General features: G+C 63.5%; 733 protein-coding genes, 9 tRNA genes, 3 pseudogenes and 2 riboswitches (1 of these 747 cut by a window edge). Of the genes and pseudogenes, 424 read left to right on the top strand and 321 right to left on the bottom strand.

Annotation, left to right across the window (positions count from 1 at the left end; all coding sequences use genetic code 11):
* Window positions 1-346: 346 nt before the first annotated feature.
* Together ACP15R_RS04805 and ACP15R_RS04800 are read right to left on the bottom strand one after the other, a co-directional pair.
* On the bottom strand, window positions 347-1,426 hold the full coding sequence (locus ACP15R_RS04805) for an MFS transporter (RefSeq protein ID WP_424985240.1): 1,080 nt from the start codon (window positions 1,424-1,426) through the stop codon (window positions 347-349).
* A gap of 115 nt (window positions 1,427-1,541) precedes the next feature.
* Window positions 1,542-2,333 carry a hypothetical protein gene (locus ACP15R_RS04800; protein ID WP_424985239.1) on the bottom strand — a complete coding sequence of 264 codons (792 nt, stop codon included), beginning with the start codon at window positions 2,331-2,333 and terminating at the stop codon, window positions 1,542-1,544.
* A 269-nt stretch (window positions 2,334-2,602) separates the two neighbouring features.
* Between ACP15R_RS04800 and ACP15R_RS04795 the strand changes: the two genes are divergently transcribed.
* Window positions 2,603-2,917 (top strand): hypothetical protein, encoded by a 315-nt coding sequence (locus tag ACP15R_RS04795; RefSeq protein ID WP_424985238.1) that lies wholly within the window; start codon window positions 2,603-2,605, stop codon window positions 2,915-2,917.
* 305 nt (window positions 2,918-3,222) lie between these two features.
* Here ACP15R_RS04795 and ACP15R_RS04790 read toward each other — a convergent pair.
* A tRNA-Gly gene (locus tag ACP15R_RS04790) sits at window positions 3,223-3,296 on the bottom strand.
* A 292-nt stretch (window positions 3,297-3,588) separates the two neighbouring features.
* Here ACP15R_RS04790 and ACP15R_RS04785 point away from each other — a divergent pair.
* A complete protein-coding gene (locus ACP15R_RS04785; RefSeq protein WP_424985237.1) occupies window positions 3,589-5,259 on the top strand; it encodes an FAD-binding dehydrogenase in 1,671 nt (556 codons plus the stop codon).
* Window positions 5,260-5,307: 48 nt separating this feature from the next.
* Here ACP15R_RS04785 and ACP15R_RS04780 read toward each other — a convergent pair whose 3' ends face one another.
* Window positions 5,308-5,604: a DUF6525 family protein gene (locus ACP15R_RS04780; protein ID WP_424985236.1), complete on the bottom strand. Its 297-nt coding sequence runs from the start codon at window positions 5,602-5,604 to the stop codon at window positions 5,308-5,310.
* A 167-nt stretch (window positions 5,605-5,771) separates the two neighbouring features.
* The gene (locus tag ACP15R_RS04775) at window positions 5,772-6,917 is read right to left on the bottom strand and encodes a zinc ABC transporter substrate-binding protein (RefSeq protein ID WP_424985235.1); all 1,146 of its coding nucleotides are present in this window, start codon (window positions 6,915-6,917) and stop codon (window positions 5,772-5,774) included.
* 77 nt (window positions 6,918-6,994) lie between these two features.
* Between ACP15R_RS04775 and ACP15R_RS04770 the strand changes: the two genes are divergently transcribed.
* From ACP15R_RS04770 to ACP15R_RS04760, 3 genes are read left to right on the top strand one after another with little or no spacing between them, the layout of a single operon-like run.
* Window positions 6,995-7,492, top strand: coding sequence for a transcriptional repressor (locus ACP15R_RS04770; protein WP_424985234.1), 498 nt, complete (start codon window positions 6,995-6,997; stop codon window positions 7,490-7,492).
* Entirely contained in the window at window positions 7,489-8,232 is a 744-nt protein-coding gene (locus ACP15R_RS04765) for a metal ABC transporter ATP-binding protein (RefSeq protein WP_424985233.1), read from the top strand. The genes ACP15R_RS04770 and ACP15R_RS04765 overlap by 4 nt, the downstream gene beginning before the upstream one ends.
* On the top strand, window positions 8,232-9,029 hold the full coding sequence (locus tag ACP15R_RS04760; RefSeq protein WP_424985232.1) for a metal ABC transporter permease: 798 nt from the start codon (window positions 8,232-8,234) through the stop codon (window positions 9,027-9,029). Before ACP15R_RS04765 ends, ACP15R_RS04760 begins: the two co-directional genes overlap by 1 nt.
* Window positions 9,030-9,034: 5 nt before the next feature.
* Here the strand turns inward: ACP15R_RS04760 and ACP15R_RS04755 are convergent, their stop codons facing one another.
* Window positions 9,035-10,651: a GMC family oxidoreductase gene (locus ACP15R_RS04755; RefSeq protein ID WP_424985231.1), complete on the bottom strand. Its 1,617-nt coding sequence runs from the start codon at window positions 10,649-10,651 to the stop codon at window positions 9,035-9,037.
* A 2-nt stretch (window positions 10,652-10,653) separates the two neighbouring features.
* Window positions 10,654-11,367 (bottom strand): FCD domain-containing protein, encoded by a 714-nt coding sequence (locus ACP15R_RS04750; protein ID WP_424985230.1) that lies wholly within the window; start codon window positions 11,365-11,367, stop codon window positions 10,654-10,656.
* 369 nt (window positions 11,368-11,736) lie between these two features.
* On the opposite strand from ACP15R_RS04750, the gene ACP15R_RS04745 reads away from it, so the two are divergent.
* From ACP15R_RS04745 to ACP15R_RS04715, 7 genes are all read left to right on the top strand, one after another.
* A complete protein-coding gene (locus tag ACP15R_RS04745; RefSeq protein WP_424985229.1) occupies window positions 11,737-12,711 on the top strand; it encodes an ABC transporter substrate-binding protein in 975 nt (324 codons plus the stop codon).
* A gap of 66 nt (window positions 12,712-12,777) precedes the next feature.
* Window positions 12,778-14,301, top strand: coding sequence for a sugar ABC transporter ATP-binding protein (locus ACP15R_RS04740; RefSeq protein ID WP_424985228.1), 1,524 nt, complete (start codon window positions 12,778-12,780; stop codon window positions 14,299-14,301).
* On the top strand, window positions 14,298-15,290 hold the full coding sequence (locus ACP15R_RS04735) for an ABC transporter permease (protein ID WP_424985227.1): 993 nt from the start codon (window positions 14,298-14,300) through the stop codon (window positions 15,288-15,290). The genes ACP15R_RS04740 and ACP15R_RS04735 overlap by 4 nt, the downstream gene beginning before the upstream one ends.
* A 2-nt stretch (window positions 15,291-15,292) precedes the next feature.
* On the top strand, window positions 15,293-16,294 hold the full coding sequence (locus tag ACP15R_RS04730; protein ID WP_424985226.1) for an ABC transporter permease: 1,002 nt from the start codon (window positions 15,293-15,295) through the stop codon (window positions 16,292-16,294).
* Window positions 16,291-17,391, top strand: a complete 1,101-nt coding sequence (locus tag ACP15R_RS04725) for a mandelate racemase/muconate lactonizing enzyme family protein (RefSeq protein ID WP_424985225.1) — start codon at window positions 16,291-16,293, stop codon at window positions 17,389-17,391. The genes ACP15R_RS04730 and ACP15R_RS04725 overlap by 4 nt, the downstream gene beginning before the upstream one ends.
* Before the next feature lie 11 nt (window positions 17,392-17,402).
* On the top strand, window positions 17,403-18,437 hold the full coding sequence (locus ACP15R_RS04720) for a zinc-dependent alcohol dehydrogenase (RefSeq protein WP_424985224.1): 1,035 nt from the start codon (window positions 17,403-17,405) through the stop codon (window positions 18,435-18,437).
* Window positions 18,438-18,439: 2 nt separating this feature from the next.
* Window positions 18,440-19,204, top strand: a complete 765-nt coding sequence (locus ACP15R_RS04715) for an SDR family oxidoreductase (RefSeq protein ID WP_424985247.1) — start codon at window positions 18,440-18,442, stop codon at window positions 19,202-19,204.
* 65 nt (window positions 19,205-19,269) lie between these two features.
* Here ACP15R_RS04715 and ACP15R_RS04710 read toward each other — a convergent pair whose 3' ends face one another.
* The 5 genes from ACP15R_RS04710 to ACP15R_RS04690 form a co-directional block, all read right to left on the bottom strand.
* Window positions 19,270-21,213, bottom strand: coding sequence for a TonB-dependent receptor domain-containing protein (locus ACP15R_RS04710; RefSeq protein WP_424985223.1), 1,944 nt, complete (start codon window positions 21,211-21,213; stop codon window positions 19,270-19,272).
* Window positions 21,214-21,340: 127 nt separating this feature from the next.
* Window positions 21,341-22,093 carry an ABC transporter ATP-binding protein gene (locus ACP15R_RS04705; protein WP_424985222.1) on the bottom strand — a complete coding sequence of 251 codons (753 nt, stop codon included), beginning with the start codon at window positions 22,091-22,093 and terminating at the stop codon, window positions 21,341-21,343.
* Entirely contained in the window at window positions 22,090-23,031 is a 942-nt protein-coding gene (locus tag ACP15R_RS04700) for an iron chelate uptake ABC transporter family permease subunit (RefSeq protein ID WP_424985221.1), read from the bottom strand. Before ACP15R_RS04700 ends, ACP15R_RS04705 begins: the two co-directional genes overlap by 4 nt.
* Complete coding sequence (locus ACP15R_RS04695) at window positions 23,024-23,971, bottom strand: ABC transporter permease (RefSeq protein WP_424985220.1); 948 nt, start codon at window positions 23,969-23,971, stop codon at window positions 23,024-23,026. Before ACP15R_RS04695 ends, ACP15R_RS04700 begins: the two co-directional genes overlap by 8 nt.
* Window positions 23,972-23,978: 7 nt before the next feature.
* Entirely contained in the window at window positions 23,979-24,884 is a 906-nt protein-coding gene (locus ACP15R_RS04690) for a siderophore ABC transporter substrate-binding protein (RefSeq protein WP_424985219.1), read from the bottom strand.
* A 130-nt stretch (window positions 24,885-25,014) separates the two neighbouring features.
* Here ACP15R_RS04690 and ACP15R_RS04685 point away from each other — a divergent pair, with 130 nt between their 5' ends.
* Window positions 25,015-25,302, top strand: coding sequence for a DUF2218 domain-containing protein (locus ACP15R_RS04685; protein ID WP_424985218.1), 288 nt, complete (start codon window positions 25,015-25,017; stop codon window positions 25,300-25,302).
* Between the two features lie 24 nt (window positions 25,303-25,326).
* Here ACP15R_RS04685 and ACP15R_RS04680 read toward each other — a convergent pair whose 3' ends face one another.
* The 6 genes from ACP15R_RS04680 to ACP15R_RS04655 form a co-directional block, all read right to left on the bottom strand.
* On the bottom strand, window positions 25,327-28,416 hold the full coding sequence (locus tag ACP15R_RS04680; protein ID WP_424985217.1) for an efflux RND transporter permease subunit: 3,090 nt from the start codon (window positions 28,414-28,416) through the stop codon (window positions 25,327-25,329).
* Window positions 28,413-29,513, bottom strand: a complete 1,101-nt coding sequence (locus ACP15R_RS04675; protein ID WP_424985216.1) for an efflux RND transporter periplasmic adaptor subunit — start codon at window positions 29,511-29,513, stop codon at window positions 28,413-28,415. The genes ACP15R_RS04680 and ACP15R_RS04675 overlap by 4 nt, the downstream gene beginning before the upstream one ends.
* Window positions 29,514-29,614: 101 nt before the next feature.
* Window positions 29,615-30,097 carry a CYTH domain-containing protein gene (locus ACP15R_RS04670; protein WP_424985215.1) on the bottom strand — a complete coding sequence of 161 codons (483 nt, stop codon included), beginning with the start codon at window positions 30,095-30,097 and terminating at the stop codon, window positions 29,615-29,617.
* The gene (locus ACP15R_RS04665) at window positions 30,094-30,840 is read right to left on the bottom strand and encodes a ParA family protein (protein WP_424985214.1); all 747 of its coding nucleotides are present in this window, start codon (window positions 30,838-30,840) and stop codon (window positions 30,094-30,096) included. Before ACP15R_RS04665 ends, ACP15R_RS04670 begins: the two co-directional genes overlap by 4 nt.
* Window positions 30,837-32,360: a CHAD domain-containing protein gene (locus ACP15R_RS04660; protein WP_424985213.1), complete on the bottom strand. Its 1,524-nt coding sequence runs from the start codon at window positions 32,358-32,360 to the stop codon at window positions 30,837-30,839. Before ACP15R_RS04660 ends, ACP15R_RS04665 begins: the two co-directional genes overlap by 4 nt.
* Window positions 32,360-32,545, bottom strand: coding sequence for a ribbon-helix-helix protein, CopG family (locus ACP15R_RS04655; protein ID WP_424985212.1), 186 nt, complete (start codon window positions 32,543-32,545; stop codon window positions 32,360-32,362). Before ACP15R_RS04655 ends, ACP15R_RS04660 begins: the two co-directional genes overlap by 1 nt.
* Window positions 32,546-32,578: 33 nt before the next feature.
* Between ACP15R_RS04655 and ACP15R_RS04650 the strand changes: the two genes are divergently transcribed.
* From ACP15R_RS04650 to ACP15R_RS04625, 6 genes are all read left to right on the top strand, one after another.
* Window positions 32,579-33,190 (top strand): NUDIX hydrolase, encoded by a 612-nt coding sequence (locus tag ACP15R_RS04650; protein ID WP_424985211.1) that lies wholly within the window; start codon window positions 32,579-32,581, stop codon window positions 33,188-33,190.
* A 173-nt stretch (window positions 33,191-33,363) separates the two neighbouring features.
* A complete protein-coding gene (locus tag ACP15R_RS04645; protein WP_424985210.1) occupies window positions 33,364-33,786 on the top strand; it encodes a hypothetical protein in 423 nt (140 codons plus the stop codon).
* Window positions 33,783-34,403 (top strand): MotA/TolQ/ExbB proton channel family protein, encoded by a 621-nt coding sequence (locus ACP15R_RS04640; protein WP_424985209.1) that lies wholly within the window; start codon window positions 33,783-33,785, stop codon window positions 34,401-34,403. Before ACP15R_RS04645 ends, ACP15R_RS04640 begins: the two co-directional genes overlap by 4 nt.
* Window positions 34,396-34,761 (top strand): ExbD/TolR family protein, encoded by a 366-nt coding sequence (locus tag ACP15R_RS04635; RefSeq protein WP_424985208.1) that lies wholly within the window; start codon window positions 34,396-34,398, stop codon window positions 34,759-34,761. The genes ACP15R_RS04640 and ACP15R_RS04635 overlap by 8 nt, the downstream gene beginning before the upstream one ends.
* A 4-nt stretch (window positions 34,762-34,765) precedes the next feature.
* Window positions 34,766-35,143 (top strand): ExbD/TolR family protein, encoded by a 378-nt coding sequence (locus ACP15R_RS04630; protein WP_424985207.1) that lies wholly within the window; start codon window positions 34,766-34,768, stop codon window positions 35,141-35,143.
* Window positions 35,140-36,114 carry a TonB family protein gene (locus ACP15R_RS04625; protein WP_424985206.1) on the top strand — a complete coding sequence of 325 codons (975 nt, stop codon included), beginning with the start codon at window positions 35,140-35,142 and terminating at the stop codon, window positions 36,112-36,114. Before ACP15R_RS04630 ends, ACP15R_RS04625 begins: the two co-directional genes overlap by 4 nt.
* Window positions 36,115-36,235: 121 nt before the next feature.
* Here ACP15R_RS04625 and ACP15R_RS04620 read toward each other — a convergent pair whose 3' ends face one another.
* On the bottom strand, window positions 36,236-38,290 hold the full coding sequence (locus ACP15R_RS04620; protein WP_424985205.1) for a hypothetical protein: 2,055 nt from the start codon (window positions 38,288-38,290) through the stop codon (window positions 36,236-36,238).
* Window positions 38,291-38,811: 521 nt separating this feature from the next.
* On the bottom strand, window positions 38,812-40,314 hold the full coding sequence (locus ACP15R_RS04615) for a caspase family protein (protein ID WP_424985204.1): 1,503 nt from the start codon (window positions 40,312-40,314) through the stop codon (window positions 38,812-38,814).
* Between the two features lie 169 nt (window positions 40,315-40,483).
* Here ACP15R_RS04615 and ACP15R_RS04610 point away from each other — a divergent pair, with 169 nt between their 5' ends.
* Window positions 40,484-41,107, top strand: a complete 624-nt coding sequence (locus tag ACP15R_RS04610) for a dimethylsulfonioproprionate lyase family protein (RefSeq protein ID WP_424985203.1) — start codon at window positions 40,484-40,486, stop codon at window positions 41,105-41,107.
* Here ACP15R_RS04610 and ureG read toward each other — a convergent pair.
* From ureG to ACP15R_RS04555, 11 genes are all read right to left on the bottom strand, one after another.
* Window positions 41,104-41,739 (bottom strand): urease accessory protein UreG, encoded by a 636-nt coding sequence (gene ureG / locus ACP15R_RS04605; protein ID WP_424985202.1) that lies wholly within the window; start codon window positions 41,737-41,739, stop codon window positions 41,104-41,106. The genes ACP15R_RS04610 and ureG overlap by 4 nt on opposite strands.
* Window positions 41,736-42,404, bottom strand: coding sequence for an urease accessory protein UreF (locus tag ACP15R_RS04600; protein WP_424985201.1), 669 nt, complete (start codon window positions 42,402-42,404; stop codon window positions 41,736-41,738). Before ACP15R_RS04600 ends, ureG begins: the two co-directional genes overlap by 4 nt.
* Window positions 42,376-42,831: an urease accessory protein UreE gene (locus ACP15R_RS04595; RefSeq protein ID WP_424985200.1), complete on the bottom strand. Its 456-nt coding sequence runs from the start codon at window positions 42,829-42,831 to the stop codon at window positions 42,376-42,378. The genes ACP15R_RS04600 and ACP15R_RS04595 overlap by 29 nt, the downstream gene beginning before the upstream one ends.
* A gap of 19 nt (window positions 42,832-42,850) precedes the next feature.
* Window positions 42,851-43,075 (bottom strand): hypothetical protein, encoded by a 225-nt coding sequence (locus ACP15R_RS04590; RefSeq protein WP_424985199.1) that lies wholly within the window; start codon window positions 43,073-43,075, stop codon window positions 42,851-42,853.
* Between the two features lie 165 nt (window positions 43,076-43,240).
* Window positions 43,241-43,453, bottom strand: coding sequence for a hypothetical protein (locus ACP15R_RS04585; RefSeq protein WP_424985198.1), 213 nt, complete (start codon window positions 43,451-43,453; stop codon window positions 43,241-43,243).
* Window positions 43,454-43,584: 131 nt separating this feature from the next.
* Complete coding sequence (gene ureC / locus ACP15R_RS04580) at window positions 43,585-45,294, bottom strand: urease subunit alpha (RefSeq protein WP_424985197.1); 1,710 nt, start codon at window positions 45,292-45,294, stop codon at window positions 43,585-43,587.
* 315 nt (window positions 45,295-45,609) lie between these two features.
* Window positions 45,610-46,428, bottom strand: a complete 819-nt coding sequence (locus tag ACP15R_RS04575; RefSeq protein ID WP_424985196.1) for a cyclase family protein — start codon at window positions 46,426-46,428, stop codon at window positions 45,610-45,612.
* Window positions 46,429-46,500: 72 nt separating this feature from the next.
* Window positions 46,501-46,809, bottom strand: a complete 309-nt coding sequence (locus tag ACP15R_RS04570) for an urease subunit beta (protein ID WP_424985194.1) — start codon at window positions 46,807-46,809, stop codon at window positions 46,501-46,503.
* Window positions 46,806-46,976: a hypothetical protein gene (locus tag ACP15R_RS04565; protein ID WP_424985193.1), complete on the bottom strand. Its 171-nt coding sequence runs from the start codon at window positions 46,974-46,976 to the stop codon at window positions 46,806-46,808. The genes ACP15R_RS04570 and ACP15R_RS04565 overlap by 4 nt, the downstream gene beginning before the upstream one ends.
* 21 nt (window positions 46,977-46,997) lie before the next feature.
* The gene (locus ACP15R_RS04560) at window positions 46,998-47,300 is read right to left on the bottom strand and encodes an urease subunit gamma (RefSeq protein ID WP_424985192.1); all 303 of its coding nucleotides are present in this window, start codon (window positions 47,298-47,300) and stop codon (window positions 46,998-47,000) included.
* A gap of 1 nt (window position 47,301) precedes the next feature.
* A complete protein-coding gene (locus ACP15R_RS04555; RefSeq protein ID WP_424985191.1) occupies window positions 47,302-48,042 on the bottom strand; it encodes an urease accessory protein UreD in 741 nt (246 codons plus the stop codon).
* Between the two features lie 492 nt (window positions 48,043-48,534).
* On the opposite strand from ACP15R_RS04555, the gene urtA reads away from it, so the two are divergent.
* From urtA to ACP15R_RS04495, 12 genes are all read left to right on the top strand, one after another.
* Window positions 48,535-49,812, top strand: coding sequence for an urea ABC transporter substrate-binding protein (gene urtA / locus ACP15R_RS04550; RefSeq protein ID WP_424985190.1), 1,278 nt, complete (start codon window positions 48,535-48,537; stop codon window positions 49,810-49,812).
* Between the two features lie 57 nt (window positions 49,813-49,869).
* Window positions 49,870-51,843 (top strand): urea ABC transporter permease subunit UrtB, encoded by a 1,974-nt coding sequence (gene urtB, locus ACP15R_RS04545; RefSeq protein WP_424985189.1) that lies wholly within the window; start codon window positions 49,870-49,872, stop codon window positions 51,841-51,843.
* A gap of 78 nt (window positions 51,844-51,921) precedes the next feature.
* Window positions 51,922-53,154 carry an urea ABC transporter permease subunit UrtC gene (urtC, locus tag ACP15R_RS04540; RefSeq protein WP_424985188.1) on the top strand — a complete coding sequence of 411 codons (1,233 nt, stop codon included), beginning with the start codon at window positions 51,922-51,924 and terminating at the stop codon, window positions 53,152-53,154.
* Window positions 53,151-53,891 (top strand): urea ABC transporter ATP-binding protein UrtD, encoded by a 741-nt coding sequence (gene urtD, locus ACP15R_RS04535; RefSeq protein ID WP_424985187.1) that lies wholly within the window; start codon window positions 53,151-53,153, stop codon window positions 53,889-53,891. Before urtC ends, urtD begins: the two co-directional genes overlap by 4 nt.
* Before the next feature lie 4 nt (window positions 53,892-53,895).
* Entirely contained in the window at window positions 53,896-54,591 is a 696-nt protein-coding gene (urtE, locus tag ACP15R_RS04530; RefSeq protein WP_424985186.1) for an urea ABC transporter ATP-binding subunit UrtE, read from the top strand.
* A gap of 240 nt (window positions 54,592-54,831) precedes the next feature.
* Window positions 54,832-56,928 (top strand): FAD-dependent oxidoreductase, encoded by a 2,097-nt coding sequence (locus tag ACP15R_RS04525; protein WP_424985185.1) that lies wholly within the window; start codon window positions 54,832-54,834, stop codon window positions 56,926-56,928.
* Window positions 56,925-58,100, top strand: a complete 1,176-nt coding sequence (locus ACP15R_RS04520) for an acetyl-CoA C-acyltransferase (protein ID WP_424985184.1) — start codon at window positions 56,925-56,927, stop codon at window positions 58,098-58,100. Before ACP15R_RS04525 ends, ACP15R_RS04520 begins: the two co-directional genes overlap by 4 nt.
* Before the next feature lie 105 nt (window positions 58,101-58,205).
* Window positions 58,206-59,396 carry an acyl-CoA dehydrogenase family protein gene (locus ACP15R_RS04515; protein ID WP_424985183.1) on the top strand — a complete coding sequence of 397 codons (1,191 nt, stop codon included), beginning with the start codon at window positions 58,206-58,208 and terminating at the stop codon, window positions 59,394-59,396.
* A 2-nt stretch (window positions 59,397-59,398) separates the two neighbouring features.
* The gene (locus ACP15R_RS04510) at window positions 59,399-60,526 is read left to right on the top strand and encodes an acyl-CoA dehydrogenase family protein (protein ID WP_424985182.1); all 1,128 of its coding nucleotides are present in this window, start codon (window positions 59,399-59,401) and stop codon (window positions 60,524-60,526) included.
* A gap of 28 nt (window positions 60,527-60,554) precedes the next feature.
* A complete protein-coding gene (locus ACP15R_RS04505; RefSeq protein WP_424985181.1) occupies window positions 60,555-60,941 on the top strand; it encodes a PaaI family thioesterase in 387 nt (128 codons plus the stop codon).
* Entirely contained in the window at window positions 60,938-61,714 is a 777-nt protein-coding gene (locus ACP15R_RS04500; protein ID WP_424985180.1) for an oxepin-CoA hydrolase, alternative type, read from the top strand. Before ACP15R_RS04505 ends, ACP15R_RS04500 begins: the two co-directional genes overlap by 4 nt.
* A complete protein-coding gene (locus ACP15R_RS04495; protein WP_424985179.1) occupies window positions 61,711-63,216 on the top strand; it encodes a class I adenylate-forming enzyme family protein in 1,506 nt (501 codons plus the stop codon). The genes ACP15R_RS04500 and ACP15R_RS04495 overlap by 4 nt, the downstream gene beginning before the upstream one ends.
* 19 nt (window positions 63,217-63,235) lie before the next feature.
* Here the strand turns inward: ACP15R_RS04495 and ACP15R_RS04490 are convergent, their stop codons facing one another.
* Together ACP15R_RS04490 and rpsU are read right to left on the bottom strand one after the other, a co-directional pair.
* Window positions 63,236-64,060, bottom strand: a complete 825-nt coding sequence (locus ACP15R_RS04490; RefSeq protein ID WP_424985178.1) for a CAP domain-containing protein — start codon at window positions 64,058-64,060, stop codon at window positions 63,236-63,238.
* A 291-nt stretch (window positions 64,061-64,351) separates the two neighbouring features.
* Entirely contained in the window at window positions 64,352-64,558 is a 207-nt protein-coding gene (gene rpsU / locus ACP15R_RS04485) for a 30S ribosomal protein S21 (RefSeq protein WP_008207378.1), read from the bottom strand.
* A gap of 108 nt (window positions 64,559-64,666) precedes the next feature.
* Here rpsU and ACP15R_RS04480 point away from each other — a divergent pair, with 108 nt between their 5' ends.
* Both ACP15R_RS04480 and ACP15R_RS04475 read left to right on the top strand, forming a co-directional pair.
* A complete protein-coding gene (locus tag ACP15R_RS04480; RefSeq protein WP_424985177.1) occupies window positions 64,667-65,362 on the top strand; it encodes a COQ9 family protein in 696 nt (231 codons plus the stop codon).
* Window positions 65,363-65,423: 61 nt separating this feature from the next.
* On the top strand, window positions 65,424-66,410 hold the full coding sequence (locus tag ACP15R_RS04475) for an NAD(P)H-quinone oxidoreductase (protein WP_424985176.1): 987 nt from the start codon (window positions 65,424-65,426) through the stop codon (window positions 66,408-66,410).
* A gap of 6 nt (window positions 66,411-66,416) precedes the next feature.
* Here ACP15R_RS04475 and ACP15R_RS04470 read toward each other — a convergent pair whose 3' ends face one another.
* A complete protein-coding gene (locus tag ACP15R_RS04470; RefSeq protein ID WP_424985175.1) occupies window positions 66,417-67,271 on the bottom strand; it encodes a DUF2189 domain-containing protein in 855 nt (284 codons plus the stop codon).
* Window positions 67,272-67,502: 231 nt separating this feature from the next.
* Here ACP15R_RS04470 and ACP15R_RS04465 point away from each other — a divergent pair, with 231 nt between their 5' ends.
* The 3 genes from ACP15R_RS04465 to ACP15R_RS04455 all read left to right on the top strand — a co-directional run bounded on the left by ACP15R_RS04465 (window position 67,503) and on the right by ACP15R_RS04455 (window position 70,064).
* A complete protein-coding gene (locus ACP15R_RS04465) occupies window positions 67,503-68,477 on the top strand; it encodes a quinone oxidoreductase family protein (RefSeq protein WP_424985174.1) in 975 nt (324 codons plus the stop codon).
* A gap of 255 nt (window positions 68,478-68,732) precedes the next feature.
* Window positions 68,733-69,404 (top strand): VPLPA-CTERM sorting domain-containing protein, encoded by a 672-nt coding sequence (locus tag ACP15R_RS04460; RefSeq protein ID WP_424985173.1) that lies wholly within the window; start codon window positions 68,733-68,735, stop codon window positions 69,402-69,404.
* A gap of 162 nt (window positions 69,405-69,566) precedes the next feature.
* On the top strand, window positions 69,567-70,064 hold the full coding sequence (locus tag ACP15R_RS04455; protein WP_424985172.1) for a hypothetical protein: 498 nt from the start codon (window positions 69,567-69,569) through the stop codon (window positions 70,062-70,064).
* A gap of 6 nt (window positions 70,065-70,070) precedes the next feature.
* Here ACP15R_RS04455 and ACP15R_RS04450 read toward each other — a convergent pair whose 3' ends face one another.
* Window positions 70,071-70,706 carry a ribonuclease T2 family protein gene (locus tag ACP15R_RS04450; protein ID WP_424985171.1) on the bottom strand — a complete coding sequence of 212 codons (636 nt, stop codon included), beginning with the start codon at window positions 70,704-70,706 and terminating at the stop codon, window positions 70,071-70,073.
* Window positions 70,707-70,854: 148 nt separating this feature from the next.
* Between ACP15R_RS04450 and ACP15R_RS04445 the strand changes: the two genes are divergently transcribed.
* Window positions 70,855-71,643, top strand: coding sequence for a DUF1013 domain-containing protein (locus ACP15R_RS04445; protein ID WP_424985170.1), 789 nt, complete (start codon window positions 70,855-70,857; stop codon window positions 71,641-71,643).
* Window positions 71,644-71,860: 217 nt separating this feature from the next.
* On the opposite strand, the gene ACP15R_RS04440 is transcribed toward ACP15R_RS04445, so the two are convergent.
* Both ACP15R_RS04440 and trxB read right to left on the bottom strand, forming a co-directional pair.
* Entirely contained in the window at window positions 71,861-73,576 is a 1,716-nt protein-coding gene (locus ACP15R_RS04440) for a bifunctional sulfate adenylyltransferase/adenylylsulfate kinase (RefSeq protein ID WP_424985169.1), read from the bottom strand.
* Between the two features lie 222 nt (window positions 73,577-73,798).
* On the bottom strand, window positions 73,799-74,743 hold the full coding sequence (gene trxB, locus ACP15R_RS04435) for a thioredoxin-disulfide reductase (RefSeq protein ID WP_424985168.1): 945 nt from the start codon (window positions 74,741-74,743) through the stop codon (window positions 73,799-73,801).
* Window positions 74,744-74,936: 193 nt separating this feature from the next.
* Here trxB and ACP15R_RS04430 point away from each other — a divergent pair, with 193 nt between their 5' ends.
* Window positions 74,937-75,437 (top strand): Lrp/AsnC family transcriptional regulator, encoded by a 501-nt coding sequence (locus ACP15R_RS04430; protein ID WP_424985167.1) that lies wholly within the window; start codon window positions 74,937-74,939, stop codon window positions 75,435-75,437.
* A 15-nt stretch (window positions 75,438-75,452) separates the two neighbouring features.
* Here ACP15R_RS04430 and ACP15R_RS04425 read toward each other — a convergent pair whose 3' ends face one another.
* From ACP15R_RS04425 to lgt, 4 genes are all read right to left on the bottom strand, one after another.
* The gene (locus tag ACP15R_RS04425; RefSeq protein ID WP_424985166.1) at window positions 75,453-76,238 is read right to left on the bottom strand and encodes a Hint domain-containing protein; all 786 of its coding nucleotides are present in this window, start codon (window positions 76,236-76,238) and stop codon (window positions 75,453-75,455) included.
* Window positions 76,239-76,602: 364 nt separating this feature from the next.
* Complete coding sequence (gene pgeF / locus ACP15R_RS04420) at window positions 76,603-77,358, bottom strand: peptidoglycan editing factor PgeF (RefSeq protein WP_424985165.1); 756 nt, start codon at window positions 77,356-77,358, stop codon at window positions 76,603-76,605.
* Window positions 77,355-78,422: a class I SAM-dependent methyltransferase gene (locus tag ACP15R_RS04415; protein WP_424985164.1), complete on the bottom strand. Its 1,068-nt coding sequence runs from the start codon at window positions 78,420-78,422 to the stop codon at window positions 77,355-77,357. The genes pgeF and ACP15R_RS04415 overlap by 4 nt, the downstream gene beginning before the upstream one ends.
* Window positions 78,419-79,297 carry a prolipoprotein diacylglyceryl transferase gene (gene lgt / locus ACP15R_RS04410; protein ID WP_424985163.1) on the bottom strand — a complete coding sequence of 293 codons (879 nt, stop codon included), beginning with the start codon at window positions 79,295-79,297 and terminating at the stop codon, window positions 78,419-78,421. Before lgt ends, ACP15R_RS04415 begins: the two co-directional genes overlap by 4 nt.
* Window positions 79,298-79,390: 93 nt before the next feature.
* On the opposite strand from lgt, the gene ACP15R_RS04405 reads away from it, so the two are divergent.
* The 4 genes from ACP15R_RS04405 to ACP15R_RS04390 all read left to right on the top strand — a co-directional run bounded on the left by ACP15R_RS04405 (window position 79,391) and on the right by ACP15R_RS04390 (window position 81,592).
* On the top strand, window positions 79,391-79,639 hold the full coding sequence (locus tag ACP15R_RS04405; protein WP_424985162.1) for an accessory factor UbiK family protein: 249 nt from the start codon (window positions 79,391-79,393) through the stop codon (window positions 79,637-79,639).
* A 271-nt stretch (window positions 79,640-79,910) separates the two neighbouring features.
* Window positions 79,911-80,411, top strand: coding sequence for a YbjN domain-containing protein (locus tag ACP15R_RS04400; RefSeq protein ID WP_424985161.1), 501 nt, complete (start codon window positions 79,911-79,913; stop codon window positions 80,409-80,411).
* Between the two features lie 34 nt (window positions 80,412-80,445).
* Window positions 80,446-81,261, top strand: coding sequence for a pyrroline-5-carboxylate reductase (proC, locus tag ACP15R_RS04395; RefSeq protein ID WP_424985160.1), 816 nt, complete (start codon window positions 80,446-80,448; stop codon window positions 81,259-81,261).
* Window positions 81,254-81,592: a tRNA-binding protein gene (locus ACP15R_RS04390; RefSeq protein WP_424985159.1), complete on the top strand. Its 339-nt coding sequence runs from the start codon at window positions 81,254-81,256 to the stop codon at window positions 81,590-81,592. The genes proC and ACP15R_RS04390 overlap by 8 nt, the downstream gene beginning before the upstream one ends.
* A gap of 7 nt (window positions 81,593-81,599) precedes the next feature.
* Here ACP15R_RS04390 and ACP15R_RS04385 read toward each other — a convergent pair whose 3' ends face one another.
* The gene (locus ACP15R_RS04385) at window positions 81,600-82,196 is read right to left on the bottom strand and encodes a thymidine kinase (RefSeq protein ID WP_424985158.1); all 597 of its coding nucleotides are present in this window, start codon (window positions 82,194-82,196) and stop codon (window positions 81,600-81,602) included.
* 307 nt (window positions 82,197-82,503) lie between these two features.
* Between ACP15R_RS04385 and ACP15R_RS04380 the strand changes: the two genes are divergently transcribed.
* Window positions 82,504-82,980 (top strand): hypothetical protein, encoded by a 477-nt coding sequence (locus ACP15R_RS04380; protein WP_424985157.1) that lies wholly within the window; start codon window positions 82,504-82,506, stop codon window positions 82,978-82,980.
* 30 nt (window positions 82,981-83,010) lie between these two features.
* Here ACP15R_RS04380 and ACP15R_RS04375 read toward each other — a convergent pair whose 3' ends face one another.
* From ACP15R_RS04375 to ACP15R_RS04355, 5 genes are read right to left on the bottom strand one after another with little or no spacing between them, the layout of a single operon-like run.
* Window positions 83,011-84,138, bottom strand: coding sequence for a beta-ketoacyl-ACP synthase III (locus ACP15R_RS04375; protein ID WP_424985156.1), 1,128 nt, complete (start codon window positions 84,136-84,138; stop codon window positions 83,011-83,013).
* 60 nt (window positions 84,139-84,198) lie between these two features.
* The gene (plsY, locus tag ACP15R_RS04370) at window positions 84,199-84,807 is read right to left on the bottom strand and encodes a glycerol-3-phosphate 1-O-acyltransferase PlsY (RefSeq protein ID WP_424985155.1); all 609 of its coding nucleotides are present in this window, start codon (window positions 84,805-84,807) and stop codon (window positions 84,199-84,201) included.
* Window positions 84,807-86,087 carry a dihydroorotase gene (pyrC, locus tag ACP15R_RS04365; RefSeq protein WP_424985154.1) on the bottom strand — a complete coding sequence of 427 codons (1,281 nt, stop codon included), beginning with the start codon at window positions 86,085-86,087 and terminating at the stop codon, window positions 84,807-84,809. Before pyrC ends, plsY begins: the two co-directional genes overlap by 1 nt.
* Before the next feature lie 55 nt (window positions 86,088-86,142).
* Window positions 86,143-86,670, bottom strand: coding sequence for a hypothetical protein (locus ACP15R_RS04360; RefSeq protein WP_424985153.1), 528 nt, complete (start codon window positions 86,668-86,670; stop codon window positions 86,143-86,145).
* Entirely contained in the window at window positions 86,667-87,614 is a 948-nt protein-coding gene (locus tag ACP15R_RS04355; protein ID WP_424985152.1) for an aspartate carbamoyltransferase catalytic subunit, read from the bottom strand. The genes ACP15R_RS04360 and ACP15R_RS04355 overlap by 4 nt, the downstream gene beginning before the upstream one ends.
* A 138-nt stretch (window positions 87,615-87,752) precedes the next feature.
* Here ACP15R_RS04355 and ACP15R_RS04350 point away from each other — a divergent pair, with 138 nt between their 5' ends.
* Window positions 87,753-88,112 (top strand): hypothetical protein, encoded by a 360-nt coding sequence (locus tag ACP15R_RS04350; RefSeq protein WP_424985151.1) that lies wholly within the window; start codon window positions 87,753-87,755, stop codon window positions 88,110-88,112.
* A 42-nt stretch (window positions 88,113-88,154) separates the two neighbouring features.
* Here ACP15R_RS04350 and rlmH read toward each other — a convergent pair whose 3' ends face one another.
* The 3 genes from rlmH to ACP15R_RS04335 form a co-directional block, all read right to left on the bottom strand.
* Complete coding sequence (gene rlmH, locus ACP15R_RS04345; RefSeq protein WP_424985150.1) at window positions 88,155-88,625, bottom strand: 23S rRNA (pseudouridine(1915)-N(3))-methyltransferase RlmH; 471 nt, start codon at window positions 88,623-88,625, stop codon at window positions 88,155-88,157.
* Window positions 88,626-88,660: 35 nt separating this feature from the next.
* Window positions 88,661-89,023 carry a ribosome silencing factor gene (gene rsfS / locus ACP15R_RS04340; RefSeq protein WP_424985149.1) on the bottom strand — a complete coding sequence of 121 codons (363 nt, stop codon included), beginning with the start codon at window positions 89,021-89,023 and terminating at the stop codon, window positions 88,661-88,663.
* Window positions 89,024-89,184: 161 nt separating this feature from the next.
* Complete coding sequence (locus tag ACP15R_RS04335; RefSeq protein ID WP_424985148.1) at window positions 89,185-90,546, bottom strand: mechanosensitive ion channel family protein; 1,362 nt, start codon at window positions 90,544-90,546, stop codon at window positions 89,185-89,187.
* 288 nt (window positions 90,547-90,834) lie between these two features.
* Between ACP15R_RS04335 and leuC the strand changes: the two genes are divergently transcribed.
* From leuC to ACP15R_RS04310, 5 genes are all read left to right on the top strand, one after another.
* Complete coding sequence (gene leuC, locus ACP15R_RS04330; protein WP_424985147.1) at window positions 90,835-92,238, top strand: 3-isopropylmalate dehydratase large subunit; 1,404 nt, start codon at window positions 90,835-90,837, stop codon at window positions 92,236-92,238.
* A gap of 34 nt (window positions 92,239-92,272) precedes the next feature.
* Window positions 92,273-92,827, top strand: coding sequence for an HdeD family acid-resistance protein (locus ACP15R_RS04325; RefSeq protein WP_424985146.1), 555 nt, complete (start codon window positions 92,273-92,275; stop codon window positions 92,825-92,827).
* Window positions 92,828-92,869: 42 nt separating this feature from the next.
* Entirely contained in the window at window positions 92,870-93,475 is a 606-nt protein-coding gene (leuD, locus tag ACP15R_RS04320; RefSeq protein WP_424985145.1) for a 3-isopropylmalate dehydratase small subunit, read from the top strand.
* A gap of 274 nt (window positions 93,476-93,749) precedes the next feature.
* Window positions 93,750-94,583 (top strand): hypothetical protein, encoded by an 834-nt coding sequence (locus ACP15R_RS04315; RefSeq protein ID WP_424985144.1) that lies wholly within the window; start codon window positions 93,750-93,752, stop codon window positions 94,581-94,583.
* Complete coding sequence (locus ACP15R_RS04310; protein ID WP_424985143.1) at window positions 94,580-95,671, top strand: endonuclease/exonuclease/phosphatase family protein; 1,092 nt, start codon at window positions 94,580-94,582, stop codon at window positions 95,669-95,671. Before ACP15R_RS04315 ends, ACP15R_RS04310 begins: the two co-directional genes overlap by 4 nt.
* Here ACP15R_RS04310 and ACP15R_RS04305 read toward each other — a convergent pair.
* Entirely contained in the window at window positions 95,621-96,529 is a 909-nt protein-coding gene (locus ACP15R_RS04305) for a hypothetical protein (RefSeq protein ID WP_424985142.1), read from the bottom strand. The two genes, ACP15R_RS04310 and ACP15R_RS04305, sit on opposite strands and share 51 nt — an antisense overlap.
* 102 nt (window positions 96,530-96,631) lie before the next feature.
* Here ACP15R_RS04305 and ACP15R_RS04300 point away from each other — a divergent pair, with 102 nt between their 5' ends.
* From ACP15R_RS04300 to ACP15R_RS04285, 4 genes are all read left to right on the top strand, one after another.
* Window positions 96,632-97,516 carry a LysR family transcriptional regulator gene (locus ACP15R_RS04300; protein WP_424985141.1) on the top strand — a complete coding sequence of 295 codons (885 nt, stop codon included), beginning with the start codon at window positions 96,632-96,634 and terminating at the stop codon, window positions 97,514-97,516.
* An 81-nt stretch (window positions 97,517-97,597) separates the two neighbouring features.
* Complete coding sequence (leuB, locus tag ACP15R_RS04295) at window positions 97,598-98,704, top strand: 3-isopropylmalate dehydrogenase (RefSeq protein WP_424985140.1); 1,107 nt, start codon at window positions 97,598-97,600, stop codon at window positions 98,702-98,704.
* 82 nt (window positions 98,705-98,786) lie between these two features.
* Complete coding sequence (locus tag ACP15R_RS04290) at window positions 98,787-99,758, top strand: DMT family transporter (RefSeq protein WP_424985139.1); 972 nt, start codon at window positions 98,787-98,789, stop codon at window positions 99,756-99,758.
* Window positions 99,759-99,805: 47 nt separating this feature from the next.
* Window positions 99,806-99,882 (top strand) — tRNA-Pro (locus ACP15R_RS04285).
* A gap of 222 nt (window positions 99,883-100,104) precedes the next feature.
* Here the strand turns inward: ACP15R_RS04285 and ACP15R_RS04280 are convergent.
* The 4 genes from ACP15R_RS04280 to ACP15R_RS04265 all read right to left on the bottom strand — a co-directional run bounded on the left by ACP15R_RS04280 (window position 100,105) and on the right by ACP15R_RS04265 (window position 105,834).
* On the bottom strand, window positions 100,105-100,848 hold the full coding sequence (locus tag ACP15R_RS04280; protein WP_424985138.1) for a VPLPA-CTERM sorting domain-containing protein: 744 nt from the start codon (window positions 100,846-100,848) through the stop codon (window positions 100,105-100,107).
* Between the two features lie 324 nt (window positions 100,849-101,172).
* Window positions 101,173-102,234 carry a permease gene (locus ACP15R_RS04275; protein ID WP_424985137.1) on the bottom strand — a complete coding sequence of 354 codons (1,062 nt, stop codon included), beginning with the start codon at window positions 102,232-102,234 and terminating at the stop codon, window positions 101,173-101,175.
* 48 nt (window positions 102,235-102,282) lie between these two features.
* Window positions 102,283-102,597: an ArsR/SmtB family transcription factor gene (locus ACP15R_RS04270; RefSeq protein WP_424985136.1), complete on the bottom strand. Its 315-nt coding sequence runs from the start codon at window positions 102,595-102,597 to the stop codon at window positions 102,283-102,285.
* Window positions 102,598-102,657: 60 nt separating this feature from the next.
* Window positions 102,658-105,834: a 2Fe-2S iron-sulfur cluster-binding protein gene (locus ACP15R_RS04265; protein WP_424985135.1), complete on the bottom strand. Its 3,177-nt coding sequence runs from the start codon at window positions 105,832-105,834 to the stop codon at window positions 102,658-102,660.
* Window positions 105,835-106,061: 227 nt separating this feature from the next.
* Here ACP15R_RS04265 and ACP15R_RS04260 point away from each other — a divergent pair, with 227 nt between their 5' ends.
* The 4 genes from ACP15R_RS04260 (at window position 106,062) to ACP15R_RS04245 (ending at window position 124,956) form a co-directional block, all read left to right on the top strand.
* Window positions 106,062-106,862, top strand: a complete 801-nt coding sequence (locus ACP15R_RS04260) for a crotonase/enoyl-CoA hydratase family protein (RefSeq protein ID WP_424985134.1) — start codon at window positions 106,062-106,064, stop codon at window positions 106,860-106,862.
* A 103-nt stretch (window positions 106,863-106,965) separates the two neighbouring features.
* Complete coding sequence (locus ACP15R_RS04255) at window positions 106,966-107,748, top strand: crotonase/enoyl-CoA hydratase family protein (protein ID WP_424985133.1); 783 nt, start codon at window positions 106,966-106,968, stop codon at window positions 107,746-107,748.
* 285 nt (window positions 107,749-108,033) lie between these two features.
* A complete protein-coding gene (locus ACP15R_RS04250; protein ID WP_424985132.1) occupies window positions 108,034-115,347 on the top strand; it encodes a SpvB/TcaC N-terminal domain-containing protein in 7,314 nt (2,437 codons plus the stop codon).
* Window positions 115,348-115,389: 42 nt separating this feature from the next.
* Window positions 115,390-124,956, top strand: a complete 9,567-nt coding sequence (locus tag ACP15R_RS04245; protein ID WP_424985131.1) for a neuraminidase-like domain-containing protein — start codon at window positions 115,390-115,392, stop codon at window positions 124,954-124,956.
* Here ACP15R_RS04245 and ACP15R_RS04240 read toward each other — a convergent pair.
* Entirely contained in the window at window positions 124,949-126,364 is a 1,416-nt protein-coding gene (locus tag ACP15R_RS04240; RefSeq protein WP_424985130.1) for a sensor histidine kinase, read from the bottom strand. The genes ACP15R_RS04245 and ACP15R_RS04240 overlap by 8 nt on opposite strands.
* Window positions 126,361-127,032 carry a response regulator transcription factor gene (locus ACP15R_RS04235; protein WP_424985129.1) on the bottom strand — a complete coding sequence of 224 codons (672 nt, stop codon included), beginning with the start codon at window positions 127,030-127,032 and terminating at the stop codon, window positions 126,361-126,363. Before ACP15R_RS04235 ends, ACP15R_RS04240 begins: the two co-directional genes overlap by 4 nt.
* 151 nt (window positions 127,033-127,183) lie before the next feature.
* Here ACP15R_RS04235 and ACP15R_RS04230 point away from each other — a divergent pair, with 151 nt between their 5' ends.
* The 5 genes from ACP15R_RS04230 to ACP15R_RS04210 all read left to right on the top strand — a co-directional run bounded on the left by ACP15R_RS04230 (window position 127,184) and on the right by ACP15R_RS04210 (window position 133,331).
* A complete protein-coding gene (locus ACP15R_RS04230; RefSeq protein WP_424985128.1) occupies window positions 127,184-128,272 on the top strand; it encodes a hypothetical protein in 1,089 nt (362 codons plus the stop codon).
* 74 nt (window positions 128,273-128,346) lie between these two features.
* Complete coding sequence (locus ACP15R_RS04225) at window positions 128,347-130,377, top strand: tripartite tricarboxylate transporter permease (protein WP_424985127.1); 2,031 nt, start codon at window positions 128,347-128,349, stop codon at window positions 130,375-130,377.
* A 10-nt stretch (window positions 130,378-130,387) separates the two neighbouring features.
* Window positions 130,388-131,476 (top strand): 4-oxalomesaconate tautomerase, encoded by a 1,089-nt coding sequence (locus ACP15R_RS04220; RefSeq protein WP_424985126.1) that lies wholly within the window; start codon window positions 130,388-130,390, stop codon window positions 131,474-131,476.
* Window position 131,477: 1 nt separating this feature from the next.
* Window positions 131,478-132,293, top strand: a complete 816-nt coding sequence (locus tag ACP15R_RS04215) for a universal stress protein (RefSeq protein WP_424985125.1) — start codon at window positions 131,478-131,480, stop codon at window positions 132,291-132,293.
* Between the two features lie 57 nt (window positions 132,294-132,350).
* Complete coding sequence (locus tag ACP15R_RS04210) at window positions 132,351-133,331, top strand: D-2-hydroxyacid dehydrogenase family protein (protein ID WP_424985124.1); 981 nt, start codon at window positions 132,351-132,353, stop codon at window positions 133,329-133,331.
* Here ACP15R_RS04210 and ACP15R_RS04205 read toward each other — a convergent pair.
* The gene (locus ACP15R_RS04205; protein ID WP_424985123.1) at window positions 133,300-134,364 is read right to left on the bottom strand and encodes an AbrB family transcriptional regulator; all 1,065 of its coding nucleotides are present in this window, start codon (window positions 134,362-134,364) and stop codon (window positions 133,300-133,302) included. The genes ACP15R_RS04210 and ACP15R_RS04205 overlap by 32 nt on opposite strands.
* 78 nt (window positions 134,365-134,442) lie before the next feature.
* Here ACP15R_RS04205 and ACP15R_RS04200 point away from each other — a divergent pair, with 78 nt between their 5' ends.
* The 5 genes from ACP15R_RS04200 (at window position 134,443) to ACP15R_RS04180 (ending at window position 139,722) form a co-directional block, all read left to right on the top strand.
* Window positions 134,443-135,120: a GntR family transcriptional regulator gene (locus ACP15R_RS04200; protein WP_424985122.1), complete on the top strand. Its 678-nt coding sequence runs from the start codon at window positions 134,443-134,445 to the stop codon at window positions 135,118-135,120.
* A 17-nt stretch (window positions 135,121-135,137) separates the two neighbouring features.
* On the top strand, window positions 135,138-136,526 hold the full coding sequence (gene tcuA, locus ACP15R_RS04195) for an FAD-dependent tricarballylate dehydrogenase TcuA (protein WP_424985246.1): 1,389 nt from the start codon (window positions 135,138-135,140) through the stop codon (window positions 136,524-136,526).
* Window positions 136,516-137,586: a tricarballylate utilization 4Fe-4S protein TcuB gene (gene tcuB, locus ACP15R_RS04190; protein WP_424985121.1), complete on the top strand. Its 1,071-nt coding sequence runs from the start codon at window positions 136,516-136,518 to the stop codon at window positions 137,584-137,586. Before tcuA ends, tcuB begins: the two co-directional genes overlap by 11 nt.
* Before the next feature lie 119 nt (window positions 137,587-137,705).
* On the top strand, window positions 137,706-138,509 hold the full coding sequence (locus ACP15R_RS04185) for an HAD-IIB family hydrolase (protein ID WP_424985120.1): 804 nt from the start codon (window positions 137,706-137,708) through the stop codon (window positions 138,507-138,509).
* A complete protein-coding gene (locus ACP15R_RS04180; protein ID WP_424985119.1) occupies window positions 138,502-139,722 on the top strand; it encodes a glycosyl transferase in 1,221 nt (406 codons plus the stop codon). Before ACP15R_RS04185 ends, ACP15R_RS04180 begins: the two co-directional genes overlap by 8 nt.
* A 14-nt stretch (window positions 139,723-139,736) precedes the next feature.
* Here ACP15R_RS04180 and ACP15R_RS04175 read toward each other — a convergent pair whose 3' ends face one another.
* The 4 genes from ACP15R_RS04175 to ACP15R_RS04160 form a co-directional block, all read right to left on the bottom strand.
* Window positions 139,737-141,485: an alpha-amylase family glycosyl hydrolase gene (locus ACP15R_RS04175; protein WP_424985118.1), complete on the bottom strand. Its 1,749-nt coding sequence runs from the start codon at window positions 141,483-141,485 to the stop codon at window positions 139,737-139,739.
* A gap of 190 nt (window positions 141,486-141,675) precedes the next feature.
* Window positions 141,676-142,554, bottom strand: coding sequence for a hypothetical protein (locus ACP15R_RS04170; RefSeq protein ID WP_424985117.1), 879 nt, complete (start codon window positions 142,552-142,554; stop codon window positions 141,676-141,678).
* Between the two features lie 163 nt (window positions 142,555-142,717).
* Entirely contained in the window at window positions 142,718-143,749 is a 1,032-nt protein-coding gene (locus tag ACP15R_RS04165; RefSeq protein WP_424985116.1) for an NAD-dependent epimerase/dehydratase family protein, read from the bottom strand.
* 117 nt (window positions 143,750-143,866) lie between these two features.
* Window positions 143,867-144,943, bottom strand: a complete 1,077-nt coding sequence (locus ACP15R_RS04160) for an OmpA family protein (protein ID WP_424985115.1) — start codon at window positions 144,941-144,943, stop codon at window positions 143,867-143,869.
* Between the two features lie 205 nt (window positions 144,944-145,148).
* Between ACP15R_RS04160 and ACP15R_RS04155 the strand changes: the two genes are divergently transcribed.
* On the top strand, window positions 145,149-146,627 hold the full coding sequence (locus ACP15R_RS04155; protein WP_424985114.1) for a caspase family protein: 1,479 nt from the start codon (window positions 145,149-145,151) through the stop codon (window positions 146,625-146,627).
* Between the two features lie 22 nt (window positions 146,628-146,649).
* On the opposite strand, the gene ACP15R_RS04150 is transcribed toward ACP15R_RS04155, so the two are convergent.
* Genes ACP15R_RS04150 through ACP15R_RS04125 form a run of 6 tightly spaced genes read right to left on the bottom strand, consistent with a single transcriptional unit; the run spans window position 146,650 to window position 151,568 of the window.
* The gene (locus ACP15R_RS04150) at window positions 146,650-148,059 is read right to left on the bottom strand and encodes a DUF4384 domain-containing protein (protein ID WP_424985113.1); all 1,410 of its coding nucleotides are present in this window, start codon (window positions 148,057-148,059) and stop codon (window positions 146,650-146,652) included.
* Window positions 148,056-148,472 (bottom strand): ExbD/TolR family protein, encoded by a 417-nt coding sequence (locus ACP15R_RS04145; protein ID WP_424985112.1) that lies wholly within the window; start codon window positions 148,470-148,472, stop codon window positions 148,056-148,058. The genes ACP15R_RS04150 and ACP15R_RS04145 overlap by 4 nt, the downstream gene beginning before the upstream one ends.
* Window positions 148,469-148,891, bottom strand: a complete 423-nt coding sequence (locus ACP15R_RS04140; protein ID WP_424985111.1) for an ExbD/TolR family protein — start codon at window positions 148,889-148,891, stop codon at window positions 148,469-148,471. The genes ACP15R_RS04145 and ACP15R_RS04140 overlap by 4 nt, the downstream gene beginning before the upstream one ends.
* 21 nt (window positions 148,892-148,912) lie before the next feature.
* Complete coding sequence (locus ACP15R_RS04135) at window positions 148,913-149,536, bottom strand: MotA/TolQ/ExbB proton channel family protein (RefSeq protein WP_424985110.1); 624 nt, start codon at window positions 149,534-149,536, stop codon at window positions 148,913-148,915.
* A gap of 2 nt (window positions 149,537-149,538) precedes the next feature.
* Window positions 149,539-149,964, bottom strand: coding sequence for a hypothetical protein (locus tag ACP15R_RS04130; protein WP_424985109.1), 426 nt, complete (start codon window positions 149,962-149,964; stop codon window positions 149,539-149,541).
* Between the two features lie 38 nt (window positions 149,965-150,002).
* Window positions 150,003-151,568: a hypothetical protein gene (locus tag ACP15R_RS04125; RefSeq protein WP_424985108.1), complete on the bottom strand. Its 1,566-nt coding sequence runs from the start codon at window positions 151,566-151,568 to the stop codon at window positions 150,003-150,005.
* 178 nt (window positions 151,569-151,746) lie between these two features.
* Between ACP15R_RS04125 and tssA the strand changes: the two genes are divergently transcribed.
* The 20 genes from tssA (at window position 151,747) to ACP15R_RS04025 (ending at window position 179,835) form a co-directional block, all read left to right on the top strand.
* Window positions 151,747-152,796 carry a type VI secretion system protein TssA gene (gene tssA / locus ACP15R_RS04120; protein ID WP_424985107.1) on the top strand — a complete coding sequence of 350 codons (1,050 nt, stop codon included), beginning with the start codon at window positions 151,747-151,749 and terminating at the stop codon, window positions 152,794-152,796.
* An 89-nt stretch (window positions 152,797-152,885) separates the two neighbouring features.
* On the top strand, window positions 152,886-153,398 hold the full coding sequence (tssB, locus tag ACP15R_RS04115) for a type VI secretion system contractile sheath small subunit (protein WP_424985106.1): 513 nt from the start codon (window positions 152,886-152,888) through the stop codon (window positions 153,396-153,398).
* A 9-nt stretch (window positions 153,399-153,407) separates the two neighbouring features.
* Complete coding sequence (gene tssC, locus ACP15R_RS04110) at window positions 153,408-154,904, top strand: type VI secretion system contractile sheath large subunit (protein WP_424985105.1); 1,497 nt, start codon at window positions 153,408-153,410, stop codon at window positions 154,902-154,904.
* A 66-nt stretch (window positions 154,905-154,970) separates the two neighbouring features.
* Entirely contained in the window at window positions 154,971-155,471 is a 501-nt protein-coding gene (locus tag ACP15R_RS04105) for an Hcp family type VI secretion system effector (protein WP_424985104.1), read from the top strand.
* Between the two features lie 74 nt (window positions 155,472-155,545).
* Window positions 155,546-156,367 carry a type VI secretion system accessory protein TagJ gene (locus ACP15R_RS04100; RefSeq protein WP_424985103.1) on the top strand — a complete coding sequence of 274 codons (822 nt, stop codon included), beginning with the start codon at window positions 155,546-155,548 and terminating at the stop codon, window positions 156,365-156,367.
* On the top strand, window positions 156,360-156,857 hold the full coding sequence (gene tssE / locus ACP15R_RS04095; protein WP_424985102.1) for a type VI secretion system baseplate subunit TssE: 498 nt from the start codon (window positions 156,360-156,362) through the stop codon (window positions 156,855-156,857). Before ACP15R_RS04100 ends, tssE begins: the two co-directional genes overlap by 8 nt.
* A gap of 5 nt (window positions 156,858-156,862) precedes the next feature.
* A complete protein-coding gene (tssF, locus tag ACP15R_RS04090; RefSeq protein WP_424985101.1) occupies window positions 156,863-158,740 on the top strand; it encodes a type VI secretion system baseplate subunit TssF in 1,878 nt (625 codons plus the stop codon).
* Entirely contained in the window at window positions 158,704-159,747 is a 1,044-nt protein-coding gene (gene tssG / locus ACP15R_RS04085; protein WP_424985100.1) for a type VI secretion system baseplate subunit TssG, read from the top strand. The genes tssF and tssG overlap by 37 nt, the downstream gene beginning before the upstream one ends.
* Before the next feature lie 28 nt (window positions 159,748-159,775).
* Entirely contained in the window at window positions 159,776-162,478 is a 2,703-nt protein-coding gene (gene tssH, locus ACP15R_RS04080; RefSeq protein ID WP_424985099.1) for a type VI secretion system ATPase TssH, read from the top strand.
* Window positions 162,479-162,508: 30 nt separating this feature from the next.
* Window positions 162,509-163,369, top strand: coding sequence for an ion transporter (locus tag ACP15R_RS04075; RefSeq protein WP_424985098.1), 861 nt, complete (start codon window positions 162,509-162,511; stop codon window positions 163,367-163,369).
* Window positions 163,366-167,451 (top strand): type VI secretion system contractile sheath small subunit, encoded by a 4,086-nt coding sequence (gene tssB, locus ACP15R_RS04070; RefSeq protein ID WP_424985097.1) that lies wholly within the window; start codon window positions 163,366-163,368, stop codon window positions 167,449-167,451. Before ACP15R_RS04075 ends, tssB (ACP15R_RS04070) begins: the two co-directional genes overlap by 4 nt.
* 54 nt (window positions 167,452-167,505) lie before the next feature.
* Window positions 167,506-169,767: a type VI secretion system Vgr family protein gene (locus ACP15R_RS04065; RefSeq protein WP_424985096.1), complete on the top strand. Its 2,262-nt coding sequence runs from the start codon at window positions 167,506-167,508 to the stop codon at window positions 169,765-169,767.
* Window positions 169,768-169,775: 8 nt separating this feature from the next.
* Window positions 169,776-170,384 carry a DUF6931 family protein gene (locus ACP15R_RS04060; RefSeq protein WP_424985095.1) on the top strand — a complete coding sequence of 203 codons (609 nt, stop codon included), beginning with the start codon at window positions 169,776-169,778 and terminating at the stop codon, window positions 170,382-170,384.
* Complete coding sequence (locus tag ACP15R_RS04055; RefSeq protein ID WP_424985094.1) at window positions 170,384-170,686, top strand: PAAR domain-containing protein; 303 nt, start codon at window positions 170,384-170,386, stop codon at window positions 170,684-170,686. Before ACP15R_RS04060 ends, ACP15R_RS04055 begins: the two co-directional genes overlap by 1 nt.
* 8 nt (window positions 170,687-170,694) lie before the next feature.
* A complete protein-coding gene (tagH, locus tag ACP15R_RS04050) occupies window positions 170,695-172,125 on the top strand; it encodes a type VI secretion system-associated FHA domain protein TagH (RefSeq protein ID WP_424985093.1) in 1,431 nt (476 codons plus the stop codon).
* 23 nt (window positions 172,126-172,148) lie between these two features.
* Window positions 172,149-173,489 carry a type VI secretion system baseplate subunit TssK gene (tssK, locus tag ACP15R_RS04045; RefSeq protein WP_424985092.1) on the top strand — a complete coding sequence of 447 codons (1,341 nt, stop codon included), beginning with the start codon at window positions 172,149-172,151 and terminating at the stop codon, window positions 173,487-173,489.
* A 13-nt stretch (window positions 173,490-173,502) separates the two neighbouring features.
* Complete coding sequence (icmH, locus tag ACP15R_RS04040) at window positions 173,503-174,888, top strand: type IVB secretion system protein IcmH/DotU (RefSeq protein WP_424985091.1); 1,386 nt, start codon at window positions 173,503-173,505, stop codon at window positions 174,886-174,888.
* On the top strand, window positions 174,885-178,454 hold the full coding sequence (tssM, locus tag ACP15R_RS04035; protein WP_424985090.1) for a type VI secretion system membrane subunit TssM: 3,570 nt from the start codon (window positions 174,885-174,887) through the stop codon (window positions 178,452-178,454). Before icmH ends, tssM begins: the two co-directional genes overlap by 4 nt.
* Complete coding sequence (gene tagF, locus ACP15R_RS04030; RefSeq protein ID WP_424985088.1) at window positions 178,454-179,125, top strand: type VI secretion system-associated protein TagF; 672 nt, start codon at window positions 178,454-178,456, stop codon at window positions 179,123-179,125. Before tssM ends, tagF begins: the two co-directional genes overlap by 1 nt.
* Window positions 179,122-179,835, top strand: a complete 714-nt coding sequence (locus ACP15R_RS04025) for a PP2C family protein-serine/threonine phosphatase (RefSeq protein ID WP_424985087.1) — start codon at window positions 179,122-179,124, stop codon at window positions 179,833-179,835. Before tagF ends, ACP15R_RS04025 begins: the two co-directional genes overlap by 4 nt.
* A 4-nt stretch (window positions 179,836-179,839) precedes the next feature.
* Here the strand turns inward: ACP15R_RS04025 and ACP15R_RS04020 are convergent, their stop codons facing one another.
* Together ACP15R_RS04020 and ACP15R_RS04015 are read right to left on the bottom strand one after the other, a co-directional pair.
* Window positions 179,840-181,984, bottom strand: coding sequence for a protein kinase domain-containing protein (locus ACP15R_RS04020; protein WP_424985086.1), 2,145 nt, complete (start codon window positions 181,982-181,984; stop codon window positions 179,840-179,842).
* Window positions 181,985-182,031: 47 nt separating this feature from the next.
* On the bottom strand, window positions 182,032-182,604 hold the full coding sequence (locus tag ACP15R_RS04015) for an OmpA family protein (protein WP_424985085.1): 573 nt from the start codon (window positions 182,602-182,604) through the stop codon (window positions 182,032-182,034).
* Between the two features lie 181 nt (window positions 182,605-182,785).
* Here ACP15R_RS04015 and ACP15R_RS04010 point away from each other — a divergent pair, with 181 nt between their 5' ends.
* The 8 genes from ACP15R_RS04010 to ppk2 all read left to right on the top strand — a co-directional run bounded on the left by ACP15R_RS04010 (window position 182,786) and on the right by ppk2 (window position 192,904).
* Window positions 182,786-183,631 (top strand): M15 family metallopeptidase, encoded by an 846-nt coding sequence (locus ACP15R_RS04010; protein ID WP_424985084.1) that lies wholly within the window; start codon window positions 182,786-182,788, stop codon window positions 183,629-183,631.
* Window positions 183,632-183,817: 186 nt separating this feature from the next.
* The gene (locus ACP15R_RS04005) at window positions 183,818-185,050 is read left to right on the top strand and encodes a 3-methyl-2-oxobutanoate dehydrogenase (2-methylpropanoyl-transferring) subunit alpha (protein ID WP_424985083.1); all 1,233 of its coding nucleotides are present in this window, start codon (window positions 183,818-183,820) and stop codon (window positions 185,048-185,050) included.
* Between the two features lies 1 nt (window position 185,051).
* Window positions 185,052-186,065 carry an alpha-ketoacid dehydrogenase subunit beta gene (locus tag ACP15R_RS04000; RefSeq protein ID WP_424985082.1) on the top strand — a complete coding sequence of 338 codons (1,014 nt, stop codon included), beginning with the start codon at window positions 185,052-185,054 and terminating at the stop codon, window positions 186,063-186,065.
* Window positions 186,066-186,067: 2 nt separating this feature from the next.
* Window positions 186,068-187,726: a 2-oxo acid dehydrogenase subunit E2 gene (locus ACP15R_RS03995; RefSeq protein ID WP_424985081.1), complete on the top strand. Its 1,659-nt coding sequence runs from the start codon at window positions 186,068-186,070 to the stop codon at window positions 187,724-187,726.
* A 2-nt stretch (window positions 187,727-187,728) separates the two neighbouring features.
* Entirely contained in the window at window positions 187,729-189,123 is a 1,395-nt protein-coding gene (gene lpdA, locus ACP15R_RS03990) for a dihydrolipoyl dehydrogenase (RefSeq protein ID WP_424985080.1), read from the top strand.
* Window positions 189,124-189,289: 166 nt separating this feature from the next.
* Entirely contained in the window at window positions 189,290-191,008 is a 1,719-nt protein-coding gene (locus ACP15R_RS03985; protein WP_424985079.1) for a PHA/PHB synthase family protein, read from the top strand.
* A 38-nt stretch (window positions 191,009-191,046) separates the two neighbouring features.
* Window positions 191,047-191,880, top strand: coding sequence for an alpha/beta fold hydrolase (locus ACP15R_RS03980; RefSeq protein WP_424985078.1), 834 nt, complete (start codon window positions 191,047-191,049; stop codon window positions 191,878-191,880).
* Window positions 191,881-191,983: 103 nt separating this feature from the next.
* On the top strand, window positions 191,984-192,904 hold the full coding sequence (gene ppk2, locus ACP15R_RS03975) for a polyphosphate kinase 2 (protein WP_424985077.1): 921 nt from the start codon (window positions 191,984-191,986) through the stop codon (window positions 192,902-192,904).
* A gap of 42 nt (window positions 192,905-192,946) precedes the next feature.
* On the opposite strand, the gene ACP15R_RS03970 is transcribed toward ppk2, so the two are convergent.
* Both ACP15R_RS03970 and ACP15R_RS03965 read right to left on the bottom strand, forming a co-directional pair.
* Complete coding sequence (locus ACP15R_RS03970) at window positions 192,947-193,699, bottom strand: hydroxypyruvate isomerase family protein (protein ID WP_424985076.1); 753 nt, start codon at window positions 193,697-193,699, stop codon at window positions 192,947-192,949.
* A gap of 142 nt (window positions 193,700-193,841) precedes the next feature.
* Window positions 193,842-194,423: a DUF1285 domain-containing protein gene (locus ACP15R_RS03965; RefSeq protein ID WP_424985075.1), complete on the bottom strand. Its 582-nt coding sequence runs from the start codon at window positions 194,421-194,423 to the stop codon at window positions 193,842-193,844.
* Between the two features lie 68 nt (window positions 194,424-194,491).
* Here ACP15R_RS03965 and ACP15R_RS03960 point away from each other — a divergent pair, with 68 nt between their 5' ends.
* From ACP15R_RS03960 to ACP15R_RS03945, 4 genes are read left to right on the top strand one after another with little or no spacing between them, the layout of a single operon-like run.
* Window positions 194,492-195,499: an AAA family ATPase gene (locus ACP15R_RS03960; protein ID WP_424985074.1), complete on the top strand. Its 1,008-nt coding sequence runs from the start codon at window positions 194,492-194,494 to the stop codon at window positions 195,497-195,499.
* On the top strand, window positions 195,496-196,371 hold the full coding sequence (locus ACP15R_RS03955; RefSeq protein ID WP_424985073.1) for a DUF58 domain-containing protein: 876 nt from the start codon (window positions 195,496-195,498) through the stop codon (window positions 196,369-196,371). Before ACP15R_RS03960 ends, ACP15R_RS03955 begins: the two co-directional genes overlap by 4 nt.
* The gene (locus tag ACP15R_RS03950) at window positions 196,368-199,133 is read left to right on the top strand and encodes a DUF4159 domain-containing protein (RefSeq protein WP_424985072.1); all 2,766 of its coding nucleotides are present in this window, start codon (window positions 196,368-196,370) and stop codon (window positions 199,131-199,133) included. Before ACP15R_RS03955 ends, ACP15R_RS03950 begins: the two co-directional genes overlap by 4 nt.
* Window positions 199,130-201,172 carry a hypothetical protein gene (locus ACP15R_RS03945; protein WP_424985071.1) on the top strand — a complete coding sequence of 681 codons (2,043 nt, stop codon included), beginning with the start codon at window positions 199,130-199,132 and terminating at the stop codon, window positions 201,170-201,172. Before ACP15R_RS03950 ends, ACP15R_RS03945 begins: the two co-directional genes overlap by 4 nt.
* 15 nt (window positions 201,173-201,187) lie before the next feature.
* Here ACP15R_RS03945 and ACP15R_RS03940 read toward each other — a convergent pair whose 3' ends face one another.
* The 3 genes from ACP15R_RS03940 to ACP15R_RS03930 are packed head-to-tail and all read right to left on the bottom strand — an operon-like array spanning window position 201,188 to window position 209,474.
* Entirely contained in the window at window positions 201,188-202,033 is an 846-nt protein-coding gene (locus tag ACP15R_RS03940) for a 2-keto-4-pentenoate hydratase (RefSeq protein ID WP_424985070.1), read from the bottom strand.
* Window positions 202,030-204,108 (bottom strand): penicillin-binding protein 1C, encoded by a 2,079-nt coding sequence (pbpC, locus tag ACP15R_RS03935; RefSeq protein ID WP_424985069.1) that lies wholly within the window; start codon window positions 204,106-204,108, stop codon window positions 202,030-202,032. Before pbpC ends, ACP15R_RS03940 begins: the two co-directional genes overlap by 4 nt.
* Complete coding sequence (locus ACP15R_RS03930) at window positions 204,105-209,474, bottom strand: MG2 domain-containing protein (protein ID WP_424985068.1); 5,370 nt, start codon at window positions 209,472-209,474, stop codon at window positions 204,105-204,107. Before ACP15R_RS03930 ends, pbpC begins: the two co-directional genes overlap by 4 nt.
* A gap of 219 nt (window positions 209,475-209,693) precedes the next feature.
* On the opposite strand from ACP15R_RS03930, the gene ACP15R_RS03925 reads away from it, so the two are divergent.
* The gene (locus tag ACP15R_RS03925; protein ID WP_424985067.1) at window positions 209,694-212,009 is read left to right on the top strand and encodes a response regulator; all 2,316 of its coding nucleotides are present in this window, start codon (window positions 209,694-209,696) and stop codon (window positions 212,007-212,009) included.
* Between the two features lie 3 nt (window positions 212,010-212,012).
* Here ACP15R_RS03925 and yaaA read toward each other — a convergent pair whose 3' ends face one another.
* The 3 genes from yaaA to ACP15R_RS03910 form a co-directional block, all read right to left on the bottom strand.
* Window positions 212,013-212,786 carry a peroxide stress protein YaaA gene (gene yaaA, locus ACP15R_RS03920; RefSeq protein WP_424985066.1) on the bottom strand — a complete coding sequence of 258 codons (774 nt, stop codon included), beginning with the start codon at window positions 212,784-212,786 and terminating at the stop codon, window positions 212,013-212,015.
* Window positions 212,787-212,806: 20 nt separating this feature from the next.
* Entirely contained in the window at window positions 212,807-214,846 is a 2,040-nt protein-coding gene (gene recQ / locus ACP15R_RS03915) for a DNA helicase RecQ (RefSeq protein ID WP_424985065.1), read from the bottom strand.
* A gap of 99 nt (window positions 214,847-214,945) precedes the next feature.
* Complete coding sequence (locus ACP15R_RS03910; protein ID WP_424985063.1) at window positions 214,946-215,233, bottom strand: YggT family protein; 288 nt, start codon at window positions 215,231-215,233, stop codon at window positions 214,946-214,948.
* A gap of 126 nt (window positions 215,234-215,359) precedes the next feature.
* Between ACP15R_RS03910 and ACP15R_RS03905 the strand changes: the two genes are divergently transcribed.
* From ACP15R_RS03905 to ACP15R_RS03850, 12 genes are all read left to right on the top strand, one after another.
* Window positions 215,360-215,908: a thioesterase family protein gene (locus ACP15R_RS03905; RefSeq protein ID WP_424985062.1), complete on the top strand. Its 549-nt coding sequence runs from the start codon at window positions 215,360-215,362 to the stop codon at window positions 215,906-215,908.
* Window positions 215,909-215,954: 46 nt separating this feature from the next.
* Window positions 215,955-217,322, top strand: a complete 1,368-nt coding sequence (locus ACP15R_RS03900) for an MFS transporter (RefSeq protein WP_424985061.1) — start codon at window positions 215,955-215,957, stop codon at window positions 217,320-217,322.
* The gene (gene mepA, locus ACP15R_RS03895) at window positions 217,319-218,191 is read left to right on the top strand and encodes a penicillin-insensitive murein endopeptidase (RefSeq protein ID WP_424985060.1); all 873 of its coding nucleotides are present in this window, start codon (window positions 217,319-217,321) and stop codon (window positions 218,189-218,191) included. The genes ACP15R_RS03900 and mepA overlap by 4 nt, the downstream gene beginning before the upstream one ends.
* On the top strand, window positions 218,164-219,048 hold the full coding sequence (locus tag ACP15R_RS03890; protein ID WP_424985059.1) for an esterase-like activity of phytase family protein: 885 nt from the start codon (window positions 218,164-218,166) through the stop codon (window positions 219,046-219,048). Before mepA ends, ACP15R_RS03890 begins: the two co-directional genes overlap by 28 nt.
* An 89-nt stretch (window positions 219,049-219,137) precedes the next feature.
* Window positions 219,138-219,767 (top strand): queuosine precursor transporter, encoded by a 630-nt coding sequence (locus ACP15R_RS03885; RefSeq protein WP_424985058.1) that lies wholly within the window; start codon window positions 219,138-219,140, stop codon window positions 219,765-219,767.
* Between the two features lie 282 nt (window positions 219,768-220,049).
* Window positions 220,050-220,469, top strand: a complete 420-nt coding sequence (gene arfB / locus ACP15R_RS03880; protein ID WP_424985057.1) for an alternative ribosome rescue aminoacyl-tRNA hydrolase ArfB — start codon at window positions 220,050-220,052, stop codon at window positions 220,467-220,469.
* A 115-nt stretch (window positions 220,470-220,584) separates the two neighbouring features.
* Window positions 220,585-221,586 (top strand): P1 family peptidase, encoded by a 1,002-nt coding sequence (locus ACP15R_RS03875; RefSeq protein WP_424985056.1) that lies wholly within the window; start codon window positions 220,585-220,587, stop codon window positions 221,584-221,586.
* Window positions 221,587-221,660: 74 nt separating this feature from the next.
* The gene (gene idi / locus ACP15R_RS03870; RefSeq protein ID WP_424985055.1) at window positions 221,661-222,215 is read left to right on the top strand and encodes an isopentenyl-diphosphate Delta-isomerase; all 555 of its coding nucleotides are present in this window, start codon (window positions 221,661-221,663) and stop codon (window positions 222,213-222,215) included.
* A gap of 111 nt (window positions 222,216-222,326) precedes the next feature.
* Window positions 222,327-223,808, top strand: a complete 1,482-nt coding sequence (locus tag ACP15R_RS03865) for an ABC transporter substrate-binding protein (protein WP_424985054.1) — start codon at window positions 222,327-222,329, stop codon at window positions 223,806-223,808.
* 56 nt (window positions 223,809-223,864) lie between these two features.
* Complete coding sequence (locus ACP15R_RS03860) at window positions 223,865-224,812, top strand: ABC transporter permease (protein ID WP_424985053.1); 948 nt, start codon at window positions 223,865-223,867, stop codon at window positions 224,810-224,812.
* The gene (locus tag ACP15R_RS03855) at window positions 224,809-225,624 is read left to right on the top strand and encodes an ABC transporter permease (RefSeq protein ID WP_424985052.1); all 816 of its coding nucleotides are present in this window, start codon (window positions 224,809-224,811) and stop codon (window positions 225,622-225,624) included. Before ACP15R_RS03860 ends, ACP15R_RS03855 begins: the two co-directional genes overlap by 4 nt.
* On the top strand, window positions 225,621-227,216 hold the full coding sequence (locus ACP15R_RS03850; protein ID WP_424985051.1) for an ABC transporter ATP-binding protein: 1,596 nt from the start codon (window positions 225,621-225,623) through the stop codon (window positions 227,214-227,216). The genes ACP15R_RS03855 and ACP15R_RS03850 overlap by 4 nt, the downstream gene beginning before the upstream one ends.
* A gap of 25 nt (window positions 227,217-227,241) precedes the next feature.
* Here the strand turns inward: ACP15R_RS03850 and pncB are convergent, their stop codons facing one another.
* Complete coding sequence (gene pncB / locus ACP15R_RS03845; RefSeq protein ID WP_424985050.1) at window positions 227,242-228,534, bottom strand: nicotinate phosphoribosyltransferase; 1,293 nt, start codon at window positions 228,532-228,534, stop codon at window positions 227,242-227,244.
* A 314-nt stretch (window positions 228,535-228,848) separates the two neighbouring features.
* Between pncB and ACP15R_RS03840 the strand changes: the two genes are divergently transcribed.
* Window positions 228,849-231,404 carry a hypothetical protein gene (locus ACP15R_RS03840; RefSeq protein ID WP_424985049.1) on the top strand — a complete coding sequence of 852 codons (2,556 nt, stop codon included), beginning with the start codon at window positions 228,849-228,851 and terminating at the stop codon, window positions 231,402-231,404.
* A 114-nt stretch (window positions 231,405-231,518) separates the two neighbouring features.
* On the opposite strand, the gene ACP15R_RS03835 is transcribed toward ACP15R_RS03840, so the two are convergent.
* Window positions 231,519-233,996 (bottom strand): tetratricopeptide repeat protein, encoded by a 2,478-nt coding sequence (locus ACP15R_RS03835; protein ID WP_424985048.1) that lies wholly within the window; start codon window positions 233,994-233,996, stop codon window positions 231,519-231,521.
* Window positions 233,997-234,032: 36 nt separating this feature from the next.
* Window positions 234,033-234,722, bottom strand: a complete 690-nt coding sequence (locus tag ACP15R_RS03830; RefSeq protein WP_424985047.1) for a sugar transferase — start codon at window positions 234,720-234,722, stop codon at window positions 234,033-234,035.
* Between the two features lie 611 nt (window positions 234,723-235,333).
* Between ACP15R_RS03830 and ACP15R_RS03825 the strand changes: the two genes are divergently transcribed.
* A complete protein-coding gene (locus tag ACP15R_RS03825; protein WP_424985046.1) occupies window positions 235,334-236,191 on the top strand; it encodes an ExeA family protein in 858 nt (285 codons plus the stop codon).
* Window positions 236,192-236,456: 265 nt separating this feature from the next.
* Here ACP15R_RS03825 and ACP15R_RS03820 read toward each other — a convergent pair whose 3' ends face one another.
* Window positions 236,457-237,134 carry a VPLPA-CTERM sorting domain-containing protein gene (locus tag ACP15R_RS03820; RefSeq protein WP_424985045.1) on the bottom strand — a complete coding sequence of 226 codons (678 nt, stop codon included), beginning with the start codon at window positions 237,132-237,134 and terminating at the stop codon, window positions 236,457-236,459.
* Between the two features lie 216 nt (window positions 237,135-237,350).
* The gene (locus ACP15R_RS03815) at window positions 237,351-238,028 is read right to left on the bottom strand and encodes a rhomboid family intramembrane serine protease (protein ID WP_424985044.1); all 678 of its coding nucleotides are present in this window, start codon (window positions 238,026-238,028) and stop codon (window positions 237,351-237,353) included.
* Window positions 238,029-238,153: 125 nt separating this feature from the next.
* On the opposite strand from ACP15R_RS03815, the gene ACP15R_RS03810 reads away from it, so the two are divergent.
* A complete protein-coding gene (locus ACP15R_RS03810; protein ID WP_424985043.1) occupies window positions 238,154-239,752 on the top strand; it encodes a hypothetical protein in 1,599 nt (532 codons plus the stop codon).
* On the opposite strand, the gene ispD is transcribed toward ACP15R_RS03810, so the two are convergent.
* From ispD to ACP15R_RS03795, 3 genes are read right to left on the bottom strand one after another with little or no spacing between them, the layout of a single operon-like run.
* Complete coding sequence (ispD, locus tag ACP15R_RS03805; protein ID WP_424985042.1) at window positions 239,749-240,453, bottom strand: 2-C-methyl-D-erythritol 4-phosphate cytidylyltransferase; 705 nt, start codon at window positions 240,451-240,453, stop codon at window positions 239,749-239,751. The genes ACP15R_RS03810 and ispD overlap by 4 nt on opposite strands.
* A gap of 28 nt (window positions 240,454-240,481) precedes the next feature.
* The gene (locus ACP15R_RS03800) at window positions 240,482-240,940 is read right to left on the bottom strand and encodes a low molecular weight phosphatase family protein (RefSeq protein ID WP_424985041.1); all 459 of its coding nucleotides are present in this window, start codon (window positions 240,938-240,940) and stop codon (window positions 240,482-240,484) included.
* 2 nt (window positions 240,941-240,942) lie between these two features.
* Complete coding sequence (locus ACP15R_RS03795; protein ID WP_424985040.1) at window positions 240,943-241,422, bottom strand: UPF0262 family protein; 480 nt, start codon at window positions 241,420-241,422, stop codon at window positions 240,943-240,945.
* Window positions 241,423-241,655: 233 nt separating this feature from the next.
* Here ACP15R_RS03795 and ACP15R_RS03790 point away from each other — a divergent pair, with 233 nt between their 5' ends.
* Window positions 241,656-242,801 carry a lipase family protein gene (locus tag ACP15R_RS03790; RefSeq protein WP_424985039.1) on the top strand — a complete coding sequence of 382 codons (1,146 nt, stop codon included), beginning with the start codon at window positions 241,656-241,658 and terminating at the stop codon, window positions 242,799-242,801.
* 45 nt (window positions 242,802-242,846) lie between these two features.
* Here the strand turns inward: ACP15R_RS03790 and hisD are convergent, their stop codons facing one another.
* The 6 genes from hisD to ACP15R_RS03760 form a co-directional block, all read right to left on the bottom strand.
* On the bottom strand, window positions 242,847-244,163 hold the full coding sequence (gene hisD / locus ACP15R_RS03785) for a histidinol dehydrogenase (RefSeq protein ID WP_424985038.1): 1,317 nt from the start codon (window positions 244,161-244,163) through the stop codon (window positions 242,847-242,849).
* Between the two features lie 52 nt (window positions 244,164-244,215).
* Window positions 244,216-244,719, bottom strand: a complete 504-nt coding sequence (locus ACP15R_RS03780; RefSeq protein WP_424985037.1) for a DUF1772 domain-containing protein — start codon at window positions 244,717-244,719, stop codon at window positions 244,216-244,218.
* 92 nt (window positions 244,720-244,811) lie between these two features.
* Window positions 244,812-245,321 (bottom strand): N-acetyltransferase family protein, encoded by a 510-nt coding sequence (locus ACP15R_RS03775; protein WP_424985036.1) that lies wholly within the window; start codon window positions 245,319-245,321, stop codon window positions 244,812-244,814.
* Window positions 245,318-245,788: a DUF2948 family protein gene (locus ACP15R_RS03770; protein ID WP_424985035.1), complete on the bottom strand. Its 471-nt coding sequence runs from the start codon at window positions 245,786-245,788 to the stop codon at window positions 245,318-245,320. The genes ACP15R_RS03775 and ACP15R_RS03770 overlap by 4 nt, the downstream gene beginning before the upstream one ends.
* On the bottom strand, window positions 245,785-247,053 hold the full coding sequence (murA, locus tag ACP15R_RS03765; protein ID WP_424985034.1) for a UDP-N-acetylglucosamine 1-carboxyvinyltransferase: 1,269 nt from the start codon (window positions 247,051-247,053) through the stop codon (window positions 245,785-245,787). Before murA ends, ACP15R_RS03770 begins: the two co-directional genes overlap by 4 nt.
* Window positions 247,054-247,212 (bottom strand): hypothetical protein, encoded by a 159-nt coding sequence (locus ACP15R_RS03760; protein WP_424985249.1) that lies wholly within the window; start codon window positions 247,210-247,212, stop codon window positions 247,054-247,056. It lies immediately after the preceding gene.
* Window positions 247,213-247,295: 83 nt separating this feature from the next.
* Between ACP15R_RS03760 and ACP15R_RS03755 the strand changes: the two genes are divergently transcribed.
* Window positions 247,296-247,370: transfer RNA gene (locus ACP15R_RS03755), tRNA-Thr, on the top strand.
* A gap of 499 nt (window positions 247,371-247,869) precedes the next feature.
* Here ACP15R_RS03755 and ACP15R_RS03750 read toward each other — a convergent pair.
* Window positions 247,870-248,019 (bottom strand): annotated as a pseudogene (locus ACP15R_RS03750) (zinc ribbon domain-containing protein); the annotation flags it as partial.
* A gap of 120 nt (window positions 248,020-248,139) precedes the next feature.
* Between ACP15R_RS03750 and ACP15R_RS03745 the strand changes: the two are divergent.
* Window positions 248,140-248,385: pseudogene (locus ACP15R_RS03745) on the top strand (helix-turn-helix domain-containing protein); the annotation flags it as partial.
* 625 nt (window positions 248,386-249,010) lie between these two features.
* Here the strand turns inward: ACP15R_RS03745 and ACP15R_RS03740 are convergent.
* The gene (locus ACP15R_RS03740; protein ID WP_424985033.1) at window positions 249,011-249,304 is read right to left on the bottom strand and encodes a putative quinol monooxygenase; all 294 of its coding nucleotides are present in this window, start codon (window positions 249,302-249,304) and stop codon (window positions 249,011-249,013) included.
* A 378-nt stretch (window positions 249,305-249,682) separates the two neighbouring features.
* Between ACP15R_RS03740 and ACP15R_RS03735 the strand changes: the two genes are divergently transcribed.
* The 7 genes from ACP15R_RS03735 to ACP15R_RS03705 all read left to right on the top strand — a co-directional run bounded on the left by ACP15R_RS03735 (window position 249,683) and on the right by ACP15R_RS03705 (window position 258,456).
* Window positions 249,683-250,576, top strand: a complete 894-nt coding sequence (locus tag ACP15R_RS03735) for a LysR family transcriptional regulator (protein WP_424985032.1) — start codon at window positions 249,683-249,685, stop codon at window positions 250,574-250,576.
* Window positions 250,577-250,729: 153 nt separating this feature from the next.
* Complete coding sequence (gene ccoG, locus ACP15R_RS03730) at window positions 250,730-252,160, top strand: cytochrome c oxidase accessory protein CcoG (RefSeq protein WP_424985031.1); 1,431 nt, start codon at window positions 250,730-250,732, stop codon at window positions 252,158-252,160.
* Between the two features lie 3 nt (window positions 252,161-252,163).
* A complete protein-coding gene (locus ACP15R_RS03725; RefSeq protein ID WP_424985030.1) occupies window positions 252,164-252,622 on the top strand; it encodes a FixH family protein in 459 nt (152 codons plus the stop codon).
* A 6-nt stretch (window positions 252,623-252,628) separates the two neighbouring features.
* Window positions 252,629-254,809 carry a heavy metal translocating P-type ATPase gene (locus tag ACP15R_RS03720; protein WP_424985029.1) on the top strand — a complete coding sequence of 727 codons (2,181 nt, stop codon included), beginning with the start codon at window positions 252,629-252,631 and terminating at the stop codon, window positions 254,807-254,809.
* 4 nt (window positions 254,810-254,813) lie between these two features.
* Complete coding sequence (gene ccoS / locus ACP15R_RS03715) at window positions 254,814-254,972, top strand: cbb3-type cytochrome oxidase assembly protein CcoS (protein WP_348131417.1); 159 nt, start codon at window positions 254,814-254,816, stop codon at window positions 254,970-254,972.
* A gap of 180 nt (window positions 254,973-255,152) precedes the next feature.
* Window positions 255,153-257,651 (top strand): GcvT family protein, encoded by a 2,499-nt coding sequence (locus ACP15R_RS03710; RefSeq protein ID WP_424985028.1) that lies wholly within the window; start codon window positions 255,153-255,155, stop codon window positions 257,649-257,651.
* Window positions 257,614-258,456, top strand: a complete 843-nt coding sequence (locus ACP15R_RS03705; protein ID WP_424985027.1) for a hypothetical protein — start codon at window positions 257,614-257,616, stop codon at window positions 258,454-258,456. The genes ACP15R_RS03710 and ACP15R_RS03705 overlap by 38 nt, the downstream gene beginning before the upstream one ends.
* Here the strand turns inward: ACP15R_RS03705 and ACP15R_RS03700 are convergent.
* Window positions 258,453-259,106, bottom strand: coding sequence for a DUF938 domain-containing protein (locus ACP15R_RS03700; protein WP_424985026.1), 654 nt, complete (start codon window positions 259,104-259,106; stop codon window positions 258,453-258,455). The two genes, ACP15R_RS03705 and ACP15R_RS03700, sit on opposite strands and share 4 nt — an antisense overlap.
* Window positions 259,103-260,182 carry an NAD(P)/FAD-dependent oxidoreductase gene (locus ACP15R_RS03695; protein WP_424985025.1) on the bottom strand — a complete coding sequence of 360 codons (1,080 nt, stop codon included), beginning with the start codon at window positions 260,180-260,182 and terminating at the stop codon, window positions 259,103-259,105. Before ACP15R_RS03695 ends, ACP15R_RS03700 begins: the two co-directional genes overlap by 4 nt.
* A 230-nt stretch (window positions 260,183-260,412) precedes the next feature.
* On the opposite strand from ACP15R_RS03695, the gene ACP15R_RS03690 reads away from it, so the two are divergent.
* Both ACP15R_RS03690 and ACP15R_RS03685 read left to right on the top strand, forming a co-directional pair.
* Window positions 260,413-260,811: a hypothetical protein gene (locus ACP15R_RS03690; protein ID WP_424985024.1), complete on the top strand. Its 399-nt coding sequence runs from the start codon at window positions 260,413-260,415 to the stop codon at window positions 260,809-260,811.
* 3 nt (window positions 260,812-260,814) lie between these two features.
* Window positions 260,815-262,047 carry an HlyD family secretion protein gene (locus ACP15R_RS03685; RefSeq protein ID WP_424985023.1) on the top strand — a complete coding sequence of 411 codons (1,233 nt, stop codon included), beginning with the start codon at window positions 260,815-260,817 and terminating at the stop codon, window positions 262,045-262,047.
* On the opposite strand, the gene ACP15R_RS03680 is transcribed toward ACP15R_RS03685, so the two are convergent.
* Window positions 262,041-262,301 (bottom strand): hypothetical protein, encoded by a 261-nt coding sequence (locus ACP15R_RS03680; protein WP_424985022.1) that lies wholly within the window; start codon window positions 262,299-262,301, stop codon window positions 262,041-262,043. The genes ACP15R_RS03685 and ACP15R_RS03680 overlap by 7 nt on opposite strands.
* A gap of 376 nt (window positions 262,302-262,677) precedes the next feature.
* Between ACP15R_RS03680 and ACP15R_RS03675 the strand changes: the two genes are divergently transcribed.
* From ACP15R_RS03675 to ACP15R_RS03635, 9 genes are all read left to right on the top strand, one after another.
* Entirely contained in the window at window positions 262,678-263,025 is a 348-nt protein-coding gene (locus tag ACP15R_RS03675; RefSeq protein ID WP_424985021.1) for an AtpZ/AtpI family protein, read from the top strand.
* A gap of 3 nt (window positions 263,026-263,028) precedes the next feature.
* Window positions 263,029-263,799 (top strand): F0F1 ATP synthase subunit A, encoded by a 771-nt coding sequence (locus tag ACP15R_RS03670; protein WP_424985020.1) that lies wholly within the window; start codon window positions 263,029-263,031, stop codon window positions 263,797-263,799.
* Between the two features lie 64 nt (window positions 263,800-263,863).
* Window positions 263,864-264,100, top strand: a complete 237-nt coding sequence (locus ACP15R_RS03665) for a F0F1 ATP synthase subunit C (RefSeq protein ID WP_368345609.1) — start codon at window positions 263,864-263,866, stop codon at window positions 264,098-264,100.
* Between the two features lie 83 nt (window positions 264,101-264,183).
* The gene (locus tag ACP15R_RS03660) at window positions 264,184-264,759 is read left to right on the top strand and encodes a F0F1 ATP synthase subunit B' (RefSeq protein WP_424985019.1); all 576 of its coding nucleotides are present in this window, start codon (window positions 264,184-264,186) and stop codon (window positions 264,757-264,759) included.
* Between the two features lie 5 nt (window positions 264,760-264,764).
* The gene (locus ACP15R_RS03655) at window positions 264,765-265,325 is read left to right on the top strand and encodes a F0F1 ATP synthase subunit B (RefSeq protein ID WP_424985018.1); all 561 of its coding nucleotides are present in this window, start codon (window positions 264,765-264,767) and stop codon (window positions 265,323-265,325) included.
* Window positions 265,326-265,469: 144 nt separating this feature from the next.
* Window positions 265,470-266,393, top strand: a complete 924-nt coding sequence (locus ACP15R_RS03650) for a hypothetical protein (RefSeq protein WP_424985017.1) — start codon at window positions 265,470-265,472, stop codon at window positions 266,391-266,393.
* A complete protein-coding gene (locus ACP15R_RS03645) occupies window positions 266,390-267,496 on the top strand; it encodes a DegT/DnrJ/EryC1/StrS family aminotransferase (RefSeq protein WP_424985016.1) in 1,107 nt (368 codons plus the stop codon). The genes ACP15R_RS03650 and ACP15R_RS03645 overlap by 4 nt, the downstream gene beginning before the upstream one ends.
* Window positions 267,493-267,963: an N-acetyltransferase family protein gene (locus ACP15R_RS03640; protein ID WP_424985015.1), complete on the top strand. Its 471-nt coding sequence runs from the start codon at window positions 267,493-267,495 to the stop codon at window positions 267,961-267,963. Before ACP15R_RS03645 ends, ACP15R_RS03640 begins: the two co-directional genes overlap by 4 nt.
* Window positions 267,954-269,225: a glycosyltransferase family 4 protein gene (locus ACP15R_RS03635; protein WP_424985014.1), complete on the top strand. Its 1,272-nt coding sequence runs from the start codon at window positions 267,954-267,956 to the stop codon at window positions 269,223-269,225. Before ACP15R_RS03640 ends, ACP15R_RS03635 begins: the two co-directional genes overlap by 10 nt.
* Here the strand turns inward: ACP15R_RS03635 and ACP15R_RS03630 are convergent.
* Window positions 269,222-269,989 (bottom strand): FadR/GntR family transcriptional regulator, encoded by a 768-nt coding sequence (locus tag ACP15R_RS03630; RefSeq protein ID WP_424985013.1) that lies wholly within the window; start codon window positions 269,987-269,989, stop codon window positions 269,222-269,224. The genes ACP15R_RS03635 and ACP15R_RS03630 overlap by 4 nt on opposite strands.
* A 124-nt stretch (window positions 269,990-270,113) precedes the next feature.
* Here ACP15R_RS03630 and ACP15R_RS03625 point away from each other — a divergent pair, with 124 nt between their 5' ends.
* The gene (locus tag ACP15R_RS03625; protein ID WP_424985012.1) at window positions 270,114-270,521 is read left to right on the top strand and encodes a hypothetical protein; all 408 of its coding nucleotides are present in this window, start codon (window positions 270,114-270,116) and stop codon (window positions 270,519-270,521) included.
* 142 nt (window positions 270,522-270,663) lie between these two features.
* Window positions 270,664-274,119: a chromosome segregation protein SMC gene (gene smc / locus ACP15R_RS03620; RefSeq protein ID WP_424985011.1), complete on the top strand. Its 3,456-nt coding sequence runs from the start codon at window positions 270,664-270,666 to the stop codon at window positions 274,117-274,119.
* A gap of 27 nt (window positions 274,120-274,146) precedes the next feature.
* Here smc and ACP15R_RS03615 read toward each other — a convergent pair whose 3' ends face one another.
* From ACP15R_RS03615 to ACP15R_RS03605, 3 genes are read right to left on the bottom strand one after another with little or no spacing between them, the layout of a single operon-like run.
* Window positions 274,147-275,316, bottom strand: a complete 1,170-nt coding sequence (locus ACP15R_RS03615; protein ID WP_424985010.1) for a lytic murein transglycosylase — start codon at window positions 275,314-275,316, stop codon at window positions 274,147-274,149.
* A gap of 29 nt (window positions 275,317-275,345) precedes the next feature.
* The gene (gene cbiB, locus ACP15R_RS03610; protein ID WP_424985009.1) at window positions 275,346-276,272 is read right to left on the bottom strand and encodes an adenosylcobinamide-phosphate synthase CbiB; all 927 of its coding nucleotides are present in this window, start codon (window positions 276,270-276,272) and stop codon (window positions 275,346-275,348) included.
* Window positions 276,269-277,231 (bottom strand): threonine-phosphate decarboxylase, encoded by a 963-nt coding sequence (locus ACP15R_RS03605; protein WP_424985008.1) that lies wholly within the window; start codon window positions 277,229-277,231, stop codon window positions 276,269-276,271. The genes cbiB and ACP15R_RS03605 overlap by 4 nt, the downstream gene beginning before the upstream one ends.
* A gap of 195 nt (window positions 277,232-277,426) precedes the next feature.
* Here ACP15R_RS03605 and ACP15R_RS03600 point away from each other — a divergent pair, with 195 nt between their 5' ends.
* Window positions 277,427-277,789, top strand: a complete 363-nt coding sequence (locus ACP15R_RS03600) for a response regulator transcription factor (RefSeq protein ID WP_424985007.1) — start codon at window positions 277,427-277,429, stop codon at window positions 277,787-277,789.
* On the opposite strand, the gene ACP15R_RS03595 is transcribed toward ACP15R_RS03600, so the two are convergent.
* The gene (locus tag ACP15R_RS03595; protein ID WP_424985006.1) at window positions 277,771-278,760 is read right to left on the bottom strand and encodes a glutathione S-transferase family protein; all 990 of its coding nucleotides are present in this window, start codon (window positions 278,758-278,760) and stop codon (window positions 277,771-277,773) included. The genes ACP15R_RS03600 and ACP15R_RS03595 overlap by 19 nt on opposite strands.
* Before the next feature lie 210 nt (window positions 278,761-278,970).
* Between ACP15R_RS03595 and ACP15R_RS03590 the strand changes: the two genes are divergently transcribed.
* Window positions 278,971-279,321, top strand: a complete 351-nt coding sequence (locus tag ACP15R_RS03590; protein ID WP_424985005.1) for a hypothetical protein — start codon at window positions 278,971-278,973, stop codon at window positions 279,319-279,321.
* On the opposite strand, the gene ACP15R_RS03585 is transcribed toward ACP15R_RS03590, so the two are convergent.
* Window positions 279,322-280,494 (bottom strand): MalY/PatB family protein, encoded by a 1,173-nt coding sequence (locus tag ACP15R_RS03585; RefSeq protein WP_424985004.1) that lies wholly within the window; start codon window positions 280,492-280,494, stop codon window positions 279,322-279,324.
* Between the two features lie 91 nt (window positions 280,495-280,585).
* Between ACP15R_RS03585 and def (ACP15R_RS03580) the strand changes: the two genes are divergently transcribed.
* The 5 genes from def (ACP15R_RS03580) to ACP15R_RS03560 are packed head-to-tail and all read left to right on the top strand — an operon-like array spanning window position 280,586 to window position 283,022.
* Window positions 280,586-281,104, top strand: a complete 519-nt coding sequence (gene def / locus ACP15R_RS03580; protein ID WP_424985003.1) for a peptide deformylase — start codon at window positions 280,586-280,588, stop codon at window positions 281,102-281,104.
* A gap of 1 nt (window position 281,105) precedes the next feature.
* Window positions 281,106-281,603, top strand: a complete 498-nt coding sequence (gene def / locus ACP15R_RS03575; protein ID WP_424985002.1) for a peptide deformylase — start codon at window positions 281,106-281,108, stop codon at window positions 281,601-281,603.
* 22 nt (window positions 281,604-281,625) lie between these two features.
* Complete coding sequence (gene fmt / locus ACP15R_RS03570) at window positions 281,626-282,531, top strand: methionyl-tRNA formyltransferase (protein WP_424985001.1); 906 nt, start codon at window positions 281,626-281,628, stop codon at window positions 282,529-282,531.
* A 10-nt stretch (window positions 282,532-282,541) separates the two neighbouring features.
* Complete coding sequence (locus tag ACP15R_RS03565; RefSeq protein ID WP_424985000.1) at window positions 282,542-282,787, top strand: hypothetical protein; 246 nt, start codon at window positions 282,542-282,544, stop codon at window positions 282,785-282,787.
* Window position 282,788: 1 nt separating this feature from the next.
* Entirely contained in the window at window positions 282,789-283,022 is a 234-nt protein-coding gene (locus ACP15R_RS03560) for a GlsB/YeaQ/YmgE family stress response membrane protein (protein ID WP_424984999.1), read from the top strand.
* Here ACP15R_RS03560 and ACP15R_RS03555 read toward each other — a convergent pair.
* The 5 genes from ACP15R_RS03555 to ACP15R_RS03535 all read right to left on the bottom strand — a co-directional run bounded on the left by ACP15R_RS03555 (window position 283,019) and on the right by ACP15R_RS03535 (window position 286,457).
* Window positions 283,019-283,642: a trimeric intracellular cation channel family protein gene (locus tag ACP15R_RS03555; protein WP_424984998.1), complete on the bottom strand. Its 624-nt coding sequence runs from the start codon at window positions 283,640-283,642 to the stop codon at window positions 283,019-283,021. The two genes, ACP15R_RS03560 and ACP15R_RS03555, sit on opposite strands and share 4 nt — an antisense overlap.
* Window positions 283,639-284,106 carry a ribonuclease HI gene (gene rnhA, locus ACP15R_RS03550; RefSeq protein WP_424984997.1) on the bottom strand — a complete coding sequence of 156 codons (468 nt, stop codon included), beginning with the start codon at window positions 284,104-284,106 and terminating at the stop codon, window positions 283,639-283,641. The genes ACP15R_RS03555 and rnhA overlap by 4 nt, the downstream gene beginning before the upstream one ends.
* Entirely contained in the window at window positions 284,099-284,692 is a 594-nt protein-coding gene (locus ACP15R_RS03545) for a class I SAM-dependent methyltransferase (protein ID WP_424984996.1), read from the bottom strand. The genes rnhA and ACP15R_RS03545 overlap by 8 nt, the downstream gene beginning before the upstream one ends.
* Window positions 284,693-284,781: 89 nt before the next feature.
* Entirely contained in the window at window positions 284,782-285,726 is a 945-nt protein-coding gene (gene ispH / locus ACP15R_RS03540) for a 4-hydroxy-3-methylbut-2-enyl diphosphate reductase (protein WP_424984995.1), read from the bottom strand.
* 152 nt (window positions 285,727-285,878) lie between these two features.
* Complete coding sequence (locus ACP15R_RS03535; RefSeq protein WP_424984994.1) at window positions 285,879-286,457, bottom strand: NYN domain-containing protein; 579 nt, start codon at window positions 286,455-286,457, stop codon at window positions 285,879-285,881.
* Window positions 286,458-286,592: 135 nt separating this feature from the next.
* On the opposite strand from ACP15R_RS03535, the gene folK reads away from it, so the two are divergent.
* From folK to recO, 12 genes are all read left to right on the top strand, one after another.
* On the top strand, window positions 286,593-287,162 hold the full coding sequence (gene folK / locus ACP15R_RS03530; protein WP_424984993.1) for a 2-amino-4-hydroxy-6-hydroxymethyldihydropteridine diphosphokinase: 570 nt from the start codon (window positions 286,593-286,595) through the stop codon (window positions 287,160-287,162).
* Window positions 287,163-287,255: 93 nt separating this feature from the next.
* Window positions 287,256-287,609 (top strand): DNA-directed RNA polymerase subunit omega, encoded by a 354-nt coding sequence (gene rpoZ, locus ACP15R_RS03525; protein WP_316773174.1) that lies wholly within the window; start codon window positions 287,256-287,258, stop codon window positions 287,607-287,609.
* 31 nt (window positions 287,610-287,640) lie between these two features.
* Window positions 287,641-289,773 (top strand): RelA/SpoT family protein, encoded by a 2,133-nt coding sequence (locus tag ACP15R_RS03520; protein ID WP_424984992.1) that lies wholly within the window; start codon window positions 287,641-287,643, stop codon window positions 289,771-289,773.
* Between the two features lie 29 nt (window positions 289,774-289,802).
* Window positions 289,803-290,447: a DUF2062 domain-containing protein gene (locus tag ACP15R_RS03515; protein WP_424984991.1), complete on the top strand. Its 645-nt coding sequence runs from the start codon at window positions 289,803-289,805 to the stop codon at window positions 290,445-290,447.
* A 111-nt stretch (window positions 290,448-290,558) separates the two neighbouring features.
* On the top strand, window positions 290,559-291,308 hold the full coding sequence (locus ACP15R_RS03510) for a pyridoxine 5'-phosphate synthase (RefSeq protein ID WP_424984990.1): 750 nt from the start codon (window positions 290,559-290,561) through the stop codon (window positions 291,306-291,308).
* Entirely contained in the window at window positions 291,289-291,930 is a 642-nt protein-coding gene (locus tag ACP15R_RS03505) for a LysE family translocator (RefSeq protein ID WP_424984989.1), read from the top strand. Before ACP15R_RS03510 ends, ACP15R_RS03505 begins: the two co-directional genes overlap by 20 nt.
* Window positions 291,927-292,346, top strand: coding sequence for a holo-ACP synthase (acpS, locus tag ACP15R_RS03500; RefSeq protein ID WP_424984988.1), 420 nt, complete (start codon window positions 291,927-291,929; stop codon window positions 292,344-292,346). Before ACP15R_RS03505 ends, acpS begins: the two co-directional genes overlap by 4 nt.
* Window positions 292,347-292,401: 55 nt before the next feature.
* On the top strand, window positions 292,402-293,238 hold the full coding sequence (gene lepB / locus ACP15R_RS03495; protein ID WP_424984987.1) for a signal peptidase I: 837 nt from the start codon (window positions 292,402-292,404) through the stop codon (window positions 293,236-293,238).
* Complete coding sequence (rnc, locus tag ACP15R_RS03490; RefSeq protein ID WP_424984986.1) at window positions 293,235-293,921, top strand: ribonuclease III; 687 nt, start codon at window positions 293,235-293,237, stop codon at window positions 293,919-293,921. Before lepB ends, rnc begins: the two co-directional genes overlap by 4 nt.
* Complete coding sequence (era, locus tag ACP15R_RS03485; RefSeq protein ID WP_424984985.1) at window positions 293,918-294,820, top strand: GTPase Era; 903 nt, start codon at window positions 293,918-293,920, stop codon at window positions 294,818-294,820. The genes rnc and era overlap by 4 nt, the downstream gene beginning before the upstream one ends.
* Window positions 294,820-295,152, top strand: a complete 333-nt coding sequence (locus tag ACP15R_RS03480; RefSeq protein WP_424984984.1) for a DUF1491 family protein — start codon at window positions 294,820-294,822, stop codon at window positions 295,150-295,152. Before era ends, ACP15R_RS03480 begins: the two co-directional genes overlap by 1 nt.
* Window positions 295,153-295,209: 57 nt before the next feature.
* Window positions 295,210-295,953 carry a DNA repair protein RecO gene (recO, locus tag ACP15R_RS03475; RefSeq protein WP_424984983.1) on the top strand — a complete coding sequence of 248 codons (744 nt, stop codon included), beginning with the start codon at window positions 295,210-295,212 and terminating at the stop codon, window positions 295,951-295,953.
* A gap of 8 nt (window positions 295,954-295,961) precedes the next feature.
* On the opposite strand, the gene ACP15R_RS03470 is transcribed toward recO, so the two are convergent.
* The gene (locus ACP15R_RS03470) at window positions 295,962-296,177 is read right to left on the bottom strand and encodes a hypothetical protein (protein WP_424984982.1); all 216 of its coding nucleotides are present in this window, start codon (window positions 296,175-296,177) and stop codon (window positions 295,962-295,964) included.
* Between the two features lie 262 nt (window positions 296,178-296,439).
* Complete coding sequence (locus tag ACP15R_RS03465; protein WP_424984981.1) at window positions 296,440-298,140, bottom strand: acyl-CoA dehydrogenase family protein; 1,701 nt, start codon at window positions 298,138-298,140, stop codon at window positions 296,440-296,442.
* 123 nt (window positions 298,141-298,263) lie between these two features.
* Between ACP15R_RS03465 and ACP15R_RS03460 the strand changes: the two genes are divergently transcribed.
* Together ACP15R_RS03460 and ACP15R_RS03455 are read left to right on the top strand one after the other, a co-directional pair.
* Entirely contained in the window at window positions 298,264-299,052 is a 789-nt protein-coding gene (locus ACP15R_RS03460) for a sulfite exporter TauE/SafE family protein (protein WP_424984980.1), read from the top strand.
* An 85-nt stretch (window positions 299,053-299,137) separates the two neighbouring features.
* Window positions 299,138-299,524, top strand: coding sequence for a nuclear transport factor 2 family protein (locus ACP15R_RS03455; protein WP_424984979.1), 387 nt, complete (start codon window positions 299,138-299,140; stop codon window positions 299,522-299,524).
* Between the two features lie 166 nt (window positions 299,525-299,690).
* Here ACP15R_RS03455 and ACP15R_RS03450 read toward each other — a convergent pair whose 3' ends face one another.
* Window positions 299,691-301,289, bottom strand: coding sequence for a phosphoenolpyruvate carboxykinase (locus tag ACP15R_RS03450; protein WP_424984978.1), 1,599 nt, complete (start codon window positions 301,287-301,289; stop codon window positions 299,691-299,693).
* A gap of 340 nt (window positions 301,290-301,629) precedes the next feature.
* Between ACP15R_RS03450 and ACP15R_RS03445 the strand changes: the two genes are divergently transcribed.
* The 7 genes from ACP15R_RS03445 to ACP15R_RS03415 are packed head-to-tail and all read left to right on the top strand — an operon-like array spanning window position 301,630 to window position 307,005.
* A complete protein-coding gene (locus ACP15R_RS03445) occupies window positions 301,630-302,331 on the top strand; it encodes a response regulator transcription factor (RefSeq protein WP_424984977.1) in 702 nt (233 codons plus the stop codon).
* Between the two features lie 33 nt (window positions 302,332-302,364).
* Window positions 302,365-304,080: a sensor histidine kinase gene (locus ACP15R_RS03440; RefSeq protein WP_424984976.1), complete on the top strand. Its 1,716-nt coding sequence runs from the start codon at window positions 302,365-302,367 to the stop codon at window positions 304,078-304,080.
* 4 nt (window positions 304,081-304,084) lie between these two features.
* On the top strand, window positions 304,085-304,513 hold the full coding sequence (locus tag ACP15R_RS03435) for an HPr kinase/phosphorylase (protein WP_424984975.1): 429 nt from the start codon (window positions 304,085-304,087) through the stop codon (window positions 304,511-304,513).
* Window positions 304,510-305,376: an RNase adapter RapZ gene (rapZ, locus tag ACP15R_RS03430; RefSeq protein ID WP_424984974.1), complete on the top strand. Its 867-nt coding sequence runs from the start codon at window positions 304,510-304,512 to the stop codon at window positions 305,374-305,376. Before ACP15R_RS03435 ends, rapZ begins: the two co-directional genes overlap by 4 nt.
* 26 nt (window positions 305,377-305,402) lie before the next feature.
* Window positions 305,403-305,795: a PTS sugar transporter subunit IIA gene (locus tag ACP15R_RS03425; RefSeq protein ID WP_424984973.1), complete on the top strand. Its 393-nt coding sequence runs from the start codon at window positions 305,403-305,405 to the stop codon at window positions 305,793-305,795.
* 15 nt (window positions 305,796-305,810) lie between these two features.
* Window positions 305,811-306,080 (top strand): HPr family phosphocarrier protein, encoded by a 270-nt coding sequence (locus tag ACP15R_RS03420; protein WP_424984972.1) that lies wholly within the window; start codon window positions 305,811-305,813, stop codon window positions 306,078-306,080.
* A 34-nt stretch (window positions 306,081-306,114) separates the two neighbouring features.
* A complete protein-coding gene (locus ACP15R_RS03415; protein ID WP_424984971.1) occupies window positions 306,115-307,005 on the top strand; it encodes a lysophospholipid acyltransferase family protein in 891 nt (296 codons plus the stop codon).
* A 128-nt stretch (window positions 307,006-307,133) separates the two neighbouring features.
* Here the strand turns inward: ACP15R_RS03415 and ACP15R_RS03410 are convergent, their stop codons facing one another.
* Entirely contained in the window at window positions 307,134-308,009 is an 876-nt protein-coding gene (locus tag ACP15R_RS03410; RefSeq protein ID WP_424984970.1) for a 3-hydroxybutyryl-CoA dehydrogenase, read from the bottom strand.
* 161 nt (window positions 308,010-308,170) lie between these two features.
* On the opposite strand from ACP15R_RS03410, the gene ACP15R_RS03405 reads away from it, so the two are divergent.
* On the top strand, window positions 308,171-308,989 hold the full coding sequence (locus ACP15R_RS03405) for a DUF6473 family protein (protein WP_424984969.1): 819 nt from the start codon (window positions 308,171-308,173) through the stop codon (window positions 308,987-308,989).
* A 53-nt stretch (window positions 308,990-309,042) separates the two neighbouring features.
* On the opposite strand, the gene ACP15R_RS03400 is transcribed toward ACP15R_RS03405, so the two are convergent.
* Complete coding sequence (locus tag ACP15R_RS03400) at window positions 309,043-310,083, bottom strand: NADP-dependent oxidoreductase (protein ID WP_424984968.1); 1,041 nt, start codon at window positions 310,081-310,083, stop codon at window positions 309,043-309,045.
* A 153-nt stretch (window positions 310,084-310,236) separates the two neighbouring features.
* On the opposite strand from ACP15R_RS03400, the gene ACP15R_RS03395 reads away from it, so the two are divergent.
* Entirely contained in the window at window positions 310,237-311,022 is a 786-nt protein-coding gene (locus ACP15R_RS03395; RefSeq protein WP_424984967.1) for an inositol monophosphatase family protein, read from the top strand.
* An 82-nt stretch (window positions 311,023-311,104) separates the two neighbouring features.
* Here the strand turns inward: ACP15R_RS03395 and ACP15R_RS03390 are convergent, their stop codons facing one another.
* Together ACP15R_RS03390 and putA are read right to left on the bottom strand one after the other, a co-directional pair.
* The gene (locus ACP15R_RS03390) at window positions 311,105-311,848 is read right to left on the bottom strand and encodes a rhomboid family intramembrane serine protease (protein ID WP_424984966.1); all 744 of its coding nucleotides are present in this window, start codon (window positions 311,846-311,848) and stop codon (window positions 311,105-311,107) included.
* Window positions 311,849-311,977: 129 nt separating this feature from the next.
* Window positions 311,978-315,385, bottom strand: coding sequence for a bifunctional proline dehydrogenase/L-glutamate gamma-semialdehyde dehydrogenase PutA (gene putA / locus ACP15R_RS03385; protein WP_424984965.1), 3,408 nt, complete (start codon window positions 315,383-315,385; stop codon window positions 311,978-311,980).
* Between the two features lie 105 nt (window positions 315,386-315,490).
* On the opposite strand from putA, the gene ACP15R_RS03380 reads away from it, so the two are divergent.
* The 11 genes from ACP15R_RS03380 (at window position 315,491) to ACP15R_RS03330 (ending at window position 325,212) form a co-directional block, all read left to right on the top strand.
* Window positions 315,491-315,979, top strand: coding sequence for an Lrp/AsnC family transcriptional regulator (locus ACP15R_RS03380; protein ID WP_424984964.1), 489 nt, complete (start codon window positions 315,491-315,493; stop codon window positions 315,977-315,979).
* A 30-nt stretch (window positions 315,980-316,009) separates the two neighbouring features.
* Window positions 316,010-316,570: a tetratricopeptide repeat protein gene (locus tag ACP15R_RS03375; RefSeq protein ID WP_424984963.1), complete on the top strand. Its 561-nt coding sequence runs from the start codon at window positions 316,010-316,012 to the stop codon at window positions 316,568-316,570.
* Between the two features lie 69 nt (window positions 316,571-316,639).
* Window positions 316,640-316,725, top strand: a tRNA-Leu gene (locus ACP15R_RS03370).
* Window positions 316,726-316,910: 185 nt separating this feature from the next.
* Complete coding sequence (locus ACP15R_RS03365) at window positions 316,911-317,390, top strand: hypothetical protein (RefSeq protein ID WP_424984962.1); 480 nt, start codon at window positions 316,911-316,913, stop codon at window positions 317,388-317,390.
* A 5-nt stretch (window positions 317,391-317,395) separates the two neighbouring features.
* A complete protein-coding gene (locus tag ACP15R_RS03360) occupies window positions 317,396-317,986 on the top strand; it encodes a ferric reductase-like transmembrane domain-containing protein (RefSeq protein ID WP_424984961.1) in 591 nt (196 codons plus the stop codon).
* A gap of 102 nt (window positions 317,987-318,088) precedes the next feature.
* Window positions 318,089-319,123 carry a hypothetical protein gene (locus ACP15R_RS03355; RefSeq protein ID WP_424984960.1) on the top strand — a complete coding sequence of 345 codons (1,035 nt, stop codon included), beginning with the start codon at window positions 318,089-318,091 and terminating at the stop codon, window positions 319,121-319,123.
* Between the two features lie 139 nt (window positions 319,124-319,262).
* Entirely contained in the window at window positions 319,263-319,895 is a 633-nt protein-coding gene (locus ACP15R_RS03350) for an ATP-dependent Clp protease proteolytic subunit (protein ID WP_424984959.1), read from the top strand.
* Window positions 319,896-320,052: 157 nt separating this feature from the next.
* Window positions 320,053-321,324: an ATP-dependent Clp protease ATP-binding subunit ClpX gene (clpX, locus tag ACP15R_RS03345; protein WP_424984958.1), complete on the top strand. Its 1,272-nt coding sequence runs from the start codon at window positions 320,053-320,055 to the stop codon at window positions 321,322-321,324.
* A 4-nt stretch (window positions 321,325-321,328) separates the two neighbouring features.
* On the top strand, window positions 321,329-321,700 hold the full coding sequence (locus ACP15R_RS03340; RefSeq protein WP_424984957.1) for a RidA family protein: 372 nt from the start codon (window positions 321,329-321,331) through the stop codon (window positions 321,698-321,700).
* Window positions 321,701-321,791: 91 nt separating this feature from the next.
* Window positions 321,792-323,348, top strand: a complete 1,557-nt coding sequence (locus tag ACP15R_RS03335; protein ID WP_424984956.1) for an AMP-binding protein — start codon at window positions 321,792-321,794, stop codon at window positions 323,346-323,348.
* Window positions 323,349-323,637: 289 nt separating this feature from the next.
* Window positions 323,638-325,212 (top strand): SulP family inorganic anion transporter, encoded by a 1,575-nt coding sequence (locus tag ACP15R_RS03330; RefSeq protein ID WP_424985245.1) that lies wholly within the window; start codon window positions 323,638-323,640, stop codon window positions 325,210-325,212.
* A 122-nt stretch (window positions 325,213-325,334) separates the two neighbouring features.
* On the opposite strand, the gene ACP15R_RS03325 is transcribed toward ACP15R_RS03330, so the two are convergent.
* The gene (locus ACP15R_RS03325) at window positions 325,335-325,940 is read right to left on the bottom strand and encodes a flavin reductase family protein (protein ID WP_424984955.1); all 606 of its coding nucleotides are present in this window, start codon (window positions 325,938-325,940) and stop codon (window positions 325,335-325,337) included.
* Window positions 325,941-326,020: 80 nt separating this feature from the next.
* On the opposite strand from ACP15R_RS03325, the gene ACP15R_RS03320 reads away from it, so the two are divergent.
* The 3 genes from ACP15R_RS03320 to ACP15R_RS03310 all read left to right on the top strand — a co-directional run bounded on the left by ACP15R_RS03320 (window position 326,021) and on the right by ACP15R_RS03310 (window position 328,366).
* A complete protein-coding gene (locus ACP15R_RS03320) occupies window positions 326,021-326,512 on the top strand; it encodes a GNAT family N-acetyltransferase (protein WP_424984954.1) in 492 nt (163 codons plus the stop codon).
* A gap of 57 nt (window positions 326,513-326,569) precedes the next feature.
* Window positions 326,570-327,328 carry an EcsC family protein gene (locus tag ACP15R_RS03315; protein WP_424984953.1) on the top strand — a complete coding sequence of 253 codons (759 nt, stop codon included), beginning with the start codon at window positions 326,570-326,572 and terminating at the stop codon, window positions 327,326-327,328.
* Between the two features lie 357 nt (window positions 327,329-327,685).
* Complete coding sequence (locus ACP15R_RS03310; protein ID WP_424984952.1) at window positions 327,686-328,366, top strand: hypothetical protein; 681 nt, start codon at window positions 327,686-327,688, stop codon at window positions 328,364-328,366.
* Here the strand turns inward: ACP15R_RS03310 and ACP15R_RS03305 are convergent.
* A complete protein-coding gene (locus ACP15R_RS03305) occupies window positions 328,349-329,089 on the bottom strand; it encodes a helix-turn-helix domain-containing protein (protein WP_424984951.1) in 741 nt (246 codons plus the stop codon). The two genes, ACP15R_RS03310 and ACP15R_RS03305, sit on opposite strands and share 18 nt — an antisense overlap.
* Window positions 329,090-329,384: 295 nt before the next feature.
* Here ACP15R_RS03305 and ACP15R_RS03300 point away from each other — a divergent pair, with 295 nt between their 5' ends.
* The 9 genes from ACP15R_RS03300 to ACP15R_RS03260 all read left to right on the top strand — a co-directional run bounded on the left by ACP15R_RS03300 (window position 329,385) and on the right by ACP15R_RS03260 (window position 337,549).
* Complete coding sequence (locus ACP15R_RS03300; RefSeq protein ID WP_424984950.1) at window positions 329,385-330,314, top strand: ABC transporter ATP-binding protein; 930 nt, start codon at window positions 329,385-329,387, stop codon at window positions 330,312-330,314.
* The gene (locus tag ACP15R_RS03295) at window positions 330,311-331,072 is read left to right on the top strand and encodes an ABC transporter permease (protein WP_424984949.1); all 762 of its coding nucleotides are present in this window, start codon (window positions 330,311-330,313) and stop codon (window positions 331,070-331,072) included. Before ACP15R_RS03300 ends, ACP15R_RS03295 begins: the two co-directional genes overlap by 4 nt.
* Window positions 331,073-331,278: 206 nt before the next feature.
* On the top strand, window positions 331,279-332,004 hold the full coding sequence (locus ACP15R_RS03290; protein WP_424984948.1) for a S49 family peptidase: 726 nt from the start codon (window positions 331,279-331,281) through the stop codon (window positions 332,002-332,004).
* Window positions 332,005-332,172: 168 nt separating this feature from the next.
* Window positions 332,173-333,120: a calcium/sodium antiporter gene (locus tag ACP15R_RS03285; RefSeq protein WP_424984947.1), complete on the top strand. Its 948-nt coding sequence runs from the start codon at window positions 332,173-332,175 to the stop codon at window positions 333,118-333,120.
* A 26-nt stretch (window positions 333,121-333,146) separates the two neighbouring features.
* Window positions 333,147-333,926 (top strand): SDR family oxidoreductase, encoded by a 780-nt coding sequence (locus tag ACP15R_RS03280; protein ID WP_424984946.1) that lies wholly within the window; start codon window positions 333,147-333,149, stop codon window positions 333,924-333,926.
* 293 nt (window positions 333,927-334,219) lie between these two features.
* The gene (uvrC, locus tag ACP15R_RS03275) at window positions 334,220-336,100 is read left to right on the top strand and encodes an excinuclease ABC subunit UvrC (RefSeq protein WP_424984945.1); all 1,881 of its coding nucleotides are present in this window, start codon (window positions 334,220-334,222) and stop codon (window positions 336,098-336,100) included.
* Between the two features lie 97 nt (window positions 336,101-336,197).
* On the top strand, window positions 336,198-336,863 hold the full coding sequence (gene pgsA, locus ACP15R_RS03270) for a CDP-diacylglycerol--glycerol-3-phosphate 3-phosphatidyltransferase (RefSeq protein ID WP_424984944.1): 666 nt from the start codon (window positions 336,198-336,200) through the stop codon (window positions 336,861-336,863).
* Window positions 336,863-337,108: a molybdopterin converting factor subunit 1 gene (moaD, locus tag ACP15R_RS03265; protein WP_424984943.1), complete on the top strand. Its 246-nt coding sequence runs from the start codon at window positions 336,863-336,865 to the stop codon at window positions 337,106-337,108. Before pgsA ends, moaD begins: the two co-directional genes overlap by 1 nt.
* 3 nt (window positions 337,109-337,111) lie before the next feature.
* Window positions 337,112-337,549 (top strand): molybdenum cofactor biosynthesis protein MoaE, encoded by a 438-nt coding sequence (locus tag ACP15R_RS03260; protein WP_424984942.1) that lies wholly within the window; start codon window positions 337,112-337,114, stop codon window positions 337,547-337,549.
* 9 nt (window positions 337,550-337,558) lie between these two features.
* On the opposite strand, the gene ACP15R_RS03255 is transcribed toward ACP15R_RS03260, so the two are convergent.
* Genes ACP15R_RS03255 through ubiA form a run of 3 tightly spaced genes read right to left on the bottom strand, consistent with a single transcriptional unit; the run spans window position 337,559 to window position 340,817 of the window.
* Window positions 337,559-337,870, bottom strand: a complete 312-nt coding sequence (locus ACP15R_RS03255; protein WP_424984941.1) for a hypothetical protein — start codon at window positions 337,868-337,870, stop codon at window positions 337,559-337,561.
* Window positions 337,857-339,794 carry an OmpA family protein gene (locus ACP15R_RS03250; protein WP_424984940.1) on the bottom strand — a complete coding sequence of 646 codons (1,938 nt, stop codon included), beginning with the start codon at window positions 339,792-339,794 and terminating at the stop codon, window positions 337,857-337,859. The genes ACP15R_RS03255 and ACP15R_RS03250 overlap by 14 nt, the downstream gene beginning before the upstream one ends.
* A 60-nt stretch (window positions 339,795-339,854) precedes the next feature.
* Window positions 339,855-340,817 carry a 4-hydroxybenzoate octaprenyltransferase gene (ubiA, locus tag ACP15R_RS03245; RefSeq protein ID WP_424984939.1) on the bottom strand — a complete coding sequence of 321 codons (963 nt, stop codon included), beginning with the start codon at window positions 340,815-340,817 and terminating at the stop codon, window positions 339,855-339,857.
* A 12-nt stretch (window positions 340,818-340,829) separates the two neighbouring features.
* Between ubiA and ACP15R_RS03240 the strand changes: the two genes are divergently transcribed.
* The 3 genes from ACP15R_RS03240 to ACP15R_RS03230 all read left to right on the top strand — a co-directional run bounded on the left by ACP15R_RS03240 (window position 340,830) and on the right by ACP15R_RS03230 (window position 343,513).
* Window positions 340,830-341,555: a 16S rRNA (uracil(1498)-N(3))-methyltransferase gene (locus tag ACP15R_RS03240; RefSeq protein ID WP_424984938.1), complete on the top strand. Its 726-nt coding sequence runs from the start codon at window positions 340,830-340,832 to the stop codon at window positions 341,553-341,555.
* A complete protein-coding gene (locus tag ACP15R_RS03235) occupies window positions 341,552-342,079 on the top strand; it encodes a hypothetical protein (RefSeq protein ID WP_424984937.1) in 528 nt (175 codons plus the stop codon). The genes ACP15R_RS03240 and ACP15R_RS03235 overlap by 4 nt, the downstream gene beginning before the upstream one ends.
* 63 nt (window positions 342,080-342,142) lie before the next feature.
* Window positions 342,143-343,513 (top strand): glutamate--cysteine ligase, encoded by a 1,371-nt coding sequence (locus tag ACP15R_RS03230; protein ID WP_424984936.1) that lies wholly within the window; start codon window positions 342,143-342,145, stop codon window positions 343,511-343,513.
* A 94-nt stretch (window positions 343,514-343,607) separates the two neighbouring features.
* Here the strand turns inward: ACP15R_RS03230 and ACP15R_RS03225 are convergent, their stop codons facing one another.
* Window positions 343,608-344,249 (bottom strand): VPLPA-CTERM sorting domain-containing protein, encoded by a 642-nt coding sequence (locus tag ACP15R_RS03225; protein ID WP_424984935.1) that lies wholly within the window; start codon window positions 344,247-344,249, stop codon window positions 343,608-343,610.
* A gap of 282 nt (window positions 344,250-344,531) precedes the next feature.
* On the bottom strand, window positions 344,532-347,888 hold the full coding sequence (carB, locus tag ACP15R_RS03220; RefSeq protein ID WP_424984934.1) for a carbamoyl-phosphate synthase large subunit: 3,357 nt from the start codon (window positions 347,886-347,888) through the stop codon (window positions 344,532-344,534).
* Window positions 347,889-348,075: 187 nt separating this feature from the next.
* On the opposite strand from carB, the gene ACP15R_RS03215 reads away from it, so the two are divergent.
* The 4 genes from ACP15R_RS03215 (at window position 348,076) to ACP15R_RS03200 (ending at window position 352,451) form a co-directional block, all read left to right on the top strand.
* The gene (locus ACP15R_RS03215; RefSeq protein WP_424984933.1) at window positions 348,076-349,197 is read left to right on the top strand and encodes an aminodeoxychorismate synthase component I; all 1,122 of its coding nucleotides are present in this window, start codon (window positions 348,076-348,078) and stop codon (window positions 349,195-349,197) included.
* Entirely contained in the window at window positions 349,152-349,817 is a 666-nt protein-coding gene (locus ACP15R_RS03210) for an aminotransferase class IV family protein (RefSeq protein ID WP_424984932.1), read from the top strand. Before ACP15R_RS03215 ends, ACP15R_RS03210 begins: the two co-directional genes overlap by 46 nt.
* 64 nt (window positions 349,818-349,881) lie before the next feature.
* The gene (gene aspS, locus ACP15R_RS03205; RefSeq protein WP_424984931.1) at window positions 349,882-351,660 is read left to right on the top strand and encodes an aspartate--tRNA ligase; all 1,779 of its coding nucleotides are present in this window, start codon (window positions 349,882-349,884) and stop codon (window positions 351,658-351,660) included.
* Window positions 351,660-352,451 carry a BglII/BstYI family type II restriction endonuclease gene (locus tag ACP15R_RS03200; protein WP_424984930.1) on the top strand — a complete coding sequence of 264 codons (792 nt, stop codon included), beginning with the start codon at window positions 351,660-351,662 and terminating at the stop codon, window positions 352,449-352,451. Before aspS ends, ACP15R_RS03200 begins: the two co-directional genes overlap by 1 nt.
* A gap of 36 nt (window positions 352,452-352,487) precedes the next feature.
* Here ACP15R_RS03200 and ACP15R_RS03195 read toward each other — a convergent pair whose 3' ends face one another.
* Entirely contained in the window at window positions 352,488-353,129 is a 642-nt protein-coding gene (locus ACP15R_RS03195) for an MT-A70 family methyltransferase (RefSeq protein WP_424984929.1), read from the bottom strand.
* A gap of 217 nt (window positions 353,130-353,346) precedes the next feature.
* On the opposite strand from ACP15R_RS03195, the gene ACP15R_RS03190 reads away from it, so the two are divergent.
* Complete coding sequence (locus ACP15R_RS03190) at window positions 353,347-354,738, top strand: DUF1800 domain-containing protein (RefSeq protein ID WP_424984928.1); 1,392 nt, start codon at window positions 353,347-353,349, stop codon at window positions 354,736-354,738.
* Window positions 354,739-354,748: 10 nt separating this feature from the next.
* Window positions 354,749-355,921, top strand: a complete 1,173-nt coding sequence (locus ACP15R_RS03185; protein WP_424984927.1) for a DUF1501 domain-containing protein — start codon at window positions 354,749-354,751, stop codon at window positions 355,919-355,921.
* A gap of 17 nt (window positions 355,922-355,938) precedes the next feature.
* Here the strand turns inward: ACP15R_RS03185 and ACP15R_RS03180 are convergent, their stop codons facing one another.
* The 3 genes from ACP15R_RS03180 to trpA form a co-directional block, all read right to left on the bottom strand.
* Window positions 355,939-356,658, bottom strand: a complete 720-nt coding sequence (locus ACP15R_RS03180; protein ID WP_424984926.1) for a response regulator — start codon at window positions 356,656-356,658, stop codon at window positions 355,939-355,941.
* A gap of 136 nt (window positions 356,659-356,794) precedes the next feature.
* The gene (locus ACP15R_RS03175; protein ID WP_424984925.1) at window positions 356,795-357,958 is read right to left on the bottom strand and encodes an alpha-hydroxy acid oxidase; all 1,164 of its coding nucleotides are present in this window, start codon (window positions 357,956-357,958) and stop codon (window positions 356,795-356,797) included.
* Window positions 357,959-358,034: 76 nt separating this feature from the next.
* Window positions 358,035-358,826: a tryptophan synthase subunit alpha gene (gene trpA, locus ACP15R_RS03170; RefSeq protein WP_424984924.1), complete on the bottom strand. Its 792-nt coding sequence runs from the start codon at window positions 358,824-358,826 to the stop codon at window positions 358,035-358,037.
* A gap of 230 nt (window positions 358,827-359,056) precedes the next feature.
* Between trpA and ACP15R_RS03165 the strand changes: the two genes are divergently transcribed.
* The 3 genes from ACP15R_RS03165 (at window position 359,057) to ACP15R_RS03155 (ending at window position 363,375) form a co-directional block, all read left to right on the top strand.
* Window positions 359,057-359,509: a hypothetical protein gene (locus ACP15R_RS03165; RefSeq protein WP_424984923.1), complete on the top strand. Its 453-nt coding sequence runs from the start codon at window positions 359,057-359,059 to the stop codon at window positions 359,507-359,509.
* 125 nt (window positions 359,510-359,634) lie between these two features.
* The gene (gene ychF, locus ACP15R_RS03160; protein WP_424984922.1) at window positions 359,635-360,732 is read left to right on the top strand and encodes a redox-regulated ATPase YchF; all 1,098 of its coding nucleotides are present in this window, start codon (window positions 359,635-359,637) and stop codon (window positions 360,730-360,732) included.
* Between the two features lie 207 nt (window positions 360,733-360,939).
* The gene (locus ACP15R_RS03155) at window positions 360,940-363,375 is read left to right on the top strand and encodes an AAA family ATPase (RefSeq protein WP_424984921.1); all 2,436 of its coding nucleotides are present in this window, start codon (window positions 360,940-360,942) and stop codon (window positions 363,373-363,375) included.
* 167 nt (window positions 363,376-363,542) lie between these two features.
* Here ACP15R_RS03155 and ACP15R_RS03150 read toward each other — a convergent pair whose 3' ends face one another.
* From ACP15R_RS03150 to ACP15R_RS03135, 4 genes are all read right to left on the bottom strand, one after another.
* A complete protein-coding gene (locus ACP15R_RS03150; RefSeq protein ID WP_424984920.1) occupies window positions 363,543-364,610 on the bottom strand; it encodes a TAXI family TRAP transporter solute-binding subunit in 1,068 nt (355 codons plus the stop codon).
* A gap of 33 nt (window positions 364,611-364,643) precedes the next feature.
* The gene (locus tag ACP15R_RS03145; RefSeq protein WP_424984919.1) at window positions 364,644-366,503 is read right to left on the bottom strand and encodes a hypothetical protein; all 1,860 of its coding nucleotides are present in this window, start codon (window positions 366,501-366,503) and stop codon (window positions 364,644-364,646) included.
* A gap of 164 nt (window positions 366,504-366,667) precedes the next feature.
* Entirely contained in the window at window positions 366,668-368,035 is a 1,368-nt protein-coding gene (locus tag ACP15R_RS03140) for a sensor histidine kinase (RefSeq protein WP_424984918.1), read from the bottom strand.
* Window positions 368,032-368,703, bottom strand: a complete 672-nt coding sequence (locus ACP15R_RS03135) for a winged helix-turn-helix domain-containing protein (RefSeq protein WP_424984917.1) — start codon at window positions 368,701-368,703, stop codon at window positions 368,032-368,034. The genes ACP15R_RS03140 and ACP15R_RS03135 overlap by 4 nt, the downstream gene beginning before the upstream one ends.
* Window positions 368,704-368,865: 162 nt before the next feature.
* Here ACP15R_RS03135 and ACP15R_RS03130 point away from each other — a divergent pair, with 162 nt between their 5' ends.
* The 3 genes from ACP15R_RS03130 to ACP15R_RS03120 all read left to right on the top strand — a co-directional run bounded on the left by ACP15R_RS03130 (window position 368,866) and on the right by ACP15R_RS03120 (window position 372,230).
* Window positions 368,866-369,978 (top strand): trypsin-like peptidase domain-containing protein, encoded by a 1,113-nt coding sequence (locus ACP15R_RS03130; protein WP_424984916.1) that lies wholly within the window; start codon window positions 368,866-368,868, stop codon window positions 369,976-369,978.
* 236 nt (window positions 369,979-370,214) lie between these two features.
* On the top strand, window positions 370,215-370,955 hold the full coding sequence (locus ACP15R_RS03125) for a hypothetical protein (protein ID WP_424984915.1): 741 nt from the start codon (window positions 370,215-370,217) through the stop codon (window positions 370,953-370,955).
* 51 nt (window positions 370,956-371,006) lie between these two features.
* Window positions 371,007-372,230 carry a hypothetical protein gene (locus tag ACP15R_RS03120; protein ID WP_424984914.1) on the top strand — a complete coding sequence of 408 codons (1,224 nt, stop codon included), beginning with the start codon at window positions 371,007-371,009 and terminating at the stop codon, window positions 372,228-372,230.
* A gap of 41 nt (window positions 372,231-372,271) precedes the next feature.
* Here ACP15R_RS03120 and ACP15R_RS03115 read toward each other — a convergent pair whose 3' ends face one another.
* Window positions 372,272-373,024, bottom strand: coding sequence for an SDR family NAD(P)-dependent oxidoreductase (locus ACP15R_RS03115; RefSeq protein WP_424984913.1), 753 nt, complete (start codon window positions 373,022-373,024; stop codon window positions 372,272-372,274).
* 186 nt (window positions 373,025-373,210) lie between these two features.
* Here ACP15R_RS03115 and parA point away from each other — a divergent pair, with 186 nt between their 5' ends.
* The 3 genes from parA (at window position 373,211) to ACP15R_RS03100 (ending at window position 374,689) form a co-directional block, all read left to right on the top strand.
* Window positions 373,211-373,843, top strand: a complete 633-nt coding sequence (gene parA, locus ACP15R_RS03110; RefSeq protein ID WP_424984912.1) for a ParA family partition ATPase — start codon at window positions 373,211-373,213, stop codon at window positions 373,841-373,843.
* Window positions 373,844-373,872: 29 nt separating this feature from the next.
* Window positions 373,873-374,193: an antibiotic biosynthesis monooxygenase family protein gene (locus tag ACP15R_RS03105; RefSeq protein WP_424984911.1), complete on the top strand. Its 321-nt coding sequence runs from the start codon at window positions 373,873-373,875 to the stop codon at window positions 374,191-374,193.
* Between the two features lie 88 nt (window positions 374,194-374,281).
* Window positions 374,282-374,689, top strand: a complete 408-nt coding sequence (locus ACP15R_RS03100; RefSeq protein ID WP_424984910.1) for a universal stress protein — start codon at window positions 374,282-374,284, stop codon at window positions 374,687-374,689.
* Window positions 374,690-374,706: 17 nt separating this feature from the next.
* On the opposite strand, the gene ACP15R_RS03095 is transcribed toward ACP15R_RS03100, so the two are convergent.
* From ACP15R_RS03095 to ACP15R_RS03055, 9 genes are read right to left on the bottom strand one after another with little or no spacing between them, the layout of a single operon-like run.
* Entirely contained in the window at window positions 374,707-375,255 is a 549-nt protein-coding gene (locus tag ACP15R_RS03095; protein ID WP_424984909.1) for a hypothetical protein, read from the bottom strand.
* The gene (rpe, locus tag ACP15R_RS03090) at window positions 375,248-375,937 is read right to left on the bottom strand and encodes a ribulose-phosphate 3-epimerase (protein WP_424984908.1); all 690 of its coding nucleotides are present in this window, start codon (window positions 375,935-375,937) and stop codon (window positions 375,248-375,250) included. The genes ACP15R_RS03095 and rpe overlap by 8 nt, the downstream gene beginning before the upstream one ends.
* Window positions 375,938-375,996: 59 nt before the next feature.
* Entirely contained in the window at window positions 375,997-376,473 is a 477-nt protein-coding gene (locus ACP15R_RS03085) for a class I SAM-dependent methyltransferase (protein WP_424984907.1), read from the bottom strand.
* A complete protein-coding gene (locus ACP15R_RS03080) occupies window positions 376,460-377,227 on the bottom strand; it encodes a polysaccharide deacetylase family protein (RefSeq protein WP_424984906.1) in 768 nt (255 codons plus the stop codon). The genes ACP15R_RS03085 and ACP15R_RS03080 overlap by 14 nt, the downstream gene beginning before the upstream one ends.
* Window positions 377,224-378,360: a glycosyltransferase family protein gene (locus tag ACP15R_RS03075; RefSeq protein ID WP_424984905.1), complete on the bottom strand. Its 1,137-nt coding sequence runs from the start codon at window positions 378,358-378,360 to the stop codon at window positions 377,224-377,226. The genes ACP15R_RS03080 and ACP15R_RS03075 overlap by 4 nt, the downstream gene beginning before the upstream one ends.
* A complete protein-coding gene (locus ACP15R_RS03070) occupies window positions 378,357-378,938 on the bottom strand; it encodes a histidine phosphatase family protein (protein ID WP_424984904.1) in 582 nt (193 codons plus the stop codon). The genes ACP15R_RS03075 and ACP15R_RS03070 overlap by 4 nt, the downstream gene beginning before the upstream one ends.
* Window positions 378,935-380,026, bottom strand: coding sequence for a glycosyltransferase family 4 protein (locus ACP15R_RS03065; RefSeq protein WP_424984903.1), 1,092 nt, complete (start codon window positions 380,024-380,026; stop codon window positions 378,935-378,937). Before ACP15R_RS03065 ends, ACP15R_RS03070 begins: the two co-directional genes overlap by 4 nt.
* 3 nt (window positions 380,027-380,029) lie before the next feature.
* Window positions 380,030-381,265 (bottom strand): glycosyltransferase family 4 protein, encoded by a 1,236-nt coding sequence (locus ACP15R_RS03060; RefSeq protein WP_424984902.1) that lies wholly within the window; start codon window positions 381,263-381,265, stop codon window positions 380,030-380,032.
* Window positions 381,262-382,473, bottom strand: a complete 1,212-nt coding sequence (locus ACP15R_RS03055; protein ID WP_424984901.1) for a glycosyltransferase family protein — start codon at window positions 382,471-382,473, stop codon at window positions 381,262-381,264. Before ACP15R_RS03055 ends, ACP15R_RS03060 begins: the two co-directional genes overlap by 4 nt.
* 325 nt (window positions 382,474-382,798) lie before the next feature.
* On the opposite strand from ACP15R_RS03055, the gene ACP15R_RS03050 reads away from it, so the two are divergent.
* Both ACP15R_RS03050 and ACP15R_RS03045 read left to right on the top strand, forming a co-directional pair.
* Entirely contained in the window at window positions 382,799-385,171 is a 2,373-nt protein-coding gene (locus tag ACP15R_RS03050; protein WP_424984900.1) for a mechanosensitive ion channel domain-containing protein, read from the top strand.
* A gap of 17 nt (window positions 385,172-385,188) precedes the next feature.
* Entirely contained in the window at window positions 385,189-385,878 is a 690-nt protein-coding gene (locus tag ACP15R_RS03045; RefSeq protein WP_424984899.1) for a TorF family putative porin, read from the top strand.
* A 6-nt stretch (window positions 385,879-385,884) separates the two neighbouring features.
* On the opposite strand, the gene ACP15R_RS03040 is transcribed toward ACP15R_RS03045, so the two are convergent.
* The 6 genes from ACP15R_RS03040 to ACP15R_RS03015 form a co-directional block, all read right to left on the bottom strand.
* Window positions 385,885-386,238 (bottom strand): hypothetical protein, encoded by a 354-nt coding sequence (locus ACP15R_RS03040; protein ID WP_424984898.1) that lies wholly within the window; start codon window positions 386,236-386,238, stop codon window positions 385,885-385,887.
* 128 nt (window positions 386,239-386,366) lie between these two features.
* Window positions 386,367-386,723, bottom strand: coding sequence for a hypothetical protein (locus ACP15R_RS03035; RefSeq protein ID WP_424984897.1), 357 nt, complete (start codon window positions 386,721-386,723; stop codon window positions 386,367-386,369).
* Window positions 386,713-387,867: an ABC transporter permease gene (locus ACP15R_RS03030; RefSeq protein ID WP_424984896.1), complete on the bottom strand. Its 1,155-nt coding sequence runs from the start codon at window positions 387,865-387,867 to the stop codon at window positions 386,713-386,715. The genes ACP15R_RS03035 and ACP15R_RS03030 overlap by 11 nt, the downstream gene beginning before the upstream one ends.
* Window positions 387,864-388,892, bottom strand: coding sequence for an ABC transporter permease (locus ACP15R_RS03025; protein ID WP_424984895.1), 1,029 nt, complete (start codon window positions 388,890-388,892; stop codon window positions 387,864-387,866). The genes ACP15R_RS03030 and ACP15R_RS03025 overlap by 4 nt, the downstream gene beginning before the upstream one ends.
* Entirely contained in the window at window positions 388,892-390,820 is a 1,929-nt protein-coding gene (locus tag ACP15R_RS03020) for an ABC transporter substrate-binding protein (RefSeq protein WP_424984894.1), read from the bottom strand. Before ACP15R_RS03020 ends, ACP15R_RS03025 begins: the two co-directional genes overlap by 1 nt.
* Window positions 390,813-392,585 carry a dipeptide ABC transporter ATP-binding protein gene (locus tag ACP15R_RS03015; RefSeq protein WP_424984893.1) on the bottom strand — a complete coding sequence of 591 codons (1,773 nt, stop codon included), beginning with the start codon at window positions 392,583-392,585 and terminating at the stop codon, window positions 390,813-390,815. The genes ACP15R_RS03020 and ACP15R_RS03015 overlap by 8 nt, the downstream gene beginning before the upstream one ends.
* Before the next feature lie 207 nt (window positions 392,586-392,792).
* On the opposite strand from ACP15R_RS03015, the gene ACP15R_RS03010 reads away from it, so the two are divergent.
* The 3 genes from ACP15R_RS03010 (at window position 392,793) to ACP15R_RS03000 (ending at window position 395,306) form a co-directional block, all read left to right on the top strand.
* Window positions 392,793-393,284, top strand: coding sequence for a class I SAM-dependent methyltransferase (locus ACP15R_RS03010; protein WP_424984892.1), 492 nt, complete (start codon window positions 392,793-392,795; stop codon window positions 393,282-393,284).
* A gap of 177 nt (window positions 393,285-393,461) precedes the next feature.
* Entirely contained in the window at window positions 393,462-394,091 is a 630-nt protein-coding gene (locus ACP15R_RS03005) for a glutathione S-transferase family protein (RefSeq protein WP_424984891.1), read from the top strand.
* Window positions 394,092-394,136: 45 nt separating this feature from the next.
* Window positions 394,137-395,306, top strand: coding sequence for an acetyl-CoA C-acetyltransferase (locus ACP15R_RS03000; RefSeq protein ID WP_424984890.1), 1,170 nt, complete (start codon window positions 394,137-394,139; stop codon window positions 395,304-395,306).
* Window positions 395,307-395,420: 114 nt separating this feature from the next.
* Here the strand turns inward: ACP15R_RS03000 and ACP15R_RS02995 are convergent, their stop codons facing one another.
* Window positions 395,421-398,834, bottom strand: coding sequence for an indolepyruvate ferredoxin oxidoreductase family protein (locus tag ACP15R_RS02995; protein ID WP_424984889.1), 3,414 nt, complete (start codon window positions 398,832-398,834; stop codon window positions 395,421-395,423).
* A gap of 135 nt (window positions 398,835-398,969) precedes the next feature.
* Between ACP15R_RS02995 and ACP15R_RS02990 the strand changes: the two genes are divergently transcribed.
* Complete coding sequence (locus ACP15R_RS02990) at window positions 398,970-399,431, top strand: Lrp/AsnC family transcriptional regulator (RefSeq protein WP_424984888.1); 462 nt, start codon at window positions 398,970-398,972, stop codon at window positions 399,429-399,431.
* Window positions 399,432-399,443: 12 nt separating this feature from the next.
* On the opposite strand, the gene ACP15R_RS02985 is transcribed toward ACP15R_RS02990, so the two are convergent.
* Window positions 399,444-399,905, bottom strand: coding sequence for an Lrp/AsnC family transcriptional regulator (locus ACP15R_RS02985; protein ID WP_424984887.1), 462 nt, complete (start codon window positions 399,903-399,905; stop codon window positions 399,444-399,446).
* Window positions 399,906-400,022: 117 nt separating this feature from the next.
* Between ACP15R_RS02985 and ACP15R_RS02980 the strand changes: the two genes are divergently transcribed.
* The 3 genes from ACP15R_RS02980 to ACP15R_RS02970 are packed head-to-tail and all read left to right on the top strand — an operon-like array spanning window position 400,023 to window position 403,224.
* Window positions 400,023-401,219 (top strand): diaminopropionate ammonia-lyase, encoded by a 1,197-nt coding sequence (locus ACP15R_RS02980; protein WP_424984886.1) that lies wholly within the window; start codon window positions 400,023-400,025, stop codon window positions 401,217-401,219.
* A complete protein-coding gene (locus tag ACP15R_RS02975) occupies window positions 401,216-402,367 on the top strand; it encodes an amidohydrolase (RefSeq protein ID WP_424984885.1) in 1,152 nt (383 codons plus the stop codon). Before ACP15R_RS02980 ends, ACP15R_RS02975 begins: the two co-directional genes overlap by 4 nt.
* A 44-nt stretch (window positions 402,368-402,411) precedes the next feature.
* Complete coding sequence (locus tag ACP15R_RS02970) at window positions 402,412-403,224, top strand: phytanoyl-CoA dioxygenase family protein (RefSeq protein ID WP_424984884.1); 813 nt, start codon at window positions 402,412-402,414, stop codon at window positions 403,222-403,224.
* Between the two features lie 48 nt (window positions 403,225-403,272).
* Here the strand turns inward: ACP15R_RS02970 and ACP15R_RS02965 are convergent, their stop codons facing one another.
* Window positions 403,273-404,142: a hypothetical protein gene (locus ACP15R_RS02965; protein WP_424984883.1), complete on the bottom strand. Its 870-nt coding sequence runs from the start codon at window positions 404,140-404,142 to the stop codon at window positions 403,273-403,275.
* 124 nt (window positions 404,143-404,266) lie between these two features.
* Here ACP15R_RS02965 and miaB point away from each other — a divergent pair, with 124 nt between their 5' ends.
* From miaB to ACP15R_RS02930, 7 genes are all read left to right on the top strand, one after another.
* Window positions 404,267-405,586, top strand: a complete 1,320-nt coding sequence (gene miaB / locus ACP15R_RS02960) for a tRNA (N6-isopentenyl adenosine(37)-C2)-methylthiotransferase MiaB (RefSeq protein ID WP_424984882.1) — start codon at window positions 404,267-404,269, stop codon at window positions 405,584-405,586.
* A 143-nt stretch (window positions 405,587-405,729) separates the two neighbouring features.
* A complete protein-coding gene (locus ACP15R_RS02955) occupies window positions 405,730-406,737 on the top strand; it encodes a PhoH family protein (protein WP_424984881.1) in 1,008 nt (335 codons plus the stop codon).
* 173 nt (window positions 406,738-406,910) lie between these two features.
* Window positions 406,911-408,041, top strand: a complete 1,131-nt coding sequence (locus ACP15R_RS02950) for an ABC transporter substrate-binding protein (protein WP_424984880.1) — start codon at window positions 406,911-406,913, stop codon at window positions 408,039-408,041.
* 54 nt (window positions 408,042-408,095) lie between these two features.
* Complete coding sequence (locus ACP15R_RS02945) at window positions 408,096-409,016, top strand: branched-chain amino acid ABC transporter permease (protein ID WP_424984879.1); 921 nt, start codon at window positions 408,096-408,098, stop codon at window positions 409,014-409,016.
* Window positions 409,013-409,996 (top strand): branched-chain amino acid ABC transporter permease, encoded by a 984-nt coding sequence (locus ACP15R_RS02940; RefSeq protein ID WP_424984878.1) that lies wholly within the window; start codon window positions 409,013-409,015, stop codon window positions 409,994-409,996. The genes ACP15R_RS02945 and ACP15R_RS02940 overlap by 4 nt, the downstream gene beginning before the upstream one ends.
* A complete protein-coding gene (locus ACP15R_RS02935) occupies window positions 409,989-410,738 on the top strand; it encodes an ABC transporter ATP-binding protein (protein ID WP_424984877.1) in 750 nt (249 codons plus the stop codon). The genes ACP15R_RS02940 and ACP15R_RS02935 overlap by 8 nt, the downstream gene beginning before the upstream one ends.
* Entirely contained in the window at window positions 410,735-411,421 is a 687-nt protein-coding gene (locus tag ACP15R_RS02930; protein ID WP_424984876.1) for an ABC transporter ATP-binding protein, read from the top strand. Before ACP15R_RS02935 ends, ACP15R_RS02930 begins: the two co-directional genes overlap by 4 nt.
* On the opposite strand, the gene ACP15R_RS02925 is transcribed toward ACP15R_RS02930, so the two are convergent.
* Complete coding sequence (locus ACP15R_RS02925) at window positions 411,422-412,327, bottom strand: LysR family transcriptional regulator (RefSeq protein ID WP_424984875.1); 906 nt, start codon at window positions 412,325-412,327, stop codon at window positions 411,422-411,424.
* A 105-nt stretch (window positions 412,328-412,432) separates the two neighbouring features.
* Between ACP15R_RS02925 and ACP15R_RS02920 the strand changes: the two genes are divergently transcribed.
* The 3 genes from ACP15R_RS02920 (at window position 412,433) to ACP15R_RS02910 (ending at window position 414,507) form a co-directional block, all read left to right on the top strand.
* On the top strand, window positions 412,433-412,645 hold the full coding sequence (locus ACP15R_RS02920) for a hypothetical protein (RefSeq protein ID WP_424984874.1): 213 nt from the start codon (window positions 412,433-412,435) through the stop codon (window positions 412,643-412,645).
* Window positions 412,646-412,743: 98 nt separating this feature from the next.
* Entirely contained in the window at window positions 412,744-413,409 is a 666-nt protein-coding gene (nfsB, locus tag ACP15R_RS02915; RefSeq protein WP_424984873.1) for an oxygen-insensitive NAD(P)H nitroreductase, read from the top strand.
* An 84-nt stretch (window positions 413,410-413,493) separates the two neighbouring features.
* Window positions 413,494-414,507 carry a zinc-binding alcohol dehydrogenase family protein gene (locus ACP15R_RS02910; RefSeq protein ID WP_424984872.1) on the top strand — a complete coding sequence of 338 codons (1,014 nt, stop codon included), beginning with the start codon at window positions 413,494-413,496 and terminating at the stop codon, window positions 414,505-414,507.
* Window positions 414,508-414,568: 61 nt separating this feature from the next.
* On the opposite strand, the gene ACP15R_RS02905 is transcribed toward ACP15R_RS02910, so the two are convergent.
* Window positions 414,569-415,462, bottom strand: a complete 894-nt coding sequence (locus ACP15R_RS02905; RefSeq protein ID WP_424984871.1) for a LysR family transcriptional regulator — start codon at window positions 415,460-415,462, stop codon at window positions 414,569-414,571.
* A 93-nt stretch (window positions 415,463-415,555) separates the two neighbouring features.
* On the opposite strand from ACP15R_RS02905, the gene ACP15R_RS02900 reads away from it, so the two are divergent.
* The 7 genes from ACP15R_RS02900 (at window position 415,556) to ACP15R_RS02870 (ending at window position 420,847) form a co-directional block, all read left to right on the top strand.
* Window positions 415,556-415,846, top strand: coding sequence for a DUF2218 domain-containing protein (locus tag ACP15R_RS02900; protein ID WP_424984870.1), 291 nt, complete (start codon window positions 415,556-415,558; stop codon window positions 415,844-415,846).
* A gap of 154 nt (window positions 415,847-416,000) precedes the next feature.
* The gene (locus ACP15R_RS02895) at window positions 416,001-416,876 is read left to right on the top strand and encodes a TIGR01459 family HAD-type hydrolase (RefSeq protein WP_424984869.1); all 876 of its coding nucleotides are present in this window, start codon (window positions 416,001-416,003) and stop codon (window positions 416,874-416,876) included.
* A 208-nt stretch (window positions 416,877-417,084) separates the two neighbouring features.
* Window positions 417,085-417,789, top strand: coding sequence for a helix-turn-helix transcriptional regulator (locus tag ACP15R_RS02890; protein WP_424984868.1), 705 nt, complete (start codon window positions 417,085-417,087; stop codon window positions 417,787-417,789).
* A 123-nt stretch (window positions 417,790-417,912) separates the two neighbouring features.
* A complete protein-coding gene (locus tag ACP15R_RS02885; protein WP_424984867.1) occupies window positions 417,913-418,356 on the top strand; it encodes a MaoC family dehydratase in 444 nt (147 codons plus the stop codon).
* Between the two features lie 57 nt (window positions 418,357-418,413).
* Entirely contained in the window at window positions 418,414-419,337 is a 924-nt protein-coding gene (locus tag ACP15R_RS02880) for a bifunctional riboflavin kinase/FAD synthetase (RefSeq protein ID WP_424984866.1), read from the top strand.
* Entirely contained in the window at window positions 419,334-419,804 is a 471-nt protein-coding gene (locus tag ACP15R_RS02875) for a YcgN family cysteine cluster protein (protein ID WP_424984865.1), read from the top strand. Before ACP15R_RS02880 ends, ACP15R_RS02875 begins: the two co-directional genes overlap by 4 nt.
* Window positions 419,804-420,847, top strand: coding sequence for a threonine aldolase family protein (locus ACP15R_RS02870; protein WP_424984864.1), 1,044 nt, complete (start codon window positions 419,804-419,806; stop codon window positions 420,845-420,847). Before ACP15R_RS02875 ends, ACP15R_RS02870 begins: the two co-directional genes overlap by 1 nt.
* 99 nt (window positions 420,848-420,946) lie before the next feature.
* On the opposite strand, the gene ACP15R_RS02865 is transcribed toward ACP15R_RS02870, so the two are convergent.
* Together ACP15R_RS02865 and ACP15R_RS02860 are read right to left on the bottom strand one after the other, a co-directional pair.
* Window positions 420,947-421,762: an alpha/beta fold hydrolase gene (locus ACP15R_RS02865; protein ID WP_424984863.1), complete on the bottom strand. Its 816-nt coding sequence runs from the start codon at window positions 421,760-421,762 to the stop codon at window positions 420,947-420,949.
* Window positions 421,759-422,361: a 2-hydroxychromene-2-carboxylate isomerase gene (locus ACP15R_RS02860; protein ID WP_424984862.1), complete on the bottom strand. Its 603-nt coding sequence runs from the start codon at window positions 422,359-422,361 to the stop codon at window positions 421,759-421,761. Before ACP15R_RS02860 ends, ACP15R_RS02865 begins: the two co-directional genes overlap by 4 nt.
* Window positions 422,362-422,468: 107 nt before the next feature.
* Here ACP15R_RS02860 and ACP15R_RS02855 point away from each other — a divergent pair, with 107 nt between their 5' ends.
* Entirely contained in the window at window positions 422,469-423,488 is a 1,020-nt protein-coding gene (locus tag ACP15R_RS02855) for a ribose-phosphate pyrophosphokinase (protein ID WP_424984861.1), read from the top strand.
* A 13-nt stretch (window positions 423,489-423,501) separates the two neighbouring features.
* On the opposite strand, the gene ACP15R_RS02850 is transcribed toward ACP15R_RS02855, so the two are convergent.
* The 7 genes from ACP15R_RS02850 to ACP15R_RS02820 form a co-directional block, all read right to left on the bottom strand.
* The gene (locus ACP15R_RS02850) at window positions 423,502-423,852 is read right to left on the bottom strand and encodes an H-type lectin domain-containing protein (RefSeq protein ID WP_424984860.1); all 351 of its coding nucleotides are present in this window, start codon (window positions 423,850-423,852) and stop codon (window positions 423,502-423,504) included.
* A 157-nt stretch (window positions 423,853-424,009) separates the two neighbouring features.
* Window positions 424,010-424,426, bottom strand: coding sequence for a F0F1 ATP synthase subunit epsilon (locus ACP15R_RS02845; protein ID WP_424984859.1), 417 nt, complete (start codon window positions 424,424-424,426; stop codon window positions 424,010-424,012).
* An 11-nt stretch (window positions 424,427-424,437) separates the two neighbouring features.
* A complete protein-coding gene (atpD, locus tag ACP15R_RS02840) occupies window positions 424,438-425,862 on the bottom strand; it encodes a F0F1 ATP synthase subunit beta (RefSeq protein ID WP_424984858.1) in 1,425 nt (474 codons plus the stop codon).
* 18 nt (window positions 425,863-425,880) lie between these two features.
* Window positions 425,881-426,756 carry a F0F1 ATP synthase subunit gamma gene (locus tag ACP15R_RS02835; protein WP_424984857.1) on the bottom strand — a complete coding sequence of 292 codons (876 nt, stop codon included), beginning with the start codon at window positions 426,754-426,756 and terminating at the stop codon, window positions 425,881-425,883.
* A gap of 12 nt (window positions 426,757-426,768) precedes the next feature.
* Window positions 426,769-428,307, bottom strand: a complete 1,539-nt coding sequence (gene atpA, locus ACP15R_RS02830) for a F0F1 ATP synthase subunit alpha (RefSeq protein WP_424984856.1) — start codon at window positions 428,305-428,307, stop codon at window positions 426,769-426,771.
* Entirely contained in the window at window positions 428,308-428,868 is a 561-nt protein-coding gene (locus ACP15R_RS02825; protein WP_424984855.1) for a F0F1 ATP synthase subunit delta, read from the bottom strand.
* A 288-nt stretch (window positions 428,869-429,156) separates the two neighbouring features.
* Window positions 429,157-429,924: a methyltransferase domain-containing protein gene (locus tag ACP15R_RS02820; protein WP_424984854.1), complete on the bottom strand. Its 768-nt coding sequence runs from the start codon at window positions 429,922-429,924 to the stop codon at window positions 429,157-429,159.
* Between the two features lie 61 nt (window positions 429,925-429,985).
* On the opposite strand from ACP15R_RS02820, the gene gloB reads away from it, so the two are divergent.
* From gloB to ACP15R_RS02805, 3 genes are all read left to right on the top strand, one after another.
* Window positions 429,986-430,753, top strand: a complete 768-nt coding sequence (gloB, locus tag ACP15R_RS02815; RefSeq protein WP_424984853.1) for a hydroxyacylglutathione hydrolase — start codon at window positions 429,986-429,988, stop codon at window positions 430,751-430,753.
* A 172-nt stretch (window positions 430,754-430,925) separates the two neighbouring features.
* Complete coding sequence (gene clpA / locus ACP15R_RS02810) at window positions 430,926-433,247, top strand: ATP-dependent Clp protease ATP-binding subunit ClpA (RefSeq protein ID WP_424984852.1); 2,322 nt, start codon at window positions 430,926-430,928, stop codon at window positions 433,245-433,247.
* Window positions 433,247-434,209 (top strand): M23 family metallopeptidase, encoded by a 963-nt coding sequence (locus ACP15R_RS02805; protein ID WP_424984851.1) that lies wholly within the window; start codon window positions 433,247-433,249, stop codon window positions 434,207-434,209. Before clpA ends, ACP15R_RS02805 begins: the two co-directional genes overlap by 1 nt.
* 6 nt (window positions 434,210-434,215) lie before the next feature.
* Here ACP15R_RS02805 and ACP15R_RS02800 read toward each other — a convergent pair whose 3' ends face one another.
* The 3 genes from ACP15R_RS02800 to ACP15R_RS02790 all read right to left on the bottom strand — a co-directional run bounded on the left by ACP15R_RS02800 (window position 434,216) and on the right by ACP15R_RS02790 (window position 438,320).
* Complete coding sequence (locus tag ACP15R_RS02800) at window positions 434,216-436,537, bottom strand: peptidoglycan -binding protein (protein WP_424984850.1); 2,322 nt, start codon at window positions 436,535-436,537, stop codon at window positions 434,216-434,218.
* 3 nt (window positions 436,538-436,540) lie between these two features.
* Window positions 436,541-437,719, bottom strand: coding sequence for a hypothetical protein (locus ACP15R_RS02795; RefSeq protein WP_424984849.1), 1,179 nt, complete (start codon window positions 437,717-437,719; stop codon window positions 436,541-436,543).
* Between the two features lie 70 nt (window positions 437,720-437,789).
* Window positions 437,790-438,320 carry a gamma-glutamylcyclotransferase gene (locus ACP15R_RS02790; protein WP_424984848.1) on the bottom strand — a complete coding sequence of 177 codons (531 nt, stop codon included), beginning with the start codon at window positions 438,318-438,320 and terminating at the stop codon, window positions 437,790-437,792.
* A gap of 65 nt (window positions 438,321-438,385) precedes the next feature.
* Here ACP15R_RS02790 and ACP15R_RS02785 point away from each other — a divergent pair, with 65 nt between their 5' ends.
* Complete coding sequence (locus ACP15R_RS02785; protein ID WP_424984847.1) at window positions 438,386-439,387, top strand: DUF2125 domain-containing protein; 1,002 nt, start codon at window positions 438,386-438,388, stop codon at window positions 439,385-439,387.
* On the opposite strand, the gene ACP15R_RS02780 is transcribed toward ACP15R_RS02785, so the two are convergent.
* The 4 genes from ACP15R_RS02780 to ACP15R_RS02765 form a co-directional block, all read right to left on the bottom strand.
* Window positions 439,384-440,223 carry an extensin family protein gene (locus tag ACP15R_RS02780; RefSeq protein WP_424984846.1) on the bottom strand — a complete coding sequence of 280 codons (840 nt, stop codon included), beginning with the start codon at window positions 440,221-440,223 and terminating at the stop codon, window positions 439,384-439,386. The genes ACP15R_RS02785 and ACP15R_RS02780 overlap by 4 nt on opposite strands.
* Window positions 440,220-441,143, bottom strand: coding sequence for a prephenate/arogenate dehydrogenase family protein (locus ACP15R_RS02775; RefSeq protein WP_424984845.1), 924 nt, complete (start codon window positions 441,141-441,143; stop codon window positions 440,220-440,222). The genes ACP15R_RS02780 and ACP15R_RS02775 overlap by 4 nt, the downstream gene beginning before the upstream one ends.
* Window positions 441,140-442,225 (bottom strand): histidinol-phosphate transaminase, encoded by a 1,086-nt coding sequence (hisC, locus tag ACP15R_RS02770; RefSeq protein WP_424984844.1) that lies wholly within the window; start codon window positions 442,223-442,225, stop codon window positions 441,140-441,142. The genes ACP15R_RS02775 and hisC overlap by 4 nt, the downstream gene beginning before the upstream one ends.
* Window positions 442,226-442,289: 64 nt before the next feature.
* Window positions 442,290-443,720 carry an aminotransferase class V-fold PLP-dependent enzyme gene (locus ACP15R_RS02765; RefSeq protein ID WP_424984843.1) on the bottom strand — a complete coding sequence of 477 codons (1,431 nt, stop codon included), beginning with the start codon at window positions 443,718-443,720 and terminating at the stop codon, window positions 442,290-442,292.
* Window positions 443,721-443,822: 102 nt separating this feature from the next.
* Here ACP15R_RS02765 and ACP15R_RS02760 point away from each other — a divergent pair, with 102 nt between their 5' ends.
* Window positions 443,823-444,284, top strand: coding sequence for an Lrp/AsnC family transcriptional regulator (locus ACP15R_RS02760; protein WP_424984842.1), 462 nt, complete (start codon window positions 443,823-443,825; stop codon window positions 444,282-444,284).
* Between the two features lie 55 nt (window positions 444,285-444,339).
* Here ACP15R_RS02760 and ACP15R_RS02755 read toward each other — a convergent pair whose 3' ends face one another.
* Window positions 444,340-445,761: a homospermidine synthase gene (locus ACP15R_RS02755; RefSeq protein WP_424984841.1), complete on the bottom strand. Its 1,422-nt coding sequence runs from the start codon at window positions 445,759-445,761 to the stop codon at window positions 444,340-444,342.
* 91 nt (window positions 445,762-445,852) lie between these two features.
* Window positions 445,853-446,473, bottom strand: coding sequence for a 30S ribosomal protein S4 (rpsD, locus tag ACP15R_RS02750; protein WP_424984840.1), 621 nt, complete (start codon window positions 446,471-446,473; stop codon window positions 445,853-445,855).
* A 216-nt stretch (window positions 446,474-446,689) separates the two neighbouring features.
* On the opposite strand from rpsD, the gene ACP15R_RS02745 reads away from it, so the two are divergent.
* Entirely contained in the window at window positions 446,690-447,592 is a 903-nt protein-coding gene (locus tag ACP15R_RS02745; protein WP_424984839.1) for a ribokinase, read from the top strand.
* A gap of 84 nt (window positions 447,593-447,676) precedes the next feature.
* Here ACP15R_RS02745 and ACP15R_RS02740 read toward each other — a convergent pair whose 3' ends face one another.
* The 3 genes from ACP15R_RS02740 to ACP15R_RS02730 all read right to left on the bottom strand — a co-directional run bounded on the left by ACP15R_RS02740 (window position 447,677) and on the right by ACP15R_RS02730 (window position 452,329).
* Entirely contained in the window at window positions 447,677-449,419 is a 1,743-nt protein-coding gene (locus ACP15R_RS02740) for a hydantoinase B/oxoprolinase family protein (RefSeq protein WP_424984838.1), read from the bottom strand.
* A complete protein-coding gene (locus tag ACP15R_RS02735) occupies window positions 449,416-451,476 on the bottom strand; it encodes a hydantoinase/oxoprolinase family protein (RefSeq protein ID WP_424984837.1) in 2,061 nt (686 codons plus the stop codon). Before ACP15R_RS02735 ends, ACP15R_RS02740 begins: the two co-directional genes overlap by 4 nt.
* Window positions 451,477-451,537: 61 nt before the next feature.
* Window positions 451,538-452,329 carry a copper chaperone PCu(A)C gene (locus ACP15R_RS02730; RefSeq protein WP_424984836.1) on the bottom strand — a complete coding sequence of 264 codons (792 nt, stop codon included), beginning with the start codon at window positions 452,327-452,329 and terminating at the stop codon, window positions 451,538-451,540.
* Window positions 452,330-452,365: 36 nt separating this feature from the next.
* Between ACP15R_RS02730 and ACP15R_RS02725 the strand changes: the two genes are divergently transcribed.
* Both ACP15R_RS02725 and ACP15R_RS02720 read left to right on the top strand, forming a co-directional pair.
* Window positions 452,366-453,775 (top strand): hypothetical protein, encoded by a 1,410-nt coding sequence (locus ACP15R_RS02725; protein WP_424984835.1) that lies wholly within the window; start codon window positions 452,366-452,368, stop codon window positions 453,773-453,775.
* A 78-nt stretch (window positions 453,776-453,853) separates the two neighbouring features.
* The gene (locus ACP15R_RS02720; RefSeq protein ID WP_424984834.1) at window positions 453,854-455,143 is read left to right on the top strand and encodes an ABC transporter substrate-binding protein; all 1,290 of its coding nucleotides are present in this window, start codon (window positions 453,854-453,856) and stop codon (window positions 455,141-455,143) included.
* 6 nt (window positions 455,144-455,149) lie between these two features.
* Here the strand turns inward: ACP15R_RS02720 and ACP15R_RS02715 are convergent, their stop codons facing one another.
* Window positions 455,150-456,007, bottom strand: a complete 858-nt coding sequence (locus ACP15R_RS02715; RefSeq protein ID WP_424984833.1) for a hypothetical protein — start codon at window positions 456,005-456,007, stop codon at window positions 455,150-455,152.
* Between the two features lie 140 nt (window positions 456,008-456,147).
* Between ACP15R_RS02715 and ACP15R_RS02710 the strand changes: the two genes are divergently transcribed.
* Genes ACP15R_RS02710 through ACP15R_RS02695 form a run of 4 tightly spaced genes read left to right on the top strand, consistent with a single transcriptional unit; the run spans window position 456,148 to window position 459,414 of the window.
* The gene (locus ACP15R_RS02710; protein ID WP_424984832.1) at window positions 456,148-457,074 is read left to right on the top strand and encodes a branched-chain amino acid ABC transporter permease; all 927 of its coding nucleotides are present in this window, start codon (window positions 456,148-456,150) and stop codon (window positions 457,072-457,074) included.
* On the top strand, window positions 457,071-458,015 hold the full coding sequence (locus tag ACP15R_RS02705; RefSeq protein ID WP_424984831.1) for a branched-chain amino acid ABC transporter permease: 945 nt from the start codon (window positions 457,071-457,073) through the stop codon (window positions 458,013-458,015). Before ACP15R_RS02710 ends, ACP15R_RS02705 begins: the two co-directional genes overlap by 4 nt.
* Window positions 458,012-458,719, top strand: coding sequence for an ABC transporter ATP-binding protein (locus ACP15R_RS02700; RefSeq protein ID WP_424984830.1), 708 nt, complete (start codon window positions 458,012-458,014; stop codon window positions 458,717-458,719). The genes ACP15R_RS02705 and ACP15R_RS02700 overlap by 4 nt, the downstream gene beginning before the upstream one ends.
* Window positions 458,719-459,414, top strand: a complete 696-nt coding sequence (locus tag ACP15R_RS02695; protein ID WP_424984828.1) for an ABC transporter ATP-binding protein — start codon at window positions 458,719-458,721, stop codon at window positions 459,412-459,414. Before ACP15R_RS02700 ends, ACP15R_RS02695 begins: the two co-directional genes overlap by 1 nt.
* Before the next feature lie 3 nt (window positions 459,415-459,417).
* Here the strand turns inward: ACP15R_RS02695 and ACP15R_RS02690 are convergent, their stop codons facing one another.
* A complete protein-coding gene (locus ACP15R_RS02690) occupies window positions 459,418-459,849 on the bottom strand; it encodes a MarR family winged helix-turn-helix transcriptional regulator (protein ID WP_424984827.1) in 432 nt (143 codons plus the stop codon).
* 114 nt (window positions 459,850-459,963) lie between these two features.
* Here ACP15R_RS02690 and ACP15R_RS02685 point away from each other — a divergent pair, with 114 nt between their 5' ends.
* From ACP15R_RS02685 to ACP15R_RS02665, 5 genes are read left to right on the top strand one after another with little or no spacing between them, the layout of a single operon-like run.
* Window positions 459,964-460,803, top strand: a complete 840-nt coding sequence (locus tag ACP15R_RS02685; protein WP_424984826.1) for an FAD binding domain-containing protein — start codon at window positions 459,964-459,966, stop codon at window positions 460,801-460,803.
* Window positions 460,800-463,550: a molybdopterin-dependent oxidoreductase gene (locus ACP15R_RS02680; protein ID WP_424984825.1), complete on the top strand. Its 2,751-nt coding sequence runs from the start codon at window positions 460,800-460,802 to the stop codon at window positions 463,548-463,550. The genes ACP15R_RS02685 and ACP15R_RS02680 overlap by 4 nt, the downstream gene beginning before the upstream one ends.
* A complete protein-coding gene (locus tag ACP15R_RS02675; protein ID WP_424984824.1) occupies window positions 463,543-464,994 on the top strand; it encodes a hypothetical protein in 1,452 nt (483 codons plus the stop codon). The genes ACP15R_RS02680 and ACP15R_RS02675 overlap by 8 nt, the downstream gene beginning before the upstream one ends.
* A 1-nt stretch (window position 464,995) precedes the next feature.
* Window positions 464,996-465,850 carry a UPF0280 family protein gene (locus tag ACP15R_RS02670; RefSeq protein WP_424984823.1) on the top strand — a complete coding sequence of 285 codons (855 nt, stop codon included), beginning with the start codon at window positions 464,996-464,998 and terminating at the stop codon, window positions 465,848-465,850.
* On the top strand, window positions 465,843-466,424 hold the full coding sequence (locus ACP15R_RS02665; RefSeq protein ID WP_424984822.1) for an amino acid synthesis family protein: 582 nt from the start codon (window positions 465,843-465,845) through the stop codon (window positions 466,422-466,424). Before ACP15R_RS02670 ends, ACP15R_RS02665 begins: the two co-directional genes overlap by 8 nt.
* Before the next feature lie 25 nt (window positions 466,425-466,449).
* Here ACP15R_RS02665 and ACP15R_RS02660 read toward each other — a convergent pair whose 3' ends face one another.
* Window positions 466,450-468,399: a multiheme c-type cytochrome gene (locus ACP15R_RS02660; protein ID WP_424984821.1), complete on the bottom strand. Its 1,950-nt coding sequence runs from the start codon at window positions 468,397-468,399 to the stop codon at window positions 466,450-466,452.
* 69 nt (window positions 468,400-468,468) lie between these two features.
* Window positions 468,469-469,152, bottom strand: coding sequence for a Crp/Fnr family transcriptional regulator (locus tag ACP15R_RS02655; protein WP_424984820.1), 684 nt, complete (start codon window positions 469,150-469,152; stop codon window positions 468,469-468,471).
* Between the two features lie 253 nt (window positions 469,153-469,405).
* Between ACP15R_RS02655 and ACP15R_RS02650 the strand changes: the two genes are divergently transcribed.
* The gene (locus ACP15R_RS02650) at window positions 469,406-470,992 is read left to right on the top strand and encodes an arylsulfatase (RefSeq protein ID WP_424984819.1); all 1,587 of its coding nucleotides are present in this window, start codon (window positions 469,406-469,408) and stop codon (window positions 470,990-470,992) included.
* A 79-nt stretch (window positions 470,993-471,071) separates the two neighbouring features.
* On the opposite strand, the gene maiA is transcribed toward ACP15R_RS02650, so the two are convergent.
* The 20 genes and pseudogenes from maiA to ACP15R_RS02550 form a co-directional block, all read right to left on the bottom strand.
* Complete coding sequence (gene maiA / locus ACP15R_RS02645) at window positions 471,072-471,707, bottom strand: maleylacetoacetate isomerase (RefSeq protein WP_424984818.1); 636 nt, start codon at window positions 471,705-471,707, stop codon at window positions 471,072-471,074.
* Entirely contained in the window at window positions 471,700-471,897 is a 198-nt protein-coding gene (locus ACP15R_RS02640; protein WP_424984817.1) for a DUF2783 domain-containing protein, read from the bottom strand. Before ACP15R_RS02640 ends, maiA begins: the two co-directional genes overlap by 8 nt.
* On the bottom strand, window positions 471,894-473,513 hold the full coding sequence (locus tag ACP15R_RS02635) for an FAD-dependent oxidoreductase (protein WP_424984816.1): 1,620 nt from the start codon (window positions 473,511-473,513) through the stop codon (window positions 471,894-471,896). The genes ACP15R_RS02640 and ACP15R_RS02635 overlap by 4 nt, the downstream gene beginning before the upstream one ends.
* 87 nt (window positions 473,514-473,600) lie before the next feature.
* Window positions 473,601-474,551, bottom strand: a complete 951-nt coding sequence (locus tag ACP15R_RS02630; RefSeq protein ID WP_424984815.1) for an MBL fold metallo-hydrolase — start codon at window positions 474,549-474,551, stop codon at window positions 473,601-473,603.
* Window positions 474,552-474,630: 79 nt separating this feature from the next.
* Window positions 474,631-475,887, bottom strand: coding sequence for a fumarylacetoacetase (gene fahA, locus ACP15R_RS02625; RefSeq protein ID WP_424984814.1), 1,257 nt, complete (start codon window positions 475,885-475,887; stop codon window positions 474,631-474,633).
* A gap of 50 nt (window positions 475,888-475,937) precedes the next feature.
* Window positions 475,938-477,299: a homogentisate 1,2-dioxygenase gene (hmgA, locus tag ACP15R_RS02620; RefSeq protein ID WP_424984813.1), complete on the bottom strand. Its 1,362-nt coding sequence runs from the start codon at window positions 477,297-477,299 to the stop codon at window positions 475,938-475,940.
* A gap of 127 nt (window positions 477,300-477,426) precedes the next feature.
* A complete protein-coding gene (locus ACP15R_RS02615) occupies window positions 477,427-478,236 on the bottom strand; it encodes a division plane positioning ATPase MipZ (RefSeq protein ID WP_424984812.1) in 810 nt (269 codons plus the stop codon).
* A 141-nt stretch (window positions 478,237-478,377) separates the two neighbouring features.
* Window positions 478,378-480,009, bottom strand: a complete 1,632-nt coding sequence (locus tag ACP15R_RS02610) for a sulfotransferase (RefSeq protein ID WP_424984811.1) — start codon at window positions 480,007-480,009, stop codon at window positions 478,378-478,380.
* A 149-nt stretch (window positions 480,010-480,158) separates the two neighbouring features.
* Window positions 480,159-480,380, bottom strand: a complete 222-nt coding sequence (gene rpmE / locus ACP15R_RS02605) for a 50S ribosomal protein L31 (protein ID WP_424984810.1) — start codon at window positions 480,378-480,380, stop codon at window positions 480,159-480,161.
* Between the two features lie 11 nt (window positions 480,381-480,391).
* Window positions 480,392-480,775: a 50S ribosomal protein L19 gene (gene rplS / locus ACP15R_RS02600; protein ID WP_424984809.1), complete on the bottom strand. Its 384-nt coding sequence runs from the start codon at window positions 480,773-480,775 to the stop codon at window positions 480,392-480,394.
* Window positions 480,776-481,078: 303 nt separating this feature from the next.
* A complete protein-coding gene (gene trmD / locus ACP15R_RS02595) occupies window positions 481,079-481,903 on the bottom strand; it encodes a tRNA (guanosine(37)-N1)-methyltransferase TrmD (protein ID WP_424984808.1) in 825 nt (274 codons plus the stop codon).
* 55 nt (window positions 481,904-481,958) lie between these two features.
* On the bottom strand, window positions 481,959-482,756 hold the full coding sequence (locus ACP15R_RS02590; RefSeq protein WP_424984807.1) for a hypothetical protein: 798 nt from the start codon (window positions 482,754-482,756) through the stop codon (window positions 481,959-481,961).
* 1 nt (window position 482,757) lies between these two features.
* Window positions 482,758-483,264 (bottom strand): ribosome maturation factor RimM, encoded by a 507-nt coding sequence (rimM, locus tag ACP15R_RS02585; RefSeq protein ID WP_424984806.1) that lies wholly within the window; start codon window positions 483,262-483,264, stop codon window positions 482,758-482,760.
* Between the two features lie 155 nt (window positions 483,265-483,419).
* Window positions 483,420-484,067 carry a 5,6-dimethylbenzimidazole synthase gene (bluB, locus tag ACP15R_RS02580; protein WP_424984805.1) on the bottom strand — a complete coding sequence of 216 codons (648 nt, stop codon included), beginning with the start codon at window positions 484,065-484,067 and terminating at the stop codon, window positions 483,420-483,422.
* A gap of 132 nt (window positions 484,068-484,199) precedes the next feature.
* Window positions 484,200-484,439: pseudogene (gene rpsP / locus ACP15R_RS02575) on the bottom strand (30S ribosomal protein S16); the annotation flags it as partial.
* 79 nt (window positions 484,440-484,518) lie between these two features.
* Window positions 484,519-484,815 (bottom strand): chorismate mutase, encoded by a 297-nt coding sequence (locus tag ACP15R_RS02570; RefSeq protein WP_424984804.1) that lies wholly within the window; start codon window positions 484,813-484,815, stop codon window positions 484,519-484,521.
* Entirely contained in the window at window positions 484,808-485,413 is a 606-nt protein-coding gene (locus ACP15R_RS02565; protein WP_424984803.1) for a GNAT family N-acetyltransferase, read from the bottom strand. The genes ACP15R_RS02570 and ACP15R_RS02565 overlap by 8 nt, the downstream gene beginning before the upstream one ends.
* Window positions 485,410-485,994, bottom strand: a complete 585-nt coding sequence (locus ACP15R_RS02560) for a GNAT family N-acetyltransferase (protein ID WP_424984802.1) — start codon at window positions 485,992-485,994, stop codon at window positions 485,410-485,412. The genes ACP15R_RS02565 and ACP15R_RS02560 overlap by 4 nt, the downstream gene beginning before the upstream one ends.
* A gap of 82 nt (window positions 485,995-486,076) precedes the next feature.
* Window positions 486,077-487,573 (bottom strand): signal recognition particle protein, encoded by a 1,497-nt coding sequence (gene ffh / locus ACP15R_RS02555; protein ID WP_424984801.1) that lies wholly within the window; start codon window positions 487,571-487,573, stop codon window positions 486,077-486,079.
* A 243-nt stretch (window positions 487,574-487,816) separates the two neighbouring features.
* The gene (locus ACP15R_RS02550) at window positions 487,817-488,398 is read right to left on the bottom strand and encodes an FMN-dependent NADH-azoreductase (protein WP_424984800.1); all 582 of its coding nucleotides are present in this window, start codon (window positions 488,396-488,398) and stop codon (window positions 487,817-487,819) included.
* Between the two features lie 133 nt (window positions 488,399-488,531).
* Here ACP15R_RS02550 and ACP15R_RS02545 point away from each other — a divergent pair, with 133 nt between their 5' ends.
* The gene (locus tag ACP15R_RS02545) at window positions 488,532-489,410 is read left to right on the top strand and encodes a LysR family transcriptional regulator (RefSeq protein WP_424984799.1); all 879 of its coding nucleotides are present in this window, start codon (window positions 488,532-488,534) and stop codon (window positions 489,408-489,410) included.
* Window positions 489,407-490,288, top strand: a complete 882-nt coding sequence (locus tag ACP15R_RS02540; protein WP_424984798.1) for a DMT family transporter — start codon at window positions 489,407-489,409, stop codon at window positions 490,286-490,288. The genes ACP15R_RS02545 and ACP15R_RS02540 overlap by 4 nt, the downstream gene beginning before the upstream one ends.
* A 14-nt stretch (window positions 490,289-490,302) precedes the next feature.
* On the opposite strand, the gene ACP15R_RS02535 is transcribed toward ACP15R_RS02540, so the two are convergent.
* Window positions 490,303-490,644 (bottom strand): ArsR/SmtB family transcription factor, encoded by a 342-nt coding sequence (locus tag ACP15R_RS02535; protein WP_424984797.1) that lies wholly within the window; start codon window positions 490,642-490,644, stop codon window positions 490,303-490,305.
* 181 nt (window positions 490,645-490,825) lie between these two features.
* On the opposite strand from ACP15R_RS02535, the gene napE reads away from it, so the two are divergent.
* The 6 genes from napE to ACP15R_RS02505 are packed head-to-tail and all read left to right on the top strand — an operon-like array spanning window position 490,826 to window position 495,463.
* A complete protein-coding gene (napE, locus tag ACP15R_RS02530; protein WP_424984796.1) occupies window positions 490,826-491,014 on the top strand; it encodes a periplasmic nitrate reductase, NapE protein in 189 nt (62 codons plus the stop codon).
* Between the two features lie 10 nt (window positions 491,015-491,024).
* Window positions 491,025-491,540 (top strand): ferredoxin-type protein NapF, encoded by a 516-nt coding sequence (locus ACP15R_RS02525; protein ID WP_424984795.1) that lies wholly within the window; start codon window positions 491,025-491,027, stop codon window positions 491,538-491,540.
* Window positions 491,537-491,827 (top strand): chaperone NapD, encoded by a 291-nt coding sequence (locus tag ACP15R_RS02520; RefSeq protein WP_424984794.1) that lies wholly within the window; start codon window positions 491,537-491,539, stop codon window positions 491,825-491,827. Before ACP15R_RS02525 ends, ACP15R_RS02520 begins: the two co-directional genes overlap by 4 nt.
* Window positions 491,824-494,322, top strand: coding sequence for a nitrate reductase catalytic subunit NapA (napA, locus tag ACP15R_RS02515; protein ID WP_424984793.1), 2,499 nt, complete (start codon window positions 491,824-491,826; stop codon window positions 494,320-494,322). Before ACP15R_RS02520 ends, napA begins: the two co-directional genes overlap by 4 nt.
* Window positions 494,323-494,330: 8 nt before the next feature.
* A complete protein-coding gene (locus ACP15R_RS02510) occupies window positions 494,331-494,801 on the top strand; it encodes a nitrate reductase cytochrome c-type subunit (RefSeq protein ID WP_424984792.1) in 471 nt (156 codons plus the stop codon).
* Entirely contained in the window at window positions 494,801-495,463 is a 663-nt protein-coding gene (locus ACP15R_RS02505; protein WP_424984791.1) for a cytochrome c3 family protein, read from the top strand. Before ACP15R_RS02510 ends, ACP15R_RS02505 begins: the two co-directional genes overlap by 1 nt.
* A gap of 48 nt (window positions 495,464-495,511) precedes the next feature.
* On the opposite strand, the gene ACP15R_RS02500 is transcribed toward ACP15R_RS02505, so the two are convergent.
* From ACP15R_RS02500 to ACP15R_RS02465, 8 genes are all read right to left on the bottom strand, one after another.
* Window positions 495,512-496,270, bottom strand: coding sequence for an FAD-dependent oxidoreductase (locus tag ACP15R_RS02500; RefSeq protein ID WP_424984790.1), 759 nt, complete (start codon window positions 496,268-496,270; stop codon window positions 495,512-495,514).
* On the bottom strand, window positions 496,270-496,884 hold the full coding sequence (locus ACP15R_RS02495) for an FAD-dependent oxidoreductase (protein ID WP_424984789.1): 615 nt from the start codon (window positions 496,882-496,884) through the stop codon (window positions 496,270-496,272). The genes ACP15R_RS02500 and ACP15R_RS02495 overlap by 1 nt, the downstream gene beginning before the upstream one ends.
* A riboswitch (glycine riboswitch) is annotated at window positions 496,877-496,964 on the bottom strand. It overlaps the preceding gene by 8 nt.
* 71 nt (window positions 496,965-497,035) lie before the next feature.
* Complete coding sequence (locus ACP15R_RS02490; RefSeq protein ID WP_424984788.1) at window positions 497,036-498,310, bottom strand: hypothetical protein; 1,275 nt, start codon at window positions 498,308-498,310, stop codon at window positions 497,036-497,038.
* Entirely contained in the window at window positions 498,307-499,830 is a 1,524-nt protein-coding gene (locus ACP15R_RS02485; protein WP_424984787.1) for a VWA domain-containing protein, read from the bottom strand. The genes ACP15R_RS02490 and ACP15R_RS02485 overlap by 4 nt, the downstream gene beginning before the upstream one ends.
* Window positions 499,827-500,807 carry a VWA domain-containing protein gene (locus ACP15R_RS02480; protein WP_424984786.1) on the bottom strand — a complete coding sequence of 327 codons (981 nt, stop codon included), beginning with the start codon at window positions 500,805-500,807 and terminating at the stop codon, window positions 499,827-499,829. Before ACP15R_RS02480 ends, ACP15R_RS02485 begins: the two co-directional genes overlap by 4 nt.
* Window positions 500,804-501,286 (bottom strand): DUF4381 domain-containing protein, encoded by a 483-nt coding sequence (locus tag ACP15R_RS02475; protein WP_424984785.1) that lies wholly within the window; start codon window positions 501,284-501,286, stop codon window positions 500,804-500,806. The genes ACP15R_RS02480 and ACP15R_RS02475 overlap by 4 nt, the downstream gene beginning before the upstream one ends.
* A complete protein-coding gene (locus ACP15R_RS02470; protein WP_424984784.1) occupies window positions 501,283-502,239 on the bottom strand; it encodes a DUF58 domain-containing protein in 957 nt (318 codons plus the stop codon). Before ACP15R_RS02470 ends, ACP15R_RS02475 begins: the two co-directional genes overlap by 4 nt.
* 14 nt (window positions 502,240-502,253) lie before the next feature.
* Window positions 502,254-503,237 carry an AAA family ATPase gene (locus ACP15R_RS02465; RefSeq protein WP_424984783.1) on the bottom strand — a complete coding sequence of 328 codons (984 nt, stop codon included), beginning with the start codon at window positions 503,235-503,237 and terminating at the stop codon, window positions 502,254-502,256.
* 236 nt (window positions 503,238-503,473) lie between these two features.
* Between ACP15R_RS02465 and ACP15R_RS02460 the strand changes: the two genes are divergently transcribed.
* Window positions 503,474-504,535: a dipeptidase gene (locus tag ACP15R_RS02460; protein ID WP_424984782.1), complete on the top strand. Its 1,062-nt coding sequence runs from the start codon at window positions 503,474-503,476 to the stop codon at window positions 504,533-504,535.
* 8 nt (window positions 504,536-504,543) lie between these two features.
* Here ACP15R_RS02460 and ACP15R_RS02455 read toward each other — a convergent pair whose 3' ends face one another.
* The 4 genes from ACP15R_RS02455 to ACP15R_RS02440 all read right to left on the bottom strand — a co-directional run bounded on the left by ACP15R_RS02455 (window position 504,544) and on the right by ACP15R_RS02440 (window position 508,053).
* Complete coding sequence (locus ACP15R_RS02455; protein WP_424984781.1) at window positions 504,544-505,245, bottom strand: DUF1194 domain-containing protein; 702 nt, start codon at window positions 505,243-505,245, stop codon at window positions 504,544-504,546.
* Window positions 505,245-505,667, bottom strand: a complete 423-nt coding sequence (locus tag ACP15R_RS02450; RefSeq protein WP_424985244.1) for a VOC family protein — start codon at window positions 505,665-505,667, stop codon at window positions 505,245-505,247. Before ACP15R_RS02450 ends, ACP15R_RS02455 begins: the two co-directional genes overlap by 1 nt.
* Window positions 505,668-505,741: 74 nt before the next feature.
* A complete protein-coding gene (locus ACP15R_RS02445; RefSeq protein WP_424984780.1) occupies window positions 505,742-507,163 on the bottom strand; it encodes a tetratricopeptide repeat protein in 1,422 nt (473 codons plus the stop codon).
* Between the two features lie 11 nt (window positions 507,164-507,174).
* On the bottom strand, window positions 507,175-508,053 hold the full coding sequence (locus ACP15R_RS02440) for a hypothetical protein (protein WP_424984779.1): 879 nt from the start codon (window positions 508,051-508,053) through the stop codon (window positions 507,175-507,177).
* Window positions 508,054-508,238: 185 nt separating this feature from the next.
* Between ACP15R_RS02440 and thyX the strand changes: the two genes are divergently transcribed.
* Window positions 508,239-509,144, top strand: coding sequence for an FAD-dependent thymidylate synthase (gene thyX, locus ACP15R_RS02435; RefSeq protein ID WP_424984778.1), 906 nt, complete (start codon window positions 508,239-508,241; stop codon window positions 509,142-509,144).
* Between the two features lie 248 nt (window positions 509,145-509,392).
* On the top strand, window positions 509,393-509,710 hold the full coding sequence (locus tag ACP15R_RS02430) for an HPF/RaiA family ribosome-associated protein (RefSeq protein WP_424984777.1): 318 nt from the start codon (window positions 509,393-509,395) through the stop codon (window positions 509,708-509,710).
* 594 nt (window positions 509,711-510,304) lie between these two features.
* Here the strand turns inward: ACP15R_RS02430 and ACP15R_RS02425 are convergent.
* Window positions 510,305-510,511 (bottom strand): cold-shock protein, encoded by a 207-nt coding sequence (locus ACP15R_RS02425; RefSeq protein ID WP_424984776.1) that lies wholly within the window; start codon window positions 510,509-510,511, stop codon window positions 510,305-510,307.
* A 219-nt stretch (window positions 510,512-510,730) separates the two neighbouring features.
* Between ACP15R_RS02425 and ACP15R_RS02420 the strand changes: the two genes are divergently transcribed.
* On the top strand, window positions 510,731-511,048 hold the full coding sequence (locus ACP15R_RS02420) for an ArsC/Spx/MgsR family protein (RefSeq protein ID WP_424984775.1): 318 nt from the start codon (window positions 510,731-510,733) through the stop codon (window positions 511,046-511,048).
* Window positions 511,049-511,087: 39 nt separating this feature from the next.
* Window positions 511,088-511,456 carry a hypothetical protein gene (locus ACP15R_RS02415; protein WP_424984774.1) on the top strand — a complete coding sequence of 123 codons (369 nt, stop codon included), beginning with the start codon at window positions 511,088-511,090 and terminating at the stop codon, window positions 511,454-511,456.
* A 43-nt stretch (window positions 511,457-511,499) separates the two neighbouring features.
* Here ACP15R_RS02415 and ACP15R_RS02410 read toward each other — a convergent pair whose 3' ends face one another.
* The 5 genes from ACP15R_RS02410 to thrS all read right to left on the bottom strand — a co-directional run bounded on the left by ACP15R_RS02410 (window position 511,500) and on the right by thrS (window position 516,190).
* Entirely contained in the window at window positions 511,500-512,048 is a 549-nt protein-coding gene (locus ACP15R_RS02410; protein ID WP_424984773.1) for a DoxX family protein, read from the bottom strand.
* Between the two features lie 4 nt (window positions 512,049-512,052).
* Complete coding sequence (locus ACP15R_RS02405; RefSeq protein WP_424984772.1) at window positions 512,053-512,811, bottom strand: putative DNA-binding domain-containing protein; 759 nt, start codon at window positions 512,809-512,811, stop codon at window positions 512,053-512,055.
* Entirely contained in the window at window positions 512,808-513,665 is an 858-nt protein-coding gene (locus tag ACP15R_RS02400; RefSeq protein WP_424984771.1) for a DUF692 domain-containing protein, read from the bottom strand. The genes ACP15R_RS02405 and ACP15R_RS02400 overlap by 4 nt, the downstream gene beginning before the upstream one ends.
* A gap of 56 nt (window positions 513,666-513,721) precedes the next feature.
* Complete coding sequence (locus ACP15R_RS02395; protein WP_424984770.1) at window positions 513,722-514,024, bottom strand: DUF2282 domain-containing protein; 303 nt, start codon at window positions 514,022-514,024, stop codon at window positions 513,722-513,724.
* Between the two features lie 219 nt (window positions 514,025-514,243).
* The gene (gene thrS, locus ACP15R_RS02390) at window positions 514,244-516,190 is read right to left on the bottom strand and encodes a threonine--tRNA ligase (protein WP_424984769.1); all 1,947 of its coding nucleotides are present in this window, start codon (window positions 516,188-516,190) and stop codon (window positions 514,244-514,246) included.
* Window positions 516,191-516,402: 212 nt separating this feature from the next.
* Here thrS and ACP15R_RS02385 point away from each other — a divergent pair, with 212 nt between their 5' ends.
* Window positions 516,403-517,512 (top strand): alpha/beta hydrolase, encoded by a 1,110-nt coding sequence (locus ACP15R_RS02385; protein WP_424984768.1) that lies wholly within the window; start codon window positions 516,403-516,405, stop codon window positions 517,510-517,512.
* A gap of 24 nt (window positions 517,513-517,536) precedes the next feature.
* Here ACP15R_RS02385 and ACP15R_RS02380 read toward each other — a convergent pair whose 3' ends face one another.
* Window positions 517,537-518,538: a DUF4105 domain-containing protein gene (locus ACP15R_RS02380; RefSeq protein ID WP_424984767.1), complete on the bottom strand. Its 1,002-nt coding sequence runs from the start codon at window positions 518,536-518,538 to the stop codon at window positions 517,537-517,539.
* A gap of 156 nt (window positions 518,539-518,694) precedes the next feature.
* Here ACP15R_RS02380 and ACP15R_RS02375 point away from each other — a divergent pair, with 156 nt between their 5' ends.
* From ACP15R_RS02375 to ACP15R_RS02365, 3 genes are read left to right on the top strand one after another with little or no spacing between them, the layout of a single operon-like run.
* Window positions 518,695-519,447 (top strand): alpha/beta fold hydrolase, encoded by a 753-nt coding sequence (locus ACP15R_RS02375; protein WP_424984766.1) that lies wholly within the window; start codon window positions 518,695-518,697, stop codon window positions 519,445-519,447.
* Window positions 519,448-519,502: 55 nt separating this feature from the next.
* Entirely contained in the window at window positions 519,503-519,931 is a 429-nt protein-coding gene (locus ACP15R_RS02370; protein ID WP_424984765.1) for a VOC family protein, read from the top strand.
* Window positions 519,931-520,587 (top strand): hypothetical protein, encoded by a 657-nt coding sequence (locus ACP15R_RS02365; protein WP_424984764.1) that lies wholly within the window; start codon window positions 519,931-519,933, stop codon window positions 520,585-520,587. The genes ACP15R_RS02370 and ACP15R_RS02365 overlap by 1 nt, the downstream gene beginning before the upstream one ends.
* An 18-nt stretch (window positions 520,588-520,605) precedes the next feature.
* Here ACP15R_RS02365 and ACP15R_RS02360 read toward each other — a convergent pair whose 3' ends face one another.
* Entirely contained in the window at window positions 520,606-521,184 is a 579-nt protein-coding gene (locus ACP15R_RS02360) for a DUF6151 family protein (RefSeq protein WP_424984763.1), read from the bottom strand.
* A 12-nt stretch (window positions 521,185-521,196) separates the two neighbouring features.
* On the bottom strand, window positions 521,197-522,483 hold the full coding sequence (gene phaZ / locus ACP15R_RS02355) for a polyhydroxyalkanoate depolymerase (RefSeq protein ID WP_424984762.1): 1,287 nt from the start codon (window positions 522,481-522,483) through the stop codon (window positions 521,197-521,199).
* A gap of 225 nt (window positions 522,484-522,708) precedes the next feature.
* On the opposite strand from phaZ, the gene ACP15R_RS02350 reads away from it, so the two are divergent.
* From ACP15R_RS02350 to phaR, 3 genes are all read left to right on the top strand, one after another.
* Window positions 522,709-524,406, top strand: coding sequence for a PHA/PHB synthase family protein (locus ACP15R_RS02350; RefSeq protein WP_424984761.1), 1,698 nt, complete (start codon window positions 522,709-522,711; stop codon window positions 524,404-524,406).
* Between the two features lie 129 nt (window positions 524,407-524,535).
* A complete protein-coding gene (locus tag ACP15R_RS02345; protein WP_424984760.1) occupies window positions 524,536-524,979 on the top strand; it encodes a phasin family protein in 444 nt (147 codons plus the stop codon).
* Between the two features lie 236 nt (window positions 524,980-525,215).
* A complete protein-coding gene (gene phaR, locus ACP15R_RS02340; protein WP_424984759.1) occupies window positions 525,216-525,761 on the top strand; it encodes a polyhydroxyalkanoate synthesis repressor PhaR in 546 nt (181 codons plus the stop codon).
* 67 nt (window positions 525,762-525,828) lie between these two features.
* Here the strand turns inward: phaR and ACP15R_RS02335 are convergent, their stop codons facing one another.
* From ACP15R_RS02335 to ACP15R_RS02315, 5 genes are all read right to left on the bottom strand, one after another.
* A complete protein-coding gene (locus ACP15R_RS02335) occupies window positions 525,829-527,031 on the bottom strand; it encodes a DegT/DnrJ/EryC1/StrS family aminotransferase (protein WP_424984758.1) in 1,203 nt (400 codons plus the stop codon).
* 183 nt (window positions 527,032-527,214) lie between these two features.
* Window positions 527,215-528,519, bottom strand: coding sequence for an NAD(P)/FAD-dependent oxidoreductase (locus ACP15R_RS02330; protein WP_424984757.1), 1,305 nt, complete (start codon window positions 528,517-528,519; stop codon window positions 527,215-527,217).
* Window positions 528,520-528,546: 27 nt separating this feature from the next.
* Window positions 528,547-529,905, bottom strand: a complete 1,359-nt coding sequence (locus ACP15R_RS02325; RefSeq protein ID WP_424984756.1) for a glutamine synthetase family protein — start codon at window positions 529,903-529,905, stop codon at window positions 528,547-528,549.
* Entirely contained in the window at window positions 529,902-530,585 is a 684-nt protein-coding gene (locus ACP15R_RS02320) for a type 1 glutamine amidotransferase (protein WP_424984755.1), read from the bottom strand. The genes ACP15R_RS02325 and ACP15R_RS02320 overlap by 4 nt, the downstream gene beginning before the upstream one ends.
* A 61-nt stretch (window positions 530,586-530,646) precedes the next feature.
* Window positions 530,647-531,909, bottom strand: a complete 1,263-nt coding sequence (locus ACP15R_RS02315; protein ID WP_424984754.1) for a glutamine synthetase family protein — start codon at window positions 531,907-531,909, stop codon at window positions 530,647-530,649.
* Between the two features lie 354 nt (window positions 531,910-532,263).
* On the opposite strand from ACP15R_RS02315, the gene ACP15R_RS02310 reads away from it, so the two are divergent.
* Complete coding sequence (locus tag ACP15R_RS02310; protein WP_424984753.1) at window positions 532,264-532,689, top strand: acyl-CoA thioesterase; 426 nt, start codon at window positions 532,264-532,266, stop codon at window positions 532,687-532,689.
* A 74-nt stretch (window positions 532,690-532,763) separates the two neighbouring features.
* On the opposite strand, the gene ACP15R_RS02305 is transcribed toward ACP15R_RS02310, so the two are convergent.
* The 12 genes from ACP15R_RS02305 to secG form a co-directional block, all read right to left on the bottom strand.
* Entirely contained in the window at window positions 532,764-533,573 is an 810-nt protein-coding gene (locus tag ACP15R_RS02305) for an ABC transporter permease (protein ID WP_424984752.1), read from the bottom strand.
* On the bottom strand, window positions 533,573-534,457 hold the full coding sequence (locus ACP15R_RS02300; RefSeq protein WP_424984751.1) for an ABC transporter permease: 885 nt from the start codon (window positions 534,455-534,457) through the stop codon (window positions 533,573-533,575). The genes ACP15R_RS02305 and ACP15R_RS02300 overlap by 1 nt, the downstream gene beginning before the upstream one ends.
* A gap of 58 nt (window positions 534,458-534,515) precedes the next feature.
* The gene (locus tag ACP15R_RS02295; RefSeq protein WP_424984750.1) at window positions 534,516-535,244 is read right to left on the bottom strand and encodes a transporter substrate-binding domain-containing protein; all 729 of its coding nucleotides are present in this window, start codon (window positions 535,242-535,244) and stop codon (window positions 534,516-534,518) included.
* Window positions 535,245-535,271: 27 nt separating this feature from the next.
* Window positions 535,272-536,048, bottom strand: coding sequence for an ABC transporter ATP-binding protein (locus tag ACP15R_RS02290; protein WP_424984749.1), 777 nt, complete (start codon window positions 536,046-536,048; stop codon window positions 535,272-535,274).
* 126 nt (window positions 536,049-536,174) lie between these two features.
* The gene (locus ACP15R_RS02285; protein WP_424984748.1) at window positions 536,175-536,909 is read right to left on the bottom strand and encodes a phosphate/phosphite/phosphonate ABC transporter substrate-binding protein; all 735 of its coding nucleotides are present in this window, start codon (window positions 536,907-536,909) and stop codon (window positions 536,175-536,177) included.
* Entirely contained in the window at window positions 536,906-537,343 is a 438-nt protein-coding gene (locus ACP15R_RS02280; protein WP_424984747.1) for a TerB family tellurite resistance protein, read from the bottom strand. Before ACP15R_RS02280 ends, ACP15R_RS02285 begins: the two co-directional genes overlap by 4 nt.
* A gap of 55 nt (window positions 537,344-537,398) precedes the next feature.
* Window positions 537,399-537,851, bottom strand: a complete 453-nt coding sequence (locus tag ACP15R_RS02275; RefSeq protein ID WP_424984746.1) for a TerB family tellurite resistance protein — start codon at window positions 537,849-537,851, stop codon at window positions 537,399-537,401.
* A gap of 134 nt (window positions 537,852-537,985) precedes the next feature.
* Window positions 537,986-538,279, bottom strand: coding sequence for a DUF1330 domain-containing protein (locus tag ACP15R_RS02270; RefSeq protein WP_424984745.1), 294 nt, complete (start codon window positions 538,277-538,279; stop codon window positions 537,986-537,988).
* A gap of 81 nt (window positions 538,280-538,360) precedes the next feature.
* A complete protein-coding gene (locus ACP15R_RS02265) occupies window positions 538,361-539,305 on the bottom strand; it encodes a nickel/cobalt transporter (RefSeq protein WP_424984744.1) in 945 nt (314 codons plus the stop codon).
* Window positions 539,290-539,940 carry a DUF1007 family protein gene (locus ACP15R_RS02260; RefSeq protein WP_424984743.1) on the bottom strand — a complete coding sequence of 217 codons (651 nt, stop codon included), beginning with the start codon at window positions 539,938-539,940 and terminating at the stop codon, window positions 539,290-539,292. Before ACP15R_RS02260 ends, ACP15R_RS02265 begins: the two co-directional genes overlap by 16 nt.
* 57 nt (window positions 539,941-539,997) lie before the next feature.
* Window positions 539,998-541,641 carry a CTP synthase gene (locus ACP15R_RS02255; protein WP_424984742.1) on the bottom strand — a complete coding sequence of 548 codons (1,644 nt, stop codon included), beginning with the start codon at window positions 541,639-541,641 and terminating at the stop codon, window positions 539,998-540,000.
* 176 nt (window positions 541,642-541,817) lie between these two features.
* Window positions 541,818-542,180 (bottom strand): preprotein translocase subunit SecG, encoded by a 363-nt coding sequence (secG, locus tag ACP15R_RS02250; RefSeq protein ID WP_424984741.1) that lies wholly within the window; start codon window positions 542,178-542,180, stop codon window positions 541,818-541,820.
* A gap of 117 nt (window positions 542,181-542,297) precedes the next feature.
* Between secG and nthA the strand changes: the two genes are divergently transcribed.
* From nthA to ACP15R_RS02215, 7 genes are all read left to right on the top strand, one after another.
* The gene (nthA, locus tag ACP15R_RS02245) at window positions 542,298-542,918 is read left to right on the top strand and encodes a nitrile hydratase subunit alpha (protein WP_424984740.1); all 621 of its coding nucleotides are present in this window, start codon (window positions 542,298-542,300) and stop codon (window positions 542,916-542,918) included.
* Window positions 542,915-543,592, top strand: a complete 678-nt coding sequence (gene nthB / locus ACP15R_RS02240) for a nitrile hydratase subunit beta (protein ID WP_424984739.1) — start codon at window positions 542,915-542,917, stop codon at window positions 543,590-543,592. The genes nthA and nthB overlap by 4 nt, the downstream gene beginning before the upstream one ends.
* Window positions 543,589-543,906 carry a nitrile hydratase accessory protein gene (locus ACP15R_RS02235; protein ID WP_424984738.1) on the top strand — a complete coding sequence of 106 codons (318 nt, stop codon included), beginning with the start codon at window positions 543,589-543,591 and terminating at the stop codon, window positions 543,904-543,906. Before nthB ends, ACP15R_RS02235 begins: the two co-directional genes overlap by 4 nt.
* 91 nt (window positions 543,907-543,997) lie before the next feature.
* On the top strand, window positions 543,998-545,293 hold the full coding sequence (locus tag ACP15R_RS02230) for an adenylosuccinate synthase (RefSeq protein WP_424984737.1): 1,296 nt from the start codon (window positions 543,998-544,000) through the stop codon (window positions 545,291-545,293).
* A gap of 1 nt (window position 545,294) precedes the next feature.
* Window positions 545,295-545,552, top strand: a complete 258-nt coding sequence (locus ACP15R_RS02225) for a DUF2842 domain-containing protein (RefSeq protein WP_424984736.1) — start codon at window positions 545,295-545,297, stop codon at window positions 545,550-545,552.
* Between the two features lie 408 nt (window positions 545,553-545,960).
* Entirely contained in the window at window positions 545,961-546,398 is a 438-nt protein-coding gene (locus tag ACP15R_RS02220) for a universal stress protein (protein ID WP_424984735.1), read from the top strand.
* A 12-nt stretch (window positions 546,399-546,410) separates the two neighbouring features.
* Window positions 546,411-547,946, top strand: a complete 1,536-nt coding sequence (locus ACP15R_RS02215) for an alanine/glycine:cation symporter family protein (protein ID WP_424984734.1) — start codon at window positions 546,411-546,413, stop codon at window positions 547,944-547,946.
* Between the two features lie 104 nt (window positions 547,947-548,050).
* Here the strand turns inward: ACP15R_RS02215 and ACP15R_RS02210 are convergent, their stop codons facing one another.
* Window positions 548,051-549,691: a hypothetical protein gene (locus tag ACP15R_RS02210; protein WP_424984733.1), complete on the bottom strand. Its 1,641-nt coding sequence runs from the start codon at window positions 549,689-549,691 to the stop codon at window positions 548,051-548,053.
* 158 nt (window positions 549,692-549,849) lie between these two features.
* Here ACP15R_RS02210 and ACP15R_RS02205 point away from each other — a divergent pair, with 158 nt between their 5' ends.
* Window positions 549,850-550,563 carry a thiamine diphosphokinase gene (locus ACP15R_RS02205; RefSeq protein ID WP_424984732.1) on the top strand — a complete coding sequence of 238 codons (714 nt, stop codon included), beginning with the start codon at window positions 549,850-549,852 and terminating at the stop codon, window positions 550,561-550,563.
* Here the strand turns inward: ACP15R_RS02205 and ACP15R_RS02200 are convergent.
* From ACP15R_RS02200 to ACP15R_RS02185, 4 genes are all read right to left on the bottom strand, one after another.
* Entirely contained in the window at window positions 550,490-551,425 is a 936-nt protein-coding gene (locus ACP15R_RS02200) for a DMT family transporter (protein WP_424985243.1), read from the bottom strand. The genes ACP15R_RS02205 and ACP15R_RS02200 overlap by 74 nt on opposite strands.
* 219 nt (window positions 551,426-551,644) lie before the next feature.
* Window positions 551,645-553,018, bottom strand: coding sequence for an L-serine ammonia-lyase (locus tag ACP15R_RS02195; protein WP_424984731.1), 1,374 nt, complete (start codon window positions 553,016-553,018; stop codon window positions 551,645-551,647).
* 105 nt (window positions 553,019-553,123) lie between these two features.
* On the bottom strand, window positions 553,124-553,831 hold the full coding sequence (locus ACP15R_RS02190) for a glutathione S-transferase family protein (protein ID WP_424984730.1): 708 nt from the start codon (window positions 553,829-553,831) through the stop codon (window positions 553,124-553,126).
* Window positions 553,828-554,604 (bottom strand): methyltransferase domain-containing protein, encoded by a 777-nt coding sequence (locus tag ACP15R_RS02185; protein ID WP_424984729.1) that lies wholly within the window; start codon window positions 554,602-554,604, stop codon window positions 553,828-553,830. The genes ACP15R_RS02190 and ACP15R_RS02185 overlap by 4 nt, the downstream gene beginning before the upstream one ends.
* 133 nt (window positions 554,605-554,737) lie before the next feature.
* On the opposite strand from ACP15R_RS02185, the gene rpiA reads away from it, so the two are divergent.
* The 6 genes from rpiA (at window position 554,738) to ACP15R_RS02155 (ending at window position 560,909) form a co-directional block, all read left to right on the top strand.
* Window positions 554,738-555,469, top strand: a complete 732-nt coding sequence (gene rpiA / locus ACP15R_RS02180) for a ribose-5-phosphate isomerase RpiA (protein ID WP_424984728.1) — start codon at window positions 554,738-554,740, stop codon at window positions 555,467-555,469.
* A 56-nt stretch (window positions 555,470-555,525) separates the two neighbouring features.
* Window positions 555,526-556,902 carry a glutathione-disulfide reductase gene (gorA, locus tag ACP15R_RS02175; protein ID WP_424984727.1) on the top strand — a complete coding sequence of 459 codons (1,377 nt, stop codon included), beginning with the start codon at window positions 555,526-555,528 and terminating at the stop codon, window positions 556,900-556,902.
* 97 nt (window positions 556,903-556,999) lie between these two features.
* Window positions 557,000-558,184 (top strand): FtsH protease activity modulator HflK, encoded by a 1,185-nt coding sequence (gene hflK / locus ACP15R_RS02170; protein WP_424984726.1) that lies wholly within the window; start codon window positions 557,000-557,002, stop codon window positions 558,182-558,184.
* Window positions 558,184-559,065 (top strand): protease modulator HflC, encoded by an 882-nt coding sequence (gene hflC / locus ACP15R_RS02165; protein WP_424984725.1) that lies wholly within the window; start codon window positions 558,184-558,186, stop codon window positions 559,063-559,065. The genes hflK and hflC overlap by 1 nt, the downstream gene beginning before the upstream one ends.
* 8 nt (window positions 559,066-559,073) lie before the next feature.
* Window positions 559,074-559,271: a DUF2065 domain-containing protein gene (locus tag ACP15R_RS02160; protein WP_424984724.1), complete on the top strand. Its 198-nt coding sequence runs from the start codon at window positions 559,074-559,076 to the stop codon at window positions 559,269-559,271.
* A 162-nt stretch (window positions 559,272-559,433) separates the two neighbouring features.
* Entirely contained in the window at window positions 559,434-560,909 is a 1,476-nt protein-coding gene (locus ACP15R_RS02155; RefSeq protein ID WP_424984723.1) for a Do family serine endopeptidase, read from the top strand.
* Window positions 560,910-561,408: 499 nt separating this feature from the next.
* Here ACP15R_RS02155 and ACP15R_RS02150 read toward each other — a convergent pair whose 3' ends face one another.
* Window positions 561,409-562,083: a Crp/Fnr family transcriptional regulator gene (locus tag ACP15R_RS02150; RefSeq protein ID WP_424984722.1), complete on the bottom strand. Its 675-nt coding sequence runs from the start codon at window positions 562,081-562,083 to the stop codon at window positions 561,409-561,411.
* 278 nt (window positions 562,084-562,361) lie between these two features.
* Here ACP15R_RS02150 and ACP15R_RS02145 point away from each other — a divergent pair, with 278 nt between their 5' ends.
* Together ACP15R_RS02145 and ACP15R_RS02140 are read left to right on the top strand one after the other, a co-directional pair.
* Window positions 562,362-562,685 (top strand): 2Fe-2S iron-sulfur cluster-binding protein, encoded by a 324-nt coding sequence (locus tag ACP15R_RS02145; RefSeq protein ID WP_424984721.1) that lies wholly within the window; start codon window positions 562,362-562,364, stop codon window positions 562,683-562,685.
* A 175-nt stretch (window positions 562,686-562,860) separates the two neighbouring features.
* Entirely contained in the window at window positions 562,861-563,244 is a 384-nt protein-coding gene (locus tag ACP15R_RS02140; RefSeq protein ID WP_424984720.1) for a hypothetical protein, read from the top strand.
* A 113-nt stretch (window positions 563,245-563,357) separates the two neighbouring features.
* Here ACP15R_RS02140 and purD read toward each other — a convergent pair whose 3' ends face one another.
* Window positions 563,358-564,620: a phosphoribosylamine--glycine ligase gene (gene purD / locus ACP15R_RS02135; RefSeq protein WP_424984719.1), complete on the bottom strand. Its 1,263-nt coding sequence runs from the start codon at window positions 564,618-564,620 to the stop codon at window positions 563,358-563,360.
* 77 nt (window positions 564,621-564,697) lie between these two features.
* On the opposite strand from purD, the gene xseA reads away from it, so the two are divergent.
* On the top strand, window positions 564,698-566,245 hold the full coding sequence (gene xseA / locus ACP15R_RS02130) for an exodeoxyribonuclease VII large subunit (protein ID WP_424984718.1): 1,548 nt from the start codon (window positions 564,698-564,700) through the stop codon (window positions 566,243-566,245).
* A gap of 23 nt (window positions 566,246-566,268) precedes the next feature.
* Here xseA and ACP15R_RS02125 read toward each other — a convergent pair whose 3' ends face one another.
* Window positions 566,269-566,664 (bottom strand): hypothetical protein, encoded by a 396-nt coding sequence (locus ACP15R_RS02125; RefSeq protein ID WP_424984717.1) that lies wholly within the window; start codon window positions 566,662-566,664, stop codon window positions 566,269-566,271.
* A 27-nt stretch (window positions 566,665-566,691) separates the two neighbouring features.
* Window positions 566,692-567,732, bottom strand: coding sequence for an alkane 1-monooxygenase (locus ACP15R_RS02120; protein ID WP_424984716.1), 1,041 nt, complete (start codon window positions 567,730-567,732; stop codon window positions 566,692-566,694).
* Window positions 567,733-567,971: 239 nt separating this feature from the next.
* Between ACP15R_RS02120 and ftsY the strand changes: the two genes are divergently transcribed.
* Genes ftsY through ACP15R_RS02105 form a run of 3 tightly spaced genes read left to right on the top strand, consistent with a single transcriptional unit; the run spans window position 567,972 to window position 570,805 of the window.
* Window positions 567,972-569,213 carry a signal recognition particle-docking protein FtsY gene (gene ftsY, locus ACP15R_RS02115; protein WP_424984715.1) on the top strand — a complete coding sequence of 414 codons (1,242 nt, stop codon included), beginning with the start codon at window positions 567,972-567,974 and terminating at the stop codon, window positions 569,211-569,213.
* A gap of 48 nt (window positions 569,214-569,261) precedes the next feature.
* A complete protein-coding gene (locus tag ACP15R_RS02110) occupies window positions 569,262-570,164 on the top strand; it encodes an EamA family transporter (protein WP_424984714.1) in 903 nt (300 codons plus the stop codon).
* 8 nt (window positions 570,165-570,172) lie between these two features.
* Window positions 570,173-570,805 (top strand): inner membrane-spanning protein YciB, encoded by a 633-nt coding sequence (locus ACP15R_RS02105; RefSeq protein WP_424984713.1) that lies wholly within the window; start codon window positions 570,173-570,175, stop codon window positions 570,803-570,805.
* Between the two features lie 15 nt (window positions 570,806-570,820).
* On the opposite strand, the gene ACP15R_RS02100 is transcribed toward ACP15R_RS02105, so the two are convergent.
* Window positions 570,821-571,756: an alpha/beta hydrolase gene (locus ACP15R_RS02100; RefSeq protein WP_424984712.1), complete on the bottom strand. Its 936-nt coding sequence runs from the start codon at window positions 571,754-571,756 to the stop codon at window positions 570,821-570,823.
* Between the two features lie 136 nt (window positions 571,757-571,892).
* Window positions 571,893-571,970, top strand: a riboswitch (SAM riboswitch).
* A 61-nt stretch (window positions 571,971-572,031) separates the two neighbouring features.
* Here ACP15R_RS02100 and metZ point away from each other — a divergent pair.
* Window positions 572,032-573,216, top strand: a complete 1,185-nt coding sequence (gene metZ, locus ACP15R_RS02095; protein WP_424984711.1) for an O-succinylhomoserine sulfhydrylase — start codon at window positions 572,032-572,034, stop codon at window positions 573,214-573,216.
* Here the strand turns inward: metZ and ACP15R_RS02090 are convergent.
* A complete protein-coding gene (locus tag ACP15R_RS02090) occupies window positions 573,213-574,637 on the bottom strand; it encodes a pyridoxal phosphate-dependent decarboxylase family protein (protein WP_424984710.1) in 1,425 nt (474 codons plus the stop codon). The genes metZ and ACP15R_RS02090 overlap by 4 nt on opposite strands.
* 199 nt (window positions 574,638-574,836) lie before the next feature.
* Between ACP15R_RS02090 and folE2 the strand changes: the two genes are divergently transcribed.
* The 6 genes from folE2 to ACP15R_RS02060 all read left to right on the top strand — a co-directional run bounded on the left by folE2 (window position 574,837) and on the right by ACP15R_RS02060 (window position 580,747).
* The gene (gene folE2, locus ACP15R_RS02085) at window positions 574,837-575,937 is read left to right on the top strand and encodes a GTP cyclohydrolase FolE2 (RefSeq protein ID WP_424984709.1); all 1,101 of its coding nucleotides are present in this window, start codon (window positions 574,837-574,839) and stop codon (window positions 575,935-575,937) included.
* Window positions 575,938-576,153: 216 nt separating this feature from the next.
* A complete protein-coding gene (locus ACP15R_RS02080; protein ID WP_424984708.1) occupies window positions 576,154-576,492 on the top strand; it encodes a hypothetical protein in 339 nt (112 codons plus the stop codon).
* 26 nt (window positions 576,493-576,518) lie between these two features.
* Window positions 576,519-577,217 carry a hypothetical protein gene (locus tag ACP15R_RS02075; protein WP_424984707.1) on the top strand — a complete coding sequence of 233 codons (699 nt, stop codon included), beginning with the start codon at window positions 576,519-576,521 and terminating at the stop codon, window positions 577,215-577,217.
* Between the two features lie 195 nt (window positions 577,218-577,412).
* On the top strand, window positions 577,413-577,655 hold the full coding sequence (locus ACP15R_RS02070) for a hypothetical protein (protein WP_424984706.1): 243 nt from the start codon (window positions 577,413-577,415) through the stop codon (window positions 577,653-577,655).
* Between the two features lie 60 nt (window positions 577,656-577,715).
* Entirely contained in the window at window positions 577,716-579,137 is a 1,422-nt protein-coding gene (locus ACP15R_RS02065; RefSeq protein WP_424984705.1) for a TrkH family potassium uptake protein, read from the top strand.
* Window positions 579,137-580,747, top strand: a complete 1,611-nt coding sequence (locus ACP15R_RS02060; RefSeq protein ID WP_424984704.1) for a thiamine pyrophosphate-binding protein — start codon at window positions 579,137-579,139, stop codon at window positions 580,745-580,747. The genes ACP15R_RS02065 and ACP15R_RS02060 overlap by 1 nt, the downstream gene beginning before the upstream one ends.
* Before the next feature lie 24 nt (window positions 580,748-580,771).
* Here the strand turns inward: ACP15R_RS02060 and ACP15R_RS02055 are convergent, their stop codons facing one another.
* Both ACP15R_RS02055 and ACP15R_RS02050 read right to left on the bottom strand, forming a co-directional pair.
* Complete coding sequence (locus ACP15R_RS02055) at window positions 580,772-581,146, bottom strand: glycine zipper family protein (protein WP_424984703.1); 375 nt, start codon at window positions 581,144-581,146, stop codon at window positions 580,772-580,774.
* Between the two features lie 81 nt (window positions 581,147-581,227).
* Complete coding sequence (locus ACP15R_RS02050; RefSeq protein ID WP_424984702.1) at window positions 581,228-582,979, bottom strand: serine protease; 1,752 nt, start codon at window positions 582,977-582,979, stop codon at window positions 581,228-581,230.
* A gap of 199 nt (window positions 582,980-583,178) precedes the next feature.
* Here ACP15R_RS02050 and ACP15R_RS02045 point away from each other — a divergent pair, with 199 nt between their 5' ends.
* The 9 genes from ACP15R_RS02045 (at window position 583,179) to glmM (ending at window position 595,185) form a co-directional block, all read left to right on the top strand.
* Window positions 583,179-584,108 (top strand): glycine--tRNA ligase subunit alpha, encoded by a 930-nt coding sequence (locus ACP15R_RS02045; protein ID WP_424984701.1) that lies wholly within the window; start codon window positions 583,179-583,181, stop codon window positions 584,106-584,108.
* Window positions 584,109-584,145: 37 nt separating this feature from the next.
* A complete protein-coding gene (locus ACP15R_RS02040) occupies window positions 584,146-584,679 on the top strand; it encodes a DUF6446 family protein (RefSeq protein ID WP_424984700.1) in 534 nt (177 codons plus the stop codon).
* Between the two features lie 15 nt (window positions 584,680-584,694).
* Complete coding sequence (gltS, locus tag ACP15R_RS02035; RefSeq protein ID WP_424984699.1) at window positions 584,695-585,906, top strand: sodium/glutamate symporter; 1,212 nt, start codon at window positions 584,695-584,697, stop codon at window positions 585,904-585,906.
* Window positions 585,907-585,915: 9 nt separating this feature from the next.
* The gene (gene glyS / locus ACP15R_RS02030) at window positions 585,916-588,069 is read left to right on the top strand and encodes a glycine--tRNA ligase subunit beta (RefSeq protein ID WP_424984698.1); all 2,154 of its coding nucleotides are present in this window, start codon (window positions 585,916-585,918) and stop codon (window positions 588,067-588,069) included.
* Between the two features lie 90 nt (window positions 588,070-588,159).
* Window positions 588,160-590,703 carry a putative PEP-binding protein gene (locus ACP15R_RS02025; protein WP_424984697.1) on the top strand — a complete coding sequence of 848 codons (2,544 nt, stop codon included), beginning with the start codon at window positions 588,160-588,162 and terminating at the stop codon, window positions 590,701-590,703.
* Between the two features lie 185 nt (window positions 590,704-590,888).
* On the top strand, window positions 590,889-591,557 hold the full coding sequence (locus ACP15R_RS02020; RefSeq protein ID WP_424984696.1) for a cell wall hydrolase: 669 nt from the start codon (window positions 590,889-590,891) through the stop codon (window positions 591,555-591,557).
* 317 nt (window positions 591,558-591,874) lie between these two features.
* A complete protein-coding gene (locus ACP15R_RS02015; protein WP_424984695.1) occupies window positions 591,875-592,810 on the top strand; it encodes a dihydroneopterin aldolase in 936 nt (311 codons plus the stop codon).
* Between the two features lie 35 nt (window positions 592,811-592,845).
* A complete protein-coding gene (gene folP, locus ACP15R_RS02010; RefSeq protein WP_424984694.1) occupies window positions 592,846-593,808 on the top strand; it encodes a dihydropteroate synthase in 963 nt (320 codons plus the stop codon).
* Between the two features lie 15 nt (window positions 593,809-593,823).
* Entirely contained in the window at window positions 593,824-595,185 is a 1,362-nt protein-coding gene (glmM, locus tag ACP15R_RS02005; RefSeq protein ID WP_424984693.1) for a phosphoglucosamine mutase, read from the top strand.
* A 21-nt stretch (window positions 595,186-595,206) separates the two neighbouring features.
* Here the strand turns inward: glmM and ACP15R_RS02000 are convergent, their stop codons facing one another.
* Together ACP15R_RS02000 and ilvC are read right to left on the bottom strand one after the other, a co-directional pair.
* Window positions 595,207-596,094, bottom strand: coding sequence for a DMT family transporter (locus ACP15R_RS02000; RefSeq protein ID WP_424984692.1), 888 nt, complete (start codon window positions 596,092-596,094; stop codon window positions 595,207-595,209).
* Between the two features lie 172 nt (window positions 596,095-596,266).
* A complete protein-coding gene (ilvC, locus tag ACP15R_RS01995; RefSeq protein WP_424984691.1) occupies window positions 596,267-597,289 on the bottom strand; it encodes a ketol-acid reductoisomerase in 1,023 nt (340 codons plus the stop codon).
* A 137-nt stretch (window positions 597,290-597,426) separates the two neighbouring features.
* Between ilvC and ACP15R_RS01990 the strand changes: the two genes are divergently transcribed.
* The 3 genes from ACP15R_RS01990 (at window position 597,427) to ACP15R_RS01980 (ending at window position 599,543) form a co-directional block, all read left to right on the top strand.
* Window positions 597,427-597,882 (top strand): Lrp/AsnC family transcriptional regulator, encoded by a 456-nt coding sequence (locus ACP15R_RS01990; protein WP_424984690.1) that lies wholly within the window; start codon window positions 597,427-597,429, stop codon window positions 597,880-597,882.
* Window positions 597,879-598,337 (top strand): Lrp/AsnC family transcriptional regulator, encoded by a 459-nt coding sequence (locus ACP15R_RS01985; RefSeq protein ID WP_424984689.1) that lies wholly within the window; start codon window positions 597,879-597,881, stop codon window positions 598,335-598,337. Before ACP15R_RS01990 ends, ACP15R_RS01985 begins: the two co-directional genes overlap by 4 nt.
* A gap of 78 nt (window positions 598,338-598,415) precedes the next feature.
* Window positions 598,416-599,543: an aminotransferase class V-fold PLP-dependent enzyme gene (locus tag ACP15R_RS01980; RefSeq protein ID WP_424984688.1), complete on the top strand. Its 1,128-nt coding sequence runs from the start codon at window positions 598,416-598,418 to the stop codon at window positions 599,541-599,543.
* Between the two features lie 17 nt (window positions 599,544-599,560).
* On the opposite strand, the gene ACP15R_RS01975 is transcribed toward ACP15R_RS01980, so the two are convergent.
* Both ACP15R_RS01975 and ACP15R_RS01970 read right to left on the bottom strand, forming a co-directional pair.
* Complete coding sequence (locus ACP15R_RS01975; protein ID WP_424984687.1) at window positions 599,561-600,757, bottom strand: UbiH/UbiF family hydroxylase; 1,197 nt, start codon at window positions 600,755-600,757, stop codon at window positions 599,561-599,563.
* Between the two features lie 90 nt (window positions 600,758-600,847).
* Window positions 600,848-601,492, bottom strand: a complete 645-nt coding sequence (locus ACP15R_RS01970) for a pyrimidine 5'-nucleotidase (RefSeq protein ID WP_424984686.1) — start codon at window positions 601,490-601,492, stop codon at window positions 600,848-600,850.
* A 101-nt stretch (window positions 601,493-601,593) separates the two neighbouring features.
* Here ACP15R_RS01970 and ACP15R_RS01965 point away from each other — a divergent pair, with 101 nt between their 5' ends.
* Window positions 601,594-602,247 carry a GntR family transcriptional regulator gene (locus ACP15R_RS01965; protein ID WP_424984685.1) on the top strand — a complete coding sequence of 218 codons (654 nt, stop codon included), beginning with the start codon at window positions 601,594-601,596 and terminating at the stop codon, window positions 602,245-602,247.
* A gap of 20 nt (window positions 602,248-602,267) precedes the next feature.
* Here ACP15R_RS01965 and ACP15R_RS01960 read toward each other — a convergent pair whose 3' ends face one another.
* Both ACP15R_RS01960 and carA read right to left on the bottom strand, forming a co-directional pair.
* Entirely contained in the window at window positions 602,268-604,157 is a 1,890-nt protein-coding gene (locus ACP15R_RS01960; protein ID WP_424984684.1) for a glycosyltransferase family 2 protein, read from the bottom strand.
* A gap of 112 nt (window positions 604,158-604,269) precedes the next feature.
* Window positions 604,270-605,430 (bottom strand): glutamine-hydrolyzing carbamoyl-phosphate synthase small subunit, encoded by a 1,161-nt coding sequence (gene carA, locus ACP15R_RS01955; protein ID WP_424984683.1) that lies wholly within the window; start codon window positions 605,428-605,430, stop codon window positions 604,270-604,272.
* A 184-nt stretch (window positions 605,431-605,614) separates the two neighbouring features.
* Here carA and ACP15R_RS01950 point away from each other — a divergent pair, with 184 nt between their 5' ends.
* Window positions 605,615-606,079 carry a GatB/YqeY domain-containing protein gene (locus ACP15R_RS01950; protein ID WP_424984682.1) on the top strand — a complete coding sequence of 155 codons (465 nt, stop codon included), beginning with the start codon at window positions 605,615-605,617 and terminating at the stop codon, window positions 606,077-606,079.
* A gap of 108 nt (window positions 606,080-606,187) precedes the next feature.
* On the opposite strand, the gene ACP15R_RS01945 is transcribed toward ACP15R_RS01950, so the two are convergent.
* The 3 genes from ACP15R_RS01945 to ctaD all read right to left on the bottom strand — a co-directional run bounded on the left by ACP15R_RS01945 (window position 606,188) and on the right by ctaD (window position 609,308).
* Window positions 606,188-606,697, bottom strand: a complete 510-nt coding sequence (locus tag ACP15R_RS01945; RefSeq protein WP_424984681.1) for a DUF2244 domain-containing protein — start codon at window positions 606,695-606,697, stop codon at window positions 606,188-606,190.
* A gap of 57 nt (window positions 606,698-606,754) precedes the next feature.
* Window positions 606,755-607,477 (bottom strand): STAS/SEC14 domain-containing protein, encoded by a 723-nt coding sequence (locus ACP15R_RS01940; RefSeq protein ID WP_424984680.1) that lies wholly within the window; start codon window positions 607,475-607,477, stop codon window positions 606,755-606,757.
* A 157-nt stretch (window positions 607,478-607,634) separates the two neighbouring features.
* Window positions 607,635-609,308: a cytochrome c oxidase subunit I gene (gene ctaD, locus ACP15R_RS01935; RefSeq protein WP_424984679.1), complete on the bottom strand. Its 1,674-nt coding sequence runs from the start codon at window positions 609,306-609,308 to the stop codon at window positions 607,635-607,637.
* A gap of 325 nt (window positions 609,309-609,633) precedes the next feature.
* Between ctaD and ACP15R_RS01930 the strand changes: the two genes are divergently transcribed.
* Window positions 609,634-610,053 (top strand): HIT family protein, encoded by a 420-nt coding sequence (locus ACP15R_RS01930; RefSeq protein ID WP_424984678.1) that lies wholly within the window; start codon window positions 609,634-609,636, stop codon window positions 610,051-610,053.
* Window positions 610,054-610,192: 139 nt separating this feature from the next.
* Here the strand turns inward: ACP15R_RS01930 and ACP15R_RS01925 are convergent, their stop codons facing one another.
* Entirely contained in the window at window positions 610,193-611,374 is a 1,182-nt protein-coding gene (locus ACP15R_RS01925) for an NAD(P)/FAD-dependent oxidoreductase (protein ID WP_424984677.1), read from the bottom strand.
* 127 nt (window positions 611,375-611,501) lie between these two features.
* Between ACP15R_RS01925 and ftsW the strand changes: the two genes are divergently transcribed.
* The 14 genes from ftsW (at window position 611,502) to ACP15R_RS01855 (ending at window position 627,993) form a co-directional block, all read left to right on the top strand.
* Window positions 611,502-612,668, top strand: a complete 1,167-nt coding sequence (ftsW, locus tag ACP15R_RS01920; RefSeq protein ID WP_424984676.1) for a putative lipid II flippase FtsW — start codon at window positions 611,502-611,504, stop codon at window positions 612,666-612,668.
* Window positions 612,665-613,759: a UDP-N-acetylglucosamine--N-acetylmuramyl-(pentapeptide) pyrophosphoryl-undecaprenol N-acetylglucosamine transferase gene (locus ACP15R_RS01915; protein WP_424984675.1), complete on the top strand. Its 1,095-nt coding sequence runs from the start codon at window positions 612,665-612,667 to the stop codon at window positions 613,757-613,759. The genes ftsW and ACP15R_RS01915 overlap by 4 nt, the downstream gene beginning before the upstream one ends.
* Before the next feature lie 25 nt (window positions 613,760-613,784).
* Window positions 613,785-615,182, top strand: a complete 1,398-nt coding sequence (murC, locus tag ACP15R_RS01910; RefSeq protein WP_424984674.1) for a UDP-N-acetylmuramate--L-alanine ligase — start codon at window positions 613,785-613,787, stop codon at window positions 615,180-615,182.
* 149 nt (window positions 615,183-615,331) lie between these two features.
* Complete coding sequence (locus ACP15R_RS01905; protein WP_424984673.1) at window positions 615,332-615,595, top strand: DUF2484 family protein; 264 nt, start codon at window positions 615,332-615,334, stop codon at window positions 615,593-615,595.
* Window positions 615,588-616,520: a UDP-N-acetylmuramate dehydrogenase gene (gene murB / locus ACP15R_RS01900; RefSeq protein ID WP_424984672.1), complete on the top strand. Its 933-nt coding sequence runs from the start codon at window positions 615,588-615,590 to the stop codon at window positions 616,518-616,520. The genes ACP15R_RS01905 and murB overlap by 8 nt, the downstream gene beginning before the upstream one ends.
* 171 nt (window positions 616,521-616,691) lie before the next feature.
* Complete coding sequence (locus tag ACP15R_RS01895; protein ID WP_424984671.1) at window positions 616,692-617,543, top strand: D-alanine--D-alanine ligase; 852 nt, start codon at window positions 616,692-616,694, stop codon at window positions 617,541-617,543.
* Window positions 617,531-618,403, top strand: a complete 873-nt coding sequence (locus ACP15R_RS01890) for a cell division protein FtsQ/DivIB (protein WP_424984670.1) — start codon at window positions 617,531-617,533, stop codon at window positions 618,401-618,403. The genes ACP15R_RS01895 and ACP15R_RS01890 overlap by 13 nt, the downstream gene beginning before the upstream one ends.
* 3 nt (window positions 618,404-618,406) lie before the next feature.
* Window positions 618,407-619,741, top strand: a complete 1,335-nt coding sequence (gene ftsA, locus ACP15R_RS01885; RefSeq protein WP_424984669.1) for a cell division protein FtsA — start codon at window positions 618,407-618,409, stop codon at window positions 619,739-619,741.
* A gap of 173 nt (window positions 619,742-619,914) precedes the next feature.
* The gene (gene ftsZ / locus ACP15R_RS01880; protein ID WP_424984668.1) at window positions 619,915-621,555 is read left to right on the top strand and encodes a cell division protein FtsZ; all 1,641 of its coding nucleotides are present in this window, start codon (window positions 619,915-619,917) and stop codon (window positions 621,553-621,555) included.
* 210 nt (window positions 621,556-621,765) lie between these two features.
* A complete protein-coding gene (gene lpxC, locus ACP15R_RS01875; RefSeq protein WP_424984667.1) occupies window positions 621,766-622,686 on the top strand; it encodes a UDP-3-O-acyl-N-acetylglucosamine deacetylase in 921 nt (306 codons plus the stop codon).
* A gap of 128 nt (window positions 622,687-622,814) precedes the next feature.
* Complete coding sequence (locus ACP15R_RS01870) at window positions 622,815-623,660, top strand: outer membrane protein assembly factor BamD (RefSeq protein WP_424984666.1); 846 nt, start codon at window positions 622,815-622,817, stop codon at window positions 623,658-623,660.
* A 124-nt stretch (window positions 623,661-623,784) separates the two neighbouring features.
* Window positions 623,785-625,434 carry a DNA repair protein RecN gene (gene recN / locus ACP15R_RS01865; protein ID WP_424984665.1) on the top strand — a complete coding sequence of 550 codons (1,650 nt, stop codon included), beginning with the start codon at window positions 623,785-623,787 and terminating at the stop codon, window positions 625,432-625,434.
* Window positions 625,435-625,537: 103 nt separating this feature from the next.
* Entirely contained in the window at window positions 625,538-627,226 is a 1,689-nt protein-coding gene (locus ACP15R_RS01860; RefSeq protein ID WP_424984664.1) for a chloride channel protein, read from the top strand.
* Between the two features lie 212 nt (window positions 627,227-627,438).
* Complete coding sequence (locus ACP15R_RS01855) at window positions 627,439-627,993, top strand: VPLPA-CTERM sorting domain-containing protein (protein WP_424984663.1); 555 nt, start codon at window positions 627,439-627,441, stop codon at window positions 627,991-627,993.
* Window positions 627,994-628,091: 98 nt separating this feature from the next.
* On the opposite strand, the gene ACP15R_RS01850 is transcribed toward ACP15R_RS01855, so the two are convergent.
* On the bottom strand, window positions 628,092-628,436 hold the full coding sequence (locus ACP15R_RS01850) for a DUF427 domain-containing protein (protein WP_424984662.1): 345 nt from the start codon (window positions 628,434-628,436) through the stop codon (window positions 628,092-628,094).
* Window positions 628,437-628,501: 65 nt separating this feature from the next.
* A complete protein-coding gene (locus ACP15R_RS01845; protein ID WP_424984661.1) occupies window positions 628,502-630,292 on the bottom strand; it encodes an aminopeptidase P family protein in 1,791 nt (596 codons plus the stop codon).
* A gap of 131 nt (window positions 630,293-630,423) precedes the next feature.
* Here ACP15R_RS01845 and ACP15R_RS01840 point away from each other — a divergent pair, with 131 nt between their 5' ends.
* The 4 genes from ACP15R_RS01840 (at window position 630,424) to ACP15R_RS01825 (ending at window position 633,368) form a co-directional block, all read left to right on the top strand.
* Window positions 630,424-630,765, top strand: coding sequence for a hypothetical protein (locus ACP15R_RS01840; protein ID WP_424984660.1), 342 nt, complete (start codon window positions 630,424-630,426; stop codon window positions 630,763-630,765).
* 364 nt (window positions 630,766-631,129) lie between these two features.
* Window positions 631,130-631,219, top strand: a tRNA-Ser gene (locus tag ACP15R_RS01835).
* Between the two features lie 80 nt (window positions 631,220-631,299).
* Complete coding sequence (locus ACP15R_RS01830) at window positions 631,300-632,229, top strand: DUF2971 domain-containing protein (RefSeq protein WP_424984659.1); 930 nt, start codon at window positions 631,300-631,302, stop codon at window positions 632,227-632,229.
* A 428-nt stretch (window positions 632,230-632,657) separates the two neighbouring features.
* Complete coding sequence (locus ACP15R_RS01825; RefSeq protein WP_424984658.1) at window positions 632,658-633,368, top strand: SIMPL domain-containing protein; 711 nt, start codon at window positions 632,658-632,660, stop codon at window positions 633,366-633,368.
* Between the two features lie 35 nt (window positions 633,369-633,403).
* Here the strand turns inward: ACP15R_RS01825 and ACP15R_RS01820 are convergent, their stop codons facing one another.
* The 3 genes from ACP15R_RS01820 to ACP15R_RS01810 form a co-directional block, all read right to left on the bottom strand.
* Window positions 633,404-634,696: an O-acetylhomoserine aminocarboxypropyltransferase/cysteine synthase family protein gene (locus ACP15R_RS01820; protein ID WP_424984657.1), complete on the bottom strand. Its 1,293-nt coding sequence runs from the start codon at window positions 634,694-634,696 to the stop codon at window positions 633,404-633,406.
* A 204-nt stretch (window positions 634,697-634,900) separates the two neighbouring features.
* A complete protein-coding gene (locus tag ACP15R_RS01815) occupies window positions 634,901-638,506 on the bottom strand; it encodes a hypothetical protein (protein ID WP_424984656.1) in 3,606 nt (1,201 codons plus the stop codon).
* A gap of 798 nt (window positions 638,507-639,304) precedes the next feature.
* The gene (locus ACP15R_RS01810; RefSeq protein ID WP_424984655.1) at window positions 639,305-639,883 is read right to left on the bottom strand and encodes a cupin domain-containing protein; all 579 of its coding nucleotides are present in this window, start codon (window positions 639,881-639,883) and stop codon (window positions 639,305-639,307) included.
* 195 nt (window positions 639,884-640,078) lie between these two features.
* Between ACP15R_RS01810 and gabT the strand changes: the two genes are divergently transcribed.
* From gabT to ACP15R_RS01790, 4 genes are all read left to right on the top strand, one after another.
* Window positions 640,079-641,500, top strand: a complete 1,422-nt coding sequence (gabT, locus tag ACP15R_RS01805; protein ID WP_424984654.1) for a 4-aminobutyrate--2-oxoglutarate transaminase — start codon at window positions 640,079-640,081, stop codon at window positions 641,498-641,500.
* 127 nt (window positions 641,501-641,627) lie between these two features.
* On the top strand, window positions 641,628-642,947 hold the full coding sequence (locus ACP15R_RS01800; RefSeq protein WP_424984653.1) for an aspartate aminotransferase family protein: 1,320 nt from the start codon (window positions 641,628-641,630) through the stop codon (window positions 642,945-642,947).
* A gap of 19 nt (window positions 642,948-642,966) precedes the next feature.
* Window positions 642,967-644,568 (top strand): FMN-binding glutamate synthase family protein, encoded by a 1,602-nt coding sequence (locus tag ACP15R_RS01795; protein ID WP_424984652.1) that lies wholly within the window; start codon window positions 642,967-642,969, stop codon window positions 644,566-644,568.
* A complete protein-coding gene (locus tag ACP15R_RS01790; protein WP_424984651.1) occupies window positions 644,561-645,139 on the top strand; it encodes a carboxymuconolactone decarboxylase family protein in 579 nt (192 codons plus the stop codon). The genes ACP15R_RS01795 and ACP15R_RS01790 overlap by 8 nt, the downstream gene beginning before the upstream one ends.
* 35 nt (window positions 645,140-645,174) lie before the next feature.
* Here ACP15R_RS01790 and ACP15R_RS01785 read toward each other — a convergent pair whose 3' ends face one another.
* From ACP15R_RS01785 to ACP15R_RS01760, 6 genes are all read right to left on the bottom strand, one after another.
* A complete protein-coding gene (locus tag ACP15R_RS01785) occupies window positions 645,175-646,140 on the bottom strand; it encodes an ABC transporter ATP-binding protein (protein WP_424984650.1) in 966 nt (321 codons plus the stop codon).
* Window positions 646,137-647,114, bottom strand: coding sequence for an ABC transporter ATP-binding protein (locus ACP15R_RS01780; RefSeq protein ID WP_424984649.1), 978 nt, complete (start codon window positions 647,112-647,114; stop codon window positions 646,137-646,139). Before ACP15R_RS01780 ends, ACP15R_RS01785 begins: the two co-directional genes overlap by 4 nt.
* 3 nt (window positions 647,115-647,117) lie before the next feature.
* Window positions 647,118-648,014, bottom strand: a complete 897-nt coding sequence (locus ACP15R_RS01775; RefSeq protein ID WP_424984648.1) for an ABC transporter permease subunit — start codon at window positions 648,012-648,014, stop codon at window positions 647,118-647,120.
* Window position 648,015: 1 nt separating this feature from the next.
* Entirely contained in the window at window positions 648,016-649,023 is a 1,008-nt protein-coding gene (locus ACP15R_RS01770; RefSeq protein WP_424984647.1) for an ABC transporter permease subunit, read from the bottom strand.
* A complete protein-coding gene (locus tag ACP15R_RS01765; protein WP_424984646.1) occupies window positions 649,017-650,126 on the bottom strand; it encodes a M24 family metallopeptidase in 1,110 nt (369 codons plus the stop codon). Before ACP15R_RS01765 ends, ACP15R_RS01770 begins: the two co-directional genes overlap by 7 nt.
* Before the next feature lie 62 nt (window positions 650,127-650,188).
* Window positions 650,189-651,778: an ABC transporter substrate-binding protein gene (locus ACP15R_RS01760; RefSeq protein WP_424984645.1), complete on the bottom strand. Its 1,590-nt coding sequence runs from the start codon at window positions 651,776-651,778 to the stop codon at window positions 650,189-650,191.
* 259 nt (window positions 651,779-652,037) lie between these two features.
* Between ACP15R_RS01760 and ACP15R_RS01755 the strand changes: the two genes are divergently transcribed.
* From ACP15R_RS01755 to ACP15R_RS01735, 5 genes are all read left to right on the top strand, one after another.
* The gene (locus ACP15R_RS01755) at window positions 652,038-652,994 is read left to right on the top strand and encodes a TAXI family TRAP transporter solute-binding subunit (protein ID WP_424984644.1); all 957 of its coding nucleotides are present in this window, start codon (window positions 652,038-652,040) and stop codon (window positions 652,992-652,994) included.
* Window positions 652,995-653,049: 55 nt separating this feature from the next.
* Window positions 653,050-654,834, top strand: a complete 1,785-nt coding sequence (locus tag ACP15R_RS01750; RefSeq protein WP_424984643.1) for a TRAP transporter permease — start codon at window positions 653,050-653,052, stop codon at window positions 654,832-654,834.
* A gap of 122 nt (window positions 654,835-654,956) precedes the next feature.
* Window positions 654,957-655,934, top strand: a complete 978-nt coding sequence (locus ACP15R_RS01745) for an ABC transporter substrate-binding protein (protein WP_424984642.1) — start codon at window positions 654,957-654,959, stop codon at window positions 655,932-655,934.
* Between the two features lie 4 nt (window positions 655,935-655,938).
* Complete coding sequence (locus ACP15R_RS01740) at window positions 655,939-656,676, top strand: ABC transporter permease (RefSeq protein WP_424984641.1); 738 nt, start codon at window positions 655,939-655,941, stop codon at window positions 656,674-656,676.
* A complete protein-coding gene (locus ACP15R_RS01735) occupies window positions 656,673-657,272 on the top strand; it encodes an ATP-binding cassette domain-containing protein (protein WP_424984640.1) in 600 nt (199 codons plus the stop codon). Before ACP15R_RS01740 ends, ACP15R_RS01735 begins: the two co-directional genes overlap by 4 nt.
* Here ACP15R_RS01735 and metG read toward each other — a convergent pair.
* The gene (metG, locus tag ACP15R_RS01730) at window positions 657,255-658,973 is read right to left on the bottom strand and encodes a methionine--tRNA ligase (protein WP_424984639.1); all 1,719 of its coding nucleotides are present in this window, start codon (window positions 658,971-658,973) and stop codon (window positions 657,255-657,257) included. The genes ACP15R_RS01735 and metG overlap by 18 nt on opposite strands.
* A gap of 80 nt (window positions 658,974-659,053) precedes the next feature.
* A complete protein-coding gene (locus ACP15R_RS01725; RefSeq protein WP_424984638.1) occupies window positions 659,054-660,277 on the bottom strand; it encodes an MFS transporter in 1,224 nt (407 codons plus the stop codon).
* Between the two features lie 222 nt (window positions 660,278-660,499).
* Here ACP15R_RS01725 and ACP15R_RS01720 point away from each other — a divergent pair, with 222 nt between their 5' ends.
* Window positions 660,500-661,546, top strand: coding sequence for an aldo/keto reductase (locus tag ACP15R_RS01720; RefSeq protein ID WP_424984637.1), 1,047 nt, complete (start codon window positions 660,500-660,502; stop codon window positions 661,544-661,546).
* Window positions 661,547-661,556: 10 nt separating this feature from the next.
* Here the strand turns inward: ACP15R_RS01720 and ACP15R_RS01715 are convergent, their stop codons facing one another.
* Window positions 661,557-662,534, bottom strand: a complete 978-nt coding sequence (locus tag ACP15R_RS01715; protein ID WP_424984636.1) for a GlxA family transcriptional regulator — start codon at window positions 662,532-662,534, stop codon at window positions 661,557-661,559.
* Window positions 662,535-662,612: 78 nt separating this feature from the next.
* Here ACP15R_RS01715 and ACP15R_RS01710 point away from each other — a divergent pair, with 78 nt between their 5' ends.
* The gene (locus tag ACP15R_RS01710; protein ID WP_424984635.1) at window positions 662,613-663,530 is read left to right on the top strand and encodes a 3-keto-5-aminohexanoate cleavage protein; all 918 of its coding nucleotides are present in this window, start codon (window positions 662,613-662,615) and stop codon (window positions 663,528-663,530) included.
* A gap of 70 nt (window positions 663,531-663,600) precedes the next feature.
* Window positions 663,601-665,073 carry a carnitine 3-dehydrogenase gene (locus ACP15R_RS01705; RefSeq protein ID WP_424984634.1) on the top strand — a complete coding sequence of 491 codons (1,473 nt, stop codon included), beginning with the start codon at window positions 663,601-663,603 and terminating at the stop codon, window positions 665,071-665,073.
* A 510-nt stretch (window positions 665,074-665,583) separates the two neighbouring features.
* On the opposite strand, the gene ACP15R_RS01700 is transcribed toward ACP15R_RS01705, so the two are convergent.
* Both ACP15R_RS01700 and ACP15R_RS01695 read right to left on the bottom strand, forming a co-directional pair.
* A complete protein-coding gene (locus tag ACP15R_RS01700) occupies window positions 665,584-665,901 on the bottom strand; it encodes a type II toxin-antitoxin system RelE/ParE family toxin (protein WP_424984633.1) in 318 nt (105 codons plus the stop codon).
* A gap of 4 nt (window positions 665,902-665,905) precedes the next feature.
* Window positions 665,906-666,160 (bottom strand): ribbon-helix-helix domain-containing protein, encoded by a 255-nt coding sequence (locus ACP15R_RS01695; protein WP_424984632.1) that lies wholly within the window; start codon window positions 666,158-666,160, stop codon window positions 665,906-665,908.
* 228 nt (window positions 666,161-666,388) lie between these two features.
* On the opposite strand from ACP15R_RS01695, the gene ACP15R_RS01690 reads away from it, so the two are divergent.
* A complete protein-coding gene (locus ACP15R_RS01690; protein ID WP_424984631.1) occupies window positions 666,389-666,589 on the top strand; it encodes a helix-turn-helix domain-containing protein in 201 nt (66 codons plus the stop codon).
* Between the two features lie 91 nt (window positions 666,590-666,680).
* Here the strand turns inward: ACP15R_RS01690 and ACP15R_RS01685 are convergent, their stop codons facing one another.
* Window positions 666,681-667,103, bottom strand: coding sequence for a hypothetical protein (locus tag ACP15R_RS01685; RefSeq protein ID WP_424984630.1), 423 nt, complete (start codon window positions 667,101-667,103; stop codon window positions 666,681-666,683).
* Between the two features lie 94 nt (window positions 667,104-667,197).
* Between ACP15R_RS01685 and ACP15R_RS01680 the strand changes: the two genes are divergently transcribed.
* The 3 genes from ACP15R_RS01680 (at window position 667,198) to ACP15R_RS01670 (ending at window position 671,172) form a co-directional block, all read left to right on the top strand.
* A complete protein-coding gene (locus tag ACP15R_RS01680) occupies window positions 667,198-667,803 on the top strand; it encodes a recombinase family protein (protein WP_424984629.1) in 606 nt (201 codons plus the stop codon).
* A 6-nt stretch (window positions 667,804-667,809) separates the two neighbouring features.
* Window positions 667,810-669,492 carry a recombinase family protein gene (locus ACP15R_RS01675; protein WP_424985242.1) on the top strand — a complete coding sequence of 561 codons (1,683 nt, stop codon included), beginning with the start codon at window positions 667,810-667,812 and terminating at the stop codon, window positions 669,490-669,492.
* A 471-nt stretch (window positions 669,493-669,963) separates the two neighbouring features.
* Window positions 669,964-671,172, top strand: a complete 1,209-nt coding sequence (locus ACP15R_RS01670; RefSeq protein WP_424984628.1) for a tyrosine-type recombinase/integrase — start codon at window positions 669,964-669,966, stop codon at window positions 671,170-671,172.
* Between the two features lie 12 nt (window positions 671,173-671,184).
* Here ACP15R_RS01670 and hsdR read toward each other — a convergent pair whose 3' ends face one another.
* Genes hsdR through ACP15R_RS01655 form a run of 3 tightly spaced genes read right to left on the bottom strand, consistent with a single transcriptional unit; the run spans window position 671,185 to window position 676,204 of the window.
* Window positions 671,185-673,509 carry an EcoAI/FtnUII family type I restriction enzme subunit R gene (gene hsdR / locus ACP15R_RS01665; RefSeq protein ID WP_424984627.1) on the bottom strand — a complete coding sequence of 775 codons (2,325 nt, stop codon included), beginning with the start codon at window positions 673,507-673,509 and terminating at the stop codon, window positions 671,185-671,187.
* Window positions 673,510-673,526: 17 nt separating this feature from the next.
* A complete protein-coding gene (locus ACP15R_RS01660) occupies window positions 673,527-674,744 on the bottom strand; it encodes a restriction endonuclease subunit S (protein ID WP_424984626.1) in 1,218 nt (405 codons plus the stop codon).
* On the bottom strand, window positions 674,741-676,204 hold the full coding sequence (locus ACP15R_RS01655) for an N-6 DNA methylase (protein ID WP_424984625.1): 1,464 nt from the start codon (window positions 676,202-676,204) through the stop codon (window positions 674,741-674,743). The genes ACP15R_RS01660 and ACP15R_RS01655 overlap by 4 nt, the downstream gene beginning before the upstream one ends.
* Window positions 676,205-676,327: 123 nt before the next feature.
* Here ACP15R_RS01655 and ACP15R_RS01650 point away from each other — a divergent pair, with 123 nt between their 5' ends.
* The 5 genes from ACP15R_RS01650 (at window position 676,328) to ACP15R_RS01630 (ending at window position 680,354) form a co-directional block, all read left to right on the top strand.
* Window positions 676,328-677,551: a hypothetical protein gene (locus ACP15R_RS01650; protein WP_424984624.1), complete on the top strand. Its 1,224-nt coding sequence runs from the start codon at window positions 676,328-676,330 to the stop codon at window positions 677,549-677,551.
* A complete protein-coding gene (locus tag ACP15R_RS01645) occupies window positions 677,548-678,363 on the top strand; it encodes a hypothetical protein (protein WP_424984623.1) in 816 nt (271 codons plus the stop codon). The genes ACP15R_RS01650 and ACP15R_RS01645 overlap by 4 nt, the downstream gene beginning before the upstream one ends.
* A gap of 81 nt (window positions 678,364-678,444) precedes the next feature.
* Complete coding sequence (locus tag ACP15R_RS01640) at window positions 678,445-678,660, top strand: helix-turn-helix domain-containing protein (RefSeq protein ID WP_424984622.1); 216 nt, start codon at window positions 678,445-678,447, stop codon at window positions 678,658-678,660.
* 7 nt (window positions 678,661-678,667) lie between these two features.
* The gene (locus ACP15R_RS01635) at window positions 678,668-679,081 is read left to right on the top strand and encodes a helix-turn-helix domain-containing protein (RefSeq protein ID WP_424984621.1); all 414 of its coding nucleotides are present in this window, start codon (window positions 678,668-678,670) and stop codon (window positions 679,079-679,081) included.
* A gap of 232 nt (window positions 679,082-679,313) precedes the next feature.
* Window positions 679,314-680,354, top strand: a complete 1,041-nt coding sequence (locus ACP15R_RS01630; RefSeq protein ID WP_424984620.1) for a tyrosine-type recombinase/integrase — start codon at window positions 679,314-679,316, stop codon at window positions 680,352-680,354.
* A 98-nt stretch (window positions 680,355-680,452) separates the two neighbouring features.
* Here the strand turns inward: ACP15R_RS01630 and ACP15R_RS01625 are convergent.
* Window positions 680,453-680,542 (bottom strand) — tRNA-Ser (locus ACP15R_RS01625).
* Window positions 680,543-680,585: 43 nt separating this feature from the next.
* Between ACP15R_RS01625 and ACP15R_RS01620 the strand changes: the two genes are divergently transcribed.
* Complete coding sequence (locus ACP15R_RS01620) at window positions 680,586-680,792, top strand: hypothetical protein (protein WP_424984619.1); 207 nt, start codon at window positions 680,586-680,588, stop codon at window positions 680,790-680,792.
* A gap of 169 nt (window positions 680,793-680,961) precedes the next feature.
* On the opposite strand, the gene ACP15R_RS01615 is transcribed toward ACP15R_RS01620, so the two are convergent.
* Window positions 680,962-682,341 (bottom strand): S8 family serine peptidase, encoded by a 1,380-nt coding sequence (locus tag ACP15R_RS01615; protein ID WP_424984618.1) that lies wholly within the window; start codon window positions 682,339-682,341, stop codon window positions 680,962-680,964.
* Window positions 682,342-682,490: 149 nt separating this feature from the next.
* Here ACP15R_RS01615 and ACP15R_RS01610 point away from each other — a divergent pair, with 149 nt between their 5' ends.
* Together ACP15R_RS01610 and ACP15R_RS01605 are read left to right on the top strand one after the other, a co-directional pair.
* Window positions 682,491-684,368 carry an adenylate/guanylate cyclase domain-containing protein gene (locus tag ACP15R_RS01610; protein WP_424984617.1) on the top strand — a complete coding sequence of 626 codons (1,878 nt, stop codon included), beginning with the start codon at window positions 682,491-682,493 and terminating at the stop codon, window positions 684,366-684,368.
* 45 nt (window positions 684,369-684,413) lie between these two features.
* Entirely contained in the window at window positions 684,414-685,532 is a 1,119-nt protein-coding gene (locus ACP15R_RS01605) for a phosphatase PAP2 family protein (RefSeq protein ID WP_424984616.1), read from the top strand.
* Window positions 685,533-685,955: 423 nt separating this feature from the next.
* Here ACP15R_RS01605 and ACP15R_RS01600 read toward each other — a convergent pair whose 3' ends face one another.
* A complete protein-coding gene (locus tag ACP15R_RS01600) occupies window positions 685,956-686,651 on the bottom strand; it encodes an NUDIX hydrolase (RefSeq protein WP_424984615.1) in 696 nt (231 codons plus the stop codon).
* 52 nt (window positions 686,652-686,703) lie between these two features.
* Window positions 686,704-687,102: a DUF983 domain-containing protein gene (locus ACP15R_RS01595; RefSeq protein WP_424984614.1), complete on the bottom strand. Its 399-nt coding sequence runs from the start codon at window positions 687,100-687,102 to the stop codon at window positions 686,704-686,706.
* Window positions 687,103-687,321: 219 nt separating this feature from the next.
* Here ACP15R_RS01595 and ACP15R_RS01590 point away from each other — a divergent pair, with 219 nt between their 5' ends.
* From ACP15R_RS01590 to ACP15R_RS01575, 4 genes are read left to right on the top strand one after another with little or no spacing between them, the layout of a single operon-like run.
* Window positions 687,322-687,792: an EF-hand domain-containing protein gene (locus ACP15R_RS01590; RefSeq protein ID WP_424984613.1), complete on the top strand. Its 471-nt coding sequence runs from the start codon at window positions 687,322-687,324 to the stop codon at window positions 687,790-687,792.
* Window positions 687,793-687,796: 4 nt separating this feature from the next.
* The gene (locus tag ACP15R_RS01585) at window positions 687,797-688,426 is read left to right on the top strand and encodes an RNA polymerase sigma factor (RefSeq protein ID WP_424984612.1); all 630 of its coding nucleotides are present in this window, start codon (window positions 687,797-687,799) and stop codon (window positions 688,424-688,426) included.
* Window positions 688,419-688,772, top strand: a complete 354-nt coding sequence (locus ACP15R_RS01580; protein WP_424984611.1) for a hypothetical protein — start codon at window positions 688,419-688,421, stop codon at window positions 688,770-688,772. Before ACP15R_RS01585 ends, ACP15R_RS01580 begins: the two co-directional genes overlap by 8 nt.
* On the top strand, window positions 688,773-689,267 hold the full coding sequence (locus tag ACP15R_RS01575; RefSeq protein ID WP_424984610.1) for a periplasmic heavy metal sensor: 495 nt from the start codon (window positions 688,773-688,775) through the stop codon (window positions 689,265-689,267).
* Window positions 689,268-689,370: 103 nt separating this feature from the next.
* On the opposite strand, the gene ACP15R_RS01570 is transcribed toward ACP15R_RS01575, so the two are convergent.
* Both ACP15R_RS01570 and ACP15R_RS01565 read right to left on the bottom strand, forming a co-directional pair.
* The gene (locus ACP15R_RS01570; protein ID WP_424984609.1) at window positions 689,371-689,556 is read right to left on the bottom strand and encodes a hypothetical protein; all 186 of its coding nucleotides are present in this window, start codon (window positions 689,554-689,556) and stop codon (window positions 689,371-689,373) included.
* A 211-nt stretch (window positions 689,557-689,767) separates the two neighbouring features.
* Window positions 689,768-689,844, bottom strand: a tRNA-Ile gene (locus ACP15R_RS01565).
* A 116-nt stretch (window positions 689,845-689,960) separates the two neighbouring features.
* On the opposite strand from ACP15R_RS01565, the gene purM reads away from it, so the two are divergent.
* The 4 genes from purM to ACP15R_RS01545 all read left to right on the top strand — a co-directional run bounded on the left by purM (window position 689,961) and on the right by ACP15R_RS01545 (window position 693,391).
* Window positions 689,961-691,007, top strand: coding sequence for a phosphoribosylformylglycinamidine cyclo-ligase (purM, locus tag ACP15R_RS01560; protein WP_424984608.1), 1,047 nt, complete (start codon window positions 689,961-689,963; stop codon window positions 691,005-691,007).
* A complete protein-coding gene (purN, locus tag ACP15R_RS01555) occupies window positions 691,004-691,600 on the top strand; it encodes a phosphoribosylglycinamide formyltransferase (protein WP_424984607.1) in 597 nt (198 codons plus the stop codon). The genes purM and purN overlap by 4 nt, the downstream gene beginning before the upstream one ends.
* A gap of 120 nt (window positions 691,601-691,720) precedes the next feature.
* Entirely contained in the window at window positions 691,721-692,878 is a 1,158-nt protein-coding gene (gene rnd, locus ACP15R_RS01550) for a ribonuclease D (protein WP_424984606.1), read from the top strand.
* A gap of 153 nt (window positions 692,879-693,031) precedes the next feature.
* On the top strand, window positions 693,032-693,391 hold the full coding sequence (locus ACP15R_RS01545) for a hypothetical protein (RefSeq protein WP_424984605.1): 360 nt from the start codon (window positions 693,032-693,034) through the stop codon (window positions 693,389-693,391).
* 12 nt (window positions 693,392-693,403) lie between these two features.
* Here the strand turns inward: ACP15R_RS01545 and ACP15R_RS01540 are convergent, their stop codons facing one another.
* Window positions 693,404-693,907, bottom strand: coding sequence for a hypothetical protein (locus ACP15R_RS01540; RefSeq protein WP_424984604.1), 504 nt, complete (start codon window positions 693,905-693,907; stop codon window positions 693,404-693,406).
* A 131-nt stretch (window positions 693,908-694,038) separates the two neighbouring features.
* Between ACP15R_RS01540 and ACP15R_RS01535 the strand changes: the two genes are divergently transcribed.
* The gene (locus ACP15R_RS01535) at window positions 694,039-694,449 is read left to right on the top strand and encodes a SufE family protein (protein WP_424984603.1); all 411 of its coding nucleotides are present in this window, start codon (window positions 694,039-694,041) and stop codon (window positions 694,447-694,449) included.
* Between the two features lie 5 nt (window positions 694,450-694,454).
* Here the strand turns inward: ACP15R_RS01535 and ACP15R_RS01530 are convergent, their stop codons facing one another.
* The 3 genes from ACP15R_RS01530 to ACP15R_RS01520 form a co-directional block, all read right to left on the bottom strand.
* On the bottom strand, window positions 694,455-695,015 hold the full coding sequence (locus ACP15R_RS01530) for a hypothetical protein (protein ID WP_424984602.1): 561 nt from the start codon (window positions 695,013-695,015) through the stop codon (window positions 694,455-694,457).
* A gap of 43 nt (window positions 695,016-695,058) precedes the next feature.
* On the bottom strand, window positions 695,059-695,724 hold the full coding sequence (locus ACP15R_RS01525) for a DUF1638 domain-containing protein (protein ID WP_424984601.1): 666 nt from the start codon (window positions 695,722-695,724) through the stop codon (window positions 695,059-695,061).
* Window positions 695,725-695,787: 63 nt separating this feature from the next.
* Entirely contained in the window at window positions 695,788-696,486 is a 699-nt protein-coding gene (locus ACP15R_RS01520; protein WP_369956340.1) for a corrinoid protein, read from the bottom strand.
* A 204-nt stretch (window positions 696,487-696,690) separates the two neighbouring features.
* Between ACP15R_RS01520 and ACP15R_RS01515 the strand changes: the two genes are divergently transcribed.
* Window positions 696,691-697,770, top strand: a complete 1,080-nt coding sequence (locus tag ACP15R_RS01515; protein ID WP_424984600.1) for a PA0069 family radical SAM protein — start codon at window positions 696,691-696,693, stop codon at window positions 697,768-697,770.
* Between the two features lie 30 nt (window positions 697,771-697,800).
* Window positions 697,801-698,430 (top strand): class I SAM-dependent methyltransferase, encoded by a 630-nt coding sequence (locus tag ACP15R_RS01510; RefSeq protein WP_424984599.1) that lies wholly within the window; start codon window positions 697,801-697,803, stop codon window positions 698,428-698,430.
* 122 nt (window positions 698,431-698,552) lie between these two features.
* Here ACP15R_RS01510 and bmt read toward each other — a convergent pair whose 3' ends face one another.
* Together bmt and ACP15R_RS01500 are read right to left on the bottom strand one after the other, a co-directional pair.
* The gene (gene bmt, locus ACP15R_RS01505; protein WP_424984598.1) at window positions 698,553-699,566 is read right to left on the bottom strand and encodes a betaine--homocysteine S-methyltransferase; all 1,014 of its coding nucleotides are present in this window, start codon (window positions 699,564-699,566) and stop codon (window positions 698,553-698,555) included.
* A 204-nt stretch (window positions 699,567-699,770) separates the two neighbouring features.
* On the bottom strand, window positions 699,771-700,088 hold the full coding sequence (locus ACP15R_RS01500) for a DUF1476 domain-containing protein (protein WP_424984597.1): 318 nt from the start codon (window positions 700,086-700,088) through the stop codon (window positions 699,771-699,773).
* Window positions 700,089-700,248: 160 nt separating this feature from the next.
* Between ACP15R_RS01500 and purC the strand changes: the two genes are divergently transcribed.
* The 6 genes from purC (at window position 700,249) to ACP15R_RS01470 (ending at window position 708,519) form a co-directional block, all read left to right on the top strand.
* Window positions 700,249-701,010, top strand: a complete 762-nt coding sequence (gene purC, locus ACP15R_RS01495; RefSeq protein WP_424984596.1) for a phosphoribosylaminoimidazolesuccinocarboxamide synthase — start codon at window positions 700,249-700,251, stop codon at window positions 701,008-701,010.
* A 47-nt stretch (window positions 701,011-701,057) separates the two neighbouring features.
* The gene (gene purS / locus ACP15R_RS01490; protein ID WP_424984595.1) at window positions 701,058-701,288 is read left to right on the top strand and encodes a phosphoribosylformylglycinamidine synthase subunit PurS; all 231 of its coding nucleotides are present in this window, start codon (window positions 701,058-701,060) and stop codon (window positions 701,286-701,288) included.
* The gene (purQ, locus tag ACP15R_RS01485) at window positions 701,288-701,956 is read left to right on the top strand and encodes a phosphoribosylformylglycinamidine synthase subunit PurQ (RefSeq protein ID WP_424984594.1); all 669 of its coding nucleotides are present in this window, start codon (window positions 701,288-701,290) and stop codon (window positions 701,954-701,956) included. Before purS ends, purQ begins: the two co-directional genes overlap by 1 nt.
* Window positions 701,957-701,992: 36 nt before the next feature.
* The gene (locus tag ACP15R_RS01480; protein ID WP_424984593.1) at window positions 701,993-703,765 is read left to right on the top strand and encodes a sensor histidine kinase; all 1,773 of its coding nucleotides are present in this window, start codon (window positions 701,993-701,995) and stop codon (window positions 703,763-703,765) included.
* Between the two features lie 13 nt (window positions 703,766-703,778).
* On the top strand, window positions 703,779-705,113 hold the full coding sequence (locus ACP15R_RS01475) for a sigma-54-dependent transcriptional regulator (RefSeq protein ID WP_424984592.1): 1,335 nt from the start codon (window positions 703,779-703,781) through the stop codon (window positions 705,111-705,113).
* Window positions 705,114-705,567: 454 nt separating this feature from the next.
* Entirely contained in the window at window positions 705,568-708,519 is a 2,952-nt protein-coding gene (locus ACP15R_RS01470) for an Rne/Rng family ribonuclease (RefSeq protein WP_424984591.1), read from the top strand.
* Between the two features lie 136 nt (window positions 708,520-708,655).
* On the opposite strand, the gene ACP15R_RS01465 is transcribed toward ACP15R_RS01470, so the two are convergent.
* A complete protein-coding gene (locus ACP15R_RS01465) occupies window positions 708,656-708,889 on the bottom strand; it encodes a sulfurtransferase TusA family protein (protein ID WP_424984590.1) in 234 nt (77 codons plus the stop codon).
* 103 nt (window positions 708,890-708,992) lie between these two features.
* On the opposite strand from ACP15R_RS01465, the gene ACP15R_RS01460 reads away from it, so the two are divergent.
* Genes ACP15R_RS01460 through ACP15R_RS01450 form a run of 3 tightly spaced genes read left to right on the top strand, consistent with a single transcriptional unit; the run spans window position 708,993 to window position 712,415 of the window.
* The gene (locus ACP15R_RS01460) at window positions 708,993-709,745 is read left to right on the top strand and encodes a cytochrome c biogenesis CcdA family protein (RefSeq protein ID WP_424984589.1); all 753 of its coding nucleotides are present in this window, start codon (window positions 708,993-708,995) and stop codon (window positions 709,743-709,745) included.
* A 58-nt stretch (window positions 709,746-709,803) separates the two neighbouring features.
* A complete protein-coding gene (locus ACP15R_RS01455; RefSeq protein ID WP_424984588.1) occupies window positions 709,804-711,066 on the top strand; it encodes a hypothetical protein in 1,263 nt (420 codons plus the stop codon).
* Window positions 711,063-712,415: a cytochrome P450 gene (locus ACP15R_RS01450; protein ID WP_424984587.1), complete on the top strand. Its 1,353-nt coding sequence runs from the start codon at window positions 711,063-711,065 to the stop codon at window positions 712,413-712,415. The genes ACP15R_RS01455 and ACP15R_RS01450 overlap by 4 nt, the downstream gene beginning before the upstream one ends.
* 45 nt (window positions 712,416-712,460) lie before the next feature.
* Here the strand turns inward: ACP15R_RS01450 and ACP15R_RS01445 are convergent, their stop codons facing one another.
* Entirely contained in the window at window positions 712,461-712,847 is a 387-nt protein-coding gene (locus tag ACP15R_RS01445) for a hypothetical protein (RefSeq protein ID WP_424984586.1), read from the bottom strand.
* 330 nt (window positions 712,848-713,177) lie between these two features.
* Between ACP15R_RS01445 and ACP15R_RS01440 the strand changes: the two genes are divergently transcribed.
* From ACP15R_RS01440 to ACP15R_RS01430, 3 genes are all read left to right on the top strand, one after another.
* Window positions 713,178-713,924 carry an RNA methyltransferase gene (locus ACP15R_RS01440; RefSeq protein WP_424984585.1) on the top strand — a complete coding sequence of 249 codons (747 nt, stop codon included), beginning with the start codon at window positions 713,178-713,180 and terminating at the stop codon, window positions 713,922-713,924.
* A gap of 61 nt (window positions 713,925-713,985) precedes the next feature.
* Window positions 713,986-715,131: a heme A synthase gene (gene ctaA / locus ACP15R_RS01435; RefSeq protein ID WP_424984584.1), complete on the top strand. Its 1,146-nt coding sequence runs from the start codon at window positions 713,986-713,988 to the stop codon at window positions 715,129-715,131.
* Between the two features lie 5 nt (window positions 715,132-715,136).
* The gene (locus ACP15R_RS01430) at window positions 715,137-716,606 is read left to right on the top strand and encodes a carboxypeptidase M32 (protein WP_424984583.1); all 1,470 of its coding nucleotides are present in this window, start codon (window positions 715,137-715,139) and stop codon (window positions 716,604-716,606) included.
* A gap of 41 nt (window positions 716,607-716,647) precedes the next feature.
* Here the strand turns inward: ACP15R_RS01430 and ACP15R_RS01425 are convergent, their stop codons facing one another.
* Together ACP15R_RS01425 and ACP15R_RS01420 are read right to left on the bottom strand one after the other, a co-directional pair.
* Complete coding sequence (locus tag ACP15R_RS01425) at window positions 716,648-717,832, bottom strand: calcium-binding protein (RefSeq protein WP_424984582.1); 1,185 nt, start codon at window positions 717,830-717,832, stop codon at window positions 716,648-716,650.
* 222 nt (window positions 717,833-718,054) lie between these two features.
* A complete protein-coding gene (locus tag ACP15R_RS01420) occupies window positions 718,055-719,257 on the bottom strand; it encodes a pyridoxal phosphate-dependent aminotransferase (RefSeq protein ID WP_424984581.1) in 1,203 nt (400 codons plus the stop codon).
* Between the two features lie 93 nt (window positions 719,258-719,350).
* Between ACP15R_RS01420 and ACP15R_RS01415 the strand changes: the two genes are divergently transcribed.
* The 7 genes from ACP15R_RS01415 (at window position 719,351) to ACP15R_RS01385 (ending at window position 724,357) form a co-directional block, all read left to right on the top strand.
* On the top strand, window positions 719,351-719,743 hold the full coding sequence (locus ACP15R_RS01415) for a helix-turn-helix domain-containing protein (RefSeq protein WP_424984580.1): 393 nt from the start codon (window positions 719,351-719,353) through the stop codon (window positions 719,741-719,743).
* Window positions 719,740-719,997: a succinate dehydrogenase assembly factor 2 gene (locus ACP15R_RS01410; protein WP_424984579.1), complete on the top strand. Its 258-nt coding sequence runs from the start codon at window positions 719,740-719,742 to the stop codon at window positions 719,995-719,997. Before ACP15R_RS01415 ends, ACP15R_RS01410 begins: the two co-directional genes overlap by 4 nt.
* Before the next feature lie 120 nt (window positions 719,998-720,117).
* Entirely contained in the window at window positions 720,118-720,570 is a 453-nt protein-coding gene (locus ACP15R_RS01405) for a MarR family winged helix-turn-helix transcriptional regulator (RefSeq protein WP_424984578.1), read from the top strand.
* 299 nt (window positions 720,571-720,869) lie between these two features.
* A complete protein-coding gene (locus ACP15R_RS01400; protein ID WP_424984577.1) occupies window positions 720,870-721,520 on the top strand; it encodes a histidine phosphatase family protein in 651 nt (216 codons plus the stop codon).
* An 11-nt stretch (window positions 721,521-721,531) separates the two neighbouring features.
* Window positions 721,532-722,149, top strand: coding sequence for a glutathione S-transferase family protein (locus ACP15R_RS01395; protein WP_424984576.1), 618 nt, complete (start codon window positions 721,532-721,534; stop codon window positions 722,147-722,149).
* Window positions 722,150-722,161: 12 nt separating this feature from the next.
* Window positions 722,162-723,217, top strand: a complete 1,056-nt coding sequence (locus ACP15R_RS01390; RefSeq protein WP_424984575.1) for a saccharopine dehydrogenase — start codon at window positions 722,162-722,164, stop codon at window positions 723,215-723,217.
* A 3-nt stretch (window positions 723,218-723,220) separates the two neighbouring features.
* Entirely contained in the window at window positions 723,221-724,357 is a 1,137-nt protein-coding gene (locus ACP15R_RS01385) for a saccharopine dehydrogenase C-terminal domain-containing protein (protein WP_424984574.1), read from the top strand.
* Window positions 724,358-724,370: 13 nt separating this feature from the next.
* Here the strand turns inward: ACP15R_RS01385 and ACP15R_RS01380 are convergent, their stop codons facing one another.
* The 4 genes from ACP15R_RS01380 to ACP15R_RS01365 all read right to left on the bottom strand — a co-directional run bounded on the left by ACP15R_RS01380 (window position 724,371) and on the right by ACP15R_RS01365 (window position 727,073).
* Window positions 724,371-724,688 (bottom strand): DUF3775 domain-containing protein, encoded by a 318-nt coding sequence (locus ACP15R_RS01380; RefSeq protein ID WP_424984573.1) that lies wholly within the window; start codon window positions 724,686-724,688, stop codon window positions 724,371-724,373.
* Window positions 724,689-724,796: 108 nt separating this feature from the next.
* Window positions 724,797-725,477 (bottom strand): GntR family transcriptional regulator, encoded by a 681-nt coding sequence (locus ACP15R_RS01375; RefSeq protein ID WP_424984572.1) that lies wholly within the window; start codon window positions 725,475-725,477, stop codon window positions 724,797-724,799.
* A 227-nt stretch (window positions 725,478-725,704) separates the two neighbouring features.
* Entirely contained in the window at window positions 725,705-726,652 is a 948-nt protein-coding gene (gene speB, locus ACP15R_RS01370) for an agmatinase (RefSeq protein ID WP_424984571.1), read from the bottom strand.
* 46 nt (window positions 726,653-726,698) lie between these two features.
* Entirely contained in the window at window positions 726,699-727,073 is a 375-nt protein-coding gene (locus tag ACP15R_RS01365; RefSeq protein WP_424984570.1) for a cupin domain-containing protein, read from the bottom strand.
* A 142-nt stretch (window positions 727,074-727,215) separates the two neighbouring features.
* Between ACP15R_RS01365 and ACP15R_RS01360 the strand changes: the two genes are divergently transcribed.
* Window positions 727,216-728,148, top strand: a complete 933-nt coding sequence (locus ACP15R_RS01360; RefSeq protein ID WP_424984569.1) for a LysR family transcriptional regulator — start codon at window positions 727,216-727,218, stop codon at window positions 728,146-728,148.
* Here the strand turns inward: ACP15R_RS01360 and ACP15R_RS01355 are convergent.
* Window positions 728,121-729,518, bottom strand: a complete 1,398-nt coding sequence (locus ACP15R_RS01355) for an NAD(P)/FAD-dependent oxidoreductase (protein WP_424984568.1) — start codon at window positions 729,516-729,518, stop codon at window positions 728,121-728,123. The two genes, ACP15R_RS01360 and ACP15R_RS01355, sit on opposite strands and share 28 nt — an antisense overlap.
* 228 nt (window positions 729,519-729,746) lie before the next feature.
* Here ACP15R_RS01355 and ACP15R_RS01350 point away from each other — a divergent pair, with 228 nt between their 5' ends.
* Complete coding sequence (locus ACP15R_RS01350) at window positions 729,747-731,198, top strand: aldehyde dehydrogenase family protein (RefSeq protein WP_424984567.1); 1,452 nt, start codon at window positions 729,747-729,749, stop codon at window positions 731,196-731,198.
* Window positions 731,199-731,437: 239 nt separating this feature from the next.
* Complete coding sequence (locus ACP15R_RS01345) at window positions 731,438-733,072, top strand: sodium:solute symporter family protein (RefSeq protein ID WP_424984566.1); 1,635 nt, start codon at window positions 731,438-731,440, stop codon at window positions 733,070-733,072.
* Window positions 733,073-733,118: 46 nt separating this feature from the next.
* Here the strand turns inward: ACP15R_RS01345 and ACP15R_RS01340 are convergent, their stop codons facing one another.
* On the bottom strand, window positions 733,119-733,895 hold the full coding sequence (locus ACP15R_RS01340; RefSeq protein WP_424984565.1) for a GntR family transcriptional regulator: 777 nt from the start codon (window positions 733,893-733,895) through the stop codon (window positions 733,119-733,121).
* A gap of 369 nt (window positions 733,896-734,264) precedes the next feature.
* Here ACP15R_RS01340 and ACP15R_RS01335 point away from each other — a divergent pair, with 369 nt between their 5' ends.
* The 4 genes from ACP15R_RS01335 to ACP15R_RS01320 all read left to right on the top strand — a co-directional run bounded on the left by ACP15R_RS01335 (window position 734,265) and on the right by ACP15R_RS01320 (window position 739,291).
* On the top strand, window positions 734,265-736,577 hold the full coding sequence (locus ACP15R_RS01335) for a DUF3604 domain-containing protein (protein ID WP_424984564.1): 2,313 nt from the start codon (window positions 734,265-734,267) through the stop codon (window positions 736,575-736,577).
* A gap of 104 nt (window positions 736,578-736,681) precedes the next feature.
* Entirely contained in the window at window positions 736,682-737,251 is a 570-nt protein-coding gene (locus tag ACP15R_RS01330; RefSeq protein ID WP_424984563.1) for a TetR/AcrR family transcriptional regulator, read from the top strand.
* A gap of 26 nt (window positions 737,252-737,277) precedes the next feature.
* Window positions 737,278-738,138: an SDR family oxidoreductase gene (locus tag ACP15R_RS01325; protein WP_424984562.1), complete on the top strand. Its 861-nt coding sequence runs from the start codon at window positions 737,278-737,280 to the stop codon at window positions 738,136-738,138.
* Between the two features lie 190 nt (window positions 738,139-738,328).
* Window positions 738,329-739,291, top strand: coding sequence for an IS5 family transposase (locus ACP15R_RS01320; RefSeq protein WP_424984561.1), 963 nt, complete (start codon window positions 738,329-738,331; stop codon window positions 739,289-739,291).
* A 320-nt stretch (window positions 739,292-739,611) separates the two neighbouring features.
* Here ACP15R_RS01320 and ACP15R_RS01315 read toward each other — a convergent pair.
* Window positions 739,612-739,701, bottom strand: a tRNA-Ser gene (locus ACP15R_RS01315).
* Window positions 739,702-739,824: 123 nt separating this feature from the next.
* Between ACP15R_RS01315 and ACP15R_RS01310 the strand changes: the two genes are divergently transcribed.
* The 5 genes from ACP15R_RS01310 to ACP15R_RS01290 all read left to right on the top strand — a co-directional run bounded on the left by ACP15R_RS01310 (window position 739,825) and on the right by ACP15R_RS01290 (window position 743,401).
* The gene (locus tag ACP15R_RS01310) at window positions 739,825-740,685 is read left to right on the top strand and encodes a DUF2059 domain-containing protein (protein WP_424984560.1); all 861 of its coding nucleotides are present in this window, start codon (window positions 739,825-739,827) and stop codon (window positions 740,683-740,685) included.
* Window position 740,686: 1 nt separating this feature from the next.
* Complete coding sequence (locus tag ACP15R_RS01305) at window positions 740,687-741,505, top strand: DUF2059 domain-containing protein (protein WP_424984559.1); 819 nt, start codon at window positions 740,687-740,689, stop codon at window positions 741,503-741,505.
* A gap of 187 nt (window positions 741,506-741,692) precedes the next feature.
* Entirely contained in the window at window positions 741,693-742,319 is a 627-nt protein-coding gene (locus ACP15R_RS01300; RefSeq protein WP_424984558.1) for a 50S ribosomal protein L21, read from the top strand.
* Window positions 742,320-742,330: 11 nt separating this feature from the next.
* A complete protein-coding gene (rpmA, locus tag ACP15R_RS01295) occupies window positions 742,331-742,600 on the top strand; it encodes a 50S ribosomal protein L27 (RefSeq protein WP_424984557.1) in 270 nt (89 codons plus the stop codon).
* A gap of 264 nt (window positions 742,601-742,864) precedes the next feature.
* Window positions 742,865-743,401, top strand: a complete 537-nt coding sequence (locus ACP15R_RS01290; protein WP_424984556.1) for a GNAT family N-acetyltransferase — start codon at window positions 742,865-742,867, stop codon at window positions 743,399-743,401.
* Window positions 743,402-743,440: 39 nt separating this feature from the next.
* Here the strand turns inward: ACP15R_RS01290 and ACP15R_RS01285 are convergent, their stop codons facing one another.
* The 4 genes from ACP15R_RS01285 to ACP15R_RS01270 form a co-directional block, all read right to left on the bottom strand.
* The gene (locus ACP15R_RS01285) at window positions 743,441-745,108 is read right to left on the bottom strand and encodes a tetratricopeptide repeat protein (protein ID WP_424984555.1); all 1,668 of its coding nucleotides are present in this window, start codon (window positions 745,106-745,108) and stop codon (window positions 743,441-743,443) included.
* Between the two features lie 56 nt (window positions 745,109-745,164).
* Window positions 745,165-746,373, bottom strand: coding sequence for a multidrug effflux MFS transporter (locus ACP15R_RS01280; protein ID WP_424984554.1), 1,209 nt, complete (start codon window positions 746,371-746,373; stop codon window positions 745,165-745,167).
* 122 nt (window positions 746,374-746,495) lie between these two features.
* Window positions 746,496-747,158: a DsbA family oxidoreductase gene (locus ACP15R_RS01275; protein WP_424984553.1), complete on the bottom strand. Its 663-nt coding sequence runs from the start codon at window positions 747,156-747,158 to the stop codon at window positions 746,496-746,498.
* Window positions 747,155-748,672, bottom strand: coding sequence for a class I adenylate-forming enzyme family protein (locus ACP15R_RS01270; protein ID WP_424984552.1), 1,518 nt, complete (start codon window positions 748,670-748,672; stop codon window positions 747,155-747,157). Before ACP15R_RS01270 ends, ACP15R_RS01275 begins: the two co-directional genes overlap by 4 nt.
* A gap of 64 nt (window positions 748,673-748,736) precedes the next feature.
* On the opposite strand from ACP15R_RS01270, the gene ACP15R_RS01265 reads away from it, so the two are divergent.
* Window positions 748,737-749,360, top strand: a complete 624-nt coding sequence (locus tag ACP15R_RS01265; protein ID WP_424984551.1) for a helix-turn-helix domain-containing protein — start codon at window positions 748,737-748,739, stop codon at window positions 749,358-749,360.
* Window positions 749,361-749,393: 33 nt separating this feature from the next.
* On the opposite strand, the gene ACP15R_RS01260 is transcribed toward ACP15R_RS01265, so the two are convergent.
* Entirely contained in the window at window positions 749,394-749,630 is a 237-nt protein-coding gene (locus ACP15R_RS01260) for a hypothetical protein (protein ID WP_424984550.1), read from the bottom strand.
* A 228-nt stretch (window positions 749,631-749,858) separates the two neighbouring features.
* Complete coding sequence (locus ACP15R_RS01255) at window positions 749,859-751,574, bottom strand: extracellular solute-binding protein (RefSeq protein ID WP_424984549.1); 1,716 nt, start codon at window positions 751,572-751,574, stop codon at window positions 749,859-749,861.
* Between the two features lie 429 nt (window positions 751,575-752,003).
* Here ACP15R_RS01255 and ACP15R_RS01250 point away from each other — a divergent pair, with 429 nt between their 5' ends.
* Both ACP15R_RS01250 and ACP15R_RS01245 read left to right on the top strand, forming a co-directional pair.
* The gene (locus ACP15R_RS01250) at window positions 752,004-752,777 is read left to right on the top strand and encodes a 3-hydroxybutyrate dehydrogenase (RefSeq protein WP_424984548.1); all 774 of its coding nucleotides are present in this window, start codon (window positions 752,004-752,006) and stop codon (window positions 752,775-752,777) included.
* A gap of 93 nt (window positions 752,778-752,870) precedes the next feature.
* On the top strand, window positions 752,871-753,905 hold the full coding sequence (locus ACP15R_RS01245; protein ID WP_424984547.1) for a patatin-like phospholipase family protein: 1,035 nt from the start codon (window positions 752,871-752,873) through the stop codon (window positions 753,903-753,905).
* Window positions 753,906-753,910: 5 nt separating this feature from the next.
* On the opposite strand, the gene ACP15R_RS01240 is transcribed toward ACP15R_RS01245, so the two are convergent.
* From ACP15R_RS01240 to ACP15R_RS01210, 7 genes are all read right to left on the bottom strand, one after another.
* Window positions 753,911-754,612 carry a DUF502 domain-containing protein gene (locus tag ACP15R_RS01240; RefSeq protein ID WP_424984546.1) on the bottom strand — a complete coding sequence of 234 codons (702 nt, stop codon included), beginning with the start codon at window positions 754,610-754,612 and terminating at the stop codon, window positions 753,911-753,913.
* A 69-nt stretch (window positions 754,613-754,681) separates the two neighbouring features.
* A complete protein-coding gene (locus ACP15R_RS01235) occupies window positions 754,682-755,605 on the bottom strand; it encodes a pseudouridine-5'-phosphate glycosidase (protein ID WP_424984545.1) in 924 nt (307 codons plus the stop codon).
* Complete coding sequence (locus ACP15R_RS01230; protein WP_424984544.1) at window positions 755,602-756,498, bottom strand: PfkB family carbohydrate kinase; 897 nt, start codon at window positions 756,496-756,498, stop codon at window positions 755,602-755,604. The genes ACP15R_RS01235 and ACP15R_RS01230 overlap by 4 nt, the downstream gene beginning before the upstream one ends.
* 74 nt (window positions 756,499-756,572) lie before the next feature.
* Complete coding sequence (locus tag ACP15R_RS01225) at window positions 756,573-757,202, bottom strand: thiamine phosphate synthase (RefSeq protein WP_424984543.1); 630 nt, start codon at window positions 757,200-757,202, stop codon at window positions 756,573-756,575.
* Between the two features lie 201 nt (window positions 757,203-757,403).
* Window positions 757,404-757,479, bottom strand: a tRNA-Thr gene (locus tag ACP15R_RS01220).
* A 183-nt stretch (window positions 757,480-757,662) separates the two neighbouring features.
* The gene (locus ACP15R_RS01215; RefSeq protein ID WP_424984542.1) at window positions 757,663-758,445 is read right to left on the bottom strand and encodes a Bax inhibitor-1/YccA family protein; all 783 of its coding nucleotides are present in this window, start codon (window positions 758,443-758,445) and stop codon (window positions 757,663-757,665) included.
* A 171-nt stretch (window positions 758,446-758,616) separates the two neighbouring features.
* Window positions 758,617-758,826 (bottom strand): DUF1127 domain-containing protein, encoded by a 210-nt coding sequence (locus ACP15R_RS01210; RefSeq protein WP_424984541.1) that lies wholly within the window; start codon window positions 758,824-758,826, stop codon window positions 758,617-758,619.
* Between the two features lie 122 nt (window positions 758,827-758,948).
* Here ACP15R_RS01210 and ACP15R_RS01205 point away from each other — a divergent pair, with 122 nt between their 5' ends.
* A complete protein-coding gene (locus ACP15R_RS01205; RefSeq protein WP_424984540.1) occupies window positions 758,949-759,830 on the top strand; it encodes a LysR family transcriptional regulator in 882 nt (293 codons plus the stop codon).
* Here ACP15R_RS01205 and ACP15R_RS01200 read toward each other — a convergent pair.
* Entirely contained in the window at window positions 759,827-760,792 is a 966-nt protein-coding gene (locus tag ACP15R_RS01200; RefSeq protein WP_424984539.1) for an NADPH:quinone oxidoreductase family protein, read from the bottom strand. The genes ACP15R_RS01205 and ACP15R_RS01200 overlap by 4 nt on opposite strands.
* Before the next feature lie 339 nt (window positions 760,793-761,131).
* Here ACP15R_RS01200 and ACP15R_RS01195 point away from each other — a divergent pair, with 339 nt between their 5' ends.
* The 3 genes from ACP15R_RS01195 to ACP15R_RS01185 all read left to right on the top strand — a co-directional run bounded on the left by ACP15R_RS01195 (window position 761,132) and on the right by ACP15R_RS01185 (window position 763,809).
* On the top strand, window positions 761,132-761,503 hold the full coding sequence (locus ACP15R_RS01195; protein WP_424984538.1) for a helix-turn-helix domain-containing protein: 372 nt from the start codon (window positions 761,132-761,134) through the stop codon (window positions 761,501-761,503).
* Window positions 761,504-761,554: 51 nt separating this feature from the next.
* Window positions 761,555-762,352, top strand: coding sequence for a histidinol-phosphatase (hisN, locus tag ACP15R_RS01190; protein WP_424984537.1), 798 nt, complete (start codon window positions 761,555-761,557; stop codon window positions 762,350-762,352).
* Window positions 762,353-762,468: 116 nt separating this feature from the next.
* Entirely contained in the window at window positions 762,469-763,809 is a 1,341-nt protein-coding gene (locus ACP15R_RS01185) for an 8-oxoguanine deaminase (protein ID WP_424984536.1), read from the top strand.
* On the opposite strand, the gene guaD is transcribed toward ACP15R_RS01185, so the two are convergent.
* The gene (gene guaD, locus ACP15R_RS01180) at window positions 763,806-765,095 is read right to left on the bottom strand and encodes a guanine deaminase (protein ID WP_424984535.1); all 1,290 of its coding nucleotides are present in this window, start codon (window positions 765,093-765,095) and stop codon (window positions 763,806-763,808) included. The genes ACP15R_RS01185 and guaD overlap by 4 nt on opposite strands.
* A gap of 133 nt (window positions 765,096-765,228) precedes the next feature.
* Between guaD and mgtE the strand changes: the two genes are divergently transcribed.
* From mgtE to ACP15R_RS01155, 5 genes are all read left to right on the top strand, one after another.
* Window positions 765,229-766,623: a magnesium transporter gene (mgtE, locus tag ACP15R_RS01175; RefSeq protein ID WP_424984534.1), complete on the top strand. Its 1,395-nt coding sequence runs from the start codon at window positions 765,229-765,231 to the stop codon at window positions 766,621-766,623.
* On the top strand, window positions 766,620-767,183 hold the full coding sequence (locus ACP15R_RS01170) for a 5-formyltetrahydrofolate cyclo-ligase (RefSeq protein ID WP_424984533.1): 564 nt from the start codon (window positions 766,620-766,622) through the stop codon (window positions 767,181-767,183). The genes mgtE and ACP15R_RS01170 overlap by 4 nt, the downstream gene beginning before the upstream one ends.
* 83 nt (window positions 767,184-767,266) lie before the next feature.
* Window positions 767,267-767,686 carry a globin domain-containing protein gene (locus ACP15R_RS01165; protein ID WP_424984532.1) on the top strand — a complete coding sequence of 140 codons (420 nt, stop codon included), beginning with the start codon at window positions 767,267-767,269 and terminating at the stop codon, window positions 767,684-767,686.
* 61 nt (window positions 767,687-767,747) lie between these two features.
* Window positions 767,748-768,560 carry a TIGR00282 family metallophosphoesterase gene (locus ACP15R_RS01160; RefSeq protein ID WP_424984531.1) on the top strand — a complete coding sequence of 271 codons (813 nt, stop codon included), beginning with the start codon at window positions 767,748-767,750 and terminating at the stop codon, window positions 768,558-768,560.
* Window positions 768,561-768,724: 164 nt separating this feature from the next.
* Window positions 768,725-770,503, top strand: a complete 1,779-nt coding sequence (locus ACP15R_RS01155; protein ID WP_424984530.1) for an SLC13 family permease — start codon at window positions 768,725-768,727, stop codon at window positions 770,501-770,503.
* An 18-nt stretch (window positions 770,504-770,521) separates the two neighbouring features.
* Here the strand turns inward: ACP15R_RS01155 and ACP15R_RS01150 are convergent, their stop codons facing one another.
* Window positions 770,522-771,256: a glutamine amidotransferase gene (locus ACP15R_RS01150; RefSeq protein ID WP_424984529.1), complete on the bottom strand. Its 735-nt coding sequence runs from the start codon at window positions 771,254-771,256 to the stop codon at window positions 770,522-770,524.
* Between the two features lie 9 nt (window positions 771,257-771,265).
* On the bottom strand, window positions 771,266-773,044 hold the full coding sequence (locus ACP15R_RS01145; RefSeq protein ID WP_424984528.1) for an SLC13 family permease: 1,779 nt from the start codon (window positions 773,042-773,044) through the stop codon (window positions 771,266-771,268).
* 212 nt (window positions 773,045-773,256) lie between these two features.
* Between ACP15R_RS01145 and ACP15R_RS01140 the strand changes: the two genes are divergently transcribed.
* Window positions 773,257-773,997, top strand: a complete 741-nt coding sequence (locus tag ACP15R_RS01140; protein WP_424984527.1) for a YebC/PmpR family DNA-binding transcriptional regulator — start codon at window positions 773,257-773,259, stop codon at window positions 773,995-773,997.
* A 12-nt stretch (window positions 773,998-774,009) separates the two neighbouring features.
* On the opposite strand, the gene ACP15R_RS01135 is transcribed toward ACP15R_RS01140, so the two are convergent.
* Together ACP15R_RS01135 and ACP15R_RS01130 are read right to left on the bottom strand one after the other, a co-directional pair.
* A complete protein-coding gene (locus tag ACP15R_RS01135) occupies window positions 774,010-774,270 on the bottom strand; it encodes a hypothetical protein (protein ID WP_424984526.1) in 261 nt (86 codons plus the stop codon).
* Window positions 774,271-774,452: 182 nt separating this feature from the next.
* A complete protein-coding gene (locus ACP15R_RS01130; protein ID WP_424984525.1) occupies window positions 774,453-775,337 on the bottom strand; it encodes a LysR family transcriptional regulator ArgP in 885 nt (294 codons plus the stop codon).
* A 100-nt stretch (window positions 775,338-775,437) separates the two neighbouring features.
* Here ACP15R_RS01130 and ACP15R_RS01125 point away from each other — a divergent pair, with 100 nt between their 5' ends.
* The 8 genes from ACP15R_RS01125 to ACP15R_RS01090 all read left to right on the top strand — a co-directional run bounded on the left by ACP15R_RS01125 (window position 775,438) and on the right by ACP15R_RS01090 (window position 782,942).
* Window positions 775,438-776,037 carry a LysE/ArgO family amino acid transporter gene (locus tag ACP15R_RS01125; RefSeq protein WP_424984524.1) on the top strand — a complete coding sequence of 200 codons (600 nt, stop codon included), beginning with the start codon at window positions 775,438-775,440 and terminating at the stop codon, window positions 776,035-776,037.
* A gap of 40 nt (window positions 776,038-776,077) precedes the next feature.
* Window positions 776,078-776,983, top strand: coding sequence for a DMT family transporter (locus ACP15R_RS01120; protein WP_424984523.1), 906 nt, complete (start codon window positions 776,078-776,080; stop codon window positions 776,981-776,983).
* A gap of 113 nt (window positions 776,984-777,096) precedes the next feature.
* A complete protein-coding gene (locus tag ACP15R_RS01115) occupies window positions 777,097-778,071 on the top strand; it encodes a DUF1036 domain-containing protein (RefSeq protein ID WP_424984522.1) in 975 nt (324 codons plus the stop codon).
* Between the two features lie 70 nt (window positions 778,072-778,141).
* On the top strand, window positions 778,142-778,714 hold the full coding sequence (betI, locus tag ACP15R_RS01110; protein WP_424984521.1) for a choline-binding transcriptional repressor BetI: 573 nt from the start codon (window positions 778,142-778,144) through the stop codon (window positions 778,712-778,714).
* Window positions 778,711-780,219, top strand: coding sequence for a choline-sulfatase (gene betC, locus ACP15R_RS01105; protein WP_424984520.1), 1,509 nt, complete (start codon window positions 778,711-778,713; stop codon window positions 780,217-780,219). The genes betI and betC overlap by 4 nt, the downstream gene beginning before the upstream one ends.
* Before the next feature lie 4 nt (window positions 780,220-780,223).
* Complete coding sequence (gene betA, locus ACP15R_RS01100) at window positions 780,224-781,882, top strand: choline dehydrogenase (RefSeq protein WP_424984519.1); 1,659 nt, start codon at window positions 780,224-780,226, stop codon at window positions 781,880-781,882.
* Between the two features lie 61 nt (window positions 781,883-781,943).
* Entirely contained in the window at window positions 781,944-782,597 is a 654-nt protein-coding gene (locus ACP15R_RS01095; RefSeq protein ID WP_424984518.1) for a thermonuclease family protein, read from the top strand.
* A 108-nt stretch (window positions 782,598-782,705) separates the two neighbouring features.
* A complete protein-coding gene (locus ACP15R_RS01090) occupies window positions 782,706-782,942 on the top strand; it encodes a YdcH family protein (RefSeq protein WP_424984517.1) in 237 nt (78 codons plus the stop codon).
* Window positions 782,943-782,957: 15 nt separating this feature from the next.
* On the opposite strand, the gene ACP15R_RS01085 is transcribed toward ACP15R_RS01090, so the two are convergent.
* Window positions 782,958-783,415 carry the final stretch of a helix-turn-helix domain-containing protein gene (locus ACP15R_RS01085; protein WP_424984516.1) on the bottom strand. 943 nt of this gene lie beyond the right edge of the window, so the window shows 458 of its 1,401 coding nt (coding positions 944-1,401); the start codon falls outside the window, past its right edge — the gene reads right to left on this strand; the stop codon is at window positions 782,958-782,960.

The following is a 783,415-nucleotide window of genomic DNA, read 5'->3' as shown; positions in this document are numbered from 1 at the left end:
CGCTCCGTGACCTGCGCCACCGCGTCGATCTTAAACTCATCTGAATAGCGAATTTGCCCTGACATCTGCATCGTCCTTTGCTTCCAAAATTACCAAGCAAAGCGTTTACAAATCTAGGGGCACCTCAGACTGTGCCGTCATTATCAAGGTCAGCAACGCTGCAGGTGGTCTTTCCTAGATCAATGCCCAAGACCGCAATATTCATCAGAATGTTCCTCTCTTTCCGCTATTCCTGCGACGATAGCCGCAGGCTTGGCGGGAAGGCAGTTCATCCCATTAGGTCACCGGTAGCACAGCAAAATAGGGCGGACTCTACCTCAAAATGGAGGAGGGAACGCGTATCAGGTCAGGTTACACCGATCTTGCTGGCGTTCGATATGCAGAGGGCTGCAATCAAACATAGAAAGCAAATTGTAGGGGAAGCGAATGCAAACGGGCTTTCTGCGAGGATGGCGACCGTCGCGATGCCGCCGAGCCGAGCAAAGGTGATGTCCAGACTCGTCGAGAGTCCGCTCATTCCCTGGGGCGCAAACTTCAGGATCATTTGCGTAGAGGGTGCATTGCTGCATGCAAGACCCGAACCAACGAGTACCGATGATACTGCGAGGACGAAAAGGTTCTCGTCAAAATACACGAGTGACAAACCAACAGCGATAAGCAACGGTGCAGCAAGCATAATCGTCCGGATATGGGCGCCGTCAACCATGTTGCGCAAAAGTGCGCTCAGGCCGGAGAAGGTTAGCCACATGATCGTCAGCAACAGACCAAGGCTGGCCGTCTTGATTTCGCTGTTCGATAGCCAGACGGGGAGTTGGAAAAGATAGTAGGTGATGGAGCCATAGGTGCAGAAGACATACACGAAAGTCATCCAGAGGTTCTTGGACTGGAAGAGCTTCGAATAGGCTTTCTTTGGTCCCGAATAGGTTGGGGTCTCTTCGAGACCTTGCCTTCTGTTCAGATTAATCAAGGCAAATACGGCGATCACCGCAATGAGAATGAACGCGAGATTCCAGCCATGTGCACTGAGGAAGCTGCCATAAAAAAGCGGTGCGAGTGCTGCGATGTAGCCAGCGATACTGCCCCAGACAATTAGCACGCGTCCCGGTTTCTGCGGCGAGGCACGTGTCAGAAGGAGGGGAATAAGCGGTGAAAAGACGCCGCCGCCAAGGCCTTGCAAGGCGCGACCGATGATGAGGGTCTCGAAACTTTCCGCGGCGGCCACCAGAAGCGAGCCGGCCGCGAACAGAATGATACCGTAGCCAAATATTTTCCCCGTATTGAACGCATCGCCGCACCAGCCTCCTAGCAATACCCCGGCGGCAACTGCGATCCCGTAGGTATTGAAAACCCAGGCCAGGTCACCGACTGACAGGCTGAACTGTAATTGGATTGCATGCAGCAGAAGCGGAACCAGCGTGAGTTCCATCACGAATGCGATATGCGCGGAGACTGGTCCGATGACCGCTGAGCGTGGCGATATGACCACTGGTTCAGCGTCTTCGATTTTGGGCGAATCGGGTCTCAATTCTCAGGATCCCGGATCAGGCATTCGCGCTCGCTGCCAGATGGGTTTTGCCATCGACGGGTTGCACGGCAGATCTGACGGCGGAAACACTGGCGGTGCTCTTTATCCTTTGAGGCGTTTGCGCAGTCAGATTGGCCATGTCCCGCTCACCCATCCAGATCAGATGGTCTTCGTCGGTCACTTGCTGGTCCGGACCCAGCCAGCGGCCGGGTTCACAATGGCAATAGCCATATCGGAGATGAGCGCCCTTTGCGGCCAATTGTTTGGGGACCAGCGCAAAAACAAAGGACGGGCTCCACGCCCCGATCATCAATTCGAGCAGGACGCGCGACAAAAGTGAGGTCGCACCCAAGCTGCGCGGACCTCCAAGTCCACTGCTGCGAAGCCAGAAATCACCATGGTAACAGACCTTGCCGGTGATCGTCTGGAGCGCTTCGGGCCCGGAGTAAAAGGTAAGGTCCGGATCGGGTGTCGAATTGGGCGTAATGTATTTGTGGCGATGGTCATGCAGGTGTGTTGCAAGCGACGTGCCGGATAGATCAAGAAGGCGCACGGCTTGCGTATGGACCAGTTCACCGCTTGCGTTGAATGCGCAAACCCAGAAGCCGTTGGTGCGGTCGATATAGGAACTCGCCACATCGAACATCGCGTAGATCGGACCGCGATCAGGCTGCTGCATCCGATAGGAGCGGTACTTGGCAAAATCGTCGCCGATCTCGACCCTCAATCCTGCACCTTCAAGATCGCCGAGAACGGTGGACAGGCGGGTTGTCAGTTCAAATAGTGTGCTTGGAGACATGCGCATCATAGCGGGCCCTCGATTTATGGTTATGCATCCAGATTCCACCAAATGCCTCAATTTTTATTAGTTATTTTTCCTGACAACGCACTCAGTTAACAATCAAGTGGTTAATGATGTGTTAGTTTCCCTGACCTTTTTCCGGAGAATTCCGTTGCATTGAGATCGTATTTTATCGGATGTGCGCCGCTGACTGCACAGGGCGGGTATCCAGGGAATTTATTCGACTTTCTCAAGACAGAAAGGCCGCTTTTCCGACCAATCTGCGGGGGCGTGCAATGGCCAGCCGTAGCGGGGTCGACACCCAATGTTTGCAGCCCGCCGACGCAAAAGTGGCGAAATTACGGCATGCTTTTCAAATTAATGTAAACCCGTTGCTGGGCTTGCCTCCTCTGCAACCGATTGCTCTTAATCCATTATTTGATATTTTGGGCGCCGCCGGGGCATTGGGAGCCGCGCTCCTTGAACACTTGCCGGACCGGATGGTTGAAATTGAGGCATTCTCAAGGCAGGGGTGCTTGGTCGGCCATATTTCGGTCAAACATGGGCTGAATTATCTGCTCAGCGAAAGGAAATTCGATGACTCTGGATAAGCTGTTTGACAAGTCTGTTTCTGTGTCCTTCCCACCGGCAGGTTCCGTGAACGTACGCACCGGAAACGCCGTCGAGGGTCCAGGAGGCAGGTGGGTGCCATGCGCGTCCGCAATCGCGGATGGTGAATACGTTTCCTGCGTCTACGAGGTCGGACCTGGTCGCAGACAGGTTTGTGCCGGTATCTTCCCGACACACAGCGCCGATCAGGCGCTTTCCCAAGCGGTCGAACTTGCCATGACCGCCGCAGCATAGGAAGCCTTCCCCGACGGTACTGACATTGCGCTGCGATAGGGGGAAATCATACTGGAGCGGGCGGCGGGAATCGAACCCGCATCTCTTGCTTGGAAGGCAAGGGTCTTACCATTACACAACGCCCGCGCTGTTGATTGACGTATTTCACCATGCGTTGAACGTCAAGTGCCCCTGTGGGCCTTTCGAAATCACCGTGTGCCCGTGAAAAATTCCCGGCCTTGACTGGTCGCCCCACCGGGTCGATGCGGCTTGGAGCCGGGCGATGATGGCCCGAGCGATCACACCTTGACTTGCTTTCGGCGCGCGATTGCAACAGCGTGAGGCGGGCAGCCTCGCGGTTCAGGGCGTGCATGGGGAGCCTTCGATCAGAGAGCTCCCGAAGATCCCTGTTGCGAGGCCCTGCGGAGTGGAGGGCAAGATGGCAAATGATGCGGATGTGATCATCGTGGGCGGTGGCTTGGCGGGGTTGGTTGCCGCGACCGAGGCCGCCGGTGCGGGGCGCAGGGTCGTAATTGTCGAACAGGAAAGCGAAGCGAATCTTGGCGGGCAGGCGTTCTGGTCACTGGGTGGCCTTTTCATGGTGGATACGCCCGAGCAACGGCGCCTGGGGATCCGGGATGGCGTTGAGCTGGCCTGGGCCGATTGGCGCGGCGCTGCGGGGTTTGATCGCGACGAGGATCATTGGCCGCAGAAATGGGCGCGCGCCTATGTGGAGTTTGCCGCGAGCGAAAAGCGTAGCTGGCTGCGGGGGATGGGGTTGCGGCTCTTCCCGATCGTCGGCTGGGCGGAGCGGGGCGGGATCGATGCCTCGTCGCATGGCAATTCGGTACCGCGTTTCCACATCACCTGGGGCACCGGGCCGGGTGTGGTCGAGATTTTCGAGAACCGCGCGCGGGCGATGGTGGCCGATGGCCGGATCACCATCAGGTTCCGTCATCGGGTGGATGATCTGATCGTCGAGACCGGGGCCTGTACCGGGGTTGCCGGGTCGGTTCTGGCGGCTGATGACGCCGAGCGCGGCGAACCGACCAACCGCGATGTTGTCGGCGCGTTCGAACTGCGCGCGCTGGCGGTCATTGTTTGTTCGGGCGGGATCGGCGGCAATCTTGACCTGGTGCGCCAAAGCTGGCCCGAACGGTTGGGCAAACCGCCCCAGACCATGATCAAGGGGGTGCCCGCGCATGTGGATGGCCGGATGATCGGAATATCCGAGAGCGCCGGGGTCAACACGATCAACAAGGATCGCATGTGGCATTACGTTGAGGGGGTGCGCAACTGGGATCCGATCTGGCCCGACCACGCGATCCGCATCCTGCCCGGCCCATCGTCGATATGGTTCGATGCGACCGGCAAGCGTATGAAAGCGCCGAACTATCCGGGTTATGACAGCCTTGGTGCGCTGCATGACATCCTGGCGACCGGCCATGATTACACGTGGTTCATCCTGACCCAGAGCATCATCAAGAAGGAATTTGCCCTTTCCGGGTCCGAGCAGAACCCGGACCTGACGGGCCGGGATTGGAAGATGGTGGCGGGCCGTGCCTTCGGAGCGCGGGCCACGGGGCCGGTGGAGGCGTTCAAGGAACATGGCGCGGATTTCGCGGTGGCGGACACCCTCGGCGATCTGGTGGACAAGATGAATGCCATCGCGGGCGGCAACCTGCTGGATGAAGCCGCGATCCGCGCGCAAATCGAGGACAGGGATCGCCAGATCGACAACAAATTCACCAAGGATCAGCAGATCATGGGCCTGCGGACCTTTCGGAACTATATCGGCGACAGGCTCATCCGCACCGCGAAGCCGCACAAGATCCTGGACCCGGCCCATGGTCCGTTGATCGCGGTCAGGCTCAACATTCTGACGCGCAAGACCCTGGGCGGCATCGAGACCGATCTGGGCGGGCGGTGTTTCCGGCGGTCCGCAGGGCGGGGTGTCGAACCGATGCCGGGGCTATATGCGGCGGGCGAAGTTTCGGGCTTTGGCGGCGGCGGCTATCACGGCTACCGGGCGCTTGAGGGCACTTTTCTTGGCGGCTGTATCTTTTCCGGACGGCAGGCAGGGCGAACGGCGGCGGAAGACGTCAGGTAACGCGGGGTGCTGTCTGAGCGGCGAGTGCGCGGGCTTTCTGCATGACTGTCACCGGGTGGATTGCCGGGCGGGCGGTCGTTTCGCGGGTGTGGGCGGGGCCATGCGGTCACGGGCCAGGGTCTGGGCCTCGGCGCGGTCGAGCCGGTCAAGTATGGCGTCCGGGGGAATCCCCTGGGCATGGGCCTTTTGCCAGAGTTTGCGGCAAGAGGCGGGCGACCATGGCAGCGCCGCCTGTGCCATCCAGGCACGAAGCGGTTGCGGCAGGGCGTCATAGGCACGCATGGGGTCGCTGGAGCGACGGCGCCGTTGCAGCGCGGTTTGCCCGAGATTGGAAGCGGATGTCATGTAGTTTCCACCGTTTTCGATTGCTGTCGTGACGGGGCGGGCACCTGTGTGAACTGGGCAACCATTATGTAATCTCATTACATCAAGAGTGGCCAATCTGCGCGGCTGGCTGGCAGTGACGGCTATGGATTTGGCCGTCACTGCCCGTGTTCATCGGGCCTGCCGGTTTACAGGCACGCGGCGAGGGTTGTCGCGATATTGCGGATCATCTGGGGATAGAGCTCCGGCCCCGGCTCCAGGTCGACGCCGAGCGGATCGATCACGGCGGTATTCGCCTCGGTTCCCTCCATGACCGTGGCGACGAGGCCCGGATCGAATTGCGGTTCGGCCAGTACGCAAGTGATGCCCTCGCTGCGGACCCGTCCCTGGATTTCGGCGATGCGCGCGGGGCTTGGCGTGGTGGCATCGCTAAGCGAAATCGCGCCGGCGGCGGGAAAGTCGAAATCACTTTCGAAATATTGATAGGCGTCGTGGAAGGAAATGAAGTTCCGGCCACGCACCGGTTCAAGGGTGGCATTTACCTCGGCGGTGAGCGTCTGCAGGTCTTGGCGCGCGGCGGCGGCATTGGCGAAATAGGTGCCCGCATTGTCCGGGTCCGCAGCGGACAGTTCGGCGGCGATCAGGTTAAGCCAGGTCGCGGCATTGTCCGGCGACAGCCAGGCATGGGCGTCATGCGCGCCGTGGGCATGGCCATGGTCGTCATGGGCATGGCCCTCATGATCACCATGGCCGTGATCGTCATGGCCGTGCTCGCCCTCGTGCTCGTGATCGTCGCCATGGTCGTGAGCGTGCTCGTCCTCGTGATCATGGTTGTCACCATGGGCATGTTCGTCTTCGTGATCATGGTCATCATGGTCATCATGGTCATCATGGTCATCATGGTCATCATGGTCATCATGGTCATCATGGTCATCATGGTCGTCGTGATGGTCATCGCCATGGTCATGATGCTCAAACAGCGCGTCCTCGCGGAAGGTCAGCAATTTGGTTCCTTCTGCCTCCAGCAGGGTGAGATGCCGTGCATCCGGGGCAAGGGTTTCCACCGCATCTTCCAGCCACGGGGCGAGATCCGCGCCCATCCAGATCACGATATCCGCTTCCTGAAGCGAAGCGGCTTCCGAGGGGCGCAGGCTGTATTCATGTGGCGATGCCCCCGGCCGCAAGATCAGGTCAGGCGCACCGGCCCCCTGCATGACGCGGGCCACAAGGGAATGCACGGGGGCAATATCGGCGACGACATTGGGCACATCCGCCATGGCGGTTCCAGCAAGGAGAGTGGCGGCAACTGTGAGCGGCGCGAGCATTCTGGACATTGGGGACCCTGTGTGATTTTATAACATGAGAAGCCGGATACATGATATAGAATAACATGACAAGTGAGGCGCGACCCATGCCTGCCGACACCGCACGCCCGATCGGGTTTGAACAGCATGACCACGGGGCCTGTGTCGCGCGGGGGCTTGCCGCGGCCGAGGCGCGCTGTGTCGCGGAAGGGCTGCGCCTGACGCCGGTACGCCGCAAGGTCCTGGAAATCCTGTTGCAAGAGCACCGCGCCCTGGGGGCCTATGCCATTCTCGACCTGTTGCGCGACGAGGGGTTCGGCTCGCAGCCGCCGGTGGCTTATCGTGCGCTCGATTTCCTGGCCGAAAACGGGTTTGTTCACAAGATCGAACGCCTGAATGCCTTTGTGGCCTGCACCCATCCCGGCGAAAACCACTCACCGGCCTTCATGATCTGCCGCATGTGCGACTCGGTGGCCGAGGCGCAATCGACACCGGCCAAGGGCGCGTTGGGCAGCGCCGCGCGCGCGGCTGGTTTTCACATTGAAAAGACCGTAGTCGAGGCCGAGGGGATTTGCCCCGCATGTGCAGGCAAGGCCGAGGCATGAGTCTGATTGCAGTCAGGAACCTGGGCGTCGCCTATGGCGCGCAAACGGTGCTGCGCAACGTCGATCTCGTGCTCGAACGGGGCGAGATCGTCACCATTGTCGGGCCGAACGGTTCGGGCAAGACCAGCCTGCTGCGCGCCATCATCGGCGCGAACGCCCCCCAGAGCGGTAGCATCACCCTCGCGCCCGGGTTGAAGATCGGCTATGTTCCACAGCGCCTGCATATCGACCCGACCCTGCCGATCACCGTCGAACGCTTCATGCGGCTGACGGATCGGGTGCCGCGAACGGCCTGCCAGGCGGCACTTGACGCCGCGGGCGTGCCCGACCTTTTGAAACGGCAGATGTCGCACCTCTCTGGCGGACAGTTCCAACGGGTTCTGCTGGCGCGGGCGCTGATCAACCGGCCCGATGTTCTGTTGCTGGACGAGGCGACACAGGGGCTGGACCAGCCGGGATCGGCGGCATTCTATCGCCAGATCGAGGCCGTGCGCCGCGACACCGGCTGTGCCGTCCTGATGATCAGCCACGAATTGCACGTGGTGATGAGCGCCTCTGACCGGGTGATCTGTCTGAACGGTCATGTCTGCTGTGAAGGAGCTCCGGCCGTGGTGGCGTCGGCCCCGGAATACCGGGCGCTGTTCGGCACCGGCACCGGTGGCGCGCTGGCGCTGTACCGGCATGACCACGACCACCATCACGACCATGACCACGCCCATAGCCACGAGGCAGCCGAGTAATGCTTGACGACTTCATGACCCGCGCGACGCTCGCCGGGGTGGGGGTGGCCTTTGCCGCCGCGCCGCTGGGCTGCTTTGTTGTCTGGCGGCGGATGGCCTATTTCGGCGATGCCACCGCCCACGCGGCGATCCTGGGTATCGCGCTGTCGCTGGCGTTGCAGGTTTCGGTGTTTGCCGGGGCCACGATTGTGGCGCTTATCATGGCGTTTGCCGTGACCCAGCTTGCGGGGCGCGGCTATGCGATGGATACCCTGCTGGGGGTGCTGGCGCATTCGTCGCTGGCCTTTGGCCTCGTGGCGGTATCGTTCCTGTCGGGGGTGCGTATCGACCTGATGGCCTATCTGTTCGGAGACATCCTCGCCGTGTCGCGTGGCGACCTGTTGGTGATCTGGGGCGGTGCGGCGCTGGTTGTCGGGTTGATCCTCTGGCGGTGGTCGGCATTACTGACCTCGACGCTGAACGAAGAGCTTGCCTATGCCAGCGGCCTGGATCCCAAGCGCGAACAGCTGATCCTTACCGTGTCGCTGGCGATCACCGTTGCCGTTGCGATCAAGGTGGTTGGCGTGTTGCTGATCGCTGCGATGCTGATCATTCCGGCTGCCGCAGCGCGCGGTCTGGCACGAACCCCCGAGGCGATGGCGGGTATTGCCGCGACCATCGGCGCGATCGCTGCCATTGCTGGGCTGCGCGGGGCCTATGTGTTCGATACCCCGGCAGGCCCCTCGATCGTCTGCGTCGCCGCACTGATTTTCGCGGGGCTGAACCTGATGGGGTGGCGCAGCCGGAGCGGTGGCTGAGCCGGTTACTGCCCCGCCTGAATGAAATCCGCACAGCGATTGCCCAGCATCATCGCCGGTGCATTGGTGTTGCCGGCATTGATATCCGGGACCGCCGACATGTCGCAGACCCGCAGCCCGGTAATACCCCGCACCCTGAGACAGGCGTCAAGCACCGCAGACGGGTCGCCATCCGCGCCCATGCGGGCGGTTCCGGCGGGGTGATAATTGGTTTTGACAAAGCGTTTGCAATGCGCCGTGAGCGCCGCGTCCGACCGGTCGGACGGGTCCGGTATCGCGACCCGCTCGATACGCTTGGCCAGCGGCGCGGCGGCCATGGCGTCAAGAAAGAACCGCTGCCCCGCGATCATCGCCGCCATGTCGTCCGGGTGTTTCAAAAGGTTCGGCGAAACTTCGGGCATCACGGTCGGATCCGCCGAGGCCAGCCGCACGTGGCCGCGCGATTTCGGTTTGACCACGACCGTCGTTATGGTGACGCCATAGCCATCCTGCAACACATCCCGCGCGTCCCGGTCCAGATAGACAATGGGCACGCAAAACGCCTGAATCGTCGGCGGTGCCTCGGGATTGACCGGATTGACAAAGGCCCCGGCTTCGACCCCCGCCGACGTGACCGGGCCCGAGCCGAACAGCTTGAATTGCAGCCCGTTGCGCAACATGCGCCAGCCGTCGCCCTGTTTGTAATAGCCATAGGGGCCGTTTGCGATGGCGGTGATCGGCACTTCGGGGTGATCGATCAGGTTCTGGCCGACACCGGGCAGGTCGGCGGCAACCGGGATCGCAAGCGCGCCCAGGTGGTCGGCGGGGCCAACGCCCGACAGCATCAGGATCTTTGGTGTGACCAGCGCGCCCGCCGCAAGGATCACCTCGCCCGACGCGCGCACTTGGTGGCTGCCGGACCTGTCGCGATAAACCACGCCACGGGCGCGGCCGTTTTCGATCAGAACCCTGTCGACCTCGGATTGTAGCCGCACCACGAGGTTCGGATTGCCCTCTTGCGGCGCGACAAAGGCATAGGCCGCCGAGCTTCGCCTTCCATGGCGATTGGTGAATTGGTAGAACCCGGTGCCCCGCTGCGTGGCTCCGTTGAAATCGGGGTTGTAGGGCTCGCCCAGCGTTTGAACTGCCTGCACGAACCAACGCGAGAACGCATCCACATGCCCCGGGTCGGACACCTGAAGCGGCCCATCGGTGCCGTGCAATTCACTCGCAAGACGGTTGTTGCCCTCCATCCCGGTGAAATGCGGCAGCACATCCGCCCAGCCCCAGCCGGGGTTTTCGTTGTTGCCGCGCAGGATGTCCTGCCACGCCTCATAATCGGCGGGCCGGCCACGCATATAGACCTGTGCGTTGACCGATGAACCGCCGCCCAGAACATGCCCCTGCGGGATGTCATGCACCCGCCCGTCCAGATGCGGCTGTGGTGTCGTGCGGTGATAGCGCATGAATTTCGAGCCGTTGATCATCTTGAAGATCCCCGGCGGCATGTCGAGCAGCGGGTGGCGGTTCGAGTGCCCCGCCTCGAGCAGCAGCACCCGGCCAGTCCCCTCCGCAGCCAGCCGCGCGGCGACGACACAACCGGCCGAGCCGCCGCCCACGACGATGTGGTCGAATTCTTCCATCGTCAATCGTCCAGGTCAAAGGTGACGCGCACATATTCCCATGCCGCGTTCAGGTGATTGGTCAACGCTTCGTCGGCGGCTTGCGGATCGCGGTCGATGATCGCGTCAAAGATGGATTTATGGGCGCGGTAATTGACCTCGTTACGGTCGGGCGAGCGCAGCATCTTTTCCCAGTGCGGCGCCAGCCATGACGTATAGCCCTGGTGAACGGCGGGAAAGATCGGGTTCCTGGGGATCTGGAAGAGAACGCCGTGAAACTGGATGTCGGTCCGGTAGAATTCATTGGAATCGGGAATGGCCAGTTCGTTCAGCCGCAGCGCCTCGCGCAGCTGGTCGATCTCGGGCTTGCCTGCGGCGGTGGCGGCCTCTCTGACCAGCGCGCGTTCGATGAAAATGCGACTGCGATACAGGTTGCGCACCCCGCCGCTATCCCCAAGCAGGTGTCGCACCACGTCGCCCGTGGCGTGCAGAACGGTTTCATAATCCGGCTTGCGCACGATCGGGCGATGGCGCGGTTTGCTCTCGACAAGTCCCCGGTTGGACAGTGCCGAGATTGCCTCGCGGATGACGGTACGGCTGGCGCCGAACTCCTCCATCAGGTCGCGTTCGGCGGGGAGCGGGTGCCTGTCGGGCAGCTCGCCCGAAGCGATTCGCGCCGCAATGGCTGCGACAATGGTGTCTGCGGCGCGGGGCCGGTCCTCTGTCTCAGTGCTCATCTTGTCATCGTTCCGAACCATGCCCTCGATAGTAGAGCGGTGATTTGTTCATACCAAACATCCCGCATTGGAATAGTCTAACGCTGTTTTGTGCAGGTTTCAGCCCCAAAATTTTGCAAAATTTCCAGACGAAGCGGCAAATGCGTTGACAAACGCTCGGATGACTCCCTAAGACTCGCTATGTTTGGTCGTACCAAAATCACACAAGATGCATGTGATGGTCTTTCCAAACAGGAGCTACCCGGGTCAACGCAGTGACAGCGACCTGGCATCGGAGGACAGATTTGCGGGCCCCGTGGCCTGTTTGAACCGGGGACACCCCCCAAGGCGCGCCACGGGAGAGGGCGCAATACAGTGGAGGAGAAATTCATGAACCGTAGAGTCTTGCTGCTCGCAGCGACCGCATTGGGGTTTGGCGCGTCGTCGATGGCCCTGGCCCAGTCGCTCCCGCCCCTTGAGAAGAAAGACAGCTATACTGTCGGTTTTGCGCAGATGGAATCCAACAATCCCTGGCGCATCGCCGAGACCAAGTCGTTTCACGACACGGCCGAGGCCTGTAACTGGAACCTGATCGCCACCGATGCGGCAGGTTCGGCGGCCAAGCAGGTTGCGGATGTGGACAGCATGATCGCACAGGGGATTGACGTGCTGTTCCTGCCGCCGCGCGAGGAAAAGCCGCTGATCCCGGCGGTGAAAAAGGCCCGGGCGGCGGGTATTCCGACCTTCCTCGTGGACCGTTCGGTTGATCCGGCCGCAGCCAGGCCCGGTGAAGACTTCGTGGCCTTCCTTGGCTCGGATTTCATCGATCAGGGACGCCGTGTCGCCGAGTGGACCATCGAGAATTTCAAGGGCGACAAGGGCATCATCGTTCAGCTTGAGGGAACCACCGGCTCTTCGCCGGCGAATGATCGCAAAAAGGGGTTTGACGACGCCATCGCAGCGGATGACCGGTTTGAGATCGTCGCGTCGCAGACCGGTGATTTTGCCCGCGATCTGGGGCGTCAGGTGATGGAGACGCTGTTGCAGGCGCATCCGGATGTCAACATCGTCTACGCGCATAATGATGAAATGGCGATCGGCGCGATCCAGGCGCTTGAACTGGCCGGACGCAAGCCGGGCGACGACGTGCTGGTGGTGTCCATCGACGGAACCCGTGATGCGTTGCAGGCGATCATCGACGGCAAGATGGGCGTGACGGTCGAGAGTTCGCCCTTCTTTGGCCCGCTCGCCTGCGAGGTGATGAACCGTTATGCCGACGGGGAAGAGATCGAACATTGGGTACAGGTGCAGGACCGCATCTTTACCCAGGGCAACGCCGCCGATCACATCGACGAAGCGTATTGACGCTTTGATGGCCCAGGGGGGCGCGACCTCTTTGGGCCATTTCCATTTGAAGCGGAAGGGCGCGACATGGCAGAGCTTCTCTCGATGACCGGGATCGACAAGGCCTTCGCCGGGGTCAGTGCCCTGTCGCAGGCATCGTTGTCGATCGCACCCGGCGAGGTGCACGCGCTGATCGGACAGAACGGCGCGGGGAAATCGACGCTGATCAAGATCCTGACCGGTGTATACCGTCGCGATGGCGGCAGCGTGGTCTTCGGCGGTCAGCCAAGCGAAATCGCCAGCCCGCGCGAGGCGCAGGCCGCCGGTATCGCGACGATCTATCAGGAACTGAACCTCGTTCCGCTGCGCTCGGTGACCGAAAACGTGGTGCTGGGCTATGAGCCAAAGCGGCTTGGCCTGTTCATCGACTGGAAAGAAGCGCATCGCCGCACCCGCGAGATTCTGGCCCGGTTTGGCATTGATATCGACGTGCGCGCGCCATTGGGCAGCTATTCGACCGCGATCCAGCAATTGGTGGCGATTGCGCGGGCGGTGTCGCTTGATGCGCGGCTGGTGATCATGGACGAGCCGACCTCGTCGCTGGACGCGTCGGAAATCGAGGTGCTGTTCGGCGTGGTGCGCAGCCTGCGCGATGCCGGGGTCTCGGTCCTCTATGTCTCGCATTTCCTGGACGAGCTGTTTGCGATTTGTGACCGGGTGACGACCATGCGCGACGGGCGCACCGTGGATTGCCGCGACATTGAGGGCGCAACCAAGCTTGACCTCATCGCGGGGATGCTGGGGCGTGACGCCAGGGATATCGAACAGGCCGGCATGACCGAGTTCGGCGGCGGCGGCACCGGCAGCAGGGGCGAGGTGCTCATGACTGCCGAGAACGTATCGACCGGGCCACGCCTGACAGAGTTCGGCATGACTCTGCATCGCGGCGAGATCGTCGGGCTTGGCGGTCTGCTGGGGGCCGGGCGCACAGAAGCGGCGCGCGCATTGTTCGGTGTCGACGCGTTGCGCAGCGGAACGATCTCGGTCAAGGGCAACGGCACCGGACCTCAGACCCCCGCCGCCGCGATCAGCGCCGGGTTCGGCTATCTCACCGAAGATCGCAAGGCCGAGGGGATCATCCCCGACATGTCGGTGCGCGAGAACCTGACACTGGCGCTGCTGCCCAGGCTGACCCGGAACGGCCAGATCGACCGCGCGCGCGAACGCGAACTGGTGGCATTCTATATCAAGGCCCTGGGTATCAAGACCGCCAACATGGAGCAGCCCATTCGCGAATTGTCGGGCGGCAATCAGCAAAAGGTCCTGCTCGCCCGTTGGCTGGCCATCGAACCCGACCTGCTGATCCTCGATGAGCCGACGCGGGGTGTTGACGTCGGGGCCAAGCGCGAGATCCAGGCGATCATCCGCGACAGCGTTGCCAAGGGGGTCGGCGTGGTGCTGATCAGTTCCGAATTCGAGGAAATCGTCGAGGGTGCCGACCGGATTATCGTCCTGAACGAAGGGCGCATCGTGACCGAACTGAGCAATCCGGGGATCACCGAAGATGCCCTCGTGCGCGCCCTTGCACATACCGAGGGGGCTGCCGCATGAGCACGCAAGATACCGGGCTGCGCACCGTGCGAAAGCCATTTGCTTGGGGGGGTGTCCTGCGTCGCCATGGCGGGCTGGTCGCGCTGGTGGTCCTGCTGGGGTTCAATGTCCTGGTGACACCGAATTTCCTGCAATTGCAGACCCTGTTCGTGAATATCAGCCAGGTGGCAACCATTGCCATTGTTGCGATGGGCATGACACTGGTGATCGCCACGGCGGGGATCGACCTGTCGGTGGGGGCGATCATGGCCCTGGCCGGGGCGCTGGCACCGTTGATCTTCCTGTCGGAATTCGGCGTGCAATATCCCGCGCTCGGGATCGCGGCGGCGATCGTGCTGCCCCTTGTAGCCGCGGTGGCCTGTGGGCTGTTCAACGGGGTGATGATCGCAACGTTGCGGGTGCAACCGATCATCGCCACCCTGATCCTGTTCATTTCGGGACGCGGCATCGCGCAGGTGCTGACCAATGGCAACCTGCAAACCTTTTCCAACCCCGCGTTCAGCTATCTGGGCACCGGCAAGATCCTCGGGCTGCCGTTTCAGGGCTGGCTTGCTCTGGCCATCGCCTGTGTGCTTTCCTTGGTGATGACACGTACCACATTCGGGCGTTATGTGCTTGCCATTGGTGGCAATGAACGTGCCGCGGAATTGTCCGGCGGTCCGGTCAAGCGGGTCAAGATCGGCGTCTACATGATCTGCGGTGCGCTTGCGGGGCTGGCCGGGCTGATCGTCGTGGCCATCAACTCCGCCTCGGACGCGGCGCGCAACGGCAACCTGATGGAGCTTGACGCCATCGCCGCGGCAGTGGTGGGCGGCGCGCTGCTGCAAGGCGGGCGGGCACCGATTTTCGGCGCGATCCTCGGGGCGGTGATCATCCAGCTGGTCAAGTACACGCTGCTGGCCAATGGTGTCGAAGACGAGGTCGCGCTCATCGCCAAGGCGGTCATCATCCTCGCGGCTGTCTATGTCCAGCAATCGCGGAAGGAATAGCCATGCTTGATGCCGATGCCCTTGACCTGCGCAAATACCTGTCCCGCAATCCGCAATCCACGGCGGTGTGGATCGCTCTTGTGGCGCTGATCCTGTTCGGGACGCTGCGCTATGACAATTTCGCCGGGGCCTACAACATCACGTCCTTCCTGAACTACAATTCCATGTTCATCGTCATCTCGGTCGGCATGTGCTTTGTCATCATGACCGGCGGGATCGACCTGTCGGTGGGGTCGGTCGCGGCGTTTACCTCGGTGATCGCCGCCTATCTGTCGCCCTACGGGATCGAGGTCGCGCTGCCGCTGGCGGTGCTGGCCGGGATCGGGTTCGGCGTGATCAATGCGATCAGCATCATCCTGCTGCGCATTCCGCCCTTTATCGCCACGCTGGGCACCATGCTGGGGGCCAAGGGCGGGGCGCTGGTGATCTCCGGGGCCCAGACGATCTCGGTCGACTGGGGGTCGAATTTCACCAGGATGGGGATGGAAAAGGCGCTGAACCTGCTGCCCTGGTCCATCGTCGTGGTCGGCGTGGTGGTCATTGCGCTCTGGGTCGTGTTGGAAAAAACCTCGCTTGGGCGCACCGTTCTGGCCATCGGGGGCAGCCCGGATGCCTCGACCCTGATGGGGCTCAAGGTCAACCGCGCCACGGGGTTTGTCTATCTTGTCTCGGGGGGCTGTGCCGGGTTGGCGGGTGTCATCCTGGCCTCGGGATTCGGAGCCGGGCAGCCGCTCGAAGGGATCGGCTGGGAATTGTCGGCCATTGCGTCGGTGGTTGTCGGCGGGACGCTGTTGACCGGGGGGCTTGGTTCGGTGCCTGCCACCGTGGCGGGGGCGCTGTTGCTGGGGCTGGTCTTCAACATCCTGAACTTTGAAAACGGTCGCGGCACCATCAGCTTCAGCGCCTATTGGCAGATGGTGATCCGGGGCGGTTTCCTGTTCCTTGTCATCCTGTTCCAGGCCAAGGTCATGTCTGGACGCAGAACCGGGGAGACCTCGTCTTGAGCAACATTCAATCCATCGAGACCCGCCTGTTCCACGTGCCGCTGGCCGAGGTTCTGGTGGATGCCAAGCATGGCGATCATCATTTCTTTGAACTGGTGACCGCAACCGTCCGGCTGGCCGATGGCAGCGAAGGCACTGGATATACCTATACCGGCGGCAAGGGCGGGCACGCGATCAAGGCAATGCTCGATCATGACCTGGTGCCGTTCCTGATGGGTCAACCGGCCGGGGATGTCGAGGCCCTGTACGAAGCGATGCAGTGGCATGTGCATTACGTGGCGCGCGGCGGCATCGCATCCTTTGCCATCTCGGCGCTGGATATCGCGCTCTGGGACCTGCGTGGCAAACGCACGGGTCAGCCGCTGTGGAAAATGGCGGGCGGCGCGGCGCAGAGCTGCAACGCCTATTGCGGCGGCATCGACCTGGGGTTTGATCTGTCAAAACTGCTGGACTCGGTTCAGGGATATCTCGACCGGGGCTTTGACGGCGTCAAGATCAAGATCGGACAACCGACGCTGGCCGAGGACGTGGAGCGGGTCAGGGCGGTGCGCGACCTGATCGGTCCGGATGTCGCCTTTATGGTCGATGCCAATTACTCGATGAGCGTGGACGACGCGATCGCCGCCGCGCGTGCGTTCGAACCCTTTGATCTGCTGTGGTTCGAGGAACCGACGATCCCCGACGATTACGCGGGCTATCGCCGGATCGCCGAAGCCACCGGCATGCCGCTCGCCATGGGAGAGAACCTGCACACCATCCACGAATTCGATTATGCGTTCGAACAGGCAAGTCTGAGCTATATCCAGCCCGACGCCTCGAATTGCGGCGGCATCACCGGCTTTCTGCAGGTGGCGGACAAGACGCTTGAACACGGGATTCCGATTTGCAGCCACGGGATGCAGGAACTGCATGTCAGCCTGGTGGCGGCGCGGCCCAATCCGGGATGGATCGAAGTGCATTCCTTTCCCATCGATACCTATACCACGAGACCTCTCGTGGTGCAGGATGCCAAGGCCGTCGCCCCGGATGTTCCCGGCATCGGCGTGACCTTTGACTGGCAGAAGCTCGATTCTGCGAACCTACTGACGACGCAATAACGGAAACAGACATGACACATCAGGCAGCCTTTTATCGGGGCGACAAAAGCTTTTCGGTCGAACCGGTCGAGACGATTCCACCCGGCAGGGACGAGGTGCAGATCGAGGTCGCGTATTGCGGCATCTGCGGGACCGACCTGCATATCTATCTTGGCCACATGGACCCGCGCGTCGGGTTCGAACGCACGATCGGCCACGAGATGTCGGGCGTGGTGTCGGCCATTGGCGAGGGGGTTCAGAACCTCGCCGCCGGGCAGCGGATCGTCGTGCGGCCGCTGGATCATTGCGGCGATTGCCCGGCCTGCAACGCGGGGCACGAGCATATCTGCCACAATCTCAAGTTCATCGGCATCGACAGCGACGGTGCGTTCCAGCAGAAATGGAACGTGCCCGCCCATACGGTGCACGTGCTGCCCGACGACCTTGACCTGAGTCACGCGGCGCTGATCGAACCGCTGGCGGTTGCCGTACACGACGTCAAGCGCGGCAAGGTTCAGCGCGGCGAGGATGTTCTGGTCATCGGCGGCGGACCCATCGGCATGCTGGTGGCGATGGTGGCGCGGGATGCGGGTGCCAATGTGACGATTTCCGAGATCAACGAAAACCGGCTGGCCTTTGCGCAGAAGATCGGCTTTGCCACCCTTAACCCCAAGGATACCGATGTCGCGGCGACGATTCATGACTCGACTGGCGGCAAGGGGGCTGACGTGGTGTTTGAAGTATCGGGCAGCCAGCCGGGCGTTGACCTGATGACCGCCGCGGCGGCGACACGTGGGCGGATCGTGATGGTGGCAATCCACGCGAGCAAACCGCAGATCGACATGTTCCAGTTCTTCTGGCGCGAGCTCGACCTGCTTGGGGCGCGGGTGTACCGGCCCGAAGATTACGACGCCGCGATGGAATTGTTGGCCCGGGGGGTCGTCGATTGCGACAGCTTCATCACCGATATCCAGGGGCTCGGCGATATCCAGGGCGCGTTTGAAACGCTGACCCGCAACCCCAATGCGATGAAATCCATGATCCGGGTATCGGAGGGCGTGCAATGACCCTGAGCGACAAGTTTGACCTGACCGGCAAGACCGCGCTTGTAACCGGTGCGAAACGCGGTATCGGGCGCGGCATGGCCGAGGCACTTGCCGAGGCCGGGGCCGATGTGATCGGGGTCAGCGCGACCCTCGATCCCGCCGGGTCCGCGGTGGGCGATGCGGTGGCCGCGCTGGGCCGCAGGTTTACCGGTTATGCCTGCGACTTTTCCGACCGCGCAGCGGTCAAGTCCTTTGCCGCACAGGTTCTGGCGGAACATTCCCCGATCGATATCCTCGTGAATAATGCCGGTACCATCCTGCGCAAACCGGCGGCGGAACATCCGGACGAAATGTGGGACGAGGTGATCGAGGTCAACCTGAACTCGCAATTCATCCTGACCCGCGAAATCGGAGCACGGATGGTCGAACGCGGCAGCGGCAAGATCATCTTTACCGCGTCCCTGCTGACTTTTCAGGGCGGGATCACGGTGCCGGGCTATGCCGCCTCCAAGGGCGGGATCGGGCAGTTGACGATGGCCTTTGCCAATGAGTGGGCGGGGCAGGGCGTGAACGTCAACGCCATCGCGCCGGGGTATATCGACACCGACAATACCGAGGCGCTGCGCAATGATCCGGTTCGCTCAAAATCGATCCTTGACCGGATTCCGGCGGGCCGCTGGGGAACGCCCGAGGATTTCAAGGGGCCGGTGGTGTTTCTTGCATCCGATGCGGCCGCTTACATGCACGGGCATGTGATGCTGGTCGATGGCGGCTGGATGGGGCGCTGATCGGGCGGCCGCCGGGCCAGAACAACATGAACCGGGCGCAGATCGATCCTGCGCCCGGTTTGGTTTCAGAACTTGAGCGACGCGCTCAGATAGATGCTGCGCCCCGGCTCGTTCAGGGCCAGCACGTTTGACAGACCGTTGCCGTCCGATGCGCGTGACACATAGGTTTCGTCGAACAGGTTGCGCACATCCACGCGGAATTCGACATTCTGATACGAGGGCGGCGTATAGGTGGCATAGAGATTGACCACGTTATAGCTGGGCAATGCGGTCATGCCGCCAACACCATCGGTATCGTCATTCTTCAAGGCGATCTCGGCAGTGCCGCCGATGGCGATGTCGGGGGTTACAGCATACCCCGCCGAGATGCCAAAGATCTGACCGACCGGGCGACCATAGTAATAGGCTGTCGAACCGATTGGCGCGCCGTCAAGCTCGACATCGGCGTCGGTATAGTTGACGCGGATGAAGCCGCGATCCCCAAAGTACCCGACCGAGGCATCGAACCCTTTCGAGGTCAGATCGGCAAGATCGCGGCTTGGGCTGAGCACGTCGTTGACATCGTGGACCTTGGTATAAAACAGCGCACCGCTGGCTTCCCACGGCCCGTTTTCATAGCGCAGCCCGATCCGCGCATTGTCGCCGCGCGATGCTTCGGGTGTGCCGTAAACCCAGGCCCCGCCCAGGTTGATCAGCGACGCTTCGCTAAGCTCGTAGCCGCCCCAGCTCGATGCGGCACCGATGTTGAAGGTCAGCGTATCCGACAGGATCACATCGGCCTGTGCGTTCAGGCTCAGGCCGGTTTCGTCGTATTTGCTGCCATCGGCGAGCTCGTACCGCTGGCTGTCGATCCGCCCGCCATAAGACAGCGACAGCCGGTCGCCGATATCCTGCCGCATCTGCGCATAGATGCCGATATTGTCCAGCGTTTCCTTGCCGGCCGGTGTGGTCAGCGGACCTTCGGGGGTTGCGGTGTCGTGAAAGAAATCGATGCCGGCGGTCAGGGTGCCATTGGCCAGAACGAATTCATTCTCGATCTTGCCGCTCAGGCTGTCATTGGTGCCGATTGCGGCACCGGCCTCGGTATATTGCTCGTTATAGCTGAGCTGGACCATGGGGGCAAAAGCACCGCCGGGCGCTTCGTCGGTATAGGTAAACGTATATGACGTGCGCTCCGACAGGGCGGGCAGGTAGACACTGGGCCGCCCGGCCACGCCGGCAAAATCCGGGCGCGCATAATACAGGCCACCCGGCCCCAACTGCATGGCGCGCAACCCGTGATCCTTGGTGCGGTTGGCGGCGAATTCGAACCGTTTGCCGCCGTCGGTGGTATAGGCGAACTTGCCGGTAAAGGCCGTCAGATCCGGTTCCGTGCCGGGCACGATGTTGCCGTCGCCATCCTCGTAATCGTCGCCGGTGGTCGCAACACCGTTCAGCAGGTATTCGAACCCGCCGGCCTGGCCATAAACCGTCAGCGACCTGCGGAAGCTGTCGCCATTGTCACCATAGCTGAGCTGGGCCTGGCCGCCAAAGGACTGCCCCGCTTCGAGCACGTCGCGCGCGTCGATGGTTTCATAGGCGATGACCCCGGCCAATGCACCCGGACCGGCATCCGCCGGGGCGAGGCCCGAGCTGATCTCAACCTGTTTGAGCAGGGACGGGTCCATCAGGACGTTGCCGGTGTGGTGAAAGGCCGATTTGTTCTGGCGCGCGCCGTCGATGGTCACCGACAGCAGGCTTTCCTCGATCCCGTGGACCAGCACCTTCTGGGCGATCGCGGCACCGCCGCTTGATACGATTTCGGACTCGCCGTCAAACACCTCGGCCATCGAGGATGGGTTGCGGGCCTGGATCTCGTCGGTGGAGATCTGGGTATTGCCCAGTGCTTCCTGCGCCTCGTCGGCTTCGACCCGGATGACATCCAGTTCGAATGCCTCTTGCGCGGCAGCCGTGCTGGCGCAAAGCGCCGCCGCCGAGGCCAGTAGCGCGGCCTTTCTTGTCAGAACCATGCGTCCTGCCCTCTCGTTCTTCATGTCGGAATTGGCTGGCAGGCCGTGGCATGTGCGACGGGTTTTGCTGGCTGTCGCGATCCGCCTAGGGTTTCCTAGTTAATTAGTCAAGTATTGACGCGGGGTTTCACACCAGAACAACGGGCCGGTCGTCGATAACATGCACCTGTGCATCGGTTTTGAACACATCTCCGAGAAGGCCGGGGGTGATGACCACACCGGGCGGGCCGTCCGCCACGATCCGTCCATTGCGCATGACCACAACCCGATCGGCAAAGGCGGCGGCATAGTTGATATCGTGCAGCACGATCACGATGCTCTTGCGGCCGCCATCGGCCATCTGTCGCAGCAGCCCCATCAGGTGGCGCGACGCCGCGATGTCCAGGTTGTTCAGGGGTTCATCCAGCAGCAGATAGTCGGTCTCTTGTGCATAGGCCATCGCGACCAGCGCCCGCTGCCGCTGTCCGCCCGAGATCTCGTCAAGAAACCGGTCGGCCAGCGGGGTGAGCGAGAACAGCCGCAACGTCTCGGTGACGATTTCGCCATCCCGTTTGCCCGGACGGCCCCGATGCCACGGATAGCGCCCCATCATCACCGCTTCGCCGACACGCAGGCGGGCCGAAACCTGTGCCGATTGCGGCATGATCGCCAGAACCCGCGCCAATGCCGCATCCGGGCAGGCACCGATTTGCAGATCGTCCACCATAATCGTGCCGGTTCCCAGGTTCTGAAGGCGTGCCACCAGCGACAACAAGGTCGATTTCCCGGCCCCGTTTGGCCCGATCAGGGCCGTGACCCCGCCGCGCGGCAGGTCGAGATTGATGTCTTCTAGGATCGTCTTGCCCCGGATTGAATGTGCGACACCGCGAATGGAAATCATCGGATATGCCTTTGCAGAACAAGGAACAGGAACACCAGGCCGCCGAGCAGTTCGACAACCACCGGCAGCGGTGTGGACAGGTCGAGAACGCGCTCCATCACCGTTTGCCCGGCGACCAGAACGATACAGCCCACCAGCGCCGCAGTCGGCAACATCACCGCGTGGCGGGTGCCGGTTGCAACCAGATAGGCCAGCGCCGTGACAATCAGCCCGAACAACCCCGAAGGCCCGGCAAGCGCCGTGGCCGATGCAACCAGCACACAGATCAGGGCCAGCGCCTGTTTGCGTCCACGCTGCGGGTTTTCGCCCAGTCCGGTGGCCAACTCGGTACCGAGCGCCAGCACATCCAGCCGGAACCGCATCCGCCATGCAAGGACCAGCGCCGGCAGGCTGGCGGTTGCGGTCAGGGCCAGCAGCCCGCTGTCAACATGGGTGAACCGGGCAAAGCTGGCGGCCTGGATCAACTGGAACTCGTTCGGGTCGATCATCCGTTGCAGGAACTCGGTCAGCGACCGGATCAGGATACCCGCGACGATCCCGGTCAGCACCAGCTTGATCATGTCGCCCCTCGCCCCGAACAGCAAGACGCCGAACAGCACCATGCCCAGGCCGGTCATGGCCGCGAGGTTGATCGCGAACATCGCCGGCGCAGGGATCGCCGCAAACCCGGCCAGCCCCAACATGTGCACCATCGCCGTCAGCACCAGCACATAGAGTGCGTCGAACCCGATGAGCGACGGCGTCAGGATGCGGTTCCCGGCAATCGTCTGGAACAGCACCGTGGCGGTCGACAGGCACAGCCCCACCAGCAGCAGCGCGGCGAGGCGGCGCAGGCGGAATTGCAGCAGGAACTCCCACGAGCCGACGGCGCCCAGCGTCATGAAGGCAAGGCATGACAGCAGGAGCAGCCCGCAGAGCAGGGCCAACCGCCTATCCATGGCGCGGTTCGCGATAGAGCAGGACCAGGAACAGGACCGCCCCGACAACCCCGATCACCGAGGCGACCGGCACTTCGAACGGCGCCCGGATGATACGCCCGCAAATATCCGCCGCAAGCACCAGCGCCGCGCCGATCAGCGCGGTAAACGGCAGGGTGCGGGACAGATTGTCACCCATCCTGCGCGACACGAGATTGGGCACCACGAGGCCGACAAACGGGATCGCGCCTAACGTCACCACCACCATGGCGGTGACAACCGACACCGCCAGCAACCCGGCCGCGGTGATCCGCCGGACATTGACCCCAAGACCGCGGGCCACGTCATCGCCAAGGTTCAGCAGGGCGATCCGCCCGGCGATGAACCATGTCGCCGCCGCCGCCACACCGGCGATCCAAAGCAGTTCATAGCGGCCCCTGAGCACGCCCGACAATTCGCCCGTCAGCCAGACCTGCAAATATTGCATCATGTCGCCCTGATAGGCGACAAAGCTGACCCCGGCCCCGATCAGCCCGCCATAAATCAGCGCCACCAGCGGCACCAGCAGCGGCTGGGTCGGGGGCAGGGGGCGGATCAGCATCAGCAGCCCGGCGCTGCCCGCTAGGGTGGTAACGGCGGCCAGCCCCATCTTGATCCAGACCGGCGCGCCGGGGATCAGCAGAGTGGCCAGCAGCACCCCAAGTGCTGCGCTTTGCCCGGCTCCGGCGGTCATCGGTTCGACAAAGCGGTTACGCGCCAGCACTTGCATGATCTGCCCGGTAATCGCCAGCGTCGCCCCGGCAAGCAGCGCCGCAAGCGTCCGGGGCAAGCGGCTTGTCAGCATCAGCTGCCGGGCCTCGGGGTCGGTGAACAGGTCGCGCGGACCGATCGGGATGACCCCGATGAACAACGAGATCCCCGCCAGAAGCAGTACCCCGCCAAGACCCAGCCACAGGCGCATCCGGGTGTCAGCCCGCCTCGGTCAGCGCGGCGATCAGGTCGTCGAGCGTCCGGATGATGGCCTGCGCGCCGCCCGCGGCGATATAGGTTTCCGCCGGTGACAGGTAGATCACGCTGCCCGCCTGGCTGGCCCTGGTGCCGTGAATGAGGTCATTGTCCAGCGTCGCGCGGGCGTTTTCCGACCCTTCGCCGACGGCCTGACCGCGATCGATCACGATCAACGTATCCGGATCGGCGGCGGCGATATACTCGAATGTCACCGCCTCGCCATGCCGCGACTCGGCAATGGTATCCACCGCCTGCGGCCAGTTCAACGCGGTATGCAGCCACCCGAAACGGCTGTCTCGGCCAAACACGGACAGCTTGGGCCCGTTGGTCATCAGGATCAGGACGTTGCCACGATCCGCCACCATGTCGCGTGCCCGGCCGATGCGGTCGGAGATCGCCTGACGCAACGTGTCTGCGACCTCTTCGGTGCCGGTGAGCGTGGCATAGGCCTCCAGCCGCGACAGGCCGTCCGCGATCATGTCGGTCCCGATGGTCATGTCCACAACCGGGGCGATGGCCGACAGGGCATCGGCCATGGCGACCGAGCGCCCGCCCACCACGATCAGATCGGGGGTCAATGCGGCGATGGCCTCGAAATCGGGCTCAAACAACGATCCGACGGCGGGAATCCCTTTGGTCGCCGCGTCGAGATAACTGACGAAAAGCGGGGAGATCACGCCTTTGGGCGCAACGCCCAGGGCCGTCATCGTGTCAATGGCCGCCACGTCCAGCGCAACGATATTCTCGGGCTGCCCGGGCAGCGTCACGGGGCCGGTCGCGGTTTCGATGGTGATCGGATCCGCAAGCGCACCGGTTGCCGAGATCATCGCGAAGGCAGAGAAATATCGTAGAAAACGCAAGGGCATGGCCGACTCCAGAAGATGTGTTGGCTCACGCCGTTGGCGTTGGCTACTGACGTTGGGGGCCGCAATAGGGCGTTGTTTGCAGGGGGTCAAGGGATTACCATAGTAAAAGAATCAGAAATAGGAATGCAAAATGCTGTCGTCGCAAGGCCACTTTGAAACTTCGAACGGATCGAAATACCTGCAACAATTGTGCAAGCATTTCGCGCATAAGGTCGCGGTGGAATATGACGACAGGTCCGGCCATGCGGACCTGCCTCCGGGGCGGGCCACGCTGGTTGCCGACGATCACGGGCTAAAGATCGTGATCACCGCCGAGGATGAAAAGGGGCTGGGGGTTGCGCGCTATATCGTCGAGGATCACCTCAAGCGATTTGCCTTTCGCGAAGAGTTCTCGGCGATGAACTGGACCGACGCGTAACCGGGGCGCGGCCGCGCCGCATGGTCAGTCGGCGGGTGCGGCCCGCAATTCGTCTTCCAGCGCGCGTTCGACCGCACCGCGCGGCTTGGTGAACCGGGCAAGCAGGTCATAGAGCACCGGCGTCACCACCAGCATCAGGGCCGACGCCATGGCCAGCCCGGCGATGATCACGGTGCCGATGGCATTGCGGCTTTCGGCCCCCGCGCCCGTGGCGAGGACCAGCGGCAAGGCCCCGAGAATGGTGGACAGCACCGTCATCACGATGGGGCGCAGCCGCAGCACCGCCGACAGGATCACCGCTTCGCGGGTGGATTTTCCCTCATCCCGCAGCTGGTTGGCGAATTCGACGATCAGGATGCCGTTCTTGGCCACCAGACCAATCAGTAGGATGATCCCGATCTGGCTGTAGATATTCAGCGACAACCCCCCGAGTGCCATGGCATAGATCGCGCCCGCGATCCCGGCGGGAACGGTCAGCAGTATCGTGACAGGGTGCACAAAGCTCTCGAACTGGGCGGCGAGCACAAGGAACACGATCAGCAGCGACAGGGCAAAGACCATGCCGGTCCCCGCCGAGGTATCCTTGAAGGTGCGCGATTGCCCTTCATAGCCCAGCTTGCCGGCCGCCGGCAGGATGGTGCTGGCGGCGGCTTCCAATTCGCTCAGAACGCCGCCCAGATCGGCCCCCGGAGCCAACGCGCCGGAGAGCTGCACCGAGGGCAGGCGATCGAACCGCCGCAGCGAAGGCGAGGCGGCATTCTCGGTGACCGACACCAGCGCGCCCAGGGGCACCAGCGTTTCGCCATCGCCCGAGCGGATAAAGATGTTGTCGATATCCGAAGGCGACCGGCGGTCCTGTTCCTCGGCCTGCAGGATGACCGGGTATTCGCGCCCCCGGCTGACAAAGGTGGTGACCTGCCGCGAAGCGAGCATGGTCTGCATGGTGTTGGCGACCGTATCGATCGCGATGCCCAGATCATCGGCGCGGGCTCGGTCGATATTGACCTCGAGCTGGGGCAGGTTCTGTTCAAAATTGATCTCGGGATTGGCCAGCCCTTCGATCTGTTCCGCCTGCGCCAGCAGCGCGGTGGCCCAATCCTTGACGCTGTCGAAATCCGGGCCGCTCACCACGACCCGCACCGGGGTGGAGTTGCCGCGCAGACCCAGCCCCGCCGGCGTGACCGGAAAGCCGCGAGCCAGGGTCAGGCGGGCGATCTGCGGCGCGATGCGCCGAACCACGTCCGCCACCGGCATGACCCGCTCTTCCCACGGGGCCAGGCGGAACACCACAAAGGCCCGCCAGGCGCGGTTGCCAAAACCGGAAAAGGCAAAGACGCTCTCGATCACGCCCTCGTCGCGCAGGGGTTGCAGGATGTCCTCGACCTGCTGGGCGGCCAGGTCGGAATATTGCACCGTGCTGCCCTGCGGCGCCGTCAGGGGCACAAACCCGACGCCGCGATCTTCGCGCGGGGCGAGTTCGCGGGGCAGGGTGTCATAGAATAGCGCCGCGCCGCCGGTCACGGCCAGGGCGAGGGCCAGCACCACCAGCGGCATACGCAACATGCGCGTCAACAGCGCGGCATAGGCGCGCTGGACCGGGCCGCTCGGGGCATCCGTGGGGTGTTCGGTGGGCGCGGCCTTGCGGCGCAGGATCTTTGAGGCCAGCGCCGGGCAGGCGGTCAGCGCCACAAAGGTGGAAATCGCCACCGTGCCCGCCATGACCCAGCCAAACTCGATGAACAGCCGCCCGACCTGCCCCGGCATGAAAGACAACGGGATGAAAACCGCAATCAGCGTGACCGACGTGGCCAGCACCGCAAATGTCACCTGCCGTGCGCCGCGCAGGCTGGCGACCATCGGGCTTTCGCCGTTTTCGATCCGCCGCTGGATGTTCTCGAGCACCACGATGGCGTCATCCACCACCAGCCCGATGGCCAGCAACAGCGCCAGCAACGTCAGGGTGTTCGTTGAAAACCCCCAGACACCGATCAGCACGAACACCCCGAGCAATGACACCGGAATGGTGATCGCGGGGATCAACGTGGCGCGAAAGCTGCGCAGGAACAGCAGGATGACCAGAACCACCAGGCCCAGCGAGATGAACAGCGCCTGCACGACTTCGCGGATCGAGGCCCCGACGAACAGCGCATCATCCGAGCCGACATTGATCTCCATGCCGTCGGGCAGGGTCTGGCGCAGCAGCGCGATCTCTTCCCGTACCGCATTGGAAATCCGCAGCGTGTTCGATTGGCTCTGCCGCTGGATTGCCACGCCCACAGCATCCTTGCCATCGCTGCGCGCAATGGTGGAATCGTCGGCCACGCCGGGTTCGACCCGGGCCACATCACTCAGGCGCACGGGATAGCCGCCCACCCGGTCAAGAACCACGTCGCGGAAATCGTCGATGCTTTTCAACCGGCTGTTCAGACGCACGGTCAGCTGCCGGTTGCGCGACGTGACCTCGCCGGCGGGCAGTTCAACATTGTTGCGGCGCAGGGCCTGTTCGACATCCGATACCGTCAGGCCGCGCGCCGCCAGCGCCCGGCGGTCGAGCCAGATGCGCACCGCAAAGGACCGCTCGCCATAGATTTGCAGACTGGCCACACCATCCAGCGTCGCCAGCCGGTCGGCGATGAAACGGTCGACATAATCGGTGATCTCGGCGGTTGTCATCCGGTCCGAGGTGATCGCCAGCCGCATTACCGGATCGGCATCGGCATCGCTTTTCTCGACTTCGGGCGTGTCGGCCTCTTGGGGCAGGTCGTCGCGCACGCGGCCGACCGCATCACGCACATCGTTGGCGGCCACCTCGATGTCGCGGCCGACCTCGAATTCGATCGTCACCCGCGACCGGCCCTGGCGGCTTTCCGAGCTGATCGAGCGAATGCCCGAGATCGAGGCAACCGCACCTTCGACGGTTTCGGTGATATCGGTGTCGATCACTTCGGGGGCGGCGCCGCGATAATCGGTGGTGATCGTGACCACCGCGTTGTCCACATCCGGCAATTCCCGAACCGGGATGTCGCGCAGCGCGCCAATGCCGAACACGATCAGCAGCAGGCTGGCGACCGCCGCCAGGACCGGGCGGCGGACCGAAATGTCCGAGAGCGTCATGAATCGGCCCCGTCAATCGGCGTTTCGTCCGCCTTCGCGCCCAGAACCTCTACCGGGTTGCCATCATGCACCCGGTGCAGCCCGCGCACCACCACATCGGTGCCCGCGTCAAGCCCGGACAGCACCGCAACCCTGCCGTCGCGCCGCTGTCCGGTGGTCACGCGGGTTCGTTTGGCGATGCCGTCCTGAACCGCAAAGACATAGGTTTCGGCGGCCTGAAAAATGATCGCCTCTTCGGGGACCACGACAAATTCATCCTGCGACAGCGTCAGTTCCAGCGCCATGAACATGCCCGCCGGCAGCACGCCGTCGGGGTTCGGAATGATCGCCCGGGTGCGGAACGAGCGGCTGACGGGGTCGATCCGGCTGTCCACGGCGGCGATTTTGCCATCAAAGCCCTGGCCCGGAAAGGCGATGCTGGTCGCGACCAGCCGCTGGCCGACGCGGGCGCGGGCAAACAGGGTTTCAGGCAGCGAGAATTCGACTTCGACCTCGCTCAGGTCATCCAGCCGTGCAATGAGCGTACCGGTGGCCACCCGCGCGCCACGGTCGATTTCGGCCAGCCCGACCACGCCGGAGAACGGCGCGCGGATGCTGCGTTCGTTCAGGTGCTGGCGGGCGCGGTCCAGTTCCGCACGCGCTTCTGCGAGCCGGGCAATCGAGTCTTCCAGCGCCGCTTCGGCCACCGCGTTGCTGTTGCTGAGCTGGGTCATCCGCTCGAACACCTTGCCGCGCTCGCGCAGGCGGGCCTCGGCCTCGGCGAGGTTGGCGCGCTCGATCGTGTCGTCCAGCCGCACCAGCACAGTGCCCTCGCTGACCTGTTCGCCGGCGGTGAAATTCATCTCGATGATGCGGCCCTCGGCCTGTGGCACGATCTCGACGGATTGGCGCGCGCGGGTGGTGCCGACGGCTTCGACCGTCTGGCTCAGGATCGTGGTTTCGGCGCGCGCAAGTTCCACCACCGCCGCGCGCGAACGGCCCGGTGCCGTATTGCCGGCTTCCCCGGAGGGGCCGGCATAGCGTGTGAAACCCTCATAGCCGCCAAGCGCAAGCAGGGCGAGCAGGCCAAGGATCAGGAGCTGTTTCCAGAGAGACACGCCGTGGGTATCCGAAGTTGCGACAGGACCTCGCGTCGTCCATCGCAATCAACGTAAAGAAGCCGCGCGAAATGGCAACTGCTGTTGACGGCGCGCAGGGGCTATGCGTCCGGCGTTGGGGCTCCTGCCGCCGCGAGGCTTGCATTGGAATAGCGCGCATCCTCGGTCACATCGCGGCCAAACCATGCGGGGGGCTGAAAGCCCGAGGCAGCCTCGACCGTCGCAAACTCGACCTCGACCAGCACAAGCGGTGCAAGCGTGCCTTCGAAAACATCAAGCTCAAACGTCACGCCCCCGGCAAGCTGGCCAATCCAGCGGGTCTTTTCCACGCGCCGTCCTTCGGTCGCGGGCCAGAACAGGTCAAAATGCGCCTGCGAGATCTCCGCCTCGCATTCCATACGCTCAAGCCCGGCCCCCTTTTTCATCGTGGTCAGATAGGTTTCTCCCTTCTGGCGCAGGCGGATTTCGACCGAATCCGCCTTGTCGGTGAGATACCCCTGCCGGATGGGTACGGCGCGTGCACCGGCCAGGTCCGGCAGCTCCGCCACCAGAAACTTGCGCTCGATCTCGGTGCCGCCGCTCATTTCAGGTGGTCCATCACGTCGGTATGCAGAGCCCGGTATGCCTTGGCCGCGGCATGGCCGCTGGCATAGGTCGCCACCGGGGCGCGGTGAATGCCCATCTTTTCGACCTCGGACGTAAAGGGGATGCTGGTGCCCAGAAACCGCTTGCGATGTTGCTTGCGCATTCTCACTTCCGTCTCGCGATGCAGTTTCTTTGACCGCTGCACCATCGAAAAGAACCCCAGGATCTTCTTGCGCTCAAGCTTGTTGGCCCTGAAGAACTCCATCAGCTGCTCGAACGTGTGCTCGGAGAGCGAGGTCGGGATCACCGGGACAACGATGCAATCGGCGGCGCGGAACACGTTTTCCGACAGGGTCGAGATATTGGGCGGGCAATCGAGGATGATGGTGTCATACTCGCTGCCGCCGGCCTTGAGCGCCTTTTTGAGCCGCGACCGGCTGTTCTTCATCCGCGACAGGAAGATGTCGAAATCGCGAAAGCTCAGATTGGCGGGCAGGATGTCGAGATTGTCGAAATCGCTGGCCCGGATTGCCCCGGTGAATCGCTCTACATCCTTGAAAAAGCTGGTATCTTTCAGCTTCTTGGAGGCTTTTACGCGAAAATAATAGCTCGACGCGCCCTGGGGGTCGAGGTCGCACATCAGGGTGCGCGATCCGGCCTCGGCAAAGGCATGCGCCAGGTTCACGGCGGTCGCGGTCTTGCCGACACCGCCCTTGTTCGAATAGCAGGCGATGATTTTCATGACTTGCCCTTTGCAACATGGAACAGGGTGCGAAACGTGTCGCGGGTCGATTTGCTGTTGAAATTGGCAAAGCTTTTCATGACCTTGGCGCGTTCCTCAAGCTGTTTGCGGTGCAGTACAGCCACCAGCGCCCCGACGCTCTGGGCGATTTCCAGGTTCTTCTTTTCCGGCGTGCGGCCCAGATCGTCGAGCAGGGCGCGCAGGTTGTCCTGTTGCACCGAGTAATCGTTGAACAGCCCGAGATTGTCCTGCAATTTCTTGAGAGGTTTCAGAATGCTCTGGAACTCGGCCTTGGGAAAGACCGGGCCAAAGAACTCCATGAGATAGCGCAGTTTCTTGCACTGGATGCGCAGGCGGTGAACCTCTTCATCCTCGGTTGAGGCGTCGATTCCGGCGGCGATCTTGCAGACCTTGCGATACCGTTTCCAGATCAGCGCGCGCGAGTAATCCAGCGCCGGGCGGTCCGCGTCGGGCCCGCGCTTGATCTTCTTGGGTTTGGCGAACAGCGCCGCAAGGGCGCTCATCTCCTGCCGGTAGGGTTTGCTCTTGAGGTGCTCCGTCAGGGTGGCCTGTGCGTGTTCGCGTTGATCCGCGAACATGTCGAACAGCTGCGCGAGCCCCGGGTGCAGGGTGTCGGGCAGCAGCGCAAAGAACTTGTCCTTTTCCGCCAGATAGACATCGAGGTCGCGCAGGCGGCCGGTCGGAGACATCAGGTCAGAGAACCGGGTCTTGAGGCCGAGCGTGGCCTTTTCGCTGTAGACGCCGGAAAACAGGCTGAGCACCGAGCGGATCTTGCGCAACGCGATCCGGTAATCATGCAGGAATTCGGTGTCGATATCGTCGATGATCCCCGGCTCGTTGGCCTCGGCGATGGGCAGGTAGGTGCCGATGATGCTGTTGGCGGCGTCAAAGGCCGCTTCGTCCTGTCCAACCATGATCCTGGGTTTGGCGACATAGCTACGGCGACCGGGAAACAGCGCGGCATAGACCGGCCCGTCACCAAGCGGTGCGCCGCCATTGGCGATGATCTGCCTGCGTACCTGCTCCAGCGCCTTGTCATAGCCGCGCAGCCCCTGAAGCGTGACGATGGCGACCGATCCCCCCGGTTCCGTGGTCATCAGCCGCAGGATCGCCCGCACGCGGGTTTTCTGTTCGCCATCCACCAGCGCGAGCCGCACCGTCTGCAATTCGCCTTGACCAAGCGGCAGCAGCGCCCGCAGCGCCGACACATCGCCAAGCGCCGCCTTGACCGGGCCGTCGGCAAGGTCGGCGACAAAGCGGCCGCCGCGCGTCGCGGGCTGGCTGAGCAGACCATGTTGCGGTGTCAGCAATTCGAGCGTGTCGCCGGTGATACAAAGCAATTTGCCCGCGCTGCTTAGGGTGTCGTCGAACGTGTCGAGCAGCTGGAACGCGCGGCCGGGTTCCTCGCAGGTCACGACCGGTTTCAGCTTGCCAAACGGGATGCCGGGCAGGTCGCTCGCCGGGATGGCGGGCAGGCAATAATGGTCTGTCTGTGTCATCAGTCCTTCTTTCGCGGGGCGTCGAGATACGCCTCGATAAGCTGCTCAACGATCTTCTGAACGCTGGATTCTTCCTCAATGGCTCGTATTTTCAACGCCTTCAGGGTCTTCTTGCTAAGGCGCAGCGACGTGTTTTTCTTGTCGTCTTTCCCTGGCTCCGCGCCACGTCCGTCGGTTTTGGCCATGTTGTGTTTCCCGAATTGTGACGTCAAAATGTCATGACTTCGAATCGCGCGCAACCCCGTATCTGCGCGGGTGTGAATTCCGGTGGCAATGGCCGTTCTTCCCGTTCGAATTGCCGACATGACCCACTTGAGACGTTCAATCGAACATGCCAGAGTGACCCCATCATTTTGTGTAACGAGCCAGGCGAATTCACATATATGCCCCGAACCAAGCCACAAGTCGCCGCGCTCCCTGTTCGCCTCAACAAGCGGAACAGGGTTGAGGTCTTGTTGGTGACATCGCGCGGGTCCGGTCGCTGGTTGCCGCCCAAAGGGTCCGAGATGAATGGCAAATCGCGCCGCAAATCCGCAGAGATCGAAGCGCGGGAAGAGGCGGGCGTCTGCGGCAATGTCGCCGACCGGCCGATTGGCCGGTACGCCTTTGCCGGCAAGGCGCGCGGCGGCAAGGTCGGGGGGCGGATCATCCTTTACCCGATGCTGGTGCGCTCGGTGCTCAAACGGTGGAAGGAATGCCACGAGAGAAAGCGCCGCTGGTTCACCCTCAAGCAGGCCGCGCGGGTGGTGCGCGAGCCCGAGCTTCAGCACATCCTGCTGTCGCTGAAGTCGGAGCCCGCGATCAAGCGATTGCTGCGCCGCGCCGTCTAGGGTTCACGGCACAAGGGCGTCGATCAAGGCGACCAGCCAAATTTCGCCGCAACCGGTGGCGTCGATCACAATGGCGTCTGCTGTCCTTTCGCTCGTTTTGCATCTGCGGTATGGGGCAGGTCGAGCCGGGTCGTGGCGTCATTGCCTGGCGTTGCATCAAGAGGAACCCGCTCATGCCGTTTCGCCGTCTCGTGCTTGGCGTCCTGCTGGCCGGTGCTGTACCCGCCCTGGCGCCGGCGCAGCCCGCCGACCGCCTGTCCATTGAACTGAACACGGTTCAGGACGTCGGGGGGGCCTGCCGCCTGACCTTTGTGATCGCCAACGATACCGGAATGCAGATCGACAAGGCCGTGTTCGAGACGGTGATCTTTGACACGGCGGGCGCGGTGGTGAGCCTGTCGCTCTTCAATTTCCGCGATCTGCCCGCCGCGCGCCCGAGGGTGCGCCAGTTTGAACTGCCCGGGGTCGCCTGTGACACGGTGGGGCGGGCGTTGATCAACGGTGCAAGCTCTTGCATCGTGGACGGGGCCGAGAACGCGATCTGCGAGGATGCGCTTGTGCTGCGCAGCCGCCTGTCGGTGGAGTTGCTCGGATGAACCCGATTGATACCTTGCTTGGTCTGTTTTCACTTGGCGGCCCGGTGGTTGTCATCCTGCTGGTGATGTCGGTGCTGGCTTTCGGGGTTGCACTTTACAAGCTCTGGCAGTTCTCGGCCTGTGGGGTGGGCCGCCACCGGGTCTTGTCCGAGGCGCTGACGGCATGGGATGACGGTGATCGTCAACGCGCCCGCGCCCGGCTTGCCGAAAGCCGCAGCTATCTCGCGCCGCTGCTGGGAACGGCGATGAACGCGCCAGGGCAACCGGGCCTCGAAGGGCGGCTCGATGCAGAAGCCGGTCTGGCGCTGGCCGGGTTGGAGCGGGGGTTTCGCTTTCTGGACACGGTGGCGCAACTTGCGCCGCTGCTGGGCCTGTTCGGGACGGTTCTGGGCATGATCGAAGCGTTTCGGAGCCTGCAAACCGCCGGCACCTCGGTTGATCCGTCGCTGTTGGCGGGAGGGATCTGGGTGGCGCTGATGACCACGGCGGTCGGGCTTGCGGTGGCGATGCCGACCTCGATGATCCTTGCCTGGTTCGAGAGCCGCACGGCGCGCGAGCGGGTCTTTGCGGACAAGGCGCTGCGCACGGTTCTGGCACCGGCGCAGAGCCATGCGTAACACCGCGCCCTTTGTTCGGCGCCGCATGTCGATGACGCCGCTCATCGACGTGATCTTTCTGTTGTTGCTGTTTTTCATGCTGTCTTCGACCTTTTCCAGCTTTGGCGAGATCGAGCTGAGCCAGGCCACCGGTGGCGGTACCGGTTCGGATGCGCCGTCCGAGCGGGTGTTCGTGCAATTGGGGGCCGAACGCCTCGTGTTGAACGGCACGCCGGTCACGCTCGAGGATCTGGCGGCACAGATCGAGACCGGTCTGGTCCTGGTGAGCCTCGATGCCGACGCAACGGCGCAACGGGTGGTGGACCTTCTTGTGCGGCTGCGCGGTCGCGACGGGCTGACTGTCACGGTGCTGGAGTAGTCGCATGATCCGGCCTGCCCTCCCGCGCAAACCCCGTGATGCCACCATCGCGATGATCAACGTCATTTTCTTGATGCTGATCTTTTTCCTCATCGCCGGCACGGTTGCGCCACCGCTCGATCCCGATCTTGCGCTTGTCGACACGGCGGGGCTGGAGGGGCGCGAGCCGCCGGACGCGCTGGTGCTGCACAGGGACGGATCGCTCAGCTTTCGCGGCGACGCAACAACCCCCGAGACGTACATGGCCCGGCATGTTCCGGGCCCGGTGCGGATCGTGCCGGATCGCGCGGTTTCGGGGCCGCGCCTGATCGAGGTTACCGGCCAGCTGCGCCGGTTGGGCGCGCCGTCGGTGATCCTTGTGACCGAGCGGGCGCTGAAATGATCCCGCGTTCCGCGGTCATCGCCGCGGCGGCGCTGGTGCTGTCGCTGGTGCTGCATCTGCTGGGCCTGGGGTGGAGTTCGCTCGACCGGGTGGAACCGGAGATCCAGGACAACACCGGCGACGTGGTGGCGATGGGCAACGCCTTTGAGGATGTCGCCGAAGCAGTCTCGGACCCGGTTCCGCCCGAACCTGCGCCGGCCCCCCAATCCCCGCCCGAGCCCGAGCAGACCGAGGCCACGACATCGCAAGCGCTGGTGGCCTCGCCGTCTCCGGAACAGGTTTTTGCGCCGCAAGGTTCGCCCGGCGAGCCCTCCGAACCGGTTGCACCGCAAGAGGCACCGGCCCCCGCCGCCGCCCCTGCGCCGCAACCGGTGCCTCCCGAGCAGGTCGCCGCGCTGCCGCCGGAACCCGCCGAACCCGTGGCCGCGCCGGACACGTCGGAACCGGTCGCGGACCCGCAAGAGGTGACACCGCCAGAGCAGGTTGAGGACACGCAACTGGCGGTAGCGGCCTCGCCCCGCCCGCGTCTGCCCGAACGCCAGCCCGAGGCGCAGGGCACCCCCCGCCGCGACGAGGCCGACGCGTTCAGTAACCTGTTGTCGCCGCCGCTGATCGAGTCGCCGCTGGCGGCCTATATGCGGGGGGAAACACAGCTTGACGTACAGCCATCGGGCGGCTCGGGCTTTCTCGGGTCCAGCGGATCGGGGAATGCCGGCGAGACCAATTATGCCGGGCGCGTCCTGGTGCATTTGAACCGGTCGCTGACCGTTAAGGTGACCGGCTATGGCGCGGCCTGGGTGTTCTTTCAGATCAACCCCGATGGTTCCCTGGCCAGTGTGAGCATCATCGACAGCAACGGTTCGCAAGAGTTGCGCAATGCCGCGATTCAGCAGGTGCGCAACGCGGCCCCGTTTCCAAGACCGCCAGATGGCAAAAGCCGGCAGCTGACCTTCATCTATCGCAACCGGTGATCCCGGCCCACCGGGCACGGCGTAACGGCCCGGTTCGTTGCAAACCGGGCCGTCGCGTGTTTCGGTCTTGCGCAGGGCGACGGCGGGGCCGCCCTGCAATTTCGCCTAGCAGGCCAGCGCCTTAGACACCTGCGTCGAGGTCATCCAGACCACCGGCAAGATCGGCACCGAACATGTCGCTGGCATCCTCTCCGCCTCCTGACGCGCCACCGGCATCGATGGCACAGGCGTCGGTGCCGCAGGCATCGGTCTCTTCGCTGCCACCATCGGCACCACAGGCAAACCCGCCCGCGGGTGCGGGCTCGTCACCTTCGTCGCCCTCGTTGCCTTCGTTTCCTTCGGTGCCTTCATTGTCGGCCTCGTTGCCTTCGTCGCCTTCGTCGTTGGGCGTGTCTTCATTGCCCTCGTTGCCTTCGTCGGCTCCGGGCTCGTCACCCTCGTCGCCTTCGTTTCCTTCATCGCCCTCGTTGCCTTCGTCAACGCCGGCTTCGTTTCCTTCATCGCCCTCGTTGCCCTCGTTTCCTTCGTTGCCTTCGTCGAGCCCGGCTTCATCGCCTTCGTCGCCTTCGTTGCCTTCGTTGTCCTCGTTGCCGTCATCGCTGCCGATCGGGCCGCTTTCGTTGCCCTCGTTGCCTTCGTCGGCACCGGGTTCGTTGCCTTCGTCGCCCTCGTTTCCTTCATCGCCTTCATTGCCCTCGTCGGCGCCAGGCTCATCGCCCTCGTCGCCTTCGTTGCCTTCGTTGCCTTCGTTGCCCTCGTCGGCACCGGCTTCGTTTCCTTCGTCGCCTTCGTTGCCCTCGTCGCCTTCATTACCTTCGTCGTTGGGCGTGAATTCGTTGCCCTCGTCACCCTCGTCGACCGAGGATGCCTCGCTGCCCTCGTTGCCTTCGTCGGCCTCGTCGCCTTCATTGCCTTCGTCGCCTTCATCGGCCCCTACCAGATCGGGATCGGACGGTTCGTTGCCCTCGTTGCCCTCGTCAAACAGATGTGGCTCGTTGCCTTCGTTTGCTTCGTCGCCCTCGTTGCCTTCATCGCCCTCGTTTCCGGCAAAGTCGGGGTCCAGGGGCTCATTGCCTTCGTTGCCCTCGTCAAAGAGATGCGGTTCGTTGCCCTCGTTGCCTTCGTTTCCTTCGTTGCCCTCGTCGTTTTCGTTTCCTTCGTCGCCCTCGTCGTGGATCTCGTTGCCTTCGTTGCCTTCATCACCCTCGTTGTTCTCGTCGTGCTCGTCGTCTTCGTTGTCCTCGTCGCCTTCGTCGCCTTCGCCGCCTTCGTTTCCTTCGTTGCCCTCGTTGTCCTCGTTGCCTTCGTCTTCGAAGTCAAAGATGCTTTCATTGCCTTCGTCGTCCTCGTCGCCCTCGTTGTGTTCGTCGCCTTCGTCGTTTTCATTGCCCTCGTTGTTCTCGTTGCCCTCATTTCCCTCGTTGCCTTCGTCGCGTTCGTTGCCTTCGTTGCCTTCGTCGCCGCCTTCGTCGCCCTCGTCGCCTTCGTCGCCTTCGGTGCCTTCGTTGTTCTCGTCGCCTTCGTCGCCTTCGCCGCCTTCGTTGCCTTCATTGCCCTCGTTGTCCTCGTTGCCTTCGTCTTCGAAGTCAAAGAGGCTCTCATTGCCTTCGTCGTCCTCGTCGCCTTCGTTGTGTTCGTCGTTTTCGTTGTCCTCGTTGCCTTCGTTGCCCTCGTTGCCTTCGTTATGTTCGTCGCCTTCGTCGCCCTCGTTGCCTTCGTTGCCTTCGTCGCCTTCAAAGCCGTCGTCGAATTCGTCGCCTTCGTTGCCTTCATCGCCCTCATTGCCGTTGAAATCCGGGTCGATCGGTTCGTTGCCTTCGTTTCCTTCGTCAAAGAGGTGCGGTTCATTGCCCTCGTTGCCTTCGTCACCTTCGTTGCCTTCGTCATTCTCGTTGCCGGCGAAATCGGGGTCGGCTGGCTCGTTGCCCTCGTTGCCTTCATCAAAGAGATGCGGCTCGTTGCCTTCATTGGCCTCGTTGCCTTCGTTGCCCTCGTCGTCCTCGTTGCCTTCGTTGGCCTCGTCGCCCTCGTCACCTTCGTCATAGGTATGTGCCGGATCCGGGGGCGGCATGCCTCCGATCACGATGGCGGCCTCGGCGGCGCTCAGTTCGGTGATGTCTTCGATCTCGCCGTCACAGGCGGCAGTGGTCGAGCGCAGGGATGCAAAGAGTTTCATAATTTAAGTCTCCAATTTGGTTGGTGAAACGACCCCGGCGGGATCGCCTCGGTTTGGACCGGACCCGAAATTGGTCTGGCCGCTCTCGTGGTTCGCGCCTTGGAAAAATTTCCGGCGCATGATGGAGAACCCGAAAGACTCCCACGTGTGATGGTGGCCCGTCAGCACTCCATCATCATTGGTCGTTGGACTGTTTTTCTGATGTCAGTCGTCGAAATTGACGAACCCCCGCGCGGATGCGCAAGGAAACAGTTGCTCGGCCATAGAAAACTCGGTTCGGGAAAGACAGCATGACTGCCCATCCCGACGCATAGCCATTAAATTGATTTTTCGAAGATCGGCACGCAGCCAGCGGGCAACAGCACCGCAGTCTTCGATTTTAGCCCTCGAACCGGAGAATAGATACCGGTCCGCCTCAGTCCCTTCAGTTGTGAATTTACCATAGCACACAACCCGACTTTTGCGAAGGCATGGTATTCGTGACCACGTCCGGACTATGCGGAGCAGGTTGGGGGCGGGTGCTAGTCGGTGAGCCCGTAGGCGAGGCGGATGGCCTTTTGCGTGCCGGGGCCGAATTGGCCATCGATGGCACCGGCATAGAAATCCACGTCCCGCAGCCGGGATTGCAACGCGCGGCGGGTTTGCGGGCTGAACATGTTGGGGCGGGTCGTCAGCAGGTCGAGCACGTCGGCGCTCCCTGAGCGCAGGGCGGCATAAAGGTAGTCGGCGGCATCTGCCGGCCCCTTGGTTTCGATCAGCCCGTCATCGATCAGGGCCGCAAAGTTGAACAGCGCCTGCGGATGTCGCAGATCGGCGGCACGTTCAAAGAATTCCAGCGCCTTTTGCGGATTGGCAGGCAGGCCCAGCCCGCCCTGGTAATGCATGAACCCCAGATCGTTGATCGCGTCGGCGTAGTCCTGCGCGGCGGATTGCTGGTACAGTTCAAGTGCGCGGGCCTGGTCAACCGGCACCCCGGTGCCGCGCTCATAGATCTTGGCAAGCTCGAACTGGGCCTCTGCGGAACCGGCGGCCGAGGCCCGTTCAAGAAAGGCAACCGCCTGTTCCGGGTCAAAGCGCCCTTCGTTGGGGTTCAGCCGCATATACGCCAGCCCCAGCATCGACCGCGTATCGCCCAGCTTGGCAAGCGCCAGAAGCTGGTCCTCCTGATCGGGTTTGATCGCGGCCCAGGCGGCCTGGCCGGCAATGCCCGAAATGTCGATCTGTCCGGCGGCGGCACCGGCCAGGTAAAACGGAATACCGGTCAGCGAGCCATAGGTATGCGGCTCTTGCAGGTTGTTGGTCTCGTGCAGAACCATGTCGCGGACCTGCCGGAACATCAGGCTGATTTCCAGCCCGGGTTCCGCCATCTTTGAGATCAGCGCCTTGGCATAGGGGCTGTTTTCGCCGGTCCCGTCCAGCGCCACCTGACCATCGCGCGCGGCAAAAGCAACCAGCGTGCCGCGATCCGGGCGGGCCGGGGCGAGGCCGCCACCGCCACGGGTGGCCTGGTCGGTGCTCTGAGACGGCTCGGGCGTTGTCGCGGCCAGGTCGATGGCGTCACCTAGCGGGTTGTCGCGGCAGCTGTCGAGGATCACGATCCGCATCTTGCGGGCGTTCTCCACCGAGGCAAGCATCTGCTTGAGCGAGATCGACTGCCGCTGCACATCGAGATTCGAGCGGATTTCCGCATCGACCGGAATCAGGAAATTCTCGCCCTGCACCTCGACCCCGTGACCCGCGAAATAGATCAGGGCGAGATCGGCGGTTTCGGAGCGAAAGGCGAAATCATCCATCAGCTGGTGCAATTCCGCACCGGTCGCATCCAGCGACAGGGTCACGTCAAAGCCGATACCCTCGAGCGTGCGGGCAATGGCGCGGGCATCGCGGCGGGTGTTGTCCAGGGGTTCGATGGTCTGATACGCGCCCAGCCCAAGCACCAGCGCCACCCGTTCGGTGGCCGCCCATGCGGCGCCGGTCATCGTGCAAAGCATGAAGACTGCGACAAATCTGATCGCGAAACCCATTCCGTTTCCTGTTGTGGTTCTTGCACCCGCAGGCGGCACTCTAGCGCAAACAGACTGGAATTACAGGTCAGATATTCGTGACCTTTGCCGACCTTGCGGTGTCGTGAACGACACAGACAGGTGGGCCGCGTGCTGTTCAGTCTGTGGCATTTGCAAACGGAGTGCAGCGATGACCATACCGGCCTTTGACAGGCTTCTGGACGAGGCCCGCAAAGCCCATGCCGCCCATGCGGCGCTGCGGGAGTTCTGTCCGTTTCCCGCCGATCTCGCACCAATAGCGATCACGCCGCATCGCAGCGGCGCGGCGGACCTGATGGCGGCGCGGCCCGGCATTGCCGAGCCGTCGCTGGCCGGGTTGCGCGACGACTTTCTCGCGGCGGCGGATTGCGCGAGTTGGCGGGACACCTATCGCGACACGGATATCGGCGAGGATTTCCTGGCGCGATTCGGATGTTATTGCCTGATTGGCGAGGGCGGCGGCTGGCGCAGCGCGCAGATGGCCAGCTATGTGGTCTATATGCCGCCCGGGCTGTATTACCCCTGGCATCAGCATCCGGCGGAAGAGCTCTATCTGGTGCTGTCCGGTCAGGCTGAATTCTATCGCGCGGGCGCGCCGGGCGCGCTGCTGGCGTCAGGGGACAGTGCGTTTCACGCCGCAAACCAGCCGCACGCGATGCGAACCCTCGATCAACCGGTGATGGCCTATGTGCTCTGGCGCTCGGACCTGCATGTGCCGCCGGTCCTGACCGGGGGAGAGCCCGCGAACCTGTCTGGCCTGGGCGAATTGCCCTAGGCCGTTTCGCGCAAGGGGCGGGTCAGCCCGCCAAGGGTCAGGATATGGCCAACCACTTCGTCCACGCCCTTGCCCGCCTTGATCCCGGCAAAGACAAAGGGACGGGCCCCGCGCATGCGGCGGGCGTCGCGGTCCATGACCTCAAGCGACGCGCCCACATGCGGCGCGAGGTCGGTCTTGTTGATGATCAGCAGGTCCGACTTGGTGATCGCCGGTCCACCCTTGCGCGGGATTTCCTCGCCCGCGGCGACATCGATCACGTAAAGCGTGATGTCGGCCAGTTCCGGGCTGAACGTGGCGGAAAGGTTGTCGCCACCGGATTCGATCAGCACGATTTCCAGGTCGGGAATGCGTTCGGTCAGTTCCGCCACCGCCGCCAGGTTGATCGACGCATCCTCGCGGATTGCCGTATGTGGACAGCCGCCGGTTTCCACGCCCTTGATCCGCTCCAGCGGCAGCGCCTGCATCCGCATCAGCGCCTCGGCGTCTTCCTGCGTGTAAATGTCATTGGTGATCGCCGCGACGGAAAAATCGTCGCGCAGGGCACGGCACAGGGCGGCGGTCAGGGTGGTCTTGCCCGCGCCGACGGGACCGCCGATGCCGACCCGAAGGGGACCATTGGGAGAAGTCATGAGCGAAAGAGCCTCGAATATTGGGTTTCGTGTTTCATCGACGCGATGTCCGCGGCAAAGCAGCAGGTGCCGATATCATCAGGCGTGAGCGATTGTGCCTCGTGCACAAGCCTCTGGCACAGGGCGGCGGCGGCGGCCAGCGCCGCTTGCCCCTCGGTCTGTCCCAGCGGGACCAGCCGGATGGCGGCCGAGGTCAGGTTGCCGGCAAAGGCGTGCAGATACATTGCCAGCGTCCCGGCCAGCGGCAGCCCGAGCATTCGCGCAGCCGCCCCAACCGCAACGGGATAGCACAGGTCGCCCAAAGGCGCGGGCCAGATATCGGAGGTCAGCGTGGCAAAGGCTCTGCCTTGCAGGGCGGTTTCCATCAACCGCTCGCGAGAGGGCGCAAGCGCGCGCGCCGTGGCGTCGATCTCGGCCAGCGCATCGGCACGCGTCGCGCGATAGGCGGCGGTCAGTAGTATGGCATCCGACCGCCCCGAGCCGTGCTCCAGAATATCGCCGAGCCATGCGCCAAAACCCGCCGCATCGACGACATCGCCGCATTCGACCGCCCATTCCAGCCCGTGCGAATAGCTGAATGCCCCCACCGGATAGGCGGGCGACAGCCATTGCGCCAGCGTCAGTAGCGCGGCGGTATCAGTGGGCATGGGAATGGGTGCGGCCATGCCCGTATGCGCCGCCTTCCGGGGTAAAGGGTTCGGTGATTTCGCGGGTTGCCGCGCCGATCTTGGCCAGCATGTCGCGAATGACGTGATCGCGCTGGATCAGCAGGCGGTCGCCCTCGATCTGGCAAGGCGTATGCCGGTTGCCGATATGCCAGGCAATGCGCGCCAGGTTGTCGCCGGTCACTTCGAGCAGCGGCTCGGGCGCGGCAAAGACGTGAACTTCTTCCCCGGTTTCAAGCAACAGCGCAAACCCGTGTCCCAGCGACGTGGTCTTGGGCAGGTCGACCAACAGGGGCCGTCCGTCATCGAGTTGCAGCACCTTGCGGCGGAGAAAGCGCGCGTCATAGTCCAGATGCACGGTGCCGAAAGGGACGGTGCTGTGGCAATGGTCGCTATAGGCGCGGGCAGAAATCGGGGGGGCGGTCATGACTGCCCCCCGATGGGCGTCAGGCCCAGAAGACGTCGTGGAAGACGTGACGCGCGATATCGGTGCGCTTGAGGCCGCGCTCTTCGAGTTCTTCGTCGCTCAGCCGTTGCAGCGCCTCGACCTGGCGAATGCGTGCATTCGACGTGCTCATGATGACCAGCGCGTTGCCGATCGTCGAAAAGAAGCGGCTGATCAGGTTGCCCGAGGGGGCAAAGGCCTGGTGGTCTGCTGTGTAGTGTGACATTGGACTTTATTCCGGTCGTGTTGTGGTCTCTTTTGATGCGACACAGGTAGGGCGCGGGCGAGACATGTACTAGGTATGTTTCGGCATAGCCGCCGTGCGTTCCGCGAATGGCTGAGCCGCTGGCGGATGCCGGTTGTGCGCGGCCCTTCAGGCCGCAAACCCGACTCAGACGTGCATGTAGTCGCGAAAGACATAGCGCACGATATCCTCGCGCGTGATGCCCATTGCCGCCAGTTCCGCGTCGGACTTGGCGTTCAGGCGATTGATCTGATCCATGCGCGAACGGCTTTCCGCATAGGTAATGAAACCCCGCTTTACCGCGGCGAAAAAGCTGCTCAGGCGCGAAGGGCCGTGGCCGGTGATGGAGAGTGTTGTCATTGGAAACCTCGATCAAAGTTGTTTCAGGTTTCCTCCCTTGTGAGCAGAGATAGCATTTGGTCTCCCGGGGCACCATTGCCGATGTGGAATGGTCGCTATGCATATGCAGCATTTGTGACGTAACCCTTTCTTCAAAAAAGGAAATATCGTTGCGCCATGGGCAAGACCTCTGCCGGTTGGCAGGTCAGCAACTCGCCATCTGCGCGCACTTCGTAGGTTTCGGGATTGACCTCGATCACCGGAGTCGCGTCGTTCAGGCACAGGTCCGCCTTGCCGATATTGCGGGTATTGCGGATCGCGGCGGTATCCTTGGCGAGCCCTAGCGCGGCACCGATCCCGTCCGCCTGCGCCGCCTGGGACACGAACAATAGGGCCGAGCGTTCGACCGCCCGCCCATAGGATGCGAACATCGGGCGGGAATAGACCGGCTGCGGTGTCGGGATCGAGGCGTTGGGGTCTCCCATTTGGGCACAGGCGATGGTGCCGCCCAGCAGTACCATTTCCGGTTTCACCCCGAAAAACGCCGGGTTCCACAGTACCAGATCGGCGCGTTTGCCTTCCTGGATGCTGCCGATCTCGTGGCTCATGCCGTGGGCGATGGCCGGGTTGATGGTGTATTTGGCAATATAGCGGCGCACGCGCATGTTGTCGTTGTCGCCGGTCTCCTCGGGCAATGCGCCGCGTTGTTTCTTCATCTTGTCGGCGGTTTGCCAGGTGCGGATCAGAACCTCGCCAACCCGGCCCATGGCCTGGCTGTCGGACGCGATGATCGAAAACGCGCCCATGTCATGCAGGATATCCTCGGCGGCGATGGTCTCGCGGCGGATGCGGCTTTCGGCAAAGGCCACGTCTTCGGGGATCGACTTGTCCAGGTGGTGACAGACCATCAGCATGTCGAGATGTTCCTCGACCGTGTTGACCGTGAAAGGCCGCGTCGGGTTGGTCGATGAGGGCAGCACATGTTGCTCGCCGCAGATCTTGATGATGTCGGGGGCGTGGCCACCCCCCGCGCCCTCGGTGTGAAAGGCGTGGATGGTCCGGCCTTTCATCGCGGCCACGGTGTTTTCCACAAATCCGCTTTCGTTCAGCGTGTCGGTGTGGATCATCACCTGCACATCCATGTCGTCGGCGACGGACAGGCAGCAATCGATCGCGCCCGGCGTGGTACCCCAGTCTTCGTGCAGCTTCATCGCACAGGCCCCGGCCCGGACCATTTCAACCAGCGCGGCGGGCTGGCTGGCATTGCCCTTGCAGGACAGGCCGAAATTCATCGGAAAGGCATCCAGCGCCTGCAACATCCGCCCGATATGCCAGGGCCCCGGCGTGCAGGTGGTGGCCAGCGTGCCATGCGCCGGGCCGGTGCCGCCGCCCAGCATGGTGGTGACGCCGGAATGCAGCGCGTCTTCGATCTGTTGTGGACAGATGAAATGGATATGGCTGTCAAACCCGCCCGCGGTCAGGATGCGCCCCTCGCCGGCAATTGCCTCGGTGCCGGGGCCGATCACGATATCGACGCCCGGTTGTGTGTCGGGGTTGCCGGCCTTGCCGATCTTGTGGATGCGCCCGTCACGCAGGCCGACATCCGCCTTGTAGATGCCCGAATGATCCACGATCAGCGCGTTGGTGATGACCGTATCGACCGCGCCATCGGCCCGCGTGGCCTGGGATTGGCCCATGCCGTCGCGGATCACCTTGCCGCCGCCGAACTTGACCTCTTCACCATAGGTAGTGAGGTCGCGTTCGACCTCGATGATCAGGTCGGTATCGGCGAGCCGGACCCGGTCCCCGGTGGTGGGGCCGAACATGGCGGCATAATCGGCGCGGGCGATTTGGGTGGGCATGATGCAGAGCCTCGCTGGTTTGTTATTGGGATGGCCGGTTTGGGATGAAGCCCAGTGTCGACCGCGCAGAGATTGCGCGGCTGGTTTTGATTTGGCTGTTTCGAAAGCGGTTTGCCAGTCGGCTCCTTGATCAGTAGGCACGCGCGGCGGTAGCGCCGGGCAGCCCCCGACCGCCCCCCTGGGCGGGGGCTTTGCCCCCACCCGCGGCCGGGAGCTGCCCTTGATGATATGCAGGCGCGTGCGGTCACGCCGGATGCGCCGCGTTGCGCGATGCAGGGCGCACGCCGGCGCCTGATCTATGCCGCGGCGCGCCCATCAGACCAGGGCCATGACGCGGGCCGGGCCGCCGCTGCCGCCCCGGTGTTTGGGGGCGCCGACCACCAGCGTGGCCCCGGATGCGGGCACCTGATCAAGCCCCGCAAGGCATTCGATGCCATAGCGATTGCTGGGCAGCCAGGCGTAATGCGTGGCGAAATCGGCCGAGGGGCCATGGTCCAGCGACAGCGTGTCCACCGCCATCGCGACCGCGCCGGTTTCCTCGATCAGCATCGCCGCCGTTTCCACGTGAAACCCCGGGAAATGCATGACCCCATCGCCATCGGCATTGCGGAAGCCGTCGCCGCCGGTCTTGCCGGCCCAGCCCGAGTGCATCGCGACACAGGCCCCGTCCGGGATCGGGCCATTGGTGGCGGTCCATGCCTTGACATCGTCCGGGGTGACCTGCGCATCCGCGTCCTGCGCCGCGCGTGCGGCGATGTCGATCACCGCCAGCGGACAGACAAGGTTGCCCACCGGGATTTCATCGACCGACTGCCCGTCCGCGGAAAAGTGCAGCGGCGCATCCACATGGGTGCCGGTGTGTTCGTTGATCGCCAGCTGGAACAGGTTAAAGCCGTCCTTGTCGAATTTGAACATTTGTTCGGCGGTAAAGCCCGGCGCGCCGAAATAGGTGGGAAAGTCGTGATCATAGGTGTGGGTCATGTCGACGACGCCGCCATGCCCCGCTGCCATTGCCGGTGCCGCACCCGTGCCCGCCAGCGCCGCCGTTGCCGTGGCCGCCGCGCCCGCCTTGAACAAGGCTCGGCGTGACAACATCCGGTCCTTGACCGCGTTCATTACGCAAATATCACACATTGGTCGTCTCCCTGAGATGGTTGGCTGTTCTGGCGATTGCCGCCATCTCGATCTAACACCGCCATCGCGGGATCAGTCCAGTTTTCCCATCACCGCCTGGTTGAAGCCGAACACCACCCGGTTCCCGGCCAGCGGGATCAACGAGACCTCGCGCCGTTGGCCGGGTTCAAACCGCACCGCCGTGCCGGCGGCGATGTCGAGCCGCTGGCCGCGTGCCGCCGCCCGGTCGAATTCCAGCGCGGCGTTGGCCTCGGCGAAATGGTAGTGGGACCCAACCTGAACCGGGCGGTCGCCGGTATTGGCCACCATCAGGGAGACGGCAGCGCGATCGGCATTCAGGGTCAGCTCGCCCTCTGCGGTCAGGATCTCGCCGGGGATCATTTCCTGCGCGCCCGGATCGCCACCGCAGCGCCAAGCGCCGTGACAATCAGGCTCAGGCCCAGCACCAGCGACATGTAGTCGGTCTCATGCACATGCAGTTCGGGCGAGGAATGGGCCAGCGCGGGACCGGCGAGCAAGCTCAGCAGAACAAGGGGAAGGGGGGTCATGGTATACTCCGGTTTCTGGGATCAGCGGATCGGGTCATGGACGGTCACCAGCTTGGTGCCATCGGGAAAGGTCGCTTCGACCTGCACTTCGTGGATCATTTCGGGCACGCCGGGCATGCATTGATCGCGTGTTATGACCTGCGCGCCGGCCTGCATCATCTCGGCCACGCTGCGCCCGTCGCGCGCGCCCTCGACCACCGCGTCGGTGATCAGGGCAATGGCTTCGGGATGGTTCAGCCGAACCCCGCGCGCCAGCCGTTTGCGCGCGACTTCGGCGGCCATCGCCACCAGCAGCTTGTCTTTTTCGCGGGGTGTCAGTTGCATGTCAGAGTATCCATGTTCGGGGAAGGTCGGTCACGCCGAGATGGCGCAAGAGCGGGATCAGGGTGCGGCGCAGGTCAAACCCGTCCTGTGCCAGCAACCGCGCATACAGAAGCCCGTCCCGCACGAGGCTGACCCCGCCGGTGCCGGGCATCAGGTCACGCGCGCCTGCAAGGTGGCGTTCGGCATCGGCGGCGACGAGCACCACGCTCGCCATCGCGCCACAGCCGCCACCGGTCGCGCGCCGCCGCATCAGTGCCCATGCGTCACCGTTCAGCGCCGTTCTGTCGGAAAACAGCGTCGCGCCATCGCGAACCACGTCGATCCGGTCGGCAAAGCGCAGGTCATGCAGGTGTTCGCCCATCGCCGCGCGGCCAAAGATCACCGGTTCCACCATCAGCGCGCGGGCGGTGCCGGCGATATCGACCGTCAGCCGCCGCCTCAGCGCGGCCCCGTCATACAGGATGGTTTCCTGAGGCAGCCAGTCACACCGCGCGTTCGCCTCGATCGTGAGGCGGGTGTCGATGCGGCCGGTTTCGCCGGGTTGCGCGCGATAGGCGCGTTCCGCCGCCTGCGTGGTCAAGACCAGATGCGCGCCGGTCTCTACCCGCGCGGCCACATCGAACCGGTCGCCGCCGGTCACGCCCCCGGCGGTGTTCAGGAGGACAGCGGTCTTGCCCAGAGCCCCATGCACGCGCGGAAACAGCAGCTTGAGCGATCCCTGCTGGTGCAGATCCCGCAGCACGCTGGCCTCGCCCCGGCGTGCAATGCACAGCCGTGCGGCGCCGATCGCACGCGGTTGGGTCGATGGGACCGGTATGTGAGTGGCGGTGTTGATCGCAAACTCCTGAAAAACGCGGCACGCCGGGGGCGTTGTGAACGATTTGCAGGCATTTCACGGGCCGAGTCAGCGAATTTCACCATTTCGAGCGAGTCACATCGCCATGTATGCGCAATTTTTGTGCGAAGTGTGCCGTGTAGGTGAAATATTGGGCATTCACGCTGCGCCGCGAGGGCGATACCCGGCCAAACCTTGCGTCCGGGGGGACGGGTTGGATTGATGCTGGCATCCAGGCCCAAGAGGACCGGCGTGTCCGGGGCCAGGAGTGTGACGGCCAGCGACGTGGAAATCAATCGGCCGCCACACATGTGCAACACTAATGTTGCAGGGCCAATATTAGGTGTCCCTTGGCTGCTGTTCAAGGAGTGCCGCCAGCTGCCCTGCATGGAGGGATCCATGAACTATAAATCTACCGCTCTGGCCGCGACATTTGCTCTGGGGGCCTTGTCTGCGCCGGCGCTCGCCCAAGACCCGATCAAGGTTGGCGTTCTGCATTCGCTGTCCGGGACGATGGCGATCTCGGAGACCACGCTCAAGGACACCATGCTGATGCTCATCGAAGAGCAGAACAAGGCGGGCGGCATTCTTGGCCGGCCGATCGAGGCCGTGGTTGTCGATCCGGCGTCGGACTGGCCGCTGTTTGCCGAAAAGGCGCGCGAACTCCTGAGCGTGGAAGAGGTTGACGTGATCTTTGGCAGCTGGACCTCGGTCAGCCGCAAATCGGCGCTGCCAGTGCTCGAAGAGCTGAACGGCCTGATGTTCTATCCGGTACAGTACGAGGGCGAGGAAAGCTCCAAAAACGTGTTCTACACCGGTGCCGCGCCCAACCAGCAGGCCATTCCCGCAACCGACTATTTCCTGGATGAGCTGGGGGTCGAGAAATTCGCGCTGCTGGGCACCGACTATGTCTATCCGCGCACGACCAACAACATCCTTGAAAGCTATCTCAAGGACAAGGGCGTCGCCGAGGCGGACATCTTTGTGAATTACACCCCGTTCGGTCACTCGGACTGGTCCAAGATCGTCGCCGATGTCGTGGCCCTGGGCGCGGATGGCAAGAAGGTCGGCGTGATCAGCACCATCAACGGCGATGCCAATATCGGCTTTTACAAGGAGCTGGCCGCCGCCGGTGTTTCGGCCGACGATATCCCCGTGGTTGCGTTCTCGGTTGGCGAAGAAGAACTCTCGGGTCTGGATACCACGAACCTGGTGGGTCATCTCGCCGCGTGGAATTATTTCCAGTCGGCGGACAGCGAACTGAACGACGAGTTCATCGCCAAGTGGAAGGCCTTTGCCGGCGAAGACCGCGTGACCAACGACCCGATGGAGGCGCATGTCATCGGCTTCAACATGTATGTCAAGGCGGTCGAGGCCGCGGGCAGCACCGATGTCGATGCGGTGCGCGAGGCGATGTATGGCATCCAGGTTCCGAACCTGACCGGCGGCACCGCCGAGATGCTGGTCAACCATCACCTGACCAAACCGGTGCTGATCGGTGAAATCCAGGAGGACGGCCAGTTCGACATCATCAGCCAGACCGCTGAGGTCCCCGGCGATGCCTGGACCGATTTCCTGCCGGAATCCGCCGTGCTCAAATCCGATTGGCAGGCGCTGAACTGCGGCATGTACAACACCGAGACCGAGACCTGCGTGCAAACGCTGTCCAACTACTGATCCGGTAACGAAACCTGCGAGAGGGGGCGATCCCCCTCTCGAGCAAGGCAATTCCCCATGCGCAAAATATATGTCGCCCTTATCGGGCTGATCCTGCTCGGCTCGGCAACCGCCGCGCAGGAACCCGCCACGGCCGAGCCGGCCACCGGCCCGGTACAGGCCCTGCTTCAGGAACATGCTGCCCTGATCGCCAGAAGTTCCCGCAAAACGATCCAGCCCGTCATCGATGCGCTGATTGCCAGCGGGCTGCCCGAAATCGAAACCGTTCTGGCCACGTGGCAGGCGCGCGACATCTGGCAACGCAAGGCGGATGGCCTGTTCTTTGCCGGGGAAGAAGTCGAAAAGCGCGTGTTCGAGCTGACCGATTTTGACACCGGCGCGCCTATCGGACAGGTCCCCAAGGCAGAGCTGAGGCAGGTCAAACCCAATAGCGGGGTGCAGGGTCTGATCGCCACCGCCCTCGTGCAGTTCCAGTTGAACAACCCCGACCCGGCGATCCGCATGCAGGCGCTCGATGCCCTGGCCCGCGCCCCCGAGGCCTCCTTGCTGGCCCCTTTGCGGGCGTCGCTCGATGCGGAACCCGACCCCGATATCAGGGCACGCAAGGATTGGCTCGCCACGCTGCTGACCATCGGCTATGGCCAGGACGAAGCCACCCGCATCGCCGCCATCCGGGATCTGTCCGGCGACCTGTCGGTCGAGCTGCGCGCCACGCTGAACCCGCTTCTGACGACGCGGCGCGGCTTTGCACAAACCCTGCCGCAGGACCAGAACATCGCCCGCGTGCTTGTCCCCGGCACAGACCTGAGCAAGCGCGAGGCTTACGACATGCTGGTCGCCGCCGATCTTGCGCCGCCCCCGGTCTCTGCCGCGCAAATACGCGGAGCGCTGGCCGCCAACATAGCCCAGGGCCGCGTCGGCGGCGTGCCGCTGGCCAACCTGTCCGACCCCGAGGCCCGCGCCCGCGCCTATGACGCGCTTGCCCGGGCCGGTGCCGTGGCGCCCCGGCTCGACGCCGCGGAACGGGATGCCCTGATCGCGTCCCAGGTCTTTTTCGATGTCTATGACGAACCTTCCGCGGCCATCACCGATGCGGCGGGCGCGGCGCTCACCTCGATCGAAACCCGCGTTCAGGTCAACCAGGCGCTCGATCTCGGGCTTGATGCCCTGTCGCTGGCATCGATCTATTTCCTGGCCGCCATCGGTCTGGCCATCACCTTCGGCGTGATGGGCGTGATCAACATGGCGCATGGCGAATTCATCATGATGGGTGCCTATACCGGGTATGTCGTGCAACAGGTGATCCCCGACTACACGGTCTCGATCCTCGTTGCGCTGCCCCTGGCCTTTGCGGTCACCTTTGCCGCCGGCGTGGCGATGGAACGGCTGGTCATCCGCCACCTCTATCACCGCCCCCTAGAAACCCTGCTCGCCACCTTTGGCATCTCCATCGCCCTGCAACAGATCGCCAAGAACATCTTTGGCACCCAGGCCCGCCCGCTGACTTCGCCCGGCTGGCTCGACGGGGCGTGGGTACTGAACGACGTGGTCTCGATCAGCTATATCCGCATCGCGATCTTCGTGCTGGCGCTGCTGTTCCTCGCCCTGTTCCTCTTCATCATGCGCCACACCCGCCTCGGGCTGGAAACCCGCGCCGTCACCCAGAACCCGCGCATGGCCGCCAGCATGGGCATCAATCCCGACCGCGTGAACATGCTCAGCTTCGGCCTCGGCTCGGGCATCGCCGGCGTCGCGGGCGTGGCCATCGGGCTCTACGCCAAGGTCACCTCCGAACTGGGCAGCGACTATATCGTGCAAAGCTTCATGACCGTGGTTGTCGGCGGTGTCGGCAATATCTGGGGCACCTTGCTGGGGGCGACCATGATCGGCTCGCTGCAAAAGGGCATCGAATGGCTGAACCCGTCCAACACGCTGGCCGCCCAGACCTACATGATCGTTTTCATCATCATCTTCATTCAGTTCCGGCCCCGGGGCATCATCGCCCTGCGCGGCCGCGCCGCGGGAGACTGAGCCAATGCAGCTTCATCTTTGTGCAAATACTCCGGGGGGGCAGGGGGGCTGGCCCCCCTTCACGGCGGGGGCCACCGGATGAACCGCGGCGTCCTCCTGCGCAACCCGTCGGTGCTGGTCTTCATCGGCTGTCTCGGGCTCTTCACCCTGCTTGTCACGGTGCTCTCCGAAGGGCTGGGCATCGGCGTGATCTCGACCTCCTTCGTCAAGACGCTGGGCAAGACACTCTGCCTCTGTCTCGTCGCCATCGCCATGGATCTCGTCTGGGGCTATGCGGGCATCCTCAGCCTCGGGCATTTCGCCTTTTTCGGGCTTGGCGGCTACATGATCGGCATGTGGCTGATGTATGAGCGCACCCGCGATATCGTGGTGACGTCGCTGGCTGATGTCGAAATCCCGCCCACCGCGCAGGAAATCAGCGACGCCATAGGCAACCAGATTTTCGGCGTGGTCGGCAGCTCCGATTTTCCGGCGATCTGGGCGCTTGCGCCCAGCCTGCCCGGGCAATTGCTGCTGGTGGTGCTGGTGCCGGGTCTGCTGGCGCTGGTCTTTGGCTGGCTGGCCTTTCGCAGCCGCGTGACCGGCGTCTACCTCTCGATCCTGACCCAGGCGATGACGCTGGCGCTGGCGCTCTACCTGTTTCAGAACGACAGCGGGCTGCGCGGCAATAATGGCCTGTCCGGTCTGCAAAACCTGCCCGGTGCCGATGACATCCCGCAATCCCTGATCTCGCTCTGGTTCCTCTGGGGGTCGGCGCTTGCGCTTGGTGCCGGGTATGTCCTGCTGGCCTGGGTGGTCTCGGGCAAGTTCGGCAGCGTCATTCGCGGCATCCGCGACGACGAGGCGCGGGTGCGTTTTCTCGGCTACCCGGTCGAAGGCTACAAGCTCTTTGTATTCGTGCTGACGGCGGTGATCGCGGGCATTGCCGGGGCGCTTTATTATCCGCAGGCCGGGATCATCAACCCGGCGGAACTGGCCCCGATCGCGTCGATCTACCTGGCTGTCTGGGTGGCAATCGGCGGGCGCGGCCGGCTTTATGGCGCGGTGATCGGTGCCGGGCTGGTCTCGCTCGTCTCCACATGGTTCACCTCGGGGCAGGTGCCGCCGCTGAATCTCGGCGTTTACACGGTCAACTGGGTCGACTGGTGGCAGGTCGTGCTCGGACTCAGCTTTGTGCTGGTCACGCTCTATGCGCCCAAGGGGATCGGCGGCCTGTTCGACATGTTGTCCGGGGTCCTGCCGCCCCGGCGTCACGGGGCCGACCTTGGCCCTGATGACGGGGCCTTGCGTGAACGGGAGGCCGACCAATGAGCACGCTTCTCGAAGTGTCCGGTGTCACCGTATCCTTTGACGGGTTTCGCGCCATCAACAACCTGTCGTTTCAGATCGGCAAGGCGGAAATGCGCGCGATCATCGGGCCGAACGGCGCGGGCAAGACCACCTTCATGGATATCGTCACCGGCAAGACCCGCCCCGACAGCGGCCGGGTGATCTGGGGCGACAAATCGGTCTCCCTGCTCAGCATGAACGAGGCCCAGATCGCGCGCGCCGGGGTCGGACGCAAATTCCAGCGTCCGACGGTATTCGAGGACCAGAGCGTCTTCGACAACCTGTTGCTGGCCCTGAAAAAAGACCGGGGACCGCTCTCGGTGCTGCTCTACCGGCAATCGGCGCATGACCGCGACCGTGTGGGCGAACTCGCCGCCGAAATCGGGCTTGAGGACCACTTGTCACGCAAATCGGGCGAGCTCAGCCATGGTCAGAAACAGTGGCTCGAAATCGGCATGTTGCTGGCGCAGGATCCGCAATTGCTGCTGGTGGATGAACCCGCCGCCGGCATGACGCTGGAAGAGCGCGAGCACACCACCGAATTGCTGGTCCAGGCGGCGCGCACCCGCGCGGTCGTGGTGGTGGAACATGACATGGAATTCGTGCGGCGGCTGAACTGCAAGGTGACGGTTCTGCACGAGGGCGCGGTTCTTGCCGAGGGCAGCCTGGATCACGTCACCGCAAACAAGGACGTCATCGACGTCTACCTGGGGCGCTAGCGACATGCTCAAGATTGACAAACTCTCGCTTCACTACGGCGGATCGCAGATCCTCTATGACATCGACATGACCGCCGAACTCGGGCAGGTCACATGCATCATGGGCACCAATGGCGTCGGCAAGACCAGCCTGCTCAAGGCGATTTCCGGCACGCATCCGCGTTCTGCGGGCATGGTGGAGCTGGATGGGCAGTCGCTGGGCATCCTGCCCGGACACGCGATGGCGCGGCACGGGGTCGGCTATGTGCCGCAGGGGCGCGACATCTTCCAGTTGCTGACGGTGAAGGAAAACCTCGAAACCGGCTTTGCCTGTTTGCCGCGTTCCGAACACCGCATCCCCGACGAGATTTACGAACTGTTCCCGGTGCTGCACGACATGTCCGCCCGGCGCGGCGGTGATCTGTCGGGCGGGCAACAGCAGCAGCTTGCCATCGCGCGGGCCCTGATCACCCGTCCCAAGCTGTTGTTGCTGGACGAACCGACCGAGGGCATTCAGCCAAATATCATCCAGCAGATCGGCCGGGTCATCCAGCACCTGCGCGACAAGGGCGACATGGCGATTGTTCTGGTCGAGCAATATTTCGATTTTGCCTATGAACAGGCGGACCGTTTCGTGATCCTGCGCCGTGGCGAGGTGATCCGGCAAGGCACCAAGGACAGCCTGTCGCGCGATGACCTGGTGGCCGCTGTTTCGGTCTGATCCACACTATCAATGTTGTTTGCACCCGCTTCGGGCGCGTCCGCATGATCCGGCGCGCCGGTTTCCCTGCGCGCGACGTGGCGTCCTGTGTGCGGATTTTTGTGGAATGCCATTCCGCACAGTGGAATAATGCGAGTGATCATCCCGGAGCCGCGCGGCATTCGTGACGTGATGTTCGGGATTGATCCGGGGGCCGCATTCGCACATCTTGCGGCTGTACAACCGAACGGGGGGAGCCGCATGACAGACGCCATTGGTTACGAACTGGATGGAGATATCGCCATCCTGAAGGCGCAGAATCCGCCGGTTAACGCCCTGGGGCATGCGGTCAGGGTCGGGTTGATCGCCGGGCTGGAGCGCGCCGAAAAGGACGGGGCCAAGGCTGTTCTGATCTATGGCGAGGGTGCGACCTATTTCGCGGGGGCCGACATTCGCGAATTCGGCAAGCCGCCGCTTGAACCGATGCTGCCCGGCGTCTGCGACCGGATCGAAGCTTGCCCGCTGCTGGTTGTGTCGGCGATGCACGGCACCGCCCTGGGCGGCGGTCTCGAAGTGGCGCTTTCGACCCATTACCGGATCGCGGTGCCGACGGCCAGGGTGGGCCTGCCCGAGGTGCTGCTGGGCATCCTGCCGGGTGCCGGTGGAACCCAGCGGTTGCCACGGGTCGCCGGGGTCGAGGCGGCGCTGGACCTGATCACCACGGGCCGCCACGTGCGCGCCGACGAGGCGCTTGGGCTGGGGATCATCGACAAGGTACAGGACGGCGCGCCGCGCGAGATCGGGCTGGCCTATGTACGCGAGCTGCTCGCCTCTGGCGCACCGCGCCGCCCGGTCGGTGAAATGGCGGCACCCGAGCCGGTCGATTTCGACGCGGTCCATGACGCGGTTCTGAAAAAGGGGCGCGGCCAGATTTCGCCGGCAACAGCGGTCCGCGCGGTGCAGGCTGCCTGCGAACTGCCGTTCAGGCAGGGGCTGGCCCGCGAGCGCGAGCTGTTCATGGAGCTCATGAACACCAACCAGCGCGAAGGGCTGATCCATGCGTTCTTTTCCGAGCGCGCGGTCTCCAAGCTGCCCGAGCTCAAGGGGGTCGAACCGCGCAGCCTGAATGCCATTGGCGTCATCGGTGGCGGCACGATGGGCGCGGGCATCGCCACCGCTGCGTTGCTGGCGGGGCTGACGGTGACCATGCTGGAAATGTCGCCCGAGGCGGCGGACGCGGCCAAGGGGCGGATATCCGGCAACCTGCAAGGTGCGCTCAAGCGTGGCAAGATCAGCGCGGAACAGTTCGAAGCCCTGACCGAACAGGCGCTGACGCTTGCCACCGACTACGATGCTCTCGGGCAGGCGGACCTTGTCATCGAAGCGGTGTTCGAAGAGATGGAGGTCAAGAAAAAGGTATTCTCCCAACTGGATGCCGTGTGCAAGCCGGGCGCGGTGCTGGCCACCAACACCTCTTATCTTGACGTGAACGAGATTGCCGCGATCACCAGCCGCCCGGCGGATGTCATAGGGTTGCATTTCTTTTCGCCGGCCCATGTGATGAAGCTGCTTGAGATCGTGGTCGCCGACAAGACCGCGCCCGACGTGGTGGCCACGGGATTTGCGCTTGGCAAGCGGCTGCGCAAGATCAGCGTCCGCGCGGGGGTTTGCGACGGGTTCATCGGCAACCGCATCCTGTCGACCTATCGCACCTGTGCCGATCACCTGATCCTGGATGGGGCCAGCCCTTACCAGATCGACCAGGCGCTGGAGGCGTTCGGCTTCGCCATGGGGCCGTTTGCGGTTGCCGATCTGGCGGGGCTCGATATCGGCTGGGCGGTGCGCAAGCGCAAGCGGGCCGAGGGGCTGGACCCGCGGGCGCGCGACAGCACCTACGGGGACAAGCTCTGTGAAGACGGGCATTTCGGCCAAAAGACCGGCAAGGGGTATTACGACTATGCGGCGGGGCCGAAATCTCGGGTGCCGAACCCGGATGTCATGCCGTTGATCGAGGCGGAACGCGCCGCGCAGGGGATCACCCCGCGAGATTTTACCGATGAAGAAATCGTGCGGCGCTATATGGCGTCGATGGTCAATGAGGCGGCCAAGGTCGTCGGCGAAGGCATCGCGCGCCGCCCGCTGGACGTGGATATGACCCTGCTCTTTGGCTATGGGTTTCCGCGCTATCGCGGCGGGCCGCTGAAATGGGCCGACCTTGAAGGGTTGCCCGGCCTGCTCGCGGATATCCGCTCCTGGGCCGAGCAAGATGGCTATTTCTGGGAACCGGCGCCGCTCTTGCAGTCGCTGGTGGCAGAGGGCCGCAATTTCGATGATCTGAACAAGGACGCCGCATCATGAAACAGGCCGTCATAGTCTCTGCCGCGCGGACGGGGCTCGCGAAATCCTTCCGCGGGTCGTTCAACCAGACTCATGGGGCGACCATGGGCGGGCACGCGGTTAAGGTTGCGGTGGAGCGGTCGGGGATCGACCCGGCCGAGATCGAGGATTGCGTGATCGGCTGTGGCCTGCCCGAAGGCGAAACCGGGGCCAATATCGCGCGCCAGATTGCGATCCGCGCCGGGTTGCCAGTGAGCGTGTCGGGGATGACGGTGAACCGGTTCTGCTCGTCGGGGCTCCAGACCATTGCGCTTGCGGCGAACCAGATCACCGCTGGTGGTGCCGGCCCGATGGTTGCGGGCGGCGTCGAGAGCATCACGATGGTGCAGCCCAGGATGCGCCCCGCGCCGGATCCGTGGATCCTCGAACACAAGCCTGCGATCTACATGACGATGATCGAAACCGCCGATATCGTCGCGGAGCGATATGGCATCAGCCGCGAAGACCAGGACGCCTATGGGCTGCGCAGCCAGCAACGGATCGCCGCGGCACAGGAGGCGGGCAAGTTCGACGATGAAATCGCGCCGATGCAGGCGACGATGGCGGTGAAGGACAAGGAAAGCGGCGAGATCTCGATGCGCAAGGTCACGGTGGATCGCGACGAATGCAATCGCCCGACAACCACGCTTGAGGGGTTGGCGGGGCTGGAGCCGGTGCGCGGTGAAGGCCGGTTCGTGACCGCCGGCAATGCCAGCCAGCTGTCGGACGGGGCCGCCGCCGTGGTGCTGATGGACAGCGACGAGGCAGTGCGTCGCAATATCGAACCGATGGGAGCGTTCAAGGGGTTCTGTGTTGCCGGGTGTGAGCCTGACGAGATGGGGATTGGCCCGGCCTTTGCGGTGCCGCGCCTGTTGCAACGTCATGGGCTGAGCGTGGATGATATCGATCTGTGGGAATTGAACGAAGCCTTTGCCAGCCAGGCGCTTTATTGTCGCAACCGGCTGGGGATCGATGACGGGAAATGCAATGTGAACGGAGGCTCGATTGCCATCGGGCACCCGTTTGGCATGACCGGCGCGCGGATGGTCGGGCACCTGATGCGCGAAGGGCGGCGGCGCGGGGCCCGGCTTGGTGTTGTCACCATGTGCATTGGTGGTGGCATGGGGGCCGCGGGGCTGTTTGAAATCTATTGAGGCCAGAGGCGCGCGCCCGCCCCGTCGAGGGGCGGACGCGCGCTGTCCGGCACGGGGTGCCGGACTCTCCCGGCGCAACCGGTCGGGACAACAGGAGGAGAACCGATGGACCTGAGCTATTCCCCCGAGGAGATCGCCTTTCGCGACGAGGTGCGGGCGTTCCTGGACGAGAAGCTACCCAAGGACCTGGCCGAGAAGCTGCGCCGGGGCGGGCATCCGGACAAGGCCGAGCAGGAGAACTGGCATGCGATCCTGAATGCGCGCGGCTGGCTGGCGCCGAACTGGCCCAGGGAATATGGCGGGTGCGAGTGGAACGCGGTTCAGCGGCATATTTTCGAGGAAGAATGTGCCTTTGCCAACGCCCCGCGCGTGGTGCCGTTTGGTTTGTCGATGCTGGCCCCGGTGTTGATGAAATTCGGCAGCAAGGCGCAATGTGACCATTTCCTGCCGCGTATCCTGGATGGCACCAACTGGTGGTGCCAGGGGTATTCCGAGCCGGGGGCGGGGTCGGACTTGGCCAGTCTCAAGACCCGCGCGGTGCGCGAGGGCGATCACTACGTGGTCAATGGCCAGAAGACCTGGACAACGTTGGGTCAGCATGCGGACTGGATATTCTGCCTTGTGCGCACCGATCCGGACGCCAAGCAGCAGGAGGGGATTTCCTTTCTGCTGATCGACATGAACACGCCGGGCATCGAGGTGCGGCCGATCATCCTGCTGGATGGCACGCACGAGGTGAACGAGATCTTTTTCGATAACGTCAAGGTGCCGGTGGAGAACCTTGTTGGGGAAGAGAACAAGGGCTGGACCTATGCCAAGTACCTGTTGACCCATGAGCGTACCAACATCGCCGGGGTCGGGTTTTCGCAGGCCGGTCTGGCCGGGGTCAAGCGCCTGGCGCGGGCCGAGATTTCGGGCGGTCGTCCGTTGATCGAGAACCCGCATTTTGCGGCCCGGATCGCCAGGGTCGAAATGGACCTGATGGCGATGGCGACAACCAACCTAAGGATCATTTCCAAGGCAGCGGTTGGTCAGGCACCGGGGGTCGAGGCGTCGATGCTCAAGGTGAAGGGCACGATCATCCGGCAGGAGATCAACGATCTCGCCCGGCGCGCGGCGGGGCCTTATGCCATGCCCTTTGTGTCCGAGGCGATCGAAGGCGACAATGCTCCGGTGGGTCCGGACTATGCCGGGCACCTGGCGGCGGAATATTTCAACTATCGCAAGCTGTCGATCTTTGGCGGGTCGAATGAAATCCAGCGGGGCATCATCGCCAAGGTCAAGATGGGGGGCTGATCATGAATTTCGATCTGACTGACGAACGGCAGATGTTGCAGGACACGCTGCGCCGGTTTCTTGCGGATCGCTACACGACCGCCGACCGCAATGCGATCATCGACAGCGAGGCGGGGTATTCGCCCGAGATTTGGGCGCAATTGGCGGAACTCGGGGTTCTGGGCGCGTTGTTTTCCGAGGCGGATGGGGGCTTTGGCGGTGCCGGGTTCGACATCACGACGGTGTTCGAGGCGCTGGGCCGGGCGGGCGTGGTCGAGCCGGTTCTCGAGAGCGCGGTGCTGGGCGGCGGGCTGATTGCCGCGCTCGGCGATGAGACGCAAAACGCGCTGGTTGCCGAGGTAATCGGTGGCGGGCTGCACCTGGCTTTTGCGCATGGCGAACCGGCCAGCCGCTATGATCTGTCGCGGGTCGAGACCACCGCCCGCGCCGATGGCGATGACATCGTTCTGAACGGTCGCAAGGCGGTGGTGGCGAATGCCGAGGCGTCGCATCATCTGATCGTTTCGGCACGGGAACGCGGTGCGGCGGATGACACGGATGGCATTTCGCTGTTCCTTGTCCCCGCCGGCGTTGCCGGCCTTGGCCTGCGGGGCTATCCGATGCTGGCAGGGGGACGGGCCGCCGAGGTCACGCTTGATGAGGTCCGCTTGCCCTCTTCTGCGCGGCTGGGAGCGGCGGGCGGTGCCTTTCCGGCGATTGCCGAACGGATTGCCGCCGCCAACGTGGCGCTGGCGGCCGAGACGCTGGGCGCGATGGAAACCGCCGTGGAACTGACCCGCGACTACCTGATGACCCGCCAGCAATTCGGCCGCCCCATCGGTACGTTCCAGGCGCTGGCGCATCGGTTTTCCGACCTGTTGATCGAACTGGAACAGGCGCGTTCGGGGGTGATCAATGCGGCGGGGCACCTTGGGCATGGGGATCGCGACCGCCAGATTGCCGCCGCGCGCAATCTGATCGGCCGAGTGGGCCGGCTTGTGGCCGAGGAATCGATCCAGATGCACGGGGGCATCGCCATGACACAGGAATACGAGCTCGCCCATATCGCCAAGCGGATCGTGATGAACGATCACCGGCTTGGGGATACGGATTACCATATGGAGCGGTTCATTGCCCTTAGCGCCGCCTGATCGCCAAGCCGCCACGCCGGCGGTGCCAATGGGCGGCGCGCATGAATTGATCGGCTATGAGGTGGATTTGGCGACCAGGGACGGAACTGCGCGGATCACGCTCGACATCCTGCCGAAACATCTCAATCGCAACCAAACGCTGCATGGCGGCATCATTGCCATGATGCTGGACGCCAGCGCCGGGTTCGCGGCGTCGCTGGCACCGGGTGACGACCTTGTGCCGGTGCTGACCGTGGCGCTCAACACGCAGTTCCTGGCCGCCGCGCGCTCGGGGCAGGTGGTTGCCGTCGGCAGGGTCAAGCGGGCCGGGCGGTCGATTTGCTATGCCGATGCCGAGCTGCGCGATACGGCGGGGACGTTGCTGGCCACCGGCAATGGAGTCTTCAAATACCTGCGAAAGGAGCCCGCATCATGACCCTGGCAAGACTTGACGATCTGGGCGACCGGCTGGTGGTGGTCAACATGAACACAACCCGGCGCGGGGCATTGTCGCCCGAGCTTTATGCAACGATCATGCGGGCGATCCATCAGGCCGCCGATCCGCGCATCCGGGCGGTGATCCTGACGGCGGAAGGCGGGTTCTTTTGTGCCGGGGGCGACATGAACGTGCTGATCGAGCGGCGCACCCTGACCGAAGAGCAGCGGCGCGACAAGATCGACGATCTGCACGACCTGATCCGCGCGATACATGGCTGTCCGGTGCCGGTGATCGCCTCGGTCGAAGGGGGCGCGGCGGGGGCGGGGGCCTCGCTGGCGCTGGCCTGTGACCTGATCGTGGCGGCGGAGGGGGCCAGGTTCACCGCCGCCTATGTCAAGGCGGGGCTGGTTCCGGATGGCGGGTTGACCTCGGCGCTGGCGCGGATGTTGCCCCGGCCGCTGGCGATGGAAATGTGCCTGTTGGCAAGGCCGGTCACTGCGGAACAGATGCATGCATTGGGCGTGGTGAACGCGCTTGCCCCGGCGGGCACATGCGATGCCCGCGCGCATGGTCTGGCCGATGCGGTTGCCGCCGGCCCGCGCGAGGCGCAGCAGGTGATCCGGGGGCTTGTCGCCTCGGCCTATGAACGCAGCGAAACGGCACAGCTCGACGCCGAACGCAACGCCATGGCCCATGCTGCCGGGGGCCCCGAAGCGGCCGAGGGGATCGCCGCGTTCCTTGAAAAGCGCCGCCCGGATTTCTCTGGATGAGCGACCGCTGGCATGGCTTTCTCGACCATCAGGCGGCAACACGCCCCACGGCCCCTGCGCTGGCGGATACGACGGGTCTGCGCTGGAACTTTGCCGAACTGAGTGCCGCCTGTGACGCGCTTGGCGCGCGGCTCGCGGATCGGGGGGTACAGCCGGGCGACCGGGTATTGATCCTGTCCGAAAACAGCGCCCCGACCGTCGCGGCGCTTTTTGCCTGTTCCCGCATGGGGGCGATCGCGATCCCGGTCAATGCGCGGCTGACCGCGGGCGAGGTGGATCGCATCGTTGCGCATGCCCGCCCGGCGGCGGTCTTGTTCACCACCGAGGTTTCGCCCGAAGCGGCGCGGCATGCGGACAGGATGGGCGCGGCCCGGATCGCCGGTGTATTTGGCGCGCTGCATCTGGCGACCCCGTTTCCATCGCTACCCGAGCCGGACCCGGATATCGCGGTCATCCTCTATACAACCGGCACCACGGGCGCGCCCAAGGGGGTGATGCTCAGCCATGGCAACCTGGTCTTTGCGGGCAGGGCTTCGGTCGAGGTGCGCGGCATGCGCGCGGATGACGTGATCTATGGGGTGCTCCCGATCACCCATGTCTTTGGGCTTGCCTCGATTGTCACCGCCGTGTCCTGCGCGGGGGCGTTCATCCGTTTTGAGCCGCGCTTCTCGGTGGCCAGGCTTTACGAGGCGCTGAATGATGGGGTGACATTGCTGTCGGCGGTGCCGCAGATGCATGCGCTGCTGATGCAATATGCCCGCGAAAAGGGGCGCAGATCGCTGGTCGGCAGCAGTTTGCGCGTGGTCACGTCGGGGGCGGCGCCGCTGGACCCCGCATGGAAACGCGAGGCCGAGGCATTTTACGGCGTTGCCCTGCAAAACGGCTATGGCATGACCGAAACCACCGCCGGCGTCTGTGTCACGCGGAACCCGTTTGGTGATCCGGACATTTCGACCGGACCGGCGCTGCCCGGTGTCGAGATCGACATTGACCAGGACGTGCCGGGCGGCGGGGATGGCATCGGCGAAGTGCTGGTGCGCGGTCCGGTGGTGATGAAGGGCTATTACCGAAATCCCGAGGCAACCGCCGCTGCGATCAACGCCGGGGGGTGGTTGCGCACCGGTGATCTGGGACGGATCGATGATCGCTCGCATCTGCATATCGTCGGGCGGACCAAGGAATTGATCATCCATGGCGGCTTTAACGTCTATCCGCCCGAGGTCGAGGCGGCGCTGAACGATCATCCGCAGGTGATCCAATGTGCGGTGGTCGGCCGCAAGATTGCGGGCGATGAACAGGTGCTTGCCTTTGTGCAGGCGTCGAAAGAGGACTGGCCGGATGCGGAAACCCTGCGCGCGTTTGCCGCCGGGCGACTTGCCGGATACAAGCGGCCCGCGCTAATTGTCATTGCCACCGACCTGCCCGCGGCACCAACGGGCAAAATACTCAAACACAAGCTGGTCGAGCATTTTGCCCGCGAACTGGCCGGCGATGCGGTTTGAAGCGTGACCCGTGGCGCGGTCAGGCCAGCGCCGCCCAATCGTCCGCCGAGAGGGTGGTCAGGGTAATCTCTTCCCAGTCGCTTACGGTTTCGCCATCAAAGACACGAATTTGCAGCGTCGTGTCGCCGGGGTTCTTGTTCGGCCCCACGCGTATCTGGTCGAAATCTTCGGCGGCGACACGATAGGGGGTGTCGGCGTCGATCTTGCCCTGGCCCTTGAAGCGGAAATTGTCGCGCCCGATGCTGTCGAGCAATTCGAACCAGACCGGATCGTCGCCATCCGCATCTGAGAACTCGACATGTTTGTTCAGCCGCGTGGTGCGCGCGCCCTTGACCAGCCCGACAGAGATATCGGAAACTTCAAGCTCGGGGGCGCTGTTGCCCTGGCGATCCAGCTGCACATCGGCACCGGTTCGGGCAAAGTTCTGGGTAACGATCACGCCGTCCCAGCCGTTGTAATCGCCCTGCTCGATCCCGATGCCGATCACCTCGAAATCCGGGTTCAGGATATTCGCCCGGTGTCCGGGGCTGTTCATCAGCGACTGGTGCAGGTCCGCGACATCGTCGGCGAGTCCGGGCGCGCCGCGTTCCGATTGGATCGCGATGTTCTCGCCCCAGGTCCAGCTGCCCGAGAATTCGAACCCCGCATCGCGCATCCGGTCGCCGGGATTCGAACCGCTGCTGCCGGTGTGGGAAAACGTGTCGGTCTGCAACATCCAGTCGCTGTGATCCTCTGACGACTCGTTCAGCCGCAGTTCCAGGTCCAGCGGGTCAAGCCCCTGCGCCGCGCGTTCGTCATTGATCAGGTCCAGCATCAGCCATTCAAGATCGCTCGCTTTTGACATCTTGTGCTCCTGTGTCTTGTGCCTCGTGGACAGCTCTTAGAGCCGATGCGTAAACCTTCCCAGAACGCCGTGCGCCACCTGGGGTTTTGCGCCGAAACACGCCGAGAATCACGGTCGGAGCCCGGCGATTGCCTGCCGGGGCAGGCGCCGCATGGATCACCGGCCAAAACACGCGCAGCCCGGTCCGCACGGGTGGCGGAAATTGTCCGGTCCCGCACGATGCGGGCAAAGAAAAACCCCCGTGGCGATGCCTCGGGGGTCGTTATCCGTGTCGAAAATGCTACCGAATTCTTAGAGCATCCCTTCGCGCTGTGCCTTTTTACGGGCCAGCTTGCGGGCGCGTCGAATCGCTTCGGCTTTCTCGCGTGCCTTTTTCTCGGACGGCTTCTCGAAATGTTGCTTGAGCTTCATCTCGCGGAATACGCCTTCACGCTGCAGCTTTTTCTTCAGGGCACGAAGCGCCTGATCGACATTGTTGTCGCGAACACTAACCTGCATGTGGTTTTCACCACCTTTCTAAGTTGAGTTGCAAGGATTTGCAGGAAGCCGCCGTATAGCAAAGCGCGGCTGGCTTGTCTAGTATGGCCTCAACGCTGGGAGAACGCGATGACAATGCCTGATGAGAGCCTGCAAGAACAACTGCTGGATGCGGCGGTGATGCATGTACCGTTTGACGGCTGGAGCGACGCGGCATTTGACGCGGCGGCGCGGGATGTCGGGGTCGATATCGACATGGCGCGTGCGGTGTTCCCGCGCGGGCCGGTCGATCTGGCGCTGGCCTATCACGCGCGCGGGGATCAGGCGATGGTGGCACGGCTGCGATCCGAAGACCTGGACCGGCTGAAGATACGCGAAAAGATCGCCACCGCCCTGCGCTACCGGCTTGAGGCGGTCGAGGACCCGGAGCTGGTGCGCCGGGGCACCACGCTGTTTTCCCTGCCGCATCATGCGCCCGACGGTGCACGGGCGATCTGGCAGACCTGCGATCTGATCTGGACGGAAATCGGTGACAGCTCAGACGATGTGAACTGGTACACCAAGCGTGCCACGCTGGCGGGGGTGTATTCCGCGACGGTGCTGTATTGGCTGGGCGACAGCAGCCCCGACCACGCCGCGACCTGGGCCTTTCTCGACCGGCGTATCGATGACGTGATGCAGATCGAGACACTCAAGGCAAAGCTGCGCGGCTCGCCCATCCTGAAACCGTTTCTCGCGGGGCCGAACTGGCTGGCGGCACAGATCAAGCCACCCGCGAGGATGCCCGGTCTTGACCTGCCCGGAATGATGAAACCCCGCAAATAGACCGGTTCCGCTGTCTGCCTGTCGATGCTACCCCTGTGCCAAGCAAGGGGAAGTCTAACCGATGACAGAGCATATGCGCGCCATTGAAATCACCCGCCCGGGCGGGCCGGATGTCTTGCAACTCACAACCCGGCCGGTGCCGCGCCCGGCGCATGGGCAGGTGGTGTTGCGTGTCGCCTATGCCGGGGTCAATCGCCCGGACGCGCTGCAACGCGCCGGGAGCTATGCGCCGCCACCGGGGGCGAGTGACCTGCCCGGGCTTGAGGCCTCCGGCGAGGTGGTGGCCGTGGGGGAGGGCGTGGAATCGCTGGCCCCGGGCGACAAGGTCTGTGCGTTGTTGCCCGGTGGCGGTTATGCGGAGTTCGTGGCGACCCCGGCGGCGCATTGCCTGCCCATCCCGTCAACGCTGGACATGAAACAGGCGGCCTGCTTGCCGGAGACCTGTTTTACCGTCTATTCCAACGTCTTTACGCGCGGCGGGCTGCGGGCGGGGGAACGTTTTCTGGTGCATGGCGGGTCCAGTGGCATTGGCACCACGGCCATCCAGCTGGCCAGCGCCCTTGGCGCGCGGGTGTTTGTCACCGCCGGATCGGATTTGAAATGCCGGGCCTGTCTCGACCTTGGGGCCGAGCGGGCAATCAACTACAAGAGCGAGGATTTTGTCGAGGTGATGCGCGGCGAGGGCGGGGCGAACCTGATCCTTGACATGGTTGGGGGAGATTACATCCCGCGCAATATCAGGGCGTTGGCCAATGACGGGCGGCTGGTGCAGATCGCGTTCCTGGCGGGGCCGGCGGTCGAAATGAACTTCGCCGAGATGATGACCCGCCGGCTGACCCTCACCGGGTCGACCTTGCGCCCGCAATCCGACCTGGCCAAGGGGCGGATCGCGCGGGATTTGCGGCGCGATGTCTGGCCGTTGATCGAGGCGGGGCGCTTTGCCCCGGTGATGGACAGCGAATTCGACCTTGCCGGAGCCGCTGCCGCCCATGCCAGGATGGAAAGCAGCGGTCACATTGGCAAGATCGTCCTCAAGGTTGCTGGCTAGCGGCGGTCAGCCGATCGCCCGGCGATAGAAATGCCATGTCGCATGGCCAAGGATCGGCATCACCACGACCAGCCCCGCAAGGAATGGCAGCGCCCCAAGCACCAGCCCGGCGGCAACCACCGCGCCCCAGGCCAGCGTGACACCGGGATTGCGTTGCAACACCCGGAACGAGGTCACGATGGCGACGGGGACGCCCACATGTCGGTCAAGCAGCAGCGGAAAGGACACAACGCTCATCGCCAGCGCCACGAGCGCAAAGGCGAATCCGACCGCAAACCCCGAAAGCACCATCGTCCAGCCCTGCGGTGTCGTGGCGATGTCGGTGGCAAAGGCGGCAAGCGATGCCGGCGATCCGGGGCCGAGGGTCCAGTTATAGATCTGCAACGCCGCGTACATCCAGACCACGAACAGCCCCAGCATATAGAGGCCCAGCACCAGCACCGCGCCAAAGGCGGGCGACTGGATCACCGCAAAGGCGCTTTGCCAGCTTACGCTTTCACCGGCCTCGCGGCGGCGGCTCATCTCGTACAGCCCGACCGCCGCGACCGGTCCCAACAGGGCGAAACCGGCGAGCATCGGGAACAGCAGCGGCATCCGGTCCACGTGAAACCCGATCGCGATCAGCGCCAGACCCATCAGGGGATAGATCAGAACCGCAAAGATCGCGTCGGTGCGACAGGCGAGGAAATCTTCCTTGCCGGCGCGCAACGCGGCCCAGACGTCCTCCATGCTCAGCCGCTTGATCCGGGGCGGGGCCAGGGCGTCGCCGCCAAGTTCCGCGGCGGTGGCGGCGATGTGATCTCCTGCGGACCCGAACTGTCGGGCCGTCCACGAGAGCGGGTTTCCGATTGTCTTTTCCATGGTTGATCCCTCCGGTGACGACAGCCAATTGCGCCAGCATCGAACGGTCCGGTCGCGTCGCGGGCCGGGCCGCGCGGTGACGCTGGGCCCAGTATAGCACAAATCGCCGCCTCCGGGGTCACGGTATCGGGAGCGTCGCAGCGACCGTGCCAAAGGCGAAAACGGGTCTGGTCAAATCGTGGCATGGTGGTGCAGACTGCGTGTTCTGCACAACAAGGATCAGCATCGCAAATGGCAAAGACGGTAATCATCGAAGCGGCGGGCGGGCCGGAAGCCCTGAAACTGGTTGACCGTCCGGTGGGCGAGCCCGGACCGGGCGAAATCCGCATCGCGCACAGGGTGTGCGGGCTCAACTTCATCGATGTGTACCAGCGCTCGGGCCTCTATCCCTTGCCCCTGCCGCACGCGATGGGCATGGAGGCCGCCGGTGTGATCGAAGCGGTGGGCGACGGGGTCACGCATCTCAGACCCGGAGATCGCGCGGCCTATGCCGCCAATCCGCCGGGCGCCTATAGCGAAGCGCGGGTGATGCCCGCCGCACAGGTCTGCCCGATCCCGGACGGTGTGTCGTTTGAACAGGCCGCGGCGATGATGCTCAAGGGGATGACCGTGCAATACCTGTTTCACCGGACAACGCCGATCGCGGCGGGGGATACGGTGCTGTTTCACGCGGCTGCGGGCGGCGTCGGGCTAATCGCCTGCCAATGGGCGCGTTCGGAGGGCATCACGCTGATCGGCACGGCGGGCACGGACGAGAAATGCAGGCTGGCGCTGGATCACGGGGCAACCCATTGCATCAACTACCGGACCCAGGACTGGGTCAGCCAGGTGCGTGACCTGACCGGGGGCAAGGGCGTGGACGTGGTGATGGACGCGGTTGGTGCGGACACGTTCGAAGGGTCGCTGGATTGTCTCAAGCCGCTGGGCATGATGATCTCGTTCGGGAACGCATCCGGCCCGGTGCCGCCTTTCAGCCTTGCGTTGCTCGGGCAGAAGGGCTCGCTCAAGATCACCCGCCCGACCCTGTTCACCCATCTCGCCGATCACGAAACCTGTCAGGCGATGGCGCAACACCTGTTTGACAAGCTGGCCTGCGGTGACGTGTCGATCCGCATCAGCCAGCGCTTTCCCCTGGAACAGGTCGCCGATGCCCAACGCGCGCTGGAGGCCCGCGAAACCACGGGATCGACGGTGCTCGAACTCTGAAGCGCAGCTGTTGCGCGATCAAGCCGGGTGAATCGGCTGCCTTGGCTGAGCAGCCCGGCTTCAATATGGTTAACAATCCGCGAAAATGGCCATAATTGGTTAACCTTTCGTCGCAAATTCGCCTCAATATCCAGCGATTTGTCTTCCCCAGTGCTCAGCGCCGCCCGGTTGTGCGATGCTGTCACGACAAACGGTTGTCATGCCGTGTTTGAGAAGTGTTCGGGCAAAACCCCGATTGGTAACCAGGGAAGAGACATGATGAAACGTATCTGTACTGCCGCCGCATTGGCGACCACGCTGATCGGTGGCGCGGCTTCGGCCACCACGGTCAATACCACTTACCAGGTGGACGGAAACCCGTTCGGAACCGAGAACCTGCGCCAGGTCGTGCGTGTTCACAGCCCCGAGCTGACCACCAATGTTTATGCCGGGATGTACCAGATGTCGGGAGACAACGGGTTTGGCAATTTCGCCGCGTTCTGCGTCGATCTTGCCGAATGGCTGCATGATCCCGTGACCTATACGACCCAGCCCAATCTGTTCACGCGCAGCGTTCAGGAGAACATCGCCAGGCTTTACAACAGCGTCCTCGGCGGCAGCGCGGTTGCGGAAGTGATCGACACGAGCCTTGAGGCCGCCGGTTTCCAGGTGGCGTTGTGGGAAATCGTGACCGAGAGCGGTACGTCGCTGGACGTGTCCGACGGGACTTTCCGCGTGAGCCGCAATTCGGGTGTCGCCAACCTGGCGCAATCCTACCTAAACAACATGGGCAACGCCGCCACCGACGGGTATGACATCACCTATCTCTACAATGATGGCTACCAGGACCTTGCCACCGTCGCGCCGGTTCCGGTTCCGGCTGCTGGCCTGTTGTTGCTGACCGGTTTCGGCGGGTTCGCGATGCTGCGCCGCCGCAAGAAAGCCTGATCGCCAACACATCCGGCTGCAACGCAAAACGCCATCGGGCCGGCCGCCTGTCGGGGTCGGCCCATTTGCCGTGCCGAACGGCAGGATCGCCGATTGACATGGGCAAGGCGCGGGCGGAATGCTACGCCCAGAAGCGGACCTTTCGCAGATCGGAGACAGCCCATGAAAACCCTTGCAACCCTTTGTGCCACCGCGTTTCTCGCCCTCGGGAGCATCGCCGCGTCGGCGCAGGACCTGATCGACAAGGGGTTCGTTTCCGGCTGGAACGTCATGGTCGATCCCTCCTTTGGTAATGGCTGCCTGATCCAGACGGTTTACCAGGACCTGTCGGTGGTGCGCATCGGCTATGACGCGACCGGCAATCGCGGCTATTTCGTCGTGTTCCACAAAGGCTGGGGCAAGATTGAAAAGGGCAAGCAATACGACATCACCTTTGACCTGGACGGCCAGAAATACAACGCTGTCGCAACCGGTTTCGTACAGGATCGCGTACCGGGCGCAGGGGTGTTCTTTGACGATCGCGATTTTGTCCACGCGATTGCGCAGAAAAAGATCATGACCGTCTACAACGCGGCGGGGCAACAGGTGATTTCCATCGATCTCAAGGGATCGGCCAAGGCGCTCGACTATGCGCGCAAATGCCAGGAGGTCGAGGGCTGAGCGGCATCACCGCACCGGGTTGAAAACCGCGCTCTTTGCCCGGCAGTCCCGGATCACGTCCTGGCCGCAAGGCACCGGGCCCAGATCGCGGGACAGGCACAGGCGGGCCTCTTGAATGTGTCCGTCGCGGCAGGTGATGGTCAGCATGTCGGCATCCCAATCGGGATTGGCCTGCAAGAACGCCTCTTCGACGACCGAAGCCGGGAGCTTGACCGTCTTGTCGAGCCTGCGAAACACCTCGGGCCGGTTGACCCGGCCATAGGCGCGGCGCGACAGGTCGAAATAGCGTTCGGCTGACAACCCGGTACAGGTGCCGTGCTTTTTCCACTGGTGCCACGCCAGCCCCGAAGTTCCCATGATATCGGCCATCGCCGAAGTCATGCCGCGCGAGGGCGGGCGTTCGGCGGTCTGGCAATAGGATGGGTAGCCCCGGTGGAACTGGGGCCAAAGCCCGTGCAGGATCCAGCCGTGATCGTGCCGTGTATCGCATTGATCGGAACCCTGGGCATCCCCGGTCAGGGCGCACCAGTTCGGCGACCAGCTCAGGCTCAGGACATAGTAATCGAACTCTCCCGCCCGTTCACCTTCGGCGACAGCGGGCAGGCACCATAGGGCCAGCAACAGGGTCAGGATCGTACGCAATGATTCGGCTCTTCCATTTTCATCTGCTGCCGACTATATAGGCGCCAAGTTCCCCGACAACGGTAACCCGCCTTGAGAGCCAAGGCCGCCTGCCTCGCCAGGCCACGGGAGAGTTTTGTCGGACGACATGAGATAGGAGAAGACACCGATGGCAAAATTGCTGCACCCCAAGGCCACCGCTGTTTGGCTGGTCGATAACACCACTATCAGTTTCAAACAGATCGCCGATTTCGTGGGCATGCACGAGCTCGAGGTGCAGGGAATTGCCGATGGCGACGTGGCCGGTGGCGTCAAGGGCTTTGATCCGATTGCCAACAACCAGTTGACGCAAAAGGAAATCGACGCGGCACAGGACAACCCGCTGTACAAGCTCATGATCAAGAGCAATTCGGCCGCGGTCGGCGAAGAAAAACGCCGCGGGCCACGGTACACACCCCTGTCCAAGCGACAGGACCGGCCCAACTCGATCCTCTGGCTGGTCAAGTTCCATCCGGAGCTTTCGGACGGGCAGATCGCCAAACTGGTCGGCACCACCAAGCCGACCATCCAGTCGATTCGCGAACGCACCCACTGGAACATCGCCAACATGCAGCCCATCGACCCCGTCGCCCTGGGCCTGTGCAAACAGACCGAACTGGACGCCGCCGTGCAAAAGGCCGCCGCGAAAAAGGCCGCGGAAGGCGAAGTCATGAGCGATGACGAGCGCCGCAAGCTGGTCAGCACCGAACAGTCGCTGGGCATGGAGGCCGAGCCGAAAATTCCGACGGCCATCGAGGGGCTCGAAACCTTTACCCTTGGCGGGTCGATGGATGTTGTCGATGACGAAGATGAGGATGACAGCAACAAGATCGTTGATGCCGACAGCTTCTTCAACCTGCCCGCCGGCGGTGGGGATGACGAAGACGAGGACGAGGACGACGATCAGCCGCGTATCTGATCCTGCGCGTAACCGGGTTGGGAGACCCGAGCCGGTTCTCGCCGCGGAGGGCAGGGCGCGCGCCAATCGGCGTTGCCTGAATTCACGGAAAGACCGCTCAACCGACGCCACCGCATTCCTGCGGTGGCGTTTTTCATTGCGGTGCGGGAAACATCTGCGCCCATGAAAAAAGGCCCGGCCAAAGCCGAGCCTTTCCATGCCGGGAGTGCCGGGGCGATCAGCCCGCGATCAGGCCCATGTTTTCGAGCTTGAGCAACACCTGATGCGCGCAGTTGTCGACATCGGTGCCTTCGGTTTCGACGCGCAGTTCCGGGTTTTCAGGCACGTCATAGGGGTCGGAGATGCCGGTGAATTCCTTGATCTTGCCTTCGCGCGCGAGCTTGTAGAGCCCCTTGCGGTCGCGGCGTTCGCATTCTTCGATGCTGGTCGCGACATGGATCTCAAGAAAGGCACCGTATTGCTCGATATCTTCGCGCACCGCGCGGCGGGTGGTGGCATAGGGCGCGATCGGCGCGCAGATGGCGATGCCGCCGTTCTTGGTGATTTCCGAGGCCACATAGCCGATGCGGCGGATGTTGAGATCACGATGCTCTTTCGAGAAGCCAAGCTCGGATGACAGGTTCTTGCGCACGATGTCCCCGTCCAACAGTGTCACCGGACGGCCACCCATCTCCATCAGCTTGACCATCAGCGCGTTGGCGATGGTGGATTTGCCCGAGCCCGAGAAACCGGTGAAGAACACGGTAAAGCCCTGCTGGCTGCGCGGCGGCTTGGTCTTGCGCAGCTCGGAAACCACCTCGGGGAACGAGAACCAGTCGGGGATTTCCAGCCCCTCGGCAAGGCGGCGGCGCAGTTCGGTGCCCGAAATGTTGAGGATGGTGACATTGTCCTTGTCCTCGATCTCGTCATTGGGTTCGTATTGCGCGCGCTCCTGCACATAGACCATGTGTTTGAAATCGACCATTTCGATGCCCATTTCGTCCTGATGCGTGCGGAACAGGTCCTGCGCATCATAGGGGCCATAGAAATCTTCGCCGGCGCTGTTCTTGCCGGGGCCGGCATGGTCGCGGCCGACGATGAAATGCGTGCAGCCGTAATTGGCGCGGATCAGCCCGTGCCAGACCGCCTCGCGCGGGCCGCCCATGCGCATTGCCAGCGGCAGCAGCGACATGGTGGTGGTCGAGGCCGGGTATTTGTCGAGCACCGCCTCATAGCAGCGCACGCGGGTAAAGTGATCGACGTCGCCGGGCTTGGTCATGCCGACAACCGGGTGGATCAGCAAGTTGGCCTGGGCCTCGCGCGCGGCGCGGAAGGTCAGCTCCTGATGCGCGCGGTGCAGCGGGTTGCGGGTCTGGAACGCCACCACGCGGCGCCAGCCCAGCTTGCGGAAATAGGCGCGCAGCTCGTTCGGGGTGTCGCGGCGGGCGCGGAAATCGTAATGCACCGGCTGCTGGATCCCGGTGACCGGACCGCCAAGGTAAACGTTGCCGGCGGTGTTGTGCAAATAGTTGACCGCCGGATGCGCATCGTCATCGGCACCGAACACCTTTTCCGCCTCGCGCGATTTGTTCGGGACCCAGCGGTCGGTGACGGTCATCGTCGCCAGGATCACGCCTTCCTGGTCACGCAGCGCGATGTCTTCGCCGATTTCAAGCGTTTCCGCAAAGCTGTCCGAGACATCCAGGTTGATCGGCATCGGCCAGAGCGTGCCGTCGGCCAGCCGCATGTTCTCGACGACGCCATTGTAGTCGGCTTCGTTCAGGAACCCCTTGAGAGGGTTGAAGCCGCCATTCATCAACAGCTCCAGATCACAGATCTGGCGCGGCGTCAGGTCATAGCTCTTGAGGTTGCCAGCCTCAACCTTGAGCTTTTGCGCCGAGTCATAAGACACGTACAACTCGGGGATCGGGGCCAGATTGGCGAGCATGGTCATGAAAGAAACTCTCGTTTGCTTGGTTGGGTGCGTTGGCCAGAAAAACTTGGTCGCGCGGGGCATAGACTCGGAGTCTCGGCAATGTCTAGGCGCAGAAAACAATTATTGTCGGTTTGTGCCATTATGGCGCGGATTTCCGCCCTGATAGCGCAGAAACTACCCGTTTGCGAGGGGTCGGCGGTTGGCGGAGGGGTCCGGAGAAACCCGGACCCCGATCATGTCTCAGCCGTCCTGTTCGGCCAAAAAGCGTTCGGCGTCGAGCGCGGCCATACATCCCATGCCGGCGCTGGTCACGGCCTGGCGGTACTTGTGGTCGGTCAGGTCGCCGGCGGCAAACACCCCTGGCACCGAGGTTTCGGTCGTGCCGGGTTTGACGCTGACGTAACCGCCATTGTGCAGTTCGAGCACGTCCTTGACCAATTCGTTCGCCGGGGCGTGGCCGATGGCGATGAACACACCCTTGGCGGCGATCTCGGTGATCTCGTCGGTTTGCACGTTGCGCACCCGCACCCCTTCGACGCCCAGAGGATTGTCGGCCCCGACGACTTCCTCGAGCGTGTGGAACCACAGCGGCTCGATCTTGGGATGTTTCAGCAAGCGGTCCTGAAGGATTTTCTCGGCGCGCAATTCGTCGCGGCGATGGATCAACGTAACCTTGGAGGCGAAATTGGTCAGGAACAGCGCCTCTTCCACTGCGGTGTTGCCGCCGCCAACCACGACGATCTCCTGGCCGCGGTAAAAGAACCCGTCGCAGGTCGCACAGGCGGAAACGCCAAAACCCTTGAACTTTTCCTCGCTGGGCAGGCCAAGCCATTTCGCCCGCGCCCCTGTCGCCAGGATCACCGCGTCCGCCGTATAGGTCGCGCCGCTGTCGCCGGTCGCGGTGAACGGGCGCTTGGACAGGTCGAGATCGGTGATGATGTCCGAAACGATGTCGCAGCCCATCGCCTTGGCGTGGGCCTCCATGCGCACCATCAGATCGGGGCCCTGTACCTCGGTGTCGCCGGGCCAGTTTTCGACCTCGGTGGTGGTGGTCAGCTGGCCGCCGGGCTCAATGCCCTGCACCAGAATCGGTTCAAGCATGGCGCGGCTGGCATAGACCCCGGCGGTGTAGCCCGCAGGGCCGGACCCGATGATCAGAACCTTGGTGTGACGTGTTTCACCCATGACTTTCCCCAATGCAGCGTGATATGTGGGCGGCCTGCCCACCGGGTTGCCGATATAGCGACGGACCCCGCCGGCTTAAACCCCCCGAATTCGACCGAATGACCGGGCGTCAGAGTTGTTGCGTTGCGGCGAAATATTATTGCGTGTACCGGTGGCGCTGATATAAGAAATGAAAATTCCGAGGGAGCAGATCATGGTTGCAACACGCCTCGATCCGATTGATCGCAAGATACTGTCGGAGCTTCAGGCAGATGGGCGCATGACCAATGTCGAACTTGCCAAGCGGGTCGGTATTTCGGCGCCGCCCTGTTTGCGGCGTGTCCGCACGCTCGAGGAATCGGGCCTGATCCAAGGGTATCATGCGGATGTTAACGCCCGCGAGCTGGGCTTTGAGGTTCAGGTGTTCGCGATGGTCGGTCTGGACAGCCAGGCCGAGGCCGAGCTGAGCGCCTTTGAGGCGCTGTGCCGCGAATGGCCGTTGGTGCGCGAGTGTCACATGCTGAACGGCGAGGTGGATTTCATCCTGAAATGCGTGTCGCCGGACCTGAGCAGTTTCCAGAGTTTCCTGACCGGTGAGTTGCTGACCACGCCGAACGTGGCCAGTGTCAAGACATCGCTGGTGATCCGGGGGGCCAAGGACGAGCCGGGGGTTCCCTTTGACATCCTCGAAGAGCGCCTGAGCCGCAGCGCCTGATTTTCCGGCCCGCGGTCAGGCCATCAGCGCGTCGTGGTCGCCATCCCCGGCGCGTGCATGTGCCAGATCGCCGAAATCGCCAAGCTGCGAGACATGCGGGAACAGGTCGAGATAGACGTTGCGCATGGTGTGGCTGATGCAGCGCGCGGCATTGGTGCCGGGGTGATAGGTCTCGAATTCCAGCCCCGCGACGCGAATGACCGCATGCTGCGGCAGGCAGATATGGAACAGCTCCACAGGGGTCGGCGGCGCGGTCTCGACGACATTCATGCCGTCCTGAAAGTCCTGGACCGGGGTCAGGGTCTGAAGGCCGCCTGAAACCGCCCGCAAATGGCTCGGCGTGTGCAAGAGCCGCGCTGACGGGCCGGCGATGACGCAGGACATCGGGCGTTGCATGCCGAAACTGTCGGCCATGATCCGGGTAAGGCGCAGGTTGCGGCCCTGCGGGCCGGGGCGGCCCGGAACGAGTGTCGTGCTGCCCTTCCAGACCAGCGGCTGGCTGTTGCCGTCGCGGGTCAGGATGCGGTCGCCGGGCAGCAGGTCCTCGACCGAAATCGCGCCGTCTTCGGTTTCGACCATCGAACCACGGGTAAACGCACAGAACGCGTCTTCAAAGATCGGCAGGGCCGGGGCGATGTGACGGGATTCGGCAATATCGCCATTGGGCAACAGCGCGCTGACCTGATAGCGGCGCAGCTGCGGTTTGGGCTGGGCGCGCATCGCGGCGGGATCAATCAGGGCGGGAACATCGGTCTGGACAGCACGGCTGGCCGCGCGACTAAGCGGGGTTGGGAGCGTCATGGTTTCGTGGCCCTTCTCGAAGGTCGAACCTGTGTCGGCCCCCACCGACAACACAGACCGACACAGTTGTGAATTGGTCTGTAATGCTCTGATTTTGCCCGGATACGCCTCAAATTGTCAACGAAAGCACCGCATATTTAGTGAATTCGTTCCAATTCACCCCCTACCTAGGGTATTGTTGCCCGGTGCGCTCACATTCCCGAGGCTTCTTGTCAAATCCACGTTATCACTGTGACAGGATGCGGCCCGGAATGTGTCGGGGCCGTGGCGGTTCGCCCGGGTGTTGAGTGGCGCAGGGCGGATTTGCAGAATCGGTTAGCGCGAACATCGCGGGAAACGACCCGCTCGCGTGCCGGTTTTCGGGTCAGAGCCGGATCACCGAGATCAGCCGGCCGTAATCCGCATCCTTTCTGTGTACGCTGCGGCGGTAGGAAAAGAACCGGTCCTGATCGGAATAGGTGCAATGGCGGGTCCATTCGGCCTGCCCGATCCCAGCCTGCCGCAGCCGGTGCAGGCCAAAGCCCTGAAGATCGAAGTGATACCGATCGCCGGTGCCATTGGCAAAAAACCGGGCGTTATCGGGATCGTCGCCCATGAAGGCGTCGAGGAACTCGGGGCCGACCTCATAGGCGCCCTGGCTGATCGAGGGGCCGATCACCGCCCGCGTGTCCGCGCGGCGGGCGCCCAGGGCCTCCATCGCGTCCAGCGTGGCTTCGAGCACGCCGTCCAGCGCCCCGCGCCATCCCGCATGGGCCGCGCCGATCACCCCGGCCTGGGGATCGGCAAACAGCACCGGCTGGCAATCCGCCGTCAGGATCGACAGCGCGATGCCCGGCGTGGCCGTGACCATCGCGTCAGCACGGGGTTTGTCGGCCTGCGGCCCGTCGACGGTGACCACATCGGGGGAATGCACCTGATGAACGGCGGCCAGCGCCTCGGGTTCGACGCCTACGGCTTCGGCCACGCGCGCCCGGTTGATCGCGACCACATCCGCCTGATCGCTCGATCCGGTGCCGCAATTGAGCCCGGCAAAGACCCCCGAAGACGCGCCGCCGCGCCGGGTGAAAAAACCGTGTTGCAAGGGCGCGAGGCTGTCCGCGGTGAGGATTTCCAATGTCATGCTTCGAGTCCGGGTGGCGGGGCGGCGGTTTCGGGATAGAGGCCCAGTGTCTTGAACAGGTTTCCCATTTCGGCGGGATGCGTCAACCGGCGATGCGCGGCAATGATGTTTTCCGGCTCTTTGCCCGTTGCACCGTCGGCCAGCCGCTGTGCACGGGCCGTGATGCCAAGGCGTTCCAGGAAAACGCCCTGTGTGCTCAGGCGGCTATGGGCACATCCAGCGCTGCGCGCGGCGCTGGCGATGGCTTCGAAATCCACATGGGCGCTCAGGTCGGCGGCTCCCGGCATGCCCAGAATATCGGCGCTCTGATGGGCGCGCAGCGCCTGCAGCGTGTCGCCAAGCGACCGCCAGTCGCCATAATCGAGGATCAGGGCCGCGCCGCCATGCCGGGCGATTCGCCCCGCGATGGCGTTCGTAACCGCCGGGACCATGGGGCAGAATTCGACAATGTCGCCGTCGCTGGTATCCGCCAGCCGGTGCTCCAGCGCCGGCACCGGGGCCGGATCGGTCATGCCCAGAACCAGCCTGTCCCCCTGCGCGCCGACGCGACGTTCACGCCAATGGGGACCGGTGCGGGCAAACTGCCGGATCGGCAGGGCATCAAAGAACTCGTTGGCGATCAAAAACAACGGTTGCTCGGCCAGCGATTGGGCGCTGTCATGCCAGGTGGGTTCATGGGCGGCGAGCGTTTGGGCCTGAATGCCCCGCAGGGTCGGGGATTGTTCGATCAGGGCGATCCGGGCCGCCGCGTGAAATCCGGGAACGGCGCGGGTGGCGCGCAACAGGTCGGCCATGAGCGTGCCGCGACCGGGGCCAAGCTCGGCCAGTGTGAAAGGTGCCGGGCAACCCTGGTCCAGCCATGCCTGCGCCAGCGACAGGCCGATCAATTCGCCGAACATCTGGCTGATTTCGGGGGCGGTGGTGAAATCGCCGGCCTGCCCAAAGGGATCGCGGGTGGCGTAATAGCCCAGCGTCGGATGCATCAGGCAATCGCCCATATAGCTGGCAAGGCTGATCGGCCCGTCGGTGCGGATGCGCGAGAGGATCTGCGCCTTGAGGCTCATGTGGGAGATGTGCGCCGGGCGCGGAGGATCAGCCAGACGCCAAGCGCCATCATCGGCAGGCACAGCAATTGCCCCATGGTCAGCCCATAGCCCCCCACATGCCAGGCGAGGCCCAGCGGGTTGCCGGGCTCCACGAACTGGCTGTCGGGCTGGCGAACGAATTCCACCAGGAACCGCGCAAGACCATAGCCCGCGAAGAACACGCCCGACACGAGCCCCGGACGCCTGAGAGCGCCGCGCCGATAGACCAGCCACAACAACAGCCCGCCGAGGATCAGCCCTTCGAGCGCCGCCTCGTAGAGCTGCGACGGGTGGCGCGCGCAGAGCCCCTCGATGCCCGGGCAATCCTGCGCCGCGATGCCGGGAAAAACCACGCCCCAGGGCAGATCGGTGGGGCGACCCCACAATTCGGCATTGATGAAATTGGCCAGCCGCCCCAGCAACAGGCCGGGGGGCACCACATGCGCCACCAGGTCGGCAATGCCCAGCCGGGGCAGGTTGTGGCGCGCGGTATAGAGCCACGCGGCGGCGATCACTCCGAGCAGCCCGCCGTGAAAGGCCATGCCACCCTGCCAGACCTTGAGGATCTCGAGCGGGTTTTGCAGGTAATAGCCCGGTTGGTAAAACAGCACGAACCCCAGCCGCCCGCCGAGAATGACACCAAGGATGATCCAGGTCAGCAGGTCCTCGATCTGTGTCGGGGTTGCCGGCGGTTGCTGCGCGGGCCAGAGGGCAGGGCGGCGCACCGCCATCACCGCCAGCCGCCAGGCGATCAGGATGCCGACGATATAGGCCAGCGCATACCAGCGCAGGGCCAGTTCCATGCCGAAGATCGAGATCGAGAACAGTTCGGGAGAGAGATCGGGGAATTGCATGGCGCCTTCTGACCGTGCGGGCGCGACGAAGTCAACCTTGTCGCGGCGGCTTTGCTCGCCCATATATAGGGCAACGCGACACGGAGGCGACAGATGCAGACCCGCAACAAGATCCTTGATGACATATCGCAATTGATGACCAATGCGATGGGCGTGGCCCAGGGTGCCAAGGGCGAGGCCGAGACCGCGATGAAATCACTGCTTGACCGGTGGCTCGCAGATCGCGATTTTGTGACCCGGGAAGAGTTCGACGCGGTGCGCGCAATGGCGCAAAAGGCCCGTGAAGAGAATGACGCGCTTGCGGCACGCCTTGCCGCGCTCGAGGCCAAGGCCGACAAGTAAGGCACGGGCACAGACGCAGTCCCCGGGGCCCGTTGCAACCGGGCGGGCCCGCCGCGGGGCGGTTGTCGCCAAATCTGCCAATATTTTGGCAATACCCACACTCTGTCCACAACTTATTGCGGCCTCCCCCCAAATAGGGGGTTGCCAGCGGCGTATATGCATCGCACCATATATTGTATGAGATCGGGGGATCGCCCCGGCTTGTTGAGCAGTCAGCTAGCGCTTGGGGCGCTGCGTCGCCCCCTCTGCTAGAGATCAGTGAGGTGGCATCATGGCCCTTTCCGAACAGTATCTGGAAGAAGACATTCACCCGATCGATATCGTCGAGCATATCGCGTCCGATCACGATTGGGATTTCGACCGTATCGGCGACGATCAGATCGCCATGGCTGTCGAAGGGCAATGGCGCACCTATTCGATCACGCTGGCCTGGTCGGCCTATGACGAAACGCTGCGGATGGTGTGCACGTTCGAGCTCGAACCACCGGAAGAAAAATTGCCGGCGCTGTACGAATTGCTCAACCGGATGAACGATCAATGTTGGGCCGGTGCGTTCACCTATTGGGGCGAGCAGAAACTGATGGTTTATCGCTATGGCCTGGTGCTGAGCGGTGGCCAGATGGCCTCGCCGGACCAGATCGACACGATGATCAGCGCCGCGGTTCTTGGGGCCGAGCGGTATTATCCGGCGGTACAGCTGATGATCTGGGGCGACCGAACCCCGGCGGAAGCGATGCAAGTCGCCATTGCAGAGGCTTACGGGCGCGCGTAAACCCTTGCCCTGAACCGGTTGGGAAGGGGCAATCATGGACATGAACGATGTGGCGGACCGCGGGCTGGTCCTGTTGGGGTGCGGCAAGATGGGGTCCGCCATGCTGGCCGGATGGCTGGATGGCGGATTGCCCGCGACTTCGGTCTGGGTGCTTGACCCGTATCCGTCAGACTGGGTCAAGGCACAGGGCGTGCATATCAACACCGACCTGCCCGCCGAACCCGCGATCATCCTGATCGCGGTCAAGCCGCAGATGATGGGCGATGCGCTGCCCGCGATCGCGGCCAAGGGAGGCGGCAAGACCCTGTTTGTCTCGGTTGCGGCGGGCACTCCGATTTCCGCCTTCGAGGCCATTCTCGGGGCCGGTTCTCCGATCATTCGCGCCATGCCCAATACCCCGGCGGCGGTGGGGCGTGGTATCACCGCCCTGATCGGGAATGCCAGCAGCGCCGCCAGCGATCTTGACCTGGCCGAGGCGCTGTTGTCGGCGGTTGGACAGACGGTGCGGCTTGACAGCGAGGCCCAGATGGATGCGGTGACCGGGGTCAGCGGCTCGGGTCCGGCCTATGTGTTCCACATGATCGAGGCGATGGCCGCCGCAGGCGAGGCCCAGGGCCTGCCCGCCGATCTGGCAATGACGCTGGCCAAGGCGACGGTGGCGGGCGCGGGTGCCCTTGCCGAGGCCGCCGACGAAGACCCCGGCCAGCTGCGCGTCAATGTCACCAGCCCCAACGGCACGACCCAGGCGGCGCTCGAGGTGCTGATGGATCAGGAAAACGGCTTTCCGGCGTTGCTCAAGCGGGCGGTTGCGGCGGCGGCGGACCGATCGAGAGAGCTGGCAAATGGCTGAGATCAATTTTGACGATTTCCTCAAGGTGGATATCCGCGTCGGCGTGGTGCTGCGCGCGGAGCCCTATCCCGAGGCACGCAAGCCGGCGATCAAGCTGTGGATCGATTTCGGCGACGAGATTGGCGAACGCAAGTCGTCGGCCCAGATCACCGCGCATTACCAGCCCGAAACGCTGGTCGGGAAACAGGTCATGGCCGTGGTCAACTTTCCCCCGCGCCAGATCGGGCGGTTCATGTCCGAGGTGCTGGTGCTGGGCCTGCCGGACGAGTCGGGCGAGATCGTGCTGATCGGGCCGGATGGCAAGGTGCCGGTTGGCGGGCGGATGCACTGAGGCGTGCTCAGGTCTCGCTGTGGCTGGGGTCTCCGACCGCCTCGCGCCAATGACGGCGGCAGAGTGAGACATAGGTTTCATTGCCGCCGATCTGCACCTGTGCGCCCTCGGTGATTGCCCGGCCCTGCTCATCCTGGCGGATCACCATCGTCGCCTTGCGCCCGCAATGGCAGATCGTGCGCACTTCGCGCATTTCATCGGCGATTGCCAGTAGGGTGGCCGAGCCGGGAAACAGCTCGCCGCGAAAATCGACCCGCAGGCCATAGCAAAGCACCGGCAGGTTCAGATCATCGACCACACGGGCGAGCTGCCAGACCTGTTCGTGGCCGAGAAACTGCGCCTCGTCGACGAAGACGCAGGCGATGGCCCCCTGTTTTTGCCGGGTGTCGATCATCGCAAAGAGATCGTCCCGCGGGCCAAAGATGTCGGCCTCGGCTCCGATGCCGATCCGCGAGGCAATCCGCCCGCTGCCGGCGCGGTCATCGACGCTCGCGCTCAGCAGATAGGTGTCCATGCCATGTTCGCGGTAGTTGTGCGACGCCTGCAGCAACAGTGTCGATTTCCCGGCATTCATGGTCGAATAATTGAAAAAAAGCTTGGCCATTCCGCTGTCTACAGCGTTTCTCGCGGGTATAGAAGCACCGGAATGCCGGGCGTAATCGGCACTGTCTGGCAGATACGGCCGGCAGGGAGGGATGCCGACCGTATTGCACTGTCAAGGACCGCGGACTTGGTGCGGTCCGCGGCCAACTCTTTAAACACTGCCAACTGGGGCATTACCTGCTACCGATACCCCCCACTTCGAGAGGTATGGAAAATGTATGACATCTGGATTATGAGGGCGGTATGGGAAAACCCTGCTGACATTCCCCGTCAGGCAAGACAAGCGTACCAGTTCAGGGAACAAGTGAATGAACGAAGCCGGCAGTTACCTGAAAAAGCACACGGAATCCCTGATCAAGGATGTGGGCATCGAAGCGGCCTGCCAGATCACGGGCAAGTCCAAGGCGACGCTGGGCCGGTATTATTCGGAACATGACGAACATTCCGACCGCTTCATCCCTGTGGACGCGGTGGCCAAGCTAGAGGCCGAGTCATCCTTCCCCCATGTCACCAGCGCGCTGGCCGAGCTCAAGAAAATCACGCTGTCCTATGACGACCGCCATCCCAACATGCCGGAAAGCGGCGGCATCAACCACGATGTGATCGCCCTGAGCCAACGGTTCGCGATGTTGATGTCCGAGTATCACCAGTCGATCGAAGACGGCATCATCAGCATCAATGAAGCCAAGCGGTTGCTGCGCGAGACTTTGATGTTGCAGCAGGTTCTGATCGACATGAAACTGCATCTCGAAGAGGAGCAGCGCGGCCAGAACGACGGGGGGTGATCCGGCCCGGCGCGCCGGATCCGGCCGGTCTCAGGCGTGGCGGCGCAGCAGAACCGACCCCACCGAATAGCCCGCTCCGAACGAACAGATCAGCCCGTGATCGCCCGCTTGCAGGTCATCCGAGTGTTTCGAGAAGGCAATGATCGACCCGGCGGAAGAGGTGTTTGCATAATCTTGCAGGATGTTGGGCTGTTCCTCGGGCGCGGGGGCGCGGCCAAGCACCTTGCGGCCAATGAAATCGTTCATCGACTTGTTCGCCTGGTGCAGCCACAGGCGTTTCAGGTCGCCGGCATCGATCCCGCCTGCGGTGATGTGATCGGCGATGTGGTCGCTGACTATCGGCACGACTTCCTTGAACACCTTTCGGCCGTTCTGCATGAACTGCATGTCGCGGCGATCCTTCAGCCCGTCGGGGCGCGAGCGGCGCAGAAAGCCGTTATTGTTTCGGATGTTGTTGGAAAACGCGGTGGCACAGCGGGTTGACATGATCTCGAAATGCGCACCGCTGGCGGCATCGGCGCGTTCGACCAGCGTGGCGGTGGCGACATCCCCAAAGATGAAATGGCAATCGCGGTCGCGCCATTCGAGATGCGCCGAGCAGATCTCGGGATTGACCACCAGCGCCGCGCGTACCGACCCGGCGCGCACCATGTCGGCGGCGGCCTGGATGCCAAAGGTCGCCGAGCTGCACGCGACGTTCATGTCAAAGGCAAAGCCCGAAACGCCCAGCAGGTTCTGGATTTCGACCGCAATCGCGGGATAGGCGCGTTCCAGGTTGGATGCGGCGCAGATCACCAGGTCGATGTCATCCGCGCTGCGCCCGGCGGCGGCAAGCGCCTTGGTCGCGGCATCGACACCCATCTCGGCCATCAGCGACGGTTCTTCATCGCCGCGCTGGCGCAGCAACGGGTGCATGACCGTGGGGTCCAGAATGCCGGTCTTGTCGATTACATGGCGCTGCTCGATGCCCGACGCCTTGACGATGAACGCCTCGCTGGACGGTTCCTTGGCCTCGATCTCGCCCGCGGCAATCGCCTCGGCATGTTGCGCGTTGAACAGGTCGGCATAGGCATTGAACGCCTCGACCAACTCTGCGTTCGAGATGGTCTGTTCCGGGGTGAACAGCCCGGTGCCGGTGATGGCGGGTATATGGGTCACGTTGGCGTCCTTCTGGGTTCAGAAGAATTTAGCCACGCCAATGCGCCGGAACAAGGGCCGCTAGCCTTTCTGGCCGATCCGGCTTTCGGTGCCGGCCCGGATGCGCCGGATGTTTTCGCGGTGCCGCCAGAAAACCAGAAGCGTCACCACACCGCCAAAGATCAGCGCGGTGCCATGCCCGAGAAACACCGCACAAAGGGTTGACCCGGCGGCGGCGACAAGGGCGCTCATCGACGAGATGCGCGTGATCAGCGCGGTGACGAGCCAGAGGCCACAGATGGCAAGGCCGACCGGCCATGCCAGCGCCAGCCAGACGCCGATAAAGGTCGCCACGCCCTTGCCCCCGCGAAAGCCGAGCCAGACGGGATAGCAATGGCCGAGAAAGGCCGCGAGAGCGGCGATCTGGACGGAATCCTCGGGTGCAAATGCCCGCGCGATCAACACGGCGGCGGCCCCCTTGCCACCATCGAGCAACAGGGTCAGCGCCGCCGCTGTCTTGTTGCCGGTGCGCAGCACATTGGTCGCGCCGATATTGCCCGAGCCGATCTCGCGCAGGTTGCCGAGCCCCATGACACGTGCCAGCACCATGCCAAACGGGATCGAACCAAGGCCATAGCCCACGAGTGCCCAGAGGATCAGCTGGACCAGGGAAGAGTCAAAGGGGGGCATCAGTCTCTCCGATAGACCGGCGTGCCGGCGACATAGGTTGCGAGGACCCTACCTTGCATGCGCTGACCGTCAAACGGAGTGTTGCGCGATTTCGAGTGCAGGGTGGCGCGGTCGAGCACGAAGGGCACATCGGGGTCGAACAGGACCAGGTCCGCCGGGGCGCCGGCCGAGAGCCGGCCGCTGTCAAGGCCAAGCCGACGCGCGGGGTTCAGCGACAGGGCGGCAAACAGCGCCGGCAGGTCCAGGTGGTCGCCGTGGTAAAGCCGCATCGCCGCGGGAAGCAGGGTTTCCAGGGCCACGGCCCCGCTGGCGGCTTCTTCAAAGGGCAGGCGCTTGCTCTCTTCGTCCTGCGGCGTATGCATCGAGCAGATGATGTCGATCAACCCGCTGCGCAGGGCGTCGATCGCTGCCAGCCTGTCGTCCTCGGAACGCAGCGGCGGCTTGACCTTGAAGAAGGTGCGGTAATCGGCAACGTCCAGTTCGTTCAACGTCAGGTGGTGAATGCTGACCCCGGCGGTGATGTCCAGCCCGTTCTTCTTGGCACGTTCCAGAGCGGGAAGGGCACGGGCGGTGGTGATCTGGTCGGCGTGATAGCGCGCGCCGGTCATTTCCAGCAGGGCGATGTCGCGGTCGAGCCCCATGCGCTCGGCAATCGGTGACACGGCGGGCAGGCCGCGCAGCGACGCGAACTTGCCCGAGGTGGCACAGGACCCCGCCGACAGGCCCGGTTCCTGCGGGTGGGCAATGACCAGCGCACCGCAGGAACGGGCATAGCTCAGCGCGCGGGAAAACACCTTGGTGTTGGTGACAACATGGTCGCAATCGGTGAATGCCACCGCGCCGGCATCCATCAGAAAGCCGATCTCGGTCATCTCGCGGCCCTCGCGCCCCTTGGTCAGCGCCGCCATGGGCAGCACGTTGACAGGGGCCGCGGCATTGGCCCGGCGGGTGACAAATTCGAGCGTCTCGGGGTTGTCGATGGTGGGCGTCGTGTCGGGGCGGGTCACCATCGTCGTGACCCCGCCCGCCGCCGCCGCCAGCCCGGCAGAGCGATAGCTTTCCTTGTGCCGCTCGCCCGGCTCGCAAACCTTGACGCCGATATCGACGATGCCGGGGGCGAGGCATTTGCCACCGCAATCGACCAGATCAACGTCTTGCGGCAGCACGATCTCGGCCCCGGCGGCGGCGATACGGCCATCGCGGACGAGCAGGCTGCCGAGGGTGTCGGACCCGGCCTCCGGGTCGATCAGGCGGGCGTTGGTAAAGAGCGTGGCGGTCATCGGCGATGCCTTTCGATGGTCGCTATGATTGCGGCGGGGGCGGTCCGGCGGTGGGTCATCGGATCACCAGGTACAGAAACAGCACCACAAGGAGCATGACCCCGGCAAAGATGCCGCCGCCGATGCGCCGGGCGCGGTTGCGGGCGGCGCGTGGGGATTGGGGCGCGCCGGTATAGGGCCGTGCGCTTGCCGGCACCGGGGAGGGGTGCGCGGTCCAGTCGGTGGGCGTCACCGAATAGACCCCCAGCGGGCGCAGTGCCGCATCGGGAGTCAGCGTGATTGCCTTGCCGCCAAAGGCGCGGCTGTGCAGCAGCAGCACATGGCCGGTCACGTCCGCGAGGCTGGCGTCAAGCTGGTCTTTGGGTATGGCATGCCCCTCGGCGAGGTATCCGCGCAGCCCGAGTTCATCGAGATCGCCGACCGGGAAAATCTCGACATGGTCCGTATCAAGCCCGCTGACACCCAGCACATCGTCCAGCGCGCCGGGCTCATCCAGAAACCGGACCTGTTCGCGCGGCATGTCGAGCGCGAACAGCCGCAGCACCCCGGTTTCCTGCGCGGATACGGTGATCAGTTCGCTCATGCGGCGCTGGACCTCGTGTCGCGCAGGTTGCGGGCCAGCAGATCCATCGCGGCCATGCGGATGGCCACGCCCATTTCGACCTGGTCCTGGATGACCGAGCGGTTGATGTCATCCGCCAGCGTGCCGTCGATCTCGACACCGCGATTCATCGGGCCGGGATGCATCACGATGGCGTCCGGTTTGGCCAGCGCCAGCTTTTCTTCATCCAGCCCGTAGCGGTGATAATATTCGCGTTCCGACGGGATGAACCCGCCATCCATGCGCTCGCGTTGCAGGCGCAGCATCATCACCACGTCGACATCGGCAAGGCCCTGTTCCATGTCGTCATAGACCTCGACCCCGAACTGGTCGATCTGGGATGGCATCAGCGTCGGCGGGCCGATCAGGCGGATGCGGTTTTCCATCTTGCCCAGCAACAGGATGTTGGAGCGCGCCACGCGCGAATGGGCAATGTCGCCGCAGATCGCGATGGACAAGCGGTGCAGCCGCCCCTTGGCCCGGCGGATGGTCAGCGCATCCAGCAACGCTTGCGTCGGGTGTTCGTGGCGGCCATCCCCGGCATTGAGCACCGCGCAATTGACCTTTTGCGCCAGAAGATCCACCGCGCCGGAATGCGGGTGGCGCACCACGAGCAGATCCGGATGCATGGCATTCAGCGTCAGCGCCGTGTCGATCAGGGTTTCGCCCTTTTTGATCGAGCTGGCCTGCATCGCCATGTTCATCACGTCGGCCCCGAGCCGTTTGCCGGCGATTTCAAAGCTCGCCTGCGTGCGGGTGGAGTTTTCAAAGAACATGTTGATCTGGGTCAGACCGGCCAGCACGTCGGAATGCTTGCTGGGGCCGCGGTTCAGGGTCACGTAGTCTTCGGCAAGGTCGAGGATCGTGGTGATGTCGGCGGGGCCGAGCTGTTCGATCCCCAGCAGGTGGCGATGGTCAAAGGACATGGGCGCTCCGCATGTTGGCAGGTGCCTTATAGGTAGCTGCCGGGGTGCGGGCAAGCGGTGCGGCGGTATCGGATCAGATCTATGTCATCAGGTCGATTGGGCATTTCATTGCCGGGCGACCGGACCTAGAATTGCGCCATGATGATCCTGCGCCCGCTCTGTATTGCCCTTTGTCTTGCTCCGCTCTGCGCGCTGGCCGACGATCCCGTGGTCGAGTCGGTCAAGGTGCGCGCGGCTGCGGGCGGGCTGACCTTTGACGTGACCCTGTCGCATCCTGATACAGGATGGGATCACTATGCCGATGGCTGGCGGGTTCTGGACATGCAGGGGAACGAGCTGGGCTTGCGGGTGCTGCACCATCCACATGTCGAGGAACAGCCATTTACCCGGTCTCTTGGCGGTATCACCGTTCCCGAGGGCACCACGCAGGTTCAGATCCAGGCGCGATGCCTGGTTGATGGCTGGTCCGAACAGACCACGATCGTGACGCTGCCCTGAAGCCCGCAAGGACCGGTCGCCACTCTCGCCGGGGGAATGGACTCACGCCCGGTGATAAGGCCCGCCAGAGAGTATGTTGGCGGCGCGATAGAGCTGCTCGGTCAGCATCACCCGCACCAGCATATGTGGCCAGACCATTGCACCAAAGGACAGGCTGAAATCCGCTTGGGCGCGCAGGGACGGATCAAGCCCGTCTGCACCGCCGATCAGCAATGCCAGGTCCCGCTGGCCATCGTCCCGCCAGCCCGCGAGCCGCTTGGCAAAATCCGGTGACGTCATCGTGCGCCCGCGTTCATCCAGGGTACAGATCAGCGCACCAGCGGGCAGGGCGCGGCGCAGCAGGTCTGCTTCGCTGCTCATGCCGCCGCCCTTGCGGTCGTCAATTTCCACGATTTGCGCCGGGCCGAGGGCCAGGGCGCGTCCGGTCCGCTCGAACCGTGAAAGGTAATCGTCAATCAGCGACTTTTCCGGTCCGGCCCGCAAACGGCCGACCGCACAGATCGTTATGCGCACAGCATCTTTCCCGCCGGGTTACCGGCACACAGAAATCAGTTGGCCGTAGCCGAGCCGCCGGAGGGCAGCCACATCTTTTCCAACTGGTAGAACTCGCGTACCTCGGGGCGGAAAATATGCACGATGACATCGCCGGTATCGATCAGGACCCAGTCCCCGGTCTCCTTGCCTTCGACCTTGCAGCTGCGGCCGAATTCCTGCTTGATCCGGTCGGTCAGCTTTTCGGCCATGGCCGACACCTGCCGCGTCGAGCGCCCCGAGGCCACGACCATATAGTCGCCGATCTCGGTCTTGCCGCGCAGGTCGATCTGCACAACATCTTCCGCCTTGTCGTCGTCAAGTGAAGTGAGGATACGCGCCAACAGCGTTTCGCTTGTCGGCTGGGGCTGGGCCGTCATGAGACCGGCCCGATCGTCAGCGGGGCAACCCGCTTCAGCATGGATTGACAGGACATTGTCCTCCTTCTGGCACGCCGACAGACCCCCGGCGCTGGGGTAATTTCAAAATAACAACGTATGCGCCGTTTTTCAATTGGCTGAGGTGCCAAGATCGCCAGGTGTCACCCGGCTGCGTCATCATGCCTTGCGGCGGGGAGGGGCGGATGGTTGTCCGGGCCTGCCAGCATCCGCACTTCGCGTTGGGGGAAGGGGATTGAAATGCCGTGTTCCTTGAAGATGTCCCACAACGCCAGGTACACGTTGCCCCGCACATTGGTGAGCCCCGCCGTCGGGTCCGCAATCCAGAAACGCAGGATGTAATCAACGCTGCTGTCGCCAAAGCCGACGATGTGACAGACTGGTGCGTTTGGCTGTACCAGCACCCGCTTGACGCCGGACGCGGCCTCGATCGCCAGGGCCCGGACCTTGTGAGGGTCGTCGTCATAGGCGGTGCCAAAGTAGATATCGAGCCGCACCAGCTGGTTGGAATGGGTCCAGTTCACCACCTGGTTGGCGATCAGATCCTCGTTCGGGATCAGGTATTCCAACCCCTCGCGCGTGACCACCGACACATAGCGCGCGCTGAGCGAGTCGATCCAGCCAAACGTGTCGCCCAGTGAAATCACGTCGCCGGGCTTGATCGACTTGTCGAGCAGGATGATCAGGCCGGACACAAGGTTGGACACCACCTTTTGCAGGCCGAAACCAAGGCCGACGCCGATGATACCGTACAGGAACGCCAGCCCGGTCAGGTCAAACCCGATGGCCTGCGCCCCGATATAGATCGCCAGACCATAGAGCAGCAATTGCACGCCCTTGGTGGTCAGTTCCTGCATCGACGGGGACAGGTCCTGATTGTTGCGGACATTGGCCGTGAACATCCGCGACAGCAGCCGCGCCCCGGCAATCAACACGCCCAGGATGACCAGCGCCGAAATCACCGACAGGGCCGAAACACGGGCATCGCCGAATTCGATCGCCAGCCGGTCGAGGAATGCCGCGATTTCGTCCAGAGCGTTCAGGAAATAGAGCGTTGCATAGATCCACAGGAACCACGTCACCACGTTGCGCAGCGACCGGTTGCGCACCAGCTGGACCGCCAGCCCGATTGACAGCCAGACCGTCGAAAGCGTCACCGCCAGCCCGATCAGGTAGCTGCGCGAGGGCCAGGTGAGCTGTTGCATCACGAGATAGACCAGCCCGCCAAGCAGCGAGAACCAGATCAGCAGCATCCGGCGGCGTATCTGCACCAGCAGGCGCAGCCGCCATTTCGGCCAGCCCTCGCGCGAGCGGGCCCAGTCTTGCAGCCGGGGTTCGCTCAGCAGTTTCAACAGCCAGGCCAAAGCGACGATCGCCAGGATGATCAGGATCTGGTAGAGTCGCCAACCGGGCATGAGAAACCACACCACGGTTTCGCGTGCCTGCCCGAAATAGAGCATGATCGTCTGGATCAGGGTGCTGGTAACGTCGGTGACCGGGTCCATGGCGCTCCTTTTTCCGGATACGCTTGCATGACAAGCAGCAGGGCGCAAGGCCACGTCGAACCGGCCGCCGTACCGCCCGGCAGGGCGGCGCGCATGATGAACCTTGAATGAATCCCGCCGCGGCTGTATCTGGACCGCATGAATCCATCCGTAACGCCAAGACTCGACCTTCAGGACCGGCTCCGCCTGCGCGAGCGGTTCTTTGGTGCAACCCTTACGGTGCTGGCGCGGCTATAGGCTTGCGCATTCGTTCACACTGTTCAGATTCTAGCAAACGGGAGAGGACCCATGTCCCCCAAGACACTCTATGACAAGATCTGGGATGCCCATGTCGCCCACGCGGACGAAGACGGCACCACCCTTCTTTATATCGACCGCCACCTTGTTCACGAGGTGACCAGCCCGCAGGCGTTCGAAGGGCTGCGGATGACCAACCGCACCGTGCGCGCGCCGGACAAGACCATCGCGGTGCCGGATCACAATGTGCCCACCACGCTTGACCGGGTGGATGGCATCGACAACGAGGAAAGCCGCATCCAGGTCGAGGCGCTCGACAAGAACTCCAGGGATTTCGGCATCCATTACTACCCGGTCAGCGACGTGCGGCAGGGCATCGTGCATATTGTCGGACCGGAACAGGGCTGGACCTTGCCGGGCATGACCGTGGTTTGCGGTGACAGCCACACGGCGACCCATGGCGCGTTCGGGGCGCTGGCGCACGGGATCGGCACTTCGGAGGTCGAGCACGTTCTGGCGACGCAGACGCTGATCCAGAAGAAATCCAAGAACATGAAGGTCGAGATCACCGGCAAGCTGCGGCCCGGTGTGACCGCCAAGGACATCACCCTGTCCGTCATCGGCGAGACCGGCACTGCCGGCGGCACCGGTTATGTCATCGAGTATTGCGGCGAAGCCATCCGCGATCTGTCGATGGAAGGCCGCATGACGGTCTGCAACATGGCAATCGAAGGCGGCGCCCGTGCCGGGCTCATCGCGCCGGACGAAACCACGTTCGAATATTGCAAGGGCCGCCCGCATGCCCCGAAAGGCGCGCAATGGGAAGCGGCGATGGCCTGGTGGAAAACCCTGTATTCGGATGATGACGCCCATTGGGACAAGGTCGTCACGATCAAGGGCGAAGACATCGCGCCGGTTGTGACCTGGGGCACCAGCCCGGAAGACGTGCTGCCGATTACGGCGAATGTGCCTGATCCCTCGGATTTCACCGGCGGCAAGGTCGGCGCGGCGCAGCGTTCGCTCGACTATATGGGGCTCACGCCGGGCACCCCGCTCAGCGAAATCAAGATCGATACCGTGTTCATCGGGTCCTGCACCAACGGGCGCATCGAGGATCTGCGCGCCGCCGCGGAAATCCTGAAGGGCAAGAAGATCAAGGACGGCATGCGCGCGATGGTGGTGCCCGGTTCCGGCCTGGTCCGGGCGCAGGCCGAGGAAGAGGGCCTGGCCGACATTTTCAAGGAGGCCGGTTTCGAATGGCGCCTTGCCGGATGCTCGATGTGCCTTGCGATGAACCCGGACCAGCTTGCTCCGGGCGAACGCTGTGCCGCGACCAGCAACCGCAACTTTGAGGGCCGCCAGGGCCGTGGCGGGCGCACCCACCTGCTCAGCCCTGCAATGGCCGCCGCCGCCGCAGTCACGGGACACCTGACAGACATACGCGAGTTGATGTAGCGTCCGGGTGAACAACCTATGAAGGAATCCTGATATGAAAACTTGGGTAAAGTGGCTCATTCTCGGACTCGTTTCCGTCGTCTTTGGCGTTTTCGTGCTGTCCAATCCGGTTGCCGCATCGATCAGCGTCACGGTGTTGGCGGGGATCATGTTCATGCTGTCGGGCGGGATCCAGGTGTTTGCCGGCTTTGGCGAAGACGGAGCCTGGGGCAAGTTCCTGGGCATCGGGCTAGGTGTCCTGATGCTGTTGCTGGGCCTGTCGCTGGTCTGGCACCCGCTGGAAGGTGTGATTTCGCTGACGCTGCTGGTTGCGATCCTCTTTGCCGCCAGCGGGGTCGCGCGGGTGATCACCGCGTTCCAGATGCGCGAGACGCCGTTCTTCTGGCCCATGTTGATATCGGGTGCCGTTTCGGTGCTGTTGGCGGGGTATATTTTTGCCAATTTTGCATCGGTCGCGCCAAGCCTTCTGGGGGTGCTCCTGGGCATCGAACTGCTGTTCAACGGGGCGGGGCTGATCGCGCTCGCGTTCTTTCTGCGCACCGCCAAAGGCGTGCTGCGGGACAAGCTTCAGGCGAAATTCGACAAATAGAACCAACCGGGGTGACGCACAGGTCATCCCACGGAGACGAAGATGGACAAATTCACGACAATCACGGGGATCGCGGCACCGATGCCGATGATCAATATCGACACCGACATGATCATCCCCAAACAATTTCTCAAGACGATCAAGCGCTCCGGTCTGGGCGTCAACCTGTTTGACGAAATGCGCTATGACGATGACGGCAACGAATTGCCCGATTTCGTTCTGAACAAGCCGCAATACCGCGCCGCCGAAGTGTTGGTCGCGGGTGACAATTTCGGCTGCGGCAGCTCGCGCGAACACGCGCCCTGGGCGATCAAGGATTTCGGCATCCGCTGTGTCATCGCGCCCAGCTTTGCCGATATTTTCTTCAATAACTGCTTCAAGAACGGCATCCTGCCCATCGCCCTGCCCCAAGAGGTTGTCGATGTGTTGATGAAGGATGCGGAAAAAGGCGCGAATGCCCGCATGACCATCGATCTCGAGGCGCAGACCGTCACCACCTCGGATGGCGAGAGCTTTGCTTTTGAGGTCGATCCGTTCAAGAAACACTGTCTGCTCGAAGGCCTGGACGACATCGGGCTGACCATGGAAAAGGTCGGGGCAATCGACAGCTATGAAGGCAAGACCGCGCAGGAACGCCCCTGGGTCTGAGCCGCGCCACATGCACTGTTTCGAACGGGCCGCGCCGGGACGCGGCCCGTTTTCGTTTGACACCAGCGCCGCGCGCAATTGATGCAAACCGGCACCAGTTCAGCGGCGTCACCCGATGATTGCGGGGTTCTGCGCCCGTCAGGCTTGAGCGAACGCGATCTGTCGCGCAGTAATGTCATAACAGGACGTTGACCACCCGCGTGTTTCGCGGTTCAAGATGGTATCGCGCTACAGGCGCGGCGCGCTGACGGTCCAATTCGAGGGGAAAGAGCCAGTGTTGAGACGGATCACCGGTGCACTCATGCGCGGCATTCTGGTGGCCGTGATGATTGCCTCTCCATCGTTGCTGTTGCCGGATTATACCACGGATGCCATCGAAATCGTCGCCCTGCTGGCCATTGTCGGCGCCGGTCTGACTTTTGCCGAATATTTCGCGAACTATCCCAGTATCGTGGAATTCCGGGATGCGCCGCCGCTCAACCGGCTGCGCTTTGTCGGGCTGTTCCTGATGGTGCTGGTGCTGACGCTTGCGTCCAAGAACATCTACGAGCCCACCGCGATCACCGGGTTTTTCAGCGGTTTGGGACAGGTTGTGGGGCATTACAGCGATTTCCCCTATTCGCCGGTGCGCCTGGTGATCGGGATGCTGCCTGACGGAATCTCGAACATGGTGGTGGAACGGGTGCGCGACGCTGCCGGCGTCGCCTATGCCATTGCCCTGACCAGCGTGGTGGTGTTCATCGGCGCGGTGCGTCTCTATGGCTGGCCAACCCGCAATGGCGCGTTCAACGTCTGGGTGAACCTGCCGCGCTTTGATCCGACCGCGGGCGGGGACGTGGTGCACAGGCTCCAGCGCGACGGCCGCATCAACGCGGTGTTGGGCATTGCGCTGCCGTTTCTCATTCCGACCCTCGTGCGGATGACGTCGGACCTGATCGACCCGATCACGCTCGCGCATCCGCAGACCATGATCTGGACGATCAGCGCCTGGGCCTTTCTCCCCGCGAGCATGATCATGCGCGGCATCGCCATGATGCGCATCGCCGAACTGATCGAGGACAAGCGCCGCCGCGCCTCGCAGGAATCCGAGCCTGTCCACCTGCTATGATGCTGCTGCGGGGGCTTGTGGTCTGCGCGACGGGGCTTGGGGCGCATGTGTTGCCGGCGCAGGGCGAGACGCTGCGCGTCGCCACGTTCAACGCGGAATTGCAACGTGACGGGCCGGGCCTGCTCTATCGCGACCTGACGCGGGGTGACTCCGGGCAGATTGCCGCCGTGGTGCGGGTCATTGCCGAGACCGCGCCGGACATTCTCGCCCTGCAGGGCATCGACTGGGACCATGACGGGGCCGCGCTTGCCGCCCTGGCCGATCTTCTGGCCGCAAGCGGCGTGGCCTACCCCCACCGGTTTGCCGCGCGGCCCAATTCCGGGATGGCGACGGATCTGGATCTGGATGGCGATGGTCGGTTGGGTGGTCCGGGCGATGCGCAGGGGTTCGGAGCCTTTACCGGGCAGGGCGGGCTGGCGGTGTTGTCCCGTCATCCGATCCTGGCCGACAAGGTCCGGGATTTCAGCGATCTGATCTGGCGCGACCTTCCCGGTGCAATCCTGCCGCAACACGAGGACGGATCGCCCTATCCATCCGCCGAGGCGCAGGCGGCGCAGCGCCTGTCGAATACCGGGCACTGGATCGTGCCTGTTGCGCTGCCAGATGGCACGATCCTGTCGGTGATGACCTTTCACGCGAACCCGCCGGTTTTTGATGGCCCCGAGGATCGCAATGGCCGTCGCAATCACGATGAGATCCTGTTGTGGCGCAAGGTACTGGACGGGGCGTTCGGTGACGTGCCCAAGGCCTTTGTGCTGGTCGGTGACGCCAATCTCGATCCCGATGACAGCGCCGGCCGCACCGAGGCGATCCGCGCCCTGCTGGCGGACACCAGATTGCAGGACCCGCAACCGGTGAGCGGCGGGGCCGGGGCGATGCCCGATCAGGGGCATGGGGGTGCAAATGCGCGCGATACCGTTGATTGGGACGGGATCGGGCGGTTTCGCGTGGATTATGTCTTGCCCTCTGCGGCATTGACGGTCGGCGATGCCGGGGTGTACTGGCCCTCGCCCGGCGAGCCGGGCCATGAAGAGGCCCTAGCCGCCAGCCGTCACCGCCTTGTCTGGGTGGATCTCGTGCTCGACTGAAGGCTGTTTCACCGCCGATGCCAGCGCCTCGTGAACCGGGGTGTTCCGGAAACCGGGCAATATCCGGTCGAACTTGGCCCGGTCGAGCCAATGCGGCGTGTCCCACAGATAGCGCATCTCGTGCAGGCAGGCGGCCAGCGGCCAGAACGGTCGCAACAAATTCAGGCCAAGCCATGACATCCGCCGCAAGCGCAGGCCGGCCGGGTGGAGACGGTTCAGTATTTCGGCCATGTCCCGCCCGCTCATCGTGTAGCCGGGAAAGGGAATGTCCGTGTAGCCCGGCAGCGACGCCCGCCGTTCCGCCAGCTGTACCATGGCGCGGCAATAGTCGGGCAGATAGGCCCAGGCATGGGGAATGTCGGGATCGCCGGGATAGGTGAACCGCCCGCTGGCCAGTGACTTGGTCAGGACCTTGTCAAACCAGTTGCCCGACGGGGCGGTGTCGATGAAATCCCCGCCGCGCAGCATGATGGTACGCACCGGGGCCAGGCGATAGGCCCGCTCCATGTCGATGCGGATGCGTCCCAGCGGGTTGCGCGCGCGGTGCGGTGTGTCCGCCGTCCACGGGGCAGGAGTGTCCGCGCCGAACACATAGACATTGCCGGGCAGGATCACGGTGGCCCCGGCTTGCCTCGCTGCTGCGATAACCTGGGCGTGAAGCCCATGTACCTCTGCGGCCCAGTCGGCATAGGGCGGGTTGAAGCCATTGACGATCACATCCACACCCCGCGCCGCCTGCATCAGGTCATCATGGGTACGATCAAACCGGCGTACCCTCCATCCGGCGGCGGCAAATTGCATGGCGGCATTGCGTCCGAGACGGCCGGTCGCGCCGAGTATCAGAACAGTCTGGGGCATGTCATCTCCTGAAAAAAACTGGGTCGGGAGGAGAAATATCCGCTTCTGTGGTGTATAGGGATTGCCGAAATTTGTCTGTCAGATATTCATTGGTGAATGGATGTGCCTGCCAAACTTCGGGATTGGTCCCTTGTTCAGAGCTTCCTCGCCGTTGCGGATACTGGGTCGCTCTCGGCCGCGGCGCGGGTGCTGGGGTGCAGCCAGCCGACATTGGGGCGGCAGGTGCAGGCGCTGGAAAACGCTCTGGGGGTGGAGCTGTTCACCCGGCACGCGCGCGGTCTCGCGCTTAGCGATGCGGGGGCGGGGCTGATCCCCATGGCCCGCCAGATGCAAGAGGCGATGCAGGCGCTGGCCCTGACCGCCGCCGGGCAATCCACCCGGCTGGAAGGGACGGTCAGGATCACCGCGAGCGTCTTTGCCTCGCACCACCTTCTGCCCCCGATCCTCGCGGGCATTCGCGAGGCGGAACCGGCGATTCAACTGGAATTGCTGCCCTCTGACACCAGCGAGAACTTGTTGTTTCGCGAGGCCGATATTGCCCTGCGCATGTATCGCCCGACCCAGCTTGACCTGGTGGCGCGCCATATCACCGATCTTGAACTGGGCGTGTTCGCGGCGCGCCGCTATCTGGATCGCCGGGGCCGTCCGGCAACGCCCGAAGACCTGTTGGCCCACGATCTCATCGGCTATGACCGCAATGACCTGATCCTGCGGACCATGGCCACGATGGGCTGGTCCGTGCGGCGCGAGGATTTTGTCATGCGATGTGACAACCAGGCGACCTATTGGGAGTTGCTGCGGGCGGGCTGTGGCATCGGGTTTTCACAGCTTGGCGTGGCGCGGGCCGATCCCGAGGTCGAACAGCTTGATCTTGGTGTGCCCATGCCGGTGCTGCCGGTCTGGCTTACGGCGCATCAGGCGATGCGCCAGACACCCCGCCTGCGCCGGGTGTGGGACCTGTTGGCCGAAGGTCTGTCCCGCCTCTGAGGGCGCGGGCCGGGCTGCGTCTTATTGACCCTGTGCATCGCGCGCGGTAGGGGCAAACAAGGAAAATTCAGGAGAGCCCGCATGTCCAACCCCTCGCTTCTTATCCTTGCCGGTGACGGTATCGGCCCCGAGGTCATGACCCAGGTCAACCGGGTCATCGACTGGTTCGGGGCCAAGCGCGGCCTGGCGTTTGACGTGTCCGAGGATCTGGTGGGCGGGGCCGCCTATGACAAGCATGGCACGCCGCTGCATGATGACACGCTCGCCAAGGCGATGGAGGTCGACGCGGTGCTTCTGGGCGCGGTCGGGGGGCCGAAATACGATGCGCTCGACTTTAGCGTCAAGCCCGAGCGGGGCCTGTTGCGGTTGCGCAAGGAAATGGACCTCTATGCCAACCTGCGCCCGGCCCAGTGCTTTGACGCGCTGGCGGATTTCAGCTCGCTCAAGCGCGACGTGGTGGCCGGGCTTGATATCGTGATCGTGCGCGAATTGACCAGCGGCATCTATTTCGGCGAGCCGCGCGGCATCATCAAGGAAGGCAACGAGCGGATCGGCATCAACACCCAACGATATACCGAGAGCGAAATTGACCGCGTGGCGCGATCGGCCTTTGAGCTGGCCCGCCGCCGCAACAACAAGGTCTGCTCGATGGAAAAGGCCAACGTGATGGAGTCGGGCATCCTGTGGCGCGAAGTCGTGCAAAAGGTGCATGACGAAGACTACCCGGATGTGGAACTGTCGCACATGTATGCGGATGCCGGCGCCATGCAGCTCTGCCGCTGGCCCAAGCAGTTCGACGTGATCGTCACCGACAACCTGTTCGGCGACCTGCTGTCGGATGCCGCCGCGATGCTGACCGGGTCGCTGGGCATGTTGCCCTCGGCGTCGCTTGGCGCACCGATGGCCAATGGCCGTCCCAAGGCACTGTATGAACCGGTACATGGTTCGGCCCCGGACATCGCCGGCCAGGGCAAGGCCAACCCGATTGCCTGTATCCTGAGCTTTGCGATGGCGCTGCGCTATTCCTTCGATCAGGGCGACGAAGCCACCCGCATCGAAGCGGCGGTCGAAAAGGTGCTTGCCGATGGGCTGCGCACCGCCGACCTGATCGGTGAAGACGGGGTCGAGCCCGTCAGCACCGAACAGATGGGTGATGCGATCCTCGCTGCTCTGGACGCCAGCCTCTGATCCGCCGGGCGTGGGGCGGTCCCCACGCCCTATCCCCGCGACCGTGTCGCCAATGGGCGGCCCAGCCAGGACCGACGCCACCTTGCCCAGCGATCCGCCACGTTCCAGCAACCTGTCCGGCGCCCTGTTCGGTCTTCTGGGGTTCGCGATTTTCGCGTCGCACGACGTCATCATCAAATATCTCGGCGCGGCCTATTCATCGATCCAGATCGCGTTTTTCAGCGCCCTCCTGACCTTTCCGCTGATGACGGTGTTGTTGATCGGGGACACTGTTCCCGGCACGCTGCGCCCGACACATCCCTGGTGGATGCTGGTGCGCAGTATTTCCGCAGTGATCGCGGCGGTCGGGGCATTTTTTGCCTTTTCGCTGATTCCCCTGGCTCAGGTCTATGCGGTGCTGTTTGCAACGCCGCTGTTGATCACCGTTCTGGCGGTGCCGTTGCTGGGGGAAAAGGTGGGTCCGCGCCGTGCCATCGCGGTGGTTGTCGGCCTGATCGGGGTCCTGGTGGTGCTGCGCCCGGGGTCCACGGCGGTCAATATCGGCCACGCCGCGGCGCTGGCGGCGGCGGTTGCGGGTGCGCTCAATGCCCTCGTGGTCCGCAAGATCGGCAATGACGAGCGCGCGGTGCTGATGGTGCTTTATCCGATGCTCGCGAGCTTTGTGATGATGGGCGTTGCGCTGCCCTTCGTCTACCGGCCCATGCCGATAGCTGATTTCGGCGCGCTCGCGGTGGTTGCGGTGCTGGTCCTGCTGGCCATGTCCTGCATGGTGATTGCCTATCGCCGTGCCGACGCCGCCATCGTCGCGCCGATGCAATATTCGCAAATCCTGTGGGCGGCGCTCTTCGGGGCGGTGCTGTTTGGTGAGTATCCTGACGCGATGACCTATGTGGGTACGGCGATCGTCACCGCCAGCGGCCTCTACATCCTGCGCCGCGAATCCCATGGCAACCGCTCGCAAAACCGCCCGGTGCTCGAAACCAAGACGCGTATCGGGCTGATGGCGGGGCTGCGGGTGGGTGTCCTGACAAGAGTCTTGAAAAGACGCCGATGATTGGGCTTGCCAAACCCGCGCGGTGTCTGTAATCGCTCCTGCACGGTCGGAGTGTAGCTCAGCCTGGTAGAGCACTGTCTTCGGGAGGCAGGGGTCGTGAGTTCGAATCTCGCCACTCCGACCAATATCAACAAGAGCCCTGGCGGAACTGCGGGCCTCTTGGTTCAAGAGGCACAGTTTTTTCTCTGTCGGCCATTGCGTTGCTCAAGGCATTGAAAATGCACAAGTTCTTTGTGGGATGTCACTTTGAAGCATCGCGTTTTTCCTGAGGGCTGGGGCATCACCTATCGCGCTGCGAACCTGATTTCAGATGGCGTCAGGTGATGCGGATTTTGCACGAAGCATTTTAGGACGATAGGGCGTGCTTGTGTCGTCCGAGCAAACCCAGAATCCCGAGGGCGCACAAGAGTATTGGCATGGACGCCGGAAGCGGAACGGCGGATACTTGCATTGTCAGTGGACGCGCGGGGGAAAGAAAACCCCCGACACGCGAGATCACTTCTCCGGTCTGCAGGTCGTATTCAGCGAAGTCAAAGAAACTGCTCCCTCCGTAAATGACGGCGTCAAGCTGGTCGGAATAAAACTCATGCCCGAAATAGGAAGTCAGATCGCTATTGGCCGGATCGCTCATTGCACCTGAAGCATCTGGCGCCAGGTCAGGGCGTTGAAAAATCGCTCTTTGTCCCATGGACTGGACAATTCGTGAGTGTTGGGTGTTGTCGACGTGCTCATTGCTGGCATTGTATTGGCCCCAGATATTCGTTTCTCTACCGGGGAAGGGGTGATAAGTCGCGCCACCGGAACCCAGGTTGAACGTGATCCCGTTCATGGTGAGTGAGGCGGAGTGTACCGAGACGCTGGCGGCATTGCTGCCGGCGGGCATCGTTGCGAGGTCAGAGTCGTAGAAAAAAGTGGCCGTGTAGCTGAGGCCTTCGCCGTTCCCCAGCCCCCATTGCGCACCGTCGCCATGAAAATGACTGACAATGCCGGTAAATGTGGCCTGCATGGTGGCGGCGACCAAGGGCAGAGGAAAAACGCTCAGCGCCAATACCAGGAGTGAAGATTCAAGAAATTTTTTGGACTTGTCCATTTATGTGCACCTTATGCGGAAACCGCATTAATTGAATAACTTTGATTAAACTAAAGTCAGACAACCCTGCACGGGTTGCATGATTCGATCAAGATTTTCGTCTTTGGTGACAGCGTTACCGGTGCGGACAATACACGGATAGGTTGTTGTTAGTCGGGAATGCGAGAAAGGCGGGCCGACTTTCGGGGCAGGGGCGTGGGCGAAACCACGCCAAAGGGGTTTCATGATTCGCCAACGCAACAACTGAAGCCAAATCCGATCGGCATTAATTGCCGTCTGAGAGAATAACCGGTTTGCGGCGTAATCTCTGATTGCGTGCTGCCCTCATCCGGTAATCATCGAGGTCCAGATCTGAAACGCCAGTCCCGAGGTGAAAGAGCCGGTCAGCGCGATGGCGAGGTATAGCAGGAATACCGGGCGTTTGACCAATGCCCACACCGCGATTGCCGCGGGGAGCGAGGTTACACCCCCGGCCACCAGGAACGCGAGGCCCGCGCCGGGGGCCATGCCCTGGCCGATCAATCCGCCAACCAGCGGCAGCGCGGCATAACCGTTGAGATAGGCAGGCACACCGACCAGTGTCGCAATGCCGATGGGGGCGAGCCCGGTGCCGCCCAGTGTACGGGCCACGAGATCCGCCGGCAGCCAGGCCAGCATCAAGCTTTCCAGCACAAAGGCCAGCGTCAGCCATTTTGCCAGGAACAGCGTTGTCTTGATGCCTTCGCGGATGAATTTGGCGACCCTTTCGTTGTCCCGCCAAAAGGCCCAGACCACGGGTTGAGCGGTGCGAACCTTGGCGCCGCCACAGCCGCCATTGCCCACATCGTCGCGCAGCGGGTCGGACAGGCCACCGGATTTCGCCAGAACATGCACCACGGTTCCGCCGAATATCCCGAGCCCGATGGCGGCAATCGTCTTGGCGATGGCAAATTCAACGCCCAGAACGCCTGTGGTCAGCACGAACATCGACGGGTCCATCACCGGCGACGCCAGCCAGAAGGCCATCACCGCCGACAGGGGCACGCCCATGGCCAGCAGGGCGGCAATCAGCGGAATGACCCCGCAGGAACAGAAGGGCGACAGCCCGCCGGCAAGGGCCGCGACGATGATCATCATGGCGGGCGAACCGGTAAAGGCCCGCGCGATCAGCCCATCGGCACCGGTTGCCCCGGCATAGGCGGCGATGCCGATCGACAGCACCAGAAACGGTGCGACATCCGCCAGGTTCGCCACGGTGAACGACACACTTTCCACCCCCTGGGCCGGGTCGAACAGCAAGAGAAGCCCGAGAATGGCAAGCGACACCAGCCAGACCCGTTCCTTGGTCCAGAGCGTCAGCGCCAGATCAATCATGCGGGTGCGGGTGGTTTGCGCGAGGGTATTCATGTCTATTTTCCTAGGGGAGTGGTTGTTTAGGCCCAAAAAAACCGGGTCTCAGGCGGCGTCATCCCGTGTGAGCGTGACCCCGACACAGCATTCGGCGGTCAGAAAGGTAACCGTGCGCTGCATCGCGTCGTAATCAACCCGGTTGACGATCTGGCGGCCCTTTCGTTCCTGTACCACCAGCCCGGCCTCGACCAGCGACCTGAGGTGGTGCGCAAGGGTCGATGCGGGCATGTCGAGCTCTTGCCCGATCTCTCCGACATTCAACCCGTCATGGCCGGCGCGAACCAGCAGGCGAAAGATTGCAAGGCGGGCGTCATGGCCCAGGGCGGCAAGCGCGCGCACGACGGATGTATGTGTTGTCATGCGATCAATATAACTATGATTCTAGTTTTGTAAATGTGTTTGTGGCCTTCCGGCCGGCAATCAAAGGTCGAGCTCCAGCAAGCCCCCCTTTTGCGCCGCACGGGATTGGCAGGTGATGATCGATGTCTGGCGCTGCTTGCCGGAGAGGACGAGGTCGCGATGCTCGGCCTCGCCCGCCAGCAAGCCGCACTTGCAGACCCCGCAGATACCGTCGGAGCATTTGATATCGACCGCAAACCCGTTGTCCTGAAGCACCTCGGCGATGCTCTGATCCGCGGGGATGTCCAATTCGCGTTGCGATTTGGCCAGCCGCACCTGAAACGGATGGTTCTCGTAATCCGGCATGTCCGGAACCGAAAAATACTCAAGATGGCGGGCCTCTTCGGGAAAGCCCGCCTGTTCGGCGCGGGACATCACGGCCTGCATGTACCGGTCGGCACCGCAGGCATAGATGTGGGTTCCGTCACGATAGGGGCCGATCAGCCGATCAAAATCCGCGCGGGTGTTCTGGTCAGATACATGCAGATGCACCCGGTCGGACCAGGCAAAACCGGACAGGTCCGGCAGAAACCCGGCCCTGCTGCGCGAGGGGATTGAATAATGCAGCTCGAAATCGGCCGCTTGCGCATGCAACTCATGCGCCATGGCAATCATCGGCGTGACGCCGATGCCACCGCCCATCAACAGGTGACGCTGTGCCGGGGCGGCGATCGGGAAATGGTTGATCGGACACGAGACAAAGATCTTGCGCCCCTCGCGAAAAATCCGGTGCAACAGGCGGGAACCGCCGCGCCCCTCGTCCTCGCGCAGCACGGCAATCTGGTATTTCGACCGGTCCGCCGGATCACCGCATAGCGAATACTGGCGCAAGAATTCCGGGGCAACCACGATGTCGATATGTGCGCCTGCTCGCCATTCGGGCAGGTCGCCACCATCCAGCGCGCGCAGTTCGTATTTGCCAATTCCCGGTGCCATCTCTTGCGCCAGGGCGATTTCCACATGCAACACCGGGCTGGTGACATCGGCCCTGTATTCATGGGCCAGCCCCTCAGTTTCGCCCGCCGCGAGCCGTTTCTGGTATTCTTCGGCGGTGATCATCGCCTGATAGGCTTCGATCCCCTGTTCGCGGATCATCGGGAACGGATAGGCATAGGGGTGTGGCGCCAGGTTTGCCGGATAGACGGCCAGCGTCTGATCCTCGTATCTGAGGTCGAGATCGGTTTGCAATTCGCGGTGATTGACCGGTGCCGAGACCGGGTGATAGCCCCCGTCTTCGCCCAGTTCCAAATCCCACCACCATTTCTTGACCGGGTTGATCGCCCCCTTGCCAAGCGCATCGTCCAGCCAGGCCAGCAGGGGCGCGGCGGTTGGCATGTTCATCGCCGCCCAGCGGAACGGCTTTTCCACGAACAAGCCTTCAAGGTTCCACGGGCAGGTCTTCATGCAGCGCCCGCACATCGCGCCGCCCGGTTGCGTTACCCGGTAGGTGGTGCATTTCTGGCTGTCGGACTTCCAGATTTCATAGCCGTTGAACATCAGCTTGGGCCCGGCGGTGATCGCGCCCGACGGGCATTCGCGGGCGCATTTGTTGCAGGACTCACAGAATCTTTGCAGGCCGAAATCAATCGGCAGATCATGGGTCATCGGCATGTCGGTGGTCACGACACCCGATTTCAGGCGCGGGCCAAGGAACGGGTTCAGGATCACCTCGCCGATCCGGCTGACCTCGCCCATCCCCGACAGCAGCAACAGGGGTGGTTGCAGAACTTCGCCATCCATCACCGTATGGGCCTTGGCCTTGTAGCCAAGGTTGCGCAATTGCTGTGCGATGACCCCGCCGATCAACGAAAACCGCAGATAGGCGCGCATCGACTGGCTGACAGCGATCCAGTCGTCGCCGCTGGCCCCTTCCATGGTTTCAAACCCCTGGTCGATGATCATCGACACGGCCTGGTCATGCTCGGGCACAATCGGTGCGCCCAACGCGTCATGGGAATACCATGTCCAGTCCGGACAGGCCGACAGCCCGACCGCATCGGCCCCGAGGAAATAGCTTGCCGCCTTGAGGTTCTCGGCATTGCGGGCGGCATCGGGGGCCTGACGCTCCGGGGCATGGTCGCCATCCTGCAACAGCGTGAAGGCCCCCAGCAACCGGCGCTGTGCAAAGGACGGGGCCGCCTTGCGCACGTAATGGCCGCCCTTTGCGCTGTCTTGCAGGCGCTTGCCCATCTCGCCGAATTGCGCGCGGGCAAACATGTCGGCGCGTTTCGGAACCCGGGCAACGCGGGCCTCGTCGATATAGGTTGTGGGCCTGTCGACGCGGCGCAGGGTTTCGAACGGGTGGCCGCCCTGAACGAAATCGCGGGTTTCGAACGGATATTCCGCCAGCGCCGGGCGTTTGCGGATCGGATAGGGCCCGCCGGCGGGGTCAAGCGGCAGGTCGGGCTGCATCTCGAACGTGGTGGTGACGGCGGCGAGGCTGAAGCGCGGGCCGACAAATGGATTGACCAGCGCGCCGCCCTGCATGACCGCCAGCCCGGCGGCAACGGCAACCCGGTTCAGGCAGACATCCGAGGTCGCCTGTGTATGGGCCTGTGCGTCCCAGCCCAAGAGCCGGATGTAATTGGCCAGCACCACGGCGATTTCCGATGCGAGGATGCACCCGCGATGATCCTGCGCGTCGCGGATCCAGTCGGTCCCGGGTTCCCCCTTGCGCGGGTCGCGCTGGTGTTCGATCAGGATCGCCAGCACATTCGTATGCGCCTTGATTGATTTCGGCGGTGTCTCCATCGACTCGCGCAGATCGGCCATGACCATGTCGATGCCCGATGCCAGCGTCTTGGTCTGCTGCGTCCTGAGCGTGTCGGCCAGCCTGTCGATGTCGGGGTTGCGAAAGGGCTGCGCCAGGTGCGCCGCCGACGGCAGGGGCGCAATGCCAACCATCGAGGCATCGGCAAAGTGACAGAAGGCCTTGATATGATCGGCGCGTTCGGCCGGGTCCTCCGGACAACCGGACTTCGCCCTGTTTACGAACCCGCCCCGGATCGCGTCCATCACTGCCTGATGGTCCCGCATGGCGTTGACGATAGAGGCCGGATTGTGCCTGCGCGTGAACGACAATTGCCCGGTTGCGGGAACCTCCGACAGATCGGGCAGGTCGGCCACGCGTTTCAGGGTCTCAAGCGGAAACCGCCCGAGGTGAACCGGGCGTTTTGCATTGGAAAGGAAACGGGTCACGGGTGGTCTTTCTGGTTGCTGGCCGGCGGCATTTGCCCGCAGATTAGGCGGGAAGACGGGCGGTCACAATGGCCCGGGGCACTGCCGCGAACCGCTCCCTCTCTCCAAGGGGCGCGCGCCGGCCCCTTGCAAGCCGCGGTGTTTTCATCCCTTCTCAGGCGAGCACGATCACCCGCCGGGAACGGGGCCATCCCGTTACCCGCCACCACAGCCACAGGAGCCGCCACATGAGCGACAAGCTGCTTTACCAACAGGACGGACATGTCGTCACGATCACCTTCAACATGCCCGAAACCCGCAACGCGCTGACCGATGGCGACCTGTGCGCCGCGATTGTCGAGGCGATGCAGCGGATCGGCGATGACGCCTCGGTGCGCTGTGCCATCCTGACCGGTGCGGGCAAGGCGTTTTCCTCGGGTGGCAATCTCAAGCACATGCAGGAAAAGAGCTCGATCTTTGCCGGCGATGCGATTGACGCCAAGGACCGCTATCGCAACGGCATCCAACGTGTCGCACGGGCGATCTGGGAGTGCGAGGTGCCGTTGATCGCCGCCGTCAACGGCCCGGCCTACGGGGCGGGGTGCGATACCACTTGCATGTGCGACATCCGTATCGCTTCGACCCGCGCCACCTTTGCCGAGAACTTCGTCCGGGTCGGGCTGATCTCGGGCGATGGCGGGGCCTGGTTGCTGCCGCGCCAGATCGGCCTGTCGCGTGCGGCCGAGATGACCTTTACCGCCGAACCGGTCGATGCGGCGACGGCGCTGGACTGGGGGTTGGTGTCCCGGGTGGTGGCACCGGAAGAGTTGATGGATACGGCGCATGACCTCGCCGGGCGGATCGCCCGGAACCCGCCCCGCCAGTTGCGCATGGCCAAGCGCCTGATGCGCGAAGGGCTGAACACGCGGCTGGACTCGGTGCTTCAACTGGCGGCGGCCTATCAGGGGGCCAGTCACCAGACCGAAGATCATGCCGAGGCCATCGCCTCGCTGCTGGACAAACGCGAGGCGCATTTCACCGGCCGCTGATCCGAAAGGCACGGGTGAGCGCCGACAGGATTGACAGGCGCGGGGCAGGGGGCAAACTTGGGCTGCCCGACCGTGTCCGCGCAGCAACCAGGGGAGACGACCGATGAATGACACCGTCCTTTATGAAATGCGCGGGGCCATTGCGATCCTGACGCTGAACCGGCCCGAACAACGCAATGCGGTCAATATCGAGCTGACCCAGACGTTGCGGCGTGCGCTGGCGCGGTTCGAGGCGGATCCCGAGGCGCGGATCGCCATCCTGACCGGCGCGGGTAACGTGTTTTCCGCGGGAATGGACCTGCGGGCGTTCCTGGAGGGCGATGGCGAGTCCATCTTGGGGGGCGACGGTCACTTTGCCGGTTTCGTGCGCGCCAGCCGCACCAAGCCGGTGATCGCCGCGGTCAATGGCCCGGCGCTTGCGGGGGGCTGCGAGCTGGCGCTGGCCTGCGATTTGATCGTTGCCAGCGAAACGGCGTTCTTCGGCCTGCCCGAACCCGCCATCGGCATTTTCGCGGGGGCTGGCGGGCCGTTCCGTCTGGCGCGGAAAATCCCGCCGGGCAAGGCGATGGAACTGTGCCTGACCGGTGACCGGCTGTCGGCGCAAGAGGCCCATGGCTATGGCATGGTCAATTGCCTTGCTGCCCCCGATGCGGTGCTGGACGCGGCGGTTGCGCTGGCCGACCGTATCCTGAGAAATGCGCCCCTGTCGATCGCCGCCACGCTGGAACTGATGCGCGCCGCGAACGATCTGGCCGAGCGCGAGCTTTGGGCGCTGAACCAGCGGCTATGGGCGGATGTCGTCGCCTCTGACGATGCCCGCGAGGGGCCAAGCGCCTTTGTGCAAAAGCGCCCGCCTGAATGGGGGCGTGGCGGTTCGGGGTCCTAGCACCGGACCCATGACGCGCGACGCGGACAATCATAGGACGCGGCGGATATCGCGCAACGCATGGTTGCGGTTCTGATTCGAAACGTAATGTGCTATGGTGCGGCAGGTTCGCAACCAATAGCTGCATTGGTCACATAAGCGAAGACGCCATCAAATTTCTGTACCGCGCCCCGCATGACGGGTGCGGGTTCTGATGACGTGCCGCGCCGTCGCCATTCGGGATCATGGGAGCCGACGCCAATCCACGGCGATTCAGGCCACGGCGATTCAGGAAGGAAAGGAAACGTGTCCGAGACCGGCCCTGTGTCCAGCCCGATGGAGGCCGACGCCAACGGCGGTCTTCCCTCGCGGTTCGACCTGCCGGACACCACGCTGCCGCAAGGGGGCGGGGCCATTCGCGGGCTGGACGAGCGCTTCGCGGTCAACGGAGCAAACGGAACCGCGACCTTTACCGTGCCATTGCCGGTGTCACCCGCGCGCGGCGGCGAGCCCGCGCTGGCGCTGTCCTACAGTTCCGCCGGCGGGAACGGCCCCTTCGGGCAGGGCTGGAGCGTCGACATCCCGTCGATCTCGCGGCGCACCGACCGTGGCCTGCCCCGCTATCGCGATGCGGTGGACAGCGATACCTATGTTCTTGCCGGGCTGGAAGACCTGGTGCCGGCGCGGGACGGAGCAGGGGCGCTGATTGAAACCACGCGCCGGGACGAGGCCGGGCAGACCCACCGCGTCCGGCGATACCGGCCCCGGATCGAAGGGTCGTTTTCGCGGATCGAACGCTGGGACCATACCGCCAGCGGGCAGGTGCATTGGCGCGTCATCACCCGTGATAACGTCACTTCGGTCTATGGCGAACGTGCCGCGGCGCGGCTGGCCGATCCCGAGGCCCCGGCTCATGTATTCCGCTGGATGTGCGAACGGCGATTTGATGATCGCGGCAACCTGACGCTCTATGACTACAAGGCCGAGGATGGCGCGGGGCTAAACATCCCCCCTGCCGAGCGCGACAGGGCCGGAGGCGCGACGCAGATTTACCCCAAACGCATCCTGTATGGAAATCGCGCGCCCTATGCTCCCGGCGATCCGCTGCCCGGCGAGGATGCGTTTCGCTTTCAGACCGTGTTCGACTATGGCGAGCATGACGACGCACCGTTCAGTGATCTGGGCCTTGGGCAATTGGCCTATGCCGCAGACCCGCGGCCGGTGGAAAACGGAGCATGGGCAACCCGCCCTGACCGGTTTTCATCCTATCGCAGCGGTTTTGACATTCGCACCAATCGCCGGTGCCGGCGGGTCATGCTGTTCCACCTGTTCGACGCGCCCGAACTCGTGCGGTCGGTCGATCTCGACTATGACGATGCAACCGGCCTGTCGTTGCTGAGTGGGGCGACAACGCGCGGCTATATCCGCGATGGCGCGGGCTATACGGCGCGGGCGATGCCGGGGCTGCGCTTTCGCTATGCCGGACATGCCTGGCAGACCGGTCAGCGCGGGTTGAGCCCCGGTGATCTGGCCGGGTTGCGGGCGGGGTTGGCCGATGATGCGCGGCTTTTCGTCGATCTCTATGGCGAGGGCCTGCCCGGAATGCTGACCCGCGATGCGGCGGGCTGGCACTATGCGCGCAACCGGGGCAGCGGGGCGTTTGAAGCGCAGGCCGTCATCGACCCGCTGCCGGCGCTTGCAACACGGGCCGGCAACCTGGTCGATCTGGGTGCGGACGGGCGACAGCGCCTTGCCAGCCGGGACGCGAGGCCGCGCGGGCAATACACGATGCAACAGGATGAAACCTGGAGCGCCTTTGCCACCATCCCCGCCACGCTCACCACGCCGGTCGACCTGCCCGATGCCCGCCCCGTCGATCTGACCGGGGACGGGCGGCCCGACCTGCTGATCACCGGCGGCGAAAGTCTGCTCTGGTACGAGAGCAAGGGTCTCGATGGCCACGCCCCGGCCCGTGTTGTCGAATTGCTGGACGCGGAAAGCCGCAATCCGCGCGTGGTGTTTTCCGATCCGGAGCAATCCGTCGTGCTGGCCGACATGACGGGCGACGGGCTGAGCGATATCGTGCGGGTGCGCAACGGTGCGATCTGTTACTGGCCCAACCGGGGCTATGGGCGGTTCGGGCGGCGTATCGACATGGACAATGCGCCGTTGCTCGATGCGCCCGACCGCTTTGATCCCGCGCGCCTGCGCTTTGCCGACATCGATGGCAGCGGCCCGGCGGACCTGGTCTATCTGACCGACCGCGCGCGTATCTGGCGTAATCTGTGGGGCAACGGGTGGATCGAGGCACCGGTCGAGATCACCGGCCTGCCGCATCACGCAGAAGCGCGTATCGAGACGGTTGACATATATGGGCAGGGAACGACTTGCCTTGCCTGGTCGTCGGGCCTGCCCGCCGATGCCCATGCGCCGTTGCGGGTGATTGACCTGATGGCGGGGCGCAAACCCTTCCTGATGACCGGCTACAGCAACGGATCGGGGGCCGATGTCACGGTCGAATACCGGCATTCCACGGCCTTCTACCTTGCCGACCGGGCCGAGGGGCGGCCATGGCTGTCCAGGCTGCCCTTTCCGGTTCACCTCGTTTCGCGGCTGGAAACGCGGGACCTGGTGGCGGAAACCTCGCGGGTGGAGACCTTTTCCTATCACCACGGTCATTACGATACGGCGGAGCGCGAGTTTCGCGGATTTGCACGGGTTGACCGGCGCGACGCGGAAACCGCCAGCCACTTTGCCGCGCAGGAGGGGGGCGGCTCCGTTCCTGCGCCGCTGGATCAGGCCCCGGTCCTGACCCGGACCTGGTATCATACTGGCGGCGGTCCCGATGCGCGCCAGCTGCTTCAGGGGTTGCGGGGCGAATTCTACCGCGATCCCGTCAACCCGGAACCGCTGCTGCCGCCGGTCGATCTCCCCACCACCCCGGACGCGGAAGAGGCGCGCGCGGCGGCGCGGACGCTCAAGGGCAAGACCCTGCGCCAGGAAGTCTATGCCGAGGACGGCACCGCCCGCGCTGCGATTCCGCTGACCATTGCCAATACCCGCCATCGCGTGCACCGGGTCCAGCGCCGGGCGGGCAACGCGCCGCCGGTGATGTTCTCGACCGCCATCGAAACGCTGACCCTGCATGTGGAACAGGGGCTGTCCGAACCCCGGCTGTCGCATACGCTGACGCTGGCCGAGGACGCCCATGGCAACCCCCTGCGCAGTGCCAACGTGGTCTATCCGCGCGCCGGTCCCGATCCGGCAGTGCCGCCAGAGGTTCAGGCGGAACAGGCGCGGCTCTGTATCAGCAGCCAGCAGACCGTCTATTCCAACGCGTTTGACACGGAAACCGCCTATCGCCTGCCCATTGCCGTCGAGGAACACAGCTGGGAAATCGCCGGCGTCTCGCCGGCCCGCGACCTGTTCGCGGTGGGAGAGCTTGATGCGGCGATCACCGCCGCCACCGAGATCCCCTTTGAAACACCGTTTTCAGGTGCCGCGGAACGCCGGGTGATTGCGGCCATGCGCACCGGGTTCTGGGATGACTCCGGCACCGTTGCGCTGCCTCACGGGGTCATCGCCGCCAATGCGCTGCCCCGCCAGAGCCAGGCGCTGGCCTTTACCCCCGGATTGCTGGGCGCGGTTTATGGCGCGGATGTGGATGCGGCGATGATGTCCGCCGCTGGCTATGTGGCAATCGACGGAGGGTGGTGGCGGCCCACATCGACCGTGCGGTATGACCGGTTTTCACAGCCGGTGTCGGTTGAAACTCCGTTCGGCGATATGGCCAGCCTGACCCGCGACGCCGATGACCTGATGGTCGAGAGCCGCAGCGACTTTGTCGGAAACCTGTCGCGGTTCGTCAACGACACCCGCACCTTGTCGCCGGTCGAAAAGGTCTCGCCCAACCAGAACCGCACGCAGATCCGCATGGATGAGCTTGGTTTTGTGGTTGCGGTCGCGCGTCTGGGCAAGGGGGCCGAGGGGGATACGCTGGCCGATCCCACGGTACGGCACAGCTATGATCTCGGGGTTTTTGCCGCCACCGGGCGCCCGAACGTGGTGCGCACCGAGCGCAGGGAACGACATGGCCCCGGCAGCCCGGTCCGGCTGAGCGTCGAATACACCAACGGGGCCGGCGGCGTGCAGATGGCCAAGCGCGAGGCCGAGCCGGGGCTGGCCCGGATGCGCGGCGCGGGCGGGGTGGTCGAGGTGGACACAAGCCCGGCGCTGCGGTGGGTGGCGTCGGGCCGGATCGTGCAGAACAACAAGGGCAACCCGATCAAGACCTACGAGCCCTATTTCTCGACCAGCCCGGATTACGAAAGCGAGCAGGACCTGGTTCAGGTGGGGGTGTCGGCGATCCGGCACTACGATGCCCTGGGGCGGGAAATCCGCACCGATCACCCGGATGGCACGTTCGAGCGGATCGGGTTCACCCCGTGGCTGATCCTGCGCCATGATCGCAACGATACGGTACTGGACAGCGACTGGTATGCCGCGCGCGGAGCGCCCGACCCGCTGCTCGACCCCGAGCCGGAGGCCGCCGAACCCCGCGCCGCATGGCTGGCCGCTGCCCATGCCGATACGCCGACGCGCGAACATTTCGACACGCTGGGCCGGTCGGTGGTGACCGAAACCGACGCGGGCGGCGGCGTCACGCATCAGCTGCGCACCATCATCGACATTTCGGGACGCAGCCGCGCGGTCATCGATGCGCGGGGCAATTCGATCATGCGCTATGACCATGCGCTCACCGGCGAGCGCATCGCCCAGGACAGCCCCGATGCCGGGGCGCGGCGGTTGTTGCCGGATGTGCTGGGCCGGGTGATCCTTGGCTGGGACAGCCGGGGGCACCGGACCCGCACCGAATATGATGCGCTCGACCGTCCGCTGCGTGTCTGGCTGCGCGCCGGTGCCGGGCTCGAGATGCTGGTGTCGCGGCTGGATTACGGCGACGGCCCGGATGCGCCCGCCGACGCGGTGGCCCGCAATCTACGCACCCGGCTTGTCCGGCGGTTTGACCAGGCCGGGCTGTTGGCGCAAGAGGCCTTTGACCTCAATGGCAACCTGACCCGCGTGGCCCGCCGCCTCGCGACGGCCACAACGGGCACAATCGACTACGACCGGCCCGACCCCCTTGCGCTGCTCGAGGCCGAGACATTCCTGAGCGAAACCGCCTATGACGCCCTGTCGCGCCCGACACGGATCAGCACACCGGCCAGCGCCGGCATGGTCGCTTCGGTGATCACGCCGGGTTACAACGCCGGGCAGGCGGTCGAGCGTATCGCATTGGCCGTCCGGGGCGGGGCGAGCCGGGACTGCATCACCAATATCGACTATGACGCGCATGGGCGGCGGCTCGCCGTGGACTATGCCAACGGAACCCGGCGCGAGCAGAGTTTTGACGCCCTCTCCTTTCGGCTGAGACGCCAGTTGACCCGGCGCGGGGCGACGGTGTTGCAGGACCTGGGGTATACCTATGACCCGGTCGGCAATGTGACCGAGATCCGCGATGCGGCCGCCGCGGATGTCTATTTCGCCGGTGCGGTGGTCGGGGCGCGACGGCGATTTCGCTATTCGGCGCTCTACCGGTTGCTGCGGGCGTCGGGGCGCGAACATGTGGGGCAGAACCGTCCGCCGGGTGCCGGGGATCCGACCCGCAGCGGGCTGGCCCATCCGGGCGATGGTGCGGCCATGCGGTCTTATGTGCAGGATTACGATTACGATGCCGCGGGCAACCTGCTCGAGATCGTGCATCGCGCCGGGGTCGGGGCCTTTGCCGAACAATGGCGTCAGACCGCAACCTATGACGCGGGATCGAACCGCATGATCGACGTCACCGCCGCTGGTGTGACCGAGACATTTGCCCATGATGGTCACGGCAACATGGGTTTCCCCCACCTGGACCTTGCCGAATGGGATCACAATGATCGCCTGCGCCGGGTGGTACGCGCGACCGCCGAGGCACGCTATTGCTATGACGCCGACGGGGTGCGGATCCGCAAGACCGAACTGCGCGGATCGGTGCGCGAAGAGCGGCTGTACCTCGGCGGGTTCGAGCTGTTCCGGCGTCACAATGCCGGCCGGCTCGAGCTCGAACGCGAGACCGTGCACCTGATGGATGGCGAGAGCCGATTTGCCCTGGCCGAAACCGCGGCCACCGGCACCGTCGATGCCGGCGGGACGCTGATGCGGTATCAGTATCATGATCACCTGGGATCGGCGGCGCTGGAGCTTGACGCGGGCGGCGCGGTGATTTCCTACGAAGAATACCACCCGTTCGGCACAACCTCGTACCAGGCGGGGCGGGATGCGACCGAAACCCGGCGCAAGACCTATCGCTATGTGGCCACCGAACAGGATGACCTCACCGGGTTCTATCACATGGGCGCGCGCTATTACGCGCCGTGGTTGGGCCGATGGAGCGCCTGTGATCCCGCCGGGCTGGTGGATGGGCCGAACCTCTATCGCTATGCCCGCAACAATCCGCTGCGGATGAGCGACCGGCAGGGCACCGACCCGGATGACGAGGTCGAGGTCGGGCCGCTGCGGCTCAGGAATATCCGCATCGATGTATCGGGCGGGATCGGCACCCCGCCCGGCGGCGTGCCGATGTTCCTGCCGCCGCGCCCCGGCCCCCGGCTGCAGTTTTCCAGCTCGCTCAGCCTCGCGCCGATGCCGCCATCGCTGCCTCGCGATGTTCCCGCGCCGGATGCGTTGCCGCCGCCGCGTTCCGGGGATGCCGAGGATGCAGGCGATGGCGACAGCGGCACGCCGGTGCGCGCCGAGGCATCGGCGGTGATCACATCGGATGCGCAATCCGGCACCATCACCGCCAGCACCGAGGCGTTCGGCCTGGTGGGGACAATCGGCTCGGGCGTCTGGGCATCGTTGCATGCCACCGGAACCTTCACCGCGCCGACGCCGGACAGCTCTTCGCTCGATCCCTATCTTTTTGCCCGCCATGCCACCGGGCAGGGGCGGTTCTTTGGCGCGGTGCAAGTGCCGGGGCTGACGCTGGGGACATATTCCGGCGATTTCACCCTGAGACCTCATGGCCAGTTCGGTTTCAACGCCGATATCGGCACGATCGGCAATCTCGCGCGGCTCAACCTTGATGGATCGGGGCAATTGCGGGACGGCGGCGTTGACCTGCAAGCCACCGGGCAGCTTCGGCTGTTCGGCTATCCGCAACTGCGACTCGATGTGGAAGGCTCCATCGAGAGCACCGGCGAATACAGCTTTACCGGCGGGGCGCAGGGGCTGATCTTTCCGACGCCGTTGCCCATCCCCACGACCTATGCATTCGGAAGCTTCAGCGCCTCCTCTGCCGAGGGATTCTCGGGGCAGGCGCATCTGATCGGGCTGGGGCCGTTCATTCCTTTCCCGGATGTTCCCGACCCGGCGCCGCTGCCACCGGCGGCGCGGGATCTCATCAATCCACCGGCGGACCCGTCGATCCGCCCGCTGGTTCTTGGATATGGCTTTTTCGATTACCGCCAGGGCCGTTTCAGCGGCGTCACGGTGGGCGGTGTTCTGTTCGAAGACTCCCGCGAGGGAGGTAACCCGATTGGTGTTCCCGGCCTTGGCGGTTCTGCCGTGGTCGCGTTTTGAAGGCGTAGACACATGCGCCGCTAGCAACAGGAGGTCGCTCCCATGCCCTTGACACGTACGCTGACCATTGGAATGCGCGGTGAGGATGTCGCGATACTGCAAAAGGCGCTGCGGGCACTGAACCTGCGGGTCGAGGATCGCGCGGGGATATTCGGCGACAGCACCCGCCGCGCGGTGTTCGATTTCCAGCGGCGCCACCGGCTGCGCACCACCGGCAGCCTGAGCATGGCGGATCTTCCCAGCCTGGTGCGGGCGCTTGGAACCGATCCCTTTGGCGGGCGTGACGCCGGCCCGGACGATCCGCGCGATCCCGACCCGACCCCGCCGCGCACCGAGCGTTCCGAGCTGGTCGTGACGGGGCTGGTGCTGCATCCCGACGGCAAACCGGTGCGCGCGGCGGTGGTCGCCGGGGTGGCCAAGGGGCTTGTGGCCGCCGACGACAAGACCATCGGCATGGCGCGCACCGATGCCGAGGGGCGCTATACGCTGCGAACCGAGGTCGAGACCGGCGGCATCGACCTGGTGATCGAGCTGCGCCCGGCGCGCGGCTCCGGGCGGGTGACGCGCTCGCCGCTGATCGTCGGGGCAGAGGGCAGCCGCACGGTGGACCTCGTGGTGGCGGCCTCGGATGCCTACCCGGCCCAGAGCGAATTCGACGAGATCGACAGCCGCCTCGCGCCGCTGGTCGAGGGGGTGAACGACCCGGCACAGCTGGACAGTGACTCGGTTGCGATGCTGCACGCCAAGACCGGCATTTCGCCGGTGCGGGTTTCGCACTACCTCAAGGCGCTGGACTTTGCCCGCAAGGGCGGGGCAGAGGCGCAGGTTTATTACGGGTTGCTGCGCGCCAACTTGCCCGCGAATGGCCCGGCGCTGGCGGCGATCAGCGACAAGGTTCTCGCACGCGCGATCCGCACCGCCGCCGAGGCGGGGGTCATCACGCGCGACCTTGCCGCCGCCGGGGACAAGATCGATGCGTTGGTGCAATCGGTGAACAGCGCCGAAACCACCACCATCCTGGACCAGCCCGACCTGTCAAACGGCGTGCCGTCCTTTGCCACATTTGCCGGGCTGACCGGGCTGAGCCGTGAGGGTCAGCGCGGTCTGGTGGAGCTTGTGCAACGCCACGCGGGCAGGGCGGAGGACCTCTGGAAAAGGCTTGAGGATGACCGCCGCATCGGCCGTACCGGGCGGCGGCGGGTCGAAACCACCGCGCGGCTGAGCGTGCTGACGCTTGGCAATACCGGCATGATGAAGGCGCTGCTCGAACGCATCCCCGACGATGCCGAGGATCCGCTGTCATCGCTGGTCGCGTTGACGCGCAAGGATTGGGAAACGCTGGTCGACCGGCTGGGCGAGGGGGGCCTGCCGCCGGGGTTCGCGGTGAGCGGCGACAGCAAGCCGCAAGCGGTCTATGCCCAGATGATGACGCGGATGATCGAAGATGCCTATCCCACCCAGACCTTTGCCGCCCGCCTTGGCGACGCGGATTTCGACGGAGCCGGTACGGTATCGCGATTCCTGCGCGACAATCCGGGGTTTGACCTGTCGTCGAAATCCGTGCGGAGCTATGCCGCCGAGACCAATCTCGATCTGGATGACGGCGCGCGCGCGACCCTTGAGGGGGTACAGCGCATCTTTGCCCTCGCCCCCCGGTTCGAACGCCACGAGACCATGCAGCCCCTGCTGCAACGCGGGCTGACGTCGGCCTACCAGATCCGCGCGATGGGCGAGACCCGGTTCCTTGAGGGCTTTTCTCAACCGCTGGGTGTGGCCCGGGCACGGATGGTGTTCGAAAACGCCCAATCCAGGACCGCGCTCGCCACGACCCTGTTCGGACGCTACGGCGCGGGGTTCAACAACGTGGCGATGAACGTGCTGCCGGCCTGGAATATCCCCGCGATCCTCGCAGAATTGGCCAATGCCTTTCCTACCGTCGACGAAGCCACGTGGGAAGGGTTGTTCGGCAATATAGATTTCTGCGCCTGCGAGCATTGCAACTCGGTCTACAGCCCGGCGGCCTACATGGTTGCATTGCTGAAGTTCCTGCGTGATCGCGGGCTGTTGCCCGAACTGGATACGCGGCGGGCCGAGATCGGGGCGCTGCATCTGACCTGCGACAATACCAATGTGACGCTGCCCTATGTGGACCTGGTCAACGAGATCCTCGAAGGGTTTCTGACCAACACCACGGCGGCGCATAACACCACCGGCGATATGCGCGACCTGCGCGTGCATCCCGAGCATATCAATGCCGATGCCTATGCGTTGCTTGAGGGCGAGGTTTACCCTTGGTCCCTGCCATTCTCGCTCTGGACCGAAGAGGCGCGCAGCTATCTTGGCCCGCTCGGGGCCACCCGGACCGAATTGCTCGATGTGTTCAACCCGGTGGCGCACCCGGAACGCGGCCCCGCCGAGCGGCTGGCCGTGGCCATCGAACATCTGGGGCTGACCGAAACCGAACGCGACCTGGTGCTGAACGACACGTTCACCGCCGCCCATTGGGATGGCGTGGCACTGGGCAGCTTGCGCAGCGTACAGACCCTGATCGACACCGCGCGGATCGGGTTCGACGATCTGCGCCAATTGCTGGACAGCCGCTTCGTCAACCCGCTTGGCACGCTGCAAATCCAGTATGCCGTGGGCGAGGGGGTGGATGCCGAGATCATCTGTGACCTGTCGGTTGCGCGTATCGAAGCCCTGCAAACCGCCGATCTGAACCGGATCGAGCGGTTTACCCGCCTGCGCCGGAAGCTGGGCTGGTCGGTGCATGAGCTTGATATCGCCATTGCGGCGGCGGGCGGGGCGCTGGATGCGGCGGCACTCGTGACCTTGTCTGACATGAAGTGGCTGCAGGAAAGTCACGGGACAGAGCTTCCGGTGCTGGCAAGCTGGATCGCGGATCTGGACACGCGCGGCTGGCTTGATGACCAGGGGAATACCCGCGCCTCGACCTATGCCGGGCTGTTTCTCAACCGCACCATCGGATCGGCAGAGGACCTGGCGCCGTTCGAACCGGCGGCCTTGGGGGCGGCAGACCTGGGCGATCACGAGGCGGCGATATTGGCCGCCCTGCGCATCATCACCGCCGAGGAGCTGTCGCAGATCCGTGAACGGCGGCTGTCGGACAATGTCATGTCGCTGGCCAACCTGTCGGAATTGCACCGGATCGCGACGATGAAACGGGCGATGGGCATTTCGGTGGGCGCGTTGCTCGACCTGCTCGACCTCTCGGGGCTCGATCCCTTTGGCCCCGACCGCCTGGATCAGGCGCGGCGGCTGACAGAGCTGCTCGGCCTGGCCGGTGAAACCGGGTTTGACATTGCTGAACTGACCTATCTGTTCCGCGATCTTCATCAACCGGCCGCGCCCTTTGTGCCGGCCGACAGCCAGATCACCGTTTTCCTGCAATCCCTGCGCACCGGGCTGCGCCAGTTGCACGAAACTCACCGCATTCAGCCGGACCCGACCGGCGAGATCACCGGCCAGATGCTGGCCAGCGTGGTGGCGGCCGACGAACTGCCCGCGGTGCTGGCCCTGATCGAGCTGACCGCCGACCCCGCCGACCTGCCCGCCGACCCGGTGGCCAGCCTGGATCAGTCGCTTGCGGGATTTGTCGAAGATGCCCCGGCTCGCGCGGCGATGATCGCACAGTTGCTGGACGATACCGATCCGGGGTTCCTGACACCGGGAGACCAGCGGGCCGAACGCTTTGGCCTGGTTCTGGGAGCCCTCGCGCCGTTCCTCGAACGTCTTGCCAGCGTGGCGCTGGTCAAATCGGCAATTGCCGGGTTGCTGGGGCTGCCCGAGGCGGCGAGCGACAGGCTGCTGAGCCTTATGCATTCGGTTGCGAATCCCGCGCAGCCGGCCAGCGCGGTGTTTCTGGACCCGGCCTTTGCCGAGGCCGAGACCCCGATAGATCCCGCAAGCTATCCGGATCAGCATGGCATGGTGCGGCGTTTGCTCAAGGCAGCGATGATCGTGCAGAAACTCGAGATCCCGACCGGCGACCTGGAGGATCTGTTTGCCAGCGTGGCGCGGTTCGGCTGGGTTGATTTCAACGCCCTGCCGCTCTCCGTGACCCCGGGCGTTGCGGGTTTTTCCGCATGGGTCACAACCGCCGGCCTTTATGCGATGACCGGCCGGGCGCGACCGGCGGAACGCTCGCTGTTGCCGTTGGTTCTGCAGGCCGACGCGGGCAGTGGCGGCGGCGGTTTCGATACCTTTCTTGATGCGCTGCATGTCCGGCTTGGCTGGCCCCGTGCCGAGATTGACGCCTTTGTCGATGCCGCGCGGCTTGATCTGGACGATTTCGATACGGATTGGCAGGGCGCGGGTGCCGTGCGCAACCTGCTGCGGCTTGAAGCGGCCTTTCGGCTGCTTGCCAAGCTGGGGGTTGCGCCCGCCATGGGGTGGGGCTGGACCGGCACAACGGTCACCCGCGAGATCGCCGCCAGCATCAAGCAGGCGGCCCGCGCCAAGTATCAGCCGGATCAATGGTACCAGATAGCCGAGCCGGTGCGCGACCGCCTGCGCGACCGCCAGCGCGCGGCGCTTGTCGAGGCGGCAATCCGTCGGTTGAATGTGCCCGACATCCGCGACAGCGAGGATCTCTATAACCATTTCCTGATGGATGTAGAGATGAAGCCGTGTTTCCAGACCTCGCGCATCGTCTTTGCCACCGGCGCGATCCAGACCTTTGTCCAGCGGGTGCTGATGAACCTGGAAACCGGCGCGTCCCTGTCAAGTGCCGACGCGCAACAATGGAAATGGATGAAGAACTATCGCGTGTGGGAAGCCAACGTAAAGGTGTTCGTGACGCCGGAAAACTGGATCGAGCCCGAATTGCGGCTGGGGAAATCGCCGTTTTTCAAGACGCTCGAGGATACCCTGCTGCAAGGTGACGTGACGCTTGAGACGGCGGAACTGGCCTATCAGGAATACCTCGAAAAGCTGGACGAGGTGGCCAAGTTGCAGGTGGCCGGCCTGTGGCGCGAAAACGACACCAAGACCCTGCACGTGATCGGGCGCACCGCGTCCAAGCCCAACAAGTATTTCTATCGTCGCTGGGAAGAGGCGCGGCGCTGGACTCCGTGGGAAGAGATCCCGGTCGAGATCGAGGCCGAGGCGGTGCAGCCGGTGATCTATAACCGGCGGCTGTATCTCTTCTGGTTCGTGACGCTGGTCAAGGCCGACGAAGAGGTGCCGGCCCCCGATACCGGACAGAAACCCAATCGATACATGGAGATCAAGCTGGCCTGGAGCCAGTACCGGCAGCGCAAATGGTCGGGCAAGCGGCTGACCGACATCTTTGTCAAAACCACGCGGTCGCGCCATGACAACGTGATCAATGTCCGGCAGGAATACTGGCGGCCGACCCCGATCATCAAGCCCGATGGCGACCTGCTGATCGCGGTTCAGGTCACGCTGGGCGGGTTCGGTGCCTGGCTGGACAGCAATTTCCTGGATGGTCCGACGGCCTTTCGCTTTGTCAATGACGGCGACATCACGCTCGACCGCTATGACGACGCGGATACCCATCTCTTGCCCTTTGTTGCGCGGGACGAGGTGGTGCCCATCGGCTTTGCCGAGCGGGCCCCAGGGGGAAACCGGCTCAGGCTGCGCGGCTATAACGGCACCTACCAGACCGTGCTGGACGACGCGCCGCATGATTTCCGCCTGACCACGCCCTTGCAATATACCCACTGGTCGTCGGCGGCCCCGCTGTTCTTTGAGGACAAGTATCGCTCTTTCGTCATCGTGCCCCGGCATGTCTTTGGGCATCGTCCCAGTTTCGTGGGCGACCTGACGCTGGAGATCCATCCCGAACTCTACATGGAACTGGACGATCTCGTGCGGGTGAATGACCTCATCAATGGCGGGGCCATCGGCCCGTTGCCCGATCCCGACCCGGTGTTCGGCCCGGATCTGCGCGTGCGCGGCAACAGCAACCCGGCGCGTGACAGGCTGCCCGGTATCGGCGGGGCGAATCCCGATCCCACCCGGATGGATGCCGGGGTGCGCGCCATGGGGCCGGTCATCGGCACCGTGCAACCGTTGCTGGTGCATGACATGGCCAGCCCGGTTCTTGGCGGTGACGTGGATGTGGACCTGCGCACGGTCCGACCCGACTTTCAGGGCGGTGCCAATCAGCTTTTCGCGCTGCTGGCCGAGGAAGGCCCGGCAAACGTCACCCCGGCAACGCTGCTGCTGCGGGGCGATAGCGGGGCCGAGAACTATACGATCGCGGCGGGCGAGATGTCGATGGCGGCGGGGGTGATGAACATGGCGGCCTCGGCGGGCATCTGGACCTTCCTGCCGCAGAAATACCTGCACACCAGGTATCGGTTCATCAGCTTTTACCACCCCTATGTGCCGATGTTGGTGAAGCAGTTGAACCGGTACGGGGTCGAGGGCGTGCTGAACCCGCGCGAAGGCGGCCCGGCGGACAGTTTGCGCCGCCAGCAGACCCGCGAGGCGGCGAACCGGGAATTCGACGACATCTATGATCCCGGTCAGCGGCTCGATATGTCGAACCTGCCGGTTGAACAGTTCGATTTCGAATATGGCTCGCCCATGTCGGTCTATAACTGGGAGCTGTTCTTTCACATCCCCTTGATGATCGCCAACCACCTGAGCCAGAACCAGCGGTTCGAAGAAGCACAGGCGTGGTATCATTTCATCTTCGATCCCACCGATAATTCGGATGTGCCGTTGGCGATGACCCCCTACCGGTTCTGGAAGGTGAAACCGTTTTACGAGAATACCGACATCCGCACGGTGGAAGAGATGTTGCGGCTGTTGTCCTCTTCGGACCCGGAAGAGCTTGCGGCGCGGCGCGATCTCGAGGAACAGATCAGGGATTGGCGCAAGAATCCGTTCCAGCCACATCGCATCGCAGAACAGCGCCCGGTCGCCTATCAAAAGGCGGTCGTGATGAAATATCTCGACAATCTCATCGCCTGGGCGGATCACCTGTTCCGGCAGGACACCCGCGAAAGCGTGCGCGAGGCGACGCAGATCTATGTCCTGGCCTCGGGCATATTGGGCAAGGCTCCCAACCGGATTCCGGCGCCACAGGGTAGCAAGACCATCGGCGGGATCCCGGTGCAGAGCTTCAACGATCTCGCGCCGCATCTCAACGATCTGGACAATGCGCTCATCATGCTGGAAACCGTGTTGCCCCCGGCGGAACTGCCGGGTTCCGATCCTGCCGGGGGATTGGGGGTTGCGACCGAGTTTGCCGCGCCGGGAATCGACGATGGGGGCGGGGGGCCGGGTTTCGGCGGCCCGGATGGCTTTACCACCGGCGAAGACCCCGAAGACCCGCCGGCACCCGAGATTGTCGGTTCGACGCTGTTCTTCTGCGTTCCGCCCAACCCCAAGCTGCTTGGCTATTGGGACACGGTGGCCGACCGGCTCTTCAAGATCCGCCATTGTCTGAATATCGAAGGGGTCGAGCGCCAGCTTGCCCTGTTCGCGCCCCCCATCGATCCGGCGCTTCTGGTGCGGGCCACGGCGGCGGGGCTCGACCTTGGGTCCGTGCTGTCGGACCTCGGGGCGCCGCGCCCGCATTACCGGTTCCAGACCATGCTGCGTTCGGCGCTGGATCTTGCGGCGGATGTCAGGGCGTTGGGGCAGGCGTTGCTGACCGCGCTGGAAAAGCGCGACGGCGAAGACCTGGCACTGTTGCGGCAGCGCCATGAAGAGGTCGTGCTGAAATCCGTGCGCGCGGTGCGCAAGCTGCGCATCGACGAGGCGAAGGAAACTCTCGCCGGGTTGCACAAGAACCTCGAGGGCATCGCCTTTCGCAAGAGCTTTCACGAGACCCGCGATCCGCGCATCCCCAATGAACGCCTGCATATGTCCCAGCTTGAGCTGGCGGACACGTTCGACGAGGTCAGCCGGGCAACCTCGCTGGTCGCCTCGGCGCTGGCGGCGGTTCCCGAGTTCGACATCGGCGCAGAGGGCGGGTTCTCTTCGCCAACCGCCAAGGCCCAGTTCGGAGGCGCGAACCTGTCCAAGGCCGCGACATTGGCGTCGCAGATCCTTGGGGCCGTGGCCTCTTCGACACGCAGCAGCGCACAGCGGGCCTCGATCCGGGCGACCTATGACCGGCGGCAGGAGGAATGGGATTTTTCCGCCGCGCAGGCGGGGTTCGATCATCAGAACATGGAAATCCAGATTGCCGGGGCCGAGGTCAGGCTTGCCCTTGCCGAGCGCGAGTTTGAGAACCACGAGCAGCAGATCGAACAGGGACAGGAAATCCACCGCTTCATGCGGGACAAGTTCAGCAATCGTGATCTCTATGGCTGGATGGTGACGCAGGTATCGGGGCTGTATTTCCAGACCTATCAACTGGCCTATGACCTTGCCAAACGGGCCGAGCGCGCCTTTCAGCACGAGTTGGCCGATGGCACGGCCAGCTTTGTCGACTTTGGTCACTGGACCGGGCTGCGCAAGGGGCTGATGGCGGGCGAGCGGCTGCAACTCGACCTGCGCCGCATGGAGACCGCCTATCGGGAACAGAACCGTCGCGAATTCGAGCTGATCCGCCATTGCGCGCTGAGCCAGATCGACCCGGCGGCGCTGATCCAGCTGCGCCAGACAGGACGGTGCGAATTCGAAGTGCCCGAGGCATTCTTCAATCTCGACCACCCGTCGCATTACCTGCGCAGGATCAAGTCGGTCGGCGTGACGGTGCCCTGTGTCACCGGCCCCTATTCCGGTGTGAACGCGACGCTGACATTGTTGCAGAACCGCATCCGGCGCAACGCGGTGAATGCCGACCAGCCCTATGCGGGGCCGGATGACGCCAATTTCATCGTCAACACCGGCGGTATCCAATCCGTCGCGATCAGCTCGGGGCGCGATGACAGCGGGCTGTTTCAACTCAGCTACCAGGACGAACGCTACCTGCCCTTCGAAGGGGCCGGGGCGGTGTCGCGCTGGCGGATCGAACTGGCTGATCCGTTCCGGGGGTTTGACTATGACAGCATCTCTGACGTTGTTCTGAAAATCGCCTATACCGCGCGCGACGGCGGGCAGGCGGTTGCCGGGCCGGTGGTCGCGGCGCTCGATGCGCGGCTGGGCGAGGTCGTGAACGCCACCGCCGCGACCGGGTTGCACCGCCTGTTCCAGCTTCGGCGCGATTTCGGCACGGTGCTGCATCATTTCCTGCACCCGGCGGGCGCGTCGGATCACGCCGCCGAATTCGACCTGTCGCCGGATCATCTGCCCTATGTGTTCCGCGGGCGGGCGATCGATATCGACAACGTGACGCTGATCCTCGAGCTGACCGACCCGGCGCTGCATGAAAACGGCGCGCCGCTCGCGCTGAGCTTGCAACGCGCCGGTGGCGCGGCACAGGCCAACGATCTACTTGGCGCGGGAACGGCCTTTGGCGGGCTGCCGCATGCGGAATTCACCAACACGCTCGGCCCGCTTACCGCGCCGGAAACCTGGCGGCTGAGCGCGGCGGCGGCCGATGTCGCGGCCTTGCCCGCCGGGCTTCGAACGACCGTGGATATCGAGGGGGCGGATGTGCCCCGGATCCGCGCCGATCTGGTCAAGGACATTGCCATCCTGATGCATTACACCGTCAGTTGACCTGCGCGGGCCCGCGGTCTGGCGTTGCTTGATCGCCCGGCCCGGCAAGCCGCGACAGCGGCAGGCTCAGGGTCAGATGCGCCCCGCGGTCCGATGGTTCAATCCGGACCGTGCCGCCATGCATCCGGGCCACTTCGCTGACGATCGACAGCCCCAGCCCGGTGCCATCGCCGGGCGTCAGCTGGCCAAATCGGCGGAAAACCGTTTCCGAGTCGCCCGGTGACAACCCCCGGCCATCGTCGCGCACCTGGATCCGGGCGTCGGTTTCGCTGCGCGCGGTGCGGACCGAAATGCCGGTGAGCATGGGGCCGCCATGCTGCATGGCGTTTTCGATCAGGTTGGTGATCGCCTCGCCCAGCAGAACCGCGTCACCCCGCACGGGCAACGCGCCCCCGGTGCGCTCAAAGCCGAAATCCAGATCGCGCGACAACACCTTGGCCCCGAGATCCGCACACAGCGTTTCGGCAATCTCGTTCAGGTCAAAGCTGTCGTTCCCCAGCTGCCTGCCATAACGTAGCCGTTCCAGCGACAATAATTGTTCGGCCAGCCGTGCCGATTTGCGCGCCGCGCCGATCAGTTCCTGTTCGCGTCGGGCCCGTTCCCCGGGGTCCCGCACATCGGGCAGGGTTTCGGCAAGCGAGAGCAGCGCGGCGGCGGGATTTCGCAACTGGTGCGCGGCATCCGAGATAAAAGCCTGGTGCGCCTTGATGCTGTGATCCACCTCGCCCAGCAGCCGGTTCAGCGTTTTCACGATGCCCGAAACCTCGGCGGGAACCGCGCGCCTGATGCGGTGCAGGTCATCGGGCGAGCGTTGCTGAATCGCGTCATGCAGGCTGTTGAGCGGGCGCAATCCCATCTGGACGCCGAACCAGACGACCACCGCCAGCGTTGCCATCAACGCAAGGATCAGCGCCGCCGCCCGCCGGGCGAGCGCATTGGCAAAGGCTTCGCGTTCGCGGATCCGCTGCCAGGCGGTGACAACCGTCTTGCCGGTCAGATTGCCGATGGTGGTGGTCTCGGACATGCGCAAGACCCGCACCGGTTCGTCGCGATACTCGGCAATCATGTAATGCGGGCCATCGCCCCCGGCCGAAACGCGGGAACTGGGCGGATAGGCATAACCGGTGACATAGATGCCGCCGGGGCCGGTCACGTGATAGAATACCTCGCCCCCCCCGGCATCCGAAATCAGGGCGCGGGTGCGTGGCGACAGGGCGTCGCCCTCGGAAATCGCAACATCCCGCGAAATCGCCAGCGCCGCCGCCAGCAGTCCGCGATCAAACAGGTCTTCGGCCGTCGATTGCGCCACCGTGAAGCGCCACCAGCCCAGCAACACCGACACCAGCAACAGCGGCGTCAGGATCAGCAACAGGAGCCGAAGCCGCAACGACATGGAACGGGCCGTCATTTGCCCCCGATTTCCAGCATATAGCCAAGCCCCCGCGCGGTCTTGATACGTATGCCGTGGGCCTCCAGACGCCGGCGCAGGCGCGAAACATGGGGCTCTATGGCGCTGTCGTCGATATCCGCGCCGGTGCCGTAGACATGGGTGACAAGCTGTGGCTTGGACACGATCCGGCCCCGGCGTTCGAGCAGGCATTCCAGCGTCGCGATTTCCTTGCGCGGTATGTCGAGCGGCGTTTCGCCATGCATGAGCTGGCGGCTGCTCCGGTCGAACACCAATTCGCCGATCAGGTCACGCTCGGAATACACGAGGCTCTTGCGCCGCGCCATCGCGCGCAGCCGGGCTTCGAGCTCGTCCATGTCAAAGGGTTTGGTCAGGTAGTCATCGGCACCTGCATCCAGCCCGGCGATCCGCTCGGCGGTTTCGCTGCGCGCGGTCAGCAGGATGACGGGCGTGCCATCCTGCCGCCGCCGCAGCGCCCGCAACAGGTCGAGCCCGTTCATTCCGGGCAGGTTGATGTCGAGCACCACCAGGTCCGCCCCGTCGTGCGCCAGGAAGGCGTCGGCCTCTTCTCCGTCATGCAGCACGTCCACGGAATGCCCGCGTTCACGCAGCCGATAGGCGATCGCGCTGGCCAGCGCGGCGTTGTCTTCGATGATTGCGATGCGCATGGATAAAACATTGTCACGCCGCGCAAGTTTCGCGCAAGGTTGATGGGTCAGGTTTTCTGGCATTGGAGGAGGGATTCGTCCCTGAAATGCAAAAACCGCTGTGCCGAACCATTGGTCCGGGACGCGAAGAACTGTCCGTGGGAGGACACCAATGACCGCAAGCAAACTGGCCGCCACCGCGGCAGCAGCAGCCCTGATCGCAGCCGGCATGACCGCGCCGGCCTCCGCAGAGGTGGATTTTTCCGGCAAGACGATCGAATGGGTGATCCCGTTCTCGGAAACCGGCGGTTCGGCCAAATGGGCCAATTTCTTTGCGCCGCTCTTGTCCGAGGAACTGCCGGGCAACCCGACCGTCGTGGTCAAGTTCATGCCGGGCGCGGGCTCGACCAAGGGGGCGAACTGGTTCCAGGAACAGGAGCACGAGGACGGCACCCTGTTGTTCGGCACTTCGGGTTCGACCCAGTTTCCCTATCTGCTGGGCGATCCGCGCGTGCGCTATGAATACAGCGACTGGGTTCCGGTCATGGCATCGGGCACGGGCGGCGTTGCCTATCTGAACCCGGATGACGGTACCAAGTTCGACGGCTCGGCCAACAATCTCAAGGATATCGACTTTATCTACGGTTCACAGGGCGCGACCCGTCTTGACCTCGTGCCGCTCTTGGCGTGGCAGATGCTGGGCATGAATGTCGAGCCGGTCTTTGGCATCAAGGGGCGCGGCGACGGTCGGCTGATGTTCGAGCGCGGCGAAGCCACCATCGATTACCAGACCTCGTCGGCCTATCTCGGGGCCTCCGCGGACCTGGTGGCCAACGGGCAGGCGGTGCCGATGATGACCTGGGGGGCGCTGGACGACGATGGCAACATCGTGCGCGACCCGACCTTCCCGGATATCGCGACCTTCAAGGAAGTCTGCGAAGCCACCGAGGGATGCGAAACCAGCGGCGAGGCATGGGACGCCTGGAAAGCGTTTTTCATCGCCGGCTTCCCGGTTCAGAAGATCGGCTTCCTGCCCGCCGGCACTCCGGATGACGTGCGTGTCACCTACGAGCAGGCCTTTGAGGCCATTCGCAAGCGTGACGACTTTGCCGAGATCGCCTCGGCCCGCGTCGGCAAATACCCGGTTTTCGTGGGCGAAGGCGCGGCCAAGGCCACCAAGGAAGGCACCACCGTCAGCCCCGAAGCCAAGGCTTTCGTGACCAACTGGCTGCAAGAGGCCTATGGCGTTTCGCTGAAATAACTCCGGCCACGCGGCCCCGGTTTGTCGCCGGGGCCGTATTTCCCTGATTTCCAACATATATCGAGGTCGGCGCGATGGATATTCTCGCAACCGCTCTGCCCGCTCTTGGCGACGCTTGGGCGCTCATCCTGCAACCTATGGTGCTGGGTTATCTGGTCCTGGGGGTGGTCATGGGGCTTGCCGTGGGGGTTTTCCCGGGCCTTGGCGGCATTGCCGGCCTGTCCCTGCTCTTGCCGTTCATGTTCGGGATGGACCCGGTTCTGGGTCTCGCGCTGATGGTGGGCATGGTGGCCGTGGTGCCGACCTCGGATACCTTTGCCTCGGTCCTGATGGGCATTCCGGGGTCGTCCGCATCGCAGGCGACGGTGCTTGACGGGTTTCCGCTGGCGAAAAAGGGCCAGGCCGCGCGGGCGTTGTCGGCGGCCTTTACGTCATCGCTGTTTGGTGGGCTGGTCGGGGCGCTGTTCCTGACCATGTTCATCCTCGTGGCGCGTCCGCTGGTGCTCGCCTTCGGGTTGCCCGAGATGCTGATGATCACGATCCTGGGCCTTTCGATGGTTGCGGTGCTGGCCGGGCGGGTGGCGCTCAAGGGGCTGGCCGCCGCCGGGCTTGGCCTGATGATCGGCACCATCGGCGAAGCGGATGCGGGCGGCAGCCTGCGCATGGCGTCTTATGACATTCCCTATCTCACCGATGGGCTCAAGCTGGTGATTGTCGGTCTCGGTATCTTTGCGGTGCCGGAAATCGTGTCGCTGCTGCGTCAGGACCGCTCGATTGCCAAGGATGCCAAGCTGGGCGCGGGCTGGGGCGAAGGGGTGCGTGACTGGGTGGCCAATAAATGGCTGTCGGTGCGCTGTTCGCTGATCGGTGTCGTGGTCGGGGTGATTCCGGGGCTTGGCGGCTCGGTTGTCGACTGGATCGCCTATGGCCACGCGGTACAGACGACCAAGGACAAGTCGAATTTCGGCAAGGGCGAGATCCGCGGCATCGTCGGCCCGGAAAGCTCGAACAACGCCAAGGAGGGCGGCGGGCTGGTGCCGACGCTGCTGTTTGGTATTCCCGGTTCCGGATCGATGGCGATCTTCATTGGCGCCATCGCCCTTCTGGGCTCGGGCGATATCGAGGTCGGCCCGTCGATGCTGCGTGACAATCTGGATATCACCTATTCCATCGTCTGGTTGCTGGCACTGGCCAACGTGGTCGGCACGATCCTGTGCATCGCGGCCTCGGGTGGCATTGCCAAGCTGACCACCATCCGCTTTACCTATCTCGCGCCGTTCCTGTTCATGCTGATCTCGTTCGCGGCCTTCCAGTCGGGGCAGAATTTCGAAGACATCCTGGCCCTGTTCGCAATCGGCCTGATCGGCATTTTCCTGCGCCGGTTCGACTGGTCCCGCCCGGCCTTTCTGATCGGCTTCGTGCTGTCCAACCCGGTCGAGAAATTCTCGAACCAGGCCTTCCAGATCGCCTCGTTCCGGTTTCGCAAATCGTTTGAAGAGGGCATGGATTACATCTTTTCGCCCATCGTCATCGTGCTGATCATCATCACCGTCGTGTCCGTCGTGCTCGGTATCCGCCAGGCCAAGAGCATCATGGCCGAGGGTGATGTGAAATCCGGATCCAAGCGGGCGCCGCTGGTGTTCCTGCTGGTGATCGTCGCCTACCTGGTGACCGCGCTGATCAATGCCAGCCTGATCCCCGACTACAACCTGACGGACAAGATCGTGCCGCTGGTCGTCGGGGGCATTGCGCTGACCTGTTGCCTGATCATGCTGGCGCAGATGATCATGCGGCCCGAAACCGACGTGATTTTCGCCGACAAGGAAATCGCGGGCGAAGACGCCGATGCACCCTATGGGTTGTGGTCGACGCTGGCCTGGTTTGCCGGCCTGATCGTGGCCACGTGGTTCGTCGGCTTCATCCTCGCGCTGGTCGGGTTCATGGTGTCGTTCCTGCGGGTGCGGGCCGGGGCCGACTGGCGCAAGACGCTCATCCTGACGGCGGCCGGTATCGCGCTGATGTGCGTGATGGCCGGTGCCCTGAACCGCGATTTCCCGCCGGGCCTGCTGCAAGGTGCGGTCGACCTGCCCTGGCCGCTGAAGTGAGGAGGGCAGCATGACCCAGACCGGTATCCCCTTTGTATTCATGCGCGGCGGCACCTCGCGGGGGCCCTATTTCAACCGCGCTGACCTGCCCGAAGACCGCGACACACTGGCCGAAATACTGCTGGCCGCGGTGGGGTCGGGCCATCCGTTGAATATCGACGGGATCGGCGGCGGCGCGGCGGTGACGACCAAGGTGGCAATGCTGTCGCCCTCCGAAGACGACTGGGCCGACATCGACTATTTCTTTGCGCAGGTATCGGTCACTGACCGGCTGGTGGATTTCAAACCGACCTGTGGCAATATCCTGTCCGGTGTCGGCCCCGCCGCCATCGAGATGGGTTTGATCACGCCGCAGGGCGACGAAACCGAAATCCGCATTCGCGCGGTCAATACCGGTGCCAAAGTGGTTGCACGGGTCCAGACACCGGGGGCCGCGCTGACCTATGAGGGGGACGCGGCGATTGCCGGGGTGCCGGGCACGGCGGCCCCGATTGCCCTGAATTTCATGGGTGTGGTGGGCTCATCGACCGGGGCATTCCTGCCCACGGGGAACCTGCGCGACGAAATCGACGGCATCGAGGTCACGTGCATGGATGTCGCCATGCCGATGGTGATCGCACGGGCCGGGGATTTCGGCCTGACGGGCCATGAAAGCGTGGCCGAACTGGACGCCGACAAGGGCTTTTTCGAACGCATGGAGGCGGTGCGGGTCAAGGCGGGCGAATTGATGGGCATGGGCGATGTTTCCAAATCCGTCACGCCCAAGTTCGGCCTGTTTGCCCCGGCGCGCGATGGTGGCACGATCGCCGCGCGGTATTTCATGCCGTGGAATACCCATCCGAGCATGGCGGTGACCGGGGCACAATGCCTGGCGTCCTGTGCGCTGACCCCCGGTACCATCGCCGACGGGATGCTCGACCGGCCCACCGAAAGCCCCGCCAACGTGGTCATCGAACATGCATCGGGCACGATCGAGGTGCTGGTTGATTTCAACAAGGATAACGGGTTCTCGCTGAACTCTGCGGGCCTGCTCAGAACCGCCCGCAAGCTGGCGGATGGCAGGGTCTATGTCCCGTCGCATATCTGGGAGGGTGCGTAACATGCCGATCATGAACCTGCTTGTGGCTTTCAACGGGTCCGACGCTTCGGTCGCGGCGCTGCGCTATGCGGCGTCGCTGGCCCGTGCGCGGGGGGCGCATGTGACGGCGATCCTCGCGCATTCCACCCATGACGTGATCAACCGGCATTCACGCTGGATCCCGCAAGAGGCTCAGGCCCTGCTGGATCAGGCGAATGGCGGCATCGTCAAGGCCATCGAGGAGGCGTTCGAAGCCCTGCGCGGCGAATTGAACCTTGGAGAGGCGCTGTCGTTTCGCGAGGTGCCGGGGCGGGTCGATACGGTGCTGTCCGAGGCGGCGCGCACCTATGATGCGATCATTGTCGGGCGGCACATGGATCAGGATGACGGTCACGTGTCGCTGCACCCGGATCGCATTGCCCTGTTGTCGGGGCGCCCGGTGATCGTGGTGCCCGAGGGATACACCGCCCAGGCCCGGCACGGCCATGCGGCGCTGGCATGGGATGGCGGGCGGGCGGCGGCACGCGCCTTGTCCGACGCGCTGCGGTTCCTCGAAGGGCAGGGCAAGGTCAGCGTGCTGACCGTCGACCGGCGCAGCGACTGGCCGGTCAGGGACCTGTTGCTTCACCTGTCGCGCCATGATGTGCAGGCCGTGCACGAGGATTTCCCCGAAAGCCACCCGGTTGCCGAAACCATCCTGTCTTATTGCGACCGGCATGATACGTCGCTGTTGGTGATGGGCGCCTATGAGCATTCCAAGTTCCGCGAGGATTTCCTGGGCGGGGTGACGGCCAAGGTGCTCTCCGGGATCCGGATCCCGGTGCTGCTGTCGCATTGAAGGGCGTGGCAGTGGCACGGGGAAACAAACGGCTGCGCGAGGAGGCATGAGGCGGCGATGAAGGTTCATATCCTGGACGATTGGTTCGACACGCTGCGCGGGTTGCCGTGTTTTCGGTTGCTGGACGGTCACGAGGTGACGGTCTGGACCGATCATGTGGCGGAGGCCGCTGTTCTGGCCGACCGGCTGGCAGAGGCCGAGGCGCTGGTGTTGTTTCGCGAACGCACACAGGTGACACGCGACCTGCTGCAGCGCCTGCCGAACCTGCGCCTGATTTCACAGCGCAGCGTCTATCCACATGTCGATGTCCCGGCCTGTAGCGAGGCGGGGGTTCTGCTCTGCTCGAACATGCACAGCGATACGCCGTCTTATGCCGCTGCCGAGTTGACCTTTGGTCTGATCCTCGCGGCGATGCGGCAGATCCCGGCACAGATGGCCTCGGCCAAGGCCGGGCATTGGCAGATGGGCGTGGGCAAGACCCTGCGGCACCGTACCCTGGGCCTGTATGGTTATGGCCGTATCGGGCGCGAAGTGGCGAATTACGCGCGGGCGTTCGGCATGAAGGTGGTCTGGTGGGGCTCTGAGAACGGGCGCGCCCGGGCGCTGGCGGATGGGCAGACGGTGGCGGCGAGCCGGGCGGCGTTCTTTGCCCAAAGCGACGTTGTGTCGGTGCATGTGCGCCTGAAACCCGAGACCCGGGGCATGATCACCGCCCAGGATCTTGCACGGATGCAGCCGGGGGCGCTTTTTGTGAACACCTCGCGTGCGGGGCTGATTGCGCCGGGGGCGTTGCTTGCGGCGCTGGATGCCGGTTGTCCGGGGATGGCGGCGGTGGATGTCTTTGACAGTGAACCCCTGAACGATCCCAACGATCCCCTGTTGTCGCATCGCAACCTGATCTGTACCCCGCATATCGGTTTTGTCACAGAGGACGAATTCGACCTGCAGTTCACCGACATTTTCGAACAGGTCAATGCCTATGCCGCGGGCCAGCCGGTGCACATGATCAACCCGGAGGCCTGGAACGGCGCTGCATGAGGCCGGCGATCATCGGTGCGCCGATGATCACCAGCACGATCCGGGTCAGGTGGTGGGTGATGACAAAGCCCAGGTCGGCACCGGTCACGATGGCGAGCACGGTCATCTCGGCCTGCCCACCGGGGGCAAAGGCAAGAAAGGCTTCGACCGGCTGTCCCAGCCCGAGATGGGTGACAAGCAGCGTGAACCCGGCGGCAAGAATTGCCAGCACGATAACATAGGCCACACCGGCGGCGACAATCCGGCGCAGCTCGCGCAGGGTCACGCCAATGAAATGGATGCCGATCCCGCAGCCGATGAAGAACTGCGCCAGCAGGATCGCCTCGCGTGGCGGGCGGGCGTGGATCAACCCGGCAAGTGACAGGATCGCGGTGACGATCATCGGTCCGAGGATGGACGCGCCAAACAGCCCGACCCGCTCGCCGCCTTTCCAGCCAACCAGCGCCGCCCCGACCATCAGCGCCAGCTCGTGCAGCGGGATCTCGGTGGCGGGTGCGCCAATCGGGTTGGTCAGCCCCGCGCCGTAGAACACCGTCAGAAAGATCGGCGCCAGCGTCACGATGATCAGCACCCGAGTCGCGTGGATCAATGACAGGGCGCGCGGATTTCCCCCCGCTTCGGTTCCGAAAATCACCATGTCCTGCAAGCCGCCGGGCATTGCCGCATAATAGGCGGTGGTGGTGTCAAACCCCCAGAGCCGGCGAAAGAACGGCACGCCGACCAGCCCGATCAGCAGGATGAAAACCGGGACCAGCGCCACCGAAGCCGCCATTTTCGGCAGTTCGGCGGCCAGGTCGGGGGTGATCGACGCGCCCACTGCGACCCCCAGGATGGTGCGCGCCGCGACCGAGACCTGACCAAATCCCCTGATGGGCGCATGGGCCAGCGCCGCGATCAGGCAGGCCGTCATCGGCCCGAAGAGAAACGGCAGGGGCAGGCCCAGCCACCAGAACAGGGCGGTTCCAAAACAGGCGAAACAAAGGGTCAGCGCGCGCTGGCCGAATGGCGGAAGGGTGGGGCGAGACCGTGGCAATCTGACATTTCCGGCGTGGTTGACTCGTTGTGAATGCGAATGTATACGGTTGGATACAAAATGACAAGAGGGCACGGAATGAGCGATCAGGACGACGCGCAACAGACCGGACCGCAGGGCAATTCCAGCTATCTGCGGCTGTTGGACGAGATCCGTGACGGCGAACTGCTGCCCGGCGATCGCCTGCGTGAAACCGAGCTGGCCGAACGGTTGGGGGTCAGCCGCACGCCGGTGCGCGAGGCGATCCGGCAGCTTGAGGCAGACGGGCTGGTGAGCCATGTACCCCGCCACGGGGCGACCCTGCGCAAGCTCGACTATGCCGAGGTGATGGAGCTGTATGAAATGCGTGCGGTGCTTGAAGGTACGGCGGCGCGGCTGGCGGCGCGGGCGGCATCCGACGTTGAACTGGACGAGCTTGAAACGCTGAACGAGCAGCTGGCCAGCATCGGTACCGGCCTTGAGGCGGCGCGGTTGAACACCATCTTTCACGCCACGCTGCTGGACGCGGCCAAGAACCGGTTCCTCGCCAAGTCGATGGTATCGCTGAAAAAGGCGATGATGATCCTGGGTCCGACCATGTTGTCGGACCACAATCGCGCCATGGCCGCCGATGCCGAGCATCGTCGCGTGATCGAGGCCTTGAAAGCCCGCGATGGCGCGGCGGCAGAAACGGCCATGCGGGCGCATATCGAGGCATCGCAACGGCTGCGGATCCGGTCTCTCAGAGATCGTGACCGCAGCGACGACGAAACCTAGAGGACAATATAGTGACCATGACACCCGAGACCTGGGACGTCGCCGTGATCGGCGGCGGCAATGCCGCGTTATGCGCGGCCATCACAGCGGCCGAGGCGGGCGCGCGGGTGGTGATACTCGAAGCCGCGCCCAAGCCCTATCGCGGCGGCAATTCCCGGCATACCCGCAATTTTCGCTGCATGCATGCGGGGCCGCTTGGTCCGCTGACCGACAGCTATTCCGAGGACGAATATTTCGCCGACCTGATGAAGGTCACCGATGGCAAGACCGACGAACACCTGGCCCGTCTGGCGATTCGCGGCTCGCAGGAATGCTTGCCATGGATGCAGGACCATGGGGTACGTTTTCAGCCGTCTCTCTCCGGGACACTGTCGCTGGCCCGTACCAACGCGTTTTTCCTTGGTGGCGGCAAGAGCCTGGTAAATGCCTATTACCGCACGGCGCAATCCCTGGGGGTCGAGGTTCGCTACGAGGCCCGGGTGAGCCATCTTGAACTGGGCGACAACCGCGTGGCGCGCGTCGATTACAGCCATGAAGGGCAGGACAAGAGCCTCGCGCCGCGCTCGGTGGTAGTCGCCTCGGGGGGCTTTCAGGCGGATACCGACTGGCTGGCCCGTGCATGGGGACCGGCGGCGCGGAATTTTCTGATCCGTGGCACCCCCTACAACCGGGGCGTGGTTCTGGCCGATCTGCTGGAGCAGGGCGTGGCACAGGTTGGCGATCCGACGCAATGCCACGCGGTTGCCATTGATGGCCGCGCGCCGAAATTCGACGGCGGTATCGTCACCCGGCTTGACTGTGTGCCGTTTTCCATCGTGGTGAACAAGCATGGCGAGCGGTTTTATGACGAGGGCGAGGATGTCTGGCCCAAGCGGTATGCGATCTGGGGCCGGCTGGTTGCCGCGCAGCCGGACCAGGTGGGCCATGTCATCATCGACTCGCGGTCACTGAACCTGTTCATGCCGTCGGTTTTCCCGCCGATCAAGGCAGAGACGCTCGACGAACTGGCCGGCAAGATGGGGCTGCCCCCTGACCGGCTGTGCGCCACGGTCGAGGCATTCAACGCCGCCTGTGGCGATACCGGCAATTTCCATCCCACCGAACTTGACGGGGTGGCCACCACCGGCATTTCGCCGCCCAAGACCAACTGGGCACGCCCAATCGTCGAGCCTCCGTTTTATGGCTACAGCCTGCGCACCGGCGTCACTTTTACCTATCTCGGTCTCAGGGTGGACGACCACGCGCAATGTTCCATTGACGGCCGGCCGGTCGACAACCTGTGGGCCGCCGGTGAAACCATGGCGGGCTCAATTCTCGGACAGGGCTATCTCGCCGGTTTCGGCATGACCATCGGCACCGTGTTCGGACGTATTGCAGGCAAGGAGGCCGCGGCCCATGCAAACTGATTTTTTATTCGAAGCCCGCCGCCAGGCGGAAATCTGCAATGCCTGCCGCTATTGCGAGGGCTATTGCTCGGTCTTTCCGGCGCTGCATGCGGAGCGGGCCTTTTCCGATGGCGATCTGACCCAGCTGGCAAATCTCTGTCACAATTGCCGGGGCTGTTATTATGCCTGCCAATACACCGCGCCGCATGAATTCGATCTGAACCTGCCACAGGCGCTGGCGAATCTGCGGCAGGACAGCTGGGAAGAGTTCGCCTATCCGCAGGCCGCCGCCCGCGCCTTTCAGAAAAGCGGGGGGCTGATCGCCATTGCCACGGTTGTGGGTTTTGCGCTGCTGTTCTGGGCGGTGCGGGCATTGGCGGCAAGCGGTGGCGAAGGTTTCTACGCGGTGCTGTCGCATGGCGCGATGGTGGCGATCTTTCTGCCCGCGTTCCTGTTCCCGTTGGCCAGCATCTCGGTCAGCCTGCGTCGCTATTGGCGGGCCACCGGTGGCACCCGCGTGACCCTGGGTGACATACGGCATGCCTTTGGCGCGGCGGCCAACATGCGCAACCTGGCGGGCGGGCATGGCGATGGCTGCAATTTCGAGGACGAGGACCGGTTCAGCCAGGCCCGTCGCATGGCGCATCAGGCGGTGATGTACGGGTTCCTGCTGTGTTTTGCGTCCACAAGCGTCGGAACTTTCATGCACTATTTCCTGTCGATGCCCGCGCCTTATGGGCTGTTCTCGCTGCCCAAGCTGCTGGGTCTGTCCGGTGGTGTGCTGCTGGTTCTGGGCTGTGCCGAGGTGATCCGGCTGAAACTGCGTTCCGACCGGCATCTGGGTGCGTCAAACGCCTGGGGTGGCGAGATCGGCTTTATCGGTCTGCTTGGGTTTGTCGCGCTGAGCGGTCTCATGCTTTATGGGCTTGGGCAGAGCAGCGTCATGCCCGCGCTTTTGGTTCTGCATCTTGGCGCGGTGCTGGCGTTCTTCCTGCTGACTCCGTTTACCAAGATGGCGCACGGATTTTTCCGGCTCGCGGCGCTCACGCGGGATGCACAGCGGATCCGAGGCGCGGCCTGACGCCAGCAAGGCACGTGTTGGCCCAAATTTTGGGCAGCTGACCGGGAAAACGTCGCGAGCGCTGAAAAATGAAGCGCTTGCGCTTGCCTCCCCCGGGCGCAGGCCACAGCATCGGGGATGTGAACACGCATCTGCCGCTACTTGTTTTTACCGATCTCGACGGGACGCTCCTGTGTCACCGGACCTATCGATGGGATGCCGCCCGCCCGGCGCTGGAGGCGTTGCGGCACATCGGGGCGGGGGTTGTCCTTGCCAGCAGCAAGACCGCCGCCGAGATCATTTCGATCCGTCAGGACCTGGGCCTGGAGGCGTGGCCGGCAATTGTCGAGAACGGCGCCGGGCTGTTGCCGGCGGGCTGCCGCGACCTGCCGCCCGGCACGGACTATGCCGCCCTGCGCCGGGTGCTGGGGGAAGTGCGGCGGGGGCTTCGGTGTCATTTCCGGGGCTTTGGCGATATGGACACCGCCGAGATCGCCGCAGTGACCGGGCTCGCCCCTTCGGCGGCGGCACAGGCGGCGCAGCGGGCGTTCTCCGAACCGGGGATGTGGAGCGGCGAGGCGGCGGCGCGGGCAGAGTTTATCGACCATCTCGCGCGACACGGCGTATCCGCGCGTGAAGGCGGGCGGTTTCTGACCCTGTCCTTTGGCGCGACCAAGGCGGACCGCATGGCCGAGATCATCGCCCGCTATCGCCCCCACAAGACGCTGGCCCTGGGCGATGCACCCAACGATGTCGAAATGCTGGAGGCGGCGGGGCATGGCGTGATCGTTGCCAACCCGCATCGCGATCCGTTGCCAAGGCTGGACGGCGAGGCCGAAGGGTATATCACGCGCACCACGCAGGCGGGACCCAAGGGCTGGAACCTCGCGGTTCTGGACCAGATCGACCGCATCATGTTGAAACAAGGAAACGGGCATGTCTGATTTTCATCAGAATGGAAACATCGCGACGCTGCACAATCTGAGGACACGCTCGCTGGCCGAGATGACCTATGAACTGGAGACCTTTGCGCAGAACCGCAAGATGTCGCTGATCCTGCCCTGTCTCTATTCCGAACTGGAAACCGACGCGATGCCCCGGATCCTTTCGGAGCTCTCCAGGGTGACCTATCTGCATCGCATCATCATCGGCCTGGATCGGGCGGACGAGGCCCAGTTTCGCCACGCCAGGGAATTCTTCAAGGGGCTGAACCAGAACCACATCGTGATCTGGAATGACAGCCCGCGGATGCTGGCCCTGGGCGAGCGGCTGGCCAAGCTGGGCCTTGCCCCCGCCGAACAGGGCAAGGGCAAGAATGTCTGGTCATCTCTGGGCTACCTGATCGCCTGCGAAGACAGCGCTGTGATGGCGATTCATGATTGCGATATCGTGACCTATTCGAATGAATTGCTGGCCCGGCTGATCTATCCGGTCGCGAATGCCAGCTTTCCCTACCAGGTGGCCAAGGGGTATTATGCCCGTGTCGGCAACGAAAAGCTGAACGGGCGTGTGACCCGGTTGCTGGTCAGCCCGCTGTTGATCGCGCTCAAGCGGGTGGTGGGCGATCGCGACTATATCGATTACCTGCGCAGCTTCCGCTATCCGCTGTCAGGTGAATTTGCCATGCGGTCCAATATCCTGCCCGATCTGCGCATCCCGTCGGACTGGGGGCTGGAAATCGGTGTACTCTCCGAAGCTTGGCGCAACCTCGCGCCCAAGGCGGTGTGCCAGGTCGAGATCGCCGACAGCTATGACCACAAGCACCAGACCCTGAGCCCGGCGGACGCCAATGCCGGTCTGAACCGGATGTCCACCGATATCTGCAAGGCAATCTTTCGCAAGCTGGCCGCCGATGGCACGGTGTTCACGCCCAACGTGTTCCGCGCGCTCAAGGCCACGTATTACCGCTGTGCGCTCGATCTGCTGGACGCCTATTACAACGATGCCAGGATGAACGGGGTCAGCATCGATCGCCACAGCGAAGAGGGCGCGATCGAGCTTTTTGCCGAGAACATCATGCGCGCGGGGCAGTTCTTTCTGGACAACCCGCACGAGACGCCGTTCATCCCCACGTGGAACCGGGTGCATTCCGCCGATCCGGGGTTTCTATCGGCGCTGCGCGAGGCTGCCGCCGCCGATGCGGCCGAATACGACTGAGCGGCGCGGGGCGGTCAGGGCCGGTTGGTGATCCACATGCATTGATAGGGGGCCAGCGTGATCTCTGCCGCGCCGGTGTCGATTTCGATCTGGCCGATCAGGTCGACCCAGATCTGATCCTCGATCAGGTTCAGCTCTGCCGCCGGAACGGTGACCGGCACGTCGCTGACATTGTGCAGGGCAAAGATCGATTGATGCCGGTCCAGGCTCTGCCGCCAGATCCCGAACACCCGTTCGTCATTCAGGTTGACGGTGAACTGTGTCGCGTTCGGGTGAAAGGCGGGCTGTTTCCTGCGCAGTCTCAGCCGCGCGGACAGATCACCAAGCACCCGTGACTGCGGGCTTTGCGGATCGGCCAGCAAGGCGCGCAGCGTCGGATAATCCCAGCGGTGACGGTTGATCGCCCGGTTCATGCCCCGATGCGCGACCTGCGCATGGTCGTTGGGCGTGGCCAGCATGGCGTGGATGTAAAACGCCGGAATACCTTCGAGCGACATGACGATGGTCTGCGAACAGACAAAGCGCGCGTGGTGATGATCATCGGCACCTTTGAAGGTGCGCGACAGGGCGTCATAGAACGTCGTGTTCAACTCGTAGGGGGATTCGCTGCCATCCGGCATCGAGCGCATCGATACCAGCCCGCCCCCCTCGCGGATCGTGTCGATCATCTGCTGCTTCTCGTCCTCGGGCAGCAGCCCCTCGGCCGGGCGCATTCCGATCCCGTCATGGCTGGCGGTAAAGTTGAGATAGGCACAGCCCATCGGCGCGGGTGGCATACCGCGTTGCCAGCGCCGCAGGTGTTCGCCATTGCCCGACATCATGGCATGCAGGATCAGCGGGGGCAGCGGGAAATTGTAGATCGCATGGGCCTCTTGGCCCTCGCCGAAATAGCTCAGGTTCTCGGCCTTTGGCACGTTGGTTTCGGTCAGCAGGATGATCTTTTCAGACGCATAATCACAGAGCACGCGCATCAGCTGGATGATGGCGTGGGTCTGGGGCAGGTGGATCGACGGGGTGCCGGCCGCTTTCCACAGGAAGGCCACGGCATCGAGGCGGATGATCTGAACGCCATTGTCCACATGCAGCCGAATGATCCGCAGGAACTCCAGCAACACTTCGGGGTTGCGGAAATCCAGGTCAATCTGGTCATGGCTGAAAGTACACCAGACATGGCGCGGCCCGTCGGTGGTTTCCACCTCTTGCAACAGCGGCGTAGTGCGCGGGCGGACCACGTCGCTCAGATCGTCATCCGGTGAAGCTTCGAAAAAGAACCTGTCATAGGGGGATTGTCCCTGGCGGTAGGCGTTGAACCAGCTGCCCTGGCTGGACACATGGTTGAGCACCAGATCCGACATCAGTTTGAAATCGCCGCCGATCCGGTTGATATCCGGCCAGTCGCCCAGTTGCGGGTTCACGGCGCGGAAATCGGAAACCGCGAAACCGTCATCCGAGGTATAGGGGAAAAACGGCAGGATATGGACGCTGTTGAGCGTTCCATCGAGATAGGAGTTCAGGAAATCATGCAACAAGTCCAGCGGCTTGTGTGCGCCGTCGATGATCGAATTCCCATATGTGATCAGCAGGGCGTCATGTTCGCTCCAGAGGGTGTTCCCGGCAATCCGCGCGCGCTTGCGGCGTTTGCTCCCTTCGGGCCAGAAGGCTTCGATGACCATGCTCGACAGGATGTCGGCGTCCAGCTCGGGGTAAATGCCGCGCAGCAGCGATGCCAGCCGGGGCCCAAGATGTCGCGAACTCTCTGTCATGATCGGCCCCGGCGTTCTGAATTGTGGTGCGGGGCATCTAAGCACGGAAGCTTTCGCATGGCGAGACCGGGCCGGGGAGACGCGATGCAGGGGCCGTGCCGTGCCGCCCGAGTGTCAACACGTGGGCAGGATGTTCAAGATTTGCGCGCCATGATAAGCTTTGCCGCCATGGCACGCAACCTTGGCTGTGTCAGGCCACCGGATAGGTGACCGAGGTTTTCGCGCCGTTGTTCACCGTCGTGACCGTGCAGGACAGGACATTGCCCGCCATGGACGGATCGACCACATAGGTCGGGTCCCGCTCCCCTGCGATCACCTTGTTGTTGCTGCGCCAGCGGATACGGTCGATCGCGTCTTCGGGGATGAACCATACGATTTCGGCGCTGACGGTGCTGCCGATAATCGCGACGCCATCCTGCAAACCTCCGATGTTGACGACAAAGGGTTCATCGCTGACGGCGAGGGCGAAACCCTGTGACACGCTGCCGCCGCTGTTGGTGACGGAGACAATGACCGGTCCCGACCGCGCGCCGGCATCGGTGTCGATTGTCGTCACACCGCTGGCCGCGTCGATGACAACGCCGCCCGGTTCCGCCGCGAGTGCAAACACAAGGGCATCGCCGGCAAAGCCCGCGTCGGTTGCGATGTCAACGGGGCCACCATCCGCCAGCAGGTTCACATCGCCAAGCGCGTCACCGATCGAGGGCGGGGCATAACGGACCGTATGCGTTCTACCGGCGCGCGGCGCATAGGTGTCAGAGGGCAGGGCAAGCGGATAGATACGCGCCAGATCATCGTGCGGGCCGGGGACATAGGTCGTGCCGGTTGCTCCGGGAATGTCTCCCTGATCATTGCGCCACTGCCAGGCAATGCTTGCCGGTGGGCCGTCGGAAAAGCCATGCGCCGAGGCGGTCAGCTCGACGCCGATCTCGGCGGTCGTACCATGCGACGGGTTGCTTGTCAGGTTCGAGATGGACACCGAGAAGGAAGGCTGCCCATCCCCGTCATTGCCGCCACAGAACCTGCCCGCGTGGAAACGGCCGGCTTCGAATCTTTCGCTCTGTCCCATGATCAAACCCCGCTTTCAAGCTGGGGGATCGGCTTGGGGGTACGAGGTCTGGCCATCACTAAATCCTTTCGGTCTGGGGTTGGGCAACGGGTCTGAAACCGCGAACCGAATAGGACAGGAATTGGTTAATTGCAGTGAATGGAGCGTACGTTGCCCCCGCGGCTCACGCGCGCATATAGTCGCGATACCATTCCACAAAGGCCCTGAGACCCTCGCGATACCCGGTGCGCGGCGCGTATCCGGTAAGCGTTTTCAGCAGGTCGGCATTGGCCCAGGTCGCCTGAACGTCGCCCTTTTGCATGCCCAAGTAGTTGCGCCGCGCCTTGACCCCAAGCGCCTCTTCCAGGGCTTCGATAAAGTCAAGCAGCCGCACTTTTTCCGAGTTGCCGATATTCACCACGCGATAGGGCGCAACCGAGGACAGGCTATCTCCCGGGGGGATGTCATCGGCGGTGTCCGGACGCGCGGGAACCGCGTCGATCAACAGGCGAATGCCCTGCACAAGGTCATCGACATAGGTGAAATCGCGGTACATGTCGCCGTGATTGTAGATGTCGATGGGCCGTCCGTTCAGGATCGCATCGGTAAACTTGAAATAGGCGAGATCGGGTCTCCCCCAGGGGCCGTAGACGGTAAAGAACCGAAACATCGTGGTGGGAATGTTCCACAGATGCGCATAGGAATGCGCCATGCTCTCGTTGGCCTTCTTGGTCGCGGCATAGATCGTCAGCTGCCGGTCGGCCTTGTCGGTCTCGCGAAAGGGCATATCCTCGTTCGCGCCATAGATCGATGATGTCGACGCCATCAGAAGGTGGCGCACCTGCAACTTTCTCGCGGCTTCCATCACGTTGAACGTGCCGATGATGTTGCTGTCGACATAGGAGCGCGGCGCTTCCAGCGAATAGCGCACACCGGCCTGCGCCGCCAGGTGAACGATGACCTCGGGCTGAAACTCGGCGGCTGTCCTTTCGAGCGCGTCCTCATCTTCGAGCAGCGCCTCGGATGCGGAAAACCCCGGAGTTTGCAGCAGGATCTGGTGCCGGCGTCGCTTGAGCGTGACATCGTAGTAATCCGTCATCCCGTCATAGCCGTGCACGCGGAACCCCTCGGCGAGCAACAGGCGGCACAGGTGGAATCCGATGAATCCGGCGCTGCCCGTCACCAGAACGCGGGGTTTGTCGATTTGCGCTGTCATCCTGGGGCCTCTGACTGATCGGGTGGGCGCGGCCGGGCGCGCGCAGGGTCAGGGCGCTTACATCACGCCACCGCCCACCTGTTCAAGCCGGTTTCGCCACCGGGCCGCGTGGCGCGGCTAGTTGATGACCGAGAACTCGATCCGCCGGTTGCGGGCCTTGTTTTCGCGCGACGTGTTGGCGACCAGCGGTTGCGCCTCGCCATAGCCGATTGCCCGCATCCGCGACGCCGAAATGCCCTTGGACTGAAGATAGCCCGCAACTGAGGCCGCGCGCCGCTCGCTCAGGCGCAGGTTGGCCACGTCGCTGCCGTCGGAATCCGTGTGCCCGGCCACCTCGATGGCAAGTTCCGGGCACCTGTTCACGATGTCATAGAGATTGTCGAGCAACGGCATGCTCTTGGCGTCAAGACGCGCGCTGCCGGTGGTAAAATAGATGCTGCCGGTGCGCGACAGGATCTCGAACCGCCCGACACAGGCTTCGCGGTCGAGATTCCCCTTGGTTTCCAGCGCGGCAGAGCCGGGCGCGACAGCGTTTGTGAGCATCGCCATATCCGGTGGCGTGCCGGGGCTGGAGCGGTCGAAAACAAAGTCAAAGCTGACGATGCCCAGGGGGGCGATGTCGACATTGGCCGCCTCCTGCAATTTCTGGCGACCGGCTTCCAGGTTGTGCTCGGCCAGCGTGACCGCAATGGGTGTCGTGGTCGAGACGGCCACGCGATCATTGTCGATCAGCGTCACCGCGATCTCGGCGGATTTGGTGACCGAAACGCCGTGCACGGCGGCGGTGTATTCGACATCGATCATCTTGCGCCGTGTGTTGTGCAGATCGGTCAACTGCGCCGGGTCAAGCGCAACGGTGATGGTGGCTTCGGGATGCAGGAAGGTTTCAAAGAACAGGAACCGCATCCGCACGTTGCGCAAGTCGACATTGGTATCCACCGAATCCATCAATATGCGGATCTGCGCCTTGCCCTCCTGGGTGATCAACCCGCTGATCGTGGCGAATTTGTTGGTCTCTGCCACGTTGCCCTTCTTGATCGACATGAACCGCAATTCCGACGCCGCTGCGTCAAGGGTCCAGCCGTTTTCGAAGGGATCGGTGCTTTGCGCGTCCGCGACCGGTGCAGAGCCCAGCGAGAGCGAAACGCCCAGCAGGCAGGTCCAGAGCGAATGGCGGACAAATCGGAGTATCATGGCAGTCCCTGTTTGCGCGAAAGTTAACAAATTCTAAACGGTTGCATGGCACCTTGGTCAGAGTAACAGGAAACTTGCACCCTTGAAGGAGAAAAGCGATAGTTACTTCGAAAATGCCTGAATTAGGCTGATGTCGCGCCGATCCTAGCGCGGCAAAGCTTAACAATCCCTTCCGGAAACCCGGTTCTGAAACAGGAAGAAATCGTTGCCCCTGCGCATTGTTCTCAGTGTCTGCTGGCTTTTGCTCCTGCTTGCGGCTGTGCCCCTGCGGGCGCAAGAGCGGTTGGCGCTGGTCATCGGCAATTCCGCCTATGGCGCGGTATCGCCGCTCGATAACCCGTCGCATGACGCAAGGCTCATCGCGGAAACGCTCGAAGGGCTCGACTTCAAGGTCACCCTGCTGCTTGACAGCGATCAGACCGCGATGAAGCGCGGCATTTCCCGTTTTGGCCGCGACTTGCGCCAGGCCGGGTCGGATGCGACCGGGCTGTTCTATTACGCCGGGCACGGGGTGCAGTCGTTTGGCACCAATTATCTCTTGCCGGTCGATGTGGCACTTGAGGACGCCGCCGATCTCGACCTGATGGCAGTCGAGGCGCAATCGGTGCTGCGCCAGATGTTTTCCGCGCGCAACAAGACCAACATCATGATCCTCGACGCGTGTCGCAACAATCCCTTTACCGACATTCCGGATTTCAACGATAACGGTCTTGCCGAGATGCAGGCCCCGACCGGCACTTTCCTTGCCTATGCAACCGCGCCGGGCGGGGTTGCGCTGGACGGGCTGGAGGGCAACAGCCCATTCACTCAGGCGCTGGCGTCGCAGATCACCAATCCGGGCATGCGGATCGAACAGATGTTCAAGAAGGTGCGGATCGACGTCATCGACAAGACCGCCGGACAGCAGACGCCGTGGGATGCCTCTTCGCTGACCAGCGATTTCGTCTTTGCCGAAGAAGAGCCGATGACACCGGCCGAGTTGCAGGAATTGCAGCTGTGGAATTCGGTTCAGGCGTCGGGTGATCCGGTCCAGATCATGTTGTTCCTGCGGGGCTATCCGGATGGCACCCATTCCGCGGATGCGCGTGCCCTGTTGTCGGTGCTGATGGAGAGGGAACTGTCGCAGCCGCAGGCGGCCAAGCCCGCGCCGGTTGCACAGGGGCCCTCTGCCGAAGAGCAGAAAATGTTCGAGACGGCGCAGTCAGAGGCCAGCATCGCGTCATATCAGGCCTATCTGGATGCCTATCCCGATGGGGTTTTCACAGAGTTCGCCAATGGCGAACTGGTCGCGCTGCGCGAAAAGGCCGGGCATGATCCCGAGGGCGAGGGGGTGACACCCGCGCCGGAAACCGTGGCCGTGCAGGTGCCGGAAACCCCCGCAAAACCGGCAGGCCCGATCACCTTTGAAACGGCGCTCGTGTCCGAATTGTCCGAAGTCTCCGGGCGATCGATCGCGGACCTCATCAAGATGTCACCGCTCTACCCACCGGTGGACGGGTTGCCCGAGGAATATTGGAAAGACCAGACCTGTTCGAATTGCCATCAATGGACGCAGGAACGGCTCTGCAACCAGGCGGGTGCCTATCTGAGTGCCAGCATGGAACGCTCGCTTGACAAGAAACACCCGTTTGGCGGCGCACTGAAGCGACATCTCAAGAGCTGGGCCGAGGCAGGCTGCAACTAGCGAGAGGCGTGCAGGGCAACGCCTATTCGGCGCGGGTTGTCACAAAGAAATAGACCCATTCTCCTTTGAAATCGGAAACCGCCGCGCGGGTGATGGCAACCCTTTCGCGCAACCACGCCAGATACCCCGGCGCGGGTTCGATCAACGGGCGCGGCGTGTCGTAAAGTGGTGCAGACGCAGCAAAGGCGGCTGCGATCTCCTGCCCATAAGGGGGGCCGATCAGGATTTGCAAACCGTCATCCCCTGCGCTGCGGGCCCCGACCTGCCACACCGATCTGGCGGGCACCACCGATTGCGGCACCATTTCGTTTGGTGCCAGGTGCAGCACGTTTCCGTCCGCGTCGAAATAGTCGACATAGAGATAGGCATCGTAATCCGGTGCCCTAAGATCGAAATACAGACGGTCATCGCGAACAAAGCTCAGCGAGCGCACATGCGTGTCCTCACCGATCAGCAGCGGATTGGTGATCTGGTCCGTGGATTGCGCGAGGCCGACGCTGGCAATGCCGGCCAGCGCCCCGCATTGCGGTCGCGGCAGGACCAGCATGTCGTCCGACACGGCAATATCCGCGCCCATCTGGGCCTGCAACGCCGTCAGAACCGGGCCGCGCAGGTCGTTTTCGGGGATATGCCCCTTGACCGTCAGCGTCGTGGAAACCGGATCGAATTCCACCTGAAGCCGCGAACACGGGACCTGGGCCAGCAGCGCGGAAACCGCGTCGCGCATGCCGCTGCCCTGGGGCGTCATGTCCCGGGGGTGAACGAAACTCTGAAACGCGGCCAGCGAGGCGGGGTCGATATCCCCCGCACCACCGCCGGAAAACGCCAGCGCGGCTTTGATCCGGTCCGGCTGTGCGCGCAGCGGCGCGGCGGACTTCCCGGTCGCCGGTAGGGAGGGGAGTGTCTGCCCTGCCTGACGCGCCGATGCAATGGCCGTGCCCGTCGCCGTGATGGGCGGAAGGGAGGGAGTTTCGGGGCGTGGGGCCTGCAATACCGCGTGTGACGGCACGTCAAGATCAGCCAGTCTTTCCCCGGTATCTCGCAAAGGAGCGATGCGGTTGGCCTCAGGTTTCGCGGGGGATTGCCGGTCGGACCCCGATTGTGCAGCGGCAAGGCGATCTTGCGCCGGCGGACGATCGACAAGCCGCGTCGCCGCAGGTTGCTGCCCCCGTGCCTGTGTCCGGGGAATTCGGCCGGGATCGACCGTTGGGCTGTCTGGGTCTGCCCGGGCTGCACGTTCGGGTTCGGGAGCGCGGGCGAGGGCCTGTTGACGCTCAAGCTGATAGGCTTGCACATCCAGTTCGCTCTGAGGCGCATGTTGCTGCTCGACCGGGGCGGGCCGCATGGCCGCGTATAGGACGGTTCCGATCACCGCGTTCGCCAGAAGGGACGCGCAGAAGCCGGCCGCCCAATGGGCCGGGGTGCCGGTCATGGCCGCGCCTCGCTGCGCTTGGGCGTGACGACCAGAACCACATCGTCCACCCCGACCGCCTCGGCCATCCCGACCAGCGGCAGAACATGGCGCAGCTCGGCATCCCGGTGGGCGTTGATCCGCAGCCGCAGATCAAGATCTTCGGCCAAGGCCGCGCGCAATGCCGGTTCCAGGGATGCGCGTGCAATCACCACGTTGTCGAGCGCCAACACCCCATCGCGCGCTACGGACAGGGTCGCGCCGCCCGCGGGCATATCACGACCGCTGCCTGCAACCGGTGGCGTTACATCGAACGGGGCGGTGGCGTCCATGCGCCCGATCAGCATGAAGAACACCAGCAGAAAGAACACCACGTCGATCAGCGCGATGATGGTTTCGGACTGCCTGTTGCGGGTCGGGCGCGTCAGCTTCATGGCCGCGCCTCAAGCCGTATCACCCGCAGGCGTTCGATGCCGGAGCGGGTGGCGATGTCCATCACCGAAATCAGCGCTTGCGTGCTGGCCGCGCCAGAGGGCAGCAACAGGACCTGAGCCGCCGGGTCAAGGCCGCTTCGCGCGCGCAGCAGACGTTCAAGCGCGCCCAGCGAATGCGGTCTGCCATTCAGCACCGGCACGCCGTCTGCCGCCAGCCGGATCAGAATGGTCTCCCCTTGCGCCTGCGGTGCTGCGTCCCCCCGATCGCGGGGCTTGACCGCCGGGATCATGTCGAGATTCAGATAGGTTGACGTCACCATGAAAAACACCAGCAGGATCAGCATGACGTCGATCATCGGCACGAGCGAGATCAACGGACCGGCCCGTTGCGCGCGTTTCAATGCCAGATCGCTTGTCATATGGCCGACCTCTCCTGGGTGTCAGATATCCGGGTTCTCCTCGGCCAGCATCAGTTGACCGACCGCGCTTTCGATGTCCTGCGCGGCCCCGTCGATCCGTGCCGATAACAGCCCCGCGCCGACCGCAGCGGGAATCGCGACCAGAAGCCCCGCCGCCGTGGTCAGCAGGGCCTGCCAGATCCCCCCGGCAAGCACCGAGGCATTGGCCGCGCCCTGGGCCAGTTCGAGCTCCTGAAAGGACTGGATCATGCCCAGCACCGTACCCAGCAACCCGAGCAGCGGCGAGATCATGGCGATCAGCTCCAGCAGGCGGATCAACCCGTTCATCCGAGACACTTCTTCATTGCCCCGCCGCGTCAGCTCTGCCATCAGCGCGGGGCCGCAAAACCCGCCCGCCAGCGCCTGCATCGCGTATCGCGTGACCCTGTCGGCAGGGGACCGGCCCCGATCCAGCGCGGTCTGCGCCTCGGCCTTCTCTCCGCTTCGCCAGCGTTCAAACGCCCCGGAGCGCGTCGTGGCGCCTGTACGGCTGTTCCACAATTGCAGCGTCTTGAGCGCGATCACCGCCCATGACAGCAGCGACAAAACCGCCAGAACCAGCATGATCGGGCCGCTTGCGCCCAGTTCCTGCAACGTGCCGGGCATGCCTATTTGACCAGCACGGCATCGGCCTTGCTGCTCAGCTCAAGGATGGGAAAGCAATCGATCTCGTCCTCGTTCTGATGCCGGCATGAGGCCATGTCGTGCAGCAGCACCTCGGAGATATCAGCACAGGTCGTTTCAGGAATTTCAAACAGCTTCAGCGTCGTGCGCGCCACCGGCAACGGGGCGGCGTCGATCGACAACAGTCTGTCGATCACGCCATTGCGGTTCATGATGGCCAGCGACATTTCGAATCCGTCAAAACTCGAGGCGGTGTCGTTGCGAAACAGAAAGAACGCCCGGCATCCGCCGCCCTCGATCTCTTCGGTCTTGTTCAGCTCGACAATCAGCCGCCCGGTTTCCGTGTGGCCCGGCACCGCGCCGGCCAGCGTCAGGGCAAGTGCTGCGAGCAGGGTGTTGCGCGGGGTCATGCGATCCTCCGTTTGTTGCCGGAACCCTCTGGCACGGCTCAGGCGGCCAGGGCGGCGCTTACCTTTTGCAGCGAGTCGAGTGCGGAATCGCGGATATTGGTTTTGACAAAGCCGTTATCGTCGACCGCCTTGAAGAATTCCGAATCCAGCACACCCTTGTAGGTCTCCACGATTTGCATCGCATTGCGCTTCAGCGCGTCGCGGCTCTCGGTGTCCGGCGCATCGGCCATGTCCTGCAAGGCCTGTTCCAGGTTGGTATCGATGCCCGAGATATAGTCAAACAGCACCGAGGATTTCGACGACACCTCTTCCATGCCCTCGATGCCCTTGGTCGCGTCGTCGATCGCCGATTTCAACCCTTCGATGTCCTTTTTCATGCCAAGCCGGGTTTCGATCCAGGCCACGCGCAGCTTGACCAGCCCCTCGGGCGTGACGTCAGCGGCCTCTTGTGCCGCCGCCGTGGTTTGCATCGTCGCCGCCTGTTTGAGCAGTTCTGCCGTCTTGGCCGCCGCTTTCAGCGCGCTGGCGTAATTGCCATCCGCGGCCTGGTCCTTGGCAAAATCAAAGCTGCGGTTGATCGCCGCCAGATCGCCGCGCTTGTCGGCCATTGCCTTGTCGACCGCCGGTTGCAGGCGTGCCAGAACCGCGTTCCATTTCTTGGCGTCGCCATCTTCGCCGGTGCTCGCCGTTCTTGTCTTGTCGACGGCGGCCTCGATCTTGCCAAGCAGGGCATCCGCCGCTTCGTGGTTGCGCTCCTTGATGTTCTGCGCGGCGTTTGACAGCGCGGTCATCAGCTTGCCCTTCGCGGGTTCCGAGATGTCGGCAATGCTCTGCTGCAACGCCTTGGCGCGGGCGGCGAGGGCTTTGAAATCCGGTTGCGGCGCGCTTTCTTCCCCGGTTTCCGGGGGGTCCTTGGGCGCAACGGTCTGGCCCAGCTTGGCAACCGCGTTTTCCAGCGCGGTGACCGTCTTGTCCGCCTGATCGAATGCCGAGGATTTTATCTGTGCCACCGCCCCGGCCATCGCTTTTTTCAGCTTGTCCGCCGTATCGCCGCTGACCCCTGCGATGGCAGGTTGCAGGGCTTTCAGCCGCGCCGCCAGCGCCGCCGCATCGGTCGGGGCCTCTTCGGTGTCCCCGGGCGTGTCTTCCTGCGGTTCTTCCGGCGCGTCCTCTTGCGGTTCCACGAGGTCGGTGGGCTCTTCGCTCGCGGTGAGATCCGTCGGCGCATCCTCCATGGTCGGATCTTCGGGCAACTCCTCGATGTCGCTTTCCAGCATGTTGCCATCGGGGTCAAGGATCACCACGTTCATCAGGGTTTTCTGGGACTTCAGGTATTTCTTGAGGGTCTTGGCCATCTGCGGCACGGTGCGTCCACAGGTCATCTCCATGACGCGACCCTTGACCTCGAACGTGCCGAACGCGACCTTCTTGCCGGTGCCTTCCTTGCGCGCCAGCTTGCCGAGCATCTCGGGCGACTTGCGGCGATCGATCATCATCGTGTGTTCGTTCTTGGCACCGGGACAGAAGGCAAAGGTCAGGGATTTCTTTTTCCCAAGCTTCACCATCTTCTTCAGCTCGGCGCCTTCGAGTTTGAGATCGGCCATGGTGTTGAACCCTCTATACGTGTGGAAATTCAATTGACTTTGAGAAGATGATAAGGCTGACTTGGGGTCAACAAAAATGTTTTTTTCTGTTGTGTGAACTGCATTACAGCAGTCGCGACCGGGAATAGGTTCAAGTGTAGTCGCGGCCAGGGTTTGCGCCGCTTCGAAGGGAGACACCATGGACCCGGTAGTCCTGATACAATCCAAGGGTGACGACGCTCCGAGCGGTGAGAATCTCGAATACGAGACGGTTTTCACCGAGATGGAACTCGCCGCGCAGCCGGTCGAAGAGCAGCAGGTCGGTGACGCGAAAACCGAGGGTCACGAACCGGATTATCGCGAGGTCGTCAAGAAGGCGCTCGAGGTGCTCGACCAGAGCCACGATCTGCGCGCCGGAGTGTTTCTCGCGGATGCGGTGCTGCATGTCGAAGGGGTGCAGGGCTATGCCGACGCCACCACGGTGCTGCGTGGCCATCTCGAAGAATTCTGGGGCACATGCCATCCCGAACTGGACGAGGATGACGACAACGACCCGACGATGCGGGTCAACGCGATCCAGGGGCTTTGTGGCCAGCCCGGCGGCATGGCGGGCCCGTCCCCGGCCTATCGCTCGCTGCGCCGCGCTGCGCTGACGCAAAGCCGGGGGTTCGGCCGCTTCTCGATGCGTGACATCGAAGTGTCCGAAGGGCAGATCGCCTTGCCCGAGGGCGAGACCGGCCCGGACACGGCGGCGATTTCGGCTGCGTTCCAGGATACGGATGACGAGACACTGGCGGGTACGCTTACCGCGCTGCAAACGGCTCTGGAAAATATCCGGGCAATTTCGGCGGTGTTTGACGAAAAGACGCCGGGTCAGGGGCCCGAGCTTGATCCGCTGGTCAAGCTGCTGGACCAGATGGCGCGGCGTGTCGGGGAATATGTCTCATCAGAGGCCCCCGAGGCGGACCCGGAGGCAGGCGCGGCGGGCGACGCGGAGGCCCCGGCGACGGCCGCGAGCCCAGGCGCGCCGGTGCAGGTGGCGGGGACGATCAATTCGCGAACCGACGTGACGAACGCGCTGGACCGGATCGTTGGCTATTACCGCCAGCACGAGCCGTCCAGCCCGGTTCCGATCCTGCTTGAGCGGGCCAAGCGGTTGGTCAACGCCGATTTCCTGACGATCATCCGCGATATTGCCCCCGGCGAGTTCGACACTGTCAGAAATCTTGGCGGAATCGACGATGATTAGCCTGCAATTAACCATTGATTAACTCATAGGCGGCCTCTCTTCGGGCTAGCTGCGACACACTGCGAAACAGGGATACCAAGGAGCACGAGATGGCGGACAGTTCACAGAAATTCATAGCGCGGAACCGCGCGCCAAGGGTTCAGATCGAATATGATGTCGAGCTTTACGGTGCCGAGAAAAAGGTCCAGCTGCCCTTTGTGATGGGGGTGATGAGCGATCTTGCCGGCAAGTCCGAGGCACCGCAACCCGCCGTGGCGGACCGCAAGTTTCTCGAGATCGATGTCGACAATTTCGATGACCGGATGAAGTCGATGCAGCCGCGCGCCGCGTTCACCGTGCCCAACACGCTGACCGGCGAGGGCAACCTGGCGGTGGACATCACGTTCGAGAGCATGGACGATTTTTCGCCCGCCGCGATTGCCGCCAAGGTCGAACCGCTGCGCGAGCTGCTCGAGGCGCGCACGCAATTGTCCAACCTGATGACCTACATGGATGGCAAAACCGGTGCCGAGGACCTGATCAGCAAGATCATCAGCGACCCCGCATTGTTGAAAACACTGGCCGCGCAGCCCGCGCCCAAGGCTGAAAGCGACGAGGAATAGGAGACTGACATGGCTGAAGAACAAGCCCAGGCAGAAGCCGGCGGTGAAGCCACCGCATTTGGTTCATCGGAATTCGAGGAGCTGCTGCAAAAGGAATTCCGCCCGAAATCCGACCAGGCCAAGACCGCGGTTGAATCCGCCGTCAAGACGCTTGCACAGCAGGCGCTGGAGAATGCCAACCTGATTTCCGACGACGCGCTGCGCTCGATCGAGGGTATTGTCGCCGAACTCGACAAGAAGCTGACCGAGCAGGTCAACCTGATCCTGCACCACGAAGAGTTCCAGCAGATGGAGAGCGCGTGGCGGGGGCTGCATTACCTGGTGAACAACACCGAAACCGACGAGATGCTCAAGATCCGGGTGATGAACATCTCGAAAAAGGACATGCACAAGACCCTGCGCAAGTTCAAGGGAACCGCGTGGGATCAGTCTCCGATCTTCAAGAAGCTCTACGAAGAGGAATTCGGACAGTTCGGCGGCGAACCCTATGGCACGCTGGTGGCGGATTATCATTTCGACCACAGCCCGCCGGATGTCGAATTGCTGGGCGAGATGTCCAAGATCGCCGCCGCCGCCCATGCGCCGCTGATCACCGGCGCGCAGCCGAGCCTGTTCCAGATGGACAGCTGGGGCGAACTGGCCAACCCGCGCGACCTGACCAAGATTTTCCAGACCCCGGAATACGCCTCGTGGCGCAGCCTGCGCGAGAGCGAGGATTCCAAGTATGTCGGCCTGGCGATGCCGCGGTTCCTGGGCCGTCTGCCATATGGCGCCAAGACCGACCCGGTCGAGGCCTTTGCCTTTGAGGAAGATACCGAGGGGGCGGACAGCAGCAAGTATGGCTGGGTCAACGCGGCCTATGGCATGGCGGTCAACATCAACCGCTCGTTCAAGACCTTTGGCTGGTGCTCGCGTATTCGCGGCGTCGAAAGCGGTGGTGCCCTGGAAAACCTGCCCAGCCACACTTTCCCGACCGATGATGGCGGGGTGGATCAGAAATGCCCCACCGAAATCGCCATCAGCGACCGGCGCGAGGCGGAACTGGCCAAGAACGGCATGATGCCGCTGATTCACCGCAAGAATTCCGACATCGCGGCCTTTATCGGGGCGCAATCGTTGCACAAGCCTGCGGAATATGACGATCCGGACGCAACCGCGAACGCCAATCTTGCGGCGCGGCTGCCTTATCTCTTCGCGACCTGCCGGTTCGCGCATTACATGAAATGCATGGTTCGCGACAAGATCGGTTCGTTCAAGAGCCGCAACGACATGGAGAGTTGGCTCCAGGACTGGGTGAACCAGTATGTAGACACCAACGCAGATGTTTCTTCGGAAGCGGTCAAGGCACGTAAACCACTCGCTGCCGCCGAGGTCGCTGTCGAAGAAGTAGAGGGCAATCCCGGCTATTATTCGTCGAAATTCTTCCTACGCCCTCACTATCAGCTGGAGGGGCTTACCGTGTCCCTGCGGCTGGTATCCAAATTGCCTTCGGAGAAAGGAGCGTAATTTCGGCTTCAGGAAGGCACACCTCCCAAGACGGCGCAGAGCGCCAAACACTGAAAGGAAAGACCTATGGAAAACGCATTTGTAGAGATTACCGGTGCCGATGGCGAAAGCATGGACAAGGGGCACCCCAACTGGATCCCCCTCAAGTCGGTATCGTTCAACGTCGAACGTACCCTGGACATGTCCGACCTGGGCACCACCCAGCGGGGCTATGCCAACGCCAATTTCGGCAAGATCAGCCTGACCTCCGAGCTGAGCCTCGCGTCGCCCAAGCTGATGCTGTCGGTTGCCAATGGCACGGTGCGTGACAAGACGGTGATCCATCTCTGCCGCTCGGGCAAGGACGGCAAGACCGGGATGGAGCCCTACCTGATCTTCACGCTGACCCATTCGGTGATCGACAAGTACGAAGTGTCGGGCGGCGAAGAGCAGATCCCGGAAGAAAACTGGGATCTGGCCTATCGCACCATCACCGTCGACTACAAGGCGGCGGATCCGGAAACCGGCGCGCTGACCAAGGACACGTCGAACTTTGCATGGAACGTCATGAAGAACGAAATGATCTGATCGTTTCCAACCCATGCCCGGCCGGATTCTGGCCGGGCATGTTCATTTGACATTTTAGACCCGGAATCCTTTGCATGACCCCCGAAGAACATCTGAAATCAGGCGATCCAAAGGCGGCGCTCGCGGCCTTGCAGGACAAGGTCAGGGCAGACCCCGCCGACCCAAAACTGCGGATCTTCCTGTTTCAGCTGTTATGTGTTCTGGGCGACTGGAAGCGGGCGATCACCCAGTTGAAGCTGAGCGCCGAGATGGACGAGGCTGCGACAATGATGGCCCAGACCTATCGCGAGGCGATCATCTGCGAGGTCTATCGCGAAAAGGTGTTCGCGGGTGAGAAAGAACCGCTGATTTTCGGTGAGCCGCAGGAATGGCTGGCCCTGCTGATCGAGGCGCAGAAACTGCTGGCTGCCGGCAAGGTTACCGAGGCCACGGCCTTGCGCGGCCGCGCCTTTGACGCGGCACCGGCCTGTTCCGGCGTGATCGACGGACAAGCGTTCCAATGGATCGCCGATGCGGATATGCGGTTGGGGCCGGTGCTCGAGGTGATCGTGAACGGGCGATATTTCTGGTTGCCCTTCAGTTCGGTGGCGTCGCTGTCGATGGAGGCCCCCAGCGACCTGCGCGATGCGGTCTGGACCGCGGCAACGCTTGGTCTGCACAATGGCGGAGAGGTCGCCGCGCTGATCCCGACGCGTTATGCCGGCACCACCGATGGCGATGACGCCGCCAACATGCTGGCGCGGGCCACCACCTGGTCCGATGCGGGGGACGAAACATTCGTCGGCGCGGGGCAGCGGCTGTTTGCGACCGATCAGGGCGATGTCGCGCTGATGGATGTGCGCAGCCTTGTCATGGAGGGCGCCCCCACCGCTGCGGACGCATCCCAAGATGGCTGACAAGACCCTTGCCGAGCGATTGCAACCGTCCCTGCTGGACCGGTTGACCGATAACGAGCCCGGCAATCTCAAGGAAACCAGGGATGCGCGGGTGATCGACATTTCGCGCCTGCGCGATATCATCCAGCGCGACCTGTCATGGCTGCTTAATACCACCAATACCGAACACTCGTTTGACGCGGCGGCGCTTCCCAATGTGGCGCGCAGCGTGGTGAATTATGGTCTGCGCGAAGTGTCGGGCGAATTCTCGACGGCGGAACGGGCCGAGCAGATACGCCGCTCGATCCAGCGGGCGATATCGATCTACGAACCCCGCATCATCGATGGCACGGTCGAGGTCACGCTCAATCCGGACGATACCGGCAACGACATGATGGTTGCGCTGGTTATTCGCGCCGACATGTGGGCGCAGCCCCTGCCGCTTGAGCTGTACCTGCGCAGCCAGGTGGACGTGACGACCGGTGAAATCTCGGTGGAAGGGAGCCGCTAGCCACCATGGATACGCGCCTGATGAAGCATTACGAGAGCGAGCTGATCTTCCTGCGCGATATGGGGGCCGAATTTGCCGCCGCCTATCCCAAGATCGCCAGCCGCCTGGGCATGGAGGGGGTCGAGGTGCTCGATCCCTATGTCGAGCGGCTCCTGGAGGGGGTGGCGTTTCTGTCGGCGCGGGTCCAGCTCGAGCTTGAATTGCAATATCCGAATTTCACCAGCAACCTGCTTGAAATCGTCTATCCGCATTATCTGGCGCCGACGCCGTCGATGATGATCGCCGCGTTTGAGCCGGACACCTCCAATTCCGCGGTCAAGAGCGGCTATGTCCTGCCGCGCCATACCTCGCTGCGCAGCCGGTTGATGGAGGGCGAAAACACCCCTTGCGAGTTCCGCACCGCCGCCGAGATGACCATGTGGCCGATCCGGATCAGCGAAGCGGAATATATCGATGGTCGCGGTGAACTCGTGGCCGCCGGAGTCGCCGGTCAGGCCAAGGCGCGTGCCGGTATCCGGCTCAGGCTCAGCCGCGCGGATGGCGGTCCGATCTCGGAAATGCCGATGGATGACCTGACGCTGTTTCTCAACAGCAGCGGTGGCAACAGCTGGGCGTTGCTGGAGCTGCTGTCGACCCAGGTCAGCGCGGTTTGCGGGCGCTCGACCGACCGGCGGGCCGATTGGGCGGAACCGTTGGCGCGGGGCGCGGTTGTGAACCGTGGCTTTGACCAGGACGAGGCCCTGCTGCCCACGCCGCGCCGGTCATTCGATGGCTATCGGCTGTTGCAGGAATATTTCGCGATGCCCGAGCGGTTCCTGTTCGTCGAGCTTCAGGGGCTGCAACCCGCGCTGGCCCGGGCGACCGGGCCGGATGTCGATATCTATATCCTGCTTCGGGAAGGGCGCAGCGAGGTGGCACCGATGGTCGTGGCCGAGGCCTTTACCCCGAACGCGGTGCCTGCCGTGAACCTGTTTCCGAAGCGCTGTGACCGGGTGCATGTGCTTGCCAGCGATACCGAGCAGCACGTCATTCCCAGCCGCACCGCCGCGCTGGATTTCGAGGTTCACTCGTTGCAGAGCGTCACCGGCATCAGCAGCGCCGGCGGCGATGACGTGGTGTTTCGCCCGTTTTATTCCTCGACTGACTTTACCGCGGCGGGGGAAACCCACCCGGCCTATTACACCATCCACCGCCGCATGCGGCAGCGCTCGGAAAAGGAACGGCTGCGCGGGGTGCGCACGTCCTATCTCGGTTCCGAGGTCTTCGTGACGCTGGTGGACCGTGCCCAGACACCCTATTCGGCCAATCTCGATCAGCTGGCGGTGCGGGCCATGTGCTCGAACCGCGATCTGCCGCTTTTGCTGGCGACCGGGGATGCCGATGTGTTCCGGATGCCCGAGGGCGGGCCGGTCAAATCCATCCGTCTGCCGGTCTCTCCGACGCGCCCGCATCCGACGCTGGCACAGGGGGACACCGCGTGGCGATTGATCAGCCACCTGAGTCTCAACTACCTGTCGATCGCCGATTCCGGCAAGGGAGACTCGGCGGCGGCATTGCGCGAACTGATCGGCCTTTATGCGCCGCTGGGCGACCGTGTCACGGAAAAACAGCTGGAAGGGATCGTATCGGTTGCAAGCCGCCCCATCGTGCGCCGGATGAGCGACGAGATCCTGTCAACGGCGGTGCGCGGCGTCGAGGTCACGATCGGTATCGACGAGAGCTTTTTCGAAGGCACGAGCGCCTATGTTCTCGGGGCGGTTCTGGAACGGTTCCTGCGCCGCTATACCACGATCAACAGCTTTACGGAAACCGTATTGAAAACGCAGAAACGCGGAGAAATTGCCAGATGGCGACCGGAAACCGGACTGGGCCGGATGATTTGAGCCATTTTGACAGGCTGACCAAGGAACCGGAAAAGCATCATGTTTTTCAGGCCCTTCGGGTTATCGAGGCGACGTTTGACGAGGCCCCGCGGCTGGGTGAAAGCCGCCGCCCGCGCGAGGACAAGGTGCGCTTGGGCCAGGAGGCGGAACTGGCGTTCGCGCCCTCCACGATTGCCGAGTTCAAACTGGGCATCGGTGGCCGCCCGGCACGGCTGACCAACCGGTTCTTTGGTCTTTTTGGTCCAAACGGGCCGCTGCCCCTGCACATGACACAATATGTGCGCGACCGTTACAGAAACCACCGCGACAGCACCATCGTGGCCTTTGCCAACATGCTGACCCATCGCATGATGAGCCTGCTGTACCGGGCCTGGACAACCGGCCAGCCGGCGCCAAGCTTTGATCGTGCCGATGATCCGATGGCCCGCAAGGTGGCGGCGCTGGCGGGGTATCACGGCGCGGCGTTGCGCGATCGCGATGCGATGCCCGACCTGGCCAAGTTGCATTTTGCCGGGCACCTGTCCCAGGCGTCGCGCAATCCCGAAGGGTTGGTTTCGATCCTGTCTGCGTTCTTTCGCGCACCGGTCCGGTTGCAGCAATTCGTGGGCAGCTGGCTTGACCTGGAACCGGATGACCAATGGCAGCTTGGCCAGCGCGCCGCTTTGGGGCGCAGCACCAGCATCGGCCAACGGGTCTGGACCCGCGGGGCCAAGTTCCGGTTGCGCATCGGGCCGCTTTCGCTGGCCGATTACGAGCGGCTGCTGCCGGGGGGCGACTCGCAGGCGCGGCTGCAATCCATCGTGCGCAATTATGTGGGCGACAGCCTGGACTGGGACGTGAACCTTGTCCTCGCGGGCGACGAGGTGCCCCGCGCCAGCCTGGGAGGCAGCACCCGGCTTGGCCACACAAGCTGGGTTCGCACGCGCCCCGATCGGGACGAGACGCGCCCGGACGCCGAAGATTTGTTTCTCTATCCGGATATTGCAACCGCACAGGCGGGGCCGTGATGCCAAAGTTGACCAGGAAGGACACCAGATGACCGAGATCAGCCGCGTAGCGCTCTTTGGGAAGCTCAACAAGCTGGGCTACCAGGCCGTCGAAGGGGCCACGGTGTTCTGCAAGATGCGGGGCAACCCCTATGTCGAAGTGGTGCACTGGATGCATCAAATCCTGAATGGGCAGGACAGCGACATTCACCGGATCATCGCGCATTACGATCTGGATTCCGGCAAGATTTCCGCCGAACTGACCCGTGCGCTTGATGCCCTGCCGCGCGGGGCAAGCGCGATTTCGGACCTGTCCGATCACCTCATGGACGCGATGGAGCGTGGCTGGCTGTGGGGGTCACTCCTGTTCAGTTCCAGCCAGGTGCGCACCGGGCATTTGTTGCTCGGTATGCTCAAGACACCGGCCTTGCGCAATATCCTGAAATCCATGTCCCCTGAGCTGGGCGGTATCGGGGCCGATGATCTGGCCGACAATTTTGCCAGGGCCACCGATGGATCACCCGAAGAGGCCCTGCACCCCAAGGATGGCAGCCAGACCGGGGGGGGGGCCGAGCCGGGCGAGGCCAGCGGCGCGCGCGCGGCACAGCTGGGAAGCACCGAGGCGCTTGACCAGTTCTGCACCGACCTGACCGAACAGGCGCGCAAGGGCGAGATCGATCCCATCGTGGGCCGCGATGAGGAAATCCGCCAGATCGTCGATGTGCTGATGCGCCGTCGCCAGAACAACCCGATCCTGACCGGTGAAGCGGGGGTCGGCAAGACCGCGGTGGTCGAAGGCTTTGCCCTGCGCATCGCGCGCGGTGACGTGCCTCCTGCATTGCAGAACGTGCGGCTTCTGGTGCTGGATGTGGGGCTGTTGCAGGCCGGGGCCAGCATGAAGGGCGAGTTCGAAAACCGTCTGCGCCAGGTGATCGACGAAGTTCAGGCCAGCCCGACTCCCATCGTGATGTTTGTCGACGAGACCCACACGCTGGTCGGGGCCGGGGGCGCGGCGGGCACGGGGGATGCCGCCAACCTGCTGAAACCGGCACTGGCGCGCGGCACGCTGCGAACCATCGGCGCGACCACCTGGGCCGAGTACAAGAAATACATCGAAAAGGATCCAGCCCTGACCCGTCGTTTTCAGGTGGTGCAGGTGGATGAACCGGGGATCGACAAGGCGATCCTGATGATGCGGGGCATCGCTTCGATGCTGGAAAAGCACCACAAGGTGCAGGTTCTGGACGAGGGAATCGAGGCTGCCGTAACCCTGTCTGCCCGCTATATCCCGGCGCGGCAATTACCTGACAAATCGGTCAGCCTGCTGGATACGGCCTGTGCCCGTGTCGCCGTCAGCCAGCACGCGGTGCCCGCCGAAGTGGATGACAGCCGCCGCCGCATCGAGGCGCTGACAACGGAGTTGGAGATCATCGAACGCGACGAAACCGCGGGCTATGACGTGGCGGATCGGCGTGACGCGGTATCGGGTGCGAGGGAAGCCGAAGAAACCCGTCTGGCCGGATTGACCGACCGGTGGGAGCGCGAAAAGGCCGTCGTCGAATCCATTCTTGAACTGCGGGCGCGGCTGCGCGAAGGGGGGATCCCGGTCGAGGCCGAACCCGGCAGCGAAGAGGCCGAGGCCAGCCCGCTGGGCGATGAGGAACGTGCAAACCTGTTGGCTGAACTGAAGGCGAAGAACGCCGAACTGACCGGGATACAGGGGGAAAACCCGTTGATCCTGCCCATTGTCGATCATCAGGCGGTGGCCAGTGTCGTTGGAGACTGGACCGGTATTCCCGTTGGCCGCATGGTCAAGGACGAAATCGAAACTATCCTGACCCTCGAAGACCACCTGGCCAAGCGCGTGATCGGGCAGGATCACGCGATGCAGATGATCGCCAAGCGTATCCAGACCAGCCGCGCGGGGCTGGACAACCCGTCCAAGCCCATCGGGGTATTCCTGCTCGCCGGAACATCGGGCGTGGGCAAGACCGAGACCGCGCTGGCGCTGGCCGAAGTGCTTTACGGTGGCGAACAGAACGTCATCACCATCAACATGAGCGAATACCAGGAGGCGCATACGGTCAGCAGCCTCAAGGGCGCGCCGCCGGGCTATGTCGGCTATGGCGAGGGTGGCGTGCTGACCGAGGCGGTGCGGCGCAAACCCTATTCCGTGGTGTTGCTGGACGAGGTCGAAAAGGCCCATCCCGACGTGCACGAGATATTCTTTCAGGTCTTTGACAAGGGCGTGATGGAGGATGGCGAGGGCCGGGTGATCGATTTCAAGAACACCCTGATCCTGCTGACCAGCAATGCGGGCAGCGACCTGATCATGGACCTGTGTTCCGATCCCGACCTGATGCCCGAGCCCGAGGGCATCGCCAAGGCCCTGCGCGAACCGTTGCTCAAGATTTTCCCGGCGGCCTTGCTTGGGCGTCTGGTGACAATCCCCTATTATCCGCTCAGCCCGGACATGATCGCCGCAATCACCCGGCTGCAACTTGGCCGGATCAAGCGCCGCGTTGAAAGCTCGCACGGGGTGCCGTTCGAATATACCGATGCGGTGGTCGATACCATTGTCGACCGGTGCCAGGAACTTGAGAGCGGCGGGCGCATGATCGACGCCATCGTGACCAACACGATGCTGCCGGAAATTTCGGCAGAATTCCTGCGTCGCATGATGGAAGGCGGTGCGGTGAGCAAGGTTGCGATAGACAGTGACGGTACAAGTTTCTCATACGCGTTCGAGTAGGACCCGGACATAGAACAAGGAGTCTCAGACGTGCAGACAAGCCCGGATACCGAGCAGACCACAACCCTGCGGGGAAAGGCGCTGGAGTTTGTCGAGCGCGAAAGCGTCAAGAATGCAATCCTGGGCGTGATCATTTTCAACGCCGTCACGCTGGGCATGTCGACTTCCGAGAGCATCAACGCGGTGATCGGCCCGACGCTCAAGGTCATCGACCAGGTGGTGTTGATGATCTTTGTCGCGGAACTGGCGCTGAAGTTCTTTGCCTACGGGCTTCGGGGCTTTTTTTCCAACCCCTGGAACATCTTTGATTTCATCGTTGTCGGGCTGGGGCTTCTGCCGGACAAGGGCGGGCTGTCGGCGCTGCGCGGGCTGCGGGTGATCCGGGCCTTGCGCCTGTTATCGGTGATCCCGCAGATGCGGGCGGTGGTTCAGGCCCTGCTCGATGCATTGCCGGGCATGGGGGCCGTGATCATCATGATCTCGATTGTCTTTTACGTATTTGGCGTCATGGCCACGCTGATGTACGGGCATGATTTCAACGAATGGTTCGGCACCCTGGGGCGCAGCCTGTATTCGCTGTTCCAGATCATGACACTCGAAAGCTGGTCGATGGGGATCGTGCGGCCGGTGATGGATGTGCATCCCTATGCCTGGGCATTTTTCGTGCCGTTCATCGTGATCACGGCGTTTTCGGTTCTGAACCTGTTCATCGGTCTTCTGGTCAACACCATGCAGGCGGCGGTGGAAGAAGAGAACGAGGCCGAATTCGAGAACCTGCGCGAACTGGTGAAGAGCGAAACCGATATCGTTGATGCCCATGTCACCGAGATGCTGGCCGAGATCCGTGCCCTGCGCGCCGAAGTCGCGGAACTCAGGGGAGAGCGGAAATGAGTGAAAGCTCGCAGAAATTCATCTCGCGCAACCGCGCCCCACGGGTGCAGATCGAATATGATATCGAGCTGTATGGTTCGCAGAAAAAGGTCCAGCTACCTTTTGTGATGGGTGTCATGTCTGATCTGACCGGCAAATCCACGGCCCCGCAACCGTCGATCGACGATCGCAAGTTCCTTGAGATCGATGTCGACAATTTTGACGAGCGCATGCGCGGGATGCAGCCGCGCGCGGCGTTCAGCGTGCCGAATACGCTGACCGGCGAGGGCAATCTCGCGGTTGATCTGACCTTTGAGCGGATGGAGGATTTTTCGCCCCAGGCGATTGCCGCCAAGATCGCCCCGCTGCGTGAATTGCTCGAGGCGCGCACGCAATTGTCGACCCTTTTGGCCTATATGGATGGCAAGACCGGGGCGGAAACCCTGATTGAAAAGATCCTTGGCAATCCCGCGCTGCTGTCGGCATTGGCCGGTGCGCAGCAGGATGAGGCGGACCAGGCCGCCGTTCTGGATGGCTTGCGCGATATGGCGACACCTGCGCCGGTGCCAGCGGACAGGGCGGACAGCGTGCTTGAGGGTTTGAAAGCCCAATCCCCCCTGCAAGATCCGCAACCGGACAGCTCTGCCGAGGTGCTCGCCGCGTTGGCGCAATCGGCACCGGACCCTTCTGCGCCTGACACCGGCGGCGCGGATGTTCTCGCCAGGTTGCGCGATCAGTCCCCCTCCGACACGGTGCAAGAGGACGGGGCACAGGCGGCGCTGGATGCGTTGCGGGCGAAGGCTCCGGCAGAGCAGGCGGCGGATAGGTCTGTTGACGATACCCTTGCTGGGCTGGCCAATGCGGAACCGGATGATGATCCAGTACCTGACACCACCGCCGCCGCACTGGACAGTCTTGCGCAGGCTGCCCCCCCGGACGACCCCGCAGGCGACGATGTCGCGGATACGCTGGCGGGCCTTGCCGCGGCATCGCCCGATGATGCCATTACACAGGATGATGTGGGTGCCGCACTGGATAGTCTGGCCAGCGCCGCGATGGCCGCCCCGGACGAGGAAGATCGCACAGAGGACACGCTGGCCGATCTGGCCGGGCTGTCGCCGGGTGACGACAGCCAACCGGATAGCGTCGGCGCAGCACTTGACAGCCTGGCGAACGCCGAAATTGCAGCGCCTGACGAAGATGGCGCAGACGATACCTTGGCCGGGCTTGCCGCCGCCGCGCCGCAGGATGTGGCCGGGGCCGATGAAACCGCTGCGGCGCTCGACAGTCTGGCCCGCAATCCGGCGGAAGCGGTGACGGAAGAGGACGTCGCGGGCGACACGCTTGCCGATCTGGCCGCCGCTGCCCCGGTGGATACGCCAGAAGAGGATCGCGTCGATGCGGTGCTTGGCGAACTGCCAGAGGTTGAAACCCCGCAGCAGGACACTTCGGATGACACGCTGGCGGCGCTTGCCGCCGCGCCGCAGGACCAGGCCCCCGCCAGTGACGAGGTTGCAGCCGCCCTCGGCAGCCTGGCGGAATTGGATAGTCAGGCCCCGCAAGACACCGCCGCCGACGCCGCGCTTGCCGGGCTTGCAGATCAGGCTCCGCCGGACCCGTCGCCGACCGATGATATCGCCTCGGCTCTGGATGGTCTTGCAGGGCATGACGCGCCGCCTGACGGGGACAGGACCGAAGATGTCTTGGCCGAACTTGGCGATGCGTTACCCCAGGACGCGGGTCAGGAGGATGTACTTGGCGATGTTCTGGACGATCTCGTGGCTGACGGGGCCGATACCGTGTCGGGCGATGGCGCGGCAGAGCAACCCGCGGATGGCGCCGGCGGGCTGGATGATCTGCTGGGGCTGAGCGATGCCAGTGACGAACCGGCGGATGACAGGCAGCCAGAGCCGGACGCTCTTGACGATTTGCTCGGCGATCTTGGCGAGGTTGACCCGGACGAGGCCGGGGACGGGGAGACAGCACCTGCCGCGCCCGACACCGCTTTGGATGCGGGACTGGATGACCTTTTGGGCGATCTTGAGGATCCCGGGCCTGCGGTTGATGAACTCCCATCGGACGAAACAGGCGATCTTGACGATTTGCTGGGGGATCTGGACGCCCCGGTAGCGGATGATACGCCCGCCGCGGCCCCGGAACAGGCGCAGCCCGTCGAAGATGCCGAGACCGGCGTCGGGGATACGGGCGATCTGGATGATCTGCTTGCTGAGGGCGACACGCCGGCGGATGATCTTGACGATCTGCTGGGAGGGTTGGATGACCCGGAACCGGCCGATGCGCCGGCGGCTGTCGAGGATCCGCTGGAGGGCATACTGGCAGAGTCTGCCGCGTCCGAGATTGATCTTGATGATCTGCTCGACGAGTCAACCGCCACGAATGCGGGTGTCGAGGCGAAGCCCGCCGGAGAGGCCGAGTTTGCCTTTGGCGTGCTGACCGGGGATCGCCCTGACGCGGAACGGCTGAACCGCAAGCGTTTTCGCATCGCGTTGATGGGGGATTTCTCCGGGCGTGCCGCGCGGGGGGTGGTAGAGACCGGCGAGGCGCTGGCGGCACGCGCGCCGGTGCCGCTGGACCCGGATACGCTCGAGGAAGTGATCAAGAGCTTTGCGACAACGCTTGTCCTGCCGATCGGCAAGGACGGGGCCGGGGTCGAGCTGCGGCTGAACGAACTGGATGATCTGCACCCGGACGAACTCTATGAAACCGTGCCGATCCTGTCGGAATTGCGGGCGCTTCGCGCGCAGCTCGCAAGCGGTTCGACGGCGACCAACGCGGCCGAGCGGTTGAAAGCGTGGGGCGAGGCGCATGGCACGCCGGTTGCGCCGCCAAGGTCGAAATCCGGCGGCACTGCGATGCCCGCCAACCTGAAACTGTCCGAGTTCCAGAAGCTGATCGGCGATACCGGCGCTACCTTGACAGCGGCGTCCCCGGTCGAAGACCTGATTGCGCAGATTGTCGGCCCGCATGTGCGCGCCGTGGCCGACGCGGATACCGTTGCGATGCAGCAGGCGGTGGATGCGGCATTGGCGGCGGCGATGCGGCTGATCCTGCACCACCCGGAATTCCAGGCGGTCGAGGCGCAATGGCGCTCGCTCGATCTGATCGCGCGCAGCATCGAGGCCGACGACACGCTTGAAGTGATCCTGTATGACATTTCCGCCGAAGAGATCGGCGCGGACCTGGCGGCGGCGGATGAGTTGGCGCAATCCGGGCTGGTGCGGCTGCTGACGGAAACGCCGTTGGATCCCGAAACCGGGCGCGGCGGGTATTCCGCCATCGTCGGGCTGTACAGTTTCGAGGAAACGCCGCCCCATGCGGAACTGCTCGGGCGGATTGCACGGGTGGCGGCGCATGTGGACGCGCCGTTTCTTGCGGCGCTGTCGCCGGGTTTCATGGAGACCGCGAAAGAGGATCGTCACCCGCTTGTGGCCACTGCGTGGGACGGCTTGCGGGCGATGCCCGAGGCGGGCCATCTGGGGCTGGCGGCGCCGCGCTTCCTGTTGCGGCGGCCCTATGGCGCGAAATCCGAACCGGTCTATGCCTTCGAATTCGAAGAATTTACAATGGCCGAGGGGCTGCGCGGGATGCTCTGGGCGAATCCGGTGGTGCTCGTCGCGATTCTGCTGGCGAAATCCTTCCGGCAGAACGGCGCGCATATGGGATTGGGATCGATCATGTCGCTGGGTGACATGCCCTATCACTTTGTCACCGATCAATATGGCGACCAGGTGGCCTTGCCCTGTACCGAACGCAACCTGACGCTGGACAAGGTGGAAAAGGTCATGGCGCGTGGTGTGATGCCGGTGGTTTCGATCAAGGGCCGCGATGAAATCCGGCTGGCCTCGTTCCAGTCGCTGGCCGGGGGTGATATTTTGGGGCCGTGGTCGGATGCGCCGCCGCCGCCACCGTCGCCGCCCAAACCCAATCCCACCCCTGTCGCCGAGACCACCGACGATGGTGCGCCCGGTGATGATGACCTGGGGCTGGACGATCTGCTCGCCGGGTTTGACGACGCCGCGACACCGGACGCCGGTGACGGGGATGTTGACGCCGATCTCGCGGCCCTGCTGGAGGATTTGTAGTGATGAGTTCCACGCCCCGACCGGTTTCCCGGTGGTATTCCGAAAGGAAAGACAATGCCTGATTACAAGCCGTTTGCCGATGCCAGAAGCTGGATCTCTGGCGAGTTTTCTTGGCCCGGAAAGGGCGAGGAAGGACCGAACCTGTACCGGGCCGTGGTCAAGGAAGGGCTGAGCAAGCTGACCGAGACCAGCGTATTGATCCGAAGCTGGTCGGAAGATGCGGACATTGCCGGCGTCGTGGGGCGCAACCTGCGTGTTCATGTCAAGACCGAGGACGAGAGCGAACGCATTTTCAGCGGGCTGTGCATGTCGATGGAAAAGCTCGGGTATTATCAGGGCAACTGGTATTACCTCGCCGAACTGCGCCCGTGGTTCTGGCTTTTGACCCGCAGCCAGAATTGCCGGATCTACCAGCAAATGAGCGTGCCTGACATCATCTCCGACCTGTTGTCGGCGCATGGGCTGACCGATTTCGAGAACAAGCTGACAGGCACTTATGACGCCCGGACCTATTGTGTGCAGTACCGGGAAACGGATTATGCATTCCTGTGCCGCCTGATGGAGGAAGAGGGGATCTATTTCTACTTTTCCAACGCGCTTGGCTCGACGGCGGTGGAAAAGCTGGTGCTCTGTGATTCAATCAGCGCCCATTCCGAAGTGCCGGGCCATGCCAGGATCGCTTATCATGCGCGCCAGACGGATCGCGGCGCCGAGCGCTCGCGCGAGGATCATATCGCGGAATGGGCCGCAACGCAGCGGGTGACAAGCGGCAAGGTCACGTTGAACGACTTCGACTTCAAGTTGCAGAATGCCGACCTCAAGTTCGATCATTCGATCGAGTCGGGAAGCCACACGCACAAGAGCCATGAAGTCTATGATTATCTCGGGCATCATCGCTATCCCGGTGTCTTTGCCGACGACAAGAAGCTGGGCGAGAAATATGCAACGGTCCGGATGGAGGCCGAAACGGTGCCCTACCAGACCTTTCGCGCCGCCGCCAATGTCCGCGCCCTTGCCGCCGGCCAGACCTTTGCGATGGAAGAGCACCCGGACAAGGCGGCCAATGCCAACTATCTGATCGTGTCCGCCGAGCATTACGTGCAGGATCAGAATTTCCTGAGCGCCGAGACAGACAAGCAGACCCAGAACGCCAGCAAGCTGCGCAATGACATGAAACGCAGCGGGGTCGAGCAGTTTCTGCTCGACTACCTGACCCGGCCCGAACGCGAGTCGCGGCGCGATCTCTCAATGCTGGACCCGGATTTTCCCAGGTCTATGGAAAAAGACGCTTTTGCTTCGACTTTCCGCTCGATCCCCAAGACAACGCAGTTCCGCGCACCGATCAAGACACCGTGGCCCAAGATTGCAGGGCCGCATACCGCAACTGTCGTCGGCAAATCCGGCGAAGAAATCTGGACCGATGAGTGGGGTCGGATCAAGGTGCAGTTCCATTGGGACCGGGTTGGCGAAAACAATGAAAAATCGTCGTGCTGGGTGCGGGTGATGACGCCATGGTCTGGCACCGGCTGGGGCATGGTTGCCCTGCCGCGCATGGGCCAGGAGGCGGTTATCGAATTCGAGGAAGGCGATCCCGACCGGCCGATCTGTACCGGCATGTTGTACAACGATTGGCAAAAGCCGGCCTATTCCTATCCCGACAACCCGACCGAGCTTGGCATTCGCACGCGTTCGTCAAAACAGGGCAGCGACAAGGAATATAACGAGCTGATGTTCGATGATCTCAAGGGCTCGGAAAAGATGCGGGTTCAGGCGCAGAAGGATCACCAGATGCTGATCAAGAACAAGTCGGTCGTGACGATCGGGCTTGATGCGCATGAACAGGTGGATGGCGAGGGCAAGATCACCAGCGATGTCGAGGATGGCAGCCTGAGCGAAGTGATCAAGAAGAATGTCACGCGGGTGGTGCAGGATGGCGATCACAGCCTGACGCTTGAGAAGGGCGACGAAGAGTACCTGATCAAGACCGGCAGCCAGAATATCGAGATCAAGACCGACAAGACCCAGAAGATCGAGGGCAAGCACACCAAGACCATCACCGGTAATGACGCGACAACCGTCAAGACCGGGAACATGACGGTCGATGTGAAATCGGGCAAGATCACCATGACCGCCGCACAGAAGATCGAACTCAAGGTCGGGAGCTCGTCGGTGGTGATCGATCCGGTCGGGGTGACGATCAAGGGCACCATGCTCAAGTTCGAGGGCAAGGCGATGGCCGAGCTCAAATCCAAGCTGACCACGGTCAAGGGTGACGGGATGCTGACCGCCAAGGGCGGCATCACCATGATCAACTAGGTGGCGGCATGAGTGACAGATTCAAGGATTTGGTCAAGATTCCGCAGGAACCGGCGGCCAAGATATTGTCGAACGCGAATATCCGGCTGGACACGCTGATCGAGGCCCCGGCGAGCGCGCTGCCTGAAACGGTGTTGACCGAGTTGCAGAGCAAGGAAGAGTGGATCGACCTGCTGCTGCTGCTCTCGACATTGTTGCCGGTGCGCGAACGGATCTGGTGGGCATGCCTGGCGGCGCGCGACTATGTGGGGCCGAAATCGCGAAACGATCCGCCATCGCTGGCCGCGTCCGAGGCCTGGGTTTTTGATCCTTCCGAAGAAAACCGCGAGGCGGCACGGGCGACGCTGGACCACGCCTATGTCGATGACGACACGGTGAATTGCGCGGTTGCGGTGCTCTATTGCGACGGCACGCTGGGCCCCGGAGACCTTGCCGAATACCCGGCCCCGGCCGGTGCGTCGGAACTGGCGGCATTCGCCATGAATGTGGTGGCCTTGGGGGAACTATCTGATAGGTTTGATGCGCATGTTCAGGTGCTTATCGACCGGGCGCTGGACATTGCGAGGGGCGGGAGCGGTCAGGTTTCGGAAACTGACCCGGAGAAGGAGGCAAGCTAATGACCAAACCGCAGGCTCGCATCGCTGACCAGGTGCTTTGCGCCTTGTTCGCGCCAACGCCCGCAGGTCCGGTGCCGGGCACATCGGCAATCATCCCGCCCTGTGCGCCAACCGTGTTGGTGGGAAAAATGCCGGCGGCACGGATCGGAGATCTGCATCCGTCGGGGCTTGGACCACATCCCAATGTCATGGGGTCGGCAACAGTGATCATCTCCAAGATGCCTGCCTCGCGGATTGGCGACAGCACCGGATGCGGTGGGGCGATTATCAAAGGTGAATTCACCGTGTTGACCGGAGGGTAGACGCAGGAATGCCGGTCACGTTGAAATTCCAGTCCTCGGGCACGATACCCGGCAATGCACAGCCGGTGCGGATGCAGGGGGGCAGCCTGACGGTCGGTCGTGGCGAAGCCAACGATCTCGTGCTGCCCGATCCCGACCGGCTGCTGTCCAAGAGCCATTGCGTGATCGAGGACCACAACGGCAACGTGGTGATCGTCGACCTGTCGACCAATGGCACCTATCTCAATTACAGCAAGATCCCGCTGGGCAAGGTTCCGACGCCGCTGAACAGCGGCGATGTGCTGGCGCTTGGTTCTTATGAACTGGTGGTCGATATCAGCGCCGACCTGGCAGAGGTCGAGCCGGGCCCCGCCGATCCGCTGGCACAGGGGCCCGCATCGCATGGGGACGCATCCAAAGCCCCGGACCCGCTTGCCTTGCTGGATGATGCGGGGCCGGGCGGCGATTTCCTGGATGACCTGCTGGGGGCGGAATCGGGGCCGACCGGTCCATCACAGCTCAACCCGGTGGACCCGATCGACGAATTGCTGCCGCCTCTAGGCGAGGACGAGGATGACCCGTTCTTTCGCAAGCCCGATGACGGGCGGCGAGGCGAGGGCGCAAGCGCGCCCAGCCACAACCCCTCGGCGCAGGACAGTTTTACGCCGCAGTCCACCGGTGGGGGAGGGCTGATCCCGGATGACTGGGATGATGAGTTCCTTGGAACCTCCGAATCCGAACCCGCCCCGTTACCAGAGCCGGATCCAGAGCCTGAGCAGCCCAGAACCATGGTGCCCGCGCCGCCATCGGCCAGACCACCGGTCCGGCCCAAGGCACCGCAACCGGCTCCGCCAGCCGCTGACCCGGATGCGCCGGTTGATACGGATGCCGCGCGTGCCTTTTTGCGGGCCGTGGGGGCGGAAGAGGTCAGGATCGATGACGCGGACATGGTGAACACCATGGCGCGCATGGGGCGGGTGATGAAAACGCTGATCACCGGATTGCGTGAAATCCTGATGACCCGAACCTCGATCAAAAGCGAATTCCGCATCGAACAGACGATGATCGGGGCGGGGGGCAACAACCCCCTGAAATTCTCGATCAGCCCGGAACAGGCTGTCGAGGCCATCGTAAAGCCGGGCACGCGTGGCTATCTGAGCGCGGAATCCGCCGCCGAAGAGGCGCTGAACGATATCAAGGCCCACGAGATCGCGATGGTGACGGGTATGGAGGCCGCTTTGAAGGGGGTTCTGGCGCGGCTCGATCCCCAGGAACTGGCCGGCAAGATCGAAACCGGCGGCGGTCTTGGCGGGCTGCTCAAGGGCAAGAAGGCGCGGTATTGGGAAGTCTACGAAAAGCTGTATGCCGATATATCCGATCAGGCGGAGAATGATTTTCACGACCTGTTCAGCCGTGAGTTCGCGCGCGCCTACAAGGAACAACTGGACAAGCTGAAATAGCGTCCGAACAGAAGGAGAAGCCAGTGTCCTGGGACAGCAAGGTGCTTTGGACCGAGGGGTTGTTCCTGCAACCCCATCACTTCCAGCAGGCGGATCGGTATACCGAGGCATTGGTGACCGGGCTGGCGCGGCGTATCCGCCCCTATGCCTGGGGGGTCAGCGCGCTGGATATTGATGACGAGGTGCTCAAGGTCGGGCAGTTTGCGCTGAAATCCTGTGCCGGGCTGACCCAGGACGGGGCCGTGTTCCGGGTGCCCATGGCCGAGGATCACCCGCCCGCGCTGGAAGTGCCGGAAACCATCAAGGATTGCGTGGTCTACCTGACGGTGCCGCAACGGCGGCAGGGGGCCGCCGAAGTTGACCTGAGCGGGGCCGAGATGTCGGCCAGCCGGCTGCGGCCGGGCGAGATTGAAGTCACCGATTCTATGGGTCAGCAGAAAAAGCCGGTGATGCTGGGCATCGGCAAGATGCGCCTGCAATTCGCGCTGGAGGTTGATGACCTGTCGGATCGGCTGGCGATACCTGTCGCGCGCATCATCGAAGTGCGGCCGGACAAGGAGATCATTCTCGATCAGGCGTTCATCCCAAGTTGCGTGGATCTGCGCGCGGCGCAGCCGCTTGATGCCTTTACCCGCGAGCTGGAGGGTTTGCTGTCACACCGGATGCAGGCGCTTGCCGGGCGGTTGTCCGAAGGCGGCGGTGCCCGGGGCGTGGCCGAGGTGTCGGATTTCCTGCTGTTGACGGTGATCAACCGGACCATTCCGCTGATGCGCCACCTGTCCCGGATCGAGAACCTGCATCCGGAAGATTTCTACCGGGTTTGTGTCGGTCTGGCCGGTGAGCTGTCGGTGTTCATGACCTCGGAAAAACAGCCGCCCGAGTTGCCGCCCTATCGCCATGACGACCTGACAGGCAGTTTCGCGCCGGTGATTCGGCTGCTGCGGCAATATCTGAGCTCGGTGCTTGAGCAGACGGCGATTCCGATCAAGCTGGAAGAGCGCAAATATGGTATAAGCGTGGGAGTGATTGCCGATCGCAAGCTCTTGGGGAATGCCGGTTTCGTTCTGGCGGTGGATGCGGATATCCCTGCCGAGGACGTGCGTCGCCATTTCGCGGGACAGGCCAAGATCGGCCCGGTCGAAGAAATCCGGCAACTGGTCAATTCCGCGCTGCCGGGGATCACCCTGCGTCCGATGCCGGTGGCGCCGCGCCAGATTCCCTATCACGCGGGGGTGGTCTATTTCGAACTCGACGCCGCCAGCCCCTATTGGGGCAAGATGACCACGTCGGGCGGGATCGCGGTGCATGTGTCCGGCCAGTATCCGGGGCTGAAGATGGAGCTTTGGGCGATCCGGAACGGCTGATGAATTGGTATGAATGATGTCTGACAACGACCCGTTTGCAGAACCCGATGACACCGACAAGACGGTGATCAAGCCCAATCCGGGCGGTCGGCGCAAGCCCGCGGTGCAACCCGCCGCCGAACCCGCGGCCGACGCGTTTGGCGTGCCGGCCACGGCGACCCCGGACCCGGCACCAAGCGCCGCGGGGCCGTCAGACCCGGGGCCGACGCTCACCGGGATGAACCAGCTTGTGGCCTGTGCAAGCACGTTGTTTTCCCTGATCAGCCGCATCCGCAACCGGGCACAGCACATGGATCCGGACAAGTTGCGCCAGAGTGTCATCGCCGAGATACGCGCCTTCGAGAACCGCGCCTTGCAGGCGGGCATCCCGGCCCAGACGGTCAAGGTCGCGCGCTACGCGCTGTGTGCGACGCTTGATGATGTGGTTCTGAATACGCCGTGGGGCGGGCAATCGAGCTGGGGGTTGCAATCCATGGTTGGCACCTTCCACCGCGAAACCGTGGGCGGTGACCGGTTCTATGACCTGCTGGCGCGGCTGGAAAAAGAGCCGGGGCAGAATATCGATCTGCTCGAGTTCATCTATATGTGCATGTCGCTGGGGTTTGAGGGACGTCTGCGTGTCGAACAGGGCGGCCCAGAGAAACATCTGCAAATTCGTGGTGCGCTGGCGCGGATCATCCGGGCGCAGAGGGGGCCGCTGGAGCGGGATTTGTCGCCCCATTGGGAAGGCGTGGAAAAGCCGTTCAAGCCGCGCTCGGTCTGGCGGCTGGTGTGGATCGCGATTGCGGTCACGGCGGGGCTTCTGGCGCTGCAATTCGCGGGGCTGTCCTATGCCTTGTCCAACTCGACCGAACGTGTGGTGGGCCAGTTGTCGGTCATTGACAGCGGCCCGGTGGCAGAGCTGCAACGCCGCGCGCCGCCACCGGCCCCCGCACCCGCCGCCCCGACCGCCGAGGAACAGCTCCGGAAGGTCGAAGGGTTCCTGCAGCCCGAGATCGACGATGGCATTGTCGAGGTGTTTCAAAAGGGCAACACCCTGATCGTTCGCATCAAGGGGTCGGGGATGTTCGGCTCGGGATCAGACCGGTTGTCACAGAATTTCCGCGCCCCGGTGGATCGCGTGGCCAGGGCGCTGAACGACGAACCGGGCCCGGTCATCATCGCTGGCCATTCCGACAACGTGCCGATCCGGTCATCGCGGTTCCCGTCGAACATGGCGCTGTCGCTGGCGCGGGCGAAATCGGTGATGGAGCGCATGTCCGGCGCGCTGGATGATCCGGGCCGGCTGTCCGCCGAGGGGCGTGCCGACAAGGAGCCGATTGCGGATAACGGCACGCGCGACGGGCGCGCCCGCAATCGTCGCATCGAGGTATTGCTGGTGCGGGAGGACGGAACATGATCCGCAAGGCCTTGAAATTCATGTTCGGCACGATCTATTCGGTGCTGGCGCTGGTGGCGATCATCCTGTCGCTGTGTACCTGGTATTTCGCGCCCTACCTTGGGTGGGGCGAGTGGTATCCGTTTGACAACATGACCACCCGGATCGCCACCATTGCCGGCATCTGGGTGTTCTTCCTGCTGCTGATGGGGATCATTTTCTGGGTGCGCTGGCGCAAGGCGCGGGCGATGGGCGAAGAGATCGCCGAAACCGTCGAGACCGATGACGACGAGGTGCTGAACGAAGAGCTCAGCGCCCTCAAGGGCAAGTTCAAGGCGGCGATCACCGAATTGCGCAAGTCCAAGAATGGCCGGCGGCACCTGAGCGAATTGCCCTGGTATGTGATGATCGGCCCGCCCGGCGCGGGCAAGACCACGGCGATCGTGAATTCGGGCTTGCAGTTTCCGCTGGCCGACAAGACCGGCAAGGCGGCGGTCGGCGGGGTGGGCGGCACCCGCAATTGCGATTGGTGGTTCACCAACCAGGCGGTGCTGATCGACACGGCGGGGCGGTACACCACGCAGGAAAGCGACAAGGACGCGGATAACGCCGGATGGCTGGGCTTTCTCGATCTGCTGCGGCGGTACCGCAAGCGCCAGCCGATCAATGGCGCGATGATCGCCATCAGCCTGAGTGATCTGTCGCTCCAGGATGAGGCGACCCAGAAAAGCCACGCCCTGGCGGTGCGCCGGCGGCTGAATGAGCTGCGCGAACGGCTGGGCGTGCGGTTCCCGGTCTATGTGTTGTTTACCAAGGCGGACCTGATCGCCGGGTTCAGTGAATTCCACGACAATCTGGGCAAGGAGGATCGCGAACAGGTCTGGGGTTTCACCCTGCCGCTGGATCAGAGCCGTGGCGAAGCCTCGCCCATGGGGGCGTTTGACGATGAATTCGCGTTGTTGCTGGGGCAACTCAATGCGCAATCGCTCGAACGGATGCAGGTGGAAACCGACCACCAGCGCCGCGCGCTGATCGCCGGTTTCCCAAGCCAGGTCGCCTCGATGCGCCGGGTCGCGCGCGAGTTCCTGAACGAAGTGTTCCAGGACAACCGGTACGAAAAGCGTCACATGCTGCGCGGGATCTATTTCACCTCGGGCACCCAGGAGGGCACGCCGATTGATCGGTTGATGCTCAACATGGCGCAGACCTTTGGCATCGGGCGGCAGGCCATCGGGTCGGGGCAGGGGACAGGCCGGTCGTATTTCCTGACGCGGATGTTCGAACAGGTGGTGTTTCCCGAGGCGGGGCTGGTGTCATCCGATGACAGGGTCGAACGGCGCTATCGCTGGGCGCGGGTCGCGGCGATTGCGGCCACCGTGGTGGTTGCCCTGACCACCGGAACCCTTTGGGTGCGCAGCTATCTGGGCAATTCCGAATTGCTGGATCAGGCCGGGGCGGATGTGCAATCCTATCAGGCCGCCGCGGCCACCCTGCCGCCAAGCCCGGTGGGCGATACCGACCTGCCACCGGTGGTCGATGCGTTGAACATCCTGCGGGACATGCCCGGGAACCCGGTGCTGAGCGACCCGCAGCCGGAGCGTCGCGTGACCTATGGCCTCTACCAGGGCGAAGTCGTCGGAACCCAGGCGGCGCAAACCTATCGCGCCGCGCTGAACCAGCGGCTGCTGCCCCGTCTGCTGTTGCGGCTCGAAGAGCAGATGGCCGCCAACATGAACAACACCGAGCTGCTGTACGAGGCGCTCAAGATCTATCTGATGCTCGGGCTTCAGGGGCCGATGAACGCCGACCTGATCCGGGAATGGATGCAGATCGACTGGTCGCTGGCCTATTCCGGCCCGGCGCGTGAACCGCTGCGGCGTGACCTGTCGGACCATCTCGACGCCCTGTTGTCGCAACCGATGCAAGAGATCGCCCTGAACGGCCCGCTGGTGGAACAGGTGCAGGGCCTGTTGCTGGAAATGCCGCTGTCGCAGCGTGTCTATAACGGGATCATCAACAGCCCGCAGGCCACCGGCCTGCCGGAATGGCGGATCACCGAGGCGGGCGGTCCGGCGGTGCAACGGGTCCTGGTCCGTTCGTCGGGCAAACCGCTCAGCGATGGGGTCGAGGGGATTTTCACCTATGACGGCTTCAACAACGTCTTTCTGAACGAGGCGGTAGATGTTGCCGCGCGCGTGGCCAGCGAAAGCTGGGTTCTGGGCCCAAGGGGCGAGGCCGAGCAGACCGACGCGGCGCTGATCGCGCTGAGCCGGGATGTTCTGAACCTGTATTACAACGACTATATCGCCCGGTATGACGCGGTGCTCGGGGATATCGACATCATCCCGATGGAGAGCCTGTCGCACGCGGTCGAGGTCACGAATGTCCTGTCCGGGCCGACTTCGCCGATCGTTAATATCCTGACCGAGATCTCGAATGAGACCCGGCTGACCGAAGATCGCGCGGTGCTGGATACCAGCGAACTCAGGACCGGGGCGAGCGCGGTGGCCGCCATCGAAACCCGTTCGACATTAAGTGCGCAGGCGCAGATCATGCTGGGGGCGCTGTCGCGGGCGGCGGCGGCCAATACCGGTGAACCGGCCCGCCCGCCGGGGGCCTATGTCGAGGATCGGTTTGCCTGGCTGCACCAGCTTGTCGACCGCCCCGAAGGGCAGCCCTCGCAGCTTGACGGGTTGATGGCCTCGCTCACCAATGTCTATCAGGAACTGAACAAGATGTCGTTCAGCGGCGTCAGCAACAGCGCCGAAGGCGGCGCGGCGATCCAGCAGTTCCAACAGGCCGCCAGCCGTATCGACGGGCCGGTCCAACGCTGGGCGTCACAGATCACCACCGGCTCCTCGGGCATCGCGGCGGATGGCACGCGGGCCTCCATCAACGCCAGCTGGCAGGCCAGCGTGTTGCCGTTCTGCGAGCAGGCCCTGAACAACCGGTACCCGTTCAACCGCCGGGCGGGTGCGGATGTGGCAATGCAGGACTTTGCCAAGCTGTTTGCGCCGCAGGGGTTGATCGACGCGTTCTTTACCGAGCATCTGATCCGCTATGTCGATACCCGGACCCGGCCCTGGTCGTGGAAACGGGTCAACGACGTGGACCTGGGCATTTCGCAATCGGTGCTCGAGCAGATGCAATATGCCGCCGAGATACGCGACGCCTTCTTTGCCGCCGGCCCGACGCCAGCGGTACAGTTCCAGATCACGCCCGAGGCGCTGGACCCCAAGGCCAAATCGGTCGCGCTCGACATCGATGGTCAGACGGTCGAGTTTGCCCATCGCGGCGGCCAGCCCAACCCGGTCGCGGTAACATGGCCCGGGTCGGTCGGGCTGGCGCGGGTGACATTCCAGCCGGACCGCAAGAACATCGAGAGCACCCTGTCGCGGGATGGTCCGTGGGGGTGGTTCCGGCTGCTCGATGCCGCCGAGGTGCGCCGCACCAACGTGTCCGACCGCAAGCGGGTGATCTTTAACGTGGGGGGGCGTATCGCGATCTTTCAGTTGCAGTCTGGATCGGTCATCAACCCGTTTGCGCTGCCGGCGCTGGCCAAGTTCAACTGTCCAAAGTCGATGTGATGGCCGGAGGGTTCGGCGCGTTTGGCAAGATACCGGCGGTCGGAGATTTCTTTCGGCTGAACCCGCCTCCGGGGTTTGTCTCGGTATGGGATGACTGGGTGCAGCACAGCATGGTGGCCTCGCAGGCGGCGCTCGCCGAGCAATGGGACGATCACTATATGTCGGCCCCGATCTGGCGGTTCAGCCTGGCCCCGGCGCTGGCGGGAGCAAGCCAGGTGATCGGCGTGTTCATGCCGTCGGTCGACCGCGTGGGGCGGCGTTTTCCGCTGACGTTGATGGCACCGCTTGCCGCGTCGGGTACGATCGCGTCAGACCACTTTCGCGCGGACGGATTATTTGAGAGACTGGAGGCGCTCGCACTGGACGCATTGGAAGACGACATGAGCCGCGACAAGCTGGAACACAGGCTCGCCGGGATCCCGCCACCCGTGCCGGGGCGCGCGCCGATGGTGCATCGCACGGGGGACGGGTTTGTGATGACGGGCGAAAATCTCGTTGCGGACCTGGCGGCAGATCGCATAGGCAATACCGGGGCACGGCCGAGCATCTGGAGTGCGATGGTCGATGATGTCCAGCGGCTGATGCTGTGCGACGGGTTGCCGGGCGACGATGCGGCGATGGCGCTCTGGCACATGGACGCGCCGGTCTGGCACTCTGGACAGGCGACATGAACGAGGTTCGCTATAACGCCCGCTCGCATGTGGGTCACAAGCGCAAGGTCAACGAGGATTCGGTTCTGGCGCTGCCGGATCGCAGCATCTGGTTGGTGTCGGACGGGATGGGCGGGCATGATGCGGGCGATTATGCCAGCCGGCTGATCGCGGATCGCGTCGCGATGATCCCGGCGGGGCTCGACCCGACCGAACGCATGCATGCGCTGCGCGAGGCGATCCGGGAATCCCATGACATCATCCTTGCACAGGCCGAGGCGCGCGGGCGGGGCGTCATCGGGGCCACCGTTGCCGCGCTGATGATCGCCAGCGGGCATTTTGTCGGGCTCTGGGCCGGGGATAGCCGGATCTACCGGCTGCGCGAGGGACAGATCGAACTCTTGACCACCGATCATTCCGCCGTGGCAGACTTTGTTCTGGCCGGACAGATGACATGGGATGAGGCCGATCAGCACCCGCAATCCAACGCGATCACGCGGGCGGTTGGCGTGGGGGAGACGCTGGAACTCGACAAGGTGCGCGGCGAGGCGTTGCGCGGTGACCGGTTCCTGATCTGCTCGGACGGGCTGACCAAATACGCGACCTTTGCCATCCTGCAATCGGTATTGGCCCGCGAGCCGCTGGAAACGGTGTCGGGCCGGCTGATTGAAATCGCGCTTGATGGCGGCGGCGCGGACAATATCACGGTTATCGTTCTGGACGTGCTGTAACCGTTCAGGGCGCTGCCGTGGTCAGGATGCGGCTGTCCAGCGACAGGATGCTGGCCCGGTTGTCCTCCACATGATCCCTGAGCGCCGTGGCATAGCCGCTCGCCGATTCCGAGGTCGGACGCATACCGTCAAACAGCGGTGTGCTGGAATGCAGCACGATCACCTTGCTCTTGCCCAGCGAACTGTCATCGACGGTAAAGCCGATGCGGTTGTTGCGCGCGGCCTCGTCGACGCTATAGGCAACCCGCACCCTGACCGGCCCGTCCTGTCCGTCGCGCAGCGCGGCCACCGCGTTTTCCTGCCGGTTCAGGTTCGGCAGCAGGTGGTACACATTGCCCGATACGTCCAGGATCGACACGGTCAGATAGCCATCGGTCACGTCCGCAGGCAGCAGGATGTCGATGATCGGGTTCTCGCCGACAAAAAAACGGCCCGACGGGTTCGGTTCATTGCGGTCGCCGACGATAAAGTCGATGCCGATGCCGCCAATCGGGGCTTTGGGCAGGTTGCTTTCGATCAGGCACAGTGTCGGGTTCAGGACCTCGACATCGACGATGACAGTCCGCTCGCCCGCAATGGCGCTCAGCGCATCATAGAGGCCGATCCGGGTTGCGGTTTCCGCCACTCTCCCGGTCACCCGGATTGCGCTCTGCGGGCCATAGCCGACCGCCGTGACGCCGGGTGTCGCAAGCGGACCGCAATCGGCGAGCCGGTCCAGCAGGGCATTCACTTCGCCGGCGGGCAGGAATACCGGCACCAGAACGATATCGGCGCTGCCGGTCAGGGCACCGGGCAGGCCATCGGCAAAGGCCCGGCTGAGATGGGCGTGCAGGTCGGCATCCGAGGTTTCGCCGCCAACCTGCGCGGCATTTCCGTCCAGCACCATGTGCCATTCATCCAGATTGCGCAGCTCCGACAGGGTGGCCATCACGTCGGTGCCCCAGCTGTCGGCAATGTCGCCGCTGGCGAGGCTGAGCTCGGCGGTTCCCGACAGGTCGGCCATGAGATCGCGCAACGCGGCAAGCGTCTGTTCGGATGGAACATGGCCAATGGCCCGGGGCGGGGCGTCGGCGGGCTTGTCCACGGCGAGCGCATAGGGGTCGGCAAGCGGATATTTCGGACCTAGAAACCCGTCAAACAGGCCCCCGAGATACCCGCCGACACCGCCGAGAACCAGGGCGACAACGACAAGCAGGCCGACAAGCCCGCCGCGCGATTTGCGTGGCTCGGGCGGCGGGGGCGCGGGCTTGGGTGCGGGGGCAGGGTCGGGGGCGCGGGGCGGCGGAGAGATCACGGTTGCGTCCGGATCCGTCGCGGCCTCTGGCGGGTGGTCACGCAGATAGCCCAGAACCTCGGCCGCCGTCTGGAACCGCGCGCCGGGATCCGGCGCGGCCATGCGGTCAATCAGGGTCTTGAGAGGTTCGGGAACACCCGATGTGTCGAGCGGTTCGCCCTTTTTCCTGACAACCTCCATGGGGTTCTTGCCCACGTCGGGCGATGTGCCGCGAAAATTCGCCAACAGCATCGCGCCAAGCGAATAGATATCCGAGCGCGCGTCGGTCTGCCCGTTCAGCTGCTCGGGCGCGGCATAGGCATATTTGCCGGCAAATTCGTTGCCGACGATGGTTTCGGCCCCTGGGTTGGTATCTTTTGCGATGCCGAAATCGATGATCACCGCTTCGGCGGGGTCGCCGTTGCGCAGGATGATATTGTCGGGGCTGAGGTCGCGATGCACGATGTTGCGCTTGTGCGCGGCCTCGAGACCCTCGGAAACACGGCGGCAAATGGTCAGCAGGTCCTCTGCTGTCATCGGGCCTTCGCGCAGTTTGCGGTCCAGGCCGGGGCCGTCGACATAATCCATCACGAGGTAAACCAGCCCGTCCTGCGTGCGGTGGTTCTCGGAATAGCGCACCACCGCATCGTGGCGGATCTCGCGAATTTCCTCTTCTCGGGTCAGCAGGACGAGATAGTCGTCATTGGCCGAAAATTCGGCCTTCAGCACTTTGAGCGCAGCAAGACGCCCGGAAATCTCGCTGCGCGCCTTGTAGACCTCGGACGTGCCGCCGCGCCCCAGCACGGCTTCGATCCGGTAGGTGTTGTTCAGGACATCACCGGGCTGGAACGTGTCCATGGGGCGTGAGTCGATCATGTCTCAGCCCCCTGCTGCTTCTGGTCCTGTTGCAATGGTCAGCGATCTTAGCCCAGGGCCTGGAACTCGACCCGGCGATTGACATCGGCCCTCGGGTTGGCGGCGTCATATGGCGCGCTTTCGCCCATGCCGATGGCCTCGATCCGGTTTGCGGCAAGCCCGCAATCATTGACCAGATGGCGCTTGACCTCTTCTGCGCGCAGCAGCGACAGGCGTTCGTTATAGGATGCGGTTCCCGAACTGTCCGTATGGCCGACCACCTGATAGACCGAAACGTCCACCGATTTCATCACCTCGCACAGGGTCACGAGCTTGGGCTTCTGGTCGTCGCGCAGCGCGGCGCTGTCAAAGTCAAAGGCGATCTGGATATTGACCTGGTCATCGCGCGCGACGGCCGAATATTCCTTGGCGGCGGCGGGGGCCACGGTGGTGGCTTCGGCGGTGTCGTTCTGCTGTGCCGTGGGCACGATCACGAGGCCGCGGGTCTTCTGTTTCTTGAAGGCATCCGCGATTTCCTCGGCGGTCATCGTGTCCGCGGTCTGGGCGACGGCTGCGTTGGGAATGGCATAGCCAAGGCCAAGGGCAAGCGTAACTGCAAAAACTCTGGAAAAACAAACCATCTTGCGTCCTTTGCTGGGTGTCAAAAGTTACCGCGGGAATTGTACACGACGCATCGTCCTGTCACAACGGTTTTGCAACCATTCGATGCGGTGAGATCGCGCCTTTTCGCTTCGGGTTTGAGAAAAAAAGCGCTTTACTCGCCCCCGTCAAGCGGGCTGAATTGCCCGAAACGATGAGGACATGATGCGATTTCTCCCGGCGATCATCATTGCCGTGGCGCTGGTTGTGGCGCCTGCCATCTTCGTAGGGCTGACTTACCTGTTGTCCGAAGAGGATTTTCAGGGCTCGGCGGTGGATTCCGGCGCGCGGATCGAAATCGAGATGCTGCGTCAGCAGGTCGAGGATTTGCAGAACCGCATGAAGGCGCAAGAGAGCCAGATCGCCGGGCTGGCGGCGGGCGTGGGGCGGCAAAGCACGCTGGCGCCCAACCCCGATGACGAGGACGCGATCCTGCGCGGCACCGGGCCCAATGATATCATCGATGCCTATGCCCAGGTTGTGCTGATTGCCGACCGGTTGAACGTGAACCGTGGGCTGCAGGTTGCCGGTCCGCGCTATCTCGAGGAAAAGCTGGGCCGTCCCCGCGATACGCTGAGCGACAACTGCCAGCCGATGACCAACCAGGCGCTGGCGAGCAAGCTGGTGCTGGAAAATGTCGGGCCTATCCGGGTGCAGATGCTCAAACCGGCGGCGGATTCCCTGCGCCGGGTGTTCGAAAACGTACGCCGCGCCGACCCGGATCTCTATGCGCGGATCAACACCTCGGGGTCGCTCTGCGTGCGCCGCATTCGCGGCACCCAGAACAGTCTTTCGACCCATAGCTATGGCTTGGCGCTTGACCTGAATATCGACGGGCATCTGGACAATTTCACCGACGGAAAGACCCAGTTGGGCCTGACGATTCTGGCCGATTTCTTTCATGCCGAAGGGTGGGTCTGGGGGGCCGGATTCCGGCGCGAGGACAGCATGCATTTTGAGATCAGCCGCCGCCAGCTGGATGAGTGGTTGGCGCAAGGAATGCTTTGAGTTCAATGCGATAGATGCTGTTTGGGTGGGTGTGCGTTTGCCCACTTCCCTATTCCGCGAGTTGCTGCAATAGTGTTCAGATTATACGGAATGCGGGCCGGAATGACAGCGGACCGCAGTCGATCAACAGCGTCCGCCGGCATGGTCTTGCCGGTCGTTTACCAATCCATCTGAATTGAGGTTGTTATGTCTGACCACTCGCCGTTATCCCTGAATGTTCCCAAGCCTGAATGCCGACCGGGAGATTTGCCGGATTTCTCCGGAGTGGAGATTCCGGCGGCGGGAAGCGTGCGCCGCCCGGAGGTGGATGCGCAGCCCGAGGACATTCGCGACTTGGCCTTTACCATCATTCGGGTGCTGGACGACAATGGTGACGCGGTGGGCGACTGGGCCGGCGGGCTGAGCGACGAAGACCTGGCGCAGGGGCTGCGCGACATGATGACCCTGCGCACCTATGATGCGCGGATGATGCTGGCGCAGCGGCAGGGCAAGACCTCGTTCTACATGCAGCACCTTGGCGAAGAGGCGATCAGCTGCGCGTTCCAGAAGGCGCTGCAAAAGGGCGACATGAACTTTCCCACCTATCGGCAGGCGGGCCTGTTGATTGCCTCGGGCTATCCGATGGAAACCATGATGTGCCAGATCTTCTCGAACGAGGCGGATCCGCTGCACGGGCGTCAGCTTCCGGTGATGTATTCCTCCAAGGAACACGGGTTCTTCTCGATTTCGGGCAATCTCGCGACGCAATACATCCAGGCGGTTGGCTGGAGCATGGCTTCGGCGATCAAGGGGGATACCAAGATCGCGGCCTCGTGGATCGGGGACGGTTCCACATCCGAGAGCGATTTTCACGCGGCGCTGGTGTTTGCCTCGACCTACAAGGCACCGGTGGTTCTGAACATCGTGAACAACCAGTGGGCGATTTCCACCTTTCAGGGCATCGCGCGCGGCGGGGCCCATACCTTTGCGTCGCGCGGGCACGGGTTCGGGATCCCGGCGCTGCGGGTCGATGGCAACGATTACCTCGCGGTTCATGCCGCGGGCAAATGGGCGGCGGAACGGGCGCGCCGGAATCTCGGCCCGACGGTTATCGAACATGTGACCTATCGCGCTGGCGGTCATTCCACCTCGGACGATCCGAGCGCCTACCGCCCCAAGACCGAGAACGAGGCCTGGCCGCTGGGCGATCCGATCGAACGGCTCAAGGCGCATCTGATCCGGCGCGGCGTCTGGTCGGAAGACCGGCACAAACAGGCCGAGGCCGAGATCGCAGACAGCGTGATCGATTGCCAGAAACGCGCCGAGGCGATCGGCACCCTGAATTCCGGTCATGCCCCGTCGCCACGGGACATGTTCGAGGATGTCTATGCCGAGATGCCGCAGCATCTGGTGAAACAGCGTCACGAAGTGGGGTTCTGAGATGGCACAGATGACGATGATCGCGGCGATCCAGAACGCCCATGACCTGGCCATGGGGCGGGACGAAGACGTTGTCGTGTTCGGCGAGGACGTGGGGTATTTCGGCGGCGTGTTCCGCTGTACCGCCGGGTTGCAGGAAAAATACGGGGCCGAACGCTGTTTCGATGCGCCGATCAGCGAACTGGGCATTGTCGGGGCCGGGGTCGGGATGGCGGCCTATGGGCTGAAACCCGTGGTCGAGGTGCAGTTCGCCGACTACATGTACCCGGCCTATGACCAGATCGTGTCGGAGGCGGCGCGGCTGCGGTACCGGTCGGCGGGCGAATTCACCTGTCCGATGGTGGTACGGATGCCGGCGGGTGGCGGTATCTGGGGCGGTCAGACCCACAGCCAGAGCCCGGAGGCGCTGTTTACCCATGTGTCGGGGTTGAAAACCGTGATTCCGTCGAACCCGCAGGATGCCAAGGGGCTGTTGCTGGCGGCGATCGCCGATCCGGACCCGGTGATATTTCTCGAACCCAAGCGCCTGTATAACGGGCCGTTTGATGGCCACCATGACCGGCCCGTGCAACCGTGGAAAACACACCCCCTGGGCGAGGTTGACCCGGATTATTACGAAACCCCGCTGGGCAGGGCGGCGATTGCGCGGCCGGGCGAGGAACTGACCGTGGTGACCTATGGCACGATGGTGCATGTGGCCATCGCTTCGGCCGATGAGGCGGGTATCGATGCCGAGGTGATCGATCTGCGCACGCTGATGCCGCTGGACACGGAAACGGTGATGGCATCGGTGCAGCGGACCGGGCGCTGTATCGTCCTGCACGAGGCGACCCTGACCTCGGGTTTCGGGGCCGAGCTGGCGGCGCAGATCCAGGCCGAGTGTTTCTATCATCTCGAAGCGCCGGTCGAGCGTATTGCCGGGTGGGACACACCCTATCCGCACGCGCAGGAATGGGCCTATTTCCCGGGGCCGGAACGGGTCGGGCGCAAGATGCAGCAGTTGATGGAGGCGTAGGAATGGGACTCTTTACAATGAAATTGCCCGATGTGGGCGAGGGCATTGCCGAGGCCGAACTGAGCGCCTGGCATGTGAAAATCGGTGATGTCGTCAAGGAAGACGAGTTGCTGGCCGAGGTGATGACCGACAAGGCATCGGTCGAAATCCCTTCTGCGGTCTCGGGCAAGGTGGTCTGGCTGGGCGGCGAGGCGGGCGACAAGATGTCGATCGGGGCCGATCTGATCCGGCTGGAGGTCGAGGGCGCGGGCAACACCACCGCCGAGCAGGCCGCCGCCGCCGACAATGTGCCCGAGGATGCGCCCGCTGCCGAACCCGAGCTGGCGGCAGGCGCGGCACCGGTGGCGTCAACGGTCGATATCCGGGCCGCCGAGGGCAAGGGATTGTATGAAATCAAGGTCCCGGATGTGGGCGAGGGCATTGCCGAGGCCGAATTGACCGGGTGGATGACTAGCATCGGAGCGGAACTGCGCGAAGATGACGTCATTGCCGAGGTGATGACCGAAAAGGCGTCGGTCGAGATCCCGACCAACGTGTCGGGTAAGGTACTGTACCTGGGCGGCGCGGTCGGGGATACGCTGGCCATAGGCGGCACCCTGATCGTGGTCGAGGTCGAAGGGGCCGGCAACACCACCGCCGAGGCGCTGGCCGGCAAGCTGGCGGCCCCCGCCGCTCCGCCGCCGGCCCCAGAAAAGCCGGTGGCACCAGCGGCCAAGCCGGCACCCAGACCCGCCGCGTCGAAAGCCCCCGCGCCGATGGCCGGACACCGGCGCGCCGAGGGGGAAAGGCCGCTGACCACGCCATCGGTGCGCAAGCGCGCGCGTGATCTGGGACTCGATCTGCGCCGCGTACCGGGGAGCGGCCCGGCCGGGCGGATCACCCACGAGGACCTGACCCATTTCCACGAGACCGGCGGGCAGTTCGCCGGTGGTGGCGGTGCCGCCAAGCGCCCCATGCGCACCGGCGAGACCGAGGAAAAGGTCATTGGCCTGCGGCGCAAGATCGCCGAACGCATGGCGCTGTCCAAGGCGCGTATCCCGCATATCACCATCGTCGAAGAGGTCGATGTCACCGATCTCGAGGATTTGCGCGCGCAATTGAACAAGGCGCGGGCCGAGACCAGGGGCAAGCTCACGGTGCTGCCCTTCGTGATCCGCGCGATTTCCGATGCGGTCGCGGACCAGCCCAACATGAACGCACATTTCGAGGATGACGACAGCGTCTTTCGCAAGTTCGACGGGGTTCATATCGGCATCGCGACGCAAACACCGGGCGGGCTGATCGTGCCGGTGGTGCGCCATGCCGAGGCGATGGACCTTTGGGAAAGCGCGGCGGAACTGGCGCGCCTCGCATCGGCGGCGCGCGATGGCAGCGCCAAGCGCGACGAGTTGAGCGGTTCGACCATCACCATCACCTCGCTGGGTCCGCTTGGGGCGCTCGCGACCACGCCGATCATCAACTATCCCGAAGTGGCCATTGTCGGCATCAACAAGATGGAGGTGCGTCCGCATTGGGACGGGGCGGGGTTCGTTCCGCGCAAGAAAATGAACATTTCATGCAGCTTTGATCACCGGGTCATCGACGGCTGGGACGCGGCGGTGTTCGTGCAAAAGCTGAAGATGCTGCTTGAAACCCCTGCGCTGCTGTTGCTGGAGGACTGATCATGGAAGAACTCAATTGCGATCTGCTGGTGATCGGGTCCGGGCCGGGCGGCTATGTCTGTGGCATTCGTGCCGGGCAGCTTGGGGTGGACACCATCGTTGTCGAGGCCAGGGCGCATGGCGGCACCTGCCTGAATGTAGGCTGCATTCCCTCCAAGGCGCTGATCCATGCCGCCGAGGAGTTTCACAAGGCGACAGGTTTCACCGCGCCCAACAGTCTTGGCATCTCGGTTCAGGCACCTGAAATCGACCTGGGGCAAACTGTGGCATGGAAAGATGGCATCGTCGCCCGGTTGAATGGCGGGGTGGGGGCCCTGCTCAGACGGGCGGGGGCGCGCGCGATCATCGGCCAGGCGCGGTTCCGTGACGGCAAATCGGTCATCGTCAAGACCGATATGGGCGAGCAATTGATCCACGCCCGGCGGATCGTCATCGCCACCGGGTCGGTGCCGTTTGAAATCCCCTCGCTGCCCTTTGGCGGTGACGTGATCTCGTCAACCGGGGCGCTGGCCCTGACCAGCGTGCCAAACAGGCTGATCGTGGTCGGCGGCGGTTACATCGGACTCGAGATCGGCACTGCCATGGCCAAGCTCGGGTCCGAGGTGACGGTGGTGGAGTTCGCCTCGAAAATCCTGCCGCAATATGACAATGAGTTGACCAGGCCGGTGGCGGACCGGCTTGAGGCGCTCGGGATCAACGTGATGCTGAATGCCAAGGCCGAGGGGTTGAACGCCGACAAGGACAGGCTGCGGGTCACGCTGGGCGATGGCGAAACAACCGAATTGCCCTTTGACAAGGTGCTGGTCGCGGTGGGCCGCAAGCCCTGCACACAGGATGTCGGGCTTGAGGAGCTGTCGCTCAGGATGAATGGTGCGTTCATTCAGGTCGATGATCGTTGCCAGACCTCGATGCGCGATGTCTATGCGATCGGCGATGTCACCGGCGAACCGATGCTGGCCCATCGCGCCATCGCGCAGGGCGAGATGACCGCCGAGATCGTGGCCGGCGGCCCGCATGCCTGGGACAAGCAGTGCATCCCGGCGGTGTGTTTCACCGATCCCGAGATCGTGACCGCGGGCCTGTCTCCGGAAGAGGCCAAGGCGCAGTTTGGCGAAACGGTAACGGGCAAGTTCCCCTTTACCGCCAATGGCCGGGCCATGACGATGGAGAACGAGGCCGGGTTCATCCGCGTGGTGGCGCGGGCGGATAACCATGTGGTGCTCGGGATACAGGCAACCGGCGGCGGCATCTCGGAACTGGCGGCGGTGTTCGCACATGCCATCGAAATGGGCGCGCGGCTCGAGGATATCGCCGGGACGATCCATGCCCATCCGACCCAGAGCGAAGGGTTGCAGGAGGCCGCGCTCAAGGCATTGGGCCACGCGATACATTTCTAGCCGCACAGGCCCGGGCCAGCGGTGGACGCGGGCGCGTCCATCGGGCAAAAGGTGCCCGGGCTTTGCCTGTATGTCGAGGCCGGGAAACCGACCTTGCCGGACCCGCGCGGCGGATTTTTGACAGAGTGCGGGCCAGGCCGCAGACACGACACCCATGGAGGACCCGATGGACCAGGATTTCACCAAGACCTTGTCAGACATGATGCAAACCGCCGCCAGGACCCATCCCGTTTTCAAGGGCATGGACACGGACGGTCATCAGCAATTTGTCGACTCGTGGAACCAGGCGGCACAATCCATGCTTGGGTCCAGTTCCTGGGGCGATTGGCTCAAGACCTGGTCGTCCTACCAGGCCGACATGGCGCAGCTCTGGATGTCGGGGATGGCGGGCGGCGCACAGCCGACCAAGGACCGCCGCTTTGGTGACGAGGCCTGGAACGAAGGCATCTATCCTTTCCTGCGCCAGTCCTATGAGATGACCGCCAGGGCGATGGTCGATCTGGCCGACAAGGCGGGGCTGGCCGAGCATGAGCAGCGCAAGCTGAGCTTTTATGCCCGGGTCGCCGCAGACAGCCTGTCACCGTCGAATTTCGCCCTGATGAACCCGGAAGTGCTCAAGCTGGCACAGGAAACCGGGGGCAAGAGCCTTGTCGACGGGTTCCAGAACATGCTGGCGGACCTGGAAAAGGGATATATCACCACAACCGACGAGTCGGCCTTCAAGGTGGGGGAAAACCTGGCGACGACGCCGGGCGCCGTGATCTATCGCAACGCGCTGATCGAAGTGATCCAATACGAGCCGGTGACGCCAAAGGTGCGTGCAAACCCGATCCTGGTCGTGCCGCCCTGCGTCAACAAATTCTATATCTTCGACATCAACGAAAAGAAGTCGATGGTGCGTTACCTGCTGGATGAGGGCAACTCGGTCTTCATGATCTCGTGGCGCAACGCCGGCGAGGAAACCCGGGATTACGGCTGGGACGAATATATCACCGAGGGCGTTCTGGCCGCGATCGACGCGACGGCGGATGTGGCCAAGGCGGAAAAGCTCGACCTGCTGTCCTGGTGCAATGGCGGCACCTTGCTGCTGGCGGCGCTGGCGGTGATGCCGCAGGCCCAGAAATCGCTTGTCGGGTCGGCCACGTTCCTGTCGGCCATGCTCGATTTCAGCGATCCGGGCGAGGTCGAGGTCTTCATCGATGACGCCCAGATTGCCGCTTATAAACAACGGCTTGATACGGCCAAGGTGGCTCCGGGGCGCGACATTGCCCGGGCGATGGCGATGCTGCATGTGAACGAGTCGATCTGGGGGTTCGTGGTCAATAATTATCTCAAGGGCAAGACGCCGCCGCCCTTTGACGTGCTGTACTGGAACGCCGATACATCGAACCTGCCGGCCAAGTGGTATTCCTATTTCGTCGAAGAGATGTACCATGGCAACCGGTTGAAAGAACCCGGCGCGCTGACCCTGCTTAATACGCCGGTCGAATGCCGCAACATCGATGTGCCCTGTTACTTCCTGGCCGCGACCGGGGATCATATCGTCCCGTGGAAGACCTCGTATTCCTCGACCACCCTGCTGCCGCAGCAAGCCGAGTTTGTCCTGACCTCGGGCGGACATGTCTCGGGCACCGTGATCAACCATCCGGTTAAGAACCGCCGTCATTTCATGGCGGGCGGGGATCGTAGCGGATCGGCCGAGGATTGGCTGGCATCGGCCACGAAATCCGAAGGCAGCTGGTGGCCGCACTGGCTGCAATGGCTGGACGAGACCAGCGGCGATACCCTGCGGACCGCGCCGCGAACCCTTGGCAACCGCAAGCATCCGGTCCTCGCCCCGGCGCCGGGCACCTATGTTCTGGAACAGGTGCCGCAGGACGGCTAGTCTCGCCAGGTGAGGGGTAAGAGGGGGAGTACCGTATCGTGTCAGACAGTCATGCCGCACCAGAGAGCGGCGCGTTCCGGGATATCCGCGCCCATGGCGTGAACCTGCGGGTGTTCACGGTGACCGAGGGCCGATCCGGTGTTCCCATGGTGATCTGCAACGGGCTGGGCCAGGCGGTCGAGATCCTTTATCCGCTGATGCACGAGTTTCCCGAACGCCCGATCATCGCCTTTGACGCTGCCGGGGTGGGGCGCTCGGACGTTCCCGCGACCGACACGACCATCGCGCAACATGCGGTGCTGCTGCGCCAGGTGCTGACCGAGTTGGCGATCGACCAATGCGATGTCATGGGGATTTCCTGGGGCGGGGCGCTGGCACAGCAGCTGGCGCATGACCATCCGCAGCTGGTGCGCAAACTGGTGCTGGCGATCACGTCGGCGGGCGGGATCGGCAGTTGGTGGGGTACGCCGCTTGCGCTGGCCGAGATCATGTTTCCTCTGCGCTATGTCAACAAGACCTATGGTGATTTCATCGGTCCCTTCATGTATGGCGGCGAGGCGATGATGCAGCCGGCGCTGTTCAAGGAATATGCAAAGCATGCGATCAAGCCGAGCTATGAGGGCTATTCCGCGCAGGTCAGGGCATTGTGCAGCTGGACAAGCCTGCCGTGGCTGTCCCGGCTGTCACAGCCCACCCTGGTCATCGGCGGCGCGTACGACACGCTGATCCCGGTGGCGAACCAGATGCTCCTGGCCTCGCTCGTGCCCAAGTCCCGGATCAAGATCTACCAGGCCGGGCATCTGTTGATGTATTCGCGCCGTGCCGAGGTTGGCGCGCTGGTCACCGGCTTTCTCGACGAGCCGCCGGGCTGAGACCGCCCGCCGCCCCGGACGGCATCGTTGTGCGCAAACCGTTACATTCATGTCATGAAACGGTGGTTAACGGTGGCGGGAAATGCAAGGAAGGGACGTTGGCATGAACAGCGAAAAGACCGAGGACGGCGCCGTCGACTGGCTCCAGGCCGAACTGGCCGATACGCTCGACGAGGATTACGAGCTTGAGCTGGAAGATGCCGCGCTGTCGATGGAGATTCGCAAGATCTATCGTGCGGCTCATCCCGAGACGTTGCCCCGTCCCGAGTATTTTTCCGAGTTGATCAAGTTGCAGGCCGAGCTGATCCGGCTTCAGGACTGGGTGGTGCATAGCGGCGAAAAGGTCGTGGTCCTGTTCGAGGGGCGCGACAGTGCCGGCAAGGGCGGCGTGATCAAGCGCATCACCCAACGCCTGAACCCGCGTGTCGTCCGCACCGTCGCGCTGCCCGCGCCCTCGGACCGGGAAAAGACCCAGTGGTATTTCCAGCGCTACGTGCCGCATCTGCCCGCCGCGGGCGAGATCGTGTTGTTTGACCGGTCATGGTACAATCGCGCCGGGGTCGAACGGGTGATGGGCTTTGCCACCGACGAACAGGTCGAGGATTTCTTTCATGACGTGCCCGAGTTCGAACGGATGCTGGTGCGGTCGGGAATTCGCGTGATCAAATACTGGTTCTCGATTACCGATGAAGAGCAGCAGATGCGGTTCCTCATCCGGATTCACGATCCGCTGAAACAGTGGAAACTGTCGCCTATGGACCTTGAGAGCCGGGTGCGGTGGGAGAAATACACCAAGGCCAAGGAAGAGATGCTGCTGCGCACCAATATCGAGGAAGCGCCATGGTACATCGTGCAGGGCAATGACAAGAAACGCGCGCGGCTGAACTGCATGAGCCACCTGCTGAGCGTGTTTCCCTATGAGGACGTGCCGAGCGAAGAGATCCACCTGCCCGAGCGCGAGTTCAATCCGGATTACGAGCGCGCAGTTCTGCCCGAAGAACTCTACGTGCCGCAGAAATACTGAACCAACGGACCCCGTGCGCGGATCGCGGGCGGGCGGTCCGTGTCAACCCATCCAGTGCAGACTGGCCTCGGTGCGCGGGGTGCTGGGCGTGTATTCGGCGCTGACCCAACCGGCATAGCCGCTGGCGTCGATGGCGTCGAACAGCGCCCTGAAATCGGTGGGGCCGCTGCCCGGTTCGCTGCGGTCCGGGGCGGCGCCGATCTGCACATGGGTGATCCGCTCCTTGTAGCTGTCCCAGACCGCGCGCGCATCGCCGTGAATGACCTCTGCATGATAGCTGTCATATTGCAGCCCGACATTGGGTCGGTCGACCGCATCGAGAACGCGCGCCGCAAGCGCGTAATCGTCCAGGAAATACCCCGGTTGGTCGCCGGAGTTCAGCGGCTCGATGGTGAAACCCTGTTGCGGGGCCTGATCGGCCGCCCATTGCAGGTTGCGCACCAGGGTGGCTTCGGCGGCGTCATCCCTGGTGTAGCCGGCCATGATATGCACAAGGCCGGGCCGCAATTCGCCCGCATAACGCAGGGTGCGCCGGATGTCGTGCTGAAACCGGCCTTCGCCACCGGGGATTGCCGCGTAACCGGGTTGACCGCCGGTATAGTTCGGCGGCGGGGCATTGATCAGCACCAGCTCCAGCCCGTTGCGCAACAGGGCGCGGCGCGTGTCCTTGGCGGGCTGGTCATAGGGAAACAGGATTTCGACCGCCGTGAACCCGGCCGCGGCGGCGGCATCGAACCTGTCGAGAATGGGCAATTCGGTGAACAGCAATGTCAGGTTCGCGGCAAATCGGGGCATGTCATCTCGTCACTTGGGGGCGGATCGGCGGGCTTTGGATCTTGGGCAGGGGTGTTGGCAAACTGCCTTAACGCCCCGGCGCGGGTGTCGCCAAGGCCGCGAAAGCCGCAATTTTCCTAAACTCGGGCCGGGTTCGCGGCATTCAGACCTGTTCCAGTTCCTCGGACGGGATGACCGCAAAGAACTCGCCCGACGACCACAGCCCGAACCAGCCGTCATGATGCGCGCCCAGTTCTACCAGCCGGTAAAAGCTCTTGCGGTCGATCAGCGCCTCAAGACCCGCGCGGATCATCACATAGGGGGATGGTTCTCCGGTTTCGGCGTCCCGTACCACGCGGATCGGGTGATCGGCCCCGGCGGTGACGGAATCGCCCACATGGGTGGTAAAGGTCAGAACCTGATCCCGTCCCGCCCCGCCCGCCTCGAAATCCACGGCGACAAAGGGCGCGTCATCGACGGTGATTCCGACCTTTTCCACCGGGGTAACGAGGAAATACTTGCCGTCTTCCAGCTTGAGAATGGACGAGAACAGCTTGACCAGCTCGAACCTGCCGATCGGAGTGCCGAGATAGAACCAGGTCCCGTCGCGGGCAATACGCATGTCCAGATCGCCGCAAAACGGCGGATTCCACAGGTGAACCGGTGGCAGGCCACGAACTTTTGCGGCGCTGGCGGCGGCGGCGATACCCTCGGCCGAGGGGGTAACAGCTTTTTGTCCATTCATTGCTTTTGCCATTTCCTCCGGGCGCGATAGACTTATGCTCTAGTGTAGGGTTCCCCGAAAGGAATGTCATGTCCGATACCGACGATCTGGTGGCCGAAGTCGAGGCGCTGGAAACCAAGCTCGCCCAGGCCAAGGCCTCGATCACCCGCCGGTTCATTGGCCAGGAGCGCGTTGTCGATCTCACGTTGACCGCGCTGCTATGCGGTGGGCACGGTTTGCTGATCGGCTTGCCGGGGCTGGGCAAAACCCGCCTGATCGAGACGCTGTCCACCGTGATGGGCCTGCATGGCAACCGGATCCAGTTCACGCCCGACCTGATGCCCGCCGATATTCTGGGCTCCGAGGTGCTCGACACCGCCGCGGATGGAACCCGGTCTTTCCGCTTCGTGCAGGGTCCGATTTTCTGCCAGCTTCTGATGGCGGACGAGATCAACCGCGCCAGCCCGCGCACGCAATCGGCGCTGTTGCAGGCGATGCAGGAGCGCACCGTAACCGTGGCGGGCGAGGATCGCCCGCTTGCGCCGCCGTTTCACGTGCTGGCCACGCAAAACCCGATTGAACAGGAGGGAACCTATCCGCTGCCCGAGGCACAGCTTGACCGGTTCCTGGTGCAGATCGACGTGAACTACCCGGATCGCGACACCGAGCGGGACATCCTGATTGCCACCACCGGCGTTGAGGATGCGCAATCGACCGAAGTCTTTTCCCGCGATGAACTTCTGGCGGCGCAGGTGTTGCTGCGGCGGATGCCGGTCGGCGATTCGGTGGTCGAGATGATCCTCGATCTGGTCCGCGCGTTCCGCCCGGACGAGCCCGGAGCGTCGGAACGGGTGCGTGACACCGTGGCCTGGGGCCCCGGCCCGCGCGCGGCGCAGGCGCTGATGTTGACCGTGCGGGCGCGGGCGTTGCTCGAGGGGCGGCTGGCGCCCAATGCCGATGATGTGATCGACATGGCGCGCCCGGTGCTCAGCCACCGGATGGCGTTGAACTTTGCCGCCCGCGCGCGGGGTGACAGCCTGTCCGAGCTGATCGAAACCACCGCCCGCGATCTGACGCGGACCGAGGCCGCCGCGTGACACCGCCCCAGACCCTGCGCGAACGGGCCGAGACCGAAGCCGGCCGGATGCCGCCGCTGCTGGCGCGGGCCGAGCATTTGGCCGGCACCGTCCTGTTGGGCGACCACGGGCGGCGGCGTGCGGGGCTGGGGGATGATTTCTGGCAATATCGCCCGGCCCAGACCGGCGACAGCAAACGGTTGATCGACCATCGGCGCTCGGCGCGGGGGGACCAGCAATTCGTGCGCGAGCGGGAATGGCAGATCGCGCAGTCGGTGATGCTGTGGGCCGATCAGGGCGCGTCGATGCGTTTTGCCTCTGGCGACACCCTGCCGACCAAGATCGAGCGCGCCCGGCTTCTGGCCCTGGCCATCGCCATTCTGCTGGTGCGCGGAGGCGAGCGTGTGGGGCTGACCGGCACCACATTGCCACCCCGGCGCGGCAATGCCCAGATCCTGCGTCTGGCCGAGAGTTTCGCGCTGGACGCGCCCCAAGAGTATGCCGCGCCAGAGCACCGCGCGATGATCCCCCATGCGCGCGCCGTGTTCCTGTCGGATTTTCTCGGCGATATGGACGAGGTCGAACTGGCGCTGACCAAGGCTGCGGATCGTGGGGTGCGGGGGGTTGTCCTGCAAATCCTCGACCCAAGCGAAGAGGCGTTTCCGTTCCGCGGGCGAACCATTTTCGAGAGCATCGGCGGCACGCTGCGCCATGAAACGCTCAAGGCAAACGAGCTGCGCGACCGCTATCTGCAACGGCTTGCCGAACGCAAGGCGCGGCTGGCGCATCTGTGCCGGAGCACCGGTTGGCACCTTGGGCTGCACCATACCAACGACAGCGCGCAGGCCGGATTGCTCTGGCTTTACCGGGCGTTGGATCGGGGCAGCCTGTGACGGTGCTGGGCGGCATCGGCTTTGCCTCGCCCTGGCTTTTGCTGGGGCTGCTGGTGCTGCCGATCCTGTGGCTGCTGTTGCGCGCCGTTCCGCCGGCCCCGGTGCGCCGCCGGTTCCCCGGCGTGGCGCTGCTGCTGGGGCTGACGGATGACGAGAGCGTATCCGACCGCACGCCCTGGTGGCTGCTGCTGCTGCGGATGCTGGCGGTGGCGGCGGTGATCATCGGCCTGGCAGGTCCGGTGTTGAACCCGCAACAGGACAAGGGCGGCACGGGGCCGTTGTTGATCCTGATGGATGCAAGCTGGGCCGGGGCGACGCTCTGGCCCGATACCGTCGATCTTGTCGAGGCACAGCTGAGCGAAGCCGGGCGGGCGGGTCGTCCGGTGTCGATCCTGCGGTTGACCGCGCCCGAACCGCCGGTGTTTCAGGCCGCCGATGCCTGGCGCAGCCGCCTGCCGGGCCTGATACCGGCCCCGTGGTCCGCGACCGAGGCGCAGATTGACGCCGCCATCGCCGCCCTGTCCGGGATTGAAGGCGGTTTCGATACCCATTGGATCAGCGACGGGCTGGACCATGCGGGGCGGGATGGTTTGCTGGACCGGCTGCGCGATCGGGGGGCGGTGCGCGCCTATCAGACCGGCGGCGCGGTGGTCGGGCTGGCCCCGGCGCGGTACGAAGACGGCGCGGTGCAATTGACGGCGCGGCGTTCGCGCCCCGGCGCAGAGCGCGAGATCACCATTCTGGCGCAGGGGCGTGACCCGGCGGGCAACATGCGAGTGCTGGCCTCGGCCTCCGCCACATTCAAAGCCGATGCGATGACCGCGACAAGCGCCCTGTCATTGCCCTCGGAGCTGCGCGCGCGCATCACGCGGTTTGACGTTCAGGGCCAGCGATCGGCGGGCGCGCTGACCCTGAGCGATGACAGCCTGCGACGCCGCGAAGTGGCGCTGATGGCCGGGCGGGACGACCGTGAAGGCCTGGAATTGCTGTCGCCGTTGCATTACCTGGAACAGGCGCTGTCACCCACGGCGGAGTTGCTGAGCGGGGCGTTGCTTGACCTGTTGCCGGCCAATCCGGATGTGGTGGTTCTGGCGGATGTCGCCACCCTCTCGGCCGCGGAACAGGACGGGTTGACCGCCTGGGTCGAGGCCGGCGGGATGCTGTTGCGTTTTGCCGGGCCGCGCCTTGCGGCAAGTGACATCAGCCGCGATACCGAAGACCCGTTGATGCCGGTGCGGCTGCGCGCGGGCGGGCGCAGTGTCGGCGGCGCGATGAGCTGGGGAGAACCCAAATCGCTTGCGCCCTTTGCCGAAGAATCGCCGTTTCACGGGCTGAACATTCCGCACGACGTCACGGTCTCGGCACAGGTGATGGCACAACCGGATCCGACACTTGCCGACCGGGTCATCGCGTCGCTCAGCGATGGCACGCCGCTGGTCACGCGCAAACCGCTGGGACAGGGGCAGGTCGTCCTGTTCCACGTCACCGCGAATGCCGAATGGTCGAGCCTGCCGCTCTCGGGCCTGTTCGTCGAAATGCTTGAGCGGCTGGCGGTCTCCTCGGCTGCGGCGACGCCCCAGCCCGCGGATCTGGCGGGCACCACATGGACGCCCATGCAAGTGATGGACGGGTTTGGCAAACTGACTGACGCGGGTACCTTGCCGGGCGTCGATGGCACGGCGCTGGTCGGTGAACCGGTCGGGCCGGATTTGCAGCCGGGGCTTTATGCCAACGAGGACCGCCGCCTGGCGCGCAACGTGCTGTCCGGGGACACCGAACTGGCGGCGGCGCGCTGGCCCGCCGATATTCCGGTCCACGGGCTGGCGGTGCAACGGGAGATGCCGATTGGCGGGGCGCTGCTGGGGTTGGCGCTTGTCATGCTTGCGCTGGATGTGGTGGCGTCGCTCGCCCTGTCCGGTCGCCTTGGGCTGTCCCGCGCGGCGGCGGTGATCGCCGGTGGGTTGCTCGTGACGCAACCGCTTCCCGGTCAGGCGCAAGAGGAGGCAGACGGCTTTGCCATCGCCGCGACAAGCGAACTGGTGCTGGCGCATGTGCTGACCGGGGATGCCGAGCTTGACCGTATTGCTCAGGCGGGGTTGCGGGGCCTGTCGGAAACCTTGTTCTACCGCACCTCGATCGAGCCCGCCAACCCGGTGGGCGTTGATCTTGAACGGGACGAGCTGGCGTTTTTCCCCATGCTGTACTGGCCGATCACCCCGGATCAGCCGACCCCATCCGCCGAAGCCTATGCGCGGATCAACGCCTATCTGCGCTCGGGCGGGATGATCCTGTTCGATACGCGCGACGCCGATATCGCCGGGTTCGGAACCGCCAGCCCGAACGGGCGCAAGCTACAGCAACTGGCGGCACCGCTGGACGTTCCGCCACTGGAACCGCTGCCGCCGGATCATGTGCTGACCCGGACGTTCTACCTGTTGCAGGATTTTCCCGGTCGCCACACCAGCCGCGAATTGTGGGTCGAAGCCGCACCGCCCGACGCGGAACAGATCGAGGGCATGCCGTTTCGCAATCTCAATGACGGGGTGACGCCGGTTGTGATCGGCGGCAATGACTGGGCCGCGGCCTGGGCTGTGGATGGCAATGGCCGCCCGCTGTTGCCAATCGGACGCGGTTTTGCCGGAGAGCGGCAGCGCGAGCTGGCAAACCGGTTCGGCGTGAACCTTGTGATGCATGTGCTGACTGGGAACTACAAATCCGACCAGGTGCATGTTCCCGCGCTACTGGACAGGTTGGGGCAATGACCGGAACCCTTGTTTTCGACCCGCTGATCCCGTGGATCGCCATCGCCGCCCTGGCCGCCCTGGCCCTTGCCGGGGTTGCGATGGCATTGTGGCGCGGTCTTGCGGGCTGGGGCTATCGGGCGCTTGGCGCGCTGGTGCTGCTTGGGGCATTGTCCGGGCCGGTCTATCAGGTCGAGGACCGCGCGCCGCTGACCGATATCGTGGTGATGCTCGAAGACCGCAGCGCCAGCCAGATGTTGTCGGACCGGCCCGCCCAGATGGACCAGGCCGCCGAGGCGCTCGCCGCCGAACTCACCGCCCGCCCGAATACCGAGCTGCGCCGGGTGACGGTGCGCGATGGCGAAGGTGACGCCGGAACCGAGCTGATGAGCGCGCTGGCATCGGTTCTTGCGCAAGAACCAAGCGCGCGGGTGGCGGGGATCATCGCGCTCAGCGACGGGCGCGTGCATGACATGGACCGGTTGCCCGAGATCCCCGCGCCCATGCATATGCTGATGACCGGGCGCGCCACCGATTGGGACCGGCGGCTGATCGTGCGTAACGCCCCGGCCTTTGCCATCATCGGCGAACCCGTCACGCTGACCCTGCGGATCGAGGATAGCGGGGCCGCGCCCGAGAATGACGGCACTGCAAGGCTGGAGATTTCGGTGGATGGCGGCGAGGCGCAGAGCTTTGGCGTGCCGGTGGGGCAGGACATCGAATTGCCGGTCACATTGCCGCATGGCGGGCGCAACGTGATCCAGTTTGCCGTGCCCGAGGCCGCGGGCGAGATAACCGAGCGCAACAATACCGCGCTGATCCAGATGAACGGTGTGCGCGACCGGTTGCGGGTGTTGCTGGTCTCAGGCGAGCCTCATCCGGGCGGGCGCACATGGCGGAACCTGCTGAAATCCGACAGTTCGGTGGATCTCGTGCATTTCACCATCCTGCGCCCGCCGGAAAAGCAGGACGGCGTTCCCGTTGGGGAGCTTTCGCTGATCGCTTTTCCGACCCGCGAACTGTTCCTGGAAAAGATCGACGATTTCGACCTGATCATCTTTGACCGCTACAAGCGGCGCGGCATCCTGCCGGCGATCTACCTGGATAACGTGGCCAATTACGTCAGCGAAGGCGGGGCGGTCCTGGTGGCGGCGGGGCCGGATTTTGCCGGTGCCGACAGCATTTATCGCTCGCCTTTGGCGCGGGTGCTGCCCGCCGAGCCGAGCGCGCGGGTGATCGAAGAGAAATACCGCCCGGCGATCACCGATATTGGCGGGCGGCATCCGGTCACCGCCGATTTGCAGGATGAAGAGAGCTGGGGGTCATGGCTGCGCCAGATCGATGTTGATCCCCAGGCGGGCCGGGTTTTGATGAGCGGTGTTGACGCGCGTCCCCTGCTGATCCTCGACCGCGTGGGCGAGGGGCGCGTGGCGATGCTGGCCTCTGATCATGCCTGGCTGTGGAGCCGTGGATACGAGGGCGGCGGCCCGCAACTTGAACTGCTGCGCCGGCTGGCCCATTGGATGATGAAGGAACCCGAGCTTGAGGAAGAGGCGCTGTGGGCCGAGGCCACGGGGCAAAGCATGCGCATCATCCGCCGCACCCTGTCCGAAGAGGTCGGAGACGTCACGGTTACCGGACCGGATGGCCACAGTGCGAATCTGCCGCTGGACGAGGTGTCGGCGGGCCGGTTCGAGGCGTTGTATGACGGGCCGCAAATCGGTCTCTATCACCTCGCCGAGGGCGAGCACGAGGCGGTGATCGGCCTTGGCCCCGCCGCCCCGCGCGAATTCGAACAGACCATTGCCACCGGCGACATCATGCAACCGGCCATTGCGCCGATGCGTGGCGGGGTGGTTCGGCTCGAGGATGGTTTGCCGGCTATTCGCAACGTGCGCGAGGGACGCCCCGCCGCCGGTCGCGGCTGGATCGGGCTGACCCCGCGCGGGGCTTATGAAACCCGCGACGTCACGCAATCGCCCTTGCTGCCCGCATGGCTGGTGCTGCTGCTGGCGTCGGGGCTGATTGTCGCTGGCTGGCTGCGGGAAGGACGGCGCTGAGGCCGTCCGGCCGCATCATTTGAAGGTGACGCTCACGGTGGGATCGCCGGGCAGCCCGGAATATTGCGCGGTCGCGCCGCCCTTGCCCTTGACCGGTGGCACCAGCGGGCCGAACGAGCCGACCGAGACCAGATCACCGGCTTTCAGCGTAACCCCCTTGGACATCAGCCAGATCGCGGAATTGACCGGGTGCCCAAGCACCGCCGCACCGGGCACCTCGGCCAGCACCTCGCCATCCGCGGCGCGCAGTGACACGGTCATTTCTTTGAGGGCCATATGCATGGCATCTGGATCGGTGACCGGAATATCGGCCCCCATCACGCCCAGTTTCGGAGCCACGGCGATCGCCGTGAGGGTGACACCGGTGATCGGCTCGCCCTCGGCCACGGTCAGGTCGGGCAGTTCGATGAACGGGCGGATGGCCGAGATATGCGCCATGGCTTGCTCGGAGGTGGTGGCGTCGTTGATTGCATCGCTGCCAACCACCAGCAGAAGGTCGGCCTCGAAGACCGGGCGTGCGCCCCATGTCTCGGGCACCTCTGCGCCGTCCTGCAGCATCATGTCGCGAAACAGCACGCCCTGCACCGGTTCGCTCACGCCGAAACGGTCCTGTGCGGGTTTGCTTGTCAGGCCCGCCTTGTAACCCACCACCGGTCCCAGATGTTCGGCCAGCGCGGTGACCAGCTTGGCCTGGGTGCACAGGGCATCCGCCATGCTGCCCCCCGCCGACAGGGCCCTGGTCGGGGTATTGCTGGTGTAATCCGCCACATAGGTCTCGATCTGGGCATCGGTGGCACAGTCTGCCGCCGCCGCACCGCCAAGGCAGATCAGGCAGAGCGCCAGGCCTGGTTTGAGTGTCATGGTCGTGTCCTCCCGGTTGTTTCTGCGTTCTGCTCCAGCCTGACCGTCACCCGGTCGGATTGACCGGCCCCGTCAACGACAACCAGTGTTGAGTACCCGGCTCCTGGGCTGGGGATGTCAAATTCGTTGCGGCGCAGCCCCTTGGCGACCGGTTGTCCGTTGGCCAGTACCAGATAGGGCGCAAGCCCGCCGCGCACCTTGAGCGTAACAGTTTCCCCGACACTGTCCAGAATGGCGCCATCCGGCGGAAACAGCAGCCTTGGCGCATCCTGCGGCGTGACAGGTCCGCCGCCGCGCGGGCGGAAACGTTGCAGCGGTTGCGGCAGGCCCGCGGCCCCGGTGATCAGCGTTGAGGGCGGCGGGGCGGGCAGGGGGGCGAAACCGGGTTTCATCCGGGCAAAGGCCTGGAACAGCACCGGCGCGGCCAGATCGCCGCCAAAGGCGCCCGGGACCGGCGTGCCATCCGCGCGGCCCAGCCAAACACCAATCACATGTTCCCCGTCATAGCCGATCGCCCAGGCATCGCGATGCCCGTAGGAGGTGCCGGTCTTGTAGGCCAGTACCCCGCGCGGAGCACCCGGCGGCGGGGCAATACCGGCCAGGACATTGCTCACCTGCCACGCGGCGACCCGCGACATGGTTCTGGCGGTCTGAGTCGCGGGGGCGTGCAGGTCGCTGTGCAGCCGCGGCCCCGTGCCGCCCCGGGCAAGTGTCGCGTAGAGTTGAACAAGGTCCCGCAAGCTGAGTCCGACCCCGCCAAGCGCAACCGCCAGCCCGGCCTTGCCCCCCGGTAATCGCGCATCGGCCCCGGCGCGCGACAGCGCATCCATTACCCGCGCGGGGCCAAGTTCATTGGTCAGCTTGACCACCGGGATATTCAGGGAGAGGTGCAATGCCTCGCGCACCCGGATATCGCCACGGAACAACCCGTCGAAATTGCGCGGCGCATAGCGGCCGAACTGCACCGGGCCATCATGGATCAGCGTTTCCGGATGCGCCAGCCCCTGGTCGAATGCCAGCCCGTAGACCAGCGGCTTGAGGGTCGAGCCCGGCGAACGCACGGCACGGGTCATGTCGACAAAGCCCTGCCGTCCGTTGTCGCCGCCATATCGTGGCGAGCCGACCGAGGCGAGGATTTCCCCGTTCCGGTGATCCGCCGCGATCAGGGCCGCCGAAATCCGGGGCCCCGCCCGTCTCGCGGCATCGGCAAGGAGTTTTTCAGACGCGGCTTGCAGGCGGGCATCTATGGTCGTTGCGTGGTGCTGCTGCTCGGGCGTACCGGCGCGCACCCGGTCGGCAAGATGCGCGGCAAGCGCGGGAAAGGGGCGCATGCGGTCGGGCACCTTGGCGCGCCGTGCCGAAGCCGCGGTATCGGTGGCGATGATCCCGGCTGCCGCCATGCGGCTCAGAACCCGGTCACGTGCCGCCGTTGCGACCAAGGGGTGCCGGTCGGGGCGCCGGGCCTCGGGCGCTTGTGGCAAGGCGACCAGCAACGCCGCTTGCGCCGGTGTCAGACGGCGCGGTTCCTTGCCGAACCACGCAAGGCTCGCGGCGCGGATGCCTTCGAGATTGCCGCCAAAGGGCGCATGGGTCAGGTATAGCGACAGGACCTGATCCTTGGTCAGGCGGCGCTCCAGCGCCAGCGCCAGCCGGATCTGGCGCAGCTTGCCCGCCCAGCGACCGGTGCTGCCATCCTCGATCAGCCGGGCAACCTGCATCGTCAGGGTCGAGCCCCCGGATACCGCCCGCCCATGCCGGGCTGCCTGGGCAATGGCCCTCAGCATCGCCAGCGGATCGACGCCGTGATGATGCCAAAAGCGCTTGTCCTCGTAGCGCAGGAGCATGTCCAGATAACTGCCATCGACCGCCGACAACCTGGGCCTCAGCCGCCAGATGCCGTCGCCGACCGTATAGGCCCGCAACAACACGCCACCGCGATCACGGATCTCGACCGAGGTTTCCGTCAATGTCTGGGGCAGGTCGGTGGCGTCGACCCAACGGTCAAACCCGTCCCGCCCGGCGGCAAGGGCGAACAGGGCCGCGACCAGAGCAAAGAGCGCCCGGTGCACGGTCATCTGACGATCACCCGGCCGGTTTCGGTGCGTGCGCGGAACCGGGGTCGGTACATGTCTTCGACCGATGCGGCCGGGTGATGAAACGCACCGGGCGTGACCGCCCGTGCCACATAGGCCAATGTCACCGGGCCGGCGCTGTGCATGTCCACGGCGGCAAGGAACTGGTCGCTGCGAAACTCGGCATGGGTGGTCTTTGACGGCGACAGCCAGTCGAGCGCAGCCACATCGCCCGCGCGCAGCAGGTTGGGGTTGTCGATCTCGACACCGGCGGGCAGGGGATCGACGATCATCAACCGCGCGGCGGAGTCCTCGAAGGGATCAACCCGCAGCACGGTCACGAAACGGTCGCCAACCGCCAGGTTTCCCGGGTCCAGCGGCGTGCCATCCATCGTGAAGTGGCTGCGGGCAATCGCATAGCCGGTGCCACCCGCCGGGGGCGGGGTCCGAGGGATGCCCAGCGTTGTCAGCGTGACCTCGGTATCGTGCCCGCTGGCGGCGGTGATGGTCATGCCGGGTTGCGCGGCCTCATTGCCCAGCACCTGCACAAAGGGCCCCGACACCGGAGCGCCATCGACGCGCAGCCCGGATTGCTCGGGCGTTGCGATCAGTGCCTGCGCCGCCAGCAGGGTCCACGCGGCCTCTTGCGTGGATAGTTGCGCATCGGCGTTGCTCACGCGCCGGGCCAGCCCGGTGAGATCGACGGCTTGGCTCCCGGCGTCCGCCGCGAGGGCCAGCACACCGGCGGCGTCGCGCAGGTCGGTGCCATAATCGGCGCGCCACAGCAGCGGATTGCCCGGGCCGGTCCCGAGCTTGCGGGCGGCCCTGGCGAACATCGCATCGGCCCGGGGCTGGTCACCGTAAAGGGCGAGGGCCGCGCCAAGCTGTGCCGCCGCCAATGGTGTCGCAAAGGCGTCACCCTTGACATCGGCATAGTATCGCAGGTCTCCCATCTCGGCCTGACCCTCGCGGGCCAGCACCATCAGCGCGTAGGCGATATCTTCGCCGCCATTGTCGAATTCCGGCGCATAGTTGATCCGGTTGCGCAGGTTGTCCAAGGCCAGCCGAAAGGCCCGGTCGGGCACCGCGTGGCCCTGAATACGGGCGCGCCCCAGAAAGTCGGACACATAGGCATCCAGCCAGAAATCCCCTGACCCGGCCTGCCATAGCCCAAAGGCGCCATTGCTGCTCTGGCGGGTAAGGATGCGCGAAATCGCCGCCGTGATCCGCGCGTCGATATCGGGGCCGCTGCCCAGTCCGGTGGCCTGTGCGACCGAGGACAGGTAGAGCAAGGGCAGCGCCTGTGACGTCACCTGTTCGGTGCAGCCATAGGGGTATCGATCCAGCGTTGCCAGCAGGCCCGGCGCGTCGAAACGGGCGAGCGGCCCGGCTGACAGGATCGCCGTACCGGTCCCCGCGCGCAGGTTGGCAAAGACGTCGCCGCCAAATTCAAAGCTCTGGCCCGAGGCCAGTGAAAACCGCCGGGTCCGTGCGATGACCGGATCGCTGGCGCGGATCGGCAGGGTCAGCTCCTGGCGCAACTCGCGCCCGTCCGGCAATGTCAGGGTCACGTTGATCGCGGCATCCCCAACGGCGCGCGCCGCGAGCGGGACCTCAAAGGCGGTCCTGTCATCGCGGGCGAGCGTGAATGTACCGGGGCCGTCGCCGATCTCCAACGCGGTATCCCCCGTGGTTACGGCAAGATGCATGTCCCCGGCGGGGCCATCGGCGTGGGTGACATCAAGGCGAATGCGGCTGGTGTCGCCGGGTGCAAGGAAATTGGGCAGCGTTGCGGTGACAACCACCGGATCGCGCACCAGCAGGTCTCTTTGCGCCTGTCCGACCGCGGTGCGCGACCAGGCAACCGCCATCAGCCGCACGGTGCCGTTGAAGGCGGGCAGGTCCAGATCGACATGGGCCTCGCCATCCGGGCCGACGCGGACCGGTCCGGAAAAGACGGCCATCAGCGCCTGTGTCGGGGGCGGCGATTGCAGGCGCAGGCCCGCGCCGCTGTCACCGCCAGAGCGCACCGTGCCCAGTGCTCCGTTCATGCCATCGATCAACCGGCCATAGATGTCGCGCAATTCCATGCCAAGCCGGCGTTGTCCGAAGAAATGCCCCGTGGGATCGGGGCTCTGAAAGCCCGTGAGGTTGAGAATCCCAAGATCGACCGCCGCGAGAGTCAGCCAGACCTCGTCCTCGGAGGCGGCCCCGTCAACGGTGATCCGCGTGCGATGGGTCTGGCGTGGGGCGAGGGTTTGCGGCGTGTCGATGGTGACGTTCAAGAGCTTGGCCGCCGGGTCGATGGCCGCATGGGCCAGCCCGATGGCGCGGGACGGGTTGCGTCCGCCGGGCACATCCATCGGGCGCAGCACCGTGGCGGTGACATAGGCACCGCTGCCCCAGTCGGCTGTGACCTTCAGGGGGATGACGGTTTCGCCCGCTCCGACCTCGACGGCCTCGCGGTGGATCACCCGGTTGGACATCACCGTGATCAGAGCCGTGCCCGCTGCCTTTGGAACGATGCGCAGCCGCGCCGTGTCGCCCGGGCGATAGCTCTCGCGATCCAGCGACAGGTCGAGCCGGTCCGGTGACGAGAGCGCATCGTCCGGCGCGTACCATCCGGCGGAGAACCCCAGCGACGCCGCCGCATAGGGGCCATCCCTGCGCTCGACAACCAGTTCATATTCGCCCCATTGCACCGGGTGGGACAGGGTGATCGGCCCGTCCAGCGTGGCCTCACCGGTGGCGATACGGGTGCGGCGGGTGGTCGGTTCCCAGTTCCAGTTGCCATAAAGCTGATACCATTGATACCGGGTTTCGATACGGTTCAGGCTCCAGCGCACCTCCATCGGGCCGGGCGTCAGGCCGGGCAACAGGCCGACGACGTCGAACGCGGCCTCGCCGCCCTCGGCAACCACATCGTCAAACAGCGGCTTGATGCCGATCACCGCGCCCGCGGGGTGCACCGGCGCGGTGATCTGGCGTTCGACCGGACGCGCGCCACCATCCGCGAGCCGGGCCGTCACAACAAGCTGCATGGGTTGGTCCGGATTTGCCGTTTCCGGGAGGTTCAGCGCGATGACCGCCGCGCCCTGAGCATCGGTGCGCTGGTCGCCGAACACGCTGCTGACCGGGTCGCCGGGGGCGTCGTGGCGGCCAAAGCGATAGCCCGGCCAGCTGCCGATTTCCGTCACCGGGCGCAGGCTGGCCTGTCCCTCGATGCTCAGGTCGGAACCCGGCGCGCCAAAGAGATAGCGCGCATCGATCGTCAGGTTGGGCGTGTCGCCGCTCTTCAGGGGGGCGGGCGAGAGGGCGAGATCGAAGTCGATGCGTTCCGGCAGGAAATCCTCGACCAGGACCGGCTGGCTGGCCAGCGCGGGTGCATCGGGATCGCCCTTGATCTCGACCCGCCAGGTGCCGCGCGGCGCGTCGGGTGCCACCGGCAGGGAAAACACGTGGCCACCCGCGACACCGCCATTTGATACGCGGCGGGCATAGTCCACCCCATCGGGCCGCGACAGGATCAGCGTGAGAGGCAGGTCATCTATCGCTGCTCCCTTGCCATCACGCGCGAGCGCGGTGACATGGATGGTTTCGCCGGCGCGATAGGCACCCCGGTCGGTGCTTAGAAAAACATCGACCGGACCGGCGGGCGCGCGGCCTTCGACACCGCGATCCGACAGGTCAAAGGCCGGATCGGTCAGCGACAGGAATCCGATATCCCCCTGGGCATCCGTGGCGAGGATCAGGGCCGGGGCCGCACCGCCCGTGCCCCGTGTCAGCCCGGCCCCGAACCGGGCATGGCCCTGGGCATCGGACGTCGTGCGCCCGAGCACCGCGTTGGCGCGGGATATCAGCGTAACCTCGACATCGGCGCGGGCGGCGGCATCGGACAAGCCCCGCAGGATCACGTGCAACCCGTCGCTGCCCGACATGCTGCTGATGCCCATATCCGAGCGCAGGAACCATTGCGTGGCCCCGGGATCGTCATGCGGATCGGCTCCGGGAATGCGCGCCGACAGGGCATAGATGCCCGGCGGCTGGTCCGCAATCGCCACATCGATGGGCAGGCGCGTGGTCATGTCACGGTTGAGCGTGTTGCCCACCTCGGCGTTGCCGGTCCAGACTTCCTGGGCGATATCGGCGGCAAAGGCGCGGTCCTGCCATTGCGACAGGGGACGCCCGAAATAACCATCCTGCACCGCGCGCAGCAGGTTCCGGTCGCTGACCCGCCGCAGGCGCAGGTCGAGCCTTGTGACATTCACGGTTTCAACCGGCAGCGCGGCCTCGGCGGTGCTGGGCAGGACATAGTTGCGCCCGGGAAAGCGAACCGAAGGCGCGCGGTCGCGCACGTAGTGGGTCAGTTCGACATCCCTGAACAGCGTTTCACCGCTGGCCGCGGGCAACCCGGCGCGCAGGGTCAGCCGATAGCGCGTGCCATGCTCTACCCCGTCGAGACAGAGTTGCGTGCCCTCTGCCTGTACCGCCAACCCGGATTGGGAGCGGCGCACATAGCGGTCGTAATCGACCCCGGCCGCCGACAGGGGTTCGGAGAATTGGGCACAGATGCGGGGATTGGCCGAATCGCTCTCGACCGTGCTGTCGATGATGCGGAACCCGTGCCTCGCAATGGCCCGTTCCAGTGCCCGCGCGATGGTGTCGTCAGGGTGCAGGCTCTGTGCCAGCCTGAGCGCCGGGATCATGTCACGGCCCCGCCCGGCGCGCTCCAGCGCCTCGGACAGGATCAGCAGCGCACGAGCCTGCCCGGCGTCGTCTGTGGCCCGCAGATAGCCGTTCAGCGCGGCGCTGAGGGCGCGGTTGGCACGGGCACGGGCCTCGCGGCTGGTCCCGGTGTCAATGGCCAGCAGGAAACGCGCATAGCCGCTCCAGTCCGCGGCCCGGTCGGCAAGCGACACGGACATCGCCGCAAGCTGGGCGGCCTGTGCCGGGTTGCCCTGGGCCATGCGTTGGGCCGCGACCCCCGGCAGAGCCTCCGCATCCTGTCCGCCCGCCGGATGGCGCAGGCCAAGCGTGCGGGCCTGCTCCACGGCCTGTGCCCAGTCATCCCCGACAAGAAAGCCTGCGGCCGCACGACGGCGTTCGGCGCGCGCAACCCGTGCCGGATCAGCATCGATTCGGATTGCCGAAAGCGCGCCCTGATAGGCGCGTTGCTCGCTGACTTGTCGCTTGGGGAAACAGGCGTTCGAGCGCGCGTTATAGGTAAAGGCGGCGCAATCCGGCCGGGCCGAACAGGCGCGGACACAGCTTTGCAGATCGCTGTCAAAAAGCGGGTCGAGATCGGCACCGTAAAAATCCATGTCCGGCGTGGCGACATAGCGGAACTCCGGGACAGGTTGTTGCGCCATCGCGCCCGTCGCAGCCGCAAGCCATAGCAGAAAAACGATTTTTCCCCAACGCCACAGGTGTCGCATAGGTCTCTCCCGCTGTTTCACACAGGGTGGCATGCCGGGGCGGAGGCTGGCAACGATTCCCCCGGGCTGCGCCGGTCTTAAACAGTTGTTTACCGCGTTGGCGGATGGTGGCCGAAACTGCCCGTTCAGGGCCCGTTGCGGAGCCTTGCAAGCATGAGCCTTGCCAACAAACTTGCCGATGAAAGGCGGTCGCGTCTTGCTGCCGAACGCCTGCTGGAACTCAAACAGGCGGAACTGACCGCCGCCAATCGCAAGCTGGGACGGCACGCCCTGGCCCTGACCCGCCAGATCGGCGAAACCCAGGCCGAGGTTGCAACGGTTCGCGACGAAAACGAAAAGGTGAAATCCGATCTCACCGTCGCCCATGAAAAGATCGAAATCGCCGAACGGCGGCTGTGGCATTCGATCCAGGCCATCCAGGACGGGTTTGCGTTCTTTGACGCGGATGACAAGCTGATCGGGGCGAATTCCGCCTATATCAACGCGTTTGACGGGCTTGAAGAGGTCGGGCCGGGCATCACGTACATGCGGATCTTGCAGATCCTGACCGACGAGGGTCTCGTCAACACCGAAGATCGACGCCCCGAGGAATGGCGCGCGATGATGGCCGAACGCTGGCTCCAACCCAGCCCGGAACCGATCATCATGCGGATGTGGAACAACCAGTATATCAAGCTGGTCGACCAGCGCGGGCATGATGGCGACATGGTCACGCTGGCGCTCAATATCACGTCGACGGTCAAGCACGAGGCACAGCTAAAAACCGCGCGCCGCCGTGCCGAGGCGGCCAACCGCGCAAAATCGGCGTTCCTGGCGAATATGAGCCACGAGATTCGCACGCCGATGAATGGTGTGGTGGGCATGGCCGACCTGCTGACCGATACGCCGCTGGATGATGAACAGCGGCTATATGTGAACACCATCAAGAGCTCGGGCGAGGCATTGCTGGTCATCATCAACGATGTGCTGGACTATTCCAAGATCGAGGCCGACAAGCTCAAGCTGCATCCCGAACCGTTTGATTTTGAACGCTGTGTGCATGACGTCTTGATGCTGTTGCAGCCGATCGCGCGGGACAAGGACCTGTCGCTGCTGGTGGATTACGACCTGTTCCTGCCAACCCAGTTTGTCGGCGATCCCGGGCGAATGCGGCAGGTGCTGACGAATCTCGTGGGGAATGCCCTGAAATTCACGTCGACGGGGCATGTGCTGATCCGGGTGACGGGTGTGCCGGACGAAAGCGAAGCCAGAAGCGCGATCCATGTGACCATCGAGGATACCGGAATCGGCATTCCGGCAGGCAAGGTCAATCACATTTTCGGCGAGTTCAACCAGGTCGAGGACGAGCGGAACCGACAGTTCGAAGGCACCGGACTGGGGCTGGCGATCACGCAACGGTTGATCAAGCTGATGGATGGTGAAATCTGGGTCGAGAGCGAAGAGGGCAAGGGCTCGTGCTTTGGATTTCGGATCACCCTGGAACAGGCCCAGCCCGCTGACGCCGGTCCGCCCATATTGCCGGGCAAGCTGGGCAAGGTGCTGATCGTCGACGATCAGGATACCAACCGTGCGGTGCTGGACAAGCAGTTGAGCCAGCTTGGTTGGCAGGTCACCTGCTGCGGTTCGGGCGAAGAGGCGATGGCGCATATGTCGGATGAGGTCGATCTTGTGCTCAGCGATCACAACATGCCCGGCATGGACGGTCTGGAACTGGTCGAGGCGATCCGTGCCGCCGGCTGGAACGACGTGCCTTTCCTGCTGCTCAGCACCAATGCGAGCTTTGCGCAGAATGACCCGGCGTTCCGGCATGTACAGGGGTTGCTGCAAAAGCCCTATCCGCGACAGGATCTCTATGCGGCCCTTGCGGCGCTCAACAAGGACGAGGACAAGGCGGCGCAGATCGAACCCGATCCGGCGGAGGATCAGCTTGCCATGGTGCTGCCAAGCCCGAATGACGGTCGCCGCTTGCACATCGTTCCCCAACCGGAATCCGAGCGAGAGCCAACCGAGACACCTTCGGAGGGGGCGGAGGAAACCGCGCCGGCTTCCGAACCGCCCGCGCAAGCTTCGGAGCCGCGCCAGATGCGGGTCCTGGCAGCGGAGGACAACAAGACCAACCAGCTGGTGCTGGGCAAGATGGTCAAGGACCTGAACATCGACCTGCGGTTTGCCAACAATGGCATCGAAGCGGTCGAGGCGTTTAGCGATTTTTCGCCGGACATGATCTTCATGGACATCTCGATGCCCAAGATGGATGGCAAGGAGGCGGCACAGCAGATCCGCAAGCTGGAACAGGACAAGGGCGGGCATGTGCCGATCATCGCGCTGACCGCACATGCGATGGACGGGGATGCCGACGGGATCCTGTCGGCGGGGCTCGACCATTACATGACCAAACCCTTGCGCAAGGCGGCGATTCAGGAACAGGTCGAGAAACACTGCCCCGACGACGTGCGGCCTCCGGTCTGAGGGTCAGCCCTTGTTGTAGGGGCGGGTAAAGACCGGCCGGTCGGGCTCGGACAGCGCGGGCTGATACCGGTATCCGCCGCTATCGAAGGCGCGCAGCGCCTCGGGATCGGTCAGCCGGTTCTGCACGATATGGCGGGCCATTGCGCCGCGCGCCTTCTTGGCAAAGAAGCTGACGATCTTGGGTGTACCGGCCTTGTCTTCCATGAATACCGGCGTGATGACACGCAGGTTCAGCGCCTTGGGTGCGACGGCCCCGAAATATTCCTGGCTGGCGCAGTTCACGAGGATGTCGGTCTTGACCAGCTCGGCCTGCGCATTCAGCGCCTTTGACAGCTGGTCGCGCCAATAGTCATAGAGCGAATTGCCCCGGCGGGTCCTGAGCCTGCTGCCCATCTCGAGGCGATAGGGCTGGATGGCGTCCAGCGGGCGCAATACCCCGTAGAGTCCCGACAGGATGCGCAGATGATCCTGCGCCCAGGCCAGTTCATCGGCATCGAGCGACGCTGCCTCCAGCCCCTGATAGGTGTCCCCGGCAAAGGCCAGTGCGGCGGGCCGGGTCATGTCAGGGTCGGGGGCATCGGCGAAATCGCGGAACCGATCGCGGTTCAGGCGGGCGAGATCCGGGCTCAGGCTCATCAGCTTTTGCAGATCGCCCAGGGTCAGGTTGCGCGCGGTCCGGGCCAGCCGGATGGCGTCGTCCTGGAACGCGGGCGCGGTTGCATCGATGTTCCGCTCGGCCCAGTCCAGCCGCTTGGCCGGTGAAATCACGATCAGCATGTCATCTTCCTTTCCAGCGCCTACATCGCGGCGCGCAACACGTCGAGGAACGCCGCGCCGAACCGTTCGGCGCGCCGTTCGCCCAGCAACCGTTCCAGCCCGCTTGCGTCTTCGGGGCGCATCTGCGCCACCTTGGCAAGCTGTGATGCCGAGCAACTCAACGGCTTGTCGATGCCGTCGGCGCCCCGCGCCAGATCGGCCTGAACCGCAAGCAGCCGGTCATAGAGCGAACCGGCATCATGCCCGGCCAACCTGCGGCGGGCGGGGTGCACCGGGGTGCTGGCCCCGGTGATCACCTCAAGAAATGTCGCGCCATATCGTTCGAGTTTCTTGGCTCCGACACCCGAGATGCCCGCCATCGCGTCCAGGCTGTCGGGGCGGGTTTCCGCCATTTCGATCAGGGTGCGGTCGGTGAAAATGACATAGGCGGGCACACGCGCGGCCTCGGCCAGGGCGCGCCGCTTGGCCTTGAGCGCCGAGAGCAGCGGCGCGTCTTCGTCCGACACCAGCGTCTTGACAGCGGGCCGGCGGTCGGCCTTGCGAATGGTATCACGGCGCAGCTCGATCATGGCTTCTCCACGCAGGATCGGGCGCGCGGTTTCGGTCATGCGCAACGCGCCGTGCCGTTCGGGATCGGGCCGCACGAGGTCATGGCCCATCATCTGCCGGAACACCGCCTGCCACTGTCGCTTGTCATATTCCGTGCCGCAGCCATAGGTCGGCAGCTGGTCGTGACGGCGCGCGCGGATTTTGTCGGTGTCGGCCCCGGTCAGGATATCGATCAAATGCCCCGACCCGAACCATTCCTCGGTGCGCAGGATCGCGGACAGCGCCTTGCGAACCGCGGTGGTGCCATCGAACACGTCGGGCGGGGTGTCGCACAGATCGCAATGGCCGCAGGGGTCCGAGCTTTCGCCGAAATAGCCCAACAGCGTCTGGCGGCGGCATTTCAGCGCCTCGGCCAGCCCCAGGAGCGCGTTCAGACGGGCGTGATCGGCGCTGCGGCGTTCCGGCGGGGCAAGCCCTTCGTCGATCTGGGTGCGGCGCAGACGGATGTCATCGGGACCAAACAGCGTCATCGTCTCGGCCGGTGCGCCATCGCGGCCGGCGCGGCCGATCTCCTGATAGTAGGCCTCGATGCTCTTGGGGAGATCCGCATGGGCGACCCAGCGGATATCGGGCTTGTCGATCCCCATGCCGAACGCCACGGTGGCCACCACGATCAGCCCGTCCTCGCGGGCAAAGCGGGTTTCGACGATCCGGCGATCCTCGGCCTCCATGCCCCCGTGGTAGTGACAGGCGCTGTGGCCGTCGTCGCGCAGCGCCTTGGCCAGCCCCTCGGTCTTGGCGCGGGTTCCGCAATAGACGATCCCGGATTGCCCGCGCCGGGCGGCGGCGAAATCCAGCACCTGACGGCGCGGGCTGTTCTTGGCGGCAAAGGCAAGGTGGATGTTGGGCCGGTCGAACCCCCGCAGGAAACTGCGCGGGGGCGTGCCGTCAAACAGCTTGTGGACGATCTCTTCGCGGGTTTCGGCATCCGCCGTCGCGGTAAAGGCAGCCAGCGGCACGTTCAGGGCGCGGCGCAATTCTCCGATGCGCAGATAGTCGGGGCGGAAATCGTGACCCCATTGGCTGACGCAATGGGCCTCGTCCACGGCGATCAGGCTGACGCCAACACGCCGCAGCATCCCCAGTGCCGCGCCGCTCGCCAGCCGTTCCGGTGCCATGTAAAGCAGTTTCAGCTCGCCACGTTCAAGTGCCGCCCAGACCGCGTCGGTTTCCTCGGGCGTGTTGCCGGAGGTCAGCGCGCCGGCGCTTACCCCGGCCTCTTGCAGGGCGCGCACCTGGTCGCGCATCAGGGCAATCAGTGGCGAGATCACCACCGTCACCCCCGCGCGGCACAGGGCGGGAAGCTGAAAACAGATCGATTTTCCGCCGCCCGTGGGCATGATGGCGAGGACGTTTTCCCCTGCCGTCACGGCCTCGACGATCTCGGCCTGACCCGGGCGAAACGCGTCAAATCCGAATATCTCGCGCAACAGCCGGTCCGCGTCGGACATGCGCTCTGCCTCACTCTTGGTCTTGTGCCTGCTCGTGGCGCGCAGTTTCACATATCAGGCCCCGGGGGACAAGGCGAAGCGCCGCGCATTCCTGGCGGATCAGTAGAAAGCAGCGGCGTTGTTGACCAGCACGATACGCAGGGCGAAAATCCCGAGCAGAACCACCAGCGGCGCGAGATCAAGCCCCGACATCGGCGGCAGCAGGCGACGCACGGGGCCATAGATCGGTTCGAGGATGCGTTGCAGCATCTGCCAGATTTGCGCGACCAGCGGCTGGTGCAGGTTCAGAACCTGAAAATTGATCAGCCAGCTCATGATGACATGGGCGATGATAAAGAACTGCACCACGTCAAGGATCAGCATCAGGATTTGAAATAGCGACTGCATGGGCGATCCTCTCTGGTTGCGCGCATCACCTATGCACAAGATCGCAAAAGCGCAACCCTGCCGCAGGGTTGTGGTTGACGCGGCGCGCGCCGGGGCGAATGAGGGGCGTAGCAAAAGGAGAGTGTCATGTTCCCCATCGTCCGCCTGATCAAGGACATGCTGATCGCGCGCAAACAGCCGCCATTGCCGCTGACCGGCACCCATGTGTCGCACCATATCTGCTGGCCCTGGGACCTGGACATGTGGCTCGAACTCAACAACGGGCGGGCCATGACGCTCTATGACCTTGGGCGCAGCATGACGGCGCAGCGTGTCGGGCTGATCAAGGTCATCACCGGGCAACGCTGGGGGCTGACCATGGCGGGCAGCACGGTGCGCTTTCGCCGCCGCATCCGGGGCTTTGAGAAATTCGAGATGCGCAGCCGCGCGGTGTGCTGGGACGAGAAATTCATCTATCTCGAACAATCCATGTGGAAGCGGAACGGCGAATGCGCCAGCCATGTGCTGTACCGCGCGGCGGTCACGAACAAGGAGGGGATTGTGCCCCCCGAACAGGTGCTTGCGCATATGAAGATGCCCGACGCCCGGTCCCCTGACATGCCCGACTGGATCGCCGCGTGGTGCCGGGCCGATGCAACGCGTCCGTGGCCGCCGATGCAGGATGCGCTTGATTGACGGGGAAAACACCTGTCATATCGCAGCAACAACGGGCGGGGCAGGCATGGCGGATATCTCGACGCGCAAGCGTATCTGGGGCTGGTGGTTCTTTGACTGGGCGAGCCAGCCCTATCACACGTTGCTGGTCACTTTCATCTTTGGCCCCTATTTCGCCAGCGTCGCCGCCGAACATTACCTTGCCGCCGGGCTGGATGGTCAGGCCGCGGATGCGCGGGCCCAGACGGTCTGGGCCTGGTGCCTGACGATCACCGGGCTGATCATCGGACTTGGCGCGCCGGTGATGGGGGCGCTGGCGGATACGACGGGGCGGCGCATTCCATGGATCGCCGGGTTTTCCGTGATGTATGTCGCCGGGGCCGCCGCGCTCTGGACGACCGCGCCGGACGGGTCGAACATGTGGTGGGGACTGATTGCCTTTGGCATTGGCTTTATCGGCGCGGAATATGCGCTGATCTTTATCAACTCGCAATTGCCGGACCTCGGGACCGACGCGGAAATCGGCGAAATCTCGGGCTCGGGATTTGCATTCGGATATCTGGGCGGTTTTGTTACGCTTTTGATCCTGCTGCTGTTTTTCGCCGAGCAGGGCAATGGCAAGACGATCCTCGGGCTTGATCCGCTCTTTGGGCTGGATGCGTCGCAGCGCGAAGGCACCCGTGCGGTCGGGCCGATCACCGCGCTGTGGTACGCGGTGTTCATGGTGCCCTATTTCATGTGGATGCGCGATCCACCGGCCAGGGGGCGGCGCGGCAAGGTTTCGGATGCGTTTTCCAATCTCGGGCGGCTGGTGCGCAGCCTTGGCCAACGGCTCAGCCTGTCGGCCTATCTCGGTTCGTCGATGTTCTATCGCGACGCGCTGAACGGGCTTTACGGTTTTGGCGGTGTCTATGCCGGGCTGGTGCTCGACTGGGAAGTGACGCAAATCGGCATCTTCGGGATCATGGCGCTGATTTCCTCGGTGATCTTCAGCTATTTCGGCGGCAAGGCGGATAGCCGGCTGGGTCCCAAACCGGTCATCATCGGTTCGATCTGGGTGCTGATCGCGGTCTGCGTGGTGATCATCAGCATGTCGCGGACGCAGTTCTTTGGCATTCCACTGTCCGAAGGGTCGAGCCTGCCGGATATCGTGTTCTTTGGCTGCGGGGTGCTGATCGGGGGCATGGGCGGCGTCGTGCAATCGGCCAGCCGCAGCCTGATGGTACGCCATTCCGACCCCGCGTCGCCGACCGAGTATTTCGGCCTTTACGGCCTGTCCGGACGCGCCACCGCATTCATCGCACCCTCGATGATCGGGATCGTCACCGCCTGGACAGGCAATGCGCGCCTGGGCATTTCGCCGGTGATTGCGCTCTTTCTTGTCGGGCTTGTTCTGCTAATCTGGGTAAAACCCGAGGGAGATCAAACCGAATGACCTATGCGCGTGTCATGGCCGCTCTTCTGGGCATCGTTCTGGCCTTGCCGGTCGGGGCCGAGCAATTGGCCAAGCAACTGTTCGGAGCCAAGTCGAGTAGTTCCCGACAGGCACCCGCCTCCTATGGCAGCTATGCTAAGGGATGTGTCGCCGGGGCGGTGCAACTGCCGGAAACCGGGCCGACCTGGCAGGCGATGCGCCTGTCGCGCAATCGCAACTGGGGGCATCCGGAAACCATCGATTTCATCAAGAAACTCAGCGGATTCGCGGCGCAGCAACCGGGGTGGAACGGGCTCTATATCGGCGACATAAGCCAGCCCCGCGGCGGGCCGATGACGTCGGGGCACCGCAGCCACCAGATCGGGTTGGATATCGACATCTGGATGTTGCCGACCTCGCGGTTGAACCTGTCGCAACGCAAGCGCGAGAATATCTCGTCGATTTCCATGCAGCGGGCCAACGGGGCCTATGTCAACGGCAGCTGGAGCCGGGCGCATCACGAGATCATCCGCGCGGCGGCGCGTGATCCCCGCGTGGCGCGGATTTTCGTGTTCCCCGGTGCCAAGGTCCAGATGTGCAAGGACAACAAGGGCAGCCGCCGCTGGCTGCGCAAAGTGCGCCCGTGGTGGGGGCATCACTATCATTTCCACGTGCGGTTGTCCTGTCCCAAGGGGGCTGCGGGCTGTGTGAACCAGAACCCGCCCCCGCGCGGAGACGGATGCGCCGAGGCGCAGCAATGGGTGAACAACATCCTGAACCCGCCCCCGCCCCAGCCGCGGGATCCGAACGCGCCGAAACCACAGCCGCGGCGTGAATATTACCTCGCCGACCTGCCCCAGCAATGCACCTCGGTTCTGCGCTCCAACTGATCCTGGCCCTGACTCTCGCCGCGTTTCCCGCCCGCTCTGACGAGGCGCGGGCCGTGTTTCTTGGCACGTTCGAATGGCAGCTGCCGCAGGACTGGTTCGGCGGTCTCTCGGGGATCGAACTGTCGGCGGATGGGCGGAGCATGACGGTGATGACGGATCGTGGCCGCCTGTTATATGGCGACATCCATCGACAGGATGGGCGGATCGGGTCGATCGAGCCGCTGCGCTCGGTCCGGCTGCGGGCGCATAACGGTGCCTTCCTGATCGGGCGGATCCGCGATTCCGAAGGGTTAGCGATTGCACCAGATGGCACCATCCATGTCTCGTTCGAGGGGGTGCATCGCGTCTCGCGCTATGATCGCCCGGACGCGCCCGCCTATGGCCTGCACAGGCCACAGGTCTTTCGTCAACTGCCCCTGAACGGCGGGCTGGAAGCGTTGGCGGTGGATGCTCAGGGACGCTTGCTGGCCTTGCCCGAGCGCGGTTTCGACGCCAATGGCGACATTCCGGTCTATCGCTGGCAGGACGGGGTTTGGACACAACCGTTCTGCCTGCCGAGTGATGGCGCGTTCCTGCCGGTCGGCGCGGATGTCGGACCCGATGGCCGGCTATACGTACTTGAACGGGCGTTCAACGTATTTGGCTTTCGCGCGCGGGTGCGCAGCTGGCGGCTTGTTGCGGACGGGGCGGTTGACGAGCAACTGCTGGTGCTGACCAAGACCGGAACCCATGACAACCTCGAGGGGATCGCGGTCTGGACCGATGCGCGGGGCCGTTTGCGCCTGACGATGGTGGCGGATGACAATTTCAAGTTCTTTCAGCGCACCGAGCTGGTGGAATATGTCCTGATCAATTGACTTGCCTTGCGCGCCACAAGGCGTTAGGGGCTGCCTGTTCGCCGGTGGGCGGGCCAAGTCGCCGCAACCTTGCTAAAACGGGCATCCAAATGACACGCGCACATCTTCCCGGCATTCTTGCCATGGCCGCCATCGTGGTGGCGTCGAATATTCTCGTCCAGTTCCTGTTTGGCCAATGGCTGACATGGGGGGCGTTCACCTATCCCTTTGCCTTTCTGATCACCGACCTGATGAACCGGATTTACGGCGCACAGGCGGCGCGCAAGGTTGTTCTGGCCGGGTTTGTCGTTGGCATCATCTGTTCGCTGGTCGGCACCCGGATCGTCGGCGAATTCGGACCTCTCGTGACCCTGCGGATCGCCCTTGGGTCGGGTATGGCGTTCCTGTGCGCGCAAATGCTGGATGTGGGCATTTTCTCGGCGCTGCGCGACGGGCGCTGGTGGCGCGCGCCGCTGGTGTCGACGCTGGTTGGCTCGTCGGTGGATACGGCGCTGTTCTTTACCATCGCGTTTTCCGCCTCTCTGGTCTGGATCGATCCGGCCAACGATGTGGCCTGGGCGAATGAAATGCTGCCCTTGCTGGGGGTTGGCCCGGTTGCGCCCCTGTGGATGTCGCTGGCGGTTGCGGACTGGATGGTCAAGCTCTCGCTGGCGCTGATTGCCCTGATCCCCTTCCGCCTGATTTCTGAGCGCTTCCGCGCGGTGGCCGTATCGCAGTGACGATTTTTCTTTGTGATTTCGAGAAGCCGTGGCACTCTGGGATCAACGTCAACAAAGGAAAAGGAGGTGATCCAGTGTCAAGAAAGGTATTGGAGCGAGGTGTCGGAACAGCTTGGGAGGTTGCCCGCTAAGGCAGCCCTTGGCGGATAGGCCGCCCAAGGCGATCTGGCAAAGGTCTGACCGACCCTGCCTCCGAATGACTTTCGAAGGGGCGTCCGAACCGACGGGCGTCCCTTTTCGATTCCGGTTTTTGATTTGTCGCGGAGCCTGTATTCAGGACATATGCTAAGGATCAACGAAGACATCACCATCCAGGATTGGGAACTGACCGAGAGTTTCATGCGCGCCTCGGGGCCGGGGGGGCAGAATGTGAACAAGGTCGCCACCGCCGTCGAGTTGCGTTTCGAGGCGGCGCGGTCGCCGTCCTTGGCCCCGGCGGTCAAAACCCGGTTGAAACGGCTGGCCGGGCGACGCTGGACCAAGGAGGGTGCACTGATCATCCAATGCGACGAAACCCGCAGCCAGGCGCGCAATCGCGACATCGCGCTTGATCGCCTTGCCGATCTGATCCGTCGCGCGCTCACCGCTCCGAAACGGCGCATTGCGACCAGGCCGACCAAGGGATCGGTGCGCCGCCGGCTCAAGGCCAAACGCGTACGCGGCGAGGTCAAGGCGCTGCGTGGATCGGTTCCGGACGAGTGATTTTGAGCTTTGCCGCGAATTGCTCTAGGGTGCCGCCGAACAGCGCAGGGATACGTTAACAGGCATGCAGACTGGCGGCGAAAATCATGCCCCGGCGGTGGGGCAAGGCGCGGGCATGACCCCCGGTAAGCGCAACCTGATCACCGATGTACCGGGGCTGCTGGTGGGCAATGCCCAGAACGCCACCTTGAAATCGGGCACCACCGTCTTGCTGGGCAAAGACCGGCTGACGGCGTCCTATTCTGTCATGGGCGGTGCCCCCGGCACCCGCGAGACCGATCTGCTTGAACCGGATAAGTCGGTGGAACAGGTCGATGCCATCGTTCTGTCGGGGGGATCGACCTATGGGCTGGATGCGGCCTCGGGCGTTGTGGCGGGCCTGCGCGAACAGGGGCGCGGATTTGCCTTGCTCAACCTGCGCATTCCGCTGGTGCCGGCGGCGATCATATTCGATCTGCTGAATGGCGGCGACAAGGACTGGACCGACAATCCCTATCCGGCGCTTGGCCGCGCGGCACTTGCCGATGCGCGTTGCGATTTCGCGCTTGGCAGCGTCGGGGCCGGGACCGGTGCGCTGACCGGGATGCTCAAGGGCGGGCTGGGCTCTGCCTCGCTGGTTCTGGAGAGCGGGGTGACGGTGGGGGCGTTGATCGCCGCCAATCCGGTCGGCAATGTCACGACCCCCGGCGAGCGGCATTTCTGGGCTGCGCCGTTCGAAGTGGGGGATGAGTTCGGTGGTCTTGGCCCGGACCCGCGCGGCGGGCTGGGTCGCGGCTTTGAGAGCCGCAAGGCCGGGGCCTTTGCACAGCTCGCGCATACCGCCATCGGGATTGTCGCCACCGATGCCAGCCTGACCAAGGCACAGGCCAAGCGAATGGCCACGGTTGCCCATGACGGGCTGGCGCGGGCCATCGTGCCGTCGCATATGCCCAGCGATGGCGACCTGATCTTTGCGGTGTCCACCAATGGCCGTGCCATGCGGGATCCCGACAGCGAGCTGCGCGACATCGGTCACGCGGCGGGCCTGTGTATCGCGCGGGCGGTTGCGCGGGCGGTCTATCACGCACGCCCCGCGCCGGGCGACCTGCTTCCCTGCTGGAGCGACGGGCAGACCTGACCCATGGCGCTTGCCAGATTGGGGTCGGCCCGCTACCTACGCATTTCATGTCGCAAGGGACCAAAGGCACAGCCATGACCGATCTCATCCCCGCCTGGGTCGATGGAACGCTGACACCTGTCGAGAAACTGGCTGCCCATCGCGAGGGCATCCGGCATATGGCCGTCTCGGTGTTCGTGGTCCGGGGCGCGCAGATCCTGCTTCAGCGGCGCGCGCTTGGCAAATATCACACGCCGGGGCTTTGGGCGAATACCTGCTGCACCCATCCCCATTGGGGCGAGGACGCCCGCGATTGCGCGATCCGGCGCTTGCAGCAGGAATTGGGCATTACCGGTCTTGATCCGGAATACCGGCAGACGCTCGAATATCGCGCGGATGTTGGCGGCGGGCTGATTGAACATGAGGTGGTGGACGTGTTCCTGGCCCATGCGCCGGACAAGCTCGAGGTGCGGCCCAACCCGGACGAGGTGATGGAGACCCGCTGGCTGGCCTATGCCGATCTGCTGCAAGAGGTCGCGGCGCATCAGGATCGGTTCACGCCCTGGCTGCGCATCTATCTTGACCAGCATTCGGAAACCATTTTCGGAACCCACCTGGCATCAGAGCGGCCCGCTTCGCCCCGGGGCTGAGCCTTGACTGTCTTTGCGCCGTGACTAAAGGCTTGAATAACCTGCAATCTCGGCCAGTATGTCGCCAGAGTTGCCGCCAAGGGCATAAGGACACCGACAGGGAGTTTGCATATGAAACCCATTTCCAGCCTGGCAATTGCCAGCGCCATGGCTCTTGCTGCATCGATGGGCAGCGCGCAGGCCCAGGGCAGCGTGACCGTAGGGCTGCAACTTGAACCCCCTCATCTGGACCCGACCAGCGCGGCGGCGCAGGCCATCGATTCGGTGGTGTATTCCAACATCTTCGAGGGGCTGACCCGGTTCATGGGCGACGGGTCCATCGTTCCCGGCCTTGCCGAGAGCTGGGAAATTTCTGACGACGGGCTGGTCTATACCTTCCGGCTGCGCGAAGGGGTGAGCTTTCACGATGGCACCGCGATGGACGCCGAAGATGTCAAGTTCAGCCTGGATCGTGCCCGCGCCGAAGACAGCGTCAATGCCCAGAAGGCGCTGTTTGCGGCGATCTCGGATGTCGAGGTTGTTGATCCCCTGACCGTCAGGCTCACGCTGAGCGAGCCAAACGGGCTGCTGCTCTTCAACCTGGCCTGGGGGGATGCGGTGATCGTGGCACCCGAAAGCATCGAAGCGATCAAGACCAACCCCATCGGAACCGGGGCGTTCAAATTCGTGGATTGGGTGCAGGGCGACAAGATCGATATCGCCAGGAACCCGGATTACTGGGGTACGCCCGCGGTGCTCGACACGGCGACGTTCAAGTTCATCAGCGATCCGACCGCGGCATTTGCCGCCGTCATGGCCGAGGATCTCGACGCCTATATCAACTTTCCGGCCCCCGAGAACCTGCCGCAATTTGATGCCGACCCCCGGTTTCAGGTGCTGATGGGCACAAGCGAAGGCGAGACCATCCTTTCGACCAACAACAAGCAGCCGCCATTTGACAATATCAAGGTCCGCCAGGCGCTGGCGCATGCCATCGATAGGCAGGCGATCATCGATGGGGCGATGTTCGGCTATGGCACGCAAATCGGCAGCCATTTCGCGCCGCATCACCCGGCCTATGTCGATCTGACGGGCAATTCCTCTTATGATCCCGACAAGGCCCGTGCGCTGTTGGCCGAAGCAGGGCTTGCAGACGGGTTCGAGACCACCTTGCACCTGCCGCCGCCTTCCTATGCCCGGCGCGGCGGCGAGATCATCGCGGCGCAGCTTGCCGAGGTTGGCATCAGGGCCGAGATCATCAATGTCGAATGGGCGCAATGGCTGGAGAGCGTGTTCCGTGGCAAGGATTTCGGCCTGACCATCGTCAGCCATACGGAACCCATGGATATCGGCATCTACGCGCGCCCGGACTATTATTTCCAATATGACAGCAAGGCGTTTCAGGATGTCATGGACGAGTTGAATCGCACCACCGATCAGGCCAGGCGCACGGAATTGCTGCAACAGGCCCAGACCATGATTTCCGAAGACTATGTCAACGGGTACCTGTTCCAGCTGGCCTGGCCGACCGTTGCCAAGACCGGGGTTCAGGGGCTCTGGACCAACGCGCCCACCGCCGCCATCGACCTCACGGCTGTCGGCTGGGCACAATAGTCCTGATCAAGTTACCCGCGGCCAGCCCGGTCTGGCCGTAGGGCGACGCCTCTGCCATGCTGCGCTATTCGCTCAAACGCCTGATATCCCTTCTGCTCAGCCTGGTTGTTGCCTCGCTGGTCATCTTCCTCGTGATCGAGGTCGCGCCGGGCGATCCGGCCAGCTTCATGCTGGGCATCAATGCGCAACCGGATACCGTTGCCGCGCTGCGCAGCGAACTGGGGCTGGATGTACCCAAATGGCAGCGCTACCTCGATTGGGCCGGGGGTATGCTGGTCGGCGATTTCGGCACCTCCTATACCTATCGCACGCCGGTTTCGGGCATGATCGCGGACCGTCTGTGGGTTTCGTTGCCGCTGGCCCTGTTCGCGCTGACGCTGTCGACGCTGGTGGCCTTTCCGGCGGGGATCTATGCCGCGTCACGCCGGGGCGGTGCCGGAGACGTGGCCGTGATGGGGGCGACGCAGCTGGGCATCGCAATCCCGAATTTCTGGTTCGCGATGATGATGGTGCTGGTCTTTGCGATCAACCTGCGCTGGTTCGGCGCCGGTGGTTTTGCCGGTTGGGACAAGGGGCTCTGGGCGGGGCTGCATTCGCTGACGCTGCCGGCGATTTCACTTGCCTTGCCACAGGCGGCGATCCTGGCGCGGGTCATGCGCTCGTCGCTTCTGGATATTCTCGGCGAAGATTTCATGCGCACCGCCCGCGCCAAGGGGCTGAGCCGGCGGCAGGCGCTGTGGCGGCACGGGGTGCGCAACGCGCTGATCCCGGTCCTGACGATCATCGGCTTGCAATTCTCGTTCCTGCTGGCGGGGGCGATCATCATTGAACAGGTGTTCTATCTGCCCGGCCTTGGCAGGCTGGTGTTTCAGGCGATCAGTTCCCGTGACCTGATCGTGGTTGAAAGCGTGGTGATGCTGCTGGTCTTTTCGGTCATCACGGTCAATTTCCTTGTCGACCTGGCCTATGCGCTGGTCGATCCCCGGCTGAGGATGCGCACATGACACGCAACCTGTTGCTCGGGGCGCTCCTGTCGGCGCTGGTTCTGGTGATGGCCCTGGTTTCCTTTGTCTGGACGCCCTTTGATCACGCGGCGATGAACATTCCGGCCAAGTTGCAGACCCCCAATGCCGAACACTGGCTGGGCACCGATCATTTCGGGCGGGACATCCTGAGCATGATCATGGTCGGCGCGCGCACCTCGATCGCGGTGGCGCTTGTGGCGGTGGGGATCGGCATGCTGCTGGGGGTACCGTTGGGATTGGCCGCCGCCGCCCGCAATGGCAGCTGGCTGGACGAGGTCATCATGCGCGGCAATGATCTGGTCTTTGCTTTTCCCAGCCTTGTGATCGCCATCCTGATCACCGCGGTTCTGGGGGCCGGGGCGGTGAATGCGATCATTGCCATCGGCATTTTCAATATTCCGGTTTTCGCCCGGATCACGCGCGGCGCGGCGCTGTCCCTGTGGGAGCGCGATTTTATCCTCGCGGCCCGTGTCGCCGGAAAATCGGGGGCGCGGATTTCCTTTGAGCATATCCTGCCCAATGTCACCAACCTGTTGATCGTGCAGGGAACGATCCAGTTCAGCCTGGGCATTCTGGCCGAGGCCGGGCTGTCCTATGTCGGGCTGGGCGCACAGCCACCGACACCCAGCTGGGGGCGGATGCTGGCGGATGCGCAAACCATGGTCAGCATCGCACCGCATCTCGCCCTTGTGCCAGGGGTTGCGATCGTGCTGACGGTTCTGGGCCTGAACCTGATGGGGGACGGGCTGCGCGATTATCTTGATCCCCGTCTCAGGATCAGCCGCACATGAGTTTGCTCAGGGTCGATAACCTGTCGCTGTCCATTTTCGGCACCGACATCCTGAACGCGGTGTCGCTGACCGTCGAGCCGGGCGAAATCGTCGCTGTCACCGGCGAGAGCGGATCGGGGAAATCGATGACCGCGCTGGCGGTCATGGGGCTGCTGCCCCCGGACACGCGCGCCACGGGGGTGGTGGCGCTGGCAGGTACCGACATTCTGAGCAGCACCGAAGCCGAGATCTGCGCCCTGCGCGGCAGCACCGTCGGCATGGTGTTCCAGGAGCCGATGACCGCGCTGAACCCGGTCAAGACCATCGGGGACCAGGTGGCGGAAACCATCCTTGTTCACAAGGCCATGCCACCGCACGCGGCCCGCGCACGGGCGCGCGAGATGCTGGACCGGGTCGGATTGCCCGCAGATCGTTTCCCGATGAGCCGCTATCCACATGAATTGTCAGGTGGCCAGCGCCAGCGTGTCGTGATCGCCATGGCCATCGCCCTGCGCCCCAGGTTGCTGATCGCGGACGAGCCGACCACGGCGCTTGACGTAACGACACAGGCGCAGATCCTCGGGCTGTTGAAATCGCTGGTTGCGGATTTCGGGATGGGGCTTTTGATGATCACCCACGATCTCGCGGTGGTCGCCGATATGGCCGACCGGATCGTGGTGATGCGGCGCGGCGATGTGGTGGAAACCGGCGCCACGGACGAATTGCTCGCCAATATGCAGCATCCCTATACCAGGATGCTGTTTCACGCTTCGTCGCACCAGGTTTCCTTGCCCGCGCCACCCGCGCCCGAACCCCTGCTGCAGGTGCGCAACGTGGTGCGCGACTATCGTTTGCCCCGCACGCGGCTGTTTGCGCCGGTCGAACATTACCGTGCGGTCAACGATGCCAGCTTTGTCCTGAACCGGGGTGAACGCCTGGGGCTTGTCGGGGAAAGCGGATGCGGCAAATCCACCCTGACCCGCGCCATTCTGGGGCTGGAGCCGGTGCAATCGGGCGAAATCCTGCTGGACGGTTTGCCGGTCCATTCCGGCGGTGCCCCTGACATGGCGGTCCGGCGCAAGATGCAGGTGGTTTTCCAGGACCCGTTCGGATCGTTCAATCCGCGCCACAGGGTGGATCGCCTGATCACCGAGCCGTTTCACCTGCTGGATGCGCCGCCGCGTGGTGCCGCGCGCAGGGATGCAATTGCCGAGGCGCTGACGGCGGTCGGGCTGCACCCGGATGACGCGGGCAAATACATCCACGAGTTTTCCGGCGGCCAGCGCCAGCGGATCGCCATCGCCCGCGCCCTGATCATCCGCCCCGAGCTGATCCTGTTTGACGAAGCGGTCAGCGCGCTGGACGTGTCGGTGCGCGCCCAGATTCTCGACCTGCTCGCCGAACTGTGCACGGCCTATGATCTGACCTACCTGTTCATCAGCCATGACCTGAACGTCGTGCGCACCGTGACCGATCGCGTGATGGTGATGCAGGCGGGGCAAATCGTTGAGCAAGGTGATACCGAAGCGGTGTTCCGGTCTCCGCAGCATCCCTATACCCGGTCGCTGATTGCCGCCGCGCCACGGCTGCCCGAATTGGCGGCCGCACCATGAGCCGGTCGACCGCCGCGGTTCCGCCTCAGACCACGACCTCGAGCCGTTCCTGTTCGCCCACACCAAAGACCCGTTTGTAACGTTCGATCTCATCCGGCGGGCCCATCGCCTTTTCCGGGTTGTCCGACAGCTTGACCGTCGGGCGGCCATTGGCGGCAACCGCCTTGCAGACCAGCGAGAACGGGGCCAGCGCATCATCCGGCACGAGACCGCGGAAATCATTGGTCAACAACGTACCCCAACCAAAAGAGGCATTGGTTTCACCGGCAAATTCGCGGGACAGTTCGATGATCTTGGCCACGTCCAGCCCGTCGGAGAAAATCACGCGCTTTTTCCTGGGGTCTTCGCCGCGTTTGCGCCACCAGTCGATGGCAATCCGGGCGGCGGCGGCCGGGTCGCCGCTGTCGATGCGAATGCCGGTCCACCCGGCCAGCCAGTCGGGCGCACGGTCCAGGAACCCACGGGTGCCATAGGTGTCGGGCAGGATGATGCGCAGGTTGCCGTCATGCTCTTCATGCCAGTCGGAAAGCACGTCATAGGGCGCGCGGGCGAGGGCGGCGTCATCTTTGGCCAGTGCGGCATAGACCATCGGCAGCTCGTGGGCGTTGGTCCCGATCGCCTCGACCTCGCGGCGCATGGCGATCAAGCAGTTCGACGTACCGGTGAATTTCTTGCCCAGCCCTTCCATCATGGCCTGAACGCACCAATCCTGCCAGAGAAAGGAATGCCGGCGGCGCGTGCCGAAATCGGCAATGCCCAGCGGTTCCACATTGCGCAGCCGTTCGATCTTTTCCCAGACGCGGGTCATGGCGCGGGCATAGAGCACCTGAAGTTCGAACCGGCCCATCCCGTCCAGAACCGCACGGCTGCGCAATTCCATCAGCACCGCCAATGCGGGAATTTCCCACAGCATGACCTCGGGCCAGCTTCCTTCGAAGGTCAGCTCGTACTGGTCCCCACGGCGTTCGAGGTGATAGGCGGGCAGGCGCAGGTTTTCGAACCATTCCATGAAGTCCGGGCGGAACATCTGGCGTTTGCCATAAAAGGTGTTGCCGCGCAGCCAGGTGCTTTCACCACGGCTCAGCCTGAGCGACCGGATATGATCGAGCTGCTCGCGCAGTTCGCCTTCGTCGATCAGGTTGGCAAGCGGGATACGGGTGGTGCGGTTTATCAGAGAAAACGCGACCTCGGTATCCGGCTTGTTGCGGAATACCGACTGGCACATCAACAGCTTGTAGAAATCGGTATCGATCAGCGACCGAACGATCGGGTCGATCTTCCACTTGTGGTTATAGACGCGTGTGGCGATGTCGACCATATGCGGTTCTCCTGCTGTCTGCCATTTCTGCCAACCCTCGCCTTGCGGGGCAAGCCCCTGACGCCGGGAAGGTCTCTGCCGGACATGGAGCACAAGTTCCGTGCGGACGTGCATTGGCTCCGGAGTTCGGGATTATTCGAAAACAGGAATGTGACATTTGTTAACCATTTCTCTTGCGAAACACATAGCCCGGTTGGCAAGGTGAATGAACATGCCGGTTTGACAGAGCCGATTTTGCAAACACGGGTTCTGTTTTTATTGCTGACAAGGGTAACGCGGTTTCGGCGTAGATTGTTCTTATTGAGGAAACGACGATGAATATTGAATTGCTTTGGAATGTATTTGGCAAAGCTGCTCCCGCCGAGATTTTCGACGAGATCCCGGCCACGCAGGCCCGCCTGATTTCGGGTGGCATGCCAACCGGTGATCCCCATGACGATGATGAGGGCGACGAAGGCAACGAGGGCAATGAAGGGGACGAGGGCAATGAAGCCGGTGCCGACGAAGGCAATGAGGGCAATGAGGGCAATGAGGGCGACGAAGGCAACGAGGCCGGTGCCGATGAAGGCAATGAGGGCAACGAAGGCAATGAAGGGGACGAGGGCGACGAACCCGGTGCCGACGAGGGCGATGAGGGTAACGAAGGGCTGCTAGACCCGACCCGGGACGAGGGCAACGAGGGTGACGAAGGCAACGAGGGCGATGAAGGGGACGAACCTGGTGCCGACGAGGGCAACGAAGGCAACGAAGATAATGAGGGCGACGAGGGTGATGAGCCGGGCGTTGACGAGGGGGACGAGGATGACGAAGGCGATGAAAACAACGAAGGCAACGAAGACGGCTATGACGAAGGCGATGAGGGCAATGAACCCGAAGCGGAAGATGAGGGTGACGAGGATAATGAAGGTAACGAGGGCGACGAAGGCAATGAACCCGGCCTAGACGAGGGCAACGAAGGCAACGAGGGGGACGAAGGCGACGAGGGCGACGAGCCGGGGGCCGATGAGGGCAACGAAGGCAATGAGGGCAATGAAGGCGACGAGGGCAACGAAGCCGGCAAGGATGAAGGCAATGAGGGCGACGAGGGGACTGCCGATCCTACCCAGGACGAAGGCAACGAGGGCAATGAGGGCAACGAAGGGGATGAGGGCGACGAAGCGGGTCTGGACGAAGGCAATGAAGGCAACGAGGGCAATGAAGGGGACGAGGGCAACGAACCGAACCAGGACGAGGGCAACGAGGGTAACGAGGGTGATGAAGGGAATGAAGGCGACGAAGGTGATGCCGACGAAGGCAACGAGGGCAACGAAGGCAACGAGCACGTAGGCCACAACGAGGACAACGAGTACAACGAAGGGTCCGAACACGACGAGGATAACGAAGGCAACGAGTTCGACGAAGGGGACGAGGGCGACGAAAGCTGGGCCGATTCCGGCCCCGGCGACAACGAGAACAATGGCGACGAAGGCAACGAGGACAACGAGTACAACGAAGGGTCCGAACACGACGAGGATAACGAAGGCAACGAGTTCGACGAAGGGGACGAGGGCGACGAAAGCTGGGCCGAGTCCGGCCCCGGCGACAACGAGAACAATGGCGACGAAGGCAACGAGGATAACGAATACAACGAAGGGTCCGAACACGACGAGGATAACGAAGGCAACGAGTTCGACGAAGGGGACGAGGGCGACGAAAGCTGGGCAGACTCAGGCCCGGGTGACAACGAGAACAACGGCGACGAAGGCAATGAGGATAACGAATACAACGAAGGCAACGAGCATGACGAGGATAATGAGGGCGACGAAACCGGCACCAATGACGAAGGCAACGAGGGCAATGAGGACGACGAAGGGGACGAGCTCGACGAGGGCGACGAAGGCGACGAGGACAACGAGAATGACGAGGGCGACGAGAATGACGAAGGGGACGAGGACAACGAGAATGACGAACTAGACGAAGGCGACGAGGGCGACGAGGACAACGAAAAAGATGAGCTCGATGAAGGAGATGAAGGCGACGAGGATAACGAGGGTGACGAAAAGGATGAGGGCGACGAAGGCGACGAGGACAACGAAAAGGACGAGCTTGACGAAGGTGACGAGGGCGATGAGGACAATGAGAATGACGAAAATGACGAGGCTGACGAAGGCGATGAGGACAATGAAGGCGACGAAGGCGTAGGCGAAGGAAACGAATACAACGAAGGCGACGAGCACGACGAGGACAACGAGGCCAATGAATTCGATGAGGGTGACGAGGCCGACGAAAGCTGGTCCGATTCCGGCCCCGGCGACAATGAGAACAACGGCAACGAAGGCAACGAGGACAACGAGTATAACGAAGGGTCCGAACACGACGAAGACAACGAAGCCAACGAGTTCGACGAAGGGGACGAAGGCGACGAAAGCTGGGCCGATTCCGGCCCCGGTGACAATGAGAACAACGGTGACGAGCACAACGAGGACAACGAGTATAACGAAGGTTACGAACACGACGAGGACAATGAAGGCGACGAATTTGACGAGGGCAACGAAGGCGACGAAGGCTGGGCCGATTCCGGCCCCGGCGACAATGAAAACAATGGCGACGAAGGCAACGAGGATAACGAGTACAACGAAGGCTCGGAACACGACGAGGACAATGAAGGCAACGAAGGGGATGAGGGCGACGAGGGCTGGAATTTCCCGGCGGCGGCGGCCAGCGCGGAATGCGGCGGCTATGCCTGTGGTGTCGATGGGCCGGCAGAAGCGGATATGTCCTGCAGCACGGATTCCTGCGCGCTTGATGCCGGTGGCGGTGACGCCGATCTAGACGATGATATCATCGGGGCCGATCTGCTTGGTGGGCTGGATATCGATCCGGGGGTCTGACGCCCGCAGGATCATCCGGGCGCCCAATGCGGCGCCCGGAAAAGCGAACCGCCCCGGAAATGGGGCGGTTTCTTGCATTCAGCGGATTGTATTGGTGACAGCGGCGCGTGTTGGCTATTCGCTGGCGGGAAGTTGGCGTAACCGTTCGATCTCGCGATCAACCTCTGCCGCAAAGTCGGGCGGGTTCTCGGCGTCGATCATCGATTTGACCTTCTGGAACTGTGCCAGGGCCTCTTCGGTCAGCTCAAGCGCCGCCAGGTTGGCCGCGAGATGGAATTGAACCGCGATGTCCTGGGGCAGGCCCTCGGATGCAGATTTGAGATAGCCCTGAGCATCGTCATAGCTGCCGCGGCGATGGGTGATCCAACCATAAGTGTCCTGAAACGCGGGTACGTCGCTGTCGCGCAGGCGGCGTGCAACCGTATAGGCGCGTTGCAGGCTCTCATCATCATCCCGGTGGGTCGCAAGCAGGCTTGCCAGGTTGTTCGCGACAATCTGCGAGTCCGAATTTTCGGCATACATGGCCTCGTAGATCCCGATGGCCCCGTCGAGATCGCCCGCGCGCTCGAGTTCGCCGGCCTTGGCCCAGAGCAGGGTGCCGTTGGTCGGAACCTTGGTCAACGCTTCGTCCAGCACCGCATTGGCACCGGCAAGATCGCCGACTTCCTGTTTCATCCGGTAAAGCGCGACCCAGACATTGGCGTATTCCGGGTTCTCGGTGACCAATTCCCGGAACTGTGCCTCGGCGGCTTCCGCCTGTCCGGCCTCGGCGAGGAAACCGCCGCGCATGAAGCGCAGGGTGGGATCATCTGGGTTCTGTGCAAGCAGGTCATCGAGATAGGCCTGCGCGGCTTCCGGTCCATCGGTTTGCAGCCGGTTGCGCAGCAGGGCGAATTGCGCGCTCTGGCCCAGGGCCGGGTCGCTTTCGAGATCTTCGAGCAGCGCGGTCAGCTCTTCTGTGCGGTCCTGACCCGAAAGCTTGCGCGCGGTCAGTTCGTTGGCCTGTCGGCGGGCGCTCGCATCGTCCATCGCGTTGAGGGCGGCGATGACATCGTCGGTCCGCGACCAGTCCTCCATCCGCGTATAGACCTCTCCAAGCGCCCCCAATAGGGCCGCGTTCTGCGGTGCAAGCCGCAGCGCGTCGATCAACACGCCTTCCGCCGCAAGCAGGTTGTCGTTATCGGCAAGATTGCTGGCATAGCGCAGGGATTCCGTCGCTGCCTTGCCCGAGGCCTGCACGGCGAGAGCGAGCATTTCCGAGCGCAGGTCCTGGTTGCCTTCACGCTCGTAAGCGCGGGCCATAAGTGACATGATGTCCGCATCGTTGGGAGAATCGTTCAGTGCGTCGCGCAGCATGACGATCGCATCGGCGGTTTCGTCATCGTCGATCAGCCAATTCGCCTTGAGCTTGACCGCATCCGGTTGCGCCGAATCCTCAGCGAGGATTTTCTCGACCAGCGCGCGGGCCCCGACGGCATTGTCCTGCTGGAACAACATACGCGCCAGATCGACTTCGATGGCGCGGGTCAGATCGGTGCGCTCGGCATTTGCGCTCAGCTCTTCCATCTCGGCGATGGCCGTGTCGACGTCACCCATCTGGAATTTCAGCTTGGCACGCATCGAGCGGAAGTTGTCCCGATCCTCGATGCCGCTATCCAGTTGTGCCTCGACCTCGGCCAGTGCTGCTTCCTGCCCGCGCATCTGCTCAAGGAAGCTGATGAGGAACACCGAATCTTCCGGGCTGGCTCCCTCGCGTGCGGCTTCTTCGCGGATGAAGGCTTCTGCGTCATCGAGCCGGTCCTGTTCGACCAGGAAACGCACCAGGGTCTGTTTGAACACCGCGCGTTCCTGCGGGAACCGGTCCATGAGATCGCGCAGCTGGGCATCGATGCCATCGAGATCCCCGATCTGTTGCAGAACCCCCAGGCGCAGGCGGTACAGATCCCGTTGTTCCGGGTCCGAGGCAATGCCGGCGTCGATGGCATCAAGCGCGGCATACCAGTCCTGTTTGCGCAGAAGGTTGTCGATCAGCACGTTGCGCGCATTCCGGAGCGTGTCATCCTCGGCAATGAGCGCCTGTGCCTTGACGATTGCCGCCTTCTGCGCGTCGTCCTCGCGTGCCTGGATTGCGTTGAAATACGCCACCGCATTGTCGATCGAGATCATGACGATGTCGTCGGGGGCAAGTTCGAGCGCCTTGGCCACGTGCTGTTCCGCGTCCGGCCAGTTCTTGGTCGCCGCGGCAATATCCGCCAGCGCGCGCCGGCCTTCGAGGTTCTCGGGGTGCTGTTCGACAAGGCGAAGGTACTCGCCATAGGCGTCGTTAATCAGACCGGCCTCACGCAGGGTCCGGGCATAGGCCGCCCGCGCCCCTTCATGGGTCACGTTCAGCTCAAAGACGTTGCGGAATTCGATCAGGGCGCGATCGACATCACCTTCCGCGAGCAGGGACAGGCCGGATTGGTAATGCGACTCGGCGCGTTCTTCGGATGAATCACAGGCTGCGACAAGGCCAAGCCCCGCCGTAAGAACTATGGCGAGGCCTACACGTCCTGCGCGCGCCCGCAGACGATTGATCCGAACATACTGCACTCTACTAAACCTCGGGTTGTTGTGGTCACGGCGGAATCAGTACCCGGTTCCGCGCACCACGACAACAAAGGTTTTGGCAATGATTTTGCAATCATTGGCGAAGGTCATGTTGTAGAAATACTTGTCATCATACCGCGCCCGGTCGGAAAATCCGGTCTCGTTGCGCTCGGTCACCTGCCACAGGCCGGAGATGCCAGGGCGCATCCAGTAATAGGCGCGTCCGGGATACATGGTTTCCTGGTCGACCATCATCGGGCGCGGACCGACAATTGACATGTCGCCCAGCAGGACGTTGATCAGCTGCGGCAGCTCGTCCACCGAACTCTTGCGCAGAAACGCTCCGATACGGGTGACGCGCGGGTCGTGGCGCAGCTTCTGGCAATGGGTCCACTCGGCATGCGCTTCGGGATTGTCGGACAGGTACTCTGCCAAGCGCTTGTCGGCATTCGGCACCATGGTGCGGAACTTGAACATGCTGAACACGCGGCCATTCTTGCCGATGCGTTTCTGGACATATACCGGAGACCCGCCATCAAGCGCCACAAACAGCGCGATCAGCAGCATCACCGGCGCCAGAACAGGCAGCGCCATCAGCAGGATCACGAGGTCGAGAATGCGCTTGCCGAACCCGGTGTACAGATCCAGCTTGCTGCCGGTTGACGTTGGAACGATGTCGGAGAGAGACACCCCTTCAAGGCGTGTCGGGTCATTGAATTGAATTGTCATCTCTTACTCACTCAAATTTTAACAAGTTCATTAGTTACAAGACGCGGCCCAAATCGGCCGTTACAGCTTCACAAGCAATGACATAGTATTTAGCGAAAATTTTCGCATAAACAACCGCCTTCTGATCGGCTATAAGTTGCAAATTTTTGTTAAACTATTGAAAAATTGTGACTATTGCCTGTTCGCGGCCGTGTAAAATTTTGAAACTTTTTTGCTGCCTTGCAAAGTATCTCGCCAATGGAGCCGGGTGCGCAAGGGCAGGTGGACGTAAGGTAACCTGATCCCGCCACAATTTTGGCACATCCCTTTCATTGTTTCGATTTAGTTGACCGTCAGACCGGTTGTACCCGGTTTCGAAACAGGCCGAGTCGCGCGTTGCGTTGCGCTGTGACCTGCCTGTTTGTGCCTTGGCGATGGACCTGGCGCGCAGGCGATGACGGAAACGGGCGGCGAAACGCAGTGAAAGTGGCGGAACCCGTGATGATTGAAGCTTTGACCGACTCTCTTGTATTCGTGTCGAAATGCCCCAAGTGAGTCGGGTGTTAACCGATCACAAGCAAATCTGCCTGTAGTTTATGAGTAGCAACCCGTTTTCAGGGACCTGATCCAAGATGACACAATCTTCATTCTACCTGGGGTATTTCGGTCTGAGCGAGCGTCCTTTCACGCTTGTTCCCGATCCCGAGTTCATCTTCTGGTCGCCACAGCACCGGCGCGCCTATTCGGTGTTGGAGTTTGGTGTCCTGTCGCATGCGCCGATCACCATGCTGACCGGCGAGGTTGGGGCGGGCAAGACCACCCTGTTGCAGAACCTGCTGGGCCAGTTGGAAGACGACGTGACGGTTGGGCTGGTCTCCAACGCGCAGGGGAGTCGGGGTGAATTGTTGCAATGGGTGCTGAACGCACTGGACATCGCCTTTGATGCCGAAGGCAGCTATGTGCAGCATTTTCAGGCCTTGCAGGATTTTCTGATTGCCGAATACGCACGGGGCAGGCGGGTCGTTCTGGTCTTTGACGAGGCACAGAACGTGTCGCGCGAAGGGCTTGAAGAGCTGCGGATGCTGATCAACATCAACTCGAACAAGGATGAACTGGTACAGTTGATCCTGGTCGGGCAGCCCGAGCTTCGCGACATGGTGCGCCATCCGCGCATGAGCCAGTTGGCGCAGCGTATTTCGTCAAGCTTTCATCTCAATCGGATGAATGCGGATGCAACCCGGGCCTATATCCAGCACCGCATGACCATTGCGGGGGCCAGGGACGAGATCTTTACCGCCGGTGCCTGTACGTTGATCCATGGGGTGACTGGCGGCGTGCCGCGGCTGGTCAACCAATTGTGTGATTTCGCCTTGCTCTATTGCTGGACGGATGAGGCCAGCAAGCTTGTCACCGCCCCGGTGGTGCAATCTGTCATCGATGACGGTGTATTTTTCTGCGAACGCAGCTATGGGGCCGAAGCCCACGCGTGAACGTCCACAGCCCAGGCGTGTTTTACGACTGGTTTGACAGCCCGGCAGCATCCAGCGCCTGAATTTACGCGGGCCTCGCTGCGCCGATGCAGCACGATACCCCTTGTCCGTTCCTTTGGTGGTGCGCGTTCAGCCAGGCGCCAGAATTGCGGTGCGCCATACCCGGTCATTGCAAGTTTGCGGGACGCAGCCGCTTTGCAGTCGCTGAACAGCGAAACGGGGCCGGAACGGCCCCGTGTGATCCATTGGCCTGGTGGTGGCCGTCTCAGCCCGCCTTGCGCCGGCGGCGTATGAGGCCCAGCCCCCCAAGCGCGCTGAGTAGCAGCATTCCCGCTGCCGGCACCGGCACGGCGGCGACCTGCGTGGCATCAAAAGAGGTCATGTCGTTCTTGTTATTGTGGCGGATCATGAAGGCCGTGGTCATCGAGAACGGGTCGGTCAGCGGCTTGAGCAGGGTGTTCTGGCCGATCTGGTAGCCCTGTACCGAGCTGTTGAACAACACGCCCTTGCTGTCGATGGCGGTATTGCGCGAGAACAGCCGGTTATTGTCGTCCACATATCCCTTGACCCGCAGCGACCGGCCGACAACGCTGGCAGCTACGTCAAGCTGCACGGTGGAGGTCGTGGTTCCCCGAGCCCCCGCACCAAAATTGTCCTCGGACACCAGGATCATGATTGCGCCGACACCGCGTGTCGTGACGGCAATCGTGTTCAGGCGCGATTGACCGGCGATATCCTGCGGCGTGACGGTGATATCCCAGGACATGTTGGCATCGGTGCCGTCGGATTTGGCCCGCGTCATGTCGCCAGTGTCGAGAACCTGTTCCAACAGGACCTTGGGTTTGGACGATATGTCATAGACACGTATTGTGGCGGCGGAGGCCAGGGCGGGCATTGCGGCCAGAAGCGCGGCCATGCCCAGGGTTTTCAAACTGACAAACATTGTAATCCTACCATTTACGAACTTGTTCACATGTTGCGCCATCCACCCACATGGCACCGTTTCGATTTCTGACGAATACCTAATACATTTCAGGCATTTGCGGAACGACAGACTGGGGAAATGGTTAAGATGTCGTGGTGTCGTCGCAATTGTGGAAACTGTGATGCGCCCAAATGTACATTGTTTCGACCTGCATGGGGCATCAGCGCCCCGGCCCTAGCGCGCGGATTCTTCCTCGCGAGGAATCACAAGTGTTGCAGCCAGCCAACCGGTCAGGAAGCCACCCAGATGCGTTTCCCAGGCGACCTGTCCGCCCTGAACAACCCAGAGCAGAATATTGAGCAGGATCAGGCCGATGATATCCATGACCAGCGATTTGCCGCCAACACCGTTCTGCGCGTTGAAGAACCAGTCCTGCCATTTCCACGCACCGACCAGGCCAAACAGCGCACCGGATGCGCCGACCATGGGCTGTGCGCTGTCGCTCAGCAGGGCAAAGCCGATTGCGCCGCCGATGCCGGAAATCACGTAGATCGCCGCGAACCATGTCTGACCGACGCGCCGCACCACGATATGCCCCACAATCAGCAGGACGAACATGTTGCCGAGCAGGTGGGATAGCCCGGTATGCAGCACCTGGTAGCTGAGGAACATGAGCCATGGTTGCGCGGGATAGTTCGGCCGCCAATTGTCGAGCAGCCCCACCCAGAACGCGCCGTTCTCATAGGCAAACCCGCGCAGGCGGGTGTTTCCGGTCAGGCCGAGATCGCTGGCTTGCAACAGGAACTCGACACAGCAGGTGACGATGACGATCGCAACCACAGCGGGTGCGGGTCGCCACGGCCCCCTGGGCTGGCTGCGGGATCGAATCGCGGTTTCTTGCTGCCCGTTCATTGGCTTTTTGTGCCGCGCCGTTGCGGGAACGACAAGAGGGGGCCGCGCGCGCCCGTCAAAGCCGCTTCACCTTGGGGGGATTGCACGGCAAAGTGCAGCCATGAGGTGCAAGGAGAAACAGCGGCATGTGCGGATCCCGTCGGCTGTATGAGTATCTGCGACGCGGGATGGCGCTGGTGGCGGTCGGAGTCTTTGGCTGGGCGGTTGGCGCGGCGGAGTTGACCCTGACTCCAGACGCCTTGACCCGGTTTGGCAACGGCCCGATGATCGCGCGCAAGCTTCAGGGTCTGCCTGCCGATCCTGCGCTGCCTGCGGTTGAACTCAGCGATGAGAGCGATGCGGCGCGGCAATTGCGCGGTCTTGTGGCCCGCGGGGTGTCTCAGGGCTTTGACCGTATTCTGTATGACAACCGTGATCGCGACCATTCGAGCCTGCCGGCGTCGCGCTTTCCGAACCTGACCGCCCTGCGATACGCGCCCGATCTGGTCGCGGCGGGGCTTGACTATGGCCTTGCCGGGCCGATCGTGATCCCCGGGCTGGTCTTTGGCAATTCGTCAACGGCAATGACCGCGGGGGTCGATGCGCGCAGTCTGGTGCGCCACGCGATGACCGCGCCGGGCGGGGCGGCGCGGGCCTATCGCGACTACGTATCCAACAGCATCTACATGTATCCCGAGCATCAGGATCATGACGCGGTCGATCTTTACCCGGCAAACTGGCCCTATACGATTGTCAGCCAGGGGTCGTCCTATTCGGATCGTCCCTTCATGGAGGCGGTCGCGATGACGCTGGCGGCGTTTCCCGCCGATACACGCGCGGCGTTGATCGAGCATAATCTGGTGGCACCGACGATGCAGATGATCCTGCGCCGCAACCTGCGCGGGGTGAGGAGCCGTGCGGATTACCTGTCGCCGGTAGCGCATCCGACGGTGTTTTCCGGCGAAAACCTGCGGCCCGGGAGAATGATCGGGCAGGCCGCCGCGATGCGGCCCGAGAACATTCCGCCACAGGTTCGGCTCAGCATGGTGCAGGAGGATTTTTCCCAGAGCGCCGGGCTGGCGGGGCTGGACGAGCACCTCTTTACCACCCCATCGGCGGTTGCGCGCATATGGCGCGGCCCCGCATGGGAACGCCAGATGGTCGTGAGCGCCGAGCCAACGGTCGATCCGAACGGCCATGGGGTGCAATTCGACTGGGTGCTGCTGCGTGGTGATCCGGCCCGCGTGCGTATCGAACCGCAGGGGCCGGACGGCATGACGGCGCGTATCACGGTGAACTGGCACGACGCCTTTGCGCTGCCGACGAACGATTCGGGGGGCACCGATGGGCGTGAGACATCGCGGGTCGATATCGGGGTCTTTGCCTGGAACGGGCTTTCGGACAGCGCTCCGGCCATCCTCTCGATCAGCTTTCCGACCCATCAGCACCGGACTTATGAAACCGGGCCCGGCGGCGCGGTCCGGCTGGCCAGCGTGGATTATGACGCGCGGAGGCGTGGTGCCACCTATGATCCGCGTCTGCACTGGTCGGCCCCTTGGCGCGACGAATTTGCCTATGGGCCGGATGGGGCTCTGACCGGATGGACGCGCGATACCGGTCACGAGCTGGACATCTATGACGCCAGCGGGCAACCGGTGCAGGGGCCGCCGATCCGCTATGAGCTGGCCCAACCTCCGGGCGAGGCACCGGTTTTGGTCATCCTGCGCGAAGGGGCGCAGAACTAGGCCGTTGGCGTTTGGCCCCGTGGGGTATCCCGCTGGCGCGCATCGCGGGTGGCGCGGGCCAGGTCATCCGCCGTGGTGATCTTGTAGTTTTGCTCGCTGCCTTTGACAAAGGTCACGTCCAGACCGGCCTCGATCGCCACGGCAACGTCGTCGGCGGCACCGCCGTCATGCTTGCGGTGGGCATCGAGGATCCGGGCAAAGCAAAACGCCTGCGGGGTTTGCGCGCGCCACAGGCCGTCGCGCGGTACCGGGGCCAGCGCCGCGCCATCCCGCGATGTCCAGAGGGCGTCCACAAGCGGGAGCGCCACACATGCGCCTGTGCTTTGGCGCAAGGCGTCGATCACGTCGGAAATTACCGTGCGGGGCAGGAACGGGCGGGCCGCATCATGGATCAGCACATGCTCGGGCCGATACGGGGCCAGCGCTTCCAATCCGCAGCGCACCGACCTCGCACGCGTGTCCGCACCGTGAACCGGCGGCAACAGGCGCGGATCCCGCACCCCGTCCAGCGCCTCGGCGCAAAGCAGGTGATCGTCGGGATGGATCACCGGGACGATCCACCGCACCGCATCGACCGAGAGGAACAGATCGGCCACCCGGCGCAGCGAGCAGATGCCGCCAAGCGGGATATATTGCTTGGGTATCTCGGCCCCCAGCCTACGACCACGCCCCGCGGCGACGATGACGACGGCGAGGCTCATCCCCGCCACCCCTTGGGGGCATCGCCCGTCATGGCTTGCCCGCCGGTCCACCCCAGCGACCCTTGAGATGATCCACGATCTGATCGCGCGCCTGCCGATAGCTGGCCAACTTGGTATCGCGGGTCTCGCCCAGACCGGTCGGGTCCAGGATGGGCCAATATTCCACCTTCAGGTGGAAATAGCGGGTCAATTCCAATGCCCGTCTCTGGCTGGCGGGCGACAGGGCGACCACAAGGTCAAAGGATGACAGGTCATCGCCCAGCCGCTCCATCTCGTCAAAGCTGCGCGAACGATGGCGCGACAGTTCGACATCGATCTCTTCGCAGACGGAAATGGCGAACCCGTCGATTTCCATGTCATTGTTCACGCCCACGGACTGAACATAGGTGTCGGTGCCATAGAATTTCTTCATGATCCCCTCGGCCATTGGCGAGCGGACCGCGTTGTGGTCGCAGCAGAACAGGATCGACTGGGGCAGTGGCTGCACCACTAACCTCCGAAATGCAGGATAGAGATCAGGGTGAACAGGCGGCGGGCGGTGTCGGTATCGACCTCGGCCTTGCCTTCGAGCCGTTCCTGCAACACCCGGCTGCCTTCGTCATGGATGCCGCGCCGGGCCATGTCGATCGTCTCGATCTGGCTGGGCGGCATGGTCTTGACCGCATCATAATAGCTCTTGCAGATCGTATAATAATCCTTGACCACCTGGCGAAACGGGCCAAGCGACAGGTGGAATTCGGCGGCCAGCTGATCCTGCTCGGTGCGTACGTCAAACACCAGCCGCTTGTCGCGGATCGACAGGTTCAGGTGATAGGGGCCATCCGGCACCAGCCGGTCATCGCGTTTGGGGAGCGCAAAGCTGTTTCCCTCGAGCAGGTCGAACATCGCAACCTTGCGCTCTTGTTCGATCTCGGGCGTCGGCGTCGGAAGATTGGCGTCATCCAGCGCGATTTGGGCGATGTGACTCATGCGGTCATGTCCTCTTGCGATTGCGACAGGATTAGCCGGATCGGATGCCTGCCGCAATCCATGGCGCGGTTCCGGGGCAGGGCGGCGGTGACGATCCGGGTAAAATGTGCTAGAATTGCCCCATTGATTTAGGATGTCCCGCGTATTCAGCGGAAATTTCAAACCCTCGCGGCATGTGGACCGCCGAGAAACCGGGACAGTTTCAGCAAGCCGATTTTGGCAGGGAGGCTGCCGTGAACAGACGCGCGATCATCCTCGTCCCCGGTTTCGGGCGGAAACAGCAGGGGCAGGAGCGGGACAAGCTGGCCAGCGCGATCCGGAACTATGCGGATGGCTGGCGGGTGGTGCCCGCGGACGAGGCCCCCGAGGGTGCCGTGCGGCTGGTGGCGACATCGCGCCATGACGACGTTGCCCTCAGTATCGATATCCGCGAAGCCTATTGGGGGGATCTCGTTCCCGATTGGTCCGAGGAATCTCCGCTGCGCCGGTTCAAGCGCGGCAGCTACCTGATCTGGTACTGGCTCACCGGCGGATTGCGCGGATGGCTGGCCCGGGGGCAGATGCCGCCGCGTACTTCGTTCGCCATGATCGTGGCCGCGATCATGTTGTTGTGTTGGTACATGATCGTCATTCTCCTTGTGATCAAGCTGATCGCAAGCGGCGGAGTTTCCCTGCCCGAGCAACTCGCCGGGGTGGAGATGATCAAAGCCTGCTGGGACAAGCTGGAGGGCTGGGCGGTGTCGGTTGTGGGGTCGGCGGTCTTTGTTGTCGCCCTATGGTTGTGGAGCTTTGGCTTTCTTGAAAAATTCGCGAATATCTCGGCTTATACCAAGGCGTATCTGCGGGACGAAACCTTTGACGGTTCCGAAACCGGATTGCGCGCGCAGGTCAAGCAGCGGGCGCTTGCGGCTTTGGAGATCGTGCATGGCGACGATCATCCGGCCTATGACGAGATCATCGTGGTGGGGCATTCGCTGGGCGGTGCCATCGCGCTGGATGCGTTGGCGGAATACGGCTCCCGGCTGAACAGGATCGTCCTGATGACCTGGGGCTCGGCGCTTGGGTCCCTCGCACAGCAAGAGCTGCTTATCGAACGGCAGATCGCCCGGCTCTATGACTCGCAAACGCCGATCCACAACTGGTTCGATATCGTGTTTCGCAAGGATTTCATGGGCTCAAAGGCCCCGATCCCGCGCAAGTTCGTTGATGGCCGGCCCACGAAGGAACTGCACCCGAAGATCTTTCCGCCAACGGTGGAACCGGTGATGCCCAAGGGGATGAGCCTGACCGAGACGATCTATATTCACGATAGTTACTTTCGCTGCGAAGACGCGATCACGCGGCTGCTCGGGCCGCTTGACGCGCGGCCCGCCACATGACCTGCCGCAGGGTGCCGTGCCGGGCTGCTTGGCGGGGCGGAGGCTTCAGGGCTTGCCTTGCGATGTGTTCAACGCCGCCAGCCGCGCGGTGACCGACAGGCCATGCGCCTGCAAGCTTTCGGACTGCGCCAGCGTTTCGGCGGCCCCGCCGATGGCGCGCAATGCGCCGGGGGTCATCCGCGACAGGGTGGTGCGCTTGAGGAAATCGGCAACCGACAGCCCCGAGGAAAACCGGGCCGAGCGCGCGGTGGGCAGCACGTGGTTGGGGCCGCCAACATAGTCGCCGATGGCCTCGGGCGTCCAGCGGCCGAGGAAAATGGCACCGGCATGCACCGTGTGCTCCGCAAGCGCGTCCGGGTCGGCGACACAGAGTTCCAGGTGCTCGGGCGCGATGCGGTTGGACAGGTCCGCGGCCTCGCTCAGATCGCGCACGGTGATGACCGCGCCGAAATCGCGCCAGCTGGCCCCGGCGATCGTCTTGCGATCCAGCATTTGCAGACGGTCCTGCACCGCATGGGCGACGGTTTGTCCAAATTCGGCGTCGTCGGTGATCAGGATCGACTGTGCGCTTTCGTCATGCTCGGCCTGGCTCAGCAGGTCGAGCGCGATCCAATCCGGATCGTTATCCTTGTCGGCGATCACCAGGATTTCGGACGGCCCGGCGATCATGTCGATGCCGACCTTGCCAAAAACCCGGCGCTTGGCCGCCGCCACAAAGGCATTGCCCGGTCCGGTGATCTTGTCCACGGGCGGGATGGTTTCGGTGCCATAGGCAAGCGCGGCAATCGCCTGTGCGCCGCCGATGCGGTAAATCTCGTCCACCCCGGCAAGTTGCGCCGCCAGCAGGACCAGCGGGTTGACCACCCCGTCCGGGGTCGGGACCACCATCGCGAGCCTTTGCACACCGGCAACCTTGGCCGGGATCGCGTTCATCAGGACGGAGGAGGGATAAGAGGCCAGACCGCCTGGCACATATAGCCCCGCCGCCGCCACTGCCGACCAGCGCCAGCCCAGCGTTGCGCCTTCGGGATCGGTCCAGCTTTGATCCTCCGGCATCTGCCGCACGTGATAGGCTCGGATCCGTTCGGCGGCGAGGGCAAGGGCCGCGCGCTCGTCTTCGGGGACGCGCGCAACCGCCTCTTTGATCTCGTCCGCGGAAAATCTCAGCCCGTCCGGGGCGAGCTCCATCCGGTCGAACCGGGCGGTCAGTTCGATCACCGCCGCATCGCCGCGTGTGCGCACATCGGCGATGATCTCGGCGACAGCCGCATCCACATCCGGGCTGTCCTCGCGTTTGGCCGACAACAGCGCGGAGAACGCGGTTTCAAAGTCGGGCGAGCTTGTGTCCAGGAATTGCGGCATGTGGGTCTCCTTTGAGCGTCCACATACCGTCAGGGCAAGCCCGCCTCAAGTGTCAACGGGCTGCTCGGGGCAGCGTGACGAGGCCGATCCCGACACAGAGCAGTGCAACGCCCGACATCCCGGTGCGGAGCTGGTTCCAGAATTGCCAGACCGGGGAATAGTCGGACCAGACCTGCGCGGCCTTCTGCGGGTCAAGAGGCGCGCTCAGCCTGCCAAGCGCCTCGTTCATCGGGACGTTGACCTGCATCGTCAGGATGAGGCCACCGGCAAGATAGATCACGGCGGCCAGCGCAAACCAGACCGCCGCGGGCCGCGCGCCACATTTCCAGCCGATCCCGGCCGTCAGCAACAGCGCGACCGGCGTGCCAAAAAAGGCCGGGGCAAAGACACCATTGCGCACCGAGGCGTTCATCGCCTGCATGGCCTGGATCGCGATATTGGGGTCAAGCTGGTCAAGGCCCCACATGGTGGAGCAGACCCAGGCAAAGAAAAAGCCGAAAATGGCGCCTGTCAGCAACAGAGAAACCATCGACATCGGGAAGAGAAGAAACCGCATGAAACACCTTGTGATTGAATACTGTATGAACCTTCAACGCGGGGCCTCGGGTTCTCCGTCGCGCCCGGCGACCTTTTCCTTGGCCCCCGGAGTCAATTGCGGGCTGGGCGCGGCAATTCGCACAGGTAGAACCAGTCATGCTGTGGTCCATCATCGGTGATGATGGCATTGGGCCATCGCCCCTCGCGCCGAAACCCGTGCCGTTCATAGAATGCAATCGCGCGCTGGTTGCGCTCGGCAACGCCGAGTTCAAGCTGCCAGATGCCAAGACCCCTCGCATGATCGACCAGCGCGGTCATCAACGCATCCGCAGCGCCCGTGCCCTGCGCACAAGGCGCGACATAAAAGGGGCCGACCGAGGCCCGGTGACGCGCCCGTTCGAACATCTCTGGCCTGAGCGCGGCGATGCCGACCGGATCCTGATCGGCGAAAACGGCGAATCGCCCGCCCTGCGCCAGTTGGCGCACGTCCTGTTCCTCGGGGACCGACGCAACCTCTGCCCGCGAAGGCAGGAACGCATCCGGGAACAATCGGACCCCTTCGGCGCGCAGGGCCCGCCAGATCGCGACATCAGCCGGACCGAGCGGACGCGCCGCGATCATTCCCGATGGTCCGGCGCTTTTCCGGAAGGCGCGACATAAGGGCGGGTGACGTCCTTGAGCGTGACGTCCAGCGCCTCGATTCGCAAACGCAGCGCGCCATCTCCGGCGAGGGTCAGAACCAGGTCTCCCGCGCCATCATCAGCGGGTGAAAATTCAATCGCCAGCAGGGACAGGATCAGGTCCTGATCGCCGCGATCGATGCCCTGTGACGAGACCGCGACGACATTGTCGACCACCAGCAGGGATTGCACCCTTTCGGGCGCATGGCGGTCGCGCGCGTCATCTTCCCAGCGGAACCGGTTCAGCAGCATCGCAAACCGGTGCTGCCGTGCCTGCCATCGCATTTCGGTGATTGGAAACACCGCGTCCTGCGCCAGCGACGAGATCACCCGCAGGTCATCGGTATCCTGCGCCCCGAGGTTCAGCGGCCGTTCGCGGCCATCTTCGAATGTTGCGTCCTGGCTCACTGTTCCTTGATCCGTTCGATTTTTGCGCCCACGCCTTCCAGCTTGCGCACCACGTGTTCATAGCCGCGATCCAGGTGATAGACCCGGCTCACCAGGGTTTCGCCCTCGGCGGCCAGCCCGGCAAGGATCAGCGACACGGACGCGCGCAGATCGGTCGCCATCACCGGCGCCCCCTTGAGCCGGTCAACGCCGGTCACGGTGGCAGTGCCGCCATGCACATCGATCTGCGCCCCCATGCGCAGGAGTTCCGGCGCATGCATGAAGCGGTTTTCAAAGATTTTCTCTTCCAGAACGCTGACGCCATCGGCGGTGCAGAGCAGCGCCATCATCTGTGCCTGAAGGTCGGTGGGAAAGCCGGGGAAGGGTTCGGTTGTCACATCGACCGCCCGTACCGCTTCGCCCCGCCGCTTGACCGCAAGGCCGGCTTCGGTTTCCCGTACCTCGATCCCGGCCTCGTCCAGCTTGTCGCAGAACGCGCCAACCAGGTTCAGCCGTCCGCCCAGTAACTCGACCTCGCCGCCACAAATGGCGGGGGCAAGCATATAGGTGCCCAGTTCGATCCGGTCCGTGACCACCGGATGCGTCGCCCCGTGCAGCCGGTCGACCCCCTGGATGGTGATGGTGCCGGTGCCTTCGCCCTCGATCTGTGCGCCCATCTTTTTCAGGCATTCCGCAAGATCGACGATTTCCGGCTCGCGTGCGGCATTGGTGATGACGGTCGTGCCCTTGGCCAGCGTCGCCGCCATGAGCGCGTTTTCGGTGGCCCCGACCGAGACCAGCGGAAAGTCGATCCTGCCGCCCTTCAGGCCCCCGGGTGCGCGCGCGTGTACATAGCCGTCCTTGAGTTCCAACTCTGCCCCAAGGGCCTCCAGCGCCTTGAGATGCAGGTCGACCGGACGCGCGCCGATCGCACATCCGCCGGGCAGGGACACGATCGCATGCCCATCCCGCGCCAGCATCGGGCCAAGCACGAGAATCGAGGCGCGCATCTTGCGCACAATGTCGTAATCGGCGGTGTGGTTGTTCAGGTCATGGCTCGACATGGCCAGAACCTGCCCGTCCTGCAACTGGCTGACCTCGGCGCCAAGCGAACCAAGAAGCGCCGTCATCGTGCGAATATCGCTGAGTCGGGGCGCGTTGGTCAGCGTCAGCGGTTCATCGCTCAGCAAGGTTGCGGGCATCAACGTCAGACAGGCGTTCTTGGCGCCTGCAATCGGGATCTGCCCGGACAGGGGGCCGTTCCCCGTCACCAGAATCGAATCCATCTACTCTTTTTCCTCGTTTTTCTTGTTGCCGGCCTCGTCCGCACGGGCCCGCGCCTGCGCCTTGCGACGCGCCAAATTTGCCTTGAGCGCCGCCTTGAGGCGGTCCTCTCGGCTCTGTCCACGTGACTTGTCCGGACGGGAAGGGGTATTGCCTGTCATGCCCCTCTGTAGCCCAGAGCAAAAAAAGGGTCCAGTTTGTCCTTGCAGGCCATCTCGTTTCCGTCTAATGACCCGCGCACGGCGCTGCTGTAGCTCAGAGGTAGAGCACTCCCTTGGTAAGGGAGAGGTCGAGAGTTCAATTCTCTCCAGCAGCACCATCTCGCTTTTTGAGCCCGAAGATCCCCCTAAGTATCTGAAAGGGAAGGAAAATTCGGGAGTTCCATACACCCCATTTGGGCTGTATCGCAGTGGCTCCGAAAACGCCAATCTGAGCACAGTTTGGCGCAGGGCGAAGTCAACATTCTTCCATATATTCCAGGGGCTTGATAGGAATTTCAGGGAGAGTTCAATACAATCCTCCAGCCGTCCCTTTGGCGGGATGGATTTGGCAATTCGCTCCTGAAGCACGATCTTGTCACGTTCCAGCTTTTCGATTCTGGTTTCATAGGCGCTGACCACGGACGCGCTGTTTGCTTCAACGATCCGATCCAGCATGTTTTCAAGCTGCCGGTTTAGGTCTTCAAGTTGCTTCCTAAGCGCCTCTTTTTCATTGTGCGCGATAACGAGGCGCATGTTCCAAGCATCGCGCAACATGGCCTTGGCCAACTCGAACAGCCCATGGGCGGGCTCCATCTTTTTGAGGATTTCTGCAAAGCCATCTTCCAACTTTGCCTTCGGAACCGACTTGCCTTTGGCCTCGCAGTTCCGTGTCTGGCAACGATAGTACGCATAATGCCGGTATTTGACTTTCGACCACGCCGCCGTCATTGCGTTGCCACAGCAGTCGCAAGCCACAAACCCGCGCAACGGAAATGTGGATCGGCATGCAAAATTGACCCCCGTTATGGGGTGATCGGCGTCCAAAAGTGACCCCCCTGACAATTGCGATCAGAAGCTTCCTCAACAGCATGAGGGAGCGGTCAGGGGATGTTGGTTGTGGAAACGATAGCGAAGATCAGGCGCGCGCATTTCATCGAAGGCAAACCGATCAAGCAAATTTGCCGCGAGCTTCGGGTATCGCGCAATACCGTTCGCAAGGTCATCCGATCGGGTGCAACCGAGTTCAGCTATGACCGCGCAACGCAGCCCCGTCCGAAGATCGACCCCTGGCGTTCGGAACTTGACGAGATGCTGGCCGATAATGCCCGGCGGCCGAAGCGGGAACAGCTGACGCTCAGGTTCGATGACAACCGGGACGCGCCCAATGCGCCCAAGACACGTGCCAAAGCTTCAGTATCCTTCACAGGGCTGTTTCCCGGCCTCTTACGCGGCGATACATCGTCGCCGAACAATTCTTCCCTGATATGCGCCGCAAGTGCCTTGCGCCCTCGCGCTGCATCCAGACTTGCCCGCTCTTCAAAGGTAAAACGGATGGAAAACGGCGGCGGATACTTTGGTGCATCGGTTTCGGACTTTGCCGAAATAGACGCTATATCATTGAAATTATGGTCTAAAGTGCTCATCGTCACACTTCAGACTCTTTGAGTCTAACTGTGCGAGATAGCGTTCCCACTCCTCAAGGGTGTCGAACAGATTACTCCATTCTTCGTCGCTGAGGGAATTGAACTGGCAGTTCAATCCATTTCCCTCTTGGCGCACCATATATCCAGTTTGACCATAAATTCCAGCCGCTCTCGCAGGTTTGGTTCGCGCCACCTGTGTGCGGGTTTTCACGCGAATGCTCTATTTTCACGGATGCCGTTCGGGTCCGCAGGTTGCGATGTCTCGCTGGTTGGCGTCCGGTGATCGGGGCATAGTCAACCGACCGGGGTTGTGACGAACAGGTCTGTCGTTTGGGTTACCCGACGAGGTCGTAGTGTTTGATGGATCGGGAAGCGACCAGCTCTGCTTCGGCGGGGTCGATGTGCGGGTTCTGGTAATCGTCGCCGACAAATGCCTTGAGTGCCGCGAGATCCTGCCAGACCATCACGAAACTGAATTCCTGCGGGCTGTCCGCCCGGGCGGCGCCGGGCAGGACCTGTATGATTCCCTCGGTCTGTTTCATCAGGGGAATCGCGGTTTCATGAAAGAACCGGGCAAAGGCTTCTTCCTTGCCGGGACGCGTCGTGACTTGAAAAATTCGCATGAGCATGGGTCCAACTCCGTGTAAGTTCGTGGCCCTGCCTGTGTGATTGCCCTGCCGCGACAGGGTATCATGTCACGTCGCAAATGTCCTGATTTATGTCCCCTGGGGGTGCGGTGTTCGGCCCGCATGACGTTTGCGGCGGTCGGGTGCCGGGCTTTGACGCAACCACCAATGGCCCTTGGGAAGCCAGCGGCGCTTGTTCCGGTTTTGGTGTTCCGCGGCGTTGGGCCGCGTGGGTTCGGTGCGCGTGGCGGTCATGAAACTGTGGGCATAGATTCCGAGCATGGCTGTCTCCTTTGCCGGTAAAGCAGTGACCCAATTCTTGACGACCGGGGTGGAATTTGCGACTCAGAAGCATATTCATCATGTAAGGTGTGTTTACATATGAACTGGCTTGATCTTCCCCCGTTGTCGATGCTGCGCGCCTTTGCAGCCTTTGCGCAGACCAGTTCGGTGAGCAAGGCGGGCAAGGTTCTCAATGTCAGCCACGCTGCCATCAGCCAGCATTTGCGAGGGCTTGAGGCGCATTTGGATGCGCGCTTGCTGGACCGCTCGGGGCGGGGGTTGGTGCTGACCGAGCAGGGACAGCGACTGGCCGAGGCTGTAATGCTGGGTTTTGGTGCGATAGGCACCGCGGTTCAGGAACTGTCGGCGGCGGATGCCGCGCGCCCGTTGCATATTTCGACCACGCCGACCTTTGCGGCGCAATGGCTCATGCCGCGATTGCCGGGTTTCCGCGCGGCGCATCCGGAGATCGACCTGATGCTTGACCCGAGCGCTGCGGTCGTTGCACTGGCACCGGGTGGCATTGACGTGGCGTTGCGTCATGGCCAGGGCGGGTGGCCCGGGCTGGTATCCCAACCATTGCTGTTGTCGCGGCTGGTGGTGGTCGCCGCGCCGGCGTTGTTGCGGGGGCGGGAGATCGCCGATCCCCGGGACCTGGCCGATTTCCCCTGGCTCGAGGAACTGGGCACCAGCGAGTCGACCCAATGGTTGCGCTCGAAAGGGATCAACCGGGGGCTTGTCGGCGGGCGGGTTCAGATGCCGGGCAACCTGTTGCTTGATGCCGCGCGGGACGGGCAGGGGGTGAGCGTTGTCGTGCGCGATTTCGTCGAGCCGGACCTGAAGGCAGGGCGTCTGGTCGAGCTGTTTCGCGAAGAACCCTCGGCCTATTACATCGTCACGCGCCCCGGGGTATTGCGCCCGCATGCAAAGGCGTTTGTGCGCTGGTTGCGGCGGCAGGTATCCGGCGGCAAGGAAGCAATTGCCACGCGCTGAGCGACCGGACCGGTCGCGCCGGGAGGGGATGGGTTCGGGCACCCAACGCCGGATAATATGAATGTCCGATACGCTTTTTGACCCATGTCAAAGTGCGCGCGCACGGCATCTGGGACAAGGCCGCAGAACAAGGCCCAGAATCGGAGTGAATCCGTGAGCAAAACCGAACCAGCACCCAGCCTGTACGCCCCGCGGGAGCCGATTTTCCCCAAGCGGGTCTCCGGGTGGTTCCGCAACCTGAAATGGATCATCCTGGCGGTGACCCTGGGCATCTATTACGTTACGCCCTGGATCCGCTGGGATCGCGGGCCAAGCCTGCCGGACCAGGCGGTGCTGCTCGACCTCGCGAACCGGCGGTTCTATTTCTTCTGGATCGAGATCTGGCCGCACGAGTTCTATTTCGTCGCGGGGCTGCTGATCATGGCGGGGTTGGGACTGTTCCTGTTCACATCGGCACTGGGGCGGGTCTGGTGTGGCTATGCCTGTCCCCAGACCGTCTGGACCGATCTCTTCATTTTGGTGGAACGCTGGATCGAAGGGGATCGCAATGCACGGCTTCGCCTGCATCGCCAGAGCAAGATGGATTTCCGTAAATTCCGTCTGCGCGTGACCAAGTGGGTTGTCTGGTTGCTGATCGGACTGGCGACCGGCGGGGCCTGGGTGTTCTATTTCGCCGATGCGCCGACCTTGCTGCGCGATCTTGTGACGCTGAACGCCCATCCCGTGGCTTATACGACCGTGGCGATCCTGACCGCGACGACATTCTTTTTCGGCGGGTTCGCGCGCGAGCAAATCTGTATCTATGCCTGTCCGTGGCCGCGTATCCAGGCGGCGATGATGGACGAGGACACGTTGGTTGTGGGGTATCGCGACTGGCGGGGCGAGCCGCGCAAGCATTCGGAGGCGGCCAGGGCGGGCGCACCGCAGGGCGATTGCATCGATTGCATGGCCTGTGTCAACGTTTGCCCGGTGGGTATCGATATCCGCGACGGTCAACAGTTGGAATGCATCACCTGTGCCCTGTGTATCGACGCCTGTGATGACATCATGGCCAAGATCGGCAAGCCGCGCGGGTTGATCGACTACATGGCCCTGTCCGATGAAACACTCGAACGCGGCGGGGCGGCCCCCAAGAGCGTCTGGAAACACATTCTGCGCCCGCGCACGATCATGTATACATCCTTGTGGTCGCTGGTGGGGCTGGGGCTGCTTTTTGCGCTGTTCATCCGACAGGATATCGAAATGACGGTTGCCCCGATCCGCAACCCGACCTTTGTCACCATGTCGGACGGCTCGATCCGCAACACTTATGACGTGCGCCTGCGCAACAAGAATGGCGATGATCGGCAGTTCCGCCTGTCGGTCGTGGGAGAGCCGACCCTGCGTATTCAACTCGAGGGCACGCCCTATGACTCGGTTCCGGTTCCGGCTGACACGGCCTTTCTGCAACGTGTATACGTGGTGTCACCGGCAGAGTCGGGCCCGTCCGGCGCGGCGCATACTGATATCCGCTTCTGGGTCGAAGACCTGAGCAACGGTGATCGCGCCTATCGCGACAGCACGTTCAACGGCAAGGGGAACTAGACCATGGCGCATCGTGAGTTTACCGGACGGCACGCCGCGATGGTTTTTGTCGGGGCGTTTGCGGTGATCATCGGGGTCAATTTCGCGCTGGCCTGGAATGCCGTGCGCACCTTTCCGGGGCTGGAAGTCAGCAATTCCTACGTGGCCAGCCAGCAATTCAACACGCGTCTTGCGGCCCAGCAGGCGCTTGGCTGGTCGGTTTATGCGGATGCGCGGGATGGCCAGGTGTTCCTGTCGATCACCGATCGCGACGGGGCGCCGGTCGAGGTTGCGAAACTGTCGGCGGTGGTCGGCCGCGCCACCCAGATCAAGGACGACATCGCGCCGGCGTTTGAATTTGACGGGACATCCTATGTGGCGCCGGTCAACCTTGCCCGGGGCAACTGGAACATCCGTATGGTGGCGCGGGCAGCGGATGGAACCGAGTTCACCCAGCGGGTGATCCTGCATGTCCGGGGATAGCGCACGATGACCGCCCGGCTTGGCCCGCCTGCCGCCGCCGCCTGTCCCGGTTGTCTCGCGGCACCGGCAGACATGGCAAGCGTCGCGCCAAAGGAGGCCCGTATCGCGCTGTCCCTGCCGGGCATTCATTGCCAGGCCTGCATCTCGGCTGTTGAACGCGGGTTGAACGACCATCCCGGCGTGCGGGACGCGCGGGTCAACCTGACCCTGAAACGCGCGATGATCGAGGCCGATGACGGCGTTGCCGCCGCCGACCTGATCCCGGTGCTGGCCAGCCTGGGCTACGAGGCGCATGAACTGGACCCGGGTGCGTTGAGTGCGACGCAGTCGGACAAGGCGGGGCGCGATCTGTTGATACGGCTGGCGGTTGCCGGATTCGCGTCGATGAACGTGATGCTCTTGTCGGTGTCGGTCTGGTCCGGGGCGACCGATGCGACACGCGACATGTTCCACTGGATCTCGGCTTTCATCACCCTGCCTGCCATCGGCTATGCGGCGCAGCCATTTTTTCGCAACGCCTGGGATGCGGTTTCCGTGGGGCGGCTGAACATGGATGTGCCGATCGTGCTGGCCATCGTGCTGGCGCTGGCGACATCGCTGTGGGAGACCTCGCTTTCGGGGGAACATGCCTATTTCGATGCCGCCCTGACCCTGACGTTTTTCCTGCTGGCGGGGCGCTATCTCGATTATCGCACGCGGGCCGTGGCGCGCTCTGCGGCGCAAGAGCTTGCGGCGCTCGAGGTGCCACGGGCAATCCGGATCGCGGGTGGCACCGAGCAGGAAGTCGCAGTGGCCGAACTGGCGGTTGGCGATCTGCTGCTGGTGCGGCCCGGTGGCCGGATGCCGGTAGACGGGGTTGTCGCCGAAGGGCACTCGGAGCTGGACCGCTCGTTGCTGACCGGCGAGACGGTTCCGGTATTTGCCGGGCCGGGGCAAGGGGTAAGCGCGGGCGAGGTGAACCTGACCGGGCCGCTGGTTGTCCGGGCCAGCGCGGTTGGCGAGGATACATCGCTGCACCGCATGGCCGATCTCGTGGCCATCGCGGAATCCGGGCGGTCGCGATACACCTCGCTGGCGGATGCGGCGGCCAAGCTCTATGCGCCCGGCGTGCATATCCTCTCGGCCCTCAGTTTCCTGGGCTGGTACCTGTGGTCAGGTGATCTTCGGGTGGCGCTGAACATCGCGGCGGCGGTGTTGATCATCACCTGCCCATGCGCCCTGGGGCTCGCGGTTCCGGCGGTCACCACGGCGGCATCGGGGCGGTTGTTCAGGCAGGGGATGCTGATCAAGCACGCCACCGCGCTGGAACGGCTGGCGCAGGTGGATACGGTCGTGTTCGACAAGACCGGTACGCTGACGATGGGCACCCCGGATGTGAGCAACATGGGGGATTTTTCGCACCGGGACCAGCAGATTGCCCTGGCCCTCGCGGCGGCCTCGGCGCACCCTCTTTCGGTTGCCCTGGGCCGCGCCGCGCAAGAGGCGGGGATCGCGCCCGCCCAGGTGCAGAACGTGATCGAGCATCCGGGATATGGGGTCGAGGCCACGTGGCAGGGCCAGCGGGTTCGGCTGGGGCGCGCGGCCTGGCTCGGGGCGCAACAGGCGGATCAGACGGCGGTCTGGCTGGCGGTGGGCGCGGCGGCACCGCAAGCGTTCCTGTTTGCCGATGCGTTGCGCCCCGGAGCCGCGGAAGCGGTTCGGGCGCTTGGCGCGGCGGGCAAGAACGTGTTGCTGATCTCGGGGGACGCGCCAGGCGCGGTCAGGCGATTGGCCGAACGGTTGAACATCGAGAACTGGGAGGCCGACGCCTTGCCAGGCGACAAGGCGGCGCGCGTCGCGGCACTGGGCACGGCGGGGCACAGGGTGCTGATGGTGGGCGATGGGCTCAATGACACGGCGGCGCTGGCGGCGGCGGATGTGTCGATTTCCCCGGCCAGCGCGCTGGACGCGGCCCGCGTGGCGTCAGATATCGTGCTGTTGGGGCAGGATCTGTCGCCGATCGCCGAGGCCTGTGACGTCGCGCAAAAGGCGACGCGGCGCATTCGCGAGAATTTCCGGATCGCCACGGTCTATAACGTGATCGCGGTGCCCCTGGCGGTGGCGGGATTGGCGACGCCGCTGATCGCGGCGCTGGCAATGTCGGCGAGTTCGATTACCGTATCGCTCAACGCGCTGCGGCTGAGGTGATGTATTGACGATCCTGACCTATCTCATTCCGATTTCCCTGACGCTGGGGGCCATTGGCCTCGTGGCGTTTGTCTATACGGTACGCTCGAACCAGTATGACGACCCCGAGGGCGACAGCCGCCGCATCCTGTCCGACGAATGGGACGATCACCCCAAGCCCTGAGCCGGGGAACGCCCGGCCGGGGCATCGAACCCCGTCCGGGCGTGTTGCCACGGACATGCGGCCAGGGAGTTCCGTTCGGTGAGGTCGGTTTTGCGCGGATTTGGGTCGGATGGATTTGGCGCAATGCGCGCCGGGCAGGCATAAACCTCTCAGAACGAGACTCGATCCGGGAGAGATCCGATGAAGACGCAAGTCAAAGCCTTGGTGGTGGGCGGCGGTGCCGTTGGAACGTCAATTGCCTATCACCTGGCGCGCGCCGGTTGGGACGATGTCATGCTGCTTGAGCGCGATGAGCTGACCTCGGGATCGACCTGGCATGCCGCCGGGTTGTTGCCATTGTTCAACATGTCCTATGCCACCACCCACATTCACAAGTATTCGGTCGATTTCTACAAGACGCTGGAAGCGGAAACCGGGTTGAACGCCGGCTTTGCCGTTGTCGGCAACCTGCGCATGGCGCAGACGCAGGAGCGCATGGATGAGTACATGCTCTATGCCAGCACTGCCGAGACCTGCGATGTGCCCTATGTGTTCCTGACCCCAGACGAGATCAAGGCGCGTTGGCCGCTGATCCGGACCGAAGACCTGAAGGGCGCGCTGTATCACCACACCGACGGCTATATCAATCCGGCGGATGTGACCATGGCGATGGCCAAGGGCGCGCGCCAGCGTGGTGTGATGATCGAGCGCAAGTGGCAGGCTGACGCGTTTCGCTGGACCGGAGAGTCGTGGGAGGTGACGGCCACCAAGATGGTCGAGAAGGGTGGCAACCTGGTGCCGTCGGATGAGCAGATCGTCATCACCGCCGAGCATGTGGTCACCGCATCCGGCAACCATGCTCAGCGCACCGCAAGGATGCTGGGCATCAAGATGCCGGCGATTCCGGTCGAGCACCAGTTCATCGTGATGGACCAGGACCCCGCGCTGGTCGAATTTCGCAAGGACCACCCGGAGCATCCGGTGATCCGTGATGCCGATGCGCAAAGCTATGTGCGCGAGGAACGGGGCGGCTGGATACTGGGGGTCTATGAAAAGAACGCCCCGGCGCGGTTCGAGTATGGCGTGCCCGACAGCTTCCGCGCCGACCTGTTCCAGCTTGATCTGGAGCGGATCGAAGACCAGTACATGGCGATGAACCACCGGATGCCGAGTGCCGAGGATTGCGGTCTCAAGGACGATTTCAACGGCCCGATCTGCTATACGCCCGACGGCAACCCGCTGGTTGGCCCGGCACCGGGACTGCGCAACATGTGGCTGGCCGAAGGGTTCAGTTTCGGCATCACGGCGGCGGGCGGCACGGGGTATTACCTGGCGCAGATGATGGTCGAAGGCGAGGCCGAGATCGACATGGCCAGCCTTGATCCCAAGCGATACGGCGACTGGATGACCACCGAGTTCGCGGCGCGCAAGAACGAGGAATGTTACGACCACGTCTATATCCTGCATCATCCGGACGAGGAACGCCCCGCGTGCCGTCCGCTGCGCACGGCACCGGCCTATGACCGGCAAAAGGCGTTGGGCGCGCAATTCGGCTTTGTCAACGGATGGGAGCGGCCGAACTATTACGGGCCGCTGGATGCGCCGGACAGTTTCGATCATGACAGCCGGTCGTTCCGGCGCGGTGGCTGGTGGCAATATGCGGTCGAGGAGGCCCGCGCCGTGCGTCAGGGGGCGGGCCTAATCGATGCCACGGCGTTCACCAAACACGTGATCAGGGGACCCGGCGCAACCGCCTTCCTGGATTGGTTCACCTGCAACAAGCTGCCCAAGGTGGGGGGGATCAACCTGACCTATGCGCTGACCACGGCCGGCACCACGCGCACCGAATATACCATCGTGCGGCTGGGCGAGGATGAGTATTACCTTGTGTCTGCCGGGGCCTGGACGGCCTATGACGCCGATTTCCTGCGCAAGGCGGCCGAGGATATGGCGGGTGAGTTCGGATATGTCGAGATCCAGGACGTCACCAGCCAATGGGGTGTCTTTGCCATTGCCGGGCCAAGATCGCGCGATGTTCTGACCGAGATCGTCAAGGATGCCGATCCGGCGACCGTGCTCGGCAACAAGCGTTTTCCGTGGCTGTCGATGCGCAACATCGAGTTGGGCATGTGCCCGGTGCGGGCGATCCGGGTGGCCTATACAGGCGAATTGGGCTGGGAATTGCACCATCCGATCGAGATGCAGAACTATCTGTGGGATCAGCTGATGGCCGCGGGTGCGAAGCATGACATGAAGCTGGTCGGCGCGCGGGCGCAGAACTGGCTGCGGCAGGAAAAATCCTACCGTGCGTTCGGGACCGAACTGGGCCGGGATGCGACGCCCCTTGAGGCGGACCTGCCCCGGTTTGTCGACCTGTCCAAAGAGTTTCACGGCAAGGCGGCAATGCAGGCCAAGGGCATCCGCAGCACATGTGTCACGCTGTTGATCGATGGCCCCGACGACGCCGATCCCTGGGGGCGCGAGGCGCTGTATCATGGTGAGACCCGGGTCGGGCGGCTGACCTCTGGGGGCTATTCGGTGGCCTTTGATAAGAGCATCGGCATGGGCTATGTCTCGCCCGAACTGGCGGTTCCTGGTACCCGGCTGAAGGTCAAGATGCTGGACCGGCTCTGGGATGCCGAGATCGTGGAGGACAGCCCCTATGACCCCGGGAACGAGACCATCCGCAAGGACGCCTGAGCCGCGCCGCTATTCGCTGCTCTGGCTGGTCCTGATCGCCGCGCTCGCCCTGGGCGCGGCGGTGTTGCATCGGCACAATCCCCTGTCGCGCGGCGCGCAGGATTATGCGGCGACCGTTTCGACGGCAAGCGCGGCCACATATGTCACCCTGCGCATGTTGAACGCGGCCCTGTCGACCGCGCAGGAGGTCGAGGTCGGGGCGTCGCTGGGCGTTTCCGGCACGATGCAGCCGGGCAAGATGCTGGAGCCGGTGGACGATACGATCGAACGGATCGCGGCGGTGGTCTTTGCCCTGATGCTGGTGAGCGGCGTGCTGGCGGTGGCAATGGGGCCGGTGGGTGCGGTCGGCGCGGTTATGATCGCAGGGGCCTCGGCCCTCTGGATCGCCGACCGGTTGCTGGGGCCGCGCGACGTGGTGTCAATGTTGTCGCGGCGGTTGGGGTGGTATGGCGGGTTTTTCCTGCTGGCGCTGCCCGGGGCCTTTGTTCTGACCGACCTGTTGGCCGCGCGGTTCACCGGCGATGTGATGGCGTGGCATCAGGCGATCATCGACGAGATCACCGACACGGTCGAGGTTGATCCGGGCCTTGCGCAGGATCAGGGGTGGTGGGACCGGCTGACCGAGGGCATGTCCGAGGTCGACCGCTATCGTGAACTGGCGGGCAATATCTGGCTGCGCGCGGATGAGTTGATCGGCAGTTATCTCACCTTGCTGTCGGTGTATATCTTCCAGATTTTCGTGCTGCCCGCCCTGCTGGTGGGTGCGTTTTTCATCGTCGCGCGGTTTTTTGCCAGCCGCGATTAGGCGGGCTTTTGCAGGATGATCGACATGTTGTTGGCGGGCATTTCGATGATCTCAAGCGGTGACAAACCGGCCTCCTGCGCCCAATCCAGAACGTCGAAATCATCCTTGTAGCCGATCTCGGGGTCCGTCGCGCGCAGGCTGGCGTGAAACCGTTTGTCGCCGTCGCTGGTCAGTTCGCCGCCGCGCATGAACGGGCCGTAGACGACAAAATGACCGCCGGGGACCAGTGCCCGCGCGGTTTCGGTGATCAGGGTGCGGGCTTCGCCGGTGCTGATCAGGTGCAGGAGATTGACCAGCACGATCAGCGATTGCGCGCCATAGCCCGCGCCCCAGCCGGGCACACCCGCATCCAGATCGCGCGCGGGCAACAGGTTGCCGAGACCGGCCTCTGCCGCATAGGCGTCGATGCTGGCGCGGCGGCTGGGATCGGGGTCGGTCGGCTGCCATGTCAGGCCGGGCAGACGCGCGGCAAAAGCGATGACATGCTGGCCGGTGCCGCTGGCGATTTCCAGCGCATCGCCGGTATCCGGTGCGACCCGTGCCAACAGATCGCAAATCGGCTGGCGGTTGCGTTCGGCGGAGGGGGCGCAAAGCTGTGCGCCCCGGGTCGGATTGGCGATGCTGGCCGAACTGGGTACCCGGCGGATCATTTGCGAAGCCTTTCCGGGGTCAATGCGGCGATATTCTCGGGATCCAATTCACTGGCCCTGCCGGTGACAAGGTCGGCGACCAACTGCGAGGCGGCGGGCGCGGTCTGGAACCCATAACCGCCCTGGCCGGCGCACCAGATGAAATCACGCCGCGCCGGGTCGGGTCCGAGCACCAGCACCCGGTCCGGCGCAAAGCTGCGCAATCCGGCCCAATTGGTTTCGACCCGTGTTACCGGTTCGGTGACCATGTTTTCGTATCGCGCCAGCCCCTCGGCCAGGACCATGTCATCGGCATAGGCGTCATGGGGGTGGGTGGCATCCTGTTCGGCCGGAGACACCAAAAGCTTGCCCGCGTCCGGTTTGGCGTACCAGCTTTCACCGACCCCCATAACCATGGGCCAGCCGGTCACGTCATGCCCGCCGGGCGCGGGCAGGCGTGCCATTGAGCGTCGGTAGGGGGTGATGCCGATGGGCGGAACACCGGCCAATGTGGCGATCTCGTCGGCCCAGGCCCCGGCGGCGTTCACCAGGTGGCGCGCGGCATGGGTGCCATCGGCGGTTTCGATCTGCCAGCCGCTGTCGCCGTACCGGATCGCGGTCACCCTCGCACGGGTCAGAACCGCCCCGCCATTGCCCCGGATGACGCGGGCGAAATCCTGCAACATGCGGTCGGTGTCGATATCCAGCGCGGCATCGTGATGCGCGGCGCGGGATACGCTGGCCGGGTTGATGATGGGTACCATGGCCCGCGCCGCGTCCACCGAAATGGGGGCGAGGCCCAGGTCCCCGACATCCCGTTCAAACGCTGCTTCTTGCGACGGCCCCGCCACCAGCAGCAGCCCCCGTGGGGTCAGATAGCCGCCATTGGCGGTACGGTGATAGGTGCCGCTGGCGCGGCTGAGGGCGACGATGGCCGGTTTGCCATAGTTCTCTTCGAACAGCGCCGCCGAGCGCCCGGAGGCGTGATAGCCCAGGGCATCCTCTGCCTCGAGAACCGTCACGGTTCCATGTGCCGACAGCCGCGCGCCCGCGCTCAGCCCGGCGATGCCTCCGCCGATGACGACAAAATCGCTCATGTTGCGCCCCCGTGTTCCTGCGTCAAACCGCACCGGTGCAGTTCGGTTGTGTCATGACATGCCCGCGCGGGATCGAAAAGGGGGGGCGAACAGGCACCGCGCGCGACCGGCCCGGCAATTCTCAGATTGCGCGGGTTCAGCCGTTGTGGCGCGAAAATTCTTGCCGCATAGTGAAGGCCAACGAAACCATAAGGCGAGCAATTCCGTTGGCAGTCCCAGAAATGAACCCCATGGCCCCTGCGTATCTGCCGTCCTATATCGCGGCAGCGGACGGGAGCGACTTTCTCTTCAACTTCATGGCCGTGTTTACCATCGGTACGATCCTGTTGATCGGGGTGGGCTATTTGACGCTGCATGCCATGCCGGAAAAGATGGCGCATGAAAGCAATCACTCGCAGATGCAGGTGGTCGGCATTCTGGCGCTGTTGGCGCTGTTCACCCATAACAACCTGTTCTGGGTCGTTGCGATCCTGGTCGCGGCCTTTCGGATGCCGGATTTCATGACGCCGCTCAACTCGATTGCCTCTTCGCTCGAAATCGCGACGCGCGGCGCGAAGGCGGCTGGCGGGTTGACGCCTGCGCCGGACCCCGCGGATGAAGACGCGCCCAAGCGCGACGGCGAGGGCTGAGACATGCTGGAAACGCTGTTTTGCGCGCTCTTCACGATTCTGCCCGATTACCTTTTCCGTCGCTATGTCCAGGGCAAGCGGATCGGTCATGAAATCACGTTTTTCTCGGTCTGGTACGAATTGCGGTGGGGGTTGACCGGCTGTTTCATCGCGGCGACCACGGTGATCACGCTGCTGTTCTATTTCCATCCCTCGACCAGCGCGGTGTCGTCCTATTTCCGTACCGTCACCATCCTGCCGGAAGTCGGCGGGCGGGTCGCCGAGGTTTATGTTGCCAGCCATGATGATGTCGAGGCGGGCGATCCCTTGTTCAAACTGGATTCCTCGAGCCAGCAAGCGGCGGTTGTCACCGCCCAGAGCCGGGTGGACGAGGTCAATGCCGCGCTTGCGGTGTCCGGTTCCGAGATCGAAGCCGCCCGGGCCGCGCTGGAACAGGCGCAGGCGGCCTATGATCTGGTCGAGGCCGATTACCTGCGCAACAAGAAGCTGCTTGACGAAGGGTCCCCGGCGGCGAACCGCGCCGAGGTGGATCGCCAGTTCAACCGGCTCAAGGAGCGGGAAGGCCAGGTTCACGCCGCAGAAGCCAATTTCGACTCGGTGCAACAGAATGTCGAGGTGCTGTTGCCGGCGCAGCGGGCCAGCGCGATTGCCAGCCTTGAGCAGGCGCAGGCCGAACTGGACAAGACGCTGGTGGTGGCCGGCATTTCGGGTCGGGTCGAACAGTTTGCCCTGCAGGTCGGCGATTACGTCAACCCGATCCTGCGCCCGGCGGGGATCCTGGTGCCGACGGATTCCGGGCATCTGATGTTCCAGGCCGGGTTCAGCCAGCTGGCGGCGCAGGTGGTGAAACCGGGCATGATCGCCGAGATCGGTTGCCTGTCCAAACCCTTTACCGTGGTGCCGATGGTGGTTGTCGGGGTGCAGGACGTGATCGCCTCGGGACAGTTCCGCCCCACCGACCAGCTGCGCGACCCGCAGGACAATGTGCGCCCCGGTTCGATAACCGCGATCCTCGAACCGCTATACGAAGGCGGCATCGACCTGTTGCCACCGGGCAGCAATTGCATGGCCATGGCCTATACCAGCAATCACGAGCGGATCGAGCATGAAGAGATGAGCACCGCCAAGAAGATCGGCCTGCATGTGATCGACACGATCGGCGTGGTACACGCGGCCGGCTTGCGGATGCGGATGCTGCTCTTGCCGGTGACGTCGCTGGTGTTCTCCGGTCACTGATCCGGCTCGGATGATAGCTCGTCGGGGTCCGGAACCGCCAGGGCGGCGGTTTCCGGCGTGCTGGTCCGGGCAAGCGGGGTCAGCGCGAAATCGACCTTGTCGGTTTCGGCGACCTGCGAACGCTGGGTCATGCGCCAGAGGGTAAAGACCACGATGATGGCATGGGCGATCATGGTGGTCAGCACAGGCGTGATACGGTCGGTGTTGACGGTGGCCCGGGCACCAAAGGCGTAGTAGGAAATGCTGATCATCATCGCCGTTCCGGCGCAACACAGCCCGGACAGCCCGCGATACTGCCCACGGCACATCCGGTGCCGCGCAGGCCAAGTGAAAACGAGTTAATGCCTTTGTCTCAGCTGCGCATCGGCAGGCAAGGGGCGGGCGGCTGCAGGCACAGGCCCCGACGAAGGCGGTCGGGCAGGTCAGAGGCACGTCGAGCGGAAAGTCAACCATCGGGTTGAATATGCCAATTGCCTGGTTGCGGGCGGCCTGGCCCCCGCGTCGGTTCACCGTGTGAACCTTGTCCATGAAATTAACTGCACAAAATCAAACATTTGAACGGTATTCGCGTGGCGCAATCTCGCAATTGACTCTGGTCGGCCCGCGCCGTAGCACCTGTGCAGACAAAACGTGAGGGACACCCCGGTGATCGACGAGGACCAAAGGCAGCGTTTGGCGCAGCTCGAGGCCCGGATCGAAGCGGCCAAGAAGGTCGAGCCGGAGAAGTCGCACAAGGAAGAGCACTATTCCCAGGCGCAACTGGCCTGGCGCATGGTGATCGAATTGGTTGCCGGTCTCGGGATCGGTTTCGGGATGGGGTACGGGCTGGATCGCCTGTTCGGTACGATACCGATTTTCCTCGTCCTGTTCACATTGCTGGGCCTTGCCGCCGGTATCAAGACGATGCTGCGCAGCGCGCAAGAAATCCAGGACAGGAAAATGGCCCAAGAGGCCGCGACGAAAGACGAAGGGAACTGAACCTTGGCAAGCGAAGCGACAGGTGCAGAACACGGTGCCGAAGGGGGCAGCCTGGTATTTCACCCGATGGACCAGTTCATCGTCAAGCCGCTGTTTGGTGGTGACACCATTGCGTGGTACACCCCGACCAACGTGACCCTTTGGATGGCGCTGGCGGTTCTGGCCGTTATTGCGCTTTTGGTTCTGGGCACCAGCAAGCGGGGCATCGTGCCCTCGCGCAGCCAGTCGGTTGCCGAGCTGGCCTATGGGTTCGTCTACAAGATGGTCGAAGATGTGACCGGCAAGGACGGGATCAAGTATTTCCCCTATATCATGACGCTGTTCATGTTCATCGTCTGCTCGAATTTCCTCGGGCTGATCCCGGCCTCGTTCACCACCACCAGCCATATCGCGGTCACCTCGATCATGGGCTTTGGGGTGTTCTTTGCCGTGACCATCCTTGGTTTCGTCAAGAACGGTTCGGCTTTCCTCGGCCTGTTCTGGGTGTCGAGCGCGCCGCTGGCGCTGCGTCCGATCCTGGCGATCATCGAGCTGATCTCGTATTTCGTTCGCCCGGTCAGCCATTCCATCCGTCTTGCCGGTAACATGATGGCCGGTCACGCGGTTCTGAAAGTGTTCGCGGGCTTTGCCCAGGTCACGGCGATCGCACCGGTTGCCATCCTGAGCGTGACGGCGATCTATGGTCTCGAACTGCTCGTGGCATTCATCCAGGCCTATGTGTTCACCATCCTGACCTGCGTGTATCTCAAGGATGCGCTGCACCCGAGCCACTAACGACATATCGCGGGGGCGACCCCGCGTTCACCCTATCCCACAATTCCATCGTAAGGAGAAAATCATGGAAGGCGATATCGCACAACTGGGTCAATTCATCGGTGCCGGCCTGGCCGCAATCGGTTCGGGCGCCGCAGCAATCGGTGTGGGCCACGTGGCCGGCAACTTCCTGGCCGGTGCCCTGCGCAACCCGTCCGCCGCCGCATCGCAGACCGCAACGCTGTTCATCGGCATCGCGTTCGCCGAAGCCCTGGGGATCTTCTCGTTCCTCGTCGCGCTGCTGCTGATGTTCGCCGTCTAAACCTTCGGAACCGAAATCCTTACGGTTGGGCGGCGCGTGATCCGCGCTGCCCAATGTAACGGCTGGTTTCCAAGGAGAACGACATGGCAACCGAAACAACATCAGGCGGGCACGTCGAACCGGTCTACCAAGAACTCGCCGGCATGTGCGTCGATTCGCACGGTGGCGCCATCGGGATGCCACAGCTGTGCTTTGACTGGTTCCCCAACCAGATTTTCTGGCTGGTGGTCACGCTGGTCGTGATCTTTCTGGTGCTGTCGCGCGTTGCGCTTCCGCGCATCGCCGCGATCCTCGCGGAACGTCAGGGCACGATCACCAACGATCTGGCCGCTGCCGAAGACCTGAAAGCCAAGGCTGTCGAAGCCGAAGAGGCCTATAACAAGGCACTGGCGGACGCCCGCTCCGAGGCACAGGCCATCGTCGCCAAGGCACGGGCCGAGATCCAGGCCGATCTGGATGTCGCCATTGAAAAAGCGGATGTCGAGATTGCGGCCAAGTCCGCGGAATCCGAAAAGGCAATTGCCGAAATCCGCGCCGGTGCGCTGGAGAACGTCAAGACCGTTGCCACGGATACCGCCGCCGAGATCGTCACCGCCCTGGGGGGGCAGGCCGATGCCAACGCCATCCAGGCCGCCGTCGCAAGCCAGATGAAAGGATAAGAGATATGCGCAACATCATCGCCCTTGTCCTGACATTCGGCGCGGCCAGCCCCGCGCTGGCGGCCAGCGGCCCGTTCTTTTCGCTCGAGAACACCAACTTTGTTGTTCTGCTGGCGTTCCTGCTCTTTATCGGTGTGCTGTTCTACATGAAAGTGCCCGGCAAGCTGGGCGGCATGCTGGACGGCCGGGCAGAAGGCATCAAGTCGGAGCTCGACGAAGCCCGCGCCCTGCGGGAAGAAGCGCAGACCATCCTGGCATCCTATGAGCGCAAGCAGAAGGAAGTTCAGGAACAGGCCGACCGCATCGTGACCACCGCGCGCGACGAAGCCGCGCAGGCGGCCGAGCAGGCCAAGGCGGACCTTCAGCTTTCGATCGAACGCCGCATCGCCGCGGCCGAGGGTCAGATCGCCTCTGCGGAGGCTTCGGCCATCAAGGAAGTGCGCGATCAGGCCGTACTCATCGCCGTCGCCACGGCGCGCGAAGTGATCGGCAAACAGATGACCGCCGCCGATGGCAACAAGCTGATCGACAACGCCATTGCCGAGGTCGATGCCAAGCTGCATTGACCCGCGCCCCATCACGGAATGCAGAAGCCCCGGCTGTCGCCTGACGCCGGGGCTTTCGCTTTGGCGGATGGAATTGCCAATGCCGGGGCGATTGTCTAGGGTCCGCAGGAGTTTGACCCGACCCATGGACGCGAACCCACCATCATGACCGTTGCACCTGTCTGCGTTTTCGCGTTTCGGCGTCCCGAACACACGCGGCAAACCCTGGCGGCCTTGTCGGCCTCGCCGCTGGCGGATCAGACGCCGCTCACCGTATTCGTGGACGGCCCAAGGGACGACCGCGATGTCGAGCCGGTGCGCCAAGTGATCGATATCGCCAAGGCGCAGAGAGGATTTGCCAGCCTGAACGTCATCGCCCGCGATGAAAATGCCGGGCTGGCCACCTCTATACAAGACGGCGTGACCCGAATGATGTCCGATCACGGGCGCGCCATCGTGGTTGAAGACGATATCGTGACCTCGCCCGCATTTCTGAGCTACATGAACGCGGCGCTGACAGCCTATTCGGATTGCGAGAATGTGGGCAGTGTCAGCGGATACATGGAAACAATTCCGGGCCTCCCCGAAAGCTTTTTTTCCCGAAAGGGAACGAGTTGGGGTTGGGCAAGTTGGCGGCGGGTCTGGCAGCGCGTCAATTGGGATGGCGAACGCTTGTTGCGGGAACTCGAGGATTTGAATCTCTCATATGAACTGGATTTCGGCTCGGCCGCCGGATTCTCAAATATGCTCAAGGACCAGGTGGCCGGGCGAAACGATTCATGGGCAATTCGATTTTACGTATGGAACTTCTTGAATGGGATGCTGCATCTGAATCCAGGCGAAAGTCTTGTGCAGAATATTGGTCATGATGGGAGTGGAACCCATTGCGCGAAGAGTGACCGCTATTCTACAGCGCTCGCCCAGCATGCCCCCAAGATTGATATGCGAATGCAGGTGATCGAAGATATGGGGGCCTACGAAACAATCTCAGAGCATCTGCGCGAGCAACACGGAAACTTCGGGGAAGCCCATCGTCGCCGGGGGCTTGTTCGCCGTCTGGCCAAGATAATAAGAGGAAAATTGGCATGATTCCCGTTGCGATCCCGGATCTTGGTGGTAACGAAGAGAAGTATGTTCTGGAGGCATTATCCAGTACATGGATATCCTCCACGGGTGCGTTTCTTGATCGTTTCGAACAGGAATTTGCCCCACTCTGTGACTCCCGTTTCGGTCTGGCGGTCTGCAATGGAACCGCCGCATTGCACCTTGCCATGCTGACATTGGATGTTGGCCCGGGGGACGAGGTTCTGGTGCCCTCGCTTACCTATGTCGCGACAGCCAATGCCGTGCGCTATGTTGGTGCGACACCGGTGTTTGTGGATGTTGAGCCAAGTACCTGGTGTATCGACCCGTCTTTGATTGAGTCGGCGATCACTCCTCGAACGAAGGGCATCATTGCGGTTCATCTCTATGGCCACCCGGCTGATGTGGATAGAATTAACCAGATAGCGGCCGCGAACGATCTGTGGGTTGTTGAAGATGCGGCAGAAGCGCCGCTGGCTGAATACAAGGGACGTCGCGTCGGATCATTGTCAAGTATCGCGACGTTTTCATTCTTTGGAAACAAGGTGCTAACTTCGGGAGAGGGCGGAGCAGTAACGCTAAGCGACGAGACGCTTCTTCAAAAGGCCAGGACCATAAGGGGGCAGGGAGTCGATCCGCACCGCAGGTATTACTTTCCGGTTATTGGCCATAATTTTCGTCTGACGAACATCGCCGCTGCCATTCTATGTGCGCAGATTGAGCGTGCCGAAACGATCCTGGCGCAGAGGCAGGCCGTTTTCGATAGATACGAAAGCCTGTTGGCGAATGCCCCGGGCATCGGATTTCAGCCAGTGGCGGCCTGGGCGAAACGATCACCATGGTTGTTCTGCCTAACCGTGGATGCCGATACCTATGGACACACGCGGGATGAGTTGGCCGCGCACCTTCTTGAGAATGGCGTCGACACTCGCCCGTTCTTTTATCCACTGCACAAGCTGCCACCTTACGAGGCCAAAGGGGCAAACAAAGTTGATCTGCCCAATACCGATCTTTTGGCCGGATCTGGAATGAATTTGCCGACTTATGCCTCACTAGAACCGGCACAGATTGAAAAGATTTGTACATTGATCCGTGATTTTTCCAGATGATCGTAAAGCTTGAACAAATCAGACCGCTACGACCGGATGATTGGATTACGCTGACGGCATTTTTTGAAGCGCTAAGCGACACGGACCGTGCCTTTTTTCATCCGCATCCCTTTGACGCCGCCACCGCGAAAATAATCTGCGGCAGCGACCGGGATGTGTTTGTAGCCGGCTTTGAGGATGGGCGAATCGAAGCCTACGGGATGTTGCGCGGCTGGGCAGACGGCTATGAAGTGCCGCGCCTAGGGCTTGCCACGCGTCCAGAAGCCCGTGGTTGCGGTTGGGCTGAAGCGATGATGACGTATCTGCATCGCGTGGCTGCCGAAAAGGGCGCAACCCGTGTGGAGCTGAAAGTTAACAGTGACAACACAGCAGCACAGCGATTGTATCGGCGGTTCGACTATCAATTTGATGAGCATTCAGGGTCAGCGGGCGAATTGATCGGACGGAGAGAGCTTGAATGCGCATAGGTATTGACGCCCGTGTTGGAGGCGGCTGGTCCGGTGGGGTCGAGATGGTTGTGCTTGGTCTCGCGCAGGGTTTCTCGAAACTTTCCGACGGCGACGAAGAGTACCATTTCTTGGTCAAACCTGGAGAAGCCGATTGGCTGGAGCCTTTTCTCGGAGACAATTGTAGACTCTTGATGTCGCGCGCCCCTAAACCAGAGCGCCATGTGGCGACGACCCGTAATTTGGGGGGGCGACTGTCCTATTGGTGGCAGAGACGCCATGAACGCAAACTCGCCAAGGACATGGCCCGGCGATTGGGTGCGCCTGAATCTGTCGAGGGCAGCAACGGCAGGATCGAGGCGGCGGGAATCGATCTCATGCACTTTACCATTCAGCATGCAATTGCCACCGACATCCCTCATATCTATCACCCGCACGATTTGCAGCATCTTCACTTTCCCGATTTTTTTGATCCCGAAGAGATTGCAAGGCGCGAGAGAGTCTATCGATATTTTTGCAAGTCGGCGCGAATGGTTGCCACGGTATCCTCTTGGGTAAAGTCAGACGTCGTTGCCCAATATGATCTGCCCGAAGAAAAGGTTTCGGTTGTTCCATTTGCCCCTCCGAACCTCGGTTATGGAACACCTGATGCGGCGGATCTCAAGCAAGCGATCGAGAAGTTCGGACTGCCAAAGCAGTTCGCCTTTTATCCTGCCCAGACGTGGAAGCACAAAAACCATATTCGATTGATCGAAGCTGCGGCACGGCTCCGGGAATCCGGGGGCGCGGATATCTCCTTTGTATTCAGCGGCCAGAAAAACGATCACCACAAAGCCATTGCCGCGCGGGCCACGGAACTTGGCTTTGAGCAGAACATTCGCTTCATTGGCTTTGTGTCGCCCATCGAATTGCAATGTCTTTATTCGCTTGCCCGCTGTGTTGTTGTGCCGTCCTTGCACGAGGCAGCAAGCTTCCCGATCTGGGAGGCTTTTCTGGCCAATACACCGGTCGCTTGCTCATCGGTGACGTCGCTGCCGGAACAAGTCGGTGAGGCGGCGTTGTTGTTTGATCCTGAGGATGTTGGGCGGATCGGAGAAGCCCTGAATCGAATTTGGTCTGATGAAAAGTTGAGGCAAGACCTCGCAAGCCGTGGGAAAAAGCGTGTGGACGATCTGAATTGGGAGCGCACTTGCCGCCATTTTCGGGCACATTATCGCAGGCTGCTGGGCAGTCCTCTTACTTCGGATGATCAGGCCTTGTTGCGTTCCTCGCCCTTCCTTTAAGGTGAGGTGGTTTCGTGCTGAAGGCGCTGTTGCGCGATGCGTGCGTTGCGGTCGGCGCGGCGTTGGTCTTGCAGGGCTTGCTCGACATAGGTCAGATGGGCCACCACGGCGGAACGGGCGGCAGCGGGGTCGCGGGCCTGGATCGCGTCGTTTATGGCGCGATGCTGATCCAGCAGGGCGTCGCGGCTGGTGCGTTGTTCAAAGATGACCTGCCGGTTGTAGAACACGCCATTGCGCAGCAGATCGAACATTGATCGCATCATGTGCAGCATGACGACATTGTGGCTCGCATCCATGATGGCGCTGTGAAACTGCGCATCCAGCTCGGCGTCGTCCTGTGCGCTGCGTCGTTTCGGGCTGGCCATCCGGTCAAAGACAGCCTGGATCACCGCAAGGTCGTTCTCGCTTCCGAGCCGCGCGGCGCGGTCCGCGGCCAGCGCCTCGATATCGCGCCGGAACGACAGATAGTCGAACACCGCCTCGTCATGCCGGGCGAACAATTCGGTGAGCGCCGGAGAAAAGGCCGAGCCCAGCACCTCGGCGACAAACACGCCGGATCCCGCGCGCGGGGTCAGCAACCCCTTGTCCTGCAACTCGGCCACCGCGTCCCGAAGGCTTGGGCGCGACACGCCAAGCCGTTCCGACAATTCCCGCTCCGAGGGCAGACGCTCGCCGGGGCGCAGAATGCCGCGCAGGATCAATTCCTCGATCTGCCGAACCACCGCGGTTGAGAGCTTTTCCGTCTGGACTTTCTGAAACGGCATCTTGGGCCTCGCTGATTGGTCAAATATTATGACCGGTTTCAGAGGGGTTTCAACCGTCATTGTGGTCAATGTGTTCGCGTGATGCGTAACCCTTCCTTTACGCGAGGCGGTGCAGTATCCGGCCATGGTTCGGCTGATCTTGGCATTGCTGCTCGGGCTTGCGGGATGTGGCACCCCGGGGCGTTATTTTCATGGCATCCCCGCTACGCGCGTCAGCGTCGCGGGCAGCGTCTTTGACATTCGCGTGCGGGGCGATCTGGCCGAGGCGATCCGGGTCAACCCGCAATATGCGCCGCGGCTTGGGCCGCTTCCCGAAAGGGCCGGTTTTGCGATGGCGCAGGTCAGCGGTTGCACGGTCGTGCGGGTGCTGGGGGACCAGGCGCAGATGACCGGCGAGCTGTCTTGCGGCGGCCGCCCGCCTGACTGGTCGACCCGTCCGTCGCCACTCTCTTACAGCTGTGTTCAACTGAGCAGCTGGCTGGATGACGTGCCGGGGGCACCCTACTACGATTATGATTGTGATCCCTATTGATCCGGGCATATGCGCTTGGTGCCGTATCAATATATTGTGGAAAACTCCGCCGATTTGCCCAGATAAAGCGCAAACGCGTTGACTCGGGAGGGGGCAAGGCGGCACATTTCGGACTCAGGCAGGAATCACGACAGGTCCGACAGTGCGCTTTACCAAACTTCGACTGACCGGCTTCAAGAGCTTTGTTGACCCGACCGATCTGATCATCGCGGATGGTCTGACCGGTGTGGTGGGGCCAAACGGCTGTGGCAAGTCGAACCTGCTGGAAGCGCTGCGTTGGGTGATGGGCGAAAACCGACCAACCGCGATGCGGGGCGGCGGCATGGAGGACGTGATCTTTGCCGGGGCCGCCACCCGCCCGGCGCGCAATTTTGCCGAGGTCTGCCTGCATATCGACAATTCTGATCGCCTTGCGCCGGCGGGGTTCAATGACGCGGACAGCGTAGATATCGTGCGGCGCATCACCCGCGACGTGGGCAGCGCCTACAAGGCCAATACCAAGGATGTGCGCGCGCGCGATGTGCAGATGCTGTTTGCCGATGCCTCGACCGGAGCGCATTCGCCGGCGCTCGTGCGGCAGGGCCAGATCGCCGAACTGATCAACGCCAAACCCAAGTCGCGGCGGCGGATCCTCGAAGAGGCGGCGGGTATCTCGGGCCTGTATCAGCGGCGGCACGAGGCGGAATTGAAACTCAGGGGCGCGGAAAGCAATCTTGTGCGGGTCGATGACGTGGTCGAGCAATTGGCGACGCAGCTTGCACAACTGGCCCGACAGGCGCGGCAGGCAGCGCGGTATCGCACCATCGGGGAGCAGCTGCGCCAGGCCGAGGGCATGTTGCTCTATAGCCGCTGGAAAGAGGCCGATGCGGCGCGGGCGGCTGCCGAGGATGTGCTGCGCGCGCGGGTCACCGAAGCATCGCAGGCCGAGGCGGCGGCGCGGCAGGCGGCCAAGCTGCGGGCCGAGCTGGACGATGCGTTGCCCCCCCTGCGCGAGGAAGAGGCCATCGCCGCCGCGATCCTGCAACGCCTGCAGGTGCAGCGCGACACGCTTTCGGACCAGGAAAGCCGGGCCCGGCAGACGATCGACACCCTGACCGGCCGGATCGAACAGTTGGGCCGCGACATCGATCGCGAGGCGGGGCTGAACCGCGATGCCGATGACACGATCGAGCGGCTGGACTGGGAGTTGCGGGAATTGCACAAGGCGGGCGAAGGTCACGCGGACCGGCTCGCAGAGGCTGCGGAACTGGCGCAGGAGGCGGCGGCGGTCCTGCAGGCGCGCGAGACCGACCTGGCCCAGCAGACCGAAGACGTGGCGCGGCTTGCGGCGCGGTATCACTCGGCACAGCGGTTGCTCGAGGACAGCCGCAAGACACAGGCCAAGTCCGAGGCCGAGGCCGAACGGGCGCGCGATGCCATGAACGAGGCGCGCACGGCGGTGGATACGGCCGGGCAGGAGCTGGAGCGCGCCACCGAGGCCGAGGAAGTTGCGGTCGAGGCTGCGGCAAATGCCGAGGAAGTGCTGAGCCAGACCGAGGCGCAGCGGGCAGAAGCACATGAGCGCGAGGCGGATGCGCGCGCCGAACGGTCCGAGGCGACCGGCGAATTGAACGCGTTGCAGGCCGAAGTCACCGCGCTGAGCAAGCTGCTTGAACGGGATACCGCCGAGGGCGGCCAGGTTCTGGACCGTTTGCAGGTCGAACAGGGGTTTGAAAAGGCGCTTGGGGCGGCGCTGGCCGACGATCTGCGCGCGCCCGAGGTCGAGGGCGACGGGCCCTCCGGCTGGACGGTGCTGCCGGGCTATGCCGCGCCGCAGGCGCTGCCGGGTGGCATCACGCCGCTTTCGAACCACGTGTCGGTGCCCGAGGTGTTGCAGCGCCGCATGGGCCAGATCGGTCTCGTTGCGGCGGATGACGGGCCACGGCTGCAAGGGGATCTGATGCCGGGCCAGCGGCTGGTGTCGCTGGAGGGCGATCTTTGGCGGTGGGACGGGTTCCGCGCATGGGCCGAGGACGCGCCCAGTGCGGCGGCGTTGCGCTTGCAGCAGTTGAACCGGCTGGAAGAGCTCAAGCAGGCATCGGCCCAGGCCACGGCCCGGGCCGAGGGGGCGGCGCAGGCACATGAGGCGCTGACCCAGACGCTGGCGGACCTGGCGGCGGCAGACCAGGCGGCCCGTGCGGCGCGGCGGGATGCCGACCGGGCGGTGACCGACGCGGGGCGCGCGCTCAGCCGGGCCGAGGCGGATCGCAACCTGGCGCAGGGCAGGCTTGAATCGCTGGGGCTGGCGGTGTCGCGCCACGAGGAAGAGGCAATGGCGGCGCGGACACAATTGCGCGAAGCCGAGCGGGCGCTGGACGACCTGGGCGATCTGGATGCGGCACGGGCGGCGGCGGACGATATCAAGATGACCGTCGAAGCGAGCCGGATCACCATGATGTCGCGTCGCTCGGCCCATGACGAGCTGCGCCGCGAAGGCGAAGCTCGCACCCGGCGCAGCCAGGAGGTCACCAAGGAGCTGAGCGGTTGGCGGCACCGGCTCGAGACGGCGGAAAAACGCATCTCGGAACTGGCCGAGCGCAAGCTTGTATCGGAACAGGAACTGGACGAGGCCAGCGCCGCACCCGAGGAGATCGCCATCAGGCGCGAGGAACTCTCGGTCGAGATCACCAAGGCCGAAATCCGGCGGACCGAGGCCGCCGACGCGCTGTCATCCGGGGAAACAGCGCAGCGCGATGCGGTTCATGCCGAGCGCGACGCCGAGCGCACGGCGTCCGAAGCCCGCGAGGCGCGCGCCCGGGCCGAGGCGCGGATGGAGGCGGCGCGCGAAAGCGTCGGCCATGCCGCCGAACGGATCGCCGATGAACAGCAGCTCACGCCGAACCAGCTGCTCAACCAACTGGATGTGAACCCCGACGAGATGCCGGATGCAGAGGCGCTCGAGGCCGAGGTCAGCCGCCACAAACGGCAGCGAGACGCGTTGGGGGCGGTGAACCTGCGGGCCGAGGAAGATGCCAGGGAAGTGCAGGAAGAGCATGACACGTTGCAGGGGGAAAAGGCCGATCTGGAAGAGGCGATCAAGACCCTGCGCAGTGGCATTGCCAGCCTGAACCGCGAGGGGCGGGAGCGGCTGTTGACCGCATTTGAACAGGTGAACAGCAACTTTTCGCTGCTGTTCAAACATCTGTTCGGCGGCGGCGAGGCCAACCTGGTGATGGTCGAAAGCGACGATCCGCTGGAAGCGGGGCTTGAGATCATGTGCCAGCCGCCGGGCAAGAAGCTGAGCACGCTGTCGCTGTTGTCCGGTGGGGAGCAGACCCTGACGGCCATGGCGTTGATCTTTGCGGTGTTCCTTGCCAATCCGGCGCCGATCTGTGTGCTCGACGAGGTGGACGCGCCGCTGGACGATGCCAACGTGACGCGGTTTTGCGACCTGCTCGACGAGATGTGTCGCCAGACCGACACACGGTTCCTGATCATCACGCACCATGCGGTCACCATGAGCAGGATGGACAGGCTGTTTGGTGTGACCATGGCCGAGCAGGGGGTGTCGCAGCTGGTGTCGGTCGATCTGAAAAAGGCCGAGTCGATGGTGGCCTGACCGCCGCGCGGATGAACGCGGTGACGCCTAGAGGCGCGACAGCAGGAGGGCGGTGGGCCAGGCATCGGCGGGCAGGCCAAGCCGCGCCTGTTCGGCCTGGACGGCGCGGCGGGTGCGCGCGCCGAGGATGCCGTCGATTTGTCCGACATCATGACCGCGCGCCTGCAACCGGGTCTGCAGGTGTTTCATCTCTGCGCCGCTCAGCCCGGGATCGGGAGCCCCGGCATCATAGATTTGCGCGCCTTCCAGCCGGGTCGCGAAGTAGGCGGCGGTCAGGACATAGACAAAGCTCTGGTTCCATTCGAAATAGACGTTGAAATTCGGATAGGCGATAAAGGCCGGCCCCTTGTGCCCCTGGGGCAGGATGATCGACGCCGCCAGGTTGTCCGCGCCAAGGTTGCCCTGCCTTGCGCTGACGCCAAGCGCGCGCCAGTCGGCAACGGTCTTGCGGTGATCGATGCCGGTTTGCGACCAGTCGAGCGTATCGGGCAGCACAACCTCCTGCAACCACGGCTCGCCTGCGCGCCAGCCCAGATGCGCCAACATGCGCCCGCCCGACATCAGAGCATCGGGGGCAGACTTCTTGAGCGAGACCTGCCCGTCGCCATCCCCGTCGATGCCGTTTTCAAGGATGTCGCTGGGCAGCATCTGGACCATGCCGATTTCCCCGGCCCATGCGCCGGTGGTGCGGGTGGGGCTGAAATCACCGCGTTCATAGAGTTTCAGCGCGGCAAGGATCTGCGGGCGAAACAGCTCTGGCCGCCGGCAATCATGCGACAGGGTCAGCAGGGCGTTCAGCGTGTTGAAATCGCCCTGGACCGCGCCATAGTCGGTTTCAAGCGCCCAAAACGCCAGAAGCACGCCGCGGGGCACGCCGTATTCGGCTTCGATTCGGTCAAAGACGGCGTCATATGTCCGTGCATTGTTGCGGCCCCGATCGATGCGGTTTTGCGAGATCAACCGGCGGGAAAACGCGATGAAGGGTTTCTGGAACACCCCTTGCGAGCGGTCCGCGCGCAGCACCCGCTGGTCGGGTTGGGCCGAGGCGAAAAACGCATCCACGGTTGCGGGCGCGTGCCCCGCCGCGATGGCCTGGTCCCTGAGCCCGGAAACGAAAGTGGAAAATGATCCGCCGCATGTGGCGTGAACGGGGCCTGCCAGCATCATCGCCGACAGGAAAATGGTGAAGATGCGCATGGTCTGGCCCGGTTTCAACTGAACTTGGTTCAGATTAGCGACAGCAGATGCGGGGTTGCAATGACCATTGCCATCACCAGCACCCCCCACCAGACCCGCCAGAGGATCGCGACCGCCGCGTCGATCTCTGCCGCGCCGATGTCCTTGCGCGCGGAGCCGTTGACCCAGGCCAGCTGCCTGAGCTGGCCATCATAGCTGCGCGGTCCGGCCAGCGCGAGATCAAGGGCGCGGGCCATGGCGGCTTCGGGCCAGCCGGCATTGGGCGAGCGATGCTGGCGGGCATCCCGCGCAATCGCGGGCCACTGGCGCAGCTGACCGGTTAGAAGAGCAATCATCAGCCCGGTGAGCCGCGCCGGGATCAGGTTCAGCACGTCGTCAAGCCGCGCCGCCGCCCAGCCAAAGGCGAGATAGCGGTCATTGCGATAGCCGATCATGCTGTCGGCGGTGTTGACGATCTTGTAGATCAGAAGGCCGGGCAACCCGGCGACGAGGAACCAGAAGGCCGGGGCAATCACCCCGTCGCTTAGATTTTCTGCGGCGCTTTCGATGGCAGAGCGTGCGACCTGGTCCGCGCCCATGTCGCGGCAATCGCGGCTGACGATCATCGCGACGGTGCGGCGCCCGTCACCTAGCGTGCGGCGCAGCGCCTGGGCCACCGCCGCGACATGCTGGACAAGCGATCTCTGTGCCAGCAGGATCGCCGCCGCGAGGATTTCAACCACGGGGCCCACCAGGCCGAGCACATACCCGGCGGCCGCCGCGATCGCGACCAGAAGCAGCAGCGCCATTGCCCCCCTGAACCGCCGCGCCGCGCCCCGGTTCAGCCTGCGGTCCAGCCACCCCACGGTCCGCCCCGCCAGCACGGCGGGATGCGGCAAGCGCGACCATAGCCAGCCAGGTTCGCCCAGCAGCGCGTCAAGGATCAGCGCCAGAACAAGGGCCAGAGCGGTGGTCAAACCGCGTCTGCCAGGCGTTGCCACCCGTCGGCCGGCGGCAGGCCAAGGCGCAGGAAGCTCTGCGAATAGGGGAAAATGCGCGACCAGATATGGTGCCGGGCAAGCCGATCCTGCCAGGCGGCGGCATCGTCAACCGCATACAGGCGGAACAGGTCGGTGCCCCCGGCGATCCGGGCACCCCGAGATGTCATGATGTCATCAAGCCGGCAGGCGTCTTGGTGCAGGCGGGTACGCGTTTCGTCGGCCCATGCGAGATCCCGCAGGGCCGCCGCCCCGACGCGCAGGGCCGGACCCGAGACCGGCCAGGGGCCGAGCATTTCCGACAGGCGCGCGATTGTCCCCGGCGCGGCGATGGCAAAGCCCAGTCGCAGCCCTGCCAGGCCCCAGAACTTGCCAAAGCTCTTGAGCACGATCCGACCGGGTTGTGCCGCGAGGTGAACGAGGCTTGCCTCTGGGGTCACGTCGCAAAAACTCTCGTCGATCACCGCGAGATCGGCCTCGGCGTCGCTGCCCTGCCATATCCGCCCGTCCGGATTGTTCGGATTGACCAGAACGCGGGCCTGGGCTGGTCCATCGGCGGCGACCTGCCAGCCATTGGCGGAAAACGCGGCGGCGTGTTCGTTATAGGTCGGCTTGGTGATCCGCACCCGTGCCGCCGGGGCGAGGGCGGGTATCCGCGCGATCAGCGCCGAGGCGCCGGGGGCCGCGAGGATCTCGGCCCCGTCCGGAACCGCCCAGAACGCCCGCGCCGCATCGCTCAGGGCGAGTTGCGCAGCCTCGTCCGGCAGGGTGTTCCAGTCGCGCGCCGCGAACCCGGTCAGCGGGTAGGGCACCGGGTTGATCCCGGTGGACAGGTCGATCCAATCGTCCCGCTTGCCCCCGTATCTGTCGACTGCGGCATCGATTCGCCCGCCATGGTCACGGTCGCTTTGCTTGGGCTGTCGTGTTGGGAGGGACATTGGCCAATACTTCACGTTTTCGTCAATTTTAACGCTGTTCAAGCGGATTTTCGCCGGAATCACAAGGATGGTGTCGTAGGGTGAACCACCTCCGGCCTGTGTTAAGGTTTTGTTAAGGGATTGGGAACATCAGTCTACGCAGGGGTAAGAGGCACATGCGGAAGGTAAAATTGAGAACAGTGCCCGGGTGACATTATGAAAGTGCTAATTGTAGAAAGCAGACCTGAATTGGGTCTTTTGTGGCGGCGCCATCTGGAACGGCAGGGCGCGGTCGTGAGCCTTGTGCACAGTCAGGAGGCGGCGATCATGTCGCTATCCGCCGAGGATTACGAGATCATCGTGCTTGATCTGGTGCTCGATCATGGCAGCGCGCTTGCGGTTGCCGATTTCGCCAGCTACCGGCGCCCCGACGCGCGGGTGATCTTTGTCACCAATACCAGCTTCTTTTCCGACGGGTCGATCTTTGCCCATTCGTCCAATGCCTGCGCCTATGTGCAGAGCGAAACGCCGCCAGAGGACCTGGCGGCGATGGTCGAGCATTATGCCGCGCCGCGCTGATCCCGGCGGTGCGGTTCGGACCAGTCGATCACCGGATTGATCGGAATGATCCGGTTCGGATTGATGGTCTCGTGGCTGAAGTGATAGTGGCGGACGATATGCTCCATGTTGACCGTCGCCGCGACGCCCGGCCATTGGTACAGTTCGCGCGTATAGGCCCAAAGGTTCGGATAATCGATCAGCCGCGCGCGGTTGCATTTGAAATGCAGATGATAGACGGAATCGAACCGCAACAGCGTGGTAAGCAGGCGCCAGTCGGCTTCGGTCACGCGTTCGCCCAGCAGATACCGGCGTGACGACAACCGCTCTTCGAGCCAGTCGAGGCTGTCAAACAGCGGTCTGACCGCCGCGTCATAGGCGGATTGGCTGGTGGCAAAGCCGGCCTTGTAGACACCGTTATTGACCGTGTCATAGATGCGGGCGTTCACCTGTTCGATTTCGTCGCGCAGCCCGGCGGGCCAGTAATCGTCGGTATTGCCGGTCAACCCGTCAAAGGCAGAGTTGAACATGCGGATGATTTCGGCGCTCTCATTGGACACGATGGTTTGCTGTTTGCGGTCCCACAGCACCGGCACCGTCACACGGCCGGTATAGGTCGGATCGGCGCGGGTATAGATTTGGTGCATGAATTCCGAGCCGAAAAGGTCATCGCCAGTCGCACCGTGATCGTCGGTTTCAAAGGTCCAGCCGCTTGCCAGCATGTCAGGATGCACCGCCGAGACCGAGATATGTTCGCCCAGCTGCTTGAGTTGACGAAATATCAACGTGCGATGCGCCCAGGGGCAGGCATAGCTGACATAGAGATGATAGCGTCCGGATTCGGCGGCAAACCCGCCGCGTCCCGTCGGGCCGGGCTGGCCATCCGGGGTGATCCAGTTGCGCAACAACGAGCTGGCGCGGTCAAAGCTGCCATCCTTTTTGACCGTGTTGATCCGTGCGTCCTGCCAGACGCCATCCACCAATTGTCCCATGACCTGTCCTCCTTGGTTACCCGCTCCAGTTAGGGCCGCGCGGGCCTTGCGCCAACCGAAGCCGGCGCGCAGCCCCCCTGCGCGGACGCACAGGCGGCGGAGCCATTTCGCAACACATATCGTTCGTAAACGCCCTGTTAGTCAGAAAAGGGTTTGACTAATTGCGTCCGGGCGGCAGGCTTGGAACCGCAGCCTGGGGAGGTCAAGCACGTGTCGACTTATGTTTCCGATGATGTTCGTTTGCAATTGAACGCGGCGCGTCTCGCGGCGCTCAAGAAGGTGAGTCGCCTGCGGGTACATGTGGGCGAGGCTCGCTATCCGGTATTGCGGCGCTGGAGCAATGGTTTCTCTGTCGAGGAAAAGACCGCGCCCATGTTGCGCGGCCTCGTCGATCTCTACGATGGAGGGCGGCACCTGTATCAATGCCTGATCATCGCGTCGGAATCCGAGGCGGGCGAGCGGCGCTATGAATACAAGCGCAGCACCGCGGCGGCGGATCGGGCACCGCTGGATCACTATCGTGAAGCCAACGCGCCCATCGGCCTGTTGCCGCGCGATTAACTATTGCAGATCCGAAAAGGCCTCGCGCAGGCGGTTGCAGGCTTCTTCGATGCGGCCGCGTTGGGTTGCCAGGTTGAAGCGCTGGAACTGGGAACCGCCGGTGCCGAAACCTGGTCCGGGCGAGGTCGCGATCCGGGCGTCCTGGCGCAGGCGGTTCTGGATTTCCGCGTCATCCATGCCGGTGCCTGAAAAATCGACCCAGGCCAGAAAGGTCGATTGCAACGGCATTGACCAGAGCCCCGGCAGCGACGCGATGGTGTCGTCAAACATCCGGCGGTTGCCATCCAGATGGGCCATCTGCGCGTCCACCCATTCGGCGCCTTGCGGGGAATAGGCGGCTTCGACCATCCGCACCCCCAGGGCACCCGGCGCATAGTCCAGCGTGTTGAGCCGCCGGCGCATCGCCGCGCGCAGGTCGGGGTCGGGGATGATCATGTTGCCGGTGCGCTGGCCCGCGATGTTGAAGGTCTTGGACGCGGCGGTCAGGTATACGGTGTTGGCGCGGGTGCCGGGGCTGGCCACATCCATCGGCACAAACCTGTTGCCGGCATAGACCAGGTCGTGATGAACCTCGTCGCAGATCAGGATCAAGCCGTTGCGTTCGGCGAATTCGGCGACCGCGCGCAGTTCACCGGCGGTCCAGATGCGGCCCGACGGGTTCTGTGGAGAACACCAGATCAGCAGCTTTTCCTTGCCGGTCAGGCGGCTCTGTGCGTCGTCAAGGTCGAGCACATAGGTGTCGCCCTCGCGCACCAGCGGACATTCGACAACCCGCCGGCCGGTCTTTTCGATCTTGGAGGCAAATTCGTGATAGACCGGCGGAAAGATAACCGCCCCGTCGCCCGGTTCGCTCCAGACATCGAGACAGAGTGCGATGGCATTGCCAAGCCCCTGTGCGGTCAGGACCCAATCGGTTTCGATCGCCCAATCATGGCGGGTTTGCATCCACCATTGCACCGCGGCGAGGTAGTCCGGGTATTCCCAGGAATAGCCGTATATCCCGAGATCCGCCGATTTGCGCACCGCATCGATCACGCAGGGCGCGGTGGGAAAATCGGAATCGGCGGTCCACATGGCCAGGCCGTCATCGGCGGACACACCGAACAGCGTTTCCATCTTGTCCCACTTGCTGCTCCGGGTTCCGCGGCGGTCTACAGGATCGTTGAATGTCATGCGGCTCTCCTTTTTCGGGGCAAGCTATCGGGTTTGAACCGGGGCGCAAGGGGCGTTGCGATATGCCGGGGGATCGCCTAAATGAAACCGCATGAAAAGGCCCATTCTGATCCATCCCGACCCGCGCCTGAAAAAGGTCTGTACCCCGGTTGACGACATCACCGGCGAGTTGAGCACGCTGGCCGATGACATGCTGGAAACCATGTATGATGCGCCGGGCATTGGCCTCGCCGCGCCGCAGATCGGCGTGTTGCAACGCCTGATCGTGCTGGATTGCGTCAAGGAGGAGGGCGCGGCACCGCAGCCGCTTGTGATGTTCAATCCCGAGATTGTCGCATCCTCGGATGAAACCAATGTCTACGAGGAGGGTTGCCTGTCGATCCCGGATCAATATGCCGAGGTGACGCGCCCCGCCGAAGTCGAAGTCGCGTGGATCGACCAGCAGGGCAATCCGCAGAAGCAGACATTCGACAAGCTCTGGGCGACCTGTGTGCAACACGAGATCGATCACCTGAACGGCAAGCTGTTCATCGACTACCTGAAACCGCTCAAGCGGCAGATGATCACCCGCAAGATGCAAAAGCTGAAACGCGAACGGGCCCGCGCCTGACATGGCGGTGCGTCGTTGCATCCCCTGGCCGGACAAGCGGTTGCGGTCGGTTGCCGCCGAGGTTGACGAAATCACCGACGAGATCCGCGCCATCTGGGCCGACATGATCGACACGATGGAGGCGATGCCCGGTGTCGGCCTCGCCGCGCCGCAGGTGGGGGTCATGTTGCGGCTGGCCGTTGTCGATGGCTCGACCGAGCGGGGCAAGGCGGTGCGGCTGGCCAACCCCGAGATCCTGCACGCCTCGGTCGAACTGCGCGAGCATGACGAGGCCAGCCCCAACCTGCCCGGCGTTTCGGCCAGGATCAAACGCCCGCGCGCCGTGACCGTTCGCTATCTGGACGAGGGAGGGATGATCACCCGGCGCGATTTTGTCGGTATCGAGGCGACCAGCGTGCAACACCAGATCGACCATCTGAATGGCCGGTTGTATTTCGACCGGCTGTCCAAGGTGAAACGTGACATGCTGTTGCGCAAGGCAAGGAAACTGGCGGGCTGAGCGCCGCCGGACGGAGGCGAACATGCGCATCATCTTCATGGGAACGCCCGATTTCTCGGTGCCGGTGCTGGATGCGCTGGTCGCGGCCGGGCATGATATCGCGGCGGTCTATTGCCAGCCGCCCCGCCGTGCCGGACGCGGCAAGAAGGAACGACCCAGCCCGGTTCAGGTGCGGGCAGAGACCATGGGGCTCGTTGTGCGCCATCCGGTTTCGCTGCGCGATGATGCGGCGTTGGCGGAGTTCCGGGCGTTCAAGGCCGATATCGCCGTCGTGGTGGCTTATGGTCTGATTCTGCCTCAGGCGATTCTGGATGCACCGGGGCGCGGTTGCCTGAATATTCACGCCAGCCTGCTGCCGCGCTGGCGCGGGGCCGCGCCGATCCATCGCGCGATCATGGCGGGCGACAAACAGACCGGTGTGTGCATCATGCAGATGGAGGCGGGCCTGGACACCGGTCCGGTTCTGATGCGGGTTGAAACCGGAATTGGCGACGAGGAAACCACCGCGGAACTGCATGACCGGCTGTCGGCGATGGGTGCGGAGGCGATTGTTGCGGCGCTCGACAGGCTCGACGGGTTGACCCCGCTGCCACAGCCGGAAGCCGGCGTGACCTATGCGGACAAGATCGACAAGGCCGAGGCGCGGGTTGACTGGACGCGGCCGGCAGTCGAGATTGACCGGCTTGTGCGCGGGTTGTCGAACTTTCCCGGGGCCTGGACCGAGATCGCGGGTCAACGGGTCAAGCTCCTGGCGTCGCGATGCGTGGCCGGGGCGGGGACGGCCGGCACAGCGCTGGATGATCGCCTGACGATTGCCTGCGGTGACGGGGCGATTTCGCTGCTGCGCTTGCAACGGGCGGGCAAAGGCGCGCAGGATAGTGAGACATTCCTGCGGGGGTGCCCGGTGCCGAAAGGCACGCAGCTCTAGGAGAGGTGCTATGTTTCCGACCCTGATAGGAACCGTGGTGATCGCCGGGATCGTCGGCTATGCCTCGGAAAAGACCGGCTTTACCCGCAACGGTTACCTGCCGTCGATCATCATCTGTATCGGCGGGGCCTTTTTGTTCTATTTCGTGCGGCTGATGTTCGGGATCGGATTCGGCTCGCCGGGTCTGAACGCGGTTCTGTCCTCGGTCGGGGCCTTGATCATCGTGCCGACCCATTGGCGGCGCGGAGGGCGGTGACATGGGGGTGATCGCGCTGATCGTCATCGGGGCCGCCGCCGGGTTTCTTGCCACCCGGCTGATGCGGATCGAGGCGGACATACCAACCACCATGTTCATCGGGGTCGCCGGGGCGCTGATCGGCGGGCTGATCCTGCGGGTGCTCGGCACGCTGATGGGGGCGATGGCCGGGTTTGTCGGCGCGGTGCTCGGGGCGATGTTGCTGATCTGGCTGTGGCAGCGCTATCGCCGCTAGACCCTTGGCGGGCGGCTTTTATAGACGGGCAGGCTCCAGCCAAAGACCAACGACCCGGCGCGCAGGACGCCGCATGTTGCCGCCGCGATCAGCAGGGCAGGGCGCAGCGACAGCCCGAAATGCAGCGCCAGCATCGCGGCACCCGAACCGGCCAGCGCGGCGGTGGCATAGAGTTCACCCTGTTTCAGAACCAGCGGGATCTCACCAACCACCACATCGCGCATCAGGCCGCCAAGGCAACCGGTCGCAACCCCCATCAGCATCACGATCACGCCCGGCTGGTCAAACGAAAGCGCAACCCCCGTCCCGGCGGCCACCGCGATCGACAGGGCGAAACAATCGAGCCACAGCAGCCAGCGATACCGGCTCTCGACGAGATGCGCGGTAAAGAACACGAAGACCGCCGCAGCCACGCAGATCAGCACATAGACCGGTTGCCCGATCCAGAATACCGGATCGCGGCCCAGCAGCACATCGCGCACCGTGCCGCCACCCACCGCCGTCAGGCAGGCGACAAAGGCAAACCCCACGAGGTCAAGCTGAGCGCGGCTGGCCACCAGCGCGCCGGTCAGCGCAAAGACCAGAACCGAGCCAAAATCCAGCAGCGCGAGGAAGCTCACCGGCCTGCCGCCTTGGATTTGTAGGGGGCCATGCCCTTGCGCGCGAGTTCGTCGGCGCGTTCGTTCTCCGGGTGCCCCGCATGGCCCTTGACCCATTTCCAGCTCACCTGGTGCCGCGCCTGGGCCGCATCGAGCTCTTGCCAGAGATCGGCATTCTTGACCGGCTTTTTTGCCGCCGTCTTCCAGCCGTTTTTTTTCCAGCCGTGGATCCAGCCGGTGACGCCGTTCTTGACGTATTGGCTGTCGGTCACGACGGTGATGGCGGTCGTGCGCCCCAGGGCCTCAAGTGCCGAGATCGCGGCCAGCAATTCCATCCGGTTGTTGGTGGTGTTGGCCTCGCCACCCGAGAGTTCGCGCTCTTTCAGGACGGTATCGCCGTCCTTCGCCTGCAACAGCACACCCCAGCCGCCGGGGCCGGGATTGCCCGAACAGGCGCCATCGGTATAGGCCAGAAATTCAGGCATGTGCCTGCACCACGATCCAGCCCTGCGGATGTCCCGCAAGGCCCGCCGCCTTTCCGGTCCAATGGGTGTCAGGTGTCAGTCCCGCGTCGGTCAACAGCGTCTCCAGTTCTTCGTGTTCGTAATATTCATAATATCGGTCCAGGCTGTCGCGCGCACCACCCGTACCGCGTTTCATGCCGATGAACAGCACGGCACCGGGCTTCAGAGCCGCAGCGATACATTCCAGGTGATCGGGCAGGGCCGCGCGCGGGGCGTGCAGCAGGCTGAAATAGGCCCAGATGCCGTCATAGGTATCCCGCGCGCGCAGGTCGTCAAAGCGGACAAGACGGGCCGAAACACCCGGCTGGCGCGCGGCCATATCGATCATGGCAGGTGTTGCGTCGATGGCCTCGACCGTCAGCCCGGCCTCGGCCATGCGGCGGGCGTAATGGCCCGGACCGCAACCGAGATCCAGCACCCGGCCACCGGGCGGGCAGGCGGCAATGAAACGATCGATCATCGGGTCGCGATCCGCCTCGCGTTCCATCATCGCAGCATAGTCATCGCGGCAGCGTTCATAGACCGCGAGCGTTCGTTCATCGCTCATCTGAGGGTTCCAACAACAAGACAGGGGGCAACAATACCGGGCTGAGCAGGGCGCAATACCAGATATCGGTCACGCCCGGGCCATTTCGCTCAGCTCCGCAATACGCGGGGCACCTTGAATTCAACCGTTTCGACGGCGGTCTCCACCTTCTGGATGGTCACGTCGTGACGCTCTTGCACGGCGGCAATCACCTCGTCGATCAGGATCTCGGGGGCCGATGCGCCGGCGGTGATGCCGATGCTGGTGGCTCCGGAAATGGCGCGCCAGTCGATATCGGCCGCGCGCTGCACGAGCTGGGAATAGGGACAGCCGGCCTTGTTGCCGACCTCGACCAGCCGCTTGGAATTCGAAGAATTCGGTGCCCCAACCACCAGCATCGCGTCGATCATCGGCGCCATTGCCTTGACCGCGTCCTGCCGGTTGGTGGTGGCATAACAGATGTCTTCCTTGTGCGGCCCGACGATATTGGGAAAGCGCTGTTGCAGGGCGGCGACGATATCGGCGGTGTCGTCGACGCTCAGGGTGGTCTGGGTGACAAAGGCGATCCGGTCGGGATCGCGCACGTCAACCGTCGCCACATCGTCAACGGTTTCAACCAGCAACACCGCTCCGGGCGGCAGTTGCCCCATCGTGCCGATGGTTTCCGGATGGCCCTTGTGGCCGATCATGATCATTTGCAGACCGTTCTCGGCGTGGCGCTGTGCCTCGATATGCACCTTGCTGACCAGCGGACAGGTGGCATCCACATAGATCATGTTGCGCGTTTGCGCGGCGGCAGGAACCGATTTGGGCACGCCATGGGCGGAAAAGATTACCGGGCGGTCATCCGGGCATTCATCAAGCTCTTCGACAAATATCGCGCCTTTGTCCCGTAGCCCGTCGACGACGAACTTGTTATGCACGATCTCGTGGCGCACATAGACCGGCGCGCCCCATTTCTGAAGCGCCATTTCGACGATCTTGATCGCCCGGTCCACACCGGCACAGAACCCGCGCGGGGCAGCGAGATACAGGGTCATTGGGGGTTTGGGCATGGCTGGTCTCCTTGCGCAGAGACCTAGGGGTTTGCGCCGCGATGGTCCAGAGACACCGACCAAATGATCATTTGGTCGCAGCGCGCATTTGGCCGCATTGCGGGGTGGGGCGGCGCTTGCATCGCCCCATCCCCGGTTGCGACAGTCGTGTCCTAGCGCCCGCCGGCGGCCGAGGCGACCGTGCGGGGCTCGTTCGGCACTTCGCGCGGAGGGCGGCCGATTACTTCCTTGAGCTCTTCAAGCTCGATGAAGTTGTCCGCCTGCCGGCGCAGCTCGTCCGAGATCATCGGCGGCTGGCTGCGGATCGTGGAAACCACCGACACCCGCACGCCCTGGCGTTGCAGGCTGGCGACAAGGGGGCGGAAATCGCCGTCACCGGAAAACAGCACGATATGATCGACACGCGGCGCAAGCTCCATTGCGTCCACGGTCAGCTCGATATCCATGTTTCCCTTGACCTTTCGGCGCCCCATGCTGTCGGTGTATTCCTTGGCGGGCTTGGTCACCATGGTAAAGCCGTTGTAGTGGAGCCAGTCCACCAGCGGCCTGATCGGCGAATACTCGTCGTTCTCAAGCAGTGCGGTATAGTAGAATGCCCGCAGCATCTTGCCGCGACGCATGAACTCCTGTCGCAATAGCTTGTAGTCGATATCAAATCCCAGCGACTTGGCAGCCGCGTAGAGATTCGAACCGTCAATGAACAGCGCGAGCCGTTCGTCCTTATAAAACATCAAATTGTCCTTCCGGTAATACGCCCCGCTATGGTCCGTGAGTGAGTGGTGTTAAATTCAGGCGGGCCGGTAGACTTAAAATAAGAAGTTCGGCATGTATCGCAAGTCTACAGCGATTGTGAAAATGCGTCAAAAATGTTCGAAAACCGGTCAATTGCAGTCATCGGACTGGGCGGAAACCTGCCATTTCAGGGTTCCCCGACGGCAATAACCCTGCGGCAAGCGGTACAGATGCTGGCACAACCGGACATGGTGATTCGTGCCGTCAGCCGGTTTTTCGCGACACCCTGTTTTCCCGCCGGGGCCGGGCCGGACTATGTGAACGCCGCCGTCGCGCTGCAAACCGGCCTGCCGCCCGCGGCGCTTTTGGACCGGCTGCATGATATCGAGGCGGGTTTTCTGCGCGAACGGGTGCAGCGATGGGGGATGCGAACCGTCGATCTGGACTTGCTGGCCTATGACCAGGTAATCCTGCCCGATCTCGCGGGGTATTCACGCTGGCGCGCGTTGCCCTCCGAAGAGCAGATCCGGGCGACGCCGGACGAATTGATCCTGCCGCATCCCCGGATACAGGACCGCGCCTTTGTCCTGGTTCCGATGCTGGACGTGGCGCCGGATTGGGAGCATCCGGTGTTGCGCAAATCGGTCCGGTCGCTGTGCAGCGCCTTGCCGGCAGCGGAGCGCGACGCCATTCGCCCGCTATAGGGCGTTGCGCCGCAGCATTCAGCGCTTGTCAATCGGTGCGATCCCGACTAGATATCTTCTTTCTGTACGAAACTTGCTGCTGGAGAGTCGCCCATGGCCCGCGTTACGGTCGAAGATTGCGTAGACAAGGTCCCGAACCGGTTCGAGCTGGTCATGCTTGCCGCCCATCGCGCGCGCGAGATTTCCGCCGGTGGCGCGATCACCGTTGACCGCGACAATGACAAGAACCCCGTTGTTTCCCTGCGGGAAATCGCGGAAGAGACCCAGCGTGCCGACGATCTGCGCGAGCGTCTGATCGAAAGCAACCAGACCCAGATCGAAGTTGACGAGCCCGAAGATGATTCGATGGCGCTGTTGATGGGGGCCGAGGCCGACAAGCCCGCCGAAGACGACATGTCCGAAGAAATGTTGCTGCGCCAACTGATGGAGGCCCAGGGCCAGGGCTGAGCAGGGCGCGACATTCCGGGGTGCGGACCAGATGATTGCAGTTGAAGACTTGATTGCGCTGGTCCGCAATTACAATCCGAAAACCAATACCGACCGCATCGCCGCCGCCTATGACTATGGCATGCAGATGCATGAAGGGCAGTTCCGCCAATCCGGCGAACCCTATTTTTCCCATCCCGTTGCCGTTGCCGCCATCCTGACCGAGCAACGGCTGGATGACGCCACCATCATCACCGCACTGCTGCACGACACGATCGAGGACACCAAGGCGTCGTTCTCGGAGGTCGAGAACCGGTTCGGGCGCGAGGTGGCCGAGCTGGTCGATGGTGTGACCAAGCTGACCAACCTGCAACTGTCCAGCCACGAGACCAAGCAGGCCGAGAATTTCCGCAAGCTCTTCATGGCGATGTCCAAGGATCTGCGGGTCATCCTGGTCAAGCTGGCCGACCGGCTGCACAACATGCGCACGATCAAGTCCATGCGCCAGGAAAAGCAGGTGCAGAAGGCGCGCGAAACCATGGATATCTATGCGCCGCTTGCCGGGCGCATGGGGATGCAATGGATGCGCGAAGAGCTCGAGGATCTGAGCTTTCGCGTATTGAACCCGGAAGGGCGACAATCGATCATCCGCCGCTTTATTACCCTGCAACGGGAAACGGGTGATGTGATTCATCGCATCACCGGCGACATGCGCAGCGAGTTGGGCAAGGCGGGCATCGAGGCCGAGGTGTTTGGTCGCGCCAAGAAGCCCTATTCGATCTGGCGCAAGATGCAGGAAAAGGAACAGGGATTTTCGCGCCTGTCCGACATTTACGGTTTCCGCATCATCACCGGCAGCGAGGAAGATTGTTACCGCACGCTCGGCGCGATTCACCAGCGCTGGCGCGCGGTGCCGGGGCGGTTCAAGGATTACATCAGCCAGCCGAAATCCAACGGCTACCGCTCGATCCACACCACGGTTTCGGGACGTGACGGCAAGCGGGTCGAGGTGCAGATCCGCACCCGCCAGATGCATGATGTGGCCGAGACCGGCGTGGCCGCGCATTGGTCGTATCGCGATGGCGTGCGCACCGAGAACCCCTTTGCCGTGGACCCGGCCAAGTGGATTTCCAGCCTGACCGAGCAGTTCGATGCCGAAGAGGATCACGAGGATTTTCTCGAAGCGGTCAAGCTCGAGATGTATTCCGACCAGGTGTTCTGTTTCACCCCAAAGGGCGACGTGGTCAAGCTGCCGCGCGGGGCGACGCCGATCGACTATGCCTATGCCATCCACACCCGCATCGGCGGTGCCTGTGTCGGGGCCAAGGTGGACGGGCTGCGGGTGCCGCTCTGGACCCGGCTCAAGAACGGGCAATCGGTCGAGATCATCACCGCCGAGGGGCAGACCCCGCAGGCGACCTGGCTTGATATTGCCACCACTGGCAAGGCCCGCACGGCGATTCGCCGCGCCCTTCGCGAGGTGGACCGCGAACGCTTTGTCAAACTGGGCCAGGAGCTCGCCCGCTCGGCGTTCGAACATGTGGGGCGCAAGGCGACCGACAAGGCGCTGGCCACCGCCGCCAAGCATCTGCGGCTCGAAGATCGGCGGGAATTGCTCGCCCGGTTGGGCAGCGCCGAGCTGACCGCGCATGACGTGGTGCAGGCGGTCTATCCCGATCTCGCAACCGATGACGGCGACCAGATTCCGCTGCGCCGCGCGGTGATCGGCCTCAGCCCCGGACAATCCTTTGATCGCGCGCCCTGTTGCCAGCCGCTGCCGGGTGAACGCATCGTCGGCATCACCTTTCGCGGCAAGGGGGTGGTGGTGCACGCCATCGATTGCGACCGGCTGAGCGAATACGAAGATCAGCCGGAACGCTGGGTCGACCTGCATTGGCACAGCGGCACCCATCCGGCGGTCTACGGGGCGACGCTGGACCTGACCATTGGGAATGACGCCGGGGTACTTGGCCGCATTTGTACATTGATCGGCGAAAAAAAGGCCAATATCAGCGATCTGGAATTCGTTGACAGGAAACCGGATTTTTATCGTCTTACTGTCAATGTCGAACTGCGGGACGTGGAACAGCTGCTCTCGCTGATGTTGGCGCTCGAGGCGGAAAGCGATGTCGCTGCTGTCGAGCGGTTTCGAGAAAAGGCCAAGGTTCACACCGCGGTCAGCTAAGCAGGACCGGGACCGAAGGGGAATCCGCCTTGGTATTTAGACGCCGTGACCGACGCTCAGTGCTGCGCGCGATTGCGGATTTCCTGTATCCCAAGGGCGGTTGGACCCGCGCATTTCACTATGTGAAGCATCGTGTCCGGCGGCTGCCGGACTCGCCCGAACGCATCGCGCGAGGCATCTGGGCCGGGGTCTTCACCACTTTCACGCCGTTTTATACCATGCATTTCCTGGTGGCGTTTCTGATCGCGCGGGTGGTGCATGGCAATATTCTTGCGGCGCTGATGGCAACGTTTTTCGGCAATCCGCTGACCTATGTGCCCATCGGATTCGTCTCGTTGAAGACCGGGCATTTCATCCTGGGCACGAATTTCGAAGAGGGTGCCGCAAGGTCGTTTGGCGGCAAATTCATCGACGCGGCGCATGACCTGCTGCACAATTTCGGAGCCATCTTTACCGGGGGCGCGCCCGACTGGCGGGGGCTGAGCGTGTTTTACCACGAGATTTTCCTGCCCTATCTCGTCGGCGGCATCCTTCCCGGCGTGATCACCGCGACCGTCTGTTATGTGCTGAGCGTGCCGGTCATCCGCGCCTACCAGAAACGGCGCAAGAAACAGATCAAAAAGAAATTCGACGCCATCCGCAAGCGGGCCGAGGCCGATGCGCCGCCTGATTAGGGGCCTGAATGGAGGGCGGTGCAGAAGGGTGGCGCAGGGTCGCGAAAGGCGATTCATGTTTGTGTCGAAATGCACTAGGCTGGCCGAGGAATGAGAAATGAGAGCCCAAGAATGACACAGAACGAGTTGCGCCTTGGCGTGAATATCGACCATGTGGCCACCGTTCGGAATGCCCGTGGCGGAGCCTATCCCGACCCGCTGCGCGCGGCGCGGCTGGCCGAAGAGGCGGGGGCCGATGGCATCACCGCGCATCTGCGCGAAGACCGCCGCCACATCAGCGATGCGGATATCGACGGGTTGATGGATATTCTGAATATCCCGTTGAATTTCGAAATGGCGGCCACCGACGAGATGCAGGCGATCGCCCTGCGTCACAAGCCCCATGCCGTCTGCATCGTGCCGGAAAAGCGCGAGGAACGGACCACCGAGGGCGGGCTTGAGGTTGCGCGCGAAGAAAACCGGCTGGCGCATTTCATCGCCCCGCTGCGCGATGCCGGGTGCCGCGTGTCGATCTTTATTGCCGCCGACAAGCGCCAGATCGACGCCGCTCATCGCATCGGTGCCGAGGTGATCGAGCTGCATACCGGGGCCTATTGCGATGCCTTTGCCGAAGGGCGGATGGATGAGCACCAGAAAGAACTGAATGCCCTGCGCGAGATGTCGGCCTATGCCCATTCGCTGGGGCTCGAGGTGCATGCGGGTCATGGGCTGACCTATGACACGGTTGCGCCCATCGCCGCGTTCCCCGAGGTGAAAGAGCTGAATATCGGCCATTTCCTGATCGGTGAATCGATTTTCCTGGGCCTGCAACCGGCAATCGCCGAAATGCGCCGATTGATGGATGCGGCGCGCAATGGTTGACGGGGCGCATGTGCTGCTGCCGCTTGGGGTGGTCGTGCTGGGCTGGGTTCTCGCGGGGGGCAGCCCCGGCCCGGCAACGCTGACGATCTCGGGAACGGCGATGTCGCGGGGCCGGTTGGCCGGGCTGCAAGTCGCGTTGGGCGTGCTGGTTGGCTCGGCCTCCTGGGGCGTGGCGGCGGCGATGGGCTTTTCGGCGGTGATGATGGCGAATGCCTGGCTGTTTGAGATCGTGCGCTATGCGGGCGCGGGGTACTTGCTGTTTCTCGCGGTCAAGTCGCTGAAATCCGCGTGGCGGGGCGGGCAAGCAGAGCTGGTGCAGGTGTCGAGCCGGTCGCTGTTTCTCAGGGGGCTGATGCTGCATCTGACAAATCCCAAGGCGATCCTGTCCTGGGGGTCGATCTATGCGATCGTGCTGGCCCCGGACGTGCCGTGGTACGTGGTCTGGCAATTGTTCGCGATACTGTTCGCGGCCTCTGCCATGGTGTTTCTGGGTTATGCGATCCTGTTTTCCGCGGCCCCCGTCGCCCGGTTCTATGCACGCTCGCGGCGCTGGTTTGAGCTGGCCTTTGGCGTGTTGTTCGGGGCGGCCAGCCTCAAGATGCTGACGGTGCGGTTCGCATGATCCTTGGCATCGGCACCGACCTGGCCAATATCGAACGCATCGCCGCAACGCTTGAGCGGTTCGGCGACCGGTTTCGCAACCGGGTGTTTACCGAGGTCGAACAGCGCAAGGCCGAACGGCGCAAGGATGTGGCCGGCACCTATGCCAAGCGTTGGGCCGCGAAAGAGGCCTGTTCCAAGGCGCTTGGCACCGGGTTGCGCATGGGAATCGCATGGAAGGACATGGCGGTCAGCAACCTGCGCACCGGCCAGCCCGTCATGGAAGTGACCGGTTGGGCCGCCGAACGGCTGCGCGAGATGACACCGGCGGGCCACGAGGCGATCATCCACGTCACCCTGACCGATGACCATCCCTGGGCGCAGGCATTCGTGGTGATCGAGGCGCGCCCGATCGCCGGGGCCGAGACAGCGCCTTGACACTGACCATGCCGCCCCGCATGTAGCGCCCAACCCAGCAACACCGGAGATCCGCATGGCCGAGAAAGCCAAAAAGGGAAACGCGATTGTCGAGACGATCAAGACCATCGTCTATGCCCTGCTTATCGCGGGCGTGTTCCGCACTCTGTTCTTTCAGCCGTTCTGGATCCCGTCGGGATCGATGAAGGAAACGCTGCTGATCGGTGATTTCCTGTTCGTCAACAAGATGGCCTATGGTTATTCCTATGCATCCTGCCCCAGCGTGATCATGCCGGGGGTCGGTATCAATATCGACGCCGAGGATGTCTGTGGCATGTTCCCGCAGAACAATGGCCGCCTGTTCGGATCGGAACCGGAACGCGGCGATGTCGTGGTGTTCCGCCACCCGGTTTCCGGGCGCGATTTCATCAAGCGGCTGGTCGGGCTGCCCGGTGACAAGATCCAGATCACAGGCGGCGTGCTGTCGATCAACGACCAGCCGGTCCAGTTGCAGGATGACGGGATGTTCACCGAGACCTATGAGCCGCAAGGACCACAGGCCAGCCGGCCACGCTGTTCCAACGGGCCGGTCGGTCCGGGCGCGGCCTGTGAAAAGCAGCGCTTTGTCGAAACCTTTCCGGATGGCAATTCCCACGATATTCTGGAAATCGGCAATCAGGGTCTGGACAATACCGGCGTCTACATGGTGCCGGAGGGGCATTACTTTTTCATGGGTGACAACCGCGACAATTCCATGGACAGCCGTGTGCCGCAAAGCGCTGGTGGCGTCGGCTTTGTGCCCTATGAGAACCTGATCGGCCGGGCGGACCGGATCATGTTCAGCTCGGCGGGGCGCTCGATGCTGTTCTTCTGGACCTGGCGCGGCGACCGGTTCTTCAAGGCGATCCAGTGAAGCTTGGGGCCGAATTACAGGCGTTCCAGCGCCGGATCGGCCACGAGTTCGAGCGGCCAGAGCTGTTGCTGCGGGCGTTGACGCATGGCTCGATGTCCTCGCCGACGCGGGCCGACAACCAGCGGCTCGAATTCCTGGGCGACCGGGTTCTGGGGCTGGTGATGGCCTCTGCCCTGCTCGACAAGGACAAGGGCGCCAGCGAAGGCCAACTGGCTCCGCGGTTCAATGCGCTGGTGCGCAAGGAAACCTGTGCCGATGTGGCGCGCGACATCGACCTTGGCGCGGTGCTCAAGCTGGGACGCTCCGAGATGCTGTCGGGCGGGCGGCGCAAGCAGGCCCTGCTCGGGGACGCGATGGAGGCAGTGATCGCTGCGGTCTATCGCGATGGCGGGCTGGAGGTGGCGCGCGACATGATCCTGCGCCTGTGGGGGGATCGGGTCGACCGGGTGGACGCGGATGCGCGCGACGCCAAGACGGCGCTTCAGGAATGGGCGCAGGCGCGGGGCCAGAAACCCCCGGCTTATGTCGAGATCGAACGCAGCGGCCCGGATCATGCGCCGGTCTTTACCATTGCCGCGCGGCTGGAAAACGGCGCCGAGGCCCAGGCCCGCGCGGGCTCAAAACGGCAGGCGGAACAGAGCGCGGCGGGGGCCCTGTTGCAGAAACTGGAGAACAGGACATGACACGTGCCGGATTCGTCGCGCTGATCGGAGAGCCCAACGCGGGGAAGTCCACCCTGCTGAACCGGATGGTGGGGGCCAAGGTGTCGATCGTGACCCACAAGGTCCAGACCACCCGCGCGCGTATTCGCGGTGTCGCCATGGAGGGCGACAGCCAGTTGGTGTTTGTCGACACGCCGGGCCTGTTTCAACCGCGCCGCCGGCTGGACCGGGCGATGGTTGCCGCCGCCTGGGGCGGGGCGGCCGACGCGGATGTGGTGTTGCTGCTGATCGAAGCGCATCGCGGTGTGACCGAGGGCGTGGAACGCATCCTCGAAGGGCTGGGCGATATTGGCGAGGGCCGCAAGGTTGCGCTGGCGATCAACAAGATCGACCGCGTTCCGTCCGAGGCGTTGCTGGCGCTGACCAAGGACATGAACGAACGCTACGGGTTTGCCGAAACCTTCATGATCTCCGCCGAAAAGGGGCATGGGGTTCAGGCCCTGCGCGACTGGCTCGCCGCCGAACTGCCCGAGGGGCCATGGCTCTATCCCGAAGACCAGATCGCCGACCTTCCCATGCGGATGATCGCGGCGGAAATGACCCGCGAAAAGCTGACCCTGCGGCTGCATCAGGAACTGCCGTACCAGATGACGGTCGAAACCGAGAGCTGGGAGGAACGCAAGGATGGTTCGGCCCGTGTGGAACAGGTGATCTACGTGGTGCGCGACGGCCACAAGGGGATCGTGCTGGGACACAAGGGTGAAACCATCAAGGCGGTCTCCAAGGCCGCACGCGAGGAGCTGGCCGAGTTCCTGGGGCGCAAGGTGCACCTGTTCCTGCAAGTCAAGGTGCGCCCCAACTGGCTGGAAGAGGCCGAGCGCTATTCCGAGATGGGTCTCGACTTCAAAGACGGCGCGTGATGGCGCGCCTGACGGCGGAATTCTGGGTGCAGGCCTATCTGGCACGCCTGCGCTTGCAGGACATTCCCGCCTTTGTCGTGGCCCATGGCGACAACACGGCGGGCGCGATCCTGGTCAAGCTCAATACGCTGGATGGGCAGGCCACGGTGTTTCAGCGCAGTTTCGACCTGATGAGCGGCGCGCGCCATTGGATCACGCTGGTGCAGGGGGCCGAGCGCGAGGTGGATCACACGATCAGCCGCCAGCGCGCCCATGATCCCGACCTGTGGGTGATCGAAATCGAGGACCGGGCCGGGCGCAGCCTGCTTGATGAGCCGGGGCTGGCGGACTAGGGCGGCGAGGGCGCGGCGATCCCTTGCAAACCGCCGCCATGCATGGGTTATTGCGGTATGGAATGGCGCGATCACGGCATCCTTCTGACCCTGCGGCGGCACGGCGAATCCGCCGCAATCATCGATGTGTTCACGCAGGAACATGGCCGCCACGCCGGGCTTGTCCGGGGGGGCGCGGGCCGCAAGATCGCACCGGTGTTGCAACCCGGCGCGCAGCTTGACCTGCTCTGGCGGGCGCGGCTTGAGGATCATATCGGCAGTTATCAGGTGGAACCGGTGCGCAGCCGCGCCGCCGCTGCCATGTCGGGCCGGATGGCGCTGGCCGGGTTGAACGCGGTGACGGCCTTGCTCGCCTTCTGCCTGCCCGAGCGCGAACCGCACGGGCGGCTCTACCTGCGCAGCGAACAGTTGCTAGACCTGTTGGGACAGGACGAGATCTGGCCGCTGGCCTATCTGAAATGGGAACTGGCGCTGCTGGAAGAGCTTGGCTTCGCGCTTGACCTGAGCCGATGTGCCGCTACCGGCGTGACCGAGGACCTGGTCTATGTCTCGCCGAGATCTGGCCGTGCCGTGTCGCGCGCAGGGGCGGGGGAATGGGCCGACAGGATGCTGCCCCTGCCACCGGTCATGCGCGGCGCAGGGGATGCGCCGGATCATGAAATCGTTCAGGCACTTGGAACCACCGGGTATTTTTTGACCGAGCGTGTCGCCACCGCCCTCGGCAACAGGCCGTTACCCAATGCCCGGGCGCGGCTTGTCGATCTGCTCCGGACGGGGCTGGCGCAAAGGGCTTCGCGCTGAGCCGGCCCCTAGCCGCGTTGTTCAAGAACCGCGAGAACCTTGAGGTGCTCGGGCGCGATCTCCGGGTGCGATATGGTTGCGGGTAGATTGCGAACGGTTGGTGCGATGGATTCAATGGCCATGATCAGATGCTCGGAAATATCGACCAGCCCTTCACGCTCGCAATACGTGTTCAGGTCGATCAACGCGTCAACGATCCAGCCCAAATCCTGAGAGTTTTCCATTCCCCGATGCTCTCCCTACAACATACCGGAAATTGAATACTAAATTGAGAGAGCCGCCGCATCATGACCCACGTATAGGTTGCGATATCGATGGGATAGGGGCCTATCCGATAGGATAGGTTTTACTAAAAGTAATGTGATTTTCTTTGCGCGAATGCGCTCGGATCAGGCCGGGAATCTGAATTTTCGCCCAATTATTGGGCGTTTGAGGCGGGCGGGCGCGTGACCGCGCGCCGCCCGGGAATCACTGTCTGGTGCCGGGTCAGCTCAGGATGCGCCGGGCAATGACCTGTGCCTGGATCTCGGCGGCACCCTCAAAGATGTTCAGGATCCGGGCATCGCAGAGCACGCGCGAAATCTTGTATTCCAGCGCAAAGCCATTGCCGCCATGGATCTGCAACCCGTTATCCGCCGCTGCCCAGGCCACGCGGGCACCCAGCAGCTTTGCCATCCCGGCCTCGAGATCACAGCGATGCCCGTGGTCCTTTTCCCAGGCCGAGAAATAGGTCAGCTGGCGGGCGATCATGATTTCAACCGCCATCATCGCCAGTTTGCCCGACACGCGGGGGAAGCTGATCAGCGACTTGCCGAACTGCTTGCGTTCCTGGGCGTATTGCATCGCGATATCCAGCGCGCATTGCGCGACGCCAATGGCGCGGGCGGCGGTCTGGATGCGGGCGGATTCGAAAGTTTCCATCAATTGCTTGAAGCCCTTGCCCTCCTGGCCCCCCAACAGGTTCTCGCCCTTGACCTCGAACCCGTCAAAACCAAGCTCGTATTCCTTCATGCCGCGATAGCCGAGCACTTCGATCTCGCCACCGGTCATGCCCGGTGTCGGGAACGGGTCGGCATCGGTGCCCGGCGTCTTTTCCGCCAGGAACATCGACAGGCCCCGGTGGTCGGTGGTGTCCGGGTTGGTGCGCGCCAGCAGCGTCATCACATGGGTGCGCGCCGCGTGGGTGATCCATGTCTTGTTGCCGGTGACCTGGTAATTGCCGTTCTCGTCCCTGACCGCGCGGGTCCGTAGGCTGCCGAGGTCCGAACCGGTATTGGGTTCGGTGAATACGGCGGTGGGCAGGATTTCGGCGCTGGCGATCTTGGGCAGCCAATGCGCCTTTTGTTCGTCCGTACCGCCGGCGATGATCAACTCGGCGGCGATCTCGCTGCGGGTGCCAAGGCTGCCGACACCGATATAACCACGCGACAGCTCTTCGGACACGACACACATCGAGGCCTTGGACAGGCCGAACCCGCCATGTTCCTCGGGGATGGTCAGGCCGAACACACCCATCTCGGCAAGCTCTTCGATGATCTCGATCGGGATCAATTCATCGTTGAGGTGCCAGTCATGCGCATTGGGTTCCACCTTGTCCACGGCATAGCGGCGGAACTGCTCGCGGATCATTTCGAGCTCTTCGTCGAGACCGGATGCGCCGAACATGATGTTGCCCGCCTGCTCCTGCATCAGGTCCACAAGCTGCGTGCGTGCCGCCTGGGTGTTGCCGCCGCTCATCAGGGCCTGCACCTCGGCGCACTGGAACCCCGAGAGCGCGTCCCAGCCCAGGCCAAGTTCTTGCAAACGCAGGATTTCGCCCTGGTTCATCGGGATGCCGCCGGCGATCTGGTGCAGGTATTCGCCAAAGGCGATCTGGTGGATCAGGTGTTCGATTTCGCCGAACTTGCCATCCGATTGCAGCCGCTCGGCCCAGGCCTGCATCTGTTGCAGCGCCTGCGCATAGGTGGCCAGCCAGGCCAGGCCATGCGCCGCGGTCTGGTTGGCCTCGATCAGCGCCCCCGAAACGCGATCGCCATCGATGACGCGGGTCCGCACGCTGTCGCGGGCCTTGTCCAGATAACCTTGAACCGCGGGCAGCGCGGCGGCGGTGAGTTTCAGCAGATCGGGCAGAATCACCGCCCCGTTCTCATGATGTGTCATCGTCTGATCCTGTCCGTCGTGTGCCATGAGTCACTCTTCCTGTTGGTTCCGCATGGTGGTAATCATTTCGCAGGTGCAGCGCAACAAAAATGCGCGATTATGCCGCAATCCCTTCGAATGTTGCGTGTCATTTTGGCGGTGCAGCGCCGAATGAGGGTGATACAAGCAGGCATGGACTCGCTCTTTGCCCTGCTTGGCCCCGGTGCCCTTGTGCTTGCCTTTGCCATCACCGCGCTTGCGGGGATCGTCAAGGGCATGGTCGGATTCGCGCTGCCGATGATCATCGTGGCGGGGCTCGGGATGTTCCTGCCCCCGGAACTGGTTCTGGCCGGGCTGATCCTGCCGACCGTCGCCACCAACAGCATCCAGGCGCTGCGCCATGGGCCGCGCGCGGCGCTGGCCTCGGTGCGGCGGTACGCCGTGTTTCTGGGCGTCGGGTTCTTTTTCCTGGTGGGCAGCGCGCAATTGGTGCGCAGCGTTTCTGACGCGACGTTTTTCCTGATGATCGGCATCCCGGTGTCGTTTTTCTCGCTGATCCAACTCGCCGGGGTCGGCTTTTCCCTGCGCGAACCCAGCAAGTGGATCGAGGCGCTGATCGGGGCCGTGGCGGGGTTCATCGGCGGGCTGTCCGGCATCTGGGGACCGCCAACGGTGGCCTATCTGACGGCGCTGAACACGCCAAAGACGGAACAGATGCGGGTGCAGGGGGTGATCTACGGCCTCGGCGCGCTCGCGCTCCTCGGCGCACATATCAGCTCCGGCGTCCTGCGGGTCTCAACTCTGCCGCTCTCCATCGCCCTCGTTGTCCCTGCGATGCTCGGCATGTGGGTCGGTGGCCGCCTGCAAGACCGGATCGACCAGAAAACCTTCCGCAAAGTGACCCTCGCGGTGCTGCTGGTCGCAGGCCTGAACCTGGTGCGGCGCGGGGTGATGGGGTAGAGCGCGATAGATTATAAGGCCCGAACCATGCAACACAACGAACGTCCGTCGCCATTGTCGGCGGCGTCGAAACAGGAATTCAACAATGAATCGCGCTGCTCAAATCGCACAAATCCGTCAGTATTTTGAACTCTTGACCGCATCAGACATCGACGGGATCGTTGGTCTTTTTGAGAACGAGGCCTATGTGAATTCTCCATTCCTGGGAAAACTGAACGCTTCTGAATTCTTCGGACGGCTGAACGAGGCTTCGACCGCAAACAAACTTACAGTGTTTGATGTTCTTTTGGGCGAAAATGGTGACAGTGCCGCGGCCCATTTCGAATATGATTGGACGCTGAAAACTGGCGACAAGATCGTTTTTCAAGGAGTCGACTATTTTCGGTTTGGAGCAGATGGCCGCTTTGCCTCGATGTCCATTTTTTATGATACGCATCCGGTCCGGGAAGATGTTGGAGACAAATACGCCTAGGGCGATCCCTGAAACGATCGCAGCGTAGCGGCTGGGCGTTTGTCTGGCGCATCAGCGAAGTTTGAATATGTTGCTCAATCGCGCATGGCAGGTTGTTGGGATAGCAAAGCGCCAACAAAAAACCGCCCCGAATATCGGGGCGGTTTGAGACAAAACAAGATCGGGATCAGCCGATTGCGGCGGCTTTTACGTCTTCGTCGATATAGGGCAGGTATTGTTCGAAATTGTTCGAGAACATTTCGACCAGTTTGGCGGCCTGCTTGTCATAGCCGGCGGTGTCATTCCAGGTGCGGCGCGGGTCGAGCAGGACTTCGGGCACGCCCGGCACGTCAACCGGCACGTCAAAGCCGAAATTCGGGTCCTTGCGGAATTCGACCTCGCTGAGTGAGCCGTCCAGCGCCGCGGTCAGCAGGGCGCGGGTGGCCTTGATCGGCATCCGGCTGCCAACGCCATAGGCGCCGCCGGTCCAGCCGGTATTGACCAGCCAGCAGGTCGCGCCGTGCTGGGCGATCTTGTCACGCAGCAGATTGCCATAGACCTCGGGACGGCGCGGCATGAACGGTGCGCCAAAGCAGGTCGAGAAGGTCGGCTGGGCCTCGGTGATGCCGCGCTCGGTGCCGGCCATCTTGGAGGTAAAGCCCGACAGGAAGTGATACATCGCCTGCGCCGGGGTCAGCCGCGCGATCGGGGGCAGCACGCCAAAGGCATCACAGGTCAGCATGATGATGTTCTTGGGGTGCCCGGCAATCGCGGTGGGCGAGGCGTTCGAGATGTAGTTGAGCGGATAGGCGCAGCGCATGTTCGCGGTCAGGCTGTCATCCTTGAAGTCCAATTCGCGGGTGTCCGGATCATAGACCATGTTCTCGATGACGGTGCCGAACTTGGAGGTCGTGGCATAGATTTCCGGCTCGGCCTCGGCGCTCAGGTTGATGGTCTTGGCATAGCAGCCGCCTTCGAAGTTGAAGATGCCGCGATCGGACCAGCCATGTTCGTCATCGCCCAGGAGGGTGCGGTCGGGATCGGCCGACAGCGTGGTCTTGCCGGTGCCCGAGAGGCCAAAGAAGATCGCCGAGTCGACCGCGTTGCCGACCGCGTGGTTGGCCGAGCAGTGCATCGGCATCACGCCTTTCTCGGGCAGAAGGTAGTTCAGCAGCGAGAAGATCGATTTCTTGTTCTCGCCGGCATATTCGGTGCTGCCCACGAGGATCAGCTTGCGGTCGAAATTCATCGCGATCACGGTTTCGCTGCGGCAGCCGTGGCGCTCGGGGTCGGCCTTGAAGCTGGGGCAATTGATCACCGTGTAATCGGCCACGAAGCTGTCGAGATCCTCGCGGTCGGGGCGGCGGAACATGTGGCGGATGAACAGCCCGTGCCAGGCCAGTTCGGTCACCAGGCGGACATTCTCGCGATAGATCGGGTCGGCACCCGCATACATGTCCTGGACGAAATATTCGCGCCCCTTCATGTGTTCGATCATGTCGTCATAGAGGCGGTCAAAGGCGTCCGGCTCCATCGCGGCGTTGTTGTCCCACCAGATCGTGTCACGCGTGGTGTCGGACATGACCACGTGCTTGTCCTTGGGCGAGCGGCCGGTGAACTTGCCGGTTTCGACCATGAACGAACCGCCCTGACCCAACGCGCCTTCGCCGAGACGCAGCGCGTTCTCGATGAGCGCGGGTTCCAGAAGGTTGTAGTGTACGTTCTCAACCCCTTCGATGCCCTGATCTTCCAGGCGAAAATTCGGGTTTACCCGTCCAGATGTCATTAGGTCGTATCTCCTGTTTCGGCGCCCGTCTCGACAATGACCGCACAACCGACGGCGACGTTCGGGCACCATGTGGGCTGCCTTTAACATGCGGTAAGACGCGGTGAACAGGCCGCTTTCCCGAGTTAGCGCCACCAAGGCGACGTTTAGCGCAACCATACCATGGAACGCCCGGACAGTGATCTGAAAAGTGCGACAATTCAGTCATTCCCACCAGATTTCTGCACGGATCGGTTGTTTGAGGGGGTGCGATTCTCGGTTTTGGATTGATTCGGATTTCCAAAGTCGGGAAGAGTTGGCTAAACCTATGGCGCGTGGGTAAAAAAGAGGGGCAGTGCTAATGTCAAAGATCGCATTGGTGGATGACGACAGGAATATCCTGACGTCGGTTTCGATGACGCTCGAGGCAGAAGGGTTCGACGTGGAGACCTATAATGACGGTCTGGCCGCGCTTGAGGCCTTCAACAAGAAGATGCCCGATCTCGCGGTGCTGGACATCAAGATGCCGCGCATGGACGGCATGGAACTGTTGCAGCGGATTCGCCAGAAGACCCAGATGCCGGTGATCTTTCTGACTTCCAAGGATGACGAGATCGACGAGGTTCTCGGATTGCGGATGGGGGCGGATGATTACGTCAAGAAGCCGTTTTCCCAGCGGCTTCTGGTTGAACGGATCCGGTCCCTGCTGCGTCGGCAGGAGGCGGTTGACCGCGACACGGATGGCACCGGCCCCGAGACCAAGGTGATGGAGCGGGGCAACCTGAGCATGGATCCGCTGCGCCACTCGGTCAGCTGGAAGGGCAAGGACGTATCGCTGACGGTAACGGAATTCCTCTTGCTGCAGGCGCTGGCGCAGCGTCCGGGTTTCGTCAAGAGCCGGGATCAGCTCATGGACGTGGCCTATGACGACCAGGTCTATGTCGACGACCGGACCATCGACAGCCATATCAAGCGGCTGCGCAAGAAAATGCGGACAGCCGACAGCGATTTCGCCGCCATCGAGACGCTGTATGGCATCGGCTATCGCTATAACGAGGAATAGGCGTCCCGCCTGGGCCGTGCGGAAAGGACGCTCGTGCGCAAGACCGACTCTTCCAACATGAGACGACGCAGCGGCGATGTCGTGCTGGGCGATGACTGGGTCTCGCCCGACGGTGCCGTGGGCGAGGACGGCGTGCGCGCGCGGCGAACGGGACGGGGAGTTCTATCGCTGCGCAGTTCGCCGCTGACTCGCAAGATCGTGATGTTCAACCTGATCGCGCTGAACATCCTCGTGGCTGGTATTCTGTATCTCAACGGAACGCGCGACAATCTGGTGTTGCAGCGGGCCGGGGCGCTGGTTGGCGACGCAGAGTTGGTGGCCAACGTGTTCGAGGCGCAATTGCCCGAAACCGGGCCGGTCTCGCTGGCTGCCGAACGCGAGCGGGTCAAGACCATTCTGGACGACCTGAGCCTGCGCAACGGGATCGAGGTTTATGTCTTTGACGATGAGCAGGTCCTTGTCGGGCGCACCGAGGGAGTCAACCAGAGCGCCGCGCTGACCGCGTTGGCGCCCAAGGATACCGGGCCGACCTATATCAGCGACGGGCTGACCGCGCTGTGGAAGCTGGTGAACGGCCCGTTTGCCAGCGACAAGGACGAAGAGATTCGCGGCTCGGTCGAGGGTCAGCTGCGCGGCATGATCCCGAAAACCGAGGATGGGCAGACCCGTGTGGATTCCGGTCAGGACCTGTTCGGCGCGACGGTGATTTCGGCGATCACCCCGATCATGCGGGGCGAAAGCGTGGTCGGCACGGTCGGCATGGCCAGCCCCTCGGGCGAGATCGACGCGCTGGTGCGGGGCGAGCGCGAGCGGGTGTTGCAGATGTTCGTGGTTGCGACGCTGGTGTCGGTCGGGCTGAGCCTGGTGCTGGCCTCGACCATCGCCAATCCGCTGGCGGAACTGGCCGAAGCCGCCGAGCTGGGCCGGGATCGCAATGCCCGCAACAGCAAGCTGGGGCGGATCCGCATTCCCGACCTGAGCGGCCGCCCGGACGAGATCGGCCGCCTGTCGCGCGCGCTGCGGGGCATGGTGGGCGCGCTCTATAACCGGATCGAGGGCAACGAACAGTTCGCTGCCGACGTGGCGCATGAAATCAAGAACCCGCTGGCCAGCCTGCAATCCGCGGTCGGTACGCTGCGCATGGTCACGCGCGAGGATCAGCGGGAAAAGCTGTTGGGAGTTATCGAGCATGACGTGCGCCGGCTCGACCGGTTGGTGAGCGACATTTCCAATGCCTCGCGGCTGGATGCTGAACTGGTCAAGGAAGACGAAGAGACCTTTGATCTGGTCAAGCTGATGGAGAACCTGAACCAGTTCCTGGGCGAGGACGCCAAGGGCAAGAATATCGACTATATCACCGACCTGCCGGAGGAGCCGGTTCTGATCCAGGGGCTGGAAGCGCGGCTGGCGCAGGTCTTTGTCAACCTCATCACTAACGCCATTTCCTTTTGCGAGGATGGCGATGCGATCCGGGTCTGGGCACGCAAACGGGAAAACCGCGTGCTGGTGGTGGTCGAGGATACCGGGCCGGGCATTCCCGATGACTCGCTTACCAAGGTGTTCAAACGGTTCTATTCGCAACGCCCGCAAGAGCATTTCGGCAACAATTCCGGCCTTGGGCTGGCGATCTCCAAACAGATCGTCGAGGCCCATGGCGGGGTGATCTGGGCCGAGAACATCCGCCCGACCGAAGCCGACATCACCTCGGCCCCGCTGGGTGCGCGCTTTGTCGTGGGCCTGCCGGTCTGACGCGATGCCCGACCGAACCCGCATCCTGCATGCCAGCAGTGTCGCCGTGGCCGGGCGGGGATGCCTGATCACCGGGGCGTCCGGCAGCGGCAAATCGTCCCTCGCCTTGTCGATGATCGCCTTTGGGGCCATTTTGGTTGCCGATGACCGTGTCCTGATAAACAGGGCCGGCGATAGGGTCACGGCCTCGGCACCCGACACCATACGCGGGCTGATCGAGGCGCGCGGCGTTGGCATATTGACCTGCGACGCGGCCGACCCGGTGACGGTCGCGATGGTGGTGGATATGAACGAGACGGAAACCGAACGATTGCCCGTGGCCCGGACGATTGAACTTCTCGGACATTCCGTCACGCTGCTGCGCCGGGTTGATGGCCCGCATTTCGCGCCGGCCTTGATGCAATACCTGAGATCGGGACGATACGGCCCATGACTGACACCGTTAAAACCCCTCCGACATCTGTTGTCCTAGTGACTGGCCCCTCGGGGGCGGGCCGGTCCACCGCGATCCACGTGCTCGAGGACCTGGGTTTTGAATCCATCGACAACCTGCCGCTGCACCTGTTGCCCCGGCTCCTCGAAGGGCCCGCGCCGGACCGGCCGCTGGCGCTTGGGGTGGACACCCGCAATCGCGATTTTTCCACTGCGGCGCTGCTCGAACTGATCGATCAGCTGGGCGGGCAGGCGGATGCGGTTCTTACCGTACTTTACCTTGATTGCGATCGGGATGTTCTGCTGCGCCGCTTTTCCGAGACCCGGCGCCGGCATCCGCTGGCCCCGGCGGAAAGCCCGGAAATCGGCATCGAACGCGATCTCGACCTGATGGCCCCCATTCGTGAACTCGCGGATATCCTGGTCGATACGTCCGAGTTCAATGTCCACCAGCTGCGCGCCGAGATCGAACGCTGGTTTGCGGCGGCGGGCAGCCACCGGCTGGCGGTTTCGGTCCAGTCGTTTTCCTACAAGCGCGGGGTGCCGCGCGGGGTCGATATGGTGTTCGATTGCCGATTTCTGTCGAACCCCTACTGGAACAAGGCGCTGCGCGCCCTGGATGGCCGCGACCGCGAAGTCGGCGATCACATTCGCGCCGATGCCCGGTTTGCGCCGTTCTTTGAGCGGGTGCTTGACCTCACGCGCCTGCTGCTCCCGGCTTATGAGGACGAGGGCAAATCGCACCTTTCGATCGCCTTTGGATGTACCGGAGGACAACACCGGTCGGTTTTCCTTGCGGAAACCTTGGCCAAAGCCCTTGCGGATGACGGACAGCAGGTGTCAATTAGGCACCGCGAACGCTAACGTCGCAACAGGAGCGAGAGGCCGAGTTGATCGGAATTGTGATCGTGGCGCATGGGGGGCTGGCAAGCGAGTTTCTTGCCGCGACCGAACATATCATCGGCAAGCCTGCCGGTATCCGCGCCATCGGGATCGAGGCCGCTCATGACCGGGGGGCGGTCGAGCAGGAAATCTGCGACGCCGCCAATGATGTCGATACCGGCGATGGCGTCGTCGTGGTTGTCGACCTGCATGGCGGCTCGCCCTGCAATCTCGCCCTCAAGGCGGTGCGGCCCGATAACCGCCGCATCGTGTTCGGCATCAATTTGCCACTTTTGGTCCAATTGGCGAAACATCGCGATGAACCGGTTGCGGATGCCGTCCGCATCGCTATCGACGCGGGCAAGAAGTATATCTACGCCAAGAATATAAGCACCGAGTGAAAGCCCCATACCAAGATGACTGACCGAAAATTCAAGATCGTCAACGAAAAGGGGCTGCATGCCCGCGCCTCGGCCAAGCTGGTTGAGGTGGTCGAGGGCTTTGACGCACGTGCAGAGGTCTCTTGCGACGGTCTGTCGGCTTCGGGCGACAGTATCATGGGTCTTTTGATGTTGGCAGCGTCCAAGGGAAAGACTATTGACGTTCAGACCAGCGGTCCCGATGCTGAGGCACTTGCGGATGCGTTGGAAACACTGGTTGCAGACAAGTTTGGCGAGGGGTTCTGACGCCGCCCGACGGACAGGAAACGGGATAAGCGAATTGGCGGACTCCACACATGAAACGCGCAATACCGCGCTCCCCGAGGCGGAACCGTCCCAGGGCGAGGTGTATGATCGCCGCACGCTGACCTATGCCAATTCCTTTGATGATCCCTGGACGTCTTTCGCGATCAAGGCGATCGAGTGGTTCACCGGCAAGATCACCATCTTGCGCATGGTCAGCACATTCGAGAAATCCAACGAAAAGTACCGCGGTCAGAAATTCTGGCGCGGGGCGCTGAACGTCATGGGGATCGACCTTCAGACCCCGCAAGAGCAGCTGGCCAATATCCCCAAGGAAGGCCCGGTCGTCGTTGTCGCGAACCACCCGCACGGGATGGTTGACGGCATGATCTTTGCCGACCTGATCGGGCGGGTGCGGCAGGATTACCGCATTCTCACGCGGACCGTCCTGACCGGGCTGGACGAGGCCGCGACCTCGTTCATGATCCCGGTGCCGTTCCCGCATGATCCGGACGCCCAGAAAAAGATGGTCGAGATGCGCGCCGCCGCGATGGACCATCTCAAGAATGGCGGTGTCGTGGCCCTGTTCCCGTCAGGCGTGGTGATGTCCTCGGACAGTTGGTTCGGCGATGCGATCGAGCGCGAGTGGAACGTGTTCACCGCCAAGATGATCCGCCGTTCGGGGGCCAGGGTGGTGCCGTTGTTCTTTCCCGGTCGCAACTCGCGGGCGTATCAGATTGCCTGCCAGATTTCACCGGTACTGCGCCAGGGGCTGCTGCTGCACGAGATCGTGCGCTCCTGCAACAAGCCACAGGCCCCGGTGGTCGGCGAACCGATCAGCGACAAGGACATGGAACTGCTGGAAAAGGACCCGCGCGGCTTCATGGCCTGGCTGCGCCAGCACACGCTCGATCTCGGCAAGCGCTGACCGCGCGTCACATGCGGTCGGCCACCTGCGCGGCATTGCCCGCTGAGGGGGGCATCATGACATTGCCCGTTGAGCGGGCATCACGACATTGCCCGCTGAGGGGGCATCATGACGCGGCCTGACGCCCGTCACCGGGTCGGCACCGGCACCTCGCCGCGATAGTCATAGAAACCACGCTGGGCCTTGCGGCCCAACCAGCCGGCTTCGACATATTTGGTCAGCAGCGGGCAGGGGCGGTACTTGGTATCGGCCAGCCCGTCATGCAGCACGTTCATGATCGCAAGACAGGTGTCCAGCCCGATGAAATCCGCCAGCTCCAGCGGCCCCATCGGGTGATTGGCGCCCAGCTTCATCGACTCGTCGATGGATTTGACGTTCCCGACGCCCTCATACAGCGTATAGACCGCCTCGTTGATCATCGGCATCAGGATGCGGTTGACGATGAAACCGGGGAAATCCTCGGCGCTGGCGGCGGTTTTGCCAAGCCGCTCGACAACACCAAGGCAGGCCTCGTAGGTGGGTTGATCGGTGGCAATACCACGGATCAGTTCCACAAGCTGCATCACCGGCACCGGGTTCATGAAATGGAACCCCATGAACCGTTCGGGCCGGTCGGTGCGGCTGGCCAGGCGGGTGATCGAGATCGACGAGGTGTTCGAGGTCAGGATGGTTTCCGGTTTCAGATGCGGTTGCAGATCCTCGAAAATCGCCTGCTTGACGCTTTCCCGCTCGGTCGCGGCCTCGATAACCAGGTCCGTCGCCCCGACATCCGGCAGCGCCAGCGTGGTTTCGATGCGTTTCATCGCCGCCTGCATGTCGGCTTCGGCAATCTTGCCGCGTCCGACCTGCCGGCCCATATTGCCGTCGATCCCGGCAATCGCGGCGTCCAGCGCGTCTTGGCTGACATCGGTCAGTACCACGTCATAGCCGGCCAATGCCATCACATGGGCAATGCCGTTGCCCATCTGCCCCGCCCCGATTACGCCGATTGACCTGATTGTCATATGCCTGCCTTCCGCCTGATATCGCCCGACCATATCGGTGCCCGATGGTCAGGGACAAGGGGCTGCGGTCAATTCAGTTTGCGTCAAATTTGCAGGTTAGCGGAATCGCAACTTATTCGCCCGAGAACGGGACTCGGGTGAATAGAAAATTGGTGGGTATTATGAGCTATGAGGTATCAGGCGCGCGTGCGCTTGCCGACATCCCGTGTCGATACGGAACGTCGCGGTTGCTGGTCCGGGGACCTCGCAGATCGCTGCGAGACCCTTACATCGCCTTTCTGGGCAGCAGCGACACATATGGCAGCTTTGTCACGCATCCTTTCGTGGCCCTGGCCGAGGCCGAGATCGGCATGACCTGCGTCAACCTGGGCTGCGCCAATGCGGGGGTTGATGCCCTGCTGAACGATCCGGACGTGATCGAGATTGCCGCCGGGGCACGGATGGCGGTGGTGCAGGTCAGCGGAGCACAGAACATGTCGAATGCGCTTTACCGGGTGCATCCGCGCCGCAATGACCGGTTCCTGTCGGCCTCTGCCACGCTGCGCGCGATCTATCCCGAAGTGGATTTTACCGAGTTCCATTTCAACAAGCACATGCTGAGCAGCCTTCACGACCGGTCCGCCAACCGGTTTCGCGCCGTGCGGCAGGAAATCCAGAGGGCATGGCTGGCGCGGATGCGGTTGCTGCTGGACCGGCTGGGATCACAGACACGGTTGCTGTGGCTGCGCCATGCGCCGCCGGACCCGGGGTCGATGCTGGGGGGGGATCCCCTGATGATCACCGGTTCGATGCTGGATGAACTGGCCGGTCATTCCGGCGGCGTGATCGAGATCGCCGTCACGCCCGCCGGTCGCGCGAGTGATCTTGACGGCATGTTCTTTGGCCCGTTGCAGGCCCCAATTGCGGAAATGTCGCTGGGGCCGCGGGCGCATGAAAAGATCGCGGGCCAGGTGGTGTCGTGCCTGAGGGCGGCGCTCTGAAAACCCGGCCCACCGGGTGCGGCGGGCCGGGTGCGTGTCATTGGAGGCCGGGCTCAGGCGATCTTGACGATCTGCTTGCCGATATTCTTGCCCTGCAAGAGGCCCATGAAAGCCTCGGGCGCGTTTTCAAGCCCCTCGGCGATGTCCTCGAGAAAGGCGATTTCACCGGCGGCAACCCTGGGGCCGACCTCGGCGAGGAAGGTGGGGTAGCGATCCCAGTGGTTGGAGATGATAAAGCCGTTGACGGACAGGAACTTGACAAGAATGTTGCGCCAGATCGCCGGGCCGGACAGCCCCTGATCCGCGGCCCCCGCGCCAAGGCCGCCGGCATTGTACCAGGCGATCATGCCGCAGATCGGAATTCGCCCGTGATTGTTCATCAGGGGCAGCACCGCCTCGAGCACCTTGCCGCCGACATTCTCGAAATAGATGTCGATCCCGTCCGGGCAGGCGTCGGTCAGCGCCGCGCGCATGTCTGCCGCGGTCTCATAGGTACGGTGGTCGAGACAGGCGTCAAAGCCGAACGTGTCGGTGGCCAGCTTGCACTTGTCGGTACCGCCGGCGATTCCAACCGTGCGCAGGCCCATGGATTTCGCGACCTGCCCGACCATCGACCCGACCGGCCCGGTGGCCGCCGCAACAACCAGCGTTTCGCCCTGCTGGGGCCGTCCGTATTCGGTCAGCCCGTGCCAGCCGGTAAAGCCCGGCATGCCCAGCACCCCGAGCGCCGCGGTGATCGGCCCCTGTGCCGGATCGAGCTTGCGCAGCATCTTGGCAGGTTGCACCGCGTGGGTGGCCCAGCCCATCATGCCAAAGGCAAAATCGCCGGGTTTGAAGGCGGGGCTGTTGGAGGCAATGACCTCGCCGACGCCACCAGCTTCCATGGTGCCGCCGATCGGCACCGGGGCCGCATAGGATTTGGCGTCATCCATGCGCCCGCGCATATAGGGATCGAGTGAAATGTAGTGAACCCTGATGAGGACCTCGTCCTCGCCGGGCACCGGCATTGGCCTGGCTTCAAAGCTGAAGTTTTCGGCTGTCGGCGCGCCGGTGGGGCGGCTGGCCAATGCGACGTGATGCATCTTGTCGGTCATGGGGGGGTCCTTTTTGCGGTTTGGCTGCACGGTGCCGCCCCGGGCCGGGTTTGACAAGGGGGCGGTCGCAGCGTCACACCCGCCAGAGATCGCTTGGCAAGTCGGCGCGCGCAGCGTATACGCGCGGCTTGACCCGGACAGGAGCGTCGTGACATGGTAGGCAGTGCAAATCTCAACGTGATGATCAAGGCCGCGCGCAAGGCGGGCCGGTCCCTGGTCAAGGATTTTCGCGAGGTCGAGAACCTTCAGGTGTCGATGAAGGGCGCGGGCGATTTTGTCTCCAAGGCCGATCTGGCGGCGGAAGCGATCATCAAGGAAGAGCTGCTGGGTGCGCGACCGACCTATGGGTGGCTGGCCGAAGAGGGCGGTGCCATCGACGGCAAGGACCCGACGCGGCGCTGGATCGTCGATCCGCTGGACGGGACCACGAATTTTCTGCATGGCCTGCCCCATTGGGCGGTGTCCATCGCGCTTGAGCACAAGGGCGATATCGTCGCCGGGGTGATTTTCGACGCCGCCAAGGACGAGATGTTCATTGCCGAAAAGGGTGCGGGTGCCTGGATGAACGACACGCGGTTGCGGGTCTCGGGACGGCACCGGATGATCGAGAGCATCTTTTCCACCGGACTGCCCTTTGGGGGCCGTTCCGATTTGCCGGAGACGCTTCAGGACCTGGCGCGGATGTTGCCTGGCTGTGCCGGGGTGCGTCGCTGGGGCGCCGCGTCGCTGGACATGGCCTATGTGGCGGCGGGCCGCTATGACGGGTTCTGGGAGCGGCGGTTGAATGCCTGGGACATGGCGGCGGGCATCGTTATCCTGCGCGAGGCCGGCGGCCTGATCCAGTCGTTGGACCCTCAGGGGCATATCCTTGACGACGGGGCGGTGATCTGCGCCAACGAGGCGATTTTCGACAGTTTCGCGAAAGTCATTCGCGGTTAGGCTCGTGGCTGGCGGCGGGAGCCTCCGGCGGGAGTATTTTTCGCAAAGATGAAAGGGGCGGGCGCAGGGCCCGGCCGTGGCGCTATTTCCGACGGATTTTCGGGATTCGGCTTTCGGCCAGGCGATACCGCGTTTCGGGGTGGGGAGGCTGGCCGTGGGTCCGCTGCCAGAAGCCGGGTCCGCCAAGGCGCAGCCAGAGAGGCACGATCAGGACCAACCCGATCACGAAGCCGCCGGCATGCGCCCAGTAGGCGACGCCGCCAGCCTGCGGGTCGGCTCCGAGCCCGCCGATGAACTGGAAGCCGAACCAGGCGGCCAGGACAATCCAGGCCGGGATCGCGAAGATGCGGAAAAAGATGATCAGGATGATCAGCACGTCGATCCGCGCACGCGGGAAGAGCAGCAGGTAGCCGCCCATGACACCGGCGATCGCGCCGGATGCGCCGACGGTCAGGACGTTGGACATGGGCGCGGCCGCCACATGCGCAAGGCCCGCGCCGAGGCCGCAGGCAAGGTAGAAGGCGAGGAATTTCAAGTGCCCCAACTCGTCCTCGAGATTGTCGCCGAAGATCCAGAGGAACAGCATGTTGCCGATCAGGTGCATCCAGCCCGCGTGCAGGAACATCGAACTGAACAGGGTGTGGTAGTTCTTGCCGCTGCTGATATCCGCGGGGATCATCGCCCAGTCGCCGAACAGCGCATAGAGCGCGGGGTCGTCGTTCAGGATGCGCGCATAGCCCAGGAAGATCAGGATGTTGGCCGCCATGAGGGCGTAGACGACATAGGGCGTTCGCCCGGACGGGTTGTGATCGCGGATCGGGAACATGCCGAGACGCTGGTCTGAAAGCGGGGCGGGGTCAAGTGGCGGATTGACCCCGCCGCCGTGCGCTATGGTGCCGGGGTCAAGAGGCGTTGGGGGACCTGCCGGTCAGCTGGGGGCCGGCAGGTCGGGGTTTCAGGCGTTGCCGCCCAGCAGGGCCGCATTGCCGCCGGCGGCGGTGGTGTCGACGCAGACATGCCGCTCGCCCATGACCCGGGCGATGTCGGGTTTGCCAGGGATCAGCGGAATGATCGCGCCGTCGCGGCGGGCCAACGCCTGTTCGATGGCGCGCGCGGTGTCGGCGTCGCCCCACCACAGCACGCCGCCGAGCCCGGTTTGGCCGGTCAGCGTGGCGGGATCGACATGGCCGTCACAGCGGATTGCCTGGCCGCCGAGTTCCTGCACCGCGCGGACCTGGGCGTCGGTTGCCTCGGCACCCGGACCCATGCAGAGCAGAGGGTCGCGCGGCATCATGCTGAGCCGGTTGGACTCGCCGGTGGGGCCGGGCAGGAGGCGTGCGGCAGGCTGTGCCAGTCCGTTGACCGGGGCGGCGAACTTGCCTGCCGGTTGCGTCCAGTCCGAGCCGGCCTGTTGCCGGTCCGGGGTGCAGAACCGGGGCATGTAGTTCGGTCCGCCTGCCTTTGGGCCGGTGCCCGACAGGCCCTCGCCGCCAAAGGGCTGGCTGCCGACAATCGCGCCGATCTGGTTGCGGTTGACATAGATGTTGCCCGCGTGGATGGCGTCGGTGACATGTTGCACGCGGTCGTCGATCCGGGTGTGCAGGCCAAAGGTCAGGCCGTAGCCGGTGGCGTTGATATCGGCGATCACCTTGTCCAGATCACCTGAGCGGAACCGCACGACATGCAGGACAGGGCCAAAGATCTCGCGTTCCAGATCGCCAATGCCGTTGATCGAGATCATGGTCGGCGCGACAAAGGTGCCACCTGCGGGCGGGCGCAGTTCCTTGATCACGCGGCCTTCGTTGCGCGCGGCGTCGATATGGGCGCTGATGCCCTTGAAGGCCAGCTCGTCGATGACCGGCCCCGAGTCGGTCGACAGCAGCCAGGGATCGCCCAGCGACAGGGCGTCCATTGCCCCCTTGAGCATGGTCAGCAGGTCATCGGCCACGTCTTCCTGCACATAGAGGCAGCGCAGGGCGGAACACCGTTGGCCGGCGGATTGAAAGGCGCTTTCGACAATCGATTGAACGGCCTGTTCGGCGAGCGCGGTGCTGTCGACGATCATGGCGTTCAGGCCGCCGGTTTCCGCGATCAGCGGCGCGCCGGGGGCGAGGTTGTCGGCCATCGCCGCACGGATTTTCAACGCGGTTGCGGTCGAGCCGGTAAAGGCCACGCCATCGACACGCGGGTCCGAGGTGAGTGCCGCGCCAACCAGGCCACCACCGGGCAGCAGTTGCAGCGCCGAGACCGGCACGCCGGCACGGTGCAGCAGCGAAACGGCGAAATGCGCGATCAGCGGTGTCTGCTCCGCCGGCTTGGCAAGCACGGCATTGCCGGTTGCCAGCGCCGCCGCGATCTGGCCGGTAAAAATCGCCAGCGGGAAATTCCACGGGCTGATGCAGGTAAAGGTGCCGGCTGGCGCGGAATCGGGGATATTGGCGGCATAGTAGCGCAGGAAATCCACCGCTTCGCGCAGTTCGGCGACGCCGTCGAGCATGGTCTTGCCTGCTTCGCGGGCGAGCAGGGCAAAGATCTCGCCGTAATTGGCCTCGTAGAGATCGGCGGCGGCATTGAGGATCGCGGCGCGGTCTGCTGCGGGGGCGCTCCAGGGATGCGCGGCGGCAAGGGCGGTCTCGATATCGGCGGTGCTGGTCGGGGCGACGGTGCCCGTTTGCGTGCCGTTGGCCGGGTTGATGACCGGCTGTACCGCATCGGGGGCGGCGACGCCGGCGATCAGGGGGCCGGATGTCCAGCTCTGGGTTCTGAAGCTGTCGCGTGCCTCGTCGATCATCGCCAGCGTTGGTGCATGGGTCAGGTCGAACCCGCGCGAGTTCGGGCGCTCGGGCTGGTAGAGATCGATGCCGGTCTGCAAGGGGGGCACATCGCTCGTGATCTGTTCGAACGGATCGGCGGCCACGGTTTCGGGGGCGACGTTTTCATCGACGATCTGGTTCACGAAGGAGCTGTTGGCACCGTTTTCCAGCAGGCGACGCACCAGATAGGCCAGCAGGTCGCGATGCGCGCCCACCGGTGCATAGATGCGGCAGCGGGTGGTGTTCTGGGATTTGACGATCTGGTGCAGGGTTTCGCCCATTCCATGCAGGCGCTGGAATTCAAAGGCGCTGTTGTCGGTTGCCATGTGCAGGATCGAGGCTACGGTATGCGCGTTATGCGTGGCGAATTGCGGATAGATCCGGTCGGTCATGTTCAGCAGTTTGCGCGCATTGGCGATATAGGACACATCGGTGATCGGCTTGCGGGTAAAGACCGGGAAGGCATCCATCCCATCCACCTGTGCGCGCTTGACCTCGGTATCCCAATAGGCCCCTTTGACAAGACGCACCATGATGCGGCGGTCATGGCGGTTGGCCATGTCATAGAGCGTGTCGAGCACCGCCCCGGCGCGCGGGCCATAGGCCTGCACAACCACGCCGAACCCGTCCCACCCGGCGAGCGCCGGTTCGCTGAGCACGAGGTCGATCACGTCGAGCGACAGGGCAAGGCGGTTGGCCTCTTCGGCATCGACATTCAGCCCCATGCCGGCGGATTTCGCCAGCAATGCCAGCGAGCGCAGGCGCGGCACGAGATCGGACATGACGCGGGCCTCTTGTGCCACCTCGTACCGCGGATGCAGGGCCGAGAGCTTGACCGAGATGCCCGGGTTTTCGCGGATGTCATCGGAATTGCAGGCCGCGGCAATCGCCGAGATCGCACGCGAATAGCTTAGGTGATAGCGGGCGGCATCGGCCTCGGTGCGGGCGGCTTCGCCCAGCATGTCATAGCTGTAGGTATAGCCCTTGGCCTCCATCCCGGCGGCGCGTTTCATCGCCGCGTCGATGGTTTCGCCCAGAACGAACTGGCGGCCCATCTCTTTCATGGCGCGGGTTGTGGCGGTGCGGATCACCGGCTCGCCCAGGCGTTTCACGGCACCGCGCAGGGCGCGTACCGGGCTTGGACGGTCATTGTCGAGCACCTTGCCGGTCAGCATCAGCGCCCAGGTCGAGGCATTGACCAGCGATGACGAGGAATGACCCAGATGCTTGCCCCAGTCGCTGGGTGCGATCTTGTCCTCGATCAGCGCGTCGATCGTGTCGGCATCGGGCACGCGCAGCAGCGCCTCGGCCAGGCACATCAGGGCAATCCCTTCGTCGGTGGACAGGCCGTACTCGGCGAGAAACACCTCCATCAGCCCCGGTGCGGTGCTGGCGCGGATGTTGCGTACGAGATCGGCACCGGCCGCGCAAATTGCGCTGCGGTCCGCATCGGTCAACCCGGCCTCCTTGATAAGACGGGCGACGACCGCGGATTCATCCGCGAATTTTTCCGCATCGATGCGGTAACGAAGAGATTGGGTTGCGTTCATGTCTGGCCTCCGGGTTGTCAGGGCAATATACTGGGTAAAATCCGGGTAGATCGCCCGAAATGGGGAAAACTCCGGGCGGATCGTCCGAAGATGAGGTATTTGGCAATGCAAAACGACTGGCCGGGCCTTGACGGGTATGACCGCAAGATTCTCGAGGTGCTGTCCGAAGAGGGCCGCCTGAGCATCGCCGACCTCGCCCGTCGAATCGGGCTCAGCAAATCACCGACCCAGACCCGCCTGCGGCGGCTTGAGAGCGACGGGGTCATCACCGGTTACCGTGCCCTGATCGATCCCATCCGGTTGGGGCTGGACCACGTGGCCTTTGTCGAAGTGCGCCTGCATGACACCCGCGAGACGGCGCTGGCGGCGTTCAACGCGGCGGTGGCCAGGATCGGCGAGATCGAACAGGCCCACCTGATCGCGGGAAAGTTCGACTACCTGATGAAAATCCGCACCCGGTCGATGACCGAGTATCGCATCGTTCTGGCGGAAAAGATCTCGACCTTGCCCCATGTCGCGGGCACTTCGACCTATGTGGCCATGCAGGCGGTCAAGGAGGACGCATCGCTGGCGCCACTCGGAAATGTGACTTGACCCGCGCGTGACAGTCGGCAGCATGGTGACATGCGTGCCCTGTTGACCATACTGGCCGTCCTCGCGACGACCGTCGCGCGCGCCGATGGATGCCCCCCGGCACCGGATCACTCGGTGGCGCTCGCGGGGCTGGTGGCGCAGATCCAGTCTGCCGGGTCAGAGACCGAAGCGCGCCAGATCTCGAACCGCATGTGGGAATACTGGGCCGATGCCCCGGACGAGCCGGCGCAGGATCTGCTGGATCGAGGGATGGAGCGCCGCGCCGCCTATGATTTCCTCGCGGCATACCAAGCCTTTGATCGGTTGGTGGCCTATTGTCCGCATTTTGCCGAGGGCTATAATCAAAGGGCGTTTGTGAGTTATCTGCGGCAGGATTTCCCTGCGGCGCTCACCGATCTGGACCGTGCGCTTGAGCTGTCCCCCGACCATATCGCCGCGCTGTCGGGGCGGGCGCTGACGCTGATGGGGCTGCGGCGGCTGGACGAGGCGCGGCGCGACATGGCGCGGGCGCTGGCACTCAATCCCTGGCTGCCCGAACGCGGGCTCGCGGGGCCGGGCGGCCCGTTGGCCCCGCCGGGCGAAGATATCTGAGCGCAACCCGCATATTCCCGCGCAAGGGTCGTTGAGGTGCCCGATCCCTTGCAGTAACAAAGGCGGCGTGCGGGCGTGATGGAATGGTAGACATATCAGACTTAAAATCTGAAGGGCCTATGCCCGTGTGGGTTCGAGTCCCACCGCCCGCACCACCCGGCCGATAACGATTTGCGGCAATGTCCGGGGGCGCGTCGCTGACCATCACGAAGCCGTGGCCGCCATTCGCGGCGGGGTTGAAAGCTGTTAGGCTTGGGGCGCGGGCGCTGATTCTGGTATCAGGCGGGTCATCTGCCCGGCGAAATGATCTGGCTTTGGACTGACGCGGAGGACGACCAGCATGACAGGGGCCTTACCGACCCGGCGCACCATTCTTGTCGCCGCCGCTTCTGTTCTGGTGGCGGGGTTTTCCGTGCCGGCGCGGGCCCGGGGGCTTGCTCCGACCCGCTCGATGCGCGGGGGGGCCAACAACTATCTGCCCGGTGCGCCGATCGTGGAGCGCATCGGCGGTGGCGGGTTCTGGATGACCGGGACGGTGCGCCGCGCGGATGATGGTGCGCCGCTGGCCGGCCAGCGGATCCAGATCTGGGCGCATACGACCGAAGGACACGAACGTGATCCGCAGAGCCATGGCGCAACTCTGACCGATGCCGATGGTGTGTTTCGGCTGGAGATGCCCCAGATCGTTCCGGCTTTTGGTCAGCCGCACGGGCATCTAGCCTATGACAGCGGCGATTTCGCGACCGTCTTTCTGCGGCCGGTGCTCAAAAGCGCCAGGGACAGAACGCTGAGCGCCGATTTCGTCCTGGGGCCCGCCTGAGCGCGATGCCGCCTGTGCGTGCGGTTGCGATCTGGTCTGCCTTTGCCGCCATTGTTGCCGTGCCGATGATCGTGGCTGCGCAGAGCCCGCTGCTCGCGTGGCGCCAGCCGGTTTACATCGCCGCCGGGTTTGCCGGGGTTCTGGCGATGGTTCTGCTGCTGGTTCAGCCGCTTCTGATCGGACGATTCCTGCCAGGGGTGGATGGCAGGCGCGCGCGGCTGTGGCACCGGTTGGCCGGGTTCGGTCTTGTTGGTGCGGTGGTGGCCCATGTCGCCATGCTCTGGATGACCAGCCCGCCCGATGTCGTCGATGCCCTGCTGCTTGTGTCGCCCACCCCGTTTTCCGACTGGGGCGTGATCGCGATGTGGGCGGTGTTTGCCGCCGCGCTGTTTGCCGTGCTGCGCCGCCGGATGCGACCGGCGTTTTGGCGGTCGGGGCATGTCAGTGCCGTTCTGATCGCCGCAGGGTGCAGCGTGGTGCATGCGATGCTGGTCGAGGGGACGATGGGCCTCGTGTCCAAGACGGCGCTGTGCCTCGCGGTGGTGGCGGCGGTGGCGCGGGTGGGGGCGGCGCGCTTGGGCCGGATCGGGCGCTAGCCGCGCGCCAGAGTGGCCGAGATTTCTGTGGATATTCCGCGCAATCTGGGAATGATGGTTCGGGAACAACAAGATAGCGGCCATTTACCCCGAGGAGCACCAATGCGCCAGCCCGCCCTGACCCGCCTGATGATGGTGTTGACCGCATTGCTGTTGTCCGGCCTGGCATCCGCTGTCGCGGCGCAGGACACCTGTGCGCCCCCGAATATCCGGACGGATGTGCGCCCGGGCCCCGCCGATGGCCCCACCGAGGTCACGGTTGGCACCTACGTGGTCGATCTCAGGGGGATCGACGATGTGGAGCAGACCATAACGCTGGATATTGCGCTGCGCATGCGCTGGACCGATCCGCGATTGGCGGATTGGGAGGGCTGTCGTCTGGCGCTCGCCGATATCTGGTATCCCATGCTGTTTCTGCGCAATTCCGGGCGGATATTCATGCGCTGGCCGCAAACCGTCAGCGTCGAAGAGGGGGGACAGGTTACCTATCTGCAACGCGGGGCCGGCACGTTTTCAAGCTATCATTCGTTGCGGACATTTCCCTTTGACGTACAGGACATCTCGCTGCGGTTCTTTCCGCTGAACTGGACCAAGCCCAAGGTCAGCCTGGTCGCGGACCCGGAATATTCCGGGATCGCGCCGGTTCTGAACATTTCCGACTGGCAGGTTCTGGACTATGCAACGGTGGTGGGCGCGCAGACGCTTGAAACGACGGGCAAGACCCATGCCACCTATGACATGGTCCTTACGCTCAAGCGGTATAGCGGGTATTACGTGCACAAGATCATGCTGCCGATTGCCCTGATCGTCATCATGTCGTGGATGGTGTTCTGGATCGACGCGCGGGAATTCGGTACCCAGCTGGGTCTGTCCGCCACCGCGGTCCTGACCATGATCGCCTTTATCTTTGCGACCACGAACCTGTTACCGCGGCTTGGCTATTTCACGCTGCTGGATCGCTATATCGCGGTGGCGACGGTGTTCGTGTTTGCGGCGTTGCTGCAATGCCTGGCCACCGGATACCTTGCCACGCAGGGGCGCAAGGGCACGGCGCATCGGATCGACGTGTTGTCGCGCATTGTCTTTCCGGTGGTGTTCACGGGCTTGTGCATCACGTTCTTTTGGCGGCTGATCTGAGCGGCGGCGCTTGACCGGACGGCAAGAGCGGTCTGCAAATTGGGCGGCTGCCCTTGCAGCCCCCGGATGGCGATACTAAGACTCTGCAAACACATTGTCGGGTATCCTCCCGATCATCCAACGCAGCAGGCAGGCACAGATGTTTGATCCCACAGAAACCTACATGAATACCCTTGTCCCGATGGTCGTGGAGCAGACGAGCCGCGGCGAGCGGGCCTATGACATCTTTTCGCGCCTGCTCAAGGAGCGGATCATCTTCATCAACGGCCCGATACACGATGGCATGAGCCATCTTGTCGTGGCCCAGCTGCTGCATCTCGAGGCGGAAAACCCGTCCAAGGAAATCAGCCTCTATATCAACTCGCCCGGCGGCGTTGTGACCTCGGGGCTGTCGATCTATGATACGATGCAATACATCAAACCCAAGGTCAGCACGCTCTGCATCGGCCAGGCGGCATCGATGGGGTCGGTCCTGCTGGCCGGGGGCGAGCCGGGCATGCGGTTCAGCCTGCCCAACAGCCGGATCATGGTGCACCAGCCCAGCGGTGGCTACCAGGGTCAGGCCAGCGACATCATGATTCACGCGGCCGAGACGCAGAAGCTCAAGGACCGGCTGTATGACATCTATGTCAAGCATACCGGCCAGACCAAGAAGGCCGTTGAAAAGGCGCTTGATCGCGACAATTTCATGTCGCCCGAAGAGGCGAAGGAATGGGGCCATATCGACGAGATCGTGGCCAGCCGCGACAAGGGCGAAGACAAGGAAGCCTGAGTTTCGGGCAACGGGACGGCGCCGCCCCCGACGGGGCGACAAGGGCACGATTTACGATTGTGATGCCCTTTGCGCTGTCCTAAGCTGCCGCGAGGTGGGTGAATATGCCCTGTCAAAGACGGGGCGACGTTGAAAATCGAAGCCGGAAAGGTTGATCATGGCAACGAACTCAAACGGCGACAGCAAGAATACGCTTTATTGCAGCTTTTGCGGCAAGAGCCAGCATGAGGTGCGTAAGCTGATCGCGGGCCCGACCGTCTTCATCTGTGATGAATGCGTCGAACTGTGCATGGACATCATCCGCGAAGAGACCAAGGCCTCCGGGCTCAAGGCCACGGATGGCGTGCCGACGCCCAAGGACATCTGCGAGGTGCTCGACGATTACGTGATCGGTCAGGCGATGGCCAAGCGCGTTTTGTCGGTGGCGGTGCACAATCACTACAAGCGCCTGAACCACGCGCAAAAGGCTGGCAGCGATATCGAACTGGCCAAGTCCAACATCCTGCTGATCGGGCCGACCGGCTGCGGCAAGACGCTGCTGGCGCAGACCCTGGCGCGGATTCTCGACGTGCCGTTCACCATGGCCGACGCCACCACCCTGACCGAGGCCGGTTACGTGGGCGAAGATGTCGAGAACATCATCCTCAAGCTGTTGCAGTCCAGCGAGTATAATGTCGAACGCGCGCAGCGTGGAATCGTCTATATCGACGAGGTCGACAAGATCACCCGCAAGTCCGAGAATCCCTCGATCACCCGCGACGTGTCGGGCGAGGGGGTGCAGCAGGCGTTGCTCAAGCTGATGGAAGGCACCGTGGCCAGCGTTCCGCCGCAGGGCGGGCGCAAGCATCCGCAGCAGGAATTCCTGCAAGTGGACACCACCAATATCCTGTTCATCTGTGGCGGTGCCTTTGCCGGCCTCGACAAGATCATCGCACAGCGCGGCAAGGGCAGCGCGATGGGCTTTGGCGCGGATGTGCGTGACGAGGACGAGCGTGGCATCGGCGAGATCTTTACCGATCTCGAGCCCGAGGACCTGTTGAAATTCGGCCTGATCCCGGAATTTGTCGGACGTTTGCCGGTTCTGGCGACGCTGGAGGACCTGGATCAGGATGCCCTGGTCACGATCCTGACCAAGCCCAAGAACGCGCTGGTGAAACAGTATCAGCGCCTGTTCGAGCTTGAGGATACCGAACTTCAGTTCACCGATGATGCCCTGATGGCGATTGCCAAGCGCGCCATCGAACGCAAGACCGGCGCGCGGGGCTTGCGCTCGATCCTCGAAGACATCCTGCTGGACACGATGTTCGAATTGCCGGGGCTGGACAGCGTGACCAAGGTTGTCGTCAACGAGGAATCCGCGCGTTCCGAAGCGGCTCCGCTGATGATCCATGCGGATGCGGAAAAGGAACCTGCCGCCACAGCGGGCTAGGCACATGACCATACGACGTATTCCCTCCGGCGGCGAGTTCGAGCGCCGGGTGGGATATTGCCGTGCCGTCGTTGCCGGCGGCTTTGTGCATGTGGCAGGCACCGTGGGGCAGGGCGACGATGTCGTCAGCCAATGCCGCTCGGCGCTTGCGATCATCGCCAACGCGCTGCACGAGGCCGGGGCGACCCTGGCCGATGTGGTGCGCGTGACCTACATGTTGCCGGACCGCGCGGAATTCGAACCCTGCTGGCCGATCCTGTCCGAGACATTTGGGGCACACCCGCCGGCCGCCACGATGATCGAATGCGGGCTGATCGATCCGAAATACCGCATCGAGATCGAAGTGACTGCCGTGCTGCCCGACATCTCCGGCTGAGGTGCAGATCCCTTGCCAGCGCGCGCCTGCCGCCGCTAACGTGAAGGCCAGACCCGGGGTGTCGGGCTCGGGCAATCTGGGAGGGGTACGCATGGCCATCATCAAGAGCCGTTTTCCGGATGTCTCGGTCCGCGATCTGAGCATCACCGAGCGGGTGTTCGAGGGGCTGGGCGATGATCCTGACCGGGTGATCCTGATCGACGGGCCGACCGGGCGCGAGGTGACGGTTGGCCGGTTTGTCGGCGGCGTCAAGTCGCTGGCGGGGGGATTGAACGCGAGGGGGCTGGGCGCGGGAGCCTGCGTTGCGCTGATGGCGCCGAACCTGCCAGAATATTGCGTGGTGTTTCATGGGGTTGCATGGGCCGGGGGCACGATCACCACGATCAACCCGACCTATACCGCGCAAGAGGTCCGCCACCAGCTGAGCAATGCCCGGGCGTTGATCCTGATCACGGTCGCGCCCTTTCTCGACACCGCCCGCGCGGCCATCCGGGATACCGAAGTCAGCGAAATCTACGTGATCGGAGAGGCCCCGGATGCCCGCCCGCTGAGCGAGTTGATGGGGCCGCCGCAGGACGTCCAGACGCCAGTTGATCTGGATGAGCATGTGCTGGCGCTGCCCTATTCCTCGGGAACAACCGGGTTGCCCAAGGGGGTGATGCTGACCCATCGTTCGATGGTGATGAATGTCGATCAGACCCTGCATGTGTCCGATATCGAGGGCGCGGAATTCTCGGTCGCGTTCCTGCCGTTCTTTCACATCTACGGGATGCAGGTGCTGATCAACATGCATCTGGCAGCGGGAGCGGGCCTGGTGACGATGCCCCGGTTCGATCTGGAGCAATTCCTCGAACTGTGCGCGAAACACCGCACGCGGCGCATGTGGATCGTGCCACCGATTGCCATTGCGCTGGCCAAACATCCGATTGTCGACAAATACGATCTGTCGGCCGTCGAATACATCAATTCCGGTGCCGCGCCGCTGGGGGGCGAGGTGACGGCATTGGTGGGCAAGCGGCTGAACTGTGTCGCGGCGCAGGGCTATGGCATGACCGAACTCAGCCCGGTCAGCCATCTCACGCCGCCCGGGCAGGCTCGCACCGGGGCGTCCGGCGTGACGGCACCCAACACGGAATGCCGGATTGTCAGTACCGAGACCGGCGCGGATCTGGAGCCGGGTCAATCGGGCGAATTGTGGGTGCGCGGGCCGCAGGTCATGAAGGGCTATCTGAACAATCCCGAGGCGACGGCCGCGGCGCTGGACCAAGACGGGTGGTTGCATACCGGCGACATCGGCCATTTCGACACGGACGGGTATCTTTATATCACCGACCGTCTGAAAGAACTGATCAAGTTCAAGGGCTTTCAGGTGGCACCGGCCGAACTTGAGGCCGAATTGCTGAGCCATCCCGAGATTGCCGACGTTGCGGTGGTTGGTGCGCCGGATGCCGAAGCGGGCGAGGTGCCGATGGCATTTGTGGTTCCCGTTGCGGATGCGACGGTGACGCTTGGCACCGTGCAGGGTTTCCTTGCGGGGCGCCTGTCGCCCTATAAACAGGTTCAACGGATGGAAATCGTCAGCGAAATCCCGAAATCCGCCGCGGGCAAGATCCTGCGCCGGGTGCTGAGAGACAGGCTCGCGGGCTGAACCGCCCCGCCCGCCATGCGCCGGGTGCATGGCAGGCACCCCGGCAATGGCATGGCTATTTGGGCAAGATGCGTGTAATAGGCATGTTTTCTGCCGTGGGGCTGTTCGCCGAAATGTCGGGCACGCCTTTGTGGCGTCACGTAACCGATCCGGATGCAAAACAAATTGAAGGCGTTTGGGCGCATCCCCGAAACGTCTTGACGACCCGATAGAGACAGGACCCCCGATGACCCGCAAAGCCCCTTTGGCGGCATTCGCCAGCCGAATTGCCATGCCCGACCTCAGATGGATGCCGGATGAACGGCTGACGCCCTCGCGCCTGCGCATCGAATTGCTGTCGGGCTTGACGGTGGCGCTGGCACTGGTGCCCGAGGCCGTGGCCTTTGCCTTTGTCGCCGGGGTTCACCCGCTGGTCGGGCTGTATGCCGCGTTCCTGGTGGGGCTGATCACGGCGCTGATCGGTGGGCGGCCGGGCATGATCTCGGGTGCGACCGGGGCGCTTGCGGTTGTCATGGTGGCGCTGGTCGCGCAGCACGGCGTGGAATACCTCTTTGCAACCGTGGTCCTGATGGGGCTGTTGCAGATATTTGCCGGGGTCATGCAATGGGGCAAGTTCATCCGTCTCGTGCCGCATCCGGTGATGCTCGGCTTTGTGAACGGGCTGGCCATCGTGATTTTTCTGGCGCAGATGGGTCAGTTCAAGGTGCCGGGCAGCATGGTAAACACCGGTCACGGAGTGTCGGGCGGCGAGTGGCTGAGCGGGATGCAGCTTTACATGATGCTGGGCCTCGTGGCGCTGACCATGGCGATCATCTGGATCGTGCCGCGCGTCACCCGTATCGTGCCTGCGCCGCTGGCCGGAATCGGCGTTGTCGCGGCGCTGGTGATCGCGATGGGGCTGGATGTGCCGCGCGTCGGCGATCTGGCATCAATCCAGGGCGGGCTGCCGCCGTTCCACATTCCGATGGTGCCGCTGAACCTTGAAACCCTTGAAATCATTCTGCCTTATGCGGTCATCCTTGCCGCGATCGGCCTTATCGAAAGTCTGCTGACCCTGAACCTCGTCGGGGAAATCACCGGCAAGCGGGGCGGCGCGTCGCAGGAATGTATCGCACAGGGCGTAGCCAACACGGTCACCGGTTTCTTCGGCGGCATGGGCGGCTGTGCGATGATCGGCCAGTCGATGATCAACGTGAAATCCGGTGGGCGTACGCGGATCGCGGGCATTTCGGCGGCGCTGTTCCTGCTGGTGTTCATCCTGTTCGCGGCGCCGGTGATCGAATTGATCCCGCTGGCCGCGCTGGTCGGGGTCATGTTCATGGTGGTGATCGGAACCTTTGCCTGGAACAGCCTGACCATCCTGCGCAAGGTGCCATTGACCGATGCGTTCGTGATCCTGCTGGTAACGGTTGTGACCGTGATGGAAGACCTCGCCGTGGCGGTTGTCGTCGGGGTGATCGTCAGCGCCCTTGCTTATGCCTGGAACAACGCCCGCCGCATTCACGCGGTGACGCGCGACTCGGTCACCGAGCAGGGTGCCAAGGTCTACGAGATCAAGGGGCCGCTGTTCTTTGGCTCGTCCGATGGGTTCATCGAGCTGTTCACCGTCGCGGAAGACCCGAAAAACGTGATCATCGACTTTGCCGAGAGCCGCGTGGTCGATCAATCGGCGCTTCAGGCCATCGAGGCGATTGCCGCGAAATACGCCGCTGCCGGCAAGGAGATCAAGCTGCGCCACCTGAGCCGCGACTGCCACAGGCTGTTGACCAAGGCGGGGCATCTGATTGTCGATAGCGACGATGATCCCGATTACGAACTGGCGGTCGATTATTCCGTACGCACCGGGATCCTGGGCGGTCACTGATCACCGCAGGGTCGCGAATGCCGGCAATTGATACGATGCTGCCCCCAGGCGGGGGCGGCATTTTTTGTTCGACCCGAGCGCCGGGCATCGCCATCGTCCGGGAATACCGGTCCGATTTGGGCTCAGTCGTCGGGGCGTTTCAGTTCGAACAGCTCGCTCACCTGGCTATAGTCACGGTATCCCAGGCGGGTCAGCGGTTTGAATGTCGTGATGTCGAAGCGGCCATCGCGGATGCAATCGTCGCGCATGTGGACGCCGACAACCTCGCCCAGAACAAGGCGGTTGGATTGCCCCGGCAGGTCGACAATCTGGGTCAGCTTGCATTCCAGCGATGCCGGCGCGCCCGCGACGCGGGCGCATGGAATAGTTTCGCACTCGATGGAGGTCAGGCCCGCGGTCTCGAATTCATCCACCTCTTTGCCAACGCTTCCCGAGGTGACGTTCATCGCATCGCGCATGGCGAATTCGACGATATTGACACAGAACACACCGGTCGCGGCGATGTTGGCGACGCTGTCCTTGGTGCCATCCTGATCCGGTTTGCTGCTGGTGGACGAGAACATCACCTGCGGCGGGACATAGGCCACAGCGTTGAAAAACGAATAGGGCGCGAGGTTGTTGGTGCCGTCCGGCGCGCGGCTGGATATCCAGCCGATTGGGCGCGGCGTAACGATGGCGTTGAACGGGTTGTGCGGCAGACCGTGGCCGTCCTGGGGGCGATAGAACATGGGGCAACTCCGAGTGTTTGCCCCAGACCTAGCGGCGTGTTAGGGCGAATGCCACCACATACCGCCGTTGGGATGATCGCGTGATTGAGCTGAAACCGGAAACCGGGCAGGATTGGTGGGAAGTCGAGGCGCTGTATGATCTCTGCTTTGCACCCGGACGCGAGGCGCTGTCGTCCTACCGATTGCGAGATGACATTCCGCCGGTTGCCGGGTTGTCGCTGGTTGCCCGCGACGAGGCGGGGATCCTCGCCGGTGCCATCCGGTACTGGCCGGTGCGGGTCGGTGGCGCGGCGGTTCTGCTGCTCGGGCCGGTGGCGGTACACCCCACCCACCAGGGCGAGGGGCTGGGCGGTGTCCTGATCCGCGACTCGCTTGCCGCCGCGTCGGCAAATGGCTGGGACCGGGTGATGCTGGTGGGCGATTACCCGTATTACTCGCGCTTTGGCTTTGAACTGCTGAGCGATGTCATCATGCCGCCGCCGACCAACCCCGACCGGGTGCTGGGGCAGGCGATCCGGGACGGGGCATGGGACGGGGTGCGAGGTGAAGTCACGCGCTGGAGCGAGGGCTGACATTGAAAACCCCAAGACGAGTGCCGATCTTGTGAACACGCCCGCAGAGGAGTGGAGATGGCAGATATTGAAATCGTCGAACCCGTGGATGTCGATGCCGAACTGGACCGTCTGGCCGAGACCTATCGCGCCGCCAGCGGCATCGGGGTGCGGATGCTCAACCTGCTGGGCGGCAAGGCCGAGTCGCTGCTTGATCGCCTGCCCGCCCCGGTGCGCAACAATCTTGGCGATGCCACGCAGCGGGCGCTGACGCTGGCGATGCAGGCGGCCCAGAGCTCGCGCATGGCGGTGCCTGACCAAAAGGCCTGGGTCAATACGGCGATGACCACGGCCATGGGGGCCGCCGGTGGATTTGGCGGCCTGCCCTCGGCGTTGGTCGAATTGCCTGCAACCACGACGGTATTGCTGCGCGCGATCCAGGGGGTTGCGGCCGAGCACGGGTTTGACCCAAGTGCCGAGAATGTGCAGTTCGACTGTATCCGGGTCTTTGCCGCCGCCGGACCGCTCGCGGCGGATGACGGGGCCGACCTTGGCTTTGTGTCGCTGCGCCTCACCCTCACGGGGGGTGCGATGCACAAGCTGATCGCGGCGGTGGCACCCAGGCTGGCCACCGTGCTTGGCCAGAAACTGGCGGCGCAGACCGTACCGGTCCTGGGCGCGGTGGCGGGGGCGACCACCAACTATGTCTATACCGAGTATTATCAACAAATTGCCCACGTGCATTTTGGCCTGCGCCGGCTGGCGATCAACAGCGATATCGCCGAGCAAGAGCTGGTTCGCAGGCTGGGTCAACGGATGCAGGGGCGATTGTCCTGAACCTCTGCTCGGGCCGGTCGCACGGCGCGGGCAACCGGCCCGGACCGCTGGCGATGCCATGTCCAGACAACGGGCAGCGCATCACGCGGGCCGTGGCATATCTGCTGCTTTGACCGAAATCAGCGCAATGTTAACCAGTTGTCTTGTTGCTCCTGTGGTTGTGAATGGGATAACGCAAGGCAACGTGTCGCACAGGGCCGGAGAGCGGGTCGCCAGAACAGGCGAACCCAAGGGCACACATATCTGACCCATAAGGGTTTATCTCCGGGAAGTCCCAAGGCGGCCCGATTGCAAGTATGGGCCGCAGATAAAAGAGCCCTAAAACCGCAAGGACTGATCCGACGAGACGAGGGGTATATGGGAGAATACGAAAAGGCAGAGTTGATCGCGATCTGCCGGGAAAAGCTGCTGCGCGATGGCTTGGTTGTGCTCGTCGAACAGGATTTCGACCGGGTGCCCAAGATTATCGAATCCATTGGAAAACCCTATCTGACGCCCAAGATGTCGCCGTTTTTCAACGATTTCACCGGCGAGAACTGTTTCTGGCTGCGGCTTGAAAAGGATGGTGAGACCGTCGCGCTCGCGGGGGCGCGGCTGGATGATCTGGGCGATGGCAGCATCACCGAATACTGGCGGCGCACCATGCGCCGGCAATATGGCAACGGTGAGGTCGAGATGGTCACACAGGTCGCCCCGCCGCTTGAGCGCGAACTCAAGGGGCGGCTGGCCTATTTCGGCGATCTGCATTTTTCGCGCGCGGCGGGGCGGTCGCTCAAGACGGTGCGCCGCTTTGTCCTGATCGGGCATATGATCACCGCGCTGAAATGGAACCCGGACTGGACCTATGCCTTTCTGCGCGAAGACGATGTGCGCCGGGGCGGGGGGTATCACTATGGGTTCAACCGCTACATCCCCGATGCCCAGTTCTGGGTCGATCCACCGTCTCCGCGCGAGAATACCGAGTATTGTGTCATGACCAGCCGGCGTGACCTGGCCTATATGGCCGAGGCGTTTATCCGGTCACCGGAGCGGCTTTGAATAGCTGATGATCACGTCTCCGTCGGTGTCCGAAGCCACCGGCAGCAACAGCCGGATATAATCGAGCCGGATTTGCTCGGCATGACCGGGGGCCAGCACGTTCAACGCTTCTTCGCTGAGAACCGGTTGGCCTTCGGCGGCTCGGCGATAGGCGCATAACAGGCGCTTTTGCAGGTCGCTGTCGCGCACTTCGTCCAGCGCGTATTGCAGCGATTTCCTGTCGGCAACACCCAGGGTGCGGGCCGACAGGCTGTTGGTTCCCATGCGCAGGACTTCGATCCGGTTCGAGCGGTCCCCCGGTGCCCGGTAAAGGTCGAACCACTCCATGATCTTGTCAAATCCGCTCAGCTGCCGGCCATATTTGAACCAGCGCTGCATCATGTCATCAACCGTCGGCTCCTGTCCGCGCATGCTGGCGGCTTCCCGCAGGCTTCCGGCGATCTGGTCAAAGAACTTCATCGCCTGTTCGGTGATCGGCCCGTCATTGCCTAGGTCGGTCACGTCAAACGGCTGCGAGGTGCTCCCGGCGAGATAGGCCAGCGAGACTTCCAGCTCGCGCGCCAGCTTGACGGAGATGTCGAAACTTGGCGAGGCCTTGGTGCTGAGCATGGTCGACACATAGTTCGGACTCATGTCCAGGGCGCGGGACAATTGCGCGCGATTGCCACCGTATTTCTTGGAGGCGTCGATGGCGCTGGCAATGCGGTCATGAAAAAGGCTCATGGGAAAGAACGTCCGATCGTACTTAATTGTGTTCGAGGGTATAATATTTTGGTTTGGCCGCAACCGCAAAATCCATCACGCGGATCCGTGTTGATCCATCGCATGAACGATCCGGTGTATTTGCGGCTTCTGGATCGGAGTCAACATACACTGTCCACGATCTGGCAAACCGGCACCGGATTGCCTGCGCGGCGCTCTGCACTGGCGCGCAGGGCATTGTGCATTCCGGCTCTGGCACCGGTTTGACCCTGCGGTTAGTCTGCGCGCTTTCAGGGCACATGAAAGCAGAGAGACCATGTCGACAATCCTGTCCATTCGCGACCTGCAAAAGACCTATGACGGCGGGTTCCAGGCGCTCAAGGGGGTCAGCCTTGACATCGAACAGGGCGAGATCCTCGCGCTGCTCGGTCCCAATGGGGCGGGCAAGACAACCTTGATCTCGACGGTCTGCGGCATCACCACGCCAAGCGCCGGGTCGGTGACCGTGGGCGGCTATGACATCGTCACCGAATTCCGCGGCGCACGGTCGTTGATCGGGCTGGTGCCGCAAGAGGTCAACCTGCAACCGTTTGAAACGGTGATGAACTCGGTGCGGTTCTCCCGTGGGCTGTTCGGCAAGCCGCGCGACGATGCGCATCTTGAAAAAGTGCTGCGCACGCTGAGCCTGTGGGACAAGAAGGACAACCAGATCACCACCCTGTCGGGCGGGATGAAACGCCGGGTCCTGATCGCCAAGGCGCTGAGCCACGAGCCGCGCGTGCTGTTCCTGGATGAACCCACCGCCGGGGTCGACGTGGAACTGCGCAAGGACATGTGGGACACGGTTGCTGACCTCAAGGCGGACGGGGTCACGATCATCCTGACGACGCATTACATCGAAGAGGCCGAGGCGATCGCCGACCGGATCGGGGTGATCACGCGCGGCGAATTGCTGTTGGTCGAGGAAAAAGGCGCGCTGATGGCGCGGATGGGCCGCAAACAGCTCGAGGTTCAGTTGAACGAGCGGATCGACAGCATCCCGGTTCCGCTTGCGGATTTCGACCTGGAACTGGGCGAGACCGGCGACGCGCTGATCTACAGCTATGACATCAACGGGCCGCGTACCGGCATCACCGGGTTGCTGAACGGGATCGCCGAAGCGGGGCTGTCGCTGCGCGATGTGCAGACCCGGCAGAGCAGCCTCGAAGAGATCTTTGTCGATTTGGTCAAGGGAGACGCCTCATGAACCTGTCAGCCGTCGGAGCCATATACCGCTTTGAAATGATGCGTTTCTTTCGCACGTTGATGCAGAGCTTCCTGTCGCCGGTATTGTCCACGTCACTGTATTTCGTGGTCTTTGGTGCCGCCATCGGCAGCCGGATCCAGGAGGTCGAAGGGGTCAGCTATGGCGCGTTCATCGTGCCGGGGCTGGTCATGTTGTCGGTCATCACCCAAGGTATCTCGAACGCGGCGTTTGGCATCTTTTTTCCCAAGTTCACCGGCACGATCTATGAGCTGCTCTCCGCACCGGTCAATTTTATTGAAATCGTGCTGGGCTTTGTCGGGGCGGCGGCGACCAAGGCGTTGTTCATCGGGGTGGTGATCCTGTTGACCGCGTCGTTTTTCGTGGACCTGTCGATCCAGCATCCGCTGGCGATGGTGCTGTTCCTGCTCCTGACTTGCGTCAGCTTTGCGCTGATGGGGTTCATCATCGGCATCTGGGCGGGAAATTTCGAGCAATTGCAACTGGTGCCGCTGCTGATCGTGACGCCGCTGATTTTTCTGGGCGGGTCGTTCTATTCGATCTCGATGCTGCCGCCGGTGTGGCAGACGATCACCCTGTTCAACCCGGTGGTCTACCTGATTTCAGGGTTCCGCTGGTCGTTCTTTGGCACCGCGGATGTGCCCGTGGCGCTGAGCCTGCTGGCGATTTCGGGCTTTACCCTGCTGTGTCTCGGGCTGATCTGGTGGATCTTCAAAACCGGCTGGCGCATTCGCAGTTGACCGCTCAACCCAGGCGATTATGACGGCGGGATGACGTGGCAAATTTGCCCGACGTCGCGTGAATTGGCGGTGCGGTGCGGTTCTGTTCGGACAGGCATCTTGTTTGTCGGCGGGTGGCGCTCTACATCGGCTGCATGAACCTTCGCATTCCTTTTCTGAAAAAGCCGCCCCTCGTTTCGGTGGTCCGCTTGCACGGTGCCATCGGCATGGCTGGTCGCCGGTCGCTCAACGATCACGCGCTGGCTCCGATCCTGGAAAGGGCGTTCCGTCGTGGCAAGCCCGACATGGTGGCGCTCGAGATCAATTCGCCCGGTGGTTCGCCGGTGCAATCTTCGTTGATCGGGGCGCGCATCCGGCGGCTGTCCGAGGAAACCAAGGTGCCGGTCGTTGCCTTTGTCGAGGATGTCGCCGCATCCGGCGGCTATTGGCTGGCGGCGGCGGCGGATGAAATCTGGGCCGATGAAAGCTCGGTCCTGGGGTCGATCGGCGTGATCTCGGCTGGCTTTGGTGCGCAGGTCTTTCTCGCGCGGCAGGGGATCGAGCGGCGGGTCTATACCGCTGGCAAGTCCAAATCCATGCTGGATCCGTTCCGTCCGGAAAACGAGGAAGACGTGGCGCGGCTGCGGGTGATCCTCGGGGATATCCACGACAATTTCATCGCCCATGTCAAAGCCCGGCGGGGGCAGAAGCTCGACACCACCAAGGATCTGTTCACCGGTGAAATCTGGCTGGCGCGTCGCGCCACGGACCTTGGGCTGATTGACGGCATCGGGCATCTGAAACCCAAGATGAAGGCCCGTTTCGGTGACAAGGTGAAATTCCGCCGCCACGAGATGCGTCGCCCCTTCCTGTCCCGTTTCGGGGCACAGGTGGTGGATGACGCGGTGGCCGGTATCGAGGAGCGCGCGGCTTTTGCGCGTTTTGGTCTCTGATTTGATCATCAAGATCGTTCTCCTGTTCCTGATCGGCATGGGCGTGCTCGCCATGTTCGGTAAGCTGCGGCTGCCGGGTGCCGATCGGATCGCATCGGCAAAATGCCCCTCCTGTGGCCGCTTTCGGATCGGCAAGGGGCCCTGTACCTGTGGACATGGAGGACGCGGATGACGCCCTGGCTCTTGTCGCTTCTGGGGCTGGTCATTCTCCTGCTGGCAGGGGATGCGCTGGTGCGCGGCGCGGTCAATCTCAGCCTGCGGCTCGGGGTGCCCGCCCTGATCGTCAGCCTGACCATCGTGGCCTTTGGCACGTCGGCGCCTGAGCTGCTGATCGCGATCAGCGCGGTCAAGGACAACGCGCCCGGCATCGCGCTTGGCAACGTGGTCGGATCGAACACCGCCAATATCCTGCTGGTGCTGGGTATTCCGGCGTTGTTGACCACGCTGCACACCAGCGAATGCGACAGCCGCAAGAACTATGTCCTGATGATCCTGGCGTCGCTGGTGTTTATCGGGCTTGCCTTTCTTGGCATCTTTACCCTTGCCACCGGCCTGATCCTGTTGGCGATGCTGGCCGTGGTGCTGTTTGACATGATGCGTGACGCCCGCGCCCATCGCGCCTGCGGTGTGCCGGACCAGCTGGAAGAGATCGAAGAGGCCGATCCCGACATGCCCTATTGGCGCGTCGGCCTGTATCTCGTGCTGGGCCTTGTCGGCCTGCCGCTGGGGGCGCATCTGCTGGTCGAGAACGCATCGCTGATCGCACAGGCCTATGGGGTCAGCGATACGGTGATCGGCCTGACCCTGGTTGCGGTCGGCACGTCGCTGCCGGAACTGGCCACCACGGTGATGGCGGCGCTGCGGCGACAGGCGGATGTCGCGCTTGGCAACGTCATCGGGTCGAACATGTTCAACCTGCTGGCCATCGTCGGCATTGCCACCTTCTTTGGCGATATCCCGGTTGATCCCGAATTCCTGAATTTCGACCTCTGGGTCATGCTGGGCGCGTCGTTGCTGTTGTTTCCCTTCGTGTTTTTCAACGTCAACATCACCCGCCTCTGGGGGATCGCGCTGACCGCGCTCTATGCGATCTATGTCATCGCGATCCTGACCTGACGGGCCGCTTTCGCGAAAGGACATCCATGCCACGCAGTCTAGTCACCGGCGCCGGAAAGCGGCTTGGGCGGGCGATGGCCCTGTACCTTGCCGATCGGGGTCACGATGTCGCCGTGCATTATGCCCGGTCGGCGGATGCGGCCGAGGCCGTGGTCGCCGAGATACGGGCCAAGGGGCGCAGGGCCGTGGCGCTTGGGGCCGACCTGCTGGACGAGGAGCAGACCCATGCGTTGCTGCCGGCGGCTGCCGAGGCGTTGGGCGGGGCGGTGACCTGCCTTGTCAACAACGCGTCAATCTTTGAGTATGACAATATCCACACCGCGACGCGCGTCGGGTGGGATCGGCATATGGACAGCAACCTGCGGGCCCCCTTTGTTCTGATTCAGGCGATGGCCGCACAAGGTATGACGCCGGCCACCGATGATGCGGGCGAGCCCGTGGCCTCGGGGCTGGTCGTCAACATGATCGACGAACGGGTGCGCAAGCTGACGCCCGAATTCATGACCTATACGCTGGCCAAGATGGGGCTGTGGGCCTTGACCCAGACGGCTTCGCGGGCACTGGCCCCGACGATCCGCGTGAACGCCATCGGCCCCGGCCCGACCTTGCAGGGCGAACGCCAGTCCGAGGTCCATTTCGCGGCGCAGCGGGCGGCAACGATCCTCGAACGCGGGGCCAATCCGGGCGACATCACGGCGGCGCTCGGCTACTTTCTGGATGCGCCTGCGGTGACCGGACAACTGCTTTGCGTCGATGGCGGACAGCACCTTGGATGGCGCACGCCGGACGTACTGGGCGTCGAGTAACCGTCATTGGCGATGCAAGTTTTGCACTGGTCATGCTGGCGTTACCTGGCTGTCACAAATTTGTGTTAAATATCATTAACTTGCGTAGTTTGGCAAAAAGTTTCATTTGATTACAGTGGCTTGAATATCTGCTCAAATATTAGTCATTTCAGCGAAAGCAGCCGAAACTAAGGGAAATTTCCCTGTACCCCAAAGATATCTCCAGACTTATCCACACAATCCGTGGATTTGTTCAGGGTTGATCTAGCCCGGTCAAGATTGCAGCCGGATGCAGAGAATCATAGGTATAGCTCATGACTGACGACACCGTACAACCAGAGACACCGGCGCTGACCGGGTATGCGCGTATTCAGGGGTATCTGAGAACGCTGGACACCTCGCCCGGTGTCTATCGGATGCTGGATTCCGAGAGCCGGGTGCTCTATGTCGGCAAGGCGCGCAATCTCAGGGCGCGGGTGTCGAACTATTCCCGGCCCAGTGCCGCGCATAGCGGGCGGATCGACCGGATGATCCGCGAAACCGCCAGCATGATGTTCCTGACGACCCGCACGGAAACCGAGGCGCTGTTGCTCGAGCAGAACCTGATCAAGCAACTCAAGCCGAAATACAATGTGCTGCTGCGCGACGACAAGAGCTTTCCCAACATCCTCGTGGCGCGCGACCATGCCTTTGCACAGATCAAGAAACACCGTGGCGCAAAAAAGGAAAAAGGTGCCTATTTCGGCCCCTTTGCCAATGCGGGCGCGGTCAATCGCACGCTGAACCAGCTGCAAAAGGCGTTCCTGTTGCGCAACTGTTCGGATGCGACCTTTGAAGGGCGCACGCGGCCCTGCCTGCTCTACCAGATCAAGCGGTGCTCGGGGCCCTGTGTCGGGCTGATCTCGGAGGCCGATTATGGCGAGAGCGTGCGCGATGCCGAACTGTTCCTGTCAGGGCGCTCGACGCGGGTGCAGGAGGAGCTGGCTGAGCAGATGACCGCGGCGTCGGATGCGATGGAATTCGAACGCGCGGCGGCGCTGCGTGACCGTATCCGCGCACTGACTCAGGTACAGTCGACCCAGGGGATCAACCCCCGCGGCGTCGCCGAGGCGGATGTCATTGCATTGCACATGGATGGCGGGCAGGCCTGTGTGCAGGTGTTTTTCATCCGCGCCAACCAGAACTGGGGCAACAAGGATTTCTATCCGCGCATTGGTGCGGATGTGTCGGCGGCCGAGGTCATGGAGGCCTTTGTCGGCCAGTTCTATGACAACAAGGAGCCGCCCCGGCAGCTGATCCTGTCGGACGGGATCGAAAACGCCGATCTCATGTGCGAGGCGCTGTCGGAAAAGGCCGGGCGCAAGGTCGACATCCTGGTGCCGCAGCGCGGGGAAAAGGCCGAGCTGATTTCCGGGGCGCTGCGCAATGCCCGCGAGTCGCTGGCCCGTCGCATGTCCGAGAGCGCGACACAGGCCAAGCTGTTGCGCGGGCTGGCCGAGGCGTTTGACCTTGATGGACCGCCTCAGCGGATCGAGGTCTATGACAACAGCCATATCCAGGGGACCAACGCGGTCGGCGGGATGATCGTGGCGGGGCCGGACGGGTTCATGAAGAACAGCTATCGCAAGTTCAACATCCGGGGCGATGACCTGACGCCGGGCGATGATTTCGGCATGATGAAAGAAGTGTTGCATCGCCGGTTCTCGCGGTTGTTGAAAGAAGACCCGGATCGCCAGAAGGGGCAGTGGCCCGACCTGTTGCTGATCGACGGTGGTGCCGGGCAGGTGAGCGCGGTGGCCGAAATCATGCGCAGCCACGGGGTCGAGGACATACCCATGGTGGGGGTCGCCAAGGGGGTTGACCGCGATCACGGCAAGGAAGAGTTCCACCGTGTCGGCGCGCGCCCCTTTGCGCTGCGCCACAACGATCCGGTTCTGTATTTCGTGCAGCGGCTGCGCGACGAGGCGCACCGCTTTGCCATCGGCACCCACAGGGCCAAGCGCGCCAAGGCGGTGGGGGCCACGCCGCTGGACGAGGTGCCGGGCGTGGGCGCGACCCGCAAACGGGCATTGCTGGCGCATTTCGGCAGCGCCAAGGCCGTCAGCCGCGCCAATCTGAACGATCTCAAGGCGGTTGACGGGATTTCCGGCGCCCTGGCGGAAACGATCTATTATTTCTTTCATGACAAGGGCTAGGCCGGGCGCGGTGCGCGGGCGGGCGATTTCCGCCGGCCCGGTCAAATCGAACGAACATGCGCTTTTATGTTCCATACCCGCGATGTAGGGTTCGCTCATGACGTGGAACCTGCCAAATATCCTGACCATCCTGCGGTTGCTTGCGGCACCGGGGCTTGCGGTCATGTTCCTGTATTTCCAACGGCCCTATGCGGACTGGTTCGCGCTGTTGCTGTTTGTCAGCGCCTCGCTCACCGACTGGGTGGATGGGTATCTGGCGCGGGCGTGGAAACAGGAAACCAAGATCGGCGCGATGCTGGACCCGATTGCCGACAAGGCGATGGTGATCATTGCCCTGATGGTCATTGTCGGGTTTTCCTCGATGTCGCCATGGCTGGTGCTGCCGGCGACCGTGATCCTGTTTCGCGAGGTGTTCGTTTCGGGACTGCGCGAATATCTGGGTGATACGGCGGGCACGCTCAAGGTGACCAATCTCGCCAAGTGGAAAACCACGACGCAAATGGTCGCCATCGCGGTGCTGTTCCTGCAAGGCATATTCGAGCATTATCTCGGGCTGTCCCTGGCGGGGCTGGATCCGCAGGTGGTTGCCGAGACCCTAGCCGGCGGTGGCGCGGACCCCAACGGGCTGCGCTGGAAGGCGACGGCGATGGAATGGGCCGAACGCGCCGGGCTGTGGCTGTTGTGGCTGGCGGCGGCGCTGACATTGGTGACGGGGATGGATTACCTGCGCAAGGCGCTGCCCTTTCTCAAGGAGGTACGTTGATGGATGTGCTCTATTTTGCATGGGTGCGCGAACGCATCGGCCTGCCGCGTGAACAGGTCGAGACCGACGCGACCACCGTGGCCGAACTTGTGGCCGAGCTGAGCCGCCGCGAGGAACGCTATGAGGCGGCATTCGCGGATCTCTCGGCCCTGCGCGTGGCTATCGATCAGGAACTGTCCGATTTCGATGCGCCGATCTCCGGTGCGCGCGAGGTGGCGTTCTTTCCACCGATGACCGGGGGCTAGGGGATGCGCGTGCGCGTGCAGGACGCCCCGTTCGATCTCGCCACCGAGATGCAGGGGTTTGGCGGTGACGGTATGGGGGCCATCGTGACCTTTACCGGTGTGGTGCGCGACAATGACCGGGGCGACCTGGTGGCGATGGATATCGAACATTACCCGGGCATGACGCAATCGGCGCTGACCGGGATCGCAACTCAGGCGTGCGACCGCTGGTCGCTGGGCGATGTGCTGGTGATCCACCGGCACGGGCGCCTGTTGCCGGGCGAACAGATCATGATGGTCGCCACCGCGTCGCGCCACCGCAAGGATGCGTTCGAAGCGGCGGAATTCCTGATGGATTACCTGAAATCCCGCGCGCCGTTCTGGAAAAAGGAAATCACCCGCGGCGGTGCCGATTGGGTGGCTGCCCGCGACGAGGACGAAGACGCGTTGGGGCGCTGGTAGCGGCGCGGCTCAGCCGATCCGCGCCCGCAGTTCCTCGGCTTCGCGGCGGGCATCGCGCAAGCCTTCCATCGCGGCGCTCAGTTCGGCTTCGGTCTGGGACAATTGGTTGGTCAGCTCCGATTCCCGCTGTTGCAGGTAGGTGATCGCCTGATCGCGGGTTTCCTCGGCCTCGTGCAACTCCTGGCTCATCCGGTCGAGATCGGCGACATCGCTCTGTTTCACGCGGGTAAAGCGATGCACCAGCCAATTCGCGAACCAGCCCGCCGCGAAGGCGACAAAAAGGATGATGGCCGTGGCTATGATGAACTCAGTTCTGTTCATTTTCTGATCCTTGTTCGTCTGCGCTGTCGGGTTCGGCCGTGTCCTCGCTGGCGGCGTTCTCTGCCGCAGCCTGTTCGGCCACCGCTTCGAGCGTGGTCTGGCGTTCCTTGATCGGCTCGGGGCGGATCAGGTGGAATTCGATGCGCCGATTGGCTTCGCGGCCGGCCTCGGTGCCATTATCGGCTATCGGCTGGGCCTCGCCATAGCCGACGGCGGCATAGGTCGAAGTCAGAACCCGCCGTGCCCGCAATTCATTCAGAACCGATTGGGCGCGCGCCTGGCTGAGCTGCTGGTTCATGCTTTCGCGGCCCTGGCTGTCGGTGTGCCCCTGGATTTCCAGGCGAATCTCGCCGCAGGCTTTCAACACGTCGGCAATATCGTTCATCGTGTCCAGCGACTCGGCGGCGATGGTGGCGGAGCCGGGCTCGAACTGGATCTTGTTCACGGCCTGAATCTCGACCAATTCGGCCTCGCAGATTTCCGGATCAGGCGGCAGGTCGACCGGCGGCGGGGGGGGGCGATAGGTGACTTCGATGTCATAGCTCTCGGCCTCGCCCAGCTTGTCCGACAACAGGCCCGAGATGGTGGCGCTGGCGTCCTCCCGTGTGCTGACACCGCGCAGTTCCAGGTTGTCGGGCGTGACGATGACCGCGCCGTTGCTGAGCAGCGAGAGCGCCTCAAGCCCCGAAAGCACGCGGATCGGCCAGTCTTGCGGCAAATCGGGCACCAGCCGCGTGGCGGTATAGACCCCGTCCGAACCGAACCGCGCCCGCGCATAGCTGTCGACCGCATGGCGCAGGGTTTCGTCGCTCAGCCGCCCGCGCAGTTGAACCAGCCCCTCGGGGCTGAGCGTGGCGACAAATTCGGGCGGGCCCGAGGGCTGGCTGCCCGGCGGGTCAGGCAGCACGGCATGCAGTGCAAACAGATCGGGCAGATCGGCTTCGAGTTCACCGACGATGCGATCGAATATGGCAGGGTTGGTGCCCTGGGCTGCAACCAGCGTGATGTCCGCATCGGCTATCGTCACCGACCCCATGCCCAGCTCTGCCAATGCCGCGATGACCAGCTCACCGGCACGTGCCCATTGCGGCGTGGGAACCCCCATGCCGATGATACAGCGGTCGTCGCCCGACAGCCCCGCCTTGAAGGCGGCGTTCACGATGCGGCTGCGTGATTTTTCGCTCTCGGCGGAACAGGCGTCAAACCGCGCGCCGTCTTCGTCGATCAGGAAGCGCAGGGTAAAGGGGGTGATGACGGGGCGCGGGGCGGCAATGTCCATCGACATGCGCAAACCGGCAGGTGCGGCGCGGGTGAGTTGGTTTTCCAGCCGCTCGCGGGCCTCGGCGCTGTCGGAAATGGCGGTGATCCGCACCAGGCCCGGCTCGACCGACAGCTTGGAACGGGGCAGCCGTTCGAGCGCCTCTGAGGCATACTCAAGCGCATCATCCCAGCCGCGCGGCACCGGATAGGCGGCGGTTTCCAGAAGATCGGTCACCGGAACATCGCCGGCGATCTTGCGCAGCCGTTCGATCAGGTCGGCGCGGTCCGTTTCGGCGGGGATCAGCCCGATGATGGAAATACCGCTGTCGTTGCGCAGGATCTCGGCCGAGAATTGCGGCGCTTCCAGCGCGGCGGTGGGGCGCACATCCATCCGGTTGATGATCCGTGCCGCGTCGACCACGGTGCCAACCCGGCTGATCGCGTCAAAGCGTTTCGCCTCGGTCGGGGAGGTGCCGCTGAGGATGACCTGCAACCCGTCCGCCTGCACCTCGGCCCAGTCATATTCCGCCTGGTCCAGCACCCGCCGCACGCCGATTTCCGAACTGTCCTCGACCGTGGACACCGCGAATCCGGCCGCCACCAGGCACAGGGCGCCGCCGACGGCAAAGGACAGCAGGGCAACAAGGAGCGGAGATTGGCGCATGGGGGGTGTCGCTTTCTCTTGGTGTCCGGTTGTCATAGCCCCCCGAAGGCCAAGGTTCAATCAAGCGAACAGCGCGGCGCAAAAGAAGATGAGCGGAATCAGGCCGGTGTCGCGGTTGAGCCGGAACAGGTGCAGCATCCGTTTGTCATCATCGGAGTCAAAGCCGCGCAATTGCCACGCCATGTGCCATCCCATCGCCCATGGGCCGGTCAGGGCGAGGATCAGCGCTATCAACGAGCCGTTGGGCACCGCCGCATCGACCACGGCAACCCCCATCAGCGCCACCGTGCCCACAAGGAAGTATTTCAGCCAATGGGCGGTCTTGTCTCCCAACAGACGCGCGGTGGACTTGACCCCGATCAGCGCGTCATCCTCGGTATCCTGATGCGCATAGATGGTGTCGTAGAACAGGGTCCAGCAGATGCCCGCGACATAAAGCAGGATCGCGGGCAGCTCGACCTTGCCCGTATGCGCCGCCCAGGCAAGCAGCGCGCCCCAGTTGAACGCAAGCCCCAGAAAGACCTGCGGCCACCAGGTAAAACGCTTGGCAAAGGGATATATCGCCACCGGCAACAGCGACAATATTCCCAGCGAGATCGCCATCCGGTTGAAAGTCAGCAGGATGCAAAAGGCGATCAGCGCCTGTAGCCCCATCCAGATCGCCGCCCCGCGCACCGAGACCTGCCCGGACGGGATCGGTCGCGACCGGGTGCGGGCAACCTGCGCGTCGAACTTGCGGTCGGTGATGTCATTCCACGTACACCCGGCCCCGCGCATCAGCCACGCCCCCAGACCACAACCAAGCGCGATCCAGGCGTCTTCCCACCGTGGCGACTGGTCGGACAGCATCGCAAGCACGAGCCCCCACCAACAGGGGATCAGCAGCAGCCAGGTGCCGATCGGGCGATCGGCGCGGCTCAGCCGCAGATAGGGGCGCGTGGCGGCGGGGGCATACCGGTCCACCCAGTTGTCGGCGGGCGCATCCGCGACCTGACCATCTGGCACTGGCGCTTTGGTTTGCATATGTAGTCTTTCATGAACGCGAAAATCAGACTGTTTGTAGAGCACCCCTTGGGGCCGGGGCAATCGGTTCCTTTGACGCGCGAGCAGGCGCATTACCTGTTTGGCGTGATGCGCCAGGGCGTCGGCGATGCCGTGTTGCTGTTCAATGGCCGAGATGGCGAATGGCGCGCGGTGGTCCGCGAGGCTGGCAAGCGCGGCGGTGTGCTGGGCTGCGGGGAACGGACCCGCGAATTGATGATGCCGCCCGATCTGTGGCTGCTGTTTGCGCCGATCAAGAAGGCCCGCACCGATTTTATCGTGGAAAAGGCCGCCGAGATGGGGGCCGCGCGGATCGTGCCGGTTCAGACCGAGTTCACCAATGCCGAGCGCATTCGCCAGGACCGGTTGCAGGCCCATGCGGTCGAGGCGGCAGAGCAATGTGGTGGCACCTTTGTGCCCGAGGTCGGCTCGCTGCAAAAGCTTGACCGGGTGCTGGCCGATTGGCCTGCCGGGCGGCGGCTGATGTTCTGTGACGAGGTCGAGGCCGGGGCCAACCGGAACCTGCCGGCGAATGTGGATGCCGGCCCCTGGGCGATTCTCATCGGTCCCGAAGGCGGGTTTTCCGAGGGCGAGCGCAAGCGCCTCGCCGCGCTGCCGATGGCCCATGTGGTCAGCCTCGGGCCGCGTATCCTGCGGGCCGATACCGCCGCCGTGGCGGCGATGACCCTGTGGCAGCAGGCGCTTGGAGACTGGCGGTGAGCTTTATCCGCCCGGAATTGCGCGCGGCGCTCTGGCAATACCGCGAGACGGCGGCCGGGGCCGCCATGATGCTGTTGGGTCTCTGGTGGGTGCTCGGGCCGGGCGGTTTGCTGGGCTGGGTCGGGGGTGCGCTGGCGCTGGCCGGTGGGACGCTGAGCTTTGTTGGTCTGCAAAAGGCACGGTTTCGCCTCGGAGGCGGCGGGCAGGGGGTCGTGCAGGTGGATGAAGGCCAGATCACCTATTTCGGCCCTCTGGGCGGTGGTGCGGTTGCGGTGGCCGACCTCAAGAGCATCGCGTTGATCCCGGGCGGCAGGCCGGCGCATTGGGTGCTGTCTCAGCCGGGCCAGCCGGACTTGCAGATCCCGGTGGATGCCGAGGGGACCGAGGCGCTGTTCGATGTGTTTGCGGCCTTGCCCGGCATCCGGACCGAACGGATGCTGGCAGAGTTGCAAAATGGACCCGCACACCCGGTTGTGATCTGGTCACGCGGATCATTGCGCCCGGAACACCAAAGGCTGCATTGACAGCCCGGCGAATTCGCCGCACTCCTGACCGCCAAATCCTCGACACAGGCTCGGAGCGTACTCATGTCAATTCCACAGTCCGGCGGCGGACAGATCGAACGTCACGAACAGCTTGCGGAATATCTGGCAGCCGGGTGCAAACCCAGGGATGAATGGCGCATCGGGACCGAGCATGAAAAATTCGGCTATTGCAAGGATACCTTGAAACCGATCCCCTACGAGGGCGATCGCTCGGTGCGGGCGGTGCTCGAAGGGCTGCGCGATGTGCATGGCTGGTCGCCGGTCGAGGAGGGTGGCAACCTGATCGGGCTGGAAAAGGACGGGGCCAATGTGTCGCTGGAGCCCGGCGGGCAGCTGGAACTCTCTGGCGCGCCGCTGGAAACCATCCATGAAACCTGTGACGAGGTGAACGAGCACCTGCGCGAGGTCAAGGATGTGGCCGACAAGGTCGGCGTCGGGTTCATCGGGTTGGGCGCCGCGCCGGTCTGGACGCATGAACAGATGCCGCTAATGCCCAAGGGGCGTTACAAGCTGATGGACGCCTATATGCAAAAGGTGGGCACGATGGGGCGCACGATGATGCGGCGCACCTGTACCGTGCAGGTGAATCTCGATTTCGCCAGCGAGGCGGACATGGTGCAAAAGCTGAGGGTGGCGATTGCCCTGCAACCGGTTGCCACCGCGCTGTTTGCCAATTCGCCATTCCTGGATGGCAAGCCGAACGGCCACAAATCCTGGCGATCGCGGGTGTGGCGCGATCTTGACGCGGATCGTACCGGCATGGTGCCCTTCGTGTTCGAAGAGGGGTTCGGTTTTGAACGCTGGGTTGAATACGCGCTCGATGTGCCGATGTATTTTGTCTATCGCGATGGAGAATATATTGACGCGCTTGGCCAGTCCTTCCGCGACTTTTTGCTCGGTGAATTGCCGGCCTTGCCGGGGGAAAAGCCCCAACTGTCCGATTGGGCCGACCATTTGACCACCCTGTTCCCCGAGGCGCGGATCAAGAAATTCATCGAGATGCGTGGTGCGGATGGCGGGCCGTGGCGGCGGCTCTGCGCCTTGCCGGCATTCTGGGTCGGGCTGATGTATGATCAGGGCGCGCTGGACGCGGCGTGGGACCTGGCCAAGGGCTGGGATGAAGAGACCCGCCAGGCGCTGCGCGTCGCGGCAAGCGAGCAGGGGCTACAGGCGCGGGTGGGCGACATCCACATGCATGATCTGGCGCGCGAGGTGGTCGCGATCGCCGATGCCGGATTGCAGGCACGGGCGCGTCCCGGTGCTGGGGGGATGGTGCCCGACGAGACCCATTTCCTGAACGCGCTCAAGGAAAGCCTGGACAGTGGCCAGGTTCCGGCGGACGAACTTCTGGGGCGCTACGAGGGCGACTGGAACGGAGAGCTCGACCGGATTTACGCGGATTACAGCTACTGAAGCTGCTGCCCGGCGCTGGGCCTGACCGGCGCCGGATGAGGTCGCTCGCGTCCCGAGGCGGGGGATAACGCCGCCTCGGAAGGGGGGGATGGTCTCAGGCGCTGGCGTTACGGCGGCGACGTGCCGCGACCGCGCCAAGGCTGCCGATTCCGGCGAGGAGCATCAACGCCGTGGCGGGCAGCGGCACCGGTGCCGGGGTCGCGATTTCACCGTTCAGCACAAAATCCACATTGCCCGAGTTGACCGCATAGGCGTTGCCGGTGCTCGCGCCAAAGCCGAGGGCCGATATCGCCGGAGCCTGGCTGCCGAACAGGGTGATTGCCGACGCGTCGGCCCGTTCCCCCATCACAAAGTAATAGGTGTGGTCCGCCAGCAGGGTCACGCGTTTTTCAAACGCCCAGAACCCATCTTCAAAGCCATTGCTGACAGCCAGGAAACCTTCGGTCGACGCGCTGAGGTCTTCGGGACGGCCAAGGTAATCCTGGGTCAGGATATAGAGCTCACCTGTGGAAAAGGCCTCGAACCCGGCACCGCCCTGCACGTCAAAGGCAAAGGTGATGGTATCCCAGTCCGCACGCGAGCCGATGGTGACGCCCTGGCTGAAATAAGGCCGTTCGATTGCGCCGGTGTCGTGGGTGACGCTCTGGATCGTTGCTGCCTGTCCGGTTGTCGCGCCGATCACCAAGACCGCTGCCGACGACAGGGCCGCCAGAATGCTGCTCTTAACTATATTCATGACAACTTCTTTCTTTCCCGCGCACATTTACGCAAACAAGCCTGAGCGCCGCCAATCATGCGGGAGCAAACGGTCTCGGCCATCCTCCAAACCCACCGGAGTAGAATCGATTTATTGCAGTCTTTCGGTAAATTCAACCGTATGGTCCGATTGGTTAACAGAAAGTTGCACGCCTGTGTCCGGGCCCTGAAATCTTCATGTGAGTGCCTGATTTTCTTCACATTTCGGGCCGTGTCGCCGGGCGGGTGAGAGACCCCATGCGCCCGGCTTCAAGGGGATCGTTCAACCTTGCAGGCTCTTTACCCCGACGCCCCCTTCGGCCTGTGCCTTGATGGCCAGCGCGGCGGCGTGGCTGCCGGCCGCGGTGGTGAAATAGGGGATCTTGTCATAGAGCGCGATGGTGCGGATTGACTTGGAATCCTCGACCGCCTGCGCGCCTTCGGTGGAGTTCATGACAAGCTGCACCGCGCCGTCCTTCATCATGTCGGTGATGTCGGGGCGGCCTTCGTAGACCTTGTTCACCAGATCGCAAGCGATGCCCTGTTCGGCAAGCCAGCTTTGGGTGCCGCGCGTCGCAACCAGGGTAAAGCCCAGATCGGTGAGAATCCGCGCGGCCTCGATAATCTGGGGGGTCTTGTCATCATCCTTGATCGACAGGAACGCGCATCCGGAGTCGGGCAGCACCATCCCGGCCCCCATCTGCGCCTTGAGGAAGGCGCGCGGAAAGTCGCGGTCCCAGCCCATGACTTCGCCGGTCGAGCGCATTTCCGGACCCAGGATCGTATCGACGCCGGGGAAACGGGCAAAGGGCAACACCGCTTCCTTGACCGAGAACCACGGCATGTCGGGATCGGCCAGCGTCATCGGATCGGCCAGCGGCAGGATCGTGTCGTAATCCGCGTCGACGTCATAGGGCGCGCGCATCGGGAAATTCGCCAGCGGCTCGCCCGCCATGACGCGGGCGGCAATCGAGGCAATCGCGGAATCCGTGGCCTTGGCGACAAAGGGTACCGTCCGGCTGGCGCGCGGATTGACCTCGATCAGGTAGATGTCGCCGTCCTTGATCGCGAACTGGATATTCATCAGCCCGACCACGTTCAGCGCACGCGCCAGCGCGGCGGTCTGGGCTTTGACCTCGGTGATGATCGCGGGATCAAGCGAATAGGGCGGTAGCGAGCAGGCGCTGTCACCCGAGTGTACGCCGGCCTCTTCGATATGCTGCATGATGCCCGCGACATGCACATCGGTGCCGTCACAGATCGCATCGACATCCAGTTCCACCGCGCCCGAGAGATAGCTGTCGAGCAAGACCGGGCTGTCGCCCGACACCACCACGGCATCCGAGATATACCGCTCAAGCTGGGCCTGGTCGCGCACGATCTCCATGGCGCGGCCTCCCAGAACATAGGACGGGCGAATGACCAGCGGGAAACCGATCTGCTCCGCGATTTCAAGCGCCTGCGCGTCGGTGCTGGCGATGCCGTTATTCGGCTGCTTGAGACCAAGACCCTGCACAAGCTGCTGAAAGCGCTCGCGGTCTTCGGCCAGGTCGATGGCGTCAGGGGTGGTACCGAGGATCGGAATCCCCTCGTCATGCAGCGCATTGGCGAGCTTGAGCGGGGTCTGGCCGCCGAACTGGACGATGACGCCGTGCAGGGTTCCGTTCTGCTGCTCGACCCGCAGGATTTCGAGCACATGCTCCAGCGTCAGTGGCTCGAAATACAGCCGGTCCGACGTGTCGTAATCGGTCGACACCGTTTCCGGGTTGCAGTTGATCATGATGGTTTCATAGCCGACATCGGTCAGCGCGAAACAGGCATGGCAACAGCAATAGTCGAATTCGATCCCCTGTCCGATCCGGTTCGGGCCACCGCCAAGGATCACCACTTTCTTGCGGTCGGTGGGGCGGGCCTCGCATTCGACTTCGCCCATCATCGGCATTTCATAGGTCGAGTACATGTAAGGCGTCTGCGCCTCGAACTCGGCAGCGCAGGTATCGATGCGTTTGAACACCGCGGTTACATCAAGATTGTGGCGCGCGCGGCGTACATTCGCCTCGTCCCGCCCGGTCAGGAAACCCAGGCGCGCATCGGTAAAGCCCATCATCTTGAGCGCGCGCAGTTCTTCGGTGTTGGTGGGCAGGCCCGATTTGCGCAGCCTGGCCTCGGTCTCGATGATCTCGCGGATGCGGGCGAGGAACCACGGGTCGAACATCGTGACCGCGTGGATTTCCTCATCGCTCATCCCGTGGCGCATCGCCTGCGCGATGGTGCGCATCCGATCGGGGGTTTGCTGGCTGATCGCCTTGATGATGACGGCCTTGTCCTCGACGATATCCCAGGTGCCGACGGTGACGCCGGGAATCTCGATCTCGTCAAAGCCGGTGAGGCCGGACTCCATGCTCGCCAGCGCCTTTTGCAGCGATTCGTGGATGCTGCGGCCGATGGCCATCGCCTCGCCCACGGATTTCATCGCCGTGGTCAGGTCAGGCTTGGAGCCGGGGAATTTTTCAAAGGCGAATTTCGGGATCTTCGTCACGACATAGTCGATGGTCGGCTCGAAACTGGCCGGAGTCACCTTGGTGATGTCGTTGTCGAGCTCGTCCAGCGTATAGCCCACGGCCAGCTTCGCGGCGATCTTGGCAATCGGAAAGCCGGTCGCCTTGGACGCCAGCGCCGAAGACCGCGACACGCGCGGGTTCATCTCGATCACCACCATGCGCCCGTCCGCCGGGTTCACCGCCCATTGCACGTTCGAGCCGCCGGTTTCCACGCCGATCTCGCGCAGGACGGCGATGCTGCCATTGCGCATGATCTGGTATTCCTTGTCGGTCAGCGTCAGCGCCGGGGCCACGGTGATCGAATCGCCCGTGTGCACGCCCATCGGGTCGACGTTTTCGATGGAGCAGACGATGATGGCATTGTCGGCAGTGTCGCGCACCACCTCCATCTCGTATTCCTTCCAGCCGAGCAGGGATTCGTCGACCAGGATCTGGCCCATCGGGCTGGCATCCATGCCGGTGCGGCAGATATGTTCATAGTCGTCGCGGTTATAGGCCACGCCGCCACCGGTGCCGCCCATGGTAAAGGCCGGGCGGATGATGGCCGGCAGGCCGACGCCCTCCAGTGCCTCGAGCGCAAGCCGCACGCCTTCGTTCAGGTCTTTCTTGCCATTCGCGCCCATCGGCGCGGTCACGATGGTGGCGCGGGGGTTCTCGATGCCCAGCCGGTCCATCGCCTCGCGGAACAGCTTGCGGTCCTCGGCCATTTCGATGGCTTTGCGCTTGGCACCGATCATCTCGACCCCGAACTTGTCCAGCACGCCCATCTCTTCGAGCGCCAGGCTGGTGTTCAGGCCGGTCTGGCCACCCATGGTGGGCAACAGCGCGTCGGGCCGTTCCTTTTCGATGATCTTGGCGACGATTTCGGGGGTGATCGGCTCGATATAGGTCGCATCGGCCAGTTCCGGGTCGGTCATGATCGTCGCCGGGTTCGAGTTGACCAGGATGACCCGGTATCCCTCTTCGCGCAGCGCCTTGCAGGCCTGGGCGCCGGAATAGTCGAACTCGCAGGCCTGCCCGATGACGATGGGTCCTGCTCCGATGATCATGATCGACTGGATGTCGGTTCTCTTGGGCATGGTGCGGTCCCTCTGGCTGGTGAATCCCGGGCACCCCCAATGTGCCCAAATTGTCCTGCGTTATAGGGATGGGCCGCGCATGTGCAAGGGCCGAAAGTGCAAGAAATTCGAACCGGCTGCCCGCATCGGTTGCCGGGTATCGGTGTTGCCGCTATGAGGGCGCGATTGTCGGGGGCATGTGACACAGTTGGATATTCGTTTTGATCAAGGTCCACGGGGGCCGGGTGACTGGTTCCGCGATCCACTGCGCCTGATCCGCGCGGATTCCGCGGACGACGTTGACGCGGCGCTGGCCGAACTGGATGCCGCGCAGGCGGCGGGGCATTGGCTGGCCGGGTATTGCAGCTATGAACTGGGATATGCGCTTGAGCCAAGACTGGCCGCGCTGATGCCCGAGGGGCGGCAGCTACCGCTGCTTTGCATCGGGGTCTATGGCGCGCCGGGGCAGGGCGAGCTCGGTTCCGGTGCCGCCGGGTTCGGAGCGTTTCGGCCGGATTGGGATCGCGCGCAGTATCGTCAGGCCTTTGACCGGGTTCACACGTTGATTCGCGCCGGGGACATTTACCAGGCGAACCTGACCTTTCCGTTGCGGGCCACGGCACGGGGCGGCGCTCAGGCGCTCTATGCGGCGTTGATGGAACGGCAACCGGTGGGCCATGGCGCGCTGGTCGAGCAGCGGGGATTGCCCGACCTGCTGTGCCGTTCGCCCGAGCTGTTCTTTCGCATCGACGCGGCGGGCTTGATCGAGACGCTGCCGATGAAGGGCACCCAGCCGCGCGGGCGCGACGCCGCGGATGATGCGCGCCGGCGGGCGTTTTTGGCGGGCGACGTCAAGAACCGCGCGGAAAACCTGATGATCGTCGATCTGCTGCGCAATGACCTGTCCCGTGTCACCCTGCCGGGCAGCGTGCGGGTCCCCAGGCTCTATCACGTGGAAACCTATCAGACCGTTCACCAGATGGTGTCACAGGTGACGGCGCAGATGCAGCCGGGGCTGGGGCCGGGGGCGGTATTGCGGGCGCTGTTTCCCTGCGGCTCGATCACCGGTGCGCCCAAGATCCGCGCGATGGAGGTGATCCGCGAACTCGAAATCGCCCCGCGCGACATCTATTGTGGCGGCATCGGCTGGATCGCGCCGGACGGGCGCAGCAGCTTCAACGTCGCGATCCGCACCATTCTGCTCGAGGATGATCAGGCGCGGCTGAATGTGGGCGGCGGGGTGGTCTATGACAGCGACGCCGACAGCGAATACGAAGAGGCGCTATGGAAAACCCGGTTTTCGGCCATATCCCAACCGACACGCGCCTGATCGAAACCCTTGCATGGCGACCGGGCGCGGGGCCTGTCGATGCGGGCGCGCATCTGGACCGGATGGCGGAATCGGCGCGCGCCCTGGGGATCGCGTTTGACCGCGGCGCGGCGCTGGCCTTGCTGCAAACGGTCTCGGCGCAAGGGCCGCAACGCTGCCGCCTGACGCTGGGGCGGGATGGCGCGTTTGAACTGAGCCATGCCGACCTGGCCCCCGATGCGGCCATCTGGACGCTGGCGGTGTCGCCCGAGCGGATTCGTTCGGATGATCCGTGGCTGGCCCACAAGACCACCAACCGCCAGCTGTATGACCGGGCCCGCGCGGCGTTGCCCCGGGGCGTGGATGAACTGATCTTTCTGAATCAGCGGGACGAGGTCTGCGAAGGCACGATCACCAACCTCTTCCTGCGATTTGCCGATGGGCGGCAGGTCACGCCGCCCCTGTCCAGCGGGCTGCTGCCGGGGGTGTTGCGCGCCCGGCTGCTGGCCAGTGGTGCCTGGCGGGAACAGGTGCTGGGCCTGCCCGATCTGGCGCGGGCGGATGCAATCTGGGTGGGAAATGCGCTGCGCGGTCTGATCAGGGTGCGGTTTCCGGCTGTTGACGGGGTCAACACGGCTTGACTTTTGCGGCGCAGCCTTGTGTACCGGCGCGACGCCAGAAACCAGCCAAAACGAGGCATATCCCATGCACGCCTATCGCAGCCATACCTGCGCCGATCTGACTGCCGCCAATGTCGGCGATTCCGTCCGCCTGTCCGGCTGGGTCCATCGGGTCCGGGATCATGGCGGGGTCCTGTTCATCGACCTGCGCGACCATTACGGCGTGACGCAGATCCTGTGCGATGGCGACAGCCCGGCCTTTGCCGAGCTGGAAAAGGTGCGCAGCGAATGGTGCATCCGCATTGACGGGGCGGTCAAGGCGCGGGCCGCCGATCTGGTCAATCCCAAGCTGCCGACCGGCGAGATCGAAGTCTATGTGCGCGAGCTCGAAGTGCTGGGCGCGGCGGCGGAACTGCCCCTGATGGTGTTTGGCGATCAGGAATATCCCGAGGAAACCCGCCTGCGGTATCGCTATCTCGACCTGCGCCGCGAAGCGATGCAGTCGAGCATGACGCTGCGCTCGGACGTGGTGGCCAGCATGCGCCGCCGCATGTGGGACAAGGGCTTCCGCGAATACCAGACCCCGATCATCACCGCATCCAGCCCCGAAGGCGCGCGTGACTTTCTGGTGCCCAGCCGGCTGCATCCCGGCAAGTTCTATGCGCTGCCGCAGGCACCGCAGCAATTCAAGCAGCTGATCATGGTCAGCGGGTTCGACAAGTATTTCCAGATCGCGCCCTGTTTCCGCGACGAAGACCCGCGCGCCGACCGTTCGCCAACCGATTTCTACCAACTCGATCTGGAAATGTCCTTTGTCACCCAACAGGACGTGTTCGACACGATCCAGCCGGTGTTGCAGGGCGTGTTCGAGGAATTTGGCAAGGGGGCCAGGGTCGATACCGAATGGCCGCAGATTTCCTATCGCGACGCGGCGCTGTGGTATGGCACCGACAAGCCCGACCTGCGCAACCCGATCAAGATGCAGGTGGTTTCCGAACATTTCGCCGGGTCCGGTTTCGCGATCTTTGCCAAGCTGCTCGAACAGGACGGCACCGAGATCCGCGCCATTCCCGCACCCACGGGCGGGTCGCGCAAATTCTGCGACCGCATGAACGCCTTTGCCCAGAAAGAGGGTCTGCCGGGGATGGGCTATATCTTCTGGCGCGATCAGGGCAACGGCATGGAAGCCGCCGGACCGCTCGCCAAGAACATTGGCCCCGAGCGTACCGAGGCGATCCGTCAGCAACTGGGGCTGGGTGTCGGGGATGCGGCGTTCTTCCTGGGCGGCAAACCCAAGGCGTTTGAAAAGGTCGCGGGCAAGGCGCGCGACGTGATCGGCGAAGAGCTTGGCCTGACCGAGAAAAACCGTTTTGCCTTTGCCTGGATCGTCGATTTCCCGATCTACGAACAGGACGAGGAAACCGGCAAGATCGATTTCGAACACAACCCGTTCTCGATGCCGCAAGGGGGCATGGGCGCGCTTGAGGGCGATCCGCTCAAGGTGTTGGGTTATCAGTACGACCTGTCTTGCAACGGCTATGAACTGGTCAGCGGTGCAATCCGGAACCACAAGCCCGAGATCATGTTCAAGGCGTTTGAAATTGCCGGTTATGGCAAGGACGAGGTCGAAAAGCGCTTTGGCGGCATGGTCAACGCGTTCCAATACGGTGCCCCGCCGCATGGGGGCTGCGCCGCCGGCATCGACCGGATCGTGATGCTGCTCGCCGATACGGCGAACATCCGCGAGGTCATCATGTTCCCGATGAACCAGCGTGCCGAAGACCTGATGATGAACGCGCCCAGCGATCCGACCAGCGATCAGTTGATGGAACTGGGCCTTCGGGTGATCCCGCAGGACGATTGATGCTGGACCGGTTGCGCGATCTGGGATTTGACATCGCAACGCGCAACCACGCGGACGCCATCCTGTCCTTTGACTTTGCCGATGACCTGGCAGGGCTGGTTGCCCGGCTGGCCGAGTTCCGCATTCATATCAAAGAGTTGATTGGCGGGGGCGGCGGTGAGAGCGGCCAGACCCAGAGGCTGCGGCGCGCTCTGGATGCCGGGGGGTGGCGCAAGCATCACTTTTCTGTGGAAACCATCGTCGACGGCCACACCCGCGCTGGTGTCAGCCACGAGGTGGATCATGTGCGTTTCGCCGGAAATGGCACGCTGGCGCTCGAGATCGAGTGGAACAACAAGGACCCGTTCTTTGACCGCGACCTTGAAAATTTCCAGCGGTTGCACGGGTTGTCAGCAATTTCGGTTGGAATCATCGTCACGCGCGGCGCATCGATGCAGGACGCGTTCCTGCGCCGAATTACCGGCTGGCTCAAGGCGCAGGGGCTGGACAGCGAAGAACACCTGGAGCGGCTGGGCATCACCGAACGCACCCGCGCACAGCGCGATGCGGTCGCCCGACAGGTTGATCGCGGTGCGCCCTTTGCCGAAGCCTTTGCCAAGACTTTTGTGGCCAGCAAGTTCGGGCAGGCGTCAACCCACTGGTCCAAGCTTGAAGAACGGGTGACACGCGGCGTTGGCAATCCGTGCCCGCTGCTTCTGGTTGGTTTGCCCGAGCGCGTTCTGGTGGATACGGCAGAGGATGTTGCGGATGACGCCGCTGCGCTGCCCGACCTGTTTGGCCGGGATCAATGACCCGCTGGTGCGTTTCGTGCCGAACGCCCATAGGCGTCATTCGGCGGCAACACCGGAATTATAGGCATAGGTCTTCCAGCCCGGCTTGTAGTCCGCATCGGCCTGGTTGCCCCAGACGGTCCAGCCCTTGCGCACGCCGCGCCCGAACAGTTCGAGATACGGACCCCAGGAACAGCTTTCGATCAGGTCATACTGTTCGTCCGGTTTGCGCGAATGCTCGCGTTTGCGGGTCTGCATCATGTTGACCTGCCGCCGTCCGGGGGGCAGCGTGCGCGCGTTCTTGCCGCGCGTGCCGAATAACAGGATCTCGGTTACGTTGCGGAAATAGAACCCGACGCCGCGCCCGTCGCTGCCGCCATCCTTGCGGATCTTGTGCCAGATGATGTTCGATTTGTAGTCGAACCCCCACGCGCTGAGCACCTGCAACCCCTCGGGCAAGAGCGCATTGGGCACCCAGAGATAGCAATGCGCCCGCTCTTCCAGGTGATCGGCCACCGGCAGGGCGCAAATGTCGTCCAGCGTCATGGTCGGATAGCGCGCGAGGCGCTTGTGTTCGGGCGCGACCTTGCCGGTGCGGTTGGTGAAACGCCACGGCGGATCGGCCATCACCGTCGCGAAACGATCGGAGCCGAGGAAATTTGACAGATCTTGTGAGGGGCTTTCAGTCATATCCCACATATTGCTGGATCTCCGCGCGCTTGTCACTAGAACAATATGGAAACACTCGGGGTTTCACAAAAGTTGAACCGCCGACGCTTTCTATTGCCAGAAGCGCTTTTTTGCGCAAATCGCGACGGAAACCGGGCTTTGTCGCGTGTTACGGGAAAGGGGGATGAAAAATGTCATGTCCCCGGTGTAACCTGCGACGCAACAGATCCAACACAGGTGCCGCTTTGTGACTGTATCCACTGAACAGGCTTCGATGCGTTTCGGATGCGGGCTGTCGCCGGATCTGCCGGCACAGGGTCCGCAAGCATTGCTGGCAGGGCTGCGCGCGCCCGATCAAATCGCCGCGCGGTTCCCGATCGAGAGCTTTTCCGACTATGGGCCCAACCTTGCGACGGCGGCACGCCTGCGGCGCGAGATCAAGGCGGCAAGAGCCCAGGGCAAGAGCAAACGCGCCATTGCCGCCCGTGACGAGATCGCGGCCATGCGCAAATCGCTCGCCGCCAGGAATCTCGACTGGTATGTCAACACCCTGTTGCGGTGGAGCCGGACCGAGAACCCGTTACGCGAGCGGCTGGCCTTGTTCTGGGCCGACCATTTTACCGCCAAGGGCAAGAATCCGATCATGGTTCCGGCGGCCTTTCCCTATATCGAAGAGGCGATCCGGCCAAATGTGGGCGGGCGGTTTGGCGACTTGCTGATTGCGGCGGTGACGCATCCGCTGATGCTGCATTTTCTGGATCAGTCCTATTCCGTCGGGCCAAACAGCGCCGCGGCCAAGCGGGCCGAGCGGTTGGGCGGGCTCAACGAAAACCTGGCGCGCGAGGTGCTGGAGCTGCACACGCTGGGGGTGGACGGCCCCTATGGTCAGGATGACGTGCGCCAGTTGGCCGAGCTGTTCACCGGGCTGAGCTACAAGACCAACGGGAGTTTCACCTTTCGCAACGGCTTTGCCGAGCCCGGGGCCGAGACCGTCCTGGGTGTGGCCTATGGCGCTGGCAAACGTGGCATCGGGCCGGTGCTGGATGCATTGAACGACATCGCCGTGCATCCGGCGACCGCGCGGCACATCGCGTGGAAACTCGCGGTGCATTTCGTGTCGGACAGGCCCGATCCGGCGCTTGTGGATCACGTTGCCGCGCATTTCGAACGCAGCGGCGGCGATCTTGAACAGGTCTATGCCGCGCTGCTTGAGCATCCGGCGAGCTGGGGGGCACAGCCCGGCAATGTGAAACCGCCCTTCGATCTCGTTGCTTCAAGCTGTCGGGCTCTGGCGGTGGACCCGCAGGCCATGCAGGAACTGAAGCCCCGCCACCTGCGCCGCGCCCTGTTGCGGCCGCTGGCGGAGATGGGGCAGCCCCTGTTGAACCCCGGCGGGCCGGATGGCTGGCCCGAAGAAGATGCCGCCTGGATCACGCCGCAGGGGCTGTCGGCGCGTTTGCGTTGGGCGGTGTCGGCCCCTTCGGTCTTGCGACCGGCGCTGCCCGAACCGGGGGCTTTTGTCGACACGGCACTTGGTCCCTTGGCTACCGAACCCGTCCGTTTCGCCGCGCGTGCCGCCGAGAGCCGGTCGGATGCGATCGGCTTGATCCTGAGTTCCCCCGCGTTTCAGCGTCGATAGGAGAGCGCCGATGTCATCCCGATCAAAAATGAGCCGCCGCGCATTCCTGGGCCAATCAGCGCTGATTGGCTGTTCCCTTGCGGCCAGCCCGCTGCTCACCCCGGTCAGCTTTGCCGCCGCCCCGTGGGATACGCGGCTGGTGGTGATCGTGCTGCGCGGGGGCATGGATGGGCTCGACGTGGTCCGGCCCCATGGAGCACCCGAGTTTGCGGCGTTGCGGGGCGGGCTGACCGATGCGGACAAGGCCAGACGGCTGGATCTCGACGGCTTTTTTGCGCTCAATCCGGCGCTGGCCCCGTTGATGCCGCTTTGGCAGCAGGAAGACCTTGGCTTTGTTCACGCGGTATCCACCCCGTATCGCGACAAGCGCAGCCATTTTGACGGGCAGGACCTGCTCGAGGCGGGCACGCCTACCCTGTCGGGCGCGCGTGATGGCTGGCTCAACCGGATGCTCGGGCAATTGCCGGGGGTCGAGCCGCGCACCGCCTTTGCGATCGGACATGGCGAGATGAAACTGCTGGACGGGCCGGTCGCGGTGGCGGATTGGGCCCCGGATGCGGATCTCGCGATCAGCCCGCAGGCGATGCAGCTTGCGGAACTGGTGATGCAGCAGGACCCGGCCTTTCACGCCGCGCTTGCCGAGGCGATGATGCTGTCGGGTTCGGGGGGCGCGGCAGAGCGCGGCAAACCGCATGTCAAGGTGGCCGAGTTCGCGGCAGAGCAGCTGAGCGGCGACACGCGGGTCGCTTCGTTCTCGATCAACGGCTGGGACACGCATCGCCAACAAGGCCGCAATCTCAGGCGGGCGCTGGAACGGTTGTCTGACACGATTTTGGCGCTGCGCTCCGGATTGGGGCCGGAGATCTGGGGCAAGACCGCAATTGTCGCGATGACCGAATTCGGCAGGACCGTACGGATCAACGGAACCGGCGGCACCGATCACGGGACCGGGGGGGCGATGGTGCTGGCCGGGGGCGCAATCCGGGGTGGTCGGGTCTTGGGAGACTGGCCGGGCCTCGACGAGGCGGATCTCTATGACCGGCGCGATCTCATGCCGACGGGCGACGTGCGGGCTCCGGCGGCGTGGCTGATGCGCGGGCTGGCGGGGCTGGATCGCAGCGCGCTGGAGCGCGTGGTGTTTCCCGGTCTGGACATGGCCACCGATCCGGGGCTCTTGCGCTGACGCCTGCGCGATCGCCCCTAGATCGCGCGCTTTTGTTCCAGGCGCTCCTGGACCAGCCCGGCGATACGGGCCATGTCGGTTGCGACCGGAGCACCGCGTTTGCGCGAGGCAGCGAGCGAGGCCGCGGCCTTGGCAAGGGTTGCATCCTGCGCGCTGCGGGCGACTCCGCCGACAAATTGCGCGAGATAATCCAGCACCTTGTCACCGGCCATCGCATTGAGGACATCGGCAACATGCGCCATGTCGTCGTGAAACGCCATCGGATCCGGTTCGATCACCTCGTCGCGCAGGGCGCGGGGGCCGCTTGGCTGTTGCTCGGCGGGCAGGCGGGACAGGACCGCCTGCTGAAACGTGGCGAGGGATGTGACCGGCTTGGCCAGGAAGCCGTCGGCCCCGGCGGCAATGGCCGCATCCTCGACATGATCGTCGCCGGAGGTGCCCAGGATGACCGGAACCCGCGGGGATGACTGCGCCAGTTCCTCGATCAGGTCCACGCCCGATCCGTCGGGCAGCCCCAGATCGGCAACCACCACCGAGGGTCGATAGACCTGCAAATGTCGCCGCGCCGAGCGTAGGCAATCGGCCCGGCGAATGCGGGCGCCGCTGCGCAGACACAAGAGGCGCATGGCCTCGCAGGCGAAACGGCTGTCTTCGACAACAAGAATGGTCAGGCCCAACAGCGGCCGGTTGGCGGTCGGCACACGCGGCGGTGCGGCGAACGGATCAAAATCGTCCATGGTGGTTTCCTCTCAGCAGACCCGACTCACGCTAGGCCGCGATGGCTAACGCATCGTTAAAATCGCTGAGTTTGTTTCCACCTGTTGGCGCTGCACCGGTTGACTGGTCGACCGGTGCAGGGGGCGCGCGCGGCGGTCAGGCCCAGTTTCCGGCAAAGTCCCGCGGGATCAGCAGGTGATCGCGGCTGAGACTGGCGACATCGGTTACACCGCACAGCCCCATCGAGATGTCGAGCTCGTTGCGGATGACCTCGAGCGCCTTGCTGACGCCTTCCTGCCCCATCGCGCCCAGACCATAGATATAGGCGCGGCCGATATAGGTGCCCTTTGCCCCCATCGCGAGCGCCTTGAGCACGTCCTGGCCAGAGCGGATGCCGCTGTCCAGATGCACCTCGATCTTGTCGCCAACCGCCTCGACGATCTCTTCCAGCACCCGGATCGAGCTGAGTGCGCCGTCCAGTTGCCGACCGCCGTGGTTGGAAACGATGATGGCGTCGGCCCCCACGTTCAGCGCCTCGCGCGCGTCGCGCGCATCCAGGATGCCCTTGATGATAAGCGGCCCGTCCCACATCTTGCGGAATTCGCGAATGCGATCCCAGTCAAGCGCCTGATCGAATGCCTCGTTGGTCCATGTGCCGAGCGAGGACGGGTCTTTCACACCCTTGGCATGGCCCACGATATTGCCAAAAAAGCGGCGCTTGGTGCCCAGCATGCCAAGGCCCCATTGAACCTTGGTCATCATGTTGGTGACGGATTTCATGGTCAGCTTGGGCGGCGCGGACAACCCGTTCTTGAGATCCTTGTGCCGTTGGCCGAGCAATTGCAGGTCAACCGTGATGACCGCCGCGGAACATTTGGCCGCCTTGGCGCGATCAAACAGGCGCTGCATGAAATCATCGTCCTTGAGCGTATAGACTTGCAGCCAGAACGGCTTGGTCGTGTGCTCGGCGACATCCTCGATGGAACAGATCGACATGGTGGACAGGGTATAGGGCACTCCGAAAAGCTCGGCGGCGCGCGCTGCCTTGATCTCGCCATCGGCGCATTGCATCCCGGTCAGCCCCACCGGGGCAAGCGCCACGGGCATCGTGACATCCTGGCCGATCATCTGGCTGGCGGTCTTGCGGCCGGTCATGTCGATCGCGACCCGCTGGCGCAGGCGGATATCGACAAAATCGCTGGTGTTCTCGCGAAAGGTCTGTTCTGTCCAGCTGCCGCTCTCTGCATAGTCAAAGAACATGCGCGGCACGCGCCGTTCATAGATGCGTTTGAGGTCGTCGATATTGGTGATCACCGGCATTGCACAGCCATCCTTCTCCCGTGTCCAGGATATCGATAGCGGCGGGCCGGGGGAAACTCAATGCAGCAAGGCGCATTCAGGCGCTGTGTGCCCCGTCGGCCAGCGTCTTGACAAAGGCGAGCACGTCGGCGACCGGTTCGCCTTCGCCGATCTTGGCGACGATCGCGGACCCGACCACCGCACCATCGGCAACACCGGCAATGGCGCGCGAGGCTTCGGGCGTCTTGATGCCAAAGCCGACGATCACCGGCAGGTCGGTTTGCGATTTGATCCGGGCGACTTCGGGGCCGACATCGACGGCCTCGGCCTCTGCTGCTCCGGTGATCCCGGTGATCGATACGTAATAGACAAAGCCTGACGTGTTTTGCAGCACCTTTGGCAAACGCTTGTCATCGGTTGTCGGGGTGGCCAGGCGGATGAAGTTCATGCCGGCCTTTTGCGCCGGGATACAGAGTTCCTCATCCTCTTCGGGGGGCAGGTCGACCACGATCAGCCCGTCGATCCCGGCGGCCTTGGCGTCTTCGAGAAAGGTTTCGACCCCACGGCTGTAGATCGGGTTGTAATAGCCCATCAACACGATCGGCGTGGTATCGTCGTGCTTGCGGAACTCGGTGGCCATTTGCAGCGTCCGTTCCAGCGTCATGCCACCTTCCAGCGCGCGCTGCCCGGCAAGCTGGATCGTCGGCCCGTCTGCCATCGGGTCGGTAAAGGGCAGGCCCAGTTCGATGATGTCCACGCCGGCACCGGGCAGACCTTTGACCACCTCCAGCGACGTGTCGTAATCCGGGTCGCCCGCCATGACATAGGCGACAAACGCCTTTTTGTTCTTTTCGGACAGCTCTGCGAATTTGGCGTCGATACGGGTCATGGGGCGTCTTCCTTGTGGCTTGATCAGCCCATGCCAAATGCCGGGGCGAAAATCAATGCGCAACCTTCCGGGGCGGGGGGGAGCGGGGCCCGGCGGGCGGCATGTTCCGGTCTTGTGCCCCGCAGACGAACGCATGTGACCCTGCGTCGCCTTGGCCCGATGCGTGTTGACCTGATTTGTGTCAGCCGTCATTGTATCGGCATTTGGTTTGCCGGTTTGTCGAGTGTGTAGTGAGTAACGAGTATTCAGAGGGCGCGGCGCGCGCGATCGCGCAGGATTTTCTTGACCGGCACGGGGCGGCCGCGATTTCAGGAGATTTGGACGAGATCGTGCGCTGGTGCGATTTGCCCTGCACGCTCGAAAGCAGGGGCCAGCGAGTGGTCCTGACCGATGTGGCGATGGTGCGGTCGGTCTCCGAGAGCTTTATCGTCCAAGTCAGGAACAAGCGGCTGACCCATGTTATCCGGCGCTGCCTTGAGGCGGGCTTTCGCGACAAGGACACCGTGATGGCCACCTACGAGACCCGCTATGTCCGGGACGATCAGCTGCTGAGCGAAGAACCCTATGTCAGCTTTGTCATTCTGCGGCGCAGGGGCGAGCGCTGGAAGTTCAGCAACATGCAGTTTGACGTCGGCGTCGACAGCCCGGCGGGTGCCGCGCTGAGCGATTGGAACCGGAGTTGACCGCACTTGACGGGGTGGCCTCGCTATTGTGCCGGGTCGTTGCGGTCGCGGGCCGCGCCAGACGGGTGCTTGCGCCGCACGGCTTCGACCTCTAGAAGCGGGCCGAATTCAGACCGGAGGCCAGCATGGGCTTTAAGATGGGAATCGTGGGGCTGCCCAATGTCGGCAAATCCACCTTGTTCAACGCGTTGACCCGCACCGCTGCCGCGCAGGCGGCGAATTTTCCCTTCTGCACGATTGAACCCAATGTGGGCGATGTCGCGGTGCCCGATCCACGGCTCGACAAGCTGGCGGCAATTGCCAGCTCCAAACAGATCATTCCGACCCGGATGACCTTTGTCGACATCGCCGGCCTGGTCAAAGGGGCCAGCAAGGGCGAGGGGCTGGGCAACCAGTTCCTGGCCAATATCCGCGAGGTTGACGCGATTGCCCATGTGCTGCGCTGTTTCGAAGACGGCGACGTGACCCATGTCGAAGGCCGGGTCGATCCGGTGGCGGATGCCGATACCATCGAAACCGAGCTGATGCTGGCGGATCTTGAATCGATTGAAAAGCGCCGCGCCAATCTCGTGCGCAAGCTCAAGGGGTCGGACAAGGAAGCGCAACAGCAGGACCGCCTTCTGGCCGCCGCACAGGCCATGCTGGAAGATGGCAAACCCGCGCGGCTGGTCGAGGTCGATGACGAAGACCTGCGCGCGTGGAAACTGCTGCAATTGCTGACCACCAAACCGGTTCTCTACGTGTGCAACGTGGGCGAGGCCGACGCCGCCGAGGGCAATGAACACGCTGCCCGGGTGGCCGAAATGGCGGCGGCAGAGGGCAATGCCCATGTGATCATCAGCGCCCAGATCGAGGAAGAGATCAGCCAGCTTGAGAATGACGAGGCGCAGATGTTCCTCGAAGAGATGGGCCTGCAAGAGGCCGGGCTGGATCGCCTGATTCGCGCGGGCTATGAGCTGCTGCATCTTGAAACCTATTTTACCGTCGGCCCGAAAGAAGCGCGAGCCTGGACCATTCGCACCGGCACCTCGGCCCCGCGTGCCGCCGGGGTGATCCATGGCGATTTCGAAAAGGGCTTCATCCGCGCGGAAACCATCGCCTATGACGATTTCGTCACCCTTGGTGGCGAGCAGGCGGCAAAAGAGGCCGGCAAGATGCGCGCGGAAGGCAAGGCATATATCGTCAAGGATGGCGATGTGCTGCACTTCCTGTTCAATACCTGACCGGATTTCATGCGCAACGGCACCGTGCTCGTGACCAATTGGGCGCGTTGCTTGAAAAACCACCACGAAACGGCACAATGGAGACCTAATTCATGTTAGGATCCATCGGGCACCTTTGCTGGCGATCTTTTGCCCCGGTCAAACCGGACAACTCGCCTCTTGCGTGTCTGAAACGAAGTGTATTGCTCTGGTTGGCCTGGTTGCGCGATGTATGAAACCTTTTTTGATCTGAAAACATTACCGTTCAAGATCACGCCCGACCCGTCCTTCATATATTGGGACGCTGCCCACAGGCGTGCCGCCAGTGTACTCGCCTTTGGGATCGAGCAGCTGGTTCCCATCACCGTGGTCACGGGCGACGTGGGAACCGGCAAGACCACCCTGCTTCAGCATTTCCTGGAAGAGGCCCCGCGCGAGACCACCGTTGGCATGATCTCGAACTTCTGGAGTGGCATGGGCGGGCTGTACCAGTGGATCCTGAACGCGTTCGACATCAAGGCCGAGGGCAGCACCGTTCAGCAATACCGCGCCTTCGAGGATTTCGCGATCGCGGAATATGCCGCCGGTCGGCGCTGTGTTCTGATCGTGGACGAGGCGCAGAACATTTCCGACGAGGATCTGGAACAATTGCGGATGTTGACCAATATCAACGCCCGCAAGGATTGCCTTGTCATGCTGTTTCTTGTCGGCCAGCCCGAGCTGCGGGACAGGTTGAAACAGTCCAACAACCGCCAGATCGCGCAGCGGGTCGGCGCGGCCTTTCACCTGGGTCCGCTGTCAAGAGAGGATACCGGGCACTATATCCGTCACCGGATTTCGGTCGCCGGGGGCAGCCGCGAGCTGTTTGACGAAGGGGCGATCGACCGCATCTTTGGGGTGACGGGCGGAGTTCCGCGCCTGATCAACGTGGTGTGCGAACTGGCGCTGGTGACGGCGTTCGGGGATGGGGTGGAACATGTCGACGCGGATTTCATGGACGAGTTCCTGGCCGAGGCCGCAGAGACCGGGCTGATTGCGCATCTGCCCGGCACGCCGCCAGTACCCGCCGGCACCGGCGGGCCGCCCCAGAGCGTCAAGGGCCCCGGCGGAGCCACGGCGGCGCCGGGTTACCGCAAATCGGCCACTCTGGGCGCTGGCAAGCCAAGCATCCGTCTGGTTTCCGATCCCTGGGATACCAAAGAGACCGTGGCGGCAGAGGCCGATGCCCAAGACCCCGCCGCGCGCCAGCTCGAGCCGCCGTCACCCGACCCGGTTGAAGAGGAGGGCGACCCGCTGGCCCCAGAGGCCGACTCAGAGCCCGCGGCCCGGACACAGACAGACGAGGCCGCCGATCTGGCGTCGGCGGCACCTCTGGAAGTGGCCGAGCCGCAGGAGGCCCCAGCCCCCGAACCCGAACCCGATGCGGCGCGCAGAGAACCGGAACCCACCCCGGATGCGCTGGCCGGGGCCAATGTCGCCGCGGCCCTGCGTGAAGATCCGGCACCGCCCGAATATCAACCGTTTCGCTTGCTGCATTTGGGCGTGCGCATTCTGGATGACGGTTTCAACGTCGCCCTTGTGGCGCTGGTCATCGCCGCGGTGTTCGGGGCGGGGGCGTGGTACATACGTGACGCGAGGACGGATGCGCCCGCCGATCAACCGGCTGAGACTGCCGCCGCCAGTGTTGAGACCACCGAGGGCACTTCCGTTGCGCCAGCCGCGCCCGAACCGGTCGAGGCCACCGCGACCCCGCCCCAAGAAACCCCGGCCCCTGACGAGGCACCGGTCGGGGTGGCCTTGGGCGATGGGGCGACGCTTGACGACCCCACGGGCGAGGCGCTGTTGGAAACCGCGATCTCGGCGAGCTATACCGACCCGTTCGCGGCGGTGATCGACTATTCCCGGGCCGCGCTGCGCGGTGAGGCGCAGGCGGCCTATTACCTTGGCCAGATGTTCGAAACCGGACTGGACGTTCCCCGCGATGCCGCCGCCGCGAGGGCGTGGTACGAACGCGCCGAACCCGATGTGCGCAGCGCCAAGCGGCGGCTGGCCAATCTGGAAGTGCCCGCGAGTGTTGGCGTCCTTGCTGCGCCGATGCCACTGCTGGGCGGTCCGCTGCCCGATGGCTCTGCGGAGTTTGTCTGGTCCGGGGGGGTTGGTGCCGCGCCGGAATATTTCGTGGTTGAAATGGCGGTGGCACCGGATGCACCGGTGGTGCGCCTCGAGGAGACCGGTCTGACCGCCGCGACCACGCCGAATTACACCGATGAAACGGTCTGGCGGGTGCTGGCGGTGCGGCCCGCCTCGGGGGATTACCGGGCATCGAATTGGTATGCGATGGGGCCGGATGGCAGGTCGGTGACAACCGAGACCACAGCGGCGCGTCCGAGGGTGTTGGTGGTGTCGGCCGAGAGGGCGGCGACGGAGGTAGTCGATGCCGCCGCGGCGCTGCTTGGGGATGCGGGGGTGCCGATCGTGCTGCGCGCCACGCCGCCTTCCTCTGCGGTTGCGGGCACGGTCAGCTATGCCTATGACGCGGATCGCCCGGCGGCCGAACATGTTGCCGCGCTGTTGGGGGATGATCTCGAACTGGCACAGATCCCGGCGCGATCACCGGATGATGGCATGATCCAGCCGGGGCAGATCACGGTACTGCTCGACTAGCGCTTGTCACGGTTTGCATGAAATATCGGGCCATGAAACATCGGGCGCGGTGTACGCTGCGTTGATTTCCATGACCTCGACCGACGCTTGGCGACGCGGCACACTCATCCCGCGCAGCAACCCGTCAGGCGCGGCGGCAAGCCCGGGCTCGCCGCCGCCCAACCGCATTAGCAGCCGATAGTGGCGCAGATCTGGCGGCGATAGGCTGAGTTGGCCTCGCTCTCGGAGCCGCCCTGGCCCGCACCCACCGTGGGCAGATCGCCTTCGCAGGTCAGCGGATAGTTCGGATCAAGCCCCACATTCACGCAAGACCCGATGTTCCAGCCCGGCGGCAGGGCGGTGGGGTCGACCTGTTTCCACTTGGGGTGGCCGGTTTCCTGAAGCTCGGAGAACCGGCTGCTGATCAGGTGGGAAATATCCGAAACCGCCTTGCAGCTTTCGCGGTGATAGGCATTGCGGTTGGGGTCGTATTCATAGGTCATCAGCACCGCCTTGACGGCGACCACATCTACCGGATCGGCCTGGAACGCATAGGCCCCCGCCGGGATCGTCGCCGGGACATAGACCGCTTGCAAGGTCGGGTCGTTGATCGGCACAAGGTGGAACCGGTCGCCATCGATCTGTGGTGACTGGAAAATCCGCGTCGGCGCACCGGCGACATAGAAAAACGCGTCGATCTGACCGTTCAACAGGGCGGCAAGCGACTCCTCGGCGTTGATGGTCAACCGCTCGGCGGGATTGACCTGCGCCAGGTCCAGTACCAGCGACGCGGTCAGGAAGGTGCCGCTGTCTTCGACCCCGACGGCGATGCGTTTGCCATTGAGATCGGCGAGCGAATTGATGTCCTTGGTTCCCAGGACGTGGACCTCTTCGTTATAGAGAGGAAAGGCAATGCGCACGCCCAGAATCGCCCGCGCCACGCCCGGATCGTCGGCGGCAAAGGTCTTGAGATATTCCAGAACGTCCGATTGCACGATACCGAACTGGGTAAACCGCCGTTTGCGCACGCCAAGAAAGTTCTCCAGCGAACCGGCGCTTTCCTGCACTTGCAGGTTCACGCCGCATTTGGCGGCGATGTCGCTGACATTGCGGCCAAACTGGATATAGGTGCCGCTCGGGCCGCCGGTGAGAATGTTCTTTTCAAACTGCTGCGCCTGCACCGGCAGCGACAATCCGGTCAGCAGGACCGCGAGGGCGACACACCGCGCCAGAATGGACTTTTTTCTTGTCTTCATGTCTTGCTCTCCAATTCAAACGAAAAATACGCGTCAACATCCGCCCAGAGTCTTGACCAGATGCACCAGCGTCTGGCGGTTGATCGTCCCGAAGGACTGCTGCAATGCCGCCGTCGCACAGGTGCCCTGAACCAACAGGTCATGCAGCTGGCTGACCTGCGCGGTTCGCTGGGCGGGCAGGCCCGGTGCGTTGCGGATTGCCGCGTTCACCGCGGCCGAATTGCGCGGGCTACCCTGTTGCGCGGCGGCGGGCTTGGGGGCGGCCGGGGCGGGTGCCGTGGCGGCAGGGACCGGTGGCGTTGCGGCGGCGGCTGTCTGGGCGGTTGCGAGCTGTTGTTGCAGTGCCGCGATCTGCGCTTCGCGGTCGGCGCGGGCCTGTTCGAGCGCGGCCAGTTCGGCCTGCATCTGTTCGCGCTGGCCCAGCAGCTCGGCGGCAGCCGAACGGTCGCCTTCGATCTGTGCCCGCAGGGTTTCGGCCTCTGACTGCTGTGTTGCGAGCGCCGCCTTTTGCGCCTCTTCTTGCTTGGCGAGGTCGGCCAGGCTTGCCTGCAACCGGGCGGTTTCACTGTCGGCGGCCTCTTTCGCTTCCGCCAGCCTGGCTTCCTGTTCCTTGGCCGCCTTGCCAAGTTCCGCGACACGCGCTTCCAGCCGGGTATGCTCGGCCTCGGCGGCTTGCTGGGCTTCGGCAAGGGCGGTGCGCGCCTCGATCCGTTCTTCCAGTGCCGCCTTGCGGGATTCTGCTTCGTTGATCTGGGTCTCCAGATCCTCCAGCCGCGCGCGCGCCGCGTCGGTCTGCTCTGCCAGCGTCTTGTCGGCATCGGCCAGCGTGGCGTCGAGCTCGGCGGACTTGGCCGCAAGCGTTTCGGACGCGGTATCGACCCGCGACGTGACATCCGCCAGTTCGGTTTCCTTTGCCGCGATGTCGGCGGTCAGTCCTTGCAGCTTGCCGTTCAGCTCTGTTTCGCGCGCTGTGGCGTCGGACAGGGCGGTGTTCAGCGCCTCGGCCTGCGCCGCCAGCTTTGTGTTCTGTTCGCCCGTGGCTTTGACCGTCGCTTCCGCCGCCTTGATTTCCGCGTCCAGTGCGGTTTTGCGATCCTGCGTTTCGGTCAGTTCCGCCTGAGCGGCATCCAGCGCCGCCTGCGCCTGAGCCTGTGCCTCGGCCAGTTCCGCCGCACGGGTTTCGGCCTGTTGCAGGTCGGCATTGCGGGTCTCGACGGCCCCGGTTGCCTCTGCCAGCTCGGCCTGAACCGCTTCGAGCCTGGCGCTGGCATCGGCAAGTTCCGTACGTGCCGCATCGCGCTGGCTCTCGGCCACGGTTCGCGCGGCCTCTGCCTCGGCCTGAGCGGCCTGGACCTGCGCCAAAGCGGCCTGCGCATCCGAAAGCGCCGCGTCATCCGCTTCGGCACTGGCCGCCTTTGCGGCTTGGGCCGTTTCGTTTGCCTTGGCGATTTCGCCCTGCACCCGGTCCAGTTCCGCGCGCGCCGTGTCCATTTCGGCCGCGAGCGTATCGCGCTGTGCCTGGATTTCGCTCAGCGCGGCCTGCGCGGCATCACGATCGGCAATGGCCGCGTCGCGCTCGGCGGCGGCGTTGGCCGCTGCGGTGTCCAGCTCGGATTGCTGGTCCGTGCCCGTCTGGCTGGCGGCATCCAGTTCCGCCTGTGCCTGTGCCAGCTCGGCGCGGATGTCTTCCAGCCGTGCGGCCTCGGCTTCGCGCTCTTCGCTGATCTGGGCGATATCGGCTTCCAGCGCGCCGATGTCTTCTTCCAGCAATCCTATGATCCGGCGAAACGATTCCGCTTTCTGAGACAGTTCCGCCGCGTCCGCCGCAGCCTCTTGTGCGACCGCCGCTTCCGGCTCCAGCCCCGCCAGCCCGAAAATCATCACACTACACATGAAAATCCTGATGTGCCGCATGTCCAATTCGCCCCTTACAAAAATGCATTAACTCCCAGCATAGGCAAAACTTTACACAAAAGTCACCTTCGGTCGAATCTTGAATTCAGGCGGGGCTCAATTCCCCGCAAGACGCCGCGGGGCCGGGCGGCGCTGCGGGCGCGTCAGGCCATGTCCGCGGGGGCGGGATCAAAGGTGACGTCAACCCGCAATCCCGGAGCGTTGTCGCGCAGCGCAAGCTCTGCGCCATGCAGTCGCGCAACCACGGACACGAAATTCAGGCCCAGGCCGCTGCCCGGTGTCATCCGGCTGCGATCCAGCCGGTAAAGCCGTTGCAACACATGGTCGGTTTCGTCCTCTGGAATCCCCGGCCCGGTATCGGCAACGCTCAGCACGATGCCCTGTGGGTGATGGTCGAGCTCAAGGCTGATCCGGCTGCCGGCGGGGGTGTGGCGCAGGGCGTTTTCGATCAGGTTGGCCAGAAGTTGCAGCAACAGGTTGCGATCACCCATGACCGTGGGAATGTCGGGGCCGATGCGGGTGGCGAGGTGATGGCCGCTGTCGCTGGCGGCGGGTTCGTAAAGCTCGGCACAGGTTCGCATGAGCTCGCCGAGTGAAAGCGGCGCAAAGCCCGAACGGGGCGTGCCGGATTCGATCTGGGCGATTTGCAGCAACGAGCGGAACACCGACGCGACGCCGTCCAGCTCGCTGCGGGCCTGATCCACCAGGTCGCGGGCCTGTGGCGGCAATTCCGCGCGATCCGCAAGGTCCGCAAGATGCACGGCGACCCGCTGGATCGGTGTCTTGAGGTCATGGGCGATGTCGGATGACACTTGCCGGATGGCGGCGACCGAACTTTCCTGCGCCTGTGCCATCTCGTCGATCTTGGTGCCGATCTCGGCGAGGTCCTCGGACCAGTCGGCACCGGGACGCACCCGCGCCTGAAGGTCCCCCGATGTCAGCCGGTCAAGCGTCCTGCCAACCGTGGCGACGTTGCGCGCGCTGCGCCGCGCCAGGTACACCGCACCCGACAGCGCGATCAGGATCGTAGGCAGCAGGCTCAGCACAAGGATGTTCAGGAACACGGTGCGCAGAGCCTCGATTTCCGACAGGCTGCGGGCGATGGTCAGCTGGCCCCCCTGCATCGTGGTGGTCAGGGCGAGGTAATCGCCGCTCAGGGTCGGGCTTTCCTGCGACAGGGACAGCACCTGGTATCCTTCGCCGTCGCGGGCAATCACCGCGTTGCCATATTGCCGCCGGTTCGGCGCGAGATAACTGAGGACGAGGCGTTCAGGGTCGGTTTCGCGCGCCTCGGTCTCGACCAGCGTTGCCAGAGCCGCCGCCGAGGGGGCGGCCCGGAACCCGGCGATGCGTTGGCTCAGATCGGCGCGGATCGCCTGTTCGAACGACCGTTCGGTCAGAACATAACTCGCCGCCAGCCCCACAAGGCTGACCACGGAGAACAGCACCACCAGCCCGAGCGCCAGACGCAGGGGCATCGACCGCCAGAGGCTTGAAATCCGGGCGTTCACGCGTCGATCCGATAGCCGGCACCGCGCACCGTCTTGATCAATTCGCCGTCAAACGGCTTGTCGACCTTGGCGCGCAGGCGGCTGATATGGGTTTCGACCACGTTGGTCATCGGGTCGAAATTGATATCCCAGATCGCTTCGAGCAGCATGGTCCGGGTCTGGACCCGGCCCTTGCGGCGTATCAGATGCTCAAGAATGGCGAATTCGCGGGGCAGCAGGTCGATCACCACCCCGTCGCGCGTCACCTTGCGCGCGATCAGGTCCATTTCCAGCGGGCCGGCGCGCAGCAAGGTTTCCTGTTCCACCGCAGGGGGGCGTCTGGCCAGCGCGCTGACCCGTGCGGAGAGCTCGCCAAAGGCGAAGGGTTTGACAAGGTAATCATCGCCCCCCGCGTTCAACCCGCCGATCCGGTCGTCGACGCTGCCCAGCGACGTCAGGAACAGGACCGGTGTCCGGTTGCCTGCCCCGCGCAAGGTCTTGACCAGCGTCAGCCCGTCGATTTCCGGCAACATCCGGTCGACGATCATCACGTCATAGCTGCCAGCGGTCGCCCGGATCAGCGCCTCGCGCCCATCCGTGACCAGATCGACCGAATGACCCTCTTCGCGCAATCCCCGCGATATGAACGCCCCGGTGGTGGCGTCATCTTCGACAGCCAGAATTTTCATGCACCCTCGCAGATCATGCGTTTCACGATGAATACCTAGGCGTTGCGCCCCGGCCCGCCAAGCGCCCCGGTGCCGGATGACAATTTTGTATAGAAAGCCAAAGACGTCTGTAAGGGGCATACCCCATCTGTGCCGGGTCAAAGCAATAAACGGAGCAATTCCATGACTACGACATCCACCCCCCATCGTCTTGCCGGCGCCACGCTGGTTGCCGCGCTTGCCTCGACCGGCGTGATCGCCCTCGCACCCAGTACCGCATTGGCGGTTCCGCCGGGCGGGTATGGCGATCTTGTCGAAGCGGTTTCGCCCAGCGTCGTCTTTATCGAAGTCACCGGCAAGGAGGCCGGCATGGAGCCGGCTGGCGGGCTGCCGGAGGGCATTCCCGAAGAATTCCGCAAACGGTTCGAAAAGATGCTGCCCAAGAATGGCGGGGCTGCGCCGCGGAAAGGCGTCGGTTCGGGTTTCATCATCTCCGGAGACGGACAGATCGTGACCAACCATCACGTGGTTGACGGTGCCGACAGCGTGACGGTCAAGCTCGCCGACGGGCGCAGTTTCAACGCCACGGTGATCGGCAGCGACCCGTTGACCGATGTGGCGCTGTTGCAGGCCGAGATCGACGAAACGCTGCCGGTGGTGGTGTTTGGCGAGTCCGATTCCATGCGGGCCGGTGACGAGGTGGTCGCCGTGGGCAATCCCTTTGGCCTGGGCGGGACGGTCACGTCGGGCATCATTTCGGCGATGTCACGGGACATTCATTCGGGCCCCTATGACGATTTCATCCAGACCGACGCGGCGATCAACCGGGGCAATTCGGGCGGGCCGCTGTTCAACAATGAGGGTGAGGTCATCGGCGTGAACACGGCGATCTTCTCGCCGGATGGCGGTTCGGTGGGCATCGGGTTCGCGGTTCCGTCCGACTTGGTTCAAACCGTGGTGGCCGACCTTCAGGATGACGGTGAAATCACGCGCGGCTGGCTGGGCGTGCAGATCCGCCCGATGTCGGACGAGGTGGCCTCGGTTCTGGGATATGATGGCCCCAAGGGTGCGGTGATCGAAGCGGTCAGCGCCGACAGCCCGGCCAAGTCCGGCGGGCTTCAGACGGGCGACATCATCCTGTCGTTCAACGGCACCCAGATCGAAGAGCTGCGCGATCTGACCCGCGCCGTTGCCGATACGGCCCCCGAGCAATCCGCCGAGGTCGAGATCCTGCGCAAGGGCGAGATGATCACCCGCGAAGTCACGGTCGGGACGCGGGGCAAACAGGACGCGTGATACCCCGCTCATTCCACCGGCGGGCATCCGGCCCGTCGGTGGATAATCCCGCAAGACCCGGGATGTTGCGGCCCGGTGCAGGGGAGGCGCCGGGCCGCGATCGTGTTTTCATCCGGTGGCGCGCGGTGCGGGTCAATCCGGCAGGGCGTTGAAAATGTTGTCCACTTTTCAACGGACTCGCTTTAATATCGATCAGGACCGGATTCGTGGGGATGTCCGGCTCATGGGGTTTGAACATGAAACGGACGGCATCGCCAATTGCTGCATTGATGCTGCTGGCCGCACCGGCCGGTGCCGAGAATCCCGACTGGAATTATTCTGCGACGCTGTATGGCTGGTTTGCCGGGCTGGAGACCACGGTTGAAACCGACCAGGGTACGATCGACGCCGATCTCAGCAGCAAGGATGTGCTGGAGAGTCTTGACGGGTCGCTGATGGCCGCCTTCGAGGCGCGGCGCGGACGCTGGGGGTTCGTGCTCGACGGGGTGTACAGCAAGCTTTCCGCGACGCAGGGCGCGCCGCTTGGCGGGGCCTATGCGCAGGCCGTGGTCGAAACCAGGCTGTCGCAGGTGACAGGCCTTGCGCTTTATCGGTTCCATTCGACTCCGCGGGTGCAACTTGACGCGGGTGCGGGGCTGCGCTGGTTCGATGTGGATATGGGCGTGTCCCTCTCGTCTGGATCGCAGGGCTTGTCGGGGGCCTATTCGGTTGGCGATAGCTGGGTGGACCCGGTGCTCGCCGCGCGGATTACGGTTCCCTTCAGTGATACCTGGACGGCGACCGCCCTGATCGATTTCGGCGGCACCGGATCGGATGACAAGACATGGCAGGCGCTGGCCAGCATACGCTATCAGTTCAACGATCAATGGTCCGCCGCCTTTGGCTATCGCAGCATGAACCTGCAACATGATATTGGCGGGCGGCCCAACGAAATCACCCTGTCCGGCCCGTTCATCGCGGCGGGTTTCCGGTTCTGAGTGCGGCGCCGGGTCGGGTAGGGCGGCAACGAAACGCGGCGAGGGAGCGCCATGAACAGCGATCCGATGCCCACCGCCACAAGCCCGGCCCGATGCATGCGCGCCTGTTCTCGTGGCTTAGCGCTCGCCCTGTCGCTGCTCGGGGTTACGGGTTCGGTTGTTGCCGGTGAACGCAAGATCGACCTGACCCCGTTTACCGACGGAACCGACGACTGGCGCACGCGCGAATTGTTTACCGGCGCACTGGTGACGTTCTACGGACAGTTTTCGCCCGCGATTCTGAACTATGACGATGGCGGCCGCTCGCGCGGCTATGCGCCGGTGGGCAATTCGAACAAGACCTCGCGCATCGGCTTGCGATGGCATCTTCGGCACGCGGGCAACTGGCGCCCGGTCTTTCGTGCCGAGATCGGCATCACGCCGCGCCCCTCCAACAGCGTCAATCTCGACACGCCGCAGGATGCCGACTGGATCAGCGATGAAACCAACCTGCGCAAGCTTGAGCTGGTCCTTGAACATCCGCGATTTGGTGTGCTGACCGTCGGCCAGGGCAGCATGGCCACCGACAGCATTACCGAGGTGGATTACTCCGGGACCAAGGTTGCCGCCTATTCCGACGTGTCGGCGGTGGCTTCGGCCCAGTTCCTGCGGTTTGCGGATGGCCGGATCTCCGATGTGGAGCTGGGCGCGTTCTTTGACAATTTCGAGGGTTCGAACATCACGGGGACCTATCCGGATGGTGATCGCAAGATGCGGGTGCGCTATGACACGCCATCATTAAACGGCCTGGTGTTCTCTGCGGCGATCGGCAACGAGGTGTTCCGCGAGGATGGTTCGACCAATGCCGATGTCGCGCTGACTTATGAAACCCGGCTGGGGGATTTCAAATTCGCCTCGGGTCTTGGCAATAGCTGGACGGCGGACGAGCGGGTGCTGTCCGGGTCGATGTCGGCGCTGCATGTCCCCAGCGGCATCAACCTGACCATGGCATCGGGAGGCGAGGAGGACGGCGGCGGTTTCTCTTATGTCAAGCTGGGCGTGCTACGGTCGCTCTGGACGGTCGGGGACAGCGCGGTATCGCTGGATTTCTACCGGGGCAATGACATCTACGCGCCCGGCTCGCGGTCGCGGTCGGTGGGGCTGGCTTTTGTTCAGTCTTTTGATCGGCTGAACATGCAGGGGTTTGCCCTGCTGCGGCACTATTCCTTTGACGCGACGGGGGCGACTTTTCTGGACAGCACCGCGATGATGACCGGAGTCCGCTGGGTGTTCTGAACCGCTCGCCCGCGCCCCTGCGGCCCGCTACCCCGCGCCGTTCAGCCGCGCAGGGCGGGCAGCCCGACACCGGTGCTTTCGAAACCGCCATCGGATGCGATGATCTGGCCGGTGACATAGCTTGCCCTGTCCGAACACAGGAAGGTGATGACCTCGGCGATCTCGCGTTCCGATCCGTAGCGGTTCAGAGGGATCGCATCGTGATAGCTTGCGATGATGTCCGGCGTATGCACCGCCATGGCCAGCTTGGTGCGCACCGGTCCGGGACAGACGCAATTGGCGCGAATGCCATATTCGCCAAGCTCGGCGGCCTGCTGCTTGGTCAACTGGATCACGGCGGCCTTGGAGGTGCCATAGGCGACCCGCAGGGTCGAGGCCCGCAACCCCGAGATCGACGCGATATTCACCAGCGCGCCACGCGTTTCGCGCAGCGCCGGAATACAGGCCTGTGACACCAGGAACACCCCGTCCAGGTTGGTCGCCATGATCCTGCGCCAGCGGTCGAACCCGGTTTCCTCGATGGGGCCGAAATCGGCCACGCCGGCATTGTTCACCACTGCATCGATCCGGCCAAACCCCTTGCGGACCTCCTGCGCCATCTCGTCGACCTGTTCCGGCATGGACACGTCATATTCAAACGGGCTGGCCTCGTTCAACCCGGCGGCGGCGGCTGCAAGCGCCTCGCCATCCCGGTCGACCATCGCCACGCGCCAGCCCTGTTCCATGAACAATTTCGTGGTCGCGAGGCCGATCCCCCGCGCTGCTCCGGTGACGAGGGCGGTTTTCTCGGACATTCTGGATATACTCTCCGGTTTCATTCTGCTTGCGTCACTTTCGTCCGGGTGGTGCGGCAATCTCAATCCCCTTTTTGCCAGGGGCCGTCACATTCCGGGACTCATTGCCGTGTCCGGGCGCGGATTGCCCATTGCGCCGTTGCAGCAAGCGGTTAATCTGCATTGCAGCATTCGGGAGGGGCGTTAATGGGGCATGTCATTGCAATCGCGCAGCAAAAGGGCGGGTCGGGCAAGACGACGCTGGCCGTGAACCTTGCGGTCGGGTTCGCGCGCGAAGGCAAATCGGTGGCGTTGATCGACACCGACCCGCAAGGCAGCGCCGGACGCTGGTTCATGATGCGCCTGGAAACGATGGAAGATCCGGGGGTCGAGTTTGCCACGGCATCGGCCTGGGGCATTTCCTACGAGTGCCGGAAACTGGCCGACAGCCATGACATCGTGATCATCGACACCCCGCCCAAGGCCGACAGCGATCTGCGCCCGGCATTGCGGGCGGCCGATCTCGTGCTGGTGCCGGTGGCGACTTCGCATGTGGATCTCTGGGCGGTCGAGGCGGTGCTCGAACTGGCGGATCGCGCCGGCAAGCCGGCGGTCATGGTCATGACCCGCGCGCGGTCGGGCACGCGGCTGTCGGTGGATGTCGGGGAAAAGGCGGCGGAGCTGACGGCGGAAATCGCCGAGGCGCCGATGAACAACCGGGTTGTCTATGCGGAAACGCTGGGACAGGGGCGAGCGGTGCTCGAAGCGCCCAAGGGCCCGGCCCATGCCGAGATGCAGACCCTGGTTGACGAAATTTCCTCATGGCTGGCGCGGGTGTGATAGGCTGATCCCGTAGCGAGGGAAATGCCATGCAAACCATCACCAAAGACAGCGGACACCAGACCGTCATCACCACATTCGAAATGTCCCCGGGCACATGCCAGGATCTGCTGGATGCGTTGACCGATGCCTACGAGGCGTTCATCAGCAAGCAGCCGGGCTTTATCGCCGCCAGCCTGCATGTCAACGATGCCCAGACACGCATCGCCAACTATTCGCAATGGAACCGGCGCGAGGATTTCCAGGCGATGCTGCGCAGCGACGAGATGCGCACGCGGAACCGCAAGATCAACGAACTCTGCCGGTCCTTCGAGCCGGTGATGTACGAGGTTGCCGCGACATTCGGCTGATAGGATTATCGTTCAGTTTCATGATTTGGATCAAGGCGCTATCCGTCTGAAAGGCGCAGGGTTGGCCCGAACAACCGGAGGGCTTTCCATGTACCAGAACATCCTTGTCCCAATCTCGTTTGATGCCGAGCGCGATACGTCCGGCCCGCTCAAACTGGCGCGGTTGCTGGCGACACCGGATGCACAGATCACGCTGTTGCACGTGGTCGAACAGATACCCGGCTATGCGGTCACCTATATGCCGGTGGATTACCTCAAGGCGACCCGCGAGGCGATCCAGTCGCAATTGGACGATATGGCCGCCACGCTGCCCAATGCCAGAGGGGTGGTGATCGACGGGCATTCTGGCCGGTCGATCCTGGACTGGGCCGGTCAGCATGCGCCGGACCTGATCATCATTGCCTCGCATCGCCCCGGAATGCAGGATCTGCTGCTGGGGTCAACAGCGGCGCAGGTGGTGCGCCATGCGAGCTGTGCCGTGCACGTGGTACGCTGAGCGATCCGCCCGGCGGGCTATGAGCGCAGAAACACCTTGTCGGAATCCAGCGCCGCCGCGATCCGGGCAAAATGATCGCGGCTTGAACCCGACGACCTGAGAAGCTGGGTCGCGGCCTGGTCCAGCGCGGCGGTAAACGCGGCCCGGGAGCCGGGAATGGCGGCCTCGGAAATCGCCGCAAAGCTCTTGCCCCGGCGGCGCAGCGGTTTTGCGGCCGGATCGGCATTGGCATTCAGAACCCCCGCCAGGGTGTTTTCCACATCGCGCAACGCCTGTTGCGCGGGGGCATAGGCGGGGTTTCCGGCCAATCGCTGACCGGCGGTGCGATAGTTCTGACGATAGCAGTCGTAACGATAGACCGAGTCCAGCGCCCGGCATTGCCGCAATCCCTGTTCCAGAAGCCGGACCACGCGGGTGGTCGTGCGGTCGCTGAGACCGGTCTTGGCGTTGCTGCCATAGCCATATCCCTGTGCCATCGCGCCGCCCGCCATCAGCAGCAAGACCAGAATGGCGCTGAGCAGCCGTGTCATGGTCGGGCGACCGCTGTTTGTCGGCAGATCAGGCATAGACACCTTCGGCGGCGGCACGAATGGCGCGGATGTTGTCGCCATAGGGGGCCGGGTTGCCGACCGAGCCGCCACGGAACACCGCCGATCCGGCCACCAGCACATCGGCCCCGGCACCCGCCACCAGCGGCGCGGTGTCGGGATCGACGCCGCCATCGATTTCGATATGCACCGGGCGATCCCCGATCAGGCCGCGCAGCGCCCGGACCTTGTCTGTCATGTCGATGAATTTCTGCCCGCCAAAGCCGGGATTCACCGTCATCACACAGACCAGGTCGATCATGTCGAGCAGGGGCTCGACCGCGCTCGCCGGGGTGCCGGGGTTGAGCGCGATACCGGCCTTGGCCCCGGCGGCGCGGATCGCTTGCAGCGTGCGGTGAATATGCGGACCGGCCTCGACATGGGCGGTGATCACATCCGCCCCGGCGGCAGCAAAGGCGTCGATATAGGGATCAACCGGCGCGATCATCAGGTGCACATCCATCACGCCCTTGATATGCGGGCGGATCGCGGCGCAGGTGGCGGGGCCAAAGGTGATGTTGGGAACGAAATGCCCGTCCATCACGTCGACATGCACCCAATCCGCGCCCTGTGCTTCGATGGCCTCGCATTCGGCTCCGAAATTGGCGAAATCGGCGGCGAGGATGGAGGGGGCGATCTTGATCTTGCGGTCGAATGTCATGGGGCACCTTTGGGCTGGGTTGCGCCCGGTATAAACGCGCGGGCGCGGATGCGGAAGGGTCAGCTGCGATAGAACAGATAGCGGTCCGGAGCGATGGTGTCCGGCCCGCTGACCTGCCGGAACCCGGCCAGCGGCTGGCCCGACACGATCAGCCCGCCGGGGCACATCGCCGGGGCGAGCAGCGGGCTGAGCCGCGCGGCCTCGGCCACGTCATCTTCCTTGATGCCCATGCCGAAATCGTAATGGGCCAGGGCGATCCGAACGCCCATTTCGTGCAGGCGGCGCAACATGGGTTCGGCCTCGCCCTCGAGAAAATTTTCGGCGGGCGGGGTGCAGGACGGGTGGCATTGCAGCACACGGTCGATCACCAGGATGCGCCGCTCGGGAAAGAGCTCGCGCAGGTGGTCATAGGTACGGCCATTGCCAAGCCCGAGATCGAGCACGTCTCCGGGCAGGTCCGCGATCTGTTCCGCGGCCCAGTTCAGCCCGTCGCGTTGGGCGGTAAAGCGGCGCAGCATCGAATCAAGTCGGCTCATTCGTGGTCTCCCCGGCATGTGCGGTCCAGATTTGCGCGGGGCCATTCAGCAGGCGGGTCAGAAGCGCCTCGGTATGGTCCCAGATTGCGGCGTCATGAACCAGATGATGGGTCAGGATGCCATAGGGTTCGGCCGGATCAGCGCGATTTTCCCGCCGGTCCGCCAGTTGATCCGCCACCTGCCGGATCAGGGTGTCCGGATCGTGCAGGGTCTTGCCCGCGCGCCAGTTGATCGGGTCAAGATGGGTGTTGATCTGGCGCAGCCCCGGTGCGGCATCTGCCCGGGCGCGCGGTGTAAAGGTCGACAGCATCCGCAACCCCAGCCCGGGCAACCGGGCGGGCAGGTCGGCGGCAATGCGGTTCCACGGCGGCACGAACATCGGGGCCAGCGCATCGCCGAACAGCGTCCGCAGCCGGGCACGGCCCCGTTCGAGTTCGGCCAATAGGGTGCCGGGGTCGCGATGCGCGCCGAACTCGGCCTTTTTCTCGTGCGGCGGGGCGTGGTTGGCATGGGCCCAGCCATGCAGAACCGGCACCATGTGCGGCCCGATGACCCCCGTCAGCGAGGGTTGGGCATGCGCCGGGATCACGGCGAGATGCACCGGCATGTCCAGGCGCCGGGCTAGGTCGTGCAACCGTTCGAGCTGCGGCGTGGCGGTGATCGCGTCGTCGTCGCGCCACCAGAGCGGCAGGGTCAGGCCCGCAGCCTTCCAGCGGTCGAGCTCGGCGTCAAGGGGTGTCCAGTCGGGGGTCATCTGCGTGCTTTCACCATGTCGGTGGCGATTGCCACGGAGCGGGCCGCGCCGTCAAACTGCAATCCGCCCGCGGCGCGGCGCGGTGCCTGTGCCACGTCACGGATCGCGGCGCAGAGCCGGTCGGCCGTCAGGTCGCGTTCGCGCAGCGTCGCGATGCCGGACAAGTGCGACAGGCTGTCGGCGCGCAGAGATTGTTCGACCTCGTTGCCCGCGTCAAAGGGCACGAACACGGCGGGTATGCGGGTTTGCAGAACATCCATCGCGGTGTTGTAGCCGCACATGCTGACCGAGGTGGCGGCATTGGCGAGAAGACCGCGAAAATCCGGGCGGACCGGTTCGACGATGACCTGCCCGCCGGATGCCCGTGCGCGCAGCGACGCCAGCCGTTGCGCCGGGCCTGCGACCAGCAGGCGCCATCGGGTTTCCGGCATCTGCCGCGCGGCGGCAAGCGCGGTTTCAAAGATGCTGTCGCCAACATCGCCGCCCCCGGCGCTGACAAGGATTTCACCGGTGCCGGCCCCGTCCGGGTGCGGGCCGGGCGGGGGCTGGGTCACGTATCCGGTGTAGCGCAGTTTCGAGCGCATCGCATCGGTCAGCGGCCAGCTTTGCTCAAGCGGTGTGCCTTCGGGGTCGGAATGCACCAGAAACGCATCGTAATGGCTGGCGATCAAGTCCTCCGCACGGGCGGCCTTGGACGGTTTGGAGGGGGGCGCGAGGATGTCGCGCACCGATGACAGGACCACGGGGCGGGGCCGGAGCGTGGCGGCAGCCTGTAGAAGCGCGGTGAATTCGGCACTCAGAACGCGGCGACCAAAGGGGAACAGCTCGGTAATCAGCACGTCCGGCCCCAGCTCGGCCACGGCCTGGCGCAGCAGGGCGGCGCGCGCGGCGATCCGCGTTTCGCCCGCGGCTGCGCCGGTCTCATCCAGCAGTCGCGAAAAATTCACCCCGTCCGAGCGAAGCGGCGGCAGTTGCAGCAGCTGCACGCCCTTGGACACATTGACATCCAATGGCATGCCGCCGCTGGCCAGAACCACCCGGTGCCCCGCCGCCGCAAAGGCGTCGGCGAGCACGAGGGCCCGGCGCAGATGTCCGGTGCCCAGCAGATGGGTGACAGCGATCAGCACCTTCATGACCGCAGTTCCAATCGCACTGGCTCCGGTACGGCGGCAAGCGTTTCGCCCGACAGGGTCAGCAGGAACAACCGGTTGCGTTTGATGCGAAAGGGCGCGGGGCCATCGAAATCCCAGCCATGGGCGCGGGCCAGCAGCACCCGCATCACCCCGATATGGCTGACGATCACCGCATCCCGCGTGAGCGTGGCGAGCCAGGGGCGCAGGCGTTGTTCAAGCTTGCGCGGGCTTTCGCCCCCGGGCGCGTGATAGTCCCAGCCCCAATGCTCGATATGCCGAAACCCCGAGCCGGGCTGCGCCAGCAGATCAACGCCCCGCAGCCCTTCCCAATCGCCCCAGTTCATCTCGGACAATGCGTCGTCGATATGCGGCCTGTGCCCGGTGACGATCCGGGCGGTTTCCCGCGCGCGGCAGAGGGGGCTGGACCAGAGATCGGCCCTGTCCCACGGGGCGGGCAGGCGGAACTGGCGCAGTTCGGCGCGGGCTTTGTCGTCCAGTGGAACATCGCTGCTGCCCTGGATGCGTCCCGCGCGGTTCCAGGCGGTGTGGCCATGCCGCAAGAGCGCGAGACGGATCATGCCGTGCGTCCCAGGAGCGGCGTGACCGCGCGCCAGAAGGCGGCACGGGCGCTGTCCACAAGATGGTCGCGGCGAATGCTCCTGCGGGCCTCTGTGCCAAGACTGCGGCATTGGTCGGCATCGCCCAGCATCTCGGTTATCCGCGCGGCAAGGGCGCGGGCCCCGGCCTGGGGCGAGGGATAGCTGCCTTGTGCCAGAACGTCCCGGACGCCGGGGCGATCCTGCGCGATCACCGGCATCCCGGCGGCCTGCGCCTCGAGATAGACCATGCCGAACCCCTCGTTCACGCCGGGCCAGAAAAACAGCGCGGCATTGCCATAGGCCGCCGCCATCCGGGGCGCGTCAAGCTGGCCAAGGAAACGCACCCGGTTGCCAAAGCGGGCCATCAGCCGTTCGACCTCGGCGCGCGCGGGGCCGTCACCGGCAATGTCCAGATGCCAGTCGCGGTCGCCAAGCAGGCCAAGCGTGTCGGCGATGATCCGGTAGGACGCAAGCTTGTCGCCATGGCGCATCATACCCGCGCTCAGCATCCGGGGCAGGTGCCGGGCAGGATCGGTGGCGGTGGGGAGTTCCATGCGCGGCAGAAACGGTTTGAGGTTGACCAGCCGTTGCGCCGCGGGGCGGTGCCGGTCCAGCGTAATCAGGTCATTCGCCGTGAGGTAGAACACCACATCCGCGGCATCTATGGCCGTTTCGGCGGCGGTCGCGAAATCGGCCCAGGGTCCGGTCAGGCGCTTTTTCGCGCGGCTCGCCTCGATCTGGACATAGGGGATCCCGAGCTGCGAGGTGACCGCGTGCCCGATGATATCCGGGGCCTTGTAATAGTTGTGATAGGTCACCCACAGATCCGGCGGGCGGGCCGCGTAAAGGGCGCAGAGCCGGTCCGCCTCGGCCCTGGCCATGTCGCGGATCGCGGCCTGTCGCGTGGCATCGCCCTTGCTCTCGTGGGTCTGGACGGTGGATACCAGCGTCACCTCGGCGTCATCCGTGGCAATCGCCGCCATCAGGGCTCGGGCAAAGGCGCGATCACCCGAGGGCACCGGATGGGTCGGCGGTTTCATCGGGGCGTAGAAGGCCACGCGCGGCATGGATCAAACGCTTTCGGTCAGGCGGTGCAGGCGGCGCGACAGCCGTTCGATACCGGGCTCCATCACGAATTCGGCGCGCAGACGGTTCAGCGCGGCGTCGGCCATGGCGTGCGCCTGTTCCGGGTCGGCTGCAAGCCTGGTGATCGCGGCGGCAAGGGCCGCAGGGCTGTCCTCGGACAGGGTGCCATGAACGCCGTCCTCGATGAATTCGGGGATCGCCGAAACGGCGGTGGTCAGGATCGCGAGGCGCTGGCTGGCGGCTTCCATCAGCACGTTGGGCAGCCCGTCGCGGTCGCCATCCTCGGCGATACGGCTGGGCAGGACGAACAGATCGGCATTGCGCATCTGTTCGATAACCTGTGGCTGATCGCAGGGGCCGCGCCAGGTGATACGGGGTGCGATGCCGGCGGCGTGCGCTTGCTGCGCAAGCGGCGCGGACAAGGGGCCGCCGCCGATATGCGTCCAATGCCAGTCCAGCGAGCCGGGCAGTTGCACCAATGCGGCGATCAGGCGGTCAAACCCCTTTTTCTCGACCAGCCGCCCCACCGACATGAGCCGCAGCGGATCACCGGCGCGGCGCGGCGCATGGTCCGGCGGTTCGGGAAAGCGGCTGAGGTCAAGCCCGTGATAGATCAGGTCGATCCGCGCCGGGTCGGCGGACAGGCGGCGCAGTTGTTTTGCGCCATAGGCGGTGCAGGTGGCACCAAAGGTCGCCCCGGTTGCGTCACTTGCCAGTTTCTCGGAGATCTCCCAATCGGGCGAGGTCCAGATATCCTTGGCATGGGCGGAAAAGCTCCACGGCAGCCCGCGCATGATCGCGGCATAGCGCGCGACCGACGCGGGCGTATGCAGGAAATGCGCGTAAAGCCCGCGTGTACCGGCGGGCAGTTCCGCGGCCAGAACGCAGGCCTGTCCAAAGCGGCGGATGCGGTTCTTGTCGAGGTCGCGGGCAAGGTCGCGCCGCCAGACCGCATAGGCCGCGGCATAGCCGGGCAGGCGACGGGCGATCTCGCGGGCTTTCCAGACGCGGGCGGGGTCGTGGTGCAGATACTCGGGCAGGTATCGCACCTCTGCCCGCAGACGGTCATGCAGGGGATGGGTCTTGGTGTCGGTCGGATGGCGCAGCGACCAGATGTCAAAGGCATGGCCAGCCTCTTCCAGCGCCACCAGTTCCTGCGCGATGAAGGTTTCGGACAGGCGGGGCCATCCCTTGACCACGACCGCAAGTTTCCTGGTCATTCTGCCGCCTTGTCCGCCGCTTTGGCCAACAGGACGGACACGCGGTCGGTGACATAGTCGAGCCCGTCCAGCAACCCGTCGGAAACGGCCTGTGATGGTTTGGTTTGATCGGGCAGGGCGCGGATCGCGTCGATCATGGATTGCGTCGTCATGCCCTGGCCGGTGTCACACAGCATCCGCACGAGGCCAAGCTCTTCGGCGCGGCTGGCGCGGATATATTGCTCAAGGCGCGGCACCGTGCGTGGTACGATGACCGCGCGCTTGTCAAAGGACAGCACCTCGCAGAACGTGTTGTACCCCCCCATGCAGACCACGCCCTCGGCCCCGGCGAACAGCGCCTCGATTTGCGAGTCAAAGCCCACCGCGGTCACCCGCCCGTTCAGCTTGGCAACGCGGGCCTCGAAATCGGCGCGGGTCTCGCCGGAAAGGAAGGGGCCATAGACCAGCATCGCGCGCGGGCCGAGAGTCGGGTCCTGTTCATAGGCCGACAACACGAGGTTGACCATGGATTGCCCGTCGCCCCCGCCGCCTGGCGTCACCAGGACATAGGGATCGTCGACCGGCGCGGCTTCGGTGCTCAGGGCGCGGCGCAGATAACCCGTCCAATGCATCCGGCGCTTGACATCTTCGCCAAGCGCCAGCCCCTCGGTGGGATCGTAGATCGAGCGCAGCCCGTAGATCCAGAGTTCGTCGTAATAGCGCTCGGTTGCCGCGATGGCCCCCTTGCGGTCCCATTCCGCCGCGAGCACCGCCGGCTCGTCCAGCACGTCGCGCAGCCCGAGCACAAGCCGCGCCCGACGCTCTCCGGACAGCAGGTCGAGCGTCGGCAACAGCTCGCCACGAAAACCGGTGGGTTCCTTGTCGACGATCAGAATATCCGGATCGTATTGTTCCGCCGTCGCCCGGATCAGCCCGGCGCGCAGCTCGGTGGTTTGTTCGATATCCATGCCCAGCGTCTGGGATTCATAGCTGCCATCGCGCAGCTTGGTCACACCGGGCAGGCGCACATGGTCGACACGTGCCGGAAAGGTGAACCGCCCCGCAACCGGCGACCCCGTGAGGATCAGCGCAGAGGCGGTGGGGTTGGCGCGGGTGATTGCCTCGGCCAGCGCGCGCGACCGCCGAAGGTGGCCCAGGCCAAAGGTGTCGTGGCTGTAGAGCATGATGCGCGGCGGGCGTGGCGTCATCGTCGCTAGTGTCGGGTTCATGACCATGCCCCGTCATTCGGCGTCCCGTCGTTCAGCGAGGGCACCGCGAGGCGCGCATGCGGGTCGGATACCATATCGTGTCTCATGCCTGCCTCTGCGGCCGACAGGGGGCGGCCACAACCTTGGTTTCGCATCTCCGGGCCATCGATGCCACCCGGCGGGACCGGCCCGTGATTTGGACCACATTGTCCCTACTAGTAGACCTGTCGTTGATTGCAAACCACAAATTGCCCGAGAATGACAGACTGTGACCGAAGCGGTTTGCACCGGCAGGGGGGCTCCTGTAGCGTTCGATGTCAAAATACCCAGGGGAAGTGCCGCGCGAATGAGCCGTTTCTTGTTTCAGCTACTGATTGCCCTTTGTCTTGCCTGCGGTATCGCGATCACCGCACAGGCGCAAACCCTGCCGGGATTTGGCAGCAGCACCGAGAGCAAAAGCACCGACAGCGACCTGAGCGCGGCGATCAAGCAGGCCGCAGAAAGCGGGGTCAATGTCATCATCCTGGATGGCGATGGCAAGCTGGTCGCGGCGGCGGCCCCGAGCGACACGCCGAAGGCCGAGCCACCGGCCTCGGGCACGCCGATGGATCATGCCTCGCCGCTGATGCAGACCCAGGCCGAGGTGAACCAGTTTCGCGAAACCCTTGCAAACCGGCTCGCTGCGCTGCCCAATTCGGTCAACGAGGTGACATTCATCCTGCGCGCCACCAGCCCGGACGGCCAGATCACGACCTATCTGCGCATTCTGTTGATGTCGCTTGCCCTGCTGGTGGTGGGCTGGTTCGCTTCGCGCGAAATTTATGGCAAGCGCATCGTGCGGAATTTCGTGGTTTCCAGGGTACTGGATCAGCCACAGGGCTATCGGGACAAGATGCCGTTCCTGGTATTTCGCTTTGTCATGGGGATTGGCGGCACGCTGTTTGCCATGCTGGTGGCCTATCTGCTGGGCGCGCTGTTCTTTCGCGAGGAACCGGACCAGTCAATCCAGCTGACGGTGGCGGCGATTTTCCTGACGTTCTTTCTGGCGCGCACCCTGTCCGATCTCTGGCGGATGGTGTTGTCGCCCTTCCTGCCGCAATACCGGATTCCGGTTCTGTCGGACAAGGAGGCGCTGCGGCTCTATCGCTGGGCGGTGATCCTTGGAAGCTACAGCATCGCGGCCATCATGTTCAGCACCTGGATCGCGGATTTCGGGCTGAATTACAACGTCTATGCCATTCTCTACGGTTCGCTCGAACTGGTCGCGGCGTTGGGGAATATCGCGATGATCCTGTTCAATCGCAACGCGATTTCCAACGCGATCCGGGGTGGACGCAAGGCGGTCGAGGTCTCGTGGCTGATCCGAACCCTGTCGATGGCCTGGGCGCCGGTGCTGATTGGTTACGTCATCTTTGGCTGGTTCGAACTGTCCTTTGACCTGGTGTTGGAGCGCAACGAATCCATCCCGCTTGTCGCCGGGGCCTATGCGGTGTTCCTGTCGATCATCATCGTCTACGGGGTCATCAACTATGTGATCGAGCGGCTGTTCGAGCGCATCCGCCATGTGGAGCAGATCAATACCGAGCACGCCGCCGCCGAGGCCGAAGAAGACGGCGCGCAACAACCCGACGACGCCGAACCGCCCGCCGAAGCTGCGCCGAAACGGCATATCATGACCTACGAGGCGCTGGCCCGGCGGGTGTCGGGAATCCTGGCCTTTGTGGCCGGGGCCTACGCGCTGCTGCGGGTCTGGGATCCGGATAACCTGCTGCTGCCGGATTCGGTGATCGGGCGGTTGTTGGACGTGGTGACGATCCTGTTCATCGGCTATATCGTCTATAATTTCTTCCGCATCTGGATCGACAGCAAGATCGCGGAAGAGACCGTGGACGAGGCCGAGGCCGAGCTGGGCGATGAGGGCGGCGCGGGCAGCGCCAGCCGGCTGGCGACCCTGCTGCCGCTGTTCCGCGGGGCCATTCTGGCGATCGTGCTGGTGTCGATTGCGCTGATCGCGTTGCTGGAACTGGGCATCAATGTCAGTCCGCTCTTTGCCGGTGCCGGTGTTGTCGGGCTTGCGGTCGGATTCGGGGCACAGACCCTTGTGCGCGACATTTTCTCGGGTGCGTTCTTCCTGATCGACGATGCGTTTCGCAAGGGCGAATATATCGACATTGGCGATGTGAAGGGGACGGTCGAAAAAATCTCGGTCCGCTCCTTTCAACTGCGCCATCATCTCGGGGCGCTCAACACCATTCCCTTTGGGGAAATCAAGGTTCTGACCAACTATTCCCGCGACTGGGTCATCATGAAACTGCCGTTGCGGGTGACCTATGACACCGATGTCGAGAAAGTGCGCAAGCTGATCAAGAAGCTGGGCCAGGAATTGCTGAGTGATCCGGTGATCGGCGAGAATTTCATTCAGCCGTTGAAATCGCAAGGCGTGATCGAGATGCAGGACAGCGCCATGATCATCCGGGTCAAGTTCATGACCAAGCCCGGCGATCAATGGCTGGTGCGCAAGAAGGTTTACGAGGAAATCCGCGCCCTGTTCGCGCGCGAGGGCATCCATTTTGCGCATCGCGAAGTGACCGTGCGCCTGGCGGATGCCAATCCGAACGACCTGACCCCGGCCCAGAAAGAGGCGGTGGCCGGTGCGGCGCGGGGCGCGATTGACGATGACTATCTCGAAGAAATCGGACCGGGCGGGGACGACCGCTGAGCGAACAGGAGGGCACCGTGCACGCAAATGCCACATGCGGGATCATCATGGCCTGCACGATCTGCGCGGCGGGCGCCTCCGGGGCACAGGACACGGGGGCGGTCCGCTATGTGTTTGGCGTGGACGTGGTGTCAAACTATGTGTCCAACGGGCGGACGCAATCCGATGGAAAACCCGCGATCCAGCCTTATTTCGAAGTCGAACTGAACGGCTTCTATGCCGGGACATGGCTATCCAACGTGGATTTCGGCGATAATGACGATTGGGAAATCGATCTGTATGTGGGCTATCGCAACCTGTTCGCCAATGACCTGTTCATGGATGTGGGATACGCGCGCTACCTGTATGATGACAGCGGCGACTGCTGTGGCGAGGCCAAGCTGACGCTGGGCTATCCGCTGACCGATCAGTTCGGCCTGACCGGCTATGTCGCCTATGATCCGCGAGCCGGGAATTTCAACCGCAGCGTTACCCTGGCCTATGAGCCCACAGCCAAACTCGGATTCGCGGGCATCTATGGCTATAGCGATTCCAACGCCCATGAATACTGGAGCGTCGGAGCGTCCTATACGTTCGACGACACTTGGTCCGCCGGCGTCAGGTATGAAGGGTCAGGATCGGGCGACGAGGGGCTGGTGTTCCGCGTGTCGCTGGGCAACCTGCAAACCCCGTTGTTCCGCCTGTTGGGCGCGCCGTTCCAGCGATAGGGCCGCTTACGCGTGCGGACGCGGCATGACGCGGGCGGTGGTCGCTTCGACGCAGGGCTTGCCCAGCCGCTGGGTGAGCGATGCAAAGCTGTGACCCAGAAAGGCACAGGTGCAAAGGTCGATCCCGGTTTCCTCGTTCACCAGGATCAGGCGCTCGCCCTGGAATACAAGGGCGAAACCCTGTGCCGCCAGTTCCCGAACCAGATTGCCCCAGCCGGTGGCGTTCTTGAAGGTCGGGCTGAGATGGCAGGCCAGCGAAACCGCGGTCTCGCAATCCAGCGCGCTTTCGTCGTGTCCGCGGCTGAATTCGGTCCAAAGATTGGGGAGGGGGCGGTCCGGGCGGTTGAAACGTTCACTCATTACAATACTCATGACTACTTCCAATCGTTAAGATACAAACTGAACTAAAACATGATCATGTTACTACATGGATAAGAATTGGGCAAATTTTAGATGATCGCGTGAAACAAAATTACGTGATTGTGAATTCAGGGGCGTTCAGGTTCCTGATCCGGGCATCCAAACGGAACAAACGTACTGGCCATGCCCTCGTTCATCGACAGGATGGTCATGAGGTCCGCGAGCCGGATTTCCCCGGCCGATGCGGCGCAAACCCGCATGTCTTGGGGGCAACCCAAGTCGATGAAATCCTGATGCTTTTTCAGAAAGCCCGGACGAATCCCCGCCATGTCATGCGTGCGGACGACATCCTGCCATGCCGCGCCGTACAGGTCGCATTTGCGGCGGGTCCAGTCGTCGGCCGGAGCGGATTGTGACAACGCCTGTCCGGCCCAACCCGCAAGCAGCGCCATTGCCAGGAACGGGCACCAGGGATCAGTCCGCATAGGGATCGAGCGAATCCCTCAGCCCGTCGCCGAGGAAGTTGAAGGCCAGAACGATGACGATGATGGGCAGCATGGGAATCGCCGTCCAGGGATAGATTTCGATGCTCGCGAGGTTCTGCGCATCGTTCAGCATCACCCCCCAGCTGACCGCCGGGGCGCGCAGGCCGAGGCCAAGAAAGGACAGTGCGGTTTCCCCCAGGATCATCGCCGGGATCGACAGGGTGGCCGAGGCAATGAGATGCGAGGTGAAATTGGGCAAGAGATGCTTGCGGATCACCCTGCCCGAGCTTGCGCCCATCATTTCGGCGGCCCGGACATATTCCTCTTCCCGCAGTGACAGGAACTTGGCCCGCACCGCCCGGGCCAGGCCGGGCCAGTCGAGAATGCCGAGGATGATCGAGATGATGAAGAACACCGATACCGGACCCCAGTTCGACGGCACCGCCGCCGACAGGGCCAGCCACAGCGGCAGTTCGGGCAAGGAGCGCAGGATCTCGATCAGCCGGTTGATGGTCCAGTCGATATTGCCGCCAAAATAGCCGGCGATGCTGCCAAAACCGATGCCAAGGATGAACGAGACGGAAATGCCGATCAGCCCGACGGTCAGCGACAATTGCGCCCCGTAGAGGATGCGCGAAAACACGTCGCGCCCCAGCCGGTCCGAGCCCCAGAGGAACACCGTGGCCCCGTCGGGCGCGCAGAACAGGTGGGTGGTGGTGGGGATCAGCCCGGCAAGCTTGTATTCGGAGGCCTCGCAGAAGAATTCGAGCGGCAGGGGGCGGGTGGTGTCGGTGACGAATTTCCACTGGAACGTGACCAGATCCGCCTCGGCCACGGTGGGGTAGACAAAGGGGCCGACAAATTCGCCCTCGTGAAACAGGTTGACCGATTGCGGCGGCGCATAAAGGAAATCCGAGTTCCGCTCGTTCGGGGTGTAGGGCGCGATGAACCCGGCCACCGGCAGCAACAGGTAGCAGATCAGCAGGAAAATCCCCGACACGAGTCCCAGCTTGTGCTTGCGGAACTTGCGCCACACCAGCAGCCAGGCCGGGGCGTCGAGATCCTTGCGTTCGAGTTCCTGGATATTGGCAACCGGGTCAAAAGGCTCGTCATCGACATAGCGGCCATCGGGCAATCGGCTCATGCTTCGCGCCCCTCATAGCGGATACGCGGATCAAGCAGCACCAGCAGCACATCCGAGATCATCGTCCCGATCAGCGTCAGCAGGGCCACGAACATCAGCACGAAACCGGCAAGAAACTGGTCTTGGGTTTTGAGCGCGGTCAGCAGGGTCGGCCCGATGGTTTGCAGCCCCAGCACCACCGACACCAGAACCGAGCCCGACACCATAGAGGGCAGCAGGTTGCCGATATCGGCGACAAACGGGTTGAAGGCCATGCGCAGCGGGTATTTGGTGAGCATGCGCGGCGGGCTCATCCCCTTGGCGATGGCGGTTTCCACATAGGGTTTGCCCAGTTCATCGAGCAGATTCGCGCGCAGGCGCTGCATCATCGCGGCGGCCCCCGAGGTGCCGATCACGAAGGTCGGCACGATCAGGTGGATCAGGATCGATTTCACCTTGTCCCATGTCATCGGCTGGCCCTCATAGACCGGGTCCATCAGGCCGCCGATCGGCAGGTCGAAATACTTGTGGCCATAGTAGAACATGATCAGCGCCAGCAGGAAGTTCGGCGTCGCCAGGCCAAGATAGCCGACAAAGGCCGAGGTGTAATCGACCCATGTTTTCGACCGCGCGGCGGCGAGCACCCCAAGCGGCAGGGCGATCAGGTAGACGAACAGCACCGCGGCAAGATTGACCAGAACCGTCAGCCACAGGCTCTCGCCGACAATATCGGCGACGGGGCGGTCAAATTCGAAGGACCAGCCGAAATCGCCCTGTATCAGCCCGGAAAACCCGTTCGGCCCCGGAATGAAGCCAATCCAGATCAGGTATTGTTGGTAAAGCGGCCGGTCGAGCGCGTATTCCTTGCGCAGGAATTCGGCCTTGTCGACCCCGGCGGATTGCCCGGTGGCGCGCAGTTCGGCGATCTGGTTGGAAAGGTAATCGCCGGGCGGCAGGTTGATGATCAGGAACACCAGCGCCGACACCACCAGGAGCGTCAGCAGCATTGTCGCAAAGCGGTAGAGCGCGTAGCGCAGAATGCTCATCAATCGGTTCCGTCAGGGGCAAAATAGAACTCGTCCGGGCGGTGTATGCCGAAATGCGCCCCCGGATCCCATGCCCAAAGCGCAAGTTCGGGAACATTGCGCAGCCGCTTGTTGACCACCACGGGCTGCGGGGCCTCGGCCAAGGTGCCGATGGCAAACACGTTGTCCGCGTGAATTTTCAGCATTTCGGTCCAGGCGGCGCTGCGGCCCGCTTCGTCGGTGGCAAGTTCCCATTCGTTCAGCAATTCCATCAGGCGGATGGCCGGTGCCATGTCGGGGGCTTCGCCCGAATCCTGGTGGGTCTGGTAATACTGACCCCATTTCGGCCAGGCAAAGAACACCTGGTCGGTGGGTGCCACATAGGCCGGCGATGTATAGGCCCGCGGAATGCCGTTGTCCCAGCCATACCAGACCGAGGCCATGGTATCGCCGGAATAGACCCGGTTGCGCAGGATGTCGCGATCCAGCGGGCGCATCACCAGCTTGACGCCGATCCCGCGCCAGTCGTCGGTGATGATCTGGAGCGCGTTTTCGACCTCCTGCCGTTCTCCCGCGGTTTCGATCACGACCTCCATGGGCCGCCCATCGGGCAACAGCCGGATCCCGTCGCCGCCGCGCTCTGTCAGCCCGGCCTCGTCCAGCAGGGCGTTGGCGGCTTCGGGATCATGGCTTGCCCAGGCATCGCGGTTTTCTTGCGAAAAGAACTGGCTGGCCGGCAGAACCGCCATGGCGCCGGGTTTGGCCAGCTTGAAATACAACGCCTTGTTGATCGTGTCGCGATCAATGGCCAGCGACAGGGCGCGGCGCACCCTGACATCGCGCAACACCGCGCGCCAGGCCGGGTCGTTGTAGTTCAGGTTGGGATAGATCGCGATCTGCGACGCCACCGCATTGCCCCAGAGCAGCGTGCGGTAATTGCCGCCATCCGCCTCGCCCTTGCGCAGGATCGAGATGTCGCGGAAATCCAGCCCGCGCGCCTGAAGGTCGGTTTCGCCCGCATTGGCCTTGGCAGCGATCAGGCCGGGGCTGACGATCTCCATCTCGACCACGTCGATATAGGGCAGTTGCAGCCCGTTCGGATCGATCCGGTGGAAATAGGGGTTGCGAACAAAAAGGTGCCGGATTTTCTTGCCCGAGCTTGAATTCATCCAGGGTTGCAGCGTCGGCAGTTCGTGATTGTCGAACTGGTACATGTTGTCGAGCTTGTTGTGCAGCGACGCCCAGCTTCTGGCGCGGACATCCTCGATCGCCTCGGCCAGCGCCTCGGGATCGGCATAGTCGCCGTGATACTGTTTCAGGAAATGCGCCGGGCGAAAGATAAAGGGCGGCCGGGCCTGTGCCAGCGTCGCCAGAAAGTTCGGGTTGGGGCGGTCCCATTCATAGATGATGGTGGTTTCATCGGGAAAGCTGACCTTGGGCAGGGCCCCTTCGACACGCAGGAAATCCGGCGGTCCCGACGGGTTGAGCAGCTCGTTGTTGGCGACATCCTTCCACCAATACTCGAAATCCGCCGAGGTAAAGGGTGCACCGTCCGACCATTTGTGGCCGGGCCGCAGGCGCAGGGTAAAGACCCGGTCGCCCTCGCTGTCAAAGGACAGCAGGATATCCGGTTGCAGGTGGTAATTCGCGTCATATCCGATCAGCCGCGCATAGCCATAGACCACCATCTGGCGGATGTCCTTGCTGCGGCTGACCAGCGTCTTGAGCGTGCCGCCCTGAACCCCGGGCGTTCTGCCGCGGCTTTCCAGATCGACCACCTGAGGTGCCTGCGGCAGCCGCTCGGCAACCGGCGGCAGGTCGCCGCGCTGGACCTCGGCGGCCCAGAATGTGCTTTCGACCGGATCGGGAATGGCCGGCGCGGCAAGCAGTGGCGTGGCCAGAAGCGACGCGACAGCGCCGAGCAGCACGCGACGGGGTGACTCAAACATGACAACGCACCTTGTGACCGGGTTCCAATTGCGTGAGCGAAGGTATCACGGTGTTTGAAAAACGAAAGGCCTCGGGCCATGACTCGGGCGAACCGGCCCCCTGCGCCACCAGCTTGAGATTGATCGGCCGGTTGATGTCCGGTTCCGGCTGCGCCGCGATCAGCGCCTTGGTGTAGGGGTGCTGTGGGTTATAGAACAGGGTTTCCGGCGGGGCCTGTTCCACCACCAGCCCCTGGCGCATCACCGCAACCTCGTCGGCAATGCGCGCCACCACCGCGAGATCGTGGCTGATGAACAGGTATGACAGGTTCATCTCGTCGCGGATGTCCTCGAGCAGGGTCAGGATCTGTTCCTGGACACTGACATCAAGGGCGCTTGTCGGTTCGTCGCAGACGATCAACGCCGGATCGAGCATCATCGCCCTCGCGATCGACAACCGCTGGCGCTGGCCGCCGGAAAAGGCGTGGGGATAGCGTTGCAGCATGTCCGGGTTCATCCCCACCGACCGCAATCGCGCCGCCGCCATCTCGCGGCGTTCGGCCGGGGTGCCGATGCGGTGAATGTCCAGCGGCTCGGTCAGTGCGTCGAGAATGCGCATGCGCGGGCTGAGCGAGGAGTAGGGATCCTGAAACACCATCTGCGCCTGTTTCTGGAAAGCGACGCGCGCGGCCCTGTCCATCTTGTGAACCGCGATCGGGTCGCTGTCGGGCGTGGCGCGAAACAACACCTCGCCACCGGCGTCCGGCGGCTCCGCCCCCAATGCGATCCGTGCGGCGGTGGTCTTGCCCGAGCCGCTTTCGCCGACAATCGCCAGCGTCTTGCCGCGCGGCAGGCTCAGATCGACGCCCCGGCAGGCATGGATCAGCAGATCGGGCTTCCACATCGACTGGCTGCGCATGGTATAGGTCTTGGACACCGCGCTCAGATGCAGGATCAGGTCGTCCTGCTCCAGCGGCGGAGCCAGTTCTGGCGTGCCGGGAATGGCCGGGGCGGCGTCAAACAATTGCTGCGTATAGGGGTGGGCCGGGGCACTCAGGATGGCATCGGCGGCACCGGCCTCCATGACCCGCCCCTTGTTCATCACCACGACCTGTTCGGCCATGTTGGCCACAACGCCCAGATCATGGGTGACAAGGATCATCGCCATTCCCATTTCGGCCTGAAGTTCTTTCATCAGGCCCAGAACCTGCGCCTGTGTGGTCACATCCAGCGCCGTGGTCGGCTCGTCCGCGATCAGCAGGTCGGGCTCGCTGACCATGGCCATGGCGATCATCGCCCGCTGGCGCATGCCGCCCGACATCTCGAACGGATAGGATGCATAGGCCCTCTCGGGATCGGGAAAGCCCACCCGCTCGAATTTTTCCAGAACGATCCGCCGCGCCTCGCGTTCGCCCATGTCCTTGTGCAGCCAGAGCACCTCGCTCACCTGGTTGCCGATCTTGTGCAGGGGCGACAGCGAGCGCATCGGTTCCTGAAAGATCATCGACACCGCGTCGCCGCGAATGTCGCGCATCCGGCGTTCCCTGAGATCGGTCAACTCCAGCCCGTTGCTGCGCCCGTTCAGGGTGATCCGTCCGCTGCGGATCTGCGCGATACGCGGCAGGATACGCAGGATGGCACGGCAGGTCACCGTTTTGCCCGACCCGGATTCCCCGACCAGCGCGAGGGTCTGACCGGGCATCACGTCAAAGCTGACGTTCCTGACAACATCCGGCCCTTTGCCAAAGCCGATGCAGAGATTCTCGACCGACAGGAGCGGAGTCATCCACGCGCGCCCGTCTGTCTGTGACTTAGCCGTATCATGCCCTTGTGTACCCGGTTCCTGCTCCGCTGCCACCTTCGCTTGGCAATGTGTCCGTAGTCAAACATGAATTTTCCCGGAGCAGGGCGGCTGCCTTAAATCGCGGGCGGGGCCTACACATTGGCGCGCTTCTTTGTCATGAGTGCGGCAACCGACCACGAAGGATCCGCCATGACCAGCCGCCTCGACCTCTTTATCGACCGCATGGTGTCGCAACGCGCCTGCCTTGACTATGCAATCGCCGAAACCGCGGCCATGACGGGGCCGGTATTCGAACTCGGCCTTGGCAACGGGCGCACCTATCACCACATGCGCAACCGGATTAGCGGGCGCGACATCTACGTGTTCGAACGCGCGGTGGCCTCGCATCCCGACAGCACGCCCCCAAAGGAGCTGACGATCCTGGGCGACGTGACCGAAACGCTGCCGCAAACGCTGGCCAGAATGGGGCCGGTGGCCAGCCTGATCCACGCGGATCTCGGCGGGCACAACCGGGAAAAGAACGATCTCTTTGCGCGCAAGGTCTCGCCGCTGATCGAACCGTTGCTGGCGAAGGGCGGCATGATGGTGTCCAGCGACCGGATGTATTTCGATGGCCTCGCGGAAATGCCGCTGCCCGGGGGCGCGGTGCCTGAACGCTGCTTTGTCTACCTGAAACGATAGGAGCAGAGCCCGGGTATCGTTCCCAGCTGATCCACGGCGTGGCCGCGCGCCACGCGATCCGGGGGCTGGACTTTCTGATCGCGCGGTTGGACCCTGCCGTGACCGCGGCCGCGGCGGGCGTGCGATTGCAAATCGGCACGGCACCGTCGCGCGCGCCGCCAGCACGAAAGGAAACCCATGCTGTTCTACGATTGCTCGACCGCCCCCAGCCCCCGCCGCGCACGCATGTTCATTGCCGAAAAGGGGCTCGATCCCGAGACCCGCGACATCAGCATCGCCGAAGGGCAGCAATTGCAACCCGAGTTCCTGGCCATCAACCCGCGCGCCACGCTGCCGGTTCTGGTCACCGAGGACGGGACCACGCTGACCGAGAATCTCGGGATCGCCGCCTATCTCGAAGCCCGCCACCCCGAGCCGCCGCTGATGGGGCGCACGGCGGATGAAAAGGGCCTGGTCCTGATGTGGACGGCGATCGCGGAACAGCAGGGCGGGCTGCCGATTGCCGAGGCCCTGCGCAATTCCAGCCCCCGCATGAAGAGCCGCGCCATCCCCGGCCCGCAGAACTATGAACAGATCCCCGAACTCGCGGAACGGGGCAAGGCCCGCGTGGCGACGTTTTTCGACATTCTCGAAGAACGGCTCAGGGACAGCCCGTTTCTCGCCGCCAACCATTTCACCCTGGCCGACATCACCGCATTTGTGCTGGTGGATTTTGCCCGTGTCATCCGGATGAACATCCCTGACGGTCATAGCGCGTGCCGCACCTGGTTCGACAACATCGCCGCAAGGCCAAGCGCCGCACGCTAGGCCCGCTTACCACGCGCCACCGGACCGGATAACAGGAGACCCTTGATGCCCCAGGCCTATATCGTAAGCGCCACCCGCACCGCCGGTGGCAAACGCGATGGCCGTCTGGGCGGCTGGCATCCCGTCGACCTCGCCGCTGCAATGCTGGACGCGGCGGTCGAGCGCGCGGGGGTGGCACCGGATGCGGTGGATGACGTGATCATGGGATGCGTCAGCCAGGTCGGGGAACAGGGGCTGCATTTCGGCCGCAATGCGGTGCTGGCTTCGGGCTTGCCCGAAAGCGTGCCTGCCGTGACCATCGACCGGCAATGCGGCTCGTCCCAGCAAGCCATCCATTTTGCCGCCCAGGCGGTGATGTCCGGCACCCAGGATGTGGTGATCGCCGCCGGTGCCGAAAGCATGAGCCGCGTGGCCATGGGCACCACCGGGCGATGGGCGCGCCGGGCCACACCCGGCAGCCCCACCAGTCCGAAGCTTGCCCGCAATTATCCCGAGGTGATGTTCAGCCAGTACACCGGTGCCGAGATGCTGGCCCGCAAATGGAACCTGGCGCGCGACGATCTGGATGCCTATGCGCTGCTGAGCCACCAACGCGCCGCCCGAGCCACCCGCACAGGCGCGTTCAAGGACGAGATTCTGCCACTGAAGATCATGACCGGGGGCGGGGCGGACCTGCATGAACGCGACGAGGGTATCCGCCCCGACGCCACGTTTCGGGCAATCGCCGCGCTGCGCTCGCTGACGGGCGACGGGGTGATCACCGCCGGCAATGCCAGCCAGATTTGCGACGGGGCCGCCGCGGTGATGATCGCTTCGGAACAGGCGGTGCAAACACACGGCCTGACTCCGCTGGCGCGCATCCATGCCCTGACCGTGACGGCGGGCGATCCGGTGATCATGCTCGAAGAACCGCTCTTCGCCACCGACCGCGCGCTTCGGCGGGCCGGGATGACGATTGACGATATCGACCTCTTCGAAGTCAACGAAGCCTTTGCGCCGGTTCCGCTGGCCTGGCTCAGGCATACGGGCGGCGATCCCGAGCGGCTGAACGTGAATGGCGGCGCGATTGCCCTTGGCCATCCGCTGGGCGCCTCCGGCGCCAAGTTGATGACAACGCTTGTCCATGCCCTGCGGGCTCGGGGCAAACGCTATGGGCTGCAAACCATGTGCGCGGGCGGCGGCCTCGCCAATGTCACGATTGTCGAGGCGCTCTAGCCCCCTTTTTCCTGCTGAAAATATCCCGGGGAGCGCGAGGGGCAGAGCCCCTCGCCCGGCGCGACGCCGAAGGCGGCGCAATACCTCGCAACCACATTATCTGTCGTGAACCGCTCAGGCCAGCCTGGCCATCATCTCGTTCACCTCCTGCTTGACCCGCTTGGCGGCTTGCTGGCGCACCGGCCCATAGCCGCGGATCTCGTCGCAGGCCGACAAGGCCTTCAAACAGGTGTCTTCTGTTTCCGCCGACCATGCCGCCACGACACGGGGCAGCAAACCCTCGTACCAATCAAGCAGGTCACGATGCATCCGGGCTTCCTCGTGATAGCCAAACGGGTTGAGCCGACTCCCCCGCAGCCACTTCATCCGCGCCAGCCCCTTCAGGGCCGGGGTCATCCACGCCCCGAATGCCTGCTTTGCCGGCCGCCCCCGCGCGTCGGTCTTGCGGTTCAGGATCGGTGGCGCAAAGTGATACCGAACCTGGAATTCGCCCTCGAAATGCTGTTTCAATTCCTCCGCGAAGCGGCCATCGGTATGCAGGCGCGCAACCTCGAACTCGTCCTTGTAGGCCATGAACTTGAACAGCGACCGCGCCACGGCGCGGCGCGCGTCTTCGGGCAGCGCGGTGCCGAGCGCCTCCAGCTGGTCGCGATAGCGCCGCGCATAGGCTTCATCCTGATACTCGACCAGGAACGCCGCGCGCCGGGCGATCATCGCTTCCAGCGTCTCTTCGGCCGGGGCCTCTTCCCGCAGATGTGACGCGAGCTTGCCGGGGGCTGCCGCCAGTACGCGCCCAAGGGCAAAGGCCGCGCGATTACGTTCGATCTGCACCCCATTGAGCAGGATTGCCTGTTGCAGGCTGCCATCGCTGACCGGCACAAGGCCCGATTGCCACGCATATCCAAGCAGCATCACATTGGCATAGACCGCGTCCCCGAGCAGACGTTCGGCGGTGCTGTTCGCGTCAAACGCAAACAGGTTCTCCTCGCCGATGGTCGCGGCAATCAGGCGCTCGCGCTCATCGGTGCGCAGCGAGGCGTCGCGATGCAGCACCAGGTCGCCCGTGGGCATGTCGGCCCGGTTCAGCACCATGCGCGTTTTCGGCCCATAGTGCAGCGATGCCTTGGGCGCGGAACTGACGACGATATCGCCTCCGATGACTGCATCCGCCGCACGCTCGTCAATGCGCACCTGGTTCACTGCGTCCGGGCGTTCGGCCAGGCGGATATAGGACAAGACGGTTCCGAATTTCTGCGCGAACCCGGTAAAATCCAGCACCGACGAGCCGCGCCCCTCAAGATGTGCGGCCATTGTGATCAGCGCCCCTACCGTCACGACGCCGGTTCCGCCGACCCCGGTGACCAGCAGGTCGAACGGCTGTTTCAGCGAGGGAAGCGCGGGGGCAGGCAAATCGCGGGCCAGCTCCGCGACATCCAGGTCGGCGGCCTGTGGCTTGCGTCGTGTCGCGCCGGTAACGGTGACAAAGCTGGGGCAGAAGCCGTTCAGGCAGGAAAAATCCTTGTTGCAGGAATTCAGGTTGATCTTGCGCTTGCGGCCCAACGGCGTTTCGCGCGGCTCGACCGACAGGCAGTTGCTCTCGACCGAACAATCGCCACAGCCTTCGCAAACCAGATCGTTGATCCAGGCGAAGGTCGGCGGGTCGTCCATCGTGCCGCGCTTGCGGCGGCGGCGTTTCTCGGTGGCGCAGGTCTGTTCATAGATGATCGTGGTGACACCGGGAATGTCGCGCAGTTCCCGCTGCACGATGTCGAGCTCTGCACGATCGTGAAAACTCGTGCCCGCCGGGAAATCGGCGCGGTTGAACTTGTCGATATCATCACTGACCAGCGCGATGCGCTGAACCCCTTCGGCGCGGCAGGTCTGGGCGATGCCGGTCACGGAAACGGGGCCGTCCACCGGTTGCCCGCCGGTCATCGCCACCGCGTCGTTATAGAGGATCTTGTAGGTGATGTTGGTCTTGGCGGCGACGGCCTGACGGATAGCCAGGCTGCCCGAGTGATACCACGTGCCTTCACCCAGGTTCTGGAAAATATGCTTGCCGCCGTTGAATTTGCTGGCGACGGTCCAGGGCACGCCTTCGCCGCCCATCTGGGCATAGCCCACCGTGTCGCGATCCATCCAGCTGGCCATGACGTGACAGCCGATGCCGCTGGCGGCGGTTGATCCTTCGGGCACCTTGGTGCTGGTATTGTGCGGACAGCCGGAACAGAAATAGGGCGTGCGGGTCGCGCCGGGCACGTTCAACAGCACCGGCGGCGTATCGGTCAGCGTCCTGGCCTTGGCGGGCAGGTTTTCATCGGGAAAGAACCGGTCTAGCCGCGCCGCGACGATGGGGGCCAGCAACAGCGGCGACAGCTCGCCGGTCCACGGGATCAGCGGGTTCATCTGGCTGTCATACTTGCCGACCATGCGCTCGGGTTTTGCGCCGGGCCAGTCATAGAAATGTTCCTTGAACTGGCTCTCGATGATGCCGCGTTTCTCCTCGACCACCAGCACTTCGCGTTTGCCCGAGACAAAGTTCAACGCGTCGCGATGCGCCAGCGGCCAGACCATGCCGACCTTGTAGATATCGATGCCCAGACGGCGGCAGGCGGTCTCGTCCAGACCCAGCAGGCGCAGCGCCTCCATCAGGTCGAGATGCCCCTTGCCGGTGCTGACGAAACCGAATGTCGCGTCCGGCAGGCCATAGATGGCGCGGTCGATCGGGTTGGCCTCGACAAAGGCCTCTACCGCCTTCAGCTTGTGGCCGATGCGGGTCTCGATCTCGGGGCTGGGCAGGTCGGCGCGGCGTACATGCAGCCCGCCCGGCGGCCCGGTGAAATCCGGCTGAACAAAGGACCGGTCCGGGCGCAGCTCGACCGAGCGGGCGGATTCAACGGTTTCCGAGACCGCCTTGAACCCGACCCAGGTGCCGCTGAACCGCGACAGGGCAATGCCGTATTCGCCGTATTCGAGATATTCCTCGACCGAGGCCGGGTTCAGTGTGGGCATGAACCACGCCATGAAGGCCACGTCCGATTGATGCGGCATCGAAGAGGACACGCACCCGTGATCGTCACCCGCCACGACCAGAACGCCGCCCCCGGGTGCCGACCCATAGGCATTGCCGTGTTTCAACGCATCGCCCGAGCGATCGACCCCCGGCCCCTTGCCGTACCACATGGAAAACACGCCCTCGACCTCGCAATGGGGGTCAAGGCTGGCCTGTTGCGCCCCCAGGACGGCGGTGGCCCCCAGGTCTTCATTGACCGCTGGCATGAAGGCGATCCTGGCCTCTGCCATGCGCTGCTTGGCACGCCAGAGCTCCAGGTCCAGCGCCCCGAGCGGTGAGCCACGATAGCCCGAGATGAAACCCGCGGTGTTCCTGCCTGCCGCCTTGTCGCGCCGCGCCTGGTCCAGCATGATCCGCGCCAGCGCCTGTGTCCCGGTCAGGAACACGCGCCCCCGGGTCAGGGCATAGCGATCATCCAGCTGATAGGTGGCGAGATTCGGGTTTGGGTGGGTCACGGCAGCCTCCTGCGGTCTTTGGTGCCGCATGATAGCGCATCAGGGGCGAAAAATCCTGCCAGAGTGGCCGGGGGAATCTTGTGTTTCTGGTTTGGTTTGCCGAAAATGCGGCGTTTTCTGAGAGGGTTTCTCGAAATGACGCAGGTTGATGACCGGGATCAGCGCATTCTGACGCTGTTGCAGAAGGATTGCCGACTCTCCAATGCCGAGATGGCCGAAGCCGTGGGCATGTCGGCCTCGGCCCTCTGGCGGCGGGTGCGTGTGCTGGAAGAGGCGGGGGTGATCGAACGCTACGGGGCAACGGTGAACCCCGCGCGCATGGGGTTGCGGTTCGAGGCCATCGTGCATGTGCAACTGACCCGGCATGATCGCGAGGGCACCGGGGCGTTCATTTCGGCAGTGCAGAACCGGGCAGAGGTCCAGGAATGTTACGCCACCACCGGGCAGAGCGATTATCACCTGCGGGTGCTGTGCCGCGACCTTGACGCGTTCAACCGGTTCCTCGAAGAATTCCTGTTTCGCCAGCCTGCGGTGGCGAGCGCGCAGACCAACGTGGTGCTGCGCACGATCAAGCGCAACGGGCCGGTGACGCGCTGAGCGCCTGCCGCCCTAGATGTTCAGCGCAACGCCGGTCTTGACCCGGTCCATCGACACGAAGGTCCGGAATTTGCGAACGTTCCCGCCCTGAAAGAACATGCGCCGGGTAAAGCTCTCATAAGCTGCCATGCTCTCGACCACGAGGATCAGGATGAAATCGGTGTCGCCGGTGACATAGTGGCATTGCTGCACTTCGGGGGCATCGCGAAACCGGGATTTCGCGGCGTCTATGTCAACGGGCGTTTCGCTGACCAGTTCGACCTCGACAAAGATCGTCAGGCTCAGCCCGACGGCATCGGGATCGACGCGCGCGACATTGGCGGTGATCACCCCTTCGGCCTCCATGCGCCGGATCCGCCGCTGGACCGAGGGGGCGGACAGGTTGACCGACCGGCCGATTTCTCGCTGGGTCATCATGTTGTCGCGCTGCAAAAGGCGCAGGATGGCGAGGTCAAAGGAATCAAGCGGGGTCATCGGGGCAATCGGTACTTGGGGGGGCGGTGAAACAAACTTGCATGAAAGGGGCGAAAATCCAGCCCCATTTTCACCGCTGCTGCAATATACCTTGGCCAAATGGCGGAGAAGACAGCGATGTATCTGAAGAATGAAATGCCGGCCTACCGCACGCCGTTGGACCCGCGCGATGCAAGGATGCTGAGCGCCGAGGGCGCGGCGGATGTCATGGGGATGCTGGCTATGCGCGACCATAACGAGGCGACCCCGATGCACGCCTTGCCCGGGCTGGCCGCCGAGCTGGGCCTGGGGGCGCTGCATGTCAAGGACGAGGGGCAGCGGCTGGGTCTGGGCAGTTTCAAGGCTCTTGGCGGCGCTTATGCCCTGCTGCGGCTCGTGCAGGACCATGCCGCGCGGCAATGGGGGCGCGAGGTTACGGTACAAGATCTCATGTCGCCGGAGATCCGATCTCTTGCTGCGGGGCTGACCTTTGCCTGCGCGACTGACGGAAATCACGGGCGGTCGGTTGCGCAGGGGGCGCGGTTGATCGGGGCCAATGCGGTGGTCTTTGTCCATGCCGGTGTCAGCGACGCGCGGGTTGACGCGATTGCCCGGTTCGGTGCGCGCATCATCCGGGTTGCGGGGAACTATGACGATTCGGTCGCCGAGGCCGCGCATGTGGCGCAACGGCAGGGGTGGACGGTTTTGTCGGACACCTCATGGCCCGGCTATGAACGCATCCCCGCCCTTGTGATGCAGGGCTATACCGCTATCGTGCAAGAGGCGTTGGCGCAGCTGGATCAGCCGCCCAGCCATGTGTTCCTACAGGCCGGAGTCGGTGGCTTCGCGGCGGCCATTGCCGGGCATCTGGCGGTGATCCTGGGCGATCGCCGCCCGCATGTCACGATCGTCGATCCGGCACGCGCGGCCTGCCTCTTTCAGAGCGCCAGGGCGGGTCGCGTGGTGAAGGTTGCAGAAGGAAAAGCCACGGTCATGGCGATGCTGGAATGCTACGAACCCTCGCTGGTGGCCTTTCGGGTGTTGGAACGCGTGGCCGACGGGTTCATGACCGTTGACGAAGCCGATGCGGTGGATGCGATGCGGCGGCTGGCGCAGCCGGTGGACGGCGACCCGCCGCTGGTTTGTGGCGAAAGCGGTGGCGCGGGGCTGGCCGGGCTGCTCGTGGCCAGCGGGCGCGCCGGGTTGGCACCGGCCATCGGCCTTGGCCCGGCGGCGCGGGTCCTGGTCATCAACACCGAGGGCGCAACCGATCCGGCACGATACGCGCAACTGGTCGGCCGCCGCCCGCAAGACGTGCTGGAGGGCGCGGCATGACTGCATTGGCCGATCTGCACCGGCGCATGACCGATTGGCGGCGCGATTTGCACCGGCATCCGGAATTCGGTTTCCGGGAAACCCGCACCGCCGCCTTCGTGGCGGACACCCTCCGCGACATGGGGCTGGAAGTGGCCGAAGGGATCGGCGGTACCGGCGTGGTCGGTACGCTCAGGCGTGGCCAGTCGAACCGCGCCATCGCCCTGCGCGCGGATATGGATGCGCTGCGCATCACCGAGGCATCGGGAGTCGACTGGGCCTCGCGCAGCGACGGGCTGATGCATGCCTGCGGTCATGACGGGCATACCGCGATGCTGCTCGGTGCGGCACAGATGCTGGCGGGGCAGGGCGGGTTCGACGGCACCGTGCGGTTTCTGTTCCAGCCGGCGGAAGAATGGGGGCGCGGGGCACAGGCGATGCTCGACGATGGCCTGATCGGGCGTTTCCCCTTTGACGAGGTTTATGGGCTGCACAATATGCCCGGTCTGCCGGTCGGGCATGTGCGCAGCCGTGCGGGGGCGATGATGTCCGCCGAGGATATCTTTGAAATCCATTTGCGCGGGCAGGGCGGGCACGCCTCGCAGCCGCACCTGCTGCGCGAAGTGATGCAGCCCGCCTGTGCGCTGGTTCAGGACTTGCAGACCATCGTTGCGCGGCGGCTGGACCCGGCGCGGACGGCGGTGCTCTCGGTTACCGAACTGGTTGCCGATGGCACCCGCAACGTGCTGCCCGGTGACGCGCGGATTCTGGGAGATGTGCGCAGCTTTGCGCCCGCGGTATCCGAAAAAATCGAGGCCGAGATGCGCCGGATCGCGGCGGGGCGCGCGGCGCAGCACGGGCTGGATTGCAATGTGAGCTATACGCGCGAGTTCGTGCCGCTGATCAACGATGCCGCGTTGACGCGCGCGGCGACCGGGGCCGCCCGCGCGGTGTCGCAGGAGGTATCGGAACTCGCCGCGCCGCTTACAGCCTCCGAGGATTTTGCCCGTTTTCTGGCGCATGTTCCGGGGTGTTTCCTGTTGATCGGTGCCGGCGAAGAATCACCGCCGCTGCACAGCCTGGCCTATGATTTCAACGATGAAAGCCTGTTGCACGGTGCCCGCTTGCATGTCGCGATCGTGCACGACCGGCTTGCGCCCGGTGCATGATCTCGGGCAGCCTGCTCCCGGCAGACACGAAGAGGAGGCCGCACATGCCGCACCCGATGCTGACGCAACAGGATATCGATACCTACAGGCGCGATGGCGTGGTGCTGATCCGGGGGCTGTTTGCCGATCATGTCGAAACGCTGCGCGCGGGGATTGCGTCGAATATGGCGGCCCCCGGCCCCTATGCCTCCGAGAACCGCAAGGCGGGTCATACCGGGCTGTTCTTTGACGACTATTGCAACTGGGAGCGGATTCCTGAGTTTGCCGAGGTGATCCGCAACTCGCAGGCAGCTCCGGTTGCGGCGGACCTGATGGGGGCGCAGAGCGTGCAGGTGTTTCACGATCACGTGCTGGTGAAAGAGCCCGGCACCTCGATGGCGACACCGTGGCATCAGGATGGCCCCTACTACTTTGTCGAGGGTCGCCAGACTGTGAGCTTTTGGTCGCCGCTCGATGCGGTGAACGAGGCGTCGCTGCGCTGTGTTGCGGGATCGCACCTGTGGCCCAGGGACGTGCTGCCGACCCGTTGGGTGTCCGAAGAGGGGTTCTTTGCCGATCAGGGGCAATACATGCCGGTGCCCGATCCCGAGGCCGAAGGTATGCGGATCGTGGAATTCGCCATGCAGCCCGGCGACGCGGTTGCCTTTAACTATCGCACCCTGCACGGCGCGCGCGGCAACACCAGCGCCACCCGGCGGCGGGCGTTCTCCCTGCGGCTGATCGGGGATGATGCGCGTTATGTCGAACGACCGGGACCGACCTCGCCGCCCTTTCCGGGGCATGGCATGACGCCGGGCCAACGGCTGCGCCAGGACTGGTTCCCGGTGATCTGGACGCGGCCGGACCAGGAGGCATGATTGGTTCGCGCCGGGGCAGATCACCGCCCCCGGACATCGTGAAACGCCTCAGAACCACTGGCCGGGTTCCATCAGCCCCAGATCCATCAGCTGTCGCGAATGCCATTCGAACCGGGTGGAATTGCGCCAGTTGAAACTGTCGATGGCAAAGGCGGAACCGGGATTGCGCTTGAGCGCCTTGGCGGCGCGGAACGAACAGACCGCCGCCGTCAGGTTGTGATGCCAGGGGCAGGATACGGTGTTGTATTCGGCCTCGTTGAACGTGTGGTCGGGGCGCAGTTCCAGCCCCTTTTGCGCGCGGAACAGGGCAATTCGGTCAATCTTGCGGCTGTTCCAGTCGACATGCTCCTCGAACCGCCAGCGTAAGCCGCCGTGAAAATCCATCTGACGTTCCAATGTCTCGCCGCTGCCCGGATCATGGCGCGCCAGCGCATAATAGCCAAGCCGGTCGAGGCAGGCCTGATCGCGCGAAACCGCGTCGGGGTTGCGGGCAAGATCCTCGGCATACAGATCGACCACATAGGTCAGCATGGCGTCCCGGCGCTCTTCCGCGTGAAAGGCCAGCAACTCCCCGACGCTGCGGGATTCACAGAACGGGTAGAACAGGTATTCGGCGTTGTAGCCGTAATAGAACCATGTGCCCGGCGCGGCGGCGGCGATGATCCGGTTGATCGCGTCAAACACGACCCCCGCCGAGGTGAATTCGACATTGATCCGGTGGACCCGAGTTCCAAGATCGGCAGGCAGCGAAAACCCCCCGGGCATCAGCGCGACGACCTCGCGAAACCCCTGGTCAAGGTGGTGGGTCAGGGTGCTGGCTAGTTCGGTATCGTCCTCGGCAAAGATCAGCGCGACCGGCCCCTTGGCCAGGACATCCCGGCTGTTGGCGAGAAACGCATCCAGAGAAGAGTGTGACATGTTGGCGGTTTCCCGGTGGCGCGGCTGGAAGATTGCCGCAAAATCGATTAATTCCGGGTGCATTGCAAGGCGGCGGCAAACGGTCTAATGCAGGCCGCTGATCGAACCCCGAAAGGCTGGACGCATGACGGCTCCCAAGAAACTGTTCATCAAGACCTATGGCTGCCAGATGAATGTCTATGACAGCGAGCGCATGGCCGAGGCCCTGGGCGGGCAGGGCTATGTCGAGACGAAATCGGCGGATGATGCCGACATGATCCTGCTCAACACCTGCCATATCCGCGAAAAGGCGGCGGAAAAGGTGTATTCGGAGCTGGGCCGGTTCAAGGGGCTTAAGGCGGACAAGCCGGAGCTCAAGATCGGCGTGGCGGGATGTGTCGCGCAGGCCGAGGGCGAAGAGATCATGCGCCGCCAGCCGCTGGTTGACCTGGTGGTGGGGCCGCAGAGCTATCACCGTCTGCCCGAGATGGAAGCCAGGACCCGCACCGGGGCAAAGGCGCTCGACACGGATTTCCCCGAAGAGGACAAGTTCGAGAAACTGAAGAACCGGCCCAAGGCCAAGCGTGGCCCGACCGCGTTTCTGACCGTGCAGGAAGGCTGTGACAAGTTCTGTGCCTTTTGCGTGGTGCCCTATACCCGCGGGGCCGAGGTCAGCCGCCCGGCGGATCGCATCCTGAGCGAGGCGCGCGATCTGGTCGAGCGCGGCGTGCGCGAGATCACGCTTCTGGGGCAGAACGTCAACGCCTATCACGGGGCGGGGGCCGATGGCGACATGACGCTGGCCCAGCTGATCTGGGCGCTGGACAAGATCGACGGGCTGGAACGTATCCGCTTTACCACCAGCCACCCGAACGACATGGGCGACGATTTGATCGAGGCGCATGGCGCCTGTTCCAAGCTGATGCCGTATCTGCACCTTCCGGTGCAATCGGGCAGCGACAAGATCCTGAAACGGATGAACCGCAGCCACACCGCCGAAAGCTATCTGCGCCTGATCGAGCGTATCCGCGCGGCGCGGCCCGATATCCTGATGTCGGGCGATTTCATCGTCGGCTTTCCGGAAGAGACCGAAGAGGATTTCCAGGCCACGATGGACCTGGTTCAGGAGGTCAATTACGGCTATGCCTATTCTTTCAAGTATTCGACCCGCCCCGGCACGCCGGCGGCAGAGCGTGCGCAGGTGGACGAGGACGTGAAATCCGAGCGCCTGCAACGGCTTCAGGCGCTGATCACCCGGCAACAGCGGGCGGTGCAGGACAGCATGGTCGGCAAAGAGGTCAGCGTGCTTTTCGAGAAACCCGGCCGGCAGGCGGGACAGATGGGGGGCAAGTCCGAATACCTGCACGCGGTTCATGTCGAGGGCACCGGGATCGGGGTCGGCGATCTGCGCAGGGTGCGGATCACCGCTTCGGGCACCAATTCGCTGGGCGGCGAACTGGTCTGAGCGACCGGCCTCTGCCGCGTTCCGGGGCGTTCCGCCGTCCGGATGTTACATTTGCATGAAAAACGCCTGCTATCGCTTGCATGGGCGCACGGAACTTGGCACGGTCGGGGGAAAGAGCCAGAGCGGCAAACGAGGAGAGCTGATTGGCCACAAGTGCCCTGACCCCGCCATCAACCGATGCGACACCTGCCGAGGTGTTGATCGAATTTCCGGACAACCGTCTCCTGATCGACCTGTGCGGGGAACATGACCGCAACCTTGTCGACATCGAAGCCAAGACAGGGGTGCAGATCGTGCGCCGGGGCAACCAGCTGTCGATCCTTGGCGACGCCGACAGCCAGCAGCAGGCCTCGGATGTGCTGAGGTCGCTTTATGGCCGGCTCGAGAGCGGGCGCGACGTGGAAACCGGCGACATTGACCGCGAGCTGCGAATGGGCGGTTCCGACAAGGATACCGGCACCCGTGACGGCGACCAGCTCGAGATGTTCCGGGGTGGCAAGGTCGAAATCAAGACCCGCAAGAAACTGGTCGAGCCGCGCACAGAGGCGCAGAAAGCCTATGTCCAGTCGCTGTTTGAAAACGAACTGGCCTTTGGAATCGGTCCGGCGGGAACCGGCAAGACCTATCTGGCGGTTGCGGTGGGCGTGTCGATGTTCATCGGCGGCCAGGTCGACCGCATCATCCTGTCGCGCCCGGCCGTCGAGGCGGGGGAAAAGCTGGGCTATCTGCCCGGCGACATGAAGGACAAGGTCGACCCCTATATGCAGCCGCTCTATGATGCGCTGAACGATTTTCTGCCGGGCAAGCAGCTGGCCAAGCTGATCGAGGACAAGCGTATCGAGATCGCGCCGTTGGCCTTCATGCGGGGCCGCACGCTGTCGAACGCATTCGTGGTGCTGGACGAGGCGCAGAACGCCACGGCGATGCAGATGAAGATGTTCCTGACCCGGCTTGGCGAAGGCAGCCGCATGGTCATCACCGGCGACCGCAGCCAGGTGGATTTGCCGCGCGGTGTGCCTTCGGGACTTGCCGATGCGGAACGGTTGCTCAAGTCGATCCCCAAGATCAGCTTCAACTATTTCACCTCCAAGGATGTCGTCCGCCACCCGCTGGTTGCCGCGATCATCGAGGCTTATGAGGCCGATAGCTGATCTGTCGCCCGGGCGTCCAAACCGGCGCGATTGTTCCAAATGCGGGAACAGTCACCACTTAAGCGTCCGGGAACACCGGATAATTGGCGCATTCGACACGCGCGGGAATTGACGGTTCCGCCGGTTTGAAGGATGTGTAGTTCCACAAAAATACGATCAGGGAGTGGAACGGTATGAAGAAACTGATGCTTGCGACCGCCGCGGCGGCGCTGATGGCGACCGGGGCGATGTCCGAGGTCAAGGTCGGGATGATCACCACGCTTTCCGGGGGTGGGGCCGGGCTTGGCCTTGATGTGCGCGACGGTTTCCTGCTGGCGCTCAAGCAATCCGGGCGTGACGATGTCGAGCTGATCATCGAAGACGACCAGCGCAAACCCGACGTGGCGGTGCAGCTGTCGGACAAGATGATCCAGTCCGAGCGGGTCGACGTGATGACCGGCATCATCTGGTCCAACCTCGCGATGGCTGTGGTGCCGTCGGCCACGGCGCAGGGCGTGTTCTACCTGTCGCCCAATGCCGGCCCGTCCCAGCTGGCCGGGGCGGGATGCAGCCCGCTCTATTTCAACGTGGCATGGCAGAACGACAACCTGCACGAGGCGGCGGGGGCCTATGCGGGCGAGGCCGGCTACAAGAACAGCTTCATCCTCGCGCCGAACTATCCGGCGGGCAAGGACGCGCTGACCGGCTACAAGCGGACCTTTGGCGGCGCGTTGGCGGGCGAACTGTACACGGAACTGGGACAGACCGACTATGCGGCGGAAATCGCGCAGATCCGGGCCTCGGGCGCGGATAGCGTGTTCTTCTTCCTGCCCGGCGGCATGGGCATCTCGTTTCTCAAGCAATATGCGGATTCCGGGGTCAACCTGCCCGTGGTCGGCCCGGCCTTCAGCTTTGATCAGGGCATCCTGCAAGCGGTTGGCGAGGCGGCGATGGGTGTTGTGAACACCTCGCAATGGTCCAAGGATATCGACAACCCGACCAACCGCGCCTTTGTCGAGAGCTTCGAGGCCGAGTACGGGCGTCTGCCATCGTTGTATGCGAGCCAGGGTTTTGACACCGCGAACCTGCTGTTCTCGGCCCTCGACAAGGCCGCGCCTGCGGACAAGGCGGCATTCCAGGCGGCCCTTGAAGCTGCCGAGTTTGATAGTACGCGCGGCGCGTTCCGGTTTGGACCGAACCATCATCCGATCCAGACGATCTATGCCCGCGAGGTGATCAGGGAGGGTGACGTTTATACCAACAAGATCATCGGTATCGCACTTGCGGACCACGCCGACGCCTATGCCTCCGAGTGCAAGATGTAAGCAAGCGGGCCGCCCGGGCCATCGCGGTCCGGGCCACCACCGCCGGAGGGCCGCGTGTCTCTGATCCTGATTATCGAGCAGGTCCTGAACGGCCTGCAATCCGGCGTCATGCTGTTCCTGATGGCGGCCGGGCTGACGCTGATCTTTGGTGTCATGGGCCTGATCAACCTCGCCCATGGCTCGCTTTACATGGTCGGGGCCTTTGCGGCGGCGGCGGTGGCCGGGGCCACGGGGTCTTTCGTGCTGGCGCTGATCGCGGCGTTGGTCGCGGCGGCGGCGGCGGGTGCGATCATCGAGGTTGCGGTGATCCGGCGGCTATATGCGTCCGACCACCTCGATCAGGTGCTGGCGACATTTGCGCTGATCCTGGTCTTTTCCGAGGGGACCCGCTGGGTTTTCGGCTCCTTTCCGCTGTTCCTTGAGATCCCGTCTTACCTGGCCGGACCGGTCACGCTGCCGGGAGGCATCGCCTATCCGAAATATCGCCTCGCCCTGATTGTTGCCGGTCTGGCGGTGGGCGGATTGCTGTGGGTCCTGATCGAGCGCACGCGCATGGGCATTCGCATCCGCGCCGGCGAGAATGACCGCGAGATGATCGCCGCCCTGGGAGTCGACATATCCCGGCTCTACACGCTGGTCTTTGCTCTTGGCGCGGCCCTTGCGGGGCTGGCCGGGGCGCTGGTGGGCGCGATCCAGTCGGTGCAGGTGGGCATGGGCGAACCCGTGCTGATCCTCGCCTTTGTCGTTATTGTCATCGGCGGGATCGGGTCGCTCAAGGGGGCGTTTCTGGGAGCGTTGCTGGTCGGGCTGACCGATACGCTGGGGGGGATCTTCCTGCCTGAACTGTTCAAGCTCTTCACCGATCCGGCCACCGCGCAATCGGCGGGGGCGTCGCTGGCCTCGATGTCGATCTACATCCTCATGAGCCTCGTGCTGATCTGGCGGCCCACCGGCCTGTTCGGGGCGCCCGCATGATCCGCGAACGCCATCTGAGTATCGGTTTGCTGGCGGGGCTGCTGGCGGTTGCGCTTTGGGCGATGCTGGCGGATCAGCCCTTTACCATCACGCTTGCGACGCGCGTGGCGATCCTCGCGCTGGCCGCGGCGGGGCTGAACATCGCACTTGGCATCGGCGGATTGGTCAGCCTGGGCCACGCGGCGTTTTTTGGCCTTGGCGGCTATGTCATGGGGGTGCTGGCATTCCATGCCCAGACCTATGCACCGCTCGAACTCGGCCCGTTCAGCATCGCGGGCACCAAATCCATGCCGGTGATCTGGCTGGTGGCGCTTTGTGTTTCGGGGCTGGCGGCGCTGGTGATCGGTCTGCTCAGCCTGCGGACCAGCGGTGTCTATTTCATCATGATCACGCTCGCCTTTGGTCAGATGTTCTATTATTTCGCGATCTCCTGGAGCGCCTATGGCGGCGAAGACGGGCTTTCGATCTATGTGCGCAACGCGTTTCCGGGCCTCAACACGCTGGTCCCGATCCAGTTCTTTGTCATCTGCTATGTCATCCTGTGCCTTGTTCTGTTCCTGCATGCGCGGATTGCACGGTCGCCTTTTGGCCTCGCGCTGAATGCGGCGCGGCAGGCCCCGATGCGGGTTCAGACGGTGGGGCTCGACCCGACGCGGCTCAAGCTGGCGGCATTTGTGCTGTCAGGAGCGATCACAGGTCTGGCGGGGGCGCTGTTTGCCGATCTCTACCGTTTCGTCAGCCCGACCATGTTCAGCTGGCAGATGTCGGGGGAATTGATCGTGCTGATCATCCTCGGAGGTGTTGCCCGGCTCTGCGGACCGGTGGTGGGGGCGGTGGTGTTCGTGTTGCTTGAGCATCTGCTTGGCGGGTTGACGGATTTCTGGCACGTGTGGCTGGGCGTTATCCTGTTGCTGATCGTGCTGTTTGCCCGTGGCGGGATCATCGGCATGTTGTCCGGGCGGGCGGCTGCACATGACTGAGCCGGTGCTGGAAACCATTGGCCTGACCCGGCGTTTCGGCGCGATGGTGGCAAGCGACGCGGTCTCGCTCGACCTGCGGCCGGGCGAGATTCACGCGATCATCGGGCCGAACGGCGCGGGCAAATCGACCCTGATCAACCAGATTTGCGGCGCGTTGAAACCCGATAGCGGGGCCGTACGGTTCGCCGGGCAAGATGTCACGCGGCTGGATACGGTCGCGCGGGCGCGACTGGGGCTGGCGCGGACCTTTCAGATCAGCGCGCTGGTGATGGAGGACACGGTGTTGCAAAACGCGCTGCTGGGCGCGCTTGGCGCGCGGGGGCGGCCCTGGCGGTTCTGGTGTCCGGCGCTTGCCGATGCGCAGTTGCGGGATCGCGCCGAGGCGGCGCTGGACCGTGTCGGGCTGCTGGCGTTGCGCGGCACCCGCTGTTCCGACCTGAGCCATGGCCAACGCCGCCAACTCGAAGTGGCGGTGGCGCTGACCCTCGCGCCGCGGGCGTTTGTCATGGATGAACCGATGGCGGGTCTTGGCGCGGAGGGGTCGAAATCGCTTACCGGGTTCCTTGACGGGTTGCGCGACGAGGCTCCGATCCTGCTGGTCGAGCATGACATGGACGCGGTGTTTGCGCTGGCCGACCGGATCAGCGTGCTGGTCTATGGGCAGGTCATCGCCACTGGCACGGTCGACGAGATCCGCGCCAATCCCCAGGTGCGCGACGCCTATCTGGGGAGCGGCTCATGACCCTGTTGGAGGTGTCCGGCTTGACCGCGTCCTACGGGGCGGCGCAGGCGCTTTTCGGGGTCGATCTGACCGTCGCTCAGGGCGAGGTCGTGGCGCTGATGGGGCGCAATGGCGTGGGCAAGAGCACCACGGTGCGTGCGATTTGCCGGATGATGGCGTCGAGCGGTGGGCTGCGGTTTGATGGCGTCGATCTGCACCGGCTGCCCAGCCACAAGGCGGCGCGGCTGGGTATCGGGCTGGTGCCAGAGGGGCGGCGCTGTTTCCGCGACCTGACCGTGGTTGAAAACCTGCTCGCCGCGGCGCGGCCCGGCCCCTGGAACCTGGATCAGGTGACCCGGTTGTTCCCCCGGCTGCATGAGCGGCGGCAACAGCGGGCCGCGTCCTTGTCGGGTGGCGAGCAACAGATGCTGGCGATCGGCCGCGCCCTGATGACCAATCCGCGCCTGCTGGTGCTTGACGAGGCGACCGAGGGGCTGGCCCCGATCATCCGCGAACAGATCTGGCAGGCGATCTCCCGGCTCAAGGCCGAGCATGACATGTCGATCCTCCTGATCGACAAATCGGTGCGCGAGATTGCCTACGTGTCGGATCGGGCGGTGATCCTCGAACGCGGCAAAACCGTGTGGTCGGGGGGCATCGACCGGCTGACACCAGAGGTGACCGGCAGGTTCGTTGGCGTCTAGTCAGCCCGCGTGACAATGGGGAACGGCCTTCATCGCAGTGCCAAAGGCATCGGCCAGCGCACGCACGCGGCGCGGCTGCGCCCGCCCCGGCGGGAACATCATCTGGAGCGGGTTGGGCGGTGCGGCATGGTCTTCGAGCAAAGCCACCAGCCGGCCGGTTTGCAGGTCATGGGTGACATCGCTTTCGGATTTCAGGATGATGCCATGCGCCTCGAGCGCCCATTGCCGCACCAGCGAGCCATCATTCGCGATCATGTTGCCGCGCACTGTCACGGTTTGCCGGTTTTCGCCCGCACCAAAGCGCCAGACATTGTCCAGATTTGCGCCAAAGCGCATCAGCAGGCAGTTGTGATGCGCTAGGTCGGCGGGCGTTTCGGGCGCGCCATGCGCCGCGATGTAAGACGGGGCCGCGCAGACGATCCGGCGAAACTGTCCCAGGTTTCGAACCCGCAGCGTGCTGTCGGTGATCCGGCCAAAGCGCAGCGCAAGGTCAAATCCCTGGCCGACGATGTCGACATAGCCATCCGACAGGAAAAGCTCGATCGATATCGCCGGATGCGCGCGGGTGAAGGACGAGATCACGCCGGTGACAAAGCTGCGGCCCAGATCGATCGGGGCGCTGACACGGATCGAACCCGAGAGGGTTTGCGCCCCGAGCCGGATGCGGGTTTCGAGATCGTCGATCTCCCCCAGCACGACCTTGGCCCCGCCAAGCAGGGTGCGGCCCTCTTCGGTCAGGCTGAGCGAACGGGTGGTGCGATTGAACAGCACGACCCCGTAATGCGCTTCGAGCGCGGCAAGCCGCTCGGACACCGTGGTCGCGGACAGGCCAAGCTCTCGCCCCGCGGCCACCATGCTGCCCTTTTCGGCGATGACGAGAAACAGCCGGATGTTGTCGATCAGCATTATACGCGTTTTCCGGATTATCAATTCGTTTGGCGGATGTTTATCCGGCATTCGGCGATTTGTATATCCAGCTCACACGCCGAGACAATCACCGGAGCCAAGCCGATGCAGACCTATTCGATCCCCCCCGCCGCCCTGACCGGGACCAGCGAGAGTGGCGTGGCAGCTCGCGGAGCGGCGTCACATCACGGCGGACCAGCGGCCCTGGAACGCAACCCGGCGCTTGCGCATGATCTTTTGCGCATCCGGAACACCGGGTCCGCGATGATGGCGACGGACTTGTCCAACTGGCTGCGCGGCGTGTTTGGCAGGCCCTAGTCGGGCTGCACGGCAGCCATTCGAATTTCACCTCATGCAAACCGACCCGTCTACCCGATGGGCACGGGCGTTCAGCCCGTCACAGAAGGATACGAAAAATGACCATCCATATCACCGACTTTGCCCGCAAACGTCACACTGCCAAGGCATATCTGCCCCGGCGTATTTCCGACGGCGACATGGCCCGCGTGCGCGACCTGCTGCGCTTCAGCCCGTCTTCGACCAACCTGCAACCCTGGCATTTCGTGATTGCCGAAACCGAAGAGGGCAAGGCGCGGGTGGCCAAGGCGGCTGCCGAGAAATTCCCGTTCAACGTCGATTCGATCAAGAACGCATCGCATGTGATCGTCTTTGCCAGCCGTGTCGAGGCCGACGAAACCTATCTGCGCAAGGTGCTTGACCAGGAAGAGGCGGATGGCCGTTTCGCCGGCAACCCCGACGAGTTCAAACCGGCGATGCACAACGGCCGTTCGATGTTTGTGGATATTCACCAGAGCCAGATCGGCGATGGCCCGAGCTGGATGGCGCATCAGGTCTATCTGAACCTTGGGCAGTTCCTGCTGGGGGTGGCGACCCTCGGCATCGACGCAACACCGATGGAAGGGATCGACACAGCCGTTCTGGACGCCGAGTTCGGTCTGCGGGATCAGGGCTATGCCAGCCTTTTCGTGGTTCCGATCGGCTATGCGGACCCGCAGGCCGACTACAACGCCGCCCTGCCGAAATCGCGCCTGACCGAGGCCGAGATCATCACCCGCGTCTGACCCTTGGTGTGATGCAAACTACCGCCAGCCCCGGCCATGTGTTGCGGGCTGGCGGGCCAACGATTATCAGAACCGGAGTTCCCCATGAAAGCCATCGGCTATACCAAAAACGGCGCAATCGATCGCCCCGACGCCCTGATCGATCTTGAGATCGAGAAACCGCGCGCAAGCGGGTATGACATTCTGGTGCGGGTCGAGGCCGTATCGGTCAACCCCGTTGACACCAAGGTGCGCAGCAACCGCCCCGCCGAAGCGGAAACCCCGGCGATCCTCGGTTGGGACGCGGTTGGAGAGGTGGTCGAAACCGGTGACGAGGTGGCGCGGTTCAAGACCGGCGACCGGGTCTGGTATGCCGGCGCCATCAACCGCCCGGGCACCAATTCCGAGTATCACCTGGTGGATTCGCGCATCGTCGGGCACGTGCCGCAGACCATCGAAACGGCCGCCGCCGCGGCCCTGCCGCTGACGACCCTGACGGCGCAGGAAATGATTTTCGACCGTCTCAAGGTAAATGATCCGGTGCCGGGCGCGGCCAATGCCATCGTCATCATCGGCGGCGCGGGCGGTGTCGGCTCGATCGCGATCCAGCTGCTGCGCGCACAGACCGACCTGACCATCATCGCCACCGCGTCACGCCCGGAAACACGGGAATGGGTCAGGGAGCTTGGCGCGCATCACGTCGTCGATCACTCGCAGCCGCTGCCCGAGCAGATCGCGGCCCTGAACATCGGTGCGCCGGCCTTTGTCTTTTCGACAAACCACTCCGAAACCTATGTGACACAGATCGCCGAATTCATCGCGCCGCAGGGGCGGTTCGGGTTGATTGACGATCCGGTCGGTTTCGACATCGCGCCGCTCAAGGGCAAGGCCGTGTCGATCCATTGGGAACTGATGTTCACGCGGTCGCTGTTCACCACGCCGGATATCGACCGGCAGGGCGACATTCTCGATACCGTTGCCGGGTTGATCGACGCGGGCAAGGTCCGTTCGACGCTGACCGAGACCTATGGCACGATCAATGCCGAGAACCTGAAAAAGGCCCATGCGCTGATCGAGAGCGGCAAGGCCAGGGGCAAGATCGTCCTCGAAGGTTTCTGATCCTGCCTTGGTGCAACCCTGCCTCGTGGCGCGGGGTTGCAACTGGGCGCAGCCGCACCGTTCAGATCGTGAGTTCCGAGCGGTGCGCGACAAAAAAGTCGATCAGCCGCCGGGTCAGCGCCTTTTGCGGTCCGATGTCGGGCCAGACCGCGTAGATGCCAAGTGACGGCAGGTTCCAGTCGGGCAGAACCCGGACCAGGGCGCCGCTTTGCAGGTCATGCTGAATTTCGCTTGCGGGCAGGTGCCAAATGCCCAGCCCGGCGAGCACAGCGGATTTCGCCGAGGCCACGGTGTTGACCTCGATGCGGGTGTTCTCCGGCTCAAGTGTCAGGGCTTCGCCGCGCTTTTCGAGCGTGAACCCGGTGCGGATCTGTGACACCGCGATAAAGTCGCAATCCATCAGGTCTTCGGGCCGGGTGAGGGGGGGGTGGTTGGCAACTAGGTCGGGCGAGGCCACCAGCAGGCGCTCGAAACTGGCGATGCGACGGCTCTTGAGGCTGCTGCTGGCCAGGGTGCCCAGGCGGATCGCGAGATCGAACCCCTCTTTCACAAGATCGGCGGTGACATCGCTGCTGCTCAGTGAAATCGCCACCAACGGGTGTTGGCGGGCGAATTTCCACAGCGTCTGGTGCAGGCGGTTCTGGTCGCCAAAAGCAGGCATGGTGATGCGCAGGGCTCCCACGGGCTCTTCGGTGCCCGCGCTGATGGCGTCCAGCGCCTGTTCCCCGGCGGCGACCATCCGGCGCGCCGGTTCCAGCGCCGCGTGGCCTTCCGGCGTCAGCGACATGGACCGGGTCGAGCGAAAGAACAGGGTGACGCCTTGCTTGGCCTCAAGCCGGGACAGGTGATGGCTGACCACCGAAGTCGACAGGCGCAATCGCCGTCCCGCCGCGCTCAGGCTGCCCGCATCTGCGACGGCCACAAAGACGGCAAGGCTGCGGTAATCGTCGATCATCTTTCGACTTTCTGGAAAAATGCTTTCGCCTACGTCTTGCTAGTCGAAAGATGATCGCATGTCTATCTGCTGGTTCTAGCACAGGAGAACGGTATGCCGATCAGCACAACCACAATTCCCACCAATCGCGCCAGTGTCTATCTGCAACAGCTTTGCAAGCATTTCGGCCACAAGGTGCCTGCCGAATTCGACGCCAATGCCGGACGTATCGAACTGCCATTCGGTGAATGCCGGCTGGCGGCGGATGACGCGGTGCTGACCATGATCGTCGAGGGCACACAGGAAGACCTGCCCCGGCTGGAGCGCGTCATTGGCGACCACCTGACGCGCTTTGCCTTTCGCGAGGCCCCGACATTCACCTGGGAACAGAGCGCGCCGGCCTGACAGGGCCAGCATTCGCACGATTGCGGCAGGCAGCCGGTTGTCGCACTGCCTGCCGCACCGCAACAGTTGCGGCGCGCGAGCCGTGTCCAAGCCGTTTCCGGCTTGCGGTCGGCGCGGCGGGGGGCCACCTTCGGGCGAAAGCCAAGAGGATGCCATGACCCAGATCATTTCCGCGCTCAGCGATGTTTCCGACCGATACCAGGCCCTGTTCGTAGACCTGTGGGGCTGTGTTCATGACGGGGTGCGGGCCTTTCCCGACGCCGTTGCGGCGCTGCGGGCCTATCGCGAAAATGGCGGCACGGTGGTGCTGGTCACCAATTCGCCGAAACCGCGGGCGGGTGTACGGGAACAGCTCGTGACATTCGGCGTGCCCGATGACGCCTGGGACAGCATCGCCTCGTCCGGCGACAGCGCGCGCTCGGCGATGTATCGCGGTACGGTCGGCGAAAAGGTCTGGTTCATGGGCGAGGAAGAACGCGACGCGGGCTTTTTCGAGCCGATCGGCGTGGTTCAAAACCCGGTGAACATCACCCGGGTGCCGCTGGAAGAGGCCGAAGGGATCGTCTGTTGCGGGCCATTTGATGCGCTTGCGGATCCCGAGGTGAACCGGCCCCAGTTCCTCTATGCCAAGCAAAAGGGCATGAAACTGCTCTGTGCGAACCCGGATATCGTGGTGGATCGCGGCGAAGTGCGCGAATGGTGCGCCGGTGCGCTGGCACGGCTTTATACCGAGATGGGGGGCGAAAGCCTGTATTTCGGCAAACCTCACCCGCCGATCTATGACCTTGCCCGCCGTCGTCTGGCCGAAATCGACCGGATGGTGCCCGATTCGTCGATCCTGGCCATCGGTGACGGCATCCACACAGATATCCTGGGCGCATCGGGCGAGGACATAGACTCGCTCTTCATCACCGGAGGGCTGGCCGCCAGAGAAACCAGAACCAGCGGCCAACCCGACCCGGCCGCGTTGGAACGGTATTTGCAGGATCAGCAGATGGCGCCATCCTATGCGATCGGTTTCCTGCGATAGGGCGCATGTCGCGCCCGCTGCGCCGCATACTGTCATACGGATCCCAGCGGCCCAGTTGCAGCCGTATCAGTGTCATTTCATCAAAGCTGTTCATGTGATGTCCCCCGTTGCAATCAACATGGGCCCATCATCGCCGATCTCTGCTGACACATGCTGTCAGCGGGGGCTGATATAGTGTCAGCAGGTTTCCCGAGGAAATGCCGTCACCATGCCCCGTTCCAGCCGCTTGTTTGAAATCATCCAGATCCTGCGCGCCGCCGAGGGGCCGGTCACCGCTGCGGAGCTGTCGGGCGAACTGGAAGTGTCGGTGCGCACGATCTATCGCGACATTGCCGCCTTGCAGGGTATGCGCACGCCGATCGAGGGCGAGGCCGGCATGGGATATCTCATGCGCCGGGGCTATGATCTGCCGCCGCTGAATTTCGACACGGACGAGATCGAAGCCCTGCGCGTTGCCCTGGCGATGCTGGCCCGCACCGGCGATAGCGCGCTGCAAAGGGCGGCACAGCGGGTCTGTGGCAAGATCGACGCGCTGCATGGCCCGGCGGACTGGCTCGAGATCGTGCCCTGGGGCGCGCCCTCGGATGACAGCGCGCCGGACTGCGTGTCAAAGGCGATGTTGCGCAGCGCGATCCGCGAAGAGCGCAAGCTGGAATTGCTCTATCGTGACGAAAAGCAGAACGAGACCCGCCGTGTCGTCCGGCCGCTGGTTCTGATTTATCACCTGAATTGCGTGATGCTGGCGGCCTGGTGCGAGACACGGGCCACGTTCCGGCATTTTCGCGCGGACCGGATCTGGGAATGCACCCTGACGGGCACCGATTTCAGGGGCGAAGGCGATGTGCTGCGCCGGCTGTGGCGCGAACAATACGAGGCAGAAGAGGCGCAAACCGGCGACGCGGCTGCGGGTTAGGGCGGGCCAATTGGGGAAAATTCACAGAATCACTTGATTTTCTGCGACTGCAAAGTAATAAAGTTGCAGACCGAGATCGAATGTAGATCAAATATTACTGCGCCGATGATGAATGAGGATACCATGTTGGACAATATGCCCCGTGGCACGATCTGTATCGAAGATATCGAAATGGGCATGTCGCGCCACCTGCGTAAGGTGGTGACCGACGAAGACATCGAGATGTTCGCGCAGGTTTCGACCGACCGGAACCCGGTGCATCTGGATGATGACTATGCGCAGGACACCATATTCGAGGGCCGCATCGCGCATGGGATGCTGACTGCTGGCCTGATTTCGGCGGTGATCGGCGAGCAATTGCCCGGCCATGGCACGGTATACATGGGGCAGACGCTCAAGTTCCTCGCGCCGGTGCGTCCGGGCGACATGGTTTATGCCGAGGTCAAGGTGGTCGATATCGACATGGGCAAGCGCCGGGTCAAGCTTGACTGCCACTGTTCGGTGGACGGCAAGAAGGTTCTGATCGGCGAAGCGATGGTGCTGGCCCCCAGCCGCAAGTTCGACTAGGCCACCGACGCACTTGCGCGCGGGCGCGTTGCCCGCTACGCAACGCAAATGCGGATCGTGCGAGACTATCAGTTTGTCCAGCCAGAGGATCGCGGCGCAAGCGTCGCGATCGGCAATTTCGACGGTGTCCATCTGGGCCACCAGACGGTGATCGACATTGCCCGCCGGGCCGCTCCCGATGCGCCCTTGGGCGTGCTGACATTCGAACCGCACCCCAGAGAGTTCTTTGCCCCCGACGCACCGCCATTCCGGCTCATGGGGCGCGAGGCGCGCACCAGCCGGCTGGCCAAGCTGGGCGTGGAACGGCTGTATGAGCTGGCGTTCAACGCGTCGCTCGCCGCGCTCAGCCCCGAGGCCTTTTCGCGCAGCGTGATCCACGAGGGTTTTGGCCTGCGACATGTGGTCGTCGGCAGCGATTTCTGTTTTGGCCGGGGCCGGGCGGGGACCGCCGCCGATCTCGTGCGCCACGGGGCCGAGATGGGGTTTGGCGTGACCATCGCGCCGCTGCTGGAAAACGGCGACCGGACCGTTTCGTCCACCGCCATCCGGACCGCGCTTGGTGAAGGACGCCCGCGCGATGCGGCGGCGATGCTCGGGCATTGGCACCGTATCGAAGGCGAGGTGATCAGCGGCGAACAGCGCGGCAGGGTTCTGGGTTTCCCGACCGCCAACATGTCGATCAGCGGCATCCACCCCCCGGCCTTTGGCGTCTACGCGGTGCTGGTGGACGTGGTCGACGGCCCACATGCCGGGAGCTATCACGGCGTTGCATCGCTCGGGGTGCGGCCGATGTTTGGCAGGAACCGGCCCAATATCGAAACCTACCTGTTTGATTTCACCGGCGATCTGTATGGTGCGACCCTGTCTGTCGGGCTGGTCGATTACCTGCGTCCCGAGCAGAAGTTCGACAACGTGGACGGGCTGGTGGCGCAGATGCATGCCGACAGCGCCCGTGCCCGCGATATCCTGGCCGCCATATGAGCGACCCGATCGACCGCGCCGGACTTGCCCCGCGTTTCTGGGAACGCAAACCGTTGCAGAAGCTGAACCAGCAGGAATGGGAAGCACTGTGCGATGGCTGCGGCAAATGCTGTCTGAACAAGCTGGAAGACGAAGAGAGCGGCGAGGTGGCGCTGACCCGTGTGGCGTGCCGCTTGCTTGACGATGCCACCTGTCGATGTGCCCAATATGACATCCGGCACCAATTCGTGCCGGAATGCATCGTGCTCAGGCCCGACAATCTCGACAGCCACGCCTACTGGATGCCGCAGACCTGCGCCTATCGGCTGTTATGGGAGGGCAAGCCGCTGTTTGACTGGCACCCGCTGATCTCGGGCCGTGCGCAATCGGTACATGACGCGGGTGTATCGGTGCAGGGATGGACCCTGCCCGAGTTCGAGATCCCCGAGGACGACTGGGAAGATCACATCATCGAGGAGCCCATCTGATGTTCTTTGCATCCGACAATTCGGGCCCGGTCCATCCACAGGTACTGGCCGCGCTTGGGGCGGCGAATGACGGCTATGCGATGGGCTATGGCGACGACCCGCTGACCAAACAGGTGCAGCGCCGCATTCGCGAGATTTTCGAGGCCCCCGAGGCGGCCGTTTATCTCGTGGCCACGGGGACGGCGGCAAATGCGCTGGCATTGGCGACATTGTGCCAGCCGTTTGAAACGGTGTTCTGTTCCCCGGTGGCGCATATTCACGAGGATGAATGCAACGCGCCCGAGTTCTTTACCGGCGGTGCCAAGCTGACGCTGGTCCCGGGGGACGACAAGATGACGCCCAAAGCGCTGGCGGCGACGATTGCCAGGGAAAACACCCGTGGCGTGCATGGGCCGCAACGCGGGCCGGTGTCAATCACCCAGGTGACCGAGCGGGGGGCGGTCTATACGCTTGACGAACTGCGCGCCCTGACGGCCGTGGCGCGGGACCATGAGTTGCCGTGCCACCTGGACGGGGCGCGTTTTGCCAATGCGCTGGTTCGGCTGAGCTGCTCGGCGGCTGACATGTCCTGGCGCGCCGGGGTCGATGCGCTCTCCTTTGGCGGCACCAAGAACGGGCTGCTGGGGGTCGAGGCGGTGATTTTCTTTGACCCGGACAAGGCGTGGGAATTCGAACTGCGCCGCAAGCGCGGCGGGCACCTGTTTTCCAAGGGTCGCTATCTGGCGGCGCAGATGGCGGCCTATCTGGCGGATGATCTCTGGCTGAGCTCTGCGCGATCGGCAAACGCGGCCTGTGCGCGGCTGGCCGAGGGATTGCGCAACGCGGGGGCCGAGTTTGTCCATCCGCCCGACGCCAACATGATCTTTGCCGCCCTGCCACGTGCCGCCCATCGCCGCCTGCATGAGGCGGGGGCGGTGTATCACCTGTGGGACGGCACGCTGGACGGCGCGGACCCGGATGAATTGCTGACCGCGCGGCTGGTATGCGACTGGTCGATCAGCAACGCACAGATCGACCGGTTCCTGGCAGTCCTGCACGGCTGAGGCGTTTCGGGTTTCGTCCGGTACATCGCACTTCGTCCAACGCGTTGAACACTGTGTTACCAAGCGGCGTTAGACGATGCAGGGCCGGCACGAAGCCCTTTAGGCCCGCGGCGGCTCGGCACCCCTGGCAAACTGCCGCCGCAGGTGGCTTGCGGTGTCTTTCGGATGGGTGATCGGCAACATGTGCCCCGCGCCCTCGACCACGCGCGTTTCCGAATGTGGTATCCGCCGGGCCAGACCGGCAACCACCGTGGTCATGATGCTTGCCGATTTGCCGCCACGCAGCAGCATCACCGGCATGTTCAGAGATGGCAACCTGCCCGGGCGGAGCAGGCCGGCCCGGTCATCGTAAATCGCCGCGTGGCTTGCCGGAAGCACGTGAATGCCGCGTGTCATCGCGGCGCGGGTCTCTTGCCGCAGGGCGGGCCAGCGGGTCGCGCCATCTCCCCAGGCCCGGTTGAACAGCCGTGCCGCCAGCGCCCGATCGCCCGCTGCCAGCGCCGCGTTGACCGGGCGCATGGTTTCGCGTTCGTGCGCAATGTCTTCTGGCGCGTCCTGCATGGCGATGGCAAAGAACACCGGTTCGATCAGCGTCAGGCTGCGCACCAGATGCGGCCGCTCGACCGCCAGCCGCAGGGCAAGCAGCGCGCCAAAGGAATGGCCGACCACATCCGCCGGCCGGTCGAGCAAGTGCCCGATGGCCCGGTTCATCAGATCGGGAAAGTCGTCTGTTTCATCCCAATCCGGGCTGCGCCCATGCGAGAACATGTCGGGCGCGCGCAGGGTGATTTCATCTTCCATCGCCGTCGCCACGCCGCGCCATGCGCCGGAATGTGCGATGGTGCAATGCAGGGCCAGCACCGTCCGGGGGCCATGCCCGAAACTGCGGCTGAACAGGGTGGTGGGGTCGGTCACGAGGCCTGTGCCGAGAGATGTATGTCGAGATCCTCGAGCCGGTCCTGACCCCAGAACCGGGCGCCATCCGGCGTGACATAGAACGGCGCACCGAATACACCCTTTTCCACCGCCTCTTCGAGGTTGGCGGCATAGGTTTCCGCACCCTGCAACAGGCCGCTATCGGCGAGCGACGGATCAAACCCCGAGCCAGAGAGGCAGGCGCGCACCACATCGTCGGTGGCAATGTCCTTTTCCTCGACCCAGCAGGCGCGCATGAAAGACTGGACAAGCCCGCCGAGATCGCCGCCGCCCGCCGCCTGCGCGGCGATGATCGCATAGGACGAGGGCGCCATGTTGGTGGGGAAATGGGCCGGTTTCAGGTTGAACGGCATGTTCAACCGCTTGGCCCGGCGCAGCAGGTCCTGGCTGCGGTATTCCAGGCGCGAGGGGTGGCGATCCTTGGGGGCGACGCCGCCGGTGCGACCGAACAGGGCCATGAGATCCACCGGCTTGTAGGTGATGGTTGCGTCATGTTTCGCGGCGATCTGTTCCAGCCCGTCGCCGGCCAGATAGGCGAAGGGGGATATTGTCGCAAAGAAGTAATCAATCGTGGTCATCTGCTGAATTCTCTCCGGCTATTTCTTTGCGGGACGGTAAGGCCATGCTAAGCGGTGTCAACATTACGAATCTGTCACAATTGCCCAATGCGCCGGGAACCCATGCCATGCCTCAGTCGACCGAACCCAAGCTGATCGCCGGAAACTCCAACCTGCCATTGGCCACCGCGATCGCCAAGCGGATGACCATGCACCGGGGCATTCACACCGGCCTGGTCGATGCCCGTGTCGAACGGTTCAACGATGGCGAGATCTTTGTCGAGGTGTTCGAAAATGTCCGTGGCGAGGACATGTATATCATCCAGTCGACATCGAACCCGGCCAATGACAACCTGATGGAGCTGCTGATCATGGCCGATGCGCTGCGCCGCTCCAGCGCCTCGCGCGTCACGGCGATCCTGCCGTATTTCGGCTATGCCCGTCAGGACCGGCGCACCAAGGCACGAACTCCGATTTCCGCCAAGCTGGTCGCCAACATGATGGTGGGCACCGGGATCGAGCGGGTTCTGACCATGGACCTGCACGCGGCGCAGATCCAGGGGTTCTTTGATATTCCGGTGGACAACCTCTATGCCTCGCCGGTGTTCGCGCTCGATATCAAGACCCATTTCAAGGACAACATGAACGATCTCATGGTGGTGTCGCCCGATGTGGGCGGGGTTGGACGGGCGCGCGAACTGGCCAAGCGGATCAACTCGCCGCTGTCGATCGTCGACAAGCGCCGCGAAAAGCCCGGTGAAATCGCCGAGATGACGGTGATTGGCAACGTGGAAGACAAGATCTGCCTGATCGTCGACGACATGTGCGATACCGCCGGAACGCTCTGCAAGGCGGCACAGGTCCTGTTGGAAAACGGCGCCCGCGAGGTGCATTCCTATATCACTCACGGCGTGATGAGCGGCCCGGCGGTCGAACGGGTGACCAATTCTGTCATGAAATCGCTGGTCATTACCGACACCATCCAGCCCAGCGAAGCGGTGCTCGGGGCCAAGAACATCCGCATCGTGCCTACGGCCCCGGTCTTTGCACAGGCGATCCTGAACATCTGGAACGGTACGTCGGTGTCGTCGCTGTTCGAAGATTCGACCCTGACGCCGATCTACGAATCGCTGTATTCGGCGGCCTGATCGGGAAGGGGGCTCAGTAGAGCTCCCAATCGTCGGAATGCGGCAAGGCTCCAATCGCGGTCCATGCGGCGCGAATACGGGCGATCCGGGTATCGGCCCAGGTGCGGAACACGATATCGAAACCCTGTGCCGTCACGTCGCGGGCCACCACCTCGGCCCGGAACGCGGTTGACGTCTTGACGTCCCAAAGCGACACCGACACCTGCACCACCGGCGGTTCGCGATAGGGCTGGCTGAACGCGACATGTTTGCGGCATTCGCGGGGGCCGCTGCCGGTCCACATTTCGCCGTCGTTCTCAAAGTCGGAAAACAGCACGACATCACCCTGATCGATACCAAGTGGATGGGATTCAAGTCGTTTCATTCGGGTGTTCTGGTTAGGTGCCTGTCAGTCTGCCTTGGATAGCCGCGAACGGGTTCAAATACTAGGCAATTGATGGGCAAAGTCGCGGCGGGGCGGGCATGAAAAAACCGGCCCCGTCGGGGCCGGCTGTTGATCGCTCCGCTGGCCCGTGACCGGGTCAGACGTTGATGTGATCGCCCAGGGCCATCATGTCGGCGAGCAGCTTGGCGGCGTCGTCAACCGGGCCCGGCTCGTTCTTGAAGACTTCCTTGGCCGTTTCATGTTCGGCGCGGGCTTCTTCGATCATCTCGTCGATATGCGCACGGGTCACTTCGTTCAGCGGAATCGCTTTTTCGGCGAGCACCGACAGGCTGGTTGCATTGATCTCGGCAAAGCCACCGGAAACCAAATACTCCGCCTGACCCGAGGGGCCATCGATCCGCAAGACGCCGGGGCGCAGGGTGGTGATCAGAGGCGAATGATCGGGCATCGCCGTCATGTCACCGTCCGCACCCGGGATCTGGACCGAGCTGACCGCGAGCGAAGCTAGGCTCCGCTCGGGGCTGACCAGGTCAAATTGCATTGTATCTGCCATCAGGCTGCTCCTCAGGCTGCGTCGGCGGCCATGCGCTCGGCTTTGGCGATCACTTCGTCGATGCCGCCGACCATGTAGAACGCGCCTTCGGGCAGGTGGTCATATTCGCCGGCCACAACCGCCTTGAACGAGGCAATAGTGTCTTCCAGCGGAACCTGCACGCCGGGCGAACCGGTGAACACCTGTGCCACGTCGAAAGGCTGCGACAGGAAACGCTGGATCTTGCGGGCGCGGGCCACGGTCAGCTTGTCCTCTTCGCTGAGTTCGTCCATGCCGAGAATGGCGATGATGTCCTGCAGCGATTTATAGCGCTGGAGCGTTTCCTGAACGTCGGTTGCAACCTTGTAGTGCTCTTCGCCGACAACCGCCGGGTCCAGCAGGCGCGAGGTCGAGGCCAGCGGGTCCACGGCCGGGTAGATGCCCAGCTCCGAGATCGCACGGTCAAGAACGGTGGTGGCGTCAAGGTGCGCAAACGAGGTGGCCGGCGCGGGGTCGGTCAGGTCGTCCGCGGGCACGTAGACGGCCTGCACCGAGGTGATCGAACCGGACTTGGTCGAGGTGATGCGTTCCTGCATCGCGCCCATGTCGGTCGCCAGCGTCGGCTGGTAGCCCACCGCCGAAGGAATACGGCCCAGAAGGGCGGACACTTCGGAACCGGCCTGGGTAAAGCGGAAGATGTTGTCGACAAAGAACAGAACGTCGGCACCGGTCTCGTCGCGGAACTGCTCGGCCAGGGTCAGACCGGACAGGGCAACACGCATACGGGCTCCCGGAGGCTCGTTCATCTGGCCATAGACCAGGGCGATCTTGCTCTCTTCGAGGTTGTCGGGAACGATAACGCCGGATTCGATCATCTCGTGGTAGAGGTCGTTGCCTTCGCGGGTCCGTTCACCCACACCGGCAAACACCGACACGCCCGAGTGCACCTTGGCGATGTTGTTGATCAGTTCCATGATCAGAACCGTCTTGCCCACGCCGGCACCGCCGAACAGGCCGATCTTGCCGCCCTTGGCATACGGCGCGAGCAGGTCGATCACCTTGATGCCGGTGGTCAGAACTTCGGACTCGGTGGCCTGATCCGCGAAATCCGGCGCTTCCTGGTGGATGGCGCGGCGCGCGGTTGCATTGACCGGGCCCTTTTCGTCAACGGGGTCGCCGATCACGTTCATGATACGGCCCAGCGTGGCGCTGCCGACGGGAACCGAAATCGGCTCGCCCAGGTCGGTGATCTCGGCGCCGCGCACCAGACCTTCGGTGGCGTCCATCGCAACGGTGCGGACAGTGTTTTCGCCCAGGTGCTGAGCCACTTCGAGGATCAGGCGGTTGCCATTGTTGTCGGTTTCAAGCGCGTTCAGGATCTCGGGCAGGTGGTCGTCGAACTGAACGTCGACCACGGCGCCGATGACCTGAGTCACTTTGCCTTTTGCGTTTGCCATGTGTTTGTCTCCGGTTCTCTAGAGCGCTTCCGCGCCCGAAATGATTTCGATAAGCTCGTTGGTGATCACAGCCTGACGCGACCGGTTGAACTGGATGGTCAGTTTGTCGATCATCTCGCCCGCGTTCCGGGTTGCGTTGTCCATTGCGGACATCCGCGCACCCTGTTCGCTGGCACCGTTTTCCAGCAGGGCAGCAAAGAGCTGCGTGGCCACGCCGCGCGGCAGAAGATCGGCCAGAATGGCCTCTTCGTCGGGCTCGTAGTCATACAGCGTGCTGCCCGCATCGCTTTCGGGCGCATCGAAATCGGCGGGAATGATCTGCTGTGCGGTCGGCACCTGGCTGACCACGTTCACGAACTGGGCATAAAAGATCGTCGCGACATCGAATTCACCGGCGTCAAACCGGTTCAGGATGTCCTTGGCGATCCCCTGCGCGTCGGAATAGGCGACGCGCTTGACCTCGGTCAGGTCGACATGGCCGACGAAACTGTCCGCGAAATCACGCTTGAGCTGGTCGCGGCCTTTTTTGCCGACGGTCAGGATCTTGACGGTCTTTCCAGCCCGTTGAAGCTCCTGCGCCTTGGCACGTGCCAGCTTGGCGATATTGCCGTTGAAGCCGCCGCACAATCCGCGCTCGGCGGTGAGGACGACCAGCAGGTGAACCTGATCACTGCCGGTGCCGCTGAGCAGCTTGGGCGCGGAATCAGATCCTCCAACCGAGGCTGCAAGCTGTCCCATCACGGCGTTGAACCGTTCCGTGTAGGGGCGCGCCTGTTCAGCACTCTCCTGCGCGCGGCGAAGTTTCGCCGCGGCAACCATTTGCATGGCCTTGGTGATCTTGCGAGTGCTTTTGACACTCTCGATCCTGTTCTTTAGGTCCTTGAGGCTTGGCATCTGACAGGCCCCTTATGCGAAATCGGCGGCGAATTCGTCGAGAGCTGCTTTTACTTTCTCTTCGGCGTCACCTTTGATCTTGGGATCTTCGTCGGTGATGAATTTCAGCAGATCCGCGTGCTTGCTGCGCAGATGCGCCAGCAGGCCGGCTTCAAAGCGTCCGACATCGCCAACCGGGTGCTTGTCGAGATAGCCCTTGGTGCCGGCATAGATCACGCAGACGATTTCCGCGTTGGTCAGCGGCGAATATTGCGGCTGTTTCATCAGCTCGGTCAGGCGCGCACCCCGGTTCAGCAGCTGCTGGGTGGCGGCGTCAAGGTCCGACCCGAACTGTGCAAAGGCGGCCATTTCGCGATACTGCGCCAGTTCCAGCTTCACCGGACCGGCAACCGATTTCATCGCGTTGGTCTGGGCCGAGGAACCCACGCGCGACACCGACAGACCGGTGTTCACGGCGGGGCGGATACCCTGGTAGAACAGTTCGGTTTCAAGGAAGATCTGACCGTCGGTGATCGAGATCACGTTGGTCGGGATAAACGCCGAAACGTCGCCGCCCTGGGTTTCGATCACCGGCAGCGCGGTCAGCGAGCCGGCGCCGAATTCTTCGTTCAGCTTGGCCGAACGCTCGAGCAGGCGGGAGTGCAGGTAGAAAACGTCACCCGGATAGGCTTCACGTCCGGGCGGACGGCGCAGCAGCAGGGACATCTGACGATAGGCCACCGCTTGTTTGGACAGGTCATCATAGATGATCAGCGCGTGACGGCCATTGTCGCGGAAATGCTCGGCCATCGCGGTCGCGGCATAGGGGGCGAGGAATTGCAGCGGCGCCGGCTCGGATGCGGTTGCGGCAACCACGATCGAGTATTCCATCGCGCCGTTTTCTTCCAGCTTTTTCACCAGCTGGGCAACGGTCGAACGCTTCTGGCCAACGGCGACATAGACACAATAGAGCTTCTTGCCCTCGTCATCGCCCGCCGCGTCGTTATAGACTTTCTGGTTCAGCATCGCGTCCAGCGCCACGGCGGTCTTGCCGGTCTGGCGGTCGCCGATGATCAGCTCGCGCTGGCCACGGCCGATCGGGATCATCGCGTCAACCGATTTCAGGCCGGTTGCCATGGGCTCGTGCACGGATTTGCGCGGGATGATGCCCGGCGCCTTGACGTCGGCAACGCCACGCTTGGCGGTCTTGATCGGGCCTTTGCCGTCCAGCGGGTTGCCCAGGCCGTCCACAACACGACCCAGCAGCTCGTCGCCGACAGGCACGTCCACGATGGAGTTGGTGCGCTTGACGGTGTCGCCTTCCTTGATGTCCCGGTCAGAGCCAAAGATCACGACGCCAACATTGTCGCTCTCGAGGTTCAGAGCCATGCCCTGAATGCCGCCGGGGAACTCGACCATTTCACCGGCCTGCACGTTGTCGAGGCCGTAAACACGGGCGATCCCGTCACCGACGCTCAGCACGCGACCGACTTCGGCCACCTCGGCTTCCTGACCAAAATTCTTGATCTGGTCTTTCAGGATCGCAGAAATCTCTGCTGCTTGGATACCCATTTATCCGACCTCTTTCATTGCATTCTGAAGGGAGTTGAGCTTGGAGCGGATCGACGTGTCGATCATCTTCGAACCCACTTTTACGATGAGACCGCCGATGAGGGATTCATCGACGGTGGAATTGATGGTGACGGTCTTGCCAACGCGCTCCTTGAGCGTGGCGGCCAGTTTTTCGGATTGCGCCTTGGTGAGCGCCTTGGCGCTGGTCACGTCCGCGGTCACTTCGCCCCGTTCCCGGGCGATCTTTTCGCGCAGGGCACCGATCAGCTGCGGAACGACGAACAGGCGCCGTTTCTGCGCCATCAGCGCCAGCGACTTGCCCAGCACCTCGTTCAGGCCCATCTTGGCGGCGATCGCGGTGATGGCACTTTCCTGCTCGCTGCGCGTCACCAGCGGCGAATGGATCAGGTTGCGCAGCTCGGGGCTGTCATCCAATGCAGCGGCCAGATCATTGATGCTGGTTTCGAGGCTGTCGAGATTCTGGTTCTCTTGGGCGATCTCAAAGATCGCCGTGGCATAGCGCGCGGCTATGCCTGCGGAAATCGAAGCTGGTTCGGACACGTCCACCCTTCCGATATTTGGCCCCGGTTTGCCGCGCTGTTACGCGATCTCCGGGGGCGTGAGGCTACCTTGCGGCCCGCAAGGCGTCAAAATCAGCGAGGATGTAGCAGAGCGTACCCTTGCCCGCAACATACTATAGCGATTCCGGCGCCAGCGAATAATTGCATGATTCTAGGCTATTAGCCCGACTGCGGCGGTTTGCGCAAAAATGGGCGGGTAAAAAACGCAGCCTTTTGGCCCGGTTGCGCGATTCCTAGGCACAAGATCTTGAATGATCGACGCTAACACCTATCGCGGTTCGGGGCCGGGCAAAACCATCGCATTGGCGGGCTTGGCCAATCCTTCGAGCGCCTTGATCGGGCTCTTGGCGATATCGCGCACGATGGTGCCGGTCGGGGGCTGGACCCGTTTGGTGGCCTCGACCATGAACGCGCCGCCCGGAAAGGCGCGGGGCACGTGGCTGCCGTATTTTTCAAACAGCGGCGCGGATTTCAGCCAGAAGCGCCGGGTCGAGGGCGGCTGATAGAGCGCGGCACCATAGCCTTCGGGCAGGAAGTGATGGCGCTTGAGCTGGGTTTCCAGCTGGCTGAGCGTGTAGGGGCGGCCAAAGCCGAACGGCGTGCGATCGCTGCGCGACCACAGCCCGGCGCGGTTGGGTACGATGAACAGCGCCTTGCCGCCGGGGCCGAGCACCCGCCAGCATTCTTCGAGCAGCCGCGTCGGGTGCTCGGATGTTTCCAGCCCGTGCATCACGATCAGCTTGTCCACATGCCCGGTTTCAATCGGCCACAGCGTCTCTTCGGCCAGCACCGACACGTTGGGCATCCCGGCGGGCCAGGGCATCACCCCTTGCGGCGCGGGCATCAGCGCGATCACCCGGCGGGCATCGGCCAGGTAGGGCCGCAGCAACGGCACCGCGAAACCGAAGCCGGCAACGGTCTGGCCCTTTGCCTCGGGCCACAGTTTCAACATGCGCCCCCGGATCGAGGATTGCGCCGCCCGCCCCAGGGTGCTGCGGTAATAGAAATTGCGAAGATCCTGCACATCAAGATGCATTGCGGGCGTCCGTCCGATCAGCCAATCTGGGCGCAGTCTAACAATGTAAAGGCGAAAGACCATGCCTCTTGAGATTCTCACGATCCCCTGCCTGAGCGACAATTATGCCTTTGTGGCCCATGATGCCGCCAGCGGCGAAACCGCTCTGGTCGACGTGCCCGAGGCGGCTCCGATCCTTGCCGCGCTCGCCGATCGGGGCTGGGCACTGGGACAGGTGTTTCTGACGCATCACCATGCGGATCACGTGCAGGGGCTCGACGAGATCCTCGCGGCGCATCCGGCCAGGGTTCTGGGGGCGGCGGCCGATGCGCATCGGCTGCCGTCGCTGGATGTTGCGCTGACCGAGGGCGACACGGTCCGGATTGGCAGCGAGGCCGGGCAAATCCTGGACGTGTCGGGGCACACGGTCGGACATATTGCCCTTCACTTCTCCGCGAGCAAGGCCGTGTTCACCGCCGACAGCCTGATGGCCCTGGGCTGCGGGCGGCTGTTCGAGGGCACGCCGGCACAGATGTGGGCATCGCTGGGCAAGCTCGCGGCGCTGCCCGGCGACACCGTGGTCTATTCCGGGCATGAATATACCCAGGCCAACGGGGCCTTTGCGATCACTGTCGATCCCGACAATCCCGAGCTGATTACGCGGATCAAGGCCATTGCCGAGGCCCGCGCGCGGTCTGAGCCGACAGTACCGTCGCTGTTGTCGCTGGAGCTGGCCACGAACCCCTTCCTGCGGGCGGCTGAGGCGCAGGTGCAACAGGCCGTCGGCATGTCCGGAGCCGATCCCGCCGAGGTGTTTGCCGAGATTCGCAGGCGAAAAGACAGTTTCTGATGCATCTATTGTGCACGCTTTGACAACGGTGATCGGGCGATTCTGTAAAAAATGTGAGAAAAGCCTTGAAGCCGGAGCCTGATCAACCAAACTCTAACACTATGAGGACATGGTTGGATATCGGAGCCGCATCGCTGGTTTTCCGCCCGACCCAGATAAAAGGAGCGCGCGCGTGCCTTCATTCTCGAGCACATTAGAACAGGCCATTCATGCCGCGCTTGCGCTGGCAAATGAACGGCGGCACGAATTTGCAACGCTGGAACATCTGCTTCTGGCGCTGCTTGACGAACCGGACGCAACCCGCGTCATGCAGGCTTGCAGCGTTGACCTGGACGAGTTGCGCGGCACCCTGGTCGAATTCATCGACGAAGACCTGTCAAACCTGGTCACCAGCGTCGACGGATCCGAGGCGGTGCCCACGGCGGCATTCCAGCGTGTGATCCAGCGCGCCGCGATCCATGTACAATCTTCGGGCCGTACCGAAGTGACCGGTGCCAACGTGTTGGTGGCGATCTTTGCCGAGCGCGAAAGCAATGCGGCCTATTTCCTGCAGGAACAGGAAATGACCCGCTATGATGCGGTCAATTTCATCGCCCACGGGGTCGCCAAGGACCCGGCATTCGGGGAAGCCCGCCCCGTCAGCGGCGCACCCGAGGCCGAGGAAGAGCCGCAGGGCGTGACCGAGGGCGAAAAGAAGGAAAGCGCGCTTGCCAAATATTGCGTCGACCTGAACGCCAAGTCGCGCGAGGGGGACATCGACCCGCTGATCGGGCGCGATGAGGAAGTAGAGCGCTGCATCCAGGTGCTGTGCCGTCGGCGCAAGAACAATCCGCTGCTGGTTGGGGATCCGGGGGTGGGCAAAACCGCGATCGCCGAGGGGCTGGCCCGCAAGATCGTGGCGGGCGAAACCCCCGAAGTGCTGTCCGAGACGACGATCTACTCGCTCGACATGGGGGCCTTGCTGGCCGGAACCCGCTATCGCGGCGATTTCGAAGAGCGCCTCAAGGCGGTTGTGACCGAGCTTGAGGACCATCCCGACGCGGTTCTGTTTATCGACGAAATCCACACGGTGATCGGCGCGGGTGCCACATCGGGCGGTGCGATGGATGCGTCGAACCTGCTCAAACCGGCCCTGCAAGGGGGCAAGCTGCGCACTATGGGGTCGACGACCTACAAGGAATTCCGCCAGCATTTCGAAAAGGACCGGGCCCTGTCCCGCCGGTTCCAGAAAATCGACGTGAACGAACCGTCGGTCGAGGATTCGATCAAGATCCTGCGGGGGCTGAAACCCTATTTCGAAGAGCATCACCAGGTGAAATACACGGCGGATTCGATCAAGACCGCGGTGGAACTGGCGTCGCGCTATATCAATGACCGCAAGCTGCCCGACAGCGCCATCGACGTGATCGACGAAGCCGGAGCCGCACAGCATCTGGTGGTTGCGGCCAAGCGGCGCAAGACCATCGGAACCAAGGATGTCGAGGCCGTGGTGGCCAAGATCGCCCGCATTCCGCCCAAGAATGTCAGCAAGGACGATGCCGAGGTGCTCAAGGACCTGGAGGCGTCGCTCAAACGGGTGGTGTTCGGTCAGGACAGTGCCATCGAGGCACTGGCCAGCGCGATCAAGCTGGCGCGGGCCGGGCTGCGGGAACCGGAAAAGCCGATCGGCAACTATCTCTTTGCCGGGCCCACCGGCGTCGGCAAGACCGAGGTCGCGAAACAGCTGGCGGATACGCTTGGCGTGGAACTCTTGCGGTTCGATATGTCGGAATACATGGAGAAACACGCGGTCAGCCGGCTGATCGGTGCGCCTCCGGGCTATGTCGGCTTTGACCAGGGCGGCATGTTGACCGATGGCGTCGATCAGCATCCGCATTGCGTGTTGCTGCTGGACGAGATCGAAAAGGCGCATCCGGATGTCTATAACATCCTGTTGCAGGTGATGGATCACGGTGAACTGACCGACCATAACGGCCGTACCGTCAGCTTCCGCAACGTGGTGCTGATCATGACTTCGAATGCCGGGGCCGCCGAACAGGCGCAGGCCGCCATCGGGTTTGGCCGCGATCGGCGCGAGGGCGAGGATACCGCCGCCATCGAACGCACCTTTACGCCCGAATTCCGCAACCGTCTGGATGCGGTGATTTCATTCGCGCCGCTGCCGAAATCGGTGATCCTGCAAGTGGTCGAGAAGTTCGTGCTGCAACTGGAAGCACAGTTGATGGATCGCAACGTCACCATCGAGCTGACCAAACCGGCGGCGGAATGGCTGGCGGACAAGGGCTATGACGACAAGATGGGCGCGCGCCCGCTCGGGCGTGTCATCCAGGAACACATCAAGAAACCCCTGGCCGAAGAGCTGCTGTTTGGCAAGCTCGCCAAGGGCGGTGTGGTCAAGGTCGGCCTGAAGGACGGCGAGCTTGAACTGCGGATCGACGGGCCGGACAAGCCGCGCCTGCCGGGGGACAAGCCGCCCTTGCTGACCGCGGACTGATGCGTGCGGCCAGTGTCGCACTGGCCTTTTCGCTCGCCGCACAGGTTGCGGCGGGTGAAATCGATCTGGATTTGCCGCTGGACTGCACCTATGGCGAAACCTGCTATATCCAGAGATATGTCGATCTCGATCCCGGGCCCGGCGTGCGCGACTATCGCTGCGGCGACCTGGCGGGGGACAGTCACAATGGCACGGATTTTGCACTTCACACGCTGGAAGAGATGCGCCGGGGCGTGCCCGTGCTCGCATCCGCCCCCGGACGGGTCAGGGCGACGCGCGACGGGATGCCCGACCGCGCCTTTTCGGCGGCGGATGAGGCGGCGCTGAATGGCCGGGACTGTGGCAATGGCGTGGTCCTGGTGCACGAGGACGGCTGGGAAACCCAGTATTGCCACCTGAAACGGGATTCGATTGCCGTAAAGCGGGGCGATATTGTGGATCGGGGCGACAGGCTTGGCCTCGTCGGTCTCAGCGGCCGTTCGAACTTTCCGCATGTGCATCTGAGTGTTCGTCACAACGGGGCCGAGATCGATCCGTTCCGCCCCGAGCCCGGCGAGACCTGTGCCCCGTCACAGCGTACCCTGTGGAACGAGTTGCCGGAATACAGCCCCGGCGGGGTGATCTATGCGGGGTTTGCCGATCATGTTCCGACGCTGGACACCGTAGCGGACGGAACGGTCCAGAGCGCGCCGCTTGTACGCGGCTCCGCGGCGCTGGTGCTCTATGCCCTTGCCTATGGTGGCCATGCGGGCGATGTCATGCGCCTGACGATCGATGGACCCCAGGGAAACGTGCTCGAAACTGACATGGTTCTGGAGAAATCACATCCGCGCCTGTTCAGGGCGGCGGGCAAGCGGCTGACGGAACCGGCCTGGCCGGGCGGCACCTACCAGGGCACCGTTATCCTGCTGCGCGAGGGCACCGAACTGGGCCGGCGCGGCGTGCAATTGAATTTGCCCTGACTCGTCTCATTTCTCGGTCAGCTTCAATTCGATCCGCCGGTTCTGAGCCCGGGCCTCTGCCGTGTCGTCCGGGTTGATCGGCTGGTATTGGCCAAAACCGTTTGCCGACAGGCGGTCCGGGGCGATGCCAAGAAAATTGACCATATAGCGTACCACCGACAGGGCGCGCCCCTGGCTGAGTTCCCAATTGTCGCGATAGCGCCCGTTGCTGATCAGGGGGACGTCATCCGTATGCCCGTCGACGCGGATCACCCAGTTGAGTTCGGGGGGGATTTCCGCGGCGATGCTGCGCAGGATGCGCGCGACCTTGGCAATCTCGGCCTCGCCTTCGAGCGACAGGTCGGCCCCGCCCGGCGGAAACAGGACCTCTGAGGAGAAAACAAACCGGTCACCTTCGATGCGCACGCCGTCCTGGTTGCCCAGAAGGTCACGCAACCGGCCAAAAAACTCCGAGCGATAGCGTTGCAGGTCCTGCGCCTGGGCTTCGAGCTCTTCGCTCTTGGCTTGCAATGCGCGGGCTTCGGCTTGCAGCCGCTGGCGTTCGGATTCTTCGAGCAGCCGTCGGCGGCGTTCCTCTGAAGCCGCCCGGGCCAGCGCCGCGTTCAGGTCAGCCCCGAGGTTTTCCAGCTGAACCTTGGCGGCGGCGTCGCGTTCTTCGAAGTCGTCCAACAGCGCTTGCAAGCTGCCCAGCTGTGTTCGCAGCGCCGCGATCTGTTGATTGAGCAGCGCGGTCTGACGTTGGGCACGGGCGGAAATTTCGCGTTCTTCCGACAGGGTTTCCCGCGCCTGCGCCAACAGCCCCGCGCGTGCCGACGCAGCGGTTTCGGCCTGTTGCTGAGCGGCGAGCGCCGCGGCAAGGCGGGCTTGCAGAACCTCCTGGTCGGTGGCGGCAACCTGCGCGCGTTCCAAGGCCTCAAGCGCCGCGAGCAGCCGTGCCTCGACATCGGCGCGATCCTGCGCGGTGGTTGATGCGGATTGCCGCGAGGCGGCAAGATCGGCCCGGGTCCGCGCCAGTTCCGCCTGCAAACTGTCACTTGTGGCGTTGGCCTCTGCTAGCTGCGCGCGCATCGTCTCTTGTGCCTTGTCAGTGTCCGCTTGCAGGGTGGCGAGCCGCGCTTCGAACCCGCGCCGGGCCTCGGTGTTTTCCCGTTGAAGCCGGGCCAGCTCTGCCTGGTACTCCGATTGGCTCTGCACCGATTGGGCCCGTTGGCGTGCCAGTTCGGTTTCGAGCGCATCGTGGGTATCGGCGGCCAGGGCCTGCGCCGTTGCGAGCCGGTTGCGCAACTCGGTTTCGGTTGCCGCGCTTGCCGCGCGCAGGCGGGCCAGTTCGCTTTCAAGGGCGGCCAGCGAGCGGCTGTTCTCGGCCTGGCTGACCTCCATCTGGTTCAGCACATTGGTCAGGCGGTCAACCAGCTCATCGCGTTTCCCGGCCTCGGTGCGGGAGGCGGCAATTGCGGCAAGGGCCTGCGTCAGTTCGGTATCCAGCCCGTCGCGGGCGGCTTCGGCGGCAGCCAGAAGAGTCAGCGTGTCCTCGGCATCCTGCCGCTGGGCCTCAAGCGACAGGGTCATCGCGGTCAGTTCCGCATCGGCGTTTTGCAGGCGCTCGCGCAGCGCTTCGGCGGCGGCAGCATCGGCAAGCCGCGCCGCTTCCTCGTCTGACACTTGCTGTTCCAGCGCCGCGATCTGTTCGGCATCCTGTGCCTTGCCCTGTTGCAAATCGGCGATCATCGCCTCGAGCGCCGCCCGTCGCGCCGCCGCCAGTCGGGCAGTTTCCGATTGGGCGTCGATTTCGTCGCGGCTTTGGGCCAATGCCTGGTTCAGGATGTCCCGTTCGGAGCGCAGCTCGGCACGCGCCGCCGTGAGATCGGTAATGTCCTGACGCGCCTGTGCCCGGTCGGCCAGCAAGGTTGCCACCTGCGCCTCGAAATCGGTGATCTGCCGTTGCGCCTGTTCCAGCGCGGCGGCCTGACGGTCGCTCTGCGAAGTCAGCGTGGCGATGATCGAAGTCTGGTTGGCGATCTGTTGCCGGGCCTGCGCGAGGAACGCCTCGGATTGCGTCAGCGTCGCGTCCAGAGCCCCAACCCGCTCGGCCAGTTCGCCCGAGCGCCGCTCTTCCAGCCCGAGCGCATCGGCCAGCGCGTTGACCTCGGCCGAGAGCACATCAAGTTCGCTCTCCTGGCCGGAAATGGTTTCGCGCAGCACATATTGCACCACCATGAAGATGGTCAGCAGGAACATCAGCACCAGCAAGAGACCGGTCATCGCATCCACGAATCCCGGCCAGATCGACGCCTGGAACCGGTTTGCGGAGCGACGCGACAGGGCCATGTGCTAGACCTCGCCGCTTTCGCCGTCGGCCTTGGGCCTGCGCCCGTCGCCCCGCGGGCGGTCCAGAGCCTTGGCCAGCAATTCGATATCCTTGCGCAGTTCCGCGAGGCTCTCCTGGCGTCCAGCCGAGATTTCTTCGAGAATGCGCAACATCTGTACGTCAATCGACCGCAGGCGCATCCGGCTTTCGGCGTCGATCCCGTCGCCGGCCTGTTCGCGCAGCGTGTCGTTCAGGGCGTCCTGACCCGCGGCCAGCCGGTCAAGGGCGGTGGCGATCCGGTCGCTGGGGTCCTGTTGCATCATGCGATCGAGGACAGTGGCGAGTTTCCGGTCGATCTCGGCGCGGCCCGCTTCGGCGCGCTCGATCAGCCGGTACAGGCCGTCCATCTGCCCGGTCATGTGAGCGGGCACGCCGGGGGCCGATCCGCTGTCGGTGCTGCCGTCGTCGCCGGATGAAAACCCGACGCGGGTGATCGAGGACAGCCATTCTTCGAGCTCGCGGTAGAACCGGTTTTGCCCGTGCCCGGCAAAGAGCTCCAGCAGCCCGACAATCAGCGATCCGGCAAGCCCGAGCAGTGAGCTGGCAAAGGCGACACCCATGCCGCCCAGTTGTTTTTCAAGCCCGGTCATCAACCGATTGAATACGTCCAGCCCCTGTTCGCCCTCTTGCGGGGCAAGGCTGCGGATGGTTTCGACCACGGCGGGAACCGTGGTGGCCAGCCCGTAAAAGGTGCCCAACAGCCCGAGAAAAATCAGCAGGTTGACGATATAGCGGGTGATGTCCCGTTCTTCGTCGATGCGGGTGGCGACCGAGTCGAGGATCGACCGGGTTGAGGACGAGCTGAGCTGCATTCGCGCGCCGCGTGCCCGCAACAGCGACGCAAGCGGAGCCAGCAATTGTGGCGGCCTGGTGGCCGAGTCCACCTGTCCGGCGGCAAAGCGTTCGATCCAGCGCACCGAGCCGATCAGCTGGAGCACCTGGTAAAACGTCGCAAGAACGCCGACGACGAACACGATCAGGATGAACCCGTTCAGATAGGGATTGGCCTGAAACACCGGCAGCACGCGGGGCAGGGCGACAAACACGCCGAACCCCGACAGCCCGAGCGCCGTCAGCATCATCAAAATCTGTCGCACAGGCTGGCTGAATTGCGGCCTGGGTTTGCGGTCTGGTTCGGCCATACGCCCCGGTCCTGACTCTTGTCTGCTCCCCCGGGGAGACTATAGAAGATTTCAGGGGCGCGCCAAGGGTTTATGCCGCTAGTGTGCGCACCCGCTCGGCCAGCCATTCGAGATCGGGATCGTGCAGGCCGATTTCCGCCAGATGCGTCGTGGTGTTGAACAGGTATTCGGTATTTGGCCCGCGCCCGCCCACCGCGCGGGCGATGATCCGGGCTTGTTCTTCCAGCGGCAGGCCCCCGCAATATTGCACGTGATGCGGATCGATCACATAGGTCACGGCAGTCACGCTCTGCCCGTCCGCCAGCGTGATCGACAGGTCCTTTTCCAGATAGGCCGACGAGATCAATTCGCGCTCGCGCAGATAGTCGAGGGTTTGCGCCTCTTCTCCCTGCTGCACCGCCAGCGCCATGCCCCGGCAATGGGCGCCGGGCACTTCGTCAAGCGCGAGGACAAGACCGGGTTCGGCCTCGGTCCCGCGATGGTGGATCGAGCGCATGCAGAACGAGCGGGCATAGTCGTCCAATGTCGCGATCATGCTGCGGGCCACCGGAAAGCCGGGGTTCCACAACAACGAGCCATATCCGAATACCCACATCGTCATCTTGCTGGTCCTTGCCGATTTCGCCCTATAAACAACAAAGCAGCGGCGGGGAAAAGGGGCAGGGCGTGCGCAGGGTGTTGAATATTCTGGTGGTTCTGGGGCTGGTCTGGTCCGCCTATTGGTACGGCGCCGGGTATCTGCTGCGCCAGGGCGTGAGCGCCTGGTTCACCGAACAGGTCGCACGGGGCTGGCAGGCGGATTATTCCGAGATTTACACCTCGGGCTATCCGCTGCGCCATATCACGACGCTGATCAGCCCGGCGTTGGCCGATCCGGCAACCGGGGCCGCGTGGCAGGCGGAGTGGCTGAACATGGACAGCCCGGCGATCTGGCCGGGGCGGCAAACGCTGGCCTTTCCGGAAACCGCGCAGAGGTTGTCTTATTTCGACCAGACCGTCACCCTGCATGCGCAGGGCATGGATGCCGACCTGCATCTCAGGCCCGGGCCGGATCTCGTGGTGGAACGGATGGCGCTGACCTCGGGGCCCTGGGCGGTCGAGGATGCCCGGGGAGAGGCCATGGCGGCGGATGGTCTGGTGCTGGCGATGCAGGGCACCGATCAGCCCGAAACCTATCGATTCAATGTCGATGCCCCGCAATTTGTCCCCGGTGCGGCGCTGCGCAAGATGTTGCGGCCCACGGCGGCCTTGCCCGAGAGTTTCGAGAGCTTTGAGCTGGACATGACAGTGCGGTTCGACCGCCCGTGGGATCGCCGCGCGCTTGAAGACCGCCGCCCGCAGCCGGTGGCAATCGACCTCGGGCTGGCGCAGGCAAAATGGGGCGCATTGGCGCTCTTTGCCGCCGGTCAGGTCACGGTGGACAGCAATGGTGTGCCGAGCGGCGAATTGTCGATCAAGGCCGAGAACTGGCGCGATATGCTGGCGCTGGCGCAGGGGTCGGGGGCGGTGCCGGATTATGCCATCGGCCCGGCAGAACGGGTGCTGAACCTGCTTTCGAACATGAGCGGCAATCCCGATACGCTGGATGTCAAGCTGGGGCTGCGCGACGGGATGGTGACGCTCGGGCCGTTTCCACTTGGCCCGGCACCCTATCTCTACCTGCGCTAGCGGCAGTAGGGCCCGCTGCGATAGCTGGCGGTGTCAAAATGGAAATGGTCCTCGTGATAGCCATCCGATCCGGGGCCGAGCGTGGTGCCAAAGGTGCCGCAGGCACGGCGGTAGGCCTTGCGCAGCGGCTGGCGGGTTGTCCCCCGGCCCCAGCCCTTGAGTACGGTGATCACCTCGCCATCCATCATGGTAAAGGCCGACAGGTCGATGGCGTTGCCCTTGCCATGTTCCGAGATCCGCCCGCCGCGCTTGTTGTTGCGGGTCCGGCAGGCGTAATGGGCGGCGACCTTCATCTCGACCACCGGGCCGCGCTTGCGAAACGCCGGTTTCAATCCCAGCTCGGTCCATTCGCGCAGGGCCGAGGCGGTTTTGCAATTCATCAGCGCCGGCGGGTTCAGGCGCACGCCGGCCACCGTGTTCACCCGCACCGCGTCCTTGATGCCACAGGCCTTGATGCGACCGGGAACATGGCCGACAGACTCGCCCTGGATCTCCAGATCGCCACAGACCGCTCCGGCCCGGCGCATCTTGCGCTTGGCCATCGCCTTGGTTCCGACGGACGGCGGGCGTGGCCAGGGGCGGGCCGAAATGTCGGGCGACAGAAACGCCAGCTGCTCCGGTCTGGTGGCGGCATTGGTGATCTGTTCGGATACCGGCCGCAGGTGGGGGCGCAGGCTGGGGCGCTGCCGGGCAATGGCCAGAACCTCGGTCGCGGCAGTGGTGGCATCGGCACCGGGGCGCGATTGCGGGCGCGGCGATGCGTCGGGGGCCAGCGCCGCGAGCGGGGCCGCCCAAAGCGCACAGGCAAGCATCGCGAACACCCGGCGCCGCATCATTTGGGCGTCTTCTTGCGGCCGAAATCCGGGGCGTCGGTATCCTGTCCCGCCTCGATGATGCCCCGGCGGATGGCGCGGGTGCGGGTGAAATAGGCATGCAGGTGATCGCCGTCACCGGTGCGGATGGCGCGTTGCAGGGCAAACAGCTCTTCGGTAAAGCGGCCAAGGATCTCCAGCGTGGCGTCCTTGTTGTTCAGGAACACATCGCGCCACATCGTCGGATCACTCGCCGCGATGCGGGTAAAGTCGCGAAATCCGGCAGCGGAATACTTGATCACTTCGCTATCGGTCACGCGGCGCAGATCGTCGGCCACGCCCACCATCGTATAAGCGATCAGGTGCGGCGCGTGGCTGGTTACGGCCAGTACGAGGTCATGATGGTCGGGATCCATGATTTCCACATGCGAACCGATGCCCCGCCACAGATCGCGCAGGCGCGCAACGGCGTTGTGGTCGGTGTTTTCGTCCGGCACGATCAGGCACCAGCGGTCGTCGAACAATTCGGCAAAGCCGCTTTGTGGCCCCGAATGCTCGGTTCCGGCCAGCGGGTGGGCCGGGACGAAATGCACGGTATCCGGCAGGTGCGGCGCGACGGCGTCGACAACCGCGCGCTTGACCGACCCGACATCGGTCACCGTGGCGCCGGGCTTCAGGTGCGGCGCGATCTGGCGGGCAATATCGCCCATCGCCCCCACCGGCACCGCGAGAACGACAAGGTCGGCCTCCGCGACGGCCTCGGCGAGGTCATCGCAAACCCGGTCGCACAGGCCGATGCGCCGCGCGGTATCGCGGGTTTCCTGCGAGCGGGCATAGCCGGTCACTTCGGTGGCGAGGCCGGCCCGCCTGATCGCCCAGAACATCGACGAGGCAATCAGCCCCAGCCCGATCAGCGCGACGCGTTCGTAGACAATCCCGCTCATCGTGCGCCGCCCTTGAATTCGGCGATCGCGGCAACGATGCGCCGACAGGCGATCTCGTCGCCCACCGTGATGCGCAGGCCCTGGGGCAGGTTGTAACCGGCCACGCGACGCACGATCAGCCCCTGCGATTGCAGATACGTATCACAGGCTTCGGCCTCGGCCCGGTCGGCAAAGCGGGCGAGAATGAAATTCGCGCAGGAGGTGTCGGATGGCACGCCAAGCTCGGCCAGCGCCTCGGCCAGCCAGCCGCGCCACCTGGCGTTCTGCGCCCGGCAATGGTCCACGTATTCGGTATCGCGAATGGCCGCCTGGGCGGCGGCGAGGGCGGTGCCCGACAGGTTGAACGGCCCGCGCACCCGGTTCAGCACGTCGATGATCGCCTGTGGCCCATAGCCCCAGCCGACGCGCAGACCGCCCAGACCGTAAAGCTTGGAGAAAGTGCGGGTCATCACCACGTTGTCGCGCTCTGCAACAAGGGCCGCGCCGCCGTCAAACCCATCCACGAATTCCGCATAGGCCCCGTCAAGCACGAGAATGGCCCGAGGCGGCAGCCCATCGGCGAGCCGCGCGATCTCGGCCGCGCCGATCATGGTGCCGGTGGGGTTGTTGGGATTGGCGATGAAAACCAGCCGCGTGCGCTCGGTGCAGCCCGCGAGGATCGCGTCAACATCGGTCACGCGGTCGCGTTCGCGTACCTCGACCGGGGTGGCCCCGGCGGCCAGCGCGCTGATCCGGTACATGGCAAAGCCGTGCTCGGTATGCACGACCTCGTCGCCCGGGCCGGCATAGGCCTGGCAGAGAAAGGTGATGATCTCGTCGCTGCCGACACCACAGATGATCTGCGCGGGGTTCAGGTCATGCACTTCGCCAATGGCCTGCCGCAGGGCGGCGTGGTCGGTCGAGGGATAGCGGTGGATCTGCGCGGCGCTGTTCTGAACGGCTTCGACGGCTTTGGGGCTGGGGCCAAGCGGGTTTTCATTGCTCGACAGCTTGATGACATTGCTGACGCCGGCCACATGCGAGGCCCCGCCCTGGTACAGGGCGATGTCCAAGATACCGGGTTGCGGCGTGATCAGGCTCATATCGGGGCTCCCAGAAAATTGCCCCCTCATAGCGTCAGTGCCGCGCGGATAAAAGCCGCAAAGATCAGGCCGCGATGCTGTCGTGCCGAAACCGGGCGGTTGCGGGATCGACCCGGTAGTGTTGCGCGTATCGTTCGGTCGTGCGGCTAAGTTCGGAAACACTGTCGATGATATAGCGCACCGTGGAATCGTCCATCAGGTAGCTGAAGTTCAGACGCACCCAGCCCGGCTTGCGCAGTTCCTTGCCCGCCATCAGGTCGGCATGCAGCGCGCGCGACTCTGGCTCTTCGATGCCCAGCAGGCGGTGCGCATAGGGTCCGGCACAGGCACAGCCGCCCCGCGCCTGAATACCGTAGATGTCGCTCAGCATCCGGGTGAAAAGCTGTTGATGCACCGGTTCGCCATCCGCATCGCGCACCATGAAGGAAAAGATCGGCAGGCGATGGGGCTTGTCCGTGCCCAGCAGCGTCAGGTGCGGGTTGTCCGCCCACGCCGCCAGCGCCATCTGGTTGAACCGCGCCTCGCGTTCGGCGATGGTTTTGTCCCCCACCGCATCCTTGACCACAAAGGCCAGCGCGGCGCGGATATCGCCGATCACGTTGGGTGTGCCGGCCTCTTCACGCGCGGCGAGGTTGGTCGAGTAATCATGCCGCCATGGCGACACGAAGCTGACCGTTCCGCCACCGGGCCAGCAGGGCGTCTTGCGACGCACCGCTGCGATATTCACCACCAGAACACCGGATGCCCCGGGACCGCCGGGAAACTTGTGCGGCGACACCACGATGGCATCCTTGCGATTGCCGTCATCCTCGGCCATGCGGATCGGCACATAGGGGCCGGCCCCGGCGTAATCCCAGACCGCCAGTGCGCCATGCGTTTTCAGCAGCCTCGTGACGGGTCCGGTTTCGGTGACGATGCCGGTGACGTTCGAGGCGGCGGAAAAGCTGCCGATTTTCAGGTCGCTCTCCGCATGGCGGGCCAGAGCCTGTTGGAGAGCGCGCAAATCCGGTCCACCTTGGGGCGCTTCGGGAATTTCGACGATCCGTGCCTTGCTTTCCCGCCACGGCAGGATGTTGGAGTGATGCTCATAGGGGCCGATGAACACCACGGGATCATTGGCCTGTTCGATCCCGAACAGCCCGACCAGCCGGTTCAGCCCCGCCGTCGCCCCGGACCCGGCGAATATCACCGCATCCCCGGACCCGGCACCCACATGGCCGGCGATTTCGGCACGGGCCTCGGCCCGCAGCCGGGTCATGTGGGCACCGCAATAAGAGGCCTCGGTGTGGCTGTTGGCGTAAAAGGGCAGCACGTTTGTCGCGATGTAATGCTCGACCTGCTGCAATGCCCGCCCCGAGGCGACGTAATCCGCGTAGACCAGCGGCACGTCCCCGAACAATCCCGGTATCATGACCTTGTCACCGATCACGCTCTTTCGCAGGCTGTCGTCGTGAGTGGCGGAGTGCATGGTTTTGCGAAAATCGGTCAGTGACATGAAACGGGCCTCTTGTTGCACAACCAATATGATGGGTTTCCGGCGAGGAATCCTTGCCATTTCATCTGGATTTTTCACAATTCTTGGGTCATATGATTGCCCATGTCAGAAAATATAGATCAGATAGACATTGGCATTCTGCGCGAACTGCAACAGGACGCCTCGCTGTCACAGCGCGAGTTGGCCGACAGGGTCGGGATGTCGCAGAACGCCTGTTGGCGGCGGCTCAGGGCGTTGACGGATCGCGGGGTGCTCGGCGGATCAAGCGCGCGGATCGACCGCGACAAGCTGGGCCTGAGCCTCGTGGTTTTTGTGATGCTGCGCACCCGGCACCATTCGACCGATTGGCTGCGGGCGTTTCGGCGTCATGTCCTGACCATTCCGGAGGTGGTGGATTTTCACCGGATCGGTGGCGATTACGACTATCAGCTCAAGGTCGTGACCGAGGACATGGCCAGCTATGACCGGGTCTATCAGCGGCTGATCGAAGGGGTCGAGCTTGACAGTGTGACGTCGTATTTCGCGATGGAGGCCATCGCCGAAAACCGTCCGCTGCCGCTCTAGCAGCGCCGGGTGCCATGCTGGCCGCCCCCCGCAATGTGCGAAGGGCGGCGCGGTCTCAGGTGGCAAGCACGTTGCGGAACTGCCACGGATCGGATTCGTCGATGTCCTCGGGGAAATGCTCCCAACGGTCCTGAAGCGGGGTCCAGTCGGTGTAATGCGCCTCGACCGGGCCCAGATAGGGGCGCTGGACCTCAAGGCAGCGGGCATGGTCCATCTCGTCGGTTTCGACGATCCCCGCCTGCGGGTTTTCGAGCGCCCAGACCATCCCGGCGAGCACCGCGCTGGTCACCTGAAGGCCAGTGGCATTCTGGAACGGGGCCAGATCGCGGGTTTCGGCGTTGGACAGGCGCGAGCCATACCACAGCGCGTTCTTTTCATGGCCGTAGAGCAGCACGCCAAGCTCGTCGATGCCTTCGACAATCTCGTCCACGTCAAGGATTTCGAACCTGGTCTGCTGCCGGCCCGAGCCGAACATTTCATGCAGCGACAGCACCGCGTCGTCGGACGGGTGATAGGCATAGTGGCAGGTCGGGCGGAACGCCGGATCGGCGGGATCGCCAACGGTGTAATAATCCGAGATCGAAATCGCCTCGTTATGCGTGACCAGGAAACCGAATTGCGGACCGGGGGTGGGGCACCAGGTATGCACGCGGGTGATCGCGCCGGGCCGGTCCAGCCAGATGCCCGCCATGCACCCGGTGGTCGGGCGATGGGCGTTTTCCGGGAACCAGGTTTCATGCGTGCCCCAGCCAAGCTCGGCGGGCTGGAACCCTTCGGCGATGAACCCTTCGACCGACCAGGTGTTGACGAATGTGCCGCGCGGGCGGGGCTGGCGGCGGGCCTGGGTGTCACGCTCGGCAATATGCACGCCCTTGACGCCAAGCTCCTGCATCAGGGCGGCCCATCCCGCCTTGTCTGTGGGGGCGGTCGCATCTCGCCCGGTATCCTTGGCCAGGGTCAGCAGCGCGTCCTTGACGAACCAGCTGACCATGCCCGGATTGGCACCACAGCAGCTGACCGCGGTTGTGCCACCGGGATTGGCGGCCTTTTCATCGCGCACCTTCTGGCGCAGCGCATAGTTGGTGCGCTCGGCATTGTCCTGCGTGTCGAAATAATACCCGGCCCAGGGTTCAACCACCGTGTCGATATAGAGAACCCCAAGCTCGCGGCAGAATTTCATCAGGTCCAGCGACGAGGTATCGACGCTCAGATTGACGCAAAAGCCGGTGCCATCGGGAAACAGCCGGCCAAGCACCTCCCGGTAATTCTCGGGGGTGATGCCGATCTGTTCGTGCCGGACCTTGTGTTGGGCCAGGAACAGATGCGTTTCGGGGTTGGGGTCGATCACCACCAGCCTGTCCGCGTCGTACTCGAAATGCCGCTGGATCAAGGGCAGGGTGCCCTTGCCGATCGACCCAAAGCCGATGATGACGATTGGACCGTCGATGCGGCCATAGACTGGGTGGGGATTGCTCATCAAGGGCTCCATCTGTTCTGGGCAAGGGCGGGAACAAGAAAGGGGCTGCGCCGATTCGGCACAACCCCTCGTGATTGGTATCGCTGATGCGTCAGTTCTTGGCGTAGAATTCGACGACCAGGTTCGGTTCCATCATGACCGGGTACGGCACATCGCCCAGTTGCGGGGTGCGCACGAAGGTGGCGGTCATCTTGGAGTGATCCGCTTCGATGTAATCGGGAACGTCGCGCTCGGGCAGGGCAACGGCTTCGAGAAGCGCGGTCATCTGCTTGGACCGGTCACGCACCTCGATCACGTCGCCTTCCTGAACACGGTAGGACGGGATGTTGACCTTTTTGCCGTTCACGCGGACATGGCCGTGGTTCACGAACTGGCGTGCGGCAAACACGGTCGGAACGAATTTGGCACGGTAGACAACGGCGTCCAGGCGGCGCTCGAGCAGGCCGATCAGGTTCTCACCGGTGTCGCCCTTGACCCGCTCGGCTTCGGCATAGATGCGGCGGAACTGTTTCTCGGTCAGGTCGCCATAGTAACCCTTGAGTTTCTGCTTGGCGCGCAGCTGGATACCGAAATCGGACAGTTTGCCCTTGCGGCGCTGGCCGTGCTGGCCGGGGCCGTATTCGCGGCGGTTGACCGGGGATTTGGGGCGGCCCCAGATGTTTTCGCCCATGCGGCGATCGAGTTTGTACTTGGCAGACGTGCGTTTGGTCACGGCTGATCTCCTTCCGAATGCGAGGCCCGGATGGGCCACTATGAAGGGCGTTGTCCTCTGGATTGCTCCTGACAGGCATCCCCTTGCAGGGGCCACCAACACCAATGAAGCCGCGCTTATAGACGTGGATTGTGCAGAGTCAACAGCTTTGTCACCGCTTGACATGGCCGGGGCGGGCCGACCAACTGCACAGCACGGATACAAGAGGGGCAGGACATGGGCAAGGTTGTCATTCTGGGGGTTTTCGTGGCGGATGCCGGGTTCCGGGCCGACCGGATGCCACGCATGGGCGAGACGCTGCTGGGCAATGCCTTTTCGCTCGGTCCCGGCGGCAAGGGATCGAACCAGGCGGTGGCCTGCGCCCGTGCCGGCGGCGAGACGCATTTCATCACCCGGCTGGGGCAGGATGATTTTGCCGCCATGGCGCAGGCGCTGTGGGATGACGCGGGGGTGATTGCCCATGCCGAGCGGTCCGCCGACAGCTATACCGGCGCCGCGTTCATCTTCGTACAGCAAGACACCGGTGATAACGCGATCATCGTTGCGCCGGGGGCCGGGGCGCAGATCACCCCGGCGGACATGGAGGCACGCGCCGCGCTGATCCGGGACGCCGGCGTCTTTGTCACCCAGCTTGAGCAACCGATGGATGCGGCGGTGCGGGGTTTGCAGATCGCGCGCGGGGCCGGGGTGACAACGATCCTCAACCCGGCCCCCGCGGCACCGTTGCCTGACGGGATGCTGGCACTTTGCGACTACGTGACGCCGAACGAGACCGAGACCGAGGCGCTGACCGGCATCGCCGTTTCCACCCCCGAAGCGGCCGCGCGCGCGGCAATGCGGCTGTGCGAACTGGGCGTTGGCACCCCGATCATCACCATGGGCGAACAGGGGGCCTATCTGCACGGCTATGGCATGGTGCCGGCGGTGCGCGCCGGCAAGGTGGTGGAAACCACCGGGGCAGGAGACGCGTTCAACGGCGGCTTTGCGGCGGCCCTCTCGCGCGGGGAAACCCCGTTGCAGGCGGTACGGATCGGGTGCGCCACCGCCGGCCTGTCGGTCACACGTCCCGGCGCGGCCGACTCGATGCCGCAATGGGACGAGGTCGCGCGGTTGCTATAGCCGACGCCCCGACCCCGACCGGCGCGGTTGCCGAATCCTGCGCGCCATTGCCTCTGGATTTGCGGCCAATCGCCGGTGGTTTCGTCACCGGCTGGCGCGGCGGTTTGCGGTGGCGTCCCGGTCGATTTCCGGGGGGGAGCCGTGCAGCACGACCCCGAACAGATCACGCGCCTGATCCGGCGTATAGCGGCCAAGTTCCACGTCCAGGCGCACGGCTTCGGGTGGGCGGGCGAACGGGTCGCCATAGCCGCCGCCCCCGGGGGTGCGCACATGCACCCGGTCGCCGGGGGACATGGGGATGTCCTGTTCCTTGGACAGGTGCGCGGGCGAATAGGGGTGCCCCGATTGCCAGACCGTCACCCGGTTCACCCCGCCATCGCCGCCACCGCGCGCGCCTTGCGGGCCAAACCGCCCGTGATCCATGACAAAGCTGGCGGTGGCGGTGCCGCGCCGCAGTTCCACCATGTAATCCAGCCCGAACCCGCCGCGATGCAGCCCGGCCCCACCGGAGCCCTCGTGCAGGGCATAGTGGTGATAGAGCACCGGAAAGGCCTGTTCCATGATCTCGATCGGCGGGGCCTTGGAAATGCCGATGGTCGAACAGCCGTTGCTCAGCCCGTCGTGATCGGCATTGCCGCCATAGCCGCCGCCGGAAATCTGGTACATGACAAAGCCGCGCCCCTTGTCCGGATCCTGACCGCCAAGGGCGAAATTGCCGCTGGTGCCGGCGGGGGCGGCGGTGACCCGGTCGGGCAGGGGATCGACCAGCGCGGCAAACACTGCCTCGGCGATGCGCTGGCTGACCTCGGCGGCGCAGCCCGAGACCGGGCGCGGATATCGCGCATCCAGAAACGTGCCCTCGATACCGCTCACATGCAGCGGTTCAAACGCGCCCGCGCTCATCGGGACTTCGGGGAAAATGTGGCGCATGGCGAGATACACCGCGCTGAGCGTGGTGGCGCGCACCGAGTTCATCGGCCCGGCGCAGGGCGGGCTGCTGTCGCCAAAGTCAAAGGTCAGCCCGCTGTCATCGCGGGTGACGCTCAGCCGGATTGCCAGCGGTTCATCGACCACGCCATCGCTGTCGATCCAGGCGGTCGAGCTGTACCGGCCTTCGGGGATTCGCTCGACACAGGCGCGCATCTGGGTCGCCGTCCGCTGGCGCAGTTCGCGGATGGCCCCGGCTACCGTATCATCGCCATATCGGTCCAGCAGCGCGTTCAGCCGCTCTTCGCCCACCAGCAACGCCGCAGCCTGCGCCTTGACATCGCCGATCCTCTGGTCGGCCACGCGGATATTCGACGAGATGATGGCCATGATCTCGGGATCGAGCGCCCCCTGTTTGAAGAGCCGCACCGGCGGCAGCCGCAACCCCTCCTGCTCGACCGCCGTGGCGCTGGCGGAAAACCCGCCGGGCACCGCGCCGCCGGTGTCGGGCCAGTGCCCGGTATTGGACAGCCAGCAGAAAATCGCGCCCTTGCGGTAAAAGGGCCGGGCAAAACGCACATCCATCAGGTGGGTGCCGCCCAGATAGGGGTCGTTGACGATATAGATGTCATCGGGTTGCGGCGATGCGGCGCGCCCGTCGCGGATCATCTCGATCAGGATGCGGGTGCTTTCCTGCATGGTGCCGACAAAAACCGGCAGGCCACCGGCCCCCTGCGCGATCAGCGCGCCGTCATCGGCGGCATAGATCCCGTCGCTGCGGTCATTGGCCTCGGCAATCACCGGGGAAAACGCGGCGCGGGAAAAGCTCAGGTCCATCTCGTCACAGACCTGTTGCAGGCCCGCCTGAATGACCGACAGGGTGATTGGATCGATTCTCATGGGCGGGCTCCGATCTCGACGAGGATATTGCCGTCGGCGTCACCACTGGCAGTGTCGCCGGGCTCGATCAGCAGGGTGGTGTCCATTTGCTGTACGATGGCCGGGCCGGGCAGGGTAAACGCCAGCGGCAGGTGATCGCGCCAGTAGATCGGTGTGTCATGCCAGGCCCCCTTGACATGCACGGGGCGTTGCCCGGTCCGCGCCTCTTGCAGCGTTGCCTTGCGCCCCGCCGGGTCGATCAGCGCCGCGAGATCCAGTTCGGCGCGTTTGCCGATGACCGAGCAGTTGGCATTGACCAGGGTCGCGCGGATGTCGTCCAGCGCAACCCGGAACCGGCGAAAATAGGCGGCATCAAACAGCGCCTGCAAATCCCCGGCGGTGACGTCCGGACGGTCCAGCGGCACGCGCAGCAGGTGGGTCTGGCCGACGAATTGCATGTCGACACTGTAAAGGTGACGCAGGCCACGGATCTCGATGGCCTCGCGTGCGATCAGCGCCTCTCCCTGCGCGGCCTGGGCGGCAAACACCCGGGCCAGTTGCCCCGGCTCAAGCGCGTCAAGAGGCGTGTTGAGCGTGTTGACGAAATCATGCCGCAAATCGGCGACGACACAGCCGATGGCATTGGTGATTCCCGGGCGGCTGGGCACCAGAACCCTCGGGATATGCAATTCGCGCGCCAGGGCGGCGGCGTGCAGGGGGCCGGCTCCGCCAAAGGCAAACAGCGCGTAATCGCGCGGATCGGCCCCCAGCGAGATTGACACCATCCGCATCGCCCCCGCCATTTTCATGTTGGCGATCTCGATCACCGCCGCTGCCGCCTCTTCGGGGGCCAGCCCCAGCGGAGCACCCAGCCGGTCGGCAAAGACCTGGCGCACGTGATCCAGCGACACGCCGCCCTTGACCGCGTTCAACCCGGCGGGGTCCAGCCGGCCCAGGAGCAGGTTGGCATCGGAAATCGTGGGCTCGGTCCCGCCGCGCCCATAACAGATCGGCCCGGGATCGGCCCCGGCGCTGTCGGGGCCAACTTCGAGCAGCCCGGCAGAATTGACCCGCGCGATCGACCCGCCACCGGCACCCACGGTGCGCACATCGACCATCGGGACATGGATCGGCATGGCGTATTCGATCTCGATCTCGTTGCTGACCGACGGTTCGGCATCGCGGATCAGGGCCACATCGGTCGAGGTGCCCCCCATGTCATAGGTGATCAGGTTGCCGATCCCCGCCTTGCGTCCGGTATAGGCGGCGGCCATCACGCCGGATGCGGGGCCGGACATCACGGTCTTGGCGGCCTCTTTCGCGACCTGTGCGGAGCTGACCATGCCGCCATTGCCGTTCATCACCAGCACATCGCCGGCATAGCCGCCGCGCTGCAATTCCTGCATCAACCGGCGGATATAGCGGTCGAGCAGGGGCTGAACGGCGGCATTGGCGGCGGCGGTGACACCACGTTCGAACTCGCGGCTTTCCGACAACAGCGCGTGACCCATGGTGATGTGATCGTTGGGCCAGAGGTCGGCGACGATCTCGGCGGCGCGGCGTTCATGCGCCGGGTTGGCATAGGCGTGCAGGAAGTGAATCACCAAGGATTCGCAGCCCATTTCCAGCAACGCCCTGGCCGCTTGGCGCACCGCGTCCTGATCAAGTGGCGTCACGACCTGGCCGCCCGCGTCCATGCGTTCGGGCACTTCGAGCCGCAGGTTGCGCGGGATCAGCGGGGTGAAGGTGCCGGTCATGCCATAGGCATGGGGACGGGTGCGGCGGCCCAGTTCCAGCACGTCGCGAAACCCGCGCGTGGTGATCAGCCCGGTCCGCGCCAGCTTGCGTTCCAAAACCGCGTTGGTGGTTGTCGTGGTGCCATGCACGATCAGGTCAAGCGCCGCGAGTTCGCACCCGGAGGCATCCAGCGCCGCGAGAACCCCAAAGGCCTGGTTGTCGAGCGTGCTCGGAACCTTGGCGAGCCGCACGCGACCGCTGGACTGGTCCAGCTCAACAAGATCGGTGAAGGTGCCGCCGACATCCACCCCCACAACCGCGCCCGAAGATTTGCCCGCCATCAGGTGTTTTGGCCCCCGAAACTGTTTGTGTGCAAATGGTGTCCGCAAGCGGGGCGTGTTGTCAACGCACGATGATCTCGGCGGCGGCGGATACCGGCAGGTCGTTCACAACATAGGCGCGGTGATCGTTGGTGTTCAGTGTCACGCGGACCTGGTGCTTGCCCGGCGGCAGCGCCCCGATCCGTGCTTCGGACTCATATAGCCGCATGAGCTTTAGCCCGCCGACGTAAAGATGGCCGTGACCGGTGCCCGGCACATGCGGCCCGTCCAGCTGGTCCGGGGCAAAGGTGAAATCCTCGGCCAGCACGCGCAGCCGCCACCCATCGCCATCGGGCGTAACCTCGATCGCGACACGCGGGGCCGGTTCACCCTCTTCGACGCGGCAGATGTCGCCAAGTCCGAACAATCCGAAATCGCCGACATTTCCCCGGCTTTGCGGCGGGGCCAGCCGGGCCTGTGTGCGGAATTCCCCGGCGGTTTCAAATCGCAGGGTCAGCGGGATCATGCGCCCTTCCAGCAGGTCGCCCCCCATGCCGTCCATCAGGATGAACGCGCCATCCGGGGCCAGTGACGGGGTGCTGCCCGCCGGGATCGGCAACCCGGCATCCGCCACCGCATGATCCAGCCGCGCCCGCTGGGCCACGATCGAGCGCGCCGAGACCAGCCGGTCGGGGCCGCCGGAATTGTGGATGGTCATGAACACGCCGACGCTGCCGCCGGCGCCTTCGATCGGGGCGGCAACAACATCGGTCAGCAGCAATTCGGTGCGCACCGCCCGAGCGCTCAGCACGTAGGCCGCGCCGGCAATGGCGATCAGGATGGCAATCGCCACGAGGGGTTTTGCAGCTTTCATCCGGACCTCCTCCGGGTATCATCTCAGCATATGAGCATGGTGCAATATAGACGTCGATTCCACGGACTGGCAAATGCCATCCTGTGGCTGCCGTGCTGCGCCTCGCGGGCGGATGCACATGCCTCTGAACAGGGGTTCGTGCTGCTGTTGCCCACTGACATCTATATCACGGCGGGGGTGGCCAGTGTTGCGCTGACGGTGTTGCTGCTGGCCGTGCTGCCCGCCGGATGGCTGCGCGGGTTGTTCCGGCCGGTGGCACTGTGGCGCTGGCACGGGGCCGCGCGCGCTCGGGTGCTGACCAGCTGTGCCGCCTTCCTGCTGCTCTGTGCTCTGGTCTGGCTGGGGTTCGACGGGCCGCGTGATCCCCTGACCAATCCGCTGCCGCTGGCGATCTGGACGCTGTGGTGGATCGGGCTGGTCAGCATTCAGGGGCTGTTCGGTGATCTCTGGCGCTGGATCGACCCGTGGCACGGGCCGGTCACGCTGAGCCGATGGGCGTTTTCGCGCGGGCCAATCTTGCACCTGCCAGCGCGGCTTGGACAGTGCTGCGCGGTCGTGACCTATCTGGCATTCGTGATCGTCCTGCTGGCCGATCCCGCCCCGTCCGATCCGGCGCGGCTGGCGCGATATGTCGGGGGCTACTGGCTCTTTACCTATGTGACGCTGCTTGTTTTTGGCCCGCGCTGGCGGTTGCGCGGCGAGGGGATCGCGATGCTGATGCGTTGGTATGCGGCGGTGGGCCTGTTCGGTCGCCATGGGGGCCGGTTTGCCGTCGGGTTGCTTGGCTGGCAGGCGATGGCGCGGCGCGCGCCGCGGGGTGGTGCCGCGGTGTTCATGCTGGTGATCCTCGGCTGCGGCAGCTTTGACGGGCTGAACGAAACTTTCTGGTGGCTTGACCTGCTGGGCATCAACCCGCTGGAGTTTCCCGGGCGCACCGCCGTGGTGACGCAGAACACCGTCGGGCTGATCGGGGCCAACCTTGCGCTGATCGCGGCCTATGGGCTGGCTGTTCGGCTGGGTCTGGCGCTTGCCGGGGTCGATATGGGCTGGCGGAGTGCCTTTTGCATCTTTGCGCCCTCCATCCTGCCGATCGCGCTTGGCTATCACCTGGGGCATTACTTGACGAGCATGCTGGTCAATGGCCAATACGCGCTTGCGGCGCTGAACGACCCGCTGGCGCGGGGCGACAGCCTGCTGGGCATGGACACCTTTTATGTGACGACGGGTTTCTTCAATACCCGTGACAGCGTGCGACTGATCTGGCTGTGCCAGGCGGGTGCGGTGGTGATCGGGCACATTCTGGCCATCCTGATGGCGCATCTGGTTGCATTGCGATGGTTCGAAACCCCGCGCCAGGCAGTGCTGAGCCAATTGCCGCTGGCCGGGTTCATGGTGCTCTATACCCTGTTCGGTCTCTGGCTTTTGGCGGCGCCGCGCGGACTATAACCATTGCCGCCGCCCTGAAAACATTGAACAATGCAGGCACGGGAATAGGCCAAAACCGTTTCACAGGGGACATTTGCCATGACCAATGACATCAATTCGACCGGCACGACACGTCGCGGCGCGCTGAAAACGCTGGCCGCCGGGGCCGCTGCGGGCAGCCTGCCGCTCTGGGCGCGCTATGCGCAGGCGCAGACATCGGAACCGATCCGCATCGGGTTCCAGGTACACCGCACCGGTATCGGTGCCGCCTATGGGCGCTGGTATGACCGCACCACCGCCGCCGCGGTCAAGCTGATCAACGGGTCGGGCGGCATCAATGGCCGCATGGTCGAGATCGTCGCCGAAGATGACGGGACCGATCCCAAGCGCGGCGCGGAAGTGGTCGAGAAATTCGCGACCCAGCATAAGTGCGACATCGGTTTCGGGACGCTGTTTTCCCATGTTGTGATCGGCTCGGCCCCGCGCGCGGGCGAGCTCAAGCTGCCATATTTCGTGGTGTCCGAGGGCCATCACGTGGCCAGCGGAATGCTTAACCGCTACACGCTTCAGCCCGGTATCACCGATGTCAAAAGCCAGGTCCAGGCCATGGCACCCTTTGTGTCGTCCAATCTTGGCAAAAAGGTCACCATGATCTACCCGGATTTTGCCTTTGGTCACGATCACCGCGATTACTTTACCGAGGCAATGGCGGCGCAGGGGGGCGAGGTGGTGGCGCAGATCGCGATCCCGCCGACCGAAACCAGCTTTACCAAGTATTTCCCGAAAATCCCGCGCGAGACCGAGGTGATCTATCACGTGATGGTCGGACCCGCGGTTCTGACCTTTGTCAAGGAAATGGGCGAGTTTTTCGGCCCCAGCCGTCCCGAGATGTTCGGCTTTATCGACTCGCTCGAGGCGGTTGACCTGTCGAGCCCCGGTCTTGAATTCCTCGAAGGCACCTATTTCTGGGAAGGTATGCCCCGTTATGCGCAGGCAGAACAGACCGCGTTCGACAAGCATTACCGCGCCGCCGTGGGGGTCGATGCCAATGGCGCATCGGTCAGCGACCCCAAGGATGTTTCGACCTATGCCCACATGTTCGGCTGCTGGGAAACGCTCTATACCGTCAAGGCGGGGATGGAGGCCGCGGGGTATGCCGGGCCGGCGGATCGCGCCAAGCTGATCGAGGCGATCGAGGCGATGACCGACATCCCGGCCTCAAACGAACATCCGCAGGGGGCCAAGCTGTTCAACGGCAAAACCCACCAGGTGTTTGGCCACCAATATATCAGCAAGGTCGTCGACGGCAAAATGGTGCTGCAACACACCACGTCGATCGAGGATACGCTGTATCCCGACGAGGTGGACTACACGCAGCAGAGTTTCTGAACGCGCTCAATATTGCGTCGGCGGGGGCAGGGTGGCGCAATCGACCTGCTCGGCCCGGCCATAGGTCAAACCGTCGAGCACCGCGCGCTGACCGCAGCTGGCCATCTTGCAGGCATGGCTGGCGTCCGACAGGCGAAATCCGCCTTCGGGGGTGATGCCAAGCTCAAGGCGGCAGGCCTGATCCTGATAGGTCCAGCCGTTGGCATGCGGCTGGGCCTTGCCCTGAATGAAACAGCTATGGCCGTTGCCTTGCCAGCTTTCGAGGCGAAAATCCGCAACGCCGCCCGCGTTGACATAAACGCGAAAATCATCGGCATCCGCGCGATAACAATAGCTGGCACCGCCCGTGGCCGGGGCGCTGCCGCCTGCCGCTGCCGAGCGGGGGGCGCAGTCGACATCCGACAGGTCCCAGCCGGGATAGCCGATGTTTTCGATCCGCCAGAACCCGTCCTGGACGATGAAATCGAAATGGATCCGGGCGGCTTCACCAAAGCTTGTGAACTGCGCCGTGATCCGCTGGCGGGCGGTGTCGCCTTGTGCCGACACGGTCAGGCTCTGCATGATTTCGGTCGCGTCATAGTCATTGCCGGGGATTTCGAAACCCTGCTCGAAACACGCGGTCGCGAGGCTGTTGCCGTGGTCGCTGTTCTCATCGTTGCGGTCATAGAGCGCCACAAGGTCGCGCGAAAGGTAATCGCGCCGCCGTTCGGGGGCCGTCAGATAGGCGAGCCCTCGGGCCGTACCGTCGGCGGGTGCGGCCAGCGAGGTATAGATCCAGCGCACGATCTCTTCCGGTGACTGCGCCGCGGCGGGGACCGCCCCGACAAGCACCATGGCCGCAATCCAACCCGAAATCCTTGTCATGTGCATCCCCCTTGGCATGATGATCGGAACCGTTCCGGTGCCCGGACAGCGACCACTACACAACAGGCCGCGGGCTTTTCCAACCTCCGATCGCCGCTTGCCCTTGCCCAATCGGCGTTCCTGGGCAATCGTGCGCGGCAATGGATATCGGTCCCTATCTCTTGCTTGCCTCGCTGGAAGGCGCGGTGACGGCGGCGGTGCTTGCCCTGACGGCGGTGGGCTTGTCGCTGGTGTTCGGCGTCATGCGCGTGGTCAACGTGGCGCATGGCGAATTCTTCATGCTGGGCGCGGTCCTGGCCTGGTGGATGAGCAGCCAGATCGCCGGCCACGCCGCGCTGGGCTTTGCCGTGGCGCTGGTGGTGGTGCCCTTGCTGGTGGGGGGCTTGGCGGCGTTGGCGGACATGACGATCCTCAAGCGGATTTCCTATGATCCCGAGCGCACGATTGTTGCAACCATCGGTATTCTGTATATTATCCAGCAGGTTACGCTGATGACCTATGGCCCGGACGCCCGCCCGGTGGAACCGCCCTTCAACACGCGGCTGGCGATCCCGTGGATCGAATTCGTGGAAGGCCGGCCCGCGCTTTACTGGCCCTGGGGCCTGTCGACGACCACCTACAAGCTCGGGGTGATCGCCGCCGCCGCGCTGGTCCTGATCGGGGTCTGGGCGCTCATGGCGCGCAGCAAGATCGGCCTGATCATGCGTGCGACCCAGCTTGACCGGGACATGGCGCTGGCTTTTGGCATCCCGGTCGAGCGGGTCTATGCGCTGGTCTTTGGCCTTGGCGCGGCGCTGGCGGCGCTGGCGGCGGTGCTGATCGTGCCGATCCAGCAGGCGCATTACCTGATGGGGGGCGATCCGCTGTTGCTGTCGTTCATCGTGGTCATCATCGGCGGGTTGGGTAGCCTGCCGGGCACGGTGCTTGCCGCCATCCTGATCGGCCTGTCCGATGGCATCATCTCGGTGTTCTTCTCGCCCACGCTCGCGAAAATCCTCGCGACGTTGCTGGTGGCGCTGGTCCTCGTCTTTCGCCCGCAAGGGCTGTTCGGGGTGCGCCGGGCATGAGCGACGCGGCCAAGACGCTGCTCCTGCATGTCGGGGTGCTGGTGCTGCTGTTTGCGCTGCAATTCGTGCTCCCGGCCTATCACCACGGCAATCTCGCGCGGGTCATGGTGCTGGCCAGCTATGCGATCGGGTTCAATATCCTCTTTGGCTATACCGGGCTGCTCAGCCTGGGCCACGCCCTGTTCTTCGCCGCTGGCATGTATGGCATGGGGCTTGCGATCCGCCACCTTGGCCTGTCCCCGGCGCCGGCGCTGGTGGCCGGTCTGGCGGCGGGGGGGGCGATATCCGTCATCGCGGGGCTTCTGGCGCTGCGCACCGTCGGGGTCGGGTTCATGATCGTCACCCTGATGTTCGCGCAGGCGGGGTACCTGACCCTGCTCTATTTCGGAGAATACACGCGCGGCGACGAGGGGTTCGTGATCCAACGGGCCGAGCGCATCCTGTGGGGGCTGGACCTCTCGGACCCCACCAACCGCTATTTCGCGGCGTTCACGCTCTTTGCGCTGTGCCTGTTGCTGACGCTCTGGCTGGTGCGGGCGCCGTTTGGCAGGGTGCTGGTGGCGATCCGTGAAAACGAAGAACGGGCGCGCATGCTGGGCTATGACGTGTTCGCGCACAAGCTCGGCGCGGTGGTGCTCTCGGGCACGTTCTCGGCGGCGGCGGGGGCGGTCTATGGCCTGTTGTTCGGTTATGTCGGGGCCAGCTTTGCCTCGGTGCAATATTCGATCTTTCCCCTGCTCTGGGTGCTTCTGGGCGGAGCGGGCACCGTTCTGGGGCCGTTCATCGGCACGTTGTTCATGTTCTACCTGATCGATCTCTCAAGCGGTATCACCACCGCCTATATGCTGATTGCCGGCGTGGTGCTGGTGGCACTGACATTGTTCGCGCCGCAGGGGCTGGCGGGCGAAATACGCAAACGGTTGTGGCGGGGGCTGCCATGACCCTGCTGACGACCCGTGGCCTGTCCAAGCAGTTTGCCGGCCTGCACGCGGTCGAGAACGTGGATTTCGACCTGCCAAAAGGAGAGGTTCGGGCGCTGATCGGACCCAACGGCGCGGGCAAGACGACTTTTGTCGGCATGCTTTGTGGCCGGGTCGAGCCAACCGCAGGGACAGTGCGGTTTGACGATCACGACATTTCGGACCTGCCCGCGCACAAGCGTATCAACCTGGGCATGGCCTATACGTTTCAGATCACCTCGGTCTTTGCCAATCTCACGATTTCCGAGAATGTCGCGCTGGCCGCGCGCAAACGGCTGCGCGGTGCAGAGGTGGCGGGCGCGGTGGCCGAGGCGCTCGACCGTGTCGGCTTGCACGAACCCCCCGACCAAAACGCCAGCGCGCTGTCCTATGGGCATCAAAGGTTGCTGGAAATCGCCATGGGGATCGTGCAACGGCCCCGGCTGCTGATCCTTGACGAGCCGACCCAGGGCCTGGCAGACAGCGAGATCGAGGCATTCAAGACGCTGGTTCGTGACCTGTCTGCTACTTCGACGATCCTGTTGATCGAACACAACATGGCCGTGGTGATGGAGACCGCCGACCGGATCACGGTGTTGAATTCCGGCCAGGTGCTTGCCGAGGGCACGCCCGGGGAAATCCGCGCCGACCGGTCGGTACAGGCCGCCTATCTGGGGACCGGCTGATGCTCGAACTGTCCGGCATCAACGTGGCCTATGGCGCGGCCCAGATCCTGCGCGACCTGAGCTTTTCGGTAAGGGCGGGCGAGATCCTGTGCCTGCTGGGGCGCAATGGTGCGGGCAAGACCACGACGATGAAGGCCATCATGGGCCTGTTGCCTTTGCTGTCGGGCAACATCCTGCTTGAAGGCGCGCCCATCAGCGCGTTGCCGGCGCACCGGGTCCCCAAGGCTGGGATCGGGTATATCCCGCAGGGCCGGCGGCTGTTTACCGAACTCAGCGTGGCGCAGAATCTCGAGATTGGCCTGCTGGCGCGCGGCTCCGGACCCGAGGTGCTCGAAGACGTGCTGACGCTGTTTCCCCGCCTGCGCGAACGGCTGGGCCAACGGGCCGAAACCCTGTCGGGCGGAGAGCAACAGATGCTTGCCACCGCCCGCGCCCTGTGCCTGCGGCCCAAGGTGCTCTTGCTGGATGAACCCACCGAAGGGTTGCAGCCGTCGATGATCGAGGCGATCCGCGAAGTCATCACCGTGATGCGCGATCGCGGGGTTGCGATCCTGCTGGTCGAGCAGCGGGTCGATGCGGTTCTGTCGGTGGCCGACCGGGTGTGTTTCATCGAGAACGGCCAGAACCTTGAAACGCTGGATGCCGCGACCCTGCGCGCGGACCACAGCATATTGGAACGGCATCTCGGGGTCTGAGGGCTAGCGCAGCCGGGCCAGCAGGCGCAGGAAATCGGCCCGTTCCGCCGGGGTCAGCGGGGCCAGGGTTTCGGCGGTTATGCCATGGGCAAGTGGCGCCAGCGTGTCAAATGCCGACCGGCCATCCGCGGTGGCCGTCAGCAACACCCGCCGCTGGTCATCCGGGTCGGGGGCCGAGGCGACATACCCCTTGCGGCGAAGACGGTCGATCACGCCCTTGATCGTCGCCGCATCCATCGCCGTCGCCCGCCCGAGCGCGTTTTGCGAGACCGGACCCAATGCACATAGTTGCGCGAGCGCCGCAAACTGCATCGGGGTCAGATCGGGGATGTGGCGGGCAAAGATCGCCAGATGCCGCTGGTTGGCCTGGCGCATGATGAAACCGACCTGCCGGTCGAGCAAGTATTCCGCGTCATCGCCGCCTTGTTCGCCCATCCCTGCGGTCTCCCTCATGGCATCCCTGGGGTTTTTATTGACAGGTCGCGGATGGTTCCGCAAAATCTGTTGGTACACTAACAAGAATGCGGTCCCAACCACCAAGGATTTCTCGTGTCCAGCTATTACCGGCCCGACACACTGACCGAGGCGCTCGGCGTGCTGGCCGGGACGGGCGCGGTGGTTGCGGCCGGCTGCACCGATCTGTTCCCGGCGACCGGGGGGCCGGAACTGCGGGGGCCGATCCTTGACATCACCGCGATTGGCGAACTGCGCGGCATCGCCCGCACCGCCGATGGCTGGCGCATCGGCGCGACGACGACCTGGGCCGACTTGCGGATCGCCAGATTGCCGGCGGCCTTTGACATGCTGAAACAGGCCGCCGCCGAGGTTGGAGCGCGCCAGATCCAGAATGCCGGCACGGTGGCGGGAAATCTCTGCAATGCCTCGCCCGCCGCCGATGGGGTGCCGCCGTTGCTGGCGCTGGATGCCGAGGTCGAGCTGATCGGGCGCGCGGGGATGCGGCGCTTGCCGCTTGCCGAGTTTCTCGTCGACGCACGACAGACACAGAGGCGTCCGGATGAGCTGCTGACAGCGGTGCATGTTCCCGCGCGTGCGGGCAGTGGCCAGAGCCGGTTTCTCAAGCTGGGGGCGCGAAAATACCTTGTCATTTCGATCGCCATGGTCGCGGTCAGGCTCGAAGTCACAAATGGCCTCATCAGCGATCTGGCAATTGCGGTGGGCGCGTGCAGCACGGTGGCGCATCGCCTGTCCGGTGTCGAGCAGGGCTTGATCGGGGCACCGGTTGCGGCCCTGGACGATGCGGTGAACAGGGCGCGGATGGCCGTGTGCCTGTCGCCGATCTCCGACATCCGGGCCGATGCGCCCTATCGGATCGAGGCCGCCACCGAACTTGTCAACCGCGTGCTGGCGGACCTGGCGGGGGCGTCATGAAGGACCATGCGGCCCCGCAGATGACGGTGAATGGCACGCCGGTCGCGCTCGGCCAGACGCCGGGGCGGCGGCTGTCCGAGGTGCTGCGCCATGATCTGGGGCTGACCGGGACCAAGGTTGGCTGTGACGCCGGGGATTGCGGGGCCTGCACCGTGCTGGTGGACGGGGCTCCGGTCTGCGCCTGCCTGATGCCGGTGGCACAGGCGCAAGGCAGCCAGGTGGAAACCGTCGAGGGTCTGTCGCGCGATGGGACCCTGTTTGCCCTGCAACAGGCCTTTCAGCGGCACGGGGCGGCACAATGCGGTATCTGCACGCCCGGCATGTTGATGGCCGCCACGGCGCTGTTGCGCGAGACGCCCGAACCAACCCGGGCCGAAGCCGAAGCGGCGCTTGGTGGGGTGCTGTGCCGCTGTACCGGCTATGCCAAGATCATCGCCGCCGTGATGGATTCGCACCCGCGCGCGCTGCCCGAGATGCCGCCCGCCGGTATCGCGGTCGGTGCCCGCCTGTGCCGGTTGGACGGGGCCGCCAAGGTGGCCGGGGCCGAGATGTTCGGGGCCGATTTCGGCCCGGCGGATGCGTTGCTGGTGCGGGCGGTCCGGTCGCCACATGCCGCCGCGCGCTTCCATTTCGGGGACATTGCGCAATGGGTTGCCAGACAAACCGCCGACCTGCATGTCTTTACCGCCGCCGACATTCCCGGCGAAAACCGGTTCGGGGTGATCCCGCGTTTCGCCGACCAGCCGGCGCTGGCGCAGGGCCATGTGCGGATGCGGGGCGAGGCCGTGGCCATCGTTGCGGGGGCGCCCGAGGTGATGGAAACGCTCGACCTCGGCGGGTTTCCGGTGACCTGGCAGGAACAACCGGCGCTCGCCACACCCGAGCGTTCACGTCAGCCGGGCGCGGCGCTGGTTCACCCGGACCGCGAAGGCAATATCCTGATCACCGGCAAGGTGTGTCGCGGCGATCCGGAAACCGCGATTGCCCGATCCGCGCATGTCGCGACGACCGAGTTTCACATGACCCATGTGGAACATGCCTATATCGAACCCGAGGCCGGTGTCGCCTGGATGGATGGCGGGACGCTGGTCATCCGGGCCTGTACCCAGGCCCCGGTCCTGGACCGGGACGACACTGCCCGCGTGCTCGGGCTGCCGCCGGACCAGGTGCGGATCATCCCGTCGGGGACCGGTGGCGGGTTCGGCTCCAAGCTCGACCTGTCAGTGCAACCGCTGATCGGGCTGGTGGCGCTCAGGACCGGGCGCGCTGCGCGCATGGTGTATTCGCGCGGCGAAAGCATGCAGGCAACCACCAAGCGTCACCCGGCGCGGATGACCGCGCGGATCGCGGCGGACCGGGACGGGCGCGTGACCGGCATGCAGTTTGACGGTGACTTCGACACCGGGGCCTATGCCAGCTGGGGGCCGACCGTGGCGGTGCGGGTGCCGGTTCATGCCTCTGGCCCCTACCGTGTCCCGCAATATCACTGCGAAGCCCGCGCGGTGCATACCAATGGCCCCGTCGCTGGAGCGTTTCGCGGCTTTGGCGTGCCGCAGGCCGCGATCGTACAGGAAACGCTGTTTGACGATCTGGCGCGCGGTCTGGAGATGGACCGTCTTGCGTTCCGGCGGCTGAACGCGCTGCGCGATGGCGATCGGTCTGTCTGTGGGCAGAAAATGCAGGGGGTGGGGATCGTCGATTGCCTGGACGCCCTGCGCGCCCCCTGGGCCGAGGCGACCCGCGTCGCCGCCGGGTGGAACGCGCGCGGGGGGCATCTGCGGCGCGGTGTCGGGATGGCGGCCTGCTGGTATGGTTGCGGCAATACCGCGCTGCCCAACCCCTCGACCATCCGTGTCGGCCTCACGCCGGACGGGAGGCTGGTGCTGCACCAGGGGGCGGCCGATATCGGACAGGGGGCGAATACGGTGATCGCCCAGATCTGCGCGGATGCCATTGGCCTGCCGGTGGCGCAGGTTGACCTGATTGGTCCGGATACCGCCCTGACCCCCGATTGCGGCAAGACCTCGGCCTCGCGCCAGACGGTGATCACGGGCAAGGCGGCGATGCTGGCCGGGGCGGCGCTGCGGGCGGATATCCTGGCGCGCGGCAACATGGGGGATGACGCGCGGATCGCGCTGGACGGCCCCATGCTGCTGCTGTCGGATGGCGAGGGACGGCGCAGTATCGACCTGTCGGCGCTTGCGGTGAATGCCCATGGTTATGTGATGATGAGCGAACAGAGCCATGACCCGCCCACCGTGCCGCTGGACGCCAACGGCCAAGGCAGCCCCTATGCGGTCTATGGCTATGGCGCGCAACTGGCCGAGCTGGAGGTCGACATGAGGCTGGGCATTGTGCGGGTGCTGCGGATCACCGCCGCCCATGATCTTGGCAGGGTCATCAACCCGTTGTTGGCCGAAGGGCAGATCGAGGGCGGCATTGCGCAGGGGCTCGGCATGGCGCTAATGGAGGAGTATGTTCCAGGACGCACCGAGAACCTGCATGATTACCTGATCCCGACCGCCGGGGACATGCCGGAAATCCGCTCGATCCTGATCGAAAAACCCGACCCCGAGGGGCCGATGGGCGCCAAGGGGTTGGGCGAGCATGTGCTGATCCCCACGGCTCCGGCGATCCTGAACGCGATCCGGGATGCCAGCGGGGCGCGGATCACCCGGTTGCCGGCGCTGCCCCACCGGGTTCTGGCCGCAATACGGGCGGCGCAAGGGGGGCGGGCGGATGGATGACAAGCGAACGACGCCCGCCGACAAGATACGCTGCGATGCCTGCCCGGTCATGTGCTATATCGCCGAGGGCAGGATCGGGGCCTGTGACCGCTATGCCAACCGGGATGGGCGGATCATCCGCTGTGACCCGCTGACCGTGCTGGACCGGCGCATCGAGCAGGGGGGCGAAGTGCGGCCCTTCCTGAAATCCGACTGGGATGGCGGGCTGGTTGCCGGGGATGACCTGTTTGTGACGGCGGTGGGCGCGGGCACCACCTATCCCGACTACAAGCCCGCGCCGTTTATCGTCAGCCGCGAGATCGACGGCGTGGATTTTGTCACCGTGGTGACCGAGGCGATCTTTTCCTATTGCGGGGTCAAGGTAAAGATCGACACCGACCGGCATATCGGCCGCGAGGGCGCGGTGGTCCGGGCGCAGGGCCAAGCGGTGGGCCTGATGATCACCAGCGAATATGGCAGCCAGATGATGAGCCTGGGCGGGGTCGATCACCTGACCGGGGGCGGCAAACCCGAAGGCCGCGTGACCTGTGATACATTGATGCGCCTGTGCAATCGCGAACCGGTGGAGCTGGCGGTGGATGGCGGCGCGACGGTCATCGTACAGGCCGGGCAGGCCCCGGTTGTCGACGGTCATCGCGAAGAGCGCATGCGGGTCGGATGCGGTTCCGCCACCATCGGCATGTTCGCGGTACAGTGGCAGGGGCTGGTGGACGACGTTGTCGTGGTCGACGATCACATCACCGGCGTGGTCAGCGAACATCAGGCGGGCAAGGTCCTGGGCTGGCCGGATACCGGCATCCGCATCAAGGGGCGGCGGTCGACGCCGGGGCGGTATTTCCAGGTGGCCGAACCGGGGCGGGGCTGGGGCGGAACGGATATCACCGACCCGCTGACCATTCTTGGAGACTGGAACCCCGGCAAGGGCGCGCGGCCCGGTCTGACGTTGTTGATGGTGTCCACCACGGGCGAGCAATGGGGGTACTACGTTCTGGATGACGCGCTGGTGCCGCGGGCCGCCGACTTGCCGGACAGGCTGAAACCTTCGGTCGATCTCATAGCCGAGAATTGTGAGCCGGCCTTGTGCACGGTGCTGTTCATGGGCGGGGCCGGGGGGTCGTTGCGCTCGGGAGTCACGAGAAACCCCGTGCAGCTCACCCGCTCGGTTCAGGCGTTGGCGACGCGGGTGACGGTTGGCGGGGCACCGGCCTATGTCTGGCCGGGGGGCGGGATTACCCTGATGGCGGATGTGACACAGATGCCCGATGACGCCTTTGGCCATGTGCCGACACCGGCCATCGTCGCGCCGCTGGAATTCACCCTGAGCCGGGACGCGTATCGCGCGTTGGGCGGGCATGACGCGGCGGTTCGCGCGGTGGATGACATTCTGGAACATGGCGGCGAATACGGGGCAGATATGCGGGCCGTGGCACGGAACCGGCGCTGACATGCAGGCACCGCAGATATCGGTCCTGCCGGATGGGCGGCGGTGGCATTTCCACCATGGCCCCATCGACCTGATCGTCGATGCCGTGGGGCCGGGACGCAAAGTGGCGTTGCGTCGCGCGGCAAGACGGTTTGACACTGTTCTGACCGAGCTGGCTTCGGAACTTGGTATCCTGCGTCGCCCCGCAGGCGGAACGGATGTGGCGCAGGGGCGCATTGCGCGGGCCATGCAGGATGCGGTGTCGGTGCATCTGCCCGGGTTCGTGACCCCTATGGCCGCCGTGGCCGGTGCCGTGGCGGATGACATGCTGGGCGCGCTTTGTGCCGGCGGTCCGTTGCGCCGGGCCTATGTGAACAATGGCGGCGATGTCGCCGTCTACCTCGCGCCGGGAGAATGCCTGACCTCGGTCATCGCCACCGCATCCGCCCCACGCCTGACGCTGACCTCTGACAGCCCGGTTCGCGGGGTCGCCACGTCGGGCTGGCGCGGGCGCAGCCACTCGCTTGGCATCGCGGACAGCGTGACCGTGTTGGCCGAGACGGCGGTGCAGGCGGACGTGGCGGCGACCCTGATCGCCAATGCCGTCGACCTGCCGGGCCATCCCGCTATCCGGCGCGCACGGGCTTGCGACATTGCGCCTGACAGCGATCTGGGCGCGCGGCGGGTCACCGTGGATGTGGGCGGGCTGTCCTCTGAGGAAATGCAACGCGCACTGAGCGCCGGGGGGCGGTTTGCCTCAGATTGCCTGGCGCGGCGGCAGATCATCGCCGCCTATCTGCAACTGGGGCCGTATGAGCGGCTGCTGGGCGCGACCAAATATCTTTCACAACCGGAACGGGATGGAGTTCATGCCTGATTTTGCCCTGCGCAAGACGATGCTTTTTGTCGAGGATATTCACCATGATGGCGGGCCTGCGCCCACGCTGCCACGGCGGCGCGCGGCCATCATCGCGCTGGTGCGCAACCCGTTTGCCGGGGAATATGCCGCCGACCTGCAACCCGCGATGGACGACCTGAAACCGCTGGGCCTGCAGATGACCGACCGGCTGATCGAGGCGATGGGCGGGGCCGGGGGGATCGACGGCTATGGCAAGGCGGCGCTGGCGGGCGAAGCGGGCGAGCTTGAGCATACGGCGCTGTGGCATGTGCCCGGCGGCTATGCGATGCGCGAGCGGTTGGGCGCGGCCAGGGCCATCGTGCCGTCGTCGATGAAGATCGGCGGGGTCGGCACCCGGATCGATATCCCGCTGGGCCATATCAACGCCGCCTATGTGCGCAGCCATTTCGACGGTATGGAGGTTGGCGTGCCCGACGGGCCGCGCGCCTCTGAGCTGTTGTTCGCGCTGGCCATGGCGCGGGGGCCGCGCATTCATCACCGCATGGGCGGCCTGGCGGCCGGGGATGTGCGGGGCGAGGACGGCTTGCGCTGATCGCGGCGGCAGGGAACCACCGGCGTCACCCCTCAAGATCGGCGCGCATCAGCCCCAGCGACACATCGTCGGGATTGGCGGCAATCGCCCGGTTCACGGTCTCCAGCGCCGCCCTGCGGTCGCCAAGGGCGGCGTGGATGCGCACCATCATGGTCCAGGCCTGAACCAGCTGCGGGTCCATCTCGACCGCCTCGCCAAAGGCCCCGAGCGCGGCGGGCATGTTGCGCGTGGTCAGCCCGATCCCGGCCAGCACCATCTGGGTTTCAGGGAAATCGGCATTTGCATGCAGGGCGCGCTGCCAATCGGTCATCGCGCCGTTCAGCGCCCGGGCGTAACGATCCGGCATCCGCGCGATGCGCAGGCCAAGGAATTCTCTCGCGGCGGCGATGCGCACGGATTTCACCGGGTCGCCCAGCAGCCCGACAATCCGCCCCGGGAACTCGGTCTGCGGGGCGCCGCGCTGCACCGGTATCGCGGCGGCGCGTACCAGCGGGTCGGGGTCGGAGAGCGCCGGTTCCATGCGGGCCGCGATCTGCGCAGTTGTCGCCTGTGCCAGCAGTTCCAGCGCGCTGGCGCGGACGATTCCGGGCAAATCATCGTGCTCGGCTATGCCGATCAGCCCGTCGACCTCGCCGGCCGGATTGCGGCGGGCCGGGGCGATGACCTGCGAGAAATGCGGGCCGCGACGGGAGCTGTCGGGATACCATTGCGCGATGGCCTCGGCGGCCCATGCGGCGGATTGCCCGGCGTGGCAATCGGTACAGGCATCGGGCGCACCGGTTTGCGGGCCCAGATCGGGGCGCGGCACCCGGAAGGAATGATCGCGCCGGCCATCGATGCCCATATAGACCCGCTCGATCATGTGGCAGCTTGTGCATTGCGCGCCATCGCTGCCGGGGGCGTGGAAATGGTGTTCCGGATCATCATATTGCGCCAGGCGCAGCGACGGGAACCGGTCATTCCCGGCGGGAGAATGGCACTGGGTGCAGACCGCGTTGCCCTCGGCGACCCGCCCCGCCGTGTGGGGATCGTGACAATCGCTACAGGCGACACCCTTGGCATACATGCGCGATTGCAGGAAGGAACCATAGACATAGACCTCATCGAGGATCTGGCCATCCGGGTGGTATTGTCCGGGTCTGAGCGGCGAGAGGCGATAGGCATCGTGATAGGGCGTACCGGGCAGCGGGTTGCCCGGTGCAAAGGCTTCGCGGCGGGAGTGACAGCCCGCGCATTGCTGGATCTGCGCCTCGGCCCCGGCCTTGAAATCCATGGTCAACCCGGTGTCGGTCAGGGTTGGCCATTGCGCAGGGTCATAGGTGCCCTTGGCCAGGGCCCAGTCGCGATGGGCGGCACCCGGCCCGTGGCAGGCTTCGCAGCCAACGCCGATCTCGGACTGGGTGCTGGCATAGCTCCGGGTGGCGGAATCATGGTTCTTTTCGAACCCGGTCGCGTGACATTCGGCACATCGTGCGTTCCAGTTCTTGTAAGGCCCGGTCCAATGCAGGCCGTCACCGGGATGCAATTCTTGATCGGGGTAGAGGTGATACCACCGCGCGCCCTCTACATCCCACGCGAGATCAAAGGATTGCTGGCGACCGGGTTCGGTTTCCAGCAGGTATTGTTGCAGCGGCGCGATGCCGACGACCCCGGTGACCGGATAGGTTGCCCTTCGCCCGTCCGGGCCGGGGGTCTCGATGGCGGGGCCGGATGGCAGGCTCAGGAACCGGGCCTCCAGCCCGCCAAGGGTAACCGTCCTGCCGTCAAATGCACCCAGAACGTGATCTCCATCCGGCGCGGTCCAGGCCAGGTGATGGTGCGATCCCTGCCAGGCCGCGGCCTCGTTCGCGTGGCACTCCGCACAGGTGTCGCTGCCGATATAGGCAGGGTGTTCCGGGGATTGCTGCGCCCCGGCCAGATCGGGGGCAAGCGCGAGCGACAGGGCAATCAGGACCGGTGAAATTGACTTGCGCATGATCCATCCCGCCCCGCTGCCTCGCCTGTTATCCGTCGCCCGGACGGGCGGATCAACCCGTATTGCGGTTCACGACCGGCTGAATGCCAGGAGCTGGTCGCGATCGGCCACCCGCACCTTGCCATATCCCTGCGCGATCAGCCCGCGCTGTTCCAGACGCCGCAACAGCCGGCGCACCGTGGGCAGCGACATCACGTTCTGCATGGCGATCTGTTCTTGCGACGCCTCGATCCAGCCCCCGGCCGGGTACAGGTTGTCATTGCAGAACAACAACCATGCAGCGAGTCGACGGGCGTTGTCCGGGATCGCGAGTATCGCCATGATCTGCATGGTGATGGCCATGTTCCGATGCGTGAGTGAATAGAACAGGCTGATGAGTTCCGGATCGGCGCGGATCAGTTCATTCAGGCGTGCCTGCGGCAGAAACCAGCATGTCACATCGGTTTCCGCGCTCAGCGACACCAGCCGCGTGGCGCGCGAGAACAGCGCCAGATCGCCGATCCAGAACCCCGGGCGACCCACATAGCAATCATAGATGCTGCCGGTGTCGGTGGGGATCGACACCGTGACCCGACCCCGGATGATGCCATAAATGCCGTCTGAGGGATCGCCAAGACGATAGAGCGTGTCACCCGCGCCGAACCGGCGCGGGCGGCCACAAAGCAGCACCCGGCGGCGCAAGTTCTGCGGGCAGTCAGACAGCCATCCCTGGCTTTGGAACAGGCGTTCGGCTGTCTCAAGATCCGGTGTCATAAAAATTTTTTGCCAGAATTGGATCAAATGATCAATTGCGCAGCGGGAAAGCCGTGCACAACGAAAGGGGGTTTTGATGAGAGATGAAATTGCGTCAGGTTGTATTGGGCCCGCCCGGATACCTGCCGTGCAAGCGGCAGGGGTCAACCCTGCCAGCCAGCATCGCCAATCCTGCGCGCTCGTCATGCCCGTACCGAGGGGCCGATAACGGCTCCGGGACACGCCAGAGAAATGCGACGGGGAGACTTGACGAATGTTGACAGAAACCAGACATCCAGGGCGCTGGTTCCGCCCATTGGGCCGCGCGGCAATGCTCGCCTGTGCCGCCGCCCTTGCCGCGCCCGCCGGGGCGCAGGAGGACAAGCCGAACATCCTCGTGATCTGGGGGGATGATATCGGGCAGACCAACATTTCCGCCTATAGCTTTGGGTTGATGGGGTATCAGACCCCCAATATCGACCGCATCGCCAACGAAGGCATCATGTTCACCGATTACTACGCCGAGCAGAGCTGTACGGCGGGGCGGTCGACCTTTATCACCGGCCAATCGACGCTGCGCACCGGCCTGTCCAAGGTGGGCCTGCCCGGCGCGGATGTCGGCCTGCGCGATGATGACGTGACCCTTGCCTCGGCGCTGCGCGATCTTGGCTATGCCACCGGGCAGTTCGGCAAGAACCACCTGGGCGACAAGGACGAATTCCTGCCAACCGCGCATGGGTTCGACGAGTTCTTTGGCAACCTCTATCATCTGAATGCCGAGGAAGAGCCGGAGAATTTCAACTATCCGACGGATCCCGAATTCCGCAAGAATTTCGGGCCGCGCGGCGTGATCAAGTCGTCGGCGGATGGCACGATCGAAGATACCGGCCCGCTGACCAAGAAGCGCATGGAAACCGTGGACGAGGAAACTTCGGCCGCCGCCATCGACTTCATGAAGCGGCAGGTGGAACAGGACAAGCCGTTCTTTGTCTGGATGAATGCCACGCGGATGCATTTTCGCACCCATGTCAAGGACGAGAACCGCAGCGAACCCGGCCTGACCGCATTGACCGAATATGCCGATGGCATGATCGAGCATGACGGGATCGTCGGCCAGATCCTTGATGCGGTGGACGAAATGGGCATCGCCGACAATACCATCGTGATGTATTCGACCGATAACGGCCCGCACCAGAACTCGTGGCCTGACGCGGGCACCACGCCATTCCGCAGCGAAAAGAACACCAACTGGGAAGGTGCGTTCCGCGTGCCCGCGATGATCCGCTGGCCCGGCAAGTTCGAGGCGGGGACCGTCAAGAACGGCATGTTCTCGGGGCTCGACTGGTTCCCGACTCTGATGGCGGCGGCGGGCGACAGCGACATCAAGGATCGCCTGCTGGACGGCACCACGGTTGATGGCAAGGATTACAAGGTCCATCTGGATGGGTACAACCAGCTGCCCTACCTGACCGGAGAAGCCGACGACACCGCGCGCAGGGAGTTCTTTTACTTCAACGATGACGGGGCGATTGTAGGGCTGCGGTACGAGAACTGGAAAGTGGTGTTCCAGGAACAGCGCTCCAAGGGGACGCTGAACATCTGGGCCGAACCGTTCACGCCGTTGCGGGTGCCAAAAATCTTCGACTTGCGTTCCGATCCCTACGAACGCGCAGATCGCACGTCAAACACCTATTACGACTGGTTGCTTGACCGCGCCTATATGTTGACGCCGGCGCAGGTCGAGGTTTCGAAGTTCTTCTCGACCTTCGAAGAGTATCCGCCTTCGCAAAAAGCAGCGAGCTTTTCCGTCGATCAAATCCAGGAGATCTTGGAGAAACAGCTGAGCGGGATGGCCCAGTAGGCCCCGGCGCCGCTTTTGTTTCTTACTGGCAGGTCGCCCCGTGTGGGCGGCCTGTTTCGCGTTGTGCCGATCGTGCGTCTCAGGCGGGTTTGCAGGCGTCGGGATGAGCCGCCGCAAAGGCGGGATGTGCCGCACAGGCCGCTTCGACGGCGCAAACGCGTGCCAGGTCGTCGATTTCGATACCCCAGCGGCGGGCGTTATAGACTTGCGGCATCAGGCAGAGATCGGCCAGACCCGGTGTTTCACCACAGCAGTAGGGCGATTGCGCAAACCCGCCAAGCAAGGTTTCAAAGGCCTGCATTCCGGGGCGGATGAACCGTTTCATCCATTGCGCCATGGCGTCCTTGTCCCCGGAAATCTCGCGCGCATGGGCCGCGACGGACAGGTTGCAGACCGGGTGAATGTCAACGGCGATGGCATGAGACAGGGCGCGAACACCGGCGCGCAGGGGCGCGTCCGAGGGCAGCAGGCCCAGGCCGCGGGTTTCGTCGAGATACTCGATGATCGCCAGGGATTGGGTCAGCCGCAGCCCGTCGATATCGAGCGCCGGCACAAAGCCCTGCGGATTGCGCGCGAGATGTTCCGCCGAGCGTTGCTCGCCCTTCACGAGGTCCACCGGGATCGCGTCAAACGTGATTCCGGCAAGGTTCAGGGCAATTCGGACCCGGTAGCTCGCCGAGGACCGCCAGTAGTCGTAAAGAACAACATCAGTCATGGGGATAGCTCTTGGCGGTCTGGATGAGATCGCTCAGGACCGCCAGATCGCCGATCCGGTTCGCCATGAGCAGGATCAGCCGCGCATTGAGCGCGTGGCTCTGCTCCTGGCTCAGCCCCTCATGCGCGTGAATGAGCGTGTTGTAGAAATCGTCCTGATCCGGGCTCAGCCTGTCGGGTGCGATGCTCATGCTTCGTCCTCCTCGAGTTCGGCGCCCAATGCCCGGGCGCGGGCGGCAAGGACCGATTGTTCGGTCGGGGTGTCAAAGGCGGCGCATACATGGCCGTCCGGGCGGAACAGATAGGCCTTGCCCGACCCGTAGCGGCGGATCGCGTGGCCATTGGTTGCGGTAAAACACGGATAGTCCGCGCGTTGATTGATGCCGATCCTGCGCACCGAGGGCAGGTTGGGCAAAACAACGTCGCCAAAACCCACGAGGGTGAACTGCCCCTGAACCTCGTTCAACAGCCAGCTTGTGCCGGTGTCGCTGGCCAATGGCGCATCGAGCATCGCCCGGCCCGGCGCGACCTGGGCGGTGCCGGGGGTTTGCAGATCCATGCCCTCGAGCGAACAGGGCACCGAGAGGCGGCCCGAATTCAGCAGTTTCTGGGCAAAGGGCTGATCCTGTGCCAGCGTCAGCGCCTGGGAGCGAAACAAGGCTTCGATCGGAGTTTTCGGCGTCATGAAATTGGTCGAGCGCGATGAGTTCCTGATGTTTTCCGCCGCCCCGTGGCTGCGTTCCTGATGATAGGTCTTGATCAGCGCGGCGGGGGCATTGCCAGCCAGCACGGCGGCCAGTTTCCAGCCCAGGTTATCCACGTCCTGAATGCCGCCATTGCCGCCACGTGCGCCAAAAGGGCTGACCACATGGGCGCTGTCGCCGACAAAGATCACCCGATTATGGACCATCTGGTCAAGCTTGATGCAGCGGAACTTGTACACGCTGACCCAGTCGAGCTTGAACGGTTTGTCCCCCACGATTGCCCTGATGCGGGGAATGACCTTGTCCTCGGCGGCTTCGGCCTTGCCATCGGCATCCGCGTCCAGTTGCAGGTCGATGCGATAGATATTGTCGGGCTGCATGTGCAGCAGCGCGGATTTGCCCGGATGGAAGGTGGGGTCGAACCAGAACCAGCGTTCGGGCACATCTTCGTCGCCAAAGGGGCTTTGCTCCATCTCGATATCGGCGATCAGGAACTGTTCCTCGAAGGTCTGGCCGCTGAAATCAAGGCCCATGCGTTGCCGGGTCGCCGAGCCAGCCCCGTCGCAGGCGATGAGATAATCGGCGTCGATCTGATATTCGCCATCAGGGGTTTCGATGCGCAGGGTGACGAAATCGCCATGATCCTGATGATCCGTGACCTTGTTCTTGAACCGCAGGTCGATCAGGTCGGGGAATTCACGGGCGCGGTCGACGAGGTATTCTTCGACGTAATATTGCTGGAGATTGATGAAGGCGGGGTATTTGTGCCCGTCTTCCGGCAGCAGGTCGAAACTGTATACCTCCTTGTCGCCGTGAAATTGCCGCCCGATTTTCCAGGTGACACCTTTTCCGAGCATCCGTTGGCCGATACCCAACCGGTCGAAGATTTCCAGCGTGCGTTTTGACCAGCAGATCGCCCGGCTGCCGATCGACACGACGTTGTTGTCATCCAGCACCACCGATTTGACCCCGCGTTGCGCCAGGTCCACGGCCATCGCCAGCCCGATTGGGCCGGCACCGACAATCGCAACGGCGTGTCGCGGTTCGGCGGCGCTCAGCCCGGCAGGGGCGACATAGGGAAAGGGGGTATAGTCATATGCCATCGGGTTCCTCCAGTCCAACGGGGCCATCCGGGGACAGCCTGCGCCGGGATCGCGGCCCATGCCTTGATCCCGGTCATGGTCTCGGGTTCAGCCCTGCAGGGCGTCCCACATTTCAAGGTCGCGCTGTGCGGTCCAGATGCGCGGGGTGTCGATGCCCCGGGCTTCGTCATAGGCGCGGGCGACGTTGAATGGCAGGCAGTGTTCGTAAATCGCGTAATCCGCGAATTTCGGATCACATTCGGCACGCACCGCGTCCCACGCCTCTTTCAGCGAGCCACCGCGAGCCGCGACCCGGGCGGCGGGGCGATAGGTGCTTTCGACAAAGTCGCGGGTGTTTTCGATGGCCGCATTCACCATGTCCGGACCAACCAACGCGTCGCCGCGCCCCGGCGCGATGGCATCCACGTCGAACCACTTGATCGCATCCAGCGTGTCGCCCCAATCGGAGAAATGCCCGTCACCGCAATAGCAGGCGCTGTGATATTCCACGATGTCGCCGGTGAACATGACGTTCTGGTCGGGCACGTGGATGACGATGTCGCCGGCGGTATGCGCGCGGCCCAGATGCATGAGGTCGACCCGGCGGTTGCCCAGATAGACCGTCATGCTGTCGCTGAAGGTGGTGGTTGGCCAGGTCAGGCCGGGAATTGATTCATGGCCCTCGAACAGGCGGGGGAAGCGTTGGAATTCGCTGTCCCAGTCTTCCTGGCCGCGCTCGACCACCATCGCGCGGGCGGTGTCCGACATCAGGATCTGCGGCGCGCCAAAGGCCGAGGCTCCCAGCACGCGCACCGCGTGATAATGGGTCAGCGCCACGTGGCTGATCGGTTTGTCGGTGATTTCACGTACCTTTTCGATGACCTTGTTGGCCAGCCGCGGGGTGGCCTGGGCCTCGACGATCATGACGCTGTCATCGCCGATGATGACGCCGCTATTGGGATCGCCCTCGGCGGTGAAGGCCCAGAGACCTTCTCCGACTTCGGTAAAGCTGATCTCTTTTTCGCCCATGTCGCCCTGGGATGCGAATGCCTTGGCCATGTATGATGTCCTCTTGAGGTCTGGGCCGGAGGCAGGTTGGGGAGCCTCCGGCGGGAGTATTTGTGACAAAGATGAAATGTCAGCGCGCGTAAGGATCGGCCAGGGCCGGCAGAACCTTGCCCGAGCAGTCGCCAAACCCGATGCGATACCCGTCGCCCTGGGCATGACCGGACAGGGTGAGCGTGTCGCCGTCAAGCAGGAAGGCGCGTTCGTCGCCGCCATCCAGTGTCAGGGGCTCCTTGCCGCCCCAGCTGAGTTCCAGCAGGCTGCCCCGTTCGGATTTGGTGGGGCCGGAGATGGTGCCCGAGCCCAGCAGGTCGCCGACATTCATCGCGCAGCCCGAGGTGGTATGATGCGCCAGCTGCTGGGCCGAGGAATAGTACATTTCCTTGTAATTGGTGCGGGCGATGGTGGTGGCCGGTTTGCCATCGGGCGCGAGTGTCACGGACAAGTCGATGTCATAGAGCATCGGGCCGCAATCCTTGAGGTGGTCCAACAGTTCGAATTCGCGCGCGGGGGTATCGGCGCGGAAGGGATCAAGCGCGGGTTTGGTCACGATCCAGGGGCTGATCGAGGTGGCGGTTGCCTTGGCCTGGAACGGTCCGAGGGGCTGATATTCCCAGGCCTGGATGTCGCGGGCGGACCAATCGTTCAGCAGCACGTAGCCAAAGATGGCATCGTCCGCCTCTTGCACGGTGATCGGTCCGTCGCTGGCGATACCGACGATGGCGCCCATTTCGAGTTCGAGATCAAAGCGGCGGCAGGGCAGGAATGCGGGGAGATCGTGATCGGGCGATTTCAACTGGCCCCAGGGGCGGCGGATGTCGGTGCCGGATACAACCACCGAAGAGGCGCGGCCATTATAGCCGATCGGGATGTGCAGCCAGTTCGGCGGCAGGGCGTTTTCGGGGCCTCGGAACATGGTGCCGACATTGAAGGCGTGGTTCCGGCCAGCATAGAAATCGGTGTATTCGCTGACCATGAAGGGCATGTGAAGCTTGGCCGCATCCATCGGCACGAGCAGCGGTTCGACCTTGGCGCGTTCGGCAGAGCCTTGTGAGAGCAGCGCGGTCAGGCGTTCCCGCAGGGCGGCCCAGACCGCGGGGCCTTCTTCCATCAGGTCGTTCCAGAACGGCAATTCAAACAGTGCCACGTCCGACAGGGCAATCACTCCGCTGTCTTCGGCAGCCTGCATATCCAGGATCATGTCACCGATGGCGACGCCGCAGCGCGGATCGGTATCGGCGGTGGAAAAGACCCCGTAGGGCAGGTTGTTCAGGGGAAACGGGTGGTCGGGCGCGTTGGCGCTCTCGACCCAGCTGGTCATCAGGGGCATGTGCTTTCCTTTGTCGTCTTGGCGCGGGGCGGGCCTTGGTCCGCTGGCGGTTACTTGGTGCCGGGGGTGCCGTCGAATTTCTTTTCGATGTCGTCCCAGCAATCGATATAGTCATCCTGAAGCGGTGCTTCCGTGGCGGCAAAGGTGGTGAGGTGCTGCGGGAAGCGGGTCTCGAACATGAAGGACATCGTGTTGTCGAGCTTTTCAGGTTTGAGATCGGCGTTGCTGGCTCCCTCGAAGGCGTTCTTGTCCGGGCCATGGGGCAGCATCATGTTGTGGAGACTCATGCCTCCGGGCACGAAACCCTGGGGTTTGGCGTCGTATTGACCATAGATATTCCCCATCAGCTCGGACATGATGTTCTTGTGATACCACGGCGGGCGGAAGGTATCTTCCATTGTCATCCAGCGCTCGCGGAACAGCACGAAATCGATATTCGCGGTGCCCGGCACGCCGCTGGGGGCGGTCAGCACGGTAAAGATCGACGGGTCCGGGTGATCGAACAGGATCGCGCCGATGGGGCAATAATTGCTCAGGTCATACTTGACCGGCGCGTAATTGCCATGCCACGCCACCACGTCCAGCGGGCTGTGGCCGATGCGGGTTTCGTGGAACTGGCCGCACCATTTGATGGTGACGGTGCTGGGCGCATCGCGGTCCTCGAACGCGGCGACGGGGGTTTTGAAGTCACGGCGGTTCGCCATGCAGTTGGCCCCGATCGGTCCGCGTCCCGGGAGTTCGAATTTCTGGCCGTAATTCTCGCAGACAAAGCCGCGGGCGGGGCCTTCGAGCAGTTCGACCCGATAGAGCAGCCCGCGCGGAATGATCGCGATTTCACGCGGTTCAAGATCGATGATGCCCAGCTCGGTGCAGAACCGCAGCCGACCTTCCTGCGGGACCACCAGCAGCTCGCTGTCGGCGGAGTAGAAATAGGCATCCTGCATCGACGCGGTAACAAGGTAGATATGGCTTGCCATGCCGACCTGGGTGTTCACATCCCCGGCGGTGGTCATGGTGCGCATCCCGGTAAGCCAGGTCAGCGCCTGTTCGGAATGCGGCACCGGATCCCAGCGATACTGGCCCAGGGAAATGACATCGGGGTCAATGTCCGGGGCCGAGCGCCAATAGGGCAGGTCGATCTTGTCATAGCGGGCCGAATGCTTGACCGAGGGGCGGATGCGATAGCACCAGGTCCGCTCGTTCTGGTGGCTGGGCGCGGTAAAGGCGGTGCCGCTCAGCTGTTCGCCATACAGGCCATAATTGCATTTTTGCGGGCTGTTCTTGCCCTCGGGCAGCGCGCCGGGCAGGGCTTCGGTTTCAAAGTCATTGCCAAATCCGGGCATATAGCCGGGATTGGTGGCCGTCGGGGTGGCGGCCTGGATCATGGAATGGGCGTCGGTCGGACGATTCATCGCGGTTCCTCCGTTTTTCAGAGGCAGGGGTAATAGTTGATTTTGTAACTAACAACGCAAAATTTTGCCCGCCGCACGAATTTCGCCGGTGACGCCGTGGCTCAGATGTCGGGGGTGACGCCGTGGCTCAGATGTCGGGGGTGACGCCGGGGAGGTTTAGTGCCTTCATCATGTCGCGCAGCTCCTGGCGGGCGGCGACATTCGAGATATTCAGCTGTTTGACGCCGATATCCTTGAGGTCGAGCAAGGTCAGGCCGCGCGGGAACAATTCGCGGAACACGACGCGCTCGCTGAAACCCGGAGCGATGCGAAAGCCGATGCGTTCGGACAGCAGGCGCAGCGCCCGCTCCATCTTTTCCTTGTTGACCATGCGCTGTGTCCCGACGCGATTGCGCATCACGATCCAGTCGATCGGCTGCAACCCGGCCTGCGCCCGCAGTTGTCGGGATTTCCACACCATTTCCGAATAGACCGAGGGGCCGAGGATCTTTTCGCCTTCTGAGTCGATCCGCGCCAGCAGGTCGAAATCGACAAAGCTGTCATTCAGTGGCGTGATCAGCGTATCGGCAAGCGAATGGGCCACCTGGCTGAGGCGGGTGTGCGAGCCGGGGCAATCGATCAGGATGAAATCGCTTTTGGTCTCAAGCTCGGCGACGGCGACCGAAAGGCGCTGGTCATAAACGTTTTCCCCTGGATCGAGGCTGTCCGCATCGACCTGGGGCAGATCGTGACAGGAGGGGCCGGGGAGGTCGAGCCGGGACTTGGTCATGAAGTCTCGCCGGTTCTCGACATAGCGCCCCATCGAGCGTTGTCTGAGGTCGAGGTCAAGCGCGTTGACCCGATGGCCCAGCCGCGCGAGGGCGGTTGCAACATGCATTGAAACCGTCGATTTGCCGGCTCCGCCCTTTTCGTTTCCGACAACGATGATATGCGCCATGCCCGATCCTTCCGCTGCCGCTTGGCGCGGCTTAGAATTTGCTTGGCACTCTATATGTTGCGGGTGGGGCGATGGAAAGCGCCGGAAACCAGTTTTCCGCCTTTGCCGAAACAGTTTCCATGGCCATCGGCCGTGACAGGCTCAGCTCAGCCCCGCCGCCCTGAGCGCAGTGGCAAGCGGGGACAGCTGGGTTTGGTATTTGCGCCAGCTTTGGTCGCTGTTTCGGTAAATGCCACGGCGCACCTGTCCGGCGCTGGCGGTCAGCACCGGGGCATCCGCAGTCTGTGGTGCCAGGCAGGCCTCGGTCCAGTTCAGGTCGCAGGCCGCGATCAACCGGCGGATGGTGCGCTCGGTATCGGTCACCAGGTCGGCATAGGCCAGGTCGACAATCTGCGCACCAAACCTGTCGGACCAGAAGCGCATCATGTCGCGGTGCAGCAACATGTAGGCCGCGATATCCGCCATGCCATAGGCAAAGCCGTTGCCGGGCGAAGAGAACATGTGGCGGAACAGCGACCAGGCAACCGGCATCGGTGCCCGCCGGAGCGAAACAATGCGCGCCTCGGGCATCGCCGCACAGATCAGCCCGACCCAGCGGAAATTCAGCGGCATCTTGTCGATCAGCACCGCCGACCCGTCCGAGTGCCGCCCCAGCCCGGCGACGATCCGCGCGCGCAACTCCAACAGGTCGTCACGGCTCGGCGCCGGACGGTTTTCCCCCTGTAGCCGGCGCAGCAGCGGTGCGACCGCGTTTGGCACGACCGACAATTCCCCGGCGGGCTGGGTGTCGTCTGACTGGCTCAGGATGCGTTCAACCAGCGTGGTGCCGGAGCGGGGCAGGCCGACGACAAAGACCGGGCGCGGCGCGGCGATGAGGTCGGGGGCCAGCGCCTTGGGCGGGTCGGGCAGCAGGGATTTGTACCATGCAAACCGCTGCGCCTCTTGCGCGATGTCAAATTCGGACGCTGCTTTGCGCAATTGGTTGCCTTGCAGCAGGTGAGCAAAGGCGGCATCGGTATCGCCGGTATCGTCCAGCGCCTTGAACAGGGCGAAATGCAGGGCCGCGAGTTCGGGATCGTCCTTGCGGCGGCGTGCCAGTATCTCTTGCATCTGACTCAGATGCGGATCGTCCGGGGTATAGGTCTTGCACCCGGCGAGATTGTGGTGAAGTGACACGATATCCGGACTGAGGGCGATGGCGCGGGTGAAATGATCTGCCGCCTGTTGCATGTCGCCATTGGCCTGCGCAATGATTCCCAGATGGTTGAGCGGTCCGGCCCTGTCACCATCATGTTGCATCGCCGCGATGTGGCAGTCTCGCGCCGCATCCAGCCGCCCGAGATCGCGCAGGATGCAGCCCTTGGTGTCCAGCGCCACGGGGTCTTGGGGATTGTGTTGCAGCACCGTGTTCACCGCCTCAAGTGCCGCGTTGCTACGTCCCATGTCGAGCAGGCAGCGACATAGTGATATGCCCAACCCGGCATGTTCGGGGCGCAGCGCAACCGCCTCTGCCCAGTGCTGCGCCGCCGCGTCAAGCTGGCGGGCCTGCTGGCACTGTTGGGCCTTGTCCGCAAGGATCGAGGCGGCGGACGGGCCGATTGCCGCCAGCGCCTTGCGCGCGCGCGGGTTGCCGGGAAAACGCGACAGGACGGTGCCATAATCGCGCGCCGCCCCGGTGATGTCACCGGCGCGCCTTGCCCCCTCGGCCCGGGCGAGGAGCTTGCGGACATCCAGATGGGGTTGCCTGGCTTGCGTTTGGGTCTGAACGGACATGGCGGTTCCGGTGCTGCGTCTGGTTCATCGCAGGGTGGCAGCAAAGCCTTGCCAAATCGTCACCGCCTTGCCGAAAACCCGATGGCGCCAAACGCAAAACGCCGCGGCAAGGGCCGCGGCGCTGGATCGTGCAAGATCGATCGGTTCGATCAGAAACCGAGACCTTCGTATTTCTTCTTGAACTTGGACACGCGACCGCCGGTATCCATCAGGCGGGTACCGCCACCGGTCCATGCGGGGTGTACGCTCGGATCGATGTCAAGTGCCAGCGAATCGCCTTCCTTGCCCCAGGTGGATTTCATCTGGATCACGGTGCCATCGGTCAGCTTGACGTCGATGAGGTGATAGTCGGGATGGGTATCTTTTTTCATGTATCCGCTCCTTAGGCCTGAGCGCCCGACTTGGGCTTGTAGTTCGAATCTTCCGCGATCCGGGCGGATTTACCGCGACGCGAGCGCAGGTAGTAGAGCTTGGCGCGGCGCACACGGCCACGGCGCACCACAGTGATGCTCTCGATGTTGGTCGAGTGCAGCGGGAACACACGCTCCACGCCTTCGCCAAAGGAAATCTTGCGCACGGTGAACGCGCCGGCGATGCCATCGCCGCCCTTGCGTGAAATGCAGACACCTTCATAGTTCTGCACACGGGTGCGCGACCCTTCGGTCACCTTATAGCCGACCCGGATGGTGTCTCCGGCCTTGAAATCGGGAATCTCTTTCCCCAGGGCGGCAATCTGTTCCGCCTCAAGCTGTGCGATCAGGTCCATCGCATCTCTCCTAATTGCTCGTGGTTTTTCCACGAAGATTTGCGCGTCCTCAGAGCTCTTGGTCTTCACCGGGTCCACCGCAGTGCCCGCCAGAGATCAGGTCGTCATTCCTTGGTCGATTTCCTGTTGCCAGCCCCGCGCATACAGAAGAATGCAGCCGGTCACACAGCCAACAGGACCCGAGTCGCTGGCGCAACCGGGAATTCGCGCGGTATAGGAGGTTTGGCCCGGTCGATCAAGAGGATCGTGGGGCATGCGGCGGGATAGTTCGGGATCGGTTCAGCAGGGTAAACGCACCGTTGCCTAGGAACCGGATTCCTTGTCTCGCCGGTATCTCGCCCACAGGTCGGGGCGGCGCTGTTGCGTGATCCGTTCCGACATGTCGCGCCGCCATCGGGCGGTCTTGCCGTGGTCTCCTGCGGTCAGCACCGGCGGGATGGGCCGGTCTTTCCATGTTGCGGGGCGGGTGTATTGCGGATGCTCGAGCAGCCCGTCGGAAAAGCTCTCTTCCTCGGTCGAGGCGTCATTTCCCAACACCCCCGGCAACAGGCGAACGGTTGCATCGATCAGCGCCTGCGCCGCGATTTCACCGCCGGTCATCACAAAATCGCCCAGGCTGACTTCCTGCACGCCGTATTCTTCGAGAACCCGTTCATCGACCCCTTCAAAGCGACCGCATAGCAGGGTGACACCATCCGCCGCGGCCAGTAATTTCATCAGGCCCTGCGTCATCGGGCGTCCGCGCGGCGACAGGTAGATCAGCGGCCAGTTCCCGGTTGCGTGGCTTTGCGCGGCCTCGATTGCGGGGCCTACCACATCGGCACGCAGCACCATGCCCGCGCCGCCACCGGCCGGGGTGTCATCCACGTTGCGATGCTTGCCGATGCCAAAGCCGCGCAGGTCGATCGTGTCGAGTTGCCACAGCCCCTCCTGCAAGGCCTTGCCGGTCAGGCTTTCGCCCAGCACGCCGGGGAATGCGGTGGGAAACAGGGTGATGACCTTGGCTTTCCAGACGCCCTTGAGGTCCGGGGTCGGGGTAATCAGTTCGCGCGGCTGCAACGACGCGCGGATGGTCTTACGGCCCAGGGAACGGTGATTGGGTGTGGCGGGTTTGGTTGGCTCGGTCATGGCGGCGTCTTAGGGGAATGCGGCGGACAAGAAAACGGGAATCTCGGGCGGCGCGCTAGTCGGCGTTGCGGCGCTTGGCGGCGTCAAGGATCGCGCGCTTGGCGTTCTGTCTGGCCTCGGAGTCCGAGAATTTGCGGTTGGCGCGCAACAAGGCCTGCAGGGTTTCGGGATCGTGCCGGGTATTGGCGGGGTGTTGCGGTTCGATGCGGCCGCGCAATTCGGCGGGCAGGTCACAGAGATCGAGCACCGGTTCCAATGGCCCCAGCCGCAGCCCGGCGCTGGTTTCCAGCGCGGAATGGCTGACCGGATGGGGTGCCACCTGGCTTTGGACGGAGTCAACAATCTGGACCAGATTGGCGGACGCGCGATAGGTTTCGGCATAGGTCCAGCAATCCATGGTCATCCGCACCGCGCGCAGATGCTGGGCGTGACAACTCGCCAGCCACGGCGCAGCGGCCCGTGTCGAGAAAAACAGCCGGATGTCGGCATCGGGATGGGTGCGCGCAAGGCTTGCGACCAACCCCCGCATGAGCGACGGCGTGGCGTCATAGCTGCACAGGTTGCGCCGGCCGGGCATGCGACCGGCGAGATCTTCGGAACACAGCAGCACCGGGCGCGGGTCGGCCGTATCCCAGCCCCTGGCAAGCGTGACGGCGTGATCGCAAAAGCGGGCCATGTCCTCGTCGCGGCGCGATACCGACCAGTCGCGCGCCGCATCGCAAAGCTCGGGCATCTGCTGGCGCAGGATCACACGTAAATGCGGTTTCAGCACCCGGCCATTGGCGCGCAGCGTCGCCTGGACCGTCGTTGTCCCGGTCTTGTGAAACCCGGCATGAACGACGATCCGATCCATCTCAGAACAGCCCTTCTGGGGGATCGGCGACAATGCGTCCGGTGGTGAGGTCGACGGTGGGAACCGCCGCGCGGGTAAAGGGCAGCAGCACGGTATCCTTCAGGCCCGGACCGTGGATTTCGAGCAGGTCGCCGGCCCCATGGTTCATCACCGACCTGACGGTACCAAGCTGTTGTCCCCCGGTGTCGAACACCGCCACGCCGATCAGGTCCGCATGATAGAACTCGTCATCCGGCAGGGACGGCAACAGCTCGCGCCGGGCAAACAGGCGCAGGCCGCGCAGGGTATCGGCCTGTTCCTTGGTGGTGATGCCGCCAAGCCGCGCGGTAAATCCGTTTTGGGTGGTGCCGGTCAGGATCACCGAATAGTGTTGGCTGCCATCCTCGTTGCTGAGCGGGGCGTAATCGGCAATGTCGGCAGGGATCGCGCAGAAACTCTTGAGCCGCACCTCGCCGCGCACGCCGAATGCGCCCGCCAATGCTCCGACACAGACCAGATCATCCGTCATTCGGGACTCCCTTGCATATTCCCTGGACCAGCTTGCCGCCCGCCAGCTTGCAGCGTTCCATCTGTTGCGATCGCTCATAGAACAATCCCACGAGAAACGCGATTGCCGTAAACATCAAGAGGCGTATCAGGCGAAACACGAACAGGTCTCCGTTTTCATCGGTCGAAGATGGTGGGTGGGCCGGAGCGCTCTTGCCATCCCACGCGGCTGAGTTCCGGGATGTCCGAACTGCTCTCGGGATAGCCGACGCAGAGATAGGCGATCAGTTTCCATTCATCGGGCACATCAAGGTCGCGGGCCAGCTGTACGGGATCGAGGATCGATACCCAGCCGACACCGACATCATGCGCGCGGGCCGCCAGCCAGAATTGCTGGATCGCGCAGACGACGGAATAGCGGCGCATTTCCGGCATCGTCCTGGTGCCCAATCCGCGCCCCTGCGTGGTGGCCTCGTCGCAGAACATCGCCAGTTGCACCGGGGCCTGGGTCATCCCCGACAGCTTGAGGCCGGAGTATAGCCGGGCGTCCTCGCCATGATAGCCGGCGAGCGCATCGGCATTGGCCTTGCGGAAATTGTCGAGCGCGTGGCGACGCGCATCCTCGGATGCGACGCGCACGATGCGCCACGGTTCGCTGAGCCCGACAGAGGGGGCCAGCGACATGGTTGACAGGCAGGTGTCGAGAACCTGCGGGTCCAGCGGATCCGTCCGAAAGCTCCGAACGTCGCGCCGCCACGCCATCAACCGGTTCAGGTCGTCGCGAAACGCCCGGGAAAAGCCGGGCGTTTCAACAGGATCCACCATTTATTCGGCGGATTCCTCGGCCGGAGCCGCCGCTGCGGCGGCCTTCTCGGCCTTTTCTTCGGCACGGGCCTTGGCTTTCTCGCCGGGGGTGCCTTTCTGCGGGTTGTTGCGCTCGGTCTTTTCACGAACGCCGGCCGCTTCGAGCATGCGCGCGATCCGGTCGGTGGGCTGGGCGCCCTGGCTCAGCCAGTACTGAACGCGCTCCATGTCCATCTTGACGCGGTCTTCGCTGTCTTTCGGCAGCAGCGGGTTGTAGGTGCCCAGCTTTTCGATAAAGCGGCCGTCGCGCGGCATACGGCTGTCGGCTGCGACGATGCGATAGAAGGGGCGCTTCTTGGAACCGCCACGGGCGAGTCTGATTTTCATGGCCATTGGTTGTTTCTCCTTTGAATAGAATTGCACCGAAGGTGCATTTTCTGATGTTGAACCGCACCGAAGATGCAGGTTGTTGTTAAGATTGATGTTTTTCGTGGTGGTGAATGACTTCCTGAATGATGAAGTTCAGGAAAGCCTTGGCGAATTCAGGGTCCAGGTCGGCCTGTTTCGCCAGGTCTTCGAGACGTGCGATCTGATGCGCTTCGCGCGCCGGATCGGACGGGGGAAGGTCGTGGTCGGCCTTGAGGCGGCCCACCGCCTGGGTGTGCTTGAACCGCTCGCCCAACGTATAGACGAGGATCGCATCCAGCCGGTCGATGCTTTCGCGATGTTCCTTGAGCAGCGCGGCGGCGCGGGCAACGTGGTCAGTCAAGAGCCCATCCTTTCGGTTTGAACAGGGGGTCGCGGTAATGGTTGATTTCCATCTCGATCCCGTGGGCCAGCTGGGTGTCATTCAGCCGCGCGGGCGAGGGGTGGCGGTAAACGGCGTCGCTGCCGTCGATGGTGGCGGCGGTGTGATCCCTGATCGCGCCCAGCCGTTCGGCCAGCCGGATGCTGTCGAGATTCTTGGGGTCGATATAGCTGACGGCGGTGTCCCAGCCCAGCACATGATAGAGATAGCGCCGCGCCGCGTGGGTCGCCTCGAGCGCGATGCCGCGTCCCGCAGCATCGGGCCAGATCACCCAGGCGATTTCGGCCTCGGGCCATTTCGCGGGCTTCCAGCCGCCGGCCATGCCATAGGTTTCGCGGCTTGCCCGGTCGTGGATCATCCACATGCCAAAGCCCCGGATCGCCCAATGTCCGATCTCGGCCGCATAGAGCATCCAGGATTCATAGGCGTTCAGCGGCCCGCCCATGAAACGCGCACGATAGCTGGTAAAGGTGGCTTTGAAATCCGGGTAGTCCTGGGGCTCGGGCCCGCGCAGGATAAGGCGTTCGGTTTCAAGGGTGGGAATGGCGGCGCTGCTCATGCATATGCCTCCATGCCGCCATCGGCCAGGGCGTCGGGCGACGGGTGCCGATACACCAGGCAGGGCGCGTCGCCGGGGGTGGCGGCAGAGGCGTCGCGGGTTGCCCCCAGCCGTTCCGCCAGCGCGATGGATCGCGCGTTGGCCGGGTCGATATAGCTGACCGCACTTTCCCAGGCCAGCACGTCATAGGCAAAGCCGCGCGCCGCCCGAGCGGCCTCGTGGGCATAGCCCCGGCCCTCGGCTTCCGGAGACCAGATCGCCCAGCCGATTTCCCGCTCGGGCCAGCCGGCGGGGCACCATGGACCGACCGAGCCAAGTGCCGTGTCATCGCCCTTGCGGGTGATCGCGAAATTGCCCCAGCCCCGCAGCACCCAATGGCCGATCAGGTGGCCAAAGGCCCGCCAGGCCTGTCCCTCGTCAGGATCGCCCCGACGGATGAAACGCGACCGGTCGGATGCCATCATCGCACGAAACACCGGCCAGTCCTGCGCGCCCGGGGCGCGCAGGATCAGTCGTTCGGTCTCAAGAACCGGGGTATCGGCGAGATGCGGGGTCATGCGCTGCACAGCCTGGCCTGACATATCGGCCGCCGCGCGCGATGCACGGGCAGGATGCCTCCGGCGGGAGTATTTGGTGCAAGATGAAATGCGGGCATGTGGGGGGTCATTTCTTCTTTCCAAAGCCCGAGAGACCAGGGGGCAGGGCCATGCCGCCACCGCCCAGGCCGCCCAGACCACCGGGCAGCTTGCCGCCCATTTGCTTGGCGGCGGCTTCGAGCGCCTTTGGGTCCATGTCGGCGGGCATTCCACCCTTGCCGAACATGCCTTTCATGGCCTGCTTCAGCATGCCGCCTTTGCCCATCTTGCCCATTTTCTTCATCATGTCGCCCATCTGGCGATGCATCTTCATGAGCTTGTTCAGATCGGAGACCTGCATTCCCGCACCGGCGGCGATGCGTTTCTTGCGGCTGGCCTGAAGGAGCTGCGGGTTGGCGCGTTCCTTCTTGGTCATCGACTGGATCAGGGCGATCTGCTGTTTCAGGATCTTGTCGTCGAAACCCGCATCCTCGACCTGTTTGGCCATTTTCTTCATGCCGGGCATCATGCCCATCATGCCCTGCATGCCACCCATCTGGATCATCTGTTCAAGCTGCATCTTGAGGTCGTTCATGTTGAACTGACCCTTCATCATGCGCTTGACCATCTTTTCGGCTTGTTCGGCCTCGATGGTTTCCTGGGCCTTTTCCACGAGGCTGACGATATCGCCCATGCCCAGGATACGGCCCGCGATGCGATCGGGTTCGAAGGTTTCGATGGCGTCCATCTTTTCGCCGAGGCCGACGAAACGGATGGGTTTGCCGGTGACGGCGCGCATCGACAGGGCGGCACCGCCGCGCCCGTCGCCGTCCATCCGGGTCAGGACCACGCCGGACACACCGATCTTGTCGTCAAACTCGGTGGCGACATTGACCGCGTCCTGGCCGGTCAGCCCATCCACCACCAGCAGGGTTTCGCGCGGGCTGGCCACGTCGCGCACGTCGGCGGCCTGCCGGATCAACTCTTCGTCGATATGCAGGCGGCCCGCGGTGTCGAGCATGTAGACGTCATATCCGCCCAGGCTGGCCTGTGTCTTGGCGCGTTTGGCGATCTGGACCGGGTTTTCGCCCTTGACGATGGGCAGGGTGTCAACGCCGATCTGGGTGCCGAGGATCGCCAGCTGTTCCATCGCCGCCGGGCGGTTGGTGTCAAGCGAGGCCATCAGCACCCGCTTGCCGTCTTTTTCCTTGAGGCGTTTGGCCAGCTTGGCGGTGGTCGTGGTCTTGCCGGACCCTTGCAGGCCGACCATCAGGATCGGCGCGGGCGGGTTGTCGATCTTGAGTTTGCCGGGATCGCCTTCGCCGCGCAGCACGTCAACCAGCGCGTCATGCACGATCTTGACGACCTGCTGTCCGGGGGTGACCGATTTGGTAACGGCCTGGCCGGTGGCCTGTTCCTGGACTTTCCTGACAAAGTCGCGGGCGACCGGCAGCGAGACATCCGCCTCGAGCAGGGCAACGCGGACCTCGCGCAGGGCGGTCTTGACGTCCTCTTCGGACAGCGCCCCTTGCTTGGTCAGCCGGTCGAACACGCCAGACAGGCGTTCGGATAGGTTTTCAAACATGGCCAACTGGCCTCCGTACCGGTTTCCGTTGCGCCCAACATGGGATGGGACGCCTAAATGCGCAATCACCCCCACGGGCGTAACACGCTGGTGGAGGGCGATCCCCATGAAAGGGGACCGGAAGGTGTGACGCTTCCGGGTGGTTCACCGCCGATTAGCCGCAACGCCCCGCCCGAGTCAAGGGCTCAGAGCGGGGCGCGCGGCGAATGCGGTATTCCGTTGGGGCGGGTATCCGGCCCCGCTTCAGGCGGCGAGGGCAGAAATCCGGGCATTGGCGGAGGCGAGGGCTTCGTCCTGATCCGCGTTCAGCCGGTCGGCGGCGATGATCTCGATATCGCTGATCCCGACAAAGTCCAGCACCTGGCGCAGATAGGTCGAGGCGAAATCGATCTCGGAGCCGACAGGGGCGCCACCGGTTGCAATGGCGACAATGGCACGCTTGCCGCTCAGCATACCGCGCGGGCCGTTCTCGGTATACTGGAATGTGCGCCCGGCGCGGGCGATCAGGTCGACCCATGCCTTGAGGCTGGCGGGGATGCCGAAGTTGTACATCGGGGTGCCGATGACAACGGTGTCGGCGGCTTCGAGTTCTTCGACCAGCTGATCGGACAGGGCCAGCGTATCCTTCTGGGCGTCGGTGCGCATGTCGGCCGGGGTGAAATTGGCGTTGACCCAGTCTTCGGTCAGCTGTGGCAGCGCATTGGCCAGATCGCGGCGCAGGGTCTGTTGCGGGGCCAGGCGTTCGACGATGCGGGCGCTGAGATCGCGGGAAACCGAACCCTGGTGACGGGCCGAGGCGTCGATGTGCAGAATGGTCTTGGTCATGGCTGTAATCCTTGTGCGATATGGGGTTGCGAGGCGGCTCGCCTGTTCTGTGACAGACAAATAAACCTTGCATCATTGAACGCAATTGGCCAAAAAACACGGTAAGTGTTGATTTTTGCACAGAGGGCGGCGAATGGACAATTGGGACGAGGTGCGCACCGCCTATCAGGTTGCACGCATGGGAACCGTCAGCGGCGCGGCGGATGTTCTGGGTGTCCACCACGCCACGGTGATCCGCCATATCGATGCGATCGAGGGTCGTTTGGGGGTCAAGCTGTTTCAGCGTCACGCCCGTGGTTACACGCCGACCGAGGCGGGCACCGATCTGCTGCGGGTGGCGCAGGCGACGGATGACCAGCTCAACCAGCTGGCGGGACGCCTCAAGGGGCAGGGGGATGATGTCGGCGGCGAGCTGGTGGTGACGTCCCTGACCGCGCTGTCGGGGCTTCTGGTGCCGGTGCTGGCGGCGTTCCAGCAGGCGCATCCCGATCTTGTCGTGCGGTTTCTGACTGGGGATCGCCTGTTCCGGCTTGAATATGGCGAGGCGCATGTGGCGGTGCGCGCCGGGTCCCCCCCGGATCAGCCGGACAACGTGGTGCAGCCCTTTATCACGCTGAATTCCGGGCTTTATGCCAGCGCATCCTATGCCGCCGCGCATGGGGTGCCCGACGGGCCGGAGCAGTTCGGCGCGCATCGCTTTGTCACCCATGACGACGAGAACAACCGCGCGCCCTTTGCCCGCTGGCTGCGCAAGACCATCCCGCCCGAGGCCGCGACCTTTCTGGCGACCGATCAGCATTCGATGCACGTGGCGATCTTTGCAGGCGCCGGGATCGGGTTCCTGCCGACCTGGCTGGCGGCGCGGCGCGACGACATCGTGCCGGTCATGCCGCCACAACCGGAATGGGCGTCGGCCGTGTGGCTGGTCACCCATGTGGACCTGCACAGGACGACCAAGGTTCAGACCTTTGCCAAGTTTCTCAAGCAACACGCATCGGATTGGCAGTTGTGACTCCGCAGGCCCAGGGGCACGCCTGCATGTTGCTGTTCTCGGTGCTGGTGGCCGGGTCGTTTTCGCTCGGGTCGCTGGTCGCCAATGAAATCGCGCCGATGGCGTTAACCGCGCTGCGCTTTGCCATTGCCGCCGCGATCATGGGGGCGCTGGCGCTGGCCACTGGTGGCATCCCGCGCCGCACTTTTGACGCGCCCTGGCGTTACCTGATCCTGGGTGGCCTTTATGTCATCTATTTCGTGCTGATGTTCGAAGGACTCAAGACCGCGCCACCGGTCAGCGCCTCGGCGGTTTTTACCCTGACCCCGATGATCGCGGGCGGGATTGGCTGGCTGCTGCTGCGCCAGGTCACGACGCGGCGCATGGCGCTGGCGCTGGCCATCGGGGCCGTTGGCGCGCTCTGGGTGATCTTTCGCGCCGATTGGGCGACGGTGCGCGCCTTTGATATCGGCGAGGGCGAGGCGATCTTTTTCTGGGGTTGTGTTGCCCATGCGGCCTATCCGCCGGTCATGCGTCTGCTCGGTCGGCAGGAGCCGGCGGCGGCGTTTACCTTTGCGGTGATCGCGGCGGGGTGCCTGATCCTGACGGTTGTCGGCTGGCGTGACATTCGCGCCACGGATTGGGCCGGTTTGCGGCCGCTGGTGTGGATCACCATCGGCTATGTCTCGCTTTTTGCCACCGCCGGCACATTCCTGCTGGTGCGGATCGCGGCGGTTCGGCTGCCATCGGCCAAGGTCATGGCCTATACCTACCTGACGCCGAGCTGGGTGATCCTGTGGGAGATCGCGCTTGGCAATGGGGCGCCTGGCGGGCTGGTGCTGGTGGGGGTTGCGCTGACGGTGATCGCCTTGCTGCTCTTGCTGCGGAATGAACACTAGCGCAACCGGCGCGGTCAGCCGCGCGTCTTGGCCTCGGTTTCAAGTTCCTGCGCGAGGAAACGTTCGAACGCGTCGAGATTGACCGGCTCGAACTGCCCGAACCCCTGCATCCAGACCGAGGCCCCGCGCAGCGCGTCGGGTTCGAGCTTGCACCATTTCACCCGCCCGCGCTTTTCCTGGCTGATCAGCCCCGCGCGGGTCAGGATCGTCAGGTGCTTGGAGATCGCCGCCAGCGACATCTCGAAAGGCGTGGCAACATCGGTCACGGCCATGTCGTCCTCAAGCAGCATCGTCAGGATCGCCCGGCGGGTTGGGTCGGCCAATGCGGCAAAAACGATATCGAGGGGATCTGACATGTCCCTGTCATACAAGCGCGTTTCGGTCAGGAAAAGGCATATGCAGCGGCGGGTCGGGGCGATGCCCGAGATTCGCCGGGCTCGTTCCCGCGCAGATTGATCTGAATCAAGGATCGCGCGGTCGAAGCTGTTAGCGTCTGAGCGATCGGCCCGGATGCCGACAATCAGGGGAGGAGCGATCATGGACAATGCCTCGATGGACAATGCCACGATGGACAATGCATCTGGGGCGGCGACCAAATCGGAAGAGAGGAACGTGTTCCTGTTCCTGGCGGTGGTGCTGGCCCCGGTGCTGGCGGTGGCCCTTGTCGGCACTTATGGGCTGGTGATCTGGATATCGCAGATTTTCCTGGGCCCGCCGCACGGCTGATGGGTGTCCCATGCCAGCCAATGCCAGCAACACACTGACCCGGCGGGATTTTCTGCGAAATCCCGGTGCCCGTCCGGCCCCTGAATTCCGCCCGCCCTGGAGCGACGAGGCGGCGGTTCGCCGCCATTGTACCGGCTGCGGCGATTGCGTCCGGGCCTGCCCGCAGGAGATTCTGGAACTGGATGACAACCGGCACGTCCGGGTGGCTTTGCATGGTCGCGACTGCACGTTTTGCGCGGCCTGCGCAACGGCCTGTGACGAGGACGTCTTTGACGTGGATCAAAGCCCGCCATGGCCGGTGGTGGCAGAGATTACGGGGCGTTGCCTTCTGGCCGCCGGGATCGCGTGTCAGTTGTGCACGGATATCTGCGAACCCCGCGCCCTGCGCCTTGATGCCAGCGTGCGCCCGATGGGGCGTCTCCGGCTGGATACCACGGCTTGCACCGGCTGCGGTGCCTGCCTCGGGCTTTGCCCGAACGATGCGATCACGCTGACCGATCCCAGAATGAAAGGCCCGCCCGAATGAACCGGCCCCTGCATATTTCCAGCCTCGTGGTGCGCAGCCATCCCGACCGGATGCCAGATGTCGCAGCGCATATCGCCCGGATGCCCCATGCCGAACTGTCGCTGACAGACCCGTCCGGCAAGATCGTCGTGCTGATGGAAACCGACAGCGATCAGGCCATCGCGGATGGGCTGGCGCATATCCAATTGCTCGATGGTGTCGCCAGCGCGGCGCTTGTCTTTCACCAGATTTGCGAGGCGGACGAGGTGTCTGTCTCGGTTTCGGAACCCCAGGGAGCCCTGCAATGACCGCAATGACCCGACGCGATTTGATCAAGACCCAGGCCGTGGCGGCCGCGGCCCTTGCGGCGGGCCTGCCGATCCCGGCGGCGGCGCAGAACCTTGTCACCGAGGCGGCGCTGACCGATCTGAAATGGTCCAAGGCCCCCTGCCGGTTCTGCGGCACCGGTTGTTCGATCATGGTCGCCACCAAGGCCGGCCGGGTGGTTGCCACCCACGGCGATACACAGGCCGAGGTCAATCGCGGGCTGAACTGTGTCAAAGGCTATTTCCTGTCCAAGATCATGTACGGTGCCGACCGCCTGACCCAACCGCTGCTGCGCAAGCGCGACGGGGCCTATCACAAGGACGGCACGTTCGAACCGGTCAGCTGGGACGAAGCTTTTGATATCATGGCCGAGAAATGGAAAAAGACGCTGGCCGAGAAAGGCCCCGAGGCCATCGGCATGTTCGGGTCGGGCCAATGGACGGTCTGGGAGGGCTATGCCGCCTCCAAGCTGATGAAGGCCGGGTTCCGGTCCAACAATATCGACCCCAATGCGCGCCACTGCATGGCCAGCGCGGTGGCCGGTTTCATGCGCACCTTTGGCATTGACGAGCCGATGGGCTGTTACGACGATTTCGAGAACGCCGACGCCTTTGTGCTCTGGGGCTCGAACATGGCCGAAATGCACCCGATCCTGTGGACGCGCATTTCGGACCGCCGGTTCAGTCACCCGCATGTCAAGGTGGCGGTGTTGTCGACCTTTACCCACCGCAGCTTTGATCTCGCTGATATCCCGATGGTTTTCACGCCCCAGACCGACCTGGTGATCCTGAATTATATCGCGAATTACATCATTCAGAATGACATGGTGCACAAGGATTTCGTACGCGATCACGTCAACTTCAAGCGGGGGGCCACCGATATCGGCTATGGGCTGCGCCCGGAGGACCCGCGCGAATCCAATGCGGCGAATGCGGGCAATGCAAATGCCTCGGACCCCATGAGTTTCGAGGAATATGCCGCGTTCGTTTCGGACTATACGCTGGAAAAAGCCGCCGAGATGTCGGGCGTTCCCGCCGCGCGGCTGGAGGAACTGGCCAGACTCTATGCCGATCCGGATACGCGGGTCATGTCGCTCTGGACCATGGGCTTCAACCAGCACACGCGGGGCGTCTGGGCCAACAACCTGATCTACAACATTCACCTGCTCACCGGAAAGATCTCGACGCCCGGCAACTCGCCCTTTTCGCTGACCGGACAGCCTTCGGCCTGTGGCACCGCGCGCGAAGTCGGGACGTTTTCGCACCGCTTGCCCGCCGACATGGTGGTCGCAAACCCCGAGCACCGGGCCTATGCGGAAAAGATCTGGAACCTGCCCGCAGGGACGGTGCCGGGCTGGGTCGGCAGCCACGCGGTCAAGCAGAACCGCGATCTCAGGGATGGCAAGATCAATTGCTATTGGGTGCAGGTGAACAACAACATGCAGGCCGCACCCAACATGATGAACGAGGGGCTGCCGGGATATCGGAACCCCGAGAATTTCATCGTGGTCTCCGATGCCTATCCGACCGTCACCGCCGAAGCCGCCGACCTGATCCTGCCCGCCGCCATGTGGGTGGAAAAGGAAGGGGCCTATGGCAACGCCGAACGGCGCACGCAGTTCTGGCACCAGCTTGTCGATGCGCCGGGCGAGGCGAAATCCGATCTCTGGCAATTGGTCGAGTTTTCCAAGCGGTTCACCACCGATGAGGTCTGGCCCGCCGAACTGCTGGATGCCAGCCCCGAGTACAAGGGCAAGAGCCTGTTCGACGTGCTGTTCGCCAATGGCAAGGTCGACCGTTTCGGGCTGGATGAGGTCAGCAAGGACTATGCCAACCCCGAGGCCGAGGATTTCGGATTTTACCTGCAAAAGGGCCTGTTCGAGGAATATGCCGAGTTCGGGCGCGGCCATGGTCACGATCTGGCGCCGTTCGAAACCTATCACGAGGTGCGCGGCCTGAGATGGCCGGTGGTTGATGGCAGGGAAACCCGCTGGCGGTTCAACGGCGACCACGACCCCTATGTGCGCGATGGCAAGGCGATCGATTTTTACGGCAACAAGGACGGCCGCGCCAATATCTTTGCGCTGCCCTATGAACCGGCGGCCGAGAGTCCGGACGTGGAGTTTCCGATGTGGTTGTCAACCGGGCGGGTGCTGGAGCATTGGCATTCCGGGTCGATGACCCAGCGGGTGCCCGAGCTCTATCGCGCGGTGCCCGATGCGGTTTGCTATATGCATCCCGATGACGCGAGCGAGATGAATCTCAGGCGCGGCTCCGAGGTCAGGGTCATCTCGCGGCGGGGCGAAATTCGGACGCGGGTCGAGACAAGGGGGCGCAACAAGCCGCCGCGCGGGCTGGTCTTTGTGCCGTGGTTCGACGCCCGCAGGCTGATCAACAAGGTGACGCTGGATGCCACCGATCCGATCTCGAAACAGACCGATTTCAAGAAATGCGCCGTGCGCATCGAAGCCGTGTGAGGTATGAGATGAAACTTCTGCAATTGCTGCCACCGCTCGCCATTCTGATCGCCGGTACGATTGCCGTGGCGGATAACCAGGTTGCGACGCTGCGCCCGGATGTGCCGCTGGACCAGGATGGCGAGGCATCGCAGATCCCCGGCGTGGTCAACACCGACATCCGGCAGGTGCGCAACTATCCGGACCAGCCGCCGCTGATCCCGCACAAGATCGACAATTACCAGATCGATGTGAACGCCAACAAATGCCTGACCTGTCACAGCCGCACCGCCGTGGATGTCAGCCAGGCCCCGATGGTGTCGGTCACCCATTTCATGAACCGCGAGGGGCAGACCCTGGCCACCGTCACCCCGCGCCGTTATTTTTGTACCCAATGCCACGTGGTCCAGCATGACGCGCGCCCGTTGGTCGAGAACAGCTTTGTCGATGTCGACCGGGTACTGGACCATGTGATAACCCAGCCGGGCGGGGCAGACTGATGTGGGGATTTGTCAAACGGGTCTGGTGGATCATCCGCCGTCCCAGCACGTTCTTTTCCCTGGGGTTCCTGACCATTGGCGGCTTTGTCATGGGGATCGTGTTCTGGGGCGGGTTCAACACCGCGCTGGAAATCACCAATACCGAGCAATTCTGTACCAGCTGTCACGAGATGCGCGACAACGTGTTCCAGGAGCTCAAGCCGACGATCCATTACTCCAACCGCTCGGGAGTGCGCGCGTCTTGTCCGGATTGCCATGTGCCGCATGAATGGACGCACAAGATCGCGCGCAAGATGCAGGCCAGCAAAGAGGTCTGGGGCAAGATCTTTGGCACCATCAACACCCGCGAGAAGTTCCTTGAAAAACGTCTCGATCTGGCCCGCCATGAATGGGCGCGGCTCGAGGCGAATGACTCGCTGGAGTGCCGCAATTGCCATTCCGCGGCGTCGATGGACATCACCCGCCAGAGCAATCGCGCCGCCGAGGCGCATGAGCGGTTCCTGTTCACCGGCGAAAAGACCTGCATCAACTGCCACAAGGGCATCGCGCACCAGCTGCCCGACATGGGCGCGGCCGATCAGGACCACGCAAGCCTGTTGCCGGGGGGCGATCCGGTGGCGGCGTCCGAGATCAGAACCTACCTGGGGGCCGCCGGCCATTGACGGCATGGGCGCATCCCCGCAGCGAGCGGGGGTGCCGCGGCCCCGAGGTCAGGCGGCGATGGCCGCAGGCACCGGGCGCTTGTCGCCATGCCGTTCGGCGACCTGTGCCGCCACGATACGCGCGGTTGCCGCAGAAAGCGTCCAGCCCAGATGGCCATGCCCGGTGTTATAGAACACGCCCGGTGCCCGCCCGGCTCCGACACGGGGCAACATTGACGGCATCATCGGGCGCAGGCCGGCCCAGGGCGTGACATTCTCGGTCGAGATGCCGGGGAAGTGGCGTTCGCACCATTCGGTCAGCGGGCGGATACGGTCGGCGCGGATATCGCGGTTGTCGCCGTTGAATTCGGCGGTGCCGGCAATACGGAACCGGTTTGCGCCAAAGCGGCTGGCCACGATCTTGGAGCGGTCATCCAGCAGGCTGATCCATGGCGCGGCGGCCTGGCTTTCGGCATCGTCGAGGTTGACTGTGACCGAATATCCCTTGACCGGATAGATATTGACCCGGTCGCCCAGCTGGCGGGCAAACTCGCGGCTCTTGATGCCGGCGCTGACAACCACCGCGTCAAACACCGCGTCGCGGCCCCTTTCGGTGACACGCACGCCGCCCGGCTGCGCGGTGAGCCGCTCGACCTGCGCCCCAAAGCACAGCGTCGCACCTCGGCGTGCACAGGCGCGGGCCAGGCCCATGGTGAATTTGTGGATGTCGCCGGAACTGTCGGACTCGGTCAGAAAACCACCGACGAAACTGCCGCGCAGGGCGGGTTCGATTTCGCGGATCTCTTCGGGTGCAAGCTCGCGGCGCATCAGCCCCCCTGGGCGAGCAGGGCATTCACCTTGCGGGCATGGGCCATGTCGGTTTCACGGTCATAGAAATGCAGGATGCCGCGCCGTTCCAGATCGAAATCGATGCCTTCGCGATCGGCCATGTCAAACAGCACCGCGCGCGCCGCGATGGCGAGGCGGACGGTTTCCACCGTGTTGCTCTTGTAGCGCGGAATGTTGGACAGGAACTCGGCCATCCACCGCATCTTGTGCAGGGTGGGAGCGGGGTTCACCAGCAGCGGCGCATCCGCCTGCAACATCCATTTCAGCCCCTTCAGGACGGTGCCCCACTGGGTCCAGACCTCGGCATTGGAGGCCGAAAGCTGACCGCCATTGGCAAAGCTGGTTTCCATCGCCGCATAGCGGTGACGGTCGAACACGGTCACGTCGAATCCGCGATCCAGCAGTTCATAGGCGGTGGTCAGGCCGGTCACACCGGCCCCGATAACGGCAATCTTGGTCATGGTCATGCTCCTCGCACGTGTGGCATCTGCCGCTTGCCCCCTCCGTGCGTGGAACCTGAGAGCTTCGCCCGGCAGGCCGGGCTTTCTCCTACGGTGGGCCTTGTGGGCCGCTTTCCGGAGTGTTTGGGCCATACCGGTCCTGGGACCTGAGAGTTTCCGGGGCGGTTGCTCCTTCGGCGGCGGTGTGACCCGCCTTCTCCCGGCATAGCCTTCACTATGCGGCGGCAATTAGGCGATTGCCCTGATTCGCGCAACAGATTTAAGAGGCCCGGTGAAACGTGTTTCAGGGATTGAGCGGGGGAAGCCCCATCGTCCCGCGCCGGCCTCGGCGCCCGGCACGCAGGCGCATCCGCGCTGTTGCATATGCGGTTGCAAGTTGCCGCCAGCCTCCGGTTTCGTCGCGTGGTCCCCCCTTGCCAAACCGCGCCGCGCCCAGGGTTGCAAGGGCGCGGTCCAAAGGGGCAAAATCCACGTCCAACAATGGCCGTGCATGGGATTTCCAGCGATCCAGCGCGGCGCTCACCGCCGAGAGATCGCGCCGAGAGATCGCGCGCCGAACACGGCGATGGGCGTAGCGTTCCGATGCGCGCCAGCTTTGCCGCAGCGCGTTGGCCCGGTGGGTCAGGGCAGGGCGGAATCGCCGCAAGAGCGCCCAGGCAACGATGAGCAACCCAGCGGCCAAGCCCAGCCATTTCGCGATGGCGGCCGGGTCGGGCGGCGGGGCAGGGGCCCCGACGACGGTTAGCGGGATCGCCGGCACCGAGGCGGTTTCGATATCGCCGGTATCAAGGTTGAACCAGTCAATCGCGATGCCGGGCAGGACCAGTGCGCCATCGGCCTGCGCCACATAGGTCGTGACCTCGGTTCGCGTGCCGGACAATTCACCTCGCTCGTCGCTTTCCAGGATCGCCGGGTCCTTGGGATAGGCGCGCAAGGCGGTGTCGTCGATGGGGGCCGCAAGCCGTGGGATCAGCACCGGGGTCGTCCCTTCGATCCGCGCGGTCACGGTACGGGTGATCGCGTCGCCCACCGTCATCCCGACCTCACCGTCGATGTCCTGCTCCAGCGTGAAGCCTTGCGCCAGTACCGGGGCCGCAAGCTGCGCGGCCTCGGGCGGGATGGTGGCCACAAAGCGAATGTCCGGCAGCGGTGCGGAATATGTAACCGGGTCCGTCGTGTCGGGATCGGCATAGGTGATCGCCACCTCGCCCGCAGGCAATGCATAATCACCCGCCGCCAGCGGATACAGCTGATAGGCGCGCTGCACCCCGGACCAGGTTTCGCCATCCACGCGTTCGCTTGTCGGGCCAGAGCCGCGCTCCGGCAGGCGCACCATCAGGGACGGAACCTCAAGCGTCGGGAAATCGGGCGGCTTGGGCATCCAGGTGGGCACCAACACAAGGATACGCAGTTCCAGCGGCTGACCGACCACCACCGTATCGCTGGCCAGCTCAAAGCGGATCCGGGGCTCTTGCGCCATGGCCATCACAGGGGCAATCGCGGGGGCAATCGCGGGGGCCAGCGCCATGACGAGCAGGCTTGCACCCCACCGGTTCATCGCGCGGCCCCGGTCTGTTCCAGCAGAAAGCGCGAGCGCAGGAAATCGCCCATATCGGTGTCGATACTGTCGATCCATTGTTGCGCGGTCTGCGGCGCGCTGTTTTCGGACGGAGCCTCAATGCTGGTGTCGGTTCCGCGTTGAGTTTCATTGTCGTACACGATCTCATCCGCGCCGATCCCGTGCTCTTCTCCGGTGTCGGATTGTTCTTGCGCGGTTTCCACATAGGCGACGATGGCCCAGGCGATGTCGCGATTTGTGGCCGCCGCCGGAAAGTCCGGCTGCCGCTCCAGCGCCTTTTCAAAGGCCCGCGCGCCAGGGCGATACTGGCGATTGCGAATGCGCGACAGCCCCTCGGCAAAGGCGGCGTCGGCGGTATCAAGGTCGGCAAAGGTTTCCGCGGCATCGGCATATTGCCCGGCGCGCATCTGGGCATGCCCGCGCCACATCGGGTCCTCAAACAGCGTCGCCGCCCGGGCATAGTCCTTGTCTTCATAGGCGAGCCGGGCTTGCTGATCCGGGGTCAGGAACCAGTCCTGCCACCCCTCGGCCATGCCCGCCGAAGGCAGTTGTAAACTGCCTGCCAGCAAAACCACCATCGTCCAACGCATCGTCCAGCCGCGCCGGTACCACAGCAGCGCAAGCACCGCCGCCGGCCAGAGCAGCCAGCCGCCGCGATCCTGCCATTTCAGGCGCTCATCGTTCAGAAGCGCGGCCTTGTAGGCCGAGCGCAGGGTGCGTTCGATCCGCTTCAAATCGCTGTCATCGGCGCTCAGCGGCACGACGGTGACGCCTGCGACGCGGTCAAGCTGCGCCGGCACTTGCCCGTTCGGCAGCGAGACCAGCATGACAATCGGCGGCAGTGGCACGTCATCGGGGGATTTGAAGTTTGCCACCGCCGCCGGGTTGAAATCATCCAGCACCATCAAGATGGCCCCCGGTGTGTCTGCCGTGGCGCTGATCTCTAGTGCCAGAGCCAGCGCCGCCGACGGATCATCGCCGGGCTTGGGCATCACGGCCGGGCTGAGCCCGTCGAGCAGGGGGCGCAGGATGTTGGGGTCTTCGGTCAGCGGCGAAACCCGATGGGCGGACCCGGCATAGGCGATCAGGGCGGTGCGCGCTCCGGCGCGGGCATCCACCAGATCAAGTATCTTGAACCGGGCGCGGTCCAGCCGCGAGGGGGCAAGGTCGCGGGTTTCCATCGACTCGGTAACCTTGAGTGCGACCACCAGCGGCGCGGTCTCTGAGACCAGCGGATTGGGTATTCGGCTCCAGCTTGGCCCGGCGGCGGCCAGCGCCAGAAGGGCCAGCCCGACCGCAACCCCGTCAACCGGCAAGATGCGCCGCGCGCCCGTCCCCCCGACCCTGAGCGCTGCCGCAAGATGCGGGGCAATATCCGCGGTATCGATGTCGCGGGCCGCCTTGCGTGGCCGCGCCATGATCCAGAGCACGGCAAGTGGCACGAGACAAAGCAGCCAGACCGGGCGCAGGAAATGAAAGGCTTCGAGACTTGCCATCATGGGGCGGCCCTCCGGGTTTTCAACAGCAGCACCGCCAGCGTCACAAGACCGATCAGCAGCGCGGCACCGGCGGCGATCCATGACAGGGTCTCGGTCGGTCGAAAGCGCGTGCTGCGGGTTATGCGGGGGGTCATTTCGTCAATCTGTTGGTAAATCCGGTTCAGGGCCTCGGTATCATCCGCGAAAAACATCGTGCCCCCCGTGCGCGCGGCGATATCCCCGAGCGTGGCGAGATCGACCTTGTCTTCGCCCGACGCCTCGGGGTCGCCGACGCCGATGGCCTGGATGGTGACGCCACGGTCCGCCGCGATGGCGGCGGCGTTGATCGGGGTCATGCGGCTGCTGGTGTCGGCCCCGTCGCTGAGCAGGATGATCAGCCGTTCGTCAACATCGCTGGTTTCAAAGCTGCGCACCGCCAGCCCGATGGCGTCGCCGATCGCCGTATTGGGGCCGGCCATGCCAACCTCGGTCTGATCGAGAAACCCGCCCAGGCCTTGCAGATCGTCGGTGAACGGGGCCTGCACAAAGGCGCGGGTGCCAAAAACGATCAGCGCCATGCGGTCACTGTCGCGGGCGGCGATGAAATCCTTGAGCACCGATTTGACCGCCGCCAGCCGCTGTTGCGCCGCGCCGTCCCTGGCGGTGAAATCGCGCTCGTCCATCGAGCCGGATATGTCCAGCGCCAGCACGATGTCACGGGCGGATTTCTCGATGATCACCGGCTCACCCAGCCGCTGGGGCTGGGCCAATCCGAGCAGGATCAGCGCCCAGATGCAGAGGGCTGCCCCGGTCTGCAACCGGCTGCGCCCCAGAACGGTTGCTCCCGCCGAGGGTGTTTCACCCGCTGCATCGGTCAACATGCGAAAGAACGGCACCCGGATCGCGGCGACCTGTTCCCTGTGCGGTGGCAGATAGCGCCAGACCAGCCAGGGCAGCGGCAGCAGGAGCAGCACCCACGGATGCGCCAGCGTGATCATTCGCGCGGTGCCCGGTCCGGGCGGCGATGCCGCGCGACCCAACGGCGGGCGAGCTCGGCGAGGCCCGGGGGCGCGGGGCCGTCGCGATAGGGGGCCCGCGCCAGAACGCGGCCGGGGCCGGTGCGAAACCCGCCGCCGGGCAGGGTCCGGTCAAGAAAGGCCAGCCATGCGTGTCCGGTCAGCGCCGCTACATCCTCGCGCGGAAAGGCGGCGAGCGCGGTACGGCGGATGATCTGTGCGATGCGCGCCGGGTCGTCCCCCGCATCGGCCAGCGCGCCAAGCGCCGCCCGCCGATAGGCATTGGCACGCCGGTGGCGCAGGATCAGCCGCACCGCCATCAGGATCGCGGCAAACAGGGCCATGGCCAGCCAGAGCCAGCCGATGGTCTGGGGGGTCAGCGGGATCGGCGGCGGTTCCGGTGCCGGTTCCAGCCGGTCGAGCAGGTCGATCAACGTGAGACCTTGCAGATCGGAGGTCATGATGCGCGCCCCGTCCGGCCGAGCAGGTGGCGCAGCTGATCCAGCGCCGGGCTCGCGGTTGTCATCGGCAGGAAGGGCAGCCGGTATTTGCGCGCCCAGCGATCAAGCCGGGCCAGCCGCCCGCGCAGCACGGTTTCGATCCGCTCGCGTATCCTGCCGTCTGCCGCGTTGATCTCGGCCTGCAATTCGCCATCGGAAATGGCCGCGCGAAACCCCGGCGGCAGCGCCTCGGCCAAGGGGTCCGCGACACTGAACAGCAGAACGTCGTTGTGCCGGGCTAGCCCGCGCAAAAGGCGTTCGGTATCATCGTCGATACCATCGAAATCGGAAAACACCATGACCAGGTAATTGGTCTTGGCAATCCGTCCCGCCGCCCTGAGCAGGGCATTGAACGAACCGGGTTGGGCAACCGCGCGCGCGGCGTGCAGGTGTTGGTTGGCCGCGGCGACCGAGGTCAGAAAGCGGTGCACCGCAACGGGCGACCGCACGGGGCGGTGTTCGGCCACGGCGTCATCGCCAAACACCAGCCCGCCTACGCGGTCGCCCTGGGCCAGCAGCCGATGCGCCGCCAGTGCCGCGGCCTCGGCGGCGACCACCGATTTCATGTAGACCCGGCTGCCGAAAAACATCGACATGCGCTGATCCACCAGCAACAGGGCCGGGCGGTCGCGCTCTTCGGTATAGACCCGCACATGGGGCTTGCCGGTGCGCGCGGTCACTTTCCAGTCGATGGTGCGGATGTCGTCGCCGGCCAAATAGCTGCGCAATTCCTCGAAATTCAGCCCCCGCCCGCGCAGCTTGGAGGCGTGACGGCCATTCAGCACCGATTGCGCCGGCTGGCGGGGCAGCAGGCTGAGCCGTCGCGCGGGACCGGCCAGGCGCAGCAGCTGGCGCAGGTCGACATGCACACGCGGGTCGTGCCGGGCCGTCGGGCTATGCGCGGATGCAGCCATGTTCCCCCCGGTGACTATGGCAGCGCGACCAGCGCGATCAGCGTGTCGGTGATGTCATCCGCCACCTTGCCCTCGCCCTGCGCTTCGTAGCTCAGCGAGATGCGATGGCGGAACACGTCATGGGCAATCGCGCGCACGTCCTGTGGGTCGACATAATCCCGCCCGGCCATCCAGGCATGGGCACGGCTGCACTTGTCGAGCGCCAGCGAGGCGCGCGGGCTGGCGCCGACCCCGATCCATCGGCCAAGGGCATCGTCGAGCGACGCGGGGCTGCGGGTGGCATGAACCAGGTCAGCCATGTAGCGATCCATCGCGTCCGAGACATGGATATCGCCAATCTCGGCGCGCGCGTCGAACACCGCCTGCTGTGCGATGGCGGGCGGCTTTTCGGCCTGTTGCCCGGCGGTCGCTTGCGCCGCGCGCTCTTCGCCGCGCACCAGCCGGATCACCTCGACCTCGTCCTCGACCGGGGGGTAGGTGATGTTCACATGCATCAAGAAACGGTCCATCTGCGCTTCGGGCAGGGGATAGGTGCCCTCCTGTTCGATAGGGTTCTGGGTTGCCATCACGATGAACAGCGGCTCCATCCGATGGGTGGTGCCCGCGACGGTGACCTGCCGTTCTTCCATCGCCTCGAGCAGCGCCGCCTGCACTTTGGCCGGGGCGCGGTTGATTTCATCGGCCAGCACGATATTGGCGAAGATCGGACCGGGATCGAACCGGAACGTGGATTTGCCGTCGCCCTGAACATAAACCTCGGTGCCGGTCACGTCCGATGGCAACAGGTCGGGGGTGAACTGGATGCGGCTGAAACGGGCGTCCAGGTTTTTCGCCATCGCCTTGATCGCGCGGGTCTTGGCCAGCCCCGGCAGGCCTTCGACCAGCAGGTTGCCATTGGCCAGAAGCCCGATGATCAACCGGTCGATGACATCGGTTTGCCCGATGATGGACTGCCTCATGCGACGCTTGAGATCCTGTATGTGATCCAGAGCAGTCATTCGCAACCTCCGGAAGAGTGTTCCCTGTTGCGTGCAGCCTAGCGGTTCGTATCGCATCGTGAAAGAGGCGAGGCGCTGTTGCCTTGCCGGGGGCGCCCAGGCCGTTGCGGGCACTGCCAAACCCCCACAGTCGGATGCATATCGCCCCTTGCCGAAAGCGGTGCAATTGGTGTCAGGTCGCGGGTGGGTGTTCCCCTGGGAAGGCCGCAACCGCCAGCTTGAAGCAGGAGACATTGATGCGCGAACCCGTTGCCGTTTTCGATGGACATAACGATACTCTTCTCAAGCTGGAAATCGCCGCCCGCCAAGGCAGGGCGCTGGATTTTGCGGCGGCAAGCCCGGCATTGAACATCGACCTGCCCGGGGCGCGCAGGAGCGGGTTCGCGGGTGGCTTTTTTGCCATGTTCACACCGTCGCACCTGGATCGGTTCGACGGGTCATTCGATCCCGACGACCCCGGCAATTTCGACCCGATCGGTCAGCCCGAGGCGCTGAATTTCACACTGGCGATGTTCGCAAGGCTTCGGCGGCTTGCGCGCAAGCTGCCCGAGGATCTGGCGATCTGCCGGGATGCGCCCGAGATTCGCGATGCCATCGCGCGCCACCGGATCGCCATTCTGCCCCATGTCGAAGGTGCCGAGTGCATCGATACCGATTTCAATGCGCTGGAGGTGCTGCATGCCGCGGGTCTGCGCTCGCTCGGGCTTGTCTGGTCGCGCGAGAACGCGTTTGGGCATGGTGCCCCGATTGACGCGCAACCCGTGCCCGAGCCGGGAAAGGGGCTGACTGATGCGGGGTTTGCGCTGGTGCGCGAATGTGACCGGCTTGGCATCCTGATTGACCTGTCGCACCTGACCGAGGCCGGGTTCTGGGATGTGGCCGCGACCACGAACCGGCCGCTGATTGCCACGCATTCCAACGCCCATGCGATTTCGCCCAGTGCCCGCAACCTGACGGATCGGCAGTTGTCGGCGGTGGCGGAAACCGGGGGCATTGTCGGGCTGAACTTTCACGTGGGTTTCCTGCGCGCGGATTGCGCCCCGGACAGCGACACGCCGATCGCCCAGATGGTGCGGCATCTGGACCATATGCTCGGGATCCTCGGCGAGGACGGGGTTGCCCTCGGGTCGGATTTCGACGGTTGCCTGTTGCCGCGTGATATCGGAGGGGTCGCCGGGCTGCCCAGGCTGGTATCCGGCATGCGCGATGCGGGGTTCGGCGAGCCGCTGATCCACAAGATATGCCGCGACAACTGGCTTGTGGCAATAGCGCGGGGCCTGCCCGAAACCGCCGCATAGCGGTTGGATCAGCCCGCGTCGCCCGGCTGGCTCAGTGCGCCAAGGCTGGGCACGTCAAGCTCGCGTTCCAGCTTGCGGCGTATGGCGCGTTCATAATCGTCGAACCCGGTCGCGATCTCGAGGAAAGAACCGGGGCCGCGCAGAATCTCATCGCGATAGAATTCGATGAGCGACACTTCGGCCTCATACTCCCCGGCATTCACCACGAGCCCGTTCACCGTCACGCCGTCAAACGGGAACTCGGCATAGGCGGCGGCGGGGCCAAAGCCCTCGTTATTCGCCCCGTCCCCGGCCATGTCGAGCGTCTGGAACAGGCAGCGGGGCGCGCGTTGCAACAGGCTCGCCCCGTAGCCGAGCGCATAGCCGATGGCGGTGGGAAAGGCATTGTGGCTGCGGGTTGACTGGCCAACCGTGCGGGCGGCGTCACGCAATGCGTTCTGATCGGTGATCAGACGCCAATCCAGGATCAGTTGCTGGTTGTAACGCCCGCTCCATTCATAGATCGCCAGCGCCACCGGCAGGTCGCTGGCGAAAAAGGCGCGCTGCACCTCGGGGGCAATCAGCGCGGCAGCCAGCCCGCTGCGTTGCAACCGGTCCTCGGCGGCGTCGACCGAAGAGGAAACGTCAAGCGCCAGAGCCAGCGCCAGCCGACACTCCGCCGCCTCTGCCGTGCCGCCCAGGGCCAGCGCGACAGCGGCGGCGCGCAGCATCACCAATGGCCCGTGTTTTCCATGCTGGCCCAAGGCTCCGCGGGTGCGAGCGGTTCACCCGCCTGCAACAGCTCGACCGAGATGTTGTCGGGGCTGCGCACAAAAGCCATGTAACCGTCGCGCGGCGGGCGGTTGATGGTGACGCCGTTGTCCATCAGGTGCTGGCACATCTCGTAGATGTTGTCGACGCTATAGGCCAGGTGCCCGAAATGGCGGCTGTCGCTGGGCAGACCATCGTCACCATCCCAGTTATAGGTCAGCTCGACAGGACAGTCTTCCTGTCCCGGCGCGGCCATGAAGATCAGGCTGAACCGGCCTTGCTCGCTGTCGGTCTGGCGGGTCTTTTTCAGCCCCAGAAGTTCGAAAAACGCCATCGTCTTTTCAAGATCGGCGACGCGTACCATGGTGTGAAGATATCGGATTGTCATGTTGGTCTCCTTCGTTGACCGGCACCCTAGCGTTTTCTGGCCCGAGGGCCAGTGCTGCGGCGGCGATCTCAGAATTTTGATCCGACGCCCAGCGAAACCGAGAACTCGCGCGAGGAAAAGCGGCTGAAATTCGAGTCCTTGCGCCCGGTCCGCAGGCGTAGGGTCGGTACAAAGCCGGCATAGTCATAGCGATCGAAAATCAGGGTAAGATCGCCGTAGAGCGATTTGTCGGTGCGCGGCACCGCGCCATTCAGGCTGAACAGGAATTCATCGTAATTCGTGTACCCCATCACCAACCCCACCGACAGGCGGGCGGGGCCGACCGCACGGCCCAAGGTATAACTGCCGCGCATGGAAACCGTCGAATAGGTGCCGTTGATGCTGACCGCTTCGGCGTCCTGATAGGCCAGCGCGAGGTTGAGGGTGTCGCCATTCGCCAATTCCTTGCCGAACTCGGCCCCAAGGCTGAGCACGCGGGCGTCATTGGTGGTATAGCGCGCATCATAGCGGCGTTCCGCATCCGCCCGCAGCCCATAACGCGTTTCGTCATCGGGCCGCCAGCTGCGTGCCACGCCAAGACGCGCAAAGCGATAGTTCCGTGCCCCCCCGTACCAGCTTTCTCCGAACCCGATGTCAACGCTGGCCTGACCCCGCGAGCGGCCGCTGCCGACGGTGCGGGCATGTGTCAGCGTCATCGCCGCATAGGTCGAGGCGAAATCCGACCCCGACACCTCTGGTGCCGTGGCCCTGGCGCTGTCCGACAGGGCGACCCGCTCGACATATAACCGCGCGCCCAGGCTTGTCATGCTGCGGTCATCCACGTGCAGCCGATAGGTGGGCGCGATGTCCAGCGAGGCGATCAACCCGGACAGGGCCAGCCCCGCGCCCGAAATGGTGCCTTCGTCCGGCACGCCGTCGATGATGTTGCGCGACGTGTCCGAGCCGTTGTTCACGTTATCCGAGGGGCGCAGGTCGCCGCGCAGCCGCAGCGACCACGGGTTGACCCGGCGCAGCAGCTTGTAGTCGCGTGCGACACGCGCTTTATCGGCTTCGGTCGGGGCATGTATCGCGGTGCGGCGCAGCCAGAGCTGGGACAGGCTGTAGCGCTTGCCCTCAAACGCCATGCGCGCCGCCAGCTGGGCCGCCTCGAACCGGGCGGGTCCGGCATCTGCATTGCGATAGGCATAGCCGGCGGCGCGGCGGGCGAGGTCCGGGTCGTCAAGGCGGGCATAGCTGCGCGCGATGATGTAATAGGCCAGCGGGTCCTTGGGGTCGGATTTGAGCACCACCTTGGCAAGCTCGATCGCCAGCCCCGGATCGCCTGCGTCCAGCGCGTTGATCGCCAGGTTGCGCACCTGTGCCGCGTTCAGCTCGACCGGCGCGGCAAGGCCGTCTCGTGCCGTGGTCGCCACGAGCCCGACCGCAAGGGTCAGGCACAGCGCCGCTTGCCGGAGCGGACCAAGGCGGCGAAACGGGGCGGGGTGCGGCATGTGCCGATCCCTCAGTTGCTGCGTTCCAGAACGAACAATCCGAACTCTTCCACGTCGGACACGCCGGCTACATGGCCCGATGCGAACAGCGCACCGGCCACCGCATTGGCATTTGACCCGCCAAAGGCCCCGCCATAATCGCCCCGGTCTTGCTGTTGCTGGGTGACATCGCCCGAGAACGAGCCGTCAGCCTGAATATCCGCTGGCGCGATCTCCAGCGAGTCGAGATCCGCCCCGGTGGCGGCATAGGTGCGATTGTAGATCTGCCCCTTGACGCGCATGGTCGAGAAATCCGCATCGATCCGCGCATCGCCAAAGACCCGCCCGGCCTGTCGCGGACGCACCGCGGGATCCGTGCCCGGCGGCACCGGCAACAGCGCATCGCCATTGTCCGGCAGGTTCATCAGGCCGACATATTCGCCATCATAGCGCACATCGGCATCGACGGGGTTGGCCGATGGCACCGCGAAACCGTTGGCGGAATAGGTGGCGCCACCATTGTAATAGCCATCCAGCCCGCCGGACACCGCCAGCACGCCACGCGCGTTGTCGACCTCGCGGGCATAGGCCGTGGTGTGGGTGTTGAGCGCGTCGGGCTGGCGTTCAAATGCCTGGTACTGGCCGCGCGGGGAATCCAGCGAGGCCTCGCGCACATAATCTACCGGCAGGGGCGTGCCATTGAACGCGACGCCGGTGATCACCAGCCGGGGATCGGTGGGGTCGGCCGTATAGGACGCGGCATCCAGATCGCTGGAAACCGCCTCGGGGATCGGGCTTGTCGGCTCGATCGGATCGGTTCCACCGCCGTCGTCTTCATCGAGAAATGGGTTGCCGCCGCTGCACGCCGACACCGCTGTCGCAAGTGCGACACCAATCACAAACCGCTTCATCTGCCTCATCAACCTTTTGGTGGTCGTTGCGCACAGACTCCGCGTCCCGCGCTAAAAAGTCAACGCGTATACATGCCAAAGGCGATCAACGTGGCCGATAAGTGACCCCCATTTAGCGGTTCACGCGCGCAAGATCGCTATATACAGTCGAATTCTCAAGAGATTCTGCCGGGAAAGGATTCGCCATGCCGCTGTCACCAGAACAACAGGCCGAAATCGACGCATTGCGGGCCAGCCCGCAGCCGACCCTGCGCGCGGTGGCTCCGGGGATGGAAAAACATCTCTATCAGGCGCGCCCGGTTCTGGATCACGGATTTGTCCGGGTGATCGACTATATGGGCGACGACGCGGCGATCTGCCAGGCGGCCCGGGTGAGCTATGGCAAGGGCACCAAGTCGGTCCAGAATGACGAGGGGCTGATCCGCTACCTGATGCGACACTGGCATTCGACGCCGTTTGAAATGTGTGAACTCAAGCTGCATGTGAAACTGCCGGTCTTTGTCGCCCGGCAGTGGATCCGGCACCGGACCGCGAATGTGAACGAGTATTCTGCCCGTTATTCGATCCTGGATCGCGAATTTTACATTCCGACGCCGGATCACATCAACGCCCAGTCGCAAGTCAACAACCAGGGGCGGGGCGAGGTGCTGCAAGGCGAAGAGGCGGCGCGGGTGCTGGAGATCCTCAAGGCGGATTCCGCGCGGTGCTATGACAATTACGAAGCGATGATCTCGGCTGACGGGCAAGAGGGGCTGGCCCGCGAATTGGCACGGATGAACCTGCCGGCGAATATCTATACCCAATGGTACTGGAAGGTGGATCTGCACAATCTCTTCCACTTCCTGCGCCTGAGAGCGGATTCCCACGCGCAGTATGAAATCCGCGTCTATGCCGATGCGATCTGCGAGATGGTGGCGGATTGGGTGCCCGCCGCCTATGGTGCCTTTGAAGACTACCGGATGGGGGCGGTCACCATGTCGGCCCAGATGGTCGACTGCCTGCGCCGGATGCTGAAGGGCGAAGACGTGACCAAGGACAATTCCGGCATGAGCGCGCGCGAATGGCGTGAATTCGAAGAGGTCATTCGCTGACCCTTTGCGAGTCACCTCCGGCCTGGCGGGCCGGGATCATATTGCACCGCGATAACCCGCCCGCAGGCCCCGGCCAAATCGGCGATGCGCTCCTTGAAACCGGAGGGGCGCATACATACCCATCTTATATGTTTCGCGTTTAACCAGAAACATCCGGCACCGCCTATCGCGTTGAAACCCTGGTTCCGGGTGGCGATGGCCTCTGTCGGGCGCGGAACGCTTTTCACGAGGCAGACGGGAGATCGCCAATGCATATTCAGGTCAACACCGATAACGTCATCCACGGGGACGCGCGCATAACAGAGGTCGCCGAGCAGGCCGTGCATTCGGATCTCGGCCATTTCGAAGAGCGCCTGACGCGGGTCGAGGTCCACCTCAAGGACCAGAACGCGGACAAGCACGGGCCCGAACATATCCGCTGTATCATCGAGGCACGCCCGCGCGGCATGGAACCGCTGGCGGCGCATCACGACGCGGCGGACATCCAGGGGGCGCTGAGGGGCGCGTCCAAGAAGCTCAGGGCGCGGCTCTCCAGCGAGTTTGACAAGCATGACGCGCATCATTGAAGGGGCAGTCAATCACCGATCGCCACCCGGGACTCGCGCGAACGACCCGGGCGGCGTTAACCTTGATCGTGGTTGCGCTGACATTGCGATGTGTGATCCACAAGGCAATCTACCCTAGCGGGAAACGACGTTGCGCGGCGTCACTCAATGGGCGAATCCTTCAAAGAATCTTGGCGGATCCGGGGGGAAACACACTGTTTCCTGCCCGTAAGGGGTGGACACGACTCGGTCAGGCCGGGATTATCCTTGTATTGGTGCGTATGCCTGTCGTGAGTGGTGGGCCATTTTCAGTAAGTAGTGTTGGCGGCTTGGGGTGATTGCACACTTTGGAGTGCAGATCACACGTGTCTGAACGCTGCGGTCGTGTAACGCCGCAAGCCGTCGACTATTTCCCGCTCCCGCTCCAGGGGCAGGACAGGAGCGGTCCGGTGCGAAGCAAGAGCGCAAGAGCGCCGGCATTTGAGGTCGGCCCGTGCGCCCGATGAAACCATCTCCAACAGGCACCCAACCGGAAGCAACCGGTGGAATCGTAGGGCAACCTAAAGCGCGTCCCGTATGCGCGCCGGGACGCGGCGATTCATTTTTCCGGGTGGTTCAGAGCGGCTTCAGGTTCGCGGCCATTTCCCGACCATCGCGACCTTCCTGCAGTTCATATTCGACCTTCTGATTATCTGCCAGGCCGGTCAGGCCTGATCTTTCTACAGCCGAGATATGCACAAACACATCCTTGCCCCCGGTATCGGGCGCAATGAAGCCGTAGCCTTTCGTCGTGTTAAACCATTTCACGGTGCCGGTTGGCATTTCCCGTGTCTCCTTCTAATTTACTTGTGCCCCGAAATCGCGGAGGCGTTCCGTTTGCGCACGCTCCCCCGGCCGTGATCGTGCCGGCCGCCCGGAACAAGTGCACGCAGAAGGAGTGTACTGACTCCTAAGATCGCACGACCCGATGAAAAATCAAGAAAAAGGGGCTGCAATTCGCCGGATTGACGGATATTTGCGCATCAACAGAGGAGATGTGCCATGATGCTCTACGGGCTCAAGACCTGCGACACCTGCCGCAAGGCGCTGAAATCGTTGCCAGAGGCCTGTTTTGTCGATGTGCGCGGCGCGGGTGTTCCGCGCGATGTGTTGCAGCGCGCCGAGGCGCAATTCGGCGCGGCGCTGCTGAACACGCGCTCGACCACCTGGCGTGGGCTGAGTGAAACAGAGCGCGCGCGGCCAGCGCTCGAGTTGCTGGCCGATCATCCAGCCCTGATGAAACGACCGCTAATCGCAAATGGCGACCAGTTGACGCTGGGTTGGGGCGCGGATGTGCAGGCGGCCCTTGGCGTGGCCTAGCGCGATACCTATCTCGGGATCACGCATAGGAGGGCAGGGATGCGCAACGCCGCACTGATCTTGGGAGTTATTGCCGGTATCGCCGGCATGATCGTCGGTTTCTTCAGCTATGGCTATACCGCCGCGATTGAACGCTGGGGTGAAATCGAGGGGCTGGCGGTTCAGGTGCAGGATGTCGATCTGATCCGTACCATGTCGGTTGTTGCGCCGATGCTGGCAATTGCCGGCGGTGCGATGGCACGGGCGCGGGCCTTGTGGGGCGGCGTGTTGCTGATCTTGTCGGCGGGTGGCATGTACCACGCCTTTGGGTTCAACGTTTTCACCATGTTTCCCATCGCCTTTGCCGCAACGGCGGGTTTGCTGGCGGTGGCGGCGGGCAAGCCGGACGAGGAAAAGGCGCATTTCTGACGATCCGGGCGGTCATCGACGCGCCCGGACCGGCAAGGCGTGATCAGGACAGGCGGCCCATCAGCCGGTCAAGCGACAGCGGCCCCGCGCCCTTGATGACAATCACCAGCAGCAGCATGATCCAGAGGGTCCGTTGATCCATGATAAGGCTGCCCGAGGCGGCATCGAACCACGCGCCAAGAGTCGTTGCATCGGTGGCACCATGTCCGATGATATCGGTGGCGGATTGCAAGATCACGAATCCGATCATGCCGATGGCGGCCAGCCGGCTGAGCAGCCCCACGAGGAACAGCGCGGGCAGGATGAACTCTGCCCAGGTGCCGAGCAGCGCCACCGCCCAATAGAACAGCCCGAGTTGCGAACTGTCATAGCTGACCGCTTCCATGGCGCGGGGAAAGATTTGCACATAGGCACCGTCAGACGGGAAAAACAGGCCGAGTACGCCGCTGCCCACCTTGGTCAGCGCCGATTTCCAGAAATAGACCAACAGCACGGCAGCGAATACAAAGCGCGCCAGGGTCGGCAGGATCAGGCCGGAATGGCGGTCAAGCCAATCGAACACGGCATTGTGCAACGAGATCAGCGCGGTCATGGGGTCAGTCCTTGTTTGTCAGAGATGTGATTGCGTTGCCCGCCAGCAGCAGGGTCAGCGGTACGGTCATGTCGAAACTGGCAGCGTCCTGTTGGGCAATGTCGAGCGCCTCGCCGATGCTTTGCCCACGCAAAAGCGCGTCGATCCATGCGCGGCCACCCGGTGGCAGCAGGTCGGGAACCGGGTCGAATTCCGCCCGCGTGATCAACACGTCCTCAGCACCCGCCGTGGGCTTGGGCGCGTCGGACCGTGTGTTGTATCGCCAGATGCCATGGATCGGCCAACCCGACCGTACCACCCGGACCGCCGGGGCCAGCGTGAGCCGCGTGGCCAGCAAGGTCTCGGGCGACAGTCCGGCCAGCGCATCGGGCGTGATCGGCGCGGCATCGGCGGCGTGATAGGCATGGCGCAGGGCCAGTTCGAGCCGCGCGATGTCGGGCAGATAGCCCAGATGCGCGAGCTGCGGCAGGGTTGCGATGAAATCCGGCAGGGCCGCGCCATAAAACATCATCAGCGGCGAATCGGGGGGATGCGCGCGCACGAACAGACCGGCCAGCCCGTCCATGTTCTCTTTGCCGAGCAGCCTGGCGAGAACCGGAAACCCGGTATGCAGTGCCTCGACCAGCGAAACGACCACGTTGTTGCGATAGACATCGAACCGTGCGCCTGCCGGATGCCCGTCAGCGTCGCGCAGTCCATCCGGCACGGCGCGGTCGGGGGCGAGCAGAGCCTGGCGAAACAAGGATTGCGATACGGTTGTCACGCCGCGATCCGCGCAAGTGAACTGGCGGCGCGCGCCGCTTCATCGCGCAGCACCGGCCAATCGGGCACGTCATTGTCCCACTCCACCAACACCGGCAGGGGCCCCGAGCGGGTCAGCGTTTGATCCAGCAACGCCCAGACCGGATCGACAACGGGTTTGCCGTGGCTGTCAATCAACAGGGGGGCGCCGTGTTCGTCGGTGTCCTCGTCATGCCCGCCCACGTGAATCTCGCCCACCTCGGCGAGGGGAAAGGCATCGATGTAATCCAGCGGCGTGGTTTTCAGGTTGGTGGCCGAGACAAAGACGTTGTTCACATCCAGCAACAGACCACAGCCGGTGCGCCGCACCAGTTCGGCAAGGAACTCGGGCTCGGACCAGCTGCTTTCCGCAAAGGCGAGATAACTTGACGGGTTCTCGAGCAGCATCCGGCGGCCAAGCATGGTCTGGACCTGGTCGATATGCGCGGCAACACGGGTCAGCGTGGCGTTGGTATAGGGCAGGGGAAGCAGGTCGTTCAGGAACTCGGCCCCATGCGTGGACCACGCCAGATGCTCGGAAAAGCTCGCCGGATTCAGCCAGCCCAGAAGATGTTTCAGCCGGTCGAGATGCGCCGCGTCAAGCGCCGCCTCGCCGCCGATTGACAGGCCCACACCATGCACCGAAACTGGGAACCGTTCGGCCAGCGCGCGCAGTTGCGCAAGGGGGCGGCCGCCATTGCCCATATAGTTCTCGGCATGGATTTCGAGCCACTCCACCGGGCCGGGGGCGTCGATGATCTCGGAAAAATGTTGCGGCTTGTAGCCGACCCCGACACCTGCTGGCAGCGATCCGGCTTTGAATGTGGCGTCCAGCATGGCGGCGGTCTCTCGTCGGTCGGACGGGCCGTTGCCGGCCCGCCCGGTTGCACGGCTTATGCCGGCAGATCGCGGTTCAGAGCTTCAAGCGAGCCGTGGCGCGCGGTGCCGTCGGCCATCGCCGGCAGGTCCAGACCTTCGCAGGTTCCGGCATCCACCAGCGTCCAGGCGTTGCCCTGATAGTCGACCGTCGAGGTTCCGGCGCATGTGGTGCCCGGGCCCGCGGCACAGTCATTCTGACCGGCCAGCGAGATGCCATAGCATTTCTCCTTGGCCTGTGCGCTCGCGGTATTGGCGGTAGCGGCCAATGCAGCGGCGACGGCACCTGCGACGGCCAGTGTTTTTGCGGTGTTGGACATGGTTGGTCTCCCTGGAATTGTTCAACATCTTGGGTCGGTGATGAAAAAAAGATACGTGGTCTGCCGCGCCAGTTGAATTCACGAGCCCGTGTCTCACGTCCCCGTCAGGCCGTGTTACGACCATCGGGACCAAAACCGTCCAAAATCAGGGGAGATTTGTCAAATGTTTCAACCCGGCCCGCGATCCGGGGCCGGATTGTTACGCTTGATGCGTGAATATTACAAAAGATCGGGCGGCGTGGCTTCGCGCGACAGGGCGGTTGTAACATCTGCCAGCGCCTGAACGCTGGTCCGCTTTTCACCCAGGCGGCGCACGGATACGGTGCGCTCTTCGATCTCGCGCCCGCCGACCGCAAGGATGACAGGAACCTTGCCCACCGAATGTTCACGGACCTTGTAGTTGATCTTTTCATTGCGCAGATCGGCTTCTGCCCGAACTCCGGCCTTGCGCAGCTCGGCGACGACCTCGTGGACGTACTCATCGGCCTCCGAGGTGATCGAGGCCACGACGACCTGGCGCGGGGCCAGCCAGAAGGGCAGCTTGCCGGCGTGTTCTTCGATCAGGATGCCGATGAAGCGTTCGAACGATCCCAGCGTCGCGCGGTGCAGCATGTAGGGGCGGTGTTTCGATCCGTCGGCACCGATAAAGTTGGCGTCCAGCCGCTCGGGCAGGTTGGGATCGACCTGCAAGGTGCCGCATTGCCAGTCACGGCCGATCGCATCGGTCAGCGTGAATTCGAGCTTGGGCCCATAGAACGCGCCTTCACCTTCGAGCGTCTCGTATTCATAGCCCGCCGCGTTACAGGCATCGCCAAGCGCCTTTTCCACGAAGTCCCAGCTTTCGTCGCTGCCGATGCGTTGTTCGGGCCGCGTCGAAAGCTTGATGGTCCAGTCATGGAAACCCAGATCCGCATAGACCTTGGACAGGAAGGCGATGAATTTTGCGGTTTCGGATTCGATCTGATCCTCGGCACAGAAGATATGGCCGTCATCCTGGGTAAAGCCACGCACCCGCATGATGCCATGCAGCGCGCCGGAGGGTTCATACCGGGCACAGGAGCCGAATTCCGCCATGCGCAGGGGCAGGTCGCGATAGGATTTCAAACCCTGGTTGAACACCTGAACGTGACAGGGGCAGTTCATCGGTTTCAGGGCATTGATCGCCTTTTCGCGGGCGTGGTCTTCGTCGACTTCGACGATGAACATGTTCTCCTGGTACTTGTCCCAGTGGCCCGAGGCTTCCCACAGCTTGCGGTCGACCACCTGCGGGGTGTTGACCTCGACATAACCGTCGCGTTCCTGCATCCGGCGCATGTAGTCCTGAAGGGTCGTGTAGATCTTCCAGCCGTTGGGGTGCCAGAAAATCTGGCCCGGAGCCTCTTCCTGCATGTGAAACAGGTCCATCTCGCGGCCCAGCTTGCGGTGATCGCGCTTGGCGGCCTCTTCCAGCATGTGAAGATGCGCCTTGAGCTTTTCCTTGTTCTGAAAGGCCACGCCATAGATCCGCTGCAACATCGCGCGGTCGCTGTCGCCGCGCCAATAGGCACCGGCAATCGACATCAGCTTGAACGCATCGCCCGGCACCTGCCCGGTATTTTGCAGATGCGGCCCGCGGCACAGGTCCTGCCAATGCCCGTGCCAATACATGCGCAGCGGCTCGTCCCCGGGAATCGCCTCGATCAGCTCGACCTTGTAGGGTTCGTTGTTGGCGGTATAGTGTTTGATCGCGCGCTCGCGCTCCCAGACTTCGGTGGTCACGGGATCGCGCTTGTTGATGATCTCTTTCATCTTCTTTTCGATCAGGCCGAGATCCTCGGGGGTAAACGGGGTTTCGCGGTCGAAATCGTAATACCAGCCATTGTCGATCACCGGGCCGATCGTGACCTTGGTGTCGGGCCAGATTTCCTGAACCGCGCGCGCCATGATGTGGGCGAGGTCATGACGAATCAGCTCGTTGGCCTGGGCTTCGTCCTTCAGGGTGTGGATCGCGATGTCTGCATCCGCCTCGATGGGCCAGGCCAGGTCCCAATGCTGGCCGTTGACCGTCGCGCTGATGGCCTTTTTCGCCAGCGAGGTCGAGATGTCGGCGGCAACCTGCGCCGCGGTGATACCGGCGTCATAGGATCGCGCATTGCCATCGGGAAGGGTGAGAGAGATTTGGGCCATTGGGGCCTCCTCGTCGGTTTGGCGCCCACTGAACGCCCGGTTGCGGGTTATGTCTGCGGGCGACTGTTTGGGCCGGGTTCCGGGCCAAGTCAACCGCCTATTGCAACAGTTGGGGACTTGTCAGCCCGGCAGCAGGTCGTGATAGTCCGCGCCAAATGGTTCACGGCCCGAATGTCCGGGGCCGCATGGGACCTGACCCGGAGTGTCACATCATGATTTCCGCCCTTCGCGCGCTTGCCGCCCTGCTGTTGTGCCTTGGCCTGTTCTCCTGTACGCGCCCGCCGGATTTGATCGGTATCGACAACGGGACCGAGCCGGTGCTGGGCGTGACCGATGCCAGCCGCCAGAAGATATTCATCGCCACCACCCGCGAGGCGACCGAGGCGATCGGGGTGTTCTATTCGGGCGAGCGGGCACCGGAGCTTGGGCTGTCCTCGGTGGTGGTGTCGATTCCGCCCAGCCACCAACCGGGCATGATCGAACGGCCGAAACGGCTGCCTCCCGACCCCCGCACGGAATTCGCCGTGATCGAACCTGCCGTCTATGCCAATGCGAATTCTTTCGTTGCCGGGATCAACGCCGAACTGGCGCGCCGCGCGCCACAGGATCGCGATGTTCTGCTGTTCATCCATGGCTATAACAACACCTTTACCGATTCCGTGCTGCGGATCGCGCAATTTGTCGAGGACACGAATTTTTCCGGTGTGCCGGTGCTGTTTTCCTGGGCCTCCGCGGGCAAGGCCTCGCATTACGTCTATGACCTGAACAGCGCCCTGGCGGCGCGGCCACAGCTGTTGAACACGGCGCGGATGCTGCGTGGATCGCAGGCACGGGGCGTTGACCTGTTCGCGCATTCCATGGGCTCGTTGCTGACGGTCGAAGCGCTGGTCGAGGCGAGCGTTTCCGACAGGCCGGACGCGTTTCGCGGAGTGGACAACGTCATGTTCGCGGCACCGGATATCGATCTGGACCTGTTCAAGACCCAGCTGGGCCGGATGAAGGGCAAGACCGGCAATTTCTTTGTCTTCGTGTCCCGCGACGACCGGGCGTTGATGGTGTCGCGGCGCATTTCGGGTGGTGTCGAGCGGGTCGGCGCGGCGGATGCCGGGGAATTGTCGGCGCTTGGCGTGACGGTGATCGACCTGAGCGAGATCGACGATTCCGCCTCGGGCACCCATTCCAAGTTTGCCGGGTCTCCCGAAGTGGTGCAGCTGATCGGGTCGAGCCTGGAAAAGGACAATTTCGACACCAAGGTGCAGCCGCCCACGCTTGTCGAGGTGCTGAACGACGTGCCGGTGGTGCGGGTGCTTGTCCCGGATTGAAACCGGGCAAGGGCGCGCGGAAACCTAGTCCGGCCGGGGCACGTCGCGCCGGATCGCCCCGGAAAAGCCGGGCTTCAACCCATGCGCCCTTGCGCGGGGGTCGATGCGGCCCAGTGCGCGCAGATCGGGCAGCGTGTGGCGCATGTCGAGCGCCTGATGGTCATAGGCGTAATCGGGCAGGTATCCGTTCACCAGCAACCGCCAGTCCAGCGGCAGCCCGTTGCCGATGGCCTGCATCATCCGCACCACCACGGTGGTGCAATTTGTGGTCAGCGAGTTGTAGAACGCGGGCTGTTGGGCGAGCGCGTTGGCATCGCGCACATATTCGGTCAGCAAGGCGCGCGCGACCTGCGGATCGGCGGCAAGGCGAAACAGCTGCACGTCTTCGTTGCGCAGGTTCGAGCGAACCCCCACCACGTCGCGCTCATCCGCGGCGACGATGACCAGCGTATTGGATTTGAACGCATCGGCGATAGGGGAAAACGCCCCATCCGACTCGCGCCGGACCTCGACCGACCAGGCGAGGTGTTCCCCGTCGGAAAAGCCAAAGCTGACGATGAAATGCGCCATCAGCGGACCCGCCCAATAGGACAGGAACATGTCCACCGTCTGCAATTGCGCCAGGTCATAGCTGCGGGTTTCCCACTGGGCGGTGGCCTTGTCCGGGCCGTGCCAGTCGAAATTGCGCAGGTTGTCGAGCGTCAGGATGTCACCGTCGATCTGGCCTGTCACCTGTCGCGCCACATCCGGCGCCCAGTTGCGTTCGGCGGGCGGGGTGATGCCATTCCACCAGAACAACAGGCCCGCCAGTACCAGCCCGAACAGCCCGAGCGCCCCGATCCTGCGCCGGGTAAACAGCAGGGTGCCGGCAATCAGGCCAAACACCGCGAATCCGGCAATCGCGAACAGTTTGCCCTGCCCGGTCAGCGGCGCGTGATACCAGAGCGCCAGGCACCCCCAGACCGTCGCCAGCGCGACAGCCAACAGGCACAGCAGGACGGGGATGAGGCGAATGATCCTGAACATGGGCAATCCTTGGTGGTTGGCCCCGCCTTACGTACTCTGCGCCCGACCCACAAGCGGGTTGCCATGCCGGGCCCGGTGGCGCGCGGGGCCTTGCTCAATTCGGCATTTGCAGCCGCCGTCCGGTCGTGCATGATCGGCGAAAATTCCGGAGGAACCATGCACGACCCTGCCTATCTTGAAACCCCGCAGAACCGGCGCATCGCCTATCACAAGAGCGATGGGAACGGGCCCTGCATCGTGTTCCTTGGCGGGCTGAAATCCGACATGGAGGGCACCAAGGCGGTGCATCTTGAGGCCTGGGCAAAACAGCGGGGGCAGGCCTTTCTGCGGTTTGACTATTCCGGTCACGGCCAAAGCAGCGCGCGGTTCGAGGAGGGCTGTATCGGCGATTGGGCCGAGGATACGCTCGAGGCCGTCACCGCGCTGACCGAGGGGCCGCTGGTGGTTGTCGGCTCGTCCATGGGGGGCTGGCAGGCGCTGTTGCTGGCGCGGGCGATTCCCGACCGCATCGCGGGGCTTGTCACCATCGCCGCCGCACCCGACTTTACCGAGGACGGCTATTGGGCCAGTTTCAGCGATGCGCAGAAACAGGCGCTTGAGACGGTCGGCCATGTGGAACTGCCGTCTGACTACATGGAGCCCTATGTCATCAGCAAGCGAATGATCGAAGATGGCCGCACCCGGCTGGTGCTGCGCGCGCCGCTGCCCCTGCCGTTTCCGGTACGCTGCCTGCAAGGCACGAATGACACCGCGGTTAGCACCGAAACCGCGCTGCGCCTGCTGAACCATGCGGATTGTCCCGATATGCGGCTGACGCTGGTCAAGGATGCGGATCACCGCTTTTCCGACGACACCTGCCTGGGGCTGATCGAGGCGGCGGTAGCCGATATCCTGGACCGGGCCGGATGACGTATCGACGCGTGAGGGCCATCGCCTGCCGGACACCTGAACAAGGAGCATGAACATGGATCAACGGATCAGCCTTGTCACGCTGGGCGTGACCGACATCGACGCAGCTGCGGCCTTCTACGAAAGCCTGGGGTGGCAGCGGGTGCCGGGCAATGAAGGCGTGATCGCCTTTGATCTCATTGGCCAGACCCTTGGCCTTTACCCCATCGCGGACCTGGCGCGTGACATGGGGCTGCCCGTCGAGACGCTTGGGCACGGGGCCATGACGCTGGCCTGCAACGTGCGCGACAAGGCGCAGGTTGCCGAGGTGCTGCGCGCCGCCGAACAGGCCGGGGCAACCGTGTTGAAACCCGCGCATGACGTTTTCTGGGGTGGGCATATCGGCTATTTCCGGGCACCGGACGGCTGTATCTGGGAGGTGGCCTACAACCCCCATGCGCCGCTTGCCGAGGATGGCTCGTTTCGCTGGGCGGGCTATGCCTGATGCGGCCACCGCGCAGTATGCGGGGGCTTGAAAACCTGGGGCGGGTGCGGCTGTCCCGGTATTTCTACATGCGCGATTTTCTCTATTCTGAGATCGCCAACATGCACCGGCTGAGCAATATTCCCGACGATCCGGACCGCGCCATTGAAAACGGCCGCTCGTTCTGCCGGTTGTTGCTGGACCCGCTGGAAGAGACCTTTGGCCGGATCGCGGTGCGGTCCGGATATCGGTCTGCGGCGCTGAACCGGTACGGCAACGAAAACCACCTGAATTGTGCGCGCAACGACAACCCGCTGGAATGCCATATCTGGGATCGAGGCGAGGGGGATCAGCGCATCGCCGGGGCCTCGGTGGTGATCCCGTGGTTCGCCGACCAATACGAGGCCGGGCGCGATTGGCGGGACCTGGCGTGGTGGCTGCACGATCACCTGGACTATTCCGAGGTCTGGTTTTTCCCCAAGCTCTGCGCCTTCAACCTGGTCTGGCGGCCCGTACCGCTGCAGCGGATCGACAGCTATATCGCGCCTCGGGGCTGCTTGTTGCGGGCGGGGCAGGTGCCTGGTGAACCGTTGGCACGGCGGCGGGACCGTTACGCCGATTTTCCGCCCTTTCGCGGCATTTCCCTGCCGGTGGCCATGCATTCGGACACGGGATGAGAGCCGGCGGCTTGCCGGTCAGTCGTAAAGCGCCTTGCGCTCGTCGCGGGTGAAGACGCGAACCGGCGCGATCGGATCGCCGGTTTGCAGGTCAAAGAACGGGGTCTGCCGCCACCGCCCGGACAGCCGCGCGGCGATCATGCGGGACAGGGCGCGGAACACCATGCGCCCGCCGTTCTTGTGCCGGGGCGGCCCGCCGGGTTGCGGCACAAAGCTCTGCGCAACGACCGGGCCAAAGAGTTCGGGGTTGTCGGCGGTGTCAAGCAGCACCGTGACAAAGGCCAGCCCGGGGCGCGCCAGAGTGTTGAACATCGGCGTCTTGCAGCAACTGGCATACCAGCGCAGCGGTCCCTTTGGGCTGAGCCGCAGGATGGCAAGATATTCGGTGCCGGTTTCAAACTCGATGGTGTCGGGGCTTGTCTGCACCAGGTCGACACCGTCCGGGCCGGCATCGCCGCCGCCAAGGTAACGCCCCACCGCGCGGCAATCGCGACAGTGACAGATCAGGTGGGTGCCGGTTCTGGAGGTGGCGGGCCGGACCCGCCCACGCACCTTCCCGCACGTGCAGGACAGGGTGGTGGACGGGGTATCGCTCATCGGAGTCGCGGCCTATTCGGCGGCGACATTCTTGTTCGCCGCCCGCTTGCGACCGGGTCGGGGGGCCGAGCGGCTGTTGGCGTCGATAAAGTCGAGTACCAGCGGGCGGATATTGTCGCGCCACGACTTGCCCGCAAAGATGCCATAGTGACCCGCGCCGGGTTCGACATGGCTGGCCTTCTTGCTGTCGGGCAGGCCGGTGCAGAGATCAAGCGCTGCGATGCACTGGCCGGGGGCCGAGATATCGTCCTTGGCGCCCTCGACGGATTTGACCGCCACATTGGTGATCTTGCCGATATCAACCTGATGCCCGTCCACGACAAAGACATTGCGCGCGATTTCGCGTTCCTTGAAGATCCGCTCGACGGTGGACAGGTAGAATTCCGCGGGCATGTCCATCACCGCGAGGTATTCGTCGTAGAAGCGGTTATGCGCATCGTGATCGGATGCCTCGCCACGCGCGACGCGCAGGATCTGGTCGGTAAAGGCGCTGGCATGGCGTTCCGCGTTCATCGACATGAACGACGCCAATTGCAGCAGGCCGGGATAGACCAAGCGCCCGACGCCCGGATACTTGAACCCGACACGTTGAATCATGGTTTCTTCCAACTGGCCCATGGTCACGCGCCGGCCGAAATCGGTCACGTCGGTGGGGGTCGCGTCGGGGTCGACCGGGCCGCCGATCAGCGTCAGCGAACAGGGCTGTGCCTCGGGGTCCTGTTCGGCCAGATAGGCGGTCGCGGCCAGCGTCAGGGGCGCGGGCTGGCAGACGGCGATCACATGGGTGTCCGGGCCAAGCTCGCGCATGAAATCGACGAGGTACAGCGTATAGTCCTCGATATCGAACTTGCCCGCGGATACCGGGATGTCGCGCGCATTGTGCCAGTCGGTGACATAGACTTCGCAATCCACCAGCAGCGACTTGACCGTGCTGCGCAGCAGCGTGGCATAATGGCCCGACATCGGCGCAACAAGCAGCACCTTGCGCGGGCTGGGTTCGCGGCCCGTCACCTTGAAATGGATCAGGTCGCCAAAGGGGCGTTCAACCACGGTTTCGATATTGACCAGGTGATCCTTGCCGTCTTCGCAGGTGAAAGTGCGGATACCCCAGTCGGGCTTGACAACCATACGTTGAAAGGTGCGTTCCGTGACATCCCCCCATGCCGCCATCCAGTTCAGCGCGGGATTTGGAATCATGCTGAATATCGGATAGGATGCAAGGGCCAGGGCAGACGCGCCCATCCACTGGTTGGTGTTGCGAGTCGCCTCCATCAAATCGTAGGTTATCATGTAGCGCATTTCGGGACTCCAAGTGTTTAAAACGACCCAAATTTGGGTCGGACCATTCGTCGCTTTGCCCCCCGAAACCGGCGACGCTATTCTGCACAGCAGCAAGATTACGAGGTATTCCTTAAAATGACAACCAAGCAAGACGGCGCAACCGAAAAATCCGGTGAGCACTTGGAGAAGTTCCAGAAAAATTTGGAGAAAATTGAAAACCTGTCCCGGCGTCTGATGGAGGTCATGACCCACAAGAGCGGCCACAACGCCGCGCTGGACGCGCCGAAACAGGATCTGTTTGCAAAAGCGGCAACCGCCTATTGGTCGGATGCGATGCAGAACCCGTCCAAGATGATCGAGCAGCAGGTCGCCTATTGGGGGAAATCGCTCAAGCATTTCGCCGAGGTGCAGGAGACGCTCGCCAAGGGGAAACTCGCCGCGCCGGCAGACCCGGGGCCGCAGGACCGCCGGTTTTCCAACCCGCTGTGGGACAAGCACCCGTATTTCAACTTTCTCAAGCAGCAATACCTGATCAATTCCGAGGCGATCAAGCAATCGGTCGACAGCGTTCAGGACATGGACCGCAAAGAGAAACAGCGCCTGACCTATTTCGCCAACCAGATCGTCGACATGATGGCACCGACGAATTTCTTCGCGACCAACCCGGATGCGCTGGAAAAGGCTATCGAGACCGATGGAAAGTCGCTGGTGGCGGGGCTTGAGAACCTGATTTCCGATCTCGAGGCGAACAACGGCGAGCTGGTTGTGCGGCTGGCCGACGAAAAGGCGTTCGAGCTGGGCGGCAATATCGCCACCACGCCCGGCGAGGTGGTGTACCGCAACCGGATGATGGAGCTGATCCAGTACAAGCCGGTGACTGACACGGTGCATGAAATCCCGCTGGTGATCTTTCCGCCCTGGATCAACAAGTTCTACATCCTGGATCTCAAGGCGCAGAACAGCCTGATCAAGTGGATTACCGAGCAGGGCTATACCCTGTTCGTGGTCAGCTGGATCAACCCGGATGCCAGCTATTCCGACACCGGGCTGGAGGATTACATCCAGGACGGCTATCTGGCGGCGATCGAAGAGGTCAAGGCCATCTGCGGTACGAGCCAGGTGAACGCGGTCGGGTATTGTATCGCTGGAACGACCCTGTCGCTGTCGCTGTCGCTGTTGAAACAGCGGGGCGACAAATCGGTAAAATCCGCCACGCTGTTCACCGCGCTGACCGATTTTGGCGACCAGGGCGAGTTCACGCCCTTCCTGTCGGATGATTTCATCGACGGGATCGAGGCCGAGGTAAAGGACAAGGGGGTGCTGCCCTCATATATCATGGCGCGCACCTTCAGCTTCCTGCGTTCCAATGACCTGGTCTATAAACCCGCCATCCGCAGCTACATGATGGGCGAAGCGCCGCCGGCCTTCGACCTGCTCTACTGGAACGGCGACGGGGCCAACCTGCCGGCCAAGATGTCGGTGCAATATCTGCGCGGCCTTTGCCAGCGCAACGAGTTCACCCAGGGCGGTTTCGATCTGGCCGGGCACACGCTCAGGATCTCGGATGTCGACGTGCCGCTGTTCGCGGTGACCTGCGAGACGGATCACATCGCGGCCTGGAAAGACTGCTATCGCGGGGTCCAGATGATGGGATCGCGCAGCAAGGAGTTCATCGTTTCGGAATCCGGGCATATCGCCGGCATCGTGAACCCGCCGAGCAAGAACAAGTACGGGCATTACACCAACTCGGATCTCAAGCTGTCCGACACTGACTGGATGTCCGGCGCGCAACGCCATGACGGCTCTTGGTGGCCGCGGTGGGAAAGCTGGCTGAAAAAGCGTTCTGGCAAGCAGGTGCCAGCACGCGAAATCCATGATTCGACTCGCCCATCGCTTGCGCAGGCTCCGGGCACCTATGTGAAGATCAAGGCAAATGCCTGATAAGTCAGGGAAATAAAAATTATGCTGCGGCGCAGCAAAAAAATGTTGAAATGCCGCGTCGCAGCATACATATTGTCCTCAGCAGACAGACACGGGATCGTCCCGGTCAGACAAGCAAGGATTAGGACAATGGCAAACACCCAAGATTTCACCGCCGTCATGAAAGACATGATGGGCAGCTTCCCCGTTGACACCAAAGCAATGGAAGAAGCCTTCAAAACCCAGGCGACCCTGAACGAGAAACTGTCCGCAGTTGCTCTGGACGCTGCTTCCAAATCGGCCGAGCTGTCCAGCAAATGGACCAAAGACACCATCGCCAAGCTGGGTGAAGTTTCCAAAGCGAAAGCCGAGCCGGCCGACTACGCCAAAGCCGCAACCGATTTCGCTTCGGCTTCCGCTGAAGTTGCTGCCGAAAACCTGGCCGCCTTCGCCGAAATCGCGAAAAAAGTTCAGACCGAAACCGTCGAGCTGCTGATGGCCGCTGGCAAAGACATCACCGAAGATGCAACTGCTGCCGTCAAAAAAGCCACCAGCGACGTGACCGCTGCGGCCAAGAAAGCAGCCGCCAAGTAAGGCGCGCACGCTACGATTTGCGCCAACTCCTCCCAACCGGTGCAATCGCGGGGACAGGTCGCAAGACCTGTCCCCATTTTTTTGCCTGGCTGTCGCCGGGCCGCATCAGGCCGGCAATTTGCGCCTGATCCAATTTAGATTTCCCATGCCGATCCGCGCGGTCTTTCTTTTTGTGCTGCACTCGCATAGGCTTTTCTGCAATGCATCATGTCTCGGGAGGACGATCGGTGGCGGAAATGGAAAAACCCCTTCTTATCAAGCGATACGCCAGTCGTCGGCTGTATAACACCGAGACCAGCGACTATGTCACGCTGGAGGATATCGCGAGCTTTATTCGCGACGGGCGCGAGGTTCAGATCGTTGACCTCAAGTCGGGGGATGATCTGACCCGTCAGTACCTGTTGCAGATCATTGCCGAGCATGAAAGCCGGGGCGAGAACGTGCTGCCGGTGACGGTGCTGAATGACCTGGTGCGCAGCTACATGGTGCCGGGCGGCGGCATGATGCCCCAGTTCCTGCAAAGCTCGTTCGAGATGCTGCGCGAGAACCAGGCCAAGATGATGGAAAACATGTCGGCGATGAACCCGATGTCCAAGATGCCCGGTTTCGAGGCGATGAAGGCGCAGCAGGCCGCGTTCCTCAAGGCGATGACCGGTGGCATGGGCGGATCATGGAACAGCCCTTTGGCCGAGGATTCCAAGGGCAACGATGCCTCCGAGAATCTCGAAGACATCAAGAAACAGCTCGCCGACCTTCAGAACAAGCTGTCCAAGCTCAAATAACCCCGCGCGCAACGGAAAGCGGCAGGCTGGCCATGGGGGCCAGCCGGGGTTCCGCCATGCGGGGTGATCAGGTTCCGTAAGCGGCAACCGGACCCATCACATCCTCGACCGCGCCCAGGATGATGTCGGCAATGACGTTCAACTCGGCCTTGCTCAGCCGTACGGGCAGGCGCACGTCGCAGGCGCGCATCAGCATGGCGCGGGTGCGGGGCAGCTCCGGCAGGTCGGGGATGAACTGCCAGTTCCAGAAGGCCCGGGCATTGTCCGCGCTCTGACCGAATATCTGTACCTTGACCCCACGCGCCTCGGCGGCGGCGGCAAAGGACAGAATTTCGAATTCGTCCATGGCGACAAGGTTGAATTGGATCGAATCCGGCGCGCGGACTTCTTGTGGCAAGGGCGCGGGCACCTCGATATTCGGGGAGGCGTTCAGCCGCGCGGCCACGTGGTCGTGGTTCGCCAATCCATCACGCACCCGCCGGTCCAGTTCCGGAATCTGGGCACGGACAACCACGGCGGAAAGGTTGCTCATCCGCAGGTTATAAAGTGGCAGCCGGTTCTGCCATCGGGCAAAGGCGGCCTGCAATTTGGGCGATGATCCGCTGTGTTTTTGCCAGTTGTGCTCATAAGCCCCCGACATGATCACCGCACGCGCCACCAGATCGGCATCGTCGGTGATGAGGATGCCGCCTTCGCCGGCGTTGATCATCTTGTAGGACTGGAACGAGAAACAGCCGATCCGGCCGATGGTGCCGATGTTGCGACCGTTCCACGTGGTGCCCAGCGAATGCGCCGCATCTTCGATCACCGGAATGTCGCGCGCGTCGCATAGCGCCATGATAGCGTCCATGTCGCTGGTATGTCCGCGCATGTGGCTGATGATGACCGCCTGCACATCGGCGAGCTTGGCTTCAAAATCCGCGATGTCGATACGGTAATTCTCGCCCACTTCGCACAGAACCGGTGTGCAATCCGCGTGCATCACCGATGACGGGACCGCCGCAAAGGTAAAGCCGGGGATCAGGACCCGCGCGTCGCGGGGCAGGTCGAGCGCCTTGAGCGACAGGAACAGCGCCGCCGAGCAGGACGACACCGCCAGCGCATATTTGCTGCCCAATTGTGCGGCAAATTCGGCTTCGAGCAGCGCGACCGGCGCGTCGGCAGGCGCGGTATAGCGAAAAAGGTCGCCCGACTGCATCAACGCGTCGATGGCGTCACGGGCTGATTGCGGGATGGGTTCTGCGTCATGGACGTTCGGTGGCAAGGTCATATTTCGATTTCCTTAACTTAACCTGTGGCTTTACTAAATCAGTTGACGAAGACTGCCAATAGGAAATCGGGCCTGCCCGGCGGAACCCCGCCTTGGGGGCTTTGCCGGCGTGCCTGTCGGTCGCGGCCCGCGTTCGCAATGCGGCGGGGCTCGATCACGGGGGCATGTTGCGCGGTTGGTGGTTCAGGTACCCAGGCGGTCGCGCAGGCTGTACCAGGTCATTGCCAGCACCAGCAGCGGCGAGCGCAGCATCGCGCCCCCCGGAAACGCCGGCGCGGGAACGCGGGCCATGGTGTCAAACCCCTCGGCCTCGCCCCGCACGGCCATGGCCATCAATTGCCCGGCATGGGTTGCGGTGCCGACCCCGTGCCCGGAATAGCCCGAAGCCGACAGCATGTTCGGCCCGAGCCGCGCGAGAAATGGCATCCGCTTCATGGTGATCGCCAGGGTCCCGCCCCAGGCATATTCGATCGCGACATCGCCAAGGTGCGGGTAGATCTCGGTCATCGGTTTGCGCACGACGGCGGCAATATCGGCGGGGAAGGTATAGCCATAGCTTTCGCCGCCGCCAAAAAGCAGGCGGCCGTCGGCGCTCAGCCGGAAGTAATTCACCACAAACTTGCTGTCGGCGACCGCCACATCCCGGGTCAGAATCCGCGCGGTTTCGGCGCCAAGCGGTTCGGTTGCGATGATGAAATTGTTGATCGGCATCACCCGCGCGGCGACCCTGCGGTTCAGCCCGCCGAGATAGCCGTTGCAGGCCAGGATCACATGATCGGCGATCACCCGGCCCTTGTCGGTTTGCACGGTTGCGGGCCGGCCTTCGGCGATATGGTGAACGTGGCTTTCCTCGTATATGCGCACGCCCGCCGCTGCCGCCGCCCGTCCGAGGCCAAGCGCATAGTTCAGCGGATGCAGATGTGCCGCGCCCCAGTCCAGCGTGCCGCCCTTGTAGGCGGGCGAGGGGCAGAGCCCGTGGCAGGCGGCGGCGTCCAGAAGCTCGATCTGATCATAGCCATAGCGCGCCTCGAGATGCTCGGCATAGCGGTGCAACTCGGCAACGTCGCGCCCCGAGCTGGCGGTATGGGCCACCCCCGGTTTCAGATCGCAGGCGATCTGATGGCGCGCGATCAGGGATTTCACCAGGGCCTTGCCATCCTCTGCCAGGTGCCAGAGCTTGTGTGCCTCGCCCTCGCCAAGCAGGCGTTCTAGCCCGTCCTGATCCATGCGCTGGCCGCTGCCCAGCTGCCCGCCATTGCGCCCGGAGGCCCCAAACCCGATGCGATGCGCGTCAAGCAGCACCACATCCATTCCCGCCTCGGCCAGATGCAGCGCCGCGGACAGGCCGGTATAACCGGCCCCGACCACACAGACATCGGCCCGGGTTTCGCCGCGCAGGGGGGCGTGGCGGGCGGCATCATGTGCGGTCGCGGCATACCAGCTTTGGGGGAATTCGCCGCGCCGGTCGTTTGAGAACAGCAGGTTCATGATGACCTCACGGTGCCAGTGGGCCCACTAGACGTTCAGCAGCAGATGCTCGCGTTCCCACGGCGAAATCACTTGCAGGAATTCCTCGTATTCGGCGCGCTTGACAATGCTGTAGACACGGGCAAATTCCTCGCCGAGCACCGCATGCAGGTCGGCGGCATTCTCGAACAGGGTCAGCGCCTCGCCCATCACGCGGGGGATGTCCTCTTCGCCCTCATAGGCATCGCCCCGGAATTGCTTGTGCGGGCGGCGCTCATGCATCATCCCGAGATAGCCACAGGCCAGCGAGGCCGCGATACACAGATACGGGTTGCAGTCCATCCCGGCCAGCCGGTTCTCCACCCGCCGCGCTTCGGGGCCGGACAGGGGGATGCGGATGCCGGTTGTGCGATTGTCACGGCCCCATTCAAGGTTGATCGGCGCGGCGTGATCGCGGGTATAGCGGCGATAGCTGTTCACATAGGGGGCCATGACCGCGATGGCCGAGGGCAGGTGATGCTGCATCCCGCCGATGAAATGGTAAAACGCGTCGGTTTCGCCCCCTTGCGGTCCGGAAAACAGGTTCTTGCCACTGTCCGCATCAAGGATCGAGTGGTGGATATGCATCGCGCTGCCCGGTTCCTCGGCGATGGGCTTGGCCATGAAGGTGGCAAAGCAATCGTGGCGCAGCGCCGCCTCGCGGATCAGCCGCTTGAAATAGAACACTTCGTCCGCGAGCTTGACCGGATGCCCGTGGCGCAGGTTGATCTCAAGCTGACCCGCGCCGCCCTCCTGCGTGATGCCGTCGATTTCAAACCCCTGCGCTTCGGCAAAGTCGTATATGTCGTCGATCACCGGCCCGAATTCGTCCACCGCCGTCATCGAATAGGCCTGGCGTGCCGCCGCCGGCCGGCCAGAGCGGCCCATCATCGGCTCGATCTGCTTGGCCGGATCGACGTTGCGCGCCACCAGGTAGAATTCCATCTCGGGCGCCACCACGGGTTTCCAGCCCTGGTCCTCGTAGAGCTTGACCACCCGCTTCAACACGTTGCGCGGGGAACAGGGCACCGGGTTGCCCTTGCGGTCAAAGGCGTCGTGGATCACCTGCAAGGTCCAGTCGCCGGTCCAGGGGGCCGCGGTCGCGGTGGTCATGTCCGGGCGCAGGATCATGTCTTTTTCGATGAAGCCGTCCTCGCCCGCCGCTTCGCCCCAATCGCCGGTAATGGTCTGGTAAAAGATGCTGTCGGGCAGGTGAAAGTAATCCTGCTTGGCGAACTTGCTGGCGGGCACCGCCTTGCCCCGCGCGATGCCGGGCAGGTCGGAAATGATGCACTCCACCTCGTCCAGCCGCCGCCCCTCGAGATAGCTGCGCGCGGCGTCGGGCAGGCGGTCGCTCAGGTCGGTCATCTGCTGTGTCCCTTCTTGAAGAACGCGGCCATTTGCGCCGCGATCCTGTCATTGTCGACCGGATCCGCCAAGCGCCTTGTTGCCGCCGCCAGCTGGTCATCGGGCACCACGCCCCTGCCGCGTGTGCGGATCAGCCCATCGATGAAATCGCTGCCGAACTCGGGATGCGGCTGGACCGTCCAGACCGTATCGCCATAGGCAATGATCGCGTTTTTGCAGAAGTCATTCGAGGCGAGCACCCGCGCGCCCTCGGGCAGCTCGACCACCTGGTCCTGGTGCCAGGCATTCAGGGTCAGGGTTTCGCCGCCCAGGTCATACTCGGTCGCGCCCACGGCCCAGCCGCCCGCGAATTTCTCGACCTTGCCGCCCAGGGCCTGGGCGATGACCTGGTGGCCGAAACACACTCCGATCAGCGGCAGGCCCCTGGCGACGATATCGCGGATCAACTCTTGGAGCGGCGCAATCCACGGATGATCCTCATAGGCCCCGTGCTTGGACCCCGTGATCAGCCAGCCATCGGCGTCATCCGCCCCGGTGGGGAACTGGTTGTCGACAACGGCAAAATTGACAAAGTCGAAATCATGCCCGTCCAGAAGGGTCTGGAACATCGAGTCATAATTGCCGGTGGACGCCAGCAGGCTGTCTGGCGCGTGTCCGGTTTGCAGGATGCCGATTTTCATGGTTCACCAGGGATTTGATCAAATTCAGGATAGCACCCGCCCGGTGCCCCGGCAAGAGGGGTCAGACCGACTCGAGGTAGCTGAGCCAATGTGTTTCGGGGGCGCGACGGGAAAATACCTCGCGCTCCTGCCGTTTTGTCATCACCAGGTTGCGGATCAGCTGCGGCGAGAATATGCGCGCGATCAGCGGATCGGCTTCGAAGGCGTCGATCGCCGCGTCCCAGCTCGGCGCGAGATGCGGCAGCCCGCGGATTTCATAGGCGTTCCCGGTGACCGGTGTGGGGGGCGTCATTGAATCCTCGATCCCGGTAAGGGCCGCGCCAAGGATCACGCCAAGCACCAGATACGGGTTGATGTCGCCGCCCGCCACCCGGTGTTCGATGCGCCGCGCGGCGGGCGGGCCACCGGGAATGCGGATCGCGGCGGTGCGGTTTTCATAGGCCCAGGCGGCGTTGGACGGGGCATGGGCACCGGGCACCAGCCGGTCATAGGAATTGCCGTGCGGCGCAAAGATAAGCGTGCTGGGTGGCATCGCCGCGATGCAGCCGGCCACCGCCGACAGCAAGACCGGGCTGCCCTTGGCCTCGCCATTGTTGAAGATGTTGTTGCCCTCAGCATCCAGAACCGAGAAATGCACGTGCATCCCGTTGCCCGCATCATCGGAATAGGGCTTGGCCATGAAGGTCGCGGCAAACCCGTGCTGGCGGGCGATACCGCGCACCAAAGCCTTGAAAAGCCACGCGTCATCGGCGGCGCGCAGCGCGTCCTGATGGTTCAGGTTGACTTCGAACTGGCCGATGCCGCTTTCGGAAATCGCGGTTTGCGCCGGAATGCCCATGGCTTCGCAGCCATCATAGAGCGCGGTAAAGAAATCGTCGAACGCATCCATCTGCGACAGGGACAGGATCGCCTCGCCATACAGGGGGCGGCCGGTGACCGGGTTCAGCGGCGCGGTCGGGGCCATGCCGCTGTCATCGACCAGCGTAAACTCCATCTCGGTGGCCGCAAGCACGCGCCAGTCCCGCGCCGCATAGCGGTCGAGCACCGAGATCAGCGCATGGCGCGGATCACCGGAAAACGGCGCGCCGCGTTCGGTATACATGGTCATCGGCACCAGCGCCGAGGGCTTGGCCAGCCACGGCATCGGCACCGGACCACGCTCGGTCGGGCGCAGGATGCCATCGGCATCGCCGCTTTCAAAGACCAGCGGACTGTCTTCGATATCGGCGCCCCACAGGTCGACGTTGAGCACGGAATAGGGCATGCGAATGGCGCCCTTGTCGAGCTTTTCGGCAAATGACGCCGGAACGCGTTTCCCTCTCATCTGTCCATTAAGATCGCATGCCGCGATTCGAAAGGTTGGAAAAGCGCGAAGATCCATGAAGACCATCCTGATGGGAAACGGGAGTTATGAGGCAAGCTGTACCGCAAGAAACCGCGCCTGTCATGTGAATTTGATCAAATTATGGAGCCATGACTTGCCTATGGAGACTGGGTCTTCCGTTAACACCGTCAGGCAGAATGGGATTGCAACTCCACCTATCCGCTGTGTTCCTGCCAGCCGGAATGGGCGACCTGGATAGGAGAGCAAGAAGATGTAGGTTTCGAATCCTAAGGGTTCTTTGTGCAATGTGTTTGTTGTTGTTATGATCGTTGGACAAATTCGTGGAGGATATTCATGCCGGCGATGACTTCTTTTTGTTCAGTGGTAGATCCGTCTGATTGCGATTTTCTTGGCCATATGAACGTTTCCCGCTACTTCGCAGCCTGTTCTGATGGTGTATTCGCAATCCAGTCGAGAATGGGGCTGACGGCAAATGATATGCGAGACGGTCGACGGCTCTCATTCGCAGTAGTCAATGCTCAAAGCGACTTTCACGCTGAGTTGCTTGCCGGTGACGCGATAAAGTTGGAAACCACTGTGATGGGGATGGGTTCCAAGTCCATGACATTCAGACATCAATTGTTCAGGTCAGATGGCGAAATTCTCGCTTTCGAGACAATCTTTAAGTGCGTGCTGATGTGCCTCGCGACGCGGAGAGCGACTGATATTCCAAACGAGGTTCGCGAAACAGCCGAACACTGGTTGGAGCAGCAGACGTAATCTTCTAAATTGTCTCGCGTCAATGTTTATGGGGTCCGAGGTCGGCATATGGTGCGAGGTCTTCGTTCCTTCCCTCACCGGATCAGGGTGGTGCGGAAGCGGGGGCGGGGGCGGCGTTCGGCGGGGAGGTGGCGGTTGAGCCGTTTGCCGATCAGGCCAAACACCGCCACGATGATCAGGGTCACGAGGATGAAATACCCCGCGAGGATCGGGTAGGGGATGAACGGGTTGAAGGTCTTGTCGGCGAAATAGCTGGCGTAATAGAGCGCGTCGCCCCGTTGTTGCCATGCGGGAAAGCCAGAGAAGAACACCAGCGTTGTTGCGTGAAACAGAAAGATCGCTTCGTTCGTATAGGCGGGCCAGGCCAGGCGCAGCATGGTGGGCCAGATGATGCGTTTGAACCGAGGCCAGCCGGTCATGCCATAGGCGTCGGCGGCCTCGGTATCGCCCTTGGGGATCGAGCGCAGCGCGCCATAGAAGATTTCGCCCGTATAGGCGGCGGTGTTCAGGAACAGCACGATCAGCGCGCCAAGCCACGCGGCGGTAAAGGCGCCAAAGGCGGGGTAGCTGCTCTTGAGGCTGAGAAACAGGAAATAGGCAAAGAAGAACTGGATGAACAGTGGCGAGCCGCGAAAGACGAAGATGAACCATTCCGCCGGTTTGCGAATCCAGCGCGAGCCCGCGCCCTTGGCCACGGCCAGCCCGGTGGCGAGGAAGAAACCGATGGTCAGCGCCATGATCCCGAAATAGACGTTCCAGATCATCCCCGAACCGATCAGGGTGAATTGCTCGCATAGGGTGAAGCCTTCGCGTGGCAGCAGGCGCTCGCCGAACCCGACCGAGCGCAGGGCATAGTCCTGGATGGTTTGCTGGCAAGACGACATCAGGTGGCCGCCTTTCTCTGGGCTTCGCCGCCCGAGGTTGCCTGTCCATGCGTCAGGCGCTTCATCACACGTTCCAGCGCGATTTCGGAAACCCGGGTGAAGCCGAGATAGAAGATCAGCAGGAACAGGAAATACCACATGCGCCAGTCGCCATGGGGATAATCGGTGAATTTGCTGGTCTTGGTGCCTCCCAGTTCCCGCGCCCAGTACACGATGTCTTCGATCCCCAACAGGAACAGCAGCGGCGTTGCCTTGATCAGCACCATCCACAGGTTCGACAGGCCGGGCAGGGCAAAAACCCACATTTGCGGCACAAGCACGCGCCAGAAGGTCTGGCGGTGGGTCATGCCATAGGCTTCGGCGGTTTCAAGCTGTGCATTGGGAACCGCGCGCATGCCGCCATACAGCACGTTGGCGGCAAAGGCGCCAAAGACGATGGCAAAGGTAAAGACGGCCAAAAAGAAACCATAGGTTTCGTGGATATATTGCGGCGCATTGCCCAGCGGCATCTTGGCGGCCTGGCAGACCACGAAATCCGAGCCTTGCCGGACCGGCTGGTCCCAGTCGGGGCAGATGACCCGGTGCCGCAGGTATTCGACTGCCTGATCCAGCGCGATCACGAAAAACAGGAAAAACGCGATATCGGGCACGCCCCGCACGATGGCGATGTAGATCTTGCCAAGCCAGCGCAGCGGCGCGATGCGGGACCGGGCCGCCATCGCGCCAAGAAATCCGAACCCGAGCGCAACCGGTGCCGTGATCGCCAGCAACAGCAGGACCTTGAAAAAGGCCACGTAGAACGACATGTGCACGCCGGTCGTCAGGTAGCACGAGAACCAGGCGAGCGTGCCAAGCGTGTCGGGGTCACTGCAATAAGAGAACATGAGGTATGCCGCGGTCCGGGGTCAGGCCCGCCGGGATGGCGGGCCTGATGCTCGGGTGTCAGTAGGTCGTGGTGTCGTCGCCGAACCACTTTTTCAGCATGGTGTTCAGCGTGCCGTCTTCCTTCATCGTGGTGATGGCGGCGTCGAACTTTTCCTTCAGTTCGCTGTCGCTTTCGCGCAGGCCCATGCCGATGCCGCCGCCAAGCGGTACTTCATCGCCGACAAAGACCAGCTCGCCGCCGGATTCCTCGACCAGCGGCACCAGATAGTCGCGGTCGGCAAACACCGCGTCGGCCTCGCCGTTGCGCACGGCGGCAACGGTTTCTTCGGGCGTGGCAAATTCGACCAGCGTGGCACCGCTCGCGGCGACATGCCCGGCCTGGATCGTCGCGGTCTGCGCGGCGACAACGCCGCCGATCACGTCGACCCCGTCAGAGGCGGCAACATAGGCCGAGGCGGTCGGGGGGAAATAGTTCTGGGTAAAGTCGATCACCTCGTCACGCTCGTCGGTGATGCTCATGCCGGCCATGATGGTGTCATAGTTGCCGGACACCAGGTTGGGGATGATCGAATCCCAGTCGTTCTTGACCCATTCACAGGTCAGCGCGGCACGTTTGCACAGCTCGTCGCCCAGCTCGCGTTCAAAGCCGTCGACATCGCCCGCGTCGTTGATGAAATTGTACGGAGGATAGGCCCCCTCGGTGCCCATGCGGATGGTCTTGTCTTGGGCCATCGCCATGCCGGCGGTCACGGCCAGCGCGGCGGCGCTCAGGATCAGGTGCTTCATTGATGGTACTCCCTTGGCTTTTCTTGTTTACGCGGCGTGGGTTGCAGACAGGAACCCGCGCAGGCGTTCGGATTTGGGGTTGCCGAACAATTCATCCGGGTGCCCCTGTTCTTCGATCAGGCCCTGGTGCAGGAACACCACGTGGTCGGACACGTCATGGGCCAGCTTCATGTCGTGGGTCACGATCAGCATGGTCCGCCCCTCGCGGGCCAGGTCCTTGATGACCTTGACCACCTCTTGCTCCAGCTCGGGGTCAAGTGCCGATGTGGGTTCGTCAAACAGCAGCGCCTCGGGCTCCATGCACAGGGCGCGGGCGATGGCGGCGCGTTGTTGTTGCCCGCCCGAAAGCTGCGCCGGATAGACATCGCATTTGTTGCCGATCCCGACCTTGTCCAGATACTGGCGCGCCGCCGCTTCGACCTCGGCCTTGTCCCGGCCCAGAACCGTTACCGGGGCTTCCATTACGTTTTGCAGGATCGACATGTGGGACCACAGGTTGAACTGCTGGAACACCATCGACAGGTTGGTGCGGATGCGCAGGACCTGCCTGGCGTCGGCGGGGCGGCGATGATGGGAATCCCCTTTCCAGAGCACCGGTTCGCCCTTGAACAGGATGTCGCCTTGCTGGCTGTCTTCCAGCAGGTTGGCACAGCGCAGCAGGGTGGACTTACCCGATCCCGACGACCCGATCAGCGATACGACATCGCCGCGCCGGGCATTGATGTCCACACCCTTGAGCACTTCCAGCTCGCCATAGCTCTTGTGCAGGTTCTTGATTTCGATGACGGAAGGGGGGGCTTGCACGTGTGATCCGGTGATTGTGGCGGTTTCAGTACGGCAGTAGGAATGAAATTTCCGTTCAATGCAATGCGCAATCGCCGGCAGGCCGCATGGAATCGCCCGATTTGACGAAGGGGAACCCGCCTGTGATCAAGGTGCAGGCGGATTGGCAACCGCCAGATATGCGGTGGCCGGGATATCAATCAACCCCTTGATGTGCAGGGCGGCGCGGTCTTGCGTGGCAAGATCGCCGATGGCGGCCCGGATCGCGGCGGCAATTGGCGCGACGTCGCGATCCCGCGCGGTGATTAGGGGCAGGCCGGGGGTTGGCGGGGTGGTCCCGACCACCTTGAGGGCGCCCACAACCGGGTCATGCTCGCAGAGCAGCGCCCATGTTACCGCATCGATTCCGGCAATGTCGGCCCGCCCTTCGGCAACCGCGCGGGCAGAGGCCGCGTGGGCCCCGGTCTTGATATGGGTGGCAAAAGTGACCCCGAGGCCGTTCATGTGATTGATCGGCGCTGCCCAGCCCGATTGCGACAAGGCTTCGTTATAGGCAAACCTTTGCCCCGCGAAATCCTGCGGTTGCTCGCCCGGAGCATGGGCATGGGCGATCAGAACCGAGTGATAATAGCCGGGCGGGCAGCCGGCCAAGCCATAATCCGGCGTCGCCACCAGCGACACCGCATCATGTAGCCGGGTGCGATAGGGCATGCCACAGGTTTGCGCCAACAGCAGGTCGGCCGATTGCCAGATTTCCCAGGGGTCCGGATCACGGGTCAGCCGCTCGGGGCCAAATCCCAGGCGCACCCTGATCCTGTCCCAGAACCGGTCATTGGCGGGGCGAAGCGCGGGCATGTCATACATGCCCAGGTATGCAATCATGATTTCTCGGCGTGTTGCCGGGCCATCGCGCTATCCACATCGCTGACACCCAGCAGGCTCGCTACCAGCCGCAGCAGCGCGTCCTCTTCTTCGGCGCGTTCTCCATCGGCCAGAACCACGGTCCACAAGGACTGCACAACCGAGCGGCGATCCTCGTAAGGAACGGCATCCTTGATGGCCCGGGTAAAGCGCACCGTGTCGGGGGCTTCGGATTCCAGGGTTTCCGCCTGTCCGCGCAGTTTCGTGGCTTCAAACGGCGACAGGCCATAACGATCCGCGATGATCCGGTCGATCCGCGAGATTTCGGCGGCGGAATAATCGTTGTCCGAACGGGCGACCCGCACCAGCAGGGCGGTCAATGCCAGCCGTGCATCCGAATGGGCAAGCGGCGCGGGTTCCGGCTGGGTCAGCCGTTTCAGGAAATCACCAAACATGTGTCAGATATAGGCAAAGCGCCGCCGAACGCAAACCGCAGAATGCGGGGCAGGGTCAGGAAATCGCCCCATTGGCCTGTTCGGCCTTTTCCCGCGCGGCCTTGCTCTCGATAAAGCTCAGCCCCATCGCCTTGCGGGCGCTTTCCAGCACGCGCAATTCGTCTTCCTTGGGGTCGCCGTCGGCCAGCACCACTTCCCACAGCGCGTCCAGCGCGGCCAGACGTTCCTCGAGCCCGGTGGTCTCGCGGATCAGCTTGGCAAAGGTATCGGTTTCGGGGGCGGCGGCGTGCAGCTTTTCACAGGTCGCGCGAATTTTCGCCGCTTCGATGGCGTTATGCTGGAACAGCCGGGCCAGGATGCGGTCGATCAGGCTGATTTCCTCGACCTGGTAATTCTGGTCGGACTTGGCCACGCGCACCAAGAGCGCACCCAGGGCCAGTTCGGCGTCCGGGTCGGGCAGGTCTTCGGTGTTGCTGGCGCGAAACGCGGCAAAAAGCTTGCTCAACATTGGCAAAGGTTATCCGGTCTGTCTGGCTTCGCCAAGCGAATCCTATTGTGTTTCCCGTTCATGCCGCATCGCTTGCCGGGGCCTGTTGCGGCACCCGCAGGCAAGCGGCGGTTTTCGGGCCGCCCGGCACGGGATCAGCCGTCATAGCCTTCGATCACCACGAGGTCGCTGATTGAAACCGGGTCGCGCAGGGCCTTGGCGGTCTGGTATCCGGTGCTTTCGTAACAGGCCAGCGCGGTGTCATAGCTGTCGAATTCGATCACCACGGTGCGTTGGCGCGACGATCCTTCGCGGACCTGATGCTGGCCGCCGCGCACCAGGAACCGGCCACCGAACTCGGCAAAGGGCGCGGCGTTGGCGGCGATGTATTGCTTGTAGGTGTCCATGTCGTCCACGTCGACATGCCCGATCCAGTATCCCTTGGCCATGACAGTTATCCTTGCTGGGTTGTTCCGCCGAAACTCGCGCGGATTTCCGTCACATGCAACCGGGGAAACGCCGCCTGCGGATCAGCCCAGCGTGCGCAGCAGCAATCCGCCGGCAATCAGCACGATCAGCAGCCCGGCAAAGATCTCGATCGCCGGCAACAGCCGCGCCGCAAGGCCGCCATTGGCGAGCGAGGCAATCAGCCCGCCGCGCATTCCAACCGCGCCCAGCCCGACCGCCACCGTCACCGCCCCGGTTCCGAGCGCCATCGCAAAGGCCCCGGCGATACCGGCAAACGGGATGCCCATCTGCCAGGTGATCAGCAGGACAAACAGCGCCCCGGTACAGGGCCGGATGGCAATGCCCGCGATCAGGACAAGCGCCTCGGTCAGGGTGCGGGCGCTGGCGACTTCCTCGGGGGTCGGGCCGTGGCGATGGCCGCAGGACCCGCAAACGCCGTCGTGATCATGCCCGTGGTCGTGATGCCCGTGGTCGTGTTCGTGATGGTGGCCATGGCCATGATCATGGGCGGGCTCGGGTTTGCGCGCGTGGCGCAGCCCCCGCAGGATCAGCCAGCCCCCGATCAGCGCGATTGCCGCGTATGAGGCCGGCGCCATGATGTCTTCGGTCAGCCCAACCATCTGCTCGCGTCCAAGGGACAACAGGAACACCCCGGCATAGACCAGCGCCACCGCGGTCACCGCCTGGCCCAGCGAGGCGGCCATGCCAATCGTCGCCAGCCGCAGCGCCGGCACCTTGCGCCCCAAGCCATAGCCGCCGATCAGAACCTTGCCATGTCCGGGGCCGACCGCGTGGAAAAACCCATAGGCGAAACAGGCGACCATCAGCACCAGGAACGACCCTTCGCCCCCGCCGCGCAAGGCGCGCAGGGTGCGGGCGATGCTGTTCTGGAATTCGCGCTGCTCCTGCGCCGCAAGCGTGGCGATCTGGTCAAAACCGCCGCTGAGCCACAGCCACAGCGCATAGGCCAGCGCCAGCAGAACAGGAACGATCAGGAGTCTGGGCATGAAACGCGAATCTCGGTGGCGAACCGGGCGCCGATCAGGGGAATGTCATTCTCTTCGAGATCGGCATCGGCATTGATGGTCAACAGCATCTGCCGCATCTGTTCCAGTTCGCTGTCAATATCGGGCGCGATCTTGTCGAGCGTGCACAGCGACGCCGGCAGGATCCGCACCGGCAAGGACACCTCGTAGGCGGTATAATAGGTCTCGTCATAGGCGTGCAGCGACAGCACGTGGCCCGCCAGATCGGGCTGGTCCGTGACCTTGCGGACATGGGTGGTGGTGATGCGCCCGTCCTGCAAGGTGGCGGTGGCGTCCTGCGGGCCGGAGAGCGCAAGCGGCGCACCGTCCAGCGCGGCAACAAGGTCGCCATTATAGCCCTGCACCCAGTTCATGTCGAAACCGGTCAGCCGCGCCTTGTCCTCGTCGGTCAGGACGCCGTCGAAATCCTGGTCGACCTGCAATTCTTCGGTGATCAGCAGCGAATAATACTCGTCATAGGTCCAGGTGACTTTCACCTGTGTCAACGCCCCCGCATCATCCAGCATGATCTCGAGCCCCGTATCGATGAAGATATGGGGATGCGCCAGCGCGGGCAGGGGCGCGACGCAGAGCAGCAGGGACAGCAGACGTATCATGCGCAGACCCTAAACCCTCGGGAATGTCGCGGCAATCGCATTGCTGTGATCCCTGCCTCAGACCAGCCGCGAGGTTTCCTTGGCCGCGCGCACGAAATCGGCAAAGAGCGGGTGCGGGGCAAAGGGCTTGGATTTGAGCTCGGGATGGAATTGCACCCCGATGAACCACGGATGATCGCGCCATTCGACGATTTCCGGCAGCCGCCCATCCGGGGACATGCCGGAGAACTGCAACCCGACCTCTTCGAGCTTTTCGCGATACTTGATGTCGACCTCGTAGCGGTGGCGGTGGCGTTCCTCGATATGGGTGGTGCCATAGACCTTGGACACGCGCGAGCCTTCCTTGAGGGTCGCGTCATACGCGCCCAACCGCATGGTGCCGCCCTTGTCGTCGCCGACCTTGCGTTCGACCTTGTGGTTGCCCTGCACCCATTCCTTGAGATGGTAGACAACCGGTTCAAAGCGCTTCTTGCCAGCCTCGTGGTCGAATTCCTCGGAACCCGCGGTCTTGAGCCCCGCCACGTTGCGGGCCGCTTCGATTACCGCCATCTGCATCCCGAGACAGATACCCAGATAGGGAACCTCGCGGGTGCGGGCGAACTCGGCGGCCTTGATCTTGCCCTCGGTGCCACGCTCGCCAAAGCCGCCGGGCACCAGAATGGCGTGATAGCCTTCGAGATAGGGGGCCGGATCTTCGGTGTCGAATATCTCGGCATCGACCCATTCGATCCGGACCTTGACGCGATTGGCCATGCCGCCATGGGTCAGGGCCTCGGCGATGGACTTATAGGCGTCCTCAAGCTGGGTATACTTGCCGACGATGGCGATCTTGACCTGGCCTTCGGGGTTGTAGATCCGGTCGGCCACGTCTTCCCACCGGGCGAGGTTGGGCTTGGGCGCGGGGGTGATGGCAAAGGCATCAAGAACTGCCTGATCCAGCCCCTCGCGGTGATAGGCCAGCGGCGCTTCGTAGATCGATTTGAGATCCTGTGCCGCGATCACCGAGTCCGGGCGCACATTGCAGAAAAGGGCCAGCTTTTCGCGCTCCTTGTCGGGGATCGGGCCCTCGGAGCGGCAAACGAGGATATCGGGGGCAAGGCCGATACTGCGCAGCTCCTTGACGCTGTGCTGGGTCGGCTTGGTCTTCAACTCGCCGCTGGCCTTGATATAGGGCAGCAGGGTCAGGTGCATGAAGATACATTGCCCGCGTGGACGGTCCTGGCTGAACTGGCGGATCGCCTCGAAAAACGGCAGGCCCTCGATGTCGCCCACGGTGCCGCCGATTTCACAGAGCATGAAATCGACCTCGTCCTCGCCGATGGAGATGAAATCCTTGATCTCGTTGGTGACATGGGGAATGACCTGGATGGTCTTGCCCAGATAGTCGCCACGGCGCTCTTTCTCGAGCACGGTGGAATAGATGCGCCCCGAACTGACGGAATCGGTCTTGCGGGCGGCGACGCCGGTAAAGCGTTCGTAATGGCCAAGGTCGAGATCGGTTTCCGCGCCGTCATCGGTGACGAACACTTCGCCATGTTCAAACGGGCTCATCGTGCCGGGATCGACGTTCAGATAGGGATCGAGCTTGCGCAACCGGACCGAGAAACCGCGTGCCTGCAACAGCGATCCAAGCGCCGCCGAAGCCAGCCCCTTGCCCAGTGAAGACACAACACCGCCGGTGATAAAGATAAAACGCGCCATGCTCTCGGCTGCTCCCGTGACTGTCGAATTTCTGTTTCGTTTCTGTCTCGCAACGGTTCGAAAAACCGATGCATCACGGGATTTCATCCATACAGGATTCGCCCGTCATGCGCAAGAGAACCGCAAGATGCTGTTACGGTTCTCTCTTTCTCTTCAAGGTATTGTAGTTAGCCGGTTTAGTCGGCCTTTGGCACCAGCGGCGCGTCGCTGCCTTCGCTGGGCGGCAGCAGATCCTGTGCATCCGGCAGCGCGGGAACGGTCTCTTCCGCCGCCGGGGCAGAGCCGCCAAGCCGGTCGATGACCGAGGTGCCCGCCGCCTTTTGCGCCGCCAGAACCGTCAGGGTGATCGACGTACAGATGAACGCGACCGCCAGGATCCATGTCAGCTTGCCAAGCGCGGTTGCCGCCGCACGGCCCGAGATCGCGCCGCCACCGCCGCCACCCATGCCAAGCCCGCCGCCCTCGGACCGCTGCAAGAGCACGACTCCGATCAGGCCAAGGGCCAGTATCAGGTGGACGATGAGAATGACGTTTTCCATGAGGACCTGCGGCATAGGGCGTGTGTATCGGGGGGGTATGTAGGCAAGATTGCCGAGAGGGGCAAGGGACGATCTGGGGGCTGGACAAATCGGGCCGCCGGTCGTCATGCTGGGACCATGCCACATGATCATTCCGACCCGGAACACCCGCATGCCCTGTTGCCGCCCGACCCGGCGCTCAGGGTCAAGGCGCTCGAGACCATCCTGACCCGCAAGGGGCTGGTGGATCCCGCCGCGCTGGATGAAATCATCGACACCTACCAGAACCGCATCGGCCCGAACAATGGCGCCCGGGTCGTTGCCCGCGCCTGGAGCGATCCGGCGTTTCTCGACCGCCTGCGCGAGGACGCGACAGAAGTGATCTCGGAACTCGGGTTCTTTGGCCGGCAGGGCGAACATATCGTCGCCGTCGAGAACACGGCTGAGCTGCACAACATGGTGGTCTGCACCCTGTGCAGCTGTTACCCGTGGCCGCTGCTCGGGATCCCGCCGGGCTGGTACAAATCGGATGCCTATCGGGCCCGCGCGGTGCGCGAGCCGCGCAGGGTGCTGGCGGAATTCGGCGTGACCCTGCCCGAGACGATGGCGGTGCGGGTCTGGGATTCGACGGCCGAGATCAGGTATCTGGTGATCCCGATGCGTCCGCCGGGAACCGAAGGTCTGTCCGAGACCGAACTGGCCGCATTGGTCACCCGCGACAGCATGATCGGCACCGGTCTGGCGAGGGCAACGGCATGAGCCGCGCACATGACATGGGCGGGCGGTTCGGTGATGGTGCCGTGGTGCCGGAACCGCAGGGCATTCCGCAGCTCGGGGCCGAGTGGCAATCACGCGCGCTGGCACTGACGCTGGCCGCCGGCTCGCTGGGGCAATGGAACCTGGATACATCGCGCCATGCGCGCGAGCGATTGTCGCCAAAGGATTATGCCCGGTTTTCCTATTTCGAGAAATGGCTCGCCGCGCTGGCGGATCTGCTGGTCGACACGGGAATTCTGGATCGGGACGATCTGCGGGGCAGGGGGGATGACGGCTTGCATGATCTCGCGGGGCGGGCGCTGACGGCGGCGCGGGTCGCTTCGGTGCTGGCGGCGGGCGGCCCGGCGGATCGGGAGGCCGAAATACGCCCCCGGTTCGAACGCGGGCAGGCGGTCAGGACCGCGCGCCCGGCGGGCAACCGGCACGTCGAGGGCGGGCATACCCGGTTGCCGGCCTATGCGGCGGGCGCGCAGGGGTATATCCTGATGCATCACGGCACGCATGTATTCCCCGACAGCAACGCCCACGGCCTTGGCGAGTGCCCGCAACACCTCTATACGGTGGTGTTTCGCGCGGCGCAGCTCTGGAGCCACCCGGAACATCCCGATGACGAGGTGACGCTTGATCTCTGGGAAAGCTACCTGGAGCCCGCATGAGCGAGCGACCCGAACCGGTGTTTTCCGCGCCCTGGCATGCCCAGGCCTTTGCGCTGACCGTGCATCTCAATGAAACCGGGCATTTTGCATGGGCCGACTGGGCCGAACGGTTCGGCGCGAATCTGGCGCGACATGGGCTTGCGCGCGAGCTGGACGGGGGGGACGACTATTTCGCCGTCTGGCTCGAGACCCTGGAAAACCTGCTGGCAGAGGATGGCAGTGCCGGGCGTGCCGAGGCCGAGCAGATGCGCGCCGACTGGGAACGGGCCTATCTGGCGACACCGCATGGAGCGCCGGTGCGGCTTGGGCGCTGAGCCCGGTGCGCGCGTGTGAATTTGAGGTTTCGCTGACCGCGGACCGCCGTTATACCGGCGCGGGTTTCATAGTCGCATAGAAGGAACGGACATGGCCAATGTCGTTGTGGTCGGCGCCCAGTGGGGTGACGAGGGAAAAGGCAAGATCGTGGATTGGCTCAGCGAACGGGCCGATGTGATCGCCCGGTTTCAGGGTGGCCATAACGCGGGCCACACGCTGGTCATCGATGGCGAGGTTTACAAGCTCAACGCCCTGCCTTCCGGGGTGGTACGCGGTGGCAAGCTGAGCGTGATCGGCAACGGCGTGGTGCTTGATCCGTGGCACCTGCTGAATGAGATCGACTCGATCCGCAAGCAGGGTGTCGCAATCACGCCCGAGACGCTGATGATCGCCGAGAACACGCCGCTGATTCTGCCGATCCACGGCGAGCTGGACCGCGCCCGCGAGGAAGCCGCCAGCAAGGGCACCAAGATCGGCACCACGGGGCGCGGCATCGGCCCGGCCTATGAGGACAAGGTGGGCCGCCGCTCGGTCCGGGTTGCGGACCTGGCGGATGATGCGACGCTTGAGGCACGGGTGGACCGCGCCTTGCAGCACCACGACCCGATGCGCAAGGGGCTGGGGCTTGAGCCGATCGACCGTGACGGGCTGATCGCGCAGCTGAAAGAGATCGCGCCCGCGATCCTGGAATATGCCGCGCCGGTGTGGAAGGTGCTCAATGAAAAGCGCAAGGCGGGCAAGCGCATCCTGTTCGAAGGCGCACAGGGTTCGTTGCTCGATATCGATTTCGGCACCTATCCCTTTGTCACCTCGTCAAACGTGATCGCCGGTCAGGCCGCCACCGGCACCGGCATCGGGCCGGGCTCCATCGATTTTGTTCTGGGCATCGTCAAGGCCTATACCACCCGGGTTGGCGAGGGGCCTTTCCCCACCGAATTGCAGGACGCGGATGGCCAGCGCCTTGGCGAACGCGGGCATGAATTCGGCACCGTGACCGGCCGGCAGCGGCGCTGTGGCTGGTTCGATGCGGTGCTGGTGCGCCAGACCTGTGCGACCAGCGGCGTCAACGGCATTTCGCTGACCAAGCTTGATGTGCTGGACGGGTTCGAAACGCTCAAGATCTGCGTGGGGTACGAACTGGACGGTCAACGGCTCGACTATCTGCCGACCGCCGCCGATCAGCAGGCCCGGTGTGTGCCGGTCTACGAAGAGATGCCCGGCTGGTCCGAGAGCACCGAGGGCGCGCGCAGCTGGGCCGATCTGCCGGCGGCGGCGATCAAATACGTGCGCCGTGTCGAAGAGCTGATCGATTGCCCGGTGGCGCTGCTCTCGACGTCGCCGGAACGCGATGACACCATCCTGGTCACCGACCCCTTTGCCGACTGACATGGGCAAGCCGGCAAAAAAAGGTCTCAGCTACAAGGCGCGCCGCCGGTGGGCGCTGGTGATCCTGCTGGTCGGGCTGCCGATCTACATCATGGTGGCCGTCACCATCATGAACAGCCTGAACCGCCCGCCGATACTGGTCGAGTTCCTGGTCTATATCGTGCTGGGCGTGGTCTGGGCCTTGCCCTTCAAATTCGTCTTTCGCGGTATCGGCCAGGCCGATCCGGACCAGGGCCAGAACGACAACGGCAAATCCTGACGCGCCGGGTGTTTGCGGTAACACCGGAAATCGGGCTGCCCGATGGGCGGCCCGCGCTTGTTTTCAGAACTTGAAAAATTTTTTTCGCCGGGATCGCAAACCCGGTTGACGTTCCCGCATGATTCCCACCCGTGCAGAATAAGCAGTTGATAAAATTGGCGTAAATTTCGGTCTCTTTGACGCGGCGTTGGCTTTGGAATTTGGCAATTGTCATATTTTTGTGCCATTGCACCCAAAATACGCAAGAAACACGTCCCGTTTTTGAAACACGGGCATATAGTCGCAGGTGAAAGACATCAGCTATGACTCGCGTGTTCCGATCAGGGGACGGCCCTGGGTCCAACCGGGGAGAAGTCTTTTCCGTAACCTGGTCACCGTCGCGGATACGCGGACTGGAGGTAATATATAATGACGGCAAAATTGGTAGTTGGCGTTGATGGGCACAGTTCGGGCGAGCGCGCCCTGGACTTTGCCGCACGGCTCGCCAGCAAAATGGACGCGTGCGAATTGCTCGTGGTCTATATCATTGAATGGTCCCCCTATTCGTTCCAGACTCCCGAGGAAAACGAGCAGCGCCACAACCGGCGCGAAAAAGAGATCGCCATCGCCAAAGAGCGGATCGTCGAACCGGCGGTCGCGCAGCTGACCAAGGATGGTCTGAACGCGCGCGGCATCGTGCGGCATGGCAACGTGGCGGATGCGCTCAACGACGTGGCCAGCAAGGAAAAGGCAGAACAGATCATCGTCGCCCGGTCCAGCGAACGCTCGCTTTCGCAACGGATATTTGGCAGCTCGACGGCAAACCTGGTGATGGAAGCCAGCGTCCCGGTCACCGTTGTCGGATAGGAGGAACACCATATGAAACGCGCAGTTACAACAATCCTGTCCGCCGCCACCGCACTTGCCGTGGCCGCCCCGGCGCTGGCCCAGGAAGCCATGTCGCTCGATGAAAAGGTCAATGCCGCCTTTGCCAAGGCAACCGGCCCCTTTGTCAGCCTGATCTTTGCGCCGCTGCCGGGCACCAATTTCCCGTGGATCGTGCTGTGGCTGGTGGTCGCGGCCACCGTGTTCACGCTCTACTTTGCCTTTGTGCAGTTGCGGTTCTTCAGCCACGCGATTGCGCTGGTCAAGGGGGACTATTCCGATCCCAACGACGCCGGCGAGGTCAGTCACTTCCAGGCGCTCGCCACCGCGTTGTCAGGGACCGTCGGTCTCGGCAACATCGCGGGTGTTGCGGTTGCGGTCGGTATCGGCGGGCCGGGTGCGACCTTCTGGATGATCCTGGCGGGTCTGCTGGGGATGGCGTCCAAGTTCACCGAATGTACGCTGGGTGTGAAATACCGGAACGAATATCCCGACGGCACGGTGTCGGGCGGCCCGATGTACTACATGTCCAAGGGCTTTAACGAGCTGGGCCTGCCGGGGGGCAAGATCCTCGCGGTGCTGTTCTCGATCTTCTGTATCCTCGGCGCCTTTGGCGGCGGCAACATGTTCCAGGCCAATCAGGCGCATGCGCAGATTTCGGGTCTTGTCGGCAACTATCCCGGCTGGATCACCGGCGTGGTGTTTGCGGCCATCGTGTTCCTGGTGATCGTCGGCGGCATCAAGTCGATTGCCCGCGTGACCGAAAAGGTCGTGCCCTTCATGGGTCTGCTCTATGTCGGTGCGGCGCTGATCATCCTGCTGGTCAATTATGACAAGATCGGCTGGGCCTTTGGCCAGATCTTTGCCGGTGCCTTTACCGGGCTTGGCGTTGCGGGCGGCATGGTCGGCGCGCTGATCCAGGGCTTCAAGCGGGCGGCGTTCTCGAACGAGGCCGGCGTGGGTTCCGCGGCCATCGCTCACTCGGCGGTGCGGACCAAGGAGCCGATCACCGAGGGTTTCGTGTCGCTTCTGGAACCGCTGATCGATACGGTAATCATCTGCACCATGACTGCCCTTGTGATCACCATTTCCGGCGTTCAGCAGGTTGATCCGGCGACGGGTCTGTTCATCCTGACCGAAGACGGCAGCATGATCGCAACCGAAGGTGGCGTGCAGGGCGTTCAGCTGACCTCGGCCGCCTTTGCCTCCGGGATCAGCTGGTTCCCGGTGGTGCTCTTTGCCTTCTCGACGATGATCTCCTGGTCCTATTACGGCCTCAAGGCCTGGACCTATCTGTTCGGGGAAGGCAAGACGACCGAGCTGATCTTCAAGCTGATCTTCTGCGTCTTCGTGGTCATCGGTGCTGCGGCCAATCTCGGGCCTGTCATCGACTTCTCGGATGCGGCGATCTTTGCGATGGCGGTGGTCAACGTGTTTGCGCTCTACTTCCTGATGAAGATCGTGCGCAAGGAGCTGGCCTCCTACAGCAGCCGTCTGGCCTCGGGCGAAATCCGCAAGTTCGGACACTGACGGCACGTGATGGCGGGCCGCGATCGTGGCCCGCTTCGATCTGAACCAAAGACGGCGGCTCCGAAACCGGGCCGCCGTTTGCTATTGGGCCATGCGGGCTGTGTTCAGCCAGCGGCGCGTTTTACGGGCCGGAAGCCGATCTCGTCAGATACCGAGAAACGCCCCCGGCCGGCTTCCTCGATCTTGCCGGCGCGCAACAGGTTGCCAAATGAGCGCAGGCTCTCTTCGCGATCATAAGCGTCGCCGTCTAGCTGGCGCAGTTTGCTCATCAACTGGGGGCGCGAGAATTGCTTGCGGCCTTCGACAAAGCTCAGATAGGCCGCCGCCGCCTCGAGCAGGTCGGGCAGTTCGGTTGCGCCTTGGTCTCGGGCAAATTCCGCAAAACTCGTATCGCTGTCGTCGGTGTCCCGCGCGTATTCGGGCATTGCCGGATAGACCCGGCGCGGGCGTACCGGTCCACGCTGCGCGGCATCCTCGCTATCGTCGACCCGCAGTCCGGGCACCAGTTTCAGCGGTGCGTCACCGTCGGCATCGCTTGGACGGCGGGGGCGGTCGGGGTCCGGACGGGACGGGTTGACCGCGCTGGCCAGGTCGTCGCGATAGGCGTTGTCGGTATCCTGCACTTCGCCGGATCCGGCGCGTCCGCGTTCCTTGCTGACTGCTGCGGCGGCGCGCAGGTGGCTATAGGTCTCGCGGGCGTTTGACGATTCCGGTTCGTCCATGCGGGCCTCGGCGGTGGCCATCAGCCGGGACAGCTCATCGCCGCCGAGCAAGAGCTTGTTCTTTTGCCCGCGCGGGGTCTCTGGCTGGTCGGGGGCTTCGCGCAGTTCTCCTGCCGCCACCGCGGCATCGAGCGATGCGCGTTTGACCTTGACCACCTGCGGCGGCTCCGGGTCAGGGGTGCCCGCGGAAATCATCTGTTCCGGTTTCAACAGGTAGGGGACCGAATAATCTTCCTCAGCTTCAGCTTCTGGCGGCAAGGCATCGTCCAGAACGCTTTTGACAAAATCGAACCCGTCGGGGTTCGTTGACGAGGTATCGGGCTGCGGCTCGGGCTGGATCGCGGTCTCTGAACCCGTCTTCGCTTGTTCTGCGTCAGGCTCCGGCTGTTGATCGTCGCCGGTCTCCTCGTCCTGCGCGGTTTCGGCGTCGTCCTCGTCCGGGTCCGCATCCGCCGCGTCGTCGCGCAGGGCATCGGCCATATCCTCCGAATAGGACCCGGCAAAGAATTCTTCCACCGTGTCGACATCTTCGGGCTGGTCGTCGTCCTCAAGCTCTGCGGCGTTCTGGGCCACGACCGCACGCAGGCGTTGCAGCTTGGCCGACACGCTTTCGGTGACGGGGGCCTCGGCGCCCTCATCCGCCGCGTCGCCGGGTTCCGAAACCTTGGCCATCACTTCGGCCAGGCTGAGACCGTCGGGATCGGCCTCGATATCCGGGTCCGCCCGCCGTTCTGACAGGCTGTCGGGGTCGGGCACGAATTCGGCGTCTTCGGCCCGGAGCAGGATGCTGCCCCGTTCGCTGGTGCGGATGTCGACCGGGCGCGGTTCGTTGTTCCTGGCAATACGGGCAAGTTTCGCCGTGTCGGGCAGCATTTCGTGTTCCCCGAATCCGGGGTCCGAGGCCGAGAGGGCGCGGAAATACTCGGTGATTTCCTTGAGCGTGCCCACCGAGTCGTCAAACCCTTCGAGCGTGCATGAAAATGCCCCGTAGGATACCGTCAGAACCTTGTTGTTGTTCGCCATGCCATCCATCCTCAGAGACGTGTCGCGCACCCTTACACAATCACGCGGTTTAATTTACCCTGTCGCGGGCGTCAAAACGGGGTCAGACCAGATCCCGATTTCAGTACCTCATTGTGGCCAGAATGTGGTCACCTTCCAAATAAGGGATTAACGGGCATATGAAAGAGGTCATCATCCACAGCGATACCGGTATCACGCTGGTTGGTGGAGGCGAGATCGGTCCGGGGGATATGTCGTTGGCCCTGCGCCTTGCACCTATGCTGGTTGCGGTGGATGGCGGGGCGGGGGCGGCGCTGGCGGGGGGGCATGGCGTGCACGCGGTGATCGGAGATTTCGACAGCCTGACCCCCCGAGATCGCGCGCGGATTCCCGCCGACCGGCTGCACCTGATCGCGGAACAGGACAGCACCGATTTCGAAAAGGCGCTGCGCAGCGTCAGCGCGCCGGTGATTCTCGCGGTGGGGTTCCTGGGGGGGCGGCTCGACCACCAGCTTGCCGCGTTCAACGGGCTGACCCGGTTTCCCGATATGCGCTGTATCCTGATCGGCGCGACCGAGATCGTCTTTCACCTGCCGCCGTCGCTGTCTCTCGGGCTGGCGGCGGGTGACGTGGTGTCGCTGTTTCCGATGGCACCGGTCGCGGGCCGGTCACAGGGGCTGAAATGGCCGATTGATGGGCTGGCCCTTGAGCCGGCCGGGCGGATCGGCACATCGAACCGCGCATTGGGCGAGGTGCGGCTTGAAACTGACGGTCCGGGGCTGCTGGCGATCCTGCCACGCGCTGCGATCGAGTCGGTGATCACTCCGCTGGCAAGGTCTCGTTGTCACGCGCCTGCCGGGCAACCTGACGCGCCACGGCCTGCTCGCGCATGATGACATAGAGTCCCGCCGCAATGGTGACGAGAATGCCGACGCTGGCCAGCGTGTTGGGCAGATCGCGAAAGATCAGCCAGCCAATGGCCGTGGCCACCGGGATTTCCAGATATTGCATCGGGGCAAGCGTGGCGGCGGGCGCATAGCGCAGCGACCAGGTCATCAGCAGATGGGCGGCGGTTCCCAGCAATCCGATCGCCATCAGCAGGCCCCATTCGGTGCCGCTCGGCTGGATCATGGCGAGGCCTGGCCAGCCGGCGGCATGTCCTACCAGCAAGGCAGGCAGCAGCAGGAATGTGGCGATCACACCGCTGACCGCCTGAAGCCCGATCGGGTCGGTCTCCTTGGCCAGTTGCCGCGTCACCAGCATGAAGAACGAGAAATTGATCGCCACCACCAGCGGCCAGAGCGCGGGCCAGCCGATTTCGACAAAGCTCGGCTGGATCACCATCAGCGTCCCGACAAAGCCGACGATGCACCCGATGAACCGGCGGCTGCCGACCTCTTCGCCCAGCACGAACTTGCCCAGCAAGAGCATGATGAACGGCATGACAAAGGCAATCGCCACCGCATCGGCGAGCGGCAGGTATTGCAGGGCGGTGAACATGGCGCCGATGCCGGTGATGTGCAACAGCGTGCGCACCACCGTCAGCACCAGGACCCGCCCCCGCATCCGCCAGAGCCGGCCGGTGAAATAGACAATCGGGATCAGCACCAGCGCCTGTACCGCGAATCGCACGAGGAGCAGCTGGCCCAATGGCACGGATTGGCCAAGCAGCTTGGCCACCGCGTCGCCCATCGGGGCGACGATGCAAAAGCCAAGCATCAAGAGAACGCCCAGAACGGGCCGGTCGGTGGACATGGTCAGCACGCTAGCATCGCGGCGGCAGGATGCAAGGAAACGTTGTGTTTACCAAACGTTACATAACCATGTGGCGAGTAGATCGGGTGTGGTTCATAAGTATCTGTAAGCAAGGTGAAAATCCTCAACGCCACTGGCGCAGGTCGGGTGTTTCGGGGCAGGGCGGCCCGCTGTCCTCATGCCGGGAAAGTGTGTTTCACGGGTTCGGCGAATCGCGGTTCAGCAATTGGGCACGTTGACCGCGAGACCACCCAGCGAGGTTTCCTTGTAGCGTTCGCTCATGTCCTCTCCGGTTTGGCGCATGGTCTCGATACAGGCGTCCAGCGGCACCAGATGGGTGCCGTCGCCCCGCAGGGCGAGGCTGGCGGCTGAAACGGCCTTGATCGCGCCCAGGCCGTTGCGCTCGATACAGGGCACTTGCACCAGCCCGCGCACCGGATCGCAGGTCATGCCCAGGTGATGCTCAAGCGCGATCTCCGCGGCGTTTTCCACCTGCTGCGGGGTGCCGCCCATGACCGCGCACAGGCCGGCGGCGGCCATTGCGGATGCGCTGCCCACCTCGGCCTGGCATCCCGCCTCGGCCCCCGAGATCGAGGCGTTGAACTTGACCAGCCCGCCAATCGCGGCGGCGGTCAGCAGGAAATCCTCGACATGTGCGGTCGACGCGCCGGGGACGTGATCGAGATAATAGCGCAGCACCGCCGGCAACACGCCCGCCGCGCCATTGGTCGGGGCGGTCACAACCTGTCCGCCGGCGGCGTTTTCTTCGTTCACCGCCATCGCATAGACGCTCATCCAGTCATTGATCGTATGCGGTGCGGTCAGGTTCATGCCGCGCTCGGCAAGCAGCGCTTCGTGTATGCCCTTGGCCCGCCGTTTCACCGTCAGGCCGCCGGGCAGGATGCCGTCGGTGGTCAGCCCCCGGTCGATACAGGCATTCATGACCTCCCACAGCCGCGCGCTGCCGCTGCGAAGCCGGTCCGCACCGCCGCGCGAGAGTTCGTTGGCGCGTTTCATCGCGGCGATGGACTTACCCGACTCGCGCGCCATGTCGAGCATCTCGGCGGCGGATTTGAACGGGTAGGGCACCGGAGCGCCGTCATCGGTGGCCTTGCCCGCGGCCAGCTCTTCTTCGGTCATGACAAATCCGCCGCCGATGGAATAATAGGTCTGGCTCAGGGTCACGTCGCCCTGCGCATCGGTGGCCATCAGGATCATGCCGTTGGCATGGCCGGGCAAGGCGCGGTCATAGTCAAAGATCAGATCGGTTGCCGGGTTGAACGCCAGTGTGCCCAGCCCCTCGGGGGTCATGCGGTGGGTGGATTTGATCTCGGCCAGCGCCCTGGCGGCGGCCTCTGCGTCATAGGTTTCGGGGTGAAACCCGGCGAGCCCCAGGATGGTGGCCCGGTCGGTGGCATGGCCGACCCCGGTAAAAGCCAGGCTGCCATGCAGCGACACCCGCAGCCCGGCAAAGCCAAAGGGCGAGGCACGCATCTGGTCAAGGAACCGGGCGGCGGCCACCATCGGTCCCATCGTGTGCGAAGAGGACGGACCGACGCCGATCTTGAACATGTCGAAAACCGAAAGGAACATGATGCATCCCCTGCCTGAGTGCTGTTTGATGCTCTATCTCATGTCCGACCGGGTCGCGACGACAGGAAAACGACGCTTTGCCGGGCGATATGGCATTTTCGCCGCTCAGGTGGCGCTGCCCTCGGGCGGGCGGGCAAGGGTCGGGGCGGTAAACGGGGTCGGCCCCAGGCCTTCGGCATCCTGCGCCGCACGGGTGGCCGGATGGGTTTCAAGCCCCGCAAGCAGGCTGTGCAGCCTTGGCCAGCGTCCGAGTTCGAACCAGCGCCGGTCGCCATCATCCGGATACAGCGCCATCCACCGCAACAGGCAGGCCAGATACCAGCACAGCCCGCTGGGTGCGTCCGGGCAGAGCCAGCCGGGCCGGTACGCGGCCATGTCGTCAAGAATTTCAAGATGGGTCTGCAACCGCCCCTGCACAGTCTCGCGCAGCGTGGTCCGGGCCGTGTCGCCGCTGCCGATATACAGCTGCGGGTAAAAGGTGATGCGCATATCCGCATGCAGGGTGTTGGACAGGAAGAACAGCCATTTCAGATAGGCCGCGCGATCCGGATCCGACGGTGGCGGCGCGCCCCTGCCATGACGATCCGCCAGCCAGAGCAGAATCGCGCCGGTTTCAAAAATCGCACCATCGGACGTTTCCAGTACCGGGATCAGACCGTTGGGATTGAGCCGCAGGTAGCCGGCGCCGCGCTGTGCCTGTTGCGCCCGGTCGACCAGCGCGGTCTCGTAGGGCATCCCAAGCGTTTCCAGCGCGAGCCGGATGATCAGCGACGCGTTGTCAGGGGCATAGTGCAGACGGTAGCCCGGATTCATGATCGCGTTGCAACCGTGACGTAATGGGTCAGCGAGAACCAGAAACGGCCATTCTGCGCCAATGTGGCCTGTTCCCGCGCCCAATCCGCGATTTCACTCTCGCTCATCGCCCCGGTCGAGAGCGCAAAGCCGGACATCAGATGGATCATCACCTGCGCCAGGCCATCCGGGCGCAGGTCGATGTCGCAGGTGGTATGGGGGATCACCGACACCGTGTGAAACCCGCTGTCGCGCAGCGCGGCGGGCAGCAGCTGCGGCACCCGGCGTTCCGCCAGATGCGCGTCCCATGCATGGATCATGCGGGCCATCCGGTCTGGGTGTTCGCTGTGCCAGACCAGCGTGTCGAAATGCATGTCCGAGATGACCACGCGGCCAGCCGGGCGCAGCACGCGATGCAGGTCGGACAGGGCCGGGCGCAGGTCGTCGAGATATTCGAACACCTGCAACGACACCGCCTTGTCGGCGCTGTGCTCGGCGAGCGGCATGGCCCCGGCGTGTCCCGGCATCAGCGCGACATTGTCACGCCCGGCACAGCGGTCCCTGGCGGCGCGCAGCATGTCCTCGCTGGCATCCACACCCAGAACCCGCCCCGAGGGGCCAACCGCACGCGACAGTTCCAGCGTCAGCAACCCGTTGCCACATCCCAGGTCGACGATGCGCTCGCCCGGCGCGGGGGCAAGGGCGTCAAAGCTCATCCGGCGTCGTCTGGAAAAGTCGCTGCCATGATAGGCATCTTCCAGAAACCGCGTCGTCTGCGCGTCAAACTTCAGCATCCCGTCCCCTCCCGCTTGCGGCGCAGGATACCATGGCGGCCCGGTCCGGCCAAACACAGTTCGCTGCATTTCGCCCCTCGCCCCTCTCGGACAACTCGCCTATAAGGCCGGGAATTGACCTGGAGACGTGCCGATGACCGCAGAACTGTCACCCGCCGACAAGGCGAAATCCGTTGCGGCGAACCGCGCCGCGGAGTTTGTCACGGACGGGATGCAGGTCGGGCTTGGAACCGGCAGCACCGCCGCCTGGCTGGTCAAGCGCCTTGGCCAGCGGGTGCGCGACGAAGGGTTGAAAATTCGCGGCGTGCCCACTTCGACCCGTACCGCCGTGCAGGCGCGCGAAGAGGGTATCGAGGTGATCACCCTGGACGAGGCCGGCTGGCTTGACCTGACCATCGACGGGGCCGATGAATTCGACAGCGAACTGAGCCTGATCAAAGGCGGCGGCGGGGCCCATTTGCAGGAAAAGATCGTCGCCAGGGCCAGTGACCGGATGATCGTGATTGCCGATGCCGCCAAGAAGGTCGCGACCCTGGGCGCGTTCCCCCTGCCGGTCGAGGTGCTCGGATTTGGTCTGAAGAGCACGCAAAAGCTGATCGAGGCGGCGCTGGCCGACATGGACGTGGGCGGGCGCGGTACTGCGCTGCGCATGACGGGGGATGCGCCCTTTGTCACCGATGAAGGCAATCATATCATCGATCTGCACCTGCAACGGATCGGCGATGCGGCGGCGCTGGCGGTGGCGCTGAACCAGGTGCCCGGCGTGGTCGAGAACGGCCTGTTCATCGAAATGTGTGATCTCGTGATCGTCGGACATGCTGACGGGGCGGTCGACCTGCACCAAGTGACGCAGGGCGCGGCCTGAGAGTGGCCCGCACCAGGAACAGACAGAACCAGACAGCGGATTGAAGGAACAGCCGGATGAACTTTGACTATGATCTCTTCGTGATCGGCGGTGGCTCGGGCGGGGTCCGCGCGGCGCGGGTGGCGGCATCGGAAACCGGGGCCAAGGTCGGGCTGGCCGAAGATGACCGCTATGGCGGCACCTGTGTGATCCGGGGTTGTGTTCCGAAAAAGCTGATGGTGTTTGCCTCGGAATATGGCGAGATGGCGTCCGAGGCTCGCTCTTATGGCTGGGATATCGGCGATGGCGATTTCAACTGGACCACGTTTCGCGGCAAGCTGAACGCCGAGCTGGACCGGCTGGAAGGGGTCTATCGCAAGCTGCTGGCCAATGCCGGTGTCACGACCTATGACGCGCGCGCGATCATCAAGGATGCGCATACCATCACCCTGTCGAGCGGCGAGGACATCACCGCCAAACATATCCTGGTGGCAACGGGCGGACGCCCGGTGCGGCCCGAACGCGAGAACGCCGATCTGGGCATTGTGTCCGACGACATCTTTCACCTGGATGAACTGCCGAAATCGATCCTGATCATCGGGGGCGGGTACATTGCCTGTGAATTCGCCTGCATCATGCATGGTCTCGGGGTCGAGGTGACGCAATATTATCGCGGGGCCCAGGTGCTGCGCGGATTTGACGAAGAGGGGCGCGGGCTTGTGGCCGAGTCCATGCGCGAGCGCGGCATCGACCTGCATACCGGCACCGACATCATCGAGATGGGTCCGGCGGGCCCCGGCGGCAAGGCCGGCGACCCGGTGCGCGTCAAGGCCACCAATGGCAGCGAACGGGTGTTTGACACGGTGCTTTTTGCAACCGGTCGGGCTCCGAACTCCGACAACATGGGCCTTGAAGAGGTCGGGATCACGCTGGGCCGCAAGGGCCAGATCGAGGTGGATGAGTACAGCCAGACCGCCGTGCCGTCGATCTATGCGATTGGCGACGTGACCGATCGCGTGAACCTGACCCCGGTTGCCATCCGCGAAGGCATGGCCTTTGTCGAAACCGTGTTCCGGGGTAACCCGACGCCGGTGGATCACGAGCTGATCGCCAGCGCGATCTTTACCCAGCCCGAATTCGGCACCGTTGGCCTGAGCGAAGAGGCCGCCGCCGAACAGGAACCGATCGAGGTCTATTGCACCAGCTTCCGGCCGATGCAGACCGCCTTTGCCGACAAGCCCGACCGGGTGATGATGAAACTTGTCGTCAGCAAGGCCAGCCGCAGGGTGCTAGGCTGTCATATCGTTGCGCCCAATGCCGGCGAGATGATCCAGCTCGCGGGAATCGCGGTCAAGATGGGGGCCACCAAGGAAGATTTCGATCGTACCGTTGCGGTTCACCCGACAATGAGCGAAGAAATCGTGACGATGAAAACACCGATCCGGACCGCCTGAGCGTTTCGGGCTTGAATAAATCGATGGGGCATACACCTATCAACTGAGCATCAGAACAGCGTCGTGAGGCGCGGTATGACAAGGGGAAACACAACATATGGCGGGAAACAGTGGCGGTCCCTGGGGGGGTGGCGGTTCATCCGGCGGCGGTGGCGGCGATGACGATCGCCGCAATGGCGGCGGCAGGAGAGGCGGAGAGGGCAAGCCCGGCTCTGACAACGCGCAGCTTCCGGAAATCGACGAGCTGGTCAAGAAGGGCCAGGAGCAGCTGCGCGTCCTGATGGGCGGCCGTGGCGGCTCTGGCCAGAAGGGCGGCGGCTCGAACGGGACAGGCGGACCCGGTGGCGGCGGGGGCAGCCCGCTGTTCACGCGCGGAACCCTGATGCTGGGCGCGGTGGTTGCCGCCGTGGCCTGGGGTATGGCCAGCTTTTATACCGTCAAGCCGGAAGAGAAATCGGTCGAACTGTTTCTTGGCGAATTCTCGTCGATCGGTGAACCCGGCCTGAACTTTGCGCCCTGGCCCTTTGTGACGGCCGAGGTGATCCCGGTCACCCGCGAACAGATCGAAGAGATCGGCGCCGGAACCCGCGGCAATGACGCGGGGCTGATGCTGACCGGGGATGAAAACATCGTCGATATCGATTTCCAGGTGGTCTGGAACATCGCGGCCCCCGACCAGTACCTGTTCAACCTGCGCGATCCGCGCCTGACCATTCAGGCGGTTTCGGAATCGGCCATGCGCGAGATCATCGCGCAATCCGACCTCGCGCCGATCCTGAACCGCGACCGTGGCATCATCGCGCAGCGGCTCGAAGAACTGATCCAGAGCACCATGGACAGCTATGACAGTGGCGTGAACATCGTGCGGGTGAACTTTGACGGTGCCGATCCCCCGGAGCCGGTCAAGGACGCCTTCCGCGAGGTTCAGTCCGCCGGGCAGGAACGCGACCGGCTCGAGAAACAGGCCGACGCCTATGCAAACCGTGTGCTTGCCGGTGCGCGGGGTGAGGCCGCCCAGACACTGGAAGAAGCCGAAGGCTATCGGGCCCGCGTGGTGAACGAAGCCACCGGTGAAGCCAGCCGCTTTAGCGCGGTGCGCCAGGAATATGACAAGGCGCCCGAAGTGACCCGCAAGCGCCTGTACCTGGAGACGATGGAACAGGTGCTGGGTGACGTGAACAAGATCATTCTGGATGACACCAGCGCCGGTGGCGGTGGCCAGGGCGTGGTGCCCTACCTGCCCCTGAACGAGCTTCGCAAGCCAGCCCGGGAGACGAACTGATGCGGAAAACCACTTTTCTCCTCCCCATCCTCGTCCTGATCGTGGTGGCGACGCTGTCGGCGGTGTTCATCGTGGACGAACGTGAACGGGCGCTGGTCCTGCAATTTGGCCGCGTGGTCGACGTCAAGGAAGAACCGGGACTCGCGTTCAAGATCCCGGTGATCCAGGAGGTCGTGACCTATGATGACCGTATCCTCGGGCGTGAAGTCGGCCCGCTGGAAGTCACGCCGCTGGATGACCGGCGGCTGGTCGTCGACGCCTTTGCGCGCTATCGCATCACCAACGTGCGCCAGTTCCGCGAGGCGGTTGGTGTCGGGGGCATTCCTGCCGCCGAGGCGCGGCTCGACTCGATCCTGCGGTCACAGATTCGCGAGGTTCTGGGTTCGGTCAGCTCGGATGACATCCTGAGCTCCGACCGGGCGACGCTGATGCTGCGCATCCGCAACGCGGCGATTTCCGAGGCCCGTGCCCTGGGTCTCGAAGTGATCGACGTGCGCCTGAAACGCACCGACCTGCCACAGGCCAACCTCGAAGCCACGTTTGCCCGGATGCGGGCCGAGCGGGAACGCGAGGCGGCGGACGAGGTTGCACGCGGTGAAGAGGCGGCGCAACGGGTGCGCGCCCAGGCCGACCGGACCGTGGTCGAACTGGTCTCGGATGCCCAGCGGGAAGCCGAAATCATCCGCGGTGAGGCCGACGCGCTGCGCAACAGCATCTTTGCCGAAGCCTATGGGCAAGATCAGGAATTCTTTGAATTCTACCGCTCGCTCATCGCCTATCAGCGGGCACTGAAGGGGGACAATTCGTCGATGGTGATGTCACCGGACTCCGAATTCTTCAACTACATGCGCTCGCCCACAGGCGTGGTGCCCCAAGAGTAGGATACCCGATGGGTATGATCCTTCTGGCCCTCGGGCTGGTACTGATTGTCGAGGGGCTGGCCTGGGTGCTGGCCCCTTCGTTTATCGAGCAGATGCTCGAGATGCTGCGCAGCCTGCCGATATCTGCGCGCCGCCAGCTTGGCGCGCTGGCCATCGTCAGCGGCTTGATCCTGTTGTGGGGCGCGCAATGGCTGGGCGTGGTGTGAAATTTCGGTGATCGGCGCGGATACCGGCGTTCAAATCTGCATGAATATGGGCATTACCATTGGCGGTGCCCCGCAAAGCTCCTACATTGTCCAGCGAAGGCAGGATCGGCACGGCATTTTAGCCGGTCCCGGAATAATGAAGAACACAGAGGAGATGGCACAGTGAGGCCACAGGCGATTGCGATTTCAGCGGCGGACGATCACACCCACCGGGCGCGGATACGGCTGCTATGGATGGGTTTCCTGGCGCTGAGCTTCCTTCTGGTGCAGGCGCTCGCGGCACAGGCCAAGCCGGAAAGCCTTGCCCCGCTGGCCCAGAAGATCAGCCCCTCGGTGGTCAACATCACCACCTCAACGGTGGTCGAAGGGCGCACCGGGCCACAGGGCATCGTGCCCGAAGGCTCGCCTTTCGAAGATTTCTTCCGTGAATTCCAGGATCGCAACAACAACGGCGAACAGCGCCCGCGCCGCTCGTCGGCATTGGGGTCGGGCTTCGTGATTTCCGAAGATGGCTATGTGGTGACAAACAACCACGTGATCGACGGCGCGGACGAGATCCTGATCGAATTCTTCTCGGGGGATGAATTGCCCGCCAAGGTGGTCGGAACCGACCCGAATACCGACATCGCGCTGCTCAAGGTCGAATCGGATGAACCGCTGGCCTTTGTCAGCTTTGGCGACAGCGACAACGCGCTGGTCGGGGATTGGGTCATGGCGATGGGCAACCCGCTGGGGCAGGGGTTCTCGGTATCCGCCGGCATCGTTTCGGCGCGCAACCGGGCCTTGTCAGGCACCTATGACGATTACATCCAGACCGACGCGGCGATCAACCGGGGCAACTCGGGCGGGCCGCTGTTCAACATGGATGGCGAGGTGATCGGCGTGAACACCGCGATTCTGTCACCCAATGGCGGCTCGATCGGCATCGGCTTTTCCATGGCCTCCAACGTGGTGAATCGCGTGGTCGACCAGCTGAAGGAATTCGGGGAAACCCGGCGCGGCTGGCTGGGTGTGCGCATCCAGGACGTGACCGAGGAAATCGCCGAGGCGATGGGGCTGGAAGTGGTCGCGGGGGCGTTGATCACCGATGTGCCGGATGGCCCTGCCAAGGACGCAGGATTGCTGTCGGGTGATGTGATCGTCAATTTCGACGGCACCGAGGTCACGGATACCCGCAGCCTTGTGCGCAAGGTGGGCAATACCGCCGTCGGCAAGGCGGTGCGTGTGGTGGTGTATCGCGATGGCGCGACCAAGACGGTTCTGGTGACGCTGGGCCGCCGCGAAGAAGCGGAAGGCGCGGTACCGGCCGCGGCCAGCAAGCCCGATGCCGAGATCAAGGAAGAGGACGTTCTGGGCATGACCATCACCGTGCTGACGCCGCAGCTGCGCGAAGAGCTGGGGATCGACGAAGGTCTGGGCGGCCTGGTGGTGATGGATATCGACGAAACCTCGGAGGCTTTTGAAAAAGGGCTGCGCGCCGGGGATCTGATCACCGAGGTCGGCCAGCAGAAGGTAACCTCGATCAAACAGATGCAAGAGCAGATCACGGCGGCAAAAGAGGCCGGTCGCAAATCGCTTCTGCTGCTGGTGCGGCGTGGCGGCGATCCGCGCTTTGTCGCGCTCAATATCGAAGAGTGACACCGTCGCGGCCGGGGTCGCGATCCTGTCCTGCAACGGCAAAGAGCCATGCGTGAAAACGCATGGCTCTTTTTCCGGGGGCCAGCAGGGGAGGAGCACACAGGGAAAATGGCCGGCCCTGGAAACTGGGGGACAGGTGGCTAGGGCCACCTGCCCGGAGAATGCAAACGGTTCTGAATGCGATTGAACTGTTTATCGAGGGAAACAAGGAAACTGATTACAAGCCCCAAGGGGGAAACACGATGTCTTGGGACCAGGGAACAGGAACGATTTCGGAGCGAAATAGGACGATGTGTCATGGTAGCTCCTTTCTTCTCAAATCATTAATTTTGCCAGAGGCGTTACACTTGAAATCTTTAACGTTGCCAGAGGCGTTGCACTTCTCATGCATCCGTTATGCCGGTGAATCGCCGGGACGTATGTGAACCAGCACACATAGCGGCGCAAAAAAGTGCCGGAGTCGGAAAAATTATCGGAGCGGCGCTGCCGCGTGACAGGATCAGATCTGGTCGGGTTCGGCCAGCCGTGACAGGCCTTCCCAATCCTGGATCACCAGGCCGCCGCGCGCGCCCTGGATGATTCCGTCGCGTTTCCATATCGACAGGATCTTGGACACCGCCTCGCGGGTGGCTCCGACGAACTCGGCCAGTTCGGCCTGTGACAGGTCGAGCTTGCACGGGGTCACCGTCGCCTCGGGGGCGAGATGCAGGATCTTGCGGGCCAGCCGTGTGGGCAGGGGCAGGAACACCTGCTCGTTGAGTTGGCGGCCCATCCAGCGCATGCGCTGGCCGGCAAGGTGGATCATGTCGACCGCAAGTTCCGGTTGTTTGCGGATTTGCCTGAGCACGTCCGCATGGCGCACCCGCCACAGCAGCGAGTCTTCGACCGCGGTGGCTGTGGCGGTACGGGCACCGGGATCGAACATGGTGATTTCACCGAACATTTCCCCACGCCGCATCATTTCCAGCGTCAGTTTGCGACCATCCATCGCAAGCACGCTGAATTCCACCGCCCCTTTGATGATCGCATAAAGCGCATCGCCCTCATCGCCCTGTTCAAACAGCGTTTCCCCCGCCACTAGGGTGATTTCCGTGGCCTGTTCGGCCAGCATGTCCTTTAGCCCAGCCGACACATCCGACAGGAATCCGATTTCGGGCAGGCTCTGAGGTGCCATGCAATATCTTCCCTTTGCTCTCTCCGGCGGCAGAATAGCAAATTACAAAGGGGCGGCAAAAGCGGGAAAAGCCCGGTTCCGGCAGGGAAAGTGGTCAATTTGGCGGTCAGCCATGGCGCGGGTCGGCATCACCGGAGCATCCTTGGGGCACGAGCGGGCAAATGCGGGAATCTGCCGGTTTCGGCTGTTTCGGCGTCTCGCCTGAGGCAGAATCGGCTGGCATGCTTCAGGATGCTTGACTAAAGAGGCAATCGTGACAGGCAGGGGAGCCGGAAGACATGGCAAAGATCACCTATATCGAGCATGGCGGAAAACAGCACGTCGTCGAGGTCGCCAACGGGCTGACCGTGATGGAAGGCGCGCGCGACAACAACATCCCGGGCATCGAGGCCGATTGCGGCGGGGCCTGTGCCTGTTCGACATGTCATGTCTATGTGGACCCGGCCTGGGTCGAAAAGGTTCCGGCCAAGGACGACATGGAAGAGGACATGCTCGATTTTGCCTATGAACCCGATCCCGCCCGGTCGCGCCTGACCTGCCAGATCAAGGTCACCGATGCGCTGGACGGGCTGATCGTGCAGATGCCCGAAAAACAGATCTGATTGCGGATTGCGAACCGGGCGCGGCGTCGACCCGCCCGCCCGTGGACAGGGTCCATTCGCCGCGCCGGGCAGGCCGGGATGAGTTCCTGCGGATGTTGACACCGCCCGGCCGCCCCCTAAGCGATTGACAAAACCGGCGCGCTGGCCAAGCCTGTGGAACAGGGAGGTCGGGGCGATGAAATACGCATTGCTTGTGGAAGATGCGGACGGGATCTCGCGATTTGTCGACCGCGAGGCAGTGCTGCCGTTCCGGGATTTCGTACCGCCCGCTGCGCCATTGATGATTTCCGATGCCATGACTGCGACCGGCTTTGTCTTTCTGACCCTGCCGGCCGGCTGGCGCGGCATCCGTCACCGGTCGCCCCATTGCCAGATTGCCGCCATCCTGTCCGGGTGTTTCCGGGTGCGGGCCGGCTCGGGCGAGGTGCGCGATTTTCGTGCGGGCGCGTTGTTCTGGATGGCGGATACCACCGGCGAGGGGCATGAGTCCTCGGCCGAGGGGGGTGAGCCGGTGACCATGTTGATCGTTCAGACCCCGGACATACCGGAAAATGGATAGCCGGCCCGTTCCCGACAGCATATCGGGTATTGCCCGAGACATCGGCAGTCATCTAACGCGTTGAAATTTCGTATTTCAGGCCGCGTTGGATGATGCAGGTTTCGCGCGAAACCTTAGAGCGCCCGCCAGCCGATGTCGCGCCGATAGAACCCCCCGGGCCAGTCGATCGCATCCGCCATCTCATAGGCGCGCTGCCGGGCTTCGGCCAGGCTCTTGCCCCGTGCCGTGACGTTCAGAACCCGCCCGCCGGTGGCGGTGAACTGTCCGTCATTGCGTGACGTGCCCGCGTGAAAGCACATCTGCGCGCTGGTTTCCGGCAGGCCGTCCAGCCCGCCGATCACGTCGCCCTTCTGGTAGCCGCCGGGATAGCCCTGTGCCGCCATGACAACCGTCATCGCGTGATCGTCAGCCCAGTGGACCTGTGTCTTGTCCAGCCGGCCGTCGGCGGCGGCATGCATCAGGTCCATCGCCTGCGCGCCGAGCCGCATCATCAGGACCTGGCATTCGGGGTCGCCGAACCGCACGTTGTACTCGACCAGGCGCGGCTGGCCGTCCTTGATCATCAGCCCGACATAAAGCACCCCCTGGTAGGGCATATCGCGGCGGGCCATTTCCGCCATGGTGGGGCGCACGATCTGGTTCAGGGCTTTTTCGATGATCGCGTCGGTCATGACCGGGGCAGGGGAATAGGCCCCCATGCCGCCGGTATTGGGGCCGGTATCGCCTTCGCCGACGCGTTTGTGATCCTGGGCGGTGCCGACCGGCAGCACGGTCTCGCCGTCGCAAAGCACGAAGAAGGAGGCTTCTTCGCCTTCCATGAACTCTTCGATCACCACCTCTGCCCCGGCCCCGCCAAAGGCCCCGCCGAACATGTCGTCGATGGCGTCCAGTGCCTCGGCTTCGGTCATCGCGACGATCACGCCCTTGCCGGCGGCCAGCCCGTCCGCCTTGACCACGATCGGGGCACCCTGGGCCCGCACATGCGCCCGGGCGGCCTCGGCATCGGTGAAGTGGCCATAGGCCGCGGTCGGCGCGCCGGCGGCGTCGCAAATCTCCTTGGTAAAGCTCTTGGAGGCTTCGAGCCGGGCCGCCGCAGCCGAGGGGCCGAAGACCAGGAAACCGCCTTCGCGCAACCGGTCGGCCACACCGGCGGCGAGCGGGGCTTCTGGGCCGATGATCACGAAATCGATGGCGTTTTCTTCGCAAAAGGTCACCACCGCGCCGCCATCCTCGATATCCAGCGCCGCGCAGGCGGCGATGCGGGCGATGCCGGCATTGCCCGGCGCCACGATCAGCTTGTCGCATTTCGGGTTCTGCATCACCGCCCAGGCCAGGCTGTGTTCGCGCCCGCCGCTGCCGAGAATGAGGATGTTCATGAAAATGCGCTCCGATCTGCTTGGCCTTGTTGCGCTCGCGTTCTAAGCTGCGCGCACAGGCGAAACAAGGCACCCTCATGAGCGATCTGATCGACGACCCGATGCCGGGTCAGAACCTGCCGGAATATTCGGTGACGGAACTCTCGGGTGCGGTCAAACGCACGCTCGAGGGAGAGTTCGGGCGTATCCGCGTCAAGGGCGAGGTCGGGCGCGTGTTCAAGGCGCGCTCGGGGCATCTCTATTTCGATGTCAAGGATGACCGCTCGGTGCTGGCCTGTACCACGTGGAAAGGACAGATTTCCGGTTTGTCCGTGGTCCCCGAAGAGGGGCTGGAAGTGGTTGTCACCGGCCGCATGACCGCCTTTGGCGGACAGTCGAAATACAACATGAATGTCGACGAGGTGGCTGTTGCCGGGCAGGGCGCGTTGATGGCGCTGCTTGAGAAACGCAAGAAACAGCTTGCCGCCGAGGGCCTGTTCGATCCGGCGCGCAAGCGACCCCTGCCATACCTGCCGGGGATCATCGGGGTTGTGACATCGCCTTCGGGGGCGGTGATTCGCGACATCCTGCACCGGCTGCGCGACCGTTTCCCGCGCAAGGTTCTGATCTGGCCGGTGGCGGTCCAGGGCGCGGCCTGTGCGCCCGAGGTGGCGCGGGCCATCGCCGGGTTCAACCGGCTGACCCCGGGCGGGGCGTTGCCGCGGCCCGATCTGCTCATCGTGGCGCGCGGTGGTGGCTCGGTCGAGGACCTGTGGGGCTTTAACGAGGAAATCGTCGCCCGTGCGGCGGCGGCATCGGATATCCCGCTGATCTCGGCGGTCGGACATGAAACCGACACCACCCTGATCGATTTCGTGTCGGACCAGCGGGCGCCAACGCCCACCGCGGCGGCGGAACTGGCGGTGCCGGTGCGGCTTGACCTGATGGCCCATATGGACGGGCAGGGGGCACGGCTCAGCCGCGCCATCAGCCACGGCATCACGCGGCGGCGTCAGCGGCTTGCCGACCTGGCGCGTGCGCTGCCCCGGCCCGATGGGCTGCTCGACTCGCCGCGCCAGCGGTTGGACCAGGTGGGCGACCGGCTTGATTCGGCGCTGATCCGGTCGGTTCAGGCGCGGCGCATCCGGCTTGCCGACCTGTCAGGCAGCCTGCGCCCCTCGGCGTTGCAAAGGATGCTGCGCAATCACCGTCAGGATCTCGACGCCAGGGCGCGGCTTTTGCCGCAGGCACAGGATCGGGCGATTCGCCGCCGGGCCGAAGCCTTGTCCGGACTGTCGTCGCGGCTGCGCCCGACACAGCTGGCGACGCGGCTGGATCAGAAAGCCGCCAGCTACCGGGTGCTGGGCAACCGGCTGGCAATCGCCGCGACCACCGGCACCGCCCGCCTGCGCAGCAAGGTCGAGGGGATGGACCGGCTGCTGGCGACCTTGGGATACGAAGCCACGCTGCGGCGTGGTTATGCGGTGGTGCGCGACGAGGAGCGCGTGATCACGTCGCGCGAGGACGCGGCGCGGTTGGCCTCGCTCGAGATCCAGTTTGCCGACGGGAGGCTGGTCGTGGCCAATGCCCCATCGCGAAAAACCGCCCGGACATCAAAGAAGCCCGAGCAGGGCAGCCTGTTTTAGCCGGCTCTGCCGGTGGCCGGGGCTCAGACGCCGACTTCCGGCCCGTAGCACAGCATCTCGGCGTCGTTTTCCTGTGCCTCGTAGAGTTCGGTTTCGTCCGGGCTGTTCTCGAACCGTGCCACAAGCCCGCGCGGACCCAGCGAAAAGGCCCAGCATTGCACGTCAAGGTGGTCTTCGTAGACAAAGCAGATCTGCTCGTCCTGTTGATACCACACACCTTCCTGGCATTTGCCGTCGAGAAAGGACCAGATCACCCGGCGGTCATCCAGATAGCGTTCAACCCCGTAGGCCTTGCCGTCATAGCCGTAATACAGCGTCTTGCCGCGGGTATAAGCGTCAAAGGCCTCGGCGGTCATGGGCTCCTGCGCCAGGGTGGGCGCGGCTAGCAGGCACAGGGGAATCAGGGCGCGTCGCATCATGGGGCGACCTTGCCAGAATGCCGCGCGTCATTCCACGGGGTCTGCCGGGTGCCAGCGGGCAAGGTGCGGGTCCATCACCCGCCGCCACAGGCGGGGGACCATGGCGAGGGTCGCCATCAGCGGCATCGAGCGCGGTAATATCGGCATGGTGTCGCTATCAAGGTCGAGCGCGGCGAACGGCCGCGCGGGGCGCTGGTGATGGTCCGAGTGGCGCGGCGCGTTCAGCATCATCGCGCCGGAATACCAATGCGGCGCATTCCACGAATGCTGGGGTCCGGCGGGTTCCCGGCGGCCATCGGGCCGAGTGGCGCGGCGCAACCCGTAATGTTGCACATAGTCGGCCAACAGCAACTGCATCTGGGCATAGCCGGCCAGGATGAGCAAGGCCGCGATCCCGCGCGGCCCCGCGAGCCCATAGGCGGCGATCAGCATCAGCATCCCGCCGCCGCAATAGGCGACATAGGGGTGGCTGATCGCGCGCGGCGGCGGAACCTTGCGGGCACGGGCGGCGTTCTCCGCGGCCCAGCCCGCGCGGAATGAGCCGATCCACGCGCGGGGCCAGAACGCGTAAAATCCCTGTCCCGCAGGTGCCGAGTTTGGATCGTCTCCGGTGGCGACATGCACGTGATGCACCTTGGGATGCGCCGAACCGTGATGGCCGAACAGCAGGGCGATGAACACCATCTTGCCCAGCCGGCGCGGCCAGGTCTCGGGCCGGTGGAGCAATTCATGCGCGTTCGAGTTGCCGACCTGCCCGAAATACAGACCCAGGGCCAGCCCCAGCATCGCCCGCGCCGCAAAACCGGTCTCGGGACCGGCGGCAATGGACCAGACCCCCAGCATCAGCAGCGGCAGATGCAGCACCGAAAGCGCGACATTCAGGGCCAGCCCCATCCGCTCGGCGCGCGCATCCTGGCGGCTGGGCAGGGGCGCGACAGGCAGGCGATCCATCAGCATCACGAAACCACTCACACAGAGCAACGCCGCAAAGGACCAAGCCCCGCCCCGGAAACAGGCCGCGACCAGAATGACGATCGGGCCGAGGCTGGCCAGGGCATAGCGCAACATGACTGGGATCGGTGCTCTTGGTTCCGGTTGGGGGCTCGCGGTCGGTTGCGCTCAGCATCGCGCGCGTTGCCGGGGCTGTCAATTTACGCGCGCCGGTCGCCGGATATGCCCGGCGATGGTTGCCATGGCTGCGTTCAATTCGGCTTTCCTGGCCCGCAGGCGCGGCGCGGGCGCGTGGACACCCTTTCAAACCGGGGCAAACCCGATTAGGTGGGGGAACGACCCGCGTGGAGACCGGCATGGCGTTTTTCAAGAAGCTCAAGGACAAGCTGTTCAAATCCTCTTCGAAACTCGAAGAGGGGCTTGATGCGATCGTCGAGGATGGCGGCGAGGTGGAAGAGGTCGTGCAAACGCCCGAACCGGTTGCTCAACCCGCCCCTGCCGCGCCGGAGCGGTCGGCAGAGGCCGATCCGGTTGTGCCCGCACCGCCGGTTGCGGCCCCGGATCCCGAGAGCGTGCCCCAGAGTGTGCCCGAGATCGAACCCGAGATCGAACCCGAGACCGAACCGGAACCGCGGCCTGTGCTGCCAGTTCCCGATCCCGCGCCGCGGCATGAGCCGCAGCCTGCAGCGAAACCACAATCCCAATCGCCCGGGTTGCTGGGGCGCCTGTTGGGGCGGTCGGCACCCGGTACCGTGGTGCGCCGGACGCTGGACGACGACATGCTCGAACAGTTGGAAGAGCTGTTGATCACCGCCGACATGGGCGTGGACACGGCGCTGCGCGTTACCGCCAACATGGCCGAAGGACGGTTTGGCAAAAAGCTCTCGACTGACGAGATCAAGGCGTTGCTGGCCAGCGAGATCGCCCGGATCATGGACCCCGTGGCAAGGCCGCTGCCAATCTATCCCAAGCGCCCGCAAGTGGTCCTGGTGGTCGGGGTGAACGGGTCGGGCAAGACAACCACCATCGGCAAGCTGGCGAGCCAGTTCAAGGCGGCGGGCAAATCGGTGGTGATCGCCGCCGGGGATACGTTTCGCGCGGCTGCCGTTGAACAGTTGCAGGTCTGGGGTGAACGCGCGGGTGTGCCGGTCTTGACCGCGCCCGAGGGCACCGATCCGGCCAGCCTGGCGTTTGACGCGATGACCAAGGCGCAGGAGGACGGGGCCGACCTGTTGATGATCGACACTGCCGGGCGGTTGCAGAATCGCGCCGACCTGATGGAAGAGCTGGCCAAGATCATCCGCGTCATCCGCAAGAAAGACCCGGATGCGCCGCATAACACCCTGTTGGTGCTGGATGCGACCACCGGGCAGAACGCGCTGAGCCAGGTCGAGACCTTCCGCAAGATTTCCGATGTGTCGGGGCTGGTCATGACCAAGCTGGACGGCACCGCCAAGGGGGGCGTGCTGGTGGCGCTGGCCGACAAGTTCGGGCTGCCGATCCACGCCATCGGGGTGGGAGAACAGATCGACGATCTCGCGCCCTTCGATCCCGAGGAGTTTGCCGCCGCCCTGACCGGTTCGGACAGCCCGGCGTGACCGTGCTGCAATGGCGGTCTGCAACGGCCCGGTCGGGACCCGTCTGTCATGAGTGACTGGCTGCTTTCGCTTGAGGGCACCGCCGCGGGGCACACGCTTGCCCTGTGGCTGGCGGTCGCGGCGGCGTTCCTGCACGCGGTGTTCGGAGCCTTGCAAAAGGGGCGGCATGACCCGTGGTTGTCGCGCGGGGCCATCGACGCCTCATATGGTCTGATGGCGGCGCCCTTTGCGCTGTTCGTGGTGCCCTGGCCCGAGCCGCATATGTGGCCGATTTTCGCCGGGGCCTGGCTGATCCACGTGATCTACAAAGTCTTGCAGGCGCTGGCCTATACCAAGGGGTCCTATACGGTGGTCTACCCGGTGGTGCGCGGCACCGGGTCGCTGTTTGCGGTGATCGGGGCCTACCTGCTGTTTGGCGAAGTATTCACGGCCGGTCAATGGGCGGGAGTGGCGGTGCTGCTCGCGGGGATATTCGGGCTCGCGGCCTATAACCTGCGCTATCTGGACAGCCAGCGGGAGACCCTGAACCTGGCGCTGGCACTGGCGGTGATGACGGGGCTCTTTGTGGCGCTATATACCACCTATGACGCCTTTGGCATTCGCTCGGCGGCCGATCCCTTCACCTTTCTGGCGTGGTTTTTCATGATCGACGGTCTGGTGATGCCGGTTTACGCGGCGATGCGCTGGCGCGCGATGGTGGACCGTCCGGCGCTGCCGCCCTTGCTTGTGCGCGGCGTGGCGGGCGGGCTTGTCGCCTTTGCCAGCTTTGGCGGGATCATGATGGCGACGCGGCTGGACAAGGTGGGCGAGGCGGCGGTGCTGCGCGAAACCTCGACCGTCTTCGCGGCGCTGATCGGCTGGCTGGTGCTGAAGGAAACGGTGGGACCGCGGCGGATCACGCTCATGGGCTTGATTGCCCTGGGCGCGGTAATAGTTGAGATGGGCGGATAGGAGCGGATATGGCCGAACAGAAACCAAAAGAGATCAACATGGTCCTCAAGCAGGTGCTGGAACTGGGGCCGACCATCGCCTTTTTCCTGCTCTACCTGCGCATTCAGGACGATGTCTTTACCTTCAACGGGACCGAGTATTCCGGTTTTATCGTCGCGGCGGTGGTGTTCGTGCCGATCCTGCTGGTGTCGATGGCGATCCTGTGGCGGCTGACCGGACATCTCAGCCGGATGCAGGTTTTCACCGCCATCATGGTGATCTTTTTCGGCGGCCTGACCGCGTGGTTCAACGATGAAAAGTTCTTCAAGATGAAGACCACCATCGTCTATCTCTGCTTTTCCACCCTGCTGGGCATCGGGCTGTTGCAGGGTAAATCCTATCTCGCCTACGTGATGGGCGAGCTGATGCCGATGCGCGACGAGGGCTGGATGATCCTGACCCGTCGCTTGTTCCTGGTGTTCATCGTGCTGGCGATCGGCAACGAACTGGTCTGGCGCAACATGTCGGATGCGGCCTGGGTCAAGATCGAGACCTTTGCCTTTCCGGCGGCACTTTTCGGCTTTTTGTGGTGGCAGATCCTCGCCTTGCAGAAATACATGATCGATCCGGATGACAAGTCCGACCCGGACGTCCGCGCCTGACCGTATCGGGCGCGGTCAGGTTGGCGTCTGTGTGAACATCACGGGTTGCGGCAATCCGGGGCGGGGACATATCCGTGACCAGCGCCGCGCCGGGCGCGCCGGCAGCCCCGCGCGCAGCCGGTCGAGCGTCAGGATGCCGGGGCGACGCATGAGAGCGCCATAGAAATTGAGAATTCCCGGCCGCATGTAGCTTGACCAGTGACAGATGCGTCGCGACGGTGGCGCGATCCGGGCCCCCAGGCAAGCGAGATGCGCCAGCGTGTCGGGGCAATCCAGCTGTAATGTCACCGCGTTGTCGGCATCCAGCCCCTGACCCAGGGTCCGGTCGGATCGCCGGGGCGGGGCGATCAGGCGCTCGTAGAGGCAATCGAAAATGTCGTTCTCGCGGCTGGTTATGTTGATGAAACTGGCCGTGCGCCCGGCCTCGGTCTGCAGCGCGTCACGTATCCGGGACTGGTAGCAGGCCCCGGTCATCGAGATGATGCGATCCACCGCGCCTCGCGGCAGGTGGTGCAGCGCCTCGGCGGCGACCTCGATCCCCATGGAATGTGCCACGATATGCACCCGCCGATGCGGCGCGCGTTTCCTGATCAGCCTTAGCGTTCTGGCCAGCGCCCGGCCCGCACCGGCGGCGCGACGCCGCGCCCCCCAGATCGACCCGCGCGCGAACCATCCCAGGGCCAGCCCCAGGCCGGCGTCGGTGGCGTCTTCGCCGAGCCCCAGCCCGCGCGGCCAGCTTGGCGCGATCCAGGGCAGCGGCTCCGGGTCGAGGCTGAGGATGTGGCGGTGTGGGCAATGGCTGTGGCGGCCGGGTTCATAGCTGAACCCGTGGATCATCACGATAACCGGCCCGGGCCCGTCGGCCAGCCGGTTCAGAACGCGGGCGGGGGATTGCGGCGAGCCGTGCAGCTCGCATTCCTCGTCCCTCGCGTTCAGTCGGATGATTGGCATCGCTCCGGTCTCATACAAGATGCTGTGTCTACAGCTTGTCTTGACGCTAGGACGAAATGATGAAGGCCATGTTACGGGACCGTAACGGTGGTCTTACAATGGCTTGACCCGCCGCCCCCTGTCGCGCTAAGCAGCAGGCAGACGACGTGGCGATTTGTTACCGGATTGCGGGCCACGATAAACAACACCGCTAAAAGGTCAGGATGAAAGGCTCCTTTCGCTTGACCGCGATCGGGGCCATTTTTGATGCGCCCCCACATGAGCAAGAGGGTGATATGACCAAGACCTGGAACAAGAGCACGACGGCCGTACACGGTGGCACGCGGCGCAGTCAGTATGGCGAAGTGAGCGAAGCGATCTTTCTGACGCAGGGGTTTGTTTACGACAGCGCCGAGGCCGCCGAGGCGCGGTTTATCGAGGCCGGCGAGGATGAGTTCATCTATGCCCGCTATGGCAACCCGACGGTGCGCATGTTCGAGGAGCGCATTGCGGCGCTGGAAGGGGCCGAGGACGCGTTTGCCGCCGCATCCGGCATGGCGGCGGTCTCGGGGGCATTGACGGCGATGCTCAAGGCGGGGGATCACGTGGTGTCGGCGCGGGCCTTGTTCGGGTCGTGCCTCTATGTTCTTGAGGATGTCCTGACGCGCTTTGGCGTCGAAGTGACCTTTGTCGATGGCACCGATCTTGACCAGTGGAAGGCCGCCATTCGTCCCGACACCCGCGCGGTTTTCTTTGAGTCGATGTCCAACCCGACGCTGGAAGTGATCGACATTGCCGCCGTCAGCGCGCTGGCCCATGCGGTTGGCGCAACCGTACTGGTTGACAACGTGTTTGCCACGCCGGTGTTTTCGCGGGCAATCGAACAGGGTGCGGATGTGGTGGTCTATTCCGCCACCAAGCATATCGATGGCCAGGGCAGGGCGCTTGGCGGGATCATCCTCGGCACCCGCGCGTTCATTCGCAAGACTGTCGAACCCTATATGAAACACACCGGTGGCGCGATGAGCCCGTTCAGTGCGTGGATCATGCTCAAGGGGCTGGAAACCATGTCGCTGCGGGTGAATGCCCAGGCGGCGTCGGCGCTGGCGATTGCCGATGCGTTGCAAGGTCATGACGCCCTGGCGCGGGTGCTCTATCCGGGGCATCCCTCGCATGCCCAGCACGCGCTTTGCCAATCGCAGATGGGCAAGGGCGGTACGGTCGTGTCGCTTGATCTCAGGGGAGGGCAGGATGCAGCGTTTCGCTTTCTCAATGCGCTGAGCATCCCGAAGATTTCCAATAATCTCGGGGATGCGAAATCAATCGTGACGCATCCGGCGACAACCACCCATCAGCGTCTGAGCGAAGAGCAGCGCGCCGATCTCGGGATCACGCCGGGGCTGGTGCGATTTTCGGTGGGGATCGAGGATACCGACGATCTGATCGCGGATGTCAAACGGGCGCTGGCGGCCGCGGACTAGACGTTGCCGCGCTGGACCAGTTGAAAGGCGCTGCGCAGCTCATCGACCAACAGGTCAATATCCGCGCGGCTGGTTGCGTGGTTGCTGATCGATACGCGAATGATCTGGCGGCCGCGCCAGACGCCGTGGCTGGGATAGACCCGGCCGCTCGTCTGCACCTGTTGCAGCACCTTGCGGGTCAGTTCGTCAGTGTCGCAGCGTATCGCCACCTGGTTGGCGACCACGTCGTTCACCACCGCAAGCCCCGGTTCATCGGTGAGCCGCTCTGCCAGATATGTGGCCAGCGCGCAGTGGCGTGAGATCATCTCTTGCAGGCCGGACACCCCGAGATGTTTCAGGATGGCATAGCTTGGCACGCCGCGCGCCCGGCGGCTGAGCTCGAACGTGCTGTCGCTGGGTTCCCAGGTCTCGCCGGTATCCGGCAGATAGGCTCCGCGCGCGCTCATCGCCGAGACCAGCGCCGCGCGCTCGCGCAGGATGCACAGGCCCGCATCATAGGGCGCGTTCAGCCATTTGTGCAGGTCGACGGCCCAACTGTCGGCATCGGCCACGCCCGCAAGCCGGTGGCGCAGGTCGGGAACCGCGTGCAGCCACAGGCCAAAAGCTCCGTCCACGTGCACCCATCCGCGCATATCCCGCACCAGCGGCATGATTTCGGCAAAGGGATCGAACGCCCCGGTGTTGATCTGGCCCGCCTGCAAGACAACCAGCGGCGGGGCGTTGCAGGCTGCAAGCGCCGTTCGAACCGCGTCGATCTGCATGCGCCCCTGATCATCCGTGGCGACCCGCACGGCCCGATCCAGCCCGAAACCGGCATATTTCAGGCCGGCGAGCGGAGCAGAATGCGCGTCGGCACCGATCAGCACCGGAATCTCGGGTGCCCCGAACAGGCCCTGCGCGGCAATGTCCCAACCCTGCCGGGCAAGCAAGGCATCGCGGGCGGCGATGATGCCCTGGGTATTCGCCACCGTGGCGCCGGTCACCAGACCGACACCGCACCCCGCCGGCAAGGCCAGCAGGTCGAGGCACCAGCGGCACAGGGTCTGCTCGATTACCGCGACCGACGGGCTCTCCCAGGACGAGGCCGCATTCTGCCCCCAGGCCGAGACGAGAATATCCGCCGCGACGCCCACCGGCATCGATCCGCCACAGACATAACCGAAAAACCGGGGCGAACCGTGACCGTGGATGCCCCCCGCGGCCTGCTCCACGAGATCGCGGATGACGGTCGCGGCGTCTTGGCCATGTGGCGGCAACGGCGTGGCGAAACGGGCGGAGATCTCGGCAGGGCGCAGCGCTGGTGTGACCCGCCCGTCCACCAGTGATTCGCGATAGGCGATGGCATGCTCCGTGGCGTGTCTGATCGCCGCGCTGTCATCACCGGAAAGGGGCGCGCGCGCCGTATCTGCTGGCGGTTCCATTCTTGCTCCTCCGATGGGCGGGCCGCGGCCCAAGCCTAGGCGGCGGCAGACGGCCCTGTCCAGCCCGTTGCCAATCTACGCTGGCGGCTGATCCGCTGCGGCGTTTCGTGCGTAGTCAAAGGTGGCAATGGAAATACCCACCGCAACAAACTATGTAGGGTCTGCACAACCGCCCGGCTGGGCAGGACAGGAGCGCGAAATGAACATCCACACGCCGGATATCGAACGTACCCCGGATGACAGCCAGGCCAAGGTTGCGCTGGATGTGTTGCGTGCCTGGGCCCGTGGCGCGAGCGAGGCCGAGATCCTGGCGCTGGATCCCGCGATTGCCCGGCTGCTGCCCGAATCGGGTCTGAATTATCCGTCGCTGTCGCGCGAATATCCCGAGGATTTCACGGTCGACGCGGCCTACAAGGCGTCGATGCCCGACCTTCAGAACGGCCCGTCCAGTCTGATCCGCGGCTCGCAGCAACAGATCCAGCATGTGGGGATCAGCAATTTTCGCCTGCCGATCCGGTTTCATACCAAGCGCGACGGCGATCTGACGCTGGAAACCTCGGTCACCGGTACGGTGAGCCTTGATGCCGACAAGAAGGGCATCAACATGTCGCGCATCATGCGCAGCTTTTACAAGCATTCCGAGCGCACCTTCAGCTTCGAAGTGATCGAGGCGGCGCTTGACGACTACATGACCGATCTCGACAGCCTGGACGCGCGGATCCAGATGCGCTTTTCCTTTCCCGCACGGGTTGAAAGCCTGCGTTCCGGCCTGTCCGGGTACCAATATTACGATATCGCGCTGGAACTGGTGGAATCCGCCGGAATCCGCAAGAAGATCATGCATCTGGACTATGTCTATTCTTCGACCTGCCCCTGTTCGCTGGAGCTCTCCGAACATGCCCGCGCCCTGCGCAACCAGCTCGCGACGCCGCATTCCCAGCGATCCGTGGCGCGGATCTCGGTCGAGATCGAGCGCGATGCCGGCTGCCTGTGGTTCGAGGATCTGATCGAAGCCTGCCGCCGTGCCGTGCCGACCGAGACACAGGTCATGGTGAAACGCGAGGACGAGCAGGCCTTTGCCGAACTGAATGCCGCCAACCCGATCTTTGTCGAAGACGCGGCGCGGCTGTTTTGCGAGCAGCTCAAGGCCGATCACCGTATCGGCGATTTCCGCGTGGTCGCCAGTCACCAGGAAAGCCTGCACAGCCATGACGCGGTCAGCATCCTGACCGAGGGCGAGTTGTTTGCTGCGCAGAGTCTCGACCCACGGTTGTTCGGCACGTTGGTTCATCCCGGCTGATTCTCTTGGCTACGGATGCGGTGTCCGCACCTGCGCTGGCGTTTTCCTGCTGGCGAAATCGGCATTGGCATCGGGCACTTACACCGCAAGACGTGCAATTACGCCGCATCGCAGCATTCCCTGCTGCAATGCACGTATTTGTCGTGTATGTAAGGGGCAGAGCAGGGCTGAATCTGTCTCGGGATATCCGGGAAGGGCCCGCCGGAGGCAGAACAGATGAACCAGGCGATCGACCGCTTTGGCGAAATGGCGGATACATGGGCAAGTGTTGCCAAACTGATGGCGGATACCCAATGGGTGCTGACCATGCGTTTGCTCGGCCTGTCCGGGGCGTGGTCATTGCCGGAGGGCGAGAGCCAGGCGATGATCGGCGAAAAATATCCGGCATTCATCGAGGCCTTTCTCAGCGGCACCTTTGCAATGATGTCCGGGGACAGCCCCGACCGAGTGTTTCGGGAAACACTTGAGCCGATTTCAAGCAAGGCCAGCGCCAATCGCGAACGATTGATCGATCGCGGCCCGCTTGTATTCGGCCAACGCGTTGCCGGAAACTGAACACGTTTGAACGGAGTAAGACCAGAATGACCCCATTGCCCAACGCGCTGGACGTACAGGCCGCATATGCGCGGATGACCAGCAAGATTTTCAGCAACAATCTCAAATTCGTCGAGATGATGACCCGCACGGCCTGGCAGGCCCAGATGGCACCGATCCGGGCGATGCAAAGCACCGGCTTTGCCACCGTACCCTCGGCCAAGGCTGCGCCGAAGCCCGCCGCCAAGCCTGCCCCGGCTGCCAAGCCTGCGCCGGCCCCTGTTGTGAAACCCGCTGCCAAAACGGCTTCGGCTCCGGTCGCGAAACCCGCCCCGAAGCCCGCTGCCAAAACGGCTTCGGCTCCGGTCGCGAAACCCGCCCCGAAGCCCGCTGCCAAAACGGCTTCGGCTCCGGTCGCGAAACCCGCCCCGAAGCCCGCTGCCAAAGCGGCGCCGGCTCCTGCCGCGAAACCCGCCCCGAAGCCTGCGGCCAAAGCGGCTCCGGCTCCCGCTGCGAAGCCTGCGGCCAAAGCAGCTTCGGCTCCCGCTGCCAAGGCTGCACCGAAACCGGCTGCCAAGGCCGCGCCGGCTGCTGCACCCAAACCCGCTGCCAAAGCGGCTCCGAAACGGGCTGCCAAAGCCACTCCGGCCCCGGCCGCCAAGGCCGCAGCGAAACCTGCCGCCAAGGCCGCGCCCAAAGCTGCGAGCCCCGCAGCGTCTTCGGCGACCACAACGCCCAAATCGTAATCTCTCAGGACGCGTGCGCGGCGGCCTAAATTCCCCGCAGCGCGACAGAGACGGGTGATCAAGACGCGGTCCGCAGGAATGCGGGCCGCGTTTGCGTTTATGCTGCGGCGCAGAAAATGCCTGTCAGATGAATGGCAAATCTGTTATGATTGCCCCGTGTGGGAGGAAACCGGACGATCCTGATCGAGGTTTCCAATGAACAAAGACACGATCCAAATCGAATACGCCGCCGCCGGGTGGCGCCGTCGGCTAGATTGCTTTTTTGCCGAACAGGGGCAGGGGTTCAACGCCGGTCTGATCAGCCAGGGAAGGCTGCACCAGCTCATGATGCTCGAAGCGCTCAGCGATGCCGAACTCGGTGAAATCGGGCTGCGGCGCGGTGACATCCCGGCCTTTGTCTTTGCGGATCTCATCGGGGCGGTAACGGGCGATGCTTGACACGCCTTGCTGGGCACGCCAACGCTGCGCCCCATGATGGATCTGCGCCCAGTTGGATACGTGATCGGATTGCTTATCGCCATTCTCGGCGGGGCGATGCTGTTGCCGATGTTCACCGATCTCTATTACGGCAACGAACACTGGCCGGTGTTCTTTGAATGTGCGGTCATAACCGTTATGGCCGGCGGCGTCACCGCGCTCAGCTGCGCCAACGGGGTCAAGCAGGGGCTCACCATTCAGCAGATCTTTCTGCTCACCTCGGCGGTATGGGTCGCCTTGCCCCTGTTTGGCGCGCTGCCGTTGATGCTGGGGCAAACCCAGCTGTCCTTTACCGATGCCTATTTCGAATCCATGTCGGGCCTCACCACCACCGGGTCCACGGTGATCAGCGGTCTGGACGACCTGCCGCATGGGTTGCTGTTGTGGCGTGGCCTGCTGCAGTGGCTGGGCGGGGTGGGGGTTGTCGTGGTGGCGATGGTCTTCCTGCCCGAGCTGCGGGTTGGCGGCATGCAGATATTCCGTTCAGAAGCCTTTGATACAATGGGAAAAATCCTGCCCCGCGCCACCGAAATCTCAAGCCAGATCTCGGTGATCTACCTGGCCCTGACATTCGGCTGTATCGCCAGCTATGCGGCGCTTGGCATGGATATGTTTGACGCGGTGGTGCATGCGCTGACCACGGTTTCGACCGGCGGTTTTGCCAATTACGATGCTTCTTTCGCGACCTTCTCGGGGCCGCTGGAATATGTCGCGTCGATTTTCATGATCCTCGCGGCGCTGCCCTTTGTGCGCTATGTGCAATTGATGAACGGCAATTCGAACGCGATCTGGCGCGATCCGCAGATCCGGGCGTTTTTTGGCACCATCCTCGTTCTGGTGCTGGTCATGTGGGCGGAACTTCAGCGTATCTTTCCCCACCACTGGGAGCAGTCCTTTCGCGAGGCGCTGTTCAACATCACCTCGATCATCAGCGGTACGGGCTATGCCAGCGTCGATTACATGACCTGGGGGCCGCTTCTGGTGACGCTGTTTTTCCTGATCGGGCTGATCGGCGGTTGCGCCGGTTCGACAACCTGTTCGATCAAGATCTTCCGTTTCCAGCTGCTCTTTGCGTCAATCCGCGTACAGCTGCAACGCATCCGGTTGCCCAACGGGGTATTCATCCCGCGCTATGACGGCAAGCGGGTGGATGACGACGTGTTGAACTCGGTCATGTCGTTCTTCGTGTTCTTCATCGTCACCATCGGGATCGTCAGCTGGGCGCTGGCGATGACCGGGCTGGATTTCGTAACCTCGATCTCGGGGGCCGCGACCGCCGTTGCAAATGTCGGGCCGGGGCTTGGCGACATCATCGGCCCGGCGGGCAACTTTGCCACGCTCAACGATTCCGCCAAATGGATCCTGTCCTTTGCGATGCTTTGCGGGCGTCTCGAGCTGATGGCGATCTTTGTTATCTTTACCGTTCAATTCTGGAGGGCCTGATGCCTGACACCGCACCGTCCAATCGCCGCCCGCTTGGCGCGCAGATTTCCCACATGCTGCGTGATCGCGGCGTCGATGTGATCTTTGGCATTCCTGGCGTACATAACCAGGAAATGTATCGCGGCATCGAAGAGGCGGGGATCACCCATGTTCTCGCGCGCCACGAACAGGGGGCGGGGTTCATGGCCGATGGCTATGCCCGTGCCACCGGCAAGCCGGGGGTGGCCTATGTGATCACCGGACCGGGGCTCTGCAACATCATGACACCGCTGGGACAGGCGCAATCGGATTCGGTTCCGGTGCTGGCGATCTCGTCCTGTCTTGATGAGACCGCCGCGCGCAAGGGGCAACTGCACCAGATGAACGATCAGGAAGTCGCCGCCGCCACCGTGTGTGACTGGTCGGCGACCGCGCTCAGCGCACAGGCGGCCTATGGGCTGGTTGACCGCGCGCTCGAGGAATTCGAGAGCGACCGGCCCCGGGCCAAGCATATCCAGGTGCCGATTGCACAGCTTGAAGCGCTTGCCGATGCTGCCCCGGCCCCGAACATGCCGGCGAAACCCTGCACCGCAGGCCAGGCCGAGATCGCGCCGATCCTGTCGCTGCTGAACGTGGCACGGCGGCCGTTGTTCATCCTGGGCGGTGGCGCAAAGGGGGCCTTCTGGCGGCAGATCATGTCGCAAACCGGTGCGGCCTGCTTCACCACCTATGCCGGGCGCGGCTGTGTCGGGGCGGGGTATCCGCTTGATTTTGGCTCGACCCTTGCCCGCCCCGGAAGTGCCGACATCATCGCCAGCGCCGATCTGGTCATTGCCATCGGCACCGAGCTGGCCGAGGTGGATCTCTGGCGCGCGCATCTCGGGCACAAGGCGCCGCTGGTGCGGGTCGATCTGGACCCGACCTGCCTGTCGGACGCGCAACGGGCAACGGTCAAGATCCGCGCCGATGCGCGTGATGTTGCGGTGGCCCTGCAAGAGGCGACCGAGACCTTTGCGCCAAGGACCGGCTGGGATGCCAGGGAGGTTTCCGATGCCCGCGACCGCTGGCGCGCGGAAACATCGGCGGAACGTCCGGGCATTGCGCCGATCTGCGATGCGCTTGGCGAGGTGCTGTCAGCGGATACGATGATCTATTCGGACATGACGCAGTTTGCCTATGTCGCCAATGAAATCTGGCCCATGCATCGCCCGGGCCACTGGCACCATCCCAGCGGCTTTGGCACGCTTGGCTATGCGTTGCCCGCCGGTATCGGGGGGGCGGTGGGCCGTCCGGGCAAGCAGACCATGGTGATCATCGGCGATTACGGGTTCCAGTATACCGTGGCCGAGCTTGGGGCGGCGGTCGAACTGGGCTTGCCGCTGCCGATCCTGTTGTGGGACAATGGCAAGCTCAAGGAAATCGAAGACAGCATGACCCGCGCCCAGATCGCGCCCAACGCGGTGATCGCCCGCAATCCGGATTTCTGCAAGCTGGCCGAAGCCTATGGTGCCCGTGCCACGTCTCCCAAGACCTTGCAGGATTTGCAGAATGACGTGCGCGCCGCCTTTGCGGCGGATGGTCCGACCCTGATCCATGTCACGCCGGCGATCACCGGCACGGGTGGTATCTAGGGGCTGATCCCGTCGGGTGCGGGCCTAGCCCAGCACCCGGTAGCCGCGCCCGGACATGCAGTTGCGGACGATGTTCTCGCGGCTGTTGTTCTGGCGCGCGATGCCCGAGGCCAGACCGGCAATCGCGCCCACGGCGGCGGCTTCTCCGAGGTTGTCGCTGTTGCCGTTCCAGATCACCGTCGAGGCCGCACCGATCCCCGCGCCCGCGGCGGTCGAGCCGGCAACCCGCCCGTCCACGACACCGCCCGAGGCCGCGAGCTGCTGACAGGCGGCCAGATCGGACTCATAGGTTGGCCCCTTGGGGCCGTCGATCACCGGCGTGTAATTGGCTCCGCTTTTGGCGCACGCCGTCGCAATCAACAGCGCGGGGAGCATGGCGAGCGGGCGCGATCGTGACATTCCGGTTCTCTCCTTGGTCCCGTGCATGTCACCACACGGGACCGGCCATGTCCAAGAAAAACGGCGTGTTCCGTTGCGGCCCTAGTCCCAGCAGCTGACCAGAACGGTCATGCCCGACGCGATGCGGCTCACCTCGGCAGGGGCAAGATCGGTGTGTTCGGTATCGTCCTCGACGCTCAGCCCGGCGGTGTCCATGATGGAGCGGATGCTGTCCGCATCGGCGGCAAAGCTCACATCCGCAGGAAGTTGCTTGCCATCATCCGTGGTCTTGGGCAGCAGCATTCCCAGCACGCCGCCACCCGCGTCGAGCACCGGGCCGCCCGCGTCGCCGGGCAGGGCGTTCAGTGCCAGGCGGCTCATCCCGGTTTCGCCGCGCAGCCCTTTGACATCCGCCAGCGTGCCAAAGGTCAGGGTGGGCGCGCCCAGCTTGCCCTCATAGCTGAAGCCGGCCACCGCGATCTCGGATTGCAGCCGCCCCTTGGCAGCGCGGAACCGGGCCACCGACATCGGCGCCAGCGATTGCTGCGGGCGCAGCACCGCGATCCCCAGCCGTTCATCGCTGGTCACCAGGTCGGCCTGGTATTCCTCGTCCAGCGTGATCCGGGTGCAGCCCGCCGCCGCATCCGAGGTGGTGATCACCGTCCCCTTGCCATCGACGTAAAACCCGGACCGCGACAGGCGGGGTTTGCGGACCTCAAGCCCGGCCACCAGATCGACATCCTGCACCGTGTCGGCCCCGGCCGCGGGGTCCAGAACCCCCGGTGTCCGGCCAAAGCTGGCCTTCATCGCTTCGAGCACCCGCTGCCGGCGCGCCTCGTCGCCATTGGGCCAGATCAGGGTGAACCCCTTGATCTCGCCATTTTCAAGGCTGGCCTCGGTGTAAGAGGTAAATGTCTTGCCATGCCCTTCGAGGGTAAAGCTGTTCCGGCCACGCTGGCGCGCGCCGTCCAGCGGCACGATTTCCAGCGTCTGCATGATGTCATAGAGGCCAAACAGCGTCGATTGCGTTCCCGGCTGGCTGATCAGCAGCACCTTGGCCGCGAGCGCATCGCTGGTGGCCTCGTAATGGGCAAAGGGCGGCTCGTAGCGGTCAAAGCCGACAACGCCGGCGGGCAAATCCATCTCGATCCCGGCCCGGGCATCGCCAACACGGGCCATTCCCACGCTGATCAGCGGTTCGTTATACTGATCCATCAACGCCTTGCGCTGCGCGGTGGTCAGGATGCCGGTGGCTTCAAAGCCGTTATTCACCTGCCAGTCGGACATGGACCGGCGGGTGCCGCGCCCGAACGAGCCGTCGATGACCGAGTTGTAGAACCCTGCCGCGCGCAGGGCGATTTGCAGGTTCCGGCGCTCATCCGCGCTGAGCAGGCGTTCACTGCGCCGGGCCTCTGTGGGGGTCTCGTCCGACGGGGTGGCGACGACAGCGGGCGTATCCGCCTGTGGTTCGGCCTGCGCGACGGGCGCGGCCACGACACCATGGTTCAGGACGTTGGCCCCCTCGGGCCAGAACTGCGCCCCGAGATTGCGCGAATAGGCGATGAAGGAATCCGAGGGAATCAACCGGTCGCCGCGATAGACCTGAAGCACCCGTTGCGCATCCGCGGGCAAGTATGGCCCGAGCAGGATGCCATACCACGTGCCGCCCAGAGAAAAGCCGTTCACATCCGCGAGCCGCCCCGCGTAGTCCTGCGCGCGGGTTCGGGCCACCTGCAAATTCGGGTGCGCCTCGATCTGGACCCAGACGGCCTCTTCCTGCCCCTGTTGCGCCGAAACCGTGCCGCCCAGCATAGACGCAGCAACCAGCAGCGATGCGAAAAACTTCCTGACCATATAGACCTTGCCTCGAACCGTCTTGAATTTTCGGCACCTAAGCAGGAAACTCCGGCAATTGCCACGGGTTTCCGCCGGTGCGCCCGCGCTCTTTGCGGCGTTGACCCCGCTGTGCCACAGGCATAGGTAAAAGCCGCTTCTGTCGGCCATGTCGCCGGGGCAGGGGCGCCATTCTCCGGACCGCAACGGGACACGCCGCATGACCGACCAGACCACAGCCCCACGTTCCTTTCAGGACATCATCCTGAGGCTTCAATCCTACTGGGCCTCCAAGGGCTGCGCCATTATGCAACCCTATGACATGGAGGTCGGGGCCGGTACCTTTCACCCGGCGACGACGCTGCGTGCCCTGGGCAGCCAGCATTGGGCCGCGGCCTATGTTCAGCCGTCGCGCCGCCCGACCGACGGGCGCTATGGCGAAAACCCCAACCGGTTGCAGCATTATTACCAGTACCAGGTGCTGATCAAACCCAGCCCGCCCGATTTGCAGGCGCTCTATCTCGGGTCGCTGGCGGCCATCGGCATCGACATGGAGCTGCACGACATCCGGTTTGTCGAAGACGACTGGGAGAGCCCGACTCTGGGTGCCTGGGGGCTTGGCTGGGAGGTCTGGTGCGATGGCATGGAGGTGAGCCAGTTTACCTATTTCCAGCAGGTCGGCGGCCATGACTGTAGCCCGGTTTCGGGCGAGTTGACCTATGGCCTGGAACGGCTGGCGATGTATGTGCTGGGTGTCGAACACGTGATGGACATGCCGTTCAACGACCCGGACGCCCCGATTGCTCTGAGCTATGGCGACGTGTTCAAACAGACCGAACAGGAATACGCCCGCTGGAACTTTGACACCGCCAATACCGAGATGCTGCTGCGCCACTTCGAAGAAGCCGAAGAAGAATGCGCCGCGATCCTTGCCCAGCCCGCACAGGACCCCAAGACCGGCAAGCGGATCATCATGGCGCACCCGGCCTATGACCAGTGCATCAAGGCGAGCCATATCTTCAACCTGCTGGATGCGCGCGGGGTGATTTCGGTGACCGAGCGCCAGGCCTATATCGGCCGTGTCCGCGCCCTTGCCAAGCAATGCGCCGATGCCTTTGTGCAGACCGCCGCCGGTGGTCACGCCGCATGATTCATCCTGACCGCAATCGCGGCAATCGGGCGGCGTCATGACGCTGGGCCGGATTGTCATCGTGCTGCTTCTGCTGGCCGCGCTGGTGGCGGGGGCGGCGCTCTATTACTTGCAGATCTATGGCTATTACTATTCCGTGGACCCCGAGCCGGGGCGGGACGTGCTGCTGGTTTCGACCGCGCCCGAGATCCCCGAACCGATTGCCTATGACGGGTTCCAGGCCATCGATGCGGACAGTTCGCCGATCCGCTATCGCGCCTGTTTCACCACCGGCGCCCGGCCCGAAACGCTGGCGCGCGATCATGTCACGGTCGCCGGTGCGACCCCGCGCAACGCGCCGTTCTGGTTCGACTGTTTCGATGCGGAATATATCGCGGCACAGATCGAGGCCGGACAGGCGCGGGTGTTCCTTGGCGGCAAGAACGTGCATTATGGTGTGGACCGCCTCGTCGCGATCACCTCGGATGGGCGCGGTTTCGCGTGGAACGAGCTGAACAATTGCGGGGCCAAGGCCTATGACGGCACCGTCATCGGCGAGGAATGCCCGCCACTTGATCCGCCCAGCGACTGAGCCGGACCCGTCCAGATGAGCGCCAGCTACCTTGTCCCCGATTTCCTGACCGCAACGCTCGGCTTTGCCGTGTTCCTTGCGGGTGCGCAAACCAATGCGCGGGTGGGGCTGTTGCGGCGGTTCAACATCCCCGAACCGGTGACTGGCGGGCTGGCAATGGCGGTGCTGGTGCTGGCGGTCTATCTGGCCACCGGTGTGGAAATCAGCTTTGAACTCGCCACGCGGGATTTCCTGCTGGTGCTGTTCTTTGCCGGGATCGGCCTCAATGCCCGGTTTTCCGACCTGTTGGCCGGAGGCAAGCCGCTGGTTCTGCTGGCGATCCTGACGGTGTTGGCGATCCTGGCGCAGAACCTGATCGGTGTGCTGGGGGCGACCGTCTTTGGCTTTCCCGCGCAGACCGGCGTGATGTTCGGCTCGGCGGCGCTGATCGGCGGGCACGGAACCGCGATTGCATGGGCACCCGACGTGGCCGCTGCGACGGGGCTTGAGAATGTTGCCGAGCTCGGCGTCGCGGTGGCGACGCTCGGTCTGGTGCTGGCGGCGCTGATCGGTGGTCCGATTGCCGGGCACCTGATCGCGCGGTACAACCTGGCCCCCGATCGCCCGGACGAGGTCAACACCGTCGGCCTGGCCAGCGGCCCGGATGGCGACGACGCCGCGATCAACCACATGTCGATCATGCGGGTGCTGCTCTATCTCAATCTGGCGATCATTCTCGGTTATGTTCTGCATGGCGCGCTGGCGGCGGCGGGGGTCAAGCTGCCGCTCTTTGTGCCCTGCCTGATCATGGGCATCGCCATTGCCAACCTGCGCGCGTTGCTGTTTCCTCGTGCCCGCCCGGTGACGCGCACGCGGTCGCTGGCGCTGATCTCGGAATTCGCCCTTGGCGCGTTTCTCGCCATGTCGCTGATGAGCCTGCAACTCTGGACCATTGCCGACCTTGGCGTCGCGATTGCCGCCATCATGCTCGCGCAGACCGTGTTCACGGTGATTTTCGTGCGTTACCTGCTGTTTGAGCTGATGGGGCGGGGTTATCGGGCCGCCGTTCTCGCGGCGGGGTTCGGTGGCTTTGCCCTGGGCGCGACCCCGACAGCCATCGCCAATATGACCGCCGTGACCAAGCGCTTTGGCCCGTCGCCTATTGCCTTTGTCATACTCCCCCTTGTATCCGCCTTTATCGTCGATATCGCCAACGCGGTGATCATCCAGATGATCCTGAACTTCTGAGGACCAGCCATGCCCGACCTGCTCATTGAACTCTTTTCCGAAGAGATCCCCGCGCGGATGCAGGCCCGCGCCGCCGAGGACCTGAAAAAGCGCGTGACCGACGGGCTGGTCGAGGCCGGCCTGACCTATGCCGGTGCCGCTGCCTTTTCGACCCCGCGCCGCCTGACCCTCGCCATCGAGGGGATGCAGGCCGAGTCGCCGGCACTGCGCGAAGAGCGCAAGGGGCCGCGCGTGGATGCGCCGGAAAAGGCGATCCAGGGGTTTCTGCGCGGTGCCGGCGTGGCGCTGGATGATCTGGAGCAACGCGACACGCCCAAGGGCGCGGTCTATTTCGCGGTGATCGAAAAGCCGGGTCGCCCCGCCGCCGAGATCATTGCCGAAGTGCTGGAAACCACCATCCGCAACTTTCCCTGGCCCAAATCCATGCGATGGGGCAGCGGCACACTGCGTTGGGTGCGCCCCTTGCATTCGATCCTGTGCATCCTGACGGACGAGGCCGGCACCACCACCGTTCCGATGACGCTGGACGGGCTGGCGGCGGGCGACAGCACCGAGGGGCATCGCTTCATGGCGCCGGGGCGGTTCCCGGTCACTTCGTTCGAGGATTACGAGGCCAAGCTCAAACGCGCCCATGTCATGCTGAACCCTGCGGAACGGGCGGATCATATCTGGGCCGACGCCACCAATCTCGCCTTTGCCGCGGGGCTTGAGGTGGTCGAGGACAAGGGCCTGTTGGCCGAGGTGGCGGGGCTGGTCGAATGGCCGGTGACGCTGATGGGACAGATCGACGACGATTTCCTCGACCTGCCGCCCGAGGTTCTGCAAACCTCGATGCGCGAGCATCAGAAATTCTTTTCCGTGCGCAACCCGGCGACGGGGCGGATCGAGCGGTTCATCACCGTCGCCAACCGCGAAACCGCCGATCAGGGCGCGACCATCCTGGCGGGCAACCAAAAGGTGCTGTCGGCGCGTCTGGCCGATGCCAAGTTCTTCTGGGAAAACGACCTGCGGGTGGCCAGATCGGACATGGCTGTCTGGACGCAATCGCTGGAAAACGTGACATTTCACAACAAGCTGGGCAGCCAGGGCGACCGCATCCGCCGCATTTCGGCGCTGGCCCGCGAACTGGCCCCGTCGGTGGGGGCCGACGCAGATCAGGCCGGGCTGGCGGCAGAGCTGGCCAAGGCCGACCTGTCCAGCGAGATGGTCTATGAATTCCCAGAGCTTCAGGGACTTATGGGGCGGTATTACATCGAAGCCGCTGGCCATCCCGCCGAAATCGCCGCCGTGGCGCAGGAGCATTACTCGCCCCTCGGCCCCTCGGATGACGTGCCCACCGCTCCGCTCTCGGTTGCCGTGGCGCTGGCCGACAAGCTCGACATGCTGACGGGGTTCTGGGCGATTGACGAGAAACCCACGGGGTCCAAAGACCCCTTCGCGCTGCGTCGGGCAGCTTTGGGGGTGGTGAGGCTGATCCTGACGAAGGGCCTGAAACTTGGTCTCGTAGATCTGATCGAACTGCACCTGGATGGGGTTTTTGAAGCTTGCACAGCGGCACTGCGCAAGGAAGAGGGGGCAGTTGCCATCGCGCGCGCTTCGGTCAAAATGATTGATGGTCGGCAGGTTGACCAGAAAACAATGGACCTCCTCGCCTTCATCCACGACCGCCTCAAGGTCTACCTGCGCGATCAGGGCATCCGCCATGACATCATCGACGCCTGCATCGCAATGGCGGGCAATGACGATCTGAACCTGCTGGTCAAACGGGCGCGGGCGCTGAATGACGTGCTGGCGACCGAGGATGGCGAGAACCTGTTGCAGGGGTTCAAGCGCGCCAACAACATCCTGTCCCAGGCCGAGGACAAGGACGGGGTCGAATATTCCTATGGCGCGGATGTGAAGTTTGCCGAGGATGACAGCGAAAAGGCGCTGTTCGCGGCGCTGGACGCAGCCAAGGCCGAGATCGACCCGGCGCTGGCGGCGCAGGATTTCCCGACCGCCATGGCCGCGATGGCCGGGCTGCGCGCGCCGATCGATGCGTTTTTCGAGAACGTGCAGGTCAACACCGACAATCAGACCGTGCGCCGCAACCGGTTGAACCTGCTGAGCCAGATCCGCAGCATCTGTAGCTCGGTGGCCGACCTGACCCGCGTCGAAGGCTGACGACCGGGCGTACGCTTTCTCTTGCGCCGCCGCCCCCTGCGCCTATGCTGCGGCGCAGGAATTCCCTATGAGCGGCGGCGCAGAAAACCCATGCAAAACAACCCGCATACCACGCTGATCACCTCCGACGCGCCGCTGGCCGCGTCGACCCATGGGGGCCGCGCCAAATGTCTGCAACGGCTGGTGCGCCTTGACATGCCGGTGCCGCGCACCGTGGCGCTGTCGTTTGATGCGGTGCATCGCATCGCCGCCGATGAAATGCCCGATATCGTCGCCATTGTCGGCCAGTTCGAGCCCGAGACCCTGCTCTGTGTGCGCCCGTCCTCGGAAGACCCGGACTGGGGCGGGCCGGGGGCGGTGCTGAATGTGGGCATGAACGATGCGCGCTATGCCGAGCTGTGCAGCAGCCTGGGCGAGGATGCGGCGGCGGCGTTGTACCTGCGGTTCGTGCAATCCTATTCCTTTCACGTGGCGCGGCTCGACCCGGACATGTTCGACGGGGTTGCGAGCGACGGGGCACAGGGGCTGCGCGAGACCTTGCTGGCCTATGAAACCGAGACCGAAGAGCGTTTCCCGCAGGACCCGGCGGATCAGCTGGCGGCGGTGCTGCGGTCGATGGCGCGGGCCTGGGAGGGCACCTCGGCGCGATTGCTGCGCCAGGCCAAGGGTGCCCCGGCGGATGCGGGGCTGGGCCTCGTGGTGCAGGAGATGATCCCCGGCGTCGGGCAGGGCGAATGCGGCTCGGGGGTCTTGCAGCTGGTGGATCGCGAAACCGGCAAGCCGCAGATCACCGGCCGCTACCTGAGCCAGAGCCAGGGCCGCGATGCGCTTGGGGCCGGAAGCGAGGCGCTGTATCTCGAGGTGGACGAACGCGGCCCGTCGCTGGCCGAGGCCGCGCCCGAAGCCTTTGCCGATCTCAAGGACCACGCCGCCCTGATGAGGCGCAAGCTGCGCGAAGAGATGCAGGTGGAATTCGTCATCGGCGACGGGCAGGTGCATATTCTGGACGGGGTGCGGGTATCGCGCAGCAGCCGCGCGGCGGTCAGGATCGCCGTGCAGCTGGCCCGCGACGGCATCATCACGCCGCAAGAGGCGGTGATGCGCATCGACCCGCACGCGGTGACCGAGCTGTTGCACCGGCAGGTGGCACCCGATGCCAGGCGGGACGTGTTGGCCACCGGCATTGCCGCCAGCCCCGGCGCCGCGACCGGGCGGATTGTCTTTACCTCGGCCGAGGCACAGTCATCCGCCGCGCGGGGCGAGGCCTGTATCCTGATCCGCCGGGAAACCTCGCCCGAGGATATCCGCGGGATGCACGCCGCCGCCGGGGTGCTGACCGAACGCGGCGGCATCACCAGCCACGCGGCGGTGATCGGGCGCGGGCTGGGCCTGCCCTGCATCGTGGGGGCGTCGACATTGCGCTTTGTCACCGGCAAGCGGCAATTGATCGCGCCCGATGGCCGGGTGTTGCGTGCCGGTGACATCATCACCATCGATGGCGGCAATGGCCAGGTGCTCGCGGGGGAACCGGCGATGATCGAGGCGGCGCTGGACGATGCGTTCCAGACCTTGATGGGCTGGGCGGACGATGCACGCGACATCGGCATCCGCGCCAATGCCGACAGCCCCGCCGACGCCCAGACCGCGCGCAATTTCGACGCGCAGGGCATCGGGCTGTGCCGGACCGAGCACATGTTTTTCGATCCCGGCCGGATGACGGTCATGCGCGAGATGATCTTTGCCCAGACCTCTGCCGGTCGCGCGGCGGTGCTTGAGCGGCTGCTGCCCATGCAGCGCGACGATTTCATGCAGCTGTTTCGTATCATGCAGGGCAAGCCGGTCTGCATTCGCCTGTTCGACCCGCCGCTGCACGAGTTCCTGCCCAACACCAAGTCGGGGCAACGGGAGCTGGCCGAGGCGCTGAACCTGCCGGTCAGCGACGTGGTGCGGCAGGTCGAGGCGATGGAGGAATACAACCCGATGCTGGGCCTGCGCGGGGTGCGGCTCGGGGTGACGGTGCCCGAGATCTACGACATGCAGGCCCGTGCGATCTTTGAGGCGACGCTGCGCGCCAGCGAAGATGGCGAACCGGTGGTGCCCGAGATCATGATCCCGCTGGTGTCGGCCCGCCGCGAGGTCGAACTGGTCAAGAAACGGGTCGATGCGGTGGCCGCCGCGGTGCGCGCCGAGCAGGGCAAATCGTTCAACTATCGCCTTGGCGTCATGGTCGAGACCCCGCGCGCCTGTCTGCGCGCCGCCGAATTCGCGCCCTACACGTCGTTTCTCAGCTTTGGCACCAATGACCTGACCCAGATGACCTATGGGCTGTCGCGCGACGATGCCGGGCGGTTCATGTCGGATTATGTTCAACAACATGTCTTTCCCGAAGACCCGTTCCATGTTCTGGATACCGAAGGCGTTGGCGAATTGGTGCAGCTGGGGGCCGAGCGGGGCCGGGCCAGCAATCCGGGCCTGACCCTGTCGATCTGCGGCGAACATGGCGGCAATCCCGAATCCATCGATTTCTGCCGGGCGGCGGGGTTTGACTATGTTTCCTGTTCGCCGTTCCGGGTTCCCGTGGCCCGGCTGGCGGCGGCGCAACTGGCTATCGCGGACAAGCTGGCGGGAGGTTGAAGCGGGAAATTGCCGCAAATCCCGCCGCGTGCGGGGCTGACTGACTCAAATACGGGCAGTTCATACGCGAAAATCCGCTTGCAAAATCCACAAAACTGGATCTTGCACAAAATTTTGTCTATGGCCTGCCCTGCGCTTGTCGCGGGAGGGTCCGGCGCGGATCGTTCTTTGGGGATTTGTACAAAATGCTTCGCTTGAAAACCGCAATCGCGGCTGCCTGCCTTTTTGCGATTGGAACCGGCCTTGCGCCCGACGCGGCCCATGCCGATGTCAAACGCGCTGACCCTGTCGAAGAGACACAGGAACGCACCAAGACCAAGCGCATGGGACTTGGCCCATACCTGAAATCGCTGCTGACCGCTTCACAACCGCGGGCCGAGATCAAACCGATCACCGCGACCTTTTCCAGAAGCTGGATTGACAGCCAACCGCCTGCCAGCGGTGGCGAGCAATGGCGCTGCCTGTCCGAGGCGCTGTATTTCGAGGCGCGCGGGGAAACCGTCAAAGGTCAGTTCGCCGTTGCGGAAGTGATCCTGAACCGGGTCGAAAGCAGCCGCTTTCCCGATTCCGTTTGCGCGGTGATCAACCAAGGCACCGGACGCCGCTACCAGTGCCAGTTCACCTACACATGTGACGGCCACGAGGAGATCATCGCAGAGCCGGGGGCGTTTCGCCGGGTCTCCAAGGTGGCGCGTGCCGCAATCGACGGGGTCAGCAGCGAGTTGACCGACGGCGCAACCTATTACCACACCAACGCAGTGCGCCCGTCCTGGTCGCGCCGGTTCCAGGAAACCGCGCGTATTGGTGTGCACGTTTTCTATCGCCCGGGGATCCGCACCGCGAGCAGCGAGTGATCCCAGCGGCGCGATGCCGCCATACGGCGTCGTCAGGGGCGGCCATCCTGGAGGGGGTTTCCGCAAGGAAATCATGAGATGGGCCGCAGACCCTGAAACGACGCACCGCACCGACCGCCACCCTGGTGATGCCGGACGGTCAAGGCCAGCGGTCATGAGCTTGGGAGGGTTCATGGGCGCTGGCCTGCTTTTCTCCTGGCCTCCACACGGTTGCCACATCCGGGCCGATTGGCGGCTGGTCGTGGCTTGCCCGTGCTGCTAGGTTGGCCGGTAAACCCGGCGTGCCCCTGTTTCGGGCACAAACATAAGGCTCCCTGATGACTTCTGAAATTCGCCTCGCTTTCGCGCATCCTTCCGAGCGCGCCGAAGCAACCGCCTCGCAGGACCCGCTGGACCGGATATCGTTGCGCGATCACATCGTTGCGGTCGATATCGGCGCATTCCAGGCCGAGCGCGGCAAGAGCCAGCGGATTTGTTTCAACGTGGTGGTCGAGGTACAGCCGCTTACCGGGCCGATCGACGATGATGTCGACCGCATCCTGTCCTATGACAAGGTAACAGAAGCGATCCAGCATGAGCTGGCCGAAGAGCGGCTCAACCTTCTGGAAACCCTCGCGGCGCGGATTGCCGAGCGCATCCTGCTGGAACCCCAGGCAATGCGGGTGTTCGTGCGGGTGGAAAAGCTCGACCGGGGGCCGGGTGCCCTTGGGGTCGAGATCGTGCGCGGTCGCGACCAGATCGCGCCAGAGGGCTTGGACAGTGCCGCGCATGACGATGACCGCCCGCATCCGCGCCTGACCTACCTGTCAAACCGCGCCATTGCATCCGATAACCTGTCGGGCTGGATCGACCAGCTTGCCGGGGGGGATCGCCCGCTGGTGTTGTGTGTCGGGGCGCATGAGCAACCGCGCCCGATGACCGGGCACAAGATGACGCAACGCCGGATCGACCTGCTGGCCATCGAACAGAACGCCTGGGCGCTTGCCGCGCGTGATCTGCGCTGCAAGGTGGTGTCGACGCGAACCGAACTCGACTGGGCGATGAAGAATGGCCAGATCTGTGTCTGGGCCCCGTCCAAGATCGTGCTCGATGCGGTTGACGGCCCCTCTGCCGCGCCGTCCGATGCGGTGGCGTTGGCGGCGTGGTTCGCGGCAACCTTTGCCGCGGACGAGATGCTGGTGATTGGCGCGGACCTGCCGGAGGACGCGGGCGTGCCCCTGCGCGCGGTGCCGGTCGAGCAGCAAATCCTGTGACACAGGCCGCGAGACCGCTGGTCCAGCATGGACGCATGAGACCCGGCGACGCGGTGCCGTTGGCGGGTACGCCGCATCTGTGGTTCACTCATGCCGAGATCCATGCGCGCAACGTGCCGCCCCGTGTCGTGCAGGTGCGCGATCTGCCTCGGGAGTTGCTCGAAAACCTTACCGCGCCGCGTGCGCCGGTGATGGGGCTCGACATGACCGGGCCGCAGATCATGGGTATTCTGAACGTCACGCCAGACAGCTTTTCCGACGGCGGGCGGCACAACACGCTAGATGCCGCCCGCGCGGTGGCGCAGGACATGGTGCGGTCCGGGGCGACGATCATCGATATCGGGGGCGAATCGACCCGTCCCGGGGCCGACACCATTGATGATGATATCGAAACAAAGCGTACGGCGCCGGTGATTTCCGCCCTGATGCGGGAAACCGATATGCGGATTTCCATCGATACCCGCAAATCCGCCGTTGCGCAGGCGGCCATCGCGGCGGGCGCGTCGATGGTCAATGACGTGGCCGGTTTTACCTATGATGCCGCGCTTGGCCCGCTCTGCGCCTCTGCCGGTGTGCCGATCTGCATCATGCACGCGCTCGGCGATCCGGCGACGATGCAGCAGGACCCGCGCTATGATAACGTGTTGCTGGATGTCTATGCCTATTTGCAGGACCGCGTGACCGCGCTGGAGCGCATCGGGATCTCCCGTGATCGCATGGTCATCGATCCGGGGATCGGCTTTGGCAAGACCGAGGCGCATAACCTTGCGCTATTGCGCAATATCGCCCTGTTTCACGGCCTCGGCTGCCCGATCCTGCTTGGTGTGTCGCGAAAGCGGTTCATCGGATCGATCGGCCAGGCTCCGGAGCCTGCCAGCCGTGCGCCCGGTTCCATCGCCGTGGGGCTTGCCGCGCTGGCGCAGGGTGTGCAAATCCTGCGGGTACATGACGTGGCCGAGACGGCGCAGGCCCTGCGTCTCTGGGCGGCAGCGAGATAGCGACAAGGACATCTGATGCGAGAATTGTTTGGAACCGACGGCGTTCGTGGCAAGGCCAATGTTCATCCGATGACCGCCGACATGGCGTTGCGGATCGGGGCCGCGGTGGGGCGGTACTTTCGGCGCGAGGCCGGTGGCGTGCATCGGGTGGTGATCGGCAAGGATACACGCCTGTCTGGCTACATGTTCGAGAACGCCCTGACCGCCGGGCTGACATCGACCGGCATGAACGTGCTGCTGCTCGGCCCGGTGCCGACACCGGCGGTGGGGCTGATGACCCGGTCGATGCGGGCCGACCTGGGGGTGATGATCTCGGCCAGCCACAACCCGGCCGAAGACAATGGCATCAAGTTCTTTGGACCCGATGGCTACAAGTTGTCGGACCAGGTCGAGGTCGAGATCGAGGCGTTGATCGGCCAGGGGGTGGAGCCGGCGCAGGCAATGAATATCGGGCGTGCCAAGCGTATCGACGATGCCCGGTTCCGCTATGGCGAGCGGGTCAAATCCTCGTTGCCGCGCGACCTGCGGCTGGACGGGCTGAAGGTGGTGATTGATTGCGCCAACGGGGCCGCCTATCGCACCGCGCCGGAAACCCTTTGGGAACTTGGGGCCGAAGTGATCCCGGTGGGGGTGTCGCCCGACGGGCACAACATCAACCGGGGTTGCGGATCGACCAAACCGCTCGCGGCGGCGGAAACGGTGGTGGCCCATGGGGCCGATGTGGGAATCTGCCTGGACGGCGATGCCGACCGCGTGATCCTGATCGACGAAACCGGCACCATCGCGGATGGCGACCAGCTGATGGCGCTGCTGGCCACGCGCCGCGCCGCCGAGGACCAGCTTGCCGGCGGGGCGTTGGTGGCGACGGTGATGTCCAACCTGGGCCTTGAGCGCCACCTTCAGGCACAGGGGTTGCGGCTCGAACGGACCGGGGTGGGGGATCGCTATGTGGTCGAACGCATGCGCGAGGGCGGCTATAATCTTGGTGGTGAACAATCGGGCCATATCGTGATGACCGACTATGCCACCACCGGTGACGGGTTAATGGCGGGGCTGCATTTCCTGGCTGAAATGGTGCGCTCGGACACCCCGGCAAGCGTGCTGGCGCGCCAGTTCGAGCCGGTTCCGCAATTGCTCCGCAACGTGCGCTATGGCGACGGGCAGCAGCCGCTGGAATTGCCATTGGTGCAGAGCGCGATTGCCGATGCCGAGGCCGAGCTGCGGGGCAAGGGGCGATTGCTGATCCGCAAGTCGGGCACCGAACCGTTGATCCGGGTGATGGCCGAATGCGAGGATCCGGCGATGCTCGAGCGCACCGTGGACAGTATCGTTCAGACGGTGAGCGACGCGGTTGGCTCGGACGCGGCGGCGCAATAGGGCGCAAGCCGCGATCGTGGCTCAACCCTGCGGGCCAGACCGCGCGAACAGTCGTCGCAACGCGCCGTATTGGCTGAGCCCCATCCCGCCAAGGATCAGGACCATCGCCAGCATCAGGCTATGGGGCAGGGGTTCGTGCAGGAACGCCGCCCCCAGGATGACCGACCAGAGCGGCACCTGGTAATTGGTCAGCCCCATGAAAACCGGCCCGGCGCTGCGGATGACCAGAACCCGCAACAGGTTGGCCGCCGCCGTGGGGATCAGCCCAAGCACCGCGAGATAGAACAGCGTCTCGTTCGGCGGACGGGGTGGCAACCCTTCGACAACCAGTGCCGCGGGCAGGACCAGGCCCGCGCCGATCACCAGTTGCAGGGCGGCAAGTGCGTAGGGGTCGATCGGAGGCAGCTTGCGCATCATGACCGAACTGATCGCATAGCACCCGGCAGCAGAGAGACAGGCCATGCGACCCCAGCCCTCAAGCGCGGTGCCGGTGCTGTCAAGGGCCTGCCCACCGATCAGCACCACGACCCCGGCAAAGCCGATGAGGAACCCCAATGTCCGGCGCGGTGTCATGCGCTCACCGGGGATCAGGACATGGGCCAGCGGCAGCACCATCAGCACCACCGCCGCCATCGACACCCCGGCAAAACCGCTTGTGACATGTTGCTGCCCCCAGCTGAGCAGCATGAAGGGCAGGGCGCTGCTGAGGATCCCGGTGATCGCCAGCGCCCCCCATGCGGTCTGGTCGCCAAGCCACAAGCGCCCGCCCATCATCCGCCAGATCGCCAGGGTCAGCATCGCGGCAAACCCGATCCGCGCGGTGGCGAGCCAAAACGGCGTGATCCCGCGCAATGCCAGCTCGATCACCAGGAACGTGCCGCCCCAGACCAGCCCCAATGTGGCGATCATGGCCCAGCTCCTGGCGGTGATGTCGGGGCGGGATTCCATTCAGATCAATACCTTGTTGTGTCGTGGTTGCGTGCCACATGCCCTGAAACAACGAGACCCCGGCGCCGGGCCGGGGTCAAGAAGGAACGCTTCGATGCGGATCGAAGGGTGCGCGAACGCACCCTGAACCGGATCAGTTCTTTTCTTTGTCGACCATCTTGCCGGCGCTGATCCACGGCATCATGCCGCGCAGCTTTTCGCCAACCTGTTCGATCTGATGTTCGTCATTCAGGCGGCGTGTGCCTTTGAAGAACGGCTGGCCAACCTGGTTCTCCGCCATGAAGTCGCGCACGAACTTGCCGGTCTGGATGTCGCTCAGAACCGCTTTCATCCGGGCCTTGGTCTCGTCATAGGGCAGGATGCGCGGACCGCTGACATATTCGCCGTATTCCGCGGTATTCGAGATCGAGTAGTTCATGTTGGCGATGCCGCCTTCATAGATCAGGTCGACGATCAGCTTCACTTCGTGCAGGCATTCGAAATAGGCCATTTCCGGGGCGTAACCGGCTTCGACCAGGGTTTCAAAGCCCATGCGGATCAGTTCGACCAGACCGCCACAGAGCACGGCCTGTTCACCGAACAGGTCGGTTTCGCATTCCTCGCGGAAGTTGGTCTCGATGATGCCCGAGCGGCCGCCACCGATGGCCGAGCAATAGGACAGGCCGATTTCCAGCGCCTTGCCCGATGCGTCGTTGTTGACCGCAACCAGGCAAGGTACGCCGCCGCCCTTGGTGTATTCACCGCGCACGGTGTGGCCGGGGCCTTTGGGGGCCATCATGATGACGTCGACGCCCGGCTTGGGCTCGATCAGGCCGAAATGCACGTTCAGGCCGTGGGCAAAGGCAATTGCCGCGCCTTCGCGGATGTTGTCATGCACGTATTTCTTGTAGGTCTCGGCCTGCAATTCGTCGGGCATGGTGAACATGATCAGGTCGGCCCATGCGGCGGCTTCGGCGATCCCCATGACCTGCAGGCCCTCGGCTTCCGCCTTGGCGGCACTGGGGCTGCCTTCGCGCAGTGCGACGGCCAGGTTCTTGGCACCGGAATCGCGCAGGTTCAGCGCGTGCGCGTGCCCCTGGCTGCCATAGCCCAGAATGGCCACTTTCTTGTCCTTGATCAGGTTGATGTCGCAATCGCGATCATAATACACGCGCATCTTGGCGTTCCTTTTGCTGTCATGTCTTCTGGGTGGGGTGTATCCGGCGAGGCGCAGGAATGGCAGGGGGGCGGGGTAGATATTTGGGCCGAATTTTGCGATAGTTATTCCCGGAATGGATAATTGGTGAAAAATTCATGCTTGATGATCTCGACCGTCGCCTGTTGCGTCTGTTGCAGCAAGAGCCGACCCTGACCAATGCCGAACTGGCGAACGCGACCGGTCTGAACACGTCCAAGGTGTTCCGCCGGATCGAGAAGATGCAGGCGCAGGGGCTGATCCTCGGGAAAGAGGCGGTGATCGACTGGGCGGCGCTTGGTTACACGGTTGAGGTGAGTCTCAGGGTCACGCTGGACAAGACCCAGCCCCGCGCCTTTGACGATTTCATCGCGGCGGCGCGCGAGGTGCCCGAAGTGCTCGAAATCCAGACCTTCCTGGGGCGTGTGGACGTGCGGCTTTCGATCATCGCCCGTGACATGGCACAGTACCAACAGGTCTACCGGACCCGGATCCTGAACCTGCCGCATATCGCCGATATCGAGGCGCTGATGCACCTGTCGCGTATCAAGAGCAACGAGGCGCTGCCCATATGATCGAACTTGATGACACCGACCGGGAAATCCTGCGCGCCCTGAGCCAGGATGCCAGCCAGAGCGCCGGGGCAATTGGTCGTCGGCTGGGCATGTCGCAACCCGCCATCTGGCGGCGGATCCGGCGGCTTGAGACGGAAAAGGTGATCAAGGGAACGCGGCTGCGGCTGAATGCCGAGGCGCTTGGTTTTGGCGTCACGGTGTTCCTTGGCGTCAAGCTGGCCCGCAAGGGACAGGTCAGCCTTGACGATTTCGAACGCGCGGTCAGCGCCATCCCCGAGGTGCAGACGGTCGAGCATGTGCTGGGGCTCTATGATTTTCGCCTGCGGGTTGTGGCACGGGATTTGTCCGATTTCGAACGGGTGCTGCGCCGGCGGATCATGACCCTGCCCGGCGCGGGTGAGGTCGAAGCCAATGTCCTGCTGAGCGAAGAGCGCCGCCCGGGCCCCGTCGGTTAGGCGGGCGGGCGGAAATCGCGGTTTGCCAACCCGTCTTGCGCGGGCTAAGGAAAGGCGCGTATTTCCACGGAGGACCCCATGCCCGCGCTGCTCGATACCGTTGATCCCCAAGGACTTCAGGAATTTTCCGTCGTCTTCACCGATCGCTCGCTCAACCATATGTCCGCCGTGTTCCAGAAGGTGATGCGCGACATTTCCGAGATGCTGAAAGAGGTCTATGGTGCCGATGCGGTGGCCATCATTCCCGGTGGCGGCACCTATGGGATGGAGGCCGTGGCCCGCCAATTCGCGCGCGACGCCAAGGTTCTGGTGGTGCGCAACGGCTGGTTCTCCTATCGCTGGAGCCAGATTTTCGAAACCGGCGGCCTGACCGCGCAGACCAGCGTGATGAAGGCCCGTCAGACCGCGAATGCCAGCCCGTCGCCCTTTGCCCCCGCCCCGATCGACGAGGTGGTGGCCGAGATCCGGGCCTCGCGCCCGGACGTGGTCTTTGCCCCGCATGTGGAAACCGCCGCCGGCGTGATCCTGCCCGATGACTATGTCACCGCGATGGCCGCCGCCGCGCATGAGGTTGGCGCGTTGATGGTGCTCGACTGTATCGCCTCGGGCTGTGCCTGGGTGGACATGAAGGCCACCGGGGTCGACGTGCTGATTTCCGCGCCGCAAAAGGGCTGGAGCGCCTCGCCCTGTGCCGGGCTGGTGATGATGTCGCAGCGGGCCGAGGCGCGTCTGGCCGAAACCAGCTCGGACAGCTTTGCAATCGATCTGGGCAAATGGCGGCAGATCATGGTGGCCTATGAAAACGGTGGCCACGCCTATCATGCCACCATGCCGACCGACGCGCTGCGCGATTTCCGCGACACGATGCAGGAAACCCGCGACTACGGGTTCGAGCGTCTGCGTGACGCGCAGTGGGCGCTTGGCAATGGCGTGCGGGCGATGCTTGGGAGCAAGGGCGTGGTTTCGGTTGCCGCCGATGGCTTTGGCGCGCCGGGTGTCGTGGTCAGCTATACCAGCGATCCGGAGATCCAGAACGGCAAGAAATTCGCCGCGCTCGGGATGCAGATCGCCGCTGGTGTGCCGCTGCAATGTGATGAACCCGCCGATTTCAGCACCTTCCGGCTGGGCCTCTTTGGCCTCGACAAGCTGTATGACGTTGAGGGCACTATCGCACGCCTTGAAACGGCGCTTGATCAGGTTCTGTAACGGGCGCCAATCGGTGCCTACCTGACACCCAACCCCATCTGCATCAGGGTGCGGCGCACCGGGGGCAGCGAATAGAGCGCATTCAACCCCGCTGCGCGCGCGTCGCGCAGCGGCCGGGCCTGAACCATCGATGCGCGGTTGAGCAGGTCGATCCCCTGCGCGCGCAGGCTGACATCGCGGAACCGGGCCGCGTGATAGGCGTCGAGCATCGCGGCATCGCCCAGCCCGTCCGGACGCGCCAGCGCAAGCTCCAGCAGACAGCGCAGGTCGGCAAGCGACATGTTCAGCCCCTGCGCGCCAATCGGCGGCACCACATGTGCCGCCTCGGCCATCAGGGCAAGCCGTTCCCCGGACATGCGCTCGGCCTTTTGATTGATGATCGGCCAGATCGTGCGCCGCGAGGCCAGGTGCAGCGAACCAAAGAGACCGCAGGAACGTTCGGTCATCGCGGCTTCGAACGCGGATGTTTCCAGGTCAAAGAGCGCGGCGGCACGAGGCCCCTGTTCCATCCAGACCACGGCGGACGAGGGCTGTCCCTGGTAATCGGGCAGGGGCACCAGGGTAAACGGGCCGCCGGTGCGGTGGATTTCGGTCGACACATTGTCGTGGGGCACCGCATGGGTGACGGCAAATGCCAGCGCCTTCTGTCCATAGCGGATGGTTTGCACGCCGATCCCGGCGGCCTCGCGCATGGCGGATCCGCGCCCGTCGGCGGCGATCACCATCCGTGTCTTGATCCGGCTGCCATCGATCAGGCCCACGCGGGCTTCGGCCTGTCGGGTGAACAGGCTGGCGGTGCCGGTGCCGGGGCGAAAATCCACAGTCGGCAGGTGGTCGAGCCGGGCCACCAGCTCGCGCCGCAACAGCCAGTTGGGCAGGTTCCAGCCAAAGGGTTGTTCGGACACGTCCGCGGCATTGAAATCGCGCACGATACGCGGTTCGGGCTGCGCGCCGCCGGCATCGACGATGCGCATGGTGCGCAGCGGCGCGGCGTGCGGGGCAAGACGTTCCCACAGACCGCAAGGCTCAAGCAGGCCGCGCGCCGGTTGCAGGATCGCGGTGGTGCGAAGGTCGGAACCTTCGGCATCGCGATTGGTGATCGGCGGGGCGGGATCGACACAGATCACGTCAAAGCCCGCATGGCCGAACACCACCGCCGCGGTCAGCCCGGCAACCCCGCCGCCGGAAATCAGAATGTCACAGGTCTCGGCCATCGGATCAGCCCTCTTGGTTTGCGCAACCTATGTCGGGAAACCGCCGGGGACCAAGCGACACGCTGTCCCGGAGAAGCGAGCGGCAACATGTTAGATCACCGTTTTCAGGAATGCGCTCAGGTTGTCGGTATGGTGGTGGATATGGTCGGCGGCAAACCGGTCCGGAGCCACATGAACGGTACGCATCCCCATGTCATGCGGGGCGGCGAGGTTGCGGTGGTCATCCTCGAACATCGCCGCGCGCCGCGGATCGGTGCGGTCCTGGGCAAAGATGGTCTCAAAGGCTTGCCGCTCGGGTTTCGGCAGGAAACCCGCATGCTCGATCCCATAGACCGCATCAAACAGCCCGGAGAGGCCGCGCGCGCCCAGAACCCGTTCGGCATAGGGGGCACAGCCATTGGTATAAACGATGCGCCGTCCCGGAAGGTCAGTGATCAGGGCGCGCAGCTCGGGGTCGGCTTCGAGATGATCCAGCGAAATGTCGTGTACATCGGTCAGGTAGGGGCCGGGATCGACATCGTGCTCGCGCATCAGCCCGGCCAGCGTGGTTCCGTATTGTTGCCAGTATTGCCGACGCAGCAAATCAGCCTGCCCGCGCTCAACACCAAGCGCATCCATCACGAATTGGGTCATGCGCAGCTCGATCTGATCGAACAGGCGGGCCTGTGGCGGATAGAGGGTGTTGTCGAGATCGAACACCCAGGTGGTGACATGAGAGAACGCGGCTTTGACCATATGCGTGACCTAGGGCACGGCGGCGCACAAATCAACGGCGGGGTTGATTGCATGTCGTTCCGGCCTGTAGACATGACGGACCCAAGGCCGGAAAGGACGGGATGACCCAGATCAAACAACCGCAGACCGATGCCTATAGCCTGATCCTCGAAGCCATTGACGTGGGGGTCTACAAGCCTGGCGACCGGCTGGTGGAGAGCGACCTTGCGGAACGGTTCGGCGTGTCCCGGACCCCGATCCGCGAGGCCTTGCAGCGCCTGGAAACCCAGTCGTTGCTGGAGCGGGACGGGCGGTCGCTGATCGTGGCCTCGCTCAATCACAACCAGATGGCCGAGCTGTATGTCGTCCGGCGCGAGCTTGAGGGGCTTGCGGCGCGGCTTGCGGCGCAACATGCCACCGCGGAAGAGATCGCGGTTCTGCGGGCGATGGTTTCCGCCGATGATGCATTGGTCAACGACCCGGCGGCGCTGGCCCGGGCCAACCGGCGGTTCCACAAGCAGATCCACCTGGCCTCGCATAATCGCTACCTGGTGCAGCAACTCGACCTCGTGCATCGCACCATGGCGTTGATGGCGACAACCTCGCTGGCGGCGCAGGGGCGGGGGCAGATCGCGCAAAGCGAACATGATGGCATCGTCAGCGCCATCGAAGCGCGCGACGAGGCGCAGGCCGAGGCCGCGTTGAAAGAGCATATTTCGGTGGCCTTCATGACGCGGCTGAAACAGGATGCAGACGCCCGCGAGCGCACGGACTAGCGGCTGCTCCGGCGTAAAAGCTAATCGGTGCCGAGTTCCGAAGCGGCATGGCCGTGCTGGGTCTTGTCCCAGTAATAGGGGCGCAGGATCAACTCGTAGAGCGCCTTGTAGGCGGCAATCGCGGCCAGCGGGAAATAGAAGGGCATCGTCGGCACCCATCGCAGCAGAAAGCGTCGTTCGGGTGCCATGACGGCGGTGACACCAATGCCAAGCACCAGCAGCTCCGCACAAACAAACAGCGCGGTGATCATCGTTGCCGTCGATGTCGAAACCAGCGTGTGAACCGGGTGCTGCCACCCCAGCAACACCAGCCAGAACGACCAGAGCACCGGGGCCAGCAGGAACTGGCAGAGCGTGCCGACGAAAAACGCCTGAAGGCTGAGAAACCGCGCCAGACCGAGATCAACGAGCAACTGGCGGGGGCGGCGCATATGGACCAGGTAGGTGACCATGAACCCCTTGAGCCAGCGGGACCGCTGCTTGATCCAGGGCCAGGGACGGCAATTCGCCTCTTCGAACGTAACCGTCGGTATCAATTCGGTACGATACCCCGCTCGGCACAGGCGCACGCCCAGATCGGCATCCTCGGTCACGTTATGAGCGTCCCAGCCGCCAAGTTCCTCGAGCTTGTCCCGCCGGAAGAACAGGGTCGTCCCGCCCAGCGGAATCACCAGCCCCAGCCGCGCGATCCCCGGCAATACCACCCGGAACCAGCTAGCGTATTCGATGGTAAAGCACCGCGCCAGCCAATTGGTGCGCGGATTGTAATAGTCAAGAATGCCCTGGAGGCAGACCACGTCGTCAGGGGCGTCGGCAAATCGCGCTGCGACGGTTTCAAGCTGGTCGGGCATCGGCGCGTCCTCGGCGTCCCAGACACCGATGATCTCGCCCCGGCAGAAGTCCAGCGCATAGTTCATGGCGCGGGGCTTGGTGGTCAGACCCTCATGCGCCGGAACGCTGATGACCCGCATCCAAGCGGGCAGCTGGGTCTGGGCCAGGGTCTGGCGGGTGACATCGTCATGTTCCTCAAGCACCAGAACCACATCCAGCAACGCCTTGGGATAGGTCAGTTTTTCCAGGCGACGGATCAATGCACCGGCAATCTCCTTTTCGCGAAACAACGGCACGAGTACCGAGATCTTGGGGCGACGGGGCCGGGGGCGAAGGGCAATGGGCGAATCGGCAACAAACGGCGCGGGCCGCTGCCCCGCGAGATAGGCGGCAAAGGCGATCAGCTTGAGCCCCGCGAACATCACCAGCGTCGCAATGGCCAGGATGCTGAGCGCCGCCAGCACTGACACCGGCGCGATGACCAGCGGTATCGCCAGCAGAAACAGCACAAGCGGCAGCGTCACGGGATGGCGCGATTGCCAGGTGCGGCAACTGTACTGCGCCGCGACCCGCGCACCGGCGGCCTTGGCCATGGGCAGGGTAAACCTCTCGGCGATCGAGGCTTCGATCTGGGCGCCGCTGGCCAGGATCGGCAGGACGCCGGCATAGACATCGCCAAGCGCGTCACGCACCGCGTCAAATCGATCCGGACGATCCGTGGCAATCAGAACGGTGCCATCTTCCCGCCGCCACGGGATCACCCGATGCCGCAGCCAGAAGCCGTGGGACATCCTGTGGCACAGGTCCTCGTCCGGGGGCTCCTGTGTGAGGTCCACCTCGCGGATCTGGTGTTGCTGCGCAAGCGCGTCGCGAATATCGGCGGGGCTGGCCCAGCCTTCGGAGACCAGAATTTCGCCAAGCGGCGCGCCAAGGGTCAGTTGCAGGTGCAACGCGCGCACCAGCTGACCCGGGGTGATGGAGCCGCTTTCGACAAGGTGCCGACCCAGCGGCAAACGACTGCGCACCGGCTCGATCAGCGCGGGCCGGGAGGTCAGTAATCGCAGGTTTTGTGTATTCATCCCCGTTGTCCGACCTGCAGTTGAAGTCGGACGTCACCGTGGCGCGGTGCGAGTTAACAACAGATTAAGTTGCTGGTATTTATCGAAAATACGCGGGACTTTGGCCGCGGTATCAGCCCTTTTGCACGCTCATCGCCTCGGCAAAGCGCTCGAACAGATAGAAACTGTCCTGTGGGCCCGGCGAGGCTTCGGGGTGATATTGCACCGAATAGACCGGACGTTCGGTCATCCGGATACCACAGTTGGAGCCATCGAAAAGCGACCGGTGGGTTTCGACAATACCGTCGGGAAGCGTTTGGGCATCGACGGCAAACCCATGATTCATCGAGGTAATTTCAACCTTGCCGGACTCCATGTCCTTGACCGGGTGATTGGCCCCGTGATGGCCGTGGTTCATCTTGACGGTCTTGGCCCCAAGCGCCAGTGCCAGCATCTGGTGACCCAGGCAGATGCCGAATACCGGGATATCGGTCTTGTCCAGCACGTCGCGGATCATCGGCACCGCATAGCTGCCGGTGGCGGCGGGGTCGCCGGGACCGTTGGACAGGAACAAGCCGTCGGGTTGATGGGCCAGAACCTCTTCGGAAGTTGCGGTCGCGGGCAGCACCGTCACATCGCAGCCGGCACTTGCGAGACAACGCAGGATGTTGCGCTTGGCTCCGTAATCGATGGCGACAACCTTGTGTTTCGGTGCCTCTTGCGGGGCATAGCCCTCGGGCCAGGCCCACCGCATCTCATTCCACCGATAGGATTGCGCACAGGTGACTTCCTTGGCGAGATCCATGCCCTCAAGGCCGGCAAACCCGCGCGCCGCGGCGACGAGCGCTTCGAGATCAAACACGCCATCGGGGTCATGTGCCAGCGCCACATGGGGGGCGCCCTGCTGGCGGATCGCGCGGGTCAGGCGGCGGGTATCGACACCGCCAATGGCGATGCGGCCACGCCGCGTCAGCCACTCCTGCAAACGCTCGGTGGCGCGCCAGTTGCTCGGCGCGGTCGGATCCCATTTCACCACCATGCCCGAGGCAACCGGGTCGCTGGTTTCATCATCTTCGGGGTTCACCCCGACATTGCCGATATGCGGGAAGGTAAAGGTGACGATCTGGCCCGCATAGGACGGATCGGTCATGATTTCCTGATAGCCGGTCATCGCGGTGTTGAAACACAGCTCGGCGGTTGTCTGCCCGGTGGCACCGAAGCCGGTTCCGTAGAACACGGTTCCATCCGCAAGTGCCAGGCAGGCGGTGGGCTTTGGCAGGGCGGATTTGGCCATGGCGCGACTCTCCTAAAGGCTAAATTCACGGATACCTATGCGGCGCACGGGTACAGGTCAAGCCCGGTCACAATTTGGGACATTGTTTGTTATCAAGGAGTTACGTTGCGACCGCATGGTTGTATCGCGCTTTTTACTTCTGTAGTGTCGGTGTTTCGAACTCCATGGGGATGGAACAAGCGATATGAATATGCGAACGCGGGTGAATGATGCCCTCAAACAGGCAATGCGAGACAAGGCCACGATGCGCTTGTCGACCTTGCGATTGATCTGTGCGGCGATCAAGGATCAGGACATTGCAGCGCGTGGCGAAGGGCCGGAAAGCGGTGTCGGTGACGCCGATGTGCTGGCGATCCTGAGCAAGATGACCAAGCAGAGACAGGAAAGCGCGCGCGCCTATGAAGAGGGCGGGCGCATCGATCTTGCCGAAAGAGAACGGCAGGAGATTGAAATCATTGAAGAGTTCTTGCCCAAACAGCTGGGCGAGGACGAGATCGCCAAGGCGGTACGGTCGGCGGTGGAATCGACCGGCGCAACCTCGATCCGCGACATGGGCAAGGTGATGGCCGAGCTCAAGGGGCGCTATACCGGGCAGATGGATTTCGGCAAGGTCGGGCCATTGGTCAAGGACCGGCTCTGCGCGGGCTGAACTCCGGGCCTTGTATGTCCCTTGTCCGGGCCGGGTCAGGCGGTGACACTGAATTGCAAACGATCGCGCGGCTCCATGTGATTCGCGCGATTTCTGTGTGCGCCGGCGTCAGGGCCGCAATGCGCGACTCAATTCGTCGAACAGGGCGATGCGCTCGTCCTCTGATAGGAACGCGCCAATCTCGACCTCTCGCCCGCCCCCCTTGAGCGTCACGTAATGCGGCACCGGGCCGTCGGAATCGTGCATCTGGGTGGTGGCCCAATAGCGATTGCATTGCCATTCCTGTACCGGACTCCGTGGGTTGTGGCGGATCAGCCGGGCGTGGCTGTCGGTCAGGGTCAGGACTTCGAGAACCTGCGCGTCGCGGTGGTTGCGCTCAAGTGCGTACCAAAGCCCGGCGATGGCCAGCATCAGGAAGGGCAGCAAACCCCAGAGCAGCACGCTTCCCAATACCGGCAGCAGCGGCAGCAGGATCAACAGGAACGTGGCAAGGATGAATCCTGCAAACCCTTTGGGGGGCAGTGATTCATGCGGCCAGAGCCGAAGCTCGCGGGTGGTGGCATCGATATGTGACCAGCTATAGGGCATCGCGGCGTTCGACTTGGCAATTCGTCGCATGGTAACGTGCATGGCGCGGCGGGTGAATGCCGATTTCAACTGAACCGGCAAGGGCGGCTAGGCAAGCCAGGCACACGCCGCGTCGCGGTCGGGGCTGTCAAAATACCGGCTCTCGGCGGCAATGAAATGACGCATCAGGTTCTGCGCCAGCTTCTGCCATGCCGCATCGCCCAAAACGGCCACCCGCGTGGGAATGTGGTGGTGCTGCCGGACCAGCTTCAGGTGATCGCCAAGGGCGGCCAGCCCGAGCCAGCCATCGAAACCGGTCAGGTCGAGCAAGAGTTTGAACCGCCCGTGATCGCGGATATAGGCGTCCATATCGTCATTGGCCCGCGCATAGGCGGCGCTGTCCAGCTTGCCCAGCAATTGAACCTGCAGGATGCCATTGCCGAGGTCGCGCATGTGCAGGCTGCCCAGAGATTCGGTGAGCCAGCGCCGGGCGTCGTCAAGCTCTTGGTGGTCAAAGGTTTCGACGGCACCGGGCAGGGCAAAGCCCATGAACTGTACCATGTTTTCAACCCAGTCCAGATCGGTGACAACGGCGATCCGCTCAAAGCCGGACCAGTGGCGCAACCCAAGCCTGGCATCCGCCCAGGCGGCCTTGGCGGTGAACCCGGAAAAATCTGGCCCCACCTGCAACAGCAACCGAAGGCGATTTCCGCTAGCGGCGGCCTCGTCCATCGCCGGGGTGAGCGTGCCGGCATAATCCTCGGCGGTCAGTGTATCGGATATCCGGATTTCCAGAACACCCTGCGCGGTAAGGGGAGAGACGGTGATCATCGGGAACCTCCGTTGCTGTGCATGTTCAAGAGTTAGGCCGGGATCGGCAGTCTCGCAAGACGTTCGGCGGAACCTTGCGGTCCGGTCCAGGGATCGCGAGAGGCTAACGAAAAAGGCCCCGGATAACCGGGGCCTTCGTCAATCTCGTGTCGCGGGATCAGTGGGCGTGGCCCTTGTCCCAGTCTTCCTGCTTGGGCAGGATTTCGAACGTATGTTCCGGCGGCGGGCTGGGCAGGGTCCATTCCAGCGTATCCGCGTATTCGTTCCACGGGTTGTTTTCGGTGACCTTGGCACCGCGGGTCAGCGTGTACCAGATGATGCCGAAGAACAGCAGGAACGAGGCGAAGGACAGGAAGGCACCAAGGCTCGACCACCAGTTCCAGTAGGCAAATGCCTCGGGATAGTCGATATAGCGGCGCGGCATGCCCTGACGGCCCAGGAAGTGCTGCGGGAAGAAGGTCAGGTTGGCCCCGATGAACATCATCCAGAAGTGAATCTTGCCAAGGGTTTCGGGGTACATGCGGCCGGTCATCTTGGGCAGGTAGAAATAGATACCCGCAAAGATGGTAAAGACCGCGCCGAGGCTCATCACGTAGTGGAAGTGCGCAACGACGTAGTAGGTATCGTGGTAATAACGGTCCACGGCGGCCTGCGACAGCACGATCCCGGTAACGCCACCGATGGTGAACAGGAACAGGAAGCCAAAGGCCCAGAGCATCGGTGTCTTGAACTCGATCGAGCCGCTCCACATGGTGGCGATCCAGCTGAACACCTTGACGCCAGTGGGCACCGCGATGGTCATCGTCGCCAGCATGAAATAGGCCTGCTGGTTCAGGGTCATGCCGACCGTGTACATGTGGTGCGCCCACACGACAAAGCCGAGGAAACCAATGGCGATCAGCGCCCAGACCATCGGCAGGTAGCCAAAGATCGGCTTGCGCGCAAAGGTGCCGATGATGTGGCTGATCAGGCCGAAACCGGGCAGGATCACGATGTACACTTCCGGGTGGCCAAAGAACCACAGGATGTGCTGGTAGAGGATCGGATCGCCACCGCCGGCCGGGTCAAAGAAGGTAAAGCCGAAGTTGCGGTCCATCAGCAGCATGGTGATCGCACCCGCCAGAACCGGCAGCGAGAGCAGGATCAGCCACGCGGTGACAAAGATCGACCAGGCGAACAGCGGCACCTTGAACAGGGTCATGCCGGGGGCACGCATGTTCAGGAAGGTGGTGATCATGTTGATCGCCCCGAGGATCGACGAGGCACCGGAGACGTGTACCGCGAAGATCGCGAAATCCATCGACATGCCGCCTTCGTTGACCGAGAGCGGCGGGTAGAGCACCCAGCCCACACCGGACCCGGCCTGGTCATTGCCGCCTGGGGCCAGTACCGAGCAGACCGCCAGGGTGGTGCCAAAGACATAGAGCCAGAAGGACAGGTTGTTCATGCGCGGGAATGCCATATCGGGCGCGCCGATCTGCAAGGGCATGAAATAGTTGCCAAACCCGCCAAAAAGCGCGGGGATCACGACAAAGAACATCATCAGGATGCCGTGGCCGGTGATCAGCACGTTCCAGAGATGCCCGTTCGGAGTGCAGGGCGTCGACGAATCCGCGAAGAGCCGCGCGCCTTCCATGCACATGTGCTGAACGCCGGGTTCCATCAGTTCGATCCGCATGTACACGGTGAACGCGACAGAGATCAAACCGGCGAGTGCGGACACGATCAGGTAGAGAATCCCGATGTCCTTGTGGTTGGTGGACATGAACCAGCGCGTGAAGAAACTGCGCTCGTCCGCGTGCTCGTGACCATGAATGGCTGCGTCGGCCATTTGGCGCCTCCTGTAACATATGAACACGCGCGGAAGTCTGGCGCGTGCGTATTTCCAGTGAGGTTTTAGAATGACTACAGAAGGGCTTCAATGGTGGAGTTTGATTTGGGTCAAGATAAATTGCCGCGCCCCCCTTGTTTTGCGCGACGACATGGCGGGGCGGGGCGGGGCCGGTACGAGGGGCGGGGCCGGCATGAGGGGCGGGCCGGTACGGGTTTGGGTTGACCTCCGCGGGATCGCTTCGCACAAAGCCCCGAGCGGATTGAAGCGAGCGGGTTGGAACGTGCGGGTTGAACCGTGCGGGTTGAAACAGGAGAGCGGGCCGATGACCTATGATGACGACAACATCTTTGCAAAGATCCTGCGGGGCGAGATTCCGTCGATGCGGGTTCATGAAGATGAGGACACTCTGGTGTTCATGGACATCATGCCGCGCGCGGATGGTCATTGCCTGGTCATTCCCAAAACGCCGTGCCGCAACATCCTTGATGCCGACGAGGCACAGCTGGCGGCGGTGATGCGGACGGTGCAGAAACTGGCGCGCGCGGTGATGACGGCGTTTGACGCGACCGGGGTGACGATACAGCAGTTCAACGAGGCGGATGGCGGACAAGAAGTGTTCCACCTGCATTTCCACGTCTTGCCGCGCCATGCGGATGTCGGCCTGCGCCCGCCGGGCAAGATGGGGGATATGGACGCGATCCAGGCCCATGCCGACAGGATTCGCGCAGCCCTTGCCGGCTAGGGCACCGCACTGGCCGGACGTGTGCAACCGGCTTTGACGCGTCGCGCTTTGGCGCTTGTGAAATCAACAGGTTGCAAGACGCCTATTCGCTGAGCAACACGTCGCGAAACCTTCGCCACCTGATGTTTCGGCTTGATGGTCAGCGATGGGTGGCGATGGCGGTGCCGGCGGCGTGGCCCGAGGACCAGGCCCACTGGAAATTATAGCCGCCGAGCCAGCCTGTGACATCAACCGCTTCGCCGATCGCATACAGGCCGGGTACCGATTGTGCCTGCATGGTTTTCGAGGACAGGGCGGCGGTGTCGATGCCGCCCAGGGTAACTTCGGCGGTGCGGTAACCTTCGCTGCCACCGGGGGTGAGGCGCCAGTCGGAAAGCGCGGCGACCAGGGCATCCAGCGCCTTGTCCGACTGGTCGGCGAGGCGTTCGGACAGGTTCAGCCGCGTGGAGAGATGTTGCACCAGCCGCGCGGGAAGGTGGCGCGACAGTTCCGTGCCCAGCTGCCGGCGACCTTCACGCTGCCGCTGGTTGCGCAGGATGTCCCGCAGCGCGAGATCCGGGGCCAGGTTCACGGTGATGTCCTCGCCTTCGCGCCAATAGGACGAGAGTTGCAGAACCGCCGGGCCGGAGAGGCCGCGATGGGTAAAGAGCAGCGCTTCGTCAAAGCTGGCGTGCTGGTTGGACAGGCGCGCGGCGAGGGAAACCCCGGAGAGATCGGAGAACCGCCCGTCCGGAAAGGTCAGGGGAACGAGGGCCGGGCGGGTCTCGGTGACCGGCAGGTCGAATTGCGCGGCGATATCATAGGCTAGGCCGGTGGCCCCCATCTTGGGGATCGATTTGCCGCCGGTGGCCAAAACGAGGGTCTTGCAGCCCACTTCCCGCCGGGTGCCTTCGCGATCCAGCGACAGCGCGAACCCGGTTTCGGTCTTGCGCAGGTCACGGAGCGCGGTTTGCAGCCAGAGGGTAGCGCCGGCACGGTCGAGTTCGGCCATCAGCATGGCGATGATCTGCCTGGCGGAACCGTCGCAGAACAATTGGCCCAGCGTCTTTTCATGCCACGCGATGTCGTGCCGTTGCACAAGGTCGAGAAAGTCCCACTGGGTATAGCGCGCCAGGGCGGATTTGGCGAAATGCGGGTTCCGCGAGAGGAAATTCCCGGGCCCGGCATGCAGGTTGGTGAAATTGCAGCGCCCGCCGCCGGAAATACGGATCTTTTCGCCCGGCGCGCGGGCGTGGTCGATGAGCAGCACGTTGGGGCCCGCATGGGCGGCGCACATCAGGCCGGCCGCGCCAGCCCCCAGAATGACGGTTTCAAATTCCATGCCCGCCGGTTGGCGCGGATTGCCGCCAAAGGCAAGAGGAAGAGACTGGCCTGACGTTGGTTTTTGCTGTAGCCTCGCGGCACAGACCCCGCAAAGGGGCGTAACGAGGCAGAAACGGCGGTAATCCATGACCGAGATGGTGTATGGCGCGGTCCCCGAGCGGGCCGGTGATCCTATTCTTCCAAAATGGTGGCGGACCATAGACAAGTGGTCGATGTCCTGCGTGCTGATCCTGTTCGTGATCGGCCTGCTGCTGGGGCTTGCGGCCTCGCCACCGCTGGCGGCGCGCAACGGGTTCGAGCCGTTCCACTATGTCAGCCGGCAGGCCGTGTTCGGCAGCCTTGCGCTGGTTGCGATGCTGCTGACGTCTATGATGTCGCCCACCCTCGTGCGGCGGCTGGCGGTGCTGGGCTTTCTCGCGGCCTTTGTCGGGCTGGCATTGCTGCCCTTTCTGGGCACCGATTTCGGCAAGGGAGCGGTGCGGTGGTACAGCCTTGGCTTTGCCAGCGTTCAACCGTCCGAATTTCTCAAGCCCGGCTTTGTCGTCGTCGGGGCCTGGATGCTCGCCGCGAGCCAGCAGATCAACGGGCCGCCGGGCACGACCTGGTCCTTTGCGCTTTGTGTCGCGATCGTCCTGATGCTGGCCTTGCAGCCGGATTTCGGCCAGGCCTGTCTGGTGCTGTTCGGCTGGGGCGTGATGTATTTCGTGGCCGGCGCGCCCATGGTGCTGTTGGTCGGCATGGCCGGTCTGGTCATCCTGGGGGGCACGTTGGCCTATTCCAATTCCGAGCATTTCGCCCGTCGCATCGACGGGTTCCTGAACCCGGATGTGGACCCGACAACCCAGCTTGGCTATGCCACCAACGCGATCCGCGAAGGCGGCCTGTTCGGCGTGGGCGTGGGCGAGGGCCAGGTGAAATGGTCGCTGCCCGATGCGCATACGGATTTCATCGTCGCCGTGGCTGCCGAGGAATACGGTCTGGTGCTCGTGCTGATCATCATCGCGCTTTATGCGGGCATCGTGGTGCGTTCGCTGCTGCGCCTGATGCGCGAGCGTGATCCGTTCATCCGGCTGGCGGGCACCGGGCTCGCCTGTACCTTTGGCGTACAGGCAATGATCAACATGGGGGTGGCCGTGCGGTTGCTGCCGGCCAAGGGAATGACGCTGCCCTTTGTGAGCTATGGCGGTTCGTCGCTGATCGCGGGGGGGATTGCGGTCGGCATGTTGCTGGCCTTTACCCGCACCCGGCCACAGGGGGAATTCGCCGATCTGCTGCGGGGGCGCGGCAGATGAGACAGCCGCTCCTGATGATGGCGGCGGGGGGCACCGGCGGGCACATGTTCCCGGCGCAGGCACTGGCCGAGGCGATGTTACAGCGCGGCTGGCGGGTCAGGCTGTCGACCGATGCGCGGGGCGCGCGGTACACTGGCGGTTTCCCGCATTCAACCGAGATCACCCAAGTCAACAGCGCCACGTTTGCCCGTGGAGGTCTCGCCGCCAAGGCGATGGTTGCCCCGCGGATCGCGTCGGGCGTGATGGGGGCGATGTTGCAGATGCGCCGCGACCGCCCGGATGTGGTGGTGGGGTTCGGCGGCTACCCGTCGATCCCGGCGCTTGGCGCGGCGGTGCTGCTCAAGCTGCCGCGCATGATTCATGAACAGAACGGTGTTCTGGGGCGCGTCAACCAGCTGTTTTCGACCCGCGTGGCCTGTGTCGGCTGTGGAGTCTGGCCCACCGAATTGCCCGAGGGCGCAGATGGGATCCACGTGGGCAACCCGGTGCGGGCGGCGGTGCTCGACAGGGCGGGGGCGTCATATATTCCGCCGGGGGATTACCCCATGTCGCTGCTGGTGATGGGCGGCAGCCAGGGCGCGCGCATTCTTTCTGATGTGGTGCCCGATGCAATTGTCGCGCTGCCCGATGCGGTTCGCCGGCACCTGCGCGTCAGCCACCAGGCCCGTCCCGAGGATATCGACCGGGTGACGGCACGCTATGCGGCCAATGGCATCGACGCTGATGTGCAGCCGTTCTTTCAGGACGTGCCCCGCCGGATGAGCGAGGCGCAACTGGTGATCAGCCGGGCGGGGGCGTCGTCGATCGCCGATCTGACGGTGATCGGGCGGCCCTCGATCCTGATCCCGTTTGCCGCGGCGGCGGGCGATCACCAGACCGCCAATGCCCGAGGTCTGGTCGAGGCGGGGGCAGCGATCATGATCCCCGAGCGCGCCCTTGCGGTGCAGAGCCTGGCCGAGCAGATGGCGGCGATCCTGGAGAATCCGGGCGCGGCGATGCAGATGTGCCGTGCCGCCCTGGGCGCGGGTGCGCCGGACGCGACAGAGCGTCTTGTTGCGCTGGTCAGCGAATTGGCACAAAGGACAGAGTGAACTCATGATGGATGGAAGCCCGGTTATGAACGCAGCGACCAAACTCCCCCTCGACATCGGGCCGATTCATTTTGTCGGCATCGGCGGTATCGGCATGTCGGGCATTGCAGAGGTGCTGCTGAACCATGGCTATCGGGTGCAGGGCTCGGACCTGAAGGCGTCCAAGATCACCGACCGGCTGGCCGGGCTCGGGGCCGAGATCAGCATCGGGCAAAGGGCGGAAAACCTTGGCGCGGCCGAGGTGGTGGTGATTTCCTCGGCGATCAAGCCGGGCAATGCCGAACTGGACGAAGCCCGCAAGCGCGGCCTGCCGGTGGTACGCCGGGCCGAGATGCTGGCCGAGTTGATGCGCCTGAAATCCAACATCGCCATTGCCGGCACCCATGGCAAGACAACCACCACCACGATGATGGCCGAGTTGATGGTCGCCGGGCATTTCGACCCGACGGTGATCAATGGCGGCATCATCCATGCCTACGGATCGAACGCCCGGATGGGGCAGGGCGAATGGATGGTGGTCGAGGCGGATGAAAGCGACGGCACCTTCAACCGGCTGCCCGCAACCATTGCGATTGTCACCAATATCGACCCCGAGCATATGGAGCATTGGGGCGACTTCCAGACACTGCGCGACGGGTTCCTCGAATTCGTTTCCAACATTCCGTTCTATGGCGTCGCGGTGTGCTGTACCGACCATCCCGAGGTTCAGGCGCTGGTGGGGCGCATCACTGACCGCCGCGTGGTGACTTACGGGTTCAACACCCAGGCCGACGTGCGGGCGGTGAACCTGACCTACAAGGCGGGCGTGGCGCATTTCGACATCCAGCTTCAGGGCGAGGACAAGGTGATTTCGGGCTGCACCTTGCCGATGCCCGGCGATCATAACGTGTCAAACGCACTCTCGGCGGTTGCGGTGGCCCGCCATCTGGGGATGAAGGCCGACGAGATCCGTGCCGCGCTCGCGGCTTTTGGCGGCGTCAATCGCCGCTTTACCAAGGTGGGCGAGGTGGATGGCGTGACCATCATCGACGATTATGGCCATCACCCGGTGGAGATCACCGCCGTGCTCAAGGCCGCGCGCCAGGCCACCGAGGGACGCGTCATCGCCGTGCATCAGCCGCACCGCTACAGCCGCCTGCATGATCTGTTCGAAGATTTCTGCGGCTGTTTCAACGATGCGGACGTGGTGGCGATCGCCGAGGTATTCGCCGCCGGAGAAGAGCCGATCGAAGGCGCCAGCCGCGATGACCTGGTTGCGGGGCTGATCCGGCATGGCCACCGCCATGCGCGGGCGTTGATCTCGGAAGAGGATCTGGAGCGGCTGGTCCGCGAACAGGCGCGCGCCGGAGACATGGTGGTCTGTCTCGGGGCAGGCACGATCAGCGCCTGGGCGAACAACCTGCCAGACCGCCTGCGCGGGTGACCCCGCGCGGACCTGCGGCTTTTGCATGGCATTTGCCGCAATGCGGGATTGCCTTTGGGGATGCGGGCTGCAATAGCGTGCCCCTGTTCCGTCGCGAGACCCGGCTGCCGGGGCGGGCGGCAATCGGTGATGCCACTGAGGACCTGAAAATGCCATTGTCCCTGATTCTCGCGGCGCTCTGGGCGCTGGTCGCCAATGTGCTTGCGCTGCTGCCCAGTCGCGACAACCACTGGCGGCGGGCTTATGGGCTGATTGCGGCGGGCATCCCGATCCTGGGGTTTGTCACCTATGAAAACGGGCCGTGGATCGGCCTGGCGGTGCTGGTGGCGGGCATGTCCGTGCTGCGCTGGCCGGTGATCTACCTGAGCCGCTGGGCCCGGCGCAAATCGCTGGGGGTGCGCGACCATGGGTGATCCGGGCAAGGCGCCGGTGCGCGGGCGGCTGACGGCGGGCCGTTCACTTGCCGAACTGACATGGCTGCGGGTCGGGGGTCCGGCGGACTGGCTGTTCCAGCCTGCCGATCCCGACGATCTGTCGGCCTTCCTGGCCTGGCTCGCCCCGGACATCGCGGTGTTTCCCATGGGCGTCGGGTCGAATCTGATCGTGCGCGATGGCGGCATTCGCGCGGTGGTGATCCGGCTGGGGCGGGGGTTCAACCAGATCGAGATCAGCGGCGAGACCGTGACCGCGGGCGCTGCTGCGCTTGACGCCCATGTGGCGCGCAAGGCCGCCGATGCGGGGCTGGACCTGACCTTTCTGCGCACCATTCCGGGCAGCATTGGCGGCGCGGTGCGGATGAATGCCGGCTGCTATGGCAGCTATATGGCCGACCACCTGGTCTCGGCGCGGGCGGTGTTACGCGACGGCACGATCGCGACGCTGACGCCGGAGGATCTCAAACCGCGATACCGGCAGACCGATCTGCCCGATGGTGCGGTACTGATCGACGCGACATTGCGGGCAGATGCCGGGGACGCCGGCGAATTGCACGCCCGCATGGCGGCGCAGCTGCAAAAACGCGACGAAACCCAGCCAACCAAAGATCGCAGCGCGGGATCGACCTTTCGCAATCCTGCCGGGTTTTCGAGCACCGGGCGGGCCGATGACGTGCATGATCTCAAGGCGTGGAAGGTTATCGACAATGCCGGGATGCGCGGCGCGCGGCGCGGCGGTGCGCAGATGAGCGAAAAACACTCGAATTTCCTGATCAACGCCGAGGGGGCCAGCGCCGCCGACCTGGAAGGATTGGGCGAAGAGGTGCGAAAAAAGGTTTACGATTCAAGCGGGATCACGCTAGAGTGGGAAATCATGCGGGTCGGCGAACCTGCGGAAAACTGAAGGCCCCGAACACATCCGCACAGGCAAAAAAAAGGGTGTGACATAATCGGGTGAAATGAAAAACACCGGCCGCAAAAGGCACGGGAAATCGAGGCGCTAGTCGTGGGTCAGTCGAGCAGGACACCCCGGACAGTTGCGGTATTGATGGGCGGACCCTCGGCAGAGCGCGAGGTGTCCCTGTCGACTGGGCGTGAATGCGCAGCCGCTCTGCGGGACGAAGGATTTGAAGTAACAGAGCTGGACGCGGGTCCGGATCTGTGTGACCGGCTGGGTGCGCTGTCTCCCGATGTCGTGTTCAACGCGCTGCATGGGCGTTGGGGCGAAGACGGCTGCGTGCAGGGGCTGCTGGAATGGCTGGGCCAGCCCTATACGCATTCCGGCGTGCTGGCCTCGGCGCTGGCGATGGACAAGCAGCGCAGCAAGGAGTGTTTTCGCGCCGCCGGTCTGCCCGTTGTCGAGAGCCTGATCTGTTCCCGCGACGAAGTGCGGTCGCGTCACGTGATGGCACCGCCCTACGTGGTCAAGCCCAACAACGAAGGCTCATCGGTCGGGGTATATCTGGTGCATGAAGAGGCCAATGGCCCGCCGCGGCTGTCGGATGACATGCCCGCGCAGGTGATGGTCGAGACCTTCGCGCCGGGGCGCGAGTTGACCACCACTGTGATGGGCGACCGGCCACTGACCGTGACCGACATCCTGACCGATGGCTGGTATGATTACGATGCCAAGTACAAGCCCGGCGGCTCGCGCCACGTGGTGCCGGCCGAGATTCCCTCCGGGATTTTCGATCTGTGCATGGAATATGCCCTGCGCGCCCATGACGCGCTTGGCTGCAAGGGGATCAGCCGCACCGATTTCCGCTGGGACGAAGCGCGCGGGGCGGCGGGGCTGATCCTGCTGGAGACCAACACCCAGCCGGGCATGACCCCGACATCCCTCAGCCCCGAACAGGCCGAGGCCGCCGGCATCGGCTTTGGGGCCCTGTGCCGTTGGCTGGTCGAGGACGCGTCATGCAACCGGTAACGCCCGCCCCCCGCGACCCCGCGCCGTCGCGCATGCGCTATCGCATGCAGCGCTGGATGCTGACGCCCGGCATCCGCACCGCGCTGCGCATCGGTGTGCCGCTGGTGGTCGTGCTGGGTGCCGCTGGCGGGTTTCTGGCCGATCAGGAACGGCGCGACGCGCTCATGCTCAAATTCAGCGAACTGCGCGCCAGCATCGAGGAACGTCCCGAGTTCATGGTCGGCCTGATGGCCATCGACGGGGCCTCGCCCGGCCTGTCGGATGACATCCGCGAGGCCGTGCCGCTGGATTTTCCGGTCAGTTCCTTTGATCTCGACCTTGAGCAAATCCGCACCGAGATTGCCGGGCTCGATCCGGTCAGGAATGCCAGCGTGCGCATTCGTCCGGGCGGGGTGCTGCAGGTCGATGTGATCGCGCGCAAGCCGGCGGTGATCTGGCGCACCCGGAACGGCGTTGAACTGCTGGACCGGACGGGCGCGCATATCGATCTGATCGGCAGCCGGCTTGAATATCCCGACCTCGCGGTGATCGCGGGCGAGGGGGCGGATGCGGTGGTGCCCGAGGCGCTGGCGCTGATTGATGCCGCCGAACCGCTGGGGGATCGCCTGCGGGGGCTGGTTCGGGTGGGCGAACGCCGATGGGACGTGGTGCTGGACCGCGATCAACGCATCCTGTTGCCGCCGGACCGTCCGGTGCGGGCGCTGGAGCGGGTGATTGCCCTGAGCCAAGCACAGGACATGCTCGAGCGGGATGTGGCGGTGGTCGATCTGCGGCTTGAATCGCGGCCGACCCTCAGAATGACATCGGACGCCGTCGAAAACTGGTGGCGAATTCGGGAAATAAACGGAAGCGGGCAGTAACCAATGGCAGATTTCTACCACACACAGCGGGCAATGCGGCAAATGCGGCGGCAGGCGTTGCAACGTGGCGTGATCGCGATCCTGGACGTGGGAAGCTCCAAGACCGCTTGCCTGGTGCTGCGCTTTGACGGGGCTGAACAACTGAGCGAGGACAACTCGATCGGTTCGCTGGCGGGGCAGTCGGCGTTTCGCGTGATCGGTGCCGCGACGACCCGCGCGCGCGGGGTGCAGTTTGGCGAGATCACCGCGATGCAGGAAACCGAGCGGGCGATCCGCACGGCGGTGCAGGCGGCACAGAAGATGGCGGATATCCGGGTCGATCATGTCATTGCCTGTTTCTCGGGGGCAAGCCCGCGCTCCTATGGGCTTGATGCGCAGATCGAACTCGAAGGGCAGGTCGTGACCGAGGCCGAAGTAGCCCGCGTGCTGGCCGCCTGTGACGTGCCGGAATACGGCTCCGGTCGCGAGGTACTGCATGCGCAACCGGTCAATTTCGCGCTGGATCACCGTTCGGGGCTGATTGACCCGCGTGGGCAGTTGGGGCAATCGCTATCGGTGGATATGCATATGCTGACCGTGGATGCGGACGCGGTGCAGAACCTGGTTCATTGTGTCAAACGCTGTGATCTGGAACTCGCCGGTATTGCCAGTTCTGCCTATGCCAGCGGCATTTCGGCGTTGGTCGAGGACGAGCAGGAGCTTGGCGCGGCCTGTGTCGACATGGGTGGCGGCTCGACCGGGGTTTCCATATTTATGAAGAAGCACATGATATATGCCGACAGCGTCCGCATGGGCGGCGATCATGTCACCTCCGACATCTCCATGGGGCTGGGCATCCCGGCGAGCAATGCCGAACGCATCAAGACCTTTTACGGCGGGGTGCACGCAACCGGCATGGATGACCGCGAACTGATCGATATCGGCGGGGACACGGGCGATTATGAACATGACCGCCGCACCGTCAGCCGTGCCGAGCTGATCGGCATCATGCGTCCGCGTGTCGAGGAAATCCTCGAAGAGGTCCGTGTGCGTCTGGACGCTGCGGGGTTCGAGCATTTGCCCAGCCAGCAGATCGTGCTGACCGGTGGCGGAAGCCAGATACCCGGCCTTGACGGGCTGGCCAGCCGCATTCTGGGCCAGCAGGTGCGCCTGGGTCGTCCACTGCGGGTGCACGGGCTGCCGCAGGCGGCCACCGGCCCCGGTTTTGCCAGCGCCGTAGGGCTCGCCCTGTTCGCGGCGCACCCTCAGGACGAATGGTGGGATTTCGAAATTCCCGTGGATCGCTATCCGGCGCGGTCGTTTCGCCGCGCCGTGAAGTGGTTCCGGGACAATTGGTGACCGCTAGATATTGCCAAACAGGCGACATTGGGCGGAAACACGCGCGAAATGGTCCATATTTTGGGGTGTTTTTGCGTTTTTGTGGTGACGTCCGGCCCTATGGCAGCTAAGGTCGTGACAATTGGACGAAAAAACACCCGCGAATGTGGGTCGGCAGAACAGGCGGAACTCAAATGACATTGAATCTCTCGATGCCCGGACAGGACGATTTGAAACCCCGGATCACCGTGTTTGGTGTTGGTGGGGCGGGCGGCAACGCCGTGAACAACATGATCGAAAAGCAGCTCGACGGTGTCGAGTTTGTTGTCGCCAACACCGATGCACAGGCGCTCCAGCAGAGCGCGTCGCAGAACCGGGTGCAGCTGGGCGTGAAAGTCACCGAAGGTCTGGGCGCAGGTGCCCGTCCGAGCGTCGGCGCGGCCGCCGCCGAGGAGAGCATCGAACAGATCGTCGATCACCTGGCTGGCGCGCATATGTGCTTTATCACTGCCGGCATGGGCGGTGGTACGGGAACCGGTGCCGCGCCGATCATCGCACAGGCGGCGCGGGAGCTGGGCGTTCTGACCGTTGGCGTCGTGACCAAACCGTTCCAGTTCGAGGGCGGCAAGCGGATGCGCCAGGCGGAAGATGGCGTCGAAAGCCTGCAAAAGGTCGTCGATACCCTGATCATCATTCCGAACCAGAACCTGTTCCGGCTGGCGAATGAGAAAACCACCTTTACCGAAGCCTTCTCGATGGCTGACGACGTGCTGTACCAGGGTGTGAAGGGTGTGACTGACCTGATGGTGCGTCCGGGCCTGATCAACCTCGATTTTGCCGATGTCCGCGCCGTCATGGACGAGATGGGCAAGGCGATGATGGGCACCGGCGAGGCCGAGGGCGAAGATCGCGCGATCCAGGCCGCGGAAAAGGCCATCGCCAACCCGCTGCTCGACGAGATCAGCCTGCGCGGTGCCAAGGGTGTCCTGATCAACATCACCGGCAGCCACGACCTGACGCTGTTCGAGCTCGACGAAGCGGCCAACCGTATCCGCGAGGAAGTCGACCCCGAGGCAAACATCATCGTCGGTTCGACGCTGGATACCGACATGGAAGGCGTGATGCGCGTCAGCGTTGTTGCCACCGGTATCGACGCGGTCGAAGTGAATACCGATATTCCGGTGCCGCGCCGGTCGATGTCGGCTCCGCTGCGCACCAGCGTCAGCACCGAGGAAGACCGCGCGGAAGCGAAAAAGGAAGAGGCACCGGTCGTTGCAGCCGCGCCCGAAGCCCCGCAGGAGCGGACCTTGTTCGAAACCGTCGAGCCGGTTGAGGCGGTGGTCGAAGAGGAACAGGAAGAGTTCTATCCCCCGGCGGCCGAAACCCGCGAACAAGAGGATGACGGCCTGCCGCCGCCGGCCTATGAGCCGCGTGTCGCCGCGTTCGAGCCCCGCAACGAACAGGCCGAGGTCGAGAAGTTCGTGGCACCACGGGCTCCGGCACCGGGCACCCCGTCGCCCGAGGCGCTGGCCCGACTGCAACGTGCGGTTCAGAACGTGCCGAGTGCTGCGCAACGTGGCACCGCCGCGCAGTCGCGCCGCCCGGTCGCTGCGACCCCCATCGATGCCGGCGACAAGCCCCGGTTCAGCGTCAACTCGCTGATCAACCGGATGACCGGCCATGCGGGCGATACCCCGGCGGAACGCGGGGCGCAAACCGCCCGCCAGCAACCGCCGATGCACCAGCGTGACGTCGCGGAACCCTATCAGGACGAGCCCGATCACGAGCAGGATCGCATCGAGGTTCCGGCATTTTTGCGCCGCCAAGCCAATTAACCTTGTCACAATAGACAGCAAAAAGGCCGCCCTGGGGCGGCCTTTTTGTATTTGAAAACAGCATATTGCATGGGTTGCGGCGGGGTTCTGCCGATCTGTTACATGCATGTTTCATTCGGTTACAAAGATTGAGTTGAGTGACAATTAGCAGCCGATTAACTGATGCTACGCCAGCCCGAACGTGGCTGGAGAAACGGTTAGAGGCCAGTCTTGCAAAATACGCTCAAAGCCCCGGTGACATTCGAAGGTGTCGGTCTGCACAGCGGTGCGCCGGCCCGTATGGTGTTGCGCCCGGCCCAGGCCGGATTTGGCATACGCTTTCGCCGCACCGATATCGAGCTCGGCAATGCCGTGATTCCGGCCCTGTGGGACCGTGTCGAGCGCAGCCCGCTCTGCACCCGCCTGGTGAACGAGGCCGGGGTATCGGTATCCACGGTTGAACATGTGATGGCCGCGCTGTCCGGTTGCGGCGTCAACAACGCATTGATCGATATCGACGGCCCCGAGGTTCCGATCCTTGACGGATCATCCGCGCCTTTCGTGCGGGGCATCATGGCGCGCGGTGTGCAGGGGCAGGGTGCGCCGGTTGTGGCCATCGAGATCCTGCAACCCGTCACGGTGGAAAAGGACGGCGCGCGCGCGACCCTGTTGCCGGCAGAGGGCTTCGAGATCGAGTTTCACATCGATTTCGCCGACAAGGCGATCGGTCGCCAGAGCAAGGTTCTGGACATGCGCAACGGTGCCTTTGCCCGCGAATTGTGCGACAGCCGCACCTTCTGCCGCCAGGCGGATGTGGACGCGATGCACGCGCAGGGGCTGGCGCTTGGCGGGACATTGGACAATGCGGTCGTCGTCGATGGCGATGACGTTCTGAGCCCGGGCGGTTTCCGCCATGACGACGAAGCGGTCCGCCACAAGATGTTGGATGCGCTCGGCGATCTGGCGCTGGCTGGCGGTCCGATTCTGGGGCGTTACGTGGGCGAGCGGGCCGGCCATTCGCTGACCAATACCCTGCTGCGCGCGTTGTTCGACACGCCCGGATCCTTCCGGATGGTGATCTGCGATGGCGCAGAGGCGGCGCGCCTGCCGGGCCAGGGGCTTGTATGGTCGGAGATTCCGCAAGTCGCCTGACCTGAACCCGCCACAACCGACACGATCGCGTCCTCATGTCTTTAAGGCGTTTTGCACCCGAAAATATTGTGCTAGACCCAACCGCAATCGGGGCTACACCCCGGATCAGGCGACAAGGGTAATCTAGAATGTTGGGTGGCAAGTTCAGGGCCAAGGTCATCGGCGCGGTTCTTCTCGCGGCATTTCTCGCCGCGTGCAGTGGCGGTCCGAGGGCGGACCGGACCGAGTCGCTTGAGAGCTATACCCCGGAACAGATTTTCGAACGCGGTGAGTTCGACCTCGCCCGCAATCGCACCGATGACGCGGCCTGGTATTTCTCCGAGATCGAACGGCTGTATCCCTATTCCACATGGGCCAAGCGCGCGCTGATCATGCAGGCCTATTCCTTCCACCAGGGCAAGGACTATCCCAACAGCCGCGCCGCCGCTCAGCGCTATATCGACTTCTATCCGGCGGATGAAGATGCCGCCTATGCGCAATACCTGCTGGCGCTCAGCTACTATGACCAGATCGACGAGGTGGGGCGCGATCAGGGCCTGACCTTCCAGGCGCTGCAAGCCCTGCGCGCGGTGATCGAACAATATCCGGATAGTGAATATGCCACCTCGGCGATTCTGAAGTTTGACCTCGCCTTTGACCACCTGGCAGGCAAGGAAATGGAGATCGGCCGCTATTACCTGCGCCGCAGCCATTATACGGCGGCTATCAACCGGTTCCGGGTGGTGATCGAGGACTTCCAGACCACCAGCCACACCGCCGAAGCCTTGTTCCGGGTTATCGAAGCCTATCTGTCGCTCGGTCTCGTGGACGAGGCACAGACAGCGGGTGCGATCCTTGGCTATAATTACCGCTCGTCGGAATGGTATGAAGACGCCTATCAACTGCTGACCAGCCGTGGCCTAAAGATGAAGAGCCGTGGCAACAACTGGCTCAGCCAGATCTATCGGCAGTCGGTCAAGGGGCAGTGGCTCTGACGCCGGGCCGGGTCGGATCGGGGATGGGCTTGCCGCGACTCATGATGTTCAGCCAGATATGATGCAATGTTGACACGGGGCAACGGCAGGGATCGCCAAGGGCCCCGCAGGCGGGATAGGTGGAATGCTGCGCGCGCTTGATATTCGCGACATGCTGATCATCGATCGGCTGGAACTTGCGTTTCAGCCCGGATTGAACGTGCTCACCGGGGAAACCGGCGCGGGCAAGTCGATCCTGCTGGATTCGCTGGGTTTTGTCCTGGGCTGGCGGGGCCGTGCAGAGTTGGTGCGGCAAGGGGCCGAACAGGGTGAGGTTGCTGCCGTGTTCGACCTGCCCGCGGGGCACGCGGCCCATGCGATCCTGCAAGAGGCGGGGTTGCCGGGCGGAGATGAATTGATCCTGCGCCGGATCAACCGGCCTGACGGGCGCAAGACCGCCTGGGTCAATGACCGGCGCTGTTCCGGGGATGTGCTGCGCGCGCTTTCCGAAACGCTGGTCGAGCTGCATGGGCAACATGACGACCGTGGTCTGCTTGACCCGCGCGGACATCGCGACATGCTTGACGCTTTTGGCGGGCTGGAGCCGGCCCGGTTGGAAACCCGCAGCGCATGGCAAGAGCTATCGCGCGCACAACGCCATGTGGATGCCACCCGCGCCGCGCTTGAGGCGATCCGGGCAGAGGAGGAGTTCCTGCGCCACGCGGTTGCCGAGTTCGACACGCTCGACCCGCAGGCCGGAGAGGATGCCGAGCTTGATACCCGCCGCCGGCGGATGCAGGGTGCCGCGCGTATCCGCGAGGATGTCGCCCGGGCGCTTGGCCTGCTGGGCACGGATGGCGCCGAGGGCGCGATGGCCGATGCCCTGCGGTGGCTGGACGGGGTGGCGGACCAGGCGGATGGCACGCTCGAAGCACCGCTGGCGGCGCTGAGCCGGGCGATGGTCGAACTGGGCGAAGCGCAATCCGGGGTGGACGCCAGCCTCGAGACGCTGGATTTCGACGAGCATGAATTGCTGAACACCGAAGAGCGGTTGTTTGCGCTGCGCGCGCTGGCCCGCAAACATGACTGCCCCCCTGACGGGCTGCCCGGGGTGGGTGTTGCGCTGCGGGATCGTCTGGCGACGCTGGATGCCGGCGACGCCGACCTGGCACAGCAAGAGGCCGCACTTTCGGCTGCGCGGGTAGCCTATGATACGGCTGCGGACAGGCTCACGGCGCAACGTGCCGCCGCTGCCGGGCGGCTGGATGCGGCGGTGATGGCAGAACTGGCACCCTTGCGCATGGAGCGCGCCGAATTCCGCACCATCCTGGATGCCGCCGAGCCGGGACCGGATGGCAAGGACATGGCAACCTTTACCGTCGCCACCAATCCGGGGGCACCGGCGGGCGCGCTGAACAAGATCGCCTCGGGGGGCGAACTCAGCCGTTTCCTGCTGGCGCTCAAGGTTTGCCTGTCGGCGCGGGATGGCGGGGTGACGATGATTTTCGACGAGATCGACCGGGGCGTGGGTGGCGCAACCGCCGATGCGGTTGGACGGCGTTTGGCCGGGCTGGCGGAGCAGGGGCAGGTATTGGTTGTCACGCATTCACCACAGGTTGCCGCACGCGGGGCGCATCATTGGCGGGTCGAGAAACAGGTCAGCAATGGCACCACCCTGTCGCGCGTCGTAGCCCTGGCCAGGGACGCGCGCGTCGATGAAATCGCCCGTATGCTTGCCGGTGACACGGTGACACAAGAGGCCCGCGCGGCGGCGGGCGCCCTGCTCGCGGGGTGAGGGGGGCGGAGGCACCCGGAACAAGAGCCGGTTGTGCGAGATCGATGTTTCATGACGGGGCGAAAACGCTTTAGACAAGAAGGGCACAGACACCGGTATCCAGATGCCAGAAACCACCCGTTCGATCCTTGCCAAGCAATTGGCGCAATCCGGGGATGCCCTGCGCAACGGTCTGTCGCTGATGCGGCGGCGCGGGCCAAGCCATGTCCAGTTCTGGTTCATCGCGCTGCTCATCGGGATCGCGGCGGGGTTCGCGGCCCTTGGTTTCCGTCTGGGTATCGCATGGTTGCAGGCCACGCTCTATGGCACGGATGATGTCCGCCTGTTGCACAGCCACGCGCAGCAATTGCCGTGGTACTGGATCCTGGTGATCCCGATTGTCGGTGGCCTTGTCGTCGGTGTGATCCTCAACCGCTTTACCCCGGATGGCCGGGTGCGGGCGGTTGCCGATGTGATCGAGGGCGCGGCGCTGCGCGACGGGCGGGTGGAAACCCGCGCCGGGCTGGCATCGCTCGCGGCGTCTTTCATCACGCTCAGCTCGGGGGGATCGTCCGGGCGCGAAGGCCCGGTGGTTCACATGGCGGGGGTAATTTCCACATGGGTCAGTGACCGCATCCATGCCGATGGCATCACCGGACGCGACCTGTTGGGTTGTGCGGTCGCCGCCGCCGTCTCGGCCAGCTTCAATGCCCCCATTGCCGGGGCGATCTTTGCGCTGGAGGTGGTGCTGCGCCATTTCGCGGTTCATTCCTTTGCGCCGATCGCCATCGCCAGCGTCGCCGGGACCGTCATCAACCGGTTGCATCTCGGGGATGTGGCCGAGTTCAACCTGATCACGCCGGGGGCGCTGCAATTCTATGTCGAGCTGCCGGCCTTTCTGTTGCTTGGCCTGGTCTGTGGGGTCGTCGCGGCGGTGTTGATGCGGGCGATTTTCTGGACCGAGAACATGGCCGATCACCTGCAACGGCAGATCGGATTCCCGGCCTGGAGCCGCCCGGCCATTGCCGGCGGGATGCTGGGCGTGATCGCGATCTGGTTTCCGCATATCATCGGTGTGGGCTATGAAACCACGCGGATTGCCCTGTCTGGCGAGTTGGTGCTGCTGACCGCGATCCTGTTCACCGTGGTCAAGGTGGCGGCGGTGGCGATCACCATGGGCGGGCGCATGGGGGGCGGGGTGTTTTCGCCCTCCCTGATGGTCGGGGCGCTGACTGGATTGTCCTTTGGCATCATCGCCACAAACGTGCTTCCCGAAGTGTCGGGCACCCATGCGCTCTATGCCTTTGCCGGCATGGGGGCGGTGGCGGCTGCGGTTCTGGGCGCGCCGATTTCGACCACGCTGATCGTGTTCGAGCTGACCGGTGACTGGCAGATCGGGATTGCCGTCATGGTCTCGGTCAGCCTGTCGACGGCGCTGGCTTCGCGGATCGTGGACCGCTCGTTCTTTCTCACGCAGTTGCAGCGCCGGGGGATCGGTCTTGCGGCGGGGCCGCAGGCCTATGTGCTGTCGCTGTTGCGGGCCGGGGCGGTGATGCGCCCGCCCGAGCACGCGCGTGCCGCCGATCCGGACCGTTGTGCCGAGTTGATCGGCGAGGGGGTCTGTATCACGCCGTCCAGCACGCTGGAATCTGCCATGCCCATGCTTGAGCGGGGCAAGGACAGGTTCCTGCCGGTAGTGGTTCTCGATGGCGATGACAGCGCGCCCCGGTTGGTGGGGGCGCTGTTTTACGTCGATGCGCTCAAGGCCTATAACCGGGCGCTTGCGGCAACGGCGGCCGAAGAGCATTCCTGAGCGCGATACCGGCTGTCCAGCGCGGCGGGCACAAAATCCACGTCGGATTCATCCGTTAACATGCAGAATATCAACGGCTTTTTATGGTGCACGTTCAACGCGAGCCACGATAGGGACAATTGTCTGAAAGTTGACGCAATTGAGTCCTCTTTTCACCATCAAGCCGCGCGAAAACAGCATCAGTGAGTTAATCAGTACGCGGAGTACATCGCATGACGTTCAAACTTTCGGGGCTGGCTGCGGCCGCATTTGTCATCGTAGCCAGCCTTGTTTCACCGGCCAGTGCCGCAACTGTTGACGCCGCCAATGCGGTGTCGTTCGAATTCGACTTTTCCTCGATGGGGGATACCAGCTTCTATCGCTTTGGCTACAATTGTGGCGGCTGTGACGGCGAGGGCCGGTTTGAATCCGGGGCCACGATGCAGCTTGATTTCGGAACAACGCTGGGGGCCTCCGATATCGGTTCCCGCACCTTCACCAACCCGTTCAATTTCGCGATCAACAATGTCAGCTCCGGCCTGACCCCCGAAATCGCGGTTTCCGGCTCGGTTGACACGCTGTACATGACCTTCCGTTTTGTCGATGACGTCTTTGATGTCACGGCTGCGTCGATCTACGGCCAGGAGACCGGCCACATGGCGGGCAGCTTTGCGGGAACCGTCGCGCCGTCTCCGGTGCCGCTGCCGGCAGGGTTCCTGCTGATGGCGAGCGCGATTGGTGGCCTGGCCTTTGTGCGGCGCAAGCAGGTGTCAGGCAAGCTATCGTAAAGAGTATCGTGATCGCCCCGTTGCTGCGGGGCATCGCACAGGGTCATTTCATCTCAACCGGGGCAAAAAGCCCCGGTTTTTTCATATGCAATCGACGCTCAGACCTGTTCGACCTTGATCGACTCGCCGATGCTGAAGGCAAGGTGGTTCTTGATCGCGGCCACCGCATCCAGCGGGTTTTCATAGGTCCAGACCGCGTTCTCGGTGACCGAAGACTTGTTGACGATGGAATAGTAATTGGCGTCGCCCTTGTGCGGGCAATGGGTGGTCTTGTCGGTACGATCCAGGAACGCCATCGCGATGTCGTCGCGCGGAAAATAGATCACCGGGGCCAGGTCGCCCTCGCTAAGTTCGAGCGCGCCGGTGGTTTCGCCCAGTATTGCGCCGCCTGACCGTACGGTCCACGTGCCCGGTTTCCTGCGTATTCGAATATGGTCTGCCATCTGGTTTCCCCCTGGAAAAAATGCATCCGGCCCGGTGTGCCGGCGCGAAATATGGTGCCGCATCCTCAGATCGGGGCGGTGGCCGCATCCAACCACATCTGCGCTGACTTGCCTACCCGAGGCGCGATCTTTTCACGGACTTCGCCATGATAGGCATTCAGCCATCGGCGTTCGTCGCGCGACAACATGTCGGTCACGATCAGCCGCCGGTCAATCGGTACGAAAGTCAGGGTTTTCCAGCACAGCATTTCGCGCTCGGCATCGCCGCCTGGCGGGGTCGTTGCATCCTGCACCACCAACAGGTTCTCGATCCGAATGCCAAAGACCCCTTCGCGGTAATATCCGGGTTCGTTGGACAGGATCATGCCGCTTTCCAGCGGTACCATGCTCATCCTGCTGAGCCGTTGCGGCCCCTCGTGAACGCTCAGATAGGCACCGACCCCGTGACCGAGCCCGTGATTGAAATCCTGCCCCGCCAGCCACAGGGGCATCCGCCCGACCGCCTCGATATCGCGTCCTGCCAGCCCGCGGGGCCAGCGCAGACGCGACATGGCGATCATGCCCTGCAACACGCGGGTAAAGGCCGCGCGTTCTTCCTGGCCCGGTGCGCCAATCGCGATGGTGCGGGTGATATCGGTGGTGCCGTCAAGATATTGCCCGCCGCTGTCCAGAACCAGAAGATGACCCTCTTGCAGAACGCTGTCGGTCTCTTCGCTGACCCGGTAATGCATGATCGCCCCGTTTGGGCCGGTGCCGGAAATCGTGTCAAAGCTGATGTCTTGCAGGGCATTGTCCCTGCGCCGGATCTCTTCGAGTTGCTTGACCACGGCGATTTCGCTCAGGCCGCCAACCGGTTGCGCATCGAGCCATGCCAGGAGTTCCACCATCGCCGCCCCGTCGCGCAGATGCGCCGCCGCGCTGCCATCGATCTCGGCGCGGTTCTTGCGCGCCTTGGGCAGCGCGCAGGGATCATCGCCAAACACCGCCGCCATGCCCAGCACATCGGCGAGCTTTTGCGGCGCCGACGACTTTTCGATCCGCACCGGGCCGGGCAACGCGGCAATGGTCTCAAGAAAGGTCTCTGGCGGGCGGATGGTCACACTCTCATCCAGATGACCGCGCAGCGAGGTCAGCTTGCTCCCTTCCATGAACAGGTCGACGCGCCCGTCATCATGCAACACGGCGAACCCGTGTGCGACAGGGTTCCGGGCAATGTCCGAGCCGCGAATGTTCAACAGCCACATGATCGAGTCGGGCAGGGTGATCACCGCCGCGCGATGTCCCGCCGCGCGCAGATCCCCGGCCAGCCGCTGGCATTTGGAACTGGCGGTTTCCCCGGCAAATTCAATCGGATGCGCCTTGACCGGCCGCATTGGCGGAGGCGGTTGATCCGCCCAGATGCGATCGACCAGATTATTGGATTGCTCCATCTGGATACCGGAGCCCGCCAACGCCAGCCCCCAGCGTTCAACTTCGGCCACCGTATGCAGCCAGGGGTCGAACCCGACACGCCCGCCGCCGGGGAGATGACGGATCAGCCATTCGGGCAGGCTGGTTTCGGGCCAGGGCACCGGCGTGTAATCGGGCGCGACCTGTGCCTTGACCTGTGTGCGATAGCGCCCATCGACAAAGACCCCGGCCACATCCCGCAACGCGGCGCAGAACCCCGCCGAGCCGGTAAACCCGGTAAGCCAGGCCAGCCGCGCGTCGTGATCGGCGACATATTCGCCCTGATGCGCGTCGGCGCGCGGCACCAAAAACCCGTCAAGCCCGCGTTCCCGCATTTGCGCCCGCAAAAGGGCGAGCCGGGGTGGCCCCTGTTCGGGCCGAGAAGTCACTTCGAAACTCTGGAACATGTCTGGCCTGCCTGCTTCCTGTCGTCGGGCGAAATCTGGGCGGCGCGGCGGCAAATGTCCAGCCCGCCCGGGCTTGCGAAACGCGGCAGACGGGCGCTAGGCTGACCGAAACGGGTTCGGGGTATTGACCGATGAAACATCTGCTCGCCGTTCTTTGCCTGCTGCCGATGGGGGCGATCGCCGAAGGCACCGAGGAACAGGTCGACATGCCCGACCTCGCCGCGGATGCGCTGGTGGACAAGGCCGGTGACGCCAGGCGCGTTCGTGGCCTGGAATTGTCACGCGCCGTCAATGGTCGAAACGGCGGCAAGACCATGTGCGCCACCACCAACGCCTATAGCGATTCCGGCAGCTTCATCGGGCTCACCTATTGGGAATTCACCTTCGACGCGGATGGGGCGGAACTGACATCCATGCGCAACGTGACCGGCCTGAACAGCGATTGTTACAGCGCCCGCTACAAGAAATACTAGCCGGTAGCGTCTAAGACGCGCGTCGCCAAACGCCACCCGTATTCACGGATTTCCGCGCGGGCAGACAGGCGCGTTCGGGATGTCGTCACATAATTCGGCAACCTCCCGCCACCGTGATGCATCAAACCAGACGCCACGCGCGCGTCTCAGTGTGAAGGGTGCAGACCATTGCCGAGCCCCGCGTCACCAACCACGCCGGACAGCAGCATGATGCGTGCGTAAGGCGGTATGAGGATGGTTCAAGAACCATGACTGACAGGCATCCCTGCGAGCGCGGACGAGTCGTCAGCGGCGCCGAAGTATTTTCGCCAAGCGAACAGTTTGGCCTTGTAACCCCTGTCTCCTCTTGGCTATACGCGTCGACGGAGACGTGGCCGAGTGGTCGAAGGCGCTCCCCTGCTAAGGGAGTAAACGGGGAACCGTTTCGAGGGTTCGAATCCCTTCGTCTCCGCCATTACCCATTGACTTCATTGGATGAAATAGAACGTAGGCCAATATACCCACGAACTACCCACAGCCTGAAAGGGCCTTGGAATGGCCGAAACCTTCGATCTAGACGACTTCGACAACCCGCCCCCGCCGCCGCGATATCTGTACAAATACCTCTCTGCGGAGCGCGTCGGCAACGTCTTGGAGGGTGGAACAGTGCGTTTCACGCCTCTTATGAACACGAACGATACCTTTGAGGTACGTTCGACGTTCGAAAAGCTGGCAGGCCCTAAGTTCATTGCGATGCTATCGGAGCAAATGGACACTACAGTGTCAGAGGCAAACGTGCGCGAGATGATCGCGGAGGAACTAAAGAAATATGGGCTTGGTTTCCTGCCCCCAGAAGTTGCAATAAAACTTGTCGAGCAACAGACGGGTCAGAGCCTTCTTACGATGCTGCGCACTCAGATGCAGTCTGCCGTTGACACTATGCTTGTCCCAACGTTCAACGACCCCAAGAACATTGAAGGTCTACTCGAAAAGTTGGGCCGTGAATTGCTTTGTTTTTCGCTGTCCGAGCGTATGGACGTGGCCCCAATGTGGGCACACTACGCCGACAACAACAGCGGCTTTGTAGTCGCCTTTGACACCGAGCATGAATGGTTCCAGCGTCGAAAGGACGGACAGAAAACCCGTTTGCAAAAGGTGACTTACTTCGACGGTAAGGTTGAAGAACCCTTGGCAGATATTCAAGCCGCTCTCATTTCAAAAACTACGGCATGGGAATACGAACGCGAGTGGCGGCTATATGTGAAGGAAGATCAGGTCGATAGAACCGTTGGTGATCCCACCGACCCAATTCATCTACTGGACTTTCCGCACGACGCCGTTGACAGCGTGATCTTGGGGCCGAAGGCACGCGAGGAAACTGTGCAGAGAATAAGCATTGCTTTGGCCGCAAGGTATCCGAGTGCCTGGCTTGTTCGTGCCGTGCCGAACCGTTCGAGCCATACCTACGACGAAGTGTCAGAATGAAAAAAACCCGGCTGCGTCGGTGCACGCAATCCGGGGTCAGTTGCCCTTGGCACTTAGGGAAGGGTCGTCAGGCGGCGACGGTATAGGACGCGCGGCATACCTCTTGCGCCCGGCTGCGGTCTTTGGACGTGACCGCATATAGGGGGCAGAACAAGACGGCGGCTTCGGTCAAGTCCAGCGCCAAGCCTTCGGCGGCAAGGGCTGCGTTCATGGATTGCGACGGCGACGTTATGCCCACAGCAACGACGCGGGGCACGTCCCATCGGCTTTCGGGAACGTGGTGCAAGATGTGGTGCAGCCGGTCGCTTACAACAATGTCAGGCCGCACTCTTCGCTGGGGAACAGAACGCCAAAGGTAAAGCCAGACGGCCCCTTGAACCGGCGGCGGGTAGATGCCCATGTGATTACCAGCGATAATGGAGGAGCCCATGACAGGACAGAAGACAGGTTTACTGGCGCTTACGCTGGTGATTGCAACCGCATTCGCCGTACCGCTATCCGCGCAGGAGCAACCGCGCCAGATCATCGTGACCGGCGAGGGCGAGGTTGCGGCCACGCCCGACATGGCGACGATCACGCTGGGTGTCACGAACGAAGCGCGCGAGGCCAAGGAGGCGATGGCGGCGACCTCGGCGGCGGTGGCTCAGGTGCTCGAACGGCTGGGCGCTGCGGGTGTCGCGCAAAAGGATGTGCAGACACAGCGCCTGTCGTTGAACCCGGTCTGGTCCGGGCGCGGCACGTCCGGAACCTATGAGTCAAAGATCACCGGGTTCTCCGCCAGTAACACGGTGATGATGCGGGTGCGCGACCTGGAGGGGCTTGGCACGACTCTGGATGCGGTGATCTCGGCAGGTGCCAATGAGTTCAACGGTTTGCAGTTTGACGTTCAGGAACCGCGCCCGTTGCAGGACGCGGCGCGTCGGGCGGCGGTCAAGGATGCGCTGGCCAAGGCGCAGCTGCTGGCGGACGCGGCCGGGGTGACGCTTGGGCCGATCACTTCGATCACCGAGCAGGGCGGCGGTGGGCCGCGCCCGATGATGATGCAGCGCGCCGCCATGGCCGAGGCTTCGGTGCCGGTCGCCGCCGGAGAGCTCAGCCTGTCCGCGTCGGTGTCGGTGGTTTTTGCCATCGCGGACTAGCGAGGGCGGGGCCGCACCGGGCGGCCCCGTTCAACTTAGCTGGCTGCCTTGGACAGGGCCTGGTCAAGATCGGCGATCAGGTCGTCGGCATCCTCGATGCCGATCGAGATGCGCACCACATTGGCCTGCGCGCCCGCGGCTTCCTGCTGTTGGGGTGTCAGCTGCCGGTGGGTGGTGCTGGCCGAATGGATGACCAGCGAGCGCGTGTCGCCCAGGTTGGCGACATGGCTGAAGATTTCCAGCGCATCCACCAGCTTGATACAGGCGTCATAGCCGCCCTTGACCGCAAAGGTGAACAAGCCGCCCGCGCCCTTGGGGCAGATGGTCTTGACCCGATCGTAATAAGGCGAGGATTCCAGCCCCGCATAGGTCACGTATTCCACGCGCGGATCATCCTCGAGCCACTTGGCGACCTTCTTGGCATTTTCCACATGGCGCTCCATGCGCAGGCTGAGGGTTTCGATCCCCATCAGCGTGTAATGCGCCGCCTGCGGGTTCATCGTCATGCCCAGGTCACGCAGGCCGATGGCGATCCCGTGGAAAGTATAGGCCAGCGGACCAAAGGTTTCGTGGAACTTGAGCCCGTGATAGGCGGGTTCCGGTTGGCTGAGCGAGGGGAATTTGTCATTCGCGGACCAGTCGAACTTGCCCGAATCCACGATACAGCCGCCGGTGACGGTGCCGTTGCCGGTCAGGTATTTGGTGGTCGAATGCACGACCAGCGTCGCGCCATGTTCGATGGGCCGGCACAGATAGGGGGTGGCGCTGGTGTTGTCGACAACAAGCGGGATGCCCGCGTCATCGGAAATCGCCGAAATCGCGTCCAGATCGGTGATGTATCCGCCGGGGTTGGCAACGGATTCGCAGAACACCGCGCGGGTATTGTCATCGATCGCCGCCTTGACCGCGTCGAGATCGTCGAAATCGACAAAGGTGGCGGACCATCCGAAACGCTTGATGGTGTTGCTGAACTGGGTGACGGTGCCGCCATAGAGCCGGGTCGAGGCGACGATGTTGCAGCCGGGCTGCATCAGCGGGAACAGCGCCATGATCTGGGCCGCGTGACCGGACGAACAGCATACCGCGCCGACGCCGCCTTCCAGGGTTGCGATACGTTCTTGCAGCACCGCGACCGTGGGGTTGGTCAGGCGGGAATAGATATAGCCGACCTCTTGCAGGTTGAACAATGCCGCGGCGTGTTCGGCATCGCGAAACACATAGGCGGTGGTCTGGTAGATCGGCGTCTGACGCGCGCCAGTGGCGGGATCCGGGCGCGCGCCGGCGTGGATCTGAAGCGTGTCAAAGCCGTAGGTGGGGCCGTCGGTCATGGTGTTCTCCGTGGTGATCGTTGCTCAAAGACCTATGCCATCGCTTCGGGCATGACAACTCTCGCCTGTGGGCGGCGCGGGCGTCGCTCCACGGGGATGGCGGTTGCAATCACACGGACAGTGGCCGCTCGCCCGACGGCATCGGTTGCAAGCCAAACGCCCGCCACCGGTCGGGTGGCGGGCGTTCGGGTTTTCTAGGCGGGATCAGACGCCAGCGTCGAGATCATCGGCGTCGAGGCCACCGGCCAGATCGGCACCAAAGGCGTCATCCGAACCATCGGCATAGCTGCCAGAGCCGGCATCGACCGCACAGGCATCGGTTCCGCAGGCATCGGCCTCGTCGGCACCACCATCGGCACCACAGGCATAGCCGCCACAGGAACCATCGGGGGCAGCGGTAGAGAATACTGGAAGGGTTCCCCCATCACCCTCATTGCCCTCGTCGCCCTCGTCGCCTTCGTTGTCCTCGTTGCCTTCGTCGTTCTCGTCACCCTCATCGCCTTCGTTGCCCTCGTTACCCTCGTTGTTCTCGTCGCCTTCGTCGCCTTCGTTGGCTTCGTCGCCTTCGTTGTTTTCATTGCCTTCGTCGTTCTCGTCGCCTTCGTTATCCTCGTTGCCTTCGTTGAATTCATCGCCTTCGTCGCCTTCGTCGCCTTCACCGCCGCTGTCAGGCTCGCCTTCGTCGCCTTCGTTGCCCTCGTCACCTTCGTCGTTGTTGTTGTCTTCGTTGCCTTCGTCGCCTTCATTGCCTTCGTTGTGTTCGTCGCCTTCGTTGCCCTCGTTGCTTTCGTTGCCCTCGTCGCCTTCGTCGCCCTCGTCGTTCTCGTCGCCTTCGTCGATCTCGTCGCCTTCATTGCCTTCGTCGTGTTCGTCACCTTCGTTGTCCTCGTTGCCTTCGATGCCTTCGTTGCCCTCGTCGCCTTCGTCGCCTTCGTTGTTCTCGTTGCCTTCATTGCCTTCGTCGCCCATGTCGCCGGCTACGAATTCATCGCCTTCATTGCCCTCGTCGCCTTCGTCATTCTCGTTGTCTTCGTTGCCCTCGTTGTTTTCGTTTCCTTCGTCGCCCTCGTCGCCTTCGTTGTCTTCGTCGGCCTCATCGCCTTCGTTGCCCTCGTCACCCTCGTCGGCTTCGTTGTCCTCGTCGGTCTCGTTGCCTTCGTCGCCCTCGTCGCCTTCGTCATTCTCGTTGTGCTCGTCGCCTTCGTTGGCTTCGTCACCTTCGTCACCTTCGTCGCCTTCGCTGCCTTCGTTGCCTTCGTTGCCCTCGTCGCCTTCGTCGCCCTCGTCGCCTTCGTTGTCCTCGTTGTTCTCGTCGCCCTCGTTGCCTTCGTCGCCCTCGTTGTTCTCGCCGCTTTCGTCGCCTTCGTTGCCTTCGTTGTCCTCGTTGCCTTCGTTGCCCTCGTTGCCTTCATTGCCTTCGTTGTCTTCATTGGCCTCCTGGGTAAAGGCGGCGTCGTCTTCGTCACCCTCGTTGGCCTCGTCGCCCTCGTCGCCTTCGTCTCCTTCCGTACCTTCGTTGCCCTCGTTGCCTTCGTTGCCCTCGTCGTTTTCGTTGCCCTCGTCGGCCTCGTCGCCTTCGTCGTGTTCGTCGCCTTCGTTGTCTTCGTCGTCCTCGTTGCCTTCGTCGTTTTCGTTGCCCTCGTCGTCTTCGTCGCCCTCTACGCCCTCGTTGCCTTCATTGCCTTCGTCGTGTTCGTCATTCTCGTTGTTTTCGTCGCCTTCATCGCCGCCATCGCCCGGCGTGAATTCGTTGTTTTCGTTGCCTTCATCGCCCTCGTCGCCCTCGTCGTCTTCGTTGGCCTCGTCACCTTCGTTGAACTCGTCGCCCTCGTCGCCTTCGTCGTCCTCGTTGCCTTCGTTGCTTTCGTTGCCTTCGTCGTTTTCGTCGCCTTCGTTGTCCTCGTCGGACTCGTTGTTCTCGTCGCCTTCGTCGCCTTCGTTGTCTTCGTTGTCCTCGTCGCCCTCGTCTGACTCGTTGCCCTCGTCATGCTGGTGGTCGAGGGTCGACTGCACATCGCCTTCCTCGCTGCCTTCGTCGCCTTCATTGCCTTCGTTGTTCTCGTTGCCTTCGTCGTTCTCGTCCTGCTCGTTGTCCTCGTTGCCTTCGTTGCCTTCATTGCCCTCGTCGGTTTCGTCGCCTTCGTTATCCTCGTTGGCTTCGTTGCCCTCGTTGCCTTCGTCGCCCTCGTCGCCCTCGTTGTCTTCGTCTATCTCGTCGCCTTCATCGCTCTCGTCATGTTCGTCGCCTTCGTCGTCTTCATTGGCCTCGTCGCCTTCGTCTCCCTCGTCGCCTTCGTCATATTCGTTGTGTTCGTCGTTCTCGTCCTGGAACTCGTTGCCCTCGTCGTCTTCGTCGAACTCGTCGCCTTCATCGCCCTCGTTGCCTTCGTCGAGTTCGTTGCCTTCGTCACCCTCGTCGTTTTCATCGCCTTCGTTGTTCTCGTTGCCTTCATCGCCGTCGTCGTCCGGCGTGTCTTCATTGCCCTCGTTGCCCTCGTCCTGGCCGGGGTCTATCCCCTCGTTGCCTTCGTCCCCCTCGTTGTGCTCATTGCCTTCGTCGACGCCGTCTTCGTTGCCTTCATCGCCCTCGTCATCCTCGTTGCCCTCGTTGCCTTCATCGAGCCCGGCCTCGTTGCCTTCGTTATTCTCATTGCCCTCGTTGCCTTCGTTGCCTTCGTCCTGACCGGCACCGATGCCTTCGTCACCCTCGTTGCCCTCGTTGCCTTCGTTGCCCTCGTCATCCGGGCTGCCGTCTTCGTTGCCCTCGTTGCCTTCATCCTGTCCGGCTTCGTTGCCTTCATCGCCTTCGTTGCCTTCGTTGCCCTCGTTGCCCTCGTCCTGACCGGCGCCGATACCCTCGTCACCCTCGTTGCCTTCGTTCCCCTCGTTGCCTTCGTCCAGGCCCGCTTCGTTGCCTTCGTCGTTCTCGTTGCCCTCGTTCCCCTCGTTGCCTTCGTCTAGGCCGGCTTCATTGCCTTCGTCATCTTCGTTGCCTTCGTTGTCTTCGTTGCCCTCGTCATCAGGGGTGATTTCGTTGCCTTCGTCGCCCTGGTCGTTGCCCTCGTCGCCTTCGTTGCTCTCATTTCCCTCGTCGCCTTCGTTGTTCTCATCGTTTTCGTCGCCCTCGTTGTCCTCGTTGCCCTCATTTCCCTCGTCGTGGATTTCGTTGCCTTCGTCGGCTTCATCGCCTTCGTCGCCTTCGTTGAATTCGTTGCCCTCGTTGTCTTCGTTGGCTTCGTCGCCCTCGTTGCCTTCGTCACCTTCGTCGTTCTCGTTATCCTCGTTGGCTTCGTCGCCCTCGTTGCCCTCGTCGCCCTCGTCATTCTCGTTGTCTTCGTTGCCTTCGTCACCTTCGTCGGCCTCGTCGCCTTCGTCGCCTTCCACGTCCTCGTTGCCCTCATCGCCCTCGTTGCCCTCGTCGCCTTCCGAGTTCAGGCCCGTTTCATCGCCCTCATCCCCTTCGTTGTCCTCGTTGTTCTCGTCGCCCTCGTTGCCTTCATTGCCCTCGTCGCCTTCGTTGTTCTCGTCGCCTTCGTCGCCCTCGTCGAATTCGTCGCCCTCATTGCCTTCGTCGTCTTCGTCGAGCTCGTTGCCCTCGTCGTTTTCGTCGCCTTCGTCGTCTTCGTTGCCTTCGTTGGTCTCGTCGCCCTCGTCGCCGTCATCGGCATCATGGGCCGGATCGGGCGCGGGCATGCCGCCACGGATGCGCTGCGCCTGGATCGGGTCAATCTGCTGGATGTCGCTGTCGCGGTCATCACCGGGCAGGCAGATGTCGGTCGCAGTGGCACGCAAAAAGGCAAGAATGGTCATGATGTCGGTCTCCAAAATAACAAGGTCATGCACCGTCCCGTCACGGGAGGGCGTTCAGATACGGCTGAGGGCAGTCTCGTTGCTGCTTGGAACCGTGAAAAACAGGGGGACGGGCCGGGTCGACTGACCGTCGGTCCAAAGGGCACGGGAACGGGGCCGGGGCGGTTCCGTGCGGGTGGGGGCGACGCGCGGGGCTGCACCAGGGCAGGGTGCCACGGTTGTCGCAAAGATCGGCCGCAGGGCAAGAAGCCCAACGGCAATATCAGCATTTCCAGGGGGGCAGGTTGATTTCAATGGTGAAACAAGCCGTACCAATGGTGCTCGCGCTGCGCGCCCCGCCAAGGTCATTCCGTCTATCACCGCGAAACCCGATACCACTAAACTGACGCCTCCCGAGCGTTCAGAAATGCAAGGCCGGTTGAAATCGTCGCAAAGGCTGCGACCCCGGCGGTTCTCAAATCGTGGCCGGTTCAATGACGCCGCGTTGCGATGTCTCCGGCTGGAAAAGGCCGGCACCTGTGTGAATGCCGACGGGTCGTCTGTCCGCCGGTCCAATTGCGACAAGAGATGCCGCGCGCGGACTTTGGCAGATGAACAAAAGGTTAACCGTCGCTCCCCGTGCTTTCAAGAAAAAGCGGGTGGCCAAAGGCGCGTGATGCCAGGTCTCGGCGGTTGGGGGAGGCGGGGTTGCGCGATTCTCGGCAGGGAGCCGGACTGTGACAGATGCCTGGATCGGGTGTGCCCCGGTTGCGCTGCGCGCCGGATCGCGCGCGGCGATGGCATCCGGGCGGCGGGATATCAGAATGTGGGCGGGGTGCAGGCGCTGATGATCACGCAGTCCTTTTCACCGATATTGCGGAACCGGTGCGGCAGGCGGCTGTCAAAGAGGTAACCATCCCAAGGGTTTAGCACGCGAATCTGGTCGTCCACGGTGATTTCGACGACACCTGCGACGACAATCCCCGCCTCTTCCCCATCGTGGCTCAGAAGGTCGGGGCCAGTATCCGCGCCCGGCGGATAGACTTCGTGCAGCATTTGCAGGGCGTGGCGCGATGCATCGCCGACCTGGCGCAGGGACACCCGCGCCGCAGCCGAACCAAGCCCCATATCCTGCGGCGACAATTCGATCAATTCGTCGGCATTGTAGAAGTATTTCGGCGAATCGTTGGTTTCGAACTCGGAGAAGAATTCCGACATCGTCATCGGGATCGCATCCAGCAGCCGTTTGAGAGAGGCAACCGAGGGGCTGCTCTTGTTCTGCTCGATGAGGGAAATCGCACCGTTGGTCAGCCCGGCGCGCCCGGCAAGATCCCGCTGAGTCAGGCCGCGTGTCTCCCGCACGGACTTGAGTTTGCCGCCAATATCCACGGGTTTCACCTCTTGCTGATCTCTTTGATTGAAATATTAACCCTTGGGGCGTTCTCGCGTCAATCATCTTGTGGTCTGATAACAAACAGTAAATTCAGGTTGTTTAAAAAATGGGCAATGCGCTGTGGAAAGGCTTGCCTCGGTTTGAGAATAATATTAAGCACGAAATGATGATTTTGATCAGCCGTTCAGATGGAGAGCGAGATGACCACTGCAACCAAGGCAGAGACCAAGAAGCCGGCCGCGTCCAAGACCCGCACGCGTCGTAGCACAACCAAGACCGCCGCAACCAAGACCAGCACGGCCAAGACGACCACCGCCAAGGCCAAGGTCGCCGCTGCAAGCAACGCGGCGCTGCTCCAGCGGCGGGAAGCCGCGGTGGCCCGTGGGGTCGCGTCGGCGGCTCCGGTCTTTGCCGCCCGCGCCGAGAATTCCGAGCTCTGGGATGTGGAAGGCAACCGCTTCATCGATTTTGCCGGCGGTATCGCGGTTCTGAACACCGGCCACCGTCACCCCAAGGTGATCGAAGCGGCCAAGGCCCAGGAAGACCTCTATACCCACACCAGCTTTCAAGTGGTGCAGTATGAACCCTATGTGGCGCTGGCCGAAAAGCTGAACGCGCTGGCCCCGGGTGATTTCGCCAAGAAATCGCTGCTTGTGACCACCGGCGCGGAAGCGGTTGAAAACGCTGTCAAGATCGCCCGTGCCGCCACCGGCCGCCCCGGCGTGATCGCGTTTTCGGGCGGATATCACGGGCGCACCAACCTGACGCTGGGCATGACCGGCAAGGTCAACCCCTACAAGAAGGACTTTGGCCCGTTCCCGACCGACATCTTCCGCGCGCCGTTCCCGGATGCCCGCAACGGTGTCACCGTGGATGACGCGCTCAAGGCGTTGCAAACCCTGTTCCTTACGGATGCCGATCCGTCGCGGGTTGCCGCGATCATCCTCGAGCCGGTGCTGGGCGAGGGCGGCTATCACCCGGTTCCCGTCGAAATGTGGCAAGCCCTGCGCGCGATCTGTGACCAGCATGGCATCCTGCTCATCGCGGACGAGATCCAGTCGGGCTTTGGCCGCACCGGCAAATGGTTCGCGATCGAGCACAGCGGCGTTGCGCCCGACCTGATCACCGTCGCCAAGTCGATGGCCGGTGGCTATCCGATTGCCGGGGTGGTTGGCCGCGCCGAGGTCATGGACGCCGCTGCGCCCGGCGGTCTGGGCGGCACCTATGGCGGCAACCCGGTGGCCTGCGCCGCGGCGCTGGCGGCGATCGAGGCCATCGAGGCCGAAGGTCTGCTGGGCCGGTCCATCGCGCTTGGCGAGACCTTCCGCGCCCGCTTTGCCGAGATCGGGGCGCGCACGGCCCCCTACCGGATGTGGGACATTCGCGGTCTCGGCGGCATGCTCGCGGTCGAGTTCGTCACCGATTTCGAAACCGCCGCGCCGGACGCGGCCCTGACCAAATCGGTCATCGCCCATGCCCTGAAACGCGGACTGATCCTGCTGGCCTGCGGCATGCATGGCAACGCGCTGCGCATCATGGTGCCGCTGACCGCGTCGGACGCGATCATCGAGGAAGGTCTCGCGATCTTTGAAGCCGCGCTTGCGGATGCGATGGCCGAATAGGCACAAGGCGCTCCGCCACGCAGAAGTGATATTGCATGGCGGGCGACAGACGATAGGCTGACACGATCAGGCCGGATCCCTTGCCGGGGTCCGGCCTGACTCGCTTGAGGACAAATTGGAACGACCAATGTCACATGTATTTCCCCGCCATTCGAAACTGAATCCCCCGACCGCGGTTGCGGGCGACGGGTGTTACCTGATCGACAGCAACGGAAAACGCTATCTGGATGGCTCGGGCGGGGCGGCGGTATCCTGCCTTGGTCACAGCGACGCCGAGGTCACCGCGGCAATCAAGGCACAGCTCGACAAGCTGGCCTTTGCCCATACCGGGTTCTTCACGTCGGAACCGGCGGAAACGCTCGCGGATCTGTTGATCGACCACGCCCCCGGCGATCTTGACCGGGTGTATTTCGTGTCGGGAGGGTCCGAGGCCACGGAATCCGCGATCAAGCTGGCGCGGCAATATTGGGTCGAAAAGGGCGAACCACAGCGGGGACGGCTGATCGCGCGCAAGCAAAGCTATCACGGCAATACCATCGGCGCGCTGTCGGCGGGCGGCAATGAATGGCGCCGGGCCCAGTTTGGTCCGTTGCTGCTGGATGTGAGCCATATCGACGCCTGCTATGACTACCGTCTGCGTCACGAGGACGAGAGCGCCGAGGAGTACGGCCTGCGCGCCGCCAACGCGCTTGAGGACGAGTTGCTGCGGGTCGGCCCCGAGACGGTCATGGCGTTCATGGCGGAACCGGTGGTCGGTGCGACCGCCGGGGCGCTGGCCCCCGCGCCGGGATATTTCCGCCGTATCCGCGAGATTTGCGACAAGTATGGCGTGTTGTTGATCCTGGACGAGGTGATGTGCGGCATGGGCCGGACCGGCACGCTCTTTGCCTGCGAACAGGATGGCGTTGCGCCGGATATTGCCTGTATCGCCAAGGGGTTGGGCGCGGGCTATCAGCCGATCGGCGCAATGCTCTGTACTTCCGGTGTTTATGACACCATCGCAGATGGTAGCGGCTTTTTCCAACACGGCCACACCTATATCGGCCACCCGGCCGCCGCGGCGGGGGGGCTCGCCGTGGTGTCGGCGATCCTGAACCGGGGATTGTTGCCACGGGTTCGCGAACAGGGTGACAAGCTGCACCAGCGGCTTGTGGAGCGGTTCGGCCAGCATCCCCATGTGGGCGATCTGCGCGGGCGCGGGTTGTTCCGGGGCATCGAGCTTGTTGAAAACCGCGACACCAAGGAACCCTTCGATCCGTCGCGCGGCATCGCGGGCAAGATCAAGAAGGCCGGGTTCGAGGCCGGGCTGGTCTTTTATCCCATGTCGGGCACGATTGACGGCAAGCGGGGCGATCACATCCTGCTCGCGCCGCCCTTCATAATCAGCGACGATCAGCTCGACGAACTGACCGACAAGGTCGAAACAGCAATTTCCGCGGTCATCTGACCCGAGACGGAGAAGATCAATGAGGTTTCTGGTTTTTGCGGGCGTGGCGGCGCTGTCGGTGCTGTCGCTGATCGGCGTGGCCTATAGCTGGTGGTTCCTGCTGCCTTTCGTGTTGTTTGCCTATCTGAGCGGGATTGGCGTGTATGACGTGGTGCAGAACCGCCACTCGATCCTGCGCAACTATCCGGTGATCGGGCATATGCGTTTTCTGTTCGAGGGCATCCGCCCGGAGATCCGCCAGTACCTGATCGAAAGCGACCAGGACGAAGAGCCGTTTTCCCGCGACAAGCGTTCGATCATCTATCAACGCGCCAAGGGGGTCGAGGACAAGCGGCCATTCGGCACCCGCGCGCGGGTCTATGACTCGGGCTATGAATGGATCACCCATTCGGTGGTGCCCTTGCATATCGAGGATACCGATTTCCGTGTTCACATCGGTGGCGAGCATTGCACGAAACCCTATGACGCCTCGATCTACAACATTTCGGCGATGAGCTTTGGCGCGCTGTCGGCCAATGCGATCATGGCCCTGAATACCGGCGCGAAAAAGGGCGGTTTTGCCCATGACACCGGCGAGGGCGGGATCAGCCGGTATCACAAGCAGGGCGGCGGCGACCTGATCTATGAAATCGGCTCGGGATATTTTGGCTGCCGGACACCGGATGGCCGGTTCGATGTTGCCAGGTACCGCGACCAGGCGGCCAATCCGCAGGTCAAGATGATCGAACTCAAGCTGAGCCAGGGGGCCAAACCGGGGCATGGCGGCATGTTGCCTGCCTCGAAAATCTCGGAAGAAATCGCCGAGGCGCGTGGCATTCCCATGGGGCAGGATTGCGTTTCACCGGCGGCGCATCCCGAGTTTTCGACACCGATCGAGATGATGGAATTCATCGCGACGCTGCGGCAAAACGGCGATGGCAAACCGGTGGGCTTCAAGCTCTGTATCGGGCATCGGCGCGAATTCATGTGTATCGTCAAGGCGATGCTGGAAACCGGTGTGGTGCCCGATTTCATCGTCGTGGATGGCAAGGAGGGCGGCACCGGTGCAGCTCCGCTCGAGTTTGCCAATCACATGGGGATGCCGCTGGTCGAGGGGCTGACCTTTGCCCATAACACGCTGCGCGGCGTCGGCCTGCGGGACAAGCTCAAGATCGGAGCGTCGGGCAAGGTGGTCACCGCCTTTGACATGGCCAAGGTGCTGGCGCTCGGGGCGGATTGGGCAAATTCGGCACGCGGGTTCATGTTCGCGGTGGGCTGCATCCAGGCACAGGCCTGTCACACCAACCATTGCCCGGTCGGCGTGGCGACACAGGACCCGCTGCGCCAGCGGGCGCTTGACGTGACCCGCAAATCCGAGCGCGTTTTCCGGTTTCACCAGAACACGCTCAAGGCGTTGGGCGAGATGACCGGGGCGGCGGGGCTCGATCATCCGGGCAAGTTCCTGCCGCATCACCTGCTGACCCGCGAATCCGACCGCGACATGGTGACCGGACAAGAGGTCTATCCCTATCTGCCCGAGGGCTTTCTGCTGCGCGAGGAAGAGGACGAGTTCGGCTATCTGCTGCGCTGGAACCGGGCGCGGGCGGACAAGTTCCAGCCGGTGGATACCTCTTATGTCTGAGGCAGGGCAGGGCGACCCCGGCGCGTTGCAGTGCGCGCCGCTGTCAGACGCGGACTGGCCCGATCCGATTGACGACATGAAACACGGATTTGCCGGCGGGCTGAACGTGTACCGCACGATGGCGCATCACCCGGCGCTGCTGCGCGCCTGGTCCGATCTGCGCGAACATGTGGTCAACCGGACCGCGCTTGGGCCGCAATTGTCCGAGGTGGTGATCCTGCGCACCGGCGTCCGGCTTGGCTCGGATTATGAATGGAACCAGCACGTGGTTCGCGCCCGCGGCCGGGGGCTTGACGATGCGCGCATCGCCACGCTGCGCGGCGCGGTTTCCGACATGGCCCCGACCGATGGTCTCCTGGCGCGGGCGGTGGATGAACTCTTTGACAATGGCGGGCTCGGCGTGGCGACCCGTGACGCGCTCGGCCAGGCAATCGGGCGCGACGCCGTCTTTGACCTGATGGCAACGGTGGGGTTCTATTCCACGCTGGGATTCATTCTGAATACGTTTGAAACGCCGCTGGATGAGGACATCCGGGCCGATCTTGAGCAAGCCCCTTTTGCGGGCACCTGAGACAGCACCTCTTGCGGGTGTGGCGGGGCGGCGTATCAGCCGTCCCCGTCCAGCGGGAAATGACAGGCCGCCGCGTGATCGTCACCCGCGAGCGGCGGGCGCTCGGTGCGGCAAACCTCCTGAACCTTCCAGCAGCGCGGCGCAAACGGACAACCGGGCAGGTTCGCCATCGGCGAGGGCAGCTCTCCGGTCAGCTTGATCCGGTCCTTGTTGGCCCCCGGTTCGGCGCGCGGCGTCGCCGAGAGCAGCGCCTTGGTATAGGGATGCCTGGGGGCCGCGAACACCGCCTCTTTCGGTCCGGTTTCAACCGCTTGCCCCAGATACATCACGATGATGTCGTCACAGACATGGCGTACCACGCTCAGGTCATGGCTGATGAACAGGTAGGCAAGGTTCATCCGCTCTTGCAGATCGACCAGCAGGTTCAGAACCGCGCTCTGGATCGACACGTCCAGCGCCGAAACCGGTTCGTCCAGCACCAGCACCTTTGGGTCCAGCATCAGCGCGCGGGCAATCGCGATGCGTTGCCGCTGTCCGCCCGAGAACATGTGCGGGTAGCGGTCGAAATGCTCGGGGCGCAGCCCGACCAGCCCGATCATCTCGCGGGCCCTGGCCTCGCGTTCGGCGGCGGACATGCCGGGGCGGTTGATGACCAGCGGTTCCATCAGGATGGTGCCGATCCGCTGGCGCGGGTTCAGCGATCCATACGGATCCTGAAACACGATCTGCACATCGGTGCGCAGGTCCGGCCAGGACGATTTTACCACCGGCTTGCCATCCAGCGTCAATTCACCTGCCGTGGGTTCCTCGATCATCGTGACCATGCGCGCGAGGGTGGATTTGCCACAGCCGGATTCACCCACCACGGCCAGCGTGCGCCCGGCATAGAGGTTGAAATCGACCCGCTGTACCGCGCGCAGGACCTGCGGTTTGCGGAACATGCCGCCCCCGACTTCATAGTGCCGCGCCAATGCGCTTGCGCTCATCACCGGGGCGTTCATGATGCAATCCTCTCGTCGCCATTCAGCGGATAGTGGCACCGCGCCCGGCCCATCGGGTCCGGTTGGGGCACCGGCGGTTCGGCCTTGCACCTGGCGTCGGCAAACTGGCAGCGCGGCGAGAACAGGCACCCTTTGGGCCGGTCGAATTGCCCCGGCACCACGCCGGGAATGGTCGGCAATCGCTTTTCGGTCGCGCGTTCGGGCAGGGCGCTGAGCAGGGCGGCGGTATAGGGGTGATGCGGCGTGGCAAAGAGCCCGGCGACGGGCTGTTCCTCGATCTTCTGGCCGGCATATTGCACGCTGACCCGTTCGGCGGTTTCGGCCACCACGCCCATGTCATGAGTGATCAGTACCAGCCCCATGCCGGTGTCATTGCGCAGGCTGACCAGCAGGTCGAGGATCTGCGCCTGAATGGTCACGTCCAGCGCGGTGGTCGGTTCATCCGCGATCAGCAGCTTGGGATTGCAGGCGATGGCCATGGCGATCATCACCCGCTGGTTCATGCCGCCCGACATCTGGTGCGGGAACACCGACAGGCGCTTTTCCGGGGCGGGGATGCCGACCTGCTCGAAAAGTTCGATGGCGCGGGCATGGCGCGCCTTGCGGTCAAGCCCGAGGTGAAAGCGCAACGCCTCCTTGATCTGCCAGCCCACCGTGAAACAGGGATTCAGCGACGACATCGGTTCCTGAAAGATCATCGCCAGATCCTTGCCGACGATGCGGCGGCGGGCGCTGGCGCTGATGGTCTTGAGGTCGTGACCGTCAAACATCATTTCATCGGCGCTGATCGTGGCGGTCCAGGGCAAGAGCCCCATCAGGGCCAGCATCGAAACCGACTTGCCCGAACCGGATTCGCCCACGATGGCCAGAACATCGCCGGTGTCGACATCGACATCAACGGAATCCACCGCGCGGAACTTGCCCGAGGAGGTCGAGAAATCGACGCTGAGATTGCGGATGCGCAAAAGGCTCATGGGTCAGCTCCGCTTCAGTTTCGGATCGAGGGCGTCGCGCAGCCCGTCACCCATCAGGTTGATCGCCAGAACGGTGACCAGGATGGCAAGACCGGGGAATGTCACCACCCACCAGGCGCGCAGGATGAATTCGCGCGCCTCGGCCAGCATGGTGCCCCATTCGGGAGTGGGCGGCTGGGCCCCCATGCCCAGAAAACCAAGGGCCGCGGCATCGAGGATCGCGGTCGAAAACGACAGCGCCCCCTGCACGATGATCGGCGCAAGGCAGTTGGGCAGCACGGTCACGAACATCAGCCGCAGCAATCCGGCCCCGGCCACGCGGGCCGATGTCACGTAATCTTTCTGCTTTTCCGCCAGCACGCTGGCGCGGGTCAGGCGCACGTAATGGGGTTGCAGCACGATGGCGATAGCGATCATCGCGTTGGTCAGGCTGGGGCCGAGGATCGCGACGAGTACCAGCGCCAGGAGCAGCGACGGAAAGGCCAGGATCACGTCCATGATCCGCATGATGATGCTGTCCAGCCATTGCGGGGCGAAGCCGGCGATCATGCCGATCAGGATGCCGCCGCTGGCGGCGACGGTCACGACGATGACCCCGACAAAGAACGAATAGCGCGCGCCTTCGATCAGCCGCGACAGCATGTCCCGCCCCAGCGGATCGGTGCCCAGGGGATAGGCCCAGCTGCCGCCGTCCTGCCAGGCGGGGGGCAGCAGGGCAAATTCGCGGAACTGTTCGGTCGGGTCATAGGGGGCCAGCCAGGGGCCGAGCGCTGCGCAGATGACAAAGGCGGCAAAGACCCAGAGACCAAAGACCGCGCCGCGATTTTCACGGAAATAGAACCAGAATTCGCGCAGGCGGCCGGGGCGGTCGGTTTCGGCGGGGGCGGTTGCGTCGGTCATCTCAGCGCTTCCTGATCTTGGGGTTGATGACGCCATAGAGGACATCGACGGTCAGGTTCACCACCATCACCATCACGGCGATCAGCAGCAGGCCACCCTGCACAACCGGATAGTCACGGCGGAAAATGCTGTCGAGCATCCACTTGCCGATGCCGGGCCAGCTAAAGATGGTCTCGGTCAGGATCGCGCCGCCCAACAGGGTGCCCACCGACAGGCCGATCACCGTGATCACCGGGATCAGGGCATTGCGCAGGGCGTGCACGCCGTTGATCCGGCGCGGCGACATGCCCTTGGCGCGGGCGGTGCGGATATAGTCTTCGCCCAGCACTTCGAGCATCGCCGACCGGGTCTGGCGCGCGATCACCGCCAGGGGGATGGTGCCCAGGACGATGGCGGGCAATATCAGGTGCCGCACCGCCGAGGCAAAGGCGCCTTTCTGGCCCGACATCAGGCTGTCGATCAGCATGAAGCCGGTGGCGTTGGGGAAGTAATAGACCAGGTCGATCCGCCCCGATACGGGCGTCCAGCCGAGATTGCCAGAGAACACGATGATCAACAGCAGCGCCCACCAGAAGATCGGCATCGAATAGCCCACAAGCGCCGAGCTCATCAGCGCACGATCAAAGAACTTGCCCCGGTTCACGGCGGCGATGACACCGGCGGGCAGCCCCATCACGACAGCAAAGACCATGGCGCAGACCGCCAGTTCCAGTGTCGCGGGAAAGAGCGAAAAGAACTCGTCCCAGACCGGGCGCTTGGTAACAAAGGAATTGCCCAGATCCCCCTGCAAGACACCGGTAAAGTAATCCCAGAACTGAACATAGATCGGCCGGTCAAAGCCGAATTGTTCGGTCAGTTCCTGGTATCGTTCCTCGGTCAGGCCTCGTTCCCCGGCCATCACGATGATCGGATCACCCGGCAACACCCGGATGAACGCAAAGGAAATCAGCGTGACGCCGAGAAAGGTCGGAATGAAGGTCAGCAGGCGGGAACCGAGATATTTCAGCATGGCAGGATCGTCAGCTCCTTGGGATAGGTGGTCAGCGAGGTGCAGCCATCGTCGGTGATCAGCACGTCATCCTCGATACGCACCCCGAAATTGCCGATGTCGTAGAGGCCCGGCTCGTTGGTATAGACCGTTCCGGCAGGCAGGGCCAAGTGGTTGCCGCGCATGATATAGGGGGCTTCGTGTACATCGCGGCCCAGCCCGTGGCCGGTCTTGGTGCGGATGCGGTCGGCATAGGGCGAGGCTTCGAGCACGCCGGTCACCGCATCGTCGATCTGGTGCGCGGTGACGCCGGCACGGGTCATCTCGAAGCCGCGCAGGTTGGCGCGCAGCACCGTGTCATAGACCTGCTGCGCCTCGTCTGTGGCATGTTGCAGAAACACGGTACGGGTGATGTCGGCGGCAAAGCCATGCTTGCGCGCGCCGAAATCTATCAGCAGGGCATCGCCCGGCCTGACCGCGTAACCGGCGCGGGCATGGGCATGGGGGCGGGCGGAATTGTCACCGGCGGCGACAATCGGGCCAAAGGCCATGTCCTCGGCCCCCTCGGCAAACAGGGACTGGATCAGGACCTGTTCGATATCGGTTTCGCTCTGCCCGATGCGCACGCTGTCCAGGGTGCGGGCCAGGGCGCGCTCGGAAATCTCGATGGCGGAGCGCATGGCGGCGATGTCATCGGCGGTCTTGATCATCCGCAGGCCCGAGATCGCCCGCTCGCCATCAATGATGCGCAGGTCTGGCTGCGCGGTTTTCAGGGCGTGATGCACAAAGACCCGCATCACCTGGCCTTCGACGGCCAGCGAGGCAATCTCAAGATGCCCCATCAGCGCGGCAAAGGCGGCGTCATAGCCATCCTGATCGCGCCAGTCGAACACCGCGCCGTCAAACCCCACGAGGTCCCAGCTGCGCAGTTCGAGATTGGGCACCAGCGCCGCCGCCGGGCCGCGGGCGCGGATCACCAGCAGGAACGGGCGTTCGTGGCTCATGAAACTGTGGTTCAGGGCGCGGGTGAAATTCGGGCCCGGCACCAGCCCGATGGCGTCGACATCCAGATCGCGGGCGACAGCGGCATATTGCGACAGGCTGTTGGCGAGGGAATGGGTCACGTGGCTGACTTTCGCTGCGTGAAATTGGCGGAGCGGCACAAACTGCGCCGCTCCGGTCGTGGTTACTTCAGGCCGACGGCGTTGAAGATGTGACCACCCAGCGGGTGCACCACGTAATTGTCGACCTCGGGACGCATCGGCATGTAGACAACCGAATGCGCGATGGTCGCCCAGGGGGCCTGTTCCTTGAAGATCACCTGCGCCTGCTCATAGAGCGGCTGGCGTTCTTCCTGGGTCGGCAGCATCTTGGCCTGCTGGATCAGCTCTTCGAAGGGCTCGTGGCACCATTGGGCGCGGTTCGAGTTCTCGCGGCCGTCACACCCCAGCAGCACGGCAAGGAAGTTGTCCGGGTCGCCATTGTCGCCGGTCCAGCCCAGAAGGATCGCGCCGTCCCGGTCCAACTCGCGCGAGCGCGACAGGTACTCGCCCCATTCATAGGACACGATTTCGACCTCGACACCGATCTTGGCGAAATCCGCCTGCATCAACTCGGCCATGCGGCGCGCGTTGGGGTTATAGGGGCGTTGTACCGGCATCGCCCAGATCTTCATCTTCAGATCGCTGACGCCTTCTGCTTCGAGCGCGGCCTTGGCGGCTTCGGGATCATAGGGATCGTCCACGATGGCATCGTTATATGACCACATGGTCGGCGGAATCGGGTTCTTGGCGATCTGGCCGGCCCCCTGGAACACCACGTCGATGATCGCCTGCTTGTCGATCGCCATGTTCAGCGCCTTGCGCACCTTGGGGTTGTCATAGGGGGCAACCGTGGTGTTGTAGGCGAGGTAGCCCACGTTCAGGCCCTCTTGCTCCATCACCACGACGCCTTCGTTTGCCTTCATGTCGGCAATGTCGGCGGGGTTCGGATAGGGCATGACATGGCATTCACCCGCTTGCAGCTTTTGATAGCGCACGCTGGCATCGGGCGTGATCGCAAAGATCAGCGCTTCGACACGCGCAGGGTCGCCCCAGTAATCGTCATTGCGCACATAGCGGATGACCGCGTCTTTCTGATAGGCTTGGAACACGAAGGGTCCGGTGCCGATGGGGGCCTGGTTCAGCATCTCGGGCGTGCCGGCTTCCATCATCGCGTCGGCATATTCCTTGGACACGATCGAGGCAAAATCCATCGCCATGTTGGCAATGAAGGGCGCTTCGGGACGGGTCAGGTTGAACGTGACCGTATAGTCGTCGACCTTGTCGATCGACTCGATCAGGTCGGGCATCGACATGCCGCCGTAATATTCCCAGGTGCCGCCGGACACCGTGTAATACGGGTTCTCTTCGTTGCCCTGGCGGTCAAAGCTGAAGACCACGTCATCGGCGTTGAAGTCGCGGGTCGGGGTAAAGTTGGCATTGCCGTGGAACTTGACCCCCTGGCGCAGCTTGAACGTGACGCTCTTGCCATCGTCGCTGACTTCCCAGCTTTCGGCCAGCGCCGGGATCACCTCGGTTGTGCCGACCTTGAACTCGGCCAGGCGGTTGTAGATCGGGTGGCTTGAGGCGTCAAAGGTCGTTCCGGCGGTATAGAGCGCCGGATCGAATCCCTCTGGCGAACCTTCCGAGCAATAAACCAGCGCCTGTGCCGAGACGGACCCGGCACTCAGCGCCAGCGCTGTTGCACCGGCCGCCAAACAAGATTTGAATGTCATGAAATTCTCCCAATTTCAGTGTTGTTGCGTGCGCGTTGCGCCAAGTGGCTCTGCGGCCACTACGTGGGGCGCAGCCTGCCACCAAATGTCGCACATGAAAAGGGCCGACCCGAGGTCAGGCCGCGGATTCTTGGCGGCCCTTCGCCCGCTCCGGTTCCCGTGGCTTCGTTGGTAAATCCGAGCGCCGCACCGGAAAAACCGGTCGACCAGAGCATTTCGCCTGCTAGAAAGACAGCCAGATCAAAGGGAGTGAAATGACATGATCGATCTCAAGTTGCCGCTTCTCGCGGCGGCCGTCGCGGCAGGCCTTGCGCTGCCCGCGCTGGCGGAAACGCGGGTCACCTACAAGTCCGCGAAAACCGCGTCGTCCTATTACCAGATGGGGGTGCAGATCGCCGAGGCGATGAAGGCCGGGTCGGAGGGCGACATCATTGTCACCGTCGAAGAGAGCCAGGGCTCGGTGCAGAACGTCATGGAGGTGCGCGCGCGCGGTGCGGATTACGTCTTTACCACGCCGCCGGCGCTGGTGGGGCTGGCGCAGGGCGGCAAGGCGATGTTCGAGGGCAAGGGCGATCCGGCCTTTGACGAGATTCGCGCGCTGTTCCCGATTCCGTCGCTGACCATGCATTTCGTCATGTCCGAGGCTTCGGGCGTGACCGATTTCGCGGGCATGGAGGGCAAGACCATCCTGCTTGGCAAAGGCTCGTTCGGGGCGCGTGAGGGCGAGAAATATCTCGGGCTGTTCGGGCTTGAGGGCAAGGTCAATCTTGCCGATGCCGAGCTTTCGGGGGCGGTTGCCGCGCTCAAGAACGGCCAGATCGACGGTTTTGTGACCGCCGGGTCCTGGCCGGCGCCCAACGTGATCGAGGCGGCGGCCTCTGCCGGTGTGCGGGTGTTGTCGCTGAGCGACGAACAGATTGCCGAGACCAAGCGCGCACGGCTCGTGATCCCGGCGGGCACCTATAACGGGCAAGCCGAAGCCATTGTCACAACCTCGCTTCCGGTGGCGGCCTTTACCACCACCAAGATGGATGACGACACCGCCTATGCGCTGACCCGGACCTTCTGGGAGAGCAAGGCCAGGATGGGGGCCGAAGCCCCGTGGTGGAACGGCGTGGACCAGTCGTTGATGGCCAATATCACCGGCCGGATTCATCCCGGCGCACAGCGTTATTATGCCGAGGCCGGAATCGAACTGACCGACGCGCAAAAGTAACGATCTGACACCATTGGCCGGGCGGTGACCGCCCGGCCAGCAGGAAAGGCAAGACATGACAGACCCCCAAGCAGCGACGCCGCTGCGCGCCCTGTGGCTGATCCTTGCGGCGGTGATGGTCGCGTTCCATATCGGGCTGATCTTCTGGGGGCTGGTGCCCAATCTCGTCAGCCGCCCGCTGCACCTTGCCTTCGTGCTGCCCTGGGTCTTTGTCTTTGGGGCCAGGTCGCGGTCGCAGGCGGTCAGCGGCGGGATTCTGGCGGGGCTCGGCATATCCGCGGCGTTGTGGGTGGCGCTGAACCACGAGGCGCTTGGCGATCAATACGGGTTTCTGGAAAACCGCTTTCAACTCGGAGTCGCGATTGTGCTGCTCGGATGCGTGGTCGAAGCGGCGCGCCGCGCCATCGGCTGGCCATTGCCCCTGGTGGCGGTGCTGGCGCTGGCCTATGCCTTGCTGGGGCAGCATATCCCGGGTGAATTCGGCCATGCGGGCACGCCGCTCTACAGCTTTCTTGGCACGCTCACCATCGCCGAGGGCGGAATATGGGGCAGCCTGACCGCCGTATCGGTCGGCGTCGTGTCGATTTTCGTGATATTCGGCGCGGTGCTGAACGCGGGCGAGGCGGGGCAGGGGTTCATGAATGTCGCCGCCGCCGCGGCGGGGCGGCTCAAGGGGGGCGCGGCCAAGGTGTCGGTGATCTCGTCGGCGTTGTTCGGGTCGATCTCGGGCTCGGCCTCGGCCAATGTCGCCTCAACCGGTGCGATCACGCTGCCGGCGATGACGCGGCTGGGTTATCCCAGACGGCTGGCGGCGGCGGTCGAAGCGGTGGCCAGCTCCGGTGGCCAGATCATGCCGCCGCTGATGGGGGCGGGGGCCTTTGTGATGGTCGAACTGACGGGCATTCCCTATACCGGCATCATGGCCGCGGCGATCCTGCCGGCGCTGCTCTATTTCCTTGCGGTGTGGGTCGGGATCAACGCCTATGCGGGCCGGTTTGAACTGCGCGGCATCGATAAGGCGGATCGCCCGGGCCGGCGCGACGTGCTGATCACGTCGGCGTTTTTCCTCGTGCCATTCGCGGTGCTGCTCTGGGGCATGTTCGGGGCGGGGTTCACACCGCAATATGCCGCAAGCCTGTCGATCCTGGCCGGGGCGGTCCTGCTGTTTTTCAACCGCACGGGCCGGTTTGATCGCGTTCAGGTGGCCGAACGGCTCGCGTCGGCCTTGTTGAACGCGGCACGGCAGATCGCGATGATCGCATCGATCATCTTTTGCGCGTCGATCATCATCGGTGTGCTGTCGATCACCGGGCTGGGGGTCAAGATCACCTCGCTGATCCTGTCCGCCTCGGGCGGGCTGCTCTGGCCGTCGCTGCTGTTGACGGCGCTGGCCTGTCTGGTGCTGGGGATGGAGGTGCCGACAACGGCGGCCTATGTGATCTGTGTTTCGGTTGCGGGCCCGGCGCTGATCCAGCAGGGGGTGGAGCCGTTGCAGGCGCATCTCTTCGTGTTCTGGTTCGCGTTGCTGTCGACCATCACGCCGCCGGTCTGTGGCGCGGTGTTCATCGCGGCGGGCATGATCGGCGAAAGCTGGATCAAGGTGGCGTTGACCGCGATGGCGCTTGGCGTCGGGCTATACGTGATTCCGCTGGCGATGATCGCCAATCCGAACCTGCTGAACCTGGCGGATGCGCCGCTGGCGGCGCTGTTTGCCATGGTTCGAGTTGCGATCGGCCTGGCCCTGCTGAGCCATGGGCTGATCGGGGCGCGGGGCATCGTGGGCAAATGCGCGCTTGGCGGGGCGGGCCTTGGGATTGCCATGTCGGGGCTCTGGCTCTGATCCTGGCCAATGCGCCTTTGGTCCCGGTTTCGCGTCCCGACCGCATGCGGCAGGATCGACCCGTCTGGCGGGCCGGGCCGTGCGCATGGCAACACCCCGCACCCCGGCACCGGGAGGGGATGATGAGGCTGATGAAACTGGTCAGCGCGATTTTCGTGATAGGCTGCGCCGCACTGGCCGTTGTCGCGCAGGCACGGCAAGTTCCCGTGGTACGGGTCGCTGTCCTCAAGATCGGCACCGTCAACTGGGAGCTGGACACCATCCGGCGCAACGGGTTCGACCGGGCAAACGGGTTCGAACTTGCGGTGCTGCCCTATGCCGACAATGGCGCGACGCGGGTGGCCTTTGAAGGCGGCGATGCGGATGTGGCGGTGGTCGATCTGATCTGGGCCGCGCGGCAGAGGGCGGCGGGCAAGGACTATGTGTTCATCCCCTATTCCAGCGCGGTTGGCGGACTGGTTGTCCCCGCCGACAGCCCCGCGCGGCACCTGTCCGATCTGGCCGGTGACAAGATCGGCATCGCGGGCGGGCCGCTCGACAAGAGCTGGCTGATCCTGCAAGCCTATGCGGCGCGGGAATTCGGGATGGACCTCGCGGGGCAAACCGAACAGGTCTATGGCGCGCCGCCGCTGATCTACCGGACCGCGCTGGCCGGGGGTACCGACGGGGCGATCAATTTTTGGCATTTCCTTGCCAGGATGAAGGCCGCGGGGATGCGCGAACTGATCTCGGTTGCCGAGGCATCCGCGGGCCTGGGGCTGGACCCGGACGTGCCGTTGCTCGGATATGTGATGAAGGAAAGCGATCTGGCCGGGCATCCCGGACTGGCGCGGGCGTTTTATGCGGCGACCCGTGCATCCAAGACGCTGCTGGCCACCGAGGATGCCGCATGGGCGCCGCTGCGCGACCGGATGAACGCGGGTTCGGCGGCCGAGTTCCGGGCGCTGCGCGATGATTTCAGGGCGGGGATACCGGCGGAAGGTCCGGTCAACCCCGAGAGCGCCGACGCATTCCTGCGGCTGATGGCGGAACTGGGCGGCGACAGGCTGGTGGGCGGCGCAACGACCTTGCCCGCCGGGTTGTTCGCCCGGACAGAGTGACGTCGTGATCGTTCGCCTGACGTCTCTTGCGGGCCTTCTGGCGCTCTGGGTCATCGTGGCGTGGCTGGGCAATGACCCCGAGGTGCTGCCCATGCCGGGGGCGTTGCTGGGGCCGTTCCGTGCCGAAATCGCATCCGGCAGCCTGCCCCATCACCTTGCGATGACATTGATCCGGGTGGCATGGGCCTTTGTGCTGGCCATGTCGGTGGGGCTGGCGCTCGGATTGGTGATGGGGCTGTTTCCGCGGGTGGACCGGTGGCTTGATCCGTGGCTGGTGGTGTTTCTCAACCTGCCGGCGCTGGTGCTGATCGTGCTGTGTTACCTGTGGATCGGGCTGAACGAGACTGCCGCCATTCTCGCCGTGACCCTGAACAAGATCCCGAATGTCACCACGATCATCCGCGAGGGCGCGCGGGCGCTTGATCCCGATCTCAGGGCCATGGCGCAGGTCTATCGCATGTCCCGGCGCAGCTATCTGCGGCACGTGGTTCTGCCCCAGCTTGCGCCCTTTGTCGCGGCGGCGGCGCGGTCCGGGGTCGCGGTGATCTGGAAGATCGTGCTGGTGGCCGAATTCCTTGGCCGCTCCAGCGGCATCGGCTTTCAGATCCATCTCTATTTCCAGCTCTTCGACGTGGCGCATGTGCTGGTCTATGCGCTGTCCTTCATCGCGGTGATGCTGGCGGTTGAATGGCTGCTGTTGCAACCGTGGGAGCGCCGCGCGCGCCGCTGGAGACGCGCATGATCGCGGTCGAGATCTCCCGCAAACGGTTTGGCGAGACCGAGATCCTGCGCGACATCCGCTTTGTCGTGAAGGCCGGGGAAACGGTGGCCCTGCAGGGGCCGTCTGGCATTGGCAAGACCACGTTGCTGCGGCTGATCGCGGGGATCGACGGGGCGTTTGGCGGGCGGATCGACCGGCCCGAACGGCTGGCGATGGTGTTTCAGGAGCCGACCCTGCTGCCGTGGCGCAGCGCCTTGCAAAACATCACGCTGCTGCATCCCGAACTTGGCCGGGACCGGGCGCGGGCCGCGCTGGAGCGTGTCGCGCTTGGCGGCAAGGCCGATCTGTTTCCGGGGCAATTGTCGCTGGGCCAACAGCGCCGCCTTGCGCTGGCGCGGGCCTTTGCCGCGCGACCGCAGGCGTTGATCCTGGATGAACCCTTTGTGTCGCTGGATCCCGCGCTTGCGGCGGAAATGCTCGACCTGGCGCGTGGCCTGATCGCAGAGGTGCGCCCAGCGACGATATTCGTGACCCATTCCCGCGAGGAGGCGGCCCGCCTGAGCGACCGGGTTCTCAGGCTCGCCGGGCAGCCGGCGACGTTAGGTACGGACGCCTGAAAACCGCGTTTCCCATTCCTCGCGCTGCTCGTCGGTGATCTTGGCAAACAGCACCTCGGGCACGGTGAACGTATGTCCACCGGGCAGGGCGGTGAGCGCGGCGGGCACGTCGTCGGGCCAGCTGTCGTCGTCGCTCTGCAGGGCCGCCATGATCCGCGCGCTGGCATCCGGGACAAAGGGCGCGCTCAGCACCGCGTAGAGCCGCACGAGGTTCAGGCCCAGCCGGACCTGCGCCGCCGCGCGGTCGGGATCGGTCTTGAAGGTGGTCCACGGCGCGGTGTTTTGCAGGTATTCATTGCCGGCGACCCAGATGGCGCGCAATTCCTGCGCCGATTTGCGCACCTCCATCGCCGCCATGTGGCCTTCATAGGCACGCACGCGTTTGGTCAGGTCGGCAATCAGGGATTCTTCGGCCTCGCCATAGCTGCCGGCCTCGGGCACCGCCTCGCCGAACTTGCTGCGGCAGAACTTGGTTATGCGGCTGACGAAATTGCCCAGAACATCGGCGAGATCCTTGTTCACCGATTGCTGGAAGTTTTCCCAGCTGAATTCGCTGTCGCTGCTCTCGGGCGCATGGCTGAGCAGCCACCAGCGCCAGTAGTCGGCGGGCAGGATCTCAAGCGCCTGGTCCATGAACACGCCGCGCCCCTGGCTGGTCGAGAACTGGCCGCCTTCGTAGTTCAGGTAGTTGAAAGACTTCAGGTGATCGACCATCTTCCACGGCTCGCCCGATCCAAGGATCGTGGCCGGAAAGCTGAGGGTGTGGAAGGGCACGTTGTCCTTGCCCATGAACTGAACATACTGGACATCTTCGGCACCCTTGTCGGTGCGCCACCAGCGTTCCCAATCCGCGTCGGTTTTGCCGTTGGCCTCGGCCCATTCGGCGGCGCAGGCGATGTATTCGATGGGGGCATCGAACCACACGTAGAACACCTTGCCTTCCATGCCCGGCCAGTCCGCATCGCCCTTTTTCACCGGGATGCCCCAGTCGAGATCACGGGTGATGCCGCGATCCTGAAGGCCATCGCCATCATGCAGCCATTTCCTGGCGATCGACGTGGTCAGGATCGGCCAGTCGGTCTTGCTGTCGATCCAGTTGTCGAGATCGTCCCGGAGCGCCGATTGCCGCAGGTAGAGGTGCTTGGTCTCGCGCACTTCCAGATCGGTCGAGCCCGACACCGCGCTGCGCGGGTTGATCAGGTCGGTGGGGTCGAGCTGCTTGGTGCAGTTCTCGCACTGGTCTCCACGGGCCTTGTCATAGCCGCAATTGGGGCAGGTGCCCTCGATATAGCGGTCGGGCAGAAACCGGCCATCGGCGTTGGAATAAACCTGCTTTTCAGATACTTCGCGGATCAGCCCGTTCTCGGCCAGCTTGCCGGCGAAATGCTGGGTCAGCTTGTGGTTCTGTGGATTGGACGAGCGCCCGAAATGATCAAAGCTCAGGCCAAAGCGCTTGGCGATGTCCGACTGGACCGCGTGCATTTCGGCGCAGTATTCGGCGACCGGTTTTCCCGCCTTGGCGGCGGCCAGTTCGGCGGGCGTGCCATGTTCGTCCGTGGCGCAGAGAAACATCACTTCGTTGCCGCGACAGCGCATGTAGCGGGCATAGAGGTCCGCCGGCAGCTGGCTGCCGATCAGGTTGCCCAGGTGCTTGATGCCGTTGATATAGGGAATCGCCGAAGTGATGAGTATGCGTGCCATTGATCCGTCCGCGCTGAGTTGGCCGCTATGTAGCGCAGGGCTGGCGGGCCGTCACCCCGTCTTTTGCCCGCCCCGCCGCGTCAATCGCTGTCCCGCTGGCGGCGGAACAGACGCCCCACGGTAAAGGATGTGCGCGGGGTGTAGACATAGGGCGTCCTGGTCTCGCTGGTCGGGCGCATCCGCATCCGGGCAATGCCGAACACCACGAGCACCAGATGACCGAGGGCGATCATCATGAACATTGCGGGCGGCCCGAACCAGCCGATCAGGAGCGACGCAACCGCCGGGGCCGCGATGGCCCCAAGCGCGTAAAAGAACATCAGCGCGGCAGAGAGTTCGACGCGCTCCTCGCTCTTGGCGAAATCATGGGCATGGGCGGCGGCAACCGAATAGATCGGGAAGGTGGTCACGCCAAAGACAAAGGCGCTGACCATGACGCCCGCCATTCCGAAACCCGGCGCCCCCATGGTCATCGCGCAACTGGCCACTGCCGCGACCGACAGCCAGATCAGCACCCATCGCCGGTCAAACCGATCCGCCAGCCAGCCGACCGGGTATTGCGCCACCGCCCCGCCGAGCACGAAGGTCGCGAGGAACCAGCCGATCTGCCCCGCCGTCAGCCCGACTTCCTGCCCGTAGACCGGCCCGATCATGCGAAAGCTGGCCGAGGACAGGGCGGCAACGACCACGCCCGCCGCCGCCAAGGGCGACATCTGGACCGCCAGCCCCGGGCGCAGGCGCGGTGCGCTGGGGGTCTCGGGCTGTCGCGCGGTTGTCAGGGTCAGGGGCAGCAGCGCGGCGCAGCAGAGAATGGCCAGGATGTTGTAGCTGACATAGCTCGCGGGTTCGAGCACCCCGATCATCAGCTGCGCCACCAGCGATCCGCTCATGTCCACGACCCGGTAGATGCCCATGGTGCGGCCCCGGCTCTCGTTGGTAACCTTGGCCTGCAACCAGGCCTCGATCACCGTGTAACAGCCGGCCACGCACAGCCCCGACATCACCCGCATCATCGTCCAGGCATAGGGGTCGATCACCAGCATATGCGCCAGCAACCCGATCGCGCCGGCGGCGGTAAAGGCGGCAAAGGCGCGGGAATGGCCGACGCTGCCCATCAGCCGGGGCGCCCACCAGCAGCCGATGAAGAACCCGAGGAAATGCGCCGAGCCCAAGAGGCCGATCTCGGTGGTCGAAAACGACAGGGCGATTCCCGACAGCGCATCCAGCGGCCCCACCCCGCCCGAGGACAATTGCAACAGGATGACGGACAGGAAGAGGGCGGCAAAGGAAATCAACAGGCGCATGGTGCGATCAATCTGGCTGGCTGGGCGGTCGGGGCTTGGCTGTTCTCGACAATATCATGTCGTTTTTGCAAATGGTTGGGCCATGGCTATGCGCTGCCTGTGGCGACTGCAAGCCAAACCGGACCCATCACTACGGCGGATGGGCGCAAAAGCGGCCGCAAGCGAATTGCCATCCGTGACGCGATCGCTAGGTTGCAGCCCAAGCAAGCAAGGAAAGCCGCAATGAAAATGAACCCGCTGGGCCGCACCGGCCTGACCGTATCCGAACTGTGCCTTGGCACAATGACCTTTGGCACCCAGACCGACGAGGCCGAATCCCACGCGCAGATCGACCGGGCGTTGGCGGCGGGGATCAATTTCGTCGACACCGCCGAAATGTACCCGGTCAACCCGGTGCGCGCGGAAACCATCGGCCGCACCGAAGAGATCATCGGCACCTGGAACGCCGCCAACCGGGCGCGGCGCGGTGACTATATCCTCGCGACCAAGCATTCGGGCGAGGGCATGGCCCATGTGCGCAACGGGGCACCGATTTCGGCGGCGACGATCCCGGGCACCATCGAAGGCAACCTGCGGCGGCTGCAAACCGACTATATCGACCTGTACCAGTTCCACTGGCCGAACCGGGGCAGCTACATGTTCCGCAAGAACTGGACCTACGATCCGTCGGGCCAGAACCGCGCGGACACGCTGGCCAATATCGAGGAGTGCCTCGAAGCGCTGCAAAAGCAGGTCGACAAGGGCAATATCCGGCATTTCGGCCTGAGCAACGAAAGCGCCTGGGGCACCGCGCAATGGGTGCGGGTGTCCGAGGATCGCGGCTGGCCGCGCGTCGCATCGATCCAGAACGAATATTCCCTGCTGTGCCGTCTCTATGACACCGATCTGGCCGAGCTGAGCGTGAACGAGGAAGTCGGCCTGTTGTCGTTCTCGCCCCTGGCGGCGGGGCTGCTGACCGGAAAATACGCCGATGGTGCGGTGCCCGATGGCTCGCGCAAGTCGCTGGTGGCCAATCTGGGCGGGCGCGATACGCCCCGCGCGCATGAGGCGGTGGCGGCATATCTGGACGTGGCTGCACGGCATGGGCTTGATCCGGTCCACATGGCGCTGGCCTGGTGTCGCACGCGCCCCTTCATGGCGTCGGCGATCTTTGGCGCGACACATCTGGACCAGCTGGATCACATCCTGGGTTCGGTCGAGGTTGAACTGAGCGACGACGTGCTGGCCGATATCGACGCCGCCCACCGCGCGCATCCCATGCCCTATTAGGCGGGCCGCCTTACGGTGCTGATTGCTCTGCCCGCCGGATGGCGCGGGCAGAGCAGCCATGGGTTGCCTGAAAGGCGCGGGCGAAGGTGGCGGCCGAGCCGAACCCGGTTGCCAGCGCCACATCCAGCAGCGGCATGTCGGTATCGCGCACCAGCCGCATCGCTTCGGCAAGACGCAGGGACAGGTAATGCGCCTTGGGCGTGGTGTTCAGCCGGATGCGGAACTGGGATTGCAACATGCGCGGGCTGGTGCCGGCGCGGCGGGCCAGTTCGGGAATGGCCAGCGGCGCATCCAGCGTCTGCTCCATCAGCGCGCTGACCCGCGCGGTCAGGGCGGAATGCCCCGGATTGCCGCTGCGGCTCTGGGCGCGCGCCGGGTCGGGCGCGCTGTCATAGATAAAGGCCCCGGCCACGCGGGCGGACAGGGCCGCGCCATAGCGGCATTTAATCAGATAGAGCATCATGTCGATCGCCGGGGTTGCGCCGCCGCTGGTCATCCGGGTGCGATCCACATGGAACCGGTTGCGCAGGGGGGTAATCTCGGGGAAGTTCTGGGAGAATTTATCCAGGTCTTCCCAGTGGGTTGTCGCGCTGAACTGATCCAATACCCCGGCTTCCGCCATCAGCCACGGCCCGCCATCGATCCCCGCCAGCGTCGCTCCGCTGGCCGCGATCCGGCGCAGGCCGGCCCGCAACGCGGGGGTGTCATGCCTCTTGAGGTTGAACCCGGCAACCACCAGCAATAGGTCGCATCCCTGAAGACGGCTGAGCGCCGGGCCGGGCACCGAGAGCCCGCTGGTCAATTGCGCGGGGCTCCCTGTGGCGGTGACATACTGCCAGTCAAACAGCCGCCGTCCCGACATCCGGTTGGCGGCGCGCATCGGGTCGACACCGGCGGCAAAGCTGAGCGTGTTGCTGTCGTCCAGAACCAGAACCGCAACATCGAGAGGCCGTGACGTCGGTTCGAGAATGTTAATCGCGGATTTCATCAAGTTAACTGCATAAAGTGCAAATTTTTACTTGCCAAGACGCGCCATCCTGCCGCCAGCAAACAGGAGGATCAGCCGATGCCGCTCACCATGAACAAGGACGTGTTCATCACCTGCGCCGTGACCGGTTCTGGCGGAACCCAGGACCGTAGCCAGCATGTTCCGCGCAGCCCCAAACAGATCGCCGAGAGCGCGATTGCCGCCGCCAAGGCGGGCGCGGCGGTGGTGCATTGCCATGTGCGCGACCCTGAAAGCGGCACGCCCAGCCGCGATCTGGCCTACTACCGCGAAGTGACCGAGCGCATCCGCGAAGCCGAGGTGGACGTGGTCTTGAACCTGACCGCGGGCATGGGCGGAGACATGGTGTTCGGCCCCACCGAAAGCCCGCTGCCGCTGCAACCGGCGGGCACCGACATGATCGGCGCCGCCGAACGGGTGCAGCACGTGGCCAAGTGTCTGCCGGAAATCTGCACGTTGGATTGCGGCACGATGAATTTCGCCGAAGCGGATTATGTCATGACCAATACGCCGGGCATGTTGCAGGCGATGGGGCGGATGATGACCGCGCTTGGGGTCAAGCCCGAGATCGAGGCGTTTGACACCGGGCATCTGTGGTACGCCAAGCAACTGGTCAAGGATGGCGTTCTGGAGAGCCCGGCGCTGGTGCAGCTGTGCATGGGGGTGCCCTGGGGCGCGCCGGATGACCTCAACACCTTCATGGCGATGGTCAACAACGTGCCCGATGACTGGACCTTTTCGGCCTTTGGGCTGGGGCGCAACCAGATGGCCTATGTCGCGGCGGCGGTTCTGGCGGGCGGCAATGTGCGGGTTGGTCTCGAGGATAACCTGTGGCTCGACAAGGGCGTGCTGGCCGAGAACTGGCAATTGGTCGAGCGGGCCGGCACGATCATCGAGAACATGGGCGCGCGGGTCATCGGCCCCGCCGAGGTGCGCGACAAGCTGGGCCTGACCAAGCGGGCACCGGCAACGAAATAGGGCCGTCCGGGGGCGGATATCCCGGGTTACTGGAATGCATGGGCCCAGGCGGGCAAGGGGACGTGATGTCATGAAAACGGCGGCAATCATCGGTGGTGGTGTGATCGGCGGCGGGTGGGCCGCGCGGTTCCTGCTCAATGGCTGGGATGTTCGGGTATTCGATCCGGACCCGGAGGCCGAGCGCAAGATCGGCGAGGTGCTGGACAATGCGCGCCGCTCGCTGCCCGGTCTGAGCGATGCGCCGCTGCCGGCGGAAGGGCGGCTGAGCTTTCACGCGGAGCTGGCCGAGGCGGTTGCCGGTGCCGATTGGATCCAGGAGAGCGTGCCAGAGCGGCTGGAACTCAAGCACAAGGTGTTTGCCGGGGTGCAGGCGGCTTGCCACACGGATGCGATCATCGGGTCATCGACCTCGGGCTTCAAGCCGAGCGAGTTGCAGCAGGGCGCGGCGCGCCCGGGCCAGATCATGGTCACGCACCCGTTCAACCCGGTCTACCTGTTGCCGTTGATCGAGGTGGTGACGACCGCTGAGAACGACCCGGCGCTGGTGGCGCGGGCGCGTGAAACCCTGACCGGGCTGGGCCTGTTCCCGCTTCATGTCAGGAAAGAGATCGACGCGCATATCGCCGACCGGTTCCTGGAGGCGGTCTGGCGCGAGGCGCTGTGGCTGGTCAAGGATGGCATCGCCACCACCGAGGAGATCGACGAGGCGATCCGCATGGGCTTTGGCATCCGCTGGGCGCAAATGGGTCTGTTCGAAACCTATCGCGTGGCCGGGGGCGAGGCCGGGATGAAGCATTTCATGGCACAGTTCGGTCCGGCGCTGAAATGGCCCTGGACCAAGTTGATGGATGTTCCGGACTTCACCGACGAGTTGGTCGATCTGATTGCCGGGCAGTCGGATGCCCAGTCGGGGGCACATTCGATCCGCGAGTTGGAGCGCATCCGTGACAACAACCTCGTGGCGATGATGCGGGCGCTCAAGGGGCAGGGATGGGGCGCGGGGGCCGTGCTGAACCGGCAGGACGACCGCTTGCGCGAGAATTCCACGTTGGCCGGTGGGGTGGACCAGGTCGGCGATCTGTCCCGGCCCATTCTCACCCTGTCGCGCGCGGTTCCGCTCGACTGGACCGATTATAACGGCCACATGAACGAAGCCAAGTATCTGGAAGCCTTTGCCGCCGCGTCCGACCGGTTCATGGAGATCATCGGTTGCGACGCGGACTATATCGCCTCCGGCGGCAGCTATTTCACGGCGCAAACCCATATTCGCCATCTTGCCGAGGCCCATGCGGGCGCGCGGATCGAGATACGCACGCAGATGCTGGTGGGAGAGGGCAAGAAGCTGCACCTGTTTCACAGCATGTATGAAGGGGATCGGCTGCTGGCGACCGGCGAAAGCTTCCTGTTGCATGTCGATCTTGCGACCCGGCGACCGTCTGCGCCGTCATCCGGGATCGAAGAGGCAATGCGTCGCATCCGCGTGGCGCAGGCGGGTTTGCCCTATCCCGAAGGGGCGGGGCAGTCGATCCGCCGCCCCGGCTGAGCTGCGGCGGGCGGTCGATCGGGGCGTCTGCGATTGGTTCAGGCACCCGGCGTTAGGCACCCCCGATACTCGATGGGCTACATGCCGCCCACCTGCCGGCGGGCGTCTCTGCGAGCGGGATACCCGCCGCACCCGCAAAGAGGATGAGCGGTTGCACCGGATACGATGGAACGCTTGATCGAAGAGGGTAGAATACTCTGGCCGAAGAGTGCGACCGGTAGACCAAGAACTAGTTGTTTCGGTGCCGCCGTGAAAGATACCACCATTCACACCACGCAAGGAGAGTATACAGGTGAAATCAAACAAAATCCGATGAAACGTCAGAACCCGCAAAGTCCCTTAGTTCCCCAATGCATGGGGGACTGGTTTGAGCTGCGATAATCTGAAAAAATGAGTGATTGGCGGAGGGGGAAAGGATCGGATTCGGAAGTTCTCCATTTCTTGCGTCACGCCCCTCATATCGGCTGCACAATCTTGCGCAAATCCGACACCTATTTGAACTTAGGCTGGTCATCCAAGCCCGAAGTCATCCCGGAAGCGGTCGATCTGATGCATCCGCTCGTGCAGGATCGTCACGATCCCGATGTCGCCATTCGAGAGATGGCGCCAATAGACGAAATGGCGCTCATACCGAAAGAAAAAACCAACGACCCCGAATTCCGCCGGGATCGGTTTCGAGGCGACACCGTGTCCCGCGATTTTGTCGAAGGCTACGAACAGACCGGTGATGTATTTCTCGGCCTGATCCTCGCCCCACCGGTCGCGGGTGTAGCGGTAGATGTCGTCGAGGCGGTGGGAGGCCGCCTCCTGGATACGAATGGCCGGCACTTGGTCAGGACCGGTTCCGCGCGATCACATCACCCGCCTTCAGGGGCTGATAGCTCTCCTCCGGTGCGGCAAATGCGTGGGTCAGTTCGGTCTTCAACCGGTCGAAGGATTCCGCCTCCACCCGTTCTTTGTCGCGCCGGATCAGGTCCCGGATGTATTCGCTGACGTTCTCATAGTCGCCATCGTCGCCAGTATTCGCCGCGACGAAATCGCTGAGCGCGCCGCTTACGCGGACCGTCATTGTGGTCGGTCTCGACATGGCGTTATCCTCTCGCCTACTTCGTGTTCAATATAACCAAAAAAGAACACACTACAAGTGACCAGAAAATTGAGCGCCTTACCAGGCAACGAGACCCAGCGAATAAGTGACCTTGCAGATTGGCGTGCCCAAACGCCAAAAAAGTCCGCAACCAACTGACTTGCATGCCTTTATTATCTACGCATTCGTCCTCTTGCGGCCACGTGGGTCGTGCGAAAGGAGACGAAAATGCGAGAAACTTGCCTCAATCAGACCGAGCTGGCAGCTCGGTGGAAAATCAGCCCCAGAACACTTGAGCGGTGGCGTTGGATCGACGAAGGTCCCCATTTCCCAAAAATTGGAGGCCGGGTGATCTACCGCCTCGAGGACATCGAGGCCTTCGAACGCGAAGCACTGAAGGCCACGGAGGACGAAAGAGACGGTCGATAATCCAGTTCGCTACGGTGGGGTATACGCCAGTCAGAAGGCGGCTCCTATCTCCCGCTACCCCGATAGGTCCCAAAGCGGTCGAAAAAAGGGGCTACCTATGCGGTTGCCCCCGACCGTCCGTGCTTGCAAGTTCTGCATCACGGCCACCGAGTTGACGCACAGCAACCAGCAATTCCGCAATAGCGTCCACGGCCGCCGCGAGCTTGATCGCCACCATCAGGTTTTCCCGCCCCGCCATCGCAAGGAATGTCGCCAACACCTCGTCGGAGTGGCGCGCCAGTGCGATCAGGTGCGCCCCTCTCGGACCATAGACACCCGAGAACCAGCTCTTCACCGTTTTCTCGTTGGCCCCTGTCCAGGCCGCTACGGTCTTTACGCCCGCCCGACTATTTCCCAGCGACCGTTTCAAAGCAGCCGCGATTTCTTTAATGAAGCCGCCATTCGTTAGCTGCTCCGCTTTACCATTGTATCCATTTTCCCTTGGAAAGAACTTGCCCTTTTTCGGAAACGACATTCCACCCTCCTTCGCTTTACATGGACGCGAAGAATTCAGCCGTTGATTCCGACGGGATCGATGGATTTGCCTGGAATAATGAGGAGATACGGATGTGAGCGGTCGTTGGCCGACCCATTCAGACACGAGCGACGCGCCGCCTGAGAAGGATGTGCCGGCCGTCGCCTATGTGCGGATGTCGACCGATCACCAGAAGTACTCCACCGAGAACCAGCTCGATGTCATTCGCAGCTATGCCGAGGCCCGTGGCCTGATCATTCTGCGTAGGTTTGAGGACTCCGGCCGATCAGGATTACGGCTCGACGGGCGCGAGGCACTGCAGAAGCTGATGGCAGTGGTCCAATCCGGCCTTGCCGATTTCAAAGCGATCCTCGTTTATGACGTCAGCCGGTGGGGACGGTTTCAGGATGCCGATGAAGGCGCATATCACGAGCATGTCTGTTCCCGCGCCGGGATCCGCGTTCACTATTGCGGCGAGCAGTTCGAGAATGACGGCAGTATCGGCTCGAACCTGCTGAAGACCGTAAAGCGAGTCATGGCAGGTGAATACAGCCGCGAGCTCTCGGTCAAGGTCTTCGCCGGGCAATGCCGCTTGGTCGAACTGTGCTATCGCCAGGGCGGCGCGGCCGGGTACGGGCTGCGGCGCGTGTTGATCGACGAGCACGGCAACCCAAAGGGTGAACTGTCCCGGGGCGAGTAAAAGAGTCTGCAGACCGACCGGGTCGTTCTCGTTCCCGGACCGCAACAGGAGCAGGACGTCGTCCGGCGGATGTACAGGATGTTCATGGAGGATGGCTGCTCCGAGCGAGAAATCGCGGGCGCCCTGAACGCCGAAGGCCACCTGACTGATCTCGAACGGCCGTGGACTCGGGCGTCGGTCCACCAAGTCCTGACCAACGAAAACTACATCGGCAACAACGTCTTCAACAAGGTGTCGTTCAAGCTGAAGCAGCGCCGGGTGGTGAATCCGCGCGACATGTGGATCCGGGCCGAAGGCGTCTATCCGGCGATCGTGGACGAGGCATTCTTTCTGCGTGCACGGGAGATCGTCGACGCGCGCAGCCATCATTTCACGGATGATGAATTGCTCGAGGCGCTGCGTGGAGTTCTCAAGAAGAAAGGTGTGCTGTCGGGGCTGATCATAGATGAGCAAGACGACCTGCCCTCCTCCAGCGCCTTTCGCAACCGGTTTGGCAGTCTGCTGCGTGCCTACCAGTTGATCGGCTACGAGCCTGATCGCGACTATCGATACGTCGAGATCAACCGGGCCCTGCGACAGGCGTATCCCGGCATCGTGGCCGAGATCATCGACGGCATAGGAAACCGCGGCGGCCGTGCCGTGCAATACCCTGACACGGACCTGATCCGGGTCAATGACGAGTTCACGGCTTCGGTGGTGCTCGCCCGATGTTTCGAGACCGGGGCCGGATCCTTGCGATGGCGCATTCGCCTCGACGCGGGCCTCGTCCCCGACATCACCATCGCAGTTCGGATGGACGAGATGAACGATGCGCCGCGCGACTACTACGTTCTGCCGAGCATCGACATGACCATGGCAAAGCTGCGACTGTCAGAGGCAACCGACGTAAATGTTCTGCATGAGTTGAAGGCTACGCTCGACGATGCAGGTGTTTACGAGTGGTCCGAAGTCGAGGAGTTCTGCACCCGCTTTTTTGATGGGGAAGATGCCCAGACGCTCAGTCCCCTGATCGACGCCGCGGCAGAGCGGTTCAACGCTGAACTAGATCTCGAGGACAAAGACAAGATCGACTACAAGATCAAAGCCAAGCAGTTCGTGAAGGTCTACGGCCAGATGGCATCCATAATGCCCTTCGAGGTGTTGGCCTGGGAAAAGCTGTTCTGGTTCCTTAAGTTCCTCATCCCGAAACTTAAGATCCAGGATCCGAACCAAGATGCACTCGACGAATTGCTCGAAGCCGTTGACCTTTCCTCATACGGCCTCGAACGAACAAAGTTGAACCACGCAATCGGGCTGGACGCGTCCGAGTCAGAACTCGAGCCACAAAACCCCAATCCGCGAGGGTATCGTGAAGGCGAGGTCCAGGAAGACCCGCTTGAGGAGATCATTCGAAGCTTCAATGAACGCTGGTTTCAAGGTTGGAGCGCGACACCGGAAGAGCAACGCGTGAAGTTTCTCAACATCGTCGACAGCGTGCAGGCGCATCCCGATTACGACGAAAAGTTTAGCGACAACCCGGATCCATTCTCGCGCGATCTAGCATTCGAGAAAATCATGAAAGATGTCATGTTGCGGCGACGCAAGGAAGAGCTCGAGCTGTACAAACTCCACTCCCAAGACCCGTCCTTTAAAGCCTCCTTGTACCAGAGCATCAAGGAAATGCTGCGAAACAGCACTCAGCGCGGCTAGTCAGCGGGTCGACAAGCATTCAGGGAATAGGATTGAGCCGGTTCGACTTCAGTCCCTTTTGGGCGAACGCCACTGGCGGCGTAGTGCACAACGGAGAGTACGTAAAGTATTTGCGTTTTCAGTCGCTTACATAAAATTCACCAAGTCACCGCAGGCAACAGGTTCAGAGAATATCGGCAGAAAGAGAACACTTTAGGTCGTCCGGCCAGGCAGGTTGGTGAACAGTCCCTCCCGCATAACCCTCGAATACAACGAGAAAATCCGGCCGCAGCCGGATCGGGAGAACGCTTTCGCTGGGGCAAGTGGCGGATCGGGTGTCCGTATAACCAGTGTTCTCTTGGAGTTTTAGAGGTTCGCGTGCGTTCATTTTAATGTTGTAATTACATGCCATTAAGTTCGCGCCTGCCTCTTGCGGTTCGTCGCCGTTCGCCCTAAATCAAGGTCAAGTGTGGGAACATATGTGGGAACAGCATGACCTTGAATGCGCGGAAGGTGGACACGGCAGGCCCCGGTCGGCACGGCGACGGGCGGGGGTTATTTCTTTACGTCAAACCCTCGGGCGCACGCTCGTGGGTTCTGCGCTACCAAGTCAAAGGACGCCGCCGCGATCTGGGTCTTGGGCCATACCCGGACGTTAGTCTCGCCATGGCGCGTGACCGCGCGGCAGAAGCGCGGCGACTGATTGCCGAAGGCGAAGACCCGATCAGCAAGAAGCAGCAGGCCAAGCCCAAGACTTTCCGCGAAGCCGCGCTGGAACTAATCGAAAGCAAACGCCCTGGCTGGAAAAATGCCAAGCACGCGGCTCAATGGACGTCCACGCTAGAGGCTTACGTTTTTCCCAAGATCGGCGCGGTACAGGTGGCTAAGGTCGAGACGTCGGACGTTATTGCAGCGCTTACCCCTATTTGGGCGGCGAAACCCGAAACCGCCAATCGGGTGCGCCAGCGCATCGAAGCGGTGATCGACTATGCCTCCGCACTTGGTATTCGCAGCGGCGACAATCCGGCGCGTTGGCGTGGGCATCTGGATCACCTCTTGCCCAAGCCTAAAAAGGTGCGTGCGGTCAAGCACCACCCAGCGCTGCCCCACGCCGAGATTGCCGATTTCATGACTGACCTCGCCCAGCGTGAAGGTGTCGCCGCGCGGGCGCTGGCCTTTACCATCCTCACAGCGGCGCGCTCTGGCGAGACACGCGGCATGACGTGGGGAGAAGTCGATCTGGAGGCCCAGGTCTGGACCATCCCGGCGGGGCGGATGAAGGCAGCAAAGGAACACCGCGTGCCACTGACCGATGCAGCCTTGGTTCTGATCGGGCATCGCGCAGAAGGCACGTTCGACGATGCCCTGATCTTTGGCAGTGAGGCGAAACCCGGCAAACCGATTTCTGACATGAGCATGACCGCCGTGCTGCGCCGCATGGACCGCACCGACATCACCGTCCACGGCTTCCGCTCGACCTTCCGCGATTGGGCGGGCGAAACCACCAGCTTCCCCCGTGAAGTAATCGAAGCAGCGCTGGCGCATGGCATCAAGGACAAGGCCGAAGCCGCCTATGCGCGGTCTGACTTGTTCGACAAGCGACAGTTGCTGATGGAGCTTTGGGCCAGCATTGTTTCGGCCAATGATCTAAGTGAAAACATCGTTCGGCTTGCGCACGCATCTGAGACAAAACGCATATGACCAATTCATGGCTCAATCCACATACAGCGCTTTTTGCATATTAATGAATGCTTGCTTGACAGCGTTCAATCCGCCAAGCCTTTCTTTACCTTCACTGACGCTACCATAACGCGCCGTCAGAAAATTCCCAAGCTTTCCATTCGATAGCTCACTCTCGCCGCGCACCTCATACGCGCTGAGTATCGAAAGGAGCAATGCCTTCATGTCTGCGCCTGTGTCGGAAAATCCATCTGTTCTGACACCATCCGCGCGCTCGTGACGTGTCTTAGGCGGTTGAGTGAACAGGGCATAGCTCAGCACGTCGAAAAGATCGCTGTCGTGAGCGTCCACAAGCGTTCGAATATCACTCAACCTCTCTTGGTCATAACCTCGATCCGAAAGCTGCTTGACGAAGTGGTCACGCGTGTCAGGGTCGCTCCACACGGTGCGAAGCTGGTCCTCGTCCGCGACAATGCCAGTCAAGTCGCCGCACAGCCGTTCGAGGAATTCCTTGGCCGACATGGGTTTGCCGTCTGGTCCCCAATAGGTCGTCGTGGAAAGGTATGCGATTTGGCGCGCCTTGCCGTCCGACAGCTTTACGATGATCTTTTCGCGCGGAGGATCGTCGTCATCGCTGCCTGGTTCGGGTGGGTCAATATCAGGACCCGGCCTCGGCGGATCAACGGGCGGGCGTGGACCATTGGGCGGCTCAGGAGCCAGCGGTTCGCCATCCCACTCGGGATCGTTGAAGTTTTCATGGGCTTTCACGAAATCCCAGATCGTAAAGAAATCCTTGCCCTCATAGGTGCGTGTGCCTCGCCCGATAATTTGTTTGAATTCGATCATCGACCGAACCGGACGCATCAACACGATGTGGCGGACATTCCGAGCATCCACGCCAGTCGAAAGCTTTTGCGAGGTCGTCAGAACCGTCGGGATCGTTTTGTCGTTGTCCTGGAAATCGCGCAGCCATTGCTCGCCGACCGCGCCATCCTCTGCCGTGACGCGGTGGCAATAGCTGGGGTTGTCGCTGGCCTTCACCTGGTTGATCAGGTCACGGACAAGGGCGGCGTGATCTTGTGTGGCGCAGAACACAATCGTTTTCTGGCGCTGATCCACTTGATCCATGAACTCGCGGACACGGCTCAATTCGCGGTCTTCGATAATGATCCGGGTGTTGAAATCACCTTCGGTGAAACTCTCGCCAATCTCGGCCTCGCCTGCCACCAGTTCGTCCACACCGTCATAGACGTATTCGTCAATCGTGCTGACCATCTGGCGCACTTTGAACGGCGTCAAATAGCCATCTTCGATCCCGTCGCGCAGCGCATAGGTGTAGGCCGGTTCGCCGAAATAGGCGTAAGTATCGGCGTTGTGTTTGCGTTTGGGTGTGGCGGTCAGGCCAAGCTGCGCGGCGGGTTCGAAATACTCCAGTACCTGCCGCCATTGGCTTTCGTCCTTGGCCCCGCCCCGGTGACATTCGTCGATCACGATGAAATCAAAGAAGTCGGGCGGATATTGCGTGTATACCGGTTCACCTTCGCCGGTCATGAAGGTCTGGAAAATCGTGAAGAACAGGCTGGCGTTCTTGGGCACGCCTTTGTTCTTGCGGATGGTGCCAGGGTCGATCCGGTTGACGGCATCCGTGGGAAAGGCGCTGAACGCGTTATACGCCTGATCGGCGAGGATGTTGCGGTCGGCAAGGAACAGGATGCGCGGGCGGCGGACGGGTTCGCGCGAGAGGTTCCATTTCGCTTGGAACAGCTTCCACGCGATCTGGAAAGCGATGGAGGTCTTTCCTGTACCCGTTGCTAGCGTCAGCAGGATGCGACGGTCGCCTTTGGCAACAGCCTCAAGCGCCGCCGTGATGGCCTTGTGCTGGTAGTAACGCAGCTCCCACTTGCCGCCATCTGTCTCGAAGTCTACGGCACCGAAGCGTTCACGCCAAACGTTCTGATCGGCGAAAGTGCGATCCCATAGCTCATCGGGCGTTGGAAAGGGCAAATCCATCTCGCCCTCGGCCCCGCTGGTCATGTCTATCTGATACCAGTTCAGACCGTTGGAGGCGTAAGCGTAGCGGGAGCCAAGACGGGTTGCGTAATCCTTGGCCTGACCGACGCCGTTGCGGTGACTGATGCCAGCACGCTTGGCTTCCAGCACAGCGAGCTTCTGGCCTTTGTGGATCAGCACATAGTCGGCAGATAGGCCCTTGCCGCGAGTACCGCCTGACTGGATGCGCCCAGGGCAGATGACTTCACGCCGAACCTTCGAGCCGTTCTTCCCCCAGCCCGCCGCCGCAAGGACGGGGTCTATGCGCTCGGCGCGGGTATCGGCTTCGGTTTCGTCGTAAATGCTCATCTTCATTACTCGTTACGTCATGTTAATTCGCCCGCGAAGGCTTTCTGCAAAAGGGATTGGCGGAGATCGTCCAAATCAAGAGTTTGCGCTTTATACTGCGCTGATGCTGCATCGACCTTGGCGCGAATGCTGGAGAGCTTTTCAACAATTTCTGCCTGCTTCGTTAAATCGCTTGGCATACGGACTTTGAGCTTGCTCCACTTTCCTTTGTTTATTATCGGCAACGTTGCTTGTCCCGCTTGGCGCATCACATCTGCTTGGAACTCAGGCGTCAGCATTTGGTAGTAGAGATATTCACCGCTGATCCCATCTTTTGGAGCAACGGCGTTGATTTGCTGGTTCGTAGCTATCGGGCGATCTGAATAACCTGCCTTTCCAATGGTCGCGCCGATACAAACCATCAGAGCCGATCCTCCCGGAAGGACGCGAGATACTGCCGCTCCTTGCTCGCTCAAGCCTTGATTGTCGTAGACTAGAGAGCCGTCGGGCAAGAAATCGCCTGGCTTAATGAAGGGAATATGATCACCGAGATTACCTTTGTCAGAAGTCTTGGGCGTTGATCCAGTGACTACATCTCCAAGGTCAGCAAGCAATGTTTCATTCCAGGAGATTGTTTCATCGTGAAGCGCCGCTTGCAGCGCACTGCCAAACAACTCCCGCGCGTTTTGTAGGTTAGCTTCGGCGTGGGCGCGGGCACGGGCCAGACCCTCGAAGGCCTCGTCTAGAACCGCAACAATCCGCTGTTGTTCTTCGTGAGGTGGAAGGAAGACCGGAAATGTTGTGATGTCGCGTTGGTAGAGGTGCGGCGTTGTCGCGCCCTCTAGTCTCGACTGTACGATTTCTTGAAAATATGGGCTTAGCAGGCAAAAGTAGAGGTACTTTGGAAGGACTTTGGGTCCGGGTCGGATTAATAGAAGCGAAGAATTGATCGTGGTAGGTTCAAGAACTTCGGGAACCACTCCCAGTTTGCCGATGCCAGCACCATCTTTGCAAATCAAGATGTCGTCCTGCTGGAGCATTATTTCGGGGCTTTCGTCATAGCGCTCCTGCGAAATGTGGAAAGCATCTCGAAAATCGACATAGTCCCCATAATTCAGGGAGTGGACAGAGAGGAATCTGGGCCCCGACTTCGTGTATTCCTTCGCAGTTAGACCTTTCCAGCCGATCCTGCTACGGAGTTCCGCGATCTCGCCGAGCGGTATTTCGATCCAACCTGCCTTAACCGAATCCTTCACAGCATCCCCCGAATGTCTTCGAGGATTTGGGCTGTCTCGGCACCCCGCGTCAGCATGTCGGCGATGATCTCTTCAGGGCTGCGGAGCGCCTCTGCCTCGGGCGCGTTGGGGTTCTTGACCGACAGATCGTAGGTGTCCTCATCCAGATCGGCGCGGTTGACGATCCAGCTTTTCGGCCCGTTCGGGCGCGTGCGTTGGAGTTCCACGAACTCCGCCAGATCATCGTCATTCAGCGGGTTGGTCTTGCCAAGGCTGCGGCCAGGATCGAGCTGGTAGTACCAGATGTCTCGTGTCGGTGCCCCTTTCTCGAAAAACAGCACCACGGTCTTGACCCCCGCGCCCTGGAAGGTGCCTTGCGGGCAATCGAGGATGGTGTGCAGCTCCGCCGCCTCCAGCAATTCCTTGCGCAGCGCGACAGAGGCATTGTCGGTGTTGCTGAGGAAGGTGTTTTTGATCACCACGGAGGCGCGCCCGCCTGCCTTTAGCTTGCGGATGAAGTGTTGCAGGAACAGATAGGCCGTCTCGCCCGTGCGGATAGGAAAGTTCTGCTGCACTTCGCGCCGCTCGCCCCCGCCGAAAGGCGGATTGGCGAGGATGATGTCGTGGCGATCCTTCTCCTGAATATCCATCACGTTCTCATTGAGCGTGTTGGAGTGGATCAGGTTCGGGGCTTCGATGCCGTGAAGGACCATGTTCATGATCCCGATGATGTAGGCGAGGCCCTTCTTCTCTTGGCCATAGAAGGTCCTGGCCTGAAGTGTGTTCCAGCCGCCGCCAATGTCCTTGCGGGTGCCGTCAGGATGGGTTGTCAGATATTGGAACGCTTCGCACAGGAAGCCTGCTGATCCGCAGGCCCCATCGTAAATCGTCTCGCCAATCTGCGGTTGCACAACCTTGATCATGGCACGGATCAGGGGGCGGGGGGTGTAGTATTCGCCCCCATTGCGCCCTGCGTTCCCCATGCGCCGGATACGGGTTTCGTAAAGCTCGGACAGTTCGTGCCGTTGTTCCTGCGTGTTGAACGCGAGGCTGTCTATCTGTTCCAGGACGTCACGCAGGATATAGCCAGACCGAAATTTATTGCGCAGTTCGGTGAACACCTCACCGATTTTGTATTCGATGGTTTGCGGGCTGGTGGCGGATTGGCGGAACCTGGCGAGATAGGGGAACAACTCTTGATCGACGAAGGTGATCAGGTCGTCTCCGATGCGCGCGGCGTTGTGATCGAACGCGCCATCGACCTTGGGCGCGGCCCATTTGTACCACTGGTAGGGTCCGGTGATGATGGGGGCGTAGTCTTTGCCCTCAAGTTCGGCACGGTCGGCGCGTTCGGCTTCCAGATCGTGCAGGTATTTCAGGAACAGCACCCAAGAGGTTTGTTCGACGTAGTCGAGCTCGTTGGCAATGCCTTCTTCGGCGCGAAGGTCTCGCTCGATTTTATTAAATGCGTTTTCGTACACGGCACACTCATTTGAATTGTTCCAGAACAACGGTGATCAGGAATAGTGGGTGAATGCAAGCGGCTTGCAGTGAACGCTAGTTGCCCCCATGCTTCGATAAAGCCAACTGAACGGACGCAAGATATGGCATCATTTAGTGCTTTCATTCGGAAATCTCCTTCAGAGCGTTTGCGGGCTTTTCTGGCAGCGCGAGGTGTTCAAACTGACGGCGATTTCGATTGGGTTAGCGAAGGGCGCGGTGGGGCGTTTGTGAAGTCCATCGAGGCCCTGATTGCGGGCTTGCCCGACGCGCGACAGGACGCGGTGAAGGCTGAGTTGGAGCTATTGGCAGAACTTGCCTCAGACGATGGCATGAGCGGCGTGGCGCATGTTTGCGCCGGGGAAGGCGTCGATCTGGAAGGGTATGAGGGCGTCGAAGACGTCCTATTGATGCTGGCGACGGAGCATGACCGCGTGATGATCGACCGCGTTCAGGTTCAAGCGTCCTACCTGCGCAGGTCCGCCGGAAAACAATGGGCGCGCTTTCAATTCCTAGATGATGGCAAGCCTTGGGTTCTGGATCAACCAAGCGCGCAAAATGCATTCTTGGAGGAAACAGTCGGCATCCTGAAGCTACCCGCACATCGAAAACGTGAGGCCGATTGGTTTCACCCGGTGCGAATTGATCCAGTCACGGGCACGGAAATACAACTGACCCAAGCCACGATTTATGTCGAAGACCACGCCGAAAGCGAATTGGCCTTCGGAGAAACCAGCCTTGAGCGGCACACGCGGCAAAAGGTTCTTGAGGTCGGTGTTGTTTGTGATCCCAAAGAACGGATCGTCGAGATTTGCGCCAAAGGTGGCCACAAAATCCGCGACAAGTATCTGCAAGCCTTTTCAAAGCATTTCGCCCCACGTTCCAAACCGCCCGTCCAAATACCCCGTCGCAATGTTCGTCTTGAAGTGCTTCGCGGTGCGCCGGAATTGACGACCGTACCGGCGGACGGAATTGAACGTGTCGAGGTGTCTTCGCTGTCTTTTCGGTCAATGGATGGGGCATTCTTGATGGCCGAAAAGCGCGGTGAAGATGAGTCTCTCTATCAATTCCTGAAACGGCGGTTTGGGGTAGCGTCGCCATTGCAGGCCGCAGGCTGGCAGATTGTTGCGGCAACCTTGCGCATATTCAAAGCGCCTCGCGATGGCAAAAAGGGCCAAATTCTGACAGTGACACTACGCACGCCCAACACGACGAGCGTACCGAACAAGACCGAGGCGGAGCGGGCATTTGTTTTTGGCCTGTTGGAGCGCTGGGAGTTGTTGGACCCGCCACCGACCAAAGCCGAGTTGTTTGAGGTAATCGAGTGACCGCAACGTCTCGGCTTTGCGAGATTATTGCCCAAGGCGGTAAAGTTTCCACAGATTTTGGCGACGACGATGGCTTTGCGGCTCTAGTCCGTCATGGCTATCTGCGCGAAGCGGGTGTCTTGACTTCGGTTGTGTGCGATGAATGCGACGCGCCGCATTCCGCACCGGTTGTTTATGAGACGGATATGTATGGGTATTACTGCCCGGACCTCGGTTTCCTGCCCCTTGCCGCCGCGCGGTTAGCCGTATTCTCGCCGGATATTCCAAAGTTGATTGAACACTTGGCCGAAGCCCTTGGGTGTCGGCAACGCAAATCGTCCAGCGTTCATGGTGAGACATGGCGGATCGGCGCGGCCCAAGCCGACGCAGCGACGGTGATGCTCTACTTTCACCCGACCTTAGAGACTGAAGACGATGCGCGCGCGCTGCAAGATGCCTTGGGGCGTGAAGCCCGGTCGGAATGGCGGCTTGTGGTGACGGCTCAGGGGGCTTTGCCGATGGCTGGCTTGGCAACGGTGCGCCTCGATGACCTTACCGAGATTGACATCACGACCGGCGCGTTACGCGTTATTGCCGATCCCGGTGTTTTGGCTGGCTCGCCCCGCAAGAATCCTGGTGGACGTCCAAGCGCGCATGGAGATTTGCTCAGGCCCTTGATCGCAGGCCGTATTCGCGATGGTACGGCGGTTGAGGGTGTCAACGCCGAAGCGGGCGAAGTGCGAACCGCATTCAAGGCCAAATATCCTAATCGTTCCATACCGTCGGACTCCGCAATAAAGCGCTACATCAGAAATGAGCGCGGGGGTTCATAACTGGTTCATAACCTCATCTCTGTTTTGAACCACCTCGCGTCCGGCAACGTCCGCTCATGCTCTTACAAAGGAGAATGAGCCATGACGAACACACCGGAATTGATCAACCAGGCCGCGCAAATCCTTGCGGTTTCCCCCAACGAGGCCGCGCGCCTTTGCAGCATCGGACGCACCACACTTTATGCAGCGCTGTCGTCAGGTGAGCTGAAAAGCGTCAAGATCGGCACGCGCCGTCTGATCACCATTGACGCCTTGCGGGACTGGTTGAAGCGCAACGAAACTTCGACGGGCGAGTGAGGCTAAGATGCCCAAAAAAGCGCGCCTGAATGGGATCAAAGCCTTCCGCTGCTATACCTTCGAGGAGGCGGCGGAGGCGTCCGGCGTCACTCCCCGGACTATCCGAAATTGGGTGGTGGACGGTCTGCCGGTCATGGACGGTATGCGCCCCGCACTGATCCGGGGCGACGACCTGCGCGACCACATCAAATCGCAGCGCGACAAGCGGTCAGTCAAGACCCGGATCGACACATTTTATTGCGTCTGTTGCCGGGCAGAACGGAGGGCGGCGGAAGGCATGGCTGACTGTGACATCGTCAGTGGCCGCGCGAAGTTGACAGCGCTCTGCGATGCCTGCGGAACGGTTGTTGCCAAGCCCGTTTCCGAAGCCCTGATTCCCCAAATTGCCCGGACTCTCGACCTCAAAATTACGCGGCACTAGGGCACATTAAGGAGGTGGACAGATGCCCCCTTGTTTTTCCTGTTCAAGGCAGGCGGCGGTGCGCTGCGGAATGCGCCCAATTCGCGCGCTGTTTCGGAAGGGCGGCGGTGCAAAGTTCAGCGGTTCAGGTCCGGGAACCTGTGGCATCCATGCTTGCGAAAAATCCACTCACAAAGAACCGGGGGCTGCTGCGCTCCCCATCTTCGGCACGACCAACTGAACGGAGGCCATCATGGGCAAACGACCGAATGAAAAGAATGAACGCCTGAAGCGTCAGTTCATCGACTATCGCAAATATGCGCGCCAACTGTCCGATAAATCTCTGGATCGGGAACTGGCGGCGTTGGAGCGCTTCGACGTGTGGAACGGGCGAAAGGATTTTGCGCGGTTCCACATCGAGTGGGCCATGGGCTTTCGTACGCATCTTGAGGCAGCGAAGGGCGCGAGCGGTAGCCCTTTGAGCAAATCGACATTGCGCGCCATTCTGGCGACGATGCGTGAGTTCACGCTTTGGCTGTCGCAGCAGGACGGCTTCCGCAGTCGGATCAGGGCGGCGGACGCAGATTATTTCAAACTGTCGCGCCGGGACGAGGCCGAAGCCCGTGCCGCCCCGCCACGCGCTGCACCGGGCATCAAACAGGCCAAACGCGCGCTGGCCTCGATGCCCGACACGACCCCGCGCGAGAAGCGTGACAAGGCGATCTTCGCGCTGCTCTGTCTGACGGGCGTACGTGTGGGGGCGCTGATTTCATTGCGGCTCAAGCACGTCGATCTGGCGGAAAAGTCCGTCACGCAAAACCCGCGCGAAGTGGCGACGAAGTTCGGCAAGAGCCTGCACACCTTCTTCGCCAAGGACTTCTCGGAGGCCGAAGCCGCGCTGGGTGCGTGGATGACCTATCTCGAAGATGAGGCGCTGTTCGGGCCTGACGACCCGCTCTTTCCGGCAACGGCGATTGCGCCACAATCCAACACGGGATTTGCTGCGCATGGATTCGAGCGGCGCGCCTGGAAGACCTCGGAACCCGTGCGCAAGATCGTCAACGGAGCCTTTGCAGCGGCCAAGCTCCCGGCCTTTGGCCCTCACGCCTTCCGTCACATGCTGGCCCGCCACGGCGCAAAAACCAGCGAGTCGGTGGCGGAATTGGTGGCCTTGTCGCAAAACCTTGGCCACACGGACGTTTTGACGACACTGCGCAGCTACGGCCAAATCGACCGCGACACCCAGCGCCGTCTGATCACGGGCGAAGACGACGGCGATTTTCTGGAGGACTGAGGGCGTTGAAACGCGCGGCATGTGTGGGAATGGATGTGGGAACGCAGGCGCGAAGTATCAAGAATTACATTATAAAATAATGCGTTAGGGATAAATTGTGGCGGATCGGGTGGGATTCGAACCCACGGTACGCTTTCACGCACGCCAGTTTTCAAGACTGGTGCCTTCGACCGCTCGGCCACCGATCCGCGATGTCTCGTTTCTTTACACAGCGCATCGCCCGGGCACAACATGGAGAAGAGGTTTGGTTTCGGTAAACGTGGGGCTGGTACGCTTGTTGCCAGTTACCCGGAAGCGAATTTGAAAACTCTTGCTGATCGTCTGCGTGCCGCCGGGGCTTCACACAAGGCTGTCATCACCTTGCCCGCCCGAAAGCGCGGGACAATCGTCAACGCATTCATCAACCCGTGTCAGAAATGGGCGGTGCAAACCGTCTGAGAAATTCAATTGCCTGCAGAACCTTTGGCGGGTTCCGGTTTTGCCGGCGAAACGCGGCGCTTGGTTCCTCCTGTATTGATACGACGCCCCACAGGTTCCATAGGGAGATCAGGTCGAGAAACGATTGTTGCGGTGTTTTGCCGACGTCCGGGGCGAAACAGGAACGCGGTCAAATGACGCCGGTGAGGTTGACGATCCCGGCGCCGCTGCGCCTGCTCCAGCCCGGCCCGTTGGTCGGCCTGCTGTTGTTCCGCAGGCTCTGGCGCAGCGCGGCCGGCGCAATCGAGTGCAACTCGGGGTGTGACCGCAGCGCGGCAACGATCCCGGCAAGAACCGCGGCGGCCGAAGATGTTCCGCCGCTGCGCAGGGCCGCGTCGTTGTCCTCGTTGAACCAGCTGGGCACGGCAAGATCGGGTTTCTCGACCGGAGCACCGGGCGGAGATTCAAAACCCGACGGCCCGGGCCCCTGCGACGCCGCACCGACCCAGGTGCCGTCGGTGCGCACCGCACCGGCGCTGTAGACCTCTGGCAATCCGTTTGCGCCAAAGATGCTGCGGCCAGGGCCACGGTCGTAGCCGGTGGCGCGGGGGTCACCGCAGAACTGGCCGTTATTGCCGGCGGCAAAAATCACATCATGCGTCCTGCCGATGCTGGCGATGATGACATTCAGACAGTGATCGCGGTTGTTGCTGTAATCTCCGCGAACGGTTTCGGCAAAGCGATCGACCAGGCCCCAGGCATTCAGGATCACCCAGGGCCCAGCCAACGCATTGCAAATCAGCCGCAACGTCCAATAGGCAAAGGTTGCATGCAGGCCAAAGAACTCCGATCCGGTGATACGTCGCGGAATCAGGGGAAAGTCATAGATATGACAGTCCGGTGCCAGATCGATCAGCGACCGCACCAGCATTCCGCCATGCCCCCGTTCAACCGGCAGATAGGGTGCTTTTTCCTCACCGGGCCGTTTGATCTTGCCGTCGGCCTCCCACGGGATGCCGGTGGCAAAGGTTCCGCCCAGTCGCTCGATATAGGAACGGTCGAGGCCCTGATCGACGACAAAGACATGCACGCCGCTGCCGCGCAGGTTTGCCAGACGGTCCGCAGCGATCAGGTGCCGCGCCGCCGCCCGGGTACCAAAGCCATATCCCTGGCCTCTGCCTGCGCACCAATGCTGGCCCTTGGGGGCCAGTTCCGCGGTCATCGGCGTCAACTCGGTACACACGATTTGTCCGCCTTCCGATGATGGCACAGGCCTGAGCAGTTCCATGATGCGTAGTGCGGTCTCGCGATCGGGCAGAGCCAGCGGCACGCCAAAGCCACGGTCCGGTTCTTCGCCCTCATTGAAAAGACGCTTGCCGTCGAATTCCTCCATCGCCCAGGGGTTGTTGAAACCGTGCTCGTTGCCCGGCACGAAACTGTCATGCACAAACCCATTCTCAAGAAGTTTGTCCAGCCTCAGCCAGTCTTCGCCCAACTCTCTGGCCTGATTGTCCAGCTTATCAACCAGGGTGCTCTCGTCTTTTTCGAATAGAAAGAGTTTGACCGACATGGGTTTGCCTTTCCGAATTCGCCAAGCTCCGAAGACACCAAATGCCTTGCCGCTTGAACCGAGCCGGGCCGAAACCGGCGGGGCGAAACTTTCCTTTACGTTAACTTTTAGCGCGAATCGGCGCATAATGCACGTAGGAAGGTGGGTAAATGTTGCAGGGCCGCAAGGATTTACAGCAAGGCGGGATATCCGAGCGGGCGCGCCGCGGAGTGACCCAGGCGCGTTCCGACGCGCCGCCCGCCGGGCCGCAGGATGCGGGGGATGCCGCGCTGGCCGACGGATCAGAGGCACGGCATCGACCAGCCAGCCACCGGGCCTGTGTCTGCTTTGTCGATGTGGTCGGCTTTTCGCAGATGATGCAATCCGACGAGGACGGAACCTATCGCCGCTGGATATCCCTTCGTTCGGAAACGCTGTTGCCGCTGCTGTCCGATCACGGCGGCATACTGGTCAATTCGACCGGCGACGGTGTGCTTGTCACCTTTGATCGACCTGCCGACGCGGCCCGATGGGTGCGCGATGTCCAGGCCGAGTCCCGCCGCCGCCGTCACGGGTTGATGCTGCGCGCGGCGCTGAACTATTGCCGCGTCCTGCGCGACGGTGACGATGTCCTGGGCGATGGCGTAAACATCGCCGCGCGCCTGCAGGAACACGCGCCGGCAGGGGGCGCGATCATGACCGATGCGGTGTGCCAGCGCATCGCCGATGACCCTGATCTCGAAACCCGCCCGCTGGGCAGCATCGCGCTGCGCAAGATGAAAAACCCGGTCATCGCCTTTGAACTGGTCACTGACGGACGCCCGGCGGGCGCGGTTGCGTCTGCGCGGGCCAGCCTTCCCTCGATCGCTGTGATGCCGTTCACCAGCGGCAGCGGACAGGAGGCCGACAGGTATTTTGCCTCGGGGATCGTCGAGGATATCGTTTCGCGCCTGTCCCGCCTCAGCGACCTGACGGTGATCTCGCGCTCTTCGACCCTCGCGTTTGCCAACCAGCCCGCCGATCCGCAATCGCTCGCCGCCGTGTTGGGGGTGCGCTATCTGATCACCGGGATTCTCCGGCAGTCAGGATCCAGGTACCGCCTGTCGGCCGAATTGCTCGATACCCGCAACGGCGAGGTGCTGGCCAGCCTCCGCCGCGACTTTGCCGATGCGGATACATTTGCGGTGCAGGACGACATCGTCGAGGCCGCCTTGTCGCACCTGCTGCCGGGCTTGCGGGCCGCCGAGTGGCGCAGATCGTTGCGCAAGGCGCCGGCTTCCTTCACGGTCTATGATAGCTATCTGCGGGCGCTGGACCTGATCGGCAGCCTTGAACCGGGCCCGTTCAAGGAGGCGCGTGCGCATCTGCAAAACGCCATGGAGGGCGATCCGACCTTTTCGCCGCCCTTCGCCTGGGCCGCGCGCTGGCACAGTCTCAACGTGGGGCAGGGCTGGTCAGGCGATGCAACCGGCGACGCCGAACAGGCCGCGCTGCTGGCCCAGCAGGCGATCCGCCTCGACGATCTCGACGCGCGGGCGCTGGCCACGTTCGGCCATGTCCAAGCCTATATGTTCGGCAATTTCGACACCGCGCTCGCCTATCTCGACCGCGCCCGGCAGGCCAATCCCAGCAGCTCTACCGCCTGGCTGTTGTCGAGCGTGACCCTGTCCAGCCTGGGCCGCGCCACAGAAGGTATCGAGGCGGCGGAACGGGCGCTGCGCCTGTCGCCCTTCGATCCGCGGCTGTTCCAGTTTTATGTCTTTCTGGGCACCGTTCACTACGACGCCGGGAATTTGCGGAGCGCCGTCAAATGGCTGTCGATGGGGCTGGCCGAAAACCCGCGCTATACCAGCGGCCTGCGCACGCTCGCTGTTGCGCAGGAGGCACTGGGCGATCATGACGCCGCACGGGCGGCCGCCGACCGGCTGCTCAGGCTTGAACCGGGGTTTTCGCTGGCGCGCTACCGCAGGGCGCATCGGCTCTATAGCGACCCGGCACATGCGGAATTGTTCTGCGCGCGGCTGCGACAGGCCGGCGTGCCCGAGTGAGAGGATATTTCAGACCACCGTTGTTTCACCAGAAAGGATATTGCCATGACAGGACCCGCCGGACCGATCGGAAGCATGGATGCGCGCGACGCACGTGACGCCAGAGATGCCAGGGATGCGCGAGACGCCCGAGACGCGCGCGATGCTCGGGACAGCGCCGGCTATGGCGGCAGCCCGACCTATCTGGGGCTCGGGATATCACCCCATGTGGTCAATGACGGCGACGACACAATTGCCGTAGAAAACCGATGGTGGCCCGGCAACGCCTGGCCGCCCACCAATCCCGAAACGCAGGATGATGCAGGTAATCCGGTGCGCCTGCACGCGATCTACAAGAGCTTTCAAAGCGCCCCCTTCGAACATTGGTCGCCCGGCAACAAGGCGGTGGCGTTCCTGTCTGAATTCGCGGTGAATGATTCCAATGTATCAGGCACCCCAGACTGGACAGGCATCACTCTTCCAATCCCCGCCCGTTCGGCGGGCAATTCGAGCGACAACACCAACTTTCTCGCGGATGCCTCCTTGGGTCTGGAAGAAAAACCTTATGAGTTGCCCAAGGAACTCACCGAGCTGATCGGCCTGATCGAATACCGCCCTGGCGTGATCGAAGAGGCGCTGCAACAACGCGGCACGATGATCGGCTATTTCCAGGGCATCGTGCCCTTCACCTACCTGTCGCATCCCGAAACCTATCGCCTGGCGCATATTGCGGTGACGGTGGCGCAGTTCCTGGCCTTTCATTTCAAGGACAAGTTCAACCGCCCGCGCCCGTCTCAGCTGCACCCGGGCCTTGCGCCGCCGATCGACGTGCCCCAGCATGCCGCCTATCCCAGTGCCCACGCCACCGAAGCGTGGTTGCTGGCGCTGTGCCTCAACGAGGCGATGCACACGACCGGAGGCGTGCCGCTGATGGAAACGGCCCATCTGCCGGAAAATCACCCCAAACATGTCAAGCGCAACGCGCTGTTTGACATGGCCGCACGAATTGCCCGCAACCGCGAGGTGCTGGGGGTACACTACCCATCCGACAGCGAAGCGGGCCGACGCCTGGCGATCAAGGCATTCCCCATTCTCAAGGCCTGCCCGTCGATCGGCGAGCCCGCAGGCAATGCGCTGATGAAAGAAGCCCGGGGTGAATGGGATGAGGTTGTGATCGCGCCCTGATCGGGACAACACCGGACTTTGGAATCCACGATCGCGGTCGGGCTGGCTGGCACGATGCCCCTTCACATCCCGCGTTCAAAGATGCCGCGGATGGGCGGGTGCCGACCCTCGGGAAGCAGTTTGGCGCGATGCCTTCATCAGGCGTTCCCCGCAGTGTCCGGCAGGCGATTTGCGCCGCAAACCGGCCAGATGACCTTCCGTCCCGAGACCGGAACATGCCAGCCACCTGATACGTTCGGCCCGAGAAACGGCGGCCTCAACGCCCGGCCGGCAAACCCCTCTGGGGATCAATGTCGCCGCCGCCAGAAACAGGTCCCATCCACAAAGACCCGGTTCAAAATCGCCCCCTTCATCTTTGTCAAAATACTCCGGGGGAGCCGCCCTTGGGCGGCGGGGGCAGAGCCCCCAAGGCTCCGGGTCGCCTCAATCATGCTCGGGCATCTGGACCCCGCGCAGGCGCAGGAACAGGCTGGCCTCGTCGTTGTTGCGGAAATAGGGCACGCTTGCCGGGGGCGTCGGATCATCGACGCGACCGGCAACTTCGGCCAGCACCACCTCGGTGATGAACGGCAAGTCAAACTGGCGGGCTTCGCTCAGCTTGACCCATTGCAGGTGAGACAACTCGTCGCTGGCATGGGTAAAGTCATCAAGATCGCCCCGGATCGCCTCTGCATCGACCAGGAAAAACCGCGCATCAAAGCGGCGTGGCCGACCGGGAGGGGTCAGCGCGCGAAAAACAAATTGCAGAGCATCCGCCGCCGGCAGGTTGCCGGTTGCGGCAAAGCCCTGCCAATCCGCTGGCACGGGGCCTTGCCACGCGCCGGGCGTGCCGAGGATCAGGCCGGTTTCTTCCCAAAGTTCGCGGATGGCGGCAACGGCCAGGGCCTGCTGAAGCCCGTGCGGTGCGTCTTCGCACAGACGCTCATGGCAGAGATCGGGCAGCGGGCGCGCCAGCGGAACCAACCGGTCATCCGCATCGACCGCTCCGCCGGGGAACACGAACTTGTTGGGCATGAACGCCGCCTTGGCACCCCGTTGTCCCATCAGGATCGACGGATCGCCCATACGGTCGCGCAGCACGATGACCGTGGCGGCGTTGCGGATTGCGGTCTTGTCCATGCTCATGCTCTCTCCTGCCGGCGAAGGGCAGGCCGGTTTCCGGAGCCTTGTCCTAGAAACCGTGCATGTGCCGGGCCCATTGGAACCCGACAATCGCCCCTTTCAATCTCGGCAAAAGATAGAGTGACAACCCGACGCAGCCAACCGCAAAAATCGTGAACAGCGTCAACGGCTCGGGCCGCCACATGGTAAAGACGAACAGCAGCAGCGGCGCCATGATATGCCCGACGATCAGGATGGTCAGATAGGCCGGGCCATCGTCCGCCTGGTGGTGGAAAAGCTCTTCGCGACACACCGTGCAGGTATCGTTGACCCTGAGATAGCCCTGCAATAGCGGACCGCTGCCGCATTTCGGGCATTTACAGCGCCAGCCCCGCGCCATGGCCGGCCATAATGCGCGGTCGGTTGTTTGCACGGCATCCGCCGTGAGGTTTTGCGATTCGTCGGTCATGTCTGTTCTCCCGCGGCCAAAATGGGGCTCAACGCGGGCCGCCGAAAGGGGGTGCGGCGCAATTGCGGCGGGATGTCGCGACGATTGCTTTGGCGCTGCCCGGGGACTGGGCGGTGAAGGTCCGCAAAAAACAACGCAGGCGGCGACGGAAACAGCGGGGCGCTGCGTTTTGTAGATATGACGGACGGCAGAGGGCCGTCGCAACGAAGGAAGAAACAAATGAAACATACAGGTTTTATTGTTGCGATCATCGCAGGCAGCATCGCTTTGACCGCGGGGGCCGCCATGGCCCAGAAGCCCGGCGGAATGCATCGCGCGCCGATCTCGTTCGAACAGGCGGATCAGGATGGCAATGGCGAGATCTCCAAAGAGGAATTCTCGGCGCGGCACGAGGTCCGGTTCAACGACGCGGATGCCAATGGCGACGGGTCGCTGGATCGTGACGAGTTGCTGGGTTCGGCGCGCAAGTCTGCCGAGCAACGTGTCGATGCGATGATCGAGCGTTTTGACGAGAACGGGGATGGTGTACTGTCGCAGGACGAGCTGCCGCAACCCCGCCAGGGCAAACGGGCGGACAAGGCCTTTGACCGCATGGACAAGGACGAGAACGGCAGCATCTCGAAAGCGGAATTCGACGAGGCAAAGGAACGCATGGGCAAGCACGGCAAGGGCAAGTGGCACAAGAACTGACCCGGTGCCCGAAGGGGGCTTCATATCGGCGGATCAGCGCGGGCCAGCTGCGGTGATCCCCACCGGTGTCGCGCCTTCGGACGATGCGTTGCTGGTCCTGTTCGCCAATGGCGAGCAGGCGGCAGCGCGCGAGTTGACCGAGCGCCTTGCGCCGCGCGCACTGGGTGTGGCGATGCGGGTGCTCGGAGACCGTGCCGAGGCCGAGGATGTCGCCCAGGAGGCGATGATGCGCCTGTGGCGGATGGCACCGGACTGGCAAACGGGCAAGGCCAAGGTCAGCACCTGGCTCTACCGCGTGACGCTGAACCTGTGCCTTGATATCAAGCGCCGCCGTCGCGGTGGCATGGCACGGCTCGACGACGTGCCGGACCCGCCCGACCCGGGCGAAAGCGCCGCCGAGCACCTGCAACAGACCGCCCGCGCGGACGCCTTGCAGGCCGCGTTGGAGACATTGCCCGACCGGCAGCGCGAGGCCGTGGTACTGCGGCATCTGGAGGGGCTCTCCAATCCGGAGATCGCCGAGATCATGGAGATCAGCACCGAGGCGGTCGAGAGCCTGACCGCACGGGGCAAACGGGCGCTGAGCCGGGAACTGGCCGGGCGCAAGGACGAACTGGGGTATAGCGATGACTGACACTGACAAGGACATGATCGATCTGGACGTGTTTTTTGACGCCGCCCGCAAGCAGACCGCCGGCCTGCCCGATGGCTTGGCGAACCGGATCATGGCGGATGCGGTCCGGGTGCAGCAGCACAGGCGGGCACCGGCCCCCGCGCCGCGTCGCTCACGCTGGCGGCAACTCTATGACATGCTGGGCGGCTGGCCGGGCATCGGCGGTCTGGCAACGGCCTGTGCGGCAGGGGTGTGGCTTGGTTTTGCGCCGCCTTCGATGCTGCCTGACCCGGCGCAATACCTGATGAGCGACAGCACGTTTCTTGACCAGGACAGCCTGGTCATCGCGATGGCCGAGGAAGGATAGATGAACATGCAACAAGACACTCCCGCACCCCGGAACCGGTTGTGGCTCCGGCTCTTGCTGGGGGCCTCGCTGGCATTGAACCTGCTGGTGATCGGGCTGGCGGTCGGGGCGGCCATGCGGTTTGGCGGCCCCGAGGGCGCGCGGCGTCCGCCCCCGGTGTTGGGCGCGACGCTGTACCGTGAATTGCCGCGCGAAGACCGCCGGGCAGTGCGCGAAGCGATGCGCCACCGCTCGGCCGATCCCGGACCCGATCGCAAGACCGCGACGCTCGAGGTCGCCGCACTGGTGCGCGAGACGCCATTTGACCCGGTGGCGCTGGAAACCTTGTTCGCCGAACAATTCGCCCGCCGCGAGACCTGGCAGGCGATGGCAAACACGGTGTTGCTCGAACAGCTGGGGCGGATGTCGGACGGCGCGCGCCAAGCCTATGCGGACCGCCTTGAAGACGCGGCCAACCGTTCGCGCGACCGGGGCAAGAAGCACAAGGACAAGTAATGGCATACCAACCGGTCGCGTCCGATCCGCCGGTTTTTCTTGGTCGACCGCCATCCCACACAACGATCGCGCACCTTGTAACATTGGGGGGCGCAATCCGCACCTAGGGGTCTGTTTCCCGGTCTTCGGAGATCAGTCCTCGTGCCTTCAGGCGCTCTCGAAGCTTTTCCAGATTTCTCATCTCGCTGTTTTCGATCTCTTCAGGGGTCATTAACAATGATCCCGGCGGCTCCTTTGCGCGCGTAGCCGACACCGGGTGGGGGGCAGGTTTCTGTTTATCTCTGGTCATTTCATCTCCATGCGTTGCTGGATTCGTGGGGGTATCAATGGTGCCAATCCGTGAGCCTGTGCCTTGCGGTTCTAATTGGGCAAAAGCATCGATGCCGCGCCGAATTCGGCACACCCCCGCTCGCGACGCCGTGCAAAACCAGTCCTGAGCCGGATCAGCCTTATGTCCATTTGGGAACGCAAGGCTGATTCCATCGGGAAAGATCGGCGAGTGGTAGGCCCGGCAGGACTTGAACCCGCAACCAAAGCGTTATGAGCGCTCTGCTCTAACCAATTGAGCTACAGGCCCGCCTTAGCGTTGCGTATCACGATGAGCGGGAGCGTCAAGGGTGCGTGGCGCGGCATGTGTTGCAAGCGGCACCGCAATGTTTTACCCCGCGCGAAGACAGCACAGGGACAGCGCGCATGACAAATGGCAAGAACGGCATCACCTATGCCGAAGCGGGTGTGGATATCGACGCGGGGAACGCGCTGGTCGAGCGGATCAAGCCGGCGGCCAAACGCACCGTGCGGCCCGGCGTGGCGGGCGGCCTTGGCGGGTTTGGCGCGTTGTTTGACCTCAAGGCCGCGGGGTTTGCCGATCCGGTGCTGGTCGCGGCCACCGATGGCGTCGGCACCAAGCTGCGCATTGCCATTGATACCGGGCATGTGGACGGCGTGGGCATCGATCTGGTTGCGATGTGCGTCAACGACCTGGTGTGCCAGGGTGCGGAGCCGCTGTTCTTTCTCGACTATTTCGCCACGGGCAAGCTTGAGACCGAAACCGCGGCGCGGATCATCGAGGGTATCGCGGCGGGGTGCGAAGGCTCGGGCTGTGCCCTGATCGGTGGCGAAACCGCCGAGATGCCGGGCATGTACCCGCCGGGCGATTTCGACCTTGCCGGTTTTGCCGTCGGCGCGATGGAGCGGGGCAGCGCCTTGCCCCAAGGCGTGTCCGAGGGCGACGTGCTGCTGGGGCTGGCGAGCGACGGCGTGCATTCCAACGGCTATTCTCTGGTGCGCAAGCTGGTCGAGATGTCGGGGCTTGGCTGGGCGGCGGATTGTCCGTTCGGCGATGGAACGCTGGGCGCCGCGCTGCTTACTCCGACGCGGCTCTATGTCAGGCCGGCACTGGCGGCGGTGCGGGCGGGCGGCGTGCATGCGCTGGCGCATATTACCGGCGGCGGGCTGACGGAAAACCTGCCACGCGTCCTGCCCGACGGGCTGGGGGCGGATATCGACCTGGATGCCTGGGAATTGCCTGGCGTTTTCAGATGGATGGCCGGGGTGGGCAATATTGCCGAGGCCGAAATGCTCAAGACCTTCAATTGCGGTATCGGCATGATCCTTGCTTGCGATCCGGCCCGGGCCGACGAACTGGGCGCGCTGCTGGGCGAGGCCGGGGAAACCGTGCAGCGGATCGGTACCGTCACGGGCCAGCCGGGGATGCGGTACCGGGGCGCGCTGTTGTGAGCCACAAGCGCGTCGCGATCCTGATCTCTGGTGGTGGCTCGAACATGGTCGCGCTGCTCGACAGCATGCGCGGCGATCATCCGGCGCGTCCCTGCCTCGTGATGTCCAACGATGCCAGCGCCGGTGGTCTTGCCAAGGCCGCCGAACGCGGGGTGGCGACGGCGGTGGTGGATCACAGGCCTTTTGGAGGCGATCGCGCCGCATTCGAGGCGGAACTGATAAAGCCGCTGATCGCGGCGCAGACCGACATTGTCTGTCTTGCGGGCTTCATGCGCGTGCTCACCGCGGGCTTTGTCGGGCAATGGACCGGGCGCATGTTGAACATTCACCCTTCGCTCCTGCCGAAATACCGGGGGCTGCACACCCATGCCCGCGCCCTGGAGGCGGGCGAGCGCGAACATGGCTGCACCGTGCACGAAGTCACGCCCGAACTGGACGAAGGGCCGATCCTCGGGCAGGCGCGGGTGCCCGTGCGTGCCGACGATACCCCGGAGCGGCTGGCCGCGCGGGTGCTGGTACAGGAACATGCGCTCTACCCGGCGGTGCTGCGGCGTTTTGCCGGCGGGATGCGCGAACCGCTCTTGATGCCTTAACTGCGCCCCGCTGCATCCGGTTTGCAATTTGCGCGGATTTAACTAAGGGTTGAACAAGACGGTGCGCTCCTGCGCCTTCTGCGCAAGAACAACAACAAACAAGCAAACGACACCCCACAGATGCGAACACTCACAACGACCCAAGACCTTGCTGCCTTTTGCAAGGAGGCCCATGGCCAACCCTATGTCACCGTCGATACCGAATTCCTGCGCGAGCGGACCTATTACTCCAAGCTGTGCCTCGTGCAACTGGCCATGCCGGGCGAGGGGGACGAAAACGCGGTTCTGGTCGATCCGCTGGCCGAGGGCATGTCGCTTGAACCGCTTTACGATCTGTTTCGTGACACCAGCGTCGTCAAGGTGTTTCACGCGGCGCGGCAGGATCTCGAGATTTTCTGGGTCGATGCCAAGGTCTTTCCCGAACCGTTGTTTGACACCCAGGTCGCCGCGATGGTCTGTGGCTTTGGCGAACAGGCGGGCTATGAAACGCTGGTGCGCAAGATCGCGCGGGCATCGGTTGACAAGTCAAGCCGGTTCACCGACTGGTCGCGCCGCCCGCTGAGCGAAGCGCAAAAGAAATATGCGCTGGCCGATGTCACGCATCTGCGCCGGATCTATGAATACCTCGCTGCCGAGCTCGAGAAAACCAACCGATCCCGCTGGGTCGCCGAGGAATTGCAGATCCTGACCAACCCGGCCACCTATGAGATCGAGCCGGAAGAGGCGTGGAAACGGGTCAAGACGCGCACCAATTCCGCCAAGTTCCTCGCTATCGTTCAGGCGCTGGCGGCGTTTCGCGAACGCCATGCCCAGGACAACAACATCCCGCGCAACCGGGTTTTCAAGGATGACGCCCTGGTCGAACTGGCCTCGGCCAAGCCGCGTTCTGCGTCCGATCTTGGCGGGTTGCGCCTGTTGCTGCGCGAGGCCCGGCGCGGGGCGATTGCCGATGGCATATTGGCCGCCATCGAGCGGGGGGTGAAATGCCCGCCCGACAAGATGCCCAAGCCCGACCGGGCACGCGAAAAGCTCCAGGTCAACCCCGCGCTTGCCGACCTGCTGCGGGTTCTGTTGAAATCCAAGACCGAAAGCGCCGGAGTTGCCGCCAAGCTGATCGCGACCAGTTCGGAACTGGACCTGATTGCCGCGGGCGAGCGCGACGTGCCGGCCTTGTCCGGTTGGCGGCACGAGGTATTCGGTGCCGATGCGCTGCGGCTATGTGCGGGCAAGATCGGGTTGGCGGCCAAGGGGCAATCGGTGGTGGTCGTGTCGCTGTGACGCGCTGCCGGGAACGGCGCGCCAGCGGCCCATGAGCCATTGATGACATCCATGTCCGCGCGAGGTCACGGAATTGCGATCCCGGTGATCTGATCCGGGGCGCGTGCCGGCCCGTATCTTCATCATAGTATGACCTTATTGATGGAGATGACGATGTTTTCCTTTGGATATTTGCAGGCACAGACCGGCGCGGAGCACGATCAGACACAGTTGGCAGCGCCCCAATCCCCGCGCGACGCGCCCCGCGTGACCTTCGATACCACGGCCGAAATGAGCGATGTATTCGTGTTTGACGGAACGCCGCGCGATCGCGGCCCCGAGGTCGATCCGGGCCAGTCCGCCGCCGATCTTTACGCGTGGTCGCTGATCAAACCGGGTCTTGCGTCCCGCGCTGGCGGGCAAGAGACGACCTTGCCAGACCCGGAGCCGGACCCCGAGTCAGGACCCGAGGCTGCGGCCCCCGGCATGCATGACGCGATGCTGGCGACGATCCTGGCCATGGATTTGATCTAGGATCGCGACCGGTCAGCGGCGGCGCGATTGCATCGCGTTCTGCGCGCCCGTGACGATCACCTGGTCGATCCCCGCCAGTTGCTGGCGGGTCAGGGCAAGCCCGTCGGTGACCTTGCGGGATTGCTCTGGCCCGATGTTGGTATCGTAGGCCGGATAGGCGACGCGGAAATCCAGGCGCAGGACGCCGTCCTGGTCGGGGGTCAGCGTACCGCCTGACGGAGTGAGGGAGGCGTCAAATGCGCCCTGCCGGCTCGCGATGCCCTCGGCCAGGATGATCGCCCCTGTCGGCGTCTGGTCGATTTGCAGCTTGGTGACCTGTGCGATCAGCACGGTGGTGTCTTCGGCCTCGGGGCGGCTGAACACGCTGACCCGTTCGGCGGGAATCAGCGGATTGGTGGCTTCGATCGCCGCGAGATCGCCACTGGGCGGCGTGTCACGACCGCCGAACCAGCTGCGCCAGCCGCAACCTGACAGGATCAGGCTGGCAGCAAGAAGGACTGTGAGGGTCTTTGTCATGTGATGCGCCGTTTGTGTTGTCTTGCATCGGGTTATCGCATCGCGCCGCCGAAGAAAAGGTTCAAGGCGGGGGTGGACAGCACCGGTGTCGCGGCATACCTCGACGGCACGCAGTTCTGAGGAGCCGAGAAATGGCCAGCCCCGCCTTTGAAGACATTGTCGATGATTTCGAATTCCTGGAAGACTGGGAAGACCGCTATCGCTATGTGATCGATCAGGGCAAGGCGATGGAACCGCTGCCTGATGCGCTCAAGGTGCCTGCCACCAAGGTCGATGGCTGTGCCAGCCAGGTCTGGCTGCACCCGGTCATCGAGCGCGGCATGTTCCGCTTTGACGGCGAAAGCGACGCGATGATCGTGCGCGGCCTGATCGCAGTGCTGCGGGCGCTCTACAACGATTTGCCGGTGGCCGATGTGCCGGGGGTGGATGCGCGCGCCGAGCTGGCGCGGTTGGGGTTGAACGATCACCTTTCGGCGCAGCGCTCGAACGGGCTGCGGGCGATGATCGAACGCATCCGCAAGGTCGCGGCAGAGGCGGCCTGATCCGGTCAGTTCGCGCGCGGTGTCACCCCGTATTTGCGGGCCAGAACCGCGTTTTGCGGTTGCCAGTCATAACGCCGGTCATCGGCCACCCGCGCCCAGAACAAGCGACCCCCGTTCCGCCAGGGATCGAGCACGATGCCGCTTTGCATGGGCCGGTCACGGGCGCTGATCAAGGCGGTTGAATGGTCGATGCGCAGCGGGTTGTCGGCATTGGCGATGGCGCGGTGAATGTCCAGCGTTCTGAAACTCTCGGAGAGCAGCCGGGTCTGCATGTCTTCGGCCCAGTGCCAGCACAGCCCGCGCGGTTTCAGCCCCATGTTGACCTTGGTGTTATGCACCAGCGGCGGATCGGTGATTTCATAAGCAATCGCCAGTTCGCGCGAATGGGAATAGGCAATCATTGCCGCGCGCCGCGCTTCGTCAGGGTCGACATCCGGACCAAGGGCAAGGATCGCGCGGGTCAGGCCACGGGGATCGTCGGCCGGTCCGCTGGTCGCGCCGGTACAGGCGGTCAGCGCGAGAAACACCAGAGCCGCGCCAAGAGGGATAAGATGTCGCCAGGGCACCGGTTGCCGCCCGCCTTGTTTGCACCGTGTCAACCGCTATCGTTCAGCCCGGCAATTGTCGAGCCTGTGGGGTCGCCCAGGTGGTCAGCGTGGTCTCGAGATCCCCGTATCCCGTGGCGCGGTATTCATAGGCCAGCCCCAGCCGCGCGGCGCAGTCCTCGGCCTTGGCGCGCAGCTCCGGGTCGTCGGTCTGGGCCTGGTAGACCAGCTTGGTATAGTTGCCAAAGATCATGTCGCGCAGCTCCGGGTGCCGGTCCAGCCCCATGGGTTTCCAGACAAAGGCGTCGAACTGGCGCACCAGGAAATCGGTGAGGTAAAAGGCGCTGATCTCATCCGCGCTGCGGGCGAGAAAGGCAGCGTTGCCTTCGAAGAAGGAATAGCAATGCGGCCCCTTGACCATCTGCACGCCGAGCGCGTCGCAGCGCGCCTCGAGCAGCCCGCCGGTGCCGCAATCCGCGTAGACCACGAAAATGTCGTCATACGCGCCACGATGCCTGGTCACCGCATCGGTCACCGCTTGGGTGATTTTCTCCGGGTAAAGGTGCAGCTTGGCCGGCAGGCAGGTCAGGTCAAGATGGTCCCAGCGGTTGCGGGATTTCAGATCGAGGATCTCGCGCGCCAGCGCCCCGCAGGCGATCAACAGGATGCGCCCGCTGCCCGATGCGGGCAGGCCGGAGTCGGTCAGGGTGCGGTCGCTGATCTGATCCATCGCGTTTCCTGACGAAAATGGCCCGCCACGGGGCGGGCCGGTGTTTTTCCGGGCGTGGCCCGGTCAGGCGCTCAGACGGTTGTGCTTGCGCCCGATCCAGTCCTTGGCGGTTTCCACCGCCACAGCGGCATCACGGCAATAGGCGTCGGCCCCGATGGCCTTGCTGAATTCTTCGTTCAGCGGCGCACCGCCCACCAGAACGATGTAATCCTCGCGCTTGCCCTGTTCAACAAGCGTGTCGATCACCACTTTCATATAGGGCATCGTCGTCGTCAGAAGCGCGGACATGCCCAGGATATCGGCGTCCTCGCGCTCCAGCGCCTCGAGATAGTTCTCCACCGGATTGTTGATGCCCAGGTCGACGATCTCGAACCCGGCGCCTTCCATCATCATGCCGACGAGGTTCTTGCCGATGTCGTGAATGTCGCCCTTGACGGTGCCGATCACCATCTTGCCGACGCGCGGCGCACCGGTTTCCGCCAGCAGCGGCTTGAGGATGGCCATGCCGCCCTTCATCGCGTTCGCGGCAAGCAGCACTTCGGGAACGAACAGGATACCATCCCGGAAATCCGCCCCAACGATGGTCATGCCACCGACCAGCGCCTCGGTCAGGATCTTGTAAGGTTCCCAGTTGCGTTCAAGCAGGATGTTGACACCTTCTTCGATCTCTTCGCGGAGACCGTCATACAGGTCGTCAAACATTTGCTGGACAAGCTCTTCGTCGTCCAGTTCCGACAGGATGATGTCATCTTCTTCCGACATGCGCACAATTCCTTGCTGGGGGAGGGTCCCCGTGGCCCTATTGCTTCGTTATTGCCATTTGGTCGCAGGCGGACTCGATTAATTGCGACATCGGCGGCCCTGCAACCGACTTCTGTTGCCGATTCCGCTGGGTCGATAGCGAAGATTAGCCATCAAGATCATGTGGATCTTGTTAATGTTCGCGTAATGTTCTATTTCGGGGTCATGGGAGAACATGCTGGAAACCGGTTGCAACAGGCGCGCGGGCGCGGGGCGCTTGGCAATGCCAGCGGTCGCTATGACCTGGCCCGGCAAGAGGTGGATGATGGCTGGGATGCGGGGGATGACGTGCCGGTGCTGCGCACCGAGGTGACGACCGAGCAGCCGCGCAGGATCATCGCCTGGAACAAATCACCTGATCTGCCCTTTGATCGTTCGATCAATCCCTATCGTGGGTGTGAACACGGGTGCGTCTATTGTTTTGCCCGGCCGACACATGCCTATCTGGGCCTGTCGCCGGGGCTGGATTTCGAAACCCGGCTGGTGGCCAAACCGGATGCGGCGCGGGTACTCGAACGCGAGCTGCGCGCGCCGCGATACCGGGTTGCGCCGATTGCCATCGGCACCAATACCGACCCCTATCAACCGGTTGAGCGCGCGCATGGGATCATGCGCGATTGTCTCGAGGTACTGGCGGCGTTCCGGCATCCCGTGGCGATCGTCACCAAGGGGGCAATGATCGAGCGCGACATCGACATCCTCGCCCCGATGGCGGAACAGGGGTTGGTGCGGGTCGGAATTTCGCTGACCACGCTGGACGCGGGGCTGAGCCGTCGCATGGAACCGCGCGCCCCGTCGCCCCGCCGCCGCTTGCAGGCCATTGCCCGGCTGACCGGGGCGGGCATCCCGGTGCGGGTCATGACCTCGCCCATCGTGCCGGGGCTGACCGATCATGAAATCGAGGCATTGCTCCAGGCCGGGCGCGATGCGGGGGCCGATGCGGCGAGCTGGATCATGCTGCGCCTGCCGATGGAAGTGTCCGAGCTGTGGCAGGACTGGCTCGCGGCATACGAGCCGGGGCGGGCGGGCAAGATCATGGCGCGCCTGCGCGAAATGCATGGTGGCAAGGCCTATGATGCCCGCTGGGGGCGGCGCATGCGCGGCGAAGGCACCTATGCCGAGATGGTGGCGCAGCGGTTCAACGCCGCCGCGCGGCGGTTGGGTCTGGACAGGCCGACCGCAAAGTTGCGATGTGATCTGTTTCGGCTTCCGGACCGGGCAGGGGATCAGCTATCCCTGTTCTGAAACCTGTCCGGACCCAGAGAGGAACACGCGATGACGACAGACAGCAACATGTGGGGCGGGGCCTATTGGGATTCGCGGTATTCCGGTGCCGGGTTCCGGTTTGGCACCGAACCGTCCGGATTTCTGACACAGAACGCGCATCACCTTGGCGCGGCGTCGAATATCCTCTGCGTGGCCGATGGCGAGGGGCGCAATTCGGTGTGGCTGGCCGCTCAGGGGCATCGTGTCACGGCCTTTGATGCCTCGGGCGTCGCGGTCGAAAAGGCACGTGGCCTGGCGCGGGCAAACGGTGTGAGCGTCGCCTGTCATCAATCCGGCATCGAGGATTGGGACTGGTCGCAACGCTTTGACGCGGTGATTGCGATTTTCGTTCAATTTGCGCCCCCCGCGCTGCGGGACAGGATGTTTGGCTGGATGACACAGGCGATTGCGCCGGGCGGACTGTTGATGCTGCACGGCTATGCCCCGCGTCAGGTCGCCTACGGAACCGGCGGACCGGGCCGGGAAGAGCACATGTATACCGAACCGATGCTGCGCGCGGCATTTGCCGGGTTCCAGGTGATTCGCTCCGCCGATTATGATGCCGAACTGCAAGAGGGTAGCGGCCATGCGGGGCAATCCGCGCTGATTGACTTTATCGCCCGCAGACCACTGGCATAGGCGCATCCGTCGTCATCCCCAGACGCCGGGCCTGCCGATCCGAACCCTTGCCCGGCGCTGGCCGAACGCGCTTACGCGCGGGGCGGTCGTGTTATATTATGCGCGGCGGCGGCCGTAATACATTACGCACGGCGGCGGCCGCGACGCGCGCGGGGTTTGGGCGCTTCATCCCCAGTGCCATCGCTGGCCGAGGAGAACGCGCCAAGAACGGCGGTGATCTGGTCCAGCGTCGGGGCCTCGCCCCGCGGGCGTGTATCCAGGGCCTCGCGCATGTGGCGCAGGTGATCCGGCATCGTGCCACAGCAGCCGCCAATGATCCGCGCGCCGCAATCACGGGCCATCACCGCGTAATCCCCCATCAGCTCGGGGGTCCCGTCGTAATGGATATGCCCGTCCACGTATTTGGGAATGCCGGCATTGCCCTTGGCGATGATCGGGCGCTCGGTGCCCTGCGCGACAAAGCCGAGCACGGTGCGCAGCAGGTCGGACGCGCCAGTGCCGCAATTCGCGCCGAACCCGATCGGCCCATTGTCGAGCCCGTCGACCATGGCCACCATATCCGCCGAGGTCACGCCCATCATGGTACGCCCCGCGGTATCGAAACTCATCGTGCCGCACCACGGCAGACCCGCCAGCGCAAAGGCCTCGGCGGCGGCGCGGTATTCTTCGGGGGCAGATATCGTTTCCAGCCAGAGCACATCGACGCCGCCCTCTCTGAGCCCGTCGGCCTGTTCATGAAACATCTCGACTGCCAGCGCGTGGCTGAGCGTGCCGACCGGTTCCATGATCTCGCCGGTGGGGCCGACCGACCCGGCAACAATCACCGGGCGTTCGGCCTTGTCCGCCACGTCACGGCCCAGCTCGGCACCGACGCGCGACAATTCACGCACCCGCTTCTGCGCGTCATGCAGCTTGAGCCGGGCGGCGGTGCCGCCAAAGGTGTTGGTCAGGAACAGGTCGCTGCCGGCATCGACCGCCCCTTGATACAGCGCGGTGATCTTCTTTGGCTGATCGACGTTCCAAAGCTCTGGCGCCTCGCCCGACATCAGCCCCATGTTGAACAGGTTGGTTCCGGTTGCCCCATCGGCCAAGAGCACGTCATGGCTGTCGAGCATGGATTGCAGTTTGTCGGTCATGGGGCAGTCCTGGGTTGCAAGTGCGCGCGCGTAATGCCCGCGTATCGCATATCCGGTGCGGCGCTGGCAAACCGGAAACTCTCATCTTGATTATGAATGGACGAACCCCGGCGGACGGCCCGGCAACGGCGCGGCCTGTCCGCCGGGGGGTCGCAGGGCGTCGGTCATGTCTGCCGGCAGGCCAGCCGCCGGCAGACAATGGCCCTAGTCGGTTTCCTGCATCACCTGGTCTTTGGCGATGGGCATCAACTCGTCCATCTTGGCGCGGATGGCGTCGGCATCGGCCTTGTCCCCAAGGTCGGCGGCCAGTTTGCGCACCACGTCCTCATGTCCGGCTTCCTCGAAATCGGCGATTACGACGGTCTTGGCATAGGCTTCGGCCTCTTCGCCGGACTTGCCGAGCAATTCGGCGGCCCACAGGCCGGTCAGCCGGTTGCGTCGCGCCACCGCCTTGAACTGCATTTCCTCGTCATGGGCGAACTTGTTTTCAAAGGCGCGTTCGCGATCATCGAATGTGGACATGTGTCGGACCCCTCCGGTTTCATCTGTCCAGATTGATATGCAGTCACGCGCGCGCCTGCGCAAGAGGCGGTGCGCCGCTTGCGACACTGCGGCCCTTGCACTATAGCGGCGCTGAGGGTCCGATACTGAGTCCGGGCCGGATATTCCCGAAAGGCTGCTTATGGCGCGTCGCAAGAAGATCTACGAAGGCAAGGCCAAGATTCTCTATGAAGGCCCGGAACCCGGAACCATCGTCCAGTATTTCAAGGACGACGCCACAGCGTTCAATGCCCAGAAAAAGGACGTGATCGACGGCAAGGGCGTTCTGAACAACCGGCTCAGCGAGTTTTTCATGACCGGGCTGAACACGATCGGCGTGCCGACTCACTTCATTCGCCGCCTGAACATGCGCGAGCAACTGGTGCGCAGCTGCGAGATCGTACCGCTCGAGGTCATTGTGCGCAACTTTGCTGCCGGGACGATGTCAAGCCGGCTGGGTATCGAAGAGGGCACGCAGTTGCCGCGCCCCATCGTCGAATATTGCTACAAGGATGACGGGCTGGGCGACCCGCTGGTCACGGAAGAGCATATCGCCGCCTTCGGCTGGGCCAGCCAGCAGGACATGGACGACATCCTGAGCCTTGCGCTGCGGGTGAACGATTTCCTGTCGGGCGTGATGCTGGCGGTCGGGATCCGGCTGGTGGATTTCAAGATCGAGATCGGCCGGGTTTACGACGGCGACTTCCAGCGCCTGGTGATTGCCGACGAGATCAGCCCCGACAGCTGCCGCCTGTGGGATATCGAAACCGGGCAGAAGCTTGACAAGGACGTGTTCCGCCGGGACCTGGGCAGCCTGACCGATGCCTATTCCGAAGTGGCGCGCCGTCTGGGCGTGATGCCCAAGAATTCCGGCCCCGTCACCAAGCCGACGCTGATCAACTGAGACATCTGCGCGGGTTGGACCGCGCGCCAAGCACAAAGGACGACATCATGAAGGCACGTGTGCATGTGATGCTGAAGAACGGAGTTCTGGACCCGCAGGGCGAGGCGGTGCGCCATGCGCTTGGGACCATGGGCTTTCAGGGGGTCGCCGGCGTGCGGCAGGGCAAGGTGATCGAGCTCGACCTCGAAGACGGCACCAGCGAAGCCGACGTCACCGCCATGTGCGAAAAGCTGCTGGCGAACACGGTGATCGAATCCTACACGGTGGAGATGTCCTGATGCGCGCCGCCGTCGTCGTTTTCCCCGGCTCAAACTGTGACCGCGACCTTGCCGTGGCCTTTCGCGAGGCGGGGGCCGAGGTGACGATGGTCTGGCACAAGGAAACCGCGCTGCCGGAGGGGGTCGACATCGTCGGCGTTCCGGGCGGGTTTTCCTATGGCGACTACCTGCGCTGTGGCGCGATTGCGGCACAATCGCCGATCTGCCAGGCGGTCAAGGCCCATGCGGATCGCGGCGGTTACGCGATCGGCGTGTGCAACGGCTTTCAGGTGCTGACCGAGACCGGCATTCTGCCGGGCGCGCTGCTGCGCAATGCCGGGTTGAAATACATCTGCAAAACCGTTGATCTGAAAGTGGAAACCAGCAACAGCGCCTTTACCACGGCCTATAATGCCGGCGATGTGGTCGGTATCCCGATTGCACATCACGACGGCAATTATTTTGCCGATGAGGCCACCCGCAACGACCTGCGCGAGCAGGACCGCATCGCCTTTACCTATGGTGACAACCCGAATGGGTCGGTGGATGATATTGCCGGTATTCTCTCACAGAACCGCCGGGTGCTGGGCATGATGCCGCATCCCGAGCGCGCCGCCGATGCCGGGCACGGGGGCACCGACGGGGTGGCAATGTTCCGCGGATTGATGGGCGCATTGACGCCGGCGTGACTTGAGCGGCGCGCGGGACAGGCGTAGCCTGTCGCCATGAAACTTCCGGTCCAGACAAGCCAACGACTCTCCGGCTGGCCCCGCTCCGATAACATCGGGTGGCGGGTTCGGCTGGCGCTCGTGTTGCTGCTGGTGATCGCGGCGGCGACGATCTGGGTGACCAACCGGCTGATGACCGACCGCTTTACCGAAAGCACCCGAAACCGCGCCGAACTGCGCCTTGCGCTCTACAGCGGCAACCTGGTCAGCGAGTTGCGCGGCAACCGCAGCATGCCACAGTTGCTGGCGCGGGATCCGACGCTGATCGGGGCGCTGAATTCGCGCGATTACAGCCAATCGACCCAGCGGCTGATCTCGTTTGTCGAGGATCTCGACGCGGCCTCGCTGCTGTTGCTCGATCTGGACGGACGTATCGTCGCCGCGACCGACCGCAATCAGCTCGGGGCGCAGCGGGGAAGCGAATCCTATTTCGTCGATGCGATCCGCTCGAACGCGACGATCTTTTCGGTCAAGGAACTCGAGACCGGAGGCTACCAGTTCTTTTACGCCCGGCGGGTCGAAAGCGGGGCCAACGTGCTCGGGGTCATCGTTGTCGAGGTGGACCTGAAGAAATTCGAACGCGCCTGGGGCGGGATTTCTGACGCGGTGATGGTCGCGGACAGCACCGGCACCATCATCCTGTCAACCGAAACGCGCTGGCGCGGGCTGAGCGAGGAAGAGGCACTGCAACGGGAAACCCCGCACAGCGCCATCGAACGGGCCATTCGCGCCACGTCCGACTGGGCGGCGGTGCCGGCCGAGGCCTATCTCGCGGGCGAGGCGGTGATGCGGATGGAATTGCGCATGCCCGTTTATGGCTGGCGGATGACCTCGTTTACAACCTATGCGTCGATCCGTGAACGGGTGAACGGCATCCTCGCACTGGAAATCATGGGATTCGCCATCCTGCTGGCGCTGGTGTTCTACGCGCTCAGCCGGCGGACGGCCCTGCGCATGGCGTTGTTCCAGCGCGAGTCGGCAGAGCTTCGCGCACTGAATGCCAGGTTGCAGCGGGAAATTGCCGAGCGCAAACGGGTGCAGGAGACCCTTGCGGTGACCGAGCAATCGCTGGCCCAGTCGAGCAAGCTGGCCGCGCTTGGCGAAATGTCGGCGGCGGTCAGTCACGAGTTGAACCAGCCGCTGGCCGCGATGAAAACCTATCTGGCCGGGGCGCGGCTGCTGCTGCGGCGCAACCGCCCGGAAGAGGCGATATCATCGTTCGGGCGGATCGATGACCTGATCGAACGCATGGGGGCGATTACCCGGCAGCTGAAATCCTATGCCCGCAAGGGAGGGGACGCGCTTGCACCTGTGAACATGGGCGATGCGCTGGCGTCGTCCCTGTCGATGATGGAGCCACAGCTGCGCCACCGGCAGGTGCAGATCACCCGCATCCTGCCGGATCGGGATGTCTGGGTCATGGGCGACCGGCTGCGCATCGAGCAGGTGATGGTGAACCTCTTGCGCAACGCGCTGGACGCCACCAAATCGGTATCCGAACCCGAGGTCGAGATCATTCTCGCGGCGGGGGAAACGGCGACGCTGACAGTGCGCGACAACGGCACCGGCATCGAGGATCTGGAATCGTTGTTTGAGCCGTTTTACACTACCAAGCAGCCCGGCGATGGCGTCGGACTGGGGCTTGCCATTTCGTCGGGGATCGTGAATGACCTCGGCGGACGATTGATTGCCCGCAACGCCCGCGAGCGTGGCGCGGTATTCGAGATGCAGTTGCCGATCCTCGAAGATGGTATCGAGGCGGCGGAATGACGGGGAACGAGTGATGGCACAGGCGATGAAGATTGCGATCGTGGATGACGAGCAGGACATGCGCCAGTCGATCAGCCAATGGCTGGCCCTGTCGGGCTATGACACCGAGACCTTTGCCAGCGCCGAAGAGGCGCTCAAGGTGCTTGGCCCCGATTATCCGGGGATCGTGATTTCCGACATCAAGATGCCGGGCATGGACGGCATGCAGTTCCTGAAAAAGCTGATGGGCAGCGACAGCGCCCTGCCGGTGATCATGATTACCGGCCATGGCGATGTGCCGATGGCGGTCGAGGCGATGCGCGTCGGGGCCTTTGATTTCCTTGAAAAGCCGTTCAATCCCGACCGCATGTCACAACTTGCCAAGCGCGCGGCGGGTGCGCGTCGCCTGACGCTGGACAACCGGGCGCTGCGCCGCGAACTCAGCGACGGCACACAATTGATGAACAAGCTGATCGGGGCCAGCCCGGTGATGGAGCGCCTGAAGGAAGACGTGCTCGATCTCGGGCAGGCCGACGGTCACGTGCTGATCGATGGCGAGACCGGCACCGGCAAGACCCTGGTGGCCCATGCGCTGCACGCGGTGGGCAGCCGGGCGGGCAAGAAATTCGTGCTGGTCAATTGCGCGGCACTGGAAGAGGAGGCGCTGGCCAAGCGGCTCTTTGGCCCGATGCTGCCCGAGGATGAGCAACTCCCGGCGATGGAAGAGGCGCGCGGCGGCACCCTTGTGCTCGAGGATATCGAAGCGCTGAGCGAGAGCCTGCAGGCGCGGCTGCTGAGCGTCATAAACGAGCAGGGGACCCCGGCGGAAACCCGGCTTATCTGTATCAGCAACCTGCAAGAGGCGGGGCGGACCTGCGAAGACGCGCTGCGGCCCGACCTGTTCTACCGCCTCGCGGCGTTGCGGATCACCGTGCCGCCCTTGCGCCAGCGCGGCGAGGATATCCTGTCGCTGTTCACCCGGCTGTCCGAGCAGTTTGCCGAGGAATATGGCTGTGACGCGCCCAAGGTCACGGCACAGGAGGCGGCGCAGCTGTTGCAGGCGCCCTGGCCGGGCAATGTGCGGCAGCTGATCAATATCGCCGAGCGTGCGGTGCTGCAATCGCGGCGGGGCAGCGGTACGATCGCGTCGCTGCTGATGTCGGATCACGAAGAGATGCAGCCGGTGATGACCACCGAAGGCAAGCCGCTCAAGGAATATGTCGAGGCGTTCGAGCGCATGCTGATCGACAACACGATGCGCCGCCACAAGGGATCGATCGCGTCGGTCATGGACGAGCTTTGCCTGCCCCGGCGCACGCTGAACGAGAAAATGGCGAAATACGGATTGCAGCGTTCGGACTATCTCTGAGGCGCGCCACCAGACGCCCGGAGCGATAGCGGACCCGAGGGAATTTCACCTCGCTTGGCGAAATCCCATTGTAATTCTCGGTTGACTGCCATTATGTTGGTCGGACGGACGTTACGCATGACTGCGTCTAACCGTCCGATTTAGAGTTTTTCTGTTTCAGGCGTTGGCGATATCGATCCGATTGACTGAACAGACCGCTTGTGCCCCGCAGGGGGCAGATACCTTCCTGTCCACGGAAAGCCGAGGGACGGGGATAAAATGGGCAGGCCAAGGATGATGTCCGGGCCTGTCGGAGAAGAACCGCGATGACGCGCGCGCTAATATTGAGACATGAGGCAGGGGGGCTGAGGCCCGTACCTTGCCGCGCCGCGTCCGAAATCGCCCTGACAAGACACTCTCCCATGCGTGCCCGCCCGCCAGGACGGGCGCCAATGCGATTGTGCACCAAGGAAACATGGCAAAGAAAATGCTTATCGATGCCACCCACGCGGAAGAGACCCGCGTCGTGGTGGTTGACGGAAACAAGGTCGAGGAGTTCGATTTTGAATCCGAAAACAAGCGCCAGCTTGCTGGCAACATCTATCTTGCAAAAGTAACACGGGTCGAGCCGTCGCTACAGGCGGCCTTTGTCGATTACGGCGGAAACCGGCATGGTTTCCTGGCGTTTTCCGAGATTCATCCGGACTATTACCAGATCCCCGTCGCCGACCGCGAGGCACTGATGGAGGAAGAGCGTGCCTATGCCGAGGCGATGAAGGCACGCGATGAAGAGGAAGAGAACAAGTCGAGCCGGTCCCGCCGGTCGTCGTCTTCCTCGTCGCGGTCCCGGTCGCGCTCCAAGGCAACCGAGACGGTGTCGGATGATGCCAAGGCATCAAAGGAAGTCGAGTCCGAGATCAATGGCATGGAGACCATTGACCTGACCGAGGACGAAGCCGCGGATGCGACCGGTGTCGAAACACCCGAGGGCGCTGCGCCGATGGAGGCCGTGGCGGAAACGCCGGTTGAGGAACCGGCAGGTGAGACCGGGTCAGCCGAGACCGGGGCAGGTGACGCCGCAGATGACACCGCAGAGGCCGATGCGCCTTCCGAGTCCGGGCACGCGGATGACACCGAATCCGACGACACCGATTCCGATGATGCGCCCGCTGCCAAGAAAGGCAATGACGCCGCCGCCAAGGATGACAGCATCGAATCCGTCGCCGACGATGACGATGCCGAAGACATCCGCCCGCCGCGCAAACCCCGCCCCAAGCGGTACAAGATCCAGGAAGTCATCAAGGTTCGCCAGATTCTGCTGGTGCAGGTCGTCAAGGAAGAGCGCGGCAACAAGGGGGCTGCGCTGACCACCTATCTCAGCCTTGCGGGCCGCTATTGCGTTCTGATGCCCAACACCGCGCGCGGTGGCGGGATCAGCCGCAAGATCACCAACGCCGCCGACCGCAAGAAGCTCAAGGAGATCGCATCGGAAATCGACGTGCCCAAGGGGGCCGGGCTGATCGTGCGGACCGCGGGGGCCAAGCGCACCAAGACCGAGATCAAGCGCGATTACGATTACCTCAAGCGCCTGTGGGAACAGATCCGCGAATTGACGCTGAAATCCATCGCGCCGGCCAAGATCTACGAGGAAGGCGACCTGATCAAACGCTCGATCCGCGATCTTTACAACCGCGAGATCGACGAGGTGTTCGTCGAGGGCGAGCGGGGCTATCGCATCGCCAAGGACTTCATGAAAATGATCATGCCGTCCCATGCCAAGAACGTGAAACAGTATACCGAGCAGATGCCGCTTTTCGCGCGCTATCAGGTCGAGAGCTATCTCACAGGCATGTTCAACCCGACGGTTCAGCTCAAATCGGGCGGCTATATCGTGATCGGCGTGACCGAAGCGCTGGTGGCGATCGACGTGAACTCGGGCCGGGCCACCAAGGAAGGCTCGATCGAGGAAACCGCGACCAAGACCAACCTTGAAGCTGCCGAGGAAGTTGCGCGCCAATTGCGCCTGCGCGACCTTGCGGGCCTGATCGTGATCGACTTCATCGACATGGACGAGCGCAAGAACAACGCGGCGGTCGAGAAACGGCTGAAGGACAAGCTCAAGACCGATCGCGCACGAATTCAGGTCGGGCGCATCTCGGGGTTTGGCCTGCTTGAAATGAGCCGCCAGCGTTTGCGTCCGGGCATGATCGAAACGACCACACAGCCCTGTCCGCATTGCCATGGCACCGGATTGATCCGCTCGGACGACAACATGGCGCTGTCGATCCTGCGCCAGGTCGAGGAAGAGGGCGTGCGCCGGCGCAGCCGGGAAGTGCTGGTCAAATGTCCGGTGAACATCGCGAACTTCCTGATGAACCAGAAGCGCGAGCACGTGGCGCAGATCGAACAGCGCTATGGCCTGTCGGTGCGGATCGAGGGTGATCCGCATCTGGTCAGCCCGGATTTCGCCATCGAGAAGTTCAAGACCGCGAGCCGTTCGGTGCCCGCCGCCACCGCGCAGGTGGTATCGGTGGACACGTCGCTGATGGATCAGGTGGATGCGGATGACGATGCCGAGGCCGAAGTCGAAGACGTAGCGGCGACCGAGGCGGAAGAAGGCGACTCCAAGCCCAAGCGCAAGCGCCGCCGGCGTCGTCGGCGCAGCAAGTCGAGCAGCTATTCCAACGGCGCGGATGACGAGGCACAGGATGCCGCCGGCAAGGCCGGGGACGACGCGTCCGGGGAACAGGCCGACGCCTCCGAGGCCAAGGGTGACGACAGCAAGGACGGCGGGGAGGACACCGGGAAAGAGGAGTCCAAATCCGCCTCCAAGTCGAGCCGCAGCAAGTCGTCGAAATCGAAATCGTCGAAATCGAAATCCAAGTCCAAGGATGAGCCGGAGACGGCCGAGGCAAATGCCGATGCCGCGAGCGACCCGGCCAGCGAGGACAAGCCCAAGCCGAAACCGACCCGTACCCGGTCGAGCCGCAGCAAGAGCAAGTCCAAGGCCGCCGCTGAGGCCGAGGCCGCCCCCGTCGATGCTGCCGATAAGGCAGCGGAGCCTGTCGCGGACGCTGCCGCAGCGAGCGAGGCGCCGGTGACCGCAGAAGCCACGTCGGAGCCTGTCGCTCCCGAAGGCGCGCCGGAACCTGTCGCGTCCGAAGGCGCGCCGGAACCTGTCGCGCCCGAAACTGCGCAGGAAACAGCGGCAACCGAAGAGGTTCCGGAACCCGTTGCCGCCGAAGAGCCAGTAGCCGCAGAGGCCGCGCAAGAGACGGTCGTGGCCGAAACGGCGGCGGACCCCGCCCCCAGCGAGGCGGCACCGGAGCCGGTTGCGGCGGAACAATCCGCCGAACCCGAGGAAATGACCGCTCCCGCGGAACCCGCCAAGCCCAAGCGGCGCGGCTGGTGGTCGCTGGGAAGTTGAGCCAAACCGCTTACCCGTATCACGCAGCGACGTGTTGCGTGATACGGGCGCGCTTTGGATGGCGGCGAATCAAGCCAACCGGGACCGTCCGAAAACAGGCCCACGCGCCTGTTTCCTTGTTCTGGCGTCGCGCCGCTCAGCCGTCCTTGCGGATCAGATAGACCTGATGCGGCCCCTCATCCTCGTGTGAAACCAACCTGTGCCCGGCTTCGGCACAGAAATGCGGCACATCCACCAGGGCGGCGGGATCGTCGGCCAGCATCCTGAGCACCGCGCCGGAAGGCAGGGATTTCAACCGTTTGCGGGCTTTCAGGACGGGCAGGGGGCATAACAGCCCGGTGGCGTCAAGCGTGTCGGAAATCTCGGTCATAGGCGGCAGTTACTGCGGATATTTCATCCTGTCCACAGGGTTGTGACCGCGATCACGCCTTTGCCCCCGTGACCTTGTCTGCGCGATGTCCTATGGCGATGTCATGTTCGGAATAGACATCTTTGACGCGGCCCTGCTGCCGGCGATGATCGTGGCGCTGAGCGCGGGGATCATCAGCTTTCTGTCGCCCTGCGTTCTGCCCATCGTGCCGCCTTACCTCGCCTATATGAGCGGGGTGTCCCTGCAGGATCTGGGCAGCGATTCGACCGCGCGCAACCGGGCCCTGCTGCCGGCGCTGTTCTTTGTTCTGGGGCTATCGACCGTGTTCCTGTTGCTGGGATTCACGGCCTCGGCGATCGGGTCGATGTTCCTGCAATACCAGGGGTGGTTCAATACCATCGCGGGCATTCTGGTGATGATCTTCGGCGCGCATTTCGTCGGGGTCTACCGGATCGGGTTCCTGGATCGCGAAGCGCGTATCGATGCGGGTGACCGGGGGGGCAGCGCCTTTGGGGCCTATGTGCTTGGCCTGGCCTTTGCCTTTGGCTGGACGCCCTGCATCGGTCCGCAACTGGGCGCGATCCTGTCGCTCGCGGCGTCCGAGGCGTCGGTGGCGCGGGGCACGGCGTTGCTGGCGGTCTATGCCGCGGGGCTCGGCATCCCGTTCCTTCTGGTTGCTGCTTTCCTGCCGCGCCTTGGCGGGCTGATGGGCTGGATGAAACGGCATATGGAACAGATCGAGCGCGTCATGGGTCTGTTGTTGTGGACCATCGGGCTCTTGATGCTGACCGGAGGGTTCTCGAGCTTTTCCTACTGGCTTCTTGAACGTTTCCCGGCGCTTGCCACGCTGGGCTGAGCCCTTACGCAAACCGGCAAGAGCCGCTAAGCTGGCCCAAAAAGGCAAGAGGGTTCAGATGAGCAGCGAGGCAGAGCCGCGGGTCTATCGCCGCCAGGTGTTCTATGTGCCCGGCTATGACCCGATCCATCCGCGCCGATATCGCGAACTCTACCGCAAGGAAGGTGCCGAACAGGCCAGGATATCGGGCTATGATCTGCGCCTGTCGCCCGCGACGGGGGGCGGTCCGTTTGGCTGGACCGTCAATGCCAGCATTGATGGTGCCGAGGTCGAAACCCGGTTCAGCGTGCTGGTCTGGTCCGATCTCGTGCGCCAAAGTATGGCGGGCTCGATCCCCGGCACCTATTGTCACCTGCTGAGAACGGCTTGGACCTATATCGCGTCGGGGGCGTTGTGGCGGCTGATGCGGCTGCGCAAGGGGCCGGTGATTGCCGCGCTCTACCCGGTGGGCATGTTGCTGCTACAACTGGGGGTTGCCATCGGGCTTGGCTGGGCGGTTTGTCTGGCCCTGCTGTGGGGGGCGGGCGCGATCCGCCCGTTGCAACATGGCGAGACCCTGAATGTTGCGATTCGCCTTGCTGCCATTGCCGCCGGCATTCTGGTCGCGGTGGTCTCGCTGCGACGGTTCCGGGCGCTGGACGGGCGGTTCTATGCCTATTACCTGATGCATGACTATGCCTATTCGGCGCGGGGAAACGGGGCCTATCCGCCACCGCTCGAGGCGCGGCTCTCGGCGTTCACCGACCTGCTGGCCGAGGCCATGCGGCAGGATGTCGACGAGGTGTTGCTGGTCGGGCATTCCTCTGGCGTGCATCTGGGCGTATCGGTGCTGGCGGATCTGCTGCGCGCGGGGCGCTTGCCGCCGGACGGGCCGGCGCTTGGGTTCCTGTCGCTGGGGCAGGTGGTTCCGATGCAGTCCTTTCTCCCCGAGGCGCAGCGGCTGCGCGCCGATCTGCATGACCTGTCCGCCCAGGACCAAATTGCCTGGGTCGATGTCACGGCCCCCGGTGACGGCTGCGCCTTTGCGTTATGTGATCCGGTTGCGGTCAGCGGTGTCGCGCCCGCTGCCAAGCGCGGGCCCCTGGTCCTGTCGGCGGCATTCACGCAAACCCTGTCGCCGCAACGCTGGAAGGTGCTGCGCTGGCGGTTCTTCCGGTTGCATTTCCAGTATCTCTGCGCCTTCGATCAGCCCGGAGACTATGATTATTTCCGCATTACCGCCGGGCCACAAACGCTGGCGCGGCGGTTTGCGGGGCGGCAGGGTTCGCCTTCGCGGATCGAACGCGCCGTATCGAAATTCACCGATAGGGGCCGGTCATGATGCCGCCGAAACCGCCATCGCGCCCGGATCGCGTGTCGCTCTGGCGGTATGCCCGGTTGTTTCGCAAGGATATCCTGTCGGCCCAGCCGGCGCGGCTCTACCGGGCGTGGATGGCCGAGTTTCGCACGCCGTTCTTTCAATCATACCTGATCAATCAGCCCGACCTGTTGCAGCGCGTGCTGCGTGAACGGCCCGGTGATTTCCCGAAATCCGAACGGATCAGCGAAGGCTTGCGTCCGCTTCTGGGGCGTTCGGTTTTTCTGACCAATGGCGAAACATGGGAGCGGCAGCGGCGGATCATCGACCCGGCATTCGAAGGCGGGCGGCTGCGCGATACGTTCCCGGCGATGCAGGCCGCCGCCGAGGCTGCCGCGACACGCCTGCGGCAGGCGGGGCCGGAACCGGTCGATATTGAACCCTTGGCAAGCCACATGGCGGCAGATGTCATCTTTCGCACGCTGTTTTCTATCCCGATCGAACATGAAACCGCCGCGCGCGTGTATCACCTGTTTCGCGACTACCAGCGCAGCCAGCCGATCCTGAACCTCGCGGCCTTTGTGCCCTTGCCCGGTTGGATGCCCCGGTTTTTCAACCGGCATACGCGCAGGACCGCGCGGGAGATCCGCGCGTTGATTGCCGAATTGACGCGGGCCCGGATGCGCCAGATCGAGGATGGCACGGCACCGGATGACCTTGCGACCAAGATCATGACGACGGTGGACCCGGATACCGGCGACCGATTCAGCGGCGATGAAATGGTCGATCAGGTTGCAATCTTTTTTCTTGCCGGTCATGAAACCAGCGCCTCGGCCCTGGGTTGGGCGCTTTATCTGCTGGCGATTGCGCCCGATTGGCAGGACCGCGTGGCCGCAGAGGCGCGGGGCTGGGGCGCGGGGTCGTTCTCCGACATGAACCGCCTGCGCCTGAGCCGGGACGTGTTTCGCGAGGCGCTGCGGCTTTATCCGCCGGTGCCGATGATGGTGCGCGAGGCCGGATGCCCCGAACGGTTCCGCGATCGCGATGTGCCGCGCGGCGCGCAGATCGTGATGAGCCCCTGGCACCTGCATCGCCATGAACGCCTGTGGCAGCGTCCCGACGAGTTCGACCCCGGGCGTTGGCATACCGAGAATGGCCGGCAATGCCAGCGCAGCGCCTATCTGCCGTTTTCCGCCGGCGCGCGGGTTTGTCCCGGTGCGGGGTTTGCGATGATCGAGGGGCCGCTGCTGCTGTCGACAGTGTTGCGTGATATCCGGGTCGAGCCGGTGGCCGGGCGCGCGCCGATGCCGGTGGCGCACCTGACCGTGCGGGCCAGGGATGGCATCTGGTTGCGTCTTGTACCGCGCGGCTGATGCCGGTGCAGCGCCCCGGCCCGCAACGGATGGCATCGCCCCGGGTCAGGTCTGGTTGTCGCCGTCCGCGTCATCGGGAGCGGCGCGCGACTGTGCTTCGGCGACGAATCCCGAGAATATCGCATCGGCGATCATGGTATCGTAATCCGCGCTCCAGTTGCCCGAGGCTTCGCGATCCACAAAACCGATGAATTCCTGCATGGCGGCGCAATCCAGGAACCGTTCCGGAAGATCATCCGCCGCCAGCCGGGCCATGGCGCGATCCAGCCGGGCAAAACGGTCGACCAGGCCGGGATCGCGGGTATCGCGCGCCCATTGATTGTACCGCCGGCGTCCCTGGCGCTCGCGCATGTCCGATTGCTTGCGGTCATGCAGGTCGGCGGCAAGCGCCAGATGCGCTTTGGTTTCACGACCCTGGGTCAAAATCTTCAACACTGTTTCACTCACATGTTCAGGGCGAGATGCCTGCTTTCTGACTTGTCATTCCGCCCGGTGATCCATCCGCCACGATGCTGCGCAAAGAGTCCTTGATTTCACAGTGTCGTGAAATGCTGGCCCAATTGGGGCGCGATTCTGGCATCCTTTCCTCAATCTGAGCGCCCTCGCGTCACGCAGGGCGGCCCACCGGTCTGCTCGTGTTAACACGGCACCTGCAATGAAATCGTTAACGTCGGCGGGGGGCCAAACCGCCCAGATCGCGCAGGATGACTTGCCCCGGGGCGGGGGGGGCAGTATGGCGGGACCGGATTTTCGGAGAGCCTCATGCCAAACCCCAGACCGCAGCCCGCCTTTGTGCTCGTGCGCCCCCAGATGGGCGAGAACATCGGTTCCGCCGCGCGCGCCATGTGGAATTTCGGTCTGGACCGGATGCGGATCGTCGCGCCGCGCGACGGTTGGCCCAACCCGGCGGCCACCGCGCTGGCAAGCGGCGCGGGCCGGTTGCTGGACGAGGCCCAGCTCTGCGGGGACGTGGCGGAGGGGATCGCCGATTGTCACTTTGTCTTTGCCACCACGGCCCGGTCGCGGGATTTGACCAAGCCGGTGGTCAGCCCCGAACGCGCGATGCAGATGGCGCGCGAAAAGATTGCCGCCGGGGAAAAGGTGGCGGTCCTGTTCGGACCCGAACGGGCCGGCCTCGAGAATGACGACATCGCCCGCGCCAACGCGTTGATCTCGGTGCCGGTCAACCCCGATTTCCCGTCGCTGAACCTTGCGCAATGCGTGCTGTTGGTGGCCTATGAATGGCGGCGGCAGACCGAACAGGTCACGCCCGAGGTCGACGCGCCGGGGAAATCCGGCTGGGCACAGGGGATCGAGGTCGAGAAGCTGGCGCAGCATTACGAGACACGCCTGCAGGAAGCGGGTTTCTTTTTCCCCGAGACCAAGGCGGACAGCATGAAGGTCAACCTGCGCAACCTCTGGTCGCGGATGCCGCTGACCCAGGCGGATGTGCAGATGCTGCATGGTATCCTGCGACAGATGGTGCGCTGGAAGGAACGGGGCCGGTGATGCCGCTGGACGGCAGGGGCAGAGCGACCTAGGGTCTGGGCAAATCGCGAGCGAGGCGGAGATGAGCGAAAAACGTAGCATTTTCGAAGAGGTATCCGACAAAGGTACGACACGGCCCGCCGTGCAGCCCGGATTGATCGACAAGGGCCGCAAGGGCGCCCGCCGGGGCGTGCGGCTGTGGCTGATGCTGTTGTTCCTGCTGGTGGTGGTGATGATCGCTGTCGGGGGACTGACCCGTCTGACCGATAGCGGGCTGTCGATCACCGAATGGCGTCCGGTGACGGGGGCGATGCCGCCGATGTCCGAGGCTGACTGGCAGGCCGAGTTCGACAAGTACAAGCAGATCGATGAATTCCGGGTCCAGAACCAGTGGATGGACCTGTCGGACTTCAAGGCGATCTATTGGTGGGAATGGGGGCACCGGCAATTGGGCCGCGTGATCGGGCTGGTCTGGGCGGTTGGCTTCCTGGGTTTTCTGGCCACGCGACAGATCCCGGCGGGCTGGTCCGGACGATTGTTCCTGGTGGGGGCGCTCGGCGGTTTGCAGGGCGCGATCGGCTGGTGGATGGTGGCCTCGGGCGTGACCCAGGGCGAAGGCATGACCGACGTGGCAAGCTATCGTCTGGCGGTGCATCTGGGGCTGGCCTTTGTCATTCTCGGGGTGATCGGCTGGTTCGTGTTCCTGCTCGGGCGCGAGGACCGCGAGCTGATGCAGGCCCGGCGCGCCAAGGAGGCACGCCTTTACGGTCTGTCCACAGGTCTGTTGCATTTTGCCTTTCTGCAAATCCTGATCGGGGCGCTGGTCGCGGGGATCGACGCGGGGCGCAGCTATACCGACTGGCCCTTGATGGGCGGGCAGCTGATCCCGCCCAACCCGTTCCTGTTCGAACCGCTCTGGCGCAATTTCTTTGAAAATCCGGGGCTGGTGCAATTCATCCACCGGGTCACGGGCTATCTGTTGTTCCTGTTCGCGATTGTGGTCTGGCTGCGCGGGCGTCAGAGTGCCCATGCGGCCACGCGGTTTGCGTTCAACGCGGCGTTCGCGGCGCTGTCCTTGCAGGTCGTGCTGGGCATTGTCACGGTGCTCTATGGCGCGCCATGGCAGGTGGCGATCCTGCATCAGCTCGCCGCGGTCCTGGTCTGGACACTGATCCTGCGGGCGCGGTTCCTGAGCGCCTATCCCGTTGCAACATCGGTCAGGGGGTGATCCAGATGACGGCATATGACTCGTTGATGGCCTTTCAGCGCGACACCTCGGCCCTGGCCCAGGTCGCCGGGCGATTGGGCTGGGACCAGGAAACCATGATGCCACCCGGCGCGGCGCAGCAACGCGGTGTCGAAATGGGCGCGATCGAGGCCATCCTGCATGCCCGCCGCTCGGCTCCGCAGGTGGGCGAATGGCTGAATGCGGCCAAGCCGGACGGTCCCGTCGCGGCGGCCCAACTGCGCGAGATCCGCCGCGCCTATGAGCGGGCGAACAAGGTTCCGGCGGAGTTGGCCACGCGGCTCGCTCGGGTGACATCCGAGGCCCAGGGCAAGTGGGCCGCGGCGCGCGCGGACGAGGATGTGGCGGCGTTTCTGCCGGTTCTGGACGAGGTGGTGACGCTCAAGCGCGAGGAGGGCGCGGCGCTGGCGGATGGCGGCAATCTCTATGACGCGATGCTGGACGATTACGAACCGGGCACCACCGGGGCACAGATCGCGACCATGTTCGATGCCATGCGCCCGCGGCTGGTCGATCTGCGCGCGGCGGTCCTTGAGCGGCCCGAACCGCAGGGTGTGAGCGGCATGTTCGACGACGCGCTGCAAATGGCGCTGAGCCGCGAACTGGCAGAGGTGTTCGGCTATGACCTGAACCGGGGCCGGGTCGACAAGGCGGTGCACCCGTTCAGCTCGGGCAGCGGTGCGGATGTGCGGATCACCACCCGCACCAGCGCAACCGACCCGTTCAACTGCATCTATTCGACCATCCACGAGGTCGGCCACGCAGCCTATGAGCAGGGGATCGAGACGGCCTATGCGCTGACGCCGCTGGGGCGGGGCGTGTCCATGGGCGTGCATGAAAGCCAGAGCCGCATCTATGAAAACCAGATCGGCCGCTCGCGTGCGTTCACCGGCTGGCTGTTTGACCGGATGGTGGAGCGTTTCGGGGATTTCGGCATTGCCGATGCCGATGCGTTTTATGCCGCCGTCAACAGCGTTGCGAACGGATATATCCGCACCGAGGCGGACGAGGTACAATACAACCTGCACATCATGCTGCGGTTCGATCTCGAACGGGCGCTGATGTCGGGCGATTTGCAGGTTTCGGAGCTGGAAGCCGCGTGGAATGACCGGTTTCTTGCGGATTTCGGCTATGCGGTCGACACGCCCTCGAACGGCTGTTTGCAGGATGTGCACTGGTCGGTGGGCCTGTTCGGATATTTCCCGACCTACTCGCTGGGCAATGTCTATGCCGGCTGCCTGTACCAGGCCTTGCGCGTCGCCATTCCCGATCTCGATGAACAACTGGCGGCGGGGAATACGTCCGGTGCGACCGGATGGCTGCACCGCCATGTCCAGCGCCACGGCGGGCTTTATGCCCCGCGCGAGGTGATCGGGAATGCCAGCGGCATGGCTCCGTCCGAGGCACCGCTGCTGGACTACCTCGAACGCAAGTTCACGGGGCTTTACGAGCTCTGAGCGCCATCGCCCGCCGTTGCCATTGGCGGACGCATCGGTCGTCAGAATATGAAGTCGTTGGCCCTCAGCTCGGCCTCGGAAAACCCGACAAGTGTCAGGGTGTTGCCCGCGCCGTCATCGATCACCAGGTTGCCGCCGACATCCTCGGCATGATTGTTGCGCAGGTCATTGAACCCGGTGATCGAGGCAACATCCGACAGGTCGATCCTGTCCTTGGACTGGAAATCGCGGATCCGGTCATCGCCGCTTGAGAACACGAAGGTATCCGAGCCAAAGCCGCCATACATGATGTCGTTTCCGGCCCCGCCATCCAGCGTGTCATTGCCGCCATCGCCCCACATGCGATCATTGCCCGTGCCGCCGAGCAACCGGTCATGCCCGCCTTCGCCGCGGATGATGTCCTTGCCGGCATCGCCAAAGATCCTGTCATCGTCGCCACCGCCAAGGATCGAGTCATTGCCCTTGCCGCCCCGCAGCGTGTCATCCCCGGACCCGCCGAGGATCTCGTCCTTGTTGTTGCCGCCATAGATCTTGTCGTTTCCGGACTGCCCGCGCAGCGTGTCGTTGCCGCCATCCCCGCGCAGGATATCCTTGCCGCCGCCACCGCTCAGCGTATCGTCGCCGCCCAGCCCCTGCACGGTGTCCTTGCCCGCGCCGGAACTGTAGCTGTCGGCGTCATCAGTGCCGGTGATAACGTCATTCTGGCTGATGGTTGTGCCAAGGCTCGCCAACGGAATGTCGATGCCGGGCCGCAGCGGTCCCGAATTGGGCACCATGACATCGGTTATGCCGGCTTCGAAGTTGTTCCAACCGGCGATCGTGTTGATGGTCGGGAGCGGGGCGCCGCCGATCACAAAGATAAAGTCGGTCTCCTGCGTCCCGCCACCCAGGATCGGATCGTCCGGGATATAGGCCACCAGAACGGTTGAGGTCCGGGTCACGGCCCCGTCCTGCCAATCGACCTCGAAAATGCTCGACTCGGCATCAAGCGGCCTGTCCTCGCCGATCAACGTGTCGTTCAGTCGGATGTTGTAATGGCCGAGATCGATCGAAACGGTTTCATCGCCCGGCTCGCCACCGGGGGGCAGCGGATCGACGGAATAATTCATCGTGGTTTCGGAATCCGGCATCACCAGTTCGAGGCTGGCCACCGCGACGCCGGTAACGTCGTCACCTTCGGGATCACGGATCACCGCGATGCCCTCGGAAAATGCATAAGTTGTCATCTGAAAACTCCTCCCTGAAACGGTCACGTGCAATTGCCGTATCAGTATACGAGAAATCAAAAGCCGGTGTTGGCCGATATGGCGTGCCGGGCGAAAACGCCGCGCCTGTCGGCTGGCGGGGCAGCGCGACAGGACATCGGCAGGGCCGGACGGGTAACGCCGTCACGCCTATCGGTCTGGGATGGCAGGCCCGCGATCACGCGCGGGCCGCACAGGCCACGATCAGGTCAGGGAGGCGCAGAAGGTCTGGATCCGGGTGCAGGCTTCTTTCAGGGCCTCGTCCGCCGTGGCATAGCTGACCCGGAAATTCGGGCTGAGGCCGAAGGCCGCGCCAAAGACCACCGCAACGCCCACGTCTTCGAGCAGCGCGGTCGCAAAGGTCTCGTCATTCTCGATCACCACGCCCGAAGGCGTCGTCTTGCCGATCAGCCCGGCAATGGATGGATAGACATAAAACGCGCCTTCCGGTGTGGGACAGGTGATGCCGTCGATCTCGGACAGCATCGAGACCACCAGGTCACGGCGGCGCTTGAACGTCTCGTTGTTCGGGGCAAGGAAATCCTGTGGCCCGTTCAGCGCCTCGACCGCCGCCCACTGGCTGACGGAACAGGGGTTCGACGTGCTTTGGCTCTGGATCTTGCGCATCGCCGCGATCAACGGCGCCGGCCCCGCCGCATAGCCGATCCGCCAGCCGGTCATGGCATAGGCCTTGCTGACGCCGTTGCAGGTCAGGGTGCGTTCATAAAGGCGCGGCTCGACCTCGGCGGGGGTGCAGAATTCGAACCCGTCATAGGCCAGGTGTTCATACATGTCGTCGGTCATCACCCAGACATGCGGGTGGCGCATCAGGACGTCGGTCAGCGCCCCAAGCTCGTCACGGGAATACCCCGCGCCGGTCGGGTTCGAGGGCGAGTTGAAGATGAACCACTTGGTTTTCGGCGTGATCGCGGCCTCGAGCTGCTCCGGGGTCAGTTTGAAATCGCTTTCCAATGACGCTTCGGCAATCACCGGGGTGCCGCCCGCCAGCAGGACCATGTCGGGGTAGCTGACCCAATAGGGCGCGGGGATCACCACCTCGTCACCGGGATCGAGCGTGGCCATCAGCGCGTTGTACAGGATTTGCTTGCCGCCGGTTCCGACGCTGACCTGTTCGGGCGAATAGCTCAGCCCGTTGTCGCGCAGGAACTTGGCGCAGATCGCCTGTTTCAGCTCTGCGATCCCGTCAACGGCGGTGTATTTGGTCTTGCCGTCCTGAATGGCGCGCATGCCGGCGGCCTTGATGTTCTCGGGCGTGTCGAAATCGGGTTCCCCCGCGCCAAGGCCGATGACATCGCGCCCGGCCGCCTTCAGCTCTTGCGCCTTGTTGCTCACGGCGATGGTCGGAGACGGTTTGACACGCGACAATGTCGCAGACAGGAAACTCATGGCGGCCTCGGTTTGTAAGTTGGACGCGACTGTCATAGGTTGCCGCCGACAGCCGATCAAGCAGGTTTCAACGCGACTCATGGGAGAGCGATAATGAACGATCTAAACACCGACTGGTATGGCCCCGACGCGGCGACATTCGGCGACCGTGTCGCCGGCGCGCGCGAGGCGGCCGACATGAGCCAGGCGGAACTTGCAAGGCGACTGGGTATCAAGAAATCGACGCTGATCGGCTGGGAGGATGACATATCCGAACCCCGCGCGAACCGCCTGTCGATGCTGGCCGGGGTGCTGAACGTATCGATCAAATGGCTGTTGACGGGCGAGGGCGAAGGCCCCGCCGCGCCGGACGAGCTGACGGTCGGGGATGATTTCGCCGGTGTGCTGGCGGAACTCAGGGAAATCCGCGCGGTGATGCGCACCAATGCGGAACGCGCCGCGCGGGTGGAAAAGAGGCTGCGCCAGCTGGTGCAGGACCGCCAGTGACCGAACCGCGCGAGAACCGGATCAAGCGGCTCAAGATGCGCTCCATGCGGCGCGGCATCAAGGAGATGGACCTGATCCTGAGCGCCTATGCCGACTCCAACCTCGCGGCCATGACTGCCGCGCAGCTCGATCTCTATGATGCGCTGCTCGAAGAGAATGACCAGGACCTTTACCAATGGGTCACCGGGCAGGCGGTGACACCGCCGCCTTTCGCCGATCTGGTCGGAGAAATCGCGCAAACCTTTCAGAACTGAGGAAAATTCGGTTTAACAGATTCTTGGGGTTTTACCGCCACTCTCTGACCCAAGCAGTTCGAGTCGGAGAGACGGATGAGTATGGAAATGCAAGTTGGCCCGGTTACCCAAAAGGGATTCATGACCGGATATCTGGAATCGCTGGCCCTGGTCGAACGGTTGCACCGGCTTTTGCTCGATGTCATCAAGGATGAGTTCGAACGCGTCGGGGTGCTCGAGATCAACGCGGTGCAGGCGCTGTTGCTGTTCAATATCGGCGAGAACGAGGTCACGGCGGGCGAATTGAAAACCCGCGGCTATTATCAGGGCAGCAATGTCAGCTACAACCTCAAGAAGCTGGTCGATATGGGCTATATGCATCATCAGCGGTGCGAGATCGACCGGCGCTCGGTCCGGGTCAAGTTGACGTCGCGAGGCCGCGAGGTTCGCGATATCGTCGCCACCCTGTTTGCCCGCCATGCCGAGGGGCTGGAGGGGCGTGGCGTGATCGATGCCGAGGGGATCGAGTCTATCACCACGTCGCTCCGGCGGGTTGAGCGCTACTGGACCGACCAGATCCGGTACATCTACTAAGACCGGTTGCACCAGATGCCGGGGCCGTGTCGGAAAAGGCCCTGGGAGATCTGCCGGGACAGGTCGAAGACAACATGTGACTGGCCGCGGGGGCGTTCCGTTTGTCCATGGTCCGGTCGCGGGGCCGGGCGCGCCGGGCAATGCGGGTGTGCCCGATTTGGCCATGGGTGCGACATGGCCTGACGGTGCCGGGCACCGGCGCGGAGTGCGACCCGGGCGCGGCTCCGGGAAATATCACCGTCGCCTACTGGCACCTGCGGACGCTCTCGCCTAAGAGGGGGAGAGCAGGAGCAGTCGACATGTCCCACATCACCCTCATTCGCCACGGGCAGGCCAATACCAACGCGCGGGACGAGGCCGAATATGACCGGCTCAGCGATCTGGGGCATCAGCAGGCCGCCTGGCTGGGCGATCACCTGCGGGCCACGGGCAGCCATCATCCCCGTTGTTTCTGCGGCACGCTGACCCGCCACATCGAAACCGCGCGCGGCATGGCCGTGGGGGACGCGATCCGGGACGAACGGCTGAATGAGCTGGAATATTTCACCCTGTCGCAGTTGCTGCAAGAACAGCACGGCGTTGACATCCCGCAAGAACGCGAGGGGTTCATCACCCATTTGCCCAAGGTTTTCACCGCCTGGGAGAGCGACGCGCTCGAGGGTGCGCCCGAGAGCTTCAGGGCGTTTGAAACCCGTGTCTCGGATGCCCTGCGCGAGATTTCAGAGGGCAGTGGTGCGGCTCTCGTGGTGACATCGGGCGGGTTGATCGCCATCGCCCTGCGCCGGCTCATGGAATTGAACATGCCGGCCACCGCGCGGGTGGCGCTCGCGATCATGAATACCTCGATGCATCGCCTCTTTCCCATCGGCGCGCATCTCAGCCCGGTACTGTTCAACGCCGTGCCGCATCTCGAGACGCCCGAACGACAATTTGCCCAGACCCATTTCTAGAGAGTTCCGATATGCTGACGCTGTATTACACGCCGGGTACGATTTCGATTGCGACGGCCATCGCGCTGCACGAGGCAGAGCTTTCGTTTGAGGCGATCAAGGTGGATTTCGCCACCGCCGAACAGACCAAACCCGCCTATCAGGAGATCAACCCCAAGGGGCGGGTGCCGGCTCTGGTCACCGAACAGGGCATCCTGACCGAGACCGGCGCCCTGCTGGAATATGTAGCGGCGCGCGCGCCCGGGGCCGGGTTGGTTCCGGAAGACGCGTTTCAGGCGGCGAAAATGCGCGAGGTCATGTATTATCTCGCCTCGACCATGCATGTGAACCATGCCCACCGCATGCGGGGCAGCCGCTGGGCCACGCGGCAGGATTCGTTTGACGACATGGCGGCCAAGGTTCCCGAAACCATGGCCGCCAGCGCCGCCCATATCGAGCAACATGGCCTTGCCGGTCCCTATGTGCTGGGCGAGAAGTTCAGCATCGCCGACCCCTATCTTTTCGTGATTTGCTCGTGGCTTGGCGGGGATGGGGTCGACGTGGCTCGATATGGCAAAATCACGGCGTTCATGGAGGCGATGAATGCCCGGCCCGTGGTGCGGGACCTGCGCGCCAAGGGTATGATCTGAAGGAGCAACAGCATGACACATCTATGGGTGCGGGCCGAGCAACGGGACAACGAAGAGCGCGTCGGGCTGACGCCGGAGGGCGCGGCGCGGTTGATCGCAGCAGGCCTGCGGGTGACGGTCGAAGAGAGTTCGGTGCGCGCCATTCCGATTGACGGTTATCATGCGGCGGGCTGTGAAATCGCGGCCGAGAACAGCTGGCCACAGGCCCCGGCGGATGCGATCATCTTTGGCCTCAAGGAATTGCCCGATGATGGCACGCCGCTGACCCATCGGCATATCCTGTTCGGTCACGCCTTCAAGGGACAACCCGTCGGGCAGATCCTGTTGAAACGGTTCAGGGCTGGCGGCGGCACACTGTATGATCTCGAATACCTGGTGGATGAAACCGGGCGGCGCGTCGCGGCCTTTGGCTATTGGGCCGGGTTCGCGGGGGCGGCGGTTGCGCTGAAATGCTGGGCAGCCCAGCAGCGCGGCGAGATTGCCGGACCGGTGTCGACCTATGCCGGCTCGCAGGCGTTGCGCGACGAGCTTGCGGCCGAGCTTGCGGCAATCGACGCGGCGCGCCCCACGGCGCTGGTGATCGGCGCGCTTGGCCGTGTCGGCACCGGGGCCGCCGATCTATGTGCCGCGATGGATGTCGCGGTAACCAGGTGGGACATGCAGGAGACCGCACATGGCGGCCCGTTTCCCGAGGTTCTGGAGCATGACGTGTTCCTGAACTGCATCCTCGCGCGCCCGGATACGCCGGTTTTCGTACCGGCCATCGCCAAGACCGCGCCGCGCCGGCTGAGCGTGATCGGCGACATTGCCTGTGACCCGGACAGTGTGTTTTCGCCGGTCAAGGTCTATGACCGCACCACCACCTGGGCGGAACCGGCGCTGCGGGTGCAGGATATTCCGGTGCTGGATGTCACCGCGATCGACAACCTGCCTTCGATGCTGCCGGTGGAAAGCTCGCAGGATTATGCCGGGCAATTGCTGCCCTCGCTGCTGACGCTGGATGACCTGGCGCAGGGTGTCTGGGGCCGGGCCGAGGCAACATTTGACGAACACGCAAAGGGGCTTTGAGAGATGACAATTCACTGGTGTGGCACTGGCCTTTCGGCGGTTCCCGGCCTGCGCCGCCTGCTCGAGGCGGGGCGCGATATCACGGTGTGGAACCGCACCACCGACAAGGCACGGGCCGCGGTCGGCGATCTGACACAACGGATCGAAGCCTTTGATATCGAGGCGCTGGAGGCGCAGCTTGCGGCGGGCGACGTGATCGTCTCGATGCTGCCCGGCGACTGGCATGTGCCGCTGGCGGAACTGGCGATTGCAAAGGGCGCGCATTTCGTGAGCTCGTCCTACATCGCGCCGCAGATGCGCGCCCTTGACGCCGCAGCGCGCGCCGCCGGGGTGGCGCTGGTCAACGAGGTCGGGCTTGATCCGGGCATCGATCATCTCATGGCTCATGCCCTGATGGATGACTACCGGGGATCGGAGACGTTCGACGCCGCCAATCACCTCAGCTTCATCTCCTATTGCGGCGGGGTGCCGAAACAGGCAAATGCGTTCCGCTACAAGTTCAGCTGGTCGCCGCTTGGGGTGCTCAAGGCGCTGCGCTCGCCAAGCCGGTCGATCCGGTCCTATTCCGAGTTGCAGGTCGCGCGCCCCTGGGACGCGATCAGCAGCTATGAGGCCCCTTTGCCGGTGCCGGAAACATTCGAGGTCTATCCCAATCGCGACAGCATTCCGTTCATGGCGCAATACGGGTTCGATGCGGGCTGGCCGGTCAGGGAATTCGTGCGCGGCACGCTGCGCCTGAACGGTTGGGCCGATGCGTGGAAGGATGTGTTTGCCGAGGTCGAGACCTTGTCGGGCACCGAGGGCGATGCACGGCTTGAGGAGATGTCCGACCAGTTCTGGGCGGATCACGCCTATGACGAGGGTGAACCGGACAGGGTGGTGCTCTGCGTCAGCCTCAAGGCCGAGCGGGACGGAACGGTCGTCTGGCACAAGACCTATGTGATGGATGCCTGGGGCGATGTGCGCGGCACGGCCATGGCGCGGTTGGTGTCGATCCCGGTTTCGCTTGCCATCGAGGCGGTGCTGGATCGCGACATCGGTGCCGGTGTCCATGCCGCGCCCAGTGATCCCGGGCTGGTCGGGCGCTGGATGGCGGAGGTCGGCAGGCTGGCACAGCATCTGGAGATCGTCGAACACTGAGCCGAAGGCAGGATCACATCAGGTCGTCTTCCGCTTGGGTCGCCGAGATGCCAAGCGCTTCGAGGCCGTTCTCAAGGTGGTCGGACATGTGCGGCGTACCCAGAAGGTAATCGGCACAGGGCACCGAGGCTTCGGTCTTGGCGGTGGCAATGGCATCTGCCAGATCGTCGAGGTCAAAGCTCTCGCGTCCGATCCACATGATGGCGACCAGCTCGGCTTGTTCATCTTCGCTCAGCCGACCGATAAAGGCGCGCAATTCACCCTCGGCGCGGTCGAGTTCGCGTGACATCAGGATGACCTGGGCCACCTTGCGCGGGGAAATTTCGAGCATGATCGTCTCCTGTTCGCTGTCGGTCAGGGCGATCTGACATGGATCGACGACCAGCGTCCTTGATCTTGCGCAAATGTCGCGGCACCGCGCGGATGCGCAGGCGGCACCCTACTCGAAATAGTCCTGGTTCTTGGCGTGGATGTCGGCAATCGTGTCGTCCAGCCGGGCAAGATGGACACGGATGATTTCGGTTGCTGCGTCGGTGTTGCGGGTGTCCAGCGCCTCGGCGAGGTCGCGGTGGTCCCGGTACAGCGTTTCGATTTCGCTCTGCCGGCCCAGGCTGAGCATGCACAGCCGGTCGATCTTTTGCTTGCAATCCTGAATGGTGTCAAAGGCCAGGCGGTGACCGCTGAGCTCGCAGATATGCTTGTGAAACTCATAGTCGAGCTGGTGAAACGTCTCGGGCTGATCGTTTTCGGTTGCGTCCTGCTGCCGTGCGAGGTTGGCGGCCAGGACCTCGGAATTCTCGGCCTGCCAGTCGGCGCAGGCGCGGCGGATCACTTCGACCTCGACCGCCAGCCGCACAAAGCGTTCATGCGCGATGCGCTCCATCGAAAAGCCCCGCACTTCGGTTGCCTTTTGCGGCCGGATCAGCAGCAGGTCCTGTGACCTGAGCTTGTTGAACGCATCCCGCACGGGCTGGCGGGACACGCCAAAACGCTTGGCGATCTCGACCTCAGACAGCTTGGTGCCGGGCAGCAGGGTCAGCGACACGATTTCCTCGTGCAACCGTTCAAAGACAAGATCGGTTGTGGTGCGGCGCTCGGAGATCGTCCTGGTGAGTTGCATATCCTGCCTCTGCTTGCCGTCGCCGCGCACCGGGCGCGCAACGCGTGATCTGGTCCGCCGGTGTGCTGCGCCGGGCATCCCGGATGTGGGCATGACGGGGGCATGACGGGGCGGGCCAGGTTTTCGATTGCTGATATGCTAGTCGGCCAATGGAGCAGAGGCAAGGTCGGATTTGCCGGCCTTGGCCCCGCGCGCCTAACACGGAAAGGCACCCGGGGCGAGAGGGATCAGGCCCGCGCGTTGACACCGGGCAGCACGCACAGCATCTCGAACAGGATGTTCGCGGCGAGTACGGCGGTTGCCCCGGTCTGGTCATAGGGCGGCGAAACCTCGACAAGGTCGCAGCCGACGATATTGAGCCCCGCAAGCCCCCGGATCAGCTCAATTCCCTGGTGCGAGGTCAGCCCGCCCGGTTCCGCCGTGCCGGTGCCCGGGGCATAGGCGGGATCAAAGCTGTCGATGTCAAAGGTGACATATACCGGCCCGTCGCCCATCTGTTCACGGATTTCGGCCATCAGGGGGGCAAGCGACTTGTACCAGATTTCCTCGGCCTGAACCACGCGCCAGCCCTGTTCGCGGGGCCAGTCGAAATCGCCCGAGTCATAGCCGGTGGCGCGCAACCCGATCTGACAGACCCGCGACGGATCAAGCAGTTGGTCCTCATGCGAGCGGCGGAATGGCGTGCCATGGGCGATTTCCTCGCCGAACATCAGGTCGTTGATATCCGCATGGGCATCCACGTGGATCAACCCGACCGGCCCATGTTTCCTGGCAATCGCCTTGAGCACCGGATAGCTGAGCGTGTGATCGCCGCCGAGCGTCAGCGGGATGACATCATGTTTCAGGATCTCGTCATAGCTCTCTTCGATGATCCTGACCGAGCGCTTCAGGTCAAAGGTGTCGATGGCGATGTCGCCGATATCCGCCACTTGCAGCGAGTCAAAGGGCGATACCTTGGTCCACATGTTGTAGGGGCGGATCATCGCGCTCTCGGCCCGGATGTGGCGCGGCCCGAATCGGGTTCCCGAGCGGTGCGACGTGCCGATATCCATCGGGATGCCGACAAAACAGGCGTCCAGCCCCTCGGCGGTCTCTTGGTGCGGCAGCCGCATCATCGTGTTCAGCCCGCCAAAGCGGGGCATCTCGTTGCCGCCGAGCGGTTGGTTGAATGCCATGTCGATCTCCCGATTTCTCTGTTGCCCGTAATGCTCTGGCGAGGCGTCAGCCCATGTAAAGAGCGTAGTATTTGCGCATGGTTTCGACGACCCGGAAGGTGCCCTTGAACCCCTTTGGCACAAAATAGCTCTCGCCCGCGGAAAAGCTGGCTTCGTTGCCGTTCTCGTCGGTCAGCGTCACCTTGCCGGACAGAACCTGGCAGAATTCGTCGCCGGGATAGGCATCAAAGGTTTCCGCGTAGGGTGTGCTTTCCCAGATGCCGACGACAAAATTGCCATCCGCGGATTCCGAGATCACGGCGCCTTGCTCTTGGGGCTTGCCGTCGATCACCGCCTCTGGCGGCACTACCGAACAGGGTTCCAGTTTCAGGTCGCCGGCGCCATCCGGGGTCATCTTGAGAATTGCGGTCATCGGTTTCATGCTCCATTTCAGCTCGTCGCGCCGGTAAATGGCCACGGGCCCCCGGCGCTCTGGTTTCATGAGAACCGGGTTAAAGACCTTGCCAGTCTGCTCAAATCATGAATGCAATGGGGCATTGGCGCGATAAAAATAGCGGTGAACCATGCTGAACCAGGTCAGGGACGCGGATATCCACCTTCTGAGGGTCTTTGTGGCGGTTGCGGAATGTGGCGGGTTCGCGGCGGCGCAGGATCGGCTGAACGTCGCCGCTTCGACCATCAGCACCCAGATCTCCAATCTTGAAACGCGGCTGGGGTTCCGGTTGTGCGAGCGTGGCCGGGCCGGGTTTTCCCTGACCAACCAGGGTGAAATCGTTCTGACCTCGACCTACAAGCTGCTGCGGGACCTCGGCGAATTCGTCAACACGATCGAGGCGACACAGGATGATCTGATCGGATCGGTACGGATTTTCCTGATCGACAACATTCTGTCCCATCCGGGTTGCCATTTCCCCACCGCGATGGCGCGCCTGCGGCGGGAAAACCCCTATCTGCAACTGGAGGTGCGACAGATGGCACCGGGCCGGATCGAGACCGCGTTGCTCAAGCGCGAGACCGACCTTGCGCTTGGGTGGTTCAATTCACTGACTCCCAGCCTGCGCTATGAATTGCTGTTTCACGAGCGCCACCAGGTCTATTGCGGGGCCGACAATCCGCTGTTTGAGCGCGCCCCCCATGACATCGCGCCGCAAGAGCTGGAACAGGCCGATTGGGTCGCCCGCGCCTATGAGTTGCCCCAGACCATCCATTTCGCCCACCCGCCGGTAGCCTCGGCGGTGTCGCATTACATGGAGGGGGTGGCGCATTTCGTGCTGGCAGGAACCCATATCGGGTATCTGCCAGAGCATCTCGCGGCCCCGTGGGTTGCGCGTGGCATGATGCGTGCAATCGACCCGGAGACCTATTTCTATGAATTGCCGATGAGCCTGGCCGCCCGCGAAGACACCGCCAGCGAGCGGCGCGTGCAGGCGGTGCGCGACGCGATATGTGCCGCGCATCCGGGGCCGGGTCAGGACAGCGGGAACCCCATCGCCTGAACCAGTTTCAGCCAGCCATGCCGCCAGCCGCCCTTTTCGTCGGCGGTATCAAGCGCATAGAGCGTGACCTTGGACCCGATCCAGCGGAACGGTTCCGGCAGGATCGTGTTGGGCATCGAGGTGGCGAAATCCATCTTCAGTTCGGGCAGGTCCACGCCGTCGAGCTTGGCCAGCGCCACCCGCGCGCCAAAGCGGCTGGTCGAGATGCCAAATCCGGAATAGCCGCCGACCCAGACCATGTCGCCATCCATGTAATCCTGGAAATGCACCGCCATCCGCGTGGTCAGGGCAATGGGTCCCGACCAGGCATGGGTGAATTTCACGTCGTCCAACTGTGGAAAGGTCCGGTTGAACGCCTCCGCCAGCCGCAGATACGGATCGACCACCCGCTCCCCCGCCGGATCGGTATTGTTGGTCCCATCATAATAATAGGTCAGCCGCCCGCCAAAGGTAATCCGGTTGTCCCTGGTCATCCGCATATAGTTCAGCTGTGTGCGGGTGTCATAAATGCCTTGCCGGTTGGTCCAGCCGATCCGCTCAAGCTGTTCATCGCTCAGGGGTTCGGTGGCGATGATACGGTCGCGGATGCCCGCCACGCGTTTCTTGATGCGCTTGTCCCCGGCGGCAAAGGCATTGGTGCCCAGCATGATCTTGCGCGCCTTGATGGTGCCGTCATGGGTCGTCACCCTGAGTACGCCATTGTCGCGGTCGATCTGTTCCATCGGGGTCAGTTCGTGCAGCCGCACGCCAAGGCTCAGCGCTGCTCGTTTCAACCCCCAGGCCAACAGTGCCGGATGCACCGTGCCGCTCAGGTCCTTGCTCCAGCAGCCGCCGGAGAAGATCGGTGAATTGACCTGTGCCTGCACCGCCGCCTTGTCGAGCAGTTCGACGGTGTGCCCGTACTTGCGGTGCAGGTCATGTTCGGCCTGAACGTCGGGCAGGGCACCATCCCCGATGGCCACGGTCAATTCGCCGCCCCATGTGTTGTGGGCGTCGATCTGATGCCGGTCCAGCGTATCGAGAAAGCCGCGCATGTTCTCCTGGCCCAGCCGTTCAAGCTCGGCGATGTCCTTGGGAAACAGCCGCTCGGCATTGTGCAGCCCGTGCATGATCGACGTCGACACCACGCCGCCGGGGCGGCCCGACGCACCATAGGCGACCTTGCCCGCCTCGATCAGCATCACGTCGCGGTCCGGGTCGGCCTCCTTGGCCTGAATCGCCGCCCAGAGCCCGGTAAACCCGCCGCCGACAATCAGGAGATCCGCCGATGTGTGGCCGATATGCTGGGGCGTCACGTCGGGCGCGGCGTCATTGTCCAGCCAGAACGGGAAGAATGTCACATCTTTCAGGGCGGCGGTCGCAAAGCTCATCGTTTCTCTCACATCTGATCTCGTTTTCCGCACCCTGCCGGTTTGCCCGCCATGCTAAAATAACAACTCGCCTATGCGTTACCGCGAGGATTGTCGGGGTTATCGCGCACCCGGGCCTTGCATCGTTCATTTGCGCGAGATTCATCGTAGCAACACGACGAAGTTTCGTCATTCTTCCCGCCCGGCGCGCCGCGCATGTTGCCCGCAAACGCAATCGGAGAACGGGACATGGCCGAGGCACTTCTGGAACGAGAGAATACCGTATTCACAGGCGGTCAGTGGAAAACCGGGCGCGGGCCCGAGCGGCTTGAGGTGATCGACCCCAGCACCGGCAATGTCCTGTCGCGGGTCCAGGCCGGCGGGGCGGAGGATGTGGAAAAGGCCGCAAAGGCCGCGATGCGCGCCTTTGATGGCTGGAAGCGCACATCCGGTGCAAGGCGCGCCGAATACCTGCGCGGGTTCGCGCGTGGGCTGCAATCGCGCAAGACCATCCTGGTGCGGGTGCAGATGCATAATAACGGCAAGCCCCGCATCGAGGCCGAGATCGACGTGGACGATGCCATTGCCACTTTTGACTACTACGCAACCCTCGCAGAGGGGCTTGATGCAAATCAGGACGCCCGTGTCGATCACGCGGGCGGCGCGCATGTCGGGCTGGTGCGGCAGGAACCGGTTGGTCCGGTCGGCATGATCGTGCCCTGGAACTTTCCGCTTGTCACAAGCGCCTGGAAAATCGCGCCCGCCCTTGCCGCCGGCTGTACCGCCGTGATGAAAACAAGCGAGATGACCCCGCTCAACGAGTTGGTATATGGCGACATCGCCATCGAAATCGGCCTACCCGCCGGGGTGCTGAACATCGTGACGGGCGGGGCCGAGGTGGGCATCGCACTGAGCCGCGCGCCACAATTCCGCAAGATCAGCTTTACCGGTTCCAACATGATCGGGGCCAAGGTGATGGAGGCGGTGTCGCCGCGATGCCTGCCCGTGTCGCTGGAGCTTGGTGGCAAATCGCCGATCGTGGTCACGGCGGATGCCGATATCGACACCGCGGTCGATTGCATCATGGGGGGGGTCTTTTTTAACGCGGGGCAGATGTGTTCTGCCACTTCGCGGTTGATCGTCGACAAATCGATCGAGCCGGAGCTGATCGAGGCGCTGACAGAGCGGACCCGTGCGTTGGCGGTCGGCTCTCCCTTTGAGGATGGCACCGAGATGGGGCCGCTGACCACCAGCGCGCAATGCCACAAGGTGTTGTGGATGATCGAAGAAGCCAAGTCCGACGGGCTGGATTGCATCACCGGCGGCGGGGCGTTTGACCGCGACGGGCATTTCGTCAAGCCGACGATCTTTCGCGATGTTCCCCATGATCACACGATCTGGCGTGACGAGATCTTTGGCCCGGTGCTGGCAACCACCACCGTGTCGTCGGACGAAGAAGCCATCGCCGTGGCCAATGACACGAATTACGGTCTTGTCGGCTCGGTGGTCAGCGGCGACTGGTCACGCGCCAAGGCCGTCGCCGACCGGATCGAGGCCGGGCAAATCTGGATCAACACGCCACAGATCGTCTATCCCGACAGCGCCTGGGGCGGGTTCAAACAAAGCGGCATCGGCCGCGAACTGGGGCCGTGGGGGCTCTCGGGTTACCTGGGGGTCAAACATATCCTGTCCCGGGCCTGACCACCCTCGGGCGTGACTTGTCGTTGTATCCATCAGCCGCCCCGCCCGGGCGGCTGATTGCATTTTGGGGAGTTTCCGTTTGCAAGCATCTGAAAGTGATGCATTTTTTCGATAACCTCTAGAAACGTCGGTGTAACAATCGCTGACTTCGTAATTCGTTGCCGCGATGCCTCGGTGCAAACCCGCAGTATGGATGGGCGGGCCGAGGGCGATGCCTGAATGCGCGAGGGAGAGTACGCATGGAACAGAGTTACGAATACGGAAGTTGGGTGATCGCCGGGTTGGGCCTGTATATGGTGATCCTTCTCGCCGTTGGTTGGTGGGCGTCCCGACGGGTGACGGACGAGGCCGATTTCCTTGTCGCCGGTCGCCGTCTTGGCCTGCCGCTGATGGTGGGGGCGCTGGTCGCCACGTGGTTCGGGGCGGGAACCACGATGGGGGCCTCGGGCGCCACCTATCTGTTCGGGGTTCAGGGGGTGGTGTTCGACCCATTCGGCGCGGCGCTGTGTCTGGTGCTGCTGGGGGTGTTTTTCGCCCGCGTGGTCCGGCGTTCGAAATTCATGACCCTGGTCGATTTTTTCGAGAGCCGCTATGACAGCAAGGTCGCCGGTCTGTCGGCCTTTGTCATGCTGGTCGCCGAGATGGGCTGGATCGGCGCGCTGCTGGTCGGGTTCGGGTCGATCATCACCTTTTTCACCGGCATTCCGCTGGCCTGGGGCATCGGCATTTCGACGCTGGTCCTGATCGTCTATACCTTTATGGGCGGCATGTATGCGGTCACCATGACCGACAGCGTGCAGATTGCGGTGGTCACGGTGTCGATGGTCGCGATCTTTGTCATCGTGATGGGCCTGCCCGAAGTTGGCGGCTGGGACTACATCTTTGCCAACGACCCGTCGCATAACTGGATGGGTATCAATCAGTGGGATTTCTTCCCGACACCAGAAGCCCGTGCCGATGCGGATCTGGGCAATGCGGGGTTCAATTACTACACCGGCCACATGGGGTGGTTCTATTGGCTGGCCGCGATCATGGCGGTGGGTGTCGGCTCGATCGCCGCGCAGGACGTGAACCAGCGCCTGATGTCGGCGAAATCGGAAAATGTCGGCGTGGCCTCGGCCATCGTGTCGGGCGTGGTCTATATCATCCTTGGCATGATCCCGGTGATCCTTGGCATCGCGGCGTTCAAGCTCTATCCCGACATGGAATTCGACGTGGTACAGAACCAGATGCTGCTGGTCATGGCCGCCGATTACCTGCCCGCGGGCCTGGTCATCATCTTTGTCTGCGGCCTTGTCGCGGCGCTGATGTCGTCGGCTGCGGCGGCAACGCTCGCCGGGGCTTCGATCGTGGGCTATAATGGCGGCAAGATGCTGAACCCGGAAATTTCCGACGCGGCCTCGCTGCGCTGGACCCGCATCTTCGTGCCGGTAGTGGCCTGTGCCTCGCTGGTGATCGCGCTCAAGTTCGAGGTGATCTACAACCTCATGGTCGCCGCGTGGACCTTGTTGCTGGTATCCAATTTCGTGCCCTATGCCTGTGGCTTCTTCTGGAAAAAGGCCAATTCCGCCGGGGCCCTCGCCGCGATGATCGGTGGGTTTCTCGGTTGGGTCGCAGGGTTCTATTACTATCTCCCGATCACGTCCGAGGCCAATACCGGGGTCGTTCCCGGTGTCGATGGGGTCTATCAGGACTGGGCCAACTGGGACGCGATCTATATCGGTTCGATCTGGGGCGTCATCGCCTCGGTGGGCCTGATGGTGGTGGTTTCGCTGGCCACGCAACGTGCGGTGCCGCCCAGGCCGGTGGTGGATGCCGACGGAAACCCGCTGGACATGAAGGGCTGGAGCGGGTTGGTCCCCTCGCGCCACTGAACCGGCTCTGCCTGAACGCGCTGGCCTCGCTCCTGATGGGGCGGGGTCAGAATTCGAGCTCGATCAGGTCGGCGGGCACGTAAAGCGTCTGGAAATAGAATGGCCGCCCATCGGTCAGGACCGTGCGTGCCTCGACCCGCAGAGTGCGCTGTTCGAGGTCAAGGCCGAACCCGGCGAGCACGCGTGGATCGACATCCTCGTATCTGACATTATGCGTGGCGCTGGCCGCCCTGATCTTGAGCTTCTGCTCGATTACCGTCCGCAGGTTGGTCAGGCGCAGCTCGCTGGCCGAAATCAACTGTGGCGGTACCAGCGCCGGATCGAACCGCATCTCGGCACCGATGCGGATACCGGCAGTGCCCTCGATCCGGCGGCGAATGACCAGATAGCCGGGCAGGGTGCCCAGGTGATCGCACCACCGCCCCTGTTCGGCGCTTTGCTGAATGTCGATTTGTTGCTGCATGATCCGGAACTGTTCGCCTGTCTTGGCCAGGTGCATGCGAAAATGCCAGATCGCCGGGGAAAATGCCGTGCCTTCGGCGACACGGGTGCCATCGCGGCGGCGGCGTTCGATCAGGCCCAGGTCCTGCACCTGGCGCAGCGCCGCCTGCACCGTGCCAAGGCTGACGCCAAGGTCACGGGCCAGTACGGTTTCCGGGGGCAGGCGCGCGCCGGGTTCGAGCAAATCCGAGTTGATTGCCCAGACCAGGGCAATGCGAAGCGCGTTACGCTTGTTCGATCCTTGCCGGATCTCGCGTTCCAGAATGTCGCGCAGCAGCCGCGTCAGCTTGTTTTCACCTTCGGCAATATCGTTCTTCTGCATCTGGCCTTCCGGGCTGGCGTGACTTGGCGAACCATAACGGCCCGTGTCGGCAGAAGGAACCGCAGAGCCGCCGGGGACGGATCCTATTGGCGCGTTTGCCGCTTCGGGGTCACGCCTCTGCCCGGTCCCAGCCAGCGCACGGGGGGTGAACCTGCGCAACGGGACGCCCCTGAGCACTGAGAGAAACGTAATAAACTATAGTGTAATTGAGAGCGTCAACGTCTTGATGTTGCAGTGAGCAATGTAGAGGTAACTGCAATACGTAAAATGGCGTGGAAAATTGGCGTGCCAGGCCGCCGGATTGGCAGGTGACAAGCAATCCAAGGCGCTATAATACTATATAGTATATTTTACCACGGAGATTCATCCATGACCCTTCCCCATCGCCCCGTCGACCCCGCGCTTGTTGGCGAAGCCGGTTTCGTGACGCGACCCGGTGACGACGATGCGCTGTATGGTACGGCGACCATGGAGGGGCCGCGCACCGCCGAAGTGCGCACCTATCAGACCTTTCGCATCCGCTATCGGACTGGCAAGCTGGGGCTTGATGATACCGGCAGCGTGCGGATTGCCTTTCGCCTGATTTCGGACGCCGGGGTGTTGCAGACCACCGACCCCACGGCGCCCAATTATGTCACGGCACACAGCCGGGGCGAGGGGCGGCTCAACCTGAAATACGATCGCAATGGCGGCCAGCGCCCGTGGAACGAAACCCTGACCGTATATCAGAGCGGCGGTTATCTGCGGCCGGGTGAAACCATCGAGATCGTCATCGGCGACACGACCGGGGGCAGCCCGGGCCTCTTGATGCCGACGTTTCTGGATTCCGGGCGGGTGTTCCGGGTGATGGCGGATGTACAGGCGACCGGCGTGCATGTGCCGGTGCCCGGTGATCCGCTCTTTGTTACCGTTGTGCCGGGTCCGGCAACGCGTCATCTCGCGGTTCTTCCGACGCTGCGGCGGCCTGGGCAGGCGTTTCATCTTGGCATCAAGGCCGAAGACCGCTGGGGCAACCCAACCGTGCAGGGACCGCGACGCTTTGCTCTGAGCGCCTCGCAGCCGGTCGATGGTCTGCCCGAAATGATCGATTTTGCCCCCGAGAGCGGTGCAATGACGCTGGAAGGGCTTAGCTGCGAGAGCGAGGGCGATCTAGTGATCACGCTGACCGATGAGGCGGGGCAGGTGGTCCGGACCGGGCCGCTGGTCATTGCCGAACGCGACGCGGTGCATTTCTGGGGCGACCTGCATGGACAGACCGGCGAGACCGTGGGCACCAATATCGCCGAATATTACTTCGACTTTGCGCGCAACAAGTCATTCCTTGACGTGACCAGCCACCAGGGCAACGACTTCCAGATCACCGACCGGTTCTGGAAACGCCTGAACGAGATCACCGCCGAGGTCAACGATCCCGGCCGGTTCACGGTGCTGCCGGGATATGAATGGTCGGGCAACACGGCGGTGGGCGGCGATCACAACGTGTTCTACATGGACGAGGGCGCGCCGATCTATCGCTGTTCTCATGCGCTTGTTGCCGACCGCGCGGACGTGGCGAACGATGCGCATACCCTGACCGAACTCTATGCCAGGCTGGATCAGGAGCCGACCGAAACCATCATGTACGCCCATGTCGGCGGGCGCTATGCCAATATCTTTTTCGACCATGATCCGCGCTTTGAAGCTGCGGTCGAAATGCATTCCGCATGGGGCAGTTTCGAATGGATCCTGACCGACGGCTTTCCCCTGCGCCGGCGGGTTGGCGTGGTCTGCAACAGCGACGGGCACAAGGGACGTCCAGGGGCCAGCTATCCCGGTGCCTCGGTGTTTGGGGCCTATGGCGGCCTGACCTGTTTCGTGACGCCAGAGAATACCCGCGCCGGCATTTTCGAGGCGATCCGGCGGCGGCATACCTATGGCACCACCGGCCCGCGGGTCTTTGTCGATCTTTCGGCAAGGTTGCCGCAGGGCGGCACCCTGTACCTGCGCAATCCCGAGGCGTTTCCGGATACGCAAACCAGGGCGGTCGATGAATGTACCCTTGGCGATATCGTTCGCATCCATGGTGACAGCGCCGAAATCGATGTGTCGGTCAAGGCACCTTGCGGGATCGTCAGCCTTGAACTGCGCGATGCGACCACCGTTCTGAAGCGCATTCGGCCCTATGGCGACTCCGATCTTGGCAACCGGGTTCGGGTCATGTGGTCGGGTGCCGAATACCGTGGCCGGGGGCGCAATACCACCTGGCGCGGGCGGGCCGATTTCGGCGGAGCCCGCATCGAGCGGTTCGAGCGTATCAACCGGCTGAATCATGAGCAGCGAATGGACCAGACCGGCTCTGGCGCGGTGGTCTGGAACGCGGTGACCACCGGCAACATGATGGGATTTGACACCTGGCTGAGCAGCGAGGAAGGCGCGACGCTGGATATCATGACCAATCTTGGCAACCTGTCTGTGCCGCTGGCGCAGGTCGGGGCCGATCCGGTGGTCATGGAGGCGGGCGGGCTTGCCCGTGAATTGCGGGTCCAGCGGCTGCCCGATGCGCCGCTCGCGCGCGACATCAACCTGCGCGAAACGGTTGCGATCCACGAAACCGGTGACACACCGATCTGGATCTGCGCGACATTGGAAGACGGCAACCAGGTCTGGACCAGCCCGATCTACCTGTTCCGCGACGGGACTTGACGGGGCCTGACTTGGCTGGCGGCCGGTAAAAAAATCTGTGCCCCGTATTGATAATGAATATTCATTATCATAAATCCCCCCTCAAGAAACGGGGGAAGTGGACCATGCCCAGAACCACAAAGGACGCGACCCGCCAAAGATTGCGCGATGCGGTGGTGGCCGAAACGGTCGAAAAGGGAATTGGTGCGGTGTCCGTCGCCGGGGTGGTCAAGCGCGCGCAGGTCTCGGCAGGCACCGTCTATGTGCATTACGCAAACAAGGACGAGATGCTGCGGCAGGTCTATATGGAAATCAAGACCGCATTTCACGACCGCCTGATGGCGCAGGATGAGGGGGATACCGCCCACGTGATCCGCGCCATGTGGTTCCGTATGTTCGATTTCGTGGAGCGGAGCCCGCGCGAACTCCTGTTCCTCGAATATGCCGGTGCCGCCAAGATCCTGACAGCAGACCAGCAAGCCATCGTTGACGGGTATGCTCGGGACATCGCCGCCATCCTGCGCCGGGGCGTGGATGATGGCACGCTGGTGGCGCTCGACCCCGGCGTGTTGTCGTTATTGCTGATCGCCCCTGCCATGCAGCTCGCGCGTGGGTCCGCCCTTAGCGGAGCGGCGCTTGATCCTTTACTCATCGAGCAGACCTTTGACCGGGTCTGGCTCTCGATCGCAGCCTGACCTCCATCCGAAAAGGGATACACCACATGAGCAAGATCATACTCGTCACAGGCACTTCCACGGGACTCGGGATTGCAATCTCGGTTCAGGCCGCCAGGGCCGGTCACACGGTCTATGCCACGATGCGAAACCTGGATCGGCGCGGCGCGCTGGATTCCGCCGCACGGGATGCAGGCGTGTCTTTGCATGTCTTGCAGCTGGATGTGCAGGACATGGCGTCGGTAGATGCCGCCGTCGATCGCGTGATCGCCGAACAGGGGCGCATCGACACGCTGGTGAACAATGCGGGCCTCGGCTTTGTGCGCAGCACCGAACAGGCCAGCGAAGCGGACATACAGAAAATCCTGGACATCAACTTTACCGGTGTCGTGCGCTGTACCAAGGCCGTGTTGCCGCATATGCGCAAGGCGCGCACCGGGCATGTGATCAATATCTCTTCGGTTGGCGGGCTTGTCGGGCAGCCGTTCAACGAGATCTATTGTGCCGCGAAGTTCGCCGTCGAAGGATACACCGAGTCGATGGCCAGCTATATCACCCCGAGTTTCGGGGTCCATTTCACCTCGGTCGAACCCGGCGGGATCGAATCGGAATTCGTCAGCAACGTGTTGAAACAGGTCGAGGAAACCGGCGGGATGCTGGATGACGAATACCTGCCCATCCTGCAAAGATACATCGGCGGCTCGCAGAACCGGCAGGGCGGAGATATCTACCAAACCGCCGACGAGGTCGCCGCCGTGGTGATGGATGTCATCGCCTCCGACCAGCCCCCGATCCGCACACGCACCTCGCGCTGGTCCGAGGCCTTCACCGACCTCAAGACCGGCCCCGATCCCGACGGTCGCCTGCAACAGGCCCGCGTAATCGAACAGATCCTGGGCCAGGGATAGCCGCGCCAAGGCGGAACTGCTTAACTCTGCCTTCTTGGCGATCTTCAAGGGCGAAATGACAGCCGTCATGGAAACCCTCTGACCCCGGTTGCCGCGACGTGCCGGGGTCGTTTTATTCGGTCGCCGTGGCCTTGTTGCACAAATCGGGTGAGGGATTCACTGCGTGAATCCAGCATGATGGCTGGATGGCATGAGCAGTTGGGCCCCTACGAAGTACAAGACCACGAACTGGTCGGCTTACAATGAAAGCTTGAAGCGGCGCGGATCGCTGGCGATCTGGTTTGATCCAGAAATGACATGGCGAGCGCCACCGACCGGCAAACGCGGCCGAAAGCCGAGCTTCAGCGACGCGGCGATCCAGGCGTGTCTGACGATGAAGGTGCTGTTCAGCATGCCCCTTCGGCAGACGACAGGGTTCGTCGAAAGCCTGTTGCGTCTGGCAGGGCTTGACTGGAAAGTCCCGGACTTCAGCACCCTGTGTCGCCGTCAACGAACGCTGAATGTGGCGATCCCGTACCGTGGCGGTGCGGGTCCGCTGAACCTGCTGATCGACAGCACAGGTATCAAGGCCGAGGGCGAAGGAGAGTGGAACGCGCGCAAGCACGGTGGCCCCAAACGGCGTATCTGGCGCAAGGTACACATCGGTATTGATGAGGAAACACTGGAGGTCCGGGCCGTCGAAGTCACGGGCAGCAACATTGGCGATGCGCCCATCTTGCCCGAGCTTTTGGACCAGATTGCGGCTGATGAGCAGATCGGTTCCGTGACCGCCGATGGCGCCTATGACACGCGCAAATGTCATGAAGCGATTGCCGCCCGCGGTCATCCCGCCACGCCAGAACGCCAAGCCATGGAAGCCGACGAGCCCAGGTGCCGTCGCACGCAACGAAGCTCTGCGCGCTTCGAAGTACCTGGGCCGAGCCATCTGGCGACCCCTCTCGGCAGCATCCTGCGGATGCGCCTGCCGGGCAGTGGATGGAGCGGGTGTCACCGTCGGAGCCGGGTTGAGGCCAAAATGAACTGCATCAAGCTGCTTGGTCAGTCACTGATGGCTCGAGATTTCGACCGCCAGGTCGCGGAGCTGCAGGTCCGCATGGACGTGCCGAATGGCTACACCGCGCTTGGCATACCCGTCACAGTGGCCGTAGGATAAGTCCGTCCGGGGAAAGGGGAACTCCGCTCAGAACCTGATTTAGGCAACAAGGCCGCGGATGATGACAACGGATTTCGATAAGAAACGTCAAGAAAAATGACGAAGGGATCCCGTGATTGCGGGGTCCCTTTTTTCATGGTTGGAGAGTGCTGTCAGCGGTGGGAAGGGGCATAGAAACCGGCCCAAGGGGGCATATTCGGCATAGCCGGAAGGCCCAAAAGGGGTCATAGTATGACACCTTTGCTTGAGAATATCTCCAATGGCAGAAAGCACACTACGCCCAGAAATGCGTGAATTATCTTCGAATTTCAGGGGGATAGTGGCGGAGAGACAGGGATTCGAACCCTGGGAACCCGTGAAGGCTCAACGGTTTTCGAGACCGCCCCGTTCGACCACTCCGGCACCTCTCCGCGGGGGTCTGGTGGCTGCGTTTAATCGGGATCGGCGGGGGTGGCAAGGGCCGTTTTTGCGATGGTGGCCTGTTCTCGTGAATTTCATTTGTAGTCGCGCGGAAATTGCTTACGCTTTTGGGCATGTCACATCATCTTGCCCGGCTCCCGGTTCGCCCGTTCTTCATGCGTGTTCTTGCGCTTTGCTGCTGTGTCGTGCTGTTGCTGTATTCCGGCGTCGTGCGGGCCGCCGAGCGGGACCGGATCGAGGCCTTTTTGCAGGTAACGGGTTTTGACGTGGCGCTGGACAGTATCGCGCTCTCGGCCGGGTCGGCGCCGGATATGCTGGGCGTGGACGAGAACGCCTTCGGGGCGGATTGGGAACGGCTGGCGGCAGAGGTATTCGACACCGGTGTGATGCATGACATGGCGTTGCAGATTCTCGAACAGACCCTGAGCGACGCGGCACTGGCCCATGCGGTTGAGTTCTATGCGGGCGACCTGGGGCAGCGGCTGGTGGTGGTCGAGAACCAGACCCATATGAACGAAGACGAAGATTCCGCGCGCGCGGGGGAAATGCTGGTGGCGGATATGGTTGCATCCGGCAGCCCGCGACTGGAACTGTTCAAACGCATGAACGCGGCCATCGATGCCTCGGGCGGCAGCCTGCGCGCGATGCAGGAAATCCAGTTTCGTTTTCTCATGGCGGCGGCGGCGGCGGGCGTTGTCGAACTGCGCATGGACCCGGAGGATCTGCGGTTGATGTTCAAGGCTCAGGAACCGGAATTGCTGCCCGTACTGCGCCAATCGGCGCTTGCGGGGGCGGCCTATACCTATCGCTCGTTTTCGGATTCTGACATTGCCGCCTATGTCGAGGCGCTGGAAGAGCCGGAAATGGTGCTGGTTTATGAACTGCTCAACGCGGTGCAATACGAGATCATGGCCAATCGCTTCGAGGTGCTGGCCGGGCGCATGAGCGAATTGCATCCGGGGCAGGACATCTGAGATGATCTGGCCAAGGGGCGTGGCGGCGGTTGCGGCATTGTGGCTGCTGGTCACGGTTGCCTGGGCCGATGTGCCGGGGGGCGAGGTCGCGCGGGTGCTGCGGCTGGACGAGGTGACGGCGATCCTGCGCGACGAGGGGCTGCGCCATGGGGAGGCGCTCGAGGCAGACATGCTCGGTGGGCGGGCCGGACGCTTTTTCCACGAGCAGGTCGCCGCGCTGTATGATGCGGACAGCATGGGTGCGGTGTTGGTCGCCGCCCTGGTGGAAACACTGGATGAGGCTGACATGCGCGCGGTGGTGGCATTTTTCGACACCGAACAGGGGCAGCGTATCCTGACGCTCGAGAACGCGGGCCGGGTGGCCATGGCGGACCCGGCGGTGGAAGATCTGGCGCGGGCGCGGTATCGCGAGTTGGCGGGCAGGGAGGATGCCCACCTGGCCGAGGTGACGCGCTTTGTCGAGATCAACGACCTGATCGAGCGCAACGTGACCTCGGCGCTGGAGTCCAACTATCAGTTTCTGCGCGGCCTGGCGGATGGCGGCGGGGCAGGCATGGCGGATGGCGACATCCTGACCGAGGTCTGGTCGCGGGAAGCGGAGCTACGCGCCGACACGACAAGCTGGATCTACGGCTTCCTGCTGATGGCGTATCAGCCGCTCGAACGTGGCACCGTGCGCGCCTATTCCGATTTTTCGCAGTCCGCCGCAGGCAAGGCATTGAATGCGGCACTGTTCATCGGGTTCGACCGGGTTTACAACGATATCTCCTACAGGCTGGGCCTGGCCGTGGCGCAGGCGATGAATGGCAGCGACATCTGACCCGGAATCCGGTTGACAGCCTGCTCTGATCTGGCCATAAGCGCGCATCCCGGCGCGAGTCATCGCGCCGGGTTTATGTATCATATCGCCCAGGGATGGGCGCGCTGTCTGCGGTGGCACCGGGCATACCGGGCCATGAACACCGGAAACGGGGACCACAGGACGCGGTAGACAAAGGAACAGGCGCATGTTTGCGGTCATGAAGACCGGCGGCAAGCAGTACAAGGTTCAGGCGGGCGATGTGCTCCGCGTTGAAAAACTGGCTGCTGACGCTGGCGAAACAATTCAGTTCAACGAGATCCTGATGCTGGGCGGTGATGAAACCGTCGTTGGCGCGCCCCTGATCGAGGGTGCCGGCGTTCAGGCCGAGGTCGTTGACCAGGTCAAGGGCGAAAAGGTCATCCACTTTGTCAAGCGCCGCCGGAAGCATTCCAGCAAGCGCACCAAGGGGCACCGCCAGAAGCTGACCCTGGTCCGGGTGACCGACATCCTGTCCTCGGGTGCCGACAAGACCGGTGTCAAGGCTGCTGTTGGTGCGGGTTCGGTTGCGGCGGTTGCCGTTGCGGCCACCGAAGCCAAGCAGGCCCCCGCCGCCGAAGCGGCAGCGGTTGAGGGCGCGGACGATCTGAAAAAGCTGTCCGGCGTTGGCCCCGCCCTTGAGAAAAAGCTGCACGCCGCTGGCGTGACGACCTTTGCTCAGGTTGCGGCATGGACCGACGAGGACGTTGCTGCTATGGATGAGCAACTGTCGTTCAAGGGCCGGATCGAGCGTGAAGGCTGGATCGAACAGGCCAAAGAACTGGCCAAAGGTTAAGGAGAGAGAATATGGCACATAAGAAAGCTGGCGGTTCCTCCCGTAACGGTCGCGATTCCGCGGGGCGCCGTCTTGGCGTCAAACTCTATGGTGGCCAGTCCGCCATTTCCGGCAACATCATCGTGCGTCAGCGCGGGACCAAGTTCTGGCCGGGCGAAGGTGTTGGCATGGGCAAGGATCACACGATCTTTGCGACCGCCAATGGTGCCGTGACCTTTCACAAGGGTCTGAAGGGGCGCACTTTTGTATCGGTCATGCCCGTCGCCGAGGCTGCCGAGTAGAACCAGGCCAGAGCGCTCAGGTTTACAAGGGATCGGCGGTCAGCGCCGGTCCCTTTTTCGTGTTCAGGACGGGCTGGCATGTGGCGTCGGCAATATCGCCTCAATTCTGCTCAGATGTTCGGCGATACTGTTCTTGTTCACGATTTTTCGGGCAACTTGCGGTGCCCGGTGTTGAAACGGCCATCGGGAACGCCCAATTGGTAGGATGATGGCTGCCGCCACGTTGTCCGTGTAGTTTGTGTTGTTCGGAGGAGGGACAGGCGCATGAAATTGGATCAGATCATCAATCAACCGGCCATTGAGACGGAGCGGTTCGATTTGCGCCCGCTGCGCCGTTCGGACAAGGGATTGATCGAACTCTATGGCAGCGATGAACGCGTCGCGCGTATGACCACCTCGATTCCGCATCCGCTGCCGCCCGGTCTGGTCGAAGGGTTCATTTCCCGTGCCATGTCCGAGGACCGCACAGAAGATGTCTGGGCGATGGATGGCACGAAATCCGGCGGGGCCGAGCTCAAGGGCGTGATTTCCCTTAACCGGCTTGATCGCAACCAGTCGGAAGTCGGATACTGGGTCGCGCCGATCTATTGGAATACCGGGCTGGCCTCCGAGGCGGTCGAGGCGCTGGTGCGGGCCAATCCGCTGGGCAGCAGCACGATGTTTGCCAGTGTGTTTCAGGATAACCCGGCCTCGGCGCGGGTGCTGATCCATTGCGGTTTCGAATATCTCGGGGATGCCGAAAGCTATTCCGTGGCGCGCGATACGGCGGTGCCGACCTGGACCTATAGCCGCAAGCTCTGACCGGGCGGTATTGTCGCTCCGGTCAATCGGCGGCCCGGGTCACGGGGCCGCCCGCATCGCCTTTTGGGCGCAGAAACAGGATGCGGCCACCGTCCGATCCGCCCGCGCGAGGGCCATGTCGAGCCGCTGCCTGACCTGGGCGCGTTCGTGCATTTCCCCTCGCGCCAGCAGGCAATCATACAACCCCTTGAGGCTCCAGACATTGTCCGGGTGTACGGTGGCGCGGCTGCGTTGCCCGCCCAGACCCAGGTCTTCGCGATAGACGGCCTCGGCCTCGTCAACATGCCCTTGCTCAAAGAGCAGCGCCCCAAGCGCGTGGCGCGCCGGCTGCATCCAGCCCCAGGGCTCGTCATAGGGCAACGCGTCGTCGCGATCGACCGAGCGGCGCAGATGGGCAAACGCCGCGGCAAAATCCCCCTTGCGATACGCGATTTCACCGCGCAGCATTTCCGCGGCAATGGCCAGCAGGTCGGTGACGGTGTTGTTGTGCATCAGCCGGGTTGCCGGAACCCGTGCCCGGGCAGTCAGGAATCGCTGTTCTTCGGCTTCGGCTTCGGCCACGCGCCCCAGAGCGGCAAAGGCCACGGCACGGGCATAATGGGTGGTAGCGGTCAGGGTGCAGTAAAGCTCGGGGTCTTCGGGCAGGTCGAGGGCGATGGCATCGTGCCAGCGGCCAAACCGGATCAGGATATGGGGCTCCATCGCCATGTAGCTTTCGAAGTAGTCCGCCATGGGCGGGCTCTGGATGCGCAGCATGTCTTCGGGCACGGTTTCGGCCATGCCCCGCACCGCGTCGAGGGCGGGCTGCATCTGGCCAAGGAACAGCGCGCCATAGACAACGAAATGGTAATTGTGCTGCCGATAGCCGGTGTAGATGTTGAACGCCCCCTGGCGCGCGTAATATTTCAGGTCGGCCTCGATGGCGCGCTGGTTCCAGTGGACGACATCGTGATATTGCCCGCACAGCACATCGATATGGGTCGGCATGTGGATCAGGTGCCCCGCATCCGGCACCAGCCTGCGCAGGACATCCCCAGCCCTGAGTGCCTTTTCAGGAAAGGGCGACATTTCCATCAGATGCACGTATAGATGCAGCAAGCCCGGATGCCGCATCGCACCGGGCACATGCTCCATCGCGTCCTCCAGGGTGCGTTGCGCTTCCAGGGTTGCGGCACCTTCCGCCGGCTGTGCCCGGACGAGATCCCACATCTGCCAGGGCGTCAGGTTCAACAGCGACTCGACATAGATGCTGCGCAGGTCCAGTTGATCGGGCACCGCGGCAAACGCGGCGCGCATGGCATCGGCGAAATCGTGATTCCACGCCTGCATGTTCTCGGCCGGATCGCGTTGCGGATAGCGGGCGGGCAGGGCGCGGATCAGGGCCTGTTCGGCGGGCGTGGCGCGGTCGGCCAGGGCCAGGGCGGCCTGCGTGGCGTCATAGGCAAGCGCCAGCGCCCTGACGCGCCCGGCCTCGTCAAAAAGCTCCCACGGCATGTTGTAATTCGGCCCGCCCGCATAGGCGACGCCCCAATGTGCCATGGCGCAGTCAGGGTCATGGGCCAGCGCCCGCTGGAAACAGGCGACGGCCTCTTCGTGATTGAACCCGTAGGTCCAGACCAGCCCCCGGTCGAACCACAATTGCGCCTCGGGCGATGCGGTTGTCACCGGGCAGCTATGGGTGCCCAGGTCGTAATACTCATCCGGCATCCGCGTTCCCTCGCTGTGCGTCTCAGGCAGAGCATAGCGCAATCGGGCAGAGCGACCTAGGCGAGGCTGCGCTTTTCGATCCGTCCCATATGCAGCATCAGGGCAAAGCCGATCACGGCGCAGGTAAAGATGCCGGTTGCCAGCGGAATCAGCGTACCGTCAAAGAGCAGGCCAATCGGCGCGGCAATGAGCACCGCGCATACGGTGGCAATGGCCCCTGTGACCGAGGCAGCCATGCCCGCGATATGCCCCATCGGTTCCATCGCGATGGCATTGAGATTGCCCAGCGTGGTGCCCGCGATGAAAAAGACCGAGGTTTGCCAGATCACGAACAGGATGAACATCACGTCGCGGCCCGGCCCGATTTCCGCCAGCACCAGCACGGTGCCCGAAGCAACCAGCTGCGCCGCAAGCGACCAGGTCACCATGCGCCGCATCCCGACGCGCCCGACCACGGCGGCATTCAGGATGCTTGCGCCGCCAGAGATCAGGGCGATGGCCCCGAACCAGAAAGGGAAGCTGTCGGCCTCGTCAAAGATGATGTCATAGACCGGCTGTACCTGGCTCAGCAGGGTAAAGAGCATCCCGAGGCACAGGCATTGTACCAGGATCGACAGGCGCACGGTCGGATGGGCAAACATCTCGCGCACCGCATCCAGCAGCAATGGCGCGCGGAACCGGCGGCGGTTTTCGGGGGGCAGCGGCTCGGGCAGGCGAAGGGACATCCACAAGGCGGTGATGCTCGCGAACAGGATGAAGGCGAGAAAGATGCTGCGCCATCCGGCAAAGGCGATGATCAGCGCCCCGATCATCGGGGCAAAGGCGGGGAAAATGGTAAAGATCATCATCGCGATCGACATCATCTTGGCCATTTCGCGGCCCGCAAACAGATCGCGCATGATGGCGATACCGACGATGCGCGGGGCCGCGGCACCGATGCCCTGGATCACCCGTGCCACAAGCAGCCACTCAAGCGCGCTGCTGTACCAGGCCACGGCCGCCGCCACCATGTAGAGCCCGAGGCCGGCAAAGATCACCGGCTTGCGTCCGAAACTGTCCGAAAGCGGACCGGTGACAAAGGTGCCGATGCCAAGGCCGAGCACAAAAGAGGTCAGGATCAGCTGCGCGCGGTTGACATCTTCGGGGCTGAGCTCGGCCCCGATATCGGGCATGGCGGGCAACATCGCATCGATGGAAAACGCAATGGTTGCAAACATCATCGCAATAAGCGCGATGAACTCACCGCGTGACATGGGATTTTTCATGATCTGGACTCCGCGCTACCGGATGGCGCTAACACAGGGACCGGTATCGTGCCATATCGATTGATGCACAGGTGACCCTGCAAATTTGTGGTGTTGCGGGTGTCGAGGCGAACGCCGCGGGATCAGGATGCGGCGCTGGCCGTCAGTTGATCCATCAATTCGCCGATGACCTGCCGCCACAATTCCGGCGGCTGGGCGCCGGGCACCGCGTGTTTGCCCGCGACGATGAAGGTCGGCACCGAATTGACCCCCATCTCGCGGCTGTTGGCATCACGCTTGATGATGTCGTCGCGATCCGCATCCGAGCCCAGCAGGCGCAGCACCACAGAGGCATCCATGCCGATGCTATCGGCGATATCGGCGAGGGTTTCATGATCGCCGATATCGCGGCCATCGACGAAATAGGCCTGAAACAGCGCATCCACCGCGGGCAGCTGCTTGTGTTCGATCCCGGCCCAGTGGATGAGCCGGTGCGCATCCAGCGTGTTGGGCGTGCGGGTCATGGCTTCGAGATTGATGGTCAGGCCCGCCGCCTCGGCGCGTTCGACCACCGGGGCATAGGCGCGGGCGGCGCCTTCCTTGCCGCCGAACTTGGTTTCCAGATAGTCGCGCCGCCCCATGCCGCCAGCCGGCATGTCGGGGTTCAGCTGAAACGGGTGCCACTGGATCACAAAGGGATGATCGGGAACCGACGCCAGCGCCGCATCGAGATTGGCCTTGCCGATATAGCACCACGGGCAGATCGGATCGGAAAGAATGTCGAGCGAGATGGTCTGGTCGGTCATTTGGTCTGCGCCTTGTAATATGCTGGCAACGCACGGCGCAGCAGCTTGCCATTTGCGCTTGCCGGAAGCGCGGGCAGGTGAACATAGGCGCGCGGTTGCTTGTAGCGCGCCAGCTTGGTCTGGACATAAGACGCCAGCCCGGTTTCGTCCAGTGGCACGGGGCCGGTATAAAAGGCGACGATGACCCGGCTGTCCTGTTTCACCTCGATATCGGTGACGCCTACCTGCGTGATGCCGGGGTGGCCCGCCAGCGCCGCTTCGACCTCGAGCGGCGAGACACGGAAGCCACCGGCATTCATCATGTCGTCATTGCGCCCGAGATAGGTGATCTGGCCATCCCCGGCCATCGCGCCCAGATCCCCGGTCAGGAACCAGTCACCCTGCATCTTGGCGGCGCTCTCCTGCGGCGCGTTCAGATAGCCGAGCATCAGCCCGGGATCGGTGCGATGGATGGCGATCACCCCGTGCTCGCCCAGCGGCACCGGGCCCTGCGGACCAACGATTGCCACGCGCCGACCGGTTTGCGGTTGCCCAAGTGCCGCGCCCCGCGCCGGGTTGCCGGGGCTGGACGAGATGAAGGTCGAGCATTCGGACAGGCCATAAGCCTCGTAAAGCGCGCGGCCGGTGGCGCGGGTCCACGCCGCGCGCAGCTGTGGCGAGAGCTTTTCCCCGGCGCATAGCCCGTGGCGCAGGTCGGGCAGGTCCAGATGCCTGTCGTCTCCCAGGAATTTGCGGTAAACGCCCGGCGCGGCGGCAAAAATCGATGCCCGGTGTCTGCGCAACAGCCCCGGAAGCGCCTCCAACACGGTGCCGGGTTCCGGGATCAGCGCCGTTGCCCCCATGGTCCAGGGGTCCATCAGCCCGGTGCCCAGCGTGTAGGTCCAGTTGAACGCGCCCGCATGGCACAGCCGGTCTTCGGGAGTAAGCGCGTACCAGCCGTCCACCATCATCTGCCGCGCCCAGATCGCCCGATGCGCGTGGGCAACGGCGCGCGCCTTGCCCGAGGTGCCCGAGGTATAGACCACATAGGCGAGCCGGTTCGGATCGCCCATGTTCCAGTCACAGGGGGCATTGCCTCGCATTGCGCGCAGGGCCGCGAGGTCGATCTGGCGCGGATGGTCGGCGCAGGCCACCGCCGGATCGCGCAACACCGCCGCGGGCGACAGTTCGGCGATGATCCGGGCGGTTTCCGGCTCGGTCAGCTGCGACGACGTGGGCACCGGCACCATCCCGGCGGCAATCGCGCCGAGATAGGCGATCGGGAAATCCACCGTATTGCCCAGCCGCATCAACAGGATGTCCCCCGGCGCCAGCCCGGCCCGCAGCAGCCCGGTTCCGGTACCCCGCACGGCGGCTTCAAGCCGGGAATAGGTCCAGTCACACGAGGTGTCGGCTCCGAGAACCGACAGGGCAATCTTGTCCGGGTCCGATCCGGCGCGACCCAGGACATGGGCGGCCAGGTTAAAGGGGGCGGGGCAGGGCGGCGGTGGCCCGTTGTCAAATATCGACGGCATGGTTCGTGGCTAGCCCGGCCCGTGGGACGTTGCAAGCCGCGCCCGCCCCCCATATAGAACCGCAATGACACCGCGCGATCCCAAATCCCTCATCCGTGTTGCCCGTAGTGCGGGCGAGGACACCGTAGCCGAGCCGCTGGACCTCGGGATGCGGGTGCGCGATCTGCGCAAGGCGCAGGGCTGGACCCTGGAACAGGCGGCCCAGCAGGCCGGGCTGGCGCGGTCGACGCTGTCCAAGATCGAGAATGGCCAGATGTCACCGACATATGACGCGCTCAAAAAGCTCGCCGTGGGGCTGCGCATCTCGGTGCCGCAACTGTTCACGACGCCGCGAAACGGGCAGGTCAATGGCCGGATGGCGGTGACCCGGACCGGCGAGGGGGCGGAACATGCCACCGCAACCTATGAGCACGAATTGCTTGCCGAGACGCTGACAAAGAAACAGATGCTGCCTTATCGCGCCCGTGTCCGCGCCCGCTCGATGGAGGAATTCGACGGCTGGGTGCGCCACGATGGCGAGGAATTCCTGTATGTTCTGACCGGCGTGGTACAGCTCTATACGGAATTCTATGAACCTGTCGAAATGCGCCGTGGCGACAGCGCCTATTATGACGCCGCGATGGGCCATAATGTCGTTTCGGTCAGCGAAGATGACGCGACGATCCTGTGGGTGACGTCGCTGACCTGAGCCGCCTTTCGGTTCCGGACGTTGCGCGCGCAGTCAGGCGGCCTCGTGATCGTCGTTGTTTTCAAGGATCAGGGATTCGACAAACAGGAAATCATCGATTTCTTCCTGCGCCTCGGTCAGGGACAGGTTGTGGGTTTCGGCCAGATAGGCTTCAAAACCGCCCCGGTCGACCTTGGAAAATGGCATGGCTCCGTCATCCAGATTAGGAAAGCGGGTTTGCAGCCTGCGATACCAAACCGCCCAGTTTGCGGTCATGTCTGTCCAAGTCATGTGCGTTTCCCCTTCGGCAAGTCATTGCCTCCCCGATTTCAGAGTAGCGAGGCTTGAAAACAGAGGAACGTGGCGATCTGTCGCACGGTTGTTACAATGGTTAACAGTCGCGGGATGGTGGCCCGATTGACCACATGGGCGGGGGCTGGACCCTCGTATCAGGGGGGATCAGGCTTGCTTCGCCCGAAGGCAAGAAACGGGCCTTGGTGGCCGCGCCAGCGCGCGGCGTCAATTGTCTTCGTACCACCAGACATCGGGCAGAAACTCGGTCCGGTCGCCATAGATCGGCAGGGTCTCGGGATAGTGCAGCTGGCGGGCATGGGCGATGCGCCCCACGTCATATTGCCAGATCGGGATCACGTAGCGCCCGCTGGTCAGCACCCGGTCAAGCGCCCGCACGGCGGCGGTGAATTCCTGGCGCGACTCGGTCGCGAGCATCCGGTCGATCAACCCGTCCACGGCAGGCGAGGCGACCCCCATGAGGTTGCGTGAACCCGGCATTTCCACGCCCTCGCTGCCCCAGTAGAGCTTTTGTTCATTGCCCGGCGACAGCGAGAGTTCGCGCCGGAAGGGGGTCATGTCGAAATCATACTGGTCGATCCGGGCGGCATATTGCGCGTCGTCAACGGTGCTGATCCTGGCGTGGATGCCCAGCCGGGCAAGGGCACGGCTGTAGATCTCGATCACGGTCTGGTTGCCGCCATCCCCCTGGCGCAGCAGAACGTCAAAGGAAAATGGCTGGCCCTGGGCGTTGCGCAGTTCGCCATCCTGCACGGTCCAGCCTGCCTCGGCCAGCAAGGCGACCGCCCGGCGCAGGTTGCCGCGATTGCGCGCGGTGCCGTCGCTGACCGGCAGGGCATAGCCTTCGAGCGCGCCGGGCAGCAAGTCATCGGCATAGGGTTGCAACAGGTCGCGCACCTTGCCGGTGGCCGGGCCGGGCCGCATCGCAAGTTCGGAGCTTGAAAAATAGGACGAGATGCGCGGCTGCGCGCCGCCAGTCACCGTATCGTTGATATATTCGAAATTGAACGCCAGCAGCATCGCCTCGCGCACCCGCCAGTCATCAAAGGGCGCGCGCCGTGTGTTCATGACAAAGCCGGTCATCCCCGAGGGGCGTTGATGCGGGATTTCCGATTTGATGACATCGCCGCGCAGAACCGCGGGAAAACCGTATTGGGTTTCCCATTTTTCGGCGTTGAACTCGCGCAGGGCAGTCAGCTCGCCGGCCTTGAATGCTTCAAACAGCACGGTCTGGTCGCCGTAGAACTCGATCCGCAATTCGTCGAAATTCTGCGTGCCGCGGCGAAACGGCAGATCCTTGCCCCAGTAGTCGGGGTTGCGCCGCAGGGTCACGTTGCGGCCCGGCTCGAAATCGCTGACCACATAGGCACCGGTCCCGATCGGGATGGTGTCAAGGCCAGAGGCGGTAAAGTCGCGATCCTGCCACTGGGCCTTTTTCAGGATCGGACGCAGCCCGGCAATCAGTGCAAGTTCGCGATCATCGGTGTTGAAGCTGATCCGGACACTGCGTGCGCCGGTCTGGACAATGCTATCGATCTGGCTGGCGAAACCGCGATAGCGCAGGTGCCCCTGTGCGCCGAGTGTTTCGTAGGACCAGATCACATCTTCGATCGTGACCGGGCTGCCATCGGAAAACCGCGCCTCGGGGCGCAGGGTGAATTCGACCCAGGAGCGGTCCGGCGCGGTGCGAATCGATTCGGCCAGCAACCCGTAAAGCGTGAACGGTTCGTCCCAGGAGCGCCCCATCAGGGATTCGTATCCCCAGAAGCGCAATTGCCACGGTGCTGTGCCTTTTTGGACAAAGGGGTTGAGTGAATCAAAACCACCGGTATTGCCGAACACGATCCGCCCGCCCTTGGGGGCGTCGGGATTGGCGTAGGGCAGGGACACAAAATCGGGTGGTAGCGCCGGAGAGCCATACATAGCTATGCCATGCGGTGATTCCGCCGCTGCGCCAAAGGCAGCGAGGTGGGCGGCGAATCCGGTGACGACCGCGCATGCGCGGGGAAAAAAAACTAGTCGCACTTTGGCAACAATCCTGCTCTGGCCTTGTTTTGCTTGGCCACAGGATATCCGGGGATACATGTCTTTTCAAACTTTTAGCTTGGACGTCGGCCGGGAATTGCGTATAACAACATCACTGCTCGATAGGTTTCTTGCCTGTATGAAACCTGCCTCAATAACTCAACGCCCGCCTCGCGCGGGCGTTTTTTTGTGATGTGCGCCTGCTTCGCGGTTGTGCCGTAACTTGGTTAATAATTGGTAACCGGCGCGGCGCGATGTTTACCGTTTTCTTTGCAGGTGCAGCATGTCATTTTGCCAGGCATCAACCAACCAAGCAGGGGAACTGTCATGTCGCTGAAGGGGAAGACCGCAATCATCACCGGATCGAATTCGGGGATCGGGCTGGGAGTAGCGTGGGAACTGGCGCGGGCGGGGGCGAATGTCGTGCTGAATTCGTTCACCGACCGCGACGAGGATCACGCGCTGGCCGCGCAGATGGCCGAGGAGACAGGTGTCGAGGCGCGCTATATCAAGGCCGATATGTCCAACGGCGACGAATGCCGCGCCCTGATCGAACAGGCCGGTGTCTGCGATATCCTGGTGAACAATGCGGGCATCCAGCATGTCGCGCCGATCGACGAATTCCCGGTCGACAAATGGAATGCGATCATCGCCATCAACATGAACTCGGCCTTTCACACCACCGCGGCCGCGCTTCCGCTGATGCGCAAGGCGGGATGGGGCCGGGTGGTCAATATCGCGAGCGCGCACGGTCTGACCGCCAGCCCGTTCAAGGCGGCCTATGTGGCGGCCAAGCATGGGGTCGTGGGCATGACCAAGACGGTGGCGCTCGAAACCGCGCGCGAGCCGATCACCGCAAACGCGGTTTGTCCCGGTTATGTGCTGACGCCGCTGGTGGAGGCGCAGATTCCCGACACCATGCAGGAATACGGCATGGGGCGCGAAGAGGTGATCGAGAAGGTCATGCTCGAACGGCAGCCATCCAAGGAATTTGCCACGGTTGAGCAGCTGGGCGGGACGGTGGTGTTCCTGTGCTCGGACGCGGCGGAGCAGATCACCGGCACCACGATCAGCGTGGATGGTGGTTGGACCGCGCTATAGACTCGGGTTGGGAGGAGGCCAGCCCCCTCCGGTGAAAATCGGGATTTTCACCGTTCACCCCCGGAGTATTTTTCCAAAGCTGAAGGACAGAACGTGGCAGCGAAGAAGCGGATAAACCTTGCCTTGCAGGGCGGCGGCGCACATGGGGCGTTTACGTGGGGTGTGCTTGACCGGATACTTGAAGACGATGACATCGAGATCGCCGGAATTTCGGGAACCTCCGCCGGGGCATTGAACGGGGCCGCGCTCAAGGCGGGGATGGTGACCGGCGGGCGCGAAGGGGCGCGCGCCAAGCTGGACTGGCTATGGTCGCAGGTCACCGGTCAGCAGGATGCGCGCCTGGTGGACTGGATGCGCGGGCTGGACATGGGGCAGGTGGCGCAGGCGTTGGAGTATTCGCCGGGTTTCGCGGCGCTGGACATGTGGTCGCGGATCGTTTCGCCCTATAGCTATGGGCCGTTCTATCGCAATCCGCTGACACCGATTGTCGATGCGTTTGACTATGGTCACGTTTGTGCCGATGCGGGGCCGGACCTGTTCATTTGCGCGACGCGAGTGCGGACCGGCAAAATCCGGGTGTTTTCCGGCGATGACATCACCACGGATGCCATCCTGGCGTCGGCCTGTCTGCCCACGGTGTTCCAGGCGGTGGAGATCGACGACCCGCAGACCGGGCGGCGCGAGGCCTATTGGGATGGGGGGTACACGGGGAACCCGGCGCTGTACCCGTTGTTTGCCCGGCATTTGCCCGCCGATATCGTGATCATCAACATCAATCCGCTGGAACGTGATTCACTGCCGGTGACCAGCCAGCAGATCCAGAACCGGATCAACGAGATCAGTTTCAATTCGTCGCTGCTGCGGGAATTGCGCGCGATCGCCTTTGTTCAGCGGCTGTTGAACGAGGGGATGTTGACGACCGAGGACAAGGCGCCGGTGCTGGTGCACATGATCGCGGATGACGCGTTGATGAACGAGTTGTCGGTGGCGACCAAGCTGGTGCCCAGCGTGTATTTCATCGAGAAACTCAAGGCGGCGGGGCGCGCGGCGGCGGAGAATTTCCTGGCGGCGCACAAGGGGTCGCTGAATACTGCCAGCACCGTCGATCTTGCCGGCACCTACGGCTGAGCTGATCAGGTTTTTCCGGCGTTGCTGGCGTCTGGGGGGCGGGTCGGATCCTTGCCGTTGGGATAGACAAGGCCGGCGGAGATCACCAGTTTGGCGGCTTCTTCCACGGACATGTCGAGTTCGATCACGTCTTCCTTGGGCAGGAACAGCAGGAATCCCGAGGTCGGGTTTGGCGTGGTCGGCAGGAACACGCTGATCAGTTGTCCGGTGGTTTCGGCCCGCCGGGCAACTTCGCCCTTTGCGGTGGTGGAAATGAACCCGATGGCCCAGATATCCTTGCGGGGATACTGGATCAGGCAGGCTTGTTCGAAGGAGCGTTCGGATTGCGCAAAGACGGTTTCCGAGATCTGCTTGATGCCGGAATAGATCGAGCGCACCACGGGCATCCGGTCGACGATGCTCTCGGCCCAGCGGATCAGCGAGCGGCCGATCAGGCCCTTGCCGATCCAGCCGATGACAATCGTGAAGACGAGAAAGATGATGACGCCGACACCGCGCAGATTGATGCCGATATATTGTTCGGGGCGCAGCTGGTGTGGCACGAGCGGCAGCACGAAGCCGTCGATCCAGCCGATCACCGTCCAGATCAGCCAGATGGTCAGCCCCACCGGCGCGATCACCACCAGCCCGGTCAGGAAAGACGAACGCAACCTTGCAAAAAGGCTGGGTTTGCGCGGGGCAGGGTTTTCATCGAATGGGGTGGTCATATGTGTTCCGCCGGTTCCGACGCGCAATCTATGTATTCGTGATGCGGGCTACAATAGCCGCCTGTGACGTCAGCCGGTGCCGGTGCGGATGGTGCCCATGGATTGGGCGATCCGCGCGGCAAGGCGGGCGTTGTTGCGCACCAGGGCGATATTCGCGGTGAGCGAGCGGCCCTGGGTCTGCTCATAGATCCGTTGCAACAGGTATGGGGTCACGGCCTTGCCGACGATGCGGTGGCGGGCGGCATCGGCCTGGGCCGAGACGATGATCGGGGCCAGTTCCTCGGCCGGGATCTCGGCGTTTGCGGGAATCGGGTTGGCGACCAGCTGGCCGCCGGGAATGTCCAGGTCGCGCCGCATGACATGGGCGCGGGCGATCGCGTCGGCCTCGTCCATCCGCAGGGGCGCGTCAAAGGGCGAACGCGCCGACCAGAAGGCGGGAAAGGCATCCTGGCCGACCGCGATCACCGGCACACCAAGGGTTTCGAGAACTTCGAGCGTCTTGCTGATGTCGAGAATGGCCTTGGCCCCGGCGGCGACAACCGTGACCGGCGTCTGTGCAAGCTCTTGCAGGTCGGCGGAAATATCGAAACTGGCCTCGGCGCCGCGATGCACGCCGCCGATACCGCCGGTGGCAAAGACCTCGATCCCGGCGAGCCGGGCGGCGATCATGGTTGCGGCCACCGTCGTGGCACCGGTGCCGCCCGTGGCAAGGCAGGCGGCAAAATCCGCGCGCGACAGCTTGGCAACCCCGCGGGCCTGGCCCAGCCCGTCGAGCTGTTTCGGTTCCAGCCCCACATGCAGGCGCCCTTCGATCACGGCGATGGTTGCCGGTGTCGCTCCGCCGTCGCGAATGTCCTGTTCGACCTGCCGGGCCACCTCGACATTCTGCGGATGTGGCATGCCGTGGGTGATGATCGTGCTCTCCAGGGCGACAACCGGGCGATTCTGCTGGCGGGCGCTCTGGACTTCGGCGGATAGGATGGGGTCGATCACAGGGGCGTTTCTCCTGAAACATAGGTGGCGGCGGCGTGCAGTGCCCGGCTGAGCGCGGTCTCACGATCCGCGCCGGACGCTTCGGCGGCGATATGTGCGGCCATGAATGTATCGCCCGCGCCGGTGACACGGGTCACCAGAACTTCGGGCGGGGTCTGGCAGATGATGTCATCCGCGTCTGCTTCGGTGGCAGAATTTCCGCCGTCAGTCACCAGAACCTTGAGCGCCCCCCGCGACAACAGGCCGATGGCGGCATCGCGCGAGGTCTTGAATTCGGTCTGGCACAACAGCCCGGCCTCTTCGAGATTGACATAGAGCGTGGCCCGGCGGTGGTTCAGAAAGGGCAGCAACCGTTCCGCCTTGCCCGGCGAGGCCGGGGCGACGCGCAGATCGGCGTCGGCAAAGGCGGGGCTTTGCGCGATCTTTTCCAGCAGCGAATGGGTCAGGTTGCCGTCCAGCGCCACGTGCCCCTGATAGGGGGCGGTTTCGGTCCCCAGGGTTCCGTTGACCAGGGGGCGCAGGATCTTGTCGCCCGCCGCCTCCAGCGAATGCGCGTCGGCAATGGCCGCGATCAGCCCGTTTGCGCCCTCAACCGCCATGTAACGGTCGGTGGGCAGGTCTTCGGAGCGATAGACATGTTCCGTGACCATGCCAAGTTCGGCGCAGGCGGCCACCAGCTCGTCGCCCTCTGGGTCGCGCCCGATGGCGGTGAGCAGGACCGGGCGCAGACCAAAGCGCGACAGCGTCATGGCGATGTTCATCGCAACGCCGCCGGGCAGGCGGGTGATGCGTCCGGGCACATCCGATCCGCGCCGCATGTGGCTGGCAGAGCGACCGATCACGTCCCAGAGGACGCTACCGATACACAGGACTGGGACAGTAGAAGCGTTCATGGCCCGACTTGTGCCGTCAAACCGACCGGGGTGCAAGCCGTTGCAAACGCGACGTCTGGGCCCGGTTACAGGATTCAACCGGCCTGGTCGATCGCCTGATACAGGGTCGCGAGCGCCGCCGCCGGATCATCCGTCGACCAGATTTCATCGCCGATACCAAAGAAATCCGTGACCGGCGCCAGGCCGCGCAGCAGTTCGGCGGTAAGGCCGCCCTCGGCGACCACCGGGACTTCGATCATCTCGGACCACCATTGAAACAGGTCGCGCCCGGCGATCGACCCATCCCCCAGAGCGGTGGCCCTGACCGGTCCAAAGCTGACGTAATCCGCCCCGGCTTCGCCCGCGGTCAGCCCGTCATGGCGCGAGGCGCCGCAAAAGCTGCCCACGATGGCATCCGGCCCAAGCGCCTTGCGCGCGGCGCGCACCGAACGGGCGGCGTCGGTGAGATGAACCCCGTCCAGCCCCAGCCGCTCGGCCAGAACGACGTGATCGTCAATCACCAGAGCCACGTCGCGGGCATGGGTGATTTCGCGCAGGCTGTCCGCCGCCCGCGCAACGCGATCCTCGTCCCGGCTGCTCTGGGTCAGACGGACACAGGCGATCTCGGTGCTATCCATGACCCGCGCCAGCGTCTCGGAAAACGCGAGAACCTCAAAGGCCGGCGGCGTCGAGAGATAGATCTGCGGCTTGTCGGGGCTGTCCATCGAAATCTTCCTTGCAGTGTTTCGCGGTGGTTTAGCGGATCAACGGGGGGAAGAAAATGTCATTACCGACTGCGCCCGCATGTTTGCCATCCACGGTCGCGGGGGGATTCGACCGGCGTTTCGGCGGGATGTGATCGGCCAGACGCCTTCGGAGCCATCCGGCTGGTCAGGGTCGGGCTCGGTGCCGGGCCGGGAGAGCGGTGGTGCCTCAAGAGGGACTCGAACCCCCGACCTTGTCCTTACGAAGGACCTGCTCTACCAGCTGAGCTATTGAGGCGGACCGAGGCAGCGTTTAAACGCAACCGCCGCCCCTTTCAAGCGCATTTCGATGCGAGCGGTACGGGATTTTTGCGGGAAACCGGCCGTGTCTTGGCGCGATTGACGGATAGCGCGGAATGAAAAAACTCCGCCGAACCTCTGTTCGGCGGAGCCTTGGTCTGTCACGGGCGTGTTGCCGTGTTTATTCCCGGTTGCCAAGCAGTTGCAGCAGGAACATGAACATGTTGATAAAGTCGAGATACAGGCTCAGAGCGCCCATGATCGCGGCTTTGCCCAGCCATTCGGTGTCGCCGGAATGCGCCATCTGAAGGTAGGTGTTCTTGATGTTCTGGGTGTCATAGGCAGTCAGGCCGGCAAAGATCAGCACGCCGAGGATCGAAATGGCAAAGGCCAGACCCGGCATCGGCCAGAAGATGTTAACGATCATGGCGACGACCAGGCCGATCACGCCCATGATCAGGAAGCTGCCCCAGCCGGAAATGTCCTTCTTGGTGGTGTAGCCCCAGAGCGACAGGCCGGCAAAGGCGATCGCGGTGATCAGGAACACCTGCATGATCGAATAGCCCGTGAACACCAGGAAGATCGAGCTGATCGAAACGCCCATGACGGCGGCGAACACGTAGAATACCGTCTGAGCCGTGGCGGCGGACATGCGGTTGATGCCGGCGTTGAAGCCGAACACAAAGGCGAGGGGGGCGAACATCACCACCCATTTCAACGGCGAGGTATAGAGCGCCACGCCAAGGCCGGTCAGGTACTTGTCGACGCCGATCTGGTATTCGGTCGGCACGCTGCTGACGGCAAGGCCGGACAGGGCCCAGGCGGCGGCAAATGTGATCAGCATGCCTACGGACATCGTGCCGTAGACCTTGTTCATATGCGCGCGCAGGCCTTCGTCGATCGCCGCACTGCGCACACCGGCGGCAGTCCGGCCTGTCATGTGACTCGTGTCGAATTCAGCCATTCAAGGTCTCCGTTCATATCAAAAGGGGCCGCCGGAACCGTCCGACAGCTTTCCGTTTGAATATCGTACCCGTGGCGGGGTTTTTCAAGTAAATCCGACGGAATTGATGCCCGAAATCCCGGTGTTTTTCCGGCAGACGGGGGGAATCCCGGCTGCCGGGCTGCGCCGGGCTCAGCCGTGCCAGTTTTCCGGCGCGTCCCAGATCGGCCGGCGGGCCTCGGCCCGGGCCTCGCGGCGGGTCACCCCGATATCGTCCAGCGCGGCGTCATCCAGCCGGGCCAGGGCACGGCGCTGCCGCCAAAGACCCAGGCGCCGGGACAGCCGGGTCATGAGGGCCGCGCGATCAGTCCGCGGGTGAGCGGGAACGGAAATATAAGCCATGGTCATGTCCTTTCAGTAGGGGCGATGGTTCGCGGTGGTTTGATCATTTGTGTTGATATATGCGGGGCTTTAGTTCATAATCAAAGCCAATATTTGTTGTCAAAACCATCAGGAACCGTGATATGAGAAATCTCGACATCACCACCCTGCGTTCATTCGTGGCGGTTGCCGATTCCGGCGGGGTCACGCGGGCCGCCGGATTTCTGAACCTGACCCAGTCCGCCGTTTCCATGCAGCTCAAGCGGTTGGAAGAACTGCTGGGGCTGGATTTGTTCGACCGCAGCGGGCGCAGCATTGCCCTGACCGCCTCGGGAGAACAGCTTCTGGCCTATGCGCGCCGCATGGTGGCGCTCAATGACGAGGTGATCACGCGGTTGACCGACCATGCCTATGAGGGCGAGATCGTGCTGGGGGTGCCACATGACATTGTCTATCCGGCAATCCCGCGCGTGTTGCAGCAGTTCAATACCAGCTTTCCCCGGGTCAAGGTCCAGTTGGTCACCGCCAACACCCGCGATCTCAAGGATCGGTTTGAACATGGTGAATGCGACATGATCCTGACCACCGAGCCCAAGGAAGTGCCCGGTGCCGAGGTTCTGGCGGCGGTGCCGCTGGTCTGGATCGGTGCGCCGGGCGGCGCGGCGTGGCGCAAGCGGCCCATCGAACTGGCGCAGGGGCGCAACTGTATCTTCCGGCCCATCGTACTCGAGGCGTTCGAAGCGGCGGGGATTGAATGGGACGTGGCGCTGGACAGTGACTCGGATCGCACCATCGAGGCAACCGTGGCCGCCGACCTGGCGGTGATGGCGATGCTGGACGGAACCCAGCCGCCCCATGTCGAGGTGATCAGCCATTGCGGCGCGCTGCCACCGTTGCCGTTGCATTTCATCAATTTCTACGGTGCCGGGCGCAGCGGCGGCGAGGTGTCCGAAACCCTTGCCGAATTGTTGCGCACGGCGTTTGCCGACCTGACGCCGCGCGCCCGGCTCAAGGCCGCGGTTTAATCCGCGGCGGGGTGGATGATGACCTTGCCGGTGGATTTCCGCGTGCGCAACAGGTCCATACCTTCGGCAACACGGGGCAGGGACAGCCGATGGCTGATATGCGGGTGCAACCTGCCCGCAGCGTGCCAACCGATCAGCTGTTCAAAGCTCGCCCGAACGAGATCGGGGCGGAACTTCATGTAGCCGCCGATGTAAAAGCCGAGCACCGACAGGTTCTTGACCAGCAGGTGGTTGGCCGGGATTTGCGGCACCTCGCCGCTGGCAAATCCGATGGGCAACAGCCGCCCCTCGGGGTTGCAGGCCCGGAACGCCGCCTTGAAGGCCGCGCCGCCAACCGCGTCATACACCACATCCGCGCCGCCAAGCTCGAGCACCCGCGCGCGCAGGTCCTCGGCATCGTCCACCAGGTGATCGGCCCCCGCCGCGCGGGCGACGTCCAGCTTGTCGGCACCCCGTGCATGGGCAATCACCGTCGCCCCCATCAGCTTGCCGATTTCAACCGCGGTCAGCCCGACGCCCCCGGCGGCCCCGGTGACCAGCAATGTTTCGCCCGGCTGCAGGCGCGCCCGGTGGTCCAGCGCCATGTGGCTGGTGCCATAGGCGATCTGCAGCGCGGCGGCGTCGTCAAAGCTCATGGCATCGGGAATCGGGATCGCGCGGGCGGCGTCGAAAACGCCGAATTCCGCCAGACCACCCTGACCAGAGAAGACGGCGACGCGATCACCCACCGATAGATTGTCAACCGAATCGCCCGTTTTCGTGACGATTCCCGACAATTCCATCCCAAGTGTGAACGGTGCGTCGGGAATATCCTGATAAGTTCCCTTTTGTGTCAGCAGGTCCGCAAAGTTCAATCCGCAGGCCATGATGCGGACCTGGATCTGGCCGGGCCCGGGATCGGGAACCGGAATTTCCACGAGTTCGGCTGCACCCCCTTTGGTTGCTATCTGGTAGGCGAGCATATCAAAATCCTTGTATTTGCGACGGTTTAAGGTGATTGTTGCAGACAAGTTAAACGTGTCGCGCAGGGAATTCGATAGCCGCCTTCGCGGTATGCCGCGCAACCGGCCAGTCGTATTGAACTGTTTCCATAGGGGCACAGATACAACCTGGGCCAGAGGGGATTTCCCGCTTACCGGGAGTCGCTTGCCTTGAATTCAACTCAAAAGCCCGTAGTATCTGCGGCGTGGAGTGGTTCGGGTCTGGCCAAGGCGGGTTTGCACAGGTTGACTGTGACAGCCGCGTTGGTTGAAACCAGCGGTCGCGCCTGAATGTTAATTAGTTTTGCAAAGGAGAAATGTATGACTCACCCTGTAGATGTGCATGTGGGTAAGCGCGTTCGTCACCGCCGATGGCTGATCGGCATGACGCAGCAGCAACTGGCCGAGCAGGTCGGGATCAAGTTTCAGCAGATCCAGAAATACGAGACCGGCGCCAACCGAGTCAGCGCCTCCCGCCTCTGGGATATCGCCGATGCGCTTGATGTGCCGGTAAGCTTTTTCTTCGAAGGTCTCGAGGATGCGGATCGGCCCGAAGGTGAGAAATCGATGGTTCCGACCGATCTGATGGGTGACAAAGAGGCGCTCGATCTCGTGCGTTCCTACTATGCGATCCCCGAGAACCAGCGCCGCCGGCTGTTCGAGCTGGCTCGTGTGCTGAGCGACGTCGCCTGATCCGGCGCGGATACGCTTGCATTTTCCGTGGAGGACTGGCAGTCGCCTGTCATGACCTCTGCGATACCAACAGATCTCGCCCTTGCGCATCTGCTTGCGGATGCGGCGCGCAGCGCGATCCTGCCCCACTTCCGGCAGGCCGGGCTGTTGGCGCAGAACAAGGAGGACGCGGGATTTGATCCGGTCACGGTTGCGGATCGCTCGGCCGAACAGGCCATGCGGGATTTGCTGACCGAACACCGGCCCCGGGACGGTATCTGGGGAGAAGAGTTCGGGCGCCAGAAGGGCACGTCCGGACGGGAGTGGGTGCTCGATCCGATCGACGGCACACGCGCCTTTATCAGCGGGACACCGACTTGGGGTGTTCTGATTGCCTTGTCGGACCAGAACGGTCCGACGCTTGGCATCATCGATCAACCCTATACAGGTGAACGGTTTGTCGGCGCGGCGGGTGTGGCCGAGCTGGTTGGTCCCATGGGCACCATGGCGATGGCCACCAAGGACACGCGCGATCTTGATCAGGCGATCCTGTTCACCACCTTTCCCGAGGTCGGCACGGCAATGGAACGCGCCGCGTTCGAGGCTGTGTCCGCGCGCGTCAAGCTGACCCGCTACGGGATGGATTGTTACGCCTATGGCCTGCTGGCCGCCGGGCAGATCGACCTGGTGATCGAAGCGGGGCTGAACGCCTATGACATCCAGGGGCCGATCGCGGTGATCCAGGCCGCCGGCGGCATCGTTACCGATTGGCGCGGCAACCCCGCGCATCTTGGCGGGCGCGTGATCGCGGCGGCCAATCCGGACATTCACGCCGCCGCGCTTGGAGTGCTGGCCGCCGCCGAGGCTTGAGCCACGGGGCAAACGGCGCTACAAGAGGCGCGCGCCAAGTCCTTTGCCCGTTTTCTGTTGGCGCATGTTCACACTTCTCATCCGAACCGGGCCAGACCAGAAGTGTGGAGACCAACATGTCCGAAATCCTGATTCACAATGCCGATACGGTGCTCACCATGGATGATGCGCGCCGGGAACTTGCCGGTGCCGATATCCGCATCCGCGACGGGGTGATCGCCGAAATCGGCCATGGCCTGCACAGCGACGGGGCGGTTCACGTGGCGTCGGGCTGCGTGGTGACGCCAGGGCTGGTGAACACCCACCACCATCTTTACCAGAGCCTGACGCGCGCCGTGCCCGGTGGGCAGGATGCGCTGCTGTTCGGCTGGCTCAGAACGCTATATCCGATCTGGGCGCGGTTCGGTCCGGAAGAGATGTACGTATCGGCACAGGCCGGCCTGGCGGAACTGGCGCTGTCGGGATGCACGCTGTCGTCGGATCACCTGTATCTCTATCCCAACGGCGCGCGGCTGGATGACACGATCGCGGCGGCGGCGGAACTGGGGCTGCGGTTTCACCCGACGCGCGGCGCGATGAGCATCGGCGAGAGCGACGGAGGCCTGCCGCCGGATATGCTGGTCGAGCGCGAGGCCGCCATTCTCGCCGATTGCATCCGGGTCATCGATGCCCATCACGACGCCGGCGATGGGGCCATGTGCCGGGTTGGCATCGCGCCCTGTTCGCCGTTTTCGGTCAGCCGCGACCTGATGCGCGACGCGGCGCTGTTGGCGCGCGACAAAGGCGTGATGCTGCACACCCATTTGGCCGAGAATGACGAGGATATCGCCTATTCCGAGGCCACATTCGGCTGTCGTCCCGGGCAATATGCCGAGGAACTCGGCTGGACCGGGCCGGATGTCTGGCACGCCCATTGCGTCAAGCTGGACGGGCAGGAGATCGACCTTTTCGCGCGCTCGCGCACCGGCGTGGCGCATTGCCCCTGCTCCAACTGCCGCCTTGGCAGCGGTATCGCCCCGGTACGGTCGATGCGGGATGCCGGGGTGCCGGTCGGGATCGGCGTCGATGGCTCGGCGAGCAACGATTCCGGCAATATCGTGGCCGAGGCGCGTATGGCGATGCTGTTGCAACGGGTCGCGCGCGGCGCCGACGCCATGAGCGCGCGCGAGGCGCTGGAGATCGCCACGCGGGGCGGGGCGGATGTGCTCGGACGGGGCGATTGCGGGCGGATTGCGGTGGGCAAACGCGCGGATATTGCAATCTGGGATGTAACGGGCGTGGAAAGCGCAGGCAGCTGGGATCCGGCGGCGTTGCTGCTCGCCGGGCCGACACGGGTGAAACACCTGTTTGTCGAGGGCAGGCAGATCGTGGCCGATGGACAGATCGCGACGCTCGACATGGGGGCGGTGATCCGGCGACAGACGGAACTGGCCCGCCGCATCGGTGCGCGGGTCTAGATGCCGCGCCGCTGACCGCCGATCCAGACATCGTGGATCGCGCGGTCATCGCCCATCATGATGGTCGCGAACAGGGCCTCCCAGATGTCGGCGGCGCGCTCGGTGCGTTGCGCGATGGCGGGGGTCGAGGCGAGGTCGAGCACGATCAGGTCGGCCTCCATTCCCGGGCGCAGGTTGCCGATCTGCCCTGCCATGTGCAGCGCCCTGGCCGATCCGGCCGTGGCCAGCCACATCAGCTGCGCCGCGTGCAGCGGCACCCCGCGCAATTGTCCGATTTCATAGGCCGCCGCCATGGTGCGCAGCATCGAAAAGGACGAGCCGCCGCCGGTATCCGTGGCAAGCCCGATGGTCTGGCCCTCGCGCATCAGCCCCATCAGGTCGAACAGCCCCGAGCCGATGAAGGTGTTGGAGGTGGGGCAATGTACCAGCGCCGCGCCAACCTCGCGCAGGCGGGCGCGCTCGCGCTCTTCTAGGTGGATGGCGTGCCCGTAAAGCCCGCGCTCCCCAAGCAGACCATGCGCTTCGTAGGTGTCGAGGTAATCGCGCGCCTCGGGGAACAGTTCGCGCACCCAGGCGATTTCGTCCACCTGTTCGCTCAGATGTGTCTGCATCAGGCATTCCGGATGCTCGGCCCAGAGCGCCCCCATCGCTTCGAGCTGCTCGGGGGTCGAGGTCGGAGAAAAGCGCGGCGTGATGGCATAGGTTATGCGGTCCACCCCGTGCCATTGCTCCAGCAGCGCCCTGGACTGATCATATGCGCTCTGAGCCGTGTCGCGCAGACCCTCCGGGGCGTTGCGATCCATACAGGTCTTGCCCGCGACCACCCGTTGCCCGCGCCGCTGCGCCTCCTGGAAAAAGGCCGACACGCTCTCGGGATGGATGGTGGCAAAGCTGCACATGGTGGTGGTGCCATGCGCGGCGGTCAGGTCAAGATAGCGCGCGGCGATTTCCGCGGCATAGCCGGCATCGCCAAACCGCATCTCTTCGGGAAAGGTATAGGTGTTGAGCCAGTCAATCAGCCGCTTGCCCCAGCTTGCGATCATCGCGGTCTGGGGAAAATGCACATGGGCGTCGACAAAACCGGCGGTGATGAGCTTGTCGGGATAGGCGATCACCGGCGCGCCGGGATGCTGGCGCTGGACCTGGTCGAGGCCGCCGATGGCGCCGATCCGTCCATTCCGGACCGCGACGGCCTCGTCAAACCGGGCGGCATCGGTCGGCGCATCCTCAAAGGGCGAGCCGGTAAAGGACAGGACCTGCCCCTTCAGGATCACGGTTCCGGGCATGTCTGGCTCCTGTGATGTGGCGAAACTCGACCCCAGAGAGTAACGATGCGATTTCTTGTCGTAAATTGCGGTATTGTCATTGTTTCCCGATAGCAGCTTCTTCTATCTAGGGGGCAATCGCGGGGGACAGTGCATGGTTGATGAGGCCGATCATAATGACGACGAACAGCCCCGCGACGACTCGGCCTACGAGCTCGATCCACGGGCCGTGGCGGGCATCCTCTATGCGGTAGACACCAAGGATCAGGCCAGGCTGATCGAGTTGATGGAGCCGATGCACGCGGCGGACATCGCCGACCTGCTCGAACAGCTCAACGCCTTTGACCGGGGGCGGCTGATCCGGCTCTATGACCGGGAATTCGACGGCGACATCCTGTCGGAACTCGACGAGGGGCTGCGCGAGGACGTGATCGCGATCCTGCATCCCGAGGTTCTGGCCGATGCGGTGCGCGAACTTGACAGTGACGACGTTGTCGACCTGATCGAAGACCTTGAGCAGCCACAGCAGGACGTGATCCTGGGCGCGCTGGAAGAGACCGACCGGCTCGCCGTGCGCCAGGCGATGTCCTATCCCGAGGGGTCGGCGGGGCGGTTGATGCAGCGCGAAGTCGTGATGGCGCCCGAGCATTGGAATGTCGGGCAGGCCATCGACTATATGCGCAACAGCGACCACATGCCCGAGCAGTTTTACCACGTCATCCTGGTCGATCCGCGCATGCATCCGGTGGGCAATGTCACCCTGGGCAAGCTGATGGGCGCGCGCCGCGACACGCCCCTGCATGACATCACCGAAGAGATGTTCACGGTCATTCCCGCCACGCAGGACGAGGAAGACGTGGCCTATGCCTTCAACCAGTATCACCTGATCTCGACCCCGGTGGTCGATGACGAGGGGCGGCTGGCGGGCATGATCACCATCGACGATGCGATGGCGGTGCTGGATGAAGAGCACGAAGAGGACATCATGCGCCTCGCCGGGGTGGGCGATGAAAGCTCGCTCTCGGACAGCGTGGCCGACACCGTCAAGCGGCGGCTGCCTTGGCTGGCGGTGAACCTGTTGACGGCGATCCTTGCCTCGCTGGTGATCGCCCTTTTCGAGGACACGCTGGCGCGGTTTGTCGCCCTGGCGGTGCTGATGCCGATCGTCGCCTCGATGGGGGGCAATGCGGGGACACAATCGCTGACGGTTGCGGTGCGGTCGCTGGCCACGCGCGACCTGACCGGCTCCAACGTCTGGCGGGTGATCCGGCGCGAGGTGCTGGTGGGGCTGCTGAACGGGCTGGTTTTCGCGGTGATCATGGGGGTTGTCGGGCTGATCTGGTTCGGCTCGCCGCAGATCGGGTATGTCATCGCCATCGCAATGGTGATCAACCTGGTGGTGGCGGGGCTGGCGGGCACGGTCATTCCCGTGTTGATGGACAAGATGGGCGTCGATCCGGCGCTGGCCTCGGGCACCTTCGTGACGACGGTGACAGATGTGGTGGGCTTTTTCGTGTTTCTCGGGCTGGCGGGGATGGTGTTGCTATGAGCGATCTGGCAAAGGTCAAGACCGCCGCCCGCAAGGCCGCGTTTGCCCGGCGCAGGACGGCATTCGATGCGGCGGACGGGGCCGGTGCGGGGCGGCTTTCCGAGCTGTTGGCGGGCTATCGGGGCGTGCCGCTGGCGGGGTATCTGCCGATCCGTACCGAGATTGACCCGCTTCCCGCGATGGCCGAGGCCGCGGCGCACGGTCCGGTGGGGCTGCCGGTGATCGAAGCCGCGGCACAGCCGCTGCGCTTCAGCCGCTGGGAACCCGACATGCCGCTGCGCGACAATGCCTTTGGCACGCGCGTGCCGCTACATGACGATTTCCTTGAGCCCGAGATGCTGATCGTGCCGCTGGTGGCCTTTGATGCCAAGGGCGGGCGGCTGGGCTATGGCGGTGGCTTTTACGATCGCACGCTGGAACAGCTGCGCGCCCGCCGGGCGACGCTGGCCATCGGCTTTGCCTTTGACGCGCAAGAGGCCGAGGCGCTGCCGCTGGAGGCCACCGACCAGGCGCTGGATTTTCTGGTGACAGAAAGCCGTATCCTGACCTTTGGCCGCTGAACCGGGGGAACTCGGGGTCAGATCAAGGTCGCGTCGCCACCGGCGTGATACCCTCGCTGCATATCGCAGAGAGGATACCTGTCATGATCCTATCACGGACCGAACTGGACATGGTGCGCGCCAGCCTTGTACGCCTGCGCCACGACTTTGACGATCATCCGCAATATTTCTACAGTGCGCTGTTTCGGCACGCGCCGGGGCTGCGCGACATGTTTCGCGAAGACCTCGAAGGACAGGGGATGAAATTCATGACCACGCTGGGGATCATCCTGTCGCGGCTGAACGATGAGACCGACGGCGCCGGGCAATATCTCGGGCTGGGCAGGTTGCACGCTGCGCTTGGGGTGAAACCGGCGCATTTCGCGCCCATGGGCGATGCCCTGATCGATACGCTGCGGCATGGTCTGGGCGATGATTTCACGCCCGAGCTCGAGGCCGCCTGGCGCAAGGCCTACGGGCATGTGTCCGACACGATGATCCGCCGGGGCGGCATTGGGGCCTAGGGTGCATTGCGGGCGACGCTTGGCCCTTGCTCTCGGTTGCCCTGCGGCCTAGGACAAGGGCATGAGATTATTGTTTCTGGGCGATGTGATGGGCCGGTCCGGCCGAACGGCAATCAAGGCACAGCTGCCACGGCTGCGCGAGGAATGGCGGCTGGATTTTGTCGTGGTCAACGGTGAAAACGCCAGCAACGGCATGGGCCTTACGGGCGAGCACGCCAAGCTGCTGCTGGAGGCGGGGGCCGATTGCGTGACCCTTGGGGATCACGCGTTTGACCAAAAGGACATGTTGCAGTTCATCGAAACCGAACCGCGCATCGTGCGGCCGGTGAATTTTGCCAAGACCGCGCCGGGCAAGGGCTATCGGCTGTTCACGGTTCCGGGCGGGCGCAAGGTGCTGGTGCTCCAGGTGCTGGGGCAGGTGTTCATGAAACGACCCTTTGACGATCCGTTTTCCGCCGTCGAGCCGATCCTGAAATCGCATCCGCGCGGCGGACTGGCCAATGCGGTGATCGTTGACATGCATTGCGAGGCGACCTCGGAAAAGATGGCGATGGGGCATTATTGCGATGGCCGCGCCAGCCTTGTTGTCGGAACCCACACCCATGTGCCGACCGCGGATGCCCAGGTCTTGCCCGGCGGCACCGGCTATCTGAGCGATGCGGGGATGTGTGGCGATTACAACTCGGTGATCGGCATGGACAAGGAAGAACCGCTGCGCCGTTTCATCACCGGGATGCCCAAGGCCCGGTTCAGCCCGGCGGGCGGCGAAGCGACCCTGTCCGGCGTGTTTGTCGAAACCGATGACCGCAGCGGCGCCGCGTCATCGGTGCGCATGATCCGGGTCGGGGGCAGGCTGGAACAGGCCGCGCCGTAATCCGCATGTCGGGCCGGGATGTCGGGGCCGTGCCGCGGTCTTGGGCACTTGCTCCGGCGCGGGGCGTGCGGCGCCGCACGACATGCACGTGCCCCTTGCGCCCGGCGCGGCAATGAAGGAAACTGATCGCCAGCCATTTGCAGCGCCGGGTCCGATCGCACATCATGCAGCTTATTCAGCTTTCCGACACCGGCAGCGCCATCCTGACGCTGCTCATCGTGGCGGCCATGTTCATCCTGTTCCTGCGCGAGGTTTTTCCAACCGAAGTCGTGGCCATCACCGGCGTGGCGGCGATGCTGGTGACCGGGGTACTGCCCTATCAGGCGGCCCTGCCGGTTCTGGCCAATCCCGCGCCCTGGACGATTGCCGCGATGTTCATCATCATGGGGGCACTGGTGCGGACCGGGGCGCTGGATGCCTTTACCACGCTGGCGCAGAAACAGGCCAGCGTGAACCCACGCTTTGCCATCGGGCTGCTGCTTGCCTTCGTGGTGCTGGCCTCGGCCTTTGTATCGAACACGCCGGTGGTCGTGGTGATGATCCCGGTCTTCATCCAGCTCGCCCGTACGCTTGACCTCGCGGCGAGCAAGCTCTTGATTCCGCTTAGCTATGCCGCCGTCATGGGGGGCACGCTGACGCTGATCGGGACCTCGACCAACCTGCTGGTCGATGGTGTGGCACGGGCGCAGGGGCTTGAACCCTTCAGCATTTTCGAAGTCACGCCGCTGGGTCTGGCGGTCGTTGTCTGGGGCATGGTCTATCTGCGCTTTGTCGGGGCGCGCTTGCTGCCGGTGCGCGACAGCATGGCGATGATGCTGTCCGACCGCTCGCGCATGAAATTCTTTACCGAGGCGGTGATCCCACCCGAGAGCAACCTGATCGGGCGCGAAGTCACCGGGGTGCAGCTGTTCAAGCGCGAAGGCGTGCGGCTGGTCGATGTGGTGCGCGGAGACGTATCGCTGCGGCGCAACCTCAAGGGCGTCGAATTGCAGGTCGGTGACCGCGTGGTTCTGCGCACGCAGATGACCGAACTGCTGAGCCTGCAGGCCAACAAGGAACTGAAACGCGTCGATCAGGTGTCTGCGGTCGAGACCTCGACGGTCGAAGTGCTGATCACGCCGGGCTGCAAGATGGTGGGCCGGACGCTGGGCACCCTGCGGCTGCGGCGTCGCTATGGTGTCTATGTGCTGGCGGTGCATCGGCGCAACCAGAATATCGGGCGGCAGCTTGACGACCTGGTGGTGCGGGTCGGCGATACGCTGCTGCTCGAAGGGGCGCCGGCGGACATCCAGCGGCTGGCGGCGGAGATGGAAATGGTCGACGTTTCCAAACCCTCGGCCCGCGCCTATCGTCGCAACCACGCACCGATTGCCATTCTGGCGCTTGTCGGGATCGTGCTGCTTGCGGCGCTTGGCGTGGCACCAATCCTGCTGTTGTCGATTGTCGCGGTGGCCACGGTGCTGATCACCGGCTGTATCGATGCGGACGAAGCGTTTTCCTTTATCGACGGGCAATTGCTCGCCCTGATCTTTTCGATGCTCGCCATCGGCGCGGCGCTCGAAAGCTCGGGAGCGGTCAGCCTGGTGGTCGAGGTTATCGCGCCGGGGCTGCAATCGCTGCCGCCGTTCCTCGTGGTGTGGGCGATCTACCTGCTGACCTCGGTGTTGACCGAGCTTGTGTCAAACAACGCGGTGGCGGTTGTGGTCACGCCCATAGCCATCGGCCTTGCCAGCGCCATGGGGATCGATCCGCGCCCGCTGGTGGTGGCGGTGATGATCGCGGCATCCGCGTCGTTTGCCACGCCGATCGGATACCAGACCAACATGCTGGTCTATGGTCCGGGGGGCTACAAGTTCACCGATTTCATGAAGGTCGGCATTCCGCTCAACCTGTCCATCGGTCTGCTGGCATCGGCGCTTATCCCGCTGATCTGGCCGCTGTAGTCACCCGTCGCCGCCAGATCAGCCATAGCGCTGTGCAAACCGGAGCAGGATTTCTCCGGGCACGGTCACCTCGGCCGCATGGCAGGTCTGGATCAGCGCATCGGCCTGATCGGGCGGGAAATACCCGTGGTTGCGATAGATCCGGATGCGCCGCTCAAAGTCACGCGCATCGGCCTCGGGGTGAAACTGGGTGGCATAGACGTTGTTGCCATGGCGGATCATCTGGAACGGGCAGGGGCCGGATTGAATCAGATGCACACAGCCGGGCGGCAGCACCTGCACCGCTTCCTTGTGGCCGACCAGCGCCTGGAACCGGTCGGGCAGGCCGCTGGTCAGCGGGTCATCCGCCGCTTCGGGCGTGAGGCTGCAATCGGACGGGCCGACCGGTTCGCCATATTGTGCCTTGCTGACATCGCCGCCCAGGTGATGCGCGAGAATGCCCAGCCCGTAACAGCAGCCCATGAACGGGTGATCCCGCGCGGTGATCTGCGGCATCAGGTCCATGATCTGGGCTTCGATCCGCGCGTCCATTTCGGATTTCACCTCGGGGGCATCGCTGACGCAGCCGGGGCCGCCGCCGACGATGACACCGGCATAGGCGGTCACGTCCAGACCGTCGGGCAGGGTGTCGCAATCGAGCCGGATCCGATGGGCGCGATCGGCCGTCAACCGGCATTTGTCCAGGATCGCCGCGAATTCGTCATCGGCGGCATCAGTCTCGGGGCGCAGTTGCAGGATCAGAAAGCGTTTCATCGCAACCGCCTAGCCCGCAAGTGGCCAGAACACAAGGATCGCCGGAATCGACACCGCGATGATGATGATCTCAAGCGGCAAGCCCATGCGCCAGTAATCGCCGAACTGATAGCCGCCGGGCCCCAGGATCAGCGTGTTGTTCTTGTGTCCGATGGGGGTCAGGAACGCCGCCGAAGCCGCAACCGCCACCGCCATCAGGAACGGGTCGGGCGACACGTTCAGGGTCTGGGCCATCTGGATGCCCACCGGCGCGGCGACGATGGTCGTGGCGGTGTTGTTCAGCACGTCCGACAGGGTCATGGTCACCACCATCAACACGGTCAGCACCATCCACGTGGGCAGCCCCGCCGTCAGGTCGGTCAGCGCCCCGGCGATGAGTTCGGTGCCCCCCGAGGTTTCCAGCGCAGTGCCGAGTGGGATCATGGATCCCAGCAGCACCACCACGGGCCATTCGATATGGTCATAGATCTCGCGGATCGGCAGAATACGGGTCAGCACGTATGAGATCACCACAAGCCCGAGCGCGATGGGCAGGTACAGCAGCCCGAAACTCGCGGCGGCAACCGCCGCCCCGAACAGCCCGATGGCCAGCCAGACCTTGTCATTGGCCGTCACGCTCAGCCCCCGCGCGGCAAGCGGCAGGCAGCCGAGCCAGTCGGTCACATCCGCCCCCTGATCGCGCGGGCAGAGCAGCAACAGGATGTCGCCGGGCAGGATCTCGGTCTGGCGCACATGCCGGGTGATCCGCGACCCGCGCCGCGAAATGCCCATCAGCACCGTGTTGCGCCGCCACGCCAGCCCGACCGCCTGCGCGGTCTTGCCGGTGATGCGGGCATGTTCGGGCACCACGACTTCGATCACTTCGAGCCCGTCGCCATCGGCGGTGAGCAGCTCCTGCCGCTTGCTGTCGGAAAAATCGAGCTTCAGGGCCGCGCGGAATTCGTCGATCGCCTCGGGCCGGGCTTCGAGCACCAGCGTATCCTCGGCCGCGAGCAGCGCATTGGCCGCCCGCCCATAGCGCCGTTTGCCGCCCCGGATCAGCCCGATGATTGCAACATCCGATTTCTCGGCGGTCTCGTAGAGCTCGGCCAGCCGCTTGCCGATATGCTCGGACTCTTCGGGCACGGTAAGTTCCGCGACATAATCGGCCAGGTTCTCGGCCCCGCCCGTGTCATTGTCGCGATTGGGGATGAGCCGCCAGCCGACCAGCGCCACAAAGGCGAGACCGGCCAGCGCCGCGAGACCGCCGACCGGTGCAAAGTCGAACATGCGAAACGGCTCGCCCAGCGATTGCTGGCGGATCGACGCGATGATGATGTTGGGCGGCGTCCCGATCAGCGTCACCATCCCGCCCAGGATGGTGGCAAAGGCCAGCGGCATCAGCGACAGCCCCGGCGTGCGTCCGGCCTTGCGCGCGGTCTGGATATCGACCGGCATCAGCAGGGCCAGCGCCGCGACATTGTTCATGAAGGCCGAGAGCACCGCGCCGATGCCGCCCATCAGCGCGATATGCCCGCCAAGGGCGCGGCTGCTGTCAACCAGCGTGCGGGTGATCAGGAACACCGCCCCCGATCGCACAAGCCCCGCCGATACGATCAGCACCAGCGCCACCACCAGCGTGGCAGGGTGGCCAAAGCCCGAAAACGCGTCATCCACCGGCACCACACCCAGCACCACGCCCAGCATAAGCGCCGAAAACGCCACCAGATCATACCGAAACCGCCCCCAGAGCAGCAGGGCAAATACCCCCCCGAACAGGGTGAAGAGGATAATCTGGTCGGTGGTCATCTGCGCGCTGCCCGTTATCTGTTTGGCCAGAGCCTAGCGCAGGATGCAGCGAGGGCAAAGCGGGTGGTTGCGAGACCAGATTTCAGCGTTTCGCGGCCGTTCTGTGGATCGTTGCAGTCGCAAGCAGGGCATCGCGGCGTGTCGGGGATTGAACCCGGGCCGTGCTTTCCCCTATAGAGCGGCGATACCGCGACATCAGCAGGAGTCTTTTCATGGCCGGCCATTCCAAATGGGCAAATATTCAGCATCGCAAGGGACGTCAGGACGCGGCGCGCTCCAAGCTGTTTTCCAAGCTCAGCAAGGAAATCACCGTGGCGGCCAAGATGGGCGACCCGGATCCCGAGAAAAACCCGCGTTTGCGTCTGGCGGTCAAGGAAGCCAAGTCGCAATCCGTGCCCAAGGACGTGATCGACCGCGCGATCAAGAAATCGGTTGCCGGCGAAGGCGACGATTACGAGGAAATCCGCTATGAGGGCTATGGCCCCAACGGCGTCGCGGTGATCGTCGAGGCGATGACCGACAACCGCAACCGCACCGCGTCTACGGTGCGTTCGACCTTTTCCAAGAACGGCGGCAATCTGGGCGAGACCGGCAGCGTCGGTTTCATGTTCGACCGTAAGGGCGAAGTGACCTATCCGGCCAGCGTTGGCGACGCCGATACGGTGATGATGGCGGCGATCGAGGCCGGGGCCGAAGACGTGGAAAGCTCGGAAGACGGGCATGTCGTCTGGTGTGCCGATACCGATCTGAACGACGTGGCCACCGCGCTCGAGGCCGAGCTGGGTGAATCAGAGAGCACCAAGCTGGTCTGGCGTCCCACCACCACGACCGAGATGGACCTGGAGGGCATGCAGAAGCTGATGAAGCTGATCGATGCGCTGGAGGACGATGACGATGTTCAGCGCGTCACCAGCAATTTCGAGGCCAGCGACGAGGTCATGGAACAGCTCTGATCGGGCTGTTCCCTAGCCGCTGACATAAGGCACTTTTTGCGCCTTGGTCGGACGATAGAAAATCTTCTGGTTGTGCAGCCGTCCGAGCAGGTCATGGATGGCTATCAACTCTGCGTCGATCCGCCCGGCGCGCGATGTATCAGATGCGGTGCCCTGTGCTTCGGACAGTTCGATCCGATCAAGCGAAACCGCCTGCTTGTGCAGACGCAGGGCGGTTTCGATGCGGTCGATGTCATCCACGGTCAATTCAAAGGTCTTGTTATAGCCGGCCATGTGTCGATCCCTTTGTGATGCGCGTGACTCTCTGATAGCGGCATATAATCCGCGTTTTGCGACCTGGCTAGCGTCAATTTGGCGAGGCGCGAAAGAATACTGTGGCATACCGTCTTTCTGGGACATTTTATTGCGCGCATTGCCATCGTCTCGCGACGGCGAGGCCCGTGGATGAACCGGGCTCAGCCGGCAACAAGCCCTTGCCTGGCGGCGCTGCGGATGGCCCGGATGACCGGGGCAAGGGGCGGTGCCATGACGCGGCTGACCTGAAGCGACAGCGGCACGTCCAGCGGCGCGTCCGCCACAAGTTGCAGCAGCCTTTGGTCCGCCAGGTGGGGCGTCACGAGCTGTTGCGGATTCATCCCCCAACCCAGCCCGGCGGCGGCGGCATCGACAAAGGCCTGTGTCGACGCCAGGTAATGCGCGGGCGGTGTGACGGAGGTGCCAAAGACCTGTTCGATCCAGCGCCGCTGCAACATGTCCTTGGCATCGAAGGTCAGGCAGGGTGCCAGGGCAAGCGAGGCCGGATCGACGCCCCCGGAGAACCAGCGGCGCATGAAGGCCGGACTGGCGGTGGGAACATAGCGCAGCGCCCCCAGCGGCCAGGCATCACATCCGGCGGCGGGTTTGCCCTGTGCGGTGATTGCCATGCTGACCTCGCCGCGCCGCAGCCATTGTGCACTGTGATCCTGATCGTCGATCACCAGGTCGAACAACATGCCCGTCACCCCGGACAGCGCGGGAACCAGCCATGTGGCGAGGCTGTCGGCATTGACCGCGATCCTGAGCCGCACCGGCCCGGCCGTGCTTTCGAGCGCCAGTTCGCGGCTGACCTGTGCTTCCAGAAGCGCCACGTCCTCGGCATGTTTCACCAGCCGCGTCCCGGCGGGCGTGCCGGTGCAGGGCGCGCCACGCAGGATCAGCGCGCCGCCGACCCGGTCTTCCAGTGCCTTGATCCTCTGGGAAACCGCCGAAGGGGTGACGCCAAGGTCGGAGGCCGCCGCGTCAAAGCTGCCAAGGCGCAGGACGGCCACGAGGGCGGCAAGCTGGTGGGGGTCAAAGTACATTAGCGTTTCTTAATCTGGACGAGTTTCTTTAACTGGATAAAAGATCAGCCCCGCTTTAGTCAAACCGCGACAACGCGAAGGCAACGCGAAAGGGAGCGTCATGATTTCCACCTATCTTGCGGGTTTTGCCCTGGGGTTCAGCCTGATCCTTGCGATCGGCGCACAGAACGCCTTTGTGCTGCGCCAGGGGCTGCGGCGCGAGCATGTTTTCTGGATCTGCCTGACCTGCGCGGTGTCCGACGCGCTGCTCATTGCGGCCGGGGTTGCCGGGTTCGGATCGCTGGCGACGCTTGTGCCATGGTTCGAGCCGGTGATGCGCTATGGCGGGGCGGCTTTCCTGATCGTCTATGGCGCGATCAGCCTGCGCAACGCGTGGCGCGGCGGGTCGGCGCTGGTGACCGGGAACGGCGCGGCCAGCAGCCTGGGAGCCAGCCTGTTGACCGTGTTGGCCTTTACGTGGCTCAACCCGCATGTCTACCTGGATACCGTGGTGCTGATCGGGTCGATTTCGGCGCAATATCCGAACCGGCTGCATTTTGGCCTGGGCGCGGTTTCGGCGAGTTTCGTGTTCTTTTTCACGCTGGGCTACGGCGCGCGCCTGCTGGCCCCGTTTTTTGCCCGCGCGCGGGCGTGGCAGGTGCTGGACGTGGTGATTGCGCTCGTGATGTGGGCGATTGCCGTCAAATTACTTATCATGTGAAGGGTTGTGTCCGGCGCGGATCGGGTGTTGAACGTGGGGCATGGACAAGACACCGACATCGCGGCCCCTTGTTGGCGTGCTCTGGATGCTGGTGACAGGGCTGTGCTTTGTCGCCGTTACTGCCATCGTCAAATACCTGGGTCCCCGGATCCCGCCCGAGGAACAGGCGTTCCTGCGGTATCTTCTGGGGCTGGTGTTCCTGATCCCGATGCTGCCGGCGATGTTCAGAACCCGGTTCACCGGCAAGCTGATCCTGCAATTCAGCCTGCGCGGCGCGCTTCATTCGGTGGGGGTGATGCTGTGGTTCTTTGCGATGACCCGGATCCCGCTGGCCGAGGTCACCGCGATCAACTATCTGGCGCCGGTCTATGTGACCCTTGGCGCGGCGCTGTTTCTGGGGGAAAAACTGGCGATGCGGCGCATCGCGGCGGTGGTCACGGCGCTGATCGGGGCGGTGATCATCCTGCGGCCGGGATTTCGCGAGATCGAGCCGGGACATCTGGCCATGCTGCTGACGGCGGTGGTGTTTGGCGGCTCTTACCTGCTGGCCAAGGTGACGGCGGATCAGGTGCCGGCCTCGGTTGTGGTGGGGATGCTGTCGATCGTGGTGACGATTGTCCTGGCCCCCTTTGCCTATGCGGTCTGGGTGACCCCGACATGGACCGAGATCGGCATCCTGTTCGGTGTCGCCTGTTTCGCGACGGCGGGGCATTACACGATGACGCTTGCCTTTGCGGCGGCCCCGGTTGCGGTGACCCAGCCGGTGACGTTCCTGCAACTGGTCTGGGCAACGTCGCTGGGGGCGCTGGCCTTTGGCGAGCCGGTCGATGTCTGGGTGGTTCTGGGCGGGGCGATCGTTCTTGGGGCGGTCTGTTTCATCACCTGGCGCGAGGCGGTGCTGAATCGCCGGCAAATCACCCCGGCCACACCGGCAACCAAGGTGTAGCCAGCGGTTTGCGGCGTCTGTTGACGCTTTTGTTTCGAAAAACCGCCATATGAAGAGTTGAACTGCCGTGCCAAGTCCGAGATACCCTCGACTCCATGGCAGGGAGTACGATCATGATCAGATCCGCACGCATTTCAGCATACCTGGCGTTGGCGCTTGGCTGTCCGACGGCGGCGCTCGCGGGGCTGGAAGTGTGCAATGACACCGAGGTGCTCCAGGCGGTGGCCGTGGCCTATCAGGTCGGCGGCGACAAGGTCTCCGAAGGGTGGTGGTCGATCGAGCCGGGGGCCTGCCAGACACCGCTGGCACGGGATTTGACCGGGGGGCCGATCTATCTGCATGCCAAGTCGCCCGACCCGCTGCCGGCGCGCACGGGGGCCGAATTCTGCACAAGCGATTCGCGTTTTACCATCGTGAACAGCGACGATTGCATCGTGCATGGCCACCAGATTGCCCTTTTTCATGCGATTGCGGTCGAGGCAGGGCAGGCGGATGTCAGCGTCAAACTGTCCCAGCTCAGCGAATCCGAGGCCAGCAAGGACCTGCTGCGCGATGACGCAGTGTTCCAATCCTGCCGCCCCTCCAAGGAAGCCGATGCGCTGATCTGTGCCTTTCATGCCGGTGGAGTCCGCTACGAAGCCGGGGTCGGCACGCCAACCGAGATCCTGGCGTTCCTGAACGAACTCGCCCCGGCGACCCCGCTGGCGGTTCGCGGAACCGTCACCCTGCAAGACGACATAGCGGCGACCGTTTCGCTGAGCGAGGCGCAAACCCGGCCCGAATCCGAGATCGACGCCTTGTATGCGCAATTGCAGGGTGAATGGGTTTCGGTGGACGATCCCAACGAACACCTGACGATTTCGGGTGCCGAACGGACCGGTCATTATGACGGGGCGGATACCGGTGTCGATTACCTTTCGATCCAGGACAGCTGTGACGAGGAAAGCGATGCGGGGCCGTATCTGCGCGCCATCGACAGCGCCCATGGCGATGTCTATTGCTATGCGATCGAAACGCTGGGTGACGGCGATCTGTCGCTGTTCTACCTGCCACGCGGCAATCTGCTGGAATACCAGCGGGTCGAGTGATGCGGTTTATTGATTGACGAGTCAATAAACACCTCCTAGCTTCGGGCAGTCATCAGCCCGGAGCAGCACTATGCCCAAGATCGGAATGGAACCCGTTCGGCGCGAAGCCTTGGTCAAGGCGACGATCGCCGAGATCGGCACGGCGGGGTCGCTGGACGTCACCGTCAGCCAGATTGCCCGGCGCGCCGGCATGTCGAGCGCATTGGCGCATCACTATTTTGGCGGCAAGGAGCAGATTTTTCTGGCTGCGATGCGCCGTATCCTGTCGGATTTCGGGGCCGAGGTCTGTGCCGAGCTGCGCCGGGCGCGGCCCGAGACCCGTGCCGAGGCGGTGATCCGCGCCTGTTTCGCCCCGTCCTGTTTCACGCCCCAGACCATCAGCGCCTGGATGACGTTCTATGTGCTGGCCCGGAACAACGCCCAGGCGCTGCGCCTGTGGCAGATCTACCAGGCCCGCATGCGCTCGAACCTGATCCACGCGCTGCGCCCGCTGGTCCGTGATCCGGGGGGCGCGGCCAAGACCCTGATCGCGCTGATCGACGGGCTCTATATCCGTGCGGCGCTGAACGACGCCGAAGCGCCGGAAATGGCAGTGACCCATGCCCTGTCGGTGCTGGAAATTCTCAAGGAGCCGCGCCAGTGACCCAGCCAAATATCCTGATCCTCATGGTCGATCAGCTGAACGGAACCCTGTTTCCCGACGGGCCGGCCGACTGGTTGCATACGCCCAATCTGAGGCAGCTGGCCGAGCGTTCGGCGCGCTTTGCCAATGCCTATACCGCCAGCCCGCTCTGTGCGCCGGGGCGGGCCAGCTTCATGTCCGGCCAATTGCCGCGCCGCACCGGGGTGTATGACAACGCCGCCGAGTTTCGCAGCGACATCCCCACCTACGCCCATCATCTGCGCCGCGCGGGGTATCACACCTGCCTGTCGGGCAAGATGCATTTCGTCGGCCCCGATCAGCTGCACGGGTTCGAGGAACGCCTGACCACTGACATTTACCCGGCCGATTTCGGCTGGACACCGGACTATCGCAAGCCGGGCGAACGTATCGATTGGTGGTATCACAACATGGGCTCGGTCACCGGTGCCGGCGTGGCCGAGATCAGCAACCAGATGGAATATGACGACGAGGTCGCCCATCACGCCAAGGCCAAGCTCTATGATCTGGCGCGCGGCGGCGATGATCGCCCCTGGGCGCTGACCGTCAGCTTTACCCACCCGCATGACCCCTATGTGGCGCGGCGCAAATACTGGGATCTGTACGAGGATTGCGCGCATCTGCTGCCAGAGGTGCCGGCCATGGACTATGACGCGCATGACGCCCATTCCAAACGCATCTTTGACGCCAATGACTGGCGCAGCTTTGACATCACCGAGGATCATGTCAGGCGCGCGCGCCGGGCCTATTTCGCCAATATCTCTTATCTTGATGACAAGATCGGCGAGATCCTCCAGGTGCTCGACGATACACGGCAAGAGGCCATCGTGGTCTTTGTGTCGGATCACGGCGACATGCTGGGCGAGCGCGGGCTGTGGTTCAAGATGTCCTTCTACGAGGGCTCGTCGCGGGTGCCGCTGATGATTTCGGCGCCGGGCATGCCGGCGGGGCGGGTCGATGCGCCGGTCTCGACCCTTGATGTGACGCCGACGCTGGCGGCGCTGGCGGGGATCGACATGGCCGAGATCGCTCCCTGGACCGATGGCGAAGACCTGTCCCCGCTGGCCAGCGGGAGCGAGCGCAGCAGCCCGGTGGCCATCGAATATGCCGCCGAGGCCAGCAACGCGCCACTTGTGTCGCTGCGTTATGGCAAGTGGAAATACAACCGCTGTGCGCTGGATCCCGAGCAGCTGTTCGACCTCGAGGCCGACCCGTTTGAATTGACCAATCTTGCACCCGATCCGGCGCATCGGGGCACGCTGGCCACCCTGCGCGCCAAGTCCGAGGCCCGCTGGGATCTTGACGCCTATGATGCCGAGGTGCGCGCCAGCCAGGCGCGGCGATGGGTGGTCTACGAAGCCCTGCGCCAGGGCGGGTACTACCCGTGGGATTACCAGCCGCTGCAAAAGGCATCCGAACGCTATATGCGCAACCACATGGACCTGAATGTCCTTGAGGAAAACAAGCGCTTTCCGAGGGGAGAATAGGGCCATGGAAGCGGATTTCGTGATTGTCGGCGCCGGAAGCGCCGGGTGTGCCATGGCCTATCGCCTGTCCGAGGCGGGGGCCTCGGTCATCGTGATCGAATATGGCGGGAGCGACGTGGGGCCGTTCATCCAGATGCCCGCCGCGCTCAGCTATCCCATGAACATGTCGCGCTATGACTGGGGCTATCAATCCGAGCCGGAACCGCATCTGAACAACCGGCGGCTGGCCTGTCCGCGCGGCAAGGTGATCGGCGGCTCATCCAGCATCAACGGCATGGTCTATGTGCGCGGGCACGCGATGGATTTCGACCATTGGTCAGAGGCCGGGGCCGATGGCTGGAGCTTTGCCGACGTGTTGCCCTATTTCCGGCGCATGGAGTCCTGGCACGATGGCGGGCATGGCGGCGATCCGGCCTGGCGGGGCGGCGACGGACCGCTGCATGTCACGCGGGGGCCGCGCAACAACCCGCTGCATTCCGCCTTTGTGATGGCGGGCGAACAGGCCGGTTATCAGCTGACCGATGACTATAACGGGCAAAAACAGGAAGGCTTTGGCCCGATGGAGCAGACCGTCTGGAACGGGCGGCGCTGGTCTGCGGCCAATGCCTATCTGCGCCCGGCGCTGCGGCGCGATACCTGTACGCTGGTGCGCGGGTTGGCACGCAGGGTGGTGATCGAAGAGGGGCGTGCCCGCGGGGTCGAGATCGCGCGCGGCGGGCGCACCGAGGTGATCCGCGCCCGGCGCGACGTGGTGTTGGCGGCCTCGGCGATCAACTCGCCCAAGCTTCTGATGCTCTCGGGGATCGGTGCCGCCGGTCACCTGGCGGAACACGGGATCACGCCGCTGGCCGACCGGCCCGGCGTGGGGGCGAACCTGCAGGATCACCTCGAGATGTATATCCAGATGGCCGCCAGCCAGCCGGTCACGCTGTACAAGCACTGGAACCTGGTCAGCAAGGCGATGATCGGCGCGCAATGGCTGTTCTCCAAGACCGGGCTGGGGGCGTCGAACCAGTTCGAGAGCGCCGCCTTTATCCGCAGCCGGCCCGGCGTGCCCTATCCGGATATTCAATATCACTTCCTGCCCATGGCGGTGCGCTATGACGGCAAGGCGGCAGCCGAGGGCCATGGGTTCCAGGCGCATGTGGGGCCAATGCGCTCGTCCAGCCGGGGTGCGGTGACGCTGCGCAGCGCTGATCCGGACGCGGCTCCGATGATCCGGTTCAACTACATGTCCAGCGAACAGGATTGGGAAGAATTCCGCACCTGCATCCGCCTGACCCGCGAGATCTTTGCACAGCCCGCATTTGCACCTTTCGTGCGCCATGAAATCCAGCCCGGAGCGAAGCTGCAAAGCGACGACGAACTGAATGCCGCGATCGCCGAGCACGCCGAGAGCGCCTATCACCCCTGCGGCACCTGTCGCATGGGACGGGCGGATGACCCCAACGCGGTGGTGGATCCGGCGGGCCGGGTGATCGGCGTTGATGGATTGCGGGTCGCGGATAGCAGCATCTTTCCCCGTATCACCAATGGCAACCTGAACGCACCGTCGATCATGGTCGGGGAAAAGATGTCGGATCACCTGTTGGGCCGCGCGCCTCTGGCACCGGCAAATGATCAACCGTGGCAGCATCCCGCGTGGAAAGTGGCGCAACGCTAGCCGGTTAACCAACACCCGGAAGCGGATTGTAGAGCCCCTCGGACATCCCTATGTAAACCGGATGTTAAGGATTTGTGCCATTTTTGTTCTGTGCCTGATTCCGTTGCTTGCGGCGGCGGATCCCCGCGGGCGTATCCGGGTCATCGACGGCGACACCTGGGATGTCGGCGGCGAGCGGGTGCGGCTGTTCGGGATCGATGCCCCCGAGTCGGATCAGACCTGCCAGAGCCCGGACGGTGCGGTCTGGGGCTGTGGCCAGTGGGTGTCGCAGCAGGTCAAGGCGCGCTATGAGGGCAAGCGCGCCGGATGCAAGGCTGTCGATACCGACCGCTATGGCCGCATCGTGGCCCGTTGCGAGGTGGCCGGCCGTGACGTGGGGCGGGCCATGGTCTCGGACGGTCTGGCCTTTGCCTATCGCAGATACGCGATGGATTACGATCTGGATGAAAAGGGCGCGGCGGTAAATGGCCGTGGATTGCATGGCAGCCGGTTCCAGCGTCCGGCGCAGTTCCGCTCGGCCAAGCGCAGTGCGGTGCCGCCGTCGCGGCAGGATTGCCCGATCAAGGGCAACGTCTCGTCCAAGGGGGTGAAAATCTATCACGTGCCCGGGCAGGAGCATTACGGCAGAACGCAGATCAACATGGCCAAAGGCGAGCGGTGGTTCTGTAGCGAGGCCGAGGCGCGGCGGGCGGGCTGGCGGCGGGCGCGCCGCTGAGTTTCACCGCGCGGACGGGAAATCGCGCCGCGGTTTGATCCCGGTCAAGGCGGTTGGTGGCGAGGCGGCGATATCCTGCGGCGGAGCAACAGGAACCGGAGCAAACCCATGTCCCACACCCCGCACGAACTGCACGAAGAATTTCCGGACAAGGCCGCGCAAATTCACGCGCTCAAGCAGTCCGACGCGCATTTCGCCCGGCTGGCGGAGGACTATCACGAGATCAACCGCGCGGTGCACCGGGCCGAAACCAATGTCACGCCGATGGAAGACCTCGCCATGGTCGAACTGCGCAAGCAGCGCGCGATGCTCAAGGACCAGATCTGGGGCATACTGTCGGCATGACCCTGTGCAGGGGCGTCAGTTGACCTGATAGGGCAGCACGCCCCGTTCGTTTTCGTTGATGGTAAGCTGCCGCTCAAGCGGCGGCACCGAACGTTGATGGCAGCCCTTGCGCTCGCAGATCCGGCAGGAAATGCCGATCGGTTCAAAGCTGCCGGTGTCGGACACATCCAGCCCGTCGGCATAGACCAGCGTATCCGCGTGCTTTACCTCGCAGCCAAGGGCAATCGCATAGCGGCGCACCGGCGCGCCAAAGCTGCCGCCGGGTTTGGAGACATCGCGCGCCAGCAGGATATAGCCGACCCCGTCCGGTGTTTCGGCCAGCTGGCGCAGGAAACGGCCCGGCGTTTCAAAGGCCTGGTGCACGTTCCATAGCGGGCAGGCCCCGCCGAACCGTGCAAATTGCAGCCGCGTGGCGCTGTGGCGCTTGGTGATGGTGCCGGCCTGATCGACGCGGACAAAGAAAAATGGCAACC

This window comes from Microbulbifer sp. S227A (assembly GCF_049800935.1).
The sequence above is the reverse complement of the archived record's forward strand: the minus strand, read 5'-3'. Positions and strand labels throughout refer to the sequence as shown.

Bases quoted from the DNA above. Each gene is read 5' to 3' on its own strand.
- ACP15R_RS02420 (WP_424984775.1), top strand. From the start codon at position 510,731: ATGATGCTCTACGGGCTCAAGACCTGCGACACCTGCCGCAAGGCGCTG.
- ACP15R_RS02295 (WP_424984750.1), bottom strand. From the start codon at position 535,244: ATGAAGCACCTGATCCTGAGCGCCGCCGCGCTGGCCGTGACCGCCGGC.
- ACP15R_RS03210 (WP_424984932.1), top strand. From the start codon at position 349,152: ATGGAAAACCCGGTTTTCGGCCATATCCCAACCGACACGCGCCTGATC.
- ACP15R_RS04280 (WP_424985138.1), bottom strand. From the start codon at position 100,848: ATGGACAAGTCCAAAAAATTTCTTGAATCTTCACTCCTGGTATTGGCG.
- ACP15R_RS03740 (WP_424985033.1), bottom strand. From the start codon at position 249,304: ATGCTCATGCGAATTTTTCAAGTCACGACGCGTCCCGGCAAGGAAGAA.
- ACP15R_RS03120 (WP_424984914.1), top strand. From the start codon at position 371,007: ATGAACAGCGATCCGATGCCCACCGCCACAAGCCCGGCCCGATGCATG.
- ACP15R_RS01905 (WP_424984673.1), top strand. From the start codon at position 615,332: ATGCCATTGTCCCTGATTCTCGCGGCGCTCTGGGCGCTGGTCGCCAAT.
- moaD (WP_424984943.1), top strand. From the start codon at position 336,863: ATGGATGTGCTCTATTTTGCATGGGTGCGCGAACGCATCGGCCTGCCG.
- ACP15R_RS03970 (WP_424985076.1), bottom strand. From the start codon at position 193,699: ATGCCCCGATTTGCCGCGAACCTGACATTGCTGTTCACCGAATTGCCC.
- acpS (WP_424984988.1), top strand. From the start codon at position 291,927: ATGATCCTTGGCATCGGCACCGACCTGGCCAATATCGAACGCATCGCC.
- maiA (WP_424984818.1), bottom strand. From the start codon at position 471,707: ATGACTGATGTTGTTCTTTACGACTACTGGCGGTCCTCGGCGAGCTAC.
- ACP15R_RS01620 (WP_424984619.1), top strand. From the start codon at position 680,586: ATGGAGAAGAGGTTTGGTTTCGGTAAACGTGGGGCTGGTACGCTTGTT.
- ACP15R_RS01950 (WP_424984682.1), top strand. From the start codon at position 605,615: ATGAATATGCGAACGCGGGTGAATGATGCCCTCAAACAGGCAATGCGA.
- ACP15R_RS01400 (WP_424984577.1), top strand. From the start codon at position 720,870: ATGTCCCACATCACCCTCATTCGCCACGGGCAGGCCAATACCAACGCG.
- ACP15R_RS04590 (WP_424985199.1), bottom strand. From the start codon at position 43,075: ATGTCACACTACACAGCAGACCACCAGGCCTTTGCCCCCTCGGGCAAC.
- trmD (WP_424984808.1), bottom strand. From the start codon at position 481,903: ATGACCGAGCCAACCAAACCCGCCACACCCAATCACCGTTCCCTGGGC.
- ACP15R_RS04520 (WP_424985184.1), top strand. From the start codon at position 56,925: ATGAAACAGGCCGTCATAGTCTCTGCCGCGCGGACGGGGCTCGCGAAA.
- pgsA (WP_424984944.1), top strand. From the start codon at position 336,198: ATGACGTGGAACCTGCCAAATATCCTGACCATCCTGCGGTTGCTTGCG.
- ACP15R_RS02100 (WP_424984712.1), bottom strand. From the start codon at position 571,756: ATGCCAATCATCCGACTGAACGCGAGGGACGAGGAATGCGAGCTGCAC.
- ACP15R_RS03890 (WP_424985059.1), top strand. From the start codon at position 218,164: ATGCACCTCGGTTCTGCGCTCCAACTGATCCTGGCCCTGACTCTCGCC.
- ACP15R_RS04630 (WP_424985207.1), top strand. From the start codon at position 34,766: ATGATCCGGCCTGCCCTCCCGCGCAAACCCCGTGATGCCACCATCGCG.
- rimM (WP_424984806.1), bottom strand. From the start codon at position 483,264: ATGACGGATGATCTGGTCTGTGTCGGAGCATTGGCGGGCGCATTCGGC.
- ACP15R_RS04170 (WP_424985117.1), bottom strand. From the start codon at position 142,554: ATGGGACAGAGCGAAAGATTCGAAGCCGGCCGTTTCCACGCGGGCAGG.
- ACP15R_RS03060 (WP_424984902.1), bottom strand. From the start codon at position 381,265: ATGACCAGGAAACTTGCGGTCGTGGTCAAGGGATGGCCCCGCCTGTCC.
- ACP15R_RS02360 (WP_424984763.1), bottom strand. From the start codon at position 521,184: ATGAGCGATACCCCGTCCACCACCCTGTCCTGCACGTGCGGGAAGGTG.
- ACP15R_RS01715 (WP_424984636.1), bottom strand. From the start codon at position 662,534: ATGAAATCCGCGATTAACATTCTCGAACCGACGTCACGGCCTCTCGAT.
- ctaA (WP_424984584.1), top strand. From the start codon at position 713,986: ATGAGCGAAAAACGTAGCATTTTCGAAGAGGTATCCGACAAAGGTACG.
- ACP15R_RS01215 (WP_424984542.1), bottom strand. From the start codon at position 758,445: ATGGCTGAATTCGACACGAGTCACATGACAGGCCGGACTGCCGCCGGT.
- ACP15R_RS03910 (WP_424985063.1), bottom strand. From the start codon at position 215,233: ATGCAGTCGCTATTTCAAATCCTGATGCTGATCCTTGACGTGGTGCAG.
- ctaD (WP_424984679.1), bottom strand. From the start codon at position 609,308: ATGGCCGACGCAGCCATTCATGGTCACGAGCACGCGGACGAGCGCAGT.
- ACP15R_RS02060 (WP_424984704.1), top strand. From the start codon at position 579,137: ATGCCTGACACCGCACCGTCCAATCGCCGCCCGCTTGGCGCGCAGATT.
- ACP15R_RS02860 (WP_424984862.1), bottom strand. From the start codon at position 422,361: ATGACCACGATTGATTACTTCTTTGCGACAATATCCCCCTTCGCCTAT.
- ACP15R_RS01980 (WP_424984688.1), top strand. From the start codon at position 598,416: ATGCCCGCGCTGCTCGATACCGTTGATCCCCAAGGACTTCAGGAATTT.
- ACP15R_RS01205 (WP_424984540.1), top strand. From the start codon at position 758,949: ATGAGAAATCTCGACATCACCACCCTGCGTTCATTCGTGGCGGTTGCC.
- ACP15R_RS03185 (WP_424984927.1), top strand. From the start codon at position 354,749: ATGTCATCCCGATCAAAAATGAGCCGCCGCGCATTCCTGGGCCAATCA.
- ACP15R_RS03860 (WP_424985053.1), top strand. From the start codon at position 223,865: ATGCTGCGCTATTCGCTCAAACGCCTGATATCCCTTCTGCTCAGCCTG.
- ACP15R_RS01470 (WP_424984591.1), top strand. From the start codon at position 705,568: ATGGCAAAGAAAATGCTTATCGATGCCACCCACGCGGAAGAGACCCGC.
- ACP15R_RS01500 (WP_424984597.1), bottom strand. From the start codon at position 700,088: ATGTCCACATTCGATGATCGCGAACGCGCCTTTGAAAACAAGTTCGCC.
- ACP15R_RS04065 (WP_424985096.1), top strand. From the start codon at position 167,506: ATGCCTGATTACAAGCCGTTTGCCGATGCCAGAAGCTGGATCTCTGGC.
- ACP15R_RS04455 (WP_424985172.1), top strand. From the start codon at position 69,567: ATGAAAACCCTTGCAACCCTTTGTGCCACCGCGTTTCTCGCCCTCGGG.
- ACP15R_RS02550 (WP_424984800.1), bottom strand. From the start codon at position 488,398: ATGACCAAGACCATTCTGCACATCGACGCCTCGGCCCGTCACCAGGGT.
- ACP15R_RS02195 (WP_424984731.1), bottom strand. From the start codon at position 553,018: ATGTTCCTTTCGGTTTTCGACATGTTCAAGATCGGCGTCGGTCCGTCC.
- ACP15R_RS04655 (WP_424985212.1), bottom strand. From the start codon at position 32,545: ATGGCCAAAACCGACGGACGTGGCGCGGAGCCAGGGAAAGACGACAAG.
- ACP15R_RS02015 (WP_424984695.1), top strand. From the start codon at position 591,875: ATGACTTCTGAAATTCGCCTCGCTTTCGCGCATCCTTCCGAGCGCGCC.
- ACP15R_RS04745 (WP_424985229.1), top strand. From the start codon at position 11,737: ATGAACCGTAGAGTCTTGCTGCTCGCAGCGACCGCATTGGGGTTTGGC.
- ACP15R_RS04380 (WP_424985157.1), top strand. From the start codon at position 82,504: ATGAACGAAGCCGGCAGTTACCTGAAAAAGCACACGGAATCCCTGATC.
- ACP15R_RS03225 (WP_424984935.1), bottom strand. From the start codon at position 344,249: ATGAATATAGTTAAGAGCAGCATTCTGGCGGCCCTGTCGTCGGCAGCG.
- ACP15R_RS02320 (WP_424984755.1), bottom strand. From the start codon at position 530,585: ATGAAAATCGGCATCCTGCAAACCGGACACGCGCCAGACAGCCTGCTG.
- ACP15R_RS04310 (WP_424985143.1), top strand. From the start codon at position 94,580: ATGATGCTGCTGCGGGGGCTTGTGGTCTGCGCGACGGGGCTTGGGGCG.
- ACP15R_RS02950 (WP_424984880.1), top strand. From the start codon at position 406,911: ATGAAGAAACTGATGCTTGCGACCGCCGCGGCGGCGCTGATGGCGACC.
- ACP15R_RS03400 (WP_424984968.1), bottom strand. From the start codon at position 310,083: ATGACCGACAAGATGCATCACGTCGCATTGGCCAGCCGCCCCACCGGC.
- ACP15R_RS02930 (WP_424984876.1), top strand. From the start codon at position 410,735: ATGACCCTGTTGGAGGTGTCCGGCTTGACCGCGTCCTACGGGGCGGCG.
- ACP15R_RS03945 (WP_424985071.1), top strand. From the start codon at position 199,130: ATGACCGGAACCCTTGTTTTCGACCCGCTGATCCCGTGGATCGCCATC.
- ACP15R_RS02655 (WP_424984820.1), bottom strand. From the start codon at position 469,152: ATGACACCGGATCTTGAGACAGCCGAACGCCTGTTCCAAAGCCAGGGA.
- ACP15R_RS01130 (WP_424984525.1), bottom strand. From the start codon at position 775,337: ATGTACTTTGACCCCCACCAGCTTGCCGCCCTCGTGGCCGTCCTGCGC.
- hsdR (WP_424984627.1), bottom strand. From the start codon at position 673,509: ATGAGCATTTACGACGAAACCGAAGCCGATACCCGCGCCGAGCGCATA.
- ACP15R_RS04720 (WP_424985224.1), top strand. From the start codon at position 17,403: ATGACACATCAGGCAGCCTTTTATCGGGGCGACAAAAGCTTTTCGGTC.
- ACP15R_RS04175 (WP_424985118.1), bottom strand. From the start codon at position 141,485: ATGACAGAGAGTTCGCGACATCTTGGGCCCCGGCTGGCATCGCTGCTG.
- fahA (WP_424984814.1), bottom strand. From the start codon at position 475,887: ATGCCCCTGATGACCAGCTGGGTCGAGAGCGCCAACGCGCCCGACCAC.
- ACP15R_RS04805 (WP_424985240.1), bottom strand. From the start codon at position 1,426: ATGGAACTCACGCTGGTTCCGCTTCTGCTGCATGCAATCCAATTACAG.
- ACP15R_RS01285 (WP_424984555.1), bottom strand. From the start codon at position 745,108: ATGCCGGATGAGTATTACGACCTGGGCACCCATAGCTGCCCGGTGACA.
- lepB (WP_424984987.1), top strand. From the start codon at position 292,402: ATGGCCGAGAAAGCCAAAAAGGGAAACGCGATTGTCGAGACGATCAAG.
- ACP15R_RS03520 (WP_424984992.1), top strand. From the start codon at position 287,641: ATGATTGCAGTTGAAGACTTGATTGCGCTGGTCCGCAATTACAATCCG.
- clpX (WP_424984958.1), top strand. From the start codon at position 320,053: ATGGCAACGAACTCAAACGGCGACAGCAAGAATACGCTTTATTGCAGC.
- ychF (WP_424984922.1), top strand. From the start codon at position 359,635: ATGGGCTTTAAGATGGGAATCGTGGGGCTGCCCAATGTCGGCAAATCC.
- ACP15R_RS03510 (WP_424984990.1), top strand. From the start codon at position 290,559: ATGACACAGAACGAGTTGCGCCTTGGCGTGAATATCGACCATGTGGCC.
- ACP15R_RS01915 (WP_424984675.1), top strand. From the start codon at position 612,665: ATGAGACAGCCGCTCCTGATGATGGCGGCGGGGGGCACCGGCGGGCAC.
- ACP15R_RS01595 (WP_424984614.1), bottom strand. From the start codon at position 687,102: ATGACCGACGAATCGCAAAACCTCACGGCGGATGCCGTGCAAACAACC.
- ACP15R_RS04010 (WP_424985084.1), top strand. From the start codon at position 182,786: ATGATGCGATTTCTCCCGGCGATCATCATTGCCGTGGCGCTGGTTGTG.
- ACP15R_RS01545 (WP_424984605.1), top strand. From the start codon at position 693,032: ATGTTTTCCTTTGGATATTTGCAGGCACAGACCGGCGCGGAGCACGAT.
- ACP15R_RS03085 (WP_424984907.1), bottom strand. From the start codon at position 376,473: ATGAGCCGACTTGATTCGATGCTGCGCCGCTTTACCGCCCAACGCGAC.
- ACP15R_RS03030 (WP_424984896.1), bottom strand. From the start codon at position 387,867: ATGAGCCGATTGCCCGATGGCCGCTATGTCGATGACGAGCCTTTTGAC.
- ACP15R_RS02325 (WP_424984756.1), bottom strand. From the start codon at position 529,905: ATGACCGACCTGAGCGACCGCCTGCCCGACGCCGCGCGCAGCTATCTC.
- ACP15R_RS01855 (WP_424984663.1), top strand. From the start codon at position 627,439: ATGACGTTCAAACTTTCGGGGCTGGCTGCGGCCGCATTTGTCATCGTA.
- ACP15R_RS01120 (WP_424984523.1), top strand. From the start codon at position 776,078: ATGGACAAGACACCGACATCGCGGCCCCTTGTTGGCGTGCTCTGGATG.
- ACP15R_RS01815 (WP_424984656.1), bottom strand. From the start codon at position 638,506: ATGACCATTCTTGCCTTTTTGCGTGCCACTGCGACCGACATCTGCCTG.
- ACP15R_RS04200 (WP_424985122.1), top strand. From the start codon at position 134,443: ATGAGCGATCAGGACGACGCGCAACAGACCGGACCGCAGGGCAATTCC.
- purM (WP_424984608.1), top strand. From the start codon at position 689,961: ATGACAAATGGCAAGAACGGCATCACCTATGCCGAAGCGGGTGTGGAT.
- ureG (WP_424985202.1), bottom strand. From the start codon at position 41,739: ATGACTTCTCCCAATGGTCCCCTTCGGGTCGGCATCGGCGGTCCCGTC.
- ftsZ (WP_424984668.1), top strand. From the start codon at position 619,915: ATGACATTGAATCTCTCGATGCCCGGACAGGACGATTTGAAACCCCGG.
- ACP15R_RS04760 (WP_424985232.1), top strand. From the start codon at position 8,232: ATGCTTGACGACTTCATGACCCGCGCGACGCTCGCCGGGGTGGGGGTG.
- ACP15R_RS01515 (WP_424984600.1), top strand. From the start codon at position 696,691: ATGGGAGAACATGCTGGAAACCGGTTGCAACAGGCGCGCGGGCGCGGG.
- ACP15R_RS01720 (WP_424984637.1), top strand. From the start codon at position 660,500: ATGAAAATGAACCCGCTGGGCCGCACCGGCCTGACCGTATCCGAACTG.
- ACP15R_RS02630 (WP_424984815.1), bottom strand. From the start codon at position 474,551: ATGGCCAAGGCATTCGCATCCCAGGGCGACATGGGCGAAAAAGAGATC.
- ACP15R_RS01210 (WP_424984541.1), bottom strand. From the start codon at position 758,826: ATGGCTTATATTTCCGTTCCCGCTCACCCGCGGACTGATCGCGCGGCC.
- ACP15R_RS04235 (WP_424985129.1), bottom strand. From the start codon at position 127,032: ATGCGCATCGCAATCATCGAAGACAACGCCGCGCTGGCCAGCGCGATC.
- ACP15R_RS03630 (WP_424985013.1), bottom strand. From the start codon at position 269,989: ATGCCGTTTCAGAAAGTCCAGACGGAAAAGCTCTCAACCGCGGTGGTT.
- ACP15R_RS04800 (WP_424985239.1), bottom strand. From the start codon at position 2,333: ATGATGCGCATGTCTCCAAGCACACTATTTGAACTGACAACCCGCCTG.
- ACP15R_RS02525 (WP_424984795.1), top strand. From the start codon at position 491,025: ATGCCAGCCAATGCCAGCAACACACTGACCCGGCGGGATTTTCTGCGA.
- ACP15R_RS02300 (WP_424984751.1), bottom strand. From the start codon at position 534,457: ATGTTCTCTTATTGCAGTGACCCCGACACGCTTGGCACGCTCGCCTGG.
- ACP15R_RS01690 (WP_424984631.1), top strand. From the start codon at position 666,389: ATGCGAGAAACTTGCCTCAATCAGACCGAGCTGGCAGCTCGGTGGAAA.
- ACP15R_RS03960 (WP_424985074.1), top strand. From the start codon at position 194,492: ATGTCCGATACCGACGATCTGGTGGCCGAAGTCGAGGCGCTGGAAACC.
- ACP15R_RS03705 (WP_424985027.1), top strand. From the start codon at position 257,614: ATGACCCCGGGAACGAGACCATCCGCAAGGACGCCTGAGCCGCGCCGC.
- ACP15R_RS01845 (WP_424984661.1), bottom strand. From the start codon at position 630,292: ATGTTCCAGAGTTTCGAAGTGACTTCTCGGCCCGAACAGGGGCCACCC.
- ACP15R_RS03635 (WP_424985014.1), top strand. From the start codon at position 267,954: ATGCGCATAGGTATTGACGCCCGTGTTGGAGGCGGCTGGTCCGGTGGG.
- ACP15R_RS01200 (WP_424984539.1), bottom strand. From the start codon at position 760,792: ATGCTCGCCTACCAGATAGCAACCAAAGGGGGTGCAGCCGAACTCGTG.
- ACP15R_RS02760 (WP_424984842.1), top strand. From the start codon at position 443,823: ATGTCAGAAAATATAGATCAGATAGACATTGGCATTCTGCGCGAACTG.
- ACP15R_RS02125 (WP_424984717.1), bottom strand. From the start codon at position 566,664: ATGATGCGACGCGCCCTGATTCCCCTGTGCCTGCTAGCCGCGCCCACC.
- ACP15R_RS01780 (WP_424984649.1), bottom strand. From the start codon at position 647,114: ATGAGCCTTTTGCGCATCCGCAATCTCAGCGTCGATTTCTCGACCTCC.
- ACP15R_RS01155 (WP_424984530.1), top strand. From the start codon at position 768,725: ATGCAGCTTATTCAGCTTTCCGACACCGGCAGCGCCATCCTGACGCTG.
- ACP15R_RS01230 (WP_424984544.1), bottom strand. From the start codon at position 756,498: ATGAACGCTTCTACTGTCCCAGTCCTGTGTATCGGTAGCGTCCTCTGG.
- ACP15R_RS02820 (WP_424984854.1), bottom strand. From the start codon at position 429,924: ATGCATCTTGATGTGCAGGATCTTCGCAATTTCTATTACCGCAGCACC.
- ACP15R_RS01755 (WP_424984644.1), top strand. From the start codon at position 652,038: ATGATCGATCTCAAGTTGCCGCTTCTCGCGGCGGCCGTCGCGGCAGGC.
- ACP15R_RS04670 (WP_424985215.1), bottom strand. From the start codon at position 30,097: ATGAGCGGCGGCACCGAGATCGAGCGCAAGTTTCTGGTGGCGGAGCTG.
- ACP15R_RS02635 (WP_424984816.1), bottom strand. From the start codon at position 473,513: ATGGCATATGACTATACCCCCTTTCCCTATGTCGCCCCTGCCGGGCTG.
- rplS (WP_424984809.1), bottom strand. From the start codon at position 480,775: ATGGACCTGATCGCACAGCTTGAGGCGGAACAGATTGCCGCCCTGGGG.
- ACP15R_RS04150 (WP_424985113.1), bottom strand. From the start codon at position 148,059: ATGACCGGCACCCCGGCCCATTGGGCGGCCGGCTTCTGCGCGTCCCTT.
- ACP15R_RS03395 (WP_424984967.1), top strand. From the start codon at position 310,237: ATGGTAGGCAGTGCAAATCTCAACGTGATGATCAAGGCCGCGCGCAAG.
- ACP15R_RS01305 (WP_424984559.1), top strand. From the start codon at position 740,687: ATGATCTGGCCAAGGGGCGTGGCGGCGGTTGCGGCATTGTGGCTGCTG.
- recO (WP_424984983.1), top strand. From the start codon at position 295,210: ATGGAATGGCGCGATCACGGCATCCTTCTGACCCTGCGGCGGCACGGC.
- ACP15R_RS02370 (WP_424984765.1), top strand. From the start codon at position 519,503: ATGGATCAACGGATCAGCCTTGTCACGCTGGGCGTGACCGACATCGAC.
- ACP15R_RS03855 (WP_424985052.1), top strand. From the start codon at position 224,809: ATGACACGCAACCTGTTGCTCGGGGCGCTCCTGTCGGCGCTGGTTCTG.
- ACP15R_RS04615 (WP_424985204.1), bottom strand. From the start codon at position 40,314: ATGGGTTTCGCGATCAGATTTGTCGCAGTCTTCATGCTTTGCACGATG.
- ACP15R_RS04660 (WP_424985213.1), bottom strand. From the start codon at position 32,360: ATGACACAGACAGACCATTATTGCCTGCCCGCCATCCCGGCGAGCGAC.
- ACP15R_RS01960 (WP_424984684.1), bottom strand. From the start codon at position 604,157: ATGAATACACAAAACCTGCGATTACTGACCTCCCGGCCCGCGCTGATC.
- ACP15R_RS01310 (WP_424984560.1), top strand. From the start codon at position 739,825: ATGTCACATCATCTTGCCCGGCTCCCGGTTCGCCCGTTCTTCATGCGT.
- ACP15R_RS04165 (WP_424985116.1), bottom strand. From the start codon at position 143,749: ATGACAGCGCAAATCGACAAACCCCGCGTTCTGGTGACGGGCAGCGCC.
- ACP15R_RS02310 (WP_424984753.1), top strand. From the start codon at position 532,264: ATGCCGGCGATGACTTCTTTTTGTTCAGTGGTAGATCCGTCTGATTGC.
- ACP15R_RS04730 (WP_424985226.1), top strand. From the start codon at position 15,293: ATGCTTGATGCCGATGCCCTTGACCTGCGCAAATACCTGTCCCGCAAT.
- ACP15R_RS02670 (WP_424984823.1), top strand. From the start codon at position 464,996: ATGCAGGCACCGCAGATATCGGTCCTGCCGGATGGGCGGCGGTGGCAT.
- ACP15R_RS02885 (WP_424984867.1), top strand. From the start codon at position 417,913: ATGTTGGACAATATGCCCCGTGGCACGATCTGTATCGAAGATATCGAA.
- ACP15R_RS03325 (WP_424984955.1), bottom strand. From the start codon at position 325,940: ATGTTCTATCGCCCCCAGGACGGCCACGGTCTGCCGCACAACCCGTTC.
- ACP15R_RS03615 (WP_424985010.1), bottom strand. From the start codon at position 275,316: ATGCGCATCTTCACCATTTTCCTGTCGGCGATGATGCTGGCAGGCCCC.
- ACP15R_RS01325 (WP_424984562.1), top strand. From the start codon at position 737,278: ATGAGCAAGATCATACTCGTCACAGGCACTTCCACGGGACTCGGGATT.
- murC (WP_424984674.1), top strand. From the start codon at position 613,785: ATGAACGCAGCGACCAAACTCCCCCTCGACATCGGGCCGATTCATTTT.
- ACP15R_RS02665 (WP_424984822.1), top strand. From the start codon at position 465,843: ATGCCTGATTTTGCCCTGCGCAAGACGATGCTTTTTGTCGAGGATATT.
- secG (WP_424984741.1), bottom strand. From the start codon at position 542,180: ATGGAAAACGTCATTCTCATCGTCCACCTGATACTGGCCCTTGGCCTG.
- murB (WP_424984672.1), top strand. From the start codon at position 615,588: ATGGGTGATCCGGGCAAGGCGCCGGTGCGCGGGCGGCTGACGGCGGGC.
- rpoZ (WP_316773174.1), top strand. From the start codon at position 287,256: ATGGCCCGCGTTACGGTCGAAGATTGCGTAGACAAGGTCCCGAACCGG.
- ACP15R_RS03435 (WP_424984975.1), top strand. From the start codon at position 304,085: ATGCCCGACCGAACCCGCATCCTGCATGCCAGCAGTGTCGCCGTGGCC.
- ACP15R_RS03095 (WP_424984909.1), bottom strand. From the start codon at position 375,255: ATGCCTGATCTGCCGACAAACAGCGGTCGCCCGACCATGACACGGCTG.
- ACP15R_RS02350 (WP_424984761.1), top strand. From the start codon at position 522,709: ATGACCCACAAGAGCGGCCACAACGCCGCGCTGGACGCGCCGAAACAG.
- ACP15R_RS02275 (WP_424984746.1), bottom strand. From the start codon at position 537,851: ATGTTGAGCAAGCTTTTTGCCGCGTTTCGCGCCAGCAACACCGAAGAC.
- ACP15R_RS04755 (WP_424985231.1), bottom strand. From the start codon at position 10,651: ATGGAAGAATTCGACCACATCGTCGTGGGCGGCGGCTCGGCCGGTTGT.
- ACP15R_RS02590 (WP_424984807.1), bottom strand. From the start codon at position 482,756: ATGGATCGGATCGTCGTTCATGCCGGGTTTCACAAGACCGGGACAACG.
- ACP15R_RS02510 (WP_424984792.1), top strand. From the start codon at position 494,331: ATGAAACTTCTGCAATTGCTGCCACCGCTCGCCATTCTGATCGCCGGT.
- ACP15R_RS03460 (WP_424984980.1), top strand. From the start codon at position 298,264: ATGAGGGTGATACAAGCAGGCATGGACTCGCTCTTTGCCCTGCTTGGC.
- ACP15R_RS02020 (WP_424984696.1), top strand. From the start codon at position 590,889: ATGCTTCGCTTGAAAACCGCAATCGCGGCTGCCTGCCTTTTTGCGATT.
- metZ (WP_424984711.1), top strand. From the start codon at position 572,032: ATGACCAAGACCTGGAACAAGAGCACGACGGCCGTACACGGTGGCACG.
- ACP15R_RS02255 (WP_424984742.1), bottom strand. From the start codon at position 541,641: ATGGCGCGTTTTATCTTTATCACCGGCGGTGTTGTGTCTTCACTGGGC.
- idi (WP_424985055.1), top strand. From the start codon at position 221,661: ATGACCGATCTCATCCCCGCCTGGGTCGATGGAACGCTGACACCTGTC.
- ACP15R_RS02790 (WP_424984848.1), bottom strand. From the start codon at position 438,320: ATGACGATGTGGGTATTCGGATATGGCTCGTTGTTGTGGAACCCCGGC.
- ACP15R_RS02120 (WP_424984716.1), bottom strand. From the start codon at position 567,732: ATGTTGCGCTATGCCCTGGCCAGCCTCGGCCCGATCGTCATTCTGGTC.
- ACP15R_RS02680 (WP_424984825.1), top strand. From the start codon at position 460,800: ATGAAGGACCATGCGGCCCCGCAGATGACGGTGAATGGCACGCCGGTC.
- ACP15R_RS02805 (WP_424984851.1), top strand. From the start codon at position 433,247: ATGCGTGCGGCCAGTGTCGCACTGGCCTTTTCGCTCGCCGCACAGGTT.
- phaZ (WP_424984762.1), bottom strand. From the start codon at position 522,483: ATGCGCTACATGATAACCTACGATTTGATGGAGGCGACTCGCAACACC.
- hisD (WP_424985038.1), bottom strand. From the start codon at position 244,163: ATGCCGCAATTCCTGGACACAAGCTCGCCCGACTTTGAAACCGCGTTC.
- ACP15R_RS02430 (WP_424984777.1), top strand. From the start codon at position 509,393: ATGCATATTCAGGTCAACACCGATAACGTCATCCACGGGGACGCGCGC.
- ACP15R_RS01460 (WP_424984589.1), top strand. From the start codon at position 708,993: ATGTTCGGAATAGACATCTTTGACGCGGCCCTGCTGCCGGCGATGATC.
- rpsU (WP_008207378.1), bottom strand. From the start codon at position 64,558: ATGCAGGTTAGTGTTCGCGACAACAATGTCGATCAGGCGCTTCGTGCC.
- ACP15R_RS03760 (WP_424985249.1), bottom strand. From the start codon at position 247,212: ATGACAGGCAATACCCCTTCCCGTCCGGACAAGTCACGTGGACAGAGC.
- ACP15R_RS01735 (WP_424984640.1), top strand. From the start codon at position 656,673: ATGATCGCGGTCGAGATCTCCCGCAAACGGTTTGGCGAGACCGAGATC.
- ACP15R_RS02425 (WP_424984776.1), bottom strand. From the start codon at position 510,511: ATGCCAACCGGCACCGTGAAATGGTTTAACACGACGAAAGGCTACGGC.
- ACP15R_RS01380 (WP_424984573.1), bottom strand. From the start codon at position 724,688: ATGCTCGAAATTTCCCCGCGCAAGGTGGCCCAGGTCATCCTGATGTCA.
- bluB (WP_424984805.1), bottom strand. From the start codon at position 484,067: ATGGTGGATCCTGTTGAAACGCCCGGCTTTTCCCGGGCGTTTCGCGAC.
- ACP15R_RS01365 (WP_424984570.1), bottom strand. From the start codon at position 727,073: ATGAAACCGATGACCGCAATTCTCAAGATGACCCCGGATGGCGCCGGC.
- ACP15R_RS01385 (WP_424984574.1), top strand. From the start codon at position 723,221: ATGACAATTCACTGGTGTGGCACTGGCCTTTCGGCGGTTCCCGGCCTG.
- ACP15R_RS03480 (WP_424984984.1), top strand. From the start codon at position 294,820: ATGGCGCGCCTGACGGCGGAATTCTGGGTGCAGGCCTATCTGGCACGC.
- ACP15R_RS04425 (WP_424985166.1), bottom strand. From the start codon at position 76,238: ATGACGCTCCCAACCCCGCTTAGTCGCGCGGCCAGCCGTGCTGTCCAG.
- ACP15R_RS03820 (WP_424985045.1), bottom strand. From the start codon at position 237,134: ATGTTTGTCAGTTTGAAAACCCTGGGCATGGCCGCGCTTCTGGCCGCA.
- ACP15R_RS01095 (WP_424984518.1), top strand. From the start codon at position 781,944: ATGTTAAGGATTTGTGCCATTTTTGTTCTGTGCCTGATTCCGTTGCTT.
- rpmA (WP_424984557.1), top strand. From the start codon at position 742,331: ATGGCACATAAGAAAGCTGGCGGTTCCTCCCGTAACGGTCGCGATTCC.
- guaD (WP_424984535.1), bottom strand. From the start codon at position 765,095: ATGCCCGGAACCGTGATCCTGAAGGGGCAGGTCCTGTCCTTTACCGGC.
- ACP15R_RS04780 (WP_424985236.1), bottom strand. From the start codon at position 5,604: ATGACATCCGCTTCCAATCTCGGGCAAACCGCGCTGCAACGGCGCCGT.
- ACP15R_RS02385 (WP_424984768.1), top strand. From the start codon at position 516,403: ATGATTTCCGCCCTTCGCGCGCTTGCCGCCCTGCTGTTGTGCCTTGGC.
- ACP15R_RS02855 (WP_424984861.1), top strand. From the start codon at position 422,469: ATGCCTCAGTCGACCGAACCCAAGCTGATCGCCGGAAACTCCAACCTG.
- ACP15R_RS02380 (WP_424984767.1), bottom strand. From the start codon at position 518,538: ATGTTCAGGATCATTCGCCTCATCCCCGTCCTGCTGTGCCTGTTGGCT.
- ACP15R_RS02710 (WP_424984832.1), top strand. From the start codon at position 456,148: ATGGATATCGGTCCCTATCTCTTGCTTGCCTCGCTGGAAGGCGCGGTG.
- ACP15R_RS03660 (WP_424985019.1), top strand. From the start codon at position 264,184: ATGGCAACCGAAACAACATCAGGCGGGCACGTCGAACCGGTCTACCAA.
- ftsA (WP_424984669.1), top strand. From the start codon at position 618,407: ATGGCAGATTTCTACCACACACAGCGGGCAATGCGGCAAATGCGGCGG.
- aspS (WP_424984931.1), top strand. From the start codon at position 349,882: ATGCACGCCTATCGCAGCCATACCTGCGCCGATCTGACTGCCGCCAAT.
- ACP15R_RS02220 (WP_424984735.1), top strand. From the start codon at position 545,961: ATGACGGCAAAATTGGTAGTTGGCGTTGATGGGCACAGTTCGGGCGAG.
- ACP15R_RS01840 (WP_424984660.1), top strand. From the start codon at position 630,424: ATGAAACATCTGCTCGCCGTTCTTTGCCTGCTGCCGATGGGGGCGATC.
- gltS (WP_424984699.1), top strand. From the start codon at position 584,695: ATGAGCGCCAGCTACCTTGTCCCCGATTTCCTGACCGCAACGCTCGGC.
- ACP15R_RS04570 (WP_424985194.1), bottom strand. From the start codon at position 46,809: ATGATCCCCGGCGAGATCCTGACCGCAGAGGGCGAGCTGACCCTGAAT.
- ftsW (WP_424984676.1), top strand. From the start codon at position 611,502: ATGACCGAGATGGTGTATGGCGCGGTCCCCGAGCGGGCCGGTGATCCT.
- ACP15R_RS01800 (WP_424984653.1), top strand. From the start codon at position 641,628: ATGTCACATGTATTTCCCCGCCATTCGAAACTGAATCCCCCGACCGCG.
- glmM (WP_424984693.1), top strand. From the start codon at position 593,824: ATGCGAGAATTGTTTGGAACCGACGGCGTTCGTGGCAAGGCCAATGTT.
- ACP15R_RS03680 (WP_424985022.1), bottom strand. From the start codon at position 262,301: ATGATGATCAGCATTTCCTACTACGCCTTTGGTGCCCGGGCCACCGTC.
- ilvC (WP_424984691.1), bottom strand. From the start codon at position 597,289: ATGCGCGTGTATTATGATCGCGATTGCGACATCAACCTGATCAAGGAC.
- ACP15R_RS01760 (WP_424984645.1), bottom strand. From the start codon at position 651,778: ATGACATTCAAATCTTGTTTGGCGGCCGGTGCAACAGCGCTGGCGCTG.
- ACP15R_RS01265 (WP_424984551.1), top strand. From the start codon at position 748,737: ATGACACCGCGCGATCCCAAATCCCTCATCCGTGTTGCCCGTAGTGCG.
- ACP15R_RS03295 (WP_424984949.1), top strand. From the start codon at position 330,311: ATGAACCTGTCAGCCGTCGGAGCCATATACCGCTTTGAAATGATGCGT.
- ACP15R_RS02075 (WP_424984707.1), top strand. From the start codon at position 576,519: ATGACCCCATTGCCCAACGCGCTGGACGTACAGGCCGCATATGCGCGG.
- ACP15R_RS02230 (WP_424984737.1), top strand. From the start codon at position 543,998: ATGGCCAATGTCGTTGTGGTCGGCGCCCAGTGGGGTGACGAGGGAAAA.
- ACP15R_RS01725 (WP_424984638.1), bottom strand. From the start codon at position 660,277: ATGCGCCTGTTGATTTCCTTTGCCGCCCTCTTCCTGTCCGTCATCCTG.
- atpA (WP_424984856.1), bottom strand. From the start codon at position 428,307: ATGGGTATCCAAGCAGCAGAGATTTCTGCGATCCTGAAAGACCAGATC.
- ACP15R_RS02720 (WP_424984834.1), top strand. From the start codon at position 453,854: ATGACCAATGACATCAATTCGACCGGCACGACACGTCGCGGCGCGCTG.
- def (WP_424985002.1), top strand. From the start codon at position 281,106: ATGGCGGTGCGTCGTTGCATCCCCTGGCCGGACAAGCGGTTGCGGTCG.
- ACP15R_RS02870 (WP_424984864.1), top strand. From the start codon at position 419,804: ATGTTCTTTGCATCCGACAATTCGGGCCCGGTCCATCCACAGGTACTG.
- ACP15R_RS03700 (WP_424985026.1), bottom strand. From the start codon at position 259,106: ATGATCCGCCGGGTACCCAGTTCGGCCAGCATCGCCAATCCGACCCGG.
- ACP15R_RS03065 (WP_424984903.1), bottom strand. From the start codon at position 380,026: ATGCCGCGCGTGGCCTTCTACGCCCCGATGAAACCGCCGACCCATCCG.
- ACP15R_RS01255 (WP_424984549.1), bottom strand. From the start codon at position 751,574: ATGTATGGCTCTCCGGCGCTACCACCCGATTTTGTGTCCCTGCCCTAC.
- ACP15R_RS01945 (WP_424984681.1), bottom strand. From the start codon at position 606,697: ATGCGACGAATTGCCAAGTCGAACGCCGCGATGCCCTATAGCTGGTCA.
- ACP15R_RS04710 (WP_424985223.1), bottom strand. From the start codon at position 21,213: ATGGTTCTGACAAGAAAGGCCGCGCTACTGGCCTCGGCGGCGGCGCTT.
- gabT (WP_424984654.1), top strand. From the start codon at position 640,079: ATGACCACTGCAACCAAGGCAGAGACCAAGAAGCCGGCCGCGTCCAAG.
- ACP15R_RS03865 (WP_424985054.1), top strand. From the start codon at position 222,327: ATGAAACCCATTTCCAGCCTGGCAATTGCCAGCGCCATGGCTCTTGCT.
- urtE (WP_424985186.1), top strand. From the start codon at position 53,896: ATGCTCAAGATTGACAAACTCTCGCTTCACTACGGCGGATCGCAGATC.
- ftsY (WP_424984715.1), top strand. From the start codon at position 567,972: ATGGCGTTTTTCAAGAAGCTCAAGGACAAGCTGTTCAAATCCTCTTCG.
- ACP15R_RS04355 (WP_424985152.1), bottom strand. From the start codon at position 87,614: ATGTCCTTTGACCATCGCCACCTGCTGGGGATCGAACAGCTCGGCCCC.
- ACP15R_RS03250 (WP_424984940.1), bottom strand. From the start codon at position 339,794: ATGCGCCAATCTCCGCTCCTTGTTGCCCTGCTGTCCTTTGCCGTCGGC.
- ACP15R_RS02755 (WP_424984841.1), bottom strand. From the start codon at position 445,761: ATGAGCAATCCCCACCCAGTCTATGGCCGCATCGACGGTCCAATCGTC.
- ACP15R_RS04255 (WP_424985133.1), top strand. From the start codon at position 106,966: ATGAATGACACCGTCCTTTATGAAATGCGCGGGGCCATTGCGATCCTG.
- ACP15R_RS01605 (WP_424984616.1), top strand. From the start codon at position 684,414: ATGACAGGACCCGCCGGACCGATCGGAAGCATGGATGCGCGCGACGCA.
- ACP15R_RS01405 (WP_424984578.1), top strand. From the start codon at position 720,118: ATGACCGGATATCTGGAATCGCTGGCCCTGGTCGAACGGTTGCACCGG.
- ACP15R_RS01355 (WP_424984568.1), bottom strand. From the start codon at position 729,518: ATGAGCTTTGCGACCGCCGCCCTGAAAGATGTGACATTCTTCCCGTTC.
- ACP15R_RS03445 (WP_424984977.1), top strand. From the start codon at position 301,630: ATGTCAAAGATCGCATTGGTGGATGACGACAGGAATATCCTGACGTCG.
- tagH (WP_424985093.1), top strand. From the start codon at position 170,695: ATGCCGGTCACGTTGAAATTCCAGTCCTCGGGCACGATACCCGGCAAT.
- ACP15R_RS04600 (WP_424985201.1), bottom strand. From the start codon at position 42,404: ATGGCCGCACCCATTCCCATGCCCACTGATACCGCCGCGCTACTGACG.
- murA (WP_424985034.1), bottom strand. From the start codon at position 247,053: ATGGATTCGATTCTGGTGACGGGGAACGGCCCCCTGTCCGGGCAGATC.
- ACP15R_RS03965 (WP_424985075.1), bottom strand. From the start codon at position 194,423: ATGAATGGACAAAAAGCTGTTACCCCCTCGGCCGAGGGTATCGCCGCC.
- ACP15R_RS03850 (WP_424985051.1), top strand. From the start codon at position 225,621: ATGAGTTTGCTCAGGGTCGATAACCTGTCGCTGTCCATTTTCGGCACC.
- ACP15R_RS02795 (WP_424984849.1), bottom strand. From the start codon at position 437,719: ATGGCCGAACCAGACCGCAAACCCAGGCCGCAATTCAGCCAGCCTGTG.
- ACP15R_RS02675 (WP_424984824.1), top strand. From the start codon at position 463,543: ATGGATGACAAGCGAACGACGCCCGCCGACAAGATACGCTGCGATGCC.
- pncB (WP_424985050.1), bottom strand. From the start codon at position 228,534: ATGGTCGACATCGCCACACGCGTCTATAACCACAAGTGGAAGATCGAC.
- ACP15R_RS03625 (WP_424985012.1), top strand. From the start codon at position 270,114: ATGGTTCGGCTGATCTTGGCATTGCTGCTCGGGCTTGCGGGATGTGGC.
- ACP15R_RS01345 (WP_424984566.1), top strand. From the start codon at position 731,438: ATGGAACAGAGTTACGAATACGGAAGTTGGGTGATCGCCGGGTTGGGC.
- ACP15R_RS04685 (WP_424985218.1), top strand. From the start codon at position 25,015: ATGCTGTCGTCGCAAGGCCACTTTGAAACTTCGAACGGATCGAAATAC.
- ACP15R_RS03885 (WP_424985058.1), top strand. From the start codon at position 219,138: ATGACACGCGCACATCTTCCCGGCATTCTTGCCATGGCCGCCATCGTG.
- ACP15R_RS02140 (WP_424984720.1), top strand. From the start codon at position 562,861: ATGAAATACGCATTGCTTGTGGAAGATGCGGACGGGATCTCGCGATTT.
- ACP15R_RS01940 (WP_424984680.1), bottom strand. From the start codon at position 607,477: ATGATCACCGTCTCTCCCCTTACCGCGCAGGGTGTTCTGGAAATCCGG.
- phaR (WP_424984759.1), top strand. From the start codon at position 525,216: ATGGAAAAACCCCTTCTTATCAAGCGATACGCCAGTCGTCGGCTGTAT.
- ACP15R_RS03600 (WP_424985007.1), top strand. From the start codon at position 277,427: ATGAAAGTGCTAATTGTAGAAAGCAGACCTGAATTGGGTCTTTTGTGG.
- ACP15R_RS03905 (WP_424985062.1), top strand. From the start codon at position 215,360: ATGTTCCCCATCGTCCGCCTGATCAAGGACATGCTGATCGCGCGCAAA.
- ACP15R_RS02490 (WP_424984788.1), bottom strand. From the start codon at position 498,310: ATGAACCGGTGGGGTGCAAGCCTGCTCGTCATGGCGCTGGCCCCCGCG.
- ACP15R_RS01685 (WP_424984630.1), bottom strand. From the start codon at position 667,103: ATGTCGTTTCCGAAAAAGGGCAAGTTCTTTCCAAGGGAAAATGGATAC.
- ACP15R_RS01150 (WP_424984529.1), bottom strand. From the start codon at position 771,256: ATGAAACGCTTTCTGATCCTGCAACTGCGCCCCGAGACTGATGCCGCC.
- ACP15R_RS02640 (WP_424984817.1), bottom strand. From the start codon at position 471,897: ATGAGCATCGCACCCGACAGGCTGAGCCCGGATCAGGACGATTTCTAC.
- ACP15R_RS02305 (WP_424984752.1), bottom strand. From the start codon at position 533,573: ATGTCGTCTTGCCAGCAAACCATCCAGGACTATGCCCTGCGCTCGGTC.
- ACP15R_RS03810 (WP_424985043.1), top strand. From the start codon at position 238,154: ATGTGCGGATCCCGTCGGCTGTATGAGTATCTGCGACGCGGGATGGCG.
- ACP15R_RS02660 (WP_424984821.1), bottom strand. From the start codon at position 468,399: ATGCGCAAGTCAATTTCACCGGTCCTGATTGCCCTGTCGCTCGCGCTT.
- ACP15R_RS02775 (WP_424984845.1), bottom strand. From the start codon at position 441,143: ATGAGCGGGATTGTCTACGAACGCGTCGCGCTGATCGGGCTGGGGCTG.
- ACP15R_RS04475 (WP_424985176.1), top strand. From the start codon at position 65,424: ATGACAGAGCATATGCGCGCCATTGAAATCACCCGCCCGGGCGGGCCG.
- ACP15R_RS02485 (WP_424984787.1), bottom strand. From the start codon at position 499,830: ATGATGGCAAGTCTCGAAGCCTTTCATTTCCTGCGCCCGGTCTGGCTG.
- tssH (WP_424985099.1), top strand. From the start codon at position 159,776: ATGACCGAGATCAGCCGCGTAGCGCTCTTTGGGAAGCTCAACAAGCTG.
- ACP15R_RS04585 (WP_424985198.1), bottom strand. From the start codon at position 43,453: ATGACAACACTCTCCATCACCGGCCACGGCCCTTCGCGCCTGAGCAGC.
- ACP15R_RS03080 (WP_424984906.1), bottom strand. From the start codon at position 377,227: ATGACCCCCGACTGGACACCCCTTGACGCCGAGCTCGACCGCTGGAAG.
- ACP15R_RS03115 (WP_424984913.1), bottom strand. From the start codon at position 373,024: ATGTCCGAGAAAACCGCCCTCGTCACCGGAGCAGCGCGGGGGATCGGC.
- thrS (WP_424984769.1), bottom strand. From the start codon at position 516,190: ATGGCCCAAATCTCTCTCACCCTTCCCGATGGCAATGCGCGATCCTAT.
- ACP15R_RS01115 (WP_424984522.1), top strand. From the start codon at position 777,097: ATGATCAGATCCGCACGCATTTCAGCATACCTGGCGTTGGCGCTTGGC.
- rnd (WP_424984606.1), top strand. From the start codon at position 691,721: ATGCGAACACTCACAACGACCCAAGACCTTGCTGCCTTTTGCAAGGAG.
- ACP15R_RS01395 (WP_424984576.1), top strand. From the start codon at position 721,532: ATGCTGACGCTGTATTACACGCCGGGTACGATTTCGATTGCGACGGCC.
- ACP15R_RS04645 (WP_424985210.1), top strand. From the start codon at position 33,364: ATGCCGTTTCGCCGTCTCGTGCTTGGCGTCCTGCTGGCCGGTGCTGTA.
- ACP15R_RS03840 (WP_424985049.1), top strand. From the start codon at position 228,849: ATGAATATTGAATTGCTTTGGAATGTATTTGGCAAAGCTGCTCCCGCC.
- uvrC (WP_424984945.1), top strand. From the start codon at position 334,220: ATGACTGACGACACCGTACAACCAGAGACACCGGCGCTGACCGGGTAT.
- ACP15R_RS03310 (WP_424984952.1), top strand. From the start codon at position 327,686: ATGGGAGAATACGAAAAGGCAGAGTTGATCGCGATCTGCCGGGAAAAG.
- ACP15R_RS03005 (WP_424984891.1), top strand. From the start codon at position 393,462: ATGCTGTTCTACGATTGCTCGACCGCCCCCAGCCCCCGCCGCGCACGC.
- ACP15R_RS04665 (WP_424985214.1), bottom strand. From the start codon at position 30,840: ATGAAAATCATCGCCTGCTATTCGAACAAGGGCGGTGTCGGCAAGACC.
- folK (WP_424984993.1), top strand. From the start codon at position 286,593: ATGTTCGAAAACCGGTCAATTGCAGTCATCGGACTGGGCGGAAACCTG.
- ACP15R_RS04230 (WP_424985128.1), top strand. From the start codon at position 127,184: ATGACCGCAAGCAAACTGGCCGCCACCGCGGCAGCAGCAGCCCTGATC.
- leuD (WP_424985145.1), top strand. From the start codon at position 92,870: ATGGACAAATTCACGACAATCACGGGGATCGCGGCACCGATGCCGATG.
- ACP15R_RS01635 (WP_424984621.1), top strand. From the start codon at position 678,668: ATGCCCAAAAAAGCGCGCCTGAATGGGATCAAAGCCTTCCGCTGCTAT.
- ACP15R_RS04750 (WP_424985230.1), bottom strand. From the start codon at position 11,367: ATGAGCACTGAGACAGAGGACCGGCCCCGCGCCGCAGACACCATTGTC.
- hmgA (WP_424984813.1), bottom strand. From the start codon at position 477,299: ATGAATCGTCCGACCGACGCCCATTCCATGATCCAGGCCGCCACCCCG.
- ACP15R_RS01425 (WP_424984582.1), bottom strand. From the start codon at position 717,832: ATGACAACTTATGCATTTTCCGAGGGCATCGCGGTGATCCGTGATCCC.
- ACP15R_RS03050 (WP_424984900.1), top strand. From the start codon at position 382,799: ATGAGCCGTTTCTTGTTTCAGCTACTGATTGCCCTTTGTCTTGCCTGC.
- ACP15R_RS02505 (WP_424984791.1), top strand. From the start codon at position 494,801: ATGTGGGGATTTGTCAAACGGGTCTGGTGGATCATCCGCCGTCCCAGC.
- ACP15R_RS04260 (WP_424985134.1), top strand. From the start codon at position 106,062: ATGAGCGACAAGCTGCTTTACCAACAGGACGGACATGTCGTCACGATC.
- ACP15R_RS02270 (WP_424984745.1), bottom strand. From the start codon at position 538,279: ATGGCCAAGGGATACTGGATCGGGCATGTCGACGTGGACGACATGGAC.
- ACP15R_RS03995 (WP_424985081.1), top strand. From the start codon at position 186,068: ATGGGACTCTTTACAATGAAATTGCCCGATGTGGGCGAGGGCATTGCC.
- atpD (WP_424984858.1), bottom strand. From the start codon at position 425,862: ATGGCAAACGCAAAAGGCAAAGTGACTCAGGTCATCGGCGCCGTGGTC.
- ACP15R_RS04350 (WP_424985151.1), top strand. From the start codon at position 87,753: ATGATGATCCTGCGCCCGCTCTGTATTGCCCTTTGTCTTGCTCCGCTC.
- ACP15R_RS04140 (WP_424985111.1), bottom strand. From the start codon at position 148,891: ATGACAAGCGATCTGGCATTGAAACGCGCGCAACGGGCCGGTCCGTTG.
- ACP15R_RS04325 (WP_424985146.1), top strand. From the start codon at position 92,273: ATGAAAACTTGGGTAAAGTGGCTCATTCTCGGACTCGTTTCCGTCGTC.
- folP (WP_424984694.1), top strand. From the start codon at position 592,846: ATGAGACCCGGCGACGCGGTGCCGTTGGCGGGTACGCCGCATCTGTGG.
- ACP15R_RS03000 (WP_424984890.1), top strand. From the start codon at position 394,137: ATGCCCCAGGCCTATATCGTAAGCGCCACCCGCACCGCCGGTGGCAAA.
- ACP15R_RS01650 (WP_424984624.1), top strand. From the start codon at position 676,328: ATGGCATCATTTAGTGCTTTCATTCGGAAATCTCCTTCAGAGCGTTTG.
- ACP15R_RS04795 (WP_424985238.1), top strand. From the start codon at position 2,603: ATGGCCAGCCGTAGCGGGGTCGACACCCAATGTTTGCAGCCCGCCGAC.
- ACP15R_RS03330 (WP_424985245.1), top strand. From the start codon at position 323,638: ATGCCGGATGAACGGCTGACGCCCTCGCGCCTGCGCATCGAATTGCTG.
- ACP15R_RS03735 (WP_424985032.1), top strand. From the start codon at position 249,683: ATGAACTGGCTTGATCTTCCCCCGTTGTCGATGCTGCGCGCCTTTGCA.
- ACP15R_RS02105 (WP_424984713.1), top strand. From the start codon at position 570,173: ATGGCCGAACAGAAACCAAAAGAGATCAACATGGTCCTCAAGCAGGTG.
- purC (WP_424984596.1), top strand. From the start codon at position 700,249: ATGGCGCGTCGCAAGAAGATCTACGAAGGCAAGGCCAAGATTCTCTAT.
- ACP15R_RS01670 (WP_424984628.1), top strand. From the start codon at position 669,964: ATGACCTTGAATGCGCGGAAGGTGGACACGGCAGGCCCCGGTCGGCAC.
- rpe (WP_424984908.1), bottom strand. From the start codon at position 375,937: ATGACATTCGACCGCAAGATCAAGATCGCCCCCTCCATCCTCGCCGCC.
- ACP15R_RS02940 (WP_424984878.1), top strand. From the start codon at position 409,013: ATGATCCGCGAACGCCATCTGAGTATCGGTTTGCTGGCGGGGCTGCTG.
- ACP15R_RS01930 (WP_424984678.1), top strand. From the start codon at position 609,634: ATGACCTATGATGACGACAACATCTTTGCAAAGATCCTGCGGGGCGAG.
- ACP15R_RS04575 (WP_424985196.1), bottom strand. From the start codon at position 46,428: ATGTGTGATATTTGCGTAATGAACGCGGTCAAGGACCGGATGTTGTCA.
- ACP15R_RS02715 (WP_424984833.1), bottom strand. From the start codon at position 456,007: ATGACAAGGATTTCGGGTTGGATTGCGGCCATGGTGCTTGTCGGGGCG.
- ACP15R_RS03035 (WP_424984897.1), bottom strand. From the start codon at position 386,723: ATGCGGACTGATCCCTGGTGCCCGTTCCTGGCAATGGCGCTGCTTGCG.
- ACP15R_RS01570 (WP_424984609.1), bottom strand. From the start codon at position 689,556: ATGACCAGAGATAAACAGAAACCTGCCCCCCACCCGGTGTCGGCTACG.
- ACP15R_RS03280 (WP_424984946.1), top strand. From the start codon at position 333,147: ATGCCACGCAGTCTAGTCACCGGCGCCGGAAAGCGGCTTGGGCGGGCG.
- napE (WP_424984796.1), top strand. From the start codon at position 490,826: ATGGACAATGCCTCGATGGACAATGCCACGATGGACAATGCATCTGGG.
- ACP15R_RS03150 (WP_424984920.1), bottom strand. From the start codon at position 364,610: ATGAAGACAAGAAAAAAGTCCATTCTGGCGCGGTGTGTCGCCCTCGCG.
- ACP15R_RS02500 (WP_424984790.1), bottom strand. From the start codon at position 496,270: ATGCGCCGCGAGCTTGCACCCGAAGAGATCCGCGAAATCGAACCCGCC.
- ACP15R_RS01290 (WP_424984556.1), top strand. From the start codon at position 742,865: ATGAAATTGGATCAGATCATCAATCAACCGGCCATTGAGACGGAGCGG.
- ACP15R_RS04005 (WP_424985083.1), top strand. From the start codon at position 183,818: ATGTCTGACCACTCGCCGTTATCCCTGAATGTTCCCAAGCCTGAATGC.
- ACP15R_RS03375 (WP_424984963.1), top strand. From the start codon at position 316,010: ATGCGTGCCCTGTTGACCATACTGGCCGTCCTCGCGACGACCGTCGCG.
- ACP15R_RS04650 (WP_424985211.1), top strand. From the start codon at position 32,579: ATGACTTCGAATCGCGCGCAACCCCGTATCTGCGCGGGTGTGAATTCC.
- ACP15R_RS01125 (WP_424984524.1), top strand. From the start codon at position 775,438: ATGATTTCCACCTATCTTGCGGGTTTTGCCCTGGGGTTCAGCCTGATC.
- ACP15R_RS04515 (WP_424985183.1), top strand. From the start codon at position 58,206: ATGGACCTGAGCTATTCCCCCGAGGAGATCGCCTTTCGCGACGAGGTG.
- ACP15R_RS02285 (WP_424984748.1), bottom strand. From the start codon at position 536,909: ATGATTGCATACCTGGGCATGTATGACATGCCCGCGCTTCGCCCCGCC.
- ACP15R_RS01705 (WP_424984634.1), top strand. From the start codon at position 663,601: ATGAAAACGGCGGCAATCATCGGTGGTGGTGTGATCGGCGGCGGGTGG.
- ACP15R_RS02055 (WP_424984703.1), bottom strand. From the start codon at position 581,146: ATGTCACGATCGCGCCCGCTCGCCATGCTCCCCGCGCTGTTGATTGCG.
- ACP15R_RS03285 (WP_424984947.1), top strand. From the start codon at position 332,173: ATGACGCCCTGGCTCTTGTCGCTTCTGGGGCTGGTCATTCTCCTGCTG.
- ACP15R_RS03410 (WP_424984970.1), bottom strand. From the start codon at position 308,009: ATGACAATCAGGTCAATCGGCGTAATCGGGGCGGGGCAGATGGGCAAC.
- ACP15R_RS02560 (WP_424984802.1), bottom strand. From the start codon at position 485,994: ATGTCAGGCCAGGCTGTGCAGCGCATGACCCCGCATCTCGCCGATACC.
- carB (WP_424984934.1), bottom strand. From the start codon at position 347,888: ATGCCCAAGAGAACCGACATCCAGTCGATCATGATCATCGGAGCAGGA.
- ACP15R_RS04225 (WP_424985127.1), top strand. From the start codon at position 128,347: ATGGATATTCTCGCAACCGCTCTGCCCGCTCTTGGCGACGCTTGGGCG.
- ACP15R_RS03130 (WP_424984916.1), top strand. From the start codon at position 368,866: ATGACTACGACATCCACCCCCCATCGTCTTGCCGGCGCCACGCTGGTT.
- ACP15R_RS02375 (WP_424984766.1), top strand. From the start codon at position 518,695: ATGCACGACCCTGCCTATCTTGAAACCCCGCAGAACCGGCGCATCGCC.
- ACP15R_RS01965 (WP_424984685.1), top strand. From the start codon at position 601,594: ATGACCCAGATCAAACAACCGCAGACCGATGCCTATAGCCTGATCCTC.
- ACP15R_RS01770 (WP_424984647.1), bottom strand. From the start codon at position 649,023: ATGCTGAAATATCTCGGTTCCCGCCTGCTGACCTTCATTCCGACCTTT.
- ACP15R_RS02445 (WP_424984780.1), bottom strand. From the start codon at position 507,163: ATGCCGCACCCCGCCCCGTTTCGCCGCCTTGGTCCGCTCCGGCAAGCG.
- ACP15R_RS02365 (WP_424984764.1), top strand. From the start codon at position 519,931: ATGCGGCCACCGCGCAGTATGCGGGGGCTTGAAAACCTGGGGCGGGTG.
- ACP15R_RS03695 (WP_424985025.1), bottom strand. From the start codon at position 260,182: ATGAGCGATTTTGTCGTCATCGGCGGAGGCATCGCCGGGCTGAGCGCG.
- ACP15R_RS04705 (WP_424985222.1), bottom strand. From the start codon at position 22,093: ATGATTTCCATTCGCGGTGTCGCACATTCAATCCGGGGCAAGACGATC.
- tssA (WP_424985107.1), top strand. From the start codon at position 151,747: ATGGACCCGGTAGTCCTGATACAATCCAAGGGTGACGACGCTCCGAGC.
- ACP15R_RS01615 (WP_424984618.1), bottom strand. From the start codon at position 682,341: ATGTCGGTCAAACTCTTTCTATTCGAAAAAGACGAGAGCACCCTGGTT.
- ACP15R_RS04640 (WP_424985209.1), top strand. From the start codon at position 33,783: ATGAACCCGATTGATACCTTGCTTGGTCTGTTTTCACTTGGCGGCCCG.
- ACP15R_RS02200 (WP_424985243.1), bottom strand. From the start codon at position 551,425: ATGTCCACCGACCGGCCCGTTCTGGGCGTTCTCTTGATGCTTGGCTTT.
- lgt (WP_424985163.1), bottom strand. From the start codon at position 79,297: ATGCAATTCCCCGATCTCTCTCCCGAACTGTTCTCGATCTCGATCTTC.
- ACP15R_RS04105 (WP_424985104.1), top strand. From the start codon at position 154,971: ATGGAAAACGCATTTGTAGAGATTACCGGTGCCGATGGCGAAAGCATG.
- ACP15R_RS03725 (WP_424985030.1), top strand. From the start codon at position 252,164: ATGGCGCATCGTGAGTTTACCGGACGGCACGCCGCGATGGTTTTTGTC.
- ACP15R_RS01430 (WP_424984583.1), top strand. From the start codon at position 715,137: ATGACGGCATATGACTCGTTGATGGCCTTTCAGCGCGACACCTCGGCC.
- ACP15R_RS02730 (WP_424984836.1), bottom strand. From the start codon at position 452,329: ATGAAAGCTGCAAAACCCCTCGTGGCGATTGCCATCCTGATCGCCATT.
- def (WP_424985003.1), top strand. From the start codon at position 280,586: ATGAAAAGGCCCATTCTGATCCATCCCGACCCGCGCCTGAAAAAGGTC.
- nthA (WP_424984740.1), top strand. From the start codon at position 542,298: ATGCCACATGATCATTCCGACCCGGAACACCCGCATGCCCTGTTGCCG.
- ACP15R_RS02800 (WP_424984850.1), bottom strand. From the start codon at position 436,537: ATGGCCCTGTCGCGTCGCTCCGCAAACCGGTTCCAGGCGTCGATCTGG.
- ACP15R_RS03450 (WP_424984978.1), bottom strand. From the start codon at position 301,289: ATGACATCTGGACGGGTAAACCCGAATTTTCGCCTGGAAGATCAGGGC.
- ACP15R_RS02905 (WP_424984871.1), bottom strand. From the start codon at position 415,462: ATGATCGACGATTACCGCAGCCTTGCCGTCTTTGTGGCCGTCGCAGAT.
- ACP15R_RS02700 (WP_424984830.1), top strand. From the start codon at position 458,012: ATGACCCTGCTGACGACCCGTGGCCTGTCCAAGCAGTTTGCCGGCCTG.
- ACP15R_RS04440 (WP_424985169.1), bottom strand. From the start codon at position 73,576: ATGACCATGCTCGCCAATCTGGCCCCGATCCCCGAGTTGTACGTGTCT.
- ACP15R_RS01465 (WP_424984590.1), bottom strand. From the start codon at position 708,889: ATGACCGAGATTTCCGACACGCTTGACGCCACCGGGCTGTTATGCCCC.
- ACP15R_RS03535 (WP_424984994.1), bottom strand. From the start codon at position 286,457: ATGTTTTATAAGGACGAACGGCTCGCGCTGTTCATTGACGGTTCGAAT.
- ACP15R_RS04500 (WP_424985180.1), top strand. From the start codon at position 60,938: ATGACCCTGGCAAGACTTGACGATCTGGGCGACCGGCTGGTGGTGGTC.
- ACP15R_RS03640 (WP_424985015.1), top strand. From the start codon at position 267,493: ATGATCGTAAAGCTTGAACAAATCAGACCGCTACGACCGGATGATTGG.
- ACP15R_RS04735 (WP_424985227.1), top strand. From the start codon at position 14,298: ATGAGCACGCAAGATACCGGGCTGCGCACCGTGCGAAAGCCATTTGCT.
- ACP15R_RS04130 (WP_424985109.1), bottom strand. From the start codon at position 149,964: ATGACCCCGCGCAACACCCTGCTCGCAGCACTTGCCCTGACGCTGGCC.
- ACP15R_RS04495 (WP_424985179.1), top strand. From the start codon at position 61,711: ATGAGCGACCGCTGGCATGGCTTTCTCGACCATCAGGCGGCAACACGC.
- rpiA (WP_424984728.1), top strand. From the start codon at position 554,738: ATGACCGCAGAACTGTCACCCGCCGACAAGGCGAAATCCGTTGCGGCG.
- ACP15R_RS01820 (WP_424984657.1), bottom strand. From the start codon at position 634,696: ATGACCGACGGCCCCACCTACGGCTTTGACACGCTTCAGATCCACGCC.
- ACP15R_RS04055 (WP_424985094.1), top strand. From the start codon at position 170,384: ATGACCAAACCGCAGGCTCGCATCGCTGACCAGGTGCTTTGCGCCTTG.
- ACP15R_RS01830 (WP_424984659.1), top strand. From the start codon at position 631,300: ATGGCCGAAACCTTCGATCTAGACGACTTCGACAACCCGCCCCCGCCG.
- ACP15R_RS04240 (WP_424985130.1), bottom strand. From the start codon at position 126,364: ATGACGGCCCGTTCCATGTCGTTGCGGCTTCGGCTCCTGTTGCTGATC.
- hisN (WP_424984537.1), top strand. From the start codon at position 761,555: ATGACCTCTGCGATACCAACAGATCTCGCCCTTGCGCATCTGCTTGCG.
- ACP15R_RS03105 (WP_424984911.1), top strand. From the start codon at position 373,873: ATGCAAACCATCACCAAAGACAGCGGACACCAGACCGTCATCACCACA.
- ACP15R_RS01480 (WP_424984593.1), top strand. From the start codon at position 701,993: ATGAAACTTCCGGTCCAGACAAGCCAACGACTCTCCGGCTGGCCCCGC.
- tssM (WP_424985090.1), top strand. From the start codon at position 174,885: ATGATCCGCAAGGCCTTGAAATTCATGTTCGGCACGATCTATTCGGTG.
- proC (WP_424985160.1), top strand. From the start codon at position 80,446: ATGGACATGAACGATGTGGCGGACCGCGGGCTGGTCCTGTTGGGGTGC.
- ACP15R_RS01450 (WP_424984587.1), top strand. From the start codon at position 711,063: ATGATGCCGCCGAAACCGCCATCGCGCCCGGATCGCGTGTCGCTCTGG.
- ACP15R_RS03825 (WP_424985046.1), top strand. From the start codon at position 235,334: ATGACACAATCTTCATTCTACCTGGGGTATTTCGGTCTGAGCGAGCGT.
- ACP15R_RS03055 (WP_424984901.1), bottom strand. From the start codon at position 382,473: ATGAACCCGACACTAGCGACGATGACGCCACGCCCGCCGCGCATCATG.
- purS (WP_424984595.1), top strand. From the start codon at position 701,058: ATGAAGGCACGTGTGCATGTGATGCTGAAGAACGGAGTTCTGGACCCG.
- xseA (WP_424984718.1), top strand. From the start codon at position 564,698: ATGAGCGATCTGATCGACGACCCGATGCCGGGTCAGAACCTGCCGGAA.
- betA (WP_424984519.1), top strand. From the start codon at position 780,224: ATGGAAGCGGATTTCGTGATTGTCGGCGCCGGAAGCGCCGGGTGTGCC.
- ACP15R_RS04215 (WP_424985125.1), top strand. From the start codon at position 131,478: ATGCCGATCATGAACCTGCTTGTGGCTTTCAACGGGTCCGACGCTTCG.
- bmt (WP_424984598.1), bottom strand. From the start codon at position 699,566: ATGACCGACAAACTGCAATCCATGCTCGACAGCCATGACGTGCTCTTG.
- ACP15R_RS02850 (WP_424984860.1), bottom strand. From the start codon at position 423,852: ATGAAACGACTTGAATCCCATCCACTTGGTATCGATCAGGGTGATGTC.
- ACP15R_RS02260 (WP_424984743.1), bottom strand. From the start codon at position 539,940: ATGATACGTCTGCTGTCCCTGCTGCTCTGCGTCGCGCCCCTGCCCGCG.
- ACP15R_RS02765 (WP_424984843.1), bottom strand. From the start codon at position 443,720: ATGTCACTGACCGATTTTCGCAAAACCATGCACTCCGCCACTCACGAC.
- ACP15R_RS01195 (WP_424984538.1), top strand. From the start codon at position 761,132: ATGACTCACCCTGTAGATGTGCATGTGGGTAAGCGCGTTCGTCACCGC.
- ACP15R_RS04690 (WP_424985219.1), bottom strand. From the start codon at position 24,884: ATGCCCTTGCGTTTTCTACGATATTTCTCTGCCTTCGCGATGATCTCG.
- ACP15R_RS04765 (WP_424985233.1), top strand. From the start codon at position 7,489: ATGAGTCTGATTGCAGTCAGGAACCTGGGCGTCGCCTATGGCGCGCAA.
- mgtE (WP_424984534.1), top strand. From the start codon at position 765,229: ATGGTTGATGAGGCCGATCATAATGACGACGAACAGCCCCGCGACGAC.
- pgeF (WP_424985165.1), bottom strand. From the start codon at position 77,358: ATGACATTGGAAATCCTCACCGCGGACAGCCTCGCGCCCTTGCAACAC.
- ACP15R_RS04560 (WP_424985192.1), bottom strand. From the start codon at position 47,300: ATGCAACTGACACCCCGCGAAAAAGACAAGCTGCTGGTGGCGATGGCC.
- yaaA (WP_424985066.1), bottom strand. From the start codon at position 212,786: ATGCTGATCGTGATTTCACCGGCCAAGCGGCTGGACTGGGCCGAGCGG.
- ACP15R_RS01280 (WP_424984554.1), bottom strand. From the start codon at position 746,373: ATGAAAAATCCCATGTCACGCGGTGAGTTCATCGCGCTTATTGCGATG.
- thyX (WP_424984778.1), top strand. From the start codon at position 508,239: ATGCCGCTGTCACCAGAACAACAGGCCGAAATCGACGCATTGCGGGCC.
- ACP15R_RS02415 (WP_424984774.1), top strand. From the start codon at position 511,088: ATGCGCAACGCCGCACTGATCTTGGGAGTTATTGCCGGTATCGCCGGC.
- ACP15R_RS04220 (WP_424985126.1), top strand. From the start codon at position 130,388: ATGACCCAGACCGGTATCCCCTTTGTATTCATGCGCGGCGGCACCTCG.
- trxB (WP_424985168.1), bottom strand. From the start codon at position 74,743: ATGGGTGAAACACGTCACACCAAGGTTCTGATCATCGGGTCCGGCCCT.
- ACP15R_RS02480 (WP_424984786.1), bottom strand. From the start codon at position 500,807: ATGATCACGCTGGCGCATCCGTGGGTGCTGCTCCTGCTGCCGCTGCCC.
- pbpC (WP_424985069.1), bottom strand. From the start codon at position 204,108: ATGACCGTGCACCGGGCGCTCTTTGCTCTGGTCGCGGCCCTGTTCGCC.
- arfB (WP_424985057.1), top strand. From the start codon at position 220,050: ATGCTAAGGATCAACGAAGACATCACCATCCAGGATTGGGAACTGACC.
- ACP15R_RS04025 (WP_424985087.1), top strand. From the start codon at position 179,122: ATGAACGAGGTTCGCTATAACGCCCGCTCGCATGTGGGTCACAAGCGC.
- ppk2 (WP_424985077.1), top strand. From the start codon at position 191,984: ATGAACAGCGAAAAGACCGAGGACGGCGCCGTCGACTGGCTCCAGGCC.
- ACP15R_RS02400 (WP_424984771.1), bottom strand. From the start codon at position 513,665: ATGCTGGACGCCACATTCAAAGCCGGATCGCTGCCAGCAGGTGTCGGG.
- ACP15R_RS03125 (WP_424984915.1), top strand. From the start codon at position 370,215: ATGAAACGGACGGCATCGCCAATTGCTGCATTGATGCTGCTGGCCGCA.
- ACP15R_RS01540 (WP_424984604.1), bottom strand. From the start codon at position 693,907: ATGACAAAGACCCTCACAGTCCTTCTTGCTGCCAGCCTGATCCTGTCA.
- ACP15R_RS02265 (WP_424984744.1), bottom strand. From the start codon at position 539,305: ATGCCCAGACTCCTGATCGTTCCTGTTCTGCTGGCGCTGGCCTATGCG.
- ACP15R_RS03380 (WP_424984964.1), top strand. From the start codon at position 315,491: ATGCAAAACGACTGGCCGGGCCTTGACGGGTATGACCGCAAGATTCTC.
- ACP15R_RS02215 (WP_424984734.1), top strand. From the start codon at position 546,411: ATGAAACGCGCAGTTACAACAATCCTGTCCGCCGCCACCGCACTTGCC.
- ACP15R_RS04145 (WP_424985112.1), bottom strand. From the start codon at position 148,472: ATGAAGCTGACGCGCCCGACCCGCAACAGGCAGTCCGAAACCATCATC.
- ACP15R_RS03470 (WP_424984982.1), bottom strand. From the start codon at position 296,177: ATGGAAAACTCTCAGGATTTGGGCTGGATCGTTGACGCGTTGATCGAC.
- tssG (WP_424985100.1), top strand. From the start codon at position 158,704: ATGGCGACCGGAAACCGGACTGGGCCGGATGATTTGAGCCATTTTGAC.
- ACP15R_RS01375 (WP_424984572.1), bottom strand. From the start codon at position 725,477: ATGCAACTCACCAGGACGATCTCCGAGCGCCGCACCACAACCGATCTT.
- urtD (WP_424985187.1), top strand. From the start codon at position 53,151: ATGAGCACGCTTCTCGAAGTGTCCGGTGTCACCGTATCCTTTGACGGG.
- urtA (WP_424985190.1), top strand. From the start codon at position 48,535: ATGAACTATAAATCTACCGCTCTGGCCGCGACATTTGCTCTGGGGGCC.
- ACP15R_RS03940 (WP_424985070.1), bottom strand. From the start codon at position 202,033: ATGACACTCAAACCAGGCCTGGCGCTCTGCCTGATCTGCCTTGGCGGT.
- ACP15R_RS03360 (WP_424984961.1), top strand. From the start codon at position 317,396: ATGCCGCCTGTGCGTGCGGTTGCGATCTGGTCTGCCTTTGCCGCCATT.
- ACP15R_RS03240 (WP_424984938.1), top strand. From the start codon at position 340,830: ATGAACGCGAAAATCAGACTGTTTGTAGAGCACCCCTTGGGGCCGGGG.
- gloB (WP_424984853.1), top strand. From the start codon at position 429,986: ATGCCTCTTGAGATTCTCACGATCCCCTGCCTGAGCGACAATTATGCC.
- ACP15R_RS02695 (WP_424984828.1), top strand. From the start codon at position 458,719: ATGCTCGAACTGTCCGGCATCAACGTGGCCTATGGCGCGGCCCAGATC.
- ACP15R_RS03775 (WP_424985036.1), bottom strand. From the start codon at position 245,321: ATGATCGCGGCGCGTCCGCTCGGTCCGGCTGATGTCGCGATCTGGCGG.
- putA (WP_424984965.1), bottom strand. From the start codon at position 315,385: ATGAACGCAACCCAATCTCTTCGTTACCGCATCGATGCGGAAAAATTC.
- tssB (WP_424985097.1), top strand. From the start codon at position 163,366: ATGAGTGAAAGCTCGCAGAAATTCATCTCGCGCAACCGCGCCCCACGG.
- ACP15R_RS02970 (WP_424984884.1), top strand. From the start codon at position 402,412: ATGCCGCACCCGATGCTGACGCAACAGGATATCGATACCTACAGGCGC.
- ACP15R_RS04210 (WP_424985124.1), top strand. From the start codon at position 132,351: ATGAAGGTTCATATCCTGGACGATTGGTTCGACACGCTGCGCGGGTTG.
- ispD (WP_424985042.1), bottom strand. From the start codon at position 240,453: ATGAGCCTCGCCGTCGTCATCGTCGCCGCGGGGCGTGGTCGTAGGCTG.
- hflC (WP_424984725.1), top strand. From the start codon at position 558,184: ATGCGGAAAACCACTTTTCTCCTCCCCATCCTCGTCCTGATCGTGGTG.
- rpmE (WP_424984810.1), bottom strand. From the start codon at position 480,380: ATGAAAAAAGATACCCATCCCGACTATCACCTCATCGACGTCAAGCTG.
- ACP15R_RS03155 (WP_424984921.1), top strand. From the start codon at position 360,940: ATGTATGAAACCTTTTTTGATCTGAAAACATTACCGTTCAAGATCACG.
- ACP15R_RS04100 (WP_424985103.1), top strand. From the start codon at position 155,546: ATGACCCCCGAAGAACATCTGAAATCAGGCGATCCAAAGGCGGCGCTC.
- ACP15R_RS03315 (WP_424984953.1), top strand. From the start codon at position 326,570: ATGGCAGATATTGAAATCGTCGAACCCGTGGATGTCGATGCCGAACTG.
- parA (WP_424984912.1), top strand. From the start codon at position 373,211: ATGGGGCATGTCATTGCAATCGCGCAGCAAAAGGGCGGGTCGGGCAAG.
- ACP15R_RS04465 (WP_424985174.1), top strand. From the start codon at position 67,503: ATGGCAAAGACGGTAATCATCGAAGCGGCGGGCGGGCCGGAAGCCCTG.
- ACP15R_RS03290 (WP_424984948.1), top strand. From the start codon at position 331,279: ATGGCTGGTCGCCGGTCGCTCAACGATCACGCGCTGGCTCCGATCCTG.
- carA (WP_424984683.1), bottom strand. From the start codon at position 605,430: ATGGCCAAATCCGCCCTGCCAAAGCCCACCGCCTGCCTGGCACTTGCG.
- ACP15R_RS02410 (WP_424984773.1), bottom strand. From the start codon at position 512,048: ATGACCGCGCTGATCTCGTTGCACAATGCCGTGTTCGATTGGCTTGAC.
- ACP15R_RS01090 (WP_424984517.1), top strand. From the start codon at position 782,706: ATGTCCCACACCCCGCACGAACTGCACGAAGAATTTCCGGACAAGGCC.
- ACP15R_RS02080 (WP_424984708.1), top strand. From the start codon at position 576,154: ATGAACCAGGCGATCGACCGCTTTGGCGAAATGGCGGATACATGGGCA.
- ACP15R_RS01300 (WP_424984558.1), top strand. From the start codon at position 741,693: ATGTTTGCGGTCATGAAGACCGGCGGCAAGCAGTACAAGGTTCAGGCG.
- miaB (WP_424984882.1), top strand. From the start codon at position 404,267: ATGACGGCTCCCAAGAAACTGTTCATCAAGACCTATGGCTGCCAGATG.
- ACP15R_RS03665 (WP_368345609.1), top strand. From the start codon at position 263,864: ATGGAAGGCGATATCGCACAACTGGGTCAATTCATCGGTGCCGGCCTG.
- ACP15R_RS02845 (WP_424984859.1), bottom strand. From the start codon at position 424,426: ATGGCAGATACAATGCAATTTGACCTGGTCAGCCCCGAGCGGAGCCTA.
- ACP15R_RS01330 (WP_424984563.1), top strand. From the start codon at position 736,682: ATGCCCAGAACCACAAAGGACGCGACCCGCCAAAGATTGCGCGATGCG.
- ACP15R_RS02690 (WP_424984827.1), bottom strand. From the start codon at position 459,849: ATGGGCGAACAAGGCGGCGATGACGCGGAATACTTGCTCGACCGGCAG.
- purQ (WP_424984594.1), top strand. From the start codon at position 701,288: ATGCGCGCCGCCGTCGTCGTTTTCCCCGGCTCAAACTGTGACCGCGAC.
- ACP15R_RS02470 (WP_424984784.1), bottom strand. From the start codon at position 502,239: ATGGCTGCATCCGCGCATAGCCCGACGGCCCGGCACGACCCGCGTGTG.
- ACP15R_RS02610 (WP_424984811.1), bottom strand. From the start codon at position 480,009: ATGTCCGTTCAGACCCAAACGCAAGCCAGGCAACCCCATCTGGATGTC.
- ACP15R_RS04625 (WP_424985206.1), top strand. From the start codon at position 35,140: ATGATCCCGCGTTCCGCGGTCATCGCCGCGGCGGCGCTGGTGCTGTCG.
- ACP15R_RS02975 (WP_424984885.1), top strand. From the start codon at position 401,216: ATGACTGCATTGGCCGATCTGCACCGGCGCATGACCGATTGGCGGCGC.
- ACP15R_RS03780 (WP_424985037.1), bottom strand. From the start codon at position 244,719: ATGCGGTTTCTTCTCTTCCCGATGTCGATGGTTTCTCTGTTGCTGACA.
- ACP15R_RS01580 (WP_424984611.1), top strand. From the start codon at position 688,419: ATGACTGACACTGACAAGGACATGATCGATCTGGACGTGTTTTTTGAC.
- ACP15R_RS02725 (WP_424984835.1), top strand. From the start codon at position 452,366: ATGGTGCAATATAGACGTCGATTCCACGGACTGGCAAATGCCATCCTG.
- era (WP_424984985.1), top strand. From the start codon at position 293,918: ATGACACGTGCCGGATTCGTCGCGCTGATCGGAGAGCCCAACGCGGGG.
- ACP15R_RS01975 (WP_424984687.1), bottom strand. From the start codon at position 600,757: ATGGCCGAGACCTGTGACATTCTGATTTCCGGCGGCGGGGTTGCCGGG.
- ACP15R_RS03900 (WP_424985061.1), top strand. From the start codon at position 215,955: ATGGCGGATATCTCGACGCGCAAGCGTATCTGGGGCTGGTGGTTCTTT.
- ACP15R_RS02745 (WP_424984839.1), top strand. From the start codon at position 446,690: ATGGGCAAGGTTGTCATTCTGGGGGTTTTCGTGGCGGATGCCGGGTTC.
- tssE (WP_424985102.1), top strand. From the start codon at position 156,360: ATGGCTGACAAGACCCTTGCCGAGCGATTGCAACCGTCCCTGCTGGAC.
- ffh (WP_424984801.1), bottom strand. From the start codon at position 487,573: ATGTTTGAAAACCTATCCGAACGCCTGTCTGGCGTGTTCGACCGGCTG.
- ACP15R_RS04635 (WP_424985208.1), top strand. From the start codon at position 34,396: ATGCGTAACACCGCGCCCTTTGTTCGGCGCCGCATGTCGATGACGCCG.
- ACP15R_RS04270 (WP_424985136.1), bottom strand. From the start codon at position 102,597: ATGACAACACATACATCCGTCGTGCGCGCGCTTGCCGCCCTGGGCCAT.
- ACP15R_RS04470 (WP_424985175.1), bottom strand. From the start codon at position 67,271: ATGGAAAAGACAATCGGAAACCCGCTCTCGTGGACGGCCCGACAGTTC.
- ACP15R_RS03585 (WP_424985004.1), bottom strand. From the start codon at position 280,494: ATGACATTCAACGATCCTGTAGACCGCCGCGGAACCCGGAGCAGCAAG.
- ACP15R_RS02345 (WP_424984760.1), top strand. From the start codon at position 524,536: ATGGCAAACACCCAAGATTTCACCGCCGTCATGAAAGACATGATGGGC.
- ACP15R_RS03100 (WP_424984910.1), top strand. From the start codon at position 374,282: ATGTACCAGAACATCCTTGTCCCAATCTCGTTTGATGCCGAGCGCGAT.
- ACP15R_RS01135 (WP_424984526.1), bottom strand. From the start codon at position 774,270: ATGGCCGGCTATAACAAGACCTTTGAATTGACCGTGGATGACATCGAC.
- rapZ (WP_424984974.1), top strand. From the start codon at position 304,510: ATGACTGACACCGTTAAAACCCCTCCGACATCTGTTGTCCTAGTGACT.
- ACP15R_RS02205 (WP_424984732.1), top strand. From the start codon at position 549,850: ATGAAAGAGGTCATCATCCACAGCGATACCGGTATCACGCTGGTTGGT.
- ACP15R_RS04775 (WP_424985235.1), bottom strand. From the start codon at position 6,917: ATGTCCAGAATGCTCGCGCCGCTCACAGTTGCCGCCACTCTCCTTGCT.
- ACP15R_RS03015 (WP_424984893.1), bottom strand. From the start codon at position 392,585: ATGACTCCGCTCCTGTCGGTCGAGAATCTCTGCATCGGCTTTGGCAAA.
- ACP15R_RS03260 (WP_424984942.1), top strand. From the start codon at position 337,112: ATGCGCGTGCGCGTGCAGGACGCCCCGTTCGATCTCGCCACCGAGATG.
- ACP15R_RS01250 (WP_424984548.1), top strand. From the start codon at position 752,004: ATGTCGCTGAAGGGGAAGACCGCAATCATCACCGGATCGAATTCGGGG.
- betI (WP_424984521.1), top strand. From the start codon at position 778,142: ATGCCCAAGATCGGAATGGAACCCGTTCGGCGCGAAGCCTTGGTCAAG.
- leuB (WP_424985140.1), top strand. From the start codon at position 97,598: ATGTCCAACCCCTCGCTTCTTATCCTTGCCGGTGACGGTATCGGCCCC.
- ACP15R_RS02740 (WP_424984838.1), bottom strand. From the start codon at position 449,419: ATGAGAATCGATCCAATCACCCTGTCGGTCATTCAGGCGGGCCTGCAA.
- ACP15R_RS01335 (WP_424984564.1), top strand. From the start codon at position 734,265: ATGACCCTTCCCCATCGCCCCGTCGACCCCGCGCTTGTTGGCGAAGCC.
- ACP15R_RS04525 (WP_424985185.1), top strand. From the start codon at position 54,832: ATGACAGACGCCATTGGTTACGAACTGGATGGAGATATCGCCATCCTG.
- ACP15R_RS01185 (WP_424984536.1), top strand. From the start codon at position 762,469: ATGTCCGAAATCCTGATTCACAATGCCGATACGGTGCTCACCATGGAT.
- ACP15R_RS01575 (WP_424984610.1), top strand. From the start codon at position 688,773: ATGAACATGCAACAAGACACTCCCGCACCCCGGAACCGGTTGTGGCTC.
- gorA (WP_424984727.1), top strand. From the start codon at position 555,526: ATGAACTTTGACTATGATCTCTTCGTGATCGGCGGTGGCTCGGGCGGG.
- ACP15R_RS04390 (WP_424985159.1), top strand. From the start codon at position 81,254: ATGGCTGAGATCAATTTTGACGATTTCCTCAAGGTGGATATCCGCGTC.
- ACP15R_RS02875 (WP_424984865.1), top strand. From the start codon at position 419,334: ATGAGCGACCCGATCGACCGCGCCGGACTTGCCCCGCGTTTCTGGGAA.
- ACP15R_RS03720 (WP_424985029.1), top strand. From the start codon at position 252,629: ATGACCGCCCGGCTTGGCCCGCCTGCCGCCGCCGCCTGTCCCGGTTGT.
- ACP15R_RS04160 (WP_424985115.1), bottom strand. From the start codon at position 144,943: ATGATACTCCGATTTGTCCGCCATTCGCTCTGGACCTGCCTGCTGGGC.
- ACP15R_RS03010 (WP_424984892.1), top strand. From the start codon at position 392,793: ATGACCAGCCGCCTCGACCTCTTTATCGACCGCATGGTGTCGCAACGC.
- ACP15R_RS01455 (WP_424984588.1), top strand. From the start codon at position 709,804: ATGAGCAGCGAGGCAGAGCCGCGGGTCTATCGCCGCCAGGTGTTCTAT.
- ACP15R_RS01340 (WP_424984565.1), bottom strand. From the start codon at position 733,895: ATGCAGAAGAACGATATTGCCGAAGGTGAAAACAAGCTGACGCGGCTG.
- ACP15R_RS03350 (WP_424984959.1), top strand. From the start codon at position 319,263: ATGTTTGATCCCACAGAAACCTACATGAATACCCTTGTCCCGATGGTC.
- ACP15R_RS02965 (WP_424984883.1), bottom strand. From the start codon at position 404,142: ATGTCACACTCTTCTCTGGATGCGTTTCTCGCCAACAGCCGGGATGTC.
- ACP15R_RS01630 (WP_424984620.1), top strand. From the start codon at position 679,314: ATGGGCAAACGACCGAATGAAAAGAATGAACGCCTGAAGCGTCAGTTC.
- ACP15R_RS02150 (WP_424984722.1), bottom strand. From the start codon at position 562,083: ATGGCACCTCAGAGCCTGCCCGAAATCGGATTCCTGTCGGATGTGTCG.
- ACP15R_RS01140 (WP_424984527.1), top strand. From the start codon at position 773,257: ATGGCCGGCCATTCCAAATGGGCAAATATTCAGCATCGCAAGGGACGT.
- ACP15R_RS03145 (WP_424984919.1), bottom strand. From the start codon at position 366,503: ATGTGTAGTGTGATGATTTTCGGGCTGGCGGGGCTGGAGCCGGAAGCG.
- ACP15R_RS03465 (WP_424984981.1), bottom strand. From the start codon at position 298,140: ATGGCACACGACGGACAGGATCAGACGATGACACATCATGAGAACGGG.
- ACP15R_RS02335 (WP_424984758.1), bottom strand. From the start codon at position 527,031: ATGACCTTGCCACCGAACGTCCATGACGCAGAACCCATCCCGCAATCA.
- ACP15R_RS01260 (WP_424984550.1), bottom strand. From the start codon at position 749,630: ATGACTTGGACAGACATGACCGCAAACTGGGCGGTTTGGTATCGCAGG.
- ACP15R_RS03560 (WP_424984999.1), top strand. From the start codon at position 282,789: ATGGGGGTGATCGCGCTGATCGTCATCGGGGCCGCCGCCGGGTTTCTT.
- ACP15R_RS01610 (WP_424984617.1), top strand. From the start codon at position 682,491: ATGTTGCAGGGCCGCAAGGATTTACAGCAAGGCGGGATATCCGAGCGG.
- ACP15R_RS02090 (WP_424984710.1), bottom strand. From the start codon at position 574,637: ATGGAACCGCCAGCAGATACGGCGCGCGCGCCCCTTTCCGGTGATGAC.
- ACP15R_RS01240 (WP_424984546.1), bottom strand. From the start codon at position 754,612: ATGACCACCCCATTCGATGAAAACCCTGCCCCGCGCAAACCCAGCCTT.
- ACP15R_RS01600 (WP_424984615.1), bottom strand. From the start codon at position 686,651: ATGGACAAGACCGCAATCCGCAACGCCGCCACGGTCATCGTGCTGCGC.
- ACP15R_RS01870 (WP_424984666.1), top strand. From the start codon at position 622,815: ATGTTGGGTGGCAAGTTCAGGGCCAAGGTCATCGGCGCGGTTCTTCTC.
- ACP15R_RS01795 (WP_424984652.1), top strand. From the start codon at position 642,967: ATGAGGTTTCTGGTTTTTGCGGGCGTGGCGGCGCTGTCGGTGCTGTCG.
- ACP15R_RS01390 (WP_424984575.1), top strand. From the start codon at position 722,162: ATGACACATCTATGGGTGCGGGCCGAGCAACGGGACAACGAAGAGCGC.
- ACP15R_RS01165 (WP_424984532.1), top strand. From the start codon at position 767,267: ATGATCCTATCACGGACCGAACTGGACATGGTGCGCGCCAGCCTTGTA.
- ACP15R_RS01350 (WP_424984567.1), top strand. From the start codon at position 729,747: ATGGCCGAGGCACTTCTGGAACGAGAGAATACCGTATTCACAGGCGGT.
- ispH (WP_424984995.1), bottom strand. From the start codon at position 285,726: ATGCCCAAACCCCCAATGACCCTGTATCTCGCTGCCCCGCGCGGGTTC.
- ACP15R_RS02835 (WP_424984857.1), bottom strand. From the start codon at position 426,756: ATGCCAAGCCTCAAGGACCTAAAGAACAGGATCGAGAGTGTCAAAAGC.
- ACP15R_RS04015 (WP_424985085.1), bottom strand. From the start codon at position 182,604: ATGGTTTGTTTTTCCAGAGTTTTTGCAGTTACGCTTGCCCTTGGCCTT.
- ACP15R_RS04480 (WP_424985177.1), top strand. From the start codon at position 64,667: ATGACAATGCCTGATGAGAGCCTGCAAGAACAACTGCTGGATGCGGCG.
- ACP15R_RS02980 (WP_424984886.1), top strand. From the start codon at position 400,023: ATGTATCTGAAGAATGAAATGCCGGCCTACCGCACGCCGTTGGACCCG.
- ACP15R_RS03175 (WP_424984925.1), bottom strand. From the start codon at position 357,958: ATGCCGGTGATCACCAATATCGACGACCTCAAACGCATCTATGAACGG.
- ACP15R_RS03180 (WP_424984926.1), bottom strand. From the start codon at position 356,658: ATGGACGATTTTGATCCGTTCGCCGCACCGCCGCGTGTGCCGACCGCC.
- ACP15R_RS01160 (WP_424984531.1), top strand. From the start codon at position 767,748: ATGAGATTATTGTTTCTGGGCGATGTGATGGGCCGGTCCGGCCGAACG.
- tagF (WP_424985088.1), top strand. From the start codon at position 178,454: ATGGCCGGAGGGTTCGGCGCGTTTGGCAAGATACCGGCGGTCGGAGAT.
- ACP15R_RS04020 (WP_424985086.1), bottom strand. From the start codon at position 181,984: ATGATCGACTCACGCCCCATGGACACGTTCCAGCCCGGTGATGTCCTG.
- ACP15R_RS03405 (WP_424984969.1), top strand. From the start codon at position 308,171: ATGAGCTATGAGGTATCAGGCGCGCGTGCGCTTGCCGACATCCCGTGT.
- ACP15R_RS02460 (WP_424984782.1), top strand. From the start codon at position 503,474: ATGCGCGAACCCGTTGCCGTTTTCGATGGACATAACGATACTCTTCTC.
- ACP15R_RS02315 (WP_424984754.1), bottom strand. From the start codon at position 531,909: ATGAGAGGGAAACGCGTTCCGGCGTCATTTGCCGAAAAGCTCGACAAG.
- ACP15R_RS03690 (WP_424985024.1), top strand. From the start codon at position 260,413: ATGGCCCCTGCGTATCTGCCGTCCTATATCGCGGCAGCGGACGGGAGC.
- ACP15R_RS04305 (WP_424985142.1), bottom strand. From the start codon at position 96,529: ATGCCCCAGACTGTTCTGATACTCGGCGCGACCGGCCGTCTCGGACGC.
- ACP15R_RS04610 (WP_424985203.1), top strand. From the start codon at position 40,484: ATGACCATACCGGCCTTTGACAGGCTTCTGGACGAGGCCCGCAAAGCC.
- ACP15R_RS04695 (WP_424985220.1), bottom strand. From the start codon at position 23,971: ATGCGCCTGTGGCTGGGTCTTGGCGGGGTACTGCTTCTGGCGGGGATC.
- ACP15R_RS02050 (WP_424984702.1), bottom strand. From the start codon at position 582,979: ATGGTCAGGAAGTTTTTCGCATCGCTGCTGGTTGCTGCGTCTATGCTG.
- ACP15R_RS02900 (WP_424984870.1), top strand. From the start codon at position 415,556: ATGCCGATCAGCACAACCACAATTCCCACCAATCGCGCCAGTGTCTAT.
- ACP15R_RS04415 (WP_424985164.1), bottom strand. From the start codon at position 78,422: ATGAGCCTCAAGGCGCAGATCCTCTCGCGCATCCGCACCGACGGGCCG.
- ACP15R_RS03595 (WP_424985006.1), bottom strand. From the start codon at position 278,760: ATGGGACAATTGGTGGATGGCGTCTGGCAGGACGCACGGATCAACACG.
- plsY (WP_424985155.1), bottom strand. From the start codon at position 84,807: ATGCCCCCCTTTGACTCTTCCCTGGTCCAGCTGATCCTCTGGGCACTC.
- ACP15R_RS04510 (WP_424985182.1), top strand. From the start codon at position 59,399: ATGAATTTCGATCTGACTGACGAACGGCAGATGTTGCAGGACACGCTG.
- ACP15R_RS03020 (WP_424984894.1), bottom strand. From the start codon at position 390,820: ATGTTTGAGTCACCCCGTCGCGTGCTGCTCGGCGCTGTCGCGTCGCTT.
- ACP15R_RS03305 (WP_424984951.1), bottom strand. From the start codon at position 329,089: ATGAGCCTTTTTCATGACCGCATTGCCAGCGCCATCGACGCCTCCAAG.
- mepA (WP_424985060.1), top strand. From the start codon at position 217,319: ATGACCTATGCGCGTGTCATGGCCGCTCTTCTGGGCATCGTTCTGGCC.
- ACP15R_RS02935 (WP_424984877.1), top strand. From the start codon at position 409,989: ATGACTGAGCCGGTGCTGGAAACCATTGGCCTGACCCGGCGTTTCGGC.
- ACP15R_RS01860 (WP_424984664.1), top strand. From the start codon at position 625,538: ATGCCAGAAACCACCCGTTCGATCCTTGCCAAGCAATTGGCGCAATCC.
- ACP15R_RS03545 (WP_424984996.1), bottom strand. From the start codon at position 284,692: ATGAGCGATGAACGAACGCTCGCGGTCTATGAACGCTGCCGCGATGAC.
- ACP15R_RS04460 (WP_424985173.1), top strand. From the start codon at position 68,733: ATGATGAAACGTATCTGTACTGCCGCCGCATTGGCGACCACGCTGATC.
- ACP15R_RS04125 (WP_424985108.1), bottom strand. From the start codon at position 151,568: ATGGCCGATCTCAAACTCGAAGGCGCCGAGCTGAAGAAGATGGTGAAG.
- speB (WP_424984571.1), bottom strand. From the start codon at position 726,652: ATGGCATTCAACCAACCGCTCGGCGGCAACGAGATGCCCCGCTTTGGC.
- ACP15R_RS03300 (WP_424984950.1), top strand. From the start codon at position 329,385: ATGTCGACAATCCTGTCCATTCGCGACCTGCAAAAGACCTATGACGGC.
- recN (WP_424984665.1), top strand. From the start codon at position 623,785: ATGCTGCGCGCGCTTGATATTCGCGACATGCTGATCATCGATCGGCTG.
- ACP15R_RS02545 (WP_424984799.1), top strand. From the start codon at position 488,532: ATGGACAATTGGGACGAGGTGCGCACCGCCTATCAGGTTGCACGCATG.
- ACP15R_RS04135 (WP_424985110.1), bottom strand. From the start codon at position 149,536: ATGCCCGGCACGTTGCAGGAACTGGGCGCAAGCGGCCCGATCATGCTG.
- ACP15R_RS01320 (WP_424984561.1), top strand. From the start codon at position 738,329: ATGAGCAGTTGGGCCCCTACGAAGTACAAGACCACGAACTGGTCGGCT.
- ACP15R_RS02440 (WP_424984779.1), bottom strand. From the start codon at position 508,053: ATGAAGCGGTTTGTGATTGGTGTCGCACTTGCGACAGCGGTGTCGGCG.
- ACP15R_RS03710 (WP_424985028.1), top strand. From the start codon at position 255,153: ATGAAGACGCAAGTCAAAGCCTTGGTGGTGGGCGGCGGTGCCGTTGGA.
- trpA (WP_424984924.1), bottom strand. From the start codon at position 358,826: ATGACCCGTATCGACGCCAAATTCGCAGAGCTGTCCGAAAAGAACAAA.
- glyS (WP_424984698.1), top strand. From the start codon at position 585,916: ATGCCCGACCTGCTCATTGAACTCTTTTCCGAAGAGATCCCCGCGCGG.
- ACP15R_RS02160 (WP_424984724.1), top strand. From the start codon at position 559,074: ATGGGTATGATCCTTCTGGCCCTCGGGCTGGTACTGATTGTCGAGGGG.
- ACP15R_RS04335 (WP_424985148.1), bottom strand. From the start codon at position 90,546: ATGGACCCGGTCACCGACGTTACCAGCACCCTGATCCAGACGATCATG.
- ACP15R_RS01850 (WP_424984662.1), bottom strand. From the start codon at position 628,436: ATGGCAGACCATATTCGAATACGCAGGAAACCGGGCACGTGGACCGTA.
- ACP15R_RS03985 (WP_424985079.1), top strand. From the start codon at position 189,290: ATGGACCAGGATTTCACCAAGACCTTGTCAGACATGATGCAAACCGCC.
- ACP15R_RS02330 (WP_424984757.1), bottom strand. From the start codon at position 528,519: ATGAACCTGCTGTTCTCAAACGACCGGCGCGGCGAATTCCCCCAAAGC.
- ACP15R_RS02650 (WP_424984819.1), top strand. From the start codon at position 469,406: ATGTTGACAGAAACCAGACATCCAGGGCGCTGGTTCCGCCCATTGGGC.
- ACP15R_RS01640 (WP_424984622.1), top strand. From the start codon at position 678,445: ATGACGAACACACCGGAATTGATCAACCAGGCCGCGCAAATCCTTGCG.
- ACP15R_RS01785 (WP_424984650.1), bottom strand. From the start codon at position 646,140: ATGAACGCCCCGGTGATGAGCGCAAGCGCATTGGCGCGGCACTATGAA.
- ACP15R_RS02465 (WP_424984783.1), bottom strand. From the start codon at position 503,237: ATGACTGCTCTGGATCACATACAGGATCTCAAGCGTCGCATGAGGCAG.
- ACP15R_RS03875 (WP_424985056.1), top strand. From the start codon at position 220,585: ATGACCCCCGGTAAGCGCAACCTGATCACCGATGTACCGGGGCTGCTG.
- ACP15R_RS02190 (WP_424984730.1), bottom strand. From the start codon at position 553,831: ATGAATCCGGGCTACCGTCTGCACTATGCCCCTGACAACGCGTCGCTG.
- ACP15R_RS03255 (WP_424984941.1), bottom strand. From the start codon at position 337,870: ATGAACAGAACTGAGTTCATCATAGCCACGGCCATCATCCTTTTTGTC.
- tssC (WP_424985105.1), top strand. From the start codon at position 153,408: ATGGCTGAAGAACAAGCCCAGGCAGAAGCCGGCGGTGAAGCCACCGCA.
- ACP15R_RS02025 (WP_424984697.1), top strand. From the start codon at position 588,160: ATGCAAAACAACCCGCATACCACGCTGATCACCTCCGACGCGCCGCTG.
- ACP15R_RS02925 (WP_424984875.1), bottom strand. From the start codon at position 412,327: ATGCTGATCGACAACATCCGGCTGTTTCTCGTCATCGCCGAAAAGGGC.
- ACP15R_RS04620 (WP_424985205.1), bottom strand. From the start codon at position 38,290: ATGAAACTCTTTGCATCCCTGCGCTCGACCACTGCCGCCTGTGACGGC.
- ACP15R_RS01510 (WP_424984599.1), top strand. From the start codon at position 697,801: ATGACGACAGACAGCAACATGTGGGGCGGGGCCTATTGGGATTCGCGG.
- ACP15R_RS03815 (WP_424985044.1), bottom strand. From the start codon at position 238,028: ATGAACGGGCAGCAAGAAACCGCGATTCGATCCCGCAGCCAGCCCAGG.
- ubiA (WP_424984939.1), bottom strand. From the start codon at position 340,817: ATGCAAACCAAAGCGCCAGTGCCAGATGGTCAGGTCGCGGATGCGCCC.
- metG (WP_424984639.1), bottom strand. From the start codon at position 658,973: ATGGCACGCATACTCATCACTTCGGCGATTCCCTATATCAACGGCATC.
- ACP15R_RS02735 (WP_424984837.1), bottom strand. From the start codon at position 451,476: ATGGCGGGCAAATCTTCGGGCGCGGTTGTGGGGGTGGATGTCGGCGGC.
- nthB (WP_424984739.1), top strand. From the start codon at position 542,915: ATGAGCCGCGCACATGACATGGGCGGGCGGTTCGGTGATGGTGCCGTG.
- ACP15R_RS02280 (WP_424984747.1), bottom strand. From the start codon at position 537,343: ATGTTTGGTGATTTCCTGAAACGGCTGACCCAGCCGGAACCCGCGCCG.
- ACP15R_RS02920 (WP_424984874.1), top strand. From the start codon at position 412,433: ATGCAGACCTATTCGATCCCCCCCGCCGCCCTGACCGGGACCAGCGAG.
- ACP15R_RS03200 (WP_424984930.1), top strand. From the start codon at position 351,660: ATGCTGGACCGGTTGCGCGATCTGGGATTTGACATCGCAACGCGCAAC.
- ACP15R_RS04060 (WP_424985095.1), top strand. From the start codon at position 169,776: ATGAGTGACAGATTCAAGGATTTGGTCAAGATTCCGCAGGAACCGGCG.
- ACP15R_RS04595 (WP_424985200.1), bottom strand. From the start codon at position 42,831: ATGACCGCCCCCCCGATTTCTGCCCGCGCCTATAGCGACCATTGCCAC.
- ACP15R_RS01520 (WP_369956340.1), bottom strand. From the start codon at position 696,486: ATGTCGGAAGAAGATGACATCATCCTGTCGGAACTGGACGACGAAGAG.
- ACP15R_RS01710 (WP_424984635.1), top strand. From the start codon at position 662,613: ATGCCGCTCACCATGAACAAGGACGTGTTCATCACCTGCGCCGTGACC.
- ACP15R_RS01535 (WP_424984603.1), top strand. From the start codon at position 694,039: ATGGCCAGCCCCGCCTTTGAAGACATTGTCGATGATTTCGAATTCCTG.
- ACP15R_RS02395 (WP_424984770.1), bottom strand. From the start codon at position 514,024: ATGTCCAACACCGCAAAAACACTGGCCGTCGCAGGTGCCGTCGCCGCT.
- ACP15R_RS01775 (WP_424984648.1), bottom strand. From the start codon at position 648,014: ATGACCGACGCAACCGCCCCCGCCGAAACCGACCGCCCCGGCCGCCTG.
- ACP15R_RS03070 (WP_424984904.1), bottom strand. From the start codon at position 378,938: ATGATCCGTCTCGCGCTCTTGCGGCATGGCCACACCGCCTGGAACCGC.
- ACP15R_RS03455 (WP_424984979.1), top strand. From the start codon at position 299,138: ATGAATCGCGCTGCTCAAATCGCACAAATCCGTCAGTATTTTGAACTC.
- ACP15R_RS01420 (WP_424984581.1), bottom strand. From the start codon at position 719,257: ATGAGTTTCCTGTCTGCGACATTGTCGCGTGTCAAACCGTCTCCGACC.
- ACP15R_RS01275 (WP_424984553.1), bottom strand. From the start codon at position 747,158: ATGACCGACCAGACCATCTCGCTCGACATTCTTTCCGATCCGATCTGC.
- ACP15R_RS01475 (WP_424984592.1), top strand. From the start codon at position 703,779: ATGGCACAGGCGATGAAGATTGCGATCGTGGATGACGAGCAGGACATG.
- ACP15R_RS04245 (WP_424985131.1), top strand. From the start codon at position 115,390: ATGCCCTTGACACGTACGCTGACCATTGGAATGCGCGGTGAGGATGTC.
- ACP15R_RS02990 (WP_424984888.1), top strand. From the start codon at position 398,970: ATGACGCAGGTTGATGACCGGGATCAGCGCATTCTGACGCTGTTGCAG.
- ACP15R_RS02910 (WP_424984872.1), top strand. From the start codon at position 413,494: ATGAAAGCCATCGGCTATACCAAAAACGGCGCAATCGATCGCCCCGAC.
- ACP15R_RS03135 (WP_424984917.1), bottom strand. From the start codon at position 368,703: ATGAAAATTCTGGCTGTCGAAGATGACGCCACCACCGGGGCGTTCATA.
- lpdA (WP_424985080.1), top strand. From the start codon at position 187,729: ATGGAAGAACTCAATTGCGATCTGCTGGTGATCGGGTCCGGGCCGGGC.
- ACP15R_RS01985 (WP_424984689.1), top strand. From the start codon at position 597,879: ATGATCGAACTTGATGACACCGACCGGGAAATCCTGCGCGCCCTGAGC.
- hflK (WP_424984726.1), top strand. From the start codon at position 557,000: ATGGCGGGAAACAGTGGCGGTCCCTGGGGGGGTGGCGGTTCATCCGGC.
- ACP15R_RS02040 (WP_424984700.1), top strand. From the start codon at position 584,146: ATGACGCTGGGCCGGATTGTCATCGTGCTGCTTCTGCTGGCCGCGCTG.
- ACP15R_RS01225 (WP_424984543.1), bottom strand. From the start codon at position 757,202: ATGGACAGCCCCGACAAGCCGCAGATCTATCTCTCGACGCCGCCGGCC.
- ACP15R_RS01695 (WP_424984632.1), bottom strand. From the start codon at position 666,160: ATGTCGAGACCGACCACAATGACGGTCCGCGTAAGCGGCGCGCTCAGC.
- ACP15R_RS03390 (WP_424984966.1), bottom strand. From the start codon at position 311,848: ATGTTCCCGATCCGCGATCACAACCCGTCCGGGCGAACGCCCTATGTC.
- ACP15R_RS02520 (WP_424984794.1), top strand. From the start codon at position 491,537: ATGAACCGGCCCCTGCATATTTCCAGCCTCGTGGTGCGCAGCCATCCC.
- napA (WP_424984793.1), top strand. From the start codon at position 491,824: ATGACCGCAATGACCCGACGCGATTTGATCAAGACCCAGGCCGTGGCG.
- tssF (WP_424985101.1), top strand. From the start codon at position 156,863: ATGGATACGCGCCTGATGAAGCATTACGAGAGCGAGCTGATCTTCCTG.
- ACP15R_RS04740 (WP_424985228.1), top strand. From the start codon at position 12,778: ATGGCAGAGCTTCTCTCGATGACCGGGATCGACAAGGCCTTCGCCGGG.
- ACP15R_RS02535 (WP_424984797.1), bottom strand. From the start codon at position 490,644: ATGTCAGATCCCCTCGATATCGTTTTTGCCGCATTGGCCGACCCAACC.
- ACP15R_RS04275 (WP_424985137.1), bottom strand. From the start codon at position 102,234: ATGAATACCCTCGCGCAAACCACCCGCACCCGCATGATTGATCTGGCG.
- ACP15R_RS03655 (WP_424985018.1), top strand. From the start codon at position 264,765: ATGCGCAACATCATCGCCCTTGTCCTGACATTCGGCGCGGCCAGCCCC.
- ACP15R_RS04400 (WP_424985161.1), top strand. From the start codon at position 79,911: ATGGCCCTTTCCGAACAGTATCTGGAAGAAGACATTCACCCGATCGAT.
- ACP15R_RS02185 (WP_424984729.1), bottom strand. From the start codon at position 554,604: ATGCTGAAGTTTGACGCGCAGACGACGCGGTTTCTGGAAGATGCCTAT.
- ACP15R_RS02225 (WP_424984736.1), top strand. From the start codon at position 545,295: ATGGGCAAGCCGGCAAAAAAAGGTCTCAGCTACAAGGCGCGCCGCCGG.
- ACP15R_RS04180 (WP_424985119.1), top strand. From the start codon at position 138,502: ATGTCTGATTTTCATCAGAATGGAAACATCGCGACGCTGCACAATCTG.
- tcuA (WP_424985246.1), top strand. From the start codon at position 135,138: ATGACACCCGAGACCTGGGACGTCGCCGTGATCGGCGGCGGCAATGCC.
- ACP15R_RS03795 (WP_424985040.1), bottom strand. From the start codon at position 241,422: ATGAGTCACATCGCCCAAATCGCGCTGGATGACGCCAATCTTCCGACG.
- ACP15R_RS04680 (WP_424985217.1), bottom strand. From the start codon at position 28,416: ATGACGCTCTCGGACATTTCGGTCCGCCGCCCGGTCCTGGCGGCGGTC.
- ACP15R_RS02705 (WP_424984831.1), top strand. From the start codon at position 457,071: ATGAGCGACGCGGCCAAGACGCTGCTCCTGCATGTCGGGGTGCTGGTG.
- ACP15R_RS02210 (WP_424984733.1), bottom strand. From the start codon at position 549,691: ATGGCGAACAACAACAAGGTTCTGACGGTATCCTACGGGGCATTTTCA.
- ACP15R_RS02895 (WP_424984869.1), top strand. From the start codon at position 416,001: ATGACCCAGATCATTTCCGCGCTCAGCGATGTTTCCGACCGATACCAG.
- ACP15R_RS03565 (WP_424985000.1), top strand. From the start codon at position 282,542: ATGTTTCCGACCCTGATAGGAACCGTGGTGATCGCCGGGATCGTCGGC.
- ACP15R_RS02235 (WP_424984738.1), top strand. From the start codon at position 543,589: ATGAGCGAGCGACCCGAACCGGTGTTTTCCGCGCCCTGGCATGCCCAG.
- ACP15R_RS01170 (WP_424984533.1), top strand. From the start codon at position 766,620: ATGAGCGATCTGGCAAAGGTCAAGACCGCCGCCCGCAAGGCCGCGTTT.
- hisC (WP_424984844.1), bottom strand. From the start codon at position 442,225: ATGAGCCTGATCACGCCGCAACCCGGTATCTTGGACATCGCCCTGTAC.
- ACP15R_RS03355 (WP_424984960.1), top strand. From the start codon at position 318,089: ATGCGCCAGCCCGCCCTGACCCGCCTGATGATGGTGTTGACCGCATTG.
- ACP15R_RS03925 (WP_424985067.1), top strand. From the start codon at position 209,694: ATGAGCCTTGCCAACAAACTTGCCGATGAAAGGCGGTCGCGTCTTGCT.
- ureC (WP_424985197.1), bottom strand. From the start codon at position 45,294: ATGCCCACCCAAATCGCCCGCGCCGATTATGCCGCCATGTTCGGCCCC.
- ACP15R_RS04405 (WP_424985162.1), top strand. From the start codon at position 79,391: ATGCAGACCCGCAACAAGATCCTTGATGACATATCGCAATTGATGACC.
- ACP15R_RS01745 (WP_424984642.1), top strand. From the start codon at position 654,957: ATGAGGCTGATGAAACTGGTCAGCGCGATTTTCGTGATAGGCTGCGCC.
- nfsB (WP_424984873.1), top strand. From the start codon at position 412,744: ATGACCATCCATATCACCGACTTTGCCCGCAAACGTCACACTGCCAAG.
- ACP15R_RS02455 (WP_424984781.1), bottom strand. From the start codon at position 505,245: ATGCTGCGCGCCGCCGCTGTCGCGCTGGCCCTGGGCGGCACGGCAGAG.
- ACP15R_RS04565 (WP_424985193.1), bottom strand. From the start codon at position 46,976: ATGACCCCCCTTCCCCTTGTTCTGCTGAGCTTGCTCGCCGGTCCCGCG.
- tcuB (WP_424985121.1), top strand. From the start codon at position 136,516: ATGCAAACTGATTTTTTATTCGAAGCCCGCCGCCAGGCGGAAATCTGC.
- ACP15R_RS03420 (WP_424984972.1), top strand. From the start codon at position 305,811: ATGACTGACCGAAAATTCAAGATCGTCAACGAAAAGGGGCTGCATGCC.
- ACP15R_RS02070 (WP_424984706.1), top strand. From the start codon at position 577,413: ATGAACAAAGACACGATCCAAATCGAATACGCCGCCGCCGGGTGGCGC.
- recQ (WP_424985065.1), bottom strand. From the start codon at position 214,846: ATGTCCGACGCGGACCGGCTGTTGCGCGAGATATTCGGATTTGACGCG.
- ACP15R_RS03930 (WP_424985068.1), bottom strand. From the start codon at position 209,474: ATGGCGCAACAACCTGTCCCGGAGTTCCGCTATGTCGCCACGCCGGAC.
- ACP15R_RS04000 (WP_424985082.1), top strand. From the start codon at position 185,052: ATGGCACAGATGACGATGATCGCGGCGATCCAGAACGCCCATGACCTG.
- ACP15R_RS01990 (WP_424984690.1), top strand. From the start codon at position 597,427: ATGCTTGATGATCTCGACCGTCGCCTGTTGCGTCTGTTGCAGCAAGAG.
- ACP15R_RS04490 (WP_424985178.1), bottom strand. From the start codon at position 64,060: ATGTCAAAAGCGAGCGATCTTGAATGGCTGATGCTGGACCTGATCAAT.
- ACP15R_RS01790 (WP_424984651.1), top strand. From the start codon at position 644,561: ATGTCTGAGGCAGGGCAGGGCGACCCCGGCGCGTTGCAGTGCGCGCCG.
- ACP15R_RS02000 (WP_424984692.1), bottom strand. From the start codon at position 596,094: ATGATCGCCACATTGGGGCTGGTCTGGGGCGGCACGTTCCTGGTGATC.
- ACP15R_RS04770 (WP_424985234.1), top strand. From the start codon at position 6,995: ATGCCTGCCGACACCGCACGCCCGATCGGGTTTGAACAGCATGACCAC.
- ACP15R_RS02985 (WP_424984887.1), bottom strand. From the start codon at position 399,905: ATGACCCCGCTTGATTCCTTTGACCTCGCCATCCTGCGCCTTTTGCAG.
- ACP15R_RS03605 (WP_424985008.1), bottom strand. From the start codon at position 277,231: ATGTCCCTCCCAACACGACAGCCCAAGCAAAGCGACCGTGACCATGGC.
- ACP15R_RS03335 (WP_424984956.1), top strand. From the start codon at position 321,792: ATGGCCATCATCAAGAGCCGTTTTCCGGATGTCTCGGTCCGCGATCTG.
- ACP15R_RS02615 (WP_424984812.1), bottom strand. From the start codon at position 478,236: ATGGCGCATATCATCGTTGTCGGAAACGAAAAGGGCGGAGCCGGCAAA.
- ACP15R_RS04785 (WP_424985237.1), top strand. From the start codon at position 3,589: ATGGCAAATGATGCGGATGTGATCATCGTGGGCGGTGGCTTGGCGGGG.
- ACP15R_RS01825 (WP_424984658.1), top strand. From the start codon at position 632,658: ATGACAGGACAGAAGACAGGTTTACTGGCGCTTACGCTGGTGATTGCA.
- rnhA (WP_424984997.1), bottom strand. From the start codon at position 284,106: ATGCCTGAATTTCTGGCCTATACCGATGGCGCCTGTTCGGGCAATCCC.
- purD (WP_424984719.1), bottom strand. From the start codon at position 564,620: ATGAACATCCTCATTCTCGGCAGCGGCGGGCGCGAACACAGCCTGGCC.
- ACP15R_RS04445 (WP_424985170.1), top strand. From the start codon at position 70,855: ATGGCAAAATTGCTGCACCCCAAGGCCACCGCTGTTTGGCTGGTCGAT.
- ACP15R_RS01360 (WP_424984569.1), top strand. From the start codon at position 727,216: ATGCTGAACCAGGTCAGGGACGCGGATATCCACCTTCTGAGGGTCTTT.
- ACP15R_RS02495 (WP_424984789.1), bottom strand. From the start codon at position 496,884: ATGGCCCAAACACTCCGGAAAGCGGCCCACAAGGCCCACCGTAGGAGA.
- ACP15R_RS03505 (WP_424984989.1), top strand. From the start codon at position 291,289: ATGCGGCGCGCAATGGTTGACGGGGCGCATGTGCTGCTGCCGCTTGGG.
- ACP15R_RS02475 (WP_424984785.1), bottom strand. From the start codon at position 501,286: ATGACCTCCGATCTGCAAGGTCTCACGTTGATCGACCTGCTCGACCGG.
- ACP15R_RS03340 (WP_424984957.1), top strand. From the start codon at position 321,329: ATGACCATACGACGTATTCCCTCCGGCGGCGAGTTCGAGCGCCGGGTG.
- urtC (WP_424985188.1), top strand. From the start codon at position 51,922: ATGAACCGCGGCGTCCTCCTGCGCAACCCGTCGGTGCTGGTCTTCATC.
- urtB (WP_424985189.1), top strand. From the start codon at position 49,870: ATGCGCAAAATATATGTCGCCCTTATCGGGCTGATCCTGCTCGGCTCG.
- ACP15R_RS01270 (WP_424984552.1), bottom strand. From the start codon at position 748,672: ATGCCGTCGATATTTGACAACGGGCCACCGCCGCCCTGCCCCGCCCCC.
- ACP15R_RS04385 (WP_424985158.1), bottom strand. From the start codon at position 82,196: ATGGCCAAGCTTTTTTTCAATTATTCGACCATGAATGCCGGGAAATCG.
- ACP15R_RS03685 (WP_424985023.1), top strand. From the start codon at position 260,815: ATGCTGGAAACGCTGTTTTGCGCGCTCTTCACGATTCTGCCCGATTAC.
- ACP15R_RS04430 (WP_424985167.1), top strand. From the start codon at position 74,937: ATGGTTGCAACACGCCTCGATCCGATTGATCGCAAGATACTGTCGGAG.
- rsfS (WP_424985149.1), bottom strand. From the start codon at position 89,023: ATGACGGCCCAGCCCCAGCCGACAAGCGAAACGCTGTTGGCGCGTATC.
- ACP15R_RS01970 (WP_424984686.1), bottom strand. From the start codon at position 601,492: ATGGTCAAAGCCGCGTTCTCTCATGTCACCACCTGGGTGTTCGATCTC.
- ACP15R_RS01750 (WP_424984643.1), top strand. From the start codon at position 653,050: ATGACAGACCCCCAAGCAGCGACGCCGCTGCGCGCCCTGTGGCTGATC.
- icmH (WP_424985091.1), top strand. From the start codon at position 173,503: ATGATGTCTGACAACGACCCGTTTGCAGAACCCGATGACACCGACAAG.
- ACP15R_RS03040 (WP_424984898.1), bottom strand. From the start codon at position 386,238: ATGAGTGAACGTTTCAACCGCCCGGACCGCCCCCTCCCCAATCTTTGG.
- ACP15R_RS02780 (WP_424984846.1), bottom strand. From the start codon at position 440,223: ATGATGCGGCGCCGGGTGTTCGCGATGCTTGCCTGTGCGCTTTGGGCG.
- ACP15R_RS03195 (WP_424984929.1), bottom strand. From the start codon at position 353,129: ATGTGGGATATGACTGAAAGCCCCTCACAAGATCTGTCAAATTTCCTC.
- ACP15R_RS02145 (WP_424984721.1), top strand. From the start codon at position 562,362: ATGGCAAAGATCACCTATATCGAGCATGGCGGAAAACAGCACGTCGTC.
- ACP15R_RS02045 (WP_424984701.1), top strand. From the start codon at position 583,179: ATGACCGACCAGACCACAGCCCCACGTTCCTTTCAGGACATCATCCTG.
- ACP15R_RS04505 (WP_424985181.1), top strand. From the start codon at position 60,555: ATGGGCGGCGCGCATGAATTGATCGGCTATGAGGTGGATTTGGCGACC.
- ACP15R_RS02110 (WP_424984714.1), top strand. From the start codon at position 569,262: ATGAGTGACTGGCTGCTTTCGCTTGAGGGCACCGCCGCGGGGCACACG.
- ACP15R_RS02890 (WP_424984868.1), top strand. From the start codon at position 417,085: ATGCCCCGTTCCAGCCGCTTGTTTGAAATCATCCAGATCCTGCGCGCC.
- ACP15R_RS03365 (WP_424984962.1), top strand. From the start codon at position 316,911: ATGACAGGGGCCTTACCGACCCGGCGCACCATTCTTGTCGCCGCCGCT.
- ACP15R_RS02565 (WP_424984803.1), bottom strand. From the start codon at position 485,413: ATGAGCAGCGCCGCCATTCCCACCCTTGAAACCGAACGCCTTATCCTG.
- tssB (WP_424985106.1), top strand. From the start codon at position 152,886: ATGGCGGACAGTTCACAGAAATTCATAGCGCGGAACCGCGCGCCAAGG.
- ACP15R_RS01925 (WP_424984677.1), bottom strand. From the start codon at position 611,374: ATGGAATTTGAAACCGTCATTCTGGGGGCTGGCGCGGCCGGCCTGATG.
- ACP15R_RS03650 (WP_424985017.1), top strand. From the start codon at position 265,470: ATGACCGTTGCACCTGTCTGCGTTTTCGCGTTTCGGCGTCCCGAACAC.
- ACP15R_RS01145 (WP_424984528.1), bottom strand. From the start codon at position 773,044: ATGACCACCGACCAGATTATCCTCTTCACCCTGTTCGGGGGGGTATTT.
- ACP15R_RS03230 (WP_424984936.1), top strand. From the start codon at position 342,143: ATGTCAATTCCACAGTCCGGCGGCGGACAGATCGAACGTCACGAACAG.
- ACP15R_RS01590 (WP_424984613.1), top strand. From the start codon at position 687,322: ATGAAACATACAGGTTTTATTGTTGCGATCATCGCAGGCAGCATCGCT.
- ACP15R_RS01415 (WP_424984580.1), top strand. From the start codon at position 719,351: ATGAACGATCTAAACACCGACTGGTATGGCCCCGACGCGGCGACATTC.
- ACP15R_RS03645 (WP_424985016.1), top strand. From the start codon at position 266,390: ATGATTCCCGTTGCGATCCCGGATCTTGGTGGTAACGAAGAGAAGTAT.
- ACP15R_RS04700 (WP_424985221.1), bottom strand. From the start codon at position 23,031: ATGGATAGGCGGTTGGCCCTGCTCTGCGGGCTGCTCCTGCTGTCATGC.
- ACP15R_RS01440 (WP_424984585.1), top strand. From the start codon at position 713,178: ATGCCAAACCCCAGACCGCAGCCCGCCTTTGTGCTCGTGCGCCCCCAG.
- ACP15R_RS03830 (WP_424985047.1), bottom strand. From the start codon at position 234,722: ATGACAATTCAATTCAATGACCCGACACGCCTTGAAGGGGTGTCTCTC.
- ACP15R_RS03075 (WP_424984905.1), bottom strand. From the start codon at position 378,360: ATGAAGGTGCTGATCGCTGTCACCCATCTGCTGGGCACCGGACATCTG.
- ACP15R_RS04360 (WP_424985153.1), bottom strand. From the start codon at position 86,670: ATGAGCGAACTGATCACCGTATCCGCGCAGGAAACCGGGGTGCTGCGG.
- folE2 (WP_424984709.1), top strand. From the start codon at position 574,837: ATGAACATCCACACGCCGGATATCGAACGTACCCCGGATGACAGCCAG.
- ACP15R_RS01890 (WP_424984670.1), top strand. From the start codon at position 617,531: ATGCAACCGGTAACGCCCGCCCCCCGCGACCCCGCGCCGTCGCGCATG.
- ACP15R_RS01525 (WP_424984601.1), bottom strand. From the start codon at position 695,724: ATGGATCAGATCAGCGACCGCACCCTGACCGACTCCGGCCTGCCCGCA.
- pyrC (WP_424985154.1), bottom strand. From the start codon at position 86,087: ATGACCGCCACGCTCTTTACCAACGCCCGCCTGATCGACCCGGAGGCC.
- fmt (WP_424985001.1), top strand. From the start codon at position 281,626: ATGCGCATCATCTTCATGGGAACGCCCGATTTCTCGGTGCCGGTGCTG.
- leuC (WP_424985147.1), top strand. From the start codon at position 90,835: ATGTCCCCCAAGACACTCTATGACAAGATCTGGGATGCCCATGTCGCC.
- ACP15R_RS03025 (WP_424984895.1), bottom strand. From the start codon at position 388,892: ATGAGCATTCTGCGCTACGCGCTCTACCGCTTTGCGACAATGCTGCTG.